Below are 907,542 nucleotides of genomic sequence, written 5' to 3'. Positions count from 1 at the left end.
TGGTACCACGCGTACGGCGAGGACGGCGTCCAGGAAGCCGTCAAGCGCTACGCGGCGAGCTACCCCGGCGCGGCCGTCACCGTGCAGTGGAACCCCGGCGACTACGACTCCAAGATCGTCACCGCGCTGCAGAACAGCAAGGTGCCGGACGTCTTCGAGGCGCAGGTCAAGATCGACTGGGTGCGGCAGAACCAGGTGGTGTCGCTCGACGACGTCATCGCGCCGGTGAAGGCCGACTTCAGCCCGGCCGTGCTCGCCGCGCAGACCGTCGAAGGCAAGGTCTACGGCATCCCGCAGGCCACCGACACACAGGTGCTCTTCTACCGCAAGAGCCTGCTGCAGGCCGCCGGCGTGCAGCCGCCGCAGACGGTCGACGAGCTGATCGACGCGGCCGCGAAGCTGACGAAGGACGGCGTCAAGGGCTTCTTCGCGGGCAACGACGGCGGCGTCGGCGTGCTCACCGGCCCGCTGCTGTGGTCGGCGGGCCTCGACTACCTGAAGGGTGGCAACCGCGAGGTCGGCTTCGACGACCCGCGCGCGGCGACCGCGCTGGGCAAGCTGCACACGCTCAACACCAACGGTTCCCTGCTGCTCGGCGCGCCCGCCGACTGGTCGGACCCCGGCGCCTTCATCGACGGCCTCGCCGCGATGCAGTGGACCGGGCTGTGGAACGTGCCGAAGATCCGCTCGGCGTTCGACGACGACTTCGGCGTGCTCCCGTTCCCCAAGCTGGACGGCAGCGGGGCGCCGTCGGTGCCGGTCGGCGCGTACGGCGCGATGGTCAACGCCAAGAGCGCGCACGTCGCCGAGGCCAAGGCGTTCGTGAAGTGGCTGTGGATCGACCAGACGCAGAACCAGCTCGAGTTCGCGACGAAGTTCGGCTTCCACGTGCCGGCCCGCCAAAGCCTGATCGACCGCGCGGACAACCTCAAGAACGGCCCGGCCGCCGACGCGGCCCGGTTCGTCAAGGAGAACAGCCACCTCGTCGGCGGTCCGGTGTGGACGCAGCAGGCGAACACGGCGCTGTCCGACGCCGCCGCGAAGATCGCCAAGGAGGGCGCGGACCCGGCGGCGCAGGTGAAGACGGCCGTCGGCGTGGCCCAGTCCGAGCTGAAGCGCTTGTTCGGATGAAGCGGCGCGACGCGCGCGCCTTCTGGCTCTTCGTCGGTCCGTTCCTGATCGGGCTCGCGGTCTTCGCGTACCTCCCGATCGGCTGGAGCGCGTACCTGTCGTTCTTCGACGCGCGGAACACCGTGACCCCGACGGACTTCGTCGGCCTGGACAACTACGGGCACATGCTCACCGACGAGCCGTTCCTGTCGAGCCTGGGCACGTTCAGCGTGTTCGCGGTGTTCATCGTGCCGCTGACGTTCGTGCTGTCGCTGGCGCTGGCGCTCGGCGTGAACCAGCTTCGGTTCGCGCGGGCGTTCTTCCGGTCGGTGTTCTTCCTGCCGTTCGCGTGCTCGTACGTCGTGGCGTCGCTGATCTGGAAGACGTCGTTGTTCTCGGGTGTCCGATATGGACTGGCGAACACGGTGCTCGGCCTGTTCGGCGCCGACCCGGTCGCCTGGACGGGCACGGTGCACCCGCCGCTGTACTGGATCGTGCTGGTCACCGCCCGGCTGTGGCTGCAGCTGGGCTTCTACATGATCCTGTTCATCGCGGCACTGCAACGGATCCCGCGGCACCTCTACGAAGCCGCGTGGCTCGACGGCGCGAAGCCGGGCTGGCAGGTGTTCCGCTACGTGACGCTGCCGCAGCTGCGCTCGACGGCGGTCGCGGTGCTGCTGCTGAACCTGATCAACGCGTACCAGGCGTTCGACGAGTTCTACAACATCATGGGCGACAGCCGCGGCTATCCGCCGTTCGCCCGCCCACCGTTGGTGTACCTGTACTACACGTCGCTGGGCTCGGGCGGCCAGGACCTCGGCCGCGGCAGCGCGGGCGCGGTGATCCTGGCGCTGATCATCGCACTCGTGACCCTGCTCCAGGGCCGGGTGCTGCGCTTCGGGAGGACGGCATGAGGGCGTTCCTCCGGTGGGCGTCGCTCAGTGTGGCGGCGATCCTGTTCCTGCTGCCCTTCTACCTGTTGCTGCGCAACGGTTTGGCGTCGCGGGCGGAGATCACCGCTCCCGAGTGGACGTTCTTCCCGTCCACAGTGCACTGGGAGAACTTCTCGAAGCTCTTCTCCGCCGACGACGTCCCGTTTGCCAGGAGCCTGCTCAATTCGGCGGTCGTGGCAGTGCTGCAGACGGTCGGCCTGCTGGTGCTCTGCTCCCTGGCCGGCTACGGCCTCGCCCGCATCCCTTACCGGCATTCCAGGATCGTGTTCTACGCCGTGCTCGCGACGTTGATGATCCCGACTTCGGTGACGTTCGTGCCGAGCTTCGTGGTGGTTTCGTCGCTGGGCTGGCTGTCGGACTTCCGCGGCCTGGTGATCCCCGGGCTGTTCAGCGCGTTCAGCGTTTTCCTGTTCCGCCAGTACTTCCTGGACTTCCCGCGCGAACTGGAGGAAGCCGGCCGGGTCGACGGACTCAGCCGCTGGGGCGTGTTCTGGCGGATCGTGGTGCCGAATTCGAAGGGGTTCTTCGCGGCGATCGCGGTCATCACCGTGATCGGCAGCTGGAACGCGTTCCTGTGGCCGTTGATCATCGCCCAATCGCCGGATTCGTGGACGGTCCAGGTGGCGCTGTCGGGGTTGCTGACAGCGCAGAACCCGCAGCTGAACCTGCTGTTCCTGGCGGCGGCGGTGTCGATCCTGCCGATCGTGCTGCTGTTCGCGTTCCTGCAGCGGTACCTGGTGCGCGGCGTGACCGAGTCCGGCCTGACGGGCTGAACCGCCCGCCGTCCGGCGGAAATGACCACGACCTTCGGCGGTACACCCTCCCCGACGCCTGTGACAGGGTAGCTCGAAATGTCACGTTCACCGCCCGGTCACCGACGTCCGGCACGGTTCTGGGCAACCGAGAAACGGGGAGCGAACAACCATGGCCGAACTCACCCGGCGCACCGTCGCCACCGCGGGCGCCGCCGGTCTCGGGCTCCTGCTCTGCACGCCCACCGCGAACGCCCTCGACCGCGCGCTGCGGCTCACCGGCACCCGGTCGATCAGCACCGCCGGCACCACGCTCGAGCAGGTCGCGACCGCGTCGGGCACCGGCTACTCGCGGCTGTCCGCGGGCCCGGGCTGGCCGCTGGTCGTCCGCGGCGACCTCGCGGCGCCGCAGAGCGGCCGCGACGACCGGCGCCGCGCGCTCAGCGCGTTCGTGCAGTTCACCGACCTGCACATCACCGACACCGAGAGCCCCGCGCGGTTCGAGTACCTGCACCCGTTCATCGGCTCCGCGCACCGGCCGCAGGAAGCGCTCGGCACCGTCGCCACCAGCGCGCTGGTCGAGCGCGTCAACAGCGTGCGGCAGGGGCCGTTCACCGGGCGGCCGTTCGACCTCATGGTCACCACCGGCGACAACACCGACAACCACGAGCTGATCGAGCTCGACTGGTTCCTCGAGGTCCTCAACGGCGGCAGCGTCACCCCGGGCTCCGGCGACCCGAACGTCTACGAAGGCGTCCAGAGTTCCGGCAACAAGGAGTACTGGAACCCGTCGATCCCGGGTGTCGGCGACGACTACTCGGCCAAGGGCTTCCCGCAGCTGCCGGGCCTGCTCGAAGCGGCCATGAAGACGTTCACCGCGCCGGGCCTCGACGTGCCGTGGTTCTGCACCTTCGGCAACCACGACGACAGCATCGTCGGCTCGCTGCCGGCGCAGATCCCCGGCATCGACGCCTGGTACACCGGCAAGTACAAGGTGATCGGCAAGGACGAGACCACCGCGAAGAAGCTCGCGGACGCCATCCGCAAGCCGGGTTCGAGCGTGCCGGTCGCGGAGCTGTTCGGCGGCTCCGGCACCATCCGCGAGATCACGCCGGACGCGCGGCGCCGCCCGTTCACCACGGCCGAGTTCGTCCGCGCGCACCTCGACGCGGCCAACACCGGCCCCGGCCCGATCGGCCACGGCTTCACCAGCGCGAACGCCGACGGCAAGAACGTCTACTACACGTTCCGGATCGCCCCGGGCATCACCGGGATCAGCCTCGACACGACCACCGACGCCGGGTTCGCGGACGGCTCGATCGGGCTGGCGCAGTACTCCTGGGTGGAGTCGACGCTCAAGCGGAACAGCTCGGCGTACTACGACTTCTTCGGCCGCAAGGTCACCCACGCCGTCACCGACGAGCTGTTCATCCTGTTCAGCCACCACACGAGCGGCTCGATGGGCAACCTGCTGCCGGACTCGCGCCACCTGCTGGACCCGCGCCTGGACGGCAACGCGTTCGTCGCGCTGCTGAAGCGGTTCCCGAACGTGCTGGCCTGGGTCAACGGCCACACGCACCGCAACCAGATCACGGCGCACGCCGGCAACACGCCGCGGCAGGGCTTCTGGGAGATCAACACGGCGTCGCACGTCGACTTCCCGCAGCACGCCCGGATCGTCGAGGTCGCGGACAACGCCGACGGCACGTTGTCGCTGTTCACGACGCTGATCGAGGCGGAAGCCCCGTACGCGGTGGACTACGGCGCCCGGACCCCGCAAGCGCTTGCGTCCCTGTACCGCGAACTGTCCTACAACGACATCCACACCGACCCGGGCCGCGTCGGCGCGAGCGCGGACCACAACACCGAACTGCTGCTGGTGAACCCGCTGTCCTGACGCTCGTGAGTGTTTAGTCGGGTTCTAACCCGACTAAACACTCACGACTACCTGCGGGGTAATCGACCGGCGGCGGGGGTTCGGGCAGGGTGGGCCGCATGACCGATGCCGAGGGCGCGCAGCTCTTCCACCAGACCATGCCGTTCTCCGAACGCCTCGGCGTCGAGGTGCTGGAGCACGGGCCCGCGCTCGTCCGCAGCCGGCTGGAGTGGGACGAGAGCCTCTGCACGCTCGGCGGCGCGCTGCACGGGGGCGCGCTCATGGCGCTGGCCGACTCGACCGGTGCCGTGTGCGCGTTCCTCAACCTGCCCGAGGGCGCGCAGGGCACGACGACCGTCGAGTCGAAGACGAACTTCCTGCGCGCGGTGCGTTCGGGCTACGCCGTTGCGTCGTCCAGACCACTGCACGCCGGGCGCAAGTTCGTCGTGGTGGAGACGGAAATCCACGGCGACGACGGCAAGTTGGTCGCGAAAGTGACACAGACGCAGGCCGTCCTGTAGGTACCTGTTTACATACCTCGCCGGACCGGCGAAAATCCTCGCCTACTGGGTGGGTCGAGCGAGGAGCCGCGATGCGGGTACGCAGTCTGTTCACACTACTGTCGGTTGTCGTGCTGACAGCCGTAACCGTTCAGGTCGCCGAAGCGGGGCCACGCGACGACGAAGCCGTCGACTACCACGAGTGGGCGGGCGGCCGCTTCCACGAAGGCGACTTCGCCGGGCTCGCGCTGACCCGTGACGGCCTGCGCATCACGCGCCCGATCGGCACGGTGCAGCACACCGAGCCGGAGCTCGGCACGACGCGGACGTACGAGTACAGCCAGTGGACGTCGCCGTCGTACCGGCAGGGCTTCGGCGCGACGCAGCTGGTCGCGTCCTGGAACGCGAAGACGCCGGCCAAGACGTGGCTGCAGGTCGAGGCGCGGGGCCGGACGTCGGCGGGTGCCGAAACCGGGTGGTACGTGATGGGCCGCTGGGCCAGCGGCGACGCCGACGTCCTCCGCACCAGCGTCGACGGCCAGGACGACGCGAACGCGCTGGTGGACGTCGACACGCTGGTCACGAAGGCCGGGGTGACGCTGAAGTCGTACAAGCTGCGGATCAGCCTCTACCGCGAAGCCGGCTCGGGCGCGACGCCGTCGGTGTCGCTGCTGGGCGCGATGACGTCGGCGGTGCCGGACCGCTTCGAGGTGCAGCCGACGAAGCCGGGCCGCGCCAGCGGGATCGAGCTGAAGGTGCCGGCGTACGCGCAGAACCTCCACAAGGGACAGTTCCCGCAGTACGGCGGGGGCGGCGAGGCGTGGTGCAGCCCGACGTCGACCGAGATGGTGGCCGAGTACTGGGGCAAGAAGCCGTCGGCCGAAGAGATGGCGTGGATCCCCGCGGACTACGTCGACCCGCAGGTCGCGTTCGCGGCGCGCTACACCTACGACCACGCCTACGACGGCACCGGGAACTGGCCGTTCAACACCGCCTACGCGGCGTCGCGCGGGTTGAAGGGGCACATCACCCGACTGCACTCGCTGAACGAGCTGGAGGACTACATCGCGCGCGGTATCCCGGTGATCACGTCGCAGTCGTTCCTGGCCTCGGAGCTGGACGGCGCCGGCTACGGCACGGCGGGGCACATCATGGTCGTCGTCGGGTTCACGAAGGACGGCGACGTGATCGCCAACGACCCGGCGGCCAGCAGCAACGACCGCGTCCGGAACGTCTACAAGCGCGACCAGTTCGAGAAGATCTGGCAGCGGACCAAGCGCTACCGCGCGGACGGCACGGTGGCGAGCGGCCCCGGCGGTATCGCGTACATCATCACTCCGGCGTAGGTCGGTGAAGGCCTCCTCGCTTGCCGGGCGAGGAGGCCTTCACGGCGTTTCACCAGGTCTTTCCGGCCTGCTCTCGGATCGCGCGGTTGATCCGGTTGAAGAAGCCGGTCAGGGCGATGTTCAAGACGATCGCCGACAGCTGCTTGTCGTCGAAGTGCTCCGCGGCGGCCGCCCAGATGTCGTCGGTGACGCCGGGCTGACCGTCCTCGATCCGCGTCGCGGCTTCGGTCAGCGCGAGCGCCGCCCGTTCGGGCTCGGTGAAGAACGGCGTCTCGCGCCAGGTGACGACGTTGTGCAGCCGTTCGTCGGTCTCCCCCTGCTTCTTCGCCGACGCGACACCCGCGAAGACGCACGGACTGCAGCCGTTGATCTGACTGGCCCGCAGGTGGACCAGCTCGAGCAGCAGCGGATCGACGCCGGCGCCGTGCACCGCCTTGAACAGCTGCTGGACCGCGCCGACCACCTCGGGGCTGCTTTCGCTCTTCAGCCGTGCTTCCATCTTTTCCTCCATCGGTTACCTGTGCCCCTCCGGGCTCGTCACCACCACGACGGAGCGGAACCGAGGAAGGTAACGACATGCCCGACACGCTGGCCGAAGCGTTCGAAGCCCGGCGCGAGCGGCTGCTCGCGGTGGCGCACCGCCTGCTCGGCTCGCACGCCGACGCCGAAGACGCGGTCCAGGAAGCCTGGCTGCGCCTGGCCCGCCAGGACGCGGCGGCGATCGAAAACCTCGACGGCTGGCTGACGACGGTGGTCGGCCGGATCAGCCTGGACGTCCTGCGCTCGCGCAAGTCCCGCCCCGAGTCGCCCTACGACGAGATCGTGGTGGCGGTCGACGACGCGTCGGAGCACGTGGCCCGCGCCGACTCGGTGGGCCTGGCTCTGCTGGTGGTCCTGGAGTCGCTGGGCCCGGCCGAGCGGCTGGCGTTCGTGCTGCACGACCTGTTCGCGGTCCCGTTCGAGGAGCTCGGCCGCATCCTGGGCAAGTCCGCGGGAGCGACGAAGATGCTGGCCAGCCGCGCCCGCCGCAAGGTCCGGGCCGCGGACCGGCCCCCGGCGGGGCCTTCGCAGCGCGAAGTGGTGGAAGCGTTCCTGCGCGCGGCCCACGACGGCGACTTCGAGGGTCTGCTGCGCGTGCTCGACCCGGAGGTCCAGCTGACGGTGGACACCCCGGGCGGCGTGGTGGTGGTCCTGGGAGCGACGAAGGTGGCCGCGGGCGCCCAGTTCGGCGCGGCGGCCGGCGGCAGCACGGTGCTGGTCGGCGGCCTGCCGGGGGTGGTGGCCTGGCGCCCGGACGGCTCACCGCTGTCGGTGGTGGCGTTCGTGGTGGCCGACGGCCGGGTGACCCGGATCGCCGCGGTGGCCGACCCGGCACGGCTGGCGTCGATGGGCTTGCCGAAGCCGTCGTGAACTGTCGGTGCCGGCCGGTAACGTGGAAGCCGGGGGCCGGAGGCACACCCGTGGCACACTGCCGTCACCATGCCGCGGCCACTGTTGTTCCTCGACGTCGACGGTCCGTTGATACCGTTCGGGCGGCGTTCCGGGGAGTACCGGACCTTCACCGATACCGACCTGGGCAACCCGTTGCTGGGCCGCGTCGATCCGGCTCTCGGCCCGCGACTGCTCGCCCTCGGGTGCGATCTCGTCTGGGCCACCACCTGGTTCGAGGACGCCAACGAGTGCGTTGCCCCGCTGCTGGGCCTGCCTCCGCTACCGGTGCTCGACTTCCCCGACGAGCCCACGGCGACCGGCCGGCACTGGAAGACCTCGCGGATCGTCGAACGGGCCGCGGGGTCTGCGTTCGTCTGGATCGACGATGAGACCACCGACGCCGACCGGGGTTGGGTGGCGAGCCACCATCCGGGTCCCGCGCTGCTCCACACCGTCACGGCGGGCACCGGGCTCACGGACCGCGATCTGACCACCATCGCCACCTGGCTGTCCAGTTGCGCAAGACGCAACTAGTTGCGCACCGCTCACCGAACCTCACTCATGCGGATGTCGCCATCTCCGCATGATCCGTGATTAGCTGCGGGCAGGACCAGCAGGAGCCGGAAGGTGGATGGACATGCCGTACGAGGTGCAGGGGGTTGTTTCGCGGGCGAAGGGCGAGCCCGTCTCGCTCGAAACCGTCGTGGTGCCCGATCCCGGGCCCGGCGAGGCCGTCGTGAACGTGCAGGCCTGCGGGGTCTGCCACACCGATCTGCACTACCGCGAAGGCGGGATCAACGACGACTTCCCGTTCCTGCTCGGGCACGAAGCCGCCGGGTTGGTGGAGGCCGTCGGCGAAGGGGTCAGCGACGTCGCGCCCGGTGACTACGTCATCCTCAACTGGCGTGCGGTCTGCGGCACCTGCCGGGCCTGCAAGCGCGGCAAGCCGTGGTACTGCTTCTCCACCTTCAACGCCGCCCAGCCCATGACGCTGGCCGACGGCACCAAGCTGTCGCCCGCGCTCGGCATCGGGGCCTTCCTCGAGAAGACGCTCGTCCACAGCGGACAGTGCACCAAGGTCAACCCCGAAGCCGAACCCGCGGTTGCCGGGCTGCTCGGGTGCGGGGTCATGGCCGGGCTCGGGGCCGCGATCAACACCGGGGCCGTCACGCGCGGGGACTCGGTCGCCGTCATCGGGTGTGGTGGGGTCGGGGACGCCGCCATCGCGGGCGCGAAGCTGGCCGGGGCCACCACGATCGTCGCGATCGACATGGACGACCGGAAGCTGGAGTGGGCCAAGGACTTCGGCGCGACGCACACCGTCAACAGCCGCGGGCTCAGCGAAGCCGCCGTCGTCGAAGCCATGCAGGACGCGACGAACTCCTTCGGTCCCGACGTCGTCATCGACGCGGTCGGGCGCCCCGAGACCTGGCGGCAGGCGTTCTACGGGCGTGACCTCGCCGGCACCGTCGTGCTGGTCGGCGTGCCGACGCCGGACATGCGGCTCGACGACCTGCCGCTGATCGACTTCTTCTCGCGCGGCGGCTCGCTCAAGTCGTCGTGGTACGGCGACTGCCTGCCCAGCCGGGACTTCCCGATGCTGGTCGACCTCTACCTGCAGGGCCGGCTGCCGCTGGACAAGTTCGTCACCGAAAAGATCGGCGTCGACGGCGTCGAGCAGGCCTTCGACCGGATGCACCGCGGTGAGGTCCTGCGCAGCGTGGTGACGTTCTGACCCTCTTCACCGACGACGAGTACCCGGCCGAGCCCTATCCCGGGACGCGGCCGGGCTACTCGTTCGTGCACGTCGACGGCGTCGGGCACCCGCTCGACACCGCGCCCGGCGGCTGGCGCGAGCGGCTGGCCGTGCTGGCGTACGGCTCGAACGCCAACCCGTCGAAGATCACCTGGCTGCGGGCGCGGCTCGGGCTCGAAGGCCCGGTCGTGGTCGCGCACGCGCGCTGCGCCGGGCTCGCCGCGGTGTGGGCCGCCGGGTTCCGCGTGGTCGACGACCAGCGGCCGGCCACGCTCACCGCGCTGGACGGCGTCGAGGAGCACGCCGTCTGGTTCGTGACGCCGGACCAGCTGGCGGTGCTCGACCGCTGCGAGGGCCGCGGCACCCGCTACGACCTGGCCCGGCTGACCGAGCCCGACATCACCCTCGAGGACGGCACCCGGCTGACCGAGGTCTGCGCCTACGTCGGCGCCGCGCCGACCCGCTACCCCCTGCTGGTGGACGGCGAGCCGGTGCGCACCGCCGACGTCCCGCAGGCCGAAGCGGCGGCGCTCGAAGGCGTCGCCGCCGACGGCCACGGCGTGCCGTGCGAAGTGCTCAGACCAGTTTCCCCGGGTTGAGGATCCCGGTCGGGTCGACCGCGGACTTCGCCGCCCGCAGCACTTCCACGCCCAGCGAACCGATTTCCGCGCTCAGGTAGGGCGCATGGTCGACGCCGACCGCGTGGTGGTGCGAAATCGTGCCGAGCCCGGTGATCGCCTCGCACGCCGCCGCCTTCGCGCGCTGCCACTGACCGATCGGGTCGGCTTCGTCGCGGGCCGTCAGCACCGTGAAGTACAGCGACGCCCCGGTTTCGTACGCGTGCGAGACGTGGCACATCACGATCGCGCGGCCGAGCGACGCCGTCAGCGCGGCGCGGACGTCGTCACGCAGTTCGTCCACATTGGACCAGTAAGCCGCGGTCTCCAGCGTCTCGACGCAGATGCCCCGGTCCAGCAGGGCATCGCGCTGCCGGGGTCCGGCGAACCGGCCGTGCCGCCAGGACTCGCCGAGTGCCTTGCCGACGCGCACCGCGCCGGCGGCCTTCAGCCGGCGGACCGTCTCGCGACGGCGGACTCCGACGTCACGCGGGCTGCCCTCCCAGCCGAGGATCAGGAAGCACGGCCGCCGCACCCCGCGGGCGGCGAGGTAGCGGCGCAGCACCGCCGTCTTCAGTCCGGCGTTCAACGCCAGCGAGACCTCGGTCTCGTCGCCGTCGGAGAGCCTGGTGACGTCGGCGAGTGCGCGGTTCTGGGCGAGCTCGCGAACCACCGTCAGGCCCGCCTCCCAGCTGGGCAGCGCGTACCCCTCGTACCCGTGGACCAGCGGCTTGGGGCGCACGCGCAGCGCGACCTCGGTGATCACGCCCAGCGCGCCTTCGCTGCCGACGGCGAGCTGACGCAGGTCCGGCCCGGCGGCGGACGCCGGGGCCACGCCGAGCTTCCACTCACCGCGCGGGGTCGCCAGCCGGACGCCGGTGACCATGTCCTCGAACCGCCCGTAGCCGGCCGACGCCTGACCGGCCGAGCGCGTCGCCGCGAAGCCGCCGATCGTCGCCCGCTCCCACGACTGCGGGATGTGCCCGAGCGTCAGGCCGTGCTCGCCGAGGAGGCGTTCGGCCTCGGGCCCGCGGACGCCGGCCTGCAGCACGGCGATGCGCGACTCGGCGTCGACCGACACCAGCGCGTCGAGCCGGACGAGGTCGAGCGCGATCACCGACGCCTTCTCGCCGCGCAGCGCCGCGACGCCGCCGACCACCGACGTGCCGCCGCCGAACGGGACGACGCCGATGTCGTGCCGGACGCACGCGTCGAGCACCGCCTGGACCTCCTCGGCGTCGGCGGGGAGCACGACGGCGTCGGGCACCGGGAATTCCACCGCCGCCGACCGGCGCCGCAGCAGGTCGAGGTAGGACAGACCGGTCGCCCTGGCCAGCCGCGCCGCGTCGTCGACCAGCACGTTTTCCGCGCCGACCACTTCCGACAACGCGGCGGCAGCAGATTCGTCCAGTTTCCGTGACGGTATTTCCACCGGCAATTCGCTCGCCGGGGCAGCATCGGGGGCCACCTGGCCTATACGCTGTTCAAGCCACTTGGCCGCTCGCGCGGGCAGCTGGGCGGCGTCGCCGGCTTCCGCGGTCCAGGACCGGCGGAGGCGGTGGTCAATGAGCGCGTTCACGACTACAGTGTGACATATGGACGTGAAACGTCACACCACGCAGACGGCGGGATCCTCCGCGCTCGCGGACACCCGCAGCCGTCAGACGGCGACCAGAGTGGCCGATGACGTGCTGCTCGACGCCGCACGCTCGTGCGTGCTGGCGGTCGGTGTGCGCCGCACCACACTCGCCGAAATCGCCCGTACCGCCCGCGTCAGCCGGATGACGGTCTACCGCCGCTTCCCCGACGTCCGCAGCGTGCTCGCGGCGCTGATGACCCGCGAGTTCAGCGGGCTGCTGCGCACGGCGAGCGAGCGCGGCGCCGACGCCGCCGACAGCCGCGAACGGCTCGTGCTCATCGCCTCGGCCGGGGTTCGCGCGCTGTCGGACGACCCGCTGTTCCGCACGCTGCTCGACGTCGACCCCGAGCTCGTGCTGCCGTACATCGTGCAGCGGCTCGGCGCGACCCAGAAGTTCGCCGAGCAGGCGTTGCACCAGCTTCTGGCGGCCGGACACCAGGACGGCTCCATCCGGCGCGCGCCGGTCGCGGCGCAGTCCCGCGCGGTGCTGCTGGTGGTCCAGTCCTTCGCGTTCTCGCTGCGACCGGCGACCGCGGACGTCGACGAAGCCGCACTGCTGGCGGAGTTCACGCACGTGCTCGACGCGGCACTGAAGCCGTGACGTCCGGCTCCCTCAACGCGCGGCGCCGCGATCGCGAACTCGCCGGGCTGGCCGCGGGCGAGCGCGTCGACGTCGTCGTGGTCGGCGGCGGCGTCACCGGCACCGGCATCGCGCTGGACGCGGCTTCCCGCGGGCTGTCGGTGGCGCTCGTGGAGGCGCACGACCTCGCGTTCGGGACGTCACGCTGGTCTTCGAAGCTCGTGCACGGCGGCCTGCGGTACCTGGCCCACGGCGAACTGGGCCTGGCGCACGAAAGCGCGGTCGAGCGGGGCATCATGATGACGCGGACCGCGCCGCACCTGACGCGCGCGATGCCGCAGCTGTTCCCGTTGTACCCCAGCACTTCCCGGGCCCAGCAGGCGCTGGTGGCGGCCGGGCTGCGCGCCGGTGACGCGCTCCGCCGGGCGGCGCGGACGCCGTCGTCGGTGCTGCCGCGACCGCGTTCGGTCCCCGCGGTGGAGGCGTTGGCGTTGGCGCCAGGGCTTTCCGCGCACGGGTTGCGCGGCGCCCTGCTGGCCTACGACGGCGCGCTGGTCGACGACGCCCGGCTGGTGGTTTCCCTGGCCCGCACGGCGGCGTCCTTCGGCGCGCGCATCCTGACGCGGCTCTCGGCATCGTCGCTTTCGGCGGACCGGGTCGCCGTCGTCGACGGTGTTTCGGGTGACTCCTTCGACATCCACGCGCGCCAGGTGATCAACGCGACCGGCGTGTGGGCGGGCACCCTGACGGGCTCGGTCCGGCTGCGGCCCTCGCTCGGTTCGCACCTCGTGCTCGCGCCGGGGACGGTGCCGATGGGCACGACGTCGGTCAACATCGGCGTGCCCGGCGAGACCAACCGGTTCGTCTTCCTGCTCCCCCAACCCGACGGGCGGGTCTACCTGGGACTCACGGACGAGCCGGTCCCCGGGCCGATCCCGGACGTGCCGGTGGTGCCCGAGTCCGATGTGGACTTCCTGCTGTCACTGGCTTCCTCGGTGCTTTCGCGGCCGCTGACCCGGGCGGACGTGGCGGGGTCGTACGCGGGGCTGCGGCCGCTCGTGGAAGGCACGGGCGGGCGATCGGCGGACCTGTCCCGCAAACACGCCGTGCTGGCCGGTTCCGACGGGTTGCTGACCGTGGTCGGCGGGAAGCTCACGACGTACCGCCGGATGGCCGAGGACGCCGTCGACGCGGCGGTCCGCCTGGCCGGCCTGTCCCCTGCACCGTGCCGGACCGCGCGATTGCCGTTGCTGGGCGCCGCTTCGCGGGCGGAGTTGTCCCTTGTGGACGCTCCAGCCCGGCTGGTGGCGCGGTACGGGACCGAGGCCCCGCGGGTCGCGGCGCTGGGCGAGCTGGACGCGGAGTTCGCGGCCCCCGTCGCGCCGGGCGCCGGGATCACGGCAGCCGAGGTCGTGTGGGCGGTCCGGAACGAGGGCGCGCTGGACGTCGACGACGTACTGGAGCGCCGCACGCGGCTGGCGTTGATCCCGGCGGACGCCGAAGCCGCGCGGGCCAGGGTGGCGGAACTCGTCGACAAGTCGCTGGCCGGTCTCACCTGAGCGCGGTCTTCACTTGGCTTAGAGTGAGGACATGACCGAGGGGACGCTGGAGATCGACGGGATCTCCAAGCGCTACGGCACGAAGGTCGCGCTCGACGGCGTCTCCTTCGACGTCCGCGCCGGGGAACTGTTCGGCTTCGTCGGCAGCAACGGGGCCGGCAAGACCACGACGATGCGGATCGCGCTGGGGGTGCTCGCCGCCGACGCCGGCGAGGTGCGCTTCGACGGCAAACCGGTGACGCACGAGGCCCGCACGCACATGGGGTACATGCCGGAGGAACGCGGCCTGTACCCGAAGATGAAGGTGCTCGACCAGCTCGTCTACCTCGCCGAGCTGCACGGGCTCAGCACCAACGAAGCCCATCGCAACGCCGAAGACTGGATCGCCCGGCTCGGGCTGGCCGAGCGTCGCAAGGACGAGGTGCAGAAGCTCAGCCTCGGCAACCAGCAGCGCGTCCAGCTGGCCGCGGCCCTGGTGCACGACCCGGCCGTGCTGGTGCTCGACGAGCCGTTCTCCGGCCTCGACCCGCTCGCCGTCGACGTGATGAGCGGGGTGCTGCGGGAAAAGGCCGCAGCGGGGGTGCCCGTGGTGTTCTCCAGCCACCAGCTCGACCTCGTCGAGCGGCTCTGCGACCGGGTCGGGATCATCCGCGGGGGCCGGATGGTCGCCGTCGGCAGCGTCGGCGAGCTGACCGCGGGCGCGAGCAGCAAGCTCGTGGTCACCGCGCCGGACGCGCGGCCCGGCTGGGCCGCGGGCCTGCCCGGGGTGCGCGTCGCCGAGAACCACGGCACCACCACCGTGCTCGACCTCGACCCGGGCGCCGACGACCAGGCCGTGCTCGCCGCGGCGCTGGGGACCGGGCCGGTCACCGAGTTCAGCCGCCGTCGCCGCTCGCTGACCGAGCTCTTCCGCGACGCGGTGGCCGATGAGGGGGGACGATGAAGAAGCTGAGCGGACGGCGGGCCGTCTGGCTCGTGCTGAAGCGCGAGCTGAACACGCGGCTGCGCACGCGGTCGTTCGTGATCGGTACCGCGGTGCTGCTGGTGCTGCTGCTCGGGTACGTCGGGTTCCAGACCGCGCTGGCCGGCTCGTCGGACAAGAGCACCGTGGGCCTGACCGGCCAGGCGACCGGGATCGCCAAGCAGCTGCAGGTCGCCGCCGCGCAGTCCGGGCGCGAGGTCGAGACGGTCACCGTGACCGATCCGGCCGAGGGCAGGCAGCAGGTCGAGAACGGCGACCTCGACGCGCTCGTCTCGGGCAGCGCGGCGAAGCTGACCGCCACCTACAAGTCCGCTTTGGACAACCAGCTGCGCCGGGTGCTCGACCAGGTCGCCCAGCAGCAGGTGCTCGACGGCGTCCTGTCGTCCGCGCAGCTCGAACCGGCCGAAGTGATGGCGCAGGTGAGCAGCACCCACGTCCAGGACGACGCCCTCTCGCCCGAACCCGCCGACCACACGCAGCGGCTGGTCCTCGGCCTGATCGTCGCGTTCCTGCTCTACATGAGCATCATCACCTACGGGATGATGGTCGCGCAGGGCGTGGTCGAGGAGAAGTCGAGCCGGGTCGTGGAACTCCTGCTCGCCAGCGTCCGGCCGTGGCAGCTGTTGCTGGGCAAGGTGATCGGGATCGGCCTGGTCGGCCTGACCCAGCTGGTGATCCTCGGCGCGGTCGGCCTGCTGGCGGCGACGGCGACGGGCGTGTTCACCCTGTCCGGCTTCGCGACCGGCGCGGTGCTGTGGGGCCTGCTCTGGTACCTGCTCGGTTTCCTGCTGTACGCGACGATCTACGGCGCGCTCGGCTCGCTCGTGTCGCGGCAGGAGGACACGCAGGCGGTGGTCGGGCCGCTCAACATCATCCTGGTCGTCGGGTTCGTCGCGGGCTTCAACCTGCTGCTGCAGGACCCTTCCGGCACGGCGGCGAAGGTCGTCTCCCTGATCCCGCTGCTGTCTCCGATCCTGATGCCGGCCCGCATTTCGACCGGCGCGGTGACGGGCTGGGAAATCGGCCTGTCGCTCGCGCTGACGCTGGCGACCGTCGCGCTGCTGACCTGGCTGGGCGGCCGGATCTACGGCAACAGCGTGCTGCGCATCGGCAGCCGCATCAAGCTTTCCGAGGCCCTGCGTGGCTGAAAAGCTCGTGAGTGGCAAGTCGGGTTCTAACCCTACTTACCACTCACGACGTGATCTTGCCGTAGCGCTCCAAGGAAACCTGGCGCTCCTGGGCGTGGTCGACCATCGGCTCCGGGTACTCCTTGGGGCGCTCCTTCAGCTTGTGCACCGCCTTGCCCGAGACCGGGCGTAACTCCGGCACGTACTTGCGGACGTAGTCGCCGTTGGGGTCGAACTTCTCCCCCTGCGTCGTCGGGTTGAAGATCCGGAAGTACGGCGCCGCGTCGGTGCCGCAGCCCGCGACCCACTGCCAGTTCAGCTGGTTCGACGCGAGGTCGCCGTCCACGAGGTGCTTCATGAAGTGGCGGGCGCCGAGCCACCACGGCAGGTGCAGGTCCTTCACCAGGAAGCTGGCGACGACCATCCGGACGCGGTTGTGCATCCAGCCCTCGGCCAGCAGCTGCCGCATCCCCGCGTCGACGATCGGGTAGCCGGTCTTGCCTTCGCACCACCGCTCGAACGCCTCGGGGTCCTCGTCGTGCTTCATCCCGTCGAACCGCTTGTCGTAGTTCTTCCGCGCGGTTTCCGGCCGGTTCCACAGGACGTCGGCGTGGAATTCGCGCCAGCAGATCTCACTGCGCAGCGACTTCGCGCCGACGCGGTCGTCGCCGGCCAGGTCGGCCAGGATGGTCCGCGGGTGGATGCAGCCCCAGCGCAGGTACGGCGAAAGCCGCGTGGTGCCCTCGCGGTCCGGCCGGTCGCGGTCCTCGTCGTAGGTCTCGATGCCGTCGTCGAGGAACTCGTGCCAGACGTCGAGCGCGGCCTGCTCGCCCGGTTCGGGCAGGGTCGCCGAAACCCGGGGCGGCTTGGGGGTCTTCAGCGAGCGCGGCGGTTCGACCCAGTCCACAAGGGACGGTCCGGTGTCCGCGGGCGAGTGCCACCCGCGCGCGGTCCACGCCCGGTAGAACGGCGTGAAGACGCGATAGGGGTCGCCGTCCGGCTTGGTGACCCGGCCGGGCGTCACCGCGTACGGGGAGCCCGTCTCGACCCAGTCGATGTCGTTCTCGGCCAACGCTTTCGCGACTTCGGCGTCCCGGCGGCGGCCGTACGGGCCGGTGTCGGCGCTGACGTGCACCGCGGCCGCGCCGATCTTCTTCGCCGCCTTGACGACCTCGACCGCCGGTTCGCCGCGGACCAGCATCAGCCGGCCGCCGAGCTGCTCGTCCAGCTTCTCCAGGCAGCCGTACATGAACGCCTCCCGCGGCGCGCCGCCCGGCTTGAGCAGCGCCTCGTCGAGGACGTACAGCGCGAGCACGTGCTTGCTGTGCTTCGAGGCTTCGAGGAGGGCGGCGTGGTCGCCCAGCCGCAGGTCGCGGCGGAACCACAGGACGACGGGTGCTTCTTTGGTCACGCGGCCCAACGATAAGCGCCCCGCCGTGCGGGTGCACGGCGGGGCGCTTACTTCACGCTATGAGGGTTACCGCTCCGACATCGGGGTGTAGTCCCGCGAAGCGTGGCCGGTGTAGATCTGCCGCGGGCGGCCGATCTTGGTGGCCGGGTCGTTGATCATCTCGCGCCAGTGCGCGATCCAGCCCGGGAGCCGGCCCAGCGCGAACAGCACCGTGAAGAACTTCGTCGGGAAGCCCAGCGCCCGGTAGATCAGGCCGGTGTAGAAGTCCACGTTCGGGTACAGCTTCCGCTCGACGAAGTAGTCGTCGGACAGCGCGGTTTCTTCGAGCTTCTTGGCGATGTCGAGCAGCTGGTCGCCGCCCTTCAGCTTGCCGAGGATCTCGTCGGCGGTGTTCTTAATGATCTTCGCGCGCGGGTCGTAGTTCTTGTAGACCCGGTGCCCGAAGCCCATCAGCTTCACGCCCTTTTCCTTGTTCTTCACCCGCTCGACGAACTTGGCGACGTCGCCGCCGTCGCGCTGGATGCCCTCGAGCATGTCGAGGACCGCCGCGTTCGCGCCGCCGTGCAGCGGGCCGAACAGCGCGTTGATACCGGCCGAAATCGAAGCGAACAGGTTGGCCTCGGACGAGCCGACCAGCCGCACGGTCGACGTCGAGCAGTTCTGCTCGTGGTCGGCGTGCAGGATGAACAGCAGGTCCAGCGCCTTCGCGATGTCCGGGTCGACCTCGTACGGCTCGGCCGGGAAGCCGAACGTCATCCGCAGGAAGTTCTCGACCAGGCCGAGCGAGTTGTCCGGGTACAGCAGCGGCTGGCCGACGGACTTCTTGTACGCGTAGGCGGCCAGGGTCGGGACCTTGGCGAGCAGCCGGATGGTCGACAGCTCCACGTTCGGCTCGTCGAACGGGTCGAGCGAGTCCTGGTAGAAGGTCGACAGCGCCGACACCGCGCTGGACAGGACCGGCATCGGGTGCGCGTCGCGCGGGAAGCCGCTGAAGAAGGCCTTCAGGTCCTCGTGCAGCAGCGTGTGGCGCTGGATCTTCTCGGTGAAGTCGGCCAGCTGGGTCTGGGTCGGCAGCTCGCCGTAGATCAGGAGGTAGGAGACCTCCACGAAGGTCGACTTCTCGGCCAGCTGCTCGATCGGGTAACCGCGGTAGCGGAGGATGCCGGCGTCACCGTCGATGTAGGCGATGGCGGACGACGCGGCGCCGGTGTTGACGAAACCGGGGTCGTAGGTGATGTACCCCGTCTGCGCCAGCAGCTTCCCCAGTTCGATCCCGGGCGCGCCCTCGACCGGGTGGACGATCTTGAACTCGTGCTCGCCACTCGGCAGGGTCAGCTTCGCGGTTTCGCCGCCGGACTGCCCCGCAGTCGTCGCGTCGGACATGCAAGTCCCTCTCACGTTCGGCACGGAGCGGCGGCGCCTGTACGTTTCACAGGTAGCCACGTGTTCACGCGAGGAAACACTGGCGCCTCGCTGCACACCGCCCCGCTGGGGTATGAAGAATGCCTCTCTACGCTAGTCGAGGAACTGGTGTTCGCGCAGCGGTGGCGTTGCTCCTGGGGCCCCCTTTGGGACCAGGTTCACACGCTCGACGCCATATCCGCGGAAGTCGGCGGCTCGGCACCGCTGCGGGACACCGTTATGGACGCCGCTTTCGCCGCGAAAGCCAGGGCCTCCCGCCACGCGTCCGCGCCGAGAGAAGCCAGGTCGGTGACCTCCCGGGTGTGCAGCCAGGCCAGCAGCGCCCCCTGCACGGTGTCGCCGGCGCCGATCGTGTCGACCACGGCGACCTTCCGCGACGGCACGTGGGCCAGCTCACCTGCGGCGGTGATCACCGAGATGCCGTCGGCGCCCCGGGTGAGCACCACGGCGTCCACACCGGACTCGATCCACGTCTTCGCGGCGGCGAGCGGGTCGGCGCCGCCGGTGAGCCACGCGGCGTCGTCGTCGGAGATCTTGAGCAACCGGACGTCCGGCAGCCACGACGCGAACCGGGCGCGGTAGGCGGCCGGGTCGGTGATGAGCGCTTCGCGGATGTTCGGGTCGAGGACGGTCAGCACGCCGCGGGCGGCCTCGCGCCGCAGCACCGCCTCGTACGCCGACGCGCCGGGCTCGAGAACCATGCCGAGCGTGCCGAGCGAGAGCGCGGTCACCTCCTCCGGCAGCGGGCCGGGGTCGGCGACGAGCCGGTCCGCGGTGCCTTCGACGTAGAACGTGTAGTGCGCGGCGCCCTTCGCGTCGAGCGCCACGACGGCGAGCGTCGTCGGCTCGTCGCCCCGCTGCAGGAGAGAGGTGTCGACGTCGGAAGCGTGCAGGCGCTCGACCATCGCTTCGCCGAAGCGGTCGGTGGAGACGCGGGACAGGAACGCCGACGGCACGCCGAGCCGCCCGGCCGCCAGGGCGACGTTGTACGGGCCGCCGCCCAGCCGGGGCAGCAGCGCGCGCAGCCCACCGTCCACAGTGGAATCCAGGGGGTCGCCGGGAACCAGGTCGACCAGAGCTTCTCCGCCTACGACGATCACGCGGGGAGTTTAATGGAGTTCAGGCTGACAATTCCTGTCCGCTATTTGTTCAGCCCGCCGAGCAGCAGTTCACCCAGCGCGGTGAACGCCTCGGCGTCGGAAACGTCGGTGCGCTGGCCGACCACCCCGGTCTGGATGCCTTCGATGATCAGCCCGGTCATCTCGGCCACGAGCCGGGCGTGGACGTCGCGGAACACCCCGTCGGCGACGCCCTTGTCGATGAACCGCCGGAGCCGCTGCGCCGCGAACCGGCTGTTGACCTGGTAGGCCTCGCGTGCCGGGCCGAACTCGGCGAGATCGCGCATGAACGCCGCCGACGCCCGGTTCAGGTGCTCGGAGACACCGGCCAGGTACTCCCCGATGAGCTTGCGCGCGTCGTCGATCCCGGCGATGCGCTCCTCGATCCGCTCGGCGGCGCCCCGGAAGAAGTGGGTGACGACCTTGACCGCGAGCTGCTCCTTGCTGGGCGCGAGCGCGTAGAGCGTCGACTTCGAGCAGCGCAGGCGCCCGGCGAGGTCGTCGAGGGTGAAGGCGGCGAAGCCCTCTGCGAGGAAGAGCGCCTCGAGGTCGGCGAGCAGGGCGCGCTGACGCGCGGTCGGCCGTCGGCGGGGTTCGGGGCGCATCGGCTCACTATCTCCTACGTGTTCCGGCCACCCCAGGCCTGTCGTACTGTACTCTAGGCAGGCCCACAGTACTGTTTTCAGTACCGCTTTGGAGGACGAAGATGCCCGCCGAACGCTTGCTGCCCTCGTCGGAGGCCGAAGCCCTGGTCGACCTGGCCCGGGAGATCGCCCGCGAGGAGCTCGCGCCGCGCGCGGCGGCGGCTGAAGAGGCCGAGCAGTTCCCGCGCGAGCAGTTCCGCCTCCTCGGCAAGTCCGGCCTGCTGGGGCTCCCGTACGCGGAGCGCTGGGGCGGCGGCGACGTGCGGTACGAGGTCTACCTGCAGGTCCTGGAGGAGCTGGCGGCCGCGTGGATGACGGTCGGCGTCGGGCTGTCGGTGCACACGATGTCCTGCTACGCGCTGGCCGAGTACGGCACCGACGAGCAGCGCGACCAGTGGTTCCCGGACATGCTCGAAGGCGGCCTGCTGGGCGCGTACGCACTGTCGGAGACCCAGGCGGGCTCGGACGCGGCCGCTTTGTCGACTCGCGCGCGGCTGGACGGTCCGGACTACGTCGTCAACGGCACGAAGGCGTGGATCACGCACGCGGGCGTGGCGGACTTCTACACGACGATGGTCCGCACGGGCCCCGACGAGATCTCGTGCCTGCTGGTCGACGGCGCCACGGAGGGCCTGTCCGCGGCCCCGCGCGAGCGGAAGATGGGACTGACGGGCTCCCCGACCGCCCAGATGATCTTCGACGGCGCCCGCGTCCCGGCCGCGCGCCTGCTGGGTTCGGCGGGCGACGGGATGCGCATCGCCCTGTCGTCGCTGAGCTCAGGCCGCCTCGGCATCGCGGCTTGCGCGGTGGGCCTGGCCCAGGCGGCGCTGGACGAGGCGGTGGCATACGCGAAGAGCCGCTCGCAGTTCGGCCGCGCGATCATCGACTTCCAGGGCGTCGAGTTCCTCCTGGCCGACATGGCGGCGATCGTGGAGTCGTCCCGGGCCTGCTATCTGGAGGCCGCACGGAGGCGCGACCGCGGCCTGCCGTTCCAGCGCCAGGCATCGATCGCGAAGCTGGTGGCCACGGACGGCGCGATGAAGGTGACGACGGACGCGGTCCAGGTCCTCGGCGGGGCGGGGTACACGCGGGACTTCCCGGTGGAGCGCTACATGCGGGAGGCGAAGGTGCCGCAGATCTTCGAGGGGACGAACCAGATCCAGCGGATGGTGATCGCGCGGGAGCTGAAGAAGGCCTGATCGAGCGGCTTCTGTCACACGGTTGGGGCACCTACGGTTGCACTCGGATTCCGGGCGCAGCGAGGAGACGTCGTGACCGAACTTTCCCAGCCAGGTCGGTGGGGGATCCCCGATCACCTGCTGACGATCGAGGAGTACGCGGCGCTCGGGGAAACCGACACGGGCTTCACCGAGCTCGTGGAAGGCCGCATCGTGTTGTCCTCCAACTCCGAGCCCCAGCACAACATCGCGGCGTTCGAACTGGCGCGACAACTCGTCCGGCAGGTGCCGGACCACCTCAAGGTCGTTCCCGGCACCGACGTGGACCTCGGTCTGGCGTCGGCCGGCAGCCCCGGCTTCTCCCGGCGGCCCGACCTGATGATCGTCGACAAGGCCGAGATCGCCCGAGTCCGCGAGGACGGAGGCATGATTCGGGCCGAAGAGGTAGCGGTCGTGATCGAAGTCGTGTCACCGGGCTCGACTGATCCGACCTGGTCGAGCGAACGCTGTCCCACCCGCGCGACGGATACCGTTTTCCGCATGCCCGACCAGCTGTTGACCATCGAGGAGTACCGAGCGCTCGGCGAGACCGACCGCGGCTTCACCGAACTCGTCGAAGGCCGCATCGTCCCCTCGCCCGGGGCCGGCCGCGCGCACAACCTGGCCGCGTGCCGGTTGGCCGCGCAGCTGGAACGGCAGCTGCCGCGCGGGCTCGCCTTCGTCCTCGGTACCGACCTCGACCTGGGCCTCGCGCCGCCCGGTGAGCCCGGCTTCGCGCGCCGCCCCGACCTGCTGGTCTTCGATCGGGCCGCCGGTGAGCCGATCCGTGCAGACGCGGTCGCCGTGGTCATCGAGCTCGTGACCCCGGGCTCCCGCCGCACGGACTACCGCGTCAAGCACGACGAATACGCTGACGCGGGAATCCCGCACTACTGGATCGTCGACCTCGCCGAGCCGGTCACCCTGATCGCCTGCCAGGGCTACCAAGACGGGCCGGCGGTGACGGGGACCTTCGCGACCAGCGAACCGTTCCCCGTCGAGCTCGACCTGGGCGCGTTGATCGGGCAGCACGCCGGAACCGCCCGGTAACCGGCGTGCCGCCCGAAACTCAGCGGGTCTCGCGGTACCTGCGGTCCTTCGAGACGCCCTCGCCCAGCTGCTCGTCGAAGTGGTACACCTCGTCGCCGCGGACGAAGACGCGCAGCGCTCGGTTCATCACGTCGAGCGGGTCGCCGCTCCACAGGACCACGTCCGCGTCCAGGCCCGGCTTCAGCGACCCGATCTGGCCGTCCAGGCCCAGCATCGACGCCGGGTTGACGGTCAGCGAACGCAGCGCCGTCGCCGGGTCGAGGCCGTCCTTGACCGCCAGGGCCGCCTGGTAGACGAGGAAGTTGATCGGGATCACCGGGTGGTCGGTCGTGATCGCGATCCGGACGCCCGCGCGGGCCAGGATGCCCGCCGAACGCAGGGTGCGGTTGCGCAGCTCCACCTTGGACTTCGTGGTGAACAGCGGGCCCAGGATCACGGGCACGTCCCGCTCGGCCAGCAGGTCCGCGATCAGGTGACCCTCGGTGCCGTGGTTGATGACCAGCTTGTAGCCGAACTCGTCGGCCAGCCGCAGCGCCGTGACGATGTCGTCCGCGCGGTGGACGTGCTGGTCCCAGTACAGCTCGCCGTCGAGGACCTTCGACAGCGTCTCCATCGTGAGGTCGACCTCGTGGGGCTTGCCCTCGGACTCGGCGTGCGCGCGCTTGGCCTGGTAGTTGCGGGCCTTGGTGAAGGCCTCGCGCAGGATCGCCGCGACGCCCAGCCGCGTCGACGGCGTCTGCTTCTTGTCGCCGTAGACGCGCTTCGGGTTCTCGCCGAGCGCACTCTTCACGCTGACGTGCTCCGCGAAGATCATGTCGAGGATGCTGCGGCCCCAGGTCTTGACGCCGATGGTCTGGCCGCCGATCGGGTTGCCCGACCCCGGCTTGATGACGACGCTCGTGACGCCGCCGGCCAGCGCGTCGTCGAAGCCCGGTTCGTACGGGTCGATGCCGTCGATCGCGCGGAAGCGGGCGCCGTTCGGGTCGGTCATCTCGTTGGTGTCGTTGCCGGCCCAGCCCTCGCCGTCCTCGTGGACGCCCAGGTGCGCGTGCGCGTCGATGAAGCCGGGCAGCACCCAGGTGCCCGCCGCGTCGACGAGCTCGGCGTCTTCCGGGATGTCGACGTCGGCCTCGGCACCGATCGCGACGATCTTGCCGCCGTCGATGAGGACCGTGCCGCCGTCGATGGGTTCACCGTCGATGGGGACGACGTAGCCCCCGACAATTGCCTTCGCCATAGTTCGCCACGCTAACGAACTCGTCCGGACGCGCGCACCCGACCCCGCCGGCTCACCGGACGCGGATGCCCCAGCTGCCCGTCCACGACGCCGACGGCTCCAGCTCGATCAGGTCGGTGCCCGTGTTCAGCGCGTCCGCCGGGCAGGTCATCGGCTCGATCGCGACGGCGCGGCCGCGGCCGACCAGGTCGTCCGGGGTGAAGACCTGCGCCCAGCGGAAGTCGGGGCCGGTCCAGACGACCAGCTGCCGGTCTTCGTGGGACAGGACGAACTGGTGCTCACCGTCCGAAGCGGACAGCGAGCCGAACGCCGTGTCCAGGTCGACACCGGCCAGCACCCGCCCGGCGCGGAAGTCGTACTCCGTTCCCTCGACGTCCCGCTCCGGCGCGTACGGCATCTGCTCGTCGCCCAGGTACGGGCGCACCCGGCTCGCCGGCAGGGTCAGGGTCAGCTCGTCGGTCGGGACGTCGCCGATCCGGAAGTACGGGTGCGTGCCGACGCCGACGCCGATCGGCTGCTCGCCCTCGTTGCGGATCTCGTGCGTCACGGTCAGCTCGCGCGGCGCCAGCTCGTACGTCACCGTCGCGCGCAGCGGCACCGGCCAGCCCGGCTGCGCCTCGACGTCGACAGCCAGGGTGATCGACGACTCGGCGTGCTCCAGCAGCTCCCACTCGAGGTGGCGGGTCAGGCCGTGGATGGCGTTGCCGCGCGCCTCCTCGGTGATCTCGAGCTGCTGCTCTTCGCCCTGGAACGTCCACTTCCCGGCCTTGGTCCGGTTCGGCCACGGCAGCAGGACCTGCCCGGCGCCCTTCGGCGGCTTCTCGTCTTCGCCGAACTCCTCGACGTACGGCACGCCGCCGACCTCGAACGCGCGCAGCCCGGCGCCGATCTCGGTGACGACGGCTCGTGCGTTGCCGCGGGTGATCTCGAACTGCTGACCGGTCGGGTTGCCCATGGGCACGACCTTACCGATCTGCGAACTAACTAGACCGGTCGTCATAGTTTGCGCTACGGTCAGTGCCATGGTCCGTCGCACCGACACCCGGCAGCGCATGCTCGACACCGCCGCCGACCTGTTCCAGACCCAGGGCTACCACGCCACCGGCCTCACCCAGCTGACGACGGCGGGCGGCGCCCCGAAGGGTTCGCTGTACTTCCACTTCCCCGGCGGCAAGGAACAGCTCGCCGCCGAGGCCGTCCGGCTGTCGGGCGAGCGCACCGGTGCGGTGCTCGAAGCGATCCTCCGGGACGCGCCCGACGCGCCGACCGCGATCACCCGGGCGATCGACGCGCTGGCGAGTTTTCTCACCCAGTCCGACTTCCAGCGCGGCTGTCCACTCGCGACGGTCGCGTTGGACGCCGCCGCGGCGAGCGAGCCCATCCGCGAAGCCTGTGTGGACGGTTACGCGTCGTGGCACGCGATCTTCACCGATTATCTGGCCGCGCAAGGCCTTTCGGCCGAGCGCGCGGACGAGCTGGCCACCGTCGTGCTCGCCGCGATCGAAGGCGGGCTGCTGCTGGCCCGCACCCGCCGTGACGTCGCGCCGCTGCGCGCCGTCGCCACCCACCTGCACACCACCCTCGACCGGGAGTTCGCCTGATGCGCGTCCACCACCTCAACTGCGGCACCATGCGCCCCCTCGGCGGCGGGCTGATCGACGGCAGGCCGGGTTTGTTCCGGCGCGCCACCATGGTCTGCCACTGCCTGCTACTGGAGACGGACACCGGGCTCGTGCTCGTCGAAACCGGCATGGGCACACCGGCCGCGGTCGACCGCACCGCGTGGCTCGGCGCCGGGTTCGTCCGCCAGTCCAATCCCGTCGCGGACCCGACGCAGACCGCGATCGCGCAGATCCGCGCGCTCGGGTTCGACCCGGCGGACGTCCGCGACATCGTGCTGACCCACCTCGACCTCGACCACGCCGGCGGGCTGATCGACTTCCCGTGGGCACGCGTGCACGTCTACGCCGAGGAGCTGCGCGCCTTCACCGAACCGCGTGACGCCGCCGAACGCGGCCGCTACCGCCGGATCCAGTTCGCGCATGGTCCACAATGGACGTCCTATGCGGACACCGGCGAGCCGTGGTTCGGCTTCGACGCCGTCCGGCCGCTCGACGGCGTCGGCCCCGAGGTCCTGCTGGTCCCGCTCTCCGGGCACACGCGCGGGCACGCCGGCGTCGCCGTCGACACCGGCAGCGGCTGGCTGCTCAACGCCGGCGACTCCTACTTCTTCCACGGCCAGGTCGACCCGGCCGCGCCGAGCTGCCCGCCCGGCCTCAAGTGGTTCGAGGGCCACATGGAGACGGTCAAGCGCGCCCGGCTGGACAATCACCGCCGCCTGCGCCAGCTTGTTCAGGAGCACGGCGACGAGGTCACCGTCTTCGCCGCGCACGACGAGACCGAGTTCCTCCGGCTGAGCACCAGGAGCAGCGTATGAAGGTGCACCACCTGAACTGCGGATCGATGCGCCCGGCGGGCGGCAAGCTGCTCGACGGCGAGCCGGGCCTGCTGCGCCGGGCGGAGCTGGTCGCCCACTGCCTGCTGATCGAAACCGGCGACGGCCTGGTGCTGGTCGACACCGGTTTCGGCCGCGAGGGCGTGGCCCGCCCCGGCGAATGGCTGGGCCGGCCGTTCCTGACGCTGGTCGGCGCCAAGCCGGTGGCCGCCGAAACGGCGGTCGCGCAGATCAAGGCCCTCGGCCTCGACCCGGCCGACGTCCGCCACATCGTGATGACCCACCTCGACGTCGACCACGCGGGCGGGCTGGCCGACTTCCCGAACGCCGTCGTGCACGTCCGCGCCGAGGAGCACCGCGCGGCGACGGCGCCGGCGAACGCGGCGGAGAAGAACCGCTACCGGGCGGCCCAGTTCGCGCACAGCCCGCGGTGGAGCACCTACGACGAGGCGGGCGAGCCGTGGTTCGGCTTCGAAGCGGTCCGCTCGCTGAAGGGGCTGCCGGCGGAGATCCTGCTGGTCCCGCTCACCGGCCACACGCGCGGCCACACGGGCGTCGCGGTCGACACCGGCGACGGCTGGCTCCTGCACGCGGGCGACGCGTACTTCTTCCACGGCCAGCTCGACCCGGTCGCGCCGCACTGCCCGCCGGGGCTGACGGTGTTCCAGAACCTCGTCCAGACCCTGCGCGGGCCGCGGCTGGAGAACCTGGCGCGGCTGCACGAGCTGGCGCGGGACCACCCCGACGAGGTCAAGGTGTTCTCGGCGCACAGCCCGGTCGAACTGGCCGCGCTGCGCCGCGGAACCGTTTGATCTTCCGCGCCATCTGAACCCCCGACGACGACAAGGGGGTTCGGATGGTGGCGAAGATCCGGTGGCGCGTGGCTCTGCTCGGCGCGGTGGCCGCGCTGGCGACGGCGTGCGGGAGCGACCCGGCCCCGGCGCCGGCCGAAGCCGTGGCGGCGGAAGCGGCGCCGCTCGACCTCTCGGGTGTCGTGCTGCTGCAGCACCAGGGCGAAACCGGCCTGGACGAAATCGTCTTCGCCGACCCGGCCACCGGCGCGGCCAAGACGGTCCTCCCGCTGCCCGGCCGGGACACCTCGCTGCACCGCTTCAGCGGGCCGGCCACCAAGCTCGACGTCGTCTCGCCCGACGGGCAGTACGCCACGCTCGAGACCGGCGAAGGCGTCGACGTGTTCCGGCTGAACGCCGCCGACCGGCGCTACGAGCGGACCTTCACCGTCCCCGCGCCGGAGCGGACGATGAGCGACAAGGCGTCGCGGTTCGAGAACCCGCGGTTCGGCCCCGCCGGGGCGAAGCTGTTCTTCGACGACGGCGAGGCCGTCTACTCCGTCGGCTACGAGCAGCCGGGGACGCCGGTGAAGGAAGCGGAAATCGTGCCGAACGGCCACTTCGACCAGCACGTCCGGGACTGGTGGCTCGGTCCGCGCGGCGAGGTGCTGACCTGGCGCGATGTCCGGCACGCCGGCGAGCTGTCGTACCTGACCGACTCGGCGGGTGCGATCGCCTACGCGGTCTACGAAGACCCGGGCGCCACCTACAACTTCGTCACCGCGCTCGACGCGACGACGGTGCTGCTGTCTTCGGTCACCGGCTCCGACGAGCACGGCGTCCTGCTGCGGCTGCACCTCGACGGCGACACCCCGCAGCTGACCAAGCTCGTCGACCGGTCCGAGCCGATGATCGCCAAGACCGCGGCCGCCCCGGACAAGGCGACGGTGCTCTACGAAACCGGCAAGGGCGAGTGGTTCTCGTCGCCGACCACGCCGGGCGCCGTCGCGCGGCCCGCGTTCCCGCAGCTGCCGGCCGCCGGCACGCTGTCGGAGCGGCAGCTCGTCGGCTGGGCCTGATCAGCTGGCGTCGACGGCCTGCTTGACCAGCGGCGCCATCTGCTCCGGCGTCATCTTCGCCGGGCCGGTGTAGTTGACCAGCACCGGCGTGCCCCCGACGAGCTCGGCCGTGGCGAGGGTGGCCGTCTTCTGCTCGTCGACGTAGTAGATCGCGCCGTCCGCGAAACCGGCGACGTCCTTCGCGCCCGGCTTGGCCTTCTTGATCGACGCCACCATCTCGGCGGGCTTGCCCTGCTTGCCCTCGTAGCGGGTCACCGCGAGCGCGCCGGCGGCCTTGCCGTCCAGCTGGTACTCGCAGCTGCGGGCCTTGCCGCCGTTGGCCGCGTTGTCCTGCACCGGACCCGGGACCGCCGTGAGGTTGTCCAGGAACAGCGCCTTCGACACGGCCGCGGCGGGCAGCAGCTTGCACGGGTCCAGCGACGCGGCCGCGGCGTTCGCGCTCGGCGACGGCTTCGGGGCCGCGGGCGACGACGTCGCCGTGGTGGGTTTGTCCCCCGAGGAGCAGGCAGTCAAAGCGGCAAAAGCGACCAAAACGACGGCGAAGGTACGCATGTCCGCACCCTAGCCCGGACGGACTACCCCGCCGGAGCCCGGTACCGCCAGAACGCCGGGAGCACGAACATGGCGGCGCAGACCAGCACGATGACCAGCAGGCCGCCGCCGGTCGCGGCCGCCGTCGTGCCGAACGCGGCGGCGCCCCAGCCGTGGGTGAGGTCGGCGATGCGCGGGCCGCCCGCGACCACGACGGTGAAGACGCCCTGGAGCCGTCCCCGCATCTCGTCGGTGGTCGCGACCTGCAGGATCGCCATCCGGTAGACCGCGCTGACCATGTCCGCGGCCCCGGCCAGCGCCATGAACACGACGGCGAGCCACAGCGAGTGCGCGAGCCCGAACCCGGCGACCGCCGCACCCCACGCGCAGATCGACACGACCACCGCGACGCCCTGGCGGTGGATGCGCGTCAGCCAGCCGCTGAACAGGCCGATCAGCATGGCGCCCAGCGGCAGGGCGGCGTAGAGCCAGCCGAGCGCGGGGCCGCCGCCGGGCGGATCGCCGAACGTGCGCTCGGCCATCTCCGGGATCAGCGCCCGCGGCATGCCGAAGACCATCGCGATGATGTCGGCGACGAAGGACGCCAGCAGGATCTTCTGCCCGGCGAGGTACTTGAAGCCGTCGACGACGTCGCCGAGCCCGGCGCGCCGCGACGGCCCGTTGAGCGGCGGGATCGACGGCAGCCGCCAGACGGCGAGGAGCGTGATCACGAGGGCGACGACGTCGATCAGGTAGAGCGTGGAGAGGCCGATGACCGGGATCAGCGCGCCGGCGAACAGCGGGCCGAAGACCGCGCCGAAGGTCGACATGGTGGTGTTCAGCGCGTTCGCCGACGGCAGCAGCTCGGCGGGCACGAGCCGGGCGACGACGGCGCCGCGCGTCGGCATGTTGATCGCGAAGAACGCCTGGTTGATCGCGAGCAGGCCGAGCACCAGCCAGACGGACCCGAAGTTCGCGAACGCCTGCAGCCAGAGCAGCGCGGAGGTGATCGCGACACCGACGTTGGTGACGAAGAGCAGCTTCCGCCGATCGACGGCATCGGCGACGGCCCCGCCCCAGAGCCCGAAGACCAGCAGCGGCACGAGCGCGACGAGCCCGGTCAGCCCGACGTAGGCGGAGGACCCGGTGAGGTCGAAGATCTGCTTCGGCACGGCGACGGCGGTCAGCTGCGTACCGATGGCGGTGACCACAGTGGACAGCCACAGCCGCCGGAAAGCCGGGATCTTCAGCGGCCGGGTGTCGACGATGATGCGTCCGAGGATCTTGCGCACACCCGAGCGGGGCGGCATGGTCCCCGGTTCACCAGTCACAACAAACGAGCTTAGCTCGGCTAACTATCTTCCCGCAGGTGATTTACCTCGCCCACGATCGGGATCGGGCGGGCCGGCTCGAGCGCCCCAATGTGGCGTTGGGTGCGTCCAACGCACCGAACGCCACATTGGGGCGCTTGAGATCAGGGGGCGACGCGCTCGACCTGCCACCCGTCATCGGTCCGCACGTACCGCAGCCGGTCGTGCATCCGGTCCTCCCGGCCCTGCCAGAACTCCACCAGATCCGGCCGGATCCGCCAGCCGCCCCAGTGCGGGGGCGCCGGGATGTGCTCCACATCCGCGAACCGGCGCTCGATGCCACTCAACGCGTTGTCCAGCGCACGCCGTCCGTCGACCACCCGGGACTGCGGGGACGCCCACGCCCCCAGCTGCGAACCGCGCGGGCGCTTCGCCCAGTACTCCGCCGTCTCCTTCGTGCCGACCTTCTCCACCTCGCCGCGGACGTGGACCTGGCGCTGCAGCGGGTACCAGGGGAAGGTGACCGACGCGTACCGGGTCGCCGTCAGGTCGTGGCTCTTGGTCGAGGTGTAGTTCGTGTAGAACACGACGCCGCGGTCGTCGAGGCCCTTGCACAACACGGTGCGCGACGAGGGGCGGCCTTCGGCGTCCGCCGTCGCGAGGACCATCGCGTTCGGTTCGGCGATGCCGGCGGCGACGGCCTGGTTCAGCCAGCCCTGCAACTGGTCGGTCCAGGTGGCGGCGAGCGCGGATTCGTCGAACGCGGCGCCGTCGTAGGCCACCCGCATTCCCGGAAGCCGTACTACGGCGTCTTCCACCTGGTCCTCGATTCCCGGCATCATGGCCAAACCTCCACGCCCGGTCGGGGCATCAGTCGACTTCGGCTCTAGGCACGTTAAGGCCTCACGAGCTGCAGCGGAACCCACTGAACGGTGACACCCGCCACCACCAGCCCGTAACCGCAGGACAACAAGCCGTAACCCCCGCGTTACCCGCCGGACCAGGATCGATACAGGACGCACCTACCTTCGGCCCGTTCCCCACCACCCCGGAGGCAGGCATGACCGAGACCCTGTCCAGCGCCGAAGAAAGCGCCCCGCCGAAACGCCGATACGCCCCGCTCGCGGCCAACGAAAACCGCGAGGACTACTCACTGCGCTTCGCCGCTCATTCGTTCCGGAAATGGTCACCGTTCGTGGTCGCGACGACGGCGCTGGGCGGCATCGCCTACCTCGCCGACTTCGCGATCGGCGCCAGCATCGTCCTTTCCTACGGCTTCACGTCCGGGGTGCTGGCGATCCTCGCCGCCGCCGTCGTGATCTTCGTGACCGGCGTGCCCATCGCGGCCGCCTGCGCGAAGTCCGGAGTGGACATGGACCTGCTGACCCGCGGGGCCGGCTTCGGCTACTTCGGGTCGACGCTGACGTCGCTCGTCTACGCGAGCTTCACCGTCATCTTCTTCTCGCTCGAAGGCTCGATCATGGGCCAGGCGTTCGAGCTCGCCCTCGGCATCCCGCTGCCGATCGGCTACCTGCTCGCCACGCTGATCGTGCTGCCGTTCGCGCTCTACGGCATGGGCGCGGTCGCGAAGATGCAGACCTGGACGCAGCCGCTGTGGCTCGCCGGGCTGGTGCTGCCGTTCGTCGTCGTGCTGGTCCGCGAGCCGGGCAAGTTCGCCGAGTTCACGCACTTCGCGGGCACCGAGGGCGCCGGCGCCGGGTTCTCCGCGATCGGGTTCGGCTTCGGCATGGGCGTCGCGCTGTCGCTGATCGGGCAGATCGGCGAACAGGCCGACTACCTGCGGTTCATGCCGGAGAAGACGGCCGAGAACAAGCGGTCGTGGTGGGCCGCGGTGCTCGCCGCCGGACCCGGCTGGGTGATCCTCGGCGCCGCAAAGCAGATCGGCGGCGCGCTGCTCGCGTTCCTCGCGCTCGGCGTCGTCGGCAAGACGCACGCGCTCGAGCCGATCGCGCCGTACCTCGAAGCGGTGAAACCGGCGCTCGGCCCGGTGGCGCTGACGTTCGCCGCGCTGTTCGTCGTCGTCTCGCAGATCAAGATCAACACGACGAACGCGTACTCGGGCTCGCTGTCCTTCGCGAACTTCTTCTCCCGCGTGCTGCACAAGCACCCCGGCCGCGTCTGGTACGTGCTGGTCAACTGCGGGATCGCGCTCGCGCTGATGGAGTTCGGCGCGTTCGGCTTCCTGAACAAGATCCTCGGCTTCTACTCGAACGTCGCCATCGCGTGGATCGGCGCGGTGTGTGCGGATTTGGTGATCGCGAAGCCGCTCGGGCTTTCGCCGCGCTACATCGAGTTCAAGCGGGCCTACCTGCACAAGATCAACCCGGTCGGGTTCGGCTCGATGCTGGTCGCCTCGGCGGTGTCGATCGTGGCGTACTTCGGCGCGTTCGGGCCGTTCCTGGCCGCGTTCAGCCCGCTGCTGGCGCTGCTCATCGCCGTCGTGCTGGTGCCGGTGCTCGCCCTCGCGACGAAGGGCAAGTACTACCTGGCGCGGGAGAACACGGTCATGGGCACGAGCACGGACCTGAGCGCGACGCACACCTGCTCGGTCTGCGGCGACCCGTACGAGCTGCCGGACGTCGCCGACTGCGCGAAGCAGGACGGCCCGATCTGCTCGCTGTGCTGCACGCTCGACGCCACCTGCCACGACGTCTGCCAGACGACGGGACCGGTGTCGCTCGGGCTCCCGACGGTCCGCACCCCGTAAAGTCCGCAAAGGCCCGTCACCTGCGTCCGCTGCAGGTGACGGGCCTCTACGTTGGCCGGCGTCCCCCCGGTTCCCCCTCCCGGCTCGACTCCTTCACGTCCGAAGCGGCGGCGGGGTTGCCCGCGATTTCCGAGATCTTTTCCGGCCGCATGATGGCTGCCAGCATCAGCGCGCGCAGCTCCGCGCCGACCTCCCCGACGGGCAGCGGCGGTTCGTGCGCCTGCCACTCGCGCAGCAGGCCGGTGGCCGCGCCGACCAGCGCGATCGCCGTCAGCCGGTAGTCGCGATCGGGCGCGGCGCCGTGTTCGGCCGCGCGCCGCGCCTCGGTTTCGATGAAGGTCGCCCAGCGGTCGACCCAGATCTGGTGCTGCTCCTCCAGCTCCGCGCTGACGCCCACCGCTTCGACGTAGTTGAGCCGCGGCAGCCGGGGGTCGACGGTGACCGTGTCGATGAAGACGTCGAGCAGCGTGGCGATGCGGGTCATGGCGTCGGCCTCGGCGACCTTGTCGAGCGCGGCCGTGACGTGTTCGAGCGCGAGGCTGTTGATCCGGTCGTGGAGGATGCGGAGCACGTCCTCCTTGCCGGTGAACTCCTCGTAGAAGTTCCGCGTCGAGACGCCGGCGCGGCCGCACACCTCGGTGATCTTGGTGTGCCGGAAGCCGGCGGAGGTGAACAGCTCGAGACCGGCCGTGAGCAGCCGCTCGCGGCGGTCGGCGCGGCGTTGCTCGGGTGCGACGCCGCCGTACGTGCGAGCCACCGGTTGTCTCCTCCTTCTGAGGGATTGCCAGATCCTACCGGGCTGGCTACCTTGTGAAAACTTCGATTACCACACGGCCGGAGGCAACGATGCTTCGTCGGTTACTGGTCGCCGTCACCCTCCTTTTCGCCACCGCGGCGCCGGCCGCGCAGGCCGATCCGGGCGCGTTGCTCTCCGCGCAACCGACCACGGTGTACGTCGGCCCGTTCCCGGCTCCGGTCCGGGCGTGGCACCTGGTCTACCGCTCGACGTCGGCGACCGGCGCGCCCGCCGCGGTGTCCGGCACGCTCCTGGTCCCGCCGACGCCGTGGCTGCGCGGCGGCCCGCGCCCGCTGGTCACCTACGCGGTGGGCACCCACGGCCTCGGCGACCAGTGCGCGCCTTCGTCGTTGCTGGCCCGGGGCGTGGAGAACGAAAGCGCGTTGCTGGCCCAGGCGTTGTCGCAGGGCTGGGCGGTGGTCGTCACGGACTACGAAGGCCTCGGCACGCCGGGGACGCACACGTACGCGGTCGGCCGCTCCGAGGGTCACGCGGTGCTGGACGCGGCCCGCGCGGCGTCCCGGGTGCCCGGCGCGGGGTTGTCCCCGTCCGGCCCGGTGGGCGTGTTCGGCTACTCGCAGGGCGGCCAGGCGGCGGCGTGGGCAGCGGAACTCCAGGCGACGTACGCGCCTTCGCTCCGGGTGGTCGGCGTCGCGGCGGGCGGCGTCCCGGCCGACCTGAACGAGGTCTTCCGCGCCAACGACGGCGGCGCGGCCTTCGGCCTGGTCCTGGGCGCGGCCACGGGTTTCGCGGCGGCCTACCCGGACGTGCCGTTCGAGTCGATCCTGAACGACCGCGGGCGCGAGGCCGTGGCCCGGGTGTCCCAGGCGTGCACGATCGAGCTGGGCGCGGCGGCGCCGTTCGCGCACCTGCGGGACTTCGTGACGGTGCCGGACCCGATCCACGACCCGCGCTGGCAGACCCGGCTGGCGGAGAACTACCTGGGCACGACGGCGCCGAAGGCTCCGGTGTACCTGTACCACGGCACGCTCGACGAACTGATCCCGTTCAGCGTCGGGACGGGCTTGCGCGACCGCTGGCAGTCCCACGGCGCGGCGGTGACGTGGCAGGAGTTCCCGCTCCTGGAGCACATCGGCGGCGTGTCGATCGGCGGCCCGGCGGCGATGACCTGGCTGGGCACGAAGTTCTGACACTTCCGTTCGCCGGGGACGGCGCAGGGGGCCTTCCCCGGCGAACGGCGCGTGAGCCGTAACGGATCCCGGCGCGGTGGCGACACCACTGTGTTGATCACCGACGGAGGGAACCCCATGCGCCGCACCGCCCTGTCCGCGCTCGCCGCGGTCTCGATCGCGGTCGTCTCCGGCTGCGGCAGCGACGCACCGCCGGACCCCAAGGCGGAATGGACGTTCGCGATGAAGACCGCCGGGTTCGTGCCGAATTCGCCGCACACCTACGACGAGATGTTCGAGTCGGCCAAGAACTTCTGCGCCACCGGCTCGGCCCTGGCGATCTCCGGGCTGGCGAGGCAAGCGCTCGATCCGTCTTTGGTCGGCCAAACGGCGATGCCTGCCCCTGGCAAAGATCCCGACGCAGCGGCCAAGGCCTACGGCGACGCCACCTGGAAGTGGGCCTGCGGCCAGCCTCAGTGAAACACCTTCAACGCGGTCACCGCGTCGAAGGCCAAGGAAGTCGTCAGGGTGCCGCCCGCCGCGAGTGGGGTGCGGGACCACCACTCACCCGATGCCGCCGGGAGGTCCGGGCCGCCGAGGACTAAGTCCGTGGCCAGCACTCGGCGGCCGGCCAGTACCGCCAGGCTCCCGTCCAGGTCCGTGCCGATCGCAAGCGTCTGGCGCAGCACCGGCGTCCCACCCCGCGTCACCGACGTCGACGTCGTCATCGCGCCCGGCTTCTCCCCCGCCCGCCCGAGCACCAGCACCTCCCGCGTGTGCAGGTACGCGTCCGCAGCCAGCTCCGCCCGGAACACCGCCGTGTGCCGCGCACCAGCGGTGATCACCGTCGGCTCCGGCAGGTACTCCAGCCTTCCGCCGGGCTCCACGAGCACGTCCACAGTGGACAAAGACGACTCGCCGTGCAGGCCGGGCAACGCCAGGGTTGCCGCCACGCCGGACAAGCGCAGGGTCGCGCCCGGGCCCACCCGGATCGTGAGCAGGAGGTCGTCGCCGCCCAGGGGGGACGTTGCCGAGTTGACCAGGTGGACCACCGCGGCCGGGCCGCGGGCGCGGCGGGGGAACAGGGTCAGCGGGGCCATCGAACGCAGCTCGCGCAGCACCGTGCGCGAGCCGTCGAAGCACGCCGTCAGCCGGGCGTGGGCCTTCACAGCAGGGAACGGACCCAGGCCGCGACGTCGGGGGCGTCCGGGGTGTCCACAAGGGACTGCGTGATCACCGGGAGCTCCCCGCGCATCCGGTGCGCGTCCGACGTCATCACGTTCATGTCCGCACCCACCAGGTGCGCGATGTCGATCTTGTTGATCACCAGCAGGTCCGCGGTCGTGACGCCGGGGCCGCCCTTGCGCGGCACCTTGTCGCCGCCCGCGACGTCGACCACGAAGATCTGGCTGTCGGCCAGCCCGCGGCTGAACACCGCCGTCAGGTTGTCGCCGCCGCTCTCGATGATCACCAGGTCCAGGCCGGGGAACTTCTCCTCCAGGCTTTCGACCGCGTCCAGGTTCGCGGTGATGTCGTCGCGGATCGCCGTGTGCGGGCACGCGCCCGTCTGCACCGCCTCGATCCGCGCCGGGTCCAGCACCCCCGCACGACGCAGAAAATCCGCGTCCTCGGTGGTGTAGATGTCGTTCGTGACGACCGCGAGGTTCACTTCGTCGCCCAGCGCCCGGCACAGCGCCGCGGTCAGCGCCGTCTTGCCGGAGCCGACCGGGCCGCCGATGCCGATCCGGTACGCGCGGCCCGCCGTCGGCGCCGCGTCGTAGTGGTCGGGTTCGGCGGCCGTCGGGTCGAAGTTGACCTCGTGGAAGTGACCGTGGCCGTGGCCTTCAGCTGGCAAAGAGACGCACCTCTTCCTGGTGGTGCCGGGCGTGCGCCTCGGCGAACAAATCCAACGCGGGCGAACCCGGCGACGGCAGCGACGACGGATCGTCTGCCGCCACAGCGGCCGCCGCGGAACAAACCGAAGCCAGGTCCAACCGGGCCACGACGGCGTTGACGGCGAAGGGGTCCAGCCCCAGCAGCCGCACGGCCGCGCTCGCCGGACCGCTCACCGACAGGTACGCGACCGCCATCGCGGCGTCGTACGGGGAACCACCCGCGATGCCGACCAGCGCGCCCAGCACGATCGGGTGGTGGGGACGCGGCGCTTCCTTCAGCAACACGTCCAGGACGGGAGACGGCCACGCGATCCGGCCGGCCCGGGCGGTGCCGCGCCCCTGAGCCCGGGACGCCTCCCGCTGCGCGAGCGACGGCGTGCGCGCGTCCAGTTCACTGTCCAAAAGGGACCAATTTCCCCCGGAGACCGCCGCATGTGCCGAAGCAGCAGCGAAGACGGCCGCCAGGTAACCCGCCGTCCGCAACCGTCCGGAAAGGAATCCCGGCAGGTCGCGCACGGACGTCACCGACCGGCGGGAGACGACCTCCTCCAGCCCGCCACTGTGGACGTGCCCGCCGCCGGGGAAGCGGGAGTCCGCGAGGATCAGCGCCGAGAGGTCCATCAGAAGAGGAAGTACCGCTGCGCCATGGGCAGCTCCGTCACCGGCTGCGGCTCGATCAGCTCCCCGTCGACGTGCACCGCGAAGCTGTCCGGCTCGACGCGGACGTCCGGCGTGGCGTCGTTGAGCACCATGTCGGCCTTGGTCCGCGCGCGCATGTTCGACACGGCGACCAGCGGCCTCGTGATGCCGAACTTCTCGCGCAGGCCACTGTCCAAAGCGGACGGCGCGACGAAGTGCAGGCTCAGCGCCGCCCCGATCGAAGCGCCGAACATCGGGCGGGCCATGACCGGCTGCGGCGTCGGGATGGACGCGTTCGCGTCGCCCATCGCCGCCCACGCCGGGAAGCCGCCCTTCAGCACCACGTGCGGGCGGACGCCGAAGAACTTCGGCTCCCACAGCACGAGATCCGCGAGCTTGCCGACCTCGACCGAGCCGATTTCGGTCTCCATGCCGTGCGCGATGGCCGGGTTGATCGTGTACTTGGCGACATAACGACGTGCGCGCAGGTTGTCGGCCTCGCCGTCGCCGGGCAGCGCGCCACGACGGCGTTTCATCACGTGCGCGGTCTGCCACGTCCGGATGATCACCTCGCCGATCCGGCCCATCGCCTGCGAATCCGAGCTCATCATCGAAATGGCGCCCAGGTCGTGCAGGACGTCCTCGGCCGCGATCGTGGTCGGCCGGATCCGGCTCTCCGCGAAGGCGAGGTCTTCGGGCACCGACGGGTTGAGGTGGTGGCAGACCACCAGCATGTCGAGGTGCTCGTCGAGGGTATTGGCGGTGTGCGGCCGGGTCGGGTTGGTCGACGACGGCAGCACGTTCGGCAGCGAGACGACCTGGATGATGTCCGGCGCGTGCCCGCCGCCGGCGCCTTCGGTGTGGTACGCGTTGATCGAGCGGCCGCCGATGGCGTCCACAGTGGACTCCAGGAACCCGGCCTCGTTCAGCGTGTCGGTGTGGATCGCGACCTGGACACCGGCTTCGTCGGCCACCGTGAGGCACGCGTCGATGGCGGCGGGCGTGGTGCCCCAGTCCTCGTGCAGCTTGAAGCCGCCCGCGCCGGCCGCGAGCTGCTCGCGCAGCGCGTCGTGCCGGACGGTGTTCCCCTTGCCCAGCAACAGGACGTTGACCGGGTAACCGTCCATGGCGGACAGCATCCGGCCGAGGTTCCACGCGCCGGGCGTGACGGTGGTGGCTTTCGTGCCCTCGTTGGGCCCGGTACCGCCACCGACCAATGTGGTCAGTCCGGCCGCCAGCGCCGTGTCGACGAGCTGCGGGCAGATGAAGTGGACGTGGCAGTCGATGCCGCCCGCGGTGAGGATCTTCCCGTTGCCGGACAACACCTCCGTCGACGGCCCGATGACCAGTGCCGGGTGGACGCCGTCCATCGTGTCCGGGTTGCCGGCCTTGCCGATGCCGACGATCCGGCCGTCGCGCACGCCGACGTCGGCCTTGACGACACCCCAGTGGTCGAGGATCACCGCGCCGGTGATGACCAGGTCGGGGGTGCCCTCGGCGCGGGTCGCCGTGCCCTGGCCCATGGACTCGCGGATGACCTTGCCGCCGCCGAACAGCACCTCGTCGCCGGAGCCGCCGGGGCCCATCGAGCGGTCCTCGGTGACCTCGATCAGGAGGTCGGTGTCGGCGAGCCGGATCCGGTCGCCGGTGGTCGGGCCGAACAGCTCGGCGTAGCGCTCGCGGTCGATCTGCGGCATTTCAGAACTCTCCCGAGAATTCGGACCGCAGCCCGGGGACGCGGCGCGCGCCGGCGAGCGGAACGAGATCGACCTCGCGTTCGACGCCCGGCTCGAACCGGACGGACGTGCCGGCCGGGACGTCGAGCCGGTGGCCGCGGGCGGCGTCGCGGTCGAATTCCAGGCCGGGGTTCACCGCGGCGAAGTGGTAGTGCGAACCGACCTGGACCGGCCGGTCGCCGAGGTTGCGGACCAGCAGCCGGACGCGCGGGCGGCCGGGGTTCAGCTCGACCGGCTCGTCGCCGGGAATGATCTCACCTGGACGCATCGAACACCCCTCACACGATCGGGTCGTGCACGGTGACGAGCTTCGTGCCGTCCGGGAACGTGGCCTCGACCTGTACGGAGTCGACCATCTCGGGCACGCCGTCTAGCACCTGTGCCCGCGAGAGCACGGTCCGGCCGCTCGCCACGAGCTCACTGACCGTGCGCCCGTCGCGCGCCCCTTCGAGGACGTGGTCGGTGATCAGCGCGACCGCCTCGGGGTAGTTCAGCCGGACGCCGCGGTCCAGCCGCTTCCGCGCGACGTCGGCCGCCACGTGGATCAGCAGCTTGTCGCGCTCCTGCGGACTGAGGTGCATCGCTTAGGTCTATCACCCGGACCAGGGCAGCGCCTGGTTCGGAAACATACCTTTAACCTGGCCTTCGTCACAGTCCGTGGCGAAAATTCTCCCGTCGGACGGCCCCGGTGACTGAATCGTTCTCGTAATCGTGACCGAAACCACCGCTTCTTTCGATTGCCCCCTGGCCATCGAGGGAGCAAGGTCTATCCATCCGTGCGATGGCGCGCGCGTTCCGTGCGCATTTCCGTCCGCGCGTGCACCACCACCAAGACGGGGAAAAAAGCGCACCGAAAGGTTCCGCGAAACAGTGACTACCTCCACGATCAGCAAGCCACAGCCGTCCGGCCAACCCGACGACGGCTTCCGACCGGGTCTGGAGGGCGTCGTCGCCTTCCACACCGAAATCGCCGAACCCGACCGGGACGGCGGTGCGCTGCGCTACCGCGGCGTCGACATCGAGGACCTCGCCGGAAAGGTGACCTTCGGCGACGTCTGGGGCCTTCTCGTGGACGGCCGGTTCGGCCACGGCCTGCCGCCCGCCGAGCCGTTCCCGCTGCCGGTGCACACCGGCGACGTCCGGGTCGACGTCCAGGCCGCGCTGGCCATGCTCGCGCCGATCTGGGGCTACCGCCCGCTGCTCGACATCACCGACGAGGAGGCCCGCGAGCAGCTGGCCCGCGCCTCGGTGATGGCCCTCTCCTACGTCGCGCAGTCGGCGCGCGGCATCGGCCAGCCCGCCGTGCCGCAAGCCCGCGTCGACGAGGCCCACTCGATCACCGAGCGGTTCCTCGTCCGCTGGCGCGGCGAACCGGACCCGGCGCACGTCCGCGCGCTGGACGCCTACTGGGTGTCGGCCGCCGAGCACGGCCTCAACGCGTCGACCTTCACCGCCCGCGTCATCGCCTCCACCGGGGCGGACGTCGCGGCGGCCATGTCCGGCGCCATCGGCGCGATGTCGGGCCCGCTGCACGGCGGCGCCCCGGCGCGCGTGCTGCCGATGATCGAAGAGGTCGAACGCTCCGGCGACCCGGCGGGCCTGGTCAAGGGCATCCTCGACCGCAAGGAACGCCTGATGGGCTTCGGGCACCGCGTCTACCGCGCCGAGGACCCGCGGGCGCGCGTGCTGCGCCGCACCTGCCAGGAGCTCGGCGCGACCCGCTACGAGGCGGCCGCCGCGCTGGAGCAGGCCGCGCTGGCGGAGCTGCGTGAGCGGCGTCCGGATCACCCGATCGAGACGAACGTCGAGTTCTGGGCCGCGGTCATCCTGGACTTCGCCCAGGTCCCGCCGCACATGATGCCCGCGATGTTCAGCTCGGCCCGCACCGCCGGCTGGGCCGCGCACATCCTGGAGCAGAAGCGCACCGGACGTCTGGTGCGCCCGTCGGCCAAGTACGTCGGCCCGGCGCCCCGCACCCCCGAGGACGTCGAGGGCTGGGAGCTGGTCACCAAGCACTGACCTCACGCGCAACTTTCGGTACGAAAGTGTTCCGGAGGGGCTCCCTCCGGAACACTTTCACGTGAAAGTGCGGGTCTCTTCGTGGGTGGCGGTGGCGGCGAGCATCGCCGTGAGCTGGTCGACCAGCCAGGTTTCCAGCAGGTCGCGCGGGAGCGTGCGTTCCTGGAGCCAGGACAAGAGGGCGCCCTCGACTACTGCGGTCCAGCAGCGCAGCGTGAGGGAGAGTAGGGGTGACGGGTCTTGGACGTCGAGGGCGTCCAGGATCAGGGCCACCGCGCGGTTGCGGACCTCGTCGATCGCCGCGTCGGTGTCCGACGTCGCGATCACCGAACCGCTGCGCAGCAACGCGATGTACCCGGCCCGGTAGTGGTCGGCGACGTCGATCAGGCCGCGGACGGCCGCTCGGAGCCGAGTCTCCGGTGGGCCCTCCTCGAGCCCGGCCAGTCCGTCGATGAGGCCGTCGGTGACCGTGCGCAGGGCCTGCACCTGCAGCTCGCGCAGGCTCGGGAAGTACCGGTAGAACAACGGCCGCGACACCTCGGCGCGCGCGACGATGTCGTCCACGGTGACCAGTTCCGGCGCCCGTGACCCGAACAGGTCGAGCGCGGCGCGGATCAGGTCGTCGCGGCGGGCCTGCGGCGTCATCCGCCGCGGCCGGCTCACGGCGTCAGGTCCAGCTTCGCCGCCGCTCGCAGCAGGCCGGGCGTCAGTCGCGAAAGGACCAGCGCCACCTTCGCCTCCGGTGTGGACGGTGCGATCGCGGTGTCCTTGGCGACCGCGCGCAGGATGTCCTTCGCGACGCCTTCCGGGCCGAACCCGCGGCGGGCGTAGAGCTTCGAACTGGCCCGCTGACGCCGCTGTTGCTCCTCATCGGACACTCCCACGAACCGGGTCGTGTTCGTGATGTTGGTCTTCACGATGCCCGGGCACACCGCCGTGACACCGATCCGGTGCGCGGCCAGCTCGGCGCGCAGGCCGACGCTCAGCGCCAGCACGGCGGACTTCGTCGTGGCGTACGCGGTCAGGATCTTCGACGGCAGGTAGGCGGCCGCGGAGGCGAGGTTGACGATCTGGCCGCCTTCGGCGCGCTCGGCGAGCATCGGCGCGAACGCGCGGCAGCCGTGGATCACGCCCCAGAGGTTCACGTCGATGACGCGCTCCCAGTCCTCGACGGAGGTGTCGAGGAACGGGCCGGACATCCCGATGCCGGCGTTGTTGACCACGATGTCCGGGACGCCGTGGTTCTCGCGCACGTCGCGCGCGAAGCGGTGCACGGCCTCGCCGTCGGAAGAGTCCACTGTGTACTCCGCGACGCCGTGGTCTTCCAGCAGCTTCAGGGTCTCCGCGGCCGAGGCCTGGTCGATGTCGGTGACGATGACGTCGGCACCCTCGGCGGCGAAGGCGAGCGCGGTGGCCCGGCCGATGCCGCTGCCGGCACCGGTGACGACGACCAGCTTGTGCTCGAACGGCCCGGCTCCCACGCGCGACCGGCGCAGGGCCCGGCTTTCGGCGCCGGTTTCGGCGTACTCGATCAGCTCGGCGGCGGCCCGGGCGACGACGTCCGGCTTGGCGCGGGTGACCCAGTGCGTCCCGACGACCGGGCGGATCCGCAGGTCGGAGACCCAGCGGGCGACCTCGGTCTGCAGCGGGGTCGTGACGTAGGCGTCGCCGGTCGGGGCGAGCACCTGCACCGGGACGTCGGCGGGCCGCGGGGCGGGCCGCGAAAGCCGGGTGAACATGTTGGCGCGGTAGAGCTCGAGCCCGTGCAGGCCGTCGGACTTCTCCGGGGGCGCCGCGTCGGGTTCCATGCGCTGGATCTGCTTGCCCAGCAAGCCGGTGCGCCACAGCACGTCCGGGATCAGCGGCACCTGGAACGCCAGGATGTACCACGAGTGCAGGAACTGGCTGAGCGCGTTCTTGAGGCGCTTCGGCGTCGGGCGCGTGAGCTGCGCGCGGAACCAGGCGCCCGCGTGGTCGAGACTCGGCCCGGAGATCGACGTGTAGGACGCGATCCGGCCGCGCAGCCCCTCACCCGTGACGGCGTGCCACGTCTGGATCGAGCCCCAGTCGTGGGCGACCAGGTGCACCTTCCCGGCCGGATGCACCGCCTCGACGACCGCGCGCAGGTCGTCGGCCAGCTGGTCCAGCCGGTAGGACGAGCGTCCCGACGGCTTGTCCGACTGCCCGGCCCCGCGGACGTCGTAGGTGACGACGCGGTGGTCCGCGCCGAGCAGCGCGGTCACCCCGTCCCACATCGAGCTGTTGTCGGGGTAGCCGTGCACGAGCACGACCGTGGGCCCGTCGTCCCGGCCGTCGATGTGGACCGAGAGGCGGACACCGTCGCTGGCGGTCACCCACTTGTGAGACATTCTGTCATGTTAGACAACCTGTCAACAGCGCGTTCACCCGCGCGGCGGCTGGTGGCGGCCGGACGTTCATGCATTGAAGCCGTTTTTGCTTGTATGACAGCGTTTTCGTGGTTTCCCGTGGAACCAAGCAGCCGCGGCTGACGACCGTGTCCACCGAACGGTGGACAGCCGGATTCAGCTGAGCGTTGCTCACGATCAAGGGCACGGGGGGCCAGGCTGGAGCCATGACCACAGCAGTGAGCGTGCGCGGCCTGCGCAAGCAGTACCCCGGTCACCTGGCCGTGGCCGGGCTGGACCTGGACATCGCCCCGGGCGAGGTGTTCTCCCTGCTCGGCCCCAACGGCGCCGGGAAGACCACGACCGTCGAGATCCTGGAAGGCCACCGCCGGCGCACCGCCGGCGAGGTCTCCGTGCTCGGGGAGGACCCCGGCAAGGCCGGCCGCGCCTGGCGGTCGCGCATCGGCATCGTGCTGCAGACCGCCAACGACGCCGCCGAGCTGAGCGTCGCCGAGACCGTGCGGCACTTCGCGAAGTACTACCCCGACCCGCGCGACCCCGACGAGGTCATCGAGAAGGTCGGCCTCGCCGAAAAGGCCAAGGCACGGGTCAAGTCGCTCTCCGGCGGGCAACGCCGGCGCGTCGACGTCGCGCTCGGCATCATCGGCCGGCCCGAGCTGCTCTTCCTCGACGAGCCGACCACCGGCTTCGACCCCGAAGCGCGGCGGCAGTTCTGGAAGCTGATCAGCGATCTCGCCGCCGAGGGCACCACCATCCTGCTCACCACGCACTACCTCGACGAGGCCGAAGCGCTCGCCGACCGCGTCGCCGTGATCGCGCGCGGCGAGATCGTCGCGCAGGACACCCCGCAGAACCTGGGTGGCCGCGCCGCCGCCGAAGCCACCGTGCGGTGGACCGACGAACGCGGCGAGCACGTCGAGCGCACCGCGTACCCGACCAAGCTCGTCACCGAGCTCTCTGCTGGGGGTAGGGAGCTCGCGGGGCTGACGGTGACCCGGCCCAGCCTGGAGGACATCTACCTGGACCTGATCGGAGACAAGGCATGACCACGCTCGCCCTCCCCGGCCCGCTTTCCCTCGGGCTCGCCCGCGGCGGCACCGAGCTGCGGCAGTTCTTCCGGCACAAGGAACAGGTGGTCTTCACCTTCTCCCTGCCCGCGGTGCTGATGATCCTGCTCGGGTCCATCCTGGACGGTCCGACCGCACTCGACGGCGTCACCTCCGGCCAGCTGCTCGCGGCCGGGATGATCGGCTCCGGCATCGTCTCGACGTCGTTCAACAGCATCGCGACCGGCGTCTCGGCCGACCGGGAAACCGGGGCGCTCAAACGCCTTCGCGGCACGCCGATGCCGTCGTCGGCCTACTTCATCGGCAAGATGGTGCTGGTCGCCGTGTCCAGCCTGGCGCAGACCGTGCTGATGGCCGCGGTCGCCGTGGCGCTGTTCGGGCTGAAGCTGCCCACCGCGCCGGAGAAGTGGCTGACGCTGCTGTGGGTGTTCGCGCTGGGGATCGTGTCGTGCACGCTGCTCGGGATCGCGCTCAGCTCGCTCGCGAAGTCCACCACCGGCGCGGTCGCCGTCGTGCAGATGCTGTACCTGGTGCTGCAGTTCATCTCCGGGGTGTTCGTCACGCCGATCACGAACCTGCCGAAGATCATGGTTGACATCGCGTCGTTCTTCCCGCTGAAGTGGATCTGCCAGGGCTTCCGGTCGGTGTTCCTGCCGGACGGCGCGGTCGGAATGGAGATGGCTGGGTCATGGGAGCTCCCGCGGGTGGCGCTGGTGCTGGGGATCTGGTGCGTGGTGGGCGCGGTGCTGGCGCGGCTGACGTTCCGGTGGACCGACGCGAAGTGAAGGACGCCTGGGACCGGTTCAACTGGCTCTGGGAGATCCTCTTCGCGGTGGCGTACCTGGCCACGACCACGCTGGTGGTGCTGGACGAGAGCGATCCGGTGCGCACGGGCGTCGCGGTCGGGGCGCTCACCGCGCTCGCGCTGACCTACCTGCTGTGGGGCCGCGGGGTGGTCCGCGACGACGGCCACCTCCCGCAGCGGTGGACGCTCGCCGTCGTGGTCCTGGTGCTGGCCGGGGTCGCGATCTTCGCCAACACGACGGCCAGCTTCAGCCTGTTCATGGTGTGCCCGCTGCTGTTCTCGACGCTCGAGTTCCGCCCGGCCGCGGTGTTCACCACGGTGGCCATCCTGTTCAGCCCGGCGTCGGCGGTCGCCAACGACGGGCTGGCCGGGCCGACGCTGCACATCCTGCTGCCGATGACGGCGATCCTCATCGTCTTCGGAATCCTGTCGGGCAAGTTCATCCTGCACGTCATCGAGGAAAGCCGGGCGCGGGCGGACCTGATCGCCCAGCTGGAAGCGAGCCAGGCCGAAGTCGCCCGCCTGTCGCGGGAAGCGGGCACCGCGACCGAGCGCGAACGCCTCGCGCGGGAGATCCACGACACGCTCGCGCAGGGGTTCACCAGCATCGTCACCCTCGCACAGGCCATCGAGTCCGAAGTGGACGCCGACCCGGCCGCGGCGCGGCGGCACGCCGAACTGGCCGCCCGCACCGCGCGCGACAACCTCACCGAGGCCCGGGCGATGGTCGCCGCGCTGGCCCCGGCCGACCTCACGTCGGGCTCGCTCGTCGACGCCGTCCGGCGGCAGGCCGACCGGCTGGCGGACGAGACGGGCCTCGCCGTGCGGTACGAAGTGGACGGTGCACTGCCCGCGCTGCCCATGGCGGGCGAGGTCGTCCTGTTGCGGGGCGCGCAGGAGGCGCTGAACAACGTCCGGCGGCACGCGGCCGCGTCGGCGGTGTCGGTCACGCTGTCCGTTGTGGACGACGCCGTCCGGCTGTCCGTCCGCGACGACGGCGCCGGCTTCGACCCCGACCGCGCCGACGGGTTCGGGCTGCGGGGCATGCGGTCCCGCGCGGAGCAGGTCGGTGGCAGACTGAGCGTCCGGAGTGGCCCCAGCGGCACCGAACTCACCTTGGAGGTGCCCGCTTGATCCGCGTCATGCTGGTCGACGACCACCCCGTCGTCCGCGAAGGCCTCCGCGGCATGCTCGAAGCCGAGCCCGACCTCACCGTGGTCGGCGAAGCCGGCTCCGGCGACGAAGCCGTGGCGCTCGACCGGGTCGCCGAACCCGACGTCGTGCTGATGGACTTGCGGATGCCCGGCCTCGACGGCGTCGGCGCCACCAAGCGGATCCTGCGCGAGCGGCCCGCCCGCCGGGTGGTCGTGCTCACGACGTACGAAACGGACGCCGACATCCTGCGCGCGGTCGAGGCCGGCGCGTCCGGCTACCTGCTGAAGGACGCGTCCCGCGTGGAACTGGCGAACGCGATCCGCGCGGCGGCCCGCGGCGAGACGGTGCTGGCACCGTCGGTGGCGGGCAAGCTGGTGAACCGGGTCCGCAACCCGGAGCCGCAACCGCTTTCGGCGCGCGAGGTCGAGGTGCTGCGGCTGGTCGCCAAGGGCGGCACGAACGCCGACATCGGCCGCGCGCTGCACATCAGCGAAGCGACGGTGAAAACGCACCTCCTGCGGGTCTTCGGCAAGCTCGGCGTCTCCGACCGCACGGCCGCGGTCACCACGGCGATGTCCCGCAACCTGCTCGGCTGAACCCGGGACCTGCTTCCGCCGCCTCCGCGCGGCAGAATGCCCCCATGCTTGAGTCGACCGAACACGCCCTGCTCCGCCGGATCGCCCACGAGCAGGCCACCAGCCGGGCGCCGTCGCTGGTCGCCGCCGTGGTGCGGGACGGCGAGATCGCCTGGTCCGGCGGCCGGGGGCGCGTCGGGGACACGCGGCCCGGCACCGACACCCAGTACCGGCTGGGCTCGATCACCAAGACCCTGGTCGCCACCGCCGTCATGCGGCTGCGCGACGAAGGCCTCCTCGACCTCAACGACCCGCTCGAGAAGCACGTCCCCGGCACGCCGTTCGGCGCCGACACCGTGGCCCAGCTGCTCTCCCACACCTCCGGCCTGACGTCCGAATCGCCGGGCCTGTGGTGGGAGCGGACCCCGGGCGCCGACTGGGACGCGCTCGTCGGCAGCCTCGCCGAGGGCGCGACCAAGCACCGGCCGGGCGCGAAGTTCCACTACTCGAACGTCGGCTACGGCGTGCTCGGCGAGCTCGTCTCGCGCCACCGCGGCAAGGGCTGGCTCTCCGTGCTCGACGCCGAGGTCCTCGGCCCGCTCGGGATGACCCGCACGACCCCGCACCCGACCGGCGCGCACGCCGAGGGCTTCGCCGTGCACCCCTTCGCCGACGTCCTCCTGCCGGAGCCGAGCCCGGACGCGGGCGCGATGGCCCCCGCCGGGCAGCTGTGGTCCACGGCGAAGGACCTCGCCCGCTGGACGGCGTTCCTCGGCGGCCACGGCGGCGGCGTGCTGGCCCCGGAGACCATCGAGGAAATGCGGACCGTGGTCGCCGTCGACGACACCGACGTCTGGACGACCGGCTTCGGGCTCGGCCTGATGCTCGTCCGCTACGGCGGCCGCCGGCTGGCGGGGCACACCGGCTCGATGCCCGGCTTCCTCGCCGTGACGCTGGTCGACCCGGCCGCGCAGACCGGCGCGCTGGTGCTCGCGAACTCGACGTCCGGCGTCGGCATCACCCAGCTCTGCCTGGACCTCATCACGATGACCGACGAGCTGGAACCGCGCCTGGCCGCCGAGTGGGAGCCCACCGCCGTCGACCCGGAGCTGCTGGCGCTGACCGGCCTCTGGCACTGGGGCCCGACGCCGTACCACCTGCGCGTCCAGGGCGAGGGGCAGCTCCTGCTGGCGCCGGTCGAGGGCGCCGGGCGCAGCTCGCGCTTCCAGGCGACCGGGAAGGACACCTACGTCGGTCTCGACGGCTACTACTCCGGCGAGACGCTCGAAGTGGGCCGGAACGCCGACGGCGTCGCCACCCACCTCGACCTGGCGACGTTCGTCTTCACGCGCACGCCGTACGACCCGGCCGCCCCGGTGCCGGGCGGCGTCGAAAACTGGCGCTGAGGGGCCGGGCCCCGCTCACACCCCCAGGGCGGTGGTGAGCGGGGCCCTCAGGTCAGCGCGGCCGTGCCCGCCGCGTACGCGACGGCGGTGGCGAACCGGGTGCCGAGGCGCTTGCCCTCGCCCCAGTCGAACACCCCGAACTTCAGCGCGGTCTGGACGGTGATCGTCGAACCCTGCGCCGCCGGGGAGACCATCGCGGTGACGACCTGACCCCAGCTGAAGAAGGTCATCCCGGTGCGGCAGGTGACGTACCCGCGCTGGGCGTCGTAGAACGGGCCCTGCCCTCCGATCGCCGTCACCCCGGCGGGGAGCGCGTTCCACAGCACCTGGGGCGGCACCGGGAAGCTCTGCTGCACAGTCGTCATGACGGGCAAACTACCGTCACGCCGGCGCTCCGGTAACGGCGTTTTTACCCCCACCGCGGTGGACGCCGACCTCGCCGACGGCGTAACCGTCGCCGTCCGGAAGGCCGACGACGAGGTCGTCCGAAGGCCACCCGGCCACCCACAGCCGGCGCCGTCCGGCCAGCTCGGCGGCGACGTCGGGCGGGACCGCGGGCAGGTGGAACTTGATCCGCACGTCGCCGGGCAGCACGGCCCAGCCGTCGACCGGTTCGCCGGGCCGCACGTCGAACGCCGCGGCCGCGACCTGCGTCCAGCCGCCGCTCAGGCACCGCGCGATCTCCGCGAGGTCGGACCGCCAGCCCACCAGGCCGAGCACGACCAGCAGGCTCGGGACCGGCACGAGCCACGGCAGCCAGCCGCCGTCGAAGACAATGGCCGCCACTTCGGCGGCGACGGCGAGGGCGGCGACCGTCCAGAGCAGCGCAGTCCGGGCCCGGAGCCGCCACCGCACCCGTGAGCGGCGTCGCAGCCGGACGCGGCGGACGCGGTCCGGGCGGTCCTCGCCGGTCACCCACCACGGCAACCGGCGGACGAAGACCAGTGCGAGCGTCGCCGCGAAGCCGACGGGCAGGCCGATGGCGGTGGTGTCCGTCCACCCCTCGACGAGCAGGTGCACCGCGGCCACCACCGCGAACCAGGCGAAAAAGTACCAACGAGGCTTCATCGATTCCACATGTCGGACACCCGCCCACCTCTGTTAGCAGCCCGATCCCGACCTGAGAGACTGACCACATGACCGACGCTGAGTTGACCATCCCCGCAGACCTCAAGCCGGCCGACGGCCGCTTCGGCTGCGGACCGTCGAAGGTCCGCGCCGAGCAGCTGAGCGCACTGGCGGAGTCCGGCTCCACCTACCTCGGCACGTCGCACCGGCAGAAGCCGGTCAAGTCCCTCGTCGGGCGCGTGCGGGCGGGCCTGTCCGAGCTCTTCTCGCTGCCCGAGGGCTACGAAGTGATCCTCGGCAACGGCGGCACCACGGCGTTCTGGGACGCGGCCGCGTTCGGCCTGGTCCGCGAGCGCTCGCAGCACTTCACCTACGGCGAGTTCTCCTCGAAGTTCGCCAGTGTCACCAAGGGCGCGCCGTTCCTGGCCGACCCGATCGTCGTCAAGGCCGACGCGGGCAGCGCGCCCGAGATCGCTTACGAAGCCGGCGCCGACCTGGTCGGCTGGGCGCACAACGAGACGTCCACCGGTGTCGCGGTGCCGGTCCGCCGCCCCGAGGGCAGCGAGGGCGCGCTGGTCGCGATCGACGCCACCTCCGGCGCCGGCGGCCTCCCGGTCAAGGCCGAGGACTTCGACGTCTACTACTTCGCGCCGCAGAAGTCGTTCGCCGCGGACGGCGGGCTGTGGATCGCGCTGGCCTCCCCGGCCGCCGTCGAGCGGATCGGCGAGATCGGCGGGAGCGACCGCTGGATCCCCGAGTTCCTGTCGCTGACCACCGCGCTGGACAACTCCCGCAAGGACCAGACGTACAACACCCCGGCCGTGGCCACGCTGTTCCTGCTCGCCGAGCAGATCGAGTGGATGAACGGCCAGGGCGGCCTCGAGTGGACGACCGCGCGCACGAAGGACTCGTCGTCGCGGCTCTACGAGTGGGCCGAGAAGACGAGCTACACCACGCCGTTCGTCAAGGACGCGGACCTGCGCTCGCAGGTCGTCGGCACGGTCGACTTCAGCGACGACGTCGACGCCGCCGCGGTCGCGAAGGTGCTGCGCGCCAACGGGATCGTCGACACCGAGCCGTACCGCAAGCTGGGCCGCAACCAGCTGCGCGTCGGCCTGTTCCCGGCCATCGACCCGGACGACGTCACGAAGCTCACGCAGAGCATCGAGTACGTGGTCGAGCGGCTCAGCTGACCTGAGGCTCCTTCGAGGGGACTTCCGCCGCTTCCGCGGTGGGAGTCCCCTTTTTCGTGCGCAGGCGGCGGGCGCCGACGGCGGCGAGAACCAGCAGGACCAGCGCGAACAGCTCGTAGGACTCCGTCGCCAGCCACCAGCCGGGAGACGGCGCCGGGCGCGGCGCGAACCACATCGGGCCGACGATGAACAAGGCCAGTCCCGCGACGACGACCGCGGCCGCCACCCACCGGACCGCCCGGTCGAAGCGCCACGCGTACCACCCGGCGAGGACGAGGAGCGGCACGCACCACGTCCAGTGGTGGGTCCACGAGATCGGCGAAACCAGCAGCCCGCCGAGCGCACAGGCGGTGAGCCCGAGCACCGGCTCGGCGGCGCGCACGATGATCACCGCGACCAGGGCCATCACGGCCAGCGCGGCCAGCACCCACACGAACTCGGGCAGGCCGGCGCGCGTGATCAGGCCGTGCAGCGACTGGTTGCCGACGTAGTCGACGCCGCCGATGCGCCCCGCGTCGAAGACCAGCTTCGTCCAGTAGGTGAAGGACGCCGACGGCCGGACCAGCCACAGCAGTGCCCCGGCCGCGAGGAAGCCGACGACCACCCGCGCGGCCGACTTGAAGTCGCGGCGGACCAGGAAGTAGACGACGAAGACGGCGGGGGTCAGCTTGATCGCCGCGGCCACGCCGATCAGCAGCCCCTTCGTGCGCTTCCGGTCGCCGGAGAGCAGGACGTCGAGCACCACCAGCAGCATGAGGAGCGCGTTGATCTGCCCGAACCCCAGCGTCGAGCGCACCGGCTCCAGCAGGGCGCCGGCGAGCTGCGCGCCGATCGCGACCAGCGCGGCCACCGCCCGGCCGTTGACCTTCGAAGCGTCGGTGAGCGAGCCGTTGAGCGTCGCGACGTAGAGGTAGGCGACGACGCCGGTCGCGAGGATCGACGCGATGCTGACCAGCTTCATCGTCACCGCGAACGGCAGCAGCGTGCCGGGCAGGAACACCGCCGCGGCGAACGGCGTGTACGTGAACGGCAGCAGGATCTGGTGCGTGGTCGGCACCCAGGCGTCGTACGGCGAGCCCTGCTCGGCCAGCGCCTTGGCGCCGCCCAGGTAAACCTCCAGGTCGAGGCCGTCGAACCGCTTCAGGACCAGGACCAGCACGACCGCGGCGAGTTCGAGCGCCCCGAGCACCACCGCCAGTTTCCGCCCAGTCAACGCGTCCCCCTCGACCCAGGTCCTCGACCGGCCGAGATTACCGGGCGCTCAGCAGCAGCCGCGCACCGGCAAGCGCACTGACCTGGCATTCGCCGACGGCGGCCGGCTCGCCGCGGCTTCCGCGTCGGCGAGCATCCGGGCCCGCTTGGCCCGGTCGAGCACGCGGCCCGCGGTGACGACGGTGTCGATCCGCCGCACCGCGCGGATGTCGGCGAGCGGGTCGGCGTCCAGCAGCACCAGGTCGGCGGCCTTGCCCGCGGTGATCGTCCCGACGTCCGTCCGGCCGAGGAACGCGGCCGCGTCGCGGGTCACGGTCTGCAGTGCCCGCTTCGGGGTCAGCCCGGCCTCGACCAGGTACTCCAGCTCGTCGTGCAGGCTGAAGCCGGGGAAGACGTACGGGTTCTGGCAGTCGGTCCCGCCGAGGAGCCCGACACCGGCCCGGTACGCCTCCCCGGTGAGCCGCAGCTGCGCCTGGAAGTACTCCTCCTGCTGGGCGACCTGCTCCGGCGTGCCCGGCGTGAAGAGCGTGAGCCGGTCGGCCCAGTAGTCGCGGATGTCCTGGGAGACGTACTTGAGCCGCGGGTCGTGCGCGTAGGTGTCGGCGGGCTTCGAGATGACGCGGTTGACCGCGAACGTCGGGGTCAGCCAGGTGCCGAGCGCCTTGAGCCCGGCGAAGTGGCGCTCGGCCGTGCCCGGGTCGTAGGACTGGGCGGCCTGCCGGTCGAGTTCACGGGCGAGGTTGAAGAAGTCGCGCTTGGCCTTGGGGTCGAACGGCTTCGCGTCGAGCTGGGCGAGGAACTGGTCGCGGCGGCGCGAAGTCGCGATCGGCAGCCCGAAGGAGTGCTCGAAGCTGCGCTGCCCGTACCGGGCGGCCTCCAACTGCCCCATCCGGTAGGGCCAGTGCCCGGCGAAGGTGAGGCCGAGCCGGTCGCACTCGTCGGCGATCGCGGTGAAGCACTCGCGGGGCAGGTAGAAGTACACCTTGACGAAGTCCGAGCCCTGGGCCGCGGCGGTCCGGACCGCCGCGCGCGCCTCCTCGGCGTTCGCGACCTGGGTGATCGGCGGGCCGAGCAGGGACACCGGCCCGTCGATGATGGCGCTGGCCAGCGCGACCCGCGGGCCGAGCAGCTCGCCGCGGACGATCTTGTCGCGGGTGGCGCGGTTCTCGTCGTAGCCTTGCATTTCCCGGATGCCGGTGACGCCGTTGGCCAGGAACAGCGGCGGCCACAGCTCTTCCATCTCGATGCCGTGGGCGTGCATGTCCCAGAGACCGGGCACGAGGAAGCGGCCGCGGCCGTCGATCACCCGCGCGGTCCCGCACCGCGGCACCTCACCGGCCGGCCCGACCCAGGCGATCCGGTCCCCGACCAGCACGACGGCGGAGTTCGGCCGGGCGGGCCCGTCGGTACCGTCGACAACGGTCGCCCCGGTCACCACGACGACATCGGTCCCGGCCGCGGCGGCCTCCCGCGCGAACACCGCGGGCGCGATCCCGGCGGCGGCCAGCCCCGCGCCCGCCGTGGCCAGCCACCGCAGGAAGTCCCGCCGGTTCGCCTCGACTCGCACCAAGCCACCCACCCCTTCGATCACTACCCCGGTGCCCATTCAACGCGGGCGCGATCGAGCGGGAAATCTTCCAACGTGCTGAATCCGGGGCCGCCGTGTAACCCGGCACTTGGTCGCCGTGTCATGCCCCGGCAATGGGGTGGTGACCGGACCGCCCGGTCGCCGCGGGGTCGCGAATGACTCATTCGGGACCGCGGAGGCCGCGAATGACTCATTCGCGACCTCCGCGGCGGCCCGGCACCGCACCCCCCGAGCGCGAGCCGGGTGAGGCGGCGCCTGCGTGGGCGGCAGCCGAGCCGCCCGACGCCCTATGTGACCCGCAACCGTGCCGCCCGACGCCCTACGTGACCCGCAACCGTGCCGCCCGACGCCCTGCGTGACCCGCAACCGTGCCGCCCGACGCCCTGCGTGACCGGGAACCCGAGCCGCCCGGACCGCCGGACATGCACCCGCGACCGCCCCACCAACGCCGCAACCCCGACCCCGCCAGCCAGCGCCCGCGCCCCAGCGCAGTGAATGACTCATTCATGTCGTCAGACGACATGAATGAGTCATTCACTACATCCCGACACCCACCCAACCCGCCCGCGCCCCAGCGTCTTGAATGACTCATTCACGTCACCAGAAGTCCTGAATGAGTCATTCAAGACATTCGCCGAGTCAGGCCAGCGCCTGCGTGGGCGGCAACCGAGCCGCCCGGACCGCCGGGTAGGCACCCGCGACCGCCCCCACCAAGGCCGCGACCCCCACCCCACCGGCCAGCGCCCCGACCGGCAGGACCGCCGGCCACCCCTGGCTCAGCGCGTAGCCCGCCGTCACCAGCACCCCGGCCAGCACCCCCGCGAGCCCACCCAGCCCGGACAGCAGCACCGACTCGGCCAGGAACTGCCCGCGGACCTGCCGCTTCGTCGCACCCAACGCCCGCCGCAGGCCGATCTCGCGCCGCCGTTCCAGCACCGAGATCACCATCGTGTTCGCCACCCCGACGCCGCCGACGAGCAGCGCGACCCCGCCGAGGCCGAGGAACAGCGCGCTGTACGTGGTGTCCGTCAGCTTCTGCGCGGCCAGCGCGTCCGACGGGCGGCGCACCTCGACCTCGTTGGGCGCCTGCGGGTTCAGCGTCGCCGCCAGCACCGAGCGCACACTGTCCACTTGGGACTTTTCGGCGCGGACGTACACAGTGGACGGGTGGCCGTCGAAGCCGAGCAGCCGCTTCGCGACGTCCCAGCCGACCAGCGCCGAGCGCTCGATCTCCGGCGCGAGCGGCATCGGCGCCAGTATCCCGGCCACGGTGAACCACTGCGTCCCGATCAGCACCTGCGGCGGCCGCGCCGGGTCGAGGTGGTCGATGCCGAGCCGGGCCGCGGCCTGCGCGCCGAGCACCGCCACCGGGTAGTCCTGGTTGCCCGCCGCCAGGAACGCGCCCACGCGGACCTTGCCGCCCAGCACGGCCAGCAGGTCCGGCCGCGCCGCGTACACGGCGAGCCCGGAGGAGTCGTTCGGCGCGATCTTGTCGCTGCGCCGCACGTTCGCCGACGTCGTCCCGGTGCCGCTGACCGCCTGCACCGGGCCGATCCGCTTCGCCATCGGGACGGCGTCGTCCGGCAGGGTCGCGTTGTCCCCGAACAACGTCTGCCCCGGCCCGGCGGTGAGCAGGTTCGTGCCGAGCGCGGCCAGCCGGTCGTGCAGCGCCTGCGCGCCGGACGCCGGGATCGCCAGCACCGCGACCATCGCCGCGACGCCGATCGCGATGCCCAGCGCCGACAGCACCGCGCGCACCGGCCGCGTGCGCATGCCGTGCGCGCCGAGCGCGACGACGTCCGGTGGCTTGAGCCGGGCCGGTTCCGGCAGCGTCACGAGGCTCATCGCGCACCCACCAGTCCGGTGTCCAGCCGCAGCCGCCCGTCGAGCAGCTCGATCCGGCGCGGCATGCCGGCCGCGATCTCCCGGTCGTGGGTGATCACGACGATCGTGGTGCCCTCCGCCGACAGCTCCCCGAGCAGCGCCAGCACGGACGCGCCGGTGCCGGTGTCGAGGTTGCCGGTCGGCTCGTCGGCCAGCAGGATCGACGGCTCGTTGACCACCGCCCGCGCGATCGCGACGCGCTGGCGCTCCCCGCCGGACAGCTCGCCGGGCCGGTGCCACGCCCGGTGCCCCAGCTTGACGCGCTCGAGCGCGGCCAGCGCCCGGTCACGCCGCCGCCGTCGCGGCACCCCGGCGTAGAGCAGGCCGGTGCACACGTTGTCCACCGCACTCATCCCTTCGTCGAGGAAGAACTGCTGGAACACGAACCCGATCCAGCGCGACCGCAGCGCGGAGACCTTGCGGTCCGGCAGCGCGGCGACGTCGTGGCCGTGCAGCTCGATCCGCCCCGACGACGGCCGGTCGAGCGTGCCCATCAGGTGCAGCAGGGTCGACTTCCCGGAGCCGGACGGCCCGACGATCGCGACCATTTCGCCGTTCTCGAGCGAAAGCGAGACGCCGTCGAGCGCGGCGACCCCGCCGGGGTAGGTGCGCGTGGCCTCGTGCACGCGCAGCACGGGCGTCACGACGTCGTCACCACCCGCATGCCCGCGGTCAGGCCGTCGCCGGTGACCTCGACCTTGCCGCCGCTGAACAGTCCCGTCCGGACGGCCACGAGCCGGCGCGTGCCGTTCTCGTCGACCTCGACCGCGTACCCGCCTTCGGCGAGCGCGACCAGCGCGCCGACCGGGACCGCCAGCACGCCCTGGTGGACGTCCTTGGTGAACCGGACGCTCGCCGGCGACGAGTCGAGGGTGCCGCCCGCGGCCGGGTCGTCGAGCCGGACGGTGACGGTGATCGTGGGCTTGCCGTCGTTGTTGCCCGCCGCGTCCTTGCCCTCGACGGCGGAGCGGCCGACGTCGGTGATCGTGCCCGGCGTCGTCTTGCCGTTGATCGTCACGGCCGCCTTCGCGCCCTGCCGGGCGAGGTCCTGCTTGGCCGCCTCCAGCTTCACCTGCACCGACCGGACGGTCCCGGTCGTCTTGAGCACCTCGCCCTGCGCCGGCGAACCGGGCTTGGCGGCCAGCGACGACACCCGGACCTCGCCCGCCGCGAGCACGACGTCGCCCTGGCCGAACGCGCCGGTCTGCTCCAGACCCAGGGACTTCTGCCACTTCTTCAGCGCGGCCGCCGTCGCCGCCGTGAACTTCTTGTCCGGCGTGCCGAACCCGCCGAAGCCGCACGCCTTGAGGTTTTCCTCCAGCTGCTTGACGTCCGCGCCGTCGTCCGCGCCGGTGGCGAGGTCGCGGTAGAACGGGAGCGTGCCGTAGAACAGCGGCACCGGCTTCGCGTCCACCCCGTACACCGCCTGGCACCGGGTGATCTTGGCGCCGGCCGCGGGCAGTGACGTGATGGTGCCGGGCTTGCGGCCCTGGACGGTCTCCTCGTCGCCGTAGCCGAGAGTGCCGTCGGCCTCCTCGTCCTCGCTGAGGTCGGTCTTGACGACCTCGGCGGTCTCGACCGGCGGCGGCGCGGCCTCCTTGACCGGCGTCGCGCTCGACACCCGCGTCAGGATCACGACGGAGCCGGTGCCCAGCACCACGACGAGGACCGCGGCCGCGACGAACCAGCGGGTCCGGCCGCGACGGCGCGGCTTGAGTTCGGTCACGTGGGTCATTGCGCCGGCGCCGCCTTCACGCTCATGCCGAGGCCGCACGCCTTCGCGGCTTCTTCGAACTTCTTGGGGTCGTCACCAAGCCCGCCGATCCGTCCCGTCCCCTTGCCGCTCGGGTCGGGGTCGGGCATGTCGATGCCGTGGTCGCGCATGCACTTGGCGCTCTTGCGCATCTTGTCGAGCTCCTCGGCGCTCGGCGGCTTCATCTCGCCGCCGTTGGGCATGAGGTGACGGCACGCCTTCGACGCGTCTTCGATCTTGGACTTGTCGGCGCCGTCCCCGCCCAGGGTGATGGCCATGCCGCCGCCGTCGGGCTTGGGGTCGGGCATGTCGACGCCGTGCTCGCGCATGCACTTGGCGAACTCGCGCATCTTGTCTTCGTCGCTCTTGCCGCTGTTGTCGGCGGCCGTGGGCCCGCCCGACTTCGGCGGCGTCGAGATCGAAGCCACCTTCGACCCGTCGTCCGCCTGGCCGCCGCAGCCCGCGAGCAGCAGTGCCGCCCCGATCGCCGCGGCGGCGATCCGTGTCCGCATCGGCTCGCTCCTTCCGTTGTCGCCTCGGGTGACAGGTCTACGGATCGGGGGATTCGGGCGCGCTAAGCGACGTCGCTTATGCGGTCCTTATGGCCTCCCTGCGCAGACTGGGCCGGTGCGGGTGCTGGTGGTGGAGGACGAGCGGTTGCTGGCCGACTCGGTCGCGGAGGGGCTTCGGCGGTTTTCGATGGCCGTCGACGTCTGCTACGACGGCGCGCAGGCCCTGGAGCGGGTCGGCGTGCACGGCTACGACGTCGTCGTGCTGGACCGCGACCTGCCGGAGGTGCACGGCGACGACGTCTGCGCCGCGGTGGTCCGGGCCGGCGGCGAGGCGCGGGTGCTGATGCTGACCGCGGCCGCCGACGTCACCGACCGGGTGGCCGGGCTCGGCCTCGGCGCCGACGACTACCTGACGAAGCCGTTCGCGTTCGCCGAGCTGGTCGCCCGCGTCCAGGCGCTGTCGCGGCGCGCGCGGCCGGCGCTGCCGCCGGTGCTGGAACGCGACGGCGTCGTCCTCGACCTGCCGCGCCACCAGGCCGCCCGCGACGGCCGGTTCCTGCTGCTCTCGCCGAAGGAGTTCGCCGTGCTCGAGGTGCTCATGCGGGCGGAAGGCGCGGTGGTCAGCGCCGAGGAGCTGCTCGACAAGGCGTGGGACGAGCACGCCGACCCGTTCACGAACGCGGTCCGCGTCGCGGTGATGACGTTGCGGCGCAAGCTCGGCGACCCGCCGGTGATCGAAACCGTCCCCGGCGCCGGCTACCGGTTCGGCACCCCGTGAACGGCCTTTCGGTCCGGACGAAGCTCACCGCCTGGTACGGCGGGCTGTTCCTGCTCGCCGGGCTGGTCCTGGTCGTCATCAACTACCTGCTGGTGCAGAGCACGCTGCCGGACCCGGCCCGGGTCGCGTCGACGACGATCGGCTCGGCGGGCCTGACCTACGGCATCCCGGCGCAGACGGCCCTGCCGTCGTCCGGCGTGGCCGTCCGGCTGCTCAGCGGCTCGCTCGAGGACTACCGCTCCTCGACGCTGTCGACACTGCTGGTCGGCTCGGGGATCGCGCTGGTGGCGACGGCCGGGCTGGCGGTGCTGTTCGGCTGGCTGATGGCCGGCCGCGCGCTGCGGCCCCTGCACGACATCACCTCGACGGCCCGGCGGCTGGAGGCCGGCAAGCTCGACCGCCGCATCAACCTCGACGGCCCGCCCGACGAGCTGAAGGAGCTGGCGGACACGTTCGACGGCATGCTCGACCGGCTCGCGGAGTCGTTCGACAGCCAGAAGCGGTTCGTCGCGAACGCGTCGCACGAACTGCGGACACCGCTGGCCGTGCAACGAACGCTGATCGAAGTGGCGATGGCCGACCCCGAAGTGACGCCGGAGCTGCGGAAGCTCGGGACGCACCTGCTGCACACGAACGAGCGAAGCGAACGGATGATCGAAGGCCTGCTGGTCCTCGCGCGCAGTGACCGCGGCCTGCACGCCCGCACCCCGGTCCGGCTGGACGCGGTGGTCGCCTCGGTGGTCCGGGCGACAGCGGCGCAGGCGACGGCGGCGGGGGTGGCGGTGGAGACGCGGCTTCGCCCCCGGGTGGTGGCGGGCGACCCCGTGCTGCTGGAGCGGCTGGTGACGAACCTGGTGGTCAACGCGCTCACGTACAACGCTTCGGGCGGCTGGGTGTACGTCGAGGTCCGCGAGGACCCGGCGCTGGAGGTCCGCAACTCGGGCCCGGTGGTGCCGCCCGATGCGGTGCCGGCGTTGTTCGAACCGTTCCGCCGGGTGAGCGGCGCGGAGCGCACCGGCGACACGCGCAACGCGGGGCTGGGGTTGTCGATCGTGCGGTCGGTGGCGCAGGCGCACGGGGGCTACGCGGAGGCCCAGCCGGGGCGGCGCGGCGGTCTCACGGTGACGGTCCGGCTACCGCCTTCTTGATCCACTCGATCGTGACTGACCGTGTCCGGCGTGTCACCCAGCAGCCGCTGACCTGGGTGACCCATGATGCGAACGTCGCCAAATGAACAGTGGGCAGTTCGGCACGGACTCGGCGCGCCTCGCGCGTCAAGTCGACGCGCCGTTCTAACGTGGGCACCCACAACGGTGAAGAAGATCGGGGAGGCGAGAAATGCGGGCGCTGCGAGTGGTCGGGCTGCACGAGGACGGCAAGTCCATCGTGCTCGAAGACCCGGCGAGCCGCACTCGCTTCCTGCTCCCGGCTGATGAGCGACTGCGTGCGGCGGCGCGGGGGGACATCACCCGCCTCGGCCAGATCGAAATCGAGTTGGAGAGCCAGATGCGGCCACGCGAGATCCAGGCGCGAATCCGCGCCGGTGAGTCAGTCGAGCAGGTCGCGAGCGGCGCCGGCATTTCGGTGCAGCGCGTCGAACGCTTCGCCTACCCCGTTCTGCTGGAGCGTTCGCGCACCGCCGAACTCGCGCAGAGCGCCCACCCGGTCCGCGAAGACGGCCCCGACGTGCAGACGCTCGGCGAGGTCGTCGCGTACGGCTTCGGCGTCCGCGGGCACGACTACTCGCAGGCCACCTGGGACTCGTGGAAGGGCGACGACGGCCGCTGGGTCGTCGTGCTCCGGTGGAAGGCCGGCCGGTCGGACAACCGCGCGCACTGGGCGTTTTCCCCCGGCGCGCACGGCGGCACGGTGACGGCGCTCGACGAGAACGCCGAAGTCCTCCTGGACCCGAACGCGTACCGCCCGCCCCGGACGGTCCGCGCCCTGGACCCGGCCCGCGAAACGGAGTTCCAGCCGACGCTGGATTCGGTCGCGCCGGAACGCGCCGAGCTGCCGTCGGCCGAGCCCGACCCGGACGACGACACCCGCGAGATCCCGCGCGTCCCGGCGGACCCGGAAGAGGAAACGGCGACCGACCAGCCACGGCCGAAGGCCAAGAAGAACCACCCGATCGTGCCGTCCTGGGAGGACGTGCTCCTCGGGGTCCGCTCGCAGCGCGGTTAAGTCCAAGCGCCCCAATGTGGCGTTCGGTGCGTCTGACGCACCGAACGCCACATTGGGTGCGCTGGACGCACCCAATGCCACATTGGGGCGCTAGTCCACCCGCGCAGCGAGCGTCTTCGGCGCCACCTGCCGGTAGGCCTCGCGCACGATCCGGTCGACCTCGGCCCAGTCGACGTCGACGTCCAGCCGCACGCCCACCCACCCGCGGTGCCCGACGTACGCCGGCCGGAAGAAGCGCTCGGGCTCCCCGCGCACCAGCTCTTCCTGCACGCCGGGCGGCGCCGGGCACCAGAAGGCGAGCCTGCCGTCGCCGTGGTGGTCGTCGTGGAACATGACGAAGGTCTTCTTGCCGCGCACGAACCACGCCGGTGACCCGTGGCTGAGCCGCTCGGTCGCTTCGGGCAGCGCCAGGCACAGCTCCCGCAGCGCCTCGAGCGGCTCGCCCATCACGCGCCGCCGAAAGCGATCACCAGCACGCCGATCCACGCGAGCACCACTCCGCCCGCGGCGCCGTACGCGGCCCACCGCAGGATCGGCGTGCGCCGCACCAGCCACAGCGACGGCGTGATCCCGGCCGTCACCACGACCGACGCCACCAGCGCCAGCCACCCGCTGGTCTCCCTGGCCAGTGTCGAAGCCAGCGCCAGCATCGCGACGACGACCACGGCCGCGATGAACGCCGACACCGTCAGGCCGGTCGGCCACGGGGTCGGTTCGCCGGGCGGGCCGGGCGGGCCCAGCACGGTCCGGACGAACTTGTGCCCGGGTTCGGGCTCCCGCGGTGGCGGCTCGACGACCGTGTCGGCGCCGGTCACCGGGTCCACGAACCGGACGGTCGTGCCCATCACCGAGGCGAGCCGCCCGGCCAGCTGGCGGCCGCGCTGCGAGACGACCGCTCCCGCCTCCGCCCCGGATTCGGCCGAGACGGCGGCCGCGACGCGTGCCCACTCGTGCAGGGCCTGCGCCAGGTCGGCGCCGATCGCGAGCTTGTGCGGGTCCACCTCGCGCGCGTGCTCCCCGCCGGGACCGGCCAGCACGGCGCGCTCGCCGCGGATCCGCAGCTCCATGGTGTCCTTTCGCCCAGACCAGGGGATCACCTTAGCCACCCGGGGCCAATTCGTAGAAGGCCACGGCGGCAGCGGTCGCGATGTTCAGTGAATCGACTCCGGCCGGCATGGGTATACGCACCGCGTGATCCGCCGCCGCCAGTGCCGCTTCGGTCAGCCCGGGACCTTCGGCGCCGAAGAGCAGTGCCACCCGCCCAGGCGCGTGCGCGCGCAGTTCGCGCAGGGGGATCGAGCCCGGTCGCGGGGTGAACGCCGCGACGGCGAACCCGCGCGCCCGCAGGTCGTCGAGCCCGCCCGGCCAGTCCGCGAGGGGCGCGAACGGCACGCGCAGCACGTGTCCCATCGACACGCGCACGCTGCGCCGGTAGAGCGGGTCGGAACAACCGGGGCCGAGCAGCACCCCGCCGACGCCCAGCGCGGCCGCGTTGCGGAAGAGCGCGCCGAGGTTTTCGTGGTCACCGACGCCTTCCAGCACGGCGATCGTGCCGGCGCCGTCCACGACTTCGGAAACCGTGAGCGGCACCGGCCGGTCGGCGACGGCGAGGATCCCGCGGTTCAGGTGGAACCCGACCACGTCGGCCATCGTTTCGGCGGACGCGACGTACTGGGGCGCCTCGACGCCCTCGAGCTCGGCCCCCAGCTCGGCGAACCGCCGCTCGACGCCGAGCAACGCCCGTACCGGGTACCGGGACGCGAGCAGCCGGGACACCACGACGGTGCCCTCGGCGATGACGAACCCGCGGCCGCCAGGCCGGTCCGGGCGCCGGTCCGCTGTGGACAGCTCGCGGAAATCGTCGACCCGCGGGTCGTCCCGATCATCGATGTGGATCACGCCCATCCGCCCAGTGTGTCACCCGCTTGCCGGGCGCCGGACTGCTCCGATCGTCCATCCGCCGGTGGTACGAACGGGGCCATTTTGCTTTCGGTTAACCGGTCGTGACGGAGAGCACCAGTTTGGCCGCTAGCACGGGTGCATCGCCTGTGTAACGGTTGTCCGCCAGGACTTGAAACACGTCCTAGTTCCACGCCGACGCACGAAGCAGGGATGGTCATGGGGATGGACCTCGCGGCTCAATCGTTCAACACGCTGGACCGCGGGCGGTACCGCCGCAAGGTGCAGCGCTGTCTGGACACGTTGGCCCGCATGCTCACCGACGGCAGTTTTTCGTTCCCCCGCAAGAACATCGGCCTCGAAGTCGAGCTGAACCTGGTCGACCGCGAGCTGCGCCCGTCGATGACGAACACCGCCGTGCTGGAGGCGCTGGACGACCCGTCGTTCACCACCGAGCTCGGCCAGCAGAACATCGAGCTGAACGTGCCGCCGCGGCCGCTGGCCGGCGATTCGGCCCTGCAGCTCGAAGACGACCTGCGCGCGTACCTCGCCACCGCCGCGTCGAAAGCCCGCGACACCGGGTCGGCGCTGGCCATGATCGGCATCCTGCCGACGTTGAAGCACGAGCACTTCGACCAGAAGTGGCTCACCAACAAAGCCCGCTACGCGATGCTGAACGACCAGATCTTCGCCGCGCGCGGTGAGCGCACGGTGCTCGCGATGGAAGGCGCGCCGCTGCCGGGGCAGCAGCCGGAACGGTTGCGCAGCTACGCCGAATCCATCCTGCCCGAGGCCGCGTGCACCAGCGTGCAGCTGCACCTCCAGGTCGCGCCGGAGGAGTTCGCCGCGCACTGGAACGCGGCGCAGTGCCTGGCCGGGCCGCAGATCGCGCTGGCGTCGAACTCGCCGTTCCTGCTGGGCAAGGCGCTGTGGCACGAGACGCGCATCCCGCTGTTCCTGCAGGCGACCGACACCCGGCCGGAAGAGCTGAAGAACCAGGGCGTGCGGCCCCGCGTGTGGTTCGGCGAGCGCTGGATCACGTCGATCTTCGACCTGTTCGAGGAAAACGTCCGCTACTTCCCCGGCCTGCTGCCGGAAACCGACGCCGAGGACCCGATCGAAGCGCTCGACGCCGGCCAGGCGCCGAAGCTCACCGAGCTGCGCATGCACAACGGCACGATCTGGCGCTGGAACCGCCCGGTCTACGACGTCGTCGACGGCCTGCCGCACCTGCGGATCGAGAACCGGGTGCTGCCCGCCGGGCCGACCGTCGTCGACACCGTGGCGAACGCGGCGTTCTTCTACGGCGCCCAGCGCGCGCTCGCCGAGGCGGAACGCCCGGTGTGGAGCCAGATGTCCTTCCAGGCGGCGGAGGAAAACCTCTACGCGGGCGCGCGCCGCGGGTTCGACGCGCAGCTGTACTGGCCGGGCATCGGCTGGATCCCGCCGGACGAACTGGCGCTGCGCGTGCTGCTGCCGCTCGCCCACGAGGGGCTGCGCCGCTCCGACGTCTCCGACGAAGCCCGCGAGCGCTACCTCGGGATCATCGAACGCCGCTGCCTCGCGCGGCGGACCGGGGCGACCTGGCAGCGCGACTACGTCCGGCAGGCGCAGGAACGCGGGCTCGACCGGGAGGCCGCGCTCAGCCTGATGCTGGGGCGCTACCTGGAGCTGTCGGAGGCCGGCGAGCCGGTGCACACCTGGCCGGTCGCCGACTGACCAAGGCGGAGCTTTCACGTGAAAGCTCCGCCTTCCCGCTAGCCTGGGCGGATGCCGAAGATTCTCGGTGAGTCGCTGGAAGCGCACCGGCGCGAGGTGCGGACGCGGGTGTTCGACGTCCTGCGCGCGCAGCTCTACGAGCGCGGCTTCGACGCGATCACGCTCGCCGGGGTGGCCGCCGCGGCCGGGGTGGGCCGGACCGCGCTGTACAACCACTTCCCCGACAAGGAAAGCCTGCTGGTCGCCTTCGTCGAGGACGAGGCCGCCCGGTACGTCACGCGGCTGACCGAAGCCGTCGAGGCCCGGGCCGACCCGGCCGACCAGCTGGCCACGTTCGTCCGGCTGCAGCTGCGGGTGCTGGCGGAGTACCACATGCCGCCGGGCACCGCGCTCGCGTCGGCGCTGGCCCCCGCGGCGTACCGCCGGATCAGCGCGCACGCCGACCCGATCACCGACCGGCTGCGCGCCATCCTCGCCGGCGGCGTCGACCTGGGGCGCTGGCCCGCCGAGGACCCGGACGTGCTGATCCCGATGATCACCGCGGCGCTGGGCAACCGGACCCTGGTCGACGGGCCGCCCGAGCAGCTGGAAGACGTCATCGAAGCCTCGGTCCGGTTCGTGCTCCGGGCGGTCGGCGCCTCGATTTAGGGTAGCCTAAGCCGGGATTGTGCCCTACGATCTTTCTGACAGCGTGTCAGATCGATCGCCGGGAGGCCTGCCCATGTCGGTGACCACGGACGCCCGCCCGTTCTCGGCGACGCTGCGCGCGTCGACGCTCGAGGTCCACGAGAAGGCGAACTACTCGACGTACATGCGCGCCCTGCTCGGCGGCGAGCTCTCCCAGGAGGGCTACACGCAGCTGGCGATCCAGTACTACTTCATCTACGGCGCCATCGAGGCGGCCAGCGACGCGATGGCCGGTCACCCGGTCGGGGGCGAGTTCGTCTTCGACGAGCTCCGGCGGCTGCCCAACCTCGAACGCGACCTGGCCCACCTGGCCGGCCCGGACTGGCGCACGACGATCTCGCCGCTCGCGTCGACCCAGGCGTACGTCGATCGGGTGCGCGAAGCGTCTTCGTGGGCGGGCGGCTACGTGGCCCACCACTACACGCGCTACCTCGGCGACATCGCGGGCGGCCAGGCCATCCGCCGCCTGCTGGAGCGCCAGTACGACGTCGCCGAGGCGGGTGCGCTGTTCTACCACTTCGACGAGATCGGCAGCGCGCCCCGCTTCCGCGACCAGTACCGCGCAAAGCTCGACAACGCGCCGTGGGACGAAGCCGAGCGCGCCCGCGTGATCGACGAGACGCTGGTGGCGTTCGAGTGCAACGTCGCCGTCTTCGACGAGCTGGCCCAGCGGCTGGACGAGTACCGCACCGCATGATCGTCCTCACAGCTCGTTGACCTCCAGTTAGGTCCAGGTAGCAGGCTCGGTTTCGGGTGGCGGACCCCCGGGTACGCCATTCACGAGCCGGTCATCCCACGCGGTGACCACGACGCGCCCCCGCTCGCCGCGGGGAGGCGTGTGCTACTAGGTTCGATACCGGAATCTTGTGTCGAAGACAGAAGGAGGGCCAATGGCCCGCTACGAGCTCCCCGATCTCGACTACGACTACAGCGCCCTGGCGCCCCACATCTCCGGCGAGATCAACGAGCTGCACCACAGCAAGCACCACGCGACCTACGTCAAGGGCGCGAACGACACGCTCGACAAGATCGCGGAAGCGCGCGACGCCGGCGACTTCGGCTCGATCGTCGGCCTGGAGACCACGCTGGCCTTCAACCTGGCCGGCCACGCCAACCACGTCGTGTGGTGGAAGATCCTGTCGCCGGAAGGCGGCGACAAGCCGACCGGCGAGCTGGCCGCGGCGATCGACGAGGCGTTCGGCTCCTTCGACAAGTTCAAGGCGCAGTTCACCGCCGTCTCGACCACGATCCAGGGCAACGGCTGGGGCGCGCTCTCCTGGGACCCGATCGGCAAGACGCTGATCACCCAGCAGCTGCGCGACCACCACAACAACCTGATCCTGCCGACCGTGCCGATCCTGCTGGTCGACGTCTGGGAGCACGCGTTCTACCTGGACTACAAGAACGTGAAGCCGGACTACGTCAAGGCCCTCTGGAACATCTTCAACTGGGCGGAGATCTCCAAGCGCTTCGACAACGCCGTCGCCGGCGGCAACGGCCTGCTGCTCGGCTGAGCGCTTTCGCCGTCAACGGGGTCCTCCTGCACGGGAGGGCCCCGTTTTTCGTCGCCGGGTGAAATCGCTTGACCTCGAGCGCGGTCGAGGTGTTTGGCTGGACACCATGGACGTCGACGCGTATCTGGACCGGCTGGGGGTGCGGCGCCCCGCCGCGGCCGACCTCGCGACCCTGCGCCACCTGCAGGAGCGCCACCTGGCCGCGGTCCCGTTCGAAAACCTGAGCATCCACCTCGGCGAGCCCGTCGAACTGACCGGAGAAGCGCTGTTCGCGAAGATCGTGCGCCGGCGCCGCGGCGGGTTCTGCTACGAACTCAACGGGCTCTTCGCGGCCCTGCTGCGCGAGCTCGGTTACGCCGCGACCTTGCACGCCGCGCAGGTCTTCCGCCCCGACGGCACCCTCGGCCCGCCGCTGGACCACGCGGCGATCGTCGTCGAACTCGACGAGCCGTGGCTGGTGGACGTCGGTTTCGGCCGCTTCGCGCGGCACCCGCTGCGCCTGTCCGGCGTGGACGCCCAGCGCGACCCGGACGGCGAGTTCCTCCTGCTGGACACCCCTGACGGCGACGTCGACGTGCTGCTGGACGGCAAGCCGCAGTACCGGCTGGAGCGCCGCGCACGCCCGCTGGGCGACTTCGTCCCGATGGCGTGGTGGCAGTCGACGTCCCCCGAGTCGCACTTCACGCGCTCGCTGACCTGCTCCCGCCCGACGTCGCAGGGCCGCGTGACACTGTCGGGCGACAAGCTGATCGAGACGGTCGACGGCGTCCGGAACGAGGTCGTGCTGCCGACCGAAGCCGCGATCCGGGCGGCTTACCGCGTCTACTTCGGTCTCCCGCTGACGCGCCTGCCGACCCCACCGGGTGGGAGTCCCTTGACGCGCGGCGCACTCAGCCCGACACTGCCGTGACGTGAACGAAGCCCCGGCCTGGGGTTCCCAGGGCCGGGGCTCCGTCCGTTCCCGAACTGACTGCCGCTCCCACCACGAAGCGGACATGCATGAGGTTAGCCTAACCTCACCTCTCGGGCAATAGCCGCTTCACGGAGACGCACATCTCACTCGTTCGAGTGACTCTGCCTGCGGAAACCCCCCCGTTTTTGTCGGTGCGTGTCGCTACGGTCACAGCGTGAACACAAGGGGGCTGTACCCACCGAAAAAAGACCACACGGTCCTGATCGCACTGTCGGTCTCGGCCGCGGTGATCTTGCTGGCCATGCTGGCCTGGTTCTTGACGCGCGACTCGCCGCAGTCGCACGCGAAACCGTTGAAGCTGCCTTCGCAATGGCCGTCACCCGGCGGCGAAGTGGTCCGGCAGGTGCCGATGCCGACCGGCGAACTGGCCGTGGCCCTGCCCGGCCGCACGAGCGGCCACGTGCTCTGCGGAGCGGTGCCGGAGCAGACGTGGGTGAGCGCGCTGGGCGGTCCGGTGCTGCGCGAAGTCGACGAGAACGAGCTGTGCCACGTCGTCTCGGCGAACCTCGACGTCTCGGCCACGTTCTGGTCTGATCCGGTGCCGATCAAGGGGGTCGATCCCGAGGCCGTGACCGTTGCCGGCCGCCAGGGAGAGCTGGGCCGGTTCGGCACGGAAGGTTTCGGCCGGATCCTCGCGGTCCGGCTGAGCGACTCGACCGAGAAGTGGGTGCGCCCCACGCTCCAGCTGGTCGTGCACCAAGTGCCGGGAGACCGGGCCGAGCACGACTACCGCGCCATCGCGCTGGCGCTGGCCGGCCCGATGATCGGCGCGATCACCACGCCGGGGCCAACGCTGCCGGCCGCGGACAAGCCCCGGGAGATGACCCCGATCCTCGGCACGGGAATCACCGACGCGCCCTACCCGCTGATCACCTGGCAGCTGTGCACCCAGCTGTCCCGCGCGCTGAAGGTCCCGCTCGACCGGCTGGAGCCCGGTCCCTTCGGGTCTTGCCGGCACGAGGAGGACCTCAAGTCGATCACGCTGACCTACCACCAGGACAGCACCGGCTCCTTCACCGACCGGGTCGCCGGCCGTCCCGCGCACGAGAAGACGCTGGGCACCAACGTCGAGATCCAGCTCCTCGACGATTCCCGGCAGACCCTCGAGATCAGCTGGATCGACGGCGCCAAGCCCGACGGCGAACTGCGCGCGTTCGCCGAGGAGGTGGTGCCGCCGCTCCTGGGCCGTTAGACCTTGGCTCGCTTCAGCACCCGAAGCCCGAACCCCCGCTGCACCGGCCACGAAACGCCACCCCGCCGGATCAGCACCACCGCGCACACGACCGCGGCCAGCGCCGAGACCGCGCCGCCGATGTAGAAGGGAGAACGCCCGCCGAACGCGTCCGCCATCCAGCCGACCATCGGGCCGCCGATCGGGTTGCCGCCGATCAGGACCAGCACGTACAGGCCCATCACCCGGCCCCGCATCTCCGGGCTGACCGATGTCTGCACCAGCGCGTTCGCCGTGTTGAGGAACGTCATCGTCGCGAAGCCGAGCGGGATCAGGCCGAGGCCGAACGTCAGGTACGTCGGCATGAAGGCCGTGATCAGTTCGAACACGCCCAGGAAGAAGGCGGACACCAGCATCAGCCGCACCCGCGGCCGTCCCTTGGTGCCGCGGCGGGCGGACATCACCGCGCCGGTGAACGTGCCGACCGCGACGAGTGTGGAAAGGAGGCCGTAGCCGTCGGCGGCGGTGTGGAAGACGTTCGCCGCGACGATCGGCAGCGAGCTGAAGTAGGTGATGCCGAACGTGCTGACGAACAGCACCAGCACCATCACGGTCATCAGGTCGGAGCGCCGCCGGACGTACCGGAGGCCCTCGACCAGCTGGCCCTTCTCGCGCGGCACCGCCGCGACGCGGAAGAGCTTGTCCGGGTTCATCATCAGCAGCCCGGCGATCACCGCGACCGTGCTGAGCGCGTTCGCGATGAACAGCCAGCCGGTGCCGATCCAGGTGATCGCGAACCCGGCGATGGCCGGGCCGACGATCCGCGCCATGTTGAAGATCGACGAGTTCAGCGCGACGGCGTTCGCGATCTGGTCGCGGCCCACCATCTCGGCGACGAACGACTGCCGCGTCGGCACTTCGAGCGACGCCGTGATGCCGAGCGTGAAGCACAGGACGTAGACCTGCCACAGCGCCACGAGCCCGGTGATGTCGAGGACGCCGAGCACGACGGCCTGCGAACACGCCGCGGCCTGGATCCAGGCGAGCATCCGCCGCTTGTCGACGCGGTCGGCGAGGACGCCGGCCCACAGCGAGAGGAAGAGCGTCGGCGCGAACTGCAGCGCGACCGCGATGCCGAGGGCGATCGGGTTGTTGCCGCTGAGGGTGAACACCAGCCAGTCCTGGGCGATGCGCTGCATCCAGGTGCCGATGTTCGAGATGACCTGGCCGGTGAAGAACAGCCGGTAGTTGCGGACCCGCAGCGACGCGAACATGCTGCCGCGCTTGGCGGGGGATGGTGGCGAAGCGGACGGCGGTGGCGCCGTGTCCCGGGTAGCAGTGGTCTCGATCGAACGCTTGGTTTCGCTACCCGTGGCCGTCACCGTGGTTAGTTCCCCGCCATCCTGTCGATGATTTCGGCGGCTTTGGAGAGCACTTCGCGCTCTTCGTCGCCGAGTTCCGCCAATTGCCGGTCCAGCCACGCCTCGCGCACGGAAATGGCCTTCCGCACGTAGGCCAGCCCGCTCTCGGACAACTCGACGATGGCTTGCCTGCCATCGGTCGGGTGCGGGCGCCGCTCGACGAACTTCATCTCCTCGAGCGCGGCGATCACCCTCGTCATCGAGGGCGGCTGGACGCCTTCCTTCGCGGCGAGCTGACCCGGGGTCAGCGCACCGCACTTGTGCAGGGTGGACAGCGCGGCGACCTGCGTGAGCGTGAGGTCGTCCCCGACGCGCTGTGCCCGCAGCCGGCGGTTGAGCCGGACCACCGCGAGACGCAACCGGCTCGCCAAGGAGCGTTCGTGCGTGTCGCCGGACATATAGTTAGCATACCTTACGAAACTTCGGCCGAGCGGGTGATCTCGGTCAACCGGCAACCCGGAACACGGTCGTGCGTCCTCACCAGGGAAACCCTGGGGGTCGGATGAACAAGAAGCTGGTGGGCTCGGTCGCGGTCGGCGCGGCGGTACTGGCGATCGTGGCGGCACTGTTCCTGAGCGGCGGCGACCCGGCACCGGCGGCCGCACCGGCGCCACCACCGACGACCACGGCACCGCCCGTCGCGCAGCAGTCGATCGAGGAGTACTTCTTCCCCGAAGTGTCCGGCGGGCGCGGCTGGGCGATCCGGATCCCGGTGCCGTCGGGCTGGACCGTGCGGCACGAGAACGACCGCGCGAGCTACCGCAGCGGCAACCTCCTGCTGGAGACCGACAAGGTGCCGATCACGCAGGAGGACGCGCCGGGCGGGCTCAAGGCCGTCGCCGGGAAGGCGCACCAGGACGGCTCGGTCGTCAAGCCCGTGGCGGCCGGCGACCTCGCGGACGCGGCGGAGTGGGACTACACCTACCTCCGCGACGGCCGGTACCCGGAACGGGTCACCGTGATCGGGCTAGGCGCGGGCGACAGCCTCGTCACCATCCGCTACGAGGCGCCGCCCGCCGAGTTCGACGCCCACCGCGGCGTGCTGGACGCCGCGATGGAGGTCAGCGCTCCGGGCTGATCACTTGAACGCCGCCTGGATCGGCCCGACCGCGAAGTACGCCACGAACGCCAGCGCGATCACCCACATCAGCGGGTGCACCTGGCGGGCCTTGCCGGTCGCCGCGCGGATCACGACGTAGCTGACGAAGCCGGCGCCGATGCCGTTCGCGATCGAGTACGTGAACGGCATGACGACGATGGTCAGGAACGCCGGCAACGCGATCGAGTAGTCGGTGAAGTCGATGTCGCGGACCTGCGACATCAGCATCGCGCCGACCACAACCAGCGCCGGCGCGGCCGCTTCGACCGGCACGACCTGGTAGAGCGGGGTCAGGAACATGGCGGCGATGAACAGCACGCCGGTGACGACGTTGGCCAGGCCGGTCCGCGCGCCCTCCGCGATGCCGGCCGCCGACTCGACGAACACCGTGTTCGAGCTGGCCGAGCCGAACCCGCCGGCCGCGCCCGCGAGGCCCTCGACGAACAGCGCCTTGCCGACGTTGGGCAGCTGGCCGTCCTTCGGCAGCAGGTCGGCCTCCTTCGCCAGGCCGGTCATCGTGCCCATGGCGTCGAAGAAGTCGGCGAGCACCAGCGTGAACACCAGCAGGCAGACGGTGATGATCGGCAGCCGCGTCCAGGCGCCGAAGGAGACGTCGCCGACCAGCGAGAGGTTCGGCAGGCCGAGCACCTGGTCCGGCAGCGCCGGGTAGCCGAGGTTCCAGCCGAGCGGGTTCGTGCCCTTCGACGGCCCGGCCTTGACGATCGCCTCGACGACGATGGCCAGCACCGTCGACGCCAGCACGCCGATGAGGATCGCGCCCTTGACCTTGCGGACCACGAGGATGCCGGTGACCAGCAGGCCGACGACGAACACCGCGGTCGGCCAGGAGGCGATCGAGCCGTTGATGCCCAGTCCCACCGGGACGGTGGTGTGCGCGGCGTCCGGCAGCCGGCGCACGAACCCGGCGTCGACCAGGCCGATCAGGCAGATGAACACGCCGATGCCGACGGCGATCGCGGACTTCAGCGCGGCCGGCACGGCCTTGAACACCGCGGTGCGGAAGCCGGTGAGCACGAGCAGCACGATGATCACGCCCTCGATGACCACCAGGCCCATCGCCTCGGGCCAGGTCATCTGCGGGGCGATGGTGACCGCGACCAGGCTGTTGATGCCGAGTCCGGTGGCGATCGCGAACGGGTAGTTCGCGACCAGGCCCATCAGGATCGTCATCACGCCGGCGACGAGCGCCGTCACCGCGGCGACCTGCGAGACCGGCAGGATGCCGCCGAGGAGGTCCTTGTGCGCGCCCGCGTCGTCGGCCGAGAAGCTGCCGATGATCAACGGGTTGAGCACCACGATGTACGCCATCGTGACGAAGGTGACCAGGCCGCCGCGCAGCTCGCGCGGCACCGTAGAACCCCGCTCGGTGATCTTGAAGAACCGGTCCAGTGTGGACGTCCCCGCGCGGGTCGTCTCCTGCTCCGCCATTCGCCTGCCCATTCTCTCGCTGCTGCGGAGTACCCTGCACCTCGTGAGTGAACCGATCAATCCACCGGAGGTTACGGGCTCGTTGCGGCACACGCCGGAGCTGCCCAAGAAGCTGACCGACCTGACGCCGGTGGTGATCGTAGGCACCTCGATCTGGGCTGTCGCGCTGGTGGTGCTCTTCTTCACGACATCGGGGCTCTGGGTGCAGACGGCGCTGTCCGGCTTCGCGCTCGGTTTCGTCGGCCTGGCGATCATCGGCTGGCAGCGCGCCGCCGCCCGCCGCGGCTCGAAGTCGGCCCAGCGGCTCTAACTCAGCAGCGTCCTCGGTGACGGGTCGTCGAGCAGCGCGGTGATCAGGTGCCGGTCGGGCCAGCGCCCGGCCGCCCAGGCGAACGCGCGGGCCAGGCCCTCGGACGTGTCGGCCGCGTGCAGCCGGCCGTCGGACCACCACTGGACGTCGTGCTCGGCGCCCTCGATCGACACGGTCAGCGGGTCGTGCACCAGGACACCGCCGTCGGGCAGCCGGACGCCGAGCTGATCGGCGACCAGCTTCAGCGCGGGCAGCTCGGCCCAAGGCGCGTATTCGCCCGCGCTGGTCACCTCGGCGGGCGCGGCGCTCGCGAGCGGCAGGTCGAGCAGGTCGGCGAGCCGCTCCGGGTCTTCGGGCGCGACCACGTACCGGTCGGGCTCGAGTGCCCCGGCCACCCACGGCACGTCCAGCACGAGCGCGTCGGCCGCGACGGCCCCGTCCGCGGCCCGGACTCCCCGCGGCACGCGCGGCTCGAGCCCCGACTCGACGACGGCGTCGTAGGCGCGAGCGGTCAGCCCGGCCGAGACCGCGCGGTCCGGGTCGGCGAGCCGGTCGAGGAGGTCGTCCGCTTCTTCCACTGTGGACAGTTCGAGGTCCGCCCGCACCCCGGCGGCCGCCAGGAGTTGTTCGCTGAGGCCGAGGTCGGGCACGACGTCGTAGAGCCCGGCCAGATCGGCGTCCGGCAAGCGCCATTCGTTCGGCGCGAACCCGTCGAGCACGGCGTACTGCGCGATCCACCAGGCGGCGTGGCCCCGCGGCGCGCGCAGGGCGTGCCAGGTTTCGGGCCGCGCGGCGAGCAGGCGCAGCGCGGCGGGCCAGGAGTCGTCGGCGACGAGGTCGAGGTCCCGGATCGCGACGAGCGTCGACGGCGGCTCCGGCAGCGAGTCCCACCAGGTTTCTTCGTCCGGCAGGTCGTGGTCGGGTTCGTGCGGTTCGTCGTCGACGACCAGCGCGAAGGAATCGAGCACCCCGGCGGCTTTCAGCGTCTCGGCCGGCCAGTCCTCGGCGAAGTCCTCGTCGAGCACGTCGAGCGCGCCGTCCTCCTCGAAGACCTCTTCGTCGAAGACGTCGATCAACGGCGACGCCGGCAGCACGAGTTCGTCGGCCCGGCGCCAGGTGTCGGTGGCGGGCAGGGCGAGCGCACCGACCCAGCGCGGAGCGTCATCCCCGCAGTCGGCGACCAGCCGGAGCACGGCACCGGCGAGCGTCGTACCGTCCAAACCGGACCGAACGTCCTCGACACTTCGTTCGACCGCGTCCCGCAGCTGATCGGTGTTGAGCAGCTCCCGCGCGTCGGCGTGCTTGGCCCCCAAGCGTTCCAGCAGCGGGTGCGACGCGGTGGGGTGCACCAGCCGGAGTCCCGGGATGTCCACATCGGACAACAGTTCGAGCAGCTCCGCCGATCCTTCGACCAGCAGGCTCCCCCGCGCACCCGGCAGCGTCCGGCCATCCGACAGCGGAACCGGCAGACCGTCCAGTTTGGACGCGGCGACGGCGTGCGAGTCGACGGCGATCGCGAGCGCGGCGTAGACCTCGCGCCACCAGCCGGGATCTCTTGCCACCCCGGTCAGCGTTTCCAGCACCTCTTCGATGCCGATCACTTGCCCCGAAACGGATTTCAGCGCCGGCGCCGACACGGACCCCTTGACCAACCCGGGAACGAGGTCGGCGAGCAGCTCCGGCAGTCCGGGCACCTCGACGTCGAGAACCCTTGCCTGTCGACCAGAAACTTCACTCTTGTCCTGAGTGGACACCCAAGTCTCGTTGCTCAGGGCGGCAAGCATTTCGTCCCGCAGCTTGGCGTCCACAGTGGACTTGGGAAACCCCGGCCTCGGAACGAGCACGAACCGGTGTTCCGGCGACAGCAACCGGACAAGCCCGACGTACTCGGCGGCCGCCTTCTCCAGCGCCGCGTTCAGTTCGGGTCCGGGCAACACCCGGCGGCGCGACGGTTCGACCGGAACGGCCGCGAGAAGCCGCGCGGGCAACGAAAGCGCGTCATCGGTGGGGGTGGGCGCACGCAGGACGTCTTCCCCGAGCGACTCGGGCACGCCGTCCCGATCGACCGGGATCGCCCAGACGACGTCACCGCGGTGCGTCAGCCAGCGGGTTTCGCCCACCGGACCACGAATCTCGACGACGTCCTGCTCCGACGATCGCGTCCAAACACGACCATCGACCTCGAACTCGGCCAGCCAGGGCAGGGCGAGCAGCAGGTCGGCGACGTCCCGAGCGAGGTCGTCGAGGAGGGCCCGGCCGTCGACATCGTCCCGCAGCGGAAGCCGGACCTCGGTGTCGAAGCCCTCGGGAACGTCCTCGTCCACGGGCCAAGGCAGCCGCAGGACGGGAACATCACCCTCGATCCCGGCGGCTTCGCGGGTCCGACCGGCGGAAAAGGCGACCCCACCGGTGCGGGAGACGACCCGGGGTTCATCGGAAACGGTTCGCACAGCGGCGAACCCGACCCCGAACCGCCCGACGGTCTCGCCGGTCTTCCCGGAAGCCCGAAGCGAGGCAAGCGAAGCAACACCCCGGGCATCGAGCGGCGCCCCGGTGTTGGCGAACCGGAGTTCCCGGTCCACAAGGGACACTCGCACCCGCCCGGGCACACCCGCGGCCATGGCGGCGTCGGCGGCGTTCTGGGCCAGCTCGACGAAGAGCCGATCCCGATAGGCCCCGACCCGCAGATCGCGTTCGACGTTGGTGTCTTCGATGAGCCGGGTCGGCGAGTCCCGCCAAGCACGCAGGGTCGCCTCACGAAGCCGAGCGGCACCGAACGAGTCGGCCCCGACCGGCTCAGCGCTCCCGCTGCTCACCGGCACCTTCGTCGCGGACGTGCGCCTCGGTGACGACATTGTCGGTGACAGCGGCTTCGGGCAGTTCAACCGCCTCGCCAGCCTCCGCCTGCGGCTCAGCAACCGCATCGGTCACCTCAGCCTGAGTCGGCTCGGCTTCCGCGGGCTCGGGAACATCATCGACAACCGGAGCGGCCACCTCGGGCTCCACAGCGACATCGGCCGCCTCCACCTCAGCCGGCTCGGCAACCACATCAGCCACCTCAGCCTGAGCCGACTCGACCTCCGCCGGCTCCGCGACCGCATCGGCCTGGGCCGGCTCCACCGCGGCAACCACCTCCGGCTCGGCAGCCGCATCGGCCACCTCGGCCTGGACCGGCTCGGCCTCCGCCGGCTCCGCGACCGCACCGGCCTGGGCCGGCTCCGCCGCGGCAACCACCTCCGGCTCGGCAGCCGCATCGGTCACCTCGGCCTCGGCCGGGTCAACCTCTACCGGCGCAACCGCCTCGGGCTCGGCAACCACATCGGTCGTCTCAGCCTCAGCCGGCTCGACCTCCGCCGGCTCCGCGACCGCACCGGCCTGAGCCGGCTCCGCCGGGGCAACCACCTCCGGCTCCGCAACCGCATCGGCCACCTCGGCCTGAGCCGACTCCGACTCCGCCGGCGCAGCCACCTCCGGCTCGACCTCCGCCGGTGAGATGTCCGACTCCGCGACCGCCGTCTCCGGCTCGGCCGCTGCCGTCTCCACCACCTCCGGGGAGGGCGACGGCGACGGCACCGGCGTGAAGTCCAGCAGCGAGTCGTCGTACACCAGCTCGGCCACCGGGATCGAGGACGTCACCTCGACCTCGACCTCCGAGTGGGCGCCGCAGCCGTACTCCACGTCGACCACGTGGCCGTCCGCCGGGGAGATGTCGTTGCTGCACACGCCGAACACGCCGCGCAGGGAGCCCGCCAGTGGGACGAAGAAACCGCACGTGCCGCACACGTCCGGGGCGCTGCGGGCCATGTCGGACCGCGGGCCGAACTCGCCGGTGTGCCAGCGGGACGCTGCCTCCGTGCGGCCGAAGCGGGACAGCACGTGTACGCGGCCCAGGCCCGCGTCGCGGGCGACCTCCTCCACCGCCGGGTCGTCCGACTGCAGGTACGCCGGGGCCAGGCGCGGGTCGTTCTCGTCCGTCGGGAAGATGTCGCCGACGCCGAGGTCGCCCGCGCGCACCCGGCGCTCCCACGGGACCCACGGCGGGGCGATGCGCGCCTCCGGGCCGGGCACCAGGACGACCTCGCTGACCGTCACCGGCTCGTCGTCGGCCGCCAGTGCGACCGTCACCGACCAGCGCCAGCCGCGGTAGCCCGGGACCTGGGCCTCGAACAGGTGACTCGCCGTCACCGCGTCCTCACGGGTGACCCCCACGTGGGCGCCGAGCTGCTCCCCGGGCGCTTCCTCCAGCACCGCAGCTCGCGCGAACTCCACCGCGTCGGCGAGTTTGCGCTGCACGGAACCGTCGTCGAGGGTCAGCAGCAAAGTCATGCGGCCAATTGTGCCGCACGCATCCGCGGCGCCCGTGCCAGGCTGTTCAACGTGCGCACGCCGATCGTCACCACCCTGCTGCTGGCCGCCGCGCTCGGCGGCTGCGCCGGTGCTCCCGAACAACAACCCGGCGCGGAACGGCTCACCGTCGAGGTGGTCTCGACCTTGGCGCACGACCCCGCCGCGTTCACCGAAGGCCTCGAATTCGACGGCGGCACGCTCTACGAGAGCACCGGCCTCGCCGGGCAGTCGACGCTCACCGCCGGACCGCCTGGCGGGCCGCCCGCCGTCACCGCCACGCTGCCGTCGCCGCTGTTCGGCGAGGGCGTCACCGTGCTCGGGCCGACGCTCTGGCAGCTCACCTGGCAGGACGGCGTCGCCATCGAACGCGACTCGAAGACCCTCGCCGAGCTGCGGCGGGTGCCCTACCAGGGCGAAGGCTGGGGCCTCTGCCACCAGGCCGACGGGCGGCTCGTCATGAGCGACGGCTCTTCGCGGCTCACCTTCCGCGACCCGGAGACCTTCGCCGTGACCGGGAGCGTCGATGTCGGGCGCGACCAGCTCAACGAACTCGAGTGCGTCGGTGGCGACGTCTACGCAAACGTTTGGCACACCGACACGATCCTGCGGGTCGACGCCGCCACCGGGCGCGTCACCGGGACGATCGACGCAGGTCAACTGCGTGCGAGGGTGAACCCGACCGGCGCCGAAGACGTGCTCAACGGCATCGCCGCCGTCCCGGGGACCGGCGATTTCCTCCTCACCGGGAAGCAGTGGCCGACCACGTTCCGGGTGAGGTTCGTCCCGGTCCCGGCGTGAAAGCACGGATGAGCAGGCGGAACCGGCCCCCGGTAAGGCAGGATTGAGACGTGGCACTCTTCGGCTCCCGCTCCGACGGCTCCGGCTCGCAGCCGCGCGGCCGCAAGTCGAAGCGACGCTGGACGCCGGAGCCGGGCGCGGCGGACGCGCGCAGCTGGCGCGAGGCCGCCCGCAACCCGCAGCCCACCCGCGTCGAGCCCCCGGTCGGCCGCGCGGAACGCACTCGCGTCGAGCACCCCGGCCCGCCGCCGGCCGAGCACACCCGCGTCGAGCACCGCAGCGCGGCGCCACCCACCCGCGCCGAGCGGCCCGCGCCACCGCCGCCCCCGCGCGGCGGCTACTACGGCTCGCCGGACGCGAACGAGGCCCCGACCGCCGCCGCGCCGATGGGGCACCGGCCGCCGCCGCCGCCACGCGGGGCGCGGCCGTACCCGCCGTCCGACCCGCACCGCACCGAACCCGTCCGCCGTGAGCCCGGCGGCTTCTACCAGGGCGACCGGTACCCCGGCAGCGGCGAGTACGAGCACTACGACACCGGTGGCTACGCCGGCGAGCCGCGGCCGCCGGAGGCCGAACCGCTGCCGCCGCGCGAGGAACCGCGGACGCCGGGCGGCACGCCGAAGCTGCCGAAGAAGATCACCGTCACGCGCGTGGCGGCGATGCGCAGCCGCCAGCTGACCGGCCAGGCCGTCGGCGCCTTCCAGCGCGCGACGAAGGCCGACGGCGCCGAGAAGTCCGGCCTCACTTCGCTGACCTACGCCGTGATGCTGAACTACGCCAGCGACGCGGCGATGGCGATCGCGCTGGCCAACACCCTGTTCTTCGCCGCGACCAGCGGTGAGAGCAAGGGCAAGGTGGCGCTCTACCTGCTCATCACGATCGCGCCGTTCGCGCTGGTCGCGCCGGTGATCGGGCCGGCGCTCGACAAGGTGCAGCGCGGCCGCCGGCTCGCGATGTGCGCGTCGTCGATCGGCCAGGGCCTGATGGCCGTCGTGATGGCGCTGCACTTCGACGACTGGCTGCTCTACCCGGCCGCGCTCGGGATGATGGTGCTCTCGAAGTCGTTCACCGTGCTCAAGGCCGCGGTCACCCCGCGCGTGCTGCCGTCGGAAATCACGCTGTCCAAGACCAACGCCCGGCTGACGACGTTCGGCCTGGTCGCCGCGGGCGCGTTCGGCGCGCTGGCCAGCGGCATCAACGCCATCTCCGGGGCGGCGGGCGCGCTGTGGTTCACGGCGCTGATCTGCGTCGCCGCCGCCGTCCAGTCGATGCGGATCCCGGCCTGGGTGGAAGCCACCGAGGGCGAGGTCCCGACGTCGCTTTCGGCGCACCCGACCGAGAAGAAGCGCCGCCAGCCGATGGGGCGCCACATCGTCGTCGCGCTGTGGGGCAACGGCTCGGTCCGCATCCTCACCGGTTTCCTGATGATGTTCGCCGCGTTCGCCGTCAAGGCCCAGACCGAGGGCAGCGGCCAGACGCCGTTCATGCAGCTGCTGCTGCTCGGCGTGATCGGCGCCGCGGCGGGCGCCGGCGGCTTCCTCGGCAACGCGCTGGGCTCGCGTCTGCACTTCGGCAGCCCGGACCAGGTGATCGTCGGGTGCGTGGCGGGCTGCGTGCTGGCCGCGCTGGTCGCGACGCTCCTGCCCGGCCTCGCCACGGCCGCGATCGTCGGCCTGGTCGGTGCGACCGCGAGCGCGCTGGCGAAGATCAGCCTCGACGCCGTCATCCAGGAAGACCTGCCCGAGGAGTCGCGCGCGTCGGCGTTCGGCCGCTCGGAAACCGTGCTGCAGCTGGCCTGGTGCCTCGGCGGCGCGGTCGGCCTGCTGCTGCCGCCGACCTACTGGATCGGCTTCCTGGTCATCACGGTCGTGCTGGCCGTCGGCCTCACCCAGACGTACCTGGTGCGCCGCGGCGGTTCGCTCGTGCCGGGGCTCGGCGGCGACCGGCCGCTGCGCCCCGAGCCGACCGGCAGCTTCCCGGCCCAGGGCCTGCCCAGGGACGCGGCACCCCGCCGGTAGGGTCTGAACCCATGCGACGTTCCCGGGTGGTGGCCCTGCTTGCGGCCGGTGGGTTCGCGGTGGCCGGCTGCTCGGCCCCCGGCCCGGCCGAGGTCACGTTCTACGCCGACGGCCACACGATCAACACCACGCCCGTGCTCACGTGCGACTACTCGCAGCAGCTCGCGCAGCCGTGCAGCGCCAAGGGCGACACGAAGACGCTGAAGGTCCGCCCGGGCAAGCCCGTGCAGATCTCCGTGCCCGGCGAGGTCGCGGACGCGCCGTGGCAGATCGTCTACGAGTACGTCACCCCGCAGGGCGAGTACAAGCAGAGTGACCCGATCCCGTTCACGTCGCTGGACCGCTACGCGTACACGGTCACGCCGCCGACGCCCGCCGACCGCATCTCGGCGGTCGACGTGCAGAAGTACACGGCCGTGCTGAACGCCGGCACCGGCGAGTCCGGGCTGCTGCCCAGCGACGTGTGGGGTCTCCGGCTGGAGGCCTAGGGATCGATGTCCCGGGCGACCGCGCGCATGATCTCGGCGATCTGCTTGGTGTGCTTGCGGTCCGGGTAGCGGTTGCGCCGCAGGTCCGGCTGCACCTTCAGCTCGAGGAGCTTGATCATGTCCTCGATCAGGCCGTGCAGCTCTTCCGCCGGGCGACGACGGGCCTCGGCGACGGACGGCGGCGGGTCGAGCAGCCGGACGGAGAGCGCTTGCGGACCGCGGCGGCCGTCGGCGACGCCGAACTCCAGCCGCTGACCGGCCTTGAGCCCCTCGACGCCCTGCGGCAGCGCGGCCTTGCGGATGTAGACGTCGGCGCCACCGTCCTGCGTGACGAACCCGAACCCCTTCTCCGCGTCGTACCACTTGACCTTGCCGGTCGGCACTTCCCTCACCAATCCTTCTGCTGTCCCGCTCATGACGAACGCGCCCGATGGGCGTACCCAGGGCGCGCTCCTGAAAGGGTATCTCGCCACACGCCCTGGGGAGAAGTCGATACCGGCGGATACCCTCTGTTCCATGACGACCGCGACGAAGGAGGCCACCGTGGCCGCCCCCGGCAAACCGTTCCTGATGCGGATCGGCATCGGCCTGTTCGCCCTCGGCATGCTCGCCGTGCTGACCGTGTTCATCATGTTCGCCGCCGGTCTGGAGAACCTGCCGATCTGGCTGTCCGTCGGCGCCGGTGTCGTCACCCCGTTGGGGCTGCTGCTCGGCCTGCTCGCGCTGGTGTTCGAGGCCAGGGGCAAGAAAACGAGCTAAGGCACGGCCGCGAACGTCTTCTCGAACCAGTCCGGGAACTCCGTCAGCGACTCGAACACCACCTCCGCTCCTTCGCTGAGCAGGAGCGCGCGATCGCACGGACCCGTCGTGACGCCGACCGCGATCGCCCCGGCGGCCAGCGCGCCGCGGATGTCGCCGGCGTGATCTCCGACATACACGCGCGCGTCGTGCGCGAGCAGCGCCTCGGCCTTCTGCGTCGACCACAGCTCGCCGACGACCTCGTCGACGTCCAGGCCGAGCGCGTCGACGTGCAGCTGCGCGTTGGGCCCGTACTTGCCGGTGACGACCAGCGTGCGCCCGCCCGCGTCCCGCACCGCGCGCAGCGACTCGACCGCGCCCGGCAGCGCGACGGTGCTCGGCACGACCATGTCCGGGTACAGCGCGCGGAACCGGTCGACGAGCCCCGGGATGCGCTCCTCCGGCGCCTCGAAGCCGCGCAGGATGTCGTCGAGCGGCGGGCCGAGGTTGGCCGCGAACGCGGCGCCGTCCAGCGGCAGGCCGGATTCGGCGCCGAGCGCGTTCATCGCCGCGGCCATGCCCGGCCGCGCGTCGATCAGTGTCATGTCGAGGTCGAACCCCACCGTGATGCCCACACCCGCCACGGTAGCCGGGACCACCGACACTTTTACACGTAAGCCGATTGTGTACAGCGTCTTGACACCGAGATGATTTATGTCAAGGTGAGGGTGTGACCAGCTTCACTGACCGGACGAAGGCGTCCCTGCGGGAAGCACTGCTGGACGCCGCCGCCGAGCTGCTGCCGGACCGCGGGCACGCGGGCCTGCGGATGGCCGACGTGGCGGCGCGGGCCGGGGTGAGCAGGCAGACCGTCTACAACGAGTTCGGCGGCAAGGCGGCGCTGACCCAGGCGGTGGCGCTGCGCACCGCGGCGGAGTTCCTCGACGGGATCCGGCAGCGGTTCGAAACGGCGGACGGGCTCCTCGGGGGCATCCACGACGCCGTCGTCTACACGATCGAGCACGCGCGGGAGAACCGCCTGGTCGCGGCGGCGCTCGGCACCGAAGCGGGCGAGGACCTGCTGCCGCTGCTCACGACCAGGGGCGAGCCCATCCTCACCGCGGCCGCCGAACTCGCCGCCGGGCACTACCGGGAGTTCGAGCCCGGCCTTTCGACGGAGTCCGCGGCCCTGCTCGCGGAGACCGTCGTGCGGCTCTCCCTGTCGCACCTGGTGCTCCCGACACACTCCGCGGCGGAGGCGGCCGACGCCGTCACCGCCGTGGTGGCACCCGCCATCCGCCAATTCGTCCACAATGGAGTGAAACGATGACCGACACGCTGTCCGAGCTGCGGACCGGCTTTTCCTCACTGCGCAAGGGCGGGCTCAACTGGGACTCGTTCCCGCTGCGGCTGTTCGTCAAGGGCAACAAGAAGTTCTGGAATCCCGCCGACATCGACTTCAGCCGCGAACGCGAAGGCTGGGACACGCTCAACCCGGAGCAGCAGCGCAGCACGACGTACCTGGTCGCGCAGTTCATCGCCGGCGAGGAGGCGGTGACCGAGGACATCCAGCCGTTCATGCGCGCGATGTCGGCGACCGGCCGGTTCGGCGACGAGATGTACCTGACGCAGTTCTGCTTCGAGGAAGCCAAGCACACGGAAGTGTTCCGGCGGTGGATGGACGCCGTCGGGCTGACGGCGGACCTCCACCCGTTCGTCGCCGAGAACCCGCACTACCGCAAGCTGTTCTACGAGGAGCTGCCGCAGTCGCTGCGCGCGCTGGAGGACGATCCCAGCCCGCTCAACCAGATCCGCGCGAGCGTGACGTACAACCACGTGATCGAAGGCAGTCTCGCGCTGACGGGCTACTACTCGTGGCAGCTGATCTGCACCCAGCACAACATCCTGCCGGGCATGCAGGAACTGGTCCGCCGCATCGGTGACGACGAGCGCCGCCACATGGCGTGGGGGACGTTCACGTGCCGCCGCCACGTGGCCGCGGACGACTCGCTGTGGGACGCGGTGCAGCAGCGGATGGGCGAGCTGCTCCCGCACGCGCTCGACATGATCCAGTGGGTGCAGAACCAGTTCGAGGAACTGCCGTTCGACAACGACCCGCAGGAGATCATCCAGTACGCGGCGGACCGCGCCCAGCGCCGGCTCGGCGCGATCGAGTCGGCGCGGGGGATGCCGGTGGAGCAGATCGACCTGGACTACTCGCCGGAGCACCTCGAGGAGACGTTCGGCGAGGAAGACGCGAAGGCGATCGCCGAGGTGGCCGCGGCGGCCGGCTGAGCTCGGCCATGAGGGGCACCTCCACGGCTGTGGAGGTGCCCCTCATGGCGTTCGATCAGAGGCCGATCGCGCCGAGGGTGCCGCTCAGTACGCCCTCGCTGTTGTCGTGGCCGCTGCCGGTGCTCGCGTGGGTCTCACTCGAGCCGGCGCCCTGCTGACCGGCCCAGCCCTGGTGCTGCCGGTACTGGCTGCCGTCGCGGCCGGTGTCGGCCGACGTGTCCTGGGTGGCCACGCCGTCCTTCGTCGCGCTGCCCGCGTGCTGCCGGTACTGGCTGTCGCCGTTGCGGTCGGCGGACGCGGAGGTGCCGCTGGTGGCGGCGCCGTCCGGGCCGGCGGCGGTCGAGTTCTCGCGGAACGTGCTCGAGCCGTGGTGCGTGCCCGCTTGCACGGAGTGCGTCGCGGCGCCGTCCGGGCCGGCCTGGACTTCGGTGCTGCCGAAGCTGTCGGCGGACGCGATGCCCGCGGCGCCGAAGGTGAGCGGCAGCGCCAGTGCCCCGGCGGCGATGGTGCGGCGGATCGTACGCATGAAACGTCCCCTTTTCGTTGACGGATACGGGGTTTCGGTCCGGGACGCTCTCACCGTCCCGGAGCCCGGTTGCCCGTCGCCACGAAGATCATGCGTGCCGATTCCTGTGTCCCACCCCACCGCCGCGGTGACCAATCCGGGCCGGGCGGGCCGCCGAACGCGTCAGCCCGCCGGCCAGTAGACCGCGTGCTGGCCCGCGCCACCCGACGTCGTGGCCAGGCCGATGATCGTCCCGTCGGCCGCGATCCCGGTGGCCCAGCTGGCGGAGCCGTCCGGCAGCGTGCCGAGGCTCGTCAGCGTGCCGTCGGGGGTCCAGCGGGCGGCCACCGATTCGACGTTGCCGACGGCCGTGCCGGACGCGTTGAGCGCCACCGCTTCCGAACGCCGCGCCTGCTCCAGCACGGCGGCACCGGTCGCGGTCCAGCGCACCGCCCGGTTCTGGGCGAAGTCGACGTACCCGCTGCCGGCGACCACGCCCGCGCGGTTGATCGCGGCCGGCCGCGAGGAGGCCGGGGACGCCGGCCAGGCGAGCCGCACCTGCCGTCCGTCGCGCGTCCAGGCGACCGCGACGTCGTGGCTGTCCTCGGTGATCGTCCCGGCGATCACGCCGAAGTCGTTGATCGCGACCGTCGAAGCACCCGGGTTGCCCGGCGAGAGGTCGGTGATCGCGCCGATGGCGTTCCAGCGGACCGCGTGCTGGTTGCCCGCGGCGTCCTGGGCGGTGCCGCTGATCAGCGCGCCGTCCGCGGTGATGCCGGTGACCGTGGTCGGGCCGCCGCCGGGCAGCGCGGCGAGTGCGGTGGCGACGCCGTTCGCGTCCCAGCGCACGGATCCGGCCGTGTCACCGCCGGCGACGACGCCCGTCTCGCTGAGCACGTCCGCGCCGGACCACCCCGCCGACGGGAGTGCGGTGACCGAGCCGTCCGGCGCCCAGCGGACCGCGCGCCCCACGTCGCCGGCGTCGTAGGCCCAGCCCACGGCGATCCCGGCGTCGTTGACCGCGACCGCCCGGCCCAGCTCGCCGCCGAGCGTCGGCAGCGCGCTGATCCGGCCCTGGGCGTCCCACTTCGCGGGGTGGTAGCGCAGGCGGACGTCGCGCGGGTACGAGTCGCCGACCATGGTGCCGTCGGCGTTGATGTCGGCCACGAAGCTGTACTGGTCCCCGGGCAGGGTCCCCAGGTCCACCGGCCCGCCGGTCGCGGCCGCGACCCCGGGCAAGCCCAGCGCGGCCGACGCGAGCAGCGTCCCCACGGTGAGCGTTTTCTTCCAGCCGGACAGCATGGCTCCCCCTTCGGCGGCGGTGTCCCGTCGCCTCCGTCCGGAAGCGCTCCCCTCCACCGCGCCGGGACAACGCCCGGCCGCCCCGGCGGGTTTAGGCGTGCTTCGCCGCCGCTGCCTCCTCCAAGCCCAGCAGGGTGATCGACTTCTCGCGCATCTCCACCTTGCGGACCTTCCCGGTCACCGTCATCGGGAACTCCGCCACCACGTGCACGTACCGCGGGATCTTGTACCGGGCGAGCTTGCCCTCGCAGAACTCCCGCACCTTCTCGGTGGTCAGCTCTTCGGCGCCCTCGCGCAGCCGGATCCACGCCATCAGCTCTTCGCCGTACTTCTCGTCCGGCACGCCGATCACCTGCGCGTCGAGGATGTCCGGGTGGGTGTAGAGGAACTCCTCGATCTCCCGCGGGTACAGGTTCTCGCCACCCCGGATGACCATGTCCTTGATCCGCCCGGTGATGTTGACGTACCCGTCGGCGTCCATGACCGCCAGGTCGCCGGTGTGCATCCAGCGGGCCGCGTCGATCGCCTCGGCGGTCTTGTCGGCCTGCTCCCAGTAGCCGAGCATCACCGAATAGCCGCGCGTGCACAGTTCACCCGGCTCGCCCCGCGGCACCGTCAGCCCGGTTTCCGGGTCCACGACCTTGACCTCCAGGTGCGGCCCGACCCGGCCGACCGTGGCGACCCGGCGCTCGATCGAGTCGTCGGCACGCGTCTGCGTCGACACCGGCGAGGTTTCGGTCATGCCGTAGCAGATCGACACCTCGGCCATGCCCATCCGGTCGATGACCTGCTTCATCACCTCGACCGGGCACGGCGAGCCCGCCATGATCCCGGTCCGCAGCGACGACAGGTCGAACTCCCCGAAGTCCGGGTGGTTCAGCTCGGCGATGAACATCGTCGGCACGCCGTAGAGCGACGTGCACCGCTCGGCCGCCACCGCTTCCAGCGTCGCCTTCGGGTCGAACGCCGGCGCCGGGATCACCATGCACGCGCCGTGGCTGGTGCAGGCCAGGTTGCCCATGACCATGCCGAAGCAGTGGTAGAAGGGCACCGGGATGCACACCCGGTCCGCTTCGGTGTAGTTGCACAGCTCCCCGACGAAGAAGCCGTTGTTGAGGATGTTGTGGTGCGACAGGGTCGCGCCCTTGGGGAAGCCGGTCGTGCCGGAGGTGTACTGGATGTTGATCGGGTCGTCGGCCGACAGCCCGGCCTGCAGGTGCCTCAGCTGCTCCGGGTCGCCGCCCGCTTCCACGAGCGCCTGCCAGGTGTCGCTGCCGAGGATCACGACGTGCTCCAGCGCCGCGCACTTCTCGCGGACCTCCTCGACCATCGCCGGGTAGTCGGAGGTCTTGAACGCGTCCGAAGCCACCAGCAGGCGGATCCCGGCCTGGTTCAGGACGAACTCCAGCTCGTGCGAGCGGTAGGCCGGGTTGATGTTCACCAGGATCGCGCCGATCTTCGCCGTCGCGTACTGCAGGAACGTCCACTCCGCCCGGTTCGGCGACCAGATCCCCACCCGGTCGCCCTTGCCGATCCCCCGCGCGACCAGCCCCAGCGCCAGCGCGTCGACCTCGGCGGCCAGTTCGCGGTAGGTCCACCGCCGGCCGGCGGCGCGGTCGACGAGGGCGTCGCGGTCGCCGAACGCCGCCACGGTCCGGTCGAAGTTGTCCCCGATCGTGTCCCCGAGCAGGGGGACCTCCGAGATCCCCGAGGCGTAGCTCGGCAAGGCGGGCGCGTCAGGCATGGTGCCTCCTGAAGTCGACGGTGACTGCGCCGAGTCTAAGAGGATCGGTGGCAGTATTGCGCTGGGAAGAGGGAGGGAACCCGATGCGAAGAATCCTGGCTCTGCCGTCGTTGCTCCTGCTGCTCACGCTCGCCGTGGCCGCCCCGGCGTCGGCGGCGACCCGCGTGATCGTGCTGCCCGGTGCCACGTCCGCCGAAGGGATCACCCCGGCCGGCGGCAGCACCTACTACACCGGCGACCTCGTCGCGGGCACGATCTTCCGCGAGGACGTCAAGCGGGGCACCGCCGAGCGCTTCATCGAGGTGCCCAGCGGGCAGATGGCCGCCGGGGTGGACTTCGACCGGCGCCACGGCCTGCTGTTCGTCGCCGGCGCGAAGGGCGGCAAGGCCTACGTCTACGACGTCCGCACCAAGGCGAAGGTCGCGGACTTCACCTTCGGCGACCCGCAGACCTCCTACGTCAACGACGTCGTCGTGACCCCGTACGGCGCCTGGTTCACCGACTCCTACCACCCGCAGCTGTTCTTCGTGCCGAACGTCGGTGGCGTGCTCGGCACGCCGCGCACCCTCCCGCTGACCGGCCCCGGGGCGGGCGGCTCGCCCGACACCTTCTTCATGAACGACATCATCGCCACGCCGTCCGGCGACACCCTGCTCGTGGCCGCCACGACGCCGGGCAAGGTGTACAAGATCAACCCGCGCACCGGGGTCACCGCGGAGCTCGAAGGCGTCGACGCGCCCAACGTCGTCAGCCTCGTGCTGGAGGGCCACCGGCTCTGGGCGGTGCAGCTCGACGACAAGATCAGCCGGTGGCGCGTCGACGGCGACCTGAGCCACGGCCAGCCGCTGGGCACGATCACCGACCCGCTGTTCGACCAGCCGGTTTCGGCGGCGAAGATCGGCGACCGGCTCGCCGTCGTCAACTCCCACATCTTCAGCGGCTACCCGCCCACCAGCCCGACTTACGAGATCCTGGTCGTCGGGGCCTGACTGGTAGGGTCCGGACGGACTTCGAGGGGGCGATCGATGGCCGGCCAGGGGTTTCGCGACGAGCTGACCCAGTTGCTGCAGGCGCGCTACCCGCTGCTGGTCGTCGAGACGCACGAAGAGCAGCGGGTGCTGCGGGAGATCCGCGCGGTCGCGGAGGACCAGCAGCGGCTGCGGACGCCGCGCCGGGTGTACGTCTGGTCGTCGACCACCGGGCTCGCGCCCGCGGGTGGCCCGCCGATCAGCGACACCCGCACCGCGGCCGCCGCGCTCGAGCGGATCCACGGCTGGGGCGAGCCCGCCGTCTTCGTCTTCGCCGACCTGCACCCGTCGCTGGTGTCCGAGGGCGGGCACCGGCCCGACCCGGACGTCGTGCGCCGGCTGCGGGAGCTCGCGACCGCGTTCAAGACCCGGCCGGTGCCGCTGAGCCTGATCCTCGTGTCGCCGTCCCTGCCGGTGCCGCCGGAGCTGGAGCACGACGCGACCGTCGTCGACTTCCCGCTGCCCGACCAGCGCCAGATCGGCGAGCTGCTGGACGGCATGGTCGCCGCGCACCGGCAGAACGTCCGGATCAGCATCGACCGCGACGACCGGGACATGATCGTCGCGGCGGCCCGCGGGCTGACGCTGCCGGAAGCCGAAAACGCGTTCGCCAGGGCGCTGGTCGAGGGCGGCGGGCTCGACCCCAGCGACCTGGAACTGATCCTCGCCGAGAAGCGCCAGGCCGTGCGGCGGTCCGGGATGCTCGACATCGTGCCGGCCGAGACGAGCTTCGACGCCGTCGGCGGGCTCGACCGGCTGAAGCGCTGGCTGACCAAGCGCACCGGCACGTGGACACCAGCGGCGTCGGCGTACAACCTCGCGGCGCCGAAGGGCCTGCTGCTCACCGGCGTCCCCGGCTGCGGCAAGAGCCTGTCCGCGGTCTGCGTCGCGAACATGTGGCGGCTGCCGCTGCTGCGGCTGGACCTGGGGCGCGTGTTCGCCGGGCTCGTCGGCTCCAGCGAGAAGAACATCCGCACGGTCATCCGCACCGCGGAGGGCATCGCGCCCTGCGTGCTGTGGGTCGACGAGATCGAGAAGGGCCTCGCGGGCGCCGGCGGCGGGGGTGACGGCGGCACCGCGCGGCGCGTGTTCGGCACGTTCCTGTCCTGGATGCAGGAGAAGTCGGCGCCGGTGTTCGTGATGGCGACCGCGAACCAGGTCGGCTCGCTGCCGCCGGAGTTCCTGCGCAAGGGCCGGTTCGACGAGATCTTCTTCGTCGACCTGCCCTCGGCGCCCGAGCGCGCCGCGATCTGGCGGATCCACCTGGCCAAGCGCGTCACCGACCCGTTCGTGGCCAGTGAGCTGCGGCTGGACGACGCGCTGTGCACCGAGCTCGCCGACGTCAGCGCGGGCTACAGCGGCGCCGAGATCGAGCAGGCCGTGCTGTCCGGGCTGGTCGACGCGTTCGCCGAGAAGCGGCCGTTGCGCCGCGACGACCTCGTGCGCGCGGTGAAGTCGACCGTGCCGCTGTCGGTCACCCAGGCCGACGAGATCCTGGCCATCCGGAACTGGGCGGAGACCCGGGCCGTCGCGGCGACGGACACGTCGGCCGAGGCAGTCGCGGAACGGGTCTCCGCGCCGGCGCCGGAGTCCCCGAGGGGAAGGACGATCGACGTATGACGCACCGGGTGACCGTCACCATCGGCAAGGACGGCTCGATCAGCGCCGAAACGCACGGCATGACCGGGTCGAAGTGCCTCGACTACATCCCGCTGCTCGAGGACCTGCTCGGCGCGGAAACGGTGACGTCGGAGTTCACCGAGGACTACCGGCGGACGTCCGCCGAAGTCGAGAACACGGCGACGCAGCAGCAATGGAACTCCTGAACCTGCACCGGATCGTCGACGTCACGGCGGCCGAAGGTCCCGGCGTGCGGTGCGCGGTGTGGACGCAGGGGTGTTCGGTGCGCTGCCCCGGCTGCTTCAACCCGCAGACGTGGACCACGCGCGGCGGGACGCTGTTGCCGTGGCCGGACCTGGTTTCACACGTGCTCGGGATCCGCGGCATCGAGGGCGTCACGCTGCTCGGGGGCGAACCGTTCGACCAGCCCGAGCCGCTGGGGCACTTCGCCGCCGCCGTGCGCGAAGCGGGGCTTTCGGTGATGACGTTCACCGGGCACGTCCTCGAAGACCTGCCGCCGTCGAAGCTGCTCGCGTCGACGGATCTGCTGGTGGACGGGCCGTTCCTGGCGGATCGGCCGGAGCCGTCGCGGCCGTGGGTGGGGTCGGTCAACCAGCGGTTCCACTTCCTGACCGACCGCTACGACGAATCGATCTTCACCACCCCGAACCGCCTGGAACTGACGATCGGGGTGGACGGCGAAATCGCGCTGAACGGGTTCGCCACCACCGAAGTACTGGAAGCGCTGCTCGAAGGGGATCACCGATGAGTGTCACGCTGAAGCTGCGCAGCGAAGCACTGGCCCAGCTCGACGCCGCGACGATCGCCGCGCACGCGCAGGCGCAGGCGGGCGTCGTCACCGTGCGGACCCGGATGCGGCACCGGGACCTGCTCGCCCGCGCGCTCACCGGGCTGCGGGCGCAGGTCACCGACGACGGCACCTCGGTCGTCGCCGCGTGGGAGGGACGGCGGATCACGTTCGGCTACGGCCCCGAAGGCGTCCAGGTGGCGCACGTCGACGGCCCCGGCCTCGCCGAGGCCGAAGCCCAGCGGCTGGTGCTGTCGGTCGACGAGGCGTACGCCGCCCAGGTGCAGCAGGCGGTGCTCGCGCGGCTGAAGCAGCGCGCGGCGTCGAACGGCATGGTCGTCGAGTCCGAGCGGGTGAACGCCGACCAGTCGATCAGCGTCACGCTGGCCGCCACGTCGTGACCGAGGTCAGGGTCGGCCTGATCGAGTTCGGCAAGGCGCTCAACGACTCCGTCACCCTCCCCGGCCTCGGCGAGCTCCCGGGCGGCCAGGTCAGCGCGGGCCGTGCGGTCCGCGGCGCCCGCGCGCGGCTGCGGCGCGGCGACCGGGTCCTCGCGGACAACCTGCGCCTCGGGATCATGGTGCGGAAGAAGTTCTTCTCCAGCGACGTCGAGGCGGTCACGGACGCCGGGTTCCTCAAGGACGTCTTCGTCGCCGTCGGGCGGCGCGACCTCGCGAACGGCGACTCGCTGGAGCTGTACACCGACGACGCCGTGGGTCCGGACACCAGCCGCCAGGACGGCGTCGGGTCGGTGCAGGCGCCGGGTTTCGACCAAGTGACGGGGTTCCACGCTTCGGTGGTCGTCCGAGAAGGGCAGCTGCGCTTCGGCGCGTTGGTCTCGCTGGTGCGGGGCGGGCGCGCGGTAGGCGAGCCGATGCGGGTGCTCGGGCTGTTCGGCCCCGGCCCGCTGGACGAGCTGCCGGCCGGGCGGCCGGGCACGGTGCTGCTCGGGTTCCAGTGCGCCGTGCCGCCGATGGCGGGCGACACCCTCGTGGCGTTCCAGGAGCCTTCGCACGACTTCCTCGAGCGGCGCGAAGGGGCGGTGGTGGTGCACGGCGTCACCGACCTGGGCAACGGTTCGGTGGTGGCGGCGGTCGAGGTGCCGGAGGGGCGCGGCGCGGCGTTCACGACCGGGTCCCCGGCGCGGGTGCTGCGGCCGATCGGGACGACGTTCAACGAGCGCAGCACGGTCCTTGCCGGTGATCTGCGGATCCTGTCGCTGGCGCGGGACGGGGTGGCGGTGCGGACGAGCGCGGGGTCGCGGGTGTTCACGGTCGGGCTGGCGACGCGGGACCTGCGGGAGAACGACATCATCGAGGCTTACGTCCCGTTTTCGGTTCCGTTGGCCGCGCCGCCCGCTCCCGCGCCCGTGCTGGTGGACGTGAACACGGCTCCGGGCCCGGAGCTGGCCACGCTGCCGGGGCTGACGCCGTCGCGGGTCACGACGGCCTTGGAACTCCGGCAGCGGCAGGGCGGCTTCCCGGACGTGGAGGCGTTCGGCGTCGCGATCGGCCTGCAACCGCACGAGATCGTCCGCCTCCGCGGACGGGCGACGGCCACCCGGGTGGCGTTCCGCGAGACGGGCGTGCGCCAGCTCGACATCTGAAGCGGCGGGTGGCGGTTCCGCTACGCTCGGGGACGTGCCGGAGGAATTCTCACTGGGCCTGACGGAGGTCGACACCGCGGTCCGGCGCACCGGCCTCCCGGCGAGCTGGCACCCGTTCGAAATCCGCAGCGCGGGCCGCACCCTGTCCGAACACGACGCACTGGCGGCGGCCGCGTGGGAGTCCATGCGAGCGCGTGGCCTGGCCGGCCCGGACAAACTGGACATCGAGGTCGAGCAGACGCTGCGCGCGTGGACCCAGCCGGACGTGCTGATCATCGTCCGAGCAGCGGAGGAATCCCGCCAGGTCTTCTACCGAGCGTCGATCGGCCACGGCCTCGGGGTGTTTTCGGAGCTGGCGGGCGAGGAGGTCCTGTTCGCCCAGACCCGCCCGGACCGCCTGGTCGACCTGGTGGTCGGGATGCTGCCGGCGTACCCACCGGTACCGCTGGCGGAGCTGACGTTCACGGCCCCCGGTTCCCCCCGGGAGGCGGAGCTGGCGGCGGAGTTCTCGTCGTGGCCCCTGCACCGCTACGGCACGGTGGAGCTGTCGGTGCGGTCGTCAGGTGTCCTGAAGCCGGCGGGAACGGTGACGTTCGTCGACAACGCGGGCGGCCGCTTCCTGATGTTCAGCGAGCCGTTACCGGGCGACGAGACCCGGGTGACGTTCACCCCTTCGGATGGTTCTCACCTGCGAGCTTGGCTGTTGGAGCGTGGCAGGAACCACTGACGCCGGTCGTTCGTCACTAGTACAGTGCGAGGGGACCACGCAGGGTGGTGTTGACGGCTGGGAGGGCGTCATGGGCGGTTCGCAGTTCGGCGCGCCGGGATCGTTCACGCCCCCGCAGGCCGCTGGGGACGCGGGGTCGAACTTCCTTTCGGGCATCGTCGCGGGACCGGTCGACTCCGAGGCCGCGGAGCGAGTCAGCACCGGCGGCAGCCACCTGAAGTCACTCGCGGAGAGCGGGCAGTTCGCGGTCAACGAAGAGGGCTTCCAGGCTTACATCAAAGCCTGCGACTTCTTCATCGACGGCTACGACAAGATGGTCCGGGACGTGAATGTTCTCGCTGGAGCCGCCCGTATGGGCGGCAGCACTTACGCCAAGGCCGTAGCCGAGTTCAACGCCATAGCGGCCGACGGCGATCCGCAAGCGTTGATTCCCAACCTCGTCCTCATGAAACGCGGCGTCGAAGACGCGCGTGAGGCGATGGTGATCGCACGAAAGAACTATCGCGAAACCGAAGATGCCCACGCCGTGGCGTTCGCCGACCTGAACAAGGATCTGCAGGACAAGTGACTCCTCACCGTATCGCCGCGATCTTGGCCATTGCCGCCTGTGCGGCGCTGCCCCTGGCCGCGTGCACCAGTCAGGTCGGAGGCCAAGCAGACCCAAGTTCTGCCACCGCCGGTACCGATCCGTCCAGCGCGGCTACATCCGCAGGTGACCCGGACGATCCATTCGCCTCCATGAAACCGTGCTCGCTCCTGGACCAAGCACTCGTGGGCCAGGGTTTCCCGCCTGCGGTCTCGACCGTCGCCGACGCGAAAGAAAGTTGCGCCGCAACCAAGCCGAGGGCAGGCGACGTGAATCCGATCGACCTGGCGCTTTCGCTTCAACCTGGCCGAGGTTACAAGAACAACGTCAGCAACCCGAGCCAGGCAAGTGATGGAAAGGTCAACGAGCGTGCGGCGGTTGAAGTACGTGAGCCGCAGCAATCGCCCGGACAGTGCGGCATCTGGTTGGACGTGAAACCGAAGTCCCGAGCCCTGGTTCTGGTGACGTCGGGATCGGACACCTCCAACGCCTGCAAGCTCGTCGAAGGATTCGCGGAGAAGATCGAACCGCTCCTGCCGAAGACCAACTGATACGGAGTCCAGCCATGAGTCAGCCGCACCGGGCGCAGCATCGCCAGTCCGAGGGTGACTACTACGCGGAAACCGCCCAGAAGCTCCAAGGTCACGGGGCCGACGGCCAACGGCTCACCCAGCAAGCCGCGTCGGACTATTCGGTCGCCCAGGGAAAGCTCCTGCAGGAAGGGCAAACCCTCCGTTCCGGAGCGCCGGCTCCCGACGAGAACTACGCCAGCCAGCCGCACGAAGCGCTGTATGACATGGTCCACAAAAACCTGGATCTCGAAGACCTCAACGACCGCAGCCGGGTGGCCAACGTCTACGGGAACTGGCTCGCCGATGCCTCGAACCAGTTCCGCGACGCCGCCACCGCGGCGGGCGGCTCCTGGCAAGGACCAGCAGCCGACCAGGCGAACGGGTTCTTCCAGAGCACGGCGGGACACACCGAACAAACCGGCAACGCGATGCAGCTGGCGTCCAACCACTACTCCCAGCAGTCCGCGGCTGCCCACTACGCCAAGACGAACATGCCCGAGCCCACCGGCTTCAACCAGCAAGCCGAGCTCGACAAGGCCAAGCAGCAGTACAACTCCGGTGACCTCATCGGCATGAGCAGCACCATGACCGGCATCCAGGCCAAGCAACAGCAAGCCGACGCCGCGCACCAGCAAGCCGTTCAAGTTCTGCAGAACCTCGACGGCACCTACCACGAAACCGCCAGCTCCCAGCCCACCTACGCGCCTCCTCCGCAGCTCGGTGGCGGGAACGACTCCACGTCCGTCTCGGGGTTCCACGGCACCAGCAGCACGAGCTTCACCGGCACCCCGACCGTCGGCGGCACCGCCGGCACGGGACCCGGCGGCACCAGCGGTAGCTACGTCCCGCCCGGCACCACTCCCCCCAGCACGACGCCGCCCAACTACGTGCAGCCTGGGACCACCAGTGGCATCGGCGGTAGCAACTTCGCCGGTGGCAACAGCAACTTCCGCGCCACCCCCGCCGCGGGTGGTTTCCCGCGCATGACTCCCGATGGGCTCGCCATGCCCGGGACCACCACCGGCGGCGGCGCCCCAGGCGGTGGGGACACCACCCGGGGTGGCAGCAAACCCGGACGCGCCGGCAGCGGGTTCGCCGGGTCGCGCGTATCCGGCAGTGCCGGAAGTGCGCCCAAAGAAGGCGAAGGCAAGGGCAGCGGCGCGGGCAAGACCGGTGAGCGGCTCGAACGCGGGGCCACCGCCGCCGCGGCGGCCAAGGGCAAGGGCGCGGCAGCGGGGGGCGCGGCGGCCGGCGCCGCCGGCAAGAAGAAGGAAGACGACAAAGAGCACAAGAACAAGTACGCCACCGACGACGACGTCTTCGACCTCAAGCCCGAGACCGGGCCCGACGGCGAGAAGATCGTGCGGCCGACCATCGGGGAAACCCCTTAGATCTCCCCGATCCCGTCACGAGAACCGGGCCCGGGAAGCCCGTCCTCGCTACATTGGGGGACATGCGCTTCTTCATCGTCGACGCCTTCACCGACCGGGCCTTCGCCGGGAACTCCGCCGGGGTCGTCCTGCTGGACGAGCCCGCCGACCCCACCTGGATGCAGGCGGTCGCCGCCGAGATGAAGCACGCCGAGACCGCCTTCGTGGTCACCACCGAACCCGGGCCCAAGTCGCTCCGGTGGTTCACCCCCGAGGTCGAGGTCGCGCTCTGCGGGCACGCCACCCTCGCCACCACGCACGTGCTCGGCGGCGAACAGACCTACACCACGAAGAGCGGCGAGCTGCGCGCCACCGCCAAGGACGGCTGGGTCGAGCTGGACTTCCCCTCCGACCCGCCGTCACCCACCGACGACGACCTGTCCGGGATCCTCCCCGGAATCGAAATCGAGTACGTCGGACGCGGCGTCGAGAACCTCTTCGCCGTCCTGCCCGACGCCGAAACGGTCAAAAACCTCGAACCCGACCTCGAAAAGCTGAAGCACACCTGGACCGGACGGCTGCTCGTCACCGCGAAGGGCGGTGAAACGGACTACGCGAGCCGCTTCTTCGGGCCCGGCGTCGGCGTCGACGAAGACCCCGTCACCGGCTCGGCGCACTGCATCCTGTCGCCGTACTGGTCGGAGCAGCTGCAGAAGACCGAACTCACCGGACACCAGGTCTCCCGCCGCGGCGGGATCGTCCGGACGCGCCAAGACGGCGACCGCGTCCACCTCGCCGGCCAGGCCGTGACCGTCCTCAGCGGGGAGCTGCACGTCTGATGCGAGTCCTGCTGAACATCATCTGGCTCGTCCTGTGCGGCTTCTGGATGGCGGTGGGCTACCTGATCGCCGGCGTGATCTGCTGCATCCTGATCGTCACCATCCCGTTCGGGCTGGCGTCGTTCCGGATCGCGAACTACGCGCTCTGGCCGTTCGGCCGCACGGTCGTCGACCGGCGGGACGCGGGCGCCGCGTCCTGCCTCGGCAACGTCATCTGGTTCGTCTTCGCCGGGTGGTGGCTGGCGCTCGGGCACGTCTTCACGGGTGTCGCGCTGTGCATCACCATCGTCGGCATCCCGCTCGGCGTCGCGAACTTCAAGATGATCCCGGTGTCGCTGGTGCCGCTCGGCAAGGAGATCGTCGAGCTGCCCTGATCACGACTCCGGTTCGTACGGCAGCCGCACCACCAGGCACGGCCCGCCGACGAACAGGCCGCCGTCCACGCCCAGCGCCTTGCCGCCCGCGTACAGGAACGGGCCCTCGATCTGCGTCGGGTGGATGCCCAGCTGGTCGGCGATGACGCTGTGCCCGTGCACGATCCGGGACCCGCCGAGCGCGTCCATCAGCTTCTGGGCGTTCTCCTCGCCGTCCGGGCCGCGGAAGGCGTAGCGCGTCGTCATCCGGCGCCAGACGTCCCACCAGGCCTCGAGGTCCGAGCCCGTGAGGATCTCGCCCGCGGCCTCGTTGATCTCCTCGACCGTGGACCCCCAGTCGAGGTACTCCAGGGTGTCCGAGTGCAGCAGCAGGTGGTCGGCCGCCACCGCGGCCAGCGGGCGGGCCGCCAGCCACTCGATGTGCTCCGGGGTCAGCCGGTCCTGGTCCGACAGGAGGCCGCCGTTGATCTCCCAGCTGCGGGCGAAGCTGCGCGGGCCGAAGTCGGACGGGACCGGCTCATCGCCGAAGTGGTACATCCCCAGCGCGAGGATCTCGTGGTTGCCCAGCAGCGTCTGCACCTGGCCACCGGCCTCGGCCGCCTGCGCTTCCAGCCTCATGACCAGGTCGATCGCGCCGACGCCGTCCGGGCCGCGGTCGACGAAGTCACCGAGGAACCACAGCTGGTCCTCTTCCCCCGACCAGTTGTCTTCGTCGTCTACCAGGCCTTCGGCGCGCAGTGCCTCGGCCAGTTCGTCACGGTGGCCGTGCACGTCGCCCACTACGTACGTGGACTTGCTCATCCGGTGACGATAAGCCCTCCGCGCACCCGGCTCACCGTCAGCCTTCGCCGAACGGGTCGGTGGTTCGCCCGATCAGGTCGGCGACGGAGTCGAGCACCAGGGTGGGCCGATACGGATAGCGTTCGGCCGACTCCTTCGTGGAGATGCCGGTGAGCACCAGGATGGTCTGCAGGCCGGCCTCGATGCCCGAGTGCACGTCGGTGTCCATCCGGTCGCCGATCATCAGCGTCGACTCCGAGTGCGCGCCCAGCCGGCGCAACGCCGAGCGCATCATCAGCGGGTTCGGCTTGCCGACGTAGTACGGCGAGCGCCCGGTGGCCTTCTCGATCAGCGCCGCGACGGACCCGGTGGCCGGCATCGAGCCCTCGAGGCTGGGGCCGGTCGCGTCGGGGTTGGTCGCGATGAACTTCGCGCCGCCCTCGATCAGCCGGATCGCGCGCGTGATGGCGCTGAAGCTGTACGTGCGGGTCTCGCCGAGGACGACGTAGTCCGGGTCGCGCTCGGTCAGCACGTAGCCGACCTCGTGCAGGGCCGTCGTGAGGCCGGCCTCGCCGATGACGTACGCCGAGCCGTTCGGCCGCTGTGACGAGAGGAACTTCGCGGTCGCCAGCGCCGACGTCCAGATCGACTCCTCCGGGATGTCGAGCCCGGTGCGCTCGAGCCGGGCCCGCAGGTCGCGCGGGGTGTAGATCGAGTTGTTCGTCAGCACCAGGAAGTCGATGCCGTTCGCCTTCAGCTCGGCGAGGAATTCGTCGGCCCCGGGGACGAGGTGTTCCTCCTTCACCAGGACGCCGTCCATGTCGGAGAGGTACGTCCACCGGCGTTCGCTCATGCGCGGAACCTATCACGCGCGCGAGGCACCTGCGGTCCCCGCCGAAAACGGCTACAGTGGAAATTGCCGGTATTGCGAGGGGAGTTCGCGGGCCGGTCACCGAGGGGGTTCGGGGGAATACCTTTCACCGTCGCCGTCGCCATCCGTGGCGGCGCGATTCTCCCTCCCCCTGTCCGCAAAAAGGGGAGATCGCATGACCGAAATCATCGAGCGCCCGGCCGCCGCCACGGCGATCGCGGCGCCGAACTGGGGGCTCACCAAGTTCCTGGACCCACTGCGTGTTCCGCCGGTGTACCGGCCGCATTCGTGGGGCGGCCAGGACACCATCACCATTCCGATGATCACGAAGCGCCAGCGGCTGCACTCGCAATTGCCGCCGAGTACTTTGTGGACGTACGCGGGGCATTTCCCGGGTCCGACGATCGAAGTGCGCAGCGGTAAACAACTGCGGATTTCGTGGTCGAACGAAATCGAGGGCGAGTTCCCGCTCGTCGCCGTTCAGGGCCCGGTGGCGGACGGGCCCACCAGCCGGCCCGGCCGCGAGCTCGACCGGCCCGGCTACTCGATCATCGAAGGCGTCGCGGACCTGCCGGCCTGGACGGTCGTCCACCTCCACGGCGCCCGCACGAACGCCGGCAACGACGGCTGGGCGCACAACGCCGGGCTCGCCGGCACGTCGCAGCTCACCGAGTACCAGAACCGCCAGCCGTCGATGCCGCTCTGGTACCACGACCACGCCATGGCGATCACGCGCTTCAACGTCCACACCGGCCTGGCGGGGATGTACCTGGTCCGCGACGACGAGGAGGACGCGCTCGACCTGCCGCACGGCGACCACGAGATCCCGCTGATCATCACCGACCGGAACCTCGACACCGACCCGGCGACCGGCGCGCTCACCGGGCAGCTGCTGTTCAAGGTCCCGGTCGTGCCGAACGGCCCGATGATCCCGTTCACCGGGCCGTTTTCCCTGGTCAACGGCGTGATCTGGCCGCATCTGGACGTCGACGCGCGGTGGTACCGCTTCCGGCTGCTCAACGCGGCCAACTCGCGGTTCTTCACGCTCAATCTGGTCGACGAGAACAACGCGCCGGTCAACGACGCCGTCCGCCTGATCGGCACCGACGGCGGCCTGCTGCCCGCGCCGACGCCGTTGCCGTCCGGCGGGCTGACCGTCGCGCCGGCCGAGCGGTTCGACGTCCTGATCGACTTCAGCCGCTTCAAGGGGCGGAAGCTCAAGCTGCGCAACGCCGACCCGCGGCTGGGCACGGTCGAGCCGGACCTGATGGAGTTCCGGGTCGACAGCCGGGCCAAGCACGACCCGTTCCGGCTGCCGGAGAAGATCTCGACGTCCTACGTCCGGCTGCAGCACGGCTCGACGCTGCCGGAGGACCACGACCACGTCTGGGTCGCGCTGCTGCTCAATAAGGCGGGCCACCCGGAGATGTGGGACCTGGAGCAGGTCGAGGCGGACCCCGGCGGCGAGGGGATCATCCAGCTGCAGGACCCGAACGGCGGCCTGAAGACGTTCCGGGTGATCGGCCGGATCTTCGACGACACGACGGGCATCTTCATCGACCACGACCGGTGGGCGGTGTGGAACATCGTGCACGTCGCGAACGGTGGGCCTGCCCACCCGGTGCACATCCACCTGACCGAGTTCCAGGCGCTCTTCCGGCGGAAGTTCACCACGACGTTCGACCAGGCCACCGAGCGGACGACGACGCCGATCGACGGCTTCACCGACGTCCCGCTGGAGAAGTACGAGGAGGGCTGGAAGGACACGATCATCGTGAACCCCGGCCAGTGGGTGAGCGTGGCCGGCCAGTTCGGCGGCGGTACCGGCCAGTTCATGTACCACTGCCACATCCTCGACCACGAGGACGAAGGGATGATGCGGCCGTTCGTCGTGCACCCGCCGGAGGTGGCGAAGTTCCACGTCCACCCGGGCGGCGGCCACCACCACGACGCCTGACCCGACCCGGTCGTGAGTGTTTAGTCGGGTTCTAACCCGACTAAACACTCACGACCGGTCTTGGACTCAGGAAGCCGCGGCGGGGTGCACGGCCACGGTCGCGGCCTTCACCGACAGCGTCACCGCCGAGCCGGGCTCCAGCGCGAGCTCGGCGACGGCGGCCGGGGTGAGGTCGGCGGTCAGGCCGTGCGCCCAGCCGTCGCCCTCGGCGCGGACGCGGATCACCGGCCCGTGCGGCTCCAGCGCGGCGACGACGCCGTCCGCCGTGTTGCGCGGGCTGCCGCGGTGCTCGCCGTCGTGCGGGTAGACGGCGACGGCGTTCGGCGCGAACACCGCCACCGCGGGCTCGCCCAGCACCACGTCGGCCGCCGGGATCCCGCTCACGACCGCACCGGACGCCGTCCGCAGGCCGTCCTCCACCGCGGTGCCGGCGACGAGGTTGAGACCGGCGATCCGCGCGGTGAACGCCGTCCGCGGCGCTGACAACACTTCGCGGGTCGGGCCGCGTTCGACGATCCGGCCGCCGTTCATGACCGCGACGTGGTCGGCGAGCGCGAGGGCGTCCAGCGGGTCGTGCGTGACGAGCACGGTCGTCGGCCCGGTCTTGAGCACCCGACGCAGCAGGCCGCGGATCGCGGGCGCCGCGTCGACGTCGAGGGCGGCGAACGGCTCGTCGAGCAGCAGCAGGTCCGGTTCGGCGGCCAGCGCCCTGGCGATCGCGACGCGCTGGGCCTGGCCGCCGGACAGCTGCCCAGGCCGCCGGTCGGCGAGCTCGACGGCGTCCACCTCGGCCAGCCAGTGGTAGGCGCGCTCGCGGGCGGCCCGGCGGCCGGCGCCGGTCGAGCGCGGCGCGAAAGCGACGTTGTCCGCCGCGGACAGGTGCGGGAAGAGCAGCGCGTCCTGCGAGAGCAGCCCGATCCCGCGCCGGTGCGGCGCGACGCCGGCCAGCGCGCGCCCGGCCACCGTGATCTCCGCCGACGTCGGCGTGATCAAACCGGACAAGCAGCCCAACACGGTCGACTTGCCCGAGCCGTTCGGACCGAGCAGCGCGAGCACCGTCCCGGCGGGCACGTCGAGGTCGACGTCGAGCCGAAAGGTGCCGCGAGCAGCGGAGATCCGGGCGGTCAGGCTCACCGCAGGCCGCCTTCCCACGAGCGCGGCCGCGCGACGGCGATGACCAGGACCGCTACGACGATCAGCAGCAACGACAGCGCGACGGCGCTGTCGATGTCCACTTCGGCCTGCGTGTAGACCTCCAGCGGCAGCGTGCGGGTGACGTCTTCGAGGCTGCCCGCGAAGGTGATCGTGGCGCCGAACTCGCCGAGCGCGCGGGCGAAGCTGAGGACGACGCCGGAGCCGAGCGCGGGCAGCAGCAGCGGCAGCGTGACCCGGCGGAACACGGTCCACGGGCGCGCGCCCAGCGTCGCGGCGACCTGCTCGTAGCGGTCGCCCGCGTTGCGCAGCGCGCCTTCGAGGCTGACGACGAGGAACGGCATCGCGACGAACGTCTGCGCGATGACCACCGCGCCCGTGGTGAACGGCACCGACTCCCCGGTCAGCGTGGTGATCAGCATGCCGAGGAAACCCTTGCGGCCGAGCAGGTAGAGCAGCGCGAGGCCGCCGACGACCGGGGGCAGCACCAGCGGCAGCAGCACGATCGAGCGCAGCAGCCGGACCCCGCGGAACCGGGCGCGCGCGAGCACGACGGCCAGCGGCACGCCGAGCAGCACGCAGGCCACGGTGGACAGCCCGGCCGTGATCAGCGACAGCCGCAGCGCGTGCCACGACGACGCCGTGGCGACCAGCGACGGCAGCCGCGTCAGGTCCGAGCGGACCAGCAGGCCGACGACCGGCAGCACGACCAGAGCCAAAGCCAGCGTGGCCGGGATCGCGAGCACCCACGGGACGCGCGAACGGCCGGCCGGGACGGATCCCGGCCGGCCGTTGGCGACGCGGTCACTGCGCAGGGCCGAACCCGACCTTCGTCAGCTCGTTCTTGCCCTCGGTGCCGAGGACGAACTCCTCGAACTGGTGCGCCAGCTCGGCCTGGCCGCCCTTGACCGCGGCGATCGGGTAGTTGTTGATCGCCTGCGCGGCCTCCGGGAAGTCGACCTTCTCCACCTTGCCCGCGGCGGACGTGGCATCGGTGACGTAGACGAGGCCGGCGTCGGCGTCGCCGGAAGCGACCTTGTTCAGCACCTGCTTCACGTCCGACTCCTCGCTCTTCGGCTTGAGCGTGACGCCGGTGTTCTGCTCGACCTTCTTCGTCGCCGAGCCGCACGGCACCTGCGGCGCGCACGTCACGACGGTCAGGCCGGCCTTGTTCAGGTCGGCGAAGGACTTGATGCCCTTGGGGTTGCCCGGCGCGACGGCGATGGCGAGCTTGTTCGTGGCGAACACCGTCGCCTGGCCGTCGATCACCCCGCTCTGGTTCGCCTTGTCCATGTTGGCCTGGTCGGCCGAGGCGAAGACGTCGGCCTTCGCGCCGTTGGTGAGCTGCTGCACCAGCGTGGACGAGCCCGCGAAGCTGAACTTGACGGTCACGCCGGAGTGCTGGGCTTCGAACTCCTTGCCGAGCGCGGTGAACGACTCGGTGAGCGACGCGGCCGCGAACACGGTCAGCGTGCCGCCGCCGGCGTTCCCGGCCCCCTTGGGCGCGGGCGCGGTCACCGACGACCCGCCGGACTGCGTGCTGGGCTGGTCCGAACTGCTGCACGCGCCCGCGAACAGGGCGACGGCCGCGACGGCGAGAGCGAGCTTCTTCATCGACTTCCTTCCGGTGTCTCCACCACAACGGTGGTCGCCTTGACCACCGCGACCGCGAGCACGCCGGGGCGCAGGCCCAGCTCGCGGACGGCTTCCGTACTCATCAGGGACACCACGCGGTGCGCCCCGCACTGCAGTTCCACCTGCGCCATCACCTTGTCGGCGACGACCTCGGTGACCAGCCCGACGAACCGGTTGCGGGCCGAGCGGCCGACGGTGGAGGGATCTTCGGGCCCGGAGGCCTGCGCCCGGGCGAACCCGGCCAGCTGGGCACCGTCCACGACCTTGCGGCCGGCGGCGTCGTCGGTGGCGGTCAGCTGGCCCGCGCGCACCCACCGGCGCACGGTGTCGTCGCTGACCCCGAGCAGGCGCGCGGCCTCGGACAACCGAAATTGCGGCATGCCGCAGACATTATCTCCGCAGTTGAGGAAAAGCTACGCGGGGCGGCCATTGTCGAGGATTTCCGCGCGCAGCTGTTCGAGCATGACGTTCTGATAACGCTCGATGGTTTTTCGCTCGGCCGGGGAGAACTGCGCCAAGGACTCGCGAAGGGCGTCGAAGGCCGACTCGAAGAGCGGCGCGAAGCGCTCCTCGGCTCCCGGCACGACCGCCACGAGGACCTTGCGGCGGTCCTCCGGATCGCGGACGCGGCGGACCAGCCCGACCTTCTCGAGCCGGTCTATGACGCCGGTCACCGCGCCGGTCGACAGGCCCGTCAGCTCGGCGATCCGCCCCGCGGTCAACGGTCCGCCCGATTGGATGACCAGGTCGAACGTCTTGTGGTCGGTGCCGGACAGCCCCATCCGCTCGGCGATCCTGGCGTGCCGGAGGACCGTCAGCGTGCTGCCCTGGCGGCCCAGTTCCGCGAAGCGGAAAAGCTCGTCTTCGGTGACCGGGTAGGTCTTTTCCGTCACAGGTCCTCTTAGTTCGGCAACTGAACCACTCACTCGTCAAAGTATCGTAGCGAGTCGCTCACTTCGCGCGTTCCGGAGCTACGCTGTGCTTAATGACGGCAGTGGATCTCGGGTTTCCTCGCGTCCCCGGTACACGAGGGTCATCTCGCGTGCCCAGGCCCGAGAACCCGCAACTCATCGACACCTTCGGCCGGGTGGCCACCGATCTCCGGGTTTCCCTGACGGATCGGTGCAACCTGCGCTGCACCTACTGCATGCCCGCGGAGGGCCTCGACTGGATGCCGGGCGACCAGGTGCTGACCGACGACGAGCTGGTCCGCCTGATGCGGATCGCCGTCGAGCAGCTCGGCGTCACCGACATCCGGCTCACCGGCGGCGAACCGCTGCTGCGGCCGGGCCTCGAAGACCTCGTCGCGCGGATCACGGCGCTTTCGCCGCGGCCCAAGCTGTCGATGACCACCAACGGCATCGGCTTGGCGCGGCGGGCGACGGCGCTGGCCGAGGCCGGCCTGAACCGGATCAACGTCTCGCTCGACACGATCGACCCGGAGCTGTTCAAGACGATCACCCGTCGCGACCGGCTCTCGCACGTGCTGGCCGGCATGGCGGCCGCGCGGGACGCCGGGATGTCGCCGGTGAAGGTCAACGCGGTGCTCATGCGCGGGGTCAACGAGTCCGAAGCCGTGCCGCTGCTGAAGTTCTGCCTCGCCGAGGGCTACCACCTGCGCTTCATCGAGCAGATGCCGCTGGACGCCCAGCACGGCTGGAACCGCGGCGAGATGATCACCGCCGCGGAGATCCTTTCGATGCTGGAGGCGTCGTTCGAGCTGACGCCGTTCCCGGCGGCGCGGGGCGGCGCCCCGGCGGAGCGCTGGCTGGTCGACGGCGGCCCCGGCGACGTCGGCGTGATCGCCTCGGTGACCAGGCCGTTCTGCGCGGCGTGCGAGCGCACCCGCCTGACGGCCGACGGCGCGGTCCGCTCCTGCCTGTTCAGCAACGACGAGACCGACCTCCGCTCCCTCGTGCGCGCGGGCGCGCGCGATGAGGAGGTGGCGGACGCCTGGCGGGCCACGATGTGGGGCAAGCTCGCCGGCCACGAGATCAACGACGCCGGATTCGCCCAGCCGATCCGGCCGATGAGCGCGATCGGCGGTTGAGATGACGACCCTGACCATCGTGGTCCGCTACTTCGCGGCGGCAAGGGCCGCGGCGGGCGTGGACGAAGAGAAGGTGCAGCTGTCCACGGGAGCCACGGTCGCGGACGCGGTGACCGAACTGCGGCGGCTGCACCCGGAGGGGTTGCCGCGGGTCCTGGACGCGGTCAGCTACCTGCTGGACGGGATCGCGGTGCGCGACGTCGGCCGGGCGCTGACGGACGGGGCGGAGCTGGACGTCCTGCCCCCGTTCGCCGGCGGCTGAGGCTGACCTCCACCTCTCTTCTGTCTGCACGACTGCGCGGGGCCATTACGCCCGACCCGCTCGGCTCCCTCTGACTAGCTGCGTGGCGCCGCCTCGCCCAGCCCCTTGTCTCTTCTGCCGCGCACTGGCTCCCCAGCCGGTCCCTCGCCGCCTCCACCGCAGCGCGAGTCCGCCCACCCAGCCCTTCCACCTCTCCGCCGCGCGAGGCCGCCACCCCCGCCGCCTCGCTCGGCAGGTCAGTTGCTCCCCTGCTACGCGCCGCCCACCCGCCGGCGCGAGTTCGCCCCTGCCGTTCTTCCCCGACCGCTCGGGTACGGCAGCCGACCACTCGCCGACCTCTCTTCCGGGGGCTCGGCGTGGCGCGTCATCAAATCCGGCTGTTCGCGAGAAGCTGATCCGCACGAGCCGCAACGCCATCCGGTGACCCGTTTCGCCTGGTCGGTCGCGGTGCGTGGCCCCCTACGGGGGTCGCCACCACCTCAAGCGGCTTCGGTCGTGGTTCCAAACCCCACTAACAGGTGGGGCTGATGTGACTCCTGGGGCATCTGGGACCGGATTGTCAAGTCTGGCGCACTCCCGACCCCGGTCATAAGATGCGCGCTTCAATCGCCGAGTGGACGCCGCGAATGGTCCATTCGCGGCGCCAATCACGTGATGCAAGCCTCACGATCCGTGTTTTATCTCGGCAAGGAAACGAGCAGATAACGGCCCTCTGACCTGCACAAACAAGCGTATCGATCGGGGTTGCGTGCTGTTACTGTGACGTAGGTCACGCCCCGAATAATTTCCGATCACGGCGATCGTTACGTACCGTCGCTTTTCGGTTGGCCCCGACCAACCAGCACGACCGGGAATCCGTAGCGCCTAGCCCTGTCCACCGGATCCCCGGACCCATACCCCGAGCGAAAGCATTTCCGGACAGGGACGAGGGGACGACGAAGACGCGCCGTGCGTCGGACTCGCCCGCCGGCCTGAGACGGCCGGCGCCAGGACCCCGATCCTGACCCTCACCACAGGTTCGTAGGCGCTGGGAAACCGAGAAGCATCCAAATGTCTTACCGAGGCAAGCACCGCAAGATGTCCGCTGCCACCCGCACCGTCGCTCGCGTCGCCATCGCGGGCATTGCGGTCGGCGCGCCCCTCGCCATCGCCGCGACCCCCGCGTCGGCGACCAACTGGGACGCGATCGCGCAGTGCGAAAGCGGCGGCAACTGGAGCATCAACACCGGCAACGGCTACTACGGCGGCCTGCAGTTCACGCAGAGCACGTGGAAGGCCTACGGTGGCACCGGCAACGCGCAGAACGCCTCCCGCGAGCAGCAGATCGCCGTGGCCGAGCGCGTCCTGCAGGGCCAGGGCATCGGCGCCTGGCCGGTCTGCGGCAAGAAGGGTGGCGGCTCGTCGGCCCCCAAGGCTTCCGCGAAGACCAACACCACCAAGAAGGTGACCCCGAAGAAGAGCACGACCGCCCCCAAGGCGGCTGCTGCTCCGAAGGCGGCCCCCGCGGTGTCCGGTGTCAGCAGCTCGAACCCGGCCGGTGACTACACCGTCGTGGCGGGCGACACGCTGTCCAAGATCGCCAAGCAGTTCAACGTCCAGGGCGGCTACGCGAAGCTGCAGGACCTGAACGCGAAGTACATCCCGAACGCGGACCTGATCCTCGTCGGCCAGAAGATCGCCACCAAGTGACGATCGCGCTCTGATGCGCAAGTCCGGCCTCGGCCGTGACTCCACCCAGCCCTCCACCGCCGATCCCCCGGGCGGTGGAGGGCTGAGTGGTTCCCGGGTCAGGGCGAGTTGACCCACTCGTCGGTGCCGTCGGTGAAGTGCTGGTGCTTCCAGATCGGCAGCCGCGCCTTGACCTCGTCCACGAGCTCCGCGCACGCCGAGAACGCCTGGCCGCGGTGCTCCGCCGCCACGGCGCACGCCAGCGCGACGTCGCCGATCGTCAGCGGCCCGATGCGGTGGCTCACCGCCACCGCGCGGACGCCGGTCCAGCGCGCCGCCAGCTCCGCGACGACGTCCGCGATCACCTGGCCCGCGCTCGGGTGGCCTTCGTAGGTCAGGTCGCGCACGCCCTTGCCGCCGTCGTGGTCGCGGACGACCCCCGAGAAGGTCACCACCGCGCCCGCCGCGTCGTCTTCGACCAGGCCGGCGTGCTCCTCGACCGACAGCACGTCCTCGGTCACCAGAGCCCGCGCCACGCGGACCGCCGGGCCGGCCGCCGCGGGCCGCGGGTGGTCGCCGCCCGCCAGCTGGTCGACCGCGTGGTCCAGGATGCCGTCCAGGACGCCCAGGCCGTCCTTCACGCCGCCGCTGGAGCCCGGGAGGTTGACGACCAGGGTCCGCCCCGCCACGCCCGCCACGCCGCGCGAGAGCACCGCCGTCGGCACCTTCGGCAGCCCGGCGGCGCGGATCGCGTCCGCCACGCCCGGCAGCTCGTGGTCCAGGACCGCGCGGGTGACGTCCGGGGTGCGGTCGGTCGGCGAGATGCCGGTGCCGCCCGTGGTGAGCACGACGGCGACGCCGTCCGCGAGCGCGGCCCGCAGCGCGACCCCCACCGGCTCCCCGTCCTCGACGACGACCGGCGACGGCACGTCGTACCCGCGCCCCGCGAGCCAGTCGACGATCACCGGCCCGGTCTTGTCCTCGTAGACGCCCCTCGCGGCGCGGTTGGACGCCACGATCACGCGCGCGCTGCGCTTCACGGCCGCTCCCAGGTTCCGGTCTTGCCGCCGTCCTTGCGGAGCAGGCGGACCTCGTCCAGCGTCGCCGCCGGGTCGACGGCCTTGATCATGTCGTGCAGCGTCAGCCCGGCGACCGCCACCGCGGTCAGCGCCTCCATCTCGACGCCGGTGACGTCGGTGGTCTTCGCCGTCGCGCGGATCCGGACTTCGGCTTCGCCCAGCTCGAACTCCACCTTGACCCCGGACAACGCGATCTGGTGGCACAGCGGGATCAGCTCGGGCACCCGCTTGGCACCCATGATCCCGGCGATGCGCGCGGTGGCGAGGGCGTCGCCCTTGGGGAGGCCGTCGGTCGCGAGCAGCCGGAGCACCTCGGCGGTGGTCCGCACGGTCCCGGCCGCGAGCGCGGTGCGCGCGGTGGCGGTCTTGCCGGAGACGTCGACCATCCGGGCGGCGCCGGTCTCGTCGACGTGGCTGAGTTCACTCACCAGGCGAGGCTACTTCCGGTGCCGGCGGGCGAATCGCCGCGACCCCTTGATTCAGATCATCGGAATCTGATAATCTGATTCTCGTGATCGAACTGTCCGCTTCCGAAGCCTCCAGGTCGTTCTCGGCCGTGCTCGACGAGGCGGAGAACGGCGAAACGATCGCCGTCACGCGCAACGGCAAGCGGGTCGCGCTGATCGTCCCCGCCCCGCACGCGAACGGCGTCGCGGTGTGCGCGGTGTTCCACCGCTGGGCCGGCAAGCTCGACGTCGACGACCGGTTCGAGGAGAACGTCGCCGAGGTCCGCGAGACAGCGTCGGCGGAGCTGGACGGCGACCCGTGGCACGACTGATCCTCGACACCGGGATCCTCATCGACGCCGCCCGGCAGCGGCTGCCGGCGGGGGCCATCGGGGATGACGATGACGTCGCCGTTCCCGCCGTGGTGATCACCGAGTACCAGGTAGGTCTGCTCCTCGACCCGAATCCGGCCCGGCGCGCGGCACACGGTGCGTTCCTGGCCGAGCTGCTGGCCGTCACGCCGGTGGTCGAGTACTCGACGAACGTGGTCGAACACCATGCCGAGCTGCTGGCTCATCTGCGACGGAGCGGGCAGGCGCGTGGGGCGCACGACCTGATCATCGCGGCGACCGCCCGGGCCACCGGCCGGATTCTGGTGACCACGGACGGGCGGGCCCGGTTCGACGATCTCCCGGAGGTCGAGGTGAGGCTGCTTCAGCGGAGCTGGTGAAGAGCGCGGAAGGACCCCGGTCGTCCCTCCGCGGAACGATCCCGGGGCCCTCCGAAGTGCGGACTCAGCGCTGCTCGGCGCGCACGGCCTTCCGCACGGCGTCGGCGACCGCGGGCGCCACCGCGCTGTCGAACACGCTGGGCACGATGAACGACGCGTTGAGCTTGCCGTTGTCCACGACGTCGGCGATCGCGTCGGCCGCGGCGAGCAGCATGTTGTCGTCGATGTTGTGCGCGTGCGCGTCGAGCAGGCCGCGGAAGACGCCCGGGAAGGCCAGCACGTTGTTGATCTGGTTCGGGAAGTCGCTGCGGCCGGTCGCGACGACGGCGGCGTGCTTCTGCGCCTCCAGCGGGTCGATCTCCGGGTCCGGGTTGGCCAGCGCGAAGACCACCGCGTCGGACTTCATCGTCGCCACCTGCTCGGCGCCGAACAGGTTGGGCGCGGAGACGCCGATGAACACGTCGGCGCCGGCCAGAGCCTCGTGCAAGGTGCCGCTGACCTGCTCCTTGTTGGTGTGCGACGCGATCCAGGTCAGGTTGTCGTCGAGGTTGCCGCGCGCGGAGTGGACGATGCCGTCGATGTCCGCCGCGACGATGTCGCCCGGGTTCTTGCGCAGCAGGAGCCGGATGATCGCCGAGCCGGCCGCGCCGACGCCGCTGACCACGATCTTGCAGTCTTCGATGTTCTTCCCGACCACGCGCAGGGCGTTGCGCAGCGCGGCCACGACCACGATCGCGGTGCCGTGCTGGTCGTCGTGGAACACCGGGATGTCGAGCTGCTCGCGCAGCCGCTTCTCGATCTCGAAGCAGCGCGGCGCGGCGATGTCCTCGAGGTTGATGCCCGCGTACACCGGGGCCAGCGCCTTGGCGATCATGATGATCTCTTCGGTGTCCTGGGTGTCCAGGCAGACCGGCCACGCGTCGACGTCGGCGAACTTCTTGAACAGCGCCGCCTTGCCCTCCATCACCGGCAGCGCGGCGGCCGGGCCGATGTTGCCCAGGCCGAGCACCGCGGAGCCGTCGGTGAGCACCGCGACGGTGTTGCGCTTGATGGTCAGCCGGCGCGCGTCTTCGGGGTTGTTCGCGATCGCCTGGCAGACGCGGGCGACACCCGGGGTGTAGGCGCGGGAGAGGTCGTCACGGTTGCGGAGCGCGACCTTGGGGGTGACCTCGATCTTGCCGCCGAGGTGGATCAGGAACGTCCGGTCGGAGACCTTGCGGACCTTGACGCCGGGCAGCGAGTCGAGCGTCTGGGTGATGTCGTTCGCGTGGTTCTCCGACAGCGCGTTGGCGCTGATGTCGACCACGATCGAGTCCGAGTGGGACTCGACGACGTCGAACGCCGTCAGCACCCCGCCGACCCGCCCGACGGCGGTGGTGAGGTCACCGGCCGCGCTGGACGAAGCCGGGGCCTCGACCCGGACGGTGATCGAATATCCGGGACCGGGAACCGGCATGGCACTTACCCCCGCATGGGAAAGGTGGCTGGGACGGGTGCGAACCTACTCCCGTGACCGCCCTCACGAGGGGCCGATACCGGTACTGACCAGTAACGTTACGGGCGGGTGTTGATCTCGGTCTCGGGGTGCACGTACGGCACCGAGTCGAGCGGGAACGTGATGTCGCCGAACGGCGACAGCGAGCCCTGGCGGTCGGACGCGAGCTCGGTCACGGGGTGTTCGCCGGCCTCGCCCGGCCAGGTCGGGTCGACGCCCTTGTGCTTCTTCTCACCCTTGGCCACAACGTCCTCCACAGCTGCGCTCGGTTCTCGGACCACAGTCTGCCTGAGGCCGGACGCGCTGTCGCAACCGCCCGGTACCCTGGTCTTCTATGCCCGCGACCTCTTTGGCGGACTGGCTGCGCGCGGAGACCGACGGCGCACTCACCGAACTGCTCCGCACGCGGCGCGACCTGTCCACGCCCCCGCCCTCCGACAGCACGGTGCTGGCCACCCGGGCCGGCACGCCGGGCTCGGTCGCGCGCGCCTGCGAAGACCTCGACAGCTTCACCTTGGCCGTGCTCGAAGCGTGCTTGCTGGCCGGCGCGGACCGCGACCCGGTGCCGGTCGAAGACGTGGCGAAGCTGGTCGGCACCGACATCGCCGAACCGCTGGCCCGGCTGCGCAAGCGGGCGCTGGCCTGGGGCGCGGACGACGCCGTGCGCGTGCCGCCGGCGGCCAGGGAAGCACTCGGGCCGTTCCCCGCCGGGCTGGGCGCACCCTCGCCGTCACTCGACGGCGAAGACCTCGAAGCGCGGCTCGCCGAGCTGCCCGACGACGAACGCGGGGTGCTCGCCGCCCTCGCCGCCGGGCCGCCGATCGGCCGGACCCGTGACGCCGGGCTCGACCTCACGCTCGAGAAGGCCACGACGCCGGTGCAGAAGCTGCTCGCCCGCGGGCTGCTGCTGCGCCGCGACGATCAGACCGTCGAACTGCCGCGCGAGATCGGCGTCGCGGTCCGCGGCGGGGCCTTCCCGCCGGGGACGCTCACCGAGCCCGCCCTGCCGGTCCACCCGCACCAGACGTCCACTGTGGACGAAGCGGCGGCCGGCGAGGCGATGGAGTTCCTGCGCCACACCGAATCCCTGCTGCGCGCGTGGTCGGTCGCGCCGCCGCCGGTGCTGAAGTCGGGCGGCCTCGGCGTGCGCGAGCTGAAGAAGCTCGCGAAGGACCTGGAGATCGACGAAGCACAAGCGACCCTCCTGGCCGAGCTGACCGTGGGCGCCGGGCTCGTCGCGGACAGCGAGACGACCGCGCCCGAGTGGGTGCCGACGACGCTGACCGACTCGTGGCTCGCGTCGCCGACCGCGCAGCGCTGGATGACGCTGGCCCAGGCGTGGCTCGAGCTGCCGCGGCTGCCGGGCATGGCGGGCGGGCGCGACGCCAAGGACAAGCCGGTCGCGCCGCTGTCGGAGGAGCTGCGCCGCCCGCTCGCCCCGGTCGCGCGCCGCCGGGTGCTCGCGGCGCTGGCCGACCTCCCCGAGGGCGCCGGGGTGAAGAGCGTCGACGAGCTCGTCGCCGTGCTGGCCTGGCGGGCGCCGCGGCGCGGCGGGCGGCTGCGGGACGAGACCGTCCGCTGGACGATGTCCGAGGCGAGCGCGCTGGGCCTGGTCGGGCTCGGCGGCCTCACGACGGCGGCCCGCGCGCTGCTCGCCGACGACCGGCCGGGCGCCGTCGAAGCGATCCTGGACGCGCTGCCCGCGCCGGTGGACCACGTGCTGCTGCAGGCCGACCTGACGGTGGTCGCGCCGGGCCCGCTGGAGCCGGAGCTGGCCGCGGAGATGGACGCGGTCGCCGACGTCGAATCGGCCGGGCACGCGACCGTCTACCGGATCACCGAGGCGTCCGTCCGGCGCGCGCTGGACACCGGCCGCACCGCCGACGAGCTGCACGCGCTGTTCAAGGCGAAGTCGGCGACGCCGGTCCCGCAGGGGCTGAGCTACCTGGTCGACGACGTCGCCCGGCGGCACGGACGGCTGCGCGGCGGGGTGGCGGCGTCGTTCCTGCGGTGCGACGACGAGGCGCTGCTGGCCGAGGTGCTCGCCCACCCCGTCTCGGCGGAGCACGACCTGCGGCTGATCGCGCCGACCGTCGTGATCAGCCCGGACCCGCTGCACGAAGTGCTGGCCGGCCTGCGCGCGGCCGGGTTCGCCCCGGCCGCGGAAGGCCCCGACGGCCGGGTCGTCGACATCCGCCCGGGTGGCAGGCGGCTGCCCGCGAAGGCGCGCGCGGCCCGCCGGAACCCGGGCGAGCAGGCAGTGCTGACCGAGGACCAGGCCACCCGGATCGTGTCCAACCTGCGCGCGGGCGACGCGGCTTCGGCCCGCCGCCGCGGCTCGGCGGTGCGCGCCCCGGTCGGCGGCGGCGCGGACACGTCGGCCACGCTCGAGCTGCTGTCCCGGGCGACGCTGGAGCGCCGTGAGGTGTGGATCGGGTTCGTGGACTCCCGCGGCACCGCCAGCCAGCGCGTGATCCGGCCGGTGCGCGTCGGCGGCGGGATCCTCGAGGGCGAGAACAACGAGCGGTACTCCCTCCACCGGATCACCTCGGCGGCCATCGTCGAAGACTGAAAGTGGTGAATCCCCACCGGACTGTCCTCGCAGGTGGTAAGCCTGGTCCATGAAGTGGGGAACGCGCGTGACCGCGGTAGCCGCGGCGACGATCGTGGGTGGGGTGGGTTTCGCCGGAGCGGCGGACGCGGCCGGGCCGCCGGTCTACTCGAAGTACCGCGTCACCGGGACGACGCACATCGCGAAACCGGTCGCCGACCTGAAGCTCGGGCCGGGGCAGTTCGACATGTACACGCAGATCGGCTCGTACACCTTCTCCGGGACGATCACCTTGCCGCCGGCGAAGGTGACCAAGGTGGTGCCCGGGATCGGCGCGGTCAGCGGGACCGTCACGCTCGGGCCGGGCCACGCCGAGGGCTCGGTGTTCGGCGGCTTCACCGGCTCGGCGACCTGGCCGGTCAAGGTGTCGGACGTGCGCGTGAACGGCGTCCCGTACGACGTCGGGGCCTCCTGCGGCACGGCCCAGCCGGTGACGACGGAGCTCGTGCCGGACGGCTTCACCACGGGCATCGGCGGCCGGTTGACCTCGACGTACGCGATCGGTGAGTTCGCGAACTGCGGGTCCGCGACGCCCCTGCTCACCGGGGCGGTGGCCGGGCCGGGCAACACCCTGGCCCTGGACCTGACCGCGGGCTAGAGGGCGCGCAGGCCCGCCAGCACGCGCTCCATGAAGTCACGGGACGAGCGGTCGCCGAGGATCAGCTCGGTCTGGTGGATCAGCACCAGGCCGATGTCGGCCATGTCGCCGACCAGGATCTTCACCACGCCCAGCGGCAGCCGCAGGTGGGCGGCGATCTCCGCGACCGAGCGGGTGTCCAAGCAGAGGTCGCAGATCCGGCGGTGCTCGACCGACCGGACCCCGCGGTAGCGGCGGCCGTCGTCGGACGTCGAGACCAGGGCCTCCAGCGCCAGGTTGTGGTCGGACCGCGTGCGCCCGCCGGTGCGGGTGTACGGGCGGACCCGCGAGTTCGCCGACACGACGGGCGCCGGGCTCGCGACGCGGGCCGGTTCGCTCCAGGCCGGGTCCTCCCACGGCTCCGGCCGCGGGATCCAGCGGGTCTCCGGGTCCGGCGGGGGCGTCCACGACGGCGGCGGCGCGACCGGCGGCCGGGGGGCCGGCGGGCGCGGGGCAGGCGGCCGCGGCGGCGCCGGGGGCCGGGGCGGTGCGGGCGGGCGGGCACCCCGGGGCGGGGTCCACGCCGGTTCCAGCGCCGGGGGTTCCGGCTGGTAGGTCTCGCCGTCCTGCCACTCGGGCTCGGCGGGGTCGTAGCCGTCTTCGGCGTACTGCCGCGCGGGCGGAGCCGCGTAGTCGTGGCCGTTGTCGGCGTACTGGTGTGCGGGCGGGGCCGCGTAGTCCTGGCCGGCGTAGTCCTGGCCCGCATAGTCCTGGCCCGCATAGTCCTGGCCCGTGTACTCGCGCGGCGGCGCGGGCGGGTAGTCGTCCTCCACGATCCGCCGGTGCCCGCCGGTGTACTCCTGGGCGCGGTACTCCTCGGCCGCGTACTCCTCGTCGGACGCCGACGAGCCCCACTCGCGGGTGTCCTCGTCGGTGTAGCCCTGCGGATCCGGCTTCGGCCGCGCCGGACGGCGCTTGGGCATGATCGTCGACAGCGTCGACATGTCGAACTTGCTGGGCGAATCGAAACCCTCGCGCTCGGTGCCGCGGTGCAGTGCGTCCCAGCCGCTGGAGTCCGGATCGTCGAATCCCGAAATCCTCATCTCGTCCTACCCACGCACGCCGCCCTGCAGCTGCGCGCGCAGCTCGGGGGTGATCTGCTGGCCGACGCGCTCGACGAGCAGGGTCATCTCGTAGGCGACCGTGCCGATGTCGCACGTCGGCGCGGCCAGCACCGCCAGCGACGAACCGTCCGAAACGGACATCAAGAACAAGTAGCCGCGCTCCATCTCCACCACGGTCTGGTTGACACCGCCCGCTTCGAAGCAGCGCGCGGCCCCGTGCGTCAGGCTGATCAGCCCGGACGCCACCGCGGACAGCTGTTCGGCGCGTTCCTGAGGCAAGCCTTCCGACGGCGCCAGGAGCAGGCCGTCCGCGGACACCAGAACGGCGTGCGCCGCACCGGGTACCCGGCGCACGAAGTCCGTGATGAGCCAGCCGAATGTGCCCTGGCCGGAAGCCGTCACTACTGCCCCTCCTCGCTCGTGCGGCACCGCGCGCCGCACCCCGGAGCGTCCGGCGGGGCCGGACGGTGGTGGACTCGACGCCACGGTAAAGCGTATTCGCACCGCCGGTGGTGTCGAGTCCACCACCGGCCGGCCGCTGCGCACCCTACGTGTGCGCGTGGCCGCGCTCCGCGCCGGCCCGGACGGGGTCACGCTTCCGGGCGGCACCCGGCGACGCCGGTCCCGCACGGCCACCGCGAGGTGTCGGCGCAGGTCAGCGGGGGTGCCACTGGCCGAGGCACGCCGACCCGCCGCCGGTCTTCGCGGACCGGCGTGGCCGGCCGCCGCACCGGACGGCGGCACCACTCCCCGAAGTGGGTGAAGCACGCGGAGTTCACTCCAACGGCCGCATCCGGTTCGGGGCGTCATCGGTTATCCCGCGCGCAGCGCCGAATCGTGCGCGATCGCGTGCTGGACGACGGAGATCAGCACCTGCTTGGCGGAGTCGCGCTCGCGCGCGTCGCACGCCATGATCGGGACCGACGGCGCGATGGTCAGCGCGTGCCGGACGTCCTCGATCTGGTGGTGCAGCAGCCGGTCGAAGCAGTTGATCGCCACGACGTAGGGCAGCTTCCGGTTCTCGAAGAAGTCGATCGAGGGGAACGCGTCGGCGAGCCGCCGCGTGTCCACCAGCACGACCGCGCCGATGGCGCCGACCGCGAGGTCGTCCCACATGAACCAGAACCGGTGCTGACCCGGCGTGCCGAAGACGTACAGCACGAGGTCCGAGTCCAGCGAGATGCGCCCGAAGTCCATCGCCACGGTGGTGGTGGTCTTGTTGGGCGTGGCCGAGGTGTCGTCGTGTCCGACGCTGGCCTCGGTCATCATGGCCTCGGTGGTCAGCGGGTCGATCTCCGAGATCGCCCCGACCAACGTTGTCTTCCCCGAACCGAACCCGCCGGCGACCACGATCTTGGCCGACGAGGTCGGACCCGTCACCTGCGGCGCGTTCGCGTCGGAGTCAAATTCTCCGAAGCCCACTGAGCACCCTTTCCATGAACTCGATACTCGGCCGGTCGCCCACGGTCGTGCTGCTGGAGTGCACCAGCACCAGCCCGAGACCCGCCACGTCACCAATCAACACCCGCACCACACCGAGCGGCAGGCGCAGCAGCGCCGCCACCTCGGCCACCGACCGGGTGTCGAGGCACAGGTCGCAGATCGACCGGTGCTCGGGCACCCGGACCCGGTCGAGCATCCGGCCCTGTTCGCTGGTCGAGATCAGCGCCTCGATCGCCAGGTCGAGGGTCGCCTTCGTCCGGCCACGGGTCCGGAAGTACGGCCGGACCAGGCCGGACGTCTCCATCTCCGTCGGCGCCGGCTCGTCCACGTACTCCTGGTGGGCCTGGCGCGGCAGCGCCGCGGCCAGTTCACCGGAGTCCGGTCCCGCTCCGAAGTCCCGCTCGGTGCTGTACGCGGCGAACTCGTGCGCGTCGTACAGCGGCCCGCTCGAACCACCGAACAGTTCCGCGCCCGGCCCGCCGAGCAGCCGGTCGCGGTATTCGGTGCCGCCCGCGATCGGGCGGATCGGCTCCTGCCCGGCGCCCGAGTCGGTCAGCCAGTTCGGCGGCTCCCGCACGGGGTCGCTGTCGGATGCCTGCACCCGCCTCGCCCGCCATTCGCGGTCGACGCGTTCCCGGAACGACTGCCAGTCCTCCCGGCCGTCGTCCGGCTGCTCGGACCAACCACCGGAGAAGTCGTCACCGAGCCGGCCATCACCCCTCAAGCGCCCGTCGTCCACGGCTCTCTCCTCGGTTCCCAGGTCCTCAGCGGCGGACGGCCGCGCCCTGCAGTTGCGCCCGCATCTCCGGAGTCAGCTGCTGGCCGACCCGCTCCACCAGCAAGGTCATCTCGTAGACGACCAAGCCGATGTCACTCTCCGGCGATCCCAGCACCGCCAGACAAGAACCGTCGGAAACCGACATGAGGAAGAGGAAGCCGTTGGCCATCTCGACCACCGTCTGCGCCACCGTGCCGCCCTCGAACACCTTGGCCGCACCACGCGCGAGGCTGGTCAGCCCCGACGCCACCGCGGCCAGCTGGTCCGCCCGGTCCTTCGGCAGCCCGCGCGAGGCCGCCAGGAGCAGGCCGTCGGCCGACACCACGACCGCGTGGGCCGCGCCGGGCACCCGGTGCACGAAATCCGTGATCAGCCAAGCGAAGCTGCCGGCATTGTTCGCCTTGGCATGCGCCTGGCCGTTCGGCTGCGCGGAGCCACCCGGCTGCATTGCACCCGCCCGTGTCACTTTCACTCCTCACTGCTGTCTGTGTTGCCACTCACCGGAACCTCGTCGCCCGGTCGCTCCTTCAGCGCATGGCGTCCCGAGGTGTACCCACGTTGGAAGCTTGCCATCCGGTTCCGCGCCGCGGACGCCGAGCGGGTGATCGCACCCGTTCCGGGCATGCCCGCGGTGGCATCCGCAAAGTTGTTCTGGGCCGGCGCCTCGGGCGTCGAGCTCGAACTGCTGATCGACCCCGGCACCAGGTAGGCGTTCGGGATGCGCTTGGGCAGCCCGGCCGTGGTGATCTCCTCGTTCTTGGACTCGAGCAGCGACTGCGCCGCCTGCCAGCCGTCGTCGGAGGCGCTGTGCCAGCCGTCGTCGGGCGGGAGGAGCGGGTGCCGCGTGGCTGCCGTCGGCTGCAGCTCGTCCACGGGTTCCGGGACGGGCTCGTCGCGGCCGGTGAGGGGCGGCAGGTTCGGGTCCTCGACCTCGTCCTGCACACTCCGGTGGCTCTGGTGGCCCTGGTCGCTCTGCGGCGGCACCGGGTCGGCAGCCGCGTCGTCGCCCTCACTGAACCAGCGTGACAGCACCGACTGGTAGATCGGGAGCCGCCGGGTGGGTACATCGTCCTCGAGCGCCGACGAACCGACCTCCGCCGCGGGTGGCGGCGCCGGGGGCGGTTCCTCGGGCGGCACGAACTTCGGCTCGCGCTTGGGCAGCACCAGCGGCGCGAACTGGGTGTCGCCGGCCCGGGAGCTGGCTCCGTCCCCGTTCGACGACGGCGCCAGCGGCGCCAGGTCCTCCGCGGTCGGCCAGGCCGGCACGTCGGGCTTGGGCAGCTCGGGCGACAGGAACGGGCCCGCCGCGCGGCCGCCGCTGACCAGGTCGTCCAGGCTGATCGGCTGGTCGAGCGGGACCAGCCCGCCCTGGTTCGCCACCGGCTCGTGCTTCGGCGGGGCCGGAGGCGGCGGCGGGGTGGGCGTGGGTGCCGAGGGCGGCGGCGGAGTCGGCGAGAACGACTGCGTCTGGTCGAAGTCCGAGCGCGCGGCCGGGATCGGGATGCTCGGCATCGACATGGACGTTTCGGACCGGCCCGGCGGCAGCGGGGTCTGCCGCTGCATGCCGGGGCGCAGGTGCGTGAGCAGCTCCGCCGGGACGACGACGCGAGCTATCACGCCGCCCTCGATGTCCTCGTTCTCGCGCAGCCGGACCTCGATGCCGTGGCGCTTGGCCAGGCGCGAGACCACGTACAGACCCATTCGCCTGGTCACCGACACGTCCAGGTCCGGCGGCTCGGCGAGCCGCGCGTTGACCTCGGCCAGCCGCTCGTCGCTCATGCCGACACCGTGGTCGGTGACCTGGATGGCGAGAGCCTTCCGGCGGGTCACCACGGCCCGGACGATGACCTTCGTCTCCGGCTCGGAGAAGTAGGTCGCGTTGTCGAGCAGCTCCGCGAGGACGTGCACGAGGTCGTGGATCGCGAGGCCCTGGACCGCGACGTCGGGCACGATGCCGACCTCGATCCGGGCGTACTGCTCGATCTCGGACACCGCGGCGCCGATGACGTCGGCGGCGGGCACCGGCTTGGGCACGGACTTGGCCAGGCCGGCGCCGGAGAGCACCAGCAGGGACTCACCGTTGCGCCGCAGCCGGGTGGCCAGGTGGTCGAGCTCGAACAGGCTCGCCAAGTGGTCCGGGTCCTGCTCGTCGGCCTCGAGGCGGTCGATGACGCCGAGCTGGCGTTCCACCAGCCGCTGCGACCGCCGGGAGAGGTTCACGAAGATGCCGTTGACGTTCTCGCGCAGGAGGGCCTGCTCGGCGGCCATCTTGACGGCTTGCTCGTGGACGATGTCGAACGACCGCGCGACCTCGCCGATCTCGTCGCGGGAGGTGACGGGCACCGGCTGGACGGCCTTCTTGGAGGCGCCGACCGGGTCCGGGTCGTCGAGGATCGCCTGCACGGTTTCCGGCAGCCGGGTGTAGGCGACGTCCAGCGCGCTCCGGCGCAGCACCCGCAGCGGGCGCAGCATGAGGCGCGCGACGATGAGCATCAGCGCGATCGCAGCGGCCAGGGCGGCGAGCACGATGGCACCGCCGACCCACGCCGAGTTGACCGCCGCCGTGGCGAGGTCGTCCGCGCGGGTCTTGAGCTGGGCGAGCAGGTTCGACTCGACCGCGTGCAGCTTGTCCGCCGACACGGTGCTGTCCTTGCCGAGCGCCGTGGTGTCGATGCTCGGCGGCTGGTCCAGCTGGGCGAAGGCGAACGCCGCGGTCTGGATCCGGCGGCGGTCGTCGACCTCCGGGCCGGAGTAGGTGTCGTTGTAGAGCTGGCGCTGGTCGTCGTCGGCGTTCGCGAGGAAGGCCTGGACCGAGGCGTCCGCGCTGGACGCCGACGCGCGCGTCTGGTCGAGGAGGTCGCCGGGGAAGCTGCCCCGGAACGCGGCGATCTGCAGCTCGGCGTCGGAGCGGGTGGTGAACTCCTTGGCCTCGCTGATCGCCTGCGTGCTCGTGCCCAGCCGGAGCACGTCCCGGTCGGTGACCGCGGTGGTCACCTCGCGGCCCAGCTCGATGAGCGAGTCGAGGATGCCCGAGTAGGCGGTCATCACCGTGATGTCGGGCAGGCCGTTCGCGGTGTTGAACGCGGCCCGCAGCGGGCGCAGGGCGTCGAGGCGCTGGATACCGCGGGTGTAGCGGTCCTTGGTCGCCTGGTCGTCGTAGTTGAGCGTCGACGCCGCCGAGCGCAGGTCCGCGACTTCGCGGTCGACCTTCGAGATCTGCGAGTCGAGGCCCGTCTGCAGGAGCGGGTTGTTCGACGAGATCCGGGCGACGGCCAGACCGCGCTCGTTCTGGAGCTCGTGGACGACCGTCGTGACCTTGACGGCGAACGCCACCTGGTCGGCCGTCCGCTGGAACTCCGCCGCCTGCCGGGCGTCGTCGACCACGCGCAGTGCCCCCAGCACCGCGGCGGTCAGGGTCGGGATGATCAGGACCGCGGCCAGCTTGGAGCGCAGCCGCCAGTCGCGCATGCCGGAAAAGAACCCGGCCTTCCGGCCCGGACTGTCTCCGGGCGACTGCGCGGGGGCCCCTCCTACCCCCGCGGCGTCTTCGTTCGGCACCGCCGCACCACCATCATCGTTCGTGCTCGTGAAACCTTGGTCGGTCCAGCGCCCACCACCGGGGCGCATCGCGTTCTCGTCAGCCACTCGTCTGCACGCTCCCGGCGCCCAAACGCAGCGGCAGGTCGGAACGAGCCCAGCGCGAGACGGTACCCGTACGGGTGAAAAGATCGTCTTCGGTGGGTGTTCCTGAACCCCGTCCAGCCGGACGGAATCGGTTCAGCTCGAGCATCACGGTCGGGTCCCTGCGCTGGTTTCGCATCGGTCTGTTGGTTCGGCCTAGCTCACCGGCGTGGCGGCTTTGCCCGGCCAGGCAGTGGCCTCTACGGGGACGAATCTCTCAGGAAAAGCACAGCGTGCCCTGGTAAACCGGGGATCGACTTGATCGGCCATCCAGGCACTCTCTCTCACTACATCGGAGGTTGATACCTCCCCGCAGGTGCAGAGGGTAGCGAACGCCCGGAGAAGATGTAACCCTCCCGACAGGACGCGCTCGATGTTGCACAGCGTTCGCTCAGTCGGCGCACAGCTGGAGATCTCTTATTCAGGATCTGGGCCTTACGCTGGGTGAACGCTTACGGCGAGTGGAGCAGTGGGTCTAGACCAGAGGCCAAAAGAGTGACGTGCGCCACCCTCTCGGGTATGGATCGCACCCGTTGTGAGCAACCTGTCACGTTCTCTACAGTGGCCCGCGTACTCCCGAGAATGAGTTACGTACTTCCCCGGGATTCGGTCCATCAACCGTCACTTTCTTCACCAAGGAGCAGGCCTTGCTTGGAAACGCCATGAGCAGTGGCCGGGTTCGCACTCGCCGCGCCGCGCTCGGGCTCGCCCTCACCGTCGCGGCGGCGACAGCCCTCACGGGCTGCAGCGCCCTCGGCTCGGACGACTCGAACGCCTCGTCGAACGGGGGCGGCCTGGAGAAGTCGAAGATCAAGGTCTCGATCATGCCGACAACGGACCTCGCGCCGTTCTGGCTGGCCTTGGACGGCGGCTACTTCAAGTCCGAAGGGCTCGACGTCGAGCAGATCGTCGCCAAGAGCGGCCAGGAATCCATGCAGAAGGCGATGAACGGCGAGGCCGACATCGCGCTCTCGACCTACACGCCGTTCTTCGTCGCCAAGAGCAAGGACGCCGCGGACATCCAGCTCGTCGCCGACGGCACCTCGGTCAACGCGAAGAGCAACGCGATCGTGACCGTGCCGTCCTCGAACGTGAAGACGGTCAACGACCTGGCCGGCAAGCGAATCGCGATCACGGCCAAGAACACCGCCTCGGACATCCTCACCAAGTCCGTCATGAAGGACCACGGCGTCGACTTCAGCACCGTCCAGTGGCAGCTGGTCCCGCTGACGAACATGGCGGCGGCGCTCAAGGACAACCAGGTGGACGCGGCCTACATGCCGGAGCCGATGCTCTCGCAGGCGGCGAAGACCGTCGGCGCGACGCCGGTGATCGACATCAACACCGGCGCCAGCCAGGACTTCCCGCTGACCGGCTACGGCTCGACGACGAAGTGGGTCCAGTCGAACCCGAAGACCCTCGCGGCCTTCCAGCGCGCCATGAAGAAGGCCACCAGCGACGCGATCAACGACCGTTCGAAGGTCGAACCGCTGCTGGTCAAGTACGCGAAGATCGACGAAGACACGGCCAAGCTGCTCACCCTGCCCGGCTACGGCTCCACGTTGGACGCCCGGCGCTTGCAGCGGGTGCCCGACCTGCTGCTGCAGATGGGCGTCATCACCAGCAAGGTCGACGCCGCGCCGATGATCGCGCCCCAGGCGACCAGCTGAGAGCCTTGTTCCGCCGTCGGCCGGCGCGAAGGTCACCACGGGATCGCACCTGGCGGTCCGTTGCGCCGGCCCCACCAAAATAAGGCCCTCACGTGAAAAAGCTGCTCCGCGGCCTGGCCGGCCTGGTCGGCTTCCTCCTGTTCTGGGAGGTCGTCGTCCAGGTCGATCTGGTCAGCAAGACGTTCACCCCGCCGCCGAGCGTCGTCCTGGTCACCGTCGGCGACCTGCTGGGCGACCCCGAATTCATCCGCGACATCATCGCGACGATGCTGGCCTGGCTGATCGCCATCGCGATCGCCATCGCCATCGGCGTACCCGCCGGTCTGCTGCTCGGCAGCATCCCGGTGCTGCGCACCGCCACCGCCGCGATCGTCGAATTCCTCCGCCCGATCCCGGTCACCGCGCTCGTCCCGCTGGTGCTGCTGGTGATCGGGTCCGGCCCCGACGCGAAGATCACCCTCGCGGTGTACGCGTCGCTGTGGCCGATCATGTTCAACACCATCTACGGCATGGGCGAGATCGACCCGGTGCTGATGGAGACCGCGCGGGCGTGCGGGACCAGCCGGTTCCGCATCCTGACTTCGGTCGCGCTGCCGCAGACCGCGCCGTTCGTCTTCACCGGCGTCCGGCTGTCGGCGACCATTTCGCTGATCGCCGTCGTGAGCGTGGAGTTCCTGGCCGGCTCCCAGGTCGGGCTCGGCAGCTTCATCCTGATCGCCAGCAGCGGCGCGGCCCGGTTCGACCTGGTGCTGGCCGGTACCGTGGTCGCCGGGGTGCTGGGCTACCTCATCAACGAGGGGCTCGAACAACTGGGCAAGCGGTTCTTCCGCTGGAGCAGCGTCGACCGGGAGGCGATCGCGTGACCGCGGCAACTCTTTCCGGCCGGGTGGGCCGCCGGGCCGCCCGCGGCGCCGCCGCCGTCGTCCGCAACTGGCTGCTCTTCGCGATCCTCGTGGTGCTCTGGGAGTTCGCCGCCCGGGCCGGCGGCAGCAAGTTCTTCCCGCCGCCGACGGAGATCGCGGTCGCCGCCGCGAAGTTGTGGTTCACCGGCCCCGCGTCGCACCTCTTCCTCACCGACGCGGTGTTCGACAACGTGCTCCCCAGCCTCGGCCGGATGCTCGGCGGCTGGGGACTGGCCGCCGTCGTCGGTGTCGTGGTCGGCGTGCTCGTCGGCCGGTCCGCCACGGCGATGGACTACCTCGGCCCGCTGTTCGCGTTCTTCCGTTCGATCCCGCCGCCCACGCTGATCCCGGTGTTCGCGGTGCTGTTCGGGCTGAGCTCGGGCATGCAGATCGGGTCGATCATCTTCGGCGCGGTGTGGCCGGTGCTGCTCAACGCGGTCGACGGCGTCCGCTCGGTCGACCAGGTGAAGGTGGAGACGTCGCGGTCGTTCCGCACGCCCCGCCGGTACTGGGTCGGCCTGGTCGTCCTGCCGGCGGCGGCCCCGAAGATCTTCGCCGGCCTGCGGGTCAGCCTGTCGATCTCGCTGCTGCTGATGGTCGTGTCCGAACTGGTCGGCGCCTACAACGGGATCGGCCGGTCGCTGCTGAACGCCCAGCAGGACTTCGACTTCCCCATCATGTGGTCCTGGCTGGTGCTGCTGGGCATCCTCGGCTACGTCTTCAACACGATCTTCCTGGTCGCGGAACGGCGGGTGCTCAGGTGGCAGCCGACCCGACTCGGCCGCGACTGACGCTCGAAAGGCCTCTCCCCATGTCCACCATGCTCGAAGTTTCCGGCCTCAGTCACCGGTACGGCACCGGTGCCAAGGCGCACACCGCGGTGAACCAGCTGTCGTTCACCGTCGAGGCCGGGCAGCTGGCCAGCATCGTCGGCCCGTCGGGCTGCGGGAAGTCGACGCTGCTGCGCTGCATCGCCGGGCTGACTCCGCCCACCGAGGGCACCGTCAGCCTGCACGGCGACCGCGTCGACGGCGTGCCGGACGACCTCGCCGTCGTGTTCCAGGACTACAGCCGTTCGCTGTTCCCGTGGCTTTCGGTGCAGAAGAACGTCGAGTTCCCGCTGCGCTGGCGCCCGATTTCGCGGGCCGAGCGGCGGAAGCGGGCGGCCGAGGCGCTGGAGCACGTCGGCCTGGCGGCGGTCGGCGGGAAGTACCCGTGGCAGCTCTCCGGCGGCATGCAGCAGCGGGTGTCGATCGCCCGCGCGCTGGCCAGCCGTCCGGCGTTGCTGCTGATGGACGAGCCGTTCGCGTCGGTCGACGCGCAGACCCGGTTCGAGCTCGAGGACCTGACCCGGCGCGTGCAGCGCGAGCAGGGCAGCACGATCCTCGTCGTCACGCACGACATCGACGAAAGCGTCTACCTGTCCGACCGGGTGCTGGTGCTGTCGAAGTCGCCGGCGTCGATCGTGGCGGACCTGCCGGTCGGCCTGCCCGCCGAGCGCGACCAGATCACCACGCGCGAGTCCGCGGAATTCGTGACGCTGCGCGGCGAAGTGGCCCGGCTGCTGCACGGCGGAACTCCGGCGGAAGCCGTCACGGCCGCGTCGGACGCCGCGGAGTGGGACCTGGCCGAGCGGGCTACGGACGTGACGGAGACCAAGACCGGGAGCTGACACCACCACTGGGGGGATCATGGCGAGGGCCGTACTGGCCGGACTGCTGGCTTTGCTGCTGGCGGGTTGTTCGGCGTTGGACGGCGCCTCGCCGCCGTCCAACGCCCGGGAAAAGCTGCGGGTGTCGATGATGTCGACCATCGACACCGCGCCGTTCTGGCTGGCGAAGGACGGCGGGTACTTCGAGCGCGAAGGCCTGGACGTCTCGACGACCGAGGCCGCGACCGGGCAGGCGTCGCTGACGAAGCTGGTCAGCGGCGAAGCCGACATCGCGTACTCGAGCTACACGCCGTTCTTCGTGGCGCGCAGCAAGGGAACGGCGGACATCCGGCTGGTGGCGGACGCGTCGTCGGCCGGCCCGCGCTCGACGGGCGTGGTGGCGCTGCCCGCGTCCGGCATCCGTTCGGTGGCGGACCTGGCGGGCAAGCGGATCGGCATCTCGGCACCCAACACGATCGCGGACACGCTGACGAAGTCCGTGCTGGCCGACAACCACGTCGACGCCGCGGGCGTCAAGTGGGTCCCGCTGCCCCTGCCGAACACGGTGGCGGCGTTGAAGAACGGCGACGTCGACGCGGGCTTCCTGACCGAGCCGTACATCACGCAGGCTTCGCAGGCAGCGGGTGCGGTGCTGGTGGCCGACACCGGCACGGGGTCCACAGTGGACTTCCCGACCGCGGGTTACGGCGCACTGGGTTCGTTCACGTCGGCGTCCCCGCGCGCGGTGGCGGCGTTCCAGCGCGCCATGGCGGCGGCGACGCGGGACGCGGTGGCGGACCGCAAGAAGATCGAGCCGCTCATGGTGAAGTACGCGAAGATCGACGCGGCCACGGCGGCGCGCACTGGACTGCTGACACTCAAGTCCACTTTGGACGCTCAGCAGCTGCAGCGGGTCCCGGACCTGCTGCTGAAGACGGGCGTCTTGACCAATCCGGTGGACGTCTCGGCGATGGTGGTGCGCTAGCTAGCGGTCCGCGGAGTCCGGGAAGACGACGTGGTGGTCGGTGTGCCGGTCGAACAGCCGCCACTGCTCGACGCTTTCGCCCGCGCACGCCGGGAACACCTCGACCACGAGGGGCCCGCTGAGCTCCAGCGTCAACATCCCCAGGCGGCCGAGGGTCGCGGACTCGACGAAGCACGGGTGGTCCGCGGCCATCCCGGTCAGCTGCCGGGCGAAGCGGTCGTACTTCGTCCGGTACTCGTCGAACGCCGTGTCCGCGTCCCCGGTGTCCCGGTAGTGCATGTCGACCGAGCCGAACAGGATCCGGTCGCGGTGCGTCACGCGGAACGGGCACTGCGCGTGGAGCCGCTTTTCGACGTCCTCGCGCCGGAAGCCGACGATGGCCATGTTCAGCGTCCGGCTGAATTCGGTGACCCGACACCCGGGCAGCAGGGCCACCGCCGCTTCCAGCTCTTCGGTTGTCGACAAGTCAGTACAGCGTCCGGGCGGACGGGGCCACCTTGACGTGCACCAGGGTCGGGCGCGGGTCGGCCAGTGCCGCCGTCAAGCCGGGGACCAGGCCGGACGGTTCGGCGATCGTCACGCCGTGGCAGCCCATGCTCGCCGCCAGTGCCGCGAAGTCGATGCCGCCCAGCTCCGTGCCGGGGAGCTTCGCGCCGCCGATCGTCTCGCCGAGGATGCGGACCGCCGCGTACTCCGTGTTGTCCATGATCAGGATCGTCACCGGGAGCTCCTGGCGCGCGGCCGTCCACAGTGCCTGGATGCCGTACATGCTGGAGCCGTCGCCGACGACGCCGACGACCGCGCGGTCCGGGCGGGCGAGCGCCGCGCCGACCGCGCCCGGGACGCCGTAGCCGAGCGTGCCGCTGGCCATCGTCAGGAAGCCCGTGTCCGTCGCCGTGATCGGCAGGTGGTCGTGCAGGATGCCGCGGTGGCTCGGCGTTTCCTCGACGACGAGCGCGTTGTCCGGCAGCAGCTCCGCCAGCGTCGAGTAGACGTATTCGGCGGTGAGCTTCTCGTCGCCGGGCTTCGCGGGACGCTCCAGCGGCGCCGGTGCGGGCCGCGAACTCCGGTCGACGACGTTCAGCAGCGCGCGGATGCCCAGCTTCGGCGTCGCGCGGACGCCGGTGCCTTCGAAGGCGCGCGCGAGGATCTGCTCGTCGTCGCTGAGGATGAACAGCGGGGGCAGCGGAGCTTCGCCGCGGCCGCGGTCGACGTGGTAGGTGAACGCCGGCGCGCCGAGCACCAGGACGAGGTCGTGCCCCGCGAGCTTGTCCGAGACGGCACCGCGTTCGGGGTCGAGGAAGCCCTGGAACAGCGGGTGGTCTTCGGGGAACGAGCACCGGAACGACATCGGCGCGACGTACACGCCGGCGTTGAGCCGTTCGGCGAGCGCGACGGTCTCGACGACGGCGGCGTCCTGGTCGACGGCTCCCCCGACGACGATGGCCGGCCGTTCGCTCGCCTCGAGCGCGGCGACCAGCTCGTCGATCGCTTCGGGGTCGGGCGCGAACCCGCGGATGCGGGGACGGCTGATGACGGGCCGCTCGGTGGTGGCGGTCCAGTCGTCGGCCGGGACGGACACGAAGACCGGACCGGACGGCGCCTGCGTGGCGACGTGGTAGGCGCGGGCCAGCGCGGCCGGGACGTCCTCGGCGGTGGCGGGCTCGATCGACCACTTGACGTACGGCTTCGGGAACTCCGGGGCTTCCATCGCGCCGAGGAAGGGGTCGTGCGGCAACAGGTTCCGCGTCTGCTGACCCGCGACGATGATCAGCGGCGTCCGGTTGCGGTAGGCGTTGAAGAGGCTGCCGAGCCCGTGCCCGACCCCGCCCGCGGAGTGCAGGTTGACCAGCACCGCCTGGCGGGTGGCCTGCGCGTAGGCGTCGGCCATCGCCACGACGGCGGACTCCTGCAGGCCGAGGACGTAGTCGAAGTCGTCCGGCCAGTCGGTGAGGAAGGGGACCTCGGTGGTGCCGGGGTTGCCGAACACCGTCGTGAGGCCCAGTTCGCGGAGCAGTTCCCTGGTGGCGTCCAGCACCGTGCGCTTGATCATGCCACCAGGTTAACGCTTAGCGTTGCGAAGAAAATCCCCCGAATGCCGATCACCGGAGCGCCCCAAGGCGGCCTTGGTTGCGTCTGACGCACCCAAGGCGGCCTTCGGTGCGTCTGGCGCACCGAAGGCCGCCTTGGGGCGCTTGGGCGAGGTCAGCCGATCAGGCCCGACAGCCCGGTGCCCTTGAAGGAGCCCCAGCCCGTCACCTGGTCGTAGCCCGTCCCGGCGGTGAAGCCGGTCGTGCCGTGGAGGGTGTTGTTGCCCGTCGTCACGTCGTGGAAGCCGGTGGCGTACGAAGACCCGTTGCCGATCGAGTAGAACTTCGGGTTCAGGTTGCCGAGGCCGCCGCCGTGGACCTGGTTCTGCAGCGTCGCGAAGGCCGCCCACAGCGGGGCCGCACCCGAGGTGCCCCAGACCGTTTCCCACGCGCCCGCCGTGTAGATGTAGTAGCCCGAGCCGCTCGCCGCGTCCGCCGAGACGTCCGGGACCTTGCGGTTCGTCGTGCTCTGCGAGGACTGCCACGACGGTGCCGCGAAGACGGTCGAGATGCCGCCGCCGGTCGAGCCGTTCGAAGCGCCGTCGTTCCAGGCCTTTTCGCTGCTGTAGGCGTTCGACGACGTGACCGTCAGCTGCGTGCCGCCGACACCGGTGACGTTCGGGCTCGACGCCGGGAAGTCCACCGCCTTCGCGGTCGAACCGGTCTGGCGGTAGCAGTCGGTCGTGCCGTCGTCGCCCGCCGCCGCGAAGTACGAGATGCCTTCCGCGGTGCCGGTCGCGATCGCGTTGCTGACGCTCTTCGCCGCGCTCGAACCTTCGGCGGATTCGCAGGCGCCCCAGGAGATCGAGACGACGTTGACCGTGTGGTCCGACGCGATCTTCTGGTACATCGCGAGCTCGCCCGCGCTGGAGTTCGGGGCTTCGTAGACGTAGTCACTGGCCGCGGCGGCCAGCGCGTGGACGACCTCGATGTCGAGCTCGACCTCGATCTGGCCGTCGCCCGGCGACGAGTCGTAGTTCGCGCCGCTGACCGGCACGGTGGTGACCGAGCCCGCCGAAAGGCCGTAGGTGCTGTCGTACTTGCTGATGTTGGACTTCTGGTAGCCGTCGAACTCGACGAACCCGACCTTGACGCCGCTGCCGGTCGCCGAGAGACCGCTGGTGCCGTAAGCGGTCTTGAGCACCGGCGGTGTCACGGCCTTGACGACGTTGGGCTGGACGGCGGCCTTCGACGAGTGGGTGCGCACCGCGTGGTCGTCGAGGCCGACGACGCCGGCCACGACGTCCGAGACGCCGGCGGGGACGGCCGGTGCGGCGTCGTTGGCGAAGAAGTCGCGACCGGAGACCCGGTCGTGGTAGGTCCCGATCCGGGTGCGGAACGCCGATTCGAGCTGCGCCGCCGAACCGGTGAACGTGACGGCCTGCCGGTTACCGGAAACCTCGATCCCGGTGGCACCCGCTTTCCCGAGGAATGAGACGGCCCGGTCGACGTCGGCCTGCGTCGGCCCGAACCTGGCGGTGAACTGCGCCGGGGTCAGAAACCGGTGGTATTGCGGCGAAGCGGGGTTTTGCACGTCGGCGAGGAACTTTTCCAGCACCTGCTGGTCGTGCAGTTTCAGCGAGAGCGCCGCGGTGATCGGCCGGTCGGCGGCGAGGTCGCCGGTGCGGACGCTGTCGACGAGCGGAGCGGCGTTGTCGGCCAGCGTGACCAGGGGTTCCGACGCCGCGGCGGCCGGGACGGCCACGGCGAGGCCGAGCAACGCAGGCAACGGCACAGCGGCCGCGACGAGCTTGCGCAAGCGCATGGGGAATTTCCTCTCGGCGGTGGGGACCGGGCCTGCGCGGAATGCTCGCCGCAGGTTGCCGAGAAGCATAAGAAGTCGTTATCGGGATCAGGAACCTACTTTTGGCTGCCTTTCAACTTTGCGATTTGTTTACCATTCGATTATTGTCCGGAATGCCGGAGAGCGTCGACGCGGTCGGCGATATCCTGGGCGTCCGCATTGCCGGAAAACCGCCGGGCCGCCGAAGACAGCGAGTGCAGCCGCTGCCGGGTCCGCGGCGACCGCAGCGCCGCCGCCAGCTCGATCGCCTCCTCGCCGACGGCCGAGGCGACGTCGAGGTCGCCTTCCAGCGCGTGCACCGTGGCCAGCCAGATCAGGGTCAGCGACCGGCTGCGGGTCATCCCGCGGCCGTACCCGGCGATCGCCTCGGTGAGCGCGGGGATCCCGTCCCGGCCGTGCCGGATGTCGACCACCTGCGCCAGTTCCGCGTGCACCGTGCCGGCCATCGCCGCCAGGTCGATGGGCCCGAAGAACTCCGCCCACGGCGAGGGTTCGCGGTCCGCGGCTTCCGCGAACTCCTCGCGGGCGCGGCGCAGGTAGGTCAGCGCGCCGCTGACGTCGGCCTTCTTGGCGTAGGCCCAGGCCTGGTTGGCCGACAGGATCGCCTGCGCCAGCTTCGAATGCGCCAGCAGCGCCGCGTCCCGGCCCCGCTCGAACTCCGTCAGCGCCGCGTCGACGGCGCCGTAGTGCAGGTGCAGCCGTCCGGTGCGGTAGTGGATGTTGGCCTGGAGGTCGTCGTTCTCCGCCCGCCCGGCGAGCTCCAGCGCCCGCGCGAACGCGGCCAGCGCGGCGGCCGGGCGGTCCTGGTCGAAGTTCGTCCAGCCGGCGAGGTTGTAGAGATCGGCGACCGCGGTGCACAGCCGCGCCTGCACCACGGTCTTCGCCACGCCGTCCAGCAGCGCGACCGCGGCCGGCAGCCGCGACTCGACGGCCGCCCGGCAGGCGCCGCCGCCGTAGCGGTAGTCCAGCGCGCGCAACTCCGCGACCGCGTCTTCCAACCGCCGCACGTCGGCGATCCCCACACGCGTACCGCGGAGGTCTTCGTGCCCGTCGTTCCCGGTCATGGTGGCCCTCCGTCCGACGAGAGCCACCACCACGGGCAGCCCCCGGCTCATTCCCCGCCGGGCCAGGCCGGTGCCTTCTCCTTCGGGGTGTTGGCACCGGGCAGCACCCCGGTGGCGGTCAGCACCACGCCGGTGGCGGTTTCCGCGATCTTGACGGCGGCCAGGAGGCCGGTGAGGGCGAGCGAGCCGCCAAGCCCCAGTCGGGCGTACTCGTCTTCGGAGGTTTCGGTTCCGCGTTGACGCGGTATCACGCCGGTCACGATTCGGCCTTCCTGCTTGTTGCGGAGGCACTCGCGCGATATCCGCGGGTAATCAGTCGCTCCCGGGCGACAGAAATCCACCTGATGGTCGCCATCCTGGTTTCCTGATGGCCCCTCATCGAATTGACCGCGAACCGAATACGCGCGCTCACAGCGCCGCCTCCCGCGCTAGCCGAACAATTCTTGACACCATTCGGGCGAACCGCGACCGATCCGTGACCGCCGCGTCGCCGACCGGAAATCTGCCACTGTTTCACGACTTCCAGATCACGATAGCCAGCGCCTGCCACGGCATCAGCCCCCAAGCAGCCCAACCGGAGCACTGCACGTGCAGGTGCACAATCCGAGCCGGAACGGCATTCGCAAACCGCGAATGCAATTTCATTTCCACACCACACGGAAAACGAATACTGGTATGACCGGCCGCCGGATCATGCAATTGTCAACCCGGCGGCTGCGGATTTTTTACCCGACCACCGGCACCCGTGCGGGTTTCGCAGTGGATCAGGATTTGACGAGATCGACCCACTGGCGCACGGTTTCCGCGTCCACCGGAGCCTGCCACCCGCCCGGCCGCACCGCACTCCCGACATGGAACCCGCGCACCCCGCCCGCGCGCAACAGGTGCACCTGCTGCGCGCGCAAACCCCCGCCCACGAGCAGTTCCGGCCCGCTCTCCCGCTGCGCCAGCCGCTGCAGCACCGAAAGCCCGCTCGCGACGCCGTTCGGGTGGCCCGCGGCGAGCACCGTGTCACAGCCGAGCCCGGCCAGCTGGTCGTACGCGCGCAGCGGATCGCGCGTCCGGTCGATGGCGCGGTGGAACGTCCACGGCAGGCCGTCGATCTCCTTGATCAGCGCTTCGCAGGCGTCGACGTCGATCTCGCTGTCGATGTTCAGGAAGCCGAAGACGAACTCGCGCGCGCCCGCGTCGATCAGCCGCGCGGTGTCCGCGCGCAGGCCCTCGAGGTCGCCGACGGCGAAGGAACCGTTGTCCCGCAGCATGACCCGGACCGGGAGGTCGGTCGCCGACTGCACGTCCCGGAGCGTTTCGACCGACGGCGTCAAGCCGTCCTGCGCCATGTCAGCGACCAGTTCGAGGCGGTCCGCCCCGCCCGCCTGCGCGCCTTCGGCGTCCGCCGCGTCCAGCGCGATCACTTCCAGCAGGGGCGTCTTCGAGCTCATGCCTCAATCCGTTTCACTGGTTCCGGGTGTCGTCTCCCCTCGCATGCCGCCCTCGCCGGAAGCCGCCTTGAAGGCTCGTCATCCGCTCGCGCACCGCTTCCGGGGAAAGTGAGAGTATCGGCCGCTGTTCCGGCACCGCTCCCGGCCCGGCGGCCACGTCGTCGGTCTGCAGGAACGGCCAGGTGTCCTCCGCGCCGTCTTCTTGTTCCAGCTCCGCCGGGGTCGGCCATTCGTACGCGGGCTCGATCGCGGCCGGCGGCGACACCGGCCGCAGCTGCGGTTCGGTGTCCTCGTCGTCCGGGTTCTGCGCGGCGGAGCTTTCACGTGAAAGCTCCGCTTTGCCGGGCAAAGCGGCACTTTCACGTGAAAGTGCGGGCGGGGGCGGGGGCGGAGGTGGGGGCGGCGGGGCCGCGGAGAGCGCGTGCCGTGGTTCCGGGGTGGCCGGACGCGGTTCTTCGGCGACCGGGTGCGGTTCCACCGGGCCACGCGGCTGTTCGGGCGCCGCGGCCGCGTCGAACCACCGGGACAGGACGTCGCGGTAGGCCGGCATCCGCTCGGTCGGCGCGTCGAGGTCGAGGTGGTTGTCGTCGTCCGCGACCGGCCACTCCGGCGCCTGCTCGCGGGCCACCACCGGCGCCCGGCGCGGCGGGCCCGCCTCGATCGACGGCGGGCTCAGCTCCTCCGGTTCCGGCTCGGGCTCGGGTTCCGGCGGCGTCAACGGGGCGAGCGGCGCCAGCAGTTCGGGCTCCGGCTGCGCGGCGGGCTCGGCCGGCGGGGGCGGTGCCGGCATCGGCGGCAGCTCGACGATCAGCGCCGACGGCACCAGCACGGTCGCGACCAGCCCGGAGTCCGCCCGCGAGCTCAGGCTGACGTCGATGTGGTGGCGGGTGGCCAGCGTCGCGACCACGAACAGCCCCATCCGGCGCGACACCTCGACGTCGACGTCCGGCGGGTGCGCGAGCCGCACGTTGGTGCGGTCGATCTCCGCCTGCGGCATACCGGCGCCGTGGTCGACGATCTCGATCTGCCAGTCGCCGTCGTGGGTTTCGGCGCTGGACACGGTGACCGTCTCGTCGCCGGAGTAGCGGGTCGCGTTCTCCAGCAGCTCCGAAATGACGTGCACGAGGTCGTTGACGGCCTCGCCGCGCACCGCGACCTGCGGCGCCGGGCCGAGCTCGATCCGCTGGTAGTGCTCGACCTCCGACAGCGCGGCGCCGACGATCTCGTCGGCCGAGACGGCGCCGGCGTCCTCGCGCGCGGAGTCGTGGCCGGAGAGCACCAGCAGGTTTTCGCTGTTGCGCCGCATCCGCGTGGCGAGGTGGTCGAGCTCGAACAGCCCGGCGAGGGTGTCCGGGTCCTGCTCGTCGGCCTCCATCCGGTCGAGCACCGACAGCTGCCGCTCGACGAGGTCCTGGCTGCGCTGCGAGAGGTTGACGAACATCGCGTTGACGTTCTCGCGCAGCATCGCCTGTTCGCCGGCGAGCCGGACGGCCTCGCCGTGCACCGCGTCGAACGCGCGCGCCACCTGGCCCACCTCTTCGCGGGTGAACACCGGCACGGGCGCGACGGCGAGCCGTTTCCGCAGGTTCTCCGGGGCGGGCTCGGGGTCGGTGAGCAGGTTCTGCACGGCCGCGGGCAGCCGGTGCTCGGCCACTTCGAGTGCGGTCCGGCGCAGGATCCGCAAGGGGCGCAACAGGGACCGCGCGATGACCACCGACAGCACGCCCGCGACGAGGAGGACGCCGAGCACGACGCCGCCGTCCCAGAGCGCCGCCGTACGGGCCTGCGCCGCCAGCGCGTCGGTGCGTTCCTGCAATTGGACGAGCAGCGCCTGCTGCACCTGGTGGGTCAGGTTCACCGTGTGGGTGGCCGAGGTGTCCCACTGGTTCGGGTCGAGGCCCGAGAGGTTCTGGTCGTTTTCGGTGCGGGTCAGCGCGGATTCGACCATGTCGTTGCCGATGTCGACGACCAGCCCGATCACCGTGTCGTCGAACATCCTCTGCTGGTCGGGCGTCGCGAACGTGCGGTAGTCGTTGCGCGCGGCGGCCAGCTCGGCTTCCGCGCCGAGCAGGGCGCGCGTGCGGTCGCGGTCGAGCGTGCCCGCGGCGAGCGCCTCGGCCATCACCGCCCGCTTGACCGACATCTGGTCCTTGATCCGGGCCAGCGCGTTCCCGGCCAGCCGCAGCCGCGCCAGCTCCGGGTCGGAGACGTCGGCGGCGGCCGAGTCGCTGATGTCGAGCAGGCCGGAGATCAGCTCGCTGTAGGAGCGCAGGACGGCGTCGGCGGGGAACGCCGAGTGCTCCGCGGAGAACCGGAGGCCGCCGAGCACGCGCAGCCGGTCGTCGGTCTGCTGCAGGCTGTCCGCGGCCTTCGCGTCGAGCCGCGGCTTGCTGTCGGCGAGCGTGCGTTCGAACGTGCCGATCGCCTGGTCGACGCGGTTGCGCTGGGCGGTGAGGTCGGCGGTGTCGCCCTGCCGGTTCTGCGCGACGAACCGGACGGTCAGGTCGCGCTCGCGCTGCAGCTCGTGGACGGCTTCGGCGACGGTGCTGTCGACGCGGCCGCGGGTGGCGAACTCGGCGAGCTGCTGGGCGTCGCGCAGGTCGGAGCTGATGCGCAGGCCGACGAGCGCGATCACGGCGAGCGCCGGGATCAGCAGGACGGCGAAGAGCTTCGTGCCGAGGCGCCAGTTGCGCAATCTCCAGCGGCCACCGGCCGGACGCGGATCCGCCGCGTCGCCGCCCTTGCGGGGACGCTTGTCGCGACGGGTCACCTGGTTTCCTTTTCCACCGCGAGCGGGAACCCGCGGATCTGACAACACTCGAACCTACTGAACGGTAGCCCGCACCGTGGAGATCCGAAAGCCGCGCTGGCGCGATCCGGCCCTGCCCGCGATCGTATGGGGCGCGGACCATACGATCCAGCACGAGAACCAGATTCTCGCGGTAGGTGAAGGTTCATGATCAGACGCGGATGGACGATTCCGCTGGTGGCGGCGCTTCTGGCGACCGCCGGGTGCAGTGTGTTCTCTTCAGCCACCCCAGCGGCCCCACCGCCTCTGGAACGGACCACCCTGCGCGTCGGTGTGGGCAACGCCATCGACACGGCCCCGCTGCGGATCGCCGTCGCGAACGGGAAGTTCGGCGCCACCGGGCTGAACGTCCAGCTGGTGGAACTCGGCGCGGACGACGGGCTGGCCAAGGTGGCGGCCGGCGACCTCGACGTCACCTTCGCCTCCGACATCGCGATGTTCCGCGCGGCGGCCGGCGGGTCGGCGTTGCAGCTGCAGGGCGAGGCCTACACGGCCGGGCCCAACACGATGGCGCTGGTCACCCTGCCCGGCTCCGACTACACCGTGCCGACGGCGAAGAAGTCGCCCGAGATCGCGGTGAACATGCTCGACGACGTCGGCGCGCTGGTCGCGCGTTCGGTGCTGGTCACCGCGGGCGTCGACGCGGCGAAGATCAAGTTCCGGCAGGTGCCGTTCGACGCGATGCCCCAGGCGCTCCAGGCCGGCGACGCGGACGCGGCGCTGATGATCGAGCCGTACATCACGCGCGCAGAGAAGGACATGGGCGCGCACATCCTGGCCGACGGCGCCCGCGGCTCGGCGCTCGACTTCCCGCTGTCCGGCTACGCGTCCGCCAAGCCGTTCGCGCAGGCCAACCCCCGCACACTGGCGGCGTTCCGGACGGCACTGGGCGCGGCCCAGCAGAACGCGACCGACCCGGCGGTGGTCCGCGACGCGCTCCCGAAGTTCTCCGACATCGACTCGACCACGGCGTCGTTGATCTCACTCGGCTCGTACCCGGCGTCGCTCAACGGCATCCGGCTGCAGCGGGTGGCGGACCTGATGCACAACTCCGGATTGCTGGCGAACCGCCTCGACGTCCAGGCCCTGCTGCCGGACAAGAACGGTTATTAGCTTCCCTCAAATTTGCACCTGGTCTACTTTTGCACTCAGTCTACCCGAGGAGTGCACGATGACCGACGTCCTGATCACCGGAGCCGGCCCCACCGGGCTGGTGCTCGCCGCCGAACTCGCCATGGCCGGCGTCGAGGTCACCGTCCTGGAACGCCGCACCGAGCCGGGCCTCCCCCGGCCCGTCGGGCTCCAGCCCCGGACCGCCGAACTGCTCGAACTCCGCGGCCTCGACCCCGCCGGCCCGGAGATCGACGGCCCGAGCGGGCACTTCGCCGGCCTCCCGGTGCCGCTGGACCACAGCGTCTGGCGGACCCGCCACCCCCGCGTGCTCAACCGCACCCAGGACGACGTCGAAGCGATGCTGGCCGAGCACGCCGTCGAGCACGGCGCCGTCGTCGAACGCGGCCACGCGGTGACCGCCGTCGAGACGAGCGAGGACGGCGTCACCGTCGACGGGCGACGGGCGCGCTGGCTGGTCGCCTGCGACGGCGCGCACAGCACCGTCCGGCGGCTGCTGGGGGTGCCGTTCCCCGGCCGCACCGAGACCTACGTCGCCACGCTCGCGCACGTCCGGCTGGCCGCCGCGTCCGCGCTCGTGCCGTCCCGTGCCACGCACTTCAGCGAAGTCACGCGGCAGGCGAACGGCCACTGGGCGATGCTCACCCCGCTCGGCGACGGCGGGCACCGGTTCGTCTTCGGCTCGACGGCGGCGCAGCCCGGCCGCGACGCGCCCGTGTCGGACACCGAGGTGACGGAGGCCCTGACGGCCCTGTACGGCGCCGAGACGCGCCTGGGCGAGGTCTACGGCGCTTCGCGGTTCAACGACGCGACGCGGCAGCTGGAGCGGTACCGGCACGGCCGGGTGATCTTCGCCGGCGACGCCGCGCACATCCACCCGCCGCTCGGCGGGCAGGGGCTCAACCTCGGGGTGCAGAACGCGATGAACCTCGGCTGGAAGCTGGCCGCGACCGTCCGCGGCACGGCGCCGTCCGGGCTGCTGGACACCTACCACGCCGAGCGTCACCCGGCGGCCGCGCGCGTGCTGCGGCACACCGCCGCCCAGCGGGTGTTCACCGCGCCGGACCGGAGCGAGAACGTCGAGGCGCTGCGCGAGATCGTCGTCGACCTGATGCGGACGCCGGACGGCAACCGGTACTTCAGCGGGCTGCTGTCCGGCCTCGGCCTCGGCTACCCGGGCGCGGACCGGGTCCCGGACCTCGACCTGACGACGGCGGCCGGCCCGACGCGGCTTTCGGCGTTGCTGCGGGACGGCCGCGGCCTGCTGCTCGACCTCGGCGACCACCCGGCCCCGGCGGGCTTGACCGGGCAGGTGCGCCGGGTGCGCGCGAGCACGGGCGACGAGGGGTACCGCGGGCGGCTGCTGCTGCTCCGCCCGGACGGGTACGCCGTCGACCCCGCCGAGCCGGGCCGCTGGTTCGGCTAGATGTTCTCGCCGGTCTTCACCAGGCAGACCGTCCGCCGCGGCGGGCCCTGGTACATGAGGACCTTGTCCGCGTGCTCGCCGCAGGCGTCTTCGTCACCGAAGCCGGAGACGACCTGGACGCGGTCCTGGGCGGCCGGATCGGTGCAGCTCACCTTGGTGATGGTCGTCTCGTCCTCGATGCCGCGCACGCAGTCGCCGGACTGGACGTTCAGCGCCAGGCAGAGCGTGCGGCCCGCCCCGGAGCCGGTCCGGAACCGCACGTAGTCGCCGGACGCGCACGCGATGCCCGAGCGGTAGGTGTTCTCCACCTTGTACGTCGCGCGGTCCGAGCCGCAGCCGACGCGGTGGTAGGCGGTCCGGTCGCCGCTCTCCCGCGTCAGGTACAGGCAGTCGCCGTTTTCCGGCGTGCCCGTGCTGCCCACCGCGTTGAGACCCAGCGCGGCCAGCGAGCCGAGGGCCAGCGCCAGCACGACGCAGGCGGCGAGCGTGATCCGCACCTTCACGGTGAACCAGTGCGGGATGGCCGGCTGCCCCTGAACGGGTGGCATCGGCGCGTGGTGCGTGGCGTAGTCGGGCGTCCGGAACGGGTTGTCGTCGGACGGTGGTGTGGTCAACGTGCCCTCCAGTGATCCCCTCGGCACCTCGTCCCGTCGACGCCGGCCGCGAGCGAGGCACGTATAACAGTAGTTGTGACTGATGGCCCGCTGATCGTCCAGTCCGACAAGACCGTGCTCCTGGAGGTCGACCACCCCCAGGCCGACGACGCGCGGATCTCCATCGCGCCGTTCGCCGAGCTCGAACGGGCGCCGGAGCACGTGCACACCTACCGGATCACGCCGCTGGCCTTGTGGAACGCGCGAGCCGCCGGCCACGACGCCGAGCAGGTCGTCGACGCGCTGACGACGTACTCCCGCTTCCCGGTGCCGCAGCCGCTGCTGATCGACGTCGTCGACGTGATGGGCCGGTTCGGGCGGCTGCAGATCGCCAACCACCCGGCGCACGGGCTGGTCATGTCGACCACCGACCGCGCGGTGCTGACCGAGGTGATCCGGAACAAGAAGATCAGCCCGATGCTCGGCGCCCGGATCGACGAGGACACGGTCATCGTGCACCCGTCCGAGCGCGGGCGGCTCAAGCAGGCGCTGCTGAAGGTCGGCTGGCCGGCCGAGGACCTCGCCGGGTACGTCGACGGCGAGGCGCACCCGATCGCGCTCGACGAGACGGACTGGCAGCTGCGCGACTACCAGCGCCAAGCCGCGGAGGCGTTCTGGGCGGGCGGCTCCGGCGTCGTCGTGCTGCCGTGCGGCGCGGGCAAGACGATGGTCGGCGCGGCGGCGATGGCGAAGGCCGCGGCGACGACGCTGATCCTGGTGACCAACACGGTCGCCGGGCGGCAGTGGAAGCGCGAGCTGATCGCGCGGACGTCGCTGACCGAGGAGGAGATCGGCGAGTACTCCGGCGAGAAGAAGGAGATCCGGCCGGTCACCATCGCCACCTACCAGGTGATCACCCGCAAGACCAAGGGCGAGTACAAGCACCTGGAGCTGTTCGACTCGCGCGACTGGGGCCTGGTCGTCTACGACGAGGTCCACCTGCTGCCGGCCCCGGTGTTCCGGATGACGGCGGACCTGCAGTCGCGCCGCCGCCTCGGCCTGACCGCGACACTGGTGCGCGAGGACGGCCGCGAGGGCGACGTCTTCTCGCTGATCGGCCCGAAGCGCTACGACGTGCCGTGGCGCGACATCGAGGCGCAGGGCTGGATCGCGCCGGCGGAGTGCACCGAAGTCCGCGTGACGCTGACCGACGCCGAACGGCTCGAGTACGCGACGGCCGAAGCCGACGAGCGCTACAAGCTGGCCGCGACGGCGTTGACGAAGACCCCGGTGATCAAGTCGATCGTGCAGAAGCACGCCGGCGAGCCGACGCTGGTCATCGGCGCCTACCTCGACCAGCTGGAGATGCTCGGCGACGAACTCGACGCGCCGGTCATCCAGGGCGCGACCCGCAACAAGGAGCGCGAGGAGCTGTTCGACAAGTTCCGCCGCGGCGAGATCCGGACACTCGTGGTGTCGAAGGTCGCGAACTTCTCGATCGACCTGCCCGAAGCGTCGGTGGCGATCCAGATCTCGGGCACGTTCGGCTCCCGGCAGGAGGAAGCCCAGCGGCTCGGGCGGCTGCTGCGCCCCAAGGGCGACGGCAGGCAGGCGCACTTCTACTCGATCGTCTCGCGCGACACCGTCGACACGGAGTACGCGGCCCACCGGCAGCGGTTCCTCGCGGAGCAGGGGTACGCGTACCACATCGTGGACGCGGACGACCTGCTCCGCCCGCTGTGACGGACCCGCTCGACCCTAACGCGCCCTGAAGGGGACGTTCAGCTCATGAGATGAGCGGAAAGTCCCCTTCAGGGCATCAGGTGAGCCGTTCGAGTTCGGCACGGGCGTGCGCCACCCGTGCGGTCTCGGTGCCGCCGGCGCGGGAGATCTCCCGCGCGAGGTCGCCCGCGGCGTCGAGGAGGTGGCGCGACCGGCGCCGGCTGTGCACCTGCTTGCGGAACTTCTCGCGGTCCTTGCGCAGTCCGCTGACCGCGTCGAGCAGCGCCGGCGTGACCACCCCGGCGTCGACCTCCGGCCCGAGCAGGTCCCGCATCCAGCTCCGCTCCCGGCGGGCGGCCCGGCGCAGCACGGCGAACAGGGCGACGAGCTCCACGGCCGCGATCGCGAACGGCAGCACCACCGTCAGCGGGCCACCGCCGCCGAGGCCGGTCATGTCGTCCCAGGCGAAGTGGAACGCCATCGCCATCGCCATGGTCAGCACGCCGAGCACCACCCGGCGCTCGCCCCGCGCGCGGCCCAGCACCCACAGCAGCCCGGCGCCGAAGATGGCGCTGAACAGCGCGTGCGACACCACCCCGGACGCGCCGCGCACGAGGAACACCTGCAGCGAAGTGCCGAGCTGGTTCGCGCCGAACGTCTGCGCGGCGCCGTTGTAGACGTAGAGCACGTCCTCGAACACCTGGAAGCCCAGGCCGATGAACGCGCCGATGATGAAACCGTCGTAGGCACTGCGGACCAGCCGCGGGGCGAGCCCGATCAGCAGGACGAGCCCGAGCGCCTTGCCCCATTCCTCGGTGATCGGGGCGCTGAGGCCCGCGGCCCAGTCGCCGGCGAAGGCGGTGCCGCCGACCTTCGCCCAGATCTCCAGCAGCGCGGTGTTGGCCGGGAGCGCGATCCAGAACGTCGCGGCGACGCCGCCCCAGGCGAAGCCCGCCGCGAGGAGCCCGCCCGGCTGGGCGGTGTAGCGGTTCTGACGGCGCAGCAACAACAACCACGGCACCAGGTACAGCGCGAACAACAGCACGCCGCCGGTCAGCGCCGGGGCGTAGAAGCCGCTGGTGCCGAAGTACCGCACGATCGCCAGCGCGCCACCGCCGAGGCCGAGCAGGTACACCCAGAAGGCCAGGTTGTGCGGCTGGGTGAAGCGGAACGGCACGCCCCAGCCCGACTCCTCGATCGCGGCCAGTTGGGCCGCCTTGCCGTTCACTTGGCCGGGCCCGGGGCGATGCTGCGCAGGAACGCCGTCACTTCGTCGCGATGGCGTTCGAACTGGTCCGGCGCGGTGCGCACGCGGACCAGCAGCGCCGGCGCGGTGTCGGCCTGCGGCACCTTGAACGCGACGTCGAGCGCGTCACCGCCCGGCCCGGTCCCGGCCTGGACGACCCCGGTCAGCCCGGCGGCGGTGGTGACGCTGCCCCGCGCCGCGTCGACGCCCGGCGCGTCGCCCTCGGACCGTTCGACCTGGTCGAGGAAGGCGTCCGCCGACCCGGTGTAGGGCACGCCGCGCAGGTCGATGGTCGCGCCGCCGGTGGCCAGCGTGACCTGCAGGGTCGTGGGGCTCGCCGTCACCGCGGAGCCGGTCAGGGTGCCGCTCTCGAGCTGCCAGCCCACCGGCGGGACCGCCGTCGCGCCGCCGCCGAGGTCGAGGACGTCGCCGGCCTCGACCTCGTTGTGCCACGGGATCGCGGCGTCGAGCGCGGGGAGGCCGTAGATCAGCACGAGCGCGACGCCGAGCGCCGTCAAGGCGGGTTTGAACGTCCGCCGGTCGAGCCCGGCGAACCGGTGCTCCACCGGCACCCAGTCGTCGGTCACCGGCTGCCCCCTCTCCTCGACGTGGACTGTAAGCAGGCTCCCTCCGGTTCGCACCTTCTCCGCCCGGCCACCCCTTCGGCCCAGCGAATCGTCACAGGAGCAACTTCCACCTCACGAGCCTCGCTCATGGCTTTGACCTGGGGATTTGCGGATTCACTCGAACGGATGAGCGGGGGAATCGCTGGAAATTGTCGGACCCTCGAACTACTGTTCGAGGAGCAGTAGCCGAACACAAGTTCGAGGGGACGTCCATGACGATCGCACCGCTCCGCCCCGGTACGCCCGCGCCGCCGGTCCAGACCCTGCCACCGGGGTCGTGGCACGGCCGGCTGTGGGTGTCCGACCTGCCCTTGACCCGGCCAGAGCGCTACCTCGGCTGCGTGGCCGAGTTCGAGCGGTCGGGCCTGTGGCCGGTGCTGATCCCCCACGACCAGCGCTTCGCGGCGAACGGCGAGGACTGGATCGACGACCGCGGCCGCCTGGCCCCGGCCGGCCACCGCGTCCCGTCCGCCGACCCGGCGGCGGCCTTGGCCCGCTGGTGGGACACCTCCTGCTGCGACGGCGCCTGCCTCCGCCCGTTCGGCGCCCGCTTCCCCGGGCTGGCGAAGCGAAGCCCACGCAAGTCGGACCCACTGGCGGAAGCGGGCAACACGGGTTCGATCCTGGCCACCCGAGCCCCGCACCGGCTCGGCCTGGTCCAGACCGAGCGCCCGGCCGACATCCCTGCGTTGTTGGGCTGGACGGGGATGATCAAGTGCACGGACCAGGTGGCCGAGCTGTCGGCGGTGCTGCGCAGCTGGGAGGACCGCTTCGGAGCAACGCTGGTGGTGCTGGGCTTCGACGCGATCGAGCTGTCGGTGGCGGCCCCACCCAGGAACCAGGCGAGGGCACTGACGGTGGCGGCGGAGCACCGGGCGTTCAGCTTGCCGACGTTCGCCGGGCAGCCGGGAAACCTGCGCGAGTACGCGTCGGGGTTGGTGCAGTCCCGGCACTGGAGGTTCTCCTGGGCGTAGGTGGAGAGCGGCACCGGAGAGAGGTCGGTTGCGGGGCAAGGGATCCGGACGGGCGGCGGCTCCGGGCTGGCAGCGGCTCCGGCCCGGCGCCAGCTCTAGTGCCCAGCGGCGGCTCCAGCCCGACGGAAGCCCAGCCGGGCAGCGGCTCCGGGGCGGCGGCACCCCGGCCAGGCCGCAGCTCCGCTCCGCGAGCCAGAGCGGACCAGCCGACTTCCCTTTCCCAGCCCGAAAACCGCGCAACCACCATCCCCGAGCGCCCCGCGCACCCAAACCACCCGACACCCCAACCCACCCCGGCGGTGCTGTGAGCAAACGCTTCAAAGGCCCCTTGAGACGGCCGTCCCCCAACTCAGGTCACCTGTCCCGACCCGCGGTCCGCCAGTCCGACCGGCGCCGCGTTTCGGCGCGCCTCCGACCGGGAATCACCTGCCGCGGGAACGGGCACAGGAAGGCGGTGAGGACGATCGCCGAAATCCGGATCGGGACCTCGGGGTGGCGTTACCCGCCCTGGCGCGGGGTTTTCTACCCACCCGGGCTCGCCCAACGCCGCGAGCTCGAATACCTCTCGCGCCAGATGAACGCCGTCGAGATCAACGGCTCCTTCTACTCGCTCCAGCGCCCCGAGCGCTACCGCGCGTGGTTCGACGAGACCCCGGCCGGCTTCCTCTTCGCCGTCAAAGGTGGTCGCTTCATCACGCACATGAAGCAGCTCCGAGACGTCGAGACCGCGCTCGCGAACTTCTACGCCTCCGGGGTCCTCGCCCTCGGGGCGAAACTGGGCCCGTTCCTCTGGCAACTCCCGCCGCGGCTGGCGTTCGACCCCGATCGGCTCGCGAACTTCTTCGCGCTCCTGCCCCGCACCACCACCGACGCCGTCGAGCTGGCCAAGAAGCACGACGGCAACCTCAAAAGCGATCCCTACCTCGAAAGCGGCCCGAAAAGACCCCTCAAGCACGCGCTCGAAGTCCGGCACCCCAGCTTCGCCCAGCCCGCAGCGACGCACCTGCTGCGGGAGCACGACATCGCCCTCGTCGTCGCCGACACCGCGGGCAAGTGGCCGTTCCTCGAAGAGCAGACCTCGGACTTCAGCTACGTCCGGCTGCACGGCGACGAAGAGCTCTACGTCAGCGGCTACTCCGACCGAGCACTCCGCGTCTGGGCCGACAAGATCGAGCGCTGGCACGACGGCGGACGGCGGGACGTGCACGTCTACTTCGACAACGACGTCAAGGTCCAGGCGCCGCGCAACGCCGAGTGCCTCGCCGAGCTGCTCGGGATTCGCGGGCAGTGAATGGACAGAGTGAGTGGACAGTGAGCGGGATCCGCTTGACTCACCGGGCAGGCGGACCGGCTTGCGTGCTGTCGCTGGGGGTCGGCACGCGAGCGGTCCGCCGCTCACCCTCCCGTACTCACCAGCGCCGCCAGTTTGGCGCGGACGTCGTCCGCGTCGGGGTGGCCCAGTTCCGTCAGCAGCCGGACCGAGCTGAGCCAGCACTCGCGGGCCAACGTCACTTCGCCATACCTCGCATAAATGGTGCCCAGCTGGGCGAGGACGTCCGCGGCCTCGTACTGCTCGCCCATCTCGAAGAACATCGAGACCGAGTCGCGGATGCACGCGATGCCCTCGTCGAACCGGCCGAGGCCGATCAAGGCCAGCCCTCGGGTGTGCTGGGTGAAGCGGGTGTCCACCGGCTGACCGTCCGCGCCGACGACGGCCAGTGCCGCGTCGGCCAGGCGCAGGGCCTGCTCGTGGTCGCCCATCGACGTGCAGACGTCGCCGAGTGCGCGCAGCACGCTCGCTTCGAACTGCCCCATCCCCAGCTCGCGGACGATCTCCAGGGCCTGTTTGCCGTGTTCGTACGCCACCGCGTACTCGTCCAGGTTGTGCGAAGCCAGCGCCAGGTTGTACTGCGCCCGCGCTTCGCCCTCCCGCGCGCCGAGCTCGCGCTGGATCGCCAGCACCTGCTCCAGGTAGCTCCGCGACTCCGCGTACCGCCGGGCGACGCCGTTGACGACGCCGAGGCCGCTGAGGATGCCCGCCTCGCCGGGGCGGTGGCCGCTCGAGCGGGCTGCTTCGAGCGCCACCGTGAACACCGAACGCCAGTCGTCCAGCCGCGAGCGCGTCACGAAGTAGCTTTGCAGCAGCCAGGCCAGCTTCCAGCAGACGTCGTCGCGGCCGAGGCGCCGCGCGAGGTGCACCGCGGCGATGAGGTTCCCGGACTCTTCGACGAACCAGTCGAGGGCCTCGTGGTGGGAAGTGAACGTCAGACCGCCGTCGAGGTCGTCGAGTTCCAGCAGCCGGTAGTAGCGCTCCGGGCGCATCCGGCGGGACGCGTCCAGCGCCGACGCCAGGTACCAGCCCAGCAACCGGTCCAGCGCCTCGGATCGCTGCGAAGCCGAGTCGACCTGTGACGCGACTTCGCCCGCGTACGCCCGGATCAGGTCGTGGAACTGGTAGCGGCCCGGCCGCGGCTGGGCGAGCAGGTGCGCGGACGCCAAGGTCTCCAGGACCGCACGGGCCGTCGCCAGGTCCAGACCGGCGACCGCGGCCGCCACCGGCGCGGTGAAGTCGGCGCCGGTGGCCAGGCCGAGCAGCCGCAGCAGCCGCGCCGCCGGGGGCTGCAATGCCTGGTACGAGTACGAAAGCACCGAGCGGATGTTCGTCCCTTCGCCGTCGGCGAGGTCGAACGAGCCGAGCAGGTCGCCGGAAAGCGAACCGGCGAACTCGTCGAGCGGCAGGTCGGGGAACTGCGCCGCGCGCACCGCGAGGATCCGGATGGCCAGGGGCAGCCCGCCGCAGTAGCGCACGAACCGCTCGGCCGCCGCCGGGTCGCGGGCCACCCGCTCGACGCCGATCGTGGCCGCGAGCAGCTCGACGGCGTCCTCGTCGCCGAGCTCCTCCAGCGCGATCCGCCGCGCGCCGTGCGTCGCGACCAGCGCGCGCAGCTGCCAGCGGCTGGTGATCACGACCAGGCAGCCCGGGCCGGGCAGCAGCGGGCGCACCTGCTCGGTGCGGTTGGCGTTGTCGAGCAGGACCAGCAGCCGCCGTCCCGCGGTGTGCGTGCGCCAGCTCGCCGCGCGGCCGTCGAGGTCGGCCGGGATCGCGTCGCACGGCACGCCGAGCGCGGTGAGCATCGCCTCCAGCGCCGTCGACGGCTCGACCGGCTCGCCGGGGCCGTACCCCCGCAGGTTGAGGTAGACCTGCCCGCCGGGGAACCGGTCGGCGATCTCGTGCGCGAAGTGCACGGCCAGCGTCGTCTTGCCCACGCCGCCCATGCCTTCGACGGACGCGATCGGCGTGGACGCGCCGGCGTCGACCGCCTCCGGCAGCAGCGCGTGCAACGCCTTGAGGTCGCACTCGCGCCCGGAGAAGCTCCGCAGGTCGGCGGGCAGCTGGTGCGGCACCTGCGGTTCGGCGCCGAGCCGGTAGCGCGCCAGCCGGGCGGGCTCGTCGGCGCCGGTCAGGATCGCCTGCCGGGTGCGCTGCAGCGACGGCCCGGGGTCGAGCCCGAGTTCGTCGGCCAGCACCCGGCTGATCCGGCCGTACACGTCGAGCGCGTCCGCCTGGCGCCCCGAGCGGTACAGCGCGGCCATCAGCTGCTCGTGCAACCGCTCCCGCAAGGGGTTTTCCCTGGTCAGCCGCGTCAGTTCGGGGATGACGGTGGCGTATTCGCCGACTTCGAGCAGCGCGTCCGCCCACTGTTCGCGGACGCGCAGCCGTTCTTCGGCCAGCTGGCCGGCTTCGTCGCGGTGGAGCGCGTCGGACTCGACGTTGAGCAGGGCCGGCCCGCGCCACTGCTCGAGCGCTTCGGCGAAGTGCGCGGCCGCCTGGCGGCTCTCGCCCCGGTCCAGCGCCGCCTTGCCGCGGGCGGCGAGCGCGCGGAACCGGGACAGGTCGAGCAGGCCGTCGTCGAGTTCGATGAGGTAGCCGCCGCTTTCGGTGCGGATCGACACCTGGTCGCCCAGCGCGCGGCGCAGGCGCAGCACGTACGTCTGCAGCGCGCCCTTCGACCGGCGGCGGTCGTCGCTCCACAGCCAGCGGCCCAGCTCGTCGACCGGCACGACCCGGTTCGCGCGCAGCAGAAGACCGGCCAGCACGATCAGCGGCCGGCTGCCCCCGAGCGGTACCGGGCGGCCGTCGGCCGTGACCTCGGCCGGACCCAGCACGCGGAAGTCGAGGACCACGGGGTCATTCTCTCCTCCGAATGCGCGGTTCTGCATCCGTTCGCCGATCCTGGGACGGTGGCATGATCGGCGTCGATGAAGGTCTACGCGATTCCCCTGCGCACCCGGTTCCGCGGCATCACCGTCCGGGAAGGCGTCCTGCTGCGCGGCCCGGCCGGCTGGGGCGAGTTCTGCCCGTTCGCCGACTACTCGGATGCCGAGAGCGCGCCGTGGCTGCGGGCGGCGCTGGAGGCGAGTGAAACCGGCTGGCCGGCGCCGGTCCGCGACCGGGTCGAGGTGAACACGACCGTCCCGGTGGTCGGGCCCGAGCAGGCCTACGAACTCGTGCGCGCGTCCGGCTGCCGCACGGCCAAGGTGAAGGTCGCGGACCCGCGCGTCTCCCTGGCGGACGATTGCGCGCGGGTCGAGGCGGTCCGCGACGCGCTCGGCCCGGACGGCGCGATCCGCGTCGACGCCAACACGGCCTGGGACGTCGACACGGCGGTCCGCGCGATCACCGACCTCGACAAGGCCGCGGGCGGGCTGGAGTACGCGGAACAGCCGTGCCCGACGATCGACGACCTGGCCGCGGTGCGCCGCCGGGTGGGCGTCCGGATCGCCGCCGACGAGTCGATCCGCCGCGCGGAGGACCCGCTGAAGGTGGCGGTCGCCGGGGCGGCGGACATCGCGGTGCTGAAGGTGGCGCCGCTCGGGGGCGTGCGCCGGGCGCTGGAGGTCGCGGAGGCGTGCGGCCTGCCGTGTGTGGTGTCCTCGGCGGTGGAGACGAGCGTCGGCCTCGCGGCCGGGCTGGCGCTGGCGGGCGCGCTCCCGGAACTCGAATTCGCTTGTGGACTGGGCACGATCTCGTTGCTGGAAGGGGACGTCTGCGCCGACTCACTGTCCCCTGTGGACGGTTACCTGCCGGTCCTGCGCCAGGCGCCGGAGCCCACCGGCGGGTACCGGGCACCGGAAGGGGCGCGAGCCGCGTGGGAAGCCCGCCTGGCGAGGGTGCGCGAGTTGTCGTGAGTGTTAAGTCGGGTTAGAACCCGACTTAACACTCACGACCCCGAGGCCGAAGTTCAGGGTCGGGGTCGGGGCCGTTCCGGATGTGGTCAGGGTGCCCCGCGAGCCAGTATTGAGCCATGACGAACAGCGTGTACGCCCCCACCAAGAAGCTCCGCCGCAGCCGCTCCGACAAGATGCTCACCGGCGTCTGCGGTGGCTGGTCCACCTACCTCGGCATCGACGCCAACGTGCTGCGCATCGGCCTGGTCGCCGCCGTGTTCCTGTCGGTCGGCATCGCGATCCCGATCTACGTCGCGGCCGCCATCCTGACTCCGGAAGAGGATTCCTGACGCGGGGCGGGCGCCGGTTCGCAGGGGGAGCCGGTGCCCGCCGGGGGTGTGCCGTTCGGCCGAGCACCGTAGGCCGGGCGGCGCAAAAGCACGGCGCGGATCCTGTTCGAGGGGTTAGGGTCCGCTCTCGTGGATCAAGGGAGCAGGACGGCCGCCAAGGTCGTCGTCGGGATCCTCGGCGGGCTGTACCTGATCGCCGGGCTCGGACTGACCGCGTTCTCGGCCTTCTTCGCGCTCGCGTTCAACGACACCGGCAGCACGACGGTCACCAAGACCGTGCTCTACACCGCCGCCGGGCTGGCGATCTGGATCCTGCTCACCGGGATCGGCGCGATCGTCGTCGCGCTGGAAGCGGAAGAAGCGAGCACCGCCTGGCTCGGGGGCCTCGGGGTGCTCGCGCTCGGCATCGTGATCCTCGGCGCCTACGCCATCTGGTTCTTCACGAAGCCATAAGCTGTGTTCACAAAGAGAAAGCCCGGCCCGCCGAAGCGGACCGGGCTTTCCCGGTGAAGCGCGTGGATCAGAAGTCCATGCCACCCATGCCACCGGACGGGTCGGCGGGAGCGGCCGAAGCCTTCTCCGGCTTGTCCGCCACGACGGCCTCGGTGGTCAGGAACAGCGCCGCGATGGAAGCGGCGTTCTGCAGCGCGGAGCGGGTGACCTTCGTCGGGTCCGGCACGCCGGCGGCGAGCAGGTCCTCGTAGACACCCGTGGCGGCGTTGAGGCCGTGACCCTGCGGCAGGCCCTTGACCTTCTCCACCACGACGCCGCCTTCGAGGCCGGCGTTGATCGCGATCTGCTTGAGCGGGGCCTCGACGGCCACCTTGACGATGTTGGCGCCAGTGGCCTCGTCGCCCTCGAGCTTCAGGCCCGCGAACGCGGCCTCGGCGGCCTGGATCAGGGCCACGCCACCACCGGCGACGATGCCCTCTTCCACGGCGGCCTTCGCGTTGCGCACCGCGTCCTCGATGCGGTGCTTGCGCTCCTTGAGCTCGACCTCGGTCGCGGCGCCGGCCTTGATGACGGCCACGCCGCCGGCCAGCTTCGCGAGCCGCTCCTGCAGCTTCTCGCGGTCGTAGTCCGAGTCCGAGTTCTCGATCTCGGCGCGGATCTGGTTGACGCGACCCTGGATCTGGTCGGCGTCGCCCGCACCCTCGACGATGGTCGTCTCGTCCTTGGTGATGACGGCCTTGCGGGCCTTGCCCAGCAGGGACAGGTCCGCGTTCTCCAGCTTGAGGCCGACGTCCTCGGAGATGACCTGGCCACCGGTCAGGATCGCGATGTCCTGCAGGATCGCCTTGCGGCGGTCACCGAAGCCCGGGGCCTTGACGGCGACGGACTTGAAGGTGCCGCGCATCTTGTTGACGATGAGGGTGGCCAGGGCCTCGCCCTCGACGTCCTCGGCGATGATCAGCAGCGGCTTGCCGGACTGGATGACCTTCTCCAGCAGCGGCAGGACGTCCTTGACGGTGGAGATCTTGGAGCCGAAGAGGAGGATGTACGGGTCCTCGAGCTCGGCTTCCTGACGCTCCGGGTCGGTCACGAAGTAACCGGAGATGTAGCCCTTGTCGAAGCGCATGCCCTCGGTGAGCTCGAGCTCGAGGCCGAAGGTGTTGCTCTCCTCGACGGTGACGACGCCTTCCTTGCCGACCTTGTCCAGCGCCTCGGCGATCAGCTCGCCGATGGTGCGGTCAGCGGCCGAGATCGAGGCGGTAGCAGCGATCTGCTCCTTGGTCTCGATCTGGACGGCGGCCTTGTGCAGCTGCTCGGTGATGGCCTCGACGGCCGCCTCGATGCCGCGCTTCAGGCTGATCGGGTCAGCGCCGGCCGCGACGTTGCGCAGGCCTTCCTTGACCAGGGCCTGGGCGAGCACGGTGGCGGTGGTGGTGCCGTCACCCGCGACGTCGTCGGTCTTCTTGGCAACTTCCTTGACGAGCTCGGCCCCGATCTTCTCCCACGGGTCCTCGAGCTCGATCTCCTTGGCGATGGAGACGCCGTCGTTGGTGATGGTCGGCGCGCCCCACTTCTTCTCGAGCACGACGTTCCGGCCCCGCGGGCCGAGGGTCACCTTGACGGCTTCGGCGAGGGTGTTCAAGCCGCGCTCAAGACCGCGGCGGGCGTCCTCGTCGAACGCGATCAGTTTGGCCATTGCGGTGTGGTCCTCCGGTATTGGGCGCCACCGCCGCGCTGCGTCGTTGAGTGATCAACAGCCAAGCAGCGGCGGCAGCAGGACTCTTTCCTCGGCCAGGCTCGGTGCCCGCGACGGACGACTGGACCCGGGTGGGGGTCAGCCTCACCGTCCCGACCTTTGGCACTCGACGGCGTCGAGTGCCAAGACCGTGTTTAGCACTCTCAGGGGGAGAGTGCAAGAAGACCTGCTCAGCGCCGCACGATCAGTTGCTCGGCTTGATGCTGATCGACGTCGGCGGGGCGTTCAGCGACGACGTCGGGTTGCTCTGCGAGTCGCCGCCCGGGCCGACCGGGATGTTCGGGGCCGTCGTCGAGCCACCGCCGCCACCGTTGTCGTCGCCGCCGAACAGGAAGATCGCGCCCACGACGAGGCCCGCCACGACCACCAGGCCGAGGACGATGAAGATCCACTTCGCGCCACCGCCGCTCTTCGGCTGGTGGAACGCGCCCGCGCCGCCGGCGGGCATCGGGGGGCGCAGGCGCATCGGGTCCTGGCCGTAGCCGGGCGGCGGGCCCTGCGGGGGCATCCCCGGCTGCTGCGGGTAGCCGTACCCCGGGGGCGGGCCCTGCGGCGGCATGCCCGGCTGCTGCGGGTAGCCGTACCCGGGCGGCGGGCCCTGTGGCGGCATGCCCTGGGGACCCGGCCCCTGCTGCGGACCGCCCGGCCCCTGAGGACCGCCCGGCCCCTGCCCGTAACCGGGCTGCTGCTGTCCTCCGTACGGGTGCACGGGGGCCCCCTCTCCCTGCGGTGCGCTGTTCTGGTGCGGCCCCTGTTGTACCTGACCAGGACGGTGCGGCGCGGGAATTCCCCCCGAATTGGACCCGGGCGGGCCCGGCGGGGTGTCGGACGTCGCCAGCTGGCCGAGCGCGCGGCGCGCGGCCGCGACCATCTCGACGCAGCTCGGGTAGCGGTCGGCCGGGTTCTTCGCCATGCCCTTGCGGACGACCTCGTCGATCGACGGCGGCAGCGCGACGGCGCGGGAGATCGCGGGCGGTTCGCCGTTGAGGTGACCCTTGATCACCGTCGGCACATCGCCCTTGAACGGCGGGCTGCCGGTCAGGCACGCGTAGAGGACGCACGTCAGCGCGTACTGGTCGGTGCGCCCGTCCAGCGGCTCGCCGCGCAGGTGCTCCGGCGCCGCGTACGTCGGCGAGCCGAGGAAGTCGCCGCCGCGCGTCCGGTGGCCGGTCGCGCCGCGGCGCGTCAGCCCGAAGTCGGCGACGTACACGTGCTCGCGCGACGTCTCCTTCTTCGTCACGAGCACGTTCGCCGGCTTGACGTCCAGGTGGACCAGACCACGGTTGTGCAGGGTGTCGAGGGCGTCGGCGACCTGGTCGAGCATCGTCAAGGCGCGCGCGGGCGCGATCGGGCCGCCGGCGATCAGGCCGGCGAGGTCACCGCCGTCGACCATGCGCATGGCGATGTACAACATGCCGTCGAGCTCGCCGAAGTCGTACAGCGGCACGACATTGGCGTGGTCGATCGCGGACGTGTTGCGCGCCTCGTCGACGAACCGCTCGCGGAACTCGGCGTCGGCCCCGAGGTGGTCACCGATGACCTTCAGCGCCACCTTGCGGCCGAGACGCACGTCCGTGGCCTTGTAGGTGACGCTCATGCCGCCCTTGCCGAGCACACCGTCGATGCGGTAGTTGCCCAGCCGGCGACCGGTGAGGTCCCCCGACACATCGCCTGTCACGCCCGCAGCCTAACGTCCCAGGTTCGCGGCCTGCCGGGGGTTCGCCAATCGGGTGAGCGCGGGGGTTACGAAACCTTGCGCACGTCGGCTGCCTGGCTACGACCATCGCGGCCGGACTGCACCTCGAACTCGACGCGGTCGCCTTCGTCCAGAGTGCGGAATCCTTCGGACTGGATGGCCGAATAGTGCACGAAGACGTCCGGACCCTCCGTGGATTCGATGAACCCGTAGCCCTTTTCCGAGTTGAACCATTTGACGGTGCCGACAGCCACGGCGCCCTCCCTCAGCACAAAGGATCCGCTGGCCCGAGCGGAGGCCAGCGGCGGAAGTGCCAATCACGCTACCGGAATTATTGTCCGCGGCAATGGGCAATTCGTCCGAAGATCACGTGCCCGAAAGGCGTCTGTTCCGCGCGTGCACGAGCACGGTCCCCGGTCCCGCGAAGTCGACGGCGAGCCCCTCGCCGGTGCGCAGCGACTGCGAGCCACCCGGGTCGAGCGCCCGCAACCGGCACTGGACGGAGTCCGGGTAGGCCAGCAGGTAGTCCGGCCGGACCGTGACCAGCTCGCCCTTGCCGAGCTCGAACGCGTCCACCGGGCCCGGCGCGGCCAGCACGAGCGGGCCGGTTCCGCTGTAGTGCTCGAGGAACCCCGAGTCGGCGCCGAAGAGCTGCTGCAACGGCGTCCAGTTCGGGTCGTGCCGCACCGTAGAAGGCCGCACCAGCACCGCGTCGCGGTGCACCGACCAGCCCGTGCCGCCGGCGACTTCCAGCGGGTAGACGTCGCCCGGGCGCAGCGGCGCGAAGTCGATCCAGCCGCCGTCGGACGGCGCGGTGTAGACCACCGTCGTCGCCTTGCTCGCGCGGACGCCACCGCGCCCGGCCGGGGTCTCGGTGACCCCGAACCGGCTGGCGAGCAACGTCTCGGGTGCCGCCTGCACGGCCTCGCCCGGGTCCAGCAGGACGCGGGCGACGCCGAAGCCGGGCGTGTGCCGGGTCTGGACGCGCATCAGCGGGACGGGACGTGGGAGATGATCCAGTTCACCAACGCGGACGGGTTGCGCGTCTGCGTCATGATCTGGCCCGGGCCGACGAAGTCGAACACCAGGCCTTCGCCGCTCTTCATGGACTGGATGATGCCCTGCGCGACCTTGCGGATCTGGTACTGCACGGTGTCGGCGTACGCGACGACGTGCCCGGTGTCGATGGTGACCATCTCGCCCTGCTGCAGCGTGATCGTCTCGACCGCGCCGTAGCAGGAGACGAGCAGCTGGCCCTGGCCGGTGGCGTGGGTGAGGAACCCGCCTTCGCCGCCCATCAGGTTCTTCATCCCGCCCCACTTGGTTTCGGTCTGCACGCCGTGCGACGACGCGAGCCAGCAGCCGCGGGTGACGGCCCAGCCGGTGCGGCCGTCGAGGGTGATCACCTGGATGTCGCCGGGCAGGTTGGCCGCGACGTCGACCCAGCCGCCGTTCTGCGGCGCGGTGAAGGTGGAGATGAAGAAGGACTCGCCGGAGAGGAACGCGCGGCCCAGCCCCTTCATGATCCCGCCCTGCGCCTGCGACTGGACCTGCACGCCGTAGCTGGTGGCCATCATCGCGCCGGACTCGACCTGGCACGGCTCACCGGGCGCCAGCATCAACCGGGCGACGGCGAACGACGGCTGTTGACGGACCTGAACCTGCATGCTTGCTCCCCATCGGCGTGCCTGTGACGGGGCAGAGTCTTGCACGCCCCGGAAAGGCGGGGAGGATGGTCCGGTGATCTCCGTCGACGACTACCGCGACCGCGTCGCCGAGCTCCTCGGCACCGCCCCCGCGGCCACGCTGCCCCTCGCCGCCGCGGCCGGCCTCGTGCTGGCCGGGGACGTGCGGGCCGGCGTCTCCCTGCCGCCCTTCGACAACTCCGCGATGGACGGCTACGCGGTCCGCGCCGCCGACGTCGCCACGGCGCCGGTCACCCTGCCGGTGGCCGACGACATCCCGGCCGGCCGGGTCGACGTCCGGCCCCTCGAACCGGGGACCGCGCACCGGATCATGACCGGCGCCCCGCTGCCGCCCGGTGCCGACGCGGTGGTGATGGTCGAGGACACCGACGGCGGCACGCAGACCGTCACGATCTCCGCGCCCGCCCGCGAAGGCGCGCACATCCGGCGGACCGGCGAGGACGTCGTCGCCGGCACGGTCGCGCTGCCCGCCGGGACCGTGCTGGGCCACTCCCAGCTGGGTCTCGCGGCCGCGGTCGGGCTGGCCGAGCTGCGCGTGCACCGGCCGCTGCGCGTGCTGGTCGCCTCGACCGGCACCGAGCTGGTCGACGCGCCCGCCCCGCTGCGCCACGGCCAGATCTACGAGTCCAACAGCGTGATGCTCGCCGCGGCGATCCGCGCCATCGGCTGCGAGGTCGACATCGTCCGCAGCGTCGTCGACGACGTCGAGGAGTTCCGGAAGGTCATCGAGCCGAAGCTGGCCGACGCCGACCTGCTGGTCACGTCCGGTGGCGTCAGCGCGGGCGCCTACGAAGTGGTGAAGGACGCCCTGACCGGCCAGGGTGTCGAGTTCGCGAAGATCGCGATGCAGCCGGGCGGGCCGCAGGGCTGCGGGCGCTGGCAGGGCGTGCCGGTGGTGACGCTGCCGGGCAACCCGGTCAGCGTGCTCGTGTCGTTCGAGGCGTTCCTGCGCCCGGCGCTGCTGACGGCCATGGGCCACACCGACGTCTCGCGACGGCGGGTGCGGGCCCGGCTGACCGAGGAGATGAGCTCGCCCGCCGGCCGCCGCCAGTACCGCCGGGGCGTGTTCACCCCGTCCGACCGCGAAGTCACCGGCGTCGTCGGGCCGCGCGGCGGGCCGGGGTCGCACCTGCTGGCCGCGTTCACGCAGGCCAACTGCCTGATCGTGCTGCCGGAGGACGTCACGTCGGCAGCGGTCGGGCAAGAGGTGGACGTCCTGCTGCTCTGACCGGGAAGTCCCGCAGCTTCCGGAACGGCAGGAGCATCGCCAGCGCGGCGACGAGCACACCGGCGGCCACCCAGAGCGTCTCGCGGACCCCGATCACCTCGCCCAGCACGCCGCCGAGCACGCCGGCCAGCGGGATGGTGCCGTAGTTGACGATCGAGGCGCTGGAGCTGATCCGGCCGTACAGCTCGGGCGGGCAGTACTGCTGCCGGAACGTCGTGGTCAGCACGTTGGACGCGACGACACCGGCGCAGACGCCGAACACGGCGAGGACGGCCAGTACGAGCCCCCAGCCCGGGCTGCTCAGCGGGCCGAGGAACAGCATCGGCGCCGCGAAGACCTCGCAGAGCAGGAAGGCGCGGGCGGTGCCGAAGCGCGCGCCGAGCCGCCCCGCCAGCAGCGCGCCGAGCACCCCGCCGGACGCCGCCAGCGCCATGACCAGGCCGACGAGCCCGGGGCTCGCGCCGAGCGTGCGGGACAGGAACACGACCTGGATCGAGCTGTACCCGGTGAGCGCGAGGTTCGACACGGCGCCGAACGTCATCAGCGTCCGCAGGTAGCGGTCGCGGGTGACGAACCGGAGTCCTTCGGCGATCTGGCTGCGCAACGACGTCCTCGGCGCCGCGACCACGGTTTCCCGGCCGCGGATCGCGCGCACGCACAGCACGGAGATCCCGAAGCTGACCGCGTCCGCCAGAATGCCGCTGACCGGGCCGAACGCCTGGGCCAGCAGCCCGGCCAGGCCCGGGCCGGCGACCTGCGTCGCGGATTCGCTGCCGTCCAGCTTCGCGTTGCCTTCGAGCAGGTCGTCTTCGCCGACCAGCGCCGGGAGGTAGGCGCGGTAGGCGAGGCTGAAGAAGACCTTGGCGACCCCGCCCAGCAGGGCCGCGACCAGCAGGTACGACATGGTCAGCGCACCGAAGGCGGCGGCGAGCGGGACGCTGCCGAACACCGCCATCGACACCGTGTTGCAGGTCAGCATGACCGGGCGCTTCGGCAGCCGGTCGACCCAGGCGCCGGCGGGCAGGCCCACCACGAGCCACGGCAGCCAGGCCACCGCCGTCAGCAACGCCACCTGGAACGTCGTCGCCCCCAGCGTGATGACCGCGACCAGCGGCAACGCCGTGCTCGCGACCATGCTGCCGAGCATGCTGGTCGTCTCGCCGGTCCAGAGCAGCCGGAAGTCCCTGTTCCCCCAGAGCCCCTTCACGGCTTGCCCAGCGAAGCCCGCGCGGCGAAGAAGACCGCGTGCCGCTCGACGCCGTCACCGGGTTCGGTGCGGTTCTCGAATTCGGCCAGCAGCAGCAGGACCCGTTCGTTCAGTTCTTCCAGCTCGGCGGCGGACAGGCGCATCCAGGTGTCCGTGCTGAACGCCACCCCCCGCCACTGCGGCGGGTAGGTGTCACGGGTCGCGATCCACTCGCGGGCGATCGCGTTCTGGTGGTCGAGGGTCAGCACCTCGGCGGCCTCGGCGATCGGGTCGTCCGGGAAGTCCGCCGACGCCCACCGGAGCGTCTTCGCCGTGCGCTTCCACCAGCGTTCTCGCTGGTCACGGGCCAGTTCGGGGGCCTCCTCGACCAGCTTGGCCGCGGCCAGCACCTTCATGTGGTGGCTGATGTTGCCGACCGCCTGCTCGGTCTTGCCCGCCAGCATCGACACCGTGGCCGGGCCGTCCAGGTGCAGCAGTTCCATCAGCCGCCGCCGCAGCGGGTGCGACACCGCCGCCAGCACCTTCGAATCCCGGATGTCCCGGACCTCGTCGCTCATGACGCACAAGGCTAGTTGTACAACAGCTCTTGTGCAATGGCTCTTGTGCGTCTGGTCGCGTAAGCTCCCGCCATGGGTTTCGTCGCATGGGTGATCTTCGGCGCGATCGTCGGCTGGGCCGCCAACCTGGTCGTCGGCGGCCGGGAACGGCGCCGGCAAGGCTGCCTGGTCAGCGTGCTCGTGGGCGTCGTCGGCGCGGCACTCGGCGGGCTGGTCTACCGGCTCGCGACCGGCCAGCAGAAGACGTTCGACTTCGACTTCCCCAGCTTCGGCGTTGCCGTGCTCGGCGCCGTCGTGTTGCTGGCGATCCTGCGGCTCGTGAGCGGGCTCGCCCGTCGTCCGCATGACCGTTGGTAACTTTTGCCGGACGAATCGTGATCGACCGGCGTTCGGCCGTTAAACTGCTTCGTCACGCGCACTGCCCGGTGGCCGGGTGCATGCGCCGTCGGGGGGCGGATGCACCCGGCCCCTTTTTCTCTTCGCTTCGATGACGACGCCGACGGCGCGCACCGGGTCCACCAACGACGGCAGCGGGACTTCTTCGATCTCCGCGCGCCAGGCACCGAAGAGCTCGGCGAGGCGAGCGTCGGCGGGATCGCGGTGCTCGGTCATCGTTCCTCACAAGTCGGGTGGGGCAGCGCCCCGAACGGCATCAACTACCCAGAGTCATCGTCGAAATCGACCTTCCGTTACCGGGATGTGGTCGCTCCCACCCTTCGCGGTGACCCCCTCGCGGAGGAGCCACCAGGGGGACGCGGACACGCTCACCTGGGGCAGCGGTAGCGTGGTGACGCCCGTACGCGGCCGCCGGACCCCGGCGCCGACCGTTCTTCCGACACGAAACCAGGGGACCCGACCATGAGCGGCACGCGGCCGGAATCCACCGGCAATCCCGTCGCCCACGCCCTCCAGCTCGCCCGCGAGACGCTGCCGCCGATGCACCCGGCCGGTCGCCCGTTCGTGGCGGGCGGCGCGGTCGCGACGCTGGTCGCCCGCCGGTTCTCCAAGCGCCTCGGCGTCCTCGGCGCGCTCACGACCGTGGCGATGGCCGCGTTCTTCCGCGAACCGAAGCGGGTCCCGCCGCCGCGTGACGGCGTCGCGCTGGCCTCGGCCGACGGGCTCGTGTCGCTGATCGAGGAAGCCGTCCCGCCCGCCGAGCTGGGCCTGCCCGCCGAGCCGCGGATGCGCGTGTCGGTGTTCCTCTCGGTGTTCGACGTGCACGTCCAGCGCGTGCCGGCGAACGGCGTGATCGAGCGCGTCGCCTACCGCCCCGGCAAGTTCCTCTCGGCCGACCTGGACAAGGCGAGCGACGACAACGAACGCAACTCCGTGCTGATGCGCACCGAGGACGGCCACGAGCTCGTCGTCGTGCAGATCGCCGGGCTGGTCGCGCGCCGCATTCTCTGCGAGATCCGCGAGGGCGACAAGGTCGGCGCGGCCGCGACGTACGGCATCATCCGCTTCGGCTCGCGGGTCGACCTCTACCTGCCGCCGGGCTCGAAGGTGCTGGTCAGCAAGGGCCAGCGCACGATCGGCGGCGAGACCGTGCTCGCCGAACTCCCTGCCGCGCCTGCGAAAGGCTGATCGATGGTCCGCGTGACCACCCCGGGCGTCCGGCTGCTGCCGAACGCCATCACGGTGCTGGCGCTGTGCGCGGGCCTCTCGGCCGTGCAGTTCGCGCTGACGAAGAACTACGCGATGGCGATCGCCTCGATCGGCATCGCCGCGGTGCTCGACAGCCTGGACGGCCGGATCGCCCGCCTCCTCGACGCGACGTCGAAGATGGGCGCGGAGCTGGACTCGCTGTCCGACGGCATCTCGTTCGGCGTGGCCCCGGCGCTGGTCATCTACGTCTGGCAGACCGGCGCGGACCGGATCGGGTGGGTCGCGTCGCTGATCTTCGCCGTCTGCATGATCCTGCGCCTCGCGCGGTTCAACACGCTGCTGGACGACACCGAGCAGCCGGCGTACGCGAGCGAGTTCTTCGTCGGCGTCCCGGCGCCGGCGGGCGGCCTGCTGGCGATGCTGCCGCTGGTGGCGTACCTGCAGTGGGGCGAGGGGTGGTGGTCGTCGCAGTACGTCGTGTGGGCGTGGACGATCGCGATCGCGGCCCTGCTGATCAGCCGCATCCCGACACTGTCGCTGAAGACGGTCAAGGCCCCGGCCAAGGCGATCGCCCCGCTGCTGCTCGGCGTGGCCCTGCTGGCCGCGGCGATCATCCAGTTCCCGCTGGTCGCGCTGCTGGTGGCGATGATCCTGTACCTGGCGCACATCCCGTACTCGGTGTACCGCCACCGCTGGCTGGCCGAACACCCGGAGGCGTGGACGGTCCCGCCGCGCGAACGCCGCGCGATCCGCCGGGCCTCCCCGCGCCGCCTCGGCCTGCGCCGCCCGTTGCGCCGCCGTGTCGCGGGCGCGGCGATGCGCGCGGTCCGGCTCCCCCGCACCGGCGAGACGGTCCGCACCCCGCGCGGCAGCCAGAACGGCCAGGGCCCCCGGCGCCGCTCATGGCGCCAGATCGGGCTGCGCCGCAAGTAATCCGCCGAGCAGCAGGTCCAGCTGGTAGCCGAAGTCCTGCACGCAGTCGCCCGACTCCAGCGCGGGCAGCACGCGGTGCAGGCTCGGCAGCTCGGCCGCCGTCGCCATCCGGCGGAAGTACGCGACCACCGGCTCGGCGCGTTCGGCTTTCGCACCGGTCCCCACGGTGCCGGTGAGCACCGAGCCGAACAGCATCCCCAGCAGCGACCGGTAACTGCGGGCCGCGGCCTCCTCGGACAGCCCGGCGTCGAGCAACGCGCCCAGCAGCGCGTCGATCACCCGCAACGCCCCCGCCGAGCGCGGGTTCGCGTCCTGCGCCGCCAGCGCCCGGACGACCACCGGGTGCCGCGCGAAGCTCGCGTACAGCCCCTCGGCCAGCGACCGGACACGCACGTCCCAAGGCAGCGAAGGATCCGGCAGCGGCACCTCCTCGAAGACCCGCGCGGTGAGCCCGTCCAGCAGGTCGCCCTTGTTCTCGACGTGGTTGTAGAGCGACATCGCCTCGACGCCGGCCGCCGCCGCGACCTTGCGCATCGACAAGGCCGCCAGACCCTGCTCGTCGGCCAGCCGCAGGGCCGCGTCCAGGACTTTCTCACGGGTCAAGACCATACTTACAGTGTACGCATACACTGTAAGTATGGACGCCGAAACCGTGCTCACCACCACCCGATCGGTCCGCCGCAAGCTCGACTTCGACCGCGAAGTCCCCGAGGACGTGCTGCACGACTGCCTCCGCGTCGCCCAGCAGGCGCCGGCCGCGGGCAGCATGGCCGCGCAGTTCCGCTGGCTGCTCGTCCGCGATCCGGCCACCAAGGCCGGGATCGCCGCGTACAACCGCGAGGCCGCCGAAGCGGCCTGGGCGAAGTACGGCCACCTCGTCGAAGCCCGTGCCCTGAAGTCCGCCCAGCACCTGGTCCGGAACCTCGACCGCGTGCCCGTGCTGGCGATCCCCTGCATGATCGGCCGCCCGCCGTCCGACGCCTTCACGCAGTCCGCCTACTTCGGCTCCGCCTACCCCGCCATCTGGAGCTTCCAGCTCGCCCTGCGCGACCGCGGCCTCGGCAGCTCCATCTGCGGCTACCACCTGCAGGACCACGAGTCCGACGTCGCCGCGCTGCTCGGCATCCCCGGCGACGTCATGCAGATCAGCCTGCTCGCCGTCGGGTACACGACCCAGCGCGACTTCCGGCCCGCCGCTCGCCCGGCCGTGCGGGACATCACCTACTTCGACGCCTGGGAGCGCGCCGGATCGCTAGGGTGAACGGCGTGAGCCATCCCCAGATCACGCTGACCGTCCGGCACACCCCGTCCGCGCTGGACACCCGCCGCGGCGTCGTGCGGCTGCACCCCGAAGTCCTCGACGCCCTGGGCCTGCGGGCCTGGGACGCGGTGCACCTCACCGGGGCCCGGGTCAGCGCCGCGCTCGCCGCGCCCGCCGACGAGGCCGGGGTGCCCGGGGTGCTGCTCACCGACGACGTCACCATGTCGAACCTCGGGGTCACCGAAGGCTCGGAGGTCGTGGTCGCGCCGGCCGAGGTCGCCGCGGCGCGGACCGTGACCGTCGCCGGGTCGCGGCTCGCCAGCGTGTCGGTCAGCCCGCACATGCTGCGCCTCGCCCTGATCGGCAAGGTGCTGACCGTCGGCGACGCCGTTTCGCTGCTGCCGCAGGACCTCGTGCCGACGCCGGGGTCCGACCCCGCCGGGCTGCGCGGCCAGCTGTCCCGGGCGATCGGCGCGACCTGGACCAACGAGCTGCTCACCGTCACCGCCACCGAGCCGGCCGGCACCGTCGCGGTCGGACCGTCCACAGTGGTCGTCTGGCGCGACGGCGCGCGGCCGGCCGCCGAGCCCGCCGCGCCCCGGAGCGCGACCGCGCTGGTGCGCACCTCCGCCGTCACCGCGGCCGAGGAGTGGATCGACGCGGAGATCGTCGAAGACGAGGTCGCCGTCGTCGAGGAGGTCGCCGAACCGGTCGTCCCGCTGGCCGACCTGATCGGCGCCGAAGCCGCCGCGCGCAAGCTCGGCGAGTGGTTCGACCTGGCGTTCCACCGGCCCGAGCTGCTCGCCCGGCTGGGTGCGCCCGCCCACCTCGGGGTCCTGCTGTCCGGGCCCGAGGGGGTCGGCAAGGCGACGCTCGTGCGGTCGGTCGCGCACGAGGCCGGCATCCGCGTGGTGCCGCTGGCCGCGCCGAACCTCGCCGTGCTGGACCCGAACGTCGCGGTCGCGCGCCTGCGCGAGGCGGTCCGCTCCACCGGGGAACCCGCGGTGCTGCTGCTCAGCGACGTCGACGCGCTGCTGCCCGCGGCTTCCCCGCCGCCGGTCGCCACGGTCGTGCTCGAAGAGCTGCGGACGGCGCTGCGGCGCGGGCGGTTCGCCGTCGTCGCGACCACCGCACGCGCGGAGTCCGCCGACCCGCGGCTGCGCGCCGCCGACCTGCTGGATCGCGAGCTCGGCCTGGCGCTGCCGGACGCGAAGACCCGGCGTGAGCTGCTGAACGTGCTGCTCCGCGACGTCCCGCTCGACTCCGGCATCGACTGCGGCGTCCTCGCCGAGAAGACGCCCGGGTTCGTCGCCGCCGACCTGATCGCGCTGCGGCGGGACGCGGCGCTGCGGGCTGCGCTGCGCCAGCGCGACACCGACGAGCCGCGGATTTCGCAGCAGGACCTGCTGGACGCGCTGGCCACCGTCCGCCCGGTGTCGATGTCCACTTCGGACAACCTGGCCACCGGCGGGCTGACGCTGGACGACGTCGGCAACATGGTCGACGTCAAGCAGTCCCTCACCGAAGCCGTGCTGTGGCCGCTGCGGTACCCGGACTCGTTCGCCCGGCTCGGCGTCGAGCCGCCGCGCGGGGTGCTGCTGTACGGGCCGCCCGGCGGCGGCAAGACGTTCCTCGTGCGGGCGCTCGCGGGCACCGGCGCGCTGAACGTCTTCGCGGTCAAGGGCGCCGAGCTGATGGACAAGTGGGTCGGCGAGTCCGAGCGCGCGGTGCGGGAGCTGTTCCGCCGCGCCGCCGAGGCCGCGCCGTCGCTGATCTTCCTGGACGAGATCGACGCGCTGGCCCCGCGCCGCGGCCAGTCGTCGGACTCCGGCGTCGCGGACCGCGTGGTCGCGGCGCTGCTCACCGAGCTCGACGGCGTCGAGCCGATGCGCGAGGTCGTCGTACTGGGCGCGACGAACCGGCCGGAGCTGGTCGACCCGGCGCTGCTGCGCCCGGGCCGGCTGGAGCGCCGCGTCTACGTCCCGCCGCCGGACGCCGAGGCCCGCGCCGCGATCCTCGCGGCCACCTCGAAGAACACGCCGCTGGCGTCCGATGTGGACCTCGCCGCGGTGGCGTCCACTCTGGACGGTTACTCGGCCGCCGACTGCGCCGCGCTGATCCGCGAAGCCGCGTTGACGGCGATGCGCGAGTCCCTGGAAGCCCGCGAAGTCACCGCGGCGCACCTGGACGCGGCCCGCCGGACTGTCCGGCCGAGCCTCGACCCGGCCCAGCTCGCGGCCCTCGAGGCCTACGCGAAAACCCAGGTCGCGGACTGACTCACTTTGCGACGCAAAGCGCCACTTTCATTATGAAAGTTCCGCTTTGCGTCGCAAAGAGAGGGCGTCAGCTGCCCTTGTGGCCGGACTGGTATTCCTTCGTCACGATCACTATCACGCCGGGGCTCGCGCTCTCGATGCCCGGGAAGCGGGCCTCGGCCTTGATGCCGAACTCCTGCGCGAGCTGCTTGGCCGCCGCTTCCTCGTCGGTACCCGGGCGGTAGAACGCCGTCGTCGTCGGGATGGTGCCCTGGGAGTAGTTGCTGACCTCGTTGACGTTCCAGCCGCTGCCGCGGAAGTCCTCCGCCGCCCGGTCCGCCAGGCCCTTGATCGTCGAGTTGTTGAACACCCGGACGGTGACCCACTTGTTGGACGCCTGCTGGTCACCACCCGGCTGGCCCGGCTGGCCGGGCTGCCCCTGCGTGGGCTGACCCGGGGCCGGGGTGGTCGGCGACGGCGGCGTGGGCGACGAGGGGTTCGCCGAGGTCGACGGCGGCGTGGCCGTCGACGACGTGGCCGGCGGTGCCGACGTGCCGCCCGAGGTACCCGGCGGGCTCGACGACGTGCCGCTCGGCCCGGCTTCGTTGGAACCGTCACCACTCAACGCGGAGATCCCGCCGACGACGGCGGCCACGATGGCGACGCCGATCAACGCGACGCCCGCGGCCTTCATCGGCCGGGACATGCCCGAAAACACACTCATTTCAGCTCGATCCCCAGTCGCCGGGCGCCACGCTTGCGCTGCCGGGCGGCGCGCGTCTTGCGCAGCCGCTTCACCAGCATCGGGTCGGCCTCGGTCGCCTCCGGCTTCTCCAGCAGCTTGTTGAGCAGCTGGTAGTAGCGGGTGGCCGACAACGAGAACCGTTCGCGGATGGCGTTCTCCTTCGCCCCGGCGTGTCGCCACCACTGACGTTCGAAGGCGAGGATTTCGACCTCGCGCTCGGTCAGGCCGGGCACGGGCTTCGGCGGCGACGGCTGCGGCTCAGCCATCGACTCCGCGGCGTCCATCCGAGTCCCTCTCAATCGGGCGTGTGGCGAATCAGACCTAGCTCTTCCGCGGGCGCCATTCAACCACGGAAGCGGCCGCCGACGTGGGCATCGACCCCGGCGCGTCACGGTCTGATGCAGGTGTACCAGAGGGGTCCGACTAAACTGCGTGGTCGTGACCATCCACCCCATCGTTATCGCCGGCGAACCCGTGCTGCACCAGCCGACTCGGGAGATCACCGAGTTCGACGAGAAGCTGCGCACGCTCGTGGACGACATGTTCGAGACGATGTACGCCGCCGAAGGCGTCGGTCTCGCGGCCAACCAGATCGGCCTCGACCTGCGGGTGTTCGTCTACGACTGCCCGGACGACGAGGGCGTGCGCCACAAGGGCGTCGTCGTCAACCCGAAGCTCGAGACGTCGGAGATCCCGGAGACCATGCCGGACCCGGACGACGACTGGGAGGGCTGCCTGTCGGCCCCCGGCGAGTCGTACCCGACGGGCCGCGCGACGTGGGCGAAGGTGACCGGCTCCGACATCGACGGCAACGCGATCGAGGTCGAGGGCACCGGCTACTTCGCGCGCTGCCTGCAGCACGAAACCGACCACCTCGACGGGTACATCTACCTCGACCGCCTGGTCGGACGGCACGCGCGCGCGGCCAAGAAGATGCTGAAGCACAACAAGTGGGGCGTCCCGGGCAACTCCTGGCTCCCGCCCAAGACCCCCGAGGACGACGGCGCCGTCATCTGACCGCCCGCCCGGTCGTGAGTGTTTAGTCGGGTTAGAACCCGACTAAACACTCACGACAACTTGCGCCGAGCCCTCAGCAGCCGAGGTAGTGGCAGCGGACCACGCGAGGCGTCTCCAGGACCGTGCCCGCCTTGACGTCCCAGGCCAGGCGGACGTACTGGGCGTGCGTCCAGGCCAGCGGGGTCGCCGAGTTGTTCGGCGTGCCCGGCGGGAAGCCGGTCTGCCCCGACGGCGCGTTCTCGTCCCACACCTGCTCCGGCATGGTCTCCGCCGAGCTGCTCACCCGGCCGAGGTCACGCAGCCGCCGCGCGGCCGACGCCGGATCGCCGAGGGTCAGCTCGTACTCGCCGCGCTCACCGGCGAGCAGTGGCCACAGCCGCCCGAACGTGGTGCGGCTCTCCGCCGGGAACGTGTAGTCCCACGGCGAACCGTCGGCCTGCTCGCCGTAACCGTCCTTCGTGTACCGGTGCCAGAACTGCCCGGTCGGCGTGGTGAACGCGATGTCCTTGTCGGTCACCCGGATGCTGTTCTTGATCACCGGGTCGTCGGCCCGGTAGATGCCCAGCCGGACGAGGTCGAGGAAGCCCGCGTCGGTGACCGCGCGCTGGTCCATCGTCACGCTCGAGTTGCCGAGGTTGTACTTCGTGCCCGCGTTGGCGTTCGCGTCCTTGGTCAGCCGGACGAAGTACGGTTCCTTCGACAGCGGCCCGTTCGTGGTGATCGTCTGCTTCGGCAGGTCGGCCTTGAACTTGTCCGCCGCGGCGAGGTACCGGGCCGCGTCCGCCGGCGCGCCGCTGCGCGAAGCCAGATCCGCGGCGCAGACGAGCCCGGCGATCACCGACGCGATGGTCGACGGGGACCAGCCGTCCTGCTCCTCCCAGCGCTCCTGCTGGGTGTACGGCGCCGGCTGCCCGTTCGGGCCGACGTAGCCGATGATGAAGTCGGCGGCCTTCCGGACGCCGGGCCACAGGTCGGTCCGGCCGAGCTGCTGGGCCAGCACGATCGGGAACGCGGTTTCGTCGAGCTGGATCGACGTCCAGTACGGCACGCCGTCGACGCGGCTGTTCTGCGGCATGTGCCCGTCGGCCTGCTGCTGCGTGCCGAACATGTAGGACACCGCGCGGTTCGCGGCCCCGGTGTCGCCGCCGGCGGCCAGCCCGGTCGCGATCTGGTAGAGGTCACGCGGCCAGACCAGGTGGTAGGTACCGGACGGCGACCACTCCGGGTCGTTGTTGCCGAACCGCCACGGCATGCTCGGCGACGCGATGAAGGCGCCCGGGTGGTGCTTGTCCTCGCTCGCGGCGAGGGTCAGCATCGACGCCTTGTAGAGGTCGCGCTCGGCGCCGGTCTTCAGTGACGACGGCGGCTTGCTCACCCCGCGCAGGTACTGCGCCCAGCCGCGGTCGTACGCGCGGGTGATGTCGCGGACACCGCGTCGCTGCGACGCCTGCGCGCTGCCGAGCGCGTCGGCGGCCTTCGCGCCCATGCCGAGCGCGAGGGTGACGTGCCGGTTCCGGACGCCGTCGGCGCTCGTCTGCCCGGTCAGCAGGACGTTGCCCTTCGCGGCCGTGTCGTAGGTGTTCAGCTTGAAGGTCTTGGTGAGCTGCGTGTTCCCGTCGGACGCGCCCGCGTAGCCGACGCTGGTCTTCGTGAAGGCGGGCTTCGCGGTGAGCGCGGCGGCGTTCGTGGCGTCGCTCGCGGTGAGCGCGTCCCCCTTCCGCGCGGCCGAGTCGTCGGAGCCGTCGTTGGTCAGGTCCGGGTCGGCGACCGCGTAGAGCTGGTACGGCCGCCCGGTGAGCGACTGGAAGTCGACGTCCACCAGCACCGTCGTGGCGGCCGGGTCGGTGACGTAGGTCTTGGTCAGCCGCCAGCGGTGCTGGTCGTCGGTGATGGTCTGCTCGTAACCCAAACTGTCGTCGCCGGTGCGCCGCACCTGCTGAGACTTGGCGGTGTAGTCGATGGTCGCGAAGCCGCGCCCGTCCGTGACGACGAAGTTCATCGACCGGACGCTCGGCGTGGACAGGTCCGGGTAGTAGACCTCGGACAGCTGGCCACCTTGGAGGGTGAACCAGACGTTGCTCGACCGGTCGTGGGCGGTGCCGAAGCCGGTCTTGTTCGCGGGCAGCCAGCTGGGATGGGCGCCCGGGGCGCCGGGAGCCTCGCCCTGTGCCGCCGCGGTCGCCGGTATCAGCCCGGTGACGAGCAGCCCGGCGAGGGCGCCGAACATGAGTTTGCGCATATCAACCCCACAGGAAGTCGCTTCTGCACCGTTACAGAAGCGCCTGGAAGTGTCTCGCCGATCCTTCACCGGCGCATGGTCCGAACCGGTGAACCACTGACCGTCACTGGTCCGGTCGGCGGTTCACGGACAGCGAACCGCCGTCCACCCCTTTCGGGCGCACACTTGTAGTACCTGCAACGGTGTAATCGAGGTCCCCATGGAAGACGCGATGGACGCCTACTCGCGCGCCGTCAGCACGGTCGCCAAGACCGTCACCCCGCACGTCGCCGGGGTGCAGCTCGCGCGCGGCGGCGGGTCGGCGGTCGTCTTCGCCGACGACGGCCACCTGCTCACCAACGCCCACGTCGTCAGCGACCACCGGCGTGGCGTCGCCACCTTCGCCGACGGCAGCGAGGTGCCCTTCGACGTCGTCGGTGCCGATCCGCTGTCCGACCTCGCCGTGCTGCGGGCGCGCGGGGGAAACCCGCCCGCCGCGAAGCTGGGCGACGCCGACGAGCTGGTCGTCGGGCAGCTCGTCGTGGCCATCGGGAACCCGCTCGGCTTCTCCGGCACCGTCACCGCCGGGGTCGTCAGCGCGCTCGGCCGGGCGCTGCCGGTGCGGCAGGGGCGCACCACCCGCGTGATCGAGGACGTCATCCAGACCGACGCCGCGCTCAACCCCGGCAACTCCGGCGGCGCGCTCGCGGACTCCGCCGGCCGGGTCGTCGGCGTCAACACCGCGGTCGCCGGCGTCGGGCTCGGGCTCGCCGTGCCGATCAACGCGACGACCCGGCGGATCATCGACACGCTCGTCGTCGAAGGCCGGGTCCGGCGCGCGTACCTCGGCGTCGTCGGCGTGCCCGCGCCGCTGCCGGACGACGTCGCCGAGCGCACCGGGCAGGCGGCCGGCCTGCGGGTGCGCGAAGTCGTCTCCGGCGGCCCCGCGGACCGGGCCGGGCTGCGCGCCGGGGACCTCGTGCTGACCGTCGGGCGCACGCGCGTTTCGGACGCGCAAGGCATCCAGCGCCAGCTGTTCGCGGAGGTGATCGGCACCGCGCTGCCGATCACCGTGCTGCGCAACGGAGCCATGGTCGACGTGTACGCCACTCCGGCCGAGTTGGTCGGCTGACTTGAGTATCGCGCTCCGGCGTGGCATGGTCGGTGGCACAACACCAACGCGGGAGCTCGCGCCATGGCGGGCTGAGAGGGTGACTTGCGTTTCGCAGGCGTCACCGACCGCATGAACCTGACCGGGTAATGCCGGCGTAGGGAGTGAAAGTCGTTGACGACGCTCGAAAACAAGCACGTCTCCGTAACGACCGGCCCGATCACGGGCTCGCACAAGGTGTACCACCAGACCGAGTCCGGACTTCGGGTTCCGGCTCGCCGGATCGACCTCTCCAACGGTGAACACTTCGACGTCTACGACACTTCGGGCCCGTACACGGACCCGGACGCGAACATCGACGTCCACAGTGGACTACACCGGCTCCGCGCCGGCTGGGCCGACGGCCGCGAGCACAACACCCAGCTCGGGTGGGCCAAACAGGGCGTCATCACGCGGGAAATGGAGTACATCGCCGCCCGCGAGCGCGTCGAACCGGAGTTCGTGCGGTCGGAAGTCGCCAGCGGCCGCGCGGTGATCCCGGTCAACCGCAGGCACCCCGAGTCCGAGCCGATGATCATCGGCAAGAACTTCCTGGTGAAGATCAACGCCAACATGGGCAACTCGGCCGTCTGGTCGTCGGTCGAGGAAGAGGTCGACAAGATGGTGTGGGCGACCCGCTGGGGCGCCGACACGATCATGGACCTCTCCACCGGCAAGCGGATCCACGAGACGCGGGAGTGGATCATCCGCAACTCGCCGGTCCCGGTCGGCACCGTGCCGATCTACCAGGCGCTGGAAAAGGTCGACGGCGAACCGGAAAAGCTGTCGTGGGAGATCTACCGCGACACCATCATCGAGCAGTGCGAACAGGGCGTCGACTACGTCACCGTGCACGCCGGCGTGCTGCTGCGCTACATCCCGCTGACCGCGCGGCGCGTCACCGGCATCGTCAGCCGCGGCGGCTCGATCATGGCCGCCTGGTGCCTCGCGCACCACCAAGAGTCCTTCCTGTACACGCACTTCGAGGAACTCTGCGAGCTCCTGCGGCAGTACGACGTCACGTTCTCCCTCGGCGACGGCCTGCGTCCGGGTTCGATCGCCGACGCCAACGACCGCGCCCAGTTCGCCGAGCTCGAAACCCTCGGCGAGTTGACGCACATCGCGCGTTCGCACGACGTCCAGGTGATGATCGAGGGCCCCGGCCACGTGCCGATGCACAAGATCAAGGAGAACGTGGAGCTCGAAGAAAAGCTCTGCGGTGAAGCGCCGTTCTACACCCTCGGTCCACTCGCGACGGACATCGCGCCCGGGTACGACCACATCACGTCGGCCATCGGCGCGGCCCAGATCGGCTGGTACGGCACGGCCATGCTGTGCTACGTCACGCCGAAGGAGCACCTCGGCCTGCCGAACCGCGACGACGTCAAGACCGGCGTGATCACGTACAAGATCGCCGCGCACGCCGCGGACCTGGCCAAGGGCCACCCGTACGCGCAGGAGTGGGACGACGAGCTGTCGAAGGCGCGCTTCGAGTTCCGCTGGAACGACCAGTTCAACCTCTCGCTCGACCCGGACACCGCACGGTCGTTCCACGACGAGACGCTGCCCGCCGAGCCGGCCAAGACCGCGCACTTCTGCTCGATGTGCGGCCCGAAGTTCTGCTCGATGCGGATCACGCAGGACGTCCGGAAGTACGCCGAGGAGCACGGACTGTCCACTGTGGAGGCAATCGAGGCCGGCATGGCGGAGAAGTCGGCGGAGTTCTCGGACGCGGGGAACAAGGTCTACCTGCCCGTGGTGCAGCCGTGACACCCCGGACCGCCCTCACCATCGCCGGATCCGACTCCGGCGGTGGTGCGGGCATCCAGGCGGACCTGCGCACGTTCTTCGCCAACGGCGTCCACGGGCTCGTGGCGCTGACCGCGGTCACCGTGCAGAACTCCCTGGGTGTGCAGGGTTTCACCGAGATCCCGGCCGACGTGGTCACGGCGCAGATCAAGGCGGTGGCGTCCGACATGGGCGTCGACGCGGCGAAGACGGGGATGCTCGCGACGGCCGAGATCATCCGCTCGGTGGCGAAGACCCTGGACGAGCTCGGCTTGGCCTTCCCGCTGGTCGTCGACCCGGTGGCGGCGTCCATGACGGGGCACGCGCTGCTGCGGGAGGACGCGCTGGAGGCGATCCGCACGGAGCTGTTCCCCCGCGCCACGCTGATCACCCCGAACCTCGACGAAGTCCGGTTGCTGACCGGGATTTCGGTGACCTCCCCGGCCACCCAGCGCTCGGCGGCCGAAGCCCTGCTGGAGTTCGGCTCCCGCTGGGTCCTGGTCAAGGGCGGCCACATGGCGGGCACGGCGGACTGCGTCGACCTGCTTTCGGACGGCCGCGACTTCATCTCGCTGAGCGGCCCCCGCTACCAGACGGAAAACACCCACGGCGGCGGCGACACCCTGGCGTCGGCGATCACGGCGTCCCTGGCGAAGGGCGCCACGGTCCCGGACGCGGTGGCGGCGGGGAAGCGGTTCATCGAGCGCTGCGTGGCGGAGGCCTACCCGCTGGGCGCGGGCGTCGGCCCGGTTTCCCCGTTCTGGGTGCTGGACCGCTGACGCCGCTTCTTCGCGGTGACGGCGGCCGGCGCCAGCCGGTACTCCACGCTGATCACCTCGATCCGCTCCCCGGGGATGATGACCCGGCGGTAGGAGTCCGGCAGCGGCAGGAGCGGGCTGCCGGCGTCCGGCTTGGCCGCCAACGGCTTGGTGAGCATCAGCTCGCGATCACCCACCGGGAGGTCGGCCGTGAAGTTCTCGACCTGACCGGTGTACACCAGCCCCCCGGTCAGCCGGACCCTGGCGAACACCGCGTGCCCGTCCGGCACGCCGTGCCGGAAGGCCTTGCCCCAGAGACTGACGACGCGGATGGTCTCCCCTTGGCGCCGCGCCAGCCACTTGTGCAGCCCGAACGCCAGCGCGTGGGAGATCGCGGCCGCCACGACGAGGGTCAGGACGACCGCGCCGTAGTGGTCCGCCAGGTAGGCGTTCCCGCCGAGGATCAGGGCCCTGGGGTCGAAGAACAGCCGGGGGAAGAGCCACTGCGCCGCCTGCAGGAGCACGAGGGTGACCAGGGTGAAACCCAAGCTGCCCAGTGCGACCCGGCCGATCTCGCGGAACGCCGATTCGGCCACCGCCACGCGGCGGCGCGCTCCCAGCAGGTCGAAGAACAACCCGGGCGCGACCACGAGCAGGAACAGCACGGCCGCGAGCCACGTGCCCGGGATCATCCGGGGTAGTCGGCCGGAGCCTGCTCACCGTCGTCGTCGCCCGGGAAGCACCCGTCGTCCCCGTCGTCCGGCGGCTCGGCGTGGCGCATGATCAGCTGGGGTGGCTCGTCGGTTACCCGCGAAACCTCTTCCCGGCTCCACCGGGAGAACCATCCGGTCACGTCGGCCACCTTTCACGACGGGGGTTCGGCTCCCATGAGTCGCGGCACCGGGGACGGCCGTTACCGAGCGGGCCGGCGGCTCAGCGGACCGGCTGCAGTTCCCGGGTGTCGTACTCCTCGCGGGCCGAGCGGATGCGGTCGAAGTTGGCCTGCGACCACGTGCTCAGCGCGACCAGGTGCGCGCCGACCTCGGCGCCCATCTCCGTCAGCGCGTACTCCACCGTCGGCGGGGTCGTCGGGTACACCGTGCGCGTCAGGAAGCCGTCGCGCTCCAGCTGGCGGAGGTTCTGCGTCAGCATCTTCTGGCTGATCCCGTCGACCGCGCGGCGCAGCTCGCCGAAGCGGTGGGGGCCGCGGGCCAGTGCGCCCAGCACCAGGGCCGTCCACTTGTTGGCGAGCAGGTCCAGCACGTCGCGGCACGGGCAATTGCGAAGGTACACGTCCCAGGTGGTTTCCATCGGGTACCTACTCCACTTCTAAGTGCCTTCTGGCGAAAAGTGACCAACGCTCCGACTATAGGTGGGACAGCCCTGACGAGAAGGAGTGAAGTGATGCGCATCGTGACCCAGGAGACCCTCGGCGGGCCGGAGGTGCTCCGCGTCACCGACGCACCGCGGCCGGAACCCGGGCCGACGGAGGTCCTGGTGCGGGTGCACGCCGCTGGGATCAACCCGGTCGACTGGAAGGTTCGGGCCGGCGGCGGGTTCCTCGGTGAACCACCGTTCACCGTCGGCTGGGACGTCGCCGGCGTCGTCGAAGAGGCCGGCTTCGGGGCCACCGGCGTCCGGGAAGGCGACGAGGTGCTCGGTATGCCGTGGTTCCCCCGCCCGGCCAACGCCTACGCCGAGTACGTCACCGCGCCGTCGCGGCACTTCGTGCGCAAGCCCGCCGGGCTCTCGTTCGCCGAGGCCGCCGCGCTGCCGCTGGCCGGGCTCACCGCCTGGCAGGGCTTGGTCGACGTCGCGAACGTCCGCAGCGGACAGCGCGTGTTCGTCGACGCCGCGGCCGGCGGGGTCGGGCACCTCGCCGTGCAGATCGCCAAGGCGCGCGGGGCGCACGTGATCGGCACCGCCAGCGCGGGCAAGCACGACCTGCTCCGCGAGCTCGGCGTCGACGAGCCGATCGACTACCACGACAAGTCCGCCACGACGTCCGATGTGGACGTCTACTTCGGACTGGTCGGCGAAGCGAGCGACCTGCGCTGGCTGCCCGCGATCAAGCCGGGCGGCCTGCTGATCGCCGTGCCCAGCGGCGTCGCGGACGAGGTCGAAAAGGCGGCTGCCGCACGCGGTGTGCGCACGAGCCGGATCCTGGTCGAGCCCGACCGCGGCGGGCTGACCGGCCTCGTCGAGCTCATCGAGGCCGGTCAGCTGAAGGTCCGCGTCGAGCAGGCCTTCCCGCTGGAAGACGTCGCCAAGGCGCACGAGCTGGGTGAGTCCGGGCGCGTGTCCGGGAAGCTCGTGCTGACCCTCTAACCCCGGGCGAGCACCTGCGGCAGCACCGTCGTGAGCCCGGTCCAGTCCGCGGTGATCACCGACGCGTGCTGCTTCGCCAGGTCGGCGACGCGCTGGTTGGCCTGGTCGACCGTCGGGTTGTGGGCGTCGATGGCCGGCGCGACGTTCTGCGCGTCGGTCATCACCACGTAGTAGTGGTTGGCGTCGTACCACCACGGCCCGGTCTGCGTCACCCACGCGTTCGCGTCGCCGTCGAACACCACGAACCACGGCTTGAGGTCGGCGGTGTACTTGTCCCGCGGGTCACCGCCGGCCGCGCCGTGCACGGTCGGGAAGATGTTCGCGTCGCCGAGCTTGCCGGCGTTCTTGAGCCCGACCAGGTACCGCGCGTACTCGACGTCGGTCTTCAGCGTGTCGGTCGGGTTCTGCTCCTCCACCGTGCCCGGGATGATCTCGGTGATCACCCGGCCCCGCAACGCGTCCACCGACGGCCAGTTGTCCGCTTTGGCGGCGTCGTCGAGCGTGCCGTAGCCGCCGAGCAACTCGGCCGGGCGGAAGGCGACGCTGCCGAGGTGCGCGCGGAACGTCGCGTCCAGCTCGTCCGGGCCCATGCCGGTGTTGTCCGAGAAGCCGGTCTTCATCTCCAGCTTCAGCGTGATCGGCGTGTGCCCGGGGTGGGCCGCGAGCCAGATCCGGATGTCGTCGAGGCAGTACTCGAGGTTCTTGTTCTTCCCGCCGGTGTACAGCTGGGACGCCGACGTAGCCGCGACGCAGTTGTTGTTGTTCCCCAACGGGTTCGAGTGGCTGACCTTCCACTCGTGGGTGAAGAAGTCCGGCCAGACGTCGAGCTCGATCAGCGACGAGCCGGCGTCGAGCGCCTGCGCCAGGTAGCCGTAGGCCGCCGGGTCGTAGGTGTTGTGCACGCCGACCGTGGTGACGTGGGAGAGCTTCGGGCTGTCCGCATTGGCCGCCGTCGCCCCGGAGAGCGTGAGCGCCGCCGTGAGGAGTGCCACCGAGAAGAGCTTCATCCAGGCTCCTTCGAACGTGAGTAACGTTCACAATGTCTCACCGTGGTTGACTGCTCATGAAGGAAAAGCGGCCGATTGGCCTAGACCAGAAGTCGGGAAAAGTATGACCACGAGCCTGCCCACCGCGTTGACCATCGCCGGATCGGACTCCGGCGGCGCCGCCGGGCTGCAGGCCGACCTGCGCACGTTCCTCACCTGCGGCGTGCACGGCCTGGTCGCGGTCACCGCCGTCACCGTCCAGAACACCCTCGGCGTGCACGACCGCGCCGACCTGCCCCCGCACATCGTCGCCGGGCAGATCGAGGCCGTGGCGGCGGACATGGGCGTCGGCGCGGCCAAGACGGGCATGCTGGCCTCAGCCGAGATCATCCACGCGGTGGCGGCCGCGTGCGACGCCGCGGAGATCGGCCGGAACGCCAAGATCCCCTTCGTCGTCGACCCGGTGGCGGCGTCGATGCACGGCCACCCGCTGTTCGACGACGCGGGCCTGCACGCGCTGCGCGACGAACTGCTCCCGCGCGCGACGGTGCTGACCCCGAACCTCGACGAAGTCCGGCTGCTGACCGGGATGACGGTGACCGACCGCGAAGGCATGCACACCGCGGCCGTGGTGCTGCACCGGATGGGCCCCCGGTACGTCCTGGTGAAGAGCGGCCACCTGCAGGCCGACCCCGAGTGCGTGGACCTGCTGTTCGACGGCTCGACGTTCGTCGAGCTGCCCGGCAAGCGCTACTCGACGCCGCACACGCACGGCGCGGGCGACACGATGGCGTCGGCGCTCACGGCCGGGCTCGCGAAGGGCATGTCCGTGGTCGAGGCGGCCCGCTACGGCAAGTGGTTCGTCTCGCACGCCGTCGAGCACGCGTACCCCATGGGCGCCAAGGTCGGCCCGGTCTCGGCCTTCTGGCGGCTGGCCCCCGAGGAGCGCTGAGCCTCAGCCGAGTGCCTGCCGGCCCAGCGCGCGCAGGACGTCGGCCAGCCAGACCAGGCCGTAGCCGACGACCCGGTCGGGGTCGTCGGCCATCGCCGCCAGCTGCGCCCACGACTCGCTCAGCTGGCCCACCGTGTGCTCGTCCGGCTCGTGGCCGAGGTCGTAGCGCTGCTCCGGCAGCAGCTCCCAGAACAGGTCGTGGTCCAGCGTGACCGAGTCGCCGCCGCGGGCGACGTGCGCCAGCAGCAGCTCGGTCACCTCGCGCAGCCGGGCGAGGGGGATCTCCGGGCCCGCGCTCATCCCGGGCAGTTCCCGAGCAGCTTGTTGAGCTGTTCCTGGAACCCGCGGATCTCCGTTTCCAGGTGCTTGATCCTGCCGCTGATGATGCGCTCCCTGATCTCCGGACTCTGGCCTTGCAAGATACCCTTGTTGTCGAACGCGTCCGGGTTGTTGCGGTACTCCTCCAGCTTCTGCTGGTGCTCCCGGATCAGCCGCTGGAACGAATTGATCGACTTCTGCCGCGAAGATTCCGCGCTCGCTTCGCCACTGTTCGAGTTGCCGCTGTTCGAACTGCTGCTACTGCTGCTGCTCGGGTTCGTCGCCATCGCGACCGCCGCACCGCCGATCGCACCGGCCGCCGCGCCCGCCGCCACGACGCTGCCGCCGACGAACGTCACCGCGCCGCCGCCGATCGCCGCCGCGCCACCCGCGACGGCCACCGCGCCGCCTTCCACCAGCCCGCAGGGCTCGATGATGATGCAGGCCGCGGTGCCCACGATCGCCGCCCCGATGCCGACCTTGCACCAGAAGCCGCACAGGCCGGTCGGGTCGGTGTCGTTGAGCGGGTCGCCGTTGACGTAGGCGTACGGCGTGTGCGTCGCGTTCACCATCGGGTCGACGCTGAGGAACTGCGCGGTCGCCGGGTCGAGGTAGCGCGCCCGCAGGTAGACGAACCCGGTTTCGTCGTCGGTGTACTGGCCGGTGAACCGCAGCGGCGTCGACGCGGTCCCGGTGTGCGTGCCGGCGCCGTATTCGCCGTACGCGTACGCCCCGGCGACGTGCCCGGCCGCGTCGACGAGCGCCCGGGTGGACCCGATCTGGTCGTGGAAGTACCAGAGCGTCGTGCCGCCGCCGATCTGCTCGATCGGCGCGCCGCCGGGCCCGTAGACGTAGCTCGTGGCGCCGTCGCTGAGCAGGTTCGGCACCGAGCCGGCGCCGTAGGTGAACGCCGTGGTCGTCGTGCCGGCCGTCTTGGCCGTGCGCAGCCCGTCGCCGTCGTAGCGGTAGGACGCCGTCCCGCTCACCGAGGTGAGCCGGTTCGCCTGGTCGTAGCCGTACGTCGTGGCGGCGCCGGTCGCCGGGGTGGCCGACGTCCGGTTGCCCTGGGTGTCGAAGCCGTACTTCGTGGCCCCGGCCGGGGCGGTGTCGCACGCGGGCGCGGTCACCGTCCCCGAAGGCAGCGCCCAGCACAAGCGGTCGGAAGCGTCGAACGCCTGGGTCGCCGCGCCGAGGCCGGTCGGGTTGTCGGCCGCGTCCACCGCGTAGCCGGTCGCGACCCCGCCGCTCGTCGCGGACTGCAGCTGCTCCCGCGGCGAGTACCCGAACGTCTTCGCCGCGCCGGGCAGCCCGGCCGGCGTCGACGAGCTGAGCTGGTGGGCGTTGTCGCGGCCGAAGACCAGCGACGCCACCGTCGTCGTCCCCGCCGAGAGCGTCGACGACGTGAGCGTGTCCGTGTCGTCGAAGCCGTTGGTCACGACCGTGCCGTTGGGGTAGGTCGTGGTGTGCAGGTTGCCGTCGTCGCCGTAGCCGAACGTGGTCTTGTTGCTGTTCCAGTCCGTCACGGTGGCCAGGCGCCCGGCCGCGTCGAAGGTCTGGGTCACGGTCTGCGCGGCGCCGCCGGGGTAGGTGATCGACGTCGCCCGGCCGGTCCGGTCGTAGCCGTAGCCGACGTGCGCGCCCGAGCCCCTGGTGATGCCGACGACCTCGCCGAACGCGTCGACGTCGGTCTTCGTGGTGCCGGTGGCGTCGGTCATCGAGACCCGTGTGCCCGCCGAGTCGTAGGCGAAGGTCGCGCCCGGCGTCGTCCCGTCGGAGTACTGGGCCGAGGTGACGCGGTTGGCCGGGTCGTAGCCGTAGGTCGTGACGCGCCCGGCCGGGTCGGTCGAGGTGAGCAGGTTGCCCGCGCCGTCGAAGTGCCCGGTCGTGGCGCGGTTGCCCGGGTCGGTCCGGCCGGTCCGGCGGCCCTGGCCGTCGTAGCCGTACGACGTCTTGTGGTTCGCCCCGTCGAGCTCGTCGGCGATGGTGCCGTCGGGGTTGTAGTCGGTCACCGTCGTGACGCCGTCGGGCCGGACGGTCCGGACGAGCCGGCCCATCGGGTCGTGGACCAGCGTCGTCTTCCGGTTGTTCTGGTCGGTCGTGCCGAGCTGGTTGCCGTCGGCGTCGTACACCGACGTGGTGCTGTGCCCGAAGGCGTCCTTGATGTCGGTGACGTTGCCCCAGGCGTCGTGCCCGATGACCGTGCAGCCCCGCTGCGGCGGCGCGCAGTTCGCGCCGACGCCGGCCGCACTGCCCGCCGGGCTGACGCTGGTGACCGGCCAGCCGCGCCCGGTGTCGTACGCCGCCTGGGTCTTCGCCCCGGCCCCGTCCACTCTGGACGTCAGGTCGCCGAAGCCGTCGAACGTGCTGGTCGTGGTCCGGCCCTCGGCGTCGACCGCCCGGGTCCGGTCGTCGGGGTGCGCGGCGTCGTCGTAGTAGAAGTTCTCGGCGCGGGTCACCGCCGCCGACGGGTTGCCGTCCTTGACCTCCGCGGACTGGCCGAGCTGGGTCACCGTGGTCGAGGTGAGCACGTGCTCCCCGGCCGCGCTCGCCGGGACGTGCCCGGTTTCGTCGTAGCCGTTGACGGTCTGCACGCCGCGGGGATCGATGCTGCTGAGCAGGTTCCCGTGGTCGTCGTAGCGGTACGCGGTCGCGAACCCGGCGGCGTCGCTGGCCGAGATCCGGTTGCCGTGGTCGTCGTAGCTGAAGGTCTGGACGTGCCCGTTCGGGTCGGACAGCGTCGACACGCCCAGCGTCACGGGGTCGTAGGTGTAGGTCCACGTCCCCGCGTCGGCCGTGCCCGCGCCGCGGGTTTCCGAGACGAGCAGCCCGTTGCTGTAGGTGTAGATCGTCTTGTGCCCGCCCGGATCGGTGACCTGCGTCTGCCCGGCCTGCAGCCCGCCGTCGGGGCCGTAGGTGAACGTCGTGGTCTTGCCGGTCGGGTCGGTCTGCGTGAGCACGCGCTCGGCGCCGTCGTAGACCATCGACGTGACCGGGTCCGGCGTCGCCGTGCTGCCGAAGTTGGCCGGCGAGCGCATCGACGTCATCAGGTGGGTGCCGGCCGCGTAGCCGTACACCAGGTGGTCGTCGTCCTTCAGCGACGGCGTCCGGGTGGTGCCGACGCCGTAGACGTCGGTCAGGTCGCCGGCCGCGTTGTAGCCGTAGGTCACCTGCCGCCCGGCCGTGTCGGACAGGCCGGTGATGTGGTTTCCGGTCCAGGCCAGGGTGTACCGGCGCTGCGCGGGATCGGTGATCGTGGCCAGGTGCCCGGCGCCGTCGTAGGCCAGGTTCGTGGCGTACGGCGGATTCGCCTTGGTGCCGGCCGGATCGGTTTCGGCGGTGAGCCGCCCGGTGGCGGCGTCGAAGGTGAAGACGTCCTTGCCGCGCCGGGTGTACACATAGGACGAACCGCTCTTCACCAGCGCAGCGTCGTACCGCGGCGCCGAAGGCGCGTAGGTCCCGGACGAGTTCACGAAGGTGATCGCCGAACCGTCCTCCTGGCGCACGGTCACGTTCCCGGTCGTGCCGTCGGTCGCGGCGGACAGGTTGTAGGAGAACGTCCAGCCGTAGCCGAACGGGCCGTCGGCGGCGTAGGTCTTGTTGGGGCCGTTGGGATCGGCGAGCGCGGAGGCGTAGCTGCGGGTGAAGTTCAGCGCGGCCCCACGCCCCGGCGTGGTGAGGTCGGTGAACTCGTCGCCGAAGTAGCCGGTCGACGTGTCGACCGGGTCGCCGGCGGTGCGCCGCACGCAGCCGCACTGGACGAACGCGGGGTTGCTGCCCTTGGGCGCGTCGATGATCCCGGGCGGGCCGCCGATCGGGGTACCCGGCGTGCCGCCCATCGGCAGGAAGGCCAGCGCGTCGTAGCCGACGTCGTAGTTGAGCAAGTCCCCGTCGCTGCCGACCGCGGTGCTCGTGTTGGACAGCTGGACGTTACCGCCGTTCTGCATGGCGAACGTCCCGATGGTGACCCACTCTTCGGAGTCCCAGTGCTGGTTGACGCGGATCTTCCACGGGCTCGCGCCGCCGCCGGGGTTGATCTGGTAGACGACGTTCGTGGCCGACGCCCCCAGCGCCGGGATGTGGATCTTGATCTTGTAGTACTGCAGCTTCGGCAGGTTGGGCGTCCAGGTGCCGGTGTTGATCAGCGCCGGGTTGCTGCCGTCTTCGGTGTGGGTGAACAGGATCCGGCCGCCGAAGCCGGCACCCAGCTGGTGGGTGTCGATGGCGCCGATCGGGTCGCCGGCGGAGTTCGTGCCGTAGGAGTAGGTGAAAGTGCCGTCGCTGGACCAGTTCGACGGCGCGCAGCCGACGAGGTTGAGCCCCGGCGTGGTCTGCTCGTCGACGATGATCGGCGGCCCGGCCGGCCCGCTGGGCACGACGTCGGAGACCAGCGTGCACGTCGGCGGGTGCGGATCGGCGACGCCGGGTTCGGTCGAGCCCGCGCCGGCGGTGTACTCACTGGTGGCGCAGGTCGTGGCGCAGTCGGGGATCCAGCTGACCGGCTGGTGCCACCAGCACTCGAAGTCGTCCAGCAGGCAGTGGCTGGCGCCGGGGTTGCTGGGGTTGGTGGCGTTGGGGTCGCAGTGGTTGTCGGTGCCGCAGAACGCCGTGGTGGGCGGGATCTTCAGCCACGTGCTGCCGCCGTGGTAGGTCGGCTTGGCGTAGGCGCGAGTGCCGCCGCGGATGATCGGGCTGGCCATCCAGCCCATGACGCGTTCTTCGTACGGCCAGCTCGCGGGGTGCTTGGCGTCGTCGTAGGTGTCCTGCAGGAACGGGTCGCGGTTCGGCGGGTAGTCGAGGTTGGCCGGGTTGTTGGTCCAGCCGAGGCCCCAGGTGCCGTCCGGGCCGGTGCACGACGGGCCCGGCACGCAGCCGGTGGGGTTGTACGCCTTGGTGGGCTGGATGCCGGTGTTGTAGGCCCAGGCGGCGAAGTACCAGTTCTCGAGGTATCGCGGGTTGCCGTTGTTGGCGAGGATGCCGGCGTCGTAGAGCTGGTTCCAGGTGGACTCGAGGATCTGCAGGCCCGCGGCGATGTTTTCCTCGTAGTCGACGGCGATCTTGGTCTGGCCGTTGACGGAGTAGCTGCTGTGGTCACCCGCCCGCATGCCGGTGGTCACCTGCGCGACGCCGTACCCGCAGTCCGCACCGGCGTAGTTCATGGAGACGATGTCGCCACCGGCACCGTAGTAGTCGGCGATCAGCGGATCGCCGGTCATGCCGGGCAGGGAGTGCCAGGACGCCTGGCTCCAGTTGCTTTCCTGCGCCATGATCGCCTGCATGACGGAGCGCGGCACGGAATCCCAGCTGTCCCCGGCGGGGTGCTTCAGCGCGATCTTCGGGAAGTCCGAATTGGACGCGTAGGCGACGAGCCCGAGGTTGTCGAACCCGGCGGGCCGGCCCAGCGACCCGGTGAGCAGGTTCTGTTCGGCCATCTGCACGGCCCAGCCGACCTGCGCGGGCGAGGGCTGCGGCACTTGACGAGCCCGGTCGAGCCGCGGCACGGAGCAGGTCGGCGTCTGCGCGGCCGTGGTGGTGAGCTTCTGGGCTTTCGGCTGCACCGCCGCCGGCGCCGCATCACCCTGCGGTTGCGGCTTCCCCGCCGGCATGTTCGCCACCGGCGCGGCACCCACGCCGTCCGGCACCACCGGTGACACCGCCGTCGTGCTCGCCGCCGCGGTGTCCGGGCGGGGCCGGGAAAGCAGCACGCCGCTTCCGGTCGCCAGCACCACCGGCACCTCCCGCGCCGGATCCGCGTCCGGGCCCAACGCGGCGTCGCCGTCCAGCGACGTCGCCGTGACCCCGTGCGGCAGCGGCGAAGTCCGGACGCTCTTCAGCCCCGACCCCGGTTCCACCCGGTCCACCCCGGTCAGCACGGCGTGCCCGCCCCGCCCCGGGAACAGGTGCACCGCGCTCGCCGGCCCCGAAGCCAGCGTGCGCACCGCGCCCGCCTTCTCGTGCCGCACCGTGGCGGTCGGCGCGCCGGGCTTCAGGGTCAAGAAGTCGACCCCGCCGTCGGCCGACGGGCGCAGGTCGTACGCCGGCGCGTCGAGCGCGGCCACCCGCTTCGCCTGGCCCGGACCCGCCACCGCGACCAGCGACGCCCCGGCGACCCCGATGACACCTTCGCCGGACGGCACCGCGGACGTGACCTGCCCGTCCACAGTGGACTTCGCGGTGATCGCGCCGGTGGCGAGGTCGGTCGTGAGCAGCTCGGTCTTCTCCTGGTCCACCCCCAGGTTCAGGCTGAACACGGCGTCGCGGCCGGTGCCGCAGCCCGGCGAGTGGTACTTGAGCCCGACGCCCCGCGCCACCGGGTGCACCGCGCCGGACGTCAGGTCGACGGAGTAGGCGAAGGCGCCGTGGTCACGCGCGGCCGACAGGTTCACCGCGGACTGCGGGAGGATCGCGACGGCCGCGTACCGGCCGTCGCCGGAGACGCACTGGTAGCCGGTCCACGACGAGTCGTCGAGGCCCTGCGGCCGCAGCAGCGCCAAGCTCTGCCAGGCGAACCCGGACTTCTCCCGCGCGACCTGCAGGTGATAACCCGCGCCGTCGCCCCAGCCGTCGAGCAGGACGTCGGGGGACGCGGCCGCGCCGGGGCCGAAGTCGGCGGGTGACGCACCGGCGTGCACCACCGGGGCCGCGGCCGGCGCGGGGGTGGCCGCCGCCGGGACCGTCGCCGTCACGAGTGGTACCGAAACCGCCAGCGCCGCCACCGAAGCTCTGCGTGCGCGCAGCATGAACCGACCGAAGCCCGGCATCCCGTTTTCCCCCTTCGCGCGCGGAACTGCGCGCCAGGAGGGACAGTAGGGATCACCGTGCCGCCGGGAAGCCCACCTTTCGGAGGAACAGTTCCGCGGGAATACGGCAAGCCGGAGCGATCCGCCCAATCCGCACTGTGACTCCGGACACACTCGCCGCGACCGTTACCATCCCTGCGTTTACTGATCCTTGAACCACACAGGGGGCGGCCTTGACCGGACGCGAGCGGACGGCGAAGGTCCTCGAAGACCGCCGCTTCCAGAACTTCATCATCGCCGTGATCGTGTTCAACGCGATCACGCTCGGCATGGAGACGTCGACGTCGATCATGGCCGGGTACGCCGGCCTCCTGCACGCGCTCGACCACATCGCGCTCGGCATCTTCGTCACCGAGCTGCTGGCGAAGTTCTACGCCTACCGCGGGCGCTTCTTCCGCGACAACTGGAACGTCTTCGACCTGCTGGTGGTCGGCATCGCGGTGATCCCGGCGACCGGGCCGTTCGCCGTGCTGCGGTCACTGCGCGTGCTCCGGGTGCTGCGGCTGATCTCGGTGGTGCCGTCGATGCGGAAGGTCGTCTCCGGGCTGCTCGCCGCGATCCCCGGCATGGCCTCGATCGCCGCGCTGCTGGCGCTGATCATCTTCGTGGCCGGGGTGATGGCGACGAAGCTGTTCGGCGCCATCGACCCGGGCGACTTCGGCGACCTCGGCACGTCGCTGTTCACGCTGTTCCAGGTGATGACCGGCGAAGCGTGGCCCGACATCGCGAAGACGATCATGGAACAGGCGCCGATGGCCTGGATCTTCTTCGTCGTCTACATCCTGGTGTCCAGCTTCGCGGTGCTGAACCTCTTCATCGCCGTCGTGGTCAGCGGCATGGAGGACGAGCTGCGTCAGGACATCCGCGAGGAAGAGGCGAAGCAGGCCGAAACGCAGGCGGCCGCGAACCAGGAGATCCTCGACGAGCTCCGCCTCCTGCGCGCGGAGCTCGCCGAGCTACGGCAGCAGGCGGCCTAGCGGAACGCGGCGGCGTTGCGCGCGGCCCAGTCGGCGAAGGTGCGCGGAGCGCGGTCGAGGACCCGCTCGACGTCGGGGCTGACGCGCACCTCGGCGGGACTCGGCGCGCCGAGGATGTCCAGGGTGTCGTCGGCGAGTTCGGCGGGCATGCTCCGCGTCATGCCGGCTTTGGCCTCGGCGCGGGAAAGCTCGTGGAACCGCACCGGCGAGCCCAGCGCGTCGGCGATGGCGGCCGCCTGCTGCCGCGGCGTGATCACCGCCGGCCCGGTCAGCTCGTACACGCCGCCGGCGTGCCGGTCGTCCAGCAGGCAGGCCGCGGCGACCTCGGCGATGTCCACCGGGTCGACGACCGGCACCCCGGTGTCACCGAAGGGGGCGGCGACGACCCCCTGGGTGCGGACGCTCTCGGCCCACCACAGCGCGTTGGAGGCGAAGCCGCCCGGCCGCAGGACGGCCCAGTCCACGCCGGCTTCCCGCACCGCGTCCTCGAGCGCGCGCATGGCGATCCGCGTCGTGCCGAAGGGCCGGGTCACCACGCCGAGGGTGGACAGCAGGACGATCCGGCCGACCCCGGCGCGCGCGGCCCGTCCGATGACGCCGGCGGGATCGGCCCCGACGGCGTGCAGGTCCCCGGAGAGCAGGAGGAACAACGCCTTCGCGCCGGCCAGCACGGGCTCGAGACCGGCGGGATCCGCCAAGTCGCCCACCACGTGCCGGACGCCGTCGGGCACGTCGGCGGCGTGCCGCGACACCGCCGTCACCTGCTGACCCGCCTCGGCCAGCGCCCGCGTCAGCGGCCGGCCCACGTTCCCGGTCGCCCCGGTCACCACGATCATGAACAGCTCCTTCGTCCGATTTCCTGGTGATCGGGACGGTAGGAGCCGAGCTAACTCCTGGTAAGTACATACCTTTGGGTAAGCTCAGGACATGACCGGAGGCTCGCAGCTCACCCCCACCGGCGCCGAGGCCCGATATGAGGTGTTTCACACCGACTGCGTCGCGCGGGACGTCGTCGACCACGTCACCAGCCGGTGGGGCATCTGGGTGCTGATCTCGTTGCAGCGCACCGATCTCAGGTTCTTCGAGCTGCGGGAGAGCATCGAAGGCATCAGCGAGAAGATGCTCTCCCAGTCGCTGCGCGCGCTGGTGCGGGACGGCCTGATCTGGCGGCGGGTCGAGCCCACGACACCGCCGCAGGTCACCTACGGGCTGACCGAGTTCGGCCGGGACGTCGGCGAGCCGCTGCTGGAGCTGTTCGACCGGATCACGCGCCGGCTCGCGGACTAGCTCAGTCGTCCGCGATCAGGGCCTCGAGTGCCGGGATCGCCGCCGTCAGCGCCTCACGGTGCTCGGGGGACAGCCGGTCGAGGCGCCGGTTCAGCTCCTGCACCCGCGTCGACCGGACGCCCGAGACGAGCCGCTCGCCCTCCTCGGTCGCCTTCGCCAGCCACGCCCGGCGGTCGACCGGGTCGGACTCGCGGCTGACGTAGCCGGCCTCGACCAGGGACGCGATGATCCGCGACATCGTCGCCGCGGCGACGCCCTCCTTGGCCGCGAGGTCGCCGAGGCGGAGCTGGCCGGAGTTCACCAGGGTCGCCAGCGCCGAAATGGCGCCGTGGCCCGGGCCCGGCACCCCGGCCTGCCGCAGTGACCGGGACAGCCTTCCGACGGCCAGGTACAACCTGCCCGAGACGTCCTGGACCGATGTGCTCGTCACGGCTGGCTCCTTCTGCCCTGCCCCGCCGCCGGTGCGCCGGAAAGTGCCGTCCACCTTACGGGTTCGCCGTGCGCGTTCGGCGTGAAGGCACCTTGGTTCACCGAGGTGGACTCGACGCCTGCGCCCAGAACCGCTGCGGCACGCGCCCCGCGCTCCGGGCCAGGTGACCGGCGACGACGGCCGAACGCATCGCCGAAGCCATCCGCTCCGGATCGGCCGCCCGAGTGACGGCCGTGGACAGCAGGACGGCGTCGCAGCCGAGCTCCATCGCCAGCGTCGCGTCCGACGCCGTGCCGATTCCCGCGTCCAGGATCACCGGCACGCCCGCCCGCGAAACGATGAGCTCGATGTTGTGCGGATTCCGGATGCCGAGGCCGGTGCCGATCGGCGCGCCCAGCGGCATCACCGCGGCGCACCCCGCCTCCTCCAGGCGCAGCGCGAGCACCGGGTCGTCGTTCGTGTAGGCGAACACGGTGAACCCGTCGGCGGCCAGCCGTTCGGCCGCGTCGAGGGTCTCGAACGGGTCCGGCAGCAGCGTCCGGTCGTCGGCGTGGACTTCGAGCTTGATCAGATCGGTGCCGAGGGCCTCCCGCGCGAGCTGCGCGGTGAGCACGGCTTCGGCGGCCGTGCGGCAGCCCGCGGTGTTCGGCAGCAGCTCGATGCCGAGCCGGTTCAGGAGCTCGAGCACGCCGGAGCCGCCCTCGGCGTCCGCGCGGCGCATGGCGACGGTGGTCAGCTCGGTGCCGGACGCGACCAGCGCACGTTCGAGCACGGCCAGGTTGGCCGCGCCGCCGGTGCCGATGATCAGCCGGGACGTCAGCTTCGAGGTGCCGATGACCAGCGGTTCTTGGTCCACTTCAGCCTCCCTGGACCGCGGTGAGGACGTCGACGCCCGCGCCCTTCGGCACGGTGGTGGCCGCCCAGTCCGCGCGGCGCACGACGACGCCGTCGACCGCGACGGCGATCCCGGGCCGCGGCCCGCCGGACGCGTCGAGGACGTCGGCGACGGTGGCGCCGTCCGGGAACTCCGTCCACTCGCCGTTGAGCTTGATCTCCATCACACGTGCTCCTTCTGGTGCAGCCGAGCGGGCGAAGCCGCTTCGACGCCTTCGGGTGGCTCCTCGCCTTCGAGCCAGGCGACCACGGCGGCCGCGGTCACGGGGGCCATCAGCAGACCGTTGCGGTGGTGCCCGGTCGCGGCGAAGACGCCGTCGTCCAGGACACCGACGTAGGGCAGCACGTCCCGGCTCGCGGCCCGCAGCCCGGCGGCGGTCTCGGCCAGCTCGTACTCGGTGATCGCGGGGAAGACGCGTTCGGCGCCTTCGAGCAGCTCGCGCACGCCCCGCGCGGTGACGGCCCGGTCGAAGCCCGCCTCGTACTGCGTGGCACCGAGGACGAGCTCCTGGTCGCCGCGCGGGACGAGGTAGATCGGCCGGCCCTCGACGACGGCCCGCACGGTGTGCGCGGGCGGCGGCAGGCAGCCGCGCCGGGGCTTCAGCCGCAGGATCTCGCCCTTGAGCGGCCGGACGGCGCCGGCCAGCTGCGGGTGCAGCCGCCCGGTCCAGGCCCCCGCGGCGAGCACGACGGCTTCGGCGGCCGGCAGGGTTTCGACGCGCTCGCGCACGAACCGGACGTCGTGGTTGACGCAGGCCGCGTAGAGCGCGTTGAGCAGTTTCCGGTTGTCCACGGCCAGGTCGCCGGGCACGTGGAGTCCACTTCGGACGGACCCGACGCCGGGTTCGAGCCGCTTGGTCTCCCGGCTGGTCAGGCGTTCGGCGGCACGGCCGATCGAGTGCAGGTAGCCGGCGAGGATGTCGAGGTGCCCGGCGTCGGCGCTGTCGAACGCGACGACGAGCGTCCCGTGCCCGGCCAGCCCGGGGTCGACGCCCTCCTGCTCGAGGTCGCGCGCGAAGCCCGGCCAGCGTTTCAGCGACGCTTCACCGAGCGCGAGCACGTCTTCTTCGCCGGGCCAGGCCTCGGTGACCGGGGCGAGCATGCCCCCGGCCAGCCAGGACGCGCCACCGCGCGCGGGCTCGGGATCGTGGACGGTGACGTCGTGGCCCGCCTTGGCGGCACGCCACGCCGCGGACAGGCCGATCACGCCGCCGCCCACCACTGCCAGGTTCGTCATGGGATCACGCTCCCTGCGCCGGCATGACCCGGATCAGGTTCCACGGTCGGAGCGGCAGCTCCCTCTCAGCCCGTGCCCCGGGCTCCCGTGCGGACCTCCCCACCCTAGCTCGCGCGGTACGGTCGCCGCTATGCCCGCCCTCTCCGGTGACAAGATCCGCGCCCGGCTCGACGCCGCGCGCCTGTACCTGTGCACGGACGCCCGCACTGCCCGCGGCGACCTGGCCGCCTTCGCCGACGCGGCGCTGGCCGGCGGCGTCGACGTGATCCAGTTGCGCGACAAGACGGGCGGCTCTCCGTTGGAGGCCGCGGCCGAGATCGCGGCGCTGGAGGTGCTGGCCGAGGCGTGCGCCCGCCACGGAGCGCTGCTGTCGGTGAACGACCGGGCGGACGTGGCGCTCGCGGTCGGCGCGGACGTCCTCCACCTGGGCCAGGACGACATCCCGGTCCCGCTGGCCCGCCGCATCCTCGGCGACGACGTCGTGATCGGCCGCTCGACCCACTCCCTCGACCAGGCGCTGTCGGCCGCGTCGGAGCCCGGGGTGGACTACTTCTGCACGGGCCCGTGCTGGCCGACCCCGACCAAGCCGGGCCGCCACGCACCAGGCCTGGACCTGGTGCGTGCGGTGGCCGGCTGGGCCCCGGAACGCCCGTGGTTCGCGATCGGCGGCATCGACGACGCCCGCCTGCCTTCGGTGCTGGACGCGGGCGCGTCCCGCATCGTCGTGGTCCGCGCGATCACCGAGGCGGAGGACCCCACCGCGGCGGCCCGCGAACTGCGGGCCCGCCTGCCCTGACGCGCCGGCTTCGAATCCTCTGTGGAGCTTGTTACCCCCGAAACGGAATCTTCACCCGAATCGTCTGGGAACTACCCGATCGGGCCAATTGCTCACCGCGAGGAGTAACAGCGTTCCACTGAACAGCGACCTTCGTGCGGAACCCCGCGACCTGAACCCGGGGTTTCGCATGGAGGATTCACGCAAATGTACCGCAACATCGAAGAAAGCGGGCCACCACCCCGGCGGCCGATTACGAAAAGCACGCGCATCATGCTCGGCGCGTTGGGAGTGGCGCTCGCTTTCATCACTCTTCTGGTCGTTCTCAGCCAGTGCAGACCGTCGACTTCGAGCACGGACATCGTGTGGATCGCAGAAAAGACGACCCACTCTCCGGGAGCAATTCCACGGGCGCTGCGCAGCCGCGTCCGGGCAGCGGGCGCGGAAGCCGGCGTGCGGTTCAGCACCTACGCCGTCGGTGAGCAGGCGATTCCCGTTGCGGACGCCGAAGCGCTCGATCTCGACCGGGGCAACGGGAAGGTCGGCGACGCCGGTCAGCAGGCGGCCAACGTCGACCGGATTCTCAAGGACGTAAACGGGCGCATCGAAAAGGCCGCCGTCAGCAGAACCGGCTTTTCCCTCTACGCCGCCTTGAGAGCCGCCGCGAACGAGGTCGAGCGCGCCGGGCACGTGGAGGCGTGGCTGAGCACCACGGTCCTGACGGGCTCGACCGATCCGCTCACGATCGCCGCGCTGAGCGCGGGTGCCGAACCGGCGCAGGCCGTGGACGAGTTGATGAAGACCCCGCTCAAGGAGCTCGATCTCCACGACGTCGACCTCCACGTCGTGCTCCTCACGCCGGTCGGCGACGAACAACGCCCACTCGACCTCAGAGCCGAGTCGTGGCGCACCAAGTTCATCACCGAACTCGCCGACCGGCTCGGCGCCCACGTTGACGGCCTGTTCCACGACAGCGGAACGGCACCGCCATGGCGGGACAGCTCCCGGGTGCCGGTGATCGCGGCGGCCGCGCCGCCACCGCAGGCCGTCACCCCCGGACCGCCCCGGATCGACAATGCGGCCTTCGAGCCCGACAGCGCGGAATTGATCGACCGGTCCGCCGCCACGGCCGCGGCCACCGAAGTCGCCCGGCAATACCGCGCCAAGAACGGCCGGAGCAGGATCACCGTCACCGGCTATTGCGCGAAGTACGGGAACGCCGACGGAGCCCGAGTCAAATCGGCCGAGCGAGCGGAAGCGATCGCCGCACTGCTGCGTGAGCAGGGTGTCCCGGACGGCGACATCGATACGGCCGGCTCCGGCTTCGACCGGCTCGCACCCGGAAGCAACGACCTCCGATCGCCGGCGCAACGCGTCGTCGTCATCGAGCTGACCGAACGTCCCTGAACGGAGAACAGTGACCGAAACCCCTGATCTCGAACTGGAGCCGTACCCCGGCCTGCCGAAAGGCACCTTCCGCGAAAAAGACCTCCCCCGCCCGGCGGTCATCGCGCTGGGGATAGCCGATGAAGGCGTGTGGTCGGCGGCCGTCGAGACCTATCTCAGCGTCATCGATCCGGACACCGGCAAGCCCGACCACGACCGCCCGCTGGCCGACGCGGCCGCCAGCGCCGTCCACAACGCCGCGGCCACCTGTCAGGCGGTGGCGCTCGACTATTCGGCTCGCTCCGACGACCGCGCGGCGGCGCAAGAGGTCGAGGCGGCGAAGCACGTCGCAGAAGCAGTCGACGTCATCGAGTACGCCGGCGGGATCATGCACGAAACCGTCACCGGGCCGGACGGCGAGAAGCTCAACGGCTGGCGGATCCAGGCCATCCACCAGCGGGACGAGGCGCTGGCTCGCCAGCGGAGCTCCGAAGGCGACGCACGGCACACCCAGCACGGCTGGGAAAAGAGCTGGCGCCTGATCGCCGCGGCGCTGCTGGGCGCGATGGACGCGCTCCTGCTTTGGAAGCCGCTGCTCAACCTGTCGTTCGAAGGCAGCGCCGACAACACCTTCCGCTGGGCGATCGGCGCCGGCATGGTGGCCCTCCAGGTGCTGGCCATCGAATGGGCGGCACGCACGTTCGTGAACGCCGAACGCCAGAGCGTGGACCGCCGCAGTGCCGCGGGCGATCACAACCGGCCCCTCACGAGCAGGCGCCTCCTCGGCGATGAGGCCGCGCCCAGCACCGACGACATCGCCGAGGCCGACCAGCAGTACTCGCAGGCTTACAACATCTTGGTCGGGGTGGCCGCCCTCGTGGCCCTGATCGGTGGCGTCCGGGTCGCGTGGCTGGGCCGCCAGGCCGATTTGCCCTTCTACGAGGCCACCCTCTTCGGCATCGCGATCGGGCTGATCCTGGGGTGCGTCGTGGTCCAGATGGCGCGCCTGTACTGCCGGGGAAACCTCCTCGGTGACCGGTTGCGGATCGAAGGTGAAGCGATCGACGCGATCGAAGCGCGGTTCAAGCGGGCGCGGGACCGGATCTCAGGTGAACGCGAGGCCGCGCACAACGCGCTGGCGGCGGCGGAAGTCCTGACCAACCACGCCGCCACGCTGCGCGACCTGACCCTGGCCGACTACCGGCGCGCGGTCGAACTGGCGTGGACGTGGTTCGGGCTGCCGCCGGGCGACCTCGACCACGAAGAGTTCACCCGACGCGCACAGTCGGTGGTCAAGGAACCGACCGCGAAGCACGACGCCCTGCTGACCCGGCTCGACATCGTGAACAAGTGGCTCGCCGAGCGCGGATCGCCGTTCACGCAAACCGCGGCCCACCAGCACCAGCTCACCGGCGAACCCGTCGGCGAGCAGCGCGAACCGGTCACGCCGGTCCGCCGGCCGGCGGGCAACCAGGTCGTCATCATCGGGCGCGCGCTCGTCGAGATCCCCGAACGCCCCAAGCCACCACACCGGTTGATGCTGGCCGGTGTGGTGGTGACGGCGATCGCAACGATCACCACTGCGTGGCTCGCGCCCGCAGCACAAGCGCCCTCGACGGAGACGGCACAGCTCATGGTCGAGCGGCCGCCCTCCCCCGCCTGAAGGGCGCGAGGAGTTCACGGGGTCGGGGTGGTCGCCGCGCCCTTGCTGGTGGGTGGGGTCGTCGTCGCCGGGGCCGAGGTCGACGGCTGCTGCGTCGACGTGCTCGGCGTGGTCGTCGGGGTCTCCGACGACGTCGTCGGGGACGTCGACGTGTCCGACGGGGTCGTGGTCGTCTCCGTCGGGGACACCTGGGTGTCGTCCGTGCTGGTGGTGGGCGTCGTCGACGGCGTCGGGTCGGTGTGCCCGCCTCCGCCGCCGAAGATCTTGCCGATGCTCGTGCCCGTGCCGCCGCCGATCTGGGTGCCCGTCGCCGATTCGAAGCCGACGATCACCACGATCGCCACCGCGAACGCCGCCAGGCTGGTGCCGATGATCAACGGCCACCGCAGTTTCCGCAGCCGCGACGGCCCGTCTTCCGCGGGTTTCGGCAGCTGCACCGTGGGCTGTTCGGCGATCGGGATCTCCCCCGGTTCGGCGGGTCCCCGCCGCCGGATCCCCGACGTCGCCAGCACGCGGGCCTTGAGCGCCGCTTCGCGGGTGCGCTGCAGCGAACGCAGGTACAGCTCGCCGCCGACCGTCGAAACCACGCTCGCCACGCCCGCGCCGACCACCGTGCCCGCCACGCCGAGCGTCGAGCCCAGCAGTGCCGCGGTCACCGCCGCGAGCGCCGCCGCCGCCACCTGCGCGATCCGCAGGCCCGACTTTTCCTCCGTCTTCTCCGAAGCCGCTGTCGTCTCCTTGCTCATGATCCCGATCCGCGTAGTCCGTCTTCTCCCCTTGTCCAACGGTTAGGGCGCGCGAGGAACTCCCCGCGTTGCCGCGGCGTGAGGAGCACCACTCTGTCTGTCCACATTAGACACTCCAAGCCGAACGGTTTCTTGACATACTCGGCACATGGAACTGGTGACGATCTCCGACATCGAGGCCGCCGCGAAGCGCGTCGAAGGTGTCGCCGTGCGCACGCCCTTGCTGGCGCAGACGTGGGGTCCCCGCGGGACCCTGTGGCTCAAACCTGAAAGCCTGCAACCGATCGGCGCGTTCAAGGTGCGCGGCGCGTTCAACGCGATCGCCTCACTCGACGACGCCGCGCGCGAACGCGGTGTCATCGCGTACTCGAGCGGCAACCACGCGCAGGCAGTCGCGTACGCGGCGCAGCGCTACGGCGTGCCCGCGGTGATCGTCGTGCCGGACGTCGCGCCGCGGATCAAGGTCGAGGCCACCCGCGCGTACGGCGCCGAGGTGATCGAGGTGCCGATCGGCGAGCACGAGGCGAAAGCGCGTGAACTGGCCGCCGAACGCGGGCTGACCCTCGTCCCGCCCTTCGACGACGCGGCCGTCATCGCCGGGCAGGGCACCGCGGGCCTGGAGATCGCCGAAGACCTGCCGGCGGTCGACGTCGTGCTGGTCCCGATCAGCGGCGGCGGGCTGGCGGCCGGCGTCGGCACCGCGATCAGGGCCCGCTGCCCGCACGCGCGGGTGATCGGCGTCGAGCCGGCGCTGGCCGCCGACGCCGCCGAGAGCCTGCAACGCGGCGAGCTGATCCGCTGGCCGCAGGCCGACCGCGCCCGCACGATCGCCGACGGCCTGCGCGCGCAGCCGTCCGAGCTGACGTTCGCGCACCTGCGGGAGGTCGTCGACGCGATGGTCACGGTCACCGAGGACGAGATCCGCGAGGCCGTGCGCGTCCTGGCCCGCCAGGCCCGCCTGGTCGCCGAGCCCAGCGGCGCGGCGACGACGGCGGCGTACCTCTTCCACGCCGAAGAGCTGCCGGCCGGGAAGACGGTCGTCCTCGTCTCCGGCGGCAACGCGGACCCGGCGATGTTCGCGGAGATCCTCGCGGGCTGACCCCGGCCCCAAGCGCCCCAATGGGGTTGTTTCATCCTGGTTTGTGCTGGTCACGATGGGTTGACCGGGTCTGGTAAAGCTCACGCGGGATCAGGCAGGGCACCGTCGCGGACGCTCTGCTCGTGCTGGGTCAGCACGAGCAGAGCCCGCAGCAACGTCGTGGCATGACGGGGTGCCAGGCGGAGTTTGTCCAGGACCCGCCAGGCTTTGAGGGCGGCGAAGCCGCCCTCCACCGCGCACCGCATTGCCGCGAACACCGCATTCGCCTGCTTCTGCGCCTTGCTCAACGGCCGCTTCGCTTCAGCCTTATACGGAGTCAGCACCACCTGCCCACACGCCCCCTCGCAGACACCACAGTGCTTGGTGGTGCGGACGTCTTTGTGCCAGCCCTGAATGCCCTTGTCCCCGGCCGGGGTCAGGTCGTGGGCATGCAGGTGTTCCCGGATCCGCAGCCGGCGAGCAGCGGTGATATCGGCGGTCTTGCCCGGCACCGCCGCCGATACCCACAACAACCGGCCGTCCTCGTCGGTCAGGGCCAGTACGACCAGGCCGTGCTGTTTGTGTTTGCCGCTGTAGTTGACCCGGTTCGCTCGGCCGGTGCGGCGACGGGTCCGGATCAAGGTGCCGTCCACCAACACCACCGCCGCGCCCTGGGCGGCCAGGCGGCGCAGGACACGGTTCAGGCGTGCCGCGCGGGCGGCGAGCAAGGCGATGACCTCCAGCACCCACCGCCGGACCGTGGATGCCGACACGCCCATACCGGCCCCGAGATGAGCCAGGCGCGGGTCGTGGCGCAGCACCGCCAGCACGACCAGGGCCTGCTCGGCCGGGGTGGCTTTGCGCCAGCGGGACCGCAACCGGCACCGGTGGGAACGGATCAGCCCGGCGACCATCTGCAGGGTCGAGGATGAGAGCGGGAGGGTGACCTGGTAAGAAATGGGTTCGAAGCCCTCGGCGGGTTGTTGACTCACATCTCGATCGTGCCGAGGGCTTCACCTATGTCCGGGGTCACCACGCCGGTCCCGGCGTCACTTCCTCCCGGCACAACCTGATTGGCTCGCTCTCACCGCCCCGACCAGCCACAACCACGATGAAACAACCCCAATGTGGCGTTGGTTGCGTCAGACGCACCGAACGCCACATTGGGTGCGCTGGACGCACCGAACGCCACATTGGGGCGCTCCGGGTCAGGAGCCGGCGACCGGGGTCCCGCCGCCGCGGACGTGGGTCGGCGGGCCCTCGACGCCGCAGTGGTAGCACTCGCCCAGGTGGGGGCACTCGTCGTCGGCCGGCTTGGCCGTCGAAGGGGGTTCGAGGACGCCGTTGTGGATGCCCAGCGCGATCAGCCCGCCCGCGATGGCCAGCGCGGCGCAGATGACCAGCGCCATCCGCCAGCCCGCGGTCAGCGCCACCGGGTCCGCGTACGCCTCGCCGGTCAGCCCCGCCGCGGCGGGCAGCACCGCCACCGCCAGGAGCCCGCCCGAGCGGGCGATCGCGTTGTTGACGCCGGACGCGACGCCGGCGAAGCGGTCCGGGGCCGCGGCGAGCACCGTCGCGGTCACCGGGGCCACGACCGTCGCCAGGCCGAGCCCGAACACCGCGACCGCGGGCAGCACCGCGCCGAAGTAGGACGCGCCGGGCGCGATGCGCAGCATCAGCAGCATCCCCGCGCCGACGACGATCGGGCCGACGACGAGCTGCGTGCGCGGGCCGATGCGCTGCGCGAGCGCGCCGGAACGCCCCGAAAGCAGCAGCATGATGACCGTCAGCGGCAGCCCCGCCAGCCCGGCCGCGGTCGGCGAGTACCCGAGCGACACCTGCAGCTGCATGACCAGCAGCATCATCACCCCGCCGAGCGCGGCGTAGACGACGAACGTCAGCGCGTTCGAGAGCGTGAACGTCCGGTCGCGGAACAGCGACGGCGGCACGAGCGGCTCGGCCGAGCGGTGCTGGACGAGGACGAACGCGGCCAGCCCGGCGATCCCGAGCAGGCCCGCGACCAGCACGATCGGGTCGCCGATGCCGCGCCCCGGCGCCTCCACCAGCGCGCCGGTGACGCCGGCGAGGCCGACGGCGCCGAGCGCGGCCGCCCCGAAGTCGGGGTGTCCCGTGGCCTCCGGGTCGCGGGATTCGGGGACGAACTTCCGCGCCATGAGAACCACAGCGACGGCGATCGGCACGTTGATCAGGAACGCCAGCCGCCACGACCAGACCTGCACGAGGAACCCGCCGAGCAGCGGCCCGGCGGCCGCCGCGATGCCGCCGAGCCCGGACCAGGCGCCGATCGCGCGGGCGCGGGCGTCGTGCGCGAAGGACGCCTGGAGGATCGCCAGCGACCCCGGCGTCAGCAGCGCGCCGCCGATGCCCTGCAGGATCCGGGTCGCGACGAGCATCTCGGTGGACTGCGCCGCGGCGCACAGCCCGGAGGCGACGCCGAACCAGACGACGCCGACGAGGTACGTGCGGCGCCTGCCGTAGCGGTCGCCGAGCGATCCGGCGACGAGGATCAGCGCGGCGAGCGCCAGCAGGTACCCGTCGAGGATCCACTGGAGACCGGCGACGGAGGCGTTGAGCTCGGTTCCGATGCGGGGCAGGGCGACGTTGACGATGGTGCCGTCGAGCATCGCCATGCCCGACCCGAGGATGGTGGTGGCGAGGACGCCGCGCGCGGCGTGCGTCCCCCACCGGATCCCGGTGTCTTCGGTGGCAGTCACCCTGAGAACCTTATTCAGCCGTCGGTCGGCGCAACAGTCACCGCAGGCAGCCGAGCTGCGGCCCGTCGCGCCGACCTAACCAGAATAAGGTTCTCACTCCACCCTGACCGGGGACCGCCGTCAACCGCGCGCTTACGGCAGCAGCGTCGTGACGAACTTGTAGCGGTCGCCGCGGTACACGGAGCGGGCGAATTCGACCGGCTTGCCGTCCGTGGCGAACGAGTGCCGGGTCAGCATCAGCACCGGCATGCCGACGTCGGCGCCGAGCATTTCCGCTTCCTGCGGTCCGGCGAGCGACGTCTCGATCGTCTCTTCGGCGCGCTCGAGTTCGACCCCGTAGTGCTCGCGTAGAACGGCGTACAACGAGCCGCCCTGCGAGACGTGCTTGCGCAGCCCGCGGAAACGGCCGAGCGGGAGGTGCGTCGTCTCCAGCGCCATCGGCTGGGAGTCCGCGAGTCGAAGACGTCGAAGGCGAAGAATTTTCGCACCCGTCCGGATTCCGAGCAGCTTCGCGAGGTCACCCTCGACCGGCAGTTCCTCGACTTCCAAAAGCTTCGACGACGGCTTCAGGCCCTGCTTGCGCATGTCCTCGGTGTACGACGACAACTGCAGCCGCTGCGCGAGCTTCGGCTCGGCCGCGAAGGTGCCTTTTCCCTGCACCCGGTGCAGGCGCCCCTCGGCGGTCAGGTCCGCCAGCGCCTGCCGCACGGTGGTGCGGGAGACGGTGAACTCCCCCGCGAGCGCGCGTTCGGTCGGGATCGGCGACCCCGGCGGGAGGACGTCCAAAAGATCGAGGAGGTGCTGTTTCAACGCCCAATACTTGGGCTCGCGCTGCCCGCGCATCCCGGCGACGGCGCCCGCCTCGCCCGTGGTGGTGGTCTCCAACATGCCCGACTCCCTATGCCTTCCCTCATCACACGCCACGTCCCCGTATGAAACGTACCCTTTTCCACCGACGGCCCGCCCCACTAACATTGGTCTAGACCTGACCGACGCCGCCTGAGTCCGGTACATAATGCCGGAGGTGGAGAGGAAAATGATGACCCAACAACGGCCCGGCGAGCACATGGCCGCGGAGATCGCCCAGCAGCCGGACGTCTTGGCGGGACTGGTGCAGCGTCAGGCGGAAATCGCCGAAGTGGCGGAAAAGATCTCACAACGGCCCCCGCGCTTCGCTTTGCTCGCGGCGCGTGGATCGAGCGACCACGCAGCGTTGTACGCGAAGTACCTGATCGAGGTACTCCTCGGCCTTCCGGCCGGTCTGGTTTCCCCGTCCACGGCGACGCTGTACGGCGCACGACCCGATCTGCGGGACGTGCTGTTCGTCACCGTCAGCCAGAGCGGTGGCTCGCCTGACCTGATCGAGGTCACCGAAACGGCGCGGCGCCAGGGCGCGCTGACCGTTTCCGTGACCAACACCCCGGACTCGCCGCTGCGGGCGGCGTCCGAGCTCGGCATCGACATCGGCGCGGGCGTCGAACAGGCCGTTGCGGCGACCAAGACGTACTCCGCGACGCTGATGGCGCTCTACCTGCTCGTCGACGCGGTGCGCGGCGGCAAGGCGGCCGACGCCGAGAAGATCGGCGAGCTGGCGCAGCAGACCCTCGACGGCTCCACCGAGGGCGTCCAGCGGGCGGTCGACCGGTACCGGTTCGTGAACCGGGTGCTCACCGCCGCCCGCGGCTACTCCTACGCGACCGCGCTGGAGGCGTCGCTCAAGCTCGCCGAGACGAGCTACCTCGCGGCGCGCGCGTACAGCGGCGCGGACCTGCTGCACGGTCCGGTGGCGGCGGTCGACGACCAGACGGCGGTGCTGGCGTTGACCAGCGCCGGGCACGGCGCGGAAGCCATGCGCGACGTCATCGACGCCGTCGGCAAGCGCGGCGCGGACGTCGTCGCGGTCGGTTCGGCGTCCGCGGACACCCCCGCGGCGCTGCGGATCGACGTCCCGCAGACCGTCGAGGAGCTGGCGCCGATCCTGGAGATCCTGCCCGTCCAGCAGATCGCGCTGGGCCTGTCGCTGGCCCGCGGCGGCGACCCGGACAACCCGCGCGGCCTGCTCAAGGTGACCAAGACCCGGTGACCTCCGCGATCGGCGTCGACGCCGGCGGCACGTCGACCAGGGCCGCACTGGTCGACGCCGCCGGCGTCGTGCTCGGCACCGGGCGCGGCGAAGGCGCCAACCCCAACGCGCACGCGCCTGAGGTCGCCGCGGGCCGGATCACCGGCGCGATCACCGCGGCACTCGGCGACCGCGACCCCGCCGGCGTGCGGGCGTGCGTCGTCGGCATGGCCGGGGTCAGCAAGCTGAGCGATCCGGCGGTGGCGGCGGTGTTCGAAGCCGCGTGGGCGCGGATCGGGCTCGCCGGCGTGGTCCGGACCGTGGCTGACGCCGAAGTGGCGTACGCGTCCGCGACGGCCGCGCCGGACGGGACCGTGCTCGTCGCCGGCACCGGCTCGATCGCGGGCCGGATCCGCAAGCGGCGGCTGGCCGGGACCGCGGGCGGCTACGGCTGGCTGCTCGGCGACGAGGGGTCGGCGTTCTGGCTCGGCCGCGAAGCCGTCCGTTCCACTTTGGAGGCTCTCGGCCGCGGCCTGCCCTTGGCGGGACTGCCGTCGGCGGTGCTCGCCGCCGCGCTCGGACCGTCCGGAGTGGACGTCCGGACCGACGCCGGGCGGCTCGCCGCGTCGCGCGCGCTCATCACGGCCGCCAACGCCGAGGCGCCGGTGCGGCTCGCCCGCTTCGCCCCGCTGGTGAGCGCGGCGCACGCCGGCGGCGAGCCCGCGGCCCGGGAGATCGTCGGCCGCGCGGCCGAGCTGCTCGTCGCGAACGCCCTCGCGGCGCGCGAGCCCGGCGAGTCGACGCCGGTCGTGCTCGTCGGCTCGGTGCTCACCGGGGACAGCCCGGTCGGCGCGCTCGTCCGCCGTGGATTGTCCGGCCTCGAGGTGCTGACCAGCTGCGATGGCGTGCTCGGTGCGGCCTGGCTGGCCGCTGTGGACGCCTTCGGCGAGGGGGCGCCGAGGCCCGTGGCGCGCGGAGATTGAGCAAAACGCGGCGCGAAACCGCGAAAACGTCGACTGAACCCGGGTAGTCCGGGTAACGTAGGCAGTGGCCCCCGGACCCTCCCCCCTCGCCGGGGGCCGCCTTATGCCCCGGGTACGTCGTCCGAGCTGGTCTCCGGCGCCAGGCGCAGGCCGGGGTGCTCCGGCGGCAACGCGCGGTAGAGCACCCAGCCGCTCACCGCGACGGTCAGCGCGACCAGCGGCCACGACAGCACCGTGCGGGCCACGCCGAGCGCGATGACCTGGCCGGCCCACCACAGCAGGCCGTAGACGACCACGCGCAGCACGTACTGCAGCACCCACACCCAGCTGGCCCGCGAGTAGGCCTTCAGCAGCACGGCGTCCCGCCGCCAGCGCGCCTTCTGCCCGAGCAGCAGCCCGACGACGACGCCGAGCAGCGGCCAGCGCACGACGATGCTGGCCGCCCACAGCAGCGCGCTGGCCACATTGGACATCAGCTGGAGCAGGAAGAAGTCCTGCGCGCGGCCGGTGTGCAGCGCGATCAGCGCGGCCGCGACGACGGCGGCCAGGCTGACCACGAGCGCGCGGACCTTGCCGCCCCGGGCGACCCGGTAGGCCCCGAGTGCGACGGCGACCGCGATGGCGACCCCGGCACCCCAGGCGACGGACTGCCCGGCCACGAGCCAGCCGACGACGAAGCCGGCGGGCGGGACACTGGCGTCGAGCGCGCCCCGGCGGCCGCCGAGGATCTGCGCGAGCGACTCACGGGGTTCTCCGGACACGTGTCCAGCCTGCCGGAAAGCGCCCGGGACGCCCCAAGCAGGGAGATCTTCGCCACATCGGGTGCCGGGTTTGCCTTCGAGTGTGCCGTTTCACGGCATGCCGAAGGTGAAGACTGCGTAATAAAGGAGCGGAGAAGGCCGACAAGATAAGACACTGTTACTCCGGGCTGAACGGCCGGGGTGGCGCGGGGGTAGGACCCCGATGGTTAGTTGTGGTGTACAACTACATGTCGGGGAGTCGGTCGCAGGATGGGGAAGGGGACCCACGTGTACGGAATCGACAGCTATGTAGCCATAGGAGACAGCTTCACCGAGGGCCTCAACGACGCCTTGCCGGACGGCTCGTTCCGGGGCTGGGCCGACCGGCTCGCGGAGACCCTCGCGGCGGGCAGGCCCGACTTCCGGTACGCGAACCTGTCGCTGCGGGGCAAGATGCTCGACGAGATCATGGACGAGCAGCTCCCGATCGCCCTGGAACTGAAGCCCGACCTGGTCACCCTCTGCGCGGGCGGCAACGACATCATCGTGCCGGGCGCGGACGTGGACGCGGTGGCGGAGCGCCTGGAGGAGGGCGTCGCCAAGCTGCGCGAGGCGGGCATCCCGGTGCTGATGTTCAACGGCCCGGACACGAAGGTCCTCTCGGTGATGTCGGTCCTGCGCGGCAAGGTGGCGATCTACAACACCCACCTGTGGGCCATCGCCGAGCGCCACGGCGCCCGCATGGTCGACCTCTGGGCGATGACCCCGCTCCACGACCGCCGCGCCTGGAGCGACGACCGCCTCCACTTCTCCCCCGACGCCCACCGCCGCATCGCCCTGAAGTCGGCGGAGGTCCTGGGCATCCCCGTCGAGGGCGACTGGCGCGAGCCGTGGCCCTCGGAGGCACCCCCGAGCCGCTGGATCGACTCGCGGCGCTCGGACCTGACGTGGACGAAGGTGCACCTGCTGCCGTGGATCCGCCGTCAGCTGCGGGGCGAGTCGATGGGGGACGGGCTTTCGCCGAAGCGGCCACAGCTGGCGCCGCTGGCTCCTTTGACGCCGTTGGCGCCCGTGGCGCCGCTGGACGTGCTCGAGGTGCCGGACAAGGCTCAGCAGGCCAGCTGAGGGTTCTCCGGCCCGGCCTCCGGGCGCGCGAGGCGGCTCCGGCAGAGTCGCCGGCCCCGGCTCGCTTCACCGCCGACAGGCGGGGTGGGCAGCTCGCGCGAGGTCGCGAATGAGTCATTGGCGGCTTTGGAGGTCCCGAATGAGTCATTCGCGACCTCGCCTTCGGCAAGCCGCCGCTCGGTGCGCGGGAGGCGGTGCCCGGGGATCGGTGGCCCGAGCGTCGTGAACGGGTCGTTCAGGACGTCGCGGGCCGGCTCGAGCGGCCCCGGGCAAGCCCGCCGATGCAACGATCCGCCGCGTCGACTCCGACTTTGCCGGAGCCCTGACCTTTCCGGCGGCGCGCTCTCCGCCACCACCGACGGAAAGTGCTCACTCGATCACGAACCCCCGAGTTGTCCACATGTCGACTTGCCTGGGGACAACTTGTGGACGGACCTCCCCAGCCGACTCGCCAACCCGCTCCACCCGGCTTACAGTCCCCTTATGTCCGGTCGGCGTCGCTGGATCCTCTTGGTCCCGATCGCGGTGCTGGTCACGGCGCTGCTCGCGGGGGTCGTGGCCTGGGCGCAGGGCGGGAGCATCCAGCGTGACCTCACCTCCCGGACGCAAGCCGCGCTCGCCGCCGCCGGGTTGCCCGCCGGGAACGTCAGCTTCGACGGCCGGGACGCCACCCTCAACGGGTTCCCGCCTGGCCAGGCCCTCCGCGCGCTCGAGGTCGTCCAGCGAGTCGACGGCGTCCGGGCCGCCAAGTTCGAAGGCGACGTCGTCCCCGTGGCCCCCAGCACGACCGAAGCACCGCCGAGCAGCAGCACCAGCGCGCCGGCCGGCAGCAGCCCACCGCCGCCCACCACGACCACCACCGCGCCGCCGCCGACCGACAAGGCCGGGGTGCAGGCCGAGATCGATCGGATGCTCGCCGAGGCGCCCGTGACCTTCGTGCCGGACACCGCCCGGCTCACGCCCGAAGGGGAACAGGCCGCCCGCGGCATCGCCGTCGCGCTCGCGAAGTCACCGGCGACCTTCCGGTACCGCGTCACCGGCCACGTCGGCCGCGGGCCCGGCGGCGAGAGCGCCGCGCTGAAGCTGTCGCGGGACCGCGCGCGGGCCGTCGCGCGGATCCTCACCACCAACGGCCTCACGACCAAGCGCGTGACCTACCGGGGTCTCGGCGACACCCGGCCGGCCAGCGGCGGCGAAGAGGACCGGCGGGTCGAGATCACGGTCATCTGAAGGGGTGGTGCCGATGTTGTGGCTGTTCGGGCAGATCTGGCTGTGGCTGATCGTCGCCTTCGCCCTCGGCGCGCTCACCTCGTGGCTCGTCCTGCGGACCCCGCAGCGCGCCGAAACCCCCAACGCCGTCGAAGCCGCTTACGAGCCCGAACCCGAGCCGCGGTACGACGAACCGCTCGCCGCCGAGCAGACGCAGTTCATCCCCGCCGCGTGGGCGCAGGGCCCGCCCAAGGAGCCCGGCGAAGCCGACGACGAGCCCGAGCCCGCCGGGCACCGCGAGGGGCACCTGCCGCTGCCGCCGCAGCGCGGGGCCGAGGCCGAGGACTGGCCGACCGAGGAGGAACCGGCCTGGCCCGAGAGCGAAGAGGCCGCCCCGCGGTGGCCGCAGCAGCCTGGGCGCGGTGGCTGACACCCATCCTGGTAAATTCGGCTACGCACTGTGAGCGAGGCTGAGGAGGGAGTGGCGTGGCACTCCCCCATTGGACCGCGCAGCAGGTCCTGCCGCCGGGCCGCCACGCGGGCGATCTCGCCGACGTCTACGAGCGGCTGGTCTTCGACGCGCCGCACCAGAACGAGCGCGAAATCCTCTTCAGCGCGCTCAACAGCTACCTCGGCGTGGCCCGCCGGATCATGCCGTCCGGCCGCGCGTGGATCGGCGGCGAGCTCATCACGCGCACCGCGCACCCGCCGCGCGGCCTCGACGTCGTCCTCATCCCGGACGAGTGGGGCGCGCTGAAGCGGCTCGACGACGCCGGCCGCTCGGCGCTGTACGGCCTGCTCACGCTGCGCGGCGTGATCGTCGGGCAGCCCGCGATGTACCTCGATCAGGTGCAGCCGGTCGGCGGCATGCTGGACGGCTTCCTGTGCCGCCCCGGCGACGAGGACACCTGGGCCGAGGTCTGGGCCGAAGGCGGCAGGGGCTACCCGGAGATGATCTGGTGAGGAACGAGTTCCGGCGCATCGCCGACGAGATCCCCGGCGGCACGTGGCTCGACGACCTCGCGCGCGCCTCGGCGATGGCGGCCAACGCCAAGTTCGAGCGGACGTCGCGCTCCCCGCTGCTGCACGTGTCGGTCATCGGCGAGCAGACCATCGACGCGTACACCTTCTCCGACATCAGCCGCGCGCTGCAGGACGCCACGGCCAAGATCGGGCACATCATCCGGAACCCGTCCGGCGAGGTCACCCAGGTCCAGCAGGCCGACCGCGACAAGGCGCCGCTGATCCAGCGCGGCCAGGCGGGCAACGCGATCTTCTTCGGCTTCCCCGAGCCGGTGGCCGAGGACGCGCTGATCATCGACGGCATCGAGACGCTTTCCGAGCGCGCCGTCAAGGAACTGTGCGACTTCCTGCCGGCCAACGGCTCGGACGACGGCGCGCTCGACGCCGTGCTGCTGCAGCGCGACACCGTCCGCAACGCGGTGAGCGACATCGTCAACGCCGTCGCGAAGAACGCCGGCATCGGGATGGCGCTGACCCCCACCGCGGGCGAGCAGGTCACCCGCAGCATGACCACCGAGCAGGCCCGGATCCTCCAGGGCAGCCTCCGCGAGTCCCGCGAAGCCGTCGGCTACGAGACGGTGCGCGGGCGGCTCGACGGCGTCCGCACCCGGCGGCGCATCTTCTACCTCGACCGCGAGTCCGGCGGGACCATCCAGGGCGCGGTGGCGCCGGACCTGCTCGACGAGATCAAGGAGAACCTCGACCGCCCGGTGACCGCCCGGTTGCGCGTCGTGCGCACGACGACGATCGACGGCCGACGCGGGCGTCCGGTGTTCGAACTCCTCGAAATCACGCCCGAAGTGAGCCTTTTCGACTGAAAAGTCCAGCTCGCGACTTTCGTCTTGAACACCGGTACCGACGGTCGTCGTAGGCCGAAGGACCACGAAAACAGTGGGAACCCCGATATTCTTCCCATTGATCACCCGGTCACGCCATGCGCGCGATGTCAGGAAATACCGGTACTCGTCGCAAAATGGTGGGACAATGACTTTTTCCAGAATGTAACAATTTCGTTCGTGGGCACTCTTATGGGTTAACGTCGTCGCACTCCCACCCGAAGGGGCCCGCATGATGACCGACCCGCAGTACCCGCCGACCACCGCGCGCCACGGCAGACCCGCGCCGCCGGTGACGGCCACGGAGCGTCGTCAAGCGAACGCGAAGCCAGGGCGCAACATCCTGGCGATCGTCGGGCTGCTGCTCGGCCTGGCGGCACTGGGTGTCGCCTTCGTCCCGGAAATCGGATTCGTCACCTGGCCGCTGGCCGGGCTCGGGCTGATCCTCGCGATCGCCGGATTGGTCCAGGTCAAGAAGGGCACCACGGGCGACCGCGGGGTGGCGATCACGGCCACCGTCGTCTCGGTCGCGGCTCTGCTGTCGACGGCGGGACTGCTGCTGTACTCGACGTTCCTCGGCGGCGGCGAGTCCGGGCTGCACCTGCCCGCCGTCGCGAGCGACAAGCACACCGTGGTCTTCGAGGTCACCTCGGCGGGCGGCGCGACCGTGCGCTATGGCAGCCTCAGCGACCAGCGCACCGAAAACGCGCCGGCCAGCACCGACGCGTGGCAGGGCCAGGCTTCTTACAACAATGGTTCGTACCTGTTGACGCTCACCGCGGACACCCGCAATTCGAACGTCAACAACGAAATCAAGTGCGCCATTCTGGTCGATGGCAAGAAGGTCGCGGAAAACAGCGGGACGACCATCGCGCTGTGCACCGCGAACGTGAGCTGATCCCGCCTGGCGACCGGCCGGCCTACACCCCCACCTCGGCCGGCCGGATCGCCACGAGCCGCTCCTGGCGGCTCCCGGCCCCGTCGCGGTTTCCCGCGCGGGGCCCGGCGCCGGCGTCTCAGCGCCCCTCCCCTAGGGCTCTGCCGGCACCGCCGAACCTACGCGGACGCCGCCCGCGCCCACTAAGAATCCACTAAGGATTCACGGCGCGAGACCGGCCGTGACCCATTCGCAACCGAATCATCGCCATGAATGCACCGGGCCGACACCGAGTTGTCGCAGTTCGAAAGCGCGGGCGAATCCTCACTGCAGTTCGGCGAGTTCGGCACGGACTTCACCGACGAGCTTCGGGTGCACCCGCTCGTAAATGCGCACCGACAACGCGAGTTGTTCGCGCGCGCCGTCGATGTCGCCGCGGGCGCGCAGCACCCGGCCCAGCGTCAGCCGCAGCGCACCCTCCCGCGCGACGAACTCGCGGCTGATCGCGAGGTCGATCGCCTCCCAGACGTGCCGCTCGGCCGCCTCGAGGTCGCCGGCCCGCAGGCTGAGGTCGGCCAGCTTGTCGAGTGAGACGACGACCCGGTCGTCGTCGCCGAGTTCGCGGTCGATGCACAGGCCGGCGAGCTGGTGCGCGATGGCTTCGGCGAGCAGGCCCGCCCGCTTCTCCGCCTGCGCGCAGCTGCTGAGCGCCTGCCCGCGCAGCGTGACGTCGTCGGCCTCCGCGACGGCCTTGCCCAGCCGTTCGATGGCCCGCTCGTGCTCGCCGAGCCGGCTGAGCGCGCGGCCGAGGGTCAGGTCGGCCGAGGTCGTCAACCGCTCGTCGGCGAGCCCGGCGGCCAGTTCCGCGGCGCGCTCGGCGTCCGCGAGGCCGAACCCCGGCAGCTCGAAGACCAGCGCGATCTCGCACCGCGCGAGCCGCAGCCAGCACTGGCCGGCGACGTCGCCGGCGGCTTCGGCGGCCGCGACGCCGAGGTCGGCCATCCGCGTCCACTCGTCCAGCAGCGGGCAGGCGACGCGGTAGCTGTGCCCGAGCCGGGCCAGCCGCCAGACGTCGTCGTGGCGGCCCGCGGCGAACGCGGCGTCGAGCACGGCGAGGAGGTTCGGCCACTCGGCCGCGAACCAGTCGTGCGCCTCGGTGAAACCGGTCAGCGGGGGCATCGCGTCCTCGCCGAGCACCCCGGCGAAGTCGAGCGGGTCCGCGACCGGGCCCAGCCGGCGCCGCGCCCGGTCGGCGACGGCCTGGTAGTACCGGACCGTCCAGCCGAGCGCTTCGTCGCGCTCCTTCTCACCCAGCTCCTGCTCCGCGAGCTCCCGCAGGTAGAGCCAGACGAGGTCGTGCGGGACGAAGACGTCCCGCGCGGTTTCGGCGATGAGGTTGTGCGCGGCCAGCGCGCGCAGCCGCCGTCGCGCCTCGGCGACCGGGATCTGCGCGACCGCGGCCATCACGTGCGGCCCGACCAGCACCCCGGGCACCGCGCCGAGCTGCAGGAACGTCTCGGCGATCTCGCCGGGCAGGCCGCGGAAGGAGACGTCGAACGCCGCGCGCACGCCGTCTTCGGCGCCCTCGACCTGCAGGCCCGCCAGCCGGGTGCGCTCGTTGCCGAGCTCGTCGATCAGCTCCTCGGCGGTGCGCAGCGCACTCGCCGACAGGCGCGCGCCCGCGATCCGAAGGGCGAGCGGGAGGTAGCCGCAGAGCCGCGCGAGGGCGTGGTTGAGGTCGGCCGGACCGGCGAGCTCCTCGATCAGCCGGACGGCGTCGTCGGGTGCGAGGGTGCCGAGCACGCGCTGCTTGGCGGCGTTCGACACGGTCAGCCCGTCGAGGCGCGAGCGGCTGGTCACGACGGTCATCGTCCGCGCGCTCGGCGGCAGCAGCGGGCGCACCTGCTCGGCGGTGCGGGCGTCGTCGAGCAGCACCAGCATCCGCCGCCCGGCGATCAGCGACCGGTACAGCGCGACGCGCTCGTGCAGCAGCTCGGGGACCTTCGCGGTTTCGACGCCGAGGCCGAGCAGGAACTGGGTGAGCAGCTCGGCCGGCTCCAGCGGCGGGTGGTGCGGGTCGAAGCCGCGCAGCGACGCGAACAGGACGCCGTCCGGGAACTTCCGGGCCGCCCGGTGCGCCCACCACACGACGAGGGTGCTCTTGCCGACGCCGGCGGTCCCGGTGACCACGGCGATCGTGCTCTCCCCGGCCTCGGCGCGGGTGACGAGCCCATCGAGCCAGGCCAGCTCGTCCCCGCGCCCAGCCAGACTGGGCACGGCGGCCGGCAACTGCGAGATCGGCTTCGCGGCGGCGTCGCTTTCACGTGAAAGCGACGCCCCCAGGTGGGCGCTTTCACGTGAAAGCGGCGGTAGGTCGTCGTTGAGGACGCGCTCGTGCAGCCAGCGCAGCTCGGCGCCGGGCTCGACACCCAGGTTGCCGAGGGTGGCGCGCGAGACGGTCCGATACAGCTCGAGCGCGTCCCCGCGGCGCCCGGCGTGGTACAGCGCCCGCATCAGCTGCCCCGCCGTCCGCTCGGCCAGCGGATCGGCCCGCACGATGGGACTGAGCTCGACGATCAGCTCGGCGTGCCGCCCGAGTTCGAGATCGGCGTCGACGCGGGCCCCGTGCACGGCGAGGCGGAGGTCTTCGAGCTCGGGCGCCCGCAGCGAGTCGGGCACGCCCCCGAGCGCGGGCCCCTGCCACAGCGCGAGCGCCTCGGCGAGCAGCGCGGACGCGACCTCGGGCGTGGCGATCGAAGCCCGGTCCAGCAGGGCGTGCGCGCGGTGGACGTCGATCCGGTCGGGGTCGACGTCGAGCCGGTACCCCGGCGGGGTGGTGAGGATGCTGGGGCCGTCGAGCTCCCGCAGGATCCGCCGCAGGTGCGAGACGTTGCCGTGGATGATCGTCCGGACGGTCGCGGGCGGGTCGTGCCCCCAGAGCGCGTCGATGATGTCGTCGAGCGCGACGACCTTGCCCGGTTTGAGGGCGAGCATCGCGAGCAGACCGCGCACGCCGGGACCGCCGATCGGGACGGGGTCGTCGCCGTGGACGAGCTGAACGGGCCCGAGCAGCCGGAACCGGATCGAGGCCATGCTCGCGCCCACCTCCCCGGGGTCCACGGTCTCCCGGCGTCGCCCTCGCCGGGAAAATCAACCTACCGTGATCGCCAGCTGACGAATACCACCCGCCCGGGGACGGCGGAGGGCCGATACCAGGAGGTTTGGTCGCTCTGCGGATTCCGCAGCGCCGGTGTTCCGGCCCTGCGACATCCATGCACGGCTGGTGATGAGCCAGGAACCCCGGACGTGGAACGACCCCGTACCACCGGTCCCGATCCGGTGGTACGGGGTCGTGCTGAAACTCCCGGCCGGGCCGCCAGGGGGCGCGGTCCGCCCGTCGTCTTCGCCGGCGATCGGGCGGGTGAGCTCACCCCGAGCGAAGCACCCGCCGTCGATCGTCCGCGAAGACGTCTGTTGCGCGGGCCACACGCCCGCGCGGTGGCGACACGGTAACAAAGCGCACCGGGTCGGTCACCGGCGGGCCTGCCGCCTCAGCGCGAGATCGGTGCCGGGTTGCGGCCGGCGATGAACGCCGGCCTCGGCGTGCTCGCCGCGAACGGCTCCTGCAACTCGTTCTCCACGCTGTTGAACACCAGGAAGATGTTCGAGCGCGGGTACGGCGTGATGTTGTTCCCGGAGCCGTGCATGATGTTCGAGTCGAACCACAGGGCCGAGCCCGCCTGGCCGGTGAATTGGTCGATGCCGTGCTCGGCCGCCATCCGGGTGATGTCGTTCTCGTTCGGCACGCCGACCCGCTGGTCCTTGAGCGAGGCCTTGTAGTTCTCGTCCGGCGTCTCGCCGGCGCACTGGACGAACGTCCGGTGCGAGCCCGGCATGATCATCAGGCCGCCGTTGAACGGGTAGTTGTCCGTCAGCGCGATGGAGCAGCTGACCGCGCGCGGGGCCGGCATGCCGTCCTCCGCGTGCCAGGTTTCGAAGTCCGAGTGCCAGTAGAACCCGGTGCCCTTGAACCCCGGCATGTAGTTGACGCGGCTCTGGTGGATGTACACGTCGGAGCCGAGCAGCTGCCGGGCCCGGTCCAGCACGCGCGGGTCGCGCACCAGTTCGGCGATCAGGTCCGAAATCTCGTGGACGTCGAAGATCGACCGGACCTCACCGGTCCTGGCCTCGGTGATCACGCGCTCGTCCTGGGCGAGCTCCTTGTCGGAGGACAGCCGCACGAGCTCCTGCCAGTACGCCTGCACCTCCCCGACAGAGAGCATGTCTTCGACCACGGTGTACCCGTTGGTCTCGTGGTTCGCCAGCGTGGCGGCGTCGATCGGACCGTCGGCTTCGGTACCCCACACCGTGGGGTGCACGCGCGGCAGGTGGGCCGGCGTACCGGTGATCCGGGTCGGGTAACCGTCGTCGACCCGGGTGTCCAGCAGCGTCACGGACTTCGCCTCCTGTTCCTTCGGTGTTTTACGCGTCCTCGGTGATCAGCGGGTACACGCCGTTTTCGTCGTGGACCTCGCGGCCGGTCACCGGGGGGTTGAACACGCACACGCACTTGATCTCGGTCCGCGGCCGGACCTGGTGCTTGTCGTGGTCGTTGAGCAGGTACAGCGTCCCCGGCTTGAGCTCGTACACCTTGCCGGTGGCGAGGTCCTCGATCTCGCCCTCGCCGGAGGTGATGAACACCGCCTCGATGTGGTTGGCGTACCAGAAGTCGTTGACCGTTCCCGCGTACAGCGTGGTCTCGTGCACCGAGAAGCCGACGCCCTCCTTGGCGAGGATGATCCGCTTGCTGCGCCAGTTCGGGGTCTTGATGTCGGCGTCGGTGTCGGTGACCTCGTCGAGTGTGCGGACGAGCACGGGCGTACTCCCTTACTTCTTCAGGACGGCCTTGATGGACTCGTCGATGGTGGACAGACCCTGCGTCAGTTCGTCGTCGGTCAGGGTCAGCGGGGGCAGCAGTTTCATGACTTCGCCGTCGGGGCCGGAGGTTTCCATCAGCAGGCCGCGCGCGAACGCCTCCGCGCAGACGCGGCCGGCCAGGTCACCGTTCTCGAATTCCAGGCCGCGCGCGAGGCCGCGGCCCTTGGCGACCAGGTTCGCGTCCGGGTAGGCCTCGACGATGCCGGAGAACGCGGCGGCGATGCGCTCGCCCTTCGCCTTGGTCGACTTCTCGAGCTCGTCGTCGCTCCAGTAGGCGTTGATCGCCTCGGTCGCGGTGACGAACGCGGGGCTGATGCCGCGGAAGGTGCCGTTGTGCTCACCCGGCTCCCAGACGTCGAGCTCCGGCTTGATCAGCGTCAGCGCCATCGGGATGCCGTAGCCGCCGATGGACTTCGACAGGCAGACGATGTCCGGCGAGATCCCGGCGTCCTCGAAGCTGAAGAACGGGCCGGTGCGGCCGCAGCCCATCTGGACGTCGTCGAGGATCAGCAGGATGTTGTGGCGCTTGCAGAGGTCGTCGAGACCCTTCAGCCACTCGAGGCGCGCGGCGTTGATGCCGCCCTCGCCCTGCACGCCCTCGACGATCACCGCGGCCGGCTCGTTGAGCCCGCTGCCGGAGTCTTCGAGGAGCTTCTCGAAGTACATGAAGTCCGGCATGGCGCCGTCGAAGTACCGGTCGTACGGCATCGGCGTGGCGTGCACCAGCGGGATGCCCGCGGCGCCGCGCTTCATCGAGTTGCCGGTGACCGACAGCGCGCCGAGCGTCATGCCGTGGAAGGCGTTGGTGAAGTTGATGACCGATTCCTTGCCGGTCACCTTGCGCGCCAGCTTCAGCGCCGCCTCGACGGCGTTCGCCCCACCCGGGCCCGGGAACACGACCTTGTAGTTCATGTTCCGCGGGTCGAGGATCTTGTCGCGGAAGGTCTGCAGGAAGTCCCGCTTGGCCACGGTGTACATGTCGAGCGCGTGCGTGACGCCGTCGCGCTGGATGTAGTCGATCAGTGCCTGCTTCAGCCGCGGGTTGTTGTGCCCGTAGTTGAGCGCGCCGGCGCCGGCGAAGAAGTCCAGGTACGGCTTGCCGCTCTCGTCGTGCAGCCAGCTGCCCTGCGCGCGGTCGAACACGACCGGCCAGCCGCGGCTGTAGCTGCGTACTTCGGATTCGAGCTCTTCGAAGATGCTCATGACGTTTCTTTTCTCCTACTCGCCCGGATCTTTGCGTGGCGTGAGCGGACCGATGCGGTAAAGCTCTTCGGCCAGGTGCCCGGCTTCGGGGAAATCCTCCCCGGCGAACAGCACACTGGTTTCCACCGCGGCGTTCCACCGCTTCGCGAACGACGCGAAGAGCCGGATGGACGCCTCGTTGTCCGGGGTGATGGTGGTCTCGAGGTAACGCACGCCGTCCGCGACGAGTCTCGTGTAGAGCGCGTCGAGCAGGGCCCCGGCCAGGCCCTTTCCGCGCTGGGACGCGTCGACCGCGACCTGCCAGACGAGCGCGGCCTCGGGCTCGTCCGGCCTGCGGTAGGCGATGACGAATCCGACCGCCTCGCCGTCTTCACGCGCGACCACCGAGGACTCGGCGAAATCGCGGCACCACAGCATGTATGCGTACGGCGAGTTGAGATCGAGCTTGGCGGAATCGCGCGCGATTCGCCACAGCTTCGCGCCGTCCGCCTTGGTCGGGGATTCGATCAAGTGCGTTACGGACATACTCAGGAAACGTAACAGAGAATTTTCGCCTCGCCAGCGACGCAGGTCACGACCCCCGTGATGACCTGCGGCGACGCCGAGTACCCGGTGAGGAGTCCCACAAACATGTTTGAAGTGGACAGTGGCGGGGCACACGCGCGCCTGGGTCGCTCGCACGTGGCTCACGACCTATTCGCACGATGAACCCAAACGCGGTTGATCGCAAGGCGACGGGCCGAATCGCGGGCGGGCCAGGCGTCGCTTTCACGTGAAAGCGACGCCTCAGGCGCGCTTGCGGTGGCGGACGCGCCGCACGATCCCGCTCACCGGCATCACCGCCGCGGGCAGGATCAGCAGCCCCGACACCACGAGCCACCACACCGCGCCGTCCCCGCGCCGCCAGCCCGCGACGACCCCGCCGAGCCAGCCGAAGAACGGCTGCGCCACCGGGGGCAGGAACGAGGCCAGCAGCAGGGCCGCGACCACCAGCACCCCCAGCGCGGCGAACAGCCGTCGCGCGAGGTGGCCCATCGTGAGCAGCGCCGTCGCCAGGTAGACGACCGCGCCGGCCAGCACGGGGAGGCCGATCCACTGCAGCACCGCGCCGCCGTTGTTGCCCAGGACCAGTCCGGCCAGCAACGCGAGGACGCCGGCGGCGAGCGAGCCCGCGGTGCCCAGGCGTGACGCGCCTTGGGAGACCTTCGCCGTGCTCCTGGCCACCGTGCGCAGGATGCCCGCGACCGTCCGCGGCCAGCCGCCGGGCAGGCGGAACGCGACCGTGCCCGCGTTCACCGTCGCCGCGCCGAGCGCGACCAGCGTGCGGGTCAGCCGCGCGGTGCCCTGCTCCCCGGCGAGCCGTTCCGCCGAGACGCGGCAGGCTTGGAACCGCGCCTGTGCGCCGGCGGCGTCGGCCGGGGCGCGCTCCTGCGCCAAGGCGTCGCCGATGCCCCGGCGGTCGGCGGCGTCGTACCGCGCGGCGAGCGTGACGACCGGCAGTTCCTCCGCCGCGATCGCGGCCTGGCGCGCCCTGGCCAGCACCATCGCCGTGACCGGCAGGCTGACCGGCCGTTCGGTGCCGAACTCGACCGCGTTCAGGTCGGCGTCGAGGCCGAGGAAAGCGAGTTCGGCGGTCAGCTGGTCACGCAGCTGCTTGACCTCCTCCGGCGAGCAGCGGTCCTGCTCGTCCGGCGGGCGCCAGTCCGGGCGGAAGGCGGCGACCAGTTCGTCGCGGAGCCGCTCCGGCCTGAGGATGTCCCGCAGCGTCTCGAGGCGCACCGGGTCGAGCAGGCACTGGACAAGCCAGCCCGCGCCGTCGACGCGGCCCCACATCCAGTCGCTGGCGCGCCACGACGCCTTGTAGAACGCGCCGAAGTAGTTCGCCTGCAGCCCGGTCAGCTTGTCGTCGGACCGGCTCCGCGTCATGTCCAGCAACGTCCGCGAATCGGCGCTGACCTGCACCAGGTCGACCCGCTGGTCGACCGACGGCGCCTGCGCGAGCAGCCCGCGCGTCGCCACGTGCAGGGCCACCAGCCGCCCCTGGACCACTTCGTCGGCCACGCCGGGCTCCAGCACGAGCCAGTCCAGCAGGGTGGTCACCGTGCCGGCGGGGTCCCCGGCGTCGGCCAGCACCCGCAACGTCGGCGCGGCCGCCCGCAGGCCCGCGACCACCTTCGGCCACGCCTCGGTGACGGCGGCCGAGCGGCCCAGCCCGGCCCACTCCTCGGCCAGCTCGCGGATCCACCCTTCGAGGGTGCTGCCCGCACCGGGCCCGGCGTGCTTGGCCACCCACTGCCCGAGCCGCACCCCGCGGGCGGCCGTCGAGCGCGCGGCGTGCAGCTGGGCGCGGGCGTTGTTGAGCTCGTTCGCGCGCGCGACGTCCGGCTGGAGCCGGAACCCGGCGTTGACCAGCTGCAACCCGGTCGCGACGGCGTCGTCGAGCGCGGTCGTGCGGTACCCGACCAGCTCGGCGACCGTGAGGCTGGCGGCCGGCGGCCCGGCCGGCACCCCGCTGCTCAGCCCGGTGACGGCGATCGCACGCAGCTGCCGGGACATCCCGGTCGCCCAGTCGCGCTCCGGCGTGTCCGCTTCGGACATCGAGAACCGCCGGGCGGCGACCCGGACCAGCTCGGCGGCGTCCTCGGCGGTCCGCCGCTCGAGGTAGGAGGTGGCGATCCGCGCGTCGACCAGGGACTCCGGACCGCCGCGCAACCCCAGCGCGGCCAGCGAAACCCGGGTGTCCCTGGCCCGCAGCACGGCGTCGTTGTGCCGGGTCAGGTCCTCCAGCTCGGCGCTGATCGACTGGCTCATCACGGTGCCGACGACCTTGGCCATCGCGTTCGACAGCAGCGGCGGGTTCACCGGATCGCACTCGACGGCGTCGGCGACCTTCTCGCCGGTCGGCACGACGTAGAGCAGCAGCCGCCGGACGTCCGAGTGCGACGGGCGCTCGAAGATCTCGCGCAGCGCCGGCCGCAGCGGCTTGTTCAGCAGCACACCGCCGTCGGTCAGCCAGTGCGAGCGGGTCAGCTCGGTGTAGGGCGTCATGTCGGGGTGCAGCCGGTCGGTGCCGCCGGTACCGATCGGCATCCGGGACAGCTCGAACGCACCGGGGAAGGACGCGGTGGAGCGGGCGGCCAGCGCGAGCGGCGCTTCCACGCCGTTCGTCCACAGTGGACCACAGAACCGGAACAGCATCCGGTGTTCGGTGTCCCGCACCAGGTTCCCGAGCGCGTCGTCGAACCGGGTGGTCTCCCCGTCGATCATGGTGCCGGTGAGCAGCACGGTGACGTCGGGCTCCTCGACCGGCCGCGCACCCTTCGCCGTGATCTCGCACAGCACCTTCTCGAGGTCGTCGAGCAGCACCCGATCCCCGTCGAGCACCGACCGCGGCGCCGGCTCGCGCGCGTCCCGGATCAGGTTCTCCAGCGACCCGGTGGTGATCCAGGTGTCCCGCAGCGCCCCCGGCGAGGAACCGAAGGCTTCCGCGAGCCCCAGGCAGGCGGCGTTGATCCCGCCGGCACTGGTCCCGGTCAGGACGTCGAGCGAGACGGTGGCGCGCAGGACGCCGAGCAGCTTGCGGTAAAGACCGGGCTCGGCTGCTCCGCGCGATTCCCGGAGCAGCTGCGAGGTTTCGGTGGCGACCCCGCCCATCCAGATGGCCAGGCTGGCACCCCCGACCATGGTCACCGCGAGCCGGATCTCCTGCGGCCAAGGTTCGGCAGTCATGGGCTCCCCCGCCCGGTCGTAGTCCTGACGCAGAGTAGAGGCGCAAGGTAAGCGCGGGGATACGTCCGGGTGTACAGCCGTTCGGGTGGAATCAGGCGGCCAAGTGTTCCAGCACCAGGACCTGGGCCTCACCGACCGCGAAGCCGAGCACCGCGCCCGTCGCGATCAGGATCCACTCGTCCTGCTCGAACGCCGGTCGCAGCAGGCGCTCGAACTCCCTCGGGGACAGCTGCTTCATCTTCGACACCAGGACGTTGCGGATGTCCATCGCGTCCGTCGCGTAGTCCTCGATGTACCGCATCGTCTCCGGCAGGCGCGACATGATCTGCTCCGCGATCGCCAGCTTGACGTCCTGGTACTTGCGCGAACCCACCGCGAACACCAGCAGCGGCTTCGCGACGCTCCCCAGCTCGCGGTCCAGCTGGCGCTGGATCAGCGCCAGCACCCGGTCCGACAGCGGGCCGTGCAGGATGGCCTCGATGACGTTGTGCGGGGTGATGATCTCCTTCGCGATCAACGACCCGTACGCCTCCGCGACCTCCTCCCGCCGTTTCAGGAACAGGCCTTGCCACTGGACGCCGAAGTACCGCTTCGGCTCGATCGGGTAGAAGATCATCCGCAGCGCCAGCCAGTCCGTGAACCAGCCGGTGAACAGGCCGAAGATCGGCATGATCGGCGGGAACTTGAACAGCACCCACGCCACCATCTGGATGACGCCGATCGCGCCGCCGAACACCAGGCCCGAGCGCGCGATGAACTTGAACTCCTTCGCGCCCGCCTCCTGGAAGATCCGGTTGAGCAGGCGCTTGTCCTTGACCAGGCTGGTGACCACCATGCCCTTGAGGTCGAACACACTGTCCACATCGGACTTGATCAGGTCGAGCACCGCCGCGACCATCCGCGGCGACTCGTGCTGGACGCGCTCGATCACCAGGCGCTGCACGCGGACCGGCAGCGACTCCCACAGGCCCGGCTGGTAGTGGCTCGCCACTTCGCGCACGATGTCCTCGACACCCGCGAGCAGCGGTTTCTCGATTTCCTTGGCGATGCGCGAGGCGTCCAGCCGCGCGACGACTTCGGCCGGCTTGATCAGCTGCTCGGTCATCGTGTCGCAGGCGATGCTCGCCATCCGCGCGGCGCGCTTGGGCACGATGCCCTGCCAGCCGAGGAACGGCCTCACGCCGATGAACTCCACCGGCTGGAACATCATCCGGATCGCGACGAGCTTGGTGCCGTAGCCGATCAGCGCGGCGACGAGGGGGATCGAGACGTAGAGGGGCCAGTGCTGTGCGAAGTCGGCGACGATGCCGCTGAGGAAGGCCCCCACGCGCTACCCGAGACTCGGGTCGCAGGCTTGCCAGAACTGGGCGCCCAGGCGGGAGATGTGGATGGTGCGCCGGACGAACTTCGCGCGCCTGACGTGCTTCTCCGCCTCGCGCACGGTCTCGTCGGTCAGCAGGATCTCGTACTGCGTCTCCAGCGACGGCACCTCTTCGTCGAGGTCGACGAGCCCCAGCCCGATCAGCCGCGTCACGTAGCCGGGGACCTGGTCGGGCAGCGACACCCCGGCCGCCTTGCCGACCGTCGACGCGTTGCGCAGCGCGATGCGGCCCGTGCCGCCCAGCCCGGTGCGCTCGACGACGTCGACCGCGGGGAACGGCGAGCCGTCGGACAGCGCGGACAGGATGCGGGCCTCGTCCGGGGTGAGCTGGCGCAGGATGATCGCGTAGAAGTATTCGCGGGCGCGCTCGCGGCCGAAGCCGATGGAGTGGTTGAGCAGCTCGGCCATCGCGGCGCGCAGCGGCTCGGCGGCGTTGTCGCGCGCGGGCACGATCGTCACGGTGGCTTCGACCGTCCCGGGCACCGACGGGCGGTTCATCGCCGACGCCGCGGTCAGCGCCGCGTGGTAGGGGTCGTCGACCTCGTCGAGCCGGCGGCGCAGTTCGGTCAGCAGCTGCCGTTCCACCTGCCGGACCCCGCGTTCGGCGGTCTCGACGCCGGGGAGCTTGCGGCCCAGCGCGAACCCGGTGCGCGCGGCCCAGCCCGCCAGCTGACCGGCGCGGCGGGCGAGGTCGGCCACCTCGTCGCCGGTGCCCCGGCCGTTCGGTCGCTCTGCGTTCACGAGCCCACTCCCCTCTGCGTACGCGCTGATGCTACCTGTGGGTAGGCCGAATGGAGGTGTTTGGATGCCCACATGAGTCCGACGCGCTGGGGCCCGCCGATCGACGTCCTCCCGTACTTCTCCAAGGAAGAGCAAGCGCTGATGACGCTGCTCGGCGCACTGACCGAGGAAGACTGGACGCGGCCGACGATGTGCGCCGGCTGGACGGTCAAGGACGTCGCCACCCACCTGCTGGGCGACAAGGTGGGCCGGCTGTCCCGAAGCCGCGACGGGCACTCCGCCGAAGCCCCCCGCCCGGGTGAGTCCTTCCCCCGCTTCCTCGACCGGATCAACGAAGAGTGGGTCGTCGCGTGCCGCCGGCTCTCGACCGACGTCCTGCTCACGATGATGTACGAGTTCATGGGCCAGACGACCGAGTACTGGGCGAAGCTGGACCTCGACGTCCTCGGCGAGCCGGTGAGCTGGGCCGGTCCCGAGCCCGCGCCGCGCTGGCTGGACGCGGCCCGCGACTACTCGGAGTTCTGGGTCCACCACGTCCAGATCCGCGAAGCGCTCGAGCACACGCCGCTGGAAGCGGAGTACGCCGAGCCGATCGCCGACACGTTCGTCCGCGCATTGCCGCACACCCTGCGTGACGTCGATGCCCGCGTCGGCAAGCAGGTCGGCTACACGGTCACCGGCGCCGGCAAGTGGCACGCCCGCCGTGAGCGCGACGGCTGGGCCCTGGGCCGCGGCGCGCCGCCGTCACGCACCCCGCTGGCCACCGTGACGACGGACCTGGACACGTTCTGGCGGCTCTGCACCCGCAACGCGGCCGACGTCACCCGCGTCCGCACCACCGGCGACGAAAACGTTTGCGCGCAGGTACTGACGATGACCTCGATCATCGCCTGAGCGCACTTTCACGTGAAAGTGCGCGCTTCAGCGGCGCCGTGCCTGCTTCCGCAGCTGCAGGATCCGGGCGCCGCCGATCAGCGCGACCAGCGCCGCGCCGCCGATGGCCGAGAACAGCATCGCGATGGCCAGCGGCAGGCTGCCCTCACCACCGAAGAAGTGCACGGTCACCGAGTCCAGGTTCTGCAGGATGAAGATCAGCAGCACGACCAGCACGACCAGGCCCGCGATGACCGCGACCCAGGTGCCGCTGACCCGGGTCCGCTTGATCTTCGCCGGCGTGGGCCTGGACGGCGCCGGGCGCACCGGCGTGACCTCCTCCTCGCCCGGCCGGACGTCACCGGCTCGCAGCTCGGCCGGCTCCAGTGCGCCTTCCGGCACCTCGGTTCCGGGCAGGTCGTGGTGTGCGGGACCGGTGGGGCGGTCGGCCGCGCCCCCGCGCGCGTGCGTCATGTGCCCAGTGTCCGTCCGGCACGCGGGGAGCGCCGCCCCAAACCCCCTAACGGGCGAAGCCGTCGACCTCCCGGAGGACGCGGAGCGTGTTCTTCCCGGCCAGCTTCGCGCAGTCTTCCTCACTCCACCCGCGTTCGAGCAGCGCGGCGAACAACACCGGGTACTTGGACGTGTCCTCCAGCCCCTCCGGCAACGTGCCGACGCCGTCGTAGTCGCCGCCGAGGCCGATGTGGTCGACGCCGGCCACCTCGCGGGCGTGCTCGACGTGCGCGACGACGTCGTCGACGGTGGCCTTCGGCTTGACCGGGCCGTCCCACTCCTTCACGAACTCCCCGCGCTGGGTGAGGTTCCGGTACTCCCGGCCCGCGGCTTCCATGGCGGCCTTGAGCTCCTGGTCCCACGCGGCGACCTTCGGCGAGATGAACGCCGGCACGAAGGTGACCATCGCGACGCCGCCGTTGCCGGGCAGCTTCGCCAGGACGTCGTCGGGGATGTTGCGCGGGTGGTCGTTGACGGCGAGGCACGAAGAATGGCTGAAGATCACCGGGACCGAGCTGACCTCCATCGCCGCCCGCATCGTCGACGGCGCGACGTGGGAGAGGTCGACCATCATCCCGATCTTGTTCATCTCGCGCACGACGTCGCGGCCGAACTCGGTGAGCCCGCCGTGGGCCGGCTCGTCGGTGCCCGAGTCGGCCCACGTGGTGTTGAAGTTGTGCGTCAGCGTCATGTACCGGACGCCGAGTCGGCGCAGGATCCGCAGCACGCCGAGCGACTCGGCGATGCTGTGCCCGCCCTCGGCGCCGAGCAGCGACGCGATCCGGCCGTCGGCGAACGCGGCCTCGGCCTCGTCCGCGGTGTCGACCAGCCGGAGCCGGTCGGGGTAGCGCTCGGCGAGCTGGTGGACGACCTCGATCTGCTCGAGAACGGCGGTGACGGCGCTGTGGCCTTCGAACTCACACGGCACGTAGACCGACCAGAACTGCATGCCGAGCTTCCCGTCGGCGAGCTTCGGGAAGTCGGTGTGCAGGGCCGGCTGCCGGACGGTCAGGTCCAGCGACGCGGCCGCCTCGACCGGGTTCGGGCCGCCGTGCTGCCGCAGCTCCCACGGCAGGTCGTTGTGCCCGTCGGCCAGGATGGCCGCGTCCAGCAGTTTGCCGGCACGCTGTAGTGCCTCGTTAGTCATCGCCCGATCGTAGGGCCGGCCGATATACGCTCCGTACAAACGTTAAATCTTGATCCACTCGGCCGCGGCCCGGACACCGTCCACAGTGATCTGGTGACCACCCGGGTGGCGCTGCGTGACGACGTCGGCACCGCGCTCGCGCAGCAACCGGATCAGCTCTTCGGTGGACGCCAGCGGCGCCATCGGGTCGCGTTCGCCGTTGGCCAGGAAGACGCGAGCGCCCCCGAGGTCGTGCGCCGGGGGTTCCGGCACCGGCGACATCGACGCGAACAACGCGGCTTCACGCACGACTTCGGGCCGCAGCAGGACGAGCGCGGCCGCGATGTTGGCCCCGTTCGAAAAGCCGACCGCGACCACCCGCCGGCCCCCGAACCCGTACTCTTGCGCGGCTTCGAGCACGAAATCGGCGAGCTCGTTCGCGCGCTTGACGACGTCTTCGTGGTCGAACACGCCCTCGGCCAGCCGCCGGAACCAGCGCGCGGCACCGTGCTCCGACACCGGGCCGGCCGGGGCCAGCACGGCGGAGTCCGGGCTGAGCTCGCGCGCCAGGCCGAGCAGGTCGTCCGGCCCGCCGCCGGTGCCGTGCAGCAGGAGCAGCACCGGCGCGTCCGGCGAGCCATCGACGTAGTTGTGCCGCAGCGTCATCACAGCTCCGGGTTGTTTTCGGCGGGAAGGTTCAGCTTGGGCAACATGTGCTGGATCTCTTCGCGACGCGGCTCCAGCCACGGCGGCAGCTTGAGCGCCCGGCCGAGCTCGAGCAGCGGCTCGTCGATCGCGAAGCCCGGCTCGTCGGTGGCGACCTCCAGCAACGTCCCGCCCGGCTCGCGGAAGTAGATCGAGCGGAAGTACTGGCGGTCCAAAATGGACGTCACGTGCACGCCCTGGTCGACGAGTTCTTCGCGCCAGACCTTCTGGGTCTCTTCGTCGGGCGCGCGCCAGGCGACGTGGTGAACGGTACCGGCGGCGACCAGCCCCCGCGGCGCGTCCGGCGTCACGAGGACGTCGACCAGCGCGCCCGGCCCACCGTCACCGGCGGCGAAGCGCAACCGATTGCTGTCCTGGGTGGCGAAGCTGAGGCCGAGCCCGTCGGTGAGCATGCCCGCGGTGGCGTCTTCTTGGTTCACCGAAAGCGTCACCGAATGCAGGCCGCGGACGGCGTGCTCGGCGGGGACGAGCTCGGTGTCCCACGGGTCGCGAGGGTCACCCTGCGGGTGCGCGACCAGGGCGAGCTTGAGGCCGTCGGGGTCGCGGAAGGTCAGCGTGTCCTCGCCGTCGGCGTTGCGGACCTCGCCGGTTTCGATCTGCTGCGCGGTGAGGTGCTGCTTCCACCAGCCGATCGAGGCTTCGGGCACGGAGAACGAGGTGGTCGTCGCCTGCCCGGTGCCGTGCCGGCCGCTCGGCGCGTCGGGCCAGGGGAAGAAGGTCATCAGCGAGCCGGGCTTGCCCGAGCTGTCGCCGTAGTAGAGGTGGTAGGTGCCCGGGTCGTCGAAGTTGACCGTCGTCTTGACCAGCCGCAGGCCGAGGGTCCGCAGGTAGAAGTCGGCGTTGCGCTGCGGATCCCCACCGATGGCGGTCACGTGGTGCAGGCCGGAAGTCTTGATCGACATGGTTGCCTCCTGGGGTCAAGGTAACCCGATAACTTCTTGCGCGCAAGATATATTCCGGCGAGCCATTACCCGGTAAGCTCACACCCGTGGAAGCGACCGACGACGACGAGATCGTCACCTGGTGGGGCCTGGTGATCGAGGGCTACCTGGCCACGCAGGACAAGCTGATGGGCGAGATCGCCGACCGGTTCGGGCTCGCGCCCGCGTCGTTCGACATCCTGCTGCGGCTGGTCCGCTCGCCCGAGCACCGGATGCCGATGACGAAGCTGGCGACCGAAGCGGCGCTGTCCAGCGGCGGCTTCACGAAGGTGGCCGATCGGCTGGTGGCGGCGGACCTCATCTGCCGGATCCCGAGCCCGGACGACCGGCGCGTCACCTTTGCGGCTCTCACCGAGCACGGCCTCGATGTGGCGGGCAAGGCGCGTGAGGCGGCGGCGGAAATCCTGCGTCGCATCGTGCTGACTCCGCTCGGTGACGACGCGCCGGCACTCGCGGAAGCGATGCGGACACTGCGCGCGTTCAACACCGACCGTTGAAAAAGTCGAGGTCACAGCGGTGCGCGCGGCAGCGCACCATGGACCCATGCTGACCGAATCGACGATCACGACGATGCTCCCGGTGACCGACAGCGAACGCGCCGGCCACTTCTACGCGGACTCCCTCGGCTTGAAGCAGACGGGGAAGGGCGAGGACGGAACGCTGTACTTCGCGGCCGGCGCGGGCTCGATCGGCCTCCGTGCGATGCCGGCGGGTGCGCAGAGCGAGAACACGGCGTTGAGCTTCGAAGTTTCCGACCTGGAAGGCGAGATCAAGACCCTCGAGAACCGCGGCGTGCGGTTCCAGGACTTCGAGATGGAAGGCCTCAAGACCGTGGCCCACATCGCGGAGCTGGGCAACGAACGAGCCGCCTGGTTCACCGACTCCGAAGGCAACGTCCTCTGCCTGCACCAGCTCGTGAGTGTTCAGTCGGGTTAGAACCCGACTGAACACTCACGAGCCTAGGCGAGTGAAGGCATCAGCTTGACCGCGTTGCCCGAGAGCACCCCGGTCAGCACGTCGTCCGGCAGGCCGAGACCCATCAACGCCCGCACGTTCTTCGCCACCGACGGCACGCCGGGCCAGTCCGTCCCGAAGACGAACTTCCCGGCCAGCCGGGTGAAGTCGAAGCGCTGGTAGTACTCCTTCAGCTTCTTCGGCGGCAGCCCGGCCAGGTCGAGCCAGACGTTGTCGCGCGCCAGCGCCAGGAACGCGGCCACGTCGTACCACCATCCGCGCCCGCCGTGGGCGAAGACGAACTGCAGCGAAGGGAAGTCCTCGACCACATCGGACAGCAGTTCCGGATTCCCGAAACTGGCGCGGGAACCCGGGAAGCTCGACGTCCCGGAGTGGAAGATCACCGGGACGCCACGCTCGAGGCACAGCTGGTAGACCGGGTACAGCTCCTTGTCCGCCGGGGAAAACGCGCCGTGCACCGGGTGGATCTTCAGCGCCACCGCGCCCAGGTCGAGCTGCCGCGAAACCTCCGAAACCGCGGGGTGGTGCAGGTACGGGTTGACGTTGGCCACGAGCCGGAACCGCGTGGGGTTGTGCTCGACCAGCGGCAGGTTGTCCTCGATGGGCTGGATCCCGGTCGCCCGCGGGCTGTACTCGCAGAACAGCAGCACGCGGTCGACGCCTTCGGACGCCATCAATTCGTCCATCGCCGCCGGGATCACCTCCCCCGAAGAGGAGTACACCGAACGCCACGGGTACGTCCCGGCGAAGTCGTGCGCCCACTGCAGCCACGCGGGTTTCAGCGTCGGCAGCCGCGGCGCGTGGACGTGCGCGTCCACCACGAAGTAGTCGTCGATCACGGACTGGGCACCACCCGCAGCACGTCGCGGACCTGCTCGCGGATCACGTTGCGGCGGATCTTGCCGGTCGCCGTCTTCGGCAGCTCGGCCAGCTCGACCACCCCGCGCGGCCGCTTGAACGCCGCGAGTCCTTCGCGGCAGAACTCGATCAGCTCCGCCGGGTCCACCGCGAAACCGGGCGCGGCCACCACGCACGCGACCGGCTTGTCGAGGCCGTCGGCGTCCGGCGCGGCGACGACGGCGACCTCCGCCACCGCCGGGTGCTGCCGCAGCCGTTCCTCCACTTCGGACGGTGACACCCAGATCCCGCCCGCCTTCAGCATGTCCCCGAATCGGCCGAGGCAGGTGTACGTGCCGTCCTCGTTGCGGACGTAGCTGTCGCCGGTCCGCAGCCACTCGCCCTGGAAGACGAGCTTCGTCGCGTCGTAACGGGCCCAATAGCCGGTCGCCGTCGACGGCCCGGCGACGAACAGCTCGCCCGGCTGCCCCGGCCCGTCGACCACCGCGCCCGCTTCGTCGCGGATCTGCACGGAGTACCCGGGTACGGCGACGCCGGTGCTGCCGGGCCGCACCGAGCCGGGCTGGTTCGACAGGAAGATGTGCAGGGCCTCGGTCGACCCGATGCCGTCGAGGATCTCCAGCCCGAAGCGGGCGCGGAACCGTTCGTACAGCGACGCGGGCAGCGGTTCCCCCGCCGAAACCGCGTGCCGCACCGAGGCGAACGAGTCGTCCGGGACGTCGCTGGCGAGCAGCGCCGCGTAGAACGTCGGTACCGCGAAGAAGAGCGAGGGTTGTCTCTCGCGAGCGCGCCGGGCGAACAGTCCGGGAGTCGGCCGGGCGGGTTCGAGCACCGTCGTCCCGCCCGCGGCGAGCGGGAAGAAGCAGGAATTGCCCAGCCCGTAGGCGAAGAAGAGCTTCGGCACGGACAGGAACCGGTCCGACGGCGTGGTCGCCAGTACCGTGCGGGCGTAGGTCTCGCAGACCGCGCGGATGCTCGCGTGCCGGTGCATCGCGCCCTTCGGCTGCCCGGTCGTCCCCGACGTGTACAGCCACAGCGCGGGCGAGTCCTCCCACGTCCGTCCACTTCGGAACGTCCCGCCCAGCGACGACCACTCGTGCGTCCGGACGCCGAACCCGTCCGCGTCGGACCGGTCGAGCAGCACGTCGGTGACCTCGGGGGCGAAGCCGAGCGCGGTGGCGGCCTGCTCGGCGAACTCCCCGGACACGCCGAGCACGCGCGCCCGCGAGTCGGCCAGCACCTTGCCCAGCTCGAGCCCGGTGACCATGGTCGACACCGGGACGGCGACCGCGCCGGCCAGCATCGCGCCGAGGATGCCGGTGAGCAGCTCGACGTCGTCGACCATGCAGAACATGACCCGCTCCTCGGGCCGCACGCCGAGCTCGACGAGCCCGGCGGCGACCCGGCGGGACTCCGCGGCCAGCTCGGCGTAGGTCAGGGAGCGGCGGGGCGACACGACCGCGGTCGCGTCCGGGTGCCCGGCGGAAAGCAGGTACTCCGCCGCGTTGAACGCTGTCGCCACCAGACCTCCTACGTGAGGTACACGTACTCGTAGTCGAAGGGCTTCCCGTTGATGCCCTGCCGCGGCGGCGCGACCCAGCTCGCGATCTTCCCCCGCTCGTAGACCGGGTGCATCAGCGACCGGACGAACGTCAGGTCCTCGGTGGTGGGCAGCCACTTGGGTTTGCCGGCCTCCCAGGTCCGCTCGTCGACGATGGTGCCGTCGGGAGTGACGTGGTGGCCGGAGTTTATGCCGACTTCGCGGTTGAAGCCAGGGTGCGGCAGGCGGAACGTGTGATCGATCCCGGCGTCGGAGAGGATCTTGTTCCAGCGCTTGACGCCGGTCTGGCAGTCGGCCACGTACTCGGTGCGCAGGTCGAGGTTGAGCAGCAGGATCGCCTGCATCTCCTCGGTCGTCCACGTGCCGTCGCCGCCGGGCCGCTCCAGCGTGCGGGCGTCCCCGGTGAGCTTGTGGTCGTCGCGGCGGCGGGTCTCTTGCCAGCGGCCCTTGAGCCCGGCGGTGTAGTAGTTCGCCGCGTTCGTCGACGTCTCGCTGCCGAACAGGTCCAGCGAAACGGTGTAGTGGAAGTTGATGTACCGCTGGATCAGGTCCAGCGGGATGCCGCCGTGCGGGCCGATGTCGAGCGTGTCGTGCTCGCGGATTAGCTCGGCGCTGCGGATCACCACGCGGTCGACCCCGGTGGTGCCGACCATCATGTGGTGCGCCTCCTCCTTCAGCATGAACTCGCAGGTGCGCGAGAGCGGGTCGAAGGAGGACTCCTTGAGCGTGCCGAGCTGGTACTTCCCGTCCCGGTCGGTGAAGTAGGTGAACATGTAGAAGGCCAGCCAGTCGGCGGTCTCCTCGTTGAACGCGCCGAGGATGCGAGGCGCGTCCGGGCTGCCGGAGTTGCGCAGCAGCAGCCCTTCGGCCTCGTCCCGGCCTTCGCGGCCGAAGTAGGCGTGCAGCAGGTACACCATCGCCCACAGGTGCCTGCCCTCTTCGACGTTGACCTGGAACAGGTTGCGCAGGTCGTAGAGGCTCGGCGCGGTGAGCCCGAGGAGCTTCTGCTGCTCGACCGACGCCGGTTCGGTGTCGCCCTGGATGACGATCAGCCGCTGCAGGTCGGCGCGGTATTCGCCGGGCACCTGCTGCCAGACCGGCTCGCCCTGGTGCTCCCCGAACGCGATCCGCCGGTCCGGGTCGCGCTCGGCGAGGAAGATGCCCCAGCGGTAGTCGGGCACGTTGACGTGGTCGAAGTGCGCCCAGCCCTCACGGCCGACGCTGACCGCGGTGCGCAGGTAGACACCCTGGGTCTCCAGCGTCGGGCCCATTTCGCCCCACCAGTGCATGAACTTCGGCTGCCAGCCCTCCAGCGCGCGCTGCAGCCGCCGGTCCTCGGAGAGGTTGACGTTGTTGGGGATCTTGGCGTCGTAGTCGATCTTCTCGGGCATCTGCGCTAGACCCGCTTCCTGTCGAAGACGGCCTTCTGACCCGTACCGTATCGGCGCAGCGCGCCCTCCGGTCCGGCTGCGTTCGGCCGGGTGAAAATCCAGTTCTGCCAAGCCGCCAGCCGGCCGAAGATCTTGGTCTCGATGGTCTCGGGACCGACGAACCGGTGGTTGGCCTCCATCCCGGTGAGGGCGTCCGGGGACAGCGACGCCCGGCCTTCGAGCGCGATCCGGATCTCGTCCTCCCAGTCGAGGTCGTCCGGGGCGTCGGTGACCAGGCCGAGTTCGACGGCTTCGGCCGCGCTCAGTTCGTGGTCCTTCTCCCGCGCGAGCCAGGCGAGGTGGTCTTCGTCGCCGTAGAAGCGCGTCTGCAACCTGGTGAGCCCGTTGCCCATCGGGAACGGGCCGAAGTTGGCCTCGGACAGCCGGATCGTGGCACGTTCTTCGGAGTCTTCGTCGTCGATCGGCGGGCCGTCGAGGAGGTACTGGCGGTCGGCGGCGAGCGCGAGCTCCAGCAGCGAACCGGCGAAGCAGCTACCCGGCTCGATCAGCGCGATCAGCGTGCGGCTGGTGACGTCGAGCCGCTTGAGCGTGCGCTTGAAGTAGTGCGTGATCTCGTTGCCCAGCCAGTCCTTCGCGCCGAACACCGCCTGCTCGTGCGCGAGCACCTTCTCCGGGTCGCCCTGGGTCTTCAGGATCCACGTGCCGGCTTCGACCTCGTTGGTGCGCAACCGCAGGATGGCGTCGTCCAGCTCGCGGGTCATCGCGAGGAACCAGCCGTTCGCGCCCTCTTCGTGCAGGTCACCGGGGTCGTTTTCGGGGCCCTTGACGGTGATCGTGACCTGGTCCTTCCCGACTTCGATGTCGACATAGCGATGTTCGAGCGGAGTCAGCTCGATACCGCCCTCGCCGGTCCGGTCGGATTCGCGCGCGATCTCCCGCGCCCGTTTCTCCACGGCTTCGCGGAACCCCTGGCGCGGCACCAGTTCGTCGACCAGCCGCCAGTCGACCGCGGTCTTGCCCTTGACGCCGTCCGGGCGCGTGGCGAAGACGTCGGCGAGGTCCTTGCGCACCCGCCGCTTGTCGACGACCCTGGTCAGCCCGCCGGTGCCGGGCAGCACGCCGAGCAGCGGCACCTCGGGCAGCGCGACGGTCGAGGAGTTGTCGTCGATCAGCAGGATCTTCTCGCAGGCCAGCGCGATTTCGTAGCCGCCGCCGGCGCAGGTGCCGTTGACCGCGGCCACGTAGGTCTGGCCGGAGTGCGCGGTGGCGTCCTCCATGCCGTTGCGGGTCTCGTTGGTGAACTTGCAGAAGTTCACCTTCCAGTGGTGCTCGGACGCGGCGAGCATGCGGATGTTGGCGCCCGCGCAGAACACCTTGTCCTTGGCGCTCGTCACGACCACCACGCGGACTTCGGGGTGCTCGAAGCGCAGCCGCTGGGTGGCGTCGTAGAGCTCGATGTCGACCCCGAGGTCGTAGGAGTTGAGCTTGAGCTCGTACCCCGGGACGAGCCCGCCCTGTTCGTCGACGTCCAGCTCGAGCCAGGCCACCTCCCCGTCGACGTGGAGCCGCCAGTGGCGGTACTCGTCCGGACGGCGGTCGAAGGTCACCGTTGTGGTGGTGGTCACTCACCCGAGTGTCTACATGGTTCCGACGAACGTCAATATTGTGTAGAAACTTGATCTCGCGAGGTCACCCGGTTGAGCGTGGCCCACGCCCACGTCAGGAAGACCCACAACGCGAGCCCCGCTGCGGCATCCGTGAAGATCGTCGCGAAGAAGAACCCGGGGATCCGCGGCACGCCCGTCAAGAAGTGGCCCAGCGTGATCATCCCGGCCAGCGAATAGACCAGCAGGAACGCCAGCGCCCGCGGGTACCGGCCCGCCCGGTACGCGCGGTAGCCGAGCCAGCCGAACACCGTGAACAGCACCCAGCCGAAGGCGACGACGATCCCCGCGACCATCGCCGGAACCCCCGGAAACTGCGGGTAGTCCGCGACGCGGATGGCGTTGTGCGCGTAGTGGATCGTGGTGCTGACCAGCGAAAAGCCGAGGATCACGCGAAGCGGCGTGAGCCCCTTCTCCCGCAGAACGTCCATCGCCGAACCCCCGATTTGATAGATCGCTCTAGCGACGGTAGCGCCCACCGGTCGTGAGTGGCAAGTAGGGTTCTAACCCGACTTACCACTCACGACTGGGGTCAGACCAGGTCGATGCGGTGCTGCGTCACCGGGTAGCCGGCCTTCGCGAAGGCCTTGGCCATCGGGACGTTGCCGACGTCGGTGCCCGCGACGATCCGGTCGGCACCGTGGCCGACGAGTTCGTGCGTGGCCTCGACCAGCAGGTCGTACGCGTAGCCGTGGCCCCGGTGCTCCGGCACGACGGCGATGTAGCCGACGACCGGGTCGTAGACGTTGCGGGTCGGCAGGCAGAGCCCGACCAGCTCACCTTCGGGGGTGTACGCCAGCCGCCACCAGTCCCGCGGGGCCGGCATCCACTTCATGATCTCGAGGTCTTCCCGGGCCGCCGCCTCGAGGCCGTGCTCCTCGACCGTCTTCCGGACGTGCGCGTCGAGGCTGCCGACGTGCACCCGCTTGAAGACGTCGAGGACGACGTCGTCGTCCGGCTCGGGCCGGAAGACGAGCCGGCCCGGCCTTTCCGGGAGGCCGTTTTCCGGCGTCCACACGAACCGGTACCGCTCGACGAGCTTGCGGTAGCCCGCCTGCTCGGCCGCCTCGACGCGGACGGTCACCTCGTGGGCGACGTCCGGGTCGTCCTGCCACGCGGGCGGCGTGGTCAGCGCGTATTCGGCGCGCAGCGGAGCCGTCTTCAGCAGGTGGACGCCGGCGTCGAAGTCGGTGAAGTCGAACCAGTCCAGTGCGATCGGTTCCTCGTCGCCGGGTTTGGCCCACCAGGCCGCCCGCGCCACGACGACGTCGTCGCGCAGCGCGACCCAGGTCCACTCGGGCCGGTATTCGCCCTGCTTCGCCATCTCGACGAAGTCGTTGCCGAGCAGCGTGCGGCCGACGAGACCGCGGTCGGGCAGGGAGGTGAAGAGCGTTTCTTCGCCCGCTTCGAGCGGGCGCACGACCAGTTCGGTCATGGAGGTCCTTCCAGGAGAGCGCGCTCCCGGTCTACAGACCCGGCACCCTCGATCCGGGGTGGGAGCGCGTGATCGGTTGCGTGATCATCGGTCCCACCTCCTCCCGCTGGTCAAAGGGTGCGTCCGCGACTCTAGTGGCTCGACCGGGGGTGATCAACGGATTTTCTGGAGGACGACCCGCGTGCTCAGCCGCGGCTCGGCGTAGGAGTGCGAAGCCTCCAGGACGTACTCGCCCGCGATGTGCTGCCAGCCGTCCCGCCAGACTTCGGCGGACCTCGGCGTGATGACGATGTCGGTCTCGACGGCCTCGCCGGGCCCCGCTTCGACGCTCGCGAAGCCCGCGAGCCAGCGACGCGGCCGGTCGCCGCGCTCGGTCGGGACCAGGTAGAGCTGGACGACTTCGCGTCCCCGCCGCTTTCCCGTGTTGCGCACCCGGACGCGGACGCGGGCCCCGCCTTCGTCGTCCGGGTAGCCGTCGAGCTCCTCGTACGCCCAGGTCGTGTAGCCCTGGCCGTGGCCGAACCAGTAAGCGGGCTCGGTGTCCTTGGCGGCGTAGGCGCTGTAGCCGATGTGGACGCCTTCGCCGTACTCGAGCACGCCCTCGTGTGGCGTCACGTCGGTGACCGGCGCGTCTTCGAGCTTCGACGGCCAGGTCGTCGGCAGGCGGCCGCCGGGTTCTTCGCGGCCGAAGAGGACGTCGGCGAGCGCGTCGCCGCCGGCCTGGCCCGGGAACCAGGTGAGCAGCACCGCGGCGACGTCGGCGCGCCACGGCAGCTCGACCGGGGAACCGGCGTTGACGACGACCGCGGTGTTGGGGTTGACGGCCGCGACCCTGGCGACGAGTTCGTCCTGCCGCCCCGGCAGGGCGAGGGAGGTCCGGTCGAAGCCCTCGCTCTCGACCTCGGCGGTGGTGCCGACCACGACGACCGCGACGTCCGACTTCCCCGCCAGCGCAACGGCTTCTTCGAGCGCGGCGTCCGGGTCGGGGACCGGGCCGCGGTGGCCGAGCGCGAACGTCACCCAGGCGAAGCTGCCCCGGGCGAACTCCGCCATCTCCGACGGGATCCAGTAGGTCAGGCTGACGTCGACGAGTTCGCCCGCGGTCAGCTCGACCTCCCGGCGCTGTTCGTGGACCTGCATGATCGAGGTGAAGACGTCCCCGCCGGGCGGCAGGTTCACGCCGTCGAAGAGGGTCTGGCCGGCGACGGTGAGGCGGAGGTCGCCGGGCCCGGTGACGGCGAAGGTGTGCGTGCCGGTCCGCTCCGGCAGGTAGGTGCCCGTGATTTCGACCGACGCGAGGGTGTTGAGATCGAGGTCGGCCGGGAGCTCCCCGATCCACGTGATTTTGGCTTCGCGGAGCGGAAATTCAGCCAATCGGGTGCCATCGGCGGCTTTGGCGAGCGCACGGAGCCGGAAATTGTCGGTGGCCGGCGGTAGCGTCGTCCGTGGATCGGCACCGGTGGCGAAAGCCAGGTCGGTGCCAGGGGGAACGGCCTTGCGGAGGCCGTCGAGAGGGGAGACGACGTGATCGGGGAACACGGTGGCACTGCCACCACCGAGGATCTTCGGGTCCGTGGCCAGCGCGCCGATGAGCGCGATGCTCCGCGGTTCCCGCAGCGGGAGCAGGCCGGTTTCGTTGCTGAGCAACACGAAAGACCGGTGCGCGACCTCGCGCGCGATCGCGTCACCGTCCACGGGGGAGTGTTCCGGGTCGGCGGTGGCGCCGAGCGCGCCGGCCCGGTGGGCGAGCCGGAGCACGCGGCGGACCATGTCGTCGACGACGCTCTCGTCGACTTCGCCACCACGCACGGCTTCCGCGAGCCGCGCGCCGAAAACCGTGCGGGGGCCGGGCATCGCCACGTCGAGGCCGCCGTTGGCGGAGGCGACGGTGTCGCGCGCGGCCAGCCAGTCGGAAACGACGAAGCCGTCGAAGCCCCATTCGCCGCGCAGCACGCCGTCGAGCAGTTCGGCGTGCTGGGTCATCGTGGTGCCGTTGACGCTGTTGTAGGCGGCCATGATCCCCCACGGCTTCGCGCGCTTCACGATGAGCTCGAAGGGCGCGAGGTAGAGCTCGCGCAGCGCGCGTTCGCCGACGTGGACGTCGGCGGTGAAGCGTTCGGTCTCGAAGTCGTTGGCGACGAAGTGCTTGACCGTCACGCCGACTCCGCCGTCCTGCACGCCGGTGACGTAACCGGCGCCGATCATCCCGGTGAGGAGGGGATCTTCCGAGTAGCACTCGAAGTGGCGGCCGCCCAGCGGTGAGCGCTGGAGGTTGACCGTCGGGGCGAGCAGCACGTGCACGCCCTTGCGGCGGGCTTCCTGCGCGAGCAGGCGGCCGACGCGCACGGCGAGCCGCGGGTCCCAGCTCGCGGCGAGCGCGGTCGGGCTGGGGAGCGTCACGGAGGGGTCCTCCTGGCTCCAGCGGACCCCGCGGACGCCGACCGGGCCGTCGGAGAGGACGAGGGAGTCCAGGCCGATGTCCGGCAGGGCGGGCAGGCTCCAGACGTCCTGGCCGGCGAGCAGGCTCGCCTTGGCGTCCAGGTCGAGCTCGGCCAGCAGCGCGTCGACGTCGAAGCTCATGGGCACACCCTACCTGGCGGTGAGTAGTGAAAGTTATGGTTCCGTGACAGCTCGTCCCGTAGGCTCGGGATCATGACCCGGGCCAGGGGCGCCGACCGCCGCGCGAGCATCGTCCGAGCGGCCTTCGAAGTGATAGCCGAACGCGGCTACCGCGGCACCTCACTGGCGGCGGTCGCCGAGCGCGTCGGCCTGACCCAGCAGGGGTTGATGCACTACTTCCCGACGAAGGAAGACCTGCTCACGGCCGTCCTGGAGACCCGCGACGAGTGGGACCTGCTGCACTTCGGCCACGCCCCACCGGGCGACGAGTCGTCGATGACGGTCAACCAGCTGGCCGACCTGGTCGACTACAACGCCACGCGGCCGGCCATCGTCCAGACGTACACGGTGCTGTCCGCGGACAGCGTCACCGAAGACCACCCGGCCCGCGAGTACTTCCACGACCGCTACGCCCGCGTCCGGGCGGGCATGACGCAGATGCTGGAACGCCACCGCGACGAGCTTCCCCCGGGCACGACCCCGGAGCAGCTGGCCCCCCTCGCCATCGCCGTCCTCGACGGCCTGCAGCTGCAGTGGCTGCTGGACCCGGACGAGGTCGACATGTCCACAGGCTTCCGGACGTTCCTGACGATGCTGGGCATCAAGCCGGACTGACGCACCCCCGACGGCAAGCCCGTCACCGCAACCGCGGCTGGGCGGCCAGCTCCCTCAAGCGCCGGAGCGTGCGCAGCGTCGTCTCCAGGTCCTCCTGCGACACCTCCGCCGCCAGGCCCTCCGCCCACTCGACCTGCGCGCGCCCCAGCTCGCGCATCGCGTCCTTCGCCCGCCGCGTCAACGACAACAGCGGTGCTCGCGCGTCCCCCGGGTTCGGCAGCCGGTCGAGCATGCCGTTGCGCAGCAACCGGTTCACCGTCTCCTGCACGCTCTGCCGGCGCAATCCCCGCCGCCGCGCCACTTCCGCGGCCGTCGCCGGGCCGTCCTCCAGGAAGCCCAGCACCTGCCACTGCGCCGCCGTCAGGCCGACCGGTTCGGTCAGGGCGTCGCCCGCGACGAGGAAGCCGCCGTTGCACGCGAAGACCGCGTCGATCACCCGGGTGAACGTTTCGGCTCGGTGGGACCGCATGCGTGCTAGTCTCCCACATCGACAGGCACCTGTCGAAATGGAGACGACCATGGACCGGCCCGCTTTGAGCCCCGCGCACGACGCACTGAAGGCCTTCGTCGGCGACTGGACCGGCACCGAGGAGCTCGCCGCCTCGCCGTGGGCGCCGGCCTCGACCGCGCGCGCCGACTGCGAATACCGCCTGGCCCTCAACGGGTTCATCCTGATCCAGCACTACCGCCAGCGCCGCGAAGACGGGTCCGAATTCCTCGGCCACAACGTCTTCACCGCCGACCCGGGCACCGGCGAGACGCTCTGGTACGGCTTCGACAGCTACGGCTTCCCGCCCGAATCACCCGCTCGCGGCCACTGGACCGGCCCGACGTTGACCCTGGAGAAGAAAACCACCCGCGGAGTGGCCCGGCACCGGCTCACCCCGGACGCCGACAGACTGTCGCACGAAATCGACGTCAAGCTGGGCGAAGACCGCGAATTCGGCCCATTCCTGCGCGCGCGGTACACCCGTACCGAGAGGTAGGAGGAAACGGATGACGTCCCTCCCCCCGTGCACGAGGACGTCACCCGTTTCCGGTCTCTGCCAGCACATCCGCAGACCCGTCATATCAGGACGATCCAGCGGCGCGCCATTTCACAACAATGATTAGTTATTCCGTGTTGCCCACTTTCGAGCTGTGCAGCGAGTGTGTCCCCCGATCCGGCCAGCGGCCCAGGGAAAACGATTACTTTCACTCGAACGGCCTAGCTTCGGTCACAGCCCGCACCCGCGCTGGCACGCAGCGGACTCCCGGAATTGTCGTACCCCCGGAGTACAGATGAGGACGTGCCCAGACCCGCCGAACCGAAGCCGACGGACTCGCCCCCGCTGATCGGGGTCGAGAACGTGAAGATGCCCGAGTGGGCCCGCGTCGACGAGCGCGTGGCCGCCGCGGGCTTCGGCCAGGCCGTGCGCGCGCTGCCCACCGCGATCTCCGTCGTGCTGCGGCTGGCGTGGCGGACTTCGCCGCGGCTGACGTTGCTGGCCGCCTTCGTGCACGTCGTTTCGGGCTGCGTCACGGCGTTCGGGCTGCTCGCCACCGCGAACGTCTTCACCGCGCTGCTCGAACAGGGCCCGACGCCGGAGCGGGTGCTGCAGTCGCTGCCGGCGATCGCCGTCGTGACCGGGTCGTACGCGGCGCGCGCGGCGCTGGACGCGGCGGTCGCCGCCGTCGAGGGCGCGCTGCGGCCGCGTGTCACCGCGGCGGCGGACGACGCGGTGACGGCGGCCGTGGTGCGCGTCGGGCTGATCGCGTTCGAGGACGCGGACTTCCGCGAGCTGGCGCGCCAAGGCGCCCGGTTCGGCGTCCGGGCCATCGAGACGAGCCTGCGCCGCCTGGCCGACCTGACGTCGTCGGTCATCTCGCTCGCGGCGGCGATGCTCACGGCCGGCCTGCTGAACCCGTGGCTCGCGCCGGTGCTCCTGCTCGCCGCGGCGGCCGACGGCTGGGCCGCGGCGCGCGTGGCGAAGCTGAACTACCGGCACTTCATCGACACGGTCGGGCGCAACATCCGCAAGTCGGTGGTCGAAGAGGTCGCCACCTGGCGGACGATGGCCCTCGAACGGCACGCCTTGACGCTGCAGGAGCCGCTGCTCGGCGAGTACCGGCGCATCTCGCGCAGCCTCGCGCGGGAGGAGGTCCGGCTGGCGCACCGCAGCAACCTGGTGCGCACGACCGGCCGGGCGGCGGCCGGGCTGGGCACGGCGGTGGCGTACCTGGTGCTCGGCTGGCTGCTCTACAGCGGCGCGATGGAGCTGGCACTGGCCGGCACGGCGGTGCTGGCGATGCGCACGGCGTCGACGTCGCTGTCCAACACCATGCGCGCGGTCAATTCGCTGTACGAGGACTCCTTCTACATCGGGTTCTACAACCAGCTGCTGGCGGAATCGCGGAAGCGCCGTCCACCGGAGACATCCCTGGCCGCCCCACCCGACCCGGGCGAGATCCGGCTGGCGGGCGTCACGTTCACCTACCCGGGCCGCGAAACCCCGGCCCTGCGCGACGTTTCCCTGACCATCCGCCGCGGCGAGGTGGTGGCGCTGGTCGGCGAGAACGGCTCGGGCAAGACCACGCTGGGCAAGCTCCTCACCGGCCTCTACCCACCGGACGAGGGCACGGTCCACTGGGACGACGTCGACCTGTCCCACGCCGACCCGGCGTCGGTGCACGCGAACATCGCGGTGATCGCCCAGGAACCGGCGGAGTGGCCGATGACGGCGGCGAACAACATCACGGTGGGCCGCCTCGGCCGCCCGGACCCGGACCGCCGCGCGTGGAACGAAGCGGTCGACTACTCGGGCGCGGACGAGGTGATCGCCGCCCTCCCCGCCAAGGAGAACACGATGCTGTCGAAGAAGTTCGACGAAGGCCACGACCTCTCCGGCGGCCAATGGCAACGCATGGGCATCGCCCGCGGCATCTACCGCGACGCGTCGGTCCTGGTCGCCGACGAACCGACGGCCGCGCTGGACGCCCGCGCCGAAGCCCGGGTGTTCGCCGGCCTCCAGCACGCAAGCACGTCCCACCACGGCCGCCGCACCACGGTCCTGGTCACGCACCGCCTGGCCAACATCCGATCGGCGGACCGCATCCTGGTCCTGGACAAGGGCAAACTGATCGAGGAGGGCACCCACGACGAACTGATCCGCGCGGGCGGCGTCTACCACGAGTTGTACGAGATCCAGGCCCGCGCTTACCGGAACCCCTCGGAGGCCCGATGACCGAGCACTTCGCACACGTCAACGGCATCGATCTCTGCCACGAATCCTTCGGCGCACCGGACGACCCGCCCCTCCTGCTCATCATGGGCCTGGCCGCCCCCATGATCTGGTGGGACGAGGAGTTCTGCGAAACCCTGGCCGCCCAAGGCTTCCACGTGATCCGCTTCGACAACCGCGACGCCGGACGCTCGACCCGGCTCCGCGGCCGGGCCAGTCTCGCGCAGGCCTACCTGCTCCGCGCGTCCCCGTACTCACTCGCCGACATGGCCGACGACGCCGCCGGGCTGCTCACCGTGCTCGGGATCCCCGCCGCCCACGTCGTCGGTGCGTCGATGGGCGGGATGATCGCCCAGACCCTCGCCATCCGGCACCCGTCACGGGTCCTCTCGCTCACGTCGATCATGTCCAGCACCGGCGGACGGTTCGTCGGCAGGCCGAGCGCCCGCGCGATGTCGATGCTGCTCGCCGCGCCCCCACGCGATCGCGAGAGTTACGTCGAAACGCTCGTGCGCACCTTCCGGCTAATCGGCTCCCCCGGCTACCCCTTCGACGAACCCCGCATGCGCCACCGAGCCGAGCGCACCTACGACCGCGGCGTCCACCCGGGCGGCGCCATCCGCCAACTCGCCGCGATCATGGCCGACCGCGACCGAGCCCCACGGCTGCGCCGGACGAAGGTCCCGGCCCTGGTGGTCCACGGCGCCCGCGACCCCCTGGTCCACCTCTCCGGCGGCCGCGCCACCGCCCGCGCCATCCCAGGCGCCAACCTGGACATCGTCCCCGGCATGGGCCACGACCTCCCCCGCGCCGTGTGGCCCCGCATCGTCCGCGGCATCGCGCGGATCGCCGTCAACCCGACAGCGTGAGGGCGCCCGCGTAACAGCCACTCGTGACGTCCCGACTCTGGCGCTCGGAACACCGTCCTCGCCGAAGGGAACACCATGCGTGCTCGCCTGGCGGCAGTTGCCGCGCTGGTGGCTGTCCTGAGTTCGTCTTCGTGCGCGGAAAAGCCGCGGGACACGCCCGCCACCAGCAGCGCCGCCGCGCCGCCACCAGCCGCACCGCCGACCGAAACCAAGGGCAAGACCGAGTACGGCGCCGCGGCGACCTACAAGTTCCAGGTACGCGACGGCAACGGGGACGGATTCACCGAGAACGTCGAACTCGCACTGGGTGCGCCGATTCCGGCCGGCCAAGCGCCCGGACCGCTCCCCGCCGGTTGCGCACTCGACCCCCAGCGCGACCTCTACATCCCGCTGACGGTCAAGGTGACCAACTCCACCGCGAAATTCGCCTACAAGGTCGGCTACCGCTTCCAACCGGTTCAGCTCGACGACGATCGCGTTGTCGGCTACCTCGCCGTCGGAGAAGGGAGGTGTGTCGAGCGATTCGGCCTGGTGACCTACGAAGGTCCCACGTTGGGCCTCAGCTCCAAGGCGCAGCTGCAGACCGGCCAGCAAGTCTCAGCCTCGGGCTTCCTCGCCTACCGCGGCTTCTTCGGCCCCGGCGGCACCCAGGCGGCCAAGCTGGCCAAAGTCTTCCTGGACCTGGGCATCCGGTACGACGGCCGGCACGGAGTCATCGTCGATCCCGAGGCCGCCCCCGGGCTGATCGGATACACCGGCCTCGACGGTCTGGGCGTGTCGGATCACTACGTCGTCCCGGCGGACGGCGTCACTTCACCGTGCGCCAAAGGCCGGTTCAAACGCGAAGCCCACTGCCCGTGACCTCAACCCGACAGCGTGATCGACCCCAGGTGCGAGAAGTGCGCCGCCACCCGGGACCCGCGCCGAAGCGGTACCGCGTCCGTCATCCCGCCGGTCAGCACCAACCACCCCGGCTCCAGCGCCAACCCCCGCGCCGCCAGGGCGTTCGCTGCCAAGGCCAAGGCCTCCGCCGGGTGGCCCTGGACCGCCGCGCCGGTGGCCGTGTCGACGATCTGGCCGTCGACCTCCAGCAACGCCGCCTCCAGGGACAGGTCCAGCGCTGCCGGGGGCAGGCCCACCGGGCCGACGCCGAAGTACGCCGACGAGCCGTTGTCCGCCACCGCGTCCGGGAGGGTGAAGCGGTAGTCCGCGTACCGGCTGTCGATGACCTCGATGCCGCCGTACACGCGGTCGACCGCGGCCAGCGCCGTCGCCGCCGTGACGCCCGGGCCGGCCAGCCGGCGACCCAGCACGAACACCAGCTCCGGCTCGGCACGCGGGTGGATCAGCGCGTCCGAAGGCACCGGCACGCCCGCCGGGAGCACCATCGCGTCGGTGAGCCAGGCCAGCAGGGGCGAGTCGATGCCCATTCGCTGCTGCTTCGCGCGCGACGTCAGGCCCAGCTTCACGCCGATCAGGGTTTCGCCGCGGGCGCGCCGCTGCCGCAGGGCCTCGTCCTGGATCGCGTACGCCGTGTCGACGTCGAGGCCGGGCCACTCTTCCGAGAGCGGCGAACGCTCCGAAACCGTTGCCAGCAGGGACGCGGCCGCCTCGCGCACGTTCATGATTCCTCCGAGAAGACCGCGGTGACGCTGCCGAGGCCGGCGATGGTCGCGACGATCGTGTCGCCCGGCGAGACCGGGATCGCCCGGGTCATCGAGCCCGGCAGCACGACGTGCCCCGGCTCCAGCGTGACCCCCAGCGGCCCGACCGTGTTCGCCAGCCACACCAATGAATTCAACGGCGACCCGAGCACCGCGCCGCCCGCGCCCGTCGCCGCCACCTCACCGTTCTGGTACAGGACGCAGCCGGCCAGGCGCAGGTCCACGGCACCCAGCGCCGTCGGGCTGCTGCCCAGCACCACGCCGCCGGAGGAGGCGTTGTCGGCGATCGTGTCGAAGAGCGAGATCTTCCAGTCGCGGATGCGGGAGTCGACGATCTCCAGCGACGGCAGCACGAAGTCGACCGCGCGCACCGCGTCCGCCACCGTCACGCCGGGGCCGCGCAGCGCCGAACCGAGCACGAACGCGATCTCCGGCTCGATGCGCGGCTGCAGGAACGCCGACGTCGGGATCGGCTGGTGCTCCAGGTGGAACATGCCGCCGGTGAGGTGCCCGTAGTCGGGCTGGTCGACGCCCATCTGCCGCTGCATCGCCGCCGAAGCGAGGCCGACCTTGTGCCCGCGGACGGCGTCGCCCTCCGACGTCCAGTGCCGCACCTGCTCCTGCTGGATGCGGTACGCGTCCTCGACGGTCGCCTCCGGGAACAACTTGATCAGCGGCTCGACCGGTTCGCGCGTCGCGTAGGCCCGCGCCAGTACGGCGGCGGCCTCCTGCACCTTGCTGACGTCCACGCACCGGACTCTGCCCGCCGCGCACCCCGCGCACAAGCCTCGATGTTCCACCCAACGGAACTCTCGCCAGTCAACCTCTTGCGCGCGAGATAAATGCGGCGTACCGTCGTCTGCACCACCAGGAAGGGACGTGAGGGACATGGCACCGACCCAGGCCGAGGTCACCAAGCTCGCCGAAATCCGCGACGAGCTGCGTGAGCGCCACCTGCGCCCGGCCGCCGACCGCCCGGCGACGAACGGGCGCGGCATCCACCACACCGCGCTGATCTCCAGCGACGTCGAGCGGACCATCGCGTTCTACCAGGACGTCCTGGGCTTCCCGCTCACCGAGCTGATCGAGAACCGCGACTACCCCGGCTCCAGCCACTTCTTCTTCGACGTCGGCAACGGCAACGCGGTCGCGTTCTTCGACCTGCCCGGTCTGGACCTCGGCCCGTACGCGGAAGTCTTCGGTGGACTGCACCACCTGGCGCTGTCCGTGACCCCCGAACGGTGGAGCGCCATCAAGGACAAGCTCGACGAGGCCGGCGTGCAGTACCTGCTGGAGAGCGAGACGTCCATCTACCTGTCCGATCCGGACGGTGCCCGCGTCGAGCTGATCTCCGACCCGCTCGGCGAGATGTACGGCGAGAAGATCGGCTGAAACCGTGTTCCCGGCGTCGCGCGCCGTTTAGCCTGTGCGCGACGTCTGGAGGTCCGATGTCCGACTGGTCCCTTTCCCGCGCGAAGGCACGGCTGGATCGCCGTGAGCAGCTCGACGAGCTCACCGCGCGCACCCGGTTCGAAGTGCGGCTGCACCTCAACGAGCCGGCGACGAACGGCAGCTACGACGAGCTGACCAGCATCTTCGCCATCGGGCACGGCGAGTGCGCCGCGTTGCTGGCGCACCACCGCCTGCTGCCGTGGTGGGAGCGCTCGCTGCTGTTCCGGTACGCGCGGCGGATGCACGGCAAGGCGATTACGCGCAGCGTCGGCGTGGTGCCCGCGGAGGTCGCGCCGCAGGCGGCCCGCGCCTTCGGGGCCGAAATCGCCGAGCTCGCGCCGGACTCCGGGGACACCGGCGCGAAGTACGACCTGCAGGGCCGGGGCCTGCTGACCGTGTTCCGCATCGCGATCGGCGCCAAGGGCGACTCCTGGCCGGACCGCCACGAGGTGGCGACGACGTCCGCCCGCAACATCCTCATCTGCGCCGCCACCTTCGCCCGCCGGAAGCCGTGGCACGTGCTCTGGCCCGTCTACCGCGTGCGCGGCCTGCGGCTCTGGAAGCTTTGACGCCCGACGCGCGTTCTGCCGGTATGACCCCAGAGGAAATCCTCGCCGGCGCGAAGACCATCGCCGTCGTCGGGCTGAGCCGCGACCCGGCCAAAGCCGCCCACGGCGTGCCGGCGGTCCTGCAGGCGCACGGCTTCCGGATCATCCCGGTGCACCCGTCCGCGACCGAGCTGCTCGGCGAAAAGGTGTACCGGTCGCTGAAGGACATCCCGGAGCCGGTCGACCTGGTCGACGTCTTCCGCCCGTCGCCCGAGGCGGCAGGTATCGCGCGCGACGCCGTCGAGATCGGGGCGAAGGCGCTGTGGCTGCAGCAGGGCATCGTCTCCGCCGACGCGCGCCGCATCGCCGAGGAAGGCGGGCTCGCCTACGTCGAGAACCGCTGCACCGCCGTGGTCCGCGCGACGGCCGCGATCTCGAAGAACTAGCCCGACGCTCCGAAGTGGACGATCCGGTGGTTGCCGGTGTCGGCGACCCACACTCCGCCCACGCCGTCGCCGGCGCTGTCGCGCGGTGAACCGGCCCACTCGGCGGCGTCGGCCAGCGCCGCGCCGGTCCGGGTGTCGAACCGCGCGACGCGACCGCCGTCGTCCACCAGCAGCCGTCCGGCCGGGTCCACCGCGACCGCGCGGGGACGGCCGAAGTCGCCGAACCCGCGCACGAACCCGCCCCACCACGTGTACTGCACGACCCGGCGGTTGCCGGTGTCGGCGACGTAGACGTTGCCCGCGGCGTCGACCGCGATCCCTTCCGGCGCCTTGAGCCGCCCGGCGATGACGCGCACGAGATCACCGTCGCGGGTGAACGCCTGCACGCGGTCGTTGCCGGTGTCGGCCACCCACACCCGCCCGCGCGCGTCGACCGCGATCCCCGACGGCGCGCGGAACCGGCCCGGCCCGGAGCCGGGCCCGCCGATGGCGGCGAGCTCACTGGTCGTCACGGCGCCAGGATCGCCGATCGCGGGCGGTCACGACCAGTACCGAAAAGAGTGTTCAACAGCTGTTCCACCCGCGCTCACCAGCTCCAGCGCGTGCACGTCCGCCGGTCGAGGAAGCTGTACGCGGGCAGCGGCCCGAGCCAGTCGGCCTGGACACCGCCGCCGCGCCCGAGCCCGGCGACGGCGTCCCGGACGACGAGCAGGTCGCCCAGCCCGACCAGGAACGCCCACCGCTCGTCGGCGGACTCGCCGGCGGGCAGCGCGACCGAGTCGCGGGCCCGATCGGCAACCTCCGACAACAGCCCGTCCGAACGCGCCGAGCGCCGCGGCGACCCGGGTTCGGTGAACCGCAGGCAGACGTGCACCTCGGCCAGGCCGTCGAGCCGGTCGAGGTCGGCGCGGTGGGTGTCGGCAGCCGGGGCGAGCACCTCGGCGCGGACGGCCTCCTCGTCGTCGGCGACGGTGCCGAACCGGGCCGGCAGCACCGGACCGCCTTCGACGAGCGCGGACACCACCGCGAGGTGCGCCGCCGGATCGGGCTCGGGCTCGCCGACGACCATGGCCAGGTCGTCCCAGCACACGGTGCGCGGCGCGCGCGGGTGCCCGGCGCGCACGACGCCGTAGAGCTGCAGCGTCACGGCTGCTCGACGGGGACGGGCACCGCGACGGTCGGGGTGAGCCCCCCAGGTCTGATCACTTGTTTCCCTTCGTCGAAGAACCATCCGCGCCGCCCAGCTCCACGTCGGTGAACGAGTACGGCGGCCACGGCCCGGACGTCTCCACCGTCGCGCCCGCCGACCGCAGCTCGCGGGCGAACCACTCGAATTCCGCGTGGAACGCCGCTTCTCGCCCGGTTTCCACGAGGAACGCCGTGTTGAGCAGCACCCCGTACGGCCGCGCCCGCCCGATCCCGGCGGTGGCGTGACGGCGCAGCGCCGCCTCGAGCCGGCCGGTGGACGCCAGCACGTCCTCGCGCACCCGCTGGATCGCCCGCAGCCGTTCGCGGCGCCGGACGAGGTACTGCGTGCCGGTCAGGCCCGTGGCGTCCGGGCGGCTGGTGGCGGCGGGCTCGGCGTGGCGGACGCGGACGCCCCACTCGCGGTGCCCGTCGACCTCGTCCAGGCAGGTGCGCGCCTGCTCGTACCCGGTTTCGAGGAGCCGGACCGCGGCGGCCTCGCCGTCCAGGACGGTGCCGAACCGCAGTGGCAGCACGGGTTCGTGGCGGAACACCGCCCGCACCACGGCGTCGTGCTCGCGGGCCAGTTCGGCCAGCGCGCCGTCGACCGGGTCGAGCGTGTCGATGCGGTCGAAGCGGGCCGGCGACGCCTCGGCGACGACCACCCCGAGGTCGCGGTAACCGATCAGCCGCGGCGACTTCCCGATGTCCAGCGCGGGCCGGTTGCGCGTGATCGCGTACGCGCACAGCCAGTTCCGGGTGCTCACCGCGGTTCCTCCACGTCGTCGAGTGCGTGCTCCAGAACGCACGTCAACGTAGCAACGGGCACAACTCCCCCAGGAACCGTTGCGGGACGGTATTTTTCACCAATTCGCGAGGAAGAATGGGCGGGACGCGGCAACCGGCGGAGGCAAACAGCGCAATGCCGGAACACCCGGCGGAACCAATGCCCCGGACCCGCCGATCAGATCACGATCCAGTAACGTCCACGAGCCGGTACCCGACACCGCGGACCGTTTCGATGGTGCGGGTGCCGAACGGCGTGTCGATCTTCCGTCGCAAGTACCCGATGTAGACCTCGACGACGTTCTCGTCGCCGTCGTAGTGCGCGTCCCAGACGTGGTTGAGGATCTCGTTCTTCGTCAGCGCGGTACCCGGGCGCCGCAACAAGAACTCCAGCAGCCCGAACTCCCGGGCGGTCAGCTCGATCCGCTTTTGTCCTCTGTGGACGGTCCGGGCGGACGGGTCGAGGCGCAGGTCGCCCGCCTCCAGCACGGCCGGGCGGGCCGGCGCGCCGCGGCGCAGCAGCGCGCGCAACCGGGCGATGAGCACGACGAAGGAGAAGGGCTTCGACAGGTAGTCGTCGGCGCCGAGGTCGAACGCGTCGGCCTCGTCGTACTCGCCGTCCTTGGCCGTGAGCATCAGCACCGGCGTCCAGTTTTCCGCCGCCCGCAGGCGTTTGAGCACCTCGTAGCCGGACAGCTCGGGCAGCATGATGTCGAGCACCACGACGTCGTACTCGTGCTCGGTCGCCCGCCAGAGCCCTTCCCGGCCGGTGTGGGCGACGTCGATGGTGAAGCCCTCGGCGACCAGCCCGCGCCGCAGCGTCTCCGCGAACTCGCGCTCGTCCTCCACGATCAGCAGGCGCACTACTCCTCCTTCGGCACGGCGATCACCGGCAGCTCGATCACGAACCGCGCGCCCGGCTCGCCGGGGTCGGCGTAGCGCGCCCGGCCGCCGTGGCGGGCCGCGATGCCGGCCACGATCGGCAGGCCCAGCCCGGTGCCGCCGTGGCCGCGCTGGCGCGACGCGTCGAGCCGGACGAACCGCTCGAAGATCCGTTCCCGGTCGGCTGCCCCGACGCCGGGCCCGTCGTCGCTCACCTCGACCACGGCGAGGTCGCCGCGCACCGCGCTGCTGACGCGGATGCGCGACCGCGCGTGCCCGCGGGCGTTGTCGACCAGGTTCCGCACCGCCCGCCGCAACTGGGCCTCGCTGCCGTGCACCTTCGCCGGCCCGGCCCGGACCTCGACGTCCAGCGCGCCTTCGCCGCGGACCCGCTCGGCTTCCGCGCGGACGATGTCGTCGAGGTCGACCTCGGTGCGCTGCGGCCGGTCGGTGGCGTCGTCGGTACGGGCCAGCATGAGCAGGTCGTCGACGAGCTCGCGCAGCCGCGCGGTCTCGCGGCCGATCACCGGCACCAGGTCGCCGGCGCTCTCCGGGTGCCGCCCGGAGACGTCGAGCGCGGTGCTGATCGTCGACAGCGGCGACCGCAGCTCGTGACTGGCGTCGGCGACGAACCGGCGTTGCGCGGCTTGCGCGGACGCCAGCCTGGACAGCATTTCGTTGAGCGTGACGGCCAGCCGGTGCACCTCGTCCCCGCCCGGCGGCAGCGGCACGCGCGCGGCGAGGTCGCGCGTCGAGATCTCCGCGACGGTCCGGCGCATCCGCTCGACCGGCCGCAGCGCCGAGCCGACCGCGCGGTAGACGGCGAGGCCGGAGATCGCGAGCAGCGGCACGGCGATCAGGCCGAGCAGCAGCGTCAGCCGGGTGGACGCCTCGGTCACCGGCTCGAGTGAGCGTGCGGAAATCACGGTGAACGGTCCGCCCGGCCCGTTCACCTCCTGCGACACCACGCGGTAGTCGTCGCTGTCGCCGTTGAGCCCGAGCGGGAGCGTCTCGATGGTCTCGTGCCCGGCGACCGGCCGCGCGGCGGTCAGCGGCGGGTGCCCGACGATCGCGGGATCGCTGGCGATCGGCACGCCCCGCGCGTTCAGCACCTGGGTGACGGCTTCGGTGTCACCGGTGCTGGCGACGTCGCTCGCGCTGAGGTCGCGCGCGCCTTCGCGGACGAGCTGGATGGCGACCTGGCGGCCGGTGCTGCGAGCACTCTCGGTGACACTGCGGTCGAGCGACTCCTCGAGCAGCAGCACGACCACCACCCCCGCGGCGGCGATGGCCAGCGCGAGCGCGAACACCGCCACGGCGGTGGTCCGCATCCGCACCCCGGTCGCGGCGACCACCCTGCCCAGCTTCACCAACGCAGCGTAACCGCGAAGCGCCGCCACCGGCGGTTCCGCCGCGGTCACGTCCACCGGGTCACCGCCGGCACCTGTCCACCCGACCACCCCAATGTGGCGTTGGGTGCGTCCAGCGCACCCAATGTGGCGTTCGGTGCATCCAACGCACCGAACGCCACATTGGGGCGCTTGCCACGGGCACTTCGGTCACCGCCGTCGCCGGGTGGCGGTCAGGCGTTCCGTGCGCAGGCGGTCGACCGCCGGGAGCTCCAGCGTCGGCAGCGGGTGCCCCGCCACCCAGCTCAGCAGCAGGTCCGCCAACGCCGGGTTGCGCGCCAGTGCCGGGCCGTGCAGGTACGTGCCGACCACCCGGTCGGTCACCGCGCCCTCCGTGCCGTCCCCGTTGCCCGTGCCGCGCACCACCGTGCCGAGCGGCTCGCTGTCCGCGCCGAGCTTGCTCACGCCCAGGTGGTTCTCGAAGCCGGTGAGCGGTTCGGGGAGCAGCCCGGACGACGTCGCGACCAGTTCGGCCACCGCGCGCCGCTCGCCGGGCTCCGTCGTGACGTCGAGGAGGCCGAGACCGTCGTGGTCGACTCCGTCCAGACCTCTGAAGCGGGTGCCGAGCACCTGCAGGCCCGCGCACACGCCGAAGACCACCGCGTCGCCCGATCGCGAGCGCCAGTGCTTCCGCAGGTGCGCGGCGGCCAGTGCCTGCGCGCCGTCCTCGCCGCCGCCGAGGAGGTAGATGTCCAAAGTGGACGGGACCGGCTCGCCCAGTCCGACCGGCACCACCTCGGCGTCGAACCCGCGCCAGCGCAGCCGGCGGCAGAGCACCTGCGCGTTGCCGGTGTCGCCGTAGGTGCCGAGCACCTCCGGCAGCAGCAGTCCGATGTGGACGATCGAATCAGCCACCCGGCAACCGCCCGACCAGGTCGCGGAACGCCGTGTAGTTGGCGACCAGCTCGACGCCGCCGGGCGGGAGGCCGTCGATCGCGGCGACCGGGTCCGGCTCGGTCCAGTGCGCGACCTCGGCGTAACAGAGCCGGACGGCTAGGTCGGCGCCGCGCTCGCCGGTGACGACCACCTGGCGCCCGCGCAGCCGCTCGAAGTGCACGTCCCAGAGCCAGGACAGGTCGCGCCCGTCGGCTTCCTGCGCGTTCACCGCGACGACCACCGGCGTGTCCTCGTCGAGCACGCGCAGCGTTTCGACCCAGCCGGCCGGGTTCTTCGCCAGCATCAGCCGCACGGAGTGCCGCGACCGGCGGATCGTGCGGTAGCGGCCGCCGATGTCGGTGATGGTCCGCAGCCGGGCGGCCGCGGTGTGCGGCGGCACGCCGAGGCGGTGCGCCGCGGCGAGCGCGAGCGCCGCGTTCGCCCGGTTCGCGTCGCCCGGCAGCCGCAGGTCGAGGTCGACCTGGCGGCCGCCGGGCGTGCGGACGAGGTCGCCGTCGAGGGTCCAGCCGGGTTCCGGGCGGGCCAGCCCGCAGCCGCAGCTCCAGTCCTTGCCGCGGAACCCGACGAGGCCGTCGCAGCGCGGGCACGCCGTCGAGTCGCCGGTCCAGCGCCGCCCGGTGCTCACCCACACCGGCCGCACGGCCGCGGAAGCGGCGGACGTCACGAGGACGTCGTCGCAGTTCGCGACGACCACCGTGCCCGGCAGCCCGGCCAGCGCGGCCCGCAGGTCGCGTTCGGTGCCGCGGACCTCGCCGACGCGGTCGAGCTGGTCGCGGCTGAGGTTGAGCAGCACGACCACGGCCGGCTGGAGCTGGCCGGCCACCCACGGCACGTGGGCCTCGTCGACTTCGAGGACCGCGTAGGGCGCGTCCGGGCGGGCGGCCAGCGCGGCGAGGACGCCGTCGGGCATGTTCGCGCCGTCGCTGTTGGCGGCGACCTCGGCCAGCGCCTCGAGCGCGCGGGTGAGCATGAGCGACGTCGTCGTCTTGCCGTTGGTGCCGGTGACCAGCACGACGGTCCGCTCCCGCCCGAGCCGCCGCAGCGCCCGCGGGTCGAGGGCGAGCGTGACGCGGCCGCCGATCATGCCGCCGCCGCCGAGCCCCGAACTGCGGGAGAGCCAGGCGGTCAGCCGGCCGGCGGCCACGGACGCGCGGGTGCGGAAGGGGTTTCGGACGGTCATCGGTGCGGATGGTGCCCCGCGGGCGCTGTGAGTTCCCTGAGTCCGTGGCCCGCGTCTCGCCTCAGAGCGTGACGACGACCTTGCCGTGCACGTGCCGCCCGGCCTGCAGCGCGACGGCGTCGCGGATCTTCTCGACCGGGAAGACCGCGGCCACCGGCACGGTGAGCTCGCCGGCCACGATCGCGGCGGTGATCCGCGCGAGCGCGCCCGGTTCCGCGTCGGCTCCCCCGGTCGCGCGCACGCCGCCGGGCGGGATCGGGCCGGCGGCGATCGTGGAGATCCGCTCGGGCGGCACGCCGAGCGCCAGCGCGGCCTCGGCCGTCTCGGTGCCGAACAGGTCAGTCGCCGCGGTCACGCCGAACGCCCGCACCCGGTCCGCCAGCCCGGGGCCGTAGGCGACCGGCTCGGCGCCGAGCTCGCGCAGGAACCCGAACGTGCTCTCCGACGCGGTGCCGATCACGGTCGCGCCGGCGAGCTTCGCGAGCTGGACGGCGAAGATGCCCACGCCACCCGCGGCCCCGCCGATCAGGACGGTGTCGCCGGCCCGCAGGCCGATCGCCGCCAGCGCCGCGGCCGCCGAGGAGCCGGCCACCGGGAGCGTGCTCGCCACCTCGTCGCTGATCCCGTCCGGTGTGGGGAAGAGCGCGCCGGGCACCTCGACGACGACGTGGTCGGCGACGGCCCGGCCGAGCGCGCCGCCGTGGACGCGGTCACCGGCGGCGAAAGCCGTGACGCCGGGCCCGACCTCGTCGACGACGCCGGCGAAGTCGTACCCGAAGCCGGACGGCAGCGTGATGCCGAACTGCGCGGCCGCCTCGGGCCGGGCGGCGATGCCCCAGTCCATCGGGTTGAGCCCGGCCGCCGCGACGCGGACGCGCACCTCGCCGGGGCCGGCGTGCGGCTCGGGTACTTCTCGCAGCTCCAGGACTTCGGGACCACCGAATTCTTCGTAGACGACGGCTCGGCTCACGGGAACCTCCTAGTGATGAGACTTGGTCCCATCACCGTACACCGATGACGGGACCAAGTGCCGTAAAGTGGTCGCATGGCCCGCTGGCAACCGAACGCACCGGAGCGGCTGAGCAAAGCCGCCCTCGAGCTGTTCGCCGAGCGCGGCTACGAGAACACGACGGTGATCGACATCGCCGAGCGCGCCGGACTGACGAAGAGCACCTTCTTCCGCCACTTCCAGGACAAGCGCGAAGTCCTCTTCGGCGGCGGCGCGCTGGCCGGCCTGCTCGCCGAGGCGATCGCGTCGGCACCGGAGACCGCCGGCCCGCTGGAGGCGTTGACCGAAGCCATGGTCGCGATCGGCCGGGCCGCCTTCACCCCGGAACGCCGCGAGCTCGGCGCGCTCCGGCGAGCGGTGATCGACGCCAACCCGGAACTGCGAGAGCGCGAAGCACTGAAGGGCCTCACCCTCATCGCCGCGATGACCGACGCCCTCAAGCGGCGCGGCGTCCCGGAGCTGACGGCGTGCGTCGCCGCGGAACTGGGCGCGCTCGCGATGAAGCTCGCCCACGACCGCTGGAGCACCGGCGGCGACTTCGGCGATTCCGCGCGGCAAGCGCTGGACGAGGTGCTGGCGGCCGTCCCGGCATTCGCGACTTTTCCCCACTGACCCGCCCAGCGATTCAGGTCCGTGAATGCGCATTCACGGACCTGAAAGACAACGTTGTCGAACGTGTCGAACGCGCCTGCTTCAGTGCCCGCAACCGCCATAGGTAGGAAACCTAACCATCGGAGGTTGTACCAATTAGCATGGTCAAGTAACCGCATTTCTCCTGAAGCGTTTCAAGATCTTCCGTACATACATCGGAGGTGTTACCGTCCAAACCCACCCAGCGGAAATGCTTGCCGCTGAGCGGAAACCGTCCAACGGAGGGCAACGTGGGAGCGGAGCGCGGGCTGGAAAACAGCGGAACTCTCGAACGCGGGCTCGCGGTGCTGGAGCACGTGGGCAGGCACCAGGAGATTTCCACCAATGCGATCGCGCGGCAACTGGGGCTTTCCCGCAGTGCCGCGTACCGGATCGTCGGCACCCTGAAGAACCTCGAGTACCTCGAAGCCGACCAGATCACCGGCCGCGTCCGGCTCGGGACGCGCCTGGTCGAACTCGGCGCCCGCGCGATGGCGGCGACCGACCTGCACCGGTGCGCGCCGCGGTACCTCGCGTCGCTCGCGGAACGCTCGGGCGAGACGACCTACCTCGCCGTGCCGGACAACGACACGATGGTCTACGTCGCCACCGAACGCAGCGCCAGCGCCGTGACGCTCGCCTGCCGCCTCGGCACGCGGCGCCCGCAGCACGCGACGTCGCTCGGGAAGGCGTGGCTCGCCGCGCTGCCGGAGCCCGACCGCGCCGAGCGCGTCCGCCGGATGAAGCTGGATTCGCTGACGCTGAAGACGATCATCGACCCGCACCGCCTGCTCGACGAGCTCGCGCGCACCAGCAGGCGGGGATGGGCGATCGACGAGGTGGAGAACGAGCCGGACGTCGGCTGCGTGGCGGCCGCGGTCCGCGACCATTCGGGACGGCCGATCGCCGCCATCAGCATCGCCGGACCGGCGCCGCGGGTGTTGCGCCGCCTCGACGAGCTCGGCGCCTCGGTGGCCGGGACCGCGGCGGCGCTGTCGCTGCGGTTGGGGTTCGTGCGGAGCCGGCCCGCCTGACTCCGCTCAGGCTGGGCCCGCCCCAGTGTCTTGAATGAGTCATTCAGGTCACCGGAGGTCCTGAATGACTCATTCAAGACACCTCCGCGCGGCCGTTGTCCCCGCGAACCGGCGAAGGAGCCGACCGTGACCTGGATCCAGGACTACCAGCCCGCGGGCGGGCTGTGGGTGTCCGCGCTGCTCGCCGCGCTGCCGATCGTCGTGCTGCTCGTCGCGCTCGGGGTTGTGCGCTTCTCCGCGCACCTTTCGGCGGCGCTCGCGCTGGTCACCGCGCTCGGGGTGGCCCTGTTGCTGTACCGGATGCCTGCCGCGCTGGCGTTCGACTCCGCGGCGATGGGCGTTTTGTTCGGGGTGTGGTCGGTGGCCTGGATCGCGTTCCACGCCGTGTACTTCCACAACGTCACCGTGGCGACCGGCCGGTTCGACAGCATCAAGCGCGTGCTCGCCGGGTTCAGCGAAGACCGGCGGCTCCAGGCGCTGCTGATCGCCTTCGCGTTCGGCGCGCTGCTCGAAGGCGTCGCGGGTGGCGGGTCGCCGATCGCGATCACCGCCGCGATGATGGCCGCGCTCGGGTTTCCGCCGGTGAAGGCCGTCGTGCTGGCGTTGCTGGCGAACACCGCGCCGGTCGCGTTCGGTGGGCTCGGCAACCCGCTGATCGTGCTCGGGCGGCTGACCGCGCCGATCATGCACCTCAAGCAGGACCAGGCGACCGAGCTGTTCTCGGCGATGGTCGGGCGGCAGGTTCCGGTGCTGGCGCTGATCATCCCCGCGTTCCTGGTCGTGGTGCTGGCCGGCTGGAAGCGCATGCTCGAGGTGTGGCCCGCCGTGCTGACCGCCGGGATCGCGTTCGCGGCCATGCAGTTCGTCGCGTCCAACTACATCAGCGCCAGCCTGGTCGACGTCCTCGCCGCGCTCACCGCGATGGCCGCGCTGTGGGTGCTGACGCGGTTCTGGCAGCCCGCGACCGTGTGGCGGTTCGAGGGCGAAGAAAGCGCTGTCAAGAGTCTCGGCGCGGCGCAGGCCGGGCGCGGCGCGCTCTACGCGTGGATGCCCTACGTCATCCTGATCCTGGCCATCTTCCTGTCCCGGATCGGCACGATCTTCAAGAACCTCCCCGGCTGGCTGGACCTCACGAAGCTGCTGCACAAGGCGGACTGGATCTTCGCGTGGCCGGGGCTGCACAACCACGTCGTCCAGCACCCGCCGATCACGGCGAAGAACGCGCCCTACGCGGCGACGTTCACGGTGGACTTCCTGTTCTCGCCGGGCACGGTCGCGCTGATCGCCGCGGTCGTCGCCGGCTTCGCGATGGGCGCGCGGCCGGCGTTGCTGCTCAAGACGTACCGGTCGACGCTGGTCCAGATGCGCTGGGCGCTCGCGACGATCTTCATGATCCTGGCCATCGCCTTCGTGATGAACTACTCGGGCGCGACGCAGACGCTGGGCCTCGCACTGGCCACGACCGGCGCGGTTTTCCCGCTGTTCTCGGCCTACATCGGCTGGCTGGGCGTGTTCCTGACCGGCTCGGACGCGTCGACGAACAGCCTGTTCGGCCCGATGCAGGTGATCTCGGCCCAGCAGCTGAACCTGAACCCGATCCTCGCGGGCGCGACCAACACCTCCGGCGGCGTGATGGGCAAGATGATCTCGCCGCAGAACCTGTCGATCGGCGCGACGGCGATCGGCCAGAGCGGCAAGGAGGGCTCGCTGCTGCGGCAGACGTTCCTGTGGTCCCTGCTGCTGACGGCGGTGGTCGGCGTGATTTCCCTCCTGCAGGCGACGATCCTGACGGCGATGATCCCGTCGCCCTAGGCTGAGCGGCATGACGTCTGAAGCGCTGGCCTCGTTCGGCTACGAACTCGGCCTCCTGAAACGGATCCGGCGGTCGGGCTGGTGGCACGCGGGCGTCCGCGACCCGGAGTCGGTCGGCGAGCACAGCCTCCGCGCGGCCCAGCTGGCGGCGCTGATCGCGGCGGAGGAGGGCGCGTCCCCCGAACGGGCGGCGTTCCTGGCGCTGTGGCACGACACGCAGGAGACGCGGACGGGCGACCTCCCGCTGACGGCGGTGGAGTACCTGCGCAAGCCGGAACCCCGGGAAATCACGGCGGACCAGACGGCCGCGCTGCCGCCGCGGTCCCGCGCGCTGGTGCGCGAGGCGGTGGACGAGTACGAGAGCCGCGCTTCGGCGGAGTCGTTGTGCGCGAAGGACGCGGACAAGCTGGAGATGCTGCTGCAGGCGCTGGAGTACCGCGACGTCGGCGTGCGCCCGGTCGACGAGTGGATCGCGTCGGCGACGAAGGGCCTCAAAACCGAAACGGCGAGGAAGATCGCGGAGGCGGCGTTGACGTTGTCGCCGCTCTCGTGGCGGGGCCGCTAGCCGCTGACGGCCTTCGCGCGGTTGAGGAGCAGCTCGCGCTCGCGGGCGTTCTCCGTCATCTCCGCCGCGCGCCGGAACTCGCGCTCCGCCTCCTCCAGCCGGCCGAGCTTCTCCAGCAGGTCGCCCCGGACGCTGGGCAGCAGGTGGTAGTCCTTCAGCGCCGCGTCGGACGCCACTGCGTCCACCACCGCGAGGCCCGCATCCGGCCCGTACGCCATCGCCACCGCGACCCCGCGGTTCAGCTCGATCACCGGCGACGGCTGGAGCTTGCCGAGACCTTCGTACAACGCCGCGATCCGCGCCCAGTCCGTCTCCTCCGGGGTCCGGGCGCGGGCGTGGCAGGCCGCGATCGCCGCCTGCGCCGAGTACGGCCCGTACGCCCCTTCGGCGATCTGCTCCGAAAGCGCCAGCGCGGCCAAGCCGTGCTGGATCAGGAAGCGGTCCCAGCGGGAGCGGTCCTGGTCCAGCAACAGCACCGGCTCGCCGTCCGGCTTGGTGCGGGCCTTCGCGCGCGACGCCTGCAGTTCCATCAGCGCGACCAGGCCGTGGACCTCCGACTCGCCCGGCATCAGCGCGGCGAGCACGCGGCCGAGGCGCATCGCCTCCTCGCACAGCGCCGGGCGCATCCAGTCGTCGCCGCGGGTGGCCGAATAGCCCTCGTTGAACACCAGGTAGAGGACCTCGAGCACGGACGACAGCCGGGCGACGCGCTCGTCGCCCTCCGGGACCTCGAACGGCACCTTCGCCGCCGTCAGCGCCTTCTTCGCCCGGACGATCCGCTGGGCGATCGTCGATTCGCGGACCAGGAACGCGCGCGCGATCTCGTCGGTCGTCAGGCCGCCGAGCATGCGCAGCGTCAGCGCGACCCTGGCCTGGGTGTTCAGCACCGGGTGGCAGGCGACGAACAGCAGGCGCAGGACGTCGTCCTCGATGTGGTCGTCGAGGGCCGCGTCGAAGTCCGGCAGCACGCCCTCGCCGAGCTGCTGGTCGCGGCCGACCTCCTCGAGCTTCTCCGCGTACCGCTCGTTGCGGCGGAACTGGTCGACCGCGCGGCGCTTGGCGATGGTCATCAGCCACGCGCCGGGGTTGCGCGGCACCCCGGACTCCGGCCACTGCTCGAGCGCCGCGACCAGCGCGTCCTGCGCCAGCTCTTCGGCGAGACCGACGTCGCCACGGGCCATCCGGGCCAGGCCCGCGATGAGCCGCGGCGACTCGATGCGCCAGACCGCTTCGACCGTGCTCCGGGTGTCCGCAACCGTCACCCGGCCATCAGACAGGGTGATCGGCCGCGGTGCAACCCACTACTCGGCGAGGGGCCGGATCTCCAGCACGCCACCCTTCGCGTCCGGGTTCGGCGCCTGCTTCATCAGCGCGACGATGTCCTCGACCGACTCGCCGTTGAGCACCCAGAACCCGGCGATCAGCTCCTTCGTCTCCGCGAACGGCCCGTCGATGACCTTCGGCTCGGCATCCCCTTCGAAGACGACGCGGACGCCTTCGGCGCTGGAGGTGAGTCCCTCGGCCAGCACGATCCGGCCCTCGTCCAGCAGCCGCGCGTTGAACTTCGACATCGCGGCCAGCTCGTCGGCCGGCACCTGGAACCCGGGCGCCTCGGACTCGGGAGTGGCCTTGACCATCACCAGGAACCGCATCAGGCCCCCTGGGCGCTCTGCGCGCGGAGCCGCCCTTCCAGCTCCGCGACCTCGGGCGTCATGTTCTCGAAGTCGGACGCCTCGGCGACGCGCCGGATCTCGACCTCGCCGTGCTCGCCCTCGGGGTTCGGCATCCGCTTGATCCACTCGACGCACTCTTCGCGGTCGCGGCACTGGAGGATCCAGAAGCCGCCGACGAGCTCCTTCGACTCGGTGAACGGACCGTCGACGACCTTGGGGGCCTCGGTCCCGTCGAAGACGACGCGGGCGCCTTCCGAGCTCGGCGTGAGCCCCTCGCCCGCCAGCAGGACGCCGGCCTTGACCATCTCCTCGTTGAACTTCCCCATCTCGGCCAGCAACTCGGCGCTGGGGGCCTTGCCGTCGGTCTGCTCGTTCGTCTTGACGATCACCATGAACCGCACAGCGGTCTCCTCTCGGTCGGTCTCTTGCCCACGCGTCGAACGGCGGCGGCCCGGATCGACAGGTCCGGCGAAAAACTTTTCGCGCCGGAAAACTAGCAGCTCAGGGTCGCTCGGAGGGATGATTCGGGCGCGGGGGCGGCCCCGCACCGAGTCCGGGGGTGGGCGACGTGGGCAAGACCGCGCGGGACGGGCTGCACCGGTACATCGTGCGGCTGCCGGCCGGGAACGGTCAGCAGGCCGAGCGCGGCTTCGCGGTCTGGGACAAATCCCTGAGCGGGGTCCGGCGCCGGTACCCGCGCGCGGTGAAGATCTGGCGGGCCACCGAGGACCGGCCGGGGCTGCCGTGGCCGCTGCGGCGAGCCGGGCAGCTCGTCCGGCGGGGTTTCGCGCGCGCCTGGCGCTGGGCCCGCAACCGCGACGCCGAACCCTGGTGAGAGCCCGGCTAACCTGCCGTCGTGGCGGTACTCCCCGACGACCTCTCCTCCGCGCTCGACGAAGAGCTGGCCAGGCACCCCGTGGCCCGGCTGACGCAGTCCGTCGACCGGCTCAGCGCGCGCTACCGCCGAGGTGACGCGGCGACTTCCCCGATCCTGACCTCCGAAGCCGACGTCGCCGCGTACGCCGGCTACCGGATGCCGGCCACCTACGCCGCCGTCCACGCGGTGCTCGCCGAAGCGGCTTCGCGTGCTCCCGGCTTCGAGCCGCGTACGCAGATCGACGTCGGCGGGGGCACCGGCGCGGCGGTGTGGGCGGCCGCGGCGGTGTGGCCGTCGCTCGCGGAGTGCACCGTGCTGGAGCAGGTCGCCGGCGCGATCGGGCTCGGCAAGCGGCTGGCCGGCGGGGCCGGGCTCGCCGCGGTGCGGGACGCGCAGTGGCGGCGCGGGTTCGTCGACCCGGCCGCCCCGCCGCCGGAAGCGGACCTCGTCACGCTCTCCTACGTGCTGGGCGAGCTCCCCGACGCCACCCGCCCCGACGTCGTGCGCTGGCTGGCGGCGAAGGCCGGGGCGGTCGCGCTGATCGAGCCGGGCACCCCGGCGGGCTACGAGCGGATCCGCGCCGCCCGCGCCGAGCTGATCGAGCTCGGCCTGCACGTCGTCGCGCCCTGCCCGCACGACGCGGCCTGCCCGATCACCCCCGGCGAGGACTGGTGCCACTTCGCCGCGCGCCTCCCCCGCTCGGGCCTGCACCGGCGGCTGAAGGCGGGCACGCTCGGCTTCGAGGACGAGAAGTTCGCCTACGTCGTCGCGGCCCGGTTCACCCCGGAGCGGCCGGACGCGCGGATCATCCGGCACCCGAAGAAGCACAAGGGCTGGGTCGCGCTCGACCTGTGCACCGAGGACGGCTTGAAGCCGGGCGTCGCCGTCTCGAAGAAGCAGGGCCCGCGGTACCGCGCGGCCCGGGACGCGGAGTGGGGCGACGGCTGGTCGGCGAACTGACCCGTTAGGGCATCCGCACGGTCCGCAGGAATTCCGGCAGCAGCCACGGCCGCCGCCCGGTGATCCGCACGCCGCCGGTCAGCACCGCTCGGGGCTTGGAGATCCGGCCGAACATCATCGGGACCAGGACCGCCGGGTCGAAGCGCAGGCGGACGTCCGCCGTGCCGTCCGGCTCCTCGAAGCGGAGCCGGCCGTGCTGCAGCGCCAGCACCCCCGGCTTCGTGTACGCCGAGCGGAATTCGACCGCGATCCGGCGCGGGGACGGCGTCGCGTCGTCGAGCAGGCGGCCCATGTCGTTGCGGACCATGCCGAACAGGAACAGCTCCAGGAACATCGCCTCGTACCGCGCCGGGACCGGCCACGGCCGCCGGAGCGCGCGGGCGATGTCGAGGCCGTGCAGCAGCATCTCGTTGACCAGGTGCGCGAGGACGCCCGCCACCGGAACGCGCGAGCCGCCCAGCCACCACACCGGCTTCTCCGGGTCGAGGTCCGCGCTGACCAGCAGCACTTCGGCGACGTCCGCGCGCAGCCGCTCGGCCAGGCGGACCGGGTCGCGCTCGGGGTAGAGCTCGAGGGCGAGCGCGTTCATCCGCGAGATCGTGTCGACGCTCGCCGAGTCGATCGGCTCTTCGAGGCCCGGCAGCGGCAGCGGGCCGCCGTCGCCGCGGATCATCGCCGTGTACATCAGCGCGATCATCCCGACGTGCGACGCGGTTTCGGCGATCGACCACTCGCCGAGCGAGTTCGCGTGCGCGTCCGGCACGCTCGCCACCAGGTCCGCGAACCGGCCGCCGACCTCCGGCAGGGCTGCGCGCACCGACTCCCACTGTTCGACCGTCACGGCTTCCGACGGTAAGCGGCGGGCGGGGTGCTCCGGGTCTCCCAGGGTGCGGTTCCACTGTCAGTGGAGAACTCGCAGCGGTAACCGGCCAGTCGGGGGGCGTGCCGGCCGGTTACCGCCGCAGTGAGGAAGAGGGGGCCACACGCCAAGAATGACGCGCGGCCCCCGGCTTCACCCGATCGAGTGACGAGAAGGCCGTCAGGCCGGGTCGGCGAGGATCCCGTTCACGTACGAGCCAGGGTGGGTGGCCGCGTCCTGGCGCAGGACCGGGAGGTCGGCCGGCCAGTCCGCGGTCAGCGGCTGGGTCGACCCCGGCGGGATCGTGTTCAGCTTCGACGGCGTCCAGGCCGGCTCGCCGGCCGCCGGCTTCACCACCGTGATCGTCGCCGAGGCCGTCGTCCCCGCGGTGACCTCGTTGTACTTCACGCCGTTGTCGACGCGCGGCAGGTGGTACACCGGGCCGAACGTCGGCTCGTCCGGGCCGACCAGGTCGACGCCCGGGACGCCGTACAGGCCGCACGTGTGGTTCGTCGTGTTCCGGTACGTCAGCGGGATGTCGTACTGGCCCGGCGCGTCGTTCTTCTCGGCCGGCTTGCCCAGCAGGACCTCCAGGTCGGCCGTCGTGCACCGGGGCGTCGCGGTCGACGCCGCGGCCACGCCGCCGCCGGCCGGAGCCGCCGCGGAGCCCGAGCCCGAGCCGGAACCCGCGGGAGCGGGCGCCGGAGCCGCCGCGGACGTGCCGCAGGCCGCCAGCACGAGGGCCCCCGCCGCCGTGCCGATCCCCATCAGGACGCGCTTCATGTGGATTCCCCTCCCCGAGTTCAGTTGCCGACCGGCGTGACCTGGACGGTGTCGCCCTTGACCGGCGCCCCCGCCGGCCAGGCGACGCTCACCGGCTGGCCGTACGGCCCGGTCGGCAGGTCGAACGTGACGAAGTCGGCGGCCGACGGCGCCGCGGCCGAGCGCTGCACGATCCGGGACACCGCCGGGTGCCCCTCGCGCAGGTTCACCGGGACCGCTTCGGAAGCGTCCGTCGTCACCGCGATCGGCAGCCGCTGCCCGCCGGCCAGGAAGCCCACCGCGGTCGGCGCGCCCTCGAGCTTGCAGTTCGTGGCCGGCGACGCCGCCGTGTAGGTGAGCACGTATGCCTCGTGCCCGGCCGCGTTCGACGGGTCCGGGGCCACGGTCACGGTGACGTCCGACGCGCCGCACGGGTGGTCGCTCGGCATGGCGTTCGCCGCCCCACCGGCCAGCAGCAGCCCACCGGCCGCCAGACCCCCGATGATCAGCGCGGTACCAGCTCGCTTCATGGTCATCCTCCCTTGTTCCGTGATCGACTGGACTCACAGGGAAGATGCCCAGCCGCCCCTCGGGGATGCGCCGCGATGCGATCGATCACCGGAAAGCAACCTTCAAGATCGCCGGACGTCGGTAAGGGAGTCAGCTGCGACCGAAGCAGACGAACGGCATCAGCGGTTCCGCCGTGGCCGCGTCCGCCAGGGCCCGCGCCGGCGGCGTCCCGGCCGCGAGCGCGGTGTGGAACGCGAGCATCACGCCGCCCGCCGTCCGGTCGTCGACCCGCGCCACGCTCGAGACCACCGTGCGGCTGCCGCCGTAGAGCAGCGCCGCCGTGAAGCCGAGGACCTCGTCGCCCGCGCGGACGACGGCCTGGCCGACGTCGCACGACGACAGCACCACCTGCTCCGGCGCCGTCGCGAGCTGCTGGACGTCGTAGGCCATCAACGGCCCGTCGGCGAGGTTGAGCCGCGAGAACAGCACGTTCTCCTGCTCGTGGTGACCGTGCGCGGCGAAGTGGGCGAGCCGGCAGCCGTCGAACGCCTTGAGCGTCGCCGCGACCGTCGCGTCCGGGCCGGTCAGCACCTCCGCCTCCGGGTACAACGGCGCCAGCGACGAGATCTCGGTCTCCGCGTGGGTCAGGTCCGAGCCCGCGACCAGCAGCGGCGCCCCGCCCGCGCGCCGGGGACGGCGGCCCGCGTCGAGCCAGGCGGACGAGGACGGCGTGACCGTCACCGGGCGGCCGCGCAACGTCGGCAGCAGCCCCCACGGGATCGCCGACAGCGCGCCGGTCGGCACGACGACGACGTCGAGGTCACCCAGCCGCGCCGCCAGCGGCGCCAGCAGGATCGCGTCGAGCGCGATCACCTGCGTGCGCACCGACCGGCGGATGACCCGGTCGAGCTGCGGCGGGAGCTGGCGCCCGCACAACGCGTCGAGGTCGCTGTGCAGCCGCGCGACCGGTTCGGCGACCGCCGACGCCGGGCCGAGCTCGATCAGCGCCACCCGGTGGTTCGCGATCACCTGCGCGCACAACGCGCCGTGGTCGTCGAGGAAGCAGACCATCGCGCTGCCGGTGCCGGCCAGCTCGTCGCCGATCTCGCGCAGCTTCGCCTCGGGGTGGTCCTCGTCGGTGCCCTCGGCCTGCCAGCCCTTGGCGCGGATTTCCCGTTCCAGCGCGGCACAGCGCTTCACGGCTTGGGCGTCCGGCTTCCCGGCCAGCTCGCCCGCGCGGATCTGCATCGAGAGGTACCGCAGCTCGGCGACGGCGTCGACGGTCTCGGGGTGCGCGGGCGGGCGCACCGGCCGGAACCGGAACGCCTGCGCGCGGGAGCGGTCGAGCCACCGGAACACCACCCCCGGCGAACGCTGGGCGAGCGCGGCGGCGAGGCCGGCGTCGGCGAGTTCCTTGCCCAGCGACGTCGTCGCGGTCTGCAGGTCGACGCTGCCGAACCGGCTGCGGTGCCGCTGCAGCTGGGCGAGCCCGGCGCGCGCGTTCGCGAACGTCACGCGCCGGTGGCCGGTCGCCGCGCCGAGTTCGGCCAGCGCGAGCCGCCGCACCAGCCGGTTTTCCAGCGGCGCGGCCCGGCGGTCGCGCGGGGCGATGCCGGCACGGGCGCCGTCGAGGTCGCCGAGCGCGATCCGGGCCCGCGCGGCCAGCAGCGCCGCGATTTCGGCGTCGTTGCGCAGGCCCAGCCCGGTGAGCCGGCCGGCCAGCGCGGTGGCTTCCGCGGCGACGCGGGCGATCCGCCGTCCGGCCGCGAAGTCCGCGCGCAACGCGGTCAGCTGCGCGACCGCGGCCCAGGTTTCGTTGCCCCGGCGGCGAAACCGCCGTTCCGCGCGCCCGGCCCAGCTGCGCGCGGTCGCCGGGTCACCGCTCGCGAGCGCGGCCAGCGCGCGCGTGAGTTCGGCTTCGGCGTGCTCCTGGTTCATCCGCAGCCGCGGGAACTGCTCGAGGGCGGCGTCCAGTTCGGCGGCGGCTTCCTGCGGCAGCCCGGCGGCGAGCAGCGCCCGCGCCTTGTCGACGGCCAGCACGGGCAGCATCCCGACGCTCTGCTCGGCGTAGAACCCGCTCGCCGCGTCGAAGTCGCGCAGCGCGCCCGGGATGTCCCCGGTCAGCACCCGCGCCTGCCCACGGCCGTGCGCGGCTTTCGCGAAGATCCGGGCCAGGCCTTCTTCTTCGGGCTGGCCGGCCCCGATCTGCTCGCACTGGTCGAGATCGGCGAGCGCGAGCCGCACGCGGCCGGCGTACTGGTGCAGCATGGCGCGGTTGAGCAGCGTCCGGGCGAGCACGACGAACTCGCCCGCCTGCCGCAGCAGCGGGATGGCCTCGTCGAAACAGGTGAGGGCTTCGTCCATCCGTCCGATGAGGATGAACACCAGACCCCGTTGCTGCCGCAGGATCCCGCGCCCGGCGTCGGAGACGAGGACGTCGGCCTCGTCGAGCAGCGCGAGCCCGCGCGCACTGTTGCCGAGCGCGGTTTCGACGGCCGCGTAGGTGCCGAGCACGCGCGTGGCGAGGTCGGGCCAGGCCGCCCACCCGGGCGGCGGCGCGGTGGCGGGCAGGCCCAGAAGCCGTGCGGCAGAACGGATCAGGCGCCCGCCGACCACGGGCTGGCCGTTGTTGGTCGCCGCGACCGCACGCCGATGCAGGTCGCGCACCCGGTCTTCCGCCTTCGGCGACGCGACCACAGGCTGCCCTTCCGGCCGGGGCCGTCCCCCTCGGCCGAGAAGGACGCCCCGGATCGTACCTCCGGCTCCGGGCAATCCGGGAGCTCTTGCCGGAGGGCAGCTTTTCACGTGACAGCGCCAAATCCGGGTCACGGATGACGTGAATGACTCATTCATGTCGTCCGACGACATGAATGAGTCATTCAAGACAGCGCCACCGGCCCCGGCCCGAGCCGCGCTCAGAGTTCGATGGCCGGTGTGCTCACCGTCCTCGACCTTCCGAGGGTCCGCACCAGCACCTGCACCATCCCGTGGGCCACGCCGTTCACGGCGAAGCGGCCCTCGGCGTCCGACGTGGTCGTCAACGGGCCGTTCGCCGTGCGGACCTCGATCGGGTGCTCGGCCGGGGGCGTCAACCACCCGTCCAGGCGCATCGTGCCGGCCGCTTCGGGACTCACGTTCACCATGATCGTGAGGCTTTCGCTGTCGAACGTGATGAGCCGTCCCTGTTCGGCGGCGCTTCGCGTGACGGCGAGGCCCTCCTGCTCGCGGATGCGCATCACTTCCAGGTCGACGTCCTCCAGCGCGATGGCGAAGCGGATCTGCTCCACCAGCGTGGCGGGCATCGGGTCGGCGTCTTCCCACAGCTCGCGCACGCCGGCGAGGAGCCGGAAGTCGAGCTCGTCCAGCGGCTCGTTCGCGCCTGGTGGTTCGACGGTGGTCACAGCCAATCTCCTTCGCCGTTGGCGAGTAGCTGCTCGCGCAGGCGCGCGAGGCAGCGTCCCCTGGTCGGGCCGATACTCCCCCTCGGCATTCCCAGCCGGGCGCCCACTTCGGCGTAGTCCGGCCGGTGCACGAACGCCACGATCCGCAGCAGGCTGCGGCAGCGTTCGGGCAGGTTGTCGACCGCGCGCCAAAGCCGCACGCGCTGGTCTTCGCGCAGCACCCCCTCCTCGGGTGCCGGTGCCGCTTCGGTCAGCCGCTCCGGGAGCTCCGGCAGCGGCCGTTCGACCTGGCGTTTTTCCCCAGTCCGCCAGGCCTCCCGCTTGGTCACGGTGATCAGCCAGCCGGTCAGCGCGACCGGCGAGCGGATCTCCGCGAAGGAGCCGAGCAGGCGTAGCCACGTCGTCTGCACGACGTCACCCGCCTGGTCGGCGTCCAGGCCCTGATCGCGCGCCACCTGCCAGAGCAGGGGCGTGAGCAGGGAAACCAGTTCGTCCAGCGCCGCGCGGTCACCCTCCCGCGCGGCGTCGAACAGCGCCGCCACGCGGCTGTGGTCGGTCTTGGCCACGTTCACAGCGAGCCCAGCGCGGACCAGGCCCGCTTGACGACCGTCTCGCGGTCGACGGTGGCCAGGTCCCCGGCGTGCGCCAGCAGGGCCTTGCCGATCTCGGCGGCGGCGAGCGGCGCGGCGAACGACGTGCCGTCCCAGACGGCGAAGCCGGCGCTGTAGTCGTCGGGGTCGAAGGAGTTGCGGCCGAGATCGGGCACCTGGTGGTCGGCGGCCGCGGTGCCGCGGACGTCGGTCGGGTACGTGCTGACCACGCCGGCGCCGGTCGCCCAGCAGCGCACCCACGGGCCCTCGTTGGAGAACAGCGCCTTGCTGGTGGCGACGTCGGGGTTGAGCGCGCCCACGCTGATCACCTGCGGGCCGCAGCCGGGGCCGAGCGGCTGGTCGGCGAAGGCCGCCGGGTAGAAGCGGCGGGTCGTGGCGTCGTTGCCCGCGGCCGCGACGACCAGCACGCCGAGGCCGAGCAGCTCGGCGATGACCGAGCCGAACTGGCCGGTGAACGCGACGTCCGCCGGGTCCTCGACGTAGTAGCCCATCGAGATCGAGACGATGTCGACCAGGTCCTGCGGCCGGTTGTTCGCCTGCGCGTTCCGGACGCGGTCGGCGAGCAGGTGCAGCGCGAGCAGCACGTCGCCCTCGTACGCGACGCCGTCGCTGTGCACGACGCGGATGGCGAGCGTGTCGGCTTCGGGGCAGGCCTGCCGGATGATCCCGGCGATGAACAGGCCGTGCCCGGTGTCGGTGTCGATGTCGCCGATCAGCGGCTGGCCGGTCGTCGGCGCGTCCCAGTGGTCGGTGAGCAGCTGGGTCGCCACGGTGGTCCCGGAGTCGATCTCGGCCTGCAGGATCGCCGCCTGGATGCCCGGCGCGACGGCGAGGCCGGAGCCGGGGGCCGGCGGGCCGGAGCGGTCGGCCAGCCCGAACCACGGGTGCGGGCCGATGCCGGTGTCGAGCACGGCGATCACCGGCCGCCGGTGCGCGGGCTTGCGGCTGCGGTACGGCGGTTCGGCGGCCAGCGTCACCGGGATCCGGTTCGCGCCGTGGGTGCGCCCGTACGAGCTGCCCGCGCCGAACCCGCTGGTCTCCCACGGCGTGCCGCCGAGACCGCTGGTCTCCCACGGGACCCCGCCGAACACCGGCGACGTGAAGAGCAGGTGCTCGACCGACATCTCCTTGACGATCTCGGGGTCGATCTCGGGCCGCTCGCCGGAAGCGGCGGCCCGCAGCAGCTGCAGCGCCCGCCAGCAGTCGACGACGACCGGGTCCGCGTCGTCGCGGACCTTCAGCAGCGCGCGGACGGGCACGTCGGGGAGCTCCCGGACGCGCGCGAACGCCCGGTTGTCGCCACCGCGGTCGGCCGGGGTGGCGTAGACGCCGATGCGGGCGAGCACGCGGTTGATCGCGGCCAGGGCTTCCGGGTCGCGCAGGTACCGGTTGGGCAGCAGGAACGTGCCCGGCCGGTACACCGTCGTGCGCGGCACCGGCTGACCGGCGGCGACGACCGCGGTCGCCGGGTCGAGCACGCGTGCGCCGTGCCGGTCGAGCAACTGCCTCGGCGGGGTCGGGAGCTCGTTCAGCGTGCTCGCGTCCTCCGCCGCCACTTCCGCGCTCTCGTCCCGGACGAACTTGACGACCATCGGGTCCACCCTCCGCCATTGATCACTGATGGCACCCGGGAAAGACCCGTGGGCCGCCACTGGGATACGACACGGACATCTCGAATGGGTAACGACGTCGGCAAACGGGTGAAGACGTATCTGGCGTGCCCGGCTCACCCACTTGGCCGTCCGGAAGTCACGGATCCATGCGGGGAGATCACCATGGTTGTGCTCCGGTCGAGCACGGGGGAGGCGACCCGGCCGGCGCCGGTCCGGGGACAGGGCGGGGTCTTCACCCCGGACCCGGCCACCGGCGGCGGGCGGTACGCGGTGCCGCTCGACCTGCCGTCCGGTCCCGGCGGCAGCGCCCCGGCGCTGGCGCTGCGCTACACGGCGGGCGCGCCCAACGGCCCGTTCGGCGGCGGGTTCGCACTGCCGCTGCCGCACGTCCGCAAGACCGACGGCCAGGCGCGGTCCGGGACGGCGGGCCGGCTCACGCGCCAAGGCGACGGCTTCGTGCTGACCACCCGGTCGGGCACCCGGCACTTCCTCGGCCCCGGCGGCGGCGACGGCTGGTACCTCGACCGGACCGAGGACGCGCTGGGCACGACGGCGACGTTCGGCTGGGCGCACCACAGCGGTCAGGCGTACCTCGCCCGCGTCGCCTACGGGCCGTACGAAGTGGACTTCGCGTACGAGCCGCGGCCGGACGTGCTGCGCTGGGGCCGCGGCGGCACCCTCGTCACGACGGCGCTGCGGTGCGCGCGGATCGACCTGCGGGTGCCCGCCGACGCGCGGCCGCTCGTCCGGCGGTGGAGCCTCGGCTACGACCCCGACGAGGTCACCGGCGCGTCCATGCTGACGTCGGTGGCGCTCACCGGCTTCGACGCGCGCGGCGCCGAAGCCGCCGCCCCCGTGCTGCGGCTGGCCTACGCGCGGGTGGAAGCCCCGGTGGCGAGGCGGGTCCAGCTCGCCGCCAAAGCCCGGTCCGGCGGCGGCGTTTCCCTGCTCGACGCCGACGACACCGTGCCGTACCGCCCCTTCGACGAACTGCCGCGCACCGGGCGGCTGAGCAGGATCGACAACGGCATCGGGCTGCACACCGAGATCGAGTACACGACCGTCGAAACGGTCCCGGTGGTCCGGCGCGTCTCGCGCCGCGAAGCGGCCACCGGCCACGTGGGCGTGACCGAGTTCGAATACCACGACCGCCGGTTCCCGGTGTTCGGCCGGGTGGTCCAGGACGAGCTCGGCGACGAGCACGCGCCCACGCTGCGGACCATGCGGTGGTTCGGCGACGACGGGCGGCTGACCAAGGAAGAGACCTACGGCCTCGACGACGCCGCCGGGCGGAAGCGGCCGTACCGCCGGGTGACGCACCTGCGCCGTCCACAGTGGACGCGCTCGGTGGTGACCGAGTTCGACCGGCGGCCGGACCCGGTCTCGGTGACCACGACGGAGACGGACTTCGACACCGCCGGGAACCCGGCCCGGGTGGTCGAAACGACCGAGCGGCCCGGGCGCGGGCCGGTCGTGCGCGACACCCGCACGACGTACGCGGCCGACCCCGACGGCCGGTTCGCGGCGTTGCCCGCGCGGACGCGCGCGGTGGACGGCGGCGGGAAGGTGCTCGCCGACCGGCTGTTCCGCTACGACGAAAACCCGGACGGCCGGGCCGGCGCGCACGGGCTGTGCACCGCGCGCGAGGAGCTGGTGCTGACCGACGCGCTCGTCGCCGACGTCTACGGCCCGGTCCCGCCGGACCTGCGCCACCACGGCTACCACCGCCGTCCCGGCGAGGACGGCTGGTGGATCACGACGTTCCACGGGCGGCTCGACACCGTCACCGGGTTGCGCACCACCACGACCGACGCGCTCGGGCACACCGGCGAAGTGCGGTATTCGGCCGACCGCTGCTTCCCCGAGGTGGCCACGGACCCGCTCGGGAACGTCACCGTCACGCGCCACGACGTCCGGACCACGCGAGTCCGGGAAGTCGTCGACCCGGCGGGCGCGGTAACCACGGTGACCCACGACCCGCTGGGCCGTCCCGAAACCGTCGTGCGGCCCGGCGACACGGCGGAGCTGCCGACCATCCGGTACCGCTACGACCTCGGCGCCCCGGCGCGGGTCACGACCGAGCAGCGCGCGGTTTCCGGCGAGGCGGAGGTGCTGCTCACGACCGAGGTGCGCGACGGCGCCGGGCGGCTGCTGGAGCGGCGGCACGCCGAACTGCTCGGCGACGTCGTCGACGAGCGCCACGAATACTGCGCGCGCGGTTTCCGGCGCCGGACGAGCCGGGCGTTCCGCGACGGCGACCGCCCGCCCACGTCCGAGGAGTTCCGCTACGACGCCCTCGGCCGCCCCCTCGACGTTCGTGAAGGGAACCCCGAAGTTCCTGAAGGTGGCCTTCACGACCTGCTCGGCCGGGAACTGCGGGGCGACGACGGGGTCGTGCTGGTGCGGGACGCCGCGGGGAATCCGGTGGAGGCGCGGACCCCCGACGGGCACACGGTGTTCCGGGTCCACGACGCCGTCGGCCGGCCGGCGGCGGTGCTGGTCGACGACCCGCACGGCACCCCGGTCACGACGTTCACCCACCACGACGGCGGGCTCCCGGTGCCGCCCGGCGCGGGGCCGCACAGCTGCGGGCGGCTGGTGCGCGTGGCCGACGAGTCGGGCGTGACGCTGTTCGGCTACGACGCGCTCGGCTACCCGGCCGAGAAGCGCTGGCGGCCGGCGCACGTCGCCGTCGAGTACCGCCTGGACGTGACGCGCCGCGCCGACGGGCGGCCGGCGAAGGTGGTCTACCCGGACGCCGGCGACGGAAGGCTGACGGTCCACCACCAGTACGACGAGGTCGGCAGGCTGGTGAGCGTGCCCGGCTTCATCGACGCGGTGCTCTACGACCTGCGCGGCCGGCGCACGGCGGTCCACTACGCGAACGGCGTCACCGAGGCGTGGACCAGCGGCCACCACGTCGTCACCGGCCCGGGCGGTACCTGGACCCGCGAACTCGGCGCGGCGGCGGCGCCGGAACCGTTGTGCGGCATGGAAATCCGCGACGCGTTCGACCGCCTGCGCGGCGTCCACGGCGACGACGGCGTCAACGCCCTGTACAGCTACGACCACACCGGCCGCCGCGTCCGCACCCTGATCACGAACGGTTCCCACATCCGCGAAGTCCTGACCCCGGACGAGCTGTACGCCATCGAGGACGGCGAACTGGTGGCCGTGGTGGCGGGCGCGGTCCGCCGGCACGCCGACAGCAGCCGGCGCTACCTGCACTTCGACGCCTCGGCCGGGGTCGCCCTGGTAACCGACGAGACCGGCGCGGTCGTGAGTGTTTAGTCGGGTTCTAACCCGACTAAACACTCACGAGCGTCAGTCGAGCACGAGACGGCTGAGGCGGTCGGGGTCCGCCAGGATGTCGATCTCCACGATCCGCCCGCCCGACACCGTGAACCCGAGCACCGAGAACGGCCGCCCGTCGCGGGTCGCGACCACGCCGGCCGCGCCGTTGACCAGGGCTCGGCGGACCACGCCGCCGTTCGCGCCGAGGCGGGAGAACGTCAGGGCCTGGTTCGCCACCGCCGCCGCGCCGCGGATCTCGTCCGAGCCGCCGTGGGCCGCGCCGCGGTCGGCGCGCAGGACGACCTCCGGGTCGAGGACCGAGACCAGCGCGTCGAAGTCGCCGCCGCGGGCGGCGGCCAGGAAGGCGTCGACCGCTTCGCGCTGGCGGGCCAGGTCCGGGTCCGGCACCACCGGCGCGCCCTGCACCCGACGGCGGGCGCGGCTGGCGAGCTGCCTCGTCGCCGCCTCGGACCGGCCGACGATCGGGGCGATCTCCTCGAACGGCATCGCGAACATGTCCCGCAGCACGAACGCCAGCCGCTCGCCCGGCGTCAGCGTGTCGAGCACGACCAGCAGTGCCAGGCCGACCGAGTCCGCCAGCAGCGCCTCGTGCTCGGGGCCGGCGTCCTCACGGCTGATGATCGGGTCCGGCACCAGCGTGTCCCACGACTCCTCGCGCCGGGCCTTCCGCGACCGCAGCACGTCGAGGCAGACCCGGCCGACGACCGTGGTCAGCCAGCCGCCCAGGTTCTCGACGGCGGCGCGGTCGCTCCGGCTCAGCCGCAGCCAGGATTCCTGGACGGCGTCCTCGGCTTCGCTCACCGAGCCCAGCATCCGGTAGGCGACGGCCCGCAAGTGGTCGCGGTGGGTCTCGAAGCTGCGGGCCAGCAGATCGTCGTTCACGGGGTGGTCCTTTCGCGTGCGTCGTCACCTTGACGTACCGCGCCGCGAAGATGTGACACGTCAGATGATTCGTTCCCGCTCAGCGACATACACCCTTGACGTACGATATATGACCTTACAATCATCGGACCTCTCCGACGAAGGAGCGGCCAATGAGAGTCCGAGCCTGCCTCGCCGCGGTCATCGTGCTGCTGGCGACCCTGATCACCCCGGCGAACGCCGAAGTGCACCACCCCCGCCAGGACTGGCTCCGGTCCTCGACGGCCGGGTTGTTCCTGCACTGGGGCATGTTCACCGCGCCGCGGCACACCGACTGCGCCGCCTGGGAGCACGACGTCACCGCCGGCGGCTGGACACCGGGCTACTGGATCGACGAGGCGACGAAGCTGGGCGCCTCCTACGTCGTGCTCACCACGTTCCACAGCCGGCTGGGCTACGCGCGGCCGTGGCCGTCGAAGATCCCGGGCAGCTGCTCGACGCAGCGCGACTTCCTCGGCGAGCTGATCGCCGCCGGCCAGGCCAAGGGCGTCCGGGTGCTGCTGTACATGACCGACGATCCCCAGTGGCACAACGAAACCGGCCACGAGTCGCTCGATTCGGCCGCGTACTCGGCGTACAAGGGCAAGCCGGTCGACCTGACCACCCGCGCGGGGTTCGGCGAGTTCGGCTACGACCTGTTCGACGAGGTCATGGACCGCTACGCCGGTCTCGCCGGGTTCTGGATCGACAACGACAACGAATACTGGGAGCAGCACGGGCTCTACGAGCGCGTCCGCGAGAAGCGGCCGTCCTGGTTGCTGAGCAACAACAACGAGGACACCCCGATCATGGACACGGTCAGCAACGAGCAGAAGACCGGCATGACGCCGTCCTACGACTACCCGCAGGCGATCTACACTCCGATGCCGCGGCTCACCGAAGCCGACTACAAGCTGCCGACCAACGGCGACTGGTGGTACAGCGGCGGCGACCAGGCCGTCGACTTCCGGCTCTCCACCGGCCGGTACATCACGAACGCGGGTTCGTCGATCAAGTCGCTGATGGCCGAAACCGCCATGCTGAACGGGAAGTTCCCGCCGCAGCAGGAAGCGTTCAACAACTTCATGGCCTCCTGGACACAGCCGATCAAGGAGTCGTTGCAGGGCGCCGAAGGCGGCGGCTACCTCTACGGCGGCATGCAACCCGGATTCTGGAACGACGGCGCGCACGGCGTCCTCACCGTGAAGGGGAACACCCAGTACGTCCACGTCGTCACGCGGCCGTCGACGAACCTGGTCCGGCTGCGCGACAACGGCTACCGCGTCACCGGCGTCTCCGACCTGCGCACCGGGAAACCGCTGCGGTTCGCGCAGTCCGGCGGCTATCTGTCCATCCTGGACATCACGGACTGGGACCCCTACGACACGGTGTTCAAGGTGGACACCGCTGGGCGGCAGTACTTCTACGACAAGAGCACGATCAAGGCGACCGCGTCGGCGGCGGCGCCCGGGCACCCGGCGGCGAACCTCGTCGACGGCAGTTACGAAAACTACTGGGACGCCGACGGCCGCCAGCCGGTGTCGGTGACGCTCGACCTCGGCAAGAAGCGCTCGACGGCCTACCTGGCGGTGCACGAACGCGAGTCGTCACCGACGTACGCCCGGGAATCGTTCGGCCGCGCCGAGGATTCCGCGCGGATCAGGGACTACCGCGTCTACGCGAGCGACGACGGGACGAACTGGGGTGCCCCGGTGCGGACCGGCGCCCTGCCCAGCACCCGCGGGGTGCAGTTCGTCGACGTCGGCGAGGTGCACGCGCGGTACCTCAAGCTCGAGGTGCTGAACACCTGGTCCGGCCCGCAGGCCAAGCCGTACTTCCACCAGCTCGCGCTCGACGAGGTCGACGTCGCCTACGGCTACCCGGACCCGCGCGGCGAAGTGCCGCTGGAGGCGGAATCGTGGCGCAACGGCTTCGAGGGCAAGGCGTCCCCGGTGTGGTGCGAGGCGTGCTCGGGCACGTCCGCCGTCACCGGGCTCGGCCGCGGCGCCGTCGTCTTCCGGAACGTTCAGGCGTCGGGTCCCTCACGGCTGCAGCTGGACACCACCGGGCCGGGCACGCTTTCGGTGAGCGTGAACGGCGCGGCGCCGATCACCGTCGACGCTCCCGCGGCGATCGCGGCTCCGCTGACCGCCGGGGCCAACACGATCAAGGTCTCGGGCACGACCGGCCTCGACCGGATCGCGGTGGCACCGCTGCCACCCGAGTCGTACACGCCGAAGACGACGCTGACGGTCGAACCCGCTGGCGTGCAATGGGTTTCACCGGGTCAGCAGTCCATGAAGGTCACCGCTTCCCTGCGGCTCGACGTCGACGACCCGATCGACGACGTGGTGCTCGCGCCGGTCGTCCCGCCGGGCTGGACGATCAGCGGTGCACCCGTGACCGCCGCGAACCTGCGGCTCGGTCAAGTCCTGAGTGGATCGTGGACGGTGACCGCCCCGGCGGCCCAGGACGTGACCATCCCGGTGACGGCGTCCTTCCGCACGCTCGGCCGAGTCAAGTCGGCGAGCAAACCCGTGCCGGTCAAGGTCCGCCCGGCGGACCGGGTGTTCATGCGCGAAGCGGAGGACTCGGCCAACGACATCGGCGACGCCGGTGTCACGAGCTGCGGGTCGTGCTCGGGCGGGCAGAAGGTCCGCAACATCGGCGGCGGCGCGGGGGCGGCGGTGACCTTCCCCGGCGTGACGGTGCCATCGGCCGGGAACTACCAGCTGTTCCTCGACTTCACGGTCAACGGCGACCGGTCGTACTTCGTGTCGGTGAACGGCGGCGCGCCGGTGGAGGTGAAGGTCAGCGGCGCGGGGAACAGCACCCCGTACACCACTTCGGTCCCGGTGACGCTGACCGCGGGCGCCAACGCGATCCGGATCGGCAACGACCGCGCCGGTGCGCCGGATCTGGACCGGATTTCACTGGGCTAGCTCGCGCAGCACCCGGGCCGGGTCGATGTCGACGGCGCGGCCCGGGTCCCCGCCCGGCCCGCTCCAGGCGACGGAGACCCACAGTTCGGCGTAGTCACCGCGGTCGACGCCGGGCAGCTGCCAGGTGAGCCGCGCCCCGTCGAGTTCGACGGCGTCCTCGAGCCGCCCCGACCAGTAGGGCGGCACGTGCTGCCCGGTGCGCGAGCAGTGCAGCAGCATTTCGGCGCCGGGGCCGCCGACGCCCACCACGGCGTCGGCGGTCCGGGCGGTGAAAGCGCCTTCTCCGTCGCGAACCTCGGCCGGCGGGTCGGCGAGCTCGGCCTGGACGACGAACTCGCTGAGCGCTTCCCTGGCCAGCACGCGGAAGATGGCGGTTTCCCTGGTTACGCCGGGCTGCTCGGGCGTGGTCCGCCCGGAGAGCACATCGAGCCGCACGGACTGGTGCCGCCACCGGCACAGCCGCGCGCCGGCGTCGAGGCCCCAGGTCAGCTCCGGTCTCGCCGGCACGTCCCAACCCCCTACGCGGACGGCGAAACGCACGTCCCCGAGCGGGGTGACGACGTCGAGCACCCTCGAGGGCGTCCGCGACAGCAGCTCGGTGTCCAGCATGCAGTCATCCTTACCCCGCACCGGGAGCCCGCACGCAAAGGTCACCCGTCCGTGGCAAGTGGACAGTGGCCCCGGCGCGCTCGCCGGGGCCACCGGCCCTCAGAACCCGGCCGTCCCGTGCGGGGTGCCCAGCCCGGTCGGCCCGTCGTAACCGGGACCCGCCGTGCAGAGGTACGTCCCACCGCAACTGCCGTTCGAACCCGACGTCACGTCGTAGAGCCCGTCAGCGTGCGCGTACGGGTAGGACCCCGACGTCACCGAGTTGCCCGCCAGCGCGTAGACGCTCGCGATCACCGGCGACGACAGGCTCGTACCGCCGACCTGGATCCAGCCGTCCGCGCCCTGGGCGAGCCCCAGCGACAGCAACAGGTCGCAGAACGACGAGCTGCCGCAACTGTTGTACGTGTCGTAGACGCCGAGCCCGGTGGCCGGGTCCGCGACCGCCGAGACGTCCGCGACCGTCCTTTTCGCACACGCGGTGTCGTGCTGCCACGCGGGTTTCGCTTCCAGGGCGGAACACCCGCTGCCACTGCCCTTCCACGTCGTCTCGGTCCAGCCGCGCGCGGCGGTCGTCGACTTCTTCAGCGTGGTGCCGCCCACCGCCGTGACGTACGGCGACGAGGCCGGCCAGCTGACGCCGTAGCCGGAGTCGCCCGAGGACGCGGTGACCGCGATGCCCGGGTGGTTCAGGTGGGCGTCCGCGGCGAGGATCGTCGAATCTTCGGTACCGCCGTAGCTGTTGGAGATCGCCACCACGCCCGGCGTCGCGGCCGCCGTGTCGACCGCCGTCATCAGCGGGTCCGTGTCCGGCGAATCGGCTTCCACCAACAGGATCTTGCAGTCCGGGCAGGTCGCCGACACCGCGTCGAGGTCGAGGCTGATCTCCATCGCCCAGCCGTAGTCCGGCGCGGGCAGCGGGCTCGCCGCGCCGTTCTGGTTGACCTTCTTGAAGCAGCCGTTGGCCGTCGTGCACGGCGAAAGCCCGCGCGCGGACCGGAACTTGGCCAGGTCCGCTTCGGCCGTCGGCGCGTCTTGGGCGTCCACAATGGCCACTGTCTTGCCGTTCGCGTGCAACCCGCCGAGGTTGTACGCCGCTTGGATTTCGGCCGGGCCGTACCCGACCGGGGTGGAGGTGAGCAACGGGCCGGAGCCCTTCGGGGAACGGATCGACTTGCCGAGGCAGTGCAGCTTGCCGGAGGTGGCGCAGCCGAAGTTGACGACGCCACCGCTCTTGAGCGGCGCGGCAGCGGCGGGCGAGGCGACGGCCACCGACAGCGGGGCCGTGACCAGACACAAGGCGGTGAGAGTGCGAACGAGTCCACGCGAACGGGCCATGCTACTCCTCGGTAGGGGACCGGGTGTGGCACGGGATCGTCGCATGTCACTCGTCCGGGGTCACCCGCTCGACGGATGTTTCTCGGTTCAGTCATTCGCCCACTGCACCGCCAAACGGACGAACAGTCACGAAGTGACTCACTCACCCGAGTGATTGGTCCAGACAAGTGTTACCAAAAAGTGACCGAAGTACCGGTAACCGGGAGCTAATTTGTTGTGACTCACAACGAATGCTCGTGGATCCCCAACGGCGGAGGTGTCACGGCGTGAACCGGACCCTGAACAAGCTACGACGACGCGGCCCGAGGTTCGCGCTCGTCGCCTCGGCACTGCTGGTGGCGGCCGGGCTCAGCGCCCCCGCCGCCTTCGCGGCCGACGACTACACCCAGAGCGTCACCCAGCTCAGCTCCACTCAGCTGCAGCTCAACTTCACCCCGACGACCCCCGCGGTGTACGTGGACGTCCACTACACCGGCGTCCCCGGCGTCGGCCAGCAGAACGTGCGGATGACCAACGGCTCCGGCACCTGGCGGACCACCGTCAGCGGCCTGAGCACCGGGAACACGCTCGACTACTGGTTCACCTACGAGAAGAGCGGCCCGCAGTACGACACCCCGCACTTCAGCTACACCGTCGGCGGCAGCTCGACGACGGTCGCGGCGCCGACGTTCAGCCCGCCCGGCGGCACGTACTCGTCCGCGCAGACGGTGACCATCAGCAGCGCCACCTCGGGCGCGACGATCCGGTACACGGTGGACGGCTCGACGCCGACCGCGTCCTCGACGCTCTACAGCGGACCGATCAGCGTCCCGAACTCCCGCACGGTCAACGCGATCGCGCTCAAGTCCGGGTCGACGACGTCACCGGTGTCCAGCGCGAGCTACACGATCGGCACCCAGGCCGGCTGCCCGACCCAGTCGGACACCCCGAACTTCGGGTCCAACGTGCGGATCTTCGACCCGAGCATGTCGGCGGCGACGATCCAGGCGCAGCTCGACACCGACTTCAACAACCAGAAGGACACGCTGACCGCGCAGATGGCGGACCGGCGCGTCGCACACCTGTTCAAGCCGGGCACGTACAACAACGTGCACGACAACGTCGGCTTCTACACCTCGGTGGCCGGGCTCGGCCAGAACCCCGGCGACGTCTTGATCAACGGTGACGTCACGGTCGACGCCTTCAACGCCTCCGACAACGGCGTCGCGCTGCAGAACTTCTGGCGCTCGGCGGAAAACATGGCGGTCAACCCCTCCGGTGGCCAGGAGCGCTGGGCGGTCGCGCAGGCCGCGCCGTTCCGCCGGATGGACGTCCGCGGCGGGCTGCAGCTGTACCCGGCGAGCTACGGCTTCGCCAGCGGCGGCTACATCGCCGACACGAAGGTGGCCGGCCAGGCCGCGTCGGTGTCGCAGCAGCAGTGGTACACCCGCGACTCCCAGCTCGGCAGCTGGAACGGCGGCGTCTGGAACATGGTCTTCTCCGGCACCAGCGGCGCGCCGGCGACCACGTTCCCGAACCCGCCGGAGACCACGCTGGCGACGACCCCGGTCTCCCGCGACGTGCCTTACCTCTACGTCGACGGCTCCGGCAAGTACCGCGTGTTCCTGCCTTCCCTGCGCACCAACGCGTCCGGCCCGAGCTGGGCGAACGGCAGCACGCCGGGCACGTCGGCGCCGATGAGCCAGTTCTACGTCGTCAAGTCCGGTGACACGGCCTCGTCGATCAACAACGCGCTCGCCGCGGGCTGCAACCTGTTCTTCACGCCGGGCGTCTACCACCTCAACCAGACGCTCAACGTGACCAAGGCGAACACGACGATCCTCGGCATCGGCTACCCGACGCTGGTGCCCGACAACGGCGTCAACGCGATGCAGGTGTCCGATGTGGACGGCGTGCGGCTCAAGGGCCTGCTCTTCGACGCGGGCACGACGAACTCGCAGGCGCTGCTCACCGTGGGCCAGTCCGGCTCGTCGGCGTCGCACGCGTCGAACCCGACGACGGTCCAGGACGTGTTCTTCCGGATCGGCGGCGCGATCGCCGGCAAGGCGACGAACAGCCTGATCGTCAACAGCTCCGACACGATCATCGACCACATCTGGGCGTGGCGGGCCGACCACGGCAACGCGGGCACGTACGGCTGGAACACGAACACGGCCGACACCGGGCTCGTGGTGAACGGCGCGAACGTGCTGGCCACCGGCCTGTTCGTCGAGCACTACCAGAAGTACCAGGTGATCTGGAACGGCCAGGGCGGGAGGACGATCTTCTTCCAGAACGAAATGCCCTACGACGTGCCGAACCAGGCGTCGTGGAACGCGCCGTCCGGCGTCGCCGGGTACGCGGCCTACAAGGTGGCGTCGAACGTGACGTCGCATGAGGCCTGGGGTCTCGGGAGCTACTGCTTCTTCGACACGAACCCGGCGGTGTCCAGCTACCACGCGTTCGAGGTGCCGAACACCAGCGGCGTGAAGTTCCACAGCCTGCTGTCGGTGTCGCTCAACTACCGCGGCACGATCACGCACGTCATCAACGACACCGGCGGTGTCACGCCTTCGGGCACGGTGCCGGTCAACGTGGTCAGCTACCCGTAAGCACGCTGCCGCGACCGGTCGTGAGTGTTTAGGACGGTTAGAACCGTCCTAAACACTCACGACCCCCGTGCGTTCAGGCGACGTGCAGCACGGCGTCGGCGGCGTCGAGCAGTTCCCGGGTGAGCGGCGCGTACCGGTGGTCGTGGTCGTCCCGGGTGCGACCGGCCGGGACCTCGGCGGTCAGCCGCCAGTCGGCGGTGTCGCGCTGCAGGCGCCCTTCGTAGGTGTCCGCGGCCGGCTCGCCGAGGCCGAGGGCGTCGCTGTGACCGAGGCTGCCGGCGATGAAGGCGTACCGGTCGCCGAGCCGGGACGCGACGATCGTGCCGGCGCCGGAGCCCAGGTGGGCGTTGTGCGCGAACACCAGCGTCCGGCCGGGTCCCGACGCGTGGATGTCGAGGAGGTTCCGGGCCATGATGACCGCGCGGGCGCCTGCCAGGCGCGCGATCCTCGTGTCCCGGTCGCCGGGCACCGCCGACGCCGCGTGGTAGCGCAGGAGGTCGAGCCCGGCGGTGGCGTGGATCCGGGCGCGGTCCCACGCGGCACGCGAAGTCGCCGCGATGAGCCGGGGTGCCTCCGCGTGGAGGGCGGTCAGCAGGTCGTCGGCGAGGATCCGCAGCTCACGAGCCTCGGGGGTGGCGCCGGGCGACTGAGCCGGGTCGAGGATCGCTTCGGAGCGGCTCCAGCGCTCGTCGTCGCCCGCCGGGAGGTCGACGTCGAGTCCCAGGTAGTCGCGGACGTGCTCGAGGTAACGGCGCGGGCTGGGCGCGCTGAACATCTCGGTCGGGGCGTCGAAGCCGTGGAAGGTCAGCGGTTCTTCGGCGGTCTCGTTGTACTCGCGCAGCCAGGCGAGCAGCTGCCGGTTGGCGGCCAGCTCGCCGAAACCGTGGGAGAACCCGCCGTCGAGCGCCGCGACGCGGTCGGTCTCCAGCGCGATCGAGCGGAAGCCGTGCGCGGTCAGCCGCGCGAAGAAGTCGTTGCGGATGCGCGCGAAGGCGGGTTCGAAGTGGGTCGGCTCGCCGAGCGCGAGCAGTTCGGCGGTGAAGTCGGTGAGCTCCATGTGGTTGAATCGTATCCTTGAACACCCGGTTGAGACCCGCCGATCTGGCCCGCGAGCACGGCCTCTCCACGCAGGCCGTGCGCAACTACGAGCGTGACGGCTTCCTCCCGCCCGCCGCGCGCACCGAGAGCGGATACCGGGTTTACACCGACGTGCACGCGAAGGCGTTGCGGGCGTTCCTCGCGCTGATCCCGGCCCACGGGCACGCCACGGCCGGCGGCATCATGGCCGCCGTCAACGCCGACGACCTCGACCGCGCGCTGGAGCTGGTCGACCGCGGCCACGCGCAGCTGTCCCGCGATCGCGCGACTCTCAACGCGGTGCGCACGGCGATCAGCCAGGTGACGACCGGGCCGGCCCCGGAACCGGCGAGCGCCGGGTGGTCCATCGGGGAGCTGGCGCACCGGCTCGAGGTCACGGCGGCGACCGTGCGGGCGTGGGAACGCGCCGGGATCCTCGTGCCCGAACGGAACCGCGCGACCGGTTACCGGGTCTTCCGGGCGGCCGACATCCGCGACGCCGAGCTGGCCCACCTCCTCCGCCGCGGCGGCTACCCGCTGGCGCACATCGCGACGGTGGTCGAACAGGTCCGCACGGCGGGCGGCACCGATGCACTGGCCGGCGCGCTGGCCGGCTGGCAGGAAAAACTCACGCGGCGGGGCCTGGCCATGCTCGACGCGGCCGCCCGGCTCGGGGAGTACGTGCGGTCACGGCCGTGACCTCGGGTGCAGGCGGTCGTATTCGAGCGCGGCCGTGTGCTGGGTGCGCACGGGCAGGGACTTCTCCCTCTCCTCGTCGTCCGTTTCGTTGAGCCCGAGCTGCACGGCCAGCCGGATCTGCTCGCGGTTGTCGCGCACGACGGCGGAGAAGAAGTCGTCGATCCGCGGGTCCAGCAGGACTTCGAGCAGCACGCGGAACGACGTGTCGACGCACGTCCGCACGATCTCGTCGTGGAACGGCAGCCGCTTGAGCTTCCCGAGCTGCGGGTCGGCGGCGATCTTCTCGGTGATGATCGCGCGCAGCTCTTCCTTGTTGGCCCCGAGCGACTTGGCGAGGTTTTCCGGGTAGTTCCCGGTTTCCAGCACCTTGACGACCTCGTCGAGCACCGCGATGGTGACCGGTTTCTTGATGGCCTTCACGATCGGCTCGGACAGCTTGTCGACGAGCCGGTAGGTGAACTGCTCCCCGACGGCCCGGTCCGCGGCCCGCCCGATCCGGATCAGCAGCAGCACGACGCTGACGAACTTGTGCGCGGCCATCGCGGGGTGCGCGACCGGGATCATGGCGAACAACTCGTACCAGTTGCGCACCAGGAACTTCTTGGCCCACCGGCGTTTCCGCCACCGCCACAGGAACTCGAGGAGGAACACCCCGCAGATCGCGCAGTCGACGGAGAAGATCACCAGCCCGACGTCCCGCGCGGGCGGGCTGAGCACCATGAACCCCAGCAACCCGACCGACCCGGCGGCGAGGATGAGCATGATCCAGTCGTCGGCCCGCACGTTCCCGGGCAGGATCCCGCTGTTGAGCTCCGGCTCGCGGGCGTCGCGAAGGGTGGCCATGCCCGATCATGGCACGCACCCGCCCGATCAGCCGCTTCGCCACCGGCGCGGCTAATCAAACAGATGGTTGACACAGTCTCTCGTCTGCATGATTATCGGTGGCACCGAGACGGACGGGGATGAAGTGGAAAAGCACGCACTCAGGTGGTGGGGACTGGCGGTCGCCGTGCTCGCCGTCCTGGTGGACATGATCGACAACCAGATCGTGGCGGTGGCCCTGCCGACGATCCGGCGCGAACTCGGCACCGGCGAAGCCGCCCTGCAGTGGATTTCGGCGGGCTACGCGCTGGGGTTCGCGCTCACGCTGATCACCGGCGGCCGCCTCGGCGACCGGCACGGGACGAAGAAGCTGTTCGTGGCGGGCATGCTCGTGTTCACCACCGCGTCGCTGGTCGCCGGCCTCGCCGGGCACGTCGGCGTGCTGATCGCCGCGCGCGTGGTACAGGGCGTCGGCTCCGGCCTGATGGTGCCGCAGGTCTTGTCGTTCATCCACGCGGAGTTCGACGAGCGGGAGCGGCCGAAGGCGATGGCCTGGTACGCGGGCGCGTTCCCGGTCGGCGGGCTCGCCGGGCCGCTGCTGGGTGGCGCGTTGACCGAAGCGGACCTGTTCGGCACCGGCTGGCGGGCGATCTTCCTGGTGAACGTCCCCATCGGGGTGCTCGCGCTCCTCGGCGCGCTGGCCACCATGGCCGGCCGGCCGGGGTTCCGCCGGCACCGCACGGACCCGGTGGGCCTCGCGCTGCTGACCGCCGCGTCGGCCGCCGTGTTCTACCCGCTGGTGCAGGGCCGCGAGCTGGGCTGGCCGATGTGGACGGTCGCGCTGCTGGTGGCGGCCGTCCCCCTGTTCGGGGTATTCGTGCTGCACCAACGGTTCCAGTTCCGCCGCGGCGGCGAACCGCTGGTCCCGCCGGAACTGCTGCGCCGGCTCGCCGTCGGTCAGGCGGTGCTGTTCTGCGTCACCACGGCGACCGGCGTGTTCTTCGTCCTGACCCTGCACCTGCAGCTGGGGCTCGGATTTTCCCCGTGGGAAGCGGCTTTGACGTTCGCGCCGTCGACGCTCGGCATCGTCGCGGGCAACGTCCTCGCCCTGCGCCTGGCGGCCCGCTTCGGCCGGGCGTTCACGGCGGGCGCCCTCGGCGTGCTGCTGGCCGGGCTGGTCGCGATCGCCTTTGTGGCCGGGGATCCCGCGTTGCGCGGCTGGGAGCTGCTGGTGCCGGTGATCGCCGTCGGGCTGGGGATGGGCGCGGTGCTGAACGCGCTGTTCGCCGCGTCGATGGCCGAAGTCCGGCCGGAGCTCGCGGGGGCGGCGTCCGGCGTCGTCAACACCACCGTCCAGCTCGGCACGGCGACCGGGATCGCGCTGTCCGGCACGGTGTTCTTCGCCCGGCTCGACGCCGGATCGGCGTCGGCGACGACTGGAGCGCTGCTGGTCAGCGCGGGCGTGCTGGTCGTCGCTCTCATCCTTTCGGTGAACAAGGTCAAGCAACCGGCTGACGTATAGTCGCGGCGTGACCGCTTCGAAGCCCCGCCGTTCGCCGAAGCCCCAAGAGCGGCAACGGGATCCGGAACGCACCCGCCGCCTGATCCTCGACGCGGCGGGCGCGGAGTTCGCGGCGAAGGGCTACGCGGGCGCCCGGATCGCGGCGATCGCGGCACGGGCCGGGGTGAACCAGCAGCTGATTTCGTACTACTTCGACGGTAAGGAAGGCCTGTACCGGGCGCTGTCGGAGCAGTGGACCGAGCGGCAGGGCGAGCTGGTCTCGCCGGACATGCCGCTGTCGGAGCAGATCCGGCGCCACGCGCTCGAAGCCACGACGGGCCGCGACGGCATGCGGCTGGTGGCGTGGTCCGGGCTGGAGTACGAAGGCGCCGAGTCGGACCCCGACCACGGACCCCGCACGCAGCGCCTGACCGGCACGGTGGCGCGGATCGCGGAGCTGAAGGAAGCGGGCCGCCTCCCGGAGTGGATCGACCCGGCGTGTTTCACGGTGCTGCTGATGTCGGCCGCGATGGCCCCGGTGACCCTGCCGCACGTGGCCGAAGGACTGACCGGGATGGACCCGGCGTCCCCGGACTTCGTGCGGCAGTACGCGGACCAGCTCGCGAAGCTGGTCGAACACCTCGGGGCCTAGCCCGCCAGCACCTCACGCAGCTTCGCCGCGAAGGCTTCCGGCTTCCCGGCGTACCCGTGTTCCCCGCCCAGAAAACCACCGTGGTGACTGGGAAACACCGTGGCCTCCTGGCCCAGCGCCGCGGCCGTCGCGAGGCCGGCCCGCCCGGTCATCTCGTCGATGGACTCCTCGCCGACGCCGACGACGATCCGCGTCGGAGCCGCCGTCAGCGCGGGGACGTCCGGCCGGAAAGCCGTGACCGCCAGGGAGCGCTCGGACAGCAGCGGGTCGTCCCGGCGGCCGTCGTCCTCGGTCGGCAGGCCGAACTGGGCGGGGTCCGCCGGCGGGAGCGCGAAGTAGGCGTCGGTGAACTCGCCCTTCCACGACGCCAGCACCATGAACGCGGCCATCCCGGCGCCGAAACCCTTGGCCTGGTAGGCGTCCCGCATCGCCTTCGAGGCGCGCTCGGCCGCGGCCGCGTCGGGCAGTAAGGCGGCCAGCGGCGGTTCGTGGGCCACAAGCGTGACGACGTCTTCCGGGTGCGCCTCGACCAGCGCGAGCGCGGCGACCGCGCCCCCGCTGCTGCCGAACACGTCGACCGGGCCCGCGCCGAGCGCCTCGATGACGGCGTGGACGTCCCCGGCCTGGACCTCCGGCACGTGGTCCTCGCGGCCGTCCTTGCGGACGCTGCGCCCGAGCCCGCGCGGGTCGTAGGTGACCACGGTCCGGTCGGGGAAGAGCCCGGCCAGCGTGCCGAAGCCGTCGGCGGCCATCGGCTGCCCGATGAGCAGCAGCGGCCGTCCGCCGGACGCCGGGCCGTGCACGTCGTAGACGATGTCGGCCTCGGGCGTTTCCAGGGTGTGCGTCGTCGTCATGGGGTCACTCTCCCAGGGCCAGCCCGCTCGCGATGGCCTTGACACGGCTGAGGCCGGGCACCTGGACCGGGGCCGCGGCCCACCACGGGTACGCCGTGACCCCTTGCCCGAGCTCGAGCTCGTGGTTGTCGCCCCAGCCCCAGACCGTGCCGTCGGTCTTGACGGCGTACCCACCGCCGTTGAAAAAGCCGATCGCCTTGACGCCGGTGAGGTCGCGCACCGGGGCCGGGACCGCCGACGTGCAGTTCGGGCCCGCCGATTCGCAGCTCACGCCGTTGCCGAGCCGGCCGCGGTCGTTGTCGCCCCAGGAGTGGACGGTGCCGTCGGACTTCAGCGCGTAGGCCGCCCCGTAGTTGCCGGTCACGGCGGTGACGCCGGTCAGGCCGGCCACCGGCACCGGCGTGCGGGACAGGCAGCTCGAGGTCGGGCACGCGACGCCGGTGCCGAGCTGGTTGTGGCTGTTGTCGCCCCAGGCCCACACGGTGCCGTCGGCCTTCACGGCATAGGCGCTGTACCCGTCGCCGCTGCCGATCGTCTGGACGCCGCTCAGGCCGGAGACGCGCACCGGCGTGGCGGAGCTCGCCGCGGTCGAGCCGGTGCCCAGCTCGCCGCGTTCGTTGCTGCCCCAGGCCCACACGGTGCCGTCGGACTTCAGCGCGTACGCGGTGTTTCGCGCGGCCGCGATGGCGGTGACCCCGGTGAGGCCGGCGACCTGCGCGGGTGCGTTGACGGCGTTCCCCCACCGCCACACGGTGCCGTCGGAGCGCCGGGCGAACCCTTCGATCTCACCGGCCGCGATGGCCGTGACCGAGGTCAGCCCGACGACCGGGACCGGCGCGCGCGACGCCCCGCTGTACCAGCCGTTGCCCAGTTGGCCGGACGAGTTGGAGCCCCACGCCCGGACGGTCCCGTCGACGCGCAGCGCGTAGCCGTGCGAGGTCCAGCCGGCGATGGCGACGACGTCGCTCAGGCCGGCCATCGGCTTCGGCGTCCCGATGTACCCGGTGCCCTGGTGCCACGAGTAACTGCTCCACGTCGAAACGCACTGGTTGAGGCAGTCGGCGGCCGGCAGGGTGAAGTAGCCGGCGAGGTCGGCCGACACGTCGACCGTGCCGGCGCGGTTGTGGACGTAGACCGAGCGGTCCGTGTCGGACGAGGCGTTGACCGCCGGGCCGACCGCGGACACGACGGGCGCGGCCGCCACCGAGATCGTCTGTCCCGGTGCGAGGGACAGGCCGGGGTCGGGCTGGGTGGTCGACGGGCGGTCCCACGCCGTGACGGCGGTGGTCGCGGTCGCCGAATAGCCGGTCACGTTCAGGACGACGGCGAGCGCGTTCGAGGGGATCGACGGCTGCAGCCGGTACGCGAGGTCGCTGTTCGCGCCGATCTTCTTGGGCTGACCGTCCCACGTCCCGAGCCCGCTGCGGCTGTCCAGCACCCGCTCCGGGGCGACCGGGGTGAAGAAGGCGCCGTAGTCGGTGGCGTAGAAGCCGACGAGGTCGGCGTACACCTCGACCTGACCGGCCAGGTTGTAGAAGTCGATCGACCGGTCCGCGCCGATCTTGACGGTGACCAGGTTCGTGCCCTGCCCACCGGGGTAGGCGGCGACGCTGGCCATGGTCGGCCGCGGCGTGCTGTGCGGGAACACGGAGGCGTAGGTGGCCGCGGACGGGTTGGTCAGCGTGAGGGCGAACGTCACGGCGGTGGCCGTGGCGGGCACTTCGTCGACCAGGCTCAGCTTGGTCGTGGTGCCGTTCCCGAGCGAGCTGATGAGCAGCCGCGAGGGACTGACCGGCGTGTACCGCGAGCCGGCGTCGGTCGTGTAGTAGCCGACGATGCTGGCGATGAGGTGGACGGAGCCGGCCTCGTTGTAGAAGTCGACAGTCCGGTCGGCCCCGACCTGCACGGTGACCTGGTTGGACCGCCGCTTGCCGGCCTGCACCTGCATGCTGGGCAGCGCCGGCCGGGCCTGCCCGTGCGTGAAGGCGGTGACCGCGGAGTCGGCGGTCGGGCTCTCGACCCAGAGGTTCACGACGACGGCGGTGCTGTTGACGGGCGCGAGCGAGGCCGCGCTGCCGGTCACGGTGGTCTTCGCCCCCACCGGCCCGATCGCGATCCCGACCCCGCGAACGGTGTCGAGGAACCGCGTGGGCTGCACGGCGGTGAAGGAGGAAGCGGGCGAGGTGACGGCGGCTTGAGCAGCTGGTGCGGCTACTGCCGGGACGAGCGCGGCCACCAGGGCGACGACGAGCGCGAGCGGACGTGACAAGACCATGTGTTCCCCCCAAGGACCCCAGAACGGGCCTGCGCGGACTCTATGCCGGTTCCGGGAGGAGGGGTAGCGGCCGTTCGGCGGACAGCGCCCGGGCCGGAGCCGGACGGCGCGGCGGTCCGAAATGGACGCCGGCCGCGGACGGCTTTGGGCGCTTTGCCGGTTCCTCCCGCCGGTGACGCTGGGTAGACTCGCGGGCGGAGGGACGCAGGTCGTCCGGGGGGACCGCATGGATATCCGGGTGCTGGGCTCGGTCGAGGTCTGGGCCGGTGCCGCGCCCGTGCCGGTCGGCGGCAGCAAGCCGAGGGCACTGCTGGCGGCACTCGCGCTGGTCCCCGGGCACGTCTGCTCGGTGTCACGCCTCGTCGACGTCGTGTGGGGCGCCGACTCGCCCGCCACCGCCACCGATCTCGTCCAGTCCTACGTGTCGACCCTGCGCCGGAAGCTGCCCGGCGGCGGCGAGGTGATCGAGACGCGGCCGCCGGGGTACGTGCTGCGGGTCGAGCCGGACGCCGTCGACCACCTGCGGTTCGAGCGGCTGGTCGCCGAGGCCAGGGCCGAGGTGGCGCGCGGCAGCACCGCGCGGGCCGCGGAACTCTTCGACGAGGCCCTGTCGTTGTGGCGGGGGCCGGCGCTCGGCGAGCTGGGCCGGTCCACGCTCGCCGCCGAGGCGGCGCGGCTGGACGAAGCCCGGCTGTCGGTGCTGGAGGAGCGCGCCGCCGTCGGACTCGCGCTGGGTGGTTACGAAGCGCTCGTCGGCGAGCTCACCGCCGCGGTCCGGCAGCACCCGGCGCGGGAAGCGTTGCGCCGCCACCTGATGGTCGCGTTGTTCGCGCTCGACCGGCAGGCGGACGCGCTCGCGGTCTACCGGGAGGGCAGGCAGTTCCTGGTCGACGAGCACGGGGTCGAGCCGGGACCGGTGCTGCGGGCCGCGCACGACGCGATCCTGCGGTCCGACGCCGAGGCGCTCGGGATCGCGGACCGGCCGGGCCCGCCGGCACCGGGCCGCGCGTCGAAGGCCGGCCCGCGGCCCGCGCAGCTCCCGGCGGTGCCACCGGACTTCACCGGACGCGGGCGTCAGCTCGCGGAAGTGACCGAGGGGCTCGTCCCGGCCGACGGCACCGTGCCGGTCTGGGTGGTGTCCGGGCAAGGCGGCGTCGGCAAGTCGACGCTCGCGCTGCGGGCCGCCCACGAGCTGGCCGCGGCGTTCGCCGACGGTCAGCTGTTCGCCCAGCTGCACGGCACGACCAGCACCCCGGCGTCGATCGACGCGATCCTCGCGCGCTTCCTCAAGGCGCTGGGCGACGCACCCGGCGACACACCGTCCACTGTGGAGGAACAGGCCGAGCGGTACCGGTCGGTGCTGGCCGGGCGCCGGGTGCTGGTGGTCCTCGACGACGCCGCCACCGAGGCGCAGGTGCGCCCGCTGCTGCCCGGCACACCCGGCTGCGCGGTGCTGGTGACCTCGCGCAACCGGCTGGCCGGGCTCGTCGGCGCCCGGCGCATCGAACTCGACGTGCTGGCGGACGCCGAAGCACGCGAGCTGCTCGTCCGCATCACCGGGGACGACCGGGCGGCGGCCGAACCGGCCGCGCTGGAACGGCTGGTCGACCAGTCGGCCCGGCTGCCGCTGGCGGTGCGGATCATCGGCGTCCGGCTGGCCACCCGGCGGCACTGGCGGCTCGCGCAGCTGTCCGCCCGGCTCGACGACGAGACCCGCCGGCTCGACGAGCTGTCCGCCGGCGACCAGCAGGTGCGGGTCTCCTTCGGCATCAGCTACGACGCGCTCGGCCCGGACGCCAGGACGACGTTGCGCCACCTGGGCGCCCTCGGCCTGCCGACGTTCCCGGTGTGGGTGATCGGCGCGCTGCTGGACGCGCCCGACGACGTCGTCGACCGGGTGGTCGACGACCTGCTGGACGCGCACCTGCTCACCTTCGGCGGGGTGGACGCGTGCGGGCAGAGCCGGTTCGAGGTGCACGACCTGCTGCGGATCTTCGCCGCGGAACGGGCCGCCGCGGAGGACGCGCCCGACGTCGTGGCCGCCGCGGTGACCAGGGTGGTGACGGGCTGGCTGTACGTGGTCGACACGGTGCTGGCCAGCCGGCCGCCGGGCGGGTTGACGCTGCGTGCCCAGCGGGCGGCCACCGAACGTGATCCGTGGCCCTGGCTGGTGCCCGCCGTCCGCGCGGCGCTCGCCGAGCCGCGCACGTGGTTCACGACCGAGCACCACTCGCTGGTGGCCGGCGTCGAACGAGCGGCGGCGCTGGACCTCGGCAAGCTCGCCGGTGACTTGGCCTCGGCCCTCGCCGCGTCGTTCGCGGTCAGCAACCTGTTCGAGGCGTGGACCCAGACGCACAACTCGGCGCTGGCCGCGGCCCGCCGCAGCGGTGACCGGCAGGCGGAGGCCATGCTGCTCGCCGAGTTCGGGCAGCTGCGGTACAAGCAGGACCGGCTCGCCGAGGCCCGCACCTACCTGATGCAGGCCCTGCAGGTGTTCCGCGAGCTCGGGGACCGGCGGGGCGAGGCGCTGACGCTCGCGGCCCTCGCCACGGCGAACCACGAGCAGGGTTACCTGTCCGAAGCACTGCACTTCTTCGAGCTGGCCGACGCCGTGTTCCACGAGCTCGGCGACGACTCGTCGCTCGCCTACTCGAGCCGGCTCGCCGGCCTGGTCCAGCTGGAGCTCGGGGAGCTGGCCGACGCGCAGCGGCTGGTCACGCGGGCGCTGGAGGCGTTCCGGCGGCTCGGCAGCCGCCGCGGCGAGGGGATGACGTTGCGCACGCTCAGCCTGGTGCACCGCGCCCGCGGGGAGTACCGGCGGGCGTACGAGCTCGGCGAGCAGGCCCGCACGATCTTCGAGGAGACCGGGGACCAGCTGCTCGAGGCCTACAGCGCGCGGTCGGTGGCCAAGGCGCTCGTCCGGCTCGGCCGCGCCGCGGAGACGGACGCGTTGCTGGCGCGGGCGGTGCGCACCTCGCGGTCCCTCGGTGACCGGTGGGGCGAGGCGATGTCGTTGCGCACCACGGGTGAACGCGACCTCGCACTGGGCCGGCTGGCGGACGCGGAGCGGCGGTTGCGGGCCGCGATCCGGCTGTGGCGGGCGATCGACCTGCCGCTGCACCAAGCCCGTACCCAGCGCGATCTGGCCGACACCCTGGAGGCCGCCGGAGACGTCGCCGCGGCGGCGGCGCTGCGAGCCGAGATGGCCGAGGTGTTCCGCCTCTACGGCGTCCGGGAACAGGACGAGCGCTGATCGAGTCCTTACAGCGGACTTGCAGCGTTCTTGCAGCGCCCCCGGTCAGCGTGGAGCGGTGTCCAGCAGCCGGCGCGACGAGCCGCTTCGCGATCTCGCGCTCGCCCACGCGCTGCGCACCGCCGGCCCGCACCCGGTACGGCTCCGCTCGGGCCTGGTCGACCGGCTGACGGTCGCGCAGACGTTGCTGCCCCGGGCCTTCCGCTTCCTGGTCATCGCCGGGCACCGCGCCCCGGCACCCTGTCCGCACGTGGCCGGCCACGCCACCGGCGGTGCGGCGGACCTGACCCTCCACGTCACCGGCGAGCCGGAACCCGCGCTGTGGTCCGCCACGCCCCCGCCGTTGTGGCCGACCGCCGAACACGCGCTGCGGTCCATGGGCATGGTCGGCGGCGACCGGTGGTGGCACTGGTCGTTCGGCGACGACCGCTGGTCCGCGGGCACCGGCGCGCCCGCGCCGTTGTACGACGTCATCCCCTGACAGCGCGTTCCCCGGGGAATTGCGGAGAACTTCCAGCCGGTGCGCCGATGCTGGCACCCGTCACCGGATTCCGCTCCACTCCGCAGAAAGCGTGATCAGCCATGCGAATCTTCCTCGCCGCCTTGCTGGGCGCCCTCGTCGTGCCGCTCGTCGCCGCGCCGGCACCCGCGTCGGCGTCCACCTTGAACACCGCGGTCAGCCGCCCGGAAATCATGGCCAGGGCCCAGAACTGGGTGAACCGCGGGCTCACCTACGACATGGACGGGCCGTTCGCGACCGACGCCGACGGCACCCACTCCTACCGCCGCGACTGTTCCGGTCTCGTGTCGATGGCCTGGCACCTGGGCTCGAGCCTGACCACCGACCAGTTCCTCGCCAGAGCCCGCGCGGGCAACGGGATGCAAGTCATCCCCCGCGACTCGCTGCGGCCGGGTGACGCGATGGTCCGCGACGACGACGGCGGCGGGAGCGGCGGCCACATCGAACTGTTCTCGCACTGGGTCAACGCGGCCCACCACGGCGACGGTGCGTACGTCTACTCGTTCAACAAGACGGGCCAGACCGTGCAGAACCCGTACGCCAAGAACAACGCCGGCCTGCTCGGCAAGGACAGCTCCGGGGAAATGGACGAATACACGTTCATCCGCTACCGGAAAGCCGACAGCGAACGGGTTTCCGACTTCAGCGGCGACGGGTACGCGGACGTGCTCGGTGTGAATTCCGCCGGTGACCTCATGTACTACCCGAACAACGGCCTGAACGTCTCGGACTCGACGGCACGGCGTCTGGACACCGGCTGGGGCGCCTACTCGCACGTGGCGGCGGGCGACTTCAGCGGCGACGGCTTCGCGGACCTCTTCGGCGTCAACGCCGCCGGCGCGCTCGTCTACTTCCCCAACAACGGCCTGGCGATCTCTTCGTCGACCGCGCAGCAGATCGGCAGCGGCTGGGGCTCCTTCCGGCACGTGGCGGCCGGCGACTTCAGCGGCGACGGGCACGCGGACATCCTCGGCGTCAACGCCGCGGGCGAACTCCTGTACTACCCCAACAACGGGCTCGCGCTCTCCTCGCCGGTCCGGCTGGACACCGGCTGGGACACGGTCAAGCACGTGATGGCCGCGGACTTCAGCGGCGACGGGTACGCCGACGTCCTCGCCGTGAACGCGGCGGGCAACCTCATCTACTACCCCAACAACGGGCTCGCCATCTCCTCGTCCACCGCGCAGCAGATCGGCGCCGGCTGGGGATCGTTCAGCCAGGTGTTCGCCTCGGACTTCAGCGGCGACGACTACGCCGACGTCCTCGGCGTCGACGCGGCGGGAAACCTGCAGTACTACGCGAACAACGGCCTCGCACTGTCCGCTTCGCGCCAGCTGGCCTCCGGCTGGGCTTCGTTCACCCACGCCGAATAGGAGGCCCGCCATGTTTCTCCGACGAGTTCTCCTCGTCCTCGGGGGCATCGCCACCGGCCTGACCGTCCTCAGTGGACCGCAAGCGCAGGCGGCGCCGTCGTTCCAGCTCCCGTTCGAGTGCGGCCAGCAGTGGCGGCTGGACACCTGGGGGCACAACCCGGCGCTGGACATGGTGCGCGAGCCCAACCAGACCGGCACCGAAGGCGCCGCCGTGCTGGCCCCGGCGAGCGGCACCGTCAACCAGTCCTTCTACCACGACAACGCGGGCAACGTGATCCAGATCAACCACGGCGGCGGCCACTTCACGACCTACCTGCACCTGCAGTCCCGCCAGGTTTCGGCGGGCACGCAGGTCCGGCAGGGCCAGCTGATCGGCCGGGTCGGCGCGACCGGCCCGACTTCGAACGGCCACCCGCACCTGCACTACGAGCAGGGTTTCGACAGCAACGGCAACGGGAGCGTGACGTGGGGCTTCGCGGGTGCGGAACGCGTGCCGGCGTCGTTCAACGGCGTGACGTACACCGGCTCGTCGGCCACCTGGCGCAACGTCGCCAGCCGCAACTGCCGTGACCGGGAACGGGTTTCCGACTTCAGCGGCGACGGCTACGCGGACGTGCTCGGCGTCAACGCCGCCGGCGAGCTCGTGTACTACCCGAACAACGGACTGGCCGTCTCGGACTCGACCGCCCAGCGGATCGGCCAGGGCTGGGGCACCTTCCGGCACGTGACGGCCGCCGACTTCAGCGGCGACGGCTACGCCGACGTCCTGGGCGTCAACGCCGCGGGTGAGCTCGTGTACTACCCCAACAACGGCCTGGCGCTCTCCCCGGCGGTCCGCCTGGCCACCGGCTGGGGTGCCTTCCTCCAGGTCACGGCGGGGGACTTCAGCGGCGACGGGTACGCGGACGTGCTGGCCGTCAACGCCGCCGGCGAGCTCGTGTACTACCCGAACAACGGACTGGCCGTCTCGGATTCGACGGCCCAGCGCCTGGACACGGGCTGGGGCACCTTCCGGCACGTGATGGCCGCCGACTTCAGCGGCGACGGCTACGCCGACGTCCTGGGCGTGAACGCGGCCGGAGACCTCCTGTACTACCCGAACAACGGGCTCACGATCTCCCGCTCGACGTCGCGGCAGATCGGCACCGGCTGGCAGCCGTTCAAGCACGTGTTCGCGTCCGACTTCAGCGGCGACGGCTACGCCGACGTGCTCGGCGTGAACGCGGACGGCGACCTCTTGTACTACCCCAACAACAACATCGCCCTCTCGTCCTACGGCCGGCTGGACACCGGCTGGGGCGCGTTCACCCACGCGATGTGACCAACCCACGAGGAGGAATCATGAAGTTCACGGCAGCAGCAGTCACGCTCACGGCGACCGCGGCGGCGGTACTGGGCACGGCGGTCCCGGCGGCCGCGTCGACGGAACTTCTGCCCGGCCATTGCGCGGGCGCCACCGTCCGCACCTACGTGCAGACCGGCAGCACCCAGCGGACCACCAGCGCCTGGGGCAACATCGCACTGGACCTCAACGCGAACACCGGCACTTCGGACTGCAACGGCATCTGGCCGGGCGGCCAGCTGTTCGTGGCGGCAGCGAAGTGCAACGGCGGCGGCCGCTTCTCGTCCTGGCGCCAGTACACCGGCCAGCGCCGCATGGACATCGCGACCGACGTCTTGCCGAACACGTGCTTCGTCCTGACCTGGTACGGCACCGGCGGCAACGACGGCAACTACTTCCAGGGCCGGGTGATCTGGCCGCAGTGACCTGGAGTGACGAGGGCCCGGACGGCAAGCGGTGCCGTCCGGGCCCTCGTCACGTCGTTTCGGAGCCGCCAAGGGGGCTCGAACCCCTGACCTTCTGTTTACAAGACAGATGCTCTACCAGCTGAGCTATAGCGGCCTGGCGCCGGAGCGCCGATCACAGTGTATCGGCCTGCTCGCGAGATCGAGCCGACAGGCATGATCCCCTGCTCCAGGCCACTATGGAGGAACGTGGTCAACGCCACTGCAACGATCACCACACGGGGGTCGATGGTCCGGGAGGAGCAGAGCGAGGAGGTGGATGGATCATGAAGATCAACGAGCGCACCAACGGGGGCGGGACGGCCAGATGGCCCCTGCTGGAGCCGCCCGAACGACGGCCGAAGATCCACCGCCCGAACCTCCTGAAGCACCGGCCGTGGCACGTGCTCGAGGCGCCCACCGGGGAGCTGCCCGCCGTCGATGCCGACGAGGCCATGGGGCCGCAGCTGCCCGATGAGACCACCGTCAACTTCGTGCTCGACCTCTCGCTGCGGATCGGCGAGGTGCAGATGGCGAGCGGGGCCGGCGCGTCGGACGTCACCGCGACGATCATCGCCATCGCCGGGGCGCTCGGGCTGCCGCACTGCGAGGTCGACGTCATCTTCACGTCGATCACCGTGACCTGCCACCGCGGGACCGAGCTCGCGCCGGTCACCGCGCTGCGGGTGGTGCGGAGCCGGAGCCTCGACTACACCCGGCTGACCGAGACCGAGAAGCTCGTCCGGAAGATCGTGCGCGGGCACATCGGGGCCGAGCAGGCGCAGACCGAGCTCGAGCGGATCACCTCGGCGCCGCACCCCTACCCGCGCTGGACCGCGACGCTGGCCTGGGGCGGGGTCGCCGCCTTCATCACCCTGCTGCTCGGCGGCGGGCTCGACATCGCGCTCGTCGCCTTCGTCATCAGCGGGGTGATCGACCGGATCGGGCGGTACGTGAACCGCTACGGCCTGCCGTTCTTCTTCCAGCAGGTCATCGGGGGCCTGGTCGCGACGCTCTCGGCGATGGCCATCGTCAGCATGAACGTCCTGACCACGGACAAACCGACGCTCGTCGTCGCGGCCGCGGTCACCGTGCTGCTGTCCGGGCTGTCCACCGTCTCGGCGGTGCAGGACGCCATCACCGGCTACAACGTCACCGCCGCCGGCCGCACCATGGAAACCGTGCTGATGTCGGCCGGGCTGATCTCCGGGGTCGTGCTCGCCCTGCGCATCGCCGTCATGCTCGGCCTGCAGCGCACGCCGCTGCCGGACGTGCCGACGTCGACCGCGCTGCAGCTGCCGATGGTCGTCGTCGGCGGGGCCGGCGCCGCCGCCTGCTTCGCGCTCGCGAGCTACTCGAAGATGCGCGCGATGCTGGTCGCGGCGGCCGCCGGGGGCATCGGCGCCGCCGTCTACGGGTCACTGACCGTGGCGCAGCTGGACGGCGTCAGCTCGTCCGCGATCGCCGCCACGCTGGTCGGGTTCTGCGGTGGCGTGCTCGCGCGGCGACTCGGCGTTACTCCACTGGTGGTCGCCGTGTCCGGGATCACTCCGCTGCTTCCGGGCCTCTCGACCTACCGTGGTCTGTACCAGATCGGCGTCGAGCCGGGCGGCAACATCTCGACGCTCATGACGGCCGTCGCAATCGGGCTTGCGCTGGCAGCGGGCGTGGTACTCGGGGAATGGCTCGCCCAGCCGGTCCGCACCGGCCTGGGCAGGCTGGAGCGGCGGTTCGCCGGACCACGCATGGCTGGTCCGCTCGAACCGACCGAACGAAGCTTGGAGTAACACCGCGGTCACCGGCTGTTCATCGCTCACGCGATAGGGTTTCACTCTGGGGCCGCGACCCAGAACGCGAGGAGCAGTCGACGTGGGTGAACCGAAGGAGAACGGGAACCAGGCCGATTTCGTCGTGGTGGCGAACCGGCTACCGGTGGACCTGGAACGCACGACGGACGGCGAACGCCGCTGGACGGCCAGCCCGGGCGGGCTCGTCTCCGCGCTGGAGCCGTTCCTGCGGTCGCGCAAGGGCGCGTGGGTGGGCTGGCCCGGCGTGCCGGACGTCGACGTCGAGGAGTTCGACGACGACGGGCTCGTGCTCCACCCCGTCTCCCTGAGCGCCGACGAGGTCCGCGACTACTACGAAGGCTTCTCCAACGCGACGCTCTGGCCGCTCTACCACGACGTCGTCGAGCGCCCGGTGTTCGACCGCGTGTGGTGGAACAGCTACGTGAAGGTGAACCAGCGGTTCGCGAAGGCCAGCGCCGAGGTCGCCGCGCCGGGCGCGACGGTCTGGATCCAGGACTACCAGCTCCAGCTGGTGCCGGCGATGCTGCGCGAGCTCAGACCCGACCTGCGCATCGGCTTCTTCCTGCACATCCCGTTCCCGCCGGTCGAGCTGTTCATGCAGATGCCGTGGCGCGCCGCGATCATCCGCGGCCTCACCGGCGCGGACCTGGTCGGCTTCCACCGGCCCGGCGGGGCGCAGAACTTCCTCTGGCTGTGCCGCCAGCTGATCGGCCTCGAGTCGACGCGCGGCGCGGTCGGCGTCCGGTCGCGGCCGGGCACCATGCAGGTCGGCGACCGGACCGTCCGGGTCGGCGCCTTCCCCATCTCCATCGACGCCGCCGGCCTCGACACCCTCGCCCGCACGAAGGGCGTCCAGGAGCGGGCCGCGCAGCTGCGGCGCGACCTCGGCAACCCCAAGACGGTCATCCTCGGCGTCGACCGGCTCGACTACACCAAGGGCATCGACCTGCGGCTGCAGGCGCTGCACGAGCTGCTGCACGAAGGCAGGCTGCAGCCGGACGACGTCACGTTCGTCCAGCTGGCCACGCCGAGCCGCGAGCGCGTCGAGCACTACCAGCGGATGCGCGGCGAGATCGAGCAGATGGTCGGCCGGATCAACGGCGAGTTCGCCCGGGTGGGCCACCCGGTCGTGCACTATTTGCACCAATCCGTGAACCGCACCGAGCTGGCCGCCTTCTTCTCCGCCGCGGACGTCATGGTCGTGACCCCGTTGCGTGACGGCATGAACCTCGTGTGCAAGGAGTACGTGGCCGCCCGCCACGACTTGGGCGGCGCGCTCGTGCTCAGCGAGTTCGCCGGCGCGGCCGCGGAGCTCTCTAGCGCATTCCTCGTGAACCCCCACGACCTGGACGGGGTGAAGGACGCACTAGTGGCTGCCATTACGCTCGACCCGGCTGAGGGCCGTCGCCGGATGCGCGCCATGCGTCGCCAGGTCCTCACGCACGATGTCGATCGTTGGGCGCGCTCTTTCCTACAGGCTTTGGGTGCCGAAGCGGTCGATTGACCCGAACGACCATGCACGAGCTCCTGAGGAGGAGTGTTGACTGCCGAGGCCCTGCCCGCCGAGTTGCGGCGCGCGATCGTCCAGATCGCCCGTACTCCGCGCCTGCTGGTCGCTTGCGACTACGACGGCACGCTGGCACCCATCACCCTCAACCCGGACGAGGCACGCCCGCTGCCCGAGTCCGTGGGCGCCCTCAGATCGCTCGCGGGCCTGCACGAGACCACGACCGCGGTCATCTCCGGTCGCGCGCTGCGTGACCTGGCGACGCTGTCGCGGCTGCCGTCCGAGGTGAACCTCGTCGGCAGCCACGGCTCGGAGTTCGACATCGGCTTCATCCACGCGCTCGACGAAAAGGCGCGTGAGCTGCACCGACGGCTCGAAGCCGAGCTCGAACAGCTGGTGCTGGACGTGCCGGGCGTGTCGCTGGAGGTCAAGCCGGCGAGCATCGCGGTGCACGTGCGCCGCGCCGAGCACGAGGCCGGGCGCCGCGTGCTGGCCGCCGTCCACTCCGGACCGTCCACGTGGGAAGGCGTCTCGACCACCGACGGCAAGGAGGTCGTCGAGCTCGCGGTCGTCCAGACGGACAAGGGCCGCGCGCTGGACATCCTGCGCCACCAGGTCGGGGCCACCGCGGCGATCTTCCTCGGCGACGACGTCACCGACGAGAAGGCGTTCGCCCGGCTTTCCGGCCCGGACCTGGGCATCAAGGTCGGCGACGGCGAGACGCTGGCCGCCTACCGCGTCCCGGACACCGTGGACGTCGCCCTGGTGCTGGCGTTCATGCTGGAGGAGCGGCGCAACTGGCTGTACGGCGAGTCGGCGCCGCCGATCGAGCGGCTGTCGATGCTGGCCAACGAGCGCTCGGTCGCGCTGGTCACGCCGGACGCGAAGCTGACCTGGCTGTGCCACCCCGGGCCGGACGCGCCCGCCGTGTTCGCCGACCTGCTCGGCGGCGAAGGTGCCGGCCACTTCTCCATCAAGCCGCACCGCAACGGCCTGCCGCTGGGCCAGCGCTACCTGCCGAACACGATGACGGTGGAGACGCGCTGGTCGCGCCTGCTCGTCACCGACTACCTCGAGCCGGAGAGCCCGCAGCACCGCACGGACCTGGTCCGCGTGATCTCGGGCGAGGCGGTGGCGAGCGTCAAGTTCGCGCCGAGGCCCGAGTTCGGCGGCGTGCCGGTGAAGCTGGAGATCGTCGAAGGCGGCGTGCGGGTGCTCGGGACGTCGGAACCGTTCGTGCTGTACTCGCCGGGCGTCGAGTGGACCATCACCTCCGACGGCCTGCACGACACCGCGACCGCGCTGGTGCAGCCGACGCCGACCCAGCCGGTCGTGCTGGAGCTGCGCTGCGGCACCACGGACCTCGGCCCGCACGAACTGTCCGAAGTGGAGCGACGCGACCGCGCCGGCCGCTACTGGAGCGAGTGGACGTCGAAGCTGCAGCTGCCGAAGGTGCAGACCGACCTGGTGCTGCGCTCGGCGCTGACGCTGCGCGGCCTGGTCAACACCGACACCGGCGGCGTGCTGGCGGCGGCGACGTCGTCGCTGCCGGAGGAGATCGGCGGCGTCCGCAACTGGGACTACCGCTACTGCTGGATCCGCGACGCCGCGATGACCGTGCGGGAGCTCGTGCACCTGGGCTCGATCGAAGAGGCCGAGGGCTACCTGCGCTGGCTGCACGGCGTGCTCGCGACGCTGGCCGGCCCGGAGCGGCTGCACCCGCTCTACACCCTGGCCGGCAGCGTGATCGGCGCCGAAGCGGTTATCGAGTCGCTGCCCGGGTACGCCGGATCCCGCCCGGTCCGCGTCGGCAACCTGGCGAACCACCAGGTCCAGCTGGACGTCTTCGGTCCGGTCGTCGAGCTGGTCGGCACGCTCGCCGCGGCGCGCGGCAACCTGCGTGACGAGGACTGGCAGATGGTCCGCGCGATGGCGGAAGCCGTGACGCGGCGCTGGAACGAGCCGGACCACGGGATCTGGGAGGAGCGGCACGTGCCGCGCCACCGGGTCTACTCCCGGGTGATGTGCTGGGTGACCATCGACCGCGCGGTCAAGCTGGGCGAGCAGTACGGCCGTGGCGTGCCCGGCGCGTGGCCCACGCTGCGCGACGAGATCAAGAACGACGTGCTCGAACACGGCTGGAACGACGAGGTCCAGGCGTTCACCACGGCCTACGACGGCACGGACCTGGACGCGGCGTCGCTGTTCGTCGGGCTCACCGGGCTGATCGACCCGGCCGACGAGCGCTTCCAGCACACGGTGACCGCGATCGAGGCGGAGCTGCGCAGTGGGTCCACTGTGTACCGTTACCGCCGCGACGACGGCCTCCCGGGCGGCGAGGGCGGGTTCCACATCTGCGCGGCGTGGCTGATCGAGGCGTACCTGCTCACCGGGCGGCGCACCGAAGCGCAGGAGCTGTTCGACCAGATCGTCGCGGCGGCCGGCCCGACGGGCCTGCTGCCGGAGCAGTACGACCCGATCGCGGAACGCTCGCTCGGCAACCACCCGCAGGCCTATTCGCACATCGGGCTCATCCGGTGCGCCAACTTGCTCGCGGCGGGCTAGCCCTTTCGGTCTGAATCTTCGTGAAGGCCACCTTGAGGAACCCCGAATTCCTTATGGTGGCCTTCACGGCGTTCGGAGGTGAGTGCGGTGCAGGGGACGTTCGGGCAGGTCGAGTTCGTACCGCTGCCGCCCCGGTTCGCCGCCCGCGTGCGGTGGGGATCGGTGGTCGTCGGGTCGTCGATGATCGCCGGGATGGCGCTCCTGTTCGGGCTCACGACGTTCCTGCAGGGCATCGTCCACGGCCACGCCTTCCCCGACACGCTGCTCGGCAAGGCCGCGGCGGTGCTGCCGCCGTTGGGTGTGCTCGCGATCGCGGTGCTGGTGCTTTCGTCCCGGCGCTGCCTGCGGGGTGACTACCTGGTCGTCGCGAGCGCCGCGTCGGCCCGCCACGCGCTGCTGTTCACGTACGTGCTGACGCTGGTGCTGATCCTCGGGTCCTTCGCGGTGCCGATCGTGTTCCGGGTGTGGCACGACGCACCGGACTTCCGGGCCCCGGACCTGCTCACGGTGCTCACGACCCTGGCCTTCGCCACGGTCGGTTTCCTGGCGGGCATGTTCTACGTGCGGCCGAGCGTGCAGACGCTCAGGAAGTTCAGCGACCACCCGATCTGGTGAGTCCACTGTAGACAGCATCTTCCGCGGCACCCGGCTGCGCAGAGTTGCAGAGATTTCTTTGCACAATTTCCTTTGCACGGCTACCTTGGGGTCATGACCAGCGCTCCACCACCGGAAGAGCTCGACCCGGACGCCCTCAAAGCCGTCACGCACCCGCTGCGCCGCCGGATCCTCGGCGTGCTCTCGACCGGGCCGGCGACGGCCACGAAGCTCGCCCAAGCCCTGGGTGAGAACACCGGCGCGACCAGCTACCACCTGCGGGAACTGGCCCGGTTCGGGTTCGTCGAAGACGCCCCGGAGCTCGCGCGGGGCAAAGAACGGTGGTGGCGGACGCGGCCGCGGGACATCCGGTGGCCGCGCCGCAGCGAGCAGAGCGCCGAATCCCGGGTGCTGTTCGACGACATGCAGCGCCAGGGGTTCGAGGAAGACCTCGAAAAGCTCAACCGGTTCGCGGAAAAGCGCGACGAGCTGCCCGGCGACTGGCCGGACGCGCTGCTCTACGCCCGCGGCGGCACCTGGCTCACCGCCGAGGAGCTGCACAGCTTCTGGAACGACTACATGGAGCTGTTCCGCCGGTACTGGCGAGCCGAGGACGACCGGTCACCGGAAGCGCGGCGCGTGCTCGTGCGCCTGCTCGCGTTCCCGGAACCAGGGGAATGACATGACAGGGGGATCCACATGCGAAGAGGGGCTCTACTACTGGCCGGGGTGATCCTGGCCCTCTCGGCGCCGCCCGCGTCGGCCGCGGACAGCTCGGACGTGACGTTCACGAACGGCGGGGTGACCTTGCACGGCACCGTCGTCGCACCACCCGGCGGCGCGAAGCTGCCAGGGCTGGTGATGGTCCACGGCTCCGGGGCGCACAGCCGGGAGGACTACCGCGATCAGGCGGAAGCCTTTGCGCGGCAAGGCATCGCGACACTCATCTACGACAAGCGCACCGAAGGCTACTCGCAGTTCGAGCGGTCCTACTCGACGCTGGCGGACGACGCGCTCGCCGCGGTCGAGGTGTTGCGGAAGCGGCCGGACGTCGACCCGGCGCGGGTCGGCGTCTGGGGGTTGAGCGAGGGCGGCTGGGTGGCACCGCTCGCCGCGTCGAAGTCGCCGGACGTCGCCTTCGTCATCACGCTGGGGGCGAACGGCGTCGAGCCGTCGCGGCAGCAGGCGTGGGCGATCGAGAACCAGTTGCGGCGCCTGGGGATGGCCGGGTCGATGGTGCGGATGGCGTCGTGGACGATGATGCGCCAGCTCGTCGGCGGCGGCGTGTTCCCGGAAGCGCACCACGACCCGGTGCCGGTGCTGAAGAGCCTGCGCCAGCCGGTGTTGGGGTTGTGGGGTGCGAAGGACGTCCTGACCCCGCCGGGCGAGGCCGTCCGGATCTTCCAGGAGTCGTTGGCGCACCACACTTTGCGCGTCTTCCCGGACGCGCAGCACCAGTTGCGGCGCACCACCGACGGCTACGACAAGCTGCCCGGCTACGCGCCGGGTTACCTGGAGCTGGTGGGCACCTGGGTGCACCACCCGCCCGCCACGTCGAGCGCCGATCCGCCGCCGGCGCAGGACCGGCCGAGCGTCGCGCTGACGCCGTTGCGCTGGTACGAGTCGACCTGGCTGCAGCTGGCCGTCCTGGCGTTCCTGCTGGTGGCGTTCGGCTTCGGGCTGGGCCGCGGCGCACGCTGGTCGGGCGTGCCCGGGCTGCTCACGGTGGTCGGTTTCCTGGCCGTGGCCGTGCTGATCCAGGTGACCACGGGCCGGGGGCTGGGCCCGGTGGTCGCCGGACGTCCGCTGGTGTGGCTGGCACTGCAGCTGCTGTCGCTGGGCGCGGTGGCCGCCGCCATCGGCACGGCGGTGGCGTGGTGGCGGCACCGCACCCCGCGGCTCGGCGTGCTGCTCGCCGGCGGCGTGGTGTTCGTCCCCTGGGCGGTCTATTGGGGACTGCTGGGGATCTAGGCGGAGTAGCCCTTCGGCGGGATCAGCGTCGCGAGCTGGTCGAAGCTGAGCCAGTAGAGCTGGTTCCCGCCGAAGTTCGCCGGGTCGGCGATCTTGACGGTCCGGTCGGAGCTGTCGTACCCGATGACGGTGAAGTAGTGGTAGATCGTGTAGTTCGGGTAGCCCGGCGGGTGGTTGTTCGCCGGGGCGACGATGTTGGCGACGATCGCGTAGCCGTTGTTGATGTCCAGCACGATGTCGCGCCAGAGCAGGTCGCGCTGGGCCTGCGTCGGCGGGTCGTTCGGCATCTCCTTGGTCTCGTACCAGGAGGTGCCGAGATCGCGGTTGAGGACGCCGGTGACCTGGCCGATCCAGTCGGTGCCGTTGGTGGTCGTGCCGAGCTGGGCCGCGAGGGTGCCCTGGCTCGGCAGGTTCCCGGTCCGCGCGGACATGGCGATCCGCGTGGCGGCCGGGCCGCACCAGTACCCGGTCTCCTGGACCTGGTACTGGACGTTGAGCACGGCCTCGGTGGTGGCGCTCGCGACCGCGGGCAGGGAGACGAGCCCCAAGGCGGTGACGAGCGTGACGAACCCCAAGCGGAATCTGCGCATGACGATCCTTCCCCAGTGGTGACGTCGGTTGGCCAACGCCTCACCGAGGCATGATCCCGGCAGGATCCACCGGCTGTCTCTCACCCGCCCCGGATGGATCACGCCGAAGGTAGGTTCGCCCGTGAACGCTCGCGGGGGCTGCGGGCAACTGGGGGCATGCAGGTGATCCACGAGGGATCGGAGATCTGGGGGCACGACCGCCCGGACCTGGGCGGAGCCGAGCCCGGGCCGGCGTTCGGCCGGCTCTTCGACGCCCACGCCCCGCAGCTGCGCCGCTACCTCGCCCGCCGGGTCGGCCCCGAACCGGCGAACGACCTCGTGGCCGAGACGTTCCTGGTGGCGTTGCGCCGCCGCGAGACCTACCGGCCGGAGCTGGGCACGGCCCGGTCGTGGCTCTACGGCATCGCGACCAACCTGCTCCGCCACCACGTGCGGTCCGAGCTGCGCGGGCTGCAGGCCACCGCACGGCTGGCCCGCACCGGCGAAACGAGCCACGCGGGGCACGACGGCCGCGTCGCCGAGCGCGTCGACGCCCAGGTCCGGGCGGCGCAACTGGCCGGCGCGCTGGCGCGGCTCAGCCCGGCCGACCGCGACACGCTGCTCCTCGTGTCGTGGGCCGGGCTGGAGCCGGCGGAGGTGGCCGAGGTCCTCGGCATCCCGCCGGGTACGGTCCGCTCCCGGTTGCACCGGATCAGACGCTGGCTCAGAACGACCGCCCCGGCCCCAGAGGAGGTGCAGGACCTTGCGTGAAGACAACGTCCGGAAGATCTGGTCCGAAGCCGAACTCGACGAGGCCCTGTCCGACCTGCACGGCGACGTCGACGGCGAGGACGGGCTGGCGTTCGCGCGCGCGTCCCTGATGGCGGCGGCCGGCGTGCCCGAGACCGCACCGGCTCCCCGGCGCACCGGCACCTGGCGCTGGCTCGCCGTGGCAGCGGCGGTCGTCACGCTGGTCGGCGGCCTGGCGGTGGTGACTTCGCTGCGGCCGTCGGACCCGGAGCCCGCCGCCCCGGCGGCCACCCTCACCGACCTGGACCGCCCGCTGGAGCCGGGCGAGTTCCACTACGCGCAGAAGCTCAGCTGGGTGCCGGAAACCGTGGGCGGGAAGCAGGTCCACGCCCAGCGCAAGGTCGAGCTGTGGATCCCCGCGGACCCGAAGGGGCTCTGGCACCGGCGCGCGATGTGGACGGGCGCGGTGAAGGACCTCCGCCCGGGCGAAGTGGTGCGGGTCGACCAGCGCCCCACCGACGAATACGGCCCGGCCGGCCGCTTCCCCGGCGAGCCCGACCACGCCGGAGCGACCAACCCGAAGTGGAACACGCCGTTCCGGAACTGGCTGAGCCCCGACGCCGCACTGGTCGCTTCCCTGACCCCGGATCGGACGACGCTCGTCAAGCGCCTGACGTTCGACACCATCGACTTCACCGACAACGGCCGCGCGCACTCCGCCACGGAGTCGCTCACGATGGTCCGGATGGTGCTGGAGCTGGGCCTGGCCCCCAAGGACGTCCGCTTCGCACTGCGCGACGCGCTCACCGGCGTCGACGGGGTCTACACCGCCCCGGGGACGACCCCGGACGGCCGCACGGCCACGGTGACGTTCGCGAAGGACACGGGCCAGCGCCTGTACTTCGACCCGGCGACGGCCCAGCTGCTGGCCTGGGAGTTCCCCCCGGTCACCCCGGCGAAGACCACCACCCGGCCGAGCGGGTTCCCGCCGAGCTCGGTCGAGCACCTGCCGAACTCCGCGGAGTTCCCGCTGAGCACGCCACTGCCGCCCCCGGCCATGACCAGCGGGAACGCCCCGTTCCCCGTGGAGTTCAAGGGCGCTCCGGAGACGGTGTACTCCTACGCGATCACCCGCACCGCCGGCTGAGCACCCGGGGGTCCGGCACCGCCCGGATCCCCGGTCAGCGGGCGTGGCTGGCCGCGTTCAACGCGTCCGCGACGTTGGCCACCTCCAGCACCCGGATCCCCGCCGGCGGCTTGCCCGAGTCCGGCGGCACTAGCGCGTACGTGAACCCGAGCCGGGCCGCTTCCGCGAGCCGCCGGCCCACGCTCGGCACCCGGCGGATCTCCCCCGCCAGGCCGACCTCGCCCACCGACACCAGCCGGGGCGACAAAGCGACGTCGCCGAACGAAGACGTCAGCGCCAGCACCACCGCCAGATCGATGCCCGGCTCGGTGATCTTCATTCCGCCGACCGTGGCCGTGTAGACGTCCTTGTCGCCCAGCTTCAGCCCGCCGCGCTTCTCCAGGACCGCGAGGACCATCGCCACCCGCGCCGAATCCAGGCCGCTGACCGCGCGCCGCGGCTGGGGCGCCGACGTCGACGACACCAGCGCCTGCACCTCGCCCAGCAGGGGCCGCTTGCCCTCCATCGACACCGTGATCGCCGTGCCCGCGACCGGCTCCGCGGTGTGGCTGAGGAACAGCCCCGACGGGTCCGGGACGCCGACGATGCCTTCTTCCTGCAGCTCGAAGCAGCCGATTTCGTCGGACGCGCCGAAGCGGTTCTTGATGCCGCGGAGCATCCGCAGCGTCGAGTGCTTGTCGCCCTCGAACTGCAGCACCACGTCCACCAGGTGTTCGAGCACCCGCGGGCCGGCCACCGAGCCGTCCTTCGTGACGTGCCCCACCAGCACCACCGGCAGCCCGCGCTCCTTGGCCACCGCGACCAGCCCGGACGTCACCGCGCGGACCTGCGTCACCCCGCCCGGCGAGCCGTCGACCTGCGGGGACGCCATCGTCTGCACCGAGTCGACGATCAGCACACCCGGCTTGACGTCGTCGATGTGCCCGAGGATGGCCGAGAGGTCGCTTTCCGCGGCGAGGTACATCCGGTCGTGGACGTTGCCCGTGCGCTCGGCGCGCAGCCGCACCTGGCCCGCCGACTCCTCGCCCGTGACGTACAAGGAGCGGTCGACCGTCTTCGCCCACTGGTAGGCGACCTCGAGGAGCAGCGTCGACTTGCCGACGCCCGGCTCACCCGCGAGCAGCACCACGGCGCCGGGCACCAGGCCGCCGCCCAGCACCCGGTCGAGTTCCGCGACGCCGGTCTTCCTGGCGCGCGCCGCTTCGACGTCGACTTCGCCGATCGGCCGCGCCGGCGCGCTGGGCGCCCCGGCCGCGACGCGCTGGATGGCCGGCCTGGCCGGGGCCCCGCGTTCCTCGAACGAGCCCCATTCCTGGCACTCCGGACACCGGCCCAGCCACTTGGCCGCTTCGTAGCCGCAGCTCCCGCAGCGGTAGGTGGTCCCTTTCTTCACCCCGCGAGGCTATCGGCGACCACCGACAAAACCGGGGACCTACTCCTTGGCGTGCGCCGGCGCCGCGACCGGCAGGTCGACGGTGACCGGTCCGGCGTTCTTGAACACGAACGTGACCTTGATGACCTGACCCGGCCACAGCGGCTGCTTCAGCGGGGGCAGCGTCACCGTGGCCTGACCGACCTTCTCGGGGGCGGTCGGCGTCGCGCTCGACGTCGGCGCCTCCGGCGTGCTGGTCGCGGTCGCGGTGGAGCTCGAGCTGGTGCCCGTCGCGGTCGCCGAAGACGACGGCGCCTCCGACGAGGACGGCGCGCCCGAGGAGCTCGGCTGCGCTTCGTTGGTGGACTCGACGGCGTCGTCCGGGCCGATCACCAGCGAGTGCGCCGCGACGATGTCCTTCGAGCCGCTGATGGTGGCCTGGGCGCCGTCCTCGGTCGTGACCGAGACGAGCGAGTCGTCCTGGGTGCCCTGGTTCACGATCGTCAGCGTCAGCGCCGGGGTCGCGCCCGCCGGGTAACCGGGGCCGGACGTCGGGTACTGGACCGCGGCGTTGCGCAGGACAATGGTCTTGACCTGGGCGTACGTGCCGTTGACCGCGGGCTGCTGCGAGTCGGTCTGGGTGATCTGGCCGGCCCCGCACCCGGCGAGCACGAGCGCGGCACCGAGCGCCAGCACGCCCGCGCCGAGCACGCGACGATTCTGCAGCCTCACGTCGCAGTCCTTCCCTTTTCACGGCCTCGTCCCCGCGAAGACTAGCCGGGGTCGATCTCCGCCACCGAACCGGTCCGCGTTGCGCTCAAGATCAACCGTCCAAAATGGATTCCCCGAGCCCGCCGAAACGCTTCCCCGCTACCTGCGTGAGCACGGGGGTCCGACGTTTGTCAACCCCCGCTCAGGCCGCTGACCTGCGAGGACGAGTCCGGCCCGCTAGGTGGGCACTGGCGGCTCGTGCTAGGATGGAGTCAGCGAAAGGGGCAGAGGACACATGGTTTTCAAGGTCGGAGAGACCGTCGTCTACCCGCACCACGGTGCCGCACTCATCGAAGCCATCGAGACCCGCGTGATCAAGGGCGAGGAAAAGAAGTACCTCGTCCTCAAGGTCGCGCAAGGGGATCTCACGGTTCGCGTGCCCGCTGACAACGCCGAGATCGTAGGCGTGCGCGATGTCGTCGGGCAAGAAGGACTGGACAAGGTCTTCGACGTTCTGCGTGCTCCCCACACCGAAGAGCCCACCAACTGGTCTCGTCGGTACAAGGCCAACCTCGAGAAACTCGCCTCCGGCGATGTGAACAAGGTGGCCGAAGTGGTGCGCGACCTCTGGCGGCGAGAGAAGGACCGCGGACTTTCAGCCGGCGAGAAACGCATGCTGGCGAAGGCGCGGCAAATTCTGGTCAGCGAGCTCGCGCTCGCGGAGGGCACCGACGAGGACAAGGCTGAGGTCCTCCTCGACGAAGTTCTGGAAACCGCGACGGTCTGAGCCCAAGGCGTCCCGCTCGCCTCGCGGGTGGGTGCCTCTACGATCGCGAACCGATGAACGTCGTCGTGATCGTGACCGTCGCACATCATGCCTCCGACTGGGAGCTCGCTCTCACGCCGGTCCATGGTGAGGCGCTACTCACGCACACCGTGAGGGGGCTGCTCGACGTACCGGGAATCTCTACGGTGCTCGTGGCGGCCCCCCAGCGGTGTGCGAAGTCGTATTCCGAAGCCCTCGAGGGGCTTCCGTGCCGGGTCGTCCCCGGCTCGCTCCGGCAGGCCTTCGCCGTCGTCGAGCCCGAAGTTCCCCGTGACTCAGTTGTACTCCTCCATGACGCTCTGCGTGCCTTCATTCCTGCGCAAACCGTGCGTGACGTGATCGACGCCGTCGGTGAGCACGAGGTGGTCGTGCCGGTGCTCCCGATGGCCGACACCGTGAAGGTGACCGACGACGCATCGTTCATCGTCGGCACGGAGGACCGCGCCCGGCTGCGCACGGCCCAAACCCCGATCGGCTTCACTCTCGACGCCTTCCTCGCCGCCGGTTTCACGACGACGGTCCCGATGGGCGCGGCGACGGTGCCGGGCCACCCGGACGCGATGCGCGTCACGACCGATTTCGAACTTTCACTGGCCGAGGCGATCGCGGCGGCACCGAAGAACGAGGAGACGCTGTGAGGATCGGCAACGGGGTCGACGTCCACCCGATCGAACCAGGCCGCGAGTGCTGGATGGCGGGCCTGCACTGGCCGGAGGCCGACGGCTGCGCCGGCCACTCGGACGGCGACGTCGCCTCCCACGCACTGTGCGACGCCCTCCTGTCCGCAGCGGGCCTGGGCGACCTGGGCGCGGTGTTCGGCACCGGCGACCCCCGCATGGACGGCGCCCACGGCGCGGACATGCTCACCGAGGTCAGGGGCCTGATCGAGGCAGCGGGCTGGCGCGTCGGCAACGCGACGGTCCAGATCGTCGGCAACGCCCCCCGGGTGGGCAAGCGGCGTGAAGAGGCGCAGGAGGTCTTGTCCGAAGCGGTGGGTGGCCCGGTGAGCGTGTCGGGGACGACTTCGGACGGGCTGGGCTTGACGGGCCGAGGGGAAGGCATTGCGGCCTTCGCGACTGCGCTGCTGCTCGCCCGGACGTAGTGAATGACTCATTCCTGTCGTCTGGCGTAGTGAATGACTCATTCCTGTCGTCGGGTGCGCGCGGAATAGGCCCGCACCGCCTCAGCTCCGCCTCCCTACCCGCGCCGCCCAGCGTTGCCCCGCCAAGTGTCGCGAATGACTCATTCGGGACCTCTGACGTCCCGAATGACTCATTCGAGACCCGCACCAAACCCACCCAGCACCCGGAACAGGCCCGCACCGGTGCCGGTTCGCCTCGCTTTACGCGTCCCCGCCCCGCTGCCCGCCCCACCTCGCCCTACCCGCCCCGCCCGGCGCCGCCCCGCCCCAAACGTCGCGAATGACTCATTCGGGACCCCCAACGCCCCGAATGACTCATTCGCGACCTCCCCCAGCCCCTCCCAGCCTGCGGAATAGCCCCGACCCGGCACCGGTTCGGCGTGATATGCCCCTCACCCTCTCGGACGCCGTCCGCGCCCTGATCGACGGGAAGAACTTCGCCACCGTCGCCACCCTCGACGCCGACGGCGGGCCGCAAACCTCCGTCGTCTGGATCGGGCTCGACGGCGGCGACCTCGTCTTCAGCGCCACCGAGGACCGGCGGAAGGTCCGCAACCTGCGGCGCGACCCCCGCCTGAGCGTCTCGATCACCGACGCCGAAAACCCGTACCGGCACACGCAGCTGCGCGGCACCGCCGAGCTCACCCCCGACCCGGCCAAGGCGCTCCCCAGGACGCTGAGCCACAAGTACCTCGCCCAGGACCCGCCGCCCGAAGGTCCGGAGACCGAGCGCGTCGTCGTGCGGCTGAAAGTCGAGAAGGTCGCCGGGAACGTCAAATAAGGTCATGGGTGTGACATTCAACGAGGCCACCAAGGCCCTGCTCGACGGCCGCAACTACCCGGTCGTGGCCACCACCAACGCCGACGGCTCGCCGCAGAGCTCCGTCGTCTGGGCCAAGCGGGACGGGGACACCGTGCTCTTCGTGACCGTCCAGGGCCGGCGCAAGGAGCGCAACATCCGGCGCGACCCGCGGGTGTCGCTCTCCGTCTTCGACCTGGCCGATCCGGAGAACTACGTCGAGATCCGCGGCCGCGCCGAGGTCACCGCCGAGGGCGGCCCCGAGCTGAACGACGAGCTGGCCCGCAAGTACACCGGCGACGTCTTCCCGCCCGAGCCGCCGGAGGTCGTGCGCGTGCTGGTGCGCGTGGTGCCCGAACACATCACAGGGCATTCGGCCTGACGCTCCCGTTAGGCTGAATCCATGACGATCAGGGCGGTGTTGTTCGACTACTCCGGCACGCTTTTCCGGTTGGAACAGGACGAGTCCTGGCTCGCCGACATCACCGGCCACACCGGCTCGCCGCTCGACCTCGAGGCGCAGACCGAGCTGATGCGCCGGATGACCGCCCCGGTCGGCGAGGTCGTCGAGCTCGACGCCGAGCACCTGCACGCCTGGCAGCACCGCGACCGCGACCCCGTGCTGCACCGGAAGGTGTACCTCGAGGTGCTCAAGAAGTCGGGCGTCCCGCGGCGCGAGGAAGCCGTCGCGCTGTACGAACGGCTCATCGATCCCAGCCAGTGGACGCCCTACCCGGACACCGAGGCCGTGCTGAAGGCCGCGTCCGAGCGGGGGCTCAAGGTGGGCGTGCTCAGCAACATCGCCTTCGACATCCGGCCCGCCTTCACCGCCCGCGGGTGGGACGCCTACGTCGACGAATTCGTGCTGTCGTTCGAGGTCGGGGCGGTGAAGCCGGAGCTGGAGATCTTCCGCAAGGCGGTCGAGGGCCTCGGCGTGCCGGCCACCGAGACGCTGATGGTCGGCGACAGCGAGGAGGCCGACGGCGGCGCCCGGGCCCTGGGCTGCGAGTTCGCGCTGGTCGACCCGCTCCCGACCGCCGAGCGGCCGGATGCCCTGCTCACGGCGTTGCGCGGCTTCGGCATCGCCTGAGGGCCTGCGACGTCGCTCACGCCCACCCCGTACCCTTCCAGGGTGGCCCTTCACCTTTTCGACACAGCGACCCGGAGCGTACGGGAGTTCCACCCCGTCCGTAGCGGAACGGCGTCGATCTACGTGTGTGGTGCCACCGTGCAGGGCGTACCGCACATCGGGCACGTCCGGGGCGCGCTGAACTACGACGTCCTGCGCCGCTGGCTCGTCCACAATGGACTGGACGTGCTGCTGGTCCGCAACGTCACCGACATCGACGACAAGATCCTGGCCAAGGCCACCGACGCGGACCGGCCGTGGTGGGAGTGGGCGGCGACGCACGAGCGCGCCTTCGAGCAGGCCTACGACCGGCTCGGCTGCCTGCCGCCGTCGATCAACCCGCGCGCGACCGGGCACATCACCCAGATGGTCGAGCTGATGCAGCGCCTGATCGACCAGGGCCACGCCTACGCGACGGAAGGCGACGTCTACTTCTCGGTGAAGTCGTTCGACCACTACGGCGAGCTGTCGCGGCAGGGCCTCGACGACGTCCAGCAGGGCGAGACGCCGACCCGCGGCAAGCAGGACCCGCGCGACTTCACGCTGTGGAAGAGCGCGAAGCCGGGCGAGCCGTCGTGGCCGACGCCGTGGGGTCCGGGCCGGCCGGGCTGGCACCTCGAGTGCTCGGCGATGGCCACGGCGTACCTCGGCGCGGAGTTCGACATCCACGGCGGCGGGATCGACCTGATCTTCCCGCACCACGAAAACGAGCGCGCCCAGTCGAACGCGGCCGGCGACCCGTTCGCCCGCTACTGGCTGCACAACGCGTGGGTCACCATGTCCGGCGAGAAGATGTCGAAATCGCTGGGCAACACCGTGGCGATCCCCGCGATGCTGGAGCGCTACCGGGCGGTCGAGCTGCGGTACTACCTGGTGCAGCCGCACTACCGGTCCAACATCGAGTACTCCGACGCCGCGGTCTCCGAGGCCGCGCAGGGCTACCGGCGGATCGAGACGTTCCTGCGCCGCGCCGCCGCGGCCGGCGAGGTCCCGCTCGGGACCCTGCCGGTCGAGTTCGGCGCCGCGCTCGACGACGACCTCGCCACCCCGCAGGCGTTCGCCGTGGTGCACAACACGGTGCGCGACGGTAACGCCGCCCTCGACGCGGGCGACACACCGAAGGCACTCGAACTCGCCGCGGCCGTCCGCGCGATGACCGACGTGCTCGGCCTCGACCCGCTGTCCGCGCGCTGGTCCGAGGCGGGCGGTTCCGACACGCCCACCAAGGAAGCTTTGTCCCGGATCGTCGAAGGGCTGCTGGCCGAGCGCCAGCAGGCCCGCGCCGAGAAGGACTTCGCCCGCGCGGACGCCGCCCGTGACCGCCTCCAGCAGGCGGGCATCGCGGTGGAGGACACACCCAACGGTCCGCAGTGGACAGTCAAGTCCGACTGAGCAACGCAAGGAAACTCTCACCATGGCAGGCAATTCGCGGCGCCAGGGCGCGATCCGCAAGACGGGCACCAAGAAGGGTGCCGTCGTCGGCTCGGGCGGTCAGCGCCGCAAGGCCCTCGAAGGCAAGGGCCCGACCCCGAAGGCGGAGGACCGCCCCGGGCACAAGGCCTACCGCCAGGCGAACGCCCAGACGAAGCGCGACCAGGCCCGGCAGAAGAAGGCCGACAAGCCGGAGCTGATCGCCGGGCGCAACCCGGTGGTCGAGGCGCTGCGCGCGGGCGTCCCCGCGACGGCGCTGTACGTGGCGCTGAACATCGAGATCGACGACCGCGTGAACGACGCCGTCCGGCTGGCCGGCGACAAGGGCATCTCGATCCTGGAGATCCCGCGCGAGGAGCTGGACCGCAAGACGAACCGGGCCGTGCACCAGGGCCTGGGCCTGCAGGTCCCGCCGTTCGAGTACGCCCACCCGGACGACCTGATGGCGGCGGCCCGCAACTCGGGCGAGGTGCCCCTGTTCGTCGCGCTCGACGGCGTCACCGACCCCCGCAACCTGGGCGCGGTGATCCGCTCGGCGGCGGCGTTCGGCGCGCACGGCGTCCTGCTGCCGGAGCGGCGCAGCGCGGGCATGACGGCGGTGGCGTGGCGGACGAGCGCCGGCACGGCGGCGAAGCTCCCGATCGCGGTGGCGACGAACCTGACGCGGCAGCTCAAGGCGTGGGCGAACGAGGGCATGATGCTGGTCGGCCTGGACGCGGACGGCTCGGTCGACATCGACGAGCTCGCGCTGGCGGCGGACCCGCTGGTCATCGTGCTGGGCTCGGAGGGCCGCGGCCTGTCGAGGCTGGTCCGCGAAACGTGCGACGCGACGGTGTCGATCCCGATGGCGGCGGGCGTGGAGTCCCTGAACGCCTCGGTGGCGGCCGGCGTGCTCCTCGCCGAGGTGGCGCGACGCCGCCGTGTCGCCGGTCGGGTCTGACACCACCACCCGGTCGGGTTAAGGTCACCGTCGGATAAACCGAGGGGACCCGATGTCGTTCGTATCGCCACTTTTCCTGTGGTACTTCCTGCCGGCGGTGCTCATCGCCGTGCTGGTGTGCCCGCGGAGCTGGCGCAACGGCATCATCGCGGTCGGCAGCCTGCTGTTCTACACGATCGGCGCCGGCGGGTTCGTGTTCCTGCTGCTCGGCTGCATGGTCGTGAACTTCATGGCCGGCCCGCTGCTGGCCCCGAGCCCGTGGGACGTCCAGGGCGTCCGGCGGCGCCGCATCCTCATCGGGGTGGTGTCGCTGGACGTCGCGGTGCTGCTGGTCTGGAAGTACGCGGGCTTCGCGACCCAGCAGATCGCGGCGGTGGCGCACTGGTTCGGCGGCAGCGTGCCGGTGGCGAGCCTGGTGGTGCCGATCGGCATCTCGTTCTACACGTTCCACCACATCTCGTACGTGGTCGACATCTACCGCGGCGAGCGGCCGCCGCTGCGCAACCCGGTGTCGTTCGCCGCGTACATCGCGATGTTCCCGCAGCTGGTGGCGGGCCCGATCGTCCGCTACCGCGAGATCGCCGACCAGCTCCCCCAGCCCAGGTCTCATCGACTGGACGACATCGCGGCGGGCTTCCCGCGCTTCGCGCTCGGCCTGTGCAAGAAGACGATCATCGCGGACTCGCTGAGCCCACTGGTCGAGGCGTGCTTCAAGGTCCCCCCGGACCAGATGACGTTCGCCACGGCGTGGCTCGGCGCGATCGGCTACACCCTCCAGCTGTTCTTCGACTTCTCGGGCTATTCCGACATGGCGATCGGCCTCGGCCGCATGCTGGGCTTCCGGCTCCCGGAGAACTTCGCGAGGCCGTACTCGTCGGTGACGATCACGGAGTTCTGGCGCCGCTGGCACATGAGCCTCAGCCGCTGGTTCCGCGACTACGTGTACATCCCACTGGGCGGCAACAGGAATGGAGCGGCCCAGACGTACCGCAACCTCTGCATAGTGTTCGTCCTGACGGGTTTCTGGCACGGCGCCCAGTGGACGTTCCTGGTGTGGGGCTGCTACCACGGAGCCCTTTTGGTGATCGAGCGCCGCTTCGGCCTCGACCTGGACCCGGCGGTCCGCTGGCAGCGTTACCTGCGCCGCGCGCTGACGATGCTCCTGGTGGTGTTCGGCTGGGTGTTCTTCCGCTCCCAGGACATCGGCCACGCGTTGTCGATGATCGGCCACATGCTGATCCCCGACTTCGAGGGTCTGGGAGCGGGCGTGGAACAGGCGTTCACGAACCAGCGCCTGGTCCTCCTGCTGGCGGCGCTGGTGGTGTTCCTGCTCCCGGCCCACCCGGTGACCGGACCGCTGCTGGAGTCGTCCCGCAGCCGCCCGGCGACGGCGTTGCGCATCGGCGTGATGACGGCGGGCCTGCTGTACGCGGCGATCCTGATCGCGACGGGAACGTTCAGCCCGTTCCTGTACTACCAGTTCTGATTGCGGAGCCCCATGACCGACCCCGTCGACCTGGCCAAGGTGCCCGGCGTGATCCCGTACGTGGACAACCACACCGGCCCCCGCCGCTTGCTCACCGTGGAAATCCCGCACCTGGGCCACACGGTCCGCGCGTACGCCCCGATAGCGAGCGTGGACGGCAGGCAGTACATCGTCTCGTGGGGCTCGGTGACGTTCGAGATCCCCGCGGACCGCAACGTCCACGTGAGCGTCCACCTCCACACGAACAGCGGCTACGAGCACACGATCACGCCGTTCGCGTCGATGGTCCTCTCGCCGCACCCGGCACCGCTGCGGCTGAAGGCGCAGTTCGTGCCGACGCACGGCCCCGAAGGCACCCTCATCCCGGTCGGCTGAAAGCCTGGGACCCGTGCTGACCACGCGGTACCTGTTCCTCACCCGGCACGGCGAAGCGGCCCCGACCGGCGAGCTCACCGAAGCCGGGCAACGCCAAGCCGTTCTGCTCGGGCGACGGCTGAGGGACGTCCCCGTCACCGCGATCCACCACGGGCCCCTCCCGCGGGCCGCGCAGACCGCCGGGCTGATCGCCGCGCAGTTGCCCGGGGTTCCCCTTCACGAGCACGAAGCCGCCGGGGACTTCGTGCCCTACGTGCCCAAGCGCGAGGAGCTCCCCGAAACCGCCGCCGGCGTCCTCCTCGCCTTCGCCCGCAGCCTCCCGCCCGCGAACGAAGAGCTCGCCGCCGAGGCTGAACGGCGGTTCAGCGGGCCGGTGCCCGGGACCGAGCCGCGGTACGAAGTGGTCGTCACGCACAACTTCCTCGTCGGGTGGCTCGTGCGCGCTTCGCAGGACGCGCCGCCGTGGCGGTGGCTCGCGCTCAACCACGCCAACGCCGCCCTCACCGTCATCCGGTACTCGCCGGCGCGGCCCGCCGCGTTGCTGACCTACAACGACCAGAGCCACCTGCCCGCCGAACTGTGCTGGACCGGGTTTCCGCCCGACTTCTACGTTCCGTAGTCACCCAACGCGGAGCGTGTCCGCGGCGGAAAACACGTCTCGCCCGAATGGAGGTACCTGGCACGATGGCCGGATGAGTCCCGTTCCAGTGCCCACGTCCGATCGGCTGAGCGACTTCCTCCGCGCCGACGCCGTCGTCGATCATCGGCACCCGCTGATCCGGGCGCGGGTGGACGCCTTGCGGGACACCGGAAAAGATCCCGTCGAAGCCGCGTTCCGGTTCGTGCGCGACGAAGTCGAACACGTCATCGACGCACGCGATCCGCGGGTCACCTGGCGCGCGTCGGACGTGCTCCGCGAGCGCGTCGGGATCTGCTACGCGAAGGCGCACCTGTTCGCCGCTTTGCTGCGGGCACAAGGGATTCCGGCCGGGTTCTGCTACCAGGAGCTGTCCGCGCTGCATGGGCTGAACGGCGTCCACCGGCACGGCAAATGGTCGCGTCTCGACGCCCGCGGGAACCGCACGGGCGCGCACGGGGAGTTTTCGCTCGACGAGGAGAAACTGGCCTGGCGGGTCGACACCGCGCGCGGCGAGCGCGATCTCCTGGAGATCCACCCGGCACCCGCACCGGTCGTCGTGGATTTCCTGATGACCGCTCGGCCCGGCCCCGGCTGGTACGAAAACGGGCTTCCGACCCGGCTCTGACCCTCGTTTTCCGGCATTTTCGGGAAGCTCGTCGATCCGGTTAATTATTGCCCAGAGTGACGTTCGGCGATCTTCGCTGTCCCCCGAACTTCTTATTTCGCACGCCCCCTCAGGCGCGTAAAGTGACTCCGCGCACTCGAACAGACACTATTTGCATTCGTCCGTTCGGGTGGTTCGAGGGAGGTGAAGCAAGTGGCCGCGGAAGGCGGACCCCGCCGCCGCACCCCACTGCAGGAGATCTTCTGGACCAGGACGAGCTTGCTCCTCACGGTGCTCGTCGTCGTCGCCGGCCTCAGCCTGTGGCTCGCCGGCCTGATGGACCCCGGCACCGGGAAGAACCTGGTGACGTCGCTGGGCACCGGCACCCTGATCTCCGCGATCGTGGGGTTCGGCACCACACTGATCACCGCCAGCGCTTCGCAGAAAGCGCTGGTGACCCCGGTGATCGAAGAGAGCAGGCGCGCGCTCGAAGATCTCAGCGCGGAATACCGCGCGCTGAACAAGGAGTTCTTCCCCACCGACGTGTTCGAGGCGACCACCGACCCCGACCCCGCGTTCAACCGCGGACTGATGGCCGACCTCGACCACACGCGGCAGTACTTCTTCCGCGGCTTCTCCGGGCGGCACGCGGCCGCCCGCCTGTTGCTTTCCCGCACCGAACGCGAACTGCGAGCCGTCATCGCCGATCCGCGCGACGCGACTTCGATCAGCGGGCGCGCCCGCTACCTGTTGCGCCGCGAGGCGGGCGACGTCGACTACGAACAAATCCAGACCCGGCTCGACGAAGAGATCCGGATCGGGCTCGTCGGCCTCTTCCTGGCGCGCAGCCGTTGCGCGTCGGTCGACATCACCGTGGTCGCCGACCCGCCGCTCGACCGGCTCGAGCTGTTCGACGACAGCGTGTGGGTGTCGCTCTACAGCGACGTCCGCGGCGCCACGAAGCTGTACCCGCGGTCACTGCGGTTCACCGAGGGTTCCTTCCTCTACAACATGGAGCGCGCCGAATTCGTGCGCGTTTCGCAGTCCCGGACCGGCCGCCACTTCCGCATCACGTCCGCGACGACGCGGACGGATTTCCTGGCGCTGTTCGAAAAGATCACCGGATCACCGTTGTCCGAGGAGCAGTTCCGCGAGCTGGAGGCGAAGTTCCACGCCTTCCGCGCGGAGTTCTCCGAAGTCGCCGAGCTAGGGAGCTGACCTTGCTCACCCGTCTGTCCCCCATCACCGAACTGGCCACGCGCCTGCGCACGGCCGGGTTCCCGCTCGCCGTCGAGTGGCGCGCGGTCGACGGCTGGTTCCGGCCGTGGGCCGCGCAATCCGGCCTGCGCGACGAGCTGCGGACCCAGCTGCGCACGCTGTCCGGCGCGCAGGCCACGAAGGTGCTGCGCTCGTCCAGGGAAACGACCACGCACTTCGCCTGGTGCCTGCTGGATTCGCCGGCCGATCCGTTTTCCTTCTGGCTGCACGAATACAAGGCCCAGGAGGACTGGCGGGAGGGTTACGCGGATTCGGTGCACAACCACAGGTACCACTTCTGCACCACCATTCTCCGTGGCGACTACTTCCACGAAAGGTACGAAACGACGATCCACCCCGAAACCGGCCTGATCGAGTCCGCGCGGCTGCGCCGCCGGGCCCTCTGCCAGGCCGGGGACTGCGCCACCATGCTCGCCGACGAATTCCACCGGATCCCCGAAGCGGCCGCCGGAACGATGACTTTCCTGGTGAAATCACGGCCCGTAAGCAGTTTCAGCCTCTCTTTCGATCCGGCCAGCGGAATCGGCCATCGTCACGTTCCGGTAGAGAGCCGATTGGGGGAATTGGCCGACCGCATCTAGCTACACACCGACGTCAGCGGCGCTTACCATTACTCCACCCGTCTGAACACCACGGCCGGGATGGGAGAGGTGTATGCGCACGCAGGAAAGCACGATCGACCACGCGATCGTCGACGCCGTCGTCGGTGCTGTCGAAAAGAGGGTCCACCGGCTTTGCCGCCAGTACGCCGAGCGGCTGCAGTTCCACGGCTGGCACCACGTCAGTTTCGTCCGCGCGAAAGCAGGCGGCTTCGCCCGCCACAACGGGGCCGACCCCGCCGTGGTCGAAGTGGCCGCGCTCGTGCACGACGTCAACTACCTGGTGCTGCGGAACTCGCCCGCGTCCGCGGGCCGGAACCTGCGCCTGGAGATCCTCGCCGAATGCGGCGTGCCGCCGCACGTCGCGCGGTGGATCGACGAGATCGTCGACGAAGCGGAAATGGCCACGCGCGGCCGGGACATTTCGCTGGAGGCGCAGGCGCTGAGCGACGCGGACACGTTGTTCAAGGCGCTGCCGGTGACGCCGGTGGTGCTGGCCCACCGGTACCTGCGCGAGAACGGGCTGAGCCTGCGCGAGCTGGCGGACAAGATCGTCGGCGAGCAGTGCGACGTCCACGACGAGGGTTATTACTTCTACAACCCGGAGGCGGCCGCGACGTACTCGCGCTGGGCGACGGCGAACCTCCAGCTGTGGCAGTGCATCAAGGAGGCGGTCGACGACCCGACGGTGGTGGAGTTGCTGGACGCGGTGCACGAGGTGGACGCGCTGGCGTCCTAACCCTGCCCGTAGCCGCGCAGCCGGTCGACCACCTTCGCCACCTCGGGCGGCGGCAGGAGGCTCGGCCGGCCGGCGCTCTGCGCGAGCAGCCACACGCGGCACGCCCACTCGAGCTGCTGCGCCCGGTGGTAGGCGGCTTCGAGGCCGTCGCCGTAGGTGAGGGTGCCGTGGTTGGCCATCAGGCAACCCCGCCGCCCTTCGAGCGCCTCGAGGACGGCGGTGGCCAGCTCGGGCGTGCCGTAGGTCGCGTAGCGCGCGACGCGCACCGAGGGACCGATCGTGGCGATGATGTAGTGGATCGGCGGCAGCTCCCGCACGAGCGTCGAAGCGGCGGTGGCGTGCGGCGCGTGCGTGTGCACGACGGCAGTCACCGGCTCCCCGTCCGGGTCACGCACGTCCCAGTACACGGACAGGTGCATCGGCAGCTCACTGGTCGGCTTGAGCACCCCGTCGACCACCTGCCCCCCAAGATCGACGACGGCGACGTCGGCGGGGGTCATGCTCGAGTACGCGACCCCGGTCGGGGTGACGGCGACGAGGTCACCACCCCGCACGGACACGTTCCCGGACGTGCCGACGACCAGGCCGTCACCGACCATCCGGCGGGCATACGCACAAACGGCGGCCCGCTCGGTCTCCAGGATCATGCGCCCCACTCTGGCCTAGACCCGCCCCCGCCCTCCTCTGGGGGGCGGCCCTTGTCCAGTCTATCGGCTCCCACCTGCAAAAACGGCGCCGTCGGAAATCTGTGGACAACTCGGAGCGATGTGGACAACTCGGAGCGATGTGGACAACTCTGCCCCGGTGGGAGCTTTCGCCGGCGGAGCAGCGGTGGTCCGAGGCCGCGGCCGGGGCCACCGGGGGAACGCGCGCGTCGCGAATGAGTCATTGGAGACCTCCGAGGTCCCGAATGAGTCATTCGCGACCTCGGCGAGCCACGGAACAGCGATGGACCCGAGGCAGCCGCCGGGCCACCGGGGAACGCACGTCGCGAATGAGTCATTCGAGACATCCCAGGTCCCGAATGAGTCATTCGCGACCCCAGCGAGCCACGGAACAGCGGTGGGCCCGGCGTCTCGACGAGACGCCGGGCCAGGCCGCAAAGCTCCGCGGGTCGCGCGCCCGCCTCAGCCCTTGACCGCAGCCTTCGCGGCAGGAGCGGCCGGGGCGGAAGCCGGAGAAGAAGCGGGGGCAGGAGAAGGAGCAGGCTTCCGCTCCCCAGCCACCGGAGCATCCTCCACCGGAGCCAGCAACCGCATCGCTTCCTGGACCGCGACATCCGTCGCCGCGATTCGCTCGGCGACCTTCTTCCGCAGGTCGAGGGCCAGTTTCCGGTTCTTGTCCGCGTCCGCCTGCTGGGCACGGGCCGACGTCAGCGCCGACTGCGTCTCCTGCTGCTTGCGCGCGATCTCCTCGTCGAAGGCCTTCTTCTTCCCGGCGTAGTCGTCCTCGAACGCCTTCTTCTTCCGGGCCAGTTCCTCCGACGCCACCCGGTCGGCCTCCTGGCGGGCGGCCGCGGCCGCCGCCTCGGCTGCCGCGTCTGCTTCCTTGCGGGCGCGCTCGGCCGCCGCGGCCTGCTCGACGCGCTTCGCGCCCGCTGCCGCGTTCAGCTTCTCGATCTCGGCCTTGGCCTCCGACAGCAGGCGGGCGCGCTCGTCCTCCGCGTCCTTCGCCAGCTTGTCGGCCGTGCGGCGGGTCTCGTGCGCGTACTTGTCGGCCTGGTCGCGGGTCGACGCCGCGTCCGCCTCCGCCGCCGCGCGCAGGTCGGCGATCTCCTCTTCCGCGAGCTGCATCATCATGCGGACGCGCTCGGCCATGGCGCCGGCGCCGGACGGGCTCGAGCTCATCCTGGCGAGGGCGGCCTTCGTCTCGGCCAGTTCCTTCTGCGCGTACGCGAGGGCTTTCGTGAGGTCGGAGGACGTCGCGACGGCTTCGTCGCGACTGCGCGACGTTTCGCGCATCTCCCTGGTCAGCTCGGCGAGGCGCTCGTCGACCTGACGCTGGTTGTAGCCGCGGACACCGACCGCGAACTGGGTGGTCTTCGGAGCGGACTGGGGCTTCTCAGGCGCGACCATCGGCACACCTTAGTGAGCCGGGGACCGTCCGCACGTACCGCCAAACGGATGCATCACGGATTTTGGAACCCCCGGTCACACATGGCATCCTGAGCTTGTTGACCAGCGGTTAACGGCGAGGAGGCCATTGTGGACATACTCGCCGACATCGGCGCGCACTGGCACGTCTACGCGACCATGCCGCTCATCGCCGCCCTGATCGGTTACCTGACCAAGCGGGTGGCCATCGAGATGATGTTCCGGCCCCTCGAATTCCGGGGGATCCGGCCGTTCCTCGGCTGGCAGGGCGTCATCCCGGCGAACGCGCGGCGGATGGCCACCACCGCCGTCGACCTGCTGACCCGCAACCTCGTCGACCCGCAGGAGATCTTCAGCAGGCTCGATCCGGAAGAAATGGTCAAAGAGCTCGAACCGCCGCTGCTCAAGGCCGTCGAAGAGGTCACCCGCGAAGTCATGGAGACCTACCAGCCGCGGCTCTGGGAACTCCTGCCGGCGCGCGCGCAGCGGTTGCTCGTCGCGCAGGTCCAGGCGCAGGCGCCGGCCGTCGTGAAGCGGCTCATGCGGGAGGTCTCGACCAACATCGACGACGTCCTCGACGTCAACGCCATGCTCATCGAGGCCATGGTCCGCGACAAGTCGCTGACCTGCCGGCTGATCCGCGAGGTCGCCGCGCCCGAGTTCAAGTTCATCGCGCGGTCCGGGATCTGGTTCGGGTTCGTGATCGGGCTCGTCCAGTTCGTCGCGTGGGCGCTGACGAAGGAGCCGCTGATCATGCCGATCTTCGGTTTCGTCACGGGCTTCGTCACGGACTGGCTCGCCCTCAAGATGATCTTCTACCCGCGTGAGCCGCGCAGGTTCGGCTTCTTCCGCTGGCAGGGCATGTTCCAGAAGCGGCGCCAGGAGGTCGCCGCCGACTACGGCGCGCTGATCGCCGACGAGGTGCTCACCGTGCGGAACGTGCTGGAGGCCGTGCTCACCGGGCCGCGCGCCGACAAGCTGTTCGCGATGATCACCCGCGAGGTCCAGCGCACGGTCGACCAGCAGGCGAGCGTCGCCAAACCGCTGGTCGCGCTGACCATCGGCGGCCGGCAGTACCAGGAGATGAAGCGCGCGGCGGCCGAGAAGGTCATCGCCTACCTCCCCGAAACGGTGAAGCACGTCGAGAGCTACGCCACCGGCGCGCTCGACGTCCGGAACACGATCGTCGAGAAGATGCAGCAGCTGACGCCGATCGAGTTCGAGGGCATCCTGCGGCCGGCCTTCAAGCAGGACGAATGGAAGCTCATCGCGGTCGGCGCGGTCATCGGTGGCCTGGTGGGTGAACTCCAGGTGCTGCTCCTGCTGCACTGACGCCGGGCCGATAGCGTGCGCGCGTGGACTTCGGCACGCACTGGCAGGTGTACGTCACCATGCCGTTCATCGCGGCGCTGATCGGCTACGTCACCAAGCGCGTCGCCATCGAGATGATGTTCCGGCCGCTCGAGTTCGTCGGCGTCAAACCCTTCGGCTGGCAGGGCGTGCTGCCGGCCAACGCCGAGCGGATGGCCGCCACCGCCACCGCGATGCTGACGACGAACCTCGTCGACCCCAAAGAGATCTTCGCGCGGCTCGACCCGGCGCAGGTGGCGAAGGAGATCGAGCAGCCGCTGCTGCGGGTCGTCGAGGACGTCACCCGCGACGTGATGGAGACCTACCAGCCGCGGCTGTGGGAGGTGCTGCCGAACAGCGCGCAGCAACTGCTGCTCAAACGCGTGCAGGCCGAAGCGCCGAAGGCGATCACCAAGATCATGCGGGAGATCGCCGACAACATCGAGGACGTCCTCGACCTCGAGCACATGGTCGTGACGAACCTCGTGCGCGACAAGGCGCTGCTGAACCGGCTGATCCGCGACATCTCCCGGCCGGAGATGCGGTTCATCGCCCGCTCCGGGATCTGGTTCGGGTTCAGCCTCGGCTGCGTGCAACTGGTCGTCTGGGCGCTGACGAAGTCGCCGATCGTGCTCCCGCTGTTCGGCCTGCTCATCGGCTGGTTCACCGACTGGCTCGCGCTCAAGATGATCTTCCTGCCGCGCGAGCCCCGCCGGTTCTTCGGGCTCTACACCTGGCAGGGCGTCTTCCAGAAGCGCCGCGACCAGGTGGCCGCCGACTACGGCGACATGATCGCGCGCGAGATCATCACCATCCCCCACCTGCTGGAAGCCGTGCTGCGCGGGCCGAAGTCCGACAAGCTGTTCGCGATGATCACCCGCGAGGTGCAGAAGACGATCGACGCGCAGGCCAGCGTGGTCAAGCCGTTCGTCGCCATCGCCGTCGGGACGCGGAAGTTCCAGGAGATGAAGCAGACGGCGGCGGCGAAGGCCGCGGAGCGCGTCCCGGAGACGATCCGGTACGCGGAGAACTACGCGATCAACGCCCTCGACGTGCGCAACACGATCGTCGACCGGATGCGGAAGCTGAGCGCGCTCGAGTTCGAGCAGCTGCTGCGGCCGGCGTTCCGGCAGGACGAGTGGAAGCTGATCGCCGTCGGCGCGGTGATCGGCGGGCTCGTCGGCGAACTGCAGGTGCTCGCCCTGCTCGGGTAGCCGGTACGGTTTCGCTCTCGGGACCGCGAGGGAGGTCGGGGTGGACGCTGTCCTGCACGACCTCGCGCTGCACTGGCCGGTCTACGCGGCGATGCCGTTCGTCGCGGCGCTGATCGGGTACGTCACCAAGCGCGTCGCCATCGAGATGATGTTCCGGCCGCTGGACTTCGTCGGGATCCCGCCGCTGCTCGGCTGGCAGGGCGTCGTCCCGAAGCACGGCGGCCGGATGGCGGCGGTCGCGACCGAGCTGCTGACGGAAAACCTCCTCGATCTCCGCGAGGTGCTCGACCGGATCGACCCGGTGATCATCACGACCGAGCTGGAGCAGCCGCTGCTGCGCGCGGTCGACCACATCGCGCGCGAGGTGCTCGCCGAACACCACCCGCGGCTGTGGGAGGTCATGCCGACGCTCGCCCAGGAAATGCTGATCAAGCAGGTCCAGGCGTCCGCGCCGCGGCTGGTGCGGGAGTTCCTCGACGACGTCCGCGAGAACCTCGACGAGGTCCTCGACGTCCAGCACATGACGGTCCAGCGGCTGACGCGCGACCGCGCGCTGCTGGTCCGGCTGATCCGCGAGACGTCCCGCCCGGAGATGGCGTTCATCGCGCGGATGGGCATCTACTTCGGCTTCGGGCTCGGCGTCGTCCAGACGGTGGTGTGGGCGCTGACCCGCGAGCCGTGGGTGCTGCCGGCGTTCGGCGGCGTGATCGGGCTGTTCACCGACTGGCTGGCGATCAAGCTGATCTTCGTCCCCCGCGAGCCGGTCCGCGTCGGCCGGGTGATCTTCCAGGGCAAGTTCCAGCGGCGGCGCGCGGAGGTGGCCCGGCAGTACGGCGAGCTGATCGCGACCGAGGTCCTGACCGTCCAGAACCTCCTGGACGCGGTGCTGCGCGGCCCCCGCGCCGACCGCCTGGCGGCGCTGGTGGAGCAGATGGTGTCGTCCGCGGTGGACACGCAGATGCCGCTCTCGTGGACAGTGGGCGGCACGCGCTTGCGGGAGATGAAGCACGCGGCGGCGCGGAAGGCGCTGGAGCAGCTCCCGGACACGGCCCGGTACGCCGAGGGCTACCTGACCGAGGCGATGGACGTCGCCAAGGTGATCGAGCAGCGGATGCTGGCGCTGACGCCGCTGGAGTTCGAGGGACTGCTGCGCCCGGCGTTCCGCCAGGACGAGTGGAAGCTCATCGCCGTCGGCGGGGTGATCGGCTTCCTGGTCGGCGAACTGCAGGTCCTGCTGATGCTGGGCTGACCGGGTGACGCCGCTAAACCCGGCGAGGACCCACGCGTGTTCCGGGCGGCCGACCGGCCGATCGGGACAAGCAGAGGGGAACTCATGAAACGGTTCGTCACCGCGGTCGTTCTTTCGCTCACCGGGCTGTTCGCGGGCGCGGGCGTCGCGTCCGCCGACGTCATCGTGGCTCCGGGGCAGTTCGGGCACGTCTGCAGCGGCTACCAGTACGCTCCCGGCAACTCGGCGCTGTACTGGCAGTCGTGCGCCTGGGCGGACAACAACGAGGTCTACTTCACCGTCCACCTCGGCAACGCCTCGAACTACAACTGGATCCCGTCGCGGGTGAACATCAGCTACTACAAGTCCGGCAGCTACTACCTCTGCGCCTACATCACGAACTACGCGGTGCCGGCCCAGTCGGTCCGGCAGACGCCGAGCAACGCGTGCGTCCTGCAGCGGAGCCGGGCCGCCTACCAGTCGGTCGGCTACCCCAGCGGGGGGAACGCCGCGATCAGCGACACGCTCCAGGTGCAGTAGCTCAAGTCGCCGCGACGAGGTCCGGGGCCGGTTGCACCGCCCGGACTCTCGTCCGGCGGTCGCGCTGCCAGGCGATCAGGCGGCAGACCACGTAGATCAGGAACGAAATCGCCGTCACGAAGGCGCTCACCGGCAGGCCCGGCGCCAGCGACAGCACGATCCCGCCGATCGCCGACACCTCGGCGAACACGATCGAGAGCACCGTCGCGCGCAGCGGGGACGCCGTCACGCGGGCCGCGGCCGCCGCGGGCGTCACCATCAGCGCCACCACCAGCAGGGACCCGACCACCTTCACGCTCAGCGCCGTCGACACGCCGACGAGCAGGGCGAACACCACCGTCAGCGTCTTCACCGGGACCCCGCGCGCGACCGCCACGTTCCGGTCCACCGACGCGAACAACAGCGGCCGGTACACCAGCGCCAGCACCGCCAGCACCACCACCGACGAGACCACGAACAACGTCAGGTTCGTCGAGTCGATCGTGATGATCTGGCCGGTCAGGATCCCGAACTTGTTCCCGGACCGTCCTTTGTAGAAGGACAGGAACAGCACGCCCATGCCGAGGCCGAACGACAGGATCACGCCGATCACCGAGTCGCGGTCCGCGTCGCGCGCGCCGAGGATGCCCAGCAGCAGGGCCGCCGCCACCGCGCCGATCAACGCCCCGTACTCGACGCCGATGCCGAGCAGCAGGGCCGCCGCGCCGCCGGTGAACGCCAGCTCGGACGTGCCGTGCACCGCGAACGACATCCGCCGCATCACGATCAGCGGGCCCATCACGCCGGCCACCAGGCCGAGGATCAACGCCGCCACCAGCGCGGTCTGCACCCCGGAAAGCTCGGTGATCAGCTCCCAGGTCTTGCCGAAGTCGAACAGATCCAAGACTCAGCCCACTTGCTCTTCGACGTCGTGTTCGTGGTGGTGCGGCTCCTCCTCGCACAACGCGCTCTGCGCGCCCGCGATGTGGATCTGCCCGCCCACCTTCAGCACCTCGACGCGGGTCCCGTACAGCTCGGACAGGGTCTCCGTGGTCATGACCTCGTCCGGCTTGCCGATCCGGAACGAGCCGTTGACCAGGTAGAGCACGCGGTCGACGAACGGCAGCACCGGGTTGATCTCGTGCGTCACGAACAGCACCGCGGTGTCCGCCGTCCGGCGCCGGGCGTCGATCAGCTCGCTGATCGCGCGCTGGTGCGCCAGGTCGAGCGACAGCAGCGGCTCGTCGCAGAGCAGCACCTCGGGGTCGCCGACCAGCGCCTGCGCCACCCGCAGCCGCTGCTGCTCGCCGCCGGACAGGCGCCCGACCGGCTGCTTCGCGTACCGAGTCGCCCCCACCGCGTCGATCGCCGAAGCGACGAGACGGCGCCGGGCCGCCGAGCCGAACAGGCCGGGACCCCAGCGGTGGCCGTCGAGGCCCAGCCCGACCAGGTCGACCCCGCGCAGCGTCAGCGACTCGTCGATCGCGCGCTGCTGCGGGATGTAGCCGATCTTGCGGTTGGCGCCGCCCGGGCGCCCGCCCGCGATCTCGACCGTGCCCGCCGACAGGCCCTGCATGCCGAGCAACGCCTTCAGCAGGCTGCTCTTGCCGGAGCCGTTCGGGCCGAGGACGGCGAGGAACTCGCCCGGCTCGACGACCAGGTCCAGCCCGGACCAGAGGGTGCGGGGACCGAACGCCAGGCCCGCCCCGCGGACCCGGACCGCGGGGCGTACGTCGTCGGAGACGGAGACAGGAGGCATGCCTACTTCAACGCTCCCGCCAGCGCGTCCACTTCCCCGGTCATCCAGCCAATGTAGTCGGTCACACCCTGCGGCAGCGTCTCGGTCACGTCCACGACGCCGAGGCCGGCGGCCTTCGCCTGGCCGACGACGTCCTGGGTCAGCGGGGTCACCGTCTGGGCGTTGTTGATCAGCGCCTTGACCTGCTTGGTGGCGATGAGCTGCTTGTACTCGTTCACGGCGCCGGCCGGCACGTCCGTGTCGTTCTCGACGGCGTCGGCGAAGGCCTTCGGCGTCGCGTCCGTCAGCTTCGCGCTCTGGAGCAGGTAGTGCGCGACCGGCTCGGTGACGACGACCTTCGTGCCCGGGTGCGCCGCGCCCAGCTCGCCGAGGCGCTTCTCCAGGTCGCCGACCTTCGCCTTGAACGCCGTCGCGTTGTCGGTGAACGCCTGCTTCGACGCCGGCTGGAGCTCGCCGAGTTGCGCCGCGACCTGGTCGGCGACCTTGCCGACGCCCGGCAGGTCGTACCAGACGTGCTCGTTCTCGTCCCCGGTCGCGGCGATGTCGTAGGCGACGAGCTTCTTCGCGTCCCCGGCCTGGCCGGCGAGCTTGTCGAAGAACTCGTCGTACCCGCCGCCGTTGGACAGGAGCAGCTTCGCGTCCTTCGCCGCCAGGGCGTCGTCGGCGGTGGTCTCGTAGGAGTGCGGGTCGGCCGACGGGTCGTGGATGACCGACTTGACCTCGACCTTGTCGCCGCCGACGGCGCTGACGACGCTGCCCCAGACGTCCGTCGAAGCCACGACCTTGATCTTGTCCGAGCCGCCGGGCTGCCCGCCGCCGTCGGAAGCGGTTCCACCGGAGCACGCGGCCAGGGCGAGCACGGACAGGGCCGAAGCGGCGGCAAGCGCGAAGCCTGTGCGGCGGTTGCGGCGGGAACTCATGCGGGACTCCTGAAGACGCTAATGGAAACCGTTGTCAGATTCACCTTACCCCATCCGGATGACTTCCTGGCCATCCGATCGCGATTGGGTGTATGCGTCTTCGTGCATGCGGATCGAGACATCGACCACCCGGGGTGTCTCTTCAGGAAAACGATCTGAACCGTTACGGTTTGCTGATGGGACGTCCTATTCGCACCCGGAGGCAAGCGACGCTGGCGTCGCTCGCGGCGGAGCTCGGTGTGTCCAGGACCACGGTGTCCAACGCCTACAACCGGCCGGACCAGCTGTCCCCCGAACTGCGCCGCCGCGTCCTCGAGACCGCGCGGCGGCTCGGCTACCCCGGACCCGACCCGGTCGCCCGCTCCCTGCGCACGCGCAAGGCGGGCGCGGTCGGCCTGCTGCTCACCGAGAACCTCTCCTACGCGTTCCGCGACCCCGCCGCCGTCGGCGTGCTCGAAGGACTGGCCCTGGCCTGCGAAGACGCCGGCGTCGGCCTGCACCTGGTGCCGGCCAGCCCGGGCCGCGAAGACGTCGCCGCGGTGCACCGCGCGGGCGTCGACGGCTTCGTCGTCTACTCCGTGCCGGACGACGACCCGCACCTGGCCGCCGTGCTCGAACGCCCGGTGCCCACGGTGATCATCGACCAGCCGAGCATCGAGGGCATCGACCGCGTCGGCCCGGACGACGCGGCGGCCGTCGGCAAGATCGCCGAGCACCTGGTCTCCCTCGGGCACCGGCAGGTCGGCGTCATCTGCATGCGGCTGGCCCGCGAGCGCAACGACGACTTCGTGTCACCGGCGCGCCAGAGCGGCGCGCACTTCCACGTCCAGCGCACCCGGCTCGAGGCGCTCGCGGTGGCGTTCTCGGCCGCCGGCGTCGACTGGGCGGGTGTCCCGGTGGTCGAGCGCTTCGACCACACGGTGGACGACGGCGCGTCCGCGGCCCGCCAGCTGCTGGACGCGTACCCGCAGATCACGGCCGTGATCTGCACCTCGGACATCCTCGCGCTCGGTGCCATGGCCGAGGCCGAACGGCGTGGGCTGCGCGTGCCGCAGGACCTGACCGTCACCGGCTTCGACGGCATCGCCGAAGCCGAGCGGATCGGGCTCACCACGGTCCACCAGCCGGTGCTCGAGAAGGGCAAGACGGCCGGTCGCCTGCTGCTCGGCTCGGCCGAGCGCAGCGCGCCGAAGGTGATCACGCTGCCCACCGAGCTGCGCATCGGGCGCACGTCGGCACCGCCGCGGACGGTCGAGGAGCCCTGGTTCGGCGGGTAGAAACCCGTGACATTGCTCGTACCGCATTGCTCGATCGCGCACCGGCCGGTCAAATGGAGGGGAACGAACCCGCGCCGCGGGGCCACTGGCCGGAAGGTGACCGATGACCTCGATCGACGTACTGCTCAAGCGCAACCAGGAACTCGGCGAGGTGACGCCCGGTGACCGGTCGTCCCCCAAGCCGTCGCTCCAGGTGGCCGTCCTGACCTGCATGGACGCCCGGATCCGGGTGTTCGAGCTGTTCGGCCTCCTGCAGGGCGAGTCGCACGTCCTCCGCAACGCGGGCGGCGTGGTGACCGACGACATGATCCGCTCGCTGGCCCTTTCGCAGCGCAAGCTCGGCACCCGCGAGGTGCTGATCGTGCAGCACACCGAGTGCGGCCTGTCGATGGTCACCGAGGACGACTTCAAGGACGAGCTGGAGAGCGACACCGGCCTGCGCCCGACCTGGTCGGTCGAGGCGTTCCGCAACGTCGAGAACAGCGTCCGGACGTCGGTGGAGCGCGTGCGGCGCAGTGCCTACCTGCCGCACACGGAGAACGTGCGCGGGTTCGTGTACGACGTCAAGACGGGGAAGCTCACCGAGGTGAAGTAGCCTTTTCCGCGTGGCTGTGGACGCTGGCGTACTGCTCGACTGGTTTTCCGCGCACGGCCGGGACCTGCCGTGGCGCGAGCCGGACTGCTCGGCGTGGGGCGTGCTGGTCAGCGAGATCATGCTGCAGCAGACGCCCGTCGTCCGCGTGCAGCCGATCTGGCGCGAGTGGATGACGCGCTGGCCGGTGCCGTCGGCGCTGGCCGCGTCGTCCCAGGGCGAGGTCGTGCGGGCCTGGGGCAAGCTCGGCTACCCGCGCCGCGCGCTGCGGCTGCACGAGGCCGCCGGCGTGATCGCGCGTGACCACGGTGACGTCGTCCCGTCCGATGTGGACACCCTGCTCGCGCTGCCCGGCATCGGTGCCTACACCGCGCGGGCCGTCGCCGCGTTCGCCTACGGGCGGCGCGCCCCGGTCGTCGACACCAACGTGCGGCGGGTCGTCGCGCGGGCGGTGCACGGGGCCGGGGACGCCGGTCCCGCGTCGAACACCCGGGACATGGCCGACGTCGAGGCGCTGCTGCCGGCCGAAGACGCGCCCGCGGCGAAGTTCTCCGCCGCGATCATGGAGCTCGGCGCGCTGATCTGCACCGCGCGCTCGCCGAAGTGCGCGGACTGCCCGATCTACGACGAGTGCGCGTGGCAGCTGGCCGGACGCCCGGAGTACGCCGGCCCGGCCAAGCCGGTGCAGAAGTTCGCCGGCACCGACCGGCAGGTCCGCGGGCGGCTGCTGGACGTCCTGCGCGGCAGCGAAGGACCGGTCGAAAAGGTGAAGCTGGACCTCGTCTGGCACGACGCCGGGCAGCGCGACCGCTGCCTGGATTCCCTGCTGACCGACGGCCTCCTCGAACAGACCCGCGACGGTCTCTTCGCCCTGCCGGGTGAACACTGACGCACTACAACCAAAGTTGGTCAATAGTTGTCTTCGGCGCGATGCGGAGTTACCTTTCTCCGCATGGTCACTGTTGACCGCCGGACCCTGCTCAAGGCGGGGGTGACCGCGACCGCGGCCGGCGCACTGGGGATGACGACCACGGGGACGGCCGCGGCGGCCGTGCCGACACCGACGATCCACCCGACGTCCGAGTGGGGCGCCCGGCCCGCCACCGGCACGATCGTGGTGGAGAACCACAAGCCGACCTACATCGTCGTGCACCACACGGTGGAACCGGGCAACAACACCGACTACTCGCTGGCGCACGCCCTCCAGATCTCGCGCGACATCCAGAACTTCCACATGGACACGCGCGGCTGGATCGACACCGGCCAGCAGTTCACGAACAGCCGCGGCGGCTACATCACCGAAGGACGCCACCGCAGCCTCGAAATCCTGCGCGGCGGCACCCGGCACGTCCAGGGCGCCAACGTCGGCAACCACAACAGCGAGTGCATCGGCATCGAGAACGAAGGCCTGTACAGCACGGTCGACGTCACGACGGCGCTGTGGAACTCGCTGGTCGGCCTGGTCGCCTACATCGCGCACCAGTACTCGATCACGCCCGAGTTCATCAAGGGCCACCGCGACTTCAACTCGACCGAGTGCTGCGGCCAGGTGCTCTACGACCGGCTGCCGGAGCTGCGGACGGCGGTGGGCCGCGTCCTCGGCGTCTCGGTTGCGCGCGCCGAAGCGGAGTGGCCGCTGCTCAAGCCGGGCGCCACCGGCAAGAAGGTCCAGCTGGCGCAGCGGTTCCTGCGCTCGGCCGGCTTCGACGTGCCGGCCGACGGCGTCTTCGGGAAGTCCACAACGGACGCCGTCGCCGCGCTCGCGGCCCGTGCGGGCCTGGAGAAGGACACGTGCACCGCGGCGAAGGCGGCCGACGAGACCGGCTTCCTCGGCGCCGACGTGTGGCCGCTGATCGTCCCCTCGGACCGCTCGACCGCGGCTTGGCGGGCGGACCTGTCTCGCGCGTGACCAGGCGGTCGGTGCACCGGACTCAACGGCGCGCTCGGTGTGCCGTCCGCCTGGTCACGCGTGGCTCACCGGCCCAGGACGTCGCTGAGGAAGGCCTCGACCGCGCCGCGGTAGGTCTCCGGGGCTTCGTCGTGGGGCAGGTGCGCCGAACCCGGCACCACGAGGTGCTTCGCGCCCGGCACCCGCGCCGCGACGGCGGCCTGCTGACCGGACGGCATCGCCGTGTGCTCGCCTTCGACCAGCAGCAGCGGGCAGCGGATGGCGTCGACGACGTCCCAGTAGTCGCGGCGGCCCCACTCGGCCGCGATGACGTACAGGTCTTCGAGGTCGGCGACCAGGTGGTAGCCGTCTTCGCGCTCCTCGACGCAGTCCGCGAAGTACTCGCCCGCGTCGCCGAAGAACTCGCGGACGTGGTCGAGCGACTTGAACGGCACCGGCCAGCTCTCGAAGTACCCGCGCCAGGTTTCGACGGTCCGGCCGCGCTGGTCGGGCGCGAAGTCCTCGGACACGACCGCGCGCACCAGCTCCGGGTACCGCGCGGCGGTCGCCCACGCGTGCAGGCCGCCCATCGAGTGCCCGATGAGCACGGCCGGGCCCGCGTCGAGGGTCCGGAGCGCTTCGGCGATGTCGTCGCTGAAGCGCTCGGTCGTCCAGGGGCCGACCCGCGGGGCGCTGCCGTGGCCGCGCGCGTCGAGGCCGTACACCGCGCCGTAGGGCCGGAGCCACTCCGCGACCCGCCACCAGGTGCGCGCGCGGCCCATCAGGCCGTGGAGCAGAACGATCGGCACGCCGGTGCCGCCGAAACAGAGCACGCGGCCACCTAACCACAAAAGGCCTGCTCCGGAACGTGACCAAGTGATCGCAATCCATCACCTATGGTGGTGGGCATGCGCCGCCGACTCGCTGCCCTCGCCGTCTGCGCCGCGGTGATCGTCGCCGCGGCGTGCAGCGGTGACGCCGTCTCCGGCGTGCCCCAGCCACCGCCCCTGCACCCCGCGCCGGGTGCGTCCGGCGCCGGCGACCCGTACTACCCGGACGACGGCAACGGCGGCTACGACGCCCTCGGCTACCAGGTCGGCGTGACCTACGACCCGCCGAGCGGTCACCTCGACGGCGACACGACGGTCACCGCGCGGGCGACCCAGGACCTGAGCCGCTTCGACCTCGACCTGCGCGGGCTGACCGTGCGAAGCGTCGACGTCGACGGACAGCCGGCGCGCTTCGGCCGGGAAAAGGCGCACGAGCTGGCGATCACGCCGTCGTCGCCGATCCGCGCCGGTGCGACGTTCCGCACGCGGGTGCGGTACGACGGCGACCCGGCGAAGACCCCGCACGAAGGCGGCAGCGAGAACGGCTGGCAGCACTCGGCCGACGGCGGCGCGTTCATGGTCGGCGAGCCGCACTCGGCCGCGTTCTGGTACCCCGTGAACGAAACCCCGCGCGACAAGGCGACATTCACGCTCACCGCGCGTGTCCCGGCCGGCTGGACGGTGGTTTCGAACGGCCGCGAAGGCCCGCCGGGCACGTGGACCGAGCCGAACCCGGTGGCGAGCTACCTGACGACGATCGCGATCGGCAAGTTCAGCATCGACAAGTCGACTTTGCCGGACGGCACCCCGGTGGTCTCGGCGTACGCACCGGGCGCCGAAGGCCACCGCGCGATCGGCGACCGCCTCCCGGAGGTGCTCGGCTTCCTGAGCGCCAAGTTCGGCCCGTACCCCCAATCCGCGGCCGGCGGCATCTTCCTGAACGAGGACGTCCACTTCTCGCTGGAGACGCAAACCCGGCCGACGTACGCGAAGTGGGCCGACCTCCCGACCCTGGTGCACGAGAACGCCCACGAGTGGTTCGGCGACTCGGTATCGCTGCGCGACTGGTCCGACATCTGCCTGAACGAGTGCTTCGCGTCGTACGCGCAGTGGCTGTGGGCCGAGCGCGAGGGCCAGACCCTGGACGACCGCTACCGCGCGGCCATCGAAATCACCCGAGGCAGCACGGACTTCTGGGCGCAGAAGCTGGTCGCGATGGGCCAGGGCCACGAGTTCGAAGGCGTGTACAACAAGGGAATCCTGGCGCTGCACGCGTTGCGCCGCGAGATCGGCGACCCGGCGTTCGACCGCCTGCTCCGCGAATGGCCCACTCGCTACCGCCACGCGAACGCGACGTGGGCGGACTTCGAGGCGATGGCGACGCAGATCAGCGGCAAGAACCTGAAGGAGTTCTTCACGGCGTGGTTCCACGGCACGACACTGCCCGCGGACGCCGACCTCTTCCCGGGCTCACTGCGCAGCTGAACTACTCCACGAAGAGAGCCTCGCCGTTCTCGAGCCGTTCCGCCCAGTCTTCACTCTGCGGTTCCCGCGAAGAGACCAGCCTGAGATTCGCTGCGGTAAGCGCCTCGACAACACGCTCGGCCACCAGCCCACGATCCGGCTCCGCAGAATTCTCCAGCGACACCCACACCCGCGTATCCGCCGCAAGCACCACTCGTGTGGCTCGCCCGGCCGCTCCTCCGAGCTCAGCGGAGCGGAGCACCTCGGCGGTTCGAGTCCGCAAGGCAGCTGCGTTTCGCAGGTCCACCGCGCACGCAGCCGTATATATCGCGTCGGCCAGACCTCTCGCGGCATCAAGCGCGGCGGTGACTTCGAAGGTGTACGGCCCGAACGTCACTTCGTCAGTGGCCGGGTCATAACCGAAACGCGAGTATTCGGCGGCAACTTCCCGCGGAGCAGTCCCCGCGACGACCGCCTTCCTCTGCGGCCCGGCACCGGTGCCTCGTGTCCACTCGTCGAAGTGCAGCATTCCATCTCGCATGTGCCGAAGCCCCGGCATCACCTTGTCGAACGACGTGCGGGCCCGGCTGAGCGCGGCGATCACGGTCAGATCCACCCCGAGTTCGCGCAGCGCGTGCTGTTGCAACTTCTCAGCTAGCCGAAGCTGCCAGAGCGCCACGACCAGCTGACGGGCATCGATCTGACGCGAACTGAATCCCACCCGGCAATCGTCTTCGCCGTGGATCCGGAGGCCGGTCAACATTGCCGACCGGAACCACCACTGCGCTTCCGAAACCGCGATGGCATGGGGATTGTCCGCAGGTGACCAGGTGCTGTCCAGGCTCGACATCCGGGTAGTCTCGCTCAGCAACGTCGAAACACGCCATGTGGTTTCCCGGAGGCATTCCCGGGCTCACTGCGCAGCTGAACTGCCCAGCAAAGACCGCGTCAGGACACTCCGCGCGTCCTGCATCTCCCGCAACGCCGTGGTCAGCTCCTCGTCCCCGACCACCACGTCCTCCTCCGGCCGCGAAGCCAGCGACCGCAACGACGCCCGCCGCAGCAATTCCTTCGCAAAGGACGCCGTCACCCCCTCCGTCGCCGCCACGATCGGCTCGAGATCCGCCGTCAGCTTCAACCCCCGCGCGTACAACCGCAGCAGTGCCTCCCGCCCCGCCGCGTCCGGGAGCGGGATCTCCACCGCCAGGTCGACCCGGCCCGGGCGGTCGGCCAGCGCCTTCTCCAGCGCGCCCGCGCGGTTCGTCGTGAGCAGGAACGTCACGTCGGCGTCGCCGCCCACGCCATCCATCGCGTCGAGCAGGGTGAACAGCAAGGGGTGCGCGTCCGGGCCCATGCCGCGGTCCTGGGCGATCAGGTCGACGTCCTCCACCACGACCACGCTGGGCTGCAGCCGCCGGGCCAGCGCCGCCGCGCGGGCGACGAAGCGCATCGCCGTGCCGGTCAGGATGATCACCGTGGTGTCCGGGAGGCGGCTCATCAGGTAGCGGACGGTGTGCGTCTTGCCGGTGCCGGGCGGGCCGTGCAGGAGCAGGCCGCGCTTGAGGTGCTGCCCGGCGGCCAGCAGCCGCTCGCCGTGCTCGGCGATGCCGACCGTGTGCCGCTCGATCGCGTCGAGCACGCCGTCGGGGAGCACCACCTCCTCGCCGGTCAGCGTCGGCCGCGGCAAGAACGTCAGGAGGTCGTTGCCGCGGTTCTCGCTGGCGCCGAAGGCCAGCACCTGCCCGCGCAGCACGTCGTGCCGGGCCATCGAGCGCTCGACGCGGTCACGCACCTCCGTCGCGATCGCCCGCGACGTCGCCAGCACCTCCAGCCGGCACTCCATCTGCCCCCACTGCTGGTTCGCGCCGCGGATCGCGAGCAGCACCGGCTCGCCGCCGGGCGCCCGCGTGCCGACGAGCCCGAGCTGCACCGCCTCGGTCGCGTCTTCGGGGCCGGTCGCCGTCGTCGTGTAGTCGACCGAGCCGAGCTCGAACGTGCCCTGCTTGCGCGCGATCACGAGCATCCCGATCAGGTCCTCGTGCGTGCGCTGGCCACCCGCGATGCCGAACCAGCCGACGTCGGTGCCGAACTCGGCGAGGTAGGCGTCGACACCGCACTGGATGTTCACGTGCTCCCACATCGGCCAGTTGCGGGTCACGACCACCACGCCCGGCAGCGGCCCGACGTGCCCGGTCACGCGGTCGATCAGCTCGTTGCCCGCGCTCCCGGTCACGGAGTCGGCGGTCGCCCGGATGATGCGCTGCAAGTCGGCGGCGAGATCCCGCTCGGTGCTCCCCATGGGTTTCACAGTGGCACGGATCACAGGCGGCAGCCAACTAGGCTGTCACCCATGAGTGTCGTGAAGATCAACGCGATCGAAGTTCCCGAAGGTGCCGGCCCCGAGCTGGAGAAGCGGTTCGCGGCGCGGATGCACGCCGTCGACCAGCAGCCCGGGTTCCTCGGGTTCGAGCTGCTGCGCCCGGTTTCCGGCGAGACGCGCTACTTCGTGTACACGAAGTGGGAGACGGAAGAGGCGTACCAGGCCTGGGCGAAGGGCGGCCCGGCCGCGGCGGCGCACTCGGGCGAGCGGGCCAAGCCGGTGTCCACCGGGGCCAACCTCCTGGAGTTCGAGGTCGTCCTCGGTTCGCAGCCGGGTGAGTGAGCTCGCCCGTGCCGCGAAGCTGCTCGACGGCGCCGGCGCGCTCCTGATCTGCGCCGGCGCCGGCATGGGCGTCGACTCCGGCCTCCCGGACTTCCGCGGTGGCGAAGGCTTTTGGCGCGCGTACCCGCCGTACGCCCGGCTCGGGCTGCGGTTCGAGGAGCTCGCCGACCCGCGGCACTTCGCCGAAGACCCGGAACTGGCCTGGGGTTTCTACGGGCACCGGCTTTCGCTATACCGGAAAACCGTGCCGCACGAAGGGTTCCGGCTGCTGCGCGACCTCGACCCACCGGGCGGCACCCGCGTCTTCACGTCCAATGTGGACGGACAGTTCCAGCGGGCGGGCTTCGAGCACGTCGCCGAAGCGCACGGTTCGATCCACCACCTGCAGTGCCTGGCCGGCTGCACCACCGACATCTGGCCCGCCGACGCGGAAGTCGCACTGGACGAAGACACCATGCGCGCGCTACCGCCGCTGCCGTCTTGCCCGCGCTGCGGCGGCCTCGCCCGGCCCAACATCCTGATGTTCGGCGACCACGACTGGGTCCCGCACCGCAGCCAGGCCCAGCTCGACGAGCTGACGGCGTGGCGCCGCACCGCGCGCGACCTCGTCGTGGTGGAGCTGGGCGCCGGCCAGGCGGTCCCGACGGTCCGCCGCTACAGCGAACTCGCGAGCGCGGCGACCGGCGCGCTGATCCGCGTCAACCCGCGCGAGCCCGAGATCCGCCACCACCGCGGCGTCTCCATCGCGGCCGGCGCGCTCGAGACCCTGCAAGCCCTCGTGAGTGTTTAGTCGGGTTCTAACCCGACTAAACACTCACGAGCGTCAGGGCAAACGGACCTCGGCGAACGCTGCCCGGTGGTCGCTGCCCGGGACGTCGAACACCCGGTAGTCCAGCACCGCCGCGCGGTTGTCGACGACGACGTGGTCGATCGTCACCACCGGCAGCGACGACGGCCACGTCGGGGCCAGTGCCGAGCCGCGCTCCTCCGCCGCGTCGTTGTAGCCGCGGGAGAGCACCGTGCGGAACGCCGCGTGGTCCAGGGTCGCGTTGAAGTCGCCCGCCAGGATGCGCAGGCCGTGCTCGCCCGCCGCACGGGAGAGGTCCTTCATCTCGCGCTCCCACTGCGGGGTGTCGACGTCCGGGGAGATCGGGTGGACGGCGACGATCTCCGCCACGACGCCGTCACCCAGATCAGCCTGTGCGCCCGGCTGCTTGGCCGCCGAATCGCCGGTCAGGTTGACCTCCTTCAGCGGGAAGCGCGACACGATCCCCGAGCCGAACGCGCCCGGTGCCGGGTGCAGCACGCGGTGCGGCAGGAGCTGGAAGAGCCCGGCCGCGGTCAGCCCGTCGACCACCCGCGGCGTCATCTCGACCAGGTTCAGCACGTCGATCCGCTGCTCGCGCACCAGGTCGACGACGGCCTTCGGGTCCGCCTGGCCGTAGAGCAGGTTCGACGAGAGCACGCGCAGCGTCTTGCCGTGCACTTCGCGTTGCTCGCTCGCCGACAGGCGTGGCACGACGAGCACGGCCAGCGCGATCGACAGCACCAGCGCGACCCCGCCGACCCACCAGCGCCGCAGCGCCAGCGCCAAGCCGCCGACGACCAGGCCCGCGACCGCCGCGTACGGCGTCAGCGACAGCGCGATCAGCGTGTACCAGTCGCCGTCGAAGCCGATCAGGCGCAGCGCCGCCAGGCCGCCCAGCGGCACGACCGGTACCACCAGCAGGGCTGTGACCAGCGGGTTCTTCCGCCGCGACCGCGTCTCTTCCGCAACCACCATGACGCCGAGTATGCCGAGACCGCCCACGAAGGGCTCGGGCACCGACAACTCCTCCACAAGATCTCCACCAGTGGCTGCCAGCGCCTGCCAGCGCGCTGTGCGCGGGCTACCAGCGCCGGCGTCCACAGTGAGGCCCACAACGCGACCAGCGAAGGAGGACGCCCATGTCGCACGCGATCCAGGCCGAGGGCCTGGTCAAACACTTCGGGGAAACCAAGGCGCTGGACGGGGTGGACCTCGAAGTCCCGTTCGGCCAGGTCGTCGGCGTGCTCGGGCCGAACGGCGCCGGCAAGACGACCGCCGTCCGGATCCTGGCCACCCTGATGAAACCGGATTCCGGCAGAGCCACGGTCGGGGGCTACGACGTGGTCAAGGACCCGGTCCGGGTCCGCAGCCTGATCGGGCTGACCGGGCAGTACGCGTCGGTCGACGAGGACCTGAACGGCACCGAGAACCTGGTCCTGATCGGACGGCTCTACGGGATGCCCCGAGCGCACACCAAGAAGCGGGCCGCCGAGCTGATCGAGCGGTTCGACCTGACCAAGGCGGCCAAGCGGCCGATCCGGACGTACTCGGGCGGCATGCGACGGCGGATCGACCTGGCGGCCAGTCTCGTCGGCGGCCCGGAGGTGCTCTACCTCGACGAGCCGACCACCGGGCTCGACCCGCACGCCCGCAACGAGGTCTGGGACGTCGTCCGCGGGCTCGTCGCCGAGGGCGCGACGGTGCTGCTGACCACGCAGTACCTGGAGGAGGCCGACCAGCTGGCCGACAAGATCACCGTGTTCGACCACGGCCGCGTCGTCGCCGACGGCCGCGCCGACGAGCTGAAGCGCCGCGTCGGCGGGCAGACGCTGCAGGTGCGCCCGACGCAACTGTCCGACATGGACGCCGTCGACCGGATCCTCGGTGACCTCAGCGGGGTCCGGCCGACCCGCGACTCCGGGACCGGGCTGCTCACCGCCCCGGTCAACGACCCGGTCCTGCTGTCCACTCTGGTCCGCAAGCTGGACGAAGCCGGGATCACCGCGGACGAGCTGGCGCTGCGGCTGCCCAGCCTCGACGAGGTGTTCCTCGCCCTCACCGGGCACGCCGCCGAAACGTCCACCGAGGACACCACCCGCGACCTCGAAGGGAGCCTGGCATGACGACGCTGGCGCTCGACCGCCCGGCCCCGCCGCGGCACATCAGCCCCGTCAAGGGCCTCCAGCACTCGCTTTCGCTGGCCTGGCGCGGCATCCTGAAGATCCGCAAGAACCCCGAGCAGCTCGCCGACGTGACGCTGATGCCGATCGTCTTCCTGGTGGTCTTCGTCTACCTGTTCGGCGGCGCGCTGTCCGGCTCGACCGACGCGTACCTGCAGCTGGTCGTGCCCGGCGTCATCGTGATGAACATCCTGCAGGCGTGCCTGACCGTCGGGACGAACCTCAACACCGACGTCAGCAAGGGCGTGTTCGACCGGTTCCGCAGCATGCCGATCGCGCGTTCGGCACCGCTGGTCGGCGCCGTGCTGGCCGACGTCGTGCGCTACCTGGTCTGCCTGGTGGTGCTGATGGTCGTCGCGACGCTGATGGGCTACCGGATCGCGACCAGCCCCGGCGAGTTCGCCGTGGCCATCCTGCTCGCGCTGGCGTTCGGCCTCTGCTTCTGCTGGGGCTCGGTGTTCGTCGGCATGCTGATGAAGACGCCCGGCTCGGCGCAGGCGCTGATGTTCGTCTTCATCATGCCGCTGACGTTCGGCAGCAACGTGTTCGTGCAGACGTCGACCATGCCCGGCTGGCTGCGGGCGTGGGCCGACATCAGCCCGGTCAGCTTGATGGCGGACGCGCTGCGCGGCCTGATGAACGGCGGCGCGGTCGCCGGGCCGCTGGCCGGCGCGCTGGCCTGGATGGCCGGTGCCGTCGTGGTGTTCTTCCCGCTGGCCACGTGGGCCTACCGCCGGCGGGTGTGAGGGGCGCGGAAGCACGGGGGTGTTCCGCACCAGGGGAGGTCGTGAGTGATAAGTCGGGTTAGAACCCGACTTATCACTCACGACCGGTTTCAGTGAGGAGCCAGGCGATCGTGTCCTGTTTGGACTGCTTGCGGAGGTTTTCGTAGCGGGCGTCGTAGTCGGGGAGCGCGGCGCGCAGGTCTTCGATGAGCGCGCGAACCTCCGGGCTGCCGAGGTCGAGCCGCCCGCGGATGACGGCGGACGCGGCCAGCACCTTCGCCGCCGTCTCGTACCTGCCTTGCTGCGCGCGGATCATCGCCAGCAGTTCCACCGCGCCCGCCAGGTCCGGCATGTCGCCCCGCCGGTTCGTCGCCCGGATCGCGATGACGGCGTGCGGTTCCGCCTCGTCGGCGAGTCCCTGGACCAGCAGGATCCGCGCCTCGAAGGCGTGCACGAACTCGTCGCCGATGCTGCCGGGGAACCAGTCGTCGCCGCCCATCGCGGTGACGCGGTCGAGCAGCGCCCGCGCCTCGGCCAGCTCGCCCGTGCGCAGCAGCAGTTCGAGCCGCCCGAACATCAGGATCGCCCGGTGCTGCAGGTTCGTGATGTCTTCGCCGTAGCGCTCCGCGGCTTCCTGGTCGCGCCACGCCCCTTCGAAGTCACCGGTACGCGCCCGCTCGACGGCCAGCCGCCACCAGTGCTGCACGGCGTCCTCGTACGAGCGCAGCTCCATCGACAGCGCCAGACCTTCTTGGTAGGTCTCGATGGCCTTCGCGCTGTCGCCGTCCTGGGACAGCGCGTACGCCTTGAAGCTCAACGTCATCGCGATGCCCCAGCGGTCGCCGACCTGCTCGAACCCGGCGTGCGCCTCGTCGCGGGCGCGGTCCGCGCCGGCGACGTCACCGGCGTCGTCGAGCAGGAAGCTCTCCACCCAGTGCGCGCCGGCCCGGGTCCAGGTGTCCGGGCTCGCCGCGGCCCGGCCGACCTCGCGGACGGCGATTTCGCGGTCACCGCCCAGGAAGGCCAGCATCGGCAGCGCCACCGCGAGCCCGGGGTAGCGCGCCACCGCGTCCGTGCGCACGCACTCGTCGACCAGCTCGAGGATCTCGTTCCGGTCGGAGCGGACCGGGATCGCGTCCATCAGGTAGACGAGGGCCCGGTAGGCCGCGCTGACCGCGGGCGGCAGCCGGTCGCCGAAGTCGAGGGTCTCGCGGACCAGGCCGCCGACCCGGCCGCCCTGGCCGAGGATGGTCCAGTACCAGAACATCCCGTCCAGCAACGCCACCGCGTTGTCCACATCGGACGTCTCGATCGCACCGCGCAGCGCGCCGACCATGTTCGCGCTCTCGGCCTCGTACTGGTCGATCGCGCGCAGCTGCTCGGCGGTGCGCAACGTCGGCTCCAGCCGCTGCGCGAGCTCGGCGTAGAACGAAGCCATCGCGCGGCGCGTCCGGTCGTGCTCGCCCGACTCGACCAGCCGCTCGGTCGCGTAGGCGCGCAACGTCTCGAGCATCCGGTACCGCCGCTCACCGGACGCGCCCTCGACCGTGTCCACAATGGACTTCTCGACCAGGCTCCCGAGCACGTACGGGACGTCGGCCGCGGGCAGCAGCTCGTCCGCGCAGACAGCCTCGACCGGCTCCAGCTCGGCCCCGCCGGCGAACACCGAAAGCCGCCGGGCCAGCACCAGCTCGGCCTCGGTCAGCAGGTCCCAGCTCCACTCGACGACCGCGCGCAGCGTCCGCTGCCGGGGCAACGCCGTGCGGCTGCCCGAGGTGAGCAGCCGGAACCGGTCGCCGAGCCGCCCGGCGATCTGGGCCACGGTCATCGAGCGCAGCCGGGCCGCGGCCAGTTCCAGCGCCAGCGGCATCCCGTCGAGCCGGCGGCAGATCTCGCCGACCGAGTCCACAGTGGACTCGTCGAGCGCGAAGTCGGGGCGGACGGCGGCGGCCCGGTCGAGGAACAGCCGGGTCGAGTCGAGCTCGGCGGCCTCCGCGGGCGCGGCGCGTTCGGCGGGCACCGGCAGCGGGCCGAGCGGGCACAGCGCTTCGCCGGTGATGGCGAGCGGCTCGCGGCTGGTGGCCAGGATCCGCAGCCGCGGCGCGCGCTGGAGCAGCTCGCCGGCCAGCCTCGCGGCGGCGTCGACGACGTGCTCGCAGTTGTCCAGCACCAGCAGCGCTTCCGCGCCACCGAGCACTTCAACGGCCTGGTCGAGCGGGTCCAGCGGACGGCGGATCTCGGCGTCGGTGCTGCGGATGTCGCGGACCTCCAGCGCGCTCAGCAACGCGCCGCCGAGGTCGTCCGGGTCGCGGACGCCGGCCAGCGCGGCGAACCAGACGCGGCCGCGCTGCTGCGCCGGGTGCCGGGACGCCGCTTCGGTGGCCAGCCGCGTCTTGCCCGCGCCGCCCGGCCCGGTCAGGGTGACCAGCCGGGCGCCGCCGAGCAGCTCGGCCAGCAGCTTGAGCTCGTCGTCGCGGCCGATGAACGTCGTCAGCCGGGTCGGCAGCCGGTCGGCCACCGGCGACGGCGGCGCGAGCTCGCCCCGCAACGCGGCGACGTGGATCTCCTGCAGCTCGGCCGACGGGTCGACGCCGAGCTGGTCGGCCAGCGTGCGGCGGATCCCGGCGTACACCGACAGCGCTTCGGACTGCCGCCCGGCCGCGCAGAGCGCCCGCATCCGCAGCCCGGCGAGCCGTTCGCGCAGCGGGTCGGCCTCGGCCGCGGCGGTGAGGTCGGCGAGCACGCCGGCGTGCTCGCCCAGCCGGATCAGGGCTTCGAACCGGTCTTCGGCTGCCTCGGCCCGCAGCCCGGCGAGCCGCCGCGCGGGTGCCGCCGCGAAGGGCGCGTCGAGGACGTCGGCGAGCGCTTCCCCGTGCCACAGCCCGAGCGCCTCGGCGAGCAGCTCGGCCGCGTAGCCGTCCCGGCCCGCGGCCAGCTCGCGGCGGCCGTCGGCGGCGAGCCGTTCGAACCGCTCCGCGTCGACGTCGTCCCGCGCGAGGGCCAGCCGGTAGCCGCCCGGCCCGGATTCGACCGGCACCGGCAAGGCCTTCCGCAGCCGCGAAACCAGCGACTGCAGGGCGTTGGCCGCGTCGGACGGCGGTTCGCCGCCCCACAGGCCGTCGACGAGCGCGTCGGCCGGGACCGCGCGCCCGGCGTCCAGCGCGAGCCGGGCCAGGAGCATGCGGAGGCGCGCGCCGCCGATGTCGATCGGGGTGCCGTCGTCTTCCGCCGCACGCAGCGGGCCCAGCAGCGCAACGCGCATGTGTCCAGCTTTCCAGACGGCCGGGCGACCCCGGGCCGGACGGGCACGAAGAGGCCGACGGAAGTGCTGATTATCCGGACAAATGCGACGCAACCCCCGAGCGTAGGTGATCTTGCCACTACGTTGCGTCCGAGGTCACCCGAGTAGGACAGGAGCGTTCATGAGGGGTCAGAAACCGGCCGTGGTCGCGGCCGCCGTGGTCGCCAGCCTCTGCCTCGGCACCGGCGTCGCCGCGGCGGGCGACGGCTGGGGCCCGGCGAAGCCCGGCAGCGACGGCGCCGGGGACAGCTACTACCCGCAGGACGGCAACGGCGGCTACGACGTCGCCGACTACAACCTCAAGGTCACCTACGACCCGGCGTCGCACCAGCTCACCGGGAACCAGGACATCGCCGCGCGGGCGACGCAGTCGCTCAGCTCGTTCGACCTGGACTTCAAGGGCCTGACGGTCGACTCGGTGAAGGTCGACGGCCGGGACGCGAAGTTCAGCCGGACCGGCGACCACGAACTGGTCATCACGCCGTCGCGGGCGCTGCGGCGCGGCCAGAACTTCCAGGTCAAGATCGCTTACCACGGCGAACCCGCGCCGATCAGCGACCCGGCGCTCGGCAACAACGGCTGGCAGTACGCCCAGGCGGGCGGCGCGTTCGTCGCCGGCGAGCCGCGGTCGGCGACCACCTGGTACCCGGTCAACGACACCCCGCTCGACAAGGCCACCTTCCACCTGGCCATCACCGTGCCGGACGAGTGGGGCGTGATCGCCAACGGCCGCGAGAAGCCGTCCTTCAAGGCACCGGGCGGCACCACGCACGTCTGGGCCGAGGAAACGCCGATCGTGCCGTACATGACGACGGTCGCGATCGACAAGTGGACCTTCGACCGCCAGACCCGCAAGGACGGCACGCCGATCGTCAGCGCGTTCGCCCCCGGCGTGCCCGACTCGACGAAGCAGGCCGAGGCGCGGCTGCCGGAGATCCTCGACTTCCTCGAGTCGAAGTTCGGCAAGTACCCCATCGACGCCGCCGGCGGCATCTTCCTCAACGAGCAGATCGGCTTCTCGCTGGAGACGATGAGCCGGCCGATCTACTCCGCGGGCTGGGCCGGCACGGTGCCGACGATCGTCCACGAGAACGCCCACCAGTGGTACGGCGACTCGGTGGCGGTCGCGCACTGGAAGGACGTCTGCCTCAACGAGTGCTTCGCCTCCTACGCCACGTGGCTGTGGGACGAAGGCAAGGAAGGCGTCGACCTCAACAAGCAGTACGCGGACGACGTCAAGAAGGCGTCGACGGCGTTCTGGAACGGCAAGCTCTACGACATGGGCCAAGGCAACGAGTTCACGTACGTGTACTCGAAGGGCCCGATGATGCTGCACGCGCTGCGCAACTACGTCGGTGAGCAGGCGTTTTCCCGGGTCCTGAAGACCTGGCCGTCACTGCACCGCGACGGGAACGCGAGCATGCAGCAGTTCCAGCGCTACACCGAAACCGTCGCGCACAAGAACCTCCAGGGGTTCTTCGACGCGTGGGTGTACGGCACCGGCAAGCCCGCCGACCAGTACCTGTACCCGGGCGGCCTCAAGCCCGCCGCCTGACCCGCATTTCGTGAAGGCCACCTCGAGGAACGTAGAGTTCCTCGAGGTGGCCTTCACGACTTTTCGGAGGTGGCATGGCCGAGGTGCTGATGACGGGGTTCGCGCCGTTCGGCGGTGAGCCGGTGAACCCCTCGTGGCAGGCGGTTTCCCGGCTCGGCGGACGCCGGGACGACGTCGCCGCGGTCGAGCTGCCGTGCGAGTTCGCCGCGTCGCTGCCGGCGCTGCGAGCCGCGGTCGTGGCGCACCGGCCGTCGCTCGTGGTGTGCGTCGGCCAGGCCGGCGGGCGGTCCGACGTCACGCCGGAACGGGTCGCGATCAACCTGATCGACGCCCGCATCCCCGACAACGCGGGCGCGCAGCCGGTCGACGTCCCGGTGGTCCCGGACGGCCCCACGGCCTACTTCTCGACGCTGCCGGTGAAGGCCTGCGTGGCGGCGGTCCGCGCGGCGGGCGTGCCGGCGTCGGTGTCCCACACGGCCGGGACCTACGTGTGCAACCAGGTCTTCTACGGCCTCATGCACCTGCTGGCCACCGAGTTCCCCGGCGTGCGCGGCGGTTTCGTGCACGTGCCGTTCAGCCCGGAGCAGGTCGCGGCGTCGGGCAAGCAGGCGCCGTCGCTCGGCGTGGACCGGATGGCCGAGGCGCTGGCGGTACTGGCGGACACAGCGCTGAAGACGACCGTCGACCTGGTGGTCAGCGCGGGCGCGGAGCACTAACCGCCGCGGCCGGTGAGCTCCACGAACGACGCCGGCCCGGGGACGTTGTGGTGCACGGTCAGGTCGGCGACCCGGTCGCCGCGCCACGCCGGCGTGAAGCTGACCACCAGCGTGCACCGGCGGCCCGGCGCGATGTCCTGGTCCACGCAGCCCTTCGCGTCCACCGCGAAGTCCGTGCTGTCCAGCTCGATTCCGCTCACGCGCAGCGCGCCCGCGCCGACGCTGCGGACGGCCACCGTGCAGGTCGTCGTCGTGCGCACCGGGGTCGTGCCGCAGGCGACCGACTCCGGGACGACGACCTTGGCCTCGGCGGCCGTGTCCGGCACCACCGGGAACGTCGCCGGCTTCCCGCGCACGAGGTCGAGCACGGTCACCCCGGTCACCGTCAGCACCAGCGCGCCCGCGGCCAGCAGCACGATCGCGATCGCCTTGATGCCGCGGGCGGCGCCGTCCTTGGCGGTGAACCCGCCCGCCGCCAGCACGGTGACCACCAGCGTCGAAATCAGCGTCGCGCCCGGCCCGGCGCCGATCGCGGCCGGGACGAGCGTGCCGAGCAGCGACGCCGCGACCGTGACGGCGAACCCGGTCCAGGAAAAGCGTTTCGCCTCGCGCAGCTGCCTCCGCACGGTCTTCGGCCGGGGCTTCGTCGCGGTACTCATGCTGGTAAGAGCGCCGAGCACCCGGCGCAGGGACGAAATTCGCCCGTTCGGCGGTACGGAGGCGCGTTCGTGATCTGGGGCACACCGCCGCCGAATCCCCCGGACGGGCGAGCGAACGGTGTTTACATGTCCGCATGATCGGATTCGAGACCGACCTGCAGGACCTGCGGGATTCGGCCAGTGCTCTGCAGGGCGCGGCCGACGCCGCCGAAACCGCGTCGAACGGCTTGCGCGGCACCGATGTCCCGGTCAACTCAGGCGGCGGCGGGCTCTTCGGCGGCATCGCCGGGATGATCCCCGCGGACAACGCCTTCGGCCGCACGCTCGGCATGCCGGCCGTCGCGAAGGCCTACAACGACCACCTGGCGAAGGTCCAGAAGCTGGTCGCGCAGCTGCACCAGACGACCGCCGACACCAGCCACGCGCTGCTGCGGGTCGCGGAGCTGTACGAGAAGGCCGACGAAGACTCGAAGCAGCGCGTCAACCGCGCGGCCGCCGGACTGGAGGGGAACTGACGTGGACGGCTACTTCGACTCGGGACTCGACGCCCAGCCGATGTCCGGTGGCGACGACCGCCGCGCGGAACTCCTGGAGGGCATCTCCGAGGACCTGAAGGAGGGCGCGACCGACGCGCTCGACGCGCTCGAGATCCTGCGGATGACCGACTGGATCTTCGGCGTGGGCAGCAACGAGGCCGGGTTCAAGCAGATGCAGGACGACACCGCCGGCATCTACCGCGAGTTCTCCGACGCCGACATCGACCACGAGTCGGCGTCGGGCCTGCAGAGCCTGATCATGAAGCACGACGGCGTCTGGAAGGCGCTGCAGCGCGACTCGAAGCCGAAGCTCGACGACGCCCGGCAGTTCCTCGACGTCTGGCGCGGCTCCGCGGCGAACGCCGTCAAGGCGTACCTGAACGAGCTCGCGGACGCCTTCACCGAGGTCGAAACCAAGATCACCGTGCTGGAGAGCGACATCGTCGCGGCGCGCGAAGCGATCGCGTCGGCCCGGCAGGACCTGAACAACCTCGGCTCCACGTTCAAGCAGACGGCCGAGGACTACCAGAAGGCGCAGGAGCGCCAGCGCGAAGCAGCGATGTCGAAGGTGCTGGCGGCGACGTTCGCGGGCGCCGTGACCGGGCTGCTCACCGTGGCGACCGCCGGCACGGCCGCGGTGGCGGGCGCGACGGTGTTCACCGCGGCCAACGGCGCGCTCATCGCCGGGAACGCCGCCGGCGGCGCGATCACCGCCGTGGTGGCCAACCAGGCGGAGATCACCGGCGACAACGCCTTCGACCTGTACCAGAGCTTCGCCGACAGCGCGGGCAAGATCCGCGCCGGCGCCGAAGACGCGGCGACGACGCTGGCGAACCGCATCGGCGACGAAGCCGTCGACATGCCGACGATCCCCGACGCGCCGGACGTCAGCCCGGGTTCGAGCTTCGACCCGTCGAACTTCGAGACCGACCACACTTCGCGGCAGACCGAGAAGAACGTCCGGGACGCGAACGTCGACATCGCGCCCGACGGCCAGGTGTCCAGCGGCGCGACGCACGCCGGGAGGCTGGATGGCTGACCGTCCGGACCGCGATGCCCTGCTGGCCGAGCTTTCGGCGCTGTCGGCGACGGCGACATCCGGCGACGGCGCGGTTTCGCTGTCGGTCAACACCGACGGCGTGCTGACCCGGCTGCAGCTCACCGACGCCGTCTCGGGGATGTCGCCCGCGGAGATCGCGGACGCCGTCCTGCGGACGTACGTTTCCGCGCAACGGGAGTCGGCGAAGCGGACGGGGCAGTTGCTGGCGCCGCTGGGCAGCGGCGGTTACCTGATGGACCGGCTGCGCTGGCGCGTCCAGTTCGAGCCCGCGCCTCCCGCCGCCCCGCCGGCCGCGCCTCAGCCGGAGCCGGACGACGCCGTGCTCAAGGACCGGTCCACGGAGGCCCCGGCCGCCGCGGCACCGCCGTCCGGGCCGGTGCCGGACGACGACTACTACGGCAAGGGCATGCGGTTCGAGCAGGCCTGGTGAGCCGGGCTCACCACCTCGGGCGCGGCGGCCGGACGGCCTGCTGCTGCCACGGCTGCGGCCGCGGCGGCTGAACCGGCGGCCGGACCGGGGCGAAGGCGGGCACGGTGAGGTCCGGGGTGTCGAGCGGAACGTGGTGCAACCCGAAGGCGACGGCTGTCTCCGGCTGGTCCTGCGTGGTCGGGGTGACGCCGAGCTGCCGCCCGAGCAGCGTGGCCAGCAACGGCATCCGGCTCGGCCCGCCGACGAGGTGGATCCCGGCGAGCTGCTGGGGTGCGAGCCCGGCGCGGCGGATCGTCGTCGCGAGCAGTTCGGCGCTGCGCAGCAGGCTGGGCCGCACGAGCGCCTCGAGCTCGTCGCGGCTGACGAGGACGTCCCCGAACGGCTCGGGCATGGGGACGTGGGTCTGCGCGTGCCGCGAGAGGCTTTCCTTGGCGTCACGGACGTCCTGGAGGAGCGCCCGCCGCGTCCGCCGGTCGGCGGTGGTCCGCGGGCGCAGCAGCCGTTGCCACTGCGCGGGATCGGCGTGCGACACCGCGCGCCCGATGTGCACGAGCAGCGCCTGGTCGATGTCGAGGCTCCCGAGATCGGGCAGCCCGTCCTCGGCGAGCACGGCGAACCCGTGGCGGTGCACACCGACGACGGCGCAGTCGAAGGTGCCGGCCCCGAGGTCGTAAACCCCGATCGGCCCCCGCCCGGAGTTCCCGAGACTGGCGTAGTGCGCGGCGGCGGCCACGGGTTCGGGCACCAGCCGCACATCGGCGAGCCCGGCTTCGCCCGCGGCGGCGCGAATAACGTCTTGGCGCGCAGCGCCCCACCCGGCGGGGTGCGAGATCCGCGTCTGCGCGGCGGGCCGCTGCAGCTGCCGTTCGGCTTCCTCCCGCAACCGCCGCAGCACGGCGGCGAAGGCCTCGGCAACCGGGACATCGGTGTCCCCGAGCCGCAGCGAACCTTCCCCGATGCGGCGCTTGGGGTTGGGTTCGAACCGGCTGGGATCGAGCCGAGCCCGCCGCTCGGCTTCCCGGCCGACGACGAGCAGGCCGTCATCGTTGAGGAAAACGGCGGAGGCCATGGTGACGGACCCGTCGACCTCAACCGCCCGCGGCGCCCGCCCGGCGGCGGAGAGCACCCCGACGGTGCTGGAAGTCCCGAAGTCGATCGCCAGCACATCCACGCGGATTCCCCTCCCAAGGCCCGCGGGCATCGTCTCACGCGCTTCGAGACGCCTCCGGCGCGGCAGACCCGCGTTCGGCGGCCGAGACGGTGACGTCGTGATCGTCGAAGTCCGCGACGACCCGCAGCCGGCCGCCGAGAGCCGTGATGTAGCGCCGAAGGGTGTCCAGCTCCATCTGTCCGGGGTCGCCCTGCTCGAGCTGGCTGATCCTCGGCTGGCTCACCCCCATCCGCCGGGCGAGTTCGGTCTGGCTGATGCCGGCGTCCTCGCGGAGCTGAGCCAGGCGGAACCCGAGCACGTACGCCTCGGTGGCTTCGCGCGCCGCGGCACGAGCCCCCTCGACGTCCCGGCCGGCGTCCCGATCGATGGCGGCTTTGTCCGCCTTCACGTCCTTCCAGGACCGGCTCATGGCGTCAGCCCCTCTCCATGGCTCAGGTGTTCATCGCCGGCGACCAGGAGCACCGCGCGCCGGACGGGGTCGAAGGCGAAAAGGATCCTGATCTCGCTGCTGCCCGCGGAGGCCGGCCTCAGCTCTTTCAGGTTGTGCAGCCTCGAACCCTGCACCCGGCCAACCTCGTCGCGTAGCTAGATCTACCAATCCAACCAGCAACTATAACGCTTCCCTTATGGCGTCATTGCGCCAGACACGCGAGAAGGGCGGCTCCCCCGAATCCGGGGAAACCGCCCTTCCTACGTGCTAGCTCAGCCGATCACTCGCCTTCGGCTTCGCCGCCCTGCTCCTCGTGGCCCGCGCCGATGCTCACCGGCGGGGCGTCCGGGATCGAGGACGGACGGCGCTCACCGCGGAAGGTGAACTTCGCCTGGTCGTCCTTGTCCTCCGGGTTGCCGCTCCAGCCTTCGACGTCGACCAGGATGATCTGGCCGGCCTCGACCTCGCCGAAGAGGATCTTCTCCGACAGCTGGTCCTCGATCTCGCGCTGGATCGTGCGGCGCAGCGGCCGCGCGCCGAGCACCGGGTCGAAGCCGCGCTTGGCCAGCAGGGACTTGGCCTTCGCCGTGAGCTCCAGCTCCATGTCCTTGGCCTTGAGCTGCTTCTCCACGCGCCCGATCATCAGGTCGACCATCTGGATGATCTGGTCCTGCGTGAGCTGGTGGAACACGATGATGTCATCGATCCGGTTCAGGAACTCCGGGCGGAAATGCTTCTTCATTTCCTCGTTGACCTTTTGCTTCATCTTCTCGTACCGGGTGCCGGTGTCGTTGGACCCGGCGAACCCGAGCGAGACGGACTTCGAGATGTCCGACGTGCCCAGGTTGGACGTGAAGATGAGGACCGTGTTCTTGAAGTCGACCGTGCGACCCTGACCGTCGGTCAGGCGGCCGTCTTCCAGCACCTGCAGGAGCGTGTTGTAGATCTCCTGGTGCGCCTTCTCGATCTCGTCGAACAGGACCACCGAGAACGGCTTGCGACGCACCTTCTCCGTCAGCTGGCCGCCCTCTTCGTAGCCGACGTAGCCCGGAGGGGCACCGAAGAGCCGCGAAGCGGTGTAGCGGTCGTGGAACTCGCCCATGTCGATCTGGATGAGCGCGTCGTCCTCGCCGAACAGGAACGCCGCCAGCGCCTTCGACAGCTCGGTCTTACCGACACCGGACGGGCCGGCGAAGATGAACGAGCCCGACGGGCGCTTCGGGTCCTTCAGACCGGCACGCGTACGGCGGATCGCCTGCGAGACGGCCTTGACCGCGTCCTCCTGGCCGATGATGCGCTTGTGGAGTTCGTCCTCCATGCGCAGCAGCCGGGTGGTCTCCTCCTCGGTCAGCTTGAACACCGGGATGCCGGTCCAGTTGGCCAGCACCTCCGCGATCTGCTCGTCGTCGACCTCGGCGACGACGTCGAGGTCGCCGTCCTTCCACTGCTTCTCCCGCTCGCCCTTCTGGCCGAGGAGGGTCTTCTCCTCGTCACGCAGGCGGGCGGCCCGCTCGAAGTCCTGCGCGTCGATCGCGGACTCCTTGTCGCGGCGGACGTTCGCGATCTTCTCGTCGAACTCGCGCAGGTCCGGCGGCGCGGTCATCCGGCGGATGCGCATCCGGGCGCCGGCCTCGTCGATCAGGTCGATCGCCTTGTCCGGGAGGAACCGGTCGTTGATGTACCGGTCCGCCAGGGTCGCGGCGGCGACCAGCGCCGAGTCGGTGATCGAGACGCGGTGGTGCGCCTCGTACCGGTCGCGCAGGCCCTTGAGGATCTCGATCGTGTGCTCCAGCGACGGCTCGCCGACCTGGATCGGCTGGAACCGGCGCTCGAGGGCGGCGTCCTTCTCGATGTACTTGCGGTACTCCTCGAGCGTGGTCGCGCCGATCGTCTGCAGCTCACCGCGGGCGAGCATCGGCTTCAGGATCGAAGCCGCGTCGATCGCGCCCTCGGCGGCACCCGCCCCGACCAGCGTGTGCAGCTCGTCGATGAACAGGATGATGTCGCCGCGGGTCTTGATCTCCTTGAGCACCTTCTTCAGGCGCTCTTCGAAGTCACCGCGGTAGCGGGAGCCGGCGACCAGGGAGCCCAGGTCCAGCGTGTAGAGCTGCTTGTCCTTGAGCGTCTCGGGCACCTCGCCCTTGACGATGCTCTGCGCGAGGCCCTCGACGACGGCGGTCTTGCCGACGCCGGGCTCGCCGATGAGCACCGGGTTGTTCTTGGTCCGGCGGGACAGCACCTGCATGACCCGCTCGATCTCCTTGCCGCGCCCGATGACCGGGTCGAGCTTGCCCTCGCGGGCGAGCACGGTCATGTTGCGGCCGAACTGGTCCAGCACCAGCGACGACGACGGGGTGCCCTCACCGCGACCGGAACCGGTTTCGGTGGACTCCTTGCCGCCCTGGTAGCCCGAGAGCAGCTGCAGCACCTGCTGGCGGACCCGGTTGAGGTCCGCACCCAGCTTGACCAGCACCTGCGCGGCGACGCCTTCGCCCTCGCGGATCAGGCCCAGCAGGATGTGCTCGGTGCCGATGTAGTTGTGGCCGAGCTGCAGCGCTTCGCGCAGCGACAGCTCCAGCACCTTCTTGGCGCGCGGCGTGAACGGGATGTGCCCGCTCGGCGCCTGCTGGCCCTGGCCGATGATCTCTTCGACCTGCTGGCGCACGCCCTCCAGGGCGATGCCCAGCGACTCCAGCGCCTTGGCGGCGACACCCTCACCCTCGTGGATCAGACCCAGGAGGATGTGCTCGGTGCCGATGTAGTTGTGGTTGAGCATCCTGGCTTCTTCTTGAGCCAGAACGACCACCCGCCTCGCGCGGTCGGTGAACCTCTCAAACATGTGCACTCCCTCGACTGCTGCGCCGGCGGCCCGTTTCCATCGTGCTTTCACCGCGATGGATTCAGCACCGTGAGACCACTCTAGTAGCCATGTGGTCGCGCTGGCGTACCACTACGGCGGACAGTGGCCTTTTCCGCACCCGGACGTGGCATCTCCCGGGCGCTTCCATCTTCATGTTGCCCTGCACCTTTACGTCAAGCCCAACGTGCGGACGGCCATCCGGATTCCGCCATCCGCGCGGTGTCCGCTCACCGCGAACAGTCCGCAACCTGGGAGTGCCGGATCACCCCGCCACCCGATTGGCGCAGCCGCCGTCTGCCTGTAAGGTTAGGCACGCCTAATCCACTACGGCTTCGAGGAGGGCCGCGGTTGAACCAGCAGCGGTCCTTCCGTGACGCACGCGAGGTCGGAGACGGCCTCGCGTCGTCGTTGCGGCGGGTCTCCGGCCGGCAGGACCGCACCGAGCTGCGCCGCGACGTCCCGGCGGGCTGGATCCGCTGCTCGGAGCTGCTGGAGACGCCCGCGTACTTCGCCGAATGGCGCGGCCTCCTGGGCGACTGGCTGCTGCGCGAGCACGACGCGACGCCGTCGCGGACCACGGCCAGCTGGGTGATGACGTGGTACCTGCACGTCCCGGCGTACGTCGGCGCGCTGCTGCTGCACCACGAGCGCCGGGTGCCGTCGCTCAAGCCGGCGGAGCTGGCGTTCCGGCTGGCCGACGACCGCCCGCACCCCGACGGCATGGCCGTGCTGGGTGACGCCTTCCACTGCCTGCCGACGGATCCGGGCTCGGCCCGCCCGGAGGCCACAGTGGTGCGCGACGAGCACGCGCTGGCGGCGGTCCTGCGGGCCCGCTACCTGGCCCACGCGGCCCAGTTCGTCCAGGCGTACGCGCCGGTCAGCGGGCTCGGCCGCCGGATGCTCTGGGCGGCGGCGACCGACGCCCTGGAGAACTCGCTCTGGTGGGCGGGCCGCCAGGGCGGCACCCCGGAAGCGGAAGGCGCGGGCGTCGCCGACGCGGCGCTGGTCCTCGACGCCCGCTACCCGCCGCTGACGTCGGCGTCGACGTTGCGCCTGACGGAGGGCCCCGACGGCCACCGCGAGTGGACGCGACGCCGCGAGAGCTGCTGCTTCTCCTACCTGCTCCCGGCCGAGTCGGAGTGCGACGGCTGCCCACGCACCTGCTCGCCGCGAGCTCAGGACCGCCAGGACGGGTCGCGGCCCGAGGCGCCCAGCGCCCGGTCCAAAGCCGACGCGGCCGCCGGCACCGCCACCTCGGGGCCGTAGACACCCATCGAGCGCGCCTGCTCGCCCATCAGCACCGCGGACTCGTACACCGCCGTCGCCGCTTCGGGGGCACAGGCGAGCTCCTGGCCGCTCGCCAGGGCCAGGTCCCAGCCGTGCAGCACGAACTCGCCCAGCACCATGTCGCCGACCACCGAGGCGGGCAGCCGGGTCGTCCCCAGCGCCGTCGCGCCCGTCCACGCCGACGGCGTCCCGAAGACGTCCACGAGCGTCTCCGTCTGTTTCTCCAGCGCCGCGCGCCAGTCTTCGCCGACCAGCCCCGCCTCCGCCTCGGCGCCACCGGGCGGCGGGTCCTCGCGCCGCCCCGCGGCCAGCAGCCACGGGCCCCAGTAGAGGAGGTGGTTGAGCAGCCCGCGGACGTCGTACCCGGCGCACGGCGTCGGCGCGCCCAGGTCGGTGACGGCGGTGGCGACCCGGAGGAATTCGGCGGCGGCGGGCCGCAGCAGCTCGGCAGTCATGCCGCAGAGCCAAGCGGGTGCCCGCCGTCCCGTATTGGACGAACGCGACAGCTACCGTGGCACCGTGGCGCACCGGATCCCGCGCGGCATCGTGGCCGAGGCCACCGCGCGCACGATGTTCACGCTGACCAGGCACCCGCCCGCCCCCGCGCTGGCGGACTTCGTCGAATACCACTGGGTGCTGCGCTGGGACCTGCGCGGCAAACCGCCCCACGACCAGCGGGTGCTGCCGAACCTCTCGGTGCACGCGACGTTCTTCCCCACCGCGTCCGGCGTGTACGGCCCGATGCACGACGTCTTTTCCCACCGCCTGTCCGGCCGCGTGCAGGGCTTGGGCGTGCGTTTCCGGCCCGGCTGCTTCCGCGCGTTCCTCGGCGGCCCGGTGAGTGACATCACCGACCGATCCGTCCCGCTCACGGACGTTTTCGGACCGGCGGCGATCCGGGCCGCGGAATCGGTGCGGACCGCGGCCGACGACGCGCAAATGGTCCTTGCGATCGACAACTTGCTGATCGCAAATCCGGTACGCCTCTCCCCGGCCGCGCGACAGGCCGCCGAGGCGGTGGAATCAATCGCGCGTGATCCGGGAATTACCCGCGTGGCGCAACTGTGCGCGGATACTGGACTAACCACCCGGTCCATCCAGCGGTTGTTCGCCGAACACGTCGGCCGCCCGCCCAAGTGGGCGATCCGGATATACCGCCTCAACGACGCTGCGCAGCGGTTGGTCACGGAAGGACAGCCGGATTACGCCGGACTGGCGGTTCGACTGGGCTATAACGACCAGTCGCACTTCATCCGCGATTTCCGGACGGTGACCGGCGAGTCCCCGGCCGAGTACGTCCGAACGGCCGCGCGGCGCCGACCGGACAGAGATCGGACATGAAGAAAGCCGCCGGGCGAATTCGCCCGGCGGCCACCGCTGGAAAGCCCGCGTCGAAGAAGTCGTCGAACCGGTGCGGAGGTCGCCGCTGGTCAGCGACCCGAACCGGGGTGAAAGTTCCTCAGTTCTTCTTGTGGTAGGCCTCGACGACCTCGGAGGGGATCCGGCCCCGGTCCGAAACCGCGTAACCGTTCTTGCGCGCCCAAGCGCGAATGGCCTGGTTCTGCTCGCGGTCGACCGCGGCCGGGCGAGCCGATCCCTTGCCCGAGACCGGACGAACGGAAGCGCGCTTGCGACCACCCGCGCGACGCGCGTGCTCGACATACTGGGCGAGGGCGTCCCGCAGCTCCTCGGCGTTTTCCGAGGAGAGATCGATCTGGTAGCTGACGCCGTCCAAACCGAACTCGACGGTCTCTTCCGCCTCGCTGCCGTCCAGGTCGTCGACCAGCGAGACGAGCACCTTCTGCGCCATCTGTTTCCTCCTGCGGGGCTTACTCAATGATCTGGTGACGGGGCGAGCCCCGGGGACAGAAGACTTTGTCTAGAACATTAGTACCCGCTCCGCGAGTGCAGCGCAAATCTCTATGCGATAACCGACCGCTATCCTCACACGGGCGGGTTATTCCGGACGTACCAGCGGGAAGAGGATCGTCTCCCGGATACCGAGCCCGGTCAGCGCCATGAGCAGCCGGTCGATCCCCATTCCGACGCCGCCGCTCGGGGGCATTCCGTACTCCAGGGCCCGCAGGAAATCCTCGTCCAGCCGCATGGCTTCGCTATCGCCCTGCGCGGCCAGCAGCGACTGTTCGGTGAGCCGTTCCCGTTCGACGACCGGATCGACCAGCTCGGAGTATCCGGTGGCGAGTTCGAATCCGCGCACGTAGAGGTCCCACTTCTCGGCCACACCGGCCCGTGAGCGGTGCTGCCTCGTCAATGGCGACGTCTCCAGCGGAAAATCACGGACAAACGTCGGTGCGTGCAGGTGATCTCCGACGAGGTGTTCCCACAGTTCCTCGACGAGCTTCCCGTGCCCGAGCTTCGGATCCACTTCGAGGCCCCTGGCCTGCGCGAATCCGTGCAGTTTGGCGGCGGGCGTCTCCGGCGTCACCTCTTCGCCGAGGGAATCGGACAACGACTCGTACATTCCGAGTGTGGTCCATTCGCCGGAGAGGTCGTACTCCGAACCGTCGGGCAGCGTGATCACCTGGGTGTCCAGCACGGCCTGCGCGGCCTCCTGGATCAGCTCACGGGTCATCACGGCGTTGGTGTCGTAAGTCGCGTACGCCTCGTAGTACTCGAGCATCGCGAACTCCGGCGAGTGCGAAGAGTCGCTGCCCTCGTTCCGGAAGTTGCGGTTGATCTCGAAGACCTTTTCGATCCCGCCCACGACGCAGCGCTTGAGGTAGAGCTCCGGCGCGATCCGCAGGAACAGCTCCATGTCGAAGGCGTTCGAGTGCGTGACGAACGGGCGCGCCGCGGCGCCGCCGTGCAGCGTCTGCAGCATCGGCGTCTCGACCTCGGTGAACCCGCGGCGGTGGAACGACTCCCGCAGCGACCGGACCACGCCGGCGCGGGTGCGCACGACGTCCCGCGCGCGCGGGCGCATGATGAGGTCGACGTAGCGCTGGCGGATCCGCGTTTCTTCGGCGAGTTCCTTGTGCGCGTTGGGCAGCGGGCGCAGCGCCTTCGACGTGAGGCGCCAGCCGTCGGCCATCACGGAGAGCTCGCCGCGCTTGGACGTGATGACCTCGCCCTGCACGAACACGTGGTCGCCGAGGTCGACGTCGGCCTTCCACGCCGCCAGCGCGTCTTCCCCGACCTTCGCCAGGCTGATCATCGCCTGCAGCTCGGTGCCGTCGCCCTCGCGGAGGCTGGCGAAGCACAGCTTGCCGGTGTTGCGCAGGAACATGACCCGGCCGGTGACGCCGACCTGCTGCCCGGTGGCGGTGTCGACGGGCAGCCCTTCGTGCGCGGCCCGCACTTCGGCGAGCGAATGCGTGCGGGGTACCTCGACCGGGTAGGGATCGATGCCCTCGGCGAGGATCCGGTCGCGCTTCTCCCGGCGCACCCGCATCTGCTCCGGCAGTTCGTCTTCGGCGGGCTCGCTGGTGGAAGCGGGGTTTTCGGTCATGGCCCATAGGGTACGAACCCCGCCGCGTGCTACGCCAACCGGATTACCTTTACTTTCCCTCCATTAACCTGGCCCGGTGAGTGATCCCACACGCGCCCGCCGCGCTTCTTCCTTCGGCACCCGGGCGGCCGCATACGCCGAGCACCGGCCCGATTACCCGCGGGCAGCGATCGAGTGGGGCCTTTCCGGGGCCACCGGAACCCCGCGGCGGGTGCTCGATCTCGGCGCCGGAACGGGCAAACTGACCCTCGGCCTCACGGAGCTGGGTCTCGACGTCACCGCCGTCGAGCCCGACCCGGAAATGCGCGCGGAACTGGCCCGCCGGGTGCCGTCGGCGACCCCGCTGGCCGGCCGCGCGGAACGGATCCCGCTCCCCGACGCCGAGGTCGACGCGGTATTCGTCGGCCAGGCGTTCCATTGGTTCGACGTCCCGGCGGCGATGACGGAGATCGCCCGCGTCCTGCGCCCCGGCGGCGTGCTGGTGCCGATGTGGAACTACGAAGACGAATCGGTGCCGTGGGTGGCCGAGTTCACCGAACTGGGCCGCGACGGCGCCCGCGAGCCGGCTTCGACGGACGATTTGCGCGCGGTCGCCCACCCGGCGTTCGAGCCCTTCGACGACGAACGGTTTCACCATGCGCAACGACGCACCGCGGAGAGCCTGCTGGAAACGATCGCGACGTATTCCCTCGTGATCGTCTCGACCCCGGAGGAGTCGTCCGCGCTGTTGACGCGCCTACGCGACTTCCTCGCATCGAATCCAGCGACGGCGAATGGTGAGTTCGACCTCCCGTTGGTCACCTGGGGACTGCGCGCCCGCCGCCGGTGACTTTCGCGTGCTAGCTTCGGAAGTGGCCCCCGCACCCGCGGCCGGCCCCGGACGAGCGCGTCGTACCCGGTGAGGACAAGACGGCGCAGTGGTTCCACACACTGCGAAAGGCTCGTCATGTCCTGGCTTGTTCTCGTCCTGTCCGGAATCCTGGAGACCGTGTGGGCCGCCGCCCTCAAGAGCTTCTCCCGGCCGGCTTCGATCGTGACGTTCGTGGTCGCGCTGGTGTTGAGCATGGCCGGCCTGGCGTACGCGCTGCGGGAGATCCCGCTCGGCACGGGGTACGCGGTGTGGGTCGGCATCGGCACGATCGGCACGGCCGTCTACGGCATCTTCGCCTTCGGCGACTCCGCATCGGCGGCGCGCATCACGTGCCTGGTGCTGATCGCGGCGGGGGTGGTGGGGCTGAAGTTGCTGCCTTGACTCGATTCCCGCGGTTCGATGCGGAGGATCACGGGCCACCCGCCGGGCCGAGAAACGCCCCGCCCTCCCTGGGGGGCGTGCCCTTGTCCAGCGTATCGGCGACCGGCGACAAACCCGCAAAACAGCGGCCGCTTGGGCGAAGTTCTCCACATCGCGGCTCCCCTGTGGACAACGCTCTCTCGCGGCCAATGCGCGGCAGCTGTGGCGCCACCCGACCCGGGCCGGCCTCGACGCGTGGGCGGTGCTGGCGTCGTTGTACTGGGTGACGCAGATTTCGGCGCTGGCGTACCCGGGTGCCCGCGCGGTCGGTCCGCCGGGCAAGGCAGGGTTCCCGCAGGCGAAGGTGGCTTTCCCAGCGCTGGCGGTGACGGCACTCGGGTACGTGCTGGAACGGCGCAGGCTGGCCCGCGGCTAAGCCGCCCGCCCTCTCGGCGAGGTCGCGTGGACGCGCTCGGCTTTGCCGATCTTTCCCGCGGCGGTGAAGTCGGTTCCCGCAGGCCCCGAATGCCCCTCACCGGCGTCGCGAATGACTCATTGCAGACCTCCGACGTCCCGAATGAGTCATTCGCGACCTCGCCCCAGCCTCAGCCGCGAATGTTCCGCTCGTAAACCAACCGCAGCCCGAGCAAAGTCAGATCCGGCACGTGGTCCGTGATCGTCTCCGACTCCTCGATCACCAGCGGCGCCAACCCGCCGGTCGCCAGCACCGCAACCGGCTCGACCCCGCCAGGCGACAGCTCGCGCACGATCCGCTTCACGAGCCCATCCACCTGCCCCGCGAACCCGTACAAAATCCCCGACTGCAGGCACTCCACGGTGTTCTTCCCGATCACCGACCGCGGCGGCACCAGCTCGACCTTCCGCAGCGCCGCCGCGCGCAGCGCCAACGCGTCCACCGAAATCTCGATCCCCGGTGCGAACGCGCCGCCCAGGAACTCGCCGCGGGCCGAAATCGCGTCCACGTTGGTCGACGTGCCGAAGTCGACCACCACGCACGCCGTGCCGCTGTGGAGGTGGTGTGCGGCCAGCGTGTTCGCCAGGCGGTCCGCGCCCACCTCCTTCGGGTTGTCCACCAGCAGCGGCACACCCGTGCGGACGCCCGGCTCCACCACGATCTTCGGCACGGCGGCGTAGTACCGCGAAAGCATCACGCGCAGTTCGCGCAGCACCGCCGGCACCGTGGACAGCGCGCTGATGCCCGTCACCGAATCCGCGTGCGGGCCCAGCAGGCCGCGCACCGTCAACGCCAGCTCGTCGGCCGTCATGCGCGCGTCCGTGCGCATGCGCCAGTCGCCCACGAGCGACTGGCCGGACCAGAGTCCCAAGACGATGTTCGTGTTGCCGACGTCGACGGTGAGCAGCAAGCGGGTCAGCTTTCCGCGTGCAGCAACGCGTCGAGGCGGCGGGCGTCCGCCGTCTCCGCGACCGGGAAGATCGCCGTCTCGTCGTCCGGGAGCGTCACGGTGCCGCTGAGCAGCCCCGAACCCTCCGGCGCGTGGCCGGGGTCGCTGTGCCGGTGGACGATCCGGTTGTCCGCGTCGACGAACACCACGCGCGGTTCGTACCGCGCGGCCTCGGCGTCGTCCATCTGACCGTACGAAATGAGGATGACCAGGTCACCCGGGTGCACCAGGTGCGCCGCGGCACCGTTGATGCCGAGCACGCCGCTGCCGCGTTCGCCCTTGATGACGTAGGTCTCCAGCCGGGCGCCGTTGGTGACGTCCACAATGGACACCTGTTCGCCCGGCAGCAGGTCCGCGGCTTCCATCAGGTCTTCGTCGACCGTCACCGAACCGACGTAGTGCAGGTCGGCCTGGGTCACGGTGACCCGGTGGATCTTCGACTTGAGCATGGTGCGGTACATAGTGGACTCCTATTCCCCTGCGTCCAGCCGCTCCGGGTGCTCGACAGCCGCGCCGAGCAACACCGGGACGTTGTCGATCAGCCGGGTACTCCCCACCCGGGCCGCGATCAACAGTCGTGCTTCACCATCGACGGGCGCGGGCCCGAGGTCGGTTCCCCTCAACTCCAGGTAATCCACCTCGACCGCGGGCCGCGCGGCGAGGGTCTTCCACGCGGTCTCGAGGACCGCGTCGGCCCCGTCCCGGCCGACGAACGCCCCCGCGGTGAGGGCGGCCGACAGGACGATGGCGTCTTCACGCTGTTCCGGCGTCAGGTAGACGTTGCGCGACGACAGCGCCAGCCCGTCGCGCTCCCGCACGGTCGGCACGCCGATGACGCGCGTGTCGATGTTCAGGTCCCGGACCATCCGCTTGATCAGCACCAGCTGCTGGTAGTCCTTCTCGCCGAAGAACGCGTAGTCCGGGCGGACCAGGTTGAACAGCTTCGCCACGACGGTCAGCACGCCGGCGAAGTGGCCGGGGCGGACAGCGCCCTCGAGCTCGTCGCCGAGCGGGCCCGGGTGCACGGTCACCGCGGCGCCGTCGGCGTAGAGGGCGTCGGCGCTCGGGGTGAAGGCGATTTCGACGCCGTCCCCGGCCAGCACGGCCAGGTCGGCGTCCAGGGGCCGCGGGTACGCCTCGAAGTCCTCGCCCGCGCCGAACTGCAGCGGGTTGACGAAGATCGAGGTGGCCACGACGGTGTTCGGCAGCCGCTTCGCGCGGCGGATCAGCTCGCGGTGCCCGGCGTGCAGCGCGCCCATGGTCGGCACGAGCGCGACCTTGCGGCCGACGCCGCGCAGCGCCCGGCTGACCTGGCTGACGTGCTCGGGCGGCGCGAACGTGTTCAGCGTGCCGCGGGTGAATTTCGGTGTGGTCACTGGTCTTGCTGCCCTTCGGCGGGATCGTCGAGGAGTTCGGTGAGGTCTTTGGCGGCCGCGGTGTCCGGCAGTACTCCTGCTGCCAGGGAACGCGCCACCGTGCGCTTCGCCAGCGCCCGGTAGGCCGGCGCCACGTCCGGCGCCCGGTCCGTCAGCACGGCGAGGTGCTTGCGGACGGTGCCGAGATCGCCACGGGCGACCGGACCGGTGAGCGCGCGGTCGCCGTGTCGGAGCACATTATCCAACGCCGCCGAGAGCAGCGGCGCGACCAGGCGTTCGGAATGCCCGATTCCCGCTTCCCGCAAGACTTCCGTGCAGTCGGCGACCAGTGTCATCAGGTGGTTCGCGCCGTGGGTCAACGCAGCGTGGTAGAGCGCTCGCGCGGAGTCGGGGATGCGCACCGGCTCGGCACCCATCTCGACCGCGAGCGCCTCGCCGACGTTCCAGGCCGCCTCGTCGTCCGCGGCCGCGGTGACGCCGATGCTGCACGCCGCCAGCCGTTCGAGGTCCTCCTCGCGGCCGGTGAACGTCATCACCGGGTGCAGCGCGAGCGGCAGCGCCCCGGCTTCGGCCGCGGGGGCCAGCACGTCGATGCCCTGCGCGCCGGAGGTGTGCACGACGATCTGCCCGGGCCGCAGCGACCCCGTGGCGACGAGCCCGCGGACCATCCCGGCCAGCGCGTCGTCGGGGAGGGCGAGCAGCACGAGATCCGCCCGGCCGACGGTTTCGTCGGGCGGCAGGATGGGCACGTCGGGGAGGAGGCGTTCGGCCCTGGCCAGCGACGCCGCGGACAGGCCGGACGCGGCCACCACGGTGTGTCCCGCCCGGGCCAGCGCGGCGCCGAGCACACTGCCCACCCGGCCGGCGGACACGACGCCGACCGCGAGGCGGGCGGGCCTCATCATGGCGTGCGCCTGTGGACGCTCATGGTTGGCAGACTCCCTCTGCTCTCGTTCCAGTCCCGCTCCGGGTACCGGACGAACGGCGCGAGACTAACTCGATTAAGCGCGAAGCGTTGAACCCGGGTGACCAGCTTCACCCGGACCGGGTCACCCTCGAGCGGCCTCGTCGGCGAGGCGCGTCGCCTCCGCGCGAGCGGACTTCAACGTGCGCAGCAGCTCACGCTGGCGCTGCCGGTCGGCGTCGTTGCGCAGTTCACGCCGGTCGAGGAAGGCGAGCTCGGTCACGCTCGCCTGGTAGACGGCGACGGCCTTCGCGGCCTGCTTGCCGGACTGGCGCTTCGCCTGGCGCCGCCAAGCCCGCCGCCCGGGCAGGCTGGCCAGCAGATCGACCTCCGACGGCGCGATCCAGCGCGCCGACGCCATGTGCGGCAGCGCGGCGGCGATGATCCGCTGCTCCCGCCGTCGCTGCAGGACGACCAGGTAGACGACGCCGAGGAACAGCGGCACCATGATCAGGAAGTAGACGGTGAGGAACTTCGACCCGCCGAGCAGCGCGGCGCTGTTCCACAGCGCGTGCAGGCAGACGGCGGCCAGGTAGCCGGCGATCGGCGCGACGAACTTGAGCGCCTTGGTCGTCGTCCGGACGGCGATGCCGATCCCGATGCCGGTGAGCACCGCGAACAGCGGGTGCGTGAACGGCGCGAGCACGCCACGCAGGAAGAACGCGGTGATGACGCCCTGGCTGTGGCTGTCGCCGAAGCCGTAGTCGTAGAAGGCCCGGCCGAAGTAGTAGATGTTCTCGGTGAAGGCGAACCCGGCGGCGCTGAACCCGGCGTAGACGACCCCGTCCACGACGCCGTCGAACTCGTTGGACCGCCGCCAGGCGATGAGCACGACGAACAGCGCCTTGGCGGCCTCCTCGACCACCGGCGCCGAAACGAGCGCGGCGAGTGTGTTGCCGTTCCCGGTCCCGAGCAGCTCTTCGCCCACGGCCTCGGCGGTGGTGTTGATGAGCAGCGCGGTGATGGTGGCGATGCAGGCACCCCAGGCGAAGGCGAGCAGCAGGAACTTGGCGGGTTCGGGCTCCCACCGATCCACCCAGAGGAACCCGGCGACCACCCCGGCGACCGGCACGAGCGCGGCCAGCACCCCGATGGTGACGGCCAGCGGCCCGACGCGGGCGGTGGCCAGGCCGAACAGGAAGAGGCCGCACAAGGCCACCACGATCAGCCCGAACACCGGCAGCAGCACGGTGATCCGCCGGGGCCGCCGTCCACGATCGAGTCCCGTCGCGGGCGAGAGGGTTCCGCTCACAGGCGGTCACCCTACGCAGACCGGACAGGAGAAGGAACGCCACCTCGCCCCTCGGCGCGCCGGGGCCCGCGCCCCAATGCCACATTGGGTGCGTTGGACGCACCGAACGCCACATTGGGGCGCTCGGGACCGGGCCGACCGGCACTGCCCGCGCCCGGCCCGGGCAGCTGCGGAGCCGGTGCAGGTGCAGGCCGCGCCAAAGCGCCCCAATGTGGCCTTCGGTGCGTGAGACGCAACCAAGGCGGCCTTCGGTGCGTCTGACGCAACCAAGGCCGCCTTGGGGCGCTCGGGAGTGGGCCGACCGGCGGAGCCCGGAGGAGCCGGGGCGCGAGCGGCGGAGCCCGGAGGAGCCGGGGCGCGAGCGGCGGAGGTGCCCGGCGAAGGCTCGCCGGGCCGTCTGGCTCAGTCCTCGGCGCGTCGGCGGCGGCGCGGGGTTGAGCCCGTTCCGCCGTTGGCCGCCAGCAGCTCGCTCACCGAACGGCCCGCCGTGTGGGATCCGCTGCCGGGGGGTGGCTCCGGGGAGCGGTGGCCGTTGCGGCCGTTGGCGTTCTGGTCGACGTCCGCCGGGTCGACCGGGGCCATGTTGCGGCGGGACATCGAAGCGCGCTCGGCGACCATGCCCTCCCACGCCGGGGGTTCGCCGTCCGGGCGACGGCGGCGGCCGCCTCCGGTCGGCTCCGGGGCGGGGACCGGCGGCATTTGCTGGGACTCGTCCGGCTTGCGGCGGCGGCCGCCGGAACGGCCCTGGAAGTTGCGGACCGATTCCGGGAGCGTCGGGTTCGCCATCGGCGCCTCGCCCTGGGCGGCCTCGGCCGGCGCGCGGTGCGAACCGCTGTGGCGGGACGACGGCTCGTCGAGGATCGGCGACATGTCGGCCCGCGAGAACTGCTCCAGCCGCGAGGGACGGCGGCCGTCGGCGGCCGGGACCGGCGTTGTCGGCGGGACCACCGGGGGCAGGTCAGTGCGCGACGGCTGCCGCGGCGACGGGCTGTTGCTCGGCACCGGCGTCGTCGGCGGGACGACCGGCCGGATGTCGCTGCGGGAGGCCGCGGCGTCCCGCGGCATCGGCGGCGCCGGCTTCGGCTCGGGCGGCTTCGGCCGGTTCGGGCGCTGCCGCTCGGCGAAGTCGTCGCGGTTCTGGAAGGCCGCGCTGAGGTCCTTGACCGGCCGGATGTCCGACCGCGACATCTCGGACGGCTTCGGCGGCGGCACGCTGGCCGCCGGACGGCCCGGCGCCGGACGCGGCGGCTCGGGTGCCTTCCGCGGCTCGGGACGCGCGCCGTTCGGCTTCGGTCCGACGCGCGGCAGGTCCGGCCGCGACATCTCCACCCGCGGAATGTCGGGGCGAGACATTTCGACCCGCGGAATATCCGGCCGCGACATCTCCACCCGAGGAATGTCCGGACGGGACATCTCCACCCGAGGAATGTCCGGACGGGACATCTCCACCCGAGGAATGTCCGACCGGGACACCTCGGCGGGCCGCATCGCCGGGCGCGACAGCTCCGCGCGGCGCGCGGGCGGCGGCTCGGGACGGCGGATCTCCGTCTTCGGCTCCGGCGCCCGCCGGATTTCGGTCTTGGGCTCGGGCCGCGGCACCTGGCGCGTCGCCTCAGCGGCGGCTTCCGGGCGGCGCTCGGGCTGCTTCGCGACCTCTTCCGGCTTCGGCAGCCGCATCGGCTGCGACTCGGCCTGGCGGCGCGCGGCCTCGGCCCGCAGCTCGGCGGCCTTCAGCTCGCGCTGCGCGGCGTTCAGCGCCGGGTCGACCGCCGGCACCGGCGGACGGCGATCGCTCAGCGGCTTCGGCCGGGCCATCTGCTGGGTGCTCTGCACGGAGACGTTCGCCGGGGTCTTCGGCACGGCCTTGCCGCCGAAACCCTTGCCGAGGCCCTTGCCGTTCGCGGGCTTGCCGTTCGACGCCTTCCGGCGGCGCTCGTCGAGCACGCGGTCGATCAGCTCGGTCGGCCGCTCACCCGCCTCCGGCACCGGCTTCTTGGCGGCCATCAGCTGCGCGGGCTTCTTCTTCGGCGGACCGTCGGTGACCATGCGGTTCTCGTCGGACAGCTTGCGCATCCGGGTCGCCTGCGCGGTCAGCGCGACGCGTTCGAGCAGCACCTCGCCGCCGAACAGCGACTGGAGGCTGTCGCGCAGCGCGGACACCTCGGCGCGCAGCGCCTCCAGCTCCTCGCGCCCGCGGGAGTCGGCGGCACTGCGGTTGTCCGCCTCCATCTCCAGCTCGTACTCACGCCGGGCCGCGATCTCGCGTTCCAGCTCCAACTCGTACACAGCCTGCGCCTCGGCGACCGCGTCCTCGCTCTGTGCCGCGTGCTTGCGGTACTTCACGGCGAGGAAAGCGCCGATCAGGGCAGCCCAGAGGGCGGCGACGATCCCCAAGCGGAGATAGCGGAGATCGTCGCTGAGCACCAGTGCGAGGGTGGCTCCGATGGCGAGGACGAATCCGACGACGAGCCACGGCCTGCCCAAGAGGCGGCCGCGCGAGTCGTCACCCACGCCGGTCATGACTGACACCGTACCTGCTCGTAATCCGAACGAGACCTACTCGGTCCAGCGAGCGGTGGGATTCCAGCGCTAACCGGTCGTCCCCCGGGTGGGCTCACGGTCTTGGTCGCGCGGGGTCCGGCAGCAGTGTTCGAGCCACAAACCCGCTGCTACCAGGGCCGCAGCGGACGCGACGCCGACGACCGCCGCCCGGGTGTCGAGCACCGCGGCGACGAGTTCGTCACGTCGCGGGAAAAGGTAGGCGAGCGCGGCCAGCCAGGCGCCCGCCATGAACGCTCCAGCGAGTGACGAAGCCTTGGCCAAGGCCACCGATCGGGCGATCCCGATCGCGGCGATGACGCGGCCGTTCTTGATCCGCGAGCGGATGGAGAACGCGAGCACGGCCTCGATCACCGCCAGCACGGCGAAGGTGACGCCGGCGAGCAGCGGCAGCCGGGGCAGCGAGCCGTAGGCGATCTGGAACAGCAGGTAGCCGATGACCAGGCCGAGCAGCCCGGCGACGACCAGATCACGGGGCCGCGTGAAGTGCATGAGGCAACCGTACCGTGCAAAGCTTGACTCTCCCCCGACTGGAGAGTTCACCATGCGTCTAGTGGGCACCACCGCGACCTTCACCATCGGCGAGCTGGCCAAGCGGACCGGCCTGCCGGTCAAGACCATCCGCTTCTACTCGGACGAAGGCCTGTTGCCGCCGACCGAGCGGACGGACGCCGGCTACCGCCTCTACGACGCCGCGGCGATGGCCCGGCTGGAGCTGGTCCGCACCCTGCGGGAGCTGGGCCTGGGCCTCGCCGACGTCTCCGCGGCGCTGGCGCGGCCGGCGACGGTCGGCGAGCTGGCGACCCGGCACGTCGAGGCCCTCGACGAGCAGATCCGGCGGCTGCGGCTGCGCCGGGCGGTGCTGCGCGCGGTGGCGAAGCGCAATTCCGAGTTGGAGGAAGTGAACCTGATGAACCGTCTCGCGTCGATGTCGGACGAGGAGCGCAAGCGGCTGGTGGACGAGTTCTGGGACGAGATGGTCGCCGGGCTCGACGTGGACCAGGAGTTCTACCAGCGGATGCGCGCGGGGAAGCCGGAGCTGCCGGACGACCCGTCGCCGGAGCAGCTGGAAGCGTGGATCGAGTTCGCCGAGCTGGTGCAGGACCCGTCGTTCCGCACGTTGATCCGCGGCATGAGCGAACGGCAGTCGCGGGAGATCGAGGCGGGCGAGTTCCAGCAGCCGTCGGACGCGTGGCAGCAGAACTGGCCGGGCTGGGTCTCGCGCGCGGAAGCGGCCGTGACGGCGGGCGATTCCCCCACGTCGGAGGTGGGGCAAACGCTTGCGGCCGAGATCGCGGCGGCGACGGCCCGCACCGACCAGGACCCGGCATCGGCGGAGTTCCGCGCGGAGATGGCGGACCGCTTCGAGACCAGTGGAGACCCGCGAGCGGAGCGCTACTGGCAGTTGCTCGCCACCATCAACGGGTGGCCCCCGGTCCCGACGGCCCAGCCCGCGGTGCGGTTCATGGTCGCGGCACTGCGGGGTTAGCGGCCTCCTGTCACCGACCCGCAGCCGCAACTCGGCGATCGGCGGCTCGACGGGGGTTGACTTGCCCGGCCGAGGTCGAGACCGGCCGTCGCTGGGCACCGGCACGGTTGGCCGGCTGCCGGTTGGCCGGGCCCGAAAGCCGCCCGGCGGGCCGTCGTCGGGCGTAGGTTGGCCGGCTCGGCGAGCCCGAGATCGGACCTGGCGCAGGTCGGCCGACTCGGCCAGCCCCAGATCGGACCTGGCGCAGGTCGGCCGACTCGGCCAGCCCCAGATCGGACCTGGCGCAGGTCGGCCGACTCGGCCAGCCCGAGACCGGACCTGGCGCAGGTCGGCCGACTCGGCCAGCCCCAGATCGGACCTGGCGCAGGTCGGCCGACTCGGCCAGCCCGAGACCAGACCTGGCGCAGGTCGGCCGACTCGGCCAGCCCCAGACCAGACCTGGCGCAGGTCGGCCGACTCAGCTCAGCTCGAGGGCCGTCCGGCGGACCGTTGCCACTTCGGCCGCCGGGCGGGCCGCCAGGAGGGTTGCGATCGGGCCGTGGCCGGGCAGGACCGCCGCCGGGTCGAGCTCCGCCCACGGGACCAGCACGCTCGCGCGGTCCGGCGTTCCCGGGTGCGGGAGCAGCAGCTCGGGGTCGTCGGACGTCACGCCGTCCACCGTGACCACGTCGACGTCCAGGGTGCGCGGGCCCCAGCGGAGCTCGCGGACCCGGCCGGCCGCCTGCTCGGCCGCCTGGCCCGTGCGCAGCCACGCCCAGTGGTCGCGGGCCGGGTCGTCGACCACGCACACCGCGTTCAGGAAGTCCGGCTGGTCTTCGACGCCCCAGGCCTTGGTCTCGTACACGCTCGACACCGCGACCAGCGCCGGGCGGACCGCGTCCAGGGCCAGCCGCAAGTAGCCCAGCCGGTCACCCAGGTTCGAGCCGAGGGAAAGGACCGCGCGGCTCATCGGTCGCGCCGGACCGTCACCGCGACGTCGTCGAACGTCAGCGGGATCGGGGCCGACGGTTTGTGGACCGTCACCTCGATCGCGCTCAGCCGCTCGTCGCGCATGACCTCGTCGGCGATCTTGCCCGCGACGCTCTCGATGAGGTCGTACGGCTCGCCCGCGACGATGCCCGCCGCCAGCTCGGCCAGCTCGCCGTAGTGCAGGGTCTTGGTCAGGTCGTCCGACGCGGCGGCGGGCCCGAGGTCGAGCCACGCCGTGACGTCGACGACGAACTCCTGGCCATCGCGCTTCTCGTGCTCGAACACGCCGTGGCGGCCGAACACGCGCAGGCCGGTCAGCGTGATCCGGTCAGACATCCGGCGAACCCTTCCACCACGCCGCGGCCACCGCGACCGCGTCCAAAGAGGCCCCGACCTCGTGCACCCGCACGCCCCACGCGCCGGCCGCGGCGGCGAGGGCGGAAATCGCCGCCGTCGCGTCCTCACGGCCGTCCGGCGGGCGGGGCGTGCCGTCCTTTTCGGACAGCAGACGGCCGAGAAAACGCTTGCGCGAGGCGCCGACGAGCACAGGGAAACCCAACGACAGCAACGAATCCAGCCCGCGCAGCAACGCCCAGTCGTGCTCGGCGTTCTTCGCGAACCCGAGCCCGGGGTCCAGCACGATCGCGCTCTCGGCCACCCCGGCCGCCAGCGCTTCGTCCACCCGGGACAGCAGCTCGGCCCGGACATCGGCGACGACGTCGGTGTAGGACGCCAGCGCCTGCATGTCCTTGCTGTGCCCGCGCCAGTGCATCAGCACCCACGGCACGCCGGTTTCGGCCGCGACCCGCGCCATGTCCGGATCGGCCAGGCCACCCGAGACGTCGTTGATCACGTGCGCGCCGGCTTCGACCGCGGCAGCGGCGACGGTCGCGCGCGTGGTGTCGACCGACAGCGCCACGCCTTCGCCCGCGAGCGTCCGGATCACCGGCAGGATCCGGTCCAACTCGGTCTCGGCGTCCACCCGGGCCGCACCCGGCCGCGTCGACTCGCCGCCGACGTCGATCAGGTCGGCACCGCGCGCCCACATCCGGCGGGCGTGCTCGAGGGCCTGGTCGAGCCCGAGGTAGCGGCCACCGTCCGAAAAGGAATCGGGCGTCACGTTCAGCACGCCCATCACGACGCACCGGCCGGGAGCGGGAAGCCCCACGCTCACCGGCGCGCCTTGATCAGGTCGAGCGCCTCCGCCCGCGACGACGGCGAATCCTTCAGCTGTCCCCGCACCGCCGACGTGGTGGTGCGGGCACCGGGCTTCCGGATGCCGCGCATGGCCATGCAGAGGTGCTCGGCCTCGATCACGACGATCACCCCGCGCGGCTCCAGCTTCCGCACGATCGCGTCGGCGACCTGCGAGGTCAGCCGTTCCTGGACCTGCGGGCGCTTGGCGTAGAGGTCGACGACCCGGGCGAGCTTCGAGAGCCCGGTGACCTTCCCGGCGGCGTTCGGGATGTACCCGACGTGCGCGACACCGTGGAACGGCACCAGGTGGTGCTCGCAGCTGCTGTACATCGGGATGTCCGTGACCAGCACGAGTTCCTCGTGGGACTCGTCGAAGGTCCGGTCCAGCACCGAGTCCGGCTCGGTGTACAGGCCCGCGAACATCTCGCGGTACGCGCGGGCGACCCGGGCGGGGGTGTCCTTCAGACCGTCCCGCTCCGGGTCTTCACCGCACGCCAGCAGAAGCTCGCGGATCGCCTTCTCCGCCCGGTCGTGGTCGAAGACCGGGCGGTCGGCGTCACTGCGGCTTGTCTGGTCCATCCACGTCACGTCGTTCTCCCTCGTTCTGCTGGTTGCCCGCCTGGTCGGCGAACCAGCCGTGCTCACGAGGGCGTTCGTCACCACCGGGCCGCCACGACTGGCCCGGCTGACCACCGGGGGAGGTCGCGGGGGTCCAGCCCGGAGGGGCACCGTAGTTCGGCGGGCCGCTCTGGCCGCCGGCCGGGCCGCCCGGGTAGCCGCCGGTCTGCTGGCCGCCGCCGTAGGACTGCGGCCAGTGCGCCGTGCCGTTGGGACCACCGTTCGGGCCGCCGTAGGGACGGCCGCCGTTCGGGTAGGCGCCCGGCTGCGGCGGGGCGTACGGGTTGGCGTTCGGGTCCGCCGGCGTCGGGGACGGGTACGGCGGGCCGCCGGGCAGGTCGCCCGCGCCCGGCGCGGTGCCGACCGGGGTCGGCTCCGGCTTGAGGGCCGGCTTCGGCTCCTTCTCCGGCGGCGGCCACGGCTCGCCGCGCTCCATCGCCAGCTCGCCCGGGGTCTTGATCGGCGGCTTGTCCGACGGCGTCCGCTCGCCGAACTCGTTGAAGACGGTGATGTGCGGGCGCTTCTCGACGGTCGCGAAGATCCGCTCGAGGTCCTTGCGCTGCAGCGTCTCCTTCTCCAGGAGCTCGATGACCAGCTCGTCGAGCACGTCGCGGTAGGTGTTCAGCACGTGCCACGCCTCGGTGTGCGCCGTCTCGATGAGCTTGCGCACCTCCTCGTCGATCTCGTGCGCCACCTCGAGCGAGTAGTCCGCCTGCCGCCCGGCCGACCGGCCGAGGAACGGGTCGCCCTGCTCCTGGCCGTACTTGACCGCGCCGAGGCGGGCGCTCATGCCGTACTCCATGACCATCGCGCGGGCGATCTTCGTCGCCTGCTCGATGTCCGAGGACGCGCCCGTGGTGGGCTCGTGGAAGACGAGCTCCTCCGCCGTGCGGCCACCCATCGCGAAGACCAGCCGGCCGATCATCTCCGAGCGGGTCATCAACTCCTTGTCGTCCTCCGGGACGATCAAGGCGTGCCCGCCGGTGCGGCCGCGCGGCAGGATGGTCAGCTTGTAGACCGGTTCGATGTCCGGCATCGCCCACGCGGCGAGGGCGTGCCCGCCCTCGTGGTAGGCCGTGATCTTCTTCTCCTTCTCGGAGATGATCCGGCTCTTGCGGGCGGGGCCGCCGACGACGCGGTCGACCGACTCCTCCAGCGCGACGTCGGTGATCACGTGCCCGTTCTGGCGGGCGGTGAGCAGCGCGGCCTCGTTCAGCACGTTGGCCAGGTCCGCGCCGGACATGCCGACGGTTCGCTTGGCCAGGCTGGTCAGGTCCGTGCCCTGGGCGATCGGCTTGCCCTTGGCGTGCACCTCGAGGATCGCCTTGCGGCCGCGCAGGTCGGGCGCGGACACCGGGATCTGCCGGTCGAACCGGCCGGGGCGCAGCAGCGCCGGGTCGAGGATGTCGGGCCGGTTGGTGGCCGCGATCAGGATGATCCCGCCGCGGGCGTCGAAGCCGTCCATCTCGACGAGCAGCTGGTTCAGCGTCTGCTCGCGCTCGTCGTGCCCGCCGCCGAGGCCGGCGCCGCGCTGGCGGCCGACCGCGTCGATCTCGTCGACGAAGATGATGCACGGCGCGTTCTGCTTGGCCTGTTCGAACAGGTCACGGACGCGCGAGGCGCCGACACCGACGAACATCTCGACGAAGTCCGAGCCGGAGATCGTGTAGAACGGCACGCCCGCCTCGCCGGCGACGGCTCGCGCGAGCAGCGTCTTGCCGGTACCGGGCGGCCCGTAGAGCAGCACGCCCTTCGGGATCTTCGCGCCGAGCGCCTGGTACCGCGCCGGGTTCTGCAGGAAGTCCTTGATCTCGTACAGCTCTTCGACGGCCTCGTCGGCACCCGCGACGTCCCCGAAGGTCGTCTTGGGCATGTCCTTGTTCAGCTGCTTGGCCTTGGACTTGCCGAAGTTGAGGACGCGGTTGCCGCCGCCCTGGGCGTTGTTCATCATCCACATCAGCAGGCCCAGCACGAGGGCGAGCGGGATGGCGAAGATGAGGATCTGCGTCAGCACGCCCTGCTGGGTCACCTTGGTGGTGAACTTGATCGGCGCGCCGCCGTTCTTCGCCGCGATCAACGAGTCGTAGATCGGGCGGGTGGCGTCCGCCGGGTACTGCGAAATGATCTGGGTGACCTGCTGGCCGTCGACGTCGACAGGTTTGTTCAGCAGCAGCTTGAGCTGCTGCTCCTTGTCCTCGAGGCTGGCTTCCTTGACGTTGTTCGAGGAGATCTGGGAGTTCGCCACCGAGATGGGTGCCTGGGTGTACCCACGATCACTGTCGAAGATCGTGTTGTACGCGAACAACGCCAGCAACCCCGCGACGATCCACAGCAGTGGGTTCCTGAGCACGCTCTTCCGGTTCATACGACTCGGCCCTGGTGGCCTCGACCCTCCCTGGTTGGGCGGCTCCTGTGATACCCGCCATCACGATCTTGACAACCCGCGGTGCCTTGGACACCCGTCCCATCAGGGTACCGTCCGCTGCCGCGTTCATCCCCTGTGAGCCTCTCGCAGGTCAACGGGCGATACCGCGCCCGGGTTCCCGGTCCGCGTCCACACCGGTCACGCTATCGCGTGCCGTCGGACACACTGTTCACCATCTCGCCCAGCCGCGTCCGCAGGGTCGCCGGGTCGGCCGGGGCCACCGTGACCCACTCCCGACCGTCGCTACCTGCGCGGGAGAGGCTCAGGTAGCGTCCGGTCGCGGTGTCGAACCAGGCCAGGACGCGGGACCGCTGCTTGGCCCCGACCTGCGAACGGCTGTTCGCTGCCAGCTGACCGCCCCGCTGCCGCGGCTGCCCGGCGAGGCGGCCGTACGCCTCCCGCGGGTCGGCCGTGACGCGCTCGCTCAGCGGGGTCCGGCGCCCCTTCCCGCGCTCGTCGGGCGCGGTCGACGGCAAGGACACCGGCACCCGGATCGGCGGGGTCCGCAGGGCGTCGTCCAGCGGGAGTGTGATCGACGCCTCGCTCCCCCTCGGCCCGGCCGGCAGCACGCCGACGACGGCGGAGACCAGGCCGTCGCGCGGGATGTCCCGCAGCCAGATGCCGTCGGCGTCCTGGACCGCGAGGACGCCCTTGGTGTCGTCGGCCGCCGCGAGGACGCCGACCGTCGGCGCTTCGAACTGCGGGATGTGCAGCGCGTCGATGGTCAGCGGGGCGAAGGCCAGCAGCCCCAGCGCGTCCTCGATCGGCGGCGCGAGCCTGCCGCGTGGTTCGCGGAGCCCACGGGCCTTCAGCTCGGCGTCGACGCGGTGGCGCAGCGAGACGCGCTCGTCTTCGGTCGCGCCGTGCGACCGGACCCGCAGCGGGTACGGCAGCTCGCCGAGCTGCGCCGACTCCCACAGGAAGTCGAACGCCAGTGGCGAGAAGAACTCTTGCATCACTACTCTCCCGGATCGGACTCTTGCTCAGCGTAGCCCGCACCACCGACAAAAAATGATCGTCGCGGCGAGCACGCTCGGAGAAGCCGGAGCCCGATCTTGGCAGAGTGCCCGGACGGCCGCGTCGTCAGACCGCCGTGGTCGAGGTGGCCAGCATCTCGCCCAGGCGGTGGCGCAACGTCGCCGCGTCCGCCGGCGCGATCGTGATCCAGTCACGGCCGTCGCGGCCGCGGGACGCCTGGGTCAGGTAGCGGCCGGTTTCGGTGTCGAACCAGCTCAGCACCGGTGAGCGCGTGCGGCCGCCCACCTTGGAGCGCGCGTTGGCGGCGATCTGGCCGCCGCGCAGGCGGGGCTGGGCGTGCAGGCGGGCCAGTGCCTTGCGGTCCTCGTCCGCCGACGAGCGTTCGTCGCCGTTGCCGCGGCGCTGCAGGAAGTCGACGCCGTGCGCGCCGACCAGCTGCTCCAGCGGCACCGTGATCGACTTCTCGGTGCCGCGCGGGGCGCCCGGCAGCAGCGAGACGATCGCGCTGGCGAGGCCGTCGGCCGGGCACGGCTGCAGGTGCAGGCCGCGGCGGTCCTGGACCGCCAGCAGGCCCTGGCCGCCCAGCACGCCGGCGATCGCGAGCAGCGGCTCGGCGTCCGGGGCGATCAGCTGGACCGCGTCCAGGCTGAGCTCGGCCTGCGCCAGTACGCCGAAGTAGTCCTCGACGTGCGGTTCGGGCCGCCCGCGGCCGTCGGCGAGCCCGCGCGCGACGAGACCTTCCAGCGTGCGGCGGCGCAGTGCGGCCCGCTCGTCGACGGTTTCGCCGTGCGAGCGGACGCGCAGCGGGTACGGCAGCTCGCCCAGCCCGGCGGACTCCCACAGGAAGTCCACCTCGACCGGGGTGAGCAGCTCAGCGTTCGGCATCGAGCCACCCCCAAGAGAAAACGGGCCGGGCACACCGTCGGCGTGCCCGGCCCGGAAGGATCAGCGGTCTTCGTCGTCCCCGGACCACGCGCCGATGACCGGCGGCGGGGTCGCCTGGTTCGCGCCGAAGGCCTCGTCCGGGTCCGCCTCGATGAGGAAGGACGCGTGCGTGTGCTCCTCGTCCTGCTCGCCCTGGGCACCCTGCGGAGCCATCCCGCCCATGCCCGGGTTCATCGGGGGCGGGGCCTGCTGGCCGCCGATGGTGCCCGCCGCCGAGACGACGCCCTGCTGCGGAGCCTGGGCCGAAGCGGCGCTCTGCCCCTCGGCCGACGCCAGCGACGTGTCGTTCTCGGCCTTCTTCGAGCCGGACTTGGTGCCGGCGCCGAGCGCCCGCGAAGCCAGCGCGCCCAGGCCACCGGCCGCGCCGCCGATGCCGAGGCCCATGCCGATCTTGCTGAGCGGGCTGCCGCCACCGGCACCCGCGCCGGGGGCGACCTGGCCGGTGCCGGTCACGGAGCCGGCACCGTGACCCGGGACCGAACCGCCGGGTGCGTCGCTGCCGAGCGAGGCCGCGTCGGCCCCGCCGAAGCCGCCGGGCACCCCGTGGCTCGCCCCGGTCACGCCGGCCGCGTGCTGCGCGCCGAAGGCGCCGCCGCTGCCGAAACCGGACGCGTTGGAGGCGAAGATCGCGTCGCCCGCGCCACCGGGGAGCCCCTGGACCGGGCCGGTGCTGCCGACGGCGTTGACCGAGTTGAACGAGATGGAGTTGTGCGAGCCCGTCGGCTTCATGCCGAGCGATTCCGGGCCGAAGCTCGGGGTCGAGCTGTCGACCTCGCTCATCGCCTTGGTGTAGGCGTTGAAGAACGCGACCTGCTGCGCCTTGACGTCGTTGGCCGCGTCCGCCTGCGCCTTCTGGTCGGCGATCAGCGCCGCCGGGCCGCCGGCCAGTGCCGCCGCCATGGACTGCTTCGGGTCGTAGTCCTTGGGGGCCGGCATCTTCTTGACCTCGGCGGCCGCCGCGGCCTGCCGGGCGAGCCGGTCGGACATCGTGTGCGCGGCGTCGGAGGCCTGCGAACCGGAGTTGGCGATGGCCACCAGCGCGCCCTGCGCACCGCCGGCACCCTGGCCGACCCACGCGTTGCCCAGCTCGGCGATCGCGTTGTACAGGTGGTCGGACGCCTGCTTCAGCTCGGTGCCGTGGTGCGCCCAGGCGTGCCCGGTCGACTCGGCCGTGCCGGGGTCGTTGTTGTTGACCGCGCCGGCGTAGAGCTGCTGGCTTTCCTGCGCGTTCCAGTTCGGCGGGTTCGCGATCGCGCGGTCGCTGCCCATGTCGAAGCCGCCGGCGCTGCCGCGGGCGTTGGCGACGATGTTCTGCGACGCGGAGTTGTCGCCGAGCGGGACGAGCGAACCCGGGTCGGACGACGAAGGCTGGTCGCTGTGGTTCGGAGCCATGACTGCGAAATCCCCCTCAGGACTCAGGCGTTGCGGAACGGGTCGGCGGCGGCGTTGTCGATCTCGTGGTAGCGGGACATCGCCGTGACGATGCCCTCCTCCGCGGCCGAGTACTGGTCGAGCAGGTTCTGCAACGCGGCCGCGTAGGAGTCGCCGCCGCCGTCGGCGCGCTGGACGAACTTCGCGGCCATCGCGTTGCCGACCGGGTTGTCGCCGAGCTTCGGCGGCTGGGCGAGCGTGCCCGCGCCGTTGAGCAGTGCCTCGACCGCGTCCTTGCCGGTGCGGATCTTCTTCAGCACGGTCTGCGCGGCGTCCGGGTCGATTCCGACCTGGCCCGCCGCGGCCGCGGCCTTGAACGCGTTCGCGTCGGCAGCGCTGCTGTTCCCCATCTGAGCTCTCTCCCGTTCCCCCGACCCGGTCACCGCGGGCACGAATGGTCTTCGCATAGGTTAACGCACGTGATCAGAGCGTATGACGCAAACTTCGCCACTCGGGTTCCGCGGATCCGGTCGTTGCGGTGAACGGTCGGTGAACTACGCCGTGTACACCTTCGGGTCCAGCGTCCCGATGTACGGCAGGTCCCGGTAGCGCTCGGCGTAGTCGAGGCCGTAGCCGACGACGAACTCGTTCGGGATGTCGAAGCCGATGTACTTCACCGGCACGTCCACCTTCACCGCTTCCGGCTTCCGCAGCAGCGAAACGACCTCGAGCGACGCGGGGTTGCGGCTGGCGAGGTTCTTCAGCAGCCATGACAGCGTCAGGCCGGAGTCGACGATGTCTTCGACGATCAGGACGTCCCGGCCCGCGATGTCGCGGTCGAGGTCCTTGAGGATCCGCACGACACCGGACGACGACGTCGCCGAGCCGTACGAGGAGACGGCCATGAATTCCAGCTGCGTCGGCAGCGGCAGCGCGCGGGCGAAGTCGGTCATGAACATGACCGCGCCCTTCAGGACGCCCACCAGCAGGAGTTCGCCCTGCCCGTTGGCCGGATAGTCGGCGGCGATCTGCTCCGACAGTTCCGCGATCTTGTCCTTGATCTGCTGCTCGGTGACGAGCACGGAGGCGATTTCGCCCTCGTACACGGGTCATTCCCCTCGTGTGGTGGGTTGGGAGGTGAGGCAGAGCCTGCCATGCGCCCGCCGCGCCTCCAAGTTGCCGGGCAACCAGACACCGCCCTGACCACGCCACCGGGCGACCAGCCCGTCGACCGCGCGGAGGTGCGCGTCGGTGAGCTCGCGCACACCCGATTGCAGCAACCACCTGCGAAGAACCCGCCGCCGCAGTGCCGCGGGCTCGGCCTCGAGGAGTCCGACATCCAGCCCTTCGGCGCCGCCCGCGCGGGTGAAGATCATGTCCGCCATTGTGTCCAGCGCCTCATTGTCTTCACGCAGCTGCGCGGCCGTCCGGGCGAGCGCGCCCGCCACCCCGCCGTTGAGGACGTCCTCCAGGAGCGGCAGCACCTCGGTGCGCAACCGGACGCGGGTGAAGCGCGGTTCGGCGTTGTGCGGGTCGTCCCACGGCTCGACGCCGAGCTCGGCGCAGGCGGCCCGGGTGGTGGCGCGCGGGACCGCGAGCAGCGGCCGTCCCCACGGCGGGTCGTGCGGCCGCATGCCGGCGACGCTGCGCGGGCCCGAGCCGCGGCCCAGGCCGAGCAGGACGGTTTCGGCCTGGTCGTCGAGGGTGTGGCCGAGCAGGACGAGCTCGTGCCCGGCCAGCGCCCGGTAGCGGGCCTTGCGCGCGGCGGCTTCCGGACCGCCGGTGCCGGTGACGTCGACCCGGCGCACCTCGGCTTCGTCGGCGCCGAGCGCCTTCGCCGCGGCCGCCGCGTCCCGCGCGATCTTCGCCGAGCCGTCCTGCAGGCCGTGGTCGACGACGAGCGCGCGGACGACGTGCCCGCCGCGGTGCCCGGTGTACGCGGCGGCCTCGGCCAGCGCGAGCGAGTCGGCGCCGCCGGAGACCGCGACGCAGATCTCGGACGGCGCCTCGACGGTGTCCAGGAAGGCGCGCACGGCCCGGCGGACGGCCGCGACCGCCGGCCCGGTCATCCGTGCAGGCGCCGGACCCACGCCGCCGGATCGGCGATCTCGGCGCGCGACGGCAGGGTGTTCGGCGACCGCCAGACGGCGTTGAAACCGTCCATGCCGACGGCGTCCACGACGTGCTTGGTGAACTTCGCGCCTTCTTCGTACTGGCGGATCTTCGCGTCGACGCCGAGCAGCGCGCGCAGCAGCCGGTCGAAGACGCCACCGCCCTTGCGCCGGGCGGAGAACCGCGCGCGGATCGTGTCGACGCTCGGGACGACCTGCGGCCCGACGGCGTCCATCACGTAGTCGGCGTGGCCTTCGAGCAGCGTCGAGAGCGCCAGCAGCCGGTCGAACACCGCGCGTTCCTTCGGCGACTGGAGCAGCTCCGCGAGGTTCAGCTTCGGTCCCTGCTTGATCGCTTCGGGCAGCCGGCCGAACAGGTCGGACAGGCTGTCGCTGCCGCCGCCGGCGAGGCCGGAGACGAGCCGCTCGACCTCGTCGGCGAAGTAGTCGCGCAGCCACCGGACCGCGGTGAACTGCAGCCGGTGCGTGCATTCGTGCAGGCAGACCCAGAGCCGGAAGTCGTGGCCCGGCACGTTCATCGCCTGCTCGGCGGCGACGACGTTCGGCGCGACGAGCAGCAGCTGCCCCTCCCGCTCCGGCCCGCCGAAGGGGTCGTACTGGCCCAGCACGCGGCTGGCGAGGAACGCGAGCACCAGGCCGGTCTGGACGCCGGCGCCCCCGGCGAGGATCGGCCCGAGCGCCCCACCCTGCTGCGGCAGCGCGCGCCCGGTCAGCGCACCCAGCCCGGCGGCGGCCGAGCGCACCCAGCCGGGCCGGTCGACGACCTCGCCGGGCAGCAGCGGCAGGTCGAGGCCCAGGTTCGTCAGCTGCCGGACGTGCCCTTCGGCCTCCACCGTCAGCTCGCGAAGGTCGGTGACGGCCGCTTCGGCCTCTTCGCGCGGGATCTGCGGACCACCGCGCACGAGCAGCGCGCCGGTCTGCGCGGCGATCGCCCAGTCGACCATGGGCCGGGTCTCGGTTTCCTGACTCACCCTTCCGACGCTACCTGCCCGGTGGGCGTTTCCGGCCACGATCTTCGTACGGTTCGCACACGGAGAGGTACCCCCGCTACGCGCATCCGCACTTGCGGAGGCTCGTGGCCAGTACGTCGATGGCGTCCCGGCCCGGGTCGGTGTCCGAGCCGTTGGACATGAACGCGAACACCAGCACCCGGCCGTCCTGGTCGAGGACCAGCCCCGCCAGCGTGTTCACCCCGGTCAGCGTGCCCGTCTTCGCGCGCACCCAGCCGCGGCCCGCCTGGGACGCCGGGGTGTCGAAGCGCTTGTCGGCGAGGGTGCCGGAGCCGCCCGCCACCGGGAGGCCGGCCAGCACCGGGCGCAGCTTGCCGGTGCCCGGGTTCTTGCCCTCCGGTGCCGCCGCGGCCGCGAGGAGCTGGGTAAGCAGCCGCGCCGGGATGCGGTTGAGCGACGAGATCCCGCTGCCGTCGGACAGCTCGACGCCCGAGACGTCGAACCCGTGGTCCTTCAGCACCTTGACGGTCGCCTTCGCGCCGCCGGCGTAGCTCGCTTCCTCGCCGTTGGCCAGCGCGACCTGCCGGGCGATGGCCTCGGCGAGGACGTCGTCGGACAGCACCATCAGGTCGGACACCAGCTCGGTCAGCGGGGCCGACTTGACCTCGCCGAGCACCTTCGCGTCCTTGGCCGCGGTCGCCTGGCCGCCCGGTGACGCGCCCAGCTTCGACGCGATCGACGAGGCCAGCGCGCTGCCCGCGTTCGCCGTGCGCTGCGAGTTGTTGTCCTTGGGGCTGATCCGGCCGCCATCGGCCATCACCGGTGCCATCTGAGTCGCGTACGTCGACGGTGCGTCGCCCGCTTCCCAGCCCGGCGCGGTCGTGGCGCCCTTGAACAGGGTCAGGTCGACCTGCACCTTCTTGACGCCGGGCGCGGCCTTCTTGACCTGCGCGACGAGGTCGTCGACGTGCGCGGCACCCGGGTACAGCGGCGAGTCCGTGCCCAGCGGCAGGTTGGTGATCGTCGTGTCGCCGCCGCCGACCAGTACGACCGTGCCCGGGTCGGCGCCCTGCACGATCTTGGTCGACAACCGCAGGTTGTGGTCGAGGGAGAGCAGCGCGGCCGCCGACGTGAGGACCTTCGTCGTCGACGCCGGGGTCACCGGGGTCCCCGAGCCGCGGTCCCACAGCACGGTGCCGGTCACCGGGTCGATCACACTGCCGGTGAGCTGGCCGAGCGCGCCGTTGCCGGCCGCCGAAGCCAGCACCGACTTGACGCCGTTCGCGGTCGGCGCCTGCCCGGCGTTGTTCGGCCCTTGCAGCTGACGCGTGGCGGCGCCCGGCTCCGGGCTGTCGCCCTTCGGCGCGTTCGGCGCCCACGGCAGGCCCAGCCGGTTCGACACCTTCGGCATCGCCGCGGCGACCCCGCCCCCGGCCAGCAGCAGCAGGACTACCACGACGAGCGCGATCAGCTTGCCCTTGCGCCGCTTCTTCGGCGGCTCCCCGGCCGGCGGCGCTTCGGCGGCGGGCGGCGGCTCGGACGGCGGCTGCTGCTCGGGCCGCGGCTCGGTGCGGGACTGGGGCTGCTGCTGGAAGGCGGCGGGGAACTGGGTCGGCCGCTCGATCCCGACGGTCGCCTCGGCGTCGAACCGCTGCCCGTCCGGCTCGATCCGCTGCGGCCGGGCAAGGGACCCGGCGGACGCCGACGGCACGACCCCGCGCGGTGGTTCCGGCGGCAGGCCGGGCCGCCGGTCACCCGGTTCGGCCGGGCGGTCGCCGCCGCGGTTCTCCCGCAGCTCGATGCGCTGGGCCCAGGGCTGCTGGGGCTCTTCCGGACGCTGCGGCTCCTCACGGCGCTGGGCGTCGGCGCGCTTCAGCTGCTCTTCGCGGCGTTGCTGCTCCTCACGCCACAGCTGCAGCTCCTCACGCCACTGCTGCTGCGGCTCCTCGCGGTGTTCCTGCTGCTCAGCGGTCCAGACGTTGCGCTCGACCGGCACCACCGGCGTCGGCTCGGGCTGCTTCACCTCGATGAACTGGGTGCTCTCCGCGGGCGGCTGCTCGGCCCGGATGTACTCGGTGCCCGCCTCGGGAGCCGGCTTCGGCTCCCGGCTGCCGAGCCGGTCGGCCAGGTCCTGCTTGGCCGGCGGCGGCGAGGGCGGCGGCTCCTCCGCCGGGACGTTGAGCCCGGGGACCGGCTCAGGCGCGACGTTCGGCGCGAACCAGGACCCCTTGGGTGCTTGGCTGCCTGTGACCTTGGGCACGCCGGACTCCCCCGGCGGGCTCGGCGGCGGGTCGGGCAGGGACATCGGGGTGGTCTTCCGCGCGCCCGACGACGAGCGGTCTTCGTCCGACGAAGGCCACATCGGCTGGTCGTTTTCCGGCACCCACCACTCCTTCTCACCTGCCCCGGCAGGGGCCAAGGTCACATGCCGCGTGGCCGACATCGATGGGGACCCGCGGCACGCCGTAGTCCACACTAGGAGACGTCAAGACAGTCATGAAGGTTGCCGCCCGCGTCGGGCGGGCACGCCCGGATCTATAAAGAAGCAGCGAGGACGCCGTGGAGTTCGACGTCACGATCGAAATCCCCAAAGGGGAGCGCAACAAGTACGAGGTCGACCACAAGACCGGCCGCATCAAGCTGGACCGGACCCTGTTCACGGCCACGCAGTACCCGGCCGACTACGGCTTCATCGACGACACCCTCGGCCAGGACGGCGACCCGCTGGACGTGCTCGTCCTCGTCCAGGAGCCGACCTTCCCGGGCTGCCTGATCCGCTGCCGCGCGATCGGCATGTTCCGGATGACCGACGAGAAGGGCCCGGACGACAAGGTCCTCGCGGTCCCGACGAACGACCCGCGCCTCGAGCACCTGCGCGACATCCACCACCTGAACGAGTTCCACAAGCTGGAGATCCAGCACTTCTTCGAGGTGTACAAGGACCTGGAGCCCGGCAAGAGCGTCGAAGGCTCGTCCTGGGTCGGCCGCACCGAAGCCGAGGCGGAGATCGCCCGGTCGTACGAGCGCGAGACCGACCGCCTGGCCAAGGAAGAGGCCAACGGCGGCGCGGCCCACTAGCCCGCACGCGAAAAGGCCCCTCGGGAAGCTTCCCGAGGGGCCTTTTCACGCGGTCAGTGCGCCAGGGCGAGTGCCGGGGCATCCGCCTCGGCGTCGGCGCGCTGCTCCATCGCCGACTTGTCCGAGAGCGGCTTCTCCTTGAGGAACCACACCAGGGCGAAGCCGACGGTCAGCACGATCCCGCCGACCAGGAACACCGTGCTCATCGACTCGGCGAAGCCCTGCAGGATCGGCCGGGCCAGCGTCGGGTCGAGCGAGGACAGGAACGACGTGTCGTTGACGTCCAGGCCGCTCTGCATCTGCTTCGCGAACGCCGGGTTCTGGGCCAGCGCCGAGACGTAGGCCGGGCTGGTCATCGCCGAGCGGATGGCGTTCGCGATCCGGTCGCCGACCGTGCCGAACAGGATCGACAGGAACACCGCGGTGCCCGCCGTGCCGCCGATCTGGCGGAAGAACGTCGCCGCCGAGGTGGCGACGCCGATGTCCTGCGGGCGGACGTCGTTGGTCGCGGCCAGCACCAGCGTCTGCATCGAGGCGCCGAGACCGAGGCCGATCACGAAGGCGATCACCATGACCAGCGCCAGCGAGCTGTCGACGGTGATGGTCGAGAGCGCGAACAGCGCCGCCGCCATCAGGCCGATCCCGGCCACCGCGAACATCTTGTAGCGCCCGGTCTTCGAGATCAGGCGGCCGCTGGTCAGGCTGGCGACCATGATGCCCAGCGTCAGCGGCAGCATCTGCAGGCCCGCCTGGGTCGGCGTCGCGCCCTTGACGATCTGCAGGTACAGCGGCAGCGACATCATCGCGCCGAACATCCCGGCGCCCTGCACGACGGTGACCAGCGTGGCCATCCGGAACACCGGGCGCTTGAACAGGCGCAGCGGCAGCAGGGCGGCGTCGCCCATCCGGCGTTCGATCCAGACGAACGCGGCCACGCCCAGCCCGCCGACGACGTACATGGCGATCGAGGCGGCCGAACCCCAGCCCCACTCGCGGCCCTGCTCGGCGACGATCAGCAGCGGCACCAGCCCGGTGGCCAGCGCGACGGCACCCCAGTAGTCGACCTTCTGGTCCACGCGGGTGTGCGGGAGGTTCAGCACCTTGGTGACGACGACCAGCGCGGCCAGCGCGATCGGGACGTTGACCAGGAAGACCCAGCGCCAGCCGGTGATGCCCGCGAAGGTGTCGATGCCGGCGAAGAAGCCGCCGACGACCGGCCCGGCCACGCTCGAGATGCCGAACACCGCCATGAAGTATCCCTGGTACTTGCTGCGCTCACGCGGCGCGGTGATGTCGGTGATGATCGCGAGCGCCAGCGACATCAGGCCACCGGCACCGAGGCCCTGGAAGGCGCGGAACGCGGCGAGCTCGTACATCGACGTCGCCATGCCGCTGGCGAGCGAGCCGACCAGGAACAGCGAAATCGCCGTCAGGTACATGGGCTTGCGGCCGTAGAGGTCGGACAGCTTGCCGTACAGCGGCGTGGAGAGCGTGGCGGTGATCAGGTAGGCGGTGGTGGCCCAGGCCTGCAGGGACAGGCCGTGGAGCTCGTCGGCGATGGTGCGCATCGAGCTCGACACGATGGTCTGGTCGAGCGCGGCGAGGAACATGCCGAGCATCAGCCCGGACAGGACGGTGAGGATCTGGCGGTGGGTCAGTTTGCCGTTCGTAGCGGCTGCTCCTTCCGCCGTGGAGGTGTCGCTCATGGTGGTCTCCCTCGGGACTTGGTAGTTGCTTGTACCGCTCAACTACTTGCTTGAGCCAAGTATTCCCCGGAAGCTTGTATCCTGCAATCAAATATTCTGTGAGCCCGGTCTCGCGCCCCATGACATGCCGAAGGCGGCACTTTCCCTATGAAAGTGCCGCCTTCGGGGTGAGGGTCAGGCGGAGTAGCCCGGGATGGGGAACGGGGTCAGGAACTCGCGGATCTCCGCGGCGATCGCGTCCAAGGAGGAGTCGTCGGAAGCGGCCGCGGCGGTGATCGTGCGGTCGATCCAGTCCGCCACCTGGGTCTGGTGCTCCGGCTTGAGGCCGCGGGTGGTGATCGCGGACGTGCCGAGCCGGATGCCGGACGGGTCGAACGGCTTGCGCGGGTCGAACGGGACCGTGTTGTAGTTCAGCTCGATGCCCGCCCGGTCCAGCGCCTTCGCCGCCGGCTTGCCCGCGACCGCCTTGTTCGTCAGGTCGATCAGCAGCAGGTGGTTGTCCGTGCCGCCGGAGACCAGGTCGTACCCCTTCGCCAGCAGGGCGTCCGCCAGCGCGCGGGCGTTGGCGACGATCGTGTGCGCGTACTCGCTGAACGACGGCTGCTGCGCCTCGCCGAGCGCGACCGCGATGGCCGCCGTCGTGTGGTCGTGCGGGCCACCCTGCAGCCCCGGGAACACCGCCTTGTCGACGGCTTTGGCGTGCTCGGCGTCGGACAGGATCATCGCGCCGCGCGGCCCGCGGAGGGTCTTGTGCGTGGTCGTCGTGACGACCTGCGCGTGCCCGATCGGCGACGGGTGCGCGCCACCCGCGACGAGGCCGGCGATGTGCGCGATGTCGGCGACGAGCACCGCGCCGACCTCCGCGGCGATCTCCGCGAACGCCGGGAAGTCGATCGTGCGCGGGATCGCCGTGCCACCGCAGAAGATCAGCTTCGGCCGGTGCTCGCGGGCCAGGTCGCGGACCTGGTCGAGGTCGACGCGGCCGGTCTCCTTGGCGACGCCGTAGCGCACCGGGGTGAACCACTTGCCGGTCGCGGACACGCCCCAGCCGTGGGTGAGGTGGCCGCCGTCCGGCAGCGCCATCCCCAGCACGGTGTCGCCGGGCTCGGCGAAGGCGAGGTAGACCGCGAGGTTCGCCGGGGACCCGGAGTACGGCTGGACGTTCGCGTGGTCGGCGCCGAACACGGCCTTCGCCCGGTCGATGGCGACCTGCTCGACCTGGTCGATGAACTGCTGGCCCTCGTAGTACCGCTTGCCCGCGTAGCCCTCGGAGTACTTGTTGGTGAGCACGCTGCCGGTCGCTTCGAGGACGGCTTGCGAGACGTAGTTCTCTGACGCGATCAGGCGGATCTTGTCGTGCTGGCGCTTCGCTTCGTCCTCGACCAGCCCGGCGATCTGCGGGTCGGCGGCGGTGAGCGCGTTCAGTGCTGGCTGGTGTGTCATGGCGTACTCCGGCTCTGGAGTGGCCTTCACCCAGGCGCGCGGTGCCGGCCTCGTCGTCGCTTCCCGGTGGTGCTCCACCTCGATGGCGCCAGTCGCTGCTGCGGGAGAAAGCCTAGTCCACCCCGCCAGTGCCCCGGCGGTGTTCGGCGCACCACTTGCGGGTGCACCCCGACGTCCGGTCGCAGAACGGCTTCGCGCAGGTGGCGCAGCGCTTCACCCGCCGCCAGCCGCCGACCATGACGAGTTCGGCCAGCCCGGCCGCGCCCGCGGCCAGCTCGCCGGTTCCCGCGTAGGGCGTCACGTAGACGATCCGCCACGCCGGCCCGGTCGCGACGAGCCGCGGCCGCGCTCCCGCCTCCGCCAGCACGGAGTTGAGGCAGTGCGCGGCCGCGACTTCGTCGGGCAGCCGGGCGACGATCGCGCAAAGCTGCGGATTTCCCCGGCGCAGCAACTGTTCCGCGACCCCGAGCTCGGGGTCCAGCGCGTGGAACGGCGGCACCACCGCGTGCTTGCGCACGTCAGTCCACGACCACGACACCCATGGAGCGAGCCGTGCCCGCGATCGTGCGCATCGCCGCCTCGACGTCCGAGGTGTTCAGGTCCGGCAGCTTGCGCGTGGCGATCTCCCGCAGCTGCCCGGTCGTCAGCTTGCCGGCGACCTCGTGCCCCGGCCGCGCGGATCCCTTGTCCCCCAACGCCTTCTTGATGAGGAACGACGTCGGCGGCGTCTTGAGCCGCAGCGCGAACGAGCGGTCCTCGAACACCGAGACGACGACCGGCACGATGTCGCCGCGCTGGGTCGTCGTCGCCGCGTCGTAAGCCTTCTTGACCTCGACGAGGTTGACCCCGGTCTGCCCCAGCATCTTGCCGAGGTCGACGACCGGGGCGTTGCCCGCGGTGAGCTCGAGGGTGACCTGGTGGGTGAGTTTCTTCGGAGCCATGCCCCGAAGCTAGGGTCTCCAGTTACTGGAGGGTCAAACCGATTTTGTCCCCGCACGGTGCCGGCGCGCCAGCTCCTGGTAGATCGCCGCGTTGTGCTCGACCCACATCCGCGCCGAGTCGGTCAGCGGGACGAACTTCTTGGCCGGGCTGCCCATCGCGATGACCTCGTCGGGCACCTCCGTCGCCGGCGTGACCGTGGCGCCGGCCGCGACCAGCGCCCGCGCGCCGATCTTCGCCTTGTCGAGCACCGTCGAGCCGTTGCCGATCAGCGCCTGCTCCCCGATCGTGCAGTCGTGCACCAGGCACTGGTGGCCCACGGTGACGTTCTTGCCGACCTCGCAGACGCCGTCGTTGACGTGGATCACCGAGTTGTCCTGGACGTTGGCGCCCTCGCGGATGACGATCCGGCCGAAGTCGGCCCGGATCACCGCGCCGAACCAGATCGAGGCGTCCTTTTCGACGACGACGTCGCCGATGAGGGTGGCCGTGGGTGCGATCCAGGCGTCCGGGTGGACCTGCGGGCTGAGCCCTTCGAACGAGAACAGAGGCATGCCCCGCACCCTAACCGCGAGGGCCTCCTCCCCCGGTCGACGGGGAAGGAGGCCCTTCGCGAGCCGCGCACCAGGCCGCTGGGGGTCAGCCGGTGATCGCGGCGTTGATGAGGATGTCCACGGCCTGGTCGTTGCGGGTCGTCTGCGGCACGATCTGGGTGTCGCGCGGGTAGAAGCCCGGGCTGCTGCCCTTCGGGTACATCTCGAAGGTGAAGCTCCAGATCTTGTGCTGCGCCCACATCCAGTCGTTGACGCTGCCGTCGGTGATGTAGAGGTCGCTGGACTGCTGCGGCGTGTAGTTGTTGGTCGCGGCCATCTGCCTGCCGAGCGACTGGAACTTCTGCGCCTCGGCCGCGGTCAGGCCGGGCGCGGTGTCGGCGTAGGTGTACCCGAACGGCCAGAGCACCAGCTCGGAGTAGGTGTGGAAGTCGATGTGCGTCTTGATCTGCTGGACGCCGCCGACCACCCGCGAGTTCACCCAGTTCGAGACGGCGCGGGTCTCCGGCGCGGAGAACGCCGCCGTGCCACGGTAGGTCTCGCTGGACGTCGAGCCCGACGAGCCGCCGCAGCAGCCCCACTTGTAGCCCCAGTTGCGGTTGGTGTCGGTGCCGGGACCCTGGCGGTTCTTGCGCCAGCTGTGGAACGTGCCGCCGGAGATGTCGTACTCGGAGCCGTCCGGGTTGACGCTCGGGACGACCCAGATCTCGGCACTGTCGACGAGCCGCTTGATCGCCGGGTCGGTGGCGTACCCGCTGGTCAGCCGCTGCACGATGCGGAGGCACATCTCGGTGGTGAGGTGCTCGCGCGCGTGCTGGTTGCAGGTGAAGAGGACCTCGGGCTCGTTCTCGTCGGTGCCGGCGTTGTCGCTGATCTTGAGCACCGACAGCGCGCGGCCCTCGTAGGAGTTGCCGACGCTGCCGAGCTTCGCGAGCGTCGGGTAGTTCGCGACGGCCTTCTGCAGCTCGGTCTGCGTCTCCGCGTACGTGTGGTAACCGGTGTAGCCGGCCGGGAAGTCTTCGACGGTCTCGGCGCCCTCGGGCCGGTTCACCTTCCCCAGCGCCTTCACGCCGAAGCCGAGCGCGCGCAGCTGGGCCACTTCGCCGGGGTTGGCGATGATCGTCGTCGTCGCGCCTTCGACGTCGAGGATGTCCGCGCCGGTCCGCGCGACCTCGGTGCGCTGCTGGGCGGTGCCGGTGCCGCTGACCTCGTACACCTGCGGTCCGCCGGGCTGGGCGGCACCGGCCTGGCCGCCGGCGGTGAGCACCAAGAGGACGGCCGCGGCCGCTGCCATGCACGTTCGTGTGCGCATCACGTCTCCTGCTCTCGGGGGTTCCTCGACCTTGGCCGGAGCCGGACGTACCGCACAATCCGTACCTCTACGGATCTATTGGGCGTTATTGGCCGTAGTTCGCGAAGCAGAGCGCCTCGATGTCGGCACGCAGGGTGGCGAACGGACGCGGGCGCACCCGCTGCTGGACGACCGTGCCCAGCAGGTACGACAGCAGCGCCCGGGCGCGCGCCCGCGGGTCGTCGACGTCGAGCGGGGCGAGGAGCTCGGCGAGCAGCTCGGTGAGCGACGTGAGCATGACGTCGATGGCCTGCGGGTGCTGCGCCCGCCCGGCGGCGATCCAGTACTCGAACCACAGGAAGGCCGCGTTCGGGTTGGCGGCGAAGACGCGCAGGTACTCCTCGAGGACGGCGAAGAGCCGCCGGCGCGGTTCGTCGTGCTTCGCGGCCACCTCGCGCAGCCCCGCCGCGAAGGTGGTGATGTGGGCGGCCATCGCGCGGTCGATGAGGACGTCGATGTCGGCGAAGTAGTAGTGGATCGCGCTCTTGGTGAGCGGCCCGGCGTCGGCGATGGCCCGGACGGTGCACCCGGCAAGGCCGTCGCGGGCGAGGACCACGCGCGCGGCTTCGACGATCTGGTCCTGCTTGGCAAGCTGGTTGGGAGAGAGCCGGTCGCTGCGACCGGGGACTGCGCTCACGGTGATTCTCGTTACCTTCTTACTGGACGGCAGGCCCGAATCCTAGGCCAGACGTCCCGCTGATGACCTTCGGGTGAAAAACCGGATTGGCCACCCCGGTCCGCGCAGCGGACAATGCGCGGCATGGTGATCTCAGGGGACAAGGGGCTCAGCCCGGCTGCGCGCAGCCAGCTGGAGAAGGAAATCGCGAACTTGCGCGCACAACGACTGGCCCTGGCGCCGCAACCCGGCGAGCAGGAGCGCACCGGCGACGCGGCGGACCAGGCGGACGTGATCGACCGAGCCGAAGCGGCCGCCCGCCTCGACCGCCAGATCGCCGACCTGGCCGCGAAGATGGAACACGGCGGCTACGGCAACGCCCAGCTCCCGGACGGCACAAGCGTGACCCTCCGCTTCTCGGACGGCGACGAAGAGACGTTCCAGGTCGTCACGGTCCCGGGCGAGGACGCGGACGCAATCACCTCGGACAGCCCCCTGGGCCTGGCCTTGGTCGGCAAGAAGGCGGGCGACGAGATCACCTACCGAACCCCCCGCGGCGACGCCAAGGCGACGGTCGTGAAGCTGGCCCCGCCGAAGTAAGAAGTGCTCTCCCGAAGGCCCCCGGTCACGAGCCGGGGGCCTTCGTTCGTCCCCCGACCGGGTGGATCTCACTTCTTGGCGATCCGGGCCTCCGCGAGGGCGCACATCCGGTCCCGAGGGTGTCGCGGATGGGGCTCGACCTGCGAGCCGCCGCGAGGACTCGAACCGCCGCGGTTCACTCGTCGGAGATGAACGGGCCACAACCAACACGGGCGCGAAAACCAGGTCCGGTACCGCTCTCCGTACGGGGGAAGTTGCCCTCGTCCAGCTCACGCGCTCGATGATGCTCACCCAGCTCCCGAAGGTCGACAGCGAGGTTGTCGGCGGAGACGAGGGTGTCGGGGTGATCCTCGCCCAGGACGCGTCGGCGGCGGGCGAAGGTGTCCTCGTCCAGCTCACGCGCCCGCTGGTACTCGCCCAGCTCCCTCAGGTCGACAGCCAGGTTGCTGGCGGAGACGAGGGTGTCGGGGTGATCTGCGCCGAGAACACGTTCGGAGCGGGCGAGAGTGTCCTCGTCCAGCTCACGCGCACGCTGGTACTCACCCAGCGCCCGGAGGTCGTAGGCGAGGTGACTAGCGGAAATGAGGGTGTCCGGATGGTCCTCGCCCAAGACGCGCCGACGACGAACGAGGGTGTCCTCACCCACTTCACACGCCCGCTGATGCTCACCCAGATCACTGAGCCCGGAAGCCAGGTTGCCGGCGGAGACCAGGGTGTCGGGGTGATCTGCGCCGAGAACACGTTCGGAGCGGGCGAGAGTGTCCTCGTCCAGCTCACGCGCACGCTGGTACTCACCCAGCGCCCGGAGGGTGTAAGCGAGGTTGCTGGCGGAAGTGAGGGTGTCCGGATGGTCCTCGCCCAAGACGCGCCGACGACGAACGAGGGTGTCCTCACCCAGCTCACGCGCCCGTGAATGCGCACCCAGATCGCTGAGCCCGGAAGCGAGGTTGCCGGCGGAGACCAGGGTGTGGGGGTGATCTTTGCCGAGGACGCGTTCGGAGCGGGCGAAGGTGTCCTCGTCCAGCTCACGTGCCCGCTGGTGCTCACCCAGCGCCCGGAGGTCGACAGCGAGGTTGCTGGCGGAAGTGAGGGTGTCCGGATGGTCCTCACCCAGAAGGCGCCGGCGGCGAACGAGGGTGTCCTCACCCAGCTCACGCGCTCGCTGATGGTCACCCAGCTCTCTGATGGTGTAAGCGAGGTTGCTGGCGGAGGTGAGGGTGTCCGGATGGTCCTCACCCAGAAGGCGCCGGCGACGGGCGAAGGTGTCCTCGGCCAGCTCGCGAGACCGCTGATAGTCACCCGACGCCCCGAGGTCGATGGCGAGGTTGCTGGCGGAGGTGAGGGTGTCGGGGTGATCCTCGCCCAGGACGCGCCGACGGCGGGCGAGGATGTCCTCGTCCAGCTCACGAGCTTGCAGGTGCTTGCCCAACCTTCGAAGAACGAGAGCGAGGTCGCTGGCGGAGGTGAGGGTGTCCGGGTGGTCCTCGCCCAGGACGCGCCGGCGGCGGGCGAGGATGTCCTCGTTCAGCTCACAAGCCCGCTGGTACTCACCTAGCCATCTGACGACGAGGGCGAGGTTGCGGGCAGAGGTGAGGGTGTCGGACTGGTCCACACCCAGGAGACCCCTGCGAAGCGAGTACGCCCGCTGAAACAGCGGCAATGCGGCGCGGGGATCGCCACGGGTCTGGAGGTAGGAAGCGGTGCGGTCGAGCAGGTGGGCGACTTCTCCTTCTGCCGTCTGCCACTCGCGGCGAGGATCGCACACGGAAAGCAGGTGCGGGAGCAGTTCTCGCCAGCGTGGCCAGCTCGGCGGGTTGGCCAGAGGATTTTCCGGGAGAGCAGCGTTCAGCAGCCGGACCGCTACGACTGGCCAGGTCGAGTCCCGGTCTTCTTCGGTGACTACGTCGTCGCGGGTGCGTGCCCGCAGCAGTGCGGCGGGGACCCGGTGGAGCTGGATGGTCGTAGTGGTCACCGTGGCCATCCCCCGGCTGCGCAACGCGGCCGTGACATCGGCGAAGGCCAGCGGGTCCCGAGCAGTGGCCCCGGCGTCGCCCCGCTGATGAGTGAGCAGGGTGAGTGGTACCGGCTCAGGGGCCAGCCACGCCACCAACGTCAGGATGTTCAGCGCAGCGGGGCGGTCGCGGGCCAGCTGGTCGAACGACACCGTCCACGCGGCGGTCAGCGAGACGGGATAGCTGCTGCCCTCCTCGTAACGGGCCATCAATTCATGGATGCGCTCGTCGAGCAGTTCGAGGTACTCCTCGGCCGTCAGGCTGGTTATGACCAGCAGGCGCGCTGCCTGGTTGACGGCCAGCGGCAGGTCACCCAGTGCGTCGGCGATGCGGTCGGCGTCAGTGTTGGTGAGCCGGTCACAGCGAGTGCGGAGCAGCTGAACGGACTCGGGACGGCTGAATTCCGGCACCGGGAGTGCGGCACCGATATCGTCCCAATCGGGATTGCGGGAAGTGATGATCACGTGCCCGTCGCCTGCGGGCAGCAGCGGGCGCAGGGCGGCCGGGTTCTCGGCGTTGTCGAACACCACCAGCCACCGCCCCCGCGACTCCAGCACCCCACGCAACCGAGGCACCGCGACATCCGGCAAGTCCTGGGCAGTGGACAAGTCCAAGGCCTGGGCTAGCGCGGCCAGGTTGCCGAGCACGAGGTCGGGGTCTTCCGACGGCACCCACCAGGCCACGTCGTACTCATCGGCGTAGCGGTGGGCGTACTCGATCGCGGTGGTGGTCTTGCCGACCCCGCCCATCCCGTTCAACGCCTGCACCACCGCCGGCCGCCCCGAACACAACGCCGCCCGCAGACCGCTCAGCAACTCGTCGCGACCGGTGAAGGTGACCGTGCGCGCGGGAATGTTCGAGATCCGGCCCGCAAGCTTCGACTCCTGCCGGGAGCGGGGAACCAGATTCAGCGCCCGCTCCAGCTTGGTCGCCAGTTCGTCGGGTGAGGACACCGTGGTGATGGTGAGGCCGCTGTCCGGGAGTCGTTTGCGGAACGCTTCCTGCCGGACCCCGTACTTCAAATCCCGGAACAACTCCGAAGGACCTTCGGCGTCCTCAGCCAGCACGAACACCAGCCGCTCCATGCCGGCGGCGGTGGCGATCTCGAACTCTTGCTCGGTGTAGGAGACCTCCGAGTGGTTGCGCACCGGTGTGCCGTACCGGAACCCCGCGATCAGCACGTAGATGTCGGCCTCGGCCAGCATCTCCCGGTCGAGTTGCTCGGGTGTCACGTTCCGGGCGGTGAAGGCGGACATGTCCACCACCGCGTCACCGGCCGCGGCCACCGCGTCCTTCGCCGCCGCGACGAACGACCGCGGCTTCGGCAGCTCCTCAAGCTCACTGGTGTGGCTGAGGAACACCCGCCGCGCCGGCGGCTTCCGCCCCTGCCCCTTGGCAGACTCCCCGACCGCCAACACCCGCTCCTCACCCCGCCATACCTTGGAAGAGTCTCCTCGATCCACTCGGACGTTACGGTGCAGAGAGGACAGCGACGATAGGCCAGACCAAACCGGCAATCGACGCTTTTCCGGTCTTGGTCGGATGCAGGAGCATCGCCGTGACGGGTGAACTTCCGGAACTTTCTCCGCTCGCCGCCCCGGCGCCGTAGTCACCCACCAGACGAGTCAGGCCCCATCCGAGGTGTCTCGGATGGGGCCTGACCTGCAGAGCCGCCTAGGGGAATCGAACCCCTGACCTATTCATTACGAGTGAATCGCTCTGGCCGACTGAGCTAAGGCGGCATGTCTCCGGCTCGCGCTGGCGACGACGGCAAGTGTAGCGGAAGCTCGTGCCGTCACTTTCCGGGGGGACTCTCGTTAGGGCCCTATGACGTCGGTCTCACTCCCCGGTCGACCTATCTGGAGGCTCTGGCACATGCGGCGAAGACTGCCCCGTTCGGTGGCCCTGCCGGCGGCCGCGGCGTTGTTGCTGTTCAGCGCGGCGCCGGCGAATGCCGACCCGACCTATCCGACGACGCCGATTCCGCAGCCGGCCAGTTCCGGGCAGGCGCCGATCTCGGCGCCGATCGGGCCGCAGCCGCTGGGGCAGGCCGTCGGGGATGCCGGGACCGCGCTCGGGATCATCCGGTTGCTGCCCAACGCCGTGCCGACGAACACGATCCTGCCCGGGTTCGGGGCGACGCTGCCGAAGCAGTCGGCGCTCGAGGCGGGCATGGGCCTGTCGAGCGCGTCGGCGAACTCCGACGCCTACCTGAGCTACGAGAAGTCGGTCGCGCAGGCGTCGCCGTTCGGGCTGTCGGTGGGCGGGAACGCGCCGCAGACGCCGGGCAGTGTCGTGCAGACCGCGTTGCCGGACAACCCGCAGCCGATCAGCGGGGGGCTCAACGGGCCGGCGAATCCGCTGCTCAACATCAGCGGGCTCACGGGCAGCGCGCACGCGCGCTGGAGCCAGACGCTCGGTCCGTGCGTCGACACCATCGCCGACGCCAGCACGGCGCTGGCGAGCCTGTCGCTGCTCAACGTCATCCCGTCGATGCCGAACCTCGGCTTGGACGCGCTCAAGCCGAAGCTCGACCCGGGCTCGCTGGCGAGCGGGTTCGACCTCACCAAGGGCCTGCAGAGCCTCGGTGGCCTGCTGCAGGGCGGCGGGCAGACGGCGAAGAACGGCAGCGGTTCGCTGCTGAGCCTGCCGAGCACGCTGTCGTCGCGGTCGCAGGTGAAGCTCGTCGACATCCCCGGCTCGAAGAACAAGGCCGTGCAGTCGACGTCGACGCTGCAGGCCGCGGACATCGAGATCCTCAAGGACACCCCGCTGGCGCTGAGCATCAAGGTGGTCAGCCAGCCGACGCTGAAGGTGACCTCCACCGGTGACGCGAAGACGTCCAAAGTGGACTACACCGCGCCGGTGCTGACCATCGCGGCGGGCGGCAAGACGCTGTACACGCTCGATGCCGCGCACCCGACCAAGGACATCCCGATCGGGCTGCCCCTGAAGCCGCTGAGCGACCAGTTCGGCACGCTCAAGGACCTGCCGGTCGTCGGTGGTCTGCTGGCCACGGCCGCCGGGCCGCTCCAGCAGGTCGGCGACACCACGGGCAAGGTGCTCGACCTCGGCGTGCTACGGCTGAGCATCGCCGGGCTGGACCAGAAGTCCGCGAACATGACCACGCCGTTCAAGGGCTTCCAGCTGGGCGCGACGGCGCGGATGTTCGACCTGCAGCTGCTCCCGACGACCAAGCTCAAGAGCCTGCTGCCGGACGACCAGGCGAAGAACCTGCCGTCGTCGCTGGCCCAGCTTTCGCTCGGCGAGCAGGTCGCGCGGGCCTACGCGCCGACCGGCGGGGTGGTCTGCGGGACGACGTCGACGCCGCCGCCCGCGGGCGGTCAGGCGCCGAAGGGGCCGGTGAAGAACCTCGCCTACACCGGCGGCGCGTACGACACCGTGCCGCTGTTCTGGTGGGGCACCGCGATGCTGCTGCTGGGCGTCGTGATGGTGGCCGCGATGCCGGGCGCGCGCCGTCGCCCCCTGGCCGTCGCCGTCGAGGAGAAGCCGTTCAAGCCGTCGCCGCGGCCGCGCGAGTGATGCGAGGGCAGTGAACGAACCCCGCCGGGAGCTTTCCCGGCGGGGTTCTTCGCGTTCAGTCGCCCTCAGGCGCCATCAGCATGGGCAGAACAAGAGCCTGGAGCCGCTCCGCGGTCGAGCTGATCTCCCCGTGCAGTGCGGCCGCGGCCCGGAAAGGTTCCAAGGTCTCGACGATCGCGCGCTGCACCGGCAAGGGTGGGAGCCGGAGCGGCATGGCTCGCAGAGTCCCGGCGTTGACGTGTTTGATGGCGGTGCCGGTGGCGTGCTCTGTGAGCCATCGAACGACCGCGGGACTGCTCAGGTAGTAAGTCAGGAACTCCGGGTTCACCTGGTCATTCGGACGGAACCCGACGCACCCGGGTCCGAGCAGCCAATCTGTCTGCTCTTCGGTCACCAGCCCGAACCGGCCGAGTGTGCCGGTACGCGCGCTGACCACGTCCCCCGCCTTCAACCGGTACCTGTCCATGCGGGCGGCCGTCGGAGGGGGGACGACCTCCAGCTCCCGGGTCGTGATCCGGTTGTCCCTGATGTTGCGAGGCAGCACCAAGGGCGTCCACCACGGTTCCCGACCCTCCCTCGGCACCGCGCCCGGCCCCGCGAGCACGTCGCACACTGTTCCGAGTGCGACAGTCTGTCCGGCGCGCTCAAGACGCCAGCCCGCGACGAGTGCCTCCAACGCTGACTCGAGCCTGGCCCGGACGTCCCAGGCGCGCTCATCGAGTTCGCGGATGGCCTCCCACGAAGCGTCGAGTTCCCGGGTGACGACGCCGGCGTCGACGTGGCCGGGTGCTTCCCCGACGTAGCGACCAGGGACGAGGCTGAAATCGTTGCCGTCGATCACCTCGAGGTCGGCGGCTCGCGAAAAACCGGGCACCCCCCTGAACTCGTCGAATGTGCGGCGGTCACGCCAGCGCCGATATTCATCGCGGATCTTGGTGATGTCGTCCTCGCTTAGCCGTCGCTCGGCGCGCCCGACGAGCTCGCCGAGTGGCCGCGCATCGATGAACAGCACCTGCTGCGGGCCTGGCCTGTCACCAATGCCTCGAAGCACCCACACCATGGCGGGAATCCCGGTGAACTTGAACAGCTGGGGTGGCAATGCGATGACGCACTCGACCACCCCACTCTCGACCATCATCCTGCGTATTGCCTGCTCCCGGCCCTGCTGGGAGGACGCACCCGTCGGCATGATCACCGCGGCCCTCCCCGTCGGCGCCAGCTTGTCCACCACGTGTTGCAGCCAGGCGAAGTTGGCGTTGTGCGCAGGAGGCTCACCGAACCGCCACTCCCGGGGCGCGGGCGAATCCAGGTGCGCGTTGAACGGCGGGTTCGCCAAGATGCGGTCGAAGCGGCGGTCGGGGAACAGATCCTTCTCCAACGCGCTCATCGGACCGGCGATCTCGGCCGGGACACCGTGCAGCGCGAGATTCATCTTGCTGGTGAGCAACGACCACGTCTGCGATGCCTGTCCGTGCACGCGCCAGCCGTCGGACGCAGCCGCGCTACGGCTGATGCTTGCAACCACAGCAGTCAACAGCTCGCCGGAGCCGCAGAAGGGGTCATACACCTGATCGGACAGTCCGGGTTCGAGCACTTCGACCAGCACCCTCGCCACATCCGGCGGGGTGAACTGCCCGCCACCGCGTCCCATGCGTCGTTCGAGCTCCGCCAGAATCGCGTCAGCGATCCGCGCACCGGTCGACTCCGGACCGACGGCGTCGCCGAAATCGATCTCGTCGATCTGCCGGGCCGCGCTCAACAGGGCTGGGTCGGAAGCCTGCTCGAACATCCGGAAAACCGGTATCGCCTGGCCGCCCGCGGTGGGGAGCGAAACTTTGGCCAGCGCCGCCTGCGCCGCGGGCCAACTGGCGGCCGCGGAGATCCGCGGCCATAAGTCGGCCCGGCATGTCCTGACGTACACGAGTCCGAGCAGGTACTCGAGAGCGGACGCAGTATCGTTCCCGCCCCGCAGGTGGCTCAAGGCCGACCACAGCAGCGCCGACCAAGACGGCGGTGCGGGCCTGGCTGACGTCGGCGCGAGCGCGGAAGCCACCTCTCCGGGCAGGCCGACATTGGCTCGGAGGCGATCCCCGTAGGTGGCCCCCGGCAGTTCGTCCGGCTTCAGCCGGTTCTTCGGGATCTTCCGCTTCCGTAGCCAGCTCGCGACTTCGTCCTGGTCGAAACACTCCTGCCCGGACACCACACGCGGCTGCGGGAAGTCAGGGTATCGGGCTCGCCAGTTGCTGACCGCGCTCAGCCGGACTTCGGCACCGTTCGCGATGTCTGTCAACGACAGATCACTCATCACCGCCCACCTTCCGGAGGCGCCGGGCGCTGCTTCAACGTCCGCTCGACGCGGTCGTACGACTCCAGCTGCGTGATCATGGCAGGCGAAAGGTAACCCAGCACGCGCCGGATCGTGCGGTGATCGGCTTCCAGATGGCGGTGGTGAATGGGCTCGTGGTGCATGATCCGGTTCCGGAACAGCAACACGGTGGTCAGGTCGTGGTGCAGTGCGCCCCGGCCTCCGGGGTAGCGAGGGAACACCTTGTGCAAGCACGGCACCCAGAGGTCCCGGGTGTAGTTGCGACTGATCAGCGACACCCAGAAACCGAGGGAAAGCTCGGCCACGACGTTGTCGGCCGTGCCAGGACGGCCACGCTCGGCCAGTTTCCGTCCGGCGTCGGCCACGAGCTGCGGTCCCTTCTTCCGGAGGGGCACGACCGACCACCAGTCGTCCCGGCCGAAGCTCTCGCTGAGCTGCCGGTGGAGCGCGTTGCGCAGCGCCATTTCCAGGCAGTGCAGGGGAACGTAGAACGCGGCCGAGACGTCGACGTTCCACCAGTACAGTTCGATCGCCGCCGCCAGGTCACCACCGGCCTTGGCCAGGTACGGCGCAAAGCGTGGTGACGACAGCGTCTCAACGACCCAACCCGGCTCGGTGCTCATCCTGTGCCTCCATCGACTTCATGGCAGCACAAAGATGTGCTACTGTTCAGGGGTACGCCCCGGGTTCGCCTCTGCTTCGGCATGCCACCCGGGGCATCGCTTTATTCTGCCGCCGAGCTGCAGCAGCGCCGCGGCCTTCACCGTCTTGCTCGTATCCTTGGTCGCCCCTGAAGACTAACGCGGCGCTTCGCCCACTTCAAGTACTTTGAATACACAAAATCTGTGAACCGTGCCCATGTGTCATGTTCACACCCGCTGAATGTCGCTTCTGAAGGGATAATCGCTGGTCAGAAGCAGCTTAAGCGAAGGGTCTGCTGAGCGAAGTCGATAGCTGCCGTCGCCAGGCCAACTGGCCCGAGGTTCACAGTTCGCCGCAGCGGACCACTCAGCCCTGGCGAAGCGTCGTGACCATCGCCTCGACGGCGATGCGCGGCTTGACGTTCAGGTCGATCGCCTCACGGCACTCCAGCACCGCTTCGAGCCGGCGGAGCGTCGATTCCGGCGTCCACGACGAAGCCGCTTCGTGGATCTGGTCGGCGTGGTCCGGGTGGTTGAGCGTCGCGCCCGAGCGGGTCGTCGTCACCAGGACGTCGCGGTAGAAGCCGGCGAGGTCGACCAGCGCCAGGTCGAGCGTGTCGCGCTGGGTCCGGGTGGCGCGGGACTTCTGCTTCTTCTCGAGCTGCTTGACGGCCGCTTCCGCGGCCCGCTTGGCGCCGGCGACGCCCTTGCCGATGCCGTCGCCGCCCATCGCCGTGCGCAGTTCGTTGCGCTCGTTCTCGTCGCGGCCCTTGCTGGCCTCGCCCGCGTCCGCCTCGGCCGCGCTGATCAGCTGGTCGGCGCTGGTGAAGACGTCGCTGGGCCGGCGAAGGCCCAGCGGGATCCGCAGCACGGTGGCTCGGCGCTGCCGCGCGGCCTCGTCGGTGGCCAGCCGGCGCGCGCGGCCGACGTGCCCGCCGCAGACCGAAGCCGCCCACTGCGCCCGCTCCGGGTCGACGTGGTCGCGGCGCACCAGGACGTCGGCGATCGCCTCCGGCGGCGGCGTCCGCAGCGACACCAGGCGGCAGCGCGAGCGGATCGTCACCGAGACGTCCTCGGGGTGGTCGGACGGCGCGCAGAGCAGGAAGACCGTGCGGTCCGGCGGCTCCTCGACGGCCTTCAGCAGGGCGTTCGACGCGCCTTCGGTGAGCCGGTCGGCGTCCTCGATGACGACGACCTGCCAGTTGCCGGTGGTCGGGCGGCGCGCGGCGGCCTGCACCAGCGCCCGCATCTCGGCGACCGAGATCGACAGGCCTTCCGGCACCACCAGCCGGACGTCGGCGTGCGTGCCCGCCATCGTCGTGTGGCAGCCGGGACAGGCGTCGCAACCGGTGCCGGTGCTGCACTGCAGGGCCGCGGCGAACGTCCGCGCGGCCACCGAGCGGCCGGATCCCGGCGGGCCGGTGAGCAGCCAGGCGTGCGTCATCGCCCCGGGCGGGGCGGGTTCGCCGGCGACGATCTTCGCGGCGGCCGACGCGGCGGCCGCCAGCGTCTCGACCGCGGCTTCCTGGCCGACCACCTGGTTCCAGACGCCGATGCGCTCGGTCGTCGTCACTTCACCTCCACGCGAGGCTCTTCCGGGGTTTCGACGGGCAGCGTTTCTACGGGCAGGGTTTCGTCGATGTCCAGCGGGAGCGTCACCGGCTTCTCCGTCGTCGGCGCGAGCGCGGCCAGGCGGCCGACGAACACGGCGCGCAGCGCGGTGCGGATGCGCTCGGCGACCTCGGCGTCGGTGCCGTCGGCGTCGATCACGACGTACCGGTCCGGGTCGGCCGCGGCCATCTCGGTGAGCAGGTGCTGGACGCGCCACTGGTCGTTCATCGCGGTCGACTTGTCGCGCGGTGCCCCGTTCGGGGCGGAGTCGAGCAGCACGGTCAGGTCCGGGCGCAGCCGCCCGGTCGCCCAGTCCGCGAGGCCTTCGAGCTCGTCGCTGTCCAGGCCGGCGACGGCGGACAGGTGCGCGAGCGGCGAGTCGACGAACCGCTCCATGACGACCACCGAACCGGCGTCCAGCGCCGGCTGGACGTGCCGTTCGACGATGTCGGCCCGCACCGCGGCGGCGGCCAGCGCCTGGGCCCGCGCCCCGGTCAGCGAGGCGCCGGAGACCAGCGCGGTGAGCCGCTGGTCGTCGAGCGCGGGGTCGGCGGCGACCACGACCGGGCGGGTGCCGCCGCGCATCCAGTCGGCCAGGTTGACGGCCTGGATCGCGGTGTTGATCGCGGTGGTGCCCTCGACGGCGATGAGGAAGCCGTTGACGCGGCGCGGGGTGCGGCGCAGCGCGTTGCGCAGGTCGGACAGGATCGGCTCGGTGCGCTTGTCGTCCATCTGCCGGTAGGCGAAGACGCCGGCGATCAGCGCGATCGCGGCGCCGCCGAGCATGACCGGCCGGGTGCCGTCGATGGTGAGCGGGCTACCCCAGACGGTGATCGTGTGCCGCTGCACCAGACCCACCAGCACCGGCACGGTGACCGTGGTGCCGAACAGCACCAGCTTCATCATCAGCTGGTAGATAGCGTTGATCCGGCCGCGGATGGCGTCCTCGACGCGCGAGCCGATGATCGTGACACCGGTGAGGAACGCCGTCCCGGCCCAGATGCCGACGGAGCAGACGGCGATCAGCGCGACCGCCAGGTGCGGCGACAGCGCCACCACCAGCAACGAGAGCGCGGCGGCGATGATGGAGATGCCGAACAGCCGGTCGTGCGCCAGGCGCCGGGCGAGCTTCGGCGCGAAGGCCATGCCGGTGGCGAGGCCGAGGAAGACGGCCAGCACCAGCAGGTTGAACGCCGAGTCGCCGGCCAGCAGGCTCGAGGAGTACGGCTTGGCCGAGCCGATCACGGCCCCGCCGGCGGCGAACGCGCCGAAGGCCCCGACCAGCAGGCCGCGCACGAGCGGCGTGCTGCGGATGAACCGGAAGCCGTCGGCGATCATCTGGCCGATGCCGAACTTCTCCTCGTCGGCCTGCTTGACCTTCTGCTCCGGCAGCGCGTGGACGTTGCGCAGCGAAAGCTCGGGGATCCGGGTGGCGATGAGGATCGCGCTGGCCAGGTACAGCAGGCCGGTGATGATGACGACGAGCTTCGCGATGTTGAGGCTCGGGTCGCCGGGGAACAGGTGGAAGGTCGTGTTGACGCCGGTGATGGCGGCGTTGGCGCCGGCCGCGGTGATGACGGCGAGGCCGTAGGTCATCACCATGCCGAGCTGGTTGGCCGTCTCGACCTGGTCGGGCCGGCGGAGCAGGTTGGGGACCGCCGCCTCTTTCGAGGGGATCCACATGCTCGACGCGCAGCCCACGAGGAAGTTGCCGGCGAGCAGCCACCAGGGCGCGCTGACGATCGCGATGGACAGCAGGAAGCCACACCGCAGCAGGTCGGCGACCACCATCACCTTGCGGCGGTCGAACCGGTCCGCCAGCAACCCGCCGATCGGGGCGAACAGCAGTCCCGGCGCCAAGCCGGTCAGCACCACGCCGACGAACGCGAAGTTCTGGGCGAAGTAGTTGTCCGTCAGCTTCGTGGCCAGGCCGGTCAGGGCGAGGATGTTCAGCCAGTCGGCCACGCTGCACAGGTACGTGACGCCCCAGAGCCGCCGGAACGGTTTGATCGCCAGCACCCGCCGGACCCGGTTGATCGTGGACGCCTCGGCACCCGACGACGCACCCGGGCCGGCCCCGGGCACCGATCGCACGCCCTCGCTGATACGCCCACCCCACTAGTCACCGCGGCGCCGGACGCCCTCGTGAGGTAGCCCGACCGTGAAGTCAGGGTAGCCCGATCGGCCCTTGCCTCGCGGACGGCCCCGAGGTGCCGGTGGGGTGGGGAACAGCCAGCGAACGCTAGTCGAACAGTCCGGTCACACTGCTGACCAGGCTGGAGACCATCTCGATGGCGACGAAACCGAACACGATCAGCAGCACCACGGCGAGCATCACGCCCGCCGCGCTCGACGACGGCCGGTTGAACGCCGGTATCGAGACCGACGGCATCTTCGGCAGCTTCCGCCGCTTGACCGGCACGAGGTCGACGTCGTCGACATCGTCGTCCGGCAATGCCTCCTGCCGGACGGGCCGCATCAGCTGCGGCGGCCGGGTCGGCCAGGTGCGCTGCCGATTCCGTTGCCGCGGCAGCACTCCGAGCGGCGGCTTCTCGCCGTTCGCCGCCAAGGTGCCGGCGGGCGGGATCGCTTCCGGGGCCTTCGCCCCGATCTCGCCCTCCTCGCGCAGCGTTTCCTCGACCATCCGGCGCACGACCTCTTCGTCGGGCTGCACCGGCCCCGCCACCGGGAAGGCGACGGGTTCCTGGCCGTTCGGAGCCGCGGCACGGGGTTCCGGCGCCGCGGTGACCAGCCCGGAGACCGGGTCCGCGAACGTCTCACCTGGTGCTTGGGACAGAGTGCCGTCGCGCTGAGTGAGCTCGGGGGCATTGAAGAAGGGAGCCTCACCGTTCGCGCTCATGGTGACCACCTCACTACTGAATGTCCTCGCCTTTCCAGGGTAGCGACGATGGCGGATAACGCATCCGCCCAATGGCTCTGTCTGTAATGGAGGGTCGGTCACGCAGCGCAAGCCCGTACCCGAACCCCCTGCAGTGTCCAGCCCGCCGGTGGCCCGGTCGACCGCCGTTGGTGACAGATTGTAGTGAGACCGGTCACAGGGGCCCGGAGACGGCCACACGAGACCGGCCACACCCTGGGTGTCAAGATGGCCAGTTTCGCGCGTGGCGATCGAGCCCGGATGGAGTACCGGTCAGGGCACCTCCTCCTGTCCGAGGTCGATCATCTTCCGGCACCAGTCGCGGAGCATCCCGCGGCTGAACGGGCTCAGGACGAGCTGGCGCCGCCCGTCACCGCGATCCAGCGCCGCCAGCGCGAAGCGGCCCAGGTCGGTGTCGACCAGGACGAAGCCGTGGTCGGGGAATTCCGCGCACAACCCGCCGAAGGCGAGCATGTCGAGCACGGCCGTGCCCGAGCGTGGCCGGGCCAGCAGCTCCCGCATCGCCCAGACGTCGGCGTCCTGGCCGTCGTGGACCAGGCCGTCGTCGTCCACCGACAACCAGATCGCCCGCGGCGAGGCACCGAACGGGACCTCCGGCAGCTCCGCGATGAGCATCTCCGGCAGCTCTTCGAAGTCGGCGAGGTGGATCGCCGTCCGGCCCGGGAGCGAACCCATCATGAAGGCCCGCTCGCCGTCCGCGTAGCACCGGATGTCCGCGGTCGCGGGCCCTTCGTCGAAGACGCCGCACAGCGCCGCCCGCACCGAACCACGCAGCATCAGCGAGACGACCTCGAAGCCGAGCTCGTTGAGCTCGCCGGCTTCCCCGAAGGGTGTGCCCTCGATCCAGGCGGCCCAGGCCATGTGGCGTTCGACCTCGTCGATCAGGTCCGCGGGATCGTCGGAGACCGGGCCGTGGACGAGGATGTCGTGGTCGCTGACGTCCGGGTTGTACAGCCGGTCGACGGGCTCGCGGTCCGGCATCGCCGCCAGCACCGGCCCGGCGGCGAGCTCGAGCAGCTCCCGCGCGGCGGTCCGCTCAACCATGGCCTTGCACCTCCTCTCCTTCTTCGTCACCGGTGACTCCGCTACGCGGGATCGGCACGTCGCTGATCAGTTCGGCCGCCGCCAAGATCGCGTCGCGGACCGTGAGGTCCATCAGGGCCGGCTCGAGTGCCTCACCGCCGGCCGGCGAAGTCGCCGCGGGCTCAGGCATGGCTCTGCACCGCCTCGACGATCCACTGCTCGGCGGTGCTCCTCGAGGCCGGACCCCACGTGACCGTCCAACGGCCGGTGCGGTCCACCGCCGCGCTGAACTGGTAGCGGCCGAGGTCGTTGTCGACCAGCCCGAACGCTCCGTGCGGGTACTCCGCCAGGATCGCGTCGCGGACCGCGAGGTCCACCAGCACCGTGCCCAGCCGCGGACGGGCCGCGCACTCGCGGATCAGCTCGACCGCCCGCTCGCAGCCGCCCGGGATCAGGCCGCGCTCGTCCGTCTCGATCCGCACGTGCCGGCCCGGGCCCGGCGGCCGGTCCGGCAGGCCGTCGAACACCCAGCCCGGCAGCTCGCTGAGGAAGCCCGACCGCAGCCGCGCGCGGTTGCCCAGTTTGTGCAGCACCGTGGTGTAGTCCTCGTCGCCGAAGAACCGGACCTCCCACGGCTCGTCACGGGCCGGGAAGACCCCGGTGACCACGCCGCGGATGAAGCCACCGCGCAGCGCCCGGTACAGCCCGACCGCCTCGGCCGTGACCTCGCCACCGGGGGCGAGGCCGATCGCGGCCATCCCGGCGACGAACCGGGTGTACTGCTCCACTTCGTCGGCCAGGCTCAACGGCGGTGAAGGACGACGACCCGGGAGCGGTCCGGTGTCCGCCAGCACGGGCGGGATCTCGAACTCGGGGTCGTAGAACTCCATCACCGAGGGCCGCTCCGGCACCTCGGCCGACAGCGGGGCGATGACCTCGTCGATGACGTCGAAGACGGCGACTGAGTTGTTCACCCTTCGATTGAACACCCTGGCACCGACAATTTCTCGCACATGTGTTCGACCGGGTGACATCGTTCGGCAAACGGTCGGCGAGCGGTTCAGACATGCGCCGGCACCCGCCCTTCGACGACCTCGGCCAGCGCGTCCACGCTTCCGGGCAGCCACCAGAACCGGCGACGGCCACCTCGGCGTCCGCCCAGCACCGCCAGGTGCCGCCCGCGGTCGTCGTCGACGAGTGCGACCACCTCCCACGGCCGCCGAGGGCCACGGGCGAGGTCCACCTGGACCGTGCCGAGCCGGGGTCTTCGGAGCTCCTCCACGAGGTCGAGCACCAGGCACTCCTGCCCGGGCTCCAGAACCCCGCGCTCGTCGGCGTCCAGGTACAACCCCTCGCCGGGCGCCGGCGGCCGGAGCGGCAGCCGCGCGAAGGCCAGGCCGAGCAGCTCCGCGATCGAGCCGGACGACGGCCCGGACCGCCGCAGGCCGTCGCCCGCGACGCCGAACCGCGTGCCGTCGTCGAAGAACGCCGACGTCCACGGCTCGTCGAACAACGCCACGGCGACGCCGCAGACGCCGTCACCAGCGAAGCCGGGGAGCGAATCGTGCAGGTCCAGCGCGGAAGGACTGCCCGCAGCCGCGGCGCGGACGGGCTTGAGGATCTTGGCGATCACCGTGTGCACGGTGCGTGGTGTTGTGGTCACGCGTTCATGAAACCCGGGACCACCGACAATTTCCCGAACATCCGTTCGAGGTGTCACCCGAAAGTGTGGCCGAACGCCGTGAAGGCCCCCTTACCAGGCAAAAACGCCGGCAAGGAGGCCTTCACGGACTTCCGGAGGTGCTACTTCGTCTTCGTCGCGGTGGACCGCTTGGCCGTGGTGGCCTTCTTGGTCGTGCCCGCCTTGACCGTCTTCGCCGTCGTCGAGGCCGGCTTCCGCGCCGGCGCCTTCCGCTTCGGCGCCGGCCCCTTCGCCCGCTTCTCGGCCAGCAGCTCGGACGCGCGTTCCGCGGTCAGCGACTCGATCTCGTCGCCCTTGCGCAGGGTCGCGTTGTACTCACCGTCGGTCACGTACGGGCCGAACCGGCCGTCCTTGACCACCATCGGCTTCTTCGACACCGGGTCCTCGCCGAGCTCCTTGAGCGGCGGCTTCGCGGTCGCCGACCGGCCGCGCTGCTTCGGCTCCGAGTAGATCTTCAGCGCTTCCTCGACGGTGATCGAGAACAGCTGGTCCTCGGTCGAGAGCGAGCGCGAGTCCGTGCCCTTCTTCAGGTACGGCCCGTAGCGCCCGTTCTGCGCCGTGATCTCGTCGCCGGACTCCGGGTCCTTGCCGACCACGCGCGGCAGCGAGAGCAGCTTCAGCGCGTCTTCCAGGCCGATGGTCTCGATGTCCATCGACTTGAACAGCGAGCCCGTGCGCGGCTTGGGCGCCTTCGCCTTCGCGGCCTTCTTCTGCGCGGCCGTGGCGTCCTCGGGGATCTCCACTTCCGGCAGCAGCTCGGTGACGTACGGCCCGAAGCGGCCTTCCTTGGCGACGATCTCGTGCCCGCTCACCGGGTCGACGCCCAGCGAGCGCCCTTCCTGCGGCGTCGCGAACAGCTTCTCCGCGATCTCCTGCGAGAGCTCGTCCGGCGGCAGGTCCTCGGGCAGGTTCGCGCGCTGCGAGTTCCCGTCGACCTCGCGCTCCAGGTACGGCCCGTAGCGGCCGACGCGGACCACGACGGTGTGCCCGTCGGCGTCGCTGAACAGCGGGATCGAGTTGATCTCCCGCGCGTCGATGTCCTCGACGCTGCCTTCGACCAGCTTCTTCAGCCCGCCCAGCCGTCCGATCGAGCCGTCGACGCCCATGTCGCCGCCGAAGTAGAACTTCGACAGCCACTGGCCGCGCTGCTCGTCGCCGTTGGCGATGCGGTCGAGCTCGTCCTCCATGCCGGCGGTGAAGTCGTAGTCGACCAGCCGCTCGAAGTGCCGTTCCATCAGGCCGATCACGGCGAACGCGACCCACGACGGGACGAGCGCGGAGCCCTTCTTCCAGACGTAGCCGCGGTCCTGGATGGTCTTGATGATCGACGCGTACGTCGAGGGGCGGCCGATGCCCAGCTCTTCCAGCTTGCTGACCAGGCTCGGCTCCGAGTACCGCGCCGGCGGCGACGTGGTGTGGCCGTCCGGGGTCAGGTCCGAAGCGGTGAGCGCCTGGTCCTTCTCCAGCACCGGCAGGCGGCTCTGCTTGTCGTCGGCTTCGCCACCGGTCTCGGTGTCGACGGCCTCGACGTACGCCTTGAGGAAGCCCGCGAAGGTGATCGTGCGGCCCGAAGCCGCGAAGGTGCACTCCTCGCCCGAGGCCGCGTTGCCGACGATGCGCACGGACATCGTGGTGCCCTTGGCGTCCGCCATCTGCGAAGCGATCGTGCGCTGCCAGATCATCTCGTAGAGGCGGTACTCGTCGGTGTCCAGCTCGCTCGCGACCTGGCCCGGCGTGCGGAAGACCTCGCCCGACGGCCGGATCGCCTCGTGCGCCTCCTGCGCGTTCTTGACCTTGCGCGTGTACTGGCGCGGCGACGGCGAGACGTACTCCTTGCCGTACAGCTGCGTGGCCTGGCTGCGCGCCGCCGAGATCGCCGACTCCGAAAGAGTCGTCGAGTCGGTACGCATATAAGTGATGTAACCGTTCTCGTACAGCTTCTGCGCGATCCGCATGGTGCGCTCCGAGGTGAACCGCATCTTGCGGCCCGCCTCCTGCTGCAGCGTCGAGGTCATGAAGGGCGCGTACGGCTTCCGCGTGTACGGCTTCTCCTCGACGCTCGAGACCTTGAAGTCACGCTGCTTGAGACCCTCGGCGAGGCGGCGCGCGTCGGCTTCCACCAGCACGCGGATCTCGTTGCTCGACGCCTTGAGCTGCCCGTCCGAGCCGAAGTCGCGGCCCGTGGCGAGGCGAGCGCCGTCCACGGCCACCAGGCGGGCCGAGAAGTTGCGCGGCGACGCCTCTTCCCCGGCGTCCATCGTGGCCGAGACGTCCCAGTAGGACGCCGAGGTGAAGCGCATCCGCTCGCGTTCGCGCTCGACCACGATCCGGGTCGCCACCGACTGCACGCGGCCCGCCGAAAGCTTCGGCATGACCTTCTTCCACAGCACCGGCGAGACCTCGTAGCCGTAGAGGCGGTCGAGGATGCGGCGGGTTTCCTGGGCGTCGACGAGGTCGGCGTCCAGCTCACGCGTCGAGTCGGCGGCGGCGCGGATGGCCTGCTCGGTGACCTCGTGGAAGACCATCCGGCGGACCGGGACCTTCGGCTTGAGCGTCTCGAGCAGGTGCCACGCGATGGCTTCGCCCTCGCGGTCGGGGTCCGTGGCGAGGTAGAGCTCGTCGACGTCCTTGAGCAGGCCCTTGAGCTCGGTGACCTTGGACTTCTTGTCCGGGGTGACCACGTAGAGGGCCTTGAAGCCGTTGTCGACGTCGACGCCGAGGCGCGCCCAGGCCTCGCCCTTGTACTGGGCGGGCACGTCGGCAGCGCCGCGCGGCAGGTCGCGGATGTGCCCGACGGAGGACTCGACGACATAACCGCCGCCCAGGTAGGGGGCGATCTTGCGGGCCTTCGTCGGCGACTCGACGATGACCAGCCGCCGGTGCCCGGCGCCGTTGTCCGCCGAGGCTCCGTTCTTCTTGGTCCGTGCTCCTGCCACGCTGTCCTGCTCTCCGCTCATCTCGTCCCGCGACCGGGACCAGGCCCTGCCCTGGGGCGTGGGGCCCGCGTCTTCGACCTGCCAGTGTGCACGCTCTCCCGGCTCGGACGGCGCGGAGGTGACCCAACACGCCGCCGGTCCTGTGTCCAGCGCATCGCCGCTGACCTCGGCGATGTTTCCCCAACGTACCTGCCACGTGATTTCGGCCACGTCCCGCGCAGCCTAGCGCGTGACCGTCCGGATACCCTCCGTTCGACGGTGGTGGGCGTGGGGACGTCAACGCTTCACTGGTTTCCCCGTCCAGCCGAAAGGATCCGCCATGACCCGACGCCTCCTCGGCGCCCTGCTCACCGCCGCGACCGCCACAGTATTACTGGGGACCACTCCGGCGAGCGCGGCCGCGGCGAACTTCGCCGGCACGGTAGCCCTGTCCAACTGTTCGGGTTCGGTGGTCAAACCGGCGGCGACGCCGGACACCGCACCCGCGCTCGTCATGTCCAACGGCCACTGCCTCGAGACCGGCTTCCCCGCCCCCGGCCAGGTGATCACCAACCGGTCGTCCAGCCGGACGTTCACGCTGCTCAACGCCAGTGGCGGCAACACGGCGACGCTGCGCGCCAAGAAGATCGTCTACGGCACGATGACCGACACCGACGTGTCGCTCTACCAGCTCACCACCACCTACGCGCAGATCAAGTCGAGCTACGGGATCTCGCCGCTCGAGCTGTCGAACGCCCACCCGACGGCCGGCGCGGCGATCGACGTCGTCTCCGGCTACTGGAAGCGCATCTACTCCTGCAACGTCGACGGCTTCGTGTACCGGCTGAAGGAGGGCAGCTGGACCTGGAAGGACTCGATCCGCTACACCTCCGCCTGCCAGACCATCGGCGGCACGTCGGGCTCGCCGATCGTCTCCGGCGGCAAGGTCGTCGGCGTCAACAACACCGGCAACGAGGACGGCGCGCGCTGCACGGACAACAACCCGTGCGAGGTCGACCAGGCCGGCAACGTCACCGTGCACTACAAGACGAACTACGGCCAGGAAACCTACGGCATCCCCGCGTGCCTCACCCCGGCCAACGAAATCGCGCTCACCCAGTCCGGCTGCACGCTGCCCCGGCCCTGACGCGGCTCTCGCACCCGGTCAGGCCGTGCTCGTCACGGCCTCCGGGTGCGGGACCGGCAGCGGCTCCGCGCCCGGCCACGCCGCTTCGGCACCCGGCGGCGGCTCCCCGATCAGTTCCAGCAGCGCCTCCATGCGGCGTTTTCCGGTGACCTTGACGGCCGGGACCTCGGCCTTCGGGCCGGTCAGCTTCGCCGCGACCCCCAACGGCGTCAACGCATCGACCAGCCGCTCGTGCATGGTCGGCGCGAGCGGGTCGACGCCGAGCAGGTAGCCCTGCGTGCCGGGGCGGCCACTGGCCAGCGCCCACATCCGCAGCATCGCGCCGCTCAGCCGGAAGCCGTCCGGCACCGCCTTGCCCGAGTCGTCCTCGACCGGGCCCGCGCAGCCCTCACGCAGCCACCGCAGCGCCAGCGGGAGCAGGTCGACCCGGAACGACGTGCGCACCTGCGGGCGGCCGCAGTCGGCCTTCGAGACCTGCGCGTCCGCGCCGCGGCAGCGGAACTCCCGCGCCAGGACGTGCGCGCGCCACGGCTCCTCGACGACCACCGACAGCCGGGCGGCGGTGCGCCCGAAGCCGGTGATCTGGCCGTGGCAGCACAGCAGGCCGGCCAGGTCGCCCAGACCCGGCCCACTGGCCTCGGCGGAGAAGAGCGAGATCGTCCGATCCACCGCGCCATACTAGAACACAAGTTCGATTCGCGGCAGTACTCGACGCGATCTTCAGCCAGGCGGTTGATCCAGCTGCTGGCAGGCCGGGGCGCGCAGCTCCGCCGCCGCCAGGGCCGGAACACCCTTGAGGCCCTTGAGGTAGTCGAGCGCGTCGATGCGGTCGAGCGTCGCCCTGGCCTCGCCGAGAGCGGCCTTCGTGGCCGTCGCGTCGCCGCGGACGGCGTCGATGCGCTGACGCGCCTTCTCGGCCTGTTCGCGGATCTCGGTGAACTGCCCGATGACGTCCGCGCGGCCGCCGTCCGCCGACGGCACCGGTGGGGCGCCGAGCGCGTTCAGCCCGGCGAGACTCTGGTCCAGCCCGCCGACCACCGAGGACAGCAGGTCGCTGGACGTCAGGGAAGCCTGCTGCGGCGTGCTCGGGTCGACGGTCGGCAACTCCGCCAGCGCGCGGACCAGGTGGGTCACCGCGCCGCAGTAGCCGTCCGCCCATCTCGCCGCCGGATCGGCCTGCGGCACCACGGTCGTCACCGACAGACCCTGGTCCCGCGCCGGGGACTGCGTGGCGGATTGCCCGCACCCGGCGAGGCCGATCGTGATCGTTGCGGTCAGGGCGGCGAAAACGGTTGACCGCGGCCGCACCTGTGCACCTCCTGCTCGACGACGTCCCGGAAGGGCCGACGGTACCGACTCGGCACCGCTTCGCAAGTCGCCGTGCCTGTGTGGGATGTCCCGACACGCCCCGGGCCCGGCACGCGACGCTGCGTGCCGGGCCCGGGGACGGTGTGCGTCAGGCCTTGATCTCCGTCGGGGTGTCGGACAGGACCGTCCCCCGGCGCTTCGAGACCACGATCGCCGCCACGATCACGGCGACCGCGACGAGCGAGATGATGATCCGCACCGCGGTGTTCTGGTCCGGGCCGATCGAGAACTGCACGACGGCGGGCGCGATCAGCACCGAGACCAGGTTCATCACCTTGATCAGCGGGTTGATCGCCGGGCCGGCGGTGTCCTTGAACGGGTCACCCACGGTGTCACCGATGATGGTGGCCTCGTGCGCGGACGAGCCCTTGCCACCGTGGTTGCCGTCCTCGACCAGCTTCTTCGCGTTGTCCCACGCGCCACCGGAGTTGGCGAGGAAGATCGCCATCAGGGTGCCGCAGGCGATCGCGCCGGCCAGGTAACCGGCGAGCGCGCCGGTGCCGAGGCCGAAGCCGACCGCGATCGGGGCGAAGACCGCCAGCAGACCCGGCGTCGTCAGCTCACGCAGCGAGTCGCGCGTGACGATGTCGACGACCTTGCCGTACTCGGGGCGGGTGGTGCCCTCCATGATGCCCGGGATGTCGCGGAACTGGCGGCGGACTTCGTAGACCACCGCGCCGGCCGCGCGGGAAACCGCGTTGACGGCGAGACCCGAGAACATGAACACGACGGCCGCACCGATGATCACGCCGACCAGCGTGTTCGGGCTGACGACCTCGTTGACGAACGACTTGGCCGCATCGAGGCCGGTGACCACGCCGTTGCCCATGCCCGCGAGCGTCTTCGTGATCGCGTCCGAGTAGGAGCCGAAGAGCGCGGTCGCCGCGAGGACGGCCGTCGCGATCGCGATGCCCTTGGTGATGGCCTTGGTGGTGTTGCCCACCGCGTCCAGCTCCGTGAGGATCTGCGCGGCCTTCTCGTCGACGTCGCCCGACATCTCGGCGATGCCCTGCGCGTTGTCCGAAACCGGGCCGAAGGTGTCCATCGCGACGATGACGCCGACGGTGGTCAGCAGGCCGGTACCGGCCAGCGCGACGGCGAACAGCGCGACGCCGCCACCGAGCAGGTACGCGCCGAAGACCGCCGCGCCGATGACGAGCGCGGTGTAGACGGCGGACTCGAAGCCGATCGAGATACCGGACAGGATGACCGTCGCCGCACCGGTTTCCGACGTCTGGCCGACGTCCTTGACCGGCTTGTACTCGGTGCCGGTGTAGTAGCCGGTCAGCTTCAGGATGACCGCGGCCAGCACGATGCCGATGATCACCGCGATGGTCGCGATGACCGCCGGGTTGCCCGAGTTCTCGTAGCCCGCGCCGAAGTCGGAGAAGCTGCTCGGCAGGTACACGAACGCCGCGATCGCCGACAGGACGGCGGAGATCACCGCGGAGATGTAGAACGAGCGGTTGATCGTGACCAGACCACCCTCGCCCGGGCGCGCCTTGGTGATGTAGACACCGATGACCGCGGTGATGACACCGATGGCCGGCACGATGAGCGGGAAGATCAGGCCGTGCACGCCGAAGGCGGTGCTGCCCAGGATCAGGGCGGCGACCAGCATGACGGCGTAGGACTCGAAGAGGTCCGCGGCCATGCCGGCGCAGTCGCCGACGTTGTCACCCACGTTGTCCGCGATGGTGGCGGCGTTGCGCGGGTCGTCCTCCGGGATGCCCTGCTCGACCTTGCCGACCAGGTCCGCGCCGACGTCCGCGGCCTTGGTGAAGATACCGCCGCCGACACGCATGAACATCGCGATCAGGGCGGCACCGAAGCCGAAGCCTTCGAGCACCTTCGGCGCCTGGCCGGTGTAGACGAGCACGACGACCGCGGCACCGAACAGGCCGAGGCCGACGGTGATCATGCCGACGACGCCACCGGTGCGGAACGCGACGCGCATGGCCGTCTCGCGGCCGCCTTCCTCGCGCGACGCGGCGGCCACGCGCAGGTTCGCCTGCGTGGCCAGCCACATGCCGAGGTAGCCGATCGCGAACGAGAACGCCGCACCGACCAGGAAGAAGATCGAGCGGCCGATCTTCTCGTTCCAGTCGTCGGCGGGAAGTGCGAAGAGCAAGAGGAACACGATCACGCCGAAGATGGCGAGGGTGTTCCGCTGGCGCTTCAGGTATGCGGCCGCGCCTTCTTGCACCGCCTTGGCGATGTCCTGCATCTTGGCGGTGCCCTGGCCTGCGGCCAGCACCTCCTTGAGCAGGACGTAGCCGATGACGAGTGCGGCAAGCGCGACCACGGCGACTACACCGACAATCGTGTAGCCACCTCCGGAGAGCGTGATGTTCGCGCCCTCCGCGAGGAATTGCCGTGACATTCGTCCTCCAGGAGACGTCGCCGATCGCCAGCGTCGACGGCAAGCCGAGGGTTCGACACGGCCGACGCTGGCATGGACCCTGTACCGAGCGACACGCTAGCCGGGACGCAATGCACGTCTCACATGACGCTCACCACAGAGGGTGTGGATTGCGGGAGTGTATTGGTATCGCAACCAGCGTCTTCACGCCGTCCCGGTGACGGCACATTCCGTTACCTTGTGAGCCTCCTCACTTGATCGATCACCCTTCCGCCGATCCGTTGGCGCAGTTGGGGATGCGAGAACTGTCGTACCCCTGTGCCAAGCTCAGCTGGTGGAGGACTCGAGAGGGCGGCGGCTGCTGGGGCGGGTGACCGCCGGCATCCCTTCGCGCGAGAACCCGGTCACGCACGTAGCGGACCTCCCGGGTCGCGCGGCGGGTTACGCAGAGTGGCCGCCGTGGGCCGATCCGGCGGTCGTCGCTGCGCTGAGTAACTGCGGCGTTTCGGCTCCTTGGGCGCATCAGGCCGAGGCGGCTTCGCACGCGTACGAGGGTCGTCACGTCGTGATTTCGACCGGCACGGCGTCGGGCAAGTCGCTGGCGTACCAGCTGCCGGTACTGTCGCGGCTGGCCGCGGGCGAGAAGGCGAACGCGCTGTACCTGTCGCCGACCAAGGCGCTGGGCGCGGACCAGCTGCGGTCGGTGTCCTCTTTGGACGTCCCGGGCGTGCGCGCGGCGTCGTTCGACGGCGACACCCCGATGGCGGAGCGCGACTGGGTGCGTGCGCACGCGAACTGGGTGTTCACGAATCCGGACATGCTGCACCGCGGGATCCTCTCGGCGCACGGGCGGTGGGCGTCGTTCTTCCGGCGGCTCAGCTGCGTGGTGGTCGACGAGTGCCACAGCTACCGCGGGGTGTTCGGCTCGCACGTCGCCTTGCTGCTGCGCCGGCTGCGGCGGGTGGCCGAGCACTACGGCGCTTCGCCGGTGTTCGTGCTCGCGTCGGCGACAACGGCTTCGCCTGCTTCGTTCGCTTCGCGGCTGACGGGGGTGCCTTGCGTCGCCGTGACGGACGACGCCTCTCCGCGGGGAGCCCGCACGGTCGTGTTGTGGGAACCGCCGCTGCTGGAGGAATTGACCGGGGAGAACGGCGCGCCGGTCCGGCGTTCGGCCGGCGCCGAGACGTCGCGGATCCTCGCCGATCTCGTCGTCGAAGGGGCGCGGTCGCTGGCGTTCATCCGGTCGCGGCGCGGTGCGGAGCTGGCCGCGCTGGGTGCGCGTCGCATACTGTCCGAAGTGGACCCGGCGTTGGCGGAAACCGTTGCGGCGTACCGGTCCGGCTATCTTCCCGAGGAGCGTCGCGCCCTCGAAGCGGCGTTGCTGTCGGGGCGGTTGCTGGGTGTCGCGACGACGAACGCGTTGGAGCTGGGCGTCGACATCGCCGGGCTGGACGCGGTCGTGCTGGCCGGCTACCCGGGCACGCTCGCGTCGTTCTGGCAGCAGGCCGGGCGCGCGGGCCGGTCCGGCGATTCCGCGCTGGTCGTGTTCGTCGCGCGGGACGACCCGCTCGACACCTACCTGGTGCACCACCCGGCGGCGCTGCTCGAGCGGCCGGTGGAGACGGCGGTGCTGGATCCGGCGAACCCGTACGTGCTGGCGCCGCAGCTCGCGTGCGCCGTGGCCGAGTTGCCGCTGACGCTGGCCGAGCTGGAGGTGTTCGGCGGCGAGGCGGCGCGCGAAGTGCTGACCGAACTGGCGGAGCAGAAGCTGCTGCGGCGCCGGTCGAGCGGCTGGTACTGGACGTCGCGGGACCGGCCGCACGCCGAGGTCGGGATCCGCGGCACGGGCGGCGAGCAGATCGCCGTCGTCGAATCGGACTCCGGCCGGATGCTGGGTACGGTCGACCCGGGCTCGGCGTGCTTCGCCGTCCACCCCGGCGCGGTGTACCTGCACCAGGGTTCGTCATACGTCGTCGACGAGCTCGACCTGGAGACCGGGCTGGCGCTGGTGCACGCGGAGAATCCGGACTGGACGACGACACCGCGCGAGATCGTGGACATCTCGGTGCTGAGCACCCAGGAGAAGCAGGACTTCGGCGGGGTGAGCGTCTGCCTCGGCGAGGTGGCCGTGACGTCGCAGGTCGTCGGGTACCTGCGACGCCGGCCGTCCGGGGAGGTGCTGGACCACACGCCGCTCGACCTGCCGGAGCAGAGCCTGCGCACGCGGGCGGTCTGGTACACCGTTTCCGCCGAGTTGCTCGGCGGTTCTGCTGTCGATGGCGAGGCGGGGACCGGGGGCCATCGGGTGGGGACCGAATCTGCGGGGCCGGTGGGGACCGGGGAGGAAACCCTGGCGAGCGGTCGGGGGCCCGCTCACGAGGGTGGCAGGACACCGGGGGGTGCCGGATTGGTTCCGGCACTGGTCCCCGGTGCCCTGCATGCCGCCGAGCACGCGGCGATCGGCCTGCTACCGCTGTTCGCTACGTGCGACCGCTGGGACATCGGCGGGGTGAGTACCGCGTGGCACGAAGACACCGGGGAGGCGACGGTGTTCGTGCATGACGGCCATCCCGGGGGTGCGGGATTTGCCGAACGCGGTTATGCCGCGATTGTCCCGTGGCTGGCCGCAACGCGGGAGGCGATCGTCTCCTGCGAGTGCCCGACGGGATGCCCGTCCTGCGTCCAGTCGCCGAAGTGCGGGAACGGCAACGATCCGCTGGACAAGGCGGGTGCGGTGGCCGTTCTGGAAACCGTGCTCGGGGCGTTGCGTCAACACGGGAGCTAGAACGGCCACTTGGTGGTTCATGGAGTTGTGTCCTGCTCCGCCTCGGCCGGGCTGGGACCGGCCGAGGGCGGTGGTTCGGGTGGTTCAGGCCGCGGTGGTCTGAACCAGCTGCGGAGCTTCGGCACCGGCCAGCGCACGCACGAGCACGTCGTGCACCTCGGCGGCGTCCGGCAGCTGCCAGCCGCACACCTCGGGCTTGACGCGCCAGTGCACGACACCGTGCTGGAACGGAGACGGCGGCAGCGGGATGTAGCTGTCCTTGCCGTGCCACTTGATGGCGGCGCGGGACGCCAGCTCGGCCGGCAAGCGGTCGGCGACGGTGGTCAGGAAGAGCCAGCGGCCGTTCGGCAGCGCGATGATCGGCGCGGGGTGACCGAGGGCGCGGAGCAGGCGGCAGGCGCGCTTGCCGAGTTCGTCGTCGACCTCGATGGCGTCGAGCACGGTGCCGGTCGCGACGAGCAGGCTGTGGGTGCGGTCGGAGAACCAGGTGGCGACCTCGTGGGCGTGGGCCCCGATCTGCTCGCGCCAGGCGTCACTCGCCGGCACCGGACGGCGCCAGGTGAGGTCGTCGGCCTCGGTGAGCGGAGCGGGGTTGACGCCCGGGAGCACCGGCCAGCCACGCCAAGCGAGTCCGATCGCCTCCGCCCGCAGTTCGATGCGGAAGGCACCTCGCCAGCTGTCCGGCCAATTCGCGTCCAACATTGTCTTTCCTGTCTTAGGTTCCGGTTCTCCGCGACCCGCTAAACCCTGCCGTGGTGTCGCACATCTCACTTAACGGCAAGTTGCACATTGCCCGGAACCCCCACGCGACAACCGGTGGTTACGGGGCGATGAACGCCCCGTGATCTCTACGGCCCGACCGAACCCGAAGGCACGGATCGACGGCGAACGGCGACCGTGAACGGACCGTTCGTCGTGCGAATCCCCAGGACAGACCGGTGCTGTCGCCGGTGGGCGGTAGCCGTGACGAAGCTCTTCGGCCCAGGTGAGCGGGGTGTTCGACCGCTCGCCGTGCACCGACGACCGCTGCCCGTGACGATGGGCCGCTCGTCGCCGGGTCTCGGGAGCGTGCCGGTTATCGCCGCATACCGACCGGTCGGCGCGGACGAACGGCAAGGATTACCGGCGCCACCGATCGGCTCCGGTGACCGGCTACTGGCCACCGGCGGCCGGTGCCGGTGCCGAGCGACAGCGGCGGCGGGCGGTGGCGGTGCCGGTGCCGGTGCCGAGCGACAGCGGGCGGTGCCACCTAGCGGCGGCGGGCGGTGCCGAACGGTGGCGCCTGGCGGCGGCCAGAGCGGGCAGCGGCAGCGGCGGCCCGTGGCGAGGCGCGGGATGGCCGATTGGCCGCAACGGCAGTCGGCATGGCTTGCAACCGGCCGCAACGGCAGCCGGCATGGCTGGCAACCGGCCTCACCGGACGGCCCGCAGCAGCCCGCCACGGCGGCCCGGCGCTCCCAGTACCGAAGCCGGCCAGGGCGGCTGGCCGGCATCCCTGCACGCCCGCCGGCCGCCGGTAGCTGGCGGATGCCACCACACGCCAGCCAGGGTGGTCGGCGAGCATTGCCGCGCCCCGCGCCGGCAGCCAGCTGCGGCGCTCCGACGCATGCCGCGTGAGCGGGCGGTCACGCCGGGGCGCGCGGGTGGTGCCGGCCGCTGCGCGCCGCGGCGTGGGGATGGCGGGGGCTGCCGTGGTGGGCGGCGCGCGGGTCATGGGGGCTGGGCGGTGGGGCCGGCGCGGGCTCGGGCTGATGGGCCGGGCAGGCCGGCGAAACCGCCTGCTGGTGACTCGACCTCGATCAGGGCGTCCAGGCGTTGCCAGCGGCACGTCAGGAGCTTTACTCCCATCCGGTCGGTTACCCACCTGGCGCGTTCGCAGGCTTGTACCGGCCCTTCCGCAGCGTGGGAGGCCGCTGCCAGCGCTCCCAGGTCGGCCGCTGTCTCGGCTCGGTGGCGGGCGATCGTGGCCGCTCCGAGCCAGATGCCCAGGGTGGCCACGCTCGTCAGGGCCGCCACCGTCAGTGCTGTCCAGATGGTGGCCGCTCCGCGGTCCGCGGGTGGCCGGGGGTCAGCCATCTTCGGTTCCTGTGCCCGGCTCGGCCACCGCGTAGGCCGTCGCGTTCAGGTGGACTGACGGGAGCAGGCCGCCGGGTGGTTGGGCTGTCACCTTCACCGTTATCGCGTCGCCTGCGTGCTCGATCGTGAGGTTCGCGCCCGCCGGGGCGATCCGGTGGACGGCCGCTGCCGCTTGTTCGGGCTGGCCTCTTGAGAGGAGTCTCGCTGCTTCGCGGGCTGCGTCCGTGCAGCGCAGTTGGCCAGTCAAGGCCGTTAGGGCGGCTACCAGAAGCACTGTTGTCACCGTCAGGCCGGCCAAGCCGAGGGCGGCTTCGACCGTCACCGCGCCTTCGTCGCGGCGGGTCATGACGGCACCGTCAAGGCCTTCATGATCAAGTCCGTCAGCCACGAGACCGCTTTGTCTCCGGTGAGCAGTGAGTAGAGGACGGCGGCGAACGCCGCGACGGCCACGGTGACGATCGCGTACTCGACTGTCGTCGAGCCCTCGTCCGAGCGGGGGCGGCGACGGGTGAACAGGCGCATGGGTCTTCCCTTCGGTACTGGTGGTCAGAAGAGCGGGCCGAGGTGCTCGGCCAGGCCGAGGACGACCGGCAGCACGCCCAGGCAGAAGAACGCCGGCAGGAAGCACACGCCGACCGGGAGGGCGAGCGCCACCCCGGCCCGTTCGGCGCGCTCCTCCGCTTCGGTGGCCAGCTCGTCGCGGAAGCGGCCGGCGAGGTCGGCGGCCGCCGTGGCGAAGGCCGCGCCGGAGCGGGACGTCCGGGTGGCCGCGCCCGCCAGTTCGGCCAGGCCGGGGGTGGTTCGCACCGGTTCCCACGCCTCTTCCGGGCGGGAGCCGAGGGCCAGGAGGCCGGCGGTCGAGCGGAGTGCCTCGCTCGCTTCGGTCGGCGCTGCCTCGGCGACGGCGTCGAGCGCGGAAGGAACCGGTTGTCCTGCTCGCAGGCAGGCCGCCAGGAGGTCGAGCGTTCCCGCGAGCCTGAGCCTGGTCGCGATGTCCGTCGTCGGCGCGCGGGGACGGCGGGTGCGGCGGATGGCCCACCAGCCGGTGGCGGTCACGATCGCGCCCAGCGTCATCCCGGCCATCCCGCCGATCAACGCCGCCGTCGATACGCCGCCCACCGCCGCCGCGATGGGTCCTACCGCGCGGGGCCACTTCTTGGCGGGCTCGGGGCGAGGTCGGCCGAAGCGTCGCGCTGCCGTGTCGTCCGGCCAGCTGAGCAGCGCCGCGGCGACGAGGACGAGTGCCGCCGCGGTCATCGGATGCGCACCTTTCCCGTCAGCGCGCGGCACCACGCCGTTCCGGCCCAGAGCAGGACGCTGCCGGCGATCAGCAGCAGCCCGCCCGGGGTGGTCCCGGTCAGCACGGACAGCGGGGCCGCGCCCATGGCCTGCCCGAGCAGCAGGCACAGCGCCGGGAGGCCGGTGAGCACCGCCGCGCTCGCCCGGGGACCGGCCAGCTTCGCGCGCATCCGGCGGGCGAACGCCAGACTCGCTTCGGCGTCGCGTCGGGCTGCGTCGAGGACATCGGCCATCGGCAGGCCGTAGCGCTTGCCCAACGTCCAGGCCGCCGCCAGTTCTGGCAGGGCCGGTGCGCGCAGTTCACTGTCGAGCCGGGCTGCCGTCGCCAGCGTGCGGAGGTCGTTTGCCAGCGCCGGGACGACGTCCGCGGCCGCTTCCGCCGCAGTCACGGGGTGGGCGCCGGAGCGCAGCTCGGCCACCATCGTCCGCAAGGCGGTCGCGGTGTGCGCGGCCATCGCGAGTTCGGCCGTGGCGCGCCGGTGGGCTCGCCACTCCTGGCGCCATGCCAGCGTCAGGACGCCGGCGGCGATCGCGCCGGCGACGCCGGCCAGCAGCCCCACGAACGCCGCGGGAAGCAGCCAGCGGGCGACGCGCCACACGTCGGGAACGCGGAGCGTCGTGGGTGGCTCGACTGCGGCTTGGAGCCGGTTCGGTGGCGCGGGCCAGCACGCGAGCGCCGCGCCGACGCACAGCGGGAACCACGCCGTGATCACCGGCGTCTCCTTCGCTCGCACCGGAAAGCCTTCAGCACGCGATCGCCCCCGAGGCCGTGAACAGGTGGCGGTCGATCGTCCAGCGGCCGGCCCGCCACACCGGCACCACCCGGGCCCGGCCGTGTTCGGCGCGGAGCACGCCGACCTCGGCGAGACGGCGGCGGCCGCCCTGCTCGCGTCGCATGTGCAGGACCACGCGGATCGCCGCGACCAGCTGGCTGTGCACGGCGTCGCGGCGGAGACCGCCCAGCGCGGCCAGTGCCTCGATGCGGGCCGGCACCTCCGCCGGGGAGTTCGCGTGGACGGTGCAGGCGCCGCCGTCGTGGCCCGTGTTGAGCGCGGTGAGCAACGCGCCGACCTCGGCGCCGCGGACCTCGCCGACCACCAGCCGGTCGGGGCGCATGCGCAGCGCCTGGCGCACGAGCTCGGGCAGGCCGACCGTGCCCACACCCTCCACATTGGCCGGACGGGCGACGAGGCTGACGAACTGGGGGTGCGCGGGTTGTAGTTCGCCGGCGTCCTCGACGCAGACGATCCGCTCGCCCGGGTCGACCGCGCCGAGCAGCGCGGCGAGGAGCGTGGTCTTGCCCGCGCCCGTGCCTCCGGTGACGAGGAACGCCATCCGCCGTGAGACGACGGTCTGCAGCAGCTTCGCGCCTTCGGCGTCGAACGCGCCGAGTTCGCGGAGTGCGGCGAGGTCGTGCGTGGCCGGGCGGAGGACGCGGAGGGACAGGCAGGTGCCGGCCGCAGCGATCGGGGGGAGGACGGCGTGGACGCGGATGCGGCCGTGCGGGCCGGAGCCGGGGAGCCAGCCGTCCACATAGGGCTGTGCGTCGTCGAGGCGGCGGCCTGCCGCGAGGGCGAGGCGCTGGGCCAGGCGGCGGACGGCTTCTTCGTTGGTGAAGGTGACGGTGGTGCGGGTGAGACCGGCGGGGCCGTCGGTCCAGACTTCGCTCGGGCCCGTCACGAGTACGTCCGTGGTTGCCGGGTCTTCGAGGAGCGGGACCAGCGGGCCGGCGCCGATGAATTCGTCGCGGGCTTGGCGGGCCGCGTCGAGGACGGCGTTGTGGCCGAGCGCGCCGCCGGCTTCGGCGCGGACGGCGGTGGCGACGGCGACCGGGTCGGCCTGGCGGCGGTCGCCGGCGAGGCGGTTGCGGACGCGGTCGACGAAGTCGGTTGTCATGGGCGCGCCGCCTTGGTCGGGAGGTTGGCTGGGGTGGTTTGGGCTGTGACGCGGGTGCCGGGCGGTGGTGGGGCCGCGGTGGTTTCCGGTGGGGTCGCGTCGGTTGTGGTGTGGGTGGTTGGCCGTGGCTGGATGGGTAGTAGGGACAGGAAATTCTTTGTGCTTGTCGGGCCGCGGGTGGCCAAGGTCAGGAGGGTGGGGAGGAAGAGGTCGCCCACTCTTGTCGGGGTGGTCATCGGGTGGCCGCCCGGGCTTCGCGGCGGGCTGTGGTCAGTACGCGGGCTGCTGCTTTGGCTACTGGGCCCGTTGATTTGGCGGGGAACTCGCCTCGCTCGACTGCTGCCGGGAGGCCGCGTTCCGGGGGCATCGAGGCCAGCAGCGGCGGGCCCAGTAGGCCGGCCGCGTGGGCTTGGGGGGCTTCGGCTCTTGAACGTCCACATGCGACGACGCCGGTTCGGGCCGTCAGTTCCGACAGGCGGCGCAGGACCTGCTTCGCCGCCATGCAGGCGCGGAGTTCGACCGGGACCACCAGCACCACCAGGTCGGCGACCGCCACCGCTTCCGCGGCTGCGTCGGTGAGGGTGCGGGGGAGGTCGCAGACCACCGTGCGGCCGGAGCGGCGGCCCGCGGACAGGACCGCCGACAACGATTCGACCGAGGGGCCTTCGCCCTCGGGGCCGCACGCCAGCACCGGCAATCCGCCACCCCGGTGCCTTCTGCGTGGGAGGGTTGCGGCCAGGGACGGCAACGAGACGCGGCCGGTCAGTCGCACGTCCGACCAGCGGGGGCCCGGGGCCTTTTCCAAGCCGAGCAACACATCCAGGCCACCACCCAGTGGGTCGCAGTCCACCAGCAGGGCGCCGCCGGGTTCCCGGTCGGCCGCCAGTGCCAGCATCGCCGCGAAGACGGACGCGCCCGCGCCGCCTCGGCCGCCGATCACGCCGAGGACCAGGCCGGGTTCCTCCGCCCTCGTCTCGACGACGTCGGCGAACGCGCCGGCCAGCTCGGTCTCCTCGTCCGGCAACGAGATCACTCGCTCGACGCCGCCGCGGAACGCGTGCTGCCACGTCTCCGGGCCCGGGCTGCCCTTGCAGACCAGGAGGATCCCGCCGCGCCGGGGCAGGGCCGGTGGCAGCCGCACGGCTTCTTCGTCGAGGACCACCAAGGGCGCGCGGGCCCAGTGACCGTGCGCCGCGGTCAGGTCCGGTGCCCGGTCCAGCTCGCAGCCCGCCACCGCGGCCACGCGCAGAATCTCGTCGAGCACGGTTTCGTCCGCGGCGACCACCAGCGGTCGTTCCCCCGTCATGGGTTCCTCCCCCGTCTTCGGTGCGGGCCGTGGGTGGCCCGGCTTCCACCGTCGCGGGCGGGGGCACGGGGGCACAACGGGTCGGGCGGCGAGCTGTGGACAACCCGGGTGCTGTGGACAACTTCCGCCGCGGGACCGGCTCGCGAACCGGTTTTGTCGGTGGGCTGTGGCAGGATCGCGCCCACCCGCGACGCACGTGCGGCGGAAACCCGCGCGAACCGCCGCAGACAGCGATCCGGCCAAAAGGCCGCGCAGTCAAAAGAAACCGGCGAAGGTAAGCGGAAGGTAAGAGGGCGGCCCCCGCCAGGGGGGAGGGACGGGGGCCGCCGTGGGTTCAGCCCCGGGGGGTCGGACTGAACCGGCCCGGTTGGACACCGGGCTCCCTCACTGTAACTCCGGCGGGTGCCGGTTCGCGCGCCGGACGAGGCACACAGTTCGGTAACGGCACGGTGCGCCGGAAGTGCCTTCCTGTCATGGAATTTCCGGCGGTGCGGCGCGCCCGTGGTGGATCAACGGGACGCGCCGCGATCAAGCTCTTATCCTGGGGACGTGGCCGAACCGAGCAGTGCGCCGTCGCGCATCCGGAACCCGGGCCCGGAGCACGCGGTCGCCGCGTTCTTCGACCTGGACAAGACGATCATCGCTTCGTCGAGCGCGCTGGCGTTCAGCAAACCCTTGCTGAGGGAGGGTTTGATCAACCGTCGCGCCGCGTTGCGAAGCGCCTACGCGCAGCTGGTGTTTTCGCTCGCCGGCGCCGACGAAAACAAAACCGAGCGGTTGCGCGCCGAGGTTTCCGCGCTGTGCGCGGGCTGGGACGTCGCCCAGGTTTCGGCGATCGTCCGCGAAACCCTGCACGACGTCGTCGACCCGCTCGTCTACGCGGAAGCGGCGGAACTGATCGCGCGCCACCGCGCGGACGGGCACGACGTGATCGTGCTTTCGGCGACCGGCGAGGAGGTCGTCGCGCCCGTCGCCGAAATGCTCGGAGCGACCCGCAGCGTCGCGACGCGGATGCAGATCGTCGACGGCCGCTACTCCGGCGAAGTCGACTTCTACTGCTACGGCGCCAACAAGGCCGTCGCCGCCAAGCAGCTCGCCGCGACGCACGGTTACGACCTCGCCGAGTGCTTCGCCTACACCGACTCGAGCACCGACATCCCGCTGCTCGAGGTGGTCGGGCACCCGCACGCGGTGAACCCGGACAAGCTCCTGCGGCGCGAGGCGCTCGACCGCGGCTGGCCGATCCTGGCGTTCGACCGGCCGATGTCGCTGCGCACCCGGATCCCCACCCGATCGGCGGGAATCGTGGCCCTCGGCGTCGGCGCGGTGGCCGCCGGAGCGACCTGGTACGGCCTCAGCCGTCGCCGTCGGTCCCGATAATCCTCCGTCCCGCCACCCACACGGCCGCACGACCTGGACTTTGCTTGGCCCAGCCCCGAATTGTCCGTCGCGCAGGGTGCCCGTGTCACCCGATCCAGCCTCTGTACCGGTGCACCCATCCGCGCACTTGAAGTGACCGGGCTCACGGCGTAGAAAGTAGGTGCGGACGTTCGGTCGGCCAGGGAACAGGTAGAAGAGAAGCCTGTTCCACCCCGGCAAACCTCCGTGCGCGGACTCCGGGTACCCACGCGCAGCGCGCCGCGGGAGGCTCGTCGTCTAGGGACTGCGTAGTGGGACGCCACACGCCGAGTCCATGTAGGTACGACCAGAGTTGCACGCTTGGTCGCCCGAGAAGTTCGCGCTTGCAGGCGGCGCCCGTGGCCCTCGGCCACGGGCGCCGCCTCGTCTTATGCCCTGGGGTCTCCGCCACCCGTTCGGACCTGCGTGCACGTTGCGAACGGCGAATTTCCTACCAATCCGGGTACGAAGTCGGCCGTTGGTGCGGTCGGTCGATGGACATCGCCGGATTCGGTGAGTAGCTTCCCGATACTGGCGCCTCCGAGTGGACTTCTCACGTCCGCCAGGCGTCCGCAACTTTCTGGGAGGCTGGTCGTGACGACCCGAAATCGGAGGTTCCATGCGCTCGCCCTGCCCGTCGCGGGGGTGCTCGCGTTCACCGGTGTGGGTGTCGCGACCGCGGCGAGCGCACCGCGCATGAGCGTCGACGCGCAGGCGGAGGCCGCCGCCACGCAGGCGCTGCGGGGGCTGAGCTTGGAGGAAAAGGTCGGGCAGCTGTTCATCACCTGGGTGAACGGCAAGACGGCCGACGAGGTGAACCCGAAGAACCAGACCGACTTCGGCGTCGACACCCCGGCGCAGGTGGTCCGGAAGTACCACCTGGGCGGTGTCATCTACTTCAACAACGACACGCGCGACAACTTCGACGACCCGGTCCAGGTCGCGAAGCTGTCGAACGGGCTGCAGAAGGCCGCCATCACCAGCGGGGCGCACATCCCGTTGCAGGTCGCCGCCGACCAGGAAGGCGGCACCGTCACGCGGATGGGCGCGCCCGCCACCGAGTTCCCGAACGCCATGGCCATCTCCGCCGGGCGGGACACGGGCCGGGCGACGCAGGCCGCCACGATCCTCGGGCAGGAACTGCGCGCGGTCGGGATCAACCAGGACTTCGCGCCCGATTCGGACGTCAACTCGAACCCCGCCAACCCGGTCATCGGCGTGCGGTCCTTCGCCGGCCAGCCCGGCCTGGCCAGTGACTTCGTCACCGCCGAGCTCAAGGGCTTCCAGAAGTCCGTGGCCGCGACCGCCAAGCACTTCCCCGGGCACGGGGCCGCGCCGACCGACAGCCACACCGGCCTGCCGCGGATCGACAGCACCGAGGCGCAGTGGCGGGCCACCGACGTGCCGCCGTTCAAGGCCGCGATCGCGGCCGGCGTCGACTCGATCATGAGCGCGCACATCCAGTTCCCCAGCCTCGACCCGTCGCTCGAACCCGCGACGCTGTCGAAGCCGATCATCACCGGCAAGCTGCGGAACGAGCTCGGGTACAACGGCGTCGTCGTCACCGACGCCCTCGAGATGCAGGGCGTGCGCCAGCTGCACAGCGACGCCGAGATCCCGGTGCTCGCGCTCAAGGCGGGCATCGACCAGCTGCTCATGCCGGTGCACCTCGAGCTGGCCATCAACTCGGTGCTCACCGCCGTGAAGACCGGTGACATCCCCATGCAGCGGATCGACCAGAGCGTGCTGCGCGTGCTGAAGCTGAAGTTCAAGCGCGGCATCCTGTTCTCGCCGTTCGTCGACGCGAACCGCGTGATGAAGACCGTCGGCGTCCCCGCCAGCCTGAAGACGGCCCAGGACATCGCCGACCGCGGCATCACGGCCGTCGCGAACGACGCCGGCCTGCTGCCGCTGAAGCAGAAGCCCGCGACCGCGCTCGTCACCGGCTGGGGTGTCTCCACGACGACGACCCTCGCCCAGAAGCTGACCGCGCACGGCACGGCCGCGACCGCTTACCAGACCGGTCAGGCCCCGACGGACGCGCAGATCGCGCAGGCCGTCGCGAACGCCCAGAACACCGATCTGGTCGTCGTGCTGACCAACAACATCGCCGCCTTCCCCCGGCAGACCAAGCTGCTCGACGCCCTCCAGGCCACCGGGAAGTCGGTCGTCGCGGTCGCCGCGCAGATCCCCTACGACGCCGGCTACCCGAGCACCGTCAAGACGTGGCTGGCCACCTACGGCTACATCACGCCGACGCTGGAGGCGCTGGCCAAGGTGGTGCTCGGCGAGACGAAGCCGGTCGGGAAGCTGCCGGTCGACATCCCGGCGGGCGCCGACCTGGGCACCGTCAAGTACCCGTTCGGCCACGGGCTGACCTGGTGACGCTCAACCGGCGCCACTTCCTGGGCGCGAGCGCGCTGGCGGTCCCGGTCCTCGCGGGCGGCTCGGCCGTCGCCGGGGCCGAGCCGGAGCAGACCGAAAAGGGCCGCGTCCTCACCGGCGCAGAGCAGCTGGCCGCGCAGGGCTGGCGTCCGCTCGCGGGCCGCAAGCTCGGGGTGCTGTCGAACCCCACCGGCGTGCTGCTGAACGGCGACCACATCGTCGACTCGATGGTCGCGGCCGGCGTCAAACCGGTCGCGGCCTTCGGACCCGAGCACGGCTTCCGCGGCAGCGCGCAGGCCGGCGGCTCCGAAGGCGACTACACCGATCCCCGCACGGGCGTCCCGGTGTACGACGCGTACGGCGTCGACGCGGCGAAGCTCGCTTCGCTGTTCACCAAGGCGGGCGTCGACACCGTCGTCTTCGACATCGCCGACGTCGGCGCGCGTTTCTACACCTACATCTGGTCGCTGTACACGGCGATGGTGGCCGCGGCACAGGTCAAGGCCGCTTTCGTCGTGCTCGACCGGCCGAACCCGATCGGCGGCCGCGCGGCCGGGCCGCTGCTCGACCCGAAGTTCGCCTCGGGGATCGGCAGGAAGCCGATCGTCCAGCAGCACGGCATGACCGCCGGCGAGCTAGCGCGCTTCTTCGCCGAAGAGTTCCTGCCCGGCGATGGCGTGAAGCTGGACCACCTCGAAGTCGTCCAGGTCCGCGGCTGGCAGCGCGACACGCTCTTCGCGCGGACCGGGCTGAACTGGGTGCTGCCGAGCCCGAACATGCCGACCCCGGACACCGCGCTCGTCTACCCGGGCACCGGCATGTTCGAGGGCACGGTGTTCTCCGAAGGCCGCGGGACGACCCGGCCGTTCGAGATCATCGGCGCGCCCGGGCTCGACTGGCGCTGGCGGGAGAAGCTCGAAGACCTGCGGCTGCCGGGGGCGAAGTTCCGCGAGGTCTACTTCGTGCCCACCTTCAGCAAGTTCGTCAACCAGACCTGCGGTGGCGTGCAGCTGAGCGTCAGCGACCCTCGGGCCTTCGAAGCGATCCGCACCGCGGTCGCCATGCTCGTCACGGCGAAGGCACTGCACCCGGACGTCTTCGCGTGGCGCCCCGACAACTACATCGACAAGCTCTCCGGCTCCGACCGGCTGCGGACGATGGTCGACGCCGGGGCAGGCGTCGACGAGGTCACCGGGGCCTGGCGGGCCGAGCTCGCCGAGTTCGACCGCAGACGCCGCCACTACCTGCTCTACCGCTGAGGGGGAGACTCTTGCGTGTTAGGAAGGTCCTCGCCGCGGCCACCGGAGTACTGGTCGCTTTGACCACGTTGACATCGGGAGCCAGCGCCATCACGGGCCACCACGACACCGGTCGCTTCGACCGGCCGCAGCAGGGGTTCGCCCCGGCGTGGACGACCCTGCGCACCGGTTCGCCGCAGCAGGCCGGCCTCGACCCGGCACCGATCAAGGCGGCCGAGGACTTCCTGGCGAGCTGGACCAAGCCGGACACCACCGGGCACCCGCACTTCTCCGGCGCGGTGGGCCTGCTGGCGCACGACGGCGTCGTCGTCGACCGGTACGCGGTCGGCGGCGCGCTGCGGTACGCCGACGCCGCGGGCACCGAACTGCCTGCCGGCCAGCAGGTCCCGATGCGCGACGACACGATCTTCGACATGGCTTCGATCTCGAAGCTGTTCACGTCGATCGCCGTCCTGCAGCTCGTCGAGCGCGGACAGCTGACCATCGACACCCCGGTGTCCCGCTTCTTCCCCGAGTTCGCCACCGGCGACAAAGCGGCCATCACGGTCAAGATGCTGCTCACGCACGTCTCCGGGTTCGACGCCGACCCGATTCCGTCGCTGTGGGCCGGCTACCCGGACATCCCGTCGCGGCGGCAGGCCGTGCTCGACAGCCCGCTGAAGAACAAACCGGGCACGACGTACCTCTACTCCGACATCAACCTGCTCACCCTCGGCTTCATCGTCGAGAAGCTCACCGGGCAGACCCTGGACAAGGTCGTCCACGACCGCATCACGGCACCGCTGGGCATGGTCGACACCGGTTACAACCCGCCCGCGTCGAAGCTGGACCGGATCGCCGCGACGGAGTTCGAGGCCAACCCGCCGCGTGGGATGGTGCGCGGCAGCGTGCACGACGAGAACGCGTGGTCGCTCGGCGGCGTCGCCGGGCACGCCGGGGTGTTCAGCACCGCCGGCGACATGGCCACCCTCGCCCAGACGATGCTCAACGGCGGCAGCTACCGCGGGCACCGGATCCTCCGCGAGGACACCGTGCGGCAGATGATGCTGACGAACTACAACCAGCAGTTCCCGGACGACGCGCACGGCCTGGGCTTCGAGCTCGACCAGCCCTGGTACATGGGCGCGCTGGCGTCGCCGGTCACCGCGGGGCACACCGGCTTCACCGGGACGACGCTGGTCATCGACCCCGAGTCGCGCTCGTTCGCGATCCTGCTGACCAACCGGGTGCACCCGAGCCGGAGCTGGGGCTCGATCAACACCGCCCGCCAGGTCTGGGCGACGTCGCTGGCCAGGGCCATGGCGGTGCGGCCGCAGGCCGGGAACGACGCGTGGACGAGCACGCTGGGTAACGCGAGCGTCGCCACGCTGAGTACTCGGCCTTTTACTACGGATAGTGATCAAGCCCGCGTGTCCTTTTACGCCTTTGTGGACACCGAAGGCCCGACTGATCCACTTCAGCTGCAAGCCAGCACCGACGGCGTGAACTGGCAACCGATCGCCTTATCGGTATCCGGGCCGGGGGCACCCTCCGGAAGCGTGACGTCGCTCTCCGGACACGGCCACCGTGCCTGGTGGAAGGTCATCGCGACACTGCCGCACGCGGCGGCGGTGAGCCTCAGGTGGCGTTACAGCACCGACCCGGGTTACACGGGACGCGGAGTTTCGGTCGACGGTGTGAAAGTCACCGAGAGCGGCCGATCACTCCTCGACGGTGAACGAAACCCCGCCGTTTTCGTCGCGGAGGGTTGGCAGTTGAGCGCTCGGTGACCGAGCTGTCGCCAGCTGTCGAACACCAGCCCGAGTTTACCGTCCGTTTGCCGCTTGCACCGCGACACTAAGTTGCCAAGTCGTTAGCTTGACCTCGTTAACATGACCGACCTGGTTGGCGACTTTCTGGTCAGTGATTAATCGCAAATCCAGATCCGCAGACACGGACGGGTTGCGATCCGACCGAAGGGTGTGGGTAGCCTTGTCGCAGATGCCAACGGTTAGTAACTTTCCGACGGTGAGTGATACCGAATCCGTAATCGGCACGGCACCGTCCGAGCCCGTATCGGTCCAGCCGACCGTGCGGGACGCGGACGCCAGCCCGCTGGTCCGGATCCGGTCCCTGCTCCCCGGTCTGGCCCGCGCCGAGCAGCGCGTGGCCAAGGTGGTGCTGGAAGATCCCGCGCAGGTCGCGAGACGCAGCATCACCGAGGTGGCCCTGGCCGCCAACACCAGCGAAACCACCGTCACGCGGTTCTGCAAGGCCGTCGGCGTCGGCGGGTACCCGCAGCTGCGCATCGCGCTGGCCGCGGACACCGCGCGCACCGAGGCCCGCACGACCCGCAACCTCGGCGGCGAGATCGGCCCGGAGGACGACCTGGCCGCCGTCATCGGCAAGGTCAGCTTCGCCGACGCCCGCGCGGTCGAGGAGACGGCGGACCAGCTCGACGTCCCCACGCTGGAGCGCGTGATCGAGGTCGTCGCGAGCGCCGGCCGCGTCGACGTCTACGGCGTGGGCGCCAGCGCGTTCGTCGCCGCGGACCTGCAGCAGAAGCTGCACCGGATCGGCCGCGTGTGCTTCTCGTGGTCGGACACGCACATCATGCTCACCTCGGCCGCGGTGCTCAGCCCCGGTGACGTCGCCATCGGCGTCTCGCACACCGGCGCGACCACCGACACCGTCGAGGCGCTGCGTGTGGCCCGCGAGCACGGCGCGATCACCATCGCCGTGACGAACTTCCCGCGGTCCCCGATCACCGAGGTCGCCGACTACGTTTTGACGACGGCCGCCCGGGAAACCACCTTCCGTTCGGGAGCGACGGCGAGCCGCATCGCCCAGCTCACCGTCATCGACTGCTTGTTCATCGGCGTCGCGCAGCGGCACATGGACGCGTCGGTCAGCGCCCTGGACGCGACCAGGGACGCGGTCGGCTCGCACCGCTTGGGGGTCAGGCCGGACGGTCGTCGCCGTCCGCGGGAAACCGGCAAGTAATGACCATCGAAGATGTGAGGCGCATGATGACCGTCCCCACGCAGGCGGTGCACGTCGATTCGCCGACCGAAACCCGCAACCCCCGCACCACGGACATCGACCTGATGTCCACCGCGGGGATCCTGGGCGCGATCAACGCCGAAGACCGCACGGTCGCCGGCGCCGTGGCCGCGGTGCTGCCCCAGGTGGCGCGCGCGGTGGACTACGCGGTCGACGCCCTGCGAGCCGGCGGCCGGGTGCACTACGTCGGCGCGGGGACGTCCGGGCGCCTGGCGACGCTGGACGCGGCCGAGCTGGTGCCGACGTTCAACGTGCCGGCGGACTGGTTCATCGCGCACCACGCGGGCGGCGAGAAGGCTCTGCGCAGCGCCGTCGAGAACGCGGAGGACGACGACGGGGCCGGCGCGGCCGAGATGGCCGCCATGGTCCAGCCGGGCGACTTCGTGCTGGGGCTGACGGCGTCGGGCAGGACGCCGTACGTCTTGGGTGCGCTGCTGGCCGCGTCGCGCCAGGGCGCGCGCACCGGGCTGGTCTCGGGCAACCCGAAGGCCGCCAAGCCCGCCGGCGTCGACGTGCTCATCGCCGTCGACACCGGTCCGGAGGCGATCGCCGGCTCGACCCGGATGAAGGCGGGCACGGCGCAGAAGATGATCCTGACGTCGTTCTCCACGGCGACGATGATCAAGCTGGGCCGGACCTACTCCAACCTGATGGTCAGCATGCGGGCGACGAACGCGAAGCTGCGCGGCCGGACCATCCGGATCCTGCAGGAAGCCACCGGCATGACGATGGCGGACTGCTCGGACGCGCTGACCGAGGCCGGGGGCGACCTCAAGGTGGCGCTGGTGCACCTGCTGTCCGGGGAAGACGTCACGAGCGCGGCGAAGGCGCTGCACGCGTCCGGTGGGCACGTGCGCAAGGCGCTGGACTTGGTGCGCGTGCGCGCCAGCTAGCACCCGGCTTTCGGGGGTTCCGGGTGGCGGAGCCCCCGGCCCGGGGCGAAGCCACGGTAGTCACGCCATTGCCGTTCATCTGTTCACCTGTCTAACCTCACAGATGAGGGAAGGCGGGTGGCGGTGGCGGGCACGGAAGAGGACTCGCGGCGCAGGCTGTCGCGCCGCGAGTGGGTGTCGATCGGCGGGATGGCGGGGTTCATCCTGCTGCTCAACGTCGTGGGCTGGGTGGTGCTGGCGGTCTTCGTCGCGCCCCAGCACTACGCGCTGGGCACGTCCGGCGTCTTCGGGATCGGCCTCGGCGTCACGGCGTTCACGCTCGGGATGCGCCACGCCTTCGACGCCGACCACATCGCCGCGATCGACAACACCACCCGCAAGCTGATGGCCGACGGCCAGCGGCCGCTGTCGGTCGGGTTCTGGTTCTCCCTCGGGCACTCGACGATCGTCTTCGCGTTGTGCCTGCTGCTCTCGCTCGGCGTCCGCGCGCTCGCCGGGCAGGTCGAGGACGACTCGTCCGCGCTGCACAACGCGACCGGCCTCATCGGGACGTCGGTGTCCGGCGTGTTCCTGTACGTGATCGCGATCCTGAACCTCGTGGTGCTGGTCGGCATCCTGCGGGTGTTCAAGCGGATGCGCCAGGGCGAGTTCGACGAGGCCGCGCTGGAGCACCAGCTGAACAACCGCGGCGTGCTGAACCGGCTGCTGCGCGGGGCGACGAAGTCCGTGCGGAAGCCGTGGCACATCTACCCCGTCGGCCTGCTGTTCGGCCTGGGCTTCGACACCGCGACCGAGATCGGCCTGCTGGTGCTCGCCGCCGGCGCCGCCACGTTCGCCCTGCCCTGGTACGCGATCCTCGTGCTGCCGATCCTGTTCGCCGCCGGGATGAGCCTGTTCGACACGGTGGACGGCTGCTTCATGAACTTCGCCTACGGCTGGGCGTTCGCGAAGCCGGTGCGCAAGATCTTCTACAACATCGCGGTGACGACGTTGTCGGTCGCCGTCGCGTTCGTCATCGGCACCATCGAGCTGGTGTCGATCCTCGCCGAAAAGCTGGACATCACCACGGGACCGCTGGCCGCGATCGCGTCGGTCGACCTGGACTACGTCGGGTTCGGGATCGTCGGGCTGTTCGTGCTGACGTGGGTGGTCGCGCTCGCGGTGTGGCGGTTCGGGCGCATCGAAGAGAAGTGGTCGGCGAAACTGTCCTCTTAAGACGCCGCGTCGGAGATGCTCTTCGCCTCGCGCGCACCCGCTTCGAACGCCTCGCAGCAGAAGAGCAGCCACTCGCGCACTGCTTCGGGTTTCCCGCTCGCGAAGCCTTCGGCGGTTTCGAGGTAACGCGGGACCCGGCGGAAGAACGCCACCTCCGGCACGCTCAGCGCCTTCGGGTCGAGGCCGGTCGCGACCATCGTCAGCCGGGCGGCCGCGCGCGCGACGACGCCGTCCGCGCTGCCGAACGGCTTGAGCGCCAGCAGTTCCCCGTGCACGACCGCCGTCAGGACCGGGCCCGGGACCGACGTCGCGCCGGTGACCAGCTGGGCCAGCAGCTCGAGCCGGCCGCCGCCGGAATGCGGGCGCCCCAACGCGTCCAGGTCTTCGACCAGGTCGGCCGCGGCGAGGACGTGCAGGCGGGCCAACGCCTGCAACGGCGCTCGGCGCCACGTCGGGAGGAGCGACTCCAGCGTCTCCGCGACGCGCAGCGCGCCCGCGAGGACCGGGTCGGCGACCGCGCCGTCGGCGGGCAGCTCCGGGTTAGCGCCCTCGATGCCGGCGGACGCGCGGGCGGCGCGCACGGACGCCTCCGCCGCCGTCGCCGCGCCACCGCGGAGGTTGGCCGGGAGGCGGTGCACCTTGAACACGGCGTCCTGCGCGGACTTCGCGGCCGCGGCGACGCCTTCGAGGTCGAGGAGTGGCTTGAGCGGATCAGGCATCGAGCACCTGGCCTTCACGGGAGACCACGGGCGGCAGCACCGACCACGGGAAGTTGATCCAGCGGTCGGTGTGCCGCCAGACGTATTCGCACTTCACCGTCGAGTGCGGCTTCTCGTACACCACGGCCGAGCGCACCTCGGCGACGTGGTCGAGGCAGTAGTCGCGGACGAGCTTGAGAGTCGCGCCGGTGTCGGCGACGTCGTCGGCGATCAGCACCTTCTTGCTCGTGAGGTCGACGACGTTGGGCACCGGCGGCAGCATCACCGGCAGGTCGAGGCGCTGGTCGACGCCGGTGTAGAACTCGACGTTCATCACGTGCAGGTTCTTCACGTCGAGCGCGTAGCCGAGCGCGCCGGCGACGAAGAGGCCGCCGCGGGCGATGGACAGGATGAGGTCCGGCGCGAAGCCGTCTTCGGCGATGGTGTGAGCCAGTTCACGGCTCGCGGTGCCGAACAGCTCCCAGCTCAGCTCTTCCCGCTCTTCGGCCATCGATCTCGCCCTTCGTCGTGGTCAGCCGAGCATAGGCAACGCCGAAGTGGCCTGTGAAAATGCTTGGAAACTGGCTATTCGAGACAGCCAATGCCGGCCGTACGGTGATCACGTGAGTGACTGGAACACGCGACCGACCCTGGCCGGCGAGCACGTCCGCCTGGAGCCGCTGACGGCCGACCACGCGAAGGGCTTGCTCGAGGCGGGCCGCGACCCGGGCATCTGGGCGTGGCTGAGCATCCGGCAGCCGGGGGATCTTCCGGCGGCCGAGCGGATGGTGGCGCAGGCCCTCGCCGACCCCGCGCGGCGGGCGTTCGCGCAGATCGACGTCGCTTCCGGCCGCGTCGCCGGGACGACGTCCTACTACCAGGTCGTCGAGCCGCACCGGATCCTTTCGATCGGGCACACCTGGATCGGCGCGGACTGGCAGCGCACCGGCCTGAACACCGAGTCGAAGCTGCTGCTCCTCCAGTACGCGTTCGAAACCCTTGACGCGCAACGGGTTTCCTGGGAGACCGACATCCGGAACCTGCGCTCGCAACGCGCCATCGAACGACTTGGCGCGCTTCGCGAGGGCGTCCTGCGGGCGCACCGGATCCGGCCGGACGGTTCGTCCCGCGACACCGTCACCTATTCGATGCTGGCCCCCGAATGGCCCGCCGCCCGAGCCCGGCTGAACGAACGCTTAGTCACCGCCGCTCGCCTGCCTCGGTGAAACGGCGGGGCAACGTGGGTGCAACCTTTTACAAGGCGGACTAACGTCGCTAGCGTGCCGCTAGCCGTCGTTTCGGCGCACTACAGGAGGCCTTGCAACCATGACCGAGCAGTCCCCAGCACTGGACAACCTGCTCACCGAGAGCCGCACCTTCCCGCCCAGCGACGAATTCGCTGGCCAGGCCAACGCGAAGGCCGACCTCTACGCCGAGGCGGACGCCGATCGCGAAGCGTTCTGGGCCAAGCAGGCCGAGCGGCTCACGTGGGACACGAAGTGGACCACGGTACTGGACTGGACCAATGCGCCGTTCGCGAAGTGGTTCGTCGGCGGCAAGCTGAACGTCGCCTACAACTGCGTCGACCGGCACGTCGAGTCCGGCCACGGCGAGCAGGTCGCGATCCACTGGGTCGGCGAGCCGGGTGACACCCGGGACATCACCTACGCCGAGCTGAAGACCGAGGTTTCCAAGGCCGCCAACGCACTCACGTCCCTCGGCGTGACCGCGGGCGACGTCGTCGCGATCCAGCTGCAGATGGTCCCCGAGGCCATCTTCGCGATGCTCGCGTGCGCGCGGATCGGCGCGCTGCACAACGTCGTCTTCGGCGGCTTCTCGCCGACGGCGCTGCGGGCCCGCGTCGACGACGCCGCCGCGAAGATCGTGATCACCTCCGACGGCCAGTTCCGCCGCGGCAAGGCCGCGCCGATGAAGACCAATGTCGACGAAGCGCTCGAAGGCGCCGAAACCGTCGAGAAGGTCATCGTCGTGAAGCGCACCGGCGACCAGCTCGAGGGCGACGTCCCGTGGACCGACGGCCGCGACCTCTGGTGGCACGAGCTCGTCGACGGACAGTCCGAAGAGCACACTCCCGAGGCCTTCGACAGCGAGCACCCGCTGTTCATCCTCTACACGTCCGGGACGACCGGGAAGCCGAAGGGCATCCTGCACACTTCCGGCGGCTACCTGACGCAGACGGCGTACACGCACCACAACGTCTTCGACCACAAGGCCGGCGAAGACGTCTACTGGTGCACCGCGGACATCGGCTGGATCACCGGCCACAGCTACATCGTCTACGGCCCGCTCGCCAACCGCGTCACGCAGGTCGTCTACGAAGGCACGCCGAACACCCCGCACGAGGGACGGCACTGGGAGATCGTCCAGAAGTACAAGGTCTCCCTCTACTACACCGCCCCGACGCTGATCCGCACGTTCATGAAGTGGGGCGCGGAAATCCCGGAGAAGTACGACCTGTCGTCGCTGCGGGTGCTGGGCTCGGTCGGCGAGCCGATCAACCCCGAGGCGTGGATCTGGTACCGCGAGAACATCGGCGCGGGCCAGGCTCCGATCGTCGACACGTGGTGGCAGACCGAGACCGGCGCGATCATGATCTCGCCGCTGCCGGGCGTCACCTCGACGAAGCCGGGTTCCGCGCAGAAGGCGCTGCCGGGCATCTCCGCGAAGGTCGTCGACGACCAGGGCAAGGAGGTCGGGCCCGGCGGCGGCGGGTACCTGGTGCTCGACAAGCCGTGGCCGTCGATGCTGCGGGGCGTCTGGGGCGACGAAGAGCGCTTCCGTGACACCTACTGGTCGCGCTTCAAGGAGCAGGGCTTCTACTTCGCCGGCGACGGCGCGAAGTACGACAACGACGGCGACGTCTGGCTGCTGGGCCGCGTCGACGACGTGATGAACGTGTCCGGCCACCGGATCTCGACGACCGAGGTCGAGTCGGCGCTGGTTTCGCACCCGACGGTGGCCGAGGCCGCGGTCGTCGGCGCGTCCGACCCGACGACCGGGCAGGGCATCGTCGCGTTCGTCATCCTGCGCGGCAACGCGGTGGACGGCGGCGACGAGGCCATCCAGGCGCTGCGCAACCACGTCGCGAAGGAGATCGGGCCGATCGCGAAGCCGCGGCAGATCATGGTCGTGCCGGAGCTGCCGAAGACGCGCTCAGGCAAGATCATGCGCCGCCTGCTGCGCGACGTCGCGGAGAACCGGCAGGTCGGCGACGTCACCACGCTGGCCGACTCGTCGGTGATGGACCTGATCTCGTCGGGCCTGAAGTCGGGCAAGTCCGAGGAGTGAGCTAGCGTTCTCTTCGTCAGAGCCCTTCCGGCTTCGCGCCGGGAGGGCTCTGTCATGGAACCCCCGCGCGGCGCTTGTCGAACGCATGTTCTACACTGTGCCGCGAACCACACCCACTTCCCGGGCAAGGAGACGACACGACGATGACCGTGGATGTCCTGACGCACGACGAGGAAACGGCTTCGGCCACCACCGAGGCGCCGGCCGTTGCCACCGACGAGGCGACCGTCACCGAGTCCGCGTCCCCCTCCGCTTCGGAAGGCTCGCCCGAGCCCGCCGAGGAAGAGGCCCCCAAGCCCAAGCGCGGCCGCCCCAAGGGCGCGGCGACGGCGTCGACGGCGAAGAAGACCCGCACGGTCGAGCTGACCCTGACGGTCACCGGCACCGCCGACGGCGAGTGGCAGGCCGAGCTCAAGAACGGCTCGAAGTGGGTCGCGAAGGGCCTGGAGATCCCCGCCGCCGCGGTTTCGCGCGCGGCGAAGGAGCTGCACAGCGACCTCTCCGGCCCGATCGACGAGGTGATCAACCAGGCCCGCGAGGCGCAGGCCGCGAAGGTCGCCGCGCTGGAAGCCGAGCTCGAGAAGGCCAAGCAGGCCCTCGCCGAGCTCGACGCCTGAGCTTCATTTCCGGGAAGCGCCCGGTTCCGCTTCGAGCGGGGCCGGGCGTTTCCGCTATCCGGCCGCGGCCCTGGCCGCCCGCTCGACCTCCGCTCGCCGGGCTGCCCAGAAGGCCGCGTCCCGCCCTGCCGCCTCGACTTCGCCGTCCAGCTGTTCCCGCAGGATGTCGGCGTGCCCGGCGTGCCTGCCGGTCTCGGTGAGCACGTGCACCAGGACGTTGAACAGCAGCACGTCCGGCCGCGGCCACCACGGCACGTGGCCGGGCGAGTCGACGGCGAGCGCGGCGATGGTCGCGTCGGAGTGCGCCCAGGCGCGCCGGTAGCGGCCGGCGATCTCCTCGCGCGTCTCGTGCTCGGTCGCCCACATGTCGGTCCCGCGCCGGTCGAGGTCGTCCCACCGCGGGACGGGCTCGGGGAACGGACGGCCGAAGACCTCGCCGAAGTACCGGGCCTCCGTCAGCGTCAGGTGCTTGACCAGGCCGAGGAGGTTGGTCCCGGTGCCGGTCAGTGGACGGCGGACGTCGTACTCGGAGAGCCCGTCGAGCTTTCCGAGCACCGCCTCGCGGATCTCTCGCAGGTCACTGTGCAGGTATTCCTTCGCGAAGTCGTCGATCACGAGGTCCAGCATGCCCGGATCAGGCGATCGGCGGCCGCCTCGGCAGCGGGGACTTGAACTCCACCCACATCGAGTCCGTCAGCGCCTCGACGTGGTGGGTCACCCCACGCGGGTGCAGTGCCGAATCCCCCGGTCCCAGCTCGGACTCGACCCCGGCCACCGCGCCGCGCAAGCGGCCCGACAGGACGTAGACGATCGAGTCGTGGTCGTGCGCGTGCGGTGGGGACGCCACCCCGGCCGGGTAGTGGATCAAGTACGCCAGGCCGGTCTCCGCCGTCTCCAGCAGCCGGAACCGGCCTTCGCCGCCCGTCAACGGGAGGCCCTCCACGGTCACCAGCGGCTCCCAAACCTGCTCCTCCATGTGCCCATGATGACCCAGGATCGCTGAGAGTCCACACAGGACAGGCTTAGGCAAGGCACACGTTATTTAGGCGTACCTGACAAAAAGAACAAGTCTCGCCACGATTCCCCGTTCGTGTTTCACTTGTCCCGTGACCGAAACGATCGACGGTGACGCCGTGGAGCACGCCCACGAACCGCACCAGGACGTGGGCGGGAAGCTGAACTGGCTGCGGGCCGGGGTTCTCGGGGCGAACGACGGCATCGTGTCGGTCGCCGGGATCGTCGTCGGGGTCGCGGGGGCGACCACCGAAAGCACCACGATCCTCACCGCCGGAATCGCCGGTCTCGTCGCCGGGGCCTTTTCCATGGCCGGCGGGGAATACGTCTCCGTCAGCACCCAGCGCGACACCGAACAGGCCTTGCTCCGGCTCGAAAAGCAAGAGCTCAAGACGATGCCGGAGGCCGAGGAGCGCGAGCTCGCCGGGATCTACGAGGACAAAGGGCTTTCGCCGGACCTCGCGAGCCAGGTCGCGCGTGAGCTGACCGAAAAGGACGCGCTGCAGGCGCACGCGGAAGCCGAGCTCGGCATCGATCCGGACAACCTGACCAGCCCGTGGCAGGCCGCGTGGGCGTCGCTCGTCGCGTTCTCGGTCGGCGCGCTGCTGCCGATCCTGTCCATCGCCTGGGCCGGTGTCTCCCTGCGGGTGTGGGCGTGCGCGGCCGCGGTCGTCGTCGGCCTCACGCTGACGGGGTGGCTCAGCGCGCGGCTCGGCGACGCCAAGGTGGGGCGCGCGATCCTGCGCAACGTCGGGGTCGGCGCCCTCACCATGGTCGTGACGTACTTCGTCGGGGTGATCTTCGGCGTCACCGTCGGCTAGTGAACGCCCTTCATCAGCTTGCGGATGAAGGGGATGCCGAGGAACAGCAGCACGCCGACGCCGATGGCGACGCCGCCGACCGTGCTGAAGTACGGCGCTTCGTCGTCGACCGAGTAGTACTCGGCGAGCTTGCCGGACATCGCCGTGCCGAACGAGATGGACAGGAAGTTCAGCGCCACCATCTGCGTCCGGAACGCCGCCGGCGCGAGCTTCGTCGACAGCGACAGCCCGACCGGGGAGAGGCACAGCTCGGCGATCGTGAAGACGAACAGGATGCCGACCAGCGCGAGCATCGGGCTCGCGTTCTGGCCGCTGCCCACCATCGGCAGGAACAGCAGGAAGGCCGCGCCCATCAGCACCGTGCCGAGGACGAACTTCATCGGCGTCGACGGCTGGCGCTCGCCGAGCTTCGTCCACAGCGCCGCCAGAAGCGGCGCGAACACGATGATGAACACCGGGTTGATCGAGTTGACCCAGGGCACCGGCAGCTCCCAGCCGAACAGGTTCCGGTTCAGCCGCTGGTCGGTGTAGGCCGCGACGACCGTGAACTGCTGCTGGTACAGCGAGAAGAACACCGCGCTGGCGATGAACATCGGGATGAACGAGAACACCCGGCTGCGCTCGTCCGAAGTGATCTTGCGGCTGGTCAGGATCACGAGGAAGTAGATCACCGAGATCACGCCGACCACCACCACGACGACGTCGGCGAGGTTGCCCGGGTTGACGACTCCGGTCATGACCAGCACCGCGATCGCGACGACCAGCAGGACCGCCGCACCGATCGCGAGCGCGCGCTGCGACGACGGCAGCGGGTTCGGGATCTCCCTGGCCTTGTCGCCGAGGTTCTTGCGGCCGAGCGTGTACTGGATCAGGCCGAGCGCCATGCCGATCGCGGCGAGGCCGAAGCCTAGGTGGAAGCCGACCTCCGACTGCGCGAGCCCGGTCAGCAGCGGTCCGACGAAGCCGCCGAGGTTGACGCCCATGTAGAAGATCGTGAAGCCGGCGTCGCGCCGTTCGTCGCCGTCGGCGTAGAGCGTGCCGACGATCGCCGTCGCGTTGGACTTCAGCCCGCCACTGCCGACCGCGACGCACACGAGACCGACGCCGATCCCGGTCAGGCCGGGCAGCAGCGCCAGGCTGAGGTGGCCGATCATGATCAGCACGGCGCTGTAGAAGAGCGTCCGTTCGGAGCCGAGCAGCCGGTCGGCGACCCAGGCGCCGATGACGGCGGAGAGGTAGACCAGCCCGCCGTACGCGCCGACGATGCCGAGCGCGGATTCCTGCGCCAGGCCCAGACCACCCTGGTCGACCTTGTAGTAGAGGTAGATCGGCAGGATGCCGAGCATCCCGTAGTAGGAGAACCGCTCCCACATCTCGACGCCGAAGAGGTTCGCCAGTCCTCGTGGGTGCCCGAAGAACCTCGTGTCCTGCTGGACCTCGGTAGAGGTGCTCACAACTCTGTCTTCCTTTGTCTCGGACTTCGTTGTCGATTGGCATGCTATGGGCCCACCTGGTGACCCACCACCGACACCCCGTGTGGCGGTCGCCATAACGGTCCGTGACAAAGGTGGATTAAAATTACGTCAAGGTGCGCCGGGAAGTCTGGTCGGCAATGGTGATCAGCGAACCCAGGAGCCGCCCGTGTCCCGCCCCTTCAGCGAATTCGCCCGCTACCTGCGCACCGAGACGACCGGCGGGCTGATCCTCCTCGGCGCGACCGCGATCGCCCTGCTCTGGGCCAACTCGCCGCTGCGCGACAGCTACCACGCCCTGCGCGACTTCCGGCTCGGCCCGGAGTTCCTGCACCTCGACCTGACGATCGGCGACTGGGCCAAGGACGGCCTTCTGGCCCTCTTCTTCTTCGTCGCCGGGCTCGAGCTCAAGCGCGAGCTCGTCATCGGCGAGCTGTCCCGGTTCAAGCAGGCGATCCTGCCGGTCGTGGCCGCGCTCGGCGGCATGGTCGTGCCCGCGCTCGTCGCGCTGTCCGTCGGCTGGGGGACGCCGGGCATCGAGCGCGCTTGGGCCGTCCCCGTGGCCACGGACATCGCGTTCGCGCTCGGCGTGCTCGCGCTGACCGCGTCGAACCTGCCTTCGAGCGCGCGGGTCTTCCTTCTTTCGCTGGCCGTGGTGGACGACCTCGGCGCGATCGTCGTCATCGCCGTGCTCTTCACGACGGGCTTCGACCTGGTCGCGGTGGCCGTCGCCGTCGTGGCGCTTGCGCTGTACGCGTTCCTCCAGCACAAGCGGGTCCGGACGCCGTGGCTCTACGTGCCGTTGGCGCTGGTCACCTGGGTCGCGGTGCACTCGGCGGGCATCCACGCGACGATCGCCGGCGTCGCGCTCGGCCTGCTCACCCGCGTCCGCGCCGACGAAGGCGAGGCCGAGGCTCCCGCGCTGCGGCTCGAGCACCGGCTCCAGCCGTGGTCGGCGGCGGTCGCCGTGCCGGTGTTCGCGCTGTTCGCGGCCGGGATCTCGGTGAACGGCGACGCGCTCGGCGCGGTGTTCACGACGGCGTTGCCGCTCGCGATCTTGGCCGGGCTGCTCGCCGGCAAGTTCGTCGGCATCATGGGGGCCAGCGCGCTCGCCGTGAAGCTGGGCGCGGCGGAGAAGCCGCGCGGGATGAGCTGGCGGGACATGGCCGCGTTGTCGGTGCTCGGCGGGGTCGGGTTCACCGTGAGCCTGCTGATCGCGGAGCTGGCGCTGCCCGAAGGAACGAGCGAGCTGGCCAAGGCGGCGGTGTTGATCGCGTCCGCGGTGGCCTCCCTGCTGGCGGCGGCCCTGCTACTCCGCCGTAGCAAAGCGCACGCCCGAATCTCCGACACACTGTGACGCCGCCGCGCCCGGTTTCGAGACACATGGCACGATGACCCGGTGAGCAGCCCCAAGCACGAACGCACCGGCCCCGACGGCGTGGGGGCCGTGCCTTACCTCCCGCTGTCCTCCGCGAACGACGTCCCCGGCGACCAGTCGCTCGGCCGGCTGGTCGGCGACGCGACCCAGCACATCTCGACCCTGGTCAGGGCCGAGATGGAGCTCGCGAAGTCCGAGCTGGTCGGCGAGGTGAAGAAGGGCCTCAAGGGGGCCGTCTACTTCCTGATCGCGCTGACGGTCTTCCTGTACAGCACGTTCTTCCTGTTCTTCTTCGCGGCCGAAGGCCTGGCCGAGGTGGTGCGCCACCGCTGGATCGCGTTCGGCATCGTGTTCTTCGCGATGGTGGTGGTCGCGATCGGTGCCGGGTTCCTCGGCTACCGCAAGGTGAAGAAGTTCAAGGCTCCCGAGCGGACGATCGCCAGCGTCAAGGAGACCGCCGCCGCGCTCAAGCCGCAGCGTGCGCCCGAAGACGACTTGACGACCACCCGCGACTGAGGCGTTGCCCGCTTCCCCCGACCCGTCGAGCGTCCGGCTCGACGGCGCGTGGGCCCACCGCGACGTGTCCGCGAACGGCATCCGGCTGCACGTCGCCGAGCTCGGCGACGGACCGGTCGTGGTGCTGCTCCACGGGTTCGCCGAATTCTGGTGGACCTGGCACCACCAGCTGCGCGCGCTGGCCGACGCCGGGTTCCGCGCGGTCGCCGTCGACCTCCGCGGCTACGGCGACTCGGACAAGCCGCCCCGCGGTTACGACGCTTGGACGCTCGCCGGCGACGTCGGCGGGTTGATCAAGTCGCTCGGGGCGCGCCGCGCGCACCTCGTCGGGCACGCCTGGGGCGGCCTGCTCGCCTGGACGGTCGCGGCGCTGCACCCGCGGCTCGTCTCGTCGGTGACGGCGATCGGCGCCGCCCACCCGCTCGCGCTGCGCTCGTCGGTCCGCCCGTGGCGCGGCCAGGGCCGGGCCGCCGGGCACCTCTTCCGCTTCCAGGTCCCGATGGCGCCGGAGAAGTGGCTCGTGAAGGACGACGCCCAAGCCGTCGAAGACCTCTTCGGCGGCTGGGCCGGGAGCCGGTGGCGGTCCACTTCGGACTTCGTCGACAGCGTCGAGGAGTTCCGGCACGCCATGCTCGTTCCCGGCGTCGCGCACAGCGCGCTCGAGTACTACCGGTGGGCGTTCCGCGCCCAGTTCCGCGGCGAAGGCCGCCGGTTCACCGACGCCGTGGGCCGCCGGATCGCGGCGCCGACGCTGCAGCTGCACGGCGCCGACGACACCTGCATCCTGCCCGAGACGGCGACGTCGTCGGTGCGCTGGGCGGGCCCGCACGCCGAGCCGGAGTTCTGGCCGGGCGTCGGGCACTTCCCCCACCTCGAAGTCCCGGACCGGACGTCCGCGGCGCTGGTGGACTTCCTCAAGCGAGGCTGATGGCGTTCTTCGCCCGGTCCACCGACTCCTCCGCCGGGCCGCCCTCCGGGTTCTCCGTCGCCAGCGCCTGGTTGAGCTCGACGAAGGGCCGCATCCGCCGTTCGTAGGCCGCGAAGGCGGTTTCGTGATCCGCGCGGCCCAGCTCCTGCGCGAGGACGTACGCGCCGACCAGCGCGAGGCTCGTTCCCTGGCCGGACAAGGCGGACGCGCAGTAGCCGGCGTCGCCGACGAGCACCACCCGCCCGGCCGACCAGCGGTCCAGCTCGATCTGGGCCATCGCGTCGAAGTAGAAGACGTCCGCGGCGGCCATCGCGTCCAGCAGCTTCGGCACCTCCCAGCCGACACCGCCGAGCCGTTCGGCGATCAGCCGCTTCTGCTCCGGCACGGTCAGCCGGGGCAGCGGCTCCGAGCCGAACCCGAGCGTCACGCGCAGCTCCGTGTTGTCCCGCACCGGGTACGCGACGCCGCCGGTGTGCTCGTGGCGGAACCAGACCTGCCAGTCCTCGAGACCGAGGAAGTTGGGCGCCGGGAAGATCGCCAGGTACTGCCCGAGGTGGCGGACGAACCGCTCCTCCGGCCCGAAGGCGAGCCGCCGCACGGCCGAGTGCAGGCCGTCGGCGCCGACGACGAGGTCGAACGTCCGGAAGCCACCGCGTTCGAACTCCACGCGCACGCCGTGCGGCTCCTCGGTCAACGCCGTGATCGCGTCGCCGAAGACGTACTCGACGCCGGTGCCTTCGTGCAGGACCGCGACGACGTCGTCGCGCAGCACCTCGAAGTCGGCGTTGTCGAGCCGTCCGCTGCTGTAGGTGAACTCCTCGGACCGGAACAGCTCCTGGCCCTGACCGTCCACCACGGCCATCCCCCGCATCCGGGTGCGCAGCGCGCGCAGCCGGTCGCCGATGCCCAGCTCGTCGACGACGTCGAGCGCGACCCCGCGCACGTCGATCGCCTGGCCGCCGGTGCGCGGTCCGGGCGCGCGCTCGACCACGGTCACCGACCAGCCGTCGCGGGCCAGGAACCGGGCCAGGGTGCCGCCGGCCACGCCGGCGCCGGAGATCAGGATGTTCCGCATTGGTTCCTCCAGAGTCGTACACTTGTTGGCACCACAGTGGAGTTCACACAGTTCAAGCGGCAAATCTGTACTAGCACAGATGGCCCGCTGTACTAGGTCAGGGAGAAGTCGTGAAGTACGTGGCCATCGCCGACGAGCTGCGCGGCCGGATCGCGCGGGGCGAGCTGTCGCCGGGTGCGCGGGTGCCGTCGACCCGGCGGCTCGCGGCCGACCACGGCGTCGCCATGGCGACCGCGGCCAAGGCACTCGCGCTGCTGGGGCAGGAAGGCGTCATCCGCGCGGAGCCGCGGTCGGGGACGGTCGTCGCCGGCCGCGAAAGCCGCGGCAGCCAGCGCGGGCTGACCCGCGACCGGCTCGTGCGCACGGCCATCGACATCGCCGACGCCGAGGGGCTCGGCGCGCTGTCGATGCGCGGGGTCGCGGCCCGGCTCGGGGTCGCCCCGATGGCGCCGTACCGGTACGTGCGCGGCCGGGACGAGCTGGTGCTGCTCATGGCCGACGCCGCGTTCGGCGAGCGCGGCTATCCGGCGAAGCAGTCGGGCGACTGGCGCGAACGGCTGACGCTCGGCGGCCGCACGCTCTGGTCGCTCTTCAAACGCCACCCCTGGCTGGCCCAGCTCGGGCCGATCACGCGGCCGCTGCCCCTGCGCAACCTCGCCACCCACGGCGAGTGGGCGCTGTCCGCGCTGTCCGAGCTCGGGGTCGACGCCGCGACCCTGTGCGACCTGCACGTCCTGTTCTTCAGCCACGTCCAGGGCATGGCGGTCCACCTGGAACGCGAACAGAGCGCGCTGGCGTCGTCCGGGCTGACCGGGGACGACTGGATGGACCACCAGGGGCCGGCCGTCGCGGCGATGGCGGCCGGGCACCCGACGTTCGCCCGCATGCTCGCGGACCTGACCGAGACCGGCTACGACCTGGTCCTCGACGACATCTTCGAGTCGGGCATGCGGGCGCTGCTCGACGGCCTCGCCCTGCGCTACGGGCGTTAGGCGGCGCAGGAGCCGGTCGACACGTTCGACGTCTGCGACGGCGCCGCGTCGACCTCGGCGCGGACCTGCTCGGCCGTCAGCGTGAAGCCCGTCTCCGGGTCCTCCACCGCCGCGCCGAAGACGACGCCGATGACCTTGCCGTCCGGGGTCACCATCGGGCCGCCCGAGTTGCCGCTGCGGATCTCCGCGCGGACCGTGAAGACGTCCCGCTGGACGGTGTTGGCCTCGTAGATGTCCGGGCCGCGCAGGTTGATCCGGCCGCGCACGCGGGCCGGCGTCGCCCGGTACGGGCCGTCGAGCGGGTAGCCGAGCACGATCGCGCTGTCGCCCGCCCGCGCCGTTTCCGGGGCGAACTGCAGCGGCTCGGCGCGCAGCCGCGGCACGGCCAGCACCGCGATGTCGACCTCCGGGTCGAAGTAGACGACACGGGCCGGGTAGTCGCCCTGGGTCGTCTCGATGCCGACGGTGTCCGTGCCGGCCACGACGTGCGCGTTCGTCATCACCCGCTGCGGCGAGATCACGAACCCGCTGCCTTCGAGGGACCGCGAGCACGAGCTGGCGCTGCCGCGGATCTTGACCACGCTGCCGTGCAGCTGCTGGACGGTCCCGCTGCTCTGCAAGGCGGGGTCCGGCGGCGAGGTGTCCGCGGTCGGCGCCTTCTCGAACGGATCCATGATCGACGGGAAACCGGACGCGTCGAGCAGCTTGCGCAGCTGGCTCGGGAAGCCCTGCGCGGCCTCCGGCATCGCGTCGTTGACCTTGCCGAGCACCACCGAGCCGTTGATCGCCTTGGCCAGGCCCGGCAGGCCGGACACGGTGGTCAGCGGCGTCGCGATCAGCCACGCGACCACGAAGACGACCACGGCCTGCACGACCGCGCCGAGCGTCTTGTCGACGCCGGAGAGCTTGTCCGGCCGGATCTTCTGCCGGAGCTTGCGGCCCACGTAGACGCCGATCGCCTCGCCGAACGCGACCAGGAACACGACGGTCGCGACCGCGAAGGCGACCTTCCACACCGGGTCGTCGAAGAACGAGACCACCACCGGCGCCAGCTTGATGCCGACGATCGCGCCGAGCACGACGCCGACCAGCGACGGCAGCGCGATGATCACGCCCTGGTACGCACCGGACACCGCCGCCAGCAGGGCCAGCAGCAGGACCAGCACATCGACCCAGTTCACGGTGTCACCCCTCGTTCAGGACGCGTGCTCGGTACGCGGCCAGCGCCTCGTCGAGGTCCCGGACGTCGCCCGGGTCCCATTCGCGCTCCCAGCCTCCCAGGCTCAGCAGGACGGACAGCAACCCGGCGGTGAACCCCCACACGAACAGGCCGCTGACCTCGAAGGCCGGCCCCTTCCACGGCGCGCCGGCCTTCTTGACCGTGAACCGGTTCGCCGGGTCGACCAGGTCGGCGACGGCCACCCGGGCGACGGACGCCGTCTCGGCCGGGTCCACCGCGTGCACCGGCGACGGCTCCGCCCAGTGCGCCAGCACCGGCGTCACCGCGAACCCGGACACCGGGACGAACAGCTCCGGCAGCACCGCGACCGGCCGGACGCCGGACGGGACGACCCCGGTCTCCTCCTCGGCCTCGCGCAGCGCGGTGCCGATCGGGCCGCCGTCGCCCTCCTCGGCGCCGCCGCCCGGGAACGAGACCTGCCCGGCGTGCGAGCCGAGGGTGTCGGCGCGCCGCTGCAGGAGGACGTCGGGTTCGCCGTCGGCTTCGCGCTCGCCGAAGAGGATGAGGACCGCCGCGGCACGCGTGTACGCCGCTTCGGGCGGGCTGAACCGCGTGAACGTCTTCGAGTCGACCTCGCCGCTCACCTTGACCAGCGGCCGCAGCCACTCGGGCACCGACTCCGGCTCGACCAGTGGTCCGATCACGATGCTCCCTCGACTGCCGCGCGCACCTGGTCAGTGTTCCCGAAGGTGCGGGGATTCGCGATGAACCGGACCTCGCCGGCCGCGGTGACCAGGTAGGACGCCGGGAGCGCCGAGGGCACCTCGAGCGCCGTCCGGACCGGGCCGGTGCCGCCGTCCCCGTCGAACACCGACGGGAGGTGCACGCCCAGCCTCGCGAGGAGGTCCAAGCCGTCCTTCGCCGGGCTCTGCACCTGGACGCCGAGCACGCGCACGGCACCCGGCTGCTTCGCGTACTCCTGGAGCACGGGCAGCTCGGTGCGGCACGGCTGGCACCACGACGCCCACACGTTGACCAGCACCGGAGCCCCGGCGAGCGCCTGGCCGACGTCGACGCTCGCGCCGTCGCCGAGGCAGTCCGCCCGGACGCCTTCGAGCTGCTTCACCGGCTTGCCGGCGCCCGGCGCGGGACACGGCTGGAGCGCCGCCGCGGACCGGGCCGGGCCCAGGTCCTCGGCCGGCTTCGCGGCGGTGTCGCCACCCCCGCGGGGCAGCAGCGCGACGATCAGCGCGACCGCCAGCACCGCCGCGGCCAGCGCCCACTTGGTGACTCTCGTCACCGGGGCGCCGCCAGCGCCAGGATGTGGTCCTTTTCCTCGCCTTTGACCAGTTTCGCGGCTTCCTCGAAGCCGGTCGGGCCGGTGCCGTACGACGGGCAGTCCCTGGCGAGCGGGCAGGCGCCGCAGGCGGGCTTCTTGGCGTGGCAGACGCGGCGGCCGTGGAAGATCACCCGGTGCGAGAGCATCGTCCACTCCTTGCGGGGGATCAGCTCGCCGATCGCGTGCTCGACCTTGACCGGGTCCTCCTCCGCCGTCCAGCCCCAGCGCCGGACCAGCCGGCCGAAGTGCGTGTCGACGGTGATGCCGGGGACGTCGAAGGCGTTCCCGAGCACGACGTTGGCGGTCTTGCGGCCGACGCCGGGCAGGGTGACGAGGTCGTCGAGCTTGGCCGGCACCTCGCCGCCGAAGCGCTCGACCAGCGCCGCGCCGAGCCCCATCACGGAGTTCGCCTTGGCCCGGTAGAAGCCGGTGCTCCGGAGGTACTCCTCCAGTTCGGTGCGGTCGGCGCCCGCGTAATCGGCGGCGGTCCGGTACCGCTTGAACAGCGCGGGCGTGACGAGGTTCACCCGGACGTCGGTGGTTTGCGCGGACAGGACGACCGCGACCAGCAGTTCCAGGGGTGTGGTGAAGTCGAGCTCACAGTGGGCGCCGGGATACACGTCGTCCAAGCAACGCTTCATCCGCCTGGCGCGTCTCACCAGAGCCAATCGGCTTTCACCAGCGCCCTCACGGGGGGCGTTCGTGGTGGCAGGAGGCACCCCGATAGCCTACGGGCGCCGTCGGACGGGCCGGTCAGTGCACCGGTGGACACCGACACGCCAGAGCACCACCTCGGCGCAGTTTTCCGGCCGCCATGAGCGAGGATCTGGAGTAGATGCTTTTCACTGAGTGTTTCGGGGTCCGGTCATGACTGTCTGGTTCGTCATCCTGGTCCCCCTCGTGATCATGTTCTTCGCGCTCTTCATGGAGCGCGTCGAAAGCAGGCTCAAGCACGTCGCGGTGCAGGAGAACGAGGTCGAAGAGTTCCTCGAGCAGGCGCAGCCCAACGAAGTCAGGGCGCTCTACGGGCACGGCATCGGCCGGGCCCTCGAGCTGTTCCGGCTCCGTAGGCTGGGCGGACGGGCAGCCAGGCTACGCGCGCGTCGCGTGCGGAGTTAGGCTCCACGTTCGAACGAGATCGTTTCGGCGGGCCGCGCGTCCGACGGGCGATCTCGGGAGTACGCCCTAGACTGACGCGCAAGTGATCGGCGTCACGCTCTTCCAGCCCAGGGAGCGCGTGAACGTTTCTCGACGAGGAGGCACCCGAGGTGGATGAAACCCTGGCCCGTGCGGGCATTTTCCAGGGTGTGGAGCCGGCAGCGGCGGAGGCGCTGGCCCAGACCTTGGAATCCGTGGAGTTCCCCCGCGGCCACGTCATCTTCAACGAGGGTGAACCCGGCGACAAGCTGTACATCATCCAGTCCGGCAAGGTGAAGATCGGCCGCAAGTCCCCGGACGGGCGCGAGAACCTGCTGGGCATCTTCGGCCCGTCGGACATGTTCGGCGAGCTGTCCATCTTCGACCCGGGCCCCCGGACGTCGAGCGCGACCACGGTCACCGAGGTCCGCGCGGTCACCATGGACCGCCCGGCCCTGCGCCAGTGGATCTCGACCCGCCCGGAGATCGCCGAGCAGCTGCTGCGCGTGGTCGCGCGCCGCCTGCGCCGGACGAACAACATGGTCGCGGAACTGATCTTCACCGACGTCCCCGGCCGCGTGGCGCGCGCGCTGCTGCAGCTCGCGCAGCGGTTCGGCAGCCAGGAGGCCGGCCTGCTGCGGGTCACGCACGACCTGACGCAGGAAGAGATCGCCCAGTACGTCGGCGCGTCCCGCGAGACCGTCAACAAGGCCCTCGCCGACTTCGCCCACCGCGGCTGGCTGCGGCTCGAAGGCAAGAGCGTGCTGATCCTGGACCCGGAGCGCCTGGCTCGCCGCGCTCGCTGAGTCCCTTCAGACGTCGAAGGCCCCCTCACCTCGGTGAGGGGGCCTTTGTCTTGGTAAAACACGGTGCTTGATCAAAACAAAGAGCCGGGCGCCACCCCCGACGTGGCGCACCGGCTCTTCGTTTGTCGCGCGGACCATCCCCCGACGATCCGCGCTCCCCGCCCTCCGGACCAGGCCCCGACCCATATGCCGGAGGGAGCTGGGTTCTGTGCTGTTGTTCAACCATCACGGCCCATACCCACGAATTCAAGGCCATTCACTCTCAAGGACGCGGTCAGGGTCGTTTCGTTGCAGGAGTCCACGGAGAATATCTCGACTGTTACCCGATCGAGACCTGGTGACGCAGCTGACCCGTAAATAACTGGTACTCACGTACCACTCTGCGCCATACTGGTACGCGTGTCCCAGTCTGCCTCCCACGAAAGCCGTACGTCCCTCGCCGACTACCGCACCGCGCTGACGACCCGCGCGGCCCGGCGGCCCGCCGTCGCGTCCGTGCTCGCCCGCCTGCCGATCGCCATGATCGGCATCTCGGCCCTGCTCTACGTCCAGCGCGAGACCGGTTCCTTCGCCGCTGCCGGGCTCGTCTCGGCCGGTTCACTCGTCGGGGTGTCGATCGGCGCCGTCGTGCAGGGCAAGCTGATCGACCGGTTCGGGCCGACACGGCCGCTGCTCGTCGTCGCGCTGCTGTCGGCGCTCGCGATGACGGCGCTCGTGACGGCGATCGAGTCGCATGCGGCGACGCCCGTGCTCGTCGCACTGGGCGCGGTCACCGGGCTGTCGGAACCGATGGTCGGGTCGGCGTCGCGGGCACTGTGGACACGACTGCTCCCGCCGGGTGGCGCGCGCAACGCGGCGTTCTCCTACGAGGCGATCAGCATGGAGGTCTTCTTCATCCTCGGCCCCGGTGTCGCCGGGCTGCTGGTGCTGGCGCCGTGGGCGGGAACCGGCCTGGTGCTGGGCGTCGCGCTGCAGTTCACCGGCGCGGTGCTGTTCGCGCTGAGCCCCGCGGTGCGGGCCTGGGGGCCTTCGCCGGCTTCGTCCGGCTCCCTGCTGGGCGCGCTGGCGAGCCCGGGCATGCGGACGCTGGCGCTCGCCGCGCTCGGCTTCGGCGTGGTGATCGGGTTCGTCGAGGTCGCCGTGCCGGCGTCGGCCACCGAGGCCGGTGCTCCCTCGTTCGGCGGGTTGCTGCTGTCGGCGTGGTCGCTGAGCTCGGTCGCGTTCGGCGTCGCGTACAGCCTGCGCCCGTGGCCGCGGAAGCTGGGCCTGCGCCTGCCGGCGCTGCTCGGCGGCTTCGGTGCACTGGTGGCGCTGCTCGCCTGGCCGTCCTCGCTGTGGGGGCTGGCCCTGATGATGCTGCTCGCGGGCGCGCTGATCACACCGCAGTCGACGGCGCACTCGGCGGCGATCGAGCTGGTCGCCCCGTCCGGCACCGCGGCCGAAGCGTTCGGCTGGGTGCTGACGGCGGTCACGCTGGGGCTGGCCGGCGGCCAGTCGATCAGCGGCTACATCGTCGAGCACGCGGGCCCGGGCCCGGCGTTCCTGGCGGCGAGCGTGGCCGGGGTGGTGCTCGCGGCGGCGGTCTGGCTCCTGCGCGGAACGGTCCGCCCGGTCGCCCAGCCGGCGACGGCCACCTCGCCCGCGTTGGTCGGCGCCGGCCACTGACCTCGGCGTCTGCGTAGGTCAGCGGCTTGCGGCGCGGTTTTTGTCGGTGGTGGTCGCTAGCTTGGCGGGCATGGACGTCACCGCTCCTGCCCACCGCCTCTCGGCGGCCGTCTCCGCTGCTTCGCGCCTGCTGCCTGCCCGCGCCGGGCTGCGGCTGCGGGCCGGCGCGAGCGGGTTGACGGTCGACGGCAGCGATCCGGATCTCACCGTCCGGTTCGACTGCCCGGCGACCACGCACACCGACGGTTCGGTCGTCGTCCCGGCCGCGCCGCTGGTGGAGACGCTGAAGGTGCTCGACGCCGAGCTGGTGCGCCTGGTCGTCGAAGGCAGCCGCCTGGCCCTGCGGCTGGACAACGCCCGCTTCGCGCTCCCTCTCCTCCCGGCCACCGAGGCGGACGGCGGCCCGCCCGCCCAAGTGTCCGAAGTGGACGGTGCGGCGTTCGCCTCGGCGTTGCGGATCGTCGCGGGCACGGCGGCGAAGGACGACCCCCTCCCGCTGTTCACCGGCGTCCGCCTCCAGGCGGCGGGCGACCGGCTGACGCTGACGGCGTCCGACCGCTACCGGATGGCGGTGGCGCGCCTGCCCCTGCTCTCCCCCGGTGAGCTGGACGTCCTGGTCCCGGCGGCCCTGCTGGCGGAGGCGGCCCGCCAGTCCCGCGGGAGGGTGGGTCTGCACGTCGGCCCGGGCCGCTTCGGCGTGAGCTGGCCCGGCGGCCTGGTCGCCACGGCGGTGCTGGACGCGGGCTTCCTGTCCGAGGACTCGATCCACTCGGGCTCGGTCGACACGACGGTGTCGTTACCGGCGGACACACTGGCGGCGGCCATCCGCCGCGTGGGCGTGTACGCGGAGGACCGCCGGGTCCTGACCCTGGAGGTGGGCGACGCCCAGGTCCGCCTGGCGAGCGCCCGCCAGGACACGGGCGAAGCGGAGGAAACCCTGAAGGCGGACGTCCGCGGCGGCCGGACATCCCCGTCGTTCCAGGCGCGCTACCTGCTCGACGCACTGCAGGCGTTCGGCGGGGAGCGGGTGGAGCTGTCCATCCAGCCGGGAATGCGGGCGTGCGTCCTGCGGGCGGCGGAGCCGGGGGAGGTGGAACTGACGTACTACTTGATGCCGATGCTCAGCCGATGATCCCGGCGAGATCCCGGAGGACGACGTCCGCCGCCGGCCCGGCGGTGAACTGCCCGACGGTCAGCGCGGCGCTCCCGAAGCGCTGGCGATAGGCCTCCCGAAGGTTCGGCGACGAGCGGCCGAGCGCCCAGCACGAAGTCGATCGCGCGCTCGTCGAGTCGCCTGAGCAGCGGCCGGTGCTACAGGGGCGTCAAGGTGCCGAAGCGCTTCAACGTCCTGATCATCGGGGCCGTCTCCACCTGGCGCACCCCGGGCAGCCCACCCAGGTCGTCGGCGAGGTACGAATACAGCGCCGCGTCGTCGCGGCAGCCGACGTTGGCCACCAGGTTCGCCGGGCCCGTGGTCGCCGCCGCGAAGGCGACCTGCGGATGCGAAGCCAACGCCTGGCCTGCCGACTCCAGGGCCGACGGGGCCACCGTCAGCCAGAGCGTCGCCGTCAGGGGGTAGCCCAGCAGGGCCGCGTCCACCTCGACGTCGAAGTACAGCGCGCCCGACGTGCGGAGGGCCTCCAGACGACGGCGGACCGTCGACTCCGAGCGGCCCGAGGCCGCGGCCAATGTCGACATGTCGGCGCGGCCGTCGTGGGCCAAGGCCGCCAGGAGGGCCGGGTCGCCGGACTCCGGACGGTAGGCCTCCGACGGGGGTGGGCGGCGTAGCGCGGCGACTTCCGCGGCCGACAGCGCGTTCGACCGTCCCGGCCAGCCCGCCGGGCCGCCCGCGAACCGGCGCAGCAGGCGGTACGCCGTCATCGACACCACCCGGGGCGTCTTCGGCAGCCGGCCCAGCAGGAGGCCGTCCGTTTCCTCGCGCAGGGGCGTCCGGATGAAGCACACGATCTCCGTGCCGCCGGACATCAGGCTGACCCACTGTGTGTCGTCGCGGCGGGCCAGCGCGGCGGCGATCGCGGCCGCCGCGTCCGGGACGCAGCCGAGGCGGACCAGCCAGTGGACCTGGCCCAGCGGCGCCGCCTCCGGGACGCCAACCACCCGCAGCACCCCGGACGAGCGCAGCTTCCGGTAGCGCCGGGCCACCGTTTGGTCCGAGACGCCCAGCACCGATGCGATCGTGCTGAACGATGCCCGGCCGTCCAGCTGCAGCGCGTGCGCCAGCCGCCGGTCGAGGGCGTCGAGGAGGCCGGATTCCACCACTTGAGCCTAAGCTGTGTCGGATTTCGGGCACAAACTCGCGGTGAACGGAGAAAAGGCCACCGAAAGACGAAGCTCGGAGCATGCACATCGACCACACCGTCTTCCTGACCAGGCAGTACGCCGAAACCTGGCGGCGCTACGAAGAACTCGGCTTCACGCTCAGCCCGCCGTCGCGGCACTTCGCCTCCCGCACCGGTGACGGCGAGCTCGTGCCGAGCTGCACCGCGAACCGCTGCGCCTACTTCGGGGACTCGTTCCTCGAACTGATCGGCGTCGTCGACGAAGCCGCCGGCGATCCGTGGCGCGTCCTGCCCATCCTCGACGCTCGCGGCGACGGCCTGCACGGCTGCTCCTTCGGCGTCGACGACTCCGAGGCAGCCGAACGCAGACTCCGCGAAGCCGGGCTTTCGAACTCGGGTGTACTGAAGCTGCAGCGGGACGTCGAGCTGCCCGAAGGCACCCGCACCGCGCGCTTCCGCAGTGTCCACATCAGACGGGACCGCACGCCCGAGGGCATCCTGCACACCGCCGAGCACCTCACCCCGGAGTACGTCCACCAGCCGCGTTACCTCGGGCACCCGAACGGCGCGCGCGGCGTCGCCGGGATCCTGCTGGTCGTGCCCGACGACGAGGTCGGCGCGTACCGGGACCGCTACGCCGTGATCACCGACGCGAACCAGCTGGTCGACGTCGTCGGGGTGAGCGATCTCGACGCCGTCCTGCCTGGCGAGATCCCGAAAGAACTCCCCTTCTTCGCCGCGCACGGCGTGGTCGTCGCGGACCTCGCGAAGGCGCGGAAACTGGTCGAGGAGCACGTCCCCGCCACCACGCGGGCCGGCGGGTTCTTCGTCCGCGCCGAGGACGCGGGTGGCGCCGCGCTGTACTTCGAGGAGGCACGATGATCGTCGAAACCACCACCGGACGGGTTCGCGGCGACCGAGGCGCGTTCAAGGGAATCCCTTACGCCACCGCGAAACGCTTCGAAGCGCCGACGCTGCCGAAGCCGTGGAGCGGGGTGAAAGACGCGCTCGAACCCGGGCCTGCCGCACCGCAACCGCCGTCGCGCCTGGAGCACGCGCTCGGGCCGATGCCCCTGCCGCAGAGCGAAGACTGCTTGTCGCTCAACGTCTTCACGCCGTCGACCGCCGGGAGCCGGCCGGTGCTGGTGTGGATCCACGGCGGCGGGTTCTCCAGCGGTTCGGGCGGCCAGGTCTGGTACACCGGCACGCGCCTGGCCCGCGAGGCCGACGTCGTCGTCGTGACGCTCAACTACCGCCTCGGCGCCCTCGGCTTCCTGAGCGCCGACGGGATTCCGCCGAACCTCGGGCTCGCCGACCAGCTCGCCGCGCTGGAATGGGTGCGGGACAACATCGCCGCGTTCGGCGGGAACCCGGCCGACCTCACCCTCGGCGGGCAGTCGGCCGGCGCGCAGTCGGCGCTCGCCCTGTGGTCGTCGCCCCGCGCGAACGGCCTGATCAAGCGGATCGCGTTGCAGAGCGCGCCGCTCGGCATGCGACCGTCCACAAGAGACGAAGCCGCGGCGGCCACCGAAAAACTACTCGAAGCGTTGGGCAGCAGCGACATCCGGACGGTCCCGGTCGAGCGGCTGCTGGCCGCGCAGCTCGCCGTACCGGGCAAGCCGGGCTCGATCGAGCCGCCGTTCCAGCTGGTCGCCGACGACGACCTCGTCGCCGCCGACCTGATCGAGGCCGCCCCACCCGGGCCCGCGCTGATCAGCTGGACGCGGGAAGAGCTGCGCGCCTTCGTCCCCGACGCTCCGCAAGAAACCATCGAGGCCGCGAACAGCTTCTTCACCAGCGATCGGCTGGCGAAGAAGCTGGACGCCGTCACCTACCGCTTCGACTGGCAGGCGCCCGGCAACCGGTTCGGCGCCTGCCACTGCGTCGACATCCCGTTCCTCTTCGGCACCCACGACGTCTGGGCCGCGCCGATGCTCGAAGGCGCCCCGAAAGGCCTCGAAGCAGATACCCGGCTGCGCGAAGTGTGGGCCGCCTTCCTCCACGGAACGCGGCCCGCCCACATCAGGCCGCCGAAGCTGCCTTGACCGCGGCCTCGACTTCGGCGAAGGAGGGGTTGACCATGGCCGTCGACCCGACGATGACGGTCGGGACCGTCTCGTTACCGTTCGCGACCTCGCGCACGCGCGCGGCCGCGGACGGGTCCTCCCAGATGTTGATCTTGCGGATGTTGAAGCCGCTCCTCGACATCGGCCGGTCCAGTGCGGCGCAGAACCCGCACCCCGGGCGCCAGTAGAACTCGACTTCGACGTTGCTCATCCCTGTTCCTCCGACCGCAAGTAGTCCAGCTGCGCCTGCACGCTCAGTTCCGCAGGCACCCACAGCGCCCGGTCGACGTCGGCGTACACGACTTCGACGACCTGGCGCGGGGTGGCGTCCGTCCCCAGCGTCTTCAAGGCCGAACGCACCTGGTCGAGCCGCTGTTCCCGGTGGGCGAGGTACTCACGCGCGGTAGCCGGCAGGTCGGGCAGCTCCGGACCGTGCCCGGGCAGCCCGGTCGTGCCCGGCGGCAGCTCGATGAGCTTCCGCAGCGAGCGCAGGTAGTCGCCGAGGTCGTGCAGCACCGTGGTGCCGCGGCCGAGGATGGTGTCGCCGGTCAGCACCTGGCCGTCGAGCACCAGCGAGACCGAGTCGTCGGTGTGCCCGGGGGTGTGCAGGACCCGCAAGGAAAGGCCGCCGGCCAAGATCTCCTCGCCGTCCTCAAAGGACGACGCGCCGACGCACAGCGCCGGGCCGAACGCCCGCACCGGCGCCCCGACGCGCTCGGCGAACCACGGTGCGCCCTCGGCGTGGTCGGGGTGGAAGTGCGTGAGGAGCACGAGCTCGACCGCGCCGACGCCGGCCAGCAGCTCGAGGTGTTCGAGGTCGCGGTAGCCCGGGTCGACGACGACGGCCGGGGTGTCCGGCGTCGCCCGCAGCACCCAGCTGTTGGTGCCTTCGAGCGTCATCGACGACGGGTTGTTCTCCAGCAGCACCGAAGCCGTCTCGGTCACCTGGCGCAGCACGCCGTACGCGGGGGCGCTCATCGCTTCTCCAGCACGACGCGGACGTGGTCGTTCTCGCGGACCAGCGTCGGCGCGATCCGGACGATCTCGCGCGGCGCGTTCAGCACGTCTTCGGCGGTCGCGAACTTCGCGAGCTCGCTCAGCGTGAGCCACGTCGGCGGCATCAGCATCCGGCGGCCTTCGCGCGCGTCGGCGATCGCCTCCTCGGGACGCTGCCAGCCGGAGCTCGCCGCCTCCGACGTCGCCCCGTCGGCCTGCTGGCCCTCCGGCAGCTTCGCGACGTAGAACCGGGTGTCGTAGCGGCGCGGTTCCTGCTCGGGCGTGATCCAGTGCGCCCACGGGCGCAGCAGGTCGGCTCGCAGCGTCAGGCCCGCGTCGGCGAGGAACGCGGCCAGCGACACCTCCCGCGTCTCCAGCGCCTGGCGCGCGGCGGCGTACGGCGCGACGTCGGTGAGCACGGTCTCCGAGCTGCCCGCGAGCAGCACGCCGGACTCCTCGAACGTCTCGCGCACCGCCGCGCAGGTCAGCGCCCGCGCGAGGGCGTCGTCGCAACCGAATCGCGAAGCCCACCAGGAGGGCTCCGGGCCGGCCCACGCGATCGACGCGTCGGCGTCGCGCTGGTCGACCCCGCCGCCGGGGAACACGGTCATCCCGCCGGCGAACGGCATGCCCTTGACCCGGTGCTGCAGGAAGACCTCGACGCCGTCGGCGCCGTCCCGGACCAGGATCACGGTGGCCGCGTCCTTGGGGACGACAGGCGGCCCGTCGGCGTTGGCGCGGGTGGCTACCCCGGCACCGACGGGGAGGTCGAAGACAAACTCCGTTGGCTGCTCCACCACGGCAACATACCTCCGGTACCCGGCGTTCCGTCGCGCAGTTGTGGCATCCCGGACACAGCGAAAGCGGCACTTTCCTAGGGAAAGTGCCGCTTTGCGCCGCAAAGCCTAGGGGGCCGTCCAGCCGCGCTGGTCGCCGCCGGAGCGGGAAGCGCCGTTGAGCCGCATCTTCGCTGCTTCGGCCCGCTCGCGCTCGGCCAGTTCGGCGTGCAGCTCACGCAGCAGCGCCCGGTCTCGCTCGCTCAGGCTCGGGTCGTCGAGGTCCAGTGCCGGCAGCTCGACGACTTCGTGCATCGACGGCTTGCCCGCGGCGATCTCGCGGCCCTTCTCCGGGTCTTCGGCCAGCGCCTGCCGCAGCTGCGCGACCTCCGCCGGCGTCAGGTCGGCGGTGCGCTCCGCGCGCGTCTCGGCCCGCTCGGACCGCACCTTGCGGGGCGGCTCCGGGGCGGGCGGGGGCGGCGACACGATCGGCACCACCGGGGCGACCGGCTCGACCGGCGCCGTCGTGGTGCCGCTCGAGCGCATGCTGTGCCTGCTGCCCGACTCCGCGACCGGCTCCGGCGTCACCGGGGCCGGCGGCTTGACGACCGGCTCGGGGCGAAACGAAGACGCGGGCGACGTCGTACCCCCGGTCACCCAGGCCGGCGAAGCGGCGGCCGAGGCGGCCTGGTGGTACTCGGAGTGCGCCACCCCGGGACCGCTGACCTCGACGACCGAGTGGATCCCGGCCCGGCGCAGCGCCGTGTCGACGCGGAACGCGACGGCGGGCGGGTTGCCCTCCGGTCCCAGCTCGACGAGCACCACGCGCTGCGGCAGCGCGCCCGGCACGCTGCCGGCCGGTGTGTTGCGCCACACCGCGTGCACCGACCGGACGTCCGGCAGCACCTGCAGCGTCCGGTCGAGCGCCTCGGCGATGCCGAACTCCGGGGAGTTCTCGCCGCTGAACCGGTGCGTGCTGACCGGCTCGGCCTCGTCGACCAGCAGGTCGTTCGCCAGCGTCGCGTCCGAGCGGCTCATCTCGAGCACCAGCGCGAGCTCGCGCTGTTCGGCGGAGCTGACCGGGATCCGGCCCGCGATGAGCGTGCCGGTGGTCAGCTCGACCGCCTCGTCGATGTGGGCACGGGCGATCAGCTCACGCGCCTCGGTGAGCGCGCTGTCGTCGATCCGGCCCGCCAGGGCCAGCAACAGGTTGTGCAGGCGCAGGGGCACCGAAAACCCGTCCATGGGCGGGCCGTCGTGGACCTCCACCATTGCCTTGCTCCCTCCCAGCTCGCTGGCGGGCGAGCGTTATGCGGCTACTAGCCGGTTCCCCGCCACCGCGCCCACGCAGACCAGCTCTGAGTCGGCCAGCGCGGCCCGGTGGTACCCCGGCAGGTCGAAACGCGGCGGAATGACTTCGACGCTGGGCTCTTCGTCGCCCAAAACCCGCAGCACCCGCTGCAGCTCGCCGGTCAACCTCGGCAAACCCGCCTGCGCGGTGATCAGCAGGACGCGCTTGGCGGTCCCCTGCCCGACCACACCGACGTGTCGCCAGCTCTGCCGCACTTCCCCCACGTCCGGGCGTCCCCGCAACGTTGCGTGGATCAACACGGACACGGAGTCGACCGAGTTAACCCATTCGGGCGCACTCGACGTGAATGTGTACCGGTTCTCGGTGACGTCGTCTACCCCCAGGGTCGAACTGACCTGGTGCCAGTCCGCGCCGTGCGGGATGAGACCGGCCACGAGCAGCCGGTACTCCGTCTGGTCGAGGTCGATCCTGTGCTTAAGCAAAGACCTCGGCAGGGTCCGGGCGAGCGTGCCCATGGCACCCTCGCCGAGCCAGTCGCGGAACCGCCACAGCAGCTGGTCGGGCAGCCGCCCGGCCAGCCGGAGCAGCAGTTCGTGCGTGGACTGCTCGATGTCCGGGTCCATCACTGCACCTCCACGATCAGTTCGACCTCCACCGGCGAGCCGATGGGGAGCTCCGCGACGCCGACGGCCGAGCGGGCGTGGATGCCCGCGTCGCCGAAGACCTCGCCGAGCAGCTCGGACGCGCCGTTGACGACCGCGGGCTGGCCGGTGAAGCCCTCCGCGGAAGCCACGAAGCCGACAACCTTGACGATCCTCGCGACGTTGTCAATGCCGACCAGTGCGTGCACGGCCGCGAGCGCGTTGAGCACCGACGTGCGGGCGTGCCCCTTCGCTTCTTCGGGGCTGATCTCGGCGCCGACCTTGCCGGTCGCGGCGAGCACGCCGTCGACGAAGGGCAGCTGACCCGAGGTGTAGACGTGCTTCCCGCTCTGGACGGCGGGCACGTAGGCGGCCAGCGGAGCGGCCACGCCGGGCAGCTCGATGCCGAGTTCCTTCAGCCGTTCGCTCCAGCTCACGCGGATCAGCCCTTCGGACGCTTGAGGTACGCGACGTGCTGCTCGCCCGTCGGGTTCGGCAGCACGGTGACCAGTTCCCAGCCGTCCTCGCCCCACTGGTCGAGGATCTGCTTCGTCGCGTGGATCAGCAGAGGGACGGTCGCGTACTCCCACTTGGTGGCGCTCATGGATCGGGAGCGTAACCAAGCGGGCAAGACCGCCGGGGGCCGCCGCCGGAAAACGGCGCGCGACGCGCCGTCGTGTGGCCCATCTCACGTCGCTAGCGTTGGCCCGTGGAAACCTGGCGCGTGATCGCGACGGCGCTGCTCGCGGCGGCCGGACTCCCCCTGGTGCTCGTCGTGATGGCGAAGGTGCGCGACCGGACGCAGAGCTCGGGCCAGGTCGCGATCGGCGGCGTGATCACCTTCACGCTCCTGGTCGTGGTGGGCGTGCTCACCCTCACCGTGCTGCCCGGCGCCGTGGCCTGGGCGCTCGTCGCGGCCGTGGCCACTGCGGTCAGCGTCATGCTGCTGGCCAGCTGAGGGCTGATTTAGGGTGAAGAAGTGACCATTCCCCATGCCGGCTGGACCGACGAGCTTGCCCGCGCCCGGCTGCACTTCGTCACCGGCAAGGGCGGGACCGGCAAGACGACGCTGGCCGCCGCGCTCGGCCTCGCGCTCGCCCGCGAAGGCCGCCGCGTGCTGCTCATCGAGGTCGAGGGCCGCCAGGGCATCGCCCAGCTCTTCGACACCGAGCCGCTGCCCTACGCCGAGCAGCGGATCGCCTCCGTGCCCGGCGGGGGCGAGCTGCGCGCGCTGCACATCGACGTCGAAGCCGCGCTGCTCGAGTACTTCGAGATGTTCTACAACCTGGGTTTCGCCGGCCGGACGCTGCGGCGGATGGGCGCGATCGAGTTCGCGACCACGCTCGCGCCGGGCCTGCGGGACGTCCTGCTCACCGGGAAGATCAAGGAGTGCGTCGGGCGCACCGAGTCCGACGGGCGGCACACCTACGACGCCGTCGTCGTCGACTCGCCGCCGACCGGCCGGGTCGTCAAGTTCCTCGACGTCACCAAGGCCCTCACCGACCTCGCGAAGACCGGCCCGATCCGCGGCCAGGCCGAGGGCGTCGTCCGGCTGCTGCACTCCGGCGAGACCGTGATCCACCTCGCCACGCTGCTGGAGGAGATGCCGGTCCGCGAGACCGTCGAGGCCGTCGCCGAGCTGGACGGCGCCGACCTGCGCCCGGGCGCGGTGCTGGTCAACCGGGTCAGACCGCCGCGGCTGCCCGCCCGTTCGGTGACCGCCGCCGCGGACGGCCGCGTCGACGCCTCCCGCGTCCGCGACGGGCTCGCGTCGGCCGGGCTGAAGCTGCCGCAGGAGACGCTCGAAGCGCTGGTCGACGAGACCGTCGAGCACGCCGTGCGGGTCGCGGCCGAGCAGCGGGCGCGGGAGCAGCTCGCCGAGGCCGACCTGCCCACCCTCGAACTGCCGGACCTGACCGACGGCATCGACGTCGCGGCCCTCTACGACCTGGCCGAGGCCCTCACCGAACAGGGGGTGCGGTTGTGACCGACATCGACATCGACGCGCTGCTCGACGACGAAGAAAGCCGCGTGATCGTCTGCTGCGGCTCCGGCGGCGTCGGCAAGACGACGACCGCGGCCGCGCTGGCGCTGCGCGCGGCCGAGCGCGGCCGCCAGACGGTGGTGCTGACCATCGACCCCGCGCGGCGGCTGGCCCAGGCGCTCGGCTTGCGCGAACTCGGCAACCACCCGAAGCAGGTGCAGGTCGAGGGGTTCGAGCCCAAGGGCGAGCTGTGGGCGATGATGCTCGACATGCGCCGCACGTTCGACGACATGGTGCGCGTGCACGCGGGCCCGGAACGCGCCGAGGCACTGCTGAAGAACCCCTTCTACCAGACCATTTCCACGTCGTTCTCCGGCACGCAGGAGTACATGGCGATGGAGAAGCTGGGCCAGCTCGCGGCGACCGGCGACTGGGACCTGATCATCGTGGACACCCCGCCGAGCCGGTCCGCTTTGGACTTCCTGGACGCGCCGACCCGGCTGTCGTCCGCTTTGGACGGACGGATGATCCGGCTGCTGACCGGCCCGGCGAAGGCCGGCGGCTGGGGCCTGCGCAAGGTCGTCAACGCGGGGTTCTCGATGTTCGCGAAAGCGGTGTCGACGATCATCGGCGGCCAGCTGCTGACCGACGCTTCGGCGTTCATGCAGGCCTTCGACAGCATGTTCGGCGGCTTCCGCGAGCGCGCCCGCAAGACGGCGGAGCTGCTGCGCTCGTCCGGGACGTCGTTCCTCGTGGTGGCCGCGCCGGAGCCGGACGCGCTGCGCGAGGCGTCCTACTTCGTCGAGCGGCTGTCGGCGGAGTCGATGCCGCTGGCCGGGCTGATCGCGAACCGGACGCACCCGGTGCTGGCTTCGCTGTCCGGCGCCGAGGCGCTGGCGGCGGCCGAGAACCTGCAGAACGCCCCCTTGGCCGAGGCGGTGCTGCGGCTGCACGCGGACCGCGTCAACCTGGCCGCGCGCGAAGAGCGGCTGCTCGCGCGGTTCACCCGGGCGCACCCCGAGGTGGCGCTGGCCCGGGTGCCCGCGCTCGCCGGTGACGTGCACGACCTGGCGGGCCTGCGCGACATCGGCGTGAAGCTCGCCTCGTGAGTGTTTAGTCGGGTTCTAACCCGACTAAACACTCACGAGCGCTCAGCCGACTTCGACTCGCTCGAGTGCGTCGCGCTTGGCCGCTTCCAGCAGGTCAGCCCAGCTTTCCACGTCGGGGCGGCGGCGCAGCAAGGCCCGCCGTTCCCGTTCGGTCATGCCACCCCAGACCCCGAAGTTGATGCGGCCGTCGAGTGCTTCGGCGAGGCATTCCGTGCGGACCGGGCAGCCGAGGCACACGGCCTTGGCCCGGTTCTGCTCGGCACCCCGGACGAACAGGCCGTCCGGATCGGCGTCCCGGCAGGACGCGTTGATTCGCCAGCTCGACTGGTTGGTTTCCATACCCCCAGCTCCCTACCCTGGTGATCGACGCACCAGCGGGGAAAGGCACTGCGCTCCCTGCCCCCGCGAGCGTGTCTCCCTCAGCTCACGTCGGTTCCCGGGCACCTCCCCGGTGCCGGTGCCGCCGAACGGAGCAGGCGAGCTCCCACTCGCGTTGATCCATCCGTCGGCTTGTCTTCGTGAGACGTTGACGGACTGTAGGGGCCCTCGGTTCCCCCCGTCGAGACCTAGAATGCCTTCCGTTACCAGATGTCACCGAAGGGGGTCGGTTTTGTCACTGATTTCACACTTGCGGAGACAGGGCGTCACCGTCGCCTGACTCGTTCCGGGTAGCCTGGCCCTCGTGCGAAAAGCGGATGGTTTGTTCAAGCTCATCGGCCTCTGCCTGCTCGCCGGGGTGCTCGTCGCCGGCATGCTCTTCCCGGTCGTGGGGGCGGCCGGTGTCATGTCCAACCAAGCGAGCGAGACGGTGGAGAAGACGTCGTCCGATCTCGCCGACATCCCGCCGCCGCTGGTGACGACGGTCACCGACAGCACCGGCAAGCCGATCGCGACCCTGTACGACCAGTACCGGCTGCCGATCACGCCGGACCAGATCAACGAAGCCACGAAGTGGGCGCTCGTCTCGGTCGAGGACAAGCGGTTCTACGACCACCACGGCGTCGACTGGCAGGGCACGCTGCGCGCGGCCGTCAGCAACAGCACCGGCGCGGACACCCAGGGCGCCTCGACGCTGACCCAGCAGTACGTCAAGAACTACCTGATCAACGTCGTCTACCGGACCGACCCGGTCGGCCAGAAGAAGGCCCAGGAGCAGTCGATCGCCCGCAAGCTCAAGGAAGCGCGGATCGCGATCCAGCTCGAGACGAAGCTGAGCAAGCAGCAGATCCTCGCCGGCTACCTCAACATCGTCGAGTTCTCCCGGCAGATCTACGGCATCGGCGCCGCCGCGCACGCGTACTTCAACACCACGCCGGAGAAGCTGACCGTGCCGCAGGCCGCGCTGCTGGCCGGCCTGGTGAACAACCCGATCAACAACGACCCGTGGAAGCACGCGGACAAGGCGACCGCGCGCCGCAACCTGGTGCTCGACCGGATGGTGGAGAACAAGAAGCTGGCGAAGGCCGACGCCGACCGCTTCAAGGGCGAGCCGCTGGGCGTGGTGCCGGACTTCCCGGCGAAGCCGCCGGCCAACTGCATCGGCGCCGGCCCGGAGTCCGGGTTCTTCTGCCAGTACGTCGAGGACTACCTGCTCAAGTCCGGGATGACGAAGGACCAGCTCTACACCGGCGGCTACACGATCAAGAGCACGCTGGACGAGCGCGCCAACCACGAGGCGAAGGTCTCGGCGGAGGCGCAGGTCGACAAGACCCAGAAGTACGTCGCGAACACGCTGTCGCTGATCAGACCGGGGAAGAACCGGCACGAGGTGGTCGCGCTGGCCGCGAACCGGGACTACGGCCAGGACCCGGACGCCGGCCAGACGACGTACGCGCTGCCCGCGGGCGTCTACAACACCGGCGGCGCGGGGTCGACGTACAAGATCTTCACCTCGGCCGCGGCACTCGAGAAGGGCGTGGCGGGTATCTACTCGCCGGTGCAGGTGCCGGACTCGTACACCTCACACGTCTTCCAAGGTGGCGCGAAGACCTGCCCGAAGACCGGTCCGCCCGCCAACTCGAACTGGTACTGCGTCGGAAACGCGGGCGACTACAGCCGGATCGCCGAGGGTGCGACCCTCCAGACCGCGCTGGCGACTTCGCCGAACACGGCGTTCGTGGAGCTGGAGGACCGGCTCGGCAGCACCGCACCCGGGATCGACATGGCCAAGCGGCTCGGTATGCGCGACACGATGGCGAGCAACATCGGTGGCGGCCCGGTCGACCCCAAGTCCACCGACGACAAGAAGAGCCAGACCCAGGCCGAGTACTACGGCCCGAAGCCGGGTTGGCCGGGCTTCGGTGCGTTCACCCTGGGCTTCAGCCCGCTCAGCGGCCTGGAACTCGGCAACGTCGCCGCGACGATCCTCTCCGGCGGCGTCTGGTGCCCGCCGACCCCGATCGCTGGGGTGAGCGACCGCAACGGCCAGCCGGTGCCGGTCAAGGAAGCGCCGTGTGAGCAGGCGGTACCGGAAGGTCTGGCGAACACCCTCGCCGTCGGCATGAGCAAGGACGACCAGCCCGGCGGTACGTCGGCGGCCGCGGCGAGCGCGGTCGGCTGGAACCGGCCGATCATCGGCAAGACGGGCACGACCCAGGGCAACGTCTCGGCGACGTTCGTCGGCGGCACCCCGCAGCTGGCGGGAGCGGCGATGACGTTCAAGTTCGGCGGCGGCCAGGGCGGTATTTGCGACGCGGGTCCGGGCAACGTCCGGGTCTGCGGCACCGGAAACATCTTCGGTGGCAAGGCCCCGGCGCGGACGTGGTTCGGCGCGATGAAGAACATCATGGACGCGAGCCAGCCAGTGATGCAGCTACCGCCACCGGATCCGCAGTACATGGGCGGCGGGGCCCGTTAGCCCCGAAATCGAGCGGGCCACGGCACGAATCGCCATGGCCCGCTCGGTTGCTCCTGATCAGCAGTGCGCGATCTGCGGCGCGGGATCGTGCCCGGTGGACAGCCAATAACCCGTCACCCAGCCGTAGGTGAAGACCGGTACGGCGTTCTCGTCGTGCTGGTAGAGACCGTAGTACCAGACGTTGTCGCCGTTGATCGTCTCCCCGGTCGTCCAGCAGTCGAGCCCGAAGGGATAGCCGTTGGGAATAGTGACGATGTAGCCGCTCTGCGAAGTCGCGCGGGCCCGCAGGTTGACTGACGTGAGCGTGTTCGCGCACGCGGTATAGGCGCTTAACATCCAAGAAGGACACGACGTCACGCTTTGCACCGAATTGTTCGAGGCCATCGCGACCCCGCCGGTGCCGACCAGTACGACAACTGCCGTCGTCACCACTCCGAGAATTTGCTTGAGCTTGCGCATGATCCAACTCCTCGTTTCAGATAGCCGAGCCGGTCGGCAGCTTGATTTGCAACGCGGGTCGTGCCGGTGTCCAGCCAACTTCGACGTCGGCTGAGCGCGCTCGTTGACGTTCCTCAACTCCAGCGCACACCATGCGCCGCCTGGAAGCCGCACGGGCAACGCTTTCAGTCAAGCTTCCGGCGCCGCAGAATTTGGCAACCGGAGGCTCGGCCGGTTGACGAAACCGGCCGAGCCTCAACGGATTCATGAACTCGGACAACTGGGCAAACGACTGTACGGAACCGAAGCACCGTATGGCGGCACGGCGAAGGCGTAGCAGATGTGTTCCGGCTCCTGCGGATTCAGCTGGACAGTCACGGTGATCCCGGCTTCACCCCGCCCGATCCGCAACGCCGTCGCACCGGCGGCCAGCACCGCACGGCGAATCGGGTCGTCGGTGGCTCGTTCGGCTTCGGTCAGCCCGCCGAGCCGCCCCGCGATCTTCGCGGGCCCGGAACCGTCCCCGGGCACCACCGGGAGATGGTCCTGCACGCTCTGCTCCGAACGATCCGAAACTCCGGCGAAGAGGTACAGGAATCCGACCACCCCGCCCACGACGACCGCGAAACCCAGCCAGAGAGCCGCGACCAGCAGCGGTTTCATCGGCCGTCGAGGCGTGGTCACCGGATCAGCCCGGGTAGTGGATCTCGGCAAACCGCTTCTCCATCAGGTGAGCATAGCCCGTCGTACCGTCCGAATTAGGGTGGAACATCTCGCGGCTCAGACAGGCTCCGGCGGCCGCGATGCAGGCCTGTGAGGGCTTGTCACCGACATGGAAGTCGCCCTCCCCGTTGGGGCCCACGACGATCTTGTTGATCCACTCGGGGTCGTCGCACCCGCTGTGTCCGACAAAATCGTTGATCGGATCAGCCGAGTCGATCGCGATGCCCTCGCCTCGCAGCTGGTTGACGACCTCGGCTTCCTTGTCCCGGACGTAGCCGGTCAACTCCGCGATCGCGTGGGCCTCGGTCAGGTCGAAGTACAGAGAACCGGCACACTTGACCGTACGGCTGAGCGGTTCCGGGTACGCCACCAGCACGATGCGCGCGTTCGGAGCTTCGGTGTGGATCGCACGGATGGTGTCGGCGATCCGCGTCTTCGTCCGATCGAAGATCGTCTTGTACTTCGGCAGGTAATCGCTGTCATCGGCGCAGTCGCCGAGGCCGGCGCAGTCCGTGAGGGCGCTCGTGAACGCGCCTTCGTCGTTACCGCCGATGGACAAGGTCACCAGGGTTGTCTCCGGTGTGAGAACACCGGACTTGACCTGGTTGATCTCGTGGAACTGCCCCTCACCCGTCTCGTACTTCTCCGGCTGTTGCCAGGATGTCGGCACCGTCCCCGATCCGTTCCACCTCCCGGAGACGTTCCACGTCCAAGCCCCGGAACAAGCGACGAACCCGAGTTCGTTGTTCGTGTTCCACTGGTCCGCGAGCGTGCCCAGCGCGCCGCCCGAGCCGGGGATCACCATCTTGCGTGGCCAGGCGTTGGCGCTGCGGCGGCAGGCGTTCCACTCCGCGTTGCCGTGGTTGGCGTCGCTCTCCTTCGCGTAGTTGCCGGCGCCTTCCCCAGACGAGTAGGAGTCACCCAGCGCCGCGACGATGTTCACCGGCTTACCGGGCAACGGCTGGAACGCGATCGCGTCCCAGGCAACGTCCAGGTCGCCGGTGCCGTCCTCGGTCTGCGAGCTCATCGTGACGCTCGGCCGCCCGGCGAACGGGTACACCCCGACTGACACCCAGCCGTTGCGCTGGATCTGCTGGTTGACGTACCGGTGCCGGCTCTGCCCGTCGCCGAGGTTGATGTCGTAGCGCGCCTGCTGCGTCTGCGCGCCGACGTCCGGCAGGTGGACCATCAGTCTGGCCCACGCGTTCAGCGGGTTCGTAAGTGACCAGGTTCCGGTCGCCTTCACCCTGCCGCCCTCGACGTCGAACCTACGAGTGTGGCTGAAGTAGAAGTGGCCGCCGAATCCGCCGCCGAACTGGTGGGTGTCGACCTTCCCCGGGTAGTGCCCGGTGCCGTCGTCGGAATAGCTGAGCTGGAAGGTGCCCGCGTTGGTCCAGGTCTGGGCGCAGTTGTTCCGCACCGGGGGTGCACCGTTGGCGTCGTCGATGATCAGCGCGTTCGACGGCAGGCCGGCCGTGCTGCAGTTCGGCGGGTAGCTGTCGGCGTCTTCCTGGTAGGCGTAGCCGGGATCGAACCGCAGCACCTCGAAACCGCACGACGAGTTGCAGTCCGCCTTCCACGAGTTGGACTGGTGGTACCAGCACTTGAGGTCGAACTTCGTGCCCGTCTTGTGCGCACACGGGCCGGCCGGCTCGCCGACGACGTTGTTCGGGTCATCCGGGCCGGTACCGGCGTAGTCCGGCAGGTTCTTCTCACCCGGATGACAGTCGTTGCTGGCGTCGCAGAACTGGTTCACCGGCGGCTTGACCGAGGCCCGCAGACTGTCGTTGAGCCACCACGAGGGCCGGAACCCGGCGATCATCGTGCCCGGTGTTTCGATCAGGTTGGGTGGGTGCCCGGCCCAGCCCAGCACCTTCTCCGGGTACGGCCAGTCCTGCGGGTGTGCCGCGTCGGCGTAGGTGGTCTCGAGAAACGGCTGCCTACTGGCGGGGAAGCGCGGGTTCGCGGGGTTATTGCCCCAGCCGAGGCCCCACGGCGCGGAACCCGACGCGGGGTGGAAGCCGGAGTTGTAGGCCCAGATGGCGAAGAACCAGTTCTCGAGGTGGGATACGTCCCCGTTGTTGACGATCAGGTTCGCGGCGCGGACCTCATTCCATTTGTTCGAGAGGATCTGGGCGCCCGCCGCGATGTTGGCGGCGAAGTCCAGCGCCACGGCACGCTGCGTCTGATACGGCCATGCGGTGTCCTCCGGCCCCTTCTCCCGGCCGGCCAGTCGCATGTGGTCGGTCACCTGGGTGACGCCGTACCCGCAGTCGGCCTTCGCCCAGTCGATCGTCCAGTCGTCGGTCTCGGTGCCGTTGTAGTAGTTGATCCCGTAGTAGTTGCCGATCAGAGGATTGCCCGTGGTCCCCGGTACCGAGGACCGCGCGGCCTGCCACATGTTCGACTCCTGCGCCGTGATGCCCAGCATGACCTGCGCGGGCACGAACCCACCACCGGCCAGGTCGACCTTCGGGAACAGGCCTTGAGGCGTGTAGGCCGGCATGCCGAGGTTTTTCCAATTCGCCGGTCGCTGGACGGTCAGGGCGCCGTGGAGTGCCTGGTCGACGGCCCATTCGACCTGCCTCGGCTTCGGCTGCATCGCCTGGTTCCGCGGGTCGTTGCGGGGCACGCTGCAGTAACGGTCGTCCAGATCGGACGGATCGGTGGGGCTGCCGTTGGTGGTCGCCCGAGCCGGCACCCCGGCACCGGGGCTGCTCTCCCGACCGGCCGCGGGCGCGGCGTCCGTTTCGGCCGCAAGGGTGATCTGCTTGTGGTTCGTCAGCACCGTGGCGGTGATGTTCACAGCTTGGGCGGCCTCGGGGTCGGCCGGCGCCACCCGCGGATCAGGCACCCCCTGCCGGGCGACGTCGGTTACCGCCAGCCTGCCTTCGGTGGATACGGTCGCGTCCTTGGTGACGTCGAGCAGCGAGACGGCGGCGGGCAGCGTCGCCCCGGTCGTCTTCTTCTCGCCGGTCACGTAGACGCGGCCGCCGCGACCCGAAGTCACGCCCAGCGCGGTCCGCCGTCCGGTGGCGAGCGTCTGCGTGCGCACCGAACCGTCACCGCCGATCACGGCTCGCCGCGCCTTGACGTTCTCCGTCCCGTCGTGGTCGAGGTAGACGACCCCGCCGTCGGCGTCGGCCGCCAGCGCGTAGGGCACGCCGGAGGCCGGCGCGACCCGTTGCAGGACACCCTGGTCAGTGACGCGGACGAGAGCGTCGGTAGTCGCGCCGATCAGGCCGTGCACGGTGGGCACCGCCGAAGTCAGCTGTCCGGCGACGTCGACCGGCGCGGCAATCTTGCCGGAGGCCGCGTCCAAGCGCAGCAGCCTCGTCTTCCCGAGGTCTTCGTCGCCGGCCTGGGTGAGAACGGCCGTATCGCCGACCCCGCACGACGGGTTGAAATAGGCGAGGCTGGTCCGGATCGGCAGCTTCCGTACCGAGCCGGTGTCGAGGTCGACCACGGCGGTGAAGGCGCCGCGGTCGAAGAGTTCGGTCTTGTTGGTGAACGTGCGCGGCGCGTAGGCGACGACCGCGCGGTGGGCCGACCCGGTCACGCAGATGTTGCCGATCCACATGTCGGTGTCGAAGCCCGGCTCGGCGAGTGTGGCGACCGTCCGCCACTCGTACGCCTTGGCTTCGTCGGCGACCAGGAGGTGGAAGCCGTCAGCGTCACCGCTGGTCGTCCAGGCCCGGTCGGTGGAACGTTCCCAGCCGGCGGCAAGCGTGCCTGCCCGCTCGCTGGGTGCAACGCTGCGAGCGGCGACCTTCGATGGGGCCACGACCTTGGTGTCGACGTCCGGGCCAGGCGTGTTCGGCGCGGCCGAGACCGGCCCGGCGGCGGCACCGGTGACCGACAGCGCGACCGCGAGCGCGGCCGTCCATCTGAGTCGTGGCGAACGTGGGCGACTGAGTTTCACTGATCCCCCTATGCCGAGATACACCAACCAGGAGGGAGCGCGACCGAATGGCATCCGTTGGAATAATCAGCCGCAAGAATCGAGCACGGAAAACTGCGCCCGAAGGCCGGTTTCGAATGCCGTAAATGGCTACCGAAGAACATCGACAGTCCGTGATCCCCTCCTCGGTGGTATTAAGCCAGTTCATTGATCAACGTTCAATAGACCGTCAGAGTGAGCAGCAGCGTACGGACCAGCAGTGATACTCCGATCGGCTCGCGCGGCCATTGCTCAGCTCTGCGGCATCTCCGAGAGGACCTCGGTGTTCCACCACTGGTAGAGCTTGTCGAGCTCGTCGTTGTTCGTCACCTTGGTGGACAACAGGATGCCCGCGACCAGGGTGTTCTTCTCCGTCCACACCAGCTGGGCCGGGTCGCCGAGGAAGCAGGTGAGGAACTCTCCGGGGACCGGGTTCCGGACCTCCGCGCGGTAGTACGTCCCCCAGATCTTCGGGTACTTGTCCGGCCGGCACGCGCCTTGGGCGTCGTTGCGGGTGAGGCCCTGGGTCTTCACGATGTCCTGGAAGAACGCGTCCATCGCCGCCGCGTCCGGGAAGCGCAGGAACCTCGCCCCGGTCGGCTGCTGGAACACCACGTTGCCGATCTTGACGTCGCCGACGTTCGAGTCCGTGCACTCGGCCGCCGCGGCCGTTCCGGGTGGCGCCGCGGCCGGCACGCACGTGTATTGCTTGTAGACGGCGGGAAGCGCGTCGAAGAGCTTCTGGTCGGGTGCGGGCTTCGATTCCGAAGTGGACGGTGCGGTCTCGGGAGTCGACTCCGGCGTCGAGGGCGGCGGTGTCGAGTAGACGGTCGTCGGCGTGCGCGGGCCCGGTCCGGCCGTCTGCGCGTTGTCCTTGGTGACCACGTAGGTGATCACCAGCGCGACCACGACGACGCCGGCCAGCGCGGCGCACAACGCGATCCACCGGTTCCGCTGGGACTTCGCCGGGCCGGTCGCGGCCGGGGCGACCTTGCCCGACGGGCCGGTGAACCGCACGGGCTGCGGGCCGGTCGGCGGGCCGGGGTACGGCCCGGTCATCGGCGCCTGCTGGGGGCTCATCGCGGGCTGGCCGGGCGGGGTCGGCGGGCCCGGGTACGGCCCGGTCGGGGTCGCTCGCGGGACACCCCCTGACGGCGGGCCGGTGAACGTCGGCGGCGGCGCGGCCAGCGTGGGCCGCGGCGGGGTCTGGGGCGGCGGGGCCACCGGGCCCGGCAGGGTCTTTTGCCACGTCGGGATCGCCGGCGCCGGCGCCGTCACGGCCGCGCGTACGGCTTCGGCGAACGCGCTCGCCGTCGGGTAGCGGTCGGCCGGGTTCTTCGCCATCCCGTGCGCCACCACGGCGTCCAGCGCGGGCGGCAGGCCCGGCCGCACCTGCGACGGTGCCGGCGGCGGCGCGGTCAGGTGCGCGCCCATCTGCGCGGCCGCGCCCTCGCCCAGGAACGGGCGGCGGCCGGTGACGCACTCGAAGAACACGCACGCGAGCGCGTAGACGTCGACCAGGCCGGTGATCGGGGCCTCGCCGAAGCGTTCCGGCGCCATGTAGTCGAGCGTGCCGATCACGTTGCCGGTGCCGGTGATCGACGTCCCCTCCGCCGTCATGGACCGCGCGATGCCGAAGTCCACGAGGTACACGAAGTCGGCGCTCGTGACGAGCACGTTGGACGGCTTGACGTCCCGGTGCACCAGGCCGTCCTCGTGGGCGGCGTCGAGCGCGCCCGCGACCTGCTCGACGATCCCGGCGGCCCGGGCCGGTTCGAGCGGCCCGGCTTCCAGCAGCTCCTTGAGGTCCTTGCCTTCGACCAGGCGCATGTCGAGGTAGAGGCGGCCGTCGATCTCACCGTAGGCGTGGATCGGGATCACGTGCGGCTCCCGCAGCCGCGCCACGATCTGCGACTCGCGGCGGAACCGCGCGCGGAAGGCCTCGTCCGCGACGAACGGGTCGGACAACAGCTTCAGCGCGACCACGCGGTCGTGCGCGGTGTCGTAGGCCCGGTGGACCTCGCCCATTCCCCCTCGGCCGAGCAGGCCTTCGATCTTGTACGGCCCGAACTGCTCCATCGTTCTCCCCAACCCCCCGGTTGGTCACCCTCTCTACGGGCCGACGCAAATGCTAAGGGTCAGGTTCCCCGTAACGGCGGCGAAGTCATCCAACTGTTGAGCACGTATCCTGGACCTCGTGAGCACGCTCAGTAACACAAGCACGTCGGGGGCGACCGCGAAGCGCCTCGCCGCGGGGACGGTGGCGCTAGGCGTCGCGACCCTCGGTTACGCCGTCGGCATCGAACGGCGCCACTGGACCCTGCGCACCGCCGAGCTCCCGGTGCTCGCGCCGGGCTCGCGGCCGTTCACCGTCCTGCACGTCTCGGACCTGCACATGCTGCCGGGCCACCGCAGCAAGCAGCGCTGGGTCGCCGCGCTCGACGAACTGAACCCGGACCTCGTCGTCAACACCGGCGACAACCTCTCGCACTCCACGGCCGTCCCGTCCGTGCTGCGCGCGCTGGGCCCGCTGCTCGACCGGCCGGGCCTGTTCGTCTTCGGCAGCAACGACTACTACGCGCCCAAGCCGAAGAACCCGGCCCGGTACCTGATGCCGCGGGGCAAGAAGAAGCGCATCCACGGCGTCCAGCTGCCCTGGCGCGACCTGCGCGCGGCGTTCGTCGAGCACGGCTGGACCGACTTGACCCACGTCCGCCGCACCATCGACGTCGGCGGGCAGGCGGTGTTCGCGGCCGGCGTCGACGACCCGCACCTGCGCCGCGACCGCTACCCCGACATCGCGGGCCCGGCCGACAGCGGCGCGGCCGTCCGCATCGGCGTGACGCACTCGCCGGAGCCGCGGGTCCTCGACACGTTCGCCACGGACGGTTACGACCTCGTGCTGGCGGGCCACACCCACGGCGGCCAGCTGCGACTCCCGGGGTACGGCGCCATCGTCACCAACTGTGACCTGGATCGCAGCCGCGCGCGGGGCGCTTCGCGGTGGGGCGCGCACATGTGGCTGCACGTCTCGGCCGGGCTGGGGACGTCGCCGTGGGCGCCGGCCCGGTTCGCCTGCCCGCCGGAGGCCAGCCTGTTGACGCTGGTCCCGCGGGGTTCGGAGCCCGCGAAACCGCGAAAGCTGGCCCCGCGGAAAGCCCGAAACACCGTCCGCTAGACTTCTCCACGACCCGTTAAGCAGTACCTCGGGGTGTGGCGCAGCTTGGTAGCGTGCCTCGTTCGGGTCGAGGAGGTCGTGGGTTCGAATCCCGCCACCCCGACGAGAGCGCCGAGAGGGCCGGTGTGTTGGCGGAAAACGCCAACCGCGCTGGCCCTCTCGGTGTTTTTTTGGGGTCGAACCCCAAACCCCGCCGGGCGGCTTCGCCCCCGGACCCCCGGCGCGTCCCGGTTATCGCGTCGCCGTCACTTCGACCCAGCATTGGCTGAAGTCGCCGTCGCCGCCGCGGGTCCACATCCACGCCGAGCGGGCCGCGCTGGCCAGCTGGTCGCGGTCGCGGCCGTTCCCCTTGAGCGCCGCTTCCAGCCGGGCCTCCACGTACTTGGCCAGGTCGCGGTAACTCATGTCCGAGCGGTAGCGGGCTCTCGACACGACCTCCGTGAAGCCCGCCGCCGCGCACTGCTCGGCGATCACCCGGCCCGCGAACGGGTTGCCGCCCGCCTGGCGGCGCAGCAGGTAGTGCCCCCGCAGCGCCGCGTCGACGTTGGCCGTCTTCGGGCGCAGGCGTGCCTTGCTCCAGTCCGAAGTGGACAGCGCCAGCCTGCCGCCGGGGCGCAGCACCCGGCGCAGTTCCGCCAGTGCGTCCATCGGAGCCGTCAGGTGTTCGAACAGCGCGTGGGAGAACGCCACGTCCACGCTGCCCGAAGCGAACGGCAGGTCGTAGGCCGACGCCACCAGGTAGTCCACTGTGGACCTTCCGGCGCGCCGGGCGGCCGCGCGGGCGAGCTCGACCTGGCCGGCGTCGCGATCCAGCCCCGCGACGCGGGACTCCGGCGCCAGGCCCAGGGTGATCGAGCCGGGGCCGCAGCCGAGGTCGACCACCCACGTGCCCGGGGCGAACAGGGGCTGGGCGAACGCCGCGCGTTCGGCAGCCGTGCGCGCGGACATCATCGAAACCGCGTCTCGCCCGTAGCCCGGCGCGTAACCCTCCAGCACCCCGCACACAGTACGGCCAGAAGGTGGCAGGATCGAGGGGTGAGCACGCAGTCAGCGAACCAATATCCGCCCGCGGTGGTCCCGGACCGGCTGTTCGACGACGCCGAAGCCGAGAACCGCTGGCGCGCCCGCTTCCACGCGCCGCGCATCTCCACGCCCGACTGGGCCCGCGACGCGCCGGACGCCAACATCTACGTCTCCAATTCCAGTGGCGTCTGGGAGGTCTACGCCTGGAACCGCGCGACGGGCGAGCACCGCCGCGTCACCGACCGGCCCAACGGCACCATGCACGCGACGCCGTCCCCGGACGGCGAGTGGATCTGGTGGTTCGACGACACCGACGGCGACGAGTTCGGCTCGTGGGTGCGGGAGCCGTTCGCCGCGACCGAGGGCAGCAAGCCGGAGAAGGGCGTCCCGGACGTCCACGACGGCTACCCGGCCGGGCTCGAGATCGGCGCGAAGCTCGTCGCGGTCGGCGTCTCGACCGACGACGGCAGCGAGCTGTTCGCCCGCGTCGACGGCGAGACGCACCGCTTCTACAGCCACGCGGACGACGCCGGCATCGCGTCGCTGTCCCGCGACGAGAGCCTCATCGCGATCTCGCACTCCGAGCACGGCGATTCGCGGCACCCCGCGCTGCGGGTGCTGGCGACCGACGGCTTCGGCACGGTCGCCGAGAAGTGGGACGGCGAGGGCAAGGGCCTGTCCGCGCTGGAGTTCTCGCCGCTGCCCGGCGACCAGCGGCTGCTCGTCCTGCACGAACGGCGGGGCCGCGAGGAGCTGCTCGTCTGGGACGTCCGCGAGGACACCGAGACCGAACTCGAGCTGGACCTGCCCGGCGAGGTCGTCGCGGGCTGGTACCCGGACGCGCGTGCGCTGCTGGTCGTCCACTTCCACGAGGGCCGCAGTTCCTTGTACCGCTACGACCTCGACACGTCCGAATTGTCCTCTGTGGACACGCCGGCCGGCCGGATCGGCGGGGCGGGCGTCCGCCCGGACGGCACGGTCGAGTACTCGTGGTCGAGCGCCGCCGAGCCCGCCGCGGTACGGTCACGCAGCACCGACGGCACCGACGCGGTGCTGCTCGAACCGCCGGGCGAGCGCGCCCCCGGTTCGGAGCCGGTGACCGACGCGTTCGTCGAAGGCGTCGGCGGGCGGATCCACGCGCTGGTCTCGCGGCCTTCGGACGCGCCCGAGGGCCCGCTGCCCACGGTGTTCTCCCTGCACGGCGGCCCGCACGCGGCGGACGAGGACCGCTTCTCCGCCTACCGCGCGACCTGGCTCGACGCCGGGTTCGCCGTGGTCGAGGTCAACTACCGGGGCTCGACGGGCTACGGCTCGGCCTGGCGCGACGCCATCGAAGGCCGGCCGGGGCTGACCGAGCTGGAAGACGTCGCTTCGGTGCACGACTGGGCGGTCCAAAGTGGACTCAGCGACCCGGCGAAGTGCGTCGTCAACGGCGCTTCCTGGGGCGGCTACCTGTCCCTGCTCGCGCTCGGCACGCAGCCGTCGCGGTGGGCGGCGGGCGTCGCCGGGGTGCCGGTGGCGGACTACGTCGCCGCGTACGAGGACGAGATGGAGCAGCTGCGCTCGTTCGACCGCGCGCTCTTCGGCGGCTCGCCGGAGGACGTGCCCGCGGTGTACCGGGAGTGCTCGCCGCTCACGTACGTCGACGCCGTGACGGCGCCGGTGCTCGTGCTGGCCGGCGACAACGACCCGCGCTGCCCGATCCGCCAGATCGAGAACTACCTGGACCGGCTGGCCGGCCGCGACCTGCTCCACGAGTTCTACCGCTACGACGCGGGCCACGGCTCGCTGGTGATCGCGGAGACGATCAAGCAGACGTCGATCGAGGTCCACTTCGCCCAGCGCGCCCTCGGCCTGCGCTGACCCACCCGCCACTTTCGTACTGAAAGTGACGCCTCAGGCGGAGCTTTCAGTACGAAAGTGGCACTTTCACGTGAAAGTGCGCGCGTCAGCGTTCGGAGTGCAGGACGCCGCCGGTGGCCCAGTGGTCCGCGCCGATCTCCACGAGCGTCACCTGGACGCCTTCGGGCTTGCCGCCGCAGGTGCGGACGAAGGCGTCGGTCAGCTCGCGGACCAGTGCGCTCTTCTGGGCGGGGGTGCGGCCGGGGAACATGGCAACGCTGATCATGGGCATGGCGGGAAGCTAACACCACAGCGGGACGGCCGCCGCGAACTGCGGGACGAGCCGCGCGCCGAGGGTCGCCTTCATCTCCGTCATCTTCTTGCCGAACACCACCGACGCGCGGCCGTTCGCGATCGCCCAGCGCACCGCCTCGCCGTAGAAGTGGAAGTACAGGTTCGGGCGGCCGCCGTCCTCCGGGGGCAGGGCGCCCCAGTGCCGGGCGATCGGCAGGTCCGGGTGGTCGAGCAGGGTCGCCAGCGCGATCAGCCGTCCGGTGCGGGTGTCGCGGTACTCGATCACCGAGACGTCGGGCTGGCGCAGCAGCGCCGCCAGGTAGCCGGTGAAGTGCGGCAGCGGCACGATCGGCACGTCGTGGTGCTTGCGCTCGTTGCACCGCAGCACCTCGGCGACGGCGACCGGGTCGGCGTCCTTCCCCGGCACGAACCGCACCTCGACCGACGGGTCGGCGTCGAAGGTCCGGAAGATCTTGCGCAGGTTCTGCTTCCGCTTGCGGGCCAGCGAGTTCATCCAGTCGTCGCGGGAGCCGAACGCGGCGACGTCGAGCACCGCGACGTCCTCGGTCCGCCGCACCAGCCGGAACCGGCCGTCGACGGCGGGTACGCCCGGCTCGCCGACCTGCCGCAGCAGCAGACCGCGCAGGCCGCGGCCGAGTTCGGCCCGCATGGCCGGGACGTACGCCTCGAGCAGACGGGTGACGCCGCCGTCGCCACCCGCGTCGGCGAACCACCAGCCCGGCTGCGAACCCGCGCCGGGCCCGCGGACGTCGAGGCCGCCGAACCGGCCCCGGCCCGGGCCGGCGAACCGGTTCCGCCGCGTCCGGCCGGTGACCCACGCGGCGCTGACCACCCCGGTCGGTTCGGCGCCTTCGCGCAGCACCGTCACCGGTTGCGGCGTCCGCGCGGCCCACGCCTGGGTGGCGAGCACCGCCCAGCTCCAGTCCGCGCGCAGGCCGGCCCGCGCGCGCAACGCGGTCCAGTACGCCGGTTCCGCGTCGTGGCGCGGGTCGAGCACGTCGATCACCACCGCGTCACCGGCCTCGGCACGACCACGCCGGTCATCGGGCTCGGGCTGAACCCCAGCGACGCCTTGAGGTCGGTGACCCCGCGGCCCAGCGACAGGAACTTCCGGTTGTGCTCGATCATGTGCCGCACTCCTCGCACGACGACGTCGAAGTAGAGGTGCTTCGGCCGGCCGCCGTCGGGTGGCAGCGCGGCCCAGTGCTGGTGCAGGGGCATCACCGGGTGGTCGAGCAGATCGGTGAAGGCGAGCAGCCGCCCGTCGGCGTCGTGGTAGGTCGTGGTGACGACGTCGGGGCGGCGGACGAGCTCGCCGAGGTACTCGGCGGTGACCGGGCCGCGCTGGTCGAACTTCACCGGGCCCTTGGTCTCGCGGTGGGCCCGCAGCATCGCCGCCAGCTCTTCGGGATCGAGGTCGTCGCGCGCGGTTCCCTCGCGGACGACCACCCCGGGGTCGGCGGCGATCTTGCGGATCTGGCCGCGCAGGCTCGAGCGGCGGTTGCGGCTCAACGACGCGAGCCAGTCGTCGAGGTCGCCGAAGGTGTTCTCCAGCACCAGTGCGGGCTGGATGTCCCGGACGAGCCGGCCGCGCCCGGCCACCAGCCCGGCGGTGTCCGGGGTGGCCGCGCGGTACACGACGCCGAGGCAGCCCGGGCCGGTGCGCCGGCAGGCGGCGCGTTCGAACCGGCGCAGGATCTCGCGGCGCGCGGCGGCGTCGAGCGCTTCGGCGAACAGCCACGCCGGGTAGCACGACAGCCAGGCGTGCTGGACCTCCAGCCAGCGCGGCGTCCACCGCGCGACGCCGCCGACCGGTCCGGGCGCGGCCGAGCCGCCGGGGTGGCAGACCATCGCGAGCACGGCGGCGACGAGCTCTTCGCCGTCGCTGACGACGGTGAGCAGGTAAGGGCTGCGTGAGCACCGCGACTCCGTGCACAACAGGCCGTAGTCCCAGGTCAGCGGGGCCTGCTGGGCTTCGAGGAAGGCGGCCCAGCCGGCGGGTTCAGGGTCGGTGCGCGGGTCGAGCACCCGGACGGTCCAGGTCATCGGCCCAGCACCGGCCTCGGGACGGCCACCGAGAAGAGGCTTCGCGTGCCGAAGCCCAGCGACGCCTTCTCCGGCAGCATCGCGCGCCCGGCGGTCAGCTCCGGCCGTCCCGCGGCGATCACGTGGGCCACGCACCGGGCGTAGCAGTCGACATAGAGACCCTTTCGGCCCCCTTCGGCGCTCGGGAGGGCGGCCCAGTGGTGCACCGCCGCGCCGTCCGGGTGGTCGATCATCGTGTTGAAGCCGAGCAACCCGCCGTCGCCGTCGCGGTAGGTCCGCGTGATCACGTCCGGCCGCCGGACGAGCACGTCGAGGTAGGCCGGGGCGATCGGGCTGCGGGTGTCGAGGTGCAGCCCGCCGACGCGCGAGCGCTGGCCGCCGGCCCACGCGCGGTCGTCCTGCCGCGCGCGGTGGACGTTGAGCAGCACGGCCAGCTCGTGCGGATCGAGGTCGGTGCGCCCGGCGGCGGCTTCCGTGGCGACGTCCGGGTTCAGGTACCGGCGGACGTCCGGGGCGAGCGCCGCCGCCCATTCGTCCACAGTGGAATAGCGGTTGACCAGCACGGCGGCCGGGTCGATCTCCCGGCTGATCCGCGCCCGCCCGGCCAGCGCGGGCACCAGCTCGGGGTTCATCGCCCGGTAGACCACGCCGAGCAGGCCCGGGCCGACGTACTCGCGCAGGGCCCGTTCGAACTGCCGGATCGCCGTGCGCCGCTCGGTGAAGTCGTCGTCGAACACGCACGCCGGATAGCCGCTCAGCAACGGGAGGTAGACCTCGGCCCAGCGCGGCCGGAACCGGCCACCGGAGACCGGCCCGAAGGTGCCCGCACCCCAGCCGCGGCACACCATCACCGACAACGCGCCGACGACCGAGGAGCCCTGCCGGACGACGGCGAGCACCGGCGGGTTCTTCGCCAGCCACGCCTCGCGCCGCAGCAGCTCGTAGTCCCACACCGGCGGTAGGCACCGGGCGCGGAACGCGGCCCAGCCGTCCGGCGGCGGATCGGTGCGGGGGTCGTGGATGTCCACTTGCGACACCGCGGTCACGGTCTTCACCGGCCCAGCACCGGCCTCGGCACGGCGGCCGTGTAGACCGGCCGGGGCCGGAACCCCAGCTCCTGCTTCAAGTCGATCATGCCGCGCCCCGCCGACAGTTCCCGGGCGCCGCGCTTCGCGGTGAACCGCACCGCGCGCACGTACGAGTCGAAGTACAGCCACTTCTTCCCGCCCGCGTCCGGCGGCAACGCGGCCCAGTGCTGCAGGACGGGGGTGTCCGGGTGGTCGAGCATCGTCTGCACCGCGAGCAGCTTCCCCCCGGTGTCGGTGTAGGTCAGGGTGTGCACGTCCGGCCGCCGGACGAACCGGTCGAGGAACCCCGCCGACGGCATCGTGCGGGTGTCCAGCGCGAGCCGCCCGTACCGCTCGCGGTGCGCCTGGATCAGCCCGGCCAGCTCGGCGCCGTCGAGGTCGGTGCGGCCCGCCCCGCCCCGGATCACCAGCGAAGGGTCTTCGGCGAGCCGGCGCCGCTGCCGCCGCAACCCGGCCCGCCGCGACTTCGACAGCGACGCGATCCAGTCCTCTTCGGACGCGAACCGGTTTTCCAGCACGGCCACCGGATCCACCCGCTTGACGAGCCGGCCGCGGCCGCCGAGGCCGATCGCGAGGTCTTCGCCGAGCGCTCGGTGGACGACGCCGAGCAGGCCGGGGCCGAGACGGCGGCCCAGCTCCCGCTCGAACTCGCGAACCAAACCGGCTCGGTCGCCGACACCCGGCGCGAACGCGATCCCCGGGTAGCCGCTCAGCCACGGCTGGCAGACCTCGGCCCAGAACGGGCGCAGCAAGCGCTTCCCGGGCCGCGGCGCGAACCGCGGCGCCAGCCGGGGCCGGCAGACCAGCACGGACACCGCGGCGACGGGCGCGTCCCGCTCGGCCGCGACGACCAGCAGCTGCGGGTTGCGGGCGCCCCAGGCTTCGAGGCCCATCACCCCGTAGTCCCACACCGGGTGCAGCCGCGCGGCCCGCGAGAACTCCGCCCACCCCGCGGGCGCCGGGTCGGCGCGGGGGTCGTGGACCGAAAACCTCATGTCAGGACGACCGGGGTGCCGTGCCGCGGGCAGAACGCGATCTCGCCCCGCACCCCGCCGGCCGGGACGACGTCCACGAACCGCGGGGAAGCCTGGCGCAGCAACGTGAACGCGAGCCCCGCGGCCGTCGGGCGCGCGTAGACGTGCGGCCAGTCGAGGTGCCACCGCCCGCAGCCGCCCAGCGCGCCGAGGTACCCGAGCACCGGATCGTGCAGCACGCCGTACGGGCCGGCGTCCAGCGAGTCGAGCTCGCGGTGCGGCACGGCTTCGACGCGGTGGTCTTCGATGAACGCCGCGAGCGCCTTGTCGTCGCCGACCGCGAGCACGCGGTGGCCCCGGCCCAGCACCGCGGCGAGTTCGCGCAGCACCGCCGCGCTCGGCGCGTCCGGATCGGCGACGCAGCCCCGCACCCCCTTCGGCAGGTCGGCGGGCGGGCGCAGGTCGTCGGGCCCCAGCAGGACGACCAGGCTGCCGGGACCGGGACGGCGAGCCGTCCGCAGGACGCGCCCGAGCCCACGCGCGGGCTCGGGCTGCCGGGCGCCGCCGGCGAGCGGCACGAGGTCGACGAGTTTGCGCACGGCTTCCGCGAGGGGTGCCGCGCCGCCGTTCGTCCCGGTGCGCCCGGGCACCACGACCGGGTCCTCCCGGCCGTCGAGCGCCCAGCGCTCGCGGTAGAACGGCACCGTCGCGAACGCCGAGCGCACCGCCCGCGCGTGGGCAGCGCGCCACGCCACCCCCGCCCCCAGATTCCACATGGCCGGGGAGTCTGCGCCACCGACCGGCCCGCGGGGAAGGACTTGGTCCTCAGGTCACCCCGAATGCCGGATGGGTTACTACTTTGGTCTGGGTCTGAACGGTGGAATTCGCAGAACTACCGTCGCCGTTTCCCGATCCGTCTGCTTATAACTCCCGCCACACCGCAATCGGCAAGCGGTCTTATCGGATCCTGGGGAATTCATGATCACCATTCGCACTGTCGGTGACCGCGCGGACACGAATTCGACACACCCACCTGAGCAGGGAAGATGACCACCCCATTTCCCGGCCCTGCCCACAGTGGACTCTCCGTGGTCATTCCGTGCTTCAACGAAGTCGAGAACGTCGAACCGTCCTATCGGGAAATAACCAACGAACTAGGTCACTATTCACTGGAACTGTTTTACGTCGATGACGGGAGCACCGACGGAACGCTGGACAAGATCCGCGCGCTCGCGGCCGCGGACGCGCGCGTGCGGTATTTGTCCTTTTCTCGGAACTTCGGCTTCGAAGCCGCTTTCTCGGCCGGCTACCGCTACGCGTCGCTGCCGTGGGTCCTGCACGTCGACGCCGACCAGCAGTTCCCCGCCGCCGAGGCGGAGAAGCTCGTCGCGGCGGCCGAGCTGGGCAACGACGCGGTGTTCGGCGTCCGCACCAACCGCCAGGACCCGCGGCTGCGGCGGTGGGGCACCGCCGCGTTCCACTTCCTCGGCCGGCGCGTGCTGCGCATCGAGATCCCGCCGGGCGCCACGGCGTTCCGGCTGGTCCGCGCGGAACTGGCCCGCAAGATCGTCGACCTGCGGCTGGGCACGCCGTACTTCCTCGCCACCGTGCCCCGGCTGACCAGCCGGTACACCTGCGTCCAGGTCGCACACCGGGCGCGCGAACGCGGCGAGTCCAAAGTGGGCTTCGGGTTCCTGGCTTCGCACGCCATCGAACTCTTCGTCGGGTTCACCCGGCGGCTCACGACGGCGGCGTCCGCGACGGCCCTGCTGGCCGCGGGGATCGCGGTGCTCGCCGGCGGCGCGGCGGCGTTCGGCCTGCTCGGCGCCGGGGTCACCGCCACGCTGCTGTTCGCGTTGCTCGCGGTGCTGCTGCTGGTGGCGTCGCTGACCGTGCGCTACCTCGTCGTGGTCGGCGCGGGCCAGCCGCGGCCACGGCAGTTCTACGTCCGGGAAGCGAACGTCGTCGTCGACGCCGAGGACCGGCTCTTCACCCCGGCGGACCCGGCGGGTCCCCGGCTCATCGATGTGCACCTGGGGAAAGGCGTTTCGGCGTGACCAGTTCGAAGAAGGACCCCGCGAGAACCCTGGTGATCCTGGGGGGCGCGGACGGTTCGGTCAGCACCTACGAGCGGGCGCGGGAGCTGGGGTTCCGCACGCTCTGCGTCGACGTCCGGCCCACCGCGCCCGCGGTGGCGTACGCGGACGAGTTCCTGCAGGTCAGCGTGCGGGCACCGGAGCAGATCGCGGCGGCACTGGAGGGCCGCCGCGACCTCGCGGGCGTGCTCTGCCCGGCCAGCGACGTCGGCCTGCCGGCGCTGGCGTGGCTGACCCGCCACTGGGGCCTGCCCGATCCCCTGCCGCGGTACGCGGTGGAGGCGTCGACGGACAAGGCGGTGTTCCGCGCGCTGTGCGATCACCTGGGCCTGCCGAGCTACCGCAGCGTCGACGGCCGTCCCGGCCCGGAGCTCGTCCACGCCGCCCAGCAGCTGCGCTTCCCGGCGCTGGTCAAGCCGGTCGACTCCTCGGGCAGCCGCGGGGTCGTCTCGTGCGCGGGACCGGGCCGGCTGACCACGGCGTTCACCGAGTCGCTGGCGTTCTCGCCGTCCGGCCGCCTGGTCGTGGAGGAGCACCTGGACGGCTCGCACTTCACCATCGAGGCGCTCGTCGTCGACGGCCGGATCGTCTTCCACGCCGTGACCGAGCGGGTGCTCACGCCGCCGCCGTTCTTCGTGACGTCGTCGCACCTGCTGCCCGCCGAGCTGCCCGCCGACGTCGAGCTCAGCCTGATCGAAGCCCTCGACCAGATCTGCACCGAGCTCGGCTACCGGACCGGACCGCTGACGCTCGACGCCGTGCTCGGCCGCGACGGGCGGCTCTACCTCATCGAGATGGGCGCCCGGATGGGCGGCAACGGGCTGGCGGAAGCGATCGCGCACTGCCACGGCGCCGACCTGATCGCGGCCGGGATCGCCGCCGCCACCGGCGACGAGGTGCGGCTGGACCTGCACGAGCCGAAGCCGACGCTGGTGCACATCCTGGCGTCCGACCGCGGCGGGCACCTGTCCCGGGTGGACGGTGTGGCCGACGTGCGCGCGCTGCCCGGGCTGGTGGGCCTGCACCTGTTCGCCGACGAGGGTTCGTTCGTCCGGCCCTACGAGCAGGCGGGGCACAAGCTCGGGTACGTGGTGCTCACCGCGGACTCGGTGCCGGAGCTGCTCAGCGCGGAGAACGCCGTGCGCGGCACGCTGAAGTTCCTGCTGCACGACCAGGACATGGCGGTACCCCTGCCGTGACGGGGCCTTCGGTCGCCGCCGCACCGGTCGTGGCGCCGCCACGGCCCGCGGTGGTGCTGCGCCTGCTCGCCGGCCGGGGCGTGTTCCGGCTGTCGGTGCAGGTGATGGGGCTGGTCCTGATCACGGCGTGGGGCGCCCGCGACTACGGGCGCTTCGCGAACGCGCTCGGCCTGATGACCTGGCTCAACTTCGTGCCGGCCGCCGCGGAGAAGTCCGCGCTGAAGAGCCTGCCGCGGCTGCACCGGACCCGGGACGCCGTCGCGGCGCTCGCGGTCCGGCTCGCCGCGGTGCCGGTGCTGGCGGTGCTGGCCGCGACGGCCGCCGCGCTGGTGGTGGCACCGCGGTCGGACGCGGCGCTGTACCTGACGGCGGCGGCCTGGTCGATCTCCGGCGGGCTGCTGATGACGGTGTCCGGCCTGCACCGGTTGCGCGAGAAGTCCACTTTGGACGCACTGGCGTTCGCCGCCGGCTCGGTCGTGGTCGGCGTCGTGACGTGTGTGACGTGGGCGGTGCGCTGGCCACCGGAGACGCACTTGGCGGTGCTGCTGGGCGGGCTCCTCGTCATCCTCGGTACGTCGGTCGCCCTGCTGCCCCGGCCGTGGCTGCGCGGCGGCGGGGTACCGGGGCACCGGCTGCTGCCCGCGTTCGGCCGGAGCACGGTCCTGCTCGGCCTGACCGAGCTGCTCGACGTCATCTCGACGTCGGTCGTGTTCGCGGTGCTCGCGCTGTCCGGCCGGACCACCGACAGCGGCCCGTTCTACCTGGCGCTGCTGGTGTCGAGCGCGTTCTGCTCGCTGCTGTACTACCAGCTCAAGCTGCACCAGCCGGCGGCGTCGCGGCGGATGCGCGGTACGGGCGCGGCGGCCGGGCGGGCGCGGGCGGGCGCGCTGCTGCGGCTGGTCGAACGCGCCGGGATCGCCGTGGTCCTCCTGCTCGGCGCGGGTCTCGCCATCCCCGGGACCCGCGCTTTCCTCGCGGCGGAAGACGCCTACGTCGTCCTCGGGGTGCTCGTGCTCGTCGAGACGGCGCTGTACGCGACCGGGCTGTACGCGGGCTTCCTGATCGAAAACACCAACAGCAAGGTGCTGACGCTGACGTCCGGCACCGCCGTCGTTTCGCTCGTCGCCACCGCCGTGGGCGCGGTGCTGCTCGTCCCCGTCCTCGGACCGGTCGGCGGGTTCGCCGCGCTCGTCCTCGCGCTCGCGGTGAAGGCGGCCGTGCTGCGGCGCCTGGTCCGCCGGCACTGAACCACTGGGAGGAATCATGTACGTACTGGGCATCAGCCGGGTGCACGACTCGGCGGCGGCACTCGTGCGCGACGGCGAGATCGTCGCGTTCGCCGAGGAGGAGCGCTTCACCCGCGTGAAGCACGACGGCGGCTTTCCCGCCGAGGCCATCAAGTTCTGCCTGGAGCGCGCCGGGATCACCCTCGCGGACGTCGACCACGTGGCCTACTACTGGCAGCGCTGGAAGGAAGGCATCCACGCGGCCAAGGTGTTCGCGCGGTACTTCCCCGGCACGCTCGACGTCTTCCGCAACGCGAACGGCGACGAGGGCGGCAAGTCGGCGGGCATGGTCGACACGTTCCGGACCGGCGGCGGGAAGGGCCACGACGACTACCACGTCGGCGGCGCGGTCCTCGCGCACATCAAGCGGTCCTACACGCTGGCCGACGACGTCAAGGCGGCCGTCGGCTGGACCGGGCCGACGAAGTTCAAGACGCACCTCGTCGACCACCACCGCGCGCACGCGGCCAGCGGGTACTTCATCTCGCCGTGGGACGAGTCGGCGGTGCTCACCTTCGACGGCATCGGCAGCGACGGCACGGCGACCTACCTCGCGCACGGCCGCGGCAACCGGATCGTGGACCTGCGGCGGATCAAGTTCCCGCACTCGCTGGGCGCGATGTACGCCGGCGTCACCGGTTACCTCGGCTTCTACCCGACCCGCGACGAAGGCAAGATCATGGGCCTCGCGCCGCTGGGCGAAGACACCTACGTCGACGCGTTCAAGCAGCTGATCCACCTCGGCGACGACGGCGGGTTCGAGCTGGACCTGTCCTGGTTCGGCCACCACCGCACCGGCAAGCACGTGATGTCCCGGAAGTTCACCGACACCTTCGGTCCCGCGCGGCCGAAAACCCGCGTCACGGCGGCGAACCCCGTTCCCCAGCACTACTGCGACATCGCGTACGCGCTGCAGGTGACGCTCGAAGAAGCCGGCCTGCACCTGGCGCGGTGGCTCCAGCGCGAGACGGGCTCGAAGCGGCTGTGCGTGGCCGGCGGGGTCGCGTTGAACAGCGTCATGAACGGGCGGATCCTGCTGGAAACGCCGTTCGAGGACTTCTTCGCCCAGCCCGCGGCGGCCGACGACGGCTGCGCGCTCGGCGCGGCGCTCGACGTCTCGGTGTCGAAGTACGGCAAGCCGCGCCCGCGCGACGGCTACACCTACACCGGCCCGGACTACACCGAGGCCGAGATGGAGCTGGCGCTGCAGGACGCCGGCGTCGAGTACGAGCGCGTCGGCGACATCGCCGCGCACACGGCGGCGAAGGTGGCCGAGGGCAAGATCGTCGGCTGGGTGCAGGGCCGGATGGAGTGCGGCCCGCGGGCGCTGGGCAACCGGTCGCTCGTCGCCGACCCGCGCGACCCGGAGTCGAAGACGCGGATGAACGAGAAGGTGAAGCACCGCGAGGCGTTCCGGCCGTTCGCGCCTTCGTGCCTGGAAGAGCGCGCGGGCGAGTACTTCGTCAGCGACTACCCGTCACCGGTGATGCTGCTGGTGTTCGACGTCCTGCCGGACAAGCGCGCCGAGGTCCCGGCGATCACGCACGTCGACGGCACCGCGCGGGTGCAGACTGTGAGCCGTACCGACAACCCGCTGTACTACCGGATGATCAGCGAGTTCGAGAAGCTGACCGGGGTGCCGATGGTCGTCAACACCTCGTTCAACGACAACAACGAGCCGATCGTGGCCAGCCCGGCCGACGCGATCGCGTGCTACCTGAAGACCGACGTCGACGCGCTGGCCCTCGGACCGTTCTGGGTGGAGAAGGAACTGTGACGCTCTTGGAATCGCCCGGCCCGCTCGCCGCCCTGTACCGGCGGCGGCAGTGGCTGTGGCTGGTGGCCGCCGTCCCGGCGGTGGTCACCGCGCTGCTGATCATGGTGGTGCTGCCGCCGGACCAGACGCTGGACAACGTCGGCGACTGGGCGTTCAAGCTGTGCCCGTTCGTCTTCGCGGTGCTGACGGTCTCGCTGTTCCCGCGCGGGCGGTACGGGCCGGCGTTGATCGTGTTCGCCGTGTTCGTCTACATGTCCTATTTGGACACCGAGCTGGTGATGCGGGTGCAGGAGTTCGCGCGGTCGTCGTCTTCGGACGACGCCTTCCAGCCGGTGTACCAGTTCGAGCTGTTCGTGACGACGTTCATCGTGCTGTTCGCGCTGCTGGCCTACCGCCTCGGCGGCGCGCGGACGGCGAACGTGCTCAAGGTCGGGATCGCGTCGATCCTGGTGGTGATTTCCGGCGCGAACGACCTGACGTTCTGGGCGCTCAACGACGTCTGGGCGGCGGGTTCGAAGCCGACCGAGCTGAAGTGGGCGTCGCACATGATCGTGTTCCTCGGCGGCCCGCCGAGCGTGCCGGCCGCGGTCGCGTTCATGGCCGTGCACCTGGTGCTGGCTGCGATCGTGGTCGCGCTGCCGGTGGGGCGCTGGGTGTCAGTCAGAGTCCACGGTTCACGGCCTGCAGCTTCGTGACGGCGGCCGCGTCGCCCTCGAAGTCGAGGTGCGTGGCGTCGCGGCCGAACACGAACAGCAGCAGATCGATCGGTTCGCCGACGACGGTGACGGGATCGGGCCCGGTCTTGACGGCGGCTTCGCGGCCGTCTTTCGTCCGCAGTGTGACACCGACGGGCGCCTTGCGAAGGTTGAGCTTGGCGGCCTGTTTCGCCGACTTCCAGGCGGCGGCGTCCCGCGTGCCGTCGGCGGGCCGGGGTTCCCAGCCGGGCTGCGCGCGCCGGACGTCCTCGTGGTGGACGAGGAACTCGGCGGTGTTGGTCAGCTCGTCGAGCGGACCGATCGAGGTCGGCCAGAACTTGGACGGGCCGCTTTTGACCTGCCCGACCAGCTCCGCCCACGGCTTGGCGGCGTAGCGGTCCTGGACTTTCTGGGTGTGCCCGGCGAGAGCCGGGATGACGATCCCGGGCGCGGCGTCGGGACGGTGCTCGCGCACGACGAGGTGCGCGGCGAGGTCACGGGTGGTCCACCCCTCGCACAACGTGGGCGCGTTGGGCCCGAGTTCGGCGAGGAGGGAGCTCAAGGCCTGGCGTTCGTCAGCAGCGACACCCATGTGGTCGACGTTACTCGCCGGTAGAGGCCCTGGCGACGGGAAGAGACGCCAAGCACGTCCCGAGCCGGGGCCAGGCGGCGCGGCGCGGCGCGGGCCGGGCGGCGCGGGCGGGCCGGGCGGTGTCGCGAATGACTCATTCGGGACCTCCCAGGTCCCGAATGAGTCATTGGCGACCTTCACCAGCTGGCGAACCGGGGCCCGCTGGCGCGGGCTGGACCGGCGGAGCCAGGTGGGTGCGGCGAGGCGGGGACCGGCGCGCTGGCCGGGGTGGCGCGGGGCGGGTGGGGCCAGCGGAGCGGGCGGGTGGTGCGGACGGGCGAGGCGGGCCGGGCGGCGCAGGCGGGCCGGGCGGCGCGGGGCGGGTGGGGCCCGCGGGGCGGGTGGGCCCGCGGAGCGGGTGGGCCCGCGGAGCGGACGGGCGGGGCCGGGCGAGGCGGGCCGAGCGGCGCAAGTAGGCCGAGCGGTGTCGCGAATGACTCATTCGGGACGTCCCAGGTCCCGAATGAGTCATTCGCGACCTTCACCAGCGGGCGAACCGCGGCGAACAGGGCCAAACCAGGGCAAGGCGGAGCCAGACCAAGCCGAAGCGAGCGGCGGGCAGAGGGTGCGCGGGAAGAGAGTGCGGGCCCGGGTCGTTGATCCAGATGTGAGCCGACTCTTCAGCCCGATCACCGTCCGTGGCCTTACTCTGCCGAACCGTGCCTGGGTGTCGCCGATGTGCCAGTACTCCGCCAGCGATGGCGTGCCGAACGACTGGCACCTCGTCCACCTCGGTCAGTTCGCCGCCGGTGGGGCGGGGCTCGTCATGACCGAGGCCACCGCCGTCACTTCTGAAGGCCGGATCAGTCCGCAGGACACCGGCATCTGGACCGACGCCCAAGCCGAAGCGTGGCGGCGGATCGTCGGGTTCGTGCACGGTCAGGGCACCGCCATCGGGATGCAGCTCGCCCACGCCGGCCGCAAGGCGTCGACGCGGCGGCCGTGGGAGGGGACCGGCAGCGTTCCGCCCGAGGACGGCGGCTGGGAGAGCGTCGGACCGTCCGCGACCGCGTTCGGCGAGTACGCCACCCCGCGCACGCTGACCACCGACGAAGTCAGCGCGCTCCCCCAAGCCTTCGCCACCGCCGCCGAGAAAGCGCAGGACGTCGGCTTCGACGTGCTCGAGCTGCACTTCGCGCACGGCTACCTCGTGCACCAGTTCCTGTCGCCGCTGTCCAACTCCCGCACCGACCGCTACGGCGGCGACTTCGAGGGCCGCACCCGGCTGGCGCTGGAGATCGCCGACGCGGTGCGGGCGACGACCCCGCTTCCCCTGTTCGCCCGGCTCTCCGCGACCGACTGGACCGACGGCGGGTGGACCGTCGACGAGTCCGTCCGGCTCGCGAAGTTGCTGGCCGAGCGCGGGATCGACCTCATCGACACCTCGTCCGGCGGCAACACCCCGCACCCGGACATCCCCGTCGGCCCCGGCTACCAGGTGCCGTTCGCCGAGCGGATCCGGACCGAGGCCGGACTCCCGACCGGCGCGGTCGGCATGATCACCAACCCGCAGCAGGCCGAGGACATCGTCGCCGGTGGCGAAGCGGACGCCGTCTTCCTCGCCCGCGCGCTGCTGCGCGACCCGCACTGGCCGCTGCGCGCGGCGAACGCACTCGGCGCCGAAGTGCGCTGGCCGAACCAGTACGCCCGAGCCAAGTCGTGGCACTAGCGCACTAGTGGTGGAAAGCGGTCGCCTTCGCTGGGTCGTGCGGGCGGCCGCCTTCCTCCGCCAGCTCCGGCAGCACCCGCTCCAGGTCCGCCAGCAGCAGGTCCGCGAGGTCGTGCGTGAAGCCGTTGCGGACGACGATCCGCAGCACCGCCAGGTCCGTCCGGTTCTCCGGGAACGTGTACGCGGGCACGAGCCAGCCCCGCTCGCGCAGGCGGCGTGACACGTCGAAGACGTCGAACCCCACGTCCGGGCGGGTCGTGAACGCGAACACCGGCAGCTGGTCGCCCTTCGTCAGCAACGAGAAGGGTCCGAGCTCCGCGATCCTCGACGACAGGTGCGTCGCGACGTCCCGCGAGGCCTGCTGGACCGCGCGGAAGCCGTCCCGGCCGAGCCGGACGAACGTGTAGTACTGCGCCGCGACTTCGGCGCCCGGGCGCGAGAAGTTCAGCGCGAACGTCGGCATGTCGCCGCCGAGGTAGTTGACGTTGAACACCAGCTCCGACGGCAGCGCGGCCCGGTCGCGCCAGATCACCCAGCCGACGCCCGGGTACACGAGCCCGTACTTGTGGCCGGACGTGTTGATCGACGCCACCCGCGGCAGCCGGAAGTCCCACTCCAGCTCGGGGTCGAGGAACGGCGCGATCATCGCGCCCGAAGCGCCGTCGACGTGCATCGGGATGTCCCAGCCCGTCCGCTCCTGCAGCGCGTCCAGCGCCGCGGCGATCTCCGCGACCGGCTCGTAGCTGCCGTCGAACGTCGAGCCGAGGATGGCCACCACGCCGATCGTGTTCTCGTCGCAGCGCGCGACCGCTTCTTCGGCGGAGAGGTGGTACCGGTCGCCGTCCATCGGTACCAGCCGCGGCTCGACTTCCCAGTACTCGCAGAACTTCTCCCAGCAGACCTGGACGTTGACGCCCATCACCAGGTTCGGCTTCCCGGTGCGCCCGAGCTTCGACCAGCGCCGCTTCAACGCCATCCCGGCGAGCATGCACGCTTCCGACGAACCGGTCGTCGAGCAGCCCATGATGTCCGTGGGGTCGGGGGCGTGCCACAGGTCGGCGAGGATGTTCACGCAGCGCCGCTCCAGCTCGGCCGTCTGCGGGTACTCGTCCTTGTCGATCATGTTCTTGTCGACGCACTCGGCCATCAGCTCGCGCGCCTGCGGCTCCATCCACGTCGTGACGAACGTGGCGAGGTTGAGCCGCGCGTTGCCGTCGAGCATCAGCTCGTCGCGCACCAGTTGCAGCGCGGTGTCCGGCGGCAGCGAGTCGTCGCGCAGCTTGTCGTGCGGCATCACGAAAGCCGCCGCCAGCGCCGGGTTCGCCCCCGCGTAGAGCGGGTTCGTCCCGGCCGTGCGGTCGCGATCGGCTTTCCCCTGGTGCAAGGCCATGCCACCGAAAGTACCGGCCCCCACCGACGAAAAAGGGCCGCTCCGTACGGAACGGCCCTTTCGTGGCGAAAATCAGGCTTGCTGCGCCTGCCACATCCAGTGCGCCTCTTCGAGCGCGCGGGTGATCTCGATCAGCAGGTCCTGCGTCACGAGGTCGCTCTTGTCGGTCTCGTCGATGCGGGCGCGCAGGCGCTCGATCAGCGTCGCGAGGATGTCGACGATCGCGGCGACCGTGGACTCGACCGACTGCCAGTTGTCCGGGTAGTCCGGCGCACCCGAGCTCTCGACGACGGTCTTCGCCTTGCCGTTCGGCGAAATGCCGATGGCGTTGGCGCGCTCGGCGACCTCGTCGACGTACTGGCGCGCGGTGGCCACCAGCTCGTCGAGCTGGAGGTGCGCGCTGCGGAAGTTCGCGCCGACGACGTTCCAGTGCGCCTGCTTCGCGATCAGGGAGAGGTCGACCAGGTCGACCAGCGTCGCCTGCAGGGCGTTGCCGGTGATCTCCTTGTCGGCCTCGGAAAGCGGGCTCTTGATCGGAGACTTGCTCATCTGACGTGATCCTTTCCTCTGACTGGTTCGACGGCTGGGATCAGACGGTGGCGGAGAGCGCGACCTCGATGTTCCCGCGGGTCGCGTTGGAGTAGGGGCAGACCTGGTGGGCCTGCTCGACGAGCTGGTCGGCCTGGGCCTGCTCGAGGCCCGGCAGGGAGACGTTGAGAGCGACGCCGAGGCCGAATCCGACCTCCTGCTTGAGCACGCTCACCTCCGCGGTCACCGTCGAGTCGCCGAGCTGGACCTTGGCCTGGCGGGCGACCAGCTGCAGGGCGCTGTGGAAGCAGGCCGAGTAGCCGGCGGCGAAGAGCTGTTCGGGGTTGGTCTTGTCGCCCCCGGGGCCACCCATCTCCTTCGGGATCGCCAGCGACTCGTCGATGACGCCGTCCGACGAAGTGACTTCGCCGTTGCGGCCGTCGCCGCGCGCCGTCGCCACCGCGGTGTAGATCGCCTGACCCATGCTCAGCCCGCCTTCTGTCCTGGACACTCCTCGACGAGCGTCTCACTGGGCACAACATCCCGCACCCGCGGAACAGTGCCCGCACATGGCAGGCGTCACGTACATCGATTACCCGGGCGCACCCGGGCGAAACGTCATGCGGTGCGCGTCACCGCGAATTCGGCGACCTGGCGCCCGATCAGGCGAAGGGTCCGGACACTCTTCTCGTCCGACGCGCCACCGCCTTCGTCGAACTTGGTCTCGGCCGAGTTGATCGAACCACCCAGTGGGGTGGCCCAGCCGCGCAGCGCGTGCGTGATCGTGCGCAGCTGTTCGAGCGTGGTCACCGCGGCCTGCCAGCCGTAGGCGACGGCGGCGAGGCCGACCGCGCGGCCGTCGAGGTAGGGACGGCGGTCGTCACGCAGGTCCTCGACGTAGTCCAGCGCGTTCTTGACCAGGCCGGAGAGCGCGCCGTGGTAGCCCGGCGAGACGACGATGATCCCGTCGGCCTCGCGGATGGCTTCGACGAGCCGGGTGGCGCGCTCGTCGCGGTCCGGCACGCCGGCGTCGTAGAAGGGGAGAATCAGGTCCGGGCCGGTCAGCAGCCGGGTCCGGACGCCGACTTCGGCCGCGCCGCCGAGCGCGATCTGCAGCGCTCGTTCGGACTGCGAGCCCTCACGGAGCGAGCCGCCGATCCCGAGCACGTTGAGCGTCCTGGCTGAAGTCACGCTTTCCAGGCTAACCCCTCCACTTAACTGGAGGACCAGACTCTGGGACGGAGGTCCTGGTCACAGCTGGACCTGTTATCTACTGGCAAGTAACCTCCTGGGCAGCGCCGAAGCTCAGGAGGAACCATGGCGATCCCGCTCCCGGTCCGTGTCCAGGCGGCCGCGTCCCAGCTGGCGTTCTGGCTGCCCACGCCGGTGCGGCGCGCGGCGGCGGGCCGGACCGTCCGCATCGACGGCCAGGACCTGGCGCTCGACGCCCAGCTGCTGCTCCGGCTGCAGAAGCTCGCGAAGGCCGAGCTCGTGCGCGGCTCGGTCGAGCAGTCGCGGGCCCTGCTCGACGTCGGCAGGCACCTGGTCAGCGGCAAGCCGGTCGAGCCGGTCTCGGCGCGCGAGCTCGCCGTGCCGACGCCGGACGGCGACTTGCCGGCCACGCTCTACACACCGGCCGGGCTGCCCGAGAAGTCGCCGCTGCTGGTGTTCTTCCACGGTGGCGGCTGGGTGATCGGCACCCGCGCGAGCCACGACAACGCCTGCCGCTTCCTGGCCAAGCACGCCGGGGTGCGGGTGCTGTCGATCGAGTACCGGCTGGCCCCGGAGTTCCCCTTCCCGGCGGCGACGGACGACGCGCTGGCGGCGTTCGACTACGCGGTGGCGAAGGCCGGCGACCTCGGCGCCGACCCGGCCCGCATCGCCGTCGGCGGGGACAGCGCGGGCGGCAACCTCGCCGCCGTGACCGCGCAGCAGGCCGTCCGGCGGGGCGGTCCGGCACCGGCGTTCCAGCTGCTGATCTACCCGGCGACGGACTTCGCGCACCGCTACCGCTCGCAGGACCTGTTCGCCGAGGACCTGTTCCTGACCGACGTGCACATGAAGTGGTTCGAGGGCCACTACGTGCCGGAGGGCACCGACCTCACCGACCCGCGGCTCTCCCCGCTGCGCGCGGACGACCTGAGCGGCCTGCCGCCGGCGCTGATCGTCACAGCCGGCTTCGACCCGCTGCGCGACGAAGGCGAGGCGTACGCGGAGAAGCTCGCGGACGCCGGGGTCGAGGTCGCGCTGCGGCGGCACGAGGACCTGATCCACGGGTTCATCAACTTCACCGGCGTCGGAACGCGATTCCGCGAAGCGCTGGCCGAAACGGCGGGCGCATTGCGGCAAGGGTTGTCCGGCCGGGGCTGAAAACGAATCCGGAGCCCGGCGCGGAGAAATGTCCGCGGGCCGGGCTCCGGATCCCCCTGTTTTCCTCGGTGGTTACGGGACGGGCAGCGGTGGTACCGGCAGCGGCGGCACCGGCAGGCCGCCGAGCAGCCCGCCGAGGATGCCGGTGACGGCCGCGAGGAGCGCCTTCACCAGGTCGCTGACGATCTTCAGCGGTCCGGGCAGGTCGGGCAGCGACGGGATGGGCAACGGCAGCGGCGGCAGCTGGCGCGCCTTCGCCGTCGGGTCGGTCAGGAGCCGGTTGGACTCGTCCGCCCGGCCCTTGGCCAGGCCGGCGAGCTGCTCGGTGTCGGTCTGGACGGTGTAGCGCTTGCCGGCCGCGATGTCCGAGAGCACCGGGCTGAGCTGCCCGAGGTCGCCGCGCGTGGCGCCGACGTTGCCCGCGTAGGCCACCTTGGTCAGGTCGTCACGCATCTGGAGCACCTGTGCGGCGAGGGCCTGGGTGCTGGAGGAACCCTTGCCCCCGTCCGGGCTCGCCGAGGCGATCCCCGCCGTTCCGACCGCCAGCAGACTGCCTGCGGCTACCAGGGCGATGACCCGCCCGATCTTGCCTTTCATTCCTTACCTCCTGGCCTCGGGAGACCTGACGGGTTAAATCGATACCCGCCGTGTCGGAGATAAGCCACCCGATCACCGGTTGGAGACGTTTTCTAACCCTTACGTGCCGAATCCGGAAAAGGCGAACTGACCCGCATTTGATTAACGTCGAAACCTTGCCCCTCCCCCTGAAGATCATCATGACCGATCCCGATCGTCACTCAGCGGTGATCACTGTCCACTATGGAACATCCGGGTCACCCACACTGGTGTAAACGGTGATCAATTGGCTTCATCACTCCGTCGGACCGCGTGTCGCGACTGCTCCAGACGGGGCGTCCCCCACGCTCGCACCGCCACCCACACAGGTCGGGACGAGATTCGCCGGATCAGAGCGGCAAACCCAGTTCCAGGTGGGCGACGGCTTCGTCGAGGACCGCCAGCGCGTCGGCCTCGGGATCCGCCGCCGATCCCAGGAACGCGGCCAGGGCCACGCCGACCACCGCGCCCGCCCAGTTGCGGACCTCGAAGCCGCCCGGCTCCCGGCCGGTGCGCTGCGCCGCGAACCCGGCCAGCAGGTCGATCCCCTCGGCGAACTTGTCCATGGCCGCGGTGCGCAGCTCGGGCTCGCGGAGCACGAGCCGCTGCCGCCGGCGTTCGCGCTCCCACTCGTCGGCCGGGAGCACCTCGCGGACGGTGGTCACGGTCGCCCGCAGCGCGCCGATCGGGCTGAGTTCGGCCGGCTGCGCCAGCGCCGCCGCGATGAGCAGCGGGTCGAAGGGGTCGTACAGCACCGTCGCTTCCTTCGTCGGGAAGTACCGGAAGAAGGTGCTGGGCGAGATCTCCGCCGCGGCCGCGATCTGGTCGACCGTCGTCGCGCCGTAGCCCTGCTCGTGGAACAGCCGCAACGCGTGCCGCCGGATCGCGGCGCGCGTCCTGGCCTTCTTGCGCTCGCGCAGGCCCTGCGGTTCAGCTGGCGACGACGTCATGCCCCGATTCTCACGGTTGCGCCCGGGCGACCGCCCGCCCGGGCAGGAACAGCGCCGCCGGCAGAAGTTGGTAGTTGCTATCAAATGGGATCAACTATCAAATTTACCCAGCACCAGGCGCGAAATTTTGTTGCACGCGCGTACCAGGTTGGGTTCTCATCGAAGACGTGCCGCTGCAGCCCTACCGCCGGGTCCTCGCCGTTCCCCGCGTCCCCTCGACCATGGCCCTGATGTTCCTGGCGCGGCTGCCGATGACCATGAACGGCGTGATGATGACGCTGTACATCGTCACCGGGCTCGGCCGCGGCTACGGCGCCGCCGGCCTGGTCGGCGCCGGCATCACCCTCGGGATGGCGCTCGGCGCGCCGCTGGTCGGCCGGTGCATCGACCGGTACGGGCTGCGCCCGGTCGTCGCAGTCTGCGGGCTCGCGACCACGGCGTTCTGGTTCGCCGCGCCGCACCTGCCGTACGCGGCGCTCGCCGTGGTCGCGGTCCCGGCCGGTGCGCTCTCGGTGCCGGCGGGCTCGCTGGCGCGGCAGGTGCTGGCCGCGCTCGTCCCGGTGGCGGAGCGCCGGGCGGCGTACTCGCTGGACACCATCTCGATCGAAGCGACGTTCATGATCGGCCCGGCGGCCGGCATCGCGGCGATGACGGCGTTCCCCCCGACGCTCACGCTCAGCGCGCTCGGCGTCCTCTTCGGCGGCACGGCGTGCCTGATCTGGCTGGTCGACCCGCCGATCCGCGACGACCGCGAGCCGATCGTCGACGGCGTCCGCCCGAAGCTGCGCACCTGGCTGTCCTGGCAGCTGGTGGCCACCCTGCTGATCGCGGGCGGCGCGCTGTTCGTGCTGGTCGGCACCGAACTGGCGACGCTGGCGGCTCTACGCGCGAACGGCGACCTCGGCGTGACCGGCCTGGTCATCGCGGTGATGTGCGCGGCCTCGATCCTCGGCGGCATCGTCCACGGCGCGGTCAAGCGGTCACTGCCGCAGGGCGTGCTGATGCTGCTGCTGGCGCTGCTGGTGGTGCCGGTCGGGCTGGCCGACCAGCCGTGGTGGCTGCTGATGCTGGTGCTGATCCCGACGAACCTGCTGTGCGCCCCGACCCTGGCGGCGACCACGGAGACGGTCAGCAAGATCGCCCCGCCGCAGGTCCGCGGCGAGGCGATGGGCCTGCAGGACGCGTCGACCCGGCTCGGCCTGGCGCTGGGCAGCCCGGTGGTCGGCTTCGCGATCGACCACTCGAGCCCGGCGTGGGGCTTCGCGGCGGCGGGCCTCGGCGGCCTGCTGATCGCGGCGGCGGGCCTGCTCCGCCGTCACTCCCGCACCCCGGAGCCGGCCGCCGACCCGCTCCCCGCACTGGCCGAGTCTGCCGCGGCTGGTCGTGAGTGATAAGTCGGGTTCTAACCCGACTTATCACTCACGACCGGCGTCAGCCGCAGGCCGTGCGGAGGGCGTCGAGCTTCTTGACGTTGCGCTGCACCCACTGGGCCACGACCCCGGCGTCCTCGATGCGTTCCTTCTGCACCTCGACGTACGAGCCCGCCATGCCCAGCAGCGCGTTCTTCACGTCCTGGTCCTGGACGTTCGCCGCCAGCTCGCGCAGCCGCTTCTCCTTGTCCGCGGCGCGCGCCTTGAGCTTGTCCGGGTCGACCAGCGGGTTCAGGTCCGCGAGCCCGAGCGCCTCCGTGCACGCGCTCACCTTGTCCGCGGTCCGGCTCCCCTGGTCGACCGCGTCGCTGACCTGGTCGCACCCGCTCAGCAGCAGTGCGGCCCCGGCCAGCAGCGCGGCCGTCGTTCCACCCCTCGTCATGGCGCCAAGGTACCGCTCAGCCCTTGACGCAGACCACCTGCTTGAGGTGCGCCACGACCTCGACCAGGTCCGTCTGCGCCCGGATCACCGAATCGATGTCCTTGTACGCCGCCGGGATCTCGTCGACGACGCCGGAGTCCTTGCGGCATTCGACGCCCGCCGTCTGGGCCGCGAGGTCGTCCGCGGTGAACAGCTTCTTGGCCTTGTTCCGGGACATCCGGCGGCCGGCACCGTGCGACGCCGACTCGAAGGACGCGGTGTTGCCGAGCCCGCGGACGATGTACGAACCGGTCCCCATGCTGCCCGGGATGATCCCGAGGTCACCCGATCCGGCACGGATCGCGCCCTTGCGGGTGACGAGCAACTCCACCCCGTCGTACGTCTCCTCGGCGACGTAGTTGTGGTGGCAGGAGATGGCGTCGTCGAAGCTCGTCTGCGGGACGACGTCCTTCAGCGCCTGCTTCACGAGCGCGACCATCGTGGCGCGGTTGCGCGCCGCGTAGTCCTGCGCCCAGAACAGGTCGCGCCGGTACGCCTGCATCTCCGGCGTGCCGGCGACGAACACGGCGAGGTCGCGGTCCGGCAGGTCGGCGTTGTGCGGCAGCTTCCGCGCGACAGCCATGTGCCGCTCCGCGAGCTCCTTGCCGATGTTGCGCGAACCCGAATGCAGCATCAGCCAGACGCGGCCGTCGTCGTCGAGGCAGACCTCGATGAAGTGGTTCCCGCCACCGAGGCTCCCGATCTGCCGCGCGGCCCGGTCGTGCAGCTCCTGGACGCCTTCGTGCAGCCGGCCGAAGCCCTGCCAGAACGCGTCCCAGCCGCCGACGCCGTGCACCTTGGCCGGGTTCACGGGCGTCTTGTGCAGCCCGAACCCGACCGGAACGGCGCTTTCGATCCGGCGGCGCAGCTTCCCGAGGTCATCCGGCAGGTCGCTCGCGCTGAGCGACGTCCGGACGGCGCTCATGCCGCACCCGATGTCCACCCCGACGGCGGCGGGCGAGACGGCGTCGCGCATGGCGATGACGCTGCCGACGGTCGCGCCCTTGCCGTAGTGCACGTCGGGCATCACGGCGACGCCGTGCACCCACGGCAGGTTGGCGACGTTGTGCAGCTGCCGCATGGCCTGCTCTTCGACCGACGCGGGGTCGGCCCACATCCGGATCGGGACGCGGGCGCCGTCGACAGCGGTGTACATGGTTTTCCTCCCCTGGAAATGGTTTCGCGGTGCCCAGGATCTCCCGGGCACCGCGAATCGCCAAGCGAGTTTCAGCCGTCCACTGTGGTCACTGCTGGGCGATCAGCTCCGCGATCTGCACCGCGTTGAGCGCCGCGCCCTTGCGCAGGTTGTCGTTCGAGATGAACAGCGCCAGCCCGCGGCCGCCCTCGACGCCCTGGTCGGCGCGGATGCGGCCGACGTAGCTCGGGTCGTTGCCCGCCGCCTGCAGCGGGGTCGGGACCTCCGACAGCTCGACGCCCGGCGCGTGCGTGAGCAGCTCGGTCGCACGCTCGACCGTCAGCGGCTGCGCGAACTCCGCGTTCACCGAGATCGAGTGCCCCGAGAACACCGGCACGCGCACGCAGGTGCACGAAACGCCGAGGCCGGGGATGCTCAGGATCTTGCGGCTCTCGTTGCGGAACTTCTTCTCCTCGTCCGTCTCGAGCTCGCCGTCGTCCACAATGGACCCCGCCATCGGCAGGACGTTGAACGCGATCGGGCGGACGTACTTGTTCGGCGCGGGGAAGTCGATCGCCGCACCGTCGTGCGTCAGCAGAGCGGCGTGCTCCGCCCCCGCGCGAACCTGGCCCGCCAGCTCGTCGACGCCGGCCAGCCCGCTGCCGGACACCGCCTGGTACGTCGACGCGACCAGCCGGACCAGCCCGGCCTCGTCGTGCAGCGGCTTCAGCACCGGCATCGCGGCCATGGTGGTGCAGTTGGGGTTCGCGATGATCCCCTTGCGCGCTTCCTTGATGGCCTGCGGGTTGACCTCGCTGACGACCAGCGGCACGTCCGGGTCCATCCGGAACGCCGAGGAGTTGTCGATCACCGTCACGCCCGCCTCGGCGAACCGCGGCGCCTGCGCCTTCGACGTCGACCCGCCCGCGGAGAACAGCGCGATGTCCAAACCGGACGGATCCGCCGTCGACGCGTCTTCGATCGTGATTTCGGTGTCGCGCCAAGGCAGCTTCGAGCCCGCCGAGCGCGCCGAAGCGAAGTACCGGAGCTCGGCGATCGGGAACTCCCGCTCCGCCAGCAGCTTGCGCATCACCGCGCCGACCTGGCCGGTCGCGCCGACCACCCCGACCCGCAGCCCGTCCGCCATCAGCGACCACTCCCCGCGTAGACCACGGCTTCCTCGTCGCCGCCGAGCTCGAACGCGTCGTGGATCGCGCGCACGGCGTCGTCCAGCTGAGCGTCGCGGATCAGCACGGAGATCCGGATTTCCGAGGTGTTGATGATTTCGATGTTGACGCCGGAGTTGGCCAGCGCCTCGCAGAACGTCGCCGTGACACCCGGGTGCGAGCGCATCCCGGCGCCGACCAGCGACACCTTGCCGACGTGGTCGTCGTAGAGCACCGACTCGAAGCCGATCTCCGCCTTGACCTTCTCCAGTTCCTTGACGCCCGCGGCGCCGTTGGCCTTCGAGAGCGTGAACGTGATGTCCGTGCGGCCGGACACCGTGCTGGACACGTTCTGCAGCACCATGTCGATGTCGATCTCGGCGTCGGCGATCACGCGGAAGATCCGGGCCGCGGCACCGGCGTGGTCCGGCACCCCGGTGACCGTGATCTTGGCTTCGGAGCGGTCGTGCGCCACACCGGTGATCAGGGCTTGTTCCACGGGGATCTCCTCGATAGAACCGGTCACCGTCGTGCCCGGCTTGTCACTGTAGGAAGAACGGACTCGGATCGGGACGCCGTAGCGGCGCGCGTACTCGACCGAACGCAGGTGCAGGATCTTCGAGCCGCTGGCGGCGAGCTCCAACATCTCTTCGTAGGTGACGGTGTCGAGCTTCTTCGCGTCCGGCACCACCCGCGGGTCGGCGGTGTACACACCGTCCACATCGGAGTAGATCTCGCAGACGTCGGCGTTGAGCGCGGCGGCCAGCGCGACGGCGGTGGTGTCCGAGCCGCCGCGGCCGAGCGTGGTGATGTCCTTGGTGTCCTGCGCGACCCCCTGGAAACCCGCCACCAGCGCGACGTAACCCTGTTCGAGGGCTTCGGTGACGCGGCTGGGCGTGACGTCGATGATGCGCGCGTTGCCGTGCACCGACGTCGTGACGACGCCGGCCTGCGAACCGGTGAACGACCAAGCTTCGGCGCCCTGGGCCGCGATGGCCATGGCGACCAGCGAGTTCGAGATGCGCTCACCGGCGGTGAGCAGCATGTCCATCTCCCGCTCCGGCGGCGCCGGGTTGACCTGCTGAGCCAGGTCGAGCAGCTCGTCGGTGGTGTCACCCATCGCCGAGCAGACCACCACGACGTCGTTGCCCGCCTTCTTGGTGGCGACGATCCGCTCGGCGACGCGCTTGATCCGGTCGGCACTTTCCAGCGACGATCCGCCGTACTTCTGGACCACGAGGGCCACGCCCGAACCTCCTCGCGGGCCGGGCGGCTCCCTGGTGGGCACCGAGGAGCCCCCGCGTCCCATGATTTGAAGAGGAGCCTACCGGGGCGGGGACGCCCCGCCACCCTCTTGACGTGGGGCGGACCCTTCGCCTGGGTTGTTCGGAAGTAAATCTTCCGTAACACCAACGAAATGCGCGGAGCCCTTCCTCCCGAGTGACGCACAGCACTCGTGGGTATCGTCAAGATCGTGCGAAAGCCAGCTGTGACGAGCGTCCCGATCGCGACCCTGATGGCCGAACGGTGGAGCCCGCGAGCCTACGACGAGTCGGCCGTGGTCACCCCGGAGCAGGTCCGCGCCCTGCTGGAAGCGGCCCGCTGGGCCCCGTCGTTCGGCAACACCCAGCCGGCCCGGTACCTGGTGGGCGTCCGCGGGACACCGGCGTTCGACGCGATCCTGGCGACGCTGAATTCGGGCAACCGCGCGTGGGCGCACCGAGCGGGGCTGCTGCTGATCGGCGTGGTGGTGACGACGAACGAAAAGGGCTCGGTGCCGTACGCCGAGTACGGGCTCGGGCTGGCTTCGGAGAACCTCGTGCTGCAGGCGGTGGAGCTGGGGTTGGTCGCGCACCAGATGGCGGGGTTCTCGGCTGCCGAGGCGAGTGCCGCGTTCTCACTGCCGGCCGAAGCGGTCCCGAAGGTGGCGATCGCGGTGGGGTCGCCGGCTTCGCCGGAGGTGCTGGCGGAGGACTGGCGGATCGAGCGCGAGAAGGCCGAGCGGGTGCGGGTGCCGCTGGAGGAGTTCGCGTTCACGGATCGGTGGGGCAAGCCGGCACTGTAACCGCAGCCGCCGAATAGCGACTCCTCCGGCAGGAGGTGGCGATGGACGAGACGCACAACCGGGCATCGGGCAGCGGCATCGGGCAGTTCGGCACCGTGTACGGGAACGTGACGATCAACGCCGGACTGGCGCCCGAGTCGTCGCCGCCGGATGTGCTGAGCCCGGTCGAAGCGGGCCGGATAGCCGCACGGCTGGCGCCCCAGCTGCGGCTAGAAGGCCCGGACGACTTCCCCTCGGTCTACGGCGAACTGGCGGCACTGCCGCCACCCGATGCGGCGGCCGTCTTCCGGTGTCTGCCGCACGAGTACGTCGGACCGCTCCTGCGCCGGATGCCGGTTCCACTCGCCGACCGGATGCTGCCGCTGCTCGGCCTCGACTACCTGCGCGAACTGGTGGACCTCGGCGACTTGGCCCCCTTCTCCACCGGACGGCTGCTGAGCCGCATTCGCACCGAAGACGCGGTCCGGCTGCTGCGCGAGCTCCCGGCGGAAATCGCGATGGACCTGCTCAGCTGGCTACACCGAGCCGAGACGCGGTCACCGGACGCACCCGAGGAGCACGAAGCGTGCTTCATGGCGGCCGAACGGATTTGGACGGCGCTGGTCCGTCCTTAGGAAGCGCCGCCCACCCGGCGGATCACCTTCGCGAGGATGCCCGACACCACGAGCCAGAACACCGCCGCGATGCCGTAGTTCACCAGGACGCGCAGCTTCTCGTCACTCGGTGTGAACAGGTCGCTGAACCCCAGCGCCAGGCCGTCCGCCCAGGACTTCACGAACGAGACGATGCCGTTGTCCGGGTTGGCCGAGCCGACCGTGAAGATCACGTGGATCACCAGGAACGCGGCGAAGACCAGACCCACCCAGCGGACGATCGACGCCGCCACCGATGCCAGCCGGCCCCGGGTGCGGCGCCAGTCGACGGGAGCCCGGCGGGAGACCTTGGTCTCCTCCGACGACGACTCTGCGTGCTCAGCCATGACCGCAGTTTCGCACGGCCACCGTCCAATTGCTACCCACAGGTAACCCCAGGAAGGGGGCGCCCGGCTTCCCTCATCCCGCGTTGCGTGGTTATGGTGGAGCCGTGGCGCGTGCTCTCCTGCTTCGCTGCCGCGACGGGGCCTGACCGGACCGGCTCCCCGTCGCGGGGCTTCGTGGTGCCGGTCGCACCCGTCGAGCTGGAGACACCCTCAAACCCATGAGCAAGATCCGCAAGCCCTCTCGTCCCGCGCCCGCTGACCAGCCCGCTTGGAACACCCAGCGCGGCACGTCCATGCCGGTCCACCGCTACCGCCCCTGGTACGACCTCGTCGAGAACATCGACCTGCCCGACCGCACCTGGCCCGCCAAGCGCATCGAGCGCGCGCCGCTGTGGTGCGCCGTCGACCTGCGGGACGGCAACCAGGCCCTGATCGACCCGATGTCGCCCGCGCGCAAGCGGAAGTTCTTCGACCTGCTCGTGCGCATGGGCTACAAGGAGATCGAGGTCGGGTTCCCGGCCGCGTCGCAGACCGACTTCGACTTCGTCCGCGAGATCATCGAAGAGCACGCCATCCCGGACGACGTCAGCATCCAGGTGCTGACCCAGTGCCGCCCGGAGCTGATCGAGCGGACCTTCAAGTCCCTCGAAGGCGCGCCGCGCGCGATCGTCCACATCTACAACTCGACGTCGATCCTGCAGCGCCGCGTGGTGTTCCGCGAGGAGCGCGAGGGCATCAAGAAGATCGCGACGCAGGCCGCCGAAATGGTCGTCGAGCTGGCCGAAAAGCAGCCCGACACCGACTTCCGGTTCCAGTACTCGCCGGAGTCCTACACCGGCACCGAGCTGTCCTACGCGCTCGAGGTCTGCGACGCCGTCACCGAGATCTGGCAGCCGACGCCGGAGAAGCCGGTGATCCTGAACCTGCCGGCGACCGTCGAGATGGCGTCGCCGAACGTCTACGCCGACTCGATCGAGTGGATGAGCCGTAACCTGGCCCGCCGCGACTCGGTCATCCTGTCGCTGCACCCGCACAACGACCGCGGAACCGGCATCGCCGCCGCCGAGCTGGGCTTCCAGGCCGGCGCCGACCGGATCGAAGGCTGCCTGTTCGGCAACGGCGAGCGCACCGGCAACGTCGACCTGGTCGCGCTGGGCATGAACCTCTACAGCCAGGGCATCGACCCGCAGATCGACTTCTCGGACATGGACGAGATCAAGCGGACGGTCGAGTACTGCAACCAGCTGCCGGTGGCCGAGCGCTCGCCGTGGGGTGGCGACCTGGTGTTCACCGCGTTCTCCGGCAGCCACCAGGACGCGATCAACAAGGGCCTCGACGCACTGAAGGACGCCGCCGACAAGGCGGGCGTACCGGTCGAGGAGTACCCGTGGGAGGTCCCGTACCTGCCGATCGACCCGAAGGACGTCGGCCGCACGTACGAGGCCGTCATCCGGGTGAACTCGCAGTCCGGCAAGGGCGGCGTCGCCTACATCATGAAGGCCGAGCACCAGCTCGACCTGCCGCGGCGCCTGCAGATCGAGTTCTCGAAGGTCATCCAGCGCCACACCGACTCCGAGGGCGGCGAGGTCGACCCGACGACGATGTGGAACGCGTTCTCGGCCGAGTACCTGGAGCTGAAGACGCCGCTGGAGCTGGTCCGCCAGCACGTCCGCGACAACGGCGACGGCGAGTACGACATCACCGCGACCGTCCGCGTCGAGGGGGACGAGCACGAGGTCACCGGCCGCGGCAACGGCCCGATCGCGGCGTTCTTCGACGCGCTGTCCACGGTGGGCTTCGACCTGCGGCTGCTGGACTACAGCGAGCACACGCTCTCGCCGGGCGACGACGCGCGCGCCGCGTCGTACATCGAGTGCGCGATCTCGGACCGGGTGTTCTGGGGCATCGGCGTCGACCCGTCGATCGTGACGGCGTCGCTGCGCGCGGTCGTGTCGGCGGTGAACCGCGCCAACCGCTGAACCTGTGGGCCGCCTGTCGGGTTCCTGTGAGTCCCCGGTGATCGGGAGTGCTCCACGCCCGGCAGGCGGTTAATGGAGGTGTGGACGCGACTACGGCGGGATTGCTGGTGCTGTTCGTCGTCTCGCTGGTGCCGCTGCTGCCCACCGAGGTGACGATCCTCGGGATGGGCGTCGCGGCGGCGCAGGGCGGGACGTCGCTGGCGCTGGTGATCGCCGTGGCCTCGGCCGGGTGCCTGGTCTCGGACCAGGCGCTCTACGCACTCGGCCGGTTCGGTGGCCGGGCGGCGCTGGACCGGCTGAGCCGGCGGCGGAAGATCGCCGCCGGCATCGGCTGGTTCGACGGACGGCTGCAGCGCCACCCCCGGCCGGTGCTCGTGGCCGCCCGCTGGCTGCCGTCGGGCGGGACGATCGGCGCGCTCCTCGCCGGCTCCCTCCGGTGGCCGGCGGCGGAGTTCTTCACCGCGTCGGCCGTCGGCGTCACGCTCTGGACGTCGTACGTCGCCCTCCTCGGCTACGCGGGCGGCCAGATCATCACCGAACCCGGGATCAGCATGCTGCTCTCCCTGGGCGTCGCCCTGGTCCTGGGTTCGGCGATCACCTACGGCGTGAAACGCGGCGCTAAAGCGACTTGAGGATGTCCGCCGGCTCGGTCCGGGTCACGAAGTCCGGGTGGACGTCGACGAACCGGAGCCGCCGGTCCCGGTCGACCACGACGACGGCCGGGTGGACCAGCTCCCAGGCGCCGTTGACCTGCTCGAGGTCCGTGCCGAGCGCCTGCATCGCCGCCCGGACCTCGGCGGACACCGGATAGCTCAGCCCGAGCCCGCGCGCGACGGTGCTGCCGACGTCCGAGAGCACCGGGAACTCCAGGTCCGGGAGGGGGCCGTCGGCCTTCTGTGGGCTGATGGCGACCAGGCTCGCGCCGGACCGGCCCAGCTCCGGCAGCAGTTCCCGCTGGTACGTGCGCAGCGTCAGGTTGCAGTACGGGCACCACTGGCCGCGGTAGAACACGAGCACCGCCGGCCCGTCGGCGACGAGCGCGCCCAGGCTCACCGGCACGCCATCGGCCCCCGGCAGCGTGAAGTCGTCGATCTTGTCGCCCACCTCGGCGAACTTCGTCGCGGCCGCCTGGCGCCGGCCCGCTTCCAGGACCTCGAAGATCTCCGGCGGCAGCGCCCCGCGGGCGTGCGCGTTGACGTCGGAAAGGTCGTTGTTGAGCGTCATGGATCCCCCTAGCGGTTGTACTGATCGGTACAGTGGGGCGAACTGTACTATCCGGTACATGGAGACGCAAGCGGCCGCCACGACCCCGCGCGGGAAACGGACGCGGGACGCGATCGTCGAGGCGGCGGCGGGACTGATGTACGTCGACGGCGTCGCGGGCACGAGCGTCGACAAGGTGCTCGCCGCGAGCGGGGCCGGGAAATCGCAGATGTACCACTACTTCAAGAACAAGGAGCAGCTGGTCGCGGCCGTGATCGACCGGTACCTCGAGCAGGTGCTGGCCAACCAGCCGGCGATCTTCACGCTCTCCTCGTGGGCCGATCTCGAGACCTGGACCGAGCAACTGCTGGACGTCCACCGCCGCGCGGGCGGGCCGATCGCGTGCCCGCTGGGCAACCTCGCCGGCGAAGTGGGCGACAACCCTCAGCTCGCGCCATTGGTCGACCAGGCTTACCGGACGTGGGAATCCCACCTGGAGCGCGGGCTGACCACGTTGCGGGACAACGGAGAACTGACCGCGGACGCCGACCCGGCGCGGCTGGCGCAGGCGGCGATGACGTCCGTCCACGGTGGACTGTTGCTGGCCCACATCCGGCACGACCTCACGGCACTGGAGGACGCGCTCGGGATCGCGCTCACCTACCTGCGTTCCCACGCCCGGTCGTGAGTGTTTAGGACGGTTAGAACCGTCCTAAACACTCACGACCTGGTGAGCTGGGCGACCTCCGCGGCCAGCTCCTCGATCACCTTCGCCACCGCCGGGCGTTGCAGCGCGCCCGTCCGGCACACCGCCTCCACGAGCCGCGCCGCGCGGATGCCGGCCAGCGGCCTGCTGACCAGCCCGCTGCCGCGGCGGGTGTCGATCGTGTAGCGGGGCACCAGCGCGATGCCGTGGCCCGCCGCGACCAGCCGCTCGGTGATCCGGAAGTCGTTGATCCGCTGGACGACCACCGGCCGCACGCCGGTGCGGATGGTCAGCGAGCGCAGCACGTCGTCCACCGGGAAGCCGTGGTCGACGCCGATCCAGCGTTCGTCGGCCAGCTCCGCCAGCTCCACGCGCCGCTTGGCCGCCAGCCGGTGCCCGACCGGCAGCGCGACGTCGAGCGGCTCCCGCAGCAGCGGCACGACGTCGAGGCGGCCGGCGTCGAACTCCGGCGCGTGCTCGTCGCGGTGCGCCACGACGACGTCGTAGTCCGCGACCAGGCCCGGCACCTCGGGCGGGGTCATGTCGACGTCCCGGACGTCGACCTCCAGGCCGTCGTAGCCGGCGACGCGGGTCAGCAGCCCGGGCAGCAGCATCAGCCCGGCCGACTGGAAGATCGCGAGCCGCACCCGCCCGCGCGGCGCGCTGCGGTAGGTGTCCAATTCGGACTCGGCGCGCTCGAGCGCGGCCAGCACCTCGTCGGCGCGGGCGACCAGCGCGCGGCCCGCGTCGGTCAGCCGCAGCCCGCGGCCGGCCGGCTCGGTGAGCGGCAGCCCGACCTCGCCCTGCAGCGCGCGCAACTGCTGCGAGACGGCTGACGGCGTGCAGTGCAACGCCCGCGCGGCCGCCGTCACGCTCCCGCGGTCGGCGAACTCGCGCAGGGTGCGCAACCGGCCCAGATCCACGGCCCCAGCATATGTGAAGCGGCGCTACAAGGTTCCTGCAGATATTCTCGCTGGTCCTTCACGATCGCCCCCGTCACAGTGGAGGCATGCCCGCTCGTGACCGCCTGCTCGCCGTGCTCGTCGCCGTCCTCTGGGGACTCAACTTCCTCGCCATCCACGCCACGCTCGGCCAGTTCCCGCCGGTGTTCGCGGGCGCGCTGCGGTTCGCCGTCATCGCCGTGCCGACGATCCTGTTCGTGCCGTGGCCGAAGGTGAAGGTGCGGCACCTGCTCGGTTACGGCCTCGGCTTCGGCACCGGGCAGTTCGCGTTCCTGTTCATCGCGATGGACACCGGGATGCCGACCGGGCTCGCGTCGCTGGTGCTGCAGGCGTCGGCGCCGTTCACGGTGCTGCTCGGCGCCGTCTTCCTGCGTGAACGCGTCACGCCGCACCAGCTGGCCGGCATCGCGCTGGCCGTCGCCGGGATGGTTGCGATCGCGTGGCAGCAGTCCGGGCACGCCGCCCTGCTACCCATGGTGCTGACCCTGCTGGGCGCGCTGAGCTGGGCGTTCGGCAACCTGAGCACGCGCCGGGCCGAGCCGGACAACCCACTGCACTTCACGCTGTGGATGTCGGTGGTGCCGCCGCTGCCGATGTTCGCGCTCTCGCTGGTCATGGAGGGCCCGGCCGCGCAGTGGCGTTCGCTGACCACGCTCGGCACCCCGACCGGGCTGACCGCGCTCGGCGGCCTGACCTACGTCGTGCTGATCGGCACCGTCGTCGGGTCGGGGCTGTGGACGACGCTGATGCGGCGCAACCCGGCCGGCGTCGTGTCGCCGTTCTCGCTGCTGGTGCCGGTGGTCGGGCTGTCGGCCTCGTTCGTCTTCCTCGGCGAACGGCCGACCGGCCTGGAGATCGGCGCGGCCGCCGTCGTGATCGCCGGGGTGCTGCTGGGCTCGCTGCGGTTCACGCGCAAGCCCGCACCGGAGCTGGTGACGGTCTAGGCCGCCGTCTCCTCCTGCTTCGGGGTCTCTTCTTCGCCCTCATGGGCGCGGCCGAGGCGCTTCTTCATGACGAAGAAGACGACGATGCCGATGACGACCGCGGCGACCAGGCCGAACTTGGAGAACCGGCCGAGCCACTCTTCGGCGACGACGCCGAGGTAGTAGACGAGCACGGTGGTGCCGCCCGCCCAGACGATGCCGCCGGCCGCGTTCGCCAGCAGGAACTTCGGGTAGTGCATGCGCAGCGAGCCGGCGAGCGGGCCGGCGAGGATGCGCAGGAACGCGATGAAGCGGCCGAGGAAGACGGCCCACACGCCGCGCTTGTCGAAGATGCGTTCGGCGTTGGCGAGGTGCGTCGGTCCGAAGTGCTTCGGGAATTTCCGGCCGGCCCAGGCGAACAGCCGCTGGCCACCGGTTTTCCCGATGAAATAGCCGATGCTGTCGCCGATGATGGCGCCGGCACTGGCGAGGATCGCGATCCACAGCGGACTCAGCGTGTCGTGCTGCGAGGCCAGCAAGGCCGCGCTGACCAGCACGATTTCGCCGGGGAGCGGGATGCCGAGGCTCTCGATCATGATCACCGCACCGACGATCAGGTACACCGAGAGCGGCGGGATCGCCTCCAGCCATTGGTCGATGTGCACTGTTCGTACCCCCTGGTACTCCGGAATCTGCTTTCCGCAGGGTACCGGGGGCGGGGCGCTCCGGGCGGCCTACTCAGGTATTGCCAGGGGTCCTACTTTGGTGGGGGTCACCCGAGCGCGGCGAGAGCGGGCGCGACCGGGAAATCCCCGGAAACGACGTCGAACCCGCGGTTTTCGGTGAGCGGTTCGGCCAGCGCCCCGACGAGCACGGCGGCGACGTCCTGCCGCGCGATCCGCCCGGGTTCGAGGTGCCCGGCGACCTTGACGCGGCCGTTGGCGGGCCCGTCGGTGAGCGTCCCGGGCCGGACGATGGTCCAGGTCAGCGCCGATTTCCGGAGGGCGCTGTCGGAGATCTGCTTGGCGAAGAGGATCGACCGGACGAGCCGATCGCCCTGGTCCGGCGAGTCGGCGAACTGGGCGGAGAGCTGGATGTACCGCGGCACCCCGGCCCGTTCGGCGGCGCGGATGGCGGTGATGGCCCCGTCGCGGTCGACGAGGTTCACCGATTCGGGTTCCGGGTCGGGGGCGCCGATGGCGTTGATGACGACGTCGGAGTCCTTGAGGACTTCGACGAGGTCGTCCGGATCGGCGGTGACGTCGGCGAGAACGGGTTTGGCGTTCTCGATGCCGCGGAGGAGTTCGGCCCGCCGTCTGCTGCGAAGCCCGGCTTTCACGGTGTGACCTCTGGCGGCGAGCAGGCGGACTACGTGGAAGCCGGTTCGTCCGGTCGCGCCGAGCACGGTGACCTGCATGAGTCGATCGTCTCGCAGGTGGGGCCGCTCCGCCGGACGAGTTGTCCACAGGGTTCACCCCCATGTGGACAACTCGGCGGCGCGGGGTGGCGGCGCGGAAACGACGTGAATGACTCATTCCTGTCGTCACGGGAAGCGCTGCTCAGTCCTCGGCCAGTGCGGCCGCCCGGGACCGCAGGTACCCCTGCTCCGGCACGCTCAACGTCCGCCCCGCCGCGGCCAGGTACGCCTCGCGCGCCCCGACCACATCACCCGACAGCTCCAGCAAGTGCGCCCGCACCGCGTCGACCCGGTGGTGCGTAGCCAACGCCGGGTCCGAAGCCGCCGCGGACAGCTCTGCCAAGCCCGCCGAAGGGCCCGACACCTGGGCCAACGCCACCACCCGGTTCAACGTCACCATCGGGCCCGGCGCCACCACGCGCAGCAGGTCGTACAACGTCAAGATCTGCGCCCAGTCCGTCTCCTCCGTCGACGACGCCTCGGCGTGCACCGCCGCGATCGCCGCCTGGAGCTGGTACGGGCCGACCGGGGACGATGCCAGCGCGGCCGTGATCAGCGAAACCCCCTCCGCGATGTACCCCTGGTTCCACAGCGTCCGATCCTGCGCGGCCAGCGGCACCAGCTCGCCCGACGCCGACACCCGCGCCGGGCGGCGGGCGTCCGTCAGCAGCATCAACGCCAGCAAGCCCGTCACCTCGCCGTCCGACGGCAGCGACGAACGCAGCCGGCGGGTCAGCCGGATCGCCTCCGTGGTCAGCTCGACGCGGTTCACCTCTTCACCGGAACTCGCCGTGTGGCCCTCCGGGAAGATCAGGTACAGCACCTCCAGCACGCGGGCCGGCGAGCCCGACGCGACGAACCGCTCGCCGCGCAGGGAGCGCTTCGCGCGGCTGATGCGCTGGCCGATCGTGGCCTCCGGGACCAGGAACGCCCGCGCGATCTCCGCCGTCGTCAGGCCGCCGACCGCGCGCAGCGTCAGCGCCACCTGCGACGGCCGTGAGAGCGACGGGTGGCAGCACAGCAGCAACAACGTCAACGTGTCGTCGACGCCGACCGGCTCCGGGTCCGGGGGCTCGGCCATGGCCACCGCCTCTTCACGGCGTTGGCGGGCCGTCTCGCTGCGCAGCTGCTCGATGCGCCGCCGGGACGCCGTCGTGATCAGCCAGCCCTTCGGGTTGTCCGGTAGCCCGGCCGACGGCCACTGCCGGGACGCCGCCAGCAGCGCCTCCTGGACCGCGTCCTCGCACGCGTCGAAGTCGCCGTAGCGGCGGACCAGCGCCGCCACGACCTGCGGGGTCAGCGAACGCAGGAGGTCGGCGATCACCGCAGCCCCATCACCGGCCGCACCTCGACCACCCCGAACGACGCCTCCGGGACGCGGCCGGCGATCTCGGTCGCGCGCTCGAGGCTCTCGCAGTCCAGCAGGTAGAAGCCGGCGAGGAACTCCTTGGCCTCGGCGAACGGGCCGTCCGTCGTCAGGACACCGCCCTCGCCGGCGCGGACCTGTTTCGCCGACTCCGGGAACGCCAGCCGCTCGGACACGATCCGCTCGCCGGAGGCGTCGAGGTCGTCGTTGAGCTGCTGGTAGTACGCCAGCCCGGCCGCGCGCTGCTCCTCGGTCATGCCCTCCCACGCCGCGCGCGACTCGGGGTTGCCGTAGATCAACACCACGTATTTCACGAACGCCTCCCGCTGGATGTCGAAATCCGCCCGGTGGCCGCTACGTCCCCGGTGAACCGACCACCACCCCAGGAGGATGGCATGACCGAGCAGGACGACAAGCGGATTCGCGAACTCGTGGCCGCGCGCGCCAAGGCGATGACCGAGCGTGACGCCGAGGCACTCGCCGCGCAGTGCGCACCGGAACTCCTCGCCTACACCCTGGCCCCGCCGCTCGCGCACCGCGGCGAAGACGTCGAGGCGCGAAAGGCCTGGTTCGCGAGCTTCGACGGGCCGATCGAGTACGAGGTCCGCGACCTCGAAGTCACCGTCGGGGGCGACGTCGCCTTCAGCCACTCCCTCACCCGGCTGTCGACGACGCCGAAGGGCGCGCCGGCGAAGTTCGACCTCTGGTTCCGGTCGACGACCGGCTTCCGCCGGGAGCACGGCGAGTGGCGGATCACGCACGTCCACGACTCGACGCCGTTCTACATGGACGGCACGATGAGCGCCGCGCTGGACCTCAAGCCCTGAAACCGAGAGTGGCCGGCCGGGAGAAAGACTCCCGGCCGGCCACCACCCTCAGAGGATTTCGGCGGACGTGCCGACGTCCGGCGGGCCCAGGTCGGGGTTCAGCGCCCCGGTGAGCTCCACCAGTTCCGGCTCCACCTCGTGCGGCTGGATGCGCCCGTCGCGGATGTCCTCCGCGTAGTGGCACGCCACCCGGTGCCCGCTGCCGATTTCGCGCAGCTGCGGGCGGTCGGTGTCGCACAGGCTCGCCTGCCGCCACGGGCAGCGCGTGTGGAAGCGGCAGCCCGTCGGCGGGTTGGCCGGCGAAGGCAGGTCACCGGCGAGCAGGATCTGCTCGCGGGTGTCCTCGACCTGCGGGTCCGGCACCGGGATGGCCGACAGCAGCGCCCGCGTGTACGGATGCAGCGGTTCCCGGTACAGCGAATCCGCGTCGGTCTCCTCGACCAGCGCGCCCAGGTACATCACGCCGATGCGGTCGGAGATGTGCCGCACCACCGCGAGGTCGTGCGCGATCACCAGGTACGTCAGCCCGAGCTGGTCCTGCAGGTCCTCCAGCAGGTTCACCACCTGGGCCTGCACCGACACGTCCAGCGCGGACACCGGCTCGTCGGCGACGATCAGGTCCGGCTCCACGGCCAGCGCCCGCGCGATGCCGATGCGCTGGCGCTGCCCGCCCGAGAACTCGTGCGGGTACTTCCGCAGCGCCGTCTCCGGCAGGCCGACCGCGGACAGCAGCTGACGCAACCGCTGCTGCGTCGCTTCCTTGTCCTTGTCCAGACCGTGCGCGTGCATGCCTTCCAGCAGGATGGATTCCACCGACTGGCGGGGGTCCAAACTGGACAGCGGGTCCTGGAAGATCATCTGCATCCGGCGCCGGGCCTTCCGCAGTTCCTCACCCTTGAGCGCCGCGACGTCGGTGCCGTCGAAGACGACCTGGCCGGCGGTCGGCTCGTTGAGCCGGAGGATCGCGCGGCCCAGCGTGGACTTGCCGCACCCGGATTCGCCCACCAGGCCGTAGGTTTCCCCGCGGCGGATGGCCAGGTCGACGCCGTCGACCGCGAACACGTGCCCGACCGTCCGGTCGATCACGATGCCGCGCTTGATCGGGAAGTGCACCTTGAGGTCGGTGACCTCGAGCAGCACGTCACCAGCAGGACGGGTCATCGGGCTCCTCCTCCCGTCGCGACCGGCGGCCGCACGGGGTTGTGACAGCGCAGCAGCCCGCCGCGGTCGGCGGCCAGCTGCGGCTGGACCTCGCGGCAGGCGGGCACCGCGTTGGGGCAGCGCGGCGCGAACGCGCAGCCGTGGTCCCACGGGATGTTGTCGGCCACCGAACCCCGGATGGGGATCAGCTTCTCGCCGCGGCCCGCGTCGAGGCGCGGGATCGAGGCGAGCAGGCCGTGCGTGTACGGGTGCCGCGGCTCGGCGAACAGCTGGTGCCGCTGCGCGCGCTCGACGATCTTGCCGCCGTAGAGCACGTTGACCTCGTCGCAGAGCCCGGCGACGACGCCGAGGTCGTGCGTGATCATGATCAGCGCGGTGCCGGTGTCCTGCACCAGTTCCCGCAGCAGCGCCAGGATCTGCGCCTGGATGGTGACGTCCAGCGCCGTGGTCGGCTCGTCGGCGATGAGCAGCCGCGGACGGCACGCCAGCGCGATCGCGATCAGCGCGCGCTGCCGCATCCCACCGGAAAGCTGGTGCGGGTACTCGGAAAGCCGCCGCGACGGGTCGGGGATGCCGACCTTGTCGAGCAGGTCGATCGCTTCGACGGACGCCGCCTTGCGCGACATCCCGCGGTGGCGCTCCAGCACCTCGGTGATCTGCAGCCCGATCGGGATGACCGGGTTCAGCGAGGACAGCGGGTCCTGGAAGACCATGCCGAGGTCGCGGCCGCGGCGGTCGCGCATGTCCTTGTCGGACAGCTTGAGCAGGTCGGTGCCTTCGAAGCGCACCGAGCCGGTGACCTTGTTGCCGCGGCGGGCGAGCAGCCGCATGATCGCCAGCGACGTCACGGACTTGCCGCAGCCGGACTCGCCGACCAGGCCGACCGTCTGGCCCGGCTCGACGTCGAAGCTGATGTTGTCCACCGCGGTGAACGGCCGCTCGCCACGGCGGACGAAATCGACCTTGAGGTCGCGGACTTCAAGGAGTGCCATGGGTTCTCACCGCCTGTTCTTCGGGTCGAGGGCTTCACGGAGGGACTCGCCGAGCAGCGTGAACCCGAGCGCGACCACGATGATCGCGATGGCCGGGTAGTACGCGAGTTCCGGGCGGATGTCGAGGAACTGGCGCGCGGCCTTGCCGAGCATCAGACCCCACTCCGCCCGCGACGGGTCCGGGTCGCCCAGACCGAGGAACGACAGCGCCGCGGCCTCGAGGATGGCGGTCGCCAGCGTCAGCGTCGCCTGCACGATGACCGGGCCGAGCGAGTTCGGCAGCATGTGCCGGAACACGATCGTCCCGCGCTTCACGCCCAGCGACGTCGCCGCCAGCACGTGGTCGGCGTCGCGCTGGGCCAGCATGGAACCGCGCAGCAGCCGCGCGAAGATCGGCACGCCGACCATCGACACGGCCAGGATGACCGTCCACTGGCTCGGCTTCGCGAACAGCGCCGCGATCGAGATGGCCAGCAGCAGCGACGGGAACGACAGCATGACGTCGACCAGTCGCATGAGGACGGTGTCGACCCAGCCGCCGAACGCGCCCGCGATCCCGCCGATGATGACGCCGAGCAGCACGCCGATCAGCGTGGCGAGCACGCCGACGATCAGCGTCTGCTGGGCACCGACGATCAGCCGGGACAGGAAGTCGCGGCCGAAGTCGTCGACGCCGAGCGGGTAGCCGGGCATCGAGCCGGGGATGATGCCCCGGCCGAGCTGCACCTGGTCCTGCATCGCGCGGTCGAGCGGGTCCTTGGGCGCGAGCAGCGGCGCGAAGATCGCCAGGAGGAAGAACAGGCCGGTGATGACCCCGCCGGTGATCGCGACCGGGCTGCGCAGCATGCGGCGGAACGCTTCGCCGCCGATGCTGTGCCCGCTCGCCGCGGCGAGCTTGTCGATCGGTTCCTTCTTCTTCTTGAGCAGAGTGTTCATCGCACACGCACCCTCGGGTCGATGATCCCGTACGAGATGTCGACCAGCATGTTCACCAGGACGTAGACCACGGCGCCGAACAGCAGCAGCGCCTGCAGGCGCGGGTAGTCACGCCGCTCGATGCCTTCGGCGAGCAGGAAGCCGAGGCCGCGGAAGTTGAACACCCGCTCGGTCAGCACCGCGCCGCCGAGCAGCGCGCCGGTCTGCAGGCCGATGGTGGTGACCACCGGGAGCAGGCCGTTGCGCAGCACGTGCCGCCGGCGGACCACCGGCTGCGTGAGGCCCTTCGAGTTGGCCGTGCGGATGAAGTCTTCGTTGAGCACCTCGAGCACGGACGCACGGGTGATCCGGGTGATCACCGCGAGCGGGATCGTCGCCAGCGCGAACGCCGGGAGGATCAGGTGCCGGATCGCGTCCCAGACGGCGTCCCACTCGCTCGTCATGATGCCGTCGAGGATGGCGAAGTTCGTGATGGCCGTGGCGTCGAGGCCGGTCGTCTGCCTGCCCTGCGACGGCAGGCCCAGCGGCGAGGCCAGCAGGTCCTGCATCATGTAGCCGAGGAAGAACACCGGCACCGCGACGCCGATCAGGCTCAGCAGGATGACACCGTTGTCAACCGGCCCGCCGCGGTAGCGCGCCGCCAGGTAACCGGCCGGGATGCCGACGATGACCGCGATGAGCATGGCCGTGAAGCCGAGCTCGATGGTCGCCGGCAGGAACGTGGTGATCTCGCCCATCACGGGCTGGGTCGAGACCAGGGAGTTGCCGAAGTCGCCGGTGAAGGCGCGGCCGAGGAACCCGAAGTACTGCAGGAAGATCGGCTGATCGAGCCCGAGTACGTGGTTGAGGTCGGCGATCTTCTCGGGCGTTGCCTTGTCACCCAGGAGCGCGGCCGCGGGGCCGCCGGGCAGGGAACGCAACCAGGCGAAGACCAGGATGGACAGGATGAGGAGCGTCGGGATCGCTTGTAGCAGCCGACGCACGAGAAAACGGAGCACGTGCAGTCCTTTGTCGCCAGCCCGGGATCAGGCGCAAGGGGTGGGCGCGGTAGCACCCACCCCTTGCCTTTGGCTGAAATCCTTCGTCAGCTCACGGTCACGGTGTTGAAACGCTCATCGGTGAGCGGGCTCGCCACCAGACCCTTGACCTTCGGGCCGACCACGATGGCCGGCGTCGGGTACGCGATCGGGACCGCCGGGAGGAAGTCCATGATCTTCTTGTTCACTTCCTGGTACGCCTTGGCGTGCGCGTCGCCGGCCGGCGAGGCGTCCGCGGCGGCGAGGGCCGAGAACAGCTCCGGGTTGTTGAAGCCGAACTCCTTCTTCTCGCGGCCGAAGAACGTGCCGACGAAGTTGCCGGCGTCGTTGTAGTCACCGGTCCAGCCGAGCAGGTGGAGGTCCTGCTTGCCGAACTTCTGGACGTCGTCCTTGTAGCCACCGTTCCACGGCTCGGCGTGGGCCTCGATGTTGACGCCGATCTTCTTCAGGTCCTCGGAGATCGCCGTGAACGTGTCCGCCGGGTTCGGCATGTACGGGCGGCTGACCTCGGTCGGGTAGTAGAACTTCAGCGTCATGCCCTCGGCACCGGCCGCCTTCAGCAGGTCCTTGGCCTTCTGCTGGTCGTACGGGTACTTGGTGACGTCGTCGGTGTAGCCCGAGATGACCTTCGGGACGAACTCGGTCGCGACCTCGGAACCCTCGGCCAGCTTCGACTTCACGAACTGCTCGCGGTTGATGCCGTAGGCCAGCGCCTGGCGGACCCGCGGGTCCTTCAGCTTCGCCGCGTTCGGACCGGACTGGTTGATGCCCAGGTACAGCACGTTGAACGACGGGCGGATGAGGACCTGCTCGCCGTCGTTGCGCAGCAGGCCGTAGTCCGCCGGGTTCGGGTAGTCGTAGCCGTTGATGTCGCCGGCCTTCAGCGCCTGCTTGCGGGCGTTCTCGTCCGGGATGACCTTGAAGATCAGCTTGTCGAGCTTCGCCGGGGACGGGCTGCTGTCGTTGCGCGACAGGGTGATCTCACCCTTGGCCTGGTCCCAGCTGTCGAACTTGAACGGGCCGGTGCCGACCGGGTGCTTGTTCGCGTACTCGCTGTAGGTGAACGAGTCGCCGCTCTGGGTGACCGTGTCGCCGTTGTACTGCTTGATCGCCGTCGGGCTCTGGATCGCGAACGACGGGAGGGTGAACGCCGCCGGGAACGCGCCCTTGGCCTTGTTCAGGTTCAGGACCGCGGTCGCCGGGTCCTTCGCCTCGCAGCTCTTGTAGACCGGGTCGCCCGCCGCGTCGCCCTCGTTCTTGGCGAAGCCCTCGAAGACGTCGCCGTAGTAGATCATCTGGCTCTGGGCGGCGGCGCCCTTCATGTTGTACCAGCGGTCGAAGTTGGCGCAGACCGCCGTCGCGTCCATCGCGGTGCCGTCGGAGAACTTGACGCCCGACTTCAGGGTGAACGTCCAGGTCTTGCCCTCGTTGCTCGACTCCCACTTCTCGGCGAGCGAGGGTTCGAGGTCAGCGGTGCCCGGCTTGTTCTGGATCAGCGTGTCGAAGATCTGCCGCGTGATGCGGAAGGTCTCGCCCTCGTCGTTGAACGCGGGGTCGAACAGCTTCGGGTTGCCGGCCGCACCGAAGATCATCGTGCCCCCGGTCCCACCTCCGGCGCCCTCTTCACGCTTGGATTCCGCACAGGCGGACAGCGAAACCGCGAGCGCGCCGGCGAGCCCGATCAGGGCCACGCGGCGTGTTCGGGTCAGCCGCAATTGCTGCATCTGGCACCCCTTGGGAGATGTTTCGGGTTCAAAGTCACCGTCCGGTCGGTCAGGAACTCGACGGACGATCGGTGTGCTCGCCGACACTAGCGGGAACTCGGCCCGCACTTAAGCACGTGAGGTTACGATCGCGCTACGTGGACGTCGTTTTGACCGCAATGTGTCCGTAAATCGCGACAGAATGTGACCGTTTGCGCGTTACGGATGCACCCGGTACCCGATCACTAACTCAGATGGCGGTACCCACGTTAGGCCGGTCGTGTTCGGGTCCTGGATCGATCCGGATCGTTCGGGCACTGTCAGTGACCGGCTCGTACCCTACGAAAGTCGGGTTCCGGCCGCCGCGGGGGTGCCGTCGACGGCGAACCAGCCGCGCTCGAACCGTTGCCAGCGCCCCAATTCGGCCCGTGCGGCCACACCGTCCCGGAGGACGGTTCGGTCCAGCCGCGCGCTTTCCGAGCCGCCGGAGAGCCAGCAGAGGTGCGAAAGCAGGGTTCTTGCCGAAGCCCGGCCGCTCGAGACGCCTTCCAGCACCAGCACGTGCGGCACGACCACCCGGACGAGCTCACCCGGGCGGGGAACCCCGGTGGACCAGTCCATGCGCCGGTAAGCGCCCGCAACGCCTTCGGACAGCGGACGAAGGACGCCGTCGACCAGCCGCGGCCACCACGAGACCGGGTCGTCCCACGTGGCGAAGGCGTCGGTGCTCACCAGCTCGGTGCGGTACCCGCGGGCACGCAGTCCCTCGACGACCAGCGCGGCCAGAGTGGACTTCCCGGCCCCCGACGGCCCGTCGATGGCGAGCACGCGCACCCCGCCCAGCCGGGCGGGCGCGGCGAGCAGGGCTTCGATCAGGGCGTCACTTGCTGACGCGCTCGACCTCCGGAAGCCCTTTGACGTCGTCGGGCGCCGACACGCGGGTCTCGAGCCCGGCGATCCGCTGCTCCAGCTCGCGCCGGGTGTCCTCGAGCTCGCAGCGCAGCAGCGCGATCTCCTCGACCGACGTGCGCACCTCTTCCTCCAGGTGCCCGACCTCGGTGGACAGGTGCAGCGACACGAGCGCCAGCACGACACCCGCGAGGAGGAAGACGAAGTTCGACGGGGTTTCCACCCCGGTCAGCTTGGCCAGGAAATCCGCGGCCGACGGGACCACGGCCAAGACGACGACGCCGATGGAGACGACCAGCCACACGCCCGCGTACTTCTCGCGCAGCTTGCGCCGCCGCATCATCTCGATGACGACGAAGAGCACCAGGCATGCGATGACGATGCTGAGGATGCGCCAACCGACCATCTTCGGTAGCTCCTTAAGCCGAGTCTGAGGAGTCGACCGCGGGGCGGCGGCGGACGAGCGCGAGCAGCAGCGCGAGGCCGGCCCGGCCCAGGTAGACGGCCGACTTGACGGGCGAGTGGCTGGGCGTGCCGCCCGCGCGCTCGCGCATGATGACCGGGATCTCCTTGATGGTCAGCTTGGCCCGGATGGCCATGACCAGCGATTCCACCGTGTCGCCCAGGTACTCCGCCGGGTAGTAGCCGGCGAACAGCCGGATCGCCCGCGGGCCCATCGCCTTGAACCCCGACGTGACGTCGGTGAGCTTGGTCTTCGCCAGGCGAGAGAACACCAGCGACAGCACCACCATCGCGTACTTGCGCGGCCCGCTGGCCTTGTAGGCGCCCTTGCCGGCGAACCGGGAGCCGATCACGATGTCCGCGTCGTCCAGGCCGCGCAGCAGCGCGTCCAGCTCGTCCGGGTCGTGCTGGCCGTCCGCGTCCACCTGCACGACGACGTCGTAGCCGCGGGCGGCGGCGTACCGGAAGCCGGTGCGCATCGCGCCGCCGACCCCGAGGTTCACCGAAAGCCGGGCCACCTCGGCACCGGCCGCGCGGGCCAGCTGGGCGGTGTCGTCCACCGAGCCGTCGTCGACGACCAGCAGATCGCCGTCCGGCAAGGCGCGCTTGACCTGCGCGATGACCGTCGCGACGCTCGCCGATTCGTTGAGCGCGGGCATCACGATCAGTACCCGGCGGGTGGTCACGGAGGTGGTGGACACGCGATCACTTTAGCCTTTCACTGCCCGTTACCGGCCGCGGACCCAGGCGCCGCTCCGGCCGTGACGACACCCTGCTGGCCCTCGATCTCGTAGATCTTCGCGCCCGCGTTGCGGTAGACCAGCTTGAACCCGGGGCTCGTGTCGAGGTGCTGGAGACCGACGTCGTTCTGCGTCGTCGGCGTCACCTTGCCCGCCCCGACGAACGCGTAGCGGACCTTCAGGTCGGTGAGCAGCTCGCGCACCTTCGGGTACTTCTCGACGTCGTTGGCGAACACGCTCAGGTAGCCCGCGTCGGTGTCGAACTCGGCGCCGTAGAAGTTCCACTGCGTCGGCATCACGCCGGCCAGCGCGTACATCCAGACCGAGCCGTCGGCCTTGTCGTTCAGCACGCGCTCGCCCGGCGCGGTGTGCTGCGCGAGCCAGGTGAACGCGGCCTCTTCGTCCTTGCTGACCGTCGGGCCGCCGCTGTAGTTCAGCTGCAGGCGGGCGGCGTTGCGGCCGATGTAGCCGCCGCGGCTCAGCCCGCCGACGACCAGCGCGAGGACCACGACGCCGACCAGCGTGAGCGTCGCGGGCTTGAGGTTCGGCAGGCGCGGGGCGACCTTCTCGGCGAACCAGCCGGACGCCGTGTGCACGAACTCGCCGAACGCGACGCAGCCGGCCAGCGGCACCAGGGCCGCGACCCGCCAGTTGTCGTTGTAGAACGGGCTGCTCAGCGTGTGGATCAGGTCGGTCTCGAGTGAGACGGTCGCGGCGAAGAGCGCGCCCAGCACGACGTACGCGCCGACCATCCACAGCATCCGGCGGTGCTTCACCAGCAGGAAGACACCGATGATCGCCGGGATGCCGATCCACCACTGCGGGAACGCGGCCATCGGGGAGAACGTGATCGTCTCGCCGACCGCGCCGGTCACGGTCGCTTCGGACGCCCAGTACGCGCTGGTCACGCCGCCCGCGTTGTACAGCGACGGGAGCACCACCGGGATGCCGAGCGCGGCGGCCAGCACCACGGTCGCGAGCAGCGACGGCAGCGAGCGGCGCCAGGTGATCGGTTCGAAGCGGAACACCACCGCGGCGAGGATCAGCAGGAAGTAGACGATGACGACGAACACGACGCTGGTGTGCAGGCCGGCGAGCCCGGCGACGCCGACGCCGATGGCGACCGGGCCGGCGATCGCGCGGGGCTCCAGCAGGTGCCGGGCGACCGCGAGCATGGCCGGGATCAGGGCGACGCCGGCGACGAACGGCCACAGCGGGCCGCGCCACAGCGAGTCGTACGGGAACACCGTGAAGCAGGCCGACACCGCCGCGGCCGCGGCCACCCCGATCGGCGGCATCCGCCAGGCGTGGCACATCGCGGCGACGCCGAGCGGCACGGTCAGCACGACCGCGAGCGCCGCCAGGTTCAGCGTCGGCATGATCGTCAGGCCGCCCTTGCCGAAGACCAGTGCGAGCAGCGCGTGGTAGGTGTCCGGGTAGAAGTAGTGCGTCTCGTCCGGCAGGTTCGCGATGGTGCCGACGGTCGAGGGCCGGGCGTCGCCGTGCTCGGCGATCCAGCGGACCAGGTTGGCGTGGAACGGCGCGTCCCAGCCCTGCTGGACGTTGCCGACGTTGCGGATGCCCCGCAGGAACGTGACGGTGCCGATGCCGAGGCCGGCGAGGACGCCGAGGCCGATCAGGACGTGGTCGCGGACGCTGCGCTCGGGCCGCTCCGGCTCTTCCCAGTCCGGGTGGCGGCGGCGCGTGTAGCGCGTCACGGCGAAGGCCAGCGCGAACCCGGCGGCCGACAGCACGAGCGTCCAGAGCGCGACGTTGAGCATCGACCAGCGGATGCCGAAGCGGCCGAGCACCGGGATGCCGATGGCGACGAGACCGAAGGTGAGCATCGGCGCGGCGGCGGCCAGCGTCCAGCCGCGCAACCGGATCGCGGCACCGAACACCAGACCCGGCAACCAGAACGCGAGCAAAACGAGTAGCACGTTCATCGAATTCGCAGTCCAAACCTTACCGGCGTTTCACGCCGTTTCCCGTCCCCACCGGCGGGTTCGCATCGCACCTTACTGGGCCGCTACGAAGACGTTTCACCGGCGCCCGGGGTTGTCCCCGAAACCGTTTCCGGTGCTTTCCGGAGGACGAACGCGAGCACCACGGCCAGGCCCAGCGCCGGCGCCGCGGCCAGTGCGACGACCGCGCGGAACACGGTGTCACCGGGCAGCAGCACCAGCAGCAGGGACGCCGTGCCGGTGACCACGGCCCAGGTGACCAGCACGAGCCGGGCCTGGGTGCGGGCCACGAGCACGGCCGTGAGCAGCTGCATCGGCACCAGCAGCACCGACGACCAGACGAGCCCGGCGACCGACCAGCCGTCGATGTCGTACTTCGGGCCGCTGACGAACCGCACCGCCCACGGCCCGAGCCACAGCCCGACCAGCGCGCCGAGCGCGGCCAGCACCAGCGACGCGGCGGCGCCGAGTGCCAGCACGCGGCGGAGCTTGTGGCGGCCTTCCTCGGTGACCGAGAGCCGGACGACGAACGGCACGGCCAGCGACTGCACCGGCCCGATCAGGGTCAGCGGCAGCCGCGCGATGACCAGCGCGGCGAACAGCGCGCCGACGCGGTCGCGGTCGCCGCCCGGGGCCAGCAGGCCGACGAGCGCCGGGTAGCCGGTGATGACCGCGGCCGTCAGCGCGGCCCCGACCAGCAGCATGCCCATCCGGCGGGAGGTCACGCCCCAGCCGTCGCCCTCGACGTGGACGTCGAGCAGCTGCCGGGCCGGGCGGGCGAACAGCAGCCAGGCGAACGACCCCGCGGCGACCGCGATGGCCAGCGAGACGACGTTGTAGGCGACCGAGACGACCAGCACGCCCAATATCAGCGCCCGCACCGCCGGTTCGGCCACCACGAGCAGCGAGAAGGCCTTCACCTTGTGCTGCCCGATGAGCAGCCCGCGCGTGCCGAACTGGCACGCGAAGGCGACGCCGCCGCACAGCACGATCAGGGCCAGCGACCAGTCGCCGTCGAAGAGCTTTTCGTTGACCGGCGGGATCAGCAGGGCGAGCGAAAAGGCCGCCGCGACCAGCATGCCGACGGCGACCGCGCGCAACGCCGGACGGCCCGCCTTGCCCCCGGTCAACGCGGCCACCGCGGACTGGCGGGAAAGCTCCTGCTCCAGCGGCGAGAGCGTGCTGCCGAGGCCCATCACCAGGCCCCAGAAGGTGACGAAGACGGCGTAGTCCTGCGGGGACAGCAGCCGCTGGCAGGCGACGGTGAGGACGTAGCCGAGGCCGATCGACACGATCAGCGAGCCGCCGAGGCTGCCCGCCGTGGCGCGTCCGCTGCGGGCGGGGGCCGGGGTGTCCACCTCGGCGCTCATCGGCGCCGGAGCTTGGTCCGCACGACCATGGCCAGTCCGCGCAGGACACCGGCGCCGAAGCCGCCGGCGAACACCGGCAGCAGCTTGGTGACCGCGCGCGCCTCGGGACCGGTCGCGCCGCACTTCTTGACGACCTCGCCGGCCGCGACCGCGCCGAGCACCCCGGCGGCCAGCGTCGTCTTCGGCTTCTTCGCCGCGAAGGCCAGGCCCAGGACGCCGGCCGCGAGCGCGCCGAACAGGGCGTTGCGGGCCGGACCGGGCGAAGCGATGTAGGAGTCCACGTAGGTCGTGCCGCGGAAGTAGGCCTGCTGCGTGAACTTCTTGAACGAGTCGCGCCCGTTGTAGGTCGCGGACAGCTCGGGGGCCAGCCAGATCTGCTCCCGCTCGGCGATCCACCGCAGCATGCGGGTGTCGTCGCTGGCGAAGCGGATGTCGTCGAACAGCGACGCGAACGCCGTCACCGAGCCCTCGAGGAGACCGCGTCGGGCGCAGAAGAACGTCGTGCCCTTGGGGTAGACGTCGAACTCCTCGATGCCGTAGGACATCAGCCGCGGGTTCGCGCAGTACTTGCGCCACGGCACCTTCACCAGCCCGGCCATGAAACCGGCGTACGGGTTGTGCTCGGAAGCGACGTTGATGTGGCCGTTCCAGACCGCGCGCTCGGGGTGGTCCACGAGCTGGTCGCGCAGGAACGTCAGGGTGTGCTCGTCGACGATGACGCGGCTGTCGAGCAGCGCGATCCACTCGCCGGACGACTTGGCGATGCCCGCGCTCCTGGCCTCGAACCGGCCCGCGTTGGCCTGGCTGAGCACCGTGATGCCGTGGCGTTCGCGCAGGTCGTCGAGCCGGGACGGGGTGGCGTCGGTGCTGCCGTCGTCGACCACGACGACCTCGATCGGCCAGTTCGCCGCCGACGCCGAAGCGAGCAGCGCGCCGACACTGCGTTCGATCCAGTCCTGCTCGTTGTAGACCGGGATCACGACGCTGAGCGAGGGGAGGAGCGGGTTCGCACTCACCGTGCCGAGGCTACCCGGCGGCCCCCGCGGCGGGTCGGCCAGTATCCTTGCGCCACCGCACCCGACCGGAAATGGGCTCCTCTGGTGATTTCCTTCATTCTCGGCACCACCGCGGAACTGATCAAGATCGCGCCCGTCTACCACGGGATCCGCGAGCGCGGGATGCGGCCGAAGATCTGGTTCACCGCCCAGCACGTCGACGAGGTCGCGGACGTCCTCGCGGACCTGAACATGCCGGAGCCCGACGTCTGGCTGGTGCCGGAGGACAAGGCCCACAACCTCGAGTCGCCGGCGCAGGTCCCCGGCTGGGCCGCGCAGGTGCTGCGCACCGCGTGGGGCCGCCGCCACGAACTGCGCGCCGCGCTGAACGAGGACGGCCGCCCGCCGCTGGTGCTGGTGCACGGCGACACGTTCACCACGCCGTACGGCTCGCTGATCGGGAAGCGGATCCTCAAGTCCCGCGTCGGGCACGTCGAGGCGGGCGCGCGGTCGGGCAGCATCCTGTCGCCGCTGCCCGAGGAGCTCAACCGCAAGATCGCGGCGAAGATCGTCGACATCCACTTCGCGCCGAGCATCCGCGAGGTCAACAACCTCCGCCACGCCCGCGGCGTCGTCGTCGACACCGAGGCCAACACGGCGATCGACGCGATGCGGCTGGCCATCAACGGGCCGCTGGACGTGCCGAACCTGCCGGAGAAGTTCGGCCTGGCGACGCTGCACCGCTTCGAGCTGGTTTCGCGTCCGGACAAGTACCGCGAGGCGCTGGAAATCCTGCGCGAGCAGAGCCGCAAGATGCCGATCCTCTACATGGCCGGCGCGCCGGAGCGCGAGAAGATCCGCGCGCTGGGCATCGGGAACATCTTCGACGACCAGTTCATCGTCCAGCCGAAGATGCGCTACCTGAAGTTCCTGCCGCTGGTCGCGCGCGCCGAGTACGTCGTCACCGACTCGGGCGGCCTGTCGGCGGAGTGCTACTACCTCGGCCTCCCCTGCGCGGTGCACCGCGAGCGCACGGAGACCCCGCAGCACCTCGGCGAGACGGTGGTGCTGACCGAAATGCGCGGCGACAAGCTGCAGAACTTCCTCGACACGTACCAGAACCGCCGCGGCGAGTCCTGGATGGACAAGTACCACCCGTCCGAAATCGTCGTGGACACCCTGGCTCAGCTCGGCTACTGCTGACCGAAACGACGGTTTCCGCCGTTCGAGTGTTTTCCCCGCCGCACGTGATCAAGCGTGACTAGGGTCCCAAGCGAGGTCACCTGAAAGTGTGATCTCACGGGACTGGGGGGATCTCGATGCGGTTTCAGCTGCTGGGGACGGTGACCGCGCGGCGAAACGGGACCGATGTCCCGCTGGGCGGGCCGAAACCCCGCACGTTGCTCGCGGCGCTTCTGCTGGCGGAAGGCCGGGTGCTCCACGCCGACCGGCTGATCTCGATCATCTGGGACGAGACGCCGCCGGACAGCGCGCCGGCGTTGCTGCACACCTACGTCTCGACGTTGCGCCGCGCGTTCCAGGACGGCGCGATCCGCACCGAGCAGGGCGGCTACCGGATCGAGCTGAGCGGCTGCACCGTCGACCTGCTGGACTTCGCCGGCCTGGCGGCCGAAGGCGATTCGGCCGCCGCGGCGGGTGACCACGAAACCGCCGAGCGGCGCTACGAACAGGCGCTCGACCAGTGGCAGGGCCCGGCCCTCGGCGGCCTCAAGTCCCGGTTCGCCGAGACGGAGGCCGCGCGGCTGGCGGACCTGCGGCTGGACGTGCTGGAGAAGCGCATCGACTGCGCGTTCGCGCTGGACCGCGGCGCGGGGCTGGTCAACGAGCTGACCGCGCTGGTCGCGGAGCACCCCCTCCGCGAGCGCCTGCGCGGCCAGCTGATGACCGCGTTGTGGACGACCGGGCGGCAGGCCGACGCCCTGCGCTGCTACCAAGCCGGGCGGAATCTGCTCGTCGAGGAGCTCGGCGTCGAACCAGGGCCGGAACTGCGGGCACTGCACCAGCGGATCCTGCGCGGTGACGCCGTGCCGCCCGAGCCCGGCGCACCGGCGGCACCGGCGGCACCGAAGTCCGAGCCGGAACCGGCGCCCGAACCGCCCGGCGGCCCGTGCCTGCTGCCACCGGACATCACCGACTTCACCGGCCGGAGCACCGAAGCGGCGACGCTCACCAAGCCGGCCGCCCGCCGGGTGGCGATCTCCGGGAAACCCGGCTCCGGCAAGAGTTCGCTGGCCGTGCACGTGAGCCACCTGCTGCGACCCCGGTTCCCCGACGGCCAGCTGTACGTGGCCCTGCGCGGTGCGCAGCAGTCGCCGGTGGACCCGGTCGAAGTGCTCGGCCGGTTCCTGCGCGCCCTCGGCGTCGCCGACACGGAACTCCCGGTGGGCCTCGACGAGCGCGTCGAGCTGTACCGGGCCCTTTCGGCGTCGAAGCGGCTGCTCGTCGTGCTCGACGACGCCGCGGACGAACGCCAGGTGCGGCCGCTGCTGCCCACCGGGGACGGCTGCCTGTGCGTGCTCACCAGCCGGGTGCGACTGGCCGCGCTGGACTCCACCGAGCACATCGACCTGCGGGTCCTCGACGACGAGACCGGTCTCGCCCTGCTCACCCAGATCGTCGGCGACACCCGGATCGCCGCCGAACCCGACGCGGCCCGTGCCCTCGTGCACCTCTGCGGCAACCTGCCGCTGGCCGTGCGCATCATCGGCGCCCGCCTGGCCGCGCGGCCGGACTGGCGGCCGTCCCGGCTGGTGCCGCGGCTGCGCGAACAGCGGAAGTCCCTGAACGAGCTGGCGATCGGAGACCTCGAAGTCCGCGGCAGCCTGGCCCTCTCCTACCGCGGGCTCGAAGACCTGGAACGGTCCGCGCTGCGCCGGCTCGGCTGGCTGGGCGTGCCCGACTTCGGCGCCTGGCTGGTGAGCGTGCTGCTGTCGGTGCCGCAGGACGACGCCGAGGACATCGTCGAGGGACTGGTCCGCGCCCAGCTGCTCGACGTGGTCAGCACCGACGGATCGGCCGTCACCCGGTACCGCCTGCACGACCTCATCCGCGTGTTCGGCTGGGAGCGCGCGGAAGCGGAGGAAGACGCCGAGCAGCTGCGGCTCGCGGTCCGGCAGGCCACCGACGAGTGGTACCGGCTGGTCGAGTGGGCGTCGGGCGGCACCCCGGTGCGCGCGCTGCGGCCGGCCGCGGCGACGGCCCCCGAGCTGGTCCGCACGGACACCCTCGGCGAGCCCCTCGCCTGGTTCGACGCCGAGCAGGCGGCGCTGGTGCACATCGTCGAACGCGCCAGCGAACTCGGGCTGGCCGACACGGCGGTGCGGCTGGCGACCGCGTTGTGCTCCTCGTCCTTCGCCGTGGAGAACCACTTCCACCACTGGTGGCGGACCCACACGGCCGCGCTCGAAGCGGCCCGGCGGGCGGGTGACCTCTCCGGCCAGGGCCTGCTGCTGTCCGGCCTCGGCTGGCTGCGGAGCGAGCAGGACCGGCTCGACGAGGCCTCCGACTACTACGCGCAGGCCCTCCAGGCGTACACCGAGGTCGACGACGGCCACGGCAAGGCGGTCACGAGGCTGATGCTGAGCAGCGTCCGGCGCGAGCAAGCCCGGCTGCCCGAAGCGCTGGAGCTGCTCGGGCAAGCGCTCCCGGTGCTGAGCGAACTCGGCGACCCCCGTGCGGAGGCGCGGGGGTACCACGGCCGCGGCATGGTCCTGACCGAGCTCGGCCGGCTGCCCGAAGCGCTCACCGAGCTGGAGCACGCCCTCGCCAGGTACCGGGCGCTGCCGGACGACCACGGCGTCGCGCTCGTCCTGCGCTCCACCGGCATCGTGCACCGCGCGGCCGGGCGGCTCGCCGAGGCCGAACGGGCCTGCGCGCGGGGCTTGGACCTGCTGCGGGGAGTCGGCGACCGGCTGATGATCGCCTACGCCACCCAGGCCCTCGTGAAAGTCCACCTCAGGCAGGGGCGCCGGGACACCGCCGAGCTGCACGCGGAGCTCGAAGACGCGCTGGCGACCTGCCGCGAGATGCAAGACGGCTTCGGCCAGGCGCTGATGCTCCGGACGCTGGGCGAACTCGACCTCGTCCGCGGCGAGCCGGAGTCCGCCCGACGCCACCTCGAGCTGGCCCTCACCTGGTGCGACGCGCTTTCCCTCCCGCTGTGGCGCGCCCGCAACCTGCGTGACCTCGCGGCGGCCCAGCTGGCACTGGGCAGACGGCCGGAATCCGACGCCACCCACGCCGAGGCGCAGGCCCTGTTCGCCCGGTACGGCGCCCGGGAAGCCGGCGAACCGCGGCTGCCCGTGAAGGCCGCTTCCGGGAAAGCGGTCTTCACGGAACACCACTAGCAGCCGTTGAAGTCGCCCGGCGGCACCCAGGGGATGCCCGGCCAGAAGATCCTTCCTTCCGGCCGGTACTGCTTGCCCATCACGTTGTCCCACGACCAGGGGCTGATCTGGTAGTCGAACGGCTTGTAGGCGTTCCAGATCTGCTGCTTGCGGTCCCGCCAGTACCCGCCGACGTTGTCCGGGTAGTCGGTGATGACGTAGCCCTGGTACTCGTCACGGCGGATCCAGGTGTTGCCGGCGCCGTCGACGTCCGCGTCGGCCGCGAGGATCGCGCCCGCCACGTGGTCGACGTTGTCGGCGACGCCGTCGGCGCGCTTTTCCCGGTGCCCGAGGGTGCTCTGCGTGCGCAGGTAGTCGGGCTGGACGTAGTCGATGATCGACCGCAGCATGTCGACGAACGAGTCCTTCGTGTACGCGGGCCGGTCGTCGATCGGCTCGGCGACGTAGGAGTCGTCGTGCAGCATCCGGTACAGGTCACCGCAGTTGTCCTCGGGCCCGGCGGCCGCGTGGATGTAGGTGAACACGAGGTGGACGTTCGTGCCGTCGAGGTGGTCGACGGCGACCGGGTGCCCGCCGAACCACATTTCCTCGTACGTCCAGGAGTTCGGCACCCCGGCCGTCTCGGCGTAGGCGGCGTGCTCGCCCTGCACCCGGTGGTCGGCGTAGTCGATGCCGCACGGGTTGTGGCTCGCACACGGGATTTCCCCCGCGGTCAGGTAGGTGACCCACACGTTGTACCCGGCCTCGACGTCGGAGGCGATGTCCGGGTTCATGAACAGCAGGTCGTCGTCCTGGTGCGCGGAGAAGCTGAGCGTCGTGGTGGTGTCCGCGGCGGCGGGGCTGTGCACCGCGGCGACGGTCGCCGCGGCCAGCACCAGCGCGGCGAGCGGCCGCGCGATCTTCGTGCGCATGACGTGCTTCCTTTCCTTCACTGGCCCCAGTTTTCGACGTCGGGGGCGCCCATGTCGGTGTTCCAGTACCAGTGCGTGAGCGTGCCGTCGGTGGACCGGCCGTAGATGTTTTCCTGGCTGTCGGTGGCGAAACCGGTCGGGTCGGCGCCGAGGTTGCCGCCCCAGTTGTCGTGCTGGGGCAGGTTGTCCTCGGGGGTCCAGTACCAGTGGCCGAGCTGGTTGTCCGGCGTCCGGGCGAACACGTGCTGCTGGTCCTGCCAGACGTAGGCCACGGGGTTGCCCTGGATCTGCGCACCCAGCGGTTCGTCGACGACCTCCTCCGCCGGGGTCCAGTAGAAGTGCTTCAACGTCCCGTCGGTCCCGCGGGCGTACACGTGCTGCTGCTCGCCGAAGGCGTACCCCGTGGGGTCACCGGAAAGCGTGCTCGAACCCCAGATCCCGTAGCTGGGGTCGGCGTCGGTCGGGGTCCAGTACCAGTGGGCCAAGTGCCCGTCGGCGCTGCGGCCGAAGACGTGCTGCTGGTCGCCCCACACGTACGCCACCGGGTCACCGGCGACCGACTGCGTCTGGGTTTCCTCCACCGTTCCCGTGTCCGGGGTCCAGTACAGGTGCTTGAGCTTGCCGTCCGTGCCCCGGGCGAAGACGTGCTGCTGGTCGCCGAACGCGTAACCCGTCGGGTTGCCCGCGATGTCACCGGCGCCCCACTGCTCGAAGTTCGGGTCGGCATCCGTCGGGTACCAGTACCAGTGACCGATGGTGTTGTCGGTCAGCCGCGCGAAGACGTGCTGGGTGTCGCCGGAAACGAACGCGACCGGCTCGCCGGCCAGCGCCGCGGGGTAGGACTCGGACTCGATCGACTCACCCGCGTTGTACGAGTGCAGCAGCGAACCGTCCGCGCCCTTGGAGAACATGTGCTCCTGGGTGCCGTAGCGGTACGACGCCGAGGCGGCGATCCCTTCGTCGCCCATCGGGGCCGGCTGGCCGATGTCGTCGACGATGTTGCGGTAGCGCATCGGGGTGAACGTGCGGATGTAGGACTGCGCGGTCCACGCCCGCTCGACCGCCGGGTTGCCGTAGTCGAACTCCTCGCGGACGATCGGCTGCGTCTTCGCGGCGTCGTTCCAGGCGAGGAAGAGCGCGATGTGCCCGTCGCGCCACAGCGCGTCGCCGGGCAGCAGGTCCGCCCAGCCGATCGCGTCCATCCGCGTCGGGAGGCTGTAGGTGGTCAGGCTCGTGCTGAGGTTCCAGGCCATCGAAACGAACCCGGAGCAGTCCTGGCGGTAGGTGCCGTACTGGTTGGTGTGGTACGCGGACTGGCTGTACATCACGTGCTCGTCGATCCACGACCTCGATCTGGTCAGCACCTCGGACCGCGTAATCTGGCCGTTTTCGACCGAGGCCGTCGCACGCAGGCCGGCCTTCGGGTGGCTCGGCACGCCCGCCGTGCCTTCGTGCGGTAGCGCGCCCGGGTGAGCGGGGTCGTAGTACGCGGCCGCCGGGCCGAGCGGGTGGTCCTGTGCGAGCGCGGGAGTGGCACCGGCGATCGCGAGCGAGGTCAGCACGGCGGCCACGACGGCACCGGTGCGCTGGACGTTCATGGGGGTTCCTCCCGGGTGAACGCTCCGCCGTCTTCGGTGCGGCGGAGTCACCGGCAAACCGTGTCGCGGCAGGCTTCAAGTCCGCCCCAAAACCGCTTCAACGCGCGTTGCAGGCGACTTGGAGTCGACTTGGAGACCGGGCTTCCAGGCTGGGCCCATCGCCACGACCTGGAGGACACCATGACCCGCACCGCCACCCGGATCACCGTCGGCGGGCTCGGCGCGTTGATCAGCACGCTGGCCCTCGTCGCGCCCGCTTCGGCCGGGCAGCCGACGACCAGCGACCCGGGCACGAGCACCACGACCCAGGAAGAACAACGGTCGGCCGCGATGAGAGACGCGGCCGTCAAGGCCGGCTTCCAGGACGAGTACGTCGCCGCGGCCGGCCCCGCCGCGCAACGCGTCCGCGACGACTTCGACATCCCGGCCTCGGTGACCGCCGCCCAGTCCATCCTGGAGTCGGACTGGGGCCGCAGCACGCTCTCGGTCAACGACCGGAACTACTTCGGCTTCAAGTGCACCTCGCCGACCAGCCCCGGCCCGTTCGCGAAGGGCTGCGCGCCGTACCCGACCACCGAGTGCGTGCCGGCGCCGTGCCACACCGTCAACGCGTACTTCCGGTCCTACGACTCGATGGAGAACTCGTTCCGCGACTACGGCCGCCTCCTCACGACCAGCTCGTACTACTCGGACGCGCTCCCGTACCGCCACGACCCGGACGCCTTCATCCGCCAGGTGAGCAAGCACTACGCCACCGACCCGAACTACGCGAACAAGGTCATCTCGCTGATGAACACCTACGACCTCTACCGCTTCGACTCCGGCACGGCGCCCGGCGCGTCACTCGGCGACGAGGGGATCGCGGCGTCGGCGTCCTACCGGTACGGGACGCAGGAGCACATGTTCTCCCGCGGTTCCGACGGTGCCCTGCTGCACTCCTACAACGCCGGTGAGTCGATCGAATCCGAGTCCTACCCCGGCGCCCTCGCCGGCGAACCGGTCGCCTTCGTCGCGGGCGACACCCAGCACGTGTTCGCGCGGCTGACCGACAACACCATCGGCCACTGGTATTGGTACCCCACCGACGCCGACCCCAACTTCGAGCAGTGGGGCGCCGACGACATCGCCGGTAACCCCACCGGCTACGCCTTCGGCGACCAGCAGCACGTCTTCGCCCGCGGGACCGACGGCAAGCTCAAGCACCTCTACTGGACCCCGGACACCGGCATGGTCGAAGAAACCCAGGCCCAGAGCATCGCCGGCGACCCCGTCGCCTACGTCTGGGGCGACCAGCAGCACGTCTTCGGCCGCAGCACCGACGGACACTTGGCCCACTGGTACTGGACTCCCACCGACGCGGACCCCGACTACGGGATCTGGGGCTCCAGCACCCTGGCGGGTGACCCCACCGGATACGCCTTCGGCGAGCAGCAGCACGTCTTCGCCCGCGGGACGGACGGGACGTTGAAGCACTTCTACTGGACCCCGGCCGAAGACGTGATCGACGAGCCCCTCGGCGCCGCGATCCAGGGCAACCCGGTCGCCTACGTGTGGAACGACCAGCAGCACGTGTTCGCCCGGACGCCCGACAACCAGCTCGGCCACTGGTACTGGACCCCCGAAGACAACCTGCCCCAGCACGACAACTGGGGCGGCAACCTCGGCGCCAACCCGACCGGTTTCGCCACCGACACCCAGGAAAACATCTACGGCCGCGCCACCGACGGCACCCTGACCCACTGGTACTGGAACACCGACATGGGCGCCCCCGACGTCGAAAACTGGGGCCGATAAAGAGAAAGCGGGCCGTTCACGAATCGTGAACGGCCCGCTTCGGCTCAGCCGGTCAGAGGAAGAGCGCCTGCGCCGCGCTGAAGGTGCCATTGCTGTTCCACTTGCCGCCGCGGTCCTCGAGCGCACCGTTCTGGGCCGTGTGCCAGTAGAACAGGCCGGTGTTCGAGTTCCCGTAGTCGTAGCTGGCGATCACGTCCGCCCGGCCGTCACCGTCGATGTCCGGCGCGGTCCACTGCGACTTGGCCCACGCCCAGTTGCCCGCGCCGCTGGACCACTTGACGGCCGGGGCGTCGAAGCCGTCACCCGTCGCACGCCAGGTCGAGAACGTGGTGCTGGCGTTGCCGTTGTCGTAGGCCGCGCCGATGTCGGTGCGGCCGTCACCGTCGAAGTCGCCGGTCACGAAGCGCGCCTTGGCCGGGGTGAAGGCCGTGCCGTTCCACTTCACGCCCTTTTCGTCGAACTTGCCGGCCGCGTTCGCGGTCCAGAGGAACAGGTTCGCCGTGTTGTTGCGGTAGTCGTAGAAGGACGCGAGATCGGCGCGGCCGTCGCCGGTGAAGTCGCCGGCCACCCACGTCGACTGGGTGAGGCCCCAGGCGCCGGCGGGCGTGGTCCACTGGGTCACCGGGGCGTCGATCCCGGTCGCCGTGGCGTGCCAGGTGAGGAACGACATGCTGGCGTTGCCGTTGTCGTAGGCGGCACCGATGTCGGTGCGGCCGTCACCGTCGAAGTCGCCGGCCACGAACCGCGCCTTGCTCGGCGAGAAGTTCGCGCTGTCCCACTTGACGCCCTGCGCGTCGAACCCGCCGGCGACGTTGGCGTACCAGAGCCAGATCGTCGAGCTGTTGTTCAGGTAGTCGTAGACCATCGCGAAGTCGCTGCGACCGTCGCCGTTGAAGTCACCGGTCAGCCAGCGCGCCTGGGCGGCGTTCACCGCGCCGTTCCCGCTGTCCCACTTGAGCGCGGGCGAGCCGAGGATCGGGGACTCGACCGAGCCCGGGCCGAGCGAAGGCCAGACGTAGAGGCCGGTGCGCGCGTTCTTGAAGTCGTAGATCGCGCCGACGTCTTCCAGGCCGTCACCGGTGAAGTCGGTGCCCGTGGACAGCGGCGTCGTGGCCGAGACGACGGCCGACGGCGTACCGGCCGGGCCGGTCGCCGCGGTGGCGACCACCCGGTAGTACCGCGTCTGCTTCGCCGGCAGCTGCGTGTGGGTGAACGACAGCGACGACGTCGTGGTGAGCTGGTGGGCCGCGTCGACCGGGACGTCCGCGGTCGTCGAACCGTAGACGGCGTAACTGGCGTTGTCCGCCGCCGGCAACCCGGGCCAGCTCACGACGATCGTGTGCGCGACGCCCTTCGCGGCGGGGGTGACCACCGTCTGCCGGATCCAGGACACGACGTCGTCGGTCCGGGTCGCGGTGCTGCCCTGCCTGGTCTCGGTCTCGCCGAAGCAGCCGTGCTGCCAGGAAGCGCTGCTGACCCCGACCAGCTCGGCGCGGCCGGAGACCTCGCGGAACGCCGGGCCCCCGGCGTCACCGAGGCAGGTGTCCGCGCCGGCGTCGCCGGTGAGGCTCGCCGTGGTGGCGGTGTTCGCCCCGGCGGTGAAGACCGCGCTGTGCAGCTTGCCGGGCACCCACTCGGTGTCGGTGCGGCCGAAGCCCGCGACCCGCAGCTTCTCGCCCGCCGCGGGCGCCGTGGCCCCCAGCGAAATCGGGACGACATCGGTGACCGGCGCGGAAAGCCGCGCCAGCGCGAGGTCCCGCCCGGCGGCGAGCACCAAGCCGGAGACGCTGACGGCGTGCCCGGCGGTTCCGGTGAGGTCGGTCCGCCCGACGACGGCCGTGGTCGCCTTCGCCGGCACCCCGCCCTGCGGGTTCTCCGGGAAGCAACTGGCGGCCGTGGCGACCCAGTCCGGCGCGACGAGCACACCGCTGCAGGCACGACCGTCCATGGTGAGTTTGGCGGTGAAGCCGTAGGTCCCGTCAGCGGCGACCGAGCTGTTCGAAACGGCCGACGCCGGAACGGCGGCGAGCAGCCCGGTCAGCAGCAGCACACCACCGATCGCCGATCTGCCTGCCATGCGTGAACGATCCACAGAGAGCCCCCTCATCAGTTTCCGATCCTCGGGGCTCATCGCTAAAACGGAGACAGGTTTTTACCGCAGACGTCGGTGGCGCATATCACATTTTGGCTATTGACTGGCCCGCTGCGCAGGCTCTCGTTCCTCGTCGAACTCAATTCTCTTACTGTCGAAAACGTCCGTCCGGACAATTCGGTCATTTTCGAACGGACTAAAGCGCCCGGCGGCCCGAAAGCGCTCGCCCGAGGGTCAGCTCGTCGGCGAACTCGAGGTCGCCACCCATCGGGAGACCGGACGCCAGCCTCGTCACCGACAGGCCGGGGAAGTCCCGCAGCATGCGGACGAGGTACGTCGCCGTCGCCTCGCCCTCGGTGTTGGGGTCGGTCGCGATGATGATCTCGGTGATGTCCGCCTCGCCGATCCGCTTGAGCAGCTCACGCATCCGCAGCTGCTCCGGGCCGATGCCGGACAACGGGTCGAGCGCGCCGCCCAGGACGTGGTAGCGGCCCTTGAACTCACGCGTGCGCTCGACCGCGAGGACGTCCTTCGGCTCCTCGACCACGCAGATGACCGTGAGGTCGCGGCGCTCGTCGCGGCAGATGCGGCAGGTCGGCTGCTCGGAGACGTTGCCGCAGATCTCGCAGAACTGCACGCCTTCCTTGACCTTGCCGAGGACGTCCTGCAGCCGCGAGATGTCGGCCGGATCGGCGGCCAGCAGGTGGAACGCGATCCGCTGGGCGCTCTTCGGCCCGACCCCCGGCAGCCGCCCGAGCTCGTCGATCAGGTCCTGGACGACACCTTCGTACAAGTTCGTCAGCCGCCGAAGCCGAGGCTGCCGAGGTCGGGCATGCCGCCACCGCCGCCGAGCCCGCCGGCCAGCGGGCCGAGCTTCTGCTCGGTGAGCTTCTGCGCGCTCGCCGACGCGTCGCGCACCGCGGCGACGATCAGGTCGGACAGCGTCTCGACGTCGTCCGGGTCGACCACCTTGGGGTCGATCTGCAGGCCCTTGAGCTGGCTGTCGCCGGAGACGGTCGCGGTGACCAGCCCGCCGCCCGCGGTGCCGGTGACTTCGGTGTTGGCGAGCTCCTCCTGGGCCTCGACGAGCTTCTGCTGCATCTGCTGGGCCTGCTGCATCAGCTGGGAGATGTCGAAACCGCCGCCGGGTTGCACCATGATCGCACTCGGTCCTCTCTGCACGCCTGTGTCACCACCAGGGTAGTCGCGCCACGCGGGGTGCCGGGCTGTGGCACCGTGGTCGCCGTGCGACGCGCGATTGCCCCCCTGCTGCTGACCGGTGCCCTGCTGCTCACCGGCTGCTCCGAAGACACCCCGGCGGCTCCGGCGCCCGCTCCCGTCACCACGCGGACGGTCACGCCGACCCCGACGACGGTGACCCCTTCACCGGCGCCGTCCACGTCGGCGTCTTCGGTGGCACCCGCGCCGGGCAAGGTCGTGGTCCTCGATCCGGGGCACAACGGCGGCAACGCGTCCCACCCGGCGGAGATCAACCGCCAGGTGCCCGCCGGGCGCGGCCAGACCAAGCCGTGCAACACCACCGGCACCGCGACCAACGCGGGCTACCCCGAGCACGCGTTCACGTTCGACGTCGCCCGCCGGGTCGGGGACGCGTTGGCGGCCAAGGGAATCCGGGTCGTGTACACGCGACAGGACGATACGGGCGTCGGCCCCTGCGTCGACCGCCGAGCGGCGATCGGCAACGAGGCGAACGCGGACGCCGTCGTGTCGATCCACGCCGACGGCTCGACCGCGCCCGGCGCGAACGGCTTCCACGTCGCGTATTCGTCCCCGCCGTTGAACGCCGCACAGGGCGCGCCTTCCCTGCGCTTGGCGGAGGTCCTGCGCGACACGATGCGCACGGGCGGCTTCAGCACGTCGAACTACATCGGCGGCAACGGCCTGTCGGCCCGCTCGGACCTGGGCGGCCTCAACCTGTCGACCCTCCCGGCCGCGCTGGTGGAGTGCGGCAACATGCGCAACGCGGTGGAGGCGGCCCGGATGACGAGCGCGGACGGTCGCCAGCGCTTCGCGGCCTCGATCGCCGCGGCGATCGAGGCTTACCTGGCGTCTTGAGCCGCGATCGGTCCAGCGGCCGGGCGCCGAGGTGGTCCGGGTCCTGGTCCAGCGGCGGGGCCGGGCTGGCGTCCCGAGACGCGGTCAGTCCGGCGGCGGGGCGCCGAGGTGGTCCGGTCCTGATCCGGCAGCCGGGCCGGGCCGGCGCCCTGAGCCGCGGTCAGTCCAGCGGGCGAGCGCCCAGGTGGTCGGAGATGAGCTTGCGGGCCAGCTCGTCCGGGTCCTGGTCCGGCGGCGGGGCGCGCTGGCGTCCGGAGCCGCAGTTAGTCCAGCGGCCGGGCGCCCAGGTGATCCGGGTACTGGTCCGGCAGCCGGGCCGGGCCGGCGCCCTGAGCCGCGGTCAGTCCAGCGGGCGGGCGCCCAGGTGGTCGGAGATGAGCTTGCGGGCCAGCTCGTCCGGGTCCTGGTCCGGCGGCGGTGGGGGCGGCGGCGGGGCCGGGCTGGCGTCCTCGTTGTAGAGGTCCTCGTCGTCCTCGTCGGAGGGTTCCGGGGGCAGCGGGATGTCCGGTTCGCTCGTCGCGACCTTGGGCCGCGCGGGCGGTGGCGGCGGGGTCGCCGGCCGGGCCGGGGCTTCGGCGGGCGGGGCGGCCGCGGCGGATTGGCGCGTGAACGAACGCTCCGGCGCGGGCGCGGCCTGCTGAGCGCGGGCGGCGGGGGCCGCCGGTGCGCTGCCGTGGACGCAGCGGACCTGCCACTCGCCGCCGAGGACGTCGGTCAGCGCGCCGGCGATCTTGCGGGCGTTGTCCTGGTCGGAGAGGCGGCGCGACAGGGGCTCGGACTTGTGGGTGAGCGTGACGGCATGACCCTCGACGCTCGCCACGGTGGCCTGGGTCAGCATCGCTTCGAGGCTGCGCCCCCCGGTGAACTTGCGCAACGCGGTCATGAGCTGCGGCCAGATGTTCCGGATCGCGGCGGCGTCCATCGCACCCTCCGCCGCGGGCGCGGCTTGCGCGGCGACGGGAGCGGGTGCGGGTGCGGGTGCGGCTTCCGGGGCGGGCGTCCCGCCGCCGGGGGTGCGCGGGGTGCCCCAGCCACCGTCGGCGGACTGCGCCGCGCCGGACTCGGCCGCACGAGCACCTGAAGCCACACCAGCCGCGGGAGCGCCGGCAGCAGCACCAGCCACGGGAGCAGCAGGAGCAGCCGGACCAGCGGCGCCACCACCGGCCGCCGGGGCGGGCGTGCCACCACCGGGCGTGCGCGGGGCACCCCAGCCGCCGTCCGCGGACTGAGCTGCCGGAGCGGAGGCCCCAGCCGACGGAGCAGCAGCGCCCGAAGCCGCCGGAGCGCTCGTAGGTTCCGGGGCCGGCGGGCGCTGGACCGGCTCCGCCACCGGTGCCGGACCCGCCGACGCCGCGCGCTGCGAAGGACGTGAGAACTCCCGCTCGGACGCTCCCCGCAACGGCGGCTCGACGCCACCCTCCGCCGGGGGCACCTGGGCCGTCGCGCGGCGCTCCAGGCGTTCGATGCGGGCGAGCAGCGCCTTTTCCGCGTCCGTCACCGAAGGCAGCAGCATCCGGGCCGCCAGCAACTCCAGCACGAGCCGCGGGGAAGTCGCGCCGCGCATCTCCAGGAGTCCATTGTGGACGATGTCGGCGTAGCGCGACAGCGTGCCGAGGCCGATGCGCTCGGCCTGCGCCACCATCCGCGTCAGTTCCTCCTCGGGCGCGGACACCAGCCCGCCCGCGGAATCCGGGACCGCGCGCAGCAGCACCAGGTCGCGCAGCCGGTCGAGCAGGTCGGTGGCGAAGCGGCGCGGGTCGTGGCCGGCTTCCGCGAGCTTCTCGACCGTGCCGAACACCGTCGCGGCGTCCTCGGTCGACAGCGCGTCCACCATGTCGTCGATCAGCGCGACGTCGGTGACGCCCAGCAGCGCCACCGCGCGGCTGTACGACACGCCGTCGGGCCCGGCGCCGGCGAGCAGCTGGTCGAGCACCGACTGCGTGTCGCGCGCCGACCCGCCGCCCGCGCGGATGACCAGCGGGTACACCGACGGCTCGACCTCGACGCCCTCCGCGGCGATGTTGCGCTCCAGCAGGGCGCGCATCGAGCTCGGCGGGATCAGCCGGAACGGGTAGTGGTGCGTGCGCGAGCGGATGGTGGTCAGCACCTTGTCCGGCTCGGTCGTCGCGAAGATGAAGATGACGTGTTCCGGCGGCTCTTCCACGATCTTCAGCAGGGCGTTGAAGCCCTGCGTGGTGACCATGTGCGCCTCGTCGATGATGAACACGCGGTAGCGCGACTCGGCCGGCGCGTAGAACGCCTTGTCCCGCAGCTCACGAGCGTCGTCGACACCACCGTGGCTCGCCGCGTCCAGCTCCGTGACGTCGACGCTGCCCGGCCCCTCCGGCGCCAGCGCGCGGCACGAGTTGCACTCGCCGCACGGGTCGGGGGTCGGGCCCTTGGCGCAGTTCAGCGAGCGCGCCATGATGCGCGCGCTCGACGTCTTGCCGCAGCCGCGCGGGCCGGAGAACAGGTAGGCGTGGTTGATCCGCCCGGCGGACAACGCCGTGCGGAGGGGATCGGTCACATGCTCCTGACCGACGACCTCGGCGAAGGTCGCCGGACGGTACTTGCGGTACAGCGCGAGAGCCACGCCCGTGAATCTACCGTGACGCGAAGCGTCTCCGTTGAGGGCGGTGGCGGGGGCATGGATGGAGTACCGGGCACCACCGACAACCTTCGCCGTGCGGTCAGGGCAGCTGGGCCAGCAGCGCGTTCACCTTGGCGACGTGCTCCGCGGTGAAGGCGTCCCGCGCCCGCGCCTTCGCCAGCTCCCCGTCCAGGTACGGCTGCAGGAACGAGGCCGGGCCGTCGAGGACGCCCTGCGCGACCGCCTCGACCTCGGCGCCGTCCGACAGCGTCTGCGTCACCTTGACCCGCAGGTCGATCAGGTGGGCGGCGTACTGGCCGTGGGCCAGGAACTCGCGGACGTCGGCGACGGTGCCGTCCAGCGCCCGCTGGGCCGACGACTTCGTCGAGGGACCACCCGCGGCCATGATCTGGTTCACCTCGACGCGGTCGTCGGTGTCGCGGCCCGGGTAGTCCCCGGTGCGCAGCAGCGCGGCCACCGCCGAGTACGGCCCGGCCAGCGCGTCACGGGCCGCCTGACGCAGCCCCGGGCGCGCCTTCGCGTCGGCCGCGATCGCCGTAACGGCGGCGCGGTCGTCGGTCTCCTGCGCGGCCACGAGCCCGCTCCGCACGAAGGTGACGACGTCGTCGTCGGAGCCGCTCAGCGCCGCACGGGCCGCGTTCTTCACCGCGGCGCCGCCGTTGCGCAGCAGGTAGGCCGAGGCCCGGCGGCCGTTCGGCACGGTCAGTGCCGGGTCGGCCGCGTCGGCGAGCAGCTTGTCGTTGTCGGCCTTGGCCTGCGCCGCGCGGGCGGCGGCGTCACGGGCCTGCTGCTCCGCGTCGGCAGCCGCGCCGGCCGCGACCTGCGCGTCGTGCTGGGCCGCGTCCTGCTGGGCGGTGAGCCGGTCGGTGTTCGCCTGGCGCGCGTCCGAGGCGATCGTCGTGGCGCGGCTCCTGGCCAGCTGCACGCCGATGGCGCTGTGGTTGGCCGCGGCGGCCTTGCCGTAGTCGACCTGCGCCTGGACGGCGGCGAGCTCGGCGTCACCGTTCGCGGCGACCTGCCGCCAGAGGGAAAGGAAGTAGCGGACGTCGTCCGGGGTGCCGTCGAGCGCCGTCTGCGCGGCGGCCTTCACCTCGGGTCCGCCGGCCGCGAGGGCCTGGTCGGCGGTGATCCGCTCATCGGTCTCGCGCGCCTGCTGCAGGCCGGTCTCGAGGAAGGCGCGGACGTCGGCGGGCGTGCCGTCGAGCGCCTTCTGGGCGCGGGCGTTCACCGTCGGGCCGCCGGCGCTCATGGCCTGGCCGACCGCGATCCGGTCGTCCGCGATCCGCGCCTGGGCCAGTCCGGTGGCCAGGAAGGCCCGGATGTCCTCGACGCTGCCGTCCAGCGCCTGCTGGGCGGCGCGCTGGGTGGCCGGGCCGCCGGCGGCCATGGCCTGGTTGACCAGGACCCGGTCGTCGACGTCCTTCGCCTGGTACTGGCCGGCGGTCAGGAAGGTCTGCAGGTCGGCGGGTGAGCCGAGCAGCGCCGTCTCGGCGGCCCGGCTCACGCTGGGCCCGCCGGTCTCCAGCAGCGAGACGGCCTGGGCCCGGTCGGGCCGGACGTCCGCGGCGGCCGGCGTCGCCAGCGCGACGGCGGCGAGTGCCGCGACAACGATTACTGCGTTCGCACGCAAGGAAAAGCCCCCTCGATCGATGATCGTTCCGCTCACTTATCGCCGCGGCCGGCGGAATGTTTCCGATAACCTCGGACTTCGTGAGTCGCTCGCGAAAGACGGGGCCGGTGGCCGGGCGGTACCCGGTGCGCTTCGGGACGGCGGAGCTGATCCGCGACGCCGACCGCGGCAACGCCTGGCTGTTGTCGGTGGACGGGGTCGCGCAGTCGTACGTGGACCTCGACGCCCCGGCCACCCTGGAGTTCGACTACGTCCGGCGGTTCGGGGACGTGGTCGACCTGCTGCCGCCGGGGCCGGTCGACGCCCTGCACATCGGCGGCGCGGCGTGCACGCTCCCGCGGTACGTCGCGGCGACGCGGCCGGGTTCGCGGCAGCTGGTGTTCGACGCCGACGGCGAGCTGGTCGACCTGGTCCGCACCCAGCTGGGCCTGCGGATCCCTGGCTTGCGGGTCCGGATCACCGACGGCCGGACCGGCCTGGCGACCCGCCGCGAGGACACGGCGGACCTGGTGGTGGTCGACGCGTTCGAGCGCGCGACGCTGGCCGGCGGCCTGGCCACCCTGGAGGCGACCCGCGCGATCGCGGAAGTACTGCGCGCCCCGGGCGTCTACCTGGCCAACATCACGGACGGCTCGGGTCTCCCGTTCGCCCGCCGCTTCCTGGCGACGTTGCGGGAGGTCTTCCCGGAGGTGCTGGTGCTGTCGGACCCGGCGGTCCTGAAGGGCCGCCGCTACGGCAACCTGGTCTTCGCGGCCTCGGCGGCCCCGCTCCCCACGGCAGAACTCGACCGCCGAACGGCATCAGCGGCATTCCCGGCAAGGTGCGTCCACGGCCCCGAGCTGCACAAGCTGGCAGGCCGAGCGGCCCCACTCACAGACGCGGACCTCCCACCATCCCCCCAGCCCCCCAACGACGTCCTGGGCCTCTTCTAAAGCTCGTGAGTGTTAAGTCGGGTTCTAACCCGATTTAACACTCACGACCACCCGCAGCACCCCACCCACTCACCCACGCACGGGCAGGCGCCCAAAGCCACGGCAGACCCCCCAACCGGCGCACGAGGCACCGTGGGGGTCCGGGGGCTCGGCCCCCGGGCAAAAGGACGAAGTGCAGGCCCGGCGAAGGGGCGAAGCCCCGAGAGCCGGAGCCGAAAGGAAGCCGGAGCCGAAACGAAGGGGACCCCGCGCACCCGCCAGAGCCTGCTTATCCTTGCTGCCTTCCGGCCCTGGGGAGGTTCACAGGGTGGACGCCGCGCGGGGTCCGTGGATCAGTGTACCCACAGGCTCTCAGGCCCCTGCGCCCGCCTGGGCCCGAGCCTTCTTGAACGTGTTGTGCAGGACCGCCAGCAGGGCGTCCCGCACCGAGAGCTTCTGCCGCGCGTCGAACGTGATCAGCGGGACGTCCTCGCTGACCGCGAGGGCCCAGCGGATGTCCTCGAGGTTGTGCCCGAGCGAGCCGTCGAACATGTTCACCGCGACCACGAACGGCAGGCCCGCGTTCTCGAAGTAGTCGACGGCCGGGTAGCAGTCGTCCATCCGGCGGGTGTCCACGATCACCAGCGCGCCGAGCGCGCCGTGGACCAGGTCCTGCCACATGAAGCCGAAGCGGTCCTGGCCCGGGGTGCCGAACAGGTACAGCTTGACCTCGTCGTCGATCGTGATGCAGCCGAAGTCGAGCGCGACCGTCGTCGTGGTCTTGGCCGGCACGTGGCCGGTGCGGTCCACCGAAGCCGCCACCGACGTGATCGCCGCTTCGGTGGTCAGCGGCTTGATCTCCGAAATGGCGCCGACCGCCGTCGTCTTGCCGACGCCGAAGCCGCCCGCGATGACGATCTTGACCGGGGCCGGCGGGCGGGCCGCCGGTTCAGTGAATGGCTTCGAGTCCACGAATGACCCTTTCGATCATGCCGAGGTCGTGCTTGTTGTGGTTCCCCGGGCGCCGGACGACGACGTAGCCCAGCTCGGCGAGGTCGGCCACCAGGACGCGGGCGACGCCGATGTGGAGGCCGAGCATGGCGGCCACCTCGGCGACCGACATGGTGCTCCGGCAGAGGGAAACGATTTCCTGCCGCTCGAACGTGAGCTTCGGGTGCGACGCCGCACCCAAGCGGGACGTCATGACCTGAGCCTCGATTTCGAGGGTCTGGTCCACCGGCTGGGCTCGTCCCGAGGTCATCAGGTACGGCCGCAGCAGCGAGATGTCCGGCTCTTCGGTCATCACGCACCCACAGTGTTCTTGAGCTCCTCGATCAGGCCCGGCGTGAGGACTTCGGTGGCGCGGTTGGCGAACATCGCCATCTCGTAGGCGATCGTGCCGAGGCTCGCCTGCTTGTTCGCGAGGACGCCGAGGGAGCAGCCGATGCTGATGGTGCAGACCAGCAGGTACCCGTGCTCCAGCTCGATGATCACCTTGTCGGGCGAGCCGAGCGGGTGGCTCTCGGAGACGCCGTGCGCGAGACCGAGCATGGCGGAGGAGATGGCGGCGAGGCGGTCGGCGTTGGAGCGCTCGAGCTCCGACGACACCGCGATCAGCAAGCCGTCGGCGGAGACCGCGATGGCGGCTATCGCGCCCGCGGTGTGCTGCGCGAAGCGGCTCACCAGCCAGTTGAAGTTCTGGGCTTCGACACTGACTCCAGGTGCGGGGATGCTCATTTCCTGCTCTCTTCTCCTCGTTCCATCACACGACCGGCGACCACGCCTTGGGGCGGGCTGTCTGCCGTCACCACGTCCGCCTTGGCCAGGCCGGCGGCGAACGCGTCGAACGCCGCTCGCTCGGCCGCCGGGTCCCGCTTGCTGCGGTTGACGACGGCTCGGGCGATCGGCCGCCCCGCGGCGGCCTGCTGGCGCAGGCCGGGGGCGAGCTGGGCTCCGGGGACGCGGCGGACCAGGCCGTCCCGGGACGGCGGGGTCGCGGCGGCCGGCGCGGCGGCGCGCACCGCGCCACCGGGCATCGCCGAGTCCCCTGGTACGCGCACCGGCAGCGACGCGCCGTCACCGGGCGACGGAACGGGCGCGGTCGGCGGCTGGACGGCCGAGGTCACGACCGTCGGCGCGGCCAAAGCCGCACTTTCACGTGAAAGTGCTGACCTCGGGGCCGCACTTTCACGTGAAAGTGCGGGGTCGGTCTCCTCGGCGGCCTTGGCGAACGCGCTCTGGAAGCCGTCCATGGCGAGCTTGGTCGCGGCCGGGTCGTGGCGCGGCTTGCCGTCGACCGGCGGCGCCGTCGTGCCCGGGTCGGGCAGCTGGGCACCGCGGACACGGCGGCGCAGCCCGCCCCGGCTCTCCGGCTCGGGTTCGGCCGCGGGCGGCTCGGCGGGTTCGCTGTCCGGCCACACCGGTTCGAGCTGGTTGAACCAGCGGAAGCCGTTGCCGTGGCCCAGCAGGGCCGGGATCGCCGGCGCCGGCAGTTCGGCCGGGCGCGCCACCGGGCGCACCTCGTCCAAAGTGGACAGGTAGGACGCCGTGGCGGCCACCGCGGCGGCTTCGGCGGGACGCGGTTTCGGCGCGGGTGCCACCGGTGCCGGGATCGCCGGCACCGGCTCGGTCTTCGGGAGCAGCCCGGTGCGGTGGCTGAACAGCGACGGCGGGATGGTCAGCCGCGCGGTCACGCCGCCGGTGGTCGGCGTCGCGAGCAGCTCGACGCCCAGGTCGTGGCGCCGCGCCAGGCGGCCGACCACGAACAGGCCGAGCACACTGGTCGGCGCGAGCTCGAGGCGTTCGCGCTCGACGAGCCGCTTGTTCTCCTCGGCCATCTTCTCCGCGGTCATGCCGATGCCGTGGTCGACGACGTTCACCAGGCACGAGCCGTCGGCGAGGAGCATCGTGTCCACCTCGACCATCGACCCCGGCGGCGAGAACGACGTCGCGTTCTCCAGCAGTTCGGCGAACACCAGCACGAGGTCGGCGCCCAGCGCCGAGGACAGCAGGATTTCGGCGACGACGCCGAGCTTCACCCGCTGGTAGTCCTCGATTTCGGCGAGCGCGGAACGCAGCGCCGTCGACAGCTCGATCGGGCCGGCGATGCGGGTTTCGTCGCGGGTGCCCGAGACGACGAGCAGGTTGTCCGCGTTCCGGCGGAGGCGGGTGGAGAGGTGGTCGAGCCGGTAGAGGCTGGCCAGCAGCCGGGTGTCCTGCTCGTTGCGCTCGACCTCGTCGATCAGCGCCAGCTGGCGGCCGACGAGGTTCTGCGTGCGCTTGGCGACGTTCGCGAACATCAGGCCGGTGTTGCGCCGGGTGAGCGCCTGCCGTTCGACCAGCTCGGCCGCGGTGGTCTGGACCCGGTTGAACGCGGCGGCCAGCTTGCCGAGCTCGTCGCTCGAAACGACGTCGATGGTGGCCAGCCGCGGGACCTGCTCCTCGGCTTCCTCGGTGTCGGTCACGCGGACGAGCTCGGTGCCGGCGAGGTCGGCGACCGACGTCGCCGCGGTGGTCAGCCGCCGCAGCGGCTGCGCGATCGAGCGGGAGACCGCGACGGCGAGGAAGGCGACCAGCAGGAACAGCGCGCCCGCGCCGAGGCCGACCGTCCAGGCCAGCCGGGTGCCGGCGTCGGCTCGGCCGGTCGCCGCGTCGGCGATCTCGCCGGTGACCCGCTCCTGCACCAGTTTCCGCTGTCCCGCCTGGCTTTCCGACGCGCTGAGGACGTCGGCGACGTACTGGGTGGTCCCGGCCGCGTCACGCGGGTTGTCGATCTGCGCGGCGAGCTCGTTGATCCGGCGGCCCGCTTCGCTCTGGTCGACGTTGACGACCAGCGCGGACTGCGCGCTGTCGGCCTGCTGGACGAACCGGTCGGTGAAGATCGGCGACTGCTGGGTCGCGTCGTCCAAAATGGATCGACCGGCTTCCGGTGACACCGCCGTCACGATCAACGCCATGCCGCGCAACGAGTTCTCCTCGTTCGCGCGCAGCAGCGCTTCGAGCGCGGTCAGCTCCCGGGTGCCCTCGGCGTCACCGGAGAGCTGCGGGACGAGCCGTAGCGCGTCGATGACCGCGCCGATCACGGCGTGGTAGGTCCGGGCGACGCTGTCGAGCGCGACACCGCGGCGGTCGGCGTTCTGCCGGAGCTCGGCGAGCGAGCCGATCCGGGTCAGTGCGGCCGCCAGCTCGTCGGGCGCGCCGGAACCGAGCGACGAGCGCACGTTCTCGACCGCCGAGTCGACCGACTTCCGCTGCTGCACCATCTGGTCGGCGGGCATCGACGGCGTCGCGACGAAGGCGCCGGTCAGCAGCCGCTCGCGCTGCAGCTGCAGGACCAGCCCGCCGAGCTGCTGGGTGTAGCGCGCGACCGTCGCCGACTGCGTGGCCGCGCCGGCGCTTTCCGCCTGCGTCAGCACGAACGGCACCGACACCAGCACCACCGCGACCAGCGGTGGCAGGAGCAGCAGGTTCAGCTTGCCGCGAATGCCGAGCCGGGCGAGGAAACCCCCGCCGCCCGCCCGTTTCGCGGTCGCCCCGCCGTGCTTCATCCCGCCACCTTCCCGTCTTCCGTTCTCACTCGACCGCGGCCACCCGGCTCACGTGGCCCCGGTGCTGCTCCCGGACCAGGTCCTCGATCCGGGCGCGCAGCGCGAGGAACCGCGGTTCGCGCTTCACCGCCAGGTCGCGCTCGGCGGGCAGCTCCACCTCGACGTCGGCGGCGATCCGCCCCGGGTCGGAGGCGAGCACGACCACCCGGCCGCCGAGGAACACCGCTTCCTCGACGTCGTGGGTGACCATCAGCACCGTCGTGCCGGTGTCGGCCCACACCTGGCGGATCAGCACCTGCATGTCCTCTTTGGTCTGGACGTCCAGCGCGCCGAAGGGTTCGTCCAGAAGCAGCACATCGGGCTCGCACGCCAGCGCCCGCGCGATCGCGACGCGCTGCTTCTGGCCGCCGGAAAGCTGTTTCGGCAGCGACTTGCGGACGCCGTCGAGCCCGGTTTCGGCGAGGTACCAGTCGACGCGCTCGGCGCGCTCGGCCGCGTCGAGCGCCAGCAGCTCCAGTCCGAACGCGACGTTCTTCTCGACGTTGCGCCACGGGTAGAGCGCGCCGGACTGGAAGACCAGCCCGCGGTCCGGCCCGGGGCCGGTCACCGGGACGCCGTCGAGCACGATCTCGCCGCCGGTCGGCCGGTCGAGCCCGGCCACCAGCGACAGCAGCGTCGACTTGCCGGAGCCGCTCGCGCCGACGACGCAGACGAACTCGCCGCGCAGCACTTCGAGGTCCACGCCGTCGAGGGCACGGGTCACGCCGCCGCGGACGACGTAGTCCTTGGCGACGTTCCGCAGTTCCAGCGTCATGCCGCCCACTTCCCCACCTGCGTGCGCAACAGGCGCAGCAGGACGTCGATGACGAGCCCGGCGACCCCGATGACCACCAGCACCGCGAAGATCTTGTCCGTCTGCAGGAACCGCTGCGCGCGGACGATCCGGTAGCCGAGGCCGGCCGAGGAGTTGATCAGCTCGGCGACGACCACGAAGTTCCACGCCGCGGCGGCGTTGACCCGGATCGCGTCGATCATGCCCGGCAGCGAGTGCGGCACGACGACCTTGCGCAGCACCTCGCCGCGGCGCGCGCCGAGCGTGTAGGAGACGTCGAGGAGCGAGCCCGGCACGCCGCGGACGACGTCGGCGGTCATCAGCGTGTTGAAGAAGACCGTCCCGATGAAGAGGATGGCGATCTTCGACGGCTCGCCGAGGCCGAGCCAGATGATCAGCAGCGGGATGAACGCGCTCGCCGGCAGGTAGCGCAGCAGGCCGATCAGCGGCTCGAAGAACGCCTGCCCCGCGGCGAAGGTGCCCATCAGGATGCCGAGCGGCACCGAAACCAGCACGGCGAGGCCGAAGCCTTCGAGGACGCGCTGGGTGGTCGCCCAGAGGTCGCCGAAGAGCTCGCCGCTGCCCGCCATGTCGAGCCCGGCCTTGAGCACCGCGGCCGGGGACGGCAGGAACGTCGAGTCGACGGCGCCGCTGACGCTCAGCCCGACCCACGCGAGGAACGGGATCGCGAACGACAGCACCGCCAGCGTCCAGCGGGCGCCGGCGGAAATGGGCGTGCGCAGGGAGAACAGCGCCGAGGCCCGCCTCGGCGGGGTCCGGCGCGGCAGCGGGGTCCAGGCGGGACGGCCCCGCCTGGACTCCTGCGCTTCGGCGAGCCGCTGCTCGGCTTCCAGTGCCTCGGCGGCCCGCTCGTCCGCGGAGCTCGCCGAGGTCGTGCGCTGGGTCGGACCGGTCACTGCGGCGCGGCCTTGACGAACTGGTCGTCGAACAACCCGTCGAGCGACGGGCGCTGCTGGGCGAGCCCGGTGCTCACGATGAAGTCGATGATCTTGTTCGCCTGGAAGTCCAGGTGCTGCGCGGTGACGCCGGGGGTGAACGCGTCGAGGTTCTGCTGGCGCGTGAAGATCGTGGTGCCGGCGTCGTAGGACTTGTAGTCCGCGTCGGACACGCCGCCGCGCTTGGCCATGATCCCGACGGCCGCGTCCTTGTTGTTCTTGATCCAGGTCAGCGTCTCGAACCAGGTGTTGACCAGCGCCTGTACGTCCTTCGGGTGCTCCTTGACCAGCTTCTGCGACGTGACGAGGTGGTCCGGGATGGCGCCGGGGAACTCCGCCGACGTCGAGATCGCGCGGCTGCCCGGGCGCTCGAGGGCCTTGGAGGTGAACGGCGCGAACGCGCCCACCGCGTCGACCTGGCCGGCGACGAACGCGGCCGCGGCGGCGTCGGTCGGCAGGTTGACGAGCTGGATGTCCTTTTCGGTCAGCTTCGCCGCCTGGAGCGCGAGGAGCAGCAGGTAGTGGTCGACCGTCCCCTGCTCGACCGCGACCTTCTTGCCCCGCAGGTCCGCGATGGCGTTGATCCCGTCCCGCGCGATGATCTTGTCGTTGCCGGTGGAGTTGTCGTTCACCAGCACGATCGACAGCTTGGCGCCGCCGGAGGCCGAGGACAGCGTGTCGTTGAGGGTCTGGCTGTTGGCGTCGATGGCACCGCTGGAGAGGGCGTTGATGCTGTCGGTGTAGTTGTCGAAGTACTTGAGGTCGACGTTCACGCCGTTCTTGGCGAACAGGCCCTGTTCCTGCGCCACCTGCCAGGGGAACCAGCCCGGCCAGGCGCTGAACCCGAGCGTGATCTTGCCGCCGCTGCCCGAGGCGGAACTGTCGCTGCACCCGGAAAGCGCGGTGACTCCCGCGAGGGTGAGCACGGTGAGGAGCACCGTCAGGAGACGGGGTCGAGGACGGGAAATCACAACGAACTCCAGAGTGCGGGGGAAGTGGAGTGGTGCCGTACCTAAAGGGTGAATTGCGGTGCTCGGGACTACGGGTCGTGACGACGAGGAGGCGGGTAAGGCCGAGCTGCGCCACCGCGCACGGTCATCGCTGCTCTCTTCCAGCCGCACCTGATCGGGTCATAGCGAGAGAACGCGAGACAAGGATTACCCACGACACTGTGAACGCAGCACTGAGCGTGCCAGGTCAGCCACCCCTTGTCCCTCTCCCGGCGGACACCCTAGCGAGTAGCACAAGATCCACACAACGCCCCAGTAGTGCATCCGAACGAGTGACCATCAACCGTGTCAACCAGCAACATCGACCTTTTCGACGACCAGTTTCGGGCCGGTTTCTGTCGGCCGCCCGGCCAAGATCGGGGAGTCGGCCCGTGCAATTGCACGGGCAGTAGTCCTCGGGCGTTACCACTCGGGACCTTGATCACCGAGCGCTATCTCGCGCCGGCGAACACACGTTCGCCGTGTCCCACTCACCGAGACGCGGGTCGAACATGTGTGCGGCTCCGCCGATACCGCATCGGTCTCGGATCCGCGAATGTTTCTCCGGTCGTTAACACGATCGAAACACGGTTCCGCATTTCTATCAATTGATAGATTTAGTCAGGTCGTAAACGGTCGTGCCGCCGACGGTGACCGGCGCGAAGTTCTGCTCGACCCAGGACTGGATCTCACCGGCGGTCCCGCGGCCGCCCCCGAAGCCGCCGCGCCCGCCCGCGACGTAGTAGTGGACGTCGCCGCTCGCGACGTACCGCTGGAACTGCTCGAGCGTCGGCGCGGGGTCGCTGCCGCTGAAGCCGCCGATGGCGAGCACCGGCCGTCCGCTCGCGAGCGCCAGCCCGGCCGATTCCATCGCCCCGCTCTGCGCCGCGGCCCACTTCGTCGTCGTGCCCTTCAGCAGGTCGATCACCGCGGTGTCGGCCTGGCCGCCGCCGAAGCCCCGCGCCCCGCCGCCGAACCCGCGTCCGCTCGCCGCGGCCGGGCCGGACGACGGCGTGCCGCCCGAGTGCGCCGTCGCTGCCGTGGCCAGCGTGAAGGCCGTCGTCCCGAGCAGCGCGCCGCAGAGGCCGAGCACGGCCACGACCGGGCCGAGCCGCCGGAGCCGGTCGGCGCCGAAGAGCAGCGCGAGCACGGCGGCCGCGCTCAGCACGAGCAGCGCGTAGCGCAGCCACGGCTGCCAGTCCGGCGTCCGCGCGAGGAGCACGAAGCCCCAGACCGCGGTCACCGCGAGCATGACGGCGAGCACCGCGCGAGCCGCGAAGTTCGCCCGGCCGCGCCACAGCTCCCGCGAGGAAATCCCCAGCGTGGCGGCGATCCCCGGCGCCAGCGCGACCGTGTAGTAGGGGTGGATGATCCCGCTCATGTAGCTGAACACCAGCGCGGTGACGACCAGCCAGCCACCCCACAGCAGCAGCGCCGCCCGCGTCCGGTCGGTGCGCGGCGCGCGGCGCGTGAACCACAGGCCGGCGGCCAGCCCGATGACCGCGGCGGGCAGCAGCCACGACGCCTCGCCGCCGAACTCGCCGCTGAACAACCGCGTCAGCCCGGTCTCACCCCCGAAACCGCCGCCGAAGCCGCCACCCGCCGGTGGCGTGAACGTCCCGCCACCGCCGCCACCGCGGCCTTCGCCGAAGATCCGGCCGAGGCCGTTGTAGCCGAACGCCAGTTCCAGCACGGTGTTGTCGGTCGACCCGCTGATGTAGGGCCGGTCGGCGGCCGGCCACACCGCGACGACCGCGATCCACCAGCCGGCGGAGACGAGCACCACCCCCGCCGCGGCGAGCAGCTGCCAGATCCGCCGCCCGAGCGACGTCGGCGCCGCGACGGCGTAGGCGAGCACGAACGCAGGCAGCACGAGGAACGCCTGCAGCATCTTGTCGAGGAAGCCGAACCCGACCGCGACCCCGGCGAGCAGCAGCCACCCCGTGCTCCCGCGCTCGAGGGCGCGCACCACGCAGTACGCACCGGCGACGAGCAGCAGCACGAGGAAGGCGTCGGGGTTGTCGTACCGGAACATGAGCGCGGCGACCGGCGTCAGCGCGAGCCCGGCCCCGGCCAGCAACCCGGCCCCCGGCCCGGAAAGCCGCCGCACGGCGAGGTGGAGCAGGCCCACCGACGCGACGCCGGCGAGCGCGTTCGGGACGAGCAGGCTCCAGCTGGAGAAGCCGAAGAGCCGCCCGGACAACCCCATGACCCACAGCGAGAACGGCGGTTTGTCGACGGTGACGACGTTGCCGGGGTCGAGCGAACCGAAGAACAACGCCTTCCAGCTCCACGTGCCGGCCTGCGCGGCCATCGCGTAGAAGTCGTTGGCCCAGCCGGTTTTCGCCAGGTCCCACAGGTAGAGCAGGCCGGTCCCGAGCAGCAAGGCGGCCACGGAAGGCTTGACCCACCGCGGTTCCCGGGCGGCCGGCGGAACGGGCTGGGCGTGCGCGGGCGCCGTCAGCGTGGTCGTCATGGTCCCGACCGTGTCGCCACCGCATGTGGTGAACTTGTGCCGAAGCTGTGAGCGCGCTGTGCATCCGGCCTCGTGAGTGTTCAGGGCGGTTCTAACCCGCCTTATCACTCACGAGGGCGAGGGTGCCGCCGGGAACGTGATCTCGAACTCCGTGCGTCCCGGCCGGCTCCGCACCCCGACCCGGCCGCCGTGCGCGCCGACCACCGCGGCCACGATCGCCAGCCCGAGACCCGTGCTCCCCGCGGCCCTGGACCGCGAATTATCGCCGCGGGCGAAGCGCTCGAAGACGTCCGGGAGGACGTCCGGCGGGATGCCGGGGCCGTCGTCGGCCACGTGGAGGCGGACCGTTCCGTCCGAAGTGGACAAAGCGGTGGTCACCGTCGTGCCCGCCGGGGTGTGCGTGCGCGCGTTGGCCAGCACGTTGATCACCACCTGGTGCAGCTGACCCGCGTCGCCGAGGACGCCGATCGGCTCGCCGGGGACGTCCATCAGCCACTTGTGGTCCGGGCCCGCGACGTGCGCGTCCGCGACCGCGTCGGCCACCAGCCGGCACAGGTCCACCCACTCGTGCACCACCGGCCGGCCGGAGTCGAGGCGCGCGAGCAGCAGCAGGTCCTCGACCAGCGTCGTCATCCGGCGCGACTCCGACTCGACGCGGCTCATCGCGAAGGCGACGTCCGGCGGCACCTGCTCGCCGCTGCGGCGGGTCAGCTCGGCGTACCCGCGGATCGCGGCCAGCGGCGTGCGCAGTTCGTGGCTCGCGTCCGCGACGAACTGGCGGACGCGGTTCTCGCTCGCGTGCCGCGCGGTGAGCGCGTTCGCGACGTGCTGCAGCATCCGGTTCAGCGCCGAGCCGACCTTGCCGACCTCGGTGCCCGGGTCGGTGTCGGCGTCCGGGACGCGTTCCGACAGCGCGACTTCGCCGCGGTCCAGCGGCAGCTCCGACACCCGCGTCGCGGTCGCGGCCAGCCGGTCGAGCGGCTTCATCGTGCGCCGGATCGTCGCCGCGCCGACCGCGCCCGCCACCAGGATCCCGGCGAGCGCGACGCCACCGAGGATGAACCCGAGCCGCCACAGCGTTTCGTTGACGTCCTTGAGCGGCAGGCCGATGACCGTGCGCTGGCCGCCCGGCGACGTCGACGAGACGACCCGGTACGGCCCGAGGTTGCCACCGAGGTCGATGCTGTGCGGCTTCCCGTCCGACGGCAGCGCGAGCAGCGTCAGCGCCTGCTCCACCGGCATGCCCCGGAACGGCGCCTTGCGCTTCAACGGCGAACCGACGCTCGAGTCGAGCACGCCCGCCGTGTACCCGGAGCCGTTCTGGACCACCGCGAGCGTGCCGTCGCCCTGGCCCAGCACGCGCAGCGGGTCCGGCGGCGGTGCCTCGCCGTAGGGCCACGGCCCCGGCTCGCCGCGGCCGTGCGTCGCGCGGTCGGTGGCGGCCGCGAGCCGCTCGTCCTGCTGGCGCACCAGGAACTCGCTCAGCGCGAACTCCGTCACGACGCCGACGACCAGGCACACCAGCGCGAGCAGGGCGGCGAGCTGGACGATCAGCCGCCGGCGCAGCGACCACGGCCGGCGCGCGCGCTTCGGTTCAGCCCGCTGGCTTGAGGACATACCCGGCGCCCCGCATGGTGTGGATCATCGGCTCGCGGTCGGCGTCGATCTTCTTGCGCAGGTAGGAGATGTAGAGCTCGACGATGTTGGCCTGGCCGCCGAAGTCGTAGCTCCAGACGCGGTCCAGGATCTGGGCCTTCGACAGCACCCGCTTGGGGTTGCGCATGAGGTAGCGCAGCAGCTCGAACTCGGTCGCGGTCAGCGGCACCAGGTCGCCGCCGCGGTGCACTTCGCGGCTGTCCTCGTCCAGGGTGAGGTCGCCGACGACCAGCTGCGACCCGCTCGCGCCGGTGACCCCGCCCGCGCGGCGCAGCAGCGCGCGCAGCCGCAGGGCGACCTCTTCGAGGCTGAAGGGCTTGGTGACGTAGTCGTCGCCGCCCGCGGTGAGCCCGGCGATGCGGTCCTCGACCGCGTCCTTCGCCGTCAGGAACAGCACCGGCAGGTTCGGCGCCTCGGACCGCATGCGCCGCAGCACCTCGAGGCCGCTGAAGTCGGGGAGCATCACGTCCAGGACGACGGCGTCGGGGCGGAAGTCGCGCGCGATCCGGACGGCCTCCGTGCCGTCGCCCGCGCTGCGCACCTCCCAGCCCTCCATCCGCAGGGCCATCGACACGAGCTCGGCCAGCGTCGACTCGTCGTCGACGACGAGCACCCGCACGGGACTGCCGTCGGCCCGGCGCAGGTCGGCCTTGCCAGGGCCCGGTGACGTGGCGTTCATAGCGGTCATGGTGCCACCTTCCCGGCCCACCGTCGGTGTTCGCTGTGCACTCGCTGTGCGTTCCCTGTGAGAGTTCGCCCGGTCGAGGCACAGCACCCGCTGACGCCCCGCACAGCTCAAACACAGCCTGGGCGGCGAACCTGATCGGGACCAGTGTGGGCACCACCGGAGGACACGATGACGACCGAGCCGACGCCGACCACGCCACCCCAGGGCGAGCCGGCCCCCGCCAACTGGGGCGACCCGGCCCCAGCCGCCCAGAAGAAGGGCTGGTCCGGCAAGAAGACGGCGATCGCGGCCGGCATCGCGGTGGTCATCGCGGCCGGCGGCGGCGCGGCGATCTGGGCCGGCACCAGCAGCGCCGACAACACCGCACAGGGCCCCGGCGGCTTCGGCGGCCCGGGCGGCGGTCAGTTCCGCGGCCAGGGCATGCCGGGCGGCGGATTCGGCGGCGGCCTGGCCGCGATGCGCGACGCCCTGCACGGCGACTTCGTCGTGGCCGACCCCAACGGCGGCTACACGACCGAGCGCCTGCAGACCGGCGACGTGACCGAGCTGAGCGCCACGTCGGTGACGCTGACCAGCAAGGACGGCTACAAGCAGACGTACACGATCGACTCGTCGACCCAGAAGACGGGCGACGTGAAGCAGGGCGCCACGAACGTGACGGTAGTGGCGAAGGTCGACGGCCAGACCGCGACGGCGACGTCACTGGGCCAGGGCTTCGAGGGCCAGCGCCAGCCGGGCCAGCGCCGCAGCGGCGACTACCCGGGCCGCCCCACCAGCTGACGGCTCCGCTCCGGCTTCCCCTTCCAGGGATCGCCCCGACGCCGCGTACCCCTCCCGCCGCGTCGGGGCGTTCCCGACCACCGCGCCGCCGCCACGGGGCGTTCCTGACCACCTCGCGGCCGCCCACCCCTCCCGCCCCGTCGGGGCATTCCCGACCACCGCGCAGCCGCCTACCTCTCCCACCACCTCGGCTCCCACCACTCGGCGCATTCCCGACCACCGCGCCGCCACCCACCCCTCCGCCACCTCGGCACGTTCCCGACCACCGCGCCGCCGCCTACCTCTCCCGCCGCGGGGCGTTCCCGACCACCCGGCCACCCACCCCACCCACCACCTCGGCGCATTCCCGCCCACCGGGCGGCCGCGTTAGGGCACAGTTGCGGGTGTGCCGGACATCAGGGGGTCGCTGAGGCGCCAGTCGCTGCTGGTCGCGCTCGTCTGCGTGGTCTGCGACGCCGCCCTGTTCGCCCTCCGCGGCCCGCTCGGCGAAGCGGGCTGGCGGGCCTGGGCGGTGCTGCTCGGCGGCATCGCCGTGAACGTCGCGCTCGCCGGCGCCGCCCGCCACTCCGGCTGGGTCGCGCTCGCGCACGCCGTGCTCTTCGCCGCCTCGCCGCTCCTCCTCTGCACCTGCGCGGGGTACGTCGTCGGCAACAACTCCGGCATCCTCATCGCCGGCTACCGCGCCGGGGCCTGGCTGCGGCCGAAACCCGCCGTCCTCGCGCTCCTCGCCCTGCTCATCGGCGTCACGGCCGGCTGCATCGAAGGCGGCGGCCGGACCGCGGCCGACTGGCGGCTGACCGCCATCAGCGTCAGCGTGAGCGCGCTCCTGCCGTGGCTGGTCGGCCGGTACACGACCGCACGCCGCGCGTACATCGCCGACCTCGAACGCGCGGCCGACGAACGCCGCCAGCACGAAGAAGAGGCCGTGCGCCGGGCCGTGCTCGAGGAGCGCACGACGATCGCACGCGACCTGCACGACGTCATTTCCCACCACGTCAGCGCCATCGGCGTGCACGCCGGCGCGGCCCGCCTCGGCCTCCCCGCCGGCGACTCGCCGGTGCGGAAGTCCCTCGGCGCGGTCGAATCGGCCAGCCGTTCGGCGATGGCCGACCTCCGACGGCTGCTCGACCTGCTGCACGCGGAAACCCAGGCCGAGCAACCCGGCTTGGACAACCTCGACGAGCTGGTCGAGACCGTCCGCGCGGCCGGCCTCCCCACCCGGCTGACCCTGCGCGGCGAGCCCCGCGAACTGCCCGGCTCGCTCGACGTCGCCCTGTACCGGATCGCGCAGGAAGCCCTGACCAACGCGCTCCGCCACGGCGAAGGCCCGGTCGAGGTGGAGCTGAACCACGGCCGGACCGAAGTCGTGCTCACGGTGACGAACGGGCTCCGCCCCGACCGCCCGCGGCAGAACGAGCACGCGCACCGCGGCTTGGCGGGCATCCGCCAGCGCGTCACCCTGTTCGGCGGCCAGGTCTCCTACGGCGAGGCCGACGAGCACTGGCAGCTGCGCACGACCTTCCCGGTGGAGAGCACATGATCCGCGTCCTGCTGGCCGACGACCACGCGATGTTCCGCTCCGGCATGCGCGCGCTGCTCGACACCCAGCCCGACTTCACCTGCGTCGGCGAAGCCTCCGACGGCCGCGAAGCCGTCACCGAGACCGCGCGGCTGCGCCCGGACGTCGCCGTCCTCGACGTCCGCATGCCCCGCCTCGACGGCCTCGCCGCGACCGAAGCGATCCTCGCCGCGCCGGGCAACGACACGCGTGTCCTGGTGCTGACCACCTACGACGCCGACGAGTACGTCTACCGCGCGTTGCGCGCCGGCGCGAGCGGGTTCTTGCTGAAGAGCCTGGCGCCGGAGGAGCTGGTCGCGGCGATGCGCGTGGCCGCCCGCGGCGACGCGCTGATCGACCCGTCGGTGACGAGGCGGTTGGTCGCGAAGTTCACGTCGGTGCTCGAACCCGCGTCCGCCGAACCCCCCGAGCTGGCCCGGCTGACGTCCCGCGAACGCGAGGTGCTGCTCTTGCTGGCGAATGCGTGCAGCAACGCGGAAATAGCGCGGCGCCTGCACGTCGGCGAGGAGACAGTCAAGACCCACGTGTCGCGGGTGCTGAGCAAGCTCGGGCTGCCCGACCGCGTGCACGCTGTCGTCTACGCGTACCGCCACAAACTCGTGCCGGACGAGCGACCGGCCTAAGCTGACCCGATGAGGCGGTGGATCACCCTGGCGGCCGGGGTCGTGCTCGTACTGGTCGGCGCGGTTTGGGTGTTGCAGGGCATCGGCGTCGTCACGGGCAGTTTCATGACCGGCCAGAAGCTGTGGTTCCTGATCGGACTTGCCGCGATCCTGGTCGGCGTGGTCCTGATCGCAGCCAACCTGACGCGGCGGCGCAAACCTACTTCGTGAAAATTTCGAAAATGGGGTAGCCCGGCGCGATCTCACGCAGCTTCTCGTCGGAGGCCTTGGCGTCGACGCCGTCGAAGAACACGCCGACCTCGAACTTCCAGCGCTTCAGGTAGGCGCGCAGGATGCCCGGCTTCTCGTCGTCGGCCAGCTCCCGGAACGTGAACCCCTCGACGCGCTTCCCGACCCGAAGCGTCCCTTCACCGGCGACGCGCAGGTTCCGCACCCACTGCGTCTCCCCCCGCGGCGCGACGAGGTACCGAACGCCGTCAACGGTCAGCAGGTTCACCGGAACCGACCGAGGCTCGCCGGTCTTACGCCCGACGACGGTCAGCACCCGACTGCCCCAGACGCTCAGCCCCATCCTGGTCAGCTTGGCGACCATCTCGTTGAAGAGACTGGTGGACTTCTTCGGCTCGACGTAACGGGCGGCGGGCATGGTGTCCTCCGAGGTTTGGGAGAGCAGTGCTCTCGGTTAAGAGCAGTGAACACCCGAGCGGCGCTCACTGTCAAGAGCACCGCTCTCTTTTCTGTGCGTCGCTCTCGACACAGTGCGCTGATCACCAAGTCGACACCCCAAGCCTCCGCACCCGTACATGCGCCCACGCCCGCACCCATGCCCACGCCCACGCCCGCAGGAGCCGGCGGCAAGATCGGACACTCCGAACACTTTGGAGAGCAGCGCTCTCGACTCGGAGCGACTGAACGCCCGAACACCGCTCATCAACCAGAGCACTGCTCTCCACCTGGCGCACCGCTCTCGCCGTGCCCGCACGATCGCAGCGACCGCGCCCCGGCTTCCCGCAAACACGCCCGCAACCAGAACCCGACGACAGTCGGGGCCACGGTCAGCTCGCTCGCGTTCCCGGTCTCGATCTCGGCCTCAACCTCGGTCACCGTCGTGGTCGTAGTCGCGGTCGCAGCGGGAGTCGCGGTGCGAGTCGCGGTGGGAGTCGCGGTCGCGGTCGCAGTAGGAGTCGGCGTCGGGGCCGAGGGAGCGACCGGGCTGCGGCCGCAGCCCGGTCGCGGTCGCGACCGAGTTGCGGATGCGGTCGCGGTCGCGACCGAGTTGCGGATGCGGTCGCGATCGCAGCCGAGTTGCGGATGCGGTCGCGGTCGCGGTCGCGGTCGCGGACATGCTCGCGGCCGCGGTCGCGGCCGCGGTCGCACCTTCGCGTCGACCTCGCCGAGCACGCCGGCCAACCTCGGCGGGTCGCCGAAGCCGGCGCACGCCGCGCCCCGGCCGTAGCGAGCGGCGACCTGGCGCAGCACAGGCCGCCCCGAATCGAGAGCAGTGCTCTCGGAACAGAGCAGCACTCAAAAAGCTGCCGCTCACTGAACAGAGCACTGCTCTCGACTTGGTGCGCCGCTCTCGTCGTGGCACACTGATCGCCATGACCGCGACCCGCACCGCCCGCGAACGCGCCCGCGCCGAACTCACCCAGGAGATCAAAGACGAAGCCCGCCGCCAGCTCGCCGACGTCGGGGCGCACGGGTTGTCCCTGCGCGCGGTGGCCCGCGAGCTGGGCATGGTCTCCTCCGCCCTCTACCGCTACTTCCCCAGCCGAGACCACCTGCTGACGGACCTGATCGTCGACGCCTACAACGCAATCGGCGAAGCGGCCGAAAAGGCCGACCCCGGCAAAGGCGACCCCCAAGACCGCTGGCTGGCGATCTGGAACGGAACGCGGGACTGGGCCCGAGCCCACCCCCACGAGTACGCGCTGATCTACGGCTCACCGATCCCCGGGTACGAAGCACCCCAGGACACCGTCGCCCCGGCTGCCCGGGTCGCGCTCGCGCTGGTCAAGGTCCTCGCGAACACCGACACCGAGGTCCGCGCGGCCAGCGAGGTCCCGGCCGAGCTGCGGGCCCAGGCGCTGACGCTCACCAAGGCACTCGGGATCGTCGCCGGGCCCGAGACCGTGACGCGGCTGCTGATGGCGTGGACCCAGCTGTTCGGCGCGATCAGCTTCGACCTCTTCGGCCAGTACGTCGGCAGCGTCGACCCGGCGGACGCGTTCTTCGCCCACACGGCGAGGCGGATGGCCGAGTTCGTCGGCCTCTAGGCGGTACCGTCACGCCAAAAGGCCGACGGAAAGGCGGGCGACGTGACGGGGTGGGCCGGGAAGGTCAGCAGGATCCGGGTGATCGGGACCGGGGTGATGGGCCGCGGGATCGTCCAGCTGGCCGCGACCGCGGGTGTGACCGTCGAGCTGGCCGACGTCCGCCGCGAGGCTGTCGACGACGCCGTCGCGTACGTCGGCGGGATGGTCGACAAGCTCGCTTCGAAGGGCAAGCTCGACGACCCGGCGGCGGTGAAGGGGCGGCTGGTCGCCGTGGCCGCGCCCGATGCTCCGGCGGAGGGCGTCGACCTCGTCGTCGAAGCCGTGCGGGAAGACATCGCGACCAAACGGGCCCTGTTCGCCGCGCTCGAACGTGTCTGTCCACAGGAGACGATCTTCGCGACCAACACCAGTTCGCTGTCGGTCACCGAGATCGCCGCCGAACTGGCCGAGCCCGGCCGGCTCGTCGGGCTGCACTTCTTCAACCCCGTGCCGCTGATGCGCCTGGTCGAGGTGGTGCCCGGCGCGCGCACGCACGACTGGCTGCCCGGCGAGGCGCTCGAGCTGGTGCGGGGCTGGGGCCACGAGCCGGTGCTGGCCAAGGACGCGCCCGGCTTCCTGGTCAACCACGCCGGCCGCGGGCTGAACACCGAAGCGCTGCAGATCCTGACCGAGGCGCTGGCCGAGCCCGCCGACGTCGACCGCGTCGCCCGGGACGTGCTCGGGCTGAAGCTGGGCCCGTTCGAACTGCTCGACCTCACCGGCCTCGACGTCTCGCACGCCGTCCTCGAAAGCATCTGGAGCGGCTTCCACGGCGACCCGCGGCTGCGGCCGTCGTGGCTGACGCGGCCGCGGGTCGCCGCCGGGTTGTTCGGGCGGAAGAACGGCGAAGGCTTCTACTCCTACGCCGACGGCAAGCAGCAGGTCACCGACGAGCCGGCGGCGCCGCCGAAGCCGTCGAGCCCGGTGTTCACCGCGGACGAGCACCTCGCCCGCGCGCTGTCGTCGGCGGGTGTGCACGTGGTGTCCCAGGCCTACCCGGACGCGGTCCTGCTCGTGCCGCTCTACGGCGAGTCCACAGTGGACGCCGGGACCCGCGCCGGGCTGCCGCTGGAAAGGGTCGCCGGCGTCGACCCGCTCGGCGGCTACGAACGCCGGCTGACGATGTCGGTGCACCCCGGTCTCGACCCGGCGGTGGGCCGCGCCGCCTGGGGCGCGCTGGCCGCGACCGGCCACCCGGTGACCGTCGTCCGCGACGGGCCGGCCCCGATCGCCCAGCGCCTGCTGGCTTCCATCGTCAACACGGCGTGCTTCATCGCGGGCCAGCACCTGGCGACGCCGCAGGACATCGACACGGCAGTCCGCCTCGGGCTCGGCTACCCGCGTGGTCCGCTGGCCTGGGGCGACCTCGTCGGCGGCGACGTCGTGCTGCGCATCCTGCGCGGCCTCGCGGCGACCACCGGCGACCCGCGCTACCGGCCGAGTCCGTGGCTCGCCGAGCGCGTCGCACTCGGCCTCCCGCTGACGTCGGCCGGGACGACACCGGCGGATCTGCGGTCCTGAAAGAAAAAGCGGGCCGCCCCCGAAGGGACGGCCCGCTTTTCACCGCTCAGTTCACCAAGGACGGTCGACGGCCCCGCCCGCGAGCGTGAACGTGATGTAGCCGCCCTGGAAGTCGCTGCGGTACACCCCGTTCGTCACGTACTCGTCGGTCGTCGGGTACCGCAGGTAGGACCGCTCCCACCCGAGCGCCGCCCAGCGCTTGCGGATCTCGCCCTTCACGGCGTGCGCACCGGTCGCCACCGTGTAGTAGATCGAGTGCCCGAGGCTGAAGTGGTTGTAGCGCCCGACCCCGTCCGGCGTAACGCCTTCGTCGGTCGTCGGGTAGCCGAGCCCGCGCTCGTACCCGTACTCCGCCCACTTCTTCCGGATCTCACCGAAGATCGCGTGGGCGCCGTTCGCGGCCGTGTAGTAGATCGAGCCGACGTTGCCACCCTTGACGAAGTGGTTGTACCGGCCGACCCCGTCCGGCGTACCGGCTTCGTCGGTCGTCGGGTAGCCGAGACCACGCTCGTAGTCCAGCGCCGCCCACTTCTTCCGAATTTCACCGTAGAGCGCGTGCGCACCCGTCGCGGCCGTGTAGTAGATCGAACCGACGTTGCCGTTGTTCACGAAGTGGCTGTACTGCGCCACCCCGTCCGGCGTGGCCGCGGTGTCCGACGTCGGCGGGCCGAGGACGCTGTGGCCGCCGAACGCGACGTACTTGTCGAGCACCGGGCCGGTCACGAACTTCGTGCCACCCACGGCACTCCAGTACAGCCGGCCGTTCGCGTAGACCCGGTAGTGGACCGGGCCGTCGGTGACCTCGGCCGCCGTCGGCGCGCCCAGCTTCGCCTGCAGCGCCGGGTCGGCGTTGTAGCGCTGGTCGATCGGGGTCGCGTAGTTCGCCGTCAGCGTCATGTCGGTCGTGCCGACGGTGACGATCCACTTCTGGTCCGTCGGGCCGCCCTGCCAGCCGGAGAACGTCGACACGCCGTCGATGGCCTTCGCCGACGCTTCGACGTCGAACGTGGCGCCCTCGGCGACCATGGCCGTGCTGACGCCGCCCTCGACCGGGATGCTCAGCGCCGCGGGCTGCGTGCTGACCAGGGTGATCCGGTGCTCGCGCGGCCACGCCGTGTACGTCTTGGACGTCGTGACGCCCGCGCTGTCGGTCACCGTCGCGGTGAACTCCATCCGCGAGTCCGGGTGCTCGGTGAACGGCGCCGCGAAGCTTTCCCCGGTGCCGCCGGCCCCCGGGTGCGAGTGGCACGTCGCCTCGCTCGGGCAGTGCCGCACCGTCGTGCTCCAGGTGATCGGCAGCGTGCCGTCCTCCGCGTCGGTCGCGGTGCCGCTCAGTGAAACCTGCTGGTCGACCGCGAAGGTCGCGGTGTCACCCGGCGTGGTGAGGGTGACCACCGGGGTGTGGTTGCCCGGCGCGACCGCGATGCTGGTCGTGTCGGTGGCGCCCAGCGGGTCGCGGACGGTCAGCTTCGCGGTGAACGCCTCGGTGCCCGCCGCGTAGGCGTGCGACACCTTGGGACCGGCGTCGGTCACGGTGTTCCCGTCCCCGAAGTCCCAGTCGTACTTCAGCAGGTCGTTGTCGTAGTCGACCGAAGCCGAACCGTCGAACGAAACGGTGCGGGTGTCCGGGTCCGTCACCGACGTGGCCTTGGCGACCGGCGCGGTGTTGTTGGCCGAGTAGGTCAGCCGCCGCAGGTTGCCGGACAGGATGTCGGCGTAGACGATGTCGCCGTTCGGCGCCGCCGCGAACTTGACCGGACCGCCGATGTCGGTGAAGACCGGCGGGTTCTCCGGAGCCTGCGTGAGCTGGCCCTGCTTGTCGTAGCGCAGGGTCCAGATCTTCTTCGTCACGTAGTCGCCGAAGAAGTAGGAACCGCGGTAGGAGGCGGGGTAGCTGGATCCGTTGTAGACGATCCCGCCGCTCACGCTGTTGCCCTGCATGACGCCGTTGCCGTGCTGGTACTCGAAGATCGGCGGCTGGTTCGCCACGCCGGCGCACTCGGCGAAGCCGCTGAAGCCCGGCGTCGGGTGGTTGCCCTCCCAGCACGGCCACCCCTGGTTCGAACCACGCTGGACGACGTCGACCTCCTCCCAGTTGCTCCAGCCGACGTCACCGGCGACCGGCAGGCCGAGGTTCGGGTCGATGCTGAACCGGAACGGGTTGCGGAACCCGCGCGCGAACACCTTGCTCGCGGTCGAGCCCGGGTTGGCCGCGTCGTAGTACGGGTTGGCCGGCACACCCTTGCCGTCGGCGGCCAGGTGGAAGACCTTCCCGTACGGCTGGTTGACGTCCTGGGCGCGCAGCGAACCCGGGTCGGCCTGCCGGAAGTCGCCGTTGTCGCCGATGGACAGCCAGAGCGTCCCGTCGGTGGCGGCGACGACCTCGTCGATGCCGTGCACGTTGAAGATGCCCGGCACCTCGAACAGCGTCTGCTCACCGGTCAGCCCGGTCGGCGCGCCCGCCGTGTCCACGGTGACCGTGAACCGCGCCAGCCGCATGACGAAACCGCTGGTCTGGTTGATCGAGCGCGTCAGGTAGATCGTGTGCGACGTCGCGTAGTCCGGCGCCACGGCCAGACCGACGAGCCCCAGGTCCTCGTTGGTCCGGACCGGGAGCTGCGTGAGCGCCCGGCCCGCCGAGCCGTCGGCCGGCAGCCAGCGGACGGTGCCGCTCTTGCCGGTGACGAGCACCGAGTTGTCCGGCAGGTACGCGAAGTCGGTGAGTGGTTCTTGCCCCAGTCCGGCGCTGGTGTCCCGCAGCACGAACCCCTGCGGAAGCGCAGTCGCCGCCGTCGCCACCCCCGTGGCCACGACGGGCAACATCGCCCCGGTCAAAACTGCCGCCACGAAGGCGTGACGGAGTGCGCGAAGTTTTCGCAAGGCCATTTGGCCCCCCTTCCCAAGCGATCACTTATCGCCTGAACAGGGGGGCCAGTTGCACTCGTCAGAGTGAATTTATCGGACTGTGACCTACTGTCCGTATTGCCTGGTAACGCGTTACGGGACCACCTGCACGACGTCACCGACGTGCAACGTGTTGAAGAACTTCAGGGACGCGGCGGGCGACAGGTGGATGCAGCCGTGCGAATACACCGAAAGGCTTCCGGTGTGAAATGCGTCACCGGGGTAGAAGAACACCGAGTTCGGCATCTCCGCGTTGTCGAACTCCTTCGACAGGTGCATCTTTTCCTTCGACAGCACGTGGAACGTGCCGGTCGGAGTCGCGTAGCCCTTGCGGCCCGGCAGCATCTTCACCGGCCCGTAGACGACCTTGCCGCCCTGCAGCAGCCACGCCTGGTGCGCCGAGAGGTCGACGCAGGCCGCGGTGCCCGAAGCCGCGGCCGCCGCCGCGCACGGCACGCCCGGGTTCGCCGCGGGCGCCGGCTTCGGCTTGGGCTTCGGCTTGGTCGTGGTGGGGGCCGGCTTGGACGTCGTGGGCGTCGGGCTCGCGCTCGACGTCGTCGGGGTGGGCGTGGTGGTCGGCGCGGCGCTCGACGTCGTCGGCGTGCCGCCGCCGGTGCCCGCCGCCGCGACGGCCCCGCCGCCCGCGTTCGGCCCGCCGGCCGCACCCCCGCCACCGGAGCAGGCGGCCAGCACGAAGGCGGTGGCCAGTGCGGCCGCTCCCGCCAGAAGCCTCTTCACGATCCGGTACCCCCAGTGTCTCGATCATCGCTTGGGACATCCGTAAAGACGGCAGTCACCCGGTAGAGGTTCGTCGGTGAAGGTCACGATCCGGGCTCAACCCGTGGGTTGAGCCCGGAATCCACCCGGGCCCGATCCCCGCGCCGACGTGACCGGGCCGCCACCGGCCGAAGCTGGGAGCACCTGACGAACCGAGGAGCCCGGCCATGCCCACCGCAGCCAACGTCCTGCTCTACGCCGCCATCGCGGTGCTCGTCCTCTACCGGGTCGTCTACCGGCAGGTCCGCGGCACGCTGCTCGACCGCAAGTCGCTGGTCACGCTCCCGCTCGTGCTGACCGCGGTCGGTGGCTACCTGGCGCTGAAAGCGCTGCCCGGCACGTCCGCCGGCGAGCTCGCCCTGCTCGTCGCCGACCTGGTGGTGCTCGCCGGCCTCGGCGTCCTGCGCAGCACGACCACGACGCTCACCGAGCGCGGCGGCACGACGTTCCAGAAGGGCTCGGCGATCACGGTCGGGCTGTGGGCGCTGACCGTCGCGGTCCGGATCGGCCTGGTCGCGCTCGGGACCGCGCTGGGGGTCGCGGGCCCGCTGACCTCGGCGTCGATCGCGCTCACCCTCGGCGTCAGCATCGCGGTGCAGAACGCGACGACCTACCTCCGCGTGCAGCGCCGCGGCCTGCCGCTGGCCGAACGGCGCCCGGCAGCGCTCAGTCGCTGACCCGGCCCAGCATCCGCGCGTACATCCGGCCCGGGCTGGGCACCGACGGCGGCACCAGGAACCCGGGCAGCGGCGGCAGCCCGCCGACGAACCCGCCGAGCCGCTCGTACAGCTCGGCCGCGCCGGACGGCCGGGCCTCGGGCTCCTTCGCCAGCACCTCGGCGAGCAGGGCGTTGAGCTGCTTCGGGACGCCGCGGACCGGCGGCGGCAGCTCCTTGACCTGCCGCTCGAACACCGCGTACGCCGTGGGCCCGTCGAAGAGCCGCCGCCCGGTGAGCATCTCGTGCAGCACGCAGCCCAGCGCGTAGAGGTCGCTGCGTGGTTCGGCGCCGCCCCGCTGGATCTGCTCGGGAGCCATGTAAGACGGCGTCCCGAGCAGCTGCCCGGCCCGCGTGAACTGCGCGGCATCGGCTTCCCGCAGCACGGCGAGCCCGAAGTCCATCACCTTCACGCCGCCGTCGGGCCCGAGCATCAGGTTGGACGGCTTGAGGTCGCGGTGGCACACCGCGAGCGCGTGGGCGGCGGTCAGCACCGCGCAGGCCTGCGCCGCGATCGCCGCGGCCCACGAAACCGGCAGCGGCCCGTGCTCGGCGAGCAGATCGGCCACGGTCACGCCCTCGACGAACTGCATGACCTGGAACAACCGGTCGTCGTGCGTGCCGTAGTCGTACAGCGCCGGCACGCCGGGGTGGTCGAGCGTCGCCAGGATCCGCGCCTCGCGCGCGAACCGGGCTTCCAGTTCTTCGTCGCGGCCCGGCAGCCGGAGCAGCTTGATCGCCACGCGCCGGCCGAGCCTGCGGTCGAAACCGCCGTGCACCGCGCCCATCCCGCCGCGGCCGAGCGGCAGCTCGTCGAGCTCGTAGCGGTCGGCGATCAGCATCCGTTCCCCTATCGGCCCGGGCGGAGCCGTCCTTCGACAAGTCCCGCGAAGCCTAGCCGCACCAGCTCACGGCCCGTTTCGGCCGCCTGGCGCAGGACGGTGTCGAACTCCGCGAGGTTCCGGAAGACCTGGCCGTATTCGCGCTGGACCGCGATCGGGACCCGCGGGATCCGCACTCGCCTGCCGTCGATCCGGGTCGAGGCGGACGTGGCGGGCAGGTCGGCCGCGCGCAGGCAACCGGCGAGGAAGTCCGCGTCCAGCCGGCCGGGGTCGACGCGGTACACGCTGAGCCCGGCGCCCACCGGCCGCGTCGGTCCACTGTGGACGTACGCGATCCCGGTCACCGACGCCACGACGTCGCCCGCCTCGGCGAGCGGGTGCTCGGCGTCCGCGCGGGCCGCCGCGTGCCGTACCTCGACGACGCCGGCCTTGACCAGCTCGCCGATCGTCGTGAACGCGGGCTCGCCGTCCGCCGCTTCGAGCGGCGGCAGCTCCGGCACGAGCCCGGTGAACCGGCTCCGCAGGACCTCGAACGCCTGCCCGGGGTCCTCGTCGCTGGTGCGGCGCCGGGCCGGGGTCAGGTCGACGTCGTCGTCGAGCAGGTCGATGATCCGGACGCCGGTTTCCGGGTGGGCGAGGAACTCCCGCCACATTTCGTCCGCTGTGGACAGATCGTCACCCGCCTCGCCGAGCAGCACGGTGGACGGCGGGCGTTCGCCGGGGACCGGCCGCCGCAGCAGCCAAAGGTCGGGGCCGGCCGGCGCCAGCGTGACGACCGCGCGGACCGCGCCCGCGCGCAGGAGGTTGCCGCGGATGCGCTTGCCGCTGCGCCGCCCGGCCGCCGCGCCCGGCATCAGGATCGCCACCGCGCCACCGGGTTCGACGTGCGCGAGGCAGTGCTGGACCCAGGCGAGTTCGGGCTCGCCGCGCGGCGGGAGGCCGTACTCCCAGCGCTCGTCGCCGACGAGTTCGTCGTGACCCCAGGCGCGTTCGTTGAACGGCGGATCGCACAGCACGGCTTCCGCGGTCCGCCCGGCGAAGGCGTCTTCGCGCAACGCGTCGGCCGGCTGAACCTCCGCCTCGAGGCCGCGCAGCCGGAGCCGCAGCGCCGCGATCGACGCTGTCATCGGGTCGCTGTCCTGTCCCAGCACGGTTTTCGCGCCGCTCGCCAGCGCGAGCGCGCCGAAGCCGCACGCGGGGTCGAGGATCGTCGAGACCGGGCCGACCAGCCGCGCCATCAGCTCGGCGATCGGCTCCGGCGTGGCCGACAGCCGCCGCGAGTGCGCCTCGAAGTACCGGCGGCACACCAGTTCGAACGCTTCGACCGGGCCCGCGCGGTGCGTCATCTCGCTGAGCAGCGTGAGCAGTTCGGGGTCGTCGAGCTCGCGGTCGAAGGTGTCGGAGATCCCGGCCTGGAAAGCGAAGAAGGCGCCCGCGCGGCTCACGCGCTCGGCGAGGCCGAGGTCGTCGCCGAGGGCGCGCAGGCGCTGCCAGGCGCGCTCGCCCTCACTCAGCTCGAACGGCTTGCCGCGGGCTTCGAACCAAGCGGCGACGGCGGACAGGCCGAACAACGGACTCGACGCCGTGCCGCCGACCGGCGGCGGGAAGTCCGGGTAGCGGCGGCGCCAGTTGCTCACCGCGGCCCGCCCGACCCCGGCGAGCCGCGCGATGTCGGCCGCGCTGACCGTGGCGTCGTCGTCCATGGCGAGGACTCTATCGGAGGATGCTCCATTCAGCCGAGATGCTTGTGAACTCAGTCAACCAATGCTTACATGGGGAACATGACACACGATCGGTACGTCCTGCGGTACGCCGCGGGGTCGGACGTCGGGCAGCGTCGCCAGGTCAACGAAGACGCGGTGTACGCGAGTTCCCACCTGCTCGCCGTCGCCGACGGCATCGGTGGCCAGCCGTACGGCGAGGTCGCCAGCGCGACCGCGGTGGACGTGCTGCGCGAACTCGACATCGACCTCCGGCGGCTCGACCTCACCGGGGTCGACCTGGCCGCGACGCTGACCGGCGTGGTCAAGTCGATCGACGAGCGCCTGCACGAAGTGGCGGCGCAGGAGCCGCAGACGACGGGCATGGGCACGACGCTGACGGCCCTGATGTTCGACGGCGTCGAGTTCGCGGCGGCCCACATCGGCGACTCCCGCGGTTATCTGCTGCGCGACGGCGCCCTGCGCCGCCTGACCCGCGACCACACGCTCGTCCAGGCACTGGTCGAAGACGGCCGGGTGGCGGCCGAAGACGCGGATTCGCACCCGAGGCGATCACTGCTGATGAAGGCGTTGCAGACAGCGGGTTCCGGCGCCCCGGACATCTGGACCTTCCCGGCGATCGAGGGCGACCGCTACCTGCTCTGTTCGGACGGCCTGAGCGGCCCGGTCAGCGAACCGCGACTGCGGGACGTCCTGTCGGCGGTGACCGACCCGGCGGAGGCGATCCCGGAGCTGATCCGCCTGGCCAACGAGGCCGGCGGACCGGACAACATCACGTGCGTGGTGGCCGACGTCACGGCCTGACCCACCTTCGTACTCCGGAAAGGGCGTCCGGTATCGTCTCCTGCGGAGGATTGGCCGAGCGGCCTAAGGCGCACGCTTGGAAAGCGTGTTGGGTTCACGCCCTCGCAGGTTCGAATCCTGTATCCTCCGCCGTTTGATCAGGCGAAACGCCGGGCCGCGCGCCCGGCGTTTCGTCGTTTGCGGCCTCGGAACCGGTGGCCTGCCCGGGATCGATGCTCCAGACGGCCGCGCGGACGGCTCGCCTCGCGTCGGCGCCTGCCGCCGGAGGACACAGCGCCCGTCAGCGCTGCTCACTGAAGATTTTCCGCTGTCCGAAATGTGAAACCTCTTCGGTGCTGCGCAATTCACCACGGGTACGGCCAGTCACGAACAGGGCTGGGCGAAACGGGTTACTCACGTCGCGCTAGTCTCAGCGACGCCTCGCCCGCCCCCTGTCGAGAAAGGCCAGCAGTGGCACGAAAACCGCTCTGACCTGGGGTAGCGCTGGCCAGCGACTTCAGCGTGCGGTACTGGTGCCGGGACGACCCCCGCACAGACCGTGATCGGCCCGGCCCCGGACGTTCCCACGTCCGGGGCCTTGCTGATTCCGGACCCGCGATCACTCGGCAAAGTCAGATGATCACGCTGAGTCGTTGGATCTGTTTCAATGGAATCCGTCCCGTACGACACCAGAGATTTCGAGGAGTAGAGGCCCGATGGCCGGAGTCGAAGAGATCCGCGCTGGCATCGCGCTCGCCAACGAAAAGGCGTCCGCGAGCATCGCCGCTCTGCAACAGGCAGCGCAGTCTCTCGAAGAAGCCCAGCAGTCGCTCGCACAAGCGACTCAGGGCAGCAGCCAGCACGAAGTGAGCCAGGCGCACGGACTGCTGGCGGAAGCCCTGCAAGGCATCAATGGTCTGCAGAGCACCGTCCAAGCAAGCATTTCCTCAGCTGACTCCTACTCGGCGCGTCTCTAGCCGGATGACGCTCGCCGAACTGCACCAGCTGCTGACCGCGGTCGTGGCTGGACTCGCCGACGCGCGCGCCCACTCCGAGCGGGCCACGAGCCTGCTCGGGGAAGCCCGCCAGGCGCTCGTGGACGCCCAGGCCAAGGCCGATCCCTGGCTTCCTTCGCAGTACGCGCAGGCCGGCGAGGGGCTGGACCAGCTCCTCGTCCGCCTGGCCGCGGCCGAAGACCTGGTCAGCGGATACCGGTCGCGCCTGTAATCCTGGTAGGGACACCTTTTTCTTGGGGACGCCGATGGCCAACAAGTCAGCCGAGCAACGCAACCGCGTCGAAACCGCACTCGACCGGGTCCGGCATCAGATCGGGCTGGTGCTGGGCGCGGCGGCCGGAGCGCGTCAAGCCGCCGAAGCCGACCTCGCCAAGCTCGAGCTGGAGCGGGACATCGTCCACGTGGGCATGAACCACGCCGGCGCCGAGCAGCAGAACGAGTGGTCGCGCCACCCCGCCGCGCACGAAGTGTTCGGCGCGCTCGGCACCGTGCGAAGCGCTTTCTACACCGACTGGAGCCAGGGCCCCGCGACGCTGCGGGATCTGGTCGCGCACAACGCACCCGGCCCGGCCGGGCTGCCGCCGGGCGACTGGCTGGGCACCGTCGGGCACAACCTCGGCCTGACGTCGCCGGGCCTGTGGCGCGTCGGTTCGGCGACGGCCGCCGGCAACGACCCGACCCGCGTGTTCGACGTCGCCGTGCCGCTGCTCGACGAGTCGCACCTGGCCATCTCGTCGGCGCCCAAGACGCGGCCGGTGATCGACGGCATCGTGCAGAACCTGCTGATCCGCGTGCTTTCGACGTTCGAACCCGGCGCGGTGCGCGTGCACCTGTGGGACATCGGGCAGCTGACCGCGATCCTGCCCGACCTCTACCCGCTCAGCCACACCAGCGCGCTCTCGCTGTACGACCCGGGCCGCCTCGAGGACCTCCTCGACGAGCTGGCCGGGCACATCCGCCGGATCCACTCCACCGGCATGGCCGCCGGGTTCACGTCGCTGCGGGAGTTGCGGAAGAAGTCGGGCCAGCGGGGCGAACCGTTCCGCATCGTCGTGCTGTACGGCAACGGCGAAACCCTCGAACCCGAACGCGCCCGCGACCTCAAGCGCGTCGCGAGCGGTGCGCTGGCCGCCGGGATCTGCCTGATCATGGTCGACGTGCCGACGGCCGTGAGCGCGCCGGTCGAAACGCTGAGCCTGCTCGACGACCGGCACGCGATCAGCAGCATGACCGGCACCGACCTGGTCGTCGACCTCGATCCGCCGATGCCGTCCGCGCAGGTCATCCGCGCCGTCGACAAGATCGCGAAGGCGTTGATCGCCAAGCAGGGCGGGCCACGCTCGTTCGACGACCTGCTGCCGACGGAGCTCGGCCGCGAAAGCTCGGCGCGGGAACTCCGTGCCCCGGTCGGGTTCTTCGAAGGCGAGCCGATCGAAGTCGTGATCGGCGACGCGAGCCCGCACGTCCTGATCGGCGGACCGTCCGGTTCGGGCAAGACCAACTTCCTGTACGCGCTGCTCGGCAGCATGGCGGCGCGGTACACCCCGGACGAGCTGGCGCTGTACCTGCTGGACTTCAAGGAAGGCGTGTCGTTCGCCGGGCTGGCGCCGGGCCGCAAGGACGCGAGCTGGCTGCCGCACGCGCGGCTCGTCGGCGTCAACGTCAACACCGACCGCGAGTTCGGCTTGGCGCTGCTGCGCTTCCTGGCCGACGAACTGCGCCGCCGCTCCGCCGCCGCGAAGGAGCACGAGGTCACGAACCTCGCCGACCTCCGCGAAGCCGACCCCGGCGGGCACTGGCCGCGGATCGTCGCGGTGGTCGACGAGTTCCAGTACCTGTTCGCGGGCCGCGACCAGGTGACGGCCACGGCCACGCAGCTGCTGGAGGACATCGCGCGGCGCGGCCGGTCCCAGGGCATCCACCTGGTGCTGGCCAGCCAGGACGTCGCCGGCATCGAGGCGTTCTGGGGCAAGCCGGCGGTGTTCGAGCAGTGCACCCTGCGGATCGCGATGCCGAAAGCGCGGCGCGTCCTGGCCGAGACGAACAACGCGGCGGTGTCCGCGCCGAAGTGGCACGCGGTGATCAACCACGACTCCGGTGTCGCGCACGGCAACCAGCTGGCCCACGTGCCGGACGCGAGCAGCAAGAACGTGTTCGTCCGGCTCCAGCACCGGTTGTGGGAGGACTACGCGGGCCGCTTCCCGCGCCCCCGCCTGTTCGACGGCGCGCACCAGCCGATCCTGGAACAGTTCCCGGCGTACCTGGACCTCAAGCCGAACTCGAAGCCACGCGCCCTGCTCGGCCAGTCGATCGACGTGACCGAGACGGCGTGCGGCGTGGACCTCCCGCGCGCACCCGGCCGCAACGTCGCGGTGCTCGGCTCGGCGACCGCGGAGGCACTGTCCATCATGGACTCCTCGGCGCGCTCGCTGTCCCGGCAGTACGAGCCCGGCGAGGTCGAGTTCGTGCTGAGCTGCCCGATCGAGGCGTGCGCCCCGGCCGCGTTGGAGCTGACCGAGCGGCTGCGCGAAGACGGCCACGCGGCCTCACTGGTGGAGGACCTGACCGGCGTGCTGGAATCGCTGACCGGCTCGATGACCGGCGGCCCGAAAGTACTGCTCTTGTACGGCGTGGACGCGGCGCTGCCGGCCCTGGAGGCGAAGGCGGTGGGCCAGTTGAAGAGCGGCCTGGACCACCTGCGCGTGGTCCTGAAACAGGGACCGGGGCACGGCATCCACACGATCGGCTGGTGGCGCAGCATCGCCCGGCTGAAGGACACACTGGGTTTCGGTGGCACCGACGACATCGGCACGTGGGCGGCACTCGACGTCCAGGGCAACGAGCTGTCGGTGTTCGCGGCGGGCCAGGTGGTGCACTGGTCACCGCGTCCGGGCCGCGCGTTGTTCTTCGACCGCACGACCCACGGCGCCCCCGAAGTGATCATCCCGTTCCAGCGTCCGGAGAACGCGCAATGACCGACGACGGCGCCACCGCGGCCATGCGGTACAAGGAGATCATCGCCCTGTCCCGCGGCTCGGCGGAGAACCTGCGCGAGTGGGAACTCGCCCGGGCCGAAGCGCTGGAAGGGCAGATCGAGGAAGCCCGCACCGCCATCGAGGCGGCTACCGAGCGCGAAGTCCGGGCGGCCGAACGCGCGACGCGCTGGTGGAAGATGGCGCTGCACAACATCCAGGGCCTGCTGTGGCTTGACCCGGGCGACGAACCCCGCCCGGTCACGACGGCGCGTCCGGCGTACTTGGAGCGGTACCTCGAGGAGGTCAAGCCCAGTTACCAGGAGCTGGTGCAGGCGGTGCTGTCACTGGGCTGGCGGGCGAAGCGGGCAGCGGCGAAGCGGGGAGAGCAGCCGCCGGCTTAGAGATCGAACACGGTGTCGTAGGGCTCGTCGTCGTCAGCCGGGGTTTGCCTGCGCGGCCTTTGTCGTGGTGCTTGCGCTGCCGGTGGCCGGTCGAGCGGCCTCCCGGCGGAGACCGCTTCCCGGATGGCGGCGGTGATGGTCCGGCTCAACGCGACGGCGTCGAACCGCATGGCCTCGGGCGCGAGCCGGACCTCGCTGACGACGCCACCGGGCCCGGCGAGAACGGTGACGGACCGATCCGGCGAAACGACGGTCGTGTGATCGCTCCCGGCGAGGAGGCGCTGGTTTTCGGCTTTGCGCTCTTCGATCTGCTTGAGCTGCCAGCGCATTTCCTCGATCAGCTGAGCGTTGTCGCTCATGCGATTCTCCCCGGCTGGTGCGGTGTGTACACGAACTCGTAGTACTTGAACGATCGATGGACGATCACGCTGTAGCCACGGCTGCCGGCGACCCAGGCGAGGTCCTGCTCGGCAAGACCGATCTCGATCATGCGGAGGTACACCTGAGCCCGGCCGTCCAGCTCCGCGGCCAGGAACGCCATCTGCTTCTCGCGCGGCCTCCTCGAACGCATCGCACGGACGATGGTCAACGTCAGACCGCCGACGATCACCAAGCCCATCAGCGCGAGGAACATCACCCGCGCCGGGTCGTCACCCGAATCGGCGGCCACCGTACTGATCACGACGTTTCCCCGCTGCGGAGGCTCCAGGCCACCTTCGCCGTCGCCTCGGCTACCGCGGGCCAGGCGTCCTCCGACTCCGCGACCACCGACAGGATCACCACGGACCGGCCGTCCGGCAGGGGGATCTGGTACTCCGCCTTGATCTGGGTGCGCACGTCGTGCTCGGGCAGGTGGAACTCGCCGCCGCTGAACGCCACGAGCGCCGGGCCGATCGGCAGTCTCACCGGTTGAACGGCTGACCGCGGGTGGCTCGTGCGGTACGCGGCGGCCATCGCCGCGACGACGGCGTCCCGGTTGCCCGGCGAGGTCTCCGGCCACTGGACCACGCCCAGCGTCAGGGTCGCGACATCGCCCTTTCGCCGGCCGACTGCGAACTTGCCGAACACGCGGATGCCATTGGCCTGCATGGTCGGCACCAGCGCCATCAGGTAGCTGCCGAACTGCTCGATGCTCGTTCCGGCACCGGCCGCCAGGTTCTCGGCGACCGCCCAGGCGTGGCCGCGGTTCATCTTGTCGTCGGCGCCCACCGGCATCCCGGCGAAGCCGGGCGGCAGGTCGATGTGCAGAGGCATCAGTTCCACACCTCGTCTTCCGCGCGCTCGCGGCGCCGCTCGGGCGCGTTGTCGGCTTGGACGCCGGCCTCGGTCGCGTTGCCCAACGCCACCGCCGCCCACGGCGCGGGCCCGGCGACGAGCGTGCCGGCGACCACACCGGCTTGCCCCCAGTCCTTGGGAATCCAATAGTTCTTGAAGTCGTCCAGGGGACTCTCGAAGTCTTTGCCGCCTATGCCTTCACCGGCGAACTGGTCGGCGACAAAGCCGTAGCTCGCCACCTTGATCGCGGCGTCCGGAAGCACTTCGGCGAGGCCGGCCACCGACGTGGCGGCGCCCACCGCGTCGAAGATCAGCGTCTCGTTCGACACGTCGGCGCCGGCGGCCTTGGCGATCGCGTGACCGCTGAGTGCGCCGAGCCCCAGGCCGGTGGCAACGGCGCCGGCGACCTCGTCGGCAGGGGGCGGCAGGACATCGCTCAAGACACCGATGCCGTTGCCGATGTCGCCCATCACGTCGGAGAGCTTCGACAGCAGCTCCGCGTGGTCCTGCACGAAGTCCCACGCGTCGTCCACGCCGTCCGCGATGGTGTTCGTCAAGTCGGCCAGGGCGCCGCCCGCCGCGTCACCCAGCTTGTCGAGCAAGCCCGGCTCGTCCGGAGCCAGCTCCTTCGCCTTCCGCAACGCCTCCGCGACCCGGTCCGCCGCCTCCGTGTGCTCCTGCTGGAGCTGTTTCGCCGCGTCCTGGATGTTCTGGCAGCCGTCGATCGCCGACTGAAGCTGCCGGCCCGCGTTGTCGAGCAGCTTCTGGGCGATCTGCAGGGACTGCTGGTCGGGGAACGTCCGGTTCGCCAGCGCGAGGTCCGGGTTCGCCCGCGCCGCCTCCGCCGCCTGGGCCGCCGACTCTGCTCGGGCCTCCAGGTCCGCCGCGCGTTTCTGCAGGTCACCCAGCTGCCGGGCCCAGGCTTCGAGCGCGGAGCCGGCGTCGCCCATCGAACGGGCCGCGCCCTCGAGGTACTGCGGCAGCGGGCCGATGCGTCGTGCGAACGCGTCGCTCGCCTCGCCCTGCCAGATGCCCTGCTTCCGGACGATCCGGCGCAACGCGTCGTCGGCCTCGGTCAGGTCCTCGCTCACCGCCCGGTATTTGCTCGCCAGGTCGGTGACGCCGTCGAGGTCGCCGGGCGCCGGGTCGAAGCCCAGGGCCGGGAAGTCGCGCGTGCTCATCGGCCGAGTCCGTCCAGGATGCCGGTGATGCCACCGGTCGCGCCGCCGCCCACCATGCCGCCATCGCCCATCGGCGCTTCGCCGGACGGCTGCCCGACCCGGGGGTAGTGCCCCCGGGTGCCGGTGCCGGGCCCGTCGCCGGATTCGTCCCCCAGCACCGCCGAGCCGAACTTCCCCAGCTCACCGCTGAACTGAGCCTCGATCCGCTCGTACTTCCCCTTCGCCACCTTCAGCAGCTCCGTGATCTCCGACGCCGCGTCGCCGAGGCGGCCGATGCCGAACCGCCAGGCTTCCTCGAACTCGACGCCCGCCTTGCCCACCTCCGCGGTGCCCAGCGAGCCGAACGCCCCACCGCCGCCGAGCTTCTTGTTGGCGTCGGCCATCCGGCCCGCCGCCGTATCCAGGTCGCCGATGAGCTTGCCCAGCTCGTCGGCCTTGACCGCGTACCCGTCCACGCCACCCCTCCCCTGTGGTCCCGTCACCAGTAAAGACGGCAGCGCACGCGATGCGGTTTCCTCGTCACCCGAAGGTGTCAACACGACAAAGGCCACCTCCGGGCGATGCGCCCGAAGGTGGCCTCTGGCAAGGAGAACTACTTGCCGAAGATCTGCTCCAGGTAATCGAGCAGGTCCCAGAGCCCGTCCTGGAGCGCGTTGCCCGCGCCCGGGCGGAACCGGATCACCTGCGGGTCGTGGTCGCTGGCCTGGTCGGCGAACTCCGCGTTGATGTGGACGACGTCGTAGTCCACCCCGCGCGGCGCCTTCGACGCCAGGATGTGGTCGAGCACCTGCGACTGGCCCTCGAACACGTAGCTGTACCGCTCGGCTTCCGGCACCGACGCGATCAGGTCCTTCAGCACGCCACCGGCGGTGAGCGTCTGGACCGCGGGCGAGAACGGGTAGTCGTTCAGGTCGCCCGCCACCACGATGTTGGCGCTCTTGTCGGCCGCCAGCAGCGAATCGACGAACCCGCGCAGCACCGTGGCCTGCTTCGCCCGCTGCACCTCGGAACTCCGCGACGGCGGCTGGAACCGGCCGTGCGTCGGCTGGTCGCCGCCCTTGGAGTTGAAGTGGTTGGCGATGACGAACACCGTGCGGCCCTTGAAGACGAACTCGCCCGCCAGCGGCTTGCGGCTGGCCGTCCACGCCTCGTTGGCCGGGTCGACGCGGCCGGGCGACGCCGTCAGGTGCGCCTTGCCGTGCTCGCGGGTGACACCCACCGCCGTCGTCGAAGTCCCACCCGGACGGTCCACAAAGGACACGCGGGCCGGGTTGAACAGGAACGCCACGCGGATGTTGCCGCCCGGCTGGCCGCCGTCCTGGTCGTTCACCGGGTCGATCGAACGCCACTGGTAGCGCGGGCCGCCCTTGGCGACAATGGCGTCGGTGAACTTCTGCAGCGTCTGGTCCGCGGCGACGGTGCCGTCGTCGGTCGCGCCCGTGTTGTCCTGGATCTCTTCCAGGTTCACGATGTCCGGCGTCGCGAGGTGCGTCACGATCGCCTCGCCGAGCCGGTCGTACTTCGCCTGCGGGTCGCCGGGGGCCAGGTTTTCGACGTTGTACGTCGCGACCGCGAGCTCGCCCGACCGCTGCTTGCGCGTGGTCTCACCCTGCAGCCCGTTGTCCTTTTCGGTGCCGAGCACGCTGGCGAACAGCGTGTAGCCGCCGAAGTTGCTGTACTCGACCGGACCGGAGGTGGTGCCGGTCAGCACGTCACCGACGTTGAGCTTCGGGAACGGCCGCTGGTCGAACGGGATCAGCGACGACACCTTCATGACGCCGCTGTTGAGCTGGTCGTAGCCCAGGTAGACGCTGCCGCCCCGGACGGACTTGTGCTGGTCCGGCTTGGACGTCACGTACAGCTCGTTGAACGAGTTCGACGGGCCGACGACGCGGGCGTCGGTGACCGAAACGATCTCGCTCTCGTGCGACTCCCAGAAGTCCAGCGCGTACTTCGACGGCTCCAGCGGGAGTGCCTCGATGTTCCCGCCCGGTGCGGGCGCGTAGGCGACCGGCACGGTGTCCGGGTTCAGCACGGTCGGTGGCGGCAGGGCGTTCCCGTGCGCGTCGACCGTCCACTGTGCACTGCTCAGCTCGGTGAGCGACTGGTAGTTCGACGTCGCCGGCGCGTCCGGGTAGAACTCGCGGACGGTGCCTGCCGCGGTCACCGCGTCGCCGACCGCGACGGCCGGGCTGGTCGAGCCGGTGAACACGAACAAGCCCTCGCTGGTGCGCGGGTCGCTGTCCGGGTTCGGGTCGGTGAGCCAGAAACCGCGCGTCGAGCCGAACGTCCGGGTCGCGGTGACCACGCCGGTGACGCCGCTGACCTTCTGGTCCTTGAACGGCGAAAGGCGCGTGGTGCCCTGGATGTCGTGGATCTTCGCCGGCGTGCCCGGTTCGCCCGGGTTGCCGCCGCCGGTCGTCTCGCCCTTGGTGTTCGTCGGGGACGGGTCGCCGACGGTGAAGTCGGCGGCGTTGTCGTCGGTGTCGGCCAGCGAGGTGCCGCGCGCGACGGACGTCGTGTTGGACGGCGCGGCCGTCGGCGCGCCTTCGCGCACGGTCGCCGTGCCGAACCCGACGAGGTCCTTGATCCGGGTGTCGGCCGCGCAGTCCGCGGCGGTCTTGCAGGTCAGCGCGGTGGTACCGGAGACGAGGGCGATCGTGCCGGCGGTCGCCGACATCGCGATCGCGCCGGTCGCGTCCGGCGCCGGGAGCGCGACCGTGCCGCCGCTGCCCTTGCCCTCCGCCACGAGGTAGCGCCCGCCCGGCGCGACGCTGCCGGTCAGCTGCGTCACCTGCCAGGTGCTCGACGCGCTCGGCGAACCGGGCAGGTACTGGACGCTGAAGCCGTCGACGCTCGCGGCCACCGCGCCGTGGTTGGCGAGCTCGACGAAGTCGTTGGTCAGCGTGGCGCCGGAGTTGCCACCGCCGCCGTAGACCTCGGCGATGACCGCGTCGGCGCTGGGTGCGGCGAGCGCGGCCGGTGCGGCCACGCCGCCGAGCACCAGGCCCGACGCGACGGCCACCGTGAAGGCGGCCTTGGATCTGTGGGTCTTGGTCACCCTGAGTCCCCTTTGTGCTTGAACAGTCGTGGCATAGTCCCCCGGGCAAGTGAGGAGGAGGAAGACAAAGATGCAACGATTCGTAACAACTACTTTCGTCGTCACTCGTTCGGCAGAGCAGGTTTCGTGATCACGCTGGTACTCGGCGGAGACGTCAACATCCAGGGCCGGGCCACCCCGGCGACGGCGTTCGAGCGGCTGAACCCGCTGCTCCAGGGCGCCGACCTCCGGTTCGTCAACCTCGCGGGAGCGGTCGACGCGCCGGTGGCCGAAGCGCTCAAAGCGGGCGGTATCGACGTCGTCTCGTGCGCCAACGACCTCACCGCGATGGCGAGCCTCCCGGTCCTCGACCACGCCGGGATCGCGTACTGCGGCGCCGGCGCGACCCTCGACGCCGCGCACGCGCCCGCGGCGCTCGAACGGTCGGGCGAAAAGGTCGCATTCCTCGCTTACACGTCACTTCGCTCGCGAGCCCAAAATGCGCAACCGGACTTCCCGGGCGTCGCGCAAGCGTTTGCGACCACGGCGTACCAGCCCGACCCGCGCGTCGCGGAGATCCCCGGGCGCCCACCCCTCGTCCGCACGGCACCGGTGCCCGAGCACCTGGACCGGCTCGTCGCCGACGTCAAGCGGGCCAAAGCGGACCACGACCACGTCGTCGTCTCGATGCACTGGGGCTTGCCGGGGCCCGATCTGACCGAGTACCAGGTCGCGTACGGCCGCGCCGCCATCGACGCCGGCGCCGACCTGGTCGTGGGGCACGGGCCGCACACCATCCAGGCCGTCGAGGTCCACCGCGGCCGCCCGATCCTCTACAGCCTCGGCAACCTCGTCTTCGACTGGCCGGCGATGCGCGGGCGACACGTCGACGGGCTGCTGGCGGGCTGCATGTTCGGCGCCGAACCGCGGCTCGAGCTCATCCCGGTGCGGCGGAACGCGGACAACGAGTGCGAGCCGCTGGCCGGCGACGAAGCGAGCAAGGTGCTGCGGTACCTGGCCGACGTCTCGGCGTTGCGGTCGACGAAGGTGTCCGTCCACGAGGGAATCGCCTCGGTGTCCGGACTAGGTGTTGGCGCGTAACGGGTTGCGCGCGTTCTGTGACAGCCGCACACCGGCTTGTCACCCATCCGGCGCATCTGCCTTAAATGAAGCTCAAGGGTCGGAACAACCTGCGTGAAGCGGCGGTACGGTCTGCGTGAGCCGCCGGAAAAGTGGCACAGACCACTCCTCGACAGCTCGCGGTCGGCACGGAAACGTGGGGGAGGGAGAACGATCATGTGGGGGCTGATTGTTCTCAGCTGCGTGTTCGTGCTGGTGCTGGGGATAGCCGCGGTCGTGGACCTTCGGGACCACGACCGCGGCGAGCACCGGGTCTAGCGCACCGCCTGCCTCGTTTTGTAGCGGCCGAGGAGCGTGCGGGCGCCGGCCAGCGCGACCCGCCCGGCACCCTTCGCGCTCGCGGCCAGCACCGTCGTCCAGTCGAAGTAGTCGCGCCACAGCACGATCCGGCCGCCTTCGACCACGAACGTGCCGCACACCCAGAACTCCGCTTCCCACGCGCCACGGCGCAGCACGTCGGTGCGTTCGGTGAGCACGACGTTGCCGTCCGCGGCGATGTGGTGCGTGCGCGCCTCGAACCCGGAGCCGAACCGGGCCAGGAGACGCAGTTGTTTTTCGACCGCGGCGACGCCGCGAGCGGGCGGCAACGGCACGTTCTGGTACACGATGTCGCTCGCCGCGAACGTCAACGCGCGGTCGATGTCGAGGTCTTCCAGGGCCTTGAGGAAACCGGTCACCACTGCCTGGGGTTCATCGGTCATGCCCCCAGGCTAAGGCTCAGAACGGCCGGTCGCCCGCGATGGCGACGCGCTCCGCGATCCGGACGTGCGGGTGGTAGTCGTTGACCGCGTAGTGCTGCGTCGCGCGGTTGTCCCAGAACGCCACCGAGCCGGGCCGCCAGCTGAACCGGACCTGGAACTCGGGCGTGTGCGCCTGCAGGAACAGGTAGCGCAGCAGCCGGTCGCTCTCGTCGCGGTCCAGCCCGACGATGTGCGTGGTGAACGCCTGGTTGACGAACAGGGTGCGCCGCCCGGTCTCCGGGTGCGTCCGGACCACCGGGTGCTCGACCGGCGGGAACTCGTCCTGCCAGCGGGCGAGGAGCGCAGGATCGGAGAACCGGTCGAAGCCCGGGAGGTAGTCGTGCACGGCGGTGAGCCCGTCGATGCGGGCACGGACGTCCGCGGGCAGGTTGTCGTAGGCGGCGGCCATGTCGGCCCACATCGTGTCCCCGCCGACCGGCGGCACCTCGATCAGCCGCAGCACCGAGCCGAGCGCCGGGCTGGGCCGCCAGGTGACGTCGACGTGCCAGATGTTCTCGTAGCCGGGCATGGACGCGGTGCGCTCGAAGCGCGTGACCGCGTCGTCGTCGCCCTTCGGGATGAACGGGTTGGTCTCCAGCTCGCCCCAGTTCGCGGCGAACGCGCGCTGCTGCGCCGACGTGATGTCCTGGTCGCGGAAGAAGATCACCTTCCACTCGAGCAGGGCGCGGTTGAGCTCCTCGCGCAGCTCGGCGGTGAGCGGTTCGCGCAGGTCGACGCCGTCGATCTCCGCGCCGATCACCCGGCTCAGCGGCCGGAGGGTGAACAGCTCGAACTTCTCCTCGGGGTCCCGCAGCAGACGTGGGCCTTCGACGATGCCACCGGTGGGCGTGACGGCTTCGCGGAGCTGGATCCGGGCAGGCAGATCTACGGACATGGCTGTGCTCCAAGGGTGTTCGGGAGTGTTCGGACGCCGGGCTCGCGTCAGGCCGGGGGCGAGCCCAGGCGGCCGCGGCGCAGCAGGAGCTCCGCGACGCCCTCACCGATCGACCGCTTCGAGGCGCGGCCGGGCCACCGGACGATGCTGCGTTCCGAGGTGGCGGGCATGTCCTCATGGTCCGCGCCGTCCCGCCTCGCGGTCAAGGCGTCCACTTGTTGGAACGTGCCGAACGGCGCAGGTCACCGCGATGCGGGCCGCGCGGGAGCATGAGGCAAGATCTTCCACGATCGAGTGAGCGCCCTTGACGACGGAGGTCCCCATGCCGGAAGGCAGAGGCTCGCGGATCGACCCGGATCGGCTCCGCCAGGCAGCCGACCTGCTGGACCAGGCGACGACAGCCGACGACAAGGCGGCAGGACGGTTCGCCGAAGCCCGCGTCGACTCGACCCCGTTCGGCATCTCGCCCCAGGCCCGAGAGCTGGCGACCCGCTGGGCGGCCGCACTGGCCGCGCGCGAAGCCGACGCCCGCGTCCTCGGCGACGCGACGTCCGACCTGGCGGGCCGGCTGCGCATGGCGGCGGAGAGCACGCGGAGCACGGGCTTCCGGGGGCGGATCGCGGTGGCCCCGTGACCTCCGTCCCCGAGGTCTTCGAACACCCGGCCCTGACGACGGCGGCGTCGGCGTTGTCCTCGCTGCGGCTGGCAGCGGGCCGCATCGGCGTCCCGGACCCGGTCGCGGCCCTGCGACACCTGGACTGCGCCCCCTCCGCGATCCGCACCTCGGCATCGACGGTCGACGCGGGTGCGCAGGTGGTGACGTCGGCCCAGGCGGAGTTCCGCGCCGGCGTCGACCGCGCGGAGACCGGTGGCAGCGCGGAAACGTTCGGCACGTGGGCGGACACAGTGGACGGTCAGTACGCGGCGGCCGCCCACGCGGCCACCGCGACGGCGGCACTGGGCGCCCGGATCGCGTCGCGCCTGGACGAACTGGCGGAGTCGGCGGCGACGGAGGTCCGCGCCATAGCGTCCGCCGTTGCGCCATCGGTGGCCGCGGTGCTGACGGGCGACCGCTCGGCCGAGGTGGTGAGCGACGTGAGCACCGCGTGCACCGCCGTACTCCGGACAGTTTCGGCGAAGGTGGCGTCGCTGTCTTCGCTCGTGGAGGAGCTGGAGCCGTTGACTACGCCGGCGGTTCAGCTCGGCTGAAGTGTTCGCGGGCCCATTCTTCGAAGGGCCGCGCGGGATGCCCGGTCACGTTCGCGACGTCCAGCGAGACGGGTTCCGGATCGTCGACGAGTGACGCCCAGTGGGCGAGTGCACCGGCTGCGAATTCCTCGCCCAGGTGTTCGGCGAGCTGCGTTTTCGCTTCTGCGATTGGTTGTTCTTCCCACCGGACGGGCTTTCCGATCGCCGCACCGATGACCGCGGCCTGCTCAGCTTGCCGAAGCGCTTCCGGGCCGGTGACGAGGTAGATCTCCTGGCGGTGGTCTCCGGTGAGCGCCTTGACGGCCATGTCGGCGACGTCGCGTTCGTGGACGAGCGAGCGCCTGGCTTGCCCGTACGGCCCTTTGACGACACCGTTCTCTGCTTGTGCAGCCCAGCCGAGGGTGTTGGTGGCGAGGCCGGTGACGCGGAGGAAGGTCCAGTCGTCGGTGACACTTCGGATGGCGGCCTCGACGTCGCCCCAGACACCCCCGTCTTCGGCGGACATGGCGGAGAGGTAGACGATCTTTTTGTCTGTGAAGGGTTTCACGGCCTGTTCGATGCCGTCGGCGGTGAAGAACGGCCAGATCAGGTAGACAGCGTCGATGTTTTCGGCGGCTTGGGCGGGGTCTCGGATGTCGCCTACGACTACGTCGGCTCCGGCCGGCGCTTTGGTGGGGTCGCGGACGAGAACCCGGACGTCATCGGTGTTGAGCGCGGCGACGACGTGCCGCCCGGAGTGGCCGGTGGCTCCGGTGACGAGAACTTTCATGGTGTGCTCCTTGATCAGCTTGTGCCGACCACGGTCACACTTCAAGTTCCCTTCAAGTCAAGCTGCTTTGGCGACCAAGATCAGCACGTAGCAGTGGTTCTGGTGCGCTGCTCCGCACCAGACGACGCGCTTGTCGAACACGTTTCGGCGGAAGTCGCGGATCTGCTGGCCCCAGATTGTCTGGCAGCATGCCCACTCCTGCATCTCGACGACCAGCTGCCAGGCAAGGATGTCCGCGGCTTCCATCTGAGGCAGCGGTCCGTGCTTGTGGCTTGCCCGCAGTGCGCTCAAAGCCCGGACCAACAGCAGAGACCGACCGAGGTCGGCGTCGGAGGGAGTGGCCATCAGCAGCCTCCTGGCGAGTCGCGAGGGAAAGGAGCCATCACGCTAGGTCGGACGCTGGGCGAGACCATGCGCCAACTCCGGACCGCGCACGGCGTGAGCTTGACGGCCGCCGCCCGTACGGCCGGTGTCAGCAAAGGTCACCTGAGCAACGTCGGCTTCTACGAGGAAACCTACGACGGCGACGGCCAGCTGTGGTCGACGTACGTGGAAACGGTGGCGGCACCACGACGACGTCAAGAGCGAACAGCGCACCCCGCGTACCCGATCGCCGGTGACGAATCGGCGTTCGTCGCCGACGTCACCGTTCCGGACGGAACCGTGATGCCACCGGGACGGTCCGGGTGCGGATAGCCGACACATTGCCCGGCGAAACCGTCGACATCTGCGTGCCGTTGAAGTCGCACATCCTGCCGGGAACCGCGGAAATCCACTGGAAGATGGTCGATGAGGACGGCTTCGAGCTCTTCCCCGACCGCTACTACCAGGGCATCTTCATGATGATCGTGGTCGAAGACCAAGCCCCGCCTCCGAACCTCCGGCGGCTCGTCCCCGGCTGAACGCAACGGACCCCCGGCCAGCTGGGCTGACCGGGGGTCCGGATGAGAGCGGTGGCGGTGGGATTTGAACCCACGGACGGGGATTAGCCGTCACACGATTTCGAGTCGTGCTCCTTCGGCCGCTCGGACACGCCACCGCCGAGAACAATACCGGAGGGGGTCGCGTCGCCTCACGAGGGGTCGCTCGGGCCGTTCGAACGCCACCTGACCTGGGCTTCGCGGACCGCGCTCCGGGCCTTCACGCGCAGGTCGTGGGCCGCCTCGCGGGCCTGGGCTCCGTGGCGCTGGGCCATGCCCTGCACCTGGAGCCTGCGGTTGCCCGTCGCCGAGCCGAACTTCTGACGAGCGCTGCCGATCGTTCGCTGGATCTTGTGCTTCACCGTCATGCCGGAGGAGTACCCAAAAACGTCACCGACGGATCGCGAAGTACGTCTCCAGCAGCCCGGCGCACTCGGGGGCGAGCACTCCGCCGTGGACCTCCGGGCGATGGTTGAGACGTCGGTCACGCACCACGTCCCACAACGACCCCACCGCGCCCGTCTTCGGCTCCCACGCGCCGAACACCAGCCGGGAGATGCGCGCCAGCACCAGGGCGCCCGCGCACATCGTGCACGGCTCCAGCGTCACCGCCAGGGTGCAGCCCTCCAGCCGCCAGCCGTCGCCCGCTACGCCGGCCGCCGCGCGCAGCGCCAGGATCTCCGCGTGGGCCGTCGGGTCGCCGAGCTCCGTGCGCGCGTTGCGGGCCGCCGCCAGGGGGCGGCCGTCGGGGGCGAACACGACCGCCCCGATCGGGACGTCCGTGCCGGGGGCGCGCGCGGCCTCCAGCGCCGCCTCCACGGCCTCGGTGTCGGACGGGCGTCTCAGAGCTCGTCCAGGAGCTTGGCGAACTCGCTGCCGAACCCGCAGCGCTGCGCGACCATCTGCAGCTGCTCGTCCGGGTAGAGGTCGACCTCGCCGACGATGACCTCCAGCTCCGGCCCCGGCAGCCCGAGGTCGGCCAGCAGCCCCAGGTCACCCTCGGGCCAGACGGAGTCGTCCTCCTCGTCCGGTGGGTCGACGCGCAGGACGTCGAGGACGTCCGCCGCGATGTCGTAGTCCAACGCCGCCGCCGCGTCCGAAAGGAGCAAAGACGGTCCACGCGGGCTGGGCCGGACGATCACGAAGAACTCGTCGTCGACCGCCAGCAGCCCGAAGGCCGCACCGGTGGAGCGTAGTTTGCCCAGTTCCGTGATCGCCGCGTCCAGCTCGGTCAACGCCCCTGGGTCGAGCGCACTGCACCGCCACCGACCGTCTTCACGGACCACTGCCACCGCGAAGCCCGTGACCGGCTCATCCACCGCCATGCGCACACCGTATTCCGCTGCCCGACCGAACGCACGCACGGTGCGCCCGAAGCGCCGCATGGGGCACTATCGGGACCATGACCGGCCCCACTGACCTGCCCACCCTGCCCGGCACGCCGTTCGCCGGCCTCCTCGACGACGCGCGTGCGTTGCAAGACCGCACGGTCGCGCTCCGGCGCACCGTGCACCGCAGGCCGGAGCAGGGCCTCCACCTGCCGCACACCCAGGCGGCGATCCGGGACGCGCTCGCCGACCTGCCGCTGGAGATCACCGAGGGCAAGGCCACGACGTCGCTGACGGCCGTTCTGCGCGGCGCCCGGCCCGGCCCGGCGGTGCTGCTGCGCGGCGACATGGACGCGTTGCCGCTGACCGAGGAGACCGGGCTCGACTTCGCCTCGGAGGACGAGGAGTCGATGCACGCCTGCGGGCACGACACGCACGTCGCGATGCTGGCGTCCGCGGCGCGGCTGCTCGCCGAGCGCAAGGACCAGCTGGCCGGCTCGGTCGTGTTCATGTTCCAGCCGGGCGAAGAGGGGCACCACGGCGCCCGGTTCATGATCCACGAGGGCGTGCTGGACGCCGCCGGGACGCGGGCCGAGCGCGCGTTCGGCGTGCACATCCTCGCCAACGCGCCCAGCGGGCTGCTGCAGCTGCGGCCCGGCCCGCTGATGGCGTCGGCGGACTCGTTCACCGTGCGCGTCACCGGCAAGGGCGGCCACGGCTCCGCGCCGCAGCACACGATCGACCCGGTGCCGGCGGCCGCGGCGATGGTCGGCGCGCTGCACACGATGATCACGCGCCGGGTCAGCGTGTTCGACCCCGCGGTGCTCTCGGTGACGCGGATCCAGGCCGGCACGACGTCCAACATCATCCCGGAGACCGCCGAGCTCGAAGGCACCATCCGCACGCTGTCCGAGCAGACGCGCGCGTTGGTCCGCGCCGAGCTGCCCAAGGTCTGCGAGCAGGTCGGCGCCGCGTACGGCTGCCGCGTGGTCGCCGACGTCGAGCCGGGCTACCCGGTCACCGTCAACGACGACCGGATCGCGGCCGAGGTCCTGCGCCTCGGCGCGACCGTGCTGGGCCCGGGGAACGTCGAGCTGATGGCCGACCCGCTGATGGGCGCCGAGGACTTTTCCTACGTCCTGCAACGCGTTCCCGGCGCCTACGCGTTCCTCGGCGCGTGCCCGCCCGGGGTCGACCCGGCCGAAGCGGCGGCGAACCACTCCAACCGCGTCGTCTTCGACGAGGACGCGATGCCGAGCGGCGTCGCGATGCTGGCTGCTTTCGCGTTGGACTCCCTCCGTTAAGGCCCGGTGCGCGACGGGCGGCCGTCTTCCAGGTGCCCGGCGAAGCGGCGGCGCCACCCCGGGACTTCGAACGCGACGTCGTACCAGCCGTTGCGCGCCGGCACGGGGAAGTCCCGCGAGCCGCCCGGCGGAACCACGACGTCGTTCAGCGTGACCGGCGAGGGCCCGCTGTTGGTCACCGTCACCCGCAGCGCGGGCGTGCTCGCGAAGGTGACGGCGGCGTCGAGACCCGGACCGCCCGAGGCCTCGACGACGAAGCCGTTCGGGCCGTGGATCGCGACGTCGTACGAACCGCCGTGCGGGATCCGGCCGGTGACCTCCCCGTTCGGCGGGACGTCGAAGCGCTGCGGCGGCCCGCCCACGTGGTAGGCGTACGCGGCCAGCTGCAGCGCCTGCGTCCCGTGGTTGGCCAGGTGCAGCTTCAGCGCGCCCGGTTCGACCTCGGCCCAGGCGACCGGCTGGTACGGCAGCGGGCGCGCCTTGGCCGTCCCGGGCTCCTGCACCAGCGCACCCGGCCGGACCCGGGGCTTCGGCAGCCGTGACTGCGTCCGGTCGGCTTCCGCGCGCAACACGTCGGCGTCCGGCAGCAGCGGGATCGTCGTGTCGTGCGTGCGGAAGTCGAAACAGCTGGTCAGGTCGCCGCAGATCGCACGCCGCCACGCTGAGATGTTCGGCTCGCGCACCCCGGTCCAGGTCTCGAGGAAGCGCAGCACCGACGTGTGGTCGAAGACCTGCGAGTTCACCCAGCCACCGCGGCTCCACGGCGAAACGACGGTCATCGGCACGCGCGGCCCCAGCCCGATCGGCGTGGGCGGCCCGGACGGCTCGCCCTTCTCCGGCCGGTTCCCCGGCAGGAACTCGCCGGGCGTGCCGGGCGGTGGCGCCGGCGGGACGACGTGGTCGAAGAAGCCGTCGTTTTCGTCGTAGTTGATGAAGAAGACGGTCGATTCCCAGAGTTCCGGCTTGTCCCACAACGCTTTCAGCATCCGCTGGATGTAGGCGGCGCCGTCGACCGGGCGAGCGGCCGGGTGCTCGCAGTAGCCGTAGGGCGCCACCACCCAGGACACCGCGGGCAGCGTGCCGGCCGCACAGTCGGCGAGGAACTCGGCCAGCACGTGGTCGACGTCCCGGCCCCGGCCCGAGTCGGGCTTGAGCTCCTTGCGCAGGTTCGCGCGCTCGGCCAGCCGCCGCCGCACGGGGTTCATCGAGTACAGCGCGTCGTGGTAGTTCTGGAACAGCCACAACGGGTTGTCGCCGTAGTCGCCGACGAAGTGCTCGGGAACGCCGCGCTCCTCGTCGTTCGCGTAGATCCGCCACGTGACGCCGGCCGATTCGAGCCGTTCGGGGTAGGTCGTCCAGCGGAACGACGGCTCGTAGTCCGGCGCGTTGCGGGTCACGGGGCCGCCGGCGACGCCGTCCGGGTCGATCGTGCCGGTCCAGTGGAACAGCCGGTTGGGGTGCGTCGGGCCCTGCAGCGAGCAGAAGTAGTTGTCGCACAACGTGAACGCGCTCGCCAGCGCGTGCTGGAACGGGATGTCGTCCCGCGTGAAATAGCCCATCGTCATGGGACTCTTCGCCGCGATCCAGCCGTCGTACGCGCCGTCGTTCCACGCGCGGTGCGTGCTGTTCCAGTCGTGCGGCAGCTCGCCGAGGTCCTGACCGTCCACAACGGACGTGTCGATCCGGAACGGCAGCACCGGATCGCCACCGCCGCGCTGGCGGAAGACGTCGCGAAGCGCCGCGCGGTCGCCGAAGCCGCGTACGCCCGCCATCGTGCCGTAGTAGTGGTCGAACGACCGGTTCTCCTGCATCAGCACCACGACGTGGCGGACGTCGTCGATCGTGCCCTTCCGCGACGCCGGGGCGCACGCCGCGGACAGCGCGCCGGCCACGGTGACCGCGGCCGCGCCGCCCAGCACCGTGCGCCGCCGGATCCGGCCCATGCCCACCTCCTCCTCCGCACCTTCGAGCGTCTTCTACACGGATGTCGCCAGGCGCGAGTTCACGCCGCACCCCACGTTCGACACGCTGCCACAGGGCACCGACAAAAAGTCGCCGGCGAGGTTCACTGGCAATTACACAACAGCGTTGATTTAATAGGTGGATGACCGACGCCGACGCCCTCGCCCAGCTCGCCGAGCAGGAGGAACGCCTCCAGTTCACGAAGTTCGACAACGAGACCGCGCTCGCCCTCGGCCAGCAGCTCCTCGCGGCCGCGCGCGACCGCGGACTGCCGGTGACGATCTCCGTCCGCCGCAACGGCCAGCGCCTCTTCCACGCGGCGCTGCCGGGGACGTCCGCGGACAACGACGCCTGGATCGACCGCAAGAGCCGGGTGGTGGACCGCTACGGCCACAGCTCTTTCCTGGTCGGCACCGAGTTCCGCGCCAAGGGCGGCTCGTTCGAAGAGGACAGTCGCCTGAACCCGGACGAGTACGCGGCCCACGGCGGGGTGTTCCCGGTGCTCGTCCGCGGCGTCGGTCCGGTCGGGACGGTCGGCGTGTCGGGGCTCCCGCAGGCCGAGGACCACGCGTTCGTGGTCGAGCAGCTGGAGCTGTTCCTGGCCTGAGTGTCGGGTGGGTGACGCCGGTCCGACGTCGAGGACCAAAACCGGTGGCTCCCGCTGCTACCGTCGATCCCATGAAGCGCGCGATGACGACGACGCCGGAGAGTGTCCCGGCGCGCTGAACCACGCATTCCAGCCCGGGGCGGTCGCCCCGGGCTTCGTCTTGTGGTGCTCCGCCTCGCCGTTCCCGAGGAGTCCACGATGCACGACCACCGCAAGCTCGGCCGCGAACTCGGCCTGTTCGGTTCCGACCCCCTGATCGGCGCGGGCCTGCCCTATTGGCTGCCCGACGGCGCGGTCGTCCGGCACAGCCTGGAGGAATACGTCCGCGACCTCGAACGGCGCGCGGGCTACCGGCACGTCCATTCCCCCGTGCTCGGCAAACGCGAGCTGTACGAGATTTCCGGGCACTGGGCGCACTACCGCGACGACATGTACCCGCCCATGGACGTCGGCGGCGAGCAGCTCGTGCTGCGGCCGAGCCTGTGCCCGCACCACGCGCTGATCTACCGGTCACGCGGCCGCAGCTACCGCGAACTGCCGCTGCGGCTCGCCGAACTCGGCGGGATGTACCGCAGCGAGCTGTCCGGCGTCCTCGGCGGGCTGGGCCGCGTGCGCGCGATCCAGCTCAACGACGCGCACGTCTTCTGCACCCTCGACCAGGTCGAAGCCGAGGCGGTCGCGGCGCTGGGACTGATCCGGCGGGCCTACGACGCGCTCGGCATCAGCCCGGCGCGCTACCAGCTGTCCCTGCCCGGCGACGGCGGCAAGTACGTGGCCGGGAACTGGGACCGCGCCTCGGACATCCTGCGTTCCGCGCTCGACCTGAGCGGGTTGCCCTACGACGCCGTCGAAGGCGAAGCCGCTTTCTACGGGCCCAAGATCGACGTCCAGATCGCCGACAGCGCGGGCCGCGAATCGACCCTGTCCACCGTCCAGGTCGATTTCCACCAGCCGGCGCAGTTCGGCCTCGAATACGTGGGCGCGGACGCGGCGAAACACCGGCCGGTCATGGTGCACCGCAGCATCATCGGCAGCGTCGAACGCGCGGTGGCGCAGCTGATCGAAGTGCACGGCGGCGCGTTCCCGGCCTGGCTCGCGCCGGTGCAGCTGCGGCTGCTCCCGCTCTCCGAAGCCGAACTGCCCTACGCGCGGGAACTCCTCGATCGCTGCGGCGACCTGCGGGCCGAGATCGCGTCGGAGGGCAGCCTCGGCGCGCGGATCCGGGACGGGCGGCTGGTGCCGTTCCAGGCCGTGATCGGGCCGGAGGAGGTGGCCGCGGGACGGCTTTCCCTGCGGTTGCGCGACGGCAGCCGGCTCGACGCGCGGCCGGCGGACGACGCGCTCGCGTGGCTCAGGGCCGAGAGCTCGCCGCCGTCAGCCAGTCGAGGGTCGGGGCCAGGCTTTCCGGCGCCGCCCAGCCGTTGACGACCGCGAGCAGTCCCAGGTAGCGCTCACGGCGTGGGTCGTTGACGGCTTCGAGCCACTCCCGCAGTTCGCGGGGGTCGAGGCCGAGGCCGTCGACGATCGACGCCGCTTCCGGGGTGTCCGGGGCGATTCCCGCCTCGAGCGCCGGCGTGACGGCCTTGCGCACCTCGGCGGCCAAGTCGCGGCGCAGGCCGGGTTCGAGCTGGTCGGCGAGCCGGCGCAGGATGGCGCGAAACTCCACGTCCCGCGTCAGTTCGGCCAGCGCGATCCAGGCGTCGAGCTGTTCGGGGCTCGGGTCTTCCGGCAGTTCCGGGGTCAGCGTCCTGGCGACGCCGGCGAGGCCGGGACGGTCGCCCAGCGCTTCGGCGAGGAAGTCGTCGACCAGGTGGCGGCGTTCCGCTTCGGACAGCAGGGCCAGTTCGTGCACGAGTCTCGTCTCCTCATTGGTCGAGCCGCGGCTGGCGATCGCGGTCAGCACCGCTTGGCGCAGCCGCAGCAGGCGGATCTCCGCTTCCAGCGCCTCCACGTGCCGTGCCGCGATGTCGGCGACCGCGACTTCGCCGTCGGCGATCCGGCGGATCGTGGCGAGGTCGAGGCCGAGCTCGCGCAGGGTGCGGACGAGGCCGAGCCGGGCGAGCGCGGCGTCGTCGTATCGGCGCTGACCTGCGGTGTTGCGTCCGGACGGCGGCACGAGGCCACGGTCCGAGTAGAACCGGACGGCCTTGATCGTCAGTCCCGTCCGCCGGGCCAGTTCGCCGATCGAATACCGCATGCTCCTCAGCCTGGCAGCTCCCCGCGGGGGAGCCGCAAGACCTGATTCACCTCATCGTGTCGATCACGTGTTCGATGATTCGCGGTAACGTGGATCACATGAGCGAACGAGCACCGCCGGCCCCTCAGGTCTCTTCCCGGATCCGGGTGACCAGCTGGGTCGGGTTCACGAACCGCAACGCGACGAGGAGGAGCAGGAGCATGGAAGTCGTGTAGATGGTCGCCATCGCGTCCACCGACTGGTTCGCGCGGATACCCGCGGCGAACACGGAGTTGTACAGCGCCACCACGAGGGTCGTCGAATCCGGGCCGGCGGTGAGGAACGTCAGCTCGAACATGCCGACCGTGCGCACCAGCACGAGGATCGACGCGGCCAGGATGCCCGGCAGCAGCAGCGGGCCTAGGACGCGGGTGAACACCGACGCCGTCCGGGCGCCGGACATGCGCGCCGCGGCTTCGATCTTCGGGTCGATCTGCTCGATGAACGGCGTCATGGTCAGCACGACGAACGGCACCGACGGCACCAGGTTCGCCAGGATGACGCCGGTCGTCGTGCCGGCGAGGTGGACCTTGTACAGGACGGTGGCCAGCGGGATGCCGTAGGTGATCGGCGGGATGAGGATCGGCAGCACGAACAGCAGCATCACCAGGCGCTTGCCGGGGAACGAGCGGCGAGCCAGCGCGTAGGCGGCCGGGACGCCGACCGCCACCGACACGGCGATCACCACGAGCGCGACGACCGCCGTCGTCAGGAGGACGTCCGAGAGGCCGAACTCGCGCCACGCGTCGGCATACCAATGAGTGGTGAAGCCGTCCGGGAGCCAGGTGCCGAACCACTGCGTGCCGAACGAGTCGACGACCACCGAGAGCACCAGGCCCGCGAGGTTGACGAAGAAGAACGCGACGACGGCCCAGACGACCCAATGTCCAGGACGCGCGACCCAACCGGTCATCCCTTGCCTCCGGTCGCTCCGCGGTAGAGCGTGGCGCGCCACGCCATGACCAGGCCGATCACGATCAGCATGACCACCGCCATGAGCATCGCGACGGCCGAGCCCATCGAGTAGTCGTACTCCTCGAACGCGGCGTGGTAGGCCGCGATCGAGATGACGCGGGTCTCGTTCGCCGGGTCGCCGACCAGTTGCGCCGAGGGGAACACCGAGAACGCCATGACGAACGACAAGCAGAAGGTGATCGCCAGGCCGGGCGCCAGCAACGGCAGCGTGATCCGCCGGAAGCGCTGGACGCCGTTCGCGCCCAGCGTCGCGGCCGCCTTCTCCAGGGAGGGGTCGATGCCCGAGAGATAGGACAGCGTCAGCAGGAAGGAGAACGGGAAGCCGGTGACCACCAGGGACAGCAGCACGCCGGTGTAGTTGTGGATCAGCGGCAGCGGCTGGTCGGTGATGCCCAGGACCGTGAGCACCTTGTTCAGCCAGCCCGCCGGACCGCCGTACATGATCAGGCCCTGCGCGGTGAGCACCGTGCCGAGCGTGATCGGCACGACCAGGATCGTCGTCAGGAGGCGCTTGCCGCGGACGCGGCCGCGCAGCACGTACGCGATCGGGATGCTGGCGAAAACGTTGACGAACGTCGCGGGCAGCGCGATGCCCAGCGTCGTCCAGATGGTGTCGCGCAGGTAGGGGTCGCCGAAGAACCGGGCGTAGTTCGCGAAGACGCCGCCTCGGCGTGGGGCGAAGGACAACTGCAGGCCGTAGAGGAAGGGGTAGAGGAACAGGCAAGCGATCACCAGCAGGCCGGGCACGAGCAGGAGCAGGGTGCGGTCGATGCCGCGTTCGGCGAGGCGGTGCCGGAGGGCCGGGCGGGCCGTCGACACGGCGGTCACGGCGCGAACACCAGGACGCGCTCGGCCGGGACGCCGATCTTCGCGGTGTCGCCGGGGGCCAGGCGCTTGTCCGTCCGGAAGTAGACCGGCACGCCGGTCGGCAGCCGGGCGGAGACGGAGAGCTCGCGGCCGTGGTACTCGACGATCTCGATCGTGACGTCGAGGGCGTTCTCCGCGCCGTCGCCGACGACGAAGTCCTCGGGGCGGATCGCCACCTTCGCGGGGCCTTCCGTGAGGGAGCCGCGGTTCGCACCGGTCAGGCGGACGCCGTCGCCCTCGACGGTGACCGAGGGGCCGGCGGCGCCGGTGACCGTCACGTCCAGGAGGTTGCGGTAGCCCATGAAGGAGGCGACGTAGCTGTTCACCGGCTGCGCGTAGACCTCCTCGGGGGTGCCGACCTGCTGGACCGCGCCCTCGCGGAGCACCACCAGGCGGTCGGCCAGCGACAGGGCCTCCTCCTGGTCGTGGGTGACGTAGACGGTGGTCAGCCCGAGCGTCTGGTGGAGGCGGCGGATTTCCATCCGCATCTCGAGGCGGAGCTTGGCGTCCAGGTTGGACAGCGGTTCGTCCATCAGGACCACCGGTGGCTCCAGCACGACGGCGCGGGCGATGGCGACGCGCTGTTGCTGGCCGCCGGAGAGCTGCGCCGGGAACTTCGCCGCGTGCTCGGTGAGCTGGACCAGGCGAAGGGCGTCGTCGACCCGGCGGCGGGCTTCGGCGCGGGCGACCTTGCGCATCTTGAGGCCGAAGCCGACGTTGGCGCGGACGGACATGTGCGGGAACAGCGCGTAGTTCTGGAACACCATCCCGAACCCGCGCTGCTCGGGCGGGCGGCCGTCGATGCGGGCGTCGTCGAGCCAGATGCTGCCGCCGGTCAGCGGGAGCAGGCCGGCCAGGCAGTTGAGCGCGGTCGACTTGCCGCAGCCGGACGGGCCGAGCAGGGCCACGAACTCGCCGCGTGTGATGGCGAGGTCGAGGTCGCGCAGGGCGTTCGCGGTGCCGAAGCTGCGAGAGACCCCGTCGAGGCGCAGCTGCTCGAACGTCACTTCTTGCCGACCTTCGAGCCGCCGACCAGCTGGTTCCACTTGTCGAACGCCTTGACCTGCTGTTCGGCGGGCAGCGACGTCTCCTTGGGGTACTGGGCGATCCACTGCTCGTACTCCGGGCGGCCGAACTGCTTGATCGTGTCCTGACTCTTCTGCGGCGCCATCTGCAGGGTGACGTCCTTGACGGCCGGGCCGGGGTAGAAGTAGCCGTCGTCGTAGGCGATCGCCTGCTGGTCCGGCTTCAGCATCCACGCGATCAGCTGCAGGATCGCCGACTCCTGGTCGGGCGAGAGGCCCTTCGGCATCAGGGCGTACTGGGCGTCGGTGACCCAGTGCATCGGCTGCATGATCGCGGTCTTGACCGTGTTCGGCACGGTGCCGAGCTTGCGCGGGTTGATGTCCCAGCCGGTGGTCGACGTGATCATGTCCACCGACCCCGACGCGAGGTTCTTCATCGTCTCGGTCGTGCCCGACGGGTAGTACTTCACGTACTTGCCCAGCTCCTGCAGGAACGCCCACGTCTTGTCCCAGCCCTTGTCCGGGTCCTTCGGGTCCTGGTCGCCGAGGAGGTACGGCAGGCCCATCAGGAACGTCCGGCCGGGGCCGGAGTTGGACGGCTGCGCGTACTGGAACTTCTCGAGGTGCGCCTTGGCCCAGTCGAGCAGCTGCTGCGGGGACGCGGGGGCGGCGGGCACCGCGCCGGGGTTGAACTCCAGGAGCGGGCCGGAGGGGTAGTAGACGACCTCGACGCCGTAGCCGTTGGCGAGCTCCTGCATCTTGGCCGCGGGCTCGAGGTAGTTCTGCATCAGGTTCGGGAACCGGCCGGAGAAGTCCGGGAGGATCTTGGCCAGAGTGCCGTTCGCGATGCCGGCGGAGAGGCCGTCGGTGCCACTGAGGACGAGGTGCGTCTGGGCGGCACCGCCGTCCTGCTCGGCCTTAAGCTTGCCCGCCATGCTCGGGGCGGGGGCGGTCGAGTAGGTGACCTTGGCGAGCACGTCGGGGTGGGCGGCCTTGAAGTTCTCGATCATCTGCTTGGTGAGCTGCAGGTTGCCCGCGACGTCGAGGATGTTCAGCTCGACCGGCTTGCTCGGCTTGTCCGGCACGGCCTGGGGGTCCGCCGCTTGGCCGCCGCCGTCGCCGCCGGGTGCGCCGCAGGCCGTCAGGCCGGCGGCGAGGCTGGCCGCCAGCAGCACTCGTCGGAATCGGAAGCCGGTGCGACGGTGCATGGCTGCTCCCTAGGTCCGTGATAATGTTGTATGTCGCATCATATATCAGATCGGACACGCCGAGAGCGGACCGCTGGCAAAAGGGGCCCGATGACGTTCGAAGAGCAGAAGCGGCGGCTTTCGGGGGTGGTGGCCATCCCGGTCACGCCGTTCGACGCCGAGGGCGCGGTCGACACCGGGACGTACGCGAAGCTGGTCGACCGGCTGGTCACCGGGGGCATCGAGGTCGTGACGCCGAACGGGAACACCGGCGAGTTCTACGCGCTCGACGCCGGTGAAGCCCGGCTGTGCCTGGAGGTCACCGTCGAGGCCGTGGCCGGCCGGGCGAGTGTGCTCGCCGGGATCGGCCACGACGTCGCTTCGGCGACGCGGGCCGCCGCGCACGCGCGGGACGCCGGTGCCGATCTGATCATGATCCACCAGCCGGTGCACCCGTACATCTCCGGCGACGGCTGGGTCGACTACCACGCGGCGATCGCCGGCGCGGTCCCGGAACTCGGCGTCGTGCTCTACGTCCGCAACCCCGCGATCGCCGGCGAGCAGCTGCGCGCGCTGGGCGAGGCGGCGCCGAACGTCATCGGCGTGAAGTACGCGGTGCCGGACCCGGTCCGGTTCGGCTCGGTCGCCCGCGACGCCGGGTTCGGCCGGTTCACCTGGATCGCCGGGCTGGCCGAGCTTTCCGCGCCCGGCTACTTCGCCGTCGGCGCCACCGGTTTCACCTCGGGGCTGGTGAACGTCGACCCGGCGACGTCGCTGGCGATGTGCCAGGCACTGTCCACAGGGGACTATCCGGCGGCGATGGCCGTCTGGGAACGGATCCGGCCCTTCGAAGAGCTTCGCGCAGCGAACGGGAACGCCAACAACGTCAGCGTCGTGAAGGAGGCGCTCGCCCAGCTGGGCCTGTGCCGCCCCGACGTCCGGCCGCCGAGCCGCCCGCTGACCGCGGCCGAACGGGACCAGATCTCCGGACTGCTGTCGTCCTGGGGACTTTCGTGAAGGCCGGTGGCAGAAGCCGAACCGATGGGAAAACCACGCTGTAGCAACCCGATTGGGCGCCCCGGGCGTCGCTGAACGCGACTGCGGGCGGCTGCTCGCCGGCCGATCGGCCGGCACGGCTGCGGTACGAGCGGGTTTCCGACCCGGGCTCGGCTCCTGTCCCGGCCGGAGCGATCCGGCCGGAAGGCCACGGGTGTGCGGTACGTCACCGTCATCCCGATGTGGCTGACTGTACACCTCTTCGGCAGTCTTCGGGGAATTGCCAATCCGGTGACGAGGTGGGAGTGTTGGGGGAAGGCCGCGGTGCCACCACGGCCAGGCCCCAGTGCCCTTTTCCCGGACCGGCCCCGGACCCCGTCGGGTCCGGAAACCGTTGCTGGACAAGCCTTTACGACTTAGCCCAGAGCGGTGACGCCGATGACTTCGACCCGGATTCCGGACACCCCGAGTACCGCAGGCAGCGATTTCGCCGAGCTGTCGCGGCTGATCAAGGACGCCGGTCTCCTCCGACGACGGCGCCGCCACTACGCGGTGCGCATCGGGCTCAACCTCGCCGCGTTCGGCGGGGGCTGGGTCGCCTTCGCCTTCCTCGGCGACTCGTGGTGGCAGCTCTTCCTCGCCGCGTTCTTCGCGATGATGTTCGCGCAGCTGTCGTTCATCGGCCACGACGCCGGGCACAAGCAGATCTTCCGCAGCCGCCGGGCGAACGACGCCACCGGTTTCGTCCACGGTGGACTGACCGGGCTGAGCTACGGCTGGTGGATGGGCACGCACACGCGCCACCACGCCAACCCGAACAACGAAGACGAAGATCCGGACGTCGACATCGCGGCGCTCGCGTTCAGCAAGGCGCAGAGCGCCGGCAAGCGCGGGTTCCTGCGCTGGATCGCGAAGTACCAGGCGTTCCTGTTCTTCCCGCTGCTGCTGCTCGAAGGCCTCAACCTGCACGTGTCGAGCGTGAAAGCCGTGTGGCGCCGGGACGTCCGCAAGCACAAGCTCGAATCCGCGCTGCTGATCGCGCACCTGGCGGCCTACCTCGCCGCGGTGTTCATCGTGCTCTCGCCGCTCACCGGGATCATCTTCATCCTGGTGCACCAGTTCCTGTGGGGGCTGTACATGGGCTGCTCGTTCGCGCCCAACCACAAGGGCATGGCGATGTTGTCGAGCGGGCACCAGCTCGACTTCCTGCGCAAGCAGGTCCTGACCTCGCGCAACGTCCGCGGCGGCCCGGTGGCGGATTTCGCGCTGGGCGGGCTGAACTACCAGATCGAACACCACCTGTTCCCGAGCATGGCCCGGCCCAACCTCAAGCACGCGCAGGTGATCGTCCGTGACTTCTGCGCCCGGCGCGGGATTTCCTACGCCGAGTGCGGCTGGGCGCGTTCCTACGGGTACGTGTTGCAGCACCTGCACGAAGCGGGCGAACCCCTCCGACGGCCGGCGAAGGTGGCGGCATGACGACCCCGGCGCCCGAGGCGCCGCGCTCCGACGGCGGGTGCCCGAGCTGCCCGCACCCGCTCGGCACGCACGACGCGATCGCCCGCCGCTACTGCGCCGCCACCGCGGCCAGCGGGACGGCCGGCCGCGGCTGCGTCTGCGGCTCGGCGCAGGACCACGTCAAGGCCCCCTAGGCAACACTGTGGCAGACGTTACTCGCGCGTTAAAGACGAGTAAGCGGGCGGCGGGAACCCGTCAGGACCGCATTCACGGGGGACTCCGGGCGAGGCGACCGGCGGTGTCCTGACGGGGTCCGATCCGCCGCGATGCCCGGAGGCACCCCGTGACGCTCAGCGAGCTTCTTCCCAGCCTCGGCTGCGAAGCCGCCGATCACCTCGAGCCAGGAGTCTGGCCGCGAAGCACCCGACTCGGCGAAGACGGCGAGCTCCTCTTCGCCGGCGCGCGAGTCAGCCACCTCGCCGCCCGCTTCGGGACACCGTCCTACCTGATCGACGAGCAGCAGGTCCGCGACACCGCCCGCGAGTACCGCGAAACCCTCCCGGACGTCGAGGTCGCGTACGCGAGCAAGGCCCTCTGCACCCGCGCCGTGCTGCGCTGGGTCGCCGAAGCGGGGTTGTCGCTCGACACCTGCTCCGCCGGGGAGATCGCCGTGGCCCGGTCCGTCGGCTTTCCCGCCGAGCGCATGTTGCTGCACGGCAACGCGAAGACGCCCGAAGACCTGAAAGCCGCGCTCGGCTACGGCGTGCGGCGGATCGTGGTCGACTCACTCGACGAGATCGAGCAGCTCGGCGCGCTCGCCCACGGCGGGCAGCAGGTGATGATCCGGGTGACGCCGGGCGTCGCGGCCGGGGCGCACGCCGCCATCAGCACCGGCGCCGAGGGGCAGAAGTTCGGGTTTTCGCTGCTCGACGGCGTGCCCGACAACGTCGACGCGGCCGCCAGGGCCGTGCTGGCGCAACCCGGCTTGCGGCTGGCCGGCCTCCACTGCCACATCGGCTCGCAGGTCTCGCGGGTCGACCGGTACGAAGCCGCCGCGAGGCGGATGGCCGAGGTGCTCGTCCGGCTGCGGGACACCCACGGCGTCACGCTGCGGGAGCTCGACCTCGGCGGCGGGCACGCGGTGCCGTACGTCGGTGGCGAGCCCGCGTTCGACCTCGGCGGGTATTCGCGACGGCTGCGCGTGGCGCTCGCCTACGAGTGCGCGGCGCACGATTTCCCGTTGCCCCGCTTGACGATCGAGCCGGGCCGGGCGATCGTCGGGCCGGCCGGGATCACGGTGTACCGCGTGTGCGCGGTCAAGCGCGGCAGCCGCACGTTCGTCGCGGTCGACGGCGGCATGAGCGACAACGCGCGGCCGTCGCTCTACGGCGCCCGCTACACGACCCGCCTGGTGGGACGGCGCTCCACCGCGAAGCGCGTCCCGATGACCGTCGTCGGCAGGCACTGCGAAGCAGGCGACGTCCTGGCCGACGGCCTCAGCCTGCCCGCCGACCTGCGCGCGGGCGACCTGCTCGCCGTGCCGTGCACCGGCGCCTACCACCACTCGCTGGCGTCGAACTACAACCAGGTCGGCCGCCCGCCGCTGGTCGGCGTGAAGAACGGCGTCGCGACGCTGCTGGTGCGCCGCGAAACCGAGGAGGACCTCAGCCGCCGCGACCTCGGCTAGTCCTAACCCCGCTCGATGACGTCGCCGCCGCGTCGCACCACTCCGCGCGGCAGGCGGCGGCCGGCGAAGAAGTCGCGGCAGCCGCGGTGCACCGCGAACATCAGCGGCACGCCCAGCACGATCGACACCACGCCGATCACCGCGACACCGCCGATGCCGAACACCGTCGTCTCGCCCGCGTCCGGCCGCGCGTACTCGACCAGCGCGAACCCCAGCACGGCCAGGAAGAACACCCCGCCGAGGAACGGCAGGAGCCCGCGCAGCAGGAAGTTGCGCGCGCTCGCGAAGAGCGTGCGGCGGAACACCCAGACGCAGGCGAGCGCCGTCATCGTGTACTCGATCGCGATGGTCAGCCCGACCGCGTCGACCGAGTCCGACAGGACGTTGTCGCTGATCAGCGCGAGCAGCACGTACACCGCCAGCGACACGAGCCCGAACGCCCAGGTCGCCACCGACGGCGTCCGGAACCGCGGGTGCACGCGCCCGAAGACGCGGGGCAGCGCGCCGTGGCTGGCCATCGACAACGTCGTGCGCGCGGCCGGCATGATCGTCGCCTGGCTGGTGGCCGCGCCGCTGGTCAGCACCGAGACGATCAGGAGCACACCCAGCACCTTGCCCGCGGTGCCGTCCCCGAACACCGCGCCGCCGAGACCCGCGAGGACGTCGTCGGAATTCGCCTCGTTGCCCAGCCCGATGCCCTCGGTCCCGACCCCGGCGAAGGCCAGCGCGGCGACCGTGACGAGCAGGTAGTTCAGCACCAGCAACACGGTCGAAAGCACCGCGGCGCGACCCGGCGCGTGGCGCGGATCGGCGGACTCCTCGTTGACCGACAGCGAGCTTTCCCAGCCCCAGTAGATGAACACAGCGAGCAGCACCGCCGAAACCGCCGGGCCGGCGCCGACCCCGCTCGGCCACAGCCAGTCGAGGTGCGGGACCGACGCCTGCGGTCCGGCCGTGCCCTCGAAGACACGGACCAGCGCCACGACCGAGAAGAGCACGAGGACGACGAGCTCCACACCCAGCAGGATCCACTGCGCCCGCGCGGACACCTCGATGCCGCGGTGGCAGAGCCAGCACAACGCGAGCAGCCAGGCGGCCCCGATCGCCGTCGTGACCCACCGGTTGCCCGCGGCATCGGACGCGCCGAACAGCAGCAGCGTGTACCGGCCGGTCAGCGCGGATTGGCTGCTCATCACCAGCAGTTGCGCGACCGTGACGACCCAGCCGGTGAACCACCCGGCGTGCGGGCCGAACGCGCGCGCCGCCCACGTGAAGTTCGTCCCGCAGTCGGGTTCCGCGGTGTTCAGCTCGCGGAACGCGAGGGCGACGAACAGCACCGGCACGAACGACAGCAGCACGAACGCGGCCGCCTTGAAGCCGGTGCCCGCCAAGACGATCAGCCCGAGCGTGGCCGCGATCGAGTACGCCGGAGCGGTCGACGACATCCCGATGACCATCGACGACACCATGCCCAGGGTGCCGCCGCGCAGCCCCTTCCCGGGGACGGCGGGAGCGACGCCGAGCGCCACGGCCTCCGACATGCGTTGGTCCTCCTGGGGTAACGGGAGACGACAGAGCCGCCAGACGGTACCCGGCGGAGCGCGCCGAGCGCGTGCGGCTGTGCGCGGGCGCACAAAACCGCCTCGGAAAGCCTTGTGATTTTCGCCCCCAGCCACCGATTCCTCGGCAGACCGCGATGTGAACGCCGGATCACGCGAAGCTGGCGCAGGGGTCTCGCTTTCTGGTCAGGTCTCGATACGCTGCGCACTTGACAAATCACATGCCGAAACACAGGGAGGGACGGCATGGGTGACGATTCACGTGCGCGCGGACTGGACAACACGGACAGATCGTTGATCGCCCTGCTCCAGCAGGACGGCCGCGCGTCGTTCACCGCGCTCGCGAAGGCGGTCGGGCTTTCGGAGGGAGCCGTCCGCCAGCGGGTGCAGCGGCTGCTGCGCGACGACCTCATGCAGATCGTGGCGGTGACCGACCCGGTCAACGTCGATCTGACGAGGCAGGCGATGGTCGGGATCAGCGTCGACGGCGCCGATCCGCGCGAGGTGGCGGACAAGCTGTCCGAACTGCCGAACGTGCACTACGTCGTGTTGTGCGCCGGGCGGTACGACCTGCTGGCCGAGCTGGTCTGCCGGGACGACGACCACATGCTCGAAGTGCTCGGTGAGGAGATCCGGCAGATCCCGGGCGTCTCCGGTACCGAACTGTTCGTCTACCTCAAGCTGGCCAAGCAGAACTACTCCTGGGGCCGGCTCACGGCGTAGCGGTCGTGAGTGAGAAACAGGCACGCTGTTTCTCACTCACGAGGCGCTAGACGAACCGCCGGTACCCGGCCCGCGCGGGAGCCCCGGCTTCGGCGAGCCCCGACAACGCCGAAGGCAGCGGTTCCCGGTGCAGCACCCCCAGGCGCTGCGTGGCGCGGGTGAGCGCGACGTACAACTCGGCCGCGCCACGCGGGCCCCCGGCCAGGATCCGCTCCGGTTCGACGACGAGAACGGCGTCGAACTCCAGGCCCTTGGTGGCCGACGGCGGAACCGTGCCGGGCACGCCCGGCGGGCCGATCACGACGGCCGTGCCTTCACGGCCGTCTTCGTCGCGGGCGAAATCGTCGATGGCCTCCGGCAATTCGCCGTCTGCAACCCGTCTGGACCACGGCCGGATCCCGCAGGCGCGCACGGATTCCGGCGGCCGCGCGTCCGGCGCGAACTTCGCCAGCACGGCACTGGCGACGGTCATGATCTCGGCCGGCGTCCGGTAGTTCACGGTCAGCTCCCGGTACTGCCAGCGGTCGCCGACGTACGGCGCCAGCACCGCGCCCCACGACGTCGCCCCGGCCGCCGACCGGCGCTGGGCGAGGTCGCCGACGATGGTGAACGACCGGCTCGGGCACTTCCGCATCAGCACCCGCCAGTCCATTTCGGACAGTTCCTGCGCCTCGTCGACGACGACGTGCCCGTACGTCCAGTCGCGGTCCGCACCCGCCCGTTCGGCGAGGTCACGGTGGTCGCGCTCGACGAACCGCTCGGCCAGGTCCTCGGCGTGGAGCAGGTTTTCCGCCGACAGCAGGACGTCCTCGTCCATTTCCTCGCGGTCCAGCTTGAGGACGTCGAAGACACCGGCGGAGTACTCGGCCGCTTCGGCCGCCCGCCGGCGCGCGGCGGCCCGGTCGGCGGCGTCGTCGCGGCCGAGCAGGTCGACGAGCTCGTCGAGCAGCGGCACGTCCGACACCGTCCAGGCGGCGCCGTCGGCGCGGAACAACGCGGGGTCGGCGCCGGCGGCCGCGAGCCGGCGCGGCGACGTGTACAGCGGCGCCAGCAGCGTCTCCGGCGTCAGCTCCGGCCACAGCGCGCCGAGGACGGCGTCGAGTTCTTCGTGCTCGGCCAGCTCTTCCCGGACGTCGGCGCGGAGATCGGCCCACGCCCCGCGGTCCGCCCGGGTCAGCCAGCCTTCGCCGATCTTCGCCACCGCGCGCTCGGCGAGGATCGCGACGACGTGCTCGCGGAACACCGTGCGGGCCTCGTTGTGCGGCAGACCGGACCGGCGCGCTTCGAGCCGGGCCTCGGCCGCGGTGCCCGCGTCGAGGTCGACGGTGATGTCGGCCAGCTCGACCGGCACCGGTTCGTCCGGCACCCGCTGCCGGTCGGCGACCGCCGCCGCCAGGACGTCGACCATCGTCGACGATCCCTTGAGCCGAGCCACCTCCGGCGCGTCTTCGGCGGTGACGCGCAAGCCGGGGACGAGGTCGCCGGTGGTCCGGAAGACGACGTCCGATTCGCCGAGCGACGGCAGCACGCGCCCGATGTGGTCGAGGAACAGCGGGCTCGGCCCGACCACCAGCACGCCGCTGCGCGACATCCGTTCGCGCTGGGTGTAGAGCAGGTAGGCGACGCGGTGCAGCGCGACGGCGGTCTTCCCGGTGCCCGGACCGCCCTCGACCACCAGGACGCCCGCGTGACCGAGCCGGATGATCTCGTCCTGCTCGGCCTGGATCGTCGCGACGATGTCCCGCATGCCCTCGCCGCGGGGTGCGGTGACGGCGGCCAGCAGCGCCGCGTCCCCGCGTTCGCCGGCGCCCGGACGGCCGAACACCTCGTCCGTGAACTCGGTGACCCGGCGCCCGACGGAATGGAACTGGCGACGGCGGCGCGTGTTTTCCGGCGACGCCGCGGTGGCGACGTAGAACGGGCGCGCCGCCGGCGCCCGCCAATCCAGGAGAAGGGGCTCGTAGTCGTTTTCGCCGTCGAAGAGACCGAGCCGGCCGATGTAGGAACGTTCGCCCGAAAGGGCGTCCAGCCTGCCGAAGCAGAGCCCGTTGTCGGCGACGTTCAGCCGCGTCGCTTCCCGGGCCCGGATGCGCACGTCGGCGTCCCGTTCCACCAGCGCGATCCCGGTTTCCCCCACGGCGGCCCGGTAGCGGGCCCGCGCCTGCTCGCGTTCGCGGTCGAGCCGCGCGTACAGCCCCGCGATGTACGCGCGCTCGTCCCGCAATTCCTCGTCGTACCCCTGATTTGACAATTTCCCCTCACAGCGGTTAGACTGGCACCAGGTTCGGCGAGTTCTCTTTGTTTTCGGAGAGCACGCCGATTTTTTATTGTCCACCCGCTGTCAAGGGGTTCGGCCCGGCGCGGGGTGGACAGCGGTACTCTTCGCCCATGAGCGGTCCACGGGTGTTCCGGTTGATCCAGCCCGTCGACGACATCGAGGTCGCGGTCGCGTTCTACGCCGCGGTCCTCGGCCACGCCGGCGAGCGGATCTCGCTCAACCGCCACTACTTCCACTGCGGCGGCATCGTGCTCGCCTGCGTCGAAACGCCGCCTGAGCACCGCGAGCCGCGGCCGCGGAAGGACCCGCGGATCGTCTACCTCGCGGTCGACGACGTCGAGGAGACGTTCGAGCGCGTCCGCGCCGCCCAGCCGCGCTGGATCGACGACGCCATCGAGACGCAGTTCTGGGGCGAACGCTCCTTCTACGCCGACGACCCGTTCGGCAACCCGCTGTGCTTCGTCCAGGAGGACACGCGCTACTCGGGCGGGCCCGTCGGCTGATCGCCGTTCGCCGACCGCAGCCGGAACGGCATGACGAACCAGAGGATCCCGAAGATCAGCAGGCACAGCACGGCCATCACGGCCATCGCGATCCCGCCGTAGACGACCTTGGCGATCAGCGCGACGGTCGACGTGATCGCCAGGGCCAGGCAGACCACCCCGACCAGGACGAACCGGTTGCCGACGGTCAGGATCCGTTCGCGGCTGCCGGTGCGGAACAGCAGCCGGTGCCACGCCGCGGGCGCGGTCAGCAGCGCCGTCGCGGCCACCGCGAGCGCCACCGCGGACAGGTGCAGCGACTTCTCGAACCCGCTGGCGTCGTGGAACCGGTCGGTGAACACCACCGACAGCAGGAACCCGAACAGGATCTGCACGCCGGCCTGCGCGACCCGCAGCTCCTGCAGCAGCTCGCCGACGTTGCGCGTCAGCTGCTCGTTGCGGGTCTCGCCGGTGTGTTCGGGCACGGAACGACCTTAACCGGGCCCGGGATCTCCCACCGGATGGGAAAAGCGTGAGTTTCCCACCGCAAGCGATCACTCGTTCGTGTGAAGATCATGGTGAGCGGTGTTCGCGCTGCTAGAGAAGGACCATGCGTCTTCTCCCGGCTCTCGCCACCGCGGCCGTCCTGGCCGCACTCGTCCCCGGCGCCGCTTCCGCGTCGACGTCACCCGTGCACGTCGCGACCGCGCACGGCACGTTCACCGCGTATGCCCCCAGCGCACACGCGGTGACGTACCGCCCCGACCTCGTCCCCACCGGCACCCGTGCGCACGTGTTCAGCCTCTCGGCCCCGCACGCGGGCACGACGACCACGCTGGTCGTCACCGGCCTGCGGCCCGGGCGCGCTTACGGCGCCCACGCGCACGCGCAGCCGTGCGGCGCCACCGGTGACGCCGCCGGGCCGCACTTCCAGCACGTGCCGGACCCGGTGAAGCCCTCGACCGACCCCGCGTACGCCAACCCCCGCAACGAGATCTGGCTCGACTTCACCACCGACCGGCTCGGCACCGGCTTCGCCCGGTCCACTGTGGACTGGACGTTCGCCGGGCGGCGGGCCCGGTCCGTGGTCGTGCACGAGACGCACACGCACACCGACCCCGGGCACGCGGGGACGGCGGGCGCCCGGCTCGCCTGCCTGGACGTGGACTTCTAGTCACCACCCCCAGGTGCGCTCGGGCACCACGCGGATGCGCGCGGAGAACTCGGCGTCGAAGGCTTCCGGTGTCTCGAAGCCGGCCGCCGCGTAGTCGGAGCCGTACTTGTCGAGGTAGCCCGGCGCCTCGGAGGCCTTCGCCTCGTCGACGGTCGCTTTGCCGTTGAGCACGAGGACCGAGCCGCCGTGCTCGTCGCTGTTGAGGTGGAAGCTCACCTCGGGGTTCGCCTCGATGTGCCGGAGCTTCGCGGTGTCCGGCTTGCTGAACAGCACGACGTCGTCGCCGTCGAGCACGAACCACACCGGCCGCGGGGCCGACCGCCCCTTCGGCGTGGTGGTGGTCAGCCACGCGATCTTTTCGCCCGCCCGGTCGGCGAGGTTCGGTTCCGTCATGTCGGTGCCCCCTGGCTCCTCGGTCCTGTGACCCAGGTAACCACGGGGCACCGACAATTCTTCCCCGCTAGCGCGAGGCGACCCGCCTGGCGTACCGCGTTCCGGCGGCCAGCAGCACCAGTCCGGCGCCGAGGAACGCGCCGACCCGCGCGAGGCCGTCCAGCGCCGAGAGGTCGAACAGCACCAGCTTGAGCACCGCGGCGCCGACCAGGACCAGCCCGGTCACGCGCAGCCCGACGACGTCGATCCCGCGCAGCAGCAGGACGAGCGCGGCGACCGTCCAGGACACCGTGATCAGCGCGTGGCCGAGCAGGAAACCCGGGCGGCCGGGGGCCGCGAGCAGCGACCCGCACAGCACCACCCCGCCGGCGCCGTACAGCGCGGCGACGCCGGCGAGGAGCCACACCGGCAGGTCGTCGGCCGGACCGCGGAACACCGACAGCCGGGCCGCCGCCCACGGGAGCGCGACCGAAACGGCGAGGATGAGCGCGGCGACCGCGAGCGCGCCGGCCAGCTCGGCGGCCGAGCGGGTGCGCGGGACGATCAGCAGCGCCGGCGTGACGTCGAAGAACACGCCGAGCAGGCCGCCGACCGTGGCGAACCCGAGCGCGGCGCCGAGCGCGAACCGGTTGCGGCCGGCGACCGCGGCCACCACCAGCAGCAGCGCCTCGCCGAGCAGGACCCCGGCGCGGGCCGCGCCGTCGAACTGCGTGACGGTCGCCTGCAGGATCGCGAGCAAACCGGCCAGCCCGGCCAGCTGCCCGGCGACGCCCGGCCAGAAGCGGCGCGCGGCCCAGACGGCGAGCAAGAGGACGCCGGCGCCCGCCGTGATCGGCACGGCCTGCGGCTTCGGCAGCAGCAGCGCCGCGATGAGCGTGGGGAGCACGGCCGTCGCCAGCACCGAAAGCGCGGCGGGGTCGTTCTCGCGGCGGCGCAGCACGATCAGCGCGAGCACGATCCCGGCGACGCCGGCCCCGCCCGCCGCGGCGGTGTTGGCCCAGCCGCCGCCCTGGCCGACCACCGCCGTGCTGATCACGGACGCGAACAGCGGCGGGATCCCGGCGGCGAGCGTGAGTGACGACCAGTCGCGGCGCAGCTGCACCGGCGTCGTCGCGAGCTGGACCATGAGCAGGAAGGTGACCAGTTCGGGGGTGAACCCGCGGGTGATCATCGGCGCGCAGACGACGCAGCCGACGACGACGGCCGCGGCCAGCAGCGGCGACTCCCAGCGCACGGCCACGAGCAGCCCGCCGACGGTGATCGCCAGCCCGGCGGCGAGGCCGGCGAGCACCGGCAGGAACTCGTAGAGCGTGGTCGCGGCGACGGCGTCCAGGTAGAGCGTCGCGATCCCGGTGGCGGCGAGGGCGAAGGCCCCGGTGCGGCCGGCGGGCTTGCGGTGCAGCCACACGCCGGTGCCGGTCAGCGCCAGCCCGAACGCGGCGCCGACGAGCACCCGCGGCAGCGGCCCGAGCCAGCCCCGCTGGACGGCCAGCACGAGCAGCAGGACGACGCCGAGCAGCGTGACGGCACCGCCGACCCAGGCGAGCACGCGGCTCCCGGCGCCTTCCTTGCCGAGCTTCTCACCGAGCGTCTGCCGGGGAACGGGCTGGTAGGGCGGCTGCGGGAAGTACTGCGGCGGGGGCGGCGGCTGCCACTGGTACTGCGGCGGCCACGGCGGCGGCATCGGCTGGGGCTGGGGCTGGGGCGGCGGCGCCAGCTCAGGCTGCGGAGCCGGCTTCGGCTGTTCGGTGCGTGCGGTCCGCAGTTCGGCACCCACCAGGGCGAGACGACGCCCCAGGTCGTCGATCTCGCCGGCGAGCCGGAGGAGCACATCTGCTTCGGTGGTCATACCGGACAGGGTCACGCACGGCGCCCACCTGCGGATCCGTAGCACTACTCAAACCCGGGTCACGTCCTGGTCGCGGCCAGCACCCGGTCCATGGTGGTCATGATCGAAACGGTTTCGGCGAGCGGCATGAGCGGGCTCTCGGTCTCCCCGTTCGCCAGCCGGAGCGCCACCTCGTCGGCCTGGTACCGCAGGCCACGGCCCTCATCGAGGTACTCGAAGCGGCTCCGCTCGCCCTCGCGCGGGATGAGCGTGAAGGACGCGGGCGCGTAGAAGGCACCCTCGACCTCGATGCGCGCGTCGGTGCCGACGATCGTCGCGGTGGTCGGCGTCACCGCGCTCAGCGTGCAGCTCAGCACCGCCTGCGCGCCGCTTCCGTAGCCGAACAGCATCGACGTCTGCGCGTCGACGCCGGTGAAGGCGGGCGTCGCGATCGCGGCAACGCGCTCGGGTTCGCCGAGCACCATCGAGGCGAAGGAGACGGGGTAGATCCCCAGGTCGAGCAGTGCGCCACCGCCGAGTTCGGGGGCGAACAACCGGAAGCCGGCGTCCTCGGCGAACCACTGCCCGTGGTCGGCGGCCACGGTGACGACCCGGCCGAGGCTCGGCAGCAGCTCGCGGATGTGCCGGATGTGCGGCAGGAACCGCGTCCACATGGCCTCCATGAGGAAGAGGTTCTTGTCCCGCGCCAGCTCGACGAGGTCCCGCGCCTCGTCGGCGTTCATCGTGAAGGGCTTCTCGACCAGCACGGCCTTGCCGGCCTCGAGCGCGAGCCGCGCGTTGGCGTGGTGCATGGGGTGCGGGGTGGCGACGTAGACGACATCGATGTCGGGATCGTTCGCAAGGGCTTCGTAGCTGCTGTGCCGGGCGGGGATGTGCCGCGCGTCGGCGAACCGCTCGGCGCTCTCGGCACTCCGGGACCCGACGGCGGTGACGACGCCGGAGGTGGTCAGCTCCAGGTCGTCGGCGAAGGCCTTCGCGATACCGCCGGTACCCATGATTCCCCAGCGCAGGGGCTTGTCGTTCATGACCGCGAGCCTAGATACCCCACTTACCCCGCGCCACGGCCACGACGAGCGCGCCCGCGCTCCCCAACGCGGCGAGCGCCATGACCGCGCACCCGTCGCCCGGAGCAGGGCGGCAGCCCGACGACACCTCGCGCAACGTGCGTGCGCGTGCGCGGCCGTCGGGTTGTCGACCTCCTCGAGGTACAGCAGGAGGTGCTGCCCCTCGAGCACTTGCGCCGAAGCAAACGGCCTTCGCGTTGAACGTAGAACCTCTGCCCGGCTCATCCCCGCCGATGGCCGGTTGTGGCCAACCCCTTTTAGTCAGTCCGACAAAAAGCTATCATCTGCCAGGTGAGCAGCGGAGAAGTTCCCTTCAGCGCGGTCGCGGTCGACCTGGCCGTCTTCACCGTGCGCGAGCGCGCGCTGCACGTCCTCGTCGTCGAACGCGCCACCGAGCCCTTCGCCGGCCGGTTCGCCCTGCCGGGCGGATTCCTCGAGGCGGGCGAAGACCTCGACCAGGCCGCCCACCGCGAACTGGCCGAGGAGACCGGCCTGGACACCGGCCGCCTGCACATCCGCCAGCTCCGCTCCTACGGCGACCCGGACCGCGATCCGCGCGGCCGGGTCGTGTCCGTCTGCTACGTCGCCCTGATGCCCGACCTGCCCCTGCCGGTGGCCGGCGGCGACGCCCGCGCCGCGCACTGGATCCCCGTCGCCACGCTGCAGGAACCCGCGCGCGGACTGGCCTTCGACCACCACCGCCTGCTGGCCGACGCGGTCGAGCACGCCAGGGACACGCTGTCCCACACCACCTTGGCGGCGGCGTTCTGCCCCCAGGAGTTCACCGTCGGCAAGCTGCGGGAGATCTACGAGATCGTCTGGGGCACCCGGCTGGACCCCGCGAACTTCCACCGCAAGGTCACCAACGTCCCCGGCTTCCTCGTCCCGACCGGCGGCAAGGCCGCGGGCACCGGGGGCCGGCCGGCGGCCCTCTACCGGGTCGGATCGGCGACCCGGCTGCACCCGGCGATCCTGCGGGACGACTCGTGGTGAGCCCCGAGCCGGGCACGGTCGTCATCTGCACCGCGCTCGACGTGGAGTACCGCGCCGTCCGCGAGCACCTGCCGGGGCCGTTGACCGAACGCGAGGAACGCGGTGCCCTGTACGACGTCGGCGCCTTCGGCGGCTGGACGGTGGCGCTGGCCCAAACCGGCGCCGGGGGCACCCAGGCGGGCGTGGAACTGGAGCGGGCCATCGCCGCGTTCCGCCCGGAAGTGGTCCTGTTCGTCGGCGTGGCGGGCGGCCGCAAGGACGTCTCGCTCGGCGACGTCGTCGTCGCCGACCACGTCTACGACTACGAGTCCGGCAAGGACACCGCGGCCGGCTTCCTGCCACGCATCAAGACCGCCGCCGCTTCGATGCCGCTGCTGCGCCGCGCCGGACAGCTGGCCCGCGACTCCGCGTGGCAGCACCGCATCCGGCCCGCCGTCCCGAACACCCTGCCGCGAGCGGTCGTAAAGCCGATCGCGGCGGGCGGCAAGGTCATCGCGGACACGGCGTCGGCGACCGCGCTGTTCCTGGCCCAGCACTGCGGGGACGCGGCCGCGGTCGAGATGGAGGCACACGGTTTCCTGTACGGCGCCTACGTCAACGAGGGCGTGCAGGCACTGGTCGTCCGCGGGATCTCGGACCTGCTGTCCGGCAAGACGGAGGCGGCCGACGAGCACTGGCAGCCGGTGGCGTCCCGGCACGCGGCCGCGTTCGCCTTCGAGCTGCTCACCCGCCTGAGCTCGCGCGACGGCGAAAAAGCCGTCGAAGCCTACGAAGCGGCCCGCGAACTGCAGCGGAGCTGGGACACGACGGTCGACGACCTGGTCGAGATCGAACGGCTCTACCGCCAGGCGGCGAACGCCGGCCACGCCGACGCGATGACCATGGTCGGCCTGACCGTCGAAGGCAGGCTGCGCGCGAGCGTCCTCGGGCAGGAATCCGGTGCCCCGTCCGCGGCGGACGTCCGGACCGCGTTGCACTGGTACGCCAAGTCCGCGGACCGCGGCAGCGTGTTCGGCGCCTTCCACCTGGGCCGCGTCCACGAGGAGCACTTCGGCGACCCCGACGAGGCGCTCAAGTGGTACGAGAAGGCCGCCGCCGGCGGTCACGGCGGCGCGCGGGCGAGCCTGGAAGGGCTGCGGCGCCGGCTGGAGCTGGGCCTCGGCGCGCTGGCGGGCCACAAACCGTTCGAACGACCACCGCTGGACCATCGACCGAGCGAAGGGGGACCCATGCCCGCCGACACCGAGCACGAGCAGTGGATCAACACGGAATTCGGCACCGAACCACAAGCTTTCGCGATTTGCCTCGGTGAATTGCAGGAAGCGTGCGGCGGCCAATACGGGGAATGGGGCACGCTGACCGCGGACGAGGGGTCGATGATCCTCGGCCACTTCTGCCTCCTCAGGCCCGCGCGGCCCCACCTGCCCGCGGTCGCGTTCGAGTACTACGACCGGATCGGCGAAGGGAACCTGCGGAAGTACGCGGCGGAACTGCGCTCGTCCGGCGCGCCGGATCCCGCGGAATCCGCGCCTGTGTGGTGGTGGCAGCGGTCCGAAAACCGGGTCAGCACCGTGGAAAACTTCTACGGGTTCGATCTCTCGGTGCAGGACTACGACTGGACGACGTCCCTGGTCGGCGACCTCATCGAGCAGCTGAAGGGCGACGCGGCACCCGACGCCGGGCTCCGCGAAACCATCCTCCACCTGCGGCTGGTCGCCCGCGCCATGGCGAAGCGGCGCGAGCTGGCCATCCCGGCGGCGACCGGCGAGGGCAAGATGGAGTTCTCCCTGCTGCTGACGCCGGAGCAGTTCGCGGTGCTCGTGCGCGTCGCCGAGGCCGCGTCCCAGTCGACGGACGCCGAGCCCGGCTTCCGCGAATTCTGGCAGCGCGTGCGAGCGGCCCTCAAGGCGGCGCACACCACGCCGTTCGACTGACGGCCCCTGGTCGACGTGATCGACACCACAAGCGACAATGGAGGACGTGACCGCCACCCTGAGCAAGCCCGCCCTGAAGATCGGCCCATACCAGGTCGATCCCCCAGTGGTGCTCGCCCCGATGGCCGGCATCACCAACGTCGCCTTCCGGCAGCTGTGCGCCGAGTACGGCGCGGGCATCTACGTGTGCGAGATGATCACCGCCCGCGCCGTCGTCGAACGGCACCCCGGCACCATGCACATGATGACCTTCGGGGCGAACGAAAAGCCCAGGTCGATGCAGCTTTACGGCGTTGACCCGAAGACCATGGCCGAAGCCGTCCGCATCATCGTCGGCGAGGGGCTCGCCGACCACGTCGACAGCAACTTCGGCTGCCCGGTCGCGAAGGTGACGCGCAAGGGCGGCGGGGCGGCGCTGCCGTTCAAGCGGAAGCTGTTCGAAGCCATCGTGCGCGAGTCGGCGCGGGCGGCGGGCGACGTCCCGTTCACGGTCAAGTTCCGCATCGGCATCGACGACGACCACCGCACCTTCCTCGACGCCGGCCGCATCGCCGAGGGCGAGGGCGCGGCCGCCGTCAGCCTGCACGCGCGCACGGCCGCGCAGCGCTACTCCGGGCAGGCCGACTGGACCAAGATCGCCGAGCTCAAGCAGGCCGTGACCACCATCCCGGTGCTCGGCAACGGCGACATCTTCTCCGCCGCCGACGCCCTGCGCATGGTCGAGCAGACGGGCTGCGACGGCGTCGTCGTCGGCCGCGGCTGCCTGGGCCGACCGTGGCTGTTCGGCGAGCTGGAGGCCGCCTTCGCCAGCCGCCCGCTGCCGACCCCGCCGAACCTGGGCGAGGTCGCCGGTGTCCTGCGCCGCCACGCGGAGCTGCTCGTCCAGCACGACGGCGAGACCAAGGCCCTGCGCGACCTGCGCAAGCACATGGCCTGGTACTTCATGAACTTCCCGGTCGGCTCCGAACTCCGCCGCGGCTTCGCGATGGTGTCCAGCCTCCCCGAGCTGGACGACCTCATCGGCCGCCTCGACCACGACGCCCCGTTCCCCGACAACGCCGACGGCCCCCGCGGCCGCCAAGGCTCCCCGGGCAAGGTCACACTGCCGCACGGCTGGCTCGACGACCCGGACGACGACTGCGTCCCGGAAGCGGAAGACATGCACTCAGGCGGCTGAGGCTCAGCCCGAACAGCAGCACCCCGAGCGGCACGTGCACGGCCGTGACGTGCGCGATCCCCAGCACAACCTGCGCGGTCACGAGCACGAGGAAGACCCCGGCGTACCCGATCGGCCACGGCGAATCCCCGCCCGGCTTCCACGCCAGGACCGCGGCGACCACCTGGACGACGGCGACCACGAACACCGTGTACGCCGCCGCGCTGTGCAGCGAATGCCCGCTCGGCGTGGTGAGCAGCAGGCCGGCGGTGACCGCCGAGAGGAAGACCGCGAGGGTCTGCAGGGCGCGCGAGAACGTTTCCATGCCCACCCGACGACGAAGCCCACCGGAACGTGAGGCCGTGACATCTGTCAGGCCGAAGTCGTGGCGAACGACATCCGTCCCCGAACCCGCGTCGCGACAAGCTTTTCGCATGACGAAGAACGGTTCCCCGCTCCAGACCCTCGCCATCGAGATCGCCGTCCCGATCGGTGTCTACTACGGACTCCACGCGCTCGGTGCCAGCGTCTTCCTGAGCCTCGCCCTCAGCGGCGTCGTCCCGCTCGCCCGGACGCTCTACCAGTTCGCCAAGTACCGCACCCTCAACGGCCTCGCGCTGGTCGTGCTGGTCACCAACGTGGTCGGCATGCTGCTGACGTTCGTCTCCGGCGACGCCCGGATGATGATCGCGAAGGACTCGATCGGCAGCGGCATCACCGGGCTCGTCATCCTCGTCTCCGCGTTCACCGCGGCGCCGATCATGACCAAGACCATCCAGCCGTTCCTCACCCGCGGCAAGGCGGAGAACGAAGCCGCGTGGGACCGCCTGGCCGGGACCGCGAAATTCCTAGGGATCATGCGTCGCACCAGCGTCATCTGGGGGATCGGGTTCGTGCTCGAGTCCGCCGCCCGCGTGATCGGCGCCTTCACGCTGCCGATCGAGACCATGGTCTGGCTGAGCACCGTCATCTTCGTGAGCACCTTCGCGGTGCTGATGGTCGTCGGCGGGAAGGTCGCCGAGCAGGCGGGCAAGCTGATCGTCGCGGACGCCCGGCCGCTCGTCGCCGCTTGACCTGCGACACCCCGGGGTGTACAGGTGTGTACATGTACAGCAAGCGGGAGCAGCTGGTCGGCGACCTCACCGACCTGATCCGCTCCGGGCGCCTCGCCAACGGCGAACGCCTCCCCGGTGAGAACCAGCTCGCCCTGCAGTACCAAGTCAGCCGCGGCACGGTCCGCAGCGCGCTGTCCGAGCTGCAGCAGCTCGAACTCATCTCCACCCAGGCCGGCGTCGGCTCGTTCGTCACCTTCGACGGCGTCCAGCTCGACCAGCGGATCGGCTGGGCCCGCGCGCTCGCCGATGCCGGCGCGCCCGTCACCACCGAAATCCTCGGCATCGAAACTGTGCGGGACCAGGCGCTCCACGAGGAATTCGGGCAGGAAACCTACGTCGCCGTCCGGCGGCTGCGGCGGGAGCACGACCGCGGGGTCTCGCTGGAGACCGCCACCGTGCCCGCCGTCGGGCCGCTCGCCGAGCTCCCCGGCACCGGGCTGCGCGACGACTCGCTCACCAAGACCCTCGAAGCCGCCGGCCTGGTCGCCGTCGGTGGCGACCAGTGGATCAGCACCGAACGCCTCGACGCCGGCGCCGCCGAACTCCTCGGCCGCGGCATCGGCGAGCTCTTCCTCCGCGCCGAACGCACCTCGGTCGACGTCGAAGGCAGGCTGGTCGAGCGGGTGGTCAGCCTGCTGGACCCGGACCGCTTCCAGTTCCACCTCACCTTCGGACACCGGTGAACGCGCGGGACCGGGCGCTCGGCGCGTTCACCGGACTGGCCGTCGGCGACGCACTCGGGATGCCGACGCAGTCCATGTCCCGCGCCGCGATCGCCGCCACCTACGGGCCGGTCACCGGCCTGCTGACCGCCGCCGCCGAGCAGCCGATCGCGCCGTCGATGCCCGCCGGGTCGGTCACCGACGACACCGAGCAGGCCGTCCTGCTGGCCCGGCTGCTCATCGACGGTCGGGGCACCGTCGAGCCGGACGTCTTCGCCGACGCCCTGCTCGGCTGGGAAGCGGACATGGTCCGCCGCGGCTCCGCCGACCTGCTCGGCCCCTCGACCAAACGCGCGCTTTCCCTGCTGCAGGAAGGCATCCCGGCCGACGAAGCCGGCCGCACCGGGACGACCAACGGCGCCGCCATGCGGGTCACGCCGGTCGGCATCGCCACGCCGGCCGGGGACCTGCACCGCCTGGTCGACGCCGTCGTCGCGACCGCGCGGGTCACGCACAACACCAGCCTGGGCATCGCGGCCGCCGCCGCGGTCGCGGCCGCCGTCTCCGCCGGGGTCGACGGCGCGAGCCTGGCCGAAGCGCTCGACGCGGGTGAGCGCGCCGCCGTCGTCGGCGGGGAACGCGGGCACTGGGCACCCGGCGGCGAGATCGCCGCCCGGATCCACTGGGCGCGCGGCTGGGTGCGGGGCATGGCGCCGGCCGCCGTCGCCGACGCGGTCGCCAGGGTGATCGGCACTTCGGTCGCGTCGCAGGAGTCGGTCGTGGCCTCGTTCGCGCTGGCCGAGGCCATGGGCGACGACCCGCCGTCGGCGCTGCGGCTGGCCGCCGGACTGGGCGGCGACACCGACACCGTGGCCGCGATCTGCGGGGCGATGCTCGGGGCCGCGCACGGCGTCGGCGCCTTCCGCCCCGACGTCGTCGAGACCGTTTTGGCCGTCAACCGGCTGGAATTCGGCCCGCTGGTCGACGAACTCCTCGCGCTGCGCCGTCGATGACCGGGCGGCTGGTGCACACCGGGCAGGTCGTCCTCGACCTGGTCATGGCGGTGCCGGCCCTGCCGCCTCGGGGCGGTGACGTCATGGCGTCTTCGACGAACCTCGTGCCCGGGGGCGGGTTCAACGTGATGGCCGCGGCCGCGCGCTCCGGTGCGCGAGTGCTCTACGCGGGCGCGCACGGCACCGGCGTGCTGGGCGACCTCATGCGTGCCGCGCTGACGGCCGAAGGCATCGAACTGGCCCACGAACCGACGCCGGAACTGGACACCGGTGTCGTCGTCGCGCTCGTCGACCAGACCGGTGAGCGCACCTTCGCGACCGGCACCGGCGCCGAAGGACGGCTGACGCCCGCGGCGCTCGCCAACGTCCTCCCATCGAGTGACGACGTCGTGTACGTGTCCGGCTACAGTTGGTTGCATAAGAGCAATCGCAGGGCTCTCGCCGAGTGGCTTCCCCACACTTCCGGCTCGAGAACCCTTTTCGATCCCGGCCCGTTGGCCGGTGAACTCACCCCCGGAGACCTTCACGACTTACTGTCCTTTGTAGACATCTTGAGCTGCACCGCGCGCGAAGCCGACGTACTCGGCGAGCTGCCGGAGGTGGCCATCGTCCGCGACGGCGCGAAGGGCTGCCGCGTCCACGACCACGGCCGCGTCACCGAGGTGCCGGGCTTCCCGGTCGACGCGGTGGACACCAACGGCGCCGGCGACACGCACTGCGGCGTGCTGGCCGCGGAGCTGCTGCGCGGCAGTACCCTCCTCGACGCCGCCGTGCGTGCCAACGCGGCGGCCGCGCTTTCGGTGACCCGGCACGGCCCGGCGACGGCACCGGACCGGGCGGAGATCGACCACTGGGTGGAGGCCACGACATGAGCGGTTCCCGCAAGCTCGAGGTGGAGACCAACGGCCTCGACGTGATCGACGACGCCGAGCGGCGCGGCAGGCCACGGCAGCTGTTCTGGCCGTGGTTCGGCGCGAACGTGTCGGTGCTGGGGCTGAGCTACGGCTCGTTCACTCTCGGCTTCGGCATCTCGTTCTGGCAGGCGCTGGTCGCCGGCGTGGTCGGCATCCTGTTCTCGTTCCTGCTGTGCGGGTTCATCGCGATCGCCGGCAAGCGCGGGTCGGCGCCCACGATGCTGCTCTCGCGCGCCGCCTTCGGCGTCCGCGGCAACCGGCTGCCGTCCGCGATCTCGTGGCTGCTGACGGTCGGCTGGGAAACCGTGCTGACGGCGTTGGCGACGCTGGCGACGGCGACCGTGTTCGACCGCCTCGGCTGGGGCGGCGGGACGGTGACGAAGGTGGTCGCGCTGGTGGTCGTCGCCGCGCTGACCGTCGCCGCCGGCGTGCTGGGCTTCGACGCGATCATGAAGCTGCAGACGTGGATCACCTGGATCACCGGCGTGCTGACGGTCGTCTACGTGGTCCTCGTGGCCGGTGACGTGCACTGGGAGGCGGTCAGCGCACTGCCGTCCGGCTCGGCGCAGCAGTGGGTGGGCGCGCTGGTGTTCCTGATGACCGGCTTCGGCCTCGGCTGGGTCAACGCGGCCGCCGACTACTCACGTTACCTGCCGCGCTCGTCGTCGAGCCGGGGCGTGGTCGGCTGGACGACGTTCGGCGCGTCGGTGGCGCCGCTGGTGCTGCTGGTGGTCGGGCTGCTGCTGGCCGGCTCGTCACCGGACCTGAACAAGGCGATCGCGGCGGACCCGATCGGCGCGCTGACGACGTTGCTGCCGCTGTGGTTCCTGGTGCCGTTCGCACTCGTCGCGGTACTCGGCCTGGTCGGCGGCGCGGTGCTGGACATCTACTCGTCGGGCCTGGCACTGCTGTCGGCCGGCCTGCGCGTCCCGCGCCCGGTGGCGGCGCTCGTCGACGGCGTGCTGATGGTGCTGGGCACGATCTACATCGTGTTCTTCGGCGGCGAGTTCCTCGCCCAGTTCCAGGGTTTCCTGGTCACCCTCGGCGTGCCGGTGGCGGCCTGGTGCGGCGTGATGCTCGCGGACGTCCTGCTGCGCCGCCGCGACTACGCCGAGCAGGAGCTGTTCGACCCGGCGGGCCGCTACGGCGACGTCCGCGTCGGGCCGATCGCACTGGTACTGGTGGCGACGGCGCTCGGCTGGGGCCTGGTGACGAACACGTCCGCGGACTGGCTGAAGTGGCAGGGCTACCTCCTGGAGCCGTTCGGACTGGGCGGCCGCGAAGGCGCGTGGGCGTACGCGAACCTGGGCGTCTTGCTGGCCCTGGCGCTCGGCTTCCTCGTGACGTTGCTGACGCGGCAGCGGGTCCGCGCGCAGGAGGCAGCGTGAGAGCGGTCCTGGCGGTCATCGACCTGCAGAACGTCTTCGCCGACCCGGCGAGCGCGTGGTTCACCCCCCGCTTCGCCGAGGTGGTCCCCCCGATCCACCGCCTGGTGGCGGCATTCGGCGACGACGTCGTGTTCACGCGATTCGTCGCGCCTTCGATTCCGGAAGGGGCGTGGAAGCAGTACTACGCGCAGTGGCCCTTCGCCCTGCAACCACCGGACGCACCGCTGTACCAAGTGATCTCCGACTTCCAACCGCCGTCCACAGTGGACGCGACAACGTTCGGCAAGTGGACCCCGCGCCTGGCCACCCGCGTAGGCGGCGCACGCCTGGTCCTGGCGGGCGTATCGACGGACTGCTGCGTCCTGTCGACAGCCCTGGCCGCGGCAGACGCGGGCGTCTCGGTGACCGTAGTGTCCGACGCGTGCGCGGGCGTGGACGACGAAAGCCACGCAAAGGCGCTGGACATCATGCGGCTCTACGGCCCGCTGGTGAAGGTGGCCACGACGGAGGAGGTGCTGGGCTAACGTTGACTCGGTGAGCCTCGAAGCCTCGGCGATCGCGCTGACCACAGCGGTGGTGAAGGCCGCCGCGAAGATCTGGCTCGGCGACCGTCCGATCGCCGCCGACGCGACCGCGAAGGTGTTCGACCTGTTGGAGAAGCAGGTCACCGGCCTCAACGACCGCCGCAAGATCCGGCTGTTGTTCACCAACCTGGAGTCCCGCGTCGCGGACCGGCTGCTGCCGTTCGTCGACGTCGAGTTCCGCGCACTGCCGGAGCACGAGCGGGCCGCGGCCGTCGACGCGGTGCGCGAGACGTTCGACCGCGCCGCACTGACCGACGACGACCTGTTCGCGACCGACCTCGACGCGGCGTTCTTGTACCGCTACCTGCGCCGGACCGTTCCCGGCGTCACCGCGCTCCTGCCGGCCGACGGAACCGAGCTCTACAAGCGGGTGCTGCGGGAATGCTGCGCGTACTTGGTGCAGGTGACGAGTACCTTGCCCCGCTTCCAGCCCGGCGCGCTGGTGGAGGTGCTCCGTCGCGAGACGGAGATCCTCGAAGCGGTCCGGAACGTCCTGGCCTCGTTGCCGGAACGCCGTCACCCGGACGACTTCGCCGCCGACTTCCGCCGCCAGGTGGTCACGGCCCTCGACCGGATGGCCCTGTACGGCGCGGGCCTGACCGACGCGACCCGGCTGTACCCGCTGTCGGTCGCCTACTTGAGCCTGAGCGTCACTTCGGAGGAGGACGCCGCGGCCGGCGACCGGATCGAGCACGTCCTGCCACAGACGTCGCGGATCCTCCTGCGCGGCGAAGCGGGTTCCGGCAAGACGACGCTCCTGCAGTGGCTGGCCGTGCAGTGCGCGAGCCGTCGCCTCCGGGACGTCGACGGCTGGGAGGACCTGGAGCCGTTCCTGGTGCGGCTGCGGCGCTTCAGCGACGCCCCGCTACCGGCGCCGGAGCGCTTCCTCGACGAGGTCGGCAGGCACATCGCCGACGAGATGCCGCTCGGCTGGGTGCAGCAACGCCTGCGCCGAGGCAACGGCGTCCTGCTCGTCGACGGCCTCGACGAGGTCCCGGACGACCGGCGCCGTGAAGTGCGCGAGTGGCTCCGCGAGCTCGTCGTCGCGTTCCCGCGCGCCCGGTTCGTGGTGACCACCCGCCCGGCGGCGGTGACCCCGGATTGGCTTCACCACGAGGGTTTCACCGAAGTGCGGCTCCAGCCGATGACTCGGCGGGACGTCCGCACGTTCGTGACGCGCTGGCACCGCGCGCTGCCGGGCGAAGCGCTCGACGCCGAGCGTGACGCCCTGCTCGCGGCCATCGGCTCGCGAAGCGCGTTGCGGCGGCTCGCCGAGAACCCGTTGCTGTGCGCGCTCTTGTGCGCCCTGCACCACGAAGGCAATGGGCGCCTGCCGGACAACCGCATGGAGCTCTACGACGTCGCGCTGCGCATGCTGCTCGACAGCCGCGACGTCGAGCGGCGGATCGAAGCGAGCGTCCGCCTTTCACTGACCGAGAAACTGGTGCTGCTGCGGCACCTCGCGTACTGGCTGGTCCGCAACGGCCACACGGACGCCACCGCCGCCGCCGCCGAACGCCGCATCGAGGCGAAGCTGCGATCGATGGGTCAGATCGAAGTCACCCCGCGCACGGTGTTCCGCCACCTCCTCGACCGCGGCGGAGTGCTCCGCGAACCGGTCCCCGGCCGCATCGACTTCGTCCACCGCACGTTCCAGGAGTACCTCGCCGCGCAGGCGGCGGTCGAAGAGGACGACATCGGCATCCTGACCGCCAACGCACACCTGGACGAGTGGCACGAAGTAGTGGTGCTGGCCGCGGGCCACGCCCATCCCACGCAACGCGAACGACTCCTGGACGGCATCCTCGACTGGGACGTCGACGAACCCCGGCGACTGAAGCTAGACCTGGTCGCGCTGGCCTGCTTGGAGACCTCGCCGGAGTTGAACGAGAGGGTGCGCAACGAGATCGAAGACCGGGCGAGCACCCTGATCCCACCGACGACTTTCGAACAAGCGGAAGCGCTGGCGGCCACGGGCGAATTCGTACTGGACCTCCTCGCCGACTGCGAGCCCTCCGACCCCGATGCGGAGGCGGCGACCGTCCACGCGATCGCTTTGATCGGCGGCCCGGGCGCGTTGGAGCTGCTGTCCCGCTACGACGGGCCGCAGGACGCGGGCGTCGTGGACGAGTTGCTCAAGGCCCGGAGCCGCTTCGAACCGGCCGAATTCGCCGAACGCGTGCTGGCCGATCTGCCGATCGAGTACCTGTTCGTCGGTGACCCGGCGGACTTGGCCGGTCTGGAACACGTGCAGCAGCTCGAATACCTCGACTGCTGGTTCGAGGAGCCACACGGCGACCTCGGTTTCGCCCGGAAGCTACCTGGGCTGAAGGGGCTCGAGGTCGGCGATCCCGCCGGGTTCGACGTGCGCTCGCTGGTCGGCACCTCGCTGGAACGCATCACCCTGTGCGGCGACCCGCCCGAGTCGACCGACCTCGGGCCGCTCGCCGAGATCCCCACCCTGCGCACCATCCTCGCCGAGGTGGACACGCACGGCTGGGCGCGGCTGGCCGAGCTGCCGAACCTCGAACACCTCAAGCTGAGCGACATCGAGGACGTCGCCCGGCTCGCGGAGCTGGCCGGGCTGTCCCACCTGCCCGGGCTGGACCTCGACTGGGCGCCGGACCTCGAAGACCTGCGCCCCTTGTCCTTTTTGGACCGGCCGAGCGGACTGGGCTTCCGGAACTGCCCCCGGCTCCAGGACGTCGATGCGCTTTTCGGCTGGGCCGACAGCCTGACCAAGCTCAGCTTCGCCAACTGTCCCGCCGTGGACCTGACCGTGCTCCCTTCGCTGACCCGACTCCGGCTGGTGCAACTCATGGACACCTCGATGCCGGACCTCGGGCTGCTGGCCGGACTCGACGCATTGCGGCACCTGACCCTGCACGGTCCCGACGAGATCGACCTGACACCCCTCGCCGGGCGGCCCGATCTCGAAGTGCACGTGAGCGCGGACGTCCGGCTCCTCGGCGAGGAGTCGCTGGGTCCGGGGAGCCACGTCGAGCGGATCGGCGGCCGCCGCACGAAGTAGATTCGAGCCCGTGATCGACCACATCAGCATCCCCACCGAGGCCGGAACCTTCGACGCCATCGCCGCCGGGCCTGAAGACGGGCGGCCCGTGTTGCTGCTGCACGGCTTTCCCGAAGCCGCCGTCGAGTGGGAGCACCAGGTTGCCACCCTTGGCGTTCTCGGCTATCGGGCCGTCGCGCCCGATCAGCGGGGGTACTCGCCCGGGGTGCGGCCGGAGCAGGCCGCTGACTACTCGATCGATCACCTCGTCGGGGACGTCGTCACGATCACGAAAGAACTCGGCTGGGAGCGGTTCGACCTCGTCGGGCACGACTGGGGCGGTGCCGTCGCGTGGTGGACCGCCGATGCGCATCCCGAGCGGCTTCGCAGCCTTGCCGTCATTTCCACCCCGCACCCCGCCGCGCTCGCTGAGGCCATGAAGACCGACGAGGACCAGCACCTGCGTACGCGGTACATGACCGAGTGGCGGCAGACGCGCGTCACCGAGCGGCGGATGCTGGAGAACGACGGTCGGGCGTTGCGGGACATGTTCGAGCGGCGGGTGGCGCCGTCCAAGGTCGACGACTACGTGCAGCGGCTGTCGGAGCCGGGGGCGCTCACCGCGGCGCTCAACTGGTACCGGGCGGGGCGGCCGGGCGGGAAGATCGGGAAGATCGCCGTGCCGACGCTTTACGTCTGGAGCACCGAGGACGTCTCCTTCGGCTCGACCGCCGCGCTCGATACCGCGAACTGGGTCACCGGGCCGTACCGGTTCGAAATGCTCGAAGACGTGACGCACTGGGTGCCGGAAGAGGCGCCGGAGGCCGTCACCTCCTTGCTCGTCGAGCACCTCGACGCGCGGTAACGGCCCGTCACCCCGCCGGGCGGATCGCGCGTAACCCACCCACCTCGCGGTACGGCCGGTTCGGCGCGTTCGTGTTCACTGGGACGCGTGGATACCGCGACCGAACCCGAGACCGAGCAGGTCGTCTTCGTCACCGAAGACGGCGTGCCCACCGGCGAAACCGGCCCGAAGCTGGCCAGCCACCACGAGCACACCCGGTTGCACCTGGCCTTCTCGTGCTACGTCCTGCGCCGCAGCGACGACGCACTGCTGATCACCCAGCGCGCCCAGGAGAAGAAGGTCTGGCCGGGGGTCTGGACCAACAGCGTCTGCGGCCACCCCGCGCCCGGTGAGCCGCTCGAAGACGCCGTCCGACGGCGCGCGGCCTACGAGCTCGGGCTGCCGTCGCTGTCGGGGCTGCGCTGCGTGCTGCCGAACTACCGCTACCGGACGCCGCCGTTCCAGGGCATCGTCGAGAACGAGTTCTGCCCGGTGTTCATCGCGTGGGCCGACGACGAGCCGTCGCCGAACCCGGCCGAGGTCGGTGACTGGCGATGGGTCGCCTGGGCCGACTACACGGAGCTACTGAACGACGTGACGGCTAATGTGAGTTACTGGGCCAAAGACCAGTTCGCACAGCTCAAGGGCATCGAGCCGTTCTCCGGACTCTGAGGGTTTCGCTCCGCAGAGTCACCGGCGCTGTCCCGTTTGAGCGAAATTCACCTTCGTCCGCACCGACACCTCAAGGGTGGCCTCCGCCGCGACGACAACCAATGGGTGGTGGAGGTGGGCATGGTCGCCGAGGGCGAAGTCGCGCTGAGCCGGGCCGGCCGCCCGCAGCCGCCGGACCTGCTCCGCCTGCACGAAGCCATCGCGAGCCTCTTCGCGACCCAAGGCGACTGGCGCCGCGCGTACCAGCACCTGCGGTCGGCGCTGGACATCGCCCGCGACGGCAGCCTGCGCGATGCCCTGACCTCGAGCTACAACCGCCGTTACCTCGACGAGCGGCTCTACGGACCGTTCACCGACCGTCTCCCACTCGGGATCGCGCTCGTCGATCTGGACCGCTTCAAGCGCGTGAACGACACGTACGGTCACCTCGTCGGCGACCGCGTCCTCCGCCGGGTCGCCGATCTGCTGCAGGAGGAGCTGCCCTCGGAGGGCTTTTGCGCCCGATACGGCGGCGAAGAGTTCGTGCTGTGGCTGCCGGGCGTCGACGCGGGGCACGCGATCCGCATTGTCGACGCGGCCCGCGTGCGCGTCGCCCGTCATCCCTGGTCAGAACTCCAGCCCGGACTGCACGTGACGATCAGCGCCGGGCTGGCGCACGAGACCGGCGCGCCGTCGTCACCCGAACGCCAGCTGCGTGACGCCGACAGCCTCCTTTATGCGGCGAAACGCGCGGGCCGCAACAAAGTGGCCTATCACGACGCGCAAAGCACGCAGTTAATAACCCACTCTGAGTAACGTAAACACCGCATTACTCCGGATTGCCGACGAGGGCCTTCACCCGTTTGTCGACGCCGACCGGCCGTTCGTCGACTCAAGGTGAAGAAATTTCCGGGAGGGTGTCGTCACGAACGGGGGGTATCCGTACGATAACGAAAACCTCCGGGGGAACGATCACCTCCTGCGGGGGAGGACGGCCTAGTCGAGATCGTGCGGAAGGAGACCGAGTGCCGGACGAGCACGACAGCCCGGGAACCGGTCGCCACAACGATGGTCCGGCGCGGCCCCGGACGGGTAGACGCAGGTCGATGGAGGACCAGGGCGGCCTCAGCGTTTCGGACGTCGTGGCGAAGACCACCGGAGTGCGGCCGACACCGCCCGACCAGCCGGGCCGCCGGGCCGCGGAGCCGCCGTCCCGGGCGCGGACACCGCAGCCGCCCGCCGAAGACCCAGTACCCACGGACGCGAACCGTCAACCCCGCCCCCCGCGCCCCCGCCAGCCCCGCCGTGCGGCGGCCCCGGCCCCGGAGGCGCCTCTCCAGCGCCGCCCCCCGGCGGCGAACCAGGGCCCCCAGCAGACGTCGGCGGCCCCCCAGCCCCCGCGCCGCCCCCGGCGACCGGGCGCGGAGGCGACCCCGCCGGCTGACGGAGCAACGCCCCGCCGAGCACTCGACGCCGGTCGGCGCAGCCCCACGGCCGAAGGCCCTCGCCGCGCCGCCGCACCCGACGCCCGCCACGCACCTCCCGCCGACGGCCCCGTGGCCGCTCCTCGGCACACGCCGGTCGACGGTCCCGCCGCCCGGCGCCCGGGACCCGACGACGGCCCCCGACGCGGAGCCGCGCCCGACGACGCGGCCGCTCGACGCACTCTCGCGGCCGACAACCCCGCCGCCCGGCGCCCAGCGCCCGACGACAGCGCCCCTCGGCGGATCCCGGCCGAAAACGCCGGCGTTCGGCGTGCGGCTGAGGGGCCCGCGCCTCGCCGTGGTGTCGCGCCGGATGGGCCCGCGCCGCACCGTGCTTCTGCTCCTGAGGGAGCCCCGCCGCGGCGGCCCGCTGCCGCGCGGCCCGTCGGCCCTCCGGGGACGCCGGACAGCCCGGCTCCGCGCCGAGGGACCGCGCCCGACGAGAACGCCGGTCGCGCTGGGACGCCCGAAGGGGTCCGCCGGGCCGATGGGCCCGCGCTTCGCCGCCCCGCCGCCGCGACCCCGGACAGCCCGGCTCCCCGCCGAGGGGCCACGCCCGAGGAGAACGCCGGCCGCGTCGAAGGGGTCCGTCGAGCCGGGCGCCGTCCCGGGGGCGCGACCCCGGACAGCCGGGGAGCCTCGCCCGACGAGAGCCCGGCCGACGGGGTGCCGCCGCGGGCAGCGCTCGATCCGCTGACCATGACGGACGAGATGGAGGCGATCGACGAGGCGACCCAGTACCGCCGCAAGATCGATCACACCCTCGCCCGGTTCTCCGCCGCGCACGACGAGATGGAAGCCGAAGAAGCGAAGCGGCGTGAACGCCGTGAGCGCCTCTCGCCCGCGTCGATCATCGAAAGCACCCGCACCGCCCTGCAGCGCGTGGTCACCACCACGCCCCAGGGCGATGACGAAGCCGTCTCCGAAGAGCAAGCCGCGCAGACTCGGTTGCAGGAGAAGAAGGCGCGGAAGATCGAACGCTCGGTGCGGTTCGGGCGGATCGCCGCGGCTGTCGTCGCCGGGCTCGTCTTCCTCGGCATCGGGGGTGCCTGGGGCGCGCAGACCTACTTCGACGCGAAGTTCACCCAGGTTTCCGCGCTCGACGAGAACTCGGCCGACATCCAGGACGCCGACGCGCAGGCCAACGACGAAAACTTCCTGATGGTCGGCTCCGACACCCGCGACGGCGCCTCCGCCGAAGAGGGCGTCGGGACCGCCGACAGCAATCCGGGGGCGCGCTCCGACACCGTGATGGTGGCGCACATCCCTGCGGACCGGAAGCGCGTCGTCGTCACGTCCTTCCCGCGCGACCTCGAGATCGACCGGCCGGAGTGCCAGCGCTGGGATCCCGCGCAGAGCAAGACGACCGACGAAAAGGTCCCCGAGCAGAAGATCGCGAAGCTCAACACCGCGTACGCGGTCGGCGGGCCGCCCTGCACCACCAAGGTGATCCAGCAGATCACCGGGCTGCGGATCAACCACTTCGTCGGCATCGACTTCAACGGCTTCAAGGAAATGGTCGACGCCGTGCACGGCGTCACCGTGCACAACGAGACCCCGATCGACGACACGACCCTCGGCAAGGTGCTGATGGAGACCGGGGACGTGACGATCTCGGGCGACCAGGCGCTGAACTTCGTGCGCGCCCGGCACGTCAAGGGCGACCCGACGTCCGACTACGGCCGGATCAAGCGGCAGCAGGAGTTCATCGGCGCGCTGCTGCGGAAGGTCATGTCGTCGGACGTCGTGCTCGACCCCGGCAAGCTCAGCGACTTCATCACCGCCTTCGCGAAGGCCACCTTCGGCGACAACCTCGGCGTAAAGCAGATGATGACGCTGGCGCAGTCGATGAAGGGCCTCGACGCCTCGAAGATCACCTTCCTGACCGTGCCGACGGTCGGCCTGCCCAACACCCGCGGCAACGAGGTCCTGGTCCGCAGCAAGACGAAGGTGCTCTTCGACGCGCTGCGCAACAACACCCCGCTGCCCGACCCGAACGCGCCGATCCCGGTGAGCGAGCAGGCGCCGCCGACCAGCACGTCGAAGTCGAAGACCGGCAGTTCCAAGAGCACCACGACGAGTAAGAAGAGCAGCACCACGGGCTGATCCGCGAGGATCGTTAGACCGGGTTCACGTGCGGTTCACCCGGCGATGCGGTGTTTGGTCACGGTTGCCCGTAGGGTTGGGCCATGCGTGAGGCTTACCATGTCGAACTCGAACAGCTCGCCGTCAACCTGGCCGCCATGTCGGTCCAGGTCGCCGACGCCATGGAGCGGGCCACGAGGGCACTGCTGGAGGTCGATCTCAGTCTCGCCGAGCAGGTGATCAGCGACGACGCCAAGGTCGACGACGCGCGCGCCCAGTGCGAGGAGCAGGCGTACGCCCTGCTGGCCCTGCAGGCGCCCGTGGCCACCGACCTGCGCACCGTCCTGGCCGCGATCCACGCCGCGGAAAGCCTGGAGCGGATGGGCGATCTGGCGCTGCACGTGGCGAAGGCCGCGCGGCGCCGCCACCCCGACCCGGTGCTGCCCGAGGCCGTGCGCCCGTACTTCGCCGAGATGGGCGAGGTCGCGGTCAAGCTGGCCCGCTCGACCGAGCAGGTCATCAAGACGAAGGACGTCGAAGCGGCGAAGACGCTCGAGTCCGACGACGACCAGGTCGACGACATCCACCGCCACCTGTTCACGGTCCTGATGGACCGCGAATGGCCGCACGGCGTCGCCGCGGCGGTCGACGTCACCCTCCTCGGCCGCTTCTACGAGCGCTACGCCGACCACGCGGTGTCGGTCGCGAAGCGGATGATCTTCGTGGTCACCGGCAAGATGCCGGGCTACGGCTCGGACGACGACATCTGATTCACCCCAACGAAAAAGCCCCCGGCCGGTGCCGGGGGCTTTTTCGTTGCTCCACTTAGGACAAAACGGCTACTCAGCCGAAGCGGCCGGAAATGTAGTCCTCCGTGGCTTTTTCGTCCGGGTTGGAGAAGATCTTCTCCGTGTCGTTGAGCTCCACCAGCCGGCCCGGCTGCCCGACGCCGGCGAGGTTGAAGAACGCCGTCTGGTCGGAAACCCGCGCCGCCTGCTGCATGTTGTGCGTGACGATGACGATCGTGTAGTCCTTCTTCAGCTCGCCGATCAGGTCCTCGATCGCCAGCGTCGAAATCGGGTCCAGCGCCGAGCACGGCTCGTCCATCAGCAGCACGTCCGGCTGGACGGCGATCGCGCGGGCGATGCAGAGCCGTTGCTGCTGACCGCCCGAAAGGCCGCCGCCCGGCTTGTTGAGGCGGTCCTTGACCTCGTTCCAGAGGTTCGCGCCGCGCAGGGCGCGCTCGGCGATGTCGTCGAGGGTCTTCTTCCCCTTGGTACCGCCCAGCTTCAGGCCCGCGACGACGTTGTCCTTGATGGACATCGTCGGGAACGGGTTGGGGCGCTGGAACACCATGCCGATCGTGCGGCGGACCTGGACCGGGTCGACCGCCGACGCGTAGATGTCCTCGCCGTCCAGGAGGACCTGGCCGTCGACGCGGGCGCCGGGGATCACTTCGTGCATGCGGTTGAGGGTGCGCAGCACCGTCGACTTGCCACAGCCCGACGGGCCGATGAACGCCGTGACGTTGCGCGGCGGCACGGACAGGGTGACGCCGTCCACGGCGTGGAACTTGCCGTAGTAGATGTCGACGTCCTTGACATCGATTCGCTTGGCCATCAGGAACAGCTCACTTCTTCTTCGGGGCGACGAGGCGCGCGAACACGGTGGCGAGGAGGTTGATCAGCGCGATGATGAGCACCAGGGTCAGCGCCGCGCCCCAGATGCGGTCGAAGCCGACCGACCCGGGGTCCATCGGGTTGCTGACGCGCTCGTTGTTCATCAGCAGGGGCAGCGCCGCCTGTTCACCGCTGAAGATGTCCCAGTTCGTGTAAGCCGAATAGCCGACCAGGACCAGCAGGGGCGCGGTCTCGCCCATCACGCGGGCGAGGGCCATCATGACGCCGCCGACGATGCCGGACAGCGCCGTCGGCAGCACGATCTTCATGATCGTCTTCCACTTCGGCACACCCAGCGCGTACGACGCTTCGCGCAGGTCGTCGGGGACGATCCGGAGCATTTCCTCGGACGAGCGGACGACCACCGGGATCATCAGCAGCACCAGGGCCAGCGACACGGCGAAACCGCTGCGCGGCAGGCCGAGCGTGGTGATCCAGAGCGCGTAGATGAACAGCGCGGCCACGATCGACGGGACACCGGAGAGGATGTCCACCATGAACGTGGTCGCCTTGGCGAGCTTGCCGTTGCGCCCGTATTCGACCAGGTAGATCGCGACCAGCATGCCGATCGGCACCGCGATGATCGCGCAGACGAGCCCCTGCAGCAGGCTGCCGATGATCGCGTGCAGCACGCCGCCGCCGACCTCGTCGGACAGCACGTCCCCGAAGTCCTCGGTCCACCAGTTGCTGTAGGGGATGCGCGTGATGCCGTCGACGACCACCGTGTAGAGCACCCACACCAGCGGGACGACGGCGATCAGGAACGACAGCCAGACCAGCGTGGTCGCGATGCCGTTCTTGAGCTTGCGGGCCGTGCTGACCTGCTGGAACGCCGGGGTCGTTGCGGGAGCTTCGAGCGTCGTGGTGGACATGCTCAGTCCCCCTTCTTGGCGATGATGGACCGCGCGGCGAAGTTCACGACGAAGGTGAGCACGAACAGCACCAGGCCGGCCGCGATGTACGCGCCGGCCGAGACCTCGTTGTTGAACTCGCTGTAGTTCGCGGCGATCTTCGAAGCGAACGTCGACCCGCCGTCGAAGAGGCTCCAGTCGAAGTTCTTGCCCTGCGGGATGAGCAGGATGACGGCCAGCGCGATCGTCTCGCCCAGCGCGCGGCCGAGGCCGAGCATCGAGGCGCCGACGTAACCCGCCTTGCCGAACGGCAGGACCGTGGTGCGGATGACTTCCCAGCGGGTGGCGCCGAGGGCCAGCGCGCCCTCGATGTGCGGGGTCGGCGTCCGCTCGAACACCTCGCGCGAGAGCGACGTGATGATCGGCAGGATCATCACGGCCAGCACGATGCCGGCGGTGAAGATCGTGCCGCGCACGCTCGGCGCGACGTTGCCGGGCGCCAGCAGCGGGAACCACGAGAACGTGTCGTTGATCCACTGCGAGAACGGCTCGATCGCCGGGGCGAACACCAGGATGCCCCAGAGGCCGAAGATGATCGACGGCACCGCGGCGAGCAGGTCGACGACGTAGGCGAACGGCCGCGCGAGCCGCTTCGGCGCGTACTGGGTCAGGAACAGCGCGATGCCCAGCGAGACCGGCATCGCGATGATCAGCGCCACGAGCGACGTCGCCACCGTGACCTCGAGGAGGTCGAGGATGCCGAACGCCATGTTCGCCGGGTCGTTGGTCGACCAGCCGTGGTTGGTCAGGAAGTTGACCTTGTCGGCCTTCAGCGCCGGGATCGCCTGGATGAGCAGGAAGATGCCGATCAGGCCGATCAGGGCGACGACGAAGATCCCGGCCCCGGTGGTCAGGTTCTGGAAGATGCGGTCACCGGCCCGCACCTTCTTCGCTTTCTCGCCCGCGGGCGGCTGCGGTGCCGCCGGCGGGGCTGGTTGCTCCGAAATCGGGACCTCCGGGGGCGTCGTGGCGGACGACGAACGCCCACCGGGGTCGCCGGTGGGCGTTCGCGTCGAGGATGACTCGCTCATCAGGACTTCTGACCAGCCTCTATCACTCGTGTGTCAGTCGCAACGCCGGGTCAGGAGATCGCCTTGATGGAGTCCAGGACCTTCGTCTGCAGCGACTGCGGGATCGGCACGTAGCCCTTCGAGGACAGCGGCTGCTGGCCGTCGGTGGCCGCCACCGTCAGGAACGCCTTGACGGCCTTCGCGACGTTCGGGTCCGCGTACTTCGAGCAGACGATCTCGTAGGTCGTCAGCAGCAGCGGGTAGGCACCCGGGGTGTTGCTGGCGTAGATGCCGTTGAGGTCGAGTGCGAGGTCCTTCGAGCCGTCCTTGAGGAACTTGGCCGCGTCGAGGGACTTGGCCACGTTCGCCGCGTTGAGCTCGACGCCGCCGGAGCCGCTGTCGATGAGGGCCGCGGTCAGGCCGTCCTTGGCGAACGCGCCCTCGACGTAGGTGATGCCGCCGTCGGAGGCCTTCACCGCGGTCGCGACGCCGTTGGAGCCCTGCGCACCGTTGCCGACGCCACCGTTGAACTTCTTGCCGGCACCCTTGGTCCAGTCGGCCTTCGCCGCCGCGCCCAGGTACTTCTGGAAGTTGTCGGTGGTGCCCGACTCGTCGGCGCGGGAGACGACCTGGATCGCCTTGTCCGGCAGGGTCAGGCTCTCGTTGCCCTTGACCGCCTTGATGGCCGGGTCGTTCCACTTGGTGATGGCACCGCTGAAGATCTTGGCGGTCACCGCCGGGGTCAGCACCAGCTTGTCCACGCCGGACAGCTTGTAGGCGACCGCGATCGGGCCGACGACCAGCGGGATGTTCAGGGCGTCGCTCGCGCAGCGCTTGTTGGCCGCCTCGAGGTCCGCGTCCTTGATCGGCGAGTCCGAGCCGCCGAAGTCGATCTGGTTGGCGTTGAACTGCTTGACGCCGGCACCCGAACCGCTCGGGTTGTAGTTGACCTGCTGGCCCTGGCACTTCTTGCCGTACTGCTGCGTGAAGATGTCGATGGCGTTCTTCTGCGCCGACGAACCTTCCGCGGAGAGCGGGGTCTTGCCGCCGCACTCCACGTCGGCGGTGCCGGTCGCAGCGGGCGCCGAAGCCGAGTTCGAGCTGCTGCTGTTGGTCGCCGCGGGGTCGGAACCACAGGCGGCGAGCACGAGGGCGGCGCTCGCGACGATGCCCACCGCGCTCAGGGGCCGCATGATCTTCACTGCTGTTTCCTCCATCAGGAGCTTGACCGGGTCGTCGCGGCGTGCTGCCGCGCCGGATCCGGACATTAGGCAGCGCCGGTGGACGGGTGACCCTGTCCAGATGAACGAAAAGTGAACAAGGCTCCGGATGTGAGCAGTGCTACTACCCCGATAGGGTGCTGTGTCCGGGCCGTGACCTGCGCGTTCGCACACCGTGACGAGGTGCTCGCGCGGTGTCCATCGTCGTCACCGACCGTACTGGACGTCGGTTTCGTGACGGGCAAACCCGAGCTTCGTGTAGACCGCGAGCGCCGGCGCGTTGTCGCCTTCGACGTACAGGATGATCTGCCGCAGCCCCCGGCCCGCGAGGTACCGCAGCCCGGCCAGGGTCAGCGCCCGGCCGAGGCCGCCGCCCTGCGCGGCCGGGTCGACGCCGACGACGTAGACCTCCCCGACGCGCTCGCCGCCGAACCGGCCCGGCGTGGCCTCGTGCACCTTCGTCCAGTGGAAGCCGATGACCTCGCCCTTCGCTTCGGCGAGGAAGAAGCCGTCCGCGTCGAACCACGGCCGGGCCTCGTCGGCGCGGATGTCGTCGGCGGTCAGCGCGCCCTGCTCGGGGTGCCAGTCGAAGGCCCGCGCGTTCACCTGGACCACGGCGTCCTCGTCCTGCCCCGGCACGAACGTCCGCAGCGAGACGCCGTCGCGCAGCACCGGCTCCGGCCAGTCCGCGCCCTCGACGTCCGTGTGCAGGATCAGCAGCTCGCGCTTGCGTTCCAGGCCGGTCTTCAGCGCCAGCTTCCGTGCGGCGGGGTGGTCGCCGTGCGCCCAGAGCCGGAAGCCGACCGCGGCGCGCTCGTCGAGCGCCTGGAGCAGCTTCGCGCCGTAGCCGCGGTCGCGGTGGGCCGGGTGCACGAAGAGCTCCGCGACCTGGTGGCCGAAGGAGTCGCCGGTGGTGTCGAGGTGGACGTAGCCGACGACCTCGCCCTCGACGCAGGCGACGAGGTGCTCACCACCGTCGAACTCGCCGGGCAGCGGCCCCTCGGGCTCGACCTCCGGGCGCCCGTCGGCCTCGCGGACGGCCAGCAGCAGCCCGCGGACGTCCTCGAGCTGCTTGTCGTCCAGTTCCTGCCGCCACTCGCCTTCTCCGGTCACCCTCCGACCGTACCCGCGAGCCCGCACTTTCACGTGAAAGTGCGGCTTTGCGTTTCAAAGCGGCACTTTCATGATGAAAGTGCCGCTTTGGCGCCGGGGGCAACGCGCGAGTTGTCAGCGCGTCCTGGGAGGTGTGACGGCGTCAGTGCGCGAGCTCGGGGGTCTCCGCCGGGGCTTCGGCCGGGACCGGCTGGCGCGGCGCGCCGCCCTTGGCCGGCCGCTCGAACTTGTAGCCGACGTTGCGCACGGTGCCGATCATCTGCTCGTGCTCCGGGCCGAGCTTGGCGCGCAGCCGCCGCACGTGGACGTCGACCGTGCGCGTGCCACCGAAGAAGTCGTAGCCCCAGACCTCCTGCAGCAGCTGGGCGCGGGTGAACACCCGGCCGGCGTGCTGCGCGAGGTACTTGAGCAGCTCGAACTCCTTGTAGGTGAGCTCGAGGGTGCGCTTGCGCAGGCGCGCGGTGTAGGTGGCCTCGTCGATGACCAGCTCGCCGACCCGCAGCTCGGCGTCGACCTGCGCGGAGCCGCCGTCGCGGGTCGTGACCAGCCGCAGCCGGGCGTCGACCTCGGCCGGGCCCGCGGTGGGCAGGAGGATGTCGTCGGTGCGCCACTCGGCGCTGACCGCCACCAGGCCGCCCTCGCCGACGACGGCGATGATCGGCGTGGCTGCCTCGTCTTCACCGGCGCCCTTGAGCAGCCGGCAGAGGCTCTTCGCCGAGGCCAGGTCGCTGCGGGCGTCGAGGACGATGACGTCCCGGTGGCCCGCGTCGAGCAGGGCCGTCACCTCGGGAGGACGGACGCGTACGGTGTGCGGCAGCAGGTCCAGCGCCGGGAGCACCGAAGTGGCGTCGGCTTCCGCAGTCAGCACCAGAAGGTCCAGGCTCATGAGCCGCACCGCCTTCACAAATCGTCGCCGCACGATGGCGTTGTCCGGTGCTAAGTGAGAATAGCGGCTCGACGGCCCGGCACCTAACCCTTGCTGGATCGATCACACCTGGAGAAACACCGGTGGACCCGACGAACAGGAGAACGGACGCGATGGTGAGCAGGCCCGTGACCCGGGACGACCGACCCGGACCGACGCCGGACACGCGGCGCCGCGGCCGCCGGGCCCGGCGCTGGGTGATCGCACTCATCGTGCTGGTGCTCCTGCTGGTCGGCGCCGATTTCGGGGCCGCCGCGTACGCCGAGCACATGATTTCGCAGAAGGCGCGCACGCAGCTCCAGCTGAGCGACGACCCCTCGGTGACGATCCACGGCTTCCCGTTCCTCACGCAGGCGCTCGGCGGTGACTACAGTCACATCAGCGTCTCGGCCGCCGGCCTCCCGGTCGCCGACAAGCTGCAGGACGTCGCCGTGAACGCCGAGCTGGAGAACGTGTCGGCGCCGCTGTCCGACCTCACCTCGGGCAACACGAAGGCGATCACCATCGGCGAGCTGACCGGCTCGGTCACCATCAAGGCGGCCGACCTCGCCCGCCTCTCGCCGCTGGACAAGATCAAGGACCTGCGGATCGAGCCGTCGAGCACCGCCTACGTCGAAAACGGCGACGCCGGCCAGAGCGAGCCGACGCCGACCACCACGACCGGCGCCGACGGCCAGCCCGTCGACGAGTCGAGCACCGGCGTCCGCATTTCGGGACACCTTCAGTTCGCGGGCAAGGATCTGGAAATCTTCTGCTTCGCGATGATCGAAGCCGACGCGAAGGGCGGGACGATCAACTTCGTCCCCAAGCGGCTGCAGTTCGGGAATGACCAGGAGACCACGGTCGTTCCCCAGGCGGTGCAGAAGGCGCTGATGCCGAACTTCAAGGCGTCGATCAGCACGAAGGACCTGCCGCTGTCGGTCACCCCGACCGGCGTGCGGGTGCAGAGCGGATCGGTCACGATCAAGGGCGAAGCGACCGATGTGTCCTTCGCGGACTTGAGCAAGTAGCAGAGGAGCGGTGCGGTGACGGGACTGTGGGTGCTCGCGGTGACGCTGGTGGCCGCGGTGGCCGTCGGCGTCCTGCTGAAGGCCCGCAACGGGCGCGTCCGCAAGGCGAAACCCGTCGCGCGCGAGCTGCCCGGCCCCGTCGCCGCCGCCCTCGACCCGGCGTCCGCCGTGACGCTGGTCCAGATCTCCACCACCTTCTGCGCGCCCTGCCGGCACGCGAAGGCCGTCCTCGGTCCGCTCGCCGAGCGGACCGAGGGCCTGCACCACGTCGAACTCGACGTCACGAACCAGCCGGAGGTCGCGCAGTCGCTGTCCGTGCTGCGGACGCCGACCACGATCGCGCTGACCCCGGACGGCCGGGAGCTGCTGCGCGTCGGCGGCGTCCCGAAAGGACCCGAGCTGTTGGCCGCGCTGCAGCCGCATCTCACGACTCGGACGTCCTGACCAGGGACCTTCCCGTCAATTGGGATTTCTCCCAGAGTGTGAACGTGGTTCCCACTCTGAGGGAGAGCTGGGTACGCTCGCACCCGTGACCAGGCTGAGCACTTTCCTCACGCAGCGACGCGCAGTAGACCTCTGCCGCGTCCGCAGCAGCCTGTGTCGCGCTTCGTCCGACCGGCGCTGAACCACGCCCGTCCCCGCCAGCCCTGATGCCGCTGACACGTGCCGTTCGCACGTAATCTCTTCGCTCCAGCTGGAGGATCCATGTCCGCCGGACCGGCCGTCGACCCGCGAGGCCCGCGGTTCGCCGCCATCCTGACCACGATCGTGCTCGCGGTCGTCCTGGTCACCCAGTGGTGGCCGTTGCTGGCGATCCAGACCGTCGTGTTCGCCATCGGCGCGTTCGTCGGGCTGAAGCCGGCGCCCTACTCGATCGTGTACCGCTCCCTGGTCGCCCCACGCCTGGGCCCGACCGAAGAGCGCGAGGACGCGGCCCCGCTGCGGTTCGCGCAGGCGGTCGGGTTCGTGTTCGCGCTCGTCGGCACGATCGGCTTCGCCGCGGGGATCACCCCGCTAGGCATCGTCGCGACGGCCTTCGCGCTCTTCGCGGCCTTCCTGAACGCGGCCTTCAACTTCTGCCTCGGCTGCGAAATGTTCTTGCTCATCAAACGCTTCACCCCCGCCCGCGCGTCATAGAAGTTCAACCCCAGAAAGAGAGTCCGTTCCATGAGCCGTGAAGACGTCCTGGTCACCACTCAGTGGGCCGAGGAGAACCTGGACACCCCCGGCGTCGTGTTCGCCGAGGTCGACGAGGACACCACCGCGTACGACGGAGGCCACATCCGGGGCGCGGTGAAGTTCGACTGGCGCAAGGACCTGCAGGACGGGGTGCGTCGCGACTTCGTCTCCAAGGAGGGCTTCGAGAAGCTCCTGTCGGAGAAGGGCATCTCGAACGACGACCGCGTGATCCTGTACGGCGGCAACAACAACTGGTTCGCCGCCTACGCGTACTGGTACTTCAAGCTGTACGGCCACCAGAACGTCCAGCTGCTCGACGGCGGCCGCAAGAAGTGGGAGCTCGACGGCCGTGAGCTGAACTCCGACGAGGTCAAGCGCCCCGCCACCGAGTACAAGGCGCAGGACCAGGACCTGTCCCTCCGCGCGTTCCGCGACGAGGTCGTCCAGTCGATCGGCGCGAAGAACTTCGTCGACGTGCGTTCGCCGGACGAGTTCTCCGGCAAGCTGCTCGCCCCGGCGCACCTGCCGCAGGAGCAGTCCCAGGTCCCCGGGCACATCCCCGGCGCGCTGAACGTGCCGTGGGCGAAGGTCGCCAACGAAGACGGCACCTTCAAGACCGAGGACGAGATCAAGGAGCTCTACAAGGACGAGGGCATCGACGAGGGCAAGGGCACCATCGCCTACTGCCGCATCGGCGAGCGCTCCTCGATCGCGTGGTTCGCGCTCCACGAGCTGCTGGGCTACGAGGACGTCAAGAACTACGACGGTTCATGGACGGAATACGGCTCGCTCGTCGGCGTGCCGGTCGAGTTGGGAGCGAAGTGATGGCGGTTGACGACAGCTGCGGCGCACCGGTCCAGGTGGCCACGCCGGCGGACTACGACACACGCGGCCAGGTCGTGCTGGCCGGCAAGGTGACGGGCGAGAACGGCCCGGTCGGCGGCGCGTTCGTCCGCCTCCTCGACGGCGGCGGCGACTTCACCGGCGAGGTCGTCTCCTCGGCCGACGGTGACTTCCGCTTCTACGCGGCGCCGGGCGACTGGACGGTTCGCGCCCTGCACCGCACGGGCAACGGCGAGGCCACGGTCACGGCCGAAGGCCCCGGCGTCCACCAGCTGGCGATCTCGGTCGCCTGAGTCCAAAGCCGTGAAGGCCTCCTTACCGGCCATAAGAGCCGGTAAGGAGGCCTTCACGGCTTTTCGGCCTGGTGACCGTGCTCACCGCGGCGACCCTGCGCCGGGCCGCCTGGGACCGGGCGGACTATCCTCCGAAGCGTGGAAATCCTGTTTACGACCCTGCTGGTGCTGGCGGGCATCGCGATCACCTGGTTCGCCGTGTACGTCGTCTACCGGCTGTACGCGGACCAGCGCTGACCCATGACCGCCAGCGGCGACGAAGCCATCGTGGCAGCGGAGAAGCGCGCGGAGAGCACCCGGGCGCGCAACCTCCCGCTGTGGGACGACCTGCCCATCCCCAACGACACCGCGAACCTGCGCGAGGGGCCGAACCTCAACGACGCCTGCCTCGCGCTGCTGCCGCTCGTCGGCGTGTGGCGCGGTGAGGGCGAGGTCGACTACCCGACCATCGACGGCCCGCGCAAGTTCGCGCAGCAGCTCACGATCTCGCACGACGGCCGGCCCTTCCTGATCCACGAGGCCAGGGCCTGGCTGCTCGACGACGACGGCAACGTCATCCGCCCCGCCGCCCGCGAGTCCGGGTTCTGGCGGCCGCAGGAAGACGACACGATCGAGCTGCTGCTCACGCACAACACCGGCATCATCGAGCTGTACTACGGCAAGCCGCGCAACCAGACGTCCTGGGAGCTCGGCACCGACGCGGTGGTCCGCACGGCCACGGCGAAGGACGTCACCGCCGCCCAGCGGCTGTACGGCCTGATCGACGGCTCTCTCGGCTACGTCGAGGAGCGCGCGATGGTCGGCCAGGAACTGCAGCCCCACAGCTCCGCCCTGCTGCACCGCGTCGTCGGCTGACGCGGTGCGCTGGCGGCGGTGTGGCGAGGACGCCGCCCTGCTCGACTGCGACTCGCTCGACCAGATGCGCGCCGCGCACGCGACCGTGCTGGCCGAACGCCCGGCCGGCGTCGTCGACCTCGTGCCCGGCGCGCGCAGCCTGCTGGTCGTCGGGGGCGTCGCGGCGGTGCGGGCGCTGCTGGACGGCGCCGACCTCACCCACCCGCCCGGAGGCGAGCCGCGCGAAGTCACCCTCGACGTCCACTACGACGGCGAGGACCTCGAGCTCATCGCCTCGGACGCCGGGATCTCCGCGGAAGCGGTCGTCGAGCTGCACACGGACGCCGTCTACACCGTCGCGTTCACCGGGTTCGCGCCCGGCTTCGGCTACCTGACCGGCCTGCCCGAGCCGCTGCGCCAGCCGCGCCTGGAGTCGCCGCGGACCCGCGTCCCGGCCGGCTCGGTCGGGCTGGCGGGCGAGTTCACCGGCGTCTACCCGCGGGAGTCACCGGGTGGCTGGCGGCTGCTCGGGCACACGTCGGCGACGCTGTTCGACCCGCACGCGGACCCGCCCGCGTTGTTCGCGCCGGGTGACCGCGTGCGCTTCCGGAGCGTCCGGTGAGGTCCCTGGAAGTCCTCGACCCGGGCCGGTACGCGCTGGTCGAGGACCTCGGCCGGCCCGGCTACGCCCACCTCGGCGTCGCGCCTTCCGGAGCGCTCGACGCGGCGTCGCTGCGGCTAGCCAACCGGCTGGCCGGCAACGCCGAAGCCGCCGCGGGGGTCGAAGCCCTGCTCGGCGGCTTCTCGGCGCGGTTCTCCGCCGCGGTGACGGTCGCCGTCACCGGCCCGGCGGTCGCGGTCGCCGTCGACGACCGGCCCTTCGGCTCCCACGTGCCGGTGCCGGTGCGCGCCGGGCAAACGTTGTCGGTCGGCACCCCGGCGACCGGCCTGCGCTGCTACCTGGCGGTGTCCGGCGGCATCGCCGTCGACCCGGTGCTGGGCAGTCGCTCGCGGGACGTGCTCTCCGGCATCGGCCCGGCGCCGCTGCGCACCGGCGACGTGCTCCCGGTCGGCGCGCCCACGGGCGTCCCGGCGGGCGCGGACGTCGTCGTCCCCGTCCCGGCGCCGGGCGAGCTGGTGGTGCCGGTGACGCTCGGCCCGCGCGACGACTGGCTCGACGACGCGGCCGGCGGGCTCTCGGCGTGGTGGACGGTCACGGCCGAGTCGAACCGCGTCGGCCTGCGCCTCGACGGGGCGCCGCTGCGCCGGGCGATCGACGGCGAGCTGCCCAGCGAAGGCGTCGTCACCGGCGCGGTCCAGGTGCCGCCGAGCGGTCAGCCGGTGGTCTTCCTCGCCGACCACCCGACGACCGGCGGCTACCCCGTCGCGGCCGTCGTCCGCGCGGGTGCGCTGGGCGCGCTCGCGCAGGCCCGGCCGGGCACCCGGGTCCGGTTCCGGATGTCCTGAAAGTCCGGTACCGCCGGGAGAGTGAGACCGCGGTCACGGGGTGCACCCGTCCGGGTAGGGGCTGGAACCATGTCGCACCGCCGCCCGTCCTGATAGTCGTGGAACAGGTGACGATCAGCGGTGGCGCGGGTTTCCTCGACGTGAACACGCGGGCCCGTGCGGAGCTCCCGCAATCGCTGCGGATCGCACTGGCGACCGGGCAGCTGCGCCGCCCGCTGGCCACCACGCTCGGGCCCGTCCTCGACCTGCTCGTCGACGGCGACTACCGCGTCAGCGGCCCCGAACGGCTCGCCGCGGACCAGGAGCTCACGCCGACCGACACGTGGCCGCCGTCCGACGAGGCCCGCGTCGGGTACTACCGGACCGCCATCCGCACCGGGCACCGGCCGGTCGCGGTGGTGCTGGCCGACGGCGAACGCGAGCTGATCATCGACGGCCACCACAAGATCGCCGCGTACCGCGCGGAAGCGGTCGCGCCGGCGGTCGTGCGGATCACTCAGGCGTACTCGGCCTCGTAGGCCGCCACCAGCTCCGCGTACACGGCGGAGGAGTCGGGCAGCCGTTCGCCGTCCAGCGTGTGCACGCGGGTCAGCTTCCGGACGCTCGAAGCCATGAAGACGCCGTCGCCCTCGACGAGGTCGCGGACCGTCAGCGGCTCCACCTTGATCGCCCAGCCCGCCTTCTCGGCGCCGCGGAACAGCGCGGCCTGGGTGGTGCCCGGCAGGATGCCGATGCTCGACGGCGGCGTGTAGAGCGTCCGGCCCTTCGCCAGCACGACGGTCGACGTCGGCCCTTCGAAGATCGAACCGTCGGCGGCGGTGAAAATCACATCTTCGGCGCCGCGCCGGCCGGCTTCGCGCACCGCGGCCATGTTCACCGCGTAGGACAACGGCTTCGCGCCGAGCAGCAGCCAGGGCGCGCGCTCGGCGAGGTCCGGCGGGAAACCGCGTTCGAGGGTGATCGCGGCGACGCCGTCCGCGCGGGCCTTCAAGATCGACGGCGGCACTTCGGCGCCGAGCGCGAACCCGGTCGGCTTCGCGGCGGGGTCGCCGTCGGATCCCCTGGTGTACACCAATTTCAGCGTCATTTCGCGGCCGCCCGTCCACCGATCGAGTACGACCTGGACGACCCGCTCCCAGGCGGCGAGGTCGGGCTCCGGCAGGTCGAGCATGGCCGCCGACCGGGCCAGCCGCTCGAGGTGCGGCCGCAGCTCACGGGGCTGGCCGTCGACGACGAGGATCGTCTCGAAGACGCCGTCGCCGCGCAGCAGACCGAGGTCGTCGACCTTGATCTGGGCGGCGCCGGGGTCGGCCGGGGTTCCGTCGAGGAAGACGAGGACGCGCATGCGGCCACCGTACTCACCTAGGCTGGGCGGTATGCCGTACCGCTCGCCGCTGCTGGACGTGCCCGGATCGATCCCTTCTCCTGACGACCACCCCGAAGCCGGCGTCCCCTGGCACTGGGGAGACCCCTTCGCGGAGCAGCGCACGGCCTCGCGCGGCGCGGTCGTCATCGACCGGTCGCACCGCGAGTTCCTCGCCGTGACCGGCGAAGAGCGGCTGTCGTGGCTGCACCTGGTCATCTCGCAGCACGTGACCGGGCTCGCCGAAGGCTCCGGCACCGAGGCGCTGGTCCTCGACAGCCAGGGCCGCGTCGAGACGCACATGGTGGTCGCGCACGTCGACGGCACCGTGTACCTCGACACCGACCCGGGTCCGAGCGTCACCAGCGCGCTCCCCAAGGGCGGCCCCCAGACGCTGCTCGAATACCTCGAGGCGATGAAGTTCTGGTCCAAGGTGGACCTCCGCGACGCGACCGGGGAGCTCGCGCTGCTGACCGTGCTCGGCCCGGACGCCGAGCGCGTGCTGAGCGCGGTCGGCGCCGAGATCGGGCCGGAGCCGTACGCGGTGGCGGCGCTGCCGGGTGGCGGCTTCGTGCGGCGGATGCCGTGGCCAGGCCGGTCCAGCGTGGACCTGGCGGTCCCGCGCGCGGCGCTGCTCGACTGGTGGAAGCGGCTGACGGACGCAGGCGCGCGGGCGGCGGGCAGCTGGGTGTTCGACGCCTTGCGCGTCGAGTCGCTGCGGCCCCGCCTGGGCGTGGACACCGACGACCGCACGATCCCGCACGAGGTGGGCTGGGTCGGCTCGGCCGCGCACGTCGCGAAGGGCTGCTACCGCGGCCAGGAGACGGTGTCGAAGGTCCACAACGTGGGACGCCCGCCGCGGAACCTGCTGCTGCTCCACCTCGACGGTTCGCCGGAGGTCACGCCGGAGCCCGGCGACCCGCTGCTGCTCGACGGCCGCACGGTCGGCCGGATCGGCACGGTCATCCAGCACCACGAACTCGGCCCGATCGCGTTGGCGCTGGTCAAGCGGTCGACGCCGGTGGGCGCGGAGCTGCTGGCGGGCTCGGAGGACAACCTCGTCCAGGCGGCGATCGACCCCGACTCGGTGCCGTCGGAACTCCCCGCCCCCGGCCGTGCGGCGGCGGCGCAACTCCGTGGCTGAACGAAAGCCCCTGACAGCGAGATCACGCTCAACCGGGATAAACTGCGCTGTGATCGAAGTGCGGCCCGGCGGCAGGCGGCGGATCGACCGCGTGCTCGGCCCGGGGTACCTCAGCGGCTTGGGCGAATTGCCGTTGAAGGTGCTGCGCGAGCGGCGCGACGAAGCCGCGCAGGAAGAGACGGACCTCTCCTACCTGCGCCGGCTCCTGCACGCGCGGATCGACATCGTGCGCGCGGAGCAGGCGCGGCGCAGTTCCGGCGGCGAAGCCAGCATCGTCGACCAGCTGGCGACGATCCTGGCCGACAACGCACTGGGCCCGGCGGCGGGTTCGGGCCGCCACCAGCAGCTGGAGCCGTCCCGGGCGGGCGAGCACCGCCGGCACGCGGAAGCGCTGATCGGCGACACCGACCTGACCGACGTCGGGTCCCTCTCGGACGAGAAGCTCGCCTCCGCTTTGGACACCTACGCGAGTGAAGAGCTGTCGGTGTCGTCCTTCCGCCGCGAGGTCCAGGGCGTGATGGACACGTTGAACGCGGAGATCGCGAAGCGCTACCAGCAGGGTTCGGCCACTGTGGACGAGCTGCTGGAAAGCGAGCGCGGACGCGGCGAGGCCCCGTGACCAACCCGGTCCTCGCCGAGGTCGTCCGGTCCGGCTTCGTCGAAAGCGTGCACCGCGGCGCCCTGGTCGTGACCGGCCCCGAGGGCGAAGCCCGCCTGGCCCTCGGCGACGTGACCTCGCCGGTGTTCCCGCGCTCGTCGAACAAGCCGTTGCAGGCGGTCGGCATGCTGCGCTCGGGCCTGGACTTCGACGGCGAGGACCTGGCGCTGGCGTGCGCGTCGCACTCCGGCGAGCCGGGCCACGTGAAGCGGGTCCTCGAGCTGCTGGCCGCGGCCGGCCTGCACGAGGACGACCTGGCCTGCCCACCGGACTTCCCGCTGCACCTCCCGAGCATGCGCGACGCGGCCGAGCCCCGGCGCGTGATGATGAACTGCTCCGGCAAGCACACGGCGATGCTGACCACCTGCCTCCGCGCGGGCTGGCCGACGTCGGGTTACGAGAACCCGGACCACCCGCTCCAGCAGGAGATCGCGGCGGCGGTGGCGGAGCTGACGGGCGAGCCGATCGCCCACACGGGAGTGGACGGCTGCGGAGCCCCGCTGTTCGCCTTTTCCCTGACCGGTTTGTCCCGCGCGTTCGGCCGGGTGGCCTCGGCACCGGACGGCCCCGCCCGCCGAGTGGCCACGGCGATGCGAGCGCACCCGTGGCTGGTCGCCGGCACCGGCCGCGAGGACACGGCGTTGATGTCCGCGGTGGACAGCCTGGTTTCGAAGGCGGGCGCGGAGGGCGTGCAGGCGTTCGCGTTGCCGGACGGCTTCGCGGTGGCGATCAAGATCGACGACGGCAACAAGCGGGCGTGCGCCCCGCTGGCGGTCGCGGCGTTGCGGTACTTGGGCGCGGACGTGACAAGCCTCCCGGAACCGGCCAACGGCTCAATCCTGGGCGGGGGCCGGCCGGTCGGGGAGATCCGGGTCCCGGAACTGCACGGCTGAGACAACTCTCGCTGGGCTGGACCGGTCGCCGGTCGTGTCCGGCTGGCTCGGCGCGACCTGCGCCGCGGGTTCGGCCAGCTGGGCGGCAGCTGCCCGAGCGGCGGGATCGCAGGCTGGGCGACTGCGCGCTCAGCAGCGGGGCCAGGCAGCGGCGCGAAGCCTGCTCGTCACCGGTGGCGGCACCAGGCTCAGGCGCCGGCCGGTCGCGGTGGGCCGGCTCAGTTGGCGCGTTCGCGGGAGGCCAGGTCGCCCCAGAACTCGCGCAGGTCCGAGAACAGCTCGGCCAGCTCCTCCACGTTGCCCGAGCGCAGGGCGTCGAGGATGTCGTGGACCTCGTCCGCCGTGTTGTCGGCTTCCAGGACCGCGTCCGCGAAGAGCTGGACCAGGCCGCCGTAGTCGAGCTCGATGACCGAGTCCGGGTGGAAGTTGTCCAGCCAGCGGCGGGTCTCGAAGAGCACCCGGCCCGGGCCGGAGTCGCCGAAGGTCTGTTCCAGCAGGTCGCCGGCCTCGCGGGCGCGGTGCTGGGCGTCGGCGAGCGTCGCGCGCCAGGACAGTTCGCGCTTCGGATCGTCGCGGCCGGTGCCGAGGACCAGGCGGCGGTCGTCCGGGTCGACCAGCACGAACCAGGGCAGCGGGACCGTCCACGTCGTCGACAGCGTGTGGGCCGCCGTCGTGCTCAGGTCCGCCATCGCCGACTTGGTGCGGGCGCGGATCGTCTCCTGGGTGAAGCCGCCTTCGTCGAGGACGACGTTCTTCAGCGCCGGGTGCGCGTCGCCCAGGAACGTCACCAGTGCGGCCGCCGAGCGGGCGCGCAGTTCCAGTGGGCAGACCAGCGGGCCGACCTCGGCCTTGCCGCCCGGGACGTCCGCCGGGTCGAGGACCAGGACGTCGGTCAGCAGGCTCGGCGCGGGACGGCCGTCGGCGAGCTCGGCGGGCAGCAACCGCCGCGGGGCGGCGACCTGTGACTTGAGCCACATGGCCTGCTCGCGAGTGCCCGCGTCCGTCCGCCGCAGCTTGGCCGCCGCGACGGCCGCGCGCAGCCGTTCGTCCGGTGGGTCGCCCAGGGCGAGCAGGGGTTCGTACACCCGCAGGTAGGCCACGAAGGGACGGAGCACAGGTAGATCGTGGCACGTCTACCTGCGCCGATCGCCACCGACCGGCCGGTAACCGGTGTCCGGCCGACACTGTCACCACCGGCACACCGTGCCACGTCGCATCGAACCCCCCGGACACGGTACGGTGTGAGCAGGAAAGAATTGTCGAGACGATGCGGGGCCGCCGATTCCCCCGGCCGCCCCGCCCCTGTGCGAGGGGGTCGAGCCATGGGGCGCGGCCGGGCTAAGGCCAAGCAGACGAAGGTGGCGCGCGAGCTCAAGTACAGCTCGCACGAGACCGACTTCGATGCTTTGCAGCGCGAGCTGTCGAGTGGTTCCTCTAGTGGTCACTATGAGGAGCCTGAGTCCGATAGCGATGATCAAGACCCGTACGACGACCGGTACGACCAGTACCGTCGTTGAGCACGCGTAACCGCGCGAGGGCGTAGCCGGGACATCCCCGGCGACCGCCCTCGCGCGCTGCATGCTGCCCAAGAACGGGCTTGCGAAGCGACGAAGGAGTGAGCCGGTGGTAAGTCGGGTTGGAGTCGTCGGTGCGGGCCTCATGGGGTCCGGCATCGCCGAGGTGCACGCACGGTCCGGCTTGGACGTCGTGGTCACCGAGGTGAACCAGCCGGCGCTCGACGCGGGCAAGGCGCGGATCGAGAAGTCGCTGCAACGCGGCGTCAAGAACGGCAAGCTCTCGCCCGAAGACGCCGAGGCGGCGCTGGGCCGTCTCCGCTTCACGACGGACATCGCCGAGTTCGCCGACCGCGAACTGGTCGTCGAGGCGATCCTCGAGCAGGAGCAGGCGAAGGTCGACGTCTTCCGCCAGCTCGACAAGATCGTCGAGGCCGAGGACGCGTTGTTCGCGTCCAACACGTCGTCGATCCCGATCATGAAGCTGGGCATGGCGACGAGCCGGCCGCAGCAGGTGGTCGGCATCCACTTCTTCAACCCGGTGCCGGTGCTGCCGCTGGTGGAGCTGGTGCCCTCGCTGCTGACGAGCGAGGAGACCGCCCGCCGCGCGGAGGAACACGCGACGACGGCGCTGGGCAAGACCGTGATCCGCTCGCAGGACCGCGCCGGGTTCATCGTGAACTCGCTGCTGGTGCCGTACCTGCTCTCGGCGATCCGCATGATCGAGTCGGGCTTCGCTTCGGCCGAGGACATCGACCGCGGCATGGAGCTGGGCACCGCCCACCCGATGGGCCCGCTGCGGCTGTCCGACCTGATCGGGCTGGACACGATCAAGGCCATCGCGGACTCGATGTACGCGGAGTTCAAGGAGCCGCTGTACTCGTCGCCGCCGCTGCTGCTGCGCATGGTCGACGCGGGCCTGCTCGGCAAGAAGACCGGGCGCGGGTTCTACTCCTACAGCTGATCGAAGGCGACGGGCGCGCCGAACGCTGCTCGGCGCGCCGCCCGGCGCAGGACGGCGAGGATGGCCGGCCCTAGAAGGACGATGGCGACGGCGTTGGTGATCGCGCGGCCGGTGTCCCAGCCGAGGGTCGAGGTCAGCACGGTGTACACCGCGAACCGGTGGAGGTTCTCCAGCAGCGGCGCGCCGGCGACGAAGCCGAGCTGCGTGCTGTCCCCGGCGAGGAACGGCCATGACCACAGGCTCATGAGGAGCCCGAAGAAGTAGGCCGCGAACACGCCGTACGCGACGAGCATCGCGATTTCGGCTTTGCCGCGCGCCCGGGGCAGCAACCCGGCCCCGAGCCCGATGAGCGACGACGCCAGCATCTGGAACGGCAGCCACGGCCCGACCCCGGCGGTGAGCAGCGCGCTCGTGAACAGCGACGTCGAGCCGAGCACGAACCCGAAGCCGGGACCGAAGACCCGGCCGGCGAGCACGAGCAGGAAGAAGACCAGCTCGATGCCCCCGGTCCCGGCGCCGAGGGGTCTCAGGCCGGCGTTGACGGCGGAGAGCACCCCGAGGAGCGCGAGCGCTTTGGCGTCGATGCCGCCGCGGGACAGTTCGGCCAGGACGACGAGGATCAGCACCGGCAGGGTCGCCATGAAGACGAACGGCGCATCGGCGGTGTGGGCGGCCGCGGTGGGCCGGGGGTTCGCGAAGAGGGGCCAGCAGAACATGGCCAGCCCGAGGAGGCTCGCGGTGGTGAGGACCAGCGCGGGCCGAGGGGTGAGCCGGATGGTGCGGGGCTTCGGCGGGAGGAAGTCGGTCATGGCGCGGCTTCGAGGGACCGGAAAGAGCCTGCGCCGACGGCCAGCCGCGTTTGCCCTGAGCGTGGCGCTGAGACGGGCGCACCTCGGTGGCCCGCCGCGCTGAATCGCGCAGGGGCCTGCACTAGGGCGGCGGGCGGCGCGGGCGAGCCCGGCACGACCGGCGTGATCCCGCCGCAGCGCACTGCGCCAACCCGGCGCGGCGACCTCGAACCCTCCCGTGTCCTCATGCCAACGCTTCCGCGACCTCGTCCACCGTCAACCAACGCTCCGGGGCCAGGATCTTCGCCACCTGAGGCGCGAACGCCGGGGAGGCGACGATCACCTCCTTCGTCGGGCCGTCCGCGACGATCTCGCCCTCGGCCATGACCACCACGCGGGTTGCCACCGTCGCCACGAACTCGACGTCGTGGGTGGCCAGGAGCACCGCGCGGCCCTGCGAGGCCAGCTCTCGCAGGATCGCGGCGAAGCGCCTTTTCGCGTGGTAGTCCAGGCCGCGGGTGGGCTCGTCCAGCAGGACGACCGGCGGGGCGGCGGCCAGCTGGACCGCCAGCACCAAGGCCAGGCGCTGTCCCTCCGAGAGGTCGCCGGGGTGCGCTTCACCGGCTACTCCCGGGGACAGGCGGTCCAGCAGCTCACGCGTCGTTCCCGCCGCTACCTGCGACTCCGTGTCCGCCTGTGCGCACTCGGCGGCCACCGAATCCAGGTACAGCAGGTCCGCCGGTGTCTGCGGGACCAGCCCCACGCGCTGACGGGCCGCTCGTGGCTTGAGCGACGCCGGGTCCGCGCCTCCGACGTCGACCTTCCCCGCCGACCTCGGGCCGCTGCCCTGCACCGCCCAGAGAAGCGACGACTTGCCGGAGCCGTTGCGTCCCATCAGCGCGATCACTTCCCCCGGCCCGGCACGCAGGTCCACCCCGCGCACCGCCGAGACATCTCCGTAGCGGACCACCACCCCTCTCACGTCCAGTGCTCGACCGGTCACCGAAAGGCTACGACCCACCACCGACAATTTCTGAAGCCGAGTCCGCAGCGGGCCGGCGAGACGTCGCGCGTCGCGGACCGACAGGGGCAGGGGGGACCAGCCCGCGAGGCGGCCCAGCTCGGCGATCGGGGGTGCGATGTCCGACGTCGCCAGGATCTCCGCGGGCGGTCCGGATCGGACCGAACCGTCGCCCGGCAGGTACAGCAGGCGGTCCGCGTACTGCGCCACCCGCTCCATCCGGTGCTCGGCGACGACCACCGTCGTCCCCAGGTCGTGCACCAGCCGGGTGATCGCCGCGAGGACGTCCTCCGCCGCGGTCGGGTCCAGTGCGGACGTCGGTTCGTCGAGCACCAGCACAGACGGGTGCGCCGTCAGCACCGAGCCGATCGCGACGCGCTGCTGCTGGCCGCCGGAGAGGGTCCGGAGTGGACGGTTGCGCAGTTCCGCGATGCCCAGCAGGTCCAGGGTTTCCTCGACGCGCTTGCGCATGACGTCCGGCGGCACCGCCAGCTGCTCCATCGCGTACGCGAGCTCCTCCTCGACGGTGTCCGTCACGAACCCCGCCAGCGGGTCCTGCCCGACGACGCCGACGACCGAAGCCAGCTCACGCGGCGGATGGGCCGATGTGTCCAGCCCGGCCACGACCACCCGTCCCGCCAGGCGGCCGCCGGTGAAGTGCGGGACGAGCCCGTTCAGCGCGCCGAGCAACGTCGACTTGCCGGCGCCGGTCGGGCCCGCGACCAGGCACAACTCGCCTTCCTCGACCACCAGCGACACGTCCGAAAGCACCGGCCGCGAAGCGTCCGGGTAGGTCACCGTGACCCGCGAGAACTCGATCACCGGACGACCTCCGACAACGACGGCGGCGGGGGCGCGACGAACGCCGGCAGCACCGCGACCAGCACGGACAACGCGTGCACCCAGGAAACCTCCGGCCAGCGCAACGGACTCAGCGAGGGGAACAAGCGACCCGGGTCGACCCGCGCGGTGACGAACAGCAGCGCGCACGCCCCGACCCCGGCCGCGACGACCAGCGTCTCCGGCCAGCCCCACGGGTCCGGCCGGTACGCCGTCCGCCGCACGCGCCGGCCGCCGAGGACGAACCCGACGACCGCCACCGCCAGCCCGGCCGCGAGCAGCGGCACGCCGAGCCACGACGACGTCCCGTCGAGCACGCCGTAGACGCCGACGCACACCCCGACCAGCCCGGCCAGCACGCAGGCGGCGATCAGCACCCGCAGCCCGGCACTCAGGTACGCCCGGCGCCCGTAGCCCCGGGAGTCCATCGCGGCCGCCAGCCGCAGCGACCGGTCCATCGCGTCCTCCAGCACCGGCACCACGATGCCCTTGACCGCCCGTATCCCGCGAGTCCGCCCCGCGCGCAGCCGCCGCGCCCGCCGGACGCGTTGCACGCTCTCGACGAGCTGGGGCGCGACCGTCAGCGCCACCGTCACCGCCGTACCGACTTCGTACAACGCCCCCGGCACTGCCTTGAGCAGGCGTTTCGGGTTCGCCAGCGCGTTCGCCGCGCCGACGCAGACCACCATCGTGGCCAGCCGGAGGCCGTCGTAGAAGCCGCCGAGCAGCTCCTCCGCCGACGTCGGCCCGAGCAGGGACAGCCCAGCGGCGAGCGGGATCCGCGGCAGCGAGAACAGCACGTGCCCGCCGTCTTCGCCGCCGACCAGGATCCGGAAGACCACGCGCGAGGCGACGATCACCGCACCGACGTAGGCGTACAGCCGGAACGCCAGCGCCCAGGGCGCGTCACTCCGCCGGTTCGCGACGACGAAACCGGCGACGGCGATGATCAGGCCGAGCAGCAGCGGGTTCGTCGTGCGGCTGGCGGCGACGGCCAGCGCGAGCGCCCACGCCCACCAGGCGCCGGGGTGCAGCGTCCTACTGCGCACGCCGGCGACGCGCCACGACGATCGCGGCGCCGCCGACCACCACGATCACGACCGCGCCGATCACCAGGCCCCACGGGAACGAACTGCCCGGTTCGGCGGGCGCCGGAGCCGCCGTCGCGGCTTGCCGCACCGGGGCCACCTTCGGCGGCGACGGCAGGTCGTCGGCCGTCTTCGGCCGCGCGAACGCCCAGCCTTCGAACCCGCCGGCCACCGGCTTCGCGGTCTGCGCGCCTTCCTGGCTCGACGTCCAGGTGCCGCCCGCGGAGGCGTGCCAGTAGCTCCAGTACGCCGTCGCCGACGGCATCCCCGCGCACGACTCGACGTCGGGCCCCGGCTGACCCGCGATCCGGCAGGCCACCGCCAGGCCGTACTTCTGCGAGCCGGCGACCTCGATGCCGGCGTCCTGCAGGGCCGCGATGCCGTTCGCCGGCGTGCCGGGCGCGCAGCGGATCACCGGCTGCGGGCCCAGGTCGCCGAAGTCGACGACCACCGTGACGCCGCCACCCTCCGGGCAAGCCCCGTCCGTGCCCGCCGCCGACGCGGGCGCGGCGCCCACGAAGGCGGCGCCGAACAGGAGAGCGCAAACGACGGCGAAACGGGAGGCGATCATGCAGGCACTTTAACCAGGACGGCCCCCGCCGAAGGTGCGGTTCCGGCGCGACGAGCACCACACCTAGACTGCGGGCCGTGGGACAGCTCATCGCGGACGGACAGCTGCGCGTCGGCCTGATCGGCGCCGGGCCCTGGGCGAAGACGGTGCACGCGCCCGGCATCGCGGATCACCCCGGCACGGCGCTGACCGCGGTCTGGGCCCGGCGGCCGGAGGCGGCGCAAGCGCTTGCGGAGACGCACTGCGCGAACACCGCGGGCAGCGTCGAGGAGCTGTTCGAGCAGGTCGACGCGGTCGCGCTCGCCGTACCGCCGTCGGTCCAGGCCGAGCTGGGCGTGCACGCGGCCGAAGCCGGGAAACACCTGATCCTCGAGAAGCCGATCGCCGCCGATCTCGACGGCGCACGTCGGCTGGCCGACGCGGTCGCCGCTGCCGACGTCGCCGCGCTCGTCGTGCTGACCCTGCGGTACTCGGCGCAGACCCAGGAGTGGCTCGCCGACCTCGCCCAGGCGGGCGGCTGGGCCGGCGGCGGCGCGCGCTGGCTGTCCGGCGCCCTGCTGGGTGGCCAGTACGCGGCGTCCGAGTGGCGCCAAGACGACGGCGGCGCGCTGTTCGACATCGGCCCGCACGCGCTCGACCTCCTCGACGCGGCGCTCGGCCCGATCACCGGCGTCGTCGCCGCGCGGCAGAGCCCCGGCGACCTCTGGCACCTGATGCTGGCCCACGAAGACGGCGTGATCAGCACCGCCACGCTCTCGTTGCGGCTGCCGGTGCAGCCGACCGTCGTCGAAGTCGCCGTCTGGGGCCAGCACGGCTACCGGACGCTCGGGCGCAAACCGGGCTCGGCACAGGAGTCCTACACCGCGCTTCTGGATGATTTCGCGGCGATGATCGCCAGCGGTACGACGACCCACCCGTGCGACGTCCGGCGCGGGCTGCACCTGCAGACGCTGCTCGACCAGGCCCGTCGGCTCGCCGAGTAGTACACAGGCCCCTCCCGCGCGTTTCCGTTGCGGGACAACGGTTTCCGCCACCATCCCCCATTTCTTCCACAGGGTTGTCCACAATCTCCACTGTGGACAGTGCGCCTCCCGACCGAACCACGGCGGGACGGACTCCGCCACCGGAAAAGATCACCGAATAGTGCGGCTCGCTCGGACTGCCGAGTCGATCTTGCAATGCGAAGGTGATTTCGAGTGGAGGGGTTCCGAGAGAGGAGGCGCATGGAAGCCCTGCTTCGCGCCTTCTGGGGGATGATTCCGATTTCCGCGATCGCGCTGCCGTACGCGCTGCTCGGCTGGCCGCTGCTCGCGGCCCGGCGCCGCCGAAGACTCCCGGCCCGCTTCGCGACCGCGACAGCCGGCGTCGACTGCGCCGCCCTGCTCGTTGCCTTTCTGGTGTTTTGCCTGGTCATCCTGCCGGTCGGCGACTCTTCCGAGAGCACTCTCGACCTCGTTCCCGGCGCTGACATCACCGCGGCGTTCGCCGACGACGGTTCACTCTGGCAAGTGATCGGCAACGTCCTGCTGCTCTGCCCGCTCGGTGCCCTGCTGCCGCTTCGGGTGCGCCGGCTTCGCACACTTTCGCGCGTCGCGCTGGCCGCGCTGCTCGCCTCCCTACTGGTGGAAGGTACGCAATATCTGATCCACTCCGGCCGGGTCACCTCGACCGACGACGTCCTGCTGAACACCGCGGGCGCGACGCTCGGCGCGGCGCTGAGCCGCCGCGGCTGGCGCGCGCTGGACCCGCCACCACCGGTGCCGGTGGCGATCCCGGCGCAACGGCGGCGGATCTGCGAGTCGCCGACGCTCACGATGCGCGTGCCGCGTTCGGTGTGGGACGCGCGCTACGCCGCCATCGCGCACCCGAAGCGCCAGTAATCCGGTTGCGGCTCGTGCGAAACTGAGCGCGAAGAGCCCCTTCGAGTCAAGGAATGACCGCCTATGCCTGGCGCCGCTTCCGGCGTCGGCCCCCGCTAGGCCCGACGCCCAGCGATTCGCCCGCAAGCCGGTGAAGCGGCTGCGGTTCCTTGACGTGCTTTCGAAAGGCTCGAATGTCCGCCATCCAGACGTATGTCCGCACCACCGCGCCACGCGGCCGGGAAACCGAGCAGGTCGGCCCGTTCCTCGCGACCTACTCGCCGGGCACGGCGCACCCGATGCTCAACTACGCGATCCCGGACGACGGCGCCAAGCCGGTCGCGGCCGAGATCGACGCGCTCACCGCGGCGTTCCGGCGGCGGGACCTGCTCCCGCGGCTGGAGTACTTCACCGACGTCGCCCCCGACCTGGAGAACCTGCTGGTCGAGGCGGGGTACGCGCTCGAACGGCGGGTGCCGCTGATGACCTGCGGCCCCGCCGACCGGCTCGATCGGCCGGTGCCGGCGGGGATCCGGCTGCGCGCACCGGAGTCCGATGACGACTTCCGGCGCCTGCGATCGGCGCAGAACACGGCGTTCGGCGAACCCGCGGAGATCGGCGACGACGAGGTCGAGAAGCTGAAGTCGGGCGTCGAGGCCGGCGTCCGGCACCTCCTCGCGGAGGACGACGGCGTGGTCGTCGGCGGCGGGCTCGCGCTCGAAGTCGTCGACGGCACCACCGAGATCGCGGGCATCGCGGTGCTCGAGCCGTACCGCGGGCGCGGGATCGCCGCGGCGCTCACCGCGCGGCTCACCCGCGACGTCCACGAGGCCGGCGCGCACACGGCGTTCCTCACCCCCGGTGACCTGGGGATCGGGAACGTCTACGCCCGGGTCGGCTACCGGCCGGCCGGGGAGTGCGTGCACCTGAGCGCCGTTGCCGAGCCGGCCAAAAGCAGGCCGACGCCAGGCGGCACGCGACCGTAGTCACGAAGCTGTGGCCGTGGCTGTGGCCGGATCGGCAACCAATCAGCACAGTTAGTCGTCGAAGCGGCCGGAGCGGCCTCTCTTCACGTCGCTCCGGCGCTTCTTCGACGCCAGGCGGCGCTCCTTCGAACCGCGGGACGGCTTCGTGGGGCGCCGCGTGGCGGGCGGCGGTGCCGACGCGTCGAGCAGCAGGTTCGCCAACCGCCCCCGCGCCGCTTCGCGGTTCTGCAGCTGCGACCGGTGCTCGCTGGCCGCGATGGTCAGGACGCCGTCGACCAGCCGAGGCTCGAGCGCGGCCAGCACGCGGTCGCGCAGGTGCTCCGGGATCGACGGCGACGCGGCGACGTCGAACGACAGCTCGACGCGCGAGTCCGTGGTGTTGACGCCCTGACCGCCGGGGCCGGACGACCGGGAGAAGCGTTCGCTGAGCTCGGCCTCGGGGACGACGAAGCGGGAGCCGACGACGACGTCCCCGGTGGCCACGGTCAGAACCGCGGGTGGTCGCCCGAGAGCACCGCGCGCGGGCCGTCGACGTCGCCGGCCGGCTGCACGTCGCCGAGCACCCACGCCGGGACGTGCCGCGCGGTCAGCATGGCCAGCGCCCGGTCGACGTCCTCGGCACCGACGATCGCGACCATGCCGACGCCCATGTTGAAGGTCTTCTCCAGCTCGGCGCGCTCGACCTTGCCGCGGTGGCCGATCAGCGCGAACACCGGCGCCGGCGTCCAGGTGCCGCGGTCGAGCCGGGCGACCAGGCCGCGCGGCATGACGCGGGCGAGGTTCGCCTCCAGGCCACCGCCGGTGATGTGCGCGAACGTCCGGACCTCGGTCTCGGCGGCGAGCGCCAGGCAGTCCTTCGCGTAGATCCGCGTCGGCTCGAGCATCTCCTCGCCGAGCGTGCGGCCGAACTCCTCGACGTGCCCGCCGAGCGGCATCCGGGCGATGTCCAGCAGCACGTGCCGGGCCAGGGAGTACCCGTTCGAGTGCAATCCGGACGAGCCGAGCGCCAGCACGACGTCACCCGGGCGCACCTTCTCCGGCGAGAGCAGCTGCGAGGCCTCGACCACGCCGACGCCGGTCGCCGACATGTCGTAGTCGTGCTCGCCCATCAGGCCCGGGTGCTCGGCGGTCTCGCCGCCGAGCAGCGCGCAGCCGGCCTGGACGCAGCCCTCGGCGATGCCGCCGACCAGCGCGGCGATCTTCTCCGGGTGCACCTTGCCGACGGCGATGTAGTCCTGCAGGAACAGCGGCTCGGCGCCGGTCACGACCAGGTCGTCGACGACCATGGCGACCAGGTCGATGCCGACCGTGTCGTGCTTGTCCAGCGCCTGCGCGACCGCGATCTTGGTGCCGACGCCGTCGGTCGAGGACGCGAGCACCGGCTCCTTCCACTTGTCGAGCTTGAGGGAGAACAGCCCGGCGAAACCGCCGACACCACCCATGACCTCGGGGCGGGTCGCCCGCTCGGCGTGCGGCTTGAGCAGCTCGACGGCTTGGTCGCCGGCGTCGATGCTGACGCCGGCGGCGGCGTACGTGGCGCTCGTGGACTCGCTCACGGTGGAAGGACTCCCTACTGGACTGTCACGGACGCCGGACGGCGTCTTCGGCACCGTACCCGGCGGGGCTGACCGGGGTCGCCGCGCCATTGACCGAGTCGAGGCTTTCGAGCAGGTGCTTCCCGATCAGCGCGTCCTCCGGGAGCGGGATCGGGTACTCGCCGGAGAAGCACGCCGTGCACAGCCGCGACTTCGGCTGCTCCGTGGCCGCGACCAGGCCGTCCAGGGAAATGTAACCCAGGGAGTCGGCCCCGATCGAACGCCGGATGCCGTCGAGGTCGACGCCGTTCGCCACCAGCTCGGCCCGCGACGCGAAGTCGATGCCGTAGAAGCACGGCCACCGCACGGGCGGCGACGCGATCCGGACGTGCACCTCGAGCGCGCCGGCCTCCCGCAGCATGCGGACGAGCGCGCGCTGGGTGTTGCCGCGGACGATCGAGTCGTCCACCACGACCAGGCGCTTGCCGCGGATGACGTCGCGCAGCGGGTTCAGCTTGAGGCGGATGCCGAGCTGGCGGATGGTCTGCGACGGCTGGATGAACGTGCGCCCGACGTAGGCGTTCTTCACCAGGCCGGTGCCGTAGGGGATGCCCGAGCCCTGCGCGTAGCCGATCGCGGCCGGCGTGCCCGACTCCGGCACCGGCATCACGAGGTCGGCTTCGACCGGCTCCTCGGTGGCGAGCCGCCGGCCGATTTCGACGCGGGTGGCGTGCACCCCGCGGCCGGCGATGGTCGTGTCGGGGCGGGCGAGGTAGACGTACTCGAAGACGCAGCCCTTGGGGTCCGGGCCGGCGAAGCGGGAGGAACGCAGGCCCTCGGCGTCGATCGCGATGAGCTCGCCGGGCTCGACCTCGCGGACGAAGGACGCGCCGACGATGTCGAGGCCCGCGGTCTCACTGGAGACGACCCAGCCGCGCTCGAGCCGGCCGAGCACCAGCGGGTGCACGCCGTGCGGGTCACGGGCCGCGTACAGCGTGTTCTCGTCGGCGAAGACCAGGCAGAAGGCGCCCTTGAGGGTGGGCAGCAGCTCCATCGCGGCGGCTTCGATGCCCTTGTCGGCGGCGTTGGCCGCGAGCAGGCCGCAGACCAGGTCCGAGTCGCTGGACGAGCCGGTCAAGCCCGCGTGCGGCTTGAGCCCGGCTTCGATGGTGCGCTCGCGCAGCTCCGCCGTGTTGACGAGGTTGCCGTTGTGCGCGAAGGAGAGGCCGCTGCCGGTCGCCGTGGTGCGGAAGATCGGCTGGGCGTTCTCCCAAATGGTCGCGCCGGTGGTCGAGTACCGGCAGTGCCCGACGGCGATGTGCCCCTGCAGCGACTGCAGGATCTGCTCGTCGAACACCTGGCTGACCAGGCCGAGGTCCTTGAAGACCACGATCTGCGAGCCGTCGGAGACGGAGATGCCGGCGGCCTCCTGCCCGCGGTGCTGCAGGGCGTAGAGGCCGTAGTAGGTCAGCTTCGCGACTTCTTCCCCGGGAGCCCAGACGCCGAAGACGCCACACTCCTCACGGGGTTCCGGGTCGGGCTGGTCGGACACGACTTGCGGGTCGGAAACCACCGAGGAGCTCCTGGGAAGACGTGGTCAGGCCGATTTCAGTGTAAACGGTGCCGACATGAGTCAGGCCCCGCCCGGAGTGGTTCTGACCACTTCGGACGGGGCCCGCAAGCTTGGGTTCCTAACACGCATCCGGCAACGAGAGGATCTCTGAGAGCACCTGTGCGCCTTCGCCGCGGCGGCGCCAAAGCCACCGCTCCGGCTCGAAGATGTTGTCTTCGGTGCCGGGCATCCGGGTCGCCACTACATCGTCCTCGGCGTTGAGCCGGACCACGTCCACCACGTCGTCGTGCACCCGCACGCCGACGACGGCGAGGACCTCGCCACTCTCGTCGGCGGGGTGCACGAACTGGTAACCGCGAGCGACCAGCTCCTGCAATCCGGTCTCGATGTCGAAGACGGAGGCGACGGCCTCAGCCGAGGACATCGTCGAATTCACCGTCCTTGGCACCGGCCAGGAAGGCCGCCATCTCCGCGCGCGTGTAGACGAGCGCGGGACCGGTCGGGAACCGCGAGTTGCGCATCGCGATCTCGCCGGTGGACAGGGGTGCCACCTCGACGCAGTTGCCGTAAGCGCCGCTGTAGCTCGCCTTGCGCCACTGGGCGCCGGAGAGCCGATCGGCCGGGATGCCGTTCTCGAGTCGCTCAGCCATGTTCCCACCTCTCGAAGCTGATTTGCCCCGGGCGTCGCATCTGCATGTGCATTTGCCCGCGTATCGAAGGCTAGCACGTGTGCCTGCAATGGTAAATGCACGTGCAGAATTTCATGCAAAGTTGGCGGACGGTAAAGAATCACCTGGTCACGGTTCACCTTTCGGGTGATTGGCCGTTGCCCTTTCGGGTTAACAACTACGAGTAGTTACCGGTGGATGGGAGCGTTCTGGGGCGGGGACTCCGGAGAGTGACGACGGAAAGCGGCGGCAGGCGGGGCGGCGGGCTCGAGCGTCGCGAATGACTCATTGGGGACGCCGGAGGTCGCGAATGAGTCATTCGCGACCATCGGGTCGGGTCCCGCCGACCTGAAGGGGACGTTGCCGGCATCTGATGACCTGAAGGGGACTTTCCTGGCATCACATGACAGGAAAGTCCCCTTCAGGACACCGCGAGCAGCGGGACCGCCGGGGGTACCGGACCACCGCGACCTCGCCGGAGCCCTGACGCCGAGCGTCGCGAATGACTCATTGGGGACGTCAGAGGTCGCGAATGAGTCATTCGCGACCATCGGGGCAGGTCAGATCTCCGCGCGCCGCTTCGCCAGCAAGGCACGGCTGCGGTCCGGCGTCTCCGAATCGACCGCCAGCATGTCGAGCGCGCGGCTGTACTTCTCGATCTCTTCGCGCTTCTCGATGTAGTGCGCGCCGGTCAGGTATTCGATGTACGCGATGTTCGGCAGTTCCGGTTCGCCGAACCGCAGCAGTGAAAACGCGTGCTCCGCGGACAGCCCGCTGCGCGTGTACGGCAGGACCTGGACCGACACGTGGGGCAGCGCGCTCATCTCGAGCAGGTATTCGATCTGCTGCTTGAGGACCTTCACGCCGCCGATCGGCCGGTGCAGGACCGACTCGTCGAGCACCATCCACACGCGGGGCGCGTCCGGCCTGCTGAACATCTTCTGACGGCGCATGCGCAGCGCGACCAGCTGGTCGACGCGCTCGTCGGCCATCTCCGGGCGGCCGTGGCTGAAGATCGCGCGGGCGTACGGCTCGATCTGGAGCAGGCCCGACACGTAGATCGGCTCCCAGATCTGGATTCGCGCGGCGGCTTCTTCGAGGCCGACGAGGTCGGTGAACCAGTTCGGCATGGTGTCGCCGAAGCGCCGCCACCAGCCCGGCTCGTTCGACTGCTTGACCATGTCGAGGAACGTCTGGCGCTCCGTCGAGTCCTCGACGCCGTACATCGTCAGCAGGTCGGTGACGTCGCGTTCCTTGAAGCCGACGCGGCCCAGTTCCAGCCGGCTGATCTTCGACTCGGACCCGCGGATGTTGTACCCGGCCTGCTGGCGGGTGATGCCGGCTTCTTCACGGAGCCGCCTCAGCTGCGAGCCCAGGATCATGCGGCGCGCAGTGGGGCCGATGTTCTGTTCTCCTGCGGACGCGTTCACCGCGTTCATTCCCGGACCTTCCGCGCTCACGTCACCAGGGGGTTCTAGCCCGACTACCGAAAGTACACGCTAACCCGTCCTGCGCAAAGAGGTGACCCGGTTTACCCCGTGCGCGCGTCGGCCTACTCTACGTAGAGTACGAGACTTTCCACACAGAAGTTGCGAGGTTCAAGATGCCCGACGCCGCGACCCGGACCGAACGAGTTCCCGTGGGGGTCGACCCGACCCGAGCCAGCATCGCGCGCGTGTACGACGCCTTCCTGCTGGGGAAGGACAACTACGAGATCGACCGGGAGGTCCTGCACAAGGTGCAGAAGGCCGCCCCGGAAGCTCAGGACCTCGCCTTCGAAAACCGCGGCTTCCTCATCCGCACCTGCCGCTTCCTCGCCAGCCAGACGGGCATCAGCCAGTTCCTCGACCTCGGCTCGGGCCTGCCGACGGCGGAGAACACCCACCAGGTCGTCCAGCGGATCAACCCGGAGACGAAGGTCGTCTACGTCGACAACGACCCCGTGGTCCTCGCGCACGGGCGGGCGCTGCTGGAAGAGAACGAGCACACCCACTTCGTCGCCGAAGACATCTTCGAGCCGCAGCGGATCCTGCAGAACGAGATCGTCCGCGAGCACATCGACTTCAGCCAGCCGCTGGTCCTGCTCCAGATGGGCACGCTGCACCACTTCAACGGCGACCCCGGCCGGCCCGCCGAGATCATGCGGGAGTACGTCGACGCGCTGCCGTCCGGCTCCTTCGTCGGCCTCAGCCACTTCTACGACCCCGAGAACGACGACTCCGAGACGGCGCGCCGCATGGAGGACTTCTTCCTGCACAGCCCGATGGGTTCCGGTTCCTTCCGGACGCAGAAGGAGATCGAAGAGCTGTTCCCCGGCCTCGACATGGTCCCGCCGGGCGTGGTCCGGTGCGCCGACTGGTGGCCGGACGGCCCGCGGCTCAAGGAGCTGAACGTCGCGCAGCGGACGATCGCCGGCGGCGTCGGCCGCAAGCCGTAGGGATCCCCGTCCGTCAGAGGCGGACGAGGGGGAGCCAGTGGGAGAGGTCGGCCCGGGTGCCCGACGCGGACACCCGGCCGTCCGCCACCGCAGTGGTCCAGTCCAGTCGGCCGGTGGCCAGTTCGAGCCACGTGCGCGGGTCGGTCTCGATCACGTTCGGCGGGGTGCCGCGGGTGTGCCGCGGCCCTTCCACGCACTGCACCGCCGCGAACGGCGGCACGCGGACTTCCACCGTGCGGCCCGGCGCGTCGGCTGCCAGCGCGCGCAGGCTGAGCCGGACCGCGGCGGCCAGTTCCGCTCGCGCCGGGTCGGGCGCGGCGCCTTGCAACCACGGCGAAACCGCCTGCACCGCCGCACGTAACTGTCCGGGGTCGACCGAACGCGAAGAGGCCATGGGCAAACAGTAGAGTGGCGCACCAAGAGTTTTCCGGCACACCCGAGAACGTGGGGATCACATGGCGCAGCGGGACGAGGCAGATCGGATGGTTTCGCAGCAGCCCACCGGAAGCGGGGCCGAACGCCCCGGCAAGCACAGCCGCGCGGCGCGGCGCAACGGGCAGCAGGCCCGGCGGTCCGGCAAGCACGGCACGCCCGAGATCACCGCGGAGATGCGGGCGAACGCCCGCGCCAACCCCGACAGCTGGCTCTACGTCATCGACGAGGCCTTCGACCCGAACGGGCCGGTCCCGTCGTGGGCGGTCGTCGGCGCCTACCCGGTGAACGGCGCCGGTGACGTGGTCTCGGACTTCCACCCCAACGACCGCTACCGGCCTTCACCCAAGGCGCTGGGTTTCCCGGAGCCGGCGAACGACCTCGAGCAGCTGCTGCAGCTCGTCCGCACCGAGCACCGCCCGCCGTCGGACCTGCCGAAGGTCGTCCTCGACTCGACGCTGTTCGTCTACGCGATGTCGCCGGTGCAGCGCACGGTCATCGGGTTCCACAACACGGACGGGCGGGTGATGGTGCCGGCGTACACCCGCAAGGCGCTGGTGCCGAGCGAGTGGCCGCACGCCCGCGCCGTGCTGGGCCGCGACATCGTCAGCCTGCTGGGTGGTCACCCGGTCGCGATCAACCCGCACGACCTCATCACGGCCGTCGTACCGGCCGAGCACCTCGTGCGGGCGATCGCCGACGAACAGCGTTGACCTGCGGTTTTAACCCCATCGAGTGAACACCCGAGTCGCCGGATCGGCGACTCGGGTGCATCGTGAGGCTGGATAAGACTCACGAGACGGGTGGGGAGCATGAGGGTGAGACGTCGTGCATTGCTTGCCTTCGCCGCCGCGGCCCTGCTCGTCCTCGGCCAGTCGCCGGCGACCGCGCAGGACATCTACGCGGGAGCCGAAGAGCACTTCGCGGGATCGCAGATCGCCAAGGTCGAAGGCGTCGGCGCGGTGCCCGGCGTGCTGTACGGGGCCGACGACCAGCAGCTCGGGCACGACGTCAGCGGGCACCAGGGTCCGGTCGACTGGCCGGGCGCGGCGCGCGGCGGCGCCAAGTTCGTCTACGTCAAGGCGACCGAGGGCACCGGCTTCGTCAACCCGCAGTTCGCGCAGCAGTACAACGGCTCGTACGACGCCGGCCTGATCCGCGGCGCGTACCACTTCGCGCGGCCGGACGTTTCCGACGGGGCGTCGCAGGCGCGATACTTCCTCGCCCACGGCGGCGGCTGGTCGGCCGACGGCCGGACCCTGCCCGGCGCGCTCGACGCGGAGTACAACCCGTACGGCGAAACCTGCTACGGCAAGGACGCGGCGGGCATGGTCCGCTGGATCAGCGACTTCTCCGAGACCTACCGCGCGGTGACCGGCCGCTACCCGACGATCTACACGTCGACGAGCTGGTGGAAGCGCTGCACCGCGAACAACGGCGGCTTCGGGGACAACCCGCTCTGGATCGCCCGCTACAACACCTACATCGGCGAGCTGCCCGCCGGCTGGGGCGTGCACACGATCTGGCAGTTCGCCGACCGCGGCACCCTGCCCGGCGACCAGAACTGGTTCAACGGCTCGGCCGAACGACTGCGCGCGCTCGCGCTGGGCTGAACGGCGCAGCCCACCAGTAATAGGTGTTAACCAGTCACCAATTGACGGTTGACCACCCGAGAAAATCACCCACGCGTATACCCAATTTCACGGAACTGAGTGACAAACCGGCTTCTCGTCCTCAACAATCGTGCCCGGGCGGCTACCTGCACATAGCCGCCCTCAGCGAGGGTTCTGTGAAGGGATTCCAGCATGTCCACTTCCCGAAGAAGGCGGCTGTTCGCCGCCCTTGCCGTCCCGGCCACGCTGCTCCTGCTCGGCAGCACGGCACAGGCGGCGACGTTCTCCCCCGAGGCCGATCCGGTCGCCGCGATCAACGCGGACATCGCACAGCACAACCACGAACTGGGCTCGCAGATCCGGCGCGTCGAAGGCGACAAGTCGACACCGGACTCGCAGAAAGCGGCGCAGCAGCCGCAGCCCGCCCAGGCGATCCCCAACCAGGTGCTGGCCACCGTCGCCGGCATGGACGTCGCCAGCTACCAGGGCAACGTCGACTGGGCGAGCTGGTGGAACCAGGGCAAGCGGTTCGTCTGGACCAAGGCCACGGAGAGCACCAGCTACACCAACCCGTACTTCGCGCAGCAGTACAACGGCTCCTACAACCAGGGCTTCATCCGCGGCGCGTACCACTTCGCCACCCCGAACACGGCGAGCGGCGCGGCGCAGGCCAGGTACTTCGTCGCCCACGGCGGCGGCTGGTCGAAGGACGGCAAGACCCTGCCCGGCGCGCTCGACATGGAGTACAACCCGTACGGCGCGACCTGCTACGGGCTGAGCAAGGCCGGGATGACGTCGTGGATCCTCGACTTCCACGACACCTACCACTCCCTCACCGGCCGGTACCCGGTGATCTACACGTCGACGAGCTGGTGGAGCAGCTGCGTGAGCGGTGACTTCTCCAGCACGGCCCCGCTGTGGGTCGCGCGGTACGCGTCGTCGGTGGGCACCCTGCCGTACAACTGGAGCTACTACACCGTCTGGCAGTACACCTCGAGCCCGCTCGACCAGGACACCTTCAACGGTGCCTACGACCGGCTCCAGGCACTCGCCGTCGGCTGACCCGCACCACCCGGCTCCCGGATCGTGACGACTTCGCGTCGGCACGGCCGGGAGCCGGTTTCATGCCGTACCGTCCGAGCTTGCAGAATCTGCTCACACGTCCTGGGGGAACCGCACGCGTCCACCGGACGTCGGAAAGCGGACGAACACCCAGCGCCCGGAAGGCATGAAAGATGACGTACCCGCCTCAGCCGGGCCAGCCCGGCCAGCCCGACCCGTACGGCCAGCAGCCGCAGTCCGGCGGCTTCCCGCAGCAGCCGTACCCGCAGCAGGGCGGGTGGGACCCCAACCAGCAGCAACAGCCGTACCCGACGCAGCAGTACCCGCAGGGCTGGGACCCGAGCCAGCAGCAGCAACAGCAGGGTTACCCGTCGGGCGGCTTCCCGGCGAGCCCGCAGCCGCAGTGGGGCGACCCCAACGCCCAGCAGCAGCAGTCGGCGTGGGCGGACCCGAACGCGCAGCAGTACGGCCAGCAGGCCTGGGACCCGAACCAGGGCGGCCAGATGTCCGGCTGGGACCCGAACCAGGGCGGGTACGCGCAGGGCTTCGGCGGGCCGCCGGCACCGCCGAAGAAGAGCAAGACCGGGATGTGGATCGCCGTCGGCGCCACCGTGGTCGTCGTGCTGGCGGCGCTGGGCGTCACCGGCTTCGTCGCGCCCGGGTTCTTCCTTTCGAAGGACGACAACACGAACGTCGCGGCGCCGCCGTCGTCGAGCACGTCCGCGAAGCCGACCGCGCCGAAGACGACCACGCCAAAGAAGACGACGACGCCGACCTCGAAGCCGCCGTCGAGCTCCGGCGCTTCGGACGCCAAGGCGGTCCTGCAGGGCTTCATCGACAAGCTGAACGGTGGCGACAAGGCCGGCGCGCTCGCACTGGGCTGCTCCGACTCGAAGGACCTGCTCGACTCGTGGCTCGACACGTTCCTCAAGCCGCCGCTGAAGCTGACGCTCGGCGAGGTGCCGGACGACGAGTACCTGGTCGAGGGCCAGGTGACCGGGACGTCCGCGGGCAAGAACGTCAAGGGCACGCTGAGCGCGACGAACTTCGACGACAAGGGTTTCTGCGTCAGCACCATGCTGGTTTCCTGAGCGGGTGAAGCTGTGGCGATCGCCGCTGGCGTGGACGTTCTTCGCGTCGCTGGTGCTGCTGCTCGGGGTCGGCGGCTGGTTGCTGACCGACCCCGCCACCAGCCGCAGTGACGCGCTGAAGACGGGCGGCCTCGCCGGCGGCGCGATCGTGGCGCTGTACGCGCTGTGGCTCAACGACCGGCGCCGCCGGGTCGAGGAAGGCCGCCAGGACATCGAGCGCCGGCGGCACGAACTCGAGGCGCAGCGCGCGGAACAGGACCGCGAGCGGGTGGCGGACGAGCGGTTCGCGAAGGCGGTCGAGCTGCTCGGCCACGCCGCCGACCAGGTACGGGTCGGCGCGCTGCACGCGCTGGCGGGGCTGGCGCGGAGCCGTCCGGAGTACACGCAGACGGTGCTGGACGTCCTGTGCTCCTACCTGCGGCGGCCGTTCGAGCACCCGCGGTACGACGGGGAACTGGACCGCAAGGAACGCGACGGCACCCGGGGCACACCCGAGCAGGAGCAAGAACTCCAGGTGCGTCTCACCGCACAGCGCCTGGTCAAGGATCTGCTTCCGGCCGCCGCCTCGCCGGACGCACCGGATTACTACCTCGACCTGACCGGCGCGGTCGTCGAATACCTCGATTTCGCCGGGCGCCGCATCGGCGGGCTGCTCCTGCGGTACGCGGCTTTGCACAGCAGCACCAACTTCAGCGGCTGCCGGTTCACGGGGAGCGTGTACTTCACGGCCGCGGGCACCGGCGCCGGGCGGCTCATCGGGTACTTCCGGTGCCGGGGGGCCGTTTTCGAGAGCCACGCCTGGTTCAGTGGGACGCACTTCGCCGAGCTGACCGAGTTCACCAACACGAAGTTCGCCGGGGAGACGACGTTCAAGGACGCGAAGTTCGGCAACGACGCGACCTTCGGCGGAGTTCAGGCGACGGGGTCGCTGGACCTGCGGCGGGCTTCCTTCGCCGGGCAGACCGACCTGCGGTTCGCTTCGCTGCCGGAGTCGGTATCGCTGTACAACACGCGGGTCCGGGCCGAGAAGGACGTGCAGCTGCCCGACGCTTGGGACGTCGAGGAACTCCACGACGGAGACCGGCGGATCATCGCCAAGCGCGGCTGAGCGGAGGGCACCGGCCGGAGCCGGCGCCCTCCGGGGGCTCAGTCGAACAGCGCCGGGAGGGCGCCTTCCCAGACCTCGCGCAGCTCGTCCAGCGTGAACTCCGTGATGCCCTGCAGCTCCAGCGTGCCCGACTCCGGGTCGACCACGCCGGTCTTGCGCCACGGCATCCCGCGCGCGGTCAGCATCTCCGTGAAGCGCAGCTCTTCCGTGCGCGGGACCGCAACCAGCACGCGGCCGGCCGACTCGGAGAACAGTTGGACGAACGGGTCCTGGCCGTCGTCGAGGAAGACCCGGGCGCCGCACTGTCCGATGAGGACGGTCTCGACCAAGGTCTGGATCAGGCCGCCGTCGGACAGGTCGTGCGCCGCCGAGATCATGCCGTCGCGGGAGCCCGCCACCAGGATCTCGCCCAGCAGCTTTTCGCGGGCCAGGTCGACGCGCGGGGGCACGCCGCCGAGGTGGCCGTGGAGCTCGCGGGCCCAGGCCGAGCCGTCCAGCTCGTCGTGCGTTTCGCCCAGCAGCAGCAGGGTTTCGCCGGCTTCCGCGCCGATGCCGGTCGGGATGCGGCGGGTGACGTCGTCGATCACGCCGAGGACGCCGATCACCGGGGTCGGCAGGATCGCCGTCGAACCGGTCTGGTTGAAGAAGCTCACGTTGCCGCCCGTGACCGGGATGCCGAGCTCGACGCAGCCGTCCGCGAGGCCGTGGACCGCCTGCTCGAACTGCCACATCACGCCCGGGTCGGTCGGCGCGCCGAAGTTCAGGCAGTCGGACACCGCGACCGGGGTCGCGCCGCCCGTCGCCACGTTGCGGTACGCCTCCGCCAGCGCCAGCTGCGCGCCGCGGTACGGGTCGAGGTAGACGAACTTGCTGTTGCAGTCCGTCGCGACCGAGACGCCGCGGCCGGACGACTCGTCGATCCGGATCATGCCGGAGTCCGACGGCTGCGAGAGCACGGAGTTGCCCCGCACGTACCGGTCGTACTGCGAGGTCACCCATTCCTTCGACGCCTGGTTGGGCGAGGCGATCAGCTTGAGCACGTCCGCGCGCAGTTCGTCCGGAGTGGACGGACGCGGGAGGTCCGCCGAGGTGTCGGCGATCAGAGCGTCCTGAAAGGACGGACGCTCGATCGGCCGGTCGTACACCGGGCCCTGGTGGGCCACCGTGTGCGCCGGGACGTCGACGACGACCTCGTCGTGCCAGGTGATGACCAGGTGCTCGCCGTCGGTGACCTCGCCGATGTCGGTGGCGATGACGTCCCACTTGCGGCAGACCGCCATGAACGCCTCGACGTTCTCCGGCGAGACGACCGCGCACATGCGCTCCTGCGACTCGCTCGAGAGCACCTCGGCGGGGGTCATCCCGGTGGCGCGCAACGGAACGCGGTCGAGGTAGATCTGCATGCCGCCGTCGCCGGCCGCGGCCAGCTCGGACGTCGCGCAGGACAGCCCGGCGCCGCCGAGGTCCTGGATGCCGACGACCAGCTTCTGCGCGAACAGCTCGAGGCAGCACTCGATGAGCACCTTCTCGGTGAACGGGTCGCCGACCTGGACGCTCGGGAGCTTCTTGCGCCCGCCCGACGATTCATCACCCGAAAAGGTGTCACTCGCCAGGACGGAAACGCCGCCGATGCCGTCGAGGCCGGTGCGCGCGCCGAACAGGATGATCTTGTTGCCGGTGCCGGACGCGAACGCGAGGTGCAGGTCTTCGACGCGCATCGCGCCGACGCACAGGGCGTTCACCAGCGGGTTGCCCGAGTAGGACGGGTCGAAGACGAGCTCGCCGCCGATGTTCGGCAGGCCGAGGCAGTTGCCGTAACCGCCGACGCCGGCGACGACGCCGGGCAGCACGCGCTTGGTGTCGGGGGCGTCGGCCGGGCCGAAGCGCAGCGCGTCGGCGACCGCTAGCGGCCGCGCGCCCATCGCCATGATGTCGCGGACGATGCCGCCGACGCCGGTCGCGGCGCCCTGGTACGGCTCCACATAGGACGGGTGGTTGTGGCTCTCCACCTTGAAGGTGACCGCCCAGCCCTCGCCGATGTCGACGACGCCCGCGTTTTCGCCGATGCCGGCCAGCATCTTGGCCTTCATCTCGTCGGTGGCGGTCTCCCCGAAGTACCGCAGGTGCTTCTTCGAGGACTTGTAGGAGCAGTGCTCGCTCCACATCACCGAGTACATGGCCAGCTCGGCGTCGGTGGGCCGGCGGCCGAGGATCTCCCGGATGCGGGCGTACTCGTCGTCGGCGAGGCCCAGTTCCCGATACGGCTGGGTGTGCTCCGGGGTCGCCCCGGCGCGCTCGGTGGTGTCAACGGTGCTGGTCACGGTGTCCGTGTCAGGGTTCGCCACGGCCGCCAGGATACGGGGCTCCCGGTGGCGCCCCGGACGGTGGTCCACCGAAAACCGGTTGCGTCCCCGGGCCGTCGGTGCAGGTGTGAGCCACCCGACACCTCGGGCCGCCGCGGGGCGGAAAATCGATCGCCTTCCGCTGGTCGGCGGCTTAACGTCGAGAATCGTGCTTTCCGCCACGTACCCCCTTCCGCCGCTGCGGCTGCCCGCGCGGCCGACCGCGAGCCGCTTCCTGCTCGCCGTCTTCCGGGCCCGGCTCGGGACGGCGCTGGGCGCGGCCGCGATCGGTGTCGTCTGGGCGCTGCCCGGTGCGCTGCTGCCGCTGGTCGTCGGCCAGGGCATCGGCGCCATCGGCGCGCACGACGGTGCCGCGGTCGGGCGCTGGGCGCTCGCGGCGGCCGTCCTCGGCCTGGTGCAGACGGTCTTCGGGACCTGGCTGCACTTCCTCAACTACGGCCTGTGGCTGCACGGCGCGGGCACCACGCAGCGGACCGTGTCGGCGCACACCACGCGCGTCGGCGCCGGCCTGCGCGAGCAGACGACCACCGGCAACCTCGTCGCCGTCAGCACCACCGACATCAACCACATCGGCAACACCGTCGAGATGACCGGGCGGGCGGTCGGCTCGCTGCTGGCGTTCGTCGTGGTCGCGGTGTGGCTGGTCTCGACGTCGCCGCTGCTGGGCGTGGTCGCGCTGGTCGGCGTGCCGGTCGCGGTGCTCGGCATCGGCCCGCTCCTCGCGCCGCTGCAGAAGCGCAAGGCGAAGCAGCGTGAGCAACGCGGGGACGTCAACGCGCTGGGCGCGGACATCGTGTCCGGCCTGCGGATCCTGCGGGGCATCGGCGGTGAGCGGCGGTTCTTCGCCCGCTTCCGCGAAACGAGCCAGCGGGTCCGGCGGGCCGGCGTCGAGGTCGGCAAGGCCGAGGCGTGGCTGGCCGCGGCGGAGATCGCGCTGCCCGGCCTGGTCACCGTGGTGATCACCTGGCTCGGCGCGCGGCTGGCCGTGGCCGGCTCGATCGACGTCGGGCAGCTGGTGGCGTTCTACGGCGTGTCCGCGTTCCTGATCTGGCCGGTCACGGCCGCGACGGAGGCGGTCGGCTCGATCACGTCCGGGCTGGTCGCGTCGCGGAAGATCGTGGCGCTGCTGGCGATCCGCCCGAAGCTGGCGGACCCGGAGACGCCGGTGCCGCTGCCCGAAGGGCCGCTGGAGCTGGTCGACACCGAGTCCGGCGTCCGGGTCGCGCCCGGCCGGCTGACCGTCGTGGACTTCGGCGCCGAAGGCGAAGCGGTGGCGGACCGGCTGGCCCGGTTCGCCGACCCGGCCGACGGCGAAGCGGTGCTGGTCGGCGGCGTTCGGGCGGACCAGGTCGCGCTCGCGGAGCTGCGGCGGCGGATCGTCTACGCGCACAACCAGGACATCTGGTTCTCCGGCGTGCTGCGCGAGCAGCTGGCGCCGGCGCGCGCGACCGGCGTCGGGAGCACCGAAGCGCTGTTCGCGGCCGACGCCGACGACATCGTGGCGGCGCTGCCCGACGGCGTCGAAGAGGTGATCGGCGAGCGCGGGCGCGAGGTGTCCGGCGGTCAGCGCCAGCGGCTGAACCTGGCCCGCGCGCTGGCGGCCGACGCCGACGTGCTGGTGCTCGACGAGCCGACGTCGGCGGTCGACGCGCACACGGAGGCCCGCATCACCGAGCGCGTCGCGGCCCTGCGGCGCGGCAAGACGACGGTGGTGTTCAGCCAGAGTCCCTTGTGGACACATGTGGCGGACGAAGTCTTCACGGCGAAAGGGGTGACGGTGTGAAGCGGCTACCCACGGCGTCCCGGCGGGACGTCCGCCGCTGGGCGCTGAAAACGGCGGCGATCCACAAACGCGAGTTCGGCCTGCTGCTGGGCTCGCTGGCGGTGGCCACCCTGATCGGGCTGGCCGGGCCGCAGCTGCTCGGCGCGCTCGTCGACGACGTCGCGGCCGGCACCACCACCGGGCACGTCGACGTCCTGGCGGCGGTGTTCGTCGCGATCCTGGTGCTGCAGGCGCTGGCGCGGAAGATCGCGCGGCTGCGCGGGGCGGTGTTCGGCGAGCTGGTGCTGGCCAACACGCGCGAGGACTTCGTCGAGACGGCGCTGCGGCTGCCGCTCGGCACCGTCGAAGCGGCGGGCACCGGCGACCTGCTCAGCCGCGCCACCACCGACCTCGGCCGGATCGACCACGCGGCGCGGTTCGCGGCGCCGGAGATCCTGGTCGCGGCGGTGACCGTGGTGTTCACCGTCGTCGCCATGGTCGTGACGTCGCCGCTGCTGGCGCTGGGCCTGCTGGTCGCGGTGCCGCTGCTGGTGCCGGTCAACGTCTGGTACCAGCGGCGGATCCCGGCCGTCATGCAGTGGATGCTGGACCGCTGGGCGGACCTGACCACGAGCGTGCACGAGACGGCGGAGGGCGCGCGCACGGTCGAGGCGCTCGGGCTGACCGACCGGCGGGTCGGCGCGGCGAACGACGCGCTGGAGCGCAGCATCTACGGCGAGCGCCGGATGCGGGCGCTGCAGCTGCGCTGGCTGCCGTCGCTGGAGATCAGCTACGTCGTCCCGCTGGCGGTCATGCTGCCGCTCGGGCTGCTCGCCTACACCCGGGGCTGGGCCGGGCTCGGCGAGATCACCACGATGCTGCTGTACATGCAGGCGATGGCGGCGCCGCTGAACGAGGCGCTGTTCTGGCTGGAGGACCTGCAGGTCGCGGCGGCCGCGGCACGCCGGATCCGCGGTGTCCACTCGGTGGCCGCCGAGGACACGCCGAAGGTGACGGACGTGCCGAGCGGCCGCGACATCGACGTGCACGACGTCCGGTTCGCCTACACCGCCGACCGCGAGGTGCTGCACGGCATCGACCTGCGGGTTCCGCGCGGCGAGCGGCTGGCGATCGTCGGGCCGTCCGGCGCGGGCAAGTCGACACTCGGCAGGCTGCTGGCGGGCATCGCGGCGCCGTCGTCGGGCTCGGTGCGGATCGGCGGCCAGGACGTCTCGGAACTGGCCGACGACGTCCTGCGCGGCGAGGTGCTGCTGCTGACCCAGGAACACCACGTGTTCTCCGGGACGCTGCGGCAGAACCTGGCGCTGCCGGCCCGCCGCTCGGGTGGCGACTGGACGGACGACGAGCTGCTGGCCGCGCTGGCCTCGGCGGGCGCGTCGGACTGGGTCGCGGCGCTGCCGTCCGGGCTGGACACGAAGCTGGGGTCCGGCGAGCACCCGGTGCCGGCGGCGATCGCGCAGCAGCTGGCGCTGGCCCGGGTGGTGCTGGCCGACCCGCACACGCTGGTGCTCGACGAGGCGACGTCGCTGCTGGACACGGGCTCGGCGCGGGACCTGGAGCGGTCGCTGAACAGCGTGCTGTCGGGGCGCACGGTGATCGCGATCGCCCACCGCCTGCACACGGCCGCGGCGGCCGACCGGGTCGCGGTCGTCGAGAACGGCCGCATCACGGAGCTGGGCCCGCACTCGGCCCTGCTGGAGGCAGGCGGCCCGTACGCGCGCCTGGTGGCGGCGGCTTCTTAGCGAGGAGTTCGTGATGACCGCGGCGGAGCGGGAAGAGTTCCTGAGCGGGGTGCAATCCGCGCGGCCGGCCGGTTGAGCCTGGTGGCGCAGGCTGTCGAACGACCAGAGCAAGACCTGAAGGGCCGCCGCCTCAACCGCGGCGGCGGTCCGGGCGTGTCAGCGGTGCCGGGGCACGCCCGGCCCGATCCGAGGAGAAGCCGCATGACTTCGACACGCCGAGCCCTGCGAACCGGGGTGGCCGCCGCCGGGATCGCGATCACCGCGGCGGCGCTGGTGGCCACGCCGGCCGCCGCGGGTACCTGGCCGAACGACAGCTTCGACCTGTGCCCGACAACCTGCGCACTGGGCGGCACCCTGGGCGGTGTCGCCTGGGGCAACCGGACCGCGACCGTGCAGGGCAGCATGACCGACATCGAAGGGTCCGGCACGACCGTCTACTTCGAGGCCTACGCCGGCTCGGTGAAGATCGACAGCACGACCCGGAGCACGCCCGCCGACACGACCGAGCCGTTCCACTTCACGATCGGCGACCCGGACCTCGTCGGTGGGTTCGACCGCCTCAAGATCCAGGTGTGCCAGGGCGGGCCCGACTGGTGCGGCAGGCCGGTCAACGCGGACCGCGACGGCGTGGCCGAGAAGCTGATCGGCAACTGAAGAGCGGGTGGGCGACGATCGTCGCCCACCCCGTTCGTCAGGCCTTGACCAGCGCGTCCACCGCGCTGAAGAACATGCCAAGGCCGTCGTCCGACGGGCCGGTCAGCGCGTCGATCGCGTGCTCCGGGTGCGGCATCAGGCCGACGACGCGGCCGTTCTCGCTGCGGATGCCCGCGATGTCGTTGCGGGAGCCGTTCGGGTTGCCGCCGACGTAGCGGAACACCACGCGGCCCTCGGCCTCGAGCTCGTCCAAAGTGGACTGCTCGGCCACATAGCAGCCGTCGATGTTCTTCATCGGGATGAGGATCTCGGCGCCCTCGTCGTAGCGCGTCGTCCACGCCGTCGAGGTGTTCTCCACCCGGAGCCACTGGTCGCGGCAGATGAAGTGGAGGCCCTGGTTGCGGATCATCGCGCCCGGCAGGAGGCCCGCCTCGCACAGGATCTGGAAGCCGTTGCAGATGCCGAGGACCGGCATGCCGCCGCGGGCCGCCTCGATGACCGGGGTCATCACCGGGGCGAAGCGGGCGATCACGCCCGCGCGCAGGTAGTCGCCGTACGAGAAGCCGCCCGGGACGACGACCGCGTCGACGTCGTGGAGGTTCTCGTCCGCGTGCCAGAGCGGGACCGCCTCGCCGCCGGCGTAGCGGACCGCGCGGGCCGCGTCGCCGTCGTCCAGGGTGCCCGGGAAGGTGATGACGCCGATGCGGGCGCTCACGCCTCCACCCGCTTGATGGTCCACTGCTCGATCACCGGGTTCGCGAGGAAGCCTTCGGCGATCTTCTCCAGCGTGGCGTCGTCGACCGTGTCGTCGACCTCGATCTCGAAGTGCTTGCCCTGGCGGATCTCCTTGATCCCGGTGAAGCCGAGGCGGCCGGCGGCGCCGAGCGCGGCCTGTCCCTGCGGGTCGAGGATTTCGGGCTTCGGCATGACGTCGACGACGACTCGGGCCACGGCAGGCTGCTCCTTATTCACGCAGGTCGTGGGTACCGGGCCAGCATAGTTGACCCCGATCGCCACCCTCGCGCCCAGGTGGCGAGGGCCACCGGAAAACCTAGACTGGCCCAGGGCGCGGCGCTGCGCCATGATGAGTCGTTGACATCTCGCCAACAGGAGGCACCGTGGCCGTCCAGGAGTCCTTCGACTACGTCATCGTCGGCGCCGGCAGCGCGGGCTGCGTGCTCGCCAACCGCCTGACCGAAGACCCGTCGGCGCAGGTCCTGCTGCTCGAAGCGGGCGGCGAGGACACCGCCGACGAGATCCACATCCCCGCCGCGTTCGCGTCGCTGTTCAAGACCAAGTGGGACTGGAACTACGAGACCGTCGAGCAGAAGCACACCGGCAAGACGGCCTACTGGCCGCGCGGGAAGGTGCTCGGCGGCTGCTCGTCGATCAACGCGATGATCTACATCCGCGGCAACCGCGCCGACTACGACGGTTGGCGCGATTCGCACGGCGCCGAGGGCTGGGGCTGGGACGACGTCCTGCCGTACTTCAAGCGCGCCGAGGGCAACCAGCGGCTCGGCGGGCCGCTGCACGGCACCGACGGCCCGCTGCACGTCGAGGACCGGCGGTTCACCCACGAGCTGTCGAGCGCCTGGGTCGACTCCGCCGTCGCGTGGGGCCTCAAGCGCACCGACGACTTCAACGGCGAGAGCCAGGAAGGCGCCGGCGTCTACCAGGTGACCTGCAAGAAGGGCCGTCGCTGGTCCACCGCGGACGCCTACCTGCGCCCCGCGCTCGAGCGGCCGAACCTCACCGTGAAGACGTCCTCGCCCGCGACCCGGATCGTCTTCGAAGGCACCCGCGCGATCGGCGTGTCCTATTTGGACAACGGCGTGGAGCGCACCGCGCACGCGTCCACCGAGGTGATCCTGAGCGGCGGCGCGGTCAACTCGCCGCAGCTGCTGATGGTCTCCGGCGTCGGGCCGGCCGAGCACCTGCGCGAACACGGCATCGACGTCGTCGCCGCGCTGCCCGGCGTCGGCGAGAACCTGCACGACCACCCCGCCTGCGGGATCATCTGGTCCACGCGCGGCACGACCGACCTGGTCGACGCGGCCACCCCGCGCGGTCTCGTCCGCTACCAGCTGACCAAGCGCGGGCCGCTGGCGTCCAACATCGGCGAGGCGGGCGCGTTCTTCCCGACCACGGACGGCCTGCCCGCGCCGGACATGCAGATCCACGTGGCGCCGACGTTGTTCTACGACAACGGCATGCGCGAACCGACGGTCCCCGGCTTCACGTCGGCGGCGACGCTGGTGGACGTCGCGAGCCGCGGCCGGCTGCGGCTGAAGTCGGCGAACCCGTTGTGGAAGCCGGAAATCGACCCGGCGTACTACGCGGAGCCGAAGGACATGGAGACGATGATCGCCGGGCTGCGGGCGCTGATCGACATCGGGAAGTCGGGACCGCTCAAGCGGTTCCTCGACCAGCCGTTCCTGCCCGCGCGGCACGACCTGACCGATTCCGAGCTGGCCGACCACATCCGCGAGAACACGCAGACGCTCTACCACCCGGTCGGGACCTGCTCGATCGGGTCGGTGGTCGACCCGCAGCTGCGCGTGAACGGCGTCGAAGGCCTGCGCGTGGTCGACGCGTCCGTGATGCCCGTGGTGCCGCGGGGCAACACGAACGCGCCGACCGTCATGGTCGCGGAGAAGGCCGCGGACCTGATCCGGGGCCGCCAGACCTCGTGAGTGTTTAGTCGGGTTCTAACCCGACTAAACACTCACGAGGGGGTCAGCGCTTGCCGTGCAGGATGGTCACCAGCTTGGCGACCAGCGCGTCCGTCGATTCCTTGCGGGTGAACGACGTCAGCGTCAGCGGCGCGGTGAACCGCTGGCGCGCGATCGCCTTCGTGCGGGCGAACTCGCGCAGCCCCTCCGGGCCGTGGATGCGGCCGAAGCCGGAGTCGCCGACCCCGCCGAACGGCAGGGAAGCGATGCCCGCGAACGACAGCGGCGCGTTGATCGCCGTCATGCCCGTGCGCAGCTTCTCGGCCAGCTCGACGCCGCGGGACTTCGAGAACACCGTCGAGCCCAGGCCGTACTTCGTGCTGTTCGCCTTCTCGACGGCTTCGTCCATGTCGCGGACCTTCGCGATCGTCACGGTCGGGCCGAACGTCTCTTCGGTGACCGCCTCGGAGTCCTCCGGGACGTCGATCAGCACGGTCGGCTGCGCGTAGCGGTCGCCGACCGCGTCCTCGCCGCCGAGGACGGCCTTGCCGCCGCGGGCCAGCGCGTCCTGGATGTGGCGCTTGATCACGCCGAGCTGCGAGGGCATCGTGACCGGGCCGTACTGCGCGCCGTCGTCCGAACCCGCGCGCACGTCCTTCGACTTCTCGACGACCTTCGCGACGAACGCGTCGTGCACCTTTTCGTGGACGTAGACGCGCTCGACGCCGATGCAGGTCTGGCCGGAGTTGGAGAACGCGCCCCACACCGTGGCGTCGGCCGCGGCGTCGAGGTCGGCGTCCGCGTCGACCAGCACCGGGTCCTTGCCGCCCGCCTCGATGACGACCGGGGTGAGCGTCTCGGCGGCCGCGGCCATGATCCGCTTGCCGGTCGCGGTCGAGCCGGTGAACGCGATCTTGTCGACGCCGGCGCCGACCAACGCCGCGCCGGTCTCGCCGAAGCCGGTGATCAGCTGCAGCACCGGCTGCTCCGGGACGATCTCGGCGAACGCGTCGACCAGCCACTTCCCGACGCCGGGGGTGTACTCGCTGGGCTTGAAGACGACCGCGTTGCCCGCCGCGAGCGCGTAGGCGATCGAGCCGAGCGGGGTGAACACCGGGTAGTTCCACGGGCCGATCACGCCGACCACGCCCAGCGGCTGGTACTCGACGGTGGCGGCCTGGTTCGACATCAGCAGCCCGGCCGAGCGCTTCTGCTTGCCGAGGATCTTCTTCGCGTTCTTGCCCGCCCAGGCGATGTGCTCGATGGCCAGCACGCTCTCGAGCTGCGCGTCGGCGATCGGCTTGCCGGTCTCGTCGCGGACCACCTGGCACAGCTGCGGCAGCCGCCGCGTCAGCACGCCCTTCCAGCTCTTCAGCCGCTCGGCGCGCCCGGCGAAGCCGAGCCCTTCCCACCACTTCGCGGCGACGCGCGCTCGCTCGACGGCCGCGGCGACGTCTTCCGCCGTGTGGATCGGGTAGGTTCCGACCACCTCGTCGGTCGCCGGGCTGAGCGAGTCGAAGGTTTCGCCGACCGACGTCGGCTTCGGCTGGACGGCGGTCATCGGCGTCTCCCGTGGGTCGAGGGTCAGCCCAGGTTACGACGTTACTGACACTGTGCCAATAGCTCGCGCGGGCTTCCGCACCAGCATTCCACCGGCGATCGCCGCGGCAAAGGCACCGAACAGCGGGGCGAGCCACAGCGGCAGCGCGCCGACCGCCAGCGAACCCAGCCCGAATCCGCACGCCTGCACGGTGAAGCTCAGCGAGAACCCCGCTGACCTGCGGTTCTTCGGCAGCAGCCGCTGGAGGTTGACGGAGGTGGCGGCGACCAGCGGCCCGGTGCACCCGCCGATCAGCGCGATCGACGCGAGCAACCCCGGCCAGCCGAGGTCCGCCGCGAGGGTGACCCCGCCGACGACGAACCCGCCGAGGAACAGCCGCGGGTCGCCGGTCTTGCCGCGCCACGCGTAGAGCGCGCTGCCCAGGATGCTCGCCCCGCTCAGCACGGCGATGACCACCGGCGCGGCCGTCGACGGCGCGCCGAGGCGCTGCACCAGCGGCAGCGGCGCGACCTCGATCGTCGAGAGCAGCAACCCGACGGTGAACGCGCAGCACAGCCACGGCAGGTACGTACGGAGTCCGGCAGGCGGGACGTCGGCGGCGGATTCCACCCGATCGGGCACAACCGCGCGGCGCGGGACGAGCGCGGCGGCGGCCACGCAAGCGACGGCCATGGCGGCGACCGGCACGACCGGGCCGGCCAGGTCGAGCACCGCGACCAGCGCCGGACCACCGATCAGCACGCCTTCGAGGATCATCGCGTCGACGGAGATCGCCCGCGGCAGCAGCTCATCGTCCACCGTGTCGGCCAGCAGCGTCCGGAAGCCGCCGGACAGCGCGCCGGCCGAGATCCCGGGCAGCACCACGAGCCCGACGAGCACCGGCGTGGGCGCGTCGGCGGCCAGGGCCAGCGCGGTGAACCCGGCGGCGGTGAAGAGCAGCAGCGCCGTCAGGCCGCGGGACGGTCCGACGCGGTCGAGCAGCCGCCCGACCGGCACGGCACCGGCCATCTCGGCGGCGACGAAGACCGACATGAGCACGCCACCCAGCCGGTACGACCCGGTCGTGGCCGTCGTGAGCAGGGTGAACGCGAGCGGCGCCATGGTCGACGGCAGCCGGGCGAACTGGACGCCCGCCGACCAGCGCCAGTAGGCGCGATGGGTGAACAACGACATGGCACCACGCTCTCCCGCGGCGATCTTGCGGCACACTCATTCGGGTGGGGACGAATCAGCGATGATCGAACTCGTCTTGACCGCGGCCGGGAGCCAGCGCGTCCGGTTCGCGATTTCGCCGTTGGAAGAGGTGCTCGGCGCCGTCCAGACGCTGCTCGGCGTCCGCGCGCACCCCGCGCACCCGCCGTGGCTGTCCGAGCTGCCCGACGTGCCCGAGCTGGCCGCGGTGCTGAGCGCGCGGCACTACATCACCGAGTTCCTGAGCCCGCCGCCCGACGGTCCGGAGACGACGGCCGCGGCGCAGCTGCGGGCCGTGCGCGCGACGCCGCCGTCCCAGGTGGCGCTGGAGCTGGGAATGGTCGACGCGGACCTCTCGCGGCTGCCCGCCGACCCGGCGGCCGCGCGCGACCTGCTCGCCGACCAGCTCGAGACGGTGTGGCACACGCTGCTCGCCCCGGAGTGGCCCCGCCTGCGCGAACTGCTGGCGGCGGACATCGCGTTCCGCACGCGGCAGCTGGGTTCGGGCGGCATCGCGGCGATGTTCTCGGAACTGCACCCGCGCGTGCGGCTCTCGGGGACGTCGGTGCTGGTCGACGTCCGGGCCCGCGAGCGGCTGGAGATCGATTCACGCGGGTTGCTGCTGATCCCGGCGGTGTTCGCGTGGCCGAACGTCGGGGTGGTGACGGTCCCGCCGTGGCAGATTTCGGTGCTGTACCCGGCCCGCGGGGTCGCTTCGCTGTGGACGTCACCGGCGGCGTTGCCGGAGGCACTGGCCGAGGTCCTCGGCCGTACCCGGGCGCTGTTGCTGGCGACGCTGGACCGCCCGGCGGCGACGACCGAGCTGGCGACCCGCCACGGACTGGCGCCGGCCACGGTGTCGGCGCACTTGACGGCGTTGCGTGGGGCGGGATTGCTGGCTTCGGAGCGGCGCGGGCACCGGGTGCTGTACCGGCGGACGGAACTCGGCGACGCCTTGCTCACCGGGAAGCTGTGACTAGGCTGGAATCGTCAACGTGCGAAGGAGAACCATCGATGCGTATCGTCCATTTCGGACACGCCTGCCTGCTCCTGGAGACCGGCTCCGAGCGGATCCTGATCGACCCCGGCGCGTTCTCCACCGGCTTCGAAGGTGAGCGGGAGCTGTCCGCCGTGCTGGTCACGCACCAGCACTTCGACCACCTCGACGTCGAGAAGCTGCCGAAAATCCTGGAAGCCAACCCGGACGCGAAGCTGATCGTCGATCCCGGGTCCGCCGAAGCCGTGCAGAAGCTGGGCGTCCAGTTCGACGTCGCCAACGTCGGGGACGCCTTCGCGGTCGGGGACACGTCCGTCAAGGCGGTCGGCGGGGAGCACGCCGTCATCCACTCCGACATCCCCGTGATCCCCAACATCGGGTACGTCTTCGACGACGGTGCGTTCTTCCACCCCGGTGACTCGTTCTTCGTGCCCGAGCAGAAGATCGACGTGCTGGGGCTGCCCACCGGGGCGCCGTGGCTGAAGGCCGGGGAAGCCGTCGACTACCTGCGGGCCGTCGCGCCGCGGGTGGCCGTGCCGATCCACGAGGCCGTGCTCGCCAATCCGGCCATGCACTACGGGCTGTTCGGGAACCTCGCGCCCGAAGGGACCGAGGTCAAGGTGCTCGACCGGGCCGAGCCCGCGAAGTTCTAGGCCGCGACCGTCCGCAACGACCCGTACGTGGCGCCGAACGCGCGGTTCTCCAGTGCCACGTCGACGGCGTCGAGCAGTGCCTGGCGGAGGCCGGGGCGGGTGAGGTCCGCGGCTTCCGCCCCCAGCCGGACCAGCCCGCCCCGGCGGGCCGCGCGGGCCGCCGCCAGTACCAGTGCGAAGCAGCGCACAGTCTCCGTGCGGTGCGACTGGCTCGTGAACTCACTCACGCGGGCGCGGCGCACCTCGCCGGTGACGAGGTCGCGCACCGCGCCGAGGTCGGCGCACAGCCGGAAGCCGTGCTCGGCCAGTGCCTGCAGCGTGCCCTGGGACACGACCCAGCGCGGCGGGGCGAAGCCGTCGACGTCGAGGCCGGCGGTGTCCAGCAACGCCTTCGCCGCGATCAGCCGGAGCCGGGCTTCGTGCGCCGGCAGCGTCGCGAACTCCGCCTTCTTGCCCAGGTACACCGTGCGGTGGGTGGGCGTGACGGTGTGGTCGTAACCGTGCAGCAGCACGGAATCACCGCGGCGGGCGCGGGTGCGCACCCACTCCGTCACCGGGCCTTCGCCGGTGCGCGCGGCGTACAGCAGCGACAACGGCACTTTCCGGCGGTCGAGTTCCGCCGCGAGGTCGGCGCACCGGTGCAGCGTGCGCGGGGTGATTCCCGACAGCGAAACCAGCAAGCGAGCGTCCACGCCACCATTGGGACGCACGCGTCTGACAGTCCCGTGAACTGCGCGAGACGGGTGGGCGACCGTTGCCGGAAGGGTCAGACGCCTTCACGCAGGAGCCGCGCGGCCATCGCGATCCGCCCACGCAGATCGGGGTCGGCGACCTGACCGTCGGCGACGTCGGCGCGGGAAACCGGGATCCGGGCGCACGCCTCGTCGACGATCTTCGCGCCCGCGTACGTCAGCACCTTGCGCAGCGAGTCGTGCGCGTCCCGGCCGCCGGTCGGTGCCGCGATCGAGGACGCGTTGATCCACGCCACCGGCTTGCCGTAGATCTCGCCGCCGCCGACCGTCCAGTCCAGGAGGTTCTTGAACGAGCCCGGCAGCCCGCCCGCGTACTCCGGCGTGCAGATCAGGATCGCGTCGGCGGCCTTGATCGATTGCCGGAGCGACGCGACCGCCGGGTGCAGCGGGTCGCGGTCGTCATCGGGGTTGAAGTGCGGCAGGTCGCCGAGGCCGGTGTACGTCTGGCTCGCGGTGAGCGTCGCGACGGTCCCCAGCACCGCCGCATTGCCCGAGCCGGCTCGCAGGCTGCCGCAGATCAGCAGGATCACGCGGCCAGTCTGCCAGGGAAAGCCCGGTGATGCGGTGGTACGCCTCGATGTACCGGTCGCGCGTGGCGGTCACCACCGCCGGCGGCAGCGGCGGCAGCGCGGACACGCAGTCCCAGCCCGACGACGGCCCGACCAGCCAGTCGCGTACGTGCTGCTTGTCGATCGACCGCCGCGGGCGGCCGGGCGGGTGGCCGCCGTCGAGCCAGTAGCGCGCCGAATCCGGGGTCAGCAGCTCGTCCGCGAGCACCAGCCCGCCGGTCGCCCCGATGCCGAACTCGAACTTCGTGTCCGCGAGCAGCAGGCCCTGTTCCTCGGCCCGTGCGGCGCCCCGGCGGTACAGCTCCAGCGACGCCTCGCGGACCTCCTCGGCGAGCGCACGGCCGAGGACCGCCGCGAAGGTGTCGAAGTCGATGTTCTCGTCCGGTTCGCCGGGCCGTGCCTTGGTGGACGGCGTGAAGATCGGCTCCGGCAGCCGGGCCGACTCGGGCAGCCCGGCCGGCAGCCCCAGCCCGCAGACCGCGCCCGAGCGGCGGTAATCCGCGTACCCGCGGCCGGTCAGGTACCCGCGGACGACCGCCTCCACCGGCAGCATGTCGAGCCGCTCGACCAGCAACCCCCGGCCGCGGAAGGCGGCGGGCACGAGCGGCCCGTCCGAGGCCACCAGGTGGTTCGGCAGGACGTCGGCGAGCTCGCGGAACCAGAACGCGCTCATCGCGGTGAGCACCCGGCCCTTGTCCGGGACGGGGGTGGGGAAAACGCGCTCGAAGGCCGAGATGCGGTCGGACGCGACGACCAGCAGGTGGTCGTCGCCCACGGCGTAGAGGTCGCGGACCTTGCCGGTGGCGAGGGTGGGGAGGGGTGTCACGCGCTGAACCCTAACGGGCACCCTCCGCCACCATGGATGATGCTGGCATGGCGTACGACTGGATCTCGGTGACCACCGACTACGGCCTGCGCGACGGCTTCGTGGCGGCCTGCCACGGCGTGATCGCCCGGCTCGCGCCCGCCGTCCGCGTCATCGACGTGACGCACGAGGTACCACCCCAGGACATCCGGCACGGGGCGATGGCGCTGGCCCAGACGGCGCCGTTCCTGCCGCCGTCGGTGCACGTCGCCGTCGTCGACCCGGGCGTCGGCACCACCCGGCTCGGCGTGGTCGTGGTCGCCGGGGACGGGCTGCTGGTCGGGCCGGACAACGGCCTCTTGCTGCCGGCCGCGCAGGCGCTGGGCGGCGTCCTGGCGGCGTACGAGCTGGCCGAGCCGTCGCTGCGGCTGCCGGTCACGTCGGCGACGTTCCACGGGCGGGACGTCTTCGCCCCCGCCGCCGCGCACCTGGCGCTGGGGGTCGAGCCCTCGGCGTTCGGCGACCCGGTCACCGACCTGGTGTCGATGCCGGAGCCGTTCGTCGCGGCCTTCCCCGGGAAGCTCGTGTCGGAGGTGCTGACGGTCGACCACTTCGGCAACGTCCAGCTCGCCGCGACCCCGGCCGATCTCGAGCTGTCCGGGCTGGCCGGCGCGGTTTCCGTGCACAGCGAGCGGGTCGCGGTGACGACCGTGGTCGGCCGGACGTTCGCGGACGTCCCCGCCGGCGCCAGCGTCCTCTACACCGACTCGGCCGGGCGGCTCGCGGTCGCCGTCAACGGCGGTTCGGCGGCCGCGGTGCTGGGACTCGGACCCGCCCAGGAGTGCACGATCACCTCGTCGCCCACGGCCAGCTGACCCGGGCGCCGCACGGCGGCCTTCATCCCGAAGACCACGCCGCCGTCGGCGTGCCGCCGGTAGGCCGCCAGCGTCCGGATCGGCTCGGGGCCGGCCTTCTCGCCGGTCTCCTGGTCGACCATCGGCACCGTGCAGCGCACGCATTGCTTGGCGTAGCCGAACTCCGCGGTGCCCGCGGTCATCGCGCGGACTTCGTCTTCGGTGTGCGGCTCGAGCCAGCCGGAGACGACGACGTTGGGGCGGAAGCGGTCCATCGGCACGGGTTCGCCGCCGCGTTCGAGGATGCGGGCGTTCAGTCCGTCCAAAGAGGACTCGGAGGCGACGAGGAGCGCGTGCCCGTCGGCGAACGCGGCCGTGCCCGGGGTTTCGCCGCTGGTGACGCGTTCGTGGTCCGGCGCGACGCCGATCAGCACCGACGGCAGCCCGAGCAGGTCCGAGAACCACGCGGCCGCGGCGTCGCCCTGGTGGATGCCTTCGCCCTGCCAGGAGAACGTCGAACCGGGGTGGCGGGGGCCGTCGCGGCGGATCTCGAGTTCGAGGTCGCCGTGGCCCGGCGCGGACAGCTTCAGCCGGTGCCCGAGCACCTGCGGCCGGACCGCGGCCAGCACCGGGTAGCGGCGCTGGCTGCGGAAGTCGCCGTCCGGCGCGACGACCTGGAACACGCGGTCGTGCGCCAGCCCGGCCGGGGTCACTTCGGCGGACGGCACCGAAGTGCCGGCACACCCCTTGACCGGGTAGTACGTCAGCCGCGCGATCCTCGCCATGCCCGCAGGCTACCCGCGCCCGCCCGCACCAAGCCCCCGGTTTTGCGCGGTGCCGGGGTCGTGAGTGTTTAGTCGGGTTAGAACCCGCCTAAACACTCACGACCACCCGCGCCGCGCCTAAAGGACTTGGGACAGGAAGCGTTGGAGGCGGGGGCTCTGGGGGTCGTCGAAGAGCTGGGCCGGCGGGCCCTGCTCCACGATCTTGCCCGCGTCCATGAACGCCACCTCGTCGGCGACGCTCCTGGCGAACCCCATCTCGTGGGTGACCACGATCAGCGTCAAGCCCCGCGAAGCCAGCCCGGCCATCAGGTTCAGCACGCCCTTGACCAGCTCGGGGTCGAGCGCGCTGGTGGCCTCGTCGAAGAGCATCACCTCGGGGTCCATGGCCAGCGCCCGCGCGATCGCGACGCGCTGCTGCTGACCACCCGAAAGCGCGCTCGGCCGGTACGGCGCCTTGTCCGCGAGGCCGACCTCGGCGAGGCGGGCGCGGGCGATCTCCGCCGCTTCCTCCTTGCCGATCTTCTTCACGCTGCGCAGCGGCAGCACGATGTTGTCCAGCACGCTCCGGTGGCCGAAGAGGTTGAAGTGCTGGAACACCATGCCGACGCGCTGGCGCAGCGCGTCCGGGTCGGCCTTGATCACGGACTCGCCGTCGAGCAGCAGATCACCGGAATCGGGCTCCTGCAAGCGGTTCACGCACCGCAGGAGCGTCGACTTGCCGGAGCCGGACGGCCCGATCACGCACGTCGTCTTGCCACTGGGCACCTTGAGGTCGACCCCGCGCAGGACTTCCAGCGTGCCGAAGCTGACGTGGATGTCCCGCAGTTCCACACTGGACGTTCGCACCGCCGTCGTCACCACGTGCTCACCCTCCCCCCGGGACCGATCTCCACCGGATCGGTGTCGTCCGGGTCGTCGACCCGGACCTTGCGCCCGGTACGGAGCTTCTTGTCGATGTAGTTGACCAGGTGCGTCAGCGGCACGGTGATCACCAGGAAGAACACCCCGGCGGCGACCAGCGGCGAGAGGTTGCCGGTGTTGGCCGCGAGGTCCTGGCCGATCCGGAACAGCTCGCGCTGCCCGGACAGCAGCCCGAGCACGTAGACGAGGCTGGAGTCCTTGACCAGCGCGATGAACTGGTTCACCAGCGCGGGCAGTACCCGCCGGACGCCCTGCGGGATGATCACCAGCAGCATCGACTTGGTGTAGCTCATCCCCAGCGCCCGCGCGGCCTCCATCTGGCCCTTGTCGACGCTCTGGATGCCGGACCGGAAGATCTCGCCGATGTAGGCGGCGGCGATCAAAGACAGCGCCAGGATGCCCATCGGGTACGGGTTCGTGCCGACGACGTCCCGCGCGAGCGTGCCGAGCCCCTGGCCGATCAGCAGGATCGTCAGGATGGCGGGCAGCCCGCGGAAGACGTCGGTGTAGATCCGCGCGGGCCACCGCAGCCACCACTTGGTGGACAGGCCCATCACGGCCAGCACCATGCCGAGCACGGTGCCGATCAGCGCCGAGGACACCGACAGCACGAGCGTGTTGAGCAACCCGGTCTTCAGCAGGTCGGGCAGGACCTGCGTGATGTAGTCCCAGTTCAGGAACGTGTTGATAAAATCGTCCATTGTGGACTACTGCCCCGCCTTGAACTCCGCGGGCACGGGCGCGGTGGGCTCGAACTGGTCGTGCACCTTGACCCAGGTGCCGTCCGCGATGACCTTCTTGAGGCCGTCGTTGATCTTGGCGATCAGGTCGTTGTTGCCCTTCTTGAACGCGAACCCGTGCGGGATGGTCGTGGTGATCGCCTTGGTCACCTTGAGCTTCGCGTCCGCGTTGTTCTTCGCGTAGTCCTCGGCGGTGGCCTGGTCGAACACCGCGCCGTCGATCGCGCCGGTCTTGAGCGCGTTGAGGGCGGCCGCATCGTTCGGGAAGCGGACGGCCTGCGCGGTCGGCGCGTTCGAGCCGAGCCAGGTGTCGGAGACCGTGCCCTGGACGACGCCGATCCGCTTGCCCGCCAACGAGTTCTCGTCGGTGATGCCGGCGGTCTCCTTGGCCTCGATGCCGAGCGACTGGTAGTTGTACGGCGCGGAGAAGTCGACGGTCTTCTTGCGGGCCTCGGTCTGGGAGATCGCCGAGCTGCCGATGTCGAACGTGCCGTTCGCGACCTGGCCGAGCAGCGCCGAGAACTCCGTCGCGGCGAACTCCAGCTTCAGGCCTTCCTTGGCCGCGATGGCCTTGAGCAGCTCGTTGTCGAAACCGGTGTAGTTGCCGTTCTCCTGGTAGGCGTTCGGCTTCGAGTCGCTCAGCGTGCCGACCCGCAGGGTCTTGCCGTCACCGCTGTCCGAGCCGCCGCCGCACGCCGTGAGCGCCGCCAGCAAGGTCGCGGTGAGCGCCGTGACCAGTGTCTTCTTCATGCTTCTCCTAACCCTGGAACCCGGCCGGCACCGGAGCGGTCGGCAGGAACTGCTGGTGCAGCTTAAGCCAGGTCCCGTCGGAGATCACCTGCTTGAGCCCGTCGTCGACCTTCTTGAGCAGGTCGGCGTTGCCCTTCTTCACGGCGAACCCGTGCGGCACGTCGGTGACGAAGCTCTTCACCACGACGAGCTTGGCGTCCGGGTTGTCGGTGACGTTCTTCTCGGCGATGCTCTGGTCGAGGATGTACGCGTCGACCGAGCCGGTCTTCAACGCGGTCAGCGCGGCGGCGTAGTCGGGGAAGCGCACGGCCTGCGCGGCCGGAACGGTGCTGGTCAGCCAGTGGTCGCCGACGGTCGCCTGGATGACGGCGACGCGCTTGCCCGCCAAGCCCTTCTCGTCGGTCACCGGGGTGCCCTGCTTGGCCTGGATGCTCATCGTCTCGAAGTCGTAGGCCGCGGAGAAGTCGACCGTCTTCTTGCGCTCGTCGGTCTGCGCGATCGCCGAGCTGGCAATGTCGAAGCGGCCGGAGGCGACCTGCCCGAGCAGCGCGGAGAAGTCGGTCGCGGCGAACTCCAGCTTCAGGTTCTGCTTGGCCGCGATGGCCTTGAGCAGCTCGTTGTCGAAGCCGGTGTAGTTGCCGTCCTTCAAGTAGATGTTGGGCGGCGCGTCACTCAGCGTCCCCACGCGCAGCGTCGGGGAAGCGCTCTCGGAGCCGCCGCCGCACGCGGTCAGCGTGAGCGCGGCGGCCAGCACGGTGACGATCAGCTTCTTCATGTCACGCACCCACGTTCTTGACCGGCAGGCCGGGGCCGCCCTGCTGGAGTTCCTTGGACAGCGGCGTGTTCTTGTAGAACTGGCCGTAGATCCGGGCGACCGTACCGTCGGCGACGGCCTTCCGCAGCCCGTCGTTGAGCTTGTTCAGCAGATCGGTGTTCGTCTTGGCGACCGCGAACGCCGACGGGGTGTCCTTGTCCTCGACCGTGTAGCCGAGCTCCAGCGGCACGCCGGGGTTCTGGTCGAGGTACTTCTGCCCGATGTCCTGCGGCACGACCCAGCCGTCGAGCGTGCCGTTCTTCAGCTGCGCGAAGCCGGCGTTGTAGTCGGGGAAGCGGACGACCTGGGCCCCGGCGGTCTTGCCGGCGAGCTCGTCCTGCACCGACCCCTGGACCACGCCGAGGCGCTTGCCCGACAGCGCGGCTACGTCCTTGAGGTTGGCGCCCTTCGCCGTGACGACCGTGGTGAAGCCGGTGTTGTAGCCGTCGGAGAAGGCGACCGTCTTCTTGCGCGCCTCGGTGCTCGAGATCGTCGAGCTGCCGATGTCGAACTTGCCGGTCGCGACGCCGGCCAGCAGGCTGGAGAACTCGGTGCCGACGAACTCGACCTCGAAACCCTCACGCTTGGCGATGTCCCGCAGCAGCTCGTTGTCGTAGCCGGTGAAGCGGCCGTTCTCCAGGTAGATCGACGGCGGGGCGTCGCTCAGGGTCCCGACGCGCAGGGTCTTCGTCCCCGCGTCGGAACCACCGCAGGCGGCCAGGGTCAACGTCAGCGCGCCCGCGGTCAGGGCGGCGGCGATCTTGGACAGCGTGGATCTCATCGCTTCTTCCATGGTGAGGATGAGCGCTTCGCAGCGCTCGCGGGGTCAGCGATCGAGATTAGGGATTTCGCCCGTTCGAGTGGATTCGTTCCATTCTGTGGACGGGTGCGTCAGCTCACAGGATCGGCTGCGGCGCGTACCCCGCCGCCTCGGGGAACCGCTCGAGCAACTCCTCGACGCGCGCGGCGACCTGCGCCACCTGGCGCCCGGCCGTGCCGGTGAACGAGATCCGGTCGGCGAGGAGTTTGTCCAGCTCGCCGCGGTCGAGCGGGATGCGCTCGTCGGCGGCGTAGCGGTCGAGGAGGTCGTTGTCGGCACGGCCTTCGCGCATCTCGAGCGCGACCGCGACGGCGTGCTCCTTGATCGCTTCGTGGGCCGTCTCACGTCCGACGCCGCCGCGGACCGACGCCATGAGCACCTTCGTCGTCGTGAGGAACGGCAGGTAGCGATCCAGCTCACGCTCGATCACCGCCGGGAAGGCGCCGAACTCGGTGAGCACCGTGAGGAAGGTCTCCAGCAGGCCGTCGAGCGCGAAGAACGCGTCCGGCAGCGCCACGCGGCGGACGACCGAGTCGGAGACGTCGCCCTCGTTCCACTGGTCGCCGGCCAGCTCGCCGATCATCGACAGGTAGCCGCGCAGCACGACGGCGAGGCCGTTCACGCGCTCGCAGGAGCGGGTGTTCATCTTGTGCGGCATGGCCGAGGAGCCGACCTGGCCGGGCTTGAAGCCCTCGGTGACCAGCTCGTGGCCCGCCATCAGCCGGATCGTCTTGGCCAGGCTGGACGGCGCCGCGGCGAGCTGGACCACAGTGGACAGCACGTCGAAGTCGAGCGAGCGCGGGTACACCTGGCCGACGCTGGTGAACCGGCGGTTGAAGCCGAGGTGCCGCATCACGCGGTCTTCCAGCTGGTCCAAAGTGGACTCGTCACCGAGCAGGTCGAGCATGTCTTGCGCGGTGCCGACCGGGCCCTTGATGCCCCGCAGCGGGTACCGCTCGATGAGGTTGTCGAGCCGCTCGAAGGCGACCAGCAGCTCGTCGGCGGCGGTGGCGAACCGCTTGCCGAGGGTGGTGGCCTGCGCGGCGACGTTGTGCGAGCGCCCGGTCATGACGGTGTCCGCGTGCTCGACGGCGAGGGCGGCCAGCCGCGCGAGCACGGTGGCGACCCGGGCGCGGACCAGCTCGAGCGAGCGGAGCAGCTGCAGCTGCTCGACGTTCTCGGTGAGGTCGCGCGAGGTCATGCCCTTGTGGATGTGCTCATGGCCGGCGAGCGCGCTGAACTCCTCGATCCGCGCCTTGACGTCGTGCCGGGTGACGCGCTCCCGCTCGGCGATCGAGCCGAGGTCGACGGTGTCGATGACCCGCTCGTAGGCCTCGACGACGCCGTCGGGCACCTCGACGCCGAGGTCCTTCTGCGCCTTGAGGACGGCGAGCCAGAGCTGCCGCTCCAGGACGACCTTCCGCTCCGGCGACCAGAGCGAGACCAGCTCCGCCGAGGCGTAGCGGGCGGCGAGCACGTTCGGAATGCGGGGCTTGTCCGTCACGCCCCCACGATACCTGTGCAGGTCAGGGACATCGAAGCACCGGGGTCCAGCGTCGTCAGCGGGCCGAGGACCTCCAGCTCGACGATCCGCGCGGGCGGGTCCAGGTCGCCCAGCTCCGCGAGCGGTTCCGGGAGCGGGTGCTCCAGCCAGATCTCCAGCGGCGACCCCTGGTCCGGGTACTCGCCCGCCGGGTCGACGTCGAACGAGAGCGTCAACGCGCCGTACGTCACCCAGCCCGCCGAGCCCGGCACGCCCAGCTTGCCGACGACGTCCTGCGCGGGCACGACCAGCCGGCCACCGTCCACTGTGTACTCGGGCGTGCCGGTGCCCGCGACCAGCGCGACGACTTCGGGACGCGCGAGCCCCGCCGTCACCGGACCGCCGCCCGGCAGCTGGGTGACGTTCCACAGCGCCCAGCGCACCCGCCGGGAAGACGTGTTCGCAGCGTGCAGGTCCAGCCGGTAGCCGTCGTCGAGGATCGTGATCGCGCGCGTGAACCGCAGCCCGGTGCGCGGGTCCGGGGCACTGGTCATGATCACCGTGTCGCCGTCGGACTCCACCGAGTACGGCCCCGAGTCCAGTACCGGGTCGGGCGGGCCGGGCCACTGGTCCGGGCCGGCCCAGCCCTGCGGCGCGGGCCACGTCTTGTCGCCGCCGTAGTTGACCCAGTCGCCCATCTGCCCGGCGTTCGGCGCGTAGTCGCCACGCAGGTCGTCGTCGAGCAGCTCGGCGTTGCGCCACAACAACTCGACGCCGCGGTGGCGCAGGGACAGCAGGCGGCCGCCGAGCTCCGGGACCAGGCCGAGGCGCAGGTCGCCGCGCTCGAGCCAGATCACCATTCGGCGAGGCTCCCGTCGTCGTGCCGCCACACCGGCGAGCGCCAGCTGTGCCCGACCTCGTCCGCCCGCCGGACGGCCTCCTCGTCGACCTCGATGCCGAGGCCGGGCTTCAGCGGCCGGGCCGCGTAGCCGTCCTGGAAGGCGAAGAGCGACGCGTCCACGAGGTACTGGTGCTCGCGGCCTTCGTGGTAGTGCATGCCGACGCTTTGTTCCTGGATCAGGAAGTTCGGCGTCGCGAACGCCACCTGCAGCGACGCCGCCAGGGAGATCGGGCCGAGCGGGCAGTGCGGGGCGAGCGAGGCGCCGTAGACCTCCGCGAGCGCGCCGATCCGCCGCAGCTCGGAGATCCCGCCCGCGTGCGAAGGGTCCGGCTGGACCACCGCGACGCCGGCGTCGAGCACCGGCTTGAACTCCCAGCGCGAGTAGAGCCGCTCGCCGAGCGCGATCGGCACGGTCGAGGCCTCGACGATCGAGCGCAGCGCGTCACCCTGCGTCTCCGGCAGGATCGGCTCCTCGACGAACATCGGCTGGACGTCTTCGAGCAGCTTGACCAGCCGCCGGGCCATCGCGGGCGAGACGCGGCCGTGGAAGTCGATCGCGAGGTCGCGGTGCGGGCCGAGCACCTCCCTTGCCTCCCAGGCGCGCGCGATGGCGGCAGTGACATCGGCGGGCGACGCGATTGCGGTCAACGGCCCGGCCACGTTCATCTTCACCGCGGTGAACCCGGCTTCGACCTGCGCGGACACGGCTTCGCGGATGCCGGACGGCCGGTCGCCGCCGACCCAGCTGTAGACGCGGACGCGGTCGCGGACCGGGCCGCCGAGCAGCTCGTGCACCGGCGCGTCGCGGACCTTGCCCGCGATGTCCCACAGCGCGTGGTCGTAGCCGGCCAAGGCACTCGAAAGCACCGGCCCGCCGCGGTAGAAACCGCCGCGGCGCAGCACCTGCCAGTGGTCCTCGATGCGCAGCGGGTCCTGGCCGATCAGCAGCTCGGACAGCTCGTGCACGGCCGCGCGCACGGTCTCCGCGCGGCCCTCGACCACGGGCTCGCCCCAGCCGCTGACGCCCTCGTCCGTGCTGACCTTGAGGAACAGCCAGCGCGGCGCGACCAGAAACGTTTCAACCCCGGTGATCTTCACCCGTGTCCCCCATCTACGCGGAATCCTTGGCGGCCGACCAGCCGCCGTCGACGGTCAACTCGGCTCCGGTGACGAACGACGCGGCGGCCGAGAGCAGGAAGGCGATCACGTTCGCCACTTCGGCCGGGTCGCCGAGCCGGCCCGCCGGGGTCGCCCGGGCGCTGCGCTCGCGGTCTTCCGGCGAGATCCGGTTCCAGGCTTCGGTGAGCACCGGACCCGGCAGCACGGAGTTGACGCGCACGTCGGGGGCGTATTCGACGGCCAGCTGCCGGGCCAGCGCGACCAGCGCGCCCTTGCTCGCGGCGTACGCGGGGTGGCCCGGCAGCCCGAAGTGCGCGTGCACCGACGAGACCAGCACGACCGCGCCACGCCGTTGCCGCAGCGACGGCAGGCAGGCCTTCAGCGCGAGGTACGTGCCGGTCAGGTTGACGTCGAGCTGGCGTTCCCACTCGGCGCGATCGATCGCGTGGAGCGGCCCGGTGCTCGGCACGTAGGCGTTGCTGACCAGGGCGTCCACCTCGCCGATGCCGGCCCAGGTCGCTTCGTCGGAGACCGAGCCCCGGATCGGCTCGATGCCGTCGGGGAGTTCGGCGATGTCCACGCCGAGTACGCGGTAGCCGTCGTCGAGCAGCCTCCGAGCCGTCGCCAGCCCGATTCCGGACGCCGCTCCGGTCACCACCGCGGTACGCGTGGACATCGCCTCTCCCTGGTTCAGAACTTCGCTACGTGGACATGGTCGTCCGGCCCGCGGGCGGCGAACCACAGCGACGCGCCGTCGGACGCCGCGCCCAGGGTGCCCACGATGCTCCCGCTCGGGTACTCCGGCCGTTTGAACCAGCCCGCCCAGGAACCGGACCACTCGTTGGCCCACAGCGAGTAGTCGCTCGCGGACGCGGTGAGCGCGACCTTCGCGCCGACCGCGACCAGCGTCGGGCTGCTGCTGACCGTGCCGCCGATCGACGTCCAGTCCGACCAGGTGTCCCCGGTCTTCGTGCGGGCCCAGACGCTGTCGTCGGCCGTGCGGACCGCGACGACCGTGCCGCTCGTCGCCGTCGCCGCGCCGGGACGGCCGTAGATCGGCTTGCCGCCGGGCGCGCCGAGACCGGACCACTGACCGGCACTGGTCCGCTGCCAGACCTGACCGTCGGCGCCGCGGACGAAGACCGTGCCGTCGCTCGTCACGGACGGCGAGTCGGTGAGCGTGCCGCCGAGCCGCTGCCAGTCGCCCCAGCGCTGGGCGTAGCTGCGCCTGTAGAGGGCGTTGTCGAGGCCGCGGACGTAGACGTCGATGCCGGTGGACGTGGCGATCGCGGCCGGCTGGCCCAGAAACTTGCCACCGACCTGACGCGGCCCGTCGAGGCCCTTGACCTGCAGGGACCCGCCCTGGTCGCGGAAGAACGTCACCGTCTTGCCGCCGGTGCGGACGATCGACGGGCTGGCGGACGCAGTGCCGCCGAGGTCGTCACCCGGGACGAGGTCGGTGCCGTGCAGGCGCAGGAACGCGGTGCCGTGCGCGGGGACGGTGACCGAGTACGAGCCGGTGGCGCTGCCGCGGTCGGCGCGGGCCCGAAGGTCGCGAATGGACACTCGCCCCTTGAGCCCGGCGTCGGCGAGCTTGAGTGTCATCTGCGTAGGCGCTTCGCCGCGGTTGAGCAGCGCGACCGCGCGGTCGCCACGCTGGGAGAGGACCTTGCTGTAGGTGTCGGTGGTGCCGGTCGTCGCGACGCGGACGCCCTGGGTGCCGAGGCTGTCCTGGTTCACGCCGACGATTTCCGGGTTCTTCAACGTCTTCAGCATCGACGCGGGCAGCGTGCGCGGGTCGGAGCCGAGGATCAGCGGGGAGGCCATCTCCGCCCACATGACGAACTGGGTGGTCGACTCCTCCTCGTTCAGCTCGTAGGTGCCCTGCTCGGTCTTGCGCATCGGGATGAGGTAGTCGGGGTCGTTGTAGTGCCCCGGCCCGTTCGCCTCGGGGTGCGCGGCGTTGGCGTCCATGTTGCGCAGGACGTCCTTCCAGATGCCCTCGTACGGCGTGCCGAACGCGATGTCGGTGCTGGTGCGCCAGGAGTCGGCGACGAGCGGGCCGTAGCTGTAGGCGATGCCCGCGACCTGGTCCGGCCCGTGCGGGGTGCCCCACTCGTCGGTGACCGGGTTGCAGACGTTGAGCACCATCGGGCGGCCCGCCTTCGCGAGGGCCTGGCTGAACTGCGTGAACGCTTCGGCGGGCTTGAGGTTCTGGGCGATGCCGCAGAGGAAATCCACCTTGACGGCGTCGAACTTCCAGCTCGCGAAGCGTTTGGTGTCCTGCTCGTAGTAGCCGCCGGACCCGGCCGCGCAGTTCTTGCCGTCGGAGGCGCCCGCGTCGGTGTAGATGCCGGCCTTGAGGCCCTTGCCGTGCAGGTAGTCGACCAAAGTGGACAGTCCACTCGGGAATTTGGCGGCGTCCTCGTGGAGGTCGCCGTTCTGGTCACGGGGTTCGGGCGCGGTCCAGCCGCCGTCGATCCAGACGTAGCGGTAACCGGCGTCGCGCAGGCCGCTGGAGACGAGGAAGTCCGCGACGGACTTCACCGACGCCTCGCTGGGTGCGCCGAGGCCGTAGTAGGTGTTCCAGCCCATGTACGGGGTCTTGGCGACCCCGCTGTCGTAGTAGTCGGGAGCGCCTTGGTCTGCCGCCGGGGTCGCGTACGCGGGTACCGCGGTGACGGTGGCAGCGACCGCGGCGACCACCGCGAGGGTTCTCTTCAGGAACATGTGCCGGACGCCTTTCTCCGGTGAACTGCGAGCCGGGAGCAGCATGCCGGGGCAGCTCGGCCGCCGTCAAGAATAAATCGTAAATTAAGATTTCACGGGGTAGGCTCGGGCGATGACCTATCGCTGGGAGATCACCGCGAACGCACTGCGCCAGGGCGTGGTCGGGATCGTGCGCACGCGCGACGCCGAGTCGGCCGTGGCCGCCGCCCGCGCGGTCCTCGAAGCCGGGCTGCGCTCGGTGGAGCTGCCGCTGACCAACCCGGGCGCGCTGGACGCGATCTCCGGCCTCGCGGCGGCCTACCCGGACGCGACGATCGGCGCCGGCACGGTCCTCGACGAGGCCTCGGCGGTGCTCGCGATCCGCGCGGGCGCGCGGTTCCTGGTGTCGCCGTCGGTGGACGCGGCGGTGATCCGCACCGCTCACCGGTACGGCGCGGCGGCGTTCCCGGGCGCGGGCTCGGTGACCGAGATCGTGCGCGCGCTGGAGGAAGGCGCCGACGCCGTGAAGGTGTTCCCGGCGTCCGCGCTGTCGCCGTCGTGGATTTCCGACGTGCGGGCGGCGCTGCCGCAGGCCCCGCTGGTACCCACCGGCGGCATCGCGCCGGAAGACGTGCCAGGCTGGCTGGCAGCGGGTGCGGTGGCGTGCGGGGTCGGTTCGGCGCTGACCCGCGGCACAGGCGCGGAGATCACCGCCCGGGTCGAGACGCTGTTGAGGAGCGCGCATGGCTGAACTGGTCTTCGTCGGGTGCTACACCGGTGAAGCGGGGAACGGCACGGGGATCACGACGTTCTCCCGGTCCGACTCCGGATCGCTGACGGAGGTGGCGTCGCTGCCGCTGGAGAGCCCGTCGTGGCTGGTGCGGCACCCGTCGTTGCCGGTGCTGTACGCGGTCAACGAGACCGCCACCGGCTCGGTCACGGCGCTGACCTTCGACGCTTCGGGCACGTTGTCCGTGCTGGGCACGCTCGAGACGGGCGGGGCGCACCCGTGCCACTTGGCGGTGACCCCGGACGGCCGGTTCCTGCTGTGCGCCAACTACACCGGCGGCAGCCTCGCGGTGTTCTCGCTGTCCCCTTCGGGCGCCTTGCTTTCGCGGACCGCGTTGGTGCAGCACAGCGGAAACGGCCCGGTGTCCGACCGCCAGGAGGCGGCGCACGTCCACATGGCGGTGCCGGGCCCGTCGATCGTGAGCGCGGTCGACCTCGGCACCGACGAGATCCGCAGCTACACGCTCTCGCCGTCGGGCTCGCTGGAGCTGCTGGCAGTGTCTCCACTGCCGCCCGGCACCGGCCCCCGCCAGCTGGTCCGGCGGCCGGGGACGGACCTCGCGTACGTCGTCGGCGAGCTCGCCGGAACGCTCGTGACGGTCCGCGAGACGTCGCCGGGGGCGTTTTCGGTGGTGGCGACGACCGCTTCGACCGTCAAGCCGCCGTCCGTGCCGAACCTGGTGGCGCACCTGGAGCTGACCGACTCCCGCCTGTACCTGTCGAACCGCGGCCCGGACTGCGTGACGGAGTTCGCCCTCGACGAAGCGGCCGCGGTGGCGGACCAGCCGTGCGGGGCGAACCCGCGGCACTTCGCTTTGGTGGACGGGACGTGTTACGTGGCGGCGCAGTCGGAGGACGCGATCACGGCGTTCACGCTGACCGCGTCCGGGGAGGCGGAGCTGCGGTACTACCCGACGGGGTCGCCGACGTTCGTGCTCCCGGTTTCCCTGCCCTGACGGCGCCAAAGATGCATAATTTAGGCAGAATCTTCTCGAATTCGCACCCGTCGAACTTCCGACACAACGGCAAGGCCAGCACACCTGAATTCTGCGCAGCTTGATCGGAAATACATATTGAAGCGCCGCCCGGCGTCCCGACAGAAGCAGGTGTAAAGTACAGGATATGACCGGCACCACCGCCACAGCGCCGCGTGTGTTTATTTCTTACAGCCACGACAGTGTCGACCATACAGCAAATATCGCGGATTTCGCACAAGTGCTGCGCATGAATGGAATTGATGCACGCATTGATCAGTTCATTCAGAGCACACCTCCGCTATCTTGGCCAAAATGGATGAGCGACGAGGTCGAGTCCGCAGATGTCGTACTTCTAGTTTTCACCGAAACTTACGCTCGAAGGTTCGCCGGCGAAGAAACTTCAGGAGCAGGTCACGGAGTTCGCTGGGAGGCATCTCTCATAACAAGTGAGATGTACTTCAGCGACCGAGAAACCGTTAGATTTATTCCGGTCGTAACAAGCGGCGACGACACAAAGCATATTGCAAAGCCACTAAAGCTGACGACCTTCTACGAAATAGGATACCCGGGCAACCGAAACCTCGACGCTCTACTAAGGGCACTCCACGGAAAGCCTCTCGTCGAGCCGCTTCCCATTGGAGATCCGCCTTCGTTTATCCAGGCAGATTCCGCCACCGAGTCGGCGACCGACGATCGGATCCATGAAGCTTGGCGTCTACTCGAACGTGGCGAGCATGATGCAGTAATTGAAATTACCACACCGATACTCGACTCAGGTTCAAGACTGAACGCAGCGAGTGCAGCAGTCATAATTGGAAAGATAAAGCACTCAACAGAGCAGTACTCTGCGGCCATCAATGCGTTTCAACGAGCGCTCGAACTGGACGCAAATCCGCTCCTCAACGAGCAAGCATCTCAGGAATTAGCGATCGTCCTTCGAACCATGAACGCGCACTACGGTCTAGACAGCGCCGTGCGCGCCGGTTCAGATTACCTCGAACTTATCAAACACGGCAAGATTCAGGAAGTCTGGAAAAGAACAGACAAAACATTACGCACCGTCCTGGTTCAGTCCTGGATCATCGCAAACTCGTCACATCCATCACTTGTCGAAATTGACCGCGACTCTTTGGCAGAAGAACTGATTCCGCTCGTGGCAGACAACCCGCTTCGAAAAGACTTCTTTTCAACGCAAATCAGAGAGATGCAAAACGCCTTTCATAGTTACGACAGCGAGCGATGGGGAGCAGCCGAGCGTCCTCGAAGATTCGGCCTGGACTACGAACTGGTCGTCTTCATGGACACAGGCGGAGATGTGCTAGTATTTGACAAGGGAGTATCACCACCAACTATTCCGCTTCTTCTGCGTCGCGTCGTCGGAGAATGGAAGGTTGCCAGTTTTGGTCCGTGGTATGTGACCCCTGGGTGGCCACCCGGACAAGAGGCGCTCCCCGGGCTGAACATCAATTTTCACCGTAACTCATAGCTTACCCTGACGGCGCAGGACCACGACGTCCGCGTCGTGGTCCGCCGTCCAGTCGAACGGCAGGCCCGCGTACTTCAGGTGCGCACCCGAGTACCGGGCCCCCTGCTCGTCCACATAGGACCCCGCCACACCCACCGACAACCGCACGCGGGATGAGCGGCCGGGGGTCAGCGGGGCCCCCGTCAGCTGTCCCGTGCTCCACGCCAGCACGACCACCGTGTCGCCGTCCTCCGAGGTGTACTGGGTGGCCGCCGTCGGGTCGGTCGGGCCGTGGAGGACCCGGGCCACCCCGTGGTGGATCACCTCGCGGATCGACTTGTACCGCGCCACCAGCGAAGCCGCCTCCGTGTGCTGGGCCGGGGTCCATCGGGAGAGGTCCGCGCCGATGCCCAGCACGCCCGCCATCGCCGCCACGAAACGGAAGCGCAGCGAGCGGGGCCGCGGGTCGAAGACGCCCGGGGAGTCCGTCACCCACGAACTCATCAGGTGCGGGGCGTGCATCAGCAGGAACCCGTCCTGGATGGCGAGGCGGTCCAGCGGCCCGGTGTTGTCGCTCGGCCACACCACGTCCGCGCGCGCCACCGTGGCCAGGTCGGTGCGGCCGCCGCCACCCGCGCACGCCTCCACCGTCACGTGCGGGTGCGAAACCCGCAGGTGGTCCAGCACCGCCAGGTACCCGGCGACGTGCTCGGCGTCCAGGTCCGCGGACGGCGAGCCCGGGCGGCCGCGTTCGGTCGGCGGGCGGTTCATGTCCCACTTCAGGTACGAGATCGGGTACGCCGTCAGCAAGGAGTCCAGAGTGGACTTGATGAAGTCCACCACCGGAGGCAGGCCCAGGTCCAGCAGCAGCTGGTTCCGGATCAACGTCTGCGGGCGGCCGTCGATCCGGTACACCCAGTCCGGGTGCGCCGCGTACAGCCGCGACTTCGGGCTGACCGCCTCCGGCTCGACCCACAGTCCGAACTCCAGGCCCAGCTCTCGCACCGAGCCGACGAACTCGCCGAACGCCGGGTCCGCCGGGGTCCAGTCGCCGAGGCCGCCGGTGTCGTCGTCGCGGCCGGTGAACCAGCCGTCGTCCACCACGAACAGCTCGACGCCGAGGTCCGCCGCCCGCTTCGCCAGTTCCAGTTGGTGCGAGGCCTCGACGTCGAAGCCGGTCGCTTCCCACGAGTTGTAGAGCACCGGACGCGGGCGCCACCACCGCGAACCCGCCAGGACGCGGTCGTAGTCGTGCCACACCGAGGCCAGTCCGGACAGACCATCCACACTGGACGCCAGGGCGACCGGCGGGGTGGCCAGGGAAGCACCCGGCTCGAGGAGGACGGGCCCCGGCGAGGGCAGCCGCCCGGCCCGGACGCGGGTCAGCCCCGAAGGCTCGACGTCCGCCTCGATGGACCACGAACCCGGCCATTCCAGCGAGACGCCGTAAGCGGTGCCGCCGGCGGCGTCCTGCACCGCCAGCCACGGCACGTGCGCGTGGCCCGGCACGCCGAAGCGGCTCTCCATCCGGAAACCGCCCGCGGGCAGTTCGAGGGAACGCCGGGTGAACTCCTGCGACCACTGGCCGGTCAGGTACGTCAGCCGGGCACCGGACACCGTCGGCACGCAGACGCCCGCCGAGCCGAGCCGGTCGAACTCCACAGTGGACGAACCGGTGTTCTCGAACTCGACCCACCGGGTGAGCACGTCCGTCTCGGGCACCGGCCGGTAGCAGAGCACCGCGCGCAGCCCGGAAACCTCGTCCACAAAGGCCAGTCGCAGGTCGGCGTCCAACGAAGCCGAATCGAACCGCCACCAGGAACCGCCGCGCACGGCGACGTCCGCGCCGGAGAACGGGCGCAGGCCGAGTGGGGCGTACTCGACCGGGGCCGCGTCCGCTTCGGTGATGAAATGCACGTCGCCGCGGTTGGCGAACACCGACGGCCCGTCCTCGACACCCGAAGGGCCCCACGCGACGAGTTCCGCCCACCGGCGCGAAGGATCCAGCGCCACGGTGTACGAAGTGGACTTCATGGCCACGGTCCACGTCACTTGATCGCCCCGATCGCCAGCCCGGAAATGAAGTGCTTCTGGAACCGCAGGAACACGGCCACGGTCGGGACGGCCGCGATGACCGAGCCCGCCGCGATCACGTTCCAGTTGGACACGTACTGGCCCTGCAGGCCGAGCAGCGCCGGCGTCACCGGCATCACCGAACCGGTGCGCAGCACGGTGATCGACCACAGCAGGTCGTTGAACGTCCAGGTGAACGCCAGCGCGCCGAGGGCGGCCAGCGCCGGGCGGGTCATCGGGAGGACGATCCGCCAGAAGATCTGGACGACACCGGCGCCGTCGATCAGCGCGGCCTGCTGCACCTTGTCCGGGATGGACCGCATGAAACCCTGCAGCACGAACGTGTAGAAGCCCAGCCCGAAGCCGACCTGGACGACGATCAGCGCGGTCAGCGTGTCGTAGATGCCGAGCAGCTCGGCCAGCTTCGCCACCGGCACCAGCAGGATCTGCGGTGGCAGCAGGTTGCCGGACAGCATCACCAGGATGAGCGTGCGGCGGAACGGGATCGCGTACCGGCTCAGCGCGAACGCGGCCGCCGAGCTCAGCAGCAGCGCGAGCAGCACCGTCGGGACGGTCACCAGCAGGCTGTTCAGCATCGCGTGCCCGCCACCGCCTTCGCCCCACGCCTGCCCGAAGCCGTCCAGCGAGAACGACGACGGCAGCGCGCCCAGCCCGTTCGACGCGATGTCCGAAAAGGACCGGACGCTCGTGGTCAGCACGAGCAGGATCGGCAGCAGCCACAGCACCGCGAGCCCGCCCGCGACCAGGTGGAAGCCGAAGGTCCGGGTCTTCACGAGTCCTCCCGGAAGGCGCGCACGAGGTAGGTCACGATCACGCCGAACGCCAGCACGAAGATCACCACGGCCAGCGCGGACGCGTAGCCGAGCCGCAGCGACTGGAACGCCGTCGCGTACATGTAGGTGCTGAGCAGCTCGGACGAGTGGTAGGGCCCGCCCTTCGTCATCGACCAGACGACGTCGAAGGAGCGCAGCGAATCGATGATGATCACCGACAGGACCACGGAGTTGACGCTGCGCAGCTGCGGCCACGTCACGTTGCGGAACTGCTGCCACGCGGTGGCACCGTCCAATTTGGCCGCTTCGTACAGCGCCGGGTCGATGCCCTTGAGCCCGGCCAGGTACAGCACCATCACGTAGCCGAGCTGCCGCCACAGCGCCGGGACGAGCACCGCGTACAGCGCGGTCTTCGGGTCGGCCAGCCACGAGTGCTGCCAGCTCTCCAGCCCGATCGCGCCGAGCACCTTGTTGAAGACGCCGTCCGGCTGGTAGATCACCTGCCAGATCAGCGAAGTCGCGACCAGCGAGAACACCACCGGCGTGAACAGCGCGGCCCGGTAGAACCCGACACCTCGGCGTTCCTTCTGCAACAACGTCGCCAGCGCGAGACCGCCGGCCGCCGAGAGACCGCCGAAGAGCACCAGCCAGATCACCGTGTCGAGCGCGGCGGTCTTGAAGATGTCGTCGGAGAACATCTCGGCGAAGTTCCCCAAGCCGACGAACGTCGGCGCCGAGACGCCGTCCCAGTTCGTCAGCGCCAGGTAGAACCCCTGCAGCGCGGGCCAGAACACCCAGAACCCCTCGACCACGAGCGGTACCAGGACGAACGCCAGCAGCACGGGCGAGACGCGGCGACGGCGGTTCGCCGCCCTCGCCGCGGTCTTCGGCTTCTCCGCGGTCAGCACCGCCATGTCAGGACTGCCAGACCTTCTGCGCGGCGGTCTGCCAGTCGGCCAGGATCGAGTCGAGCTCGTTCGGCTTCTGGATGAACCGGATCAACGCGGCGTCGGCGGTCGGCTGCAGCGCGTCGGAGGAGTCGCGGTTGAAGAACTGCGTGATCTCCTTGGCGTCCGCGAGCATCTTGCGTCCCTTTTGGACCAACGACGTGCCGGTGTCCTTCGCGGACGGGTTGGTCGGCAGCACGGTGCCGGACGAGTTCTTGATGTAGAGCTCCTGGGCCTCGGCCGTGGCGACGTAGGAGAACCACTCCTTGACCTCGGCGACGTGCGGGGTGCGCGCACTGGCGAAGAAGCCGTCGGTCGGGCCCTCCTCGGCGACCGGCACGGCCGGGTCGAGGATCGGGAACTGGAAGAAGTCGAGGTCGTCGAGCGCGTCCTTCGGCGCGGCGTCGGCGAAGAACGTGCCGGTCAGCACCATGCCGGTGCGGCCCTGCAGCAGCACGGTGGTGGCGTCCTGGAACGCGATCGCGGTGCCGTTCGGGTCGAAGTAGGGCAGGGCCTGGCGCCACGGGTCGAAGATCTTCTTGACGCGCGGGTCGTCGAAGCGCTGCTTGCCCGCGAGCAGCTCGCGGTGGAAGGGCGCGCCGTTGATCCGGATGTTCAGGTAGTCGAACCAGGCGGACGCGGTCCACGGCGTGGTGCCGCCCGCGCCGAGGCCGATCGGCGCGATCCCCTTGCCCTTCAGGGTTTCGCACAGGGCGAGGAACTCGGTCCAGTTCGTCGGCGGCTGGACGCCCCACTTCGCGAAGTTCGACTTGCGGTAGAAGAAGCCCCACCAGTAGTACGACGTCGGGATGAAGACCTGGTGGCCGGCGCCGTCGCCGGAGAGCGCGCGGAAGGCGGCGCTGTAGTCGCCCATGCCCTGCCAGACGTCGCTGACGTCGAGGAGCAGGCCCTTGCGGGCGTAGCCGGACAGCAGCGAGCCCGGGTACCAGGTGAACGTGTCGGGCGGGTTGGCCGCGGTGAGGTAGCTGGGCAGCTGGGTCCGGAAGGTTTCCGACGCCACCGTGTTCACGGTCGCGGTGGCGCCGCCCTTGTCGCCGAACGCCTTGGCCAGCGCCTCGATGGCTTTCTTCGCCTCGGGCGAGGACAGGTTCGACTGGACGGTGACCGCGCCGGCGGCCTGCTTGACCGGGCCGCTGGAGGTGGCGGTGGCGCAGGCGGCGAGGAAGCTGCCCGAGCCGACGGCTCCCAGCCCGGCGAGGCTCGCGTTGCGCAGGAAACGACGGCGGGACAGGCCGGCACTCGTCATGTCGTGACCCCTTTGTCTAGGCGCCCGCACGGGCGTGACTGCTGCCAAAGAGTGCAACCGGGCGCCGCCGGTGTCAAGATGTATTCATAATTTATTACGACTTCGGAGGCAGCGTAGGATGACGGTCCGCCAGTCCGCCAGCTGAGAGGCCCTTCCCTTGACCGAACACCGGCCACGCGGGTTGCACGGCCAGACCGTGGAGGCACTGGCCAGCCGGATCCTCTCCGACGAGTGGGGCGAAGGCACGATCCTCGACCTGCCCGCCCTGCGCGAAGAGCTCGACATCAGCCTGACCGCGCTGCGCGAAGCGCTCAAAGTGCTGGCCGCGAAGGGCATGATCGACGCCCGGCAGAAGCGCGGCACGTTCGTCCAGCCGCGCGAGAAGTGGAACATGCTCGACGCCGACGTCATGCGCTGGCAGACCGCGGCCGCCGACGACCCCGGCCTGCTCGAGGAGCTGACCGAGGTCCGCGCGGTCGTGGAGCCCGCCGCGGCCCGGATCGCCGCCGGGCGCGCGTCGGAAGAGGACGTCGAGGGACTGCGGGAAGCGCTGGCCGACATGGCCGCGGCCGGCGGCGACCCGGAGGCGAGCGTCCAGGCCGACCTCGCCTTCCACCGGCGGCTGATGGCCGCCACCCACAACAACTTCCTGATGCGGATGGAGCGCGTGATCGCGATCGGGCTCGCCGAGCGCGACAAGCTGGTGCACGGGACGTCCCCGGCGGAGGACCCGGTGCCGAGCCACCGGAAGGTGTTCGACGCGATCGTGTCCGGCGACCCGGCGGCGGCGGAGCAGGCGATGCTGGCCCTGGTCACGAAATCCCGCGACGACCTCGAGAAAGCTCAGCGCCGGTCGTGAGTGATAAGTCGGGTTAGAACCCGACTCATCACTCACGACCGGCCGCGGCAGACTGCTCAGGCCAGGGCGGCTTGGAGCATCCGGGCCGCGGCCGCGCGGGGTTCGGGGTCGATTTCGATCAGCGCGTTGACGACGGCGCCGTCGACCAGCGCGATCAGGCGCTCCAGCTCGACGGCGGAGACCGGGGTGCCCGAGCGGGCGAAGATCTCCGCCAGCAGCTCGTTGAGCTGGGCCGACAGCGTCCGCATCAACGGCCGCAGGTACGGGCGGCGACCGGTCGCGACCAGGCGCTCGTAGCGCAGCAGGACGGCTTCGGCGTCGGCCTCCGGGTCACCGCTCTCCGGCCCCAGCAGCATCTCCAGCACCAGCTCGACGGTCGCCTGCACGCCCCGGTTGCGGGTCGCCAGCTCCTCGAGCCGGTGCCGCCCGGCGGCCAGCTCCGCGTTCGAGTGGTGCTCGACGGCCGCCGTGACCAGGTCCTCGAGCGAGTCGAAGTAGTACGTCGTCGACGCGAGCGGCAGACCGGCCCGTTCGGCGACCGCCCGGTGGCGGACGGCGTCGAACCCGCCCTCGACGAGCAGCTTCGCGGCGGCCTCGACGAGCGCGGCGCGGCGTCGCTCCCCCTTCGGGGTGGTCGCTCCGGTCATGGCCGGTCATTCTGCCAACCGGGCGAACCCGGGCTCAGAAGCGGGGCGCGAGTGCGCGCGCGATCTGGTCCACTTGCCCCGCGTACGGCGCCGTCGCCCCGGCGGAAGGCACGCTGACCAGCAGGAGCTGGCCGCCGGACGCCGTCGTGACCCGGGCCGTGACCGTGCCGGCCGGCTGGGACTTGAAGACCACCGGGATGCCCTTCGGGTACACCGCCGCGGCCACTTCGCCACCCTCGACCGGGAACCCCGCGGAGCGCGACCCCGTCGAACAGGCGCCGCCCGGGGACGCCTGGGAAGCGGCGACGGGGACGGGGAGCTCGCCAGCGAGGGCGATGGCGAGCTCCCCGTCCACCTGTTCGCACCCGGAGGCGCCTTCGGCCAGGTGGCCGGTCTTCCCGCCCCCGTCACCCCCCTGCTGGGGTGGCTGGGCCGGGAAGTTCGGTGACTCCCCACCGACTTGAGGACGCATCGAGCCGTCGCCGGGTTGCGCGGAGCCGGCTTCCGATTGCGCCGAGACGGCGTTGTCCTTGGCCGCGGTCAACGCTCCGGGAGTACCCCCGGAGAACACCCCGTACGCACCGAACCCGACGACGACCAGTGCCGCGGCGCTCACGCCCGCGGTGATCCGGTTGCGGCGGCGGACGGTCTGGCGGCGCGATTCGCGGACGACGTCGTCCTGGGAGAACGTGGGCGCGGGCGCGTCCGGCGGCGCGGCGGAGAACAACGAGCGCAGCTCCTGCTCATCCATTGGTCTCCACCTCCCGTTCCAGCACCTGCTTGAGGTTCGCCAGCCCGCGTGCGGTCTGGCTCTTCACGTTGCCTTCGCTGCAGCCCAGCGCCTTCGCCGCGCTGGTCACGTCGAGTCCTTCGAAGTACCGCATGACCAGCACCGCCCGCTGCTTGGGCGGCACTTCCTTCAGCGCCGCGAGCAGGTCTTCCCTGGTCGCGACGAGGTCGTCGAGGCCGGGTGTGTCGTCGGCGGGCTCCGGCAGGACCTCGGTCTGCCACTCGCGCCGCCACGGCCGCCGCGATTCGTCGATCGACGCGCGGACGAGCGTCTTGCGCACGTACGCGTCGGTCGCCGCGCGATCCCTGATCTTCGTCCACCTCCGGTGCAGTGCGACGAACGCCGTCTGCGCGAGGTCGTCCGCCCGGTGCCAGTCTCCGCAGAGCATGTACGCGGTCCGGCGCACGGCGTCCCGCCTGGCGGCGAAGTACTCCGCGAACTCCTCCTCGTCGCGCTGGTCCACGCGCAGTCGTGCTCCGCTCTGTTGTCGTTCGCCCATGAGGACGGAATCAGGGGCGTCCACGGTTGCACGGACCGAGTGGGTTCGACCACTCAAGGGCTCATTGATCCCCGTCAGGTGGGTGTGATGTGATCGCTCCGTGACCTTCACCCTGCCGCCGCTGGATTTCCGTTCCGACACCGTCACCCGTCCGGATGAAACGATGCGAGCGGCGATGGCGTCGGCCGAGGTCGGCGACAACGTCCTCGACCACGACCCGACGGTCGCCGCCCTGGAGGAACGCGCCGCGCACGTCCTGGGCATGGCGGCCGCGCTCTGGGTGCCGAGCGGGACGATGGCCAACCTGATCGCGCTCAGCCTCCACCTGCAGCGCGGCGACCGGTTCCTGGCCACCCGGGGTGCGCACGTGCTGGCCAACGAGCTGGGCTCGGCCGCGTGGCTGGCCGGCGGCATGCCGGACATCCTCGAACACGACGGCGGCCCGGGCCGCCCGTCTCCCGACGCCCTCGCGGCCGCGATCGGACAACCCGGGCCGTACTTCACATTACGGACGTCGCTGCTCTGCCTGGAGAACACCCACAACGCGGCCGGCGGCGCGGTGACCCCGCCGGACGAGCACGCCCAGCTGCTGTCCGTCGCGAAGGAAGCCGGCCTGACCGTGCACCTCGACGGCGCCCGCATCTGGCAAGCCTCGGTCGCGCTGCAGGTGCCACCCGCCGCGCTGACCGTCGGTGTCGACTCCGTGTCGGCCTGCTTCAGCAAGGGCCTCGGCGCACCGGTCGGCTCGGTCGTGGCCGGCAGCAAGACGTTCGTCGAGCGCGCCCGCCGGATGCGCCAGATGCTCGGCGGCGGCGTCCGCCAGGGCGGCGTCCTGGCCGCGGCCTGCCTGGTCGCGCTGGACCGCGTCCCCGACCTGGCCGACTCCCACGAGAACGCCACGCGCCTCGCCGACGGGCTGCGCGAGTACGGCTGGGCGACGAACGAGCCGGACACCAACATCGTGCTCGCCGAGGTGCCCGACATCCCGACCGCGCTGAGCTGGCTCGACTCGCTCGGGGTCCGCGCGGTGCCGATGGCGGGCAAGGTCCGGTTCGTCACCCACCGGGACCTCAGCGCGACCGACGTCGAAGAAGCCCTGCGCCGGATCAAGACCGGCGCCTGACGCACTGGGGGACCCCGTGAACTGGATCGTGTTCGACTACGGCGACGTGCTGAGCAAGCCGAGCGCCGCCCGCCCCGACCTGGCCGCCGCGATGGGCGCGCCGCTGCCGGAGTTCGAGAAGGCGTACTGGGACCTCCGGATCCCGTACGACGCGGGCAGCACGCCGCTGGAGTACTGGCAGGCCGTGGGCAAGGAGCTCGGCGTGCCGGTCGACGAGGCCCTGTCGGCCGAGCTGACCCGCATCGACGTCGAGGGCTGGGGTCACCTGGAGCCGTCGTCGGAGGCCCTGCTCGAGGCCCTTTCCGAAGCCGGCGCGGCGCTGGCGCTGCTCTCGAACGCGCCCGCGGTGTTCGGCGAGTGGGTCCGCGCGCAGGACTGGGTGCGACACTTCCGCGTGACGCTGTTTTCGGGCGACGTCCGGTGCGTCAAGCCGGACGCGAAGATCTTCCGCCTGCTGCTCGACGAGCTCGGCGCGGAGCCGGCGGACTGCCTGTTCTTCGACGACCGACAGTCCAATGTGGACGGTGCGAGGGCGGTCGGGCTCAAGGCCCAGCTGTGGAACGGCGCCGACGCGGCCCGCGCCTGGCTGGACTGAAACTCACCCACCCCGCACGGCCGCCTACCCGCCGTGATCCGCGTGTCCTAGGCTGTGCGCGTCCCCCGCCGACTCCCCCGGTAGGAAACCCATGGCGACGAGCGAACGACCGTCGGCCCGCGTCGACTTCGACCGGCCGAGCCTCGCTCGCGTCTCGGACGCGTTGCTGGGCGGGCAGAACAACTACGAGGCCGACCGCGCCGTCGTGCAGGACATCCTGGACATCGCGCCGGCCGCCCCGGCGATGGCGCGGGAAGTGCGGCAGTGGCTCGTCCGCGCCGTCCGCTACCTGACCGAGCGGCTGGCCGTCGACCAGTTCGTCGACCTCGGCTCGGGCTTCCCGACGATCGAGAACACCCACCAGGTCGCGCAGAAGTACAACCCGGAAGCGCACGTCGTGTACGTCGACGACGACCCGGTGGTCGAGGCGCACGGCCGGGCCCTGCTCGTCGACAACGACTTCACCCACATCTGCGGCACCGACCCGCTGAACCCCGGCGAGACGCTCGCCGCGGTGGCGCAGTTCATCGACCTCGACCGCCCCGCCGGGCTCGTGCTCTGCGGGGTCGTCGACCACATCGCCGACCTCCAGCAGGCGCAGCAGGTGGTCAAGTCCTACGCCGGCGCGCTCGCCCCGGGTTCGTACCTGCTCCTGCTGCACCGCCACAACCCGGCCGACGGCTCCGAGGCGGCCGGCGTCGCGACGGCGCTGGAGGACCGGCTCGGCCGCACCGGGCTCGCCACGCGCTACCGCGCGGAGGCCGAGATCGCGTCCTTCTTCGACGGCCTCGACCTGCTCGAACCCGGGTTGACCGTGCCGCACCTGTGGTGGCCGGACGGGCCGCGCCTGGCGCCGCTGACGCCGGTCAACCGGACGGCGCTGGGCGGCGTGGCGCGGATCCCCTAGTAACGGTTGATGCGCTTGGTGTCCTTGTTGCCGGTGATGGCCTTGTAACCGGCCGCGCCGAGGAACGCGATGCCGCCGATGATGGCGATCCACAGGACGGCCTTGAACACGAAGCCGATCACGGCGCCCAGCACCATGAACGCCACCCAGGCGACGATCAGGCCGCCGACGATCTTCCAGAACATGGTTCCTCCGCTGTGTTCCCGTGGCCCCACCGGCCCGGTGACTCCAATGTGCCATCCCCGGCGGTGAAACTCCCCTCGAACGGCCAACGTTCGGGGTTAAATCAGGGTTCCCCCTGGCCGAGCCACCCGCCGAGCCGCCGGACGCCTTCGTCGATGTCCTCGGCGCTCCCGGCGAAGGAGAACCGCACGTACTTCCCGCCGTCGACCGGGTCGAAGTCGACGCCAGGGGTGATGGCCAGCCCGGTTTCGGCGAGCAGCCGCTGGCACCAGCTCAGGCTGTCGTCGGTGTACGCGCTGACGTCGGCGTACGCGTAGAACGCGCCGTCCGCCGGCGCCAGTTCGCCGAGTCCGACGCGCCGCAGGCCGTCGAACAGCCGGTCACGGTTGGCGCGGTACCGCTCGACGTGCGCGTCGGCTTCCGCGTACGCCTCGGGCGTGAAGGCGGCGAGCGCCGCGTACTGCGAGACGGCGGGCGGGCAGATGGTGAAGTTGCCGGTCAGGACGTCGATCGCGCGGTGCAGCCGCTGCGGCGCGAGCATCCAGCCGAGCCGCCAGCCGGTCATCGCGAAGTACTTGGAGAAGCTGCCGAGCACGATCGGCTCCCGGCCGTACTGCCACGCGCAGTCGAGCTCGGCGCCGTAGGAGATGCCGTGGTAGATCTCGTCGCTGATCAGCTGCACCCCGTGCGACGCGCACCACCCGGTGATGGCGGCGAGCTCCCCGGGCGGCAGCACGGTCCCGGTCGGGTTGGCCGGGCTGGCGACGATCAGGCCGTCGATCGGGCCCAGCTGGTCGAGCAGCCCGACGGTGGGCTGGAAGTTCGTCTCGGCGGTGGTGGCGAACTCGACGACCTCGCACCCCAGTACGGAGAGCAGGTTCCGGTAGGCCGGGTAGCCGGGGCGCGCCATCGCGACCTTGGCGCCGGGGTCGAAGGCGCTGAGGAAGGCCAGCAGGAAACCCCCGGAGGACCCGGTGGTCAGGACGACGTCGTGCGCCTGCACGTCGACGTCGTACCGCTGCCGGTAGTGCCCGGCGACGGCCTCGCGCAGCTCAGGGATGCCGAGCTGCTCGGTGTACCCGAGGGTGCTGCTCTGCAGTGCTTTCGCCGCGGCTTCCAGCACGGGCCGCGGCGCGGGCGCGGAGGGCTGCCCCGCCGCGAGCGACACGAGGTCACCGTGACTGCGCTGCCGCGCACCGGCCGCGGAGAGGACGTCCATGACGTGGAAGGGCGGCACGCCGGCCCGCAGCGCGGGACCGGCGAAGGCTCCGAGGTCGACCATGCGGCCAGGCTAGTTCTAGTAGCCCCGGTAGGCACCGCCGTGGGCCATGGCCTTGATCCCCGGCACGTTGTCGAGGCTGCCGTAGCGGTCGAAGGAGTACTGGACGCCCGCGATGATGTTGTCGACCGGGTTGTAGATGTTGTCGTGCCCGGGCAGCTTGTGCGCGTTGAAGGTCGAGTCGATGCACTGCATGAGCCCCTTGGACGGGTGCCCGGCCGCGGCATTCGAATCCCAGTTGTTGATGGCGTTGGGGTTCCCGCCGGACTCGTGCTGGATGATCGCCCAGATCTTGGGGATGTCGGCGTCGGTCACCGGGATGCCCGCGGCCTGGAGGGCCTTCATGGCTTCCTGGATCCACTGCTGGACGTTGCCGGGGGGCGGGGACGAGGGCGGGCCGCCGCTGGGGCCGAGGCCACCGCCACCGCCACCGCCTCCGCCGCCACCACCGCCGCCTCCGCCACCGTGGGAGGAGCCGTTGCTGTGGATGCCGCCGGTGCTCTTGGGGGCCGCGGGGGTGCTGCTCGGCAGCGGGACCTGGTCGTAGCCGCCCTCGATCTGCTGGGACATCAGCTTCTGCGACGCCTTGATCGCGGTGTCGGCCTGGGTCTGGAGGCCGGTCACGTCGCCGTCGAAACCGGCCGTGATGGTGTGGATGTCGGTCTTCGCCGTGGCCAGGATCTGGTCGGCGGACGGGTTCGGCCCCGGCTTGCCCTCTTCGTGCGCCGTCTTCGCGGCGGCCATAGCTTTCTTGATTTGGGTTTCAGCCGTCGCGTTGCGCTCGTTGACCGCCTTCTCCGCGGCGAGCTGCTTGTCCCCGACGTTCTTCTTGACCTGCTCGAGGGTCGACGCGAGGTCGTCGAGGTCCTTGGCGACGTCTTCGAGGTGGGTCTGCACCTTGGTCCCGGCGTCGCGGACCTGGCGGACGTACTTGAAGAATTCGTCGGCCGCCGGCCCGGCCCACACGCCGCCGTTGAGGGCTTCCGTCGAATTCTTCAGCGACGCCGTGTGGTCACCGGCGTTCTTGCCCGCCTCGCGGAACTGCGCCGCGGCGGCGGTGATTTTTCCCAAATCGACCTTTTCGACCTGGTCGACCTTCTTCATGAAGGCTTCCCAGTTGTCCGGCGTTCCGGCGCCGCCCGGGTTCAATCCCACTCTGGTGCCCCCTGCTCAGTTCACTTGTCGACGTGCAGCTTGAGGTCGCTCGCCCCGACCTGGTCGGTCTCGGCGATCAACCCCGCGGCCTTGCGCATGGCGAACCCCAGTGCCTCCATGTGCTGGCCGGCGGCGTCGAACTGGCTGTGCACGCCGTCCTTGAACTTGCCGACGGCGCCGTGCGCGTCGCCCTTGTCGTCCATCCCGCCGAAGGGGCTTTCCTTCTCGTGGTCCAAGCCGGTGACCTTCTGCTTGGACTTTTCGAACTCGTCCTTGAGCTTCTCCACCTGGCCGGCCGCGATGGCCATCGAATCGGCGTCGTAGACAGGCACGGCTTGTCATCCCCTTCGGAAAACTTGTGTCCGCCCGGTCAGACGTCGTCATGACCAGGACGGTTCCCGCGCTTACTTTATGACTTCCCGAGGGGCGCGCGTACGGTTACCGGCCAACTTCCACCCGGCGGGGCTCAGGCCTCCGCCATCAGTTCCCGGATCCTCGTCGCCAGCAGCGCGTTGTCCGCCGGGGTCACCGTCGCCCACTCGCGGCCTTCGCGGTCGGTCTCCACCTGGAACAGGTAGCGCCCCGAGTCCGTGTCGAAGAACGCCACCACCCGGTCCGCGCGGTGGACGACGCCGTCGCGGCCCACCCGCTCCGCGCCGAACTGGCCGCGGGCCTCCTGGCCCAGCAGCATGCCCGACAGCTCCTGGGCTTGGAACAGCGCCACGCCGCGGTCCTCCAGCGCCGTCACCAGCGCTTTCGGGTCGCCCTTCGCCGCCGCGTCGGCCGCGCGCAGGGTCGCGTACGGGATGCTCACCGTCTGGCCGATGCCCGGGGCCAGGTCGCCGGCCACCGAGACCGCCGCCTCCGGGAGGGCGTCCTCCGTCGCCGGGATCAGCCAGACCTCCGCGTTGTCCACCACCGCCAGCACCGCCTGGCTGCGGTGGCTGACCGCGCGGCCGCGGATCTCCCGTTCCGCCCACACCCAGACGTCGACGCCGAACTGGGGGCGGGCCAGCAGGTGGAGCAGGTCGGCCAGCTCGCCGGACGGGCGGCGGTTGCGGGCCAGGCGCCGCTCGCTGAGCGACGCCCACGCCGACGTCACCAGCTCCGCGCGCTCGGTGCGGGTGGTTCCCCCGCTCGGCACGTCGATCGCGACGTGCCGTCGGGGCAGTTCGAACGACTCCCAGAGCACGTCGAACTCCGACGCGGACAGCACCAGCGACACGGTCAGCGACCGTCCGAGCCGTGGTCGCCGATCACGTCGGGGGAAACCATCCGCTGGTCGGCGAACAGGTCCTGGTCGTCGACGCCGAAGCGGCGGACGTGCTCGGCGTCCTCCTCCTGCGGGGCCGCCTCCGACAGGAACCGCGCCTCGCCGCGCTGCTGCTTCGGGCTGATCTGCTCGGACTTCCGCAGCGCGACGGCCTCCTCCTCGGGCAGCTCGCCGACCGGCAGCGGCCGCACCGGGCCCTTCGGCTGGTTCTTCTCCCGCCGCAGGCGTTCCTTGTCGCCGCTGAGCGCGCCGCCGGCGGCACCCGCGCCGACCGCCGCCGCGCCCGCGCCGATCTCGCCCGGTGTCGCGCCGGGTTTCACCGCGAAGCCGCGCTCGGCCGTGTACTGGCCCGGCTGGAGCGGGGCCTGCGGCATCGCGCCGACCGTGCGGCCCTTGGCCAGCAGGCCGTCGGGGCCGCGGCTGAGCGAGCTGTCGACGCCGCCCGTGCCCACTGACGTGCCACCGCCGCCGCCGAGCGACTTGATCGGGGCCGTCGCCGGGTTCTGGCCGGGCGGCAGGGCACCGGGCGCGCCGGGCGGGACGAACTGCTCGCCCCCGCCGCCGACGGCCAGGCCGGGCGAGAAGTGGGTGGAGTCGCTCCCGGCGGTACCGCGGCCGGGAGTGTTTACCCAGCCGGGAGCGGGCGCCGTCGTCGGCGGCCGCACGCCTGAAGGCGTCGTCGACGACGAAGACGGTGTCGTGTGCTGCGCGGCCGGCGCGGTCACCGAGCCGGTCTGCCGCGACGGCGGCGCGGGGCGCGACGGCTGCTGCGCCGCCACGCCGTAGACCGGGGTCGGCGGGTCGGCGTGCACCTGGTGCGAGACCGGCTGCACCACCGGCGGCTCGACGTGCACCGACCGGACCTTGTCCGAAGCGGGCCGCACGCCGCCGTCGGGCGTCACCGCGACCGCCGCGCCGGCGACGTCGAGGACGCCCGGCGTGACACCCGGCGCGGCCAGCTTCAACGACTCGGGGTCGGTCAGCGACTGCGTCGAGAGCAGGTTCGTGCCGCTCTCCTGCGCGTACTCGTTGAGCGCCTGCTGCGCCTGCGCCTTGGCGTTGTTCGCCGCCTCGACCTGGCGGGCGTGGTCGGTCTCGAACCCGATGAGGGACAGCAGCAGGCCGTCGGTCAGCGTGTAGCCGCCCGCGCCCTTCCGCACCGTCTCGGCGTCCGGGAGCTTGTACTTGGTGCGGTTGAAGGACTCGCCCTGCGCGAAGACCATTTCCGCGGCGTGCGCGACCTTCGTGGTGGCGTCCTGGGAGAACCCGGCCTGCTCGGTCAGCACCTGGCCGGCCGCGCCCCCGGCCTGGCTCTGCCACTCGACGCCGAGCTTCAGCAGCTGCGCGCGCAGCGTCTGGTCGGTGTGGGCGAGCGCGGTCGCGACGGCCTTCAGCGCGTCGACGGCGGTGCCGATGCTGCCGGTGCCGTCGCCGTTGATCATCCGCGTGATCTGGTCGGCGATCGCGGTGTTGGTCCAGCCGTCGAACCGGTGGTTCTGGATCCCGGCCGCGAGCTCGGAGAATTCCACGCGCCCTCCCTAGTTGCGTGACTTCAAGGACTGCAGCGCCAGGTCGGCGGCGTGCGCCGACATCTCGCACAGCTGCGGCTGGGTGAGCTTGCCGCGGGTGATGGGGAACGTCCGGATGGTCAGCGTCCGGCCCTTCGCGACGCCGACGAGGGTCGTGCAGTCGGCGGGGTCGCCGGCCGCGCGGTAGCTCGTCAGCGCCGGGTAGCCGCTGATGGCCTTCGGCTCCGTGGTCATGCTGTTCTTGCGGCGAGCCCCGGTGATCCACTCGTCGAGGTCCGCGGTCACCGCGCCCACCTGGTAGCCGTGGAACGGCTCTTCCCGGTCGGCGTCGAGCACGCACACCGGCCCGTCCGCGCTGTCGGCCTGGCGCGGGGTGCTGCTGATCTTCATCGCGTCGAGCTGCACCTGCGGGAAGAGGCCGCAGAGGTCGACGCCCTGCAGCGGCAGCTCGGCCGGGCGCTGGGGCAGCTGGGCGGCCTTCGCGCTCTGCGACGCCGCGGTGGCGGCCGTCTCGACCGGGTACGGGGTGCCGTCCTTGTCCGCGGAGCAGCCGGCGAGCGCCGCCGTCGCGAGCACGCCGCCGGTGATCAAGACCGCGCCACTACGCGCCGTGCTTGCCGCGGTCACCGAACACCGCCGCCTTTTCTTCGTCGCTGACCTTGTAGTCCTTCGCGGCTTCGCGCAGCTGCGACACCAGGCGCTTGAGGCCCGCGACGTACTCACGGACCTGGCCGGCGTAGGACCGGTCGCCGTCGGCGATCAAGGTGTTCCACGCTTCGATCGACTGGGTGCTGATCACGTCCGCCGACGGCGCGTCGACCCGCAGCTGGTCCAGGCGGGTGATCAGCTGGTCCTCGAGGGCGTTGGCCTGCTCTTCGACGATTCGGGCGACGTCGAGGAGCTTGTCCGGGCGGACCAGGACGTCCGCCACGGCCGGCGCCACCGGGACGGCCGGGCTCAGGTCGTACGAGGGTCCTGACATGCTCTCCCCTGACGTCATACGGACAGTGACCGGCCGGCTCCTCGTCGAGGCTACCAACGCAAGTGTGGCAGGAGCCTGGGTTTGGACGAAGTCCGTGCCCGGCCGGTTCCCGTGGAATCAGGCGCGCTGCTTGGCGGCGGGGGCGCCGACCTCTCCGTTCGCCGCCTTCAGCGCGATGTCCGTGCGGTGGTGCGACCCCGCGAGGTGCACTTTGTCCACCGTCTCGTACGCGTGCTTGCGCGCCGACTTGAGCGTCTTGCCGGTGCCGACGACCGACAGCACCCGGCCACCGGCGGAGACGACGGCGCCGTCGTCGCGGCGGCGCGTGCCGGCGTGCAGCACGCCTTCCAGCTCGGCGCCGGTGATGACGTCGCCGGTGCGCGGCTTGCCCGGGTAGCCGTCGGCGGCGACCACGACGGTGACCGCGGTGCCGCCCGCCCACTCCAGCGGCGGGTGCTCGGCGAGCTTCCCCGTGGCGGTGGCGTGCATCAGCCCGGCGATCGGGGTACGCAGCAGCGCCAGCACGACCTGGGTCTCCGGGTCGCCGAAGCGGCAGTTGAACTCGATGACCTGCGGGCCTTCGGAGGTCAGCGCCAGCCCGGCGTAGAGCAGGCCGGAGAACGGCGCGCCGCGGTTCACCAGCTCGTCCGCGACCGGCTGGACGACCTTCTCGACCAGGTCGTCGACCAGGTTTTCGGGCGCCCACGGCAGCGGCGCGTACGCACCCATGCCGCCGGTGTTCGGGCCCGCGTCGCCGTCGCCGACGCGCTTGAAGTCCTGCGCGGGCAGCAGCGGCACGACGGTGGTGCCGTCGACGAAGCAGAAGAGCGACGCTTCCGGCCCGTCCAAAAAGGACTCCAGGAGCACCGGGTGGCCGCCGTCGAGGAGCATGATCGCGTGCTTGCGCGCGACGTCGTAGTCGGTCGTGACGACGACGCCCTTGCCGGCGGCGAGCCCGTCGTCCTTGACCACCCAGGTCGGGCCGAAGCGGGCGAGCGCGGCGTCGAGGCGGGCCGGGTTGTCGACCACCTCGCTGCGCGCGGTCGGCACGTTCGCCGCGGCCATGACGTCCTTCGCGAACGCCTTCGACCCTTCGATCCGGGCCGCCGCTGCCGACGGGCCGAAGCAGGCGATGCCCACCTTGCGGACGGCGTCGGCGACGCCGGCGACGAGCGGGACCTCCGGCCCGACCACGACGAGGTCGGCCTGCCAGCTCTTCGCGAGCGCGGCGACCGCCTCGGGGTCGGCCGCGTCGACGCCGAGCTGCTCGGCCACGGAAGCCGTGCCGGCGTTGCCAGGAGCGCAGGCCAGCGCCGTGACGGTGGGGTCGCCGGAAGCCGCGAGGACGAGGGCGTGCTCACGAGCGCCGGAGCCGATTACCAGTACGCGCACGCGGGACAGCGTATCCGGCGGGGTTCGCGGCGGACATTTCGCCGCCCCTGGCACCGGGGGTGAGCAGCGCCGAGCGGTCCGTGACGAGCGGCGCGCGGGTCCGCGGGCGGGCAGGAGTCCACACGCCGTTTACCGCGCCGACCGCCCAGGTACCGCCGCGAGACGCTTGCGGCGGTGAGGGTGGCGCGGGTAGTCAGGGTCAACCCTGTGTGAAAAGAGGTCACCAGATGAAGCGCAAACGTGTCGGCGTCCTGGCACTCGCCGGACTGGCGTTGCTCAGCGTCACCGGACTGGCCGTCGGGTCGGCCAGTGCGTCCGAAGCGTCGTCCGGAAGCGGGGGGTCCGCCGATGCGGCCGCGCACGGGCGGGGCCACGATGACCCCGTGATCATCGGACACCGCGGCGCGCCCGGTTACCGGCCGGAGCACACCCTCGCCTCCTACGAGCTCGCCTACCGGATGGGCGTCGACTGGGTCGACGTCGACCTCGTGCCCACGAAGGACGGCCAGCTCGTCGCGCGGCACGAGCCGGAGATCGGCGGGACCACCGACGTCGCGAAGCACCCCGAGTTCGCGGGCCGGAAGAAGACCGTCGTGCTCGACGGCGTCAGCACGACCGGCTGGTTCACCCAGGACTTCACGCTGGCCGAGCTGAAGACGCTGCGCGCGGTCGAGCGGATCCCGGCGAACCGCCCGCACAACACGCTCTACAACGGCCGCTACCAGATCGCCACCTACCAGGAGGTGCTCGACCTGACCAAGCGGCTCGGCCGGGAGCTGCACCGGACGCTGGGGACCTACCCCGAGGTCAAGCACTCGACGTTCTTCTCCTCGATCGGCAACCCGACCGAGCCGAAGCTGGTGTCGATCCTCAAGCGCAACGGCCTCGACCGGCCCGACGCGCCCGCGATCATCCAGTCGTTCGAGGTGACGAACCTGATCGAGCTGCACAAGCAGGTCCGGACGCCGCTGCTGCAGCTGACCTCGGCCACCGGCGCCCCGGCGGACTTCGTCGCGAAGGGCGACAAGCGGACGTACCAGGACATCGTGACCCCGCAGGGCCTGCGTGACGTCGCGAAGTACGCGAAGTACCTCGGGCCGGACAAGGGCCAGATCATCCCGCGGGACGCGAGCGACAACCTGGGCACGCCGACCGCGCTCGTCGCCGACGCGCACAAGGCCGGCCTGAAGGTGCAGCCGTACACCTTCCGGAACGAGAACCCGTTCCTGCCGGCCAACCTGCGTTCTTCGGCCGAGCCGGACGCCTACGGTGACGTCTTCACCGAGGAGTCGGCGTTCCTCAAGGCCGGCGTCGACGGCTTCTTCGCCGACCAGCCGGACACCGCGCTCGAGTCGCTGCACGCGTTCCTCGGGCGGTAATCGCTTTGCCGTGAGGGGCACCTTCGTGGACGCTTCGTCCATGAAGGTGCCCCTCACGGACTTCTCCGGTGTGGTACTGGTCAGCCGCGGCGACGAGACGCTGCTCGCCGAGGCGGCCGGGTACGCGCACATCGCGCACGGCGTCGAGAACACCGTCGACACGCGGTTCGCGATCGCCAGCGGCACCAAGGGGTTCACCGCGCTGGTCGTCGTCGGCCTGATCGCCGAAGGACGTCTCGCGCTCGAAACCAAAGCCCGCGAAGTCCTCGGTGACGACCTGCCGCTGATCGACGACCGCGTGACCGTCGAGCACCTCCTCACGCACACCTCCGGCATCGGTGACTACTGCGACGAAGAAGCGGATCCGCCGCCCACCCCGCTGCTCGCGACGTCGGCCGACTACCTCGCCGCGCTCGACGGCTACCCGCAGCGGACCCCGCCGGGCACGGAGTTCCGCTACCACAACGGCGCCTTCGCCGTCTTGGGCCTGATCGCCGAACGGATCGCGGGCATACCTTTCGCCGAACTCGTCCGGACCCGCGTGACGGAACCCGCCGGGATGACCGACACGGCGTTCCTCCGCTCGGACGCGCTGCCCGCCCGGACGGCCACCGGGTACCTCGAAGACGGCCGCACCAACGTGTTCAGCCTGCCCGTGGTGGGCTTCGCCGACGGCGGGATCTACAGCTCCGCGCCGGACTTCCGGAAGTTCTGGCCCGCGTTCCTCGACGGCCGGATCGTGCCGCGCGAGTGGGTCGGGCGGATGCTGCGCGGGGAGCGCTACGGCCTCGGCTTCTTCCTGCCGCGGCCCGGCGTCGTCCGGTTGGAAGGCGGCGACCACGGCGTCACGTTCGTGAGCCTGCACCAGCCGTCATCGGGCGTCACCGCGACCCTGATCTCGAACGACCACCGCGGTGGCGGGCCCCTGCTGAAGCAGCTGGACGAGTTCTTGACGAAAGCTTGACACCCCTCGGGACCAGGGCTACCTTCGGCGAATTCAATGGTCTGGCCGCATACCTTTCAAGAGGTGCCCGATGGACGTTTCCGACCAGCAGACCACTCCCGACCACGCTGACGAAGACAGCGCCCGCCTGCACCAGCTGGGGTACGCGCAGGAACTCAAACGGACGATGTCGGCGTTCTCGAACTTCGCCGTCTCCTTCACGATCATTTCGATCCTCTCCGGCTGCCTGACGCTCTACGGCTTCGGCATGAAGACCGGCGGCCCGGCCGCGATGATCTGGGGCTGGCCCCTGGTCGGGGTGTTCGTCATCCTGGTCGGCCTCGGCATGGCGGAGGTCTGTTCCAGCTACCCGACCGCGGGCGGCCTCTACTACTGGGCGGCGAAGCTGGCGCCGAACAAGTCCGGGCCCGTGTGGTCCTGGTTCACCGGCTGGTTCAACCTCATCGGGCAGATCGCCGTCACCGCGGGCATCGACTTCGGCGCGGCGCTGTTCCTCAACGCCTTCCTCGACCTGCAGTGGGGCTTCGCCGCGACGCCGGGGCACACCATCCTGCTGCTGGCGATCATCCTCGTGGTGCACGGCCTGCTGAACACCTTCGGCGTCCGGATCGTCGCGATCCTCAACAACGTCAGCGTCTGGTGGCACCTCATCGGCGTGCTGGTGATCGTCGGCGTGCTGGTGTTCGTGCCGGCCAAGCACCAGGACGCGTCGTTCGTCTTCGGCAGTTTCGTGAACCAGACGGGCTGGGGCTCGACGTTCTACGTGTTCGCGCTGGGTCTGCTGGTCGCGCAGTACACGCTGACCGGTTACGACGCTTCGGCTCACATGACCGAGGAGACGAAGAGCGCGGCGACGGCCGGGCCGCGCGGGATCGTCATGTCGATCGTCGTCTCGCTGGTCGCGGGCTGGATCCTGCTGATCGGCCTGACGTTCGCGATCCAGGACTACGACGGCGCGGTCGGGTCCGCAACCGGCGTCCCGCCCGCGCAGATCTTCATCGACGCGACCGGCGCGGTCACCGGCAAGTTCCTGCTGCTGATCTGCATCGGCGCCCAGCTGTTCTGCGGCATGGCGTCGGTGACGGCGAACTCGCGGATGATCTACGCGTTCGCCCGCGACGGCGCGATCCCCGGGTCGGGCTTCTGGCACAAGATCAACAAGCGCACGCAGACGCCGACCAACGCCGTGTGGCTCGCCGCGGGCGGCGCGCTGATCCTGGCCCTGCCTTACCTCTGGAGCGCGACGGCCTACGCGGCGGTGACGTCGATCGCCGTCGTCGGCTTGTACGTGGCGTACGTGATCCCGGTGTTCCTGCGGGTCCGCCGCGGTGACTCGTTCGAGCCGGGCCCGTGGTCGCTCGGCAAGTGGGGCAAGCCCGTCGGCATCATCGCGACGGTGTGGGTCGTGCTGATCTTCTTCCTGTTCATGCTGCCGCAGGTGTCGCCGGTGACGGTCGATTCCTTCAACTACACGCCGATCGCGTTCCTGGTCGTGCTCGGCGGCGCGGCCCTGTGGTGGGTGCTTTCGGCCCGCAAGTGGTTCACGGGCCCGAAGGTCCAGGGCTCCGAAGCCGAACTGGCAGCGGTGGAACAGGAACTGAAGGAACTCGGCTGAATCTCGGTGCAAGTGGTCGTGAGTGTTTAGTCGGGTTAGAACCGCACTAAACACTCACGACCACCCGCGCGGCACGTTCAGGGAGTTGCGTGGGTTTCCGGGGTGGGGGCGGGTTCGGCGGCTGGGGTGGCGTGGCCGGGGCGGACCGCCGTGACCGCGGCCGCACCCAGTGCGCCGACGCCGGCGAACGCGTAGAAGCCCCACGGGTACGCGATCCCCGCCGTCAGCAGCGCGCCGCCGAGGAGCGGGCCGGAGATCGCGCCGATGCGGCCGATGCCGGCGGACCAGCCGAGGCCGGTCGCGCGGATGGCGTCCGGGTAGATGCGCCCGATGTACGCGTACACCAGCACCTGGGCGCTGAACACGAAGCAGCCGGTCAGGAACACCGCCGCGTACAGCCCGACCGCGGGCAGCTTCACGCTCAGCAGCGCCAGGAACACCGCGCCCGCGACGAACCAGATCCGGGCCGACGGGCGGATGCCGACGCGGTCGGCGACCCGGCCCGCCACGAGCAGCCCGACGATGCCGCCGACGTTCAGCGTCAGCAGCAGGCTCAGCGCGGCGCCGAGCGGGTAGCCGGCCTGGCGCATGATCTCCGGCAGCCACGTGTTCAGCCCGTACACCAGCAGCAGGCCCATGAACGACGTGACCCAGAACGCGATCGTCGCGCGCAGCAGGCCGCCGCGGAACAGGCCGGCGACGGCGTGCCCGGCCGACCGCTCGGTCTCACGGACCCGCTGGAACGTCTCGGACTCCGGCAGGAACTTCAGCATCAGCGGAACCAGCACGACGGCGGGGATCGCGCCGGCGACGAACATCGCGCGCCAGCCCAGCGGCGAGATCAGCACGATGCCCAGCAACGCCGTCAGCACCGCGCCGACGTGGTAGCCGGTCATCACGGTGGTGGTCGCGCTGCCGGACTTGCCGCGGCGCGCGTTCTCGGTGACCAGCGTGATCGCCGTCGGCAGGCAGCCGCCGAGGCCGAGGCCGGCGACGAAGCGCAGCAGCCCGAAGACGAACGTCGAGGGCGCGAACGCGCAGAGCAGCGTGCAGAGGGAGAACAGCGTCACGGAGATGATCAGGGACTTCCGGCGCCCGATGACGTCGGTGATCGTGCCGATCGCCAGCCCGCCCAGCATCATCCCGGCGAGCCCGACCGTCGACACGACCGACGCCGTGCCGGGCGTCAGGCCCCAGACGTGGTCGCGGAGCAGCACGGGCAGCACGGTGCCGAGCACGACGAGGTCGAACCCGTCGAGCAGGACGGCGGTCCAGGCCAGGGGCACGACCCAGGAGCGGGTGCCAGGGGACATGGGGAACCTCCGGATGTGCGTCGGTGCACGTTTTCCGCACAGGTGTGCGTATTGCGCACAAGTATGCACAGCGGGTCCGGCGTAAGCCAGGTCACTTCCATTGAGCGGAAGCCGAGCGCAGGCCTCCCACCTGCGGGAAGATCACGCGCGTGGAGATCCTGACGCTGATGGGCGTGCTCGCGGGCTCGCTCGCGCTGACCGCGCTGGCCCGGCGCTACAACCTGTCCGCGCCGCTGCTGGTGGTCGTCGTCGCGCTCGGGGTCGCGCTGATCCCCGGGGTGCCGCGGTTCGAGCTCGAACCGGAACTGGTCCTCACCGTCGTCCTGCCGCCGTTGCTCTACTCGACGTCGCTGGAAAGCTCGCTGACGCACTTCAAGCGGGCGCTGCGGCCGATCGTCGCGCTCGGCGTGGTGCTGGTGGCGGTGACCGCCGTCGTCGTCGCCCTGGTCGTGCACCTGCTGCTGCCGGACGTGCCCTTCGCCTCCGCGCTGGTCCTCGGCGCGGTCGTGGCGCCGCCGGACGCGGTGACCGCGGTGGCGATCGGCCGCAAGCTCGGCCTGCCGCGCCGGGTGATGACCGTGCTGACCGGCGAAAGCCTGGTCAACGACGCCGCCGCGCTGACGCTGTACAAGGTGGCGCTCGCCGCCGTCGCGGGCACCGCGGGTTCGGCCGGGCACGGGTTCGCGGTGTTCGGCGTCGCGACCGTGCTGGGCATCGGCGTCGGCCTCGCGATCGGCGCGCTCGTCGTGCTGATCCGCCGCCGGCTCGACGACCCGCTGATGGAGTCGGCGTTCGGCATCATCGTGCCGTTCGCCGCGTACGTCACCGCCGAGCACCTGCATCCCTTCAGCGAGGACTTCAGCGGCTCCGGCGTGCTCGCCGTCGTCGCGGCGGGCCTGCTGCTGGGGCACCGCGCGCTGTACGCGTCGCCCGCGACGCGCATGCAGGACAGATCCGTGTGGGCGTCGATCGACGTCCTGCTGGAAGCGCTGGTGTTCGCCCTGATGGGGCTGCAGCTGCCGTTCGTCCTCGAAGGCGCGCAGCACGCGGCCCGCGACAACGGGACGCTCGCGCTGGTCGCGGTGGCCGTGCTCGGCGTGACGATGCTCGTGCGGATTCCGGCGGTCTTCGTGTCCGCGTACCTGCCGCAAACCGTGCGCCTGTTCGGCCGGGACCGGGCGACGCCGTCGTGGCGGACGCTGGCGGTGGTGTCGTGGACCGGCATGCGCGGCGTGGTCACGCTCGCCGCCGCGGCCGGCGTCCCGGCGGGGACCCCGGGCCGCGAGGAGATCCAGCTGTTCGCGTTCACCGTGGCGATCGGGACGGTGCTGATCCAGGGGCTGACGCTGCCGCCGCTGATCCGCGCGCTCAAGGTGGAGGACCCGGCGGAGACGTCGCGGGACGAGGCCGAGGAGCTGGCCGCCCGCGAGGTCGCGAAGAAGGCGGCGCAGGAGCGGCTGCGCGAAATCAGTCACGAGCGGCTGGCTTCGCTGGACCTGCCCCAGGAGAAGGTCGACCGGCTCAAGGAACGGCTGCAGCGGCTGATCGACACGCGTTACCGCTTCGCCAAGGCCGCGATCACGCTGTCCGGCGAAGACCGGCCCGGCAGCCCGCAGGCCCAGTTCGCGAAGGCCCGCCGCGAGCTGCTGATCACCCAGCGCAAGGCGATGATCGAGGAGAACCGCGCCGGTCGTCTCGACGACGAGGTCCTGCGGAGGGTGCTGCGGGAGCTCGATCTCGAGGAGCTTTCGGTGTCGGCGACCCTCACGAACCGGCTGAGCTGAGCACTTCCCACGTCCGCAGGCGCTCCTCGGTGGAGCGGATGCCGGTCTGCGAAACGAGGACGTCGGTCGCGCCGGCGTCGTAGTAGCGCTGGAGTCCTTCGAGGACGGTCTTCTCGTCCCCGATGATCGCCAGGTCCGCCGGATGATCGACGCCCTCCGCGGCCAGGATCCGTTGATACGACGGGATCCGGGCGTAGAAAGCCATCTGTTCTACGGCGAGCGCGCGCACGGCATCGGGTTCGTCGGTGACGATCGCCGGCACGGCCGCGAGGATCCGCTTGCCTTCGGGCAGGTGCGGAACGATCTGTTCGGAAAGCGCTCTCGGCCCGGCCAGGAACGGCAGCGTGCCGTCGGCGAGTTCACCGGTGACCCGCAGCGCCTGCGGCCCCATGGCGGCGACGATGATCCGCACATCTCCGCCCACAGTGGACGGTCCGGGCGGGTGCGCTTCGAGCGTTTCGCCGTGGAAGTCGACGGTTTCGCCGTCGAAGACCTGCCGCAGCACGGTGAGGTACTCCCGAAGGTGCCGGATCGGCGGCGGGTACTCGACGCCGTAGACGGGCCCGAGGAACCCCTTCGACCCGAGCCCGATCCCGAGCGTGAACCGCCCACCGGTGGCGGCCTGCGCGGTCTGCGCCGCACTCGCGACCACCAGCGGGTGCCGCGGGTAGATGGGCACGACGGACGTCCCGACCTCGATCCCGGGCACCTCCCGCCCCGCGACCGCGGCGACGGTGATGGCGTCCTGGCTCAACGGCAGCTGCGAGAACCAGACGGACTTCAGCCCGGCATCGGCGGCTTGGCGGGTCTGAGCGACGAGCTCGTCGACGAGGTTCCCCGCGGCCCCGGTGTCCCCGGCCGGCAGCGTGACTCCGATGGTCATGCTCCCAAGCTAGCGAGCGGCGCGACCGATTTCCGGCTTCCCACGGGGCGGGAACCGCGGGCCGCCCGCGCGCACGGCGAGCCCCCTCGCCCCGCCGTGCGCGCCGGCGGTACCCACCCCCCAGCACTGCCGACAGTGCCAGTGCGGCTGTACAGGATCGGCACATCCGGCCACCATCGAATGGTCACGACGCGCACGGGAGGGATGGGCGTGGAGTTCCTGCTCCTCGGCCCGGTCGAGGTCCGGTCGGGAGCCACGCACCTGCGGCTGGCCTCGCAGCGGCAACGCGCGCTGCTCGCCGCTCTCCTGCTGGCGCCCGGGGTGGTCGTGCCGCCGCACCGGCTGGTCGAAGTGATCTGGGGCCAGACGGCGCCGCGCTCGGCGACGGCGAACCTGCGGACCCACGTCGCCCAGCTGCGGCGGCAGCTCGCGACGCTGGACGGCGGCTCGCGGCGGATCCACGCCCGCGCCGGCGGTTACCTCGTCGAGGTCCAGGCGGGTGAGCTCGACGCCGAACGGTTCGACCAGCTCGCCGCGGCGGGACAGCGGGCCCTGCTCGACGGCGACGACGAACGTGCCGCGGAGCGGTTCGAGCGGGCCTTGGCGCTGTGGCGGGGCCGGCCACTGGACAACCTGCCGTCGACCGCGGCGCTCGACGGCGAGGCCCAGCGCCTGGCCGATGCCCGGCTCGCCGCCGTCGAGCACCACTGCCGCGCGCGCCTCAACCTCGGTGCCTGCGCGGACGTGGCCGCCGAACTCCGGCGGCTGGTCGTCGACCACCCGCTGCACGAACGGCTGTGGGCACTGCTGATGCTCGCGCTGGCCGGCGCCGGGCAACAGGCGGCGGCGCTCGAGGCCTACGACACGATCGCCGGCCGGCTGGCCGGGGACCTGGGCGCCGACCCCGGCCCCGAGCTGCGTTCGGCGCAGCTGGCGGTGTTGCGGCAGCAGGCCGTCCCCACCACCGCGCCCCCGCGGCCCGCGCAGCTTCCCCGTGCGGCGGCCGGTTTTCGCGGCCGGCACGCCGAACTGGCGGCACTCGACCGGCTGCTGCCCACGGGCGAGGGCTCGCGCCTCGGCGTCGTCGTCGGGACCGCCGGCGTCGGCAAGTCGGATCTCGCGTCGCAGTGGGCGCACCGCGTCCGCGACCGGTTCCCCGACGGGCAGCTCTACGCCGACCTCCGCCGCTCGGCCCGGCCCGGTCCGGTCCTCGGGCGGTTCCTGCGCGCCTTGGGCGTCCCGGCGCGGGAGATACCGGCGGACCTCGACGAAGCCGCGGCGCTGTACCGGTCCGTGCTGACGACCAAGGCCGTGCTCTGCGTTCTCGACGACGCCCTCGACTCCGAGCACGTCCGGCCGCTGCTGCCCGCGGCGCCGAACTGCACGGTCGTGGTCACCAGCCGCAACCGGCTCGACGGGCTGGTCGCGCTCGACGGCGCCCACCGCGTCGCGCTGGACGTCCTCGACGCGGCCGACGCGGTGTCCGTGCTCGCGACCGCGATCGGCCCCGAACGCGCGGCCCGCGAACCGGCGGCCACCGCCGAGCTGGCGGAAACGTGCGCCCGCCTGCCCATCGCCCTGCGCATCACCGGCGCGCGGATCCGGCACCGGGTCGGCCGCCGCGTCGAAGACCACCTCGCCGACGTCCGCGCCCAGGGCGTGCTGGACAGCCTGACGACCGACGGGGACACCAGCGCGGTCCGGGCCGCCTACGACCTGTCGTACGAGACACTGGACACCGCGACCCGCCGCACGTTCCGGCTGCTCGGCCTGGTTCCCGGCCCGGACACGACCCCGGCCGCGGCCACCGCGCTGACCGGCACCCCGGCCGCCACCCGGCACCTCGAGCGGCTGGCACTGGCCCACCTCGTCCAGGAGCACGCCCCGGGGCGCTACCGCCTGCACGACCTGCTCCGCCGGTACGCCGCCGAACGCGCGGCCGCCGAGTGCACTGTGGACGAACGCGACACCGCCGTGCGGAACCTGCTCGACCACTACCTCGACCGCACCGCCGCCGCGTCCGCGCTGCTGTACCCGTTCCTCCTGCGGCCGCCAGGTCCGGTGCCGGACCGGACCGCGTTCGCGGGGGAAGCGGCGGCCCGGACGTGGCTGGAGGCCGAAGTCCTCAACCTCGTCGCGGCGATCCGCCACGCCCACGCCCACGGGTACCACCACCTGGCGTGGCAGCTCGTCGACGGCCTCCGCGGGCACAGCATGCATTTCTGGCTGCCGGAGGGACCGGACCTCGCGCGGATCGGCCTCGAATCGGCCGAAGCCACGCACCGGGCGGACCTGCGGGCGGCCGCGCACAACAACCTCGCCGCCGTTCTCGCACTCCACTACGACTTCGAGCCCGCCGTCACGCACTTCGAAGCCGCACTGGGGCTTTACCGCGCACTGCGGTTCCGGCGCGGGGTGACCGGCGTGCTGGAGAACCTGGCCACGCTCCACCTGACCACCGGGGACCTCGACCGGGCGGTCACGCTCTTCACCGAGGCCGGCGCCCTCGATCCGGCCCGCAACCCGATCTGCCGGCGCAGTCTCGGCGTCCTCGCCGAGTACCGCGGCCGGCTGGCCGAAGCGAGCGCGATCCACGCCGAACGGGCGGCCACCCGCGACCCGGACGACCTGGTCCTGCTCGCTCGTGTGCACGCCCGCGCGGGCGAGTACGAAACCGCACGCTCCGAAGCGCGAGAAGCGGCCGAGGGCGGCCGGCGGTCGCACGACCGCTGCACGGAGAGCCACGCGCTCGCGGTGCTCAGCAGGGTGCACGCCGCCACCGGCGACCCCGCGCAAGCCGTCCGGCTGGCGGAGAAAGCACTCGAGCACGCACGCGGGATCGGCGACCCCGGCGCGGAGATCGCCGGGCACACCGCCCTCGCCCTGAGCCACCTCGCCGGTGGCGACCACGAACGTGCGCTGCTCAGCGGCCACCACGCACTCCGCACCGCCCGCCGGATCGGCACGCGGTTCGAAGAATGCGAAGCACTCGTGACCATCGGCCGCACCCACCGCGCGGCCGGCCCGAGGGAGCAGGCCGACCACTACCTCGCCACGGCGTCGAAGCTCGCGCGCGCCCACGGCTACGACGGTCTCGCGCGGGAACCCTGAATCCGCGTCGCGGGGCAAGCGCTTCCGCATCGCGGACACCCGGGCTCCCAGGAATTGAGAACCCGAGCGCGCCCGGCCGGATTCGCCCACCCTGTGCGACATCCCTCACGATCTTCAGGAGAGCCCATGTCGCTGACCGAAGTCATCGAAGGCACCCGCAAGGCCGTCGACGCCGATCCGCACAACGCCGCCGTTTCCTTCAGCGTGGAGCACACCCTCAAGCCCGGGACCCGGACCGAAGTCGAGGTCAAGGTGCGGGACCACGGCTTCACCGTCGACGAACCGCCCGCGCTCGGGGGCACGGACCAGGCCGCCAACCCCGTCGAGTACGCGCTCGCCGCGCTCGGGTCGTGTCAGGTCGTCACCTACCAGTTCTGGGCGGCGAAGCGCGGGATCCCGATCGACTCGATCAAGGTCACCGTCGACGGCGATCTCGACCTGCACGGCTTCTTCGGGTTCGCCTTCAACACCCGGCCCGGTTTCGGGGACGTCCGGGTGTCCGTCCAGCTGGAAGGCCCGGCGAGCCGGGAGCGCTACGAAGACCTCAAGCGCGAGGTCGACGAGCACTGCCCGGTGCTCGACCTGTTCCGCAACGAGACGCCGGTGACGACGAAACTGACCTAGACGAACGTGTGGCGCACGATCGTCTGGTCGCGGCCCGGGCCGACGCCGATCGCCGAGATCCGGGCGCCCGACAGCTCTTCCAGGCGCTCGACGTACGCGCGCGCGTTCGCCGGGAGCTCCTCGAACGTGCGGCAGCCCGAGATGTCCTCGAACCAGCCCGGGAGCTCTTCGTAGATCGGGATCGCGTGGTGCACGTCGGTCTGCGTCATCGGCATGTCCTGCGTGCGGAAGCCGTCGACCTCGTAGCCGACGCACACCGGCACCTTCTCCAGGCCGGACAACACGTCCAGCTTCGTGAGGAAGTAGTCGGTGATGCCGTTGACGCGGACCGCGTACCGCGCGATCACCGCGTCGAACCAGCCGGTGCGGCGGGAGCGGCCGGTCGTGACGCCGAACTCGCCGCCCTGCTTGCGGAGGTACTCGCCCGACTCGTCGTGCAGCTCGGTCGGGAACGGGCCGGAGCCGACGCGGGTGGTGTACGCCTTGAGGATGCCGAGCACCGTGGTGATCCGGCCCGGGCCGATGCCCGAACCCGCGCTCGCGCCGCCGGACGTCGGGTTCGACGACGTCACGAACGGGTAGGTGCCGTGGTCGACGTCGAGCAGCGTGCCCTGCGAGCCTTCCAGCAGCACGGTCTCGCCGCGCTCGAGGGCCTGGTTGAGCTGCAGCCGCGTGTCGGCGATGCGGTGCGAGAACTTCTCGCCCGCCGCGAGCACCTCGTCGGCGACCTGGTCGGCGTCGAGTGCCTTGCGGTTGTAGACCTTCACCAGCACCTGGTTCTTGAACTCCAGCGCCGCCTCGACCTTCTGGCGGAAGATCTTCTCGTCGAGCAGGTCCTGCACGCGGACGCCGACGCGGGCGATCTTGTCCTGGTAGCACGGGCCGATGCCGCGGCCGGTGGTGCCGATCTTGCGGCTGCCGAGGTAGCGCTCGGTGACTTTGTCGATGGCGACGTGGTACGGCATGATCAGGTGCGCGTCGGCCGAAATCAGCAGCTTGGACGTGTCCACGTCCCGCGCTTCGAGGCCGGAGAGCTCGTCGAGCAGCACGCCCGGGTCCACCACCACGCCGTTGCCGATGACGTTGGTCACGCCCGGCGTCAGGATGCCGGACGGGATGAGGTGGAGGGCGAAGTTCTCGCCGTTCGGCAGGACGACCGTGTGACCGGCGTTGTTGCCACCCTGGTAGCGGACGACCCACTGGACGCGGTCACCCATCAGGTCGGTGGCCTTGCCCTTGCCTTCGTCCCCCCACTGGGCACCGATGAGCACGATGGCCGGCATGTGACACTCCAGGTGTTCGACGACTGAGGGTTTAGTGTCCCGGACGGACACCGGTGGCGCTGAAGAAATGCCGGTGCATGACTGTAACGGAGGACCTGCGGGTGCGCGGAATCGTGGTGGCCTGTGGCGACGGCGCGGCGGGCTTCGAAGAGGTCGACGACGTCGAGTCGGTCCGCGTGCCGAGCCTCCCCGGCAAGGCGGAAATCGACCCCTTGCTGGGCGAACACGATCACCTGGTCGTGTCGGGCACCGACGCGGACCTCGCCGCCGTCGTGCTTCGGCTGCTCCGGAAGGACGTGCTCTCCGGCGTGTCGGTCGGGTTCGTGCCGTCGGTCCCGGAGTCGTCGGTCGCCGCGCTCTGGGGTCTGCCCAAGACGCCGCTGCAGGCGCTCGCGCTCGCGTTGCGCGGGGAGGTCGACCCGGTGCCGCTGATCCGCGACGACGTCGGCGGCGTGCTCGTCGGACGCGGGCTGCTGCGGCTGGTCCGCGGGGTGGCCTACGCCGACGAGCAGGTGGCGCTGCGCGGGCCGGCCGCGTCGATCGAGGTGACGCCGGATCCGGACGGGCCCGGGATGGCCGTGCGCGTGGTGAAGGGCACGATCTTCAAGCGGCCGACGACGCTGTACTCGCGCGCGTTCCAGATCGGCTGCATCCCGACCCGGCCGGTGCGCGACGACGTCGTCTTCGAGCGCGCGGTGAACAAGTGGACGTGGTACCGGCACACGGAAGACCTTCGGCTGGTCCGCGGCGCCGTCTGACCTGCTATTTTCACGTTCGAGTGAGCGTGGGAATCCACTGCGTTCACCGACGGACAGCAAGATGTCACCTATACGTGTTGCACCCGCCACTCCCGTGTATCAGGGTTAGCTGTCCCCACACCTGACACGGAGGCAGCAAAATGCCAACCAGGCGTGCTGTTCGTCATTCATTCACCATTCTCGCGGCCACCGCCGTGCTCTCCGGGACGCTGGTCAGCGTCGCGGAGGCCACCCCGCCGGGCATCCCGTCGGCGACCACGGCGAAGTCCGAGCTCGCGTCCCTCACGGTCAAGGCCGACGGTTCGCAGACCGGCTACAGCCGGGACAAGTTTCCGCACTGGATCGACCAGGGCAACAGCTGCAACACCCGCGAAGTGGTGCTGAAGCGCGACGGCACGAACGTGGTCACCGGCTCCGACTGCGCCGCGACGTCCGGCAGCTGGAAGAGCCCGTACGACGGCGCGACCTGGACCGCGGCGTCCGATGTGGACATCGACCACGTCGTGCCGCTGGCCGACGCGTGGCGCACGGGTGCGTCTTCGTGGACGACCGCGCAGCGCCAGGCGTACGCGAACGACCTCACCGACCCGCAGCTGATCGCCGTGACGGACAACGTCAACCAGGAGAAGGGCGACAAGTCGCCCGACCAGTGGAAGCCGCCGCTCACGAGCTACTGGTGCACCTACGCGAAGATGTGGGTCGCGGTGAAGTACAAGTTCAAGCTGACGATCAACACGGCCGAGAAGAGCGCCCTCACCGACATGCTGGGCCGCTGCTGATCCGCTGTGGTCCCGTCCTCGTGAGTGTTTAGTCGGGTTCTAACCCGACTAAACACTCACGACCACCGGCGCCGAACGGAAGTCAAGGGGGAGTCTTTGCGGTGCCAGGGAATGGGATCGCCGTTCGCCTGCTGGGACGGCCTTCAGTGCGAGATTAGCGTCGCCGGTTGAAGACGCAACCACTCCCGCTGGAGGCCGTCCGGTGTCCCTGCTTCTCCGCGCCCGCAACGCCGCGGCCCTGCTCACCCTGCCCGTGCTCCTGACCGCCTGCGCCGCCGCCGGCACCGAGCAAGCCGCCGACGCCGGCCCGCCGAAGGCCGGTGGCGTTCTCCGGCTCGGCATCTCGTCCGCGCCCGACTGCCTCGACCCGCAGCAGGTCGCCACGAACGCGTCCATCAACGTCGCGCGTCAGCTCGTCGACTCGCTCACCGACCAGGACCCGAAGACCGGCGAGATCAAGCCGTGGCTCGCCGAGAAGTGGGAGAGCAACGCCGATTCGACGGCGTTCACCTTCCACCTGCGGTCCGGCGCGACGTTCTCCGACGGCAGCCCGGTCGACGCCGCCGCGGTGAAGACGAGCTTCGACGGCATCAAGGCCCTCAGCACGAAAGCCCAGCTCGGTTACGGCTACCTCGCCGCGTACAAGGGTTCCAGCGTGGTCGACCCGCAGACCGTCCGCCTCGATTTTTCCGCGCCCAGCGCCCAGTTCCTGCAGGCCAGCTCGACGGTGTCGCTCGGCGTCCTCGCGCCCGCCGCGTTCAAGAAGACGCCGGAGCAGCGCTGCCAGGGCAACGGCCTCATCGGCTCCGGGCCGTTCGTCTTCGAAAGCCTGAAGCAGAACCAGGAGATCGTCCTGGCCAAGCGCAAGGGGTACGGCTGGGGCTCGTCGCTGTTCAAGCACCAGGGCGAGGCCTACCTCGACAAGATCGACTACAAGATCGTGCCCGAGCCCGGCGTCCGCACGGGCAGCCTCGCCTCCGGCCAGCTCGACGCCGCCACCGACATCCAGCCGGTCGACGAGCCCCAGTTCAAGGGCAACGGCTTCAGCGAGAACATCCGCCCCAACCCCGGGGTCGTGTTCAACTTGCACGCCAACACCACCCGCGGGGTGCTCGCCGACGAGAAGGTGCGCCAGGCCGTGCTCAAGGGCGTCGACCGCACCGAGGTCGTGAACACCGTGCTGACGCCGAACTACAAGGCCGCCACGAGCATCCTCGGCTCGGCGACGCCGCTGGTCAGTGACCTTTCGCAGCAGCTCGCGTACGACCAGAAGGGCGCGGCGGCGCTCCTCGACGGCGACGGCTGGGTGCCCGGCGCGGACGGGATCCGCACCAAGAACGGGCAGCGGCTGAGCGCGGCCGTGGTGTTCTCGCCGGTGTTCAACCAGAACCGCAGCGCGCTGGAGCTGATCCAGCAGCAGCTGCGCAAGATCGGCTTCGACCTGAAGATCGAGCAGCACACCACCGCCGAAACCACGCAGATCCAGCTGTCCGGGAACTACGACTTCCTCTGGTACAACGTCACCCGGGCCGACCCGGACATCCTGCGCAGCCAGTTCTCCACCAAGGCGGGCAACCGGAGCAAGCTGACGCCGGGCAACCCGCTGGACGCCGCCCTGGACGCCCAGTCGTCCACTGTGGACACGGCGAAGCGCAAGCCCTCGGCCGACGAGGCCCAGAAGCTGATCATCGAGCACGCGTACGCGGTTCCGGTGTTCGAGCTGACGCAGGTGGTCGCGCTGAGCTCGAAGGCGCACGCCGTCGACTTCGAAGCGTCGTCACGGCTGCAGCTCTTCGACGCGTGGCTCTCGTGAGGCGGTACCTCCTCCGCCGCGTCGGGCAGGCGGTGTTCGTGCTGTGGGCGGCGTTCACGCTGTCGTTCCTGATCCTCTACCTGCTGCCGGGTGACGCCGTTTCGGCGAAGCTCGCCGGCGGGGAGGCCGGGGCGTCGATGACGCCGGAGCAGGTCGCCGCCGCCCGCGCGGAGTACGGCCTCGACTCGTCCTTGCCGGTGCAGTACCTGAACCGCCTGGTCGCGGCGCTGCACGGCGACTTCGGGCGCAGCGTCGCGACCGGTGACGACGCCACGCACATGGTCGTCACGGCGCTGCCACCGACGCTCGCGGTGACCGGGCTGGCGCTCGTGTTCGCGGTGCTGTTCGGCGGCGGCACGGCGCTCCTCGGCACGTTCACGCGGTTCCGCTGGCTGCGGCAGGCGCTGCTGTCGTTGCCGTCGCTGGCGATCTCGCTGCCGCCGTTCTGGGTGGGACTGCTGCTGATCCAGTTCTTCTCGTTCCGCCTGCGGCTGCTGCCCGCGCTGGGCACGCAGGGCTTCGCCGCGCTGCTCCTGCCGGCGATCACCCTGGCCCTGCCGACCGGCGCGATCATCGGCCAGGTGCTGGCGAAGAGCCTGGCCACGCAACAGGAAGAGCCGTACGCCGAGATCGCGGCGGCCAAGGGCGCGAGCCGCTGGCGCGTCCACTTCGGACACCTGCTGCGCAACGCGGCCGTGCCGACACTGACCGTCGCCGGGGTCGTCGCGGGCAACCTGGTCGCGGGTTCGGTGATCACCGAGACGGTGTTCTCGCGCGACGGCGTCGGCCGGATCACCGCGTCCGCCGTCACCGCGCAGGACGTGCCGGTGGTGCAGGCGGTGATCGTACTGGCCGCGCTGGTGTTCGTGGTGCTCAACCTGGTCGTCGACCTGCTCTACCCGCTGCTCGACCCCCGCATCGCCCGGACGCCGGAGGTGGCCCGTGGTTGACCTCGCCCAGACCCCGACGCGGAGCTTTCACGTGAAAGCTCCGCCCGGGCTGGTGCTCGCGGTGGTCGTGCTCGCGTTCGTGCTGCTCGCGGCCTTCGTGCCGGGGCTGCTGACCGGCTACGACCCGATCGCCGGCGTCCCGGCCGAACGGCTGCAGGGGCCGTCGTTGCACCACGTGTTCGGCACCGACGAAACCGGCCGTGACGTCTACGCGCGCGTGATCCACGGGGCGTCGCTCTCGCTGCGAGCGACGGCGATCGCCGTGCTCGTGGCACTGGTGGCGGGCTCCGCGCTCGGCCTGCTGGCCGGGTTCCGCGGTGGCTGGGCGGACACCGCGATCATGCGGGTCGTCGACGTCTTCCTCGCCATCCCGCCGATCCTGCTGTCGCTCGCCCTGGTCACGGCGCTGGGCTTCGGCACGACGAACGTCGCGATCGCCGTCGGCATCGCGAACCTGGCGTCCTTCGCGCGGGTCATGCGCGCGGAGGTGCTCCGCGTGCGCAACGGCGTGTTCGTCGAAGCCGCGCGGGCTTCCGGGGTGCGCTGGTCGGGCGTGCTGCTGCGGCACGTCCTGCCGAACGCGGCGGGCCCGGTGCTCGCGCTGGCGACCTTGACGCTGGGCACCGCGGTGCTCGAGGTGTCGGCGCTGAGCTTCCTCGGTTTCGGCGCGACCCCGCCGACGCCGGAGTGGGGCTCGCTGGTCGCGGGCGGCCGCAGTTTCCTGGCCACGGCCTGGTGGATGACGACGTTCCCGGGCCTGACGGTGGCGGCGGTCGTCCTCGCCGCGAACCGGCTGTCCCGCGCGCTGGACGGAGGAGACCGATGACCCTGCTGCGGATTGCGGACCTGGCGGTGTCGTACCGGAAGGTGCCGGCCGTCCGCGACGTCGGCCTGCATGTCGACGCGGGCGAAGTGGTCGCCGTCGTCGGCGAGTCGGGCTCGGGCAAGTCGACCACGGCCCACGCGGCCATCGGCCTGCTGCCCCGCGGCGGCCGCGTCGACGGCGGCTCGATCACCTTCGACGGCCGCGACCTGCTCGCGCTGTCGGACAAGCAGTGGCGCGGGGTGCGCGGCCGCGAGATCGCGCTGGTGCCGCAGGACCCGGCGGTGTCGCTGAATCCGGTGCACCGCATCGGCGACCAGGTCGCGGAGGTGCTGAAGATCCACGGCCTGGCGGACCGGCGCACCGCTTCCCTGGAGGCGATTTCCCTGCTGGAGCGCGCCGGCGTCCCCGACCCCGCGGTGCGGGCGCGCCAGTACCCGCACCAGCTGTCGGGCGGCTTGCGGCAGCGGGTGCTGATCGCGTCGGCGCTGGCCGGGCGGCCGAAGCTGATCATCGCGGACGAGCCGACGTCGGCGCTGGACGTCACGGTCCAGCGCCGGATCCTCGACCACCTCACTTCGCTGGCGGCGGAGTCCGGGACGGCGATCCTGCTGATCACGCACGACCTCGGCGTCGCGGCCGACCGCGCGTCGCGGATCGTGGTGCTGTCCGACGGTTCGGTGGTCGAGGAGGGTTCGTCGGTGGTCAGCACGCCGACGCACCCGTACACGCGGCAGCTGATCGCGGCGGCGCCGAGCTTGTCCAGCCCTTCGCGCCCACCGGCTCCCGCTGCCGAGCCGCTGGTTTCAGTGCGAGACCTCGCGAAGACGTTCGACGGCGGCATCCGCGCGGTCGACGGCGTTTCGTTCGACATCCCGCGCGGCCAGACCCTGGCCCTGGTGGGCGAATCGGGCTCGGGCAAGTCGACGACCGCGCGCATGGTGCTGCGCTTGGAGACCCCGTCCGCGGGCTCGATCTCCTTCGACGGCGCCGACATCACGTCGCTCGCGGGCCAGGAACTGCGCCGGCTGCGGCGGCGGATGCAGATCGTGTACCAGAACCCGTACGCGTCCCTGAACCCGAAGTTCTCTATCGAGGACGTCGTGGCGGAGCCGCTGCGGGCGTTCGGTCTCCCGCGCACTTCGGTGCCCTCGCTGCTCGACCAGGTGGCGCTGCCGGCCTCGGTGGCCCGCCGCAAGCCGGCCGAGCTGTCGGGCGGCCAGCGCCAGCGGGTGGCGATCGCCCGTGCGCTGGCCCTGCGCCCGGACCTGGTGGTGTGCGACGAACCGGTGTCGGCCCTGGACGTGTCGGTGCAGGCCCAGATCCTGGAGCTGCTGGCGGAACTGCAGTCTTCGCTGGGGTTGTCGTACCTGTTCATCTCGCACGACCTGGCGGTGGTCCGGCAGCTGGCGGACCAGGTGGGCGTGATGCGGGTGGGGGCGCTGGTGGAGCTGGGCCCGGCCGCGCGGGTGCTGGAGGCCCCGGAGGCGGAGTACACGAAGGAGCTGCTGGCGGCGATACCCGGGCGTTCGGCGCAGGAAGTGGGCTGAGACAGAAACCGGACAGGATCGACGGTGAGTGCTTTTCCCACTGCACTGTGCGACGTATGGTCTGGACCATGCGGAGGATCGGTGTGGCCTTCGTGGCCTTGGTGCTGATGATTTCGGGTGCGGTGCCGGCTTCGGCCGCCGCCGGGCGCAGGGTTGTCGTCTACTACCAGACCATCTACAACGGCTCGGCCTACGTCTCACCGCTCACGTTGCAGGGCACCGGTGTCACCGACGTCGTCGTCGGCGCGATCCACCTCGACGCCAACAGCGTCGTGCACCTCAACGACGATCCGCCGGACGCCGCCAAGTTCACCCGGATGTGGCAGGACCTCGCCACCCTCAAGAACAGCGGCGTGCACGTCCTCGCGTTCGTCGGCGGGGCCGCCGCGGGGAGTTTCCAGCGGCTCGAAACGCAGTTCGACACCTACTACCCCCTGCTGCGCAACCTGATCCGGACGTACTCGCTCTCCGGCATCGACCTCGACGTCGAAGAGCACATGTCGAACGCCGCGCTCAACAAGGTCATCGACGCGCTGCGGGCCGACTTCGGCAGCTCGTTCCTCGTCACGCTGGCGCCGGTCGCGACCGAGCTCAGCGGTGGGGGCGGCCTCTCCGGGCTGAACTACGACACGCTCTACCGCGAGCGCGGAGCGCAGATCTCCTGGTTCAACGCCCAGTTCTACTGCGGCTGGGGCTCGCTGAGCAGCACCTCCGGCTACGACAACATCATCCGCCGCGGCGTGGTGCCGGCGAGCAAGGTCGTCGCCGGGACCGTCACCAACCCCGCCAACTGCAGTGGTTACGTCGCCATGTCGACCCTGCAGTCGACCGTCCGGAGCCTGATCTCGAAGTACTCCGACTTCGGCGGCGTCGACGGCTGGGAGTACTTCAACTCCCTGCCCGGCGGCACGTCCGCGCCACAGCAGTGGGTGCAGCAAATCGCTCCGGTGGTCAAGGGCTGAGCGGTACGCTCGGGCGGTGCGGATCCTCTTCACGTGCCGCCCGGCGTACGGCCACCTGTTCCCCTTGCTGCCCTTGGCGAACGCGGCCGCGGCCGCCGGCCACGAAGTCGTCTTCGGCACCGGTGAAGCGTTCGTGCCGAAGGTGCGCGACCTCGGTTTCGAGGTCCACCGCGCGGGCATCGCCATCAGCGAAGCCGAAGCCGAGGCGAAGAAGCGCCACGGCGAGGACGCGGGTTTCCTCGACGTCGGCATCACGATGTTCGCCGAGCTGCTGCCGCAGTCCCTGCTCGACGACCTGACGCCGCTGCTCCCGCGGCTGCGCCCCGACCTCGTGGTCTACGAAATGAGCGACGTCGGCACCGCGATCGCCGCGCGCCGGGCGGGCGTCCCCGCCGTCTCGGTCGTGATCGGGCGGTCCATGCCGCCGGAGGTGCTGGCGATCGCCGCCGATCGGCTGCGGCCGCTCTGGGGGACGCTGCCCGCGGACGCGCTGCTCGGCGACGCCTGCGTCGACGTCTGGCCCGACCGCCTCCGCGACCCGGGCACCGCGGGCGTGCCGAAGGTGTTCCGGATGCGCCCGACGCCGTACGACCCGGACGTCCCGCTGCCGCCGCTCCCGGCCGGCGGCTTCGTCTACCTCACGCTGGGCACCGTCGTCTTCGGCGCGACCGACGTGCTGCGCGGGACGATCGCCGCGCTGTCGCGGCTCGACGTCGACGTGCTGGTGGCCCTCGGTCCCGGCGACCCGGCCGCGCTGGGTCCGCTGCCGGATCGGGTGCGGGCCACCGGGTTCGTGCCGCAGGCGCAGGTCCTCGCGCACGCGGGCCTGGTCGTCCACCACGGCGGCACCGGCACGGTGCTCGCCTCGCTCGCCGCCGGCCTGCCGCAGCTGGTGCTGCCCCAGGGCGCCGACCAGTTCGCCAACGCGGAAAGCCTCGAAGCGCTCGGCGCGGCGAAGGCGCTGGTGGGCGACGCGGTCCGGCTTCCCGCGATCGAAGCCGCGGTCCGGACCCTGCTCGACGACCCGAAGCCACGCGAGATCGCCTTGGCCGTCGCGGCCGAGATCGCGGAAATGCCGCCGCCCGAACAGGTTCTCGGCGAGATCGTCAGCTGGGCGGGTTGACCAGCGCCAGGATTTCGCGTGCGACGGAATCGTTCTGGCGGAAGGACAAGGCGTTCGTCCGCGGCCGCGTGAACGCCGCCGCCGAGCGGGCGCTCGTGTGCGGGCCCACGGCGAAGCGGTGCGGGTGGGGCTGCCCGGCGCCGTCGAGCAGGCGGGAATCCGAGACGCGCGTGTGGATGCGACCGGACGGCAGGCGCGCGCCGGTGACCGGGTCCGCCACCGTTTCTTCGGCCAGTTCGCCCGCGTCGCGCAGCTGGCGGAGCAGGCCGTCGGCCGCGCGGGTCACGCTCGGACCCGGCAGCCGTGCCTCGACGAGCGTCCGGGCCTCGACGGTGCCCGGGAAGCTCGCGCTCACCGAGACGAACGTGCCGCCCGCCGCCGTCACCGTCATGTCCGCGCCCGCGAACGAAACGATCCCCGCGTCGTGCAGCGCCAGCAGTTCCTCCAGGCGGCGCGGCGGCGGACCGCTTGCGTAGTAGGAGAAGAACCCGTGGAACCAGCCGTCCATGTCGGACACCTGGGAGGCCGCGTCCAGCCGTCCTTTTTGGACCAACGCGGGCAGCTGGCTGTACACCGAGAGCAACGCCGTGAAGGCGCCGAGGTCGGCGCTGAACTCCTGATCCGCGCGGCGAGCGAGGTCACCCTCGATGTATTCGCGCAGCTCTTTGCCGAACTCCTCCGCCGTGCCGAACACGCGGCCCGCCATCGGCCGGTCGATGCGGTCCAGGTCGAGCCGGTCCGCCTCGGCGGGTACGGCCCGCGCGACGAGGTCGTGCATACCCGGCGAATCCCAGGCCAGGTCGGCGAAAGCGTCGGCGAACACCACGAAGTCCAGGCGCACGCGGTCCGGGTGGCCGGTGAACAGCTCGCTGTAGTAGCCCCAGGCCAGTTCCTTCGCGATCAGCGGCCAGACGTCGGTGCGGAAGTCCAGCGCGCCGGGGGTGCCGGCCAGCGCGTCGATGGCGTAGGCGTCGAAGAACCTGGGCAGCAGCGCCGGTTTCCCGCGCGGCCGGTAGCCGATCTTCGCGTGGTACGGGACACCGCGCCGCGAGCCGACGTGCAGGATCGGCTCGGCGCCGCTCGGGTGGTAGCGGAGACCGCCGCAGGCCAGCTCTTCGAAGCGGCCGCCGCGCCCCTCGGTGAGCAGCAGCATCAGGTCGACGAACGCCAGCCCGAACCCGCGCACCAGCACGGTTTCACCGGGCGGGATGGCGGCGTAGTCGACGTCGGCGGTGTAGCCGGCCGGGTAGTAGGCCAGCCCGTGCCGCGCGGCGAACGACACCAGCTCGCGCTCGCGGTCGTCCGGCTCCGCGTCGAGGTGCCCGACGGTGAACACGACGGCGTCCGCCCGCAGCGCCGTCCCGTCGGACAGGCTGACGGTGTAACCGTCCACCCCGACCGCCCGCGCGGCGTGCTCGACGACGTCGACGCCGTCGGGGAGGCCTTCGACGACCGTCCGGTAGACCCAGGTCAGGTAGGCGCTCTGCAGGCGCCGGGTGGGGAAGTCGAAGGGGTCGAGCGCGGTGAGTTCGGCGACGACGTCGGGCGGGACCTCGGCGTCCAGACCACCGTCGCGGACCTGGCGCGCCCAGTCGAGCAGCGTCGGGCCGGGGCGGACCGGGCCGGTCATCTTCACCGATTCGTCGGTGTACATCGTGACGTCCTCGGGCATGGAGTTCATGCGCAGGAGCGGTGACTGGTCGTAGCGCCACACGCGGCCGGGGCCGGGCGGGAAGGGGTCGATCAGGTGCACCTCGAGCCGCCGTCCGCCGAGCAGCTCCGCGGCGTTGGCGCCGAGCCGTTCGAGGACGCCGACCCCACGGGGTCCGGCGCCCACGACGGCGAGGGTGAACGGCGGAGAATCGGCCACGAACCCGAAGCTACGCCCGGGTCGTTACGGGAAAGGGTCTTCCCACAGAGCGGAACCAAGCAGGTCCGCACGCGTTCCACCCTGCGGACGTCGTTGCCGCGCCCCGCCCGCCAGGCGTAGCCGTGGCAGTAGCGACGCGAGACAAGGGGATGGCATGCCGGTCGAATTCCTGGGCATCGGGGGCACGCACGACGGGTCCGAAACGCACGCACGCACCGGCGGGGTGTTCGACAAGGAGTACACGCTGCGCCTGGCCCGCGCGCACGAAGACTTCGGCTGGGACCGGGTGCTGTTCGCCTACGGTTCGGGCTCGCCGGACCCCGCGCAGGCGGCGGCGTACGTGGCCACGAAGCTCGACAAGCTGCAGATCCTGCTCGCCCACCGCGCCAACGTCTCGTCCCCGACGTTCGCCGCGAAGACGTTCGCCACGCTCGACCAGATCTCCGACGGCCGCCTCACGGTCCACTTCATCACCGGCGGCAACGACCACGAGCAGCAGCGCGAAGGCGACTACCTGACCAAGGACGAGCGCTACGGGCGCACCCGCGAGGCCATCCGGATCATCAAGCAGGCCTGGACGTCCGACGAGCCCTTCGACTTCGAGGGGCAGTACTACCGCTTCGCGGACTACGTCAGCGACGTCAAGCCGGTCCAGCAGCCCCGGCCCGGCGTGTCCTTCGGCGGGTCGTCGCCGGCCGCGTACGCCGCGGGGGGCGCCGAAGCGGACATCTACTGCCTCTGGGGCGAGCCGCTGGCCCAGACCGCGGAGCAGATCGGGTCGGTCAAGGCCGCCGCACTGGCCGCCGGCCGCACCGACGTGCCGCGGATCCAGGTCGCGTTCCGGCCGATCATCGCGCCGACCGAGGAACTGGCCTGGGAAAAGGCGTACGCGACGGTGGGCGCGATCAAGGACCGCACGAAGGGAGGGCAGCCGTTGACCCGCCGGCACAAGCTCACCGAGCCCGAGAACACCGGCTCGCAGCGGCTGCTGGAGATCGCGGCGAACGGCGAGCGCTTCGACCGCGCGCTGTGGACCCCGACGGCGGCCGCGACCGGCGGCGCGGGCAACTCGAACGCGCTGGTCGGAACGCCGGAGACGGTCGCTCAGGCGCTGCTCGACTACTACGACCTCGGCGTGGAGATCCTGTCCGCCCGCGGCTACGACATGCTCGGCGACACGATCGACTTCGGCCGCTACGTGATCCCGATCGTCCGCGAGGAGGTCGCCAAGCGCGACGCGGCCCGCGCGGCGATCGCGGCCCGCACCCCGCGCGAGGACGCCCTCACCGTCGACGGCTGAGCTCCACGCCACCGGGCCCGATGGCCCGAAGGGCCCTTCCCTGCGCTGAAGGGGACTTTGCTGTCATGTGACGCCAGGAACGTCCCCTTCAGTACGCGCCGGGCGGTAAGTCGACCACGCGTCTCGCGGCCCCGGCGCTGAGCCCGGTTTCCCCAGGTAGCCACCTCGCCAACGAGAGGTGGCTACCCTGCCTCTGGTCCTCCGGCCATCGAGCCCGCCGACCCGAAGGGCCCCTTCGTGTCCTCTCATGCGCCGAAGGGGACTTTGCTGTCATGTGACGCCAGGAACGTCCCCTTCAGTACGCGCCGGGCGGTAAGTCGACCACGCGTCTCGCGGCCCCGGCGCTGAGCCCGGTTCCCCCAGGTAGCCACCTCGCGAACGCGAGGTGGCTACTTTTGCCTCTGGTCCTCCGGCCATCGGGTGCGGAATGATCCATTGGTGACTCCTGGGCCACCGGTCAGACACTGCGGGCTATCGTCTGACCCGTTCGGGAAAGCTCCGTGACACCTTGGATACCAGCGAAAGAACCTAGAGATTTACCAACAGTCACGGGACACTGGCTGGGGTAACTCACGTACCGTGACTGCCCCATGACCGACTGGTCGTCTCGTCGCCGGAGCCGGAGGTCATGGGACGGACGCGGTCTGCACAAGAGGTCGGGAGAAAACGCATGGCAGCACCGCCGGATCGGGTCACGTTCCGCGAGGTGTTCGGGATCGCCGAGTTCCGGGCGCTGTGGTTCGGGGAACTGCTGTCGATCGCCGGCGACCAGCTGGCCAGAGTCGCGCTGTCCATCCTCGTCTTCACCGGCACCAACTCCGCGACCCTGACCGGCCTGACCTACGCACTGACCTACGCCCCGTCGCTGCTCGGCGGCATCTTCCTGACCGGCCTCGCCGACCGCTTCCCCCGCCGCGCCGTGATGGTGGTCGTCGACCTGGTGCGGGCCGGGCTGATCCTGCTCGTCGCGCTGCCCGGCATGCCGTTCTGGCTGATGTGCGTGCTGGTCGGCGGCGTCTCCCTGGTCAACCCGCCGTTCAAGGCGTCCCAGCTGGCGCTGCTGCCGCAGGTGCTCGAAGGTGACCGGTTCGTCGTCGGGATGGGCATCCGCAGCATGACCGTGCAGAGCGCGCAGCTGCTCGGGTTCGCCGGCGGTGGCGCGCTGCTGATCGCCCTCGACCCGCACGTCGCGCTGGTCATCGACGCCGCCACGTTCCTGCTCTCCGCCGCCTTCGTCCGCTTCGGCGTCCGCGCTCGGCCGGCCGCGGCGAGCGGTGAGCAGCGCAAGTCGTTCTTCGCGACGCTCGGTGGCGGCGGCCGGACGGCGTTCGCCAGCTCTCCACTTCGGACGCTCGTGCTCTTCACCTGGCTGATGGGGCTGCTGCCGGTTTACGAAGGCATCGCCGCGCCGTACGTCTCGGCGGCGGGTGGCGGGCCCGAAGCGATCGGCCTGCTGCTGGCGGCCGACCCGATCGGCAGCGTCATCGCGACCTTCGCCTACACGCGCTGGGTGCCCGCGCGGCTGCGGCCGCGGCTGATCGGCCCGCTGGCGGCGCTGTGCGCGGTGCCGCTGGTGCTCTGCTTCCTGAACCCCGGCCCGGTGTCCTCGATCGTCCTGTTCATCGTGTCCGGCGGGTTCGGCACGGTTTGCCTGCTTCAGGCGACGGCGTCGCTGACCCTGGCGGTGCCCGACGAGCAGCGCGCGCAGGTGATGGGCCTCTCCAACACCGGGCTGACCACGATGATGGGCATCAGCCCGCTCATCGGCGGCGTGCTCGCGGACCAGCTGACCCCGCACGGCACGGTCGGCATCTTCGGCGTCGTGGGAGTGGTGCTCACCCTGCCGCTGGCGGCGCTGTGGGCCCGATCGTTATCGGGCGAACCCGGACGGTGGCACGACAAAGAAGCCGCACGCGCCGAACATGCTTGACATGCCCCGCGCGTGGGCTCGACCTGCGCGACCTTGCGGTGCGCTGTGCGGTCACTGATCTTTGCCGCGCATCGCTGGCCACCTCTCGTTCCGGTGTCAACCAAAAAGTACACACCGAAAGCCCTTGTGGACAGCTGGCAAACGGTCTGAAACTGTCCGTGAGTAGATTGTCACTGATCACCTGCGCAAGGGGCTGGGGGAAAAATGGTCACATCGGGGGAACGGTCTGGACAAGCCTCGGTTCGTGGTGTTGCCGACTGGGCACTGTGGTCACGGCCACGGGCCTGGGTCGCCGTCACACTCACCGCGATCACCGTCATGCTGGCCTGGACCACCGCGGCCGCACTCACGATTCCGGTCACGCTCGCGAACCTGGGGACGTTCGCGCTGCTCACCGCCCTGGCGGTGACCCAGAGCGAGGTCAGCAGGCGCATCGAGCGCCAGCGCCGGATCCTGAGCAACGGCCCGCACATCAACATGACTTCGGTCTGGCTGCTGCCCGCCGGACTGCTCGTGCCGCCGCAACTGATCGCCGTGCTGGGCACGGTGCTGTACGTCTACCTCGCGTTCCGCAGCTGGTCGGGCTTCCGACCGGGTGAATTCCACCGCGTCGCGGCCAACGCGACCACGATGATCCTCTCCGGGTTCGCGGCCAACTTCGTCGCGACCGCGCTGCACGGGCACGGGATGACCGCCGTGGCGCTCGCCGCCATCGCGTTCTTCGCCACCAACACCGCGCTGACCGGGCTCGGGCTCTACCTGGCCGCTCCGGAGAAGGCGACCGTCGAGGGCTGCCTCGGCAACATGGACGACAACCTGCTGGAGCTGGCCACCCTGTGCGTCGGCGGCCTGCTGGTGATGGTCTTGACCACCGAGCCGCTGCTGTCGGTGCTCGTGATCCTGCCGCTCTACGTGCTGCAGCGATCCGTGCTGATCAAGCGGCTCGAGGAGCTCGCCACGACCGACCAGAAGACGCAGCTGCTCAACGCCACCACCTGGCAGGACGGCGCGCAGCGCGAGATTTCGCGCGCCGAGCGGGAAAACGGCAGCTTCGGCGCCATGATGATCGACCTCGACCACTTCAAGCGGATCAACGACACCTACGGGCACCTCGCGGGGGACGACGTGCTCAAGGCGGTCGCCGCCGTGGTCAAGCAGGAGACCAGGGCGCACGACCTGGTCGGGCGGTTCGGCGGCGAGGAGTTCGTCGCGCTGCTGCCCGCGACGTCCAAAGAGGACGCGATCGTCACCGCCGAGCGGATCCGGCAGCGGGTCAGCGAACTGGTCATCAGCACCAAGACCAACGAGGGCACGGCGGTCGACATCGAACGCCAGACGGCGTCCATCGGCGTCGCCGCGTTCCCGCTCGACGGGTCGTCCATCGAGGACGTGATGTCGGCCGCGGACGCGGCCGTCTACGCGGCCAAGCACGGCGGGCGGAACCGGGTGGTCGGTTCCGTCGCGCTGCCGGAGATGGCCGTCGCTTAGCTGCGCTCCGGGTCAGCGCAGCCGGTCGATCACGTCGCTCGCCTTGGTCTGGAGGCGGGCGACGCCGCCGACGGTGAATTCGGTCAGCAGGTCGATCAAGGCGTCCTGGTCCGGCGGCTCGCCGTCCCAGGTGGCCTGGACCAGTGACTCGGTCATCGCGAAGAAGAGCGTGACGAGCGCGCGGTCCGCGCGGCCGGAGTCGATCCCGTGCGCGGCCCACCGCTTGCGGCTGGCTTCGGCGTAGACGACGGCCAGCCTCTCCCTCAACCGGGTGAGAGCGGGGTCGCCCGCGCGCTCGGCCGCGCGGAGCACGCCGTAGCCCTCGGGGTGATCGGCGACGAAGGTCACCATGTTGGCGTAGTTGGCCCGCGCCCAGGCCCGCAGGCCGGGCTGCTCGTCGGCCACCGAAGGGCCCGCGATGGCCGCGAAGGCGCTCTCCTCGGTGGCCGCCACGACCTCGGCGAACAGCGTCGCGCGGTCGCCGAACTGCTCGTAGACGGCCTGCCGCGAGACGCCGGCTTCGCGCGCGATCTGCTCGATCGTCGCGCCCTGCATCCCGTGCTGCGCGACGACCCTCGCCGTCGCGGCCAGCACCCGGGCGCGCTGCTCCCCGACCGGGAGCTTGCGCGGCCGCCCGCGCGGAGCGGGGCTTGACATTGTGGTCCACCTCACGTGATTCTTTTTCCGACACCTCTGTCTGAAAAGGTGTTCCCCGCGCACTAGTCCTGCTCAACGAGGAGCAAGCATGCGTATCTTCCCCCGTCGCGCCCTCTCCGCGGCCGTCGCCACGGTTTCCGTGCTGGCGTTGACGACGTTCGGCCCGCCGCAGGCCACCGCCGCGTCCTTCTACGACCCGCCCTCGCCCCTGCCGGCCGGTCAGAACGGCGACGTCATCCGGCACGAAGCCTCGACGTTCTACATCGACCCGATCAAGCTGATCAAGGCCGACGCGGCCGTGCAGCGGATCATGTACCGCAGCACCGACACGCACGGCTCGCCGATCGCCGTCACCGGCACGGTGCTGACCCCGCGGTCGGCGTGGCACGGCGCCGGTACGCGCCCGATCGTCTCCTACGCCGTCGGCACGCAGGGCGAGGGCGACGACTGCGCGCCGTCGAAAGCGCTTGCCGCCGGCTTCGAGTACGAAGGCCCGTTCATCGCCGGGCTCCTGACGCGGGGCTACGGCGTCGTCGTCACCGACTACGAAGGGCTGGGCACGCCGGGCGACCACACGTACGTCAACCGCGCCGCGGAGGGGCACGCGGTGCTCGACGCGGTCCGCGCGGCGCAGCGGCTGCCGGAGGCCGGCCTCCCGGACGACGGCCCGGTCGCGATCGCGGGCTACTCCCAGGGCGGCGGCGCGTCGGCCGCGGCGGCGGAGCTCCAGCCGAGCTACGCGCCCGAGCTGAAGCTGAAGGGCGCGTACGCGGGCGCGGTGCCGGCGGACCTGGCTTCGGTGGCGAAGAACCTCGACGGCCACTACGCGGTCGGCTTCCTGGGCTTCGCGCTGGTGAGCATGAACTACGCGTACCCGGAGCTGAACATCCCGGCGCTGCTCAACGCGCGCGGCAAGCAGCTGTTCGAGCAGGTCCGGACCGAGTGCACGGTGGAGGCGATCGCGGCGCACGCGTTCACGCAGTCGTCGACGCTGACCACCGACGGCCGCTCGCTGACCGCGTACCTCGGTGAAGAGCCGTACGCGTCGAGGGTGGCGGAGCAGAAGATCGGGACGCTGAAGCCGTCGGCGCCGGTGCTGATCGTCCACAGCGCGCTCGACGACATCGTGCCCTACGCCCAGGACCGCGACCTGGGCCGGACGTGGTGCGGCAAGGGCGTGAAGGTGCAGTTCAGCACGTCACTGGTGCCGACGCACGTGCTCACCGCGGTGCGCGCGTTCCCGGAGGCGTTCGCGTGGCTCGAAGGCCGCTTCGCCGGCCTCCCGGCCCTCTCCAACTGCGGCCTGTTCTGATCTCTCCCGCGGCAGGTCGTGAGTGTTCAGTCGGGTTCTAACCCGACTGAACACTCACGACCCCCAGCGTCACTTGAGGCCGGTGGCTTCCGCGGCGGCGGGGTCGGAGTCGGCGAGGAACGTCCGGCAGCGGTCGTACTCCTCGGTCTCGCCGATCTTGCCGGCGGCCTTGCCCAGCACGGCGAGGGCGCGCAGGAACCCCTGGTTGGGGCGGTGCGCCCACGGCACCGGGCCGAAGCCCTTCCAGCCCGCGCGGCGCAGCTGGTCGAGACCGCGGTGGTAGCCGGTGCGGGCGTACGCGTACGCGGCGACGGTCTCGCCAGCGTCGAAGGCCTTCTCGGCCAGCGACGCCCACGCCTCGCTGTAGTCGGGGTGTTCGGCCGCGACGGTGGCCGGGTCGCTCCCGGCGTCGAGCGCGGCCTGGGCGGCGGTGTGCTCGGGCAGCAGCGTCGGCTCGGGGCCGAGCAGGTTGTGCGTCATGCCGCCCATTCTGCCCTCAGAACAAGAGGGCTCCGAGCACCCCGCCACCGGCCAGCACCAGCGCGCCGATCAGGACGGCGGCCACAACTCGTTTCGGCATCATGGCGGCACACCCTGCCAACGGCCGCACGTCGAACGCAAATCCGTGACCCCTACGGGTGAACCCCGGTTTTTGGTGGTCTTAGCCCGCTCGTGACCATGAACGGTCATGATGTCCGGCATGGCCAAGGCAGTGGACGTCCCGGTGGACGTGATCCCGCGCAGCCCCATCGGCAAGACGCGGCTGTTCTTCACGCGGCACTGGCACCGCGGCGCCCCCGGGCAGCCGACGCCGGACTGGGTGCTCCGGTTCTGCTACGGGATGTGGCTGGCGGCGTTCGCGTTCAAGCTGATCGGCTCGTCGTGGGACATGTCGTGGCACTTCATGTGGCTGCGCGACGACCTGGCGCCCCCGCACCTGATCAACACCGTCGGCACGGTGATCATCGTGGTGCTCGTGGCGATCCACAGCTACACGGGCCTGGGTGCCGACAAGCGCTCGCTGCGCCTGATGCAGATCGGCCTGCTGGTGTTCCTGGTGGCGGCGCCGCTGGACGTGATCAACCACCGCGTCAACGGCCTCGACCTGACCGCGTGGAGCCCGTCGCACATGATGTTGTACCTGGGCACGGGCATCATGCAGGCCGGCGTCCTGCTGGGCTGGCTGCGGTATTCCCCGCCCGGCCGCTTCCGGACCGGTGTGCTGCTCGGGCTGTGGGCGTTCTTCCTGGAGAACACGTTCTTCCCGAACGGCCAGCAGGAGTACGGCATCCTCGGCCTGCGCGCGTGGGAGCGCGGCGCCCCGGAGGCCGAGCCGTCCCTGCTTTCGTTCGCGGCCAACCAGATCGGCCACCCGGTCGACCGGACGGCGATCCTGCACTTCACGATGCCGATCCCGGAGTGGGTGTACCCGCTGTGGGGCATCGGCGTTTCCGCGCTGATCCTGGCGTTGGCGCGCAAGACGCTGGGCTTCCGCTGGGCGGCGACTTCGGTGGCACTGGCGTACGTGGCCTACCGGGCGGTGATGTGGCCGCTGCTGCTGGGCATGGGGTTCCCGGTGTCGACGGTGCCGTTCTACCTGCTGTTCGTGGGCCTCGCGGTGGACCTGGCGTTCGCGATGGGGGCCGGTGTCCTGCAGGCCGGCGCGGGAGCGCTGCTGGTGACGGCGTTCGGGTTCGGGGCACTGTGGCTGCAGTCACAGTTCCGCCCGTGGGTACTGGGCGACGCGCACACGGAGTCGGCCCCACCGGTCGCGTACTGGACGGCGGCGGTGGTGCTGGCGGGGGTGTTCGCCCTGTGGGCGGCGGCCGGTCCGGCTTCCCGGCGGTGGTCCGCGCGACGGCAGGTGCCAGAGGCAGCCTGAACACGGCGAAGGGGCGGCACTTTCCCTATGAAAGTGCCGCCCCCTCGCGCGAAACGACTTACTTGAGCTTCGTCCCCGCCGACCCGAGGGCCTGGCAGGCTTCCACCACGCGCTGAGCCATCCCGGCCTCGGCCGCCTTCAGGTACGAGCGCGGGTCGTAGACCTTCTTGTTGCCGACCTCGCCGTCGATCTTCAGGACGCCGTCGTAGTTCTTGAAGAAGTGGTCCACGATCGGGCGGGTGAAGGCGTACTGGGTGTCGGTGTCGACGTTCATCTTCACCACGCCGTAGGACACCGCCTCGCGGATCTCCTCCGGCAGCGAGCCGGAGCCGCCGTGGAAGACCAGCTCGAAGGGCTTGGCGCCGGGGTCGAGGCCGAGCTTCTTGGCCGCGGCTTCCTGGCCGCCCTTGAGGACGTCGGGGCGGAGCTTGACGTTGCCGGGCTTGTACACGCCGTGGACGTTGCCGAAGGTGGCCGCGAGCAGGTATCGGCCCTTCTCGCCGGCGCCGAGGGCGTCGATGGTCTTGAGGAAGTCGCCTTCGGCGGTGTAGAGCTTTTCGTTGATTTCGGCTTCGACGCCGTCTTCTTCGCCGCCGACGACGCCGATCTCGACTTCGAGGATGATGTGCGCGGCGGCGGTCTTGGCGAGCAGTTCCGCGGCGATCTCGAGGTTTTCGTCGAGGTCGATGGCGGAGCCGTCCCACATGTGGGACTGGAACAGCGGGTTCTGGCCGTTCTTGACGCGCTCGGTGGAGATGTCGATGAGCGGGCGGACGAAGCCGTCGAGCTTGTCCTTGGGGCAGTGGTCGGTGTGCAGCGCGACGTTCACGTCGTACTTCGCGGCCACGACCTGCGCGAACTCGGCCAGCGCGGTGGCGCCGACGACCATGTCCTTGACCTTCTGGCCGGAGGCGAACTCGGCGCCGCCGGTGGAGAACTGGATGATCCCGTCGCTCTCCGCCTCGGCGAACCCGCGGATGGCGGCGTTCACGGTCTCGGACGAGGTCACGTTGATGGCCGGGTAGGCGAACTCGTTCGCCTTCGCCCGGTCGAGCATCTCCGCGTAGACCTCGGGGGTCGCGATGGGCATCGGTATTCCTCCTTGGCAGGGATGGGTCCCGACCGCATCGTACGAGGTGTACCGCCGTCGCACACCGGTCCCCGCGCAGAAACTTTTCCGCACGTGGAATCGGTTCAGAAGGAATGCGTCCGGCCGCCGGGCACGCCGGCGGCCGGACGGAGATCACAGCAGCTCGGACGCCAGCGCGCGGTAGGCGGGCCACGGGTCCTCGTTGAGCACCTGGACGTTCACGTGGTCCGCACCCGCCTCGAGGTGGGCCGACAGGCCTCGCGCCACCGTCTCGGCGTCGCCGTGGAGCACGAGCGCGTCGACCAGGCGGTCACTGCCCTCGCCCGCGAGATCCTCGTCCGTGAAACCGAGTTTCCGCAGGTTGGCGGTGTAGTTCGACAGTCCGAGGTAGAACTTCACGGTCTTGCGGCCGATCGCGCGGGCCTTCTCGGTGTCGGTCTCGACGACGACCTTGTGCTCCGGGGCCAGCAGCTTGCCCGCGCCGAGGATCTCCCGGGCGTCGCGGGTGTGCTCCGGCGTCACCAGGTAGGGGTGCGCGCCGGCCGTGCGGTCGGCGGACAGCTTGACGACCTTCGGGCCGAGCGCGGCCAACGCCCGGCCGGAAACCGGGACGCCCGCCGCGTCGAGACCGTCGAGGTAGTCGACCAGCGCCGCGTAGGGCTTCTTGTACTCCTTCGTCGCCTCGCGGTGCCCCGCGCCGACGCCGAGCAGGAACCGGTCCGGGTACTTCCCGGTGATCCGCTCGTACGCCTTCGCGATGTCCGCGGGCTCGTCCTGCCAGATGTTCACGATGCCGGTCGCGACGACCAGCGAGTCCGTCGCCGCCAGCAGGTCGTCCACGTAGGCGAGGTCACCACCGGGTGAGCCGCCCAGCCAGATCGCGCTGTAACCGAGCTTCTCCGCCTCAGCCGCGAAGCTCGCGTCGACCTGCGCGTAGTGCCGCCAGATACCGATCTTGCCCAGTTCGATAGCCATGGAACACCCCAACGCGTGGGACGGCGATTTTCCTCCCGGATCCGCGAACTAACGTCGAGGGCATGACCAAGCTGGGAAACACCGACCTCGACGTGTACGGGCTCAACCTCGGCGGCAACGTCTTCGGCTGGACCGCGGACGAGGCGCAGTCCTTCGCCGTCCTCGACGCCTACGCCGCCGCCGGCGGCAACTTCGTGGACTCCGCCGACCTCTACGGCGGGGGCGGCGGATCCGAGGAGATCCTCGGCGACTGGCTCGCCGCGCGCGGCAACCGGGACGACGTCGTCGTCGCGACCAAGGTCGGCATGTGGGAGCGCCGCCCCGGCCTGTCCGCGAAGAACATCCAGGCCGCGGCCGAGGACTCGCTGCGCCGCCTCAAGACCGACCGCATCGACCTGTACTACGCCCACGTCGACGACCCGGACACCCCGCTCGAGGAGACGCTGTCCGCCTTCGACGCGCTGGTCCGCGTGGGCAAGGTCCGCTACCTCGGCGCGTCCAACTACACCGCCGAACGGCTCGCCGCAGCACTGTCCATTTCGGACACCAACAGCCTGGCCCGGTACGCCGTGCTGCAGCCGCACTACAACCTCGTCGAGCGGGACTACGAGCGCGACCTCGCCCCGCTCGTCCAGCGCGAAGGCCTGGCCACGCTGCCGTACTTCTCCCTCGCGAAGGGCTTCCTGACCGGCAAGTACCGCACGAAGGACGACGTCACCGACAGCCCGCGCGCCGCCCGCGCGGTGTCCTATTTGGACAACGGCGGCGAGCGCGTCCTGGCCAAGCTGGACGAGGTCGCGAAGGCGCACGACGTCTCGGTCGCCACGGTCGCGCTGGCCTGGCTGCGGCAGCAGCCGACGGTCGCCGCCCCGATCGCCAGCGCCCGCACCCCCGAGCAGCTGACGGACCTGATCGCGTCGGTCACCCTCGACCTGACTCCAGAAGAAGTAGCGTCACTTTCGTAGGGAAAGTGCCGCCTACTCTTGGGTAGCTTACTTTGGGTAAGTTGAGGTACGGTGCCCTCAAGTGACATCTAGGAGGGCACCGTGGCCAACCCGTTTTCGCTGCTGAGCGGCACCAAGAAGGTCGACGGGAAGGTCGTGCTGATCACCGGCGCGGCCCGCGGCATCGGCGCCGGGCTGGCCGAACGGCTCGCCGCGCGCGGCGCGAAGGTCGCCCTCGTCGGCCTCGAAGCCGAAGAGCAGAAGAAGGTCGCCGACCGGATCGGGCCGAACGCGCACGCGTGGGAAGCCGACGTCACCAGCTGGGACGCCCTCGAAAAGGCGACCGCCGGCGTGGTCGAGCACTTCGGCGGCATCGACATCGTCATCGCCAACGCCGGCATCGCGACCGCGGGCTTCGTCCGCTCGGTCGACAAGGCCGCGTTCGAGAAGGTGATCGAGGTCGACCTGCTCGGCGTCTGGCGGACGTTCCGCGTCACGCTCCCGCACGTCATCGAGCGCAAGGGCTACCTGCTCGCCATCTCGAGCCTCGCCGCGATCACGCACGCGCCGGGCATGGCCAACTACTCCGCCGCCAAAGCCGGCGTCGAGGCGTTCTCGAACAGCCTCCGCGCCGAGGTCGCCCACCTGGGCGTCAAGGTCGGCGTCGCGCACCCGACGTGGATCCGCACCGACCTGGTCGAGAGCGCCGACGCGCACCCCGTGTTCGGCAAGCTCCGCGCGTCGATGCCGGGCCTGATCGGCAAGACCTACCCGCTCGACACCGCGCTGGACGACCTCGAAGCGGGCATCCTCAAGCGCGCCCGGACCATCCACGTGCCGCGCTGGGTCGGCGGGCTCAAGCTGTTCCGCGCGTTCCTGCCGCCGATCATCGAAATCGGCTCCCGCAGCCGGGTACCGTCGGCGGACAAGGCCGCGCTGGCCGACATCGAGGCGCGCGGCGCGTTCGAGTCGGCGGTCACCGGCCACGGCGGCCGGGCTGCCACCAAGGGGTGAACATGTCGCGTCGCGACCAGATCCGGATGACCGAGGACGAGGTCCGCGAGTACCTCGCGGACCAGAAGGTCATCAACGTCGCCAGCGTCGGCCCGAACGGGCGGCCGCACCTCGCGCCGCTCTGGTACTTCCCGCACGAAGACGGCGTCGCGACCTGGACGTACGGCACGTCGCAGAAGGCGAAGAACCTCCGGCGGCGGCCCGAAGCGACCGTCCTCGTCGAGGACGGCGACAGCTACGAGAAGCTCCGCGGCGTCTCCTTCGAGGCCGACGTCGAGATCGTCGAGGACACCGCGGAAGTCACCCGGATGGGGATCGAGCTGATGCAGCGGTACGCGGGCGCCAAGCCGGGCGACCCGGTGCCCGACGAGCTGCGGGCCTTCATCGCAGGTCAGGCCCCCAAGCGCGTCGGGCTGATCTTCCGGCCGACGAAGGTCGCCAGCTGGAACCACGGCAAGCTCGGCGGGACGTACTAACCAGTAGGGAGTACTTCCAAGTAACTGTTACTTGAGGTAACGTCATCTGGGCAGCATCCTCGAAGCAGCGGAGGCCGACAGATGACCGAGCGGTTCAAGGTCGTGATCGTGGGGACCGGGTTTTCCGGTCTCGGCCAGGCGATCCAGCTCGAAAAGGCCGGCATCCGGGACTACGTGATCCTGGAGAAGGCCACCGAGGTGGGTGGTACCTGGCGCGACAACTCCTACCCCGGGTGCGCGTGCGACGTGCAGTCGCACATGTACTCGTTCTCGTACGAGCAGAACCCGGACTGGTCGCGGTCGTTCTCGCCGCAGCCGGAGATCTTCGAGTACCTCAAGGGCGTCGCGGACAAGTACCGGCTGCGCGAAAAGATCCGGTTCGGCGTCGAGCTCACCGGAGCCCACTGGGACGAAGGCGAGCGCCGCTGGACGGCGACCACGAAGGACGGCCGCGAGTTCGTCGCGCAGTTCCTCGTCTCCGGCGTCGGCGGCCTGCACATCCCGCAGGTCCCCGAGCTGCCCGGGATCGGGGAGTTCAAGGGCCAGACGTGGCACTCCGCGCAGTGGAACCACGAATACGACCTGCGCGGCAAGAAGGTCGCCGTGGTCGGCACCGGCGCCAGCGCGGTCCAGTTCGTCCCGAAGATCGCCCCGGACGTCGCCGAGCTGACGCTCTTCCAGCGGACGCCGCCGTGGATCATGCCGAAGCCCGACCACGCGATGCCGTCGTGGGCGCAGACGCTGTTCAAGCGCGTCCCCGGCACCCAGCGGGCCTACCGCAACGCGCTGTACTGGTTCCTCGAAGTCCGCGCGGTCGGCTTCAACGGCCACCCGGCGATCATGAAGGCCGGCGAACTGATCGCGAAGCGGCACATCGCGAAGGGCATCAAGGACGCCGCGCTGCGCAAGAAGGTCACGCCGGACTACACGATGGGCTGCAAGCGCGTCCTGATCTCCAACGACTACTACCCGGCGCTGAACCGGCCGAACGTCGACGTCAACACCACCGGCGTCAAGGAGGTCAAGGCGCACTCGATCGTCGACGCCGCCGGGGTCGAGCACGAGGTCGACGCGATCATCTACGGCACCGGTTTCAAGGTCACCGACGCGCTGGAGTACCTCGACATCACCGGCGTCGACGGCCGCGACCTCGCCAAGGAGTGGGCGGCCGAGGGGATGCGGACGCACAAGGGCATCACCGTCTCCGGCTTCCCGAACCTCTTCTTCCTGCTCGGCCCGAACACCGCGCTGGGCCACAACTCGGTCGTGTTCATGATCGAGTCGCAGTCGAAGTACGTCGTCGACGCCATCAAGCTCGCCGACTCCCGCGACGCCGCCGCGCTCGACGTGCGGCCGGGCGTGCAGGACAAGTTCCAGCAGGAGATCCAGGACAAGCTGGTCAAGGGCGTCTGGACGCAGGGCGGCTGCAAGAGCTGGTACCTCGACGCCAAGGGCGTCAACCGGACGATCTGGCCCGGCTTCACCTGGCGCTACTGGCTGGAGACGCGCAAGGTCGACCCGGCGGACTACGAGCTGTCCGGCCGCGCGTCATGACCTCGCCGGACGAGCAGCTCGTGCTGCACGCCCGGGATGTGAAGTTCGACTGGGCGGCGCTGCCGATGCACTGGGTCCCGGGCGAACCGCAGGTCACGCACACCATCAACGTCCTGCACCTGGCCCTGCCCGAGGGCGAGCGCTGGTTCGTCGAGGTGTTCAAGCAGGCGGTCCCGCTGATCCGCGACGAGCGGCTCAAGGCGGACGTCCTCGGCTTCATCGGCCAGGAGGCCGTGCACGCGGAAGCCCACGACGGCGCCGCGGCGCACCTCGAAGCCGCGGGCGTGCGGGTGCGGCCGTTCATCGCCCAGATGGAGTGGCTGTTCCGGAAGCTGCTCGGCGACCGCGACCTGACCGGGCCGGCGGCCGAGGAGTGGCTGGTCGAGCGGCTGGGGATCATCGCCGCGATCGAGCACTACACCGCGTTCCTCGGACAGTGGGTGCTCGACGCGCCGCTGGAGGACGCCGGCGCCGACCCCGTGATGCTCGACCTGCTGCGCTGGCACGGCGCCGAGGAGGTCGAGCACCGGTCGGTCGCGTTCGACCTGTTCATGCACCTCGACGGCCGGTACGCGCGCCGGGTCCGCAGCATGGCGGCGGTGACGCCGGTGCTGGCGTGGGTCTTCTCGCGCGGCACCCGGTACCTGATGCGCAACGACCCGACGCGCCCCGGCCGCGCGACCCTGCGGAGCTACCGGCGGGCGGCGAAACGGGGGTTGCTGCCGACCGGGCGTCAGCTGCTGCGCGAGATCCGGCCGTACTTCCGCAAGGACTACCACCCGACCGAGACCGGGAACACCGAGCAGGCCGTGGCGTACCTGGCGAGCTCCCCGGCCGCCCGGGCCGCGGGGTGACCCTCGGCCGGCCGGCCCGGCTCGACGCGGAGCTTTCACGTGAAAGCGGCGACCTGGGCGCGGAGCTTTCACGTGAAAGCGGCGCTCTCGGGCGGCCGGCCCGGCTCGACGGGAGCGATCGGACCGACCTGCTGCTGTCCACTTTGGTGGGTGTCGTGGGCGCTTATCGCCGGTTGTCGGGGTTCAGCGGGAAGCGGCGGCCGCCGGTGCGCGCGGTGGACCGGGACCTGCCGCTGGTCGTCGAGGCCGTCCGCCCCGAAGCCGAAGACGTCGTCAGCCTGCGGCTCGCGAACGGCTCGGCGTTGCCGGGCTGGCGGCCGGGCGCGCACGTCGACCTCGTGCTGCCCTCCGGGCTGGTGCGGCAGTACTCCCTCTGCGGCGATCCGTCCGAAAAGGATCATTACCGCATCGCCGTGCGGCGGATCGGCACGGCGTCGGCCGAGGTCCACGCCCTGCGACCGGGGGCGCGGGTGGTCGTGCGCGGCCCGCGGACGGCGTTCCCGTTCGTCGGCGAAGGTCCGTTCTGGTTCATCGCGGGCGGCATCGGGATCACGCCGATCCTGCCGATGGTCCGCGCGGCCGCGGCGGCGGGCGCGGACTGGCGGCTGGTCTACACCGGCCGCACCCGCGAGTCGATGCCGTTCCTGGACGAGCTGGCCGGCGACGACCGCGTCCGGATCCGGCCGGACACCGAGTACGGCATCCCGGCCTCGGGCGCCGAGCTCCTCGAGGGCAAGCCGGACGGCGCCGCGGTGTACTGCTGCGGCCCGGTGCCGATGCTCACCGGCGTCCGCGTGGATCTGGCGCTGACCAGCGGCGCGGTGCACTTCGAGCGGTTCGCGCCGCCGCCGGTCGTCGCCGGCGCGCCCTTCCGGCTGACACTGCGCAGGTCAGGCCAGGTGCTCGACGTGCCGGCCGACCGCAGCGCGCTGGACGTCCTGCTGGCGGCGCGGCCGGGCACGCCGTACTCGTGCCGCCAGGGCTTCTGCGGGACGTGCGCGGTGCCGACGGCCGGCGGCGGGTCGATGCGGATCTGCGTCGACCGCGGCTCCGCGGTGCTCGACCTATGACCCCTGGGGCACCCAAGCGCCGATGACCGGCTTGAACTCGCGGACGGTCCGCTCGGCGATGACGCCTTCGAGCGCGTACGGGTCCTGGTCGAGCGTTTCCTGCAGGTGTGCCTCGTCGTCGGCCTGGTAGAGCGTGACGCCGCCGGTGCCGTCGCCGAGCGGGCCGGCGACCGCGACGCGGCCCTGCTCGGCCAGCTTGCCGAGGAACTCGCGGTGACGCGGCCGCACCTCCTGGAGCTTCTCCTGGACGTAGGTGATTTCGACGAGGTACCAGGCCATGTGGATCTCCGGGGTCGGGCTGGGGCGGGACGGGACCGACGCTACCCGGGCCGTCGCGGTGTCCCAGCATCCGATCGGTGGCGACGGGAGACCAACCCGATAGGCTGGGCGTGCGTCAGTACCTGTGTGAGCGCTGTGAATACCGTGAACCTGCTGACGCGACGCACCGTGCAAACCGGGGTCGGAGACAGGCAGGGGTTCATGCTCGAGGGCAATGCGGAACGCAGTGTCGAGGCAACCCTCGGCCACCTGCGGGTCATGGACGGTCCGGCCCCGGCGCAGACAGCCGCGCCGCTGACCCTCGAAGACCTCTACCGCCAGCACCGGATGCGGCTGGTCCGGCTGGCGATCCTGCTGGTCGACGAGCCCGCGACCGCGGAAGACGTCGTCCAGGAGGCCTTCACCGGCCTGCACCGCAACTGGGGACGGCTCCGGGACGCCGCGGCCGCGGTCGGCTACCTGCGCACGGCCGTGGTCAACGGGTCGCGCAGCGTGTTGCGCCGCCGCAAGACCGCCCGCGAGTACGTGCCGCCGCACGCCGTCAACGCCCGGTCCGCCGAGAGCCTCGCGATGCTCTCCAACGAGCACCAGGCGGTGGTGTCCGCATTGTCCAAGCTGCCGCCCCGCCAGCGCGAAGTGCTGGTGCTCCGTTACTACGGTGGGCTGAGCGAGGCCGAAATCTCTGAGGCCGCAGGCATTTCCAAGGGTACCGTTAAATCGACCGCCAGCCGGGCGCTCGAGGCACTGCAGAAGGCCATGCAAGCCCCACAGTGACCCGGGTGGACCATTCCGATCACTGAGTCGTATCACCATGCTTGGTCCAGACCAATATATGCTGGGGTGCGTGAGAGGCGCCGGAGATTTCGTGATCATGGGCGGCCGGGTCGCCGCCCCGGACCGTGTACTCGACGACGGCTGGGTAGCCGTCTCCGACGGGCGGATCGCCGGCGTGGGTTCCGGGACCCCGCCGTCCGGCGAGCACGTGGACGTCGGAGGGGCGCTGGTCGTCCCCGGGTTCATCGACACCCACTGCCACGGCGGGGGAGGTGCTTCGTTCACCTCCCTCGATCCGGAGGAACTCCTGACGGCGGTGCGAGCGCACCGCCGTCACGGCACCACGACCATGCTGGCCAGCCTGGTCTCGGACCCGGTCGACATCCTGCGTGAGCAGGTCGCCGCGCTGCGTGAGATCGTGCAGGACGGCGAGGTCGCGGGCATCCACCTGGAGGGGCCCTTCATCTCGAAGGCCCGCTGCGGGGCCCACGACCCGGAGACGCTCCTCGAGCCGGACACCGGCACGGTCGAGAAACTCCTGCGCGCGGGCCAGGGCGCGATCCGGATGGTCACCATCGCCCCCGAGCTGCACGGCGGCGTGAAGGCCGTCCGCCAGCTGGCCGAATCCGGCGTCATCGCCGCCATCGGCCACACCGACGGCGTCGAGGAGCAGCTGCTGCCCGCCATCGACGCGGGTGCTTCGGTGGCGACGCACCTGTTCAACGGGATGCGCCCGCTCCACCACCGCGAGCCCGGCCCGGTCGGGGCACTGCTCGATGACGAGCGCATCACGATCGAGCTCATCTGCGACCTCGTCCACCTGCACCCGACGGTGGTCCGACTGGCCGCGAAGCACGCGGGCCGCAACCGCACGGTGCTCATCACCGACGCGATGTCGGCCACCGACGCCGCCGACGGCCGCTACACGCTGGGCCGCCTCGAGGTCGACGTCCACGACGGCGTCGCGACCCTCGCCGACAACGGTTCGCTGGCCGGCAGCACCCTGACGATGGACACCGCCTTCCGCAATCTGGTCGGGGGTGCGAAACTCGGGATCCTCGACGCGGTGCACGCGACGTCGCAACGGCCCGCGGAGCTGCTCGGCATCGCCGGCCACACCGGCATGCTGTGCACCGGGTACGTCGCCGACATCGTGGTCCTCGACCAGAACCTGCGGCCGTCGAAGGTGCTGCGCCGGGGCGAATGGGTCGCCGAGGTGGGTACGGCTACCTTGAGCACCTAGGTTTTTCGAACGAGGACGGGCGGAGATGAGCGAGCCGAAGGACCCCGAGCAGCTGCTGGCGGACGCCCTTCGCGCGCAAGCCGTCTTCGCCCCGTCGGCGTCGCCCGCCCGCGACAAGGAACCGGCGACGGACGCCGTCCCGACCAGCGCGATCAACGAGCTGCCCTCGGCGTACGGCCTGCTCTCGGGCGCGAGCGCGGACTCCCTGGAGCGCGAGCGCGCGGCCCTGGACGCGGCCTCCGAAGCGCCGACGGCGTACTCCCCGCCGCCACTCCCGCGCACGTCGGCGCAGCTGCCCGCGTACTGGATCTTGCTGCTGGCGGTGCTGCTCGGCCTCGCGGCGGGGTCCGTGGTGGGCCTGCTCACGCTCGTCTGACGGGTCTCAGTAACGACTCAGGGTGACCCTGTACCGTTTTCCAGGTGATTCTCGCCCAGAGCACGGTCAACACGATGTCGCTGCTGCCGTCATGGCTGGACCCGCAGCACCTGCTGAGCGGCCTGACGACGCCGGTCATCGCGGTGCTGTGCCTGATCATCTTCATCGAGAGCAGCATCTTCCCGGTGCTGCCCGGTGACTCCCTGCTGTTCACGGCCGGCCTGTTCATCGCGAACGGAACCCTCGACGCGCCGTTGTGGCTGGTCTGCGTCCTGGTGACGGTCGCGGCCCTGCTCGGCAACGTGGTCGGTTACTACATCGGCTACTTCGCCGGGCCCAAGCTGTTCAACCGGCCGGACTCGAAGTTCTTCAAGAAGGAGTACGTCGACAAGACGCACGAGTTCCTGGAGAAGCACGGCCCCAAGGCGGTGGTGCTGGCCCGGTTCGTCCCGTTCGTGCGGACGTTCATCACGTGGATCGCGGGCATCGGCCGCATGGACCCGAAGCGCTACTTCACGTACACGGTGATCGGCGGCATCCTGTGGGCCGCGGGCATCACGATCCTGGGTTCGCTGCTCGGCGGGGTGTCGTTCATCGCGAACAACGTCGACGCGATCTTCGTGCTGATCGTGCTGGTGTCGGTGGTCCCGATCGTGCTGGAGTACCTGAAGGCCCGCCGCGAGAAGAAGGCGGCGCTGACGTCTTCGGACCCGGAGGTCACGCAGCGGATCCCCCGGATCAAGGACTGAAGTCTTCGCGAACGAAGGGCCCCACCGGTCGGCGGTGGGGCCCTTTTCCGTCCGGGCCTAGGTCATCGAGAACATCGACCCCGGGTTGAACAGGTTCTCCGGGTCCAGCGCTTGCTTGATCTGCCGGTGCACCCGCAGCCCCACCGGGCCGATCTCCCTGGCCAGCCACTCGCGCTTGATCTTCCCGACGCCGTGTTCGCCGGTCACCGTGCCGCCCAGGGACAGGCCGACCTCCAGGATCTCGTCGAACGCGCGCTGGGCGCGGGCGAACTCGTCCGGGTCGTCCGGCTGGTAGACGATCGTCGGGTGCATGTTGCCGTCGCCGGCGTGGCCGACCACCGCGATCCGCAGGCCGACCTCGGCGCTGATCTTCTCGCAGCCGCGGATCAGCTCGGCGATGCGCGTGCGCGGCACGCAGACGTCGTCGGTCAGCCACAGCCCGTACGTCTCCAGCGCGGTCAGCACCACCCGGCGGGCCTGCAGCAGCATCCGCCCCTCTTCGAGGTCCTCCGTCGTGTACGCCAGGTCCGCGCCGCAGTCGACGCAGATCTGCTCCAGCGCCGCCAGCTCGCGGCGGGCGACCTCGCCGCCCGCGTCGGACTGGCCCAGCAGCAACGCCTGGCAGTCGGAGCCCGCGCCGAGGTCCGTCTTCAAGTACGTCTCGGACGCCTTGATCGACGACGCGTCCATGATCTCCAGCAACGACGGCACGAGCCCTTCGCGCACGACGCGCGCCACCGCCTCGCCGGCCGCCTCGGTCGTCGAGAAGCCCGCGACCAGCGTCGCCGGGGCCTGGGGCAGCGGCTTGAGCTGGACCGTCGCCTGCGTGATGACGCCCAGCGTCCCCTCGCTGCCGACGAACAGGCGCGCCAGGTCGTAGCCGGCCACGCCCTTGACCGTCCGGCGGCCCGTTTTCAGGATCGACCCGTCGGCCAGGACGACTTCGAGGCCGAGCACCGAGTCGGTCGTCACGCCGTACTTCACGCAGCAGAGACCGCCCGCGTTGGTCGAGAGGTTGCCGCCGATCGTGCACCAGTCGTAGCTGGACGGGTCCGGCGGGTAGAACAGCCCGTGCTTCTCCACGGCGTTGCGGAAGTCCAGGTTCACGACGCCCGGCTGCACCACGGCCAGCCGGTTGCCCGGGTCGATCTCGACGATCTCGTTCAGCTTGGTCAGCGACAGCGTGACGCAGCCGTCGATCGCGTTCGCGGCGCCGGACAGGCCACTGCCGGCGCCGCGCGGCACGATCGGCACGCCGGCTTCGGCGCACGCCTTGACCACGGCCTGCACCTGCTCGGTGTTCGCCGGCAGCACCACCGCGAGCGGCTGGCCGGAGGGCGCGAGCGGCATCATGTCGCGCGCGTACGACGCGGTGACGTCGGAGTCGGTGAGCACGGCGCTCTTGCCGAGCAGGTCGCGGAGCCGGTTGACCAAAGCTTCGTTGCTCATGGGGTCATCGTAAGCCCGCATAGTCCGCAGTGCGGAACCAAAATTTCAAAACCAACCGGGCGGAGCAGCCCTCAGCGAACCAGGCCGAGCAGCTTCTCCACGTGGATCGTGAGCAGGACCCGCTGGTCGGCGACCATGGCCGCGCGGTATTCGTCCCAGTCCGGGTGCTCACCCGCCGCCCGGCGGTAGTAGTCGACGAGGGCGTCGACCGTCGCGTCGTCGGGCGCGGCCGCCGGCGCCGTCAGCGACGCGCGCCCCTCGGCGACCACGTAGCTCCAGCCGTCCTCGCTGCCGACGTGGAACGTCACCCGCGGGTCGCGGCGCATGTTCTTCGTCTTCGCCCGGGTTTCGGTGATCGACGCGATTATGGTGGCCGTTCCCGGGTCATACAGGTGCGTGATGGTGGACAGCTGGGGCCGCCCGTCACGCCGGATGGTGGCCAAGACGCCGTGGCGGTGCTCGGCGAGGAAGTCCTTCAACGCTGTGTCGTCGGTCATACCTCTTCCAACCAGCGGCCGCGGCGGTTGTTCCGAGAGCAGCCCAGAGGAAATCTGCTTGCATACGGCAACTAAAGTGTGTTCGGACACATCGACCGGCCGTCCACTTGCATAACCGGTGGTACAGGCACATCCTTGCCTGAGGCAACTAGTTGCAGCCGCCAACCAACGCCGTTGAAGGATCCGTCATGGCACCGAACAGCTCCGCCACCCGGCCCAAGGCCGAGCTCGATCTCGCCGATCAGCTCGGCCACGAGCTCGTGCGCCTGGTCCGCCTGATCAACAAGGCGAAGTCCCAGGTCTCCAAGCAGGGCCCGGACGGCATCGAGCGGGCGGCGTACGCGATCCTCTTCACCCTCATCCACGAGGGCCCGCAGCGCACCAGCCGGCTCGCGGAATCGCTCCACTCGGAGATCTCCACGATCAGCAGGCAGTCGAGCTCCCTCGTGCAGCACGGCCTGGTCGAACGCCAGGCCGACCCCGAAGACGGCCGGGCGTGCCTGCTCGCGCCGACCGCCGAGGGCATGCGGGTGTTCGAAGAGAACCGCAAGCAGCGCAACCAGTGGCTGGCCGACGTGCTCGGGGACTGGACGGACGGGGAAATCCAGACCCTGAACCGGCTCTTCGGCCGGCTCAACACAGGTATCGAGAACCACTCTCCACAGCTGGCCGACGCGAACGCGTCCGCCGGTGCTCCGGCCAAGGGGGCCAACGCATGAGTTCCACCACCGAAGCAGTCGCCCAGCCCGAGGTGGGTCAACCACCGCGGCTGAGCCACCGCCAGATCGTCACGATCCTGAGCGGCTTGATGTGCGGCATGTTCCTCGCCGCGCTGGACCAGACGATCGTCGGCACGTCGATCGTCAAGATCGCCAACGACCTGCACGGCTTCGACCTGCAGGCGTGGGCGACCACGGCGTACCTGATCACCTCGACGATCGTCACACCGATCTACGGCAAGCTGTCCGACATCTACGGCCGCAAGCCGTTCTACCTGGCCGCGATCACGATCTTCGTCGCCGGCTCGCTGGCCTCGACGTTCTCGCAGTCGATGTACGAGCTGGCCGCGTTCCGCGCGGTGCAGGGCCTCGGCGCCGGCGGCCTGATGTCGCTGGCCATGACCATCCTCGGCGACATCGTGCCGCCGCGTGAACGCGCCAAGTACCAGGGTTACATCCTGGCCGTCTTCGGCCTCTCGACCGTGCTCGGCCCGGTGCTGGGCGGCCTGTTCGCCGGCTTCGACACCCTGGCCGGCATCTCCGGCTGGCGCTGGGTCTTCCTGATCAACGTCCCGATCGGCGTCCTCGCGCTGTTCGTCGTGGCGAAGGTCCTGAACGTGCCGCACACGCCGCACAAGCACAAGATCGACTGGTGGGGCGCGCTGACGCTGGTCGTCGCGGTCGTGCCGTTCCTGGTCGTCGCCGAGCAGGGCCAGAAGTGGGGCTGGGGCGACGGCAAGGCGATCCTTTGCTACGTCGTCGGCGGCGTCGGCGTGATCGCGTTCATCGCGGTCGAGAAGCTGATGAAGGACGCCGCGCTGATCCCGCTGCGGCTGTTCAAGAACTCGACGTTCACCGTGGCGATCATCGGCGGCATCATCGTCGGTGTCGCGATGTTCGGCGCGATCACGATGATCCCGCAGTTCATGCAGGTCGTGCAGGGCTACACGCCGACCGAGTCCGGGCTGCTGATGCTGCCGCTGATGGCGGGCATCATGACCAGCTCGATCGTCTCCGGCCGGCTCACCGGTAAGACCGGGCGCTACAAGATCTTCCCGATCGTCGGCACCATCCTGATCGCCGGTGGCGCGTTCTTCTTCGCGCAGGTCAAGTACGACTCGCCGCTGTGGCACCCGCTGGTCGCGGCCGCCATCATCGGTCTCGGCCTCGGCCAGTGCATGCAGACGCTGATCATCGCGGTGCAGAACGCGGGCCCGCGCAGCGACATGGGCGTCTCGACCGCGGCGGCGACTTTCTTCCGCCAGATCGGTGGTACCGCGGGTGTCGCGATCTTCCTGACGGTCCTGTTCAACACCCTGCTGCCCAACATCACCAAGGCGTTCGGCGGGCAGCTGCCGGCCGGCGCCGGGGCGGGCATCGGGAACCTGTCGGAGAACACCAGCGGCATCCAGAACCTGCCCGAGGCGATCCGGACCCCGGTGCTGATCGGCTTCACCGAGTCGATCACGACGGTCTTCTACATCGCGGGTGGCGTGGCGCTGCTGGCCACGATCGTGCTGCTGTTCATGAAGGAGATCCCGCTGACCAACGCGGCCCCGGCCGCGGCGGCCATGGAGGGCGGCGAGGCGCTGCTCGAGTCGGACGAGCACGACTTCGCGGACGCGCCGACCGAGATCGTCGAGCCGGTCAAGCCGGCCGACCGCGAGCCGGCACTGGTCGGCGGCGGGAAGCACGCGCTGAGCACCAACGGGCACGGTGACTACCAGGCCGTGTCGGGCGCGCTGCCGATGCCGATCACCAGCTCCGTCGCCGACGCCGAGGTCGACACCCCGGTCGGCGCGGGTGGTGTGCCGGTCGTCGGGCACGTGCGCCGCCAGGACGGCAGCCACGTCCCGGGTGCCGCGCTCACGCTGATCGACCAGCGCGGCCGCCAGGTCGCGCGGGCCACCGGTGCCGCGGACGGCAGCTACTCCGTGCCCAGCCAGGGCCCGGGCGCGTACGTCCTCATCGTGTCGGCCCACGGCCACCAGCCGCAGGCCTCCAGCGTCGTGATCAGCACCGGGCCGGCGACGGTCGACGTCACGCTCACCGGGTCCGGCGAGCTGACCGGCACCGTGCGGGCGGCCGCGACCGGCTCCCCGCTGGCGAACGTGACGGTCACGCTGACCGACGGCCGGGGCGAGGTGAACGGCGCGTTCATCACGACCGCGGACGGCACCTACGCCTTCGTCGGGGTCGGCGCCGGGGCCTACACCCTGGTCGCCAGCGGCGCGGGCTACCGGCCCGTCGCGCTCACGCTGACCGTGCCGGACAGCGGCGTGCTGCGCCACGACGTCGAGCTGTCCAGCTCGGTGCAGCTCGGCGGGGTCGCGCGAACCGAGGGCGACCGGATCGTCCCGGACGCGCGGATCACCGTGCTCGACGCCGAAGGCAACGTGGCCGCGGTCGCGCGGACCGACGGCGAAGGCCGGTACCTGGTGAGCGACCTGCCCGCGGGCGCGTACACCGTGGTCGCGAGCGGCTACCCGCCGGCGACCAGCCAGGTGGAGCTGACCGGCGGCGAAGCCGACCACGACGTCCGGCTGAGCTACGACCAGGCCCTCGACGAGCTGGTCGACCGGTCATGACCGGCTTGCGCGCGACCTTCCGGACGGCCGAGGGCTGGGCGGTGGAGCACGCGGTGCTCACCGTCACGGACCCGGCCGGCCGGCAGGTCGCCCGGCAGGCGGCCGACGTCCGCGGGGAGGTCGTCACCGACGCCCTCCCCGCGGGCACGTACACCGCCGTCGTCACGGCGGCCGGGTACACCCCGATCGCCCGGACGGCGCAGATCGCCTCGGACGGCTCCGGCGCGCTCGGCGACGTCGTGCTGGCCCCGGTCGCGGAGGCGGTCGACCTGCCGCCCGCCGGGCCGTGGGTGATCGACCCGATGCACTCGTCGGTCATCGCGACCGCGCGGCACCTGGGCATCGCGAGCATCAAGGCGCGGTTCCCGGACGTGTCCGGCCGGATCGAGATCGGCCGCCCGGCCGAGCGGTCGTCGGTGCACGCCGAGATCAAGGCGGCGAGCATCGAAACCGGCATCCGGATGCGCGACGACCACCTGCGGTCGCCGGACTTCCTCGACGTCGACGTGCACCCGGTCATCACGTTCACGAGCACGGGGCTGCGCCAGCGCGGCGTGGACTCGTGGACGCTGCTGGGCGAGCTGACGCTGCACGGCGAGCGCCGCGAGATCGAGCTCGAGCTGACCTACGGCGGCTGGGGCCCGGACCCGTGGGGCGGCGTGCGCGCCGCGTTCCACGCCGAGACGACGCTGCACCGGAACGACTTCGCGATCAACTACAGCGCGATGGTCCGGGCGGGGGTCGCGGCGGTCGGCACGACGGTGAAGATCGAGCTGGACGTCGAAGCGGTCCAGGGCGAGTCGCTGCCGCAGTTCTGAAGCGCTGCTGGACGGAAGGCCCTCTCACCGCTGGTGAGGGGGCCTTCACCGTTCGTAGAACCTGAATATTCCGGACAGCCCGATTCGACCGTTAGCCGTGGGGTGTTCACCTGAGCCACGTAGGCTCGCGGTGTGAACGTCGTGAGCATCGAGGCCGCGGGCGTCGGCGTGAGCTGGCTGGACACCGCCGGTCCGCTGCTCGTCTGGGTGATCGTGCTGAGCTTCGTGCTGGTCGAATGCGCGCTGATCATCGGGCTGTTCCTGCCCGGTGACTCACTGCTGTTCGGGGCCGGCGTGGTGCTGGCCCAGCACGGTTCGGACGCGAACGCGTGGTTCCTGTCGGGAGCCGCGCTGATCGTCGCCGTGCTCGGCAACCAGATCGGCTACTACATCGGGCGCACCAGCGGCACGAAGCTGATCGCGCGCCGCGACGGCAAGGTGCTGAACCGCCAGGCCCTCGACCGCGCGCAGCGGTTCCTGGACAAGCGGGGTTTCTTCGCGATCGTGGCGGCCCGGTGGATCCCGTGGATCCGCACGCTGGCCCCGCTGATCGCGGGCGCCGCCCGGATGGACCCCCGCCGTTTCATGGTGGCGACGGCACTGGGCGGCCTGCTGTGGGTCCCGACGCTGGTCCTGCTCGGCTACTACGGCGCGGGCCTGCTGGACACCCTGCCGTGGCTGAAGACGGCGGCCCTGTGGATCAGCATCGCGTTCTTCGTGGTCGGCACGGGCTACGGCGTGCTGCGCTACCGCCAGGAGATGCGCCGCCCGGTCGACGAACGCGACGACGCCCGCGCCTGAGGCGTCAGAGCTCCGGGTCCGCCCAGATTTCGAGCTGGATACCGTCCGGATCGCGGAACACGACCACCATCGAGCCTTCGAACGTCCGCGACGGCGCCGTCGGCAGGTAGGACACGCCGAACTCGGCGAGGCGCGCTTCCCATTCGGCGAGTTCCGCCGTCGAGCTGACCCGGAATGCGACGTGCTCGAGCCCGGCGCGGTGTTCGTCGAAGCCGCGTCTGCCGGTGTCCGCGTGCTGGACCAGCACCACGGAGAACTCGTCGCCGGCGGACCGGAGCACGACCTTCCGCAGCCCCGTGTCCGGCTCTTCGCGCCGGAGGACCTCCTCGAGGTCGAGAACGCGGGCGTACCACGGCACGCTGCGGTCCACGTCGGTCACGGTGAGCGCGAGGTGGTGCACGGACATGAGTTTGGCCATGGCTTCCGAAGCCGTCCTTTCGCGTGGCGGCTCCCCAGAGTTGCACAGCGTTCGCCTACCGAAACCGAGGTGACCAAGTCCGCGTCCGATCGTGATCTCGCCGTCTCCGGCCGTCCCAGCAGGCGGACGCCGGTGACCGAAGGTCATTCGGGTTAGTCGGAGCGTGTCCGGTCGATCACCGGCCGCCACCGACCTCCAGTACCGCGCCCGTCGTGAACGACGAGGCCGGAGACAGCAGGAACAGCACCGCCTCCGCGATCTCCGCCGGTTCGCCCGGGCGGCCCATCGGGATCTGCGGTGCCAGCCGGTCGAGGCGGTCCGGGAGGCCGGCCGCGTCGTGCAGGCCGGTGCGGATCATGCCCGGGCGCACCGAATTGACCCGGACGCCTTCGCCGCCGACCTCCTGGGCCAGGCCGAACGTCAGCGTGTCCACCGCGGCCTTCGACGCCGCGTAGTGCACCCACTCGCCGGGCGAGCCGGTGCGGGCCGCCGTCGAGGAGACGTTGACGATCGCGCCGCCGTGGCCGCCGTGGCGGGTCGACATGCGGCGGACCGCCTCGCGGCAGCACAGGAACACCCCCGTGACGTTGACGTCGAGGGTGCGCCGGACGACGTCCACCTCGTAGGAGTCGAGCCGGCCGGGGGTGTTGCCGGTGATCGCCGCGTTGTTGACCAGGCCGGTCACCGGGCCCAGCTCGGCGGCCGCGTCGAACAGTGCGGCGACGTCGTCCTCCACCGAGACGTCGGCGCGCACCGACAGCGCCTGGCGGCCCGCCGCACGCACCTGCGAAGCGACCTCCTCCGCGGGCACCGCCTCGCCCGAGTAGTTCACGACGACGTCGTAGCCGCGCGAAGCCGCCAGTGTGCAGACGGCGGCGCCGATGCCCCGGCTGCCGCCGGTGACGATCAGGACGCTCACAGCGCGAAGTTGACCAGTGGCAGGTTCTCGAGCACCAGGTCGGCCCGGTCCCGCGTCTGCGAGATCAGGTCGGCGTTGCGCTGGTCCGAGCCGAGTGCGCGCTGCCGGGCCTCGACCAGCGAACGGCCGTAGCGGCGGTGGCGCGACACCAGCCGTTCGATCCGCTCGGGCTCGTCCGGCGCGAGGAACCAGGCCTCGGTGAGCAGCGACCGGATGCCACTCCACGGGTCGTCCGGCAGCAGCAGGTAGTTGCCCTCGGTGATGACGAGCTGGACCTCCGGCGCCACGGCGACCGCGCCGGCGATCGGCTCCTCGATTTCGCGGCGGAACTCCGGCGCGTACACCGTCTCGCGGCCTTCGGCGAGGCGGCGGATCAGGTGGTAGTAGCCGGCCGCGTCGAACGTGTCCGGCGCGCCCTTGCGCTCGGTGCGCTCCAGCCGGCGCAGCTCGACCTGCGCGAGGTGGAAGCCGTCCATGCCGACCACCGCGGCGCGCGAGCCGAGCGCGTTGGCCAGCGCCCACGCGAGCGTGGTCTTGCCCGACGCGGGCGCGCCGATGATGCCCAGCACGTTGCGCTGCCCGCGCACGGTCAGGCCCTCGGCCCGGGCCAGCAGGTCGTCGAACGCCGTCATTTCCTGTTCCTTCCTGCGATCGCGGACGTCCACGACCGCGGTCCCACCTGCCGCACCCGTTCGGCCGCCACCTCGTTGGCGAATCGGATCCGGTCCGTCACATTCGGTTCGCTGAGCACGGCCACGGCGAGCGCGCCGTGCCAGACGTCGCCCGCACCCAGTGTGTCCCGCGCGGCCACGCTCGCGACAGGCACCTCACCCGAGCTGCCGTCCGCAGTGGACCACCGCACGGGCCCGGGACCCGCGGTGGTGATGACGGTGGGCACGCCGCGCTCGTGCAGGCCGGGTCCCGGCGCGTGGAAGTGCGCGGAGCACGCGGCGATGTCGACCAGCGGCAGCAGCTCGTCGAACACGGGCTTCCAGCTCCCGGCGTCGAGCACGACCGGCGCGTCGGTTCCCCTCGCGACCGCCAGCGCCAGCTCCGGATAATGCCCATCAAGCAAAACGACATCAGCTGCCAAAAGCGGCACTTTCCCTATGAAAGTGCGGCCTTGGGCGTTGCGGGCGACGACGGTGCGCTCGCCGTCGTGGTCGCGGACCGCCACCGCGCTGACCGGCGGCGGATCGGTGAGCGAAGGCGCGAGGTCGATCAGGCGGACGCCGTGGGCTTCGAGGTCGGCGCGGGCGAGCGCGGCCAGCGGGTGTGCCCCGAGGACGGTCAGCAGGGTCGCCTCGGCGCCGAGCGCGGCGGCCGTCACGGCGGCGTTAGTCGCGGGTCCCCCGGCCGCGACGTCCACCGACAGCGACTGCACCTTCTCGCCCGGCGCCGGGAGCTCGGTGACCCGCTGGACGACGTCCACGGTGCACAGTCCCGCCAGCAGCACCCTCACTTCAAGCCGGCCACGTGGGTAGCGGCGGCGGCTTCTTCCACTTCACCGTTTTCGTTGAGCCGCAACGCACCCGTGAGCAGGCCGACGACCTGGTTCATCGAGTGCGTCTTCGGCGACACGACCGCGACGCGCTTGCCGAGGCGGTGCACGTGGATGCGGTCGGCGATGTCGAACACGTGCGGCATGTTGTGGCTGATCAGCACCACCGGCAGGCCGCGGTCGCGGATCCGGCCGATCAGGTCGAGCACCTTGCCGGACTCGGCCACCCCGAGAGCGGCGGTCGGCTCGTCCATGATCACGGCCTTGGTGCCGAACGCCGCGGCCCGCGCGACGGCGACACCCTGGCGCTGACCACCGGAAAGCGTTTCGACGGGCTGGGTGATCGACTTGATGTTGATGCCCAGCTCGTCGAGGATCCGCTGCGCCTCCGACCGCATGGTCGCGGTGTCCAGCTTCCGGAACAGTCCGAACGGCCCGCGCAGCCGCTTTTCCCGCCCCAGGAACATGTTCGACGCGATGTCGAGCGCGGGCGCGACGGCGAGGTCCTGGTACACCGTCTCGATCCCGTACTGGCGAGCGTCCAAAGGGGACTTGAAGTGGACGGTCCTGCCGTCCACTTTGATCTCACCCTCGTCCGGGATCACCGCGCCGGACAACGCTTTGATGAGCGACGACTTGCCGGCGCCGTTGTCGCCGACCACGGCGAGCACCTCACCGGGCAGCAGGTCGAAGTCGGCGCCGTCGATGGCGGTCACCCGGCCGTAGCGTTTCACCAGCCCGCGGGCCTGGAGGATCGGTTCGGTCATGACTGCTGCTGCCTCCTCGCGATCCGGTCCACCACGACGGCGGCGATGAGCAGGGCGCCGGTGGCGAGGTCCTGGTAGTTGCCGTCGACGTTCATCTGCGTGAGGCCCGACCGCAGCACGGCCACGACCAGCGCACCCATCAGCGTCCCGAGCACCGAGCCGCGGCCGCCGAACAGGCTCGTCCCGCCGAGGACGACGGCGGTGATCGAGTCGAGGTTGCCGAGCTGGAACTGGTTGGGGTCGGCGTTCGGCGTCCGGCCGAGCGCCTGCCACGCGGCGATGCCGAAGGTCAGCCCGGCCACGATGTACACCGAAAGCACCGTGCGGTTGACCTTGATGCCGGACAGCCGCGCGGACTCCGGCGCGTTGCCGACCGCGTAGACGTGCTTGCCCCACGCGGTTTTCGTCAGCGCGTACCAGACGCCGAGGTACATCAGCAGCGCCAGCGTCATGCCGTAGGTGATCGGGATGCCGCCGAAGAGGTAGCGCTTGGTGCCAAGCCACTGCAGCAGGCCGTCGGTCACCGGCACGGCCTGGCCGCCGGCGATCAGCTTCGACACCGCGGTCAGCATGGTGAACGTGCCGAGCGTGATGATGAACGCGGGCAGCTTGATCCGCGTGGCGAGCCCGCCGATGAAGATGCCCACGATGATCGTCAGCACGACGCCGGCGAGCAGCGCGACGAAGCCGTTCGTCCCGGCCGCGGCGAGCTTCGCCATGATCAGCGTCGCGACGACCATCGAAGCCGCGTTGGACAGGTCGATCCCCGCGATGAGGATGACGAGCGTCTGTCCCAGCGCGAGCGTTCCGACGACCAGTGACTGCTGGACCACCGTGGACAGGTTGTCGAGGTCGAAGAACGTGTCCGTGGCCACCGAGAACACGACGATCGCGACGATCAGCGCGAGCGCCGGGCCGACCGCGGGGGCGCGGAGGAGGAATTCGCCGAGGGACTCACGTTCCCTGGCGGGAGCGGCGGTCGCCGTGGTCATTTCTTGCCTCCCCAGCAGTTCTGCAGGCCCCACGCGGAGTCGTGGCTTTCGACGCCGGGCAGCGGCTTGTCGGTGATCACGGCGGACCCGGTGTTGACGAAGCCCGACGGCTTCTTGCCGGTCTTGGCGTATTCGACGGCGGCGAGCACACCCTGCTCGGCCATCTTCTTCGGGAACTGCATGACGGTGGCGGCGAACTGCCCGTTCTTGACGTTCTGGACGCCTTCGCACCCGCCGTCGATCGAGCCCATCACGATCTGCCCGGTGAGCCCGCGCGCGTTCAGCGCCGCGTACGCACCGCGGCCCATCGGCTCGTTCATCGAGTAGACGGCGTTGATGTCGGTGCTGCGCTGGAGCAGGTTTTCCATGCCCTGCTGGGCGAGGCTCTGGTCGCCGTTGGCCGCGGTGTGGCCCTTGATCTCCGGCGAGGAGTCGGTGAGCCCGATGCCCTTGAGGAAGCCGCCGTGGCGCTGGGTGTCGACCGTGCTGCCCGCCGTCCCGTCGACCATCAGGAGCTTCGGCGGGACACCCTTGAGCGCGGCCTTGACGTAGGCGCCCTGCCCCTCGCCCGCGGCGAAGTTGTCCGTGGCGAAGGTGGCGTCGACGGCGTCGGCCGGTTCGGTGGCGGTGTCGAGGGCGATCACCAGGACGCCGGCGTCGCGCGCGTCCTTGATCGCCTTGAGCACGCCGGTGGACGAGCTGGGCGTGATGAGAATGGTGTTCGCGCCCTGCTGCCGGAGGTTCTCGATGGCGCGGACCTGGCCGTCGTTGTCACCGTCGAACTGGCCGGCGAGCGCGCTGAAGTCCGCGCCGTTGGCCTGCGCGGCCGCTCTCGCGGCGTTGCGCAGTTCGACGAAGTAGGGGTTGGTGTCGGTCTTGGTGACCAGGCCGACCTTGGCTTTGCCACTCCCGCCGGTGTTGGTGTTGCCGCCCCAGTGGCGTTCGACCGTGCACCCGGTCGACGCGGCGAGGACGGCGGCCAGCACGACGGCGGTGAGACTTCGCTGTCTCATGGGTTCCCACCCTTTGTTCGTGTCGAAGCTTGCCGATGGACGGGAAGGTAGACAGACTGCTGCGTGCACGCAAGCGTTTGCGCAAACGCTTGCCGGAAAGGATTGGCATGCCCCAGCCGAGGTCGTCGCGGCCGACCCAGCGCGACATCGCCGAGCTCGCCGGCGTTTCGATCACCACGGTCTCCCACGTGGTGAACGGGACGCGGGCGGTCGCCGAGGACACCAAGGCGGCCGTGCTGCGGGCGATCGAGACGACCGGCTACACCGGTGACGCGATCGCGCGTTCGCTGGTCACCGGCGGTACGCGGTCGATCGGGATGGCGATCTCGCTGGTCGCCAACCCGTACTTCGCGACGCTGATGCAGGCGATCGAGCGGGAGGCGTCGACGCACGGGTACACCGTCCTGCTGGCCGACACGCACGACACGGCGGGCACGGAGCGTGACACCGTGAGAGCCCTGCGCTCCCGCCGGGTCGACGGCCTGCTCATCACCCCGGCGCCCGGCGACGGGCCGGTGATCGGCGAGCTCGTGTCGCTGGACGTGCCGACGGTGCTCATCGACCGGCTGGCCACCCGCACCGACGTCGACCAGGTGGGTTCGGAGAACATCCAGGCGACGTCGGCGCTGACCGCGCACCTGGCGACGCTGGGGCACCGGCGGATCGGGATGATCAGCGGCGCGCCCGGGCTGTCGACCAGCGAAGAGCGGGTACTGGGCTACCGGCTGGGGCTCGGCCGGTCCGGGCTGACGTGGTCGTCCGACCTCGTGGCCTGCGGGAACTCGTCGCGCGAAGGCGGCGCGCTGGCGTTGAGCACGCTGCTGGCGCTGCCCGAGCCGCCGACCGCGCTGGTCGTCGGGAACGACAGCATGATGGTCGGGGTGCTGCACGAGGCGCGGCAGCGCGGGCTGCGGATCGGGCGCGACCTGCCGGTCGTGGTGTACGACGACGTCGAGTGGGCGGACCTGGTCGACCCGCCGCTGACCACGATGGCGCAGCCGATCGAGGAGATCGGCCGCCAGGCGGTGCGGCTCCTGCTGGCCCGCATCAACGACCCGGCGCGCAAGGCCGAGACGGTCCGGCTGGCGCCCACTCTGCGTCACCGTGAGTCGTGCGGTTGCCCGCCGATTCACTCACATCAGTGATTCTGGAGTTTTGACGTCATCTTGCGGGCCGTCACCGGATACCTTTCGGCTGAGCGTCTGCGAGGGCTTATGACGGCACTTTCGCCAGAGCTCCGGTTGTGGGACCCCCCGGTCACCTACCGGATCGGCGTAGCGATGGGTGTGCACGCGAACCCCTACTCGGGTGAGCTGCTGCACTCCATCAGGGCGGCCGCGGCACACGCGGGGTGCGACGTCGTGCTGGCGGACACCGACGACACGGTCGGCGAAGAAGCCTCGCTGGTCCGCGCCCTGCGGGCCGACCTGGTGGACGGCGTGCTGCTGGTCCCGTCGGCGGGCGACGAAGCGGTGGTCAACGGGCTGGTCCGGATGGGCGTGCCGACGGTGCTCGTCGACCGGGTGGCCGCGCGCAACGACGTCGACCAGGTGGGCACGGAGAACGTGCACGCGGTGGCGTCGCTGGTCCGCCACCTGACGTCGGGACGGCACCGCAAGATCGGGCTGATCTCGGGCGACGACGGCCAAGAGGTCAGCCGCGAGCGCGTCCGCGGCTACCGCCTGGGCCTGGAGCAGTCGGGCCTGCGCTTCAACCGCGAGCTGGTCGAAAGCGGTTTGTCGACCTCCGGCGGCGCGGCCCGCGCGACCGCGAAGCTCCTGGACGGCTGGCCCTCCCCGACGGCACTGGTGGTGGCGGACGAGTCGATGCTGGTGGGCGTCCAGTACGAGGCCCACCGCCGCGGCATCCACATCGGCTCGGAGCTGGCGGTCGTGGGCTACGGCGACATGGACTGGGCCCGCCGCGTGAGCCCGGCGATGACCACGCTGGCCCAGCCGGTGCCCGACATGGGCCGGCGCGCGGTGCAGCTGCTGATGTCGAGGATGGCGGACCCGGACCGCCCCCCGGAGTCGGTCTGGCTGACCCCGAAGTTCCTGCACGGCGCTTCCTGCGGCTGCTGAGGTCGTGAGTGGCAAGTCGGGTTAGAACCCTACTTTTCACTCACGAGCGTTGCCGCGGCCTCCAGGAGCATCCAGCCGCCCACCTGGACCGACATGTCACGCTCCGGAGCGTCCGCGGGCAACGGCCAAGGCGCCGGACGGTCCCAGTACGCGCTGAACACCGGGCCGGGTGCCGCACCTGACCAGCAGGCCTCCGCCGAAGTCAGCACCAACGACCGCGCCACCGCGGCCTCCGGGCCTGGCAACGAGCGGGCCGCCAACGCCAAGTAGCGCGCCAGGATCGCCGCGAACAACCCGCCGTCGCCGCCGCCCTGGCCGCGGATCACGCCGCCGGGCGCGCAATGCTCGGCCACCGCGCGCACCGTCCGCGCCGCATTGTCCATTGAGGACAACTCCAGGCACGCACCCAGGTAGACCCCTTGGCAGTACGTGAAGATGTGCTTCACCAGCTCACCCGTGTCCGCCCGGATCCCGTCCCACACCAAGCCGGTCGCCGGATCGACCAAAGTGGACGAAAGCCAGTCGAGCATCGCCTGTGCGCGGGCGCGGTTCCCTGACCGCGCGTGGAAAATCGCCGCTGGACCGTTGGCCGGCGCGTTCTTGAAGTCGTCGCCGCGGCGCCACCAGATTCCGCCGCCCGCCGCGGACGTCCAGCCCGACAACAGTTGCGTGTCGATCGCCGCCAGCGCCGGGCCGACGTCGATACCGAGGGTCGAAACCCGTTGCAACGCAAGGCCGAGCCACGCGATGTCGTCGTAGTAGTCATTCGTCCAGCGGCCGAAGTTGCGCAGCCGCACCGACCGCACGAACGCGCGGATCGACGACAACCGCGCCGGCGTCGGCGCGCGTAGCTGGGCGTCGACCAGCGTGTCCAGCAGGTGCGCCTGCCACCAGTAGTTCCAGTGCCAGTGCAGCCGCTGCCCGGCCGAAGGGGGCCAGCCGCTGCGGCCGAGGACCGTGCCGGGCAGGGCCCAGACGCGCCGCAGGTGGCGAGAGGTCACCGCGTGCTCGGCGGCCGAAACGTCCATGTCGCAATCGTGCCTTGCCCATCGACATACCGCTCGGTATGTTGAGTGGCCATGACGACCGCTCACGTCACCTGCCCCCTGTGCGAGGCCACCTGCGGCCTCGACGTCACGCTCGACGAGAACCGCCAGGTCACGCGCGTGCAGGGCGATGACCTGGACGTCTTCTCGAAGGGCTACCTCTGCCCCAAGGGCGCGTCGCTCGGCGCGCTGCACCACGACCCCGACCGGCTGACCGCGCCGCTGCTCAAGCGCGACGGCGAGTTCGTCGAGGTCAGCTGGCAGGAGGCCTACGACGAGATCGCCCGGCGGCTCCCGCCGATCATCGAGGAGCACGGCCGGGACGCCGTCGCGGTGTACGCGGGCAACCCCGGCGTGCACAACGTCGCGCTGACGCTCTACGGCCGCGTGCTCTACAAAGCGTTGGGCACGAAGAACTTCTACAGCGCGACCTCCGTCGACCAGCTGCCGAAGCACTACTCGTCCGGCACGATGTTCGGCGACCCGCTCGCCATCCCGGTGCCCGATCTCGACCGGACGAAGCACCTGCTCGTCCTCGGCGCCAACCCGCTCGTCTCGAACGGCAGCCTGATGACCGCGCCGGACATCCGCGGGCGGCTGCGCGGGATCCGGGCGCGCGGCGGCAAGATCGTCGTCGTCGACCCGCGGCTCACGCGCACCGCGAAGTTCGCCGACGAGCACCACGCCATCCGGCCCGGCGCCGACGCGCTGCTGCTGTTCGCGCTGGTCAACGTCCTGTTCGCGGAGAACCGCGTCGAACCGGGACGCCTGAACGACCACCTCAACGGCCTCGACGACGTCCGCGAGCTGGCCCGGCCGTTCACCCCCGAAGCCGTCGCGCCGCGCACCGGGATCGACGCCGCCGAGATCCGCCGCATGGCGCTCGAGCTGGCCGACGCCGAAAACGCCGTGGTCTACGGCCGGATCGGGACCACGACGCAGACGTTCGGCACCATCGCGAGCTGGCTGGTCGACGTCCTCAACGTGCTCACCGGCAACCTCGACGAGCCGGGCGGCGCGATGTTCCCGCTGGCCGCCTGCCAGCCGACCGGGAACCGGCGGCCGTTCGCGGTCGGGCGCTGGCGCAGCCGCGTGCGCGGGTACCCCGAGGTCGTCGGCGAACTGCCGGTCGCGACGCTCGCCGACGAGATCGAAACGCCGGGCGAGGGCCAGGTCCGCGCGCTGATCACGGTCAGCGGCAACCCGTGCCTGAGCACGCCGAACGCCGGCCGGCTCGCGAGCGCGCTCGAGAGCCTCGACTTCATGATCTCCGTCGACGTCTACCTCAACGAGACCTCGCGCCAGGCCGACGTCGTGCTGCCCGGCCCGTCGCCGCTCGAACGCCCGCACTTCGACCTGGCCTTCTACCAGCTGTCGGTGCGAAACATCGCCAACTGGACTCCGGCGACGCTGCCGTCGGCGCTGCCCCAGGAGTGGGAGACGATGCTGCGGCTCACCGGCATCGTCACCGGTCAGGGCCCCGAGGCGGACGTCGCCGCGCTCGACGACTTCGTCGCCGCCGACGTCGCCCGCCGCGCCAAGCTCGACGTCACCCACGACCGCACCGGGCCCGCCCGGCTGGTCGACCTGATGCTGCGCGCGGGGCCGTACGACGTCACGCTGGCCGACCTCGAAGCGGCGCCGCACGGCATGGACTTCGGGCCGCTGAAGCCGCGGATCCCGGAGGTGCTGTGCACGGCGTCCGGCCGGATCGAATTGGCGCCGGAACCGGTCGTCAAGGACGTCCCGCGACTGCGTGACGAGCTGGCGAAGCCGGTGGACGACGGCCTCGTGCTGATCGGGCGGCGGCACCTGAGCTCGAACAACTCCTGGATGCACAACCTGGCCCCGCTGGTCCGCGGCGGCAACCGCTGCACGGTGCAGGTCCACCCCGCCGACGCGGCGCGCCTGGGCCTCACCGACGGCGGCCTCGCTTCCGTGACGTCCCGCGCGGGCAAGCTCGAGGTACCGGTGGAGGTCACGGACGAGGTCCGCCCGGGCGTGATCAGCATCCCGCACGGCTGGGGCCACGACGTCGACGGCGCGCGGACCCGCGTGGCCCGCGCGAACCCCGGCGTCAACTCCAACCTGGTCGCCGACGAAACGCTGCTCGACGTGCCGTCGGGGACGTCGGTGCTGAACGGCATCCCGGTGGAGGTCGCGCCGGCGTAGCTACCAGGCCGTGGTCAGGTCGGCGTGCTGCCGGATCCAGGCGTGCATGACGATCCCGGCCGCGACGCCCGCGTTGATCGAGCGGGTGGTGCCGAACTGGGCGATCGACACGACCAGTGCCGCGGCGTCCTGCGCCGGCTCGGACAGCCCGGGGCCCTCCTGCCCGAAGAGGAGCACGCAGTCGCGCGGGATGTCGGCCGTCTCGACCGGTTGCGATCCCGGCGTGTTGTCGACCGCGACGACGGCGAGCCCGCGCTCGGCGGCGTACGTCACCAGCCCGGAGACGTCGTCGTGGTGGCGGAGGTGCTGGTAGCGGTCGGTCACCATCGCGCCGCGCCGGTTCCAGCGGCGCCGGCCGACGACGTGCACCTCGGCCGCGGCGAACGCGTTGGCCGTGCGCACCACGGTGCCGATGTTGTGGTCGTGCTGGAAGTTCTCGATGGCGACGTGGAAGGGGTGCCGCCGGCGGTCCACATCGGACACGATGGCTTCGCGGCGCCAGTACCGGTAGGCGTCGACGACGTTGCGGCGGTCGCCTTCGCGCAGCAGTTCCGGGTCGTAGCGCTCGTCGGTGGGCCAGTCGCCGGGCCACGGGCCGACGCCGACCTCTTCGCGGCTGACCCACTCGGTGGGTCCGGCGTCGGGGGAGGTGCTCACCCCCCGATTGTCGCTCAGCCCAGCCGGACCGGGCGCGCGTGGGTTTCCGCGGCGTGGTCGCGGTGGCGCCAGCGGTGGTAGACGCCGACGTAGGAGTATCCCACCACGACGACCGCGACGATGCCGATCGCCGGGAGCCAGGACCGCGGGAAGACGGTGTCGTACAGGTAGTACGCGTTGAAGCCGCCGGGCAGGTCACCGAGGCCCTGCTGGTGGCGGAAGTAGTTCTCGAGCGCGGTGAACGGGCAGGGCACCGGCGCGACGTTGACCAGGACGCCCCAGGCCACGCCGAGCAGGTGGACGAAGATGAGCTTCGGCCAGCGCCACGCGACGAAACCGCCGAAGCCGATGAGCACCAAGGCCAGCAGGTGCACCGCGACGGTCACGTCGGCCAGGAACTTCGCCATCACCCGCCCCCTTCCCCGAACCCCCTACCAGCGACTTTACTCCGCTGATCGAGTCCGGCCGCCCTGAAGAGTGCCCCACCGTGTGATGTTTAACCCACCGGAGCAACCCGTTCACCTGGGCGGTGACGGAGGCGTTACGCCCGGTGGAAATTCCGGCGGACGCTTCGCGGGGTACCGCGTCGGTTCCTCTCGCGGGTACTGGTTCGGCTTCTCGCGGTCGGGCTTGGTCCAGTCCGGCTGCGGTTCCGGCGGCTCCTCCTCCATGGTTTCCGACGGTACGCCGGGGTCAGCGCGCCCGAGCCCCGGATTTCGCCGTCAGCCGAATCTCCAGCCGCACGGGCAGCTCCTCGACTTCGAGGGCCTGCTTCAGCCGCGGCACGGCGTGCTCGGTGATGTGCTGCCGGATCGCGGTGGCGTCGGCGTCGCGGTCGGTGGTGACGAGCAGGAAGAGCTCCGGCGCCTCCCGCGCCCCGGACAGCCAGGCCGAAGCGGCCCGCACGCCGTCGTAGTCCTCGACGTCGGCCGCCACGGGAGCGGCGGCGGTGCTCGAGCCGAGGACGGTGGCACCGGTCTCCCGCTCGTGCCGCCAGGCGACGGACTTCGGCCGCCGGAACGCCTGCGCGGCCAGCCAGCGGAGGCACAGCAGCCCGAGCACGACGGCCACGGCGATCGCGACCCAGAACACCCAGGTGGGCGGCGGCGCGGCCCCCGGCACGAGCGGCGCGCCCGGGTCCAGGAGGTGCAGCCGCCCGAAGTGCGTGGCGACGGCGAACCCACCGGCGGCGAGGAGCAGGAGCCCGATCAGGGCGAGGAGGGTGCGGTTGAGCGCCGCGGGGCGGTTCACCGCGCACCTCCCCGCACCCGGACCCGCACCCGCGGCGGCTCTGCCAGTCCCACCTGCGCCAACCGCTGCGAGACCGCCGTCTCCACCGCGTCCGCCAGGCCGTCCGTGTTCGTCCGGTTCGTCCGCACCTTCACCCTCACCTTCCGCCGCCGCAGCTTCACCGCGGCCGTCGCCACCCCGTCGACGCCGGACGCCGTCGAGCGCACCGACGTCCGCAGGCCGGTGCGGGTCGTGCCCGCCTCGAGGCCCTCGGCCGGCGCGAGCGCCAGCACCACCGGGCGCCCCCTCAGCAGAGCCGCCGCCAGGAGCACGAGACCCACCAGAACCGCTGCCCCGCCCCCGACGAGCACGGGCAGTTCGTTCCACGTCGTCTCGTGCACCCGGGCGGCGACCGCTTCGAACGACAGCAGGGGCCGCTCGCCGAGCAGGCGCTGCACCAGTGCCGTCACGACCAGCGCGCACGCCGCGAGCACGACCAGCGCCGTCAGCACCGCCGGCACGCTCCGCCGGGGGCGCCTCACCGGACTCGCCGCTTCGGCTGTTCGGGCCGGGCCAGCGCGACCGTGATGTCCACGCGCCTCGTGCCGAGCCCGGTCAGTTCGGCCGTCCGGCCGAGCAGGTGCGCCCGGACCCGCTCGACCGTCGAAGCGATCGGGGCCGGGTACGCCAGCGGCAGCCGGACGTCCAAAGTGGTCGTTTCTCCGTCCACAGTGGCCTCGGCGGTGACGTCACCGCCGACGCCGTCGACCTCGCGGGCGGCGTGCGCGGCGATGCGCCGCACCGCCCGCGGGGCCACGGTGGTCACTCCGCGTTCCACGGCTACCTCCGATCGCGCGCGGCGCCCACGAGGTCGGACAGGTCGAGCTTGCCGTCGAGCCAGCGCCCGGCCAGCAGGCCGAGCCCGCCCAGCACGAACACCGCCACGAACGCGCCGAACCCGCCGAACGCGGCGGCGAAACCCAGTGCCAGTCCGTACAGCAGGCCGAGCATCGTCGCGTTCACCGTCACCGCACCCGGTCCGAAGTGGCGGTCTCGTCGTCGTCACCGGGGAGGTGGACGTCGTTGACGTTGATGTTCACCTCGACGACCTCCAGCCCGGTCATCTGCTCGATCGCGGTGATCACGTTGCGGCGCACCGCCCGCGCGAGGTCCGCGATGGCGACGCCGTACTCGACCAGGATCTGCAGGTCGACCGCGGCCTGCTTCTCGCCGACCTCGACCGTGACGCCCTGGCCGACGCTGGCGGACGCACCCGGGATGCGGTCGCGGATGGCGCTCAGCGCGCGGGCCGCGCCGCCGCCGAGGTCGTACACGCCGGTGACCTCGCGGGCGGCGAGCCCGGCGATCTTCTGCACCACGGTGTCGGCGATGGTGGTGGTGCCCTGCTTGGTGACGAGGGCGCTCTCGGTGGCGGGGGCCACGGTGTTCTTCTCGGCCGTCGCGGTCATGGGGTCCTCCCTGGATGTCCGTTGCCTCAAGGCTTTTCGCCTGGTTCGTAGGTAAGGACCCAGCGGAGGGGAGAACGTCACTTACTCTTTCGTGTGACGTGGATCTCCGGCGAACGCGGCGCCGTCGAGGTCGGTGACCACCAGCCGCAGGCGCGCTTTTTCCCATTCCGTCCCCGACAGCAGCGGGCGCACGAGCTCCGCCGCCCGATCCAGCAGCGGCGGGATCGGCAACCGCGTCGCGATCAGGCGGATCTGCACGACCTCCGCCGAAAGGTCGACGGCCATGCCTTCCCAGTCGACCGGCAACCACGTCGTCTCTGGGGAAACCGGCGTCGCCGGGCGGAGGCCGTCGATCTCCTTCAGGGCGCCGACGATCTTCTCGACGGCTTCGTCCGCGGTCACCGGGCCGCCGGCTCGATGTCCATGATGGACACCGACACCTCGTCGACGACCAGGCCGGTCTGCTCGGTGACGAACCGGGTCACCGCGCGCTGGACGGCCCGGCCGACCGCCGCCGCCTGGTCGGCCGCCGCCGTGACCAGGTCGACGTGGACCGTCACGCGCCCGTCCGTGGTGCGGACCCGGACGCCGTCCGCGGGCGCCGGGTCGAGGCCCTTCCACCGCTGGCGGGCCGCGCGCGTCCACGCCGTCACGAGGCCGCGCAGGCCCGGTTCGAGGCGCACCACACCCGGTGTGGCGATCGCGGCCCGTGCCGCCACGCTGGCGATCACCGGGTCGGCGACCACGTAGTCAACGCTCATTCCCCTGACTCCCCGACCACGTCTTCCGAAACGGTGTCTTCTTCAAAGATGTCGTCCACGAGCAGGTCGAGCTTCGCCAGCGTCAGGCCCACCCGGGCCGCGGCCGCCGCGGTCACCCGTTCCCGCACCTTCGCCAACGCTTCACCGCCCGTAGCGTTCCGCAGACTCACCGCGAGGGTGAGGTCGACTTCGACCACCCCGCCGGCGCCGGTGCGGACACGGCAGCGGCGTGCCCGGACGCCGTCGACGGTGTCGGCCGCGTACCGCAGCACCGCCGCCACCGCCTGTTCGCTGATCTCGACGAACCCGGGTTCCGGGCTCGGCAGCCGCACCATCCGGTCACGCCGCACCTCGGCCCGCACGGCCGACATGATCCGGCCGAACAGGTCCGGCGACGGCACGTCGTCCTCGGCCACCAGCTCCGCGGTGGCCTCGCGCAGCGCCAGCAGGCTTTCGCGCGCGGCCCGGCAGTGCGGGCAGGTCAGTTCGTGTTCGTCGGCCAGCCCGGCGCCGACCGCGTCGAGCCGGTCCCACACCTGCTCCACGTCCCGTTCGCAGGGCAGCTCGTAGTCCGTCATCGCCATGGCTTCATCACCTCCGCCAGCTGAGCTCTGGCCCGCGCGATCCGGCCGCGGACCGCGGTCGCGTTCGCGCCGACGACTTCGCCGATCTCTTCGTAGGACCGGCCGTGCACCTCGCGCAACAGCCAGCACGCTCTCTGTTCGGGCGTCAGCTGCGCCAGCGCTTCGTTCAACGCCGCGAGCTGGCCGCTCACCTGGGCGGCCCGCTCCGGCTGCAGGTCGGTCCGCGGCGACTCGGCGGCGTCCAGGTCGACGTCGGCCTGGGGCCGGCGCGCGCGGATCGCGTTGAGGCAGCGGTTCGTGGTGGCCCGGTAGAGCCAGCCGACGAACGCGGCGTCCTCGCCGAGCTGGTCGAGCTTGCGCCAGGCGTTGAGGAACACCTCCTGCACGACGTCTTCGGCGTCGCCGCGGTGGGCGAGCATCTTGACGGCGAGCCGGAACATCGGGCCCTGGTAGCGCAGCACGAGCTGCTCGTACGCCCGGACGTCACCGTCCCGCGCGCGACCGACGAGGGTCGCGTCGTCGAGCGGTGTACCGGGCTCCGCGCTGGTCGTCGTCACGGCACCTCCTCTACGGAAGGACACCGGTACCCGGAAATCGTCACGCACTGATTGTGGGTGACGGTCGTCACCGGGGCGAGTCCGTGACGATCACGCGTCGCGGTGGTCCCGCCGGTCGTGAGTGTTCAGTCGGGTTCTAACCCGACTAAACACTCACGACGCGGGCGTCAGTTCAGGCCGAGGTCGTCCAGCCCGAGGATGTACCGGTACTCGAGGCCTTCCTTCTCGATGGCCTCGCGCGCGCCGGTGTCGCGGTCGACCACCGTCACCACGCCGATCACGGTCGCGCCCGCCTCACGCAGGGCCGCGACGGCTTCGAGCACGCTGCCGCCGGTCGTGGAGGTGTCCTCGACGGCCAGCACGCGCTGGCCGCGGACCTCCATGCCCTCGATGCGGCGCTGCATGCCGTGTTCCTTGACGGACTTCCGGACGACGAACGCGTCCAGCACGACGCCGTCGGTGGCCGCCGAGTGCAGCATCGCCAGCGCGACCGGGTCGGCGCCGAGGGTCAGGCCGCCGGCCGCCACGTAGTCCCAGTCCGCCGTCAGCTGGCGCAGCAGCTTGCCGATCAGCGGCGCGGCCGCGTGGTGCAGCGTCGCCCGCCGGAGGTCGATGTAGTAGTCGGCTTCCTTGCCGGACGCCAGTGTCACTTTTCCGTGCACCACGGAAAGATCGGTGACCAGCCTGGCCAGTTCGAGTTTCGCCGCTTGATCCAACCCGGGGTTCGCCACGGCCGAGAGTCTTACACACGGCCGTTCTCACTCACCGATGGATGTGGCGTCGACCGCACGCCCGCGCGTCGCCGCCCAGGCCGGGACGAGGATCGCGACGAGCGCGAGCACCACGGCGAGCGCGAGCACCACCAGGTAGATCGCGAGCGGGCCGGTCGGCAGCACCGAACCGCTGACCACCAGGCAGAAGGGCACGATCGCGCCCGCCGCGGTGGCCGTGCCGAGCAGCACGGCGATGGTGGCGATCAGCCCGCCTTCGACGCCGGCCATGCGCAGCACCTGGCCGCGGGTGAACCCGCTCAGCCGCTGCAGGCCGAACTCGCGGCGCCGCTTGGCGGTGGCCATCACCAGCGTGTTCACCACCGAAATCACCGTGTACGCGATGATCATCCCGACGAGCAGGTAGTTGACCCACGCGCCGATCTCGTTGCCCTTCGCGTGCGCCGCGATCAGCGTGTCCCGGTCGCCGACGAACACCGGCGACCCGGCGGTCGCCTCGCGAAGGCGGGCGGTCAGCGTCGCGGAGTCGACGCCGCCGTCGGCGCGGACCAGCAGCTGGGGCGCGAGCCCGAGCGTCGTGTGCGGCGCCAGCAGCCCGGCGGGCAGCACGAGCTTCTCGAACCCGGCCCGCTGGCTCACGACGGCGGAGACCCGCACGTCCACCGGCGTGCCGTCGCCGAGCCGCAGCGACAGCGTGTCGCCGACCCGGCGGCCGAGCGTCGTGGGCACCTCGACGGCGTTCCCGGACAGCTCGCTGACGCCGAGCGCGGGCCAGCCGTCGTCGTTCTGGCCGGAGTCGAACGGCTTCTCGACGAACACCGTGCTGGTGACGTACTCGGACGCTCCCGCGACGCCCGGCGTCGACCGCACCCGCCCCAGCACCGACGGGTCCAGCCCGCTCGGCGCGCCGACGACCGCGTCCGCGCGCAGGTCCTCGGTGTAGGCCTGGTTCGAGACGGCTTCCTGGGTGGTCTGCAGGTAGATGTTGGCGGTCGCGATGCCGACCGCGAGCATGATCGGGGTGACCGCGCCCGCCGTGCGCACCGCGCCGACGCGGGTGTTGAGCAGCGCGACCCGGCCGTTGACGCCGGTGATCGCCTGCACCGGCCAGCGCAGCAGCGACGCCATCAGCTTCGTCACGCCCGGGCTGATCGCCGCCAGGCCGAACGCCCAGAGCATCACCGCCGGACCCGCCGTGCTGGCCGCGACGGGGCCGGTCATCACGGCGACCGTCACGATGGCCAGCGCCGTCCCGCCGGCGAAGCAGAGGAGCGCGGTGATCAGCCGGATCGGCGTCAGCCAGCGCCGCTCGACGGCGGCTTCGGCGAGCGCCTCGGTCGGGCGGACCTTCGACGCGCGGCGGCCGGCCACGAAGGACGCGGCCACGACGGCGAGCAGCGACGCGCCCGCCGCGACGATCGCCGGGATCCAGCCCTGCTCGAACCGCAGCACGTCGGGAACGACGTGGTTCTCCGCGAGCCGGTCGAACAGCCACTGCCCGAGCACCGGGCCGAGCACGACCGCGGTGGCGACCGCGAGCAGGCCGACGACGAGGGCCTCGCCGAGCACCATCCGCCGCAGCTGGCGCGGGGTCGTGCCGATCGCGCGCAGCAACGCGAGTTCGCGCTGGCGCTGCTGGGTCGACAGCGTGAGCGTGCCGGCGACGACGAACACCATGACCATCGCCGACAGCCCGCCCGACACGGCGGCCAGCACGATCAGGTCCTCGCCGCTCTTGTTCACCTCGGGGAACTCCAGCGCGCCGCGGCCGGCACCGGTCGTCACGACCCCGGCGTCCCCGACGGCCGCCGTCACCGCGCCGACGTCACCGCCGAAGACTCCGATGGTGTCGAAGGTCCCGGGGTGTCCCGAGAGCCGTTCCGCGTCCGAAGGCGCGAAGAACACCGCGGAGTCGCGCATGGCCTGCGGTGCCTGGGCGACGCCGGAGACGCGGTACTGGGCGATGCCGCCGTGCGCGGCGATCGGCAGCGTCTCCCCGATGCCGACCCCCAGTGCGGCATCGACGACGACTTCGCCGGGCTGCGGTGCCTGTCCGGTCAGCGCGTACGGCGTCAGCACGGCGGAGTTCCAGGCGTGGCCGAACGCGCTCGCGCTGCCGACCTGAGCCGGGAAGCTGACCTCGCCGACGACGTCCGTGACGCCGGGGACCGCGCGCAGGCGGCCGGCCAGCGCCGCGTCGAGCCGGACGCGCTCGGGCAGGGTCGCGTTCTCGAACTTGTGCTTGTCGTCCGGGTCGAGGGTCGCCGGGTCGTCCTTGGGCAGCCGGAGCGTCTGCTGCCCGCCGACGACGATCGGCGCCGCGGCCAGCCGCTGCACGGGCGTCTCGGACCGGATGCCCGACTCCATCAGGCCACCGCACGCAGAGACGATCAGCGCGCCGAAGAACACGGCGACGAACGTCGCCAGGAAGCCGCCCTTGCGCAGGCGCAGCGTCCGCATCGCGAGCGAGAACATCACGCCGCCACCCGGCCCCACGCGCCGAGGTGGGTCATCCGCTCGGCGACGGCTTCCGCGGTCGGCCGGGCCAGCCGCCCGGCGATCCGGCCGTCGGCCAGGAAGACGACCTCGTCGGCGTAGGACGCGGCGACCGGGTCGTGCGTCACCATGATCACCGTCTGGCCGGACGTCCGGACGGAGTCGCGCAGCAGGCCGAGCACGTCGGCGGCGGTGCGGGTGTCGAGCGCGCCGGTCGGCTCGTCGGCGAAGAGCACCGCGGGGTCGGTGACCAGCGCCCGCGCGATCGCGACGCGCTGGGCCTGCCCGCCGGAGAGCTGCCCGGGCAGGTGCTTGCGGCGCCCGTCGAGCCCGACGTGCGCGAGGATCCGCGCCACGAGCCGCTTGTCCGGGCGCTTCCCGGCCAGCTGCAGCGGCAGCACGACGTTCTGCTCGACCGTCAGCGCCGGCAGCAGGTTGAACGCCTGGAAGACGAACCCGACGCGGTCGCGCCGCAGCTTCGTCAGGTAGGTCTCGCTCTTGCCGTCGAGGTCCTGGCCGTCGAGCACGACCCGGCCCGACGTCGGCCGGTCGAGGCCCGCCGCGCAGTGCAGGAACGTGCTCTTGCCCGAACCGGACGGGCCCATCACCGCCGTGAAACCGCCGCGCGGGAAGGAGATCGAGACCCCGTCCAGCGCGACCACACCGCCGTACTCCTTGCGCACGGCCTCGAGCCGAACCGCCTCAGTCGTCATGGGGAAAACGCTATTGAGGCAACCCCCGAACCACCCTGGTGCGCGCGCTCCTCTTCAGGGTGGGGACAGCCCTACTGCGTCACTTTCCCTATGAAAGCTCCGCGGAGCTTTCATAGGGAAAGTGACGGCTCAGGTGCGCCCGCGGCCGCCGCTGATCCGGCGCAGCACCGCGCGCGGCAGCAGGCCACCGATCGCGACGACGGCCTTGTACTGCAGGCTCGGCACCGAGATCACCTTGCCGCGGCGCAGGTCCGCGAGTGCTTCGCCGACCACCTGTTCGACACCCAGCCAGGCGATTTTCGGCCCGGGTTTGCCGATGCCGGCCCGCTCGTGGAACTCGGTCGCCGTGAAACCGGGGCAGAGCGCCATCATCCGGACGCCCTTCGGCAGCGACGCGGCGATGCCTTCGGTGAACGACGTGACCCAGTTCTTGCTGGCCGTGTACGTCGAACCGCGGCCGCTGAAGAACCCGGCCACGCTGCTGACCTGGATGATCTCGCCGTGACCGCGGTCGATCATGCCGGGCAGCACCGCCCGCGTCAGCCGCAGCACGGCGGTGACGTTGACGTCGAGCTGGCGCTGCAGCGCGTCGGGCGGGATGGTCCAGAAGTCGCCGCTCAGCCCGAACCCGGCGTTGTTCACCAGCAGGTCGACCGGCCCGGCGGCGAGCCGCTCCTCGACCGCGGCCCGTCCGTCTACTTCGGACAGATCGGCGGGGAGCACTTCGACGGCGACACCGTGCTTTTCACGCAGCTCAGCGGCGTACGCCTCCAGTCGCGCGGCGTCGCGGGCGACGAGCACCAGGTCGTACTTCTCGGCGGCGAGCGTGCGCGCGAACTGCGCGCCGATGCCCGCCGTGGCACCGGTTATGAGAGCGGTGGTGGTCATGTGGGTGAACATACCCGCAGGTCACGGGCAGACATGCGTTCGAGCCGCCGGGGAAGTATGGTCCGGCGCATGGGTAAGCACAGCAAGCGCAAAAGCGGCTATCTGCCCAAGGTCGCGGCGGGCGCGGCGCCCGTCGCGCTGCTCTTCGCGGCCCCCGCCGCCGCGCTCGCCAGCCCCACCGACATCACCCTGCCGCTGAACGGCATCTCGCTGCCCGTCGACCACCAGCACGCCGGCCAGCTCGACGGCGACGGCCTCACCGCGGCCCGCCGCGACGTCTTCGCCAAACGGGTCGGCGAAGCCCAGTTCCTCACCGACCTCGGGGAGGCCGCGGGCGCCGGTTCGTCCGGGGCCTTCGCGTCCCGGACCGGCCGCCAGGACGTCCGGGTGGGCCAGGTGACCGTGGCGACCGGCGACGAGCAGCGCCTGGCCGGCTCGACCGAGCCCACCCGGCTCGGCACGAGCGACAGCGCGCACCACGGCGTCTGGCTGGGCCACGGCGTCGACGTGCTGAGCGAACACGCGGAGCGGGTGGACAGCGGGCTGAGCCCCACGGGGCGGTTCGCCGGCGACCTCACCGGCGGGCTCGCCGTGCGCCGCTCGTCCGGGCAGGCCGTCGACCTCGGGCGGCTCGGCGCGGTCGGCACGTCGTCGGAGCAGCACGCGAGCGGGCAGTTCGCCGGCGACCTCGACCTCGGCCAGAAGCACGAGCTGGGCGGTCAGCTCGGCCCGGCCGCGGGTCTAATGAAGGCGTCCCACGACCTGTCGTCCGGCTCGATCAGCGGCGACCTCGGCGTCGACCACGTGGTCCACGTCCAGGGCGGGGCGGCCACGGTGCACGGCACGCTCGAGCCGTCGTTTTCGGGCAGCCTGCTCGACCGCCCGTTGAACCCCTAGTCCTGCGCCGGGTCCGCGGGCGGCGGCGGGACCGGCGTCCCCGCGGCCGGCGTGGCGGGCGGGGTCGAACCCGGGGTCGGGATCGGCGCGCTCGCCTGGTGGCGTCCCGCGTCGTAGTCCTCGTCGAACGGGTCGACGATGTCCGCGATCTCGCCCAGATCCCTCAGCAGCCGCTCGAGCCGCGAGGGCCCGGCGGTCGGGACGACGCTGGCGAGCACCCACTCGGCCTCGAGCCAGGCCACGCCGACGTCGCCACCGAGCTGGTCCGCGGCGTCGACGAGCTCCTGGGTGATCACCGCACGGGCGCCGTCGGCGTCGTCCGCGAAGGCGTAGCGCGAGCCGATCGGGCCGAGCATCTCCGGCATGTCGGCGCGCTGGAACGGCACGCTGGACAGCCACATCTCGATCGGGATCCGGTGCTTCTTGTTGCAGCGCACGGCGACGACGACCGCGGGGATCTGCCCCTCGGACTCGATGTCGAAGATGAACACCGGGCGGCGGCCGTCGGAGGTGAAGGTCGACCCCGCGACGACGTTGACGGCGGCGTCCGCGCCGAAGTAGCCGATGGCGCCGTTCGACCACTGCTGCGGCAGCCGTTCGTCCTCCTCGACGAACTGCCAGCCGCGCAACTGCGCCCAGCGCATGCGCTCGCGGTTGCGCGAGCCCTCCTTCGCCCGGTCGGCCGCGAGCAGCCCGAGGCCGGCCACCAGGGCGACGGCCGCGATGACGAACCAGATCCACGCCGGAATACCCACGACGGCCAGGGTATCGCCTGCTAGGCCGAAGAGCTGATGGCCGGTACCCGTGTCGCCGGGCCCGTTCGGATCATTTCCCTGCTCCCAGGTCGACAAATCGGCTAATCGCGGGATTCGGTCAGAGCCTCGAGGCACGCGAAGAAAGTGGCGCGGTCGGCTTTCCCGAGCGGTTCGACCAGGTGCGCGCGCACGGCCCGGGCGTGCACCGGCCGCGCCCGGGCGGCTTCCGCCCGGCCGGCGTCGGTGACGACGACTTCGACCCCGCCGTCGACCGGCCGCCGCGTGACGAGCCCGCGCTGCTCCATGCGGGTCAGGTGGTGCGACAACCGGCTGCGGTGCCAGCCCATGGAGTCCGCGAGCTGGTTCTGCCGCAGCCGTCCGCGCCCGTCCTCGGTGACGCGGGTGAGCACACCGAAGTCCGGATCGGACAGTCCGGTCTCGGCGGCGATGTCCTCGGCCACCCGGGCTCGCACCGTTTCGGCGGCCCGCTTCCACGCGTGCCACAACGCCATCTCGTCCTTGCTGAGCCGGTCCACCGCGCCACCTTACGTGGGTGTTGTCATGACAACAACCGGCGCGTACGGTGTTGTCATGACAACAGCATTGGTGACCGGCGCGAACAAGGGCATCGGCAAAGCGATCGCGGCCGGGCTGGCCGGCCGGGGAATGACCGTCTACGTGGGAGCCCGCGACGAAGCGGCCGGCCGAGCCGCCGCCGCGGAGATCGGCGCGCGGTTCGTGCGCCTCGACGTCCGGTCGGACGAGGACGTCGCCGCCGCGGTGGCGGAGATCGGGGAGCTGGACGTGCTCGTGAACAACGCCGGGATCAACACCGGCGGGTACGGGAAGCCGTCCGAAGAACCGGCGGCCGCCCTGCGAGAGGTCTACGAGACCAACGTGTTCGCCGTGGTCCGGGTGACCAACGCGTTCCTGCCGCTGCTGCGGCGCTCTCCCGCGGGCCGGATCGTGAACGTGACCAGCAAGCGCGGCTCGATCGGCGAAGCGGGCGCGTGGGTGGGGCAGCCGTCCATGCCCTACTCGTCTTCGAAAACCGCGCTCAACGCGATCACCGTCCACTACGCACGCGAACTCACGGGCACGGCCATCAAGGTCAACGGCGCGGCACCCGGCCACGTCGCCACGGACTTCAACGGCTTCCGCGGCACGCGCACCCCGGAAGAGGGCGCCGAAGTGGCCATCCGGCTGGCCACTGTGGACGAAAACGGGCCAACCGGCGCCGTCTACGAAGACGAGCGCCGGTTGGCCTGGTGAAACTCACACCCGGGTGACGGTCAGCGAGTCACCGGCTTCCAGCTCCGGGATGTCGACCCGGACCGTGTCGCCGTCGCGGACCTCGCCCGACAGGAGCGCCTTCGCCAGCTTGTCGCCGATCGCCGACTGGACCAGCCGCCGCAGGGGGCGGGCGCCGTAGATCGGGTCGAAGCCGTTGAGGGCGAGCCACTCGCGGGCGCCGTCGGTGACGTCCAGGTTCAGCCGGCGCTGCGCCAGCCGCGTGGCCAGTCGTGCGATCTGGATGTCCACAATGGACGTCAGCTGCTCGGTGCCGAGTGAGTGGAACACGACGATGTCGTCGAGCCGGTTGAGGAACTCCGGCTTGAACTGCCGCTGCACCACCGAAAGCACCGCGTCACGCCGCTGCCGCTCGTCGAGCGACGGGTCGGCGATCGCCTGCGAGCCGAGGTTCGACGTCAGGATCAGGATGGTGTTCCGGAAGTCCACCGTCCGGCCCTGCCCGTCGGTCAGCCGCCCGTCGTCGAGGACCTGCAGCAGCACGTCGAAGACGTCCGGGTGGGCCTTCTCGACCTCGTCGAGCAGCACCACCGAGTACGGCCGGCGCCGCACGGCCTCGGTCAGCTGCCCGCCCTGGTCGTACCCGACGTAGCCCGGCGGGGCACCGACCAGGCGCGCCACCGAGTGCTTCTCGGCGTACTCGCTCATGTCGATGCGCTGCATCGCGCGCTCGTCGTCGAACAGGAACTCCGCCAGCGCCTTGGCCAGCTCGGTCTTGCCGACGCCGGTCGGGCCGAGGAACAGGAACGAACCGGTCGGGCGGTCGGGGTCGGCGACGCCGGCCCGGCTGCGGCGCACCGCGTCCGAGACGACCTGCACCGCTTCCTTCTGCCCGATGACACGCCGGCCCAGCTCGTCCTCCATCCGGAGGAGCTTGCCGGTCTCGCCCTCCAGCAGCCGTCCCGCCGGGATGCCGGTCCACGCGCTGACCACGTCCGCGACGTCGTCCGCGCCGACCTCTTCCTTCAGCATGACGTTCTGCTTGCTGGCCTCGTTCGCCGCGGTGGCCGCTTCGAACTCCTTCTCCAGCGCCGGGATCCGGCCGTAGCGCAGCTCGGCGGCCTTGCCCAGATCACCGTCGCGCTCGGCGCGCTCGGACTCGCCGCGCAGCTGCTCGAGCTGCTCCTTGAGCTCGCGCACCTTCTCGATGGAGCCCTTCTCGTTCTGCCAGCGCGCGGTCAACGCGGTCAGCGCCTCACGCTTCTCGGCCAGTTCGGCACGCAACGCGGCCAGCCGGTCGCGAGAAGCGGCGTCGCTCTCCTTGGCGAGCGCCATCTCCTCGATCTCCAGGCGCCGCACCGCCCGCTCGACCTCGTCGATCTCCACCGGCCGCGAGTCGATCTCCATGCGCAGCTTGGACGCGGCCTCGTCGACCAGGTCGATGGCCTTGTCCGGCAGGAAGCGCGCGGTGATGTAGCGGTCGGACAACGTCGACGCGGCGACCAGCGCGGCGTCCGTGATCCGGACACCGTGGTGCACCTCGTAGCGCTCCTTGAGCCCGCGCAGGATCGCGATGGTGTCCTCCGGCGACGGCTCGCCGACGAGCACCTGTTGGAAGCGCCGCTCCAGGGCGGCGTCCTTCTCGATGTGCTGGCGGTACTCGTCGAGGGTGGTCGCGCCGACCATCCGCAGCTCGCCGCGGGCGAGCATCGGCTTGATCATGTTGCCCGCGTCCATCGCGCCCTCGCCGGTCGCGCCGGCGCCGACGATCGTGTGCAGCTCGTCGATGAACGTGACGACCTCGCCCGCGGAGTCGGTGATCTCCTTGAGCACGGCCTTCAGCCGCTCCTCGAACTCGCCGCGGAACTTCGCGCCGGCCACCATCGACCCGAGGTCGAGTGCGACGACGCGCTTGCCGCGCAGCGACTCCGGCACGTCCCCGGCGACGATGCGCTGGGCCAGCCCTTCGACGATGGCCGTCTTGCCGACGCCCGGCTCGCCGATCAGGACCGGGTTGTTCTTCGTGCGCCGCGACAGCACCTGCACGACGCGGCGGATCTCGGTGTCGCGCCCGATGACCGGGTCGAGCTCGCCGTTGCGGGCCCGCGCGGTCAGGTCGACGCCGTACTTCTCGAGGGCCTTGAACGTGCTCTCCGGGTCCTCGCTGGTGATCCGGGCGGAGCCGCGGACCTTGACGAACGCCTCGCGCAGCGCGTCCGGCGTCGCGCCGTGGCGCTTGAGCAGGTCGGCCACCTGGCCGCCCTCGGTCGCGAGCCCGACGAGCAGGTGCTCGGTCGAGACGTACTCGTCGCCCAGCTCGGTGGCGAGCTTCTGGGCGCGCGTCAGCGACTTGACGGCGTTGGTGTCGAACTGCGGGCTCGACACGGTCGCGCCGGTCGCCGACGGCAGCGCCGCGATCAGCGGCTCCAGCTCCTTGTGCACCACCTCCGGGTCGGCCCCGACCGCGGTCAGCAGCGGCGCGGTGAGCCCCTCACCCTGCGCCAGCAGGGCGCCCAGCAGGTGCGGCGCCGACACGTGCGGGTTGCCCGCCATCGTGGCCGCCTGCGCCGCCGACGAGATCGCCTGCTGGGTCTTCGTGGTCGGGTTGAAAGCGTCCATCCCTCACCTCATGCTCGATAACTCAAAAGTCCAGGTGACCGGCCTGACCATGACCCGTCACCATCCTTAACGCACGAAAACTTGAGTCTGTTCCGCTCAACTCTGACCGGGTGCGACAGCGCTGGCCGGCAGCCGCGAGCCCAACGTCCCGAGCCCGGCCACGGCGAGCCCGGCACACGTCCCGACCACCACCCAGGGTAACCAGTCGGCGACCGAAAACAACGCGACCACGGCCGGCGTGATCACCTGCGCCACGGTGAACGCGTACTGGTACGCAGCGAGATAACGTCCACGGGCGAGCGGAGGTGCCGCGGCCTCGGCCAGCGCGCCCGACCTCGGCCCGAAGACCAGGTCACCGGCCGCGAACACCAGCGTCGACGCCAGCAGGTAGGCCACCTGCCAGCGGGCGGGCACCAGCAGCACGCCGAGGCTGACCAGGCACCACGCGGCGAACAACGCCGACCCCGCCCGCATCGCGGCGATCCGCGTCAGCCGCGCGGTGAGGCGCAGCGCGACCGTGCCGCCGACGCTGGTCAGCACGGTCAGCAGGGCGAGGATCGCGCCGGGCAGCCACGCCGGGAGGTGCAGCCGGTCGAGCACGAAGACCGGCAGGCCGATCAGGAAGAAGTCGAGCGAGAGCCCGAAGAGCCCGCTGAAGAGGATCAACGCGAGGTACGGCCGGTTCCGGAGCACCCGGACCGGCCGCTCGGCGTGCCCGCTCGCCGGGCGCACGAGCCGGAGGAAGAAGGCGAGGATCACCGCGGCCGCGAGGAACGTGACGACGTCGAAGACGAGCGCGACGCGGTACCCGGACGTGCCGACCCACGTCAGCAGCGCGCCCGCCGTGAGCGCGCCCAGGCCGAAGCAGCCGGCCCGCACCATCCCCACCTCGGCGAACGGCCGATCCTTCGGGACGTCGCCCGCGACGTCGGCGATGAGGGCGAACAGGGAGCTGTAGAACAACTGCTGCCCGGTCGCGAGCAGCACCGCCGCGAACACCACCGGACCCGGGCCGTCGGCGACGAGGTACGCGCCCGCGCCGGCCGCCTGCAGCAACTGGGCCCCGATCACCACCGTGCGTGGCCCGACGCGGTCGACGAGCCGGCCGGCGAGCGGCGGCACGACGAGGCCGCCGACGGTGCCGAGGGTGACGGCCGTGCCCGCCACGGCGAGCGGTACGCCGATCACCTGGGTTACGTACACCAGCGCCAACGGGAGGAACAGACCCGAGCCGAAGTTGTCGATCCCCAGCGCGCACAGCAGTGCGACCCGGCTATGCCTCACCTACCGAAGTAAACCCTGCTGAGCACCGGGAAGTCAGGCCCGAACGGACAAAGTACGGCGGGCGGAAGCCCACTGCGGGTGGCTCCTCGGCGGCACCGCGTCACTTGGTCGGGTCGGCCGCGCAGGCGGCGCTGCCGAGGGCCCGGCGGAGGTCTTCGTTCATCCCCGCGAGCCGCTCGGTGAGGTCGGTGACGCGCTCGTCGTCCCAGCCGCCGAGCGCCTTCTCCATGAATTCGAGGTAGTTGGTACGCCAGCGGGCGAGCTCGGCCCGGCCCTTTTCCGACACGCTCACCAGCGACGCCCGGCCGTCTTCGGGGGCGGGGCGGCGGTCGATCAGCCCGGCGGCGGAGAGCTGGGCGATCTGCCTGCTCACCACGGACAGGTCGACGAACCGGCGTTTCGCCAGCTCGGACGGCCGGGCCTCGCCGTTCTTGGACAGGTCCGAGAGCAGCATCGCGGCCGCCGGGTGCAGCCCCGGTTCGCTCTGCCAAGCTTGCATGATCCAGGCGTGCTGGAGCTGGGAAGCGGTCTTCAGCTCACGCATGAGCTCGACCCGGACGTCGTCGTCGGTGTCGTCGGAGCCCATCGGAACCTCCCTTAGTTGTGCAATACAAGTTTATTGCCGGACGCTTGCTCTGGGCAACCATCCGGCCGGTGAGGTCGCCCACGCCGGAGCCGGGCGAATTACACCCGGTCGGAGCAACAATGCGGGCAAAAGGCCGCCTGGCGGATACCCTGCGGACGGGCCGCGCGCGCGGCGCGTTCGGGTGACGTTGAGTGACGAGGTGACAGCAGTGGCGATGGACCCAGGAGGCGGTCCCCGACCCGTGAACACCCCCGCATGACCGCCGACTCCGTCAGCCCGCTCCCGCGGTCCTCGGCCCCGCGCGAAGCTCCCGCGGCCGTCGCCGCGATGGTCAAGCTCATCCGGGACAGCTGGGCCAAGTCCGAGCCGTACATCGCGGACATCTCGCAGTTCTTCTACGGGATGCTGTTCACCCTCGCCCCGACCACGCGCGACTTCTTCCCGATCAACATGGAGATCCAGCGCGGCAGGCTGGTGCGCGCGCTGGTGCACATCGTGCAGATGGTGGACCGGCCCGACGACCTGGCGCCGTTCCTGCGCCAGCTGGGCCGCGACCACCGCAAGTTCGGCGTGGTGCCGCGGCACTACGAAGCGGTCGGGACGGCGCTGCTGGCGTCGCTCAAGAACCACCTCGGCCGGGAGTGGACGCCCGAGGTGGAACGGGCGTGGGCCGAGGCCTTCACCATCGCCGCGCGGGCCATGCAGGACGCCGCCGCGGCCGACCAGAACCCGCCGTCGTGGCAGGCCACCGTGGTCGAGCACCGGCGGCTGACCTGGGACCTCGCGCTCGTCCGGCTGCTGCCCGACCAGCAGGTGCCCTACCACCCCGGCCAGTACATGAGCGTCGAAGTGCCGCAGCGGCCACGGCTGTGGCGCTACCTCTCGCCGGCGAACGCGCCGCGCGAGGACGGCGGCATCGAGTTCCACGTCCGCGCGGTCGACGGCGGCTGGGTCTCCCGCGCCATCGTCAGCCACACCCAGCCCGGCGACGTCTGGCGGCTCGGCCCGCCGCTCGGCCGGCTGACGGTCGACCGCGAAGCGTCACGGGGCGTGCTGATGATCGCCGGCGGGACGGGCATCGCGCCGCTGCGCGCGATCCTCGACCACCTCGCGATGTGGGGCGAGAACCCGAAGACGCACCTCTTCTACGGGGGGCCGTCCCGCGAGGACCTCTACGACCTCGAGGAACTGCGCGCGCTCGCGGCCACGAACCCGTGGCTGACCATCTCGCCGGTGGTGGAGCGCGGCGGCGACGTCCCCGGGTACGAGCAGGGCACGCTGGCCGAGGCCGTCACGCGCTACGGCGCCTGGCCCGGCTACGACATCCTCGTGTCCGGCTCGCCGGCGATGATCCGCGCGACGGTGTCACGCATGCTCGTGGCGGGCAGCGCGCTGGACCAGATCCAATACGATCCCTTCACGATCGACTGATTCCCGTAACACCGGAAAGGCAATACTCCTGTCCGGTGAACATTTTACTTTGAGCTGATCATTTTTACTTACCGCCAGATCGGGTTGACCCGGTGTGGCCAAATTGGTCCGTTCGAGCGGGACCGCACGGAATCACGCGCATCTGCACGGGAATGCGCCTAGAGTCGGGAACCCTCGGGGGCGGCACCGCGACAGCGACGCCGCATGGACGGCGCTTTTACCTGTGCACGAGTGGAGATTACCGTTCCCGATGAATGCTGAATCCGTGAAGATCTCCACGCTGCCCGAGACAGTTCCCGTTTCGGCCGTGGAAGGTCGCGAACTCGCTCGATTGATTCGTGAAAGTTTTGCCGCCGTCGAGCCGAAGGCCGACGAACTGGCGCAGTACTTCTACGGCGCGTTGTTCGTGATCGCCCCCGATTGCCGCGATCTGTTCCCGGTGACCATGACGACCCAGCGGAGCAGGCTGCTGCGCGCGCTCGTGTACGTCGTGCAGATGGTCGACCGGCCCGACGAGCTGGTCACCTTCCTCGGCCAGCTGGGCCGCGACCACCGCAAGTTCGCCGTCGTCTCCCGCCACTACGACGCCGTCGGGCTCGCGCTGATCTCGGCGCTCAAGCGGTTCCTCAAGGACAAGTGGACGCACGAGGTCGAGTCGGCGTGGACCTCGGCGTACGGGCTCATCGCCAAGACCATGCGCGAGGCGGCGCAGGCGGAAACCGGACCGGCGGCGTGGTCGGCGACCGTGCTGGAACACCGGAAGCTCGCCCGCGACGTCGCGCTGGTCAAGGTGCGCACCGAAGGGCTCCTGCCGTACCGCGCCGGCGGGTACGTCAGCGTGGAAGTGCCGCAGCGGCCCCGGTTCTGGCGGTACCTGTCGCCGTCGAACGCGCCCCGCGGCGACGGCCAGCTCACGTTCCACGTGCGCGCGGTGCCCGGCGGCTGGGTCAGCGGCAGCATCGTCAACCACACGCGGCCGGGCGACGTCTGGCGCCTCGGGCCGTCGATGGGCGCGCTCAACGTGCGGCCGACCACGACCAAGCGGCGGCTGCTGCTGATCGGCGGCGGCACCGGGATCACGCCGCTGATGGCGATCCTCGACGACCTCTCGCACTGGAAGCGGAACCCGCCGGTGCACCTGTTCTTCGGCGGCCGAAGACCGGAGGACCTGTACGCACTGGACGACCTGCGCCGGACGGCGGCGACGTCCAAGTGGCTGACGGTCACCCCGGTCACCGAAGAAGGCGCGGTCGCGGGCGGCGACCGCGGCACGCTCGCGCACGCCGTGACCCAGCGGGGCTCGTGGAAGAACCACGACGTCCTCGTGTCCGGTTCGCCGTCGATGATCCAATCCACCATCGCGAAGCTGCTCGCGAAGGGGATCGACCTGGAGCGAATATCGTACGACCCGTTCACCTTGGATTGAGCGCGCTATCGTCGCCGATATGGAGACGAAGATTCCGGTTTCGGACGGCACCATCGGCGGCTACCTGGCGGAACCCGCCGGCGCGGGACCACACCCCGGCGTGGTGCTCATCCACGACGCTTTCGGGCTGAGCCAGGACACGAAGAACATCACCGACCGCTTCGCCGCCGAGGGATTCCTGGCGCTCAGCCCGGACATGTACGCCCGCGGGGGCATGCGCCGCTGCGTGCGCCGGGTGTTTTCGGACATGTTCGCCACCCAGGGACGCAGCTTCGACGACATCGAGGCGTCCCGCGCACTCCTCGCCGCCCGCCCGGACTGCACGGGCCGGATCGGCATCGCCGGCTTCTGCATGGGCGGCGGCTTCGCCCTCGTCGCGGCGGCCCGCGGGTTCGAGGCGTCGGCGCCGTACTACGGACAGCTCCCGAAGAACCTGTCGGTGCTCGACGACGCCTGCCCGATCGTCGCCAGCTTCGGCAAGAAGGACTTCGGCCTGCGGGGCGCGGCGGCGAAGCTCGAGACGGCGCTGACCGAGCGCGAGATCCCCCACGACGTCAAGGAGTACCCGGGCGCGAGCCACGGGTTCGCCAACCAGGTCGACGTCGCCGCGCCGCTGAACCTGCTGCTCAAGGTCGTCGGGTTCACCTACCACCACGAAGCGTCGGAAGACGCGTGGCGCCGGGTGACGTCTTTCTTCGGCGAACACCTGCAGCAATCGGCCCGACCTTCGCACTGAGCCGACCGGAGCAGCGAAGTCGTCGATCGGCGGTAGTTCGTTGACCGTTGTGCCCGAATCGACTTATGGTCTAGACCACATCTTCCCCGGATGTGCTCGTTCGCCCTCCCTCCGGAACAGAGCTGTTCCCCCTCGAGGAGCCGAAAATGACCTGGAAACGCAAGCTCTTCGCGGCCGCCGCCGGTGCTCTGCTCGCACCGGTGCTGGTCGTGGTCCTCCCCGCCGCCACCGCGAGCGCGCACGGTTACGTGTCCGACCCACCCAGCCGCCAGGCCAACTGCGCGGCGGGGAAGGTCTCGAACTGCGGCAACATCGTCTACGAACCCCAGAGCGTCGAAGGCCCGAAGGGGCTGCGCAGCTGCAACGGCGGGCTGCCCCAGTTCGCCCAGCTGAACGACGAGTCGAAGGCGTGGCCCGCGAAGTCCGTCGGCAGCACGGTGACGTTCAACTGGGTGTTCACCGCCCGCCACTCGACGACGAACTACGAGTACTACGTCGGCAACACGCGGGTCGCGGTCTTCAACGGCAACAACCAGCAGCCGCCGTCGACGCTGTCGCACACGGTGAACCTGGCCGGGTATTCGGGCCGGATCAAGGTGCTGGCGATCTGGAACATCGCGGACACGTCCAACGCGTTCTACAGCTGCGTCGACCTGCAGGTCGGCGGCGGTGGCACCACCCCGCCGCCCACCACGACCCCGCCCCCGACCACGACCCCGCCGCCCACCACGACCCCGCCCCCGACGACGACCCCGCCGTCGACCGGCACGTGGTCGGCGGGCACGGCGTACAAGGCGGGTGACGTCGTGACGTACAACGGCGCGAGCTACCGCTGCCTCCAGCCGCACACGGCGATCGCGGGCTGGGAGCCGCCGAACACCCCGGCCCTCTGGCAGCGCCAGTGAGACTGGTCCTGGCCGTCGTCGCGCTGCTGCTGACCGGATGCGGCACCAGCGCGACGCCGGCCGCCCCGTCCCACAACGCGGCCGACGTGATGTTCCTGCAGATGCTGATCCCCCAGAACGAGCAGGGGATCGAGATCGTCCGCCTGGCCGCGAACCGCGCGGTACCGGCGTCCCTGAAGGAACTCGCGGCGGCGATCGAGGTGACGCAGCGGACCGAGGTCGACCAGATGAAGGGCTGGCTCCGCGCCTGGAACGAGCCCGAGACGATGGCCGGTGACCCGCACGCCCACGCCGGCCACGGCGGCATGAAGATGACGGCCCCGGACCTGGTGGGCGCGCTGAAGTCGGCCCCGGACCCGGAGTTCACCCGCAAGTTCCTGGACGTGCTGACGGGCCAGCAGCAAGGCGCGGTCGAGCTCGCCCAGACGGAGAACGGACCCAGCGGCGGGGTGAACCCCGAGGCCCGCGACCTCGCCCGCCGCGTGATCGAGTCGCGGACGGCCGAGGTGAAGCAACTGCTGAACTTCAAAACCTGACCCGCGGCGCGGAACCGCGGGCAGCCGGGAGGGGCTGCCCGCGGTTGCCCGGCCCGCCGCAGCAGCAGCCCGCCCGCGCTCGGAAGCGTGGGGCCGGCCGCTACCGCAGCCCGCCCCGCGCGCACGCAAAGCGCGCCGCCCGCCCGCGCTCACGAGCGTGGGGCCACCGCCGCAGCCAGCCCGCGCTCGCAAGCGAGGGGCCGGCCGCCACCGCAACCCCGCCCCGTGCTCAAGTAAAGGCCGCCGCCCGCCGGCGCGCGCGCGTGGGGCCGCCGCAGCCCCGGCCGTCACCACCCCGCGCCCGCGCGTTAATCGCTTGGCCACCCCCGCCGTCGCCGGTTAGCCTCGCGATCATGCATTCCTGTCCCGTCTTCATGAGGTTGCGGATCCGCCGCTGACGGCGGTGCACCCCCCTTTCTGCCCGCCGTTCCGGTCCTTGCCGGGCGGCCGCTTCCGTGCTGCCCGGCTCCCTCCAGAGCCGCGGAGCCCCCTTTGTCTTCCCCTCTTTTTCCTTCGCCTGCCCACCTGCGCGCGGAAAGCGCCGGCGTCACCCTGGGTTCACGCCGGGTTCTGCACGACGTGAGCGTCACCGTTTCCGCCCGGTCGCGGCTGGCGATCGTCGGCGAAAACGGGCGTGGCAAGACCACGCTGCTGCACGTCCTCGCCAGTCTTCGCACGCCCGATCATGGTGTCGTCCACCGGAGCGGCACCGTCGGTGTCGCCCGGCAGGCGCTGCCGTTCCGGTCCGGTGAAACCGTCGGCACGCTGACCACCGAGGCGTTGCGGGACGTCCACACCGCCCTGCGCGCCCTCGACACGGCGACCGAAGACCTCGTGCGGTCGGCCGAAGGCGCTGAAGATCGCTACGCCGTCGCGCTGGACGCGGCCACGCGCCTCGACGCGTGGGACGCCGAGCGCCGCGTCGACGTCGCGCTCGAAGCTCTCGGCGCCTGTGCCGACCGCGGCCGTGAGCTCAGCACGCTCTCGGTGGGGCAGCGCTACCGCGTCCGGCTCGCCTGCCTGCTCGGCGCGCGGTACGACTTCTTGCTGCTCGACGAGCCCGGCAACCACCTCGACGCCGCCGGGCTGGCGTTCCTCACCGCGCGCCTGCGCGCGCACGACGGCGGGGTCGCGCTCGTCAGCCACGACCGGGCACTGCTGGCCGACGTCGCGACCGAGTTCCTCGACCTCGACCCCAGCCAGGACGGCCGCCCGCGCCGGTACGCCGGTGGCTACGACGCCTGGCAGGACGGGCGCCGCCGCGATCGTGAGCGGTGGGTGCGGGACCACGAGGAACAACAGGACACCCACCGGCAGCTCACCGCCGCGGTCGCGCAGGCCCGCGACCGGCTCAGCACCGGCTGGCGCCCGGACAAGGGCACCGGACGGCACCAGCGGCAGACCCGCGCGCCCGGCGTCGTCCAGGCGCTCAACCGGGACCGGGCCGCGCTGGAAGCCCACCGCGTCACCGTGCCCGAACCGCCGTTGTCGTTGCGGTGGCCGGATCTCGGCGGCACCACCCGCGAGGCCCTGGTCCGGGTGGAAGACGTCGCCGTCGACGGCCGCCTCGACGGCCCGGTCGCGCTGACGCTCGACCACGGCGACCGGCTGCTCGTCACCGGCGGGAACGGCGCCGGCAAGTCGACACTGCTGTCGGCCATCGCCGGTGAGCTGACGCCGACCCGCGGCTCGGTGCGGCACCTGCCCGGCGCGCGCGTGGCGTTGATCGGCCAGGAAGTCCCGGCCTGGCCGGAAGATCTCACCGCCCGACGGCTCTACGAACGGGCCGGCGTCCCGTTTTCGGCGATGGGTCTGCTGGACGCCGAAGCGCTGCGCACCCCGGTCGGGCGGATGTCCCAGGGACAGCAACGCCGGCTGGACCTCGCGTTGCGGCTGGCCGGACGGCCGGACGTGCTCGTCTTCGACGAGCCGACCAACCACCTGTCGGCGGTGCTCGTCGAGGAGCTGACCGAGGCCTTGCTGGGCACCCCGGCCGCGGTGGTCGTCGCGACGCACGACCGCCGGCTGCTGGCCGACCTCGCGGCCTGGCCACGGCTGGAGCTCTGACGCGAGAAGGCCTCCCCGGTCACCCCGGGGAGGCCTTCTCGGTTCACGTGTTCAGCGGCGCTTGGGCCGCCAGACGACCATCGCCGTCTGCTGGTTGAGCGGCACGAGGTCCCGGCGGTACGACGCGTGCGCCGCCGCCGCGGCCTGTTCGCCCGCGACGTACGCCGCGGCCAGTTCTTCGGTCAGCTCGGTGATCCGGGCCCGCAGCGCGTCGACCTGGTTCTCCAGCTCGATGATGCGCTTGATGCCGGCCAGGTTGACGCCGTCCTCCTGCGACAGGCGCTGGACCTCGCGCAGCAGCGCGATGTCCCGCATCGAGTAGCGCCGCCCGCCACCGGAGGTGCGGCCCGGCGACACCAGGCCCTGCCGGTCGTAGGTGCGCAACGTCTGCGCGTGCATCCCGGCGAGCTGGGCCGCCACCGAGATGACGAACACCGGGGTCTCTTCGTCGCCTTCCTGGGGGATCCCGCCGAACATCCCACTCACCTGCCTTCGAGCAGCTCAGTGATCTCGGGCCGGGGGTCGTGCCCGGCCATCGACTCGGCGTACGCCTGCAGTGCTTCGCGCGCCTTGTCGTCCAGTTTGGCGGGAATCGCCGCTTGGAGGGTGACGAGCAGATCACCTTGCGAACCGTCTCGCTTGGCGATGCCCTTGCCGCGCACGCGCAGCACCCGTCCGCTCGCCGTGCCCGGCGGCACCTTGAGCGAGACCTTGCCCTCGAGCGTCGGCACCGTGATCGTGGTGCCGAGGGCCAACTCGGTGAAGTCCACCGGCACGGTGATCGTCAGGTCCAGCCCCTTGCGCCCGAACAGCGCGTGCGGAGCCACGTGCACCCGGACGTACAGGTCGCCCGCCTGCGCGCCGCCCCGGCCCGGCTCGCCCTGACCGGCCAGCCTGATCCGCTGGTCGTCGTCGACGCCCGGCGGGATCCGGACGGTCAGCGTGCGGGTCCGCGTGCTGACGCCTTCGCCGCCGCACTCGGGGCACGGGTCGTCGATGATCGTCCCGCGGCCGCGGCAGTCGCGGCACGGCTCCGAGAACGCGAAGGCACCCTGGCTGCGACTGACCAGCCCCGACCCGGAACAGGTCGGGCAGGTCCGCGGCGACGTGCCCGGCTTCGCGCCGTTGCCGCCGCACGTCGAACAGGTCGCCGGGCTCGACAGCCGCAGCGGCAGGGTCGCGCCCTTGACCGCCTCGGTGAAGTCGATCCGGACGTCCGTCTCGACGTCGGCACCGCGCTGCGGCCGGTTCGCCGTCGCACCCGCCGAAGCGCGCCCACGGCCGAACAGCCCGCCGAGGATGTCGCCGAGCCCGCCGAAACCACCCTGCTGGTTGGCGCCGGCCTGGCCGAAGATGTCGCCGACGTCGAAGCTGCCGGTGCCGCCGCCACCGGGGAAGTTGAACCCGCCCCCGCCGCCGAACAGCCGCCGCGCTTCGTCGTACTCCTTGCGCTTGCTCGCGTCGGAGAGCACGCCGTACGCCTCGGAGACCGCCTTGAACTTCTGCTCCGCCTCGGCGTTGCCGGCGTTCGCGTCCGGGTGGTTCTCCTTGGCCAGCTTCCGGTAGGCCTTCTTGATCTCGTCCGAGGTGGCGTCGGAAGAGACGCCCAACTCACGGTAGAAGTCCTTACCGATCCATTCCCGTGCGCTCATCGGGCGTCTCCTCCTCTCACTTGACCCGGATACGGCTTACTGCTGGTGTTCATCGACTCCGCCGTCGAGTGGCAGCTCGCCACCGACGGGCGGGTCCACCGGGGCCGCGCCGGGCTCGTGGTCGGTCACGCCGACCAGCGCCGCCCGCAGTACGCGGTCCCCGAAGCGGTAACCGCGGCGCATGACCACGGTGACCGTCGGGCCCGCCACGTCCGGCGAGGTGTTGTGCTGCACGGCCTCGTGCACGCTCGGGTCGAAGGGCTCGCCCTCGGAACCGAACGACTCCAGGCCCGCGCGCTGCAGTCCGCTGATCAGCTTGTCGCCGACCGACTTGAACGCGCCGGTGAGGTCGCCGTGCTGCTCGGCCCGCTCGAGGTCGTCGAGCAGCGGCAGCAGGTCGTTCACCACGGTCGCCTTCGCGCCGAGGACGACCGCCTCCCGATCCCGCTCGACCCGCTTGCGGTAGTTGGCGTACTCCGCCTGCAGGCGCTGGAGATCGGCGGTGCGCTCGGCCAGCTCCTTCTCCACGTCGGAGACCACCGACACCGAGTCGTCCACAATGGACTCGCCAAGCGAGGGGCCCGCGTGTTCCACGGGCGCCTCGTCCGGCTCCGGCGCGGCGTGAGCCGGACCGGGCGGGCGGACCTGCCCGGTCTGGGGGTCCACCCGACGCCGATCCCGCACGACCACCGGCTCCTCGGGGCCTCGGCCCTGGTTCTCGGATTCGTCGTAGCTATGGGTCACTTCTTCTCGTCCTCTTCGACGATCTCGGCGTCCACCACGTCATCGGCCTTGGCCTGGCCACCGGCCGCACCGGCGTCGCCGGCCGCACCCGAAGCGCCGGCCGCACCGGCCGCCGCGTCGGCGTTCGCGTTGGCGTACAGGGCCGTGCCCAGCTCCTGCGAAGCGGTGTTCAGCTTCTCGATCGCCTCGCGGATCTTCGTCGAGTCCGTGCCCTTCAGGGCTTCGTTGGCCTCGTCGATCGCGGACTTGACCTTGCCCTTGAGGTCGTCGGGCAGCTTGTCGTCGTTGTCCTTGAGGAACTTCTCGGTCTGGTAGACCAGCGTCTCGGCCTGGTTGCGGGTCTCGGCCTCTTCGCGACGGGTCTTGTCTTCCTCGGCGTGCGCCTCGGCGTCCTTGACCATCCGCTCGATGTCGTCCTTCGGCAGCGCGGAGCCACCGGTGATCGTCATCGACTGCTCCTTGTTCGTGCCGAGGTCCTTGGCCAGGACGTGCACGATGCCGTTCGCGTCGATGTCGAAGGTGACCTCGATCTGCGGCACGCCGCGCGGGGCCGGCGGGAGACCGGTCAGCTCGAACATGCCGAGCTTCTTGTTGTGCGCCGCGATCTCGCGCTCACCCTGGAACACCTGGATCTGCACCGACGGCTGGTTGTCATCCGCGGTGGAGAAGATCTCCGAGCGCTTGGTCGGGATCGTGGTGTTGCGCTCGATGAGCTTGGTGAACACGCCACCCTTGGTCTCGATGCCCAGCGACAGCGGGGTCACGTCCAGCAGCAGGACGTCCTTGACCTCGCCCTTCAGGACACCGGCCTGCAGCGCCGCGCCGACCGCGACGACCTCGTCCGGGTTCACGCCCTTGTTCGGCTCGCGGCCGCCGGTCAGCTCCTTGACCAGTTCGGACACGGCCGGCATGCGGGTGGAACCACCGACGAGCACGACGTGGTCGATGTCGCCGACGGCGATGCCCGCGTCCCGGATCACGTTGTTGAACGGGTTGCGGGTGCGCTCGAGCAGGTCCGAGGTGATCTTCTGGAACTCGGCGCGCGACAGCGTCTCGTCGAGGAACAGCGGGTTCTTGTCCGAGTCCACCGTGATGTACGGCAGGTTGATGCTGGCCGAGTTCGAGCTGGACAGCTCGATCTTCGCCTTCTCCGACGCCTCGCGGATGCGCTGCAGCGCCATCTTGTCCTTGGTCAGGTCGATGCCGTTCGTGGCCTTGAACTTGTCGACCAGCCACTTGACGATGCGCTCGTCCCAGTCGTCACCACCGAGGTGGTTGTCACCGGAGGTCGCGCGGACCTCGACGACGCCCTCGCCGATCTCCAGCAGCGAGACGTCGAACGTGCCGCCACCGAGGTCGAAGACCAGGATGGTCTGTTCCTTCTCGCCCTTGTCCAGGCCGTACGCCAGCGCGGCGGCGGTCGGCTCGTTGACGATGCGGAGCACGTTCAGGCCGGCGATCTGCCCGGCCTCCTTGGTGGCCTGCCGCTGCGCGTCCTCGAAGTACGCCGGGACGGTGATCACCGCGTCGGTGATGGTCTCGCCCAGGTACGCCTCGGCGTCGCGCTTGAGCTTCATCAGCACGCGGGCGCTGATCTCCTGCGACGTGTAGTTCTTGCCGTCGATCTCGGTCTTCCAGTCGGTGCCGATGTGCCGCTTCACGGACCGGATCGTCCGGTCGACGTTCGTCACGGCCTGGTTCTTCGCCGGCTGACCGGTCAGCACTTCGCCGTTCTTGGCGAAGGCGACGATCGAGGGGGTGGTCCGGGAACCTTCAGAGTTGGCGATGACCGTCGGCTCGCCGCCCTCAAGGACGGCGACGACCGAGTTGGTCGTGCCGAGGTCGATGCCGACCGCTCGCGCCATGGTGCTTTCCTCCTGAGTAAGTCTGCTATGTATGTGACCTGCACGTTCGTCCCCGCCTTGAGCGGGTCCCTGGCAACTTTAGTCTGGTCTCCGCGTGCCTCGTCAAGCCGGACTTGAGTCGACTGCGCTCAACCTCTGTACCCAGCCCAACGAGCCGGTCCGGGTTCTTGTTCCCGGGTTCAGCGGCAGATGTGCCCGTGACCGGGTGTGACACCGCTCACCAGGTAGTTCACCTCGGCCGCGCGGGCGCAGGCCGAGTTGAACAGGCCCGTGTGGCCGTCGTCGGCGCGGGTGAGCAGGGCCGAGCCGTCGATGCTCGCCGCCAGGCCGCGCGCCCAGGACAGCGGGGTCGCCGGGTCGTGGGCGCCGCCGACGACCAGGATCGGCGCGGCACCGTGGACCGGGTGCGGGTGCGGCGGGTTCTTCGGCGGGATCGGCCAGCCGGTGCAGCCGCTCGTGAAGTCCCAGTACTCGGAGTACCGCCAGCTGTGCGGAGCCACCGCGCGGACCAGCCCGGCCAGCGCACCCATGTCCGACGGCCCGGTGAACGGCGACGGGAAGTCGTGGCAGCCGATCGCTCGGTACGCGCCGTAGATCGGGGAGAGGAACTGGTTCCGCTCGGTCAGCGCGCGGGCGTCCGGGAACTCGCCACCGGCCGCGGCCAGCGCCGTGCCCAGCGCGGGCCACTCGTCCCGGAGGTAGAGGTGGTTGTAGACGCCCGCCGAGATCTCGTCGGCGGTCGCTTTCCGCCCCAGATCACTGGACCAGATCGCGCCTCGCGCCGCCCGGGCCACGACGTCGTCGTAGACCCGGAGGACGTCCTGGCCACGCAGAGCGCAGCCGGTCGCGTCGCGGCACCAGTCCGCGAACCGGACCAGTGCGTCCTCGGTCGCCGCGGCCTCCTCGAGGATCGCCTGCCGCAGTGGCCGGGCGTGGTCGACGGCGCCGTCCAGCACCATCGTGCGCACCCGGCCGGGGTGCTTCGACGCGTAGACCGCGCCCAGTTCCGTGCCGTACGACAGGCCCAGCCACGAGATCTTCGACTCGCCCAGCGCGGCCCGGATCGTTTCGATGTCCTCGGCCGCGCTTTGCGTGTCCACGTTCGCCAGCAGCGGCCCGGTGCGGGCCAGGCAGTCCTCGGCCGCCTTGCGGTTGTGCGCCACCAACGCGTCGAACGACGGCCTCGACGCCGGGAACCGGTCCAGCGCCGGGTCGAACAACGTTCCGGGATCGCAGGTGACGCGCGGGGTGCTGAACCAGTCCCCACGCGGGTCGAAGCCCACGACGTCGAACCGCTGCCGCAGCCGGGCGAGGTCCGGCGACGCCAGCCCGCCGAACTGCACGAACCCCACACCCGATCCACCAGGCCCGCCCGGGTTCACCAGCAACGAGCCGATCCGGTGGGCCGGATCCCGCGCGGGCAACCGGGTCAGCGCGAGCCGCGCCGACCCCAGCTCCGGTCTCGCGCGGTCGATCGGTACGTCGACCGCCGCGCACTCCGCCGTCGGTTCCTGCCGCGTGGCACAAGGCCGCCACGACAAGCCCGAAGCTTCGGCGACGGCCGGCACCGCCGCCGAGACCACGACCACCGCGACAGCCACCAAGATCCGGCGTACGTCCATGGTGCGTCTCCTCCCCCTGCACGCCGTCCTTCGGCGTACCCCATTCCTAACAGCGACCACCGACAGGATCAGGAGCGTCGGCCGGTCCAGGAGGAGAAGAAGAAATCGGGGTTTCCTTGCCGCACAACGACTTCCGCGGGCGTACCCACCCAGGAAGTCACTCGATAGTGGGAATCCGCGGCGACCGGCACCCCCTGCGCCGGAGTCGCCGCGGATTCACCACGCGCGAAGCCGACGACCCCGAACATCGCCATCGCGCCCAGCAGCGCGGCCGCCAGCACGCGCCGTTCGATCTTGCCCATCGGAAAATGCCCCCGTAGTAAGGAAAAGTCAGGCCGCGCGGACCGTGACGCTGCCGCTGTCGGTCGTGAGGTCGAGCGTGTGCGGCGCGGATCCGTCGGTCGGCACGTCGATGTCGCGGTGCCCGCTGTCGCTGCCCCCGACGACGCGGTACGGCCCGCCCGGCACGGTGACGTCGACGCTCCCGCTGTCGGCCTTCACCTTCACGTTGTTCGCCTGCTCCAACGTGAATTCGACGCTGCCGCTGCTCGACGTCACGTCGACCGGACCGCGTACGCCCTTGCCCTCGATGCTGCCGGAACTGGCGTGCACCTGGACCTCGCCGACGTTCTCCAGGTCGATCCCGCCGCTCTCCAGCCGCAGCTTCACCAGGCCGGGTACGTCTTCGACCTTCGCGTGCCCGGAGTCGGCCTGAACGTCCACACTGGCCACCCCGCGGACGTCCAGCCCGCCGGAGTCCAGCTTGCCGCTGACCGGCACGCCTTCCGGTACGACGACCTCGAAGTCGACCGAGCAGTTGTCCCCGCAGTCGGTGAGCACGAGCTGGTCGCCGTCGACGCGGTAGAACGTGTCGCCCGGCTTGCTCCGCCAGTGGTAGTTCACCGCCTGGTGGACGGTCGAGGGCCCCGAACCGGTGCGGATCTTCACCGATCCCGAGTCGCCTTCGAGCTTCACGCTGCGAATCGTCTCGGACAGGGTCTTGCTGTTCTCGAAATCCGATCCCCAGCCCCAGCCGAACGCGGTCGCCAGCCCCACGCCGATCAGGACGATGCCACCCAGAGCCAATAGCGGGCGCGCCATGGTCGTGGTCCCCTCAGTGTTGTTTCCTCTGCGTGAAGAAACGTTATGGCCGGTGCGGGGCCGAGTACATGGGGGTATCCCCCCGAAAGACCCTGAGATCCGTCCCTGACACGCGGGGGCGCTGCCGGGGGCCTAACCTGGCGCAAGACTCCAGTTCCGTGATCAGGAGGATCCATGCCGCAAGCACCCGGTCCGTACGAATCCCTGCCCGACGTGCCGTCGTTCACCCTGCGCAGCACCGACGTCGCCGACGGCGAAACCCTGGCCACGCCCCACTTGTCCGGCATCTTCGGTGCCGGCGGCGAGGACCGTTCGCCGCACCTGGCGTGGGAGGGCTTCCCGGCGGAGACGAAGAGCTTCGCGGTCACCTGCTACGACCCGGACGCCCCGACCGGCAGCGGCTTCTGGCACTGGGCCGTGTTCAACGTCCCGGCGTCGGTGACCGAGCTGGCCTCCGGCGCGGGCGACGGCTCGAACCTCCCCGAAGGCGCGGTGACGCTGAAGGGCGACGGCGGGGTCAAGCAGTTCCTCGGCGCGGCGCCGCCGCCCGGGCACGGCCCGCACCGGTACTACTTCGCCGTGCACGCACTGGACGTCGACAAGCTCGACGTGCCGGAGGACGCGACCCCGGCGTTCCTGGGCTTCAACATGTTCGGGCACACCCTGGCCCGCGCGGTGCTCACGGCGGTGTACGAGAACAAGGGCTGAGCCGGCCGGACCCGGCGCCGTCGCGACGGCGCCGGGTCAGCGCAGGGCTTCCTGGTTGACGCCTTCGCGCTCCAGGTAGCGGCCCTTGGTGTGCTCGCCGAACCCGAACTGCCGGTACAGCCCGTGCGCGTCGGCGGTGTGCAGCATCCAGCGGAAGCCGGCGCCGGGCCCGTTGTCGATCATCTCCCGGACGAGCTCCTTGCCGAGCCCGGTGCCGCGGGCGGAGTCGACGACGAAGACGTCGGCCAGGTAGGCCGAGCCGACGCCGTCGGAGAAGGCCCGCGCGAAGCCGACCTGCTCTTCACCGCGGTAGGCGGCGACGATCCGCCACGAACCCGTGATGGCGGCCTCGACCTGCGAACGGGTACGCCAGCGGCCCCAGTAGGCCTCGGTGGAGAGGAACTTCCACACCACGTCGAGGTCCAGCCGTGTCCGGTCGTCGTCCAGCTCGTATTCGCCGAAGGTCCGCATGATCCGAAGTTAACTAGCTAGTCAACGCGGTTTCAGCAGGTAGTCCACGACGGGACGCAGCTCGTCCGCGGACGGCGGCTCGTCGTCGATGAGGCCCTGGATCAGCAGCCCGTCGATGCCCGCGAGGAACACCCGGAACGCCACCTCGTCGTCGTGGCGGACCATCGACGTCAGCACGTCGAGCCAGCGCCGCGCGGCCGGGCGCAGCTCCGGCTTCCGCGCGGCCAGCAGGTACAGCTCGTACTCGGCCATCGTGCGCCCGCGCCGCGGGCCCAGCGCCTCGGCGAGCAGGCCCGCGACCTCCTCGGCGCCACGCGAACCGCGTGACCGGGCCCGGTCGATCATCCAGTAGACCTCGGTCGCCATGTCCCGGGCGCACGAGATGAGCGTGGCGATCAGCAGATCGTCGAGCGACGAGAAGTGGTAGGTCGTGGACGTCGTCGGCACGCCGGCCTCGGCCGCGACCGTCCGGTGGGTCACGCCCGCGACGCCGTCGCGCTCGATGATCCGCAAGGTGGCCGCGATGATCTCCGCGCGCCGCTTCTCACCCCGCACCTTGCGGCCGTCGACCTGCAGTTTCACGTCGAAGCACTCCCGATTTCGATCAGCACCACACCGCCGATGACCAGCGCCAGACCGGCGATCATGGCCGCGTTGACCGGCTCCTTGAGGAACACGACGCCGACGATCGCGACCAGCGCGACGCCGGCCGCGGCCCAGATCGCGTAGGCCACGCCGATCGGCAGCCCCATCTTGAGCACGTACGACAGGGCGACGAACGCGACGGCGTACCCGAGCACCACGACGACCGACGGGCCGAGCTTCGAGAAGCCCTCGGAGAGCTTCAGCGAGACCGTCGCGGAGACCTCGGCGGCGATCGCCAGCGCGAGCAGAAGGTACGCACCCATAGGGTGAAAACTACCTGAACGATCGTCCCAAAACAAAGAGCGACGTACACCACATCGGTGGGACTTAGGCCCACTCAACGGGTTACTCATCAGTAAGGAAGGTTAGTCTCCCGGCACCACCACAGTTTTTGATCCGGACGAAAGGCACCCGAACGATGGGCGCTCTGCAACTGACGCTCGGCGGGATCTCGGTCCTGCTCGGCGTCGTCGCCTGGGGAATGTTCGCCGCGACGATCGCGCGTTTCGTGCGCGTCATCCGTCTCGGGCAGCCCGACTCGACGCGCAACGGCCCCTTCATGCCCCGCATGAAGACCCTGGTCAAGGAGTTCGCCGCGCACACGCGGATGAACCGCAAGCGCAGCGTCGGGCCGGCGCACTGGCTCGTCATGTGGGGCTTCCTGCTGGGCTCGCTGGCCCTGTTCGAGGCGTACGGCGAGGTCTTCGTCCCGACCTGGGGCTGGCCGATCCTCGACGACTTCCCGCCGTTCCAGCTGCTCATGGAGCTGCTCGGGCTCGGCACGATCGTCGGCATCCTGGTGCTGATGGCGATCCGCCAGCGCAACCACCCCCGCCGCGCCGACCGCCAGTCGCGCTTCGCCGGCTCCAACTTCAAGTGGGCGTACTTCATCGAGGCCGTCGTCCTGATCGAGGGCATCGGCATCATCGGCGTCCGCGCCGCGAAGTCCGCGCTGAACACCCACGAAGGGCCGCTGTGGGCGTCCTTCGTCTCGAACCCGATCGGCCAGCTGCTGCCGGCCAGCCCGAACCTGGTCACGGTCTTCGCGTTCGTCAAGCTGATGAGCGCCACGGTCTGGCTGATCGTGGTCGCCCGCACGATGACCATGGGCATCGCCTGGCACCGGTTCAGCGCGTTCTTCAACATCTACTTCAAGCGCGAGGCCGACGGCGGCGTCGCACTGGGCGCGCTCAAGCCGATGATGAGCGGCGGCAAGGTCCTCGACCTCGAGGAAGCCGACCCGGACGAGGACACCTTCGGCGTCGGCAAGATCGAGGACTTCAGCTGGAAGGGCTGGCTGGACTTCTCGACGTGCACCGAGTGCGGCCGCTGCCAGGAGCAGTGCCCCGCGTGGAACACGGGCAAGCCGCTCTCGCCGAAGCTGCTCATCACGCAGCTGCGTGACCACGCCTACGCGAAGGCGCCGTACCTGATGGCCGGCGGCAAGCGCGACATGGCGGGCGACGAGGTCGGTTTGTCCGGCGACAACATGTACGCCGGGATCGACGTCCTGGCCATCGCCGAGTCCCAGAAGGCCCTCATCGGCGACGACGGCGGCGTCATCGACCCCGACGTCCTGTGGTCCTGCACCAGCTGCGGTGCCTGCGTCGAGCAGTGCCCGGTCGACATCGAGCACGTCGACCACATCGTCGACATGCGCCGCTACCAGGTGATGATCGAGTCGTCGTTCCCCAGCGAGCTGAACGGCATGTTCAAGAACCTGGAGAACAAGGGCAATCCGTGGGGCCAGAACGCCAAGGACCGGCTGGCCTGGACCGAGGACCTGGACTTCGAGGTCCCGGTGTTCGACGGTGACATGGAAGACGCCGAGTACCTGTTCTGGGTCGGCTGCGCCGGCGCGTTCGAGGACCGCGCGAAGAAGACGACGCGCGCGGTCGCCGAGCTGCTGCACATGGCCGACGTGAAGTACAAGGTGCTCGGCTCGGAGGAGTCCTGCACCGGCGACCCGGCCCGCCGCGCGGGCAACGAGTTCCTGTTCCAGATGCTCGCGCAGCAGAACGTCGAGGTCCTGAACTCGGTGTTCGAGGGACGTGAGCGGAAGGCGCGCAAGGTCGTCGTGACCTGCGCGCACTGCTTCAACACCCTCGCCAACGAGTACCCGGAGCTGGGCGGCCAGTTCGACGTCGTGCACCACACGCAGCTGCTGAACCGCCTGGTGCGCGAGAAGCAGCTGGTGCCGGTGGCGCCGGTCGCCGAGGACGTCACCTACCACGACCCGTGCTACCTCGGCCGCCACAACAAGGTGTACGAGGCGCCCCGCGAGCTCGTCGGCGCGACCGGCGCGCGGCTGCGCGAGATGCCGCGGCACGGCGACAAGTCGATGTGCTGCGGCGCGGGCGGCGCGCGGATGTGGATGGAAGAGAAGATCGGCAAGCGGATCAACGTCGAGCGCGTCGACGAGGCGCTCGGGACCGCGCCGTCGAAGATCGCCACCGGCTGCCCGTTCTGCAAGGTGATGCTGAACGACGGCCTGACCGCCCGCCAGAGCGACGGCAGCGCGAGCGAGAAGGTCGAGATCGTCGACGTCGCGCAGATGCTCCTCGAGTCGGTCAAGCGCAAGCCGGCGCCGAAGGCAGTGCCGACCGGAGCGCCTTCGCTCGCAGAAGAGTGACAATGATTTTTTCACGGCCCCGGTCAGGAACTTCCTGGCCGGGGCCTTTTCCTTGGCGATATTCGCAATGAAGTAGCCATTGCGCTACGCGTTGTCACACGTCCACTAGCTGGGATTTTGTCGAGGTAATCGTTTTCTTGCAAAAACGTTCATGATATTCACCGAAATGGCCCATCGAGTGGAGGACAAACGAAGACCTGAACCCTGGACATCGGGCGTATCCTGACGTTTCCTTCGCCGCCGCCGTTGCCAGCGAAGGCCCATTCGACGATCACGGAACCAGGGGGCGGCCAGGTATGAGCGAGGACCGGAGCACCACGACCGGGCGACACGCTCTCCGCACCTACATCGACGACATGGACGTCCGGTACCCCGGTGCCGGCGCCCAGGACCCGGTGCCCGCCCAGCGGACGCTCGTGCGCCCGTACGTCCTGACCCGCGGCCGGACGCAGTCGCGCCGCCACCTCGCGATCGAAGCGCTCGTCTCGACGCGCGCCGGCGCCCACTGGAACGGCGCCCGGCTGACCGGCGAGTTCCGCTCGGTCCGCTCGCTCTGCTCCCGCCCGCGCTCGGTCGCCGAGGTCGCGGCCAGGCTGAGCGTGCCGCTCGGCGTCGTCCGCGTGCTGCTGGACGACATGGCCGAGCAGGGACTGGTCACCATCCACGACAGCCGGGTCACCCCCGAGGGCCGCCCGGCGACGGCGTTGATGGAGCGCGTTCTGCACGGCCTGCGCCGCCTCTGAGCATTACGCTCACCGGGTGAGTGAGGATTCCGAGAACTCCGGTGGCGAAAGCACGCTGACCGTCCTGCTCGCCGGTGGGGTCAACCTGGCGATCGCGGTCATGAAGCTGATCGCGGGCGTCATCACCGGCTCCGGCGCGATGCTGTCCGAAGCGGCCCACTCGGTGGCCGACACGTTCACCGAGGTCCTGCTGCTGACCGCGTTGAAACGTTCCGACCGCCCGGCCGACCGCGTGCACCCCTTCGGCTACGGCAAGGAGCGGTACTTCTGGTCGCTGCTCGCGGCGGTGTCGATCTTCGCGTCCGGCTCGATGTTCGCGCTCTACGAAGGCGTGTCGACGCTGTTCGGGCACGGCGAGGCGCAGAGCACGTCGATCCTCAGCTACATCGTGCTGGCCGTGGCGTTCCTGCTCGAGGGCACGTCGTGGGTGCAAGCGGTGCGCCAGACCGTCCGGGAGTCCAGGGCCGAAAACCGGTCGCTCTGGGCGTACCTCCGCCTGATCGACGACCCGACGCCGAAGACCGTCCTGTTCGAGGACTCCGCCGCGTTGATCGGCCTGCTGGTCGCGTTCGCCGGCATCGGCCTGCACCAGATCACCGGCTCGGAGGTCTGGGACGGCGTCGCGTCGATCGTCATCGGCGTGCTGCTCGCCTTCGTCGCCTACCTGCTCGGGCGGACGAACCGCGGCCTGCTCATCGGCCGCCAGGCCAACCCGGAGATCGTCCGCGGCGTCCGCGACCACCTCTCGGCCGCGCCGGAGATCGAGGCGGTCGTGGACCTGCAGACCATGCTGATGGGCACCGACCAGGTCCTGGTCTGCACCCGCGTCGACTTCGACGACTCGCTGAGCGCCGGCGACCTCGAACGCGCCTGCGTCCGGCTCGCGGGCGAGCTGACCCAGTCGTTCAACGACGTCACCGAGGTGTTCATCGAGCCGGTGCCGCGGACGGATCCCGAACTGCGCGCGACGGTGCTGGCGCGCTACGGCGACATCGCGGAGCGGTGGAACAACCCGTAGCTCAGTACCCGAAGTCCTGGACCCAGTAGTTGCCCGCCTTCGTGAACCCGACGCCGAGCTTCTTCAGGGTGCAGTTCAGGATGTTCGCGCGGTGGCCCTCGGAGTTCATCCAGGCGTCCATGACCTGCTCCGCGGACGTCTGGCCCTTCGCGATGTTCTCCGCGCCCGGCTTCGAGTAGCCGGCGATCTTGATGCGCTGGTCGAACGTCGTGCCGTCGGGGCTGGTGTGCGAGAAGAAGTCGCCGGCCGACATCTGGTCGCTGTAGTCCTGCGCGGCCTTGGTCAGGTGCGACTCCTCGGTCAGCGGGTCGCAGCCGGCCTTCGCGCGCTCGTCGTTGACCAGCGAGAGGACCTGCCCGGTGGCCGTCGACGCGACCCGGGCCGCGGCCTTGGTGGTCGGCGGCGGCGCTTCCGACGTCGTCGGCTGCGGGGGCGCGGACGTCTCGGTCGGCGTGGGTGCCGCGCTGGACGTCGTCGGGGCCGGGCCGGCGGACGCGGGCGCGACCGGCTTCGACGGTTGCGCCTGGCCGCCCGCGAGGTCGGTGCCGCTGCCGCCACCGGAGCCCGCGGGCGCGTTGGGGAGCACCAGGGCCGCGGCGCCGAGCTCGGCGGTGTTTCCTTCCGCGGAGGCCATCCAGGTACCGGTCGCGGCGGAAAAAACGCCGAGCAGCACACTGAGTGACACCATCACCACGCGAGCACGTTCACCAAGGGGGGACACGGCGCAGGAACGTATCACGGGACGATTACGGCGAGAACCCTCCGAACGCACTGGTCACATTTGTTCGGTCGTACTCGTCGCCGACGGGTAGGAATTCCGCGGCAATCGGACGCTCCCGCGTTACTCCGTTCAGCCGCTGCGCACGATGAACGCGGCGTCACCGGACGCCGACACCGGTCGTCCGGTCGGGTCCTGGCCGGTCGCGGTCGCCTTGCCCGTGAAGCCCTGTTTCCCCGCGACAGCCTGGCACGTGTAGGTGATTTCGGCGTCCACGGCCAGTTCCGCTGCGGAGTGCGCACACGACGGAGTGTGGTCGTCGACGACGGACAGGGTGGTCAGCGGCACGTCACCGGTGTTCTTGACCAAGACGGAAAAGGTGACGGTGTCGCCTTCCCGGACTTCGTACGGCGTCGCGTCCTTCATCACCGCGATTTCGGGGTGGACGACGTCGACTTTCGGTTCCGCCGACGATTGCGCGGCGCGACCGGTCGGATCCGTTCCCGTCACTTCCGCGGGGGCGGTGAAATCGTCCTCCGACGCTTTTCGAACGCAGGTGTAAGTCTGCGTCGCACCGGCCGGCAGGGTGTCGAACTCCTTCGCGCACGCCGGATCGTCCACAACGGACACCCCGGTCAGCGCGACGTCGCCGGTGTTGCGCACGACGACGGTGAACGTGACCTCGTCCCCGGCGCGCACCTTCTCGGGCTTCGCGTCCTTCGTCAGCTTCAGAGCCGGGTGGATGACGTCGATCTCGTCGGTGTCCGCGGCCGTGAGCGGAGGGCCGACGGGGGCGTTCGCCGTGGCCTTCGCGGTGGCGACGACGTCGTCGGCCGGGGCGGTCGTGGTGCAGTCGAACTTCTGCGTGGCGCCCGCTTCCAGTTTGTCGAACGTCTTCGCGCAGGCGGCGTCGACCTGGATCGCGGTCAGCGGTCCGTCGCCGGTGTTGGTGACGGTGATCGTCGAGGTCACGGTGTCGCCCGCGCGGAAGGGGCCGCCGTGGACGTCCTGGGTGATCGCGAGCCCGGGGTGCAGCACGGTGTAGCCCGCGTCGTCGGTGGCGCTGACCTGGCGGTTCGTCGGATCGGTGCCGGTCGCGGTGGCGGAGCTCACGAAATTGTCGGTGCCGGCGTCTACCTTGCAGGAGTGGCGCTGGGTGGCGCCGGGGAGGAGGGTGCCGATGGGCTGAGCGCACGCCGGAGTGCGACTGTCCACAACGGACACGTCGGTCAGTGGCACGTCACCGGTGTTCGCGACGACGAGGGTGAACGTCACGGTGTCGCCTTGCCTGACCTGCGCGGGCGCCGCGTCGTTCGTGATCGTGACCGCGGGGTGGATGACCTTGACCGGGACCTCGGCGGTGTCGGTCACCGGACGGTTCGTGGCGTCGGTACCGGTCACTTTCGCGGTGGCGGCGTAGTCGGCGTCCCCGGCGATCTCGGTGCAGCTGTAAGTCTGCTTCGCTTGTGGCTCGAGCGCTCCCCAGGACTTGGTGCAGTCCGGGGCCCGCTGGTCGGCCACCGAAACTTCCCGCAGCAAGCTGTCGCCGGTGTTCGTCACGGTGATCGTCGACGTCACGGTGTCGCCCGGGCGGACCACCTTCGGGTCGGCGGATCTCGTGATCGCGATGGCCGGGTGGATGACGTCGACGGCGGCGACGGCGGAGGCGGTGACGTCCGGGCCTACCGGTGGGGTCGCGTCGACCCGCACGGTGCGGGTGACGTCGTCGGCCGGAGCGGTGGCGGTGCAGCCGAACTCGCGGGTGCCGCCGGGCTCGAGGGCGCCGTCGATCACCTGGGTGCAGCCGGTGGTCCGCGCGGCCTGCGCGTCCGTGACGTGGAGGCCGGTCAGCGGCACGTCGCCGGTGTTGCGCACGGTGATCCGGAACGGCACGGTGTCGCCCTCGCGGAACGGGCCACCCGTGACGGCCGCGGTGACCGCGACGGCGGGGTGCTGCACGGTGAACGCCGCTTCGGCGGTGGCCGTGACCGGCCGGGCGGTCGGATCGGTGCCGGTCACCACCGGCTTGGTCGTGAAGCCGGTGGCGCCCGCGACGGTCGTGCACGAGTACGTCCGCGTCGCCTGCGGCTGGAGCGTGCCGAGCGGCTTCGCGCACGCGGCGAGCTGGTCGTCGGCGACCGCGACGCCGGTGAGCGGCACGTCGCCGGTGTTGGTGGCGGTGATCGTCCAGGTCACGGTGTCGCCTTCGCGGACCTGCGCGGGTGCGGCCTTCGCGGCGAGCGAGACGGCGGGGTGGATCACGTCGACGACGGCGTCGTCGGTGACCTTCACCGTGCCGCCGAGCTGGTCCTTGGCGGTCGCGGTGGCCGTGTTGGTGAAGTCGTCGGCCGGGGCGGGCGCGGTGCACGAGTACGTCTGCGTGCCCCGCGGCGGCAGCGCGCCGAGCGCCTTGGCGCAGGCCGGGGTGCGGTCGTCGGTGACGGCGGCTTCGGTCAGCGGCGAGTCGCCGGCGTTGGCCACGGTGATCGTGAACGTCACCGGGTCGCCGGGGCGGGCGACGGCGGGGGCGGCGTCCTTCGTGAGCGTCAGCGCCGGGGTGATCACCGTGACGGTGGCCGACGCGGTGGCGGTCACCGGGCGGCCGCTCAGGTCGGTGCCGGTGGCGGTCGCGTGGGACGTCGTCGTGCGGGACGGGTTCGCCGTGCACGAGTACGTCTGCGTCGCGCCCGCGGCCAGGCCGGCGAAGGTGCGCGAGCACGACGTCGTCGTGTCGTCGGTGACGGTGACCGGGGCCAGCGGGCTGTCGCCGGTGTTGTGCACGGTGACCGTCCAGGTGACGGCGTCACCGGCGTGGATCACCGGCGGGTTCGCGGTCTTGGTGAGCTCGACGGCGGGCGCGATCGTCGGCGCGGGTGCGTCGGCGGCGGCCGTGACCTGCTTGCCGAGCTCGTCGGTGGCCGTGGCGGTCGCGGTGGCGACGCCGTCGGCGATCGGGGCCTTCGCCGTGCACTCCCACGTGCGGCTCTCGCCGGGCGCGAGCGTGCCGGGCGGGGACTGCGCGCACGAAGGCGTCTTCGGGTCGGTGACCTGGAGGCCGCTCAGTCCGGTGTCGCCGGTGTTCACGGCCTTGATCGTGAACGTCGCGGTGTCGCCGGCGCGGTAGGCGGGCCGGTCGGGCGTCTTCGTGAGGCCGAGCGCCGGGTGCAGGACGTCGACGTGGGCGGCGGCGACGCCTTCCACGGCGTCGCCGAGCGCGCTCGTGCCGGTCGCCTTCGCCGAGGCCGTGAAGTCGTCGGCCGGGGCGGGTCCGGTGCAGGTGTAGCTGACCGTCTGGCCCGGGGCGAGCGTGCCGATCGGCTTCGCGCAGGCCGGGACGGCGTCGGCCGTCACCTGCACGCCGGTCGCCGGGACCCCGCCCGGGTTGGTCACGGCGACGGCGAACGTCACCGGCTCGCCGACGTGCGCCTTGGGCTGCGTCGCGCGCAGGGCGACCTGGAGTTCGGGCACCGGCACCGAGAACGCGAGGTTCTGCGCTAAGTAGGCGTCGCCGCTGGTGACGAAGCCGAGCTTCGTGCTGGTCGCGCCGGCGGGGACGCGGTCGACGTTGAACGCCTTCGCGTCGACGCTGAAGTTGTTCTTCACGGCCGGGGCGGCGGCGTTGTCGGCGTTCGAGACGAAGAAGTTGGACGTCCCGCCGGTCGCGGGCTCGGCGGCCGGGGTGCCGTCGACCAGGAACTGGTCGCCGGAAGCACCCCAGTCGCCGTCGTACGCGGTGACGCCGAGGTGGGCGTCGGCGGCCGCCGCGCGGAAGCCGGTGATCGTCGTCTCCGTGGCCGGGGCGCCGGCGGTCTGGTCGACGTGCCCGTCGTACACGACGACCTTGCGCTTGTTCGGCGCGTAGTCCGCGTTGCGCTCGGGGTAGGCGTAGACGAGGGCGACCGACCAGCCGCCGACGCAGTCGAAACCCTGGGCGGCCCAGACGTTCCCGACCGTCACGTCGAGCGCGGTCCCGGTCGGCGCGGTGGCGAACCGGTCGGTCACGTCGGCGTGGGCCGAGTAGTGGCCCGCGTCTTCGGCGTAGCCCGAGGGTGCGACGTCGGCGGACTTCGCGCTGCCGACGGAAAGCCGGACGTTCTGCTTCGCGGGCGTACCCGGCGGGGGAACAGCGCCCTGGCACGTCGTGCTGCCCGCCCAGTTGAGGCGGGCGAAGGCGATCTTCGCACCCGGCGGGATGCTCACCGACGCGCCGGCCGAGTCGAAGGTGCCCGGGTCGGCGTCGACGTCGGCCCACGGCAGGAAGAAGTCGTCGTTGGCCAGGGTGTCCTTGCGGTCCGCGGTGTTCGCGCAGGCCGCGGGGGTGGCGACCGGGCCGGACGTCGGCGCGTGGTCGGCGGCGACCGGGCAGCGCAGGACGCCGTTGCCCGCGTACAGGAAGTCGCCGTAGACGACGGCGTCGTAGCCCACGGAGAACGGCGGGGCCGCGGTCGCGCTCGCCGACGGCACGACGGCCGAGGCCAGGAAGACCAGTGCCAGCACCACAACCAGGCGAAGCGGTCGTTCGGGCAACGGCACTCCTCGCCACCTCCGGGGTCGAGACGACCTTGGGAGCCTGGCACGAACGAGGGGTTTACGCGCCGGTTCTCACCCGTCCGTGGACGCGGTCAGCTTCACCGTCGACTCGTGGGTGAGTGCGGTCGCCGCCTCGACGAAGCCGATGACGGTCCGGAGTTCGTCGTCGGTGTAGCGGTCGCAGAGCTCGTACATGCCCTTGACCAGGTGGTCCCACAGGTGCACGCCGCTCGCGATGGCCTGCTCGTCCAGCGCGATCAGCACCCGGCGGCGGTCGTCGGGGTGCGGGCGGCGGTCGACGATGCCCTTGCGCTCCAGGCGGTCGATCATCGCCGTCACGGACGCGGGCGCGAGCCCGGACAGCCGCGCGAGCTCCTTCGGCGTCTGCGGCCCGAAGCGCGCGAGGTAGTCGAGGACCTTGCTCTGCACCGCCGACAGGCCGCGCGTCTCGGAGATCGCCGTGTGGAACATGACCGTCTCGGTCGACAGCTCCCGGGACCTGAGCAGGACTTCCTCGACCAGTTGCGCACGCTCGCTTGACACGGCCCTCAGCCTAGCGCACTCTTTAGTTCGACAGAACGAATTAGTTTCTAAGAGATTCGAGGGGACGAACGAGATGACACGGGCACTGATCATCGGGGGCGGCATCGCGGGCACGATCACGGCCATCGCCCTGCACGAAGCCGGGCACGAGCCGGTGTTGTTCGAGGCGTACGACCGGGGCGCGGAGGGCGTCGGCGCGTTCCTGACCCTGGCGGTGAACGGCCTGGACGCGCTGCTCCCGCTCGGCCTGAAGGACGTCGTCCGGCGTACCGGCTTCGACTCGCCGCGAATGTCGATCGGGCTCGGCGACGGCACCCGCCTCGCCGAATTCCCGCTGGGCGGCGCGCTCCCGGACGGCACCGTGAGCCAGACCGTGCTGCGCTCCGAGCTCTACGTCGCCCTGCGCGACGAAGCCGCGCGGCGCGGCATCCACGCCGAGTACGGCAAGCGGCTGATCGGCGCGAGCGAGACGGGCACGCGGGTCAGAGCCGACTTCTCCGACGGCTCGCACGCGGAAGGCGACCTCCTGATCGGCGCCGACGGCCTCCGCTCGCGGGTGCGCACGATCATCGACCCGGACGCGCCGTCGCCGCGGTACGTCCCGCTGCTCAACACCGGCGGGTTCGCCGAAGGCCTGGCGCTGCCGGACGAGCCCGGGGTGCTGAACATGGTGTTCGGCAAGCGGGTGTTCTTCTGCCACGTCGTCAGCCCGGACGGCCGCGTCTGGTGGTTCGCGAACCCGGCCCGCAAGACCGAGCCGACCGCGTCCGAACTGGCCACACTCGCCGGCGAGAAGCTGCGGAAGGAACTGCTGGACCTCGTGTCCCGCGACCGGACGCCGGCCACCGAAATCATCAGCGCCACCCGCGAGGTCTACCCGGCGTGGCCGACGTACGACTTCCCGTCGGTCCCGGTCTGGCACCGCGGCCGCATGGTGATCATCGGCGACGCGGCGCACGCGACGTCACCGGCGGCGGGCCAGGGCGCGTCGATGGCCATCGAAGACGCCGTCACGCTGGGCAAGTGCCTCCGGGACGTGCCGGACGTTTCGCGGGCCCTCGCCACTTACGAGGGTCTGCGGCGCGAGCGCGTCGAAGCGGTCGTCGCGGCCGGCAAGCGCAACGGCGACGACAAGGTGATCGGCCCGGTCGGGCGCGTCGTCCGCGACTTCTTCATCAAGCGCGCGTTCTCGAAGCCGTTCGACGAGGACCCGAACGCCTTCATGTGGGACCACCGCATCGACTGGAACGAGAAGATCGAGGCCTAGCGCCAGGTGTCGACGCGGTGGAAGTTCTTGTACGCCCGGCTCGGGGTCGGGCCGCGCTGCCCCTGGTAGCGGGACCCGGCTTCACTGGAGCCGTACGGGTGCTCGGCCGCGCTCGACAGGCGGAAGATGCAGAGCTGGCCGATCTTCATGCCCGGCCAGAGCGTGATCGGCAGGTTCGCGACGTTGGACAGCTCGAGCGTGATGTGCCCGGAGAAGCCGGGGTCGATGAACCCGGCGGTCGAGTGCGTGAGCAGCCCGAGTCGCCCGAGCGAGGACTTGCCCTCGAGGCGGCCGGCCAGGTCGTCGGCCAGCGTGACGAGCTCGTAGGTCGACCCGAGGACGAACTCGCCCGGGTGCAGCACGAAAGGCTCGTCGCCCTCCTTCTCGACCAGCGAGGTCAGCTCGTCCTGCTGCAGCTGCGGGTCGATGTGGGTGTACTTGCTGTTGTCGAAGACGCGGAAGAACCGGTCCAGCCGGACGTCGATGCTGGACGGCTGGACCATGCCGGCATCGAAGGGGTCGATGCCGAGCCGGCCGGCGTCGAGCTCTTTGCGGAGGTCACGGTCACTGAGCAGCACGCCCGGCAGCCTATCCGGTGGACAGTGACATCCGGGGCTCCGCCCCGAGCCGGGGGCTTCGCCACCCGGTCCCCCCAAAGACTGGTCAGGCGACCCGCATGTGCTGCGCGTAGGAGGTATCGGGCGCGAAGATCTTCTCGAGCCGCTTCACGTACCCGCGGCGCCCGGCGCGCCCGAGCCGTTCCTGCAGGGCGGTGGCCCCGGGCACGAACCGCCGCACGGTCTCGGCGGCGAAGTTGACCCCGGCCACCGCGACGATCGCGGCCTGCGCCACGGGATCGTCGGGCAGCCCGAGGAAGTCGGCGTTGGTCTTCCCGAGCACGAGCCTGCTGATCGAGGAGTGCACGGCGACGGAGACGTGCGACAGAATCTTGCCGACGGCCCCGCGCCCCTCCCCGACAGCGGCGTTGGCCTCGACGAGCGCCTTGGCGAGCCGCTTGGAGTCGTCGTCCGGGATGAACTCGGTGGCGGCCAGCAGCCACAACAGCCGCCAGGCGTCTTCCTCGGAGGTGGGCAGCAGTTCGTCGTCGACGCCCATGAGCCACCCGATGTACCGCCAGAGGTGCAGGATGTCGCCGCGTTCGCGCGCGGAGTACCGGAGCCCGAGCAGCTGAGTACCGAAGACGTAGACGAGCGAGAAGAGCAGCAACGTCCCGGCGGTCTGCACCTGGTTGACGGGCCGATCCCAGGCGTCGTAGTCCCAGTCGTCCCGCCCGTTCATGGCGGCGCGGACGTGGGCGTGCACGAGCCGGATCCGCAGCGCGGAGGCGTACCCCTTCTCCCCGTGCTTGAGCGAGCCGGGCGTGGTGACGTCGATCCACCAGGTGGCGGTCTCGACGAGCCGCCGCGTGGCCTGGTACTCGATCTCCCCGGTCCCGACCAGCGCTTTCGTCGCGCGGGACGCGAGGTAGCCGCCCATCAGCGACATGTCCCCGAGCGGGAAGAGCCCCAGCAACCCGGCCCGAGTGATGGCGCGCGCCCCGCGTTCGAGCCGCTCGTCGTCGACCCAGTAGGGCTTGGCGTTCACCTGCCCGAAGAACTCCTTGAGCGGCCCGGGCGCCTCGACGCCGTCGGTGAGCGAGTCTTCGAACAGCCGCCGCCCCTGCCCCTTCGGCAACCGCGCCATCCAGGCGACGACGTCGTCCGCGAGCCGGTCCTGCACCTGCGCGAACTCCCGCAGCCGCGCCACCTGCCGCTCGTCACCCCGGATGTCACCACGCACGAACAGCCGCGCCGCGAGCCGGAACCCACCCTGGCGGAACAGCTCGGGATCCTCCATGACCGCACACCTCCGAAGTCGACAACAAGTGTTGTCACTTGACGCGCCGACGTCAAGGAGGGAGGGGTCTGGACAAGGGGATCACGCCGCCGTGTATGCTGGCGACGCACTGCGGATGTAGTTCAATGGTAGAACATCAGCTTCCCAAGCTGAATACGCGGGTTCGATTCCCGTCATCCGCTCTCACCGAAACCCCGGGCATTCCGCTCGGGGTTTTCGCTTTCCATCCGCGCCCGCAATTGAGCCGCGTGCGCGTCCGGCAATCCCGTTTCCACCGCCCGCTCCAACGCCTCGAAAGCGGCCCCCGAACCCAAGCGGTGCAACAACTCCGCCCGCGACGCGTGCCACCACGGGTAATCCGCCAAATCCGGCAACCCATCAACCAAAGCCAAAGCCGCCGACGGCCCATCCCGTTCTGCCACCGCTGCCGCGCGGTTGAGGCGGACCACGGCTGTGTCCTGGATCGACAACAGCACGTCGTACCAGGAAATCACCGCGTTCCAGTTCGTGTCCGCGTACGACGGGGACAGGTCGTGGCAGGCCGCGATCGCGGCTTGGACCACGTACGGGTTCGGGGTCGTCGGGGTTCGGCGCAGGCCGGCGCCCACCAGCTCGACGCCCTCCTTGATCAGCTCGAAGTCCCACGCCGAGCGGTCCTGGTCGGCCAGGAGGACCGGGGCGCCCGCGACGAACCTGGCCGGGCGGCGGGCGTCCTGCAACAACACCAGGGCCAGCAGACCCAGCGCCGTCGGCTCGTCCGGCATCAGCGACGCCAGCAGGCGCGCCAGCCGGATCGCCTCCGCCTGCAGGGACTCGCGGCCCGTGTAGCCCTCGTTGAAGATCAAGTACACCGTCGCCGCCACGCCGGACAACCGCGAAGGCAACTCCGACGAAGACGGCACCCGGTACGGGATCCGTGCCTGAGCGATCTTCTGCTTCGCGCGCGTCAGCCGCTTCGCCATCGTCGCCTCGGGGACCAGCAGCCCGCGGGCCACCTCCGCGGTCGACAGCCCGCCGAGGGTGCGCAGGGCCAGCGCCACCTGGGCGTCCAGCGACAGCGCCGGGTGGCAGCACGTGAACACCAGCCGCAGGAGGTCGTCGCGGACCGAGACCGGGTCCGGGTGCGGGTCGATGGCCGGCATCGCGTCGGCCTCCTTCCCGAGGCGCTTCGCTTCGCGGCGGACGACGTCGACCGCGCGGCGGCGGGCGGCCACCAGGAGCCAGCCGCGGGGGTTGGCCGGGACGCCGTCGCGCGGCCACGTCTCGAGGGCGCGCACGACGGCGTCCTGCACCGCGTCTTCGGCCAGGTCGACGCTGCCGGTGACGCGGACCAGCGTGGCCAGTACCCGGGTGCCCTCGTCCCGGACCAGCCGCGCGACCGCGTCCCCGGCGCTGGTCACTTGCCGAAGTCGACGACCGGCCGGACTTCGATCGCGCCGTCCCAGGCGCCCGGGATCTGCGCCGCGCGCTTCACGGCTTCGTCGAGGTCGGCGCATTCGAGCAGGTAGAAGCCGGTCAGGGCTTCCTTCGTCTCCGCGTACGGGCCGTCGCTCGTGACGATGTCGCCGCCCTTGCCGCCGGTGACGCGGACCGTCGTCGCGGTGGCCGTCGGGTACAGCGCCGCGCCGCCGCGGATGACGGCCTGGGCACCGTCGTGGAACTCGTTGTAGTCCTTCATCATGTCCGCGGCCTCGGGCCGGGTCGGGTCGACGTCGGAGGCGTAGATGATCGCGGCGTACTGGGGCATGACTGCTCCTCACAGGATCCTGACCGGCGCCGATCGCCGGCTCTCACTGTAAGGACGAACGGCGTGGCCGTCCCCTGGACACTCAGCCCTCGACGAGTTCCCAGTCGCCGCCCGGGGTGGCGCGGTCGTAGACCTGGCCGGGCGCGGCCTTCAGCACCGTGCGGACGTCCGGGTACAGGTTCGCGACGTGCTCCAGCTCCAGGCCCTCGACCTCGAAGTCCTCCGCTTCCGGGACCTCGAACCCGACGAACAGCCACGTGCCGTCCTGCTCCCGGACGACCTGGCGGACCGAGCGCAACGGCTGCTGCGGCCCGGTCGGGATCTCGGTCAGGCCGCTGCTGATCTGGGCCTCGTCGTCCGGCGAGCCTTCGAACTTCCAGGCCGCGCGGCGCTGGGCCAGCAGCCGGATGTCCTCGTCCTCGTCGTCGGAACCGGTCACCGACGACAGCAGCCACGTGCGGCGCTCGGGGTCCCAGTCGGCGGCCATGCCGGTCGGCACGTCGGCGAGCGCGGCCAGCTGCGGCAGCAGCTCGACGGCTTCGCGCAGCGACAGCTTCCCGAAGCTTTCGCGGTTGACCACCACGTCATCGGACAGCTCGGTGCCGTTGCTGATGAAGAAGTCGTCCTCGTCGTCCAGTACGACGAAACCCAGCGCGTCCGGGTCGTTGACCAGAGCCAGTGCGATGATCACCGGCGCTTCCGGGTCCTGGCGCAGCGGCCATGCGGTCGACATGCGCCATATCCCACCATCGGGGTACCCGGCGCGCCGATCCGGGGTCCGGCACGATGGGGTCATGCTCGAAGGTGACCTGGTCCGGCTGCGCGCACTCGAACCCGAAGACGCCGAGAAGATCCACGCGTGGGTGCAGGACCCGGAAGTGGGCCGGTGGATGCACCGCGGCTACCCGCGGTCGCTCGCGCAGATCCGCAAGCACGCCGAAGAACGCCCGGTCAACAGCTACGAGCTCGTCGTGCTCGGCATCGAGGCCGACGGCAAGCTGATCGGCATCGTCGACCTCCGCGACGCCCAGCCCGAGATCGGCAACGCCGAGCTGGACATCTACATCGGCGACGCCGAGTACCGCAACGGCGGCGGCTACGGCACCGAGGCACTGCGCCTGATGTGCCGCTACGGCTTCAACTCCATGCGGTTGCACATGATCACGCTCTGGGTGGTCGCCGAAAACGAACGCGCGCGGCACGTCTACCGCAAGGTCGGCTTCTCCGAGGACGGCCGCCACCGCGAAGCGTTCGTAGCGGGCGACGGCAAGCGCCACGACATGATCCTGATGAGCATGCTGCGCGGCGAGCTCAAGTGAGCAGCCGCTGGGGCGCCCGCAACCGCCACGCCTCTTCGAGCAGCTCACGCAGCTGATCGACGTCGACCCGCTCGAGGTCGACGATGATCATCCCGTGCCCGTCGTAGTGCGGGGTCGTGAAGAAGGCCGCGTCGCCGGAATCCAGCAACGCGGCCTTCTCGTCGAGTCCGCACAGCACGACCAGGCCGCCCTCGGCCTCGGTGCGCAGCCGCGCGAACCCCTTGCCCGCCACCTTCAGCGCGGGCGTGCGGTACCAGGTCGACGCCTCGACCTCGGGTAGCCCCGAGGCCAGGCGTACGACGTCTTCCCAGGTCGTCATGGGTCCATTGTCGACCCGGCGTCTTGGAAAATACGGAACTACGGCAGCCGCGTGATCCGGTCCGCCGCGGGCGGGGCCAGGTTCGGGTGGGCGCCCAGGTACGCGATCAGCGCGTCCAGGTCCACCGGTCCGCCGGCCAGGTTCGTGCCCTTGGTGAACTCGGCGAACCCGTCCCCGCCGGCGGCGAGGAAGTTGTTCACCGACACGCGGAACGTCGCCGCCGGGTCGACCGGTGTGCCGTTCACCGTGAGGTCCGAGATCCGCGAGCCCTGCGGCGCGGACGCCGAGTAGCTGTAGTGCAGCGAGCTCGAGATCTGCAGGATGCGCGTGGTCGTGCCCTGCCACTGCTGTTCCAGCACGTTCTTCAGGTTCGCGCCGGTCAGCGTGATCGTCTGCATGATGTTCGCGAACGGCTGCACGGTGAACGCCTCGCCGTAGGTCACCACGCCGTCGCCCTCGTTGTTCGCGGACGACTTGTAGGTCAGGTCGGCGCGGATGCCGCCCGGGTTGGTGATCGCGATGACCGCGTTGTTCGACTGCGTGCCCGCGAGCTGCGCGTCGGCGATGACGTCGCCGAGCGGCGACTCACCGGCCGCGTTGCCCGCCGCCGGCAGGTCCGCGGTGATGGTGCCGACCTGCTTGTTCGCGATCGGGCCGGACTTCGCCTTGGCGTCGGCGACCAGCGCCGCGACGGCCGGGTCCGGGGTCACCGTGCGGGTGACGATCTCGTTGAACGCCTTGGTCTGCGACCGGACGACGTCCCGCGTCTTGAGGTTGATCTTCAGGTCCACCACGGACAGCAGGCGGCCGAACGACGAGCCCTGGATGACCGGACGCGGCTGGCCGGCCGGGTCGTTGATCGAGCAGTTGTACTGCTGGTGGCTGTGCCCGGTGAAGAAGGCGTCGACCTTCGGCGTCACCGCGGCCGCGATCGCGGCGGCCGGCCCGGGACGCAGCTTGCAGTCGTTCGGGCCCTCGACCTCGGTGCCGTCACCCTGGTGCAGCAGCACGACCTGGGCCTTGACGCCGAAGAAGTCGAGCAGGTTCGCCGTGCGGTTGATCGCCTCGACCTCGTCGCCGAACTTCAGGCCCTTGATGGCCTCCGGCGTGACGACGGACGGCAGGTCCTCCAGCGTGGCGCCGATGACGCCGACCGGCACGCCGCCCTCGAACTTGACGGTGAACGGCAACAGCGCGGGCAGGCCGTTGGTGAAGTACACATTGGACCCGATGAAGGGGAACTTCGCGCCCTTGAAGGTCTTCTCGAACTGGCACCCGTCGGTCGGGTGGCAGCCGCCGAACTGCATGCGCTGCAGTTCCTTGAAACCTTCGTCGAACTCGTGGTTCCCGACGACGGACGCGTCGACGCCCAGCATGTTCAGGAAGTCGACGGTCGGCTCGTCGTGGAACAGCGCCGAGACCACCGGCGACGCGCCGATGTTGTCCCCGGCGGACACGACGAACGAGTTGCGCACCTGCGCGCGGAGCTGCTTCACGTGCGTGGCCAGGTAAGCCGCGCCGCCGGCGTCCACTGTGGTCCCGTCCGACTGGACGACCCGGCCGCTGGAGCCGGTCGGCGGCTCGAGGTTGCCGTGCAGGTCGTTGAACCCGATGATCCGGACGTCGGTGGTGGGGTCCGGGCGCTGGCCCGCGGACGCGGGTGCGGTGGTCACCGCCGTCGTCGCCAGCGCGGCCGCGGCGAACACCGCGAGCCGGGTTGAAAGCCTCATGCGTTGTTTCCTCCGATTCGCGCCCTAGGTCCCCAACGGGCGCACGGCGGAGGATTCTGCCTCGCGAACGAGTCAGCTACCAGGGTCAAAAGACGGACGTAAAGCGAATGTCACCTAACGGCTTCCATCGAGCAGCACGCGCGCGACGAGCGCCGGGTCGTCGTTCATCGGCACGTGCCCGCAGCCGGGCAGCAGCCGGAACGTCCCATCGGGAGCGACCTTCCGCAGGTCGGCGACGCGTGGCCGGGCGAGGATCCGGTCCTGCGCGGCCCACGCGATCGTCACCGGGACGCCGGTGACCGGGCCGGTGAAGCGGAAGTCCCCACGGGACTGCGCGGCGGTCGGCTCGAAGCCGGGCGCGGTGGCGAGCGCGTGCGCGTCCTCGACGACGGCGTCCGGGGTCAGCAGGCCCGGCTTACCGACGATCATCCCGACCAGCGCCTTGCGGCCGGCCGCCGTCGCGGCGATGCGGCGCACGACGTGCGGCGGGGTGCGCTGGGCGAGCCCGCGGTGCGCTTTGAGCGTGGCGATCGCGTACATCTTCTGCCGCCGGTTCCACAGCCCGGCCGGCGACAACGCCGTGACGCTGCGGACGAGCCCGGCCTGGCCGAGCGCCAGCGACAGCAGCCCGCCGAGCGAGTTGCCTGCGACGTGCGGCCGGTCGAGGCCCAGCTCGGTGAAGAGCTCCTTGAACATGACCAGCGCGGGTTCGACGCCGTAGCCGCCGGACGGCTCGGGCGACTCGCCGAAGCCCGGCAGGTCCACGGCGATGACCTCGCGATGCGGCGTGAGCAGCGGAACGACCGGCGCCCAGGCCTGGCGGCGGTGGCCGATGCCGTGGATCAGCACCAGCGGCTCGCCGGTACCCGAGCGGTCGTAGACGACGTCGTCCATTACCCGAGAGTAAGGCGGGGTTCGCGGAAAAGCTACAACCGCCGGTAACAGTTACTCTGCGTCCGGGTGAATCCGCGTCCCGGTGTCGGCCGACCGCTGGACGGCGTCGAGCACCCGGTGCACGCGCACGGCGTGCGAGAAGTCCGGCAGGTCGCCCTTCAGGTGCCGCGCGTAGGCGTGCGCGACGTTGTACGACGGCTCGGCGCTGCGCCCGGCCAGCTGCGGGAGCTCGTAGCGCGCGGGCACGGTCAGCTTCTCCAGCGAACCGGTCCGGCTGCCCCGCAGCGTCAGCTTCGCGATCCAGAACAGCGGGTCGGCGGCCTCGACGACCAGCGTGCCCTCGGTGCCGTTGACCTCCCAGTGGAAGTCCGTCGCGGGCGACGTCCCGCCGCGCAGGTGCACCGACGCGACCGCGCCGCCGGCCAGCACCCCGGTGACGGCGATCTGGTCCGGCACGGTCATCGCGACCGAGTCGCCGGAGACCTCGTCGCGCACCCGCGGCCGGACGGTCGCCATCGTCGCCGACAGCTCGGTGAACCCGCCGAGCACCATGTCGACGGCGTCGACGGTGTGCGCGAACGGGATGGTCAGCATCGTGGCGCCGCCCTCGGGGTGCAGCTGGTAGCTCCGCCCGGCGCGCACGCTCGGCCCCCAGTTGCCGCCCGAGCCGATCAGCGACGTCGACAGCACGCGCCCGACGTAGCCGTCCTTGATGAGGTCACGCAGGTAGCGCAACGCCGGCGCGGACCGTCCTTGCAGGCCGACCGCGGTCTGCCCGGTCTTCGCGGCCTCGGCCAGCGCCCGCGTTTCGGCCAGGCTGACGCCCAGCGGCCACTCGCTCAGCACCTGCTTGCCCGCGGCCAGCGCCGGCTCGATGAGCGTCCGGTGCTCGGACACCCTGACCGCGACGACGACCAGGTCGACTTCCGGGTGCCGGGCCAGCTCACCGGCGTCGGCGAAAGTCAGCGGCACGCCGTACTTCTCCCCGGCCACCCGCGCCGACTCCGCGCTGCTCCCGCTCAGCGCGCGGAGCTCGTAGCCCTCCACCGCGGCCAGCGCGGGCACGTGCGCGGTCGCGGCCCAGCCGCCGTTCGCGCTGAGCCCGACGATGCCGACCCGGACCGGTGCCATGAGCGTTCCTTTCGTTGCCCGCACAACACTCCGACGTGCGAAGCGTCGTAGGCATTCCCCGGTCCGCGCAAGACGCATCCGGTTATGCCTGAATGACTTCGGCCACGTCCCGGTCACCGACCGATCGGCCCGCGAGGGGGTCGGCCAAGTGGCCAATGGGCGGCCGGACCGTCCGGCTCATCGACCGAAGCGGCACCCGGGTCAAGATCCATAACGTCGGTGCCATGACGAACGCACAGGTCACGGCCCTGCAGTACGGCTTCATCGGCTTCCTCGCGCTGTGGACCGTGGTGCTCGTGCCGCAGCTGCTCACCCAGCTCGCCCGGCACGGCGGCCTGCGCCCGCGCGGCATCGCCACCACGGCGGCGGTGCTGTTCTACGCGTGCATGACGCTGGCGGTCGTCTTCCTCCCGCTGCCCGGTCCCGGCACCCGGCGGCTCACGCAGACGGTGCAGCTGCACCCGTTCCAGTGGATCACCGACATCCACACTGAGCTGATCAAGCACGGGGAGCCATTTTCGCAGTGGTTCGCGACGCAGACGTTCCAGCAGGCGTGCCTCAACGTCCTGCTGTTCGTCCCGCTGGGGGTGTTCGCCCGGATCCTGTGGCGCCGCGGCCTGGTCGGCACGACGCTGATCGGCTTCGCCGCGTCACTGCTCATCGAGATCACGCAGCTCACGGCGAACTTCGGCACCGCGCCGCACGTCTACCGCATCTTCGACGTCGACGACCTCATGAACAACGCGTTCGGCGCCGGCGTCGGCTGGGTCTTCGGGGCACTCCTGCTCACGCTGCTGCGCGGCAAGCGTTCACCGGTCGGCGTGCAGCCGGCCCGGCGCGAGCGGGTCCACCTCGCCCAGGCGCGCTAACCGGGCTTTCCGCTGCAGCGCCGCGCGCTTGGCGGCCCGCCGGTCCTCGAGGACGACGACGAGCGCCGCGACGGCCAGCACGAGCGCGACGAGCCCGAGGATGAGCGGAAGCTGCACGAAATCCTCCTCGGTACGACGCTGTGCGGGAGATCACACAGGGTACGCAGGTCAGTGCGTGATCCGCTACCCCCGGTGCCCGCGGAAACTGGAGAAGTGAGCACCCGACCCACCAAGGACCAGCTCGCCGCGGCGCACGGCACGACCATCCCGGACGTCATCGCCCCGGACCTGGACGTCCTCTTCTGCGGCATCAACCCCGGCCTCTACTCCGGCGTGCTCAAGCAGCACTTCGCCCGCCCGGGCAACCGCTTCTGGCCCGCCCTCCACGCCGGCGGGTTCACCCCGCGCCGGTACCGGCCCGAGGAGCAGGAGCGGCTGCTCGACCTCGGCCTCGGCATCACCAACGTCGTCGCGAGGACGACCGCCCGTGCCGACGAGCTCACCGCTGACGATCTGCGCGAAGGCGGCAAGATCCTCGTCGCGAAGGTGCTCGAGTACCGGCCGGCCTGGCTCGCCGTCGTCGGGATCACGGCGTACCGGACCGCGTTCGGCTTCCCGAAGGCGGGCGTGGGCCCCCAGGAGGCGCCGATCGGCGACACCCACGTGTGGGTGCTGCCCAACCCGAGTGGGCTCAACGCGCACTGGACGCCGGCCGGGCTCGGCGAGGAGTTCGGACGGCTGCGGGCCGCATCCCGCGATCGTCGAAATCGTTGAACGACCTGCGGGCCACCCTCAGTAGCAACGACACCCCCATCAGGTCCTTCCAGCCCCCGCCGCACGACCTCGTTCGCACCGTTTTCTACCGAGAGTTTGCTGTGACCGGGCGGTTGGGCCATGAGGGGGATTCGGCGTCATGAGCTGCGCAATCGCGACTCGTACCAAGCAGGAGGAGTCACTTTTGGCCGGTCCCGGCAGGGGGGATCGGATGGTGCCGGAGGTTCGGCGTCCCAGGAGCGACGGCGCAGGAGACGGAGGCCCACGATGCACGGCATCGAGCCCACCCGCAGGCCCACGGGGCCGATCGGACCCGGCGGGCGCAGTCTCGGCGTGGCGGTCGTCGATCCCGTCCCGATCTACCGGGACGGTCTCGCCGCGCTCGTCCACCGCAGCCAGGGGCTGCACTGGGCCGGGCAGGCGGCCAGCCACCACGCCGCGCTGCAGCTGTGCGAGCAGGTCAAGCCGGACGTCGTCGTGCTCGATTCGGCGCTCGACCCGAACTGCCACCTGACCAAGCTGCTCAACACCGGCGACCCGGCGCTGATCCTCGTCACGCTCATCCGTGACGCGAATCGCACCCAGCAGTACCTGGCGGCCGCGATCGCCGCCGGGGCGCACGCGATCGTGCCGCGGTCGATCGATTCACGACGGCTCGCCGAAGCGATCCGGCGCGCTCACACCGAGCGCCGGTACATCGACCCGGCACTGGCCGCGCTGACCGCCCGGCCGAAGCGGTCGACCGTGCCCAAGGGCGACCTCGCCCACGACAGCCCACCCGCCGGCCGCGGCGGGATGCCGCTGTCCAGGCGCGAATACCAGGTGCTCCAGCTCGTCGCCGAAGGTCTCGAGAACTCGGCGATCGCGAAGCTGCTGTTCCTCTCCGTGGAGACGGTCCGGACGCACGTGAAGAGCATCCTGCGCAAGCTGTCCGCGCGGGACCGGACACACGCGGTGACCATCGCCTTCCGCGGCGGGATCCTGATCGCCCGCACCGAGGACGGCCACGTGCCGGTGACGGCCGACACAACGGCGATCCCGGGGCACCGCTGAGGCCGTTCCCCAGGCACAACGCCACTTTTGTGGGGAATTCCGGTACTCGGTGGTGCGGATCTGCTTGCTCCAGTTACCCGCAGGTAATATCCTGAAGTTACCGGCGAGTAAGGCGAGTATGTGCCCGGCCGGGGAGCCGAACACATTGGAGTGACGACATGGGCCACTACAAGAGCAACGTCCGAGACCTGGAGTTCAACCTCTTCGAGGTACTCGGCGTGCAGGAGCGCCTTGGCAAGGGCGTGCTCGCCGAGTCCGACGAAGAGACCGCGCGCGGTGTGCTGTCCGAGCTGAACAAGCTCGCCACCGGCCCGCTCGCCGAGTCGTTCGCCGACGCGGACCGCAACCCGCCGGTGTACGACCCGAAGACGTTCAGCGTGAAGATCCCGGAGTCGTTCAAGAAGAGCTACCAGCAGCTCATCGAGGGCGAGTGGTGGCGCCTCGGCCTCACCAACGACCTCGGCGGCTTCGGCCTGCCCCCGACCGTGCAGTGGGCCGCCTCCGAGCTCATCCTCGGCGCGAACGCCCCGCTGTTCATGTACATGGCGGGCCCGAACTTCGCGATGATCGTCGACAAGAACGGCACCGAAGAGCAGAAGCACTGGGCGCAGCTGATGATCGACCGCGCCTGGGGCGCGACGATGGTGCTGACCGAGCCGGACGCCGGCTCCGACGTCGGCGCGGGCCGCACCAAGGCCGTGCAGCAGGAGGACGGCTCCTGGCACATCGACGGCGTGAAGCGGTTCATCACCTCGGCCGAGCACGACATGAGCGAAAACATCATGCACCTCGTGCTGGCGCGCCCCGAGGGTCCCGGCATCGAGACCAAGCCGGGCACCAAGGGCCTGTCGCTGTTCCTCGTGCCGAAGTTCCACTTCGACACCAAGACCGGCGAGCTGGGCGAGCGCAACGGCGCCTACGTCACCAACGTCGAGCACAAGATGGGCATCAAGGCCTCCACGACGTGCGAGCTGACCTTCGGCCAGCACGGCACCCCGGCCAAGGGCTGGCTGCTCGGCGAGGTGCACGACGGCATCGCGCAGATGTTCCAGGTCATCGAGTACGCCCGGATGATGGTCGGCACGAAGGCCATCGCGACGCTGTCGACCGGTTACCTCAACGCGCTCGAGTACGCCAAGGAGCGCGTCCAGGGCGCCGACCTGCCGAACATGCTGAACAAGGCCGCCCCGCGCGTCACCATCACGCACCACCCGGACGTCCGCCGCTCGCTGATGCTGCAGAAGGCGTACGCCGAGGGCCTGCGCGCGGTGTACCTGTACACGGCGTCGTTCCAGGACCAGCTGTGGACCGGCGAGGGTGACCAGAAGATCGCCCACGGCGTCAACGACCTGCTGCTGCCGATCGTCAAGGGCGTCGGCTCCGAGCGCGCCACCGAGCAGCTCGTGCAGTCGCTGCAGACCCTGGGCGGGTCCGGCTTCCTGCAGGACTACCCGATCGAGCAGTACATCCGCGACGCCAAGATCGACTCGCTCTACGAGGGCACCACGGCGATCCAGTCGCTGGACTTCTTCTTCCGGAAGATCGTCCGAGACAAGGGCCAGTCGCTCGCCTTCGTCGCCGGCGAGATCACGAAGTTCATCGAGTCCGAGGCGGGCAACGGCCGGCTCAAGAACGAGCGCGGGCTGCTCAAGCAGGCCCTCGAAGACACGCAGGGCATGCTCGGCTCGCTGATCGGCTACCTGACCGCGTCGCAGGAGGACCCGCAGAACATCAACAAGGTCGGCCAGCACACGGTCCGCCTGCTGATGTCGGTCGGCGACCTGCTCATCGGCTGGCAGCTGCTCAAGCACGCCGAGGTCGCCATCGGCAAGCTCGACGCGGGCGCGGCCGCCAAGGACGTCGCGTTCTACGAGGGCAAGATCGCCGTGGCGTCGTTCTTCGCGAAGCAGGTGCTGCCGGAGCTGACCGCCCGCCGCGCCATCGTGGAGGCCGCCGACAACGCGCTGATGGAGCTCGACGAAGCCGCCTTCTGATAGGTCACGAATAGGGCTCTCCCCGAGTGGGGAGGGCCCTTTTCGCGTTTCAGGCCCGGGTGGGGCGGGCACTCCGCTCACCGAGTCCGACGGACCCGAGTGGCCGGGTCCGCGGATCCTTGAGAGGAGAAAGTGATGACTGTCGCCGGCATCGTCAGCGCCATCATCGTCGGGCTGATCATCGGCGTTCTGGGCCGGCTGGTCGCACCCGGCAAGCAGAGCATCCCGATCTGGCTGACCATCGTGATCGGTATCGTCGCCGCCTTCATCGGCACGGCGATCGCGCGCGGCCTCGGGTACGCCGACACGGACGGCATCGACTGGCTGGAGATCCTCACCCAGGTCGTGCTCGCCGCCATCGGCGTGAGCATCGCCGCCGGCGCGTACGGACGCCGAGGCGTAACCAGGTAGCCGCTACTCGGAAGACCCGGCTCGGTCCGGTCCGCTGTCGGGGGCGGACCGGGCCGGGTCTTTTTTTCGTCCTCACTCCATCGGGGGTCATCGCGGGCGACGCGCCCGGATCGGTGCCACCGTGGCGCTCATCGCGCTATCCGAGGAGGCAGCTGTGCTCGGCGGACTTTGGGGCATCATCTCGACGATCATCGTGGGTCTGGTCCTTGGCGTGCTCGGGCGGCTGTTCGCGCCGGGCGACCAGAAGATCCCGATCTGGCTGACCATCGTCGTCGGCATCGTGGCCGCGTTCGTCGGCAACTGGCTGGCCGGGGTGTTCGGCGTCAAGGACACGTCCGGCATCGACTGGATCCGGCACATCTTCCAGATCGTCGCGGCCGTCGTCGGCGTCATCGCGGCCTCGGCGATCTACGCGAAGGTCAAGGGCGGCAGCCGCACTAGCGCCTGACGACGGCCAAGCCTGCGCCGGCGAGCAGCAACGCGGCGGCGCAGGCCATCGCCGTGGTGAGCGCGGTCGCGGACGACGTCACGGCGAGCGTCAGGAACAGGCTGCCGAACGTGGCCACGCCGACGACCTGACCCAGCTGCAGCGTGGTGGTCAGCAGACCGCTGACGTCGGCCGCGCGCTCGAGCGGGACGTGCGTCAGCGCGTTCACCATCAGCGATCCGAACGCGGGCCCCATCGACAGGCCGAAGAGCAGCAGCGCCGCGAAGAACAGCGTGCCGCCGTCGCGGCCCAGCCCGAGCAGCACGTAGGCGACCGCGGATCCCACGTAGCCGGCCGGGGTCAGCCAGACGTGCACCCGCTGGGGCAACCGGTTCCAGAAGAACCCGCACAGGCCGAAGACGACGCCGCCGGGTGCCATCGCCAGGCCGGCGGCCATCGCCGTCTTGCCGAGGCCCGACTGCAGGTGCAGCGCCACGCAGAAGAGGAACCCGCCGTAGGAGGCGACGCCCGCCGCCAGCGTGACCAGACCCGGCGCGACGCCCCGGATCTTGAGCACGGTCAGGTCGACGAGGGGGTCGCGCACGCGGCGTTCCACGACCACGAACAGCACGGCCAGCAACAGGCCCGCGGCGATCGAGCCGTACGTCCAGGCCGGCCAGCCGGTTTCGTGGCCGAGCACCAGCGGCAGCACCACGAGCACCACCGCCGGCGCGGCGATCGCGAGCCCGGCGAGGTCGAGGCGACGGCCCGCCTTCGCGCCGCCGCCGGGTACCACTTTGCCGGCGAGCACGGCCACGAGCAGGCCGATCGGCACGTTCACCAGGAAGACCGGCCGCCAGCCCGCACCGAAGAGGTCCGCACCGACGAGCACCCCGCCGAGCACCTGGCCGGCCACGAAGGCGACCGAGAGGACCGCGGTGTACGCGCTGAGCGCCTTGGCGCGCGCGGCGCCGGTGAACCGCGTCTGGATGAGGCTGACGACCTGCGGCATCATCAGCGCGGCTCCGGCGCCCTGGGCGATCCGCGCGACGATGAGGACCGTTTCGCCGGGTGCCAGGCCGCAGAGGGCGGAGCAGATCGTGAAGGCGATGGTGCCGATGACGAAGAGCCTGCGGCGTCCGTACAGCTCGCCGAGCCGGGCGCCGGTGATCAGCAGCATCGCGTAGCCCACGGTGTAGCCGGACACGACGAGCTGCAGCGCGGCGCCCGAGGCGTGCAGGTCGGTGCGGATGTCGGTCATGGCGACGTTTACGACGGTGACGTCGAGCAGCGCCATGAACTGGCCGAGGAGCAGGACGGCCAGCATGAACCACGGTCGCCGGTCCCGGGCTTCCCGGTCCGTGGCCGGGGCGGGGGTCGTCAGAGTCATGCCGCTGAGCCTGCTTCTCGCGAGCTGCGCGGGGAGAGAGCCTGGTGGTGCTGGTGCTGTGAGTACCTGCTTCAACTAAAACTGTCGTACCCCTCCGGCACGATGTCGGTATGACCCAGACGCAGGTCCACGCGAACCGCCGGGAGGAACTCGGCCAGTTCCTCAAGGCGTGCCGGGCGCGGATCGGCCCGGCGGAAGTCGGGCTCGCGCCCGGCCCGCGCCGACGGCTCAGCGGGCTGCGCCGCGAGGAGGTGGCGCTGCTCGCCGGCGTCGGCGTCACCTGGTACACGTGGCTCGAACAGGGGCGGCCGATCAACGCGAGCTCGCAGGTGCTCGACGCGGTGGCGCGCACGCTGCGGATGGACCACCCCGAGCGGGAGCACCTGTACCGGCTCGCGGAGCTGACGCCGTCGCGGCTGCCGTCGCCGGCCGAAGTGGTGCCGTCGGCGGTGGGCGAGGTGCTGCGCGCGCTGGACCCGCTGCCCGCCACGGTCGTCAACGGCCGGTTCGACGTGCTGGCGTCGAACGCGGCGCAGGAGGAGCTGTTCTGGGAGTGGCACAGCATGCCGTGCCTGCACAAGAACCTGCTCTGGTGCTGCGTGACCGAGCCGAACGCACGGGCGTTCCTGCTGAACTACGACGAGGAGGTGCCGCACATGGTCGCGCGGATGCGGGCGGACTACGGCAGGCACATCGGCGACCCGAGCTGGGAGGAGGACATCCGTCGGCTCTCGGCGCTGAGCCCGGAGTTCGTCGAGCTGTGGGCGCGGCACGAGGTGGCCGAACCGCGGGCGAGGCTGCGGCGGATGGACCACCCGCGGGCCGGGCTGATGACCTTGCGGCTGACCGAGCTGGCGGTGTCGGAAGCGCCGGGGCTGCGGATCCAGGTGTCCACCCCGGACGACGCGGCGACGTGGGCGCGGCTGCCCTCGACCCGGCGGTCGTCGTGACGGCCCTCGACCTGAGCGACCGGGGGCTGACGTCGGTGCCTCCGCTGCCACCCGGGCTGACCCGGCTCGACCTGTACAAGAACGCGCTTTCGGAGGTGCCCGCGTCGCTCTGGTCGCAGACCGGGCTCGAGGTGCTCAACCTCGCGGCGAACCGGATTTCCACGCTGCCACCGGGGATCTCGGCGCTGAAGTCGGTGCACACGCTCGACCTGGCGCACAACCGGTTCGACGCCTTGCCGGCGGAGCTGGGCGAGCTGGCGGGGCTGACCGAGTACCTGTACGTCAGCGACAACCGGCTGGCTGAGTTCCCGTCGGCGTGGTGCCGGTTGGCCCGGTTGCGCTACCTGGGCTGCACGGACAACCGGCTCACGTCGCTGCCCGCCGATCTCTCGGGGTTCGCGTCCCTGCGCGAACTCCGGCTCTACCGCAACGAGCTGACCGCGTTGCCGGAGTCGATCGGCGCGCTCGGGGCGTTGCGGGAGTTGCACTTGCGGGGCAACCGGTTGACTTCGCTGCCGTCGTCGATCGGTGCGTTGAGTGAGCTGCGTCAGCTCGACCTGCGGGAGAACGCGCTGGTTACGCTGCCGTCGTCGCTCGCTGATCTGTCCAAATTGGACAAGCTGGATCTGCGGTGGAACAAGCACTTCCGGGAGCCGTCCTGGCTGCGCGACTTCGAGGAGGCGGGGTGCATGGTCCTTCGCTGACAACTCAACAGAGCACGGTCGGGCGCGGTCCGTAGGTCGCCGTGTGCGACGTCCGGCGGACTTCGGCGCCGCTCGCGACGTCGTAGAGCACGCGGGTGTCGGTGACGCTGAAGCCGGGTGAACCGATCGACGGGACGCACGGCTCGGTGCCCCCGAACTGCACCGGAGGGGGAGCACCCGGGGTTTGCGCGCCGGTCTGGCCCTCGACGCGGTAGTGCCGGGTGCCCCAGATCCGGACGGTCACCGAGTCGCCGGAAACGACGGCCTGGACGGCGATGCCGGTGGTCGCGTCGTTGGTCAGCTTGAGCTCGACGGCGCTGCCGTCGGCGTTGACGGCCTTGGCGTCGCGGCCGGCGGGGTAGCGGTCGAGGTACTGGTCGTGCTCGAGGTGACCGCCGTCGGTCAGGCCGGCGAGGTAGCCCGCGTTGTACAAAGTGGACGCCAGCTGCGAGACACCACCCCCGACGACGGTGGCGCCGGTGCCGTCCTCGCCGACCGGCGCGGGCACGTAGCCGTTGTCCGCGGTGCGCGGGCCGGACCGGCCGCCGAGGCTGAAAGTCTCGCCGGGCTTGACGATGGTGCCGGAAACGCGGTCGGCGAGCGTCCGGTTGTTGGTCGCGGCCGGCCCGGCGAGGCCACCGGTGGTGAACTCGCCGATGACCTCGGTGATGCCGAGCGCGCTGGCGGCCTCGGTGGTCACGCCGGGTTTCGACGCGCTGTAGACGACGGGGAGGTCCCGGCCGTCGGTCTTCTTGAGCACGTCGATGAGCGGCAGGAAGGTCTTCTCCCAGTTGATCTTCCGGGCGTCCTCGGAGGGCTCGACGGCCGGCCGGTCGCCGGTGAAGACGATCTGCGCGTCCTTGCCGTCCGTCTCGGTGCTCGTGAGCGGGTCCTTGAGCGCGCCCTGCAGCTTGCCCTGGTCGATGCGCACCTCGACGGCCCCGCCCTCGACCGCGGCGAACTGGAACGACGCGGCGATGGCGTCGGGCTTGAGCGGCACGTCCTTGCCCTGCCCGTGCACGACCACGGGTTTCGCGACGGCGGGCACGACGATCTGCCGGTAGGCCGCCTGCACCCCGGCCGCGGTCGCCTTGACCGGCGTGATCGCCATGGCCAGCCGGACCCCGCCGGGGTCGAGCCAGTGCTCGGTGACGGTGTGCACGGCGCCGGGCAGGTCGAGCAGCTGCTGCCCCTGCCGCGGCAGGACGGGGTACGGGGTGACGCCGCCGTCGCTGCCGGCGATCGGCAGGAACCCGACCGCCCCTTCAGTGGCCGGGTGGTCGAGCTTGCCCTGGGCGAGCTGCCGGACGGCGTCGGTGATCTGCCGTTCGTCGGTGCGCGTGGCGACCCCGACCTCGCGGCTGGTGAAGAAGGACATGATCCGCGTGATCGGACTGAGCGGCTGGTGCCCGGCGAGCCCGAGGGTGTTCGGCCAGTCGAGCCCCAGCCCCGACCGCGACGGCACGAGTTCGGCTTGAACGTCACCCCCGTGCACGACGACGGGCCGGATCAGCCGCGGCTCGAGTTCCTGGCGCAGCTTGGCTTCGGCCTCGGCGTGGCTCAGCCCCCCGACGTCGATCCCGGCGACGGTCACCCCGCGCGGAACGTCCCCGGCGCTGACGAGCAGGTCGATCGCGTAGAGGATGACGAACAGCCCGAGCGCGAGCCCGATGGCCATCATGGTGCGCGCGAGCCCCTTGCGGAGCTTCCGCGCGGGGGTTTCCGGCGGGGGTGCGAGGGCGGGGGTCTCGAGCAGTTCGCCGAGGAGGTCATCGGCGAAGAAGTCGGTGGCGGCGGCCTCGGGTGCGACGACGGGCTCGATCGGCGCCGGCTCGTCCGCCGCTGTCTCCGCCGCCGCGCGCTCGGTCACCTCTTCGTCTGCCACGCCCTCGCCCTCCGCGGGACCCGACTCCCCTACAGGTAGAGCCCCGTGCCGTGCTCGGTTCGCTCCGTCGCCACCGCGTGGATGTCGCGTTCGCGCATCACCAGGTGCCCTTCGCCCTGGATTTCGACCTCGAGCTGGTCCTCCGGGTTGAAGAGCACGCGGTCGCCGGTCTTGACGTTCCGCACGCTGTTGCCCACGCCCAGTACATCACCCCAGGCGAGCCGGCGGGCGACCTGCGCGGTGGCGGGGATCACGATGCCGCCGCTGCTGCGGCGCTCGCCTTCCTCCGGGGACAGGCGCACCAGGACGCGGTCGTGCAGCATCTGGATCTCGAGTTTCGCCCCGTCAGACACGGCCTGCATGTTACCCGTCGGTCCGCGGGGCACCGGCCATGACCAGGCTGAGTTCCTGCGCTCCGCCCTTCTCGAGCCGGATCGGGACGCCCCAGTCCTGCCGCGTGATCCGGCACGCCGGGTGCTCGCCGCCGTCGTCGCAGCTCGCGGCCTGGGCCACGACCTGCAGCACGCCCTCGGTGACGCCGTCGGCCAGCCGGATCTTGCGGGTCAGGTCGGTGCCGGTGCCGACGCCGTCGGCCAGCAGCTCGGGTGGGGACGCGCTGATCTCCAGGCGCGTCGACGGGCCGAAGCGGTCGTCCAGCTTCTCGCCGGGCGGCGCGGTGAACACCACCGAAAAGTCGATCTCGCCCGGGGCGAGCACCGTCGGCGGGCGGCGCACGGCGTGCGCGTCGCCGGTGACGACCTTCGGCGCGCTCGCGGGCAGCGGGCCGACGCGGTGGCCCGCGGACTCGACGACCAGCAGCTCGCCCTCGTGCGACAGCAGCCCCTGAGGCTCGGCGAGGCCGGTCGCGATCGTCGTCACCTCGCGGGTGAAGACGTCGAAGCAGCGGACCGCGCCGTTGTAGGTGTCGGCGATCGCGATCTTGTCGCCGGCCAGCACGGCGAGGCCCAGCGGGTGCTGCAGCAGCGCCTGGTCGGCCGGGCCGTCGGTGTGACCGAAGGAAAAGAGGTCGATGCCGATCGCGGTGTGGACGGTGAAGGATTCGCCGTCGGGCTCGATCCAGCGCAGCGCCGACGTCTCCGCGTCGACGAGCCACAGCTTGTCGCCCTCCACGGCCAGGCCGGACGTCTGCGCGAAGAACGCTTCGGCGACGTCGCCGTCTCGAAGGCCTTCGACGGTCGTTCCGGCGAAGCGGCGGATCGTGCCCGACACCGGGTCGAACACGCTCAGCGTGTGGTTGCCCGCCATCGCGACGACGACCCCGCCCGCCGGCCCCCACCAGGCGACGTCCCAGGGACTCGTCAGGTCGACCTCGGTGCCCTTGCCCGAGTCGGGCCCGGTGCGCCACTGGGCGCCGGTGCCGGCGACCGTCGACACCTCGCCGGTGATGAGGTCGAGGCCGCGCAGCCGGTGGCCGGCGGTGTCGGCGACGACGGCGTGGTAGCCGACCCGCTCGGCGATGTCGTACGGCAGGAGCGCGATGCCCGAGGGCTCGGCGAAGGTCGCGACGTCGAACGGGCCGTCCTGGCCGCCGCGGGCTCCGCTGCCGAAGCGGCGGATGACGGTCTCGCCGTCCGAGGCGAACTCGACGATCGCGTGGTGCCCGGTGTCCGCGACGAGGACGCGCCCCTCGGCGGTGGCGACGGCCTTGCTCGGGAACCGCAGCTCGCTGACCTGCTCTTCCACCGGGACGTACGGGCTGCCGCCGCGGCGCAGCATCCCCTTGGCTTCGTGCTTCGTCACGAGGTCGGCGATCACGCGGCGAAGCGCCTCTTCGTGCCCTTCGCCCGCGGCGACGTGCACGACGTAGCCCTCGGGGTCGACGACCGCGAGCGTCGGCCACGCGCGGACCGCGTACTGCGACCACAGTTCCATTTTGGGGTCGTTGACCACGGGGTGGTGCACGTCGTAGCGCCGGACCGCGGCTTCGATCGACGCGCGCTCGCCCTCGTGCAGGAACTTCGGCGAGTGGACGCCGATCGTGACCAGCACGTCCGCGAACTCGGCCTCGAGCGGCCGCAGCTCGTCGAGCACGTGGAGGCAGTTGATGCAGCCGCTGGTCCAGAAGTCCAGCAGCACGATGCGCCCGCGCAGCTCGGCGAGGGTCAGCGCGCGGCCGCCGGTGTTCAGCCAGACGTCGCCGCGCAGCTCGGGGGCACGCACGCGGCTCTGCGGTCGTGGGGAAGTCACGGCAAGAGTGAACTACACGCGCTCACGCTGTGTTCCGCAGTCCGGCCGATGAGAGAACAAACTCACCCCTTGTGGGTGGTCGAAAAAGGACGCGCGTGCCGGTGAGCCGCCGCTTAGGCTCGGCCCATGACCCCCGTCCAGCCGGCCGGCGCCCTCACCCCCGAGGAGGCACGGCACCTGCAGGAGAACCTCCGGGAACCGGTGCGCCCGGGGCTGAGCGAAGCCGAACTCGACGACGTCGAGCGCCGGTTCGGCTTCCGCTTCGCCGCGGACCACCGCACGTTCCTGTCCGCCGGCGTGCCCATCGGCGACCGCTGGCCCGACTGGCGCTGCGGCAACCCCGAGCAGCTGCGCAAACGTTTGGCATGGCCGGTCGACGGCGTGCTGTACGACGTCGAGCACAACGGCTTCTGGCTCCCCGAGTGGGGCACCCGCCCGGTCGGCCCGGAGGACGCCGTCCGCGAGGCCCGGCAGCGCCTGGCCGACGTGCCGCAGCTGGTGCCGGTGTGCGGGCACCGCTACCTGCCCGGCCTGGCCGGCACGGTCGGTTACCCGGTGCTGTCGGTGTACCAGACGGACATCATCGTCTACGGCAGCGACCTGCGGGATTACCTGCACCGCGAGTTCGCGACCGGCGGCATCAGCACGGCACCCCCGGACGGCCCCCGCTACATCCCGTTCTGGTCCCGCTTCATCGACTAGCTTCGACGGCCCGCTTCAGCCGCGCCAGGGTGGCGGCGATGTTGGCCGCGTTGGCCTCACCCCGGTTCCACACCCCGGTGACGGTCGACGTCGGCACCTTGAACCACGCCGGCCGCCGCTCCCACATGCTTTCGACGACGACGCAGCCGTCCTCCGTGGTTTCGAAGTCGTACTGCCACCGCGCGACGGGCAACCCGGCGACCGAGGTCACCTCGAACCCGAACCGCCGCCCGGGTTCGGCGTCGGTGATGGTCGACAACGTGCTCCAGCGCCGGAAACCCCGCCGGTTGCGCCCGCGGAACTTCGCGCCGACGGCGGGCCCGGAGGAGCCACCGACCCACCGGTGCCCGGCGTACTCCTCGGCGACGCCTGCCAGCTTCCCGGGGTCACTGACCAGGGCGTACACGGTTTCGGGCGCTGCGCCGATCTCGATCCGGCCGGTGGCGTCGGGTGCGTTCAAGGGGACCTCCACACTGAGGGACATACCGAGGGTATGTCAGATTCCCTCAGTTGTCGCGCCGCAGCATGCGGCTCACGCCCGCCGCCACCGTGGTGGCCAGGATCCAGCCCGATGCCGTGAAGCCCGCGGCCACCCAGTTGTCCGTTCCGTGCATGTACCAGCGGCTCTTGTTGCCGAAGTCCACGATCGGCACCAACAGGTCCGCCGTGTAGATCACCGGGTTCCACTGCAGCCCCGTGTCCTGCTGGTTCACCACGCAGCGGCGCCCGTTCGCGATGATCTGGTGGGCCTGGTCGGTCGCCGGCCAGTTCACGCAGTCGTCCGTTCCCAAGCCGAACCACAGGCTGCCGAGCACCAGCAGCATCAGCAGCCAGCCGAGCGCGCGGACCGGGCGGTAGCCGTAGCCGACCATCGAACGCTGCAGCCAGCTCCACAGCCGGACGCCCGGGCCGAAGAACTTGAAGCCACGGGCCAGTGCCTCGTAGCGGAACTGCTGCTTGCGCAGGGCCACCGTCGAGGCGTGCTCTTCGTTGCCCGCCGCGCGGAGCATGTGCGCCAGCTGGTCGTACGGGCCGGGCCGGTAGCCGCGCATCGCCTTGCGCAGGAGCTCGATGCGGTGGTCGAGGGCCTTGTCGTCGTCGAGCGGGATGCCGTCCTTCAGCGCGTCGTAGCGGAAGTCCTCCAGCTCGATGCCCGCGGTCGCCGCCCAGAACTCCTCGTTGTCGCTCAGCGTTCCGCAGTGCGCGCGGCGCAGCACGATCCGGCCCTGCGGTTCGCGGTTCGGCGTGAAGATGAACTCGTCCGCCGCGACGTCGCCCGCGTCGAGCGCCACCGCGAACGGCGGCAGCGACCCCAGCTCCGACCCCCGCAGGTCCACCCGCCGGGCGACCTGCGCGCCGTCGAGGTTGACGCCGCCCGCGGCCGCGAACGGGCGGCCGTTGTTGTCCCGCAGCGTCAGGTCGCGGCCGATCCGGCCGGTGCGGACGTCGAGCGAAAAACTGCTGGTCGCGCGCATGCCGGGGTCGGTGAGCTGGGTGCCCGCCAAGTTGATCGACCCGCCGACCTCGACGCCCTGCAGCCGCAGCGTGCCCTGGATCGCGGCGTCGGTCAGCTGGAAGTTGCCCGCGATCTTCGAGCGGCGCGCCGAAAACACGTCCCGGCCCGGGTGACGGAACATCGAGTTCCACGCCAGGAAGTTGCCGCCGATCGTGACGTCGGCCAGCCGCAGCTGCCCGGCGGGCACGCGCAGGCTCGTCGCCTCGATGTCACCGCCGATCTCGGTGCCGTCGAGGTGCAACGCGCGGTCGTAGTACGGCTGCGACTTGCCGCGCTCGACCCGCACCTCAGCGCCGGCCAGCCGCAGCGAGCCGCCGATGCGGGCGTTGACCATGCGCAGCGTGCCCAGCGCGTGCAGGCCGTCCGAGAGCTCGACGTTCCCGTCCACGCGCATCCGGTCGAAGACCAGCGCCGGGCGCGGGTCCAGGTACGGGTCGTTGGACTTCCACGCGTCGACCGCGATCGGGCCGTGCTGCGACACCGTCAGCTTCGCCTCGCGCAACACGATGTCGCTGGCGACGGTGGCGCTCGGCAGGTACATGATGCCGGTGGCGGAGAACCGCTTCCGCTGGCTGGCGGGCCCGTAGTTGTCGACCTCGCACAGCAGGCTCCCGCCGATGTGCAGGCCGTTGCCGTTGAGCGCGAAGCCGTCCGGGTTGTTCAGCGTGGCGCCGGAGAAGTTGACGTTACCGCCGGTCCGCACACCGGGGAGCCGGACTTCGCCGTTCGCGACCATCCGGTAGGCCAGCAGCGCGCCGGTCAGCACCAGCCGGTCGGCCTGGATCGCCTTGCCGTGCGGGTGCGAGATGACGGTGCGGGTGAGCACCATCGACCCCTCGATCACCGCGTCGGTGAGGTTGACCGCGGCGTTCGGCATGCCGCGTTCGCGGTCGTCGCCGCGCTGGACTGTGGTCTCTTCGATCTCGCGGTCGGCGCCGTCGACCTGCACGACGCAGCGGATCAGCCGGACGTCGTTGCGGCTGCGCATGTTGCGGGCCTTGAGCCCGGGCAGCCAGCACTTCCGGAACACGAGCCCGAGCAGGTTCGCCTCGCGCACGTCCGGCGGGTTTTCGAACCGGCAGCGCTCGAACCGGAACAGGTACTTGAGGTCCGCGGCCCGCAGGTCGAGCGTGCCGGTGATGTAGGCGTCTTCGACGTACACGATCGGGGCGTTGGTGGCCTGACGCCGCCAGCGCATCAGCCCGGCGTTGCCGGGTTTCAGCAGTTCGGCGGCCTTGACCTCGTAGCGCTTGTCGGGGATCCCGGCGAAGGGGTCGAGCGGCGGCAGCACGCTTTCGGTCGTCACGGCCGGGCCCACCTCCCCGTTCGGTTCCCGAGGAGCGCCGCGTCGGAATCCCGGCAATCGTCCTCCCCCAGAAGTCGTACTCCCCGAGGGTAATGGACGAAAACGCGCCGGTGGGGCGGTCGGCAGGAACCGGCCGCCCCAGCCGGGCGCCTCAGGCGTTCGGGTTAAGCACCCGCGCCAGGAACGACTTGGTCCGCTCCTCGCGCGGGCTGCCGATGACCTGGTCGGGCGGACCCTCTTCGACGACGACGCCGCCGTCCATGAACAGCACCTTGTCCGCCACCTCGCGCGCGAACTGCATCTCGTGCGTGACGACGACCATGGTCATGCCGTCCTTGGCGAGCTGCTTCATCACGCCCAGGACGTCGCCGACGAGCTCCGGGTCCAGCGCGGACGTCGGTTCGTCGAACAGCATCAGCTTCGGCTGCATCGCCAGCGCCCGCGCGATCGCGACGCGCTGCTGCTGCCCACCGGACAGCTGCGACGGGTAGTTCTTCGCCTTGTCGCCGAGGCCGACGCGGTCGAGCAGCTCGAGCGCGCGCTGGCGCACCTGGGCCTTCGGCTCGCGACGCACCTGGATCGGCGCCTCCATGACGTTCTCGAGCGCCGTCATGTGCGGGAAGAGGTTGAAGCGCTGGAACACCATGCCGATGTCCTTGCGCTGGTGCGCGACCTCTTTCTCGCGCAGCTCGTGCAGCTTGTCACCGCGCTGCTTGTAGCCGACCAGCACGCCGTCGACGTACAGCCGGCCGGCGTCGATCTTCTCGAGGTGGTTGATGCAACGCAGGAGCGTCGACTTGCCCGAGCCGGACGGCCCGATCAGGCAGAGCACCTCGCGTTCGTGCACTTCGAGGTCGATGCCCTTGAGGACGTCGACGCTGCCGAAGCTCTTGCAGATCCGCTGCGCGGACACCACGGGGGTCATGTGACGTTCCCTCCACCCCGGCTGAAGATCCTCGATCGCCAGCCGGCCCGCTGGACCACGCCCCGCGAGGTACCGCGCGAGAACCGCTTCTCGATCTGCATCTGGACCAGCGTCAGCACCGAAGTCATGAACAGGTACCAGAGCGCGGCCACGATGAGCAGCGGCACCGTCTTCAGGTTCTGCGAGTAGATGGTCTGCGCCGCGACCATCAGCTCGAAGTACCCGATCGCCACGACCAGCGACGTCGTCTTGAGCATCGAGATCGTCTCGTTGCCGGTCGGCGGGATGATCACCCGCATCGCCTGCGGCAGGATGATCCGCCGCAGGGTCTTGGTGCGGTTCATGCCGAGCGCGCTCGCCGCCTCCAGCTGGCCGGAGTCGACCGACTGGATGCCACCGCGCACGATCTCCGCCATGTACGCGGCTTCGTTGAGGCCGAGGCCGAGCAGCGACGCCGTGAACTGCGTGATCAGCAGGTTGGTGTCCCAGCTGACGAAGGTCGGCCCGAACGGGATGCCCAGGCCGATCCGGGAGTAGGCGAGACCGAGGAAGTTCCAGATGATCAGCTGCGTGATCAGCGGCGTGCCCCGGAACAGCCAGATGTAGATCGACGCCGCACCCGAGGTCAGCGGGTTGGGGGACAGGCGCATGACGGCCAGCAGGATCCCGCCGACGATCCCGATCAGCATCGAGATCACCGTCAGGATCAGCGTGTTCTGCAGGCCGCGCAGGATCCGGTCGTCGAAGAGGTAGTCCCCGACGACCGGCCACTGCAGCGCGTCGTTCGTGATCACGCTGCGGACCACGATGAACGCCAGGAAGACGATGATCACCCCGGCCACCCAGCGCCCGTAGTGGCGCACCGGGACGGCCTTGATGGGCTCGGCTTCGGCAGGCGCCTCGCTCGGAGGCGCCTCGGAAGAACTGGACACGCGAACTACGTCCTAACTCAGCTGGCCGGGTTGAGCTCCGACTTGGTGACCGCACCGGCCGAGGACAGGCCCCACTTGTCGAGGATCTTCTTGTACGCGCCGCTGTCGATCAGCTTCTGGATCGCGCCCTGGACGGCCTTGCCGTAGTCACCGCTGTTCTTGGGGAGCACGACGCCGTAGGGGGCGGTGTCGTAGGGCTCGCCGACGACCTCGAGCGCGCCGTTGGTCTGCTTGACCGCGTAGTCGATGACCGGGGAGTCGGCCAGCTCCGCCTGCACGCGCTTGGCGGTGAGGGCCAGGTTGACGTCCGTCTGGGCCTGCAGCTGCGTGATCTCGATGGCCGGCTTGCCGGCGCCGGTGCAGGCGGCGTTCTTCTTGTCGAGGTCTTCGACCTGCGTGGTGCCCTTCTGCACGGCGACCTTCTTGCCGCAGAGGTCGTCGGCCTTCAGGCCGTCGGGGTTGCCCTTCAGCACGGCCAGCGACGTGCCCGCCTTGTAGTACGAGATCATGTCGACCGTCTGCAGGCGCTCGCTCGTGATGCTGAACGACGACATGGCCAGCTCGTACTTCTTGGAGCCGATGCCGGGGATGATGCCGTCGAACGAAGCGTTCTGGAACTCCATCTGCACGCCGAGCACCTGCCCGATGGCGGTGCCGAGGTCGACGTCGAAGCCGGCTGCCTTGCCGTTGTCCTGGAATTCGTTCGGCGGGTAGCTCTGGTCCTGCCCGACCAGGATCTTGCCGTCGGACTTGACATCGGCGGGGACCAAGGCGGCGAGCGCGTCGTCCTTGGCGACCGTGCCCACGTCACCCGATCCGGTGCCGGGCGCGGCGGCGGAGCTGCTCGTGCCGACGTCACCGGCTCCGCTCCCGCCCGCACCGCACGCCACGGTCAAGCCGACCAGGGCGAACGCCGGCAGCAGGGCGATCGCCTTCAGCTGGGTTCCTCGGGCCACGTCGTCACTCCTCGTAGTTCTCAGTTCGTGAGAGCACGCATATTGCCACTCATCCATACCAAAGCACAGCACTGTCGAGTTACAGCGACGTTTCGCCGCGCACCCACCACGCCGGGAGTGTCGCGCACGAAGGGGCACGTGCGTCAGGATGTCGTTCATGAACGCCACCCCGCCGCGGCTGCCCCCGTCCGGTCGACGCGCGAGGAAGGCGGCGGCCAGCCGGATCACCCGGCCCGGTGACCGGTTCGAGGGCTACCTTTCCCCGGATCGGCCGCACGCGGGCGCCTACGACGAGATGTTCTCGGGCGACGGCACGGTCCGCGGTCCGTACCGCGCGCTGTACGAGTCGATCGCGGCGCTCGACGCGCACGACCTCCAGTCGCGGTCGCAGGCGCTGGACCGGGCGATGGTCGACCAGGGCATCACCTTCTCGCTGTCCGGGCAGGAGCGGCCGTTCCCGCTGGACCTGGTGCCGCGGGTGATCCAGGCCGCCGAGTGGACGAAGCTCGAGCGCGGCGTGGCCCAGCGCGTCCGCGCGCTCGAGGCGTTCCTCGCCGACGTCTACGGCGACCGGCAGATCCTGCGCGACGGCGTCCTGCCGCGGCGGCTGATCACGTCGTGCGAGCACTTCCACCGGGAGGCGTTCGGCATCACCCCGCCGAACGGCGTGCGCATCCACGTGTCCGGCGTGGACCTGGTGCGCGACGAAGAGGGCACGTTCCGGGTGCTGGAGGACAACCTCCGCAACCCGTCCGGGGTGTCGTACGTGATGGAGAACCGGCGCACGATGGCCCGGGTCTTCCCGGACCTGTTCGCCCAGCACCGGGTGCGCCCGGTCGGCGACTACGCGTCCCACCTGCTGCGGGCGCTGCGCGCGGCGGCCGCGGCGAACGTGGCCGACCCGATGGTCGTCGTGCTCACGCCCGGCGTGCACAACTCGGCGTACTTCGAGCACTCGCTGCTGGCCCGGCTGATGGGCGTCGAGCTGGTCGAAGGCCGGGACATGTTCTGCCGTGACAACGTCGTCTACCTGCGGACCACCGAGGGCGAGCGCCAGGTCGACGTCGTCTACCGGCGGATCGACGACGAGTTCCTCGACCCGGTGCACTACCGGCCGGACTCCGTGCTCGGCGTCGCGGGGATCCAGAACGCGGCGCGCGCGGGCAACGTCGTGGTCGCCAACGCCATCGGCAACGGTGTCGGCGACGACAAGCTCGTCTACACCTACGTGCCGGAGATGGTGAAGTACTACCTGAACGAGAAGCCGCTGCTACCCAATGTGGACACCTTCCGGTGCTGGCTGCCGGACGAGTTCGACCACGTCATGGCGCACCTCGACGAGCTGGTGATCAAGCCGGTCGAGGGTTCCGGCGGCTACGGGATCGTGTTCGGGCCGGACGCGACCGCGGCGGAGCTGGCGACGTTGCGGCGGAAGGTGCGCGCGAACCGGCGCGGCTGGATCGCACAGCCGGTGGTCCAGCTCTCGACCGTGCCGGCCAAGGTGGACGACCGGCTCGCGCCGCGGCACGTCGACCTGCGGCCGTTCGCGGTCAACGACGGCAAGGACATCTTCGTGCTGCCCGGCGGGCTGACGCGGGTGGCGCTGCCGGAAGGCAGCCTGGTCGTCAACTCCTCACAGGGCGGTGGCTCGAAGGACACCTGGGTGCTGGCGTCCCGCGCGTCGACGGCCGAGCGGGAGCTGGAGCAGCCCGCGCTCGGCGCGATGTCCACTGTGGACGGATTGGTCGCCGAGCAGGGGCCCGAACTGACCTCGTCCCAGCAACAGCAGCAACAACAGCAGAGCTAGGGAGGTTCCGATGCTGGCCCGCAACGCGGAGTCGCTGTACTGGATCGGCCGGTACGTCGAACGCGCCGACGACACCTCCCGCATCCTCAACGTCTCGGTCCACCAGCTGCTGGAGGACGCGACCGTCGACCCGGACCACGCGAGCCGCCAGCTGCTGGCCGTGCTGGGCATCGACACCCCGGACGGGGAGGCCCTCGACGTCTGGAAGCTGACCGAGCTGGTGGCGTACGCGAAGGACAACCCGGCGTCGATCGTCGGCTCGATCAACTCGGCGCGGGAGAACACCCGCGGCGCACGCGAAGTCGTCTCGACCGAGCTGTGGGAATGCCTGAACGCGACCTGGAACGCGGTCCCCGACCGGCAGCGCTACGCGCGTCGCGCCGGGCCGCACGCGTTCCTGTCGTTCGTGGAGGAGCGCGCGGCGATGTTCGCCGGCCTCGCCGACTCGACGATGTCGCGCGACGACGGCTGGCTGTTCATGGTGCTCGGCCGCTCGATCGAACGCGCCGACATGGTCGTGCGGCTGCTGCTGTCCCGGGTCGCGGACCGCGCGTCTTCGCCCGGCTGGATCACGGTGCTCCGCTCGGCCGGCGCGCAGGACACGTACCTGCGGACGTACCGAGGGGCGCTCGACGCCGGTCGCGTCGTGCAGTTCCTGTTGCGCGACACGCTGTTCCCGCGCTCGGTGTTCCACGCGCTGCGCCAGGCGGAGGAGTGCCTGCAACGGCTCGACCCCGGCGGCGGCGCGCGCAACAACGAGAAGTCCGAAGCACTGCGCCAGCTCGGCCGAGCGCGGAGTGAGCTGGAGTTCCTCCGCCCGTCGGACCTGCTGACCGACCTGCCGCGGCGGCTCGGCTCGTTGCAGACGACGATCAAGGAGATCGGCGAAGCGGTGTCGTTGCAGTACTTCAGCACGTCGCCGTGGGTGGCGTGGAGCGGTGCGGAGGTTTCGCTGTGACGTGGCAGCTGCGCGTGGCGCACCGGACCGGCTACCGGTACGCGACCCCGGCAACGCAGTCGTACAACGAAGCCCGGCTGACCCCGCGGTCGGACCGCCGCCAGACGACGGTCGCGACGCGCATCGAGACGACGCCGGCGACGCGCGCGTACCGGTACACGGACTACTGGGGCACGGTCGTGACGTCGTTCGACCTGCACGCGCCGCACACGGAGTTCACGGTGCTGGCGACGTCGGTGGTCGAGACGGCGGACGAGGCCGAGCCGATCCGCACGGCGTCGTGGCGGGACCTGCGTTCCGAGACGGTCGTCGACCACCGCACCGAGTACCTGACCCCGACCGACTACACCCCGCGCGACGTCTCCCTGGCCCGCGAGGCCCGCTCGCTGCGGACGGGCTTGGACCCGGCCGACGCGGTGCTGGCGGTGTGCGAGTGGGTGAACAAGCAGCTCAAGTACCAACCGGGCACGACCGGCGTCCACTCGACGGCGACCGACGCGTGGCAGGCACGCGAAGGCGTCTGCCAGGACTTCGCCCACGTGACGCTGGTGATGCTGCGGGCGATCGGCATCCCGGCCCGCTACGTGTCGGGCTACCTGCACACGAAACCGGACGCGAAGCTCGGCGAGGTGGTGGAAGGCGAATCGCACGCCTGGGTCGACGTCTGGACCGGCGGCTGGTGGGCGTACGACCCGACGAACGCCATCCCGGTCGGCCCGCGCCACGTGTGGGTGGCGATGGGCCGGGACTATGCGGATGTGGCGCCGTTGAAGGGCATCTTCACCGGGGGCGGGCAGTCCACTTTGGACGTCTCGGTCCACCTGACGCGGCTGGCCTAGAGCAAGAAGGTCCCGCCAGCCGCCTCCGCCACCTCCGCGCCCAGTGCCGACGCCGGGGTGTGCGCGCCCGGTTTGCCCTCGCCGCGGGACAGGCGGGACGCGACCTCGGCCACCACCGCCGTGGTGAAGTCCATGGCCTCGTCGGCGCGGAGCCAGCCTTCGCGCGTTGTGCCGTCCGGCCAGGTCACGACCGCGTGGCCCCACGTGTGCGGGCGCGGGCGGGGCGCCGGCTTCGTGCGGACCGCGGCGAGCCGGCGGACGGCGAAGCGGCGTACGGCCGGGATGGACACCAGCCGCGCGAGGAGCGGGAGCAGGGTCCGGACCGCCGGGGCGGTCGGGGCGAGGCCGGAGAAGACCGTGACGTCCGGTGCGCCGCTCGCGCGCTGGGCGGCGAGCAGCTCACCGGAGGGGATGCTCGCCACGGTCACCGACTCGCCGTCGGGCAGGACGAGGGTGCGCGGGTTCGCGCCTCTGGCCGAGACCGCGGTCAGGCCGTCGACGATGCTGGCGGCCAGTGCGATCCCGACGGTCCCGCCCTCGGACGCCACGGAGGCCAGCGCGTCGACCTGCACGCGGCTCGGCGTGTCCCGCCCTTCGCACAGCTTCGCGACGACGGCTTCCGTGGCCAGGACGCCGAAGCCGGCGCCGGTCACGAACGTGCTGCCGCCGGCGAGCGCCTCTTCGTGCAGGTCGAGGAGCCGCCGCACCGAGACGAGGTCCGCGGCCAGGTCGATGTAGTGCCCGCCGGGCAGGCAGGCCCGCGCGAGAGTCGCGGCCGTGGCGGCGTACTCGCCGATCGTGTTGACGACGACCGCCGGGCGCTGCCGCCGGATCTCGGTCGCGATGGCTTCGACGCCGTCGGCGACGACGTACTTCGCGCCGGTCGACGCCAGCTGTTCGCGGTTGCGGCCGACCAGGACGACCGATAGCCCCCGCGCCACCAGCTCGGCGGTGATTCCGCGGCCCGTCCGGCCCGTGGCTCCGAGCACCCAGATCTCCATGACGTCCTCCAGTGATGTCTCAGTGTGTCATCACTGAGGCTAGCACGTGACGACACAGTGAGACATCGCCAGTTAGACTGCGCCCGTGGCCAGATGGGATCCCGGGACCGCGGACCGGCTGCGGAAAGCCGCGCTGGAGCTGTACGCCGAGCACGGGTACGACGCCGTGACCGTGACGCAGATCGCCGAGCGCGCCGGGATCACCCGCCGCTCGTACTTCCGCTACTTCGCCGACAAGCGCGAAGTCCTCTTCGCCGGCGCGGAGCAGCTACCGCCGGCGGTCGCCGAAGCCGTCCTGGCCGCCGAAGACGCCGGGACGCCGCTGCGCACGGCTCTCGCGGCGCTCGCCGACGTCGGCACGCAGGTCACGCGGCTCGTCGACCCGTCACCGGAGCGCCGGGCCGTGATCGCGTCGAGCGCCGAACTCCGCGAACGCGAGCGGAGCAAGGGCGCGGCGATCACGGCGGCGATCCGGGACGCGCTGGAACGCCGCGGAACGCCGCCCGAGCTGGCGAAACCGGCAGCTCAGGCGGCGGCGATCATCCTCGGCGACGCGTTCGACCGCTGGATCGACGCCGCCGGCGCCGACGACTTCCCGGCGTACCTCGACGCGGCGGCGTCGGCGTTCCTCGAGGCCTGCCGCTAGCCGCGGGCGTGCGCGTCCAGGATGTGCGCGACGGCCTCGGTGACCTGCTGCGCGTAGTCCAGGTGCAGCCACTCGTCCGGCACGTGGATGTTCGAGTCCGACCCGCACGCGCCGGTGACCAGGAACTGCGCTTCCGGGTACTTCCGCGAGAGCAGGCCCATGAACGGGATCGACCCGCCCATGCCGGTCGCGCGGTGCGGCTGCCCGAAGACGTCGTCGCTGACCGTGCGCAGCGCCGCCGTCAGCCAGGGCGCCTCGGTCGGCGCGTTCCAGCCGTCCTCGGCCTGCGGGTTGTCGCCGAAGGACACCTTCGCGCCGTACGGAACGTCGGTGGTCAGGGCCTTCTTCACGGCTTCGAGCGCCTTCTCGGCGTCGGCCGTCGGCGGCAGCCGGAAGCTCAGGGTGAGCGTGGTGCTCTCGCGCAGGACGTTGCCCGCGTCGGCGGGCTTCGGGAAGCCGTCGGCGCCGATCACCGACAGCGTCGGACGCCACGCGTTGTTGAGCATCAGCTCCAGCGCGTCTTCCGTGATCACGCGCCCGCCTTCGACCAGCGGGAACGCCTTCGCCAGCGCCTCGGGGAAGTCCTTCGACACGGCTTCGAGCTCGGCCAGCCGGTCGGCCGGGACGTCGACCTTGAGCTCGTCGAGCAGCAGCTCGCCGGTCTCGCTGTCCTCGAGCCGCTCGATGAGGCGCCGCAGCACCCGGAACGAGCTGGCGACGACGCCGGAAGCGACGCCGGAGTGCTGCGCCGAAGCCAGCAGCTGCACGTTGACGTCGAGGTGCAGCATCCCGCGCAGGCTCGTGACCAGCCACAACCGCTCGTAGTCGCTGCCGCCGGCGTCCAGGCAGACGACCAGCGAGACCTCGCCGATCTTGTCGGCCAGGTGCTCGACGTAGGCGGGCAGGTCGGGGCTGCCGGACTCCTCGCCGGTCTCCAGCAGCACGACGGTGCGCGCGTGCTCGCCGCCGGCCGCGTGCACGGCTTCGAGCGCCGTCGTCGCCGCGTAGCCGGAGTAGCCGTCGTCGACGGACCCGCGGCCGTACAGCCGGCCGTCGCGGATCACCGGGGTCCACGGGCCGAGGCCCTCGGACCAGCCACCGACCGGGGGCTGCTTGTCGAGGTGGCCGTACATCAGGACGGTGCCCTTGTCCGCCGCGCCCGGGGTCGCCGGGACGTCGACGAGCAGCAGGGGCGTGCGGTCTTCGAGCTGTACGACCTCGAGGGTGGCGCCGGGCAGGTCACGCGCGGCGATCCAGGCGCGGACGTGCTCGACGGCGGCGGCGAGGTGGCCGCTTTTCGCCCACTCGGCGTCAAAGGCCGGCGACAGCGCGGGGATCGCCACGAGCCCGGACAGACTGGGGATGACCTCGTCGGTCCAAGCGGTGACAACGGATTCACGAACGGATTTCTGCTCCACGCCGCCATCGTGCCACGGGAGTCTCAGCGTGCGGCACATCACAACGTCGCCCCGGCTCGTGAGTGGCAAGTCGGGTTCTAACCCGACTGAACACTCACGACCCTGGTGAGCGCGCGGACCGACGCCCGACTCTCGCAGGTCCGATGCTCGGGCTTCCTAACGTTTGCCCAGTTCAGCGCCTGTTTCTCAGCAACAAATAAGTATCCGCGACTCACCAAAGGGCGGACCATCGTGCCAGGATGTCCGCGTGAACCGTCAACGCCGACGGCGACCGAGCGCTTCGGACCCGATGCGCTGGTCCCCGCCGGTGCAGTCGCTGTGGTCGCCACAAGCGGCCGCCAGAGGCACCGACACGAGGAGTACTGCGCATGCCGTCCGAACAGTGGACGCACCCGGAACCCGGGGACGGGCCCGCCGCCGTAGCGGCCCAGCCGTCACCGGAGCAGGTGATCGCCGGGTTGCGAGCGACCAGCGAAGGTGGCGCTGAGCTGACTCAGCTGCTCACCCCCGAAGGCGAACGGGTGCCCTCGCCCCAGTTCGACAAGTACGTCGACGACATCGACGCCGAAGCCCTGCGCGGCCTGTACCGCGACATGGTGCTGGTGCGGCGGGCCGACCGCGAGGCCAACGCCATGCAGCGCCAGGGCCAGCTCGGCATCTGGGTCCCGCTGCTCGGTCAGGAAGCCGCGCAGATCGGCTCCGGCCGCGCCCTGCGGGCGAACGACATGGCCTTCCCCAGCTACCGCGAGCACGGCGTCGCGTTCGCGCGCGGGGTCGACATGAAGGACCTGCTCGGCATCTTCCGGTGCACCGACCACAGCGGCTGGGACTACCAGCGCCACGGCTTCCACCCGTACACCATCGTGATCGGCAACCAGGTGCTCAACGCCGCCGGCTACGCGATGGGCCAGAAGTTCGAGGGCAAGGTCGGCGACGACGACGGCGAAGCCACGATCTGCTACTTCGGTGACGGCGCGACCTCGCAGGGCGACGTCCACGAAGGGTTCGTCTGGGCCGCGGTCTACGACGCGCCGCTGGTGTTCTTCTGCCAGAACAACCAGTGGGCGATCTCCGAGCCGACCGAGCGCCAGTCGCGCCTGCCGCTGTACCAGCGCGCCCGCGGCTACGGCTTCCCCGGCATCCGCGTCGACGGCAACGACGTCCTGGCCTGCCTCGCGGTGTCCCGCTGGGCGCTGGACGAGTGCCGCCACGGCAACGGCCCGGTGCTGATCGAGGCGTTCACCTACCGCATGGACGCGCACACGACGACCGACGACCCCACCCGCTACCGGCTCTCCGACGAGCTGGAGGAGTGGAAGCTGAAGGACCCGATCGAGCGCGTCCGGGCGTTCCTCGCCCGCGGTGGCGGCGCCGACCAGGCGTTCTTCGACGACGTCCAAGCCGAGGCCGACGCGTTCGCGGCCGACCTGCGCGACTACACGTTCAACATGCCGGAGCCGCCGCCGGACCGGATCTTCAGCAACGTCTACGCCGAGGGCAACCCGGTGCTGGACTCGCAGCGCGAAGAGTTCCTGTCCTACCTCGACGGTTTCGCCTCGGCGGGTGAGCACTGATGACCGACCTCCAGAAACTCACCATCGGCAAGGCGCTCAACCTCGGCCTGCGCCGCGCGATGGAAGAAGACCCCAAGGTCCTGATCATGGGCGAGGACGTCGGCAAGCTCGGCGGCGTCTTCCGGATCACCGACGGTCTGCAGAAGGACTTCGGCGAGCAGCGCGTGCTGGACACGCCGCTCGCGGAGTCCGGCATCATCGGCACCGCGGTCGGCCTGGCCGTGCGCGGCTTCCGGCCGGTCTGCGAGATCCAGTTCGAGGGCTTCATCTTCCCGGGCTTCGACCAGATCTCGTCGCAGCTGGCGAAGCTGCACTACCGCACGCAGGGCAAGATCAAGATGCCCGTCGTGATCCGGGTGCCCTTCGGCGGCGGGATCGGCGCGGTCGAGCACCACTCGGAGTCGCCGGAGTCGCTGTTCGCGCACATCCCGGGGCTCAAGGTCGTGTCCATTTCGAACGCCGTGGACGCCTACTGGGGCATCCAGGAAGCGATCAAGTCGGACGACCCGATCCTGTTCTTCGAGCCCAAGCGGCTCTACCACTCGGGTGCGCTGCGCGCCGAGATCGACACCTCGGGCACGCCGGTCCCGGCGTTCTCCTCGCAGGTGGTGCGCGAGGGCACGACCGTGACGGTCGTCGCGTACGGCCCTTCGGTGAAGGTCGCCCTCGACGCGGCCGCCGCGGCCGAGGACGAAGGCCACTCGCTCGAGGTCATCGACCTGCGCACGCTCTCGCCGCTGGACCTCGGCCCGGTGTTCGAGTCGGTGCGCAAGACCGGACGGCTGATCGCGCTGTCGGAGGCGCCGTCCGAGTCGTCGCTGACGTCGGAGATCGCCGCGCGCGTCCAGCAGGAGTGCTTCTACTCGCTGGAAGCGCCCGTCCTCCGGGTGACCGGGTTCGACACGCCGTACCCGCCGGCCAAGCTCGAGGAGCACTACCTCCCCGACCTGGACCGGGTGCTGCACGCCGTCGACCGCTCGCTCAGCTGGTAAGGGGGATTCCGCGCAATGCCGACGTACAAAGAGTTCCCCCTGGCCGACACCGCCGAGGGGCTGACCGAAGCCGACATCCTGAACTGGCACGTGAAGCCGGGCGACACGGTGACGGTCAACCAGATCGTGGTCGAGATCGAGACCGCGAAGGCCGCCGTCGAGCTGCCGATCCCGTGGGCCGGCGTGGTCACGGAGCTGCACGTGGAGCCGGGCCAGACGGTGGAGGTCGGCACGCCGATCCTCACCATCGACGTCGACCCCGGTGGGGCCGCGGCGACTCCCGCTCCTGCCGCCGCTCCCGCTCCCGTCGAGGAAGAGGAGATGAAGCCGCTGGTCGGCTACGGCTCCAAGGCCGTGGTCACGCAGCGGCGGGCCCGTAAGGGTGCGGCTCCCGCGGCCGCCGTCGTGGTCGCTCCGCCCGCGCCCGCTCCCGCGGCCCCGGTTGCTCCGCGCGGCGGCTACGTCCCGCTGGCGAAGCCGCCGGTGCGGAAGCTGGCGAAGGACCTCGGCGTCGACCTGCACGCGCTGACCGGCAGCGCGGACGGCGGCGTCATCACCCGTGACGACGTCGAGCGCGCCGCCAACGGCACCCCGGTGGTCGAGTCCGTCGTGGCCAGCGGTTCCCGCGAGCGGCGCGTGCCGATCAAGGGCGTCCGCAAGGCCACCGCGGCGGCGATGGTGCAGAGCGCGTACACCGCTCCACACGTCACGGAGTTCCTGACCATCGACGTCACACCGATGATGGAGTTCCGCGAAAAGCTGAAGAAGTCGCGGGAGTTCTCCGGGGTCAAGGTCACGCCGCTGACGTTCGCCGCGAAGGCCGTGTGCCTGGCGGCGAAGCGCACGCCGGACATCAACGCGGTCTGGGACGAGGCGGCGCAGGAGATCGTCTACAAGGACTACGTGCACCTCGGCATCGCGGCCGCCACGCCGCGCGGCCTGATCGTGCCGAAGGTCCGCGACGCCGACTCGCTGTCGCTCAAGGAGCTGGCTCAGGCGCTCACGACGTTGACCGAGGTCGCCCGCGAGGGCAAGACGTCGCCGGCGGACATGGCGAACGGCACGATCACGATCACCAACGTGGGCGTGTTCGGCGTCGACACCGGCACGCCGATCATCAACCCGGGCGAGTCCGCGATCCTGTGCCTCGGCGCGATCAAGGACCAGCCGTGGGTGGTGGACGGCGAGATCAAGGTCCGCAAGGTGCTCCAGCTGTCGCTGAGCTTCGACCACCGCGTGGTCGACGGCCAGCAGGGTTCGGAGTTCCTGGCCGACGTCGGCGCTCTCCTGGCCGACCCGGCGATGGCGATGACTTACTGAGTTTCCGCAGGTGAGGGCCGTCTTCGGGCGGCCCTCACTTTTACTCATTTGACGGAGTGAGCACTCACTCCGCACACTGGTGGCATGACACCAGCACCCGAGACCCGGCGCAGAGCGCCGAGCATGAGCGCCGAAGACCGGCGCGCCATGATCGTGCACGCGGTGCTGCCGCTCCTCATGGAGCACGGCACGGCGGTCACGACCAGCCAGATCGCCCGCGCCGCCGGCATCGGCGAGGGCACCATCTTCCGCGCGTTCAAGGACAAGGACGAGCTGTTCGACGCCTGCACCGCCGAGGTGCTGCGCCCCGACCACGTCCTCGACGCGATCGCCGAAATCCCCATCGAGCAGCCCCTGGCGGACCGGCTCGTCGAAGCCGCCGAAGCGCTCGGCGCCCACTTCGAGCGGATGGGCGCACTGATGGGCGCCCTGCACGCGTCCGGCAGGCACAAGCAGCGCGACCCCGAGCAGCGCCTGAAGAACCGCACGATGAAGGGCGGCCGCAGCGAGTCGATGACCGCCATGCGCGGCGCGATCACCGAACTGTTCGAACCCGAAAAGGACCGGCTGCGGCTGACCCCCGAGCAGCTCGCCGCGTTGTTCCTGACCCTCCTCTTCGGCGGCCGCCGGATGGCGCCGATCGACGACGTCCCCACCACGCGCCAGGTGGTCGACGTCTTCCTGCACGGCGCCGTGGAGGCCAAGTGATCCCGGGCGGTGGGGGCGGGATGGAGTTCATGATGGCCCGCCGGGGCCGTCGCCGGCACGCGACGACCGTGCCGGAGAGCGGGCTCACCGGCCCGGTCGAGATCCCGGAACCGAAACCGGACGACCAGCCGAAGGACTGGCGCTCGCGGCTGAAGCGCGCGAAGACGTCCGTGGCGGGCACGGTCCGCGGCCTGCCGAAGGTCGCGAAGCTGACGTGGCAGGCGAGCCCGCCCCTGACGATCGTGCTGGCGCTGATCACGCTGCTGTCGGGCCTCCTGCCGACGGTGACCGCGTACGTCGCGAAGCTGCTGCTGGACTCCGTCGTCGCGGCGATCCAGGGCAAGGGCACCACCGGCGACATCGTCAACGTGGCGCTGTTCCAGTTCGCCGTGCTCGCCGGGACGGCGCTCAGCAGCGCGCTGACGTCGATCGCGCAGGCCCTGCTGCAGGAACGCATGACGCTGACCATCCGCCACCGCGTGATGGCGCACGCGAGCGAGCTGCACCTGGCGTACTTCGAGGGTTCGACGTCCTACGACATGCTGCGCCAGGCGGCGCAGGAAGCCCCGACGCGTCCGCTGTCGATGATGAACTCCGCGCTGGGCCTGGTCCGGACGCTGATCACGTTCGGCAGCATGGTCGCGCTGCTCGTTTCGATCAGCCCGCTGCTGGCACTGGTCGCGTTGCTGGCGCCGATCCCGGCGTTCATCTCGCAGTCGAAGTACGGCTCGCGCGCGTTCTGGCTGACGTTCCTGATGTCGCCGATCAAACGGCGGATGGACTACCTGTCTTCGCTGGTCACGACGGACACCTACGCCAAGGAAACGAAGCTGTTCGGCCTCGGCCCGTACTTCGTCGACCGCTTCCGCCGGCTCGGCCTCGTGTCGTACGAGCGGCAGCGGAAGCTGACGATCAACCGCAACATCAGCTCGACGTCCTGGGGCCTGCTGAGCACGTTCGCGGGCTCGGCGATCGCGCTGTACATCGCGCTGGAGGCGGTCGGCGGGCGCCTGACGCTGGGCGACCTCGCGCTGTACACGGCGGCGGCGACGTCCGTGCAGGCGTCGGTGTCCGGGCTGTTCACGGCGTTTTCGGGGATGTACGAGAACAACCTCTACCTGGACACGCTGTACCGGTTCCTGGACACGGAACCGGAGATCACGGCGCCTCCCGCACCGCGCGCGTTTCCGTCCGTTGTGGACGGTCACATCGAGTTCGATTCGGTGACGTTCGCCTACCCGGGCGCCGAGGAACCGGCGCTGGAGGACGTCAGCTTCGAAATCCGCCCCGGCGAGACGGTGGCGGTGGTCGGCCGCAACGGCGCGGGCAAGTCGACGCTGTTCAAGCTGCTGTGCCGGTTGTACGACCCGACTGGCGGGGTTATCCGCCTCGACGGCGTCGACATCCGCGAATACGACCCGGTCGAGCTGCGGAAGCGGATCAGCGCGATGTTCCAGGACTACGTGACGTACCAGGGAACCGCGGCGGAGAACATCGGCTTGGGCGACCTTTCGAGGCTGGAGGACCGCCCGCACATCGAGGATTCGGCCCGCCGAGCCGGCGCGGACGAACGCATCGAGCGCCTGCCGTCGGGCTACGACAGCCCGCTGGGGCGCTGGTTCGACCAGGGCGTCAGCTTGTCGGGTGGCGAGTGGCAGAAGATCGCGCTGGCGCGGGCGTTCCAGCGGGAGGCGCCGCTGCTGATCCTGGACGAGCCGACGTCGGCGTTGGACGCGCAGGCCGAGCACGACCTGTTCGCCCGGCTGCGTCAGCTGTCGGAGGGACGGACGACGCTGTACATCTCACACCGGTTCTCGACGGTCCGGCAGGCGGAGCGAATCCTGTTGCTGGACCGGGGAAAGGTGGCGGAGTACGGGACGCACGAGGAGCTGATGGCGGCGAAGGCCGGGTACTCGGAGCTGTTCACGCTCCAGGCGCGAGCGTATTTGGACGAGGTGCCGAGCTAGAGCGGACGAACTCCGCGGGGATTTCGGTGCCCCCGCGGAGTTCGACGTCGCGCAGGTTCAGCCAGGGTTTCGCGTCGTCGGGCGCGCGGAGTTCGACGGCCACGGCGTCGAGGACGCAGTCCCGGAGCCAGATCATCCGCTCGCGGTCGCTCCAGAGCTCCAGTCGCAGGCGGCCGCGGGCGAACCGCACGTCTTCGAAGACCAGCCGCGGGAAGCCTCCTTCGGAGTCGAGCCAGCCGGCGTCGAGGTTCTCGAAGTCCACGTCGACGCCGGACAGTTCGAGTTGCTCGAAGCGCACTTCGCCGGCTTCGATGCTCAGCCGGGTGAAGTCGAGGCGTTCGCAGGCGACCCGGCACCGGTAGAAGGCGGTCGCACCCCCGCGGACGGTCGCGCCAGCCCAGCTGAGCTCCCGTCCGGCGAACTCGGCGCCGACGAACTCGCTGCGGCCGTCGAAGGTCACACTGCCGAAGGTCGTGCGCTCGGCGGCGAAGCGGGTGCCGTGGCAACTGAGGCCGCGGCTGAAGCGCGCGCGGTCGAACGAGGTCAGCTCGCCGGTGAACTCCGCCCGATCGAGGATCAGCCGCCCGGGGAACCGGAGCCCGGAGAAGTCGGCGTTCTCGAACACGACCTCGGTGAAGTCGAAGTCGACCCGCTGCGGCCACCACCCGTAGCCGGTCAGCCGGTCGCGGAACATCCGGAGGATCGCTTCGCGCACCACGGACTCGCCGGGCGTCATGGTTTCGGGCTGCAGCCGCAGGTAACCGCAGAGGACGTCGACGCAGACCTGGCGCTTGTCCTCCCAGTCGTCGGCGAGCCCGGCGAGGGCGTACACACCGGTCAACCGGACGGCGGGACTCTCGTGGGCGAGCTGCTCGGCGGCGGCGCCGAGGCGTTCGTTGAACCCTTGGACGGTCTCGCGTTCGGCCTTCTCGACGGCGAGCGCGTGCTCGTTCTCGGTGACCCGCTGCTTCCGGTAGTTGACGGCGAGCAGCACCACCCCACCCAGCCCGGCGACCACGGACAGGGCGATCTTCAGCAAGTCGAGCAACTGGGTGACGTCGAAAGCCGAGGTGGTGGGCAGCCGCGGCCAGCCGAGGAACCAGAGCAGCCCACCCCCAGCCACCCCCGCGACGACGACGGCGATCGCCAGCCAGACGAGCACGGAGGCGGCGATACCGGCTCTCACCTGGGGGATTGCGGGAAGTTTCAGTCGTTTGCGTGCGGCCAATGCCACGCCGGCGAGCACCGCGAGCGCGATGAGGAGCCAGCGGAACCAGTCGGGCACGAGGTGTGACCCTAGCCGGTGAGTTTCGGCCGCGGGAGCAAATCGGACAGGTCGTTCGTTGTCCCGGTATGGCTGTCGCGTTCTTGCTCTACGTCATCGCCGAGATCGCCGCGATCTGGGCGGTGGGCTCGGCCGTCGGCATCCTCGGCACACTCGGCCTGCTGCTCGGTGGCGCGTTCCTGGGCTCCTGGCTGGCCCGCCGCGAGGGCGGCAAGGCGATGCGGGCGTTCGTGGAGTCGGCCCGTGCGGGGCGTCCTTCGGAGAAGGAACTGACCGACGGGATGCTGGTCGGTCTCGGTGGGATCCTGATCCTGGTGCCTGGGTTCGTGAGCGATGTGCTGGGGCTGCTGTTGATCCTGCCGCCTTCGCGGGCAGTGGCTCGGCGGCTGTGGTTGAAGCGGATGGAGAAGCGCGCGGTGCGGTTCGCCAACCAGCGGCGGGGGCCGGTGATGGTGGTGGACAGTGAGGTGGTGAACGAGCCTCACGAGCGCGACGACCACCCGCTGATCGAAGGCCGAATCATCGACGGTTGATTCACCCGTTCGCCGCGGGTTCGCCGAGAACCGGCGGCCTTGCCACAATGTGCGGGTGGAGCCTCTGAAGACCACATCCGCGGTGCGCATCCGAATGAGCAAGCAGAAGTCCCGGGATACCGGGATCGAGATGGCGTTGCGCAGGTCTCTGCACCGAGCAGGCTTTCGCTACCGGGTACACCGCAGACCGGTCAGAGGCGTACGACGCGAGGCTGACCTGGTGTTCGGCCCGGCCCGCGTCGCAGTCTTCGTGGACGGCTGCTTCTGGCATGGCTGCCCCGAGCACGCGACTTGGCCCAAGAACAACGCCGAGTTCTGGCGAGACAAGATCGAAACCAACCGCAGACGGGATGTCGATACTGACACGCGGCTTCACGAGGCCGGCTGGCTGGCCGTTCGCATCTGGGAGCACGAAACCGTGGACGTCGCCGCAGCGCGAGTCATCAAGGCGGTTCGCGAACGCCGGTGAAGTTCAGCTCTTGGCTGCATCCTTCAACAGTCCATCGACCCCGTTGCGGGTGTCCTTCCAGCGTTGCTCGACGCACTTGTCCAGAGCAACAACGTCGAGCTCCTTGCCCAAAGCCGCAGCGAGAACGTGGGCAGCCAACCTCGGCGGGATCGCATTCCCGATCTGCTGGGCAATGCCCCGCCCTGACCAGGGGTAGTCGGGCGGGAAGGTCTGCAACTTGCCCGCCTCGTAGTCGGTGAAGCGATCGGGCATCCCCTTGGGCCGCCCGACCAGGCGGTTGCGCGAAACCTTGCCGGTGACCGTGAACGCGGGCTGTGTCGAGAGCCGCTCTCCACGCGCCTTCGGATCGCCACCGGTGCCGTAGTTGGACACCACGGTGAACCGGTCTGACAAGCCGAGCGCTTCCCCCATCGTCTTCCACGGCAGCAGGTCGGGATCGCCTTCTTCGCGTGCTTTGCCCTTGTAATACCGCCGATGAGTGGGTTTCGGAAGGTTCGCCTCACCACTGCGTCGGGCGATCAGAATAGCCCGACGCCGCGTCTGCGGAACACCGAATTCCTCGGTGTGGAGGATTCCACAGTCGACACTGTAACCGCGCTTCTCGAGTGCTACCGCAAACGCCTCCCATACCGGCAGTACAGCGGGAACCTGCTCCAAGACGATCGCGTCGTACGGAACGCCGGCATCGACAGCCCATCGCAGAGGCTCCAGGACCAAACCAGTGCGCTCGTCATCGAGTAGCGCCAGTTCCTCGACGATCTCCGGGCTGCCAGGCTTTTGCTCGCCTTCACCGACCTCATCACCGGGAGCGATGACATCGACGAACGAGAGCACCTTGTCCAAGGCTCGCCTGCCTGCGCCATGTCCCGCGACCGTGAATGTCTGACACGGCGGGCCTCCGCTCAGGATGCGAGCCTCGGGGTAGTCGGCAGGCTTGGAAAAGCGGACGTCACCATGTTTCGTCTGCAGACCGGCATTCATGCGGGTACGGCATGCGTCTTCATCCCATTCGATCCCGGCGACGGACACACCAAGCCAGTGGGCGGCGACGTCGAGTCCACCCGGACCGGCGAAGAGGTCCACCATCTCGACCTGCCCAGGCAGAGGGGAGAGCGGCTGTCCGTCGGTCATGGGACAGGAGTGTATAAGGCACACTCGGCGGAACTGCCTCCTGCCGAAGTCGACACGCCGACCAGGGGCTCTACCTGCTGTTTTCTCAGGCGTGACATGTTCGTGACCACGCGAGTAACAAAGCCCGCCACTTCGACGACGTGTTTGATCACGAAGTGCATCGAGCACGTCGTACCACAGATGAAGGAGAGCGGGGCCGGGCAACGTCGACCGAGATGGCAGCTGACTGTCGGTAGCGCTGGAACAGAGGAACACCGTCACTCTGCTCTCATGCGGTACCTCACAGAGACCTTCCTCCTTCCCGACGACTCCGGGCGACCTGTCGCGACGAATGTTCACTCCATCAGCCCATTTCGTCAAGAATCACACACAGCACGCGTTTCACATGATAGAGAAGAACACCCCGCGTACTCGCACGAATGTCGACCATGGAGTTGTGTTGCAAGATCGGAAGAGAGTCGGAGAAGCAGGCTCCGAAGCATGCCTCCGACGAGCGAGCGCCTGCCTGCAGTTGGACGAGGCGCCGCCACCGCAGGACCGGATGAATCTGGCAATCTCGAGCTGCATCCGAGACATGTGGTCGAGCCACGGGAGCAGGTGCCAGTGGTGATGAACCTGCCGTCCTGGACTCCGGACGACCGCTTGGTTCGAGACGTCGAGGACCAATTCGACGTCGCAGTCGCCGTTTACAAGACGAACCAGCACCTCATCTCAGAGCACGCCAACCACGAGGAATCGATCCGCGTCGGCGGGTATTCGAATCGAACACTGCTCGAACTTGTTCAGAACGGCGCCGACGCCATGTCCGGCACCGAGCACGAACAGAACAGCGTGGGCCGAGTCGAAATCGTGCTCGACACCGAGAGCCAAACGCTCTACTGTGCCAATACCGGGCGCCCGTTCTCGCGGACCGGCCTCACGACGATCATGCACGCGCATCTGAGCGACAAACGCGGCGACGAGATCGGACGCTTCGGACTTGGCTTCAAATCCGTGCTAGCAGTTTCAGCTGCCCCCCAAGTTTTCAGCCGGTCAGTCTCGTTCGAGTTCAACTCACCCATCGCACGCGCTGCCATAGATCAAATCAAGCCAACTGCGAAGCGTCTTCCGATACTACGCACCGCAACAGTCATCGACGCCATGACCGCCTTTGACGAGGATCCCATCCTCGCCGAACTGGCAGAGTGGGCGACCACCATCGTCAAGCTCCCCCGCGCGATGGGCATCGCGCGGCTCCGCAGTGAGATCATTCAGTTCCCCTCAGAGTTCCTGCTGTTCGTCGGCGACGTCCGTGAAATCAGACTCAGGGTGCTCGGCAACGACCGGTTCGAGACGACCCACGTATCTCGCGATTTCGGCGATGGGACACTCAAGATCGAGCGTCCCGACGGCAGCGGCGACGAATGGCTCGTCAGCAATCGGATGCACGCTCCGTCGACCGAGGCGCGACGACAGGTCGGCGAAGCCGTCTCGCGCAACGAGGTCAAGATCACCGTCGCGGTTCCGAAACGCCAGGCAAAGCAGAAAATCGGGCAGTTCTGGTCGTACTTTCCCCTGCAGGACCAGACCTCGGCATCGGCATTGTTCAACGCTCCCTGGAGCGTGAACGACGATCGGACCACACTACTCAAAAACGACTACAACCGCGAGATACTCAAGAGTCTCTCCGAGATTTTCGTACGCTTGTTGCCAAAGGTTAGCACCAGCGACGATCCAGCAGCACACCTCGACTACATGCCCGCACGAGGAAGAGAACCCCTATCCTTCGGCGACGAGTTGCTCTGTGCACATGTGCCCCGGATATCGACGAATTTCGACCTGGTGCCCGACGCGAAAGGCACACTGACGCGCGCCACGGAACTACGCCCACTGGACTTCATGATCCAGAATGTCGATTCTGGCGACCACCGCATCTGGAGCACTTCCCCGAACACCGGAAACGATGCTCCACACTGGCGCTGCTACACATCTCAGCAGCGAATAACCCGCCTTCGTCAACTATTCGCAGCCACGGCATCCAAAGATCTTCTCGACAATGATCGAGATGGCAAGCGCGCCCTGGAATCCGTTCCCAAACGCGGGCTTCTCTCCTGGATCAGGGAGTGGTCCGAAGGAAACCATTCCCCGTCCTCCGCAGACGCACTGAAGTTTATCCAGACTCATCGCAACCTTCCTGACATTCTTCAAGCCAAAGTCATTCCGACGACTGACGGAATGCGATCCCTTCACGACAGGAAGATCATCTTTCTGAATCAGGAAGATGACGTCGAGATCGAGCATGCAATTTTCGTCGAGCCCGATTTTCTTGCGCAGCCGAACGTCGATAAAATTTTACGGGAGTTCGGCTTCCGCGACTTGGACCCACTAGCGATCCTCAACGCCAGACTCGCGAAGCTTTCGCCAGCACCGAATGATGATCAACTGGAGAAGATCTGGGAAGCAGTCCTCGGAGTCTCCGTGCACGTGGCAGTGAAAGCACTGACTGACCACAATTCCACGGTCAAGGTGCCGACACAAGACGGTGGGTGGGCATGGCCTACGCAAGTCTTCGACCTCGCCGAGCCGCTAGGTGACCACCTCGCGGCCAAGATGCTGGACCGCCGACGATGCATGCCTGAGGTGGCGCACCGGATCGGCGTGGTGCACAGCCCTGTCGGCAGTTATTCAGCGGAGGACGAACCCCTTCTCGCGCAGTATCGCGAATGGGTTCTGGCTACCCTCGACTCCCGACGGGGCCCGGGAGAACGCGGAATCGAACATGTGGACCTCTACCCGGGCAAGGGTCCCGGTCCATTCTCGATGCTGTTCCTCCTTCGGGACGCCGAAGCAAGCGAGCGACTACGCGCGAACTGGACCGCTGGCTTGCTTCGAACCGGCGACTCGGAGTGGACGTGCGAAGACTTGGACACCGGAACGTCCTACAGCGTGCAGTCACCCGTTCGTTGGGCAGTGGACCGTGCCGGACTGCTGGAATCCGATCGAGGCTACCGCCCGCCTGGCGAGATCGTCGCTCCGTCGATGCTCAAGTACAAGAACCTTCTGCCGTTGTTCCGAGGGCCCGGCCAGGTCGCTGAGGCCCTAAGCCTTCCGGACGAATTGGACGCTGTGCCGGCCTCCGTACTCCGCGAGGCGCTTTCGGCCAAGCTCTTCCCCTCTGCCCTCGACAACTCCGTGCTTGTCGAGTTCATCACCGCGGCCTGCCGTATCGCCCACGCCGACGGCCGCCCCGCCACAGTTCCCGCGAAGGTGGGTCGAGCGATCGAGGCCCGACCTCCGGACTCGGTCTATCTCGCTACCACGGACGAGGAAGAGGAGTTCCTCTCGTCACGTCAGCGCCCGTACCTTCGGGTGACCGACGACCAGGTCGCCGAACTCGAGACCTTGGTGGGCTGCCGCCGGTTCGAGGACAGCTTCGCGTTCTCCATGGAGATCGAAGGGCGACAGGAGAGCGAGCGTATCGTCGACATCTTCAGCGGACTCCGAAGCACTCCCGTCGGAGACACACTGACGACCGCGACGGTTGCGAGGGCACTCCGCGTGGTCAAGCGGGTGAGCACCGAAGACGGCGTCGAAGACCAAACGCTCGAATGGCATCTCGACGGGCTGAGTCTGGTGGTACGCAGCGACACGGACGAGCGCCGCCTCCTCGGTGTCGTGAACGAAGCCTTCTCCCTGGGACTCACCAACGCTGAACTCGAGGGCGTACTCAAGGCCGGCCTCGATCAGCGGCTACAGGCACTTCGCCAAGAAGCCAAGCGTGCCCCCACCGACGCCGAGCGACTCGACGTCTACTTCGGTCCCGATGATCTACGCGACGCGTTGCCGAAAGGCCTTTGGCGAGCCCTCGAGGCACAAGGCCTGGTCAATGCCTCCACGTCGGTCGCCGACCTTGTCCTCAAGGTATACGGATCCGACTCGATCAAACAGCTTGCAGACCACTTCCGGAACGACGGTTTCGTCGATGTACCGACAACGTGGGCAGGTGGTGCGGCGACCATCTCGTGGCTGAGAAAGATGGGGTTCGGCAGCGAATACGCCGGGCGGCGCACTCAACACCAGGAAGACGAGTTCGTCATTCCTGGGGCTGTGAAACTCAATCCACTTCACTCGTTCCAGCAGAAGATCAGCCGGCAGCTCAGGGACGTGCTCACTCTCCGCGAGGCAAACGGGCGTCACCTCAAGGCGATGGTGGAGTTGCCGACTGGCGCAGGCAAGACACGAGTTGCGGCCGAGACCGTGCTCCGACTCTTCATCGACGGGAACCTTCGGGGGCCCGTCCTGTGGATTGCCCAGTCTCAGGAACTCTGCGAGCAGGCCGTGCAAACCTGGAGCACTGTTTGGCGTGGCCTCGGCGACGAGCGCTCCCTGACGATCGGCCGCTTGTGGGAGAACAACATCGTCCACGAGCCGGACACGGATTTCTCCGTTGTCGTCGCAACCGACGCCAAGCTCGACACCCTCCTCGAGAACCCCGAGTACAGCTGGCTGGCCAGTTCGACAGCAGTGATCGTCGACGAAGGACACCGCGCCGGTGGTTCCGAGCGGTACACGCGGATCTTGAACTGGTTGGGGGTCGCAGGCCGCGGCTGGGAGCGACCTCTCGTCGGGTTGACCGCAACCCCATTCAAGGGCACGTCGGCATCAGCAACAGCCGCGCTCGCCAGCCGGTTCGGCAATCGAAAGCTGGACGTCTTCGACACCCTCGACGCCTACCGTCCGCTCGCCGAGCTCGGAGTGCTGGCAAAGGTACAACACGAAGTGCTCCCGGGCATCGAAGTCACCCTCGATCCGGACGAGAAGGCCGAAGCCGAACAGCAGCGCCGAGTTCCCGCACGGGTGATGGATCGCGTCGGCGCAGACCAGGCCCGCATGTCAATCCTCGTCGACCACATCATGGGCCTGGACAACAGCTGGCCAGTGCTGGTGTTCACACCGAACGTCCTGTCAGCTCAGGTGCTCGCCGCAACGCTGCGGTATCGCGATGTCGAAGCGGCAGCGGTCAGCGGCCAGACCGGAAGGCAGGAACGTCGCGACAGCATCGAGCGGTTCAAGCGAAATGAGATCCGCGTACTCGCAAACTGCGATCTACTGGCACAGGGTTTCGACGCCCCCGGTGTCCGTGCTCTGTACATCGCTCGCCCCACCTTCAGCCCGAACGCCTACATCCAAATGGCCGGTCGCGGTCTCCGTGGCCCCAGAAACGGCGGGAAGGAAGAGTGCCTGATCGTGGATATGGCGGACAACTTCGGGGCCTTCAATGAGTGGCTCGGGTACCGCGAGTACGAAGACCTTTGGCAGGAGCAGCGCGCATGATTCTTGTACCGACCCTGGCTGACATAGAAGAGACCGCGACCAGTGACGCGGAACGCAGAATCGCACGTCTGCTACGAGATGTCGAAGGTGACGTCGACGCCGTAGCTTTTCATTCGGTAAAACTTCGGTCACATGCATACAAGCATCAAGCCGAAGCGGACTTCCTCATATTATGGAAAAAAGTCTTGATCGTCGTCGAAGCCAAAGGCGGCGGCATCAAGAAACACGACGGCGTTTGGTACAGCATCGACAGGCGAGGCGACTGGCACAAGCTTGCCACGTCACCAATGGAACAGGCACAATCGGCAATGTACGCATTGCGCAACATCCTTCGAAAAGAAGGGGTCGGCTGGTTCGCACAAGAGGCCATTGTGGTGACGCCGGACATCGATACCCCGCCACACTCGGTCGAATGGCATCCGACTCACTGGCTGGCGCGGACTGATATGAGCATTGCGGAGCTGACACGGGCGCTCGACACCGTCGCAGCGAACGCGCAGGAACCTCCTGCAGGGCGAAAACGTGCAAGGATCGATGAACTGCGGACACGTCTGTTCGGACACTTCGCCCGCATGCCGGTTATCGATGCGCTACGGGGTGCGGTGATCGAGGAACAGAACCGTGCCACAGCCGACCAGGCCAGGTTTCTTGCATCACTGGCACGAAATCCCCGAGTACTGGTATCCGGCGGGGCAGGCACGGGAAAATCCTTGGTACTCGTAGAGGCGGCAAAGCAAGAAGCCGACCAAGGACGGTCCGTTCTTATCACGTTCCGTTCGCCTGCCCTGAGGGAGTTCTTCGAACCACACGTGGTTGATCGCGCCATCGACCTACTCTCATTCGACCGACTTGATTCCGCCAAAACGTACGACGTTGTATTCGTCGACGAGGCACAAGATCTGATGACGGCAGAAGGAATGGATCGGATAGACGGTGCGATCACCAACGGAAGGAGTGCCGGAAATTGGCGAATGTTTCTCGACCATAATAATCAAGCACACGTCGACGGACACTTCGACCAGGACGTCTTGCAACTCGTCACCACAGAGGCCTCTTCGGTCGACCTGAGTCTCAATGTTCGCAACACTCGAGCAATCGTTCACACAGTCCAGGAATATCTCGGAGCAGACTTAGGAGATCCAGGAATCGTCAATGGTGAAAACGTTCGCTGGACCACGACCGCCGCCGAGTCCACATTTATCGAGGCCGAATCCATCGCGGAGGAACTGGTCGCTGACGGCGTAAAAACCGAACACATTTGGATTATTCGCGCCGCAACGAATGTTCCACCAGAGAAGTCGAAACGTGGTATTACCATAACGAGCCCGAGGTATGCCAAGGGTTTGGAAGCAGAGCACGTGATCGTCTGTGAACTCCCCGAGACCTTCGATGAAGCCGGCATCGCCGCCTTCTATGTCGCCACCACTCGTGCACGAGTCTCCCTGGATATCGTGCTCTCCCCCAAGGAAAAGCGACGAATCCAACAACTGGTTCGACGACAGTTGGAGAAGAATTGACGCTCACTCACCCACAGAAAGTAGCGCTACACCACCTTCGGATGGCTTACGTGGGTCCCGATGGCGGTGACACGGAGACCCTCCTCAACCTGCCTGACCGCCAATATGCCGTCGGCATGCTGTTCCCCGCGATGTCTGAGCCCCCGCCGGAATCCTCCGAGGAAAGCGAGCACATCGAAGCGGAGGTGCTCACGGGTGAGATCGAGGAGGCCGGCGCGAGCGTCCCGATCGCCGAAGACTGGCGTCCCTCTTCGGTCGCGATCTCCTTCGTCACCGATCGGCCGAGCGTCTCGTGCGACTTCTCCGGGGGTACCTACCAGTCGATCAAGGACGATGGGCCGCCACGATGGCAGCGTTCTCCGTTCCGGTTCGAGGGTCTCGAACTCACGCGAGGCCGTCCGCCACACGTGCTCACTGCAGGCGAAGTGCCGATCGAGATCGGATCGCGCTGGCGGGCCTACGGGGACGCCCACCTCGTGACCGTGCACGCGCGTGTGTCCGCCAAGTCGACTGGCGACGACCGAAGCGACATCGATCGAACACTCTTCCAAGTAGCTCTCAGCGTGACCCCAGCGCTCGACGGTCGGTTTCTAGAGTACGACAGGTCCAATGCGTTCGACTCCGACCCCGAAGCCGCTGAGCTGCGGCTCCGTTACCGAAGCAAAACGATCTACGCGGTCGGCCACGGCACGGCGGCGGACTGGAACCTCATCGACGGCGTCTGTACACGCGTCTTCCTCGATCCGGTGCCCGCCTTTGTAGTGCCTGCCGTCGAAACGACGGGCCTCGACTCCGACTCCGTCGAGGCCCGAGCACTTCTGCTCCACAACCTGTCGCGGATCGACACAGACACAGAACGCGTGATATCGACCCTCGATGCGTTCGTCGATGCCTATTCCCATTGGGTCTCCGAACAGAGCGGCCGTGTCGACAGCTTCGGAGCCGACACACCGGTCGCGCAAGCCATCACCGATCGGGCGCGCTCCGCTCTGGGCCGTATGCGAGCCGGCGTTGACCTCTTGCGCGAGCCAGAACGAGGGTCGCTGAGAACCGCGTTTGCCCTCGGCATGACTGCGATGCGACTCCAAATTCGCCAAACCGCGATCAAAAATGGTACGGAGCCATCCCTCGTCGAAGAGCCGCGCTGGCGTCCGTTCCAACTCGGCTTCCTACTGGTCGCCTTGGCATCGACGATCGACGGGGCACACGATGATCGAGAACTGGTCGACCTGGTCTGGTTTCCGACCGGTGGCGGCAAGACCGAAGCTTACCTGGGTCTGGCCGCCGTGGAGATCTTCCACCGACGCATAGTTCACGGCACCGCTGGCGGAGGAACCGCCGTGATCACGCGGTACACACTCCGGCTGCTGACCTCACAGCAATTCCAGCGAGCCGCCTCGCTCATTTGCGCGATGACCCTGCTTCGCAACGAGGACGCGCGAGCTGAGCGAATGGCGCCGTTCTCCATCGGCCTGTGGGTGGGGAACGAGGTCACGCCTCGATCACGCCAAGAGGCAAAGGCAGGTCTCGATCGCCTGCGTAAGGCCGCCCGCCCCCAAGAAGCGAACCAGTTCCAGATCGAGAGCTGTCCGTGGTGTGGTGCTGCGCTCCTGCCGGATATGAGACACGAGGACTGGAGCCGTTACGGGTTCCGCGAGGTGGGTCGCGACGTGGTCATCCACTGCACCCGGACGGCCTGCGAATTCCATGATGAGCTGCCGGTCTCCGTGATCGACGACATCCTTTACGACGAGCCGCCGACGATCCTCCTTGCGACAGTCGACAAGTTCGCCCGCCTGCAGTTCCTGCCCGAAGCGGGCAAGCTGCTCGGCCTCGGTACACCGTTCCGCCAGCCGTCACTGCTCATACAAGACGAGCTGCATCTCTTGTCCGGCCCACTCGGTACGACAGTCGCCGTGTTCGACGCAGTCATCCAACTACTCCTGAGTCACAACGGAGCGATCCCCAAGATCGTTGCCTCGACAGCCACGATCCGTGCCTCGGACGAACAGGTCCGAGGCTTGTACGGCAGGTCTGTCGCGTTATACCCGCCAGCCGGACTCGACGGCGATCAGACCTTCTTCTCCCGTCCGGTGGAGAGCGGCGAAGGTCGCCTCTACGTCGGCCTGATGCCACAGTCGGTCTCTCAGGTGTCAGCAGTCATCGCTGCCACGGCTCCCCTACTCGAAGTACCGGAAGTGCTGGCCGGGAGCTCAGGGTCGGACACGTCGCGAGACTCGTATTGGACGCTGGTGATGTACCACAACAGCCTCCGCGAGCTCGGCCGCACCGGAACTTTGGTGATCGATGACGTCAACGGTCGACTCGAACCACGATCGGAGAGACTGGGCCTACCTCTCCGGCAGGTCACGGCTGAACACGTCCTGGAGCTCACCAGCCGCCGCGGACCGGACGAACTGCCCAACGACCTTCGCGAACTGAGTCGAAGCATCGATGAATCGTCGGATGCCATCGATGTGGTGCTCTCCTCGAACATGTTGTCAGTCGGAATCGACATACCCCGTCTCGCCCTGATGCTGATGGTGGGTCAACCCAAGACGACCGCCGAATACATCCAAGCGACGAGCAGGGTCGGGCGCGGCCTGAACAACGGGATCGTGACCACGCTGTTCAGGTCGAATCGAGCGCGTGATCGTTCACATTTCGAGAGTTTCCGTTCGTATCACGAAGCTCTCTACCGCAACGTCGAACCGACGAGCGTGACACCGTGGTCGTTGTCGTCACGCAACCGTTCATTGGGCGGGGCGCTCGTAGCGTTACTGCGGCACTCGTTGCCTGTCCTTGCCGCGAACGACTTCGCCTCACGTCTCGATCTCGAAAACGAGCACATGTCGAAAGCAGTTGAGAAACTCGTGGCACGTTTCTCGGATTTGGTCAGCCGCTCCGACAATATCGAATCCGAGGAAACCGAGGACGAGGTTTGGTCGTTGCTACGCAACTGGGATCGTCGCGCGAGGCTCGCTCGCAATGCCGGATCCGCACTGGTTTACGACCGTCGACAGAGCGACAACGACGCATTACTCAAGCGTTTCGGCCAGAGTGGCGAGGGATGGCTCGTCGCCGATTCCATGAGGTCCGTCGAACCGAACGTCGCTGTTCACGTCCGCGAGCCACTGGAAGGAGGCATCGGTGGAAAGAATCGTGCATGACCTGCGACTTTCCGAGACAGTAACCCCTTTTGGAGTGGGTGCCATTGTTGACATTCTGGGCGAATCCCTGATAGCTGCGGACACCTCGTGGTGGGATCGAAAATATGCACCTGAAATCAGTTGTGATCGCCTTCTCGCAAGGCTGGGTCCTGGCATCCTTCGACAAGCTCCTGCACATGCAGGCCGGGCCGCCAAGGAAACCGCCCATTTGCTTTACTGGCGCTTTCCCGCCTGGCGCTTCTGCGAACGATGCACGCAGCTTTCCCAGATTACCGGAAAGCACAAGGGTCGATGGATCAATAGATGCGAGTGCGGCGGAGGACTGGTACCGATGCGATATGTCGCGACTTGCGAAAAAGGTAGCCATATCCAAGACATACCATGGTTCAAGTGGGCCCACCGCGGAAACGGTGCGGACATCACCGACGCGGTGCGCTTCTGTCGCGCCTACAAGGAACTACGGTTCGTCCGCTCTTCTCGACGCGGCGAGGGGCTTGCTTCGCTCAGTGTTCACTGCACAGGATGCAAGCGGTCTCGCCCGCTTTCCGAACTCACCAGTACTGATTCGCTTCATCGCGATGGGATCCGATGTGACGGCATTCAGCCTTGGCAGGAACCGAAGAGCGGGATGATTTGCGAACACCGCCTCAATGCTGTCCAACGAGGCGCAACCGGAAACTACATCGCCGATCGCCTGTCTGCACTCGATATTCCTGAAGAGATCTCACATTCGGCCGAGATAGCGGACAAGGTCCGCAGTCATGTTTACTTCGAGAAAGTGGTCACCGACAATGGCGGCCCACAAGCTGAGATGGTGGCCGGCTGGATCGCGGATGAACTCGGGACGACGGCAGCAGACGTTCTTGCCCTTGCGTCCGGTGCCGAAGACACCGAAGAAACCCCGCTTCTCGATCTCAAAGATGGCGAATGGTCAGCTTTTGTCAATAAGCTCGACGGTGGTCGAGACCACAGCAATGGCAACTTTGTAGTCGACGGATTCTCCATTCCAACTGAGGCTACATGGCCATCGACACTGACGAGTAGATTGGTAGGCGTAGGGCAAGTCCGCCGAGTTCGCGAGGTTCGGGCACTTCGCAGGTTTCAACGACACAACGCCGATGCAGAATATGTCATGGTCGATCTCGGTCTCGACAGCAAACGAAAGCCAATTTACCCCGCCATCGAATTGTTCGGCGAGGGGATTTTCCTTCGATTCGATGAGGCTGAGATCTCCGCATGGGAGGAAACTCCTGAAGTTCGCAAGCGAGCCGAGATCCTGCTCAAAAGCAGAAATTCCACCCCGTGGGCCCACCGTTTACCTGTTCCCGAGCCACGCTTTGTCGCCTTGCACACTATTTCCCATCTGCTCATCCGCCGTCTTGCCTTTGCGAGCGGCTACTCGTCGGCGTCGCTTCAGGAGCGCATCTACGCGCACTCCGACCGACCTGACCGCACCGCCGGTATCTTCATTTACACGGCGGCTGGCGACGCGCAGGGAACACTCGGCGGACTGGTACGTCTCGGCCATCCCGAGAAACTGGTCCCACTGCTGCTCGCCGCCTTGGGAGACGCAGACGTGTGCTCGAACGATCCAGTGTGCATCGAGAGTGATCACCAAGGATCGTCGCATCTCAACCTGTCCGCCTGTCACGGCTGCACCCTCGTCAGCGAGACCTCGTGTGAGACCGGCAATCGTCTCCTCGATCGCCAACTGGTTCTCGGCGGGGGAACCGTGCCAGGGCTGTTAGATCACTTGCTCGACGAGGTGCGAAGCACAGTGGGAAGGTAACCACGGGCCGGTATCCGCCGCCAGATTCCCGATATGAAGACGTCTAGCGGCGGATACCGACTAGTCCACCGTCGGCTTCGGGATGTCGAAGTAGCTCGAGAACCGCACCGCCGGGGCGTACTCGCCCTTCACCTTCACCCTCCCCGTCACGAACATCGCCGCCACTGCGGCGTTGCCTGTTGCCATGCGGATGAAGTCGTCCACCGACAGCGTGATCGTCGTGTCCGGGGCGCGTGACAGGTCCGTCGAAGAAACGCACACGCCGTCCTCGATCACCGTCTGGAAGCGGTCGTAGCCGTCCTCGCCGGTGCCCTCCGAAAAGCGCCAAGAAACCACGAAATCCACGTGGCGGGCCTTCTCCGGCAAGAAGTGCTCCGACATCCGGCGGAATATCTCGTCCAAGAACACCGGGCGCAACTCGGGGTGCTCCGCGATCGCCTTCAACTGGTCGCGGGACGCGCGGCGCACGACGTCGACCAGGACGTCCGTCGACAACGAACTCAGCTCGATCCCCGCTCCCGCGGAGCCCAGCATGTGCAGGGTTTCCAGCACCTGGACGAACTGCGGAGCCGTGAGGTTCCCCAGGACCAGCTTCTCCGCGAACGCGTTCACCACGTGGCTGCCGCGGATGGCTCGGGGCCGGGAAAGGCGCCACTTCGCTTTTCGGGGCACGGGTGCGGACTATACGGGGTGCGGGAGGTCGAAAAATCCGATGAGTCCCGCCGCGAAGGCCAAGTCGCCCTTGACCTTGATTCTTCCCGTGACGAACAACACCGCCGGGGTGGCCTGGTGGGTGATCAGGCGGAAGAAGTCCGTGGGTGCGATCGTGATCGTGACCCGCGGGGACGAGCTCATCTCGCGGCTGACCGTGCACGAGCCGTGCGAAATCACCGTCTCGTAGCGGTCGTAGCCGCCGTCGCCGATGCCTCCCGAGAGGCGCCAGTGGACCACCGCGTGCAGGTCGCGGGCTCGTTCCGGTCTGATGTGGGAGCCCATGCGCGCGAAGATCTCCGCCAGTACGCGCTCACGCAGGGGGCGCTCCGCCACCACGCTTTCGAGCTGGGCGCGGGACGCCGACGACACCAGCGACGCGAAGCGCGCCGGCTCGACCTTGCTCAAGTCGAACGCCGGGGCGCGCGACGCGAGCGCGAGCAGCGCCTTCAGGAACCGCCGGAAGTCGTCCTTGCCCAGATCACGAGGGTTCAGGGCATCCGCCAGAGCGTTGACGTCGAGGGCGTGCGCCTCGGGGCTCAGCGGGTCGAGGCGCTCCAGCGCGTCGAGCAGCGGCGCCCCGCGGAGGGCCGCGACGCGATCGGCGCTGGTCATCCCGGCGTTGTCGGCCATGGTCACTCCCTCTCGTGTTACCCGAGCGTAAGGCTACCCGCCAGTAGGTAGGCGGGCAAGCGTGCCGAAATCACCCTCCCGGTACCGCGACCGGTACCGTCTCCGGGCAGCAACGAGGAGGTCGAGCGTGTCAGAGGATGATCAGCGTCCACCCGAACGGGCCAGGCGGCTGCCGCGTGCGGTGCGTGAGCGGCAGATCCTGGACGCGGCCGTCCAGGTCTTCTCGCGCCACGGCTACCACGCGGCCTCGATGGACGAGATCTCCGACGTCGCCGGGGTCTCGAAGCCGATGATCTACACCTACCTCGGCTCCAAAGAGGACCTCTTCGGCGCGTGCATCCGCCGCGAGGCCACGCGGCTGCTCGAGGCCATCCAGTCCGGCGTCCAGCCCGATCTGCCGCCGGACATGCAGCTCTGGCACGGCCTGCGGTCCTTCTACCGCTTCGTCGCCGAGTACCGCGAGTCGTGGACGGTCCTGCACCGCCAGGCGCTGACCGTCGGCGGGGCCTTCGCGGCCGAGATCACCGACATGCGGGCGCGCGCGATCCAGCTGGTCGCCGCGCTCGTCGTGTCCGCCGGCACGCGCAAGGGCGTCGGCGAACAGGCCGAGTTCTCCGGCGAGGGCCTGTCCGCGGCCTTGGTCGGGGCGGCCGAATCGCTGGCCGACTGGGCCCTCGACCACCCCGACATCTCCGACGGCGTGCTGGCTTCCTGGCTGATGAACCTCGTCTGGCTCGGCTTCAACGACCTCATCGAGGGCGAGGTCTGGAAGCCGTCAGAGTGAGGTGATCGTCCCCTCGAGGTGCGGCTTCGCCTTGCTCCACAGCTCGAACGCCCACCCCTCCGGACCGGACCACGACGTGAAGCCCGCCTTGGCCGGCAGCAGCACCGGCTGCTTGAACTTGACGTCGATCGTGAACGCCGCGGGCAGCCGGCCCTCGAACGCCGCCAGTGCGTGGGCCTTCGTCCACATCCCGTGGGCGATCGCCTTCGGGAAGCCGAACAGCTTGGCCGTCAGCGGGTGCAGGTGGATCGGGTTGCGGTCGCCCGACACCTCCGCGTAGCGGCGGCCGATGTCGCCCGGGATCCGCCAGATCGCGTCCGGGGTCGGCGGGGCGAGCTGCTCCCGGCGCGACGACGAAGAGCCACCCCCGCGACGCAGGTACGTGCTCACGTCGACCCACACCAGGTCGTCGCCCGACCACGCCTCGCTGACGACGTCGAACTGACGGCCCTTCTCGTGGTCGCGCAGGTTCTCCGCGCGCACCCGGATCGTTACCGGCTCACTCAGCCGCAACGCGCGGTGCTGCGTGATCCGGTTCGCCACGTGCACCATGCCGAGCAGCGGGAACGGGAACCCCGGCTCGGTCATCAGCGCCATCTGCAGCGGGAACGCCAGCAAGTGCGGGTACGTCGCCGGCAGCTCGTCGCTCAGCCGGAAGCCGCAGACCGTGTTGTACGCGGCGAGGTGCGCCGGGTCGACGACGACGCCCGTGCGGACCAGCTCGGTGTCCGGCAGCGCCGAGCCCGTTTTGCGAAAGCCGAGGAGCGCCTTCGGGTACAGGGTCGCCAGGCTCGGGGTGCTGTCGAGTTCGCGGATCACCACGTCAGGCCCCCAGCAGCGCCTGGCCGCAGACGCGGACCACGTTGCCGTTCACCGCGGCCGACGCCGGGTTCGCGTACCAGGCGATCGTCTCGGCGACGTCGACCGGCAGGCCGCCCTGGCCGAGGCTGGACAGCCGGCGGCCGGCCTCGCGGATGAACAGCGGCACGGCGGCCGTCATCTTGGTCTCGATGAAGCCGGGCGCGACGGCGTTGATCGTGCCGCCGTACTCCGCGAGCTGCGGGGCGCCGACGTTCACCATGCCGATCACGCCGGCCTTCGACGTCGCGTAGTTCGTCTGGCCGACGTTGCCGGCGATGCCCGCGATCGACGAGACGCCGACGATGCGGCCGTTTTCGTTCAGCACCTTGTCCGCGAGCAGCTTGTCGTTCACCGCGAGCTGCGAGGCCAGGTTCACCGCGATCACCGAGTCCCACGCGCTCTCGCTCATGTTGCCGAGCGTCTTGTCGCGCGTGATGCCCGCGTTGTGCACGACGATGTCGACGCCGCCGTGGCGCTCCTTCAAGTACTCCGCGAGCTTCGCGGGCGCGCTCGGCGACGTGATGTCGAGCTGCAGCGCCGACCCGCCGACCTTGTTCGCCACCTTGGACAGGTCGCCGCCCTGGGCGGGGATGTCGAGCGCGACGACGTGCGCGCCGTCGCGGGCCAGCACCTCGGCGATCGCCGTGCCGATGCCGCGGGATGCGCCGGTGACCAGCGCGACCTTGCCGTCGAGGGGCTTTTCCCAGTTCGCGGGGGCGACCGCCGTCTTGCCCTCGGCGCCGATCCGGATGACCTGCGCGTCGACGAACGCGGACTTCGCGGAGAGCAGGAAGCGCAGGGTCGACTCCGTGACCTCTTCAGCGCCTTCGGCGACGTACACGAGCTGGGCGGTCGCGCCGCGCTTCAGCTCCTTGCCGACCGAGCGCACGAAGCCCTCGAGCGCGCGCTGGGCGATCCGCTCGCGGCCTTCGACCTGCTCCGGCGGCGTGCCCAGGACGACGACGCGGCCGGACGGCCCGACGCTGCGGATCACCGGGTGGAAGAAGTCGTAGACCTCGCGCAGGCGAGCGGGCTCGGTGATGCCGGTGGCGTCGAAGACGAGGGCCGCGTGCCGGTCGGCCGCGGACGTGACGACCTCGATGCCCGCGTCGGCGAGCTGGTCGCGCAGGGTCTTCTCGAGCCGTCCACCGGGCGCGGCACCGAGAAGTGCGGGACCCTCGAGTGCGGGTTGCCCGGGCTTGTACCGGCGCAGCGCGGCGGGGTTGGGCAGGCCGAGCTTCGGCACCACGAACTTCCCCACCGGGGTTTTCGTGAACTGCTGGTACCTGTCAGCCATCGGTTGCCTCCCGTGCAGTCTGCGTCACGTCGCAGTCTAACCTACTCGCTAGTAGGTTACAGTGTGAGGGACACGACCAGAGAGGTGAAGTCATGCCGCCGAAGCCGAAGCAACCAAAGCAGGCGCCTGCCGTGCGCAAGGTCGCCATCATCGGGGGCAACCGGATCCCCTTCGCGAGGTCGAACGGCCCGTACGCGAAGGCGTCGAACCAGGACATGCTCACCGCCGCCATCGACGGCCTGGTCAGCCGCTTCTCGCTGCAGGGCGAGGTGATCGGCGAGGTCGCGGCCGGCGCCGTGCTCAAGCACTCGAAGGACTTCAACCTGGCCCGCGAGAGCGTGCTCGGCAGCAAACTCTCGCCCGCGACCCCCGCCGCCGACGTCCAGATGGCGTGCGGCACCGGTCTGCAGGCGATCATCAACGTCGCCAACAAGATCGCGCTGGGCCAGATCGACTCGGCCATCGCGGGCGGCGTCGACACCACGAGCGACGCGCCGCTGGCCGTCAACGAGGACCTCCGGCAGATCCTCATCGGGCTCAACAGCGCGAAGACGCTCGGCGACCGCCTGAAGCTCGTCGCGAAGATCCGGCCCGGGCACATCGTCCCGGCCATCCCGCGCAACTCCGAGCCGCGCACCGGCCTCTCGATGGGCGAGCACGCGGCCCTGACCGCGAAGATCTGGGAGATCACCCGCGAGGCGCAGGACGAGCTGGCCGCGGCCAGCCACCAGCACCTCGCCGCCGCCTACGAGCGCGGGTTCTTCGACGACCTCGTGACGCCGTTCCTCAAGCTGGCGCGCGACCAGAACCTGCGCCCGGACTCGACCGCGGAGAAGCTGGCCAAGCTCAAGCCGGCCTTCGGCGGCCCGGACGGCACCATGACGGCGGGCAACTCGACGCCGCTGACCGACGGCGCGTCGACGGTCCTGCTCGCCACCGACGAGTGGGCGAAGGCGCACAAGCTGCCGGTGCTGGCGTACCTGACGTTCTCGCAGACCGCGGCCGTCGACTACGTCCACGGCGAAGAGGGCCTGCTGATGGCGCCCGCCTACGCCGTGCCGCGGATGCTCGCGAAGGCCGGGCTGACGCTGCAGGACTTCGACTTCTACGAGATCCACGAGGCTTTCGCGTCGCAGGTGCTGGCCACGCTCAAGGCGTGGGAGGACCCGGCGTTCGCCAAGGAGAAGCTGGAGCTGGACGAGCCGCTGGGCGCGATCGACCGGGCGAAGCTGAACGTCAACGGCTCGTCGCTGGCGGCCGGGCACCCGTTCGCCGCAACCGGCGGCCGGATCGTCGCGACGCTGGCGAAGCTGCTGCACGAGAAGGGGTCGGGCCGCGGCCTGATCTCGATCTGCGCGGCCGGCGGCCAGGGCGTCACCGCGATCCTGGAGAAGTAGCTTTCACGGGGAAAGTGCCGCTCCCGGAAGTTCGGGGGCGGCACTTTCCCCGTGAAAGTGTCAGTTGGGGAGCGCCTTCTGGGCCCGCTTCGCGAGCTTGTTCGCGCGCTTCTCGGCCTTGCGGCTCAGCTTGCCGGCGGTGGCGCTGACGTCCTTCGCGGCGTGCTTCGCGCGCCAGGCCGCCGACGGCTTCCCGTGCGTGTCGGCGACCGCGAGCAGCAGGCCACCGGCCAGGCCGGCGTTCTTGAAGAACTGGATCTGCTGCTGCTGCTTCTCGGCCGGGTCCTTGATGCCCCAGAAGCTGTGCGTCGCGAGGGTCGTGGGGACCAGGCTGCCCAGCAGCAGGCCGGCGGCGAGCCGCGGCGCCTTCCCGGACGCGAGCGCGAGGCCGGCGCCGATCTTCACGGCGGCGTCGATCCGGACGAGCGTCACCGGGTCGCGCGGCACCTGTTCCGGCAGGACGTCGCCGAACTTGTCCAACGCGTTGTTGAGAAACGGTTCCGCCGCCTTGGCGTGGCCCTCGGCCTGCCTCAGCGCGCTGATGCCGCCCGTCACGAAGATCGTGGCGAGCAGGGGACGTGCCACTCGACGGAGTATCACGGTCATAGCCTTCCTCGTACGGGCCGCTGGTGGTCGAACTTACCGCCTGAGTGCCCGCTCGGCCCGCGCTCAAATCCTCATCGGGCTTTCTGTGGAAGTATCGCCTTGATACTAGATAGGCCTAGACACTCCGATGGTTTGACTTTGACGTTGCGTCAACTTCTATCGTCGAAGTCATGGAGTGGTCGATCCAGGACATCGCCCGCTCGGCGGGGACCACGAGCCGGACGCTGCGTCACTACGGCGCGGTCGGCCTGCTCGAGCCCAGCCGGATCGGCGGCAACGGCTACCGCTACTACGACGAGCAGGCGCTCGTCCGGCTGCAGCGGATCCTGTTGCTGCGCGAGCTCGGACTCGGGCTGCCGGCGATCGCCGAGGTGCTCGACGGGCAGCGTGACAGCGCGAGCGCGCTCGAGACGCACCTGGAGCTGCTCGAACAGGAGCGGTGGCGGATCGGCAGGCAGATCGAGTCGGTCCGCACGACGCTCCGGAAACTGAAAGGAGGTGAACGACTGATGGCGGAGGAAGTCTTCGACGGCTTCGACCACACGAAGTACGAGAAGGAGGTCACCGAACGCTGGGGCGCCGACGCGTACCGGCGGGGTGACCAGTGGTGGAGTTCGTTGTCCACGGCGGAGAAGCAGGCCCACCAGCAGGAGCAACTGGACATCTCGACCGCGTTCGGCGCGGCCCGGGAAGCCGGGCTGAGCCCGGACGCCGACGACGTCCAGGCGATCACGCGGCGGTTGCACGCGTGGCTGCGGCCGGCGGTTTCGTCGGTGTCCGCGGGGTACTTCGCGGGCTTGGGGCAGCTGTACGTCGACGACCCGCGGTACGGGCTGGAAGGCGCGACGGCGGAGTTCGTCCGGGACGCGATGAAGATCTACGCGGAGCGGAACCTCGGCGACTGACGCTGCGTCGTAGTGCGCGCTGGGGGTAGGGACGAGCAGGGCTGCTGATCTATTTCGTAAGACCCTGTTAGGCTGGCGGCATGGCATCTGGGGCGTCTGGCCTGGTAGCGGTCCGCTACAACCGAGTTTCGGACGACAAGCGCAAGCTGTCGCGCTCGGTCGCCGAACAGAATTCCGAGGGGCTGGCTGTCACCGTCGAGAACGGTTGGATCGACGGTGGCAGCTTCGCCGACCCTGACATGTCCGCGTCGCGGTTCGCGAAGAAGAAGCGGCCCGAGTGGGTGAAGCTGGCCGATGAGGTGCTGCCCTCGGGCAAGGTGCACGTGCTCGTGCTGTGGGAGCCGGCCCGCGCCAGTCGGGTGCTTTCCACGTGGGCGCTGTTGCTCGAACGGTGCCGCGATCTCGGCGTGCTGATCCACATCACCAGCCACGAACAGACCTATGACCTGTCCAAGCCGCGTCACTGGAAGACGCTTGCCGACGACGGCGTGAAGGCTGTCTACGACAGCGAAGAGACGTCGCTGCGGATCAGGCGAGACGTGCGGGGGCACGCCGAGACCGGCCGCCCATACGGCCCGGTCTTGTACGGGTATGCGCGGATCTACGACCAGACCACCAAGGATTTCGTCGAACAGGTCATCGTTGAGGAAAAGGCCGCCGCCGTGCGGGAGATTGCCGACTGGATCGCCGCTAAGAAGTCGATCAACAGCCTGATCGAGCACCTGCACAAGAGGGGCATCCCCTCACCAGGTGGCCGCGACAAGTGGTCGATGACGACCATCCGGAAGACGGTCCTTAACCCGGCCTACATCGGCAAGCGGGTGCTGCAAGGCGAGGTGTTCGGGCCAGGCGTCTGGCCGGCGATCCTCACGGAGAAGCAACACCTCGACTGCGTAGCAGTCTTGAAGGCCGAGGGACGCGCGCAGGAGCGCGACGGGGCGGTGAAGCATCTCCTGTCCGGGCTGATGGTTTGCGATCGCTGCGAGGCCGTGCTGCGAGTGCTGCCAGCCCACGGTCACAACTACTACGCGTGCAAGAAACGCTGCGTTGGGGTGCGGCAATCGGAGATCGAGCCGTTCGTCTGCGACGTCGTTTTCGCCCGCGCCGGCCGCGACGACTTCGCGGAACTGCTGGCGACGAAAGACGACGCCGACGAGGCGGCAAAACATGAGCTGGAAGCGCAGCGGCTGCGCGCCGCCTTGGAGGGGTACTACCAGCAGGCCGAGCCGACCGTGCCCGAGGACGAGCGGTTGACGCCAGGCGGGCTCGCGCGGATGGAACGTCACTACCTGCCGCTGATCGAGGAGGCCGAGCGGAAGGCGAAGGAGTCCCGGGTGCCGGCGGTGCTCCGGGCCGTCGTCGGCCCCGGCCTGCGTGGTCGCTGGCCGGGGCTCGACATTGCCCAACAGCGCGAGGTGATCCGCACGCTGATGACGATCCGGGTGCTTCCGATCGGACGCGGCAAGCGCGCCGCGCCCGAGGACCGCACGCTCATCGACTGGCTATAGGCACAGCTGTAGCAAGTCGGTTAGCTCGACGTCGAGGACACAGACCCGCCCGGCCACTGTGGTGGTGACAGTCGTGGACGGGCTCGTCACGGGTACAGCCGTCGAGGCGGTCGGCGTCGGCACGGTGGCGGTCGTCGCGGTCGCCGTGGTGCTCGTCGGCGCTGGCGGTGTGCTCGCCGCGGTGGACCCGCTGCCAGACCCGCCGGCCCTTGCGCTGCTCGGCGCGACGGTGCTGGTAGCCGCCGGCGCCGAGTTGGTCACGGTCGCCGTCTGCGCGGGGGCCGGGTCGCGCATTGCTCCCGGCGGGCCGTCACCGACTCCGCCGAGCCCGCCGACGAGCGCAGCCGTTGCGGCGACTGCGGCACCAGAAGCGGCGAGCGAGGCAGCGGCAGCCGCTGCGGGGTGCTCCCTGGCTTTCCGGAACACCAGCGACAGCGCGGCAGCGAGCGGCGCGAACACTGCAACGATCCGGAGGTGTCTCCGCTTGCCGTCGCCACCGTCCGGCGGCGGGTCGCGGAGGATCGCCTGCGCCTGGATGTGGGCGGCGACCCATTTTTGCGTGCGCCGGAGACGATGCAGCGCGTAACCAGACAACCCCAGTGCGGAAAGCGCCACTGCCCCCAAGACGATTACGAAGATCTCCACACCTCGCACGTTGCCTGCGCGTTAATCGTAGTGCGAGCTAAATTCGGGTTTTTGGAATGATCTCCACCCGAATGTCGCAACTTCTCGCAAATGGGGTAACGCGAACGCCCGTAGTGACGATCCTGACCGGCTGGTCAGTCGCCGAAGCGCTGAGCCGTGCGGGCGCGGTGCTGGTAGATGTACGACCATCGCTCGTCTTCCGACAGGTCGGTGATCGCCCACAGCTTCCGCTCGACGTCGTCGAGCAAGTCAGGCCCGGGCTCCGGCTCGGGGTCCGGAACGACGGCCAGGTGCGCGCTGCCGCTACCGGACGTCGGAGGAATCGGGCCGTCTTCGAGAACGATGCGCGGCGTGTCTTCGGTCCAGTTGGGCAGTATCCGCGCGACGCCGAACAGGACGCTTTGGCCCACCCCGGGTTCGCCGTTTTCGAGCAGTTCCATGCTGCGCACGTTCAGCTTGATTCCCGCCTGCTTCGCAGCCTCGACGAAGTCGGTGCGGTACTGCCAGCCGCCCGCCTCGCGTGCCTTCGTGACGGCATCGCCGAGCCGCGCGCGGGCGCGCTGGTCGTAGTTCGCGGTGCGTAGTCGCTTGGAAGCCACACGCGCATTGTGCCGCATGGTCCCGCATTCCGGTAGTCGTCGGCCCGACGTTCGTAGGTTCTGGCGCCGCCCGTGGTCTCCCCTGAATAGCACTCGCGTTTGGCTCATGCGCGCATGGTAACGCATGGTCCCGCATGTTGTGAACCTGTAATGCGGTCAAATACGGGACAATGCTTGACCATTCCCGCATGGTCCCGCATGATCTTGCGCATGCCCATCCTGAACGGCCCCAAGGTGCGACACCGCGCCGCCGCCCGCGGGTGGGATCTGGTCACGCTTTCCCAGCAGGCCGGCATCCCGACCCGGGCGGTTCAGAACTGCACGCGCCTCCAGCGCCCGCAGCCCATGCACCTGACCCGCATTTACGCACTTGGCCGCGCGCTCGCCGCGCCCGGCGAAGACCCCAACGCCGTCGCCGCCGAGCTGGTCAACGACCCGGCGGTTGCCGCCGAGATCGTCGCCAGCGGTCCGCAGCCGGCCGACGCGCCGACCGCGGCGAAGGACGAGCCGAAGCGCGAGCCGACCGGCCCCACTCGCCGGCAGGAAACCGAGAAGACCACCGGCCCGAAGCGCGCCGAGGCTGCCGCGTGAGCAGTAGCCGTCCGCCGCGGCGAGCCCGCCGCGACACCACCCGCCCCGGCCCGGCTCGGCCTGCGCAGCCCCGGGTCGAGCCGACCGCGGCTCTGCGCCCCAGCCGCGTCCGGCAGCTCGGCGAGACCCGCGACGAGTACATCGCCCGGATCGTCGCCGCCGCGCCCCCGCTGAGCGAGGCGCAGCGCGCCCGCCTGCGGCCGGTGCTCGCGCCCGTCCGCGCGTCGGCCGCGGTCGCCTGAACCGACCGGTGGCCGGGCGTTGACCCGCTCCGCCCGGCCGCCGGTTCACCACTCTTCCGAGAACGCGAAAGCGGGCCGGTGCTCGCAACACCGGCCCGCTCTATCCCCGAAGGGCAACGCTATGAACAGCACGCAGGGTATCCCACGCGGGCCCCGGCACCGCACCGGTTCGGTCCGGGCCGTCGACTTGGTCGCCGCCCACCGTCGGGCCGTCGCCGACGTCCGCATCGTCCCCGGCATCGCCACGGTCCCGCTTCCCCGCATCGACGTCATCGGCAACGCCGCGGTGGACGTCGCGGACGAGCTCTACCGCCTCGGTGCGTGGGTGCTGGCGCTGGTACGGCTCGACCGCGAGCAGTGCGAGCATTGCCGCGAGGTCGGGCACGGCACGCTCGTGCGCTTCCACCCCAACCCCGACCCCGCCCAGCGCAACGCCCGCACGTCCGTGCCGGACGCCTGCGGCCACTGCGCGCCGACCGTGCTGCGCGAGCTGCTGGACGAGGCCGGCGGCCGAGACGTCCACGTCGAGGTCTGGCACCCGCGGGCGGTGGCGTGATGGGGATCGTTCGCAAGCTCATCGGCGCGTCCCGCTGGATCGAGAACGTGGCAGCCGTCGAGGCGCCCCGCCTCGCGCCCGAGGTGGTCGCCGAGTTCGAGGCCGAGCTGTCCGCGGTCGCCGCGTCCGACGCCTACCTGACCGCGTTGGGCGGCTCGGGTGCGGTGGCCGGCGCCGACCCGCTCGACGCCGCGCTGCTCGGCTGGCGCCGCGAGGTCGACTCCGTGCCGATGCCCTCGGCCTGGCGCAACGACGCCCGGTGAACCCGCCCCCCGTGAAGCTGCCGTGCGGCCGATGCGGCATCCCCCGGCCCGTTCACCGCGGCCTGATCGCCTGCGCGTGCGCCGGCCCCGGGTTCATCTTCCTGCCCCACCCCCGCCCCAACGCCCCGAAGGGAATCCGTCGATGACCACCACCGGCGAGCTGTGCAGCCGCGTAACCGCCGCGGCCAAGATCCTTGAACAGCAGAGCAACGGCCTACCGCAGCTGAGCGGAATCAGCGTGTACGCGCAGTACGTCAGCCTGAGCACGCCCAACAACTTCGTTCGCCCCTGGCAGGCGGTCGCCGACGTCGCCGCGTGGGCCGCGGCGTTCAACGTGCCGTGCTGGATCAAGACGACGTACGACGGCGCCGGCACCGTCGCCGCCGAGTTCGAGCGCGACGGCGTCAAGTTCCGCATGGCCGTGAGCATCAACACCAGCCACGCCTACGAACTTGGCGCCGAGCTGCGGCAGAAGCTGCCCAAGAACGATCACCTGATCATCCTCGCCGATCACCTCGCCGCGACCGTCGCGACGATCGAGGCAGGCGACGCCCAGTGAAGGAACAGTGGCTGCGGCTCGCCGCCGCGTCGCTCCAGCGCAACCGTGCAGACGACTACTACGCGACCGTGCAGGCGGAAACCCGCGAGTCGATGGACCCGGGCGACACGAAAAGGGTCTACCTGCCCGGCACGCGGACCAGGCTCGGCACGGCGTCGATGTCGAACCCGACGGAAACGGCCACCATCACCAACGAACCGGCACTGGTCGAGTGGGCGCGAAAGCATTACCCCGACCTGATCGAGATGGACGCCGACATCATCGGCGCCGACGACGACGTCAAGGCGGTGCTGTTCCAGCACGCCAAGCACTTGCTGAGGCCACGTGATCGCCTGTCGGCCAAGCTCAAGCGCGACATCTTAGAGGCGTCGAACCGCGCCGGCGAGCCGTCCGGCCCTGGCGGCGAGGTCGACGTGCCCGGCGTCGTCATGGCCGCGAAAGCGTCCCCCCACGTGTCGTTCCTGCCGGCGCCCGATGCTGCCGAGGCGGTCGCCGAGCTGGTCCGGACCGGCGTCGTGACGCTGCCCAGCCTGTTCGACACCGCCGAGCAGCCGGCCGCGGACGGTGCCGAGTGACGCAGAACCTGCGCGCGGTGCTCGACGCACTCGCCGTCCCGTTCCCCAAGGACATCATCGGCAAGAAGCCGGTGACCTGGTGTCGGGCGTGCGAGGTCGGCGGCTGCGCCGAGCACAGCACGTGGGCGCACTGCTCGACGTGCGACCGCATCATGACCCCGGCGCACGACCACCTCGACTTCGTCGGCCACGCCTACGTGCGCGAGCGGCTGAACGAGGTGGACGCCGAGTGGAACTGGCGACCGATGGCGTTCGACGAGCGCGGACTACCGCAGTTCGACGAGAACCGCGGGCTGTGGATCTGGCTTACCGTCGGCGGTAAGACCCACCCCGGCTACGGCGACGCCCCCGGGGCGCGCGGTGGCAACGCGGTCAAGGAGTGCATCGGCGACGCGCTGCGCAACGCCGGGCAAAGTTTCGGCATCGCCCTGGACCTGTGGAAGCACGACCTACAGCACCGGGCCGCGGTCGCCGCCGGCGTGCAGCCCGCCCCCGAGCAGGACGCGAACGAGGCCGACAAGCTGCGCGCCGAGATCGTGCGCCGCGGGCGCCGGCGCTACAAGACGTACGTCGGCACCCTGCGCGCGTTCGAGAACTGGGCCAACGACACAGCCGAGTGGACGACCGCCGACCTGACCGTGCTCGCCGGATTCCTTGCCCACGTGGAAAAGCGCGCGTGAGCGAGTCCCTGTGCCGCAAGATCGTGCCGGAGCGTTCGGCCGGCATGTGCGAGATCTGCGGGCAGCAGCCCGGCCAGTCTCTGCACCACCGCAAGGGGCGCGGTCAGGGCGGCAAGTGGCACCCGGCGAACGTCGTGCACCTGTGCGGCGACGGGACGACCGGGTGCCACGGACGCGTGACGAACACGCGCACCGAGTACTACGCGCGCGGCTGGCTGGTCCACCGCGACGACGACCCGGCCGAAGTGCCTTTCGAGCACTGGCTGTGGGGACCCATCTACCTCGACGACCGCGGCGACTTCCGCCGCGAGGGCAGCGGCGACCAGCTCGGCGAGCTGGCCGGCGCCTGAAAGGAACCACCCGCATGACCACCACCACCGACCCGGCCCCCGAGGGTAGACGACGCCGGCGACGCTCGCGGCTGCTGAGCAATGCCGAGGTGCGCCGCCGCACCCGCGTGCTGATGTTCATACACGACAGGGAAATCGCCGAAGGCGCGGACATCCGTCAACAGGTCGGCGCCGCGCAGTCCGAGCTACAGCGCGCCGAGCAGGAGACGCAGCGGCTGCGCGGGGTCGTCGCCGAGATCCGCCGACGCCTCCCGCAGCACGCCGACGTCATCGACGCGGTCGCCGCCGGAACGCCGGCGCTGGTCGCCGACGCCGGGGAGGCCGGACGTTGAGCAACCTCACCGTCGTGCGCGAGCTGATCAAGCACGCCACCACACACCACATCGCCGATCAGCGGTTTGCCGCACTGTCGTGCTCGGGCATGGGGCTGACGCTCACGCTGCCGCACGGCGACGTCCCGCTGTTCCACGAGTGGGTGCGCACCCTCGGCGACGCCAAGGTCAACGCCCGCCGAACCATCGGCCAACCGGGGCAGCTTGAAGCCACCGGCGTTGTCGACGCCGGCCCGCGCGTGTCCGTGCTGGTCGAGCTTGACCGGCGGCTGCTGGTCGACGGCAAGCTGCTCGGCCGCGTCGAGCTGGACCGTATCGAGCGGTTCGCCCTTGCGCTGGAAGGAAAGTCCGCATGACCGTCCGCATCGTGATTTCCGCCGACCCGGCAGCGGTCGCCGCGGCCGGCGTAGCGCTCGCCGAGCACGGCGTGTTCGTCGAGCACGTCGCTGACGACCCGACGGGGCTGCGGCACTTCGACGTCACCGACGACGACGGCGACGAGCGCGACGCCGACACCGACACCCTCGGCAAGGTGCGCGACGCCTGGACGCGCCGCCACGTACGCGCCCCGTTCCCGTCGCTGTTCTACGGCGGCCGTCCCGCGCCCGGCGACACCCAGCCCTAACCGCCCGCACTCCGGCCCGGCGCGGTCCCGATCCGCGCCGGGCCGGTGCTCTGCCTGCCCCCTTTGGAGGTGACCACCCGTGGACTTTCACACCGAGAAGAACCGCGACCTCAAGCACGTTCCCAAGCTCACCGGGAACGCGCCGCAACGCGCCCAGCGCGCCGACGCCGACGCCGCCCAGCTGGCGCGGGACATCCGCCACTACGACGTGAACCAGATCTGGGGCCGGCTGAACCGCTGGGCCGAGACGAGCCCCACCCGGCTGCTGGCCGCCGCCGTGCACCTCGCCGCCATGGCGCAGCCACGCGTCCCCGGATGGTGCGACGACCTCGGCGGCACCATCGGGCTGCACCCCGACTACGACCCCGCCCGCCACCGCGCCGCCGACCCCAACACGCCGCACGCGCCGGCGAAGATGGGCAAGCACGATCAGGCGATCATCGACCTGGCCGGCAAGGGCGTGCACGACAACGCGATCGCCCGCCAACTCGGCCTGAGCCGGCGGACCGTCAACCGGATTCGCGGCGCCTACGGGCTCCCCGACCGCTCGCACGAACGCGTCGCCCGCCGCGACGCCGAGATCGCCAAGCTGAACGCCGCCGGCAACGGGCCGGCCGTCATCGCCGCAGCCGTGGGCGTATCGCTAAGCACGGTCGAGCGCGCGCTGCGCCGCCTCGCCGACGCCGCCGAGCGCGACCGCGCGGCCGAGGGAGCCGAGCCCGCCGCATGACCATGCTCATGATCGGCGGTGCCTGATGCCCTGGGCCCGCCTTGACGACCGGCTGCAAATGTCGGTCAAGATCCGCGGCCTGGCCGACGACGGCGCGACCGGCGACCGCAAGAAAGACCAGATCAACGCCGCACTCGGGCACTTCATGCAGCTGCTCACGTGGGTGTCCGGCGAGCGCAGCGACGGGTTCGTCACGGCCGACATCGTCGAGCTGTTCGGCACCGCGGCCACCACCCGGCGCCTACTGCGCGCCCGGTTCGGCCGGCAACCGCTGCTGCACCAACTCGACGAGCACGGCAAGCCGCCCGAGTGCGCGTGCCTCGACGGCCGCGAGTGGAAACCCGATTACGAGTTCGTCATTCACGACTACCTCGACCGCAACCCCTCACGCTCCGAGAACGACGTGAAGAAAGCAAAGGACCGGGAGCTGCGCGACCCGAAGTTGAAGGCGGCCGTCCGGCTGCGCGACGCCGACACCTGCCGCTACTGCGGCAAGACGTGCAAGCACAGCGACCGCGTGTCCGACGACGGCCTGACCTACGACCACGTCGACCCCGAGATCGCCGGCGGCATGGCCAACTTGGTCGTTGCCTGCCGCGGCTGCAACCGCCGCAAGGGACGACGAACCCCGTTCCAGGCCAACATGATTCTCCTCGACCTACCTACGCCGGCACCTGCGACCGTTGCAGGTCCGGACGCAGGTTCGGGCGCAAGTCCGGTCGCAACTGCTGGCGCAGCAGTCGCACCGGCCGCCGACCACTCCGACGTGCGCGAAGGCGCCTCGACGCACGGCACCAGCCTGCCCACCGACCAGCGTCGAGGCGAGTCCTCGGCGCAGGTGCAGGGGTCTCCGGGACGGGACGGGGGCGGGCTCTCCGTAGCTTTCAGCTCTCCCACCTCCCTGCTGACTGTCCCCATTGGACCCCCGCAGCCGAGGCTCACCGGCCGCTCCCCGAGCCCGTACATGCGTGAGCAGCGCCCGTTCCCGGACTTGCACGCAGGAGTCCCACCCCAGCCCAACGACGCCCCCACCGCCACCGCAACCCCGAGGAGTTGACCCGATGACCACCACTACGCCGCTCGACGCGACCGCGCGCCTGCGCCAGTACCTCGCCGAGCACGACCGGATGACGCGCCCGGACCACATTCACGGGCTCGGGCTCGGCCCCGGCGAGGTACGGCTGCTGGCTTCCGACGTGCAGGCGCTCGTCACCGTGGCCGGCCGCGGCGGGTTCGTCCCGTCCGCCGAGCCGTTCGACAGCTGCCAGCACCCCGTGTGGGTCGCGGTCGGCGACGTCGCCGACCTCCCGAGCGTCCACCGGGCGACGACCGGCGCAGACCCCGACTACGACGTCACCACGCTGCTCGACCACGCCGTGCGAGCCGCACTCGCCGCGGTTGGCTACGCGATGGACGCGCCCCGGACGTTCGAGATCGGCGACGACGAGCCCGAAGACGTCGCCGAGGTGTGCGACCCGGCCGGGCGCCACTGGACCCGCGGCGAGAACCGGCTGTGGTTCATGCCCGGCGTCCCGTCGCCGGCGCTGCCGTGGGTCGAGCTGCTGGCCCGCATCGGCGAGCTGGCCGAGGTGCCGGCCGCCCCGGCGGGGCCGACGCGCGCCGAGGTGATCGAACGCGCGGCTGAGGTGTTCTGCGACAGCTCGACGGACGGCGTCCCGTGGGCCGACCTCGCCGAGCCTGTGCGCGCGCTCTACCGCCGTCGTCAGTCCGTCGTCGCGGACGCCGGTCTGCTCGCCGACCCCGCGGTGTTCGCCGAGATCGGCCGGCTGCGGGCCGAGCGCGCCAGGCTCACCGCCCAGCTCGACGACGCCCGCCAGGCCGTGCGCGTCGCCGAGCGCGCTGCCGAGGACGCGCAAGCCGAGGCCGAACGGCTGCGTGATCCGCGCTCGTGGTCGGCGGTCTGGCGCCCGTACGGCGGGCCGGCCGAGCAATGGACGCACGGTCAGCTCGGCTGCGTGGCCGGCGACGACGGCGTCATGGAACTTCGCCTGCTGCCCGCTCGGCGCGCCTCGGCGGCCGACCGTGGCTGACCCCGTGAGCGCGCTGGTGCGCGCGTACGCCGCGTTGCAGCGGGCCCGGCTCGTCGCCCGCGAGCGGGCCGCCAAGTCCCGCGCCATTCAACGACTTGACCGGGAGGCCCGGTGAATCTGTACCTGACTCCGACGAGGCCCGCAGAAGCCGAGTGGGACCGCCGGGTAAAGGCGGTTGTCGACAGCCGCAGTCTGATTGCGGGCGCGCTCGCGGGGAAGGCGGCCGGCCGATGACGAGTCGCCGACGCCCGACGCCCCGGCGGAAGGGCAAGCCGCAGCGGCACGAGTCGACCCGCGCCCAGTGGTGGGTGTGCCACGCCTCGGGGCTGCGCGCCTACCACAACCGGAAGGCCGCGCGGCACGCCGCGCGCGTCGCCCACCCCGACGCTGCCGGCATGTCCGCGTTCGTGTGCCCGGCCGAGCCGGACCACTGGCACTACGGCCAGGAGACCGCCGAGGGGCGGGCGTACCTCCGCCGCGGCGAGGCAGACCGATGACGGCCCTTGCTGCGGACCGCTCGCCGTGCCGGGCCCACCCGTGCAGCGTCGAGCACGCTGACGTCGTGCGCTCATACCGGGAGGCCGTCCGGCTGTGGGACGAGCGGGCCGAGCAGGCGACCGGCGGTTACGAAGCGGAAATGGCGCTATACCGCGAGGATCACCCGCGGCCGACGCTCAAGAGCTACTTGGTGGCGCGCCGGGTTCCGGACGCGTCGGCGGCTCGGCGCCATCCTCCCCGACGTACCAGCGCAGAAACTTGATGATCTCGGCCGTTCGGTCGGTCCCCTGCGCGGTGGCGACTCCGCCGGCTTGGAGCCACAAGCCGCGCGGTGCCCACACCCGGCCGGGGAACTTGTCGGCGTCGCGTTGGTTCGCCATAGGCCAGAGGTTAACACGGGTGAGACCTCACCTAAAACACGTCGTTGACGGGTGGGACCCCACCCATGTTAGGGTGAGATCCCACCCAGTCGAGGAGGCAAACCGAATGATCGAGCAGCACGAAACCGTCGCCGGCAAGAACCTGTACCCGGCGGAACGTCTCGCGCGGATGACCACCACCGACTTGACCAACGTCTTTCGGTTCGCCGGCGCTGACGCTGAGCCGGCGGTCACGCTGACCTACGCGGGTATGAACCGCGCCGAGACGATCGCCACCGCTCACCAGACGCAGCAGGCGATCGTCGGCGAGCTCCACCAACGCGCGTTGCTCGACAACGTCGCCCGCGGCATGACGGACGCCCAGTTGGCCGCGTCGATCAAGATCCTTGACAGCGACGACTACAAGGCGCTGAGCGACGCCACCGCCCGCGGCCTGGATGCTCTGCGCGCCGAGCAAGAACGCCGCACCGCCAAGGCGCGAACCGAGATCACCGACACGTCGTTGCGGCTGTTCCTCGCGTTCGCCCGGGACGCGGGCAACTGGTCGGGCACGCCGATGGTCGGCGGGAACGTCGAGATCGGCAAGGAAGGCCGCGGCAACCTGACGCAGCTCAAAAAGGCTGGGCTGATCACGACGTTCCGGTGGGAAGGCGACGCGTGGGTGGACTTCACCGACGCCGGCGTCGCTCTGGCCGCCGAGCACGGCATCACCGTCAACCGCTGATCGTCCGCCCCCGCTGCGCGTAGGCGCCGCCGGCTCACGCCCGAGCGGGGAGCACTTCGCCTGACCACCCACCCAAGACAGGAGCACATCCGTGGACGACTACAGCAGCCCCGGCGAAATTGCGTTCCGCGTGGCCGCGTGGCTGTGCATCGTGATCTCGGCGGCATCGTCGATGGTGATCAGCTACGCCGGGCTGGCTGGCTTGGCACAGCTGGTCGGCTACACCACCGTCAATTTGCCCCTGCTGCCGTGGGCGGTCGACGCCTCGGCGCTGCTGCCCGTTGCCATCGATGTTGCGATCGTCGCCAGCACGCTGGTGTGGCTCGGGCAGGGCGCACCGCGAGAGACGACGAACTACGCCCGCGGCCTGGCGCTGGTGGCGATCGCCACCAGCGTGCTGGCGAACGCCACCTACCACGGGTTGACCGGTGGCGGCGCCGCCGGTTCCTGGTGGCTCGCGTCGCTCGTCGCGGCCGTCCCGCCCGCATTCCTCGCGGCGCTCGTGCACCTCGGCGCACTGCTGGTGCGCACCGCGCCCACCGCGGTCGTCGAGCCGACGTCCGAGCGCCAGGAGCCAGAGCAGCAGAACCAGGAGCCGGAGCACGCGCACCAGGACCCGACGCCTGCTCACCAGATCCCGGCGGAACCCGCGCCAGAACCCGGCGCGACACCTGGCGAAGACCAGGTGACCAGCAGAAACCTGCTCGACGAGGTCGCCCGCATCGTCGAGCGCGCCGAGGCGGCCGGCTTGCGCCCGCCCGGCCGCGGCATCCTCGCGCGCCAGCTCGACGTGAGCGAGCACGAGGTGCGCCAGGCCCTGGAAAAGCTGCGCCAGGAACGCGCCGGGCAGCCGGCGATGTCGCCAGCACCCGCCAGGTAGCAACACCCGGTCGCTGGCGACGCCACCAACGCGCCGCCAGCGGCCGGCGATCAGTCGCACCCACAACAGGAGACCGAACACCGTGACCGCTGGACTACTGATCTTGCTCGTCTTCGCCACCGCCGTGCTCGGCATCGTCGGGCTGACCTTCGCCCGCGCCAGCGCCGACATCACCCGCCGAGGGAACGCCGCCATCATGCTGCTGACGATCGTGACCACCATCGCCTTGGCCGTGAGCCGATGAGCACCACCACCTACGCCGTGCTGGTCGAGTACGCACTGCCCGAGGGCGTCGACTTCGACACCGCGGCCGGCCCGCTGCTGGCGGCGCTGCGCGAGCTGTCGCCGTGCACGCCCACGCTCGTGACCGCGACGACCGGCCCGGACGCCGAGTTGCTCGTGACCGCGCGCGCGACCGCCAACCTGATGCCGCAGGCCGACCGGCTGCACCTCGACCCCGACGACGTCGTAGTCATCACCGTGCCCGCCAAGCTGGCACCCGACGACTACCGCCACATCGCGGACGCCGCCTCGGTCGCGTTCCCAAAGCACCAAACGGTGCTCGTCTGGGAAGGCACCACCGTCTCGGCGCGGCCGGCCCGCGAGGTGACGCCGTGACCGCCGGCGCGCTCGCGCTGCTGCCGCTGCTGCTGCCGCTGCTCGTCGTCGCCCGCTGGGTGCGCGCCGGCTGGCTGCGGCCGGCGGTCTGGCCCGACGTGCTGCCGTACGACTTCGCACGGCACGAGCTGGGCGGCGTGCCGGTCGAGCTGTTGGCCGACGCGCTCGCGAGCGCGGCTCATGCACTAATCGGCGATTCTCGAGATTTTTCGGTCGGCGCGGTCGACGCCTGGTGCTACGGCGTGCTGGTCGGCTGGGCGTGCGAGCAGCGGCACGAGCACGACGAGCTGTGCGGCGGCGACGCGGCACTGCGTGAGGTCGCCGAGCGCCAGGGCTGGCGCGCCGCGGACGTCGAGCGGCTGCGTGGGTACCGGGCCGCGGTCGCCGAGATCACCGCGCCGCCGGCGCCGCCGCTGAGCCCGCAGCAGCGCGCCGACCTGACCAGCGCCTTCCGGGCGGCCGGCACCGTCTCGGACCCGTGGGTGCGCCGGTGACCCGCCAGCGTGGCCGCGGCTACCCGTCGCTGCGGGTGCCGGCGACGTGGTCGCCCCCGGGGAGCCCGGCCCCGGTGAGCGTCGAGCCGCTGCCGCTCGGCGACATCGAGGCCGAGGCCGAGGCCGAGGTGATCGAGGCGCTGGTGCTGTTCCTGCGCAAGCGCCTCGACTCTGACCGGCGTGCCGCCGAGGCGGCAACCCCGGGGCCGTGGGTGTCCGGCGATTGGGGGCCGTTCAGCGGCGCCTACGTCGAGCAGCGGGGCAGCGTCGGTGGACGCCTGGTCGTCGAAAACTCGGCATGTCCGGGTAACCCGGACCGCCCGGCCGACGACGTCGTGCACGTTGCGCGCCAGGACCCGGCGAAGACCCTGCGGCGCATCGCGGCCGTACGCCGAATCCTCGACCTGGTGACTTTCGCCGATGGCGGCGACGGCTACAACGAGGCATACCGTGACGTGGTGCGCCTGCTCGGCTTGGAGTACGCAGGACACGCGAACTACCGCGAGGAGTGGCGACCGTGACCGATGACCCCCGCATCGGCCAATACGAGCGCGAGCGCGCCGAGGCCGTCGAGCTGGCCCACCGGGCGATGCTCACGTCGTACATCGGCGCGCCCCCGCCCGGACTGCGCGGTGATGCGGACCGCATGGTGGCCGCGCTGCTGAAAGCCGGCTGGACGCCGCCCGGCGAGCTGACGGCCGAGCACGCCTGGGTCGACGGGAAGGCGTACCGCCGGCGCGTGATCGTCGTCGAGGACTGGACCGAGGTAGCCGGTGGGTGACGACGAGCAACCGCGGTACCCGGTCGGTCAGCGGCTGCGCTACCGCGAGACCGGCACGGTGTGGACGATCGCCGCGGATTGGCACCACCACCCCGACGTCGCCCGCACGGCCGGCGTGGTCGATGACCGGTTCTACGTCGTCGAGGTCGACGGCCACCGGAGCGTGGTCTACCACGGGATCATCGAGCAGGCGTGCGACCCAATCGACGACGAGCCGGCCGCCGGCGACCACGACCAGCCGTGAGGTGCAGCGGGTTGTCAGCATGAGCCCGGCCCGTGAGCGATGATGTGATGACCCCGGACGAGAGGCGGTGTTCTGGTGGCCGACGAGTACGAGGTGACGCGCACCGTCACCTACTACGACGACGACGGCCACCCGGCCGCCGGCCCAAAGCTCGACCCGCTCATCGCGTTCTACTGGGCGCGGCTCGACGACGCGGCAGCATCGACCGACCGGCCGAGTCAGCGGTTCCTCGCCGACCTCGCCGCCAAGCGCGCCGTGCTCGACGACTACGCGCGCCACTGCGCCGAGCCCGACAGTCCCGCGCGCGAGATGGTGTGCAAGGTCATGCGCACCGTGATCAAGCGGTTCGCCGTGGCTGAGGCCGACCACCCGGACTACCGCGAGGAATGGCGCCCCTGATGGACGCCGCCGATCGAGCATCGTTCGGCGGCGACGCGGGTCGGGTACGGCCCCGTAGCACCGACCCGCGTCCACTACCTCCGGTCAGGAGAACAGCGGCACAAACACCTCTGGGCGCACAATCGCCACGACCGCGAGCACCAGGAGCATCGCAAGAAGGCTCCAGAGGATCAGCCGAACCAACTTGTGCAGGCGATCGGCCGCGGCCTGGTCAGCGAACAAGTTGTGCACAGCGCTGATGTGGTCGTTAGGGGTCGACTTCCTTTCAATCGCGTCACGGCCGCGTTGCACAACAGACGCGGACGTGGCGGCCACAACGTGCCGGATGGCCTCTGACCAGTGGCTTAGCTTGTAGTCCGGACCGGGTTCACCGCGCCGATCACTGCTACCATGCTTAACGGAACTGCTCATTTGGATATTCGCCTATCCCATCGGGTCGTTCCACGCGCCCATCAGTTGCAGCTGGTGGGCGCTTCTTTATGCTCATAAATAGCTGTCCATTTGAGGCTTCCCGATATTTTGGCATTACTCCTTTCAATTAAACTGACAGAGCCGCCCGGGGCACGCTTCGAAGGTGTCGCAGAGTTGACTATCCGGCCCCGACCAGGCAAAACAACTCCGACAGCCAACTTGAGTGCGCACGCTTAGTGATCCATTCATTACGTGGTGTGTCTTCCGAAGCGGATGAAGGCACACTATCGTGCCGCAGCCGCGATGCACTGCATACGCACACGGTTCTTGACCACATCGCGACCATCGTCGCGGGTAATCGGCCACGAAAAGGTGAGGTACCTCAATCGGTTGGGCCACCTCTGTCGCCCATGGTAACAACGCGACAGGGTCAGGTGCGGCCAATCGGGGCACCCAGACGCGGGCGTCACGAAGGCACCGAACCTTGTCGCCTAACCGTCTAACCTGGTTAGACAGTTAGAATCCGACGCATGGCCGATCACCAGCGGGCGGGGGACACGACCCGCAAGGGCTACGGCGCCCAGCACCAGCGGCTACGCGAGGCCCTAGCGCCCGAGGTAGCCAAGGGCCACGTCGCATGCGCCCGGTGCGGCCGGCTGATCCTGTCCGGCGATCCGTGGGACCTCGGCCACCGGGACGGCACGGACAAGCGCGAGTACCAGGGGCCCGAGCACCGGGCGTGCAACCGACGGGCAGGGGCACAGCTGCGGGTAGCGCGAGCAGTAGACCCGAGGCCGAGGCCGAGGACCGAATGGTGACGCCGTCGCCCACCACGAAACGTGCCGATCATGCCGCTGACCTGCGGAAACGACCGATCACAGTGGACACATGCCCTGACCTGCGGTTTTTCCCCACCCACACCGGGCCGTTGATCCACGTCCCTGTCAACGTCTCTCTCCCCGCGTTTTTCTGGGACCCGCGATGACCGCCGAGCGCCCCTCGACGGGCGTTCCGACGACCATGGCCAAGGCTGTGCGAGCCGCGGTCGGGGTGTTGGAGACCTCGCCCGAGGACGCCGGCGCGGTCGCGCTCGCGCAGCGGCTCGGCGAGGCGATCGACGAGGAGTCGAGCGGGCGGACGATCGCCGAGCTGGCCGGGCGGCTGCTGGCCGTGCTCGAAAGCCTCGGCGCGACGCCGGCGGCGCGCAAGGCACTCGCAAAGGGGGTGCCGGCGGATGACGCTGCCAAAAAGTCAGCCCTTGATGAGCTTCGAAAGCGACGCGAGCAGCGGAAACGGGGCTAGCATTCTCGGTTCGATCGAACCGCGGATCTGGACTCCGCCGCTGCGCGAGCTGACGCCTGAGACGTCCTACGGGTTCGACGTGTGCGAGTTCGCCCGAGACCCGCTCGGCCACCCGCTCGACCCGTGGCAGGAATGGCTCGCGATCCACGCCGGCGAGCTGCTGCCGGACGGCCGGCCGCGGTTCCGAAAGGTGCTCGTGCTGGTGTCGCGCCAGAATGGCAAAACCGAAGTTGTCGTGGTCCTGACGCTGTTCTGGCTGTTCGTCGACCGCGTGCCCATGGTGCTCGGGACCTCGACGAAGCTCGACTACGCCGCCGAGTCGTGGCGCAAGGCGTGCCGGCTCGCGCGCCAGGTCGAGGAGCTGGACGCCGAGGTGCCGGCCAAGGGCGGCATTCGGAAGGCCAACGGCGAGCAAGTGCTGTGGCGGGCCGACGCGATCGAACAGGTTCTTGACGAGGGCAGCCGCTACAAGATCGCCGCGTCGAACGAGGAAGGCGGCCGGTCGCTCACGATTGACCGCCTGGTGCTCGACGAGCTGCGCCAGCACCACGACTACAGCGCGTGGGACGCAGCCGTGCCGGCGACGAACGCCGTGTGGGACGCCCAGATCTGGGCGATGTCCAACGCCGGGTCGGACCGGTCGGTGGTGCTCAACGACACCCGCGATGCGGCGATCAAGTTCATTGAGTCCGGCGAGGGTGACCCGCGGTTGGGCATCTTCGAGTGGAGCGCGCCGGAAGGCTCGTCGCCACTCGACCTGAACGCGCTCGCGCAGGCAAACCCGAACCTCGGCCGGCGGATCGACCCGGACGCGCTGATCGGCGACGCGCGGGTCGCGGTCGAGAAGGGCGGCGACAAGCTCGCCGGCTTTCTGACCGAGAACATGTGCATTCGCGTGAAGATCATCGACAGCGCGGTGGACGGCGGGAAGTGGGCCGCCGAGGCGCCCGACGGGTGTCTTGAGCCTGGCGACCTGGCCGACGTTCGCGCGCGGGTGGCGCTGTGCCTCGACGTCTCGATTGACGGGCTGCACGCGTCGCTCGTGGCTGCGGCCATGCTCCCGGACAACCGCGTGCGCGTCGAGGTCGTCGAGGCGTGGGAGGGGGCAGGCTGCACGCAGGCCATGCGCGAGGCGCTGCCGGGCATCGTCCGCCGGATCAAGCCGCAGAAGATCGGGTGGTTTCCCAACGGGCCAGCCGCCGCGGTGGCCGCCGACTTGGCCGACCGCAAGCGTCCTGGCCGTGCGGCGTGGCCGCCGCCAGGCGTGACGGTCGAGCAGATCACCCGCGAGACGACCGCGGTGTGCATGGGGCTCGCGGAGCACATCCGTACCGCACAGATTGCCCACTCCGGCGACCCGCTGTTGGACGCGCACGTGCTCGGCGCCGAGAAGCTTATGCAGGGCGACGCCTGGCGGTTCACCCGCAAGGGCGCCGGCCACTGCGATGCCGCCTACGCCGCCGCCGGCGCCGTCCACTTGGCCCGGACTCTGCCGCCACCACCCCAGAAAGCGGTGATTTTGCGGGGTCGACGAGCAGGAGATCCGTCATGACGGGAAATCTTGCGGTTCCCCTACCGATTGACGGGATTATTTCCACATAGCCTCTGCGTGTGGGCTGGATCAAGACGGTGTTCGGCGGGGGCTGGCGCGACGCGCCGACCGCTGCACGCCCGCGACCGCCCCGGGTCGACCTGTCCAATGTGGTGTTCGAGCTGAACGCGCCCGAGGAGATCCGCCGAGGCGGCTCGACTACCGGCCCGCTCCCCCCGCGCGTCGGCCGCGCCGAGGCTCTGAGCGTCGGCGCCGTCAAGCGCGCACGTGACCTGATCTGCGGCACCCTCGGCACTCTCCCGATCCGCATGCTGGACCCCGGCCGCCGCGTCGTCGAGTCGGAGCTGTTCGAGCAGCCGGAAATCGATATCGCCCGGTCGGTGACCATCACGCGCACGGTCGAGGACATGCTGTTTGAGGGCCGTTCATGGTGGCGCGTCACAGAATTCGGCTGGCACGGCTTCCCGACAAAGGTCCGCCGGCTCGAACCGCGGTCCGTGCTCGTGCAGACCGACGCCAAGGTCTACGTAAACGAGAACGGCCGGCCGCAGGGCATCGCCGAAGAGATCGTGCCGGACTCCCAGCTGATCCGCATCGATTCGCCAAACGAGGCGCTGCTGACCTCGGCCGCCCGCGCCATCCGGATGGCTATCGCGCTCGACCAGCGCGCGGATCAGTACACGAAAGACCCGCTGCCGCTCGGGTTCTTCACCCCGGCCGACGGGTTCGCCGACCAGGACCCAGACGAGATTCAGCCGCTGCTCGACACGTGGGAAGCGTCCCGCTCGGAACGCAGCTGGGGCTACGTCGGCGCCGCGCTCAAGCCGGAAGTTCTCCAGTGGGACCCGGAAAAGCTGCAACTGTCCAGCGCGCGCGACTACGCGGTGCTGGAAATCGCTCGGCACGCCGGCATCGACCCGGAAGACCTCGGTGTCTCGACCACCTCGCGAACCTACGCCAACGCCGAGCAGCGCCGGCTCGACTTGGTCGACTTCACCCTTGCCGCCTACGTCTCGGCGATCGAGACGCGCCTGTCCATGCGGGACGTCGTCCCCGGCGGCCACAAGGCCCGGGTCGACTACAACGGCTTCCTCCGCTCGGACACCAAAACGCGCATGGAGACGTACAAGATCGGCCGCGAGGTCGGTGTGTACAACGACCAGCGCATCGCAGAGATCGAGCAAATCCCCGACGCCACCCCGCAGCCCACGCCTAAGCCGGCTGCGCCCACGGCAGCCCCCGCCCCCGCTCCCGAGGAGTCCGCCGCCGTGCAGAACGCCATCGCGCCCGCCGTCACGTTCGACGCCACCGCCGAAGAACTGGCCACGTTCACGTTCGGCGGCGACGTCGCCGCCGCCGAGTTCGCGGTGGACAGTGCCAAGCGGACGATCACCGGCCTGGCCGTGCCCTGGAACCAGGTTGCCCGTTCTGGCTGGGCGTACTGGAAGTTCCAGCCCGGATCGCTGATCTGGTCGGACGTCTCGCGCGTCAAGATGTTCCGAGACCACGACTATTCGCAGGCCGTCGGCGTCGCGATCAAGTTGGAAGTCACCGCCGCCGGGCTGGTCGCAACGCTCAAGGTCGCCCGCGGCGCCGCCGGCGACGAAGTGCTGTCGCTCGCCGAAGACGGCGTGCTCGACGGGCTGTCCATCGGCGTGTTCTTCGACGGCATCGATGACGCGTGGCAGCCCGACCCCGCCGACGAGTCCGTCCGCCTGGTCACCCGCGCCACCTTGCGCGAGGTCTCGATTACCGCCATGCCCGCGTTCGATTCCGCGCGCGTCACCGCCGTGACCGCCTCTCAGACCTCACCCGGGGCACCGGCCCCGACGACGAAGGAGAACCCCGCCATGACCGCACCGGCCCCCGAGCAGCAGCCTGCCGCTCCCACCGCCGCCCCGGCTGTCCCGGCCGCCGGTCCGGCCTCTACCCCGCCCACCGCCGAGCAGGTGCAGGCGGCGGCCACCCTCACCGAAGCGCACGTGGCCCAGCTGACCGCCGGCATGTCCGAGGCGATGGCCACCGCCGTAGCCGAGGCGTTCGCCCGGCTGCCGTTCCAGCAGCAGCACGAGCGCCAGGTGGTGCCGGCCGGCCGCGCCGTGGTCACCCGCGAGGCGCCGGTGTACAGCATGAACGGCACCGGCCCGTCCCTGGTGAAGGACTCGTGGAACGCGCACCGCAACTTCGACAGCGACGCGCGCGAGCGGCTGCTGCGGTTCGAGGCGCAGACCAAGGACATCGCCCACCAGGTGGCCAACGCGATGTTCGCGGCCAACACCACCAACGCCGCGGCCGTCGTCCCGCCCGGCTACCGGCCGGACCTGTACGTGGCGCAGCTGATGAAGGGCCGGCCGCTGGTCGGCGGCATCTCGCACGGTGCCTTGGAGGACGCGACGCCGTTCACCATCCCGTCGTTCGCCAGCGCCTCGGGCATGTCCAGCCAGCACACCGAGGGCACCAACCCGACCCCGGGCACGCTGACGCTGGCGACGGTCACCGTGACGCCCAAGGCAATCAGCGGTGGTTTCACCCTCACCCGCGAGATCGTCGACAGCTCGAACCCCGCCATCGACGCGATCGCCATGCAGGCGATGGGCGAGTCGTACTCGCAGCAGACCGAGGCGATGGTGTACGCCGAGCTGAACGGCGCGAACGGCCAGGGCGGCACGATCACCAACGGGTTCGTCCCGTCCGGCGCCCAGGTCAGCACCAGCGCCGGCGGCTCGGCCGCTGCCGCCACCTACGGCGGCAAGGAACTGATCGCCGGCGTCCGGCTCGCGGAAGCGCTCTACCCGTTCCGGCGCTTCGCCGCGCCGACCCGCGGCTACCTCTCCCAGGAAGGTACCTCGGCGTTCGCCACCGCCGTCGACAGCGACGGCCGGCCGCTGCTTCCCTCGGGCAACCCGGTCAACACCGTTGGCACCGGCAACGCCTCGACGCAGTCGTGGGAGGTCGACGGGCTCACGTTCCAGCCCGCGTGGTCGATGGGCGGCAACGCCGCCGGCGACGCGGACGCGCTCATGGTCAACGAGTACGACGCGTGGGCGTGGGAGTCCGGCCTGCTGACCTTCCGTTACGAGGAGCGCAACGGGCCGGCCAACATCGACCTCGCGCTATTCGGCTACTTCGCCACCCGGGTGCTGCGCCCGGTCGGCATCGCGGCCGTCCGCCACACGGTCGGTGCGTGACCTATGGCCGACGAGACCACCCTGCCGGAGCGCCCGGCCAGCTCGGGCAGCAAACCCGAGTGGGTCGCCTACGCCAAGGCGTACGGCGTCGACAGCTCGGGCACCCGAGACGAGATCCGCGCGCGGGTCGAGGCGGCCGAGGCCGCGGGCGGGCCGGAGCACCAGCCCGAGACGGTGAACTTCGCCGCGGCTGCCGACGCCGACCCGGCCGCCGAGCCGGAAGAAAGTTCTCGAGTATCGGACGCCGACGACGCCGAGCAGCCCGCGGTCGACGCCGACCAGCCGGCCGAGGCGCCCGCGGCGACGGCGGGGCCCGCGCCGGTCGGAACCGTCACTCGCTACCGCCTGCTGCCGTCCGCCGACGAGCCGATCCGGGCCGGTGGTCACGTGCTCACCGATCAGGGCTGGATCGCTGAGGCCACGCTGACGGCTGACGACGCCACCGACGGGGAGGCGTAGCCGATGGCATGGCCGCCCACGCTCGCCGAGCTCAAGGACGACAAGGACATCGCGGCCGAGGACACGACCGACGATGCCGCCTTAACGCGCCGACTCGACGCGGTCGTTGAGTTCGTCGAGCGTGTGCGGCCCCGGTTCAACTACACCGCCGACCCGGCGTCCACCTTGCCGGCGCCGTCCGCCGATCTCGTGCTTGGCAGCCTGATGCTCGCCGCTCGGCTCTACACCCGTCGCCGCTCGCCGGACGGCATGGTGATGATGGCCGAGCTGGGCGCCGGCCGCGTGCCGGCGTTCGATCCGGACATCGAACGGCTGTTGGGCATCGGGCGGCACGCAAAGTGGGTGCTCGGATGAGCAGCACCGCGGACGCCGCCGCCCGGCTCACCGAGACGCTGAGAGCTGTTTCTGGGCTGCGGTTCTACAAGCTCGGCGCCACAGTCGACCGCGCCGGCGTCGTTGTCGGTATGCCCCGGATCAAGTTCGAGACCTACGACCCGGGCACGGCGACGACCGCCGAGTTTCCCGTGTTCCTGGTCGTGCCGTTCGACGAGCAGGCGCAGGCAAAGCTCTGGGAATTCGTCGAGCCCGTCGCCGCGGCGTTGGAGTCCATTTCGGACACAACCGTGGGTGCGGCCGACCCGACCATCTACACATCCGGGAAGTCGGACCTTCCCGCCTACTCGTTCACCGTAGAAATGAGCCTGTCATGACCGTGCATCAGCGGCGCCTTAAGCAGATCGTGTTCACCATCGGTGGCACCGAATTTCAGACCCAGCTCACAAGCTGGAACGTCGACCCGGGCGAAAAGGACGGGGACCGGGTCTACACCTACGGCACCACCTCGGAAAACAACTCGTTCGTCGAGGAGACCGACGGCGAACCGACGCTGGAACTGAAGTGGGTCAGCGACTGGCGCGCCGGTGGGCTCGACGACTACCTGTGGTCCAACAACAACATCGAGGCCGATTTCCAGTTGGACCACCACCCCGAGATCGCCGGCGAACACGTGCGCTGGACCGGTCGCGTGCTACTCAAGGCGCCGCCGGCCGGCGACGAAGCACGCAAGACAGAGATGTCCGAAATCAAGCTGTCGATTCTCGGCACCCTCGGCGACGGGCTCGATTACGAGAGGATCGGCTGACCCATGGCTGCACGTCTCACCCCCGCAACGCAGCCGGTGCCGCTCGCCGGGCTCGTGGCCAATCACACCGGTCCGACGGTCGACGGTGACGCGGTCGAGGTCGGCCGCGGGGTGTTCCTTTCCGTGATCAACGGATCGGCCGCGCCCATCACCGTCACGATCCAGACCCCCGACGCGGTCGACGGCGACCTGACGGTGGCCGACCGCGTCGTCACCGTCCCCGTCGGTACCACGCCGAAGCTGATTCCGCTCACCTCGAACCACTACAGGCAGCCGATCGGTGACGCGAACGTCGGCAAGGGGCTCGTCGACTACAGCGCAGTTGCGTCCGTGACCCGCGCCGTGGTCAAGATCGCCTAGTCATCCCCGCTATTCATCCACAGTAGAAAGTCGAGGCACACCCGCGTGTTCATCTTCACCATCACCCCGGAAGACGGCGAGCCGTTCGACGTCAAGGCCGACAGCCGGGACGTTCTCCAGTGGGAGAAGCGGAACAAGGGCGCGAGCCTCAAACGGCTGCTCGAACACCTCGCGATGGAAGACCTGTACAAGGTCGCGTACATCGCGTGCAAGCGGTTGAAGAAGTTCAGCGGCGACCCCGAGGAGTTCGAGGCGTCCTACACGCTCGACTTCGAGGTGGAGGACGGCTACGACGACCCTTCCCAGAGGGGTCGCTGAACCGCAAGCTGATCGACCTCGCGCTGTCCTCGCACATCCCTGTCGAGTACTGGGAAGCCGCGGACCCGCGCACGATCGCAACAGCGACTCAGCTGCTTAGGGAGCAGCACGCCGCCGTGTCCGGCTCTACCGACACGCCCGGGGCCGGAGGCCCGATCCAGTGGTCCGGCTGACGTAGCCGGCCCATTCCGGTACCCGGGAGGAGGCACGGCCATGCCCGTTCGGCGCACACTCACCGTCCGCATGCACATTGACGGCGCCCGCGAGGTGCTGCGTGCCTTCTCCTTGCTGCCCAAGGAAGCAAGCGACGAGCTGCGCGACGCGTCGCTGCGGCTCGCCGACACGCTCGCCCTGCGCGCCGCCGATGACTTCCGCGTCGCCGGCGGCGCGCAAGGGCCGTTGCTCGCGCCGACCGTCAAGGCGGTGCGGGATCGGATTCCTGCGGTGCAGGCTGGCGGCACCACGCGGGTAGGCAGCCGCCGTGCGCCGGCATGGGGCGTGCTGTTCGGCGCTGTGTTCGGCATGACGCGCCGTTCGGGGTGGTACGCCTCCCCGCGGTACGGAACGTCAGTCGGCCGTCAGTACCGGCCACACCAGGGCAGCGACGCCTACACGTTCTTCCCGGTCGTCGAGCGCAACGCGCCCGACATCGCCGCGGCGTGGGAACGGATGGCGGACGCGATCGTGCGCGACTTCGCTGCGGTGGACGCCTCATGAGCGACACCGAGCGCACTATCCGAATCAAGCTCGACGGCACCGCCCGGGGGCTCGACGCCGCGGCGCGGAAAGCCGAACGCGATATCAAGGAAGTCGACCGCGCCGAGGCGATGGCCTACGCAGAGGCAGCGCGCCGCGAGAAGCAGGCCGAGCGCGACGCCGAGGCACGCGCTCGTGCCGAGGCCGCGGCTTACGCCGAAGAGGAACGGCGGGCGAAGGCGCACGAGGCCGAGCTGATCCGGCAGGGGAAGCTTGAAGAGGCCGCGTACGCCGAGGACGTCCGCCGCACCCGCGCGAAGCAACAGGAGTTCGAGCGCGCCGAGCGCGAGCGAGTGAAGGCCGCCGAGAAGGCGCGCGCCGAGCTGGAACGCATCTCGCGCGCCGAGCAGTCCGAGCGCGACAAGGCGCTGCGCGCGTTCGAATCGGAGATGGACCGCCGCAGTAGCAAGCTCGAAAAGCTGCGCACCAAGTTCCTGTCCGTCGCGCGCGGCCTGGCCGCAGGTTTCGCCGGCAAGGCGTTGCAGCTCGGCGGGCTCAACAGCGTGATCGGGACCCTGACCAGCATCGTGGGGTGGGCCGGCGCCGCGTCCGGCGCACTGGGGCTGATTCCGGGTGCCATCGCCGTGGGTGCGGCCGGGATGATCACGTGGAAGCTGGGCGCCGATGGAGTTAAGAAAGCCTTTGAGGGCAGCGAAAGCACACTTGACCGTCTGAAAGAGAAGGTGTCGAGCACGTTCCGCTCAGCGCTCGCACCTGCGGTACGCGATGTGAATGCGTTGCTACCCCGAACGACTAGCCATTTCCAGAACGTCGCCGCGGCGATCTCGTCGACCATCACGCGCATCACCGCGATGGCGCGCGAGCGCTCGAACCTGAACAGTCTCAACGCGATTCTCGACAACGGCGCGGACATCATCCGCAACATCGGCAAGGCCGCGGCGCCGGTCATTCAGGCGTTCCTCGACATCGCGTCCGTCGGCTCGGCGATGCTCACCGACCTGACCGAAGGCGCCGGCGACGTCGCGCAGCGGTTCGCCGACTGGATCCGCGGACTCAAAGACTCCGGCCGGCTGTGGGATTGGATGCAGACGGGGCTCGACACCCTGCGCGACCTCGGCGACGTACTCGGCGATGTCTGGGACATTGCCAAGTCGGTGTTCGGCGCATTGCGTGAAGGTGGCGCCGGCGTCGCCCCCGTGTTGTCACCGGCTATCAAGGCCGTGAAAGACTTCGTGGAATCCCCCCAGGGGCAGGAAACGTTCCGCACCTTGGGCGAGGTTCTGTCCAAAGTGGGCGATGCGCTGTCCCGCGTGCTACAGCCGGCGCTACGCGCGGTCGGCCCGCTGATCGAGCCGCTGGGAACGCTGCTCGGCACCGTCGCGGATATCCTGGCCGACAGCCTCGGCCCCGCTTTCGAGGACTTGGGCCACATCCTCGAACCGGTGGTGCGCGCGCTGTCCCCGGTCGTCGAGCAGCTGGTGCGCGGACTCGCCCCAATCATCCCGATACTGGTTCGCGCGCTCGCCCCGTTCGCCGCAGTTCTGATCATGCTCGCGCCGGTGGTCATGCTGCTGAACATCCCCTTGATCGCCGCCGTAACGCT

883 protein-coding genes, 6 tRNA genes, 1 other RNA gene, 3 pseudogenes and 4 riboswitches (2 of these 897 running past the window's edge) are annotated in these 907,542 nt (G+C 70.8%); of the genes and pseudogenes, 430 read left to right on the top strand and 463 right to left on the bottom strand.

Annotation, left to right across the window (positions count from 1 at the left end; translation table 11 throughout):
• The 6 genes from SD460_RS11255 to SD460_RS11230 form a co-directional block, all read left to right on the top strand.
• Nucleotides 1-1,131, top strand: the 3' portion of a protein-coding gene (locus SD460_RS11255; RefSeq protein ID WP_290053072.1) for an ABC transporter substrate-binding protein. The gene continues 156 nt to the left of window position 1, outside the view; only the last 1,131 of its 1,287 coding nucleotides appear in the window; the start codon falls outside the window, past its left edge; it ends in the stop codon at nt 1,129-1,131.
• The gene (locus tag SD460_RS11250) at nt 1,128-2,024 is read left to right on the top strand and encodes a carbohydrate ABC transporter permease (protein ID WP_290053069.1); all 897 of its coding nucleotides are present in this window, start codon (nt 1,128-1,130) and stop codon (nt 2,022-2,024) included. The genes SD460_RS11255 and SD460_RS11250 overlap by 4 nt, the downstream gene beginning before the upstream one ends.
• Nucleotides 2,021-2,836: a carbohydrate ABC transporter permease gene (locus SD460_RS11245; protein ID WP_290053065.1), complete on the top strand. Its 816-nt coding sequence runs from the start codon at nt 2,021-2,023 to the stop codon at nt 2,834-2,836. Before SD460_RS11250 ends, SD460_RS11245 begins: the two co-directional genes overlap by 4 nt.
• 151 nt (nt 2,837-2,987) lie before the next feature.
• Nucleotides 2,988-4,712, top strand: coding sequence for a TIGR03767 family metallophosphoesterase (locus SD460_RS11240; protein ID WP_318306129.1), 1,725 nt, complete (start codon nt 2,988-2,990; stop codon nt 4,710-4,712).
• 98 nt (nt 4,713-4,810) lie between these two features.
• The gene (locus SD460_RS11235) at nt 4,811-5,212 is read left to right on the top strand and encodes a PaaI family thioesterase (RefSeq protein WP_290053060.1); all 402 of its coding nucleotides are present in this window, start codon (nt 4,811-4,813) and stop codon (nt 5,210-5,212) included.
• A gap of 71 nt (nt 5,213-5,283) precedes the next feature.
• Nucleotides 5,284-6,537 (top strand): C39 family peptidase, encoded by a 1,254-nt coding sequence (locus SD460_RS11230; RefSeq protein WP_290053058.1) that lies wholly within the window; start codon nt 5,284-5,286, stop codon nt 6,535-6,537.
• Nucleotides 6,538-6,586: 49 nt separating this feature from the next.
• On the opposite strand, the gene SD460_RS11225 is transcribed toward SD460_RS11230, so the two are convergent.
• Nucleotides 6,587-7,036, bottom strand: a complete 450-nt coding sequence (locus tag SD460_RS11225) for a carboxymuconolactone decarboxylase family protein (protein ID WP_290053056.1) — start codon at nt 7,034-7,036, stop codon at nt 6,587-6,589.
• Nucleotides 7,037-7,113: 77 nt separating this feature from the next.
• Between SD460_RS11225 and SD460_RS11220 the strand changes: the two genes are divergently transcribed.
• The 4 genes from SD460_RS11220 (at nt 7,114) to SD460_RS11205 (ending at nt 10,323) form a co-directional block, all read left to right on the top strand.
• Entirely contained in the window at nt 7,114-7,947 is an 834-nt protein-coding gene (locus SD460_RS11220; RefSeq protein ID WP_290053054.1) for a sigma-70 family RNA polymerase sigma factor, read from the top strand.
• Between the two features lie 84 nt (nt 7,948-8,031).
• Complete coding sequence (locus SD460_RS11215; protein WP_290053052.1) at nt 8,032-8,502, top strand: HAD domain-containing protein; 471 nt, start codon at nt 8,032-8,034, stop codon at nt 8,500-8,502.
• Between the two features lie 103 nt (nt 8,503-8,605).
• Nucleotides 8,606-9,703: an S-(hydroxymethyl)mycothiol dehydrogenase gene (locus SD460_RS11210; protein ID WP_290053050.1), complete on the top strand. Its 1,098-nt coding sequence runs from the start codon at nt 8,606-8,608 to the stop codon at nt 9,701-9,703.
• 65 nt (nt 9,704-9,768) lie between these two features.
• The gene (locus SD460_RS11205; protein ID WP_290053048.1) at nt 9,769-10,323 is read left to right on the top strand and encodes a gamma-glutamylcyclotransferase family protein; all 555 of its coding nucleotides are present in this window, start codon (nt 9,769-9,771) and stop codon (nt 10,321-10,323) included.
• Here SD460_RS11205 and SD460_RS11200 read toward each other — a convergent pair.
• On the bottom strand, nt 10,301-11,920 hold the full coding sequence (locus SD460_RS11200; RefSeq protein WP_438860573.1) for an FAD-binding oxidoreductase: 1,620 nt from the start codon (nt 11,918-11,920) through the stop codon (nt 10,301-10,303). The genes SD460_RS11205 and SD460_RS11200 overlap by 23 nt on opposite strands.
• A gap of 97 nt (nt 11,921-12,017) precedes the next feature.
• On the opposite strand from SD460_RS11200, the gene SD460_RS11195 reads away from it, so the two are divergent.
• The 4 genes from SD460_RS11195 to SD460_RS11180 are packed head-to-tail and all read left to right on the top strand — an operon-like array spanning nt 12,018 to nt 16,249.
• Nucleotides 12,018-12,581, top strand: a complete 564-nt coding sequence (locus SD460_RS11195; RefSeq protein ID WP_290053159.1) for a TetR/AcrR family transcriptional regulator — start codon at nt 12,018-12,020, stop codon at nt 12,579-12,581.
• A complete protein-coding gene (locus tag SD460_RS11190; RefSeq protein ID WP_318306128.1) occupies nt 12,578-14,119 on the top strand; it encodes a glycerol-3-phosphate dehydrogenase/oxidase in 1,542 nt (513 codons plus the stop codon). The genes SD460_RS11195 and SD460_RS11190 overlap by 4 nt, the downstream gene beginning before the upstream one ends.
• A 31-nt stretch (nt 14,120-14,150) precedes the next feature.
• The gene (locus SD460_RS11185) at nt 14,151-15,062 is read left to right on the top strand and encodes an ABC transporter ATP-binding protein (RefSeq protein WP_318306127.1); all 912 of its coding nucleotides are present in this window, start codon (nt 14,151-14,153) and stop codon (nt 15,060-15,062) included.
• Nucleotides 15,059-16,249, top strand: a complete 1,191-nt coding sequence (locus SD460_RS11180; protein ID WP_290055214.1) for an ABC transporter permease — start codon at nt 15,059-15,061, stop codon at nt 16,247-16,249. Before SD460_RS11185 ends, SD460_RS11180 begins: the two co-directional genes overlap by 4 nt.
• Before the next feature lie 43 nt (nt 16,250-16,292).
• Here SD460_RS11180 and SD460_RS11175 read toward each other — a convergent pair whose 3' ends face one another.
• The 4 genes from SD460_RS11175 to SD460_RS11160 form a co-directional block, all read right to left on the bottom strand.
• The gene (locus SD460_RS11175; RefSeq protein ID WP_290055212.1) at nt 16,293-17,639 is read right to left on the bottom strand and encodes a cryptochrome/photolyase family protein; all 1,347 of its coding nucleotides are present in this window, start codon (nt 17,637-17,639) and stop codon (nt 16,293-16,295) included.
• A gap of 66 nt (nt 17,640-17,705) precedes the next feature.
• On the bottom strand, nt 17,706-19,022 hold the full coding sequence (locus tag SD460_RS11170; RefSeq protein ID WP_290055210.1) for a citrate synthase: 1,317 nt from the start codon (nt 19,020-19,022) through the stop codon (nt 17,706-17,708).
• A gap of 197 nt (nt 19,023-19,219) precedes the next feature.
• Nucleotides 19,220-20,161 carry a carbohydrate kinase family protein gene (locus SD460_RS11165; protein WP_318306126.1) on the bottom strand — a complete coding sequence of 314 codons (942 nt, stop codon included), beginning with the start codon at nt 20,159-20,161 and terminating at the stop codon, nt 19,220-19,222.
• Between the two features lie 41 nt (nt 20,162-20,202).
• Nucleotides 20,203-20,784 carry a TetR/AcrR family transcriptional regulator gene (locus SD460_RS11160; protein WP_290055206.1) on the bottom strand — a complete coding sequence of 194 codons (582 nt, stop codon included), beginning with the start codon at nt 20,782-20,784 and terminating at the stop codon, nt 20,203-20,205.
• A gap of 101 nt (nt 20,785-20,885) precedes the next feature.
• On the opposite strand from SD460_RS11160, the gene SD460_RS11155 reads away from it, so the two are divergent.
• The 3 genes and pseudogenes from SD460_RS11155 to SD460_RS11145 all read left to right on the top strand — a co-directional run bounded on the left by SD460_RS11155 (nt 20,886) and on the right by SD460_RS11145 (nt 23,090).
• Complete coding sequence (locus SD460_RS11155) at nt 20,886-22,022, top strand: acyl-CoA dehydrogenase family protein (protein ID WP_290055205.1); 1,137 nt, start codon at nt 20,886-20,888, stop codon at nt 22,020-22,022.
• A gap of 72 nt (nt 22,023-22,094) precedes the next feature.
• Nucleotides 22,095-22,472: pseudogene (locus SD460_RS11150) on the top strand (Uma2 family endonuclease); the annotation flags it as partial.
• A 69-nt stretch (nt 22,473-22,541) separates the two neighbouring features.
• Nucleotides 22,542-23,090, top strand: a complete 549-nt coding sequence (locus tag SD460_RS11145) for a Uma2 family endonuclease (protein ID WP_290055226.1) — start codon at nt 22,542-22,544, stop codon at nt 23,088-23,090.
• A gap of 19 nt (nt 23,091-23,109) precedes the next feature.
• Here the strand turns inward: SD460_RS11145 and SD460_RS11140 are convergent, their stop codons facing one another.
• Together SD460_RS11140 and SD460_RS11135 are read right to left on the bottom strand one after the other, a co-directional pair.
• Nucleotides 23,110-24,327, bottom strand: a complete 1,218-nt coding sequence (locus SD460_RS11140; RefSeq protein ID WP_290055203.1) for an amidohydrolase — start codon at nt 24,325-24,327, stop codon at nt 23,110-23,112.
• Between the two features lie 52 nt (nt 24,328-24,379).
• Complete coding sequence (locus SD460_RS11135; RefSeq protein ID WP_290055201.1) at nt 24,380-25,282, bottom strand: aldose 1-epimerase family protein; 903 nt, start codon at nt 25,280-25,282, stop codon at nt 24,380-24,382.
• A 67-nt stretch (nt 25,283-25,349) separates the two neighbouring features.
• Between SD460_RS11135 and SD460_RS11130 the strand changes: the two genes are divergently transcribed.
• The 4 genes from SD460_RS11130 to SD460_RS11115 are packed head-to-tail and all read left to right on the top strand — an operon-like array spanning nt 25,350 to nt 28,652.
• Nucleotides 25,350-25,928, top strand: coding sequence for a TetR/AcrR family transcriptional regulator (locus tag SD460_RS11130; RefSeq protein ID WP_290055199.1), 579 nt, complete (start codon nt 25,350-25,352; stop codon nt 25,926-25,928).
• The gene (locus tag SD460_RS11125) at nt 25,928-26,764 is read left to right on the top strand and encodes an MBL fold metallo-hydrolase (RefSeq protein ID WP_290055197.1); all 837 of its coding nucleotides are present in this window, start codon (nt 25,928-25,930) and stop codon (nt 26,762-26,764) included. The genes SD460_RS11130 and SD460_RS11125 overlap by 1 nt, the downstream gene beginning before the upstream one ends.
• Complete coding sequence (locus tag SD460_RS11120; RefSeq protein ID WP_290055195.1) at nt 26,761-27,594, top strand: MBL fold metallo-hydrolase; 834 nt, start codon at nt 26,761-26,763, stop codon at nt 27,592-27,594. The genes SD460_RS11125 and SD460_RS11120 overlap by 4 nt, the downstream gene beginning before the upstream one ends.
• A 44-nt stretch (nt 27,595-27,638) precedes the next feature.
• On the top strand, nt 27,639-28,652 hold the full coding sequence (locus SD460_RS11115; RefSeq protein ID WP_290055193.1) for a hypothetical protein: 1,014 nt from the start codon (nt 27,639-27,641) through the stop codon (nt 28,650-28,652).
• Here SD460_RS11115 and SD460_RS11110 read toward each other — a convergent pair whose 3' ends face one another.
• The 3 genes from SD460_RS11110 to pdxH form a co-directional block, all read right to left on the bottom strand.
• Nucleotides 28,653-29,204, bottom strand: a complete 552-nt coding sequence (locus SD460_RS11110) for a DUF3558 family protein (RefSeq protein ID WP_290055191.1) — start codon at nt 29,202-29,204, stop codon at nt 28,653-28,655.
• A 23-nt stretch (nt 29,205-29,227) separates the two neighbouring features.
• Nucleotides 29,228-30,493, bottom strand: a complete 1,266-nt coding sequence (locus SD460_RS11105; RefSeq protein ID WP_290055224.1) for an MFS transporter — start codon at nt 30,491-30,493, stop codon at nt 29,228-29,230.
• 164 nt (nt 30,494-30,657) lie between these two features.
• Complete coding sequence (gene pdxH, locus SD460_RS11100) at nt 30,658-31,335, bottom strand: pyridoxamine 5'-phosphate oxidase (RefSeq protein ID WP_290055190.1); 678 nt, start codon at nt 31,333-31,335, stop codon at nt 30,658-30,660.
• A 218-nt stretch (nt 31,336-31,553) separates the two neighbouring features.
• On the opposite strand from pdxH, the gene SD460_RS11095 reads away from it, so the two are divergent.
• A complete protein-coding gene (locus tag SD460_RS11095) occupies nt 31,554-33,221 on the top strand; it encodes a purine-cytosine permease family protein (RefSeq protein ID WP_290055188.1) in 1,668 nt (555 codons plus the stop codon).
• Nucleotides 33,222-33,267: 46 nt separating this feature from the next.
• Here SD460_RS11095 and SD460_RS11090 read toward each other — a convergent pair whose 3' ends face one another.
• Nucleotides 33,268-33,978: a TetR/AcrR family transcriptional regulator gene (locus SD460_RS11090; RefSeq protein WP_290055186.1), complete on the bottom strand. Its 711-nt coding sequence runs from the start codon at nt 33,976-33,978 to the stop codon at nt 33,268-33,270.
• A gap of 89 nt (nt 33,979-34,067) precedes the next feature.
• Between SD460_RS11090 and SD460_RS11085 the strand changes: the two genes are divergently transcribed.
• Nucleotides 34,068-35,168: a lipase family protein gene (locus SD460_RS11085; RefSeq protein WP_318306125.1), complete on the top strand. Its 1,101-nt coding sequence runs from the start codon at nt 34,068-34,070 to the stop codon at nt 35,166-35,168.
• Between the two features lie 117 nt (nt 35,169-35,285).
• On the top strand, nt 35,286-35,627 hold the full coding sequence (locus tag SD460_RS11080) for a hypothetical protein (RefSeq protein ID WP_290055182.1): 342 nt from the start codon (nt 35,286-35,288) through the stop codon (nt 35,625-35,627).
• On the opposite strand, the gene SD460_RS11075 is transcribed toward SD460_RS11080, so the two are convergent.
• The 6 genes from SD460_RS11075 to SD460_RS11050 are packed head-to-tail and all read right to left on the bottom strand — an operon-like array spanning nt 35,621 to nt 39,998.
• Nucleotides 35,621-36,316, bottom strand: a complete 696-nt coding sequence (locus SD460_RS11075; RefSeq protein WP_290055180.1) for an urease accessory protein UreD — start codon at nt 36,314-36,316, stop codon at nt 35,621-35,623. The two genes, SD460_RS11080 and SD460_RS11075, sit on opposite strands and share 7 nt — an antisense overlap.
• Entirely contained in the window at nt 36,313-37,002 is a 690-nt protein-coding gene (ureG, locus tag SD460_RS11070) for an urease accessory protein UreG (RefSeq protein ID WP_290055178.1), read from the bottom strand. Before ureG ends, SD460_RS11075 begins: the two co-directional genes overlap by 4 nt.
• Nucleotides 36,992-37,663: an urease accessory protein UreF gene (locus SD460_RS11065; RefSeq protein WP_290055176.1), complete on the bottom strand. Its 672-nt coding sequence runs from the start codon at nt 37,661-37,663 to the stop codon at nt 36,992-36,994. The genes ureG and SD460_RS11065 overlap by 11 nt, the downstream gene beginning before the upstream one ends.
• Nucleotides 37,663-39,378 carry an urease subunit alpha gene (locus SD460_RS11060; protein ID WP_290055174.1) on the bottom strand — a complete coding sequence of 572 codons (1,716 nt, stop codon included), beginning with the start codon at nt 39,376-39,378 and terminating at the stop codon, nt 37,663-37,665. The genes SD460_RS11065 and SD460_RS11060 overlap by 1 nt, the downstream gene beginning before the upstream one ends.
• A 1-nt stretch (nt 39,379) precedes the next feature.
• On the bottom strand, nt 39,380-39,685 hold the full coding sequence (locus tag SD460_RS11055) for an urease subunit beta (RefSeq protein WP_004562397.1): 306 nt from the start codon (nt 39,683-39,685) through the stop codon (nt 39,380-39,382).
• A gap of 10 nt (nt 39,686-39,695) precedes the next feature.
• Entirely contained in the window at nt 39,696-39,998 is a 303-nt protein-coding gene (locus tag SD460_RS11050) for an urease subunit gamma (RefSeq protein WP_020641633.1), read from the bottom strand.
• Nucleotides 39,999-40,287: 289 nt separating this feature from the next.
• Here SD460_RS11050 and SD460_RS11045 point away from each other — a divergent pair, with 289 nt between their 5' ends.
• Entirely contained in the window at nt 40,288-41,436 is a 1,149-nt protein-coding gene (locus SD460_RS11045) for a citrate synthase 2 (protein WP_290055169.1), read from the top strand.
• A 57-nt stretch (nt 41,437-41,493) separates the two neighbouring features.
• Here the strand turns inward: SD460_RS11045 and SD460_RS11040 are convergent, their stop codons facing one another.
• Both SD460_RS11040 and SD460_RS11035 read right to left on the bottom strand, forming a co-directional pair.
• Nucleotides 41,494-42,081: a TetR/AcrR family transcriptional regulator gene (locus SD460_RS11040; protein WP_290055223.1), complete on the bottom strand. Its 588-nt coding sequence runs from the start codon at nt 42,079-42,081 to the stop codon at nt 41,494-41,496.
• A gap of 14 nt (nt 42,082-42,095) precedes the next feature.
• The gene (locus SD460_RS11035; protein WP_290055221.1) at nt 42,096-43,790 is read right to left on the bottom strand and encodes an SDR family oxidoreductase; all 1,695 of its coding nucleotides are present in this window, start codon (nt 43,788-43,790) and stop codon (nt 42,096-42,098) included.
• A gap of 239 nt (nt 43,791-44,029) precedes the next feature.
• Between SD460_RS11035 and SD460_RS11030 the strand changes: the two genes are divergently transcribed.
• Genes SD460_RS11030 through SD460_RS11010 form a run of 5 tightly spaced genes read left to right on the top strand, consistent with a single transcriptional unit; the run spans nt 44,030 to nt 48,831 of the window.
• Nucleotides 44,030-44,869, top strand: a complete 840-nt coding sequence (locus SD460_RS11030; protein WP_290055167.1) for an ABC transporter ATP-binding protein — start codon at nt 44,030-44,032, stop codon at nt 44,867-44,869.
• Nucleotides 44,866-45,675 carry an ABC transporter permease gene (locus SD460_RS11025; protein WP_290055164.1) on the top strand — a complete coding sequence of 270 codons (810 nt, stop codon included), beginning with the start codon at nt 44,866-44,868 and terminating at the stop codon, nt 45,673-45,675. Before SD460_RS11030 ends, SD460_RS11025 begins: the two co-directional genes overlap by 4 nt.
• Nucleotides 45,672-46,829, top strand: coding sequence for a sensor histidine kinase (locus SD460_RS11020; RefSeq protein WP_318306556.1), 1,158 nt, complete (start codon nt 45,672-45,674; stop codon nt 46,827-46,829). The genes SD460_RS11025 and SD460_RS11020 overlap by 4 nt, the downstream gene beginning before the upstream one ends.
• On the top strand, nt 46,826-47,446 hold the full coding sequence (locus SD460_RS11015; RefSeq protein WP_290055161.1) for a response regulator: 621 nt from the start codon (nt 46,826-46,828) through the stop codon (nt 47,444-47,446). Before SD460_RS11020 ends, SD460_RS11015 begins: the two co-directional genes overlap by 4 nt.
• A gap of 44 nt (nt 47,447-47,490) precedes the next feature.
• Nucleotides 47,491-48,831: a serine hydrolase domain-containing protein gene (locus SD460_RS11010; protein ID WP_290055159.1), complete on the top strand. Its 1,341-nt coding sequence runs from the start codon at nt 47,491-47,493 to the stop codon at nt 48,829-48,831.
• A 47-nt stretch (nt 48,832-48,878) separates the two neighbouring features.
• Here the strand turns inward: SD460_RS11010 and SD460_RS11005 are convergent, their stop codons facing one another.
• Together SD460_RS11005 and SD460_RS11000 are read right to left on the bottom strand one after the other, a co-directional pair.
• Nucleotides 48,879-49,196 carry a hypothetical protein gene (locus SD460_RS11005; RefSeq protein ID WP_290055156.1) on the bottom strand — a complete coding sequence of 106 codons (318 nt, stop codon included), beginning with the start codon at nt 49,194-49,196 and terminating at the stop codon, nt 48,879-48,881.
• Between the two features lie 16 nt (nt 49,197-49,212).
• A complete protein-coding gene (locus SD460_RS11000) occupies nt 49,213-49,899 on the bottom strand; it encodes a hypothetical protein (protein ID WP_290055153.1) in 687 nt (228 codons plus the stop codon).
• Nucleotides 49,900-49,967: 68 nt separating this feature from the next.
• Between SD460_RS11000 and serC the strand changes: the two genes are divergently transcribed.
• Entirely contained in the window at nt 49,968-51,092 is a 1,125-nt protein-coding gene (gene serC / locus SD460_RS10995) for a phosphoserine transaminase (RefSeq protein ID WP_290055149.1), read from the top strand.
• Here the strand turns inward: serC and SD460_RS10990 are convergent.
• From SD460_RS10990 to SD460_RS10965, 6 genes are all read right to left on the bottom strand, one after another.
• Entirely contained in the window at nt 51,085-52,305 is a 1,221-nt protein-coding gene (locus SD460_RS10990; protein WP_290055146.1) for a glycosyltransferase 87 family protein, read from the bottom strand. The genes serC and SD460_RS10990 overlap by 8 nt on opposite strands.
• A 48-nt stretch (nt 52,306-52,353) precedes the next feature.
• Nucleotides 52,354-53,871 (bottom strand): amidohydrolase family protein, encoded by a 1,518-nt coding sequence (locus tag SD460_RS10985; protein WP_318306555.1) that lies wholly within the window; start codon nt 53,869-53,871, stop codon nt 52,354-52,356.
• Between the two features lie 660 nt (nt 53,872-54,531).
• Entirely contained in the window at nt 54,532-55,737 is a 1,206-nt protein-coding gene (locus tag SD460_RS10980; RefSeq protein WP_318306124.1) for an ABC transporter permease, read from the bottom strand.
• Nucleotides 55,734-56,420 (bottom strand): ABC transporter ATP-binding protein, encoded by a 687-nt coding sequence (locus tag SD460_RS10975; RefSeq protein ID WP_290055139.1) that lies wholly within the window; start codon nt 56,418-56,420, stop codon nt 55,734-55,736. The genes SD460_RS10980 and SD460_RS10975 overlap by 4 nt, the downstream gene beginning before the upstream one ends.
• Nucleotides 56,417-57,511: a peptidoglycan-binding protein gene (locus SD460_RS10970; RefSeq protein WP_290055136.1), complete on the bottom strand. Its 1,095-nt coding sequence runs from the start codon at nt 57,509-57,511 to the stop codon at nt 56,417-56,419. The genes SD460_RS10975 and SD460_RS10970 overlap by 4 nt, the downstream gene beginning before the upstream one ends.
• Nucleotides 57,508-58,041: a hypothetical protein gene (locus SD460_RS10965; protein WP_290055134.1), complete on the bottom strand. Its 534-nt coding sequence runs from the start codon at nt 58,039-58,041 to the stop codon at nt 57,508-57,510. The genes SD460_RS10970 and SD460_RS10965 overlap by 4 nt, the downstream gene beginning before the upstream one ends.
• A 115-nt stretch (nt 58,042-58,156) precedes the next feature.
• Here SD460_RS10965 and SD460_RS10960 point away from each other — a divergent pair, with 115 nt between their 5' ends.
• The 3 genes from SD460_RS10960 to sepH all read left to right on the top strand — a co-directional run bounded on the left by SD460_RS10960 (nt 58,157) and on the right by sepH (nt 61,003).
• Nucleotides 58,157-58,819 carry a response regulator transcription factor gene (locus SD460_RS10960; RefSeq protein WP_290055132.1) on the top strand — a complete coding sequence of 221 codons (663 nt, stop codon included), beginning with the start codon at nt 58,157-58,159 and terminating at the stop codon, nt 58,817-58,819.
• On the top strand, nt 58,816-59,967 hold the full coding sequence (locus SD460_RS10955) for a sensor histidine kinase (RefSeq protein ID WP_290055129.1): 1,152 nt from the start codon (nt 58,816-58,818) through the stop codon (nt 59,965-59,967). The genes SD460_RS10960 and SD460_RS10955 overlap by 4 nt, the downstream gene beginning before the upstream one ends.
• A gap of 190 nt (nt 59,968-60,157) precedes the next feature.
• Nucleotides 60,158-61,003 carry a septation protein SepH gene (sepH, locus tag SD460_RS10950; RefSeq protein WP_290055128.1) on the top strand — a complete coding sequence of 282 codons (846 nt, stop codon included), beginning with the start codon at nt 60,158-60,160 and terminating at the stop codon, nt 61,001-61,003.
• Nucleotides 61,004-61,093: 90 nt separating this feature from the next.
• Here the strand turns inward: sepH and SD460_RS10945 are convergent, their stop codons facing one another.
• From SD460_RS10945 to SD460_RS10935, 3 genes are read right to left on the bottom strand one after another with little or no spacing between them, the layout of a single operon-like run.
• Nucleotides 61,094-61,450, bottom strand: a complete 357-nt coding sequence (locus SD460_RS10945) for an MmcQ/YjbR family DNA-binding protein (RefSeq protein WP_290059942.1) — start codon at nt 61,448-61,450, stop codon at nt 61,094-61,096.
• A complete protein-coding gene (locus SD460_RS10940; RefSeq protein ID WP_290059943.1) occupies nt 61,450-62,070 on the bottom strand; it encodes a DUF2537 domain-containing protein in 621 nt (206 codons plus the stop codon). Before SD460_RS10940 ends, SD460_RS10945 begins: the two co-directional genes overlap by 1 nt.
• Nucleotides 62,071-62,101: 31 nt before the next feature.
• On the bottom strand, nt 62,102-62,908 hold the full coding sequence (locus tag SD460_RS10935) for a TrmH family RNA methyltransferase (protein ID WP_290059944.1): 807 nt from the start codon (nt 62,906-62,908) through the stop codon (nt 62,102-62,104).
• A 207-nt stretch (nt 62,909-63,115) separates the two neighbouring features.
• Between SD460_RS10935 and SD460_RS10930 the strand changes: the two genes are divergently transcribed.
• The 6 genes from SD460_RS10930 (at nt 63,116) to SD460_RS10905 (ending at nt 68,987) form a co-directional block, all read left to right on the top strand.
• Nucleotides 63,116-64,621, top strand: coding sequence for a glutamate-cysteine ligase family protein (locus SD460_RS10930; protein ID WP_438860673.1), 1,506 nt, complete (start codon nt 63,116-63,118; stop codon nt 64,619-64,621).
• A gap of 51 nt (nt 64,622-64,672) precedes the next feature.
• Complete coding sequence (locus SD460_RS10925; RefSeq protein WP_290059946.1) at nt 64,673-65,269, top strand: TetR/AcrR family transcriptional regulator; 597 nt, start codon at nt 64,673-64,675, stop codon at nt 65,267-65,269.
• A 73-nt stretch (nt 65,270-65,342) separates the two neighbouring features.
• Nucleotides 65,343-66,005, top strand: a complete 663-nt coding sequence (locus SD460_RS10920) for a biliverdin-producing heme oxygenase (protein ID WP_290059948.1) — start codon at nt 65,343-65,345, stop codon at nt 66,003-66,005.
• 193 nt (nt 66,006-66,198) lie between these two features.
• On the top strand, nt 66,199-66,822 hold the full coding sequence (locus tag SD460_RS10915; protein WP_103355325.1) for a superoxide dismutase: 624 nt from the start codon (nt 66,199-66,201) through the stop codon (nt 66,820-66,822).
• A gap of 106 nt (nt 66,823-66,928) precedes the next feature.
• On the top strand, nt 66,929-67,732 hold the full coding sequence (locus tag SD460_RS10910) for an arylamine N-acetyltransferase family protein (protein ID WP_290059950.1): 804 nt from the start codon (nt 66,929-66,931) through the stop codon (nt 67,730-67,732).
• 217 nt (nt 67,733-67,949) lie between these two features.
• Nucleotides 67,950-68,987: a hypothetical protein gene (locus SD460_RS10905; protein ID WP_290059951.1), complete on the top strand. Its 1,038-nt coding sequence runs from the start codon at nt 67,950-67,952 to the stop codon at nt 68,985-68,987.
• On the opposite strand, the gene SD460_RS10900 is transcribed toward SD460_RS10905, so the two are convergent.
• Complete coding sequence (locus tag SD460_RS10900) at nt 68,984-70,240, bottom strand: MFS transporter (protein ID WP_290059952.1); 1,257 nt, start codon at nt 70,238-70,240, stop codon at nt 68,984-68,986. The two genes, SD460_RS10905 and SD460_RS10900, sit on opposite strands and share 4 nt — an antisense overlap.
• A gap of 113 nt (nt 70,241-70,353) precedes the next feature.
• Entirely contained in the window at nt 70,354-70,785 is a 432-nt protein-coding gene (locus SD460_RS10895) for a MarR family winged helix-turn-helix transcriptional regulator (RefSeq protein ID WP_290059953.1), read from the bottom strand.
• 104 nt (nt 70,786-70,889) lie between these two features.
• Between SD460_RS10895 and SD460_RS10890 the strand changes: the two genes are divergently transcribed.
• On the top strand, nt 70,890-71,465 hold the full coding sequence (locus SD460_RS10890) for a hypothetical protein (protein WP_290059954.1): 576 nt from the start codon (nt 70,890-70,892) through the stop codon (nt 71,463-71,465).
• On the opposite strand, the gene SD460_RS10885 is transcribed toward SD460_RS10890, so the two are convergent.
• Entirely contained in the window at nt 71,466-72,935 is a 1,470-nt protein-coding gene (locus SD460_RS10885) for an NCS2 family permease (protein ID WP_290059959.1), read from the bottom strand. It abuts the gene before it with no gap.
• 82 nt (nt 72,936-73,017) lie between these two features.
• Between SD460_RS10885 and SD460_RS10880 the strand changes: the two genes are divergently transcribed.
• Nucleotides 73,018-73,245 (top strand): DUF2530 domain-containing protein, encoded by a 228-nt coding sequence (locus SD460_RS10880; protein WP_086845005.1) that lies wholly within the window; start codon nt 73,018-73,020, stop codon nt 73,243-73,245.
• Here the strand turns inward: SD460_RS10880 and SD460_RS10875 are convergent.
• Both SD460_RS10875 and SD460_RS10870 read right to left on the bottom strand, forming a co-directional pair.
• Nucleotides 73,242-76,061 carry a sacsin N-terminal ATP-binding-like domain-containing protein gene (locus SD460_RS10875; RefSeq protein ID WP_438860826.1) on the bottom strand — a complete coding sequence of 940 codons (2,820 nt, stop codon included), beginning with the start codon at nt 76,059-76,061 and terminating at the stop codon, nt 73,242-73,244. The two genes, SD460_RS10880 and SD460_RS10875, sit on opposite strands and share 4 nt — an antisense overlap.
• The gene (locus SD460_RS10870; RefSeq protein WP_318306554.1) at nt 76,042-77,571 is read right to left on the bottom strand and encodes a DUF3027 domain-containing protein; all 1,530 of its coding nucleotides are present in this window, start codon (nt 77,569-77,571) and stop codon (nt 76,042-76,044) included. The genes SD460_RS10875 and SD460_RS10870 overlap by 20 nt, the downstream gene beginning before the upstream one ends.
• A 51-nt stretch (nt 77,572-77,622) precedes the next feature.
• On the opposite strand from SD460_RS10870, the gene SD460_RS10865 reads away from it, so the two are divergent.
• Genes SD460_RS10865 through SD460_RS10855 form a run of 3 tightly spaced genes read left to right on the top strand, consistent with a single transcriptional unit; the run spans nt 77,623 to nt 80,896 of the window.
• The gene (locus SD460_RS10865; protein WP_290059957.1) at nt 77,623-78,390 is read left to right on the top strand and encodes a glutaminyl-peptide cyclotransferase; all 768 of its coding nucleotides are present in this window, start codon (nt 77,623-77,625) and stop codon (nt 78,388-78,390) included.
• A gap of 50 nt (nt 78,391-78,440) precedes the next feature.
• Nucleotides 78,441-80,408 (top strand): MFS transporter, encoded by a 1,968-nt coding sequence (locus tag SD460_RS10860; RefSeq protein WP_318306122.1) that lies wholly within the window; start codon nt 78,441-78,443, stop codon nt 80,406-80,408.
• An 11-nt stretch (nt 80,409-80,419) separates the two neighbouring features.
• Nucleotides 80,420-80,896, top strand: a complete 477-nt coding sequence (locus SD460_RS10855) for a DUF2771 family protein (protein WP_160698666.1) — start codon at nt 80,420-80,422, stop codon at nt 80,894-80,896.
• On the opposite strand, the gene SD460_RS10850 is transcribed toward SD460_RS10855, so the two are convergent.
• Nucleotides 80,893-81,279: a cold-shock protein gene (locus tag SD460_RS10850; protein WP_013230216.1), complete on the bottom strand. Its 387-nt coding sequence runs from the start codon at nt 81,277-81,279 to the stop codon at nt 80,893-80,895. The two genes, SD460_RS10855 and SD460_RS10850, sit on opposite strands and share 4 nt — an antisense overlap.
• A gap of 133 nt (nt 81,280-81,412) precedes the next feature.
• Here SD460_RS10850 and SD460_RS10845 point away from each other — a divergent pair, with 133 nt between their 5' ends.
• The gene (locus SD460_RS10845) at nt 81,413-81,655 is read left to right on the top strand and encodes a hypothetical protein (RefSeq protein ID WP_257920882.1); all 243 of its coding nucleotides are present in this window, start codon (nt 81,413-81,415) and stop codon (nt 81,653-81,655) included.
• On the opposite strand, the gene SD460_RS10840 is transcribed toward SD460_RS10845, so the two are convergent.
• Nucleotides 81,652-82,269 carry an HAD family hydrolase gene (locus SD460_RS10840; protein WP_290058463.1) on the bottom strand — a complete coding sequence of 206 codons (618 nt, stop codon included), beginning with the start codon at nt 82,267-82,269 and terminating at the stop codon, nt 81,652-81,654. The genes SD460_RS10845 and SD460_RS10840 overlap by 4 nt on opposite strands.
• 95 nt (nt 82,270-82,364) lie before the next feature.
• Here SD460_RS10840 and SD460_RS10835 point away from each other — a divergent pair, with 95 nt between their 5' ends.
• Complete coding sequence (locus SD460_RS10835; RefSeq protein WP_290058462.1) at nt 82,365-82,964, top strand: TetR/AcrR family transcriptional regulator; 600 nt, start codon at nt 82,365-82,367, stop codon at nt 82,962-82,964.
• Complete coding sequence (locus tag SD460_RS10830) at nt 82,961-83,929, top strand: R2-like ligand-binding oxidase (protein ID WP_290058460.1); 969 nt, start codon at nt 82,961-82,963, stop codon at nt 83,927-83,929. Before SD460_RS10835 ends, SD460_RS10830 begins: the two co-directional genes overlap by 4 nt.
• Before the next feature lie 55 nt (nt 83,930-83,984).
• On the opposite strand, the gene SD460_RS10825 is transcribed toward SD460_RS10830, so the two are convergent.
• The 3 genes from SD460_RS10825 to SD460_RS10815 form a co-directional block, all read right to left on the bottom strand.
• Nucleotides 83,985-84,455 (bottom strand): hypothetical protein, encoded by a 471-nt coding sequence (locus SD460_RS10825; protein WP_290058459.1) that lies wholly within the window; start codon nt 84,453-84,455, stop codon nt 83,985-83,987.
• Nucleotides 84,456-84,617: 162 nt separating this feature from the next.
• Nucleotides 84,618-85,736 (bottom strand): hypothetical protein, encoded by a 1,119-nt coding sequence (locus SD460_RS10820; RefSeq protein WP_318306121.1) that lies wholly within the window; start codon nt 85,734-85,736, stop codon nt 84,618-84,620.
• 91 nt (nt 85,737-85,827) lie between these two features.
• On the bottom strand, nt 85,828-87,480 hold the full coding sequence (locus SD460_RS10815; protein WP_290058455.1) for an AMP-binding protein: 1,653 nt from the start codon (nt 87,478-87,480) through the stop codon (nt 85,828-85,830).
• A gap of 83 nt (nt 87,481-87,563) precedes the next feature.
• Between SD460_RS10815 and SD460_RS10810 the strand changes: the two genes are divergently transcribed.
• From SD460_RS10810 to SD460_RS10755, 12 genes are all read left to right on the top strand, one after another.
• On the top strand, nt 87,564-88,469 hold the full coding sequence (locus SD460_RS10810; protein ID WP_290058454.1) for an SMP-30/gluconolactonase/LRE family protein: 906 nt from the start codon (nt 87,564-87,566) through the stop codon (nt 88,467-88,469).
• 36 nt (nt 88,470-88,505) lie between these two features.
• Entirely contained in the window at nt 88,506-90,128 is a 1,623-nt protein-coding gene (locus SD460_RS10805; protein WP_318306120.1) for a Ycf46 family AAA ATPase, read from the top strand.
• The gene (locus SD460_RS10800; protein WP_318306119.1) at nt 90,125-90,334 is read left to right on the top strand and encodes a DUF2997 domain-containing protein; all 210 of its coding nucleotides are present in this window, start codon (nt 90,125-90,127) and stop codon (nt 90,332-90,334) included. Before SD460_RS10805 ends, SD460_RS10800 begins: the two co-directional genes overlap by 4 nt.
• On the top strand, nt 90,322-90,897 hold the full coding sequence (locus SD460_RS10795; protein ID WP_290058450.1) for a 4Fe-4S single cluster domain-containing protein: 576 nt from the start codon (nt 90,322-90,324) through the stop codon (nt 90,895-90,897). Before SD460_RS10800 ends, SD460_RS10795 begins: the two co-directional genes overlap by 13 nt.
• Nucleotides 90,894-91,337: a hypothetical protein gene (locus SD460_RS10790; protein WP_290058449.1), complete on the top strand. Its 444-nt coding sequence runs from the start codon at nt 90,894-90,896 to the stop codon at nt 91,335-91,337. Before SD460_RS10795 ends, SD460_RS10790 begins: the two co-directional genes overlap by 4 nt.
• The gene (locus tag SD460_RS10785; protein ID WP_318306118.1) at nt 91,334-92,542 is read left to right on the top strand and encodes a helix-hairpin-helix domain-containing protein; all 1,209 of its coding nucleotides are present in this window, start codon (nt 91,334-91,336) and stop codon (nt 92,540-92,542) included. The genes SD460_RS10790 and SD460_RS10785 overlap by 4 nt, the downstream gene beginning before the upstream one ends.
• Before the next feature lie 34 nt (nt 92,543-92,576).
• Nucleotides 92,577-93,269: an ESX secretion-associated protein EspG gene (locus SD460_RS10780; protein WP_290058446.1), complete on the top strand. Its 693-nt coding sequence runs from the start codon at nt 92,577-92,579 to the stop codon at nt 93,267-93,269.
• A 70-nt stretch (nt 93,270-93,339) separates the two neighbouring features.
• Nucleotides 93,340-93,837: a hypothetical protein gene (locus SD460_RS10775; protein ID WP_290058445.1), complete on the top strand. Its 498-nt coding sequence runs from the start codon at nt 93,340-93,342 to the stop codon at nt 93,835-93,837.
• The gene (locus tag SD460_RS10770) at nt 93,834-94,406 is read left to right on the top strand and encodes a DUF3558 family protein (RefSeq protein WP_318306117.1); all 573 of its coding nucleotides are present in this window, start codon (nt 93,834-93,836) and stop codon (nt 94,404-94,406) included. The genes SD460_RS10775 and SD460_RS10770 overlap by 4 nt, the downstream gene beginning before the upstream one ends.
• 14 nt (nt 94,407-94,420) lie before the next feature.
• Nucleotides 94,421-95,818, top strand: a complete 1,398-nt coding sequence (locus SD460_RS10765; protein ID WP_290058442.1) for a hypothetical protein — start codon at nt 94,421-94,423, stop codon at nt 95,816-95,818.
• Nucleotides 95,819-95,880: 62 nt separating this feature from the next.
• The gene (locus tag SD460_RS10760; protein ID WP_290058441.1) at nt 95,881-96,636 is read left to right on the top strand and encodes a PhzF family phenazine biosynthesis protein; all 756 of its coding nucleotides are present in this window, start codon (nt 95,881-95,883) and stop codon (nt 96,634-96,636) included.
• Nucleotides 96,636-97,010 carry a YccF domain-containing protein gene (locus tag SD460_RS10755; protein WP_290058440.1) on the top strand — a complete coding sequence of 125 codons (375 nt, stop codon included), beginning with the start codon at nt 96,636-96,638 and terminating at the stop codon, nt 97,008-97,010. Before SD460_RS10760 ends, SD460_RS10755 begins: the two co-directional genes overlap by 1 nt.
• Here the strand turns inward: SD460_RS10755 and SD460_RS10750 are convergent, their stop codons facing one another.
• Both SD460_RS10750 and SD460_RS10745 read right to left on the bottom strand, forming a co-directional pair.
• Nucleotides 97,011-97,811, bottom strand: coding sequence for a metallophosphoesterase (locus SD460_RS10750; RefSeq protein WP_290058439.1), 801 nt, complete (start codon nt 97,809-97,811; stop codon nt 97,011-97,013).
• Nucleotides 97,812-97,848: 37 nt separating this feature from the next.
• Nucleotides 97,849-98,643, bottom strand: a complete 795-nt coding sequence (locus SD460_RS10745; protein WP_290058437.1) for an HAD-IIA family hydrolase — start codon at nt 98,641-98,643, stop codon at nt 97,849-97,851.
• A 193-nt stretch (nt 98,644-98,836) separates the two neighbouring features.
• Here SD460_RS10745 and SD460_RS10740 point away from each other — a divergent pair, with 193 nt between their 5' ends.
• Nucleotides 98,837-100,618: a multicopper oxidase family protein gene (locus SD460_RS10740; RefSeq protein WP_290058436.1), complete on the top strand. Its 1,782-nt coding sequence runs from the start codon at nt 98,837-98,839 to the stop codon at nt 100,616-100,618.
• A gap of 66 nt (nt 100,619-100,684) precedes the next feature.
• On the opposite strand, the gene SD460_RS10735 is transcribed toward SD460_RS10740, so the two are convergent.
• From SD460_RS10735 to SD460_RS10715, 5 genes are read right to left on the bottom strand one after another with little or no spacing between them, the layout of a single operon-like run.
• Complete coding sequence (locus tag SD460_RS10735; protein ID WP_318306116.1) at nt 100,685-101,752, bottom strand: sulfate/molybdate ABC transporter ATP-binding protein; 1,068 nt, start codon at nt 101,750-101,752, stop codon at nt 100,685-100,687.
• Nucleotides 101,749-102,516: an ABC transporter permease gene (locus tag SD460_RS10730; RefSeq protein ID WP_290061565.1), complete on the bottom strand. Its 768-nt coding sequence runs from the start codon at nt 102,514-102,516 to the stop codon at nt 101,749-101,751. The genes SD460_RS10735 and SD460_RS10730 overlap by 4 nt, the downstream gene beginning before the upstream one ends.
• A gap of 58 nt (nt 102,517-102,574) precedes the next feature.
• Complete coding sequence (gene modA / locus SD460_RS10725; protein ID WP_290061563.1) at nt 102,575-103,384, bottom strand: molybdate ABC transporter substrate-binding protein; 810 nt, start codon at nt 103,382-103,384, stop codon at nt 102,575-102,577.
• Nucleotides 103,381-103,785 (bottom strand): TOBE domain-containing protein, encoded by a 405-nt coding sequence (locus SD460_RS10720; protein WP_285476866.1) that lies wholly within the window; start codon nt 103,783-103,785, stop codon nt 103,381-103,383. Before SD460_RS10720 ends, modA begins: the two co-directional genes overlap by 4 nt.
• A gap of 33 nt (nt 103,786-103,818) precedes the next feature.
• Nucleotides 103,819-104,298 carry a MarR family winged helix-turn-helix transcriptional regulator gene (locus SD460_RS10715; protein ID WP_290061568.1) on the bottom strand — a complete coding sequence of 160 codons (480 nt, stop codon included), beginning with the start codon at nt 104,296-104,298 and terminating at the stop codon, nt 103,819-103,821.
• 149 nt (nt 104,299-104,447) lie between these two features.
• Between SD460_RS10715 and moaA the strand changes: the two genes are divergently transcribed.
• From moaA to SD460_RS10700, 3 genes are all read left to right on the top strand, one after another.
• On the top strand, nt 104,448-105,455 hold the full coding sequence (moaA, locus tag SD460_RS10710; protein ID WP_290061562.1) for a GTP 3',8-cyclase MoaA: 1,008 nt from the start codon (nt 104,448-104,450) through the stop codon (nt 105,453-105,455).
• Nucleotide 105,456: 1 nt separating this feature from the next.
• Nucleotides 105,457-105,717, top strand: coding sequence for a MoaD/ThiS family protein (locus tag SD460_RS10705; RefSeq protein ID WP_290061561.1), 261 nt, complete (start codon nt 105,457-105,459; stop codon nt 105,715-105,717).
• A 1,050-nt stretch (nt 105,718-106,767) separates the two neighbouring features.
• Nucleotides 106,768-107,406: a transglycosylase family protein gene (locus tag SD460_RS10700; protein WP_290061560.1), complete on the top strand. Its 639-nt coding sequence runs from the start codon at nt 106,768-106,770 to the stop codon at nt 107,404-107,406.
• Between the two features lie 98 nt (nt 107,407-107,504).
• On the opposite strand, the gene SD460_RS10695 is transcribed toward SD460_RS10700, so the two are convergent.
• The gene (locus tag SD460_RS10695; protein WP_290061558.1) at nt 107,505-108,425 is read right to left on the bottom strand and encodes a molybdenum cofactor biosynthesis protein MoaE; all 921 of its coding nucleotides are present in this window, start codon (nt 108,423-108,425) and stop codon (nt 107,505-107,507) included.
• A complete protein-coding gene (gene moaC / locus SD460_RS10690) occupies nt 108,422-108,892 on the bottom strand; it encodes a cyclic pyranopterin monophosphate synthase MoaC (protein ID WP_086861427.1) in 471 nt (156 codons plus the stop codon). Before moaC ends, SD460_RS10695 begins: the two co-directional genes overlap by 4 nt.
• A gap of 83 nt (nt 108,893-108,975) precedes the next feature.
• On the opposite strand from moaC, the gene SD460_RS10685 reads away from it, so the two are divergent.
• Together SD460_RS10685 and SD460_RS10680 are read left to right on the top strand one after the other, a co-directional pair.
• Nucleotides 108,976-109,242: a type II toxin-antitoxin system Phd/YefM family antitoxin gene (locus SD460_RS10685; RefSeq protein WP_290061555.1), complete on the top strand. Its 267-nt coding sequence runs from the start codon at nt 108,976-108,978 to the stop codon at nt 109,240-109,242.
• Nucleotides 109,230-109,640 (top strand): PIN domain-containing protein, encoded by a 411-nt coding sequence (locus SD460_RS10680; RefSeq protein WP_290061553.1) that lies wholly within the window; start codon nt 109,230-109,232, stop codon nt 109,638-109,640. The genes SD460_RS10685 and SD460_RS10680 overlap by 13 nt, the downstream gene beginning before the upstream one ends.
• 64 nt (nt 109,641-109,704) lie before the next feature.
• Here SD460_RS10680 and SD460_RS10675 read toward each other — a convergent pair whose 3' ends face one another.
• Nucleotides 109,705-111,096 carry an NAD-dependent malic enzyme gene (locus tag SD460_RS10675; RefSeq protein WP_290061551.1) on the bottom strand — a complete coding sequence of 464 codons (1,392 nt, stop codon included), beginning with the start codon at nt 111,094-111,096 and terminating at the stop codon, nt 109,705-109,707.
• A 98-nt stretch (nt 111,097-111,194) separates the two neighbouring features.
• Nucleotides 111,195-111,380 (bottom strand): hypothetical protein, encoded by a 186-nt coding sequence (locus SD460_RS10670; protein WP_247017882.1) that lies wholly within the window; start codon nt 111,378-111,380, stop codon nt 111,195-111,197.
• A gap of 89 nt (nt 111,381-111,469) precedes the next feature.
• Here SD460_RS10670 and SD460_RS10665 point away from each other — a divergent pair, with 89 nt between their 5' ends.
• Nucleotides 111,470-113,707, top strand: a complete 2,238-nt coding sequence (locus SD460_RS10665) for a helicase-associated domain-containing protein (protein ID WP_318306115.1) — start codon at nt 111,470-111,472, stop codon at nt 113,705-113,707.
• 67 nt (nt 113,708-113,774) lie between these two features.
• Nucleotides 113,775-114,344 carry a hypothetical protein gene (locus tag SD460_RS10660; protein WP_290063215.1) on the top strand — a complete coding sequence of 190 codons (570 nt, stop codon included), beginning with the start codon at nt 113,775-113,777 and terminating at the stop codon, nt 114,342-114,344.
• Here SD460_RS10660 and SD460_RS10655 read toward each other — a convergent pair.
• From SD460_RS10655 to SD460_RS10630, 6 genes are all read right to left on the bottom strand, one after another.
• Complete coding sequence (locus SD460_RS10655; RefSeq protein ID WP_318306114.1) at nt 114,341-115,426, bottom strand: DUF742 domain-containing protein; 1,086 nt, start codon at nt 115,424-115,426, stop codon at nt 114,341-114,343. The two genes, SD460_RS10660 and SD460_RS10655, sit on opposite strands and share 4 nt — an antisense overlap.
• A gap of 6 nt (nt 115,427-115,432) precedes the next feature.
• Nucleotides 115,433-115,849, bottom strand: a complete 417-nt coding sequence (locus tag SD460_RS10650) for a roadblock/LC7 domain-containing protein (RefSeq protein WP_257920920.1) — start codon at nt 115,847-115,849, stop codon at nt 115,433-115,435.
• 411 nt (nt 115,850-116,260) lie between these two features.
• A complete protein-coding gene (locus SD460_RS10645) occupies nt 116,261-116,869 on the bottom strand; it encodes a GTP-binding protein (protein ID WP_086861435.1) in 609 nt (202 codons plus the stop codon).
• Nucleotides 116,850-117,629 carry a DUF742 domain-containing protein gene (locus tag SD460_RS10640; protein ID WP_290054464.1) on the bottom strand — a complete coding sequence of 260 codons (780 nt, stop codon included), beginning with the start codon at nt 117,627-117,629 and terminating at the stop codon, nt 116,850-116,852. The genes SD460_RS10645 and SD460_RS10640 overlap by 20 nt, the downstream gene beginning before the upstream one ends.
• Before the next feature lie 25 nt (nt 117,630-117,654).
• Nucleotides 117,655-118,116 carry a roadblock/LC7 domain-containing protein gene (locus SD460_RS10635; protein ID WP_003085376.1) on the bottom strand — a complete coding sequence of 154 codons (462 nt, stop codon included), beginning with the start codon at nt 118,114-118,116 and terminating at the stop codon, nt 117,655-117,657.
• 20 nt (nt 118,117-118,136) lie between these two features.
• On the bottom strand, nt 118,137-121,295 hold the full coding sequence (locus SD460_RS10630; RefSeq protein ID WP_290054471.1) for a sensor histidine kinase: 3,159 nt from the start codon (nt 121,293-121,295) through the stop codon (nt 118,137-118,139).
• Between the two features lie 716 nt (nt 121,296-122,011).
• Between SD460_RS10630 and SD460_RS10625 the strand changes: the two genes are divergently transcribed.
• From SD460_RS10625 to SD460_RS10605, 5 genes are all read left to right on the top strand, one after another.
• On the top strand, nt 122,012-123,019 hold the full coding sequence (locus tag SD460_RS10625; RefSeq protein WP_290054469.1) for an ABC transporter substrate-binding protein: 1,008 nt from the start codon (nt 122,012-122,014) through the stop codon (nt 123,017-123,019).
• A gap of 92 nt (nt 123,020-123,111) precedes the next feature.
• A complete protein-coding gene (locus tag SD460_RS10620) occupies nt 123,112-123,882 on the top strand; it encodes an ABC transporter permease (RefSeq protein ID WP_290054463.1) in 771 nt (256 codons plus the stop codon).
• Nucleotides 123,879-124,712, top strand: coding sequence for an ABC transporter permease (locus SD460_RS10615; protein ID WP_290054462.1), 834 nt, complete (start codon nt 123,879-123,881; stop codon nt 124,710-124,712). The genes SD460_RS10620 and SD460_RS10615 overlap by 4 nt, the downstream gene beginning before the upstream one ends.
• Before the next feature lie 20 nt (nt 124,713-124,732).
• The gene (locus tag SD460_RS10610; protein WP_290054460.1) at nt 124,733-125,593 is read left to right on the top strand and encodes an ABC transporter ATP-binding protein; all 861 of its coding nucleotides are present in this window, start codon (nt 124,733-124,735) and stop codon (nt 125,591-125,593) included.
• A gap of 19 nt (nt 125,594-125,612) precedes the next feature.
• The gene (locus SD460_RS10605) at nt 125,613-126,557 is read left to right on the top strand and encodes an ABC transporter substrate-binding protein (RefSeq protein WP_318306113.1); all 945 of its coding nucleotides are present in this window, start codon (nt 125,613-125,615) and stop codon (nt 126,555-126,557) included.
• Here SD460_RS10605 and SD460_RS10600 read toward each other — a convergent pair whose 3' ends face one another.
• From SD460_RS10600 to SD460_RS10570, 7 genes and pseudogenes are all read right to left on the bottom strand, one after another.
• Nucleotides 126,558-127,022, bottom strand: a complete 465-nt coding sequence (locus tag SD460_RS10600) for a hypothetical protein (RefSeq protein ID WP_290054458.1) — start codon at nt 127,020-127,022, stop codon at nt 126,558-126,560.
• Between the two features lies 1 nt (nt 127,023).
• Complete coding sequence (gene mdlC / locus SD460_RS10595; protein WP_290054457.1) at nt 127,024-128,610, bottom strand: benzoylformate decarboxylase; 1,587 nt, start codon at nt 128,608-128,610, stop codon at nt 127,024-127,026.
• 152 nt (nt 128,611-128,762) lie between these two features.
• Nucleotides 128,763-130,412, bottom strand: a complete 1,650-nt coding sequence (locus tag SD460_RS10590) for a S53 family peptidase (RefSeq protein ID WP_290054455.1) — start codon at nt 130,410-130,412, stop codon at nt 128,763-128,765.
• A gap of 140 nt (nt 130,413-130,552) precedes the next feature.
• A pseudogene (locus SD460_RS10585) lies at nt 130,553-131,644 on the bottom strand (NsdA family TPR-like regulatory protein); the annotation flags it as partial.
• Nucleotides 131,563-131,775 (bottom strand): hypothetical protein, encoded by a 213-nt coding sequence (locus tag SD460_RS10580; protein WP_290054451.1) that lies wholly within the window; start codon nt 131,773-131,775, stop codon nt 131,563-131,565. The pseudogene SD460_RS10585 and the gene SD460_RS10580, both read right to left, overlap by 82 nt.
• Nucleotides 131,776-132,279: 504 nt before the next feature.
• Complete coding sequence (locus SD460_RS10575; protein WP_290054450.1) at nt 132,280-132,957, bottom strand: copper homeostasis protein CutC; 678 nt, start codon at nt 132,955-132,957, stop codon at nt 132,280-132,282.
• 13 nt (nt 132,958-132,970) lie between these two features.
• Complete coding sequence (locus tag SD460_RS10570; RefSeq protein ID WP_290054449.1) at nt 132,971-135,727, bottom strand: sensor histidine kinase; 2,757 nt, start codon at nt 135,725-135,727, stop codon at nt 132,971-132,973.
• 186 nt (nt 135,728-135,913) lie between these two features.
• On the opposite strand from SD460_RS10570, the gene SD460_RS10565 reads away from it, so the two are divergent.
• Both SD460_RS10565 and SD460_RS10560 read left to right on the top strand, forming a co-directional pair.
• Nucleotides 135,914-136,879, top strand: coding sequence for an ABC transporter substrate-binding protein (locus SD460_RS10565; protein ID WP_290054447.1), 966 nt, complete (start codon nt 135,914-135,916; stop codon nt 136,877-136,879).
• Nucleotides 136,880-136,937: 58 nt separating this feature from the next.
• Nucleotides 136,938-138,323 carry an FAD-dependent oxidoreductase gene (locus SD460_RS10560; RefSeq protein WP_318306112.1) on the top strand — a complete coding sequence of 462 codons (1,386 nt, stop codon included), beginning with the start codon at nt 136,938-136,940 and terminating at the stop codon, nt 138,321-138,323.
• Here SD460_RS10560 and SD460_RS10555 read toward each other — a convergent pair.
• Nucleotides 138,320-138,937, bottom strand: a complete 618-nt coding sequence (locus tag SD460_RS10555) for an LppU/SCO3897 family protein (protein ID WP_290054443.1) — start codon at nt 138,935-138,937, stop codon at nt 138,320-138,322. The genes SD460_RS10560 and SD460_RS10555 overlap by 4 nt on opposite strands.
• A gap of 75 nt (nt 138,938-139,012) precedes the next feature.
• Here SD460_RS10555 and SD460_RS10550 point away from each other — a divergent pair, with 75 nt between their 5' ends.
• On the top strand, nt 139,013-140,659 hold the full coding sequence (locus tag SD460_RS10550; RefSeq protein WP_086863604.1) for a DNA repair helicase XPB: 1,647 nt from the start codon (nt 139,013-139,015) through the stop codon (nt 140,657-140,659).
• Nucleotides 140,660-140,735: 76 nt separating this feature from the next.
• Here the strand turns inward: SD460_RS10550 and SD460_RS10545 are convergent, their stop codons facing one another.
• Nucleotides 140,736-141,866, bottom strand: coding sequence for a PrsW family intramembrane metalloprotease (locus SD460_RS10545; RefSeq protein WP_290054439.1), 1,131 nt, complete (start codon nt 141,864-141,866; stop codon nt 140,736-140,738).
• Nucleotides 141,863-142,471, bottom strand: coding sequence for a hypothetical protein (locus tag SD460_RS10540; RefSeq protein WP_290054437.1), 609 nt, complete (start codon nt 142,469-142,471; stop codon nt 141,863-141,865). The genes SD460_RS10545 and SD460_RS10540 overlap by 4 nt, the downstream gene beginning before the upstream one ends.
• 251 nt (nt 142,472-142,722) lie before the next feature.
• Between SD460_RS10540 and SD460_RS10535 the strand changes: the two genes are divergently transcribed.
• A complete protein-coding gene (locus SD460_RS10535) occupies nt 142,723-143,484 on the top strand; it encodes a DUF4253 domain-containing protein (RefSeq protein ID WP_290054435.1) in 762 nt (253 codons plus the stop codon).
• Between the two features lie 454 nt (nt 143,485-143,938).
• On the top strand, nt 143,939-144,775 hold the full coding sequence (locus tag SD460_RS10530; RefSeq protein ID WP_290054433.1) for a DUF72 domain-containing protein: 837 nt from the start codon (nt 143,939-143,941) through the stop codon (nt 144,773-144,775).
• Nucleotides 144,776-144,879: 104 nt separating this feature from the next.
• Here SD460_RS10530 and SD460_RS10525 read toward each other — a convergent pair whose 3' ends face one another.
• Nucleotides 144,880-147,669 (bottom strand): AfsR/SARP family transcriptional regulator, encoded by a 2,790-nt coding sequence (locus SD460_RS10525; protein ID WP_290054431.1) that lies wholly within the window; start codon nt 147,667-147,669, stop codon nt 144,880-144,882.
• Nucleotides 147,670-147,744: 75 nt separating this feature from the next.
• Here SD460_RS10525 and SD460_RS10520 point away from each other — a divergent pair, with 75 nt between their 5' ends.
• The 3 genes from SD460_RS10520 to SD460_RS10510 all read left to right on the top strand — a co-directional run bounded on the left by SD460_RS10520 (nt 147,745) and on the right by SD460_RS10510 (nt 149,456).
• On the top strand, nt 147,745-148,674 hold the full coding sequence (locus SD460_RS10520; protein WP_290054428.1) for an o-succinylbenzoate synthase: 930 nt from the start codon (nt 147,745-147,747) through the stop codon (nt 148,672-148,674).
• 116 nt (nt 148,675-148,790) lie between these two features.
• Nucleotides 148,791-149,003: a PspC domain-containing protein gene (locus SD460_RS10515; protein ID WP_290054426.1), complete on the top strand. Its 213-nt coding sequence runs from the start codon at nt 148,791-148,793 to the stop codon at nt 149,001-149,003.
• A gap of 129 nt (nt 149,004-149,132) precedes the next feature.
• Nucleotides 149,133-149,456: a hypothetical protein gene (locus SD460_RS10510; RefSeq protein ID WP_290054425.1), complete on the top strand. Its 324-nt coding sequence runs from the start codon at nt 149,133-149,135 to the stop codon at nt 149,454-149,456.
• 67 nt (nt 149,457-149,523) lie between these two features.
• On the opposite strand, the gene groL is transcribed toward SD460_RS10510, so the two are convergent.
• From groL to SD460_RS10485, 5 genes are all read right to left on the bottom strand, one after another.
• The gene (groL, locus tag SD460_RS10505; RefSeq protein ID WP_043776303.1) at nt 149,524-151,152 is read right to left on the bottom strand and encodes a chaperonin GroEL; all 1,629 of its coding nucleotides are present in this window, start codon (nt 151,150-151,152) and stop codon (nt 149,524-149,526) included.
• 244 nt (nt 151,153-151,396) lie between these two features.
• Nucleotides 151,397-152,890 (bottom strand): serine/threonine-protein kinase, encoded by a 1,494-nt coding sequence (locus SD460_RS10500; protein WP_290054420.1) that lies wholly within the window; start codon nt 152,888-152,890, stop codon nt 151,397-151,399.
• A gap of 65 nt (nt 152,891-152,955) precedes the next feature.
• The gene (locus SD460_RS10495) at nt 152,956-153,162 is read right to left on the bottom strand and encodes a cold-shock protein (RefSeq protein ID WP_003085446.1); all 207 of its coding nucleotides are present in this window, start codon (nt 153,160-153,162) and stop codon (nt 152,956-152,958) included.
• Nucleotides 153,163-153,274: 112 nt separating this feature from the next.
• Complete coding sequence (locus SD460_RS10490; RefSeq protein ID WP_290054416.1) at nt 153,275-153,898, bottom strand: AIM24 family protein; 624 nt, start codon at nt 153,896-153,898, stop codon at nt 153,275-153,277.
• A complete protein-coding gene (locus SD460_RS10485; protein ID WP_086857654.1) occupies nt 153,898-154,575 on the bottom strand; it encodes a TIGR00266 family protein in 678 nt (225 codons plus the stop codon). The genes SD460_RS10490 and SD460_RS10485 overlap by 1 nt, the downstream gene beginning before the upstream one ends.
• A 73-nt stretch (nt 154,576-154,648) precedes the next feature.
• Between SD460_RS10485 and moeA the strand changes: the two genes are divergently transcribed.
• A complete protein-coding gene (gene moeA, locus SD460_RS10480; RefSeq protein ID WP_290054413.1) occupies nt 154,649-155,842 on the top strand; it encodes a molybdopterin molybdotransferase MoeA in 1,194 nt (397 codons plus the stop codon).
• Here moeA and SD460_RS10475 read toward each other — a convergent pair.
• On the bottom strand, nt 155,796-157,049 hold the full coding sequence (locus SD460_RS10475) for an MFS transporter (protein WP_290054411.1): 1,254 nt from the start codon (nt 157,047-157,049) through the stop codon (nt 155,796-155,798). The two genes, moeA and SD460_RS10475, sit on opposite strands and share 47 nt — an antisense overlap.
• On the bottom strand, nt 157,046-157,606 hold the full coding sequence (locus tag SD460_RS10470) for an ArsR/SmtB family transcription factor (protein ID WP_290054409.1): 561 nt from the start codon (nt 157,604-157,606) through the stop codon (nt 157,046-157,048). Before SD460_RS10470 ends, SD460_RS10475 begins: the two co-directional genes overlap by 4 nt.
• Nucleotides 157,607-157,678: 72 nt before the next feature.
• Here SD460_RS10470 and SD460_RS10465 point away from each other — a divergent pair, with 72 nt between their 5' ends.
• Nucleotides 157,679-157,963: a GlsB/YeaQ/YmgE family stress response membrane protein gene (locus SD460_RS10465; protein WP_290054407.1), complete on the top strand. Its 285-nt coding sequence runs from the start codon at nt 157,679-157,681 to the stop codon at nt 157,961-157,963.
• Between the two features lie 39 nt (nt 157,964-158,002).
• Here the strand turns inward: SD460_RS10465 and SD460_RS10460 are convergent, their stop codons facing one another.
• Complete coding sequence (locus SD460_RS10460; protein ID WP_290054405.1) at nt 158,003-158,218, bottom strand: hypothetical protein; 216 nt, start codon at nt 158,216-158,218, stop codon at nt 158,003-158,005.
• 246 nt (nt 158,219-158,464) lie between these two features.
• On the opposite strand from SD460_RS10460, the gene SD460_RS10455 reads away from it, so the two are divergent.
• Entirely contained in the window at nt 158,465-159,190 is a 726-nt protein-coding gene (locus tag SD460_RS10455; protein WP_290054403.1) for a phosphatidylserine decarboxylase, read from the top strand.
• A gap of 3 nt (nt 159,191-159,193) precedes the next feature.
• Nucleotides 159,194-160,144: a CDP-diacylglycerol--serine O-phosphatidyltransferase gene (gene pssA, locus SD460_RS10450; RefSeq protein WP_290054400.1), complete on the top strand. Its 951-nt coding sequence runs from the start codon at nt 159,194-159,196 to the stop codon at nt 160,142-160,144.
• Here the strand turns inward: pssA and SD460_RS10445 are convergent.
• A complete protein-coding gene (locus SD460_RS10445) occupies nt 160,112-160,753 on the bottom strand; it encodes a TetR/AcrR family transcriptional regulator (protein WP_290054399.1) in 642 nt (213 codons plus the stop codon). The two genes, pssA and SD460_RS10445, sit on opposite strands and share 33 nt — an antisense overlap.
• A 28-nt stretch (nt 160,754-160,781) precedes the next feature.
• Here SD460_RS10445 and SD460_RS10440 point away from each other — a divergent pair, with 28 nt between their 5' ends.
• Together SD460_RS10440 and SD460_RS10435 are read left to right on the top strand one after the other, a co-directional pair.
• Nucleotides 160,782-161,405, top strand: a complete 624-nt coding sequence (locus SD460_RS10440) for a nitroreductase family protein (protein ID WP_290054397.1) — start codon at nt 160,782-160,784, stop codon at nt 161,403-161,405.
• Between the two features lie 5 nt (nt 161,406-161,410).
• Nucleotides 161,411-163,681: an AAA family ATPase gene (locus SD460_RS10435; RefSeq protein WP_318306111.1), complete on the top strand. Its 2,271-nt coding sequence runs from the start codon at nt 161,411-161,413 to the stop codon at nt 163,679-163,681.
• A 67-nt stretch (nt 163,682-163,748) separates the two neighbouring features.
• Here SD460_RS10435 and SD460_RS10430 read toward each other — a convergent pair whose 3' ends face one another.
• Both SD460_RS10430 and SD460_RS10425 read right to left on the bottom strand, forming a co-directional pair.
• Nucleotides 163,749-164,384 carry a LytR C-terminal domain-containing protein gene (locus SD460_RS10430; RefSeq protein WP_290056823.1) on the bottom strand — a complete coding sequence of 212 codons (636 nt, stop codon included), beginning with the start codon at nt 164,382-164,384 and terminating at the stop codon, nt 163,749-163,751.
• Nucleotides 164,381-164,689 carry a DUF3263 domain-containing protein gene (locus SD460_RS10425; RefSeq protein ID WP_290056822.1) on the bottom strand — a complete coding sequence of 103 codons (309 nt, stop codon included), beginning with the start codon at nt 164,687-164,689 and terminating at the stop codon, nt 164,381-164,383. The genes SD460_RS10430 and SD460_RS10425 overlap by 4 nt, the downstream gene beginning before the upstream one ends.
• 154 nt (nt 164,690-164,843) lie before the next feature.
• On the opposite strand from SD460_RS10425, the gene SD460_RS10420 reads away from it, so the two are divergent.
• Nucleotides 164,844-165,422: a peptide deformylase gene (locus tag SD460_RS10420; RefSeq protein WP_290056821.1), complete on the top strand. Its 579-nt coding sequence runs from the start codon at nt 164,844-164,846 to the stop codon at nt 165,420-165,422.
• 73 nt (nt 165,423-165,495) lie between these two features.
• Here the strand turns inward: SD460_RS10420 and SD460_RS10415 are convergent, their stop codons facing one another.
• A complete protein-coding gene (locus tag SD460_RS10415) occupies nt 165,496-167,661 on the bottom strand; it encodes a glycoside hydrolase family 15 protein (protein ID WP_290056820.1) in 2,166 nt (721 codons plus the stop codon).
• 199 nt (nt 167,662-167,860) lie between these two features.
• Between SD460_RS10415 and SD460_RS10410 the strand changes: the two genes are divergently transcribed.
• The 3 genes from SD460_RS10410 to thiD (SD460_RS10400) all read left to right on the top strand — a co-directional run bounded on the left by SD460_RS10410 (nt 167,861) and on the right by thiD (SD460_RS10400) (nt 171,357).
• The gene (locus SD460_RS10410; RefSeq protein ID WP_290056818.1) at nt 167,861-168,772 is read left to right on the top strand and encodes a S1C family serine protease; all 912 of its coding nucleotides are present in this window, start codon (nt 167,861-167,863) and stop codon (nt 168,770-168,772) included.
• A 38-nt stretch (nt 168,773-168,810) separates the two neighbouring features.
• A riboswitch (TPP riboswitch) is annotated at nt 168,811-168,932 on the top strand.
• The gene (thiC, locus tag SD460_RS10405) at nt 168,926-170,560 is read left to right on the top strand and encodes a phosphomethylpyrimidine synthase ThiC (RefSeq protein ID WP_290056817.1); all 1,635 of its coding nucleotides are present in this window, start codon (nt 168,926-168,928) and stop codon (nt 170,558-170,560) included. It overlaps the preceding riboswitch by 7 nt.
• Nucleotides 170,557-171,357: a bifunctional hydroxymethylpyrimidine kinase/phosphomethylpyrimidine kinase gene (gene thiD, locus SD460_RS10400; RefSeq protein WP_290056816.1), complete on the top strand. Its 801-nt coding sequence runs from the start codon at nt 170,557-170,559 to the stop codon at nt 171,355-171,357. Before thiC ends, thiD (SD460_RS10400) begins: the two co-directional genes overlap by 4 nt.
• On the opposite strand, the gene SD460_RS10395 is transcribed toward thiD (SD460_RS10400), so the two are convergent.
• From SD460_RS10395 to SD460_RS10385, 3 genes are all read right to left on the bottom strand, one after another.
• Entirely contained in the window at nt 171,300-172,028 is a 729-nt protein-coding gene (locus SD460_RS10395; RefSeq protein WP_290056815.1) for a DUF6338 family protein, read from the bottom strand. The genes thiD (SD460_RS10400) and SD460_RS10395 overlap by 58 nt on opposite strands.
• Nucleotides 172,025-172,189, bottom strand: a complete 165-nt coding sequence (locus tag SD460_RS10390) for a hypothetical protein (RefSeq protein WP_290056814.1) — start codon at nt 172,187-172,189, stop codon at nt 172,025-172,027. The genes SD460_RS10395 and SD460_RS10390 overlap by 4 nt, the downstream gene beginning before the upstream one ends.
• A gap of 80 nt (nt 172,190-172,269) precedes the next feature.
• Nucleotides 172,270-172,647, bottom strand: a complete 378-nt coding sequence (locus SD460_RS10385) for a winged helix-turn-helix transcriptional regulator (RefSeq protein WP_290056813.1) — start codon at nt 172,645-172,647, stop codon at nt 172,270-172,272.
• A gap of 93 nt (nt 172,648-172,740) precedes the next feature.
• Between SD460_RS10385 and SD460_RS10380 the strand changes: the two genes are divergently transcribed.
• Entirely contained in the window at nt 172,741-173,664 is a 924-nt protein-coding gene (locus SD460_RS10380) for an NADP-dependent oxidoreductase (RefSeq protein ID WP_290056812.1), read from the top strand.
• Here the strand turns inward: SD460_RS10380 and SD460_RS10375 are convergent.
• The gene (locus SD460_RS10375) at nt 173,661-174,671 is read right to left on the bottom strand and encodes a phosphatidylinositol-specific phospholipase C domain-containing protein (protein ID WP_318306110.1); all 1,011 of its coding nucleotides are present in this window, start codon (nt 174,669-174,671) and stop codon (nt 173,661-173,663) included. The two genes, SD460_RS10380 and SD460_RS10375, sit on opposite strands and share 4 nt — an antisense overlap.
• 103 nt (nt 174,672-174,774) lie before the next feature.
• Between SD460_RS10375 and thiD (SD460_RS10370) the strand changes: the two genes are divergently transcribed.
• Entirely contained in the window at nt 174,775-175,602 is an 828-nt protein-coding gene (gene thiD, locus SD460_RS10370) for a bifunctional hydroxymethylpyrimidine kinase/phosphomethylpyrimidine kinase (RefSeq protein ID WP_290056809.1), read from the top strand.
• A gap of 3 nt (nt 175,603-175,605) precedes the next feature.
• On the opposite strand, the gene SD460_RS10365 is transcribed toward thiD (SD460_RS10370), so the two are convergent.
• On the bottom strand, nt 175,606-175,902 hold the full coding sequence (locus tag SD460_RS10365) for a hypothetical protein (RefSeq protein WP_290056807.1): 297 nt from the start codon (nt 175,900-175,902) through the stop codon (nt 175,606-175,608).
• Nucleotides 175,899-182,657 (bottom strand): RHS repeat-associated core domain-containing protein, encoded by a 6,759-nt coding sequence (locus tag SD460_RS10360; protein ID WP_318306109.1) that lies wholly within the window; start codon nt 182,655-182,657, stop codon nt 175,899-175,901. The genes SD460_RS10365 and SD460_RS10360 overlap by 4 nt, the downstream gene beginning before the upstream one ends.
• A gap of 233 nt (nt 182,658-182,890) precedes the next feature.
• On the opposite strand from SD460_RS10360, the gene SD460_RS10355 reads away from it, so the two are divergent.
• Complete coding sequence (locus tag SD460_RS10355; RefSeq protein ID WP_290056805.1) at nt 182,891-183,694, top strand: ion transporter; 804 nt, start codon at nt 182,891-182,893, stop codon at nt 183,692-183,694.
• On the opposite strand, the gene SD460_RS10350 is transcribed toward SD460_RS10355, so the two are convergent.
• Nucleotides 183,691-184,530, bottom strand: coding sequence for an SDR family oxidoreductase (locus SD460_RS10350; protein ID WP_318306108.1), 840 nt, complete (start codon nt 184,528-184,530; stop codon nt 183,691-183,693). The genes SD460_RS10355 and SD460_RS10350 overlap by 4 nt on opposite strands.
• A gap of 91 nt (nt 184,531-184,621) precedes the next feature.
• On the opposite strand from SD460_RS10350, the gene SD460_RS10345 reads away from it, so the two are divergent.
• Nucleotides 184,622-184,981 (top strand): winged helix-turn-helix transcriptional regulator, encoded by a 360-nt coding sequence (locus tag SD460_RS10345; RefSeq protein ID WP_318306107.1) that lies wholly within the window; start codon nt 184,622-184,624, stop codon nt 184,979-184,981.
• Nucleotide 184,982: 1 nt separating this feature from the next.
• Here the strand turns inward: SD460_RS10345 and SD460_RS10340 are convergent, their stop codons facing one another.
• The 4 genes from SD460_RS10340 to thiO form a co-directional block, all read right to left on the bottom strand.
• Entirely contained in the window at nt 184,983-185,411 is a 429-nt protein-coding gene (locus SD460_RS10340) for a MarR family winged helix-turn-helix transcriptional regulator (RefSeq protein ID WP_086863242.1), read from the bottom strand.
• A 97-nt stretch (nt 185,412-185,508) separates the two neighbouring features.
• Nucleotides 185,509-186,267, bottom strand: a complete 759-nt coding sequence (locus tag SD460_RS10335; RefSeq protein ID WP_290056800.1) for a thiazole synthase — start codon at nt 186,265-186,267, stop codon at nt 185,509-185,511.
• Between the two features lies 1 nt (nt 186,268).
• Complete coding sequence (gene thiS / locus SD460_RS10330; RefSeq protein ID WP_290056799.1) at nt 186,269-186,469, bottom strand: sulfur carrier protein ThiS; 201 nt, start codon at nt 186,467-186,469, stop codon at nt 186,269-186,271.
• Entirely contained in the window at nt 186,469-187,542 is a 1,074-nt protein-coding gene (gene thiO, locus SD460_RS10325; RefSeq protein ID WP_290056798.1) for a glycine oxidase ThiO, read from the bottom strand. Before thiO ends, thiS begins: the two co-directional genes overlap by 1 nt.
• Nucleotides 187,536-187,641, bottom strand: a riboswitch (TPP riboswitch). Its footprint overlaps the gene before it by 7 nt.
• Before the next feature lie 31 nt (nt 187,642-187,672).
• Here thiO and thiE point away from each other — a divergent pair.
• The 3 genes from thiE to SD460_RS10310 all read left to right on the top strand — a co-directional run bounded on the left by thiE (nt 187,673) and on the right by SD460_RS10310 (nt 191,366).
• On the top strand, nt 187,673-188,338 hold the full coding sequence (gene thiE, locus SD460_RS10320) for a thiamine phosphate synthase (protein WP_318306106.1): 666 nt from the start codon (nt 187,673-187,675) through the stop codon (nt 188,336-188,338).
• 186 nt (nt 188,339-188,524) lie between these two features.
• Entirely contained in the window at nt 188,525-189,724 is a 1,200-nt protein-coding gene (locus SD460_RS10315) for an OmpA family protein (RefSeq protein WP_290056796.1), read from the top strand.
• A gap of 10 nt (nt 189,725-189,734) precedes the next feature.
• Complete coding sequence (locus SD460_RS10310; protein WP_290056795.1) at nt 189,735-191,366, top strand: hypothetical protein; 1,632 nt, start codon at nt 189,735-189,737, stop codon at nt 191,364-191,366.
• 14 nt (nt 191,367-191,380) lie between these two features.
• Here SD460_RS10310 and SD460_RS10305 read toward each other — a convergent pair whose 3' ends face one another.
• Nucleotides 191,381-192,112, bottom strand: a complete 732-nt coding sequence (locus SD460_RS10305; RefSeq protein WP_290056793.1) for a hypothetical protein — start codon at nt 192,110-192,112, stop codon at nt 191,381-191,383.
• Nucleotides 192,113-192,260: 148 nt separating this feature from the next.
• On the opposite strand from SD460_RS10305, the gene SD460_RS10300 reads away from it, so the two are divergent.
• Nucleotides 192,261-193,211, top strand: coding sequence for a threonine ammonia-lyase (locus SD460_RS10300; protein WP_290056792.1), 951 nt, complete (start codon nt 192,261-192,263; stop codon nt 193,209-193,211).
• A gap of 80 nt (nt 193,212-193,291) precedes the next feature.
• On the opposite strand, the gene SD460_RS10295 is transcribed toward SD460_RS10300, so the two are convergent.
• The 3 genes from SD460_RS10295 to SD460_RS10285 all read right to left on the bottom strand — a co-directional run bounded on the left by SD460_RS10295 (nt 193,292) and on the right by SD460_RS10285 (nt 196,813).
• The gene (locus SD460_RS10295; protein WP_318306105.1) at nt 193,292-194,182 is read right to left on the bottom strand and encodes a transposase family protein; all 891 of its coding nucleotides are present in this window, start codon (nt 194,180-194,182) and stop codon (nt 193,292-193,294) included.
• Nucleotides 194,183-194,398: 216 nt separating this feature from the next.
• The gene (locus tag SD460_RS10290) at nt 194,399-195,925 is read right to left on the bottom strand and encodes an MFS transporter (protein WP_318306104.1); all 1,527 of its coding nucleotides are present in this window, start codon (nt 195,923-195,925) and stop codon (nt 194,399-194,401) included.
• 132 nt (nt 195,926-196,057) lie between these two features.
• The gene (locus SD460_RS10285) at nt 196,058-196,813 is read right to left on the bottom strand and encodes a GntR family transcriptional regulator (protein ID WP_290062766.1); all 756 of its coding nucleotides are present in this window, start codon (nt 196,811-196,813) and stop codon (nt 196,058-196,060) included.
• A gap of 148 nt (nt 196,814-196,961) precedes the next feature.
• On the opposite strand from SD460_RS10285, the gene SD460_RS10280 reads away from it, so the two are divergent.
• Both SD460_RS10280 and SD460_RS10275 read left to right on the top strand, forming a co-directional pair.
• Nucleotides 196,962-198,008 carry an SIS domain-containing protein gene (locus SD460_RS10280; protein WP_290062768.1) on the top strand — a complete coding sequence of 349 codons (1,047 nt, stop codon included), beginning with the start codon at nt 196,962-196,964 and terminating at the stop codon, nt 198,006-198,008.
• Nucleotides 198,005-198,970 (top strand): N-acetylglucosamine kinase, encoded by a 966-nt coding sequence (locus tag SD460_RS10275; RefSeq protein WP_318306103.1) that lies wholly within the window; start codon nt 198,005-198,007, stop codon nt 198,968-198,970. Before SD460_RS10280 ends, SD460_RS10275 begins: the two co-directional genes overlap by 4 nt.
• Nucleotides 198,971-199,071: 101 nt before the next feature.
• Here SD460_RS10275 and SD460_RS10270 read toward each other — a convergent pair whose 3' ends face one another.
• Complete coding sequence (locus tag SD460_RS10270) at nt 199,072-199,731, bottom strand: DUF3159 domain-containing protein (protein WP_290054065.1); 660 nt, start codon at nt 199,729-199,731, stop codon at nt 199,072-199,074.
• Between the two features lie 267 nt (nt 199,732-199,998).
• On the opposite strand from SD460_RS10270, the gene SD460_RS10265 reads away from it, so the two are divergent.
• From SD460_RS10265 to SD460_RS10240, 6 genes are all read left to right on the top strand, one after another.
• Nucleotides 199,999-200,835 carry an SGNH/GDSL hydrolase family protein gene (locus SD460_RS10265; protein ID WP_290054067.1) on the top strand — a complete coding sequence of 279 codons (837 nt, stop codon included), beginning with the start codon at nt 199,999-200,001 and terminating at the stop codon, nt 200,833-200,835.
• 483 nt (nt 200,836-201,318) lie between these two features.
• Nucleotides 201,319-202,065, top strand: coding sequence for an OmpA family protein (locus tag SD460_RS10260; RefSeq protein ID WP_290054068.1), 747 nt, complete (start codon nt 201,319-201,321; stop codon nt 202,063-202,065).
• A gap of 13 nt (nt 202,066-202,078) precedes the next feature.
• Nucleotides 202,079-202,474 (top strand): hypothetical protein, encoded by a 396-nt coding sequence (locus SD460_RS10255; protein ID WP_290054070.1) that lies wholly within the window; start codon nt 202,079-202,081, stop codon nt 202,472-202,474.
• Between the two features lie 56 nt (nt 202,475-202,530).
• Nucleotides 202,531-203,007, top strand: a complete 477-nt coding sequence (locus SD460_RS10250) for a DUF6932 family protein (RefSeq protein ID WP_318306102.1) — start codon at nt 202,531-202,533, stop codon at nt 203,005-203,007.
• A complete protein-coding gene (locus tag SD460_RS10245) occupies nt 203,004-203,885 on the top strand; it encodes a hypothetical protein (RefSeq protein ID WP_318306101.1) in 882 nt (293 codons plus the stop codon). Before SD460_RS10250 ends, SD460_RS10245 begins: the two co-directional genes overlap by 4 nt.
• A gap of 250 nt (nt 203,886-204,135) precedes the next feature.
• Nucleotides 204,136-204,801, top strand: a complete 666-nt coding sequence (locus SD460_RS10240; RefSeq protein ID WP_290054074.1) for a DUF4190 domain-containing protein — start codon at nt 204,136-204,138, stop codon at nt 204,799-204,801.
• Nucleotides 204,802-205,104: 303 nt separating this feature from the next.
• On the opposite strand, the gene SD460_RS10235 is transcribed toward SD460_RS10240, so the two are convergent.
• The 8 genes from SD460_RS10235 to SD460_RS10200 all read right to left on the bottom strand — a co-directional run bounded on the left by SD460_RS10235 (nt 205,105) and on the right by SD460_RS10200 (nt 216,772).
• Nucleotides 205,105-207,873 (bottom strand): AfsR/SARP family transcriptional regulator, encoded by a 2,769-nt coding sequence (locus tag SD460_RS10235; protein WP_318306100.1) that lies wholly within the window; start codon nt 207,871-207,873, stop codon nt 205,105-205,107.
• Between the two features lie 458 nt (nt 207,874-208,331).
• A complete protein-coding gene (gene thpD, locus SD460_RS10230; protein WP_290054078.1) occupies nt 208,332-209,234 on the bottom strand; it encodes an ectoine hydroxylase in 903 nt (300 codons plus the stop codon).
• A 28-nt stretch (nt 209,235-209,262) separates the two neighbouring features.
• Nucleotides 209,263-209,655 (bottom strand): ectoine synthase, encoded by a 393-nt coding sequence (locus SD460_RS10225; protein WP_086862814.1) that lies wholly within the window; start codon nt 209,653-209,655, stop codon nt 209,263-209,265.
• Between the two features lie 12 nt (nt 209,656-209,667).
• Entirely contained in the window at nt 209,668-210,921 is a 1,254-nt protein-coding gene (gene ectB / locus SD460_RS10220) for a diaminobutyrate--2-oxoglutarate transaminase (protein ID WP_318306099.1), read from the bottom strand.
• A 15-nt stretch (nt 210,922-210,936) separates the two neighbouring features.
• On the bottom strand, nt 210,937-211,446 hold the full coding sequence (ectA, locus tag SD460_RS10215; protein ID WP_290054081.1) for a diaminobutyrate acetyltransferase: 510 nt from the start codon (nt 211,444-211,446) through the stop codon (nt 210,937-210,939).
• A 261-nt stretch (nt 211,447-211,707) separates the two neighbouring features.
• Entirely contained in the window at nt 211,708-214,650 is a 2,943-nt protein-coding gene (locus SD460_RS10210) for a patatin-like protein (protein ID WP_318306098.1), read from the bottom strand.
• Nucleotides 214,651-214,741: 91 nt separating this feature from the next.
• Nucleotides 214,742-215,977 (bottom strand): DUF445 domain-containing protein, encoded by a 1,236-nt coding sequence (locus SD460_RS10205; RefSeq protein WP_290054083.1) that lies wholly within the window; start codon nt 215,975-215,977, stop codon nt 214,742-214,744.
• Between the two features lie 3 nt (nt 215,978-215,980).
• Nucleotides 215,981-216,772 (bottom strand): Abi-alpha family protein, encoded by a 792-nt coding sequence (locus tag SD460_RS10200; protein WP_290054085.1) that lies wholly within the window; start codon nt 216,770-216,772, stop codon nt 215,981-215,983.
• 72 nt (nt 216,773-216,844) lie between these two features.
• Between SD460_RS10200 and SD460_RS10195 the strand changes: the two genes are divergently transcribed.
• A complete protein-coding gene (locus tag SD460_RS10195; RefSeq protein ID WP_290054087.1) occupies nt 216,845-217,666 on the top strand; it encodes a maleylpyruvate isomerase family mycothiol-dependent enzyme in 822 nt (273 codons plus the stop codon).
• Nucleotides 217,667-217,693: 27 nt separating this feature from the next.
• Here SD460_RS10195 and SD460_RS10190 read toward each other — a convergent pair whose 3' ends face one another.
• From SD460_RS10190 to SD460_RS10175, 4 genes are read right to left on the bottom strand one after another with little or no spacing between them, the layout of a single operon-like run.
• The gene (locus tag SD460_RS10190) at nt 217,694-218,119 is read right to left on the bottom strand and encodes a LapA family protein (protein ID WP_290054088.1); all 426 of its coding nucleotides are present in this window, start codon (nt 218,117-218,119) and stop codon (nt 217,694-217,696) included.
• A 46-nt stretch (nt 218,120-218,165) separates the two neighbouring features.
• Entirely contained in the window at nt 218,166-219,305 is a 1,140-nt protein-coding gene (locus tag SD460_RS10185; RefSeq protein ID WP_290054089.1) for a dipeptidase, read from the bottom strand.
• A 42-nt stretch (nt 219,306-219,347) separates the two neighbouring features.
• The gene (locus SD460_RS10180; RefSeq protein WP_290054090.1) at nt 219,348-219,950 is read right to left on the bottom strand and encodes an alpha/beta hydrolase; all 603 of its coding nucleotides are present in this window, start codon (nt 219,948-219,950) and stop codon (nt 219,348-219,350) included.
• Complete coding sequence (locus SD460_RS10175; protein ID WP_290054092.1) at nt 219,950-220,912, bottom strand: ring-cleaving dioxygenase; 963 nt, start codon at nt 220,910-220,912, stop codon at nt 219,950-219,952. The genes SD460_RS10180 and SD460_RS10175 overlap by 1 nt, the downstream gene beginning before the upstream one ends.
• 86 nt (nt 220,913-220,998) lie before the next feature.
• Here SD460_RS10175 and SD460_RS10170 point away from each other — a divergent pair, with 86 nt between their 5' ends.
• Both SD460_RS10170 and SD460_RS10165 read left to right on the top strand, forming a co-directional pair.
• Nucleotides 220,999-221,448, top strand: coding sequence for a MarR family winged helix-turn-helix transcriptional regulator (locus tag SD460_RS10170; RefSeq protein ID WP_290054093.1), 450 nt, complete (start codon nt 220,999-221,001; stop codon nt 221,446-221,448).
• Nucleotides 221,449-221,494: 46 nt separating this feature from the next.
• The gene (locus SD460_RS10165; RefSeq protein ID WP_290054096.1) at nt 221,495-221,887 is read left to right on the top strand and encodes a VOC family protein; all 393 of its coding nucleotides are present in this window, start codon (nt 221,495-221,497) and stop codon (nt 221,885-221,887) included.
• Between the two features lie 23 nt (nt 221,888-221,910).
• On the opposite strand, the gene SD460_RS10160 is transcribed toward SD460_RS10165, so the two are convergent.
• The 7 genes from SD460_RS10160 to SD460_RS10130 all read right to left on the bottom strand — a co-directional run bounded on the left by SD460_RS10160 (nt 221,911) and on the right by SD460_RS10130 (nt 231,415).
• Nucleotides 221,911-222,765 (bottom strand): amidohydrolase family protein, encoded by an 855-nt coding sequence (locus SD460_RS10160; RefSeq protein WP_290054097.1) that lies wholly within the window; start codon nt 222,763-222,765, stop codon nt 221,911-221,913.
• Nucleotides 222,762-224,306: a benzoate-CoA ligase family protein gene (locus tag SD460_RS10155; RefSeq protein WP_290054098.1), complete on the bottom strand. Its 1,545-nt coding sequence runs from the start codon at nt 224,304-224,306 to the stop codon at nt 222,762-222,764. Before SD460_RS10155 ends, SD460_RS10160 begins: the two co-directional genes overlap by 4 nt.
• Before the next feature lie 8 nt (nt 224,307-224,314).
• Nucleotides 224,315-225,736: a benzoyl-CoA 2,3-epoxidase subunit BoxB gene (gene boxB, locus SD460_RS10150; protein WP_290054100.1), complete on the bottom strand. Its 1,422-nt coding sequence runs from the start codon at nt 225,734-225,736 to the stop codon at nt 224,315-224,317.
• A 5-nt stretch (nt 225,737-225,741) separates the two neighbouring features.
• A complete protein-coding gene (gene boxC / locus SD460_RS10145) occupies nt 225,742-227,361 on the bottom strand; it encodes a 2,3-epoxybenzoyl-CoA dihydrolase (protein ID WP_290054101.1) in 1,620 nt (539 codons plus the stop codon).
• Nucleotides 227,362-227,393: 32 nt separating this feature from the next.
• Nucleotides 227,394-227,831: a hypothetical protein gene (locus SD460_RS10140; protein WP_290054103.1), complete on the bottom strand. Its 438-nt coding sequence runs from the start codon at nt 227,829-227,831 to the stop codon at nt 227,394-227,396.
• Between the two features lie 101 nt (nt 227,832-227,932).
• Nucleotides 227,933-228,835, bottom strand: coding sequence for a GNAT family N-acetyltransferase (locus SD460_RS10135; RefSeq protein WP_290054105.1), 903 nt, complete (start codon nt 228,833-228,835; stop codon nt 227,933-227,935).
• A gap of 153 nt (nt 228,836-228,988) precedes the next feature.
• The gene (locus tag SD460_RS10130) at nt 228,989-231,415 is read right to left on the bottom strand and encodes a beta-glucosidase H (protein WP_290054106.1); all 2,427 of its coding nucleotides are present in this window, start codon (nt 231,413-231,415) and stop codon (nt 228,989-228,991) included.
• Nucleotides 231,416-231,487: 72 nt separating this feature from the next.
• Between SD460_RS10130 and SD460_RS10125 the strand changes: the two genes are divergently transcribed.
• Nucleotides 231,488-232,069, top strand: coding sequence for a TetR/AcrR family transcriptional regulator (locus SD460_RS10125; RefSeq protein WP_290054108.1), 582 nt, complete (start codon nt 231,488-231,490; stop codon nt 232,067-232,069).
• A gap of 22 nt (nt 232,070-232,091) precedes the next feature.
• Here SD460_RS10125 and SD460_RS10120 read toward each other — a convergent pair whose 3' ends face one another.
• Nucleotides 232,092-232,538, bottom strand: a complete 447-nt coding sequence (locus SD460_RS10120; protein WP_290054110.1) for a MarR family winged helix-turn-helix transcriptional regulator — start codon at nt 232,536-232,538, stop codon at nt 232,092-232,094.
• 49 nt (nt 232,539-232,587) lie between these two features.
• Between SD460_RS10120 and SD460_RS10115 the strand changes: the two genes are divergently transcribed.
• The 4 genes from SD460_RS10115 (at nt 232,588) to SD460_RS10100 (ending at nt 237,020) form a co-directional block, all read left to right on the top strand.
• The gene (locus SD460_RS10115; protein ID WP_318306097.1) at nt 232,588-233,055 is read left to right on the top strand and encodes a DUF1579 family protein; all 468 of its coding nucleotides are present in this window, start codon (nt 232,588-232,590) and stop codon (nt 233,053-233,055) included.
• Nucleotides 233,056-233,424: 369 nt separating this feature from the next.
• Nucleotides 233,425-235,293 (top strand): ABC transporter ATP-binding protein, encoded by a 1,869-nt coding sequence (locus SD460_RS10110; protein WP_318306553.1) that lies wholly within the window; start codon nt 233,425-233,427, stop codon nt 235,291-235,293.
• Nucleotides 235,290-236,159: an alpha/beta fold hydrolase gene (locus SD460_RS10105; RefSeq protein ID WP_290061424.1), complete on the top strand. Its 870-nt coding sequence runs from the start codon at nt 235,290-235,292 to the stop codon at nt 236,157-236,159. Before SD460_RS10110 ends, SD460_RS10105 begins: the two co-directional genes overlap by 4 nt.
• A 75-nt stretch (nt 236,160-236,234) precedes the next feature.
• Entirely contained in the window at nt 236,235-237,020 is a 786-nt protein-coding gene (locus SD460_RS10100) for a hypothetical protein (protein ID WP_290061421.1), read from the top strand.
• 2 nt (nt 237,021-237,022) lie between these two features.
• Here the strand turns inward: SD460_RS10100 and SD460_RS10095 are convergent, their stop codons facing one another.
• Both SD460_RS10095 and SD460_RS10090 read right to left on the bottom strand, forming a co-directional pair.
• Nucleotides 237,023-237,784 (bottom strand): 2-keto-4-pentenoate hydratase, encoded by a 762-nt coding sequence (locus SD460_RS10095; protein WP_290061417.1) that lies wholly within the window; start codon nt 237,782-237,784, stop codon nt 237,023-237,025.
• Nucleotides 237,781-238,572 (bottom strand): 2-keto-4-pentenoate hydratase, encoded by a 792-nt coding sequence (locus SD460_RS10090; protein WP_290061415.1) that lies wholly within the window; start codon nt 238,570-238,572, stop codon nt 237,781-237,783. Before SD460_RS10090 ends, SD460_RS10095 begins: the two co-directional genes overlap by 4 nt.
• A 139-nt stretch (nt 238,573-238,711) precedes the next feature.
• On the opposite strand from SD460_RS10090, the gene SD460_RS10085 reads away from it, so the two are divergent.
• Genes SD460_RS10085 through SD460_RS10075 form a run of 3 tightly spaced genes read left to right on the top strand, consistent with a single transcriptional unit; the run spans nt 238,712 to nt 240,269 of the window.
• The gene (locus tag SD460_RS10085) at nt 238,712-239,215 is read left to right on the top strand and encodes a VOC family protein (RefSeq protein WP_290061413.1); all 504 of its coding nucleotides are present in this window, start codon (nt 238,712-238,714) and stop codon (nt 239,213-239,215) included.
• Between the two features lie 56 nt (nt 239,216-239,271).
• Nucleotides 239,272-239,844 carry a hypothetical protein gene (locus tag SD460_RS10080; RefSeq protein WP_290061411.1) on the top strand — a complete coding sequence of 191 codons (573 nt, stop codon included), beginning with the start codon at nt 239,272-239,274 and terminating at the stop codon, nt 239,842-239,844.
• 23 nt (nt 239,845-239,867) lie between these two features.
• Entirely contained in the window at nt 239,868-240,269 is a 402-nt protein-coding gene (locus tag SD460_RS10075; RefSeq protein ID WP_290061408.1) for a CoA-binding protein, read from the top strand.
• Here the strand turns inward: SD460_RS10075 and SD460_RS10070 are convergent.
• From SD460_RS10070 to SD460_RS10035, 8 genes are all read right to left on the bottom strand, one after another.
• Nucleotides 240,266-240,781, bottom strand: a complete 516-nt coding sequence (locus SD460_RS10070; protein WP_318306096.1) for an NHL repeat-containing protein — start codon at nt 240,779-240,781, stop codon at nt 240,266-240,268. The genes SD460_RS10075 and SD460_RS10070 overlap by 4 nt on opposite strands.
• 74 nt (nt 240,782-240,855) lie before the next feature.
• Nucleotides 240,856-241,416 carry a GvpL/GvpF family gas vesicle protein gene (locus tag SD460_RS10065; RefSeq protein ID WP_290061403.1) on the bottom strand — a complete coding sequence of 187 codons (561 nt, stop codon included), beginning with the start codon at nt 241,414-241,416 and terminating at the stop codon, nt 240,856-240,858.
• A 55-nt stretch (nt 241,417-241,471) separates the two neighbouring features.
• Nucleotides 241,472-242,221, bottom strand: coding sequence for a GvpL/GvpF family gas vesicle protein (locus tag SD460_RS10060; RefSeq protein WP_290061401.1), 750 nt, complete (start codon nt 242,219-242,221; stop codon nt 241,472-241,474).
• Nucleotides 242,222-242,423: 202 nt separating this feature from the next.
• Nucleotides 242,424-243,104 carry a response regulator transcription factor gene (locus SD460_RS10055; protein ID WP_290061399.1) on the bottom strand — a complete coding sequence of 227 codons (681 nt, stop codon included), beginning with the start codon at nt 243,102-243,104 and terminating at the stop codon, nt 242,424-242,426.
• The gene (locus SD460_RS10050; protein ID WP_290061397.1) at nt 243,104-244,492 is read right to left on the bottom strand and encodes a sensor histidine kinase; all 1,389 of its coding nucleotides are present in this window, start codon (nt 244,490-244,492) and stop codon (nt 243,104-243,106) included. The genes SD460_RS10055 and SD460_RS10050 overlap by 1 nt, the downstream gene beginning before the upstream one ends.
• Before the next feature lie 189 nt (nt 244,493-244,681).
• The gene (locus tag SD460_RS10045) at nt 244,682-245,386 is read right to left on the bottom strand and encodes a type 1 glutamine amidotransferase (protein ID WP_290061394.1); all 705 of its coding nucleotides are present in this window, start codon (nt 245,384-245,386) and stop codon (nt 244,682-244,684) included.
• Entirely contained in the window at nt 245,379-246,608 is a 1,230-nt protein-coding gene (locus SD460_RS10040; protein ID WP_318306095.1) for a MurT ligase domain-containing protein, read from the bottom strand. The genes SD460_RS10045 and SD460_RS10040 overlap by 8 nt, the downstream gene beginning before the upstream one ends.
• Before the next feature lie 61 nt (nt 246,609-246,669).
• On the bottom strand, nt 246,670-247,578 hold the full coding sequence (locus SD460_RS10035) for an NADP-dependent oxidoreductase (protein WP_290061668.1): 909 nt from the start codon (nt 247,576-247,578) through the stop codon (nt 246,670-246,672).
• A gap of 75 nt (nt 247,579-247,653) precedes the next feature.
• Between SD460_RS10035 and SD460_RS10030 the strand changes: the two genes are divergently transcribed.
• The 4 genes from SD460_RS10030 to SD460_RS10015 all read left to right on the top strand — a co-directional run bounded on the left by SD460_RS10030 (nt 247,654) and on the right by SD460_RS10015 (nt 251,658).
• Nucleotides 247,654-248,229 (top strand): TetR/AcrR family transcriptional regulator, encoded by a 576-nt coding sequence (locus tag SD460_RS10030; protein WP_290061669.1) that lies wholly within the window; start codon nt 247,654-247,656, stop codon nt 248,227-248,229.
• A 269-nt stretch (nt 248,230-248,498) separates the two neighbouring features.
• The gene (locus tag SD460_RS10025; RefSeq protein WP_290061670.1) at nt 248,499-249,281 is read left to right on the top strand and encodes an IclR family transcriptional regulator; all 783 of its coding nucleotides are present in this window, start codon (nt 248,499-248,501) and stop codon (nt 249,279-249,281) included.
• A gap of 126 nt (nt 249,282-249,407) precedes the next feature.
• Nucleotides 249,408-251,093, top strand: a complete 1,686-nt coding sequence (locus SD460_RS10020; RefSeq protein ID WP_290061671.1) for an L-lactate permease — start codon at nt 249,408-249,410, stop codon at nt 251,091-251,093.
• 10 nt (nt 251,094-251,103) lie between these two features.
• On the top strand, nt 251,104-251,658 hold the full coding sequence (locus SD460_RS10015) for an HD domain-containing protein (protein ID WP_290061672.1): 555 nt from the start codon (nt 251,104-251,106) through the stop codon (nt 251,656-251,658).
• On the opposite strand, the gene SD460_RS10010 is transcribed toward SD460_RS10015, so the two are convergent.
• The 3 genes from SD460_RS10010 to SD460_RS10000 are packed head-to-tail and all read right to left on the bottom strand — an operon-like array spanning nt 251,655 to nt 253,732.
• Nucleotides 251,655-252,920 carry an RNA polymerase sigma factor gene (locus tag SD460_RS10010; RefSeq protein WP_290061673.1) on the bottom strand — a complete coding sequence of 422 codons (1,266 nt, stop codon included), beginning with the start codon at nt 252,918-252,920 and terminating at the stop codon, nt 251,655-251,657. The two genes, SD460_RS10015 and SD460_RS10010, sit on opposite strands and share 4 nt — an antisense overlap.
• Nucleotides 252,921-252,959: 39 nt before the next feature.
• On the bottom strand, nt 252,960-253,310 hold the full coding sequence (locus SD460_RS10005; RefSeq protein WP_290061674.1) for a YciI family protein: 351 nt from the start codon (nt 253,308-253,310) through the stop codon (nt 252,960-252,962).
• Nucleotides 253,310-253,732 (bottom strand): YciI family protein, encoded by a 423-nt coding sequence (locus tag SD460_RS10000; protein ID WP_290061675.1) that lies wholly within the window; start codon nt 253,730-253,732, stop codon nt 253,310-253,312. The genes SD460_RS10005 and SD460_RS10000 overlap by 1 nt, the downstream gene beginning before the upstream one ends.
• A gap of 167 nt (nt 253,733-253,899) precedes the next feature.
• Here SD460_RS10000 and SD460_RS09995 point away from each other — a divergent pair, with 167 nt between their 5' ends.
• Nucleotides 253,900-254,166, top strand: a complete 267-nt coding sequence (locus SD460_RS09995) for a hypothetical protein (RefSeq protein ID WP_290061676.1) — start codon at nt 253,900-253,902, stop codon at nt 254,164-254,166.
• 21 nt (nt 254,167-254,187) lie between these two features.
• Nucleotides 254,188-255,168, top strand: a complete 981-nt coding sequence (locus SD460_RS09990; protein ID WP_318306094.1) for a small ribosomal subunit Rsm22 family protein — start codon at nt 254,188-254,190, stop codon at nt 255,166-255,168.
• Nucleotides 255,169-255,172: 4 nt separating this feature from the next.
• Here SD460_RS09990 and SD460_RS09985 read toward each other — a convergent pair whose 3' ends face one another.
• The 7 genes from SD460_RS09985 to SD460_RS09955 all read right to left on the bottom strand — a co-directional run bounded on the left by SD460_RS09985 (nt 255,173) and on the right by SD460_RS09955 (nt 262,903).
• A complete protein-coding gene (locus SD460_RS09985; protein ID WP_290061679.1) occupies nt 255,173-256,009 on the bottom strand; it encodes a maleylpyruvate isomerase N-terminal domain-containing protein in 837 nt (278 codons plus the stop codon).
• A 198-nt stretch (nt 256,010-256,207) separates the two neighbouring features.
• A complete protein-coding gene (locus tag SD460_RS09980) occupies nt 256,208-256,810 on the bottom strand; it encodes a DUF4232 domain-containing protein (protein WP_438860825.1) in 603 nt (200 codons plus the stop codon).
• 20 nt (nt 256,811-256,830) lie between these two features.
• The gene (locus tag SD460_RS09975; RefSeq protein WP_290063101.1) at nt 256,831-257,319 is read right to left on the bottom strand and encodes a DUF4232 domain-containing protein; all 489 of its coding nucleotides are present in this window, start codon (nt 257,317-257,319) and stop codon (nt 256,831-256,833) included.
• 130 nt (nt 257,320-257,449) lie between these two features.
• Complete coding sequence (locus SD460_RS09970) at nt 257,450-259,966, bottom strand: CHAT domain-containing protein (protein WP_318306093.1); 2,517 nt, start codon at nt 259,964-259,966, stop codon at nt 257,450-257,452.
• A gap of 248 nt (nt 259,967-260,214) precedes the next feature.
• Nucleotides 260,215-260,700, bottom strand: a complete 486-nt coding sequence (locus SD460_RS09965; protein ID WP_290059780.1) for a hypothetical protein — start codon at nt 260,698-260,700, stop codon at nt 260,215-260,217.
• On the bottom strand, nt 260,697-261,272 hold the full coding sequence (locus SD460_RS09960; RefSeq protein ID WP_318306092.1) for an RNA polymerase sigma factor: 576 nt from the start codon (nt 261,270-261,272) through the stop codon (nt 260,697-260,699). The genes SD460_RS09965 and SD460_RS09960 overlap by 4 nt, the downstream gene beginning before the upstream one ends.
• Nucleotides 261,269-262,903, bottom strand: coding sequence for a S8 family serine peptidase (locus SD460_RS09955; protein ID WP_318306091.1), 1,635 nt, complete (start codon nt 262,901-262,903; stop codon nt 261,269-261,271). The genes SD460_RS09960 and SD460_RS09955 overlap by 4 nt, the downstream gene beginning before the upstream one ends.
• Before the next feature lie 183 nt (nt 262,904-263,086).
• Here SD460_RS09955 and SD460_RS09950 point away from each other — a divergent pair, with 183 nt between their 5' ends.
• Entirely contained in the window at nt 263,087-266,215 is a 3,129-nt protein-coding gene (locus SD460_RS09950; protein WP_318306090.1) for a SpvB/TcaC N-terminal domain-containing protein, read from the top strand.
• A 33-nt stretch (nt 266,216-266,248) separates the two neighbouring features.
• On the opposite strand, the gene sigJ is transcribed toward SD460_RS09950, so the two are convergent.
• The gene (gene sigJ / locus SD460_RS09945) at nt 266,249-267,121 is read right to left on the bottom strand and encodes an RNA polymerase sigma factor SigJ (protein ID WP_290059772.1); all 873 of its coding nucleotides are present in this window, start codon (nt 267,119-267,121) and stop codon (nt 266,249-266,251) included.
• Between the two features lie 152 nt (nt 267,122-267,273).
• Between sigJ and SD460_RS09940 the strand changes: the two genes are divergently transcribed.
• A complete protein-coding gene (locus SD460_RS09940) occupies nt 267,274-270,081 on the top strand; it encodes an alpha-L-fucosidase (RefSeq protein WP_290059771.1) in 2,808 nt (935 codons plus the stop codon).
• Here SD460_RS09940 and SD460_RS09935 read toward each other — a convergent pair.
• Together SD460_RS09935 and SD460_RS09930 are read right to left on the bottom strand one after the other, a co-directional pair.
• Nucleotides 270,070-270,690 (bottom strand): hypothetical protein, encoded by a 621-nt coding sequence (locus SD460_RS09935; RefSeq protein ID WP_318306089.1) that lies wholly within the window; start codon nt 270,688-270,690, stop codon nt 270,070-270,072. The genes SD460_RS09940 and SD460_RS09935 overlap by 12 nt on opposite strands.
• Nucleotides 270,691-270,789: 99 nt before the next feature.
• The gene (locus SD460_RS09930) at nt 270,790-272,025 is read right to left on the bottom strand and encodes a S53 family peptidase (RefSeq protein ID WP_318306088.1); all 1,236 of its coding nucleotides are present in this window, start codon (nt 272,023-272,025) and stop codon (nt 270,790-270,792) included.
• A 266-nt stretch (nt 272,026-272,291) separates the two neighbouring features.
• On the opposite strand from SD460_RS09930, the gene SD460_RS09925 reads away from it, so the two are divergent.
• Nucleotides 272,292-274,616, top strand: coding sequence for a pectate lyase-like domain-containing protein (locus SD460_RS09925; RefSeq protein WP_290061008.1), 2,325 nt, complete (start codon nt 272,292-272,294; stop codon nt 274,614-274,616).
• 73 nt (nt 274,617-274,689) lie between these two features.
• Here the strand turns inward: SD460_RS09925 and SD460_RS09920 are convergent, their stop codons facing one another.
• Nucleotides 274,690-275,673, bottom strand: a complete 984-nt coding sequence (locus tag SD460_RS09920) for an erythromycin esterase family protein (protein WP_290061010.1) — start codon at nt 275,671-275,673, stop codon at nt 274,690-274,692.
• Nucleotides 275,674-275,690: 17 nt separating this feature from the next.
• Between SD460_RS09920 and SD460_RS09915 the strand changes: the two genes are divergently transcribed.
• The gene (locus tag SD460_RS09915) at nt 275,691-276,392 is read left to right on the top strand and encodes a TioE family transcriptional regulator (protein WP_290061012.1); all 702 of its coding nucleotides are present in this window, start codon (nt 275,691-275,693) and stop codon (nt 276,390-276,392) included.
• Here the strand turns inward: SD460_RS09915 and SD460_RS09910 are convergent.
• The gene (locus SD460_RS09910) at nt 276,381-277,235 is read right to left on the bottom strand and encodes an ion transporter (protein WP_290061013.1); all 855 of its coding nucleotides are present in this window, start codon (nt 277,233-277,235) and stop codon (nt 276,381-276,383) included. The genes SD460_RS09915 and SD460_RS09910 overlap by 12 nt on opposite strands.
• Nucleotides 277,236-277,359: 124 nt before the next feature.
• On the opposite strand from SD460_RS09910, the gene SD460_RS09905 reads away from it, so the two are divergent.
• Together SD460_RS09905 and SD460_RS09900 are read left to right on the top strand one after the other, a co-directional pair.
• Nucleotides 277,360-278,736: an MFS transporter gene (locus SD460_RS09905; RefSeq protein WP_290061014.1), complete on the top strand. Its 1,377-nt coding sequence runs from the start codon at nt 277,360-277,362 to the stop codon at nt 278,734-278,736.
• 7 nt (nt 278,737-278,743) lie between these two features.
• Nucleotides 278,744-279,367: a TetR/AcrR family transcriptional regulator gene (locus SD460_RS09900; protein WP_290061017.1), complete on the top strand. Its 624-nt coding sequence runs from the start codon at nt 278,744-278,746 to the stop codon at nt 279,365-279,367.
• Here the strand turns inward: SD460_RS09900 and SD460_RS09895 are convergent.
• Together SD460_RS09895 and SD460_RS09890 are read right to left on the bottom strand one after the other, a co-directional pair.
• Entirely contained in the window at nt 279,364-280,221 is an 858-nt protein-coding gene (locus SD460_RS09895; RefSeq protein ID WP_290061018.1) for an alpha/beta fold hydrolase, read from the bottom strand. The genes SD460_RS09900 and SD460_RS09895 overlap by 4 nt on opposite strands.
• Before the next feature lie 4 nt (nt 280,222-280,225).
• Entirely contained in the window at nt 280,226-282,496 is a 2,271-nt protein-coding gene (locus SD460_RS09890; protein WP_290061019.1) for an RCC1 domain-containing protein, read from the bottom strand.
• A 226-nt stretch (nt 282,497-282,722) separates the two neighbouring features.
• Between SD460_RS09890 and SD460_RS09885 the strand changes: the two genes are divergently transcribed.
• The 5 genes from SD460_RS09885 (at nt 282,723) to SD460_RS09865 (ending at nt 289,409) form a co-directional block, all read left to right on the top strand.
• Nucleotides 282,723-285,749 (top strand): AfsR/SARP family transcriptional regulator, encoded by a 3,027-nt coding sequence (locus SD460_RS09885; protein ID WP_318306087.1) that lies wholly within the window; start codon nt 282,723-282,725, stop codon nt 285,747-285,749.
• Between the two features lie 58 nt (nt 285,750-285,807).
• Nucleotides 285,808-286,230 (top strand): M15 family metallopeptidase domain-containing protein, encoded by a 423-nt coding sequence (locus SD460_RS09880; RefSeq protein ID WP_290057359.1) that lies wholly within the window; start codon nt 285,808-285,810, stop codon nt 286,228-286,230.
• Between the two features lie 101 nt (nt 286,231-286,331).
• Entirely contained in the window at nt 286,332-287,642 is a 1,311-nt protein-coding gene (locus SD460_RS09875) for an FG-GAP repeat domain-containing protein (protein ID WP_290057360.1), read from the top strand.
• 10 nt (nt 287,643-287,652) lie between these two features.
• A complete protein-coding gene (locus tag SD460_RS09870; RefSeq protein WP_290057361.1) occupies nt 287,653-288,963 on the top strand; it encodes a VCBS repeat domain-containing M23 family metallopeptidase in 1,311 nt (436 codons plus the stop codon).
• 20 nt (nt 288,964-288,983) lie between these two features.
• Nucleotides 288,984-289,409, top strand: a complete 426-nt coding sequence (locus SD460_RS09865) for a hypothetical protein (RefSeq protein WP_290057362.1) — start codon at nt 288,984-288,986, stop codon at nt 289,407-289,409.
• Between the two features lie 63 nt (nt 289,410-289,472).
• On the opposite strand, the gene SD460_RS09860 is transcribed toward SD460_RS09865, so the two are convergent.
• Nucleotides 289,473-289,545 (bottom strand) — tRNA-Thr (locus tag SD460_RS09860).
• Nucleotides 289,546-289,714: 169 nt separating this feature from the next.
• Between SD460_RS09860 and SD460_RS09855 the strand changes: the two genes are divergently transcribed.
• The 6 genes from SD460_RS09855 to SD460_RS09830 all read left to right on the top strand — a co-directional run bounded on the left by SD460_RS09855 (nt 289,715) and on the right by SD460_RS09830 (nt 297,872).
• Nucleotides 289,715-291,214, top strand: a complete 1,500-nt coding sequence (locus tag SD460_RS09855) for a threonine/serine exporter family protein (RefSeq protein WP_290057952.1) — start codon at nt 289,715-289,717, stop codon at nt 291,212-291,214.
• 82 nt (nt 291,215-291,296) lie between these two features.
• A complete protein-coding gene (locus tag SD460_RS09850) occupies nt 291,297-292,739 on the top strand; it encodes an alpha,alpha-trehalose-phosphate synthase (UDP-forming) (RefSeq protein WP_290057953.1) in 1,443 nt (480 codons plus the stop codon).
• A 36-nt stretch (nt 292,740-292,775) separates the two neighbouring features.
• Nucleotides 292,776-295,307: a trehalose-phosphatase gene (gene otsB, locus SD460_RS09845; protein ID WP_290057954.1), complete on the top strand. Its 2,532-nt coding sequence runs from the start codon at nt 292,776-292,778 to the stop codon at nt 295,305-295,307.
• An 87-nt stretch (nt 295,308-295,394) separates the two neighbouring features.
• Nucleotides 295,395-295,922 (top strand): hypothetical protein, encoded by a 528-nt coding sequence (locus SD460_RS09840; RefSeq protein ID WP_290057955.1) that lies wholly within the window; start codon nt 295,395-295,397, stop codon nt 295,920-295,922.
• 93 nt (nt 295,923-296,015) lie between these two features.
• Nucleotides 296,016-296,582, top strand: coding sequence for an ArsR/SmtB family transcription factor (locus SD460_RS09835; RefSeq protein ID WP_290057956.1), 567 nt, complete (start codon nt 296,016-296,018; stop codon nt 296,580-296,582).
• A gap of 18 nt (nt 296,583-296,600) precedes the next feature.
• Nucleotides 296,601-297,872: an alpha/beta hydrolase family protein gene (locus SD460_RS09830; RefSeq protein WP_290057957.1), complete on the top strand. Its 1,272-nt coding sequence runs from the start codon at nt 296,601-296,603 to the stop codon at nt 297,870-297,872.
• Here the strand turns inward: SD460_RS09830 and SD460_RS09825 are convergent.
• On the bottom strand, nt 297,869-298,462 hold the full coding sequence (locus tag SD460_RS09825; RefSeq protein WP_290057958.1) for a C39 family peptidase: 594 nt from the start codon (nt 298,460-298,462) through the stop codon (nt 297,869-297,871). The two genes, SD460_RS09830 and SD460_RS09825, sit on opposite strands and share 4 nt — an antisense overlap.
• A 156-nt stretch (nt 298,463-298,618) precedes the next feature.
• On the opposite strand from SD460_RS09825, the gene SD460_RS09820 reads away from it, so the two are divergent.
• Both SD460_RS09820 and SD460_RS09815 read left to right on the top strand, forming a co-directional pair.
• On the top strand, nt 298,619-299,212 hold the full coding sequence (locus SD460_RS09820) for an RNA polymerase sigma factor (protein ID WP_290057959.1): 594 nt from the start codon (nt 298,619-298,621) through the stop codon (nt 299,210-299,212).
• Entirely contained in the window at nt 299,205-300,338 is a 1,134-nt protein-coding gene (locus SD460_RS09815) for a hypothetical protein (protein ID WP_290057960.1), read from the top strand. Before SD460_RS09820 ends, SD460_RS09815 begins: the two co-directional genes overlap by 8 nt.
• 34 nt (nt 300,339-300,372) lie before the next feature.
• Here SD460_RS09815 and radA read toward each other — a convergent pair whose 3' ends face one another.
• Nucleotides 300,373-301,731: a DNA repair protein RadA gene (radA, locus tag SD460_RS09810; protein WP_290057961.1), complete on the bottom strand. Its 1,359-nt coding sequence runs from the start codon at nt 301,729-301,731 to the stop codon at nt 300,373-300,375.
• A gap of 39 nt (nt 301,732-301,770) precedes the next feature.
• A complete protein-coding gene (locus SD460_RS09805; RefSeq protein WP_290057962.1) occupies nt 301,771-302,442 on the bottom strand; it encodes a copper chaperone PCu(A)C in 672 nt (223 codons plus the stop codon).
• Between the two features lie 274 nt (nt 302,443-302,716).
• On the opposite strand from SD460_RS09805, the gene SD460_RS09800 reads away from it, so the two are divergent.
• The 15 genes from SD460_RS09800 (at nt 302,717) to SD460_RS09730 (ending at nt 314,408) form a co-directional block, all read left to right on the top strand.
• Complete coding sequence (locus SD460_RS09800; protein WP_004559016.1) at nt 302,717-303,208, top strand: CarD family transcriptional regulator; 492 nt, start codon at nt 302,717-302,719, stop codon at nt 303,206-303,208.
• Between the two features lie 53 nt (nt 303,209-303,261).
• On the top strand, nt 303,262-303,885 hold the full coding sequence (locus SD460_RS09795) for an IspD/TarI family cytidylyltransferase (RefSeq protein ID WP_290057963.1): 624 nt from the start codon (nt 303,262-303,264) through the stop codon (nt 303,883-303,885).
• The gene (ispF, locus tag SD460_RS09790; protein WP_290057964.1) at nt 303,882-304,349 is read left to right on the top strand and encodes a 2-C-methyl-D-erythritol 2,4-cyclodiphosphate synthase; all 468 of its coding nucleotides are present in this window, start codon (nt 303,882-303,884) and stop codon (nt 304,347-304,349) included. Before SD460_RS09795 ends, ispF begins: the two co-directional genes overlap by 4 nt.
• A gap of 424 nt (nt 304,350-304,773) precedes the next feature.
• Entirely contained in the window at nt 304,774-305,169 is a 396-nt protein-coding gene (locus SD460_RS09785; RefSeq protein ID WP_290057965.1) for a PPOX class F420-dependent oxidoreductase, read from the top strand.
• Between the two features lie 4 nt (nt 305,170-305,173).
• On the top strand, nt 305,174-305,569 hold the full coding sequence (locus tag SD460_RS09780; RefSeq protein ID WP_290057966.1) for a PPOX class F420-dependent oxidoreductase: 396 nt from the start codon (nt 305,174-305,176) through the stop codon (nt 305,567-305,569).
• A gap of 21 nt (nt 305,570-305,590) precedes the next feature.
• A complete protein-coding gene (locus SD460_RS09775; protein WP_290057967.1) occupies nt 305,591-306,277 on the top strand; it encodes an HAD family hydrolase in 687 nt (228 codons plus the stop codon).
• A 42-nt stretch (nt 306,278-306,319) separates the two neighbouring features.
• Nucleotides 306,320-307,708 carry a cysteine--tRNA ligase gene (gene cysS / locus SD460_RS09770; protein WP_290057968.1) on the top strand — a complete coding sequence of 463 codons (1,389 nt, stop codon included), beginning with the start codon at nt 306,320-306,322 and terminating at the stop codon, nt 307,706-307,708.
• A gap of 22 nt (nt 307,709-307,730) precedes the next feature.
• Nucleotides 307,731-308,687, top strand: coding sequence for a 23S rRNA (guanosine(2251)-2'-O)-methyltransferase RlmB (gene rlmB / locus SD460_RS09765; protein WP_290057969.1), 957 nt, complete (start codon nt 307,731-307,733; stop codon nt 308,685-308,687).
• 52 nt (nt 308,688-308,739) lie between these two features.
• Complete coding sequence (locus SD460_RS09760) at nt 308,740-310,173, top strand: MBOAT family O-acyltransferase (protein WP_290057970.1); 1,434 nt, start codon at nt 308,740-308,742, stop codon at nt 310,171-310,173.
• Nucleotides 310,174-310,185: 12 nt separating this feature from the next.
• Complete coding sequence (locus SD460_RS09755; protein WP_290057971.1) at nt 310,186-310,548, top strand: hypothetical protein; 363 nt, start codon at nt 310,186-310,188, stop codon at nt 310,546-310,548.
• A 13-nt stretch (nt 310,549-310,561) separates the two neighbouring features.
• Entirely contained in the window at nt 310,562-311,167 is a 606-nt protein-coding gene (locus SD460_RS09750) for a histidine phosphatase family protein (RefSeq protein WP_290057972.1), read from the top strand.
• 73 nt (nt 311,168-311,240) lie between these two features.
• Nucleotides 311,241-311,813 carry a transglutaminase-like domain-containing protein gene (locus tag SD460_RS09745; protein ID WP_290057973.1) on the top strand — a complete coding sequence of 191 codons (573 nt, stop codon included), beginning with the start codon at nt 311,241-311,243 and terminating at the stop codon, nt 311,811-311,813.
• 183 nt (nt 311,814-311,996) lie between these two features.
• Nucleotides 311,997-313,010 carry a hypothetical protein gene (locus SD460_RS09740; protein ID WP_318306086.1) on the top strand — a complete coding sequence of 338 codons (1,014 nt, stop codon included), beginning with the start codon at nt 311,997-311,999 and terminating at the stop codon, nt 313,008-313,010.
• A 2-nt stretch (nt 313,011-313,012) separates the two neighbouring features.
• Complete coding sequence (locus tag SD460_RS09735) at nt 313,013-313,651, top strand: hypothetical protein (RefSeq protein WP_290057975.1); 639 nt, start codon at nt 313,013-313,015, stop codon at nt 313,649-313,651.
• Between the two features lie 73 nt (nt 313,652-313,724).
• Nucleotides 313,725-314,408: an HD domain-containing protein gene (locus tag SD460_RS09730; RefSeq protein ID WP_290057976.1), complete on the top strand. Its 684-nt coding sequence runs from the start codon at nt 313,725-313,727 to the stop codon at nt 314,406-314,408.
• Here the strand turns inward: SD460_RS09730 and SD460_RS09725 are convergent.
• Entirely contained in the window at nt 314,405-315,055 is a 651-nt protein-coding gene (locus tag SD460_RS09725) for a class II aldolase/adducin family protein (protein ID WP_290057977.1), read from the bottom strand. The two genes, SD460_RS09730 and SD460_RS09725, sit on opposite strands and share 4 nt — an antisense overlap.
• A 480-nt stretch (nt 315,056-315,535) precedes the next feature.
• Nucleotides 315,536-316,483 (bottom strand): hypothetical protein, encoded by a 948-nt coding sequence (locus tag SD460_RS09720; protein WP_290062412.1) that lies wholly within the window; start codon nt 316,481-316,483, stop codon nt 315,536-315,538.
• A 177-nt stretch (nt 316,484-316,660) separates the two neighbouring features.
• Between SD460_RS09720 and SD460_RS09715 the strand changes: the two genes are divergently transcribed.
• The 4 genes from SD460_RS09715 (at nt 316,661) to SD460_RS09700 (ending at nt 320,833) form a co-directional block, all read left to right on the top strand.
• Nucleotides 316,661-317,833: a DUF445 domain-containing protein gene (locus tag SD460_RS09715; RefSeq protein WP_290062417.1), complete on the top strand. Its 1,173-nt coding sequence runs from the start codon at nt 316,661-316,663 to the stop codon at nt 317,831-317,833.
• Between the two features lie 59 nt (nt 317,834-317,892).
• Nucleotides 317,893-319,065, top strand: a complete 1,173-nt coding sequence (locus tag SD460_RS09710; protein WP_290062418.1) for a DUF445 family protein — start codon at nt 317,893-317,895, stop codon at nt 319,063-319,065.
• Between the two features lie 40 nt (nt 319,066-319,105).
• Complete coding sequence (locus SD460_RS09705) at nt 319,106-320,314, top strand: DUF445 domain-containing protein (protein WP_290062413.1); 1,209 nt, start codon at nt 319,106-319,108, stop codon at nt 320,312-320,314.
• 84 nt (nt 320,315-320,398) lie between these two features.
• On the top strand, nt 320,399-320,833 hold the full coding sequence (locus tag SD460_RS09700; protein ID WP_290062414.1) for a hypothetical protein: 435 nt from the start codon (nt 320,399-320,401) through the stop codon (nt 320,831-320,833).
• Nucleotide 320,834: 1 nt separating this feature from the next.
• On the opposite strand, the gene SD460_RS09695 is transcribed toward SD460_RS09700, so the two are convergent.
• Genes SD460_RS09695 through SD460_RS09685 form a run of 3 tightly spaced genes read right to left on the bottom strand, consistent with a single transcriptional unit; the run spans nt 320,835 to nt 323,491 of the window.
• Nucleotides 320,835-321,716: a metal ABC transporter permease gene (locus SD460_RS09695; RefSeq protein WP_290062415.1), complete on the bottom strand. Its 882-nt coding sequence runs from the start codon at nt 321,714-321,716 to the stop codon at nt 320,835-320,837.
• Nucleotides 321,717-321,719: 3 nt separating this feature from the next.
• Entirely contained in the window at nt 321,720-322,571 is an 852-nt protein-coding gene (locus tag SD460_RS09690) for a metal ABC transporter ATP-binding protein (protein WP_318306085.1), read from the bottom strand.
• A gap of 2 nt (nt 322,572-322,573) precedes the next feature.
• Nucleotides 322,574-323,491, bottom strand: a complete 918-nt coding sequence (locus SD460_RS09685) for a metal ABC transporter solute-binding protein, Zn/Mn family (protein ID WP_290060184.1) — start codon at nt 323,489-323,491, stop codon at nt 322,574-322,576.
• A 176-nt stretch (nt 323,492-323,667) separates the two neighbouring features.
• Between SD460_RS09685 and SD460_RS09680 the strand changes: the two genes are divergently transcribed.
• The 4 genes from SD460_RS09680 (at nt 323,668) to SD460_RS09665 (ending at nt 327,269) form a co-directional block, all read left to right on the top strand.
• On the top strand, nt 323,668-324,768 hold the full coding sequence (locus SD460_RS09680) for a LacI family DNA-binding transcriptional regulator (protein ID WP_290060185.1): 1,101 nt from the start codon (nt 323,668-323,670) through the stop codon (nt 324,766-324,768).
• A 103-nt stretch (nt 324,769-324,871) separates the two neighbouring features.
• Nucleotides 324,872-325,363: a beta-class carbonic anhydrase gene (locus SD460_RS09675; protein ID WP_290060186.1), complete on the top strand. Its 492-nt coding sequence runs from the start codon at nt 324,872-324,874 to the stop codon at nt 325,361-325,363.
• Nucleotides 325,364-325,373: 10 nt separating this feature from the next.
• Nucleotides 325,374-326,249 carry an iron-sulfur binding domain-containing protein gene (locus SD460_RS09670; RefSeq protein ID WP_290060187.1) on the top strand — a complete coding sequence of 292 codons (876 nt, stop codon included), beginning with the start codon at nt 325,374-325,376 and terminating at the stop codon, nt 326,247-326,249.
• A gap of 63 nt (nt 326,250-326,312) precedes the next feature.
• Nucleotides 326,313-327,269 carry a peptidoglycan recognition protein family protein gene (locus tag SD460_RS09665; RefSeq protein ID WP_290060188.1) on the top strand — a complete coding sequence of 319 codons (957 nt, stop codon included), beginning with the start codon at nt 326,313-326,315 and terminating at the stop codon, nt 327,267-327,269.
• Between the two features lie 65 nt (nt 327,270-327,334).
• Here SD460_RS09665 and SD460_RS09660 read toward each other — a convergent pair whose 3' ends face one another.
• Complete coding sequence (locus tag SD460_RS09660) at nt 327,335-328,081, bottom strand: alpha/beta fold hydrolase (protein WP_318306084.1); 747 nt, start codon at nt 328,079-328,081, stop codon at nt 327,335-327,337.
• 75 nt (nt 328,082-328,156) lie between these two features.
• Here SD460_RS09660 and SD460_RS09655 point away from each other — a divergent pair, with 75 nt between their 5' ends.
• Nucleotides 328,157-329,563 carry a M1 family metallopeptidase gene (locus SD460_RS09655; protein ID WP_318306083.1) on the top strand — a complete coding sequence of 469 codons (1,407 nt, stop codon included), beginning with the start codon at nt 328,157-328,159 and terminating at the stop codon, nt 329,561-329,563.
• A gap of 1 nt (nt 329,564) precedes the next feature.
• Here SD460_RS09655 and SD460_RS09650 read toward each other — a convergent pair whose 3' ends face one another.
• Both SD460_RS09650 and SD460_RS09645 read right to left on the bottom strand, forming a co-directional pair.
• The gene (locus SD460_RS09650; RefSeq protein ID WP_290060194.1) at nt 329,565-330,392 is read right to left on the bottom strand and encodes a hypothetical protein; all 828 of its coding nucleotides are present in this window, start codon (nt 330,390-330,392) and stop codon (nt 329,565-329,567) included.
• Between the two features lie 63 nt (nt 330,393-330,455).
• The gene (locus SD460_RS09645; protein ID WP_290060196.1) at nt 330,456-331,841 is read right to left on the bottom strand and encodes an AAA family ATPase; all 1,386 of its coding nucleotides are present in this window, start codon (nt 331,839-331,841) and stop codon (nt 330,456-330,458) included.
• A gap of 51 nt (nt 331,842-331,892) precedes the next feature.
• Here SD460_RS09645 and SD460_RS09640 point away from each other — a divergent pair, with 51 nt between their 5' ends.
• Both SD460_RS09640 and SD460_RS09635 read left to right on the top strand, forming a co-directional pair.
• Nucleotides 331,893-332,204: an antibiotic biosynthesis monooxygenase family protein gene (locus SD460_RS09640; protein WP_086862154.1), complete on the top strand. Its 312-nt coding sequence runs from the start codon at nt 331,893-331,895 to the stop codon at nt 332,202-332,204.
• Nucleotides 332,197-332,994 carry an SIR2 family NAD-dependent protein deacylase gene (locus SD460_RS09635; RefSeq protein WP_318306082.1) on the top strand — a complete coding sequence of 266 codons (798 nt, stop codon included), beginning with the start codon at nt 332,197-332,199 and terminating at the stop codon, nt 332,992-332,994. The genes SD460_RS09640 and SD460_RS09635 overlap by 8 nt, the downstream gene beginning before the upstream one ends.
• A gap of 33 nt (nt 332,995-333,027) precedes the next feature.
• On the opposite strand, the gene SD460_RS09630 is transcribed toward SD460_RS09635, so the two are convergent.
• A complete protein-coding gene (locus SD460_RS09630) occupies nt 333,028-334,044 on the bottom strand; it encodes an endonuclease/exonuclease/phosphatase family protein (protein ID WP_438860679.1) in 1,017 nt (338 codons plus the stop codon).
• 107 nt (nt 334,045-334,151) lie between these two features.
• Here SD460_RS09630 and SD460_RS09625 point away from each other — a divergent pair, with 107 nt between their 5' ends.
• Both SD460_RS09625 and SD460_RS09620 read left to right on the top strand, forming a co-directional pair.
• On the top strand, nt 334,152-335,135 hold the full coding sequence (locus tag SD460_RS09625; protein WP_290060204.1) for an ATP-binding cassette domain-containing protein: 984 nt from the start codon (nt 334,152-334,154) through the stop codon (nt 335,133-335,135).
• Nucleotides 335,132-335,938 (top strand): ABC transporter permease, encoded by an 807-nt coding sequence (locus SD460_RS09620; RefSeq protein ID WP_290060205.1) that lies wholly within the window; start codon nt 335,132-335,134, stop codon nt 335,936-335,938. Before SD460_RS09625 ends, SD460_RS09620 begins: the two co-directional genes overlap by 4 nt.
• Nucleotides 335,939-336,011: 73 nt before the next feature.
• Here the strand turns inward: SD460_RS09620 and SD460_RS09615 are convergent, their stop codons facing one another.
• Nucleotides 336,012-339,179 carry an AfsR/SARP family transcriptional regulator gene (locus SD460_RS09615; protein ID WP_318306081.1) on the bottom strand — a complete coding sequence of 1,056 codons (3,168 nt, stop codon included), beginning with the start codon at nt 339,177-339,179 and terminating at the stop codon, nt 336,012-336,014.
• A 160-nt stretch (nt 339,180-339,339) separates the two neighbouring features.
• Here SD460_RS09615 and SD460_RS09610 point away from each other — a divergent pair, with 160 nt between their 5' ends.
• Nucleotides 339,340-340,773: a M1 family metallopeptidase gene (locus SD460_RS09610; RefSeq protein ID WP_290058645.1), complete on the top strand. Its 1,434-nt coding sequence runs from the start codon at nt 339,340-339,342 to the stop codon at nt 340,771-340,773.
• 74 nt (nt 340,774-340,847) lie between these two features.
• On the top strand, nt 340,848-341,489 hold the full coding sequence (gene pcp / locus SD460_RS09605) for a pyroglutamyl-peptidase I (protein ID WP_290058644.1): 642 nt from the start codon (nt 340,848-340,850) through the stop codon (nt 341,487-341,489).
• On the opposite strand, the gene SD460_RS09600 is transcribed toward pcp, so the two are convergent.
• Complete coding sequence (locus SD460_RS09600) at nt 341,486-342,148, bottom strand: Ig-like domain-containing protein (RefSeq protein WP_318306080.1); 663 nt, start codon at nt 342,146-342,148, stop codon at nt 341,486-341,488. The two genes, pcp and SD460_RS09600, sit on opposite strands and share 4 nt — an antisense overlap.
• Before the next feature lie 134 nt (nt 342,149-342,282).
• Between SD460_RS09600 and SD460_RS09595 the strand changes: the two genes are divergently transcribed.
• The 3 genes from SD460_RS09595 to SD460_RS09585 are packed head-to-tail and all read left to right on the top strand — an operon-like array spanning nt 342,283 to nt 344,174.
• Complete coding sequence (locus tag SD460_RS09595) at nt 342,283-342,663, top strand: hypothetical protein (protein WP_290058640.1); 381 nt, start codon at nt 342,283-342,285, stop codon at nt 342,661-342,663.
• Between the two features lies 1 nt (nt 342,664).
• Complete coding sequence (locus tag SD460_RS09590; protein ID WP_290058639.1) at nt 342,665-343,723, top strand: hypothetical protein; 1,059 nt, start codon at nt 342,665-342,667, stop codon at nt 343,721-343,723.
• Nucleotides 343,716-344,174 carry a YbaB/EbfC family nucleoid-associated protein gene (locus SD460_RS09585; protein ID WP_290058637.1) on the top strand — a complete coding sequence of 153 codons (459 nt, stop codon included), beginning with the start codon at nt 343,716-343,718 and terminating at the stop codon, nt 344,172-344,174. Before SD460_RS09590 ends, SD460_RS09585 begins: the two co-directional genes overlap by 8 nt.
• A gap of 19 nt (nt 344,175-344,193) precedes the next feature.
• Here SD460_RS09585 and SD460_RS09580 read toward each other — a convergent pair.
• The 4 genes and pseudogenes from SD460_RS09580 to SD460_RS09565 all read right to left on the bottom strand — a co-directional run.
• A pseudogene (locus SD460_RS09580) lies at nt 344,194-345,345 on the bottom strand (Hsp70 family protein); the annotation flags it as partial.
• A gap of 34 nt (nt 345,346-345,379) precedes the next feature.
• Nucleotides 345,380-345,754 (bottom strand): helix-turn-helix domain-containing protein, encoded by a 375-nt coding sequence (locus SD460_RS09575; protein ID WP_290058635.1) that lies wholly within the window; start codon nt 345,752-345,754, stop codon nt 345,380-345,382.
• On the bottom strand, nt 345,751-345,909 hold the full coding sequence (locus SD460_RS09570) for a type II toxin-antitoxin system RelE/ParE family toxin (RefSeq protein WP_438860658.1): 159 nt from the start codon (nt 345,907-345,909) through the stop codon (nt 345,751-345,753). The genes SD460_RS09575 and SD460_RS09570 overlap by 4 nt, the downstream gene beginning before the upstream one ends.
• 146 nt (nt 345,910-346,055) lie before the next feature.
• Entirely contained in the window at nt 346,056-348,614 is a 2,559-nt protein-coding gene (locus SD460_RS09565) for an ATP-dependent Clp protease ATP-binding subunit (RefSeq protein WP_318306079.1), read from the bottom strand.
• Between the two features lie 369 nt (nt 348,615-348,983).
• Here SD460_RS09565 and SD460_RS09560 point away from each other — a divergent pair, with 369 nt between their 5' ends.
• Nucleotides 348,984-349,901 carry a (2Fe-2S)-binding protein gene (locus tag SD460_RS09560; protein WP_318306078.1) on the top strand — a complete coding sequence of 306 codons (918 nt, stop codon included), beginning with the start codon at nt 348,984-348,986 and terminating at the stop codon, nt 349,899-349,901.
• Here SD460_RS09560 and SD460_RS09555 read toward each other — a convergent pair.
• Nucleotides 349,811-350,377, bottom strand: a complete 567-nt coding sequence (locus tag SD460_RS09555) for a TIGR03086 family metal-binding protein (protein WP_290058631.1) — start codon at nt 350,375-350,377, stop codon at nt 349,811-349,813. The genes SD460_RS09560 and SD460_RS09555 overlap by 91 nt on opposite strands.
• 34 nt (nt 350,378-350,411) lie before the next feature.
• Here SD460_RS09555 and SD460_RS09550 point away from each other — a divergent pair, with 34 nt between their 5' ends.
• Complete coding sequence (locus SD460_RS09550) at nt 350,412-351,263, top strand: AraC family transcriptional regulator (RefSeq protein ID WP_290058628.1); 852 nt, start codon at nt 350,412-350,414, stop codon at nt 351,261-351,263.
• A gap of 118 nt (nt 351,264-351,381) precedes the next feature.
• On the opposite strand, the gene SD460_RS09545 is transcribed toward SD460_RS09550, so the two are convergent.
• Nucleotides 351,382-351,732 carry a histone-like nucleoid-structuring protein Lsr2 gene (locus tag SD460_RS09545; protein WP_086858523.1) on the bottom strand — a complete coding sequence of 117 codons (351 nt, stop codon included), beginning with the start codon at nt 351,730-351,732 and terminating at the stop codon, nt 351,382-351,384.
• A gap of 147 nt (nt 351,733-351,879) precedes the next feature.
• Nucleotides 351,880-353,391: a lysine--tRNA ligase gene (gene lysS, locus SD460_RS09540; RefSeq protein WP_290058626.1), complete on the bottom strand. Its 1,512-nt coding sequence runs from the start codon at nt 353,389-353,391 to the stop codon at nt 351,880-351,882.
• A gap of 76 nt (nt 353,392-353,467) precedes the next feature.
• Between lysS and SD460_RS09535 the strand changes: the two genes are divergently transcribed.
• The 3 genes from SD460_RS09535 (at nt 353,468) to SD460_RS09525 (ending at nt 355,058) form a co-directional block, all read left to right on the top strand.
• The gene (locus SD460_RS09535; protein WP_290058624.1) at nt 353,468-354,220 is read left to right on the top strand and encodes a class I SAM-dependent methyltransferase; all 753 of its coding nucleotides are present in this window, start codon (nt 353,468-353,470) and stop codon (nt 354,218-354,220) included.
• Between the two features lie 34 nt (nt 354,221-354,254).
• Nucleotides 354,255-354,310: riboswitch (guanidine-III (ykkC-III) riboswitch) on the top strand.
• 27 nt (nt 354,311-354,337) lie between these two features.
• The gene (locus SD460_RS09530) at nt 354,338-354,643 is read left to right on the top strand and encodes a DMT family transporter (protein ID WP_290058623.1); all 306 of its coding nucleotides are present in this window, start codon (nt 354,338-354,340) and stop codon (nt 354,641-354,643) included.
• A gap of 4 nt (nt 354,644-354,647) precedes the next feature.
• Nucleotides 354,648-355,058 (top strand): DUF6640 family protein, encoded by a 411-nt coding sequence (locus tag SD460_RS09525; RefSeq protein ID WP_318306551.1) that lies wholly within the window; start codon nt 354,648-354,650, stop codon nt 355,056-355,058.
• A gap of 169 nt (nt 355,059-355,227) precedes the next feature.
• Here SD460_RS09525 and SD460_RS09520 read toward each other — a convergent pair whose 3' ends face one another.
• The 7 genes from SD460_RS09520 to SD460_RS09490 form a co-directional block, all read right to left on the bottom strand.
• Nucleotides 355,228-356,007: a type III pantothenate kinase gene (locus SD460_RS09520; RefSeq protein WP_290058621.1), complete on the bottom strand. Its 780-nt coding sequence runs from the start codon at nt 356,005-356,007 to the stop codon at nt 355,228-355,230.
• A 5-nt stretch (nt 356,008-356,012) separates the two neighbouring features.
• Nucleotides 356,013-356,507, bottom strand: a complete 495-nt coding sequence (gene panD / locus SD460_RS09515; RefSeq protein ID WP_290058620.1) for an aspartate 1-decarboxylase — start codon at nt 356,505-356,507, stop codon at nt 356,013-356,015.
• Nucleotides 356,508-356,516: 9 nt separating this feature from the next.
• Complete coding sequence (panC, locus tag SD460_RS09510; RefSeq protein WP_290058619.1) at nt 356,517-357,422, bottom strand: pantoate--beta-alanine ligase; 906 nt, start codon at nt 357,420-357,422, stop codon at nt 356,517-356,519.
• Entirely contained in the window at nt 357,419-358,381 is a 963-nt protein-coding gene (locus SD460_RS09505; RefSeq protein ID WP_438860659.1) for a Rossmann-like and DUF2520 domain-containing protein, read from the bottom strand. The genes panC and SD460_RS09505 overlap by 4 nt, the downstream gene beginning before the upstream one ends.
• 90 nt (nt 358,382-358,471) lie before the next feature.
• Nucleotides 358,472-359,575: a PrsW family intramembrane metalloprotease gene (locus SD460_RS09500; RefSeq protein ID WP_290058648.1), complete on the bottom strand. Its 1,104-nt coding sequence runs from the start codon at nt 359,573-359,575 to the stop codon at nt 358,472-358,474.
• Nucleotides 359,576-360,040: 465 nt separating this feature from the next.
• A complete protein-coding gene (locus SD460_RS09495) occupies nt 360,041-362,158 on the bottom strand; it encodes a DUF6779 domain-containing protein (protein WP_318306077.1) in 2,118 nt (705 codons plus the stop codon).
• 69 nt (nt 362,159-362,227) lie between these two features.
• Complete coding sequence (locus SD460_RS09490; RefSeq protein WP_290061149.1) at nt 362,228-362,689, bottom strand: DUF3180 domain-containing protein; 462 nt, start codon at nt 362,687-362,689, stop codon at nt 362,228-362,230.
• 61 nt (nt 362,690-362,750) lie between these two features.
• Between SD460_RS09490 and SD460_RS09485 the strand changes: the two genes are divergently transcribed.
• On the top strand, nt 362,751-363,686 hold the full coding sequence (locus tag SD460_RS09485; protein WP_318306076.1) for a helix-turn-helix domain-containing protein: 936 nt from the start codon (nt 362,751-362,753) through the stop codon (nt 363,684-363,686).
• Between the two features lie 457 nt (nt 363,687-364,143).
• Here SD460_RS09485 and folK read toward each other — a convergent pair whose 3' ends face one another.
• The 13 genes from folK to dacB form a co-directional block, all read right to left on the bottom strand.
• Nucleotides 364,144-364,635: a 2-amino-4-hydroxy-6-hydroxymethyldihydropteridine diphosphokinase gene (gene folK / locus SD460_RS09480; protein WP_318306075.1), complete on the bottom strand. Its 492-nt coding sequence runs from the start codon at nt 364,633-364,635 to the stop codon at nt 364,144-364,146.
• Complete coding sequence (gene folB, locus SD460_RS09475; RefSeq protein ID WP_290061151.1) at nt 364,632-364,991, bottom strand: dihydroneopterin aldolase; 360 nt, start codon at nt 364,989-364,991, stop codon at nt 364,632-364,634. The genes folK and folB overlap by 4 nt, the downstream gene beginning before the upstream one ends.
• A complete protein-coding gene (gene folP / locus SD460_RS09470; RefSeq protein ID WP_290061187.1) occupies nt 364,984-365,790 on the bottom strand; it encodes a dihydropteroate synthase in 807 nt (268 codons plus the stop codon). The genes folB and folP overlap by 8 nt, the downstream gene beginning before the upstream one ends.
• A gap of 35 nt (nt 365,791-365,825) precedes the next feature.
• Nucleotides 365,826-366,431 (bottom strand): GTP cyclohydrolase I FolE, encoded by a 606-nt coding sequence (gene folE, locus SD460_RS09465; RefSeq protein WP_318306074.1) that lies wholly within the window; start codon nt 366,429-366,431, stop codon nt 365,826-365,828.
• Nucleotides 366,409-368,835, bottom strand: a complete 2,427-nt coding sequence (gene ftsH, locus SD460_RS09460) for an ATP-dependent zinc metalloprotease FtsH (protein ID WP_290061154.1) — start codon at nt 368,833-368,835, stop codon at nt 366,409-366,411. Before ftsH ends, folE begins: the two co-directional genes overlap by 23 nt.
• A 203-nt stretch (nt 368,836-369,038) precedes the next feature.
• On the bottom strand, nt 369,039-369,854 hold the full coding sequence (locus SD460_RS09455) for an ESX secretion-associated protein EspG (protein WP_290061172.1): 816 nt from the start codon (nt 369,852-369,854) through the stop codon (nt 369,039-369,041).
• 124 nt (nt 369,855-369,978) lie between these two features.
• A complete protein-coding gene (locus tag SD460_RS09450; RefSeq protein ID WP_318306073.1) occupies nt 369,979-370,758 on the bottom strand; it encodes an ESX secretion-associated protein EspG in 780 nt (259 codons plus the stop codon).
• Nucleotides 370,759-370,818: 60 nt separating this feature from the next.
• A complete protein-coding gene (locus SD460_RS09445; RefSeq protein WP_290061178.1) occupies nt 370,819-372,210 on the bottom strand; it encodes a hypothetical protein in 1,392 nt (463 codons plus the stop codon).
• 23 nt (nt 372,211-372,233) lie between these two features.
• Entirely contained in the window at nt 372,234-372,599 is a 366-nt protein-coding gene (locus tag SD460_RS09440) for a hypothetical protein (protein ID WP_290061180.1), read from the bottom strand.
• Between the two features lie 144 nt (nt 372,600-372,743).
• Nucleotides 372,744-373,295, bottom strand: coding sequence for a hypoxanthine phosphoribosyltransferase (hpt, locus tag SD460_RS09435; protein ID WP_033261644.1), 552 nt, complete (start codon nt 373,293-373,295; stop codon nt 372,744-372,746).
• Between the two features lie 3 nt (nt 373,296-373,298).
• Nucleotides 373,299-374,258: a tRNA lysidine(34) synthetase TilS gene (tilS, locus tag SD460_RS09430; protein WP_318306072.1), complete on the bottom strand. Its 960-nt coding sequence runs from the start codon at nt 374,256-374,258 to the stop codon at nt 373,299-373,301.
• Nucleotides 374,255-375,265, bottom strand: coding sequence for a zinc-dependent metalloprotease (locus SD460_RS09425; RefSeq protein WP_290056052.1), 1,011 nt, complete (start codon nt 375,263-375,265; stop codon nt 374,255-374,257). The genes tilS and SD460_RS09425 overlap by 4 nt, the downstream gene beginning before the upstream one ends.
• Before the next feature lie 103 nt (nt 375,266-375,368).
• Nucleotides 375,369-377,654, bottom strand: a complete 2,286-nt coding sequence (gene dacB / locus SD460_RS09420; protein WP_290056049.1) for a D-alanyl-D-alanine carboxypeptidase/D-alanyl-D-alanine endopeptidase — start codon at nt 377,652-377,654, stop codon at nt 375,369-375,371.
• 176 nt (nt 377,655-377,830) lie between these two features.
• Between dacB and SD460_RS09415 the strand changes: the two genes are divergently transcribed.
• The gene (locus SD460_RS09415) at nt 377,831-378,349 is read left to right on the top strand and encodes an inorganic diphosphatase (RefSeq protein ID WP_086671401.1); all 519 of its coding nucleotides are present in this window, start codon (nt 377,831-377,833) and stop codon (nt 378,347-378,349) included.
• Between the two features lie 53 nt (nt 378,350-378,402).
• On the opposite strand, the gene SD460_RS09410 is transcribed toward SD460_RS09415, so the two are convergent.
• The 7 genes from SD460_RS09410 to SD460_RS09380 all read right to left on the bottom strand — a co-directional run bounded on the left by SD460_RS09410 (nt 378,403) and on the right by SD460_RS09380 (nt 384,976).
• Nucleotides 378,403-380,055, bottom strand: a complete 1,653-nt coding sequence (locus tag SD460_RS09410) for an MDR family MFS transporter (RefSeq protein WP_290056048.1) — start codon at nt 380,053-380,055, stop codon at nt 378,403-378,405.
• Between the two features lie 174 nt (nt 380,056-380,229).
• A complete protein-coding gene (gene glyA, locus SD460_RS09405; protein WP_290056047.1) occupies nt 380,230-381,498 on the bottom strand; it encodes a serine hydroxymethyltransferase in 1,269 nt (422 codons plus the stop codon).
• 21 nt (nt 381,499-381,519) lie between these two features.
• A riboswitch (ZMP/ZTP riboswitch) is annotated at nt 381,520-381,604 on the bottom strand.
• Between the two features lie 6 nt (nt 381,605-381,610).
• Nucleotides 381,611-382,015 (bottom strand): hypothetical protein, encoded by a 405-nt coding sequence (locus tag SD460_RS09400; protein WP_318306071.1) that lies wholly within the window; start codon nt 382,013-382,015, stop codon nt 381,611-381,613.
• A gap of 1 nt (nt 382,016) precedes the next feature.
• Nucleotides 382,017-382,439 carry an uL11 family ribosomal protein gene (locus SD460_RS09395; RefSeq protein WP_290056045.1) on the bottom strand — a complete coding sequence of 141 codons (423 nt, stop codon included), beginning with the start codon at nt 382,437-382,439 and terminating at the stop codon, nt 382,017-382,019.
• 33 nt (nt 382,440-382,472) lie between these two features.
• A complete protein-coding gene (locus SD460_RS09390) occupies nt 382,473-382,991 on the bottom strand; it encodes a gamma carbonic anhydrase family protein (RefSeq protein ID WP_290056044.1) in 519 nt (172 codons plus the stop codon).
• Nucleotides 382,992-383,076: 85 nt separating this feature from the next.
• A complete protein-coding gene (locus SD460_RS09385; RefSeq protein WP_290056051.1) occupies nt 383,077-384,282 on the bottom strand; it encodes a M14 family metallopeptidase in 1,206 nt (401 codons plus the stop codon).
• Nucleotides 384,283-384,385: 103 nt separating this feature from the next.
• Nucleotides 384,386-384,976, bottom strand: coding sequence for a TetR/AcrR family transcriptional regulator (locus tag SD460_RS09380; protein ID WP_290056043.1), 591 nt, complete (start codon nt 384,974-384,976; stop codon nt 384,386-384,388).
• 123 nt (nt 384,977-385,099) lie between these two features.
• Here SD460_RS09380 and SD460_RS09375 point away from each other — a divergent pair, with 123 nt between their 5' ends.
• Nucleotides 385,100-385,555: a GreA/GreB family elongation factor gene (locus tag SD460_RS09375; RefSeq protein WP_290056042.1), complete on the top strand. Its 456-nt coding sequence runs from the start codon at nt 385,100-385,102 to the stop codon at nt 385,553-385,555.
• A 175-nt stretch (nt 385,556-385,730) separates the two neighbouring features.
• On the opposite strand, the gene fxsT is transcribed toward SD460_RS09375, so the two are convergent.
• Both fxsT and SD460_RS09365 read right to left on the bottom strand, forming a co-directional pair.
• Nucleotides 385,731-388,982 (bottom strand): FxSxx-COOH system tetratricopeptide repeat protein, encoded by a 3,252-nt coding sequence (gene fxsT / locus SD460_RS09370; protein ID WP_318306070.1) that lies wholly within the window; start codon nt 388,980-388,982, stop codon nt 385,731-385,733.
• Between the two features lie 253 nt (nt 388,983-389,235).
• Nucleotides 389,236-389,309 (bottom strand) — tRNA-Thr (locus tag SD460_RS09365).
• A 133-nt stretch (nt 389,310-389,442) separates the two neighbouring features.
• On the opposite strand from SD460_RS09365, the gene SD460_RS09360 reads away from it, so the two are divergent.
• Nucleotides 389,443-391,110: a hypothetical protein gene (locus tag SD460_RS09360; RefSeq protein WP_318306069.1), complete on the top strand. Its 1,668-nt coding sequence runs from the start codon at nt 389,443-389,445 to the stop codon at nt 391,108-391,110.
• Nucleotides 391,111-391,165: 55 nt separating this feature from the next.
• Here SD460_RS09360 and SD460_RS09355 read toward each other — a convergent pair whose 3' ends face one another.
• The 10 genes from SD460_RS09355 to topA all read right to left on the bottom strand — a co-directional run bounded on the left by SD460_RS09355 (nt 391,166) and on the right by topA (nt 404,269).
• Entirely contained in the window at nt 391,166-393,415 is a 2,250-nt protein-coding gene (locus tag SD460_RS09355) for a type I restriction-modification system subunit M/S (protein WP_290056038.1), read from the bottom strand.
• Complete coding sequence (locus SD460_RS09350) at nt 393,415-394,059, bottom strand: hypothetical protein (protein WP_290056037.1); 645 nt, start codon at nt 394,057-394,059, stop codon at nt 393,415-393,417. Before SD460_RS09350 ends, SD460_RS09355 begins: the two co-directional genes overlap by 1 nt.
• A 385-nt stretch (nt 394,060-394,444) precedes the next feature.
• Nucleotides 394,445-395,650 (bottom strand): DNA polymerase III subunit delta', encoded by a 1,206-nt coding sequence (locus tag SD460_RS09345; RefSeq protein ID WP_318306068.1) that lies wholly within the window; start codon nt 395,648-395,650, stop codon nt 394,445-394,447.
• Complete coding sequence (locus SD460_RS09340; protein ID WP_318306067.1) at nt 395,647-397,782, bottom strand: bifunctional MFS transporter/dTMP kinase; 2,136 nt, start codon at nt 397,780-397,782, stop codon at nt 395,647-395,649. The genes SD460_RS09345 and SD460_RS09340 overlap by 4 nt, the downstream gene beginning before the upstream one ends.
• A gap of 148 nt (nt 397,783-397,930) precedes the next feature.
• The gene (locus SD460_RS09335; RefSeq protein WP_290056034.1) at nt 397,931-398,548 is read right to left on the bottom strand and encodes a hypothetical protein; all 618 of its coding nucleotides are present in this window, start codon (nt 398,546-398,548) and stop codon (nt 397,931-397,933) included.
• 291 nt (nt 398,549-398,839) lie between these two features.
• The gene (locus SD460_RS09330) at nt 398,840-399,631 is read right to left on the bottom strand and encodes a hypothetical protein (protein WP_290056033.1); all 792 of its coding nucleotides are present in this window, start codon (nt 399,629-399,631) and stop codon (nt 398,840-398,842) included.
• Nucleotides 399,624-399,800 (bottom strand): hypothetical protein, encoded by a 177-nt coding sequence (locus SD460_RS09325; RefSeq protein WP_290056032.1) that lies wholly within the window; start codon nt 399,798-399,800, stop codon nt 399,624-399,626. Before SD460_RS09325 ends, SD460_RS09330 begins: the two co-directional genes overlap by 8 nt.
• Nucleotides 399,793-400,584 (bottom strand): ESX secretion-associated protein EspG, encoded by a 792-nt coding sequence (locus tag SD460_RS09320; protein WP_290056031.1) that lies wholly within the window; start codon nt 400,582-400,584, stop codon nt 399,793-399,795. The genes SD460_RS09325 and SD460_RS09320 overlap by 8 nt, the downstream gene beginning before the upstream one ends.
• An 86-nt stretch (nt 400,585-400,670) precedes the next feature.
• The gene (locus SD460_RS09315; protein WP_290056030.1) at nt 400,671-401,273 is read right to left on the bottom strand and encodes a hypothetical protein; all 603 of its coding nucleotides are present in this window, start codon (nt 401,271-401,273) and stop codon (nt 400,671-400,673) included.
• A gap of 140 nt (nt 401,274-401,413) precedes the next feature.
• Nucleotides 401,414-404,269 carry a type I DNA topoisomerase gene (topA, locus tag SD460_RS09310; protein WP_290056029.1) on the bottom strand — a complete coding sequence of 952 codons (2,856 nt, stop codon included), beginning with the start codon at nt 404,267-404,269 and terminating at the stop codon, nt 401,414-401,416.
• Nucleotides 404,270-404,567: 298 nt separating this feature from the next.
• Here topA and SD460_RS09305 point away from each other — a divergent pair, with 298 nt between their 5' ends.
• Entirely contained in the window at nt 404,568-405,374 is an 807-nt protein-coding gene (locus tag SD460_RS09305) for a S1 family peptidase (RefSeq protein ID WP_290056028.1), read from the top strand.
• An 18-nt stretch (nt 405,375-405,392) separates the two neighbouring features.
• On the opposite strand, the gene SD460_RS09300 is transcribed toward SD460_RS09305, so the two are convergent.
• The 3 genes from SD460_RS09300 to SD460_RS09290 all read right to left on the bottom strand — a co-directional run bounded on the left by SD460_RS09300 (nt 405,393) and on the right by SD460_RS09290 (nt 409,125).
• On the bottom strand, nt 405,393-406,043 hold the full coding sequence (locus SD460_RS09300; protein ID WP_290056027.1) for a hypothetical protein: 651 nt from the start codon (nt 406,041-406,043) through the stop codon (nt 405,393-405,395).
• A gap of 51 nt (nt 406,044-406,094) precedes the next feature.
• The gene (locus tag SD460_RS09295; protein ID WP_290056026.1) at nt 406,095-406,682 is read right to left on the bottom strand and encodes a hypothetical protein; all 588 of its coding nucleotides are present in this window, start codon (nt 406,680-406,682) and stop codon (nt 406,095-406,097) included.
• Between the two features lie 148 nt (nt 406,683-406,830).
• Nucleotides 406,831-409,125 carry a sodium-translocating pyrophosphatase gene (locus tag SD460_RS09290; RefSeq protein WP_290056025.1) on the bottom strand — a complete coding sequence of 765 codons (2,295 nt, stop codon included), beginning with the start codon at nt 409,123-409,125 and terminating at the stop codon, nt 406,831-406,833.
• A gap of 349 nt (nt 409,126-409,474) precedes the next feature.
• On the opposite strand from SD460_RS09290, the gene SD460_RS09285 reads away from it, so the two are divergent.
• Nucleotides 409,475-411,889: a DEAD/DEAH box helicase gene (locus SD460_RS09285; RefSeq protein WP_290056050.1), complete on the top strand. Its 2,415-nt coding sequence runs from the start codon at nt 409,475-409,477 to the stop codon at nt 411,887-411,889.
• 84 nt (nt 411,890-411,973) lie between these two features.
• On the opposite strand, the gene SD460_RS09280 is transcribed toward SD460_RS09285, so the two are convergent.
• From SD460_RS09280 to ssd, 8 genes are all read right to left on the bottom strand, one after another.
• A complete protein-coding gene (locus SD460_RS09280; protein WP_290056024.1) occupies nt 411,974-412,591 on the bottom strand; it encodes a bifunctional DNA primase/polymerase in 618 nt (205 codons plus the stop codon).
• Between the two features lie 1,008 nt (nt 412,592-413,599).
• Nucleotides 413,600-413,965: an Rv3654c family TadE-like protein gene (locus SD460_RS09275; protein WP_290053035.1), complete on the bottom strand. Its 366-nt coding sequence runs from the start codon at nt 413,963-413,965 to the stop codon at nt 413,600-413,602.
• On the bottom strand, nt 413,958-414,311 hold the full coding sequence (locus SD460_RS09270) for a TadE family type IV pilus minor pilin (protein ID WP_290053034.1): 354 nt from the start codon (nt 414,309-414,311) through the stop codon (nt 413,958-413,960). The genes SD460_RS09275 and SD460_RS09270 overlap by 8 nt, the downstream gene beginning before the upstream one ends.
• Nucleotides 414,308-414,487, bottom strand: coding sequence for a DUF4244 domain-containing protein (locus SD460_RS09265; protein ID WP_290053032.1), 180 nt, complete (start codon nt 414,485-414,487; stop codon nt 414,308-414,310). The genes SD460_RS09270 and SD460_RS09265 overlap by 4 nt, the downstream gene beginning before the upstream one ends.
• Before the next feature lie 24 nt (nt 414,488-414,511).
• Nucleotides 414,512-415,222, bottom strand: a complete 711-nt coding sequence (locus SD460_RS09260; RefSeq protein WP_290053030.1) for a type II secretion system F family protein — start codon at nt 415,220-415,222, stop codon at nt 414,512-414,514.
• Nucleotides 415,219-415,977 carry a type II secretion system F family protein gene (locus SD460_RS09255; RefSeq protein ID WP_290053028.1) on the bottom strand — a complete coding sequence of 253 codons (759 nt, stop codon included), beginning with the start codon at nt 415,975-415,977 and terminating at the stop codon, nt 415,219-415,221. Before SD460_RS09255 ends, SD460_RS09260 begins: the two co-directional genes overlap by 4 nt.
• Before the next feature lie 31 nt (nt 415,978-416,008).
• A complete protein-coding gene (locus SD460_RS09250) occupies nt 416,009-417,160 on the bottom strand; it encodes a TadA family conjugal transfer-associated ATPase (RefSeq protein ID WP_290053026.1) in 1,152 nt (383 codons plus the stop codon).
• Nucleotides 417,161-417,392: 232 nt separating this feature from the next.
• A complete protein-coding gene (gene ssd, locus SD460_RS09245) occupies nt 417,393-418,466 on the bottom strand; it encodes a septum site-determining protein Ssd (RefSeq protein WP_318306066.1) in 1,074 nt (357 codons plus the stop codon).
• A 549-nt stretch (nt 418,467-419,015) separates the two neighbouring features.
• On the opposite strand from ssd, the gene SD460_RS09240 reads away from it, so the two are divergent.
• The 7 genes from SD460_RS09240 to nicT all read left to right on the top strand — a co-directional run bounded on the left by SD460_RS09240 (nt 419,016) and on the right by nicT (nt 428,658).
• Nucleotides 419,016-419,846: an HAD family hydrolase gene (locus SD460_RS09240; RefSeq protein WP_290053023.1), complete on the top strand. Its 831-nt coding sequence runs from the start codon at nt 419,016-419,018 to the stop codon at nt 419,844-419,846.
• A 714-nt stretch (nt 419,847-420,560) separates the two neighbouring features.
• Nucleotides 420,561-422,249, top strand: a complete 1,689-nt coding sequence (locus tag SD460_RS09235) for a glycoside hydrolase family 3 protein (RefSeq protein WP_438860572.1) — start codon at nt 420,561-420,563, stop codon at nt 422,247-422,249.
• Entirely contained in the window at nt 422,246-423,508 is a 1,263-nt protein-coding gene (locus SD460_RS09230) for an exo-beta-N-acetylmuramidase NamZ family protein (RefSeq protein ID WP_318306065.1), read from the top strand. The genes SD460_RS09235 and SD460_RS09230 overlap by 4 nt, the downstream gene beginning before the upstream one ends.
• Before the next feature lie 11 nt (nt 423,509-423,519).
• A complete protein-coding gene (locus SD460_RS09225; RefSeq protein ID WP_318306064.1) occupies nt 423,520-425,277 on the top strand; it encodes a serine hydrolase domain-containing protein in 1,758 nt (585 codons plus the stop codon).
• 238 nt (nt 425,278-425,515) lie between these two features.
• A complete protein-coding gene (locus SD460_RS09220) occupies nt 425,516-426,490 on the top strand; it encodes a MurR/RpiR family transcriptional regulator (RefSeq protein WP_438860570.1) in 975 nt (324 codons plus the stop codon).
• A 23-nt stretch (nt 426,491-426,513) separates the two neighbouring features.
• On the top strand, nt 426,514-427,443 hold the full coding sequence (locus SD460_RS09215) for an N-acetylmuramic acid 6-phosphate etherase (RefSeq protein WP_290053013.1): 930 nt from the start codon (nt 426,514-426,516) through the stop codon (nt 427,441-427,443).
• Between the two features lie 174 nt (nt 427,444-427,617).
• Nucleotides 427,618-428,658, top strand: a complete 1,041-nt coding sequence (gene nicT / locus SD460_RS09210; protein WP_290053039.1) for a Nickel transporter NicT — start codon at nt 427,618-427,620, stop codon at nt 428,656-428,658.
• Here nicT and SD460_RS09205 read toward each other — a convergent pair.
• Nucleotides 428,655-429,377 carry a Fic family protein gene (locus tag SD460_RS09205; protein ID WP_290053012.1) on the bottom strand — a complete coding sequence of 241 codons (723 nt, stop codon included), beginning with the start codon at nt 429,375-429,377 and terminating at the stop codon, nt 428,655-428,657. The genes nicT and SD460_RS09205 overlap by 4 nt on opposite strands.
• A complete protein-coding gene (locus SD460_RS09200) occupies nt 429,370-429,867 on the bottom strand; it encodes a phosphoribosyltransferase (protein ID WP_290053010.1) in 498 nt (165 codons plus the stop codon). Before SD460_RS09200 ends, SD460_RS09205 begins: the two co-directional genes overlap by 8 nt.
• A 112-nt stretch (nt 429,868-429,979) precedes the next feature.
• Between SD460_RS09200 and SD460_RS09195 the strand changes: the two genes are divergently transcribed.
• From SD460_RS09195 to SD460_RS09185, 3 genes are all read left to right on the top strand, one after another.
• Nucleotides 429,980-430,582, top strand: a complete 603-nt coding sequence (locus tag SD460_RS09195) for a GNAT family N-acetyltransferase (RefSeq protein ID WP_290053008.1) — start codon at nt 429,980-429,982, stop codon at nt 430,580-430,582.
• 100 nt (nt 430,583-430,682) lie between these two features.
• The gene (gene acs, locus SD460_RS09190; RefSeq protein WP_290053005.1) at nt 430,683-432,665 is read left to right on the top strand and encodes an acetate--CoA ligase; all 1,983 of its coding nucleotides are present in this window, start codon (nt 430,683-430,685) and stop codon (nt 432,663-432,665) included.
• A 143-nt stretch (nt 432,666-432,808) separates the two neighbouring features.
• Complete coding sequence (locus tag SD460_RS09185) at nt 432,809-433,282, top strand: DUF6319 family protein (RefSeq protein WP_290053002.1); 474 nt, start codon at nt 432,809-432,811, stop codon at nt 433,280-433,282.
• A 54-nt stretch (nt 433,283-433,336) separates the two neighbouring features.
• On the opposite strand, the gene SD460_RS09180 is transcribed toward SD460_RS09185, so the two are convergent.
• The gene (locus SD460_RS09180; RefSeq protein ID WP_290052999.1) at nt 433,337-433,909 is read right to left on the bottom strand and encodes a DinB family protein; all 573 of its coding nucleotides are present in this window, start codon (nt 433,907-433,909) and stop codon (nt 433,337-433,339) included.
• A 7-nt stretch (nt 433,910-433,916) separates the two neighbouring features.
• Nucleotides 433,917-434,258: a cupin domain-containing protein gene (locus SD460_RS09175; RefSeq protein ID WP_318306063.1), complete on the bottom strand. Its 342-nt coding sequence runs from the start codon at nt 434,256-434,258 to the stop codon at nt 433,917-433,919.
• 130 nt (nt 434,259-434,388) lie between these two features.
• Between SD460_RS09175 and SD460_RS09170 the strand changes: the two genes are divergently transcribed.
• The gene (locus SD460_RS09170) at nt 434,389-435,117 is read left to right on the top strand and encodes a VIT1/CCC1 transporter family protein (protein WP_290052996.1); all 729 of its coding nucleotides are present in this window, start codon (nt 434,389-434,391) and stop codon (nt 435,115-435,117) included.
• Here the strand turns inward: SD460_RS09170 and SD460_RS09165 are convergent.
• Entirely contained in the window at nt 435,114-436,571 is a 1,458-nt protein-coding gene (locus SD460_RS09165) for a peptide MFS transporter (RefSeq protein ID WP_290052994.1), read from the bottom strand. The two genes, SD460_RS09170 and SD460_RS09165, sit on opposite strands and share 4 nt — an antisense overlap.
• Before the next feature lie 187 nt (nt 436,572-436,758).
• Here SD460_RS09165 and nhaA point away from each other — a divergent pair, with 187 nt between their 5' ends.
• From nhaA to SD460_RS09150, 3 genes are read left to right on the top strand one after another with little or no spacing between them, the layout of a single operon-like run.
• A complete protein-coding gene (gene nhaA, locus SD460_RS09160; protein WP_318306062.1) occupies nt 436,759-437,946 on the top strand; it encodes a Na+/H+ antiporter NhaA in 1,188 nt (395 codons plus the stop codon).
• 42 nt (nt 437,947-437,988) lie between these two features.
• Nucleotides 437,989-438,483, top strand: coding sequence for a phage holin family protein (locus tag SD460_RS09155; RefSeq protein WP_290052990.1), 495 nt, complete (start codon nt 437,989-437,991; stop codon nt 438,481-438,483).
• Between the two features lie 4 nt (nt 438,484-438,487).
• Nucleotides 438,488-439,411 carry an alpha/beta fold hydrolase gene (locus SD460_RS09150; RefSeq protein ID WP_318306061.1) on the top strand — a complete coding sequence of 308 codons (924 nt, stop codon included), beginning with the start codon at nt 438,488-438,490 and terminating at the stop codon, nt 439,409-439,411.
• Here the strand turns inward: SD460_RS09150 and SD460_RS09145 are convergent.
• Nucleotides 439,398-440,486, bottom strand: a complete 1,089-nt coding sequence (locus SD460_RS09145; RefSeq protein WP_290052985.1) for an FAD-dependent monooxygenase — start codon at nt 440,484-440,486, stop codon at nt 439,398-439,400. The two genes, SD460_RS09150 and SD460_RS09145, sit on opposite strands and share 14 nt — an antisense overlap.
• 110 nt (nt 440,487-440,596) lie before the next feature.
• Here SD460_RS09145 and SD460_RS09140 point away from each other — a divergent pair, with 110 nt between their 5' ends.
• Nucleotides 440,597-441,478 (top strand): TetR/AcrR family transcriptional regulator, encoded by an 882-nt coding sequence (locus SD460_RS09140; protein WP_318306060.1) that lies wholly within the window; start codon nt 440,597-440,599, stop codon nt 441,476-441,478.
• On the opposite strand, the gene SD460_RS09135 is transcribed toward SD460_RS09140, so the two are convergent.
• Genes SD460_RS09135 through nth form a run of 4 tightly spaced genes read right to left on the bottom strand, consistent with a single transcriptional unit; the run spans nt 441,475 to nt 444,638 of the window.
• Nucleotides 441,475-442,659: a MarP family serine protease gene (locus SD460_RS09135; protein WP_290052979.1), complete on the bottom strand. Its 1,185-nt coding sequence runs from the start codon at nt 442,657-442,659 to the stop codon at nt 441,475-441,477. The genes SD460_RS09140 and SD460_RS09135 overlap by 4 nt on opposite strands.
• Before the next feature lie 4 nt (nt 442,660-442,663).
• Nucleotides 442,664-443,362, bottom strand: a complete 699-nt coding sequence (locus tag SD460_RS09130; protein ID WP_290052978.1) for an NUDIX hydrolase — start codon at nt 443,360-443,362, stop codon at nt 442,664-442,666.
• Nucleotides 443,359-443,958, bottom strand: coding sequence for a TlpA family protein disulfide reductase (locus tag SD460_RS09125; protein WP_318306059.1), 600 nt, complete (start codon nt 443,956-443,958; stop codon nt 443,359-443,361). The genes SD460_RS09130 and SD460_RS09125 overlap by 4 nt, the downstream gene beginning before the upstream one ends.
• Nucleotides 443,955-444,638, bottom strand: coding sequence for an endonuclease III (gene nth / locus SD460_RS09120; protein ID WP_290052972.1), 684 nt, complete (start codon nt 444,636-444,638; stop codon nt 443,955-443,957). Before nth ends, SD460_RS09125 begins: the two co-directional genes overlap by 4 nt.
• Before the next feature lie 226 nt (nt 444,639-444,864).
• Here nth and SD460_RS09115 point away from each other — a divergent pair, with 226 nt between their 5' ends.
• The 4 genes from SD460_RS09115 to SD460_RS09100 all read left to right on the top strand — a co-directional run bounded on the left by SD460_RS09115 (nt 444,865) and on the right by SD460_RS09100 (nt 448,737).
• The gene (locus tag SD460_RS09115) at nt 444,865-445,116 is read left to right on the top strand and encodes a hypothetical protein (RefSeq protein ID WP_013230551.1); all 252 of its coding nucleotides are present in this window, start codon (nt 444,865-444,867) and stop codon (nt 445,114-445,116) included.
• A gap of 149 nt (nt 445,117-445,265) precedes the next feature.
• Entirely contained in the window at nt 445,266-445,940 is a 675-nt protein-coding gene (locus SD460_RS09110) for a Crp/Fnr family transcriptional regulator (RefSeq protein ID WP_003081747.1), read from the top strand.
• A gap of 399 nt (nt 445,941-446,339) precedes the next feature.
• Complete coding sequence (locus SD460_RS09105; RefSeq protein ID WP_290052948.1) at nt 446,340-447,605, top strand: MFS transporter; 1,266 nt, start codon at nt 446,340-446,342, stop codon at nt 447,603-447,605.
• 70 nt (nt 447,606-447,675) lie between these two features.
• Nucleotides 447,676-448,737, top strand: coding sequence for a DNA polymerase III subunit beta (locus tag SD460_RS09100; protein ID WP_290052946.1), 1,062 nt, complete (start codon nt 447,676-447,678; stop codon nt 448,735-448,737).
• A 179-nt stretch (nt 448,738-448,916) separates the two neighbouring features.
• Here the strand turns inward: SD460_RS09100 and SD460_RS09095 are convergent, their stop codons facing one another.
• Nucleotides 448,917-449,882: an Lrp/AsnC family transcriptional regulator gene (locus SD460_RS09095; protein WP_290052944.1), complete on the bottom strand. Its 966-nt coding sequence runs from the start codon at nt 449,880-449,882 to the stop codon at nt 448,917-448,919.
• 83 nt (nt 449,883-449,965) lie between these two features.
• Between SD460_RS09095 and SD460_RS09090 the strand changes: the two genes are divergently transcribed.
• Together SD460_RS09090 and SD460_RS09085 are read left to right on the top strand one after the other, a co-directional pair.
• A complete protein-coding gene (locus tag SD460_RS09090) occupies nt 449,966-450,787 on the top strand; it encodes a VOC family protein (RefSeq protein WP_290052942.1) in 822 nt (273 codons plus the stop codon).
• The gene (locus tag SD460_RS09085) at nt 450,784-451,950 is read left to right on the top strand and encodes a carboxylesterase family protein (protein WP_318306058.1); all 1,167 of its coding nucleotides are present in this window, start codon (nt 450,784-450,786) and stop codon (nt 451,948-451,950) included. Before SD460_RS09090 ends, SD460_RS09085 begins: the two co-directional genes overlap by 4 nt.
• Here the strand turns inward: SD460_RS09085 and SD460_RS09080 are convergent.
• The 7 genes from SD460_RS09080 to sp36 all read right to left on the bottom strand — a co-directional run bounded on the left by SD460_RS09080 (nt 451,928) and on the right by sp36 (nt 456,300).
• A complete protein-coding gene (locus SD460_RS09080) occupies nt 451,928-452,182 on the bottom strand; it encodes a glutaredoxin family protein (RefSeq protein WP_290052938.1) in 255 nt (84 codons plus the stop codon). The two genes, SD460_RS09085 and SD460_RS09080, sit on opposite strands and share 23 nt — an antisense overlap.
• A complete protein-coding gene (locus SD460_RS09075) occupies nt 452,179-452,949 on the bottom strand; it encodes an MBL fold metallo-hydrolase (protein ID WP_290052935.1) in 771 nt (256 codons plus the stop codon). Before SD460_RS09075 ends, SD460_RS09080 begins: the two co-directional genes overlap by 4 nt.
• Nucleotides 452,946-453,764 carry an NUDIX hydrolase gene (locus SD460_RS09070; RefSeq protein ID WP_290052934.1) on the bottom strand — a complete coding sequence of 273 codons (819 nt, stop codon included), beginning with the start codon at nt 453,762-453,764 and terminating at the stop codon, nt 452,946-452,948. Before SD460_RS09070 ends, SD460_RS09075 begins: the two co-directional genes overlap by 4 nt.
• A gap of 108 nt (nt 453,765-453,872) precedes the next feature.
• Nucleotides 453,873-455,015, bottom strand: coding sequence for a hypothetical protein (locus SD460_RS09065; RefSeq protein WP_290052931.1), 1,143 nt, complete (start codon nt 455,013-455,015; stop codon nt 453,873-453,875).
• Between the two features lie 36 nt (nt 455,016-455,051).
• Entirely contained in the window at nt 455,052-455,678 is a 627-nt protein-coding gene (locus SD460_RS09060) for a hypothetical protein (RefSeq protein WP_086859607.1), read from the bottom strand.
• Nucleotides 455,678-456,133, bottom strand: coding sequence for a RidA family protein (locus SD460_RS09055; RefSeq protein ID WP_247017280.1), 456 nt, complete (start codon nt 456,131-456,133; stop codon nt 455,678-455,680). Before SD460_RS09055 ends, SD460_RS09060 begins: the two co-directional genes overlap by 1 nt.
• A gap of 5 nt (nt 456,134-456,138) precedes the next feature.
• Nucleotides 456,139-456,300 carry a Sp36 family protein gene (gene sp36, locus SD460_RS09050; protein WP_086679227.1) on the bottom strand — a complete coding sequence of 54 codons (162 nt, stop codon included), beginning with the start codon at nt 456,298-456,300 and terminating at the stop codon, nt 456,139-456,141.
• Between the two features lie 105 nt (nt 456,301-456,405).
• Here sp36 and SD460_RS09045 point away from each other — a divergent pair, with 105 nt between their 5' ends.
• Genes SD460_RS09045 through bagB form a run of 3 tightly spaced genes read left to right on the top strand, consistent with a single transcriptional unit; the run spans nt 456,406 to nt 458,789 of the window.
• Complete coding sequence (locus SD460_RS09045; protein ID WP_290052923.1) at nt 456,406-456,654, top strand: hypothetical protein; 249 nt, start codon at nt 456,406-456,408, stop codon at nt 456,652-456,654.
• Between the two features lie 21 nt (nt 456,655-456,675).
• A complete protein-coding gene (gene bagA / locus SD460_RS09040) occupies nt 456,676-457,683 on the top strand; it encodes an ATPase BagA (RefSeq protein WP_318306057.1) in 1,008 nt (335 codons plus the stop codon).
• Entirely contained in the window at nt 457,680-458,789 is a 1,110-nt protein-coding gene (bagB, locus tag SD460_RS09035) for an ATPase BagB (protein WP_290052918.1), read from the top strand. Before bagA ends, bagB begins: the two co-directional genes overlap by 4 nt.
• A gap of 42 nt (nt 458,790-458,831) precedes the next feature.
• Here the strand turns inward: bagB and SD460_RS09030 are convergent, their stop codons facing one another.
• The gene (locus SD460_RS09030) at nt 458,832-459,128 is read right to left on the bottom strand and encodes a WhiB family transcriptional regulator (RefSeq protein ID WP_125308331.1); all 297 of its coding nucleotides are present in this window, start codon (nt 459,126-459,128) and stop codon (nt 458,832-458,834) included.
• A 343-nt stretch (nt 459,129-459,471) separates the two neighbouring features.
• Between SD460_RS09030 and SD460_RS09025 the strand changes: the two genes are divergently transcribed.
• Nucleotides 459,472-461,646 (top strand): transglycosylase domain-containing protein, encoded by a 2,175-nt coding sequence (locus SD460_RS09025; protein WP_290052913.1) that lies wholly within the window; start codon nt 459,472-459,474, stop codon nt 461,644-461,646.
• A 57-nt stretch (nt 461,647-461,703) separates the two neighbouring features.
• Here the strand turns inward: SD460_RS09025 and SD460_RS09020 are convergent, their stop codons facing one another.
• The 4 genes from SD460_RS09020 to SD460_RS09005 all read right to left on the bottom strand — a co-directional run bounded on the left by SD460_RS09020 (nt 461,704) and on the right by SD460_RS09005 (nt 468,826).
• Nucleotides 461,704-462,105, bottom strand: a complete 402-nt coding sequence (locus SD460_RS09020; RefSeq protein ID WP_290052912.1) for a hypothetical protein — start codon at nt 462,103-462,105, stop codon at nt 461,704-461,706.
• A 243-nt stretch (nt 462,106-462,348) separates the two neighbouring features.
• Entirely contained in the window at nt 462,349-462,747 is a 399-nt protein-coding gene (locus SD460_RS09015) for a hypothetical protein (RefSeq protein WP_290052910.1), read from the bottom strand.
• A 25-nt stretch (nt 462,748-462,772) separates the two neighbouring features.
• On the bottom strand, nt 462,773-466,729 hold the full coding sequence (locus SD460_RS09010; protein WP_290052907.1) for a golvesin C-terminal-like domain-containing protein: 3,957 nt from the start codon (nt 466,727-466,729) through the stop codon (nt 462,773-462,775).
• Nucleotides 466,730-466,999: 270 nt separating this feature from the next.
• Entirely contained in the window at nt 467,000-468,826 is a 1,827-nt protein-coding gene (locus tag SD460_RS09005; RefSeq protein ID WP_318306056.1) for a serine/threonine-protein kinase, read from the bottom strand.
• 118 nt (nt 468,827-468,944) lie between these two features.
• On the opposite strand from SD460_RS09005, the gene SD460_RS09000 reads away from it, so the two are divergent.
• Nucleotides 468,945-469,925: a metallophosphoesterase gene (locus SD460_RS09000; protein WP_318306055.1), complete on the top strand. Its 981-nt coding sequence runs from the start codon at nt 468,945-468,947 to the stop codon at nt 469,923-469,925.
• A 29-nt stretch (nt 469,926-469,954) separates the two neighbouring features.
• Nucleotides 469,955-470,028, top strand: a tRNA-Pro gene (locus SD460_RS08995).
• Between the two features lie 128 nt (nt 470,029-470,156).
• Here SD460_RS08995 and SD460_RS08990 read toward each other — a convergent pair.
• Complete coding sequence (locus SD460_RS08990) at nt 470,157-470,921, bottom strand: methyltransferase domain-containing protein (protein WP_290052902.1); 765 nt, start codon at nt 470,919-470,921, stop codon at nt 470,157-470,159.
• 39 nt (nt 470,922-470,960) lie between these two features.
• On the opposite strand from SD460_RS08990, the gene SD460_RS08985 reads away from it, so the two are divergent.
• Complete coding sequence (locus SD460_RS08985; RefSeq protein ID WP_290052900.1) at nt 470,961-472,811, top strand: prolyl oligopeptidase family serine peptidase; 1,851 nt, start codon at nt 470,961-470,963, stop codon at nt 472,809-472,811.
• An 85-nt stretch (nt 472,812-472,896) separates the two neighbouring features.
• Here the strand turns inward: SD460_RS08985 and SD460_RS08980 are convergent, their stop codons facing one another.
• Genes SD460_RS08980 through SD460_RS08955 form a run of 6 tightly spaced genes read right to left on the bottom strand, consistent with a single transcriptional unit; the run spans nt 472,897 to nt 477,938 of the window.
• Nucleotides 472,897-473,082: a tautomerase family protein gene (locus SD460_RS08980; RefSeq protein WP_086859558.1), complete on the bottom strand. Its 186-nt coding sequence runs from the start codon at nt 473,080-473,082 to the stop codon at nt 472,897-472,899.
• Between the two features lie 9 nt (nt 473,083-473,091).
• Entirely contained in the window at nt 473,092-474,111 is a 1,020-nt protein-coding gene (locus SD460_RS08975) for a GNAT family N-acetyltransferase (protein ID WP_438860835.1), read from the bottom strand.
• A complete protein-coding gene (locus SD460_RS08970; protein WP_290052893.1) occupies nt 474,108-475,151 on the bottom strand; it encodes a GNAT family N-acetyltransferase in 1,044 nt (347 codons plus the stop codon). The genes SD460_RS08975 and SD460_RS08970 overlap by 4 nt, the downstream gene beginning before the upstream one ends.
• Nucleotides 475,148-476,179, bottom strand: coding sequence for a hypothetical protein (locus SD460_RS08965; RefSeq protein ID WP_290053037.1), 1,032 nt, complete (start codon nt 476,177-476,179; stop codon nt 475,148-475,150). Before SD460_RS08965 ends, SD460_RS08970 begins: the two co-directional genes overlap by 4 nt.
• A gap of 23 nt (nt 476,180-476,202) precedes the next feature.
• Entirely contained in the window at nt 476,203-477,234 is a 1,032-nt protein-coding gene (locus SD460_RS08960) for a GNAT family N-acetyltransferase (RefSeq protein ID WP_290052891.1), read from the bottom strand.
• A complete protein-coding gene (locus tag SD460_RS08955) occupies nt 477,231-477,938 on the bottom strand; it encodes a hypothetical protein (RefSeq protein ID WP_318306550.1) in 708 nt (235 codons plus the stop codon). Before SD460_RS08955 ends, SD460_RS08960 begins: the two co-directional genes overlap by 4 nt.
• A gap of 321 nt (nt 477,939-478,259) precedes the next feature.
• On the opposite strand from SD460_RS08955, the gene SD460_RS08950 reads away from it, so the two are divergent.
• The 5 genes from SD460_RS08950 to SD460_RS08930 are packed head-to-tail and all read left to right on the top strand — an operon-like array spanning nt 478,260 to nt 484,266.
• Entirely contained in the window at nt 478,260-479,270 is a 1,011-nt protein-coding gene (locus tag SD460_RS08950; RefSeq protein WP_318306053.1) for a glycosyltransferase family 2 protein, read from the top strand.
• Entirely contained in the window at nt 479,267-480,508 is a 1,242-nt protein-coding gene (locus SD460_RS08945) for an ATP-grasp domain-containing protein (RefSeq protein WP_318306052.1), read from the top strand. Before SD460_RS08950 ends, SD460_RS08945 begins: the two co-directional genes overlap by 4 nt.
• A complete protein-coding gene (locus SD460_RS08940) occupies nt 480,505-481,755 on the top strand; it encodes a hypothetical protein (RefSeq protein ID WP_290062330.1) in 1,251 nt (416 codons plus the stop codon). The genes SD460_RS08945 and SD460_RS08940 overlap by 4 nt, the downstream gene beginning before the upstream one ends.
• Before the next feature lie 16 nt (nt 481,756-481,771).
• The gene (locus tag SD460_RS08935) at nt 481,772-483,571 is read left to right on the top strand and encodes a carbamoyltransferase family protein (RefSeq protein WP_290062331.1); all 1,800 of its coding nucleotides are present in this window, start codon (nt 481,772-481,774) and stop codon (nt 483,569-483,571) included.
• Nucleotides 483,568-484,266 (top strand): hypothetical protein, encoded by a 699-nt coding sequence (locus SD460_RS08930; RefSeq protein WP_290062332.1) that lies wholly within the window; start codon nt 483,568-483,570, stop codon nt 484,264-484,266. Before SD460_RS08935 ends, SD460_RS08930 begins: the two co-directional genes overlap by 4 nt.
• On the opposite strand, the gene SD460_RS08925 is transcribed toward SD460_RS08930, so the two are convergent.
• Nucleotides 484,232-484,858 carry a TIGR03085 family metal-binding protein gene (locus SD460_RS08925; RefSeq protein ID WP_290062333.1) on the bottom strand — a complete coding sequence of 209 codons (627 nt, stop codon included), beginning with the start codon at nt 484,856-484,858 and terminating at the stop codon, nt 484,232-484,234. The two genes, SD460_RS08930 and SD460_RS08925, sit on opposite strands and share 35 nt — an antisense overlap.
• 604 nt (nt 484,859-485,462) lie before the next feature.
• On the opposite strand from SD460_RS08925, the gene SD460_RS08920 reads away from it, so the two are divergent.
• The gene (locus SD460_RS08920) at nt 485,463-486,566 is read left to right on the top strand and encodes an NADH:flavin oxidoreductase/NADH oxidase (RefSeq protein ID WP_318306051.1); all 1,104 of its coding nucleotides are present in this window, start codon (nt 485,463-485,465) and stop codon (nt 486,564-486,566) included.
• Between the two features lie 4 nt (nt 486,567-486,570).
• Here SD460_RS08920 and gad read toward each other — a convergent pair whose 3' ends face one another.
• The 4 genes from gad to SD460_RS08900 all read right to left on the bottom strand — a co-directional run bounded on the left by gad (nt 486,571) and on the right by SD460_RS08900 (nt 489,651).
• Nucleotides 486,571-487,956 carry a glutamate decarboxylase gene (gene gad / locus SD460_RS08915; RefSeq protein WP_290055781.1) on the bottom strand — a complete coding sequence of 462 codons (1,386 nt, stop codon included), beginning with the start codon at nt 487,954-487,956 and terminating at the stop codon, nt 486,571-486,573.
• Between the two features lie 72 nt (nt 487,957-488,028).
• Nucleotides 488,029-488,505, bottom strand: coding sequence for a Dps family protein (locus tag SD460_RS08910; RefSeq protein ID WP_290055780.1), 477 nt, complete (start codon nt 488,503-488,505; stop codon nt 488,029-488,031).
• Between the two features lie 40 nt (nt 488,506-488,545).
• Nucleotides 488,546-488,968 carry an organic hydroperoxide resistance protein gene (locus tag SD460_RS08905; protein ID WP_290055786.1) on the bottom strand — a complete coding sequence of 141 codons (423 nt, stop codon included), beginning with the start codon at nt 488,966-488,968 and terminating at the stop codon, nt 488,546-488,548.
• Between the two features lie 134 nt (nt 488,969-489,102).
• Nucleotides 489,103-489,651 carry an NADPH-dependent FMN reductase gene (locus tag SD460_RS08900; protein ID WP_438860603.1) on the bottom strand — a complete coding sequence of 183 codons (549 nt, stop codon included), beginning with the start codon at nt 489,649-489,651 and terminating at the stop codon, nt 489,103-489,105.
• A gap of 150 nt (nt 489,652-489,801) precedes the next feature.
• Here SD460_RS08900 and SD460_RS08895 point away from each other — a divergent pair, with 150 nt between their 5' ends.
• Nucleotides 489,802-490,854 carry an alpha/beta hydrolase gene (locus SD460_RS08895; RefSeq protein WP_290055777.1) on the top strand — a complete coding sequence of 351 codons (1,053 nt, stop codon included), beginning with the start codon at nt 489,802-489,804 and terminating at the stop codon, nt 490,852-490,854.
• A gap of 72 nt (nt 490,855-490,926) precedes the next feature.
• Here SD460_RS08895 and SD460_RS08890 read toward each other — a convergent pair whose 3' ends face one another.
• Complete coding sequence (locus SD460_RS08890) at nt 490,927-491,451, bottom strand: hypothetical protein (protein WP_290055776.1); 525 nt, start codon at nt 491,449-491,451, stop codon at nt 490,927-490,929.
• 368 nt (nt 491,452-491,819) lie between these two features.
• On the bottom strand, nt 491,820-492,419 hold the full coding sequence (locus tag SD460_RS08885) for an acyl-CoA-like ligand-binding transcription factor (RefSeq protein ID WP_290055775.1): 600 nt from the start codon (nt 492,417-492,419) through the stop codon (nt 491,820-491,822).
• 221 nt (nt 492,420-492,640) lie between these two features.
• Here SD460_RS08885 and SD460_RS08880 point away from each other — a divergent pair, with 221 nt between their 5' ends.
• Complete coding sequence (locus SD460_RS08880; protein WP_290055785.1) at nt 492,641-493,810, top strand: MFS transporter; 1,170 nt, start codon at nt 492,641-492,643, stop codon at nt 493,808-493,810.
• 40 nt (nt 493,811-493,850) lie between these two features.
• Here the strand turns inward: SD460_RS08880 and SD460_RS08875 are convergent, their stop codons facing one another.
• From SD460_RS08875 to SD460_RS08860, 4 genes are all read right to left on the bottom strand, one after another.
• The gene (locus SD460_RS08875) at nt 493,851-494,231 is read right to left on the bottom strand and encodes a DUF8711 family protein (RefSeq protein WP_318306050.1); all 381 of its coding nucleotides are present in this window, start codon (nt 494,229-494,231) and stop codon (nt 493,851-493,853) included.
• Between the two features lie 16 nt (nt 494,232-494,247).
• Nucleotides 494,248-495,426 carry an RtcB family protein gene (locus tag SD460_RS08870; protein ID WP_290055773.1) on the bottom strand — a complete coding sequence of 393 codons (1,179 nt, stop codon included), beginning with the start codon at nt 495,424-495,426 and terminating at the stop codon, nt 494,248-494,250.
• A gap of 88 nt (nt 495,427-495,514) precedes the next feature.
• Nucleotides 495,515-496,552 carry an aspartate-semialdehyde dehydrogenase gene (locus SD460_RS08865; protein WP_290055772.1) on the bottom strand — a complete coding sequence of 346 codons (1,038 nt, stop codon included), beginning with the start codon at nt 496,550-496,552 and terminating at the stop codon, nt 495,515-495,517.
• Entirely contained in the window at nt 496,552-497,817 is a 1,266-nt protein-coding gene (locus SD460_RS08860) for an aspartate kinase (protein WP_290055771.1), read from the bottom strand. The genes SD460_RS08865 and SD460_RS08860 overlap by 1 nt, the downstream gene beginning before the upstream one ends.
• 228 nt (nt 497,818-498,045) lie before the next feature.
• Between SD460_RS08860 and SD460_RS08855 the strand changes: the two genes are divergently transcribed.
• Together SD460_RS08855 and SD460_RS08850 are read left to right on the top strand one after the other, a co-directional pair.
• On the top strand, nt 498,046-498,636 hold the full coding sequence (locus tag SD460_RS08855) for a nitroreductase family protein (protein ID WP_290055770.1): 591 nt from the start codon (nt 498,046-498,048) through the stop codon (nt 498,634-498,636).
• A 41-nt stretch (nt 498,637-498,677) separates the two neighbouring features.
• Nucleotides 498,678-499,250 carry a hypothetical protein gene (locus SD460_RS08850; RefSeq protein WP_290055769.1) on the top strand — a complete coding sequence of 191 codons (573 nt, stop codon included), beginning with the start codon at nt 498,678-498,680 and terminating at the stop codon, nt 499,248-499,250.
• On the opposite strand, the gene SD460_RS08845 is transcribed toward SD460_RS08850, so the two are convergent.
• Complete coding sequence (locus SD460_RS08845) at nt 499,247-499,615, bottom strand: hypothetical protein (protein ID WP_290055767.1); 369 nt, start codon at nt 499,613-499,615, stop codon at nt 499,247-499,249. The two genes, SD460_RS08850 and SD460_RS08845, sit on opposite strands and share 4 nt — an antisense overlap.
• Nucleotides 499,616-499,833: 218 nt before the next feature.
• Between SD460_RS08845 and leuA the strand changes: the two genes are divergently transcribed.
• Together leuA and SD460_RS08835 are read left to right on the top strand one after the other, a co-directional pair.
• On the top strand, nt 499,834-501,594 hold the full coding sequence (gene leuA, locus SD460_RS08840; RefSeq protein WP_290055766.1) for a 2-isopropylmalate synthase: 1,761 nt from the start codon (nt 499,834-499,836) through the stop codon (nt 501,592-501,594).
• Nucleotides 501,595-501,674: 80 nt separating this feature from the next.
• On the top strand, nt 501,675-502,226 hold the full coding sequence (locus tag SD460_RS08835) for a DedA family protein (protein ID WP_290055765.1): 552 nt from the start codon (nt 501,675-501,677) through the stop codon (nt 502,224-502,226).
• Here the strand turns inward: SD460_RS08835 and SD460_RS08830 are convergent.
• On the bottom strand, nt 502,213-502,818 hold the full coding sequence (locus SD460_RS08830; protein WP_290055764.1) for a peroxiredoxin-like family protein: 606 nt from the start codon (nt 502,816-502,818) through the stop codon (nt 502,213-502,215). The two genes, SD460_RS08835 and SD460_RS08830, sit on opposite strands and share 14 nt — an antisense overlap.
• 58 nt (nt 502,819-502,876) lie before the next feature.
• Between SD460_RS08830 and SD460_RS08825 the strand changes: the two genes are divergently transcribed.
• Nucleotides 502,877-503,485, top strand: coding sequence for a TetR/AcrR family transcriptional regulator (locus tag SD460_RS08825; protein ID WP_290055763.1), 609 nt, complete (start codon nt 502,877-502,879; stop codon nt 503,483-503,485).
• A 32-nt stretch (nt 503,486-503,517) separates the two neighbouring features.
• On the opposite strand, the gene SD460_RS08820 is transcribed toward SD460_RS08825, so the two are convergent.
• Entirely contained in the window at nt 503,518-504,426 is a 909-nt protein-coding gene (locus SD460_RS08820; RefSeq protein WP_318306049.1) for a LysR family transcriptional regulator, read from the bottom strand.
• An 86-nt stretch (nt 504,427-504,512) separates the two neighbouring features.
• Here SD460_RS08820 and SD460_RS08815 point away from each other — a divergent pair, with 86 nt between their 5' ends.
• Nucleotides 504,513-505,409, top strand: a complete 897-nt coding sequence (locus SD460_RS08815) for an EamA family transporter (RefSeq protein ID WP_290055761.1) — start codon at nt 504,513-504,515, stop codon at nt 505,407-505,409.
• Here the strand turns inward: SD460_RS08815 and SD460_RS08810 are convergent.
• The 4 genes from SD460_RS08810 to SD460_RS08795 all read right to left on the bottom strand — a co-directional run bounded on the left by SD460_RS08810 (nt 505,406) and on the right by SD460_RS08795 (nt 508,485).
• The gene (locus tag SD460_RS08810; protein ID WP_290055760.1) at nt 505,406-506,053 is read right to left on the bottom strand and encodes a DedA family protein; all 648 of its coding nucleotides are present in this window, start codon (nt 506,051-506,053) and stop codon (nt 505,406-505,408) included. The two genes, SD460_RS08815 and SD460_RS08810, sit on opposite strands and share 4 nt — an antisense overlap.
• A gap of 107 nt (nt 506,054-506,160) precedes the next feature.
• Entirely contained in the window at nt 506,161-506,805 is a 645-nt protein-coding gene (locus tag SD460_RS08805; protein ID WP_290055759.1) for an SDR family oxidoreductase, read from the bottom strand.
• Nucleotides 506,806-506,947: 142 nt separating this feature from the next.
• On the bottom strand, nt 506,948-508,129 hold the full coding sequence (locus tag SD460_RS08800) for an RNA polymerase sigma factor (protein ID WP_290055758.1): 1,182 nt from the start codon (nt 508,127-508,129) through the stop codon (nt 506,948-506,950).
• Nucleotides 508,126-508,485, bottom strand: coding sequence for a YciI family protein (locus tag SD460_RS08795; RefSeq protein ID WP_290055757.1), 360 nt, complete (start codon nt 508,483-508,485; stop codon nt 508,126-508,128). Before SD460_RS08795 ends, SD460_RS08800 begins: the two co-directional genes overlap by 4 nt.
• 81 nt (nt 508,486-508,566) lie before the next feature.
• Here SD460_RS08795 and SD460_RS08790 point away from each other — a divergent pair, with 81 nt between their 5' ends.
• Nucleotides 508,567-508,998: a YybH family protein gene (locus tag SD460_RS08790; RefSeq protein ID WP_290055756.1), complete on the top strand. Its 432-nt coding sequence runs from the start codon at nt 508,567-508,569 to the stop codon at nt 508,996-508,998.
• A gap of 48 nt (nt 508,999-509,046) precedes the next feature.
• Here the strand turns inward: SD460_RS08790 and SD460_RS08785 are convergent, their stop codons facing one another.
• The 11 genes from SD460_RS08785 to SD460_RS08735 form a co-directional block, all read right to left on the bottom strand.
• Entirely contained in the window at nt 509,047-510,159 is a 1,113-nt protein-coding gene (locus tag SD460_RS08785) for an ABC transporter ATP-binding protein (RefSeq protein ID WP_290055755.1), read from the bottom strand.
• A complete protein-coding gene (locus SD460_RS08780) occupies nt 510,156-511,151 on the bottom strand; it encodes an ABC transporter ATP-binding protein (protein ID WP_290055753.1) in 996 nt (331 codons plus the stop codon). The genes SD460_RS08785 and SD460_RS08780 overlap by 4 nt, the downstream gene beginning before the upstream one ends.
• Before the next feature lie 6 nt (nt 511,152-511,157).
• Nucleotides 511,158-512,087 (bottom strand): ABC transporter permease, encoded by a 930-nt coding sequence (locus tag SD460_RS08775; RefSeq protein WP_290055752.1) that lies wholly within the window; start codon nt 512,085-512,087, stop codon nt 511,158-511,160.
• On the bottom strand, nt 512,084-513,085 hold the full coding sequence (locus SD460_RS08770; RefSeq protein ID WP_290055751.1) for an ABC transporter permease: 1,002 nt from the start codon (nt 513,083-513,085) through the stop codon (nt 512,084-512,086). Before SD460_RS08770 ends, SD460_RS08775 begins: the two co-directional genes overlap by 4 nt.
• 86 nt (nt 513,086-513,171) lie before the next feature.
• Nucleotides 513,172-514,848 carry an ABC transporter substrate-binding protein gene (locus tag SD460_RS08765; protein ID WP_290055750.1) on the bottom strand — a complete coding sequence of 559 codons (1,677 nt, stop codon included), beginning with the start codon at nt 514,846-514,848 and terminating at the stop codon, nt 513,172-513,174.
• Between the two features lie 318 nt (nt 514,849-515,166).
• Nucleotides 515,167-515,655 carry a nucleoside/nucleotide kinase family protein gene (locus SD460_RS08760; protein ID WP_290055784.1) on the bottom strand — a complete coding sequence of 163 codons (489 nt, stop codon included), beginning with the start codon at nt 515,653-515,655 and terminating at the stop codon, nt 515,167-515,169.
• 52 nt (nt 515,656-515,707) lie between these two features.
• Nucleotides 515,708-516,142: a DUF2304 domain-containing protein gene (locus SD460_RS08755; RefSeq protein WP_290055749.1), complete on the bottom strand. Its 435-nt coding sequence runs from the start codon at nt 516,140-516,142 to the stop codon at nt 515,708-515,710.
• 13 nt (nt 516,143-516,155) lie between these two features.
• Complete coding sequence (locus SD460_RS08750; RefSeq protein ID WP_438860602.1) at nt 516,156-516,857, bottom strand: glycosyltransferase family 2 protein; 702 nt, start codon at nt 516,855-516,857, stop codon at nt 516,156-516,158.
• Nucleotides 516,858-516,916: 59 nt separating this feature from the next.
• Nucleotides 516,917-518,884, bottom strand: a complete 1,968-nt coding sequence (locus SD460_RS08745; RefSeq protein ID WP_290055747.1) for a DUF6541 family protein — start codon at nt 518,882-518,884, stop codon at nt 516,917-516,919.
• 83 nt (nt 518,885-518,967) lie between these two features.
• Complete coding sequence (locus SD460_RS08740; protein WP_290055745.1) at nt 518,968-520,272, bottom strand: lipopolysaccharide biosynthesis protein; 1,305 nt, start codon at nt 520,270-520,272, stop codon at nt 518,968-518,970.
• Nucleotides 520,269-521,288 (bottom strand): glycosyltransferase family 2 protein, encoded by a 1,020-nt coding sequence (locus tag SD460_RS08735; protein WP_318306048.1) that lies wholly within the window; start codon nt 521,286-521,288, stop codon nt 520,269-520,271. Before SD460_RS08735 ends, SD460_RS08740 begins: the two co-directional genes overlap by 4 nt.
• Nucleotides 521,289-521,372: 84 nt before the next feature.
• On the opposite strand from SD460_RS08735, the gene SD460_RS08730 reads away from it, so the two are divergent.
• Both SD460_RS08730 and SD460_RS08725 read left to right on the top strand, forming a co-directional pair.
• On the top strand, nt 521,373-522,470 hold the full coding sequence (locus SD460_RS08730; protein ID WP_290055743.1) for a UDP-N-acetylglucosamine 2-epimerase: 1,098 nt from the start codon (nt 521,373-521,375) through the stop codon (nt 522,468-522,470).
• 116 nt (nt 522,471-522,586) lie between these two features.
• The gene (locus SD460_RS08725) at nt 522,587-525,634 is read left to right on the top strand and encodes an AfsR/SARP family transcriptional regulator (protein ID WP_318306047.1); all 3,048 of its coding nucleotides are present in this window, start codon (nt 522,587-522,589) and stop codon (nt 525,632-525,634) included.
• Here the strand turns inward: SD460_RS08725 and SD460_RS08720 are convergent.
• Both SD460_RS08720 and SD460_RS08715 read right to left on the bottom strand, forming a co-directional pair.
• Nucleotides 525,631-526,545 carry a PIG-L family deacetylase gene (locus SD460_RS08720; protein WP_290055740.1) on the bottom strand — a complete coding sequence of 305 codons (915 nt, stop codon included), beginning with the start codon at nt 526,543-526,545 and terminating at the stop codon, nt 525,631-525,633. The two genes, SD460_RS08725 and SD460_RS08720, sit on opposite strands and share 4 nt — an antisense overlap.
• A 17-nt stretch (nt 526,546-526,562) precedes the next feature.
• Nucleotides 526,563-528,143 (bottom strand): DUF8189 domain-containing protein, encoded by a 1,581-nt coding sequence (locus tag SD460_RS08715; RefSeq protein ID WP_318306046.1) that lies wholly within the window; start codon nt 528,141-528,143, stop codon nt 526,563-526,565.
• A gap of 180 nt (nt 528,144-528,323) precedes the next feature.
• On the opposite strand from SD460_RS08715, the gene SD460_RS08710 reads away from it, so the two are divergent.
• Nucleotides 528,324-529,937, top strand: coding sequence for a glucosaminidase domain-containing protein (locus SD460_RS08710; RefSeq protein ID WP_318306045.1), 1,614 nt, complete (start codon nt 528,324-528,326; stop codon nt 529,935-529,937).
• A 52-nt stretch (nt 529,938-529,989) separates the two neighbouring features.
• Here the strand turns inward: SD460_RS08710 and SD460_RS08705 are convergent, their stop codons facing one another.
• The 3 genes from SD460_RS08705 to SD460_RS08695 all read right to left on the bottom strand — a co-directional run bounded on the left by SD460_RS08705 (nt 529,990) and on the right by SD460_RS08695 (nt 533,187).
• Complete coding sequence (locus SD460_RS08705; RefSeq protein ID WP_318306044.1) at nt 529,990-532,014, bottom strand: trypsin-like serine protease; 2,025 nt, start codon at nt 532,012-532,014, stop codon at nt 529,990-529,992.
• Between the two features lie 211 nt (nt 532,015-532,225).
• On the bottom strand, nt 532,226-532,822 hold the full coding sequence (gene recR / locus SD460_RS08700) for a recombination mediator RecR (protein WP_290062778.1): 597 nt from the start codon (nt 532,820-532,822) through the stop codon (nt 532,226-532,228).
• Nucleotides 532,823-532,827: 5 nt separating this feature from the next.
• On the bottom strand, nt 532,828-533,187 hold the full coding sequence (locus tag SD460_RS08695; protein WP_290062777.1) for a YbaB/EbfC family nucleoid-associated protein: 360 nt from the start codon (nt 533,185-533,187) through the stop codon (nt 532,828-532,830).
• Between the two features lie 78 nt (nt 533,188-533,265).
• On the opposite strand from SD460_RS08695, the gene SD460_RS08690 reads away from it, so the two are divergent.
• Nucleotides 533,266-534,105: an N-acetylmuramoyl-L-alanine amidase gene (locus tag SD460_RS08690; RefSeq protein WP_290062776.1), complete on the top strand. Its 840-nt coding sequence runs from the start codon at nt 533,266-533,268 to the stop codon at nt 534,103-534,105.
• Between the two features lie 340 nt (nt 534,106-534,445).
• Here SD460_RS08690 and SD460_RS08685 read toward each other — a convergent pair whose 3' ends face one another.
• Entirely contained in the window at nt 534,446-536,698 is a 2,253-nt protein-coding gene (locus SD460_RS08685; RefSeq protein ID WP_318306043.1) for a DNA polymerase III subunit gamma and tau, read from the bottom strand.
• A gap of 97 nt (nt 536,699-536,795) precedes the next feature.
• Nucleotides 536,796-538,346 (bottom strand): ALF repeat-containing protein, encoded by a 1,551-nt coding sequence (locus SD460_RS08680; RefSeq protein ID WP_290062732.1) that lies wholly within the window; start codon nt 538,344-538,346, stop codon nt 536,796-536,798.
• Nucleotides 538,347-538,402: 56 nt separating this feature from the next.
• Here SD460_RS08680 and SD460_RS08675 point away from each other — a divergent pair, with 56 nt between their 5' ends.
• Complete coding sequence (locus SD460_RS08675; RefSeq protein ID WP_290062731.1) at nt 538,403-539,278, top strand: spermidine synthase; 876 nt, start codon at nt 538,403-538,405, stop codon at nt 539,276-539,278.
• A gap of 235 nt (nt 539,279-539,513) precedes the next feature.
• Here the strand turns inward: SD460_RS08675 and ffs are convergent.
• The 11 genes from ffs to SD460_RS08620 form a co-directional block, all read right to left on the bottom strand.
• An RNA gene (gene ffs / locus SD460_RS08670) (signal recognition particle sRNA small type) lies at nt 539,514-539,608 on the bottom strand.
• Between the two features lie 21 nt (nt 539,609-539,629).
• Nucleotides 539,630-540,229, bottom strand: a complete 600-nt coding sequence (locus SD460_RS08665; protein WP_290062184.1) for a GTP-binding protein — start codon at nt 540,227-540,229, stop codon at nt 539,630-539,632.
• Complete coding sequence (locus SD460_RS08660) at nt 540,207-540,560, bottom strand: DUF742 domain-containing protein (protein WP_125309813.1); 354 nt, start codon at nt 540,558-540,560, stop codon at nt 540,207-540,209. The genes SD460_RS08665 and SD460_RS08660 overlap by 23 nt, the downstream gene beginning before the upstream one ends.
• Entirely contained in the window at nt 540,560-540,994 is a 435-nt protein-coding gene (locus tag SD460_RS08655) for a roadblock/LC7 domain-containing protein (protein WP_086861817.1), read from the bottom strand. Before SD460_RS08655 ends, SD460_RS08660 begins: the two co-directional genes overlap by 1 nt.
• Nucleotides 540,991-543,804: a sensor histidine kinase gene (locus SD460_RS08650; protein ID WP_318306042.1), complete on the bottom strand. Its 2,814-nt coding sequence runs from the start codon at nt 543,802-543,804 to the stop codon at nt 540,991-540,993. Before SD460_RS08650 ends, SD460_RS08655 begins: the two co-directional genes overlap by 4 nt.
• Before the next feature lie 25 nt (nt 543,805-543,829).
• Entirely contained in the window at nt 543,830-544,618 is a 789-nt protein-coding gene (locus SD460_RS08645; protein ID WP_290062458.1) for an ABC transporter ATP-binding protein, read from the bottom strand.
• The gene (locus SD460_RS08640; protein WP_318306041.1) at nt 544,615-545,553 is read right to left on the bottom strand and encodes an ABC transporter permease; all 939 of its coding nucleotides are present in this window, start codon (nt 545,551-545,553) and stop codon (nt 544,615-544,617) included. The genes SD460_RS08645 and SD460_RS08640 overlap by 4 nt, the downstream gene beginning before the upstream one ends.
• Entirely contained in the window at nt 545,550-546,563 is a 1,014-nt protein-coding gene (locus SD460_RS08635) for an ABC transporter substrate-binding protein (RefSeq protein ID WP_318306040.1), read from the bottom strand. The genes SD460_RS08640 and SD460_RS08635 overlap by 4 nt, the downstream gene beginning before the upstream one ends.
• 622 nt (nt 546,564-547,185) lie before the next feature.
• A complete protein-coding gene (locus tag SD460_RS08630; protein WP_318306039.1) occupies nt 547,186-549,057 on the bottom strand; it encodes a glycosyltransferase family 39 protein in 1,872 nt (623 codons plus the stop codon).
• 108 nt (nt 549,058-549,165) lie between these two features.
• A complete protein-coding gene (locus SD460_RS08625) occupies nt 549,166-550,674 on the bottom strand; it encodes a sensor histidine kinase (RefSeq protein ID WP_290062707.1) in 1,509 nt (502 codons plus the stop codon).
• Complete coding sequence (locus SD460_RS08620; RefSeq protein ID WP_281506212.1) at nt 550,652-551,401, bottom strand: response regulator transcription factor; 750 nt, start codon at nt 551,399-551,401, stop codon at nt 550,652-550,654. The genes SD460_RS08625 and SD460_RS08620 overlap by 23 nt, the downstream gene beginning before the upstream one ends.
• 168 nt (nt 551,402-551,569) lie before the next feature.
• Here SD460_RS08620 and SD460_RS08615 point away from each other — a divergent pair, with 168 nt between their 5' ends.
• The 4 genes from SD460_RS08615 to SD460_RS08600 all read left to right on the top strand — a co-directional run bounded on the left by SD460_RS08615 (nt 551,570) and on the right by SD460_RS08600 (nt 554,593).
• Nucleotides 551,570-552,181, top strand: a complete 612-nt coding sequence (locus SD460_RS08615) for a hypothetical protein (protein WP_290062708.1) — start codon at nt 551,570-551,572, stop codon at nt 552,179-552,181.
• Nucleotides 552,182-552,566: 385 nt separating this feature from the next.
• Nucleotides 552,567-553,721, top strand: coding sequence for a sensor histidine kinase (locus tag SD460_RS08610; RefSeq protein WP_318306038.1), 1,155 nt, complete (start codon nt 552,567-552,569; stop codon nt 553,719-553,721).
• Entirely contained in the window at nt 553,718-554,383 is a 666-nt protein-coding gene (locus SD460_RS08605; protein ID WP_290062974.1) for a response regulator, read from the top strand. The genes SD460_RS08610 and SD460_RS08605 overlap by 4 nt, the downstream gene beginning before the upstream one ends.
• A 9-nt stretch (nt 554,384-554,392) precedes the next feature.
• Nucleotides 554,393-554,593: a hypothetical protein gene (locus SD460_RS08600; RefSeq protein WP_290062972.1), complete on the top strand. Its 201-nt coding sequence runs from the start codon at nt 554,393-554,395 to the stop codon at nt 554,591-554,593.
• Here the strand turns inward: SD460_RS08600 and SD460_RS08595 are convergent.
• Nucleotides 554,583-555,029, bottom strand: a complete 447-nt coding sequence (locus SD460_RS08595) for a nitroreductase family deazaflavin-dependent oxidoreductase (protein ID WP_290062971.1) — start codon at nt 555,027-555,029, stop codon at nt 554,583-554,585. The two genes, SD460_RS08600 and SD460_RS08595, sit on opposite strands and share 11 nt — an antisense overlap.
• Nucleotides 555,030-555,984: 955 nt before the next feature.
• Here SD460_RS08595 and SD460_RS08590 point away from each other — a divergent pair.
• Nucleotides 555,985-556,659, top strand: coding sequence for a TetR/AcrR family transcriptional regulator (locus SD460_RS08590; protein WP_290063049.1), 675 nt, complete (start codon nt 555,985-555,987; stop codon nt 556,657-556,659).
• Between the two features lie 42 nt (nt 556,660-556,701).
• A complete protein-coding gene (locus SD460_RS08585) occupies nt 556,702-558,219 on the top strand; it encodes a 3-hydroxyacyl-CoA dehydrogenase (protein WP_290063048.1) in 1,518 nt (505 codons plus the stop codon).
• 51 nt (nt 558,220-558,270) lie between these two features.
• Here SD460_RS08585 and SD460_RS08580 read toward each other — a convergent pair whose 3' ends face one another.
• The gene (locus SD460_RS08580; RefSeq protein ID WP_318306037.1) at nt 558,271-561,105 is read right to left on the bottom strand and encodes a PQQ-dependent sugar dehydrogenase; all 2,835 of its coding nucleotides are present in this window, start codon (nt 561,103-561,105) and stop codon (nt 558,271-558,273) included.
• A 111-nt stretch (nt 561,106-561,216) separates the two neighbouring features.
• Nucleotides 561,217-561,861 carry a L,D-transpeptidase gene (locus tag SD460_RS08575; RefSeq protein WP_318306036.1) on the bottom strand — a complete coding sequence of 215 codons (645 nt, stop codon included), beginning with the start codon at nt 561,859-561,861 and terminating at the stop codon, nt 561,217-561,219.
• A 206-nt stretch (nt 561,862-562,067) separates the two neighbouring features.
• Between SD460_RS08575 and SD460_RS08570 the strand changes: the two genes are divergently transcribed.
• The gene (locus tag SD460_RS08570) at nt 562,068-562,577 is read left to right on the top strand and encodes a hypothetical protein (protein WP_290055312.1); all 510 of its coding nucleotides are present in this window, start codon (nt 562,068-562,070) and stop codon (nt 562,575-562,577) included.
• On the opposite strand, the gene SD460_RS08565 is transcribed toward SD460_RS08570, so the two are convergent.
• Together SD460_RS08565 and SD460_RS08560 are read right to left on the bottom strand one after the other, a co-directional pair.
• Complete coding sequence (locus tag SD460_RS08565; RefSeq protein WP_290055314.1) at nt 562,567-563,457, bottom strand: serine/threonine-protein kinase; 891 nt, start codon at nt 563,455-563,457, stop codon at nt 562,567-562,569. The genes SD460_RS08570 and SD460_RS08565 overlap by 11 nt on opposite strands.
• 8 nt (nt 563,458-563,465) lie before the next feature.
• Nucleotides 563,466-565,160, bottom strand: coding sequence for an HsdM family class I SAM-dependent methyltransferase (locus SD460_RS08560; protein WP_318306035.1), 1,695 nt, complete (start codon nt 565,158-565,160; stop codon nt 563,466-563,468).
• 78 nt (nt 565,161-565,238) lie between these two features.
• On the opposite strand from SD460_RS08560, the gene SD460_RS08555 reads away from it, so the two are divergent.
• The 6 genes from SD460_RS08555 to SD460_RS08530 all read left to right on the top strand — a co-directional run bounded on the left by SD460_RS08555 (nt 565,239) and on the right by SD460_RS08530 (nt 570,353).
• Nucleotides 565,239-565,982, top strand: coding sequence for a PP2C family protein-serine/threonine phosphatase (locus SD460_RS08555; protein ID WP_290055316.1), 744 nt, complete (start codon nt 565,239-565,241; stop codon nt 565,980-565,982).
• Between the two features lie 44 nt (nt 565,983-566,026).
• Nucleotides 566,027-566,111: transfer RNA gene (locus SD460_RS08550), tRNA-Ser, on the top strand.
• A gap of 566 nt (nt 566,112-566,677) precedes the next feature.
• Nucleotides 566,678-566,938, top strand: a complete 261-nt coding sequence (locus SD460_RS08545; RefSeq protein ID WP_003056176.1) for a hypothetical protein — start codon at nt 566,678-566,680, stop codon at nt 566,936-566,938.
• Between the two features lie 4 nt (nt 566,939-566,942).
• A complete protein-coding gene (locus SD460_RS08540; RefSeq protein WP_125308449.1) occupies nt 566,943-567,188 on the top strand; it encodes a hypothetical protein in 246 nt (81 codons plus the stop codon).
• 34 nt (nt 567,189-567,222) lie between these two features.
• Nucleotides 567,223-569,952, top strand: coding sequence for an FtsK/SpoIIIE domain-containing protein (locus SD460_RS08535; protein ID WP_290055323.1), 2,730 nt, complete (start codon nt 567,223-567,225; stop codon nt 569,950-569,952).
• Complete coding sequence (locus tag SD460_RS08530) at nt 569,949-570,353, top strand: hypothetical protein (RefSeq protein WP_290055325.1); 405 nt, start codon at nt 569,949-569,951, stop codon at nt 570,351-570,353. Before SD460_RS08535 ends, SD460_RS08530 begins: the two co-directional genes overlap by 4 nt.
• Here SD460_RS08530 and SD460_RS08525 read toward each other — a convergent pair.
• The 6 genes from SD460_RS08525 to SD460_RS08500 all read right to left on the bottom strand — a co-directional run bounded on the left by SD460_RS08525 (nt 570,350) and on the right by SD460_RS08500 (nt 575,870).
• The gene (locus tag SD460_RS08525; protein WP_290055327.1) at nt 570,350-570,712 is read right to left on the bottom strand and encodes a YbaB/EbfC family nucleoid-associated protein; all 363 of its coding nucleotides are present in this window, start codon (nt 570,710-570,712) and stop codon (nt 570,350-570,352) included. The genes SD460_RS08530 and SD460_RS08525 overlap by 4 nt on opposite strands.
• On the bottom strand, nt 570,709-571,035 hold the full coding sequence (locus tag SD460_RS08520) for a hypothetical protein (protein ID WP_290055329.1): 327 nt from the start codon (nt 571,033-571,035) through the stop codon (nt 570,709-570,711). The genes SD460_RS08525 and SD460_RS08520 overlap by 4 nt, the downstream gene beginning before the upstream one ends.
• Entirely contained in the window at nt 571,032-571,607 is a 576-nt protein-coding gene (locus SD460_RS08515) for a hypothetical protein (protein WP_290055331.1), read from the bottom strand. Before SD460_RS08515 ends, SD460_RS08520 begins: the two co-directional genes overlap by 4 nt.
• The gene (locus tag SD460_RS08510; RefSeq protein WP_290055333.1) at nt 571,607-572,809 is read right to left on the bottom strand and encodes a WXG100 family type VII secretion target; all 1,203 of its coding nucleotides are present in this window, start codon (nt 572,807-572,809) and stop codon (nt 571,607-571,609) included. The genes SD460_RS08515 and SD460_RS08510 overlap by 1 nt, the downstream gene beginning before the upstream one ends.
• Nucleotides 572,806-573,264, bottom strand: a complete 459-nt coding sequence (locus SD460_RS08505) for a hypothetical protein (protein ID WP_290055335.1) — start codon at nt 573,262-573,264, stop codon at nt 572,806-572,808. The genes SD460_RS08510 and SD460_RS08505 overlap by 4 nt, the downstream gene beginning before the upstream one ends.
• Before the next feature lie 137 nt (nt 573,265-573,401).
• On the bottom strand, nt 573,402-575,870 hold the full coding sequence (locus SD460_RS08500; protein ID WP_318306034.1) for a DUF8508 domain-containing protein: 2,469 nt from the start codon (nt 575,868-575,870) through the stop codon (nt 573,402-573,404).
• 126 nt (nt 575,871-575,996) lie between these two features.
• Between SD460_RS08500 and SD460_RS08495 the strand changes: the two genes are divergently transcribed.
• Nucleotides 575,997-576,950 (top strand): CapA family protein, encoded by a 954-nt coding sequence (locus SD460_RS08495; protein ID WP_290055339.1) that lies wholly within the window; start codon nt 575,997-575,999, stop codon nt 576,948-576,950.
• 293 nt (nt 576,951-577,243) lie between these two features.
• On the opposite strand, the gene SD460_RS08490 is transcribed toward SD460_RS08495, so the two are convergent.
• The 3 genes from SD460_RS08490 to SD460_RS08480 are packed head-to-tail and all read right to left on the bottom strand — an operon-like array spanning nt 577,244 to nt 578,794.
• A complete protein-coding gene (locus SD460_RS08490) occupies nt 577,244-577,690 on the bottom strand; it encodes a limonene-1,2-epoxide hydrolase family protein (protein WP_290055341.1) in 447 nt (148 codons plus the stop codon).
• Between the two features lie 16 nt (nt 577,691-577,706).
• A complete protein-coding gene (locus SD460_RS08485) occupies nt 577,707-578,624 on the bottom strand; it encodes a TauD/TfdA dioxygenase family protein (RefSeq protein WP_290055343.1) in 918 nt (305 codons plus the stop codon).
• 47 nt (nt 578,625-578,671) lie between these two features.
• Complete coding sequence (locus SD460_RS08480) at nt 578,672-578,794, bottom strand: hypothetical protein (protein WP_290055344.1); 123 nt, start codon at nt 578,792-578,794, stop codon at nt 578,672-578,674.
• A 152-nt stretch (nt 578,795-578,946) separates the two neighbouring features.
• Here SD460_RS08480 and SD460_RS08475 point away from each other — a divergent pair, with 152 nt between their 5' ends.
• Complete coding sequence (locus tag SD460_RS08475) at nt 578,947-579,258, top strand: hypothetical protein (RefSeq protein ID WP_290055346.1); 312 nt, start codon at nt 578,947-578,949, stop codon at nt 579,256-579,258.
• On the top strand, nt 579,255-579,833 hold the full coding sequence (locus SD460_RS08470; RefSeq protein ID WP_290055348.1) for a hypothetical protein: 579 nt from the start codon (nt 579,255-579,257) through the stop codon (nt 579,831-579,833). The genes SD460_RS08475 and SD460_RS08470 overlap by 4 nt, the downstream gene beginning before the upstream one ends.
• Here SD460_RS08470 and SD460_RS08465 read toward each other — a convergent pair.
• Together SD460_RS08465 and SD460_RS08460 are read right to left on the bottom strand one after the other, a co-directional pair.
• Nucleotides 579,808-580,602, bottom strand: a complete 795-nt coding sequence (locus SD460_RS08465; RefSeq protein WP_290055350.1) for an NAD(P)H-binding protein — start codon at nt 580,600-580,602, stop codon at nt 579,808-579,810. The genes SD460_RS08470 and SD460_RS08465 overlap by 26 nt on opposite strands.
• Before the next feature lie 57 nt (nt 580,603-580,659).
• Entirely contained in the window at nt 580,660-580,947 is a 288-nt protein-coding gene (locus tag SD460_RS08460) for a hypothetical protein (RefSeq protein ID WP_290055352.1), read from the bottom strand.
• 66 nt (nt 580,948-581,013) lie between these two features.
• On the opposite strand from SD460_RS08460, the gene SD460_RS08455 reads away from it, so the two are divergent.
• Nucleotides 581,014-581,298: a hypothetical protein gene (locus SD460_RS08455; protein WP_290055354.1), complete on the top strand. Its 285-nt coding sequence runs from the start codon at nt 581,014-581,016 to the stop codon at nt 581,296-581,298.
• A complete protein-coding gene (locus SD460_RS08450; RefSeq protein WP_290055356.1) occupies nt 581,289-581,504 on the top strand; it encodes a hypothetical protein in 216 nt (71 codons plus the stop codon). Before SD460_RS08455 ends, SD460_RS08450 begins: the two co-directional genes overlap by 10 nt.
• A 49-nt stretch (nt 581,505-581,553) precedes the next feature.
• On the opposite strand, the gene SD460_RS08445 is transcribed toward SD460_RS08450, so the two are convergent.
• The 4 genes from SD460_RS08445 to SD460_RS08430 all read right to left on the bottom strand — a co-directional run bounded on the left by SD460_RS08445 (nt 581,554) and on the right by SD460_RS08430 (nt 582,847).
• Nucleotides 581,554-581,641 (bottom strand) — tRNA-Ser (locus tag SD460_RS08445).
• Nucleotides 581,642-581,674: 33 nt separating this feature from the next.
• Nucleotides 581,675-581,890, bottom strand: coding sequence for a CsbD family protein (locus tag SD460_RS08440; protein ID WP_290055357.1), 216 nt, complete (start codon nt 581,888-581,890; stop codon nt 581,675-581,677).
• Nucleotides 581,891-581,912: 22 nt separating this feature from the next.
• A complete protein-coding gene (locus SD460_RS08435; RefSeq protein WP_290055358.1) occupies nt 581,913-582,341 on the bottom strand; it encodes a nucleoside deaminase in 429 nt (142 codons plus the stop codon).
• Nucleotides 582,342-582,364: 23 nt separating this feature from the next.
• The gene (locus SD460_RS08430) at nt 582,365-582,847 is read right to left on the bottom strand and encodes a tRNA adenosine deaminase-associated protein (protein WP_290055359.1); all 483 of its coding nucleotides are present in this window, start codon (nt 582,845-582,847) and stop codon (nt 582,365-582,367) included.
• Nucleotides 582,848-582,924: 77 nt separating this feature from the next.
• Between SD460_RS08430 and SD460_RS08425 the strand changes: the two genes are divergently transcribed.
• Nucleotides 582,925-584,154, top strand: coding sequence for a M20 metallopeptidase family protein (locus SD460_RS08425; RefSeq protein WP_290055361.1), 1,230 nt, complete (start codon nt 582,925-582,927; stop codon nt 584,152-584,154).
• On the opposite strand, the gene SD460_RS08420 is transcribed toward SD460_RS08425, so the two are convergent.
• Entirely contained in the window at nt 584,151-586,097 is a 1,947-nt protein-coding gene (locus tag SD460_RS08420; protein ID WP_290055363.1) for a phosphocholine-specific phospholipase C, read from the bottom strand. The genes SD460_RS08425 and SD460_RS08420 overlap by 4 nt on opposite strands.
• Nucleotides 586,098-586,258: 161 nt before the next feature.
• Between SD460_RS08420 and SD460_RS08415 the strand changes: the two genes are divergently transcribed.
• Nucleotides 586,259-586,723, top strand: coding sequence for a heme-degrading domain-containing protein (locus SD460_RS08415; RefSeq protein WP_290055365.1), 465 nt, complete (start codon nt 586,259-586,261; stop codon nt 586,721-586,723).
• Between the two features lie 198 nt (nt 586,724-586,921).
• Nucleotides 586,922-588,148 (top strand): threonine--tRNA ligase, encoded by a 1,227-nt coding sequence (thrS, locus tag SD460_RS08410; protein WP_290055367.1) that lies wholly within the window; start codon nt 586,922-586,924, stop codon nt 588,146-588,148.
• Here the strand turns inward: thrS and SD460_RS08405 are convergent.
• From SD460_RS08405 to SD460_RS08385, 5 genes are all read right to left on the bottom strand, one after another.
• Nucleotides 588,075-588,920, bottom strand: a complete 846-nt coding sequence (locus tag SD460_RS08405; protein WP_290055369.1) for a MerR family transcriptional regulator — start codon at nt 588,918-588,920, stop codon at nt 588,075-588,077. The genes thrS and SD460_RS08405 overlap by 74 nt on opposite strands.
• Before the next feature lie 124 nt (nt 588,921-589,044).
• Nucleotides 589,045-589,872 (bottom strand): ABC transporter permease, encoded by an 828-nt coding sequence (locus SD460_RS08400; RefSeq protein WP_290055371.1) that lies wholly within the window; start codon nt 589,870-589,872, stop codon nt 589,045-589,047.
• Complete coding sequence (locus SD460_RS08395; protein WP_290055373.1) at nt 589,869-590,762, bottom strand: ABC transporter permease; 894 nt, start codon at nt 590,760-590,762, stop codon at nt 589,869-589,871. The genes SD460_RS08400 and SD460_RS08395 overlap by 4 nt, the downstream gene beginning before the upstream one ends.
• Complete coding sequence (locus tag SD460_RS08390) at nt 590,759-591,808, bottom strand: ABC transporter ATP-binding protein (protein WP_290055374.1); 1,050 nt, start codon at nt 591,806-591,808, stop codon at nt 590,759-590,761. Before SD460_RS08390 ends, SD460_RS08395 begins: the two co-directional genes overlap by 4 nt.
• Nucleotides 591,805-593,034: an extracellular solute-binding protein gene (locus SD460_RS08385; protein ID WP_290055377.1), complete on the bottom strand. Its 1,230-nt coding sequence runs from the start codon at nt 593,032-593,034 to the stop codon at nt 591,805-591,807. Before SD460_RS08385 ends, SD460_RS08390 begins: the two co-directional genes overlap by 4 nt.
• Before the next feature lie 90 nt (nt 593,035-593,124).
• On the opposite strand from SD460_RS08385, the gene SD460_RS08380 reads away from it, so the two are divergent.
• From SD460_RS08380 to lysA, 4 genes are all read left to right on the top strand, one after another.
• The gene (locus SD460_RS08380) at nt 593,125-594,030 is read left to right on the top strand and encodes a dihydrodipicolinate synthase family protein (RefSeq protein WP_290055379.1); all 906 of its coding nucleotides are present in this window, start codon (nt 593,125-593,127) and stop codon (nt 594,028-594,030) included.
• Between the two features lie 417 nt (nt 594,031-594,447).
• Nucleotides 594,448-595,488 carry a fatty acid desaturase family protein gene (locus SD460_RS08375; protein WP_290055381.1) on the top strand — a complete coding sequence of 347 codons (1,041 nt, stop codon included), beginning with the start codon at nt 594,448-594,450 and terminating at the stop codon, nt 595,486-595,488.
• The gene (locus SD460_RS08370; protein WP_290055383.1) at nt 595,485-595,661 is read left to right on the top strand and encodes an RGCVC family protein; all 177 of its coding nucleotides are present in this window, start codon (nt 595,485-595,487) and stop codon (nt 595,659-595,661) included. Before SD460_RS08375 ends, SD460_RS08370 begins: the two co-directional genes overlap by 4 nt.
• 149 nt (nt 595,662-595,810) lie before the next feature.
• On the top strand, nt 595,811-597,154 hold the full coding sequence (gene lysA, locus SD460_RS08365) for a diaminopimelate decarboxylase (protein WP_290055384.1): 1,344 nt from the start codon (nt 595,811-595,813) through the stop codon (nt 597,152-597,154).
• 2 nt (nt 597,155-597,156) lie between these two features.
• On the opposite strand, the gene SD460_RS08360 is transcribed toward lysA, so the two are convergent.
• Nucleotides 597,157-598,695, bottom strand: coding sequence for an APC family permease (locus tag SD460_RS08360; RefSeq protein WP_290055386.1), 1,539 nt, complete (start codon nt 598,693-598,695; stop codon nt 597,157-597,159).
• Between the two features lie 264 nt (nt 598,696-598,959).
• Between SD460_RS08360 and SD460_RS08355 the strand changes: the two genes are divergently transcribed.
• A complete protein-coding gene (locus tag SD460_RS08355; protein WP_290055387.1) occupies nt 598,960-599,436 on the top strand; it encodes an Lrp/AsnC family transcriptional regulator in 477 nt (158 codons plus the stop codon).
• A gap of 46 nt (nt 599,437-599,482) precedes the next feature.
• On the opposite strand, the gene helR is transcribed toward SD460_RS08355, so the two are convergent.
• Complete coding sequence (gene helR, locus SD460_RS08350; protein ID WP_318306033.1) at nt 599,483-601,687, bottom strand: RNA polymerase recycling motor ATPase HelR; 2,205 nt, start codon at nt 601,685-601,687, stop codon at nt 599,483-599,485.
• Nucleotides 601,688-601,824: 137 nt separating this feature from the next.
• Here helR and SD460_RS08345 point away from each other — a divergent pair, with 137 nt between their 5' ends.
• Nucleotides 601,825-602,217: a VOC family protein gene (locus tag SD460_RS08345; protein ID WP_290055391.1), complete on the top strand. Its 393-nt coding sequence runs from the start codon at nt 601,825-601,827 to the stop codon at nt 602,215-602,217.
• Here the strand turns inward: SD460_RS08345 and SD460_RS08340 are convergent.
• Nucleotides 602,193-602,681 carry a DUF6328 family protein gene (locus tag SD460_RS08340; RefSeq protein ID WP_290055393.1) on the bottom strand — a complete coding sequence of 163 codons (489 nt, stop codon included), beginning with the start codon at nt 602,679-602,681 and terminating at the stop codon, nt 602,193-602,195. The genes SD460_RS08345 and SD460_RS08340 overlap by 25 nt on opposite strands.
• Nucleotides 602,682-602,806: 125 nt before the next feature.
• Between SD460_RS08340 and SD460_RS08335 the strand changes: the two genes are divergently transcribed.
• Nucleotides 602,807-603,370, top strand: coding sequence for a superoxide dismutase family protein (locus SD460_RS08335; protein ID WP_290055395.1), 564 nt, complete (start codon nt 602,807-602,809; stop codon nt 603,368-603,370).
• Here the strand turns inward: SD460_RS08335 and SD460_RS08330 are convergent, their stop codons facing one another.
• From SD460_RS08330 to SD460_RS08320, 3 genes are all read right to left on the bottom strand, one after another.
• A complete protein-coding gene (locus tag SD460_RS08330; protein ID WP_290055397.1) occupies nt 603,371-603,763 on the bottom strand; it encodes a TIGR03667 family PPOX class F420-dependent oxidoreductase in 393 nt (130 codons plus the stop codon).
• 67 nt (nt 603,764-603,830) lie between these two features.
• Entirely contained in the window at nt 603,831-605,612 is a 1,782-nt protein-coding gene (locus SD460_RS08325) for a DUF2339 domain-containing protein (RefSeq protein WP_318306032.1), read from the bottom strand.
• Nucleotides 605,613-605,671: 59 nt separating this feature from the next.
• Complete coding sequence (locus tag SD460_RS08320; protein ID WP_290059639.1) at nt 605,672-606,637, bottom strand: Gfo/Idh/MocA family protein; 966 nt, start codon at nt 606,635-606,637, stop codon at nt 605,672-605,674.
• A gap of 330 nt (nt 606,638-606,967) precedes the next feature.
• Here SD460_RS08320 and SD460_RS08315 point away from each other — a divergent pair, with 330 nt between their 5' ends.
• Genes SD460_RS08315 through dusB form a run of 3 tightly spaced genes read left to right on the top strand, consistent with a single transcriptional unit; the run spans nt 606,968 to nt 610,780 of the window.
• Entirely contained in the window at nt 606,968-607,669 is a 702-nt protein-coding gene (locus SD460_RS08315; RefSeq protein WP_290059641.1) for an NUDIX hydrolase, read from the top strand.
• The gene (locus SD460_RS08310; RefSeq protein ID WP_290059643.1) at nt 607,666-609,603 is read left to right on the top strand and encodes a phosphorylase family protein; all 1,938 of its coding nucleotides are present in this window, start codon (nt 607,666-607,668) and stop codon (nt 609,601-609,603) included. The genes SD460_RS08315 and SD460_RS08310 overlap by 4 nt, the downstream gene beginning before the upstream one ends.
• 37 nt (nt 609,604-609,640) lie before the next feature.
• Nucleotides 609,641-610,780 carry a tRNA dihydrouridine synthase DusB gene (dusB, locus tag SD460_RS08305; protein WP_290059645.1) on the top strand — a complete coding sequence of 380 codons (1,140 nt, stop codon included), beginning with the start codon at nt 609,641-609,643 and terminating at the stop codon, nt 610,778-610,780.
• On the opposite strand, the gene SD460_RS08300 is transcribed toward dusB, so the two are convergent.
• On the bottom strand, nt 610,701-611,084 hold the full coding sequence (locus tag SD460_RS08300) for a hypothetical protein (protein WP_290059647.1): 384 nt from the start codon (nt 611,082-611,084) through the stop codon (nt 610,701-610,703). The two genes, dusB and SD460_RS08300, sit on opposite strands and share 80 nt — an antisense overlap.
• A gap of 109 nt (nt 611,085-611,193) precedes the next feature.
• On the opposite strand from SD460_RS08300, the gene SD460_RS08295 reads away from it, so the two are divergent.
• The 12 genes from SD460_RS08295 to phoU all read left to right on the top strand — a co-directional run bounded on the left by SD460_RS08295 (nt 611,194) and on the right by phoU (nt 625,279).
• On the top strand, nt 611,194-611,832 hold the full coding sequence (locus SD460_RS08295; RefSeq protein ID WP_290059648.1) for a VC0807 family protein: 639 nt from the start codon (nt 611,194-611,196) through the stop codon (nt 611,830-611,832).
• Nucleotides 611,833-611,864: 32 nt separating this feature from the next.
• Nucleotides 611,865-612,557, top strand: coding sequence for a GntR family transcriptional regulator (locus tag SD460_RS08290; protein ID WP_290059650.1), 693 nt, complete (start codon nt 611,865-611,867; stop codon nt 612,555-612,557).
• Entirely contained in the window at nt 612,554-613,549 is a 996-nt protein-coding gene (locus SD460_RS08285; protein WP_290059652.1) for an ADP-ribosylglycohydrolase family protein, read from the top strand. Before SD460_RS08290 ends, SD460_RS08285 begins: the two co-directional genes overlap by 4 nt.
• Nucleotides 613,546-614,421, top strand: a complete 876-nt coding sequence (locus tag SD460_RS08280) for a PfkB family carbohydrate kinase (RefSeq protein ID WP_290059654.1) — start codon at nt 613,546-613,548, stop codon at nt 614,419-614,421. The genes SD460_RS08285 and SD460_RS08280 overlap by 4 nt, the downstream gene beginning before the upstream one ends.
• Nucleotides 614,418-615,851, top strand: coding sequence for a purine-cytosine permease family protein (locus SD460_RS08275; RefSeq protein WP_290059656.1), 1,434 nt, complete (start codon nt 614,418-614,420; stop codon nt 615,849-615,851). Before SD460_RS08280 ends, SD460_RS08275 begins: the two co-directional genes overlap by 4 nt.
• On the top strand, nt 615,848-616,375 hold the full coding sequence (locus SD460_RS08270; protein ID WP_290059658.1) for a cysteine hydrolase family protein: 528 nt from the start codon (nt 615,848-615,850) through the stop codon (nt 616,373-616,375). Before SD460_RS08275 ends, SD460_RS08270 begins: the two co-directional genes overlap by 4 nt.
• 10 nt (nt 616,376-616,385) lie before the next feature.
• Nucleotides 616,386-619,466 (top strand): NACHT domain-containing protein, encoded by a 3,081-nt coding sequence (locus SD460_RS08265; protein WP_290059660.1) that lies wholly within the window; start codon nt 616,386-616,388, stop codon nt 619,464-619,466.
• Between the two features lie 10 nt (nt 619,467-619,476).
• Entirely contained in the window at nt 619,477-620,310 is an 834-nt protein-coding gene (locus SD460_RS08260) for an alpha/beta fold hydrolase (RefSeq protein WP_290059662.1), read from the top strand.
• An 87-nt stretch (nt 620,311-620,397) separates the two neighbouring features.
• Nucleotides 620,398-620,961 (top strand): isopentenyl-diphosphate Delta-isomerase, encoded by a 564-nt coding sequence (gene idi / locus SD460_RS08255; RefSeq protein ID WP_290059664.1) that lies wholly within the window; start codon nt 620,398-620,400, stop codon nt 620,959-620,961.
• 120 nt (nt 620,962-621,081) lie between these two features.
• Entirely contained in the window at nt 621,082-621,756 is a 675-nt protein-coding gene (locus SD460_RS08250; RefSeq protein ID WP_290059666.1) for a GGDEF domain-containing protein, read from the top strand.
• Nucleotides 621,757-623,123: 1,367 nt separating this feature from the next.
• Nucleotides 623,124-624,530 carry an LCP family protein gene (locus SD460_RS08245; RefSeq protein WP_438860636.1) on the top strand — a complete coding sequence of 469 codons (1,407 nt, stop codon included), beginning with the start codon at nt 623,124-623,126 and terminating at the stop codon, nt 624,528-624,530.
• 83 nt (nt 624,531-624,613) lie between these two features.
• The gene (gene phoU, locus SD460_RS08240; RefSeq protein WP_290057365.1) at nt 624,614-625,279 is read left to right on the top strand and encodes a phosphate signaling complex protein PhoU; all 666 of its coding nucleotides are present in this window, start codon (nt 624,614-624,616) and stop codon (nt 625,277-625,279) included.
• Between the two features lie 73 nt (nt 625,280-625,352).
• On the opposite strand, the gene pstB is transcribed toward phoU, so the two are convergent.
• The 6 genes from pstB to SD460_RS08210 form a co-directional block, all read right to left on the bottom strand.
• Nucleotides 625,353-626,129 (bottom strand): phosphate ABC transporter ATP-binding protein PstB, encoded by a 777-nt coding sequence (pstB, locus tag SD460_RS08235; protein ID WP_086862623.1) that lies wholly within the window; start codon nt 626,127-626,129, stop codon nt 625,353-625,355.
• 10 nt (nt 626,130-626,139) lie between these two features.
• Complete coding sequence (gene pstA / locus SD460_RS08230) at nt 626,140-627,060, bottom strand: phosphate ABC transporter permease PstA (protein WP_290057366.1); 921 nt, start codon at nt 627,058-627,060, stop codon at nt 626,140-626,142.
• Nucleotides 627,061-627,062: 2 nt separating this feature from the next.
• Nucleotides 627,063-627,983, bottom strand: a complete 921-nt coding sequence (gene pstC / locus SD460_RS08225) for a phosphate ABC transporter permease subunit PstC (RefSeq protein WP_290057396.1) — start codon at nt 627,981-627,983, stop codon at nt 627,063-627,065.
• Nucleotides 627,984-628,180: 197 nt separating this feature from the next.
• Entirely contained in the window at nt 628,181-629,311 is a 1,131-nt protein-coding gene (pstS, locus tag SD460_RS08220; RefSeq protein ID WP_290057367.1) for a phosphate ABC transporter substrate-binding protein PstS, read from the bottom strand.
• Nucleotides 629,312-629,536: 225 nt separating this feature from the next.
• The gene (gene mshD / locus SD460_RS08215; protein WP_290057368.1) at nt 629,537-630,442 is read right to left on the bottom strand and encodes a mycothiol synthase; all 906 of its coding nucleotides are present in this window, start codon (nt 630,440-630,442) and stop codon (nt 629,537-629,539) included.
• A gap of 142 nt (nt 630,443-630,584) precedes the next feature.
• Nucleotides 630,585-631,328 (bottom strand): winged helix-turn-helix transcriptional regulator, encoded by a 744-nt coding sequence (locus tag SD460_RS08210; RefSeq protein ID WP_290057369.1) that lies wholly within the window; start codon nt 631,326-631,328, stop codon nt 630,585-630,587.
• Between the two features lie 152 nt (nt 631,329-631,480).
• Between SD460_RS08210 and SD460_RS08205 the strand changes: the two genes are divergently transcribed.
• The 9 genes from SD460_RS08205 to SD460_RS08165 all read left to right on the top strand — a co-directional run bounded on the left by SD460_RS08205 (nt 631,481) and on the right by SD460_RS08165 (nt 637,511).
• Nucleotides 631,481-632,377, top strand: a complete 897-nt coding sequence (locus SD460_RS08205; protein ID WP_290057370.1) for an LmeA family phospholipid-binding protein — start codon at nt 631,481-631,483, stop codon at nt 632,375-632,377.
• A 15-nt stretch (nt 632,378-632,392) separates the two neighbouring features.
• The gene (locus SD460_RS08200) at nt 632,393-632,821 is read left to right on the top strand and encodes a TlpA family protein disulfide reductase (RefSeq protein WP_290057371.1); all 429 of its coding nucleotides are present in this window, start codon (nt 632,393-632,395) and stop codon (nt 632,819-632,821) included.
• A gap of 261 nt (nt 632,822-633,082) precedes the next feature.
• Nucleotides 633,083-633,514 (top strand): DUF4395 domain-containing protein, encoded by a 432-nt coding sequence (locus SD460_RS08195; protein ID WP_290057372.1) that lies wholly within the window; start codon nt 633,083-633,085, stop codon nt 633,512-633,514.
• A 30-nt stretch (nt 633,515-633,544) separates the two neighbouring features.
• Nucleotides 633,545-634,381: a sulfurtransferase gene (locus tag SD460_RS08190; protein ID WP_290057373.1), complete on the top strand. Its 837-nt coding sequence runs from the start codon at nt 633,545-633,547 to the stop codon at nt 634,379-634,381.
• On the top strand, nt 634,381-634,692 hold the full coding sequence (locus tag SD460_RS08185) for a DUF1416 domain-containing protein (protein ID WP_290057374.1): 312 nt from the start codon (nt 634,381-634,383) through the stop codon (nt 634,690-634,692). Before SD460_RS08190 ends, SD460_RS08185 begins: the two co-directional genes overlap by 1 nt.
• Before the next feature lie 240 nt (nt 634,693-634,932).
• Complete coding sequence (locus tag SD460_RS08180) at nt 634,933-635,547, top strand: heme-binding beta-barrel domain-containing protein (RefSeq protein WP_290057375.1); 615 nt, start codon at nt 634,933-634,935, stop codon at nt 635,545-635,547.
• Between the two features lie 4 nt (nt 635,548-635,551).
• On the top strand, nt 635,552-636,148 hold the full coding sequence (locus tag SD460_RS08175) for a 5-oxoprolinase subunit B family protein (protein ID WP_290057376.1): 597 nt from the start codon (nt 635,552-635,554) through the stop codon (nt 636,146-636,148).
• A complete protein-coding gene (locus SD460_RS08170) occupies nt 636,145-636,993 on the top strand; it encodes a 5-oxoprolinase subunit C family protein (RefSeq protein ID WP_290057377.1) in 849 nt (282 codons plus the stop codon). Before SD460_RS08175 ends, SD460_RS08170 begins: the two co-directional genes overlap by 4 nt.
• Nucleotides 636,994-637,091: 98 nt before the next feature.
• Nucleotides 637,092-637,511, top strand: coding sequence for a hypothetical protein (locus SD460_RS08165; RefSeq protein ID WP_290057378.1), 420 nt, complete (start codon nt 637,092-637,094; stop codon nt 637,509-637,511).
• On the opposite strand, the gene SD460_RS08160 is transcribed toward SD460_RS08165, so the two are convergent.
• The gene (locus tag SD460_RS08160) at nt 637,490-638,338 is read right to left on the bottom strand and encodes an aminodeoxychorismate lyase (RefSeq protein ID WP_290057379.1); all 849 of its coding nucleotides are present in this window, start codon (nt 638,336-638,338) and stop codon (nt 637,490-637,492) included. The genes SD460_RS08165 and SD460_RS08160 overlap by 22 nt on opposite strands.
• Nucleotides 638,339-638,369: 31 nt before the next feature.
• Between SD460_RS08160 and ygfZ the strand changes: the two genes are divergently transcribed.
• From ygfZ to SD460_RS08145, 3 genes are read left to right on the top strand one after another with little or no spacing between them, the layout of a single operon-like run.
• A complete protein-coding gene (ygfZ, locus tag SD460_RS08155; protein ID WP_290057380.1) occupies nt 638,370-639,500 on the top strand; it encodes a CAF17-like 4Fe-4S cluster assembly/insertion protein YgfZ in 1,131 nt (376 codons plus the stop codon).
• Between the two features lie 49 nt (nt 639,501-639,549).
• The gene (locus tag SD460_RS08150; protein WP_290057381.1) at nt 639,550-640,119 is read left to right on the top strand and encodes an RsiG family protein; all 570 of its coding nucleotides are present in this window, start codon (nt 639,550-639,552) and stop codon (nt 640,117-640,119) included.
• A complete protein-coding gene (locus SD460_RS08145) occupies nt 640,116-641,051 on the top strand; it encodes an asparaginase (protein ID WP_290057382.1) in 936 nt (311 codons plus the stop codon). The genes SD460_RS08150 and SD460_RS08145 overlap by 4 nt, the downstream gene beginning before the upstream one ends.
• Before the next feature lie 218 nt (nt 641,052-641,269).
• On the opposite strand, the gene SD460_RS08140 is transcribed toward SD460_RS08145, so the two are convergent.
• Complete coding sequence (locus SD460_RS08140; RefSeq protein ID WP_290057383.1) at nt 641,270-642,166, bottom strand: DUF8083 family protein; 897 nt, start codon at nt 642,164-642,166, stop codon at nt 641,270-641,272.
• A 207-nt stretch (nt 642,167-642,373) separates the two neighbouring features.
• On the opposite strand from SD460_RS08140, the gene SD460_RS08135 reads away from it, so the two are divergent.
• Both SD460_RS08135 and SD460_RS08130 read left to right on the top strand, forming a co-directional pair.
• Nucleotides 642,374-642,568 carry a DUF3073 domain-containing protein gene (locus tag SD460_RS08135; protein ID WP_290057384.1) on the top strand — a complete coding sequence of 65 codons (195 nt, stop codon included), beginning with the start codon at nt 642,374-642,376 and terminating at the stop codon, nt 642,566-642,568.
• A 61-nt stretch (nt 642,569-642,629) separates the two neighbouring features.
• The gene (locus SD460_RS08130; RefSeq protein ID WP_290057385.1) at nt 642,630-643,529 is read left to right on the top strand and encodes a 3-hydroxybutyryl-CoA dehydrogenase; all 900 of its coding nucleotides are present in this window, start codon (nt 642,630-642,632) and stop codon (nt 643,527-643,529) included.
• Here SD460_RS08130 and SD460_RS08125 read toward each other — a convergent pair.
• From SD460_RS08125 to SD460_RS08110, 4 genes are all read right to left on the bottom strand, one after another.
• The gene (locus SD460_RS08125; RefSeq protein WP_290057386.1) at nt 643,520-644,338 is read right to left on the bottom strand and encodes an ECF transporter S component family protein; all 819 of its coding nucleotides are present in this window, start codon (nt 644,336-644,338) and stop codon (nt 643,520-643,522) included. The genes SD460_RS08130 and SD460_RS08125 overlap by 10 nt on opposite strands.
• A 223-nt stretch (nt 644,339-644,561) precedes the next feature.
• A complete protein-coding gene (locus SD460_RS08120) occupies nt 644,562-646,160 on the bottom strand; it encodes an ABC transporter ATP-binding protein (protein ID WP_290057387.1) in 1,599 nt (532 codons plus the stop codon).
• Nucleotides 646,157-647,227, bottom strand: a complete 1,071-nt coding sequence (locus SD460_RS08115; RefSeq protein ID WP_290057388.1) for a CbiQ family ECF transporter T component — start codon at nt 647,225-647,227, stop codon at nt 646,157-646,159. The genes SD460_RS08120 and SD460_RS08115 overlap by 4 nt, the downstream gene beginning before the upstream one ends.
• The gene (locus SD460_RS08110) at nt 647,217-647,837 is read right to left on the bottom strand and encodes an SCO2322-related protein (RefSeq protein ID WP_318306031.1); all 621 of its coding nucleotides are present in this window, start codon (nt 647,835-647,837) and stop codon (nt 647,217-647,219) included. The genes SD460_RS08115 and SD460_RS08110 overlap by 11 nt, the downstream gene beginning before the upstream one ends.
• Nucleotides 647,838-647,914: 77 nt before the next feature.
• Between SD460_RS08110 and SD460_RS08105 the strand changes: the two genes are divergently transcribed.
• The 3 genes from SD460_RS08105 (at nt 647,915) to SD460_RS08095 (ending at nt 650,682) form a co-directional block, all read left to right on the top strand.
• Nucleotides 647,915-648,820, top strand: a complete 906-nt coding sequence (locus SD460_RS08105; RefSeq protein ID WP_290050550.1) for a Gfo/Idh/MocA family protein — start codon at nt 647,915-647,917, stop codon at nt 648,818-648,820.
• Nucleotides 648,821-649,060: 240 nt separating this feature from the next.
• Nucleotides 649,061-649,717: a VanZ family protein gene (locus SD460_RS08100; RefSeq protein WP_290050549.1), complete on the top strand. Its 657-nt coding sequence runs from the start codon at nt 649,061-649,063 to the stop codon at nt 649,715-649,717.
• 173 nt (nt 649,718-649,890) lie between these two features.
• Entirely contained in the window at nt 649,891-650,682 is a 792-nt protein-coding gene (locus SD460_RS08095; RefSeq protein WP_290050547.1) for a GNAT family N-acetyltransferase, read from the top strand.
• A 51-nt stretch (nt 650,683-650,733) separates the two neighbouring features.
• Here SD460_RS08095 and arfB read toward each other — a convergent pair whose 3' ends face one another.
• The 6 genes from arfB to SD460_RS08065 form a co-directional block, all read right to left on the bottom strand.
• Nucleotides 650,734-651,165 (bottom strand): alternative ribosome rescue aminoacyl-tRNA hydrolase ArfB, encoded by a 432-nt coding sequence (gene arfB, locus SD460_RS08090; RefSeq protein WP_290050546.1) that lies wholly within the window; start codon nt 651,163-651,165, stop codon nt 650,734-650,736.
• Between the two features lie 2 nt (nt 651,166-651,167).
• Nucleotides 651,168-652,238, bottom strand: a complete 1,071-nt coding sequence (gene purM, locus SD460_RS08085) for a phosphoribosylformylglycinamidine cyclo-ligase (protein ID WP_290050544.1) — start codon at nt 652,236-652,238, stop codon at nt 651,168-651,170.
• A 25-nt stretch (nt 652,239-652,263) separates the two neighbouring features.
• Nucleotides 652,264-653,790, bottom strand: a complete 1,527-nt coding sequence (gene purF, locus SD460_RS08080) for an amidophosphoribosyltransferase (protein ID WP_290050542.1) — start codon at nt 653,788-653,790, stop codon at nt 652,264-652,266.
• A gap of 118 nt (nt 653,791-653,908) precedes the next feature.
• Nucleotides 653,909-654,214 (bottom strand): hypothetical protein, encoded by a 306-nt coding sequence (locus SD460_RS08075; RefSeq protein ID WP_160704464.1) that lies wholly within the window; start codon nt 654,212-654,214, stop codon nt 653,909-653,911.
• Nucleotides 654,201-654,440 carry a DUF397 domain-containing protein gene (locus SD460_RS08070; protein ID WP_290050540.1) on the bottom strand — a complete coding sequence of 80 codons (240 nt, stop codon included), beginning with the start codon at nt 654,438-654,440 and terminating at the stop codon, nt 654,201-654,203. The genes SD460_RS08075 and SD460_RS08070 overlap by 14 nt, the downstream gene beginning before the upstream one ends.
• Before the next feature lie 578 nt (nt 654,441-655,018).
• Complete coding sequence (locus tag SD460_RS08065) at nt 655,019-655,897, bottom strand: Sco1979 family transcriptional regulator (RefSeq protein ID WP_290050539.1); 879 nt, start codon at nt 655,895-655,897, stop codon at nt 655,019-655,021.
• Nucleotides 655,898-656,097: 200 nt separating this feature from the next.
• Here SD460_RS08065 and SD460_RS08060 point away from each other — a divergent pair, with 200 nt between their 5' ends.
• On the top strand, nt 656,098-656,895 hold the full coding sequence (locus SD460_RS08060; RefSeq protein ID WP_290050537.1) for an SAM-dependent methyltransferase: 798 nt from the start codon (nt 656,098-656,100) through the stop codon (nt 656,893-656,895).
• Between the two features lie 13 nt (nt 656,896-656,908).
• Here the strand turns inward: SD460_RS08060 and SD460_RS08055 are convergent, their stop codons facing one another.
• A complete protein-coding gene (locus tag SD460_RS08055; protein ID WP_290050535.1) occupies nt 656,909-657,289 on the bottom strand; it encodes a sterol carrier family protein in 381 nt (126 codons plus the stop codon).
• Nucleotides 657,290-657,350: 61 nt separating this feature from the next.
• Here SD460_RS08055 and SD460_RS08050 point away from each other — a divergent pair, with 61 nt between their 5' ends.
• The 5 genes from SD460_RS08050 to SD460_RS08030 all read left to right on the top strand — a co-directional run bounded on the left by SD460_RS08050 (nt 657,351) and on the right by SD460_RS08030 (nt 662,201).
• Nucleotides 657,351-658,040: a type VII secretion system-associated protein gene (locus tag SD460_RS08050; protein WP_290050533.1), complete on the top strand. Its 690-nt coding sequence runs from the start codon at nt 657,351-657,353 to the stop codon at nt 658,038-658,040.
• A 99-nt stretch (nt 658,041-658,139) separates the two neighbouring features.
• On the top strand, nt 658,140-658,940 hold the full coding sequence (locus SD460_RS08045; RefSeq protein ID WP_290050531.1) for a lysozyme: 801 nt from the start codon (nt 658,140-658,142) through the stop codon (nt 658,938-658,940).
• 192 nt (nt 658,941-659,132) lie between these two features.
• Nucleotides 659,133-660,002, top strand: coding sequence for a lysozyme (locus SD460_RS08040; protein ID WP_290050530.1), 870 nt, complete (start codon nt 659,133-659,135; stop codon nt 660,000-660,002).
• Between the two features lie 173 nt (nt 660,003-660,175).
• Nucleotides 660,176-661,093, top strand: a complete 918-nt coding sequence (locus tag SD460_RS08035; protein ID WP_290050529.1) for a hypothetical protein — start codon at nt 660,176-660,178, stop codon at nt 661,091-661,093.
• Between the two features lie 4 nt (nt 661,094-661,097).
• The gene (locus SD460_RS08030) at nt 661,098-662,201 is read left to right on the top strand and encodes a pentapeptide repeat-containing protein (RefSeq protein WP_290050528.1); all 1,104 of its coding nucleotides are present in this window, start codon (nt 661,098-661,100) and stop codon (nt 662,199-662,201) included.
• A gap of 38 nt (nt 662,202-662,239) precedes the next feature.
• On the opposite strand, the gene purL is transcribed toward SD460_RS08030, so the two are convergent.
• Complete coding sequence (gene purL, locus SD460_RS08025) at nt 662,240-664,546, bottom strand: phosphoribosylformylglycinamidine synthase subunit PurL (RefSeq protein WP_438860544.1); 2,307 nt, start codon at nt 664,544-664,546, stop codon at nt 662,240-662,242.
• A 166-nt stretch (nt 664,547-664,712) separates the two neighbouring features.
• Here purL and SD460_RS08020 point away from each other — a divergent pair, with 166 nt between their 5' ends.
• The 3 genes from SD460_RS08020 (at nt 664,713) to SD460_RS08010 (ending at nt 668,743) form a co-directional block, all read left to right on the top strand.
• Nucleotides 664,713-666,347: an ABC transporter transmembrane domain-containing protein gene (locus SD460_RS08020; RefSeq protein ID WP_318306030.1), complete on the top strand. Its 1,635-nt coding sequence runs from the start codon at nt 664,713-664,715 to the stop codon at nt 666,345-666,347.
• Nucleotides 666,344-668,089: an ABC transporter ATP-binding protein gene (locus SD460_RS08015; protein ID WP_290050526.1), complete on the top strand. Its 1,746-nt coding sequence runs from the start codon at nt 666,344-666,346 to the stop codon at nt 668,087-668,089. The genes SD460_RS08020 and SD460_RS08015 overlap by 4 nt, the downstream gene beginning before the upstream one ends.
• A gap of 201 nt (nt 668,090-668,290) precedes the next feature.
• Nucleotides 668,291-668,743 (top strand): hypothetical protein, encoded by a 453-nt coding sequence (locus SD460_RS08010; RefSeq protein ID WP_290050525.1) that lies wholly within the window; start codon nt 668,291-668,293, stop codon nt 668,741-668,743.
• A gap of 37 nt (nt 668,744-668,780) precedes the next feature.
• Here SD460_RS08010 and purQ read toward each other — a convergent pair whose 3' ends face one another.
• Nucleotides 668,781-669,458, bottom strand: a complete 678-nt coding sequence (gene purQ / locus SD460_RS08005) for a phosphoribosylformylglycinamidine synthase subunit PurQ (protein WP_290050524.1) — start codon at nt 669,456-669,458, stop codon at nt 668,781-668,783.
• Nucleotides 669,455-669,694 (bottom strand): phosphoribosylformylglycinamidine synthase subunit PurS, encoded by a 240-nt coding sequence (purS, locus tag SD460_RS08000; protein WP_086861396.1) that lies wholly within the window; start codon nt 669,692-669,694, stop codon nt 669,455-669,457. Before purS ends, purQ begins: the two co-directional genes overlap by 4 nt.
• Before the next feature lie 167 nt (nt 669,695-669,861).
• Between purS and SD460_RS07995 the strand changes: the two genes are divergently transcribed.
• Complete coding sequence (locus SD460_RS07995) at nt 669,862-671,439, top strand: GMC family oxidoreductase (protein ID WP_290050519.1); 1,578 nt, start codon at nt 669,862-669,864, stop codon at nt 671,437-671,439.
• A gap of 43 nt (nt 671,440-671,482) precedes the next feature.
• On the opposite strand, the gene SD460_RS07990 is transcribed toward SD460_RS07995, so the two are convergent.
• Nucleotides 671,483-672,979 (bottom strand): aldehyde dehydrogenase family protein, encoded by a 1,497-nt coding sequence (locus SD460_RS07990; RefSeq protein ID WP_318306029.1) that lies wholly within the window; start codon nt 672,977-672,979, stop codon nt 671,483-671,485.
• Between the two features lie 33 nt (nt 672,980-673,012).
• The gene (locus SD460_RS07985; RefSeq protein WP_290050517.1) at nt 673,013-674,152 is read right to left on the bottom strand and encodes an MFS transporter; all 1,140 of its coding nucleotides are present in this window, start codon (nt 674,150-674,152) and stop codon (nt 673,013-673,015) included.
• A 61-nt stretch (nt 674,153-674,213) separates the two neighbouring features.
• Here SD460_RS07985 and SD460_RS07980 point away from each other — a divergent pair, with 61 nt between their 5' ends.
• The gene (locus tag SD460_RS07980) at nt 674,214-675,146 is read left to right on the top strand and encodes an ArsR/SmtB family transcription factor (RefSeq protein WP_290050516.1); all 933 of its coding nucleotides are present in this window, start codon (nt 674,214-674,216) and stop codon (nt 675,144-675,146) included.
• Between the two features lie 38 nt (nt 675,147-675,184).
• Nucleotides 675,185-675,820 carry an MBL fold metallo-hydrolase gene (locus tag SD460_RS07975; protein ID WP_290050514.1) on the top strand — a complete coding sequence of 212 codons (636 nt, stop codon included), beginning with the start codon at nt 675,185-675,187 and terminating at the stop codon, nt 675,818-675,820.
• Here SD460_RS07975 and SD460_RS07970 read toward each other — a convergent pair.
• The 3 genes from SD460_RS07970 to SD460_RS07960 all read right to left on the bottom strand — a co-directional run bounded on the left by SD460_RS07970 (nt 675,817) and on the right by SD460_RS07960 (nt 677,967).
• The gene (locus tag SD460_RS07970) at nt 675,817-676,512 is read right to left on the bottom strand and encodes a DUF2334 domain-containing protein (protein WP_290050512.1); all 696 of its coding nucleotides are present in this window, start codon (nt 676,510-676,512) and stop codon (nt 675,817-675,819) included. The two genes, SD460_RS07975 and SD460_RS07970, sit on opposite strands and share 4 nt — an antisense overlap.
• Nucleotides 676,513-676,586: 74 nt before the next feature.
• A complete protein-coding gene (locus tag SD460_RS07965) occupies nt 676,587-677,051 on the bottom strand; it encodes an NADPH-dependent FMN reductase (protein ID WP_290050510.1) in 465 nt (154 codons plus the stop codon).
• Complete coding sequence (locus SD460_RS07960; RefSeq protein ID WP_318306028.1) at nt 676,972-677,967, bottom strand: phosphoribosylaminoimidazolesuccinocarboxamide synthase; 996 nt, start codon at nt 677,965-677,967, stop codon at nt 676,972-676,974. Before SD460_RS07960 ends, SD460_RS07965 begins: the two co-directional genes overlap by 80 nt.
• A gap of 47 nt (nt 677,968-678,014) precedes the next feature.
• Between SD460_RS07960 and SD460_RS07955 the strand changes: the two genes are divergently transcribed.
• Nucleotides 678,015-678,821 (top strand): SAM hydrolase/SAM-dependent halogenase family protein, encoded by an 807-nt coding sequence (locus tag SD460_RS07955; protein ID WP_318306549.1) that lies wholly within the window; start codon nt 678,015-678,017, stop codon nt 678,819-678,821.
• On the opposite strand, the gene SD460_RS07950 is transcribed toward SD460_RS07955, so the two are convergent.
• The 11 genes from SD460_RS07950 to SD460_RS07900 form a co-directional block, all read right to left on the bottom strand.
• A complete protein-coding gene (locus tag SD460_RS07950; RefSeq protein WP_290050506.1) occupies nt 678,704-679,585 on the bottom strand; it encodes an MOSC domain-containing protein in 882 nt (293 codons plus the stop codon). The two genes, SD460_RS07955 and SD460_RS07950, sit on opposite strands and share 118 nt — an antisense overlap.
• 117 nt (nt 679,586-679,702) lie before the next feature.
• The gene (locus SD460_RS07945) at nt 679,703-680,443 is read right to left on the bottom strand and encodes an amino acid ABC transporter ATP-binding protein (RefSeq protein ID WP_290050559.1); all 741 of its coding nucleotides are present in this window, start codon (nt 680,441-680,443) and stop codon (nt 679,703-679,705) included.
• Nucleotides 680,440-681,207, bottom strand: coding sequence for an amino acid ABC transporter permease (locus SD460_RS07940; RefSeq protein WP_290050504.1), 768 nt, complete (start codon nt 681,205-681,207; stop codon nt 680,440-680,442). Before SD460_RS07940 ends, SD460_RS07945 begins: the two co-directional genes overlap by 4 nt.
• A 6-nt stretch (nt 681,208-681,213) precedes the next feature.
• Nucleotides 681,214-681,996, bottom strand: coding sequence for an ABC transporter substrate-binding protein (locus SD460_RS07935; RefSeq protein WP_290050503.1), 783 nt, complete (start codon nt 681,994-681,996; stop codon nt 681,214-681,216).
• Nucleotides 681,997-682,003: 7 nt separating this feature from the next.
• Entirely contained in the window at nt 682,004-682,771 is a 768-nt protein-coding gene (locus SD460_RS07930) for an ABC transporter substrate-binding protein (protein ID WP_290050501.1), read from the bottom strand.
• A gap of 1 nt (nt 682,772) precedes the next feature.
• The gene (locus SD460_RS07925; protein ID WP_086856471.1) at nt 682,773-683,591 is read right to left on the bottom strand and encodes a substrate-binding periplasmic protein; all 819 of its coding nucleotides are present in this window, start codon (nt 683,589-683,591) and stop codon (nt 682,773-682,775) included.
• A gap of 115 nt (nt 683,592-683,706) precedes the next feature.
• Nucleotides 683,707-685,134, bottom strand: coding sequence for an adenylosuccinate lyase (gene purB, locus SD460_RS07920; protein ID WP_290050498.1), 1,428 nt, complete (start codon nt 685,132-685,134; stop codon nt 683,707-683,709).
• Entirely contained in the window at nt 685,131-685,973 is an 843-nt protein-coding gene (locus SD460_RS07915; protein ID WP_290050497.1) for a DUF4380 domain-containing protein, read from the bottom strand. Before SD460_RS07915 ends, purB begins: the two co-directional genes overlap by 4 nt.
• On the bottom strand, nt 685,967-687,112 hold the full coding sequence (gene dgoD, locus SD460_RS07910) for a galactonate dehydratase (RefSeq protein WP_290050495.1): 1,146 nt from the start codon (nt 687,110-687,112) through the stop codon (nt 685,967-685,969). The genes SD460_RS07915 and dgoD overlap by 7 nt, the downstream gene beginning before the upstream one ends.
• Nucleotides 687,113-687,125: 13 nt before the next feature.
• The gene (locus tag SD460_RS07905) at nt 687,126-687,809 is read right to left on the bottom strand and encodes an SDR family NAD(P)-dependent oxidoreductase (RefSeq protein WP_290050493.1); all 684 of its coding nucleotides are present in this window, start codon (nt 687,807-687,809) and stop codon (nt 687,126-687,128) included.
• A gap of 14 nt (nt 687,810-687,823) precedes the next feature.
• Nucleotides 687,824-689,863, bottom strand: a complete 2,040-nt coding sequence (locus SD460_RS07900) for a DUF8189 domain-containing protein (protein WP_318306027.1) — start codon at nt 689,861-689,863, stop codon at nt 687,824-687,826.
• Between the two features lie 112 nt (nt 689,864-689,975).
• Between SD460_RS07900 and SD460_RS07895 the strand changes: the two genes are divergently transcribed.
• The 3 genes from SD460_RS07895 to SD460_RS07885 all read left to right on the top strand — a co-directional run bounded on the left by SD460_RS07895 (nt 689,976) and on the right by SD460_RS07885 (nt 693,094).
• Nucleotides 689,976-690,593 carry a bifunctional 4-hydroxy-2-oxoglutarate aldolase/2-dehydro-3-deoxy-phosphogluconate aldolase gene (locus tag SD460_RS07895; RefSeq protein WP_290050490.1) on the top strand — a complete coding sequence of 206 codons (618 nt, stop codon included), beginning with the start codon at nt 689,976-689,978 and terminating at the stop codon, nt 690,591-690,593.
• On the top strand, nt 690,586-691,587 hold the full coding sequence (locus SD460_RS07890) for a lactonase family protein (RefSeq protein ID WP_290050488.1): 1,002 nt from the start codon (nt 690,586-690,588) through the stop codon (nt 691,585-691,587). Before SD460_RS07895 ends, SD460_RS07890 begins: the two co-directional genes overlap by 8 nt.
• A gap of 166 nt (nt 691,588-691,753) precedes the next feature.
• The gene (locus tag SD460_RS07885) at nt 691,754-693,094 is read left to right on the top strand and encodes an SEFIR domain-containing protein (protein WP_290050487.1); all 1,341 of its coding nucleotides are present in this window, start codon (nt 691,754-691,756) and stop codon (nt 693,092-693,094) included.
• Here the strand turns inward: SD460_RS07885 and SD460_RS07880 are convergent.
• The 4 genes from SD460_RS07880 to SD460_RS07865 are packed head-to-tail and all read right to left on the bottom strand — an operon-like array spanning nt 693,089 to nt 698,154.
• The gene (locus tag SD460_RS07880; RefSeq protein WP_290050485.1) at nt 693,089-695,125 is read right to left on the bottom strand and encodes an alpha-galactosidase; all 2,037 of its coding nucleotides are present in this window, start codon (nt 695,123-695,125) and stop codon (nt 693,089-693,091) included. The two genes, SD460_RS07885 and SD460_RS07880, sit on opposite strands and share 6 nt — an antisense overlap.
• Nucleotides 695,122-695,940 (bottom strand): carbohydrate ABC transporter permease, encoded by an 819-nt coding sequence (locus SD460_RS07875; RefSeq protein ID WP_290050484.1) that lies wholly within the window; start codon nt 695,938-695,940, stop codon nt 695,122-695,124. The genes SD460_RS07880 and SD460_RS07875 overlap by 4 nt, the downstream gene beginning before the upstream one ends.
• On the bottom strand, nt 695,937-696,854 hold the full coding sequence (locus SD460_RS07870) for a carbohydrate ABC transporter permease (protein WP_290050482.1): 918 nt from the start codon (nt 696,852-696,854) through the stop codon (nt 695,937-695,939). Before SD460_RS07870 ends, SD460_RS07875 begins: the two co-directional genes overlap by 4 nt.
• Nucleotide 696,855: 1 nt before the next feature.
• The gene (locus tag SD460_RS07865; RefSeq protein ID WP_290050480.1) at nt 696,856-698,154 is read right to left on the bottom strand and encodes an ABC transporter substrate-binding protein; all 1,299 of its coding nucleotides are present in this window, start codon (nt 698,152-698,154) and stop codon (nt 696,856-696,858) included.
• 157 nt (nt 698,155-698,311) lie between these two features.
• Here SD460_RS07865 and SD460_RS07860 point away from each other — a divergent pair, with 157 nt between their 5' ends.
• Nucleotides 698,312-699,013, top strand: a complete 702-nt coding sequence (locus SD460_RS07860) for a FadR/GntR family transcriptional regulator (RefSeq protein ID WP_290050479.1) — start codon at nt 698,312-698,314, stop codon at nt 699,011-699,013.
• A gap of 56 nt (nt 699,014-699,069) precedes the next feature.
• Here the strand turns inward: SD460_RS07860 and SD460_RS07855 are convergent, their stop codons facing one another.
• From SD460_RS07855 to SD460_RS07845, 3 genes are read right to left on the bottom strand one after another with little or no spacing between them, the layout of a single operon-like run.
• On the bottom strand, nt 699,070-699,660 hold the full coding sequence (locus SD460_RS07855) for a TetR/AcrR family transcriptional regulator (protein WP_290050478.1): 591 nt from the start codon (nt 699,658-699,660) through the stop codon (nt 699,070-699,072).
• A 34-nt stretch (nt 699,661-699,694) separates the two neighbouring features.
• Nucleotides 699,695-700,411: a hypothetical protein gene (locus SD460_RS07850; protein ID WP_318306026.1), complete on the bottom strand. Its 717-nt coding sequence runs from the start codon at nt 700,409-700,411 to the stop codon at nt 699,695-699,697.
• Nucleotides 700,404-700,913 carry a SigE family RNA polymerase sigma factor gene (locus SD460_RS07845; RefSeq protein ID WP_290050475.1) on the bottom strand — a complete coding sequence of 170 codons (510 nt, stop codon included), beginning with the start codon at nt 700,911-700,913 and terminating at the stop codon, nt 700,404-700,406. Before SD460_RS07845 ends, SD460_RS07850 begins: the two co-directional genes overlap by 8 nt.
• Before the next feature lie 136 nt (nt 700,914-701,049).
• Here SD460_RS07845 and SD460_RS07840 point away from each other — a divergent pair, with 136 nt between their 5' ends.
• From SD460_RS07840 to SD460_RS07830, 3 genes are all read left to right on the top strand, one after another.
• Nucleotides 701,050-702,072, top strand: a complete 1,023-nt coding sequence (locus SD460_RS07840) for a threonine aldolase family protein (RefSeq protein ID WP_290050474.1) — start codon at nt 701,050-701,052, stop codon at nt 702,070-702,072.
• 16 nt (nt 702,073-702,088) lie between these two features.
• A complete protein-coding gene (locus tag SD460_RS07835) occupies nt 702,089-702,667 on the top strand; it encodes an HAD family hydrolase (protein WP_290050472.1) in 579 nt (192 codons plus the stop codon).
• Between the two features lie 91 nt (nt 702,668-702,758).
• Nucleotides 702,759-703,574 carry an SAM-dependent methyltransferase gene (locus SD460_RS07830; protein ID WP_318306025.1) on the top strand — a complete coding sequence of 272 codons (816 nt, stop codon included), beginning with the start codon at nt 702,759-702,761 and terminating at the stop codon, nt 703,572-703,574.
• On the opposite strand, the gene SD460_RS07825 is transcribed toward SD460_RS07830, so the two are convergent.
• The 9 genes from SD460_RS07825 to purD form a co-directional block, all read right to left on the bottom strand.
• Entirely contained in the window at nt 703,571-703,759 is a 189-nt protein-coding gene (locus SD460_RS07825; RefSeq protein WP_290050468.1) for a hypothetical protein, read from the bottom strand. The two genes, SD460_RS07830 and SD460_RS07825, sit on opposite strands and share 4 nt — an antisense overlap.
• Nucleotides 703,760-703,860: 101 nt before the next feature.
• The gene (locus SD460_RS07820) at nt 703,861-705,039 is read right to left on the bottom strand and encodes a pyridoxal phosphate-dependent aminotransferase (RefSeq protein WP_290050467.1); all 1,179 of its coding nucleotides are present in this window, start codon (nt 705,037-705,039) and stop codon (nt 703,861-703,863) included.
• A gap of 15 nt (nt 705,040-705,054) precedes the next feature.
• Nucleotides 705,055-706,191 (bottom strand): transglycosylase SLT domain-containing protein, encoded by a 1,137-nt coding sequence (locus tag SD460_RS07815; protein ID WP_290050466.1) that lies wholly within the window; start codon nt 706,189-706,191, stop codon nt 705,055-705,057.
• A gap of 20 nt (nt 706,192-706,211) precedes the next feature.
• Nucleotides 706,212-706,523, bottom strand: coding sequence for a hypothetical protein (locus SD460_RS07810; RefSeq protein ID WP_290050465.1), 312 nt, complete (start codon nt 706,521-706,523; stop codon nt 706,212-706,214).
• Nucleotides 706,524-706,657: 134 nt separating this feature from the next.
• Nucleotides 706,658-707,416, bottom strand: coding sequence for an ESX secretion-associated protein EspG (locus tag SD460_RS07805; protein ID WP_290050464.1), 759 nt, complete (start codon nt 707,414-707,416; stop codon nt 706,658-706,660).
• 2 nt (nt 707,417-707,418) lie between these two features.
• The gene (locus SD460_RS07800; RefSeq protein ID WP_318306024.1) at nt 707,419-708,993 is read right to left on the bottom strand and encodes a hypothetical protein; all 1,575 of its coding nucleotides are present in this window, start codon (nt 708,991-708,993) and stop codon (nt 707,419-707,421) included.
• 9 nt (nt 708,994-709,002) lie between these two features.
• The gene (locus SD460_RS07795; RefSeq protein ID WP_290050460.1) at nt 709,003-709,620 is read right to left on the bottom strand and encodes a DUF3558 domain-containing protein; all 618 of its coding nucleotides are present in this window, start codon (nt 709,618-709,620) and stop codon (nt 709,003-709,005) included.
• The gene (locus SD460_RS07790; protein ID WP_290050459.1) at nt 709,595-709,975 is read right to left on the bottom strand and encodes a hypothetical protein; all 381 of its coding nucleotides are present in this window, start codon (nt 709,973-709,975) and stop codon (nt 709,595-709,597) included. Before SD460_RS07790 ends, SD460_RS07795 begins: the two co-directional genes overlap by 26 nt.
• 117 nt (nt 709,976-710,092) lie before the next feature.
• Nucleotides 710,093-711,367, bottom strand: coding sequence for a phosphoribosylamine--glycine ligase (gene purD, locus SD460_RS07785; protein ID WP_290050457.1), 1,275 nt, complete (start codon nt 711,365-711,367; stop codon nt 710,093-710,095).
• Nucleotides 711,368-711,594: 227 nt separating this feature from the next.
• Between purD and SD460_RS07780 the strand changes: the two genes are divergently transcribed.
• The 3 genes from SD460_RS07780 to SD460_RS07770 all read left to right on the top strand — a co-directional run bounded on the left by SD460_RS07780 (nt 711,595) and on the right by SD460_RS07770 (nt 715,325).
• Nucleotides 711,595-712,746: a glycerophosphodiester phosphodiesterase gene (locus tag SD460_RS07780; RefSeq protein WP_290050456.1), complete on the top strand. Its 1,152-nt coding sequence runs from the start codon at nt 711,595-711,597 to the stop codon at nt 712,744-712,746.
• 40 nt (nt 712,747-712,786) lie between these two features.
• Entirely contained in the window at nt 712,787-713,710 is a 924-nt protein-coding gene (locus SD460_RS07775; RefSeq protein ID WP_290050455.1) for a serine hydrolase domain-containing protein, read from the top strand.
• A 70-nt stretch (nt 713,711-713,780) separates the two neighbouring features.
• Nucleotides 713,781-715,325: an amino acid permease gene (locus tag SD460_RS07770; protein ID WP_290050454.1), complete on the top strand. Its 1,545-nt coding sequence runs from the start codon at nt 713,781-713,783 to the stop codon at nt 715,323-715,325.
• A 77-nt stretch (nt 715,326-715,402) separates the two neighbouring features.
• Here the strand turns inward: SD460_RS07770 and SD460_RS07765 are convergent, their stop codons facing one another.
• Nucleotides 715,403-716,638, bottom strand: coding sequence for an MFS transporter (locus SD460_RS07765; protein WP_290050453.1), 1,236 nt, complete (start codon nt 716,636-716,638; stop codon nt 715,403-715,405).
• A 149-nt stretch (nt 716,639-716,787) separates the two neighbouring features.
• Here SD460_RS07765 and SD460_RS07760 point away from each other — a divergent pair, with 149 nt between their 5' ends.
• Nucleotides 716,788-718,422: a Na+/H+ antiporter gene (locus SD460_RS07760; RefSeq protein WP_290050452.1), complete on the top strand. Its 1,635-nt coding sequence runs from the start codon at nt 716,788-716,790 to the stop codon at nt 718,420-718,422.
• On the opposite strand, the gene SD460_RS07755 is transcribed toward SD460_RS07760, so the two are convergent.
• Nucleotides 718,403-719,305: a TIGR03564 family F420-dependent LLM class oxidoreductase gene (locus SD460_RS07755; protein WP_290050450.1), complete on the bottom strand. Its 903-nt coding sequence runs from the start codon at nt 719,303-719,305 to the stop codon at nt 718,403-718,405. The genes SD460_RS07760 and SD460_RS07755 overlap by 20 nt on opposite strands.
• Before the next feature lie 210 nt (nt 719,306-719,515).
• On the opposite strand from SD460_RS07755, the gene SD460_RS07750 reads away from it, so the two are divergent.
• Both SD460_RS07750 and SD460_RS07745 read left to right on the top strand, forming a co-directional pair.
• Nucleotides 719,516-722,416 (top strand): AfsR/SARP family transcriptional regulator, encoded by a 2,901-nt coding sequence (locus SD460_RS07750; RefSeq protein WP_318306023.1) that lies wholly within the window; start codon nt 719,516-719,518, stop codon nt 722,414-722,416.
• 126 nt (nt 722,417-722,542) lie between these two features.
• The gene (locus SD460_RS07745; protein ID WP_290050446.1) at nt 722,543-723,040 is read left to right on the top strand and encodes an OsmC family protein; all 498 of its coding nucleotides are present in this window, start codon (nt 722,543-722,545) and stop codon (nt 723,038-723,040) included.
• Here the strand turns inward: SD460_RS07745 and SD460_RS07740 are convergent.
• Nucleotides 723,037-724,323, bottom strand: coding sequence for an adenylosuccinate synthase (locus tag SD460_RS07740; RefSeq protein WP_290050443.1), 1,287 nt, complete (start codon nt 724,321-724,323; stop codon nt 723,037-723,039). The genes SD460_RS07745 and SD460_RS07740 overlap by 4 nt on opposite strands.
• 77 nt (nt 724,324-724,400) lie before the next feature.
• On the opposite strand from SD460_RS07740, the gene SD460_RS07735 reads away from it, so the two are divergent.
• From SD460_RS07735 to SD460_RS07700, 8 genes are all read left to right on the top strand, one after another.
• Nucleotides 724,401-725,081 carry a hypothetical protein gene (locus SD460_RS07735; RefSeq protein ID WP_438860543.1) on the top strand — a complete coding sequence of 227 codons (681 nt, stop codon included), beginning with the start codon at nt 724,401-724,403 and terminating at the stop codon, nt 725,079-725,081.
• A 140-nt stretch (nt 725,082-725,221) separates the two neighbouring features.
• Complete coding sequence (locus SD460_RS07730; RefSeq protein WP_290050441.1) at nt 725,222-725,860, top strand: HNH endonuclease family protein; 639 nt, start codon at nt 725,222-725,224, stop codon at nt 725,858-725,860.
• Between the two features lie 202 nt (nt 725,861-726,062).
• The gene (locus SD460_RS07725; RefSeq protein ID WP_290050440.1) at nt 726,063-727,673 is read left to right on the top strand and encodes an ABC transporter substrate-binding protein; all 1,611 of its coding nucleotides are present in this window, start codon (nt 726,063-726,065) and stop codon (nt 727,671-727,673) included.
• Nucleotides 727,670-728,623: an ABC transporter permease gene (locus SD460_RS07720; protein WP_290050555.1), complete on the top strand. Its 954-nt coding sequence runs from the start codon at nt 727,670-727,672 to the stop codon at nt 728,621-728,623. The genes SD460_RS07725 and SD460_RS07720 overlap by 4 nt, the downstream gene beginning before the upstream one ends.
• 31 nt (nt 728,624-728,654) lie before the next feature.
• Complete coding sequence (locus SD460_RS07715) at nt 728,655-729,449, top strand: ABC transporter permease (RefSeq protein ID WP_290050439.1); 795 nt, start codon at nt 728,655-728,657, stop codon at nt 729,447-729,449.
• Complete coding sequence (locus SD460_RS07710) at nt 729,446-730,996, top strand: dipeptide ABC transporter ATP-binding protein (RefSeq protein WP_318306022.1); 1,551 nt, start codon at nt 729,446-729,448, stop codon at nt 730,994-730,996. Before SD460_RS07715 ends, SD460_RS07710 begins: the two co-directional genes overlap by 4 nt.
• Before the next feature lie 68 nt (nt 730,997-731,064).
• Complete coding sequence (locus SD460_RS07705; RefSeq protein WP_290050436.1) at nt 731,065-731,958, top strand: glycosyl hydrolase family 18 protein; 894 nt, start codon at nt 731,065-731,067, stop codon at nt 731,956-731,958.
• A 16-nt stretch (nt 731,959-731,974) separates the two neighbouring features.
• Nucleotides 731,975-733,081, top strand: a complete 1,107-nt coding sequence (locus tag SD460_RS07700; protein ID WP_318306021.1) for a glycosyltransferase — start codon at nt 731,975-731,977, stop codon at nt 733,079-733,081.
• On the opposite strand, the gene SD460_RS07695 is transcribed toward SD460_RS07700, so the two are convergent.
• Nucleotides 733,065-734,951, bottom strand: a complete 1,887-nt coding sequence (locus SD460_RS07695) for an FAD/NAD(P)-binding protein (RefSeq protein WP_290050435.1) — start codon at nt 734,949-734,951, stop codon at nt 733,065-733,067. The genes SD460_RS07700 and SD460_RS07695 overlap by 17 nt on opposite strands.
• Before the next feature lie 154 nt (nt 734,952-735,105).
• Between SD460_RS07695 and SD460_RS07690 the strand changes: the two genes are divergently transcribed.
• The 3 genes from SD460_RS07690 to SD460_RS07680 all read left to right on the top strand — a co-directional run bounded on the left by SD460_RS07690 (nt 735,106) and on the right by SD460_RS07680 (nt 739,669).
• The gene (locus tag SD460_RS07690) at nt 735,106-736,251 is read left to right on the top strand and encodes an LLM class flavin-dependent oxidoreductase (protein WP_290050433.1); all 1,146 of its coding nucleotides are present in this window, start codon (nt 735,106-735,108) and stop codon (nt 736,249-736,251) included.
• 670 nt (nt 736,252-736,921) lie between these two features.
• Nucleotides 736,922-738,181, top strand: coding sequence for an MFS transporter (locus SD460_RS07685; RefSeq protein ID WP_290050431.1), 1,260 nt, complete (start codon nt 736,922-736,924; stop codon nt 738,179-738,181).
• Nucleotides 738,182-738,499: 318 nt separating this feature from the next.
• On the top strand, nt 738,500-739,669 hold the full coding sequence (locus SD460_RS07680) for a GGDEF domain-containing protein (protein ID WP_438860541.1): 1,170 nt from the start codon (nt 738,500-738,502) through the stop codon (nt 739,667-739,669).
• Nucleotides 739,670-739,681: 12 nt separating this feature from the next.
• Here SD460_RS07680 and SD460_RS07675 read toward each other — a convergent pair whose 3' ends face one another.
• Entirely contained in the window at nt 739,682-740,326 is a 645-nt protein-coding gene (locus SD460_RS07675; RefSeq protein ID WP_290050429.1) for a TetR/AcrR family transcriptional regulator, read from the bottom strand.
• An 88-nt stretch (nt 740,327-740,414) separates the two neighbouring features.
• On the opposite strand from SD460_RS07675, the gene SD460_RS07670 reads away from it, so the two are divergent.
• Nucleotides 740,415-741,638 (top strand): lipase family protein, encoded by a 1,224-nt coding sequence (locus SD460_RS07670; protein ID WP_290050427.1) that lies wholly within the window; start codon nt 740,415-740,417, stop codon nt 741,636-741,638.
• A 69-nt stretch (nt 741,639-741,707) separates the two neighbouring features.
• On the opposite strand, the gene SD460_RS07665 is transcribed toward SD460_RS07670, so the two are convergent.
• Nucleotides 741,708-742,118, bottom strand: a complete 411-nt coding sequence (locus SD460_RS07665; RefSeq protein ID WP_290050425.1) for a DUF3151 domain-containing protein — start codon at nt 742,116-742,118, stop codon at nt 741,708-741,710.
• Nucleotides 742,119-742,338: 220 nt separating this feature from the next.
• Between SD460_RS07665 and SD460_RS07660 the strand changes: the two genes are divergently transcribed.
• Nucleotides 742,339-743,520 (top strand): hypothetical protein, encoded by a 1,182-nt coding sequence (locus tag SD460_RS07660; protein WP_318306020.1) that lies wholly within the window; start codon nt 742,339-742,341, stop codon nt 743,518-743,520.
• Nucleotides 743,521-743,578: 58 nt separating this feature from the next.
• Here SD460_RS07660 and fbaA read toward each other — a convergent pair whose 3' ends face one another.
• Nucleotides 743,579-744,610, bottom strand: coding sequence for a class II fructose-bisphosphate aldolase (fbaA, locus tag SD460_RS07655; RefSeq protein WP_318306019.1), 1,032 nt, complete (start codon nt 744,608-744,610; stop codon nt 743,579-743,581).
• Nucleotides 744,611-744,763: 153 nt separating this feature from the next.
• Nucleotides 744,764-745,585, bottom strand: coding sequence for an LLM class F420-dependent oxidoreductase (locus SD460_RS07650; RefSeq protein ID WP_290063141.1), 822 nt, complete (start codon nt 745,583-745,585; stop codon nt 744,764-744,766).
• A 62-nt stretch (nt 745,586-745,647) separates the two neighbouring features.
• Here SD460_RS07650 and SD460_RS07645 point away from each other — a divergent pair, with 62 nt between their 5' ends.
• The 6 genes from SD460_RS07645 (at nt 745,648) to SD460_RS07620 (ending at nt 751,497) form a co-directional block, all read left to right on the top strand.
• Entirely contained in the window at nt 745,648-746,550 is a 903-nt protein-coding gene (locus SD460_RS07645; protein WP_318306018.1) for an aldo/keto reductase, read from the top strand.
• Nucleotides 746,551-746,631: 81 nt separating this feature from the next.
• Nucleotides 746,632-747,543, top strand: a complete 912-nt coding sequence (locus tag SD460_RS07640) for an SDR family oxidoreductase (RefSeq protein ID WP_290062183.1) — start codon at nt 746,632-746,634, stop codon at nt 747,541-747,543.
• 2 nt (nt 747,544-747,545) lie between these two features.
• On the top strand, nt 747,546-748,019 hold the full coding sequence (locus SD460_RS07635; protein ID WP_290062182.1) for a pyridoxamine 5'-phosphate oxidase family protein: 474 nt from the start codon (nt 747,546-747,548) through the stop codon (nt 748,017-748,019).
• An 81-nt stretch (nt 748,020-748,100) separates the two neighbouring features.
• On the top strand, nt 748,101-749,573 hold the full coding sequence (locus SD460_RS07630) for a flavin-containing monooxygenase (RefSeq protein ID WP_290062180.1): 1,473 nt from the start codon (nt 748,101-748,103) through the stop codon (nt 749,571-749,573).
• The gene (locus tag SD460_RS07625; protein ID WP_290062179.1) at nt 749,570-750,427 is read left to right on the top strand and encodes a metal-dependent hydrolase; all 858 of its coding nucleotides are present in this window, start codon (nt 749,570-749,572) and stop codon (nt 750,425-750,427) included. The genes SD460_RS07630 and SD460_RS07625 overlap by 4 nt, the downstream gene beginning before the upstream one ends.
• A 53-nt stretch (nt 750,428-750,480) precedes the next feature.
• Nucleotides 750,481-751,497, top strand: coding sequence for a PDR/VanB family oxidoreductase (locus tag SD460_RS07620; protein WP_438860703.1), 1,017 nt, complete (start codon nt 750,481-750,483; stop codon nt 751,495-751,497).
• On the opposite strand, the gene SD460_RS07615 is transcribed toward SD460_RS07620, so the two are convergent.
• Nucleotides 751,492-751,776 (bottom strand): YciI family protein, encoded by a 285-nt coding sequence (locus SD460_RS07615; protein ID WP_290062178.1) that lies wholly within the window; start codon nt 751,774-751,776, stop codon nt 751,492-751,494. The two genes, SD460_RS07620 and SD460_RS07615, sit on opposite strands and share 6 nt — an antisense overlap.
• A 201-nt stretch (nt 751,777-751,977) precedes the next feature.
• Here SD460_RS07615 and SD460_RS07610 point away from each other — a divergent pair, with 201 nt between their 5' ends.
• From SD460_RS07610 to SD460_RS07595, 4 genes are all read left to right on the top strand, one after another.
• Complete coding sequence (locus tag SD460_RS07610; protein WP_290062186.1) at nt 751,978-752,550, top strand: RNA polymerase sigma factor; 573 nt, start codon at nt 751,978-751,980, stop codon at nt 752,548-752,550.
• A gap of 91 nt (nt 752,551-752,641) precedes the next feature.
• The gene (gene nagA, locus SD460_RS07605; RefSeq protein ID WP_318306548.1) at nt 752,642-753,793 is read left to right on the top strand and encodes an N-acetylglucosamine-6-phosphate deacetylase; all 1,152 of its coding nucleotides are present in this window, start codon (nt 752,642-752,644) and stop codon (nt 753,791-753,793) included.
• Nucleotides 753,794-753,818: 25 nt separating this feature from the next.
• Nucleotides 753,819-754,169, top strand: coding sequence for a hypothetical protein (locus SD460_RS07600; RefSeq protein ID WP_290050995.1), 351 nt, complete (start codon nt 753,819-753,821; stop codon nt 754,167-754,169).
• Nucleotides 754,170-754,213: 44 nt separating this feature from the next.
• A complete protein-coding gene (locus SD460_RS07595; RefSeq protein WP_290050993.1) occupies nt 754,214-754,918 on the top strand; it encodes a DedA family protein in 705 nt (234 codons plus the stop codon).
• Nucleotides 754,919-754,975: 57 nt separating this feature from the next.
• Here the strand turns inward: SD460_RS07595 and SD460_RS07590 are convergent, their stop codons facing one another.
• Together SD460_RS07590 and SD460_RS07585 are read right to left on the bottom strand one after the other, a co-directional pair.
• Entirely contained in the window at nt 754,976-756,367 is a 1,392-nt protein-coding gene (locus SD460_RS07590; RefSeq protein WP_290050991.1) for an FAD-binding oxidoreductase, read from the bottom strand.
• A gap of 71 nt (nt 756,368-756,438) precedes the next feature.
• Nucleotides 756,439-756,864, bottom strand: coding sequence for a PPOX class F420-dependent oxidoreductase (locus SD460_RS07585; RefSeq protein WP_290050990.1), 426 nt, complete (start codon nt 756,862-756,864; stop codon nt 756,439-756,441).
• A 188-nt stretch (nt 756,865-757,052) separates the two neighbouring features.
• Here SD460_RS07585 and SD460_RS07580 point away from each other — a divergent pair, with 188 nt between their 5' ends.
• The 4 genes from SD460_RS07580 to SD460_RS07565 all read left to right on the top strand — a co-directional run bounded on the left by SD460_RS07580 (nt 757,053) and on the right by SD460_RS07565 (nt 761,790).
• Nucleotides 757,053-757,583 carry a MarR family winged helix-turn-helix transcriptional regulator gene (locus tag SD460_RS07580; RefSeq protein ID WP_290050987.1) on the top strand — a complete coding sequence of 177 codons (531 nt, stop codon included), beginning with the start codon at nt 757,053-757,055 and terminating at the stop codon, nt 757,581-757,583.
• Nucleotides 757,580-760,171: an MFS transporter gene (locus tag SD460_RS07575; protein ID WP_318306017.1), complete on the top strand. Its 2,592-nt coding sequence runs from the start codon at nt 757,580-757,582 to the stop codon at nt 760,169-760,171. Before SD460_RS07580 ends, SD460_RS07575 begins: the two co-directional genes overlap by 4 nt.
• On the top strand, nt 760,168-760,989 hold the full coding sequence (locus SD460_RS07570) for a YceI family protein (protein WP_290050982.1): 822 nt from the start codon (nt 760,168-760,170) through the stop codon (nt 760,987-760,989). Before SD460_RS07575 ends, SD460_RS07570 begins: the two co-directional genes overlap by 4 nt.
• Nucleotides 760,990-761,121: 132 nt before the next feature.
• Nucleotides 761,122-761,790 carry a DedA family protein gene (locus SD460_RS07565; protein WP_290050979.1) on the top strand — a complete coding sequence of 223 codons (669 nt, stop codon included), beginning with the start codon at nt 761,122-761,124 and terminating at the stop codon, nt 761,788-761,790.
• A 4-nt stretch (nt 761,791-761,794) separates the two neighbouring features.
• Here the strand turns inward: SD460_RS07565 and SD460_RS07560 are convergent, their stop codons facing one another.
• The 7 genes from SD460_RS07560 to SD460_RS07530 form a co-directional block, all read right to left on the bottom strand.
• Nucleotides 761,795-762,208 carry a VOC family protein gene (locus SD460_RS07560; protein ID WP_290050977.1) on the bottom strand — a complete coding sequence of 138 codons (414 nt, stop codon included), beginning with the start codon at nt 762,206-762,208 and terminating at the stop codon, nt 761,795-761,797.
• A gap of 175 nt (nt 762,209-762,383) precedes the next feature.
• Nucleotides 762,384-763,127 carry an SDR family oxidoreductase gene (locus tag SD460_RS07555; protein ID WP_290050976.1) on the bottom strand — a complete coding sequence of 248 codons (744 nt, stop codon included), beginning with the start codon at nt 763,125-763,127 and terminating at the stop codon, nt 762,384-762,386.
• Complete coding sequence (locus SD460_RS07550; RefSeq protein ID WP_290050973.1) at nt 763,124-763,759, bottom strand: nucleoside/nucleotide kinase family protein; 636 nt, start codon at nt 763,757-763,759, stop codon at nt 763,124-763,126. Before SD460_RS07550 ends, SD460_RS07555 begins: the two co-directional genes overlap by 4 nt.
• Nucleotides 763,756-764,583: a PfkB family carbohydrate kinase gene (locus tag SD460_RS07545; protein ID WP_290051001.1), complete on the bottom strand. Its 828-nt coding sequence runs from the start codon at nt 764,581-764,583 to the stop codon at nt 763,756-763,758. Before SD460_RS07545 ends, SD460_RS07550 begins: the two co-directional genes overlap by 4 nt.
• Before the next feature lie 2 nt (nt 764,584-764,585).
• Nucleotides 764,586-765,395 carry an ATP-binding cassette domain-containing protein gene (locus SD460_RS07540; protein ID WP_290050970.1) on the bottom strand — a complete coding sequence of 270 codons (810 nt, stop codon included), beginning with the start codon at nt 765,393-765,395 and terminating at the stop codon, nt 764,586-764,588.
• On the bottom strand, nt 765,392-766,387 hold the full coding sequence (locus SD460_RS07535) for an ABC transporter permease (RefSeq protein ID WP_290050968.1): 996 nt from the start codon (nt 766,385-766,387) through the stop codon (nt 765,392-765,394). The genes SD460_RS07540 and SD460_RS07535 overlap by 4 nt, the downstream gene beginning before the upstream one ends.
• A complete protein-coding gene (locus SD460_RS07530) occupies nt 766,384-767,400 on the bottom strand; it encodes a substrate-binding domain-containing protein (RefSeq protein ID WP_318306016.1) in 1,017 nt (338 codons plus the stop codon). Before SD460_RS07530 ends, SD460_RS07535 begins: the two co-directional genes overlap by 4 nt.
• Nucleotides 767,401-767,507: 107 nt before the next feature.
• Between SD460_RS07530 and SD460_RS07525 the strand changes: the two genes are divergently transcribed.
• Nucleotides 767,508-768,545, top strand: coding sequence for a LacI family DNA-binding transcriptional regulator (locus tag SD460_RS07525; RefSeq protein ID WP_290050964.1), 1,038 nt, complete (start codon nt 767,508-767,510; stop codon nt 768,543-768,545).
• A gap of 69 nt (nt 768,546-768,614) precedes the next feature.
• Nucleotides 768,615-769,481, top strand: coding sequence for a LacI family DNA-binding transcriptional regulator (locus SD460_RS07520; RefSeq protein ID WP_318306015.1), 867 nt, complete (start codon nt 768,615-768,617; stop codon nt 769,479-769,481).
• Nucleotides 769,482-769,510: 29 nt separating this feature from the next.
• On the opposite strand, the gene SD460_RS07515 is transcribed toward SD460_RS07520, so the two are convergent.
• Nucleotides 769,511-770,509, bottom strand: coding sequence for a glycoside hydrolase family 76 protein (locus SD460_RS07515; RefSeq protein ID WP_290050959.1), 999 nt, complete (start codon nt 770,507-770,509; stop codon nt 769,511-769,513).
• A gap of 51 nt (nt 770,510-770,560) precedes the next feature.
• On the opposite strand from SD460_RS07515, the gene SD460_RS07510 reads away from it, so the two are divergent.
• Entirely contained in the window at nt 770,561-772,699 is a 2,139-nt protein-coding gene (locus tag SD460_RS07510; protein WP_290050957.1) for a molybdopterin-dependent oxidoreductase, read from the top strand.
• Here SD460_RS07510 and SD460_RS07505 read toward each other — a convergent pair whose 3' ends face one another.
• From SD460_RS07505 to SD460_RS07435, 15 genes are all read right to left on the bottom strand, one after another.
• Nucleotides 772,700-773,356 carry a TrmH family RNA methyltransferase gene (locus tag SD460_RS07505; protein WP_290050955.1) on the bottom strand — a complete coding sequence of 219 codons (657 nt, stop codon included), beginning with the start codon at nt 773,354-773,356 and terminating at the stop codon, nt 772,700-772,702.
• 14 nt (nt 773,357-773,370) lie between these two features.
• Nucleotides 773,371-773,763, bottom strand: a complete 393-nt coding sequence (locus tag SD460_RS07500; RefSeq protein ID WP_290050952.1) for a DUF2784 domain-containing protein — start codon at nt 773,761-773,763, stop codon at nt 773,371-773,373.
• A 286-nt stretch (nt 773,764-774,049) separates the two neighbouring features.
• Nucleotides 774,050-774,607: an Asp23/Gls24 family envelope stress response protein gene (locus tag SD460_RS07495; protein WP_290050949.1), complete on the bottom strand. Its 558-nt coding sequence runs from the start codon at nt 774,605-774,607 to the stop codon at nt 774,050-774,052.
• The gene (locus SD460_RS07490) at nt 774,604-775,098 is read right to left on the bottom strand and encodes a DUF6286 domain-containing protein (protein WP_290050947.1); all 495 of its coding nucleotides are present in this window, start codon (nt 775,096-775,098) and stop codon (nt 774,604-774,606) included. The genes SD460_RS07495 and SD460_RS07490 overlap by 4 nt, the downstream gene beginning before the upstream one ends.
• Nucleotides 775,099-775,124: 26 nt before the next feature.
• On the bottom strand, nt 775,125-775,412 hold the full coding sequence (locus tag SD460_RS07485) for an Asp23/Gls24 family envelope stress response protein (protein WP_318306014.1): 288 nt from the start codon (nt 775,410-775,412) through the stop codon (nt 775,125-775,127).
• A gap of 14 nt (nt 775,413-775,426) precedes the next feature.
• Nucleotides 775,427-775,609, bottom strand: a complete 183-nt coding sequence (locus SD460_RS07480) for a hypothetical protein (protein WP_290059104.1) — start codon at nt 775,607-775,609, stop codon at nt 775,427-775,429.
• Nucleotides 775,610-775,611: 2 nt separating this feature from the next.
• A complete protein-coding gene (locus SD460_RS07475; RefSeq protein WP_290059105.1) occupies nt 775,612-776,055 on the bottom strand; it encodes an Asp23/Gls24 family envelope stress response protein in 444 nt (147 codons plus the stop codon).
• A gap of 81 nt (nt 776,056-776,136) precedes the next feature.
• Nucleotides 776,137-776,457, bottom strand: coding sequence for a hypothetical protein (locus tag SD460_RS07470; protein WP_290059106.1), 321 nt, complete (start codon nt 776,455-776,457; stop codon nt 776,137-776,139).
• The gene (locus SD460_RS07465; protein WP_290059107.1) at nt 776,454-776,816 is read right to left on the bottom strand and encodes an Asp23/Gls24 family envelope stress response protein; all 363 of its coding nucleotides are present in this window, start codon (nt 776,814-776,816) and stop codon (nt 776,454-776,456) included. The genes SD460_RS07470 and SD460_RS07465 overlap by 4 nt, the downstream gene beginning before the upstream one ends.
• A complete protein-coding gene (locus tag SD460_RS07460) occupies nt 776,813-777,400 on the bottom strand; it encodes an Asp23/Gls24 family envelope stress response protein (protein WP_290059108.1) in 588 nt (195 codons plus the stop codon). Before SD460_RS07460 ends, SD460_RS07465 begins: the two co-directional genes overlap by 4 nt.
• Complete coding sequence (locus tag SD460_RS07455; protein WP_290059109.1) at nt 777,391-777,957, bottom strand: RNA polymerase sigma factor; 567 nt, start codon at nt 777,955-777,957, stop codon at nt 777,391-777,393. Before SD460_RS07455 ends, SD460_RS07460 begins: the two co-directional genes overlap by 10 nt.
• A gap of 167 nt (nt 777,958-778,124) precedes the next feature.
• Nucleotides 778,125-778,688: an orotate phosphoribosyltransferase gene (pyrE, locus tag SD460_RS07450; protein WP_086856475.1), complete on the bottom strand. Its 564-nt coding sequence runs from the start codon at nt 778,686-778,688 to the stop codon at nt 778,125-778,127.
• Nucleotides 778,689-778,715: 27 nt separating this feature from the next.
• Nucleotides 778,716-781,163: an ABC transporter permease gene (locus SD460_RS07445; RefSeq protein WP_290059128.1), complete on the bottom strand. Its 2,448-nt coding sequence runs from the start codon at nt 781,161-781,163 to the stop codon at nt 778,716-778,718.
• On the bottom strand, nt 781,163-781,897 hold the full coding sequence (locus SD460_RS07440; RefSeq protein WP_290059110.1) for an ABC transporter ATP-binding protein: 735 nt from the start codon (nt 781,895-781,897) through the stop codon (nt 781,163-781,165). Before SD460_RS07440 ends, SD460_RS07445 begins: the two co-directional genes overlap by 1 nt.
• A 129-nt stretch (nt 781,898-782,026) precedes the next feature.
• Complete coding sequence (locus SD460_RS07435) at nt 782,027-782,785, bottom strand: SDR family NAD(P)-dependent oxidoreductase (protein ID WP_290059111.1); 759 nt, start codon at nt 782,783-782,785, stop codon at nt 782,027-782,029.
• Between the two features lie 69 nt (nt 782,786-782,854).
• Here SD460_RS07435 and SD460_RS07430 point away from each other — a divergent pair, with 69 nt between their 5' ends.
• Complete coding sequence (locus tag SD460_RS07430) at nt 782,855-783,682, top strand: hypothetical protein (RefSeq protein WP_290059112.1); 828 nt, start codon at nt 782,855-782,857, stop codon at nt 783,680-783,682.
• Here SD460_RS07430 and SD460_RS07425 read toward each other — a convergent pair.
• Both SD460_RS07425 and SD460_RS07420 read right to left on the bottom strand, forming a co-directional pair.
• A complete protein-coding gene (locus SD460_RS07425) occupies nt 783,679-784,437 on the bottom strand; it encodes a TtfA family protein (protein WP_318306013.1) in 759 nt (252 codons plus the stop codon). The two genes, SD460_RS07430 and SD460_RS07425, sit on opposite strands and share 4 nt — an antisense overlap.
• 101 nt (nt 784,438-784,538) lie before the next feature.
• Nucleotides 784,539-784,973, bottom strand: a complete 435-nt coding sequence (locus SD460_RS07420; protein ID WP_290059114.1) for a MarR family winged helix-turn-helix transcriptional regulator — start codon at nt 784,971-784,973, stop codon at nt 784,539-784,541.
• 55 nt (nt 784,974-785,028) lie between these two features.
• On the opposite strand from SD460_RS07420, the gene SD460_RS07415 reads away from it, so the two are divergent.
• A complete protein-coding gene (locus tag SD460_RS07415) occupies nt 785,029-785,709 on the top strand; it encodes an SDR family NAD(P)-dependent oxidoreductase (protein WP_290059115.1) in 681 nt (226 codons plus the stop codon).
• A gap of 3 nt (nt 785,710-785,712) precedes the next feature.
• On the opposite strand, the gene clpB is transcribed toward SD460_RS07415, so the two are convergent.
• The 3 genes from clpB to SD460_RS07400 form a co-directional block, all read right to left on the bottom strand.
• Nucleotides 785,713-788,307 carry an ATP-dependent chaperone ClpB gene (clpB, locus tag SD460_RS07410; RefSeq protein ID WP_290059116.1) on the bottom strand — a complete coding sequence of 865 codons (2,595 nt, stop codon included), beginning with the start codon at nt 788,305-788,307 and terminating at the stop codon, nt 785,713-785,715.
• A 96-nt stretch (nt 788,308-788,403) separates the two neighbouring features.
• Nucleotides 788,404-789,591: an MFS transporter gene (locus SD460_RS07405; protein ID WP_318306012.1), complete on the bottom strand. Its 1,188-nt coding sequence runs from the start codon at nt 789,589-789,591 to the stop codon at nt 788,404-788,406.
• A 100-nt stretch (nt 789,592-789,691) separates the two neighbouring features.
• On the bottom strand, nt 789,692-790,177 hold the full coding sequence (locus SD460_RS07400; RefSeq protein ID WP_290059118.1) for a MarR family winged helix-turn-helix transcriptional regulator: 486 nt from the start codon (nt 790,175-790,177) through the stop codon (nt 789,692-789,694).
• 255 nt (nt 790,178-790,432) lie between these two features.
• Here SD460_RS07400 and SD460_RS07395 point away from each other — a divergent pair, with 255 nt between their 5' ends.
• The 6 genes from SD460_RS07395 (at nt 790,433) to SD460_RS07370 (ending at nt 797,278) form a co-directional block, all read left to right on the top strand.
• Nucleotides 790,433-791,608, top strand: coding sequence for a globin domain-containing protein (locus tag SD460_RS07395; protein WP_290059120.1), 1,176 nt, complete (start codon nt 790,433-790,435; stop codon nt 791,606-791,608).
• 250 nt (nt 791,609-791,858) lie between these two features.
• A complete protein-coding gene (locus SD460_RS07390; RefSeq protein ID WP_438860664.1) occupies nt 791,859-793,034 on the top strand; it encodes a globin domain-containing protein in 1,176 nt (391 codons plus the stop codon).
• 19 nt (nt 793,035-793,053) lie between these two features.
• Entirely contained in the window at nt 793,054-793,770 is a 717-nt protein-coding gene (locus SD460_RS07385; protein WP_290059124.1) for a dienelactone hydrolase family protein, read from the top strand.
• Between the two features lie 146 nt (nt 793,771-793,916).
• Nucleotides 793,917-794,675: a lytic polysaccharide monooxygenase gene (locus SD460_RS07380; RefSeq protein ID WP_290059126.1), complete on the top strand. Its 759-nt coding sequence runs from the start codon at nt 793,917-793,919 to the stop codon at nt 794,673-794,675.
• The gene (locus SD460_RS07375; protein ID WP_290059127.1) at nt 794,672-795,211 is read left to right on the top strand and encodes a DUF305 domain-containing protein; all 540 of its coding nucleotides are present in this window, start codon (nt 794,672-794,674) and stop codon (nt 795,209-795,211) included. The genes SD460_RS07380 and SD460_RS07375 overlap by 4 nt, the downstream gene beginning before the upstream one ends.
• Nucleotides 795,212-795,703: 492 nt before the next feature.
• On the top strand, nt 795,704-797,278 hold the full coding sequence (locus SD460_RS07370) for an ATP-binding cassette domain-containing protein (RefSeq protein WP_290050718.1): 1,575 nt from the start codon (nt 795,704-795,706) through the stop codon (nt 797,276-797,278).
• Nucleotides 797,279-797,329: 51 nt separating this feature from the next.
• On the opposite strand, the gene SD460_RS07365 is transcribed toward SD460_RS07370, so the two are convergent.
• The 7 genes from SD460_RS07365 to SD460_RS07335 all read right to left on the bottom strand — a co-directional run bounded on the left by SD460_RS07365 (nt 797,330) and on the right by SD460_RS07335 (nt 804,262).
• Nucleotides 797,330-797,755, bottom strand: coding sequence for a heat shock protein transcriptional repressor HspR (locus SD460_RS07365; protein ID WP_125308982.1), 426 nt, complete (start codon nt 797,753-797,755; stop codon nt 797,330-797,332).
• 5 nt (nt 797,756-797,760) lie between these two features.
• Entirely contained in the window at nt 797,761-798,930 is a 1,170-nt protein-coding gene (gene dnaJ, locus SD460_RS07360; protein ID WP_290050721.1) for a molecular chaperone DnaJ, read from the bottom strand.
• 36 nt (nt 798,931-798,966) lie between these two features.
• A complete protein-coding gene (gene grpE / locus SD460_RS07355) occupies nt 798,967-799,674 on the bottom strand; it encodes a nucleotide exchange factor GrpE (protein WP_318306010.1) in 708 nt (235 codons plus the stop codon).
• Nucleotides 799,671-801,539 carry a molecular chaperone DnaK gene (dnaK, locus tag SD460_RS07350; protein ID WP_290050724.1) on the bottom strand — a complete coding sequence of 623 codons (1,869 nt, stop codon included), beginning with the start codon at nt 801,537-801,539 and terminating at the stop codon, nt 799,671-799,673. Before dnaK ends, grpE begins: the two co-directional genes overlap by 4 nt.
• 179 nt (nt 801,540-801,718) lie before the next feature.
• Entirely contained in the window at nt 801,719-803,161 is a 1,443-nt protein-coding gene (locus SD460_RS07345; RefSeq protein WP_290050726.1) for an alpha/beta fold hydrolase, read from the bottom strand.
• Nucleotides 803,162-803,229: 68 nt separating this feature from the next.
• The gene (locus tag SD460_RS07340) at nt 803,230-803,463 is read right to left on the bottom strand and encodes a hypothetical protein (protein WP_290050727.1); all 234 of its coding nucleotides are present in this window, start codon (nt 803,461-803,463) and stop codon (nt 803,230-803,232) included.
• A gap of 28 nt (nt 803,464-803,491) precedes the next feature.
• Complete coding sequence (locus tag SD460_RS07335) at nt 803,492-804,262, bottom strand: DUF4097 family beta strand repeat-containing protein (protein WP_290050729.1); 771 nt, start codon at nt 804,260-804,262, stop codon at nt 803,492-803,494.
• A gap of 174 nt (nt 804,263-804,436) precedes the next feature.
• Here SD460_RS07335 and SD460_RS07330 point away from each other — a divergent pair, with 174 nt between their 5' ends.
• Nucleotides 804,437-804,970, top strand: coding sequence for a YbhB/YbcL family Raf kinase inhibitor-like protein (locus SD460_RS07330; protein WP_290050731.1), 534 nt, complete (start codon nt 804,437-804,439; stop codon nt 804,968-804,970).
• Between the two features lie 36 nt (nt 804,971-805,006).
• Here the strand turns inward: SD460_RS07330 and SD460_RS07325 are convergent, their stop codons facing one another.
• The 3 genes from SD460_RS07325 to SD460_RS07315 are packed head-to-tail and all read right to left on the bottom strand — an operon-like array spanning nt 805,007 to nt 806,349.
• Nucleotides 805,007-805,441: a GNAT family N-acetyltransferase gene (locus tag SD460_RS07325; protein WP_290050733.1), complete on the bottom strand. Its 435-nt coding sequence runs from the start codon at nt 805,439-805,441 to the stop codon at nt 805,007-805,009.
• A 21-nt stretch (nt 805,442-805,462) separates the two neighbouring features.
• Nucleotides 805,463-806,023, bottom strand: a complete 561-nt coding sequence (locus SD460_RS07320; protein ID WP_290050734.1) for a TetR/AcrR family transcriptional regulator — start codon at nt 806,021-806,023, stop codon at nt 805,463-805,465.
• Nucleotides 806,020-806,349, bottom strand: coding sequence for a DMT family transporter (locus SD460_RS07315; RefSeq protein ID WP_290050735.1), 330 nt, complete (start codon nt 806,347-806,349; stop codon nt 806,020-806,022). The genes SD460_RS07320 and SD460_RS07315 overlap by 4 nt, the downstream gene beginning before the upstream one ends.
• Nucleotides 806,350-806,504: 155 nt before the next feature.
• Here SD460_RS07315 and SD460_RS07310 point away from each other — a divergent pair, with 155 nt between their 5' ends.
• From SD460_RS07310 to SD460_RS07300, 3 genes are all read left to right on the top strand, one after another.
• Nucleotides 806,505-808,718, top strand: a complete 2,214-nt coding sequence (locus tag SD460_RS07310) for a (Fe-S)-binding protein (RefSeq protein WP_290050737.1) — start codon at nt 806,505-806,507, stop codon at nt 808,716-808,718.
• Nucleotides 808,719-809,014: 296 nt separating this feature from the next.
• On the top strand, nt 809,015-809,461 hold the full coding sequence (locus SD460_RS07305) for a DUF742 domain-containing protein (RefSeq protein WP_290050739.1): 447 nt from the start codon (nt 809,015-809,017) through the stop codon (nt 809,459-809,461).
• 16 nt (nt 809,462-809,477) lie between these two features.
• Complete coding sequence (locus SD460_RS07300; RefSeq protein WP_290050741.1) at nt 809,478-810,479, top strand: cation diffusion facilitator family transporter; 1,002 nt, start codon at nt 809,478-809,480, stop codon at nt 810,477-810,479.
• A 1-nt stretch (nt 810,480) separates the two neighbouring features.
• Here SD460_RS07300 and SD460_RS07295 read toward each other — a convergent pair whose 3' ends face one another.
• The 3 genes from SD460_RS07295 to SD460_RS07285 all read right to left on the bottom strand — a co-directional run bounded on the left by SD460_RS07295 (nt 810,481) and on the right by SD460_RS07285 (nt 816,270).
• Nucleotides 810,481-811,173, bottom strand: a complete 693-nt coding sequence (locus SD460_RS07295; RefSeq protein WP_290050743.1) for a CAP domain-containing protein — start codon at nt 811,171-811,173, stop codon at nt 810,481-810,483.
• A 156-nt stretch (nt 811,174-811,329) separates the two neighbouring features.
• Entirely contained in the window at nt 811,330-815,730 is a 4,401-nt protein-coding gene (locus tag SD460_RS07290) for a CLIPPER-2 domain-containing protein (protein WP_318306009.1), read from the bottom strand.
• 69 nt (nt 815,731-815,799) lie between these two features.
• Entirely contained in the window at nt 815,800-816,270 is a 471-nt protein-coding gene (locus SD460_RS07285) for a MarR family transcriptional regulator (protein ID WP_290050746.1), read from the bottom strand.
• A 73-nt stretch (nt 816,271-816,343) separates the two neighbouring features.
• On the opposite strand from SD460_RS07285, the gene SD460_RS07280 reads away from it, so the two are divergent.
• On the top strand, nt 816,344-817,537 hold the full coding sequence (locus SD460_RS07280) for an FAD-dependent oxidoreductase (protein ID WP_290050748.1): 1,194 nt from the start codon (nt 816,344-816,346) through the stop codon (nt 817,535-817,537).
• Here the strand turns inward: SD460_RS07280 and dcd are convergent.
• Nucleotides 817,534-818,115, bottom strand: coding sequence for a dCTP deaminase (gene dcd, locus SD460_RS07275; RefSeq protein ID WP_290050749.1), 582 nt, complete (start codon nt 818,113-818,115; stop codon nt 817,534-817,536). The genes SD460_RS07280 and dcd overlap by 4 nt on opposite strands.
• An 85-nt stretch (nt 818,116-818,200) precedes the next feature.
• Nucleotides 818,201-819,394, bottom strand: coding sequence for an oxygenase MpaB family protein (locus SD460_RS07270; RefSeq protein ID WP_290050751.1), 1,194 nt, complete (start codon nt 819,392-819,394; stop codon nt 818,201-818,203).
• 111 nt (nt 819,395-819,505) lie between these two features.
• Here SD460_RS07270 and SD460_RS07265 point away from each other — a divergent pair.
• Nucleotides 819,506-819,576, top strand: a tRNA-Gly gene (locus SD460_RS07265).
• Here the strand turns inward: SD460_RS07265 and SD460_RS07260 are convergent.
• The 3 genes from SD460_RS07260 to SD460_RS07250 form a co-directional block, all read right to left on the bottom strand.
• Nucleotides 819,568-820,794, bottom strand: coding sequence for an RNA polymerase sigma factor (locus SD460_RS07260; RefSeq protein ID WP_290050752.1), 1,227 nt, complete (start codon nt 820,792-820,794; stop codon nt 819,568-819,570). The genes SD460_RS07265 and SD460_RS07260 overlap by 9 nt on opposite strands.
• A complete protein-coding gene (locus SD460_RS07255) occupies nt 820,791-821,141 on the bottom strand; it encodes a YciI family protein (RefSeq protein WP_290050753.1) in 351 nt (116 codons plus the stop codon). The genes SD460_RS07260 and SD460_RS07255 overlap by 4 nt, the downstream gene beginning before the upstream one ends.
• An 82-nt stretch (nt 821,142-821,223) precedes the next feature.
• Nucleotides 821,224-821,874 (bottom strand): hypothetical protein, encoded by a 651-nt coding sequence (locus tag SD460_RS07250; RefSeq protein WP_290050754.1) that lies wholly within the window; start codon nt 821,872-821,874, stop codon nt 821,224-821,226.
• Nucleotides 821,875-821,935: 61 nt separating this feature from the next.
• On the opposite strand from SD460_RS07250, the gene SD460_RS07245 reads away from it, so the two are divergent.
• A complete protein-coding gene (locus SD460_RS07245; protein WP_290050756.1) occupies nt 821,936-822,460 on the top strand; it encodes a GNAT family N-acetyltransferase in 525 nt (174 codons plus the stop codon).
• Here the strand turns inward: SD460_RS07245 and SD460_RS07240 are convergent.
• From SD460_RS07240 to SD460_RS07225, 4 genes are all read right to left on the bottom strand, one after another.
• Complete coding sequence (locus tag SD460_RS07240; protein WP_290050758.1) at nt 822,453-822,779, bottom strand: MmcQ/YjbR family DNA-binding protein; 327 nt, start codon at nt 822,777-822,779, stop codon at nt 822,453-822,455. The genes SD460_RS07245 and SD460_RS07240 overlap by 8 nt on opposite strands.
• 38 nt (nt 822,780-822,817) lie before the next feature.
• Nucleotides 822,818-824,509: a bifunctional metallophosphatase/5'-nucleotidase gene (locus SD460_RS07235; RefSeq protein ID WP_290050759.1), complete on the bottom strand. Its 1,692-nt coding sequence runs from the start codon at nt 824,507-824,509 to the stop codon at nt 822,818-822,820.
• Nucleotides 824,510-824,623: 114 nt separating this feature from the next.
• Entirely contained in the window at nt 824,624-825,403 is a 780-nt protein-coding gene (locus tag SD460_RS07230) for an alpha/beta fold hydrolase (RefSeq protein ID WP_290050761.1), read from the bottom strand.
• A gap of 51 nt (nt 825,404-825,454) precedes the next feature.
• Entirely contained in the window at nt 825,455-826,534 is a 1,080-nt protein-coding gene (locus SD460_RS07225; RefSeq protein WP_290050762.1) for a Gfo/Idh/MocA family protein, read from the bottom strand.
• 224 nt (nt 826,535-826,758) lie between these two features.
• Here SD460_RS07225 and SD460_RS07220 point away from each other — a divergent pair, with 224 nt between their 5' ends.
• Nucleotides 826,759-827,403 carry a VanZ family protein gene (locus SD460_RS07220; protein ID WP_290050763.1) on the top strand — a complete coding sequence of 215 codons (645 nt, stop codon included), beginning with the start codon at nt 826,759-826,761 and terminating at the stop codon, nt 827,401-827,403.
• Here the strand turns inward: SD460_RS07220 and SD460_RS07215 are convergent.
• Complete coding sequence (locus SD460_RS07215) at nt 827,344-827,520, bottom strand: hypothetical protein (protein WP_290050765.1); 177 nt, start codon at nt 827,518-827,520, stop codon at nt 827,344-827,346. The genes SD460_RS07220 and SD460_RS07215 overlap by 60 nt on opposite strands.
• Before the next feature lie 96 nt (nt 827,521-827,616).
• Here SD460_RS07215 and mug point away from each other — a divergent pair, with 96 nt between their 5' ends.
• The 5 genes from mug to SD460_RS07190 all read left to right on the top strand — a co-directional run bounded on the left by mug (nt 827,617) and on the right by SD460_RS07190 (nt 832,083).
• Complete coding sequence (gene mug / locus SD460_RS07210) at nt 827,617-828,177, top strand: G/U mismatch-specific DNA glycosylase (RefSeq protein ID WP_290050766.1); 561 nt, start codon at nt 827,617-827,619, stop codon at nt 828,175-828,177.
• A 267-nt stretch (nt 828,178-828,444) separates the two neighbouring features.
• On the top strand, nt 828,445-829,230 hold the full coding sequence (locus SD460_RS07205) for a response regulator transcription factor (protein WP_290050768.1): 786 nt from the start codon (nt 828,445-828,447) through the stop codon (nt 829,228-829,230).
• A 158-nt stretch (nt 829,231-829,388) separates the two neighbouring features.
• A complete protein-coding gene (locus tag SD460_RS07200; RefSeq protein ID WP_290050769.1) occupies nt 829,389-831,224 on the top strand; it encodes an acyl-CoA dehydrogenase in 1,836 nt (611 codons plus the stop codon).
• A 135-nt stretch (nt 831,225-831,359) separates the two neighbouring features.
• Nucleotides 831,360-831,635, top strand: a complete 276-nt coding sequence (locus SD460_RS07195; protein WP_290050770.1) for a GlsB/YeaQ/YmgE family stress response membrane protein — start codon at nt 831,360-831,362, stop codon at nt 831,633-831,635.
• A gap of 154 nt (nt 831,636-831,789) precedes the next feature.
• Entirely contained in the window at nt 831,790-832,083 is a 294-nt protein-coding gene (locus SD460_RS07190) for a GlsB/YeaQ/YmgE family stress response membrane protein (RefSeq protein WP_290050771.1), read from the top strand.
• On the opposite strand, the gene SD460_RS07185 is transcribed toward SD460_RS07190, so the two are convergent.
• On the bottom strand, nt 832,073-833,452 hold the full coding sequence (locus tag SD460_RS07185; RefSeq protein ID WP_290050772.1) for an MFS transporter: 1,380 nt from the start codon (nt 833,450-833,452) through the stop codon (nt 832,073-832,075). The two genes, SD460_RS07190 and SD460_RS07185, sit on opposite strands and share 11 nt — an antisense overlap.
• A gap of 110 nt (nt 833,453-833,562) precedes the next feature.
• Here SD460_RS07185 and SD460_RS07180 point away from each other — a divergent pair, with 110 nt between their 5' ends.
• Together SD460_RS07180 and SD460_RS07175 are read left to right on the top strand one after the other, a co-directional pair.
• Entirely contained in the window at nt 833,563-834,402 is an 840-nt protein-coding gene (locus tag SD460_RS07180; RefSeq protein WP_318306008.1) for a helix-turn-helix transcriptional regulator, read from the top strand.
• Nucleotides 834,399-835,106, top strand: a complete 708-nt coding sequence (locus tag SD460_RS07175; protein ID WP_290050823.1) for a leucine-rich repeat domain-containing protein — start codon at nt 834,399-834,401, stop codon at nt 835,104-835,106. Before SD460_RS07180 ends, SD460_RS07175 begins: the two co-directional genes overlap by 4 nt.
• Before the next feature lie 4 nt (nt 835,107-835,110).
• Here SD460_RS07175 and SD460_RS07170 read toward each other — a convergent pair whose 3' ends face one another.
• The 3 genes from SD460_RS07170 to SD460_RS07160 are packed head-to-tail and all read right to left on the bottom strand — an operon-like array spanning nt 835,111 to nt 839,172.
• Nucleotides 835,111-836,991: a VanW family protein gene (locus SD460_RS07170; RefSeq protein ID WP_438860550.1), complete on the bottom strand. Its 1,881-nt coding sequence runs from the start codon at nt 836,989-836,991 to the stop codon at nt 835,111-835,113.
• Between the two features lie 29 nt (nt 836,992-837,020).
• Nucleotides 837,021-837,353, bottom strand: coding sequence for a GroES family chaperonin (locus SD460_RS07165; protein ID WP_125309067.1), 333 nt, complete (start codon nt 837,351-837,353; stop codon nt 837,021-837,023).
• Between the two features lies 1 nt (nt 837,354).
• Nucleotides 837,355-839,172 (bottom strand): NHL domain-containing thioredoxin family protein, encoded by a 1,818-nt coding sequence (locus SD460_RS07160; protein ID WP_290050826.1) that lies wholly within the window; start codon nt 839,170-839,172, stop codon nt 837,355-837,357.
• 153 nt (nt 839,173-839,325) lie between these two features.
• On the opposite strand from SD460_RS07160, the gene SD460_RS07155 reads away from it, so the two are divergent.
• Complete coding sequence (locus tag SD460_RS07155; RefSeq protein ID WP_290050776.1) at nt 839,326-839,901, top strand: hypothetical protein; 576 nt, start codon at nt 839,326-839,328, stop codon at nt 839,899-839,901.
• On the opposite strand, the gene SD460_RS07150 is transcribed toward SD460_RS07155, so the two are convergent.
• From SD460_RS07150 to SD460_RS07130, 5 genes are all read right to left on the bottom strand, one after another.
• On the bottom strand, nt 839,891-840,361 hold the full coding sequence (locus SD460_RS07150; RefSeq protein WP_290050777.1) for an SRPBCC family protein: 471 nt from the start codon (nt 840,359-840,361) through the stop codon (nt 839,891-839,893). The genes SD460_RS07155 and SD460_RS07150 overlap by 11 nt on opposite strands.
• Before the next feature lie 46 nt (nt 840,362-840,407).
• Nucleotides 840,408-842,723: an oxidoreductase gene (locus tag SD460_RS07145; RefSeq protein WP_290050779.1), complete on the bottom strand. Its 2,316-nt coding sequence runs from the start codon at nt 842,721-842,723 to the stop codon at nt 840,408-840,410.
• A 151-nt stretch (nt 842,724-842,874) separates the two neighbouring features.
• Nucleotides 842,875-843,648, bottom strand: a complete 774-nt coding sequence (locus tag SD460_RS07140) for an amino acid ABC transporter ATP-binding protein (RefSeq protein ID WP_290050781.1) — start codon at nt 843,646-843,648, stop codon at nt 842,875-842,877.
• On the bottom strand, nt 843,645-844,580 hold the full coding sequence (locus SD460_RS07135) for an amino acid ABC transporter permease (protein ID WP_290050782.1): 936 nt from the start codon (nt 844,578-844,580) through the stop codon (nt 843,645-843,647). Before SD460_RS07135 ends, SD460_RS07140 begins: the two co-directional genes overlap by 4 nt.
• Nucleotides 844,581-844,597: 17 nt before the next feature.
• Complete coding sequence (locus tag SD460_RS07130; RefSeq protein ID WP_290050783.1) at nt 844,598-845,536, bottom strand: ABC transporter substrate-binding protein; 939 nt, start codon at nt 845,534-845,536, stop codon at nt 844,598-844,600.
• A 148-nt stretch (nt 845,537-845,684) separates the two neighbouring features.
• On the opposite strand from SD460_RS07130, the gene SD460_RS07125 reads away from it, so the two are divergent.
• From SD460_RS07125 to SD460_RS07115, 3 genes are read left to right on the top strand one after another with little or no spacing between them, the layout of a single operon-like run.
• The gene (locus SD460_RS07125; RefSeq protein WP_290050784.1) at nt 845,685-847,343 is read left to right on the top strand and encodes a circularly permuted type 2 ATP-grasp protein; all 1,659 of its coding nucleotides are present in this window, start codon (nt 845,685-845,687) and stop codon (nt 847,341-847,343) included.
• A 10-nt stretch (nt 847,344-847,353) separates the two neighbouring features.
• Complete coding sequence (locus SD460_RS07120; RefSeq protein WP_290050785.1) at nt 847,354-848,301, top strand: alpha-E domain-containing protein; 948 nt, start codon at nt 847,354-847,356, stop codon at nt 848,299-848,301.
• A complete protein-coding gene (locus tag SD460_RS07115; RefSeq protein WP_290050786.1) occupies nt 848,298-849,140 on the top strand; it encodes a transglutaminase family protein in 843 nt (280 codons plus the stop codon). Before SD460_RS07120 ends, SD460_RS07115 begins: the two co-directional genes overlap by 4 nt.
• On the opposite strand, the gene SD460_RS07110 is transcribed toward SD460_RS07115, so the two are convergent.
• Entirely contained in the window at nt 849,137-850,141 is a 1,005-nt protein-coding gene (locus SD460_RS07110) for a saccharopine dehydrogenase family protein (RefSeq protein WP_290050788.1), read from the bottom strand. The genes SD460_RS07115 and SD460_RS07110 overlap by 4 nt on opposite strands.
• An 85-nt stretch (nt 850,142-850,226) precedes the next feature.
• On the opposite strand from SD460_RS07110, the gene SD460_RS07105 reads away from it, so the two are divergent.
• A complete protein-coding gene (locus tag SD460_RS07105) occupies nt 850,227-850,787 on the top strand; it encodes a TetR/AcrR family transcriptional regulator (RefSeq protein WP_290050790.1) in 561 nt (186 codons plus the stop codon).
• On the opposite strand, the gene SD460_RS07100 is transcribed toward SD460_RS07105, so the two are convergent.
• Entirely contained in the window at nt 850,784-852,205 is a 1,422-nt protein-coding gene (locus SD460_RS07100; RefSeq protein ID WP_290050792.1) for a M20/M25/M40 family metallo-hydrolase, read from the bottom strand. The two genes, SD460_RS07105 and SD460_RS07100, sit on opposite strands and share 4 nt — an antisense overlap.
• A gap of 368 nt (nt 852,206-852,573) precedes the next feature.
• Here SD460_RS07100 and pdhA point away from each other — a divergent pair, with 368 nt between their 5' ends.
• From pdhA to SD460_RS07075, 5 genes are all read left to right on the top strand, one after another.
• Complete coding sequence (gene pdhA, locus SD460_RS07095) at nt 852,574-853,779, top strand: pyruvate dehydrogenase (acetyl-transferring) E1 component subunit alpha (RefSeq protein WP_290050793.1); 1,206 nt, start codon at nt 852,574-852,576, stop codon at nt 853,777-853,779.
• A complete protein-coding gene (locus tag SD460_RS07090) occupies nt 853,779-854,771 on the top strand; it encodes an alpha-ketoacid dehydrogenase subunit beta (RefSeq protein WP_290050795.1) in 993 nt (330 codons plus the stop codon). The genes pdhA and SD460_RS07090 overlap by 1 nt, the downstream gene beginning before the upstream one ends.
• 15 nt (nt 854,772-854,786) lie before the next feature.
• Nucleotides 854,787-856,091 carry a dihydrolipoamide acetyltransferase family protein gene (locus tag SD460_RS07085; RefSeq protein WP_290050796.1) on the top strand — a complete coding sequence of 435 codons (1,305 nt, stop codon included), beginning with the start codon at nt 854,787-854,789 and terminating at the stop codon, nt 856,089-856,091.
• A gap of 123 nt (nt 856,092-856,214) precedes the next feature.
• On the top strand, nt 856,215-856,799 hold the full coding sequence (locus SD460_RS07080; RefSeq protein WP_290050827.1) for a TetR/AcrR family transcriptional regulator: 585 nt from the start codon (nt 856,215-856,217) through the stop codon (nt 856,797-856,799).
• A gap of 20 nt (nt 856,800-856,819) precedes the next feature.
• On the top strand, nt 856,820-858,766 hold the full coding sequence (locus SD460_RS07075) for an ABC transporter ATP-binding protein (RefSeq protein WP_290050797.1): 1,947 nt from the start codon (nt 856,820-856,822) through the stop codon (nt 858,764-858,766).
• Here SD460_RS07075 and SD460_RS07070 read toward each other — a convergent pair.
• Nucleotides 858,723-860,051, bottom strand: coding sequence for a hypothetical protein (locus SD460_RS07070; RefSeq protein WP_290050798.1), 1,329 nt, complete (start codon nt 860,049-860,051; stop codon nt 858,723-858,725). The genes SD460_RS07075 and SD460_RS07070 overlap by 44 nt on opposite strands.
• A 68-nt stretch (nt 860,052-860,119) precedes the next feature.
• Between SD460_RS07070 and SD460_RS07065 the strand changes: the two genes are divergently transcribed.
• Both SD460_RS07065 and SD460_RS07060 read left to right on the top strand, forming a co-directional pair.
• Nucleotides 860,120-860,584, top strand: a complete 465-nt coding sequence (locus SD460_RS07065; protein ID WP_290050800.1) for an FxsA family protein — start codon at nt 860,120-860,122, stop codon at nt 860,582-860,584.
• A gap of 94 nt (nt 860,585-860,678) precedes the next feature.
• Nucleotides 860,679-861,053 carry a very short patch repair endonuclease gene (locus SD460_RS07060; protein WP_290050828.1) on the top strand — a complete coding sequence of 125 codons (375 nt, stop codon included), beginning with the start codon at nt 860,679-860,681 and terminating at the stop codon, nt 861,051-861,053.
• Between the two features lie 3 nt (nt 861,054-861,056).
• On the opposite strand, the gene SD460_RS07055 is transcribed toward SD460_RS07060, so the two are convergent.
• Nucleotides 861,057-862,184: a DNA cytosine methyltransferase gene (locus SD460_RS07055; RefSeq protein ID WP_290050801.1), complete on the bottom strand. Its 1,128-nt coding sequence runs from the start codon at nt 862,182-862,184 to the stop codon at nt 861,057-861,059.
• Between the two features lie 480 nt (nt 862,185-862,664).
• On the opposite strand from SD460_RS07055, the gene SD460_RS07050 reads away from it, so the two are divergent.
• Genes SD460_RS07050 through drmB form a run of 4 tightly spaced genes read left to right on the top strand, consistent with a single transcriptional unit; the run spans nt 862,665 to nt 873,973 of the window.
• Nucleotides 862,665-867,497 (top strand): DEAD/DEAH box helicase, encoded by a 4,833-nt coding sequence (locus SD460_RS07050; protein WP_290050803.1) that lies wholly within the window; start codon nt 862,665-862,667, stop codon nt 867,495-867,497.
• A complete protein-coding gene (locus SD460_RS07045) occupies nt 867,494-869,014 on the top strand; it encodes a nuclease-related domain-containing DEAD/DEAH box helicase (RefSeq protein ID WP_290050804.1) in 1,521 nt (506 codons plus the stop codon). Before SD460_RS07050 ends, SD460_RS07045 begins: the two co-directional genes overlap by 4 nt.
• 41 nt (nt 869,015-869,055) lie before the next feature.
• Nucleotides 869,056-872,184, top strand: coding sequence for a helicase-related protein (locus tag SD460_RS07040; protein WP_290050805.1), 3,129 nt, complete (start codon nt 869,056-869,058; stop codon nt 872,182-872,184).
• Entirely contained in the window at nt 872,165-873,973 is a 1,809-nt protein-coding gene (drmB, locus tag SD460_RS07035; protein WP_290050807.1) for a DUF1998 domain-containing protein, read from the top strand. Before SD460_RS07040 ends, drmB begins: the two co-directional genes overlap by 20 nt.
• A gap of 60 nt (nt 873,974-874,033) precedes the next feature.
• Here drmB and SD460_RS07030 read toward each other — a convergent pair whose 3' ends face one another.
• Both SD460_RS07030 and SD460_RS07025 read right to left on the bottom strand, forming a co-directional pair.
• The gene (locus tag SD460_RS07030; protein WP_290050829.1) at nt 874,034-874,585 is read right to left on the bottom strand and encodes an SCP2 sterol-binding domain-containing protein; all 552 of its coding nucleotides are present in this window, start codon (nt 874,583-874,585) and stop codon (nt 874,034-874,036) included.
• A gap of 69 nt (nt 874,586-874,654) precedes the next feature.
• Nucleotides 874,655-875,317: an SCP2 sterol-binding domain-containing protein gene (locus tag SD460_RS07025; protein ID WP_290050808.1), complete on the bottom strand. Its 663-nt coding sequence runs from the start codon at nt 875,315-875,317 to the stop codon at nt 874,655-874,657.
• 127 nt (nt 875,318-875,444) lie between these two features.
• Between SD460_RS07025 and SD460_RS07020 the strand changes: the two genes are divergently transcribed.
• Nucleotides 875,445-876,101 (top strand): TetR/AcrR family transcriptional regulator, encoded by a 657-nt coding sequence (locus SD460_RS07020; RefSeq protein WP_290050810.1) that lies wholly within the window; start codon nt 875,445-875,447, stop codon nt 876,099-876,101.
• On the opposite strand, the gene SD460_RS07015 is transcribed toward SD460_RS07020, so the two are convergent.
• Nucleotides 876,093-876,923, bottom strand: coding sequence for a MaoC family dehydratase (locus SD460_RS07015; RefSeq protein ID WP_318306007.1), 831 nt, complete (start codon nt 876,921-876,923; stop codon nt 876,093-876,095). The genes SD460_RS07020 and SD460_RS07015 overlap by 9 nt on opposite strands.
• A gap of 1 nt (nt 876,924) precedes the next feature.
• On the bottom strand, nt 876,925-878,259 hold the full coding sequence (locus SD460_RS07010) for a 3-oxoacyl-ACP reductase (RefSeq protein ID WP_290050813.1): 1,335 nt from the start codon (nt 878,257-878,259) through the stop codon (nt 876,925-876,927).
• 92 nt (nt 878,260-878,351) lie between these two features.
• Between SD460_RS07010 and SD460_RS07005 the strand changes: the two genes are divergently transcribed.
• Nucleotides 878,352-879,656 (top strand): acetyl-CoA C-acetyltransferase, encoded by a 1,305-nt coding sequence (locus tag SD460_RS07005; RefSeq protein WP_290050814.1) that lies wholly within the window; start codon nt 878,352-878,354, stop codon nt 879,654-879,656.
• Between the two features lie 60 nt (nt 879,657-879,716).
• On the opposite strand, the gene SD460_RS07000 is transcribed toward SD460_RS07005, so the two are convergent.
• Nucleotides 879,717-880,262 carry a DoxX family membrane protein gene (locus SD460_RS07000; RefSeq protein WP_290050815.1) on the bottom strand — a complete coding sequence of 182 codons (546 nt, stop codon included), beginning with the start codon at nt 880,260-880,262 and terminating at the stop codon, nt 879,717-879,719.
• A gap of 170 nt (nt 880,263-880,432) precedes the next feature.
• Between SD460_RS07000 and SD460_RS06995 the strand changes: the two genes are divergently transcribed.
• Both SD460_RS06995 and SD460_RS06990 read left to right on the top strand, forming a co-directional pair.
• Nucleotides 880,433-881,167: a MerR family transcriptional regulator gene (locus SD460_RS06995; RefSeq protein ID WP_290050817.1), complete on the top strand. Its 735-nt coding sequence runs from the start codon at nt 880,433-880,435 to the stop codon at nt 881,165-881,167.
• Between the two features lie 80 nt (nt 881,168-881,247).
• Nucleotides 881,248-882,675, top strand: a complete 1,428-nt coding sequence (locus tag SD460_RS06990; protein ID WP_290050818.1) for a recombinase family protein — start codon at nt 881,248-881,250, stop codon at nt 882,673-882,675.
• Here SD460_RS06990 and SD460_RS06985 read toward each other — a convergent pair.
• Together SD460_RS06985 and SD460_RS06980 are read right to left on the bottom strand one after the other, a co-directional pair.
• Nucleotides 882,670-883,320 carry a hypothetical protein gene (locus tag SD460_RS06985; protein ID WP_290050819.1) on the bottom strand — a complete coding sequence of 217 codons (651 nt, stop codon included), beginning with the start codon at nt 883,318-883,320 and terminating at the stop codon, nt 882,670-882,672. The two genes, SD460_RS06990 and SD460_RS06985, sit on opposite strands and share 6 nt — an antisense overlap.
• A 134-nt stretch (nt 883,321-883,454) precedes the next feature.
• Entirely contained in the window at nt 883,455-883,919 is a 465-nt protein-coding gene (locus tag SD460_RS06980; RefSeq protein ID WP_318306006.1) for a hypothetical protein, read from the bottom strand.
• 210 nt (nt 883,920-884,129) lie between these two features.
• Between SD460_RS06980 and SD460_RS06975 the strand changes: the two genes are divergently transcribed.
• From SD460_RS06975 to SD460_RS06855, 25 genes are all read left to right on the top strand, one after another.
• Nucleotides 884,130-884,510, top strand: a complete 381-nt coding sequence (locus SD460_RS06975) for a hypothetical protein (protein ID WP_290050822.1) — start codon at nt 884,130-884,132, stop codon at nt 884,508-884,510.
• A complete protein-coding gene (locus SD460_RS06970; protein ID WP_318306005.1) occupies nt 884,507-884,752 on the top strand; it encodes a hypothetical protein in 246 nt (81 codons plus the stop codon). The genes SD460_RS06975 and SD460_RS06970 overlap by 4 nt, the downstream gene beginning before the upstream one ends.
• A 121-nt stretch (nt 884,753-884,873) precedes the next feature.
• On the top strand, nt 884,874-885,308 hold the full coding sequence (locus SD460_RS06965) for a hypothetical protein (RefSeq protein WP_290055630.1): 435 nt from the start codon (nt 884,874-884,876) through the stop codon (nt 885,306-885,308).
• Nucleotides 885,308-885,571 carry an anti-sigma-D factor RsdA gene (locus SD460_RS06960; protein WP_290055631.1) on the top strand — a complete coding sequence of 88 codons (264 nt, stop codon included), beginning with the start codon at nt 885,308-885,310 and terminating at the stop codon, nt 885,569-885,571. The genes SD460_RS06965 and SD460_RS06960 overlap by 1 nt, the downstream gene beginning before the upstream one ends.
• A gap of 142 nt (nt 885,572-885,713) precedes the next feature.
• The gene (locus SD460_RS06955; RefSeq protein WP_290055632.1) at nt 885,714-886,130 is read left to right on the top strand and encodes a hypothetical protein; all 417 of its coding nucleotides are present in this window, start codon (nt 885,714-885,716) and stop codon (nt 886,128-886,130) included.
• Entirely contained in the window at nt 886,127-886,705 is a 579-nt protein-coding gene (locus tag SD460_RS06950; protein WP_290055633.1) for a hypothetical protein, read from the top strand. Before SD460_RS06955 ends, SD460_RS06950 begins: the two co-directional genes overlap by 4 nt.
• Nucleotides 886,702-887,385, top strand: coding sequence for a hypothetical protein (locus SD460_RS06945; RefSeq protein ID WP_290055634.1), 684 nt, complete (start codon nt 886,702-886,704; stop codon nt 887,383-887,385). The genes SD460_RS06950 and SD460_RS06945 overlap by 4 nt, the downstream gene beginning before the upstream one ends.
• Nucleotides 887,382-887,735: an HNH endonuclease signature motif containing protein gene (locus SD460_RS06940; RefSeq protein WP_290055635.1), complete on the top strand. Its 354-nt coding sequence runs from the start codon at nt 887,382-887,384 to the stop codon at nt 887,733-887,735. Before SD460_RS06945 ends, SD460_RS06940 begins: the two co-directional genes overlap by 4 nt.
• Before the next feature lie 14 nt (nt 887,736-887,749).
• A complete protein-coding gene (locus tag SD460_RS06935) occupies nt 887,750-888,067 on the top strand; it encodes a hypothetical protein (RefSeq protein WP_290055636.1) in 318 nt (105 codons plus the stop codon).
• A 14-nt stretch (nt 888,068-888,081) separates the two neighbouring features.
• Nucleotides 888,082-888,423 (top strand): hypothetical protein, encoded by a 342-nt coding sequence (locus SD460_RS06930; protein WP_290055637.1) that lies wholly within the window; start codon nt 888,082-888,084, stop codon nt 888,421-888,423.
• Nucleotides 888,420-888,692, top strand: a complete 273-nt coding sequence (locus SD460_RS06925) for a hypothetical protein (RefSeq protein ID WP_290055638.1) — start codon at nt 888,420-888,422, stop codon at nt 888,690-888,692. Before SD460_RS06930 ends, SD460_RS06925 begins: the two co-directional genes overlap by 4 nt.
• 79 nt (nt 888,693-888,771) lie before the next feature.
• Nucleotides 888,772-889,422 (top strand): helix-turn-helix domain-containing protein, encoded by a 651-nt coding sequence (locus tag SD460_RS06920; RefSeq protein ID WP_290055639.1) that lies wholly within the window; start codon nt 888,772-888,774, stop codon nt 889,420-889,422.
• 25 nt (nt 889,423-889,447) lie between these two features.
• Nucleotides 889,448-890,479 carry an HNH endonuclease gene (locus SD460_RS06915; RefSeq protein WP_318306004.1) on the top strand — a complete coding sequence of 344 codons (1,032 nt, stop codon included), beginning with the start codon at nt 889,448-889,450 and terminating at the stop codon, nt 890,477-890,479.
• A gap of 4 nt (nt 890,480-890,483) precedes the next feature.
• On the top strand, nt 890,484-891,473 hold the full coding sequence (locus SD460_RS06910) for a hypothetical protein (protein WP_318306003.1): 990 nt from the start codon (nt 890,484-890,486) through the stop codon (nt 891,471-891,473).
• Nucleotides 891,466-891,588, top strand: a complete 123-nt coding sequence (locus SD460_RS06905; RefSeq protein WP_290055643.1) for a hypothetical protein — start codon at nt 891,466-891,468, stop codon at nt 891,586-891,588. The genes SD460_RS06910 and SD460_RS06905 overlap by 8 nt, the downstream gene beginning before the upstream one ends.
• Before the next feature lie 115 nt (nt 891,589-891,703).
• A complete protein-coding gene (locus tag SD460_RS06900; protein ID WP_290055644.1) occupies nt 891,704-891,970 on the top strand; it encodes a hypothetical protein in 267 nt (88 codons plus the stop codon).
• Nucleotides 891,971-892,457: 487 nt separating this feature from the next.
• A complete protein-coding gene (locus SD460_RS06895) occupies nt 892,458-893,075 on the top strand; it encodes a hypothetical protein (protein ID WP_290055645.1) in 618 nt (205 codons plus the stop codon).
• Between the two features lie 91 nt (nt 893,076-893,166).
• Complete coding sequence (locus SD460_RS06890) at nt 893,167-893,955, top strand: hypothetical protein (RefSeq protein ID WP_290055646.1); 789 nt, start codon at nt 893,167-893,169, stop codon at nt 893,953-893,955.
• Nucleotides 893,956-894,037: 82 nt separating this feature from the next.
• Nucleotides 894,038-894,199, top strand: a complete 162-nt coding sequence (locus SD460_RS06885; RefSeq protein ID WP_290055647.1) for a hypothetical protein — start codon at nt 894,038-894,040, stop codon at nt 894,197-894,199.
• Nucleotides 894,196-894,573 (top strand): hypothetical protein, encoded by a 378-nt coding sequence (locus SD460_RS06880; protein WP_290055648.1) that lies wholly within the window; start codon nt 894,196-894,198, stop codon nt 894,571-894,573. The genes SD460_RS06885 and SD460_RS06880 overlap by 4 nt, the downstream gene beginning before the upstream one ends.
• Entirely contained in the window at nt 894,570-895,067 is a 498-nt protein-coding gene (locus SD460_RS06875) for a hypothetical protein (RefSeq protein WP_318306002.1), read from the top strand. Before SD460_RS06880 ends, SD460_RS06875 begins: the two co-directional genes overlap by 4 nt.
• The gene (locus tag SD460_RS06870) at nt 895,064-895,588 is read left to right on the top strand and encodes a DUF6221 family protein (RefSeq protein WP_318306001.1); all 525 of its coding nucleotides are present in this window, start codon (nt 895,064-895,066) and stop codon (nt 895,586-895,588) included. Before SD460_RS06875 ends, SD460_RS06870 begins: the two co-directional genes overlap by 4 nt.
• Entirely contained in the window at nt 895,585-895,848 is a 264-nt protein-coding gene (locus SD460_RS06865; RefSeq protein WP_290055651.1) for a hypothetical protein, read from the top strand. The genes SD460_RS06870 and SD460_RS06865 overlap by 4 nt, the downstream gene beginning before the upstream one ends.
• Nucleotides 895,841-896,092 (top strand): hypothetical protein, encoded by a 252-nt coding sequence (locus SD460_RS06860; RefSeq protein WP_290055652.1) that lies wholly within the window; start codon nt 895,841-895,843, stop codon nt 896,090-896,092. The genes SD460_RS06865 and SD460_RS06860 overlap by 8 nt, the downstream gene beginning before the upstream one ends.
• Nucleotides 896,093-896,167: 75 nt before the next feature.
• Complete coding sequence (locus SD460_RS06855) at nt 896,168-896,491, top strand: DUF6221 family protein (protein ID WP_290055653.1); 324 nt, start codon at nt 896,168-896,170, stop codon at nt 896,489-896,491.
• Nucleotides 896,492-896,575: 84 nt separating this feature from the next.
• On the opposite strand, the gene SD460_RS06850 is transcribed toward SD460_RS06855, so the two are convergent.
• The gene (locus SD460_RS06850) at nt 896,576-896,902 is read right to left on the bottom strand and encodes a hypothetical protein (protein ID WP_290055654.1); all 327 of its coding nucleotides are present in this window, start codon (nt 896,900-896,902) and stop codon (nt 896,576-896,578) included.
• A 981-nt stretch (nt 896,903-897,883) separates the two neighbouring features.
• Between SD460_RS06850 and SD460_RS06845 the strand changes: the two genes are divergently transcribed.
• The 11 genes from SD460_RS06845 to SD460_RS06795 form a co-directional block, all read left to right on the top strand.
• On the top strand, nt 897,884-898,204 hold the full coding sequence (locus SD460_RS06845; RefSeq protein ID WP_318306000.1) for a terminase small subunit: 321 nt from the start codon (nt 897,884-897,886) through the stop codon (nt 898,202-898,204).
• A complete protein-coding gene (locus SD460_RS06840) occupies nt 898,164-899,756 on the top strand; it encodes a terminase large subunit domain-containing protein (protein ID WP_290055656.1) in 1,593 nt (530 codons plus the stop codon). Before SD460_RS06845 ends, SD460_RS06840 begins: the two co-directional genes overlap by 41 nt.
• A 59-nt stretch (nt 899,757-899,815) precedes the next feature.
• Nucleotides 899,816-902,944, top strand: coding sequence for a phage portal protein (locus tag SD460_RS06835; RefSeq protein ID WP_290055657.1), 3,129 nt, complete (start codon nt 899,816-899,818; stop codon nt 902,942-902,944).
• A gap of 3 nt (nt 902,945-902,947) precedes the next feature.
• The gene (locus SD460_RS06830) at nt 902,948-903,403 is read left to right on the top strand and encodes a hypothetical protein (protein WP_290055658.1); all 456 of its coding nucleotides are present in this window, start codon (nt 902,948-902,950) and stop codon (nt 903,401-903,403) included.
• A gap of 3 nt (nt 903,404-903,406) precedes the next feature.
• Complete coding sequence (locus tag SD460_RS06825) at nt 903,407-903,757, top strand: hypothetical protein (RefSeq protein WP_290055659.1); 351 nt, start codon at nt 903,407-903,409, stop codon at nt 903,755-903,757.
• On the top strand, nt 903,754-904,113 hold the full coding sequence (locus tag SD460_RS06820; protein ID WP_290055660.1) for a hypothetical protein: 360 nt from the start codon (nt 903,754-903,756) through the stop codon (nt 904,111-904,113). Before SD460_RS06825 ends, SD460_RS06820 begins: the two co-directional genes overlap by 4 nt.
• Nucleotides 904,110-904,544, top strand: a complete 435-nt coding sequence (locus SD460_RS06815) for a hypothetical protein (RefSeq protein ID WP_290055661.1) — start codon at nt 904,110-904,112, stop codon at nt 904,542-904,544. The genes SD460_RS06820 and SD460_RS06815 overlap by 4 nt, the downstream gene beginning before the upstream one ends.
• 3 nt (nt 904,545-904,547) lie before the next feature.
• The gene (locus tag SD460_RS06810) at nt 904,548-904,904 is read left to right on the top strand and encodes a hypothetical protein (protein ID WP_318305999.1); all 357 of its coding nucleotides are present in this window, start codon (nt 904,548-904,550) and stop codon (nt 904,902-904,904) included.
• A gap of 45 nt (nt 904,905-904,949) precedes the next feature.
• The gene (locus SD460_RS06805; RefSeq protein WP_290055663.1) at nt 904,950-905,222 is read left to right on the top strand and encodes a hypothetical protein; all 273 of its coding nucleotides are present in this window, start codon (nt 904,950-904,952) and stop codon (nt 905,220-905,222) included.
• A gap of 213 nt (nt 905,223-905,435) precedes the next feature.
• Nucleotides 905,436-905,939, top strand: a complete 504-nt coding sequence (locus SD460_RS06800; protein ID WP_290055664.1) for a hypothetical protein — start codon at nt 905,436-905,438, stop codon at nt 905,937-905,939.
• A protein-coding gene (locus SD460_RS06795) for a phage tail family protein (RefSeq protein ID WP_290055665.1) crosses the window boundary here: on the top strand, nt 905,936-907,542 show its 5' portion. 946 nt of this gene lie beyond the right edge of the window; only the first 1,607 of its 2,553 coding nucleotides appear in the window; the start codon lies at nt 905,936-905,938; the stop codon falls past the right edge of the window. The genes SD460_RS06800 and SD460_RS06795 overlap by 4 nt, the downstream gene beginning before the upstream one ends.

The organism is Amycolatopsis solani, assembly GCF_033441515.1.
In the GTDB taxonomy this organism is placed as follows: Bacteria; Actinomycetota; Actinomycetes; order Mycobacteriales; family Pseudonocardiaceae; genus Amycolatopsis; species Amycolatopsis solani.
Note: the sequence above shows the minus strand (reverse complement) of the source record. Positions and strands in the feature narration are given on the sequence as shown.

Excerpts from the sequence above, each read along its gene's own strand:
- SD460_RS07060 (WP_290050828.1), top strand. The coding sequence starts at position 860,679 with ATGAGCAAGCAGAAGTCCCGGGATACCGGGATCGAGATGGCGTTGCGC.
- SD460_RS09115 (WP_013230551.1), top strand. The coding sequence starts at position 444,865 with ATGACTGTCTGGTTCGTCATCCTGGTCCCCCTCGTGATCATGTTCTTC.
- SD460_RS07415 (WP_290059115.1), top strand. The coding sequence starts at position 785,029 with ATGACAACAGCATTGGTGACCGGCGCGAACAAGGGCATCGGCAAAGCG.
- thiO (WP_290056798.1), bottom strand. The coding sequence starts at position 187,542 with ATGACGAACCTGGCAGTGGTGGGCGGCGGCGTGATCGGCCTGTCCGCG.
- SD460_RS08050 (WP_290050533.1), top strand. The coding sequence starts at position 657,351 with ATGGCGCAGCGGGACGAGGCAGATCGGATGGTTTCGCAGCAGCCCACC.
- SD460_RS08525 (WP_290055327.1), bottom strand. The coding sequence starts at position 570,712 with ATGAGCGACAACGCTCAGCTGATCGAGGAAATGCGCTGGCAGCTCAAG.
- SD460_RS09495 (WP_318306077.1), bottom strand. The coding sequence starts at position 362,158 with ATGACCGGCGTGGGTGACGACTCGCGCGGCCGCCTCTTGGGCAGGCCG.
- SD460_RS08970 (WP_290052893.1), bottom strand. The coding sequence starts at position 475,151 with ATGACCTGGACCGTCCGGGTGCTCGACCCGCGCACCGACCCTGAACCC.
- SD460_RS10560 (WP_318306112.1), top strand. The coding sequence starts at position 136,938 with ATGACCGACGTCCTGATCACCGGAGCCGGCCCCACCGGGCTGGTGCTC.
- SD460_RS09830 (WP_290057957.1), top strand. The coding sequence starts at position 296,601 with ATGCGAAGAGGGGCTCTACTACTGGCCGGGGTGATCCTGGCCCTCTCG.
- SD460_RS08160 (WP_290057379.1), bottom strand. The coding sequence starts at position 638,338 with ATGCGCGTCCTCGTCTTCCTCGACGGAACCCCGGCCGACCCCGGCGCC.
- groL (WP_043776303.1), bottom strand. The coding sequence starts at position 151,152 with ATGGCCAAACTGATCGCGTTCGACGAGGACGCCCGCCGCGGTCTTGAG.
- SD460_RS08750 (WP_438860602.1), bottom strand. The coding sequence starts at position 516,857 with ATGCCCGCGCTCAACGAATCGGCGAGCGTCGCGACGGTCATCGCGCAG.
- SD460_RS08065 (WP_290050539.1), bottom strand. The coding sequence starts at position 655,897 with ATGAACGCGGTGAACGCGTCCGCAGGAGAACAGAACATCGGCCCCACT.
- SD460_RS09940 (WP_290059771.1), top strand. The coding sequence starts at position 267,274 with ATGAGAGTCCGAGCCTGCCTCGCCGCGGTCATCGTGCTGCTGGCGACC.
- SD460_RS07855 (WP_290050478.1), bottom strand. The coding sequence starts at position 699,660 with ATGACCGGAGCGACCACCCCGAAGGGGGAGCGACGCCGCGCCGCGCTC.
- SD460_RS11130 (WP_290055199.1), top strand. The coding sequence starts at position 25,350 with ATGGTCCGTCGCACCGACACCCGGCAGCGCATGCTCGACACCGCCGCC.
- SD460_RS10080 (WP_290061411.1), top strand. The coding sequence starts at position 239,272 with ATGTCCGACTGGTCCCTTTCCCGCGCGAAGGCACGGCTGGATCGCCGT.
- SD460_RS07850 (WP_318306026.1), bottom strand. The coding sequence starts at position 700,411 with ATGGATGAGCAGGAGCTGCGCTCGTTGTTCTCCGCCGCGCCGCCGGAC.
- SD460_RS11085 (WP_318306125.1), top strand. The coding sequence starts at position 34,068 with ATGCTTCGTCGGTTACTGGTCGCCGTCACCCTCCTTTTCGCCACCGCG.
- SD460_RS10720 (WP_285476866.1), bottom strand. The coding sequence starts at position 103,785 with ATGCCGCAATTTCGGTTGTCCGAGGCCGCGCGCCTGCTCGGGGTCAGC.
- glyA (WP_290056047.1), bottom strand. The coding sequence starts at position 381,498 with ATGACACACCAGCCAGCACTGAACGCGCTCACCGCCGCCGACCCGCAG.
- SD460_RS07235 (WP_290050759.1), bottom strand. The coding sequence starts at position 824,509 with ATGAGGCTTTCAACCCGGCTCGCGGTGTTCGCCGCGGCCGCGCTGGCG.
- SD460_RS10855 (WP_160698666.1), top strand. The coding sequence starts at position 80,420 with ATGCGACGTTCCCGGGTGGTGGCCCTGCTTGCGGCCGGTGGGTTCGCG.
- SD460_RS10360 (WP_318306109.1), bottom strand. The coding sequence starts at position 182,657 with ATGCTGCGCGCACGCAGAGCTTCGGTGGCGGCGCTGGCGGTTTCGGTA.
- SD460_RS09360 (WP_318306069.1), top strand. The coding sequence starts at position 389,443 with ATGCGGCGAAGACTGCCCCGTTCGGTGGCCCTGCCGGCGGCCGCGGCG.
- SD460_RS08850 (WP_290055769.1), top strand. The coding sequence starts at position 498,678 with ATGGACGAGACGCACAACCGGGCATCGGGCAGCGGCATCGGGCAGTTC.
- dnaK (WP_290050724.1), bottom strand. The coding sequence starts at position 801,539 with ATGGCGCGAGCGGTCGGCATCGACCTCGGCACGACCAACTCGGTCGTC.
- SD460_RS09610 (WP_290058645.1), top strand. The coding sequence starts at position 339,340 with ATGAGGGGTCAGAAACCGGCCGTGGTCGCGGCCGCCGTGGTCGCCAGC.
- SD460_RS09935 (WP_318306089.1), bottom strand. The coding sequence starts at position 270,690 with ATGCTGGACACCGAGCTGCTGTCGCGGACGCCCTCGAGGGTGCTCGAC.
- SD460_RS06995 (WP_290050817.1), top strand. The coding sequence starts at position 880,433 with ATGGAGTGGTCGATCCAGGACATCGCCCGCTCGGCGGGGACCACGAGC.
- SD460_RS09755 (WP_290057971.1), top strand. The coding sequence starts at position 310,186 with ATGACCGACCCCGTCGACCTGGCCAAGGTGCCCGGCGTGATCCCGTAC.
- SD460_RS09870 (WP_290057361.1), top strand. The coding sequence starts at position 287,653 with ATGTTTCTCCGACGAGTTCTCCTCGTCCTCGGGGGCATCGCCACCGGC.
- SD460_RS10085 (WP_290061413.1), top strand. The coding sequence starts at position 238,712 with ATGGCACCGACCCAGGCCGAGGTCACCAAGCTCGCCGAAATCCGCGAC.
- SD460_RS08040 (WP_290050530.1), top strand. The coding sequence starts at position 659,133 with ATGTCCACTTCCCGAAGAAGGCGGCTGTTCGCCGCCCTTGCCGTCCCG.
- SD460_RS10235 (WP_318306100.1), bottom strand. The coding sequence starts at position 207,873 with ATGGCCTCGATCCGGTTCCGGCTGCTCGGGCCCGTTCAGCTCGTCCAC.
- SD460_RS08960 (WP_290052891.1), bottom strand. The coding sequence starts at position 477,234 with ATGAGGTTTTCGGTCCACGACCCCCGCGCCGACCCGGCGCCCGCGGGG.
- SD460_RS08885 (WP_290055775.1), bottom strand. The coding sequence starts at position 492,419 with ATGACGTCGTCGCCAGCTGAACCGCAGGGCCTGCGCGAGCGCAAGAAG.
- SD460_RS09250 (WP_290053026.1), bottom strand. The coding sequence starts at position 417,160 with ATGACAACCGACTTCGTCGACCGCGTCCGCAACCGCCTCGCCGGCGAC.
- SD460_RS09080 (WP_290052938.1), bottom strand. The coding sequence starts at position 452,182 with ATGAGCAACGTCGAAGTCGAGTTCTACTGGCGCCCGGGGTGCGGGTTC.
- SD460_RS07065 (WP_290050800.1), top strand. The coding sequence starts at position 860,120 with ATGGCTGTCGCGTTCTTGCTCTACGTCATCGCCGAGATCGCCGCGATC.
- SD460_RS08620 (WP_281506212.1), bottom strand. The coding sequence starts at position 551,401 with ATGACCGCTATGAACGCCACGTCACCGGGCCCTGGCAAGGCCGACCTG.
- SD460_RS11080 (WP_290055182.1), top strand. The coding sequence starts at position 35,286 with ATGCGCCGCACCGCCCTGTCCGCGCTCGCCGCGGTCTCGATCGCGGTC.
- SD460_RS09275 (WP_290053035.1), bottom strand. The coding sequence starts at position 413,965 with ATGGCTGACCCCCGGCCACCCGCGGACCGCGGAGCGGCCACCATCTGG.
- SD460_RS09395 (WP_290056045.1), bottom strand. The coding sequence starts at position 382,439 with ATGGCTCCGAAGAAACTCACCCACCAGGTCACCCTCGAGCTCACCGCG.
- SD460_RS09200 (WP_290053010.1), bottom strand. The coding sequence starts at position 429,867 with ATGGCCGAAGAGCGGGAAGAGCTGAGCTGGGAGCTGTTCGGCACCGCG.
- SD460_RS08100 (WP_290050549.1), top strand. The coding sequence starts at position 649,061 with ATGGAAGCCCTGCTTCGCGCCTTCTGGGGGATGATTCCGATTTCCGCG.
- pcp (WP_290058644.1), top strand. The coding sequence starts at position 340,848 with ATGGCCGAGGTGCTGATGACGGGGTTCGCGCCGTTCGGCGGTGAGCCG.
- SD460_RS09800 (WP_004559016.1), top strand. The coding sequence starts at position 302,717 with ATGGTTTTCAAGGTCGGAGAGACCGTCGTCTACCCGCACCACGGTGCC.
- SD460_RS08070 (WP_290050540.1), bottom strand. The coding sequence starts at position 654,440 with ATGGCTGAGCGACTCGAGAACGGCATCCCGGCCGATCGGCTCTCCGGC.
- SD460_RS08135 (WP_290057384.1), top strand. The coding sequence starts at position 642,374 with ATGGGGCGCGGCCGGGCTAAGGCCAAGCAGACGAAGGTGGCGCGCGAG.
- SD460_RS09650 (WP_290060194.1), bottom strand. The coding sequence starts at position 330,392 with ATGTCGAGCCTGGACAGCACCTGGTCACCTGCGGACAATCCCCATGCC.
- SD460_RS09145 (WP_290052985.1), bottom strand. The coding sequence starts at position 440,486 with ATGCGGAACATCCTGATCTCCGGCGCCGGCGTGGCCGGCGGCACCCTG.
- SD460_RS09720 (WP_290062412.1), bottom strand. The coding sequence starts at position 316,483 with ATGGTCGCGCCTGAGAAGCCCCAGTCCGCTCCGAAGACCACCCAGTTC.
- SD460_RS09030 (WP_125308331.1), bottom strand. The coding sequence starts at position 459,128 with ATGGAAACCAACCAGTCGAGCTGGCGAATCAACGCGTCCTGCCGGGAC.
- SD460_RS07520 (WP_318306015.1), top strand. The coding sequence starts at position 768,615 with ATGACGGCACTTTCGCCAGAGCTCCGGTTGTGGGACCCCCCGGTCACC.
- ssd (WP_318306066.1), bottom strand. The coding sequence starts at position 418,466 with ATGACGGGGGAACGACCGCTGGTGGTCGCCGCGGACGAAACCGTGCTC.
- SD460_RS09745 (WP_290057973.1), top strand. The coding sequence starts at position 311,241 with ATGAGTCCCGTTCCAGTGCCCACGTCCGATCGGCTGAGCGACTTCCTC.
- SD460_RS10185 (WP_290054089.1), bottom strand. The coding sequence starts at position 219,305 with ATGACTAACGAGGCACTACAGCGTGCCGGCAAACTGCTGGACGCGGCC.
- SD460_RS10110 (WP_318306553.1), top strand. The coding sequence starts at position 233,425 with ATGCCCGAGTGGGCCCGCGTCGACGAGCGCGTGGCCGCCGCGGGCTTC.
- SD460_RS10350 (WP_318306108.1), bottom strand. The coding sequence starts at position 184,530 with ATGATCGTGGTGACCGGGGCGACCGGGAACGTGGGCCGGCCGCTGACG.
- dnaJ (WP_290050721.1), bottom strand. The coding sequence starts at position 798,930 with ATGAGCGCACGGGAATGGATCGGTAAGGACTTCTACCGTGAGTTGGGC.
- SD460_RS08130 (WP_290057385.1), top strand. The coding sequence starts at position 642,630 with ATGCTGCCCAAGAACGGGCTTGCGAAGCGACGAAGGAGTGAGCCGGTG.
- SD460_RS09685 (WP_290060184.1), bottom strand. The coding sequence starts at position 323,491 with ATGAGTTCCCGCCGCAACCGCCGCACAGGCTTCGCGCTTGCCGCCGCT.
- SD460_RS07980 (WP_290050516.1), top strand. The coding sequence starts at position 674,214 with ATGATCGAACTCGTCTTGACCGCGGCCGGGAGCCAGCGCGTCCGGTTC.
- SD460_RS11135 (WP_290055201.1), bottom strand. The coding sequence starts at position 25,282 with ATGGGCAACCCGACCGGTCAGCAGTTCGAGATCACCCGCGGCAACGCA.
- folK (WP_318306075.1), bottom strand. The coding sequence starts at position 364,635 with ATGAGCCGCGCGGTCCTTTCCCTCGGCTCGAACCTGGGTGACCGGCTG.
- SD460_RS07825 (WP_290050468.1), bottom strand. The coding sequence starts at position 703,759 with ATGTTCTGGAAGATCGTCGGCGGCCTGATCGTCGCCTGGGTGGCGTTC.
- SD460_RS10940 (WP_290059943.1), bottom strand. The coding sequence starts at position 62,070 with ATGGAGCTGCGGATCCGCGGCGAGCGCGCCGTGCTGGCCGGTCCCGGC.
- SD460_RS09280 (WP_290056024.1), bottom strand. The coding sequence starts at position 412,591 with ATGTTGGACGCGAATTGGCCGGACAGCTGGCGAGGTGCCTTCCGCATC.
- SD460_RS10965 (WP_290055134.1), bottom strand. The coding sequence starts at position 58,041 with ATGCGGACACGGATCGCCGCCGCGGCGATCGGGGCGGCACTGCTGCTC.
- SD460_RS07540 (WP_290050970.1), bottom strand. The coding sequence starts at position 765,395 with ATGACCGAACCGATCCTCCAGGCCCGCGGGCTGGTGAAACGCTACGGC.
- SD460_RS10705 (WP_290061561.1), top strand. The coding sequence starts at position 105,457 with ATGACGACCCTGACCATCGTGGTCCGCTACTTCGCGGCGGCAAGGGCC.
- SD460_RS08490 (WP_290055341.1), bottom strand. The coding sequence starts at position 577,690 with ATGACCGATGAACCCCAGGCAGTGGTGACCGGTTTCCTCAAGGCCCTG.
- SD460_RS09180 (WP_290052999.1), bottom strand. The coding sequence starts at position 433,909 with ATGCTGGACCTCGTGATCGACGACTTCGCGAAGGAATACCTGCACAGT.
- sepH (WP_290055128.1), top strand. The coding sequence starts at position 60,158 with ATGCGGGCGCTGCGAGTGGTCGGGCTGCACGAGGACGGCAAGTCCATC.
- SD460_RS11025 (WP_290055164.1), top strand. The coding sequence starts at position 44,866 with ATGACCACGCTCGCCCTCCCCGGCCCGCTTTCCCTCGGGCTCGCCCGC.
- thiS (WP_290056799.1), bottom strand. The coding sequence starts at position 186,469 with ATGGAGATCAAGCTCAACGGCGAGTGGACGGAGTTCCCGGACGGCGCC.
- leuA (WP_290055766.1), top strand. The coding sequence starts at position 499,834 with ATGAGCAAGATCCGCAAGCCCTCTCGTCCCGCGCCCGCTGACCAGCCC.
- SD460_RS08880 (WP_290055785.1), top strand. The coding sequence starts at position 492,641 with ATGGCCCTGATGTTCCTGGCGCGGCTGCCGATGACCATGAACGGCGTG.
- SD460_RS07665 (WP_290050425.1), bottom strand. The coding sequence starts at position 742,118 with ATGACGCACAACCTGCTCGGCCCCGAGCCGACGCTGCTGCCCGAGCAC.
- SD460_RS10130 (WP_290054106.1), bottom strand. The coding sequence starts at position 231,415 with ATGAGCTTCGACGTCGACGCGCTGCTGGCCGAGCTCGACCTGGACGCC.
- SD460_RS06825 (WP_290055659.1), top strand. The coding sequence starts at position 903,407 with ATGGCATGGCCGCCCACGCTCGCCGAGCTCAAGGACGACAAGGACATC.
- SD460_RS07765 (WP_290050453.1), bottom strand. The coding sequence starts at position 716,638 with ATGTCCCCTGGCACCCGCTCCTGGGTCGTGCCCCTGGCCTGGACCGCC.
- SD460_RS10800 (WP_318306119.1), top strand. The coding sequence starts at position 90,125 with ATGACGCACCGGGTGACCGTCACCATCGGCAAGGACGGCTCGATCAGC.
- phoU (WP_290057365.1), top strand. The coding sequence starts at position 624,614 with ATGCGTGAGGCTTACCATGTCGAACTCGAACAGCTCGCCGTCAACCTG.
- SD460_RS07710 (WP_318306022.1), top strand. The coding sequence starts at position 729,446 with ATGACCCTGCTGCGGATTGCGGACCTGGCGGTGTCGTACCGGAAGGTG.
- SD460_RS09675 (WP_290060186.1), top strand. The coding sequence starts at position 324,872 with ATGACCTCGATCGACGTACTGCTCAAGCGCAACCAGGAACTCGGCGAG.
- SD460_RS06880 (WP_290055648.1), top strand. The coding sequence starts at position 894,196 with ATGAGCACCACCACCTACGCCGTGCTGGTCGAGTACGCACTGCCCGAG.
- SD460_RS08300 (WP_290059647.1), bottom strand. The coding sequence starts at position 611,084 with ATGGAAACGTTCTCGCGCGCCCTGCAGACCCTCGCGGTCTTCCTCTCG.
- SD460_RS10240 (WP_290054074.1), top strand. The coding sequence starts at position 204,136 with ATGATGACCGACCCGCAGTACCCGCCGACCACCGCGCGCCACGGCAGA.
- SD460_RS10445 (WP_290054399.1), bottom strand. The coding sequence starts at position 160,753 with ATGGTCTTGACCCGTGAGAAAGTCCTGGACGCGGCCCTGCGGCTGGCC.
- SD460_RS10345 (WP_318306107.1), top strand. The coding sequence starts at position 184,622 with ATGACCGGAGGCTCGCAGCTCACCCCCACCGGCGCCGAGGCCCGATAT.
- SD460_RS07050 (WP_290050803.1), top strand. The coding sequence starts at position 862,665 with ATGCCTCCGACGAGCGAGCGCCTGCCTGCAGTTGGACGAGGCGCCGCC.
- SD460_RS07400 (WP_290059118.1), bottom strand. The coding sequence starts at position 790,177 with ATGGGCTCCGACGACACCGACGACGACGTCCGGGTCGAGCTCATGCGT.
- SD460_RS10655 (WP_318306114.1), bottom strand. The coding sequence starts at position 115,426 with ATGAGGATTTCGGGATTCGACGATCCGGACTCCAGCGGCTGGGACGCA.
- SD460_RS09730 (WP_290057976.1), top strand. The coding sequence starts at position 313,725 with ATGCGCACGCAGGAAAGCACGATCGACCACGCGATCGTCGACGCCGTC.
- SD460_RS07600 (WP_290050995.1), top strand. The coding sequence starts at position 753,819 with ATGAGCGAGCCGAAGGACCCCGAGCAGCTGCTGGCGGACGCCCTTCGC.
- SD460_RS10460 (WP_290054405.1), bottom strand. The coding sequence starts at position 158,218 with ATGACCGAGCACCGCGATCCCGCCGACGCTCGCCTCGCCGAGCTCTTC.
- SD460_RS09175 (WP_318306063.1), bottom strand. The coding sequence starts at position 434,258 with ATGGAGGAGCAGGTTTGGGAGCCGCTGGTGACCGTGGAGGGCCTCCCG.
- SD460_RS08890 (WP_290055776.1), bottom strand. The coding sequence starts at position 491,451 with ATGAAAGGCAAGATCGGGCGGGTCATCGCCCTGGTAGCCGCAGGCAGT.
- SD460_RS07245 (WP_290050756.1), top strand. The coding sequence starts at position 821,936 with ATGCTCGAAGGTGACCTGGTCCGGCTGCGCGCACTCGAACCCGAAGAC.
- SD460_RS10915 (WP_103355325.1), top strand. The coding sequence starts at position 66,199 with ATGGCCCGCTACGAGCTCCCCGATCTCGACTACGACTACAGCGCCCTG.
- SD460_RS08380 (WP_290055379.1), top strand. The coding sequence starts at position 593,125 with ATGACGTTCGAAGAGCAGAAGCGGCGGCTTTCGGGGGTGGTGGCCATC.
- SD460_RS08185 (WP_290057374.1), top strand. The coding sequence starts at position 634,381 with ATGGCGGTTGACGACAGCTGCGGCGCACCGGTCCAGGTGGCCACGCCG.
- SD460_RS07615 (WP_290062178.1), bottom strand. The coding sequence starts at position 751,776 with ATGGCCTGGTACCTCGTCGAAATCACCTACGTCCAGGAGAAGCTCCAG.
- SD460_RS08815 (WP_290055761.1), top strand. The coding sequence starts at position 504,513 with ATGCCCGCTCGTGACCGCCTGCTCGCCGTGCTCGTCGCCGTCCTCTGG.
- SD460_RS07890 (WP_290050488.1), top strand. The coding sequence starts at position 690,586 with ATGGCTGAACTGGTCTTCGTCGGGTGCTACACCGGTGAAGCGGGGAAC.
- SD460_RS09725 (WP_290057977.1), bottom strand. The coding sequence starts at position 315,055 with ATGATCCTGGAGACCGAGCGGGCCGCCGTTTGTGCGTATGCCCGCCGG.
- SD460_RS10440 (WP_290054397.1), top strand. The coding sequence starts at position 160,782 with ATGGACGCCGAAACCGTGCTCACCACCACCCGATCGGTCCGCCGCAAG.
- SD460_RS10190 (WP_290054088.1), bottom strand. The coding sequence starts at position 218,119 with ATGACGCACGCGCGCGGGGGCGCGGCCGACCGCCCCACCGGTCCCGCA.
- SD460_RS09655 (WP_318306083.1), top strand. The coding sequence starts at position 328,157 with ATGCGCCGCCGACTCGCTGCCCTCGCCGTCTGCGCCGCGGTGATCGTC.
- SD460_RS10760 (WP_290058441.1), top strand. The coding sequence starts at position 95,881 with ATGCGCTTCTTCATCGTCGACGCCTTCACCGACCGGGCCTTCGCCGGG.
- SD460_RS06810 (WP_318305999.1), top strand. The coding sequence starts at position 904,548 with ATGGCTGCACGTCTCACCCCCGCAACGCAGCCGGTGCCGCTCGCCGGG.
- folE (WP_318306074.1), bottom strand. The coding sequence starts at position 366,431 with ATGGACCAGACAAGCCGCAGTGACGCCGACCGCCCGGTCTTCGACCAC.
- SD460_RS11040 (WP_290055223.1), bottom strand. The coding sequence starts at position 42,081 with ATGACGCCGCAGGCCCGCCGCGACGACCTGATCCGCGCCGCGCTCGAC.
- SD460_RS07775 (WP_290050455.1), top strand. The coding sequence starts at position 712,787 with ATGAAGGTGCCCCTCACGGACTTCTCCGGTGTGGTACTGGTCAGCCGC.
- SD460_RS11180 (WP_290055214.1), top strand. The coding sequence starts at position 15,059 with ATGAAGAAGCTGAGCGGACGGCGGGCCGTCTGGCTCGTGCTGAAGCGC.
- SD460_RS08785 (WP_290055755.1), bottom strand. The coding sequence starts at position 510,159 with ATGACCCGTCCTGCTGGTGACGTGCTGCTCGAGGTCACCGACCTCAAG.
- modA (WP_290061563.1), bottom strand. The coding sequence starts at position 103,384 with ATGAAGAAGCTCGCTCTCGCCGTCGCGGCCGTCGCCCTGTTCGCGGGC.
- SD460_RS08895 (WP_290055777.1), top strand. The coding sequence starts at position 489,802 with ATGGCGATCCCGCTCCCGGTCCGTGTCCAGGCGGCCGCGTCCCAGCTG.
- SD460_RS10115 (WP_318306097.1), top strand. The coding sequence starts at position 232,588 with ATGGACCGGCCCGCTTTGAGCCCCGCGCACGACGCACTGAAGGCCTTC.
- SD460_RS11145 (WP_290055226.1), top strand. The coding sequence starts at position 22,542 with ATGCCCGACCAGCTGTTGACCATCGAGGAGTACCGAGCGCTCGGCGAG.
- SD460_RS07500 (WP_290050952.1), bottom strand. The coding sequence starts at position 773,763 with ATGGCGAAGTTCCTGGCCGACGTGACCGTCGCGGTGCACCTGCTGGCC.
- SD460_RS07550 (WP_290050973.1), bottom strand. The coding sequence starts at position 763,759 with ATGACGGCGTTCGACGACCTGCTGGCCCGGGCCGAGGGCCTGACCGTG.
- SD460_RS11245 (WP_290053065.1), top strand. The coding sequence starts at position 2,021 with ATGAGGGCGTTCCTCCGGTGGGCGTCGCTCAGTGTGGCGGCGATCCTG.
- SD460_RS08830 (WP_290055764.1), bottom strand. The coding sequence starts at position 502,818 with ATGACGCTCAACAACGACCTTTCCGACGTCAACGCGCACGCCCGCGGG.
- SD460_RS08465 (WP_290055350.1), bottom strand. The coding sequence starts at position 580,602 with ATGAAAGTTCTCGTCACCGGAGCCACCGGCCACTCCGGGCGGCACGTC.
- SD460_RS09710 (WP_290062418.1), top strand. The coding sequence starts at position 317,893 with ATGCCGTTCATCGCGGCGCTGATCGGCTACGTCACCAAGCGCGTCGCC.
- SD460_RS09015 (WP_290052910.1), bottom strand. The coding sequence starts at position 462,747 with ATGAAACCGCTGCTGGTCGCGGCTCTCTGGCTGGGTTTCGCGGTCGTC.
- SD460_RS10830 (WP_290058460.1), top strand. The coding sequence starts at position 82,961 with ATGACCGACACGCTGTCCGAGCTGCGGACCGGCTTTTCCTCACTGCGC.
- SD460_RS08910 (WP_290055780.1), bottom strand. The coding sequence starts at position 488,505 with ATGAGCAAGTCTCCGATCAAGAGCCCGCTTTCCGAGGCCGACAAGGAG.
- SD460_RS06965 (WP_290055630.1), top strand. The coding sequence starts at position 884,874 with ATGAACAGCACGCAGGGTATCCCACGCGGGCCCCGGCACCGCACCGGT.
- SD460_RS06975 (WP_290050822.1), top strand. The coding sequence starts at position 884,130 with ATGCCCATCCTGAACGGCCCCAAGGTGCGACACCGCGCCGCCGCCCGC.
- SD460_RS08695 (WP_290062777.1), bottom strand. The coding sequence starts at position 533,187 with ATGGTGCAACCCGGCGGCGGTTTCGACATCTCCCAGCTGATGCAGCAG.
- SD460_RS08010 (WP_290050525.1), top strand. The coding sequence starts at position 668,291 with ATGACTTCGACACGCCGAGCCCTGCGAACCGGGGTGGCCGCCGCCGGG.
- SD460_RS08645 (WP_290062458.1), bottom strand. The coding sequence starts at position 544,618 with ATGACGCTGGAACTGCGGAACGTCGCCAAGGACTACGTCGTCCGCGGC.
- SD460_RS09260 (WP_290053030.1), bottom strand. The coding sequence starts at position 415,222 with ATGACCGCGGCGGCACTCGTCCTCGTCGCCGCGGCGCTGCTCAGCTGG.
- acs (WP_290053005.1), top strand. The coding sequence starts at position 430,683 with ATGACCGAGCAGTCCCCAGCACTGGACAACCTGCTCACCGAGAGCCGC.
- SD460_RS09640 (WP_086862154.1), top strand. The coding sequence starts at position 331,893 with ATGAGTGTCGTGAAGATCAACGCGATCGAAGTTCCCGAAGGTGCCGGC.
- SD460_RS10765 (WP_290058442.1), top strand. The coding sequence starts at position 94,421 with ATGAGTCAGCCGCACCGGGCGCAGCATCGCCAGTCCGAGGGTGACTAC.
- SD460_RS09645 (WP_290060196.1), bottom strand. The coding sequence starts at position 331,841 with ATGGGGAGCACCGAGCGGGATCTCGCCGCCGACTTGCAGCGCATCATC.
- SD460_RS08755 (WP_290055749.1), bottom strand. The coding sequence starts at position 516,142 with ATGGTCGGTTGGCGCATCCTCAGCATCGTCATCGCATGCCTGGTGCTC.
- SD460_RS09335 (WP_290056034.1), bottom strand. The coding sequence starts at position 398,548 with ATGAGCGCGAACGGTGAGGCTCCCTTCTTCAATGCCCCCGAGCTCACT.
- SD460_RS08530 (WP_290055325.1), top strand. The coding sequence starts at position 569,949 with ATGACCGACGACGGCGCCACCGCGGCCATGCGGTACAAGGAGATCATC.
- SD460_RS06850 (WP_290055654.1), bottom strand. The coding sequence starts at position 896,902 with ATGAGCAGTTCCGTTAAGCATGGTAGCAGTGATCGGCGCGGTGAACCC.
- SD460_RS10810 (WP_290058454.1), top strand. The coding sequence starts at position 87,564 with ATGCGAAGAATCCTGGCTCTGCCGTCGTTGCTCCTGCTGCTCACGCTC.
- SD460_RS07630 (WP_290062180.1), top strand. The coding sequence starts at position 748,101 with ATGACCGAGCGGTTCAAGGTCGTGATCGTGGGGACCGGGTTTTCCGGT.
- SD460_RS08290 (WP_290059650.1), top strand. The coding sequence starts at position 611,865 with ATGTACAGCAAGCGGGAGCAGCTGGTCGGCGACCTCACCGACCTGATC.
- SD460_RS08555 (WP_290055316.1), top strand. The coding sequence starts at position 565,239 with ATGACACACGATCGGTACGTCCTGCGGTACGCCGCGGGGTCGGACGTC.
- SD460_RS10970 (WP_290055136.1), bottom strand. The coding sequence starts at position 57,511 with ATGACCCACGTGACCGAACTCAAGCCGCGCCGTCGCGGCCGGACCCGC.
- SD460_RS11060 (WP_290055174.1), bottom strand. The coding sequence starts at position 39,378 with ATGCCGCAGATCGACCGCGAGCGCTACGCCGAGCTGTTCGGCCCGACC.
- sp36 (WP_086679227.1), bottom strand. The coding sequence starts at position 456,300 with ATGAGCGCCACCAAGTGGGAGTACGCGACCGTCCCTCTGCTGATCCAC.
- SD460_RS09855 (WP_290057952.1), top strand. The coding sequence starts at position 289,715 with ATGAAGATCAACGAGCGCACCAACGGGGGCGGGACGGCCAGATGGCCC.
- SD460_RS10180 (WP_290054090.1), bottom strand. The coding sequence starts at position 219,950 with ATGACGCTGCGGCACAACTACGTCGATGGCTCGCCGGACGCGCCGGTG.
- SD460_RS06915 (WP_318306004.1), top strand. The coding sequence starts at position 889,448 with ATGCCCTGGGCCCGCCTTGACGACCGGCTGCAAATGTCGGTCAAGATC.
- pssA (WP_290054400.1), top strand. The coding sequence starts at position 159,194 with ATGGTCCGCGTGACCACCCCGGGCGTCCGGCTGCTGCCGAACGCCATC.
- SD460_RS10675 (WP_290061551.1), bottom strand. The coding sequence starts at position 111,096 with ATGCCGGTTCCCGGTCCCGGATATTCGATCACCGTCCGGGTCGAGGCC.
- SD460_RS08275 (WP_290059656.1), top strand. The coding sequence starts at position 614,418 with ATGAGCGGTTCCCGCAAGCTCGAGGTGGAGACCAACGGCCTCGACGTG.
- SD460_RS07125 (WP_290050784.1), top strand. The coding sequence starts at position 845,685 with ATGTCGTTCATGAACGCCACCCCGCCGCGGCTGCCCCCGTCCGGTCGA.
- SD460_RS07535 (WP_290050968.1), bottom strand. The coding sequence starts at position 766,387 with ATGACCACGGCGACCGCCGCTCCCGCCAGGGAACGTGAGTCCCTCGGC.
- SD460_RS09390 (WP_290056044.1), bottom strand. The coding sequence starts at position 382,991 with ATGCCTCTGTTCTCGTTCGAAGGGCTCAGCCCGCAGGTCCACCCGGAC.
- SD460_RS07440 (WP_290059110.1), bottom strand. The coding sequence starts at position 781,897 with ATGACGACTGAGGCGGTTCGGCTCGAGGCCGTGCGCAAGGAGTACGGC.
- SD460_RS10315 (WP_290056796.1), top strand. The coding sequence starts at position 188,525 with ATGTACCGCAACATCGAAGAAAGCGGGCCACCACCCCGGCGGCCGATT.
- SD460_RS07590 (WP_290050991.1), bottom strand. The coding sequence starts at position 756,367 with ATGAGCAACGAAGCTTTGGTCAACCGGCTCCGCGACCTGCTCGGCAAG.
- SD460_RS08095 (WP_290050547.1), top strand. The coding sequence starts at position 649,891 with ATGTCCGCCATCCAGACGTATGTCCGCACCACCGCGCCACGCGGCCGG.
- SD460_RS08630 (WP_318306039.1), bottom strand. The coding sequence starts at position 549,057 with ATGACGACCACGCTGACGGCGCCCGCGCACGCCCAGCCCGTTCCGCCG.
- SD460_RS10815 (WP_290058455.1), bottom strand. The coding sequence starts at position 87,480 with ATGCCTGACGCGCCCGCCTTGCCGAGCTACGCCTCGGGGATCTCGGAG.
- SD460_RS10750 (WP_290058439.1), bottom strand. The coding sequence starts at position 97,811 with ATGAGCAAGTCCACGTACGTAGTGGGCGACGTGCACGGCCACCGTGAC.
- SD460_RS07385 (WP_290059124.1), top strand. The coding sequence starts at position 793,054 with ATGGAGACGAAGATTCCGGTTTCGGACGGCACCATCGGCGGCTACCTG.
- SD460_RS07670 (WP_290050427.1), top strand. The coding sequence starts at position 740,415 with ATGCGTATCTTCCCCCGTCGCGCCCTCTCCGCGGCCGTCGCCACGGTT.
- SD460_RS07140 (WP_290050781.1), bottom strand. The coding sequence starts at position 843,648 with ATGACCCCCGTGGTGTCCGCGCAGCGGATCTGCAAGAGCTTCGGCAGC.
- SD460_RS09060 (WP_086859607.1), bottom strand. The coding sequence starts at position 455,678 with ATGGACCCGGACATCGAGCAGTCCACGCACGAACTGCTGCTCCGGCTG.
- SD460_RS09235 (WP_438860572.1), top strand. The coding sequence starts at position 420,561 with ATGAGCGTCGACGCGCAGGCGGAGGCCGCCGCCACGCAGGCGCTGCGG.
- SD460_RS11065 (WP_290055176.1), bottom strand. The coding sequence starts at position 37,663 with ATGGACCTCTCGGCGCTGATCCTCGCGGACTCCCGCTTCCCCGGCGGC.
- SD460_RS09545 (WP_086858523.1), bottom strand. The coding sequence starts at position 351,732 with ATGGCGCAGAAGGTGCTCGTCTCGCTGGTCGACGACCTGGACGGCAGC.
- SD460_RS07240 (WP_290050758.1), bottom strand. The coding sequence starts at position 822,779 with ATGACGACCTGGGAAGACGTCGTACGCCTGGCCTCGGGGCTACCCGAG.
- SD460_RS08405 (WP_290055369.1), bottom strand. The coding sequence starts at position 588,920 with ATGCGGTATTCGATCGGCGAACTGGCCCGGCGGACGGGACTGACGATC.
- SD460_RS09700 (WP_290062414.1), top strand. The coding sequence starts at position 320,399 with ATGAAACGGTTCGTCACCGCGGTCGTTCTTTCGCTCACCGGGCTGTTC.
- SD460_RS10410 (WP_290056818.1), top strand. The coding sequence starts at position 167,861 with ATGGAAGACGCGATGGACGCCTACTCGCGCGCCGTCAGCACGGTCGCC.
- SD460_RS10210 (WP_318306098.1), bottom strand. The coding sequence starts at position 214,650 with ATGACTGCCGAACCTTGGCCGCAGGAGATCCGGCTCGCGGTGACCATG.
- SD460_RS10380 (WP_290056812.1), top strand. The coding sequence starts at position 172,741 with ATGCGCATCGTGACCCAGGAGACCCTCGGCGGGCCGGAGGTGCTCCGC.
- SD460_RS06955 (WP_290055632.1), top strand. The coding sequence starts at position 885,714 with ATGACCACCACCGGCGAGCTGTGCAGCCGCGTAACCGCCGCGGCCAAG.
- SD460_RS07195 (WP_290050770.1), top strand. The coding sequence starts at position 831,360 with ATGACTGTCGCCGGCATCGTCAGCGCCATCATCGTCGGGCTGATCATC.
- SD460_RS08675 (WP_290062731.1), top strand. The coding sequence starts at position 538,403 with ATGTTTCCGATAACCTCGGACTTCGTGAGTCGCTCGCGAAAGACGGGG.
- SD460_RS07770 (WP_290050454.1), top strand. The coding sequence starts at position 713,781 with ATGGACGTTTCCGACCAGCAGACCACTCCCGACCACGCTGACGAAGAC.
- boxB (WP_290054100.1), bottom strand. The coding sequence starts at position 225,736 with ATGCCCGAGAAGATCGACTACGACGCCAAGATCCCCAACAACGTCAAC.
- SD460_RS08605 (WP_290062974.1), top strand. The coding sequence starts at position 553,718 with ATGATCCGCGTCCTGCTGGCCGACGACCACGCGATGTTCCGCTCCGGC.
- SD460_RS11005 (WP_290055156.1), bottom strand. The coding sequence starts at position 49,196 with ATGACGACTGTGCAGCAGAGCTTCCCGGTGCCGCCCCAGGTGCTGTGG.
- SD460_RS08600 (WP_290062972.1), top strand. The coding sequence starts at position 554,393 with ATGAGGCGGTGGATCACCCTGGCGGCCGGGGTCGTGCTCGTACTGGTC.
- SD460_RS08420 (WP_290055363.1), bottom strand. The coding sequence starts at position 586,097 with ATGGGCCGGATCCGGCGGCGCACGGTGCTGGGCGGCGCGGCCGCGGTC.
- SD460_RS07255 (WP_290050753.1), bottom strand. The coding sequence starts at position 821,141 with ATGCCCCAGTACGCCGCGATCATCTACGCCTCCGACGTCGACCCGACC.
- SD460_RS08660 (WP_125309813.1), bottom strand. The coding sequence starts at position 540,560 with ATGACCGAAGAGCCGGACATCTCGCTGCTGCGGCCGTACCTGATGACC.
- SD460_RS08615 (WP_290062708.1), top strand. The coding sequence starts at position 551,570 with ATGACGACCGAGCCGACGCCGACCACGCCACCCCAGGGCGAGCCGGCC.
- SD460_RS08280 (WP_290059654.1), top strand. The coding sequence starts at position 613,546 with ATGACCGGGCGGCTGGTGCACACCGGGCAGGTCGTCCTCGACCTGGTC.
- SD460_RS08790 (WP_290055756.1), top strand. The coding sequence starts at position 508,567 with ATGACCGAGCAGGACGACAAGCGGATTCGCGAACTCGTGGCCGCGCGC.
- SD460_RS08775 (WP_290055752.1), bottom strand. The coding sequence starts at position 512,087 with ATGAACACTCTGCTCAAGAAGAAGAAGGAACCGATCGACAAGCTCGCC.
- SD460_RS07040 (WP_290050805.1), top strand. The coding sequence starts at position 869,056 with ATGGCTTACGTGGGTCCCGATGGCGGTGACACGGAGACCCTCCTCAAC.
- ectA (WP_290054081.1), bottom strand. The coding sequence starts at position 211,446 with ATGTCCGTAACGCACTTGATCGAATCCCCGACCAAGGCGGACGGCGCG.
- pstB (WP_086862623.1), bottom strand. The coding sequence starts at position 626,129 with ATGGCCAAGCGAATCGATGTCAAGGACGTCGACATCTACTACGGCAAG.
- SD460_RS07660 (WP_318306020.1), top strand. The coding sequence starts at position 742,339 with ATGGCCAAGGCAGTGGACGTCCCGGTGGACGTGATCCCGCGCAGCCCC.
- SD460_RS11210 (WP_290053050.1), top strand. The coding sequence starts at position 8,606 with ATGCCGTACGAGGTGCAGGGGGTTGTTTCGCGGGCGAAGGGCGAGCCC.
- SD460_RS09490 (WP_290061149.1), bottom strand. The coding sequence starts at position 362,689 with ATGCACTTCACGCGGCCCCGTGATCTGGTCGTCGCCGGGCTGCTCGGC.
- SD460_RS09680 (WP_290060185.1), top strand. The coding sequence starts at position 323,668 with ATGGGACGTCCTATTCGCACCCGGAGGCAAGCGACGCTGGCGTCGCTC.
- SD460_RS10285 (WP_290062766.1), bottom strand. The coding sequence starts at position 196,813 with ATGTTGGAGACCACCACCACGGGCGAGGCGGGCGCCGTCGCCGGGATG.
- SD460_RS07120 (WP_290050785.1), top strand. The coding sequence starts at position 847,354 with ATGCTGGCCCGCAACGCGGAGTCGCTGTACTGGATCGGCCGGTACGTC.
- SD460_RS10415 (WP_290056820.1), bottom strand. The coding sequence starts at position 167,661 with ATGCGCAAACTCATGTTCGGCGCCCTCGCCGGGCTGCTCGTCACCGGG.
- SD460_RS08715 (WP_318306046.1), bottom strand. The coding sequence starts at position 528,143 with ATGAACGTCCAGCGCACCGGTGCCGTCGTGGCCGCCGTGCTGACCTCG.
- SD460_RS11220 (WP_290053054.1), top strand. The coding sequence starts at position 7,114 with ATGCCCGACACGCTGGCCGAAGCGTTCGAAGCCCGGCGCGAGCGGCTG.
- SD460_RS10890 (WP_290059954.1), top strand. The coding sequence starts at position 70,890 with ATGAACAAGAAGCTGGTGGGCTCGGTCGCGGTCGGCGCGGCGGTACTG.
- SD460_RS08360 (WP_290055386.1), bottom strand. The coding sequence starts at position 598,695 with ATGTCGGAGGCCGTGGCGCTCGGCGTCGCTCCCGCCGTCCCCGGGAAG.
- SD460_RS07645 (WP_318306018.1), top strand. The coding sequence starts at position 745,648 with ATGACCAAGCTGGGAAACACCGACCTCGACGTGTACGGGCTCAACCTC.
- SD460_RS08540 (WP_125308449.1), top strand. The coding sequence starts at position 566,943 with ATGACGCTCGCCGAACTGCACCAGCTGCTGACCGCGGTCGTGGCTGGA.
- SD460_RS11170 (WP_290055210.1), bottom strand. The coding sequence starts at position 19,022 with ATGTCCGACGCGACGACTGCGGGGCAGTCCGGCGGCGAAACCGCGAAG.
- ectB (WP_318306099.1), bottom strand. The coding sequence starts at position 210,921 with ATGAGCATCTTCGAAGAGCTCGAATCCGAAGTACGCAGCTACAGCCGC.
- SD460_RS08110 (WP_318306031.1), bottom strand. The coding sequence starts at position 647,837 with ATGATCGCCTCCCGTTTCGCCGTCGTTTGCGCTCTCCTGTTCGGCGCC.
- SD460_RS08935 (WP_290062331.1), top strand. The coding sequence starts at position 481,772 with ATGTACGTACTGGGCATCAGCCGGGTGCACGACTCGGCGGCGGCACTC.
- SD460_RS07155 (WP_290050776.1), top strand. The coding sequence starts at position 839,326 with ATGACCCCCGTCCAGCCGGCCGGCGCCCTCACCCCCGAGGAGGCACGG.
- SD460_RS07335 (WP_290050729.1), bottom strand. The coding sequence starts at position 804,262 with ATGGCGCGCCCGCTATTGGCTCTGGGTGGCATCGTCCTGATCGGCGTG.
- SD460_RS08400 (WP_290055371.1), bottom strand. The coding sequence starts at position 589,872 with ATGACCGGTTGGGTCGCGCGTCCTGGACATTGGGTCGTCTGGGCCGTC.
- SD460_RS08425 (WP_290055361.1), top strand. The coding sequence starts at position 582,925 with ATGACCGGCCCCACTGACCTGCCCACCCTGCCCGGCACGCCGTTCGCC.
- SD460_RS07200 (WP_290050769.1), top strand. The coding sequence starts at position 829,389 with ATGGGCCACTACAAGAGCAACGTCCGAGACCTGGAGTTCAACCTCTTC.
- SD460_RS07575 (WP_318306017.1), top strand. The coding sequence starts at position 757,580 with ATGAGTTCCACCACCGAAGCAGTCGCCCAGCCCGAGGTGGGTCAACCA.
- SD460_RS10125 (WP_290054108.1), top strand. The coding sequence starts at position 231,488 with ATGACCCGGGCCAGGGGCGCCGACCGCCGCGCGAGCATCGTCCGAGCG.
- SD460_RS07085 (WP_290050796.1), top strand. The coding sequence starts at position 854,787 with ATGCCGACGTACAAAGAGTTCCCCCTGGCCGACACCGCCGAGGGGCTG.
- SD460_RS07705 (WP_290050436.1), top strand. The coding sequence starts at position 731,065 with ATGCGGAGGATCGGTGTGGCCTTCGTGGCCTTGGTGCTGATGATTTCG.
- SD460_RS10740 (WP_290058436.1), top strand. The coding sequence starts at position 98,837 with ATGACCGAAATCATCGAGCGCCCGGCCGCCGCCACGGCGATCGCGGCG.
- gad (WP_290055781.1), bottom strand. The coding sequence starts at position 487,956 with ATGGCCTTGCACCAGGGGAAAGCCGATCGCGACCGCACGGCCGGGACG.
- SD460_RS09075 (WP_290052935.1), bottom strand. The coding sequence starts at position 452,949 with ATGAGCGCCCCCGCGTACGGCGTGCTGCGCCAGGTGACCGAGACGGCT.
- SD460_RS07395 (WP_290059120.1), top strand. The coding sequence starts at position 790,433 with ATGACCGCCGACTCCGTCAGCCCGCTCCCGCGGTCCTCGGCCCCGCGC.
- SD460_RS08320 (WP_290059639.1), bottom strand. The coding sequence starts at position 606,637 with ATGAACGACAAGCCCCTGCGCTGGGGAATCATGGGTACCGGCGGTATC.
- SD460_RS08045 (WP_290050531.1), top strand. The coding sequence starts at position 658,140 with ATGAGGGTGAGACGTCGTGCATTGCTTGCCTTCGCCGCCGCGGCCCTG.
- SD460_RS07570 (WP_290050982.1), top strand. The coding sequence starts at position 760,168 with ATGACCGGCTTGCGCGCGACCTTCCGGACGGCCGAGGGCTGGGCGGTG.
- SD460_RS07905 (WP_290050493.1), bottom strand. The coding sequence starts at position 687,809 with ATGTCCACGCGTACCGCGGTGGTGACCGGAGCGGCGTCCGGAATCGGG.
- ygfZ (WP_290057380.1), top strand. The coding sequence starts at position 638,370 with ATGCCGTACCGCTCGCCGCTGCTGGACGTGCCCGGATCGATCCCTTCT.
- SD460_RS10590 (WP_290054455.1), bottom strand. The coding sequence starts at position 130,412 with ATGCGCTTGCGCAAGCTCGTCGCGGCCGCTGTGCCGTTGCCTGCGTTG.
- SD460_RS09665 (WP_290060188.1), top strand. The coding sequence starts at position 326,313 with ATGGTCACTGTTGACCGCCGGACCCTGCTCAAGGCGGGGGTGACCGCG.
- SD460_RS07110 (WP_290050788.1), bottom strand. The coding sequence starts at position 850,141 with ATGGAGATCTGGGTGCTCGGAGCCACGGGCCGGACGGGCCGCGGAATC.
- SD460_RS10260 (WP_290054068.1), top strand. The coding sequence starts at position 201,319 with ATGTCCGGTCGGCGTCGCTGGATCCTCTTGGTCCCGATCGCGGTGCTG.
- SD460_RS07930 (WP_290050501.1), bottom strand. The coding sequence starts at position 682,771 with ATGAAGAAGCTGATCGTCACCGTGCTGGCCGCCGCGCTCACGCTGACC.
- SD460_RS10520 (WP_290054428.1), top strand. The coding sequence starts at position 147,745 with ATGAAGGTCTACGCGATTCCCCTGCGCACCCGGTTCCGCGGCATCACC.
- SD460_RS07915 (WP_290050497.1), bottom strand. The coding sequence starts at position 685,973 with ATGGTGATCTGGCTCGAGCGCGGCGACCTGCGCCTCGGCCTGGTCCCG.
- SD460_RS11030 (WP_290055167.1), top strand. The coding sequence starts at position 44,030 with ATGACCACAGCAGTGAGCGTGCGCGGCCTGCGCAAGCAGTACCCCGGT.
- SD460_RS10870 (WP_318306554.1), bottom strand. The coding sequence starts at position 77,571 with ATGACTTTGCTGCTGACCCTCGACGACGGTTCCGTGCAGCGCAAACTC.
- SD460_RS08245 (WP_438860636.1), top strand. The coding sequence starts at position 623,124 with ATGACGGACGAGATGGAGGCGATCGACGAGGCGACCCAGTACCGCCGC.
- SD460_RS10280 (WP_290062768.1), top strand. The coding sequence starts at position 196,962 with ATGATGACCCAACAACGGCCCGGCGAGCACATGGCCGCGGAGATCGCC.
- SD460_RS08335 (WP_290055395.1), top strand. The coding sequence starts at position 602,807 with ATGCGTCTTCTCCCGGCTCTCGCCACCGCGGCCGTCCTGGCCGCACTC.
- SD460_RS07935 (WP_290050503.1), bottom strand. The coding sequence starts at position 681,996 with ATGAAGAAGACACTGGTCACGGCGCTCACCGCGACCTTGCTGGCGGCG.
- SD460_RS07740 (WP_290050443.1), bottom strand. The coding sequence starts at position 724,323 with ATGCCGGCCATCGTGCTCATCGGTGCCCAGTGGGGGGACGAAGGCAAG.
- SD460_RS09290 (WP_290056025.1), bottom strand. The coding sequence starts at position 409,125 with ATGTCACGGCAATTCCTCGCGGAGGGCGCGAACATCACGCTCTCCGGA.
- SD460_RS08180 (WP_290057375.1), top strand. The coding sequence starts at position 634,933 with ATGACCGCCAGCGGCGACGAAGCCATCGTGGCAGCGGAGAAGCGCGCG.
- SD460_RS09350 (WP_290056037.1), bottom strand. The coding sequence starts at position 394,059 with ATGAGCACCGAGCCGGGTTGGGTCGTTGAGACGCTGTCGTCACCACGC.
- SD460_RS08870 (WP_290055773.1), bottom strand. The coding sequence starts at position 495,426 with ATGTACACCGCTGTCGACGGCGCCCGCGTCCCGATCCGGATGTGGGCC.
- SD460_RS08565 (WP_290055314.1), bottom strand. The coding sequence starts at position 563,457 with ATGCTGATCGCCGACCGCTACGAGCTCGACGAGCTGCCGCTCGGCCGC.
- SD460_RS07380 (WP_290059126.1), top strand. The coding sequence starts at position 793,917 with ATGACCTGGAAACGCAAGCTCTTCGCGGCCGCCGCCGGTGCTCTGCTC.
- SD460_RS09595 (WP_290058640.1), top strand. The coding sequence starts at position 342,283 with ATGATCGGATTCGAGACCGACCTGCAGGACCTGCGGGATTCGGCCAGT.
- SD460_RS07185 (WP_290050772.1), bottom strand. The coding sequence starts at position 833,452 with ATGACTCTGACGACCCCCGCCCCGGCCACGGACCGGGAAGCCCGGGAC.
- thrS (WP_290055367.1), top strand. The coding sequence starts at position 586,922 with ATGCACGACCACCGCAAGCTCGGCCGCGAACTCGGCCTGTTCGGTTCC.
- SD460_RS10625 (WP_290054469.1), top strand. The coding sequence starts at position 122,012 with ATGAGCAGTGGCCGGGTTCGCACTCGCCGCGCCGCGCTCGGGCTCGCC.
- SD460_RS07345 (WP_290050726.1), bottom strand. The coding sequence starts at position 803,161 with ATGGACGTACGCCGGATCTTGGTGGCTGTCGCGGTGGTCGTGGTCTCG.
- SD460_RS09950 (WP_318306090.1), top strand. The coding sequence starts at position 263,087 with ATGGTTGTGCTCCGGTCGAGCACGGGGGAGGCGACCCGGCCGGCGCCG.
- SD460_RS08210 (WP_290057369.1), bottom strand. The coding sequence starts at position 631,328 with ATGAGCCTGGACCTTCTGGTGCTGACTGCGGAAGCCGACGCCACTTCG.
- SD460_RS10300 (WP_290056792.1), top strand. The coding sequence starts at position 192,261 with ATGGAACTGGTGACGATCTCCGACATCGAGGCCGCCGCGAAGCGCGTC.
- SD460_RS09445 (WP_290061178.1), bottom strand. The coding sequence starts at position 372,210 with ATGGCTCCGAACCACAGCGACCAGCCTTCGTCGTCCGACCCGGGTTCG.
- SD460_RS10425 (WP_290056822.1), bottom strand. The coding sequence starts at position 164,689 with ATGGACGCCGCGGAGTCGATGGCTGAGCCGCAGCCGTCGCCGCCGAAG.
- SD460_RS07625 (WP_290062179.1), top strand. The coding sequence starts at position 749,570 with ATGACCTCGCCGGACGAGCAGCTCGTGCTGCACGCCCGGGATGTGAAG.
- SD460_RS07985 (WP_290050517.1), bottom strand. The coding sequence starts at position 674,152 with ATGTCGTTGTTCACCCATCGCGCCTACTGGCGCTGGTCGGCGGGCGTC.
- fbaA (WP_318306019.1), bottom strand. The coding sequence starts at position 744,610 with ATGCCCATCGCGACCCCCGAGGTCTACGCGGAGATGCTCGACCGGGCG.
- SD460_RS10910 (WP_290059950.1), top strand. The coding sequence starts at position 66,929 with ATGGACGTCGACGCGTATCTGGACCGGCTGGGGGTGCGGCGCCCCGCC.
- pstA (WP_290057366.1), bottom strand. The coding sequence starts at position 627,060 with ATGTCCACCACGACGCTCGAAGCTCCCGCAACGACCCCGGCGTTCCAG.
- SD460_RS09890 (WP_290061019.1), bottom strand. The coding sequence starts at position 282,496 with ATGGTCTTGTCACGTCCGCTCGCGCTCGTCGTCGCCCTGGTGGCCGCG.
- SD460_RS10385 (WP_290056813.1), bottom strand. The coding sequence starts at position 172,647 with ATGGAAACCACCTGGGACGTGTACCTTCGCAATTGCCCGTGCCGCGAC.
- SD460_RS09795 (WP_290057963.1), top strand. The coding sequence starts at position 303,262 with ATGAACGTCGTCGTGATCGTGACCGTCGCACATCATGCCTCCGACTGG.
- SD460_RS08845 (WP_290055767.1), bottom strand. The coding sequence starts at position 499,615 with ATGGCTGAGCACGCAGAGTCGTCGTCGGAGGAGACCAAGGTCTCCCGC.
- SD460_RS09575 (WP_290058635.1), bottom strand. The coding sequence starts at position 345,754 with ATGAGCCGGTCCTGGAAGGACGTGAAGGCGGACAAAGCCGCCATCGAT.
- SD460_RS07560 (WP_290050977.1), bottom strand. The coding sequence starts at position 762,208 with ATGGCCAAACTCATGTCCGTGCACCACCTCGCGCTCACCGTGACCGAC.
- SD460_RS07675 (WP_290050429.1), bottom strand. The coding sequence starts at position 740,326 with ATGTCAAGCCCCGCTCCGCGCGGGCGGCCGCGCAAGCTCCCGGTCGGG.
- SD460_RS10515 (WP_290054426.1), top strand. The coding sequence starts at position 148,791 with ATGACGAACAGCGTGTACGCCCCCACCAAGAAGCTCCGCCGCAGCCGC.
- SD460_RS10455 (WP_290054403.1), top strand. The coding sequence starts at position 158,465 with ATGAGCGGCACGCGGCCGGAATCCACCGGCAATCCCGTCGCCCACGCC.
- SD460_RS09835 (WP_290057956.1), top strand. The coding sequence starts at position 296,016 with ATGACCAGCGCTCCACCACCGGAAGAGCTCGACCCGGACGCCCTCAAA.
- SD460_RS10945 (WP_290059942.1), bottom strand. The coding sequence starts at position 61,450 with ATGGGCGAGCCGCTCGAGGCGCTGCGGGAGCTGTGCCTGGCGCTGCCC.
- SD460_RS11230 (WP_290053058.1), top strand. The coding sequence starts at position 5,284 with ATGCGGGTACGCAGTCTGTTCACACTACTGTCGGTTGTCGTGCTGACA.
- SD460_RS08475 (WP_290055346.1), top strand. The coding sequence starts at position 578,947 with ATGCCGGAAGGCAGAGGCTCGCGGATCGACCCGGATCGGCTCCGCCAG.
- SD460_RS07515 (WP_290050959.1), bottom strand. The coding sequence starts at position 770,509 with ATGGACGTTTCGGCCGCCGAGCACGCGGTGACCTCTCGCCACCTGCGG.
- SD460_RS10665 (WP_318306115.1), top strand. The coding sequence starts at position 111,470 with ATGCCCGCGACCTCTTTGGCGGACTGGCTGCGCGCGGAGACCGACGGC.
- SD460_RS06820 (WP_290055660.1), top strand. The coding sequence starts at position 903,754 with ATGAGCAGCACCGCGGACGCCGCCGCCCGGCTCACCGAGACGCTGAGA.
- SD460_RS08980 (WP_086859558.1), bottom strand. The coding sequence starts at position 473,082 with ATGCCCATGATCAGCGTTGCCATGTTCCCCGGCCGCACCCCCGCCCAG.
- SD460_RS07780 (WP_290050456.1), top strand. The coding sequence starts at position 711,595 with ATGAAGCGCAAACGTGTCGGCGTCCTGGCACTCGCCGGACTGGCGTTG.
- SD460_RS06990 (WP_290050818.1), top strand. The coding sequence starts at position 881,248 with ATGGCATCTGGGGCGTCTGGCCTGGTAGCGGTCCGCTACAACCGAGTT.
- SD460_RS08055 (WP_290050535.1), bottom strand. The coding sequence starts at position 657,289 with ATGGCCTCTTCGCGTTCGGTCGACCCCGGACAGTTACGTGCGGCGGTG.
- SD460_RS10900 (WP_290059952.1), bottom strand. The coding sequence starts at position 70,240 with ATGTTCGCGTCGCTGCGGGTCCGCAACTACCGGCTGTTCTTCACCGGC.
- SD460_RS07585 (WP_290050990.1), bottom strand. The coding sequence starts at position 756,864 with ATGACCGACGACACAGCGTTGAAGGACTTCCTCGCCGAGCACCGCCAC.
- SD460_RS08480 (WP_290055344.1), bottom strand. The coding sequence starts at position 578,794 with ATGCCCGCCACCTCGGAACGCAGCATCGTCCGGTGGCCCGGCCGCGCC.
- SD460_RS07635 (WP_290062182.1), top strand. The coding sequence starts at position 747,546 with ATGTCGCGTCGCGACCAGATCCGGATGACCGAGGACGAGGTCCGCGAG.
- SD460_RS08805 (WP_290055759.1), bottom strand. The coding sequence starts at position 506,805 with ATGCAGGTCACCGTGCTCGGCGCGACCGGACGAACCGGCTTCCACGTA.
- SD460_RS09615 (WP_318306081.1), bottom strand. The coding sequence starts at position 339,179 with ATGCGCGTTGCGCTGCTGGGCCCGCTGCGTGCGGCGGAAGACGACGGC.
- SD460_RS10565 (WP_290054447.1), top strand. The coding sequence starts at position 135,914 with ATGATCAGACGCGGATGGACGATTCCGCTGGTGGCGGCGCTTCTGGCG.
- rlmB (WP_290057969.1), top strand. The coding sequence starts at position 307,731 with ATGGCAGGCAATTCGCGGCGCCAGGGCGCGATCCGCAAGACGGGCACC.
- SD460_RS07940 (WP_290050504.1), bottom strand. The coding sequence starts at position 681,207 with ATGGACGATTTTATCAACACGTTCCTGAACTGGGACTACATCACGCAG.
- SD460_RS07510 (WP_290050957.1), top strand. The coding sequence starts at position 770,561 with ATGACGACCGCTCACGTCACCTGCCCCCTGTGCGAGGCCACCTGCGGC.
- SD460_RS09625 (WP_290060204.1), top strand. The coding sequence starts at position 334,152 with ATGTCGCACGCGATCCAGGCCGAGGGCCTGGTCAAACACTTCGGGGAA.
- clpB (WP_290059116.1), bottom strand. The coding sequence starts at position 788,307 with ATGGACGCTTTCAACCCGACCACGAAGACCCAGCAGGCGATCTCGTCG.
- SD460_RS10040 (WP_318306095.1), bottom strand. The coding sequence starts at position 246,608 with ATGACCGTCCGAAACCCCTTCCGCACCCGCGCGTCCGTGGCCGCCGGC.
- pdxH (WP_290055190.1), bottom strand. The coding sequence starts at position 31,335 with ATGATGCCGGGAATCGAGGACCAGGTGGAAGACGCCGTAGTACGGCTT.
- SD460_RS09775 (WP_290057967.1), top strand. The coding sequence starts at position 305,591 with ATGACGATCAGGGCGGTGTTGTTCGACTACTCCGGCACGCTTTTCCGG.
- SD460_RS08545 (WP_003056176.1), top strand. The coding sequence starts at position 566,678 with ATGGCCGGAGTCGAAGAGATCCGCGCTGGCATCGCGCTCGCCAACGAA.
- pdhA (WP_290050793.1), top strand. The coding sequence starts at position 852,574 with ATGCCGTCCGAACAGTGGACGCACCCGGAACCCGGGGACGGGCCCGCC.
- SD460_RS07230 (WP_290050761.1), bottom strand. The coding sequence starts at position 825,403 with ATGGACGACGTCGTCTACGACCGCTCGGGTACCGGCGAGCCGCTGGTG.
- SD460_RS07330 (WP_290050731.1), top strand. The coding sequence starts at position 804,437 with ATGCCGCAAGCACCCGGTCCGTACGAATCCCTGCCCGACGTGCCGTCG.
- SD460_RS09780 (WP_290057966.1), top strand. The coding sequence starts at position 305,174 with ATGGGTGTGACATTCAACGAGGCCACCAAGGCCCTGCTCGACGGCCGC.
- SD460_RS07445 (WP_290059128.1), bottom strand. The coding sequence starts at position 781,163 with ATGTTCTCGCTCGCGATGCGGACGCTGCGCCTGCGCAAGGGCGGCTTC.
- SD460_RS11235 (WP_290053060.1), top strand. The coding sequence starts at position 4,811 with ATGACCGATGCCGAGGGCGCGCAGCTCTTCCACCAGACCATGCCGTTC.
- SD460_RS10005 (WP_290061674.1), bottom strand. The coding sequence starts at position 253,310 with ATGCGGTTCCTGGTGATGGTCAAGGCCACTCCCGAGTCCGAGGCGCCC.
- SD460_RS09205 (WP_290053012.1), bottom strand. The coding sequence starts at position 429,377 with ATGCCTGATCCGCTCAAGCCACTCCTCGACCTCGAAGGCGTCGCCGCG.
- SD460_RS10075 (WP_290061408.1), top strand. The coding sequence starts at position 239,868 with ATGACCCCAGAGGAAATCCTCGCCGGCGCGAAGACCATCGCCGTCGTC.
- SD460_RS10575 (WP_290054450.1), bottom strand. The coding sequence starts at position 132,957 with ATGAGCTCGAAGACGCCCCTGCTGGAAGTGATCGCGCTGGACGCGGCG.
- SD460_RS11095 (WP_290055188.1), top strand. The coding sequence starts at position 31,554 with ATGACCGAGACCCTGTCCAGCGCCGAAGAAAGCGCCCCGCCGAAACGC.
- SD460_RS08580 (WP_318306037.1), bottom strand. The coding sequence starts at position 561,105 with ATGGCCTTGCGAAAACTTCGCGCACTCCGTCACGCCTTCGTGGCGGCA.
- SD460_RS07730 (WP_290050441.1), top strand. The coding sequence starts at position 725,222 with ATGCCAACCAGGCGTGCTGTTCGTCATTCATTCACCATTCTCGCGGCC.
- SD460_RS09020 (WP_290052912.1), bottom strand. The coding sequence starts at position 462,105 with ATGCGCAAGCTCAAGCAAATTCTCGGAGTGGTGACGACGGCAGTTGTC.
- SD460_RS09065 (WP_290052931.1), bottom strand. The coding sequence starts at position 455,015 with ATGGTGGAGGTCCACGACGGCCCGCCCATGGACGGGTTTTCGGTGCCC.
- SD460_RS11185 (WP_318306127.1), top strand. The coding sequence starts at position 14,151 with ATGACCGAGGGGACGCTGGAGATCGACGGGATCTCCAAGCGCTACGGC.
- SD460_RS07165 (WP_125309067.1), bottom strand. The coding sequence starts at position 837,353 with ATGCAGGCCGTGTCTGACGGGGCGAAACTCGAGATCCAGATGCTGCAC.
- SD460_RS08720 (WP_290055740.1), bottom strand. The coding sequence starts at position 526,545 with ATGCGCACGAAGATCGCGCGGCCGCTCGCCGCGCTGGTGCTGGCCGCG.
- lysS (WP_290058626.1), bottom strand. The coding sequence starts at position 353,391 with ATGACCGAAAACCCCGCTTCCACCAGCGAGCCCGCCGAAGACGAACTG.
- SD460_RS09215 (WP_290053013.1), top strand. The coding sequence starts at position 426,514 with ATGATGACCGTCCCCACGCAGGCGGTGCACGTCGATTCGCCGACCGAA.
- SD460_RS08430 (WP_290055359.1), bottom strand. The coding sequence starts at position 582,847 with ATGGCGGTGGATGAGCCGGTCACGGGCTTCGCGGTGGCAGTGGTCCGT.
- SD460_RS11000 (WP_290055153.1), bottom strand. The coding sequence starts at position 49,899 with ATGAAGCCTCGTTGGTACTTTTTCGCCTGGTTCGCGGTGGTGGCCGCG.
- SD460_RS07830 (WP_318306025.1), top strand. The coding sequence starts at position 702,759 with ATGGCGACGAGCGAACGACCGTCGGCCCGCGTCGACTTCGACCGGCCG.
- SD460_RS10195 (WP_290054087.1), top strand. The coding sequence starts at position 216,845 with ATGAGTCCGACGCGCTGGGGCCCGCCGATCGACGTCCTCCCGTACTTC.
- SD460_RS07755 (WP_290050450.1), bottom strand. The coding sequence starts at position 719,305 with ATGACCATCGGAGTCACGCTGCCGGCCGGGGACACCGGGGCCGCGGGG.
- SD460_RS08705 (WP_318306044.1), bottom strand. The coding sequence starts at position 532,014 with ATGGCAGGCAGATCGGCGATCGGTGGTGTGCTGCTGCTGACCGGGCTG.
- SD460_RS09910 (WP_290061013.1), bottom strand. The coding sequence starts at position 277,235 with ATGGCCACCCTTCGCGACGCCCGCGAGCCGGAGCTCAACAGCGGGATC.
- SD460_RS09715 (WP_290062417.1), top strand. The coding sequence starts at position 316,661 with ATGCCGCTCATCGCCGCCCTGATCGGTTACCTGACCAAGCGGGTGGCC.
- SD460_RS08075 (WP_160704464.1), bottom strand. The coding sequence starts at position 654,214 with ATGTCCTCGGCTGAGGCCGTCGCCTCCGTCTTCGACATCGAGACCGGA.
- SD460_RS08195 (WP_290057372.1), top strand. The coding sequence starts at position 633,083 with ATGTCCGCCGGACCGGCCGTCGACCCGCGAGGCCCGCGGTTCGCCGCC.
- SD460_RS08825 (WP_290055763.1), top strand. The coding sequence starts at position 502,877 with ATGGAGACGCAAGCGGCCGCCACGACCCCGCGCGGGAAACGGACGCGG.
- SD460_RS08515 (WP_290055331.1), bottom strand. The coding sequence starts at position 571,607 with ATGCCTCTGCACATCGACCTGCCGCCCGGCTTCGCCGGGATGCCGGTG.
- SD460_RS07080 (WP_290050827.1), top strand. The coding sequence starts at position 856,215 with ATGAGCGCCGAAGACCGGCGCGCCATGATCGTGCACGCGGTGCTGCCG.
- SD460_RS06840 (WP_290055656.1), top strand. The coding sequence starts at position 898,164 with ATGAGCTTCGAAAGCGACGCGAGCAGCGGAAACGGGGCTAGCATTCTC.
- SD460_RS07010 (WP_290050813.1), bottom strand. The coding sequence starts at position 878,259 with ATGGCTGACAGGTACCAGCAGTTCACGAAAACCCCGGTGGGGAAGTTC.
- SD460_RS07205 (WP_290050768.1), top strand. The coding sequence starts at position 828,445 with ATGCACGGCATCGAGCCCACCCGCAGGCCCACGGGGCCGATCGGACCC.
- SD460_RS08765 (WP_290055750.1), bottom strand. The coding sequence starts at position 514,848 with ATGCAGCAATTGCGGCTGACCCGAACACGCCGCGTGGCCCTGATCGGG.
- SD460_RS10430 (WP_290056823.1), bottom strand. The coding sequence starts at position 164,384 with ATGAGTGTGTTTTCGGGCATGTCCCGGCCGATGAAGGCCGCGGGCGTC.
- SD460_RS09100 (WP_290052946.1), top strand. The coding sequence starts at position 447,676 with ATGGACGTCACCGCTCCTGCCCACCGCCTCTCGGCGGCCGTCTCCGCT.
- SD460_RS08325 (WP_318306032.1), bottom strand. The coding sequence starts at position 605,612 with ATGACCACCGAAGCAGATGTGCTCCTCCGGCTCGCCGGCGAGATCGAC.
- SD460_RS10535 (WP_290054435.1), top strand. The coding sequence starts at position 142,723 with ATGACGATCGCACCGCTCCGCCCCGGTACGCCCGCGCCGCCGGTCCAG.
- SD460_RS07315 (WP_290050735.1), bottom strand. The coding sequence starts at position 806,349 with ATGGGTGCGTACCTTCTGCTCGCGCTGGCGATCGCCGCCGAGGTCTCC.
- SD460_RS09450 (WP_318306073.1), bottom strand. The coding sequence starts at position 370,758 with ATGCCGAACGCTGAGCTGCTCACCCCGGTCGAGGTGGACTTCCTGTGG.
- SD460_RS08780 (WP_290055753.1), bottom strand. The coding sequence starts at position 511,151 with ATGGCACTCCTTGAAGTCCGCGACCTCAAGGTCGATTTCGTCCGCCGT.
- SD460_RS09005 (WP_318306056.1), bottom strand. The coding sequence starts at position 468,826 with ATGGAGCAGTTCGGGCCGTACAAGATCGAAGGCCTGCTCGGCCGAGGG.
- SD460_RS07390 (WP_438860664.1), top strand. The coding sequence starts at position 791,859 with ATGAATGCTGAATCCGTGAAGATCTCCACGCTGCCCGAGACAGTTCCC.
- SD460_RS11050 (WP_020641633.1), bottom strand. The coding sequence starts at position 39,998 with ATGCACCTCAGTCCGCAGGAGCGCGACAAGCTGCTGATCCACGTGGCG.
- SD460_RS10175 (WP_290054092.1), bottom strand. The coding sequence starts at position 220,912 with ATGTCGATCAAGACTTCCGGCCTGCACCACGTGACCGCCATCGGTGGG.
- SD460_RS10885 (WP_290059959.1), bottom strand. The coding sequence starts at position 72,935 with ATGGCGGAGCAGGAGACGACCCGCGCGGGGACGTCCACACTGGACCGG.
- SD460_RS10820 (WP_318306121.1), bottom strand. The coding sequence starts at position 85,736 with ATGCTGTCCGGCTGGAAGAAAACGCTCACCGTGGGGACGCTGCTCGCG.
- nth (WP_290052972.1), bottom strand. The coding sequence starts at position 444,638 with ATGAAGCGTTGCTTGGACGACGTGTATCCCGGCGCCCACTGTGAGCTC.
- SD460_RS08595 (WP_290062971.1), bottom strand. The coding sequence starts at position 555,029 with ATGCCCGCCGCCCGTTACGTCGAGCCGAAGAAGTCCACCAGTCTCTTC.
- SD460_RS06910 (WP_318306003.1), top strand. The coding sequence starts at position 890,484 with ATGACCACCACTACGCCGCTCGACGCGACCGCGCGCCTGCGCCAGTAC.
- SD460_RS08655 (WP_086861817.1), bottom strand. The coding sequence starts at position 540,994 with ATGAGCATCCCCGCACCTGGAGTCAGTGTCGAAGCCCAGAACTTCAAC.
- SD460_RS10775 (WP_290058445.1), top strand. The coding sequence starts at position 93,340 with ATGGGCGGTTCGCAGTTCGGCGCGCCGGGATCGTTCACGCCCCCGCAG.
- SD460_RS07460 (WP_290059108.1), bottom strand. The coding sequence starts at position 777,400 with ATGGCGATGACGGACTACGAGCTGCCCTGCGAACGGGACGTGGAGCAG.
- SD460_RS10825 (WP_290058459.1), bottom strand. The coding sequence starts at position 84,455 with ATGCGTACGATCCGCCGCACCATCGCCGCCGGGGCACTGGCGCTGCCG.
- SD460_RS08950 (WP_318306053.1), top strand. The coding sequence starts at position 478,260 with ATGACCACCCCATTTCCCGGCCCTGCCCACAGTGGACTCTCCGTGGTC.
- SD460_RS09410 (WP_290056048.1), bottom strand. The coding sequence starts at position 380,055 with ATGAGCGACACCTCCACGGCGGAAGGAGCAGCCGCTACGAACGGCAAA.
- SD460_RS10490 (WP_290054416.1), bottom strand. The coding sequence starts at position 153,898 with ATGCGCGTCCAGACCCGGCACACGCCCGGCTTCGGCGTCGCCCGCGTC.
- SD460_RS10610 (WP_290054460.1), top strand. The coding sequence starts at position 124,733 with ATGTCCACCATGCTCGAAGTTTCCGGCCTCAGTCACCGGTACGGCACC.
- SD460_RS08345 (WP_290055391.1), top strand. The coding sequence starts at position 601,825 with ATGAGCGGTCCACGGGTGTTCCGGTTGATCCAGCCCGTCGACGACATC.
- SD460_RS06895 (WP_290055645.1), top strand. The coding sequence starts at position 892,458 with ATGATCGAGCAGCACGAAACCGTCGCCGGCAAGAACCTGTACCCGGCG.
- SD460_RS07925 (WP_086856471.1), bottom strand. The coding sequence starts at position 683,591 with ATGAGATCCACGCTGTCCAAGATCGCCGCCGCCCTGACCGCGGGCGCG.
- SD460_RS08125 (WP_290057386.1), bottom strand. The coding sequence starts at position 644,338 with ATGACCGACTTCCTCCCGCCGAAGCCCCGCACCATCCGGCTCACCCCT.
- SD460_RS07475 (WP_290059105.1), bottom strand. The coding sequence starts at position 776,055 with ATGACCGCGACGGCCGAGAAGAACACCGTGGCCCCCGCCACCGAGAGC.
- SD460_RS07900 (WP_318306027.1), bottom strand. The coding sequence starts at position 689,863 with ATGTTCCTGAAGAGAACCCTCGCGGTGGTCGCCGCGGTCGCTGCCACC.
- SD460_RS08375 (WP_290055381.1), top strand. The coding sequence starts at position 594,448 with ATGACTTCGACCCGGATTCCGGACACCCCGAGTACCGCAGGCAGCGAT.
- SD460_RS10135 (WP_290054105.1), bottom strand. The coding sequence starts at position 228,835 with ATGACCGAACTGGTCGTGCGCCCGCTCGAAGCGGGCGAAGAAACGCTC.
- SD460_RS09565 (WP_318306079.1), bottom strand. The coding sequence starts at position 348,614 with ATGTTTGAGAGGTTCACCGACCGCGCGAGGCGGGTGGTCGTTCTGGCT.
- SD460_RS07955 (WP_318306549.1), top strand. The coding sequence starts at position 678,015 with ATGGCGTACGACTGGATCTCGGTGACCACCGACTACGGCCTGCGCGAC.
- SD460_RS07435 (WP_290059111.1), bottom strand. The coding sequence starts at position 782,785 with ATGACCACCACCGCTCTCATAACCGGTGCCACGGCGGGCATCGGCGCG.
- SD460_RS10895 (WP_290059953.1), bottom strand. The coding sequence starts at position 70,785 with ATGTCCGGCGACACGCACGAACGCTCCTTGGCGAGCCGGTTGCGTCTC.
- SD460_RS10165 (WP_290054096.1), top strand. The coding sequence starts at position 221,495 with ATGCTGACCGAATCGACGATCACGACGATGCTCCCGGTGACCGACAGC.
- SD460_RS11115 (WP_290055193.1), top strand. The coding sequence starts at position 27,639 with ATGGTGGCGAAGATCCGGTGGCGCGTGGCTCTGCTCGGCGCGGTGGCC.
- SD460_RS07180 (WP_318306008.1), top strand. The coding sequence starts at position 833,563 with ATGACCCAGACGCAGGTCCACGCGAACCGCCGGGAGGAACTCGGCCAG.
- SD460_RS08355 (WP_290055387.1), top strand. The coding sequence starts at position 598,960 with ATGGGTGACGATTCACGTGCGCGCGGACTGGACAACACGGACAGATCG.
- SD460_RS10100 (WP_290061421.1), top strand. The coding sequence starts at position 236,235 with ATGCGTGCTCGCCTGGCGGCAGTTGCCGCGCTGGTGGCTGTCCTGAGT.
- SD460_RS07530 (WP_318306016.1), bottom strand. The coding sequence starts at position 767,400 with ATGAGACAGCGAAGTCTCACCGCCGTCGTGCTGGCCGCCGTCCTCGCC.
- SD460_RS09325 (WP_290056032.1), bottom strand. The coding sequence starts at position 399,800 with ATGCCTGAGCCCGCGGCGACTTCGCCGGCCGGCGGTGAGGCACTCGAG.
- SD460_RS10745 (WP_290058437.1), bottom strand. The coding sequence starts at position 98,643 with ATGAGCGAACGCCGGTGGACGTACCTCTCCGACATGGACGGCGTCCTG.
- SD460_RS09875 (WP_290057360.1), top strand. The coding sequence starts at position 286,332 with ATGCGAATCTTCCTCGCCGCCTTGCTGGGCGCCCTCGTCGTGCCGCTC.
- SD460_RS07365 (WP_125308982.1), bottom strand. The coding sequence starts at position 797,755 with ATGTTCGGCGGGATCCCCCAGGAAGGCGACGAAGAGACCCCGGTGTTC.
- SD460_RS10255 (WP_290054070.1), top strand. The coding sequence starts at position 202,079 with ATGTTGTGGCTGTTCGGGCAGATCTGGCTGTGGCTGATCGTCGCCTTC.
- SD460_RS08625 (WP_290062707.1), bottom strand. The coding sequence starts at position 550,674 with ATGTCCTCAAGCCAGCGGGCTGAACCGAAGCGCGCGCGCCGGCCGTGG.
- serC (WP_290055149.1), top strand. The coding sequence starts at position 49,968 with ATGACCGACGCTGAGTTGACCATCCCCGCAGACCTCAAGCCGGCCGAC.
- SD460_RS10935 (WP_290059944.1), bottom strand. The coding sequence starts at position 62,908 with ATGGGCGTGATCCACATCGATGATCGGGACGACCCGCGGGTCGACGAT.
- SD460_RS10105 (WP_290061424.1), top strand. The coding sequence starts at position 235,290 with ATGACCGAGCACTTCGCACACGTCAACGGCATCGATCTCTGCCACGAA.
- mdlC (WP_290054457.1), bottom strand. The coding sequence starts at position 128,610 with ATGATCAAGCGCACGGTGCTGGACGCCACCAGGGAACTGCTCCGCGAA.
- SD460_RS07305 (WP_290050739.1), top strand. The coding sequence starts at position 809,015 with ATGAGCGAGGACCGGAGCACCACGACCGGGCGACACGCTCTCCGCACC.
- SD460_RS11240 (WP_318306129.1), top strand. The coding sequence starts at position 2,988 with ATGGCCGAACTCACCCGGCGCACCGTCGCCACCGCGGGCGCCGCCGGT.
- SD460_RS06815 (WP_290055661.1), top strand. The coding sequence starts at position 904,110 with ATGACCGTGCATCAGCGGCGCCTTAAGCAGATCGTGTTCACCATCGGT.
- SD460_RS07005 (WP_290050814.1), top strand. The coding sequence starts at position 878,352 with ATGCCGCCGAAGCCGAAGCAACCAAAGCAGGCGCCTGCCGTGCGCAAG.
- SD460_RS07045 (WP_290050804.1), top strand. The coding sequence starts at position 867,494 with ATGATTCTTGTACCGACCCTGGCTGACATAGAAGAGACCGCGACCAGT.
- SD460_RS11250 (WP_290053069.1), top strand. The coding sequence starts at position 1,128 with ATGAAGCGGCGCGACGCGCGCGCCTTCTGGCTCTTCGTCGGTCCGTTC.
- SD460_RS10630 (WP_290054471.1), bottom strand. The coding sequence starts at position 121,295 with ATGCGCCCCGGTGGTGGGCGCTGGACCGACCAAGGTTTCACGAGCACG.
- SD460_RS09530 (WP_290058623.1), top strand. The coding sequence starts at position 354,338 with ATGTCCTGGCTTGTTCTCGTCCTGTCCGGAATCCTGGAGACCGTGTGG.
- SD460_RS09355 (WP_290056038.1), bottom strand. The coding sequence starts at position 393,415 with ATGAGTGATCTGTCGTTGACAGACATCGCGAACGGTGCCGAAGTCCGG.
- SD460_RS09930 (WP_318306088.1), bottom strand. The coding sequence starts at position 272,025 with ATGGCCCGTTCGCGTGGACTCGTTCGCACTCTCACCGCCTTGTGTCTG.
- SD460_RS07525 (WP_290050964.1), top strand. The coding sequence starts at position 767,508 with ATGCCCCAGCCGAGGTCGTCGCGGCCGACCCAGCGCGACATCGCCGAG.
- SD460_RS10140 (WP_290054103.1), bottom strand. The coding sequence starts at position 227,831 with ATGGACGTTCTGCGGGAGAAGGGGCTCACGCCGCTTCGCGTGATCCTC.
- SD460_RS10395 (WP_290056815.1), bottom strand. The coding sequence starts at position 172,028 with ATGATCCCGGGCACGTGGCTCGCGGCCGTGCTGTTCCTGCTCGTGGTC.
- SD460_RS07310 (WP_290050737.1), top strand. The coding sequence starts at position 806,505 with ATGGGCGCTCTGCAACTGACGCTCGGCGGGATCTCGGTCCTGCTCGGC.
- SD460_RS10925 (WP_290059946.1), top strand. The coding sequence starts at position 64,673 with ATGCCGAAGATTCTCGGTGAGTCGCTGGAAGCGCACCGGCGCGAGGTG.
- SD460_RS06830 (WP_290055658.1), top strand. The coding sequence starts at position 902,948 with ATGGCCGACGAGACCACCCTGCCGGAGCGCCCGGCCAGCTCGGGCAGC.
- SD460_RS10305 (WP_290056793.1), bottom strand. The coding sequence starts at position 192,112 with ATGAGCAAGGAGACGACAGCGGCTTCGGAGAAGACGGAGGAAAAGTCG.
- SD460_RS09975 (WP_290063101.1), bottom strand. The coding sequence starts at position 257,319 with ATGAAGCGAGCTGGTACCGCGCTGATCATCGGGGGTCTGGCGGCCGGT.
- SD460_RS07430 (WP_290059112.1), top strand. The coding sequence starts at position 782,855 with ATGGGTAAGCACAGCAAGCGCAAAAGCGGCTATCTGCCCAAGGTCGCG.
- SD460_RS11160 (WP_290055206.1), bottom strand. The coding sequence starts at position 20,784 with ATGCGCCCCGAACCCCGCCGACGGCCGACCGCGCGTCAGCGCGCCCTG.
- SD460_RS08460 (WP_290055352.1), bottom strand. The coding sequence starts at position 580,947 with ATGGCCACTCCCTCCGACGCCGACCTCGGTCGGTCTCTGCTGTTGGTC.
- SD460_RS09865 (WP_290057362.1), top strand. The coding sequence starts at position 288,984 with ATGAAGTTCACGGCAGCAGCAGTCACGCTCACGGCGACCGCGGCGGCG.
- SD460_RS07225 (WP_290050762.1), bottom strand. The coding sequence starts at position 826,534 with ATGGCACCGGTCCGGGTCGGCATCGTCGGGCTCAGCGCGAACGGCGGC.
- SD460_RS10845 (WP_257920882.1), top strand. The coding sequence starts at position 81,413 with ATGACGACCGCGACGAAGGAGGCCACCGTGGCCGCCCCCGGCAAACCG.
- panD (WP_290058620.1), bottom strand. The coding sequence starts at position 356,507 with ATGTACCGCACCATGCTCAAGTCGAAGATCCACCGGGTCACCGTGACC.
- SD460_RS08190 (WP_290057373.1), top strand. The coding sequence starts at position 633,545 with ATGAGCCGTGAAGACGTCCTGGTCACCACTCAGTGGGCCGAGGAGAAC.
- SD460_RS07270 (WP_290050751.1), bottom strand. The coding sequence starts at position 819,394 with ATGGAGGATCCCGAGCTGTTCCGCCAGGGTGGGTTCCGGCTCGCGGCG.
- SD460_RS08535 (WP_290055323.1), top strand. The coding sequence starts at position 567,223 with ATGGCCAACAAGTCAGCCGAGCAACGCAACCGCGTCGAAACCGCACTC.
- SD460_RS09375 (WP_290056042.1), top strand. The coding sequence starts at position 385,100 with ATGGTGATCTCAGGGGACAAGGGGCTCAGCCCGGCTGCGCGCAGCCAG.
- SD460_RS09185 (WP_290053002.1), top strand. The coding sequence starts at position 432,809 with ATGACCGTGGATGTCCTGACGCACGACGAGGAAACGGCTTCGGCCACC.
- SD460_RS11225 (WP_290053056.1), bottom strand. The coding sequence starts at position 7,036 with ATGGAAGCACGGCTGAAGAGCGAAAGCAGCCCCGAGGTGGTCGGCGCG.
- SD460_RS09305 (WP_290056028.1), top strand. The coding sequence starts at position 404,568 with ATGACCCGACGCCTCCTCGGCGCCCTGCTCACCGCCGCGACCGCCACA.
- SD460_RS07340 (WP_290050727.1), bottom strand. The coding sequence starts at position 803,463 with ATGGGCAAGATCGAACGGCGCGTGCTGGCGGCCGCGCTGCTGGGCGCG.
- SD460_RS09920 (WP_290061010.1), bottom strand. The coding sequence starts at position 275,673 with ATGGAGCTCACCGACTTCACCGCCGAACTGCTCGCGCTCGGCGAGCCG.
- SD460_RS10980 (WP_318306124.1), bottom strand. The coding sequence starts at position 55,737 with ATGAGCCTCGTGACGCTGCCGGAACCGGCCCGGCTCAAGCCACCGGAC.
- SD460_RS08925 (WP_290062333.1), bottom strand. The coding sequence starts at position 484,858 with ATGGGTGTCGCTGCTGACGAACGCCAGGCCTTGAGCTCCCTCCTCGCC.
- SD460_RS06900 (WP_290055644.1), top strand. The coding sequence starts at position 891,704 with ATGACGAGTCGCCGACGCCCGACGCCCCGGCGGAAGGGCAAGCCGCAG.
- topA (WP_290056029.1), bottom strand. The coding sequence starts at position 404,269 with ATGAGCGGAGAGCAGGACAGCGTGGCAGGAGCACGGACCAAGAAGAAC.
- SD460_RS08510 (WP_290055333.1), bottom strand. The coding sequence starts at position 572,809 with ATGAGCACGCGCGACTTCCCGGCCCTGGGCTTCGACCCGGCGCCCGGC.
- SD460_RS09620 (WP_290060205.1), top strand. The coding sequence starts at position 335,132 with ATGACGACGCTGGCGCTCGACCGCCCGGCCCCGCCGCGGCACATCAGC.
- SD460_RS11010 (WP_290055159.1), top strand. The coding sequence starts at position 47,491 with ATGCTTGAGTCGACCGAACACGCCCTGCTCCGCCGGATCGCCCACGAG.
- SD460_RS08865 (WP_290055772.1), bottom strand. The coding sequence starts at position 496,552 with ATGGCGGACGGGCTGCGGGTCGGGGTGGTCGGCGCGACCGGCCAGGTC.
- SD460_RS07650 (WP_290063141.1), bottom strand. The coding sequence starts at position 745,585 with ATGGCTATCGAACTGGGCAAGATCGGTATCTGGCGGCACTACGCGCAG.
- SD460_RS10015 (WP_290061672.1), top strand. The coding sequence starts at position 251,104 with ATGACGTCTGAAGCGCTGGCCTCGTTCGGCTACGAACTCGGCCTCCTG.
- SD460_RS08485 (WP_290055343.1), bottom strand. The coding sequence starts at position 578,624 with ATGTCCGTAGATCTGCCTGCCCGGATCCAGCTCCGCGAAGCCGTCACG.
- SD460_RS07465 (WP_290059107.1), bottom strand. The coding sequence starts at position 776,816 with ATGAGCGTTGACTACGTGGTCGCCGACCCGGTGATCGCCAGCGTGGCG.
- SD460_RS08455 (WP_290055354.1), top strand. The coding sequence starts at position 581,014 with ATGCGCCAACTCCGGACCGCGCACGGCGTGAGCTTGACGGCCGCCGCC.
- SD460_RS10930 (WP_438860673.1), top strand. The coding sequence starts at position 63,116 with ATGGTCATGGGGATGGACCTCGCGGCTCAATCGTTCAACACGCTGGAC.
- SD460_RS11110 (WP_290055191.1), bottom strand. The coding sequence starts at position 29,204 with ATGCGTACCTTCGCCGTCGTTTTGGTCGCTTTTGCCGCTTTGACTGCC.
- ftsH (WP_290061154.1), bottom strand. The coding sequence starts at position 368,835 with ATGAACCGGAAGAGCGTGCTCAGGAACCCACTGCTGTGGATCGTCGCG.
- SD460_RS08330 (WP_290055397.1), bottom strand. The coding sequence starts at position 603,763 with ATGACGGAACCGAACCTCGCCGACCGGGCGGGCGAAAAGATCGCGTGG.
- SD460_RS06935 (WP_290055636.1), top strand. The coding sequence starts at position 887,750 with ATGACCACCACCACCGACCCGGCCCCCGAGGGTAGACGACGCCGGCGA.
- folB (WP_290061151.1), bottom strand. The coding sequence starts at position 364,991 with ATGTCTGACCGGATCACGCTGACCGGCCTGCGCGTGTTCGGCCGCCAC.
- SD460_RS07950 (WP_290050506.1), bottom strand. The coding sequence starts at position 679,585 with ATGGCGAGGATCGCGCGGCTGACGTACTACCCGGTCAAGGGGTGTGCC.
- SD460_RS07975 (WP_290050514.1), top strand. The coding sequence starts at position 675,185 with ATGCGTATCGTCCATTTCGGACACGCCTGCCTGCTCCTGGAGACCGGC.
- SD460_RS07055 (WP_290050801.1), bottom strand. The coding sequence starts at position 862,184 with ATGACCGACGGACAGCCGCTCTCCCCTCTGCCTGGGCAGGTCGAGATG.
- SD460_RS10795 (WP_290058450.1), top strand. The coding sequence starts at position 90,322 with ATGGAACTCCTGAACCTGCACCGGATCGTCGACGTCACGGCGGCCGAA.
- SD460_RS07280 (WP_290050748.1), top strand. The coding sequence starts at position 816,344 with ATGACACGGGCACTGATCATCGGGGGCGGCATCGCGGGCACGATCACG.
- SD460_RS08440 (WP_290055357.1), bottom strand. The coding sequence starts at position 581,890 with ATGACGGTGAAGCACAAGATCCAGCGAACGATCGGCAGCGCTCGTCAG.
- SD460_RS08745 (WP_290055747.1), bottom strand. The coding sequence starts at position 518,884 with ATGAACGTGCTACTCGTTTTGCTCGCGTTCTGGTTGCCGGGTCTGGTG.
- SD460_RS08650 (WP_318306042.1), bottom strand. The coding sequence starts at position 543,804 with ATGAAGCACGGCGGGGCGACCGCGAAACGGGCGGGCGGCGGGGGTTTC.
- SD460_RS09555 (WP_290058631.1), bottom strand. The coding sequence starts at position 350,377 with ATGACTGCCGAGCTGCTGCGGCCCGCCGCCGCCGAATTCCTCCGGGTC.
- SD460_RS11105 (WP_290055224.1), bottom strand. The coding sequence starts at position 30,493 with ATGCCGCCCCGCTCGGGTGTGCGCAAGATCCTCGGACGCATCATCGTC.
- SD460_RS08370 (WP_290055383.1), top strand. The coding sequence starts at position 595,485 with ATGACGACCCCGGCGCCCGAGGCGCCGCGCTCCGACGGCGGGTGCCCG.
- SD460_RS09760 (WP_290057970.1), top strand. The coding sequence starts at position 308,740 with ATGTCGTTCGTATCGCCACTTTTCCTGTGGTACTTCCTGCCGGCGGTG.
- SD460_RS09785 (WP_290057965.1), top strand. The coding sequence starts at position 304,774 with ATGCCCCTCACCCTCTCGGACGCCGTCCGCGCCCTGATCGACGGGAAG.
- SD460_RS09440 (WP_290061180.1), bottom strand. The coding sequence starts at position 372,599 with ATGGGGAACAGCAGCGCTGCCGACGCGAACGCGTTCAAGGCCGCGGCC.
- tilS (WP_318306072.1), bottom strand. The coding sequence starts at position 374,258 with ATGACCGGGCCGGCGGTCGCGGCCGTCCGCCGGGCCGTGCGCGCCTTC.
- SD460_RS11055 (WP_004562397.1), bottom strand. The coding sequence starts at position 39,685 with ATGCGTCCAGGTGAGATCATTCCCGGCGACGAGCCGGTCGAGCTGAAC.
- SD460_RS11120 (WP_290055195.1), top strand. The coding sequence starts at position 26,761 with ATGAAGGTGCACCACCTGAACTGCGGATCGATGCGCCCGGCGGGCGGC.
- thiE (WP_318306106.1), top strand. The coding sequence starts at position 187,673 with ATGCCCGCCCTCTCCGGTGACAAGATCCGCGCCCGGCTCGACGCCGCG.
- SD460_RS09820 (WP_290057959.1), top strand. The coding sequence starts at position 298,619 with ATGCAGGTGATCCACGAGGGATCGGAGATCTGGGGGCACGACCGCCCG.
- SD460_RS07990 (WP_318306029.1), bottom strand. The coding sequence starts at position 672,979 with ATGACCGCCGTCCAGCCGAAGCCGACGTCGGTCGGCGAAACCTTCGAC.
- folP (WP_290061187.1), bottom strand. The coding sequence starts at position 365,790 with ATGGGCGTGCTGAACGTGACGCCCGATTCCTTTTCGGACGGTGGCCGC.
- SD460_RS10095 (WP_290061417.1), bottom strand. The coding sequence starts at position 237,784 with ATGAACGTGCGCGAGGCGGCCGCGTCCCTGCTGGCAACGGTTTCGGAG.
- SD460_RS10755 (WP_290058440.1), top strand. The coding sequence starts at position 96,636 with ATGCGAGTCCTGCTGAACATCATCTGGCTCGTCCTGTGCGGCTTCTGG.
- SD460_RS10635 (WP_003085376.1), bottom strand. The coding sequence starts at position 118,116 with ATGCAGCCGGGTGGCTCCGCGCAGCCGAACGGCCAGGCGCATGCCAAG.
- SD460_RS07025 (WP_290050808.1), bottom strand. The coding sequence starts at position 875,317 with ATGGCCGACAACGCCGGGATGACCAGCGCCGATCGCGTCGCGGCCCTC.
- SD460_RS07885 (WP_290050487.1), top strand. The coding sequence starts at position 691,754 with ATGACCGGCACCACCGCCACAGCGCCGCGTGTGTTTATTTCTTACAGC.
- SD460_RS09090 (WP_290052942.1), top strand. The coding sequence starts at position 449,966 with ATGCACATCGACCACACCGTCTTCCTGACCAGGCAGTACGCCGAAACC.
- SD460_RS11140 (WP_290055203.1), bottom strand. The coding sequence starts at position 24,327 with ATGGCGAAGGCAATTGTCGGGGGCTACGTCGTCCCCATCGACGGTGAA.
- SD460_RS10120 (WP_290054110.1), bottom strand. The coding sequence starts at position 232,538 with ATGCGGTCCCACCGAGCCGAAACGTTCACCCGGGTGATCGACGCGGTC.
- SD460_RS08385 (WP_290055377.1), bottom strand. The coding sequence starts at position 593,034 with ATGCACCGTCGCACCGGCTTCCGATTCCGACGAGTGCTGCTGGCGGCC.
- SD460_RS10365 (WP_290056807.1), bottom strand. The coding sequence starts at position 175,902 with ATGAGCGCGGGCCCGGAGATCCCCCTCGCCCGGCTGCGCGAGGTGACC.
- SD460_RS08570 (WP_290055312.1), top strand. The coding sequence starts at position 562,068 with ATGCCCACCGCAGCCAACGTCCTGCTCTACGCCGCCATCGCGGTGCTC.
- SD460_RS08205 (WP_290057370.1), top strand. The coding sequence starts at position 631,481 with ATGGTGAGCAGGCCCGTGACCCGGGACGACCGACCCGGACCGACGCCG.
- SD460_RS08415 (WP_290055365.1), top strand. The coding sequence starts at position 586,259 with ATGACCGACGCCGACGCCCTCGCCCAGCTCGCCGAGCAGGAGGAACGC.
- SD460_RS07685 (WP_290050431.1), top strand. The coding sequence starts at position 736,922 with ATGGCAGCACCGCCGGATCGGGTCACGTTCCGCGAGGTGTTCGGGATC.
- SD460_RS11155 (WP_290055205.1), top strand. The coding sequence starts at position 20,886 with ATGCCCGCCGAACGCTTGCTGCCCTCGTCGGAGGCCGAAGCCCTGGTC.
- SD460_RS09825 (WP_290057958.1), bottom strand. The coding sequence starts at position 298,462 with ATGCGCAGATTCCGCTTGGGGTTCGTCACGCTCGTCACCGCCTTGGGG.
- SD460_RS09265 (WP_290053032.1), bottom strand. The coding sequence starts at position 414,487 with ATGCGCCTGTTCACCCGTCGCCGCCCCCGCTCGGACGAGGGCTCGACG.
- SD460_RS07000 (WP_290050815.1), bottom strand. The coding sequence starts at position 880,262 with ATGACCGTGATACTCCGTCGAGTGGCACGTCCCCTGCTCGCCACGATC.
- SD460_RS07090 (WP_290050795.1), top strand. The coding sequence starts at position 853,779 with ATGACCGACCTCCAGAAACTCACCATCGGCAAGGCGCTCAACCTCGGC.
- SD460_RS07735 (WP_438860543.1), top strand. The coding sequence starts at position 724,401 with ATGACTGTAACGGAGGACCTGCGGGTGCGCGGAATCGTGGTGGCCTGT.
- SD460_RS07220 (WP_290050763.1), top strand. The coding sequence starts at position 826,759 with ATGACGAACGCACAGGTCACGGCCCTGCAGTACGGCTTCATCGGCTTC.
- SD460_RS08590 (WP_290063049.1), top strand. The coding sequence starts at position 555,985 with ATGACCGCGACCCGCACCGCCCGCGAACGCGCCCGCGCCGAACTCACC.
- SD460_RS08875 (WP_318306050.1), bottom strand. The coding sequence starts at position 494,231 with ATGACGAGGGGTGGAACGACGGCCGCGCTGCTGGCCGGGGCCGCACTG.
- SD460_RS11125 (WP_290055197.1), top strand. The coding sequence starts at position 25,928 with ATGCGCGTCCACCACCTCAACTGCGGCACCATGCGCCCCCTCGGCGGC.
- SD460_RS06845 (WP_318306000.1), top strand. The coding sequence starts at position 897,884 with ATGACCGCCGAGCGCCCCTCGACGGGCGTTCCGACGACCATGGCCAAG.
- SD460_RS07870 (WP_290050482.1), bottom strand. The coding sequence starts at position 696,854 with ATGGCGGTGCTGACCGCGGAGAAGCCGAAGACCGCGGCGAGGGCGGCG.
- SD460_RS07610 (WP_290062186.1), top strand. The coding sequence starts at position 751,978 with ATGCTCGAGGGCAATGCGGAACGCAGTGTCGAGGCAACCCTCGGCCAC.
- SD460_RS08740 (WP_290055745.1), bottom strand. The coding sequence starts at position 520,272 with ATGAGCGCCGAGGTGGACACCCCGGCCCCCGCCCGCAGCGGACGCGCC.
- SD460_RS08905 (WP_290055786.1), bottom strand. The coding sequence starts at position 488,968 with ATGGGTCAGGCGATCTACACCGCGGTGGCGACGGCGCGCGGCGACGGC.
- SD460_RS07690 (WP_290050433.1), top strand. The coding sequence starts at position 735,106 with ATGCCGGTCGAATTCCTGGGCATCGGGGGCACGCACGACGGGTCCGAA.
- SD460_RS07680 (WP_438860541.1), top strand. The coding sequence starts at position 738,500 with ATGCTGGCCTGGACCACCGCGGCCGCACTCACGATTCCGGTCACGCTC.
- SD460_RS10465 (WP_290054407.1), top strand. The coding sequence starts at position 157,679 with ATGGGTTTCGTCGCATGGGTGATCTTCGGCGCGATCGTCGGCTGGGCC.
- SD460_RS10700 (WP_290061560.1), top strand. The coding sequence starts at position 106,768 with ATGTCTTACCGAGGCAAGCACCGCAAGATGTCCGCTGCCACCCGCACC.
- SD460_RS07250 (WP_290050754.1), bottom strand. The coding sequence starts at position 821,874 with ATGTCGACCGCATGGCCGCTGCGCCAGGACCCGGAAGCGCCGGTGATC.
- SD460_RS10030 (WP_290061669.1), top strand. The coding sequence starts at position 247,654 with ATGGCCCGCTGGCAACCGAACGCACCGGAGCGGCTGAGCAAAGCCGCC.
- SD460_RS09955 (WP_318306091.1), bottom strand. The coding sequence starts at position 262,903 with ATGGTCGTCAAGTTCGTCCGGGACGAGAGCGCGGAAGTGGCGGCGGAG.
- dusB (WP_290059645.1), top strand. The coding sequence starts at position 609,641 with ATGGAGGACGTGACCGCCACCCTGAGCAAGCCCGCCCTGAAGATCGGC.
- SD460_RS08295 (WP_290059648.1), top strand. The coding sequence starts at position 611,194 with ATGACGAAGAACGGTTCCCCGCTCCAGACCCTCGCCATCGAGATCGCC.
- SD460_RS09385 (WP_290056051.1), bottom strand. The coding sequence starts at position 384,282 with ATGGCAGCGGCCGCGGCCGTCCTCTTGGTGCTCACCGCCGGCGGCCAG.
- SD460_RS09330 (WP_290056033.1), bottom strand. The coding sequence starts at position 399,631 with ATGGTTGAGCGGACCGCCGCGCGGGAGCTGCTCGAGCTCGCCGCCGGG.
- SD460_RS07790 (WP_290050459.1), bottom strand. The coding sequence starts at position 709,975 with ATGTCAGGACCCTCGTACGACCTGAGCCCGGCCGTCCCGGTGGCGCCG.
- SD460_RS09425 (WP_290056052.1), bottom strand. The coding sequence starts at position 375,265 with ATGGTCGACTGGGCGATCGCCGCGCAGACCGGCGCGCTGCTCGTGCGC.
- SD460_RS07820 (WP_290050467.1), bottom strand. The coding sequence starts at position 705,039 with ATGGTCGACCTCGGAGCCTTCGCCGGTCCCGCGCTGCGGGCCGGCGTG.
- SD460_RS10470 (WP_290054409.1), bottom strand. The coding sequence starts at position 157,606 with ATGAGCGACGAGGTCCGGGACATCCGGGATTCGAAGGTGCTGGCGGCG.
- SD460_RS06960 (WP_290055631.1), top strand. The coding sequence starts at position 885,308 with ATGGGGATCGTTCGCAAGCTCATCGGCGCGTCCCGCTGGATCGAGAAC.
- SD460_RS09980 (WP_438860825.1), bottom strand. The coding sequence starts at position 256,810 with ATGAAGCGCGTCCTGATGGGGATCGGCACGGCGGCGGGGGCCCTCGTG.
- thiD (WP_290056809.1), top strand. The coding sequence starts at position 174,775 with ATGACCACGAGCCTGCCCACCGCGTTGACCATCGCCGGATCGGACTCC.
- SD460_RS06800 (WP_290055664.1), top strand. The coding sequence starts at position 905,436 with ATGCCCGTTCGGCGCACACTCACCGTCCGCATGCACATTGACGGCGCC.
- SD460_RS08560 (WP_318306035.1), bottom strand. The coding sequence starts at position 565,160 with ATGGACGACGACGCCACGGTCAGCGCGGCCGACATCGCGCGGCTCGCC.
- SD460_RS10805 (WP_318306120.1), top strand. The coding sequence starts at position 88,506 with ATGGCCGGCCAGGGGTTTCGCGACGAGCTGACCCAGTTGCTGCAGGCG.
- SD460_RS08725 (WP_318306047.1), top strand. The coding sequence starts at position 522,587 with ATGCGGTTTCAGCTGCTGGGGACGGTGACCGCGCGGCGAAACGGGACC.
- SD460_RS09690 (WP_318306085.1), bottom strand. The coding sequence starts at position 322,571 with ATGCCTCCTGTCTCCGTCTCCGACGACGTACGCCCCGCGGTCCGGGTC.
- SD460_RS08035 (WP_290050529.1), top strand. The coding sequence starts at position 660,176 with ATGACGTACCCGCCTCAGCCGGGCCAGCCCGGCCAGCCCGACCCGTAC.
- SD460_RS06925 (WP_290055638.1), top strand. The coding sequence starts at position 888,420 with ATGACCGTCCGCATCGTGATTTCCGCCGACCCGGCAGCGGTCGCCGCG.
- SD460_RS07895 (WP_290050490.1), top strand. The coding sequence starts at position 689,976 with ATGACCTATCGCTGGGAGATCACCGCGAACGCACTGCGCCAGGGCGTG.
- SD460_RS09895 (WP_290061018.1), bottom strand. The coding sequence starts at position 280,221 with ATGACGACGACGCACACCCTGGAAACGCCCGAGGCCGACATCGTCTAC.
- SD460_RS09085 (WP_318306058.1), top strand. The coding sequence starts at position 450,784 with ATGATCGTCGAAACCACCACCGGACGGGTTCGCGGCGACCGAGGCGCG.
- SD460_RS08250 (WP_290059666.1), top strand. The coding sequence starts at position 621,082 with ATGGTCGCCGAGGGCGAAGTCGCGCTGAGCCGGGCCGGCCGCCCGCAG.
- SD460_RS10920 (WP_290059948.1), top strand. The coding sequence starts at position 65,343 with ATGTCGGTGACCACGGACGCCCGCCCGTTCTCGGCGACGCTGCGCGCG.
- SD460_RS09270 (WP_290053034.1), bottom strand. The coding sequence starts at position 414,311 with ATGACCCGCCGCGACGAAGGCGCGGTGACGGTCGAAGCCGCCCTCGGC.
- SD460_RS07325 (WP_290050733.1), bottom strand. The coding sequence starts at position 805,441 with ATGCGGACCTTCGGCGAATACGAGCTGGACGACGACCGGACACGGCTG.
- SD460_RS09585 (WP_290058637.1), top strand. The coding sequence starts at position 343,716 with ATGGCTGACCGTCCGGACCGCGATGCCCTGCTGGCCGAGCTTTCGGCG.
- SD460_RS10605 (WP_318306113.1), top strand. The coding sequence starts at position 125,613 with ATGGCGAGGGCCGTACTGGCCGGACTGCTGGCTTTGCTGCTGGCGGGT.
- SD460_RS10790 (WP_290058449.1), top strand. The coding sequence starts at position 90,894 with ATGAGTGTCACGCTGAAGCTGCGCAGCGAAGCACTGGCCCAGCTCGAC.
- SD460_RS07865 (WP_290050480.1), bottom strand. The coding sequence starts at position 698,154 with ATGACGAGTGCCGGCCTGTCCCGCCGTCGTTTCCTGCGCAACGCGAGC.
- SD460_RS10485 (WP_086857654.1), bottom strand. The coding sequence starts at position 154,575 with ATGCAGGTTCAGGTCCGTCAACAGCCGTCGTTCGCCGTCGCCCGGTTG.
- SD460_RS07580 (WP_290050987.1), top strand. The coding sequence starts at position 757,053 with ATGGCACCGAACAGCTCCGCCACCCGGCCCAAGGCCGAGCTCGATCTC.
- SD460_RS07745 (WP_290050446.1), top strand. The coding sequence starts at position 722,543 with ATGTCGCTGACCGAAGTCATCGAAGGCACCCGCAAGGCCGTCGACGCC.
- SD460_RS09885 (WP_318306087.1), top strand. The coding sequence starts at position 282,723 with ATGGATATCCGGGTGCTGGGCTCGGTCGAGGTCTGGGCCGGTGCCGCG.
- SD460_RS09600 (WP_318306080.1), bottom strand. The coding sequence starts at position 342,148 with ATGAGTACCGCGACGAAGCCCCGGCCGAAGACCGTGCGGAGGCAGCTG.
- SD460_RS10375 (WP_318306110.1), bottom strand. The coding sequence starts at position 174,671 with ATGAAGCTCTTCTCGGTGGCACTCCTCACGGCGGCGCTCACGCTCTCC.
- SD460_RS07075 (WP_290050797.1), top strand. The coding sequence starts at position 856,820 with ATGGAGTTCATGATGGCCCGCCGGGGCCGTCGCCGGCACGCGACGACC.
- SD460_RS08710 (WP_318306045.1), top strand. The coding sequence starts at position 528,324 with ATGACCCGCACCGCCACCCGGATCACCGTCGGCGGGCTCGGCGCGTTG.